This is a genomic window from Lichenibacterium dinghuense (assembly GCF_021730615.1).
GTDB classification, from domain to species: domain Bacteria; phylum Pseudomonadota; class Alphaproteobacteria; order Rhizobiales; family Beijerinckiaceae; genus Lichenihabitans; species Lichenihabitans dinghuensis.
This window is the reverse complement of record NZ_JAJLMN010000001.1, coordinates 3,498,576-4,394,535: the sequence shown is the minus strand read 5'-3', so window position 1 is coordinate 4,394,535 and position 895,960 is coordinate 3,498,576. Positions and strand designations below refer to the sequence as shown.

Annotated in this window: 815 protein-coding genes, 13 tRNA genes, 1 other RNA gene, 15 pseudogenes, 1 riboswitch and 1 other annotated feature (2 of these 846 only partly in view); of the genes and pseudogenes, 387 read left to right on the top strand and 457 right to left on the bottom strand. The window is 71.6% G+C overall.

The window, feature by feature from the left end; translation table 11 throughout:
• Positions 1-420: the 5' portion of a response regulator gene (locus tag L7N97_RS20920; protein WP_237480197.1), read on the bottom strand. 243 nt of this gene lie to the left of the window's left edge; 420 of the gene's 663 nt are visible here — the first part of the coding sequence; the start codon lies at positions 418-420; its stop codon lies off the left edge, out of view.
• Between the two features lie 94 nt (positions 421-514).
• Here L7N97_RS20920 and dsbD point away from each other — a divergent pair, with 94 nt between their 5' ends.
• The 7 genes and pseudogenes from dsbD (at position 515) to L7N97_RS20885 (ending at position 7,644) form a co-directional block, all read left to right on the top strand.
• Positions 515-2,335, top strand: coding sequence for a protein-disulfide reductase DsbD (gene dsbD, locus L7N97_RS20915; RefSeq protein ID WP_237480196.1), 1,821 nt, complete (start codon positions 515-517; stop codon positions 2,333-2,335).
• Between the two features lie 27 nt (positions 2,336-2,362).
• Positions 2,363-3,001 (top strand): DsbA family protein, encoded by a 639-nt coding sequence (locus L7N97_RS20910; RefSeq protein WP_428981013.1) that lies wholly within the window; start codon positions 2,363-2,365, stop codon positions 2,999-3,001.
• Between the two features lie 963 nt (positions 3,002-3,964).
• Positions 3,965-4,390 (top strand): nuclear transport factor 2 family protein, encoded by a 426-nt coding sequence (locus L7N97_RS20905; protein WP_237480195.1) that lies wholly within the window; start codon positions 3,965-3,967, stop codon positions 4,388-4,390.
• Between the two features lie 33 nt (positions 4,391-4,423).
• On the top strand, positions 4,424-4,861 hold the full coding sequence (locus L7N97_RS20900; protein ID WP_237480194.1) for a DUF305 domain-containing protein: 438 nt from the start codon (positions 4,424-4,426) through the stop codon (positions 4,859-4,861).
• Position 4,862: 1 nt separating this feature from the next.
• Positions 4,863-6,310 (top strand): annotated as a pseudogene (locus L7N97_RS20895) (YncE family protein).
• 30 nt (positions 6,311-6,340) lie between these two features.
• The gene (locus L7N97_RS20890; protein WP_237480193.1) at positions 6,341-6,847 is read left to right on the top strand and encodes a sigma-70 family RNA polymerase sigma factor; all 507 of its coding nucleotides are present in this window, start codon (positions 6,341-6,343) and stop codon (positions 6,845-6,847) included.
• Entirely contained in the window at positions 6,844-7,644 is an 801-nt protein-coding gene (locus L7N97_RS20885; protein ID WP_237480192.1) for an anti-sigma factor family protein, read from the top strand. Before L7N97_RS20890 ends, L7N97_RS20885 begins: the two co-directional genes overlap by 4 nt.
• Positions 7,645-8,123: 479 nt before the next feature.
• On the opposite strand, the gene L7N97_RS20880 is transcribed toward L7N97_RS20885, so the two are convergent.
• The 5 genes from L7N97_RS20880 to L7N97_RS20860 form a co-directional block, all read right to left on the bottom strand.
• Positions 8,124-8,717 (bottom strand): hypothetical protein, encoded by a 594-nt coding sequence (locus tag L7N97_RS20880; RefSeq protein WP_237480191.1) that lies wholly within the window; start codon positions 8,715-8,717, stop codon positions 8,124-8,126.
• Entirely contained in the window at positions 8,717-9,478 is a 762-nt protein-coding gene (locus L7N97_RS20875) for a hypothetical protein (RefSeq protein WP_237480190.1), read from the bottom strand. Before L7N97_RS20875 ends, L7N97_RS20880 begins: the two co-directional genes overlap by 1 nt.
• Positions 9,475-9,972: a hypothetical protein gene (locus L7N97_RS20870; RefSeq protein ID WP_237480189.1), complete on the bottom strand. Its 498-nt coding sequence runs from the start codon at positions 9,970-9,972 to the stop codon at positions 9,475-9,477. The genes L7N97_RS20875 and L7N97_RS20870 overlap by 4 nt, the downstream gene beginning before the upstream one ends.
• Positions 9,973-9,980: 8 nt before the next feature.
• Positions 9,981-11,645, bottom strand: coding sequence for a type IV secretory system conjugative DNA transfer family protein (locus tag L7N97_RS20865; protein ID WP_237480188.1), 1,665 nt, complete (start codon positions 11,643-11,645; stop codon positions 9,981-9,983).
• Positions 11,646-11,706: 61 nt separating this feature from the next.
• Positions 11,707-12,120 (bottom strand): hypothetical protein, encoded by a 414-nt coding sequence (locus tag L7N97_RS20860; protein ID WP_237480187.1) that lies wholly within the window; start codon positions 12,118-12,120, stop codon positions 11,707-11,709.
• 393 nt (positions 12,121-12,513) lie between these two features.
• On the opposite strand from L7N97_RS20860, the gene L7N97_RS20855 reads away from it, so the two are divergent.
• Positions 12,514-13,602, top strand: coding sequence for a helix-turn-helix transcriptional regulator (locus L7N97_RS20855; RefSeq protein WP_237480186.1), 1,089 nt, complete (start codon positions 12,514-12,516; stop codon positions 13,600-13,602).
• On the opposite strand, the gene L7N97_RS20850 is transcribed toward L7N97_RS20855, so the two are convergent.
• The 13 genes from L7N97_RS20850 to L7N97_RS20790 form a co-directional block, all read right to left on the bottom strand.
• Positions 13,589-14,527, bottom strand: a complete 939-nt coding sequence (locus tag L7N97_RS20850) for an alpha/beta hydrolase (RefSeq protein WP_237480185.1) — start codon at positions 14,525-14,527, stop codon at positions 13,589-13,591. The genes L7N97_RS20855 and L7N97_RS20850 overlap by 14 nt on opposite strands.
• A gap of 570 nt (positions 14,528-15,097) precedes the next feature.
• Positions 15,098-15,643 carry a hypothetical protein gene (locus L7N97_RS20845; RefSeq protein WP_237480184.1) on the bottom strand — a complete coding sequence of 182 codons (546 nt, stop codon included), beginning with the start codon at positions 15,641-15,643 and terminating at the stop codon, positions 15,098-15,100.
• Positions 15,640-16,323 (bottom strand): ParA family protein, encoded by a 684-nt coding sequence (locus tag L7N97_RS20840; RefSeq protein ID WP_237480183.1) that lies wholly within the window; start codon positions 16,321-16,323, stop codon positions 15,640-15,642. The genes L7N97_RS20845 and L7N97_RS20840 overlap by 4 nt, the downstream gene beginning before the upstream one ends.
• 109 nt (positions 16,324-16,432) lie before the next feature.
• Positions 16,433-16,819 carry a hypothetical protein gene (locus L7N97_RS20835; protein WP_237480182.1) on the bottom strand — a complete coding sequence of 129 codons (387 nt, stop codon included), beginning with the start codon at positions 16,817-16,819 and terminating at the stop codon, positions 16,433-16,435.
• 17 nt (positions 16,820-16,836) lie between these two features.
• Positions 16,837-17,343, bottom strand: a complete 507-nt coding sequence (locus L7N97_RS20830; protein ID WP_237480181.1) for a chemotaxis protein CheD — start codon at positions 17,341-17,343, stop codon at positions 16,837-16,839.
• A gap of 53 nt (positions 17,344-17,396) precedes the next feature.
• Positions 17,397-17,786, bottom strand: a complete 390-nt coding sequence (locus L7N97_RS20825) for a response regulator transcription factor (RefSeq protein WP_237480180.1) — start codon at positions 17,784-17,786, stop codon at positions 17,397-17,399.
• A complete protein-coding gene (locus tag L7N97_RS20820) occupies positions 17,765-18,838 on the bottom strand; it encodes a protein-glutamate methylesterase/protein-glutamine glutaminase (protein WP_309242830.1) in 1,074 nt (357 codons plus the stop codon). The genes L7N97_RS20825 and L7N97_RS20820 overlap by 22 nt, the downstream gene beginning before the upstream one ends.
• Positions 18,835-19,737, bottom strand: coding sequence for a protein-glutamate O-methyltransferase (locus tag L7N97_RS20815; protein WP_237480179.1), 903 nt, complete (start codon positions 19,735-19,737; stop codon positions 18,835-18,837). The genes L7N97_RS20820 and L7N97_RS20815 overlap by 4 nt, the downstream gene beginning before the upstream one ends.
• Positions 19,734-20,201 carry a chemotaxis protein CheW gene (locus tag L7N97_RS20810; protein ID WP_237480178.1) on the bottom strand — a complete coding sequence of 156 codons (468 nt, stop codon included), beginning with the start codon at positions 20,199-20,201 and terminating at the stop codon, positions 19,734-19,736. Before L7N97_RS20810 ends, L7N97_RS20815 begins: the two co-directional genes overlap by 4 nt.
• Positions 20,202-20,207: 6 nt before the next feature.
• Positions 20,208-22,352: a chemotaxis protein CheA gene (locus L7N97_RS20805; RefSeq protein WP_237480177.1), complete on the bottom strand. Its 2,145-nt coding sequence runs from the start codon at positions 22,350-22,352 to the stop codon at positions 20,208-20,210.
• A gap of 33 nt (positions 22,353-22,385) precedes the next feature.
• Positions 22,386-22,751 carry a response regulator gene (locus L7N97_RS20800; RefSeq protein ID WP_237480176.1) on the bottom strand — a complete coding sequence of 122 codons (366 nt, stop codon included), beginning with the start codon at positions 22,749-22,751 and terminating at the stop codon, positions 22,386-22,388.
• Entirely contained in the window at positions 22,748-23,074 is a 327-nt protein-coding gene (locus L7N97_RS20795) for an STAS domain-containing protein (RefSeq protein ID WP_237480175.1), read from the bottom strand. The genes L7N97_RS20800 and L7N97_RS20795 overlap by 4 nt, the downstream gene beginning before the upstream one ends.
• Before the next feature lie 2 nt (positions 23,075-23,076).
• Positions 23,077-24,606, bottom strand: a complete 1,530-nt coding sequence (locus L7N97_RS20790) for a methyl-accepting chemotaxis protein (RefSeq protein WP_237480174.1) — start codon at positions 24,604-24,606, stop codon at positions 23,077-23,079.
• Positions 24,607-25,177: 571 nt separating this feature from the next.
• On the opposite strand from L7N97_RS20790, the gene L7N97_RS20785 reads away from it, so the two are divergent.
• On the top strand, positions 25,178-26,272 hold the full coding sequence (locus tag L7N97_RS20785; protein ID WP_237480173.1) for a catalase family protein: 1,095 nt from the start codon (positions 25,178-25,180) through the stop codon (positions 26,270-26,272).
• 9 nt (positions 26,273-26,281) lie between these two features.
• Here L7N97_RS20785 and L7N97_RS20780 read toward each other — a convergent pair whose 3' ends face one another.
• Complete coding sequence (locus tag L7N97_RS20780; RefSeq protein ID WP_237480172.1) at positions 26,282-26,995, bottom strand: SDR family NAD(P)-dependent oxidoreductase; 714 nt, start codon at positions 26,993-26,995, stop codon at positions 26,282-26,284.
• Positions 26,996-27,129: 134 nt separating this feature from the next.
• On the opposite strand from L7N97_RS20780, the gene L7N97_RS20775 reads away from it, so the two are divergent.
• Positions 27,130-28,437, top strand: a complete 1,308-nt coding sequence (locus L7N97_RS20775) for an AmpG family muropeptide MFS transporter (protein ID WP_237480171.1) — start codon at positions 27,130-27,132, stop codon at positions 28,435-28,437.
• Positions 28,438-28,449: 12 nt separating this feature from the next.
• Here L7N97_RS20775 and L7N97_RS20770 read toward each other — a convergent pair whose 3' ends face one another.
• From L7N97_RS20770 to def, 7 genes are all read right to left on the bottom strand, one after another.
• Entirely contained in the window at positions 28,450-28,839 is a 390-nt protein-coding gene (locus L7N97_RS20770; protein WP_237480170.1) for a YidH family protein, read from the bottom strand.
• 11 nt (positions 28,840-28,850) lie between these two features.
• Entirely contained in the window at positions 28,851-29,789 is a 939-nt protein-coding gene (locus tag L7N97_RS20765) for a dihydrodipicolinate synthase family protein (protein WP_237480169.1), read from the bottom strand.
• A gap of 67 nt (positions 29,790-29,856) precedes the next feature.
• The gene (locus L7N97_RS20760) at positions 29,857-31,149 is read right to left on the bottom strand and encodes an alpha-hydroxy acid oxidase (protein ID WP_237480168.1); all 1,293 of its coding nucleotides are present in this window, start codon (positions 31,147-31,149) and stop codon (positions 29,857-29,859) included.
• A 34-nt stretch (positions 31,150-31,183) separates the two neighbouring features.
• Complete coding sequence (locus L7N97_RS20755) at positions 31,184-31,957, bottom strand: aldo/keto reductase (protein WP_237482332.1); 774 nt, start codon at positions 31,955-31,957, stop codon at positions 31,184-31,186.
• Between the two features lie 132 nt (positions 31,958-32,089).
• Entirely contained in the window at positions 32,090-32,830 is a 741-nt protein-coding gene (gene truA / locus L7N97_RS20750) for a tRNA pseudouridine(38-40) synthase TruA (RefSeq protein WP_237480167.1), read from the bottom strand.
• The gene (gene fmt, locus L7N97_RS20745) at positions 32,830-33,756 is read right to left on the bottom strand and encodes a methionyl-tRNA formyltransferase (protein ID WP_237480166.1); all 927 of its coding nucleotides are present in this window, start codon (positions 33,754-33,756) and stop codon (positions 32,830-32,832) included. Before fmt ends, truA begins: the two co-directional genes overlap by 1 nt.
• An 8-nt stretch (positions 33,757-33,764) precedes the next feature.
• Positions 33,765-34,370 carry a peptide deformylase gene (gene def, locus L7N97_RS20740; RefSeq protein ID WP_237480165.1) on the bottom strand — a complete coding sequence of 202 codons (606 nt, stop codon included), beginning with the start codon at positions 34,368-34,370 and terminating at the stop codon, positions 33,765-33,767.
• A gap of 139 nt (positions 34,371-34,509) precedes the next feature.
• Here def and crcB point away from each other — a divergent pair, with 139 nt between their 5' ends.
• Positions 34,510-34,941, top strand: coding sequence for a fluoride efflux transporter CrcB (crcB, locus tag L7N97_RS20735; RefSeq protein ID WP_237480164.1), 432 nt, complete (start codon positions 34,510-34,512; stop codon positions 34,939-34,941).
• Positions 34,942-34,944: 3 nt separating this feature from the next.
• Here crcB and L7N97_RS20730 read toward each other — a convergent pair whose 3' ends face one another.
• Entirely contained in the window at positions 34,945-35,442 is a 498-nt protein-coding gene (locus tag L7N97_RS20730; RefSeq protein WP_237480163.1) for a DUF2937 family protein, read from the bottom strand.
• 230 nt (positions 35,443-35,672) lie between these two features.
• On the opposite strand from L7N97_RS20730, the gene tkt reads away from it, so the two are divergent.
• From tkt to L7N97_RS20680, 10 genes are all read left to right on the top strand, one after another.
• Positions 35,673-37,757 (top strand): transketolase, encoded by a 2,085-nt coding sequence (gene tkt / locus L7N97_RS20725; RefSeq protein WP_237480162.1) that lies wholly within the window; start codon positions 35,673-35,675, stop codon positions 37,755-37,757.
• Positions 37,758-37,818: 61 nt separating this feature from the next.
• Positions 37,819-38,943, top strand: a complete 1,125-nt coding sequence (tal, locus tag L7N97_RS20720) for a transaldolase (protein WP_237480161.1) — start codon at positions 37,819-37,821, stop codon at positions 38,941-38,943.
• 121 nt (positions 38,944-39,064) lie between these two features.
• Positions 39,065-40,090 (top strand): phosphogluconate dehydrogenase (NAD(+)-dependent, decarboxylating), encoded by a 1,026-nt coding sequence (gnd, locus tag L7N97_RS20715; protein WP_237480160.1) that lies wholly within the window; start codon positions 39,065-39,067, stop codon positions 40,088-40,090.
• Positions 40,091-40,102: 12 nt separating this feature from the next.
• Positions 40,103-41,695 carry a glucose-6-phosphate dehydrogenase gene (gene zwf, locus L7N97_RS20710; RefSeq protein ID WP_237480159.1) on the top strand — a complete coding sequence of 531 codons (1,593 nt, stop codon included), beginning with the start codon at positions 40,103-40,105 and terminating at the stop codon, positions 41,693-41,695.
• Positions 41,692-42,519, top strand: a complete 828-nt coding sequence (locus L7N97_RS20705) for a Cof-type HAD-IIB family hydrolase (protein ID WP_309242829.1) — start codon at positions 41,692-41,694, stop codon at positions 42,517-42,519. Before zwf (L7N97_RS20710) ends, L7N97_RS20705 begins: the two co-directional genes overlap by 4 nt.
• Before the next feature lie 11 nt (positions 42,520-42,530).
• Positions 42,531-43,364 (top strand): HAD family hydrolase, encoded by an 834-nt coding sequence (locus tag L7N97_RS20700; protein WP_237480158.1) that lies wholly within the window; start codon positions 42,531-42,533, stop codon positions 43,362-43,364.
• Positions 43,365-43,376: 12 nt separating this feature from the next.
• The gene (gene rpe, locus L7N97_RS20695) at positions 43,377-44,054 is read left to right on the top strand and encodes a ribulose-phosphate 3-epimerase (protein WP_237480157.1); all 678 of its coding nucleotides are present in this window, start codon (positions 43,377-43,379) and stop codon (positions 44,052-44,054) included.
• Entirely contained in the window at positions 44,054-44,788 is a 735-nt protein-coding gene (gene pgl, locus L7N97_RS20690) for a 6-phosphogluconolactonase (RefSeq protein ID WP_237480156.1), read from the top strand. Before rpe ends, pgl begins: the two co-directional genes overlap by 1 nt.
• Positions 44,789-44,914: 126 nt before the next feature.
• On the top strand, positions 44,915-45,826 hold the full coding sequence (locus L7N97_RS20685; RefSeq protein ID WP_237480155.1) for a fructose bisphosphate aldolase: 912 nt from the start codon (positions 44,915-44,917) through the stop codon (positions 45,824-45,826).
• Between the two features lie 60 nt (positions 45,827-45,886).
• Complete coding sequence (locus L7N97_RS20680) at positions 45,887-47,179, top strand: energy transducer TonB family protein (protein WP_237480154.1); 1,293 nt, start codon at positions 45,887-45,889, stop codon at positions 47,177-47,179.
• On the opposite strand, the gene L7N97_RS20675 is transcribed toward L7N97_RS20680, so the two are convergent.
• From L7N97_RS20675 to L7N97_RS20665, 3 genes are all read right to left on the bottom strand, one after another.
• Complete coding sequence (locus tag L7N97_RS20675) at positions 47,180-49,258, bottom strand: prolyl oligopeptidase family serine peptidase (RefSeq protein ID WP_237480153.1); 2,079 nt, start codon at positions 49,256-49,258, stop codon at positions 47,180-47,182.
• 58 nt (positions 49,259-49,316) lie between these two features.
• Positions 49,317-51,602, bottom strand: a complete 2,286-nt coding sequence (locus L7N97_RS30075) for a caspase family protein (protein WP_305069261.1) — start codon at positions 51,600-51,602, stop codon at positions 49,317-49,319.
• 76 nt (positions 51,603-51,678) lie between these two features.
• Positions 51,679-52,320: a uracil-DNA glycosylase family protein gene (locus tag L7N97_RS20665; RefSeq protein WP_237480152.1), complete on the bottom strand. Its 642-nt coding sequence runs from the start codon at positions 52,318-52,320 to the stop codon at positions 51,679-51,681.
• Between the two features lie 175 nt (positions 52,321-52,495).
• Here L7N97_RS20665 and L7N97_RS20660 point away from each other — a divergent pair, with 175 nt between their 5' ends.
• Entirely contained in the window at positions 52,496-54,079 is a 1,584-nt protein-coding gene (locus L7N97_RS20660) for a sensor histidine kinase (RefSeq protein WP_237480151.1), read from the top strand.
• Positions 54,080-54,254: 175 nt separating this feature from the next.
• On the opposite strand, the gene L7N97_RS20655 is transcribed toward L7N97_RS20660, so the two are convergent.
• On the bottom strand, positions 54,255-55,196 hold the full coding sequence (locus L7N97_RS20655; protein ID WP_237480150.1) for a DnaJ C-terminal domain-containing protein: 942 nt from the start codon (positions 55,194-55,196) through the stop codon (positions 54,255-54,257).
• 96 nt (positions 55,197-55,292) lie between these two features.
• On the bottom strand, positions 55,293-55,793 hold the full coding sequence (locus L7N97_RS20650) for an RT0821/Lpp0805 family surface protein (protein ID WP_237480149.1): 501 nt from the start codon (positions 55,791-55,793) through the stop codon (positions 55,293-55,295).
• Between the two features lie 52 nt (positions 55,794-55,845).
• Between L7N97_RS20650 and pdxH the strand changes: the two genes are divergently transcribed.
• A complete protein-coding gene (gene pdxH / locus L7N97_RS20645) occupies positions 55,846-56,460 on the top strand; it encodes a pyridoxamine 5'-phosphate oxidase (protein WP_237480148.1) in 615 nt (204 codons plus the stop codon).
• Positions 56,461-56,672: 212 nt separating this feature from the next.
• Here the strand turns inward: pdxH and uxuA are convergent, their stop codons facing one another.
• Together uxuA and L7N97_RS20635 are read right to left on the bottom strand one after the other, a co-directional pair.
• Entirely contained in the window at positions 56,673-57,863 is a 1,191-nt protein-coding gene (gene uxuA, locus L7N97_RS20640; protein WP_237480147.1) for a mannonate dehydratase, read from the bottom strand.
• Between the two features lie 11 nt (positions 57,864-57,874).
• Entirely contained in the window at positions 57,875-58,612 is a 738-nt protein-coding gene (locus L7N97_RS20635) for a GntR family transcriptional regulator (RefSeq protein WP_237480146.1), read from the bottom strand.
• A gap of 83 nt (positions 58,613-58,695) precedes the next feature.
• Between L7N97_RS20635 and uxaC the strand changes: the two genes are divergently transcribed.
• The 8 genes from uxaC to L7N97_RS20595 all read left to right on the top strand — a co-directional run bounded on the left by uxaC (position 58,696) and on the right by L7N97_RS20595 (position 68,381).
• A complete protein-coding gene (gene uxaC / locus L7N97_RS20630; protein ID WP_237480145.1) occupies positions 58,696-60,096 on the top strand; it encodes a glucuronate isomerase in 1,401 nt (466 codons plus the stop codon).
• A 141-nt stretch (positions 60,097-60,237) separates the two neighbouring features.
• A complete protein-coding gene (locus tag L7N97_RS20625; RefSeq protein WP_237480144.1) occupies positions 60,238-61,410 on the top strand; it encodes an extracellular solute-binding protein in 1,173 nt (390 codons plus the stop codon).
• An 11-nt stretch (positions 61,411-61,421) separates the two neighbouring features.
• Positions 61,422-62,519: an ABC transporter ATP-binding protein gene (locus L7N97_RS20620; RefSeq protein ID WP_237480143.1), complete on the top strand. Its 1,098-nt coding sequence runs from the start codon at positions 61,422-61,424 to the stop codon at positions 62,517-62,519.
• Positions 62,516-63,418 (top strand): ABC transporter permease, encoded by a 903-nt coding sequence (locus L7N97_RS20615; RefSeq protein ID WP_237480142.1) that lies wholly within the window; start codon positions 62,516-62,518, stop codon positions 63,416-63,418. Before L7N97_RS20620 ends, L7N97_RS20615 begins: the two co-directional genes overlap by 4 nt.
• Positions 63,415-64,257, top strand: coding sequence for an ABC transporter permease (locus tag L7N97_RS20610; RefSeq protein WP_237480141.1), 843 nt, complete (start codon positions 63,415-63,417; stop codon positions 64,255-64,257). Before L7N97_RS20615 ends, L7N97_RS20610 begins: the two co-directional genes overlap by 4 nt.
• 268 nt (positions 64,258-64,525) lie before the next feature.
• A complete protein-coding gene (locus L7N97_RS20605; protein WP_237480140.1) occupies positions 64,526-66,001 on the top strand; it encodes a mannitol dehydrogenase family protein in 1,476 nt (491 codons plus the stop codon).
• Positions 65,998-67,515: a UxaA family hydrolase gene (locus L7N97_RS20600; RefSeq protein ID WP_237480139.1), complete on the top strand. Its 1,518-nt coding sequence runs from the start codon at positions 65,998-66,000 to the stop codon at positions 67,513-67,515. The genes L7N97_RS20605 and L7N97_RS20600 overlap by 4 nt, the downstream gene beginning before the upstream one ends.
• A gap of 110 nt (positions 67,516-67,625) precedes the next feature.
• Positions 67,626-68,381 carry an SDR family oxidoreductase gene (locus L7N97_RS20595; RefSeq protein ID WP_237480138.1) on the top strand — a complete coding sequence of 252 codons (756 nt, stop codon included), beginning with the start codon at positions 67,626-67,628 and terminating at the stop codon, positions 68,379-68,381.
• Between the two features lie 43 nt (positions 68,382-68,424).
• On the opposite strand, the gene L7N97_RS20590 is transcribed toward L7N97_RS20595, so the two are convergent.
• Both L7N97_RS20590 and L7N97_RS20585 read right to left on the bottom strand, forming a co-directional pair.
• On the bottom strand, positions 68,425-69,435 hold the full coding sequence (locus L7N97_RS20590) for a complex I NDUFA9 subunit family protein (protein WP_237480137.1): 1,011 nt from the start codon (positions 69,433-69,435) through the stop codon (positions 68,425-68,427).
• Between the two features lie 78 nt (positions 69,436-69,513).
• Complete coding sequence (locus L7N97_RS20585; protein WP_237480136.1) at positions 69,514-69,879, bottom strand: response regulator; 366 nt, start codon at positions 69,877-69,879, stop codon at positions 69,514-69,516.
• Between the two features lie 284 nt (positions 69,880-70,163).
• On the opposite strand from L7N97_RS20585, the gene rffA reads away from it, so the two are divergent.
• Positions 70,164-71,330 (top strand): dTDP-4-amino-4,6-dideoxygalactose transaminase, encoded by a 1,167-nt coding sequence (gene rffA / locus L7N97_RS20580; RefSeq protein WP_255722260.1) that lies wholly within the window; start codon positions 70,164-70,166, stop codon positions 71,328-71,330.
• A gap of 26 nt (positions 71,331-71,356) precedes the next feature.
• Here the strand turns inward: rffA and L7N97_RS20575 are convergent, their stop codons facing one another.
• Positions 71,357-72,400, bottom strand: a complete 1,044-nt coding sequence (locus L7N97_RS20575; protein ID WP_237480135.1) for a LacI family DNA-binding transcriptional regulator — start codon at positions 72,398-72,400, stop codon at positions 71,357-71,359.
• Between the two features lie 202 nt (positions 72,401-72,602).
• On the opposite strand from L7N97_RS20575, the gene L7N97_RS20570 reads away from it, so the two are divergent.
• The 3 genes from L7N97_RS20570 to L7N97_RS20560 are packed head-to-tail and all read left to right on the top strand — an operon-like array spanning position 72,603 to position 75,632.
• Complete coding sequence (locus tag L7N97_RS20570) at positions 72,603-73,544, top strand: tagatose kinase (protein ID WP_237480134.1); 942 nt, start codon at positions 72,603-72,605, stop codon at positions 73,542-73,544.
• A 5-nt stretch (positions 73,545-73,549) separates the two neighbouring features.
• The gene (locus L7N97_RS20565) at positions 73,550-74,830 is read left to right on the top strand and encodes a D-tagatose-bisphosphate aldolase, class II, non-catalytic subunit (protein ID WP_237480133.1); all 1,281 of its coding nucleotides are present in this window, start codon (positions 73,550-73,552) and stop codon (positions 74,828-74,830) included.
• A gap of 31 nt (positions 74,831-74,861) precedes the next feature.
• Complete coding sequence (locus tag L7N97_RS20560; RefSeq protein ID WP_237480132.1) at positions 74,862-75,632, top strand: L-iditol 2-dehydrogenase; 771 nt, start codon at positions 74,862-74,864, stop codon at positions 75,630-75,632.
• A gap of 256 nt (positions 75,633-75,888) precedes the next feature.
• Here L7N97_RS20560 and L7N97_RS20555 read toward each other — a convergent pair.
• Positions 75,889-75,964 (bottom strand) — tRNA-Glu (locus L7N97_RS20555).
• A gap of 173 nt (positions 75,965-76,137) precedes the next feature.
• On the opposite strand from L7N97_RS20555, the gene L7N97_RS20550 reads away from it, so the two are divergent.
• Positions 76,138-77,415, top strand: coding sequence for a Gfo/Idh/MocA family protein (locus L7N97_RS20550; protein ID WP_237480131.1), 1,278 nt, complete (start codon positions 76,138-76,140; stop codon positions 77,413-77,415).
• A gap of 9 nt (positions 77,416-77,424) precedes the next feature.
• On the opposite strand, the gene recJ is transcribed toward L7N97_RS20550, so the two are convergent.
• On the bottom strand, positions 77,425-79,218 hold the full coding sequence (gene recJ, locus L7N97_RS20545) for a single-stranded-DNA-specific exonuclease RecJ (protein ID WP_237480130.1): 1,794 nt from the start codon (positions 79,216-79,218) through the stop codon (positions 77,425-77,427).
• Positions 79,219-79,397: 179 nt separating this feature from the next.
• Between recJ and parE the strand changes: the two genes are divergently transcribed.
• The 5 genes from parE to lexA all read left to right on the top strand — a co-directional run bounded on the left by parE (position 79,398) and on the right by lexA (position 84,723).
• The gene (gene parE / locus L7N97_RS20540) at positions 79,398-81,461 is read left to right on the top strand and encodes a DNA topoisomerase IV subunit B (protein WP_237480129.1); all 2,064 of its coding nucleotides are present in this window, start codon (positions 79,398-79,400) and stop codon (positions 81,459-81,461) included.
• Between the two features lie 136 nt (positions 81,462-81,597).
• Entirely contained in the window at positions 81,598-81,852 is a 255-nt protein-coding gene (locus tag L7N97_RS20535; protein ID WP_237480128.1) for a hypothetical protein, read from the top strand.
• 189 nt (positions 81,853-82,041) lie between these two features.
• Positions 82,042-83,571, top strand: coding sequence for a DEAD/DEAH box helicase (locus L7N97_RS20530; RefSeq protein ID WP_237480127.1), 1,530 nt, complete (start codon positions 82,042-82,044; stop codon positions 83,569-83,571).
• A gap of 114 nt (positions 83,572-83,685) precedes the next feature.
• Positions 83,686-83,760: transfer RNA gene (locus L7N97_RS20525), tRNA-Gly, on the top strand.
• 267 nt (positions 83,761-84,027) lie between these two features.
• Entirely contained in the window at positions 84,028-84,723 is a 696-nt protein-coding gene (lexA, locus tag L7N97_RS20520) for a transcriptional repressor LexA (protein WP_237480126.1), read from the top strand.
• A 30-nt stretch (positions 84,724-84,753) separates the two neighbouring features.
• On the opposite strand, the gene L7N97_RS20515 is transcribed toward lexA, so the two are convergent.
• Both L7N97_RS20515 and aspS read right to left on the bottom strand, forming a co-directional pair.
• Complete coding sequence (locus tag L7N97_RS20515) at positions 84,754-85,488, bottom strand: hypothetical protein (RefSeq protein WP_237480125.1); 735 nt, start codon at positions 85,486-85,488, stop codon at positions 84,754-84,756.
• A 23-nt stretch (positions 85,489-85,511) separates the two neighbouring features.
• A complete protein-coding gene (gene aspS / locus L7N97_RS20510) occupies positions 85,512-87,362 on the bottom strand; it encodes an aspartate--tRNA ligase (protein ID WP_237480124.1) in 1,851 nt (616 codons plus the stop codon).
• A gap of 192 nt (positions 87,363-87,554) precedes the next feature.
• Between aspS and rnd the strand changes: the two genes are divergently transcribed.
• Positions 87,555-88,742 (top strand): ribonuclease D, encoded by a 1,188-nt coding sequence (gene rnd, locus L7N97_RS20505; protein WP_237480123.1) that lies wholly within the window; start codon positions 87,555-87,557, stop codon positions 88,740-88,742.
• Between the two features lie 31 nt (positions 88,743-88,773).
• Here the strand turns inward: rnd and L7N97_RS20500 are convergent, their stop codons facing one another.
• The 5 genes from L7N97_RS20500 to L7N97_RS20480 all read right to left on the bottom strand — a co-directional run bounded on the left by L7N97_RS20500 (position 88,774) and on the right by L7N97_RS20480 (position 95,327).
• Positions 88,774-89,631 (bottom strand): NmrA family NAD(P)-binding protein, encoded by an 858-nt coding sequence (locus L7N97_RS20500; RefSeq protein ID WP_237480122.1) that lies wholly within the window; start codon positions 89,629-89,631, stop codon positions 88,774-88,776.
• A 33-nt stretch (positions 89,632-89,664) separates the two neighbouring features.
• A complete protein-coding gene (locus L7N97_RS20495; protein ID WP_237480121.1) occupies positions 89,665-91,155 on the bottom strand; it encodes a Ppx/GppA family phosphatase in 1,491 nt (496 codons plus the stop codon).
• A 19-nt stretch (positions 91,156-91,174) separates the two neighbouring features.
• The gene (locus L7N97_RS20490) at positions 91,175-93,385 is read right to left on the bottom strand and encodes an RNA degradosome polyphosphate kinase (protein ID WP_237480120.1); all 2,211 of its coding nucleotides are present in this window, start codon (positions 93,383-93,385) and stop codon (positions 91,175-91,177) included.
• A 66-nt stretch (positions 93,386-93,451) separates the two neighbouring features.
• Positions 93,452-94,120 carry a P-loop NTPase family protein gene (locus L7N97_RS20485; RefSeq protein WP_237480119.1) on the bottom strand — a complete coding sequence of 223 codons (669 nt, stop codon included), beginning with the start codon at positions 94,118-94,120 and terminating at the stop codon, positions 93,452-93,454.
• A 49-nt stretch (positions 94,121-94,169) separates the two neighbouring features.
• Positions 94,170-95,327 (bottom strand): AI-2E family transporter, encoded by a 1,158-nt coding sequence (locus L7N97_RS20480; RefSeq protein WP_237480118.1) that lies wholly within the window; start codon positions 95,325-95,327, stop codon positions 94,170-94,172.
• Between the two features lie 160 nt (positions 95,328-95,487).
• Between L7N97_RS20480 and purM the strand changes: the two genes are divergently transcribed.
• Complete coding sequence (gene purM / locus L7N97_RS20475; protein WP_237480117.1) at positions 95,488-96,552, top strand: phosphoribosylformylglycinamidine cyclo-ligase; 1,065 nt, start codon at positions 95,488-95,490, stop codon at positions 96,550-96,552.
• The gene (purN, locus tag L7N97_RS20470; protein WP_309242827.1) at positions 96,549-97,202 is read left to right on the top strand and encodes a phosphoribosylglycinamide formyltransferase; all 654 of its coding nucleotides are present in this window, start codon (positions 96,549-96,551) and stop codon (positions 97,200-97,202) included. Before purM ends, purN begins: the two co-directional genes overlap by 4 nt.
• A 148-nt stretch (positions 97,203-97,350) precedes the next feature.
• Here the strand turns inward: purN and ndk are convergent, their stop codons facing one another.
• A complete protein-coding gene (ndk, locus tag L7N97_RS20465) occupies positions 97,351-97,773 on the bottom strand; it encodes a nucleoside-diphosphate kinase (RefSeq protein WP_237480116.1) in 423 nt (140 codons plus the stop codon).
• A 135-nt stretch (positions 97,774-97,908) separates the two neighbouring features.
• Here ndk and L7N97_RS20460 point away from each other — a divergent pair, with 135 nt between their 5' ends.
• Positions 97,909-99,777: an ABC-F family ATP-binding cassette domain-containing protein gene (locus L7N97_RS20460; RefSeq protein ID WP_237480115.1), complete on the top strand. Its 1,869-nt coding sequence runs from the start codon at positions 97,909-97,911 to the stop codon at positions 99,775-99,777.
• A gap of 30 nt (positions 99,778-99,807) precedes the next feature.
• On the opposite strand, the gene L7N97_RS20455 is transcribed toward L7N97_RS20460, so the two are convergent.
• The 4 genes from L7N97_RS20455 to L7N97_RS20440 form a co-directional block, all read right to left on the bottom strand.
• Complete coding sequence (locus L7N97_RS20455) at positions 99,808-100,653, bottom strand: tetratricopeptide repeat protein (protein WP_237480114.1); 846 nt, start codon at positions 100,651-100,653, stop codon at positions 99,808-99,810.
• Positions 100,654-101,135: 482 nt separating this feature from the next.
• Complete coding sequence (locus L7N97_RS30670; RefSeq protein ID WP_487343514.1) at positions 101,136-101,756, bottom strand: PopZ family protein; 621 nt, start codon at positions 101,754-101,756, stop codon at positions 101,136-101,138.
• Positions 101,757-102,004: 248 nt separating this feature from the next.
• Positions 102,005-103,639, bottom strand: a complete 1,635-nt coding sequence (locus L7N97_RS20445; RefSeq protein WP_237480113.1) for a TolC family outer membrane protein — start codon at positions 103,637-103,639, stop codon at positions 102,005-102,007.
• 401 nt (positions 103,640-104,040) lie between these two features.
• Entirely contained in the window at positions 104,041-104,751 is a 711-nt protein-coding gene (locus L7N97_RS20440) for a protein-L-isoaspartate O-methyltransferase family protein (RefSeq protein ID WP_237480112.1), read from the bottom strand.
• A gap of 182 nt (positions 104,752-104,933) precedes the next feature.
• Between L7N97_RS20440 and L7N97_RS20435 the strand changes: the two genes are divergently transcribed.
• Positions 104,934-105,500 carry a DUF4337 family protein gene (locus L7N97_RS20435; protein WP_237480111.1) on the top strand — a complete coding sequence of 189 codons (567 nt, stop codon included), beginning with the start codon at positions 104,934-104,936 and terminating at the stop codon, positions 105,498-105,500.
• 22 nt (positions 105,501-105,522) lie between these two features.
• Here the strand turns inward: L7N97_RS20435 and L7N97_RS20430 are convergent, their stop codons facing one another.
• Positions 105,523-105,963, bottom strand: coding sequence for a hypothetical protein (locus tag L7N97_RS20430; RefSeq protein ID WP_237480110.1), 441 nt, complete (start codon positions 105,961-105,963; stop codon positions 105,523-105,525).
• 193 nt (positions 105,964-106,156) lie between these two features.
• Here L7N97_RS20430 and L7N97_RS20425 point away from each other — a divergent pair, with 193 nt between their 5' ends.
• Together L7N97_RS20425 and L7N97_RS20420 are read left to right on the top strand one after the other, a co-directional pair.
• Positions 106,157-107,131: an EcsC family protein gene (locus tag L7N97_RS20425; RefSeq protein WP_237480109.1), complete on the top strand. Its 975-nt coding sequence runs from the start codon at positions 106,157-106,159 to the stop codon at positions 107,129-107,131.
• Between the two features lie 126 nt (positions 107,132-107,257).
• On the top strand, positions 107,258-107,509 hold the full coding sequence (locus L7N97_RS20420) for a hypothetical protein (RefSeq protein WP_237480108.1): 252 nt from the start codon (positions 107,258-107,260) through the stop codon (positions 107,507-107,509).
• Between the two features lie 161 nt (positions 107,510-107,670).
• Here L7N97_RS20420 and L7N97_RS20415 read toward each other — a convergent pair.
• Positions 107,671-107,744 (bottom strand) — tRNA-Cys (locus tag L7N97_RS20415).
• Positions 107,745-107,932: 188 nt separating this feature from the next.
• Between L7N97_RS20415 and L7N97_RS20410 the strand changes: the two genes are divergently transcribed.
• The 4 genes from L7N97_RS20410 (at position 107,933) to rimO (ending at position 110,988) form a co-directional block, all read left to right on the top strand.
• Positions 107,933-108,008: transfer RNA gene (locus tag L7N97_RS20410), tRNA-Asn, on the top strand.
• 192 nt (positions 108,009-108,200) lie between these two features.
• Positions 108,201-108,413, top strand: coding sequence for a hypothetical protein (locus L7N97_RS20405; protein WP_237480107.1), 213 nt, complete (start codon positions 108,201-108,203; stop codon positions 108,411-108,413).
• A gap of 126 nt (positions 108,414-108,539) precedes the next feature.
• Positions 108,540-109,568, top strand: a complete 1,029-nt coding sequence (locus L7N97_RS20400) for a cysteine synthase A (RefSeq protein ID WP_237480106.1) — start codon at positions 108,540-108,542, stop codon at positions 109,566-109,568.
• A gap of 64 nt (positions 109,569-109,632) precedes the next feature.
• Positions 109,633-110,988: a 30S ribosomal protein S12 methylthiotransferase RimO gene (gene rimO, locus L7N97_RS20395; RefSeq protein ID WP_237480105.1), complete on the top strand. Its 1,356-nt coding sequence runs from the start codon at positions 109,633-109,635 to the stop codon at positions 110,986-110,988.
• An 18-nt stretch (positions 110,989-111,006) separates the two neighbouring features.
• Here rimO and L7N97_RS20390 read toward each other — a convergent pair whose 3' ends face one another.
• From L7N97_RS20390 to L7N97_RS20345, 10 genes are all read right to left on the bottom strand, one after another.
• Positions 111,007-111,237 carry a DUF2199 domain-containing protein gene (locus tag L7N97_RS20390; RefSeq protein ID WP_237480104.1) on the bottom strand — a complete coding sequence of 77 codons (231 nt, stop codon included), beginning with the start codon at positions 111,235-111,237 and terminating at the stop codon, positions 111,007-111,009.
• Positions 111,238-111,328: 91 nt separating this feature from the next.
• Positions 111,329-113,812, bottom strand: coding sequence for a bifunctional diguanylate cyclase/phosphodiesterase (locus L7N97_RS20385; RefSeq protein ID WP_237480103.1), 2,484 nt, complete (start codon positions 113,810-113,812; stop codon positions 111,329-111,331).
• 509 nt (positions 113,813-114,321) lie between these two features.
• The gene (locus tag L7N97_RS20380; protein WP_237480102.1) at positions 114,322-115,389 is read right to left on the bottom strand and encodes a BMP family ABC transporter substrate-binding protein; all 1,068 of its coding nucleotides are present in this window, start codon (positions 115,387-115,389) and stop codon (positions 114,322-114,324) included.
• A gap of 94 nt (positions 115,390-115,483) precedes the next feature.
• Complete coding sequence (locus L7N97_RS20375) at positions 115,484-115,906, bottom strand: GFA family protein (RefSeq protein ID WP_237480101.1); 423 nt, start codon at positions 115,904-115,906, stop codon at positions 115,484-115,486.
• A 4-nt stretch (positions 115,907-115,910) separates the two neighbouring features.
• Positions 115,911-116,834: an ABC transporter permease gene (locus L7N97_RS20370; RefSeq protein WP_237480100.1), complete on the bottom strand. Its 924-nt coding sequence runs from the start codon at positions 116,832-116,834 to the stop codon at positions 115,911-115,913.
• Positions 116,831-117,919, bottom strand: coding sequence for an ABC transporter permease (locus L7N97_RS20365; RefSeq protein WP_237480099.1), 1,089 nt, complete (start codon positions 117,917-117,919; stop codon positions 116,831-116,833). The genes L7N97_RS20370 and L7N97_RS20365 overlap by 4 nt, the downstream gene beginning before the upstream one ends.
• A complete protein-coding gene (locus L7N97_RS20360; protein ID WP_237480098.1) occupies positions 117,909-119,501 on the bottom strand; it encodes an ABC transporter ATP-binding protein in 1,593 nt (530 codons plus the stop codon). Before L7N97_RS20360 ends, L7N97_RS20365 begins: the two co-directional genes overlap by 11 nt.
• Before the next feature lie 3 nt (positions 119,502-119,504).
• Positions 119,505-120,476 carry a quinone oxidoreductase family protein gene (locus L7N97_RS20355; protein ID WP_237480097.1) on the bottom strand — a complete coding sequence of 324 codons (972 nt, stop codon included), beginning with the start codon at positions 120,474-120,476 and terminating at the stop codon, positions 119,505-119,507.
• A 166-nt stretch (positions 120,477-120,642) separates the two neighbouring features.
• Positions 120,643-121,221, bottom strand: a complete 579-nt coding sequence (locus tag L7N97_RS20350) for an SAM-dependent methyltransferase (protein WP_237480096.1) — start codon at positions 121,219-121,221, stop codon at positions 120,643-120,645.
• Between the two features lie 225 nt (positions 121,222-121,446).
• Positions 121,447-122,574: a hypothetical protein gene (locus L7N97_RS20345; RefSeq protein ID WP_237480095.1), complete on the bottom strand. Its 1,128-nt coding sequence runs from the start codon at positions 122,572-122,574 to the stop codon at positions 121,447-121,449.
• A gap of 205 nt (positions 122,575-122,779) precedes the next feature.
• Between L7N97_RS20345 and L7N97_RS20340 the strand changes: the two genes are divergently transcribed.
• Both L7N97_RS20340 and L7N97_RS20335 read left to right on the top strand, forming a co-directional pair.
• Entirely contained in the window at positions 122,780-123,703 is a 924-nt protein-coding gene (locus L7N97_RS20340; protein ID WP_237480094.1) for an SMP-30/gluconolactonase/LRE family protein, read from the top strand.
• Positions 123,700-124,575, top strand: coding sequence for an EamA family transporter (locus L7N97_RS20335; RefSeq protein WP_237480093.1), 876 nt, complete (start codon positions 123,700-123,702; stop codon positions 124,573-124,575). Before L7N97_RS20340 ends, L7N97_RS20335 begins: the two co-directional genes overlap by 4 nt.
• A gap of 5 nt (positions 124,576-124,580) precedes the next feature.
• On the opposite strand, the gene nagZ is transcribed toward L7N97_RS20335, so the two are convergent.
• The 3 genes from nagZ to L7N97_RS20320 form a co-directional block, all read right to left on the bottom strand.
• Positions 124,581-125,597 (bottom strand): beta-N-acetylhexosaminidase, encoded by a 1,017-nt coding sequence (gene nagZ, locus L7N97_RS20330; protein ID WP_237482325.1) that lies wholly within the window; start codon positions 125,595-125,597, stop codon positions 124,581-124,583.
• Positions 125,594-127,072, bottom strand: a complete 1,479-nt coding sequence (locus L7N97_RS20325; RefSeq protein ID WP_237480092.1) for an SPOR domain-containing protein — start codon at positions 127,070-127,072, stop codon at positions 125,594-125,596. Before L7N97_RS20325 ends, nagZ begins: the two co-directional genes overlap by 4 nt.
• Before the next feature lie 161 nt (positions 127,073-127,233).
• Positions 127,234-128,283: a DALR anticodon-binding domain-containing protein gene (locus L7N97_RS20320; protein WP_237480091.1), complete on the bottom strand. Its 1,050-nt coding sequence runs from the start codon at positions 128,281-128,283 to the stop codon at positions 127,234-127,236.
• A gap of 142 nt (positions 128,284-128,425) precedes the next feature.
• Here L7N97_RS20320 and erpA point away from each other — a divergent pair, with 142 nt between their 5' ends.
• Positions 128,426-128,770 (top strand): iron-sulfur cluster insertion protein ErpA, encoded by a 345-nt coding sequence (gene erpA / locus L7N97_RS20315; RefSeq protein ID WP_237480090.1) that lies wholly within the window; start codon positions 128,426-128,428, stop codon positions 128,768-128,770.
• Between the two features lie 130 nt (positions 128,771-128,900).
• Positions 128,901-129,536 carry a helix-turn-helix domain-containing protein gene (locus L7N97_RS20310; RefSeq protein ID WP_237480089.1) on the top strand — a complete coding sequence of 212 codons (636 nt, stop codon included), beginning with the start codon at positions 128,901-128,903 and terminating at the stop codon, positions 129,534-129,536.
• Positions 129,537-129,841: 305 nt separating this feature from the next.
• Here L7N97_RS20310 and L7N97_RS20305 read toward each other — a convergent pair.
• The 8 genes from L7N97_RS20305 to L7N97_RS20270 form a co-directional block, all read right to left on the bottom strand.
• A tRNA-Arg gene (locus tag L7N97_RS20305) sits at positions 129,842-129,918 on the bottom strand.
• 45 nt (positions 129,919-129,963) lie between these two features.
• A complete protein-coding gene (locus L7N97_RS20300) occupies positions 129,964-130,275 on the bottom strand; it encodes an ETC complex I subunit (RefSeq protein ID WP_237480088.1) in 312 nt (103 codons plus the stop codon).
• A gap of 54 nt (positions 130,276-130,329) precedes the next feature.
• Positions 130,330-130,406: transfer RNA gene (locus L7N97_RS20295), tRNA-Pro, on the bottom strand.
• Positions 130,407-130,462: 56 nt separating this feature from the next.
• Entirely contained in the window at positions 130,463-130,930 is a 468-nt protein-coding gene (locus L7N97_RS20290) for a DUF192 domain-containing protein (protein WP_237480087.1), read from the bottom strand.
• A 37-nt stretch (positions 130,931-130,967) separates the two neighbouring features.
• Positions 130,968-131,552 (bottom strand): cold-shock protein, encoded by a 585-nt coding sequence (locus L7N97_RS20285; protein WP_237480086.1) that lies wholly within the window; start codon positions 131,550-131,552, stop codon positions 130,968-130,970.
• A 211-nt stretch (positions 131,553-131,763) separates the two neighbouring features.
• Positions 131,764-132,504 (bottom strand): SIR2 family NAD-dependent protein deacylase, encoded by a 741-nt coding sequence (locus tag L7N97_RS20280; RefSeq protein ID WP_237480085.1) that lies wholly within the window; start codon positions 132,502-132,504, stop codon positions 131,764-131,766.
• Positions 132,501-133,718, bottom strand: a complete 1,218-nt coding sequence (locus L7N97_RS20275; RefSeq protein ID WP_237480084.1) for an LL-diaminopimelate aminotransferase — start codon at positions 133,716-133,718, stop codon at positions 132,501-132,503. The genes L7N97_RS20280 and L7N97_RS20275 overlap by 4 nt, the downstream gene beginning before the upstream one ends.
• A gap of 76 nt (positions 133,719-133,794) precedes the next feature.
• Positions 133,795-134,208, bottom strand: a complete 414-nt coding sequence (locus tag L7N97_RS20270) for a hypothetical protein (protein WP_237480083.1) — start codon at positions 134,206-134,208, stop codon at positions 133,795-133,797.
• Positions 134,209-134,627: 419 nt separating this feature from the next.
• Between L7N97_RS20270 and L7N97_RS20265 the strand changes: the two genes are divergently transcribed.
• From L7N97_RS20265 to L7N97_RS20255, 3 genes are all read left to right on the top strand, one after another.
• Positions 134,628-136,361: a PHA/PHB synthase family protein gene (locus L7N97_RS20265; protein WP_237482323.1), complete on the top strand. Its 1,734-nt coding sequence runs from the start codon at positions 134,628-134,630 to the stop codon at positions 136,359-136,361.
• The gene (locus L7N97_RS20260; protein ID WP_237480082.1) at positions 136,358-136,753 is read left to right on the top strand and encodes a cupin domain-containing protein; all 396 of its coding nucleotides are present in this window, start codon (positions 136,358-136,360) and stop codon (positions 136,751-136,753) included. The genes L7N97_RS20265 and L7N97_RS20260 overlap by 4 nt, the downstream gene beginning before the upstream one ends.
• A gap of 85 nt (positions 136,754-136,838) precedes the next feature.
• A complete protein-coding gene (locus L7N97_RS20255; protein ID WP_237480081.1) occupies positions 136,839-137,687 on the top strand; it encodes a fumarylacetoacetate hydrolase family protein in 849 nt (282 codons plus the stop codon).
• A gap of 13 nt (positions 137,688-137,700) precedes the next feature.
• On the opposite strand, the gene L7N97_RS20250 is transcribed toward L7N97_RS20255, so the two are convergent.
• From L7N97_RS20250 to rplM, 5 genes are all read right to left on the bottom strand, one after another.
• Positions 137,701-137,850, bottom strand: a complete 150-nt coding sequence (locus tag L7N97_RS20250) for a type II toxin-antitoxin system RelE/ParE family toxin (protein ID WP_237480080.1) — start codon at positions 137,848-137,850, stop codon at positions 137,701-137,703.
• Positions 137,851-137,981: 131 nt separating this feature from the next.
• Positions 137,982-138,248, bottom strand: a complete 267-nt coding sequence (locus L7N97_RS20245; protein ID WP_237480079.1) for a ribbon-helix-helix domain-containing protein — start codon at positions 138,246-138,248, stop codon at positions 137,982-137,984.
• A 154-nt stretch (positions 138,249-138,402) separates the two neighbouring features.
• The gene (gene argC / locus L7N97_RS20240) at positions 138,403-139,311 is read right to left on the bottom strand and encodes an N-acetyl-gamma-glutamyl-phosphate reductase (RefSeq protein ID WP_237480078.1); all 909 of its coding nucleotides are present in this window, start codon (positions 139,309-139,311) and stop codon (positions 138,403-138,405) included.
• 199 nt (positions 139,312-139,510) lie between these two features.
• Positions 139,511-139,990 (bottom strand): 30S ribosomal protein S9, encoded by a 480-nt coding sequence (gene rpsI, locus L7N97_RS20235; protein WP_237480077.1) that lies wholly within the window; start codon positions 139,988-139,990, stop codon positions 139,511-139,513.
• Complete coding sequence (gene rplM, locus L7N97_RS20230) at positions 139,990-140,460, bottom strand: 50S ribosomal protein L13 (RefSeq protein ID WP_237480076.1); 471 nt, start codon at positions 140,458-140,460, stop codon at positions 139,990-139,992. The genes rpsI and rplM overlap by 1 nt, the downstream gene beginning before the upstream one ends.
• 172 nt (positions 140,461-140,632) lie before the next feature.
• Here rplM and L7N97_RS20225 point away from each other — a divergent pair, with 172 nt between their 5' ends.
• Together L7N97_RS20225 and L7N97_RS20220 are read left to right on the top strand one after the other, a co-directional pair.
• Complete coding sequence (locus L7N97_RS20225) at positions 140,633-141,079, top strand: CoA-binding protein (RefSeq protein ID WP_237480075.1); 447 nt, start codon at positions 140,633-140,635, stop codon at positions 141,077-141,079.
• 74 nt (positions 141,080-141,153) lie between these two features.
• Complete coding sequence (locus tag L7N97_RS20220; protein WP_237480074.1) at positions 141,154-142,461, top strand: O-acetylhomoserine aminocarboxypropyltransferase; 1,308 nt, start codon at positions 141,154-141,156, stop codon at positions 142,459-142,461.
• On the opposite strand, the gene L7N97_RS20215 is transcribed toward L7N97_RS20220, so the two are convergent.
• Entirely contained in the window at positions 142,431-143,576 is a 1,146-nt protein-coding gene (locus L7N97_RS20215; RefSeq protein ID WP_237480073.1) for a COX15/CtaA family protein, read from the bottom strand. The two genes, L7N97_RS20220 and L7N97_RS20215, sit on opposite strands and share 31 nt — an antisense overlap.
• 142 nt (positions 143,577-143,718) lie before the next feature.
• Here L7N97_RS20215 and L7N97_RS20210 point away from each other — a divergent pair, with 142 nt between their 5' ends.
• On the top strand, positions 143,719-143,985 hold the full coding sequence (locus L7N97_RS20210; protein WP_309242826.1) for a DUF2842 domain-containing protein: 267 nt from the start codon (positions 143,719-143,721) through the stop codon (positions 143,983-143,985).
• Here L7N97_RS20210 and L7N97_RS20205 read toward each other — a convergent pair.
• On the bottom strand, positions 143,972-145,024 hold the full coding sequence (locus L7N97_RS20205) for a polysaccharide deacetylase family protein (protein ID WP_237480072.1): 1,053 nt from the start codon (positions 145,022-145,024) through the stop codon (positions 143,972-143,974). The genes L7N97_RS20210 and L7N97_RS20205 overlap by 14 nt on opposite strands.
• A gap of 111 nt (positions 145,025-145,135) precedes the next feature.
• On the opposite strand from L7N97_RS20205, the gene L7N97_RS30355 reads away from it, so the two are divergent.
• On the top strand, positions 145,136-146,338 hold the full coding sequence (locus L7N97_RS30355; RefSeq protein WP_237480071.1) for a GNAT family N-acetyltransferase: 1,203 nt from the start codon (positions 145,136-145,138) through the stop codon (positions 146,336-146,338).
• Positions 146,339-146,368: 30 nt separating this feature from the next.
• Here the strand turns inward: L7N97_RS30355 and L7N97_RS20195 are convergent, their stop codons facing one another.
• From L7N97_RS20195 to L7N97_RS20130, 14 genes are all read right to left on the bottom strand, one after another.
• Entirely contained in the window at positions 146,369-148,510 is a 2,142-nt protein-coding gene (locus tag L7N97_RS20195) for a GumC family protein (RefSeq protein ID WP_237480070.1), read from the bottom strand.
• A gap of 132 nt (positions 148,511-148,642) precedes the next feature.
• Positions 148,643-149,812: a lipid-A-disaccharide synthase gene (lpxB, locus tag L7N97_RS20190; protein ID WP_237480069.1), complete on the bottom strand. Its 1,170-nt coding sequence runs from the start codon at positions 149,810-149,812 to the stop codon at positions 148,643-148,645.
• Positions 149,813-149,822: 10 nt separating this feature from the next.
• Positions 149,823-150,659 (bottom strand): acyl-ACP--UDP-N-acetylglucosamine O-acyltransferase, encoded by an 837-nt coding sequence (gene lpxA / locus L7N97_RS20185; RefSeq protein ID WP_237480068.1) that lies wholly within the window; start codon positions 150,657-150,659, stop codon positions 149,823-149,825.
• A gap of 24 nt (positions 150,660-150,683) precedes the next feature.
• Positions 150,684-151,145 (bottom strand): 3-hydroxyacyl-ACP dehydratase FabZ, encoded by a 462-nt coding sequence (fabZ, locus tag L7N97_RS20180; protein WP_237480067.1) that lies wholly within the window; start codon positions 151,143-151,145, stop codon positions 150,684-150,686.
• 91 nt (positions 151,146-151,236) lie between these two features.
• Entirely contained in the window at positions 151,237-152,286 is a 1,050-nt protein-coding gene (lpxD, locus tag L7N97_RS20175; protein ID WP_237480066.1) for a UDP-3-O-(3-hydroxymyristoyl)glucosamine N-acyltransferase, read from the bottom strand.
• A gap of 165 nt (positions 152,287-152,451) precedes the next feature.
• Entirely contained in the window at positions 152,452-154,923 is a 2,472-nt protein-coding gene (bamA, locus tag L7N97_RS20170; RefSeq protein ID WP_237480065.1) for an outer membrane protein assembly factor BamA, read from the bottom strand.
• A 308-nt stretch (positions 154,924-155,231) separates the two neighbouring features.
• The gene (locus L7N97_RS20165; RefSeq protein ID WP_237480064.1) at positions 155,232-156,353 is read right to left on the bottom strand and encodes a M50 family metallopeptidase; all 1,122 of its coding nucleotides are present in this window, start codon (positions 156,351-156,353) and stop codon (positions 155,232-155,234) included.
• A gap of 93 nt (positions 156,354-156,446) precedes the next feature.
• Positions 156,447-157,667, bottom strand: coding sequence for a 1-deoxy-D-xylulose-5-phosphate reductoisomerase (dxr, locus tag L7N97_RS20160; RefSeq protein ID WP_237480063.1), 1,221 nt, complete (start codon positions 157,665-157,667; stop codon positions 156,447-156,449).
• A gap of 8 nt (positions 157,668-157,675) precedes the next feature.
• The gene (locus L7N97_RS20155) at positions 157,676-158,524 is read right to left on the bottom strand and encodes a phosphatidate cytidylyltransferase (protein WP_237480062.1); all 849 of its coding nucleotides are present in this window, start codon (positions 158,522-158,524) and stop codon (positions 157,676-157,678) included.
• Positions 158,521-159,339 (bottom strand): isoprenyl transferase, encoded by an 819-nt coding sequence (locus L7N97_RS20150; RefSeq protein ID WP_237480061.1) that lies wholly within the window; start codon positions 159,337-159,339, stop codon positions 158,521-158,523. Before L7N97_RS20150 ends, L7N97_RS20155 begins: the two co-directional genes overlap by 4 nt.
• Before the next feature lie 52 nt (positions 159,340-159,391).
• Positions 159,392-159,952 (bottom strand): ribosome recycling factor, encoded by a 561-nt coding sequence (frr, locus tag L7N97_RS20145; RefSeq protein WP_237480060.1) that lies wholly within the window; start codon positions 159,950-159,952, stop codon positions 159,392-159,394.
• A 167-nt stretch (positions 159,953-160,119) separates the two neighbouring features.
• On the bottom strand, positions 160,120-160,848 hold the full coding sequence (pyrH, locus tag L7N97_RS20140) for a UMP kinase (RefSeq protein ID WP_237480059.1): 729 nt from the start codon (positions 160,846-160,848) through the stop codon (positions 160,120-160,122).
• Positions 160,849-161,069: 221 nt separating this feature from the next.
• Positions 161,070-161,993 (bottom strand): translation elongation factor Ts, encoded by a 924-nt coding sequence (gene tsf, locus L7N97_RS20135; RefSeq protein ID WP_237480058.1) that lies wholly within the window; start codon positions 161,991-161,993, stop codon positions 161,070-161,072.
• Positions 161,994-162,177: 184 nt separating this feature from the next.
• A complete protein-coding gene (locus tag L7N97_RS20130; RefSeq protein WP_237480057.1) occupies positions 162,178-163,203 on the bottom strand; it encodes a 30S ribosomal protein S2 in 1,026 nt (341 codons plus the stop codon).
• A 343-nt stretch (positions 163,204-163,546) separates the two neighbouring features.
• Here L7N97_RS20130 and L7N97_RS20125 point away from each other — a divergent pair, with 343 nt between their 5' ends.
• The 5 genes and pseudogenes from L7N97_RS20125 (at position 163,547) to purF (ending at position 170,370) form a co-directional block, all read left to right on the top strand.
• Entirely contained in the window at positions 163,547-165,046 is a 1,500-nt protein-coding gene (locus tag L7N97_RS20125; RefSeq protein WP_237480056.1) for a replicative DNA helicase, read from the top strand.
• Positions 165,043-166,215: an alanine racemase gene (gene alr / locus L7N97_RS20120; RefSeq protein WP_237480055.1), complete on the top strand. Its 1,173-nt coding sequence runs from the start codon at positions 165,043-165,045 to the stop codon at positions 166,213-166,215. The genes L7N97_RS20125 and alr overlap by 4 nt, the downstream gene beginning before the upstream one ends.
• Positions 166,216-166,396: 181 nt before the next feature.
• Complete coding sequence (radA, locus tag L7N97_RS20115; RefSeq protein ID WP_237480054.1) at positions 166,397-167,902, top strand: DNA repair protein RadA; 1,506 nt, start codon at positions 166,397-166,399, stop codon at positions 167,900-167,902.
• A 102-nt stretch (positions 167,903-168,004) separates the two neighbouring features.
• A pseudogene (locus tag L7N97_RS20110) lies at positions 168,005-168,604 on the top strand (CvpA family protein); the annotation flags it as partial.
• A 320-nt stretch (positions 168,605-168,924) separates the two neighbouring features.
• Positions 168,925-170,370, top strand: a complete 1,446-nt coding sequence (gene purF / locus L7N97_RS20105) for an amidophosphoribosyltransferase (RefSeq protein WP_237480053.1) — start codon at positions 168,925-168,927, stop codon at positions 170,368-170,370.
• 7 nt (positions 170,371-170,377) lie between these two features.
• On the opposite strand, the gene L7N97_RS20100 is transcribed toward purF, so the two are convergent.
• A complete protein-coding gene (locus L7N97_RS20100) occupies positions 170,378-171,319 on the bottom strand; it encodes an ion channel (protein ID WP_237480052.1) in 942 nt (313 codons plus the stop codon).
• Positions 171,320-171,424: 105 nt separating this feature from the next.
• Here L7N97_RS20100 and L7N97_RS20095 point away from each other — a divergent pair, with 105 nt between their 5' ends.
• Complete coding sequence (locus L7N97_RS20095; RefSeq protein ID WP_237480051.1) at positions 171,425-172,174, top strand: SDR family NAD(P)-dependent oxidoreductase; 750 nt, start codon at positions 171,425-171,427, stop codon at positions 172,172-172,174.
• A 7-nt stretch (positions 172,175-172,181) separates the two neighbouring features.
• On the opposite strand, the gene L7N97_RS20090 is transcribed toward L7N97_RS20095, so the two are convergent.
• The 5 genes from L7N97_RS20090 to L7N97_RS20070 all read right to left on the bottom strand — a co-directional run bounded on the left by L7N97_RS20090 (position 172,182) and on the right by L7N97_RS20070 (position 175,415).
• Positions 172,182-173,027: a protein-L-isoaspartate O-methyltransferase family protein gene (locus L7N97_RS20090; protein WP_237480050.1), complete on the bottom strand. Its 846-nt coding sequence runs from the start codon at positions 173,025-173,027 to the stop codon at positions 172,182-172,184.
• A 32-nt stretch (positions 173,028-173,059) separates the two neighbouring features.
• On the bottom strand, positions 173,060-173,269 hold the full coding sequence (locus L7N97_RS20085; RefSeq protein WP_237480049.1) for a hypothetical protein: 210 nt from the start codon (positions 173,267-173,269) through the stop codon (positions 173,060-173,062).
• Positions 173,266-173,502 carry a hypothetical protein gene (locus L7N97_RS20080; RefSeq protein WP_237480048.1) on the bottom strand — a complete coding sequence of 79 codons (237 nt, stop codon included), beginning with the start codon at positions 173,500-173,502 and terminating at the stop codon, positions 173,266-173,268. Before L7N97_RS20080 ends, L7N97_RS20085 begins: the two co-directional genes overlap by 4 nt.
• Positions 173,499-174,059, bottom strand: coding sequence for an RNA polymerase sigma factor (locus L7N97_RS20075; RefSeq protein ID WP_237480047.1), 561 nt, complete (start codon positions 174,057-174,059; stop codon positions 173,499-173,501). Before L7N97_RS20075 ends, L7N97_RS20080 begins: the two co-directional genes overlap by 4 nt.
• A gap of 78 nt (positions 174,060-174,137) precedes the next feature.
• A complete protein-coding gene (locus tag L7N97_RS20070; protein WP_237480046.1) occupies positions 174,138-175,415 on the bottom strand; it encodes a 3-phosphoshikimate 1-carboxyvinyltransferase in 1,278 nt (425 codons plus the stop codon).
• A gap of 77 nt (positions 175,416-175,492) precedes the next feature.
• On the opposite strand from L7N97_RS20070, the gene L7N97_RS20065 reads away from it, so the two are divergent.
• A complete protein-coding gene (locus tag L7N97_RS20065; protein ID WP_237480045.1) occupies positions 175,493-176,071 on the top strand; it encodes a nucleotidyltransferase family protein in 579 nt (192 codons plus the stop codon).
• A 193-nt stretch (positions 176,072-176,264) separates the two neighbouring features.
• On the opposite strand, the gene der is transcribed toward L7N97_RS20065, so the two are convergent.
• From der to L7N97_RS20050, 3 genes are all read right to left on the bottom strand, one after another.
• Positions 176,265-177,653 (bottom strand): ribosome biogenesis GTPase Der, encoded by a 1,389-nt coding sequence (der, locus tag L7N97_RS20060; RefSeq protein ID WP_237480044.1) that lies wholly within the window; start codon positions 177,651-177,653, stop codon positions 176,265-176,267.
• Positions 177,650-178,372, bottom strand: coding sequence for a tetratricopeptide repeat protein (locus L7N97_RS20055; RefSeq protein WP_237480043.1), 723 nt, complete (start codon positions 178,370-178,372; stop codon positions 177,650-177,652). Before L7N97_RS20055 ends, der begins: the two co-directional genes overlap by 4 nt.
• Before the next feature lie 130 nt (positions 178,373-178,502).
• Entirely contained in the window at positions 178,503-181,166 is a 2,664-nt protein-coding gene (locus tag L7N97_RS20050) for a valine--tRNA ligase (protein ID WP_237480042.1), read from the bottom strand.
• Positions 181,167-181,769: 603 nt separating this feature from the next.
• Between L7N97_RS20050 and L7N97_RS20045 the strand changes: the two genes are divergently transcribed.
• Positions 181,770-182,102, top strand: coding sequence for a hypothetical protein (locus L7N97_RS20045; RefSeq protein ID WP_237480041.1), 333 nt, complete (start codon positions 181,770-181,772; stop codon positions 182,100-182,102).
• A 67-nt stretch (positions 182,103-182,169) separates the two neighbouring features.
• Positions 182,170-182,361, top strand: coding sequence for a hypothetical protein (locus L7N97_RS20040; RefSeq protein ID WP_237480040.1), 192 nt, complete (start codon positions 182,170-182,172; stop codon positions 182,359-182,361).
• Positions 182,362-182,804: 443 nt separating this feature from the next.
• Here L7N97_RS20040 and L7N97_RS20035 read toward each other — a convergent pair whose 3' ends face one another.
• Entirely contained in the window at positions 182,805-183,068 is a 264-nt protein-coding gene (locus L7N97_RS20035; RefSeq protein WP_237480039.1) for a hypothetical protein, read from the bottom strand.
• A 91-nt stretch (positions 183,069-183,159) separates the two neighbouring features.
• Between L7N97_RS20035 and L7N97_RS20030 the strand changes: the two genes are divergently transcribed.
• From L7N97_RS20030 to L7N97_RS19990, 9 genes are all read left to right on the top strand, one after another.
• Positions 183,160-184,320 (top strand): GGDEF domain-containing protein, encoded by a 1,161-nt coding sequence (locus L7N97_RS20030; RefSeq protein WP_237480038.1) that lies wholly within the window; start codon positions 183,160-183,162, stop codon positions 184,318-184,320.
• Between the two features lie 80 nt (positions 184,321-184,400).
• Positions 184,401-185,252 carry a transporter substrate-binding domain-containing protein gene (locus tag L7N97_RS20025; RefSeq protein ID WP_237480037.1) on the top strand — a complete coding sequence of 284 codons (852 nt, stop codon included), beginning with the start codon at positions 184,401-184,403 and terminating at the stop codon, positions 185,250-185,252.
• 76 nt (positions 185,253-185,328) lie between these two features.
• Positions 185,329-185,988, top strand: a complete 660-nt coding sequence (locus tag L7N97_RS20020; RefSeq protein ID WP_255722247.1) for an ABC transporter permease — start codon at positions 185,329-185,331, stop codon at positions 185,986-185,988.
• The gene (locus L7N97_RS20015) at positions 185,988-186,719 is read left to right on the top strand and encodes an ABC transporter permease (protein WP_428981063.1); all 732 of its coding nucleotides are present in this window, start codon (positions 185,988-185,990) and stop codon (positions 186,717-186,719) included. The genes L7N97_RS20020 and L7N97_RS20015 overlap by 1 nt, the downstream gene beginning before the upstream one ends.
• Positions 186,719-187,507, top strand: a complete 789-nt coding sequence (locus tag L7N97_RS20010) for an ABC transporter ATP-binding protein (protein WP_237480035.1) — start codon at positions 186,719-186,721, stop codon at positions 187,505-187,507. The genes L7N97_RS20015 and L7N97_RS20010 overlap by 1 nt, the downstream gene beginning before the upstream one ends.
• 28 nt (positions 187,508-187,535) lie before the next feature.
• Positions 187,536-188,321, top strand: a complete 786-nt coding sequence (locus L7N97_RS20005; RefSeq protein WP_237480034.1) for a HugZ family pyridoxamine 5'-phosphate oxidase — start codon at positions 187,536-187,538, stop codon at positions 188,319-188,321.
• Positions 188,322-188,831: 510 nt separating this feature from the next.
• Positions 188,832-189,440 carry a CarD family transcriptional regulator gene (locus L7N97_RS20000; RefSeq protein WP_428981012.1) on the top strand — a complete coding sequence of 203 codons (609 nt, stop codon included), beginning with the start codon at positions 188,832-188,834 and terminating at the stop codon, positions 189,438-189,440.
• 373 nt (positions 189,441-189,813) lie between these two features.
• Complete coding sequence (locus L7N97_RS19995) at positions 189,814-191,376, top strand: 2-isopropylmalate synthase (protein WP_237480032.1); 1,563 nt, start codon at positions 189,814-189,816, stop codon at positions 191,374-191,376.
• A 124-nt stretch (positions 191,377-191,500) separates the two neighbouring features.
• Positions 191,501-191,576: transfer RNA gene (locus tag L7N97_RS19990), tRNA-Lys, on the top strand.
• Positions 191,577-191,629: 53 nt separating this feature from the next.
• On the opposite strand, the pseudogene L7N97_RS30580 reads toward L7N97_RS19990, so the two are convergent.
• The 3 genes and pseudogenes from L7N97_RS30580 to L7N97_RS19975 form a co-directional block, all read right to left on the bottom strand.
• Positions 191,630-192,067, bottom strand: a pseudogene (locus L7N97_RS30580) (IS5 family transposase); the annotation flags it as partial.
• On the bottom strand, positions 191,983-192,399 hold the full coding sequence (locus L7N97_RS30575; RefSeq protein WP_428981011.1) for a transposase: 417 nt from the start codon (positions 192,397-192,399) through the stop codon (positions 191,983-191,985). The gene L7N97_RS30575 and the pseudogene L7N97_RS30580, both read right to left, overlap by 85 nt.
• 164 nt (positions 192,400-192,563) lie before the next feature.
• Entirely contained in the window at positions 192,564-192,872 is a 309-nt protein-coding gene (locus L7N97_RS19975; RefSeq protein ID WP_237480030.1) for a hypothetical protein, read from the bottom strand.
• A gap of 209 nt (positions 192,873-193,081) precedes the next feature.
• Here L7N97_RS19975 and L7N97_RS19970 point away from each other — a divergent pair, with 209 nt between their 5' ends.
• Positions 193,082-193,222, top strand: a complete 141-nt coding sequence (locus L7N97_RS19970) for a hypothetical protein (protein WP_237480029.1) — start codon at positions 193,082-193,084, stop codon at positions 193,220-193,222.
• A gap of 53 nt (positions 193,223-193,275) precedes the next feature.
• Here the strand turns inward: L7N97_RS19970 and L7N97_RS19965 are convergent, their stop codons facing one another.
• From L7N97_RS19965 to L7N97_RS19960, 3 genes are all read right to left on the bottom strand, one after another.
• The gene (locus L7N97_RS19965; RefSeq protein WP_237480028.1) at positions 193,276-193,608 is read right to left on the bottom strand and encodes a hypothetical protein; all 333 of its coding nucleotides are present in this window, start codon (positions 193,606-193,608) and stop codon (positions 193,276-193,278) included.
• 126 nt (positions 193,609-193,734) lie between these two features.
• On the bottom strand, positions 193,735-193,863 hold the full coding sequence (locus L7N97_RS29870) for a hypothetical protein (RefSeq protein ID WP_255721695.1): 129 nt from the start codon (positions 193,861-193,863) through the stop codon (positions 193,735-193,737).
• 25 nt (positions 193,864-193,888) lie between these two features.
• Positions 193,889-193,964 (bottom strand) — tRNA-Phe (locus L7N97_RS19960).
• 108 nt (positions 193,965-194,072) lie between these two features.
• On the opposite strand from L7N97_RS19960, the gene L7N97_RS19955 reads away from it, so the two are divergent.
• Positions 194,073-194,342 carry a sulfurtransferase TusA family protein gene (locus L7N97_RS19955; protein ID WP_237480027.1) on the top strand — a complete coding sequence of 90 codons (270 nt, stop codon included), beginning with the start codon at positions 194,073-194,075 and terminating at the stop codon, positions 194,340-194,342.
• 84 nt (positions 194,343-194,426) lie between these two features.
• On the top strand, positions 194,427-194,690 hold the full coding sequence (locus L7N97_RS19950; RefSeq protein WP_237480026.1) for a hypothetical protein: 264 nt from the start codon (positions 194,427-194,429) through the stop codon (positions 194,688-194,690).
• A 33-nt stretch (positions 194,691-194,723) separates the two neighbouring features.
• Here the strand turns inward: L7N97_RS19950 and L7N97_RS19945 are convergent, their stop codons facing one another.
• The 3 genes from L7N97_RS19945 to infA are packed head-to-tail and all read right to left on the bottom strand — an operon-like array spanning position 194,724 to position 195,803.
• Positions 194,724-194,930, bottom strand: a complete 207-nt coding sequence (locus L7N97_RS19945) for a DNA gyrase inhibitor YacG (RefSeq protein WP_237480025.1) — start codon at positions 194,928-194,930, stop codon at positions 194,724-194,726.
• Positions 194,927-195,574, bottom strand: a complete 648-nt coding sequence (locus L7N97_RS19940) for a Maf-like protein (protein WP_237480024.1) — start codon at positions 195,572-195,574, stop codon at positions 194,927-194,929. Before L7N97_RS19940 ends, L7N97_RS19945 begins: the two co-directional genes overlap by 4 nt.
• Positions 195,575-195,584: 10 nt before the next feature.
• Positions 195,585-195,803 (bottom strand): translation initiation factor IF-1, encoded by a 219-nt coding sequence (gene infA / locus L7N97_RS19935; protein ID WP_129218220.1) that lies wholly within the window; start codon positions 195,801-195,803, stop codon positions 195,585-195,587.
• Between the two features lie 208 nt (positions 195,804-196,011).
• Here infA and L7N97_RS19930 point away from each other — a divergent pair, with 208 nt between their 5' ends.
• Positions 196,012-196,353: a hypothetical protein gene (locus tag L7N97_RS19930; protein ID WP_237480023.1), complete on the top strand. Its 342-nt coding sequence runs from the start codon at positions 196,012-196,014 to the stop codon at positions 196,351-196,353.
• A gap of 3 nt (positions 196,354-196,356) precedes the next feature.
• Here L7N97_RS19930 and L7N97_RS19925 read toward each other — a convergent pair whose 3' ends face one another.
• The 4 genes from L7N97_RS19925 to L7N97_RS19910 all read right to left on the bottom strand — a co-directional run bounded on the left by L7N97_RS19925 (position 196,357) and on the right by L7N97_RS19910 (position 201,193).
• Positions 196,357-197,208, bottom strand: coding sequence for a CDP-alcohol phosphatidyltransferase family protein (locus L7N97_RS19925; protein ID WP_237480022.1), 852 nt, complete (start codon positions 197,206-197,208; stop codon positions 196,357-196,359).
• Positions 197,205-198,500 carry an adenylate/guanylate cyclase domain-containing protein gene (locus L7N97_RS30350; RefSeq protein ID WP_237480021.1) on the bottom strand — a complete coding sequence of 432 codons (1,296 nt, stop codon included), beginning with the start codon at positions 198,498-198,500 and terminating at the stop codon, positions 197,205-197,207. The genes L7N97_RS19925 and L7N97_RS30350 overlap by 4 nt, the downstream gene beginning before the upstream one ends.
• 14 nt (positions 198,501-198,514) lie before the next feature.
• Positions 198,515-199,213: a phosphatidylserine decarboxylase gene (locus L7N97_RS19915; protein WP_237480020.1), complete on the bottom strand. Its 699-nt coding sequence runs from the start codon at positions 199,211-199,213 to the stop codon at positions 198,515-198,517.
• Between the two features lie 66 nt (positions 199,214-199,279).
• Entirely contained in the window at positions 199,280-201,193 is a 1,914-nt protein-coding gene (locus tag L7N97_RS19910; protein WP_237480019.1) for an ABCB family ABC transporter ATP-binding protein/permease, read from the bottom strand.
• Between the two features lie 130 nt (positions 201,194-201,323).
• On the opposite strand from L7N97_RS19910, the gene L7N97_RS19905 reads away from it, so the two are divergent.
• On the top strand, positions 201,324-201,941 hold the full coding sequence (locus tag L7N97_RS19905) for an LOG family protein (protein WP_237480018.1): 618 nt from the start codon (positions 201,324-201,326) through the stop codon (positions 201,939-201,941).
• A gap of 55 nt (positions 201,942-201,996) precedes the next feature.
• Here the strand turns inward: L7N97_RS19905 and L7N97_RS19900 are convergent, their stop codons facing one another.
• The 3 genes from L7N97_RS19900 to L7N97_RS19890 are packed head-to-tail and all read right to left on the bottom strand — an operon-like array spanning position 201,997 to position 205,112.
• Positions 201,997-202,332: a DUF1491 family protein gene (locus tag L7N97_RS19900; protein WP_237480017.1), complete on the bottom strand. Its 336-nt coding sequence runs from the start codon at positions 202,330-202,332 to the stop codon at positions 201,997-201,999.
• A gap of 10 nt (positions 202,333-202,342) precedes the next feature.
• Positions 202,343-203,287: a hypothetical protein gene (locus tag L7N97_RS19895; protein ID WP_237480016.1), complete on the bottom strand. Its 945-nt coding sequence runs from the start codon at positions 203,285-203,287 to the stop codon at positions 202,343-202,345.
• The gene (locus L7N97_RS19890; RefSeq protein ID WP_237480015.1) at positions 203,280-205,112 is read right to left on the bottom strand and encodes a sensor histidine kinase; all 1,833 of its coding nucleotides are present in this window, start codon (positions 205,110-205,112) and stop codon (positions 203,280-203,282) included. Before L7N97_RS19890 ends, L7N97_RS19895 begins: the two co-directional genes overlap by 8 nt.
• Before the next feature lie 283 nt (positions 205,113-205,395).
• Between L7N97_RS19890 and L7N97_RS19885 the strand changes: the two genes are divergently transcribed.
• Complete coding sequence (locus tag L7N97_RS19885; RefSeq protein WP_237480014.1) at positions 205,396-205,680, top strand: hypothetical protein; 285 nt, start codon at positions 205,396-205,398, stop codon at positions 205,678-205,680.
• Positions 205,681-205,768: 88 nt separating this feature from the next.
• Entirely contained in the window at positions 205,769-206,227 is a 459-nt protein-coding gene (locus tag L7N97_RS19880) for a SufE family protein (RefSeq protein ID WP_237480013.1), read from the top strand.
• Between the two features lie 12 nt (positions 206,228-206,239).
• On the opposite strand, the gene L7N97_RS19875 is transcribed toward L7N97_RS19880, so the two are convergent.
• The gene (locus L7N97_RS19875; RefSeq protein ID WP_237480012.1) at positions 206,240-206,653 is read right to left on the bottom strand and encodes a Ros/MucR family transcriptional regulator; all 414 of its coding nucleotides are present in this window, start codon (positions 206,651-206,653) and stop codon (positions 206,240-206,242) included.
• 202 nt (positions 206,654-206,855) lie between these two features.
• On the opposite strand from L7N97_RS19875, the gene L7N97_RS19870 reads away from it, so the two are divergent.
• The 4 genes from L7N97_RS19870 (at position 206,856) to L7N97_RS19855 (ending at position 212,118) form a co-directional block, all read left to right on the top strand.
• Positions 206,856-208,997, top strand: a complete 2,142-nt coding sequence (locus tag L7N97_RS19870; RefSeq protein WP_237480011.1) for a S9 family peptidase — start codon at positions 206,856-206,858, stop codon at positions 208,995-208,997.
• Positions 208,994-209,188 carry a hypothetical protein gene (locus L7N97_RS19865; protein ID WP_237480010.1) on the top strand — a complete coding sequence of 65 codons (195 nt, stop codon included), beginning with the start codon at positions 208,994-208,996 and terminating at the stop codon, positions 209,186-209,188. The genes L7N97_RS19870 and L7N97_RS19865 overlap by 4 nt, the downstream gene beginning before the upstream one ends.
• 111 nt (positions 209,189-209,299) lie before the next feature.
• On the top strand, positions 209,300-210,448 hold the full coding sequence (locus L7N97_RS19860; protein WP_237480009.1) for an alpha/beta hydrolase: 1,149 nt from the start codon (positions 209,300-209,302) through the stop codon (positions 210,446-210,448).
• Between the two features lie 122 nt (positions 210,449-210,570).
• The gene (locus L7N97_RS19855; RefSeq protein ID WP_237480008.1) at positions 210,571-212,118 is read left to right on the top strand and encodes a flavin monoamine oxidase family protein; all 1,548 of its coding nucleotides are present in this window, start codon (positions 210,571-210,573) and stop codon (positions 212,116-212,118) included.
• Positions 212,119-212,126: 8 nt separating this feature from the next.
• Here the strand turns inward: L7N97_RS19855 and L7N97_RS19850 are convergent, their stop codons facing one another.
• Positions 212,127-212,495 carry a DUF2267 domain-containing protein gene (locus L7N97_RS19850; protein WP_237480007.1) on the bottom strand — a complete coding sequence of 123 codons (369 nt, stop codon included), beginning with the start codon at positions 212,493-212,495 and terminating at the stop codon, positions 212,127-212,129.
• A gap of 220 nt (positions 212,496-212,715) precedes the next feature.
• On the opposite strand from L7N97_RS19850, the gene L7N97_RS19845 reads away from it, so the two are divergent.
• From L7N97_RS19845 to L7N97_RS19830, 4 genes are all read left to right on the top strand, one after another.
• Positions 212,716-214,392 carry a helicase HerA-like domain-containing protein gene (locus L7N97_RS19845; protein WP_237480006.1) on the top strand — a complete coding sequence of 559 codons (1,677 nt, stop codon included), beginning with the start codon at positions 212,716-212,718 and terminating at the stop codon, positions 214,390-214,392.
• Positions 214,389-215,276: a PfkB family carbohydrate kinase gene (locus L7N97_RS19840; RefSeq protein WP_255722240.1), complete on the top strand. Its 888-nt coding sequence runs from the start codon at positions 214,389-214,391 to the stop codon at positions 215,274-215,276. The genes L7N97_RS19845 and L7N97_RS19840 overlap by 4 nt, the downstream gene beginning before the upstream one ends.
• Before the next feature lie 61 nt (positions 215,277-215,337).
• Positions 215,338-216,951: an inorganic phosphate transporter gene (locus tag L7N97_RS19835; protein ID WP_428981010.1), complete on the top strand. Its 1,614-nt coding sequence runs from the start codon at positions 215,338-215,340 to the stop codon at positions 216,949-216,951.
• Positions 216,952-217,064: 113 nt separating this feature from the next.
• Positions 217,065-218,438 carry a M20/M25/M40 family metallo-hydrolase gene (locus L7N97_RS19830; RefSeq protein ID WP_237480004.1) on the top strand — a complete coding sequence of 458 codons (1,374 nt, stop codon included), beginning with the start codon at positions 217,065-217,067 and terminating at the stop codon, positions 218,436-218,438.
• Positions 218,439-218,550: 112 nt separating this feature from the next.
• Here the strand turns inward: L7N97_RS19830 and murJ are convergent, their stop codons facing one another.
• Positions 218,551-220,080: a murein biosynthesis integral membrane protein MurJ gene (gene murJ, locus L7N97_RS19825; RefSeq protein ID WP_237480003.1), complete on the bottom strand. Its 1,530-nt coding sequence runs from the start codon at positions 220,078-220,080 to the stop codon at positions 218,551-218,553.
• Positions 220,081-220,223: 143 nt separating this feature from the next.
• Positions 220,224-220,823, bottom strand: a complete 600-nt coding sequence (locus tag L7N97_RS19820) for a superoxide dismutase (protein ID WP_237480002.1) — start codon at positions 220,821-220,823, stop codon at positions 220,224-220,226.
• Between the two features lie 199 nt (positions 220,824-221,022).
• On the opposite strand from L7N97_RS19820, the gene L7N97_RS19815 reads away from it, so the two are divergent.
• Entirely contained in the window at positions 221,023-221,631 is a 609-nt protein-coding gene (locus L7N97_RS19815; protein ID WP_237480001.1) for a hypothetical protein, read from the top strand.
• Positions 221,632-221,647: 16 nt separating this feature from the next.
• On the opposite strand, the gene L7N97_RS19810 is transcribed toward L7N97_RS19815, so the two are convergent.
• Positions 221,648-222,151, bottom strand: a complete 504-nt coding sequence (locus tag L7N97_RS19810; RefSeq protein WP_237480000.1) for a VOC family protein — start codon at positions 222,149-222,151, stop codon at positions 221,648-221,650.
• A 189-nt stretch (positions 222,152-222,340) separates the two neighbouring features.
• Here L7N97_RS19810 and L7N97_RS19805 point away from each other — a divergent pair, with 189 nt between their 5' ends.
• The 7 genes from L7N97_RS19805 (at position 222,341) to L7N97_RS19775 (ending at position 232,740) form a co-directional block, all read left to right on the top strand.
• Complete coding sequence (locus L7N97_RS19805; RefSeq protein ID WP_237479999.1) at positions 222,341-223,951, top strand: efflux transporter outer membrane subunit; 1,611 nt, start codon at positions 222,341-222,343, stop codon at positions 223,949-223,951.
• Positions 223,948-225,351: an efflux RND transporter periplasmic adaptor subunit gene (locus tag L7N97_RS19800; protein WP_237479998.1), complete on the top strand. Its 1,404-nt coding sequence runs from the start codon at positions 223,948-223,950 to the stop codon at positions 225,349-225,351. The genes L7N97_RS19805 and L7N97_RS19800 overlap by 4 nt, the downstream gene beginning before the upstream one ends.
• Positions 225,352-225,364: 13 nt before the next feature.
• Positions 225,365-228,568: an efflux RND transporter permease subunit gene (locus L7N97_RS19795; RefSeq protein ID WP_237479997.1), complete on the top strand. Its 3,204-nt coding sequence runs from the start codon at positions 225,365-225,367 to the stop codon at positions 228,566-228,568.
• A gap of 48 nt (positions 228,569-228,616) precedes the next feature.
• Positions 228,617-228,862 (top strand): type II toxin-antitoxin system prevent-host-death family antitoxin, encoded by a 246-nt coding sequence (locus L7N97_RS19790; RefSeq protein ID WP_237479996.1) that lies wholly within the window; start codon positions 228,617-228,619, stop codon positions 228,860-228,862.
• A complete protein-coding gene (locus L7N97_RS19785; RefSeq protein WP_237479995.1) occupies positions 228,859-229,269 on the top strand; it encodes a type II toxin-antitoxin system VapC family toxin in 411 nt (136 codons plus the stop codon). Before L7N97_RS19790 ends, L7N97_RS19785 begins: the two co-directional genes overlap by 4 nt.
• Positions 229,266-232,361 (top strand): efflux RND transporter permease subunit, encoded by a 3,096-nt coding sequence (locus tag L7N97_RS19780; RefSeq protein WP_237479994.1) that lies wholly within the window; start codon positions 229,266-229,268, stop codon positions 232,359-232,361. Before L7N97_RS19785 ends, L7N97_RS19780 begins: the two co-directional genes overlap by 4 nt.
• Before the next feature lie 94 nt (positions 232,362-232,455).
• The gene (locus tag L7N97_RS19775) at positions 232,456-232,740 is read left to right on the top strand and encodes a hypothetical protein (RefSeq protein WP_237479993.1); all 285 of its coding nucleotides are present in this window, start codon (positions 232,456-232,458) and stop codon (positions 232,738-232,740) included.
• Positions 232,741-232,767: 27 nt separating this feature from the next.
• Here the strand turns inward: L7N97_RS19775 and hrpB are convergent, their stop codons facing one another.
• Positions 232,768-235,260, bottom strand: coding sequence for an ATP-dependent helicase HrpB (hrpB, locus tag L7N97_RS19770; protein WP_237479992.1), 2,493 nt, complete (start codon positions 235,258-235,260; stop codon positions 232,768-232,770).
• Positions 235,261-235,441: 181 nt separating this feature from the next.
• Between hrpB and L7N97_RS19765 the strand changes: the two genes are divergently transcribed.
• Positions 235,442-237,448 (top strand): potassium transporter Kup, encoded by a 2,007-nt coding sequence (locus tag L7N97_RS19765; RefSeq protein WP_237479991.1) that lies wholly within the window; start codon positions 235,442-235,444, stop codon positions 237,446-237,448.
• A gap of 408 nt (positions 237,449-237,856) precedes the next feature.
• On the opposite strand, the gene L7N97_RS19760 is transcribed toward L7N97_RS19765, so the two are convergent.
• On the bottom strand, positions 237,857-238,360 hold the full coding sequence (locus L7N97_RS19760) for a CsbD family protein (protein ID WP_237479990.1): 504 nt from the start codon (positions 238,358-238,360) through the stop codon (positions 237,857-237,859).
• A gap of 151 nt (positions 238,361-238,511) precedes the next feature.
• Between L7N97_RS19760 and L7N97_RS19755 the strand changes: the two genes are divergently transcribed.
• The 6 genes from L7N97_RS19755 (at position 238,512) to lpdA (ending at position 244,664) form a co-directional block, all read left to right on the top strand.
• Positions 238,512-238,988, top strand: coding sequence for a DUF2721 domain-containing protein (locus L7N97_RS19755; RefSeq protein WP_237479989.1), 477 nt, complete (start codon positions 238,512-238,514; stop codon positions 238,986-238,988).
• 67 nt (positions 238,989-239,055) lie between these two features.
• Positions 239,056-239,328 (top strand): hypothetical protein, encoded by a 273-nt coding sequence (locus tag L7N97_RS19750; RefSeq protein WP_237479988.1) that lies wholly within the window; start codon positions 239,056-239,058, stop codon positions 239,326-239,328.
• A 73-nt stretch (positions 239,329-239,401) separates the two neighbouring features.
• The gene (locus L7N97_RS19745) at positions 239,402-240,022 is read left to right on the top strand and encodes a LysE family translocator (protein ID WP_237479987.1); all 621 of its coding nucleotides are present in this window, start codon (positions 239,402-239,404) and stop codon (positions 240,020-240,022) included.
• Positions 240,023-240,504: 482 nt separating this feature from the next.
• Positions 240,505-241,716: a hypothetical protein gene (locus L7N97_RS19740; RefSeq protein WP_237479986.1), complete on the top strand. Its 1,212-nt coding sequence runs from the start codon at positions 240,505-240,507 to the stop codon at positions 241,714-241,716.
• A 348-nt stretch (positions 241,717-242,064) separates the two neighbouring features.
• Positions 242,065-242,982, top strand: coding sequence for a class I SAM-dependent methyltransferase (locus L7N97_RS19735; protein ID WP_237479985.1), 918 nt, complete (start codon positions 242,065-242,067; stop codon positions 242,980-242,982).
• 284 nt (positions 242,983-243,266) lie between these two features.
• Entirely contained in the window at positions 243,267-244,664 is a 1,398-nt protein-coding gene (gene lpdA, locus L7N97_RS19730; RefSeq protein WP_237479984.1) for a dihydrolipoyl dehydrogenase, read from the top strand.
• A 54-nt stretch (positions 244,665-244,718) separates the two neighbouring features.
• On the opposite strand, the gene fliQ is transcribed toward lpdA, so the two are convergent.
• From fliQ to L7N97_RS19620, 22 genes are all read right to left on the bottom strand, one after another.
• Entirely contained in the window at positions 244,719-244,985 is a 267-nt protein-coding gene (gene fliQ, locus L7N97_RS19725; protein ID WP_237479983.1) for a flagellar biosynthesis protein FliQ, read from the bottom strand.
• Positions 244,982-245,437, bottom strand: a complete 456-nt coding sequence (flgD, locus tag L7N97_RS19720; protein WP_237479982.1) for a flagellar hook assembly protein FlgD — start codon at positions 245,435-245,437, stop codon at positions 244,982-244,984. The genes fliQ and flgD overlap by 4 nt, the downstream gene beginning before the upstream one ends.
• A gap of 88 nt (positions 245,438-245,525) precedes the next feature.
• The gene (gene flbT, locus L7N97_RS19715; RefSeq protein WP_237479981.1) at positions 245,526-245,966 is read right to left on the bottom strand and encodes a flagellar biosynthesis repressor FlbT; all 441 of its coding nucleotides are present in this window, start codon (positions 245,964-245,966) and stop codon (positions 245,526-245,528) included.
• Between the two features lie 12 nt (positions 245,967-245,978).
• Positions 245,979-246,326, bottom strand: a complete 348-nt coding sequence (gene flaF, locus L7N97_RS19710; RefSeq protein WP_237479980.1) for a flagellar biosynthesis regulator FlaF — start codon at positions 246,324-246,326, stop codon at positions 245,979-245,981.
• Between the two features lie 117 nt (positions 246,327-246,443).
• The gene (locus L7N97_RS19705) at positions 246,444-247,484 is read right to left on the bottom strand and encodes a flagellar hook-associated family protein (RefSeq protein ID WP_237479979.1); all 1,041 of its coding nucleotides are present in this window, start codon (positions 247,482-247,484) and stop codon (positions 246,444-246,446) included.
• 13 nt (positions 247,485-247,497) lie between these two features.
• The gene (flgK, locus tag L7N97_RS19700) at positions 247,498-249,003 is read right to left on the bottom strand and encodes a flagellar hook-associated protein FlgK (RefSeq protein WP_237479978.1); all 1,506 of its coding nucleotides are present in this window, start codon (positions 249,001-249,003) and stop codon (positions 247,498-247,500) included.
• An 82-nt stretch (positions 249,004-249,085) separates the two neighbouring features.
• A complete protein-coding gene (locus L7N97_RS19695) occupies positions 249,086-250,288 on the bottom strand; it encodes a flagellar hook protein FlgE (RefSeq protein WP_237479977.1) in 1,203 nt (400 codons plus the stop codon).
• 213 nt (positions 250,289-250,501) lie between these two features.
• The gene (locus L7N97_RS19690; RefSeq protein WP_237479976.1) at positions 250,502-251,086 is read right to left on the bottom strand and encodes a transglycosylase SLT domain-containing protein; all 585 of its coding nucleotides are present in this window, start codon (positions 251,084-251,086) and stop codon (positions 250,502-250,504) included.
• On the bottom strand, positions 251,079-252,596 hold the full coding sequence (locus tag L7N97_RS19685) for a flagellar hook-length control protein FliK (RefSeq protein ID WP_237479975.1): 1,518 nt from the start codon (positions 252,594-252,596) through the stop codon (positions 251,079-251,081). The genes L7N97_RS19690 and L7N97_RS19685 overlap by 8 nt, the downstream gene beginning before the upstream one ends.
• On the bottom strand, positions 252,593-253,834 hold the full coding sequence (locus L7N97_RS19680) for a chemotaxis protein (protein ID WP_237479974.1): 1,242 nt from the start codon (positions 253,832-253,834) through the stop codon (positions 252,593-252,595). Before L7N97_RS19680 ends, L7N97_RS19685 begins: the two co-directional genes overlap by 4 nt.
• Complete coding sequence (locus L7N97_RS19675; RefSeq protein WP_237479973.1) at positions 253,831-255,027, bottom strand: flagellar motor protein MotB; 1,197 nt, start codon at positions 255,025-255,027, stop codon at positions 253,831-253,833. Before L7N97_RS19675 ends, L7N97_RS19680 begins: the two co-directional genes overlap by 4 nt.
• A complete protein-coding gene (locus tag L7N97_RS19670) occupies positions 255,024-255,707 on the bottom strand; it encodes a hypothetical protein (RefSeq protein ID WP_237479972.1) in 684 nt (227 codons plus the stop codon). Before L7N97_RS19670 ends, L7N97_RS19675 begins: the two co-directional genes overlap by 4 nt.
• Positions 255,707-257,410, bottom strand: coding sequence for a flagellar basal-body MS-ring/collar protein FliF (gene fliF, locus L7N97_RS19665; protein WP_309242823.1), 1,704 nt, complete (start codon positions 257,408-257,410; stop codon positions 255,707-255,709). The genes L7N97_RS19670 and fliF overlap by 1 nt, the downstream gene beginning before the upstream one ends.
• A gap of 231 nt (positions 257,411-257,641) precedes the next feature.
• On the bottom strand, positions 257,642-259,204 hold the full coding sequence (locus tag L7N97_RS19660) for a glycosyltransferase family protein (RefSeq protein WP_237479970.1): 1,563 nt from the start codon (positions 259,202-259,204) through the stop codon (positions 257,642-257,644).
• A gap of 75 nt (positions 259,205-259,279) precedes the next feature.
• The gene (locus L7N97_RS19655) at positions 259,280-260,197 is read right to left on the bottom strand and encodes a hypothetical protein (RefSeq protein WP_237479969.1); all 918 of its coding nucleotides are present in this window, start codon (positions 260,195-260,197) and stop codon (positions 259,280-259,282) included.
• The gene (locus L7N97_RS30345; protein ID WP_237479968.1) at positions 260,194-262,554 is read right to left on the bottom strand and encodes a tetratricopeptide repeat protein; all 2,361 of its coding nucleotides are present in this window, start codon (positions 262,552-262,554) and stop codon (positions 260,194-260,196) included. The genes L7N97_RS19655 and L7N97_RS30345 overlap by 4 nt, the downstream gene beginning before the upstream one ends.
• Before the next feature lie 134 nt (positions 262,555-262,688).
• On the bottom strand, positions 262,689-263,636 hold the full coding sequence (locus L7N97_RS19645; protein ID WP_237479967.1) for a flagellin N-terminal helical domain-containing protein: 948 nt from the start codon (positions 263,634-263,636) through the stop codon (positions 262,689-262,691).
• Between the two features lie 242 nt (positions 263,637-263,878).
• Complete coding sequence (gene fliP, locus L7N97_RS19640; protein ID WP_237479966.1) at positions 263,879-264,667, bottom strand: flagellar type III secretion system pore protein FliP; 789 nt, start codon at positions 264,665-264,667, stop codon at positions 263,879-263,881.
• Entirely contained in the window at positions 264,664-265,140 is a 477-nt protein-coding gene (locus L7N97_RS19635; RefSeq protein WP_237479965.1) for a flagellar basal body-associated FliL family protein, read from the bottom strand. Before L7N97_RS19635 ends, fliP begins: the two co-directional genes overlap by 4 nt.
• Before the next feature lie 16 nt (positions 265,141-265,156).
• Entirely contained in the window at positions 265,157-265,864 is a 708-nt protein-coding gene (gene flgH, locus L7N97_RS19630; RefSeq protein ID WP_237479964.1) for a flagellar basal body L-ring protein FlgH, read from the bottom strand.
• A complete protein-coding gene (locus L7N97_RS19625) occupies positions 265,861-266,412 on the bottom strand; it encodes a MotE family protein (protein ID WP_237479963.1) in 552 nt (183 codons plus the stop codon). Before L7N97_RS19625 ends, flgH begins: the two co-directional genes overlap by 4 nt.
• Positions 266,413-266,637: 225 nt before the next feature.
• The gene (locus L7N97_RS19620) at positions 266,638-267,318 is read right to left on the bottom strand and encodes an NnrU family protein (RefSeq protein ID WP_237479962.1); all 681 of its coding nucleotides are present in this window, start codon (positions 267,316-267,318) and stop codon (positions 266,638-266,640) included.
• Between the two features lie 289 nt (positions 267,319-267,607).
• Between L7N97_RS19620 and L7N97_RS19615 the strand changes: the two genes are divergently transcribed.
• From L7N97_RS19615 to pnp, 3 genes are all read left to right on the top strand, one after another.
• On the top strand, positions 267,608-267,910 hold the full coding sequence (locus L7N97_RS19615; RefSeq protein ID WP_237479961.1) for a hypothetical protein: 303 nt from the start codon (positions 267,608-267,610) through the stop codon (positions 267,908-267,910).
• Positions 267,911-268,089: 179 nt separating this feature from the next.
• Positions 268,090-268,359: a 30S ribosomal protein S15 gene (gene rpsO, locus L7N97_RS19610; protein WP_237479960.1), complete on the top strand. Its 270-nt coding sequence runs from the start codon at positions 268,090-268,092 to the stop codon at positions 268,357-268,359.
• Positions 268,360-268,637: 278 nt separating this feature from the next.
• Positions 268,638-270,773 carry a polyribonucleotide nucleotidyltransferase gene (gene pnp / locus L7N97_RS19605; protein ID WP_237479959.1) on the top strand — a complete coding sequence of 712 codons (2,136 nt, stop codon included), beginning with the start codon at positions 268,638-268,640 and terminating at the stop codon, positions 270,771-270,773.
• 146 nt (positions 270,774-270,919) lie between these two features.
• On the opposite strand, the gene L7N97_RS19600 is transcribed toward pnp, so the two are convergent.
• A complete protein-coding gene (locus L7N97_RS19600) occupies positions 270,920-272,404 on the bottom strand; it encodes a glucosamine inositolphosphorylceramide transferase family protein (RefSeq protein ID WP_237479958.1) in 1,485 nt (494 codons plus the stop codon).
• A 57-nt stretch (positions 272,405-272,461) separates the two neighbouring features.
• The gene (locus L7N97_RS19595) at positions 272,462-274,549 is read right to left on the bottom strand and encodes a GumC family protein (protein ID WP_237479957.1); all 2,088 of its coding nucleotides are present in this window, start codon (positions 274,547-274,549) and stop codon (positions 272,462-272,464) included.
• A 363-nt stretch (positions 274,550-274,912) separates the two neighbouring features.
• Here L7N97_RS19595 and L7N97_RS19590 point away from each other — a divergent pair, with 363 nt between their 5' ends.
• Positions 274,913-276,067, top strand: a complete 1,155-nt coding sequence (locus tag L7N97_RS19590) for a glycosyltransferase family 4 protein (protein ID WP_237479956.1) — start codon at positions 274,913-274,915, stop codon at positions 276,065-276,067.
• Positions 276,068-276,287: 220 nt separating this feature from the next.
• On the opposite strand, the gene L7N97_RS19585 is transcribed toward L7N97_RS19590, so the two are convergent.
• Both L7N97_RS19585 and L7N97_RS19580 read right to left on the bottom strand, forming a co-directional pair.
• The gene (locus L7N97_RS19585; RefSeq protein ID WP_237479955.1) at positions 276,288-277,100 is read right to left on the bottom strand and encodes a WecB/TagA/CpsF family glycosyltransferase; all 813 of its coding nucleotides are present in this window, start codon (positions 277,098-277,100) and stop codon (positions 276,288-276,290) included.
• A 48-nt stretch (positions 277,101-277,148) separates the two neighbouring features.
• Positions 277,149-278,129, bottom strand: coding sequence for an NAD-dependent epimerase/dehydratase family protein (locus L7N97_RS19580; protein ID WP_237479954.1), 981 nt, complete (start codon positions 278,127-278,129; stop codon positions 277,149-277,151).
• 437 nt (positions 278,130-278,566) lie between these two features.
• Between L7N97_RS19580 and L7N97_RS19575 the strand changes: the two genes are divergently transcribed.
• The 7 genes from L7N97_RS19575 to L7N97_RS19545 all read left to right on the top strand — a co-directional run bounded on the left by L7N97_RS19575 (position 278,567) and on the right by L7N97_RS19545 (position 288,145).
• Positions 278,567-279,799, top strand: coding sequence for an FAD-dependent oxidoreductase (locus L7N97_RS19575; protein WP_237479953.1), 1,233 nt, complete (start codon positions 278,567-278,569; stop codon positions 279,797-279,799).
• Positions 279,796-281,007: a GNAT family N-acetyltransferase gene (locus tag L7N97_RS19570; protein WP_237479952.1), complete on the top strand. Its 1,212-nt coding sequence runs from the start codon at positions 279,796-279,798 to the stop codon at positions 281,005-281,007. Before L7N97_RS19575 ends, L7N97_RS19570 begins: the two co-directional genes overlap by 4 nt.
• A 174-nt stretch (positions 281,008-281,181) precedes the next feature.
• Positions 281,182-282,366 carry a glycosyltransferase gene (locus tag L7N97_RS19565; RefSeq protein ID WP_237479951.1) on the top strand — a complete coding sequence of 395 codons (1,185 nt, stop codon included), beginning with the start codon at positions 281,182-281,184 and terminating at the stop codon, positions 282,364-282,366.
• 64 nt (positions 282,367-282,430) lie between these two features.
• Positions 282,431-284,026, top strand: a complete 1,596-nt coding sequence (locus tag L7N97_RS19560; RefSeq protein WP_237479950.1) for a lipopolysaccharide biosynthesis protein — start codon at positions 282,431-282,433, stop codon at positions 284,024-284,026.
• Between the two features lie 46 nt (positions 284,027-284,072).
• Positions 284,073-285,317 carry a glycoside hydrolase family 5 protein gene (locus L7N97_RS19555; protein WP_237479949.1) on the top strand — a complete coding sequence of 415 codons (1,245 nt, stop codon included), beginning with the start codon at positions 284,073-284,075 and terminating at the stop codon, positions 285,315-285,317.
• The gene (locus L7N97_RS19550) at positions 285,314-286,600 is read left to right on the top strand and encodes a VpsF family polysaccharide biosynthesis protein (RefSeq protein ID WP_237479948.1); all 1,287 of its coding nucleotides are present in this window, start codon (positions 285,314-285,316) and stop codon (positions 286,598-286,600) included. The genes L7N97_RS19555 and L7N97_RS19550 overlap by 4 nt, the downstream gene beginning before the upstream one ends.
• Before the next feature lie 243 nt (positions 286,601-286,843).
• Positions 286,844-288,145, top strand: coding sequence for an acyltransferase family protein (locus tag L7N97_RS19545; protein WP_237479947.1), 1,302 nt, complete (start codon positions 286,844-286,846; stop codon positions 288,143-288,145).
• A 97-nt stretch (positions 288,146-288,242) separates the two neighbouring features.
• Here L7N97_RS19545 and L7N97_RS19540 read toward each other — a convergent pair.
• Positions 288,243-288,327, bottom strand: a tRNA-Leu gene (locus L7N97_RS19540).
• Positions 288,328-288,688: 361 nt separating this feature from the next.
• Here L7N97_RS19540 and L7N97_RS19535 point away from each other — a divergent pair.
• The 5 genes and pseudogenes from L7N97_RS19535 to L7N97_RS19520 all read left to right on the top strand — a co-directional run bounded on the left by L7N97_RS19535 (position 288,689) and on the right by L7N97_RS19520 (position 293,868).
• On the top strand, positions 288,689-289,954 hold the full coding sequence (locus L7N97_RS19535) for a metallophosphoesterase family protein (protein WP_237479946.1): 1,266 nt from the start codon (positions 288,689-288,691) through the stop codon (positions 289,952-289,954).
• Positions 289,951-291,162: pseudogene (locus L7N97_RS30570) on the top strand (ORC-CDC6 family AAA ATPase). Before L7N97_RS19535 ends, L7N97_RS30570 begins: the two are co-directional and overlap by 4 nt.
• A gap of 119 nt (positions 291,163-291,281) precedes the next feature.
• Entirely contained in the window at positions 291,282-292,184 is a 903-nt protein-coding gene (locus L7N97_RS19530; protein ID WP_237479945.1) for an ORC-CDC6 family AAA ATPase, read from the top strand.
• Positions 292,177-293,223, top strand: coding sequence for a hypothetical protein (locus L7N97_RS19525; RefSeq protein WP_237479944.1), 1,047 nt, complete (start codon positions 292,177-292,179; stop codon positions 293,221-293,223). The genes L7N97_RS19530 and L7N97_RS19525 overlap by 8 nt, the downstream gene beginning before the upstream one ends.
• A 234-nt stretch (positions 293,224-293,457) precedes the next feature.
• Complete coding sequence (locus L7N97_RS19520; RefSeq protein WP_237479943.1) at positions 293,458-293,868, top strand: hypothetical protein; 411 nt, start codon at positions 293,458-293,460, stop codon at positions 293,866-293,868.
• A gap of 241 nt (positions 293,869-294,109) precedes the next feature.
• Here the strand turns inward: L7N97_RS19520 and L7N97_RS19515 are convergent, their stop codons facing one another.
• Positions 294,110-294,664, bottom strand: coding sequence for a recombinase family protein (locus L7N97_RS19515; protein ID WP_237479942.1), 555 nt, complete (start codon positions 294,662-294,664; stop codon positions 294,110-294,112).
• 297 nt (positions 294,665-294,961) lie between these two features.
• On the opposite strand from L7N97_RS19515, the gene L7N97_RS19510 reads away from it, so the two are divergent.
• Together L7N97_RS19510 and L7N97_RS19505 are read left to right on the top strand one after the other, a co-directional pair.
• Positions 294,962-295,174 (top strand): hypothetical protein, encoded by a 213-nt coding sequence (locus L7N97_RS19510; RefSeq protein WP_237479941.1) that lies wholly within the window; start codon positions 294,962-294,964, stop codon positions 295,172-295,174.
• A gap of 21 nt (positions 295,175-295,195) precedes the next feature.
• Entirely contained in the window at positions 295,196-295,963 is a 768-nt protein-coding gene (locus tag L7N97_RS19505) for a hypothetical protein (protein ID WP_237479940.1), read from the top strand.
• 116 nt (positions 295,964-296,079) lie between these two features.
• On the opposite strand, the gene L7N97_RS19500 is transcribed toward L7N97_RS19505, so the two are convergent.
• Positions 296,080-296,364, bottom strand: a complete 285-nt coding sequence (locus L7N97_RS19500) for a hypothetical protein (protein ID WP_237479939.1) — start codon at positions 296,362-296,364, stop codon at positions 296,080-296,082.
• Positions 296,365-296,817: 453 nt separating this feature from the next.
• On the opposite strand from L7N97_RS19500, the pseudogene istA reads away from it, so the two are divergent.
• Positions 296,818-298,300, top strand: a pseudogene (gene istA, locus L7N97_RS19495) (IS21 family transposase); the annotation flags it as partial.
• An 11-nt stretch (positions 298,301-298,311) separates the two neighbouring features.
• On the top strand, positions 298,312-299,046 hold the full coding sequence (gene istB, locus L7N97_RS19490; RefSeq protein ID WP_237478175.1) for an IS21-like element helper ATPase IstB: 735 nt from the start codon (positions 298,312-298,314) through the stop codon (positions 299,044-299,046).
• Between the two features lie 117 nt (positions 299,047-299,163).
• Here istB and L7N97_RS19485 read toward each other — a convergent pair whose 3' ends face one another.
• The 4 genes from L7N97_RS19485 to purS form a co-directional block, all read right to left on the bottom strand.
• The gene (locus L7N97_RS19485; protein ID WP_237479938.1) at positions 299,164-299,838 is read right to left on the bottom strand and encodes a hypothetical protein; all 675 of its coding nucleotides are present in this window, start codon (positions 299,836-299,838) and stop codon (positions 299,164-299,166) included.
• An 82-nt stretch (positions 299,839-299,920) separates the two neighbouring features.
• Positions 299,921-300,005, bottom strand: a tRNA-Leu gene (locus L7N97_RS19480).
• A gap of 79 nt (positions 300,006-300,084) precedes the next feature.
• Positions 300,085-300,768 carry a phosphoribosylformylglycinamidine synthase subunit PurQ gene (gene purQ, locus L7N97_RS19475; RefSeq protein ID WP_237479937.1) on the bottom strand — a complete coding sequence of 228 codons (684 nt, stop codon included), beginning with the start codon at positions 300,766-300,768 and terminating at the stop codon, positions 300,085-300,087.
• Positions 300,765-301,016 carry a phosphoribosylformylglycinamidine synthase subunit PurS gene (gene purS / locus L7N97_RS19470; protein WP_237479936.1) on the bottom strand — a complete coding sequence of 84 codons (252 nt, stop codon included), beginning with the start codon at positions 301,014-301,016 and terminating at the stop codon, positions 300,765-300,767. The genes purQ and purS overlap by 4 nt, the downstream gene beginning before the upstream one ends.
• A gap of 249 nt (positions 301,017-301,265) precedes the next feature.
• Here purS and L7N97_RS19465 point away from each other — a divergent pair, with 249 nt between their 5' ends.
• Positions 301,266-301,925 carry an HAD family hydrolase gene (locus L7N97_RS19465; protein WP_237479935.1) on the top strand — a complete coding sequence of 220 codons (660 nt, stop codon included), beginning with the start codon at positions 301,266-301,268 and terminating at the stop codon, positions 301,923-301,925.
• On the opposite strand, the gene L7N97_RS19460 is transcribed toward L7N97_RS19465, so the two are convergent.
• Entirely contained in the window at positions 301,922-302,596 is a 675-nt protein-coding gene (locus L7N97_RS19460) for a DUF1826 domain-containing protein (protein ID WP_237479934.1), read from the bottom strand. The genes L7N97_RS19465 and L7N97_RS19460 overlap by 4 nt on opposite strands.
• 147 nt (positions 302,597-302,743) lie before the next feature.
• Between L7N97_RS19460 and L7N97_RS19455 the strand changes: the two genes are divergently transcribed.
• Together L7N97_RS19455 and L7N97_RS19450 are read left to right on the top strand one after the other, a co-directional pair.
• Entirely contained in the window at positions 302,744-304,261 is a 1,518-nt protein-coding gene (locus L7N97_RS19455; RefSeq protein WP_237479933.1) for a carboxypeptidase M32, read from the top strand.
• A 163-nt stretch (positions 304,262-304,424) separates the two neighbouring features.
• Entirely contained in the window at positions 304,425-306,278 is a 1,854-nt protein-coding gene (locus L7N97_RS19450; RefSeq protein ID WP_237479932.1) for a TRAP transporter large permease, read from the top strand.
• Positions 306,279-306,459: 181 nt separating this feature from the next.
• Here the strand turns inward: L7N97_RS19450 and L7N97_RS19445 are convergent, their stop codons facing one another.
• On the bottom strand, positions 306,460-307,083 hold the full coding sequence (locus tag L7N97_RS19445) for a LysE family translocator (RefSeq protein WP_255721694.1): 624 nt from the start codon (positions 307,081-307,083) through the stop codon (positions 306,460-306,462).
• On the opposite strand from L7N97_RS19445, the gene L7N97_RS19440 reads away from it, so the two are divergent.
• On the top strand, positions 307,054-307,866 hold the full coding sequence (locus L7N97_RS19440) for an IS5 family transposase (protein WP_237477649.1): 813 nt from the start codon (positions 307,054-307,056) through the stop codon (positions 307,864-307,866). The two genes, L7N97_RS19445 and L7N97_RS19440, sit on opposite strands and share 30 nt — an antisense overlap.
• Positions 307,867-308,575: 709 nt before the next feature.
• On the opposite strand, the gene L7N97_RS19435 is transcribed toward L7N97_RS19440, so the two are convergent.
• From L7N97_RS19435 to L7N97_RS19425, 3 genes are all read right to left on the bottom strand, one after another.
• Entirely contained in the window at positions 308,576-309,100 is a 525-nt protein-coding gene (locus tag L7N97_RS19435; RefSeq protein WP_237482316.1) for an alpha/beta hydrolase family protein, read from the bottom strand.
• Positions 309,101-309,654: 554 nt separating this feature from the next.
• On the bottom strand, positions 309,655-311,016 hold the full coding sequence (locus tag L7N97_RS19430) for an NAD(P)H-dependent oxidoreductase (protein WP_237479930.1): 1,362 nt from the start codon (positions 311,014-311,016) through the stop codon (positions 309,655-309,657).
• Positions 311,017-311,049: 33 nt separating this feature from the next.
• A complete protein-coding gene (locus L7N97_RS19425) occupies positions 311,050-312,060 on the bottom strand; it encodes a TRAP transporter substrate-binding protein (protein ID WP_237479929.1) in 1,011 nt (336 codons plus the stop codon).
• A gap of 172 nt (positions 312,061-312,232) precedes the next feature.
• On the opposite strand from L7N97_RS19425, the gene L7N97_RS19420 reads away from it, so the two are divergent.
• Both L7N97_RS19420 and L7N97_RS19415 read left to right on the top strand, forming a co-directional pair.
• Entirely contained in the window at positions 312,233-313,402 is a 1,170-nt protein-coding gene (locus L7N97_RS19420; protein WP_237479928.1) for an acetyl-CoA acetyltransferase, read from the top strand.
• 245 nt (positions 313,403-313,647) lie between these two features.
• A complete protein-coding gene (locus L7N97_RS19415) occupies positions 313,648-314,991 on the top strand; it encodes an IS1380 family transposase (protein WP_237479927.1) in 1,344 nt (447 codons plus the stop codon).
• A gap of 165 nt (positions 314,992-315,156) precedes the next feature.
• Here the strand turns inward: L7N97_RS19415 and copD are convergent, their stop codons facing one another.
• The 4 genes from copD to L7N97_RS19395 all read right to left on the bottom strand — a co-directional run bounded on the left by copD (position 315,157) and on the right by L7N97_RS19395 (position 317,956).
• A complete protein-coding gene (gene copD / locus L7N97_RS19410) occupies positions 315,157-316,056 on the bottom strand; it encodes a copper homeostasis membrane protein CopD (RefSeq protein WP_237479926.1) in 900 nt (299 codons plus the stop codon).
• Positions 316,053-316,421: a copper homeostasis periplasmic binding protein CopC gene (gene copC / locus L7N97_RS19405; protein ID WP_237479925.1), complete on the bottom strand. Its 369-nt coding sequence runs from the start codon at positions 316,419-316,421 to the stop codon at positions 316,053-316,055. The genes copD and copC overlap by 4 nt, the downstream gene beginning before the upstream one ends.
• 166 nt (positions 316,422-316,587) lie before the next feature.
• Positions 316,588-316,941, bottom strand: a complete 354-nt coding sequence (locus L7N97_RS19400; protein WP_237479924.1) for a hypothetical protein — start codon at positions 316,939-316,941, stop codon at positions 316,588-316,590.
• A gap of 112 nt (positions 316,942-317,053) precedes the next feature.
• On the bottom strand, positions 317,054-317,956 hold the full coding sequence (locus L7N97_RS19395; protein ID WP_237479923.1) for a LysR substrate-binding domain-containing protein: 903 nt from the start codon (positions 317,954-317,956) through the stop codon (positions 317,054-317,056).
• 169 nt (positions 317,957-318,125) lie between these two features.
• Between L7N97_RS19395 and L7N97_RS19390 the strand changes: the two genes are divergently transcribed.
• From L7N97_RS19390 to L7N97_RS19370, 5 genes are all read left to right on the top strand, one after another.
• A complete protein-coding gene (locus L7N97_RS19390; protein ID WP_237479922.1) occupies positions 318,126-318,590 on the top strand; it encodes a hypothetical protein in 465 nt (154 codons plus the stop codon).
• A gap of 33 nt (positions 318,591-318,623) precedes the next feature.
• On the top strand, positions 318,624-318,908 hold the full coding sequence (locus tag L7N97_RS19385) for a hypothetical protein (protein WP_237479921.1): 285 nt from the start codon (positions 318,624-318,626) through the stop codon (positions 318,906-318,908).
• A 74-nt stretch (positions 318,909-318,982) separates the two neighbouring features.
• Entirely contained in the window at positions 318,983-320,476 is a 1,494-nt protein-coding gene (locus tag L7N97_RS19380; RefSeq protein ID WP_309242870.1) for an AMP nucleosidase, read from the top strand.
• A gap of 123 nt (positions 320,477-320,599) precedes the next feature.
• Positions 320,600-322,111, top strand: coding sequence for a M48 family metalloprotease (locus L7N97_RS19375; RefSeq protein WP_237479920.1), 1,512 nt, complete (start codon positions 320,600-320,602; stop codon positions 322,109-322,111).
• 129 nt (positions 322,112-322,240) lie between these two features.
• Positions 322,241-323,131, top strand: coding sequence for an RNA polymerase factor sigma-32 (locus tag L7N97_RS19370; protein ID WP_237479919.1), 891 nt, complete (start codon positions 322,241-322,243; stop codon positions 323,129-323,131).
• Between the two features lie 13 nt (positions 323,132-323,144).
• On the opposite strand, the gene L7N97_RS19365 is transcribed toward L7N97_RS19370, so the two are convergent.
• The 5 genes from L7N97_RS19365 to L7N97_RS19345 form a co-directional block, all read right to left on the bottom strand.
• Positions 323,145-323,945, bottom strand: a complete 801-nt coding sequence (locus tag L7N97_RS19365) for a methyltransferase domain-containing protein (RefSeq protein ID WP_237479918.1) — start codon at positions 323,943-323,945, stop codon at positions 323,145-323,147.
• A 70-nt stretch (positions 323,946-324,015) separates the two neighbouring features.
• Complete coding sequence (locus tag L7N97_RS19360) at positions 324,016-324,810, bottom strand: AraC family transcriptional regulator (RefSeq protein WP_237479917.1); 795 nt, start codon at positions 324,808-324,810, stop codon at positions 324,016-324,018.
• Positions 324,811-325,038: 228 nt separating this feature from the next.
• On the bottom strand, positions 325,039-325,824 hold the full coding sequence (locus L7N97_RS19355; RefSeq protein WP_237479916.1) for an ATP-binding protein: 786 nt from the start codon (positions 325,822-325,824) through the stop codon (positions 325,039-325,041).
• Positions 325,825-325,930: 106 nt separating this feature from the next.
• Positions 325,931-327,214: an IS66 family transposase gene (gene tnpC, locus L7N97_RS19350; protein WP_237477822.1), complete on the bottom strand. Its 1,284-nt coding sequence runs from the start codon at positions 327,212-327,214 to the stop codon at positions 325,931-325,933.
• Between the two features lie 78 nt (positions 327,215-327,292).
• Positions 327,293-327,634, bottom strand: a complete 342-nt coding sequence (locus L7N97_RS19345; RefSeq protein ID WP_237479915.1) for an ATP-binding protein — start codon at positions 327,632-327,634, stop codon at positions 327,293-327,295.
• A 316-nt stretch (positions 327,635-327,950) separates the two neighbouring features.
• Between L7N97_RS19345 and L7N97_RS19340 the strand changes: the two genes are divergently transcribed.
• Both L7N97_RS19340 and L7N97_RS19335 read left to right on the top strand, forming a co-directional pair.
• Positions 327,951-329,234, top strand: coding sequence for a glutamate-5-semialdehyde dehydrogenase (locus L7N97_RS19340; protein ID WP_237479914.1), 1,284 nt, complete (start codon positions 327,951-327,953; stop codon positions 329,232-329,234).
• Positions 329,231-329,917: a nicotinate-nucleotide adenylyltransferase gene (locus L7N97_RS19335; RefSeq protein WP_428981008.1), complete on the top strand. Its 687-nt coding sequence runs from the start codon at positions 329,231-329,233 to the stop codon at positions 329,915-329,917. Before L7N97_RS19340 ends, L7N97_RS19335 begins: the two co-directional genes overlap by 4 nt.
• On the opposite strand, the gene L7N97_RS19330 is transcribed toward L7N97_RS19335, so the two are convergent.
• Positions 329,912-330,646: a DUF1194 domain-containing protein gene (locus L7N97_RS19330; protein ID WP_237479913.1), complete on the bottom strand. Its 735-nt coding sequence runs from the start codon at positions 330,644-330,646 to the stop codon at positions 329,912-329,914. The two genes, L7N97_RS19335 and L7N97_RS19330, sit on opposite strands and share 6 nt — an antisense overlap.
• Positions 330,647-330,892: 246 nt before the next feature.
• Here L7N97_RS19330 and L7N97_RS19325 point away from each other — a divergent pair, with 246 nt between their 5' ends.
• From L7N97_RS19325 to L7N97_RS19315, 3 genes are all read left to right on the top strand, one after another.
• On the top strand, positions 330,893-331,039 hold the full coding sequence (locus L7N97_RS19325; RefSeq protein ID WP_237479912.1) for a hypothetical protein: 147 nt from the start codon (positions 330,893-330,895) through the stop codon (positions 331,037-331,039).
• A gap of 151 nt (positions 331,040-331,190) precedes the next feature.
• Positions 331,191-334,262, top strand: a complete 3,072-nt coding sequence (locus L7N97_RS19320) for a rhamnan synthesis F family protein (RefSeq protein ID WP_237479911.1) — start codon at positions 331,191-331,193, stop codon at positions 334,260-334,262.
• Positions 334,263-334,322: 60 nt separating this feature from the next.
• Positions 334,323-335,852: a glycosyltransferase gene (locus L7N97_RS19315; protein WP_237479910.1), complete on the top strand. Its 1,530-nt coding sequence runs from the start codon at positions 334,323-334,325 to the stop codon at positions 335,850-335,852.
• A 131-nt stretch (positions 335,853-335,983) separates the two neighbouring features.
• Here the strand turns inward: L7N97_RS19315 and L7N97_RS19310 are convergent, their stop codons facing one another.
• The 9 genes from L7N97_RS19310 to L7N97_RS19270 form a co-directional block, all read right to left on the bottom strand.
• Positions 335,984-336,748: a glycosyltransferase family 2 protein gene (locus L7N97_RS19310; protein WP_237479909.1), complete on the bottom strand. Its 765-nt coding sequence runs from the start codon at positions 336,746-336,748 to the stop codon at positions 335,984-335,986.
• 8 nt (positions 336,749-336,756) lie between these two features.
• Positions 336,757-338,007: a hypothetical protein gene (locus L7N97_RS19305; RefSeq protein WP_237479908.1), complete on the bottom strand. Its 1,251-nt coding sequence runs from the start codon at positions 338,005-338,007 to the stop codon at positions 336,757-336,759.
• Between the two features lie 103 nt (positions 338,008-338,110).
• Positions 338,111-338,869: a coiled-coil domain-containing protein gene (locus L7N97_RS19300; RefSeq protein ID WP_237479907.1), complete on the bottom strand. Its 759-nt coding sequence runs from the start codon at positions 338,867-338,869 to the stop codon at positions 338,111-338,113.
• A gap of 550 nt (positions 338,870-339,419) precedes the next feature.
• Positions 339,420-341,465 (bottom strand): glycosyltransferase, encoded by a 2,046-nt coding sequence (locus L7N97_RS19295; protein ID WP_237479906.1) that lies wholly within the window; start codon positions 341,463-341,465, stop codon positions 339,420-339,422.
• Positions 341,462-342,883: a hypothetical protein gene (locus L7N97_RS30340; protein ID WP_237479905.1), complete on the bottom strand. Its 1,422-nt coding sequence runs from the start codon at positions 342,881-342,883 to the stop codon at positions 341,462-341,464. The genes L7N97_RS19295 and L7N97_RS30340 overlap by 4 nt, the downstream gene beginning before the upstream one ends.
• Before the next feature lie 105 nt (positions 342,884-342,988).
• Positions 342,989-344,488, bottom strand: coding sequence for an HlyD family type I secretion periplasmic adaptor subunit (locus L7N97_RS19285; protein WP_237479904.1), 1,500 nt, complete (start codon positions 344,486-344,488; stop codon positions 342,989-342,991).
• Positions 344,485-346,686, bottom strand: a complete 2,202-nt coding sequence (locus L7N97_RS19280) for a type I secretion system permease/ATPase (RefSeq protein WP_237479903.1) — start codon at positions 346,684-346,686, stop codon at positions 344,485-344,487. Before L7N97_RS19280 ends, L7N97_RS19285 begins: the two co-directional genes overlap by 4 nt.
• 214 nt (positions 346,687-346,900) lie before the next feature.
• Complete coding sequence (locus tag L7N97_RS19275; RefSeq protein ID WP_237482310.1) at positions 346,901-348,331, bottom strand: DUF2142 domain-containing protein; 1,431 nt, start codon at positions 348,329-348,331, stop codon at positions 346,901-346,903.
• Positions 348,332-348,380: 49 nt separating this feature from the next.
• Positions 348,381-349,520: a 2OG-Fe(II) oxygenase gene (locus L7N97_RS19270; protein WP_237479902.1), complete on the bottom strand. Its 1,140-nt coding sequence runs from the start codon at positions 349,518-349,520 to the stop codon at positions 348,381-348,383.
• 145 nt (positions 349,521-349,665) lie between these two features.
• On the opposite strand from L7N97_RS19270, the gene L7N97_RS19265 reads away from it, so the two are divergent.
• The 3 genes from L7N97_RS19265 to L7N97_RS19255 all read left to right on the top strand — a co-directional run bounded on the left by L7N97_RS19265 (position 349,666) and on the right by L7N97_RS19255 (position 352,627).
• A complete protein-coding gene (locus tag L7N97_RS19265) occupies positions 349,666-350,457 on the top strand; it encodes a hypothetical protein (protein ID WP_237479901.1) in 792 nt (263 codons plus the stop codon).
• A gap of 125 nt (positions 350,458-350,582) precedes the next feature.
• Positions 350,583-351,248, top strand: coding sequence for a phosphocholine cytidylyltransferase family protein (locus L7N97_RS19260; RefSeq protein ID WP_237479900.1), 666 nt, complete (start codon positions 350,583-350,585; stop codon positions 351,246-351,248).
• A gap of 47 nt (positions 351,249-351,295) precedes the next feature.
• Positions 351,296-352,627, top strand: coding sequence for a peroxiredoxin family protein (locus L7N97_RS19255; protein ID WP_237479899.1), 1,332 nt, complete (start codon positions 351,296-351,298; stop codon positions 352,625-352,627).
• A gap of 168 nt (positions 352,628-352,795) precedes the next feature.
• Here L7N97_RS19255 and L7N97_RS19250 read toward each other — a convergent pair whose 3' ends face one another.
• Positions 352,796-353,845 carry an IS110 family RNA-guided transposase gene (locus tag L7N97_RS19250; protein ID WP_237477084.1) on the bottom strand — a complete coding sequence of 350 codons (1,050 nt, stop codon included), beginning with the start codon at positions 353,843-353,845 and terminating at the stop codon, positions 352,796-352,798.
• Between the two features lie 119 nt (positions 353,846-353,964).
• A pseudogene (locus tag L7N97_RS19245) lies at positions 353,965-354,821 on the bottom strand (IS5 family transposase).
• A gap of 103 nt (positions 354,822-354,924) precedes the next feature.
• On the opposite strand from L7N97_RS19245, the gene L7N97_RS19240 reads away from it, so the two are divergent.
• A complete protein-coding gene (locus L7N97_RS19240) occupies positions 354,925-355,302 on the top strand; it encodes a 2OG-Fe(II) oxygenase (RefSeq protein ID WP_237479898.1) in 378 nt (125 codons plus the stop codon).
• Between the two features lie 103 nt (positions 355,303-355,405).
• Here L7N97_RS19240 and L7N97_RS19235 read toward each other — a convergent pair whose 3' ends face one another.
• From L7N97_RS19235 to L7N97_RS19225, 3 genes are all read right to left on the bottom strand, one after another.
• Positions 355,406-357,052, bottom strand: coding sequence for a glycosyltransferase family 4 protein (locus L7N97_RS19235; protein ID WP_237479897.1), 1,647 nt, complete (start codon positions 357,050-357,052; stop codon positions 355,406-355,408).
• 99 nt (positions 357,053-357,151) lie between these two features.
• Positions 357,152-358,726 carry a beta strand repeat-containing protein gene (locus tag L7N97_RS19230; RefSeq protein ID WP_237479896.1) on the bottom strand — a complete coding sequence of 525 codons (1,575 nt, stop codon included), beginning with the start codon at positions 358,724-358,726 and terminating at the stop codon, positions 357,152-357,154.
• Positions 358,727-358,987: 261 nt separating this feature from the next.
• Positions 358,988-359,758 carry a hypothetical protein gene (locus tag L7N97_RS19225; protein WP_237479895.1) on the bottom strand — a complete coding sequence of 257 codons (771 nt, stop codon included), beginning with the start codon at positions 359,756-359,758 and terminating at the stop codon, positions 358,988-358,990.
• A 133-nt stretch (positions 359,759-359,891) separates the two neighbouring features.
• Between L7N97_RS19225 and L7N97_RS19220 the strand changes: the two genes are divergently transcribed.
• Entirely contained in the window at positions 359,892-360,647 is a 756-nt protein-coding gene (locus tag L7N97_RS19220; protein WP_237479894.1) for a hypothetical protein, read from the top strand.
• 24 nt (positions 360,648-360,671) lie between these two features.
• Here L7N97_RS19220 and L7N97_RS19215 read toward each other — a convergent pair whose 3' ends face one another.
• The 4 genes from L7N97_RS19215 to L7N97_RS19200 are packed head-to-tail and all read right to left on the bottom strand — an operon-like array spanning position 360,672 to position 364,689.
• The gene (locus L7N97_RS19215) at positions 360,672-361,559 is read right to left on the bottom strand and encodes a hypothetical protein (protein ID WP_237479893.1); all 888 of its coding nucleotides are present in this window, start codon (positions 361,557-361,559) and stop codon (positions 360,672-360,674) included.
• 57 nt (positions 361,560-361,616) lie between these two features.
• Positions 361,617-362,507, bottom strand: a complete 891-nt coding sequence (locus L7N97_RS19210) for a hypothetical protein (RefSeq protein WP_237479892.1) — start codon at positions 362,505-362,507, stop codon at positions 361,617-361,619.
• Positions 362,508-362,516: 9 nt separating this feature from the next.
• The gene (locus L7N97_RS19205; RefSeq protein WP_237479891.1) at positions 362,517-363,449 is read right to left on the bottom strand and encodes a glycosyltransferase; all 933 of its coding nucleotides are present in this window, start codon (positions 363,447-363,449) and stop codon (positions 362,517-362,519) included.
• A gap of 1 nt (position 363,450) precedes the next feature.
• Positions 363,451-364,689: a glycosyltransferase family 4 protein gene (locus tag L7N97_RS19200; protein ID WP_237479890.1), complete on the bottom strand. Its 1,239-nt coding sequence runs from the start codon at positions 364,687-364,689 to the stop codon at positions 363,451-363,453.
• 182 nt (positions 364,690-364,871) lie between these two features.
• On the opposite strand from L7N97_RS19200, the gene L7N97_RS19195 reads away from it, so the two are divergent.
• On the top strand, positions 364,872-365,984 hold the full coding sequence (locus L7N97_RS19195) for a 2OG-Fe(II) oxygenase (protein WP_237479889.1): 1,113 nt from the start codon (positions 364,872-364,874) through the stop codon (positions 365,982-365,984).
• Between the two features lie 46 nt (positions 365,985-366,030).
• Here the strand turns inward: L7N97_RS19195 and L7N97_RS19190 are convergent, their stop codons facing one another.
• The 3 genes from L7N97_RS19190 to L7N97_RS19180 all read right to left on the bottom strand — a co-directional run bounded on the left by L7N97_RS19190 (position 366,031) and on the right by L7N97_RS19180 (position 370,487).
• Positions 366,031-367,122, bottom strand: a complete 1,092-nt coding sequence (locus L7N97_RS19190; protein ID WP_255721692.1) for an acyltransferase family protein — start codon at positions 367,120-367,122, stop codon at positions 366,031-366,033.
• Between the two features lie 137 nt (positions 367,123-367,259).
• A complete protein-coding gene (locus tag L7N97_RS19185) occupies positions 367,260-369,023 on the bottom strand; it encodes a hypothetical protein (protein ID WP_237479887.1) in 1,764 nt (587 codons plus the stop codon).
• A 321-nt stretch (positions 369,024-369,344) separates the two neighbouring features.
• Positions 369,345-370,487: an acyltransferase family protein gene (locus tag L7N97_RS19180; protein ID WP_237479886.1), complete on the bottom strand. Its 1,143-nt coding sequence runs from the start codon at positions 370,485-370,487 to the stop codon at positions 369,345-369,347.
• 12 nt (positions 370,488-370,499) lie between these two features.
• On the opposite strand from L7N97_RS19180, the gene L7N97_RS19175 reads away from it, so the two are divergent.
• Positions 370,500-371,594: an acyltransferase family protein gene (locus L7N97_RS19175; RefSeq protein ID WP_237479885.1), complete on the top strand. Its 1,095-nt coding sequence runs from the start codon at positions 370,500-370,502 to the stop codon at positions 371,592-371,594.
• A 269-nt stretch (positions 371,595-371,863) separates the two neighbouring features.
• Positions 371,864-372,865 carry a glycosyltransferase family 2 protein gene (locus L7N97_RS19170; protein ID WP_237479884.1) on the top strand — a complete coding sequence of 334 codons (1,002 nt, stop codon included), beginning with the start codon at positions 371,864-371,866 and terminating at the stop codon, positions 372,863-372,865.
• A gap of 363 nt (positions 372,866-373,228) precedes the next feature.
• Here L7N97_RS19170 and L7N97_RS19165 read toward each other — a convergent pair.
• Both L7N97_RS19165 and L7N97_RS19160 read right to left on the bottom strand, forming a co-directional pair.
• Positions 373,229-373,582 (bottom strand): annotated as a pseudogene (locus L7N97_RS19165) (transposase domain-containing protein); the annotation flags it as partial.
• A gap of 87 nt (positions 373,583-373,669) precedes the next feature.
• Positions 373,670-373,840, bottom strand: a pseudogene (locus tag L7N97_RS19160) (ISL3 family transposase); the annotation flags it as partial.
• A gap of 148 nt (positions 373,841-373,988) precedes the next feature.
• On the opposite strand from L7N97_RS19160, the pseudogene L7N97_RS19155 reads away from it, so the two are divergent.
• A pseudogene (locus L7N97_RS19155) lies at positions 373,989-375,180 on the top strand (IS256 family transposase).
• A gap of 60 nt (positions 375,181-375,240) precedes the next feature.
• Here the strand turns inward: L7N97_RS19155 and L7N97_RS19150 are convergent.
• Together L7N97_RS19150 and L7N97_RS19145 are read right to left on the bottom strand one after the other, a co-directional pair.
• On the bottom strand, positions 375,241-375,855 hold the full coding sequence (locus L7N97_RS19150) for a helix-turn-helix domain-containing protein (protein WP_237479883.1): 615 nt from the start codon (positions 375,853-375,855) through the stop codon (positions 375,241-375,243).
• 13 nt (positions 375,856-375,868) lie between these two features.
• Positions 375,869-376,150 (bottom strand): hypothetical protein, encoded by a 282-nt coding sequence (locus L7N97_RS19145; protein ID WP_237478198.1) that lies wholly within the window; start codon positions 376,148-376,150, stop codon positions 375,869-375,871.
• A 107-nt stretch (positions 376,151-376,257) separates the two neighbouring features.
• Between L7N97_RS19145 and L7N97_RS19140 the strand changes: the two genes are divergently transcribed.
• On the top strand, positions 376,258-377,643 hold the full coding sequence (locus L7N97_RS19140; protein ID WP_237479882.1) for an IS701 family transposase: 1,386 nt from the start codon (positions 376,258-376,260) through the stop codon (positions 377,641-377,643).
• On the opposite strand, the gene L7N97_RS19135 is transcribed toward L7N97_RS19140, so the two are convergent.
• The 3 genes and pseudogenes from L7N97_RS19135 to L7N97_RS30070 form a co-directional block, all read right to left on the bottom strand.
• Positions 377,557-378,468 carry an ISL3 family transposase gene (locus tag L7N97_RS19135; RefSeq protein WP_237479881.1) on the bottom strand — a complete coding sequence of 304 codons (912 nt, stop codon included), beginning with the start codon at positions 378,466-378,468 and terminating at the stop codon, positions 377,557-377,559. The two genes, L7N97_RS19140 and L7N97_RS19135, sit on opposite strands and share 87 nt — an antisense overlap.
• A 199-nt stretch (positions 378,469-378,667) precedes the next feature.
• Entirely contained in the window at positions 378,668-379,219 is a 552-nt protein-coding gene (locus tag L7N97_RS19130) for a reverse transcriptase domain-containing protein (RefSeq protein WP_237479880.1), read from the bottom strand.
• A gap of 125 nt (positions 379,220-379,344) precedes the next feature.
• Positions 379,345-379,455 (bottom strand): annotated as a pseudogene (locus L7N97_RS30070) (transposase); the annotation flags it as partial.
• 583 nt (positions 379,456-380,038) lie between these two features.
• Here L7N97_RS30070 and L7N97_RS19125 point away from each other — a divergent pair.
• A protein-coding gene (locus L7N97_RS19125) for an IS5 family transposase (RefSeq protein ID WP_428980972.1) occupies positions 380,039-380,850 on the top strand; the annotation gives its coding sequence in 2 pieces (ribosomal slippage) (positions 380,039-380,471 and positions 380,471-380,850; 813 coding nt in all).
• Here the strand turns inward: L7N97_RS19125 and L7N97_RS19120 are convergent.
• The 3 genes and pseudogenes from L7N97_RS19120 to L7N97_RS19110 all read right to left on the bottom strand — a co-directional run bounded on the left by L7N97_RS19120 (position 380,813) and on the right by L7N97_RS19110 (position 384,146).
• Positions 380,813-381,700 carry a hypothetical protein gene (locus L7N97_RS19120; RefSeq protein WP_237479879.1) on the bottom strand — a complete coding sequence of 296 codons (888 nt, stop codon included), beginning with the start codon at positions 381,698-381,700 and terminating at the stop codon, positions 380,813-380,815. The genes L7N97_RS19125 and L7N97_RS19120 overlap by 38 nt on opposite strands.
• Positions 381,701-382,130: 430 nt before the next feature.
• A complete protein-coding gene (locus tag L7N97_RS19115; protein WP_237479878.1) occupies positions 382,131-382,871 on the bottom strand; it encodes a P-loop NTPase family protein in 741 nt (246 codons plus the stop codon).
• Between the two features lie 323 nt (positions 382,872-383,194).
• A pseudogene (locus L7N97_RS19110) lies at positions 383,195-384,146 on the bottom strand (IS630 family transposase).
• Between the two features lie 1,192 nt (positions 384,147-385,338).
• On the opposite strand from L7N97_RS19110, the gene L7N97_RS19105 reads away from it, so the two are divergent.
• Positions 385,339-385,782: a hypothetical protein gene (locus L7N97_RS19105; protein WP_237479877.1), complete on the top strand. Its 444-nt coding sequence runs from the start codon at positions 385,339-385,341 to the stop codon at positions 385,780-385,782.
• Between the two features lie 774 nt (positions 385,783-386,556).
• Here the strand turns inward: L7N97_RS19105 and L7N97_RS19100 are convergent.
• Entirely contained in the window at positions 386,557-387,396 is an 840-nt protein-coding gene (locus L7N97_RS19100) for a metallophosphoesterase (RefSeq protein WP_237479876.1), read from the bottom strand.
• Between the two features lie 200 nt (positions 387,397-387,596).
• Between L7N97_RS19100 and L7N97_RS19095 the strand changes: the two genes are divergently transcribed.
• From L7N97_RS19095 to L7N97_RS19080, 4 genes are all read left to right on the top strand, one after another.
• On the top strand, positions 387,597-389,573 hold the full coding sequence (locus L7N97_RS19095) for an AAA family ATPase (RefSeq protein ID WP_237479875.1): 1,977 nt from the start codon (positions 387,597-387,599) through the stop codon (positions 389,571-389,573).
• Entirely contained in the window at positions 389,573-390,127 is a 555-nt protein-coding gene (locus L7N97_RS19090; protein WP_237479874.1) for a metallophosphoesterase family protein, read from the top strand. The genes L7N97_RS19095 and L7N97_RS19090 overlap by 1 nt, the downstream gene beginning before the upstream one ends.
• A 191-nt stretch (positions 390,128-390,318) precedes the next feature.
• Positions 390,319-390,882: a helix-turn-helix domain-containing protein gene (locus L7N97_RS19085; protein WP_255721691.1), complete on the top strand. Its 564-nt coding sequence runs from the start codon at positions 390,319-390,321 to the stop codon at positions 390,880-390,882.
• A gap of 153 nt (positions 390,883-391,035) precedes the next feature.
• Positions 391,036-392,325, top strand: coding sequence for an RNA-guided endonuclease InsQ/TnpB family protein (locus L7N97_RS19080; protein WP_309242821.1), 1,290 nt, complete (start codon positions 391,036-391,038; stop codon positions 392,323-392,325).
• Between the two features lie 226 nt (positions 392,326-392,551).
• Here L7N97_RS19080 and glyS read toward each other — a convergent pair whose 3' ends face one another.
• From glyS to L7N97_RS19060, 4 genes are all read right to left on the bottom strand, one after another.
• A complete protein-coding gene (gene glyS, locus L7N97_RS19075; RefSeq protein WP_237479871.1) occupies positions 392,552-394,789 on the bottom strand; it encodes a glycine--tRNA ligase subunit beta in 2,238 nt (745 codons plus the stop codon).
• A 27-nt stretch (positions 394,790-394,816) separates the two neighbouring features.
• Positions 394,817-395,203, bottom strand: coding sequence for a type II toxin-antitoxin system VapC family toxin (locus L7N97_RS19070; protein WP_237479870.1), 387 nt, complete (start codon positions 395,201-395,203; stop codon positions 394,817-394,819).
• Positions 395,200-395,451 carry a type II toxin-antitoxin system Phd/YefM family antitoxin gene (locus tag L7N97_RS19065; protein ID WP_237479869.1) on the bottom strand — a complete coding sequence of 84 codons (252 nt, stop codon included), beginning with the start codon at positions 395,449-395,451 and terminating at the stop codon, positions 395,200-395,202. The genes L7N97_RS19070 and L7N97_RS19065 overlap by 4 nt, the downstream gene beginning before the upstream one ends.
• A 333-nt stretch (positions 395,452-395,784) precedes the next feature.
• Positions 395,785-396,729, bottom strand: a complete 945-nt coding sequence (locus L7N97_RS19060) for a glycine--tRNA ligase subunit alpha (protein WP_237479868.1) — start codon at positions 396,727-396,729, stop codon at positions 395,785-395,787.
• Between the two features lie 165 nt (positions 396,730-396,894).
• Between L7N97_RS19060 and L7N97_RS19055 the strand changes: the two genes are divergently transcribed.
• From L7N97_RS19055 to L7N97_RS19040, 4 genes are all read left to right on the top strand, one after another.
• The gene (locus tag L7N97_RS19055; protein WP_237479867.1) at positions 396,895-399,060 is read left to right on the top strand and encodes a mechanosensitive ion channel family protein; all 2,166 of its coding nucleotides are present in this window, start codon (positions 396,895-396,897) and stop codon (positions 399,058-399,060) included.
• A 49-nt stretch (positions 399,061-399,109) separates the two neighbouring features.
• Positions 399,110-400,432 (top strand): MFS transporter, encoded by a 1,323-nt coding sequence (locus L7N97_RS19050; RefSeq protein ID WP_237479866.1) that lies wholly within the window; start codon positions 399,110-399,112, stop codon positions 400,430-400,432.
• Between the two features lie 50 nt (positions 400,433-400,482).
• The gene (gene pepN, locus L7N97_RS19045) at positions 400,483-403,119 is read left to right on the top strand and encodes an aminopeptidase N (RefSeq protein ID WP_237479865.1); all 2,637 of its coding nucleotides are present in this window, start codon (positions 400,483-400,485) and stop codon (positions 403,117-403,119) included.
• A 294-nt stretch (positions 403,120-403,413) separates the two neighbouring features.
• On the top strand, positions 403,414-405,669 hold the full coding sequence (locus tag L7N97_RS19040; protein WP_309242820.1) for a PAS domain-containing sensor histidine kinase: 2,256 nt from the start codon (positions 403,414-403,416) through the stop codon (positions 405,667-405,669).
• A gap of 22 nt (positions 405,670-405,691) precedes the next feature.
• Here the strand turns inward: L7N97_RS19040 and L7N97_RS19035 are convergent, their stop codons facing one another.
• From L7N97_RS19035 to L7N97_RS19000, 8 genes are all read right to left on the bottom strand, one after another.
• Positions 405,692-406,162: a cytochrome c-type biogenesis protein gene (locus L7N97_RS19035; protein ID WP_237479863.1), complete on the bottom strand. Its 471-nt coding sequence runs from the start codon at positions 406,160-406,162 to the stop codon at positions 405,692-405,694.
• A complete protein-coding gene (locus tag L7N97_RS19030) occupies positions 406,159-408,153 on the bottom strand; it encodes a heme lyase CcmF/NrfE family subunit (RefSeq protein WP_237479862.1) in 1,995 nt (664 codons plus the stop codon). The genes L7N97_RS19035 and L7N97_RS19030 overlap by 4 nt, the downstream gene beginning before the upstream one ends.
• A gap of 10 nt (positions 408,154-408,163) precedes the next feature.
• Positions 408,164-408,658 carry a cytochrome c maturation protein CcmE gene (gene ccmE / locus L7N97_RS19025; protein WP_237479861.1) on the bottom strand — a complete coding sequence of 165 codons (495 nt, stop codon included), beginning with the start codon at positions 408,656-408,658 and terminating at the stop codon, positions 408,164-408,166.
• Positions 408,659-408,662: 4 nt separating this feature from the next.
• Positions 408,663-409,832: a c-type cytochrome biogenesis protein CcmI gene (ccmI, locus tag L7N97_RS19020; RefSeq protein WP_237479860.1), complete on the bottom strand. Its 1,170-nt coding sequence runs from the start codon at positions 409,830-409,832 to the stop codon at positions 408,663-408,665.
• 55 nt (positions 409,833-409,887) lie between these two features.
• Positions 409,888-410,355, bottom strand: coding sequence for a hypothetical protein (locus L7N97_RS19015; protein WP_237479859.1), 468 nt, complete (start codon positions 410,353-410,355; stop codon positions 409,888-409,890).
• Positions 410,356-410,445: 90 nt separating this feature from the next.
• Positions 410,446-411,897, bottom strand: a complete 1,452-nt coding sequence (locus L7N97_RS19010; protein ID WP_237479858.1) for a sensor histidine kinase — start codon at positions 411,895-411,897, stop codon at positions 410,446-410,448.
• Positions 411,894-412,586: a response regulator transcription factor gene (locus tag L7N97_RS19005; RefSeq protein WP_237479857.1), complete on the bottom strand. Its 693-nt coding sequence runs from the start codon at positions 412,584-412,586 to the stop codon at positions 411,894-411,896. The genes L7N97_RS19010 and L7N97_RS19005 overlap by 4 nt, the downstream gene beginning before the upstream one ends.
• Before the next feature lie 25 nt (positions 412,587-412,611).
• Positions 412,612-412,941: a PepSY domain-containing protein gene (locus L7N97_RS19000; RefSeq protein WP_237479856.1), complete on the bottom strand. Its 330-nt coding sequence runs from the start codon at positions 412,939-412,941 to the stop codon at positions 412,612-412,614.
• A gap of 114 nt (positions 412,942-413,055) precedes the next feature.
• On the opposite strand from L7N97_RS19000, the gene L7N97_RS18995 reads away from it, so the two are divergent.
• From L7N97_RS18995 to rlmB, 3 genes are read left to right on the top strand one after another with little or no spacing between them, the layout of a single operon-like run.
• Positions 413,056-413,508, top strand: a complete 453-nt coding sequence (locus tag L7N97_RS18995) for a MarR family winged helix-turn-helix transcriptional regulator (RefSeq protein WP_237479855.1) — start codon at positions 413,056-413,058, stop codon at positions 413,506-413,508.
• 2 nt (positions 413,509-413,510) lie between these two features.
• Positions 413,511-414,821: an MFS transporter gene (locus tag L7N97_RS18990; RefSeq protein ID WP_237479854.1), complete on the top strand. Its 1,311-nt coding sequence runs from the start codon at positions 413,511-413,513 to the stop codon at positions 414,819-414,821.
• A gap of 38 nt (positions 414,822-414,859) precedes the next feature.
• Positions 414,860-415,723: a 23S rRNA (guanosine(2251)-2'-O)-methyltransferase RlmB gene (gene rlmB / locus L7N97_RS18985; protein WP_237479853.1), complete on the top strand. Its 864-nt coding sequence runs from the start codon at positions 414,860-414,862 to the stop codon at positions 415,721-415,723.
• Between the two features lie 65 nt (positions 415,724-415,788).
• Here rlmB and L7N97_RS18980 read toward each other — a convergent pair whose 3' ends face one another.
• The gene (locus tag L7N97_RS18980; RefSeq protein ID WP_237479852.1) at positions 415,789-416,655 is read right to left on the bottom strand and encodes a hypothetical protein; all 867 of its coding nucleotides are present in this window, start codon (positions 416,653-416,655) and stop codon (positions 415,789-415,791) included.
• A gap of 346 nt (positions 416,656-417,001) precedes the next feature.
• On the opposite strand from L7N97_RS18980, the gene L7N97_RS18975 reads away from it, so the two are divergent.
• Positions 417,002-417,328: a DUF485 domain-containing protein gene (locus L7N97_RS18975; RefSeq protein WP_237479851.1), complete on the top strand. Its 327-nt coding sequence runs from the start codon at positions 417,002-417,004 to the stop codon at positions 417,326-417,328.
• Positions 417,328-419,022 carry a cation acetate symporter gene (locus L7N97_RS18970; protein ID WP_237479850.1) on the top strand — a complete coding sequence of 565 codons (1,695 nt, stop codon included), beginning with the start codon at positions 417,328-417,330 and terminating at the stop codon, positions 419,020-419,022. Before L7N97_RS18975 ends, L7N97_RS18970 begins: the two co-directional genes overlap by 1 nt.
• Positions 419,023-419,256: 234 nt before the next feature.
• Here the strand turns inward: L7N97_RS18970 and lon are convergent, their stop codons facing one another.
• The 7 genes from lon to L7N97_RS18935 all read right to left on the bottom strand — a co-directional run bounded on the left by lon (position 419,257) and on the right by L7N97_RS18935 (position 427,797).
• Positions 419,257-421,680, bottom strand: coding sequence for an endopeptidase La (gene lon / locus L7N97_RS18965; RefSeq protein WP_237479849.1), 2,424 nt, complete (start codon positions 421,678-421,680; stop codon positions 419,257-419,259).
• Positions 421,681-421,997: 317 nt separating this feature from the next.
• A complete protein-coding gene (clpX, locus tag L7N97_RS18960) occupies positions 421,998-423,278 on the bottom strand; it encodes an ATP-dependent Clp protease ATP-binding subunit ClpX (RefSeq protein ID WP_237479848.1) in 1,281 nt (426 codons plus the stop codon).
• 216 nt (positions 423,279-423,494) lie between these two features.
• Entirely contained in the window at positions 423,495-424,124 is a 630-nt protein-coding gene (locus L7N97_RS18955) for an ATP-dependent Clp protease proteolytic subunit (RefSeq protein ID WP_237479847.1), read from the bottom strand.
• A 98-nt stretch (positions 424,125-424,222) separates the two neighbouring features.
• Positions 424,223-425,638: a trigger factor gene (tig, locus tag L7N97_RS18950; RefSeq protein WP_237479846.1), complete on the bottom strand. Its 1,416-nt coding sequence runs from the start codon at positions 425,636-425,638 to the stop codon at positions 424,223-424,225.
• A 135-nt stretch (positions 425,639-425,773) separates the two neighbouring features.
• Positions 425,774-425,858: transfer RNA gene (locus L7N97_RS18945), tRNA-Leu, on the bottom strand.
• A gap of 73 nt (positions 425,859-425,931) precedes the next feature.
• On the bottom strand, positions 425,932-426,078 hold the full coding sequence (locus L7N97_RS18940) for a hypothetical protein (RefSeq protein ID WP_237479845.1): 147 nt from the start codon (positions 426,076-426,078) through the stop codon (positions 425,932-425,934).
• Between the two features lie 195 nt (positions 426,079-426,273).
• Positions 426,274-427,797 carry an NAD(P)H-hydrate dehydratase gene (locus L7N97_RS18935; RefSeq protein WP_309242819.1) on the bottom strand — a complete coding sequence of 508 codons (1,524 nt, stop codon included), beginning with the start codon at positions 427,795-427,797 and terminating at the stop codon, positions 426,274-426,276.
• 187 nt (positions 427,798-427,984) lie between these two features.
• Here L7N97_RS18935 and L7N97_RS18930 point away from each other — a divergent pair, with 187 nt between their 5' ends.
• Both L7N97_RS18930 and glnA read left to right on the top strand, forming a co-directional pair.
• Positions 427,985-428,323, top strand: a complete 339-nt coding sequence (locus L7N97_RS18930; protein ID WP_237479844.1) for a P-II family nitrogen regulator — start codon at positions 427,985-427,987, stop codon at positions 428,321-428,323.
• Between the two features lie 96 nt (positions 428,324-428,419).
• Positions 428,420-429,829 carry a type I glutamate--ammonia ligase gene (glnA, locus tag L7N97_RS18925; RefSeq protein ID WP_237479843.1) on the top strand — a complete coding sequence of 470 codons (1,410 nt, stop codon included), beginning with the start codon at positions 428,420-428,422 and terminating at the stop codon, positions 429,827-429,829.
• 3 nt (positions 429,830-429,832) lie between these two features.
• On the opposite strand, the gene L7N97_RS18920 is transcribed toward glnA, so the two are convergent.
• The 15 genes from L7N97_RS18920 to L7N97_RS18850 all read right to left on the bottom strand — a co-directional run bounded on the left by L7N97_RS18920 (position 429,833) and on the right by L7N97_RS18850 (position 445,294).
• Complete coding sequence (locus L7N97_RS18920; RefSeq protein WP_237479842.1) at positions 429,833-430,075, bottom strand: hypothetical protein; 243 nt, start codon at positions 430,073-430,075, stop codon at positions 429,833-429,835.
• 6 nt (positions 430,076-430,081) lie between these two features.
• Positions 430,082-431,560: a S8 family serine peptidase gene (locus L7N97_RS18915; protein WP_237479841.1), complete on the bottom strand. Its 1,479-nt coding sequence runs from the start codon at positions 431,558-431,560 to the stop codon at positions 430,082-430,084.
• 404 nt (positions 431,561-431,964) lie between these two features.
• Entirely contained in the window at positions 431,965-433,266 is a 1,302-nt protein-coding gene (locus L7N97_RS18910; protein WP_237479840.1) for a lanthionine synthetase LanC family protein, read from the bottom strand.
• Complete coding sequence (locus L7N97_RS18905) at positions 433,263-434,336, bottom strand: T3SS effector HopA1 family protein (protein WP_237479839.1); 1,074 nt, start codon at positions 434,334-434,336, stop codon at positions 433,263-433,265. Before L7N97_RS18905 ends, L7N97_RS18910 begins: the two co-directional genes overlap by 4 nt.
• Positions 434,333-435,442 (bottom strand): phosphotransferase family protein, encoded by a 1,110-nt coding sequence (locus L7N97_RS18900; protein WP_237479838.1) that lies wholly within the window; start codon positions 435,440-435,442, stop codon positions 434,333-434,335. Before L7N97_RS18900 ends, L7N97_RS18905 begins: the two co-directional genes overlap by 4 nt.
• A 193-nt stretch (positions 435,443-435,635) precedes the next feature.
• Positions 435,636-436,775, bottom strand: a complete 1,140-nt coding sequence (locus L7N97_RS18895) for a hypothetical protein (RefSeq protein WP_237479837.1) — start codon at positions 436,773-436,775, stop codon at positions 435,636-435,638.
• Positions 436,776-437,001: 226 nt separating this feature from the next.
• On the bottom strand, positions 437,002-438,633 hold the full coding sequence (locus L7N97_RS18890; protein WP_237479836.1) for a carboxylesterase/lipase family protein: 1,632 nt from the start codon (positions 438,631-438,633) through the stop codon (positions 437,002-437,004).
• A complete protein-coding gene (locus tag L7N97_RS18885; protein WP_428981007.1) occupies positions 438,630-439,172 on the bottom strand; it encodes a DedA family protein in 543 nt (180 codons plus the stop codon). The genes L7N97_RS18890 and L7N97_RS18885 overlap by 4 nt, the downstream gene beginning before the upstream one ends.
• A gap of 4 nt (positions 439,173-439,176) precedes the next feature.
• On the bottom strand, positions 439,177-440,151 hold the full coding sequence (gene glpX, locus L7N97_RS18880) for a class II fructose-bisphosphatase (protein WP_237479835.1): 975 nt from the start codon (positions 440,149-440,151) through the stop codon (positions 439,177-439,179).
• A 64-nt stretch (positions 440,152-440,215) separates the two neighbouring features.
• A complete protein-coding gene (locus L7N97_RS18875; RefSeq protein WP_237479834.1) occupies positions 440,216-441,520 on the bottom strand; it encodes a homoserine dehydrogenase in 1,305 nt (434 codons plus the stop codon).
• Between the two features lie 131 nt (positions 441,521-441,651).
• Complete coding sequence (locus L7N97_RS18870) at positions 441,652-441,813, bottom strand: hypothetical protein (RefSeq protein ID WP_237479833.1); 162 nt, start codon at positions 441,811-441,813, stop codon at positions 441,652-441,654.
• A gap of 133 nt (positions 441,814-441,946) precedes the next feature.
• The gene (locus L7N97_RS18865) at positions 441,947-442,450 is read right to left on the bottom strand and encodes a YciE/YciF ferroxidase family protein (RefSeq protein ID WP_237479832.1); all 504 of its coding nucleotides are present in this window, start codon (positions 442,448-442,450) and stop codon (positions 441,947-441,949) included.
• Positions 442,451-442,536: 86 nt separating this feature from the next.
• The gene (locus L7N97_RS18860; protein WP_428981062.1) at positions 442,537-443,835 is read right to left on the bottom strand and encodes an MFS transporter; all 1,299 of its coding nucleotides are present in this window, start codon (positions 443,833-443,835) and stop codon (positions 442,537-442,539) included.
• 114 nt (positions 443,836-443,949) lie between these two features.
• A complete protein-coding gene (locus L7N97_RS18855; RefSeq protein WP_237479830.1) occupies positions 443,950-444,261 on the bottom strand; it encodes a Dabb family protein in 312 nt (103 codons plus the stop codon).
• 121 nt (positions 444,262-444,382) lie between these two features.
• Entirely contained in the window at positions 444,383-445,294 is a 912-nt protein-coding gene (locus tag L7N97_RS18850) for a LysR substrate-binding domain-containing protein (protein WP_237479829.1), read from the bottom strand.
• Positions 445,295-445,389: 95 nt separating this feature from the next.
• Here L7N97_RS18850 and L7N97_RS18845 point away from each other — a divergent pair, with 95 nt between their 5' ends.
• Positions 445,390-446,625: an MFS transporter gene (locus L7N97_RS18845; RefSeq protein WP_237479828.1), complete on the top strand. Its 1,236-nt coding sequence runs from the start codon at positions 445,390-445,392 to the stop codon at positions 446,623-446,625.
• Between the two features lie 83 nt (positions 446,626-446,708).
• On the opposite strand, the gene L7N97_RS18840 is transcribed toward L7N97_RS18845, so the two are convergent.
• The 3 genes from L7N97_RS18840 to L7N97_RS18830 all read right to left on the bottom strand — a co-directional run bounded on the left by L7N97_RS18840 (position 446,709) and on the right by L7N97_RS18830 (position 451,069).
• On the bottom strand, positions 446,709-448,019 hold the full coding sequence (locus L7N97_RS18840) for an ATP-binding protein (RefSeq protein ID WP_237479827.1): 1,311 nt from the start codon (positions 448,017-448,019) through the stop codon (positions 446,709-446,711).
• 23 nt (positions 448,020-448,042) lie between these two features.
• Positions 448,043-449,302: an NAD(P)-binding domain-containing protein gene (locus L7N97_RS18835; protein ID WP_237479826.1), complete on the bottom strand. Its 1,260-nt coding sequence runs from the start codon at positions 449,300-449,302 to the stop codon at positions 448,043-448,045.
• A 126-nt stretch (positions 449,303-449,428) separates the two neighbouring features.
• Positions 449,429-451,069, bottom strand: coding sequence for a hybrid sensor histidine kinase/response regulator (locus tag L7N97_RS18830; RefSeq protein WP_237479825.1), 1,641 nt, complete (start codon positions 451,067-451,069; stop codon positions 449,429-449,431).
• A 237-nt stretch (positions 451,070-451,306) separates the two neighbouring features.
• Between L7N97_RS18830 and rdgB the strand changes: the two genes are divergently transcribed.
• Positions 451,307-451,945 carry an RdgB/HAM1 family non-canonical purine NTP pyrophosphatase gene (gene rdgB / locus L7N97_RS18825; protein WP_237479824.1) on the top strand — a complete coding sequence of 213 codons (639 nt, stop codon included), beginning with the start codon at positions 451,307-451,309 and terminating at the stop codon, positions 451,943-451,945.
• A 73-nt stretch (positions 451,946-452,018) separates the two neighbouring features.
• The gene (gene hemW / locus L7N97_RS18820) at positions 452,019-453,182 is read left to right on the top strand and encodes a radical SAM family heme chaperone HemW (protein WP_237479823.1); all 1,164 of its coding nucleotides are present in this window, start codon (positions 452,019-452,021) and stop codon (positions 453,180-453,182) included.
• 25 nt (positions 453,183-453,207) lie between these two features.
• Here the strand turns inward: hemW and folK are convergent, their stop codons facing one another.
• Positions 453,208-453,687 (bottom strand): 2-amino-4-hydroxy-6-hydroxymethyldihydropteridine diphosphokinase, encoded by a 480-nt coding sequence (gene folK / locus L7N97_RS18815; protein WP_237479822.1) that lies wholly within the window; start codon positions 453,685-453,687, stop codon positions 453,208-453,210.
• Positions 453,684-454,520, bottom strand: coding sequence for a dihydropteroate synthase (gene folP / locus L7N97_RS18810; protein WP_237479821.1), 837 nt, complete (start codon positions 454,518-454,520; stop codon positions 453,684-453,686). The genes folK and folP overlap by 4 nt, the downstream gene beginning before the upstream one ends.
• Positions 454,521-454,698: 178 nt before the next feature.
• Between folP and L7N97_RS18805 the strand changes: the two genes are divergently transcribed.
• On the top strand, positions 454,699-455,484 hold the full coding sequence (locus tag L7N97_RS18805; RefSeq protein WP_237479820.1) for a TSUP family transporter: 786 nt from the start codon (positions 454,699-454,701) through the stop codon (positions 455,482-455,484).
• 62 nt (positions 455,485-455,546) lie between these two features.
• Here L7N97_RS18805 and L7N97_RS18800 read toward each other — a convergent pair whose 3' ends face one another.
• From L7N97_RS18800 to L7N97_RS18790, 3 genes are all read right to left on the bottom strand, one after another.
• Positions 455,547-456,407, bottom strand: a complete 861-nt coding sequence (locus L7N97_RS18800) for a DUF2934 domain-containing protein (RefSeq protein ID WP_237479819.1) — start codon at positions 456,405-456,407, stop codon at positions 455,547-455,549.
• Complete coding sequence (locus tag L7N97_RS18795) at positions 456,407-456,652, bottom strand: hypothetical protein (protein WP_237479818.1); 246 nt, start codon at positions 456,650-456,652, stop codon at positions 456,407-456,409. Before L7N97_RS18795 ends, L7N97_RS18800 begins: the two co-directional genes overlap by 1 nt.
• Positions 456,653-456,727: 75 nt before the next feature.
• A complete protein-coding gene (locus tag L7N97_RS18790) occupies positions 456,728-457,195 on the bottom strand; it encodes an MmcB family DNA repair protein (RefSeq protein WP_237479817.1) in 468 nt (155 codons plus the stop codon).
• 206 nt (positions 457,196-457,401) lie between these two features.
• Between L7N97_RS18790 and L7N97_RS18785 the strand changes: the two genes are divergently transcribed.
• Positions 457,402-457,575, top strand: coding sequence for a DUF3309 family protein (locus L7N97_RS18785; RefSeq protein WP_237479816.1), 174 nt, complete (start codon positions 457,402-457,404; stop codon positions 457,573-457,575).
• Between the two features lie 25 nt (positions 457,576-457,600).
• On the opposite strand, the gene L7N97_RS18780 is transcribed toward L7N97_RS18785, so the two are convergent.
• The 11 genes from L7N97_RS18780 to L7N97_RS30065 form a co-directional block, all read right to left on the bottom strand.
• A complete protein-coding gene (locus L7N97_RS18780) occupies positions 457,601-457,933 on the bottom strand; it encodes a hypothetical protein (protein WP_237479815.1) in 333 nt (110 codons plus the stop codon).
• A 204-nt stretch (positions 457,934-458,137) separates the two neighbouring features.
• On the bottom strand, positions 458,138-458,380 hold the full coding sequence (locus L7N97_RS18775; RefSeq protein ID WP_237479814.1) for a CopG family antitoxin: 243 nt from the start codon (positions 458,378-458,380) through the stop codon (positions 458,138-458,140).
• On the bottom strand, positions 458,352-458,654 hold the full coding sequence (locus L7N97_RS18770; RefSeq protein WP_237479813.1) for a BrnT family toxin: 303 nt from the start codon (positions 458,652-458,654) through the stop codon (positions 458,352-458,354). Before L7N97_RS18770 ends, L7N97_RS18775 begins: the two co-directional genes overlap by 29 nt.
• Positions 458,655-458,858: 204 nt before the next feature.
• Positions 458,859-459,848: an ABC transporter ATP-binding protein gene (locus L7N97_RS18765; protein WP_237479812.1), complete on the bottom strand. Its 990-nt coding sequence runs from the start codon at positions 459,846-459,848 to the stop codon at positions 458,859-458,861.
• Positions 459,845-460,861 carry an ABC transporter ATP-binding protein gene (locus L7N97_RS18760; protein ID WP_237479811.1) on the bottom strand — a complete coding sequence of 339 codons (1,017 nt, stop codon included), beginning with the start codon at positions 460,859-460,861 and terminating at the stop codon, positions 459,845-459,847. Before L7N97_RS18760 ends, L7N97_RS18765 begins: the two co-directional genes overlap by 4 nt.
• Positions 460,861-461,769 carry an ABC transporter permease subunit gene (locus L7N97_RS18755; RefSeq protein WP_428981006.1) on the bottom strand — a complete coding sequence of 303 codons (909 nt, stop codon included), beginning with the start codon at positions 461,767-461,769 and terminating at the stop codon, positions 460,861-460,863. The genes L7N97_RS18760 and L7N97_RS18755 overlap by 1 nt, the downstream gene beginning before the upstream one ends.
• Positions 461,759-462,772, bottom strand: a complete 1,014-nt coding sequence (locus L7N97_RS18750) for an ABC transporter permease subunit (RefSeq protein ID WP_237479810.1) — start codon at positions 462,770-462,772, stop codon at positions 461,759-461,761. The genes L7N97_RS18755 and L7N97_RS18750 overlap by 11 nt, the downstream gene beginning before the upstream one ends.
• A 140-nt stretch (positions 462,773-462,912) precedes the next feature.
• Positions 462,913-464,502: an ABC transporter substrate-binding protein gene (locus L7N97_RS18745; protein WP_237479809.1), complete on the bottom strand. Its 1,590-nt coding sequence runs from the start codon at positions 464,500-464,502 to the stop codon at positions 462,913-462,915.
• Positions 464,503-464,822: 320 nt separating this feature from the next.
• Positions 464,823-465,593 carry an AprI/Inh family metalloprotease inhibitor gene (locus L7N97_RS18740; RefSeq protein ID WP_237479808.1) on the bottom strand — a complete coding sequence of 257 codons (771 nt, stop codon included), beginning with the start codon at positions 465,591-465,593 and terminating at the stop codon, positions 464,823-464,825.
• 23 nt (positions 465,594-465,616) lie between these two features.
• Entirely contained in the window at positions 465,617-466,582 is a 966-nt protein-coding gene (locus L7N97_RS18735; protein WP_237482305.1) for a 2-hydroxyacid dehydrogenase, read from the bottom strand.
• A gap of 106 nt (positions 466,583-466,688) precedes the next feature.
• On the bottom strand, positions 466,689-467,510 hold the full coding sequence (locus L7N97_RS30065) for a peptidoglycan-binding protein (RefSeq protein ID WP_305069259.1): 822 nt from the start codon (positions 467,508-467,510) through the stop codon (positions 466,689-466,691).
• A gap of 129 nt (positions 467,511-467,639) precedes the next feature.
• On the opposite strand from L7N97_RS30065, the gene L7N97_RS18725 reads away from it, so the two are divergent.
• The 5 genes from L7N97_RS18725 (at position 467,640) to L7N97_RS18705 (ending at position 470,967) form a co-directional block, all read left to right on the top strand.
• Positions 467,640-468,077, top strand: coding sequence for a hypothetical protein (locus tag L7N97_RS18725; RefSeq protein ID WP_237479807.1), 438 nt, complete (start codon positions 467,640-467,642; stop codon positions 468,075-468,077).
• Positions 468,078-468,083: 6 nt separating this feature from the next.
• Complete coding sequence (locus L7N97_RS18720) at positions 468,084-468,872, top strand: hypothetical protein (RefSeq protein ID WP_237479806.1); 789 nt, start codon at positions 468,084-468,086, stop codon at positions 468,870-468,872.
• A gap of 118 nt (positions 468,873-468,990) precedes the next feature.
• A complete protein-coding gene (locus tag L7N97_RS18715; protein ID WP_237479805.1) occupies positions 468,991-469,356 on the top strand; it encodes a hypothetical protein in 366 nt (121 codons plus the stop codon).
• 21 nt (positions 469,357-469,377) lie between these two features.
• Positions 469,378-470,181, top strand: coding sequence for a bestrophin-like domain (locus L7N97_RS18710; RefSeq protein WP_237479804.1), 804 nt, complete (start codon positions 469,378-469,380; stop codon positions 470,179-470,181).
• Positions 470,182-470,334: 153 nt separating this feature from the next.
• Positions 470,335-470,967 carry a PadR family transcriptional regulator gene (locus L7N97_RS18705; RefSeq protein WP_237479803.1) on the top strand — a complete coding sequence of 211 codons (633 nt, stop codon included), beginning with the start codon at positions 470,335-470,337 and terminating at the stop codon, positions 470,965-470,967.
• A 6-nt stretch (positions 470,968-470,973) separates the two neighbouring features.
• Here L7N97_RS18705 and L7N97_RS18700 read toward each other — a convergent pair whose 3' ends face one another.
• Positions 470,974-471,855: an SDR family oxidoreductase gene (locus L7N97_RS18700; protein WP_237479802.1), complete on the bottom strand. Its 882-nt coding sequence runs from the start codon at positions 471,853-471,855 to the stop codon at positions 470,974-470,976.
• A gap of 202 nt (positions 471,856-472,057) precedes the next feature.
• Here L7N97_RS18700 and edd point away from each other — a divergent pair, with 202 nt between their 5' ends.
• On the top strand, positions 472,058-473,884 hold the full coding sequence (edd, locus tag L7N97_RS18695; protein ID WP_237479801.1) for a phosphogluconate dehydratase: 1,827 nt from the start codon (positions 472,058-472,060) through the stop codon (positions 473,882-473,884).
• Between the two features lie 147 nt (positions 473,885-474,031).
• On the opposite strand, the gene L7N97_RS18690 is transcribed toward edd, so the two are convergent.
• The 3 genes from L7N97_RS18690 to L7N97_RS18680 all read right to left on the bottom strand — a co-directional run bounded on the left by L7N97_RS18690 (position 474,032) and on the right by L7N97_RS18680 (position 477,285).
• Entirely contained in the window at positions 474,032-475,141 is a 1,110-nt protein-coding gene (locus tag L7N97_RS18690; protein ID WP_237479800.1) for an alpha/beta fold hydrolase, read from the bottom strand.
• Positions 475,142-475,231: 90 nt separating this feature from the next.
• Positions 475,232-475,624 (bottom strand): hypothetical protein, encoded by a 393-nt coding sequence (locus L7N97_RS18685; protein ID WP_237479799.1) that lies wholly within the window; start codon positions 475,622-475,624, stop codon positions 475,232-475,234.
• Positions 475,625-475,725: 101 nt separating this feature from the next.
• Positions 475,726-477,285, bottom strand: a complete 1,560-nt coding sequence (locus L7N97_RS18680; protein WP_237479798.1) for an acetolactate synthase large subunit — start codon at positions 477,283-477,285, stop codon at positions 475,726-475,728.
• A gap of 91 nt (positions 477,286-477,376) precedes the next feature.
• Between L7N97_RS18680 and coaE the strand changes: the two genes are divergently transcribed.
• On the top strand, positions 477,377-477,964 hold the full coding sequence (gene coaE, locus L7N97_RS18675; RefSeq protein ID WP_237479797.1) for a dephospho-CoA kinase: 588 nt from the start codon (positions 477,377-477,379) through the stop codon (positions 477,962-477,964).
• Positions 477,964-478,680 carry a DNA polymerase III subunit epsilon gene (gene dnaQ / locus L7N97_RS18670; RefSeq protein WP_237479796.1) on the top strand — a complete coding sequence of 239 codons (717 nt, stop codon included), beginning with the start codon at positions 477,964-477,966 and terminating at the stop codon, positions 478,678-478,680. The genes coaE and dnaQ overlap by 1 nt, the downstream gene beginning before the upstream one ends.
• A gap of 261 nt (positions 478,681-478,941) precedes the next feature.
• Here dnaQ and L7N97_RS18665 read toward each other — a convergent pair whose 3' ends face one another.
• Entirely contained in the window at positions 478,942-479,325 is a 384-nt protein-coding gene (locus L7N97_RS18665) for a hypothetical protein (RefSeq protein WP_237479795.1), read from the bottom strand.
• A gap of 750 nt (positions 479,326-480,075) precedes the next feature.
• A complete protein-coding gene (locus L7N97_RS18660; protein ID WP_237479794.1) occupies positions 480,076-480,633 on the bottom strand; it encodes a ParA family protein in 558 nt (185 codons plus the stop codon).
• 160 nt (positions 480,634-480,793) lie between these two features.
• Here L7N97_RS18660 and L7N97_RS18655 point away from each other — a divergent pair.
• Positions 480,794-481,749 (top strand): IS630 family transposase gene (locus L7N97_RS18655; protein WP_237479793.1). Its coding sequence is split into 2 segments (ribosomal slippage): positions 480,794-481,133 and positions 481,133-481,749, totalling 957 coding nucleotides; the frame shifts between segments, so codons are not numbered across the junction.
• Here the strand turns inward: L7N97_RS18655 and L7N97_RS29845 are convergent.
• Both L7N97_RS29845 and L7N97_RS18645 read right to left on the bottom strand, forming a co-directional pair.
• Complete coding sequence (locus tag L7N97_RS29845) at positions 481,734-482,009, bottom strand: ParA family protein (RefSeq protein WP_428981005.1); 276 nt, start codon at positions 482,007-482,009, stop codon at positions 481,734-481,736. The two genes, L7N97_RS18655 and L7N97_RS29845, sit on opposite strands and share 16 nt — an antisense overlap.
• Positions 482,010-482,667: 658 nt before the next feature.
• A complete protein-coding gene (locus tag L7N97_RS18645) occupies positions 482,668-483,654 on the bottom strand; it encodes a flagellin N-terminal helical domain-containing protein (protein WP_237479792.1) in 987 nt (328 codons plus the stop codon).
• A 285-nt stretch (positions 483,655-483,939) separates the two neighbouring features.
• Here L7N97_RS18645 and L7N97_RS18640 point away from each other — a divergent pair, with 285 nt between their 5' ends.
• Positions 483,940-484,587 carry a bifunctional 4-hydroxy-2-oxoglutarate aldolase/2-dehydro-3-deoxy-phosphogluconate aldolase gene (locus L7N97_RS18640; protein ID WP_237479791.1) on the top strand — a complete coding sequence of 216 codons (648 nt, stop codon included), beginning with the start codon at positions 483,940-483,942 and terminating at the stop codon, positions 484,585-484,587.
• 92 nt (positions 484,588-484,679) lie between these two features.
• Positions 484,680-485,927 carry an amidase family protein gene (locus L7N97_RS18635; RefSeq protein ID WP_237479790.1) on the top strand — a complete coding sequence of 416 codons (1,248 nt, stop codon included), beginning with the start codon at positions 484,680-484,682 and terminating at the stop codon, positions 485,925-485,927.
• A 187-nt stretch (positions 485,928-486,114) separates the two neighbouring features.
• Here L7N97_RS18635 and L7N97_RS18630 read toward each other — a convergent pair whose 3' ends face one another.
• Positions 486,115-486,681: a metallophosphoesterase gene (locus L7N97_RS18630; protein WP_237482303.1), complete on the bottom strand. Its 567-nt coding sequence runs from the start codon at positions 486,679-486,681 to the stop codon at positions 486,115-486,117.
• 116 nt (positions 486,682-486,797) lie between these two features.
• On the opposite strand from L7N97_RS18630, the gene L7N97_RS18625 reads away from it, so the two are divergent.
• Positions 486,798-488,906 (top strand): ATP-dependent helicase, encoded by a 2,109-nt coding sequence (locus tag L7N97_RS18625; protein ID WP_237479789.1) that lies wholly within the window; start codon positions 486,798-486,800, stop codon positions 488,904-488,906.
• 22 nt (positions 488,907-488,928) lie between these two features.
• Here L7N97_RS18625 and L7N97_RS18620 read toward each other — a convergent pair whose 3' ends face one another.
• The gene (locus L7N97_RS18620) at positions 488,929-490,011 is read right to left on the bottom strand and encodes a helix-turn-helix transcriptional regulator (RefSeq protein WP_237479788.1); all 1,083 of its coding nucleotides are present in this window, start codon (positions 490,009-490,011) and stop codon (positions 488,929-488,931) included.
• A gap of 120 nt (positions 490,012-490,131) precedes the next feature.
• On the bottom strand, positions 490,132-491,013 hold the full coding sequence (gene yghU / locus L7N97_RS18615; protein WP_237479787.1) for a glutathione-dependent disulfide-bond oxidoreductase: 882 nt from the start codon (positions 491,011-491,013) through the stop codon (positions 490,132-490,134).
• Between the two features lie 339 nt (positions 491,014-491,352).
• On the opposite strand from yghU, the gene L7N97_RS18610 reads away from it, so the two are divergent.
• The 3 genes from L7N97_RS18610 to L7N97_RS18600 all read left to right on the top strand — a co-directional run bounded on the left by L7N97_RS18610 (position 491,353) and on the right by L7N97_RS18600 (position 494,030).
• Positions 491,353-492,615: a tlde1 domain-containing protein gene (locus L7N97_RS18610; protein ID WP_237479786.1), complete on the top strand. Its 1,263-nt coding sequence runs from the start codon at positions 491,353-491,355 to the stop codon at positions 492,613-492,615.
• A gap of 125 nt (positions 492,616-492,740) precedes the next feature.
• Positions 492,741-493,796 (top strand): aldo/keto reductase, encoded by a 1,056-nt coding sequence (locus L7N97_RS18605; RefSeq protein ID WP_237479785.1) that lies wholly within the window; start codon positions 492,741-492,743, stop codon positions 493,794-493,796.
• A gap of 60 nt (positions 493,797-493,856) precedes the next feature.
• Entirely contained in the window at positions 493,857-494,030 is a 174-nt protein-coding gene (locus L7N97_RS18600) for a hypothetical protein (protein WP_237479784.1), read from the top strand.
• Positions 494,031-494,259: 229 nt separating this feature from the next.
• Here L7N97_RS18600 and L7N97_RS18595 read toward each other — a convergent pair whose 3' ends face one another.
• The 6 genes from L7N97_RS18595 to gshB form a co-directional block, all read right to left on the bottom strand.
• Complete coding sequence (locus L7N97_RS18595) at positions 494,260-495,405, bottom strand: patatin-like phospholipase family protein (protein ID WP_237479783.1); 1,146 nt, start codon at positions 495,403-495,405, stop codon at positions 494,260-494,262.
• 123 nt (positions 495,406-495,528) lie between these two features.
• The gene (locus tag L7N97_RS18590) at positions 495,529-496,761 is read right to left on the bottom strand and encodes an ATP-binding protein (protein ID WP_237479782.1); all 1,233 of its coding nucleotides are present in this window, start codon (positions 496,759-496,761) and stop codon (positions 495,529-495,531) included.
• A complete protein-coding gene (locus tag L7N97_RS18585) occupies positions 496,758-497,489 on the bottom strand; it encodes a response regulator (protein WP_237479781.1) in 732 nt (243 codons plus the stop codon). Before L7N97_RS18585 ends, L7N97_RS18590 begins: the two co-directional genes overlap by 4 nt.
• 320 nt (positions 497,490-497,809) lie before the next feature.
• Positions 497,810-498,040: a hypothetical protein gene (locus tag L7N97_RS18580; RefSeq protein ID WP_237479780.1), complete on the bottom strand. Its 231-nt coding sequence runs from the start codon at positions 498,038-498,040 to the stop codon at positions 497,810-497,812.
• Between the two features lie 4 nt (positions 498,041-498,044).
• Entirely contained in the window at positions 498,045-498,272 is a 228-nt protein-coding gene (locus tag L7N97_RS18575) for a hypothetical protein (protein ID WP_237479779.1), read from the bottom strand.
• Positions 498,273-498,477: 205 nt separating this feature from the next.
• Positions 498,478-499,425, bottom strand: a complete 948-nt coding sequence (gshB, locus tag L7N97_RS18570; RefSeq protein ID WP_237479778.1) for a glutathione synthase — start codon at positions 499,423-499,425, stop codon at positions 498,478-498,480.
• A 328-nt stretch (positions 499,426-499,753) separates the two neighbouring features.
• Between gshB and L7N97_RS18565 the strand changes: the two genes are divergently transcribed.
• The 4 genes from L7N97_RS18565 (at position 499,754) to L7N97_RS18550 (ending at position 503,524) form a co-directional block, all read left to right on the top strand.
• Positions 499,754-500,422: a gluconate 2-dehydrogenase subunit 3 family protein gene (locus tag L7N97_RS18565; protein ID WP_237479777.1), complete on the top strand. Its 669-nt coding sequence runs from the start codon at positions 499,754-499,756 to the stop codon at positions 500,420-500,422.
• A complete protein-coding gene (locus L7N97_RS18560) occupies positions 500,419-501,966 on the top strand; it encodes a GMC family oxidoreductase (protein ID WP_237479776.1) in 1,548 nt (515 codons plus the stop codon). The genes L7N97_RS18565 and L7N97_RS18560 overlap by 4 nt, the downstream gene beginning before the upstream one ends.
• 5 nt (positions 501,967-501,971) lie before the next feature.
• Entirely contained in the window at positions 501,972-503,264 is a 1,293-nt protein-coding gene (locus L7N97_RS18555; protein ID WP_237479775.1) for a family 1 glycosylhydrolase, read from the top strand.
• Between the two features lie 116 nt (positions 503,265-503,380).
• The gene (locus L7N97_RS18550) at positions 503,381-503,524 is read left to right on the top strand and encodes a hypothetical protein (RefSeq protein ID WP_237479774.1); all 144 of its coding nucleotides are present in this window, start codon (positions 503,381-503,383) and stop codon (positions 503,522-503,524) included.
• A gap of 60 nt (positions 503,525-503,584) precedes the next feature.
• On the opposite strand, the gene L7N97_RS18545 is transcribed toward L7N97_RS18550, so the two are convergent.
• Both L7N97_RS18545 and L7N97_RS18540 read right to left on the bottom strand, forming a co-directional pair.
• A complete protein-coding gene (locus L7N97_RS18545) occupies positions 503,585-505,369 on the bottom strand; it encodes an ABC transporter ATP-binding protein (protein WP_237479773.1) in 1,785 nt (594 codons plus the stop codon).
• Between the two features lie 299 nt (positions 505,370-505,668).
• Entirely contained in the window at positions 505,669-507,042 is a 1,374-nt protein-coding gene (locus L7N97_RS18540) for an MFS transporter (protein WP_237479772.1), read from the bottom strand.
• Between the two features lie 160 nt (positions 507,043-507,202).
• Between L7N97_RS18540 and L7N97_RS18535 the strand changes: the two genes are divergently transcribed.
• Entirely contained in the window at positions 507,203-507,646 is a 444-nt protein-coding gene (locus tag L7N97_RS18535; protein WP_237479771.1) for a hypothetical protein, read from the top strand.
• A gap of 214 nt (positions 507,647-507,860) precedes the next feature.
• Here the strand turns inward: L7N97_RS18535 and L7N97_RS18530 are convergent.
• Positions 507,861-508,817: pseudogene (locus L7N97_RS18530) on the bottom strand (IS630 family transposase).
• An 88-nt stretch (positions 508,818-508,905) separates the two neighbouring features.
• On the opposite strand from L7N97_RS18530, the gene L7N97_RS18525 reads away from it, so the two are divergent.
• Entirely contained in the window at positions 508,906-509,718 is an 813-nt protein-coding gene (locus L7N97_RS18525) for an IS5 family transposase (RefSeq protein WP_237479770.1), read from the top strand.
• Positions 509,719-509,768: 50 nt separating this feature from the next.
• Here the strand turns inward: L7N97_RS18525 and L7N97_RS18520 are convergent, their stop codons facing one another.
• The 4 genes from L7N97_RS18520 to L7N97_RS18505 form a co-directional block, all read right to left on the bottom strand.
• A complete protein-coding gene (locus L7N97_RS18520; protein WP_237479769.1) occupies positions 509,769-510,008 on the bottom strand; it encodes a hypothetical protein in 240 nt (79 codons plus the stop codon).
• A gap of 69 nt (positions 510,009-510,077) precedes the next feature.
• Positions 510,078-510,473: a hypothetical protein gene (locus L7N97_RS18515; RefSeq protein WP_237479768.1), complete on the bottom strand. Its 396-nt coding sequence runs from the start codon at positions 510,471-510,473 to the stop codon at positions 510,078-510,080.
• Between the two features lie 527 nt (positions 510,474-511,000).
• Positions 511,001-511,264 (bottom strand): hypothetical protein, encoded by a 264-nt coding sequence (locus tag L7N97_RS18510; RefSeq protein WP_237479767.1) that lies wholly within the window; start codon positions 511,262-511,264, stop codon positions 511,001-511,003.
• Between the two features lie 9 nt (positions 511,265-511,273).
• The gene (locus L7N97_RS18505) at positions 511,274-512,338 is read right to left on the bottom strand and encodes an IS630 family transposase (protein ID WP_237482154.1); all 1,065 of its coding nucleotides are present in this window, start codon (positions 512,336-512,338) and stop codon (positions 511,274-511,276) included.
• Positions 512,339-512,607: 269 nt separating this feature from the next.
• Here L7N97_RS18505 and L7N97_RS18500 point away from each other — a divergent pair, with 269 nt between their 5' ends.
• The gene (locus L7N97_RS18500) at positions 512,608-512,958 is read left to right on the top strand and encodes a hypothetical protein (RefSeq protein ID WP_237479766.1); all 351 of its coding nucleotides are present in this window, start codon (positions 512,608-512,610) and stop codon (positions 512,956-512,958) included.
• A gap of 148 nt (positions 512,959-513,106) precedes the next feature.
• Positions 513,107-514,573: an NADP-dependent phosphogluconate dehydrogenase gene (gene gndA / locus L7N97_RS18495; RefSeq protein ID WP_237479765.1), complete on the top strand. Its 1,467-nt coding sequence runs from the start codon at positions 513,107-513,109 to the stop codon at positions 514,571-514,573.
• Positions 514,574-514,601: 28 nt separating this feature from the next.
• Here the strand turns inward: gndA and L7N97_RS18490 are convergent, their stop codons facing one another.
• A complete protein-coding gene (locus L7N97_RS18490) occupies positions 514,602-516,131 on the bottom strand; it encodes a S10 family peptidase (RefSeq protein WP_237479764.1) in 1,530 nt (509 codons plus the stop codon).
• A gap of 101 nt (positions 516,132-516,232) precedes the next feature.
• A complete protein-coding gene (locus L7N97_RS18485) occupies positions 516,233-517,147 on the bottom strand; it encodes a DMT family transporter (RefSeq protein ID WP_237479763.1) in 915 nt (304 codons plus the stop codon).
• 71 nt (positions 517,148-517,218) lie between these two features.
• Here L7N97_RS18485 and L7N97_RS18480 point away from each other — a divergent pair, with 71 nt between their 5' ends.
• Positions 517,219-518,160, top strand: coding sequence for a helix-turn-helix transcriptional regulator (locus L7N97_RS18480; RefSeq protein WP_487343512.1), 942 nt, complete (start codon positions 517,219-517,221; stop codon positions 518,158-518,160).
• Between the two features lie 116 nt (positions 518,161-518,276).
• Positions 518,277-518,894, top strand: coding sequence for a hypothetical protein (locus L7N97_RS18475; RefSeq protein WP_237479762.1), 618 nt, complete (start codon positions 518,277-518,279; stop codon positions 518,892-518,894).
• A 33-nt stretch (positions 518,895-518,927) separates the two neighbouring features.
• Here the strand turns inward: L7N97_RS18475 and L7N97_RS18470 are convergent, their stop codons facing one another.
• Positions 518,928-519,554 (bottom strand): Pr6Pr family membrane protein, encoded by a 627-nt coding sequence (locus tag L7N97_RS18470; protein ID WP_237479761.1) that lies wholly within the window; start codon positions 519,552-519,554, stop codon positions 518,928-518,930.
• A 16-nt stretch (positions 519,555-519,570) separates the two neighbouring features.
• The gene (gene ureC, locus L7N97_RS18465) at positions 519,571-521,280 is read right to left on the bottom strand and encodes an urease subunit alpha (RefSeq protein ID WP_237479760.1); all 1,710 of its coding nucleotides are present in this window, start codon (positions 521,278-521,280) and stop codon (positions 519,571-519,573) included.
• Positions 521,281-521,529: 249 nt separating this feature from the next.
• On the opposite strand from ureC, the gene L7N97_RS18460 reads away from it, so the two are divergent.
• Positions 521,530-521,865, top strand: coding sequence for a hypothetical protein (locus L7N97_RS18460; protein ID WP_237479759.1), 336 nt, complete (start codon positions 521,530-521,532; stop codon positions 521,863-521,865).
• A 31-nt stretch (positions 521,866-521,896) separates the two neighbouring features.
• Here the strand turns inward: L7N97_RS18460 and L7N97_RS18455 are convergent, their stop codons facing one another.
• The 3 genes from L7N97_RS18455 to L7N97_RS18445 all read right to left on the bottom strand — a co-directional run bounded on the left by L7N97_RS18455 (position 521,897) and on the right by L7N97_RS18445 (position 523,612).
• Positions 521,897-522,073 carry a hypothetical protein gene (locus tag L7N97_RS18455; protein ID WP_237479758.1) on the bottom strand — a complete coding sequence of 59 codons (177 nt, stop codon included), beginning with the start codon at positions 522,071-522,073 and terminating at the stop codon, positions 521,897-521,899.
• A complete protein-coding gene (locus tag L7N97_RS18450; RefSeq protein WP_237479757.1) occupies positions 522,070-523,110 on the bottom strand; it encodes an LLM class flavin-dependent oxidoreductase in 1,041 nt (346 codons plus the stop codon). Before L7N97_RS18450 ends, L7N97_RS18455 begins: the two co-directional genes overlap by 4 nt.
• 85 nt (positions 523,111-523,195) lie before the next feature.
• A complete protein-coding gene (locus L7N97_RS18445) occupies positions 523,196-523,612 on the bottom strand; it encodes a hypothetical protein (protein WP_237479756.1) in 417 nt (138 codons plus the stop codon).
• A 239-nt stretch (positions 523,613-523,851) separates the two neighbouring features.
• Here L7N97_RS18445 and ffh point away from each other — a divergent pair, with 239 nt between their 5' ends.
• From ffh to rpsP, 3 genes are read left to right on the top strand one after another with little or no spacing between them, the layout of a single operon-like run.
• Positions 523,852-525,423 carry a signal recognition particle protein gene (gene ffh, locus L7N97_RS18440; protein ID WP_237479755.1) on the top strand — a complete coding sequence of 524 codons (1,572 nt, stop codon included), beginning with the start codon at positions 523,852-523,854 and terminating at the stop codon, positions 525,421-525,423.
• Positions 525,420-525,707, top strand: a complete 288-nt coding sequence (locus L7N97_RS18435) for a hypothetical protein (protein WP_237479754.1) — start codon at positions 525,420-525,422, stop codon at positions 525,705-525,707. Before ffh ends, L7N97_RS18435 begins: the two co-directional genes overlap by 4 nt.
• 3 nt (positions 525,708-525,710) lie before the next feature.
• Positions 525,711-526,061 carry a 30S ribosomal protein S16 gene (rpsP, locus tag L7N97_RS18430; RefSeq protein WP_237479753.1) on the top strand — a complete coding sequence of 117 codons (351 nt, stop codon included), beginning with the start codon at positions 525,711-525,713 and terminating at the stop codon, positions 526,059-526,061.
• A gap of 398 nt (positions 526,062-526,459) precedes the next feature.
• Here the strand turns inward: rpsP and L7N97_RS18425 are convergent, their stop codons facing one another.
• The 6 genes from L7N97_RS18425 to L7N97_RS18400 form a co-directional block, all read right to left on the bottom strand.
• The gene (locus L7N97_RS18425) at positions 526,460-527,767 is read right to left on the bottom strand and encodes a UDP-glucose dehydrogenase family protein (protein ID WP_237479752.1); all 1,308 of its coding nucleotides are present in this window, start codon (positions 527,765-527,767) and stop codon (positions 526,460-526,462) included.
• Between the two features lie 251 nt (positions 527,768-528,018).
• Positions 528,019-528,894, bottom strand: a complete 876-nt coding sequence (locus L7N97_RS18420) for a PfkB family carbohydrate kinase (RefSeq protein ID WP_237479751.1) — start codon at positions 528,892-528,894, stop codon at positions 528,019-528,021.
• 33 nt (positions 528,895-528,927) lie between these two features.
• Positions 528,928-529,905: an ABC transporter permease gene (locus L7N97_RS18415; protein WP_237479750.1), complete on the bottom strand. Its 978-nt coding sequence runs from the start codon at positions 529,903-529,905 to the stop codon at positions 528,928-528,930.
• A gap of 36 nt (positions 529,906-529,941) precedes the next feature.
• Positions 529,942-531,444 (bottom strand): sugar ABC transporter ATP-binding protein, encoded by a 1,503-nt coding sequence (locus L7N97_RS18410; protein ID WP_237479749.1) that lies wholly within the window; start codon positions 531,442-531,444, stop codon positions 529,942-529,944.
• Between the two features lie 58 nt (positions 531,445-531,502).
• Positions 531,503-532,555 carry a sugar ABC transporter substrate-binding protein gene (locus L7N97_RS18405; RefSeq protein WP_237479748.1) on the bottom strand — a complete coding sequence of 351 codons (1,053 nt, stop codon included), beginning with the start codon at positions 532,553-532,555 and terminating at the stop codon, positions 531,503-531,505.
• A gap of 75 nt (positions 532,556-532,630) precedes the next feature.
• Positions 532,631-533,620, bottom strand: a complete 990-nt coding sequence (locus L7N97_RS18400) for a sugar phosphate isomerase/epimerase family protein (protein ID WP_237479747.1) — start codon at positions 533,618-533,620, stop codon at positions 532,631-532,633.
• Positions 533,621-534,161: 541 nt separating this feature from the next.
• Between L7N97_RS18400 and L7N97_RS18395 the strand changes: the two genes are divergently transcribed.
• Positions 534,162-535,025 carry a MurR/RpiR family transcriptional regulator gene (locus tag L7N97_RS18395; RefSeq protein ID WP_237479746.1) on the top strand — a complete coding sequence of 288 codons (864 nt, stop codon included), beginning with the start codon at positions 534,162-534,164 and terminating at the stop codon, positions 535,023-535,025.
• Positions 535,026-535,097: 72 nt separating this feature from the next.
• Here L7N97_RS18395 and L7N97_RS18390 read toward each other — a convergent pair whose 3' ends face one another.
• The 4 genes from L7N97_RS18390 to L7N97_RS18375 are packed head-to-tail and all read right to left on the bottom strand — an operon-like array spanning position 535,098 to position 539,267.
• On the bottom strand, positions 535,098-535,862 hold the full coding sequence (locus L7N97_RS18390; protein WP_428981004.1) for an SDR family oxidoreductase: 765 nt from the start codon (positions 535,860-535,862) through the stop codon (positions 535,098-535,100).
• A gap of 2 nt (positions 535,863-535,864) precedes the next feature.
• The gene (locus L7N97_RS18385) at positions 535,865-537,064 is read right to left on the bottom strand and encodes a mandelate racemase/muconate lactonizing enzyme family protein (protein ID WP_237479744.1); all 1,200 of its coding nucleotides are present in this window, start codon (positions 537,062-537,064) and stop codon (positions 535,865-535,867) included.
• A complete protein-coding gene (locus tag L7N97_RS18380; protein ID WP_237479743.1) occupies positions 537,061-538,227 on the bottom strand; it encodes an aminotransferase in 1,167 nt (388 codons plus the stop codon). Before L7N97_RS18380 ends, L7N97_RS18385 begins: the two co-directional genes overlap by 4 nt.
• Positions 538,224-539,267, bottom strand: coding sequence for a histone deacetylase family protein (locus L7N97_RS18375; RefSeq protein ID WP_237479742.1), 1,044 nt, complete (start codon positions 539,265-539,267; stop codon positions 538,224-538,226). The genes L7N97_RS18380 and L7N97_RS18375 overlap by 4 nt, the downstream gene beginning before the upstream one ends.
• 119 nt (positions 539,268-539,386) lie before the next feature.
• Here L7N97_RS18375 and L7N97_RS18370 point away from each other — a divergent pair, with 119 nt between their 5' ends.
• Complete coding sequence (locus L7N97_RS18370) at positions 539,387-540,265, top strand: aldose 1-epimerase family protein (RefSeq protein WP_237479741.1); 879 nt, start codon at positions 539,387-539,389, stop codon at positions 540,263-540,265.
• Positions 540,266-540,417: 152 nt separating this feature from the next.
• Positions 540,418-540,618, top strand: a complete 201-nt coding sequence (locus L7N97_RS18365) for a hypothetical protein (protein ID WP_237479740.1) — start codon at positions 540,418-540,420, stop codon at positions 540,616-540,618.
• 34 nt (positions 540,619-540,652) lie between these two features.
• Here L7N97_RS18365 and L7N97_RS18360 read toward each other — a convergent pair whose 3' ends face one another.
• Positions 540,653-541,426 carry a gamma-glutamyl-gamma-aminobutyrate hydrolase family protein gene (locus L7N97_RS18360; RefSeq protein ID WP_237479739.1) on the bottom strand — a complete coding sequence of 258 codons (774 nt, stop codon included), beginning with the start codon at positions 541,424-541,426 and terminating at the stop codon, positions 540,653-540,655.
• Between the two features lie 115 nt (positions 541,427-541,541).
• Entirely contained in the window at positions 541,542-541,970 is a 429-nt protein-coding gene (locus L7N97_RS18355) for a CHRD domain-containing protein (RefSeq protein ID WP_237479738.1), read from the bottom strand.
• Between the two features lie 457 nt (positions 541,971-542,427).
• On the opposite strand from L7N97_RS18355, the gene L7N97_RS18350 reads away from it, so the two are divergent.
• On the top strand, positions 542,428-542,757 hold the full coding sequence (locus L7N97_RS18350; protein ID WP_237479737.1) for a hypothetical protein: 330 nt from the start codon (positions 542,428-542,430) through the stop codon (positions 542,755-542,757).
• Positions 542,758-543,069: 312 nt separating this feature from the next.
• Here the strand turns inward: L7N97_RS18350 and ettA are convergent, their stop codons facing one another.
• The gene (gene ettA / locus L7N97_RS18345; protein WP_237479736.1) at positions 543,070-544,725 is read right to left on the bottom strand and encodes an energy-dependent translational throttle protein EttA; all 1,656 of its coding nucleotides are present in this window, start codon (positions 544,723-544,725) and stop codon (positions 543,070-543,072) included.
• A gap of 152 nt (positions 544,726-544,877) precedes the next feature.
• Here ettA and L7N97_RS30335 point away from each other — a divergent pair, with 152 nt between their 5' ends.
• Entirely contained in the window at positions 544,878-546,863 is a 1,986-nt protein-coding gene (locus tag L7N97_RS30335) for a P-loop NTPase fold protein (protein ID WP_237479735.1), read from the top strand.
• A 144-nt stretch (positions 546,864-547,007) separates the two neighbouring features.
• Here L7N97_RS30335 and L7N97_RS18335 read toward each other — a convergent pair whose 3' ends face one another.
• From L7N97_RS18335 to L7N97_RS18325, 3 genes are all read right to left on the bottom strand, one after another.
• Positions 547,008-547,955, bottom strand: a complete 948-nt coding sequence (locus tag L7N97_RS18335; protein WP_237479734.1) for an ABC transporter substrate-binding protein — start codon at positions 547,953-547,955, stop codon at positions 547,008-547,010.
• A 160-nt stretch (positions 547,956-548,115) separates the two neighbouring features.
• Positions 548,116-549,099, bottom strand: coding sequence for an ABC transporter permease subunit (locus L7N97_RS18330; protein WP_237482300.1), 984 nt, complete (start codon positions 549,097-549,099; stop codon positions 548,116-548,118).
• 106 nt (positions 549,100-549,205) lie between these two features.
• Positions 549,206-550,855 carry a sugar ABC transporter ATP-binding protein gene (locus L7N97_RS18325; protein ID WP_237479733.1) on the bottom strand — a complete coding sequence of 550 codons (1,650 nt, stop codon included), beginning with the start codon at positions 550,853-550,855 and terminating at the stop codon, positions 549,206-549,208.
• Between the two features lie 318 nt (positions 550,856-551,173).
• On the opposite strand from L7N97_RS18325, the gene L7N97_RS30330 reads away from it, so the two are divergent.
• A complete protein-coding gene (locus L7N97_RS30330) occupies positions 551,174-551,812 on the top strand; it encodes a 2OG-Fe(II) oxygenase (RefSeq protein WP_237479732.1) in 639 nt (212 codons plus the stop codon).
• Between the two features lie 275 nt (positions 551,813-552,087).
• Complete coding sequence (locus L7N97_RS18315) at positions 552,088-553,134, top strand: sensor histidine kinase (RefSeq protein ID WP_237479731.1); 1,047 nt, start codon at positions 552,088-552,090, stop codon at positions 553,132-553,134.
• Between the two features lie 79 nt (positions 553,135-553,213).
• On the opposite strand, the gene L7N97_RS18310 is transcribed toward L7N97_RS18315, so the two are convergent.
• From L7N97_RS18310 to larC, 5 genes are all read right to left on the bottom strand, one after another.
• Positions 553,214-554,353: an aldo/keto reductase gene (locus tag L7N97_RS18310; protein ID WP_237479730.1), complete on the bottom strand. Its 1,140-nt coding sequence runs from the start codon at positions 554,351-554,353 to the stop codon at positions 553,214-553,216.
• A 106-nt stretch (positions 554,354-554,459) separates the two neighbouring features.
• On the bottom strand, positions 554,460-555,500 hold the full coding sequence (locus L7N97_RS18305; RefSeq protein ID WP_237479729.1) for a HoxN/HupN/NixA family nickel/cobalt transporter: 1,041 nt from the start codon (positions 555,498-555,500) through the stop codon (positions 554,460-554,462).
• 11 nt (positions 555,501-555,511) lie between these two features.
• Positions 555,512-556,216 carry a nickel pincer cofactor biosynthesis protein LarB gene (gene larB, locus L7N97_RS18300; protein WP_237479728.1) on the bottom strand — a complete coding sequence of 235 codons (705 nt, stop codon included), beginning with the start codon at positions 556,214-556,216 and terminating at the stop codon, positions 555,512-555,514.
• Positions 556,216-557,106, bottom strand: coding sequence for an ATP-dependent sacrificial sulfur transferase LarE (larE, locus tag L7N97_RS18295; protein ID WP_237479727.1), 891 nt, complete (start codon positions 557,104-557,106; stop codon positions 556,216-556,218). Before larE ends, larB begins: the two co-directional genes overlap by 1 nt.
• Positions 557,106-558,419 (bottom strand): nickel pincer cofactor biosynthesis protein LarC, encoded by a 1,314-nt coding sequence (gene larC, locus L7N97_RS18290; protein ID WP_237479726.1) that lies wholly within the window; start codon positions 558,417-558,419, stop codon positions 557,106-557,108. The genes larE and larC overlap by 1 nt, the downstream gene beginning before the upstream one ends.
• Positions 558,420-558,546: 127 nt before the next feature.
• On the opposite strand from larC, the gene L7N97_RS18285 reads away from it, so the two are divergent.
• The 7 genes from L7N97_RS18285 to L7N97_RS18255 all read left to right on the top strand — a co-directional run bounded on the left by L7N97_RS18285 (position 558,547) and on the right by L7N97_RS18255 (position 566,081).
• Complete coding sequence (locus L7N97_RS18285; RefSeq protein WP_237479725.1) at positions 558,547-559,602, top strand: aldo/keto reductase; 1,056 nt, start codon at positions 558,547-558,549, stop codon at positions 559,600-559,602.
• Between the two features lie 72 nt (positions 559,603-559,674).
• Entirely contained in the window at positions 559,675-560,199 is a 525-nt protein-coding gene (locus tag L7N97_RS18280) for a phosphate-starvation-inducible PsiE family protein (RefSeq protein ID WP_237479724.1), read from the top strand.
• 110 nt (positions 560,200-560,309) lie between these two features.
• Positions 560,310-561,443, top strand: a complete 1,134-nt coding sequence (locus L7N97_RS18275; protein WP_237479723.1) for a sugar ABC transporter substrate-binding protein — start codon at positions 560,310-560,312, stop codon at positions 561,441-561,443.
• A 74-nt stretch (positions 561,444-561,517) separates the two neighbouring features.
• Entirely contained in the window at positions 561,518-563,071 is a 1,554-nt protein-coding gene (locus L7N97_RS18270; RefSeq protein ID WP_237479722.1) for a sugar ABC transporter ATP-binding protein, read from the top strand.
• Complete coding sequence (locus tag L7N97_RS18265) at positions 563,068-564,063, top strand: ABC transporter permease (protein WP_255721689.1); 996 nt, start codon at positions 563,068-563,070, stop codon at positions 564,061-564,063. The genes L7N97_RS18270 and L7N97_RS18265 overlap by 4 nt, the downstream gene beginning before the upstream one ends.
• The gene (locus tag L7N97_RS18260; protein WP_237479721.1) at positions 564,060-565,064 is read left to right on the top strand and encodes an ABC transporter permease; all 1,005 of its coding nucleotides are present in this window, start codon (positions 564,060-564,062) and stop codon (positions 565,062-565,064) included. The genes L7N97_RS18265 and L7N97_RS18260 overlap by 4 nt, the downstream gene beginning before the upstream one ends.
• 129 nt (positions 565,065-565,193) lie before the next feature.
• Positions 565,194-566,081 (top strand): MBL fold metallo-hydrolase, encoded by an 888-nt coding sequence (locus tag L7N97_RS18255; protein WP_237479720.1) that lies wholly within the window; start codon positions 565,194-565,196, stop codon positions 566,079-566,081.
• Here L7N97_RS18255 and L7N97_RS18250 read toward each other — a convergent pair.
• From L7N97_RS18250 to L7N97_RS18215, 9 genes are all read right to left on the bottom strand, one after another.
• Positions 566,066-566,803: a polysaccharide deacetylase family protein gene (locus L7N97_RS18250; RefSeq protein WP_237479719.1), complete on the bottom strand. Its 738-nt coding sequence runs from the start codon at positions 566,801-566,803 to the stop codon at positions 566,066-566,068. The genes L7N97_RS18255 and L7N97_RS18250 overlap by 16 nt on opposite strands.
• Complete coding sequence (locus L7N97_RS30565; RefSeq protein WP_428981003.1) at positions 566,800-567,132, bottom strand: type II toxin-antitoxin system RelE/ParE family toxin; 333 nt, start codon at positions 567,130-567,132, stop codon at positions 566,800-566,802. Before L7N97_RS30565 ends, L7N97_RS18250 begins: the two co-directional genes overlap by 4 nt.
• Positions 567,132-567,365: a hypothetical protein gene (locus L7N97_RS18245; RefSeq protein WP_237479718.1), complete on the bottom strand. Its 234-nt coding sequence runs from the start codon at positions 567,363-567,365 to the stop codon at positions 567,132-567,134. The genes L7N97_RS30565 and L7N97_RS18245 overlap by 1 nt, the downstream gene beginning before the upstream one ends.
• A 31-nt stretch (positions 567,366-567,396) precedes the next feature.
• Complete coding sequence (locus tag L7N97_RS18240) at positions 567,397-568,473, bottom strand: glycosyltransferase family 4 protein (RefSeq protein WP_309242817.1); 1,077 nt, start codon at positions 568,471-568,473, stop codon at positions 567,397-567,399.
• A 62-nt stretch (positions 568,474-568,535) separates the two neighbouring features.
• The gene (locus tag L7N97_RS18235) at positions 568,536-569,723 is read right to left on the bottom strand and encodes an ABC transporter permease (protein ID WP_237479716.1); all 1,188 of its coding nucleotides are present in this window, start codon (positions 569,721-569,723) and stop codon (positions 568,536-568,538) included.
• Complete coding sequence (locus L7N97_RS18230) at positions 569,720-570,718, bottom strand: ABC transporter permease (RefSeq protein WP_237479715.1); 999 nt, start codon at positions 570,716-570,718, stop codon at positions 569,720-569,722. Before L7N97_RS18230 ends, L7N97_RS18235 begins: the two co-directional genes overlap by 4 nt.
• 30 nt (positions 570,719-570,748) lie before the next feature.
• The gene (locus L7N97_RS18225) at positions 570,749-572,761 is read right to left on the bottom strand and encodes an ABC transporter substrate-binding protein (protein ID WP_237479714.1); all 2,013 of its coding nucleotides are present in this window, start codon (positions 572,759-572,761) and stop codon (positions 570,749-570,751) included.
• Positions 572,758-574,689: an ABC transporter ATP-binding protein gene (locus L7N97_RS18220; RefSeq protein WP_309242869.1), complete on the bottom strand. Its 1,932-nt coding sequence runs from the start codon at positions 574,687-574,689 to the stop codon at positions 572,758-572,760. Before L7N97_RS18220 ends, L7N97_RS18225 begins: the two co-directional genes overlap by 4 nt.
• Positions 574,690-574,893: 204 nt before the next feature.
• The gene (locus L7N97_RS18215; RefSeq protein WP_237479712.1) at positions 574,894-576,132 is read right to left on the bottom strand and encodes a DUF3095 domain-containing protein; all 1,239 of its coding nucleotides are present in this window, start codon (positions 576,130-576,132) and stop codon (positions 574,894-574,896) included.
• Positions 576,133-576,287: 155 nt separating this feature from the next.
• Here L7N97_RS18215 and L7N97_RS18210 point away from each other — a divergent pair, with 155 nt between their 5' ends.
• The 3 genes from L7N97_RS18210 to L7N97_RS18200 all read left to right on the top strand — a co-directional run bounded on the left by L7N97_RS18210 (position 576,288) and on the right by L7N97_RS18200 (position 579,579).
• Positions 576,288-577,697 carry a circularly permuted type 2 ATP-grasp protein gene (locus L7N97_RS18210; protein ID WP_237482295.1) on the top strand — a complete coding sequence of 470 codons (1,410 nt, stop codon included), beginning with the start codon at positions 576,288-576,290 and terminating at the stop codon, positions 577,695-577,697.
• 113 nt (positions 577,698-577,810) lie between these two features.
• Positions 577,811-578,764 (top strand): alpha-E domain-containing protein, encoded by a 954-nt coding sequence (locus tag L7N97_RS18205; RefSeq protein WP_237482294.1) that lies wholly within the window; start codon positions 577,811-577,813, stop codon positions 578,762-578,764.
• An 8-nt stretch (positions 578,765-578,772) separates the two neighbouring features.
• On the top strand, positions 578,773-579,579 hold the full coding sequence (locus L7N97_RS18200; RefSeq protein WP_237479711.1) for a transglutaminase family protein: 807 nt from the start codon (positions 578,773-578,775) through the stop codon (positions 579,577-579,579).
• A 76-nt stretch (positions 579,580-579,655) separates the two neighbouring features.
• Here the strand turns inward: L7N97_RS18200 and L7N97_RS18195 are convergent, their stop codons facing one another.
• Complete coding sequence (locus L7N97_RS18195; RefSeq protein WP_237479710.1) at positions 579,656-580,087, bottom strand: SRPBCC domain-containing protein; 432 nt, start codon at positions 580,085-580,087, stop codon at positions 579,656-579,658.
• A gap of 108 nt (positions 580,088-580,195) precedes the next feature.
• Here L7N97_RS18195 and L7N97_RS18190 point away from each other — a divergent pair, with 108 nt between their 5' ends.
• The 4 genes from L7N97_RS18190 (at position 580,196) to L7N97_RS18175 (ending at position 586,001) form a co-directional block, all read left to right on the top strand.
• Positions 580,196-581,098: an HpcH/HpaI aldolase/citrate lyase family protein gene (locus L7N97_RS18190; protein ID WP_237479709.1), complete on the top strand. Its 903-nt coding sequence runs from the start codon at positions 580,196-580,198 to the stop codon at positions 581,096-581,098.
• Positions 581,099-581,269: 171 nt separating this feature from the next.
• Complete coding sequence (locus L7N97_RS18185; RefSeq protein ID WP_237479708.1) at positions 581,270-583,195, top strand: hypothetical protein; 1,926 nt, start codon at positions 581,270-581,272, stop codon at positions 583,193-583,195.
• Between the two features lie 99 nt (positions 583,196-583,294).
• Positions 583,295-584,731: a heme biosynthesis protein HemY gene (locus tag L7N97_RS18180; RefSeq protein ID WP_237479707.1), complete on the top strand. Its 1,437-nt coding sequence runs from the start codon at positions 583,295-583,297 to the stop codon at positions 584,729-584,731.
• Positions 584,732-584,894: 163 nt separating this feature from the next.
• Positions 584,895-586,001, top strand: a complete 1,107-nt coding sequence (locus L7N97_RS18175) for a carboxylate-amine ligase (protein ID WP_237479706.1) — start codon at positions 584,895-584,897, stop codon at positions 585,999-586,001.
• An 18-nt stretch (positions 586,002-586,019) separates the two neighbouring features.
• On the opposite strand, the gene L7N97_RS18170 is transcribed toward L7N97_RS18175, so the two are convergent.
• The 7 genes from L7N97_RS18170 to L7N97_RS18140 form a co-directional block, all read right to left on the bottom strand.
• Positions 586,020-586,856 carry a glycosyltransferase family 25 protein gene (locus tag L7N97_RS18170; RefSeq protein ID WP_237479705.1) on the bottom strand — a complete coding sequence of 279 codons (837 nt, stop codon included), beginning with the start codon at positions 586,854-586,856 and terminating at the stop codon, positions 586,020-586,022.
• 52 nt (positions 586,857-586,908) lie between these two features.
• Positions 586,909-588,210 (bottom strand): adenylosuccinate lyase, encoded by a 1,302-nt coding sequence (gene purB, locus L7N97_RS18165; RefSeq protein WP_237479704.1) that lies wholly within the window; start codon positions 588,208-588,210, stop codon positions 586,909-586,911.
• A 267-nt stretch (positions 588,211-588,477) separates the two neighbouring features.
• A complete protein-coding gene (locus L7N97_RS18160) occupies positions 588,478-590,058 on the bottom strand; it encodes a SulP family inorganic anion transporter (RefSeq protein WP_237479703.1) in 1,581 nt (526 codons plus the stop codon).
• Positions 590,059-590,066: 8 nt separating this feature from the next.
• Positions 590,067-590,765 (bottom strand): carbonic anhydrase, encoded by a 699-nt coding sequence (locus L7N97_RS18155; RefSeq protein ID WP_237479702.1) that lies wholly within the window; start codon positions 590,763-590,765, stop codon positions 590,067-590,069.
• 157 nt (positions 590,766-590,922) lie between these two features.
• Positions 590,923-592,236 (bottom strand): ATP-binding protein, encoded by a 1,314-nt coding sequence (locus L7N97_RS18150; protein WP_237479701.1) that lies wholly within the window; start codon positions 592,234-592,236, stop codon positions 590,923-590,925.
• Between the two features lie 6 nt (positions 592,237-592,242).
• Positions 592,243-592,950 carry a response regulator transcription factor gene (locus L7N97_RS18145; RefSeq protein ID WP_309242815.1) on the bottom strand — a complete coding sequence of 236 codons (708 nt, stop codon included), beginning with the start codon at positions 592,948-592,950 and terminating at the stop codon, positions 592,243-592,245.
• 111 nt (positions 592,951-593,061) lie between these two features.
• Entirely contained in the window at positions 593,062-594,006 is a 945-nt protein-coding gene (locus tag L7N97_RS18140) for an alpha/beta fold hydrolase (protein WP_237479700.1), read from the bottom strand.
• 255 nt (positions 594,007-594,261) lie between these two features.
• Here L7N97_RS18140 and L7N97_RS18135 point away from each other — a divergent pair, with 255 nt between their 5' ends.
• On the top strand, positions 594,262-595,074 hold the full coding sequence (locus tag L7N97_RS18135; RefSeq protein WP_237479699.1) for a class I SAM-dependent methyltransferase: 813 nt from the start codon (positions 594,262-594,264) through the stop codon (positions 595,072-595,074).
• Positions 595,075-595,102: 28 nt separating this feature from the next.
• Here L7N97_RS18135 and L7N97_RS18130 read toward each other — a convergent pair whose 3' ends face one another.
• Complete coding sequence (locus L7N97_RS18130; RefSeq protein WP_237479698.1) at positions 595,103-595,786, bottom strand: N-acyl amino acid synthase FeeM domain-containing protein; 684 nt, start codon at positions 595,784-595,786, stop codon at positions 595,103-595,105.
• Between the two features lie 132 nt (positions 595,787-595,918).
• Positions 595,919-598,159 (bottom strand): EAL domain-containing protein, encoded by a 2,241-nt coding sequence (locus tag L7N97_RS18125; protein WP_237479697.1) that lies wholly within the window; start codon positions 598,157-598,159, stop codon positions 595,919-595,921.
• Positions 598,160-598,617: 458 nt separating this feature from the next.
• Between L7N97_RS18125 and L7N97_RS18120 the strand changes: the two genes are divergently transcribed.
• From L7N97_RS18120 to L7N97_RS18095, 6 genes are all read left to right on the top strand, one after another.
• A complete protein-coding gene (locus tag L7N97_RS18120; protein WP_237479696.1) occupies positions 598,618-599,373 on the top strand; it encodes an ABC transporter ATP-binding protein in 756 nt (251 codons plus the stop codon).
• Complete coding sequence (locus L7N97_RS18115) at positions 599,366-600,121, top strand: ABC transporter ATP-binding protein (protein ID WP_237479695.1); 756 nt, start codon at positions 599,366-599,368, stop codon at positions 600,119-600,121. Before L7N97_RS18120 ends, L7N97_RS18115 begins: the two co-directional genes overlap by 8 nt.
• 25 nt (positions 600,122-600,146) lie before the next feature.
• Positions 600,147-601,352 carry an ABC transporter substrate-binding protein gene (locus L7N97_RS18110; protein ID WP_237479694.1) on the top strand — a complete coding sequence of 402 codons (1,206 nt, stop codon included), beginning with the start codon at positions 600,147-600,149 and terminating at the stop codon, positions 601,350-601,352.
• A 24-nt stretch (positions 601,353-601,376) separates the two neighbouring features.
• A complete protein-coding gene (locus tag L7N97_RS18105) occupies positions 601,377-602,264 on the top strand; it encodes a branched-chain amino acid ABC transporter permease (protein WP_237479693.1) in 888 nt (295 codons plus the stop codon).
• A gap of 64 nt (positions 602,265-602,328) precedes the next feature.
• Positions 602,329-603,354, top strand: a complete 1,026-nt coding sequence (locus tag L7N97_RS18100) for a branched-chain amino acid ABC transporter permease (protein WP_237479692.1) — start codon at positions 602,329-602,331, stop codon at positions 603,352-603,354.
• A gap of 62 nt (positions 603,355-603,416) precedes the next feature.
• Positions 603,417-603,881, top strand: a complete 465-nt coding sequence (locus tag L7N97_RS18095; RefSeq protein ID WP_237482291.1) for a coiled-coil domain-containing protein — start codon at positions 603,417-603,419, stop codon at positions 603,879-603,881.
• Between the two features lie 60 nt (positions 603,882-603,941).
• Here L7N97_RS18095 and L7N97_RS18090 read toward each other — a convergent pair whose 3' ends face one another.
• A complete protein-coding gene (locus L7N97_RS18090; RefSeq protein ID WP_237479691.1) occupies positions 603,942-604,967 on the bottom strand; it encodes an MBL fold metallo-hydrolase in 1,026 nt (341 codons plus the stop codon).
• A 144-nt stretch (positions 604,968-605,111) separates the two neighbouring features.
• On the opposite strand from L7N97_RS18090, the gene ilvA reads away from it, so the two are divergent.
• Positions 605,112-606,683 carry a threonine ammonia-lyase, biosynthetic gene (ilvA, locus tag L7N97_RS18085; RefSeq protein ID WP_255721687.1) on the top strand — a complete coding sequence of 524 codons (1,572 nt, stop codon included), beginning with the start codon at positions 605,112-605,114 and terminating at the stop codon, positions 606,681-606,683.
• Positions 606,684-606,780: 97 nt separating this feature from the next.
• Here ilvA and L7N97_RS18080 read toward each other — a convergent pair whose 3' ends face one another.
• Complete coding sequence (locus tag L7N97_RS18080) at positions 606,781-608,244, bottom strand: HlyD family type I secretion periplasmic adaptor subunit (RefSeq protein ID WP_237479690.1); 1,464 nt, start codon at positions 608,242-608,244, stop codon at positions 606,781-606,783.
• Positions 608,241-610,406 (bottom strand): peptidase domain-containing ABC transporter, encoded by a 2,166-nt coding sequence (locus L7N97_RS18075; RefSeq protein ID WP_237479689.1) that lies wholly within the window; start codon positions 610,404-610,406, stop codon positions 608,241-608,243. The genes L7N97_RS18080 and L7N97_RS18075 overlap by 4 nt, the downstream gene beginning before the upstream one ends.
• A 379-nt stretch (positions 610,407-610,785) precedes the next feature.
• Here L7N97_RS18075 and L7N97_RS18070 point away from each other — a divergent pair, with 379 nt between their 5' ends.
• Positions 610,786-612,366, top strand: coding sequence for an aldehyde dehydrogenase (NADP(+)) (locus tag L7N97_RS18070; RefSeq protein WP_237479688.1), 1,581 nt, complete (start codon positions 610,786-610,788; stop codon positions 612,364-612,366).
• 62 nt (positions 612,367-612,428) lie between these two features.
• Here the strand turns inward: L7N97_RS18070 and L7N97_RS18065 are convergent, their stop codons facing one another.
• Positions 612,429-612,707, bottom strand: coding sequence for a hypothetical protein (locus L7N97_RS18065; protein WP_237479687.1), 279 nt, complete (start codon positions 612,705-612,707; stop codon positions 612,429-612,431).
• Positions 612,708-612,871: 164 nt separating this feature from the next.
• On the opposite strand from L7N97_RS18065, the gene L7N97_RS18060 reads away from it, so the two are divergent.
• From L7N97_RS18060 to L7N97_RS18050, 3 genes are all read left to right on the top strand, one after another.
• Positions 612,872-613,540 (top strand): TetR/AcrR family transcriptional regulator, encoded by a 669-nt coding sequence (locus L7N97_RS18060; RefSeq protein WP_237479686.1) that lies wholly within the window; start codon positions 612,872-612,874, stop codon positions 613,538-613,540.
• Between the two features lie 86 nt (positions 613,541-613,626).
• A complete protein-coding gene (locus L7N97_RS18055; protein ID WP_237479685.1) occupies positions 613,627-614,373 on the top strand; it encodes a metallophosphoesterase family protein in 747 nt (248 codons plus the stop codon).
• Positions 614,370-616,247 carry a tetratricopeptide repeat-containing sulfotransferase family protein gene (locus L7N97_RS18050; protein ID WP_237479684.1) on the top strand — a complete coding sequence of 626 codons (1,878 nt, stop codon included), beginning with the start codon at positions 614,370-614,372 and terminating at the stop codon, positions 616,245-616,247. Before L7N97_RS18055 ends, L7N97_RS18050 begins: the two co-directional genes overlap by 4 nt.
• Here the strand turns inward: L7N97_RS18050 and L7N97_RS18045 are convergent.
• The 3 genes from L7N97_RS18045 to L7N97_RS18035 all read right to left on the bottom strand — a co-directional run bounded on the left by L7N97_RS18045 (position 616,204) and on the right by L7N97_RS18035 (position 619,086).
• A complete protein-coding gene (locus L7N97_RS18045) occupies positions 616,204-617,823 on the bottom strand; it encodes a carbohydrate porin (protein WP_237479683.1) in 1,620 nt (539 codons plus the stop codon). The two genes, L7N97_RS18050 and L7N97_RS18045, sit on opposite strands and share 44 nt — an antisense overlap.
• A 169-nt stretch (positions 617,824-617,992) precedes the next feature.
• A complete protein-coding gene (locus L7N97_RS18040) occupies positions 617,993-618,523 on the bottom strand; it encodes a chromate transporter (RefSeq protein ID WP_237479682.1) in 531 nt (176 codons plus the stop codon).
• Positions 618,520-619,086 (bottom strand): chromate transporter, encoded by a 567-nt coding sequence (locus L7N97_RS18035; RefSeq protein ID WP_237479681.1) that lies wholly within the window; start codon positions 619,084-619,086, stop codon positions 618,520-618,522. Before L7N97_RS18035 ends, L7N97_RS18040 begins: the two co-directional genes overlap by 4 nt.
• A 127-nt stretch (positions 619,087-619,213) precedes the next feature.
• Between L7N97_RS18035 and L7N97_RS18030 the strand changes: the two genes are divergently transcribed.
• The 6 genes from L7N97_RS18030 (at position 619,214) to msrB (ending at position 623,837) form a co-directional block, all read left to right on the top strand.
• Complete coding sequence (locus L7N97_RS18030; protein WP_237479680.1) at positions 619,214-619,876, top strand: cyclic nucleotide-binding domain-containing protein; 663 nt, start codon at positions 619,214-619,216, stop codon at positions 619,874-619,876.
• A gap of 52 nt (positions 619,877-619,928) precedes the next feature.
• Positions 619,929-620,681, top strand: coding sequence for an SDR family NAD(P)-dependent oxidoreductase (locus L7N97_RS18025; RefSeq protein ID WP_237479679.1), 753 nt, complete (start codon positions 619,929-619,931; stop codon positions 620,679-620,681).
• 305 nt (positions 620,682-620,986) lie between these two features.
• The gene (gene exbB / locus L7N97_RS18020; RefSeq protein WP_237479678.1) at positions 620,987-621,874 is read left to right on the top strand and encodes a tonB-system energizer ExbB; all 888 of its coding nucleotides are present in this window, start codon (positions 620,987-620,989) and stop codon (positions 621,872-621,874) included.
• A 4-nt stretch (positions 621,875-621,878) separates the two neighbouring features.
• Complete coding sequence (gene exbD / locus L7N97_RS18015) at positions 621,879-622,325, top strand: TonB system transport protein ExbD (RefSeq protein ID WP_237479677.1); 447 nt, start codon at positions 621,879-621,881, stop codon at positions 622,323-622,325.
• Positions 622,322-623,347: an energy transducer TonB family protein gene (locus L7N97_RS30325; RefSeq protein WP_237479676.1), complete on the top strand. Its 1,026-nt coding sequence runs from the start codon at positions 622,322-622,324 to the stop codon at positions 623,345-623,347. Before exbD ends, L7N97_RS30325 begins: the two co-directional genes overlap by 4 nt.
• 82 nt (positions 623,348-623,429) lie before the next feature.
• The gene (gene msrB, locus L7N97_RS18005) at positions 623,430-623,837 is read left to right on the top strand and encodes a peptide-methionine (R)-S-oxide reductase MsrB (RefSeq protein ID WP_237479675.1); all 408 of its coding nucleotides are present in this window, start codon (positions 623,430-623,432) and stop codon (positions 623,835-623,837) included.
• 81 nt (positions 623,838-623,918) lie between these two features.
• On the opposite strand, the gene L7N97_RS18000 is transcribed toward msrB, so the two are convergent.
• The 3 genes from L7N97_RS18000 to ileS form a co-directional block, all read right to left on the bottom strand.
• The gene (locus tag L7N97_RS18000; protein ID WP_237479674.1) at positions 623,919-624,596 is read right to left on the bottom strand and encodes a hypothetical protein; all 678 of its coding nucleotides are present in this window, start codon (positions 624,594-624,596) and stop codon (positions 623,919-623,921) included.
• An 88-nt stretch (positions 624,597-624,684) separates the two neighbouring features.
• Positions 624,685-625,203: a signal peptidase II gene (lspA, locus tag L7N97_RS17995; protein WP_237479673.1), complete on the bottom strand. Its 519-nt coding sequence runs from the start codon at positions 625,201-625,203 to the stop codon at positions 624,685-624,687.
• Positions 625,200-628,298, bottom strand: a complete 3,099-nt coding sequence (gene ileS / locus L7N97_RS17990; protein WP_237479672.1) for an isoleucine--tRNA ligase — start codon at positions 628,296-628,298, stop codon at positions 625,200-625,202. The genes lspA and ileS overlap by 4 nt, the downstream gene beginning before the upstream one ends.
• Before the next feature lie 365 nt (positions 628,299-628,663).
• Between ileS and L7N97_RS17985 the strand changes: the two genes are divergently transcribed.
• A complete protein-coding gene (locus L7N97_RS17985) occupies positions 628,664-628,903 on the top strand; it encodes a hypothetical protein (protein ID WP_237479671.1) in 240 nt (79 codons plus the stop codon).
• A 141-nt stretch (positions 628,904-629,044) separates the two neighbouring features.
• Positions 629,045-630,538: an ABC transporter substrate-binding protein gene (locus L7N97_RS17980; RefSeq protein ID WP_237479670.1), complete on the top strand. Its 1,494-nt coding sequence runs from the start codon at positions 629,045-629,047 to the stop codon at positions 630,536-630,538.
• Positions 630,539-630,608: 70 nt separating this feature from the next.
• Here L7N97_RS17980 and L7N97_RS17975 read toward each other — a convergent pair whose 3' ends face one another.
• Positions 630,609-631,079, bottom strand: a complete 471-nt coding sequence (locus L7N97_RS17975) for an Hsp20 family protein (protein WP_237479669.1) — start codon at positions 631,077-631,079, stop codon at positions 630,609-630,611.
• Positions 631,080-631,499: 420 nt separating this feature from the next.
• Between L7N97_RS17975 and L7N97_RS17970 the strand changes: the two genes are divergently transcribed.
• Positions 631,500-632,018 carry a hypothetical protein gene (locus tag L7N97_RS17970; RefSeq protein ID WP_237479668.1) on the top strand — a complete coding sequence of 173 codons (519 nt, stop codon included), beginning with the start codon at positions 631,500-631,502 and terminating at the stop codon, positions 632,016-632,018.
• A gap of 136 nt (positions 632,019-632,154) precedes the next feature.
• Here the strand turns inward: L7N97_RS17970 and L7N97_RS17965 are convergent, their stop codons facing one another.
• The 7 genes from L7N97_RS17965 to L7N97_RS17935 all read right to left on the bottom strand — a co-directional run bounded on the left by L7N97_RS17965 (position 632,155) and on the right by L7N97_RS17935 (position 639,765).
• Positions 632,155-633,048 (bottom strand): lipid kinase, encoded by an 894-nt coding sequence (locus L7N97_RS17965; protein ID WP_237479667.1) that lies wholly within the window; start codon positions 633,046-633,048, stop codon positions 632,155-632,157.
• Positions 633,049-633,144: 96 nt separating this feature from the next.
• Positions 633,145-634,050, bottom strand: coding sequence for a 3-hydroxyisobutyrate dehydrogenase (gene mmsB / locus L7N97_RS17960; protein WP_237479666.1), 906 nt, complete (start codon positions 634,048-634,050; stop codon positions 633,145-633,147).
• A gap of 383 nt (positions 634,051-634,433) precedes the next feature.
• Positions 634,434-635,408, bottom strand: coding sequence for a mechanosensitive ion channel family protein (locus tag L7N97_RS17955; protein ID WP_237479665.1), 975 nt, complete (start codon positions 635,406-635,408; stop codon positions 634,434-634,436).
• Between the two features lie 201 nt (positions 635,409-635,609).
• Positions 635,610-637,247, bottom strand: a complete 1,638-nt coding sequence (locus L7N97_RS17950) for a histidine kinase famiy protein (RefSeq protein ID WP_237479664.1) — start codon at positions 637,245-637,247, stop codon at positions 635,610-635,612.
• Between the two features lie 154 nt (positions 637,248-637,401).
• Positions 637,402-637,842: a GNAT family N-acetyltransferase gene (locus L7N97_RS17945; RefSeq protein ID WP_237479663.1), complete on the bottom strand. Its 441-nt coding sequence runs from the start codon at positions 637,840-637,842 to the stop codon at positions 637,402-637,404.
• A complete protein-coding gene (locus L7N97_RS17940) occupies positions 637,839-638,915 on the bottom strand; it encodes an enoyl-CoA hydratase/isomerase family protein (protein ID WP_237479662.1) in 1,077 nt (358 codons plus the stop codon). Before L7N97_RS17940 ends, L7N97_RS17945 begins: the two co-directional genes overlap by 4 nt.
• A gap of 91 nt (positions 638,916-639,006) precedes the next feature.
• On the bottom strand, positions 639,007-639,765 hold the full coding sequence (locus L7N97_RS17935) for a trypsin-like serine peptidase (protein WP_237479661.1): 759 nt from the start codon (positions 639,763-639,765) through the stop codon (positions 639,007-639,009).
• 190 nt (positions 639,766-639,955) lie between these two features.
• Between L7N97_RS17935 and L7N97_RS17930 the strand changes: the two genes are divergently transcribed.
• Complete coding sequence (locus L7N97_RS17930; RefSeq protein WP_237479660.1) at positions 639,956-640,099, top strand: hypothetical protein; 144 nt, start codon at positions 639,956-639,958, stop codon at positions 640,097-640,099.
• An 8-nt stretch (positions 640,100-640,107) separates the two neighbouring features.
• Entirely contained in the window at positions 640,108-640,677 is a 570-nt protein-coding gene (locus tag L7N97_RS17925) for a Ros/MucR family transcriptional regulator (RefSeq protein ID WP_428981002.1), read from the top strand.
• A 94-nt stretch (positions 640,678-640,771) separates the two neighbouring features.
• Here L7N97_RS17925 and rhuM read toward each other — a convergent pair whose 3' ends face one another.
• The 7 genes from rhuM to L7N97_RS17890 form a co-directional block, all read right to left on the bottom strand.
• Complete coding sequence (rhuM, locus tag L7N97_RS17920) at positions 640,772-641,776, bottom strand: RhuM family protein (protein WP_237479659.1); 1,005 nt, start codon at positions 641,774-641,776, stop codon at positions 640,772-640,774.
• A 93-nt stretch (positions 641,777-641,869) separates the two neighbouring features.
• Positions 641,870-642,130: a hypothetical protein gene (locus L7N97_RS17915; RefSeq protein ID WP_237479658.1), complete on the bottom strand. Its 261-nt coding sequence runs from the start codon at positions 642,128-642,130 to the stop codon at positions 641,870-641,872.
• Between the two features lie 189 nt (positions 642,131-642,319).
• On the bottom strand, positions 642,320-644,266 hold the full coding sequence (locus L7N97_RS17910; RefSeq protein ID WP_237479657.1) for a glycosyltransferase: 1,947 nt from the start codon (positions 644,264-644,266) through the stop codon (positions 642,320-642,322).
• Positions 644,267-644,346: 80 nt separating this feature from the next.
• A complete protein-coding gene (locus L7N97_RS17905) occupies positions 644,347-644,964 on the bottom strand; it encodes a glutathione S-transferase family protein (protein ID WP_237479656.1) in 618 nt (205 codons plus the stop codon).
• 35 nt (positions 644,965-644,999) lie between these two features.
• Entirely contained in the window at positions 645,000-646,028 is a 1,029-nt protein-coding gene (locus L7N97_RS17900) for an alpha/beta hydrolase (RefSeq protein WP_237479655.1), read from the bottom strand.
• Positions 646,029-646,076: 48 nt separating this feature from the next.
• Positions 646,077-648,887 (bottom strand): hypothetical protein, encoded by a 2,811-nt coding sequence (locus tag L7N97_RS17895; RefSeq protein ID WP_237479654.1) that lies wholly within the window; start codon positions 648,885-648,887, stop codon positions 646,077-646,079.
• A 202-nt stretch (positions 648,888-649,089) separates the two neighbouring features.
• Positions 649,090-649,962: a protein-L-isoaspartate O-methyltransferase family protein gene (locus L7N97_RS17890; RefSeq protein ID WP_237479653.1), complete on the bottom strand. Its 873-nt coding sequence runs from the start codon at positions 649,960-649,962 to the stop codon at positions 649,090-649,092.
• A gap of 172 nt (positions 649,963-650,134) precedes the next feature.
• Here L7N97_RS17890 and L7N97_RS17885 point away from each other — a divergent pair, with 172 nt between their 5' ends.
• The gene (locus L7N97_RS17885; RefSeq protein WP_237479652.1) at positions 650,135-651,523 is read left to right on the top strand and encodes a cytochrome P450; all 1,389 of its coding nucleotides are present in this window, start codon (positions 650,135-650,137) and stop codon (positions 651,521-651,523) included.
• 7 nt (positions 651,524-651,530) lie between these two features.
• On the opposite strand, the gene L7N97_RS17880 is transcribed toward L7N97_RS17885, so the two are convergent.
• On the bottom strand, positions 651,531-651,950 hold the full coding sequence (locus L7N97_RS17880) for a DUF4142 domain-containing protein (RefSeq protein WP_237479651.1): 420 nt from the start codon (positions 651,948-651,950) through the stop codon (positions 651,531-651,533).
• Between the two features lie 199 nt (positions 651,951-652,149).
• A riboswitch (cobalamin riboswitch) is annotated at positions 652,150-652,355 on the top strand.
• Positions 652,356-652,478: 123 nt separating this feature from the next.
• On the opposite strand from L7N97_RS17880, the gene L7N97_RS17875 reads away from it, so the two are divergent.
• From L7N97_RS17875 to L7N97_RS17840, 8 genes are all read left to right on the top strand, one after another.
• Positions 652,479-653,264 carry an ABC transporter ATP-binding protein gene (locus L7N97_RS17875; RefSeq protein ID WP_237479650.1) on the top strand — a complete coding sequence of 262 codons (786 nt, stop codon included), beginning with the start codon at positions 652,479-652,481 and terminating at the stop codon, positions 653,262-653,264.
• Positions 653,265-653,290: 26 nt separating this feature from the next.
• Positions 653,291-654,265 (top strand): ABC transporter substrate-binding protein, encoded by a 975-nt coding sequence (locus tag L7N97_RS17870; RefSeq protein WP_237479649.1) that lies wholly within the window; start codon positions 653,291-653,293, stop codon positions 654,263-654,265.
• Between the two features lie 144 nt (positions 654,266-654,409).
• Positions 654,410-655,444, top strand: coding sequence for a FecCD family ABC transporter permease (locus L7N97_RS17865; protein ID WP_237479648.1), 1,035 nt, complete (start codon positions 654,410-654,412; stop codon positions 655,442-655,444).
• Between the two features lie 80 nt (positions 655,445-655,524).
• On the top strand, positions 655,525-657,300 hold the full coding sequence (gene asnB / locus L7N97_RS17860; protein ID WP_237479647.1) for an asparagine synthase (glutamine-hydrolyzing): 1,776 nt from the start codon (positions 655,525-655,527) through the stop codon (positions 657,298-657,300).
• Positions 657,301-657,423: 123 nt separating this feature from the next.
• Positions 657,424-658,026, top strand: coding sequence for a YceI family protein (locus L7N97_RS17855; protein WP_237479646.1), 603 nt, complete (start codon positions 657,424-657,426; stop codon positions 658,024-658,026).
• Between the two features lie 57 nt (positions 658,027-658,083).
• A complete protein-coding gene (locus tag L7N97_RS17850; protein WP_237479645.1) occupies positions 658,084-658,704 on the top strand; it encodes a cytochrome b in 621 nt (206 codons plus the stop codon).
• Positions 658,701-659,261: a YceI family protein gene (locus L7N97_RS17845; RefSeq protein ID WP_237479644.1), complete on the top strand. Its 561-nt coding sequence runs from the start codon at positions 658,701-658,703 to the stop codon at positions 659,259-659,261. The genes L7N97_RS17850 and L7N97_RS17845 overlap by 4 nt, the downstream gene beginning before the upstream one ends.
• Positions 659,262-659,415: 154 nt before the next feature.
• On the top strand, positions 659,416-659,700 hold the full coding sequence (locus L7N97_RS17840) for a GIY-YIG nuclease family protein (RefSeq protein WP_237479643.1): 285 nt from the start codon (positions 659,416-659,418) through the stop codon (positions 659,698-659,700).
• A gap of 191 nt (positions 659,701-659,891) precedes the next feature.
• Here L7N97_RS17840 and L7N97_RS17835 read toward each other — a convergent pair whose 3' ends face one another.
• Complete coding sequence (locus tag L7N97_RS17835; protein ID WP_237479642.1) at positions 659,892-660,254, bottom strand: hypothetical protein; 363 nt, start codon at positions 660,252-660,254, stop codon at positions 659,892-659,894.
• Between the two features lie 343 nt (positions 660,255-660,597).
• Between L7N97_RS17835 and L7N97_RS17830 the strand changes: the two genes are divergently transcribed.
• From L7N97_RS17830 to ppa, 3 genes are all read left to right on the top strand, one after another.
• On the top strand, positions 660,598-662,049 hold the full coding sequence (locus L7N97_RS17830; protein ID WP_237479641.1) for a DEAD/DEAH box helicase: 1,452 nt from the start codon (positions 660,598-660,600) through the stop codon (positions 662,047-662,049).
• Positions 662,050-662,103: 54 nt separating this feature from the next.
• Complete coding sequence (locus L7N97_RS17825) at positions 662,104-662,610, top strand: GNAT family N-acetyltransferase (RefSeq protein WP_237479640.1); 507 nt, start codon at positions 662,104-662,106, stop codon at positions 662,608-662,610.
• A gap of 109 nt (positions 662,611-662,719) precedes the next feature.
• The gene (ppa, locus tag L7N97_RS17820) at positions 662,720-663,250 is read left to right on the top strand and encodes an inorganic diphosphatase (protein ID WP_237479639.1); all 531 of its coding nucleotides are present in this window, start codon (positions 662,720-662,722) and stop codon (positions 663,248-663,250) included.
• A 45-nt stretch (positions 663,251-663,295) separates the two neighbouring features.
• Here the strand turns inward: ppa and L7N97_RS17815 are convergent, their stop codons facing one another.
• Both L7N97_RS17815 and L7N97_RS17810 read right to left on the bottom strand, forming a co-directional pair.
• Positions 663,296-664,438 (bottom strand): hypothetical protein, encoded by a 1,143-nt coding sequence (locus L7N97_RS17815; protein WP_237479638.1) that lies wholly within the window; start codon positions 664,436-664,438, stop codon positions 663,296-663,298.
• Complete coding sequence (locus tag L7N97_RS17810) at positions 664,435-665,316, bottom strand: DUF6502 family protein (RefSeq protein WP_237479637.1); 882 nt, start codon at positions 665,314-665,316, stop codon at positions 664,435-664,437. Before L7N97_RS17810 ends, L7N97_RS17815 begins: the two co-directional genes overlap by 4 nt.
• Before the next feature lie 125 nt (positions 665,317-665,441).
• On the opposite strand from L7N97_RS17810, the gene L7N97_RS17805 reads away from it, so the two are divergent.
• Both L7N97_RS17805 and L7N97_RS17800 read left to right on the top strand, forming a co-directional pair.
• Positions 665,442-665,678, top strand: a complete 237-nt coding sequence (locus L7N97_RS17805; RefSeq protein WP_237479636.1) for a hypothetical protein — start codon at positions 665,442-665,444, stop codon at positions 665,676-665,678.
• A gap of 128 nt (positions 665,679-665,806) precedes the next feature.
• Positions 665,807-666,067 carry a GlsB/YeaQ/YmgE family stress response membrane protein gene (locus L7N97_RS17800; protein ID WP_237479635.1) on the top strand — a complete coding sequence of 87 codons (261 nt, stop codon included), beginning with the start codon at positions 665,807-665,809 and terminating at the stop codon, positions 666,065-666,067.
• A 69-nt stretch (positions 666,068-666,136) separates the two neighbouring features.
• Here the strand turns inward: L7N97_RS17800 and L7N97_RS17795 are convergent, their stop codons facing one another.
• The gene (locus L7N97_RS17795) at positions 666,137-666,340 is read right to left on the bottom strand and encodes a YgaP-like transmembrane domain (RefSeq protein WP_237479634.1); all 204 of its coding nucleotides are present in this window, start codon (positions 666,338-666,340) and stop codon (positions 666,137-666,139) included.
• Between the two features lie 149 nt (positions 666,341-666,489).
• Between L7N97_RS17795 and L7N97_RS17790 the strand changes: the two genes are divergently transcribed.
• The 4 genes from L7N97_RS17790 (at position 666,490) to L7N97_RS17775 (ending at position 670,962) form a co-directional block, all read left to right on the top strand.
• Positions 666,490-667,011 carry a protein-tyrosine phosphatase family protein gene (locus L7N97_RS17790; protein ID WP_237479633.1) on the top strand — a complete coding sequence of 174 codons (522 nt, stop codon included), beginning with the start codon at positions 666,490-666,492 and terminating at the stop codon, positions 667,009-667,011.
• Entirely contained in the window at positions 667,008-668,735 is a 1,728-nt protein-coding gene (locus tag L7N97_RS17785) for a hypothetical protein (protein ID WP_237479632.1), read from the top strand. Before L7N97_RS17790 ends, L7N97_RS17785 begins: the two co-directional genes overlap by 4 nt.
• 109 nt (positions 668,736-668,844) lie before the next feature.
• Positions 668,845-669,741: a transglutaminase-like domain-containing protein gene (locus L7N97_RS17780; RefSeq protein WP_237479631.1), complete on the top strand. Its 897-nt coding sequence runs from the start codon at positions 668,845-668,847 to the stop codon at positions 669,739-669,741.
• Between the two features lie 228 nt (positions 669,742-669,969).
• The gene (locus L7N97_RS17775; RefSeq protein ID WP_237479630.1) at positions 669,970-670,962 is read left to right on the top strand and encodes a transglutaminase family protein; all 993 of its coding nucleotides are present in this window, start codon (positions 669,970-669,972) and stop codon (positions 670,960-670,962) included.
• A gap of 145 nt (positions 670,963-671,107) precedes the next feature.
• Here L7N97_RS17775 and L7N97_RS17770 read toward each other — a convergent pair whose 3' ends face one another.
• The 14 genes from L7N97_RS17770 to sdhC all read right to left on the bottom strand — a co-directional run bounded on the left by L7N97_RS17770 (position 671,108) and on the right by sdhC (position 682,466).
• The gene (locus L7N97_RS17770) at positions 671,108-672,001 is read right to left on the bottom strand and encodes a tetratricopeptide repeat protein (RefSeq protein WP_428981001.1); all 894 of its coding nucleotides are present in this window, start codon (positions 671,999-672,001) and stop codon (positions 671,108-671,110) included.
• 272 nt (positions 672,002-672,273) lie between these two features.
• A complete protein-coding gene (locus tag L7N97_RS17765; RefSeq protein ID WP_237479629.1) occupies positions 672,274-672,600 on the bottom strand; it encodes a hypothetical protein in 327 nt (108 codons plus the stop codon).
• Positions 672,601-672,629: 29 nt separating this feature from the next.
• Positions 672,630-674,771: an FUSC family protein gene (locus tag L7N97_RS30320; protein WP_237479628.1), complete on the bottom strand. Its 2,142-nt coding sequence runs from the start codon at positions 674,769-674,771 to the stop codon at positions 672,630-672,632.
• A gap of 21 nt (positions 674,772-674,792) precedes the next feature.
• Complete coding sequence (locus tag L7N97_RS17755; protein ID WP_237479627.1) at positions 674,793-675,443, bottom strand: phosphatase PAP2 family protein; 651 nt, start codon at positions 675,441-675,443, stop codon at positions 674,793-674,795.
• 73 nt (positions 675,444-675,516) lie between these two features.
• Positions 675,517-676,314, bottom strand: a complete 798-nt coding sequence (locus L7N97_RS17750; protein ID WP_237479626.1) for a hypothetical protein — start codon at positions 676,312-676,314, stop codon at positions 675,517-675,519.
• A 167-nt stretch (positions 676,315-676,481) separates the two neighbouring features.
• Positions 676,482-676,976 carry a DUF892 family protein gene (locus L7N97_RS17745; RefSeq protein ID WP_237479625.1) on the bottom strand — a complete coding sequence of 165 codons (495 nt, stop codon included), beginning with the start codon at positions 676,974-676,976 and terminating at the stop codon, positions 676,482-676,484.
• A gap of 101 nt (positions 676,977-677,077) precedes the next feature.
• Positions 677,078-677,857: a succinate dehydrogenase iron-sulfur subunit gene (locus L7N97_RS17740; protein ID WP_237479624.1), complete on the bottom strand. Its 780-nt coding sequence runs from the start codon at positions 677,855-677,857 to the stop codon at positions 677,078-677,080.
• Positions 677,858-677,868: 11 nt separating this feature from the next.
• The gene (locus L7N97_RS17735; protein WP_309242813.1) at positions 677,869-678,243 is read right to left on the bottom strand and encodes a DUF5615 family PIN-like protein; all 375 of its coding nucleotides are present in this window, start codon (positions 678,241-678,243) and stop codon (positions 677,869-677,871) included.
• Complete coding sequence (locus L7N97_RS17730; RefSeq protein WP_309242812.1) at positions 678,240-678,479, bottom strand: DUF433 domain-containing protein; 240 nt, start codon at positions 678,477-678,479, stop codon at positions 678,240-678,242. Before L7N97_RS17730 ends, L7N97_RS17735 begins: the two co-directional genes overlap by 4 nt.
• Before the next feature lie 28 nt (positions 678,480-678,507).
• The gene (gene kdoO, locus L7N97_RS17725; RefSeq protein WP_237479622.1) at positions 678,508-679,425 is read right to left on the bottom strand and encodes a Kdo hydroxylase KdoO; all 918 of its coding nucleotides are present in this window, start codon (positions 679,423-679,425) and stop codon (positions 678,508-678,510) included.
• A 37-nt stretch (positions 679,426-679,462) separates the two neighbouring features.
• Positions 679,463-679,729 (bottom strand): hypothetical protein, encoded by a 267-nt coding sequence (locus L7N97_RS17720; RefSeq protein WP_237479621.1) that lies wholly within the window; start codon positions 679,727-679,729, stop codon positions 679,463-679,465.
• A 28-nt stretch (positions 679,730-679,757) separates the two neighbouring features.
• Positions 679,758-681,593 carry a succinate dehydrogenase flavoprotein subunit gene (sdhA, locus tag L7N97_RS17715; RefSeq protein WP_237479620.1) on the bottom strand — a complete coding sequence of 612 codons (1,836 nt, stop codon included), beginning with the start codon at positions 681,591-681,593 and terminating at the stop codon, positions 679,758-679,760.
• Positions 681,594-681,648: 55 nt separating this feature from the next.
• Positions 681,649-682,041: a succinate dehydrogenase, hydrophobic membrane anchor protein gene (gene sdhD, locus L7N97_RS17710; RefSeq protein ID WP_237479619.1), complete on the bottom strand. Its 393-nt coding sequence runs from the start codon at positions 682,039-682,041 to the stop codon at positions 681,649-681,651.
• Positions 682,042-682,052: 11 nt separating this feature from the next.
• Positions 682,053-682,466 (bottom strand): succinate dehydrogenase, cytochrome b556 subunit, encoded by a 414-nt coding sequence (gene sdhC / locus L7N97_RS17705; protein WP_237479618.1) that lies wholly within the window; start codon positions 682,464-682,466, stop codon positions 682,053-682,055.
• 250 nt (positions 682,467-682,716) lie between these two features.
• Between sdhC and rpmF the strand changes: the two genes are divergently transcribed.
• Positions 682,717-682,914 (top strand): 50S ribosomal protein L32, encoded by a 198-nt coding sequence (rpmF, locus tag L7N97_RS17700; RefSeq protein WP_237479617.1) that lies wholly within the window; start codon positions 682,717-682,719, stop codon positions 682,912-682,914.
• Between the two features lie 135 nt (positions 682,915-683,049).
• Here rpmF and L7N97_RS17695 read toward each other — a convergent pair whose 3' ends face one another.
• The 3 genes from L7N97_RS17695 to L7N97_RS17685 form a co-directional block, all read right to left on the bottom strand.
• Positions 683,050-683,883 carry an outer membrane protein gene (locus tag L7N97_RS17695; RefSeq protein ID WP_237479616.1) on the bottom strand — a complete coding sequence of 278 codons (834 nt, stop codon included), beginning with the start codon at positions 683,881-683,883 and terminating at the stop codon, positions 683,050-683,052.
• Positions 683,884-684,465: 582 nt separating this feature from the next.
• Positions 684,466-685,263: an outer membrane protein gene (locus tag L7N97_RS17690; protein WP_237479615.1), complete on the bottom strand. Its 798-nt coding sequence runs from the start codon at positions 685,261-685,263 to the stop codon at positions 684,466-684,468.
• 268 nt (positions 685,264-685,531) lie between these two features.
• On the bottom strand, positions 685,532-685,987 hold the full coding sequence (locus tag L7N97_RS17685) for a Fur family transcriptional regulator (RefSeq protein WP_237479614.1): 456 nt from the start codon (positions 685,985-685,987) through the stop codon (positions 685,532-685,534).
• 251 nt (positions 685,988-686,238) lie between these two features.
• On the opposite strand from L7N97_RS17685, the gene L7N97_RS17680 reads away from it, so the two are divergent.
• A complete protein-coding gene (locus L7N97_RS17680) occupies positions 686,239-687,840 on the top strand; it encodes a catalase (protein ID WP_237479613.1) in 1,602 nt (533 codons plus the stop codon).
• A 315-nt stretch (positions 687,841-688,155) separates the two neighbouring features.
• On the opposite strand, the gene L7N97_RS17675 is transcribed toward L7N97_RS17680, so the two are convergent.
• Both L7N97_RS17675 and murI read right to left on the bottom strand, forming a co-directional pair.
• Positions 688,156-689,409 (bottom strand): TCR/Tet family MFS transporter, encoded by a 1,254-nt coding sequence (locus L7N97_RS17675; protein WP_237479612.1) that lies wholly within the window; start codon positions 689,407-689,409, stop codon positions 688,156-688,158.
• The gene (gene murI, locus L7N97_RS17670; protein ID WP_237479611.1) at positions 689,406-690,224 is read right to left on the bottom strand and encodes a glutamate racemase; all 819 of its coding nucleotides are present in this window, start codon (positions 690,222-690,224) and stop codon (positions 689,406-689,408) included. The genes L7N97_RS17675 and murI overlap by 4 nt, the downstream gene beginning before the upstream one ends.
• Positions 690,225-690,405: 181 nt before the next feature.
• On the opposite strand from murI, the gene L7N97_RS17665 reads away from it, so the two are divergent.
• On the top strand, positions 690,406-691,284 hold the full coding sequence (locus tag L7N97_RS17665; protein ID WP_237479610.1) for a hypothetical protein: 879 nt from the start codon (positions 690,406-690,408) through the stop codon (positions 691,282-691,284).
• Positions 691,285-691,301: 17 nt separating this feature from the next.
• On the opposite strand, the gene L7N97_RS29820 is transcribed toward L7N97_RS17665, so the two are convergent.
• Positions 691,302-691,547 (bottom strand): M48 family metalloprotease, encoded by a 246-nt coding sequence (locus L7N97_RS29820; RefSeq protein WP_342398955.1) that lies wholly within the window; start codon positions 691,545-691,547, stop codon positions 691,302-691,304.
• Entirely contained in the window at positions 691,532-692,542 is a 1,011-nt protein-coding gene (locus L7N97_RS17660; RefSeq protein ID WP_255721686.1) for a M48 family metallopeptidase, read from the bottom strand. The genes L7N97_RS29820 and L7N97_RS17660 overlap by 16 nt, the downstream gene beginning before the upstream one ends.
• A 170-nt stretch (positions 692,543-692,712) precedes the next feature.
• Here L7N97_RS17660 and L7N97_RS17655 point away from each other — a divergent pair, with 170 nt between their 5' ends.
• From L7N97_RS17655 to L7N97_RS17630, 6 genes are all read left to right on the top strand, one after another.
• Positions 692,713-693,387, top strand: a complete 675-nt coding sequence (locus L7N97_RS17655) for a polyamine aminopropyltransferase (protein WP_237479609.1) — start codon at positions 692,713-692,715, stop codon at positions 693,385-693,387.
• Between the two features lie 271 nt (positions 693,388-693,658).
• Positions 693,659-695,125 carry a beta-Ala-His dipeptidase gene (pepD, locus tag L7N97_RS17650; protein ID WP_237479608.1) on the top strand — a complete coding sequence of 489 codons (1,467 nt, stop codon included), beginning with the start codon at positions 693,659-693,661 and terminating at the stop codon, positions 695,123-695,125.
• Positions 695,126-695,235: 110 nt separating this feature from the next.
• Positions 695,236-696,405, top strand: a complete 1,170-nt coding sequence (locus tag L7N97_RS17645; protein ID WP_237479607.1) for a sugar ABC transporter substrate-binding protein — start codon at positions 695,236-695,238, stop codon at positions 696,403-696,405.
• Positions 696,406-696,571: 166 nt separating this feature from the next.
• Complete coding sequence (locus L7N97_RS17640; RefSeq protein WP_237479606.1) at positions 696,572-697,600, top strand: ABC transporter permease; 1,029 nt, start codon at positions 696,572-696,574, stop codon at positions 697,598-697,600.
• Between the two features lie 2 nt (positions 697,601-697,602).
• Positions 697,603-699,162 carry a sugar ABC transporter ATP-binding protein gene (locus L7N97_RS17635; protein WP_237479605.1) on the top strand — a complete coding sequence of 520 codons (1,560 nt, stop codon included), beginning with the start codon at positions 697,603-697,605 and terminating at the stop codon, positions 699,160-699,162.
• Positions 699,159-700,184, top strand: coding sequence for an ABC transporter permease (locus L7N97_RS17630; protein ID WP_237479604.1), 1,026 nt, complete (start codon positions 699,159-699,161; stop codon positions 700,182-700,184). Before L7N97_RS17635 ends, L7N97_RS17630 begins: the two co-directional genes overlap by 4 nt.
• A gap of 162 nt (positions 700,185-700,346) precedes the next feature.
• Here the strand turns inward: L7N97_RS17630 and L7N97_RS17625 are convergent, their stop codons facing one another.
• Together L7N97_RS17625 and katG are read right to left on the bottom strand one after the other, a co-directional pair.
• Positions 700,347-701,768: a sulfatase family protein gene (locus L7N97_RS17625; protein WP_237479603.1), complete on the bottom strand. Its 1,422-nt coding sequence runs from the start codon at positions 701,766-701,768 to the stop codon at positions 700,347-700,349.
• 89 nt (positions 701,769-701,857) lie between these two features.
• On the bottom strand, positions 701,858-704,179 hold the full coding sequence (gene katG, locus L7N97_RS17620; RefSeq protein ID WP_237479602.1) for a catalase/peroxidase HPI: 2,322 nt from the start codon (positions 704,177-704,179) through the stop codon (positions 701,858-701,860).
• A gap of 240 nt (positions 704,180-704,419) precedes the next feature.
• On the opposite strand from katG, the gene L7N97_RS17615 reads away from it, so the two are divergent.
• Both L7N97_RS17615 and L7N97_RS17610 read left to right on the top strand, forming a co-directional pair.
• Positions 704,420-706,465, top strand: coding sequence for a PAS domain-containing sensor histidine kinase (locus L7N97_RS17615; protein WP_237479601.1), 2,046 nt, complete (start codon positions 704,420-704,422; stop codon positions 706,463-706,465).
• Entirely contained in the window at positions 706,462-707,223 is a 762-nt protein-coding gene (locus L7N97_RS17610) for an alpha/beta fold hydrolase (protein WP_237479600.1), read from the top strand. The genes L7N97_RS17615 and L7N97_RS17610 overlap by 4 nt, the downstream gene beginning before the upstream one ends.
• Positions 707,224-707,244: 21 nt before the next feature.
• Here L7N97_RS17610 and L7N97_RS17605 read toward each other — a convergent pair whose 3' ends face one another.
• Complete coding sequence (locus L7N97_RS17605) at positions 707,245-708,441, bottom strand: DNA topoisomerase IB (protein ID WP_237479599.1); 1,197 nt, start codon at positions 708,439-708,441, stop codon at positions 707,245-707,247.
• A 95-nt stretch (positions 708,442-708,536) separates the two neighbouring features.
• Positions 708,537-709,289 (bottom strand): class I SAM-dependent methyltransferase, encoded by a 753-nt coding sequence (locus tag L7N97_RS17600; RefSeq protein WP_237479598.1) that lies wholly within the window; start codon positions 709,287-709,289, stop codon positions 708,537-708,539.
• Positions 709,290-709,361: 72 nt separating this feature from the next.
• Here L7N97_RS17600 and L7N97_RS17595 point away from each other — a divergent pair, with 72 nt between their 5' ends.
• From L7N97_RS17595 to L7N97_RS17565, 7 genes are all read left to right on the top strand, one after another.
• Positions 709,362-709,682, top strand: coding sequence for a porin (locus L7N97_RS17595; protein WP_237479597.1), 321 nt, complete (start codon positions 709,362-709,364; stop codon positions 709,680-709,682).
• Positions 709,683-709,992: 310 nt separating this feature from the next.
• Positions 709,993-710,874 (top strand): AraC family transcriptional regulator, encoded by an 882-nt coding sequence (locus L7N97_RS17590; protein WP_237479596.1) that lies wholly within the window; start codon positions 709,993-709,995, stop codon positions 710,872-710,874.
• Between the two features lie 94 nt (positions 710,875-710,968).
• A complete protein-coding gene (locus tag L7N97_RS17585; protein WP_237479595.1) occupies positions 710,969-712,051 on the top strand; it encodes an ABC transporter substrate-binding protein in 1,083 nt (360 codons plus the stop codon).
• Between the two features lie 72 nt (positions 712,052-712,123).
• Positions 712,124-712,948, top strand: a complete 825-nt coding sequence (locus L7N97_RS17580) for an ATP-binding cassette domain-containing protein (RefSeq protein ID WP_237479594.1) — start codon at positions 712,124-712,126, stop codon at positions 712,946-712,948.
• A complete protein-coding gene (locus L7N97_RS17575) occupies positions 712,945-714,192 on the top strand; it encodes a sugar ABC transporter permease (RefSeq protein WP_237479593.1) in 1,248 nt (415 codons plus the stop codon). The genes L7N97_RS17580 and L7N97_RS17575 overlap by 4 nt, the downstream gene beginning before the upstream one ends.
• Before the next feature lie 214 nt (positions 714,193-714,406).
• Complete coding sequence (locus L7N97_RS17570; RefSeq protein ID WP_237479592.1) at positions 714,407-715,135, top strand: SDR family oxidoreductase; 729 nt, start codon at positions 714,407-714,409, stop codon at positions 715,133-715,135.
• Positions 715,136-715,301: 166 nt separating this feature from the next.
• On the top strand, positions 715,302-716,828 hold the full coding sequence (locus L7N97_RS17565; protein ID WP_237479591.1) for an FGGY-family carbohydrate kinase: 1,527 nt from the start codon (positions 715,302-715,304) through the stop codon (positions 716,826-716,828).
• Between the two features lie 157 nt (positions 716,829-716,985).
• On the opposite strand, the gene hflC is transcribed toward L7N97_RS17565, so the two are convergent.
• The 8 genes from hflC to L7N97_RS17525 all read right to left on the bottom strand — a co-directional run bounded on the left by hflC (position 716,986) and on the right by L7N97_RS17525 (position 722,789).
• The gene (gene hflC, locus L7N97_RS17560) at positions 716,986-717,966 is read right to left on the bottom strand and encodes a protease modulator HflC (RefSeq protein ID WP_237479590.1); all 981 of its coding nucleotides are present in this window, start codon (positions 717,964-717,966) and stop codon (positions 716,986-716,988) included.
• The gene (gene hflK / locus L7N97_RS17555) at positions 717,963-719,084 is read right to left on the bottom strand and encodes an FtsH protease activity modulator HflK (RefSeq protein WP_237479589.1); all 1,122 of its coding nucleotides are present in this window, start codon (positions 719,082-719,084) and stop codon (positions 717,963-717,965) included. The genes hflC and hflK overlap by 4 nt, the downstream gene beginning before the upstream one ends.
• 97 nt (positions 719,085-719,181) lie before the next feature.
• On the bottom strand, positions 719,182-719,694 hold the full coding sequence (locus L7N97_RS17550; protein WP_237479588.1) for a dihydrofolate reductase: 513 nt from the start codon (positions 719,692-719,694) through the stop codon (positions 719,182-719,184).
• Complete coding sequence (locus L7N97_RS17545) at positions 719,691-720,176, bottom strand: GNAT family N-acetyltransferase (RefSeq protein ID WP_237479587.1); 486 nt, start codon at positions 720,174-720,176, stop codon at positions 719,691-719,693. Before L7N97_RS17545 ends, L7N97_RS17550 begins: the two co-directional genes overlap by 4 nt.
• Positions 720,177-720,218: 42 nt before the next feature.
• Positions 720,219-721,028, bottom strand: a complete 810-nt coding sequence (locus L7N97_RS17540) for a thymidylate synthase (protein WP_237479586.1) — start codon at positions 721,026-721,028, stop codon at positions 720,219-720,221.
• 38 nt (positions 721,029-721,066) lie between these two features.
• On the bottom strand, positions 721,067-721,990 hold the full coding sequence (locus L7N97_RS17535; RefSeq protein WP_237479585.1) for a phosphatase PAP2 family protein: 924 nt from the start codon (positions 721,988-721,990) through the stop codon (positions 721,067-721,069).
• Between the two features lie 155 nt (positions 721,991-722,145).
• Positions 722,146-722,503: a transfer-messenger RNA gene (ssrA, locus tag L7N97_RS17530) on the bottom strand.
• 4 nt (positions 722,504-722,507) lie between these two features.
• The gene (locus L7N97_RS17525; protein WP_237479584.1) at positions 722,508-722,789 is read right to left on the bottom strand and encodes a hypothetical protein; all 282 of its coding nucleotides are present in this window, start codon (positions 722,787-722,789) and stop codon (positions 722,508-722,510) included.
• 398 nt (positions 722,790-723,187) lie between these two features.
• Here L7N97_RS17525 and bcsA point away from each other — a divergent pair, with 398 nt between their 5' ends.
• From bcsA to bcsN, 5 genes are read left to right on the top strand one after another with little or no spacing between them, the layout of a single operon-like run.
• Positions 723,188-725,464 (top strand): UDP-forming cellulose synthase catalytic subunit, encoded by a 2,277-nt coding sequence (gene bcsA / locus L7N97_RS17520; RefSeq protein ID WP_237479583.1) that lies wholly within the window; start codon positions 723,188-723,190, stop codon positions 725,462-725,464.
• A 5-nt stretch (positions 725,465-725,469) separates the two neighbouring features.
• Entirely contained in the window at positions 725,470-727,839 is a 2,370-nt protein-coding gene (locus tag L7N97_RS17515; RefSeq protein ID WP_237479582.1) for a cellulose biosynthesis cyclic di-GMP-binding regulatory protein BcsB, read from the top strand.
• A complete protein-coding gene (locus L7N97_RS17510) occupies positions 727,836-728,936 on the top strand; it encodes a family 8 glycosyl hydrolase (RefSeq protein ID WP_237479581.1) in 1,101 nt (366 codons plus the stop codon). The genes L7N97_RS17515 and L7N97_RS17510 overlap by 4 nt, the downstream gene beginning before the upstream one ends.
• Positions 728,927-734,197: a hypothetical protein gene (locus tag L7N97_RS17505; protein ID WP_237479580.1), complete on the top strand. Its 5,271-nt coding sequence runs from the start codon at positions 728,927-728,929 to the stop codon at positions 734,195-734,197. Before L7N97_RS17510 ends, L7N97_RS17505 begins: the two co-directional genes overlap by 10 nt.
• Positions 734,194-735,147 carry a cellulose biosynthesis protein BcsN gene (gene bcsN, locus L7N97_RS17500; RefSeq protein ID WP_237479579.1) on the top strand — a complete coding sequence of 318 codons (954 nt, stop codon included), beginning with the start codon at positions 734,194-734,196 and terminating at the stop codon, positions 735,145-735,147. The genes L7N97_RS17505 and bcsN overlap by 4 nt, the downstream gene beginning before the upstream one ends.
• Positions 735,148-735,164: 17 nt before the next feature.
• Here bcsN and mdoH read toward each other — a convergent pair whose 3' ends face one another.
• The 4 genes from mdoH to L7N97_RS17480 form a co-directional block, all read right to left on the bottom strand.
• The gene (gene mdoH, locus L7N97_RS17495) at positions 735,165-736,967 is read right to left on the bottom strand and encodes a glucans biosynthesis glucosyltransferase MdoH (protein WP_237479578.1); all 1,803 of its coding nucleotides are present in this window, start codon (positions 736,965-736,967) and stop codon (positions 735,165-735,167) included.
• A gap of 166 nt (positions 736,968-737,133) precedes the next feature.
• The gene (locus L7N97_RS17490) at positions 737,134-737,964 is read right to left on the bottom strand and encodes an inositol monophosphatase family protein (protein ID WP_237479577.1); all 831 of its coding nucleotides are present in this window, start codon (positions 737,962-737,964) and stop codon (positions 737,134-737,136) included.
• A gap of 85 nt (positions 737,965-738,049) precedes the next feature.
• Positions 738,050-739,384 (bottom strand): dicarboxylate/amino acid:cation symporter, encoded by a 1,335-nt coding sequence (locus L7N97_RS17485; RefSeq protein ID WP_237479576.1) that lies wholly within the window; start codon positions 739,382-739,384, stop codon positions 738,050-738,052.
• A gap of 109 nt (positions 739,385-739,493) precedes the next feature.
• Complete coding sequence (locus L7N97_RS17480) at positions 739,494-741,809, bottom strand: NADP-dependent malic enzyme (RefSeq protein WP_428981061.1); 2,316 nt, start codon at positions 741,807-741,809, stop codon at positions 739,494-739,496.
• A 93-nt stretch (positions 741,810-741,902) separates the two neighbouring features.
• On the opposite strand from L7N97_RS17480, the gene L7N97_RS17475 reads away from it, so the two are divergent.
• Together L7N97_RS17475 and L7N97_RS17470 are read left to right on the top strand one after the other, a co-directional pair.
• Positions 741,903-742,097, top strand: a complete 195-nt coding sequence (locus tag L7N97_RS17475) for a type II toxin-antitoxin system HicA family toxin (RefSeq protein WP_237479574.1) — start codon at positions 741,903-741,905, stop codon at positions 742,095-742,097.
• A gap of 59 nt (positions 742,098-742,156) precedes the next feature.
• Positions 742,157-742,567 (top strand): type II toxin-antitoxin system HicB family antitoxin, encoded by a 411-nt coding sequence (locus tag L7N97_RS17470; RefSeq protein ID WP_237479573.1) that lies wholly within the window; start codon positions 742,157-742,159, stop codon positions 742,565-742,567.
• 3 nt (positions 742,568-742,570) lie between these two features.
• On the opposite strand, the gene L7N97_RS17465 is transcribed toward L7N97_RS17470, so the two are convergent.
• Positions 742,571-744,085 carry an MDR family MFS transporter gene (locus L7N97_RS17465; protein WP_237479572.1) on the bottom strand — a complete coding sequence of 505 codons (1,515 nt, stop codon included), beginning with the start codon at positions 744,083-744,085 and terminating at the stop codon, positions 742,571-742,573.
• Positions 744,086-744,221: 136 nt separating this feature from the next.
• Complete coding sequence (locus tag L7N97_RS17460) at positions 744,222-744,953, bottom strand: DUF3750 domain-containing protein (RefSeq protein ID WP_237479571.1); 732 nt, start codon at positions 744,951-744,953, stop codon at positions 744,222-744,224.
• Between the two features lie 141 nt (positions 744,954-745,094).
• Between L7N97_RS17460 and L7N97_RS17455 the strand changes: the two genes are divergently transcribed.
• The 12 genes from L7N97_RS17455 to L7N97_RS17400 all read left to right on the top strand — a co-directional run bounded on the left by L7N97_RS17455 (position 745,095) and on the right by L7N97_RS17400 (position 755,743).
• Complete coding sequence (locus tag L7N97_RS17455) at positions 745,095-745,328, top strand: type II toxin-antitoxin system Phd/YefM family antitoxin (RefSeq protein ID WP_237479570.1); 234 nt, start codon at positions 745,095-745,097, stop codon at positions 745,326-745,328.
• Positions 745,328-745,768, top strand: a complete 441-nt coding sequence (locus tag L7N97_RS17450) for a type II toxin-antitoxin system VapC family toxin (RefSeq protein WP_255721685.1) — start codon at positions 745,328-745,330, stop codon at positions 745,766-745,768. The genes L7N97_RS17455 and L7N97_RS17450 overlap by 1 nt, the downstream gene beginning before the upstream one ends.
• Positions 745,769-745,848: 80 nt before the next feature.
• Complete coding sequence (locus tag L7N97_RS17445) at positions 745,849-746,256, top strand: DUF4112 domain-containing protein (RefSeq protein WP_237479568.1); 408 nt, start codon at positions 745,849-745,851, stop codon at positions 746,254-746,256.
• Between the two features lie 70 nt (positions 746,257-746,326).
• Complete coding sequence (locus tag L7N97_RS17440; RefSeq protein WP_237479567.1) at positions 746,327-747,058, top strand: ABC transporter ATP-binding protein; 732 nt, start codon at positions 746,327-746,329, stop codon at positions 747,056-747,058.
• A 4-nt stretch (positions 747,059-747,062) separates the two neighbouring features.
• Positions 747,063-748,562: a hypothetical protein gene (locus L7N97_RS17435; RefSeq protein WP_237479566.1), complete on the top strand. Its 1,500-nt coding sequence runs from the start codon at positions 747,063-747,065 to the stop codon at positions 748,560-748,562.
• 69 nt (positions 748,563-748,631) lie between these two features.
• The gene (fdhD, locus tag L7N97_RS17430) at positions 748,632-749,489 is read left to right on the top strand and encodes a formate dehydrogenase accessory sulfurtransferase FdhD (RefSeq protein ID WP_237479565.1); all 858 of its coding nucleotides are present in this window, start codon (positions 748,632-748,634) and stop codon (positions 749,487-749,489) included.
• Positions 749,486-751,213: an FUSC family protein gene (locus tag L7N97_RS17425; RefSeq protein ID WP_237479564.1), complete on the top strand. Its 1,728-nt coding sequence runs from the start codon at positions 749,486-749,488 to the stop codon at positions 751,211-751,213. Before fdhD ends, L7N97_RS17425 begins: the two co-directional genes overlap by 4 nt.
• Positions 751,214-751,377: 164 nt before the next feature.
• Entirely contained in the window at positions 751,378-752,295 is a 918-nt protein-coding gene (locus L7N97_RS17420; RefSeq protein WP_237479563.1) for a branched-chain amino acid ABC transporter permease, read from the top strand.
• Positions 752,296-752,305: 10 nt separating this feature from the next.
• The gene (livM, locus tag L7N97_RS17415; protein ID WP_237482284.1) at positions 752,306-753,706 is read left to right on the top strand and encodes a high-affinity branched-chain amino acid ABC transporter permease LivM; all 1,401 of its coding nucleotides are present in this window, start codon (positions 752,306-752,308) and stop codon (positions 753,704-753,706) included.
• Positions 753,706-754,614, top strand: a complete 909-nt coding sequence (locus L7N97_RS17410) for an ABC transporter ATP-binding protein (protein WP_237479562.1) — start codon at positions 753,706-753,708, stop codon at positions 754,612-754,614. The genes livM and L7N97_RS17410 overlap by 1 nt, the downstream gene beginning before the upstream one ends.
• Before the next feature lie 65 nt (positions 754,615-754,679).
• Complete coding sequence (locus L7N97_RS17405; RefSeq protein WP_237482282.1) at positions 754,680-755,390, top strand: ABC transporter ATP-binding protein; 711 nt, start codon at positions 754,680-754,682, stop codon at positions 755,388-755,390.
• Positions 755,390-755,743, top strand: a complete 354-nt coding sequence (locus L7N97_RS17400) for a DUF6867 family protein (RefSeq protein WP_237479561.1) — start codon at positions 755,390-755,392, stop codon at positions 755,741-755,743. The genes L7N97_RS17405 and L7N97_RS17400 overlap by 1 nt, the downstream gene beginning before the upstream one ends.
• 72 nt (positions 755,744-755,815) lie before the next feature.
• Here the strand turns inward: L7N97_RS17400 and L7N97_RS17395 are convergent, their stop codons facing one another.
• The 5 genes from L7N97_RS17395 to modA form a co-directional block, all read right to left on the bottom strand.
• Positions 755,816-756,766 carry a flagellin N-terminal helical domain-containing protein gene (locus L7N97_RS17395; protein WP_237479560.1) on the bottom strand — a complete coding sequence of 317 codons (951 nt, stop codon included), beginning with the start codon at positions 756,764-756,766 and terminating at the stop codon, positions 755,816-755,818.
• 394 nt (positions 756,767-757,160) lie between these two features.
• Positions 757,161-758,108, bottom strand: a complete 948-nt coding sequence (locus tag L7N97_RS17390; RefSeq protein WP_237479559.1) for a flagellin N-terminal helical domain-containing protein — start codon at positions 758,106-758,108, stop codon at positions 757,161-757,163.
• Between the two features lie 478 nt (positions 758,109-758,586).
• The gene (gene modC, locus L7N97_RS17385; RefSeq protein ID WP_237479558.1) at positions 758,587-759,714 is read right to left on the bottom strand and encodes a molybdenum ABC transporter ATP-binding protein; all 1,128 of its coding nucleotides are present in this window, start codon (positions 759,712-759,714) and stop codon (positions 758,587-758,589) included.
• Positions 759,711-760,406, bottom strand: coding sequence for a molybdate ABC transporter permease subunit (modB, locus tag L7N97_RS17380; RefSeq protein ID WP_237482280.1), 696 nt, complete (start codon positions 760,404-760,406; stop codon positions 759,711-759,713). Before modB ends, modC begins: the two co-directional genes overlap by 4 nt.
• Positions 760,406-761,224 (bottom strand): molybdate ABC transporter substrate-binding protein, encoded by an 819-nt coding sequence (modA, locus tag L7N97_RS17375; RefSeq protein WP_237479557.1) that lies wholly within the window; start codon positions 761,222-761,224, stop codon positions 760,406-760,408. Before modA ends, modB begins: the two co-directional genes overlap by 1 nt.
• Positions 761,225-761,334: 110 nt before the next feature.
• On the opposite strand from modA, the gene tsaA reads away from it, so the two are divergent.
• Complete coding sequence (gene tsaA, locus L7N97_RS17370; RefSeq protein ID WP_237479556.1) at positions 761,335-761,826, top strand: tRNA (N6-threonylcarbamoyladenosine(37)-N6)-methyltransferase TrmO; 492 nt, start codon at positions 761,335-761,337, stop codon at positions 761,824-761,826.
• A 17-nt stretch (positions 761,827-761,843) separates the two neighbouring features.
• Here the strand turns inward: tsaA and derI are convergent, their stop codons facing one another.
• Positions 761,844-762,302 carry a D-erythrulose-4-phosphate isomerase gene (derI, locus tag L7N97_RS17365; RefSeq protein WP_237479555.1) on the bottom strand — a complete coding sequence of 153 codons (459 nt, stop codon included), beginning with the start codon at positions 762,300-762,302 and terminating at the stop codon, positions 761,844-761,846.
• A 137-nt stretch (positions 762,303-762,439) separates the two neighbouring features.
• On the opposite strand from derI, the gene L7N97_RS17360 reads away from it, so the two are divergent.
• Positions 762,440-763,369 carry a sugar phosphate isomerase/epimerase family protein gene (locus L7N97_RS17360; RefSeq protein WP_237479554.1) on the top strand — a complete coding sequence of 310 codons (930 nt, stop codon included), beginning with the start codon at positions 762,440-762,442 and terminating at the stop codon, positions 763,367-763,369.
• A 283-nt stretch (positions 763,370-763,652) separates the two neighbouring features.
• Positions 763,653-764,414, top strand: a complete 762-nt coding sequence (locus L7N97_RS17355) for a triose-phosphate isomerase (RefSeq protein ID WP_237479553.1) — start codon at positions 763,653-763,655, stop codon at positions 764,412-764,414.
• Between the two features lie 145 nt (positions 764,415-764,559).
• Here L7N97_RS17355 and L7N97_RS17350 read toward each other — a convergent pair whose 3' ends face one another.
• A complete protein-coding gene (locus L7N97_RS17350) occupies positions 764,560-765,276 on the bottom strand; it encodes a cytochrome b561 domain-containing protein (protein ID WP_237479552.1) in 717 nt (238 codons plus the stop codon).
• Here L7N97_RS17350 and L7N97_RS17345 point away from each other — a divergent pair.
• Together L7N97_RS17345 and L7N97_RS17340 are read left to right on the top strand one after the other, a co-directional pair.
• Complete coding sequence (locus L7N97_RS17345; protein WP_237479551.1) at positions 765,251-765,952, top strand: Rossmann-fold NAD(P)-binding domain-containing protein; 702 nt, start codon at positions 765,251-765,253, stop codon at positions 765,950-765,952. The genes L7N97_RS17350 and L7N97_RS17345 overlap by 26 nt on opposite strands.
• A pseudogene (locus tag L7N97_RS17340) lies at positions 765,870-767,113 on the top strand (IS3 family transposase). Before L7N97_RS17345 ends, L7N97_RS17340 begins: the two are co-directional and overlap by 83 nt.
• Positions 766,151-766,267, top strand: a sequence feature (AL1L pseudoknot). Its footprint overlaps the pseudogene before it by 117 nt.
• Before the next feature lie 41 nt (positions 767,114-767,154).
• On the opposite strand, the pseudogene L7N97_RS17335 reads toward L7N97_RS17340, so the two are convergent.
• A pseudogene (locus L7N97_RS17335) lies at positions 767,155-767,316 on the bottom strand (IS110 family transposase); the annotation flags it as partial.
• A 707-nt stretch (positions 767,317-768,023) separates the two neighbouring features.
• Here L7N97_RS17335 and L7N97_RS17330 point away from each other — a divergent pair.
• The 4 genes from L7N97_RS17330 (at position 768,024) to L7N97_RS17315 (ending at position 771,397) form a co-directional block, all read left to right on the top strand.
• Complete coding sequence (locus L7N97_RS17330; RefSeq protein WP_237479550.1) at positions 768,024-768,233, top strand: hypothetical protein; 210 nt, start codon at positions 768,024-768,026, stop codon at positions 768,231-768,233.
• Positions 768,234-768,347: 114 nt separating this feature from the next.
• Complete coding sequence (locus tag L7N97_RS17325) at positions 768,348-768,875, top strand: hypothetical protein (RefSeq protein ID WP_237479549.1); 528 nt, start codon at positions 768,348-768,350, stop codon at positions 768,873-768,875.
• A gap of 451 nt (positions 768,876-769,326) precedes the next feature.
• The gene (locus tag L7N97_RS17320; RefSeq protein ID WP_237479548.1) at positions 769,327-769,734 is read left to right on the top strand and encodes a hypothetical protein; all 408 of its coding nucleotides are present in this window, start codon (positions 769,327-769,329) and stop codon (positions 769,732-769,734) included.
• Between the two features lie 616 nt (positions 769,735-770,350).
• Entirely contained in the window at positions 770,351-771,397 is a 1,047-nt protein-coding gene (locus L7N97_RS17315) for a recombinase family protein (RefSeq protein ID WP_237479547.1), read from the top strand.
• Between the two features lie 112 nt (positions 771,398-771,509).
• Here L7N97_RS17315 and L7N97_RS17310 read toward each other — a convergent pair.
• Together L7N97_RS17310 and L7N97_RS17305 are read right to left on the bottom strand one after the other, a co-directional pair.
• A tRNA-Met gene (locus tag L7N97_RS17310) sits at positions 771,510-771,586 on the bottom strand.
• Between the two features lie 124 nt (positions 771,587-771,710).
• Positions 771,711-771,932 (bottom strand): CsbD family protein, encoded by a 222-nt coding sequence (locus L7N97_RS17305; RefSeq protein ID WP_237479546.1) that lies wholly within the window; start codon positions 771,930-771,932, stop codon positions 771,711-771,713.
• Between the two features lie 204 nt (positions 771,933-772,136).
• On the opposite strand from L7N97_RS17305, the gene L7N97_RS17300 reads away from it, so the two are divergent.
• The gene (locus L7N97_RS17300) at positions 772,137-772,379 is read left to right on the top strand and encodes a hypothetical protein (protein ID WP_237479545.1); all 243 of its coding nucleotides are present in this window, start codon (positions 772,137-772,139) and stop codon (positions 772,377-772,379) included.
• Between the two features lie 24 nt (positions 772,380-772,403).
• Here L7N97_RS17300 and L7N97_RS17295 read toward each other — a convergent pair whose 3' ends face one another.
• Entirely contained in the window at positions 772,404-773,480 is a 1,077-nt protein-coding gene (locus L7N97_RS17295; protein WP_237479544.1) for a PAS domain-containing protein, read from the bottom strand.
• 224 nt (positions 773,481-773,704) lie between these two features.
• Here L7N97_RS17295 and L7N97_RS17290 point away from each other — a divergent pair, with 224 nt between their 5' ends.
• Positions 773,705-774,529, top strand: a complete 825-nt coding sequence (locus L7N97_RS17290; protein ID WP_237479543.1) for a hypothetical protein — start codon at positions 773,705-773,707, stop codon at positions 774,527-774,529.
• Between the two features lie 26 nt (positions 774,530-774,555).
• Here the strand turns inward: L7N97_RS17290 and L7N97_RS17285 are convergent, their stop codons facing one another.
• Positions 774,556-775,662: a YihY/virulence factor BrkB family protein gene (locus L7N97_RS17285; protein ID WP_237479542.1), complete on the bottom strand. Its 1,107-nt coding sequence runs from the start codon at positions 775,660-775,662 to the stop codon at positions 774,556-774,558.
• Positions 775,663-775,801: 139 nt separating this feature from the next.
• Positions 775,802-777,616 (bottom strand): ABC-F family ATP-binding cassette domain-containing protein, encoded by a 1,815-nt coding sequence (locus L7N97_RS17280; protein WP_237479541.1) that lies wholly within the window; start codon positions 777,614-777,616, stop codon positions 775,802-775,804.
• 191 nt (positions 777,617-777,807) lie between these two features.
• Here L7N97_RS17280 and pgi point away from each other — a divergent pair, with 191 nt between their 5' ends.
• Both pgi and L7N97_RS17270 read left to right on the top strand, forming a co-directional pair.
• The gene (gene pgi, locus L7N97_RS17275; protein WP_237479540.1) at positions 777,808-779,469 is read left to right on the top strand and encodes a glucose-6-phosphate isomerase; all 1,662 of its coding nucleotides are present in this window, start codon (positions 777,808-777,810) and stop codon (positions 779,467-779,469) included.
• A gap of 79 nt (positions 779,470-779,548) precedes the next feature.
• Positions 779,549-780,160 (top strand): histidine phosphatase family protein, encoded by a 612-nt coding sequence (locus tag L7N97_RS17270; RefSeq protein WP_237479539.1) that lies wholly within the window; start codon positions 779,549-779,551, stop codon positions 780,158-780,160.
• A gap of 9 nt (positions 780,161-780,169) precedes the next feature.
• On the opposite strand, the gene L7N97_RS17265 is transcribed toward L7N97_RS17270, so the two are convergent.
• Entirely contained in the window at positions 780,170-781,852 is a 1,683-nt protein-coding gene (locus L7N97_RS17265) for a calcineurin-like phosphoesterase C-terminal domain-containing protein (RefSeq protein ID WP_237479538.1), read from the bottom strand.
• 200 nt (positions 781,853-782,052) lie between these two features.
• Between L7N97_RS17265 and L7N97_RS17260 the strand changes: the two genes are divergently transcribed.
• Positions 782,053-785,466, top strand: coding sequence for a DNA translocase FtsK (locus tag L7N97_RS17260; protein ID WP_237479537.1), 3,414 nt, complete (start codon positions 782,053-782,055; stop codon positions 785,464-785,466).
• 280 nt (positions 785,467-785,746) lie between these two features.
• Here the strand turns inward: L7N97_RS17260 and L7N97_RS29815 are convergent, their stop codons facing one another.
• Complete coding sequence (locus L7N97_RS29815; RefSeq protein ID WP_255721684.1) at positions 785,747-785,869, bottom strand: hypothetical protein; 123 nt, start codon at positions 785,867-785,869, stop codon at positions 785,747-785,749.
• A gap of 136 nt (positions 785,870-786,005) precedes the next feature.
• Between L7N97_RS29815 and L7N97_RS17255 the strand changes: the two genes are divergently transcribed.
• From L7N97_RS17255 to L7N97_RS17245, 3 genes are all read left to right on the top strand, one after another.
• Positions 786,006-786,635 carry a transglutaminase-like cysteine peptidase gene (locus L7N97_RS17255; protein ID WP_237479536.1) on the top strand — a complete coding sequence of 210 codons (630 nt, stop codon included), beginning with the start codon at positions 786,006-786,008 and terminating at the stop codon, positions 786,633-786,635.
• A 68-nt stretch (positions 786,636-786,703) separates the two neighbouring features.
• Entirely contained in the window at positions 786,704-787,078 is a 375-nt protein-coding gene (locus L7N97_RS17250; RefSeq protein WP_237479535.1) for a hypothetical protein, read from the top strand.
• Positions 787,079-787,169: 91 nt separating this feature from the next.
• Complete coding sequence (locus tag L7N97_RS17245; protein WP_237479534.1) at positions 787,170-787,958, top strand: NAD kinase; 789 nt, start codon at positions 787,170-787,172, stop codon at positions 787,956-787,958.
• Positions 787,959-788,073: 115 nt separating this feature from the next.
• Here the strand turns inward: L7N97_RS17245 and L7N97_RS17240 are convergent, their stop codons facing one another.
• Together L7N97_RS17240 and L7N97_RS17235 are read right to left on the bottom strand one after the other, a co-directional pair.
• Positions 788,074-789,276 (bottom strand): DUF2336 domain-containing protein, encoded by a 1,203-nt coding sequence (locus L7N97_RS17240; protein WP_237479533.1) that lies wholly within the window; start codon positions 789,274-789,276, stop codon positions 788,074-788,076.
• Positions 789,277-789,365: 89 nt separating this feature from the next.
• Positions 789,366-789,938: a nitroreductase family protein gene (locus tag L7N97_RS17235; RefSeq protein ID WP_237479532.1), complete on the bottom strand. Its 573-nt coding sequence runs from the start codon at positions 789,936-789,938 to the stop codon at positions 789,366-789,368.
• Positions 789,939-789,991: 53 nt separating this feature from the next.
• Here L7N97_RS17235 and L7N97_RS17230 point away from each other — a divergent pair, with 53 nt between their 5' ends.
• The 10 genes from L7N97_RS17230 (at position 789,992) to L7N97_RS17185 (ending at position 798,931) form a co-directional block, all read left to right on the top strand.
• Entirely contained in the window at positions 789,992-791,041 is a 1,050-nt protein-coding gene (locus tag L7N97_RS17230) for a hypothetical protein (RefSeq protein ID WP_237479531.1), read from the top strand.
• A 32-nt stretch (positions 791,042-791,073) separates the two neighbouring features.
• Complete coding sequence (locus L7N97_RS17225) at positions 791,074-791,310, top strand: Lrp/AsnC ligand binding domain-containing protein (RefSeq protein WP_237479530.1); 237 nt, start codon at positions 791,074-791,076, stop codon at positions 791,308-791,310.
• A gap of 153 nt (positions 791,311-791,463) precedes the next feature.
• Positions 791,464-792,711 (top strand): AAA family ATPase, encoded by a 1,248-nt coding sequence (locus L7N97_RS17220; protein ID WP_237479529.1) that lies wholly within the window; start codon positions 791,464-791,466, stop codon positions 792,709-792,711.
• The gene (locus L7N97_RS17215) at positions 792,701-793,132 is read left to right on the top strand and encodes a DUF4276 family protein (RefSeq protein ID WP_237479528.1); all 432 of its coding nucleotides are present in this window, start codon (positions 792,701-792,703) and stop codon (positions 793,130-793,132) included. Before L7N97_RS17220 ends, L7N97_RS17215 begins: the two co-directional genes overlap by 11 nt.
• Before the next feature lie 90 nt (positions 793,133-793,222).
• Positions 793,223-793,990, top strand: a complete 768-nt coding sequence (locus tag L7N97_RS17210) for an IS5 family transposase (RefSeq protein ID WP_237479527.1) — start codon at positions 793,223-793,225, stop codon at positions 793,988-793,990.
• Between the two features lie 55 nt (positions 793,991-794,045).
• Positions 794,046-794,249, top strand: a complete 204-nt coding sequence (locus L7N97_RS17205) for a hypothetical protein (protein WP_237479526.1) — start codon at positions 794,046-794,048, stop codon at positions 794,247-794,249.
• A gap of 5 nt (positions 794,250-794,254) precedes the next feature.
• Positions 794,255-795,940 (top strand): alpha-glucosidase, encoded by a 1,686-nt coding sequence (locus L7N97_RS17200; RefSeq protein WP_237479525.1) that lies wholly within the window; start codon positions 794,255-794,257, stop codon positions 795,938-795,940.
• Positions 795,941-796,018: 78 nt separating this feature from the next.
• Positions 796,019-797,497, top strand: a complete 1,479-nt coding sequence (gene rfaE1 / locus L7N97_RS17195) for a D-glycero-beta-D-manno-heptose-7-phosphate kinase (RefSeq protein WP_237479524.1) — start codon at positions 796,019-796,021, stop codon at positions 797,495-797,497.
• Positions 797,494-798,474, top strand: a complete 981-nt coding sequence (gene rfaD / locus L7N97_RS17190) for an ADP-glyceromanno-heptose 6-epimerase (protein WP_237479523.1) — start codon at positions 797,494-797,496, stop codon at positions 798,472-798,474. Before rfaE1 ends, rfaD begins: the two co-directional genes overlap by 4 nt.
• Before the next feature lie 28 nt (positions 798,475-798,502).
• Entirely contained in the window at positions 798,503-798,931 is a 429-nt protein-coding gene (locus L7N97_RS17185) for a cupin domain-containing protein (protein WP_237479522.1), read from the top strand.
• Here the strand turns inward: L7N97_RS17185 and L7N97_RS17180 are convergent.
• Positions 798,832-799,116, bottom strand: a complete 285-nt coding sequence (locus L7N97_RS17180) for a hypothetical protein (RefSeq protein WP_237479521.1) — start codon at positions 799,114-799,116, stop codon at positions 798,832-798,834. The two genes, L7N97_RS17185 and L7N97_RS17180, sit on opposite strands and share 100 nt — an antisense overlap.
• A gap of 162 nt (positions 799,117-799,278) precedes the next feature.
• Here L7N97_RS17180 and L7N97_RS17175 point away from each other — a divergent pair, with 162 nt between their 5' ends.
• Positions 799,279-800,508, top strand: a complete 1,230-nt coding sequence (locus L7N97_RS17175; protein WP_237479520.1) for a cytochrome P450 family protein — start codon at positions 799,279-799,281, stop codon at positions 800,506-800,508.
• Positions 800,509-800,556: 48 nt separating this feature from the next.
• On the opposite strand, the gene L7N97_RS17170 is transcribed toward L7N97_RS17175, so the two are convergent.
• On the bottom strand, positions 800,557-800,970 hold the full coding sequence (locus L7N97_RS17170; RefSeq protein ID WP_428981060.1) for a DUF2794 domain-containing protein: 414 nt from the start codon (positions 800,968-800,970) through the stop codon (positions 800,557-800,559).
• Between the two features lie 279 nt (positions 800,971-801,249).
• Between L7N97_RS17170 and htpG the strand changes: the two genes are divergently transcribed.
• Positions 801,250-803,169, top strand: a complete 1,920-nt coding sequence (htpG, locus tag L7N97_RS17165; RefSeq protein WP_237479518.1) for a molecular chaperone HtpG — start codon at positions 801,250-801,252, stop codon at positions 803,167-803,169.
• Positions 803,170-803,370: 201 nt separating this feature from the next.
• The gene (gene prmC, locus L7N97_RS17160; RefSeq protein WP_237479517.1) at positions 803,371-804,243 is read left to right on the top strand and encodes a peptide chain release factor N(5)-glutamine methyltransferase; all 873 of its coding nucleotides are present in this window, start codon (positions 803,371-803,373) and stop codon (positions 804,241-804,243) included.
• Here the strand turns inward: prmC and L7N97_RS17155 are convergent.
• The 4 genes from L7N97_RS17155 to L7N97_RS17140 all read right to left on the bottom strand — a co-directional run bounded on the left by L7N97_RS17155 (position 804,213) and on the right by L7N97_RS17140 (position 808,695).
• On the bottom strand, positions 804,213-804,950 hold the full coding sequence (locus tag L7N97_RS17155; RefSeq protein WP_237479516.1) for an aspartate/glutamate racemase family protein: 738 nt from the start codon (positions 804,948-804,950) through the stop codon (positions 804,213-804,215). The two genes, prmC and L7N97_RS17155, sit on opposite strands and share 31 nt — an antisense overlap.
• A gap of 64 nt (positions 804,951-805,014) precedes the next feature.
• Positions 805,015-805,296 carry a hypothetical protein gene (locus tag L7N97_RS17150; protein WP_237479515.1) on the bottom strand — a complete coding sequence of 94 codons (282 nt, stop codon included), beginning with the start codon at positions 805,294-805,296 and terminating at the stop codon, positions 805,015-805,017.
• 112 nt (positions 805,297-805,408) lie between these two features.
• Complete coding sequence (locus L7N97_RS17145; protein ID WP_237479514.1) at positions 805,409-807,994, bottom strand: ABC transporter permease; 2,586 nt, start codon at positions 807,992-807,994, stop codon at positions 805,409-805,411.
• A complete protein-coding gene (locus tag L7N97_RS17140) occupies positions 807,991-808,695 on the bottom strand; it encodes an ABC transporter ATP-binding protein (RefSeq protein ID WP_237479513.1) in 705 nt (234 codons plus the stop codon). Before L7N97_RS17140 ends, L7N97_RS17145 begins: the two co-directional genes overlap by 4 nt.
• Between L7N97_RS17140 and L7N97_RS17135 the strand changes: the two genes are divergently transcribed.
• The 5 genes and pseudogenes from L7N97_RS17135 to L7N97_RS17120 all read left to right on the top strand — a co-directional run bounded on the left by L7N97_RS17135 (position 808,687) and on the right by L7N97_RS17120 (position 814,056).
• On the top strand, positions 808,687-809,388 hold the full coding sequence (locus L7N97_RS17135) for an arylesterase (RefSeq protein WP_428981000.1): 702 nt from the start codon (positions 808,687-808,689) through the stop codon (positions 809,386-809,388). The genes L7N97_RS17140 and L7N97_RS17135 overlap by 9 nt on opposite strands.
• A gap of 13 nt (positions 809,389-809,401) precedes the next feature.
• Entirely contained in the window at positions 809,402-810,568 is a 1,167-nt protein-coding gene (recF, locus tag L7N97_RS17130; protein ID WP_237479512.1) for a DNA replication/repair protein RecF, read from the top strand.
• 203 nt (positions 810,569-810,771) lie between these two features.
• Complete coding sequence (locus tag L7N97_RS17125; protein ID WP_237479511.1) at positions 810,772-811,353, top strand: cytochrome b; 582 nt, start codon at positions 810,772-810,774, stop codon at positions 811,351-811,353.
• An 18-nt stretch (positions 811,354-811,371) separates the two neighbouring features.
• A pseudogene (locus L7N97_RS30665) lies at positions 811,372-811,707 on the top strand (glycoside hydrolase family 78 protein); the annotation flags it as partial.
• A gap of 42 nt (positions 811,708-811,749) precedes the next feature.
• Positions 811,750-814,056, top strand: a complete 2,307-nt coding sequence (locus L7N97_RS17120) for an alpha-L-rhamnosidase (protein WP_237479510.1) — start codon at positions 811,750-811,752, stop codon at positions 814,054-814,056.
• Here the strand turns inward: L7N97_RS17120 and L7N97_RS17115 are convergent.
• On the bottom strand, positions 814,029-814,799 hold the full coding sequence (locus L7N97_RS17115) for a transporter substrate-binding domain-containing protein (RefSeq protein WP_237479509.1): 771 nt from the start codon (positions 814,797-814,799) through the stop codon (positions 814,029-814,031). The genes L7N97_RS17120 and L7N97_RS17115 overlap by 28 nt on opposite strands.
• A 175-nt stretch (positions 814,800-814,974) precedes the next feature.
• On the opposite strand from L7N97_RS17115, the gene L7N97_RS17110 reads away from it, so the two are divergent.
• From L7N97_RS17110 to L7N97_RS17095, 4 genes are all read left to right on the top strand, one after another.
• Positions 814,975-817,977, top strand: a complete 3,003-nt coding sequence (locus L7N97_RS17110; RefSeq protein WP_237479508.1) for a PAS domain-containing protein — start codon at positions 814,975-814,977, stop codon at positions 817,975-817,977.
• Between the two features lie 273 nt (positions 817,978-818,250).
• Positions 818,251-818,526, top strand: a complete 276-nt coding sequence (locus L7N97_RS17105; RefSeq protein ID WP_237479507.1) for a hypothetical protein — start codon at positions 818,251-818,253, stop codon at positions 818,524-818,526.
• 24 nt (positions 818,527-818,550) lie between these two features.
• Positions 818,551-819,438 carry a DMT family transporter gene (locus L7N97_RS17100; protein ID WP_237479506.1) on the top strand — a complete coding sequence of 296 codons (888 nt, stop codon included), beginning with the start codon at positions 818,551-818,553 and terminating at the stop codon, positions 819,436-819,438.
• Between the two features lie 111 nt (positions 819,439-819,549).
• The gene (locus tag L7N97_RS17095; RefSeq protein ID WP_237479505.1) at positions 819,550-820,299 is read left to right on the top strand and encodes an SDR family oxidoreductase; all 750 of its coding nucleotides are present in this window, start codon (positions 819,550-819,552) and stop codon (positions 820,297-820,299) included.
• Positions 820,300-820,359: 60 nt separating this feature from the next.
• Here the strand turns inward: L7N97_RS17095 and L7N97_RS17090 are convergent, their stop codons facing one another.
• The 3 genes from L7N97_RS17090 to zwf (L7N97_RS17080) form a co-directional block, all read right to left on the bottom strand.
• Positions 820,360-820,818, bottom strand: coding sequence for a DUF1236 domain-containing protein (locus L7N97_RS17090; RefSeq protein WP_237479504.1), 459 nt, complete (start codon positions 820,816-820,818; stop codon positions 820,360-820,362).
• A gap of 244 nt (positions 820,819-821,062) precedes the next feature.
• On the bottom strand, positions 821,063-821,239 hold the full coding sequence (locus L7N97_RS17085; RefSeq protein ID WP_237479503.1) for a hypothetical protein: 177 nt from the start codon (positions 821,237-821,239) through the stop codon (positions 821,063-821,065).
• 113 nt (positions 821,240-821,352) lie between these two features.
• Positions 821,353-822,816 carry a glucose-6-phosphate dehydrogenase gene (zwf, locus tag L7N97_RS17080; protein ID WP_255721683.1) on the bottom strand — a complete coding sequence of 488 codons (1,464 nt, stop codon included), beginning with the start codon at positions 822,814-822,816 and terminating at the stop codon, positions 821,353-821,355.
• 201 nt (positions 822,817-823,017) lie between these two features.
• Here zwf (L7N97_RS17080) and L7N97_RS17075 point away from each other — a divergent pair, with 201 nt between their 5' ends.
• Positions 823,018-823,227, top strand: a complete 210-nt coding sequence (locus tag L7N97_RS17075) for a hypothetical protein (RefSeq protein ID WP_237479501.1) — start codon at positions 823,018-823,020, stop codon at positions 823,225-823,227.
• 205 nt (positions 823,228-823,432) lie between these two features.
• Here the strand turns inward: L7N97_RS17075 and L7N97_RS17070 are convergent, their stop codons facing one another.
• The 3 genes from L7N97_RS17070 to L7N97_RS17060 all read right to left on the bottom strand — a co-directional run bounded on the left by L7N97_RS17070 (position 823,433) and on the right by L7N97_RS17060 (position 828,072).
• Positions 823,433-824,131 (bottom strand): lysozyme inhibitor LprI family protein, encoded by a 699-nt coding sequence (locus L7N97_RS17070; protein WP_237479500.1) that lies wholly within the window; start codon positions 824,129-824,131, stop codon positions 823,433-823,435.
• A 67-nt stretch (positions 824,132-824,198) separates the two neighbouring features.
• Complete coding sequence (gene mfd / locus L7N97_RS17065; protein WP_237482277.1) at positions 824,199-827,783, bottom strand: transcription-repair coupling factor; 3,585 nt, start codon at positions 827,781-827,783, stop codon at positions 824,199-824,201.
• Positions 827,784-827,787: 4 nt separating this feature from the next.
• Positions 827,788-828,072 (bottom strand): FAD assembly factor SdhE, encoded by a 285-nt coding sequence (locus L7N97_RS17060; RefSeq protein ID WP_237479499.1) that lies wholly within the window; start codon positions 828,070-828,072, stop codon positions 827,788-827,790.
• Between the two features lie 278 nt (positions 828,073-828,350).
• On the opposite strand from L7N97_RS17060, the gene L7N97_RS17055 reads away from it, so the two are divergent.
• The 6 genes from L7N97_RS17055 to L7N97_RS17030 all read left to right on the top strand — a co-directional run bounded on the left by L7N97_RS17055 (position 828,351) and on the right by L7N97_RS17030 (position 834,406).
• Complete coding sequence (locus L7N97_RS17055) at positions 828,351-828,608, top strand: XRE family transcriptional regulator (RefSeq protein WP_237479498.1); 258 nt, start codon at positions 828,351-828,353, stop codon at positions 828,606-828,608.
• Positions 828,609-828,760: 152 nt separating this feature from the next.
• A complete protein-coding gene (locus L7N97_RS17050) occupies positions 828,761-829,744 on the top strand; it encodes an AraC family transcriptional regulator (RefSeq protein WP_237479497.1) in 984 nt (327 codons plus the stop codon).
• Between the two features lie 354 nt (positions 829,745-830,098).
• A complete protein-coding gene (locus L7N97_RS17045; RefSeq protein WP_237479496.1) occupies positions 830,099-830,347 on the top strand; it encodes a DUF6894 family protein in 249 nt (82 codons plus the stop codon).
• Between the two features lie 216 nt (positions 830,348-830,563).
• Positions 830,564-832,660, top strand: a complete 2,097-nt coding sequence (recG, locus tag L7N97_RS17040; RefSeq protein WP_237479495.1) for an ATP-dependent DNA helicase RecG — start codon at positions 830,564-830,566, stop codon at positions 832,658-832,660.
• Between the two features lie 221 nt (positions 832,661-832,881).
• Entirely contained in the window at positions 832,882-834,117 is a 1,236-nt protein-coding gene (locus L7N97_RS17035; protein WP_237479494.1) for an outer membrane beta-barrel protein, read from the top strand.
• A gap of 73 nt (positions 834,118-834,190) precedes the next feature.
• Complete coding sequence (locus L7N97_RS17030) at positions 834,191-834,406, top strand: hypothetical protein (RefSeq protein ID WP_237479493.1); 216 nt, start codon at positions 834,191-834,193, stop codon at positions 834,404-834,406.
• Between the two features lie 10 nt (positions 834,407-834,416).
• On the opposite strand, the gene L7N97_RS17025 is transcribed toward L7N97_RS17030, so the two are convergent.
• Together L7N97_RS17025 and L7N97_RS17020 are read right to left on the bottom strand one after the other, a co-directional pair.
• Complete coding sequence (locus L7N97_RS17025) at positions 834,417-834,761, bottom strand: DUF6496 domain-containing protein (RefSeq protein WP_237479492.1); 345 nt, start codon at positions 834,759-834,761, stop codon at positions 834,417-834,419.
• Between the two features lie 77 nt (positions 834,762-834,838).
• A complete protein-coding gene (locus L7N97_RS17020; RefSeq protein ID WP_237479491.1) occupies positions 834,839-835,087 on the bottom strand; it encodes a hypothetical protein in 249 nt (82 codons plus the stop codon).
• Positions 835,088-835,237: 150 nt separating this feature from the next.
• Between L7N97_RS17020 and L7N97_RS17015 the strand changes: the two genes are divergently transcribed.
• The gene (locus L7N97_RS17015; protein ID WP_237479490.1) at positions 835,238-835,597 is read left to right on the top strand and encodes a restriction endonuclease; all 360 of its coding nucleotides are present in this window, start codon (positions 835,238-835,240) and stop codon (positions 835,595-835,597) included.
• Positions 835,598-836,193: 596 nt separating this feature from the next.
• A complete protein-coding gene (locus L7N97_RS17010) occupies positions 836,194-836,847 on the top strand; it encodes a hypothetical protein (protein ID WP_237479489.1) in 654 nt (217 codons plus the stop codon).
• Between the two features lie 83 nt (positions 836,848-836,930).
• On the opposite strand, the gene L7N97_RS17005 is transcribed toward L7N97_RS17010, so the two are convergent.
• Positions 836,931-837,326, bottom strand: coding sequence for an MAPEG family protein (locus tag L7N97_RS17005; RefSeq protein WP_237479488.1), 396 nt, complete (start codon positions 837,324-837,326; stop codon positions 836,931-836,933).
• 226 nt (positions 837,327-837,552) lie between these two features.
• On the opposite strand from L7N97_RS17005, the gene L7N97_RS17000 reads away from it, so the two are divergent.
• The gene (locus tag L7N97_RS17000; protein ID WP_237479487.1) at positions 837,553-840,837 is read left to right on the top strand and encodes a transglutaminase family protein; all 3,285 of its coding nucleotides are present in this window, start codon (positions 837,553-837,555) and stop codon (positions 840,835-840,837) included.
• Positions 840,838-841,067: 230 nt separating this feature from the next.
• Here L7N97_RS17000 and L7N97_RS16995 read toward each other — a convergent pair whose 3' ends face one another.
• The 4 genes from L7N97_RS16995 to L7N97_RS16980 all read right to left on the bottom strand — a co-directional run bounded on the left by L7N97_RS16995 (position 841,068) and on the right by L7N97_RS16980 (position 844,367).
• Entirely contained in the window at positions 841,068-841,703 is a 636-nt protein-coding gene (locus L7N97_RS16995) for a glutathione S-transferase family protein (RefSeq protein WP_237479486.1), read from the bottom strand.
• A 53-nt stretch (positions 841,704-841,756) separates the two neighbouring features.
• Entirely contained in the window at positions 841,757-842,341 is a 585-nt protein-coding gene (locus L7N97_RS16990) for an exopolysaccharide biosynthesis protein (RefSeq protein WP_237479485.1), read from the bottom strand.
• 115 nt (positions 842,342-842,456) lie between these two features.
• Complete coding sequence (locus L7N97_RS16985) at positions 842,457-843,116, bottom strand: HAD family hydrolase (protein ID WP_237479484.1); 660 nt, start codon at positions 843,114-843,116, stop codon at positions 842,457-842,459.
• Between the two features lie 51 nt (positions 843,117-843,167).
• Positions 843,168-844,367, bottom strand: coding sequence for an adenylate/guanylate cyclase domain-containing protein (locus L7N97_RS16980; protein ID WP_237479483.1), 1,200 nt, complete (start codon positions 844,365-844,367; stop codon positions 843,168-843,170).
• A 183-nt stretch (positions 844,368-844,550) separates the two neighbouring features.
• On the opposite strand from L7N97_RS16980, the gene L7N97_RS16975 reads away from it, so the two are divergent.
• Entirely contained in the window at positions 844,551-844,901 is a 351-nt protein-coding gene (locus tag L7N97_RS16975) for a hypothetical protein (RefSeq protein WP_237479482.1), read from the top strand.
• Positions 844,902-845,021: 120 nt separating this feature from the next.
• Here L7N97_RS16975 and L7N97_RS16970 read toward each other — a convergent pair whose 3' ends face one another.
• From L7N97_RS16970 to L7N97_RS16950, 5 genes are all read right to left on the bottom strand, one after another.
• On the bottom strand, positions 845,022-845,759 hold the full coding sequence (locus L7N97_RS16970) for a L,D-transpeptidase family protein (RefSeq protein ID WP_237479481.1): 738 nt from the start codon (positions 845,757-845,759) through the stop codon (positions 845,022-845,024).
• A 134-nt stretch (positions 845,760-845,893) separates the two neighbouring features.
• A complete protein-coding gene (locus L7N97_RS16965; RefSeq protein WP_237479480.1) occupies positions 845,894-846,292 on the bottom strand; it encodes a HEPN domain-containing protein in 399 nt (132 codons plus the stop codon).
• Positions 846,289-846,606, bottom strand: a complete 318-nt coding sequence (locus L7N97_RS16960) for a nucleotidyltransferase domain-containing protein (RefSeq protein ID WP_237479479.1) — start codon at positions 846,604-846,606, stop codon at positions 846,289-846,291. The genes L7N97_RS16965 and L7N97_RS16960 overlap by 4 nt, the downstream gene beginning before the upstream one ends.
• Positions 846,607-846,619: 13 nt before the next feature.
• Complete coding sequence (locus tag L7N97_RS16955) at positions 846,620-847,852, bottom strand: acyl-CoA dehydrogenase family protein (protein ID WP_237479478.1); 1,233 nt, start codon at positions 847,850-847,852, stop codon at positions 846,620-846,622.
• 286 nt (positions 847,853-848,138) lie between these two features.
• Positions 848,139-848,912 carry an SDR family NAD(P)-dependent oxidoreductase gene (locus tag L7N97_RS16950; protein WP_237479477.1) on the bottom strand — a complete coding sequence of 258 codons (774 nt, stop codon included), beginning with the start codon at positions 848,910-848,912 and terminating at the stop codon, positions 848,139-848,141.
• A gap of 105 nt (positions 848,913-849,017) precedes the next feature.
• On the opposite strand from L7N97_RS16950, the gene L7N97_RS16945 reads away from it, so the two are divergent.
• Positions 849,018-850,550 carry an acyl-CoA carboxylase subunit beta gene (locus L7N97_RS16945; RefSeq protein WP_237479476.1) on the top strand — a complete coding sequence of 511 codons (1,533 nt, stop codon included), beginning with the start codon at positions 849,018-849,020 and terminating at the stop codon, positions 850,548-850,550.
• A gap of 30 nt (positions 850,551-850,580) precedes the next feature.
• Here L7N97_RS16945 and L7N97_RS16940 read toward each other — a convergent pair whose 3' ends face one another.
• On the bottom strand, positions 850,581-850,805 hold the full coding sequence (locus tag L7N97_RS16940; protein WP_237479475.1) for a hypothetical protein: 225 nt from the start codon (positions 850,803-850,805) through the stop codon (positions 850,581-850,583).
• A 199-nt stretch (positions 850,806-851,004) separates the two neighbouring features.
• Between L7N97_RS16940 and L7N97_RS16935 the strand changes: the two genes are divergently transcribed.
• On the top strand, positions 851,005-851,484 hold the full coding sequence (locus L7N97_RS16935; protein ID WP_237479474.1) for a hypothetical protein: 480 nt from the start codon (positions 851,005-851,007) through the stop codon (positions 851,482-851,484).
• Positions 851,485-851,603: 119 nt separating this feature from the next.
• Positions 851,604-852,842, top strand: a complete 1,239-nt coding sequence (gene serA, locus L7N97_RS16930) for a phosphoglycerate dehydrogenase (RefSeq protein ID WP_237479473.1) — start codon at positions 851,604-851,606, stop codon at positions 852,840-852,842.
• A 22-nt stretch (positions 852,843-852,864) separates the two neighbouring features.
• On the opposite strand, the gene L7N97_RS16925 is transcribed toward serA, so the two are convergent.
• Both L7N97_RS16925 and L7N97_RS16920 read right to left on the bottom strand, forming a co-directional pair.
• On the bottom strand, positions 852,865-853,287 hold the full coding sequence (locus L7N97_RS16925) for a type II toxin-antitoxin system VapC family toxin (RefSeq protein ID WP_237479472.1): 423 nt from the start codon (positions 853,285-853,287) through the stop codon (positions 852,865-852,867).
• Positions 853,284-853,574, bottom strand: a complete 291-nt coding sequence (locus tag L7N97_RS16920) for a type II toxin-antitoxin system Phd/YefM family antitoxin (protein ID WP_237479471.1) — start codon at positions 853,572-853,574, stop codon at positions 853,284-853,286. The genes L7N97_RS16925 and L7N97_RS16920 overlap by 4 nt, the downstream gene beginning before the upstream one ends.
• Positions 853,575-853,704: 130 nt before the next feature.
• Between L7N97_RS16920 and L7N97_RS16915 the strand changes: the two genes are divergently transcribed.
• The 4 genes from L7N97_RS16915 (at position 853,705) to mce (ending at position 859,927) form a co-directional block, all read left to right on the top strand.
• Positions 853,705-855,708: an acetyl-CoA carboxylase biotin carboxylase subunit gene (locus L7N97_RS16915; RefSeq protein ID WP_237479470.1), complete on the top strand. Its 2,004-nt coding sequence runs from the start codon at positions 853,705-853,707 to the stop codon at positions 855,706-855,708.
• A 23-nt stretch (positions 855,709-855,731) separates the two neighbouring features.
• Positions 855,732-857,126: a methylmalonyl-CoA mutase family protein gene (locus L7N97_RS16910; RefSeq protein ID WP_237479469.1), complete on the top strand. Its 1,395-nt coding sequence runs from the start codon at positions 855,732-855,734 to the stop codon at positions 857,124-857,126.
• A 213-nt stretch (positions 857,127-857,339) separates the two neighbouring features.
• Positions 857,340-859,520, top strand: coding sequence for a methylmalonyl-CoA mutase (gene scpA, locus L7N97_RS16905; RefSeq protein ID WP_428980999.1), 2,181 nt, complete (start codon positions 857,340-857,342; stop codon positions 859,518-859,520).
• On the top strand, positions 859,517-859,927 hold the full coding sequence (gene mce / locus L7N97_RS16900; RefSeq protein WP_237479468.1) for a methylmalonyl-CoA epimerase: 411 nt from the start codon (positions 859,517-859,519) through the stop codon (positions 859,925-859,927). The genes scpA and mce overlap by 4 nt, the downstream gene beginning before the upstream one ends.
• A 223-nt stretch (positions 859,928-860,150) precedes the next feature.
• On the opposite strand, the gene L7N97_RS16895 is transcribed toward mce, so the two are convergent.
• Positions 860,151-862,178, bottom strand: coding sequence for an alpha/beta hydrolase domain-containing protein (locus tag L7N97_RS16895; protein WP_237479467.1), 2,028 nt, complete (start codon positions 862,176-862,178; stop codon positions 860,151-860,153).
• Positions 862,179-862,320: 142 nt separating this feature from the next.
• Here L7N97_RS16895 and L7N97_RS16890 point away from each other — a divergent pair, with 142 nt between their 5' ends.
• Both L7N97_RS16890 and L7N97_RS16885 read left to right on the top strand, forming a co-directional pair.
• Positions 862,321-862,590, top strand: coding sequence for an AbrB/MazE/SpoVT family DNA-binding domain-containing protein (locus tag L7N97_RS16890; protein ID WP_237479466.1), 270 nt, complete (start codon positions 862,321-862,323; stop codon positions 862,588-862,590).
• Positions 862,583-862,981, top strand: coding sequence for a type II toxin-antitoxin system VapC family toxin (locus L7N97_RS16885; protein WP_309242809.1), 399 nt, complete (start codon positions 862,583-862,585; stop codon positions 862,979-862,981). Before L7N97_RS16890 ends, L7N97_RS16885 begins: the two co-directional genes overlap by 8 nt.
• 4 nt (positions 862,982-862,985) lie before the next feature.
• On the opposite strand, the gene L7N97_RS16880 is transcribed toward L7N97_RS16885, so the two are convergent.
• Positions 862,986-864,353 (bottom strand): CoA transferase, encoded by a 1,368-nt coding sequence (locus tag L7N97_RS16880; RefSeq protein WP_237479464.1) that lies wholly within the window; start codon positions 864,351-864,353, stop codon positions 862,986-862,988.
• Between the two features lie 101 nt (positions 864,354-864,454).
• Here L7N97_RS16880 and L7N97_RS16875 point away from each other — a divergent pair, with 101 nt between their 5' ends.
• From L7N97_RS16875 to L7N97_RS16825, 11 genes are all read left to right on the top strand, one after another.
• Positions 864,455-865,426 carry a threo-3-hydroxy-L-aspartate ammonia-lyase gene (locus tag L7N97_RS16875; protein ID WP_237479463.1) on the top strand — a complete coding sequence of 324 codons (972 nt, stop codon included), beginning with the start codon at positions 864,455-864,457 and terminating at the stop codon, positions 865,424-865,426.
• Between the two features lie 172 nt (positions 865,427-865,598).
• A complete protein-coding gene (locus L7N97_RS16870; RefSeq protein ID WP_237479462.1) occupies positions 865,599-866,162 on the top strand; it encodes a papain-like cysteine protease family protein in 564 nt (187 codons plus the stop codon).
• 2 nt (positions 866,163-866,164) lie between these two features.
• Positions 866,165-866,746, top strand: coding sequence for a hypothetical protein (locus L7N97_RS16865; protein WP_237479461.1), 582 nt, complete (start codon positions 866,165-866,167; stop codon positions 866,744-866,746).
• 189 nt (positions 866,747-866,935) lie between these two features.
• Positions 866,936-868,603, top strand: coding sequence for a flavin monoamine oxidase family protein (locus L7N97_RS16860; RefSeq protein WP_237479460.1), 1,668 nt, complete (start codon positions 866,936-866,938; stop codon positions 868,601-868,603).
• Positions 868,604-868,933: 330 nt separating this feature from the next.
• Entirely contained in the window at positions 868,934-870,244 is a 1,311-nt protein-coding gene (gene urtA, locus L7N97_RS16855) for an urea ABC transporter substrate-binding protein (RefSeq protein WP_237479459.1), read from the top strand.
• Between the two features lie 93 nt (positions 870,245-870,337).
• A complete protein-coding gene (urtB, locus tag L7N97_RS16850; protein ID WP_237479458.1) occupies positions 870,338-871,948 on the top strand; it encodes an urea ABC transporter permease subunit UrtB in 1,611 nt (536 codons plus the stop codon).
• A 1-nt stretch (position 871,949) separates the two neighbouring features.
• On the top strand, positions 871,950-873,101 hold the full coding sequence (gene urtC / locus L7N97_RS16845; protein ID WP_237479457.1) for an urea ABC transporter permease subunit UrtC: 1,152 nt from the start codon (positions 871,950-871,952) through the stop codon (positions 873,099-873,101).
• Between the two features lie 4 nt (positions 873,102-873,105).
• Complete coding sequence (urtD, locus tag L7N97_RS16840) at positions 873,106-873,861, top strand: urea ABC transporter ATP-binding protein UrtD (RefSeq protein WP_237479456.1); 756 nt, start codon at positions 873,106-873,108, stop codon at positions 873,859-873,861.
• A gap of 167 nt (positions 873,862-874,028) precedes the next feature.
• On the top strand, positions 874,029-874,724 hold the full coding sequence (gene urtE, locus L7N97_RS16835; protein ID WP_237479455.1) for an urea ABC transporter ATP-binding subunit UrtE: 696 nt from the start codon (positions 874,029-874,031) through the stop codon (positions 874,722-874,724).
• A 125-nt stretch (positions 874,725-874,849) separates the two neighbouring features.
• Positions 874,850-875,773: an NmrA family NAD(P)-binding protein gene (locus L7N97_RS16830; RefSeq protein WP_237479454.1), complete on the top strand. Its 924-nt coding sequence runs from the start codon at positions 874,850-874,852 to the stop codon at positions 875,771-875,773.
• Positions 875,774-875,890: 117 nt separating this feature from the next.
• Complete coding sequence (locus tag L7N97_RS16825) at positions 875,891-876,895, top strand: phytanoyl-CoA dioxygenase family protein (protein ID WP_237479453.1); 1,005 nt, start codon at positions 875,891-875,893, stop codon at positions 876,893-876,895.
• Between the two features lie 25 nt (positions 876,896-876,920).
• On the opposite strand, the gene L7N97_RS16820 is transcribed toward L7N97_RS16825, so the two are convergent.
• Entirely contained in the window at positions 876,921-877,667 is a 747-nt protein-coding gene (locus tag L7N97_RS16820; RefSeq protein ID WP_237479452.1) for a glucose 1-dehydrogenase, read from the bottom strand.
• Between the two features lie 109 nt (positions 877,668-877,776).
• Between L7N97_RS16820 and L7N97_RS16815 the strand changes: the two genes are divergently transcribed.
• Together L7N97_RS16815 and L7N97_RS16810 are read left to right on the top strand one after the other, a co-directional pair.
• Entirely contained in the window at positions 877,777-878,157 is a 381-nt protein-coding gene (locus L7N97_RS16815) for a winged helix-turn-helix domain-containing protein (RefSeq protein WP_237479451.1), read from the top strand.
• A 13-nt stretch (positions 878,158-878,170) separates the two neighbouring features.
• Positions 878,171-878,797 (top strand): LysE family translocator, encoded by a 627-nt coding sequence (locus L7N97_RS16810; RefSeq protein WP_237479450.1) that lies wholly within the window; start codon positions 878,171-878,173, stop codon positions 878,795-878,797.
• A gap of 10 nt (positions 878,798-878,807) precedes the next feature.
• Here the strand turns inward: L7N97_RS16810 and L7N97_RS16805 are convergent, their stop codons facing one another.
• Complete coding sequence (locus L7N97_RS16805) at positions 878,808-879,863, bottom strand: aldo/keto reductase (protein WP_237479449.1); 1,056 nt, start codon at positions 879,861-879,863, stop codon at positions 878,808-878,810.
• A gap of 444 nt (positions 879,864-880,307) precedes the next feature.
• Between L7N97_RS16805 and typA the strand changes: the two genes are divergently transcribed.
• Positions 880,308-882,131, top strand: coding sequence for a translational GTPase TypA (gene typA / locus L7N97_RS16800; protein ID WP_237479448.1), 1,824 nt, complete (start codon positions 880,308-880,310; stop codon positions 882,129-882,131).
• Between the two features lie 248 nt (positions 882,132-882,379).
• Here the strand turns inward: typA and L7N97_RS16795 are convergent, their stop codons facing one another.
• On the bottom strand, positions 882,380-882,655 hold the full coding sequence (locus tag L7N97_RS16795; RefSeq protein ID WP_237479447.1) for a hypothetical protein: 276 nt from the start codon (positions 882,653-882,655) through the stop codon (positions 882,380-882,382).
• Between the two features lie 133 nt (positions 882,656-882,788).
• On the opposite strand from L7N97_RS16795, the gene L7N97_RS16790 reads away from it, so the two are divergent.
• The 5 genes from L7N97_RS16790 (at position 882,789) to L7N97_RS16770 (ending at position 888,693) form a co-directional block, all read left to right on the top strand.
• Positions 882,789-884,030, top strand: a complete 1,242-nt coding sequence (locus tag L7N97_RS16790) for an amidohydrolase family protein (RefSeq protein WP_237479446.1) — start codon at positions 882,789-882,791, stop codon at positions 884,028-884,030.
• A gap of 176 nt (positions 884,031-884,206) precedes the next feature.
• The gene (locus L7N97_RS16785; RefSeq protein WP_237479445.1) at positions 884,207-884,632 is read left to right on the top strand and encodes a hypothetical protein; all 426 of its coding nucleotides are present in this window, start codon (positions 884,207-884,209) and stop codon (positions 884,630-884,632) included.
• A gap of 85 nt (positions 884,633-884,717) precedes the next feature.
• Positions 884,718-885,509, top strand: a complete 792-nt coding sequence (locus tag L7N97_RS16780) for a class I SAM-dependent methyltransferase (RefSeq protein ID WP_237479444.1) — start codon at positions 884,718-884,720, stop codon at positions 885,507-885,509.
• 90 nt (positions 885,510-885,599) lie between these two features.
• Positions 885,600-886,835 carry an argininosuccinate synthase gene (locus L7N97_RS16775; protein WP_237479443.1) on the top strand — a complete coding sequence of 412 codons (1,236 nt, stop codon included), beginning with the start codon at positions 885,600-885,602 and terminating at the stop codon, positions 886,833-886,835.
• 166 nt (positions 886,836-887,001) lie between these two features.
• The gene (locus L7N97_RS16770) at positions 887,002-888,693 is read left to right on the top strand and encodes an adenylate/guanylate cyclase domain-containing protein (RefSeq protein WP_237479442.1); all 1,692 of its coding nucleotides are present in this window, start codon (positions 887,002-887,004) and stop codon (positions 888,691-888,693) included.
• Here the strand turns inward: L7N97_RS16770 and L7N97_RS16765 are convergent.
• Together L7N97_RS16765 and L7N97_RS16760 are read right to left on the bottom strand one after the other, a co-directional pair.
• Positions 888,663-890,213, bottom strand: coding sequence for a sensor domain-containing diguanylate cyclase (locus L7N97_RS16765; RefSeq protein WP_237479441.1), 1,551 nt, complete (start codon positions 890,211-890,213; stop codon positions 888,663-888,665). The genes L7N97_RS16770 and L7N97_RS16765 overlap by 31 nt on opposite strands.
• Before the next feature lie 82 nt (positions 890,214-890,295).
• Positions 890,296-894,225 (bottom strand): AsmA family protein, encoded by a 3,930-nt coding sequence (locus L7N97_RS16760; RefSeq protein ID WP_237479440.1) that lies wholly within the window; start codon positions 894,223-894,225, stop codon positions 890,296-890,298.
• Positions 894,226-894,402: 177 nt separating this feature from the next.
• On the opposite strand from L7N97_RS16760, the gene L7N97_RS16755 reads away from it, so the two are divergent.
• Together L7N97_RS16755 and L7N97_RS16750 are read left to right on the top strand one after the other, a co-directional pair.
• Positions 894,403-894,478: transfer RNA gene (locus L7N97_RS16755), tRNA-Glu, on the top strand.
• A 222-nt stretch (positions 894,479-894,700) separates the two neighbouring features.
• Positions 894,701-894,916 (top strand): hypothetical protein, encoded by a 216-nt coding sequence (locus L7N97_RS16750; RefSeq protein ID WP_237479439.1) that lies wholly within the window; start codon positions 894,701-894,703, stop codon positions 894,914-894,916.
• 608 nt (positions 894,917-895,524) lie between these two features.
• Here the strand turns inward: L7N97_RS16750 and L7N97_RS16745 are convergent.
• A complete protein-coding gene (locus L7N97_RS16745) occupies positions 895,525-895,749 on the bottom strand; it encodes a hypothetical protein (protein ID WP_237479438.1) in 225 nt (74 codons plus the stop codon).
• A protein-coding gene (locus tag L7N97_RS16740; RefSeq protein ID WP_237479437.1) for a hypothetical protein crosses the window boundary here: on the bottom strand, positions 895,746-895,960 show its 3' portion. 136 nt of this gene lie beyond the right edge of the window; the window shows 215 of its 351 coding nt (coding positions 137-351); the start codon falls outside the window, past its right edge; the stop codon is at positions 895,746-895,748. The genes L7N97_RS16745 and L7N97_RS16740 overlap by 4 nt, the downstream gene beginning before the upstream one ends.

The window sequence follows — 895,960 nt, the reverse complement described above, 5'->3', positions numbered from 1 at the left end:
GCCGAGCGTGGCGGGGTCGAGCACGAGGTCGCGCCACGCGATCTTCGCCGCGGCCCGTCCCTCCTTGCGGCGCGCCAGCGCCCGCAGGCGCGCCGCCAGCTCGTCGAGGTCAAAGGGCTTGCCGAGGTAGTCGTCCGCGCCCGCGTCGAGGCCGCGCACCCGGTCCGCCACCTCGTCGAGCGCGGTCAGCAGCAGCACGGGGGTGCGGTCGCCCGACGCGCGTAGGTCGCGCAGGAGGTCGAGGCCGGAGCCGTCGAGCAGCATGAGGTCCAGCGCCACCGCGTCGTAGGTGCCGCAGCCGAGCGCATGCCGCCCGTCGGCGATGCCTCGGACGGCGTCGACCGTTGCCCCGGTGAGCGCCAGCCCGGCCGCGATGCCGTCGGCCAGGAGGTCGTCGTCTTCCACGAGCAGAACGCGCATCATCTCCTCCGCCACCCGTGGGGCGCCCCCGAGCTTAAGGCTGGCTTAAGCTCGGACCCCAAGGTGGTCCCATCGTCGCCGTTCGGGACCCGCCATGGCGCTCCGCCGCATCTTCTTCGCCTGCCTCTTCAGCCTCGGAGCCACCGCGGCCCACGCGGCATCTCGTCCGCCGACGGCCGAGCAGGTGTTCCACTTGTCGGCGGCGAGGACCACGGAGGGCGGTCTCGCGCTCGACTGGACCATCGCGCCCGACGCCCACCTCTACCGCGATCGCATCGCCGCCGCGACCGCGGACGGGCGGCCCGTGCCGGTCGCCGACCCGCCGGGCCTTTCCGAGGACGATCCCACTTTCGGCCCGACCGAGGTGTACCGCGGCGCGGCCCACGCCACCGTGGCGGCGAAGGACCTGCCGCCGTCCGGCGACATCATCGTGTCGTACCAGGGCTGCTCGGACCGCGGGCTGTGCTACCCGCCGTTGGCGAGCCGAGTCGACCCCGTCACGCTCGCGGTCGAGGCCGCGGCGCCCCCCGTCCTGGCCGACGCGCCGGTCTCCTCCGCTCCGGTCGCGGCGCCGGGGCCCGGCGAAGCCGTGCCCGCCCCCGCATCGCTCACCCCCGCATCCTTCTCCGGGCCGTCGCTGTCGGGCGCCCTGCTGCCGACCCTCCCGACCTTCCTCGGCCTCGGGCTGCTGCTCAGCCTCACGCCCTGCGTGTTCCCGATGGTGCCGATCCTCGCCGGCGTGCTGGCGGGCGGCGGGCGGCCCACCGCGTCACGGGGCCTCCTGCTCTCGTCCTGCTACGTGCTGGCCTCCGCCTCCGCCTATGCGCTCGTCGGGGTGGCGGCGGCGTGGTCGGGCGAGAGCCTGCAGGCGGCGCTGCAGCGCCCGGCCGTGCTCCTCGCCACCGCGGCGCTCTACGCCGTCCTGGCGCTGTCCATGTTCGGGCTCTTCGAGCTGCAGCTCCCGACGGCGCTGGCGACCCGCCTGTCCGGCGTCTCGCCCGCGCGGCGGGGCACCCTCGCCGGCGCGGCCGCGCTCGGCTTCGTGTCCGCCCTGGTGGTCGGGCCCTGCGTGACGCCCCCGCTCGCCGCGGCGCTGCTCTACGTCGCGCGCACCGGCGACGCCCTGCGCGGCGCTTCCGCGCTGTTCGCGCTCGGCCTCGGCATGGGCCTGCCGCTCGTCGTGGCCGGCACCTTTGGCTCGAAGCTGCTGCCGCGCTCGGGGCCCTGGCTACTGGTGGTACGACAGGCCTTCGGCGTGGTGTTCCTGGCGCTGGCGGTCGGCGTCGCCGGGCGCGCGCTGCCGGACCCCGCCAGCCTCGCGCTCTGGGGCGTGCTCGCGGTCGGGACCGGCGTCGCGGTCGGCGGCCTCGACGCGCTCGCGCCCAGTGCCGCCACCGGCCTCCGCCTGCGCAAGGCGGCGGGCCTCGTCGCGACCGCCTACGGCCTTGCGCTGCTCGTCGGGGCGGCCGGCGGCGCCTCGGACCCACTGCGGCCGCTCGGCTTCCTGGCTCGCGGCGAGGCCGTCGCGGGGGCCGCGCCCCTCGCCGCCGCTGCAATAGTTCGCTCGCCCGAGGCGCTCGACGCGAGCCTGGCCGAGGCTGCGGACCGGCCCGTGATGGTCGACTTCTCGGCCGCGTGGTGCACCGCCTGCCGGGCCTTCGAGCGCGACGTGCTGGCCGACCCCGCCGTGCGGGCGCGCCTCGCTGCGGGCGCGCTCGTGATCCGCGCCGACGTGACGGCGTCCGACGCCGGAGCCCGCGCTTTGATGAGCCGCTTCGACGTGGTCGGGCCGCCCACCATCCTGTTCCTGTCGGGGCGCGGCGGCGCCGAGATCCCCGGCACCCGCCTCGTCGGCGAGCCGACCCGCGCCAACTTCGACCGTGCGCTCGACCGCGCCGGCCTGCCCTCCACCTGAACGTCGTGCGAGAAGGAGACACACACAATGCACCGACGCAGTTTCAACTGGGCGATGGCGGCCTGCGCCCTGGCCATCGTAGCAGCGCCGCTGCTGCGGGCCACGCCGGCCTGGAGCGACGGGATCGACGTGAACGAGGTTCTGCACGACCCGGACGCGCCCGTGGCCGGCAACCCGAAGGGCGACGTCACGGTCGTGGCCTTCCTCGACTACAATTGCCCCTTCTGCAAACATGCGGCGCCGGACCTCGCCAAGCTGGTCGCGACGGACCACGGCGTGCGCCTCGTCTACAAGGACTGGCCCATCCTGACCCCGGCCTCGACCTACGGCGCCAGGATGGCGCTCGCCTCCAAGTACCAGGGCAAGTACGACGCCGTGCACGCCGCCCTGATGGCGATCCCGGGCCGGCGCATCCCGGAGGAGCAGATGCGGGCGGCCATCGCGGCGTCGGGCGTCGACATGGACCGGCTCGAGGCGGACGCCAAGGCGCATGCGACCGACATCGACGCGCTGCTCAAGCGCAATCTGGCGGAGGCCGACGCGCTCGGGCTCGAGGGCACGCCCGTGTTCCTGATCGGCCCCTTCAAGGTCGCGCAGGCGCTCGACTACGATGGTTTCAAGGACGCCGTCGCCAAGGCGAGGGCGCGGGCCAAGACCGGCGGCTGAAGCGCCGGACGACATCGGGAGGGGGCGAGGGAATCGGCGCGGGACATCGGGCGGAGGAGGAGGGCGCGGCGGCTCGGGGCCGCCACCGCCTTCCGTCCGACGGCAGGGACGGTCCGCGCTCACGTCGGACGAGCGAGCCGCCGTCGCGGCCTGTTGAGCCTTGAGGCGAGCAGCTTGGTTGCGACTGTGTCCAGGAGCCTGCCGCCTCGCGCGTCCTGCCCCGGGCGTGACGGCGGCGGCGTGGGTTCGGTCTTCCCGGTCCTCGCCGGGCGGCCAGGCGGCTACCTGTCGGGCAAGTTCGGCGCTTGGCGCGATGGCGAGCGTTCCAACGATCCGCTGGCACTGATGAAGATCTGCTTCAGCGCGGTGCTGAGGGGACCGGCGGGCCGGTGCCGGAGTCCGCTGTGGCCGGTGATCCCGCCACCAAGGCTTATAGGTCGTGGGCGGACGTGGCCGTGCTCGCTGCGACCTTCAGGGGGCAGGTTTTCCGCCTTCGTATCGAGGCTGGAGCTCCCTCAACGTCTCGGCATGTTGATGGTGCCCGTGCTGATCGTGGTCGGCGGTGCCATGCTGGTAGCGTGTTCCATGGAACGGCTCTGCTTTCCACGCCTGTCGCATCCACGACGGCTCAAACGCGGCCGATGCGGCGGGGCCGCCCGCCATCCCGATCTCGGCCCGCTGTGCCGATCTCCTGCGGATGTTGCCGGACGGCGATGCGCCTCCACTTCGGGCGATCGACAAACGGGGACGACCGGTCGGCGCGGTCTCGTTTTGGCGGGCTCGCCATCATTGCCGTGACGACGGTCGGCCCGCCACCGCCACGGCTGACGACTTCGTCGACGCAGCGAAAAAGAGCGGTCTCTGGCGCTCCGCTCGAAAAAATCAGAGGGCGGCATCGGAATAAAGCCGAGCACGGCGGCGTCTCTCCCTCCGTCACCCCTTCGATACGGAGCTGCCGACGTGATGAAGACTGCTTCTCTCGCCATCGTACCCATCGCCCTCGCGGTCCTGTCCGCCCCCGCACTGGCAGGCCCGGCCGCCGACATGGCCCAGGCCCACATCGCCGCCATCGCCAAGGGCGACGTCGCCGCCATCACGGCCCTGACCGCTCCGGGTGCCACCCTCCACTGGATCGGCGGCCCACTCGACGGCACCTACGCCTCGGTCGATGCGCAGAAGCCGGTCTGGACCAGATTCACGTCGGCCCAGGGCGACCAGAAGGCGATGGTGTCGGACTTGAGCGAGGCCGCGAACCCCAAGGGCGCCACGGTGACGGCCAACGTCGTCTTCGCCGGCAAGAACGCCGTCAAGGTGCGTTACGTGATGCTCTACACGGACGGCAAGCTCGTCGACGAGATCTGGCAGGTCGATCCCAACGGCAAGTACTGATCCTCCCCGCCGAATCCGCAGAGGCCTGCCATCATGTCCAATCGTCTTCATCTTCATGCTGCGACGGTCGTCGTCATCGCGGCGGGAGCCCTCGGTCTTTCACGTCCGGCCCTCGCCACCGTGGTCGCCGACACTTTCACCGCGATGATGGATGCCGCCATGGCGACGATGAACCGCGCCATGATGGCGCCGCCCAGCGGGGATCCCGACCGAGACTTCGCCGCCATGATGATCCCCCACCATCAAGGTGCGATCGATATGGCCGGGGCCGAACTCCGCTTCGGCCACGACGAGAGGCTTCGCCGGCTGGCCCAGGCCATCATCGTCGAGCAGCGTCAGGAAATCGTCGTGATGCGCGACGCCCTGGCGAGCCTGCCACCGGCGCCGCCCGCCGATGGCGTCGAAACGCATGCCTCCATGCCCACCATGTCGATGGGCGGCACGCAGAACCCGACATCCAAAGGTCCTTGAGATGAGATTTCCACTCGCCGCCCTGCTGCTCGGCACCGCCGCGTCGCTCGCCGCCGTCGTCCCCCAGGCTCGAGCCGGACAGGTTCCCGGCCTCGCTGCGTCGCCGAACATCCCCGTCAGCCATCGCGACCGCTTCTACACATCGGACCAGTTCTCCAACACCGTGTCGGTGATCGACCCCGCGGACAACAAGCTGCTCGGCGTGATCCGGCTCGGAGACCAGACTCCGGGCAACCTGAGCCCCCTCTACCGCGGTCAGCTCCTCGTCCACGGCATGGGCTTCTCACCCGATCACAAGGCCTGCTGTCGGTGTCGATCGGCTCGAACTCGGTCACGTTCATCGACACCGCCACCAATGCGGTGAAGCACATCACCTACGTGGGCCGCTCGCCGCACGAGGCCTTCTTCACGCCGGATGGCCGGGAAGTCTGGGTCAGCGTGCGCGGCGAAAATTACATCGCGGTGCTGGACGCCACCACATATGCCGAGAAGAGCCGCATTACGGTGCCGAACGGCCCCGGTATGGTGATCTTCTCGCCCGACGGCATCTACGCCTATGTGGTGTCGAGCTTCACGCCCGAGACCATCGTGGTGTCGACCGCCGATCATGCCATCGTCGGCCACGTCAAGCAGGATAGTCCGTTCAGCCCCGACGTCGCGGCGACGCCGGACGGTCGCCAGGTCTGGTTCACCCTGAAGGACGTCGGCCGGACCATGGTGTTCGACGCCAAGCCCCCTTTCGCGGTGCTGAAGACCATCGAGACCGGCCCCATCACCAACCACGTCAACATCGTGCGCAACGCGCACGGCCAGTTCGCCTACGTGACGGTGGGCGGCCTCAACGTCGTGAAGGTCTTCGATACCGCCAGCTTCGCCCAGGTGGCCGAGATCCCGACCGGAGCGCTGCCTCACGGGCTCTGGCCGTCGGGCGACGGCACGCGGATCTATGTCGGCCTCGAGAACGCCGATGCGGTCGCAGCCATTGACACGCTGACCAACACCGTCACAGCCACGATCCCGATCGGTCAAGCGCCGCAGGGGGTGGCCTACGTGCCGGACGCCGTGCCCGAGGGTCCCGGCACCGAGAACCTGCAGCCGCTCGGTGTCGCCGCCAATGCCGCCCATCTCACGCTCGGAAGTTCGGACGCCAAGTCGGACACTCAGGTGTCGTTGTTCGACCAGGGCCTCGTCCAGGTGCTCCAGGCCGCCGTGACGGGGCTGAAGCCGAAGCAACCCTATGTGCTGGCCCTGGCCGACGACGTGAAGGGCACAGGCGCGCTACAGCCGCTCGCCAGCTTCATGACCAACCCTGCTGGCGCCGCCATCGTCAACGCCATCGGGCCGATCCGACAGATCGTGACGGGCGACGGCGGGGCCGCGAAGCGCTACATGGTGATCGCGCCCGTGGAGGGCGGCAAGCCGAGTACCCCCGTCCAACTGCAGCAGTAGCGGCGCGGGCGGCGGCCGGGAGCGGGAGCGATGTCGAGCAGGACCGCGGCCGAGGTCGAGCCTCACATCCCGGCGCTGCGGCGCTACGCTTACGCGTTGACCCGCGATGCCGCGGCAGCCGACGACCTCGTGCAGGACACGCTGGAGCGGGCGCTCGGCCGCTGGTTCCTGCGCCGGCCGGACGGCGACCTGAGGGCCTGGATGTTCACGATCCTGCACAACCTCTACATCGGCGGGAAGCGCCGCGACCGCCGCCGCGGCGCCATGGACGAGCTGAATGACCAGGATGCCCCGACGCTCCCCGACCAGGATGGCGCGCTGCTGCGGCGCGACATCGTGAGCGGCCTTCGGAGCCTCAGCGAGGAACAGCGCGCTGTGCTGCTCCTCGTCGGCGTCGAGGGCCTTTCCTACGAGAACGCCGGCACCGTGCTCGGCATCCCGCTCGGCACCGTGATGTCGCGGCTGAGCCGGGCGCGCGAGAACCTGCGCCGGCTGCTCGACGGCGAGCGGGTGCCCGCTCTGCGGAGGGTCAAATGAGCGACCCCCGGCCGATCGGCGAGGACGATCTCCAAGCGGCGCTCGACGGCCGTCTCCAGCCCGAGCGGCGCGCCCTGGTGGAACGCTACCTGGCGACCCGTCCCGATGCGGCGCGGCGACAAGACGCCATGGCGGAGAACGATCTTGCGCTGCGCGATGCCCTCCAGGCCAAGTTCGAGGAGCCTATCCCGGCACGGCTGCGCGTCGACCGTCTCCAGGCCAAGATCCGACGCGGCCGCATGCAGGCACTGGGTCGTGTCGCCGCCGTGCTGGCACTCGTCGCGCTAGGTGCCGGAGCGGGATGGCTGGCTCACGGGGGCATCGGAGGAGCGCCCGATCCCGACCGCCGGCTGACCGCTGACGCGGTGGCGGCCTACCGCACCTTCACGGTCGAGACTCGTCACCCGGTCGAGGTCCGGGCCGAGGCGGGGGACGCGCAGCTCTCGACTTGGCTGTCCACTCGGCTAGACCATCGTATCGTGCCTCCTGACCTTGGGCCGCAGGGGTTCCGCCTCATGGGAGGCCGCGTGCTGCCCGACGGCGCGGGGGGGACGGCGGCGCTGATGATGTATGACGATGATCGTGGCACACGACTGACCGTCTACGCTCGGGTCGGCATGGTGGCGGGCACGGACTTGCGCTTCTCGGAGAGCGATGGGATCTCGACCTTCTATCGCTCGGAGCGCGACCTCACCGTCGCGGTCTCGGCCCGGATGGATCGAGCGGGCCTGCTCGCTGTCGCGCAGGCGGCGGCGCTGCAGTTCGAAGCGGCTCCGGGAGATGCTCCTCGCCTCTGAGGCGATGCCGAAGTGCTTCTTCCCGAAATGTTTGAAGTCAGACGACCATGGATAGCGTCATACTGACTGGCTCACGAGCGCCCGCTTATTCCAGCCGCTCCCTCAACAGCAGCTGTTCCGCTTTCCACCCGAACTTGCCATTCGCGCAACGGTTCATGTTCCCTCCCATAGGTTGAGGAACTTCGCTTTCTATTCGACATGGAATAGAATTCCGGCGACAGGGTATCTCCGGGGGCGATGACAGCCGGACAGGCCTTGATTTCGACCAGATCACGCCGGCATCCTCGGTTTGAGACCCTTTGGGGACGTTTCGGTGGCCCGGAGCACCTTCAGTGCGTGTGGTGTGATACCCCTCCTCTTGTGGCCTTCTGGTGGTCCTTTCGGTGGCCCCTTGTGGCCCTTGGTGGCCTTCCCAAAAGGCGAAGATCAAGGCGAATTGAGTATTTTCGGCTGTGTATCGTCGGCGATGCGCTTCGTCCTCATGGCCTCACGTGGACGTAGTTTTCAGGGACGTGCGCCTCGGCATAGCCGACCCCGGCCACCCAGTGCCGCAGCACCAGTACGCTGCCGCTCTGGCCGACCACCGCATAGGGGCGACCTGCCTCAAGCCTGTCGAAGGGGGCCTGGCCATCCCTCAGGGTGAAGGCGACGGACAGGTCCTGGGGAGAGTTGCTCACCACCGAGTCGAGCGGCGTGTGGGAGCGCGCCACGAGCAGACCGGCGATCGCCGTCAGGAAGACGGACCCGGTGAAAGCCAGGGCGCCGACCCGATAGGGAAGACGCGAGCGGATCAGTGCCCAGCGGCTGGCCGTGCCGCTCGGGATGATGCGGCGCGCGGGCTCGTGACCGGTCAGGCTACCCAGCAGGCGCCGGCGATCGGCGGGCGTCAGCTGTAGGGTCTGGTTCGCCAGGGCGTCGAAGCGGGCATCGGCTCCGCTTCCGAGCAGGCGGTCGGCCAGCCTGCGGCTCTCCTCGGCCGTCGTGCGCGCGGCATCCCGTGCGGCGGCACCGGCCATGGCGCTGGCCTGGGCGCGTCGCTCCGCCGACGTCGGTGGTCTCGGGGGCTGGGCCATCAGGCGCCCTTCTCCAGCCACTCGGCCATCGGCGCAACCGCCGCCATGGCCTGCGCACGGAACGCGGTCAGGTCCTGGATTATCCGGCCGGCCGCCGCGAAGCCGAACCTTTCGGACAGGCTGTCCTCCGCCTCCTCGAGCCGGTCCGCGATGAAGCGCAGCCCACCCTTCTGGAGCAGCTCATTGGCCTTGGGGTCGAGGGTGAGCCGCGCCAGGCGACGCAGCACCACATCCTTGCCGAGCGACTTCAGGATCTTGGCGTCGACCGGCCCCTCGATCTGGTTCTCGATAGCGAAGAGCGGCTTGGCGAAGGGGCGGGCGAGGTCAAGCACGACCGGTGCGCTCGATGAAGCGCCCGGCTCGGCAGTGATCACGGTCAGCATGGCGAACTCCACCCCGATCCGGCCGTAGCGCGCCGCCCGCGATGCAACCTCGGGCAGGAACGAGCGCGACGCGTTGGCCCCGATGTCAACGATCAGCGGCTCGGGCATGGTCGTGCCCTCGGCGGGCCTGCGCGCCATCAGGTCGATGACGGCGTCGTACTCGCTGCGGGCCGCCGCGCCCGAGGTGCGGTCGATCTCGCTTCGTTCCGCCCTGACCGGGAAGAAGTCGACCCGATCGTCGAGTTCGACGAGGCGCTTTTCGTCCTCGAGTTCGACGATCCGCGCCGTGACGACGGATTCGGCGAGGGCCCTCACCACGAGGCTCTTGCCTGAGCCCCCCTTGTCCTGGCCGACCAGGAGAACGCGTCGCATCGTCATAGGCTTTTCCCTTTCAGCAGGTCGTAGAGTTCGGACAGGCCCTCGCGCCGGATCTGTTCGGCGGTGCGGTGCTCCGGATGGGGTGGTGTCGGCAGGCCCGCCTGCGTGTCGGCCGGCCGCGGCGGCGGTGACGCGGGATGTCCGAGCGACGATGGTGTTTGTCCGGATGGTGGCGCGGACGCTAGGTCGGCCCGGGAGGTCCGTCGCGCGCCCGCCTTGCGCCGTTTCTCGTCTTGCCTCCGGATGGAGTCGATCAGCCCGGTGAGGTTCCGACCTGAAAGGGGGCGCCCGTCGCGCGTCCTCACGCCTTGATGGGAGAGCGCCGCCGCGAGGGCGCCCCAAGTGGCTCCCTCCGCCTTGAGCCGCTCGATGTCTGTAAGGTGCTTCCGCACGATCGCCATGGCTCCGCTGGGCTTCGCCCGCGAGTCCCCTTCGGCCGCCTCGCGGGCCTGCGCATCGAGGTCGCGCCTGAGGCGTTTTAGGTCCAAGGCCATGGCCAGCTTCAGCGTGCCTGCCCGACGGGAGCCACGGCCTCGATTAAGGGCCGGATGCGAGGGTCGGTGTGGGCGACGGTCTTGCGCAGGCGAAGGGGATGCGGCGTCCGGGCCGCGCCGTTTGGGAAGACCAGCAGCTCGTTGGGCGGCATCGTCACGAGGTCCTCCCGGCTCATTAAGGGCGCGGGCTGTGGTCCGGTGCTGGTCGTGGCCGATCCCGATCCCGTCGTCGGCCGGCTGAAGGTCTCGATCAGGGCGGTGTAGTTGCCGAGCGCGCGGGACCAGCGATCGCCTTCGGCCGGATCGACGGCCGACAGGTCCGACAGGGTCACGACCTCGGCCGTGTTGATCAGGGTGGCGGCGCCGGCCTCGCCGTACAGCGACACCAGCTGCGAGCGGTCCTGCCAATACGACCAGATGCTGGCCCCGTAGCCGGGGAGCTCGGCGGCAGACGTAAGGATCTCGTCGAAACGTCCGAGCGCGGCGGCTTCATCAATGAAGACGATGACCCGCTCCTCGGGCCGGTTCCGGCGGATGGAGGTGAAGAGGTCAGACAGGAACCACCGTAGCAGGGGGGCCAGAACGCGCTTGTGCTCCGGCGGGATGGCGATGAAGATGTCAATCTCGTTACTCGACAGCTCGGCGAGATCGAAACTGCTGTCGTGGACGAGCCGGCGCAGGCGCGGGTCCGCGAGCCATTGAAACGCTTGGACGGCCGTCGACCTAATCGGGTCACGCGTGCGCGGGTCGGCCTGCATGATCTCCAGGGCTGCGCGCGCCGACGGTTGTCCACCCGACGCCTTCAGATGCGCGATGAACAGGGTGTCGTCTGACAGCAGGCGAGGGATGCCGGCGACCGAATGGCGGTCGATGCGAAGGCAGACGCCGATCGCACCGACGATGAGGTCCACGGCGCGATTGCGAAAGTAGGCCGAGGTCTCGCTGTCTGAGGTGGGTTCGGGCAAGAGCGCCAGGGCGGTCTTCTGCATGTACAGGATATCTTGGCGGCGAAGGGTAGCGAGCGGATTCCAGCTGTCGCGCCCACCGACAAGATTGAGGGGATCGAGGCAGATAACGCGCCTTCCGAGCCGCTCCCGGCGCTCACGTGTCGCGCGGTAGACTTCTCCCTTGGAGTCCAGCACCACGGCCGGCCCCGCCCAGGCGCCGGGTTCGGGATATGACAGGTTGGGAATGAGCAATCCGGATGTCTTCCCCGTCCGGGGCGGCGCGATAGTGACGAGGGTACCCTGGACGGCAATGCGCACCGCTCGCCCGCTCTGCGGATCAATGCCGAGTTCGAGGCCGTGAGACATCAGGGCGCGCTCGGCATAAGTCGCAAAGCGGGCATTGCCGAAGGCTCCGGCCGGGTCGCGCTTGGGGGCCTGGAGCTTCGGAGCGAAACGCAAGACGATTGCCAGGAACAGGGGACACGACACGAGGATGGGGGCGAACGACCACCCGCTATTCGCGAATGCGGGAGATTGACGTGTGACGATCGCCCAGTAGGCCTTGGCAACTTCGCCAAGGCCTGAAAAACTCGTGAAGTCGCCGAACCACACGCTTGGCGACAGAGTCTCGGATGGCCAAGAGCTCGGATCTAGGCCATGCTGCACAGCAAGGGCTGCGGGCAACCCGAACAGGGTCGACAGGAGCACGATCACGGGCAACTTCACGGTATTATTCCCACATTTAGATGAAAGCCGCCCTCGATAGATGTTATTTATCTTCTTTAGGTCAGCCGAAATCGATTTTTAGCTCATTGCTTCGATTGTCGGCTGAGATTTCTACATATGGTTCTTCCTTGTAGCGTCCAATAAATCTTATGATGTATAGCTGATCAGCAGATGGCTGGACCGTAAATTTTTCCAAATCGTCTTGAGCCTGGCCGCCTATGAAGAGTGTCACGGTGTCATAGAAAATCTCACCGTTCTCGCTTAGTCTCCTAAATTCTTCCATTCCCCTGAAAGGCGGAATGAGCATCCACACATTGACTTCATCGCTGTTCACCTGAATAGTCATTCTAAGCTCGTCCATGTCATTCCTTGAGGCATCGAGTGCAGCAGGAAGGACTGTGGCGATAAGATGTCGTGCTTGGGTTGAGCCACCCGTGAGGAGAATAGCGGCACATGCGAGGGGAGTGATCGGCATTTCGATTTCCTTCAAATAAGTTGTTAAAGTTTTAGGACGCTTCTCTGGCTATCGGCGAAACGTCTCAATTAGTGTGATGACGTCCGCGTGGTCCATAAATACTCGCGGCAAGCCAGTGACCTCCTTGCTGCTTGAAGCAGTGCCGAATGGTGCCGTCCAGAGACTATGGAGGAAAAGCTCCGCCCCGACCCTAACCCAAATGGGTTGGTGTGCGAGGTTCGATGGGCGCTCAACTACTGAAACGTCAATGGCCCTCGCTGGCGCACACCCAACATGACTATCATCCATGATGGGGGGCACATCTGCCGCCTTGAGGTCGGAGCTCCATTTTGTTAACTATTCGTAAACGAAATTTTTGCTACTGAGTATTGGATAGCCAACGACGACAACGACATGAACTGGCACCAACTCGAATGCGCCGCCCAGAGGGTTCTCGCCGAGACGATGGCAGGGGGTTCCTGGGTCGACGCACTCGAGGATCTGATGTCGGCCTTCGGCACGTTCGGCGGTGGCATCGCCCGGATCGTACCGCCCGATATGTTCTCACTGCCGACCAGCGGTGTGACGGAGGTCGTCCGGGCGGTGGAGGCGGGGAGAGCCCCGCCAATCACGAAGCGGACACAGATCAGCCCCGGCCCGACCGACGGGTTCGTCTGTGACCAGATGGACATCTACCGAGAAGCGCGGTTGCGCGACCCATTTTATCAAGACTTCCTGATCCCCCATGGGCTCGCCTATCAAACCTCCGCATTTCTCGATCGGACCGACGCCGGCGCGGTGAATCTGATCACCTTCAAGCCGCGCGGCAGCGGCGGGTTCGATGCTGACGAGCTGATGACCTTCTCCACTGTGCTGCCCTACATGCGCGCGGCCGCCATGGCCTCCCGCGGATCGTTGCGGGCCGAAGCCAGGCGGTGCGCGCTCTCCTTCGAGCGTCGCGGCGATCCCGTGATCCATCTCGGGCATAACGGCAGGGTGCTCGAAACCAGCCCCGGCGCCGAGAGTGCTCTCGCACCGTTGATACGAATCGTGGCATGCCGCATTCGGGCGGTAAGCTCCGCGGATCAGCAGCGCCTGGATGGCGCGCTAAAGGCCACGCTCGACGCTCGAATACCACGCTTGGTCTCTTTTGCAACGGACGACCACGCGGCATCCTTCCGGCTTCTGGTCGTCCCCGTCCTGGGTCGGGCTCAGGACGTGTTCAACGCGACCGCCGCGGTCGCGATCGTGATCGATGCAAGTCGCGGTGGTCGCCTCGACCGCGAGACAATGGAGCTTCTGGCCCATTCAGCCGATCTCACCCCGCGAGAGAGCGAGGTCGCCCATATCGTGGCCGAAGGCGGCTCGCCGCGCGATATTGCCGAGCGAATTGGCATCAGCATCGAGACGGTCCGGCTCCACCTAAAGGCTGCTTTTCGAAAGCTCGGCGTGCACAGCCAGAGGGAACTCGCACTTCTCGCCCATCGGCTCACCGTGCATTGAGAAGTCCTGGATCAGAACGAAGATGTCGCGCCTGTGTGGCGGGGCGTTTGGGGGGGATTGACCCTCGGCCCGCTTGGCGCACAGCAGCCTCGATGGAACCCCTGTCCGGTCCATCGAAAGCCACGGCACGTTGAGAGACCGCCGCGGCTACGGCGAGCCATCCCGGAACAAGCATCAGGTCATGGGCCAGTCCGTCGAAAACTGTCTCGCGGGTTTTCCACGCGTACGCAGTCGAGCGAGCTTCGGCTCGCGTGAACAGCGCGTCGGCTCCGGCCGCGATCACGGCTGCGGGTGCGACGGCCTGCGTAGGATCGAGACGGGGCGCCAGGAGCTCAACGAAGACACGAAACGACTCACCGCCGAGCAGTCGGTGGAGGGCGAGAAGCTCCGTTGTGTCCAGAGCGTCGGAGAACAACATGCGTGCCGCTCGCGCGGGGTCGTGGAGCAAACGTCCAAGATCGAGCGACATTACGGCAGTGGCCGTCGCCAAAGGCTCGGAACGCAGCAAGCGAAGGAACAACGGAAAGACGCCGGTCGGGGGTACGGACGCCAGCAGCACGGCCCCAATCGCCGGATGGCGATCACAGAGATAGCGTTGGGCGATGAACCCTCCCATGGAGTGGCCCACGATGACCGGCGGCCGTGTGAGCGTTTCCGCGACGGTGGCGACATCGTCGACGTAGTCCCGAATGCCGTGCCGGGATATCGCGAAGCGGCCACCTCCGGGACTGTTTCCATGCCCCCGTAGGCTCAGGGCCGCGACCTCGTGTCCATGATCCGCCAGTGCGTCCATGAAGCCCTGCTGCCAGCACCAGACACCGTGCCACGCTCCGTGAACCAACAGCAAGGGCGGGTACCCGGGCAGGCTGCGGGGACCTTTTCGAATGATCTCGAGCCTGCCTGCGCCGAAATTCATCGCGTGCATCTGCTCCGGGCCGTCGCTGGCACTCCGGCGGATATGGACATGGTAAGCGCAGACGGAAGTCTATCCTACAACCATATGATAGCGGCGGCTGAACGCGTGATCGCTTCGCGTTTCGTGCAGTTCATGTCGCCATCAGGAGCTTCGTGCCGAGTGCGGGGTTGAACAAGGACAACGACCAGGGCCACGCCAGTTGCGCGAGCCCCGGACCGTCAAAGCAACAGCCTGCATGATAGTCAGGGTCCTGAACAGGATTGGGGAAAACAACCCAGGGCTTGTTCAATAATTTTCCGTGGCGGGTCCTCCTCATGACTGGCAAGGCAGAAATGGCTTTGTCGCGAGATTGACATGCTCCTCACGGGTGGTCCACATTGCGGGAGCAGATCGCGGTTGGATTTCAGGTTAGGTGAGCTTTTTCAGTGGCATAGCAGGCTCAGACTGAACGGCTTGGGGTCCAGGTCCCCCAGCCACCTGTTTTTGCTAATGTCTTTCAGCTTTTCCGCACCGCGGCGAAATCGCTTTTAACATGTGATTTAACAGGCGCCGCATCGGAAACAGCCGACCATCGTGAGGTCAATCATGCGATAGGGCCTGCCGGCCGACGGCGCACCGCACGCGGCGAACGTCAGGAGGGCGGCCAGAATCGCCAGGCGCTGGATCATCGATCGCTTCCCGCCCGGTGAGGCTGTTCGACTGACGTTCGCCGCGGGCCGCGCCGATCGCGACGTCGTTCGCCGGCGAACCCATGGCGGCGATCATGGCGTCGACCTTGTCGATCCCCGCGTCCGCGAGCCGGGTATCCCGGTGAAAATAGTGCTTGTCGAGGATCGAACGCACGTCGCGCAGGCTGTGACTCGCGATGGTGGCGATCTCGGCCTCGGTCGCGCCCGCCATATTGAGCATCAGCACGGCCTTGCCGCGCAGGTCGTGGAACGTCCGGCCGTGCGCCAAGCCGCCACCATCGCGGACAGCCCGCACGGCCACCAGTTGGCCGACGTCGCAGAACGTGGTGACGCGCCCCGTCGAGGTCGACGCGCCGCCCGCTGAGCCGCTCCGCCTGCCCTGCGCCGGATGCCAAGGCGCCTCAGGCCGAGCAGCGGTCGAGGAGAATTCCGTCATCGTGGCGGGCCGGCCTGCACGGCCGCGCTCTGCTGCCCCCGTGAGCGGCCCGCGCAAGAGTCGTCGATCCGCCGCCGGATCGCGCGGCACAGCAGCCGGATCTCCCGCGAGGCCTCCCCGGCCGGGTCGACCTCCGACGGCCCGAGGCCGCGCGACATGGCGTCCTGATAGTCGACCCGCGCGGTGACGGGCGGGGACAGCACGGCCCCCATGGCGTCGAGGGCCTCGATGCCGGTCCGCACGCGCCGGCTGACCTGGAGGGTCGGGCACTGGTTCAGCACGAAGGCGCAGTCCCGCCCGAGGTCGCGCACCCGGCGCCAGGTCGCCTCGGCGGCCCACAGGTCGAAGGCCGTCGGGCGCACGGGCACGAGGATGAGGTCGGCCGCGAGGATGGCGGCGTCGGTGGCCGGGGACAGGTTCGCGGGCGTGTCGATCACCGACAGCGTGACGGCGCGCGCGCGGAGCGTCGCCAGGACGTCGTCGAGGCGCTCGGGGCCGACGGCCGCACCCGCCAGGCGCCGGTCCGACCGCCCCCTCGCCCAGGTGGCGAGCGACCGCTGGGGGTCCATGTCGACCAGGAACACCGTTTCCCCGCGGGCCTGCATCTCGACCGCGATCGAGGCCGCGAGCGTGCTTTTGCCCGATCCCCCCTTCTGCGTGACCAGCGCCACGATCCGCATGTTCCACCTCGGCAGGGGCGCGGCGCCGGCCGCTCGTCCGTCGGGGCAGGATGGGGCCGAACGCTGGTGTGGAGGATGCCGCCGCGTCCGGGGCGCCCCTGACGGCGCCTCAGAACAGGTCGAGGTCGCCGGGGCGGCGCCCGGAGGATCGCGAGGGCGCACGGCCGGCCAGGCGCGACGACAGAGCGTCGAGCGTGACGGTTGCGGCCGCGGCCGCGGCGTCGAGCCGGCCGGAGCCCGAGACTTGGCGGCTCGCGGCGCCCGCGAAGGTCGCCAGACCGTCGAGCGACTGCGTCAGGAGGTCCAGGGTCTGGCCCGCGCGCAGGACCGCGCCGTCGCCGGCCGCGGCGGCCAGCGTGGGCCCGAGGCAGAGCTGCAGGTCGACCGTCGCGGCGTGCAGGTCGACCAGCTCCCTCCGCAGGCGGTCGAGCAGGATAGCGACCTCGTCGCCCTCGACGGCCGGGTCGGGGATGGCGGGCGGGGTCCGTCGTGGCATGGCACCGCGCCTCGCGTTCAGAAGAGTTCGAGCACGCCGGAGGCCGGCGCCGACGTCGCGGGGCCAGCCCCGGTCACGACCGCCGCGGCCGCCATGAAGCTGCGCCGCGCCCGGCCCGAGGCGGGCCAGAACTGGAGCTTGCGGCCGCGCGCGCCGCCGAGGCACTCCGAGGCGACGTGGACGCCCTCGCGCGCCAGGAAGGCGCTCGCGAAGGCGGCGTTCCTCGCCCCGACGTCGGACAGGCCGCGCATCGTGTCGGCGCCGCCGAACAGCTTCGCGACCAGGCGCGACCGGGACGCGCCGCGGACGAGCAGCGCGTTGACCAGCAGCTCCATGGCATGCACGCCGAGGCTCTCACCGCCGCGCCCACCGGCCTCCGCGCCGGGCAGCAGGAAGTGGTTCATGCCGCCGAGCCCGGCGACGGGGTCGTGGAGGCAGGCCGAGACGCAGGACCCGAGCAGCGTGACCAGGCACTCGTCCGGATCGTCGCCGACCTTGTGCTCGCCCTGGACGACGTGGCGCACCCGCGCGGACGCGTCGCCGACGAGCCTGCGGGAAGGAGGCGTCGCGGCCGCCGTCACTGGAGCGCCCCGAAGACGGCTTCGATCTTGCTCCTCAGCTCCGGCACCGAGACGGGCTTCTTGAGGTAGTTGTTCACCTTCATTTTGATCGCGAGCTGCAGGAACTCAGTGCTCTCCGCCCCCGTGAGCAGGAAGAAGGCGCTCTTCTGCGTCGGGCCGTGGGCCCGCACCGCCTGCAGCAGCTCCACGCCGTTGAGCTTGGGCATGTGGTAGTCGGAGATGACGAGGTGGACGGGGGTCTTGATGATCATCTCGAGCGCCTCCCCGCCGTCCTTGGCCATGGCGATGTTGACGATGCCGAGCTCGGCCAGCGCCGCGCGGATCAGCATCCGGCTCGTCTGCTGGTCGTCGGCGATCATGACTTTCAGCTGTGCGGCTTGCGGCATCGGCTCGTCTTCCGGTTCGTGGCATCCGTCATCGCGGCGATCTCCGCGCCGATCCTGTGGAGCGGCAGCTGCCGCTCGACCCCGCCGGCCTCGAAGGCCGTGCGGGGCATGCCGTAGACCAGCGACGTCGCGGCGTCCTGGCCGAGCGTGGCGGCGCCGGCGTCGCGCATGGCGCGCAGGCCGTCGGCCCCGTCGCGCCCCATGCCGGTGAGGATGACCCCGACGGCGGCGGGGCCGAGGTGGCGCGCGACGGAGCGGAACAGCGCGTCCACCGACGGCCGATGGCCGTTCACCGGCTCGCCCTCGCGCAGGCGGCAGCGCGCCGGGCCGCCCGGCCTCGCGCTCGACCCGCGCACCACTTCGAGGTGCTTCGCGCCGCCCGGCGCGAGGTAGACCCGGCCCGGAACCAGCGGAGCCCCGTCGGTCGCCTCGCACACCGCCGGGGCGCACAGCCGGTCGAGCCGGTCGGCGAGCGAGCGGGTGAACAGCGGCGGCATGTGCTGCGTCACCACCACGGGCGAGCAGTCGGCGGGCAGCACGCCCAGCACGGCGATGAGCGCCTCGACGCCGCCCGTCGACGAGCCGACGGCCACGACCCTCCCGTCGGGCGCGTAGCCGGCGGGGGCCGGCTCCGGGCGCTCGGCGGCCTCGGGGCGGCGGACCCGGACCGCGGCGGCCGCCCTCACCTTGCGGGCGAGATCCGCGAAGGGCTCGCCGTCGCCCGGCACCGGCTTGGCTACGCAGTCGACGGCGCCGATCGCGAGCGCACGGGTCGCGATCTCGCCGCATCGCTCCGTGAGGCTCGACACCATCACGACCGGCATCGGCCGCAGCGTCATGAGCCGTTCGAGGAAGTCGAGCCCGTCCATGCCCGGCATCTCGACGTCGAGCGTCACCACGTCGGGATCGAGCGCCTTGATGGCCGCGCGGGCCTCGATGGCGTCGCAGGCCTCGCCCACCACGTCGAGGTCCGGCGAGGCCCGCAGCACGGCCGACACGAGGCGGCGCATGGTGGGCGAGTCGTCGACCACGAGGACGCGATAACGCCTCACGCCGGCCGCCCCCCGTCGAGACGGTAGGTGGTCACGCCGACGCCCGAATAGCGGCCGAGGGCGGGGCCGGACAGGCGCTCCGAGTGGCCGATGCACAGCGTGCCGCCGGGGCGGGTCCGCTCGGCGAAGCGCATCCACAGCCGCGCCTGCGTGGCCTCGTCGAAGTAGATCGCCACGTTGCGGCAGAAGACGACGTCGAACAGGCCGGACATCGGCCACTCGCCCACGAGGTTGAGCTCGCGGAAGGCGACGAGGCGCCGGAGGGCCCCGCCCGCGGCGAGGTGCGAGGCGCCGCCCCGGCCGTCCGCCGGCTCGAAATGGCGGGCCACCTCCGCGGGCGGGGCGTCGGCGAGCACCTCGCGCTCGTAGCTGCCGGCCCGCCCTTCGGCGAGGACGTGGGGGTCGATGTCGGTCGCGAGGATGCGGACGTCGCGCTCCGCCGCGTCCGGCAGGACGGACAGCACCGTCATGGCGAGCGAGTAGGGCTCGTGGCCGCGCGAGCAGCCGGCCGACCACAGCCTCACGCGGCCGCCGGCGCGGGCGCGCGCGGCGAGGTCGGGGAGGATCGACTCGCGGAGGTGCTTGAAGTGGTGCGGCTCGCGGTAGAAGCTCGTGACGTTGGTGGTCAGGGCCGCGATCATGCCCTGGCGCTCGTCGATCCCGCCCTCGCCCTCGACCAGGGCGCAGTAGTCGCGGAACGAGTCGAAGCCGAGGGCGCGCAGGCGCCTGACCAGGCGCGCGTAGACCAGGTCGACCTTGCCCTCGGGCAGGAAGATGCCGGATTCGGCGTGGACCAGGGCGGCGATGCGCTTGAACTCGCGGGGGCCGAGCGCGCATCCGCCGTCGTCGCGCTTCGCCGCCGCGGCGGTCCGGGCCTTGGGACGGGCCGCGGCGGTCACGCGGCCTCCCGCTCGACCGGGGGCAGCACGTTGTCGAGCGTGACGAGGCTGATCATCCGCCCCTCGACGGCCAGCACGCCCGCCACGAAGCTGCGCGCCATGTCGGATCCGACGTCGGGCGTCGGCTGCACGGCGTCGGCCGTGACGGTCAGGATGCCCGTGACGGCGTCGACGAGCAGGCCCACCACGCGGCCGCCCATCTGCGCCACGATCACCACGGCGCGCGCGGTCGGCTCCGTGGCGGGCAGGCCCAGGCGCGCCGCGAGGTCGACGATCGACAGCACCGCGCCGCGCAGGTTGATGACGCCGCGCACGTAGGCCGGCGCGTGGGGGAGCGGCGTGGCGGGGCTCCAACCCCGGATCTCGCGCACGGTCATGATGTCGACGCAGAACTCCTGGTCGCCGATCAGGAAGGAGATCAGCTCGCGCGGAGCCGCGCCGTCGGTCTTCTGGGTGAGGTCCATCGCGGGTCAGCCTGCGCGTGCGAGGGCGGGGAGAAGGCCGCGGGCGCCGGGCGCCGCGACCGCGTCGACGTCGAGGATCAGGGCGACGCGGCCGTCGCCGAGGATGGTCGCGGCCGCGATGCCGGCCACGTGGCCGTAGTTGGCCTCCAGGCTCTTGATCACGACCTGGCGCTGGCCCTGGATGGCGTCGACCAGCAGCGCCGCGCGGGTCCCGCCCTCCACTTCCACCAGCAGCGCCACGCCGGAATGGGCGTCGTCGAGCCGGCCGCGCAGCGCCATGACCTCGCCGACGTCGACCAGGGGCACGAAGGTGTCGCGCACGCCGATCACCCGGGCGTCGTCGCCGAAGCCGTGCACCGCCGTCGCCTTGGGCAGCAGGATCTCGACGATGGAGGTGAGCGGCACGACGAGCGTGTGCCCGGCCACGGACACCACCATGCCGTCCAGCACCGCCAGCGTGAGCGGCAGGCTCATGGTGAAGGTCGAGCCGAGGCCCGGCCGGGACGCGATGGAGATGCGGCCGCCGAGCGCCTGGATGGAACGCCTGACCACGTCCATGCCGACCCCGCGTCCCGAGATGTCGGACACGGCCGCGGCCGTGGAGAAACCGGGCAGGAAGATGAGGTTGTCGGTCTCGTCGTCGGTCAGCCGGGCGTCCGCCGGGATCAGCCCCCTGTCGACCGCGATCGAGCGCACGCGCGGCCGGTCGATGCCCGCGCCGTCGTCCGACACCTCGATGACGATGCGGCCGGAGCGGTGGGTGGCCGACAGGTTGACCTGACCCTCCTCGGGCTTGCCGGCGGCGGCGCGCTTCTCCGGCCGCTCCAGGCCGTGGTCGATGGCGTTGCGGATCATGTGGGTGAGCGGGTCGATCAGGCGCTCGACGACCGTCTTGTCGACCTCGGTGCCCTCGCCCTGGACGACGAGGCGGACGCTCTTGCCGACCTGCGCCGCCACCTCGCGGGCGAGGCGGGGCATGCGCTGGAACACGGACCGCACAGGCTGCGCCCGGATCGCCATGACGCTGTCCTGGATCTCGCGGGTGAGCTGCTCCAGCTCGTCGAGGCCCACGGCCACTTGCGACACGCGGGCGAGGCCGGCCTCGGCCACGCGCTCGGCCAGCATGGCCTGGTTGATGACGAGCTCGCCCACGAGGTCGATGAGCCGGTCGACGCGGCCGAGGTCGACGCGGATCGTGGTGACCGGCGCCGCGCCGCGCCCCTCGGGGTCCGCCGCCTTCGCGGCGGGTTCGGCCGGCGACGGCGCTGGGACGGCCGGTGCCCCGGGTGCGGGCTCCGGCGCCGGCGCGTCGAGGTCCGGCAGGACGTCGACGGGGATCGGGACGAAGACCGGCATCTCCGGCTCGGCCGGGGCGGCGTCGACCCGCTCGATCGCGAGCTCGCTGTCCCATTCGGCGAATTCGAAGATCTCGCGGACGGCCGCCTCCCCGGCGGCCGTGTCGAGCGTCGCGGTCCAGCCGAGATAGGCCGCCTCGGGGTCGAGCCCGTCGAGGCGGGGGAGGCCGCCGACGTCGCAGGACACGTCGAGCGCGCCGAGCAGCGCGAGCTCGCGCATCAGCACCGTGACCTCGTTGCCCTTGGCGAAGAGCTCCGCGCGCGGGCGGAACGAGATCAGGAAGCGCTCGGTCCCGCTGGGCACAGGCCCATCCGAGCCGCCGAGGTCGTCGAAGGCGTCGAGGTCGACCGGGATGGGCGCGAAGACCGGCATCGCATCGTCGGCCGACGCCGCGGGCGGCGGGGGGACAGGGCCCGCGCAGGCCGCCGCGAGCTCCGCCGTCACCGCGTCGGCCCGCGCCGCGTCGTGCGGGGCGTCGGCCCGCGCCGCGCGCAGCAGGTCGGACAGGACGTCGGTGGCCCGGAGCATGAGGCGGACCAGCGCGGGAGCCGGCTCCAGCCGGCCGACGCGGACGAGGTCCATCACGTTCTCGAAGGCGTGGGCGAAGCGCACGAGGTCGACGAGGTTGAAGGCCCCGGCGCCGCCCTTCACCGAATGGACGGCGCGAAAGGCGGCGTTGATCACCTCGGGGTCGCGGTCGCCGCCCTCGACGGCGAGGAGCCCGGCCTCGAGCTCGACGAGCTGCTCGTCGCATTCCTGGAAGAAGGTCTGTCTGATCTCGGCCAAGGCGTCCAAGGTCGATCCCCCGCGCTCGATGGTTGTCGGCGGTCAGGCCGCGACGCGTCGCACGGCGTCGACCAGCTTGGCGCCGTCGAAGGGCTTGACGATCCAGCCCGTGGCGCCGGCCGCGCGGGCCCGCTGCTTCTTCTCGACGTGGCTTTCCGTCGACAGCACCAGGATCGGCACCGCGCGCAGGCGGGCGTCGCGACGCACCCCCTCGATGAAGCCGAAGCCGTCGAGGCGCGGCATGTTGATGTCGGTGATGATGACGTCCGGCCGCGCCGAAGCGAGGAGTTCGAGCCCGTGCTGGCCGTCCTCCGCCTGGAGCACCTCGTAGCCGGCCGAGCTCAGGGCGATGCGGAGCATGTCGCGCATCGTGCGGCTGTCGTCGACCGTGAGAACCGTCTTGCTCATGCGGGTGTGCCTTCGATGGTCAGGATGGGGCCGAGCCCGAGGAGGCGCGTCGCCTGGGCGAAGCCCTCGGAGGGTGCCCGGACGGCGAGCGCCCTGCCGTCGGCCGCCCAGGTGGCCGCGGCGGAGGCCAGCACCTGGGCGCAGAGCGCGCCGAGGTGGCGCACCGCCGAGGCGTCGAGCGCGAGGTCGGAGCCGCGCCGCTCCAGCAGGGCGGCGCAGAGGGGGCCGGCCGCGTTGAGGTCCAGCACGGCGTCGAGGGCGAGGTCGCCGCCCCCGCCGGGTTCGGCGGCCGGGGCGACCCCGCGCCGGGATCGGCGCGCCATGCTCAGAACTCCTCCCAGCCGTCCTCGGCCGGGGCGGCCTGGGGTTTCAACGCCGCGCCGCCGCGGCCCGTCGTGCGCAGCGCCGTCACCGTGGCGGGCCGCGACGGGGCGCGGGGGGCCGCGCGGGCGGGCCGCGCGGGCATGGCCGACGCGGCCTGGCCGACGTCGAAGCGCGACAGCAGGCCGGACAGCTGCTCCGCCTCGGCGCTGAGGCCGTGGGTCGCGGCCGTGGTCTCCTCCACCATGGCGGCGTTCTGCTGGGTGACCTGGTCCATCTGGCCCACGGCGGTGTTGATCTCGTCGAGCGCCGTCGCCTGCTCCTGCGCCGAGGCGGCGATGCCGGCCATCACGTCGTCGATCCGCGCGACGTGGGCCAGGATGCCGTCGAGCGACCGGCCGGTCTCGGCGACGAGCCCCACGCCGGCCGCGACCTGCTGGGACGAGGTGTGGACGAGCGCCTTGATCTCCTTGGCGGCCTCGGCCGAGCGCTGGGCCAGGGCCCGCACCTCGCTCGCCACCACGGCGAAGCCGCGCCCGGCCTCGCCGGCCCGCGCCGCCTCGACGCCCGCGTTGAGCGCGAGCAGGTTGGTCTGGAAGGCGATCTCGTCGATGACGCCGATGATGCGGCCGATCTGGCCGGACGAGCTCTCGATCTCGCCCATGGCCGCGATGGCGGATTTGACGACCGCGCCCGAGCGCTCGGCGTCCGCCCGGGCGCCGCTCACGACCTCGCGGGCCTGCCGCGTGCCGGCGGAGGTCTTCCGCACCGTGGACGTGATCTCGCCGAGGGCGGCCGTGGTCTCCTCCAGGCTCGCCGCCTGCTGTTCCGTGCGGCGGCTGAGGTCGTCCGCGGCCGTCGCGACCTCGCGCGTGCTCGTGCGGATCGCGTCGGCGCTGTCGGCCACCGCCTTCACGGTCGCCCCGAGCCGCTCGGCCGTGCCGTTGAAGTCCGCCTCGATCCGCGCGTAGGGGCCCGCGGCGTGCCCGTCCAGGCGCGCCGTGAGGTCGCCCTCGGCAAGCCGGCTGAGGCCTGTGCCGAGCCCCGCGATGAAGGACTGCTGCGACTCCGATGACAGCCGCTGCGCTTCGAGGTGCGCGGCCTGCCGCTGCTCGATGGCCGTCACGTCGGTGGCGAGCTTGACCACGCGGAAGGCCTTGCCGTCGGCGCCGATCAGCGGGTTGTACGAGGCCTGGATCCAGACGGTCCGCCCGCCCTTGGCCACGCGCTCGAACTTGTCGCTGAAGAACGCGCCCTCGGCGAGACGGGACCAGAAGGTGCGGTATTCCGGCGAGGCCGCGTGGGCCGCGGGGACGAACAGGGAATGGTGACGCCCTTGGATTTCCGACAGAGCGTAGCCCATCGTGGACAGGAAGTTCTCGTTGGCGTCGAGGATCGTGCCGTCGAGGGCGAACTCGATCGTCGCCTGAGACCTGTCGATCGCCTTCAGCTTCCCGCTGACGACTTGCTGCTCCAAGCTGGCCGCAGAACGCTTCTTGCTCCAGTCGAACATGGCGACGCTTCCGAAATACATCTGGACGGTCGCACGGCGCATCGTGCGACGGTGCCAGAACGCTTGTTGGGATTGCCGCCAGGGACCTGTGAGGGCCGGCGACCTGGATTGATTACTAGCGCCGAGGTCATTTCTCCCCGGTTAATAGGAACAGATCTCAAAGGCATCAAATAACACTATGCTCTGAGCAAAAAGGTTCATACCAAACTGTCTTCAGCAACAATTGTTACGATCTGAAATCAGGACGCGGCATCGCACCGCTCGTCTTGTTTCAATCGAGGCTACAACAGGCCCCTCCGAGCGATGCCGCCGAAAGTGCGGAATACACCGCCTGCGACGTCCCCGGTCCTCGGTCCGGTTGAACCGAGCCCAGGGCCGTCCCCGCCGAGGGATCGGCAGCGTCGACGTGCCTTCGAACGGCCGCCCTGACGGCGGCGACGCGGCCCGCATCGCCGCAGCCCGGTGTGGCCGCACCGGGCGCTATCGCATCACGCACGCCGCGGAGGAGCGCCTCGACTGGCCTGCCGGGCGGCGACGGATTTGCCGCGCAGCCGGCCCGCAACTCCGCCAGATCGTCCCATGTTGGTGCCCCATGAAGCAGAAGCAGCCGCCGCTCCGGTTCCAGCCCGGGTTCGAGGTCGTCCCGCCGGACGAGGACGAGATCCAGCGCGGCCTGACCGAGGCCATGCTGTCGATCCAGCGCAAGACGCACGCCGACACCGGCCATGCCCGCCGCGCCGTCCACGCCAAGCCGCACGGCTACCTGCGCGTGACGTTCGAGGTGCTGGACGGCCTGTCGCCGCACCTCGCGCAGGGCCTCTACGCCGCGCCCGCGACCTACGACGCGATCCTCCGCTTCAGCACGACGCCGGGCGACATGCTCGACGACGCCGTGTCGACCCCGCGCGGCGTGGCGCTCAAGGTCCTCGACGTCCCCGGCGCCCGCCTGCCCGGCAGCGAGGGCGACCGGACGCAGAACTACGTGTTCGGCAACTCGCCGACCTTCCAGGTCGCGACGGCGGCGAAATTCCTCCAGCAGCTCAAGCCCATGGCGGCCACCACGGGGCGGGCCGAGCCGCTGAAGCACGCCATCTCGGTCCTGTCCCGCAACGCCGAGGCGGCGCTGGAGATGGTCGGCGGGAAGTCCGCGACCCTCACCACGCTGGCCGGGCAGGCTCCGACCGAACTCCTCGGCGACAGCTTCTACTCGCAGGCGGCGCTGCTGCACGGCGACTACTACGCCAAACTCGCGATGTCGCCCGTGTCGCCGGAGCTGACGGCGCTGTCGCAACAGAAGCTCGACCTGTCCGGCCACCCGGACGTCATCCGCGACTCCGTGCGCGACTATTTCCGCAGCCTTCCGGGCGCCTGGGAGCTGCGCGTGCAGGTCGGCACCGACATCGACGCCATGCCGATCGAGGACGCCAAGACCGAGTGGCCCGAGGACCGGAGCCCCTACGTGGCGGTGGCCCGCATCACGGCCCGGCCGCAGGACAGCTGGTCGGACGGCCTCCGGGATCTCGTCGAGGAGCACCTCGCCTTCGACCCCTGGATCGGCCTCGCCGCCCACCGCCCGCTCGGCTCGATCATGCGGGCGCGCCAGCCCGCCTACGCGGCCGCGCGCCACTACCGCGCCGAGAGCAACGGGGCCGAGATCCGCGAGCCGGAGGGACGGCCCGCGGCCTGAGCGGAAGCGTCACCAGCGGCCGGCGTGCTGGCCGCCGTCGATGTTCAGCGTTTCGCCCGTGACGAAGCCGGCGCGCTCCAGATACAGCACCGCGTCGACGATCTCGCCGACCTCGCCCATGCGGCCCATCGGGTGCAGGCCCTTGGCTAGGTCGTGCACCTCGGGCGGGTTCATCGGCGTCTTGATGACGCCCGGCGCCACCGCGTTCACGCGAATGCCGCGGTCCGCATATTCGATGGCGAGGTTGCGCGTCACCGCGGCGAGGCCGCCCTTCGTCAGCGCGGCGAGGCCGGACGGCACGGCGAGCAGCGGCTGCTCGACCAGCGTCGTGGTGATCTGCACGACGTGGCCCTGTCCCTGCCTCAGCATCTCCGGGATGACGAGCTGCGTCACGTGGAAGAAGCCGAACAGGTTCACGTCCACAATGCGGCGCAGGTCCTCGACCGTATAGTCGGTGAAGGGCTTGCCGATGAAGATGCCGGCGTTGTTGACCAGCGTGTCGACCCGCCCGAAGCGGTCGAGCGCGGCGCGGACGACGCGCTCGGCGGTCGTGCGCTCGGCGATGTCGCCCGGCACCGCGACGACGCCCTCGTCGGCCCCGCCCGCGATGGAGCGCGAGTTGGCCACCACCGCGTAGCCCTGGGCGCGGAAGCCCTCGACGATGCCCGCCCCGATGCCCTGCGACGCGCCGGTGACGATCGCGACCTTCCGTTCGGTGCCCATGGTGCCACTCCTGTGATCGGGGCGCCGGGGATGCATGCACTCCGGCCCCGAGTCAAACGCGGGCCGGCGCTTGACCGACCGCGCGCGCCGGCCCGACAAAGGGTCCGTCGCTCGCCGAGCCCGCGGGGAACAGCATGACCGAGGTCGCGATCCCCGAGCCCGGCGCGGCCTCGCCCGTGCGGGCGCTGTTCGCCGACCGGCGCCTCGCCGCCATGGTGGGGCTCGGCTTCGGCTCGGGCCTCCCGCTGTCGCTGGTCTTCGCCACGCAGTCGGCCTGGCTCAGCGAGGCCGGCGTGCCGATCAGCACGATCGGCTTCCTCAGCGAGATGACCTTCGCCTACAAGCTGAAGTTCCTGTGGGCGCCGCTGCTCGACCGCTACGCTCCCCCGCTCCTCGGCCGGCTGCTCGGGCGACGGCGCGGCTGGATCGTGCTGGCGCAGCTCGGGGTGGCGCTGGCGCTCTGCGGCATCGCTTCCGGCGACCCCGGCCACCGCCTCGCCTGGACCGTGGCCCTGTCGATGGCGCTCGGCTTCGCGGGCGCGACCCAGGATGCGGTGATCGACGGCTGGCGCATCACCGTCGCGCCGCAGGAGCGGCAGGCGCTGATGTCGTCCTGGGCCGAGACCGGCTGGCGCGTCGGCGGGCTCGTGTCCGGCGCGGGCGCGCTCTACCTCGCGGCGGCGTTCGGCTGGCGCGCCTCCTACCTTTGCATGGCGCTCGCCATGGCGCCGGCCCTCGCCGCGGCCCTGCTGGCGCCCGAGCCGGAGCGGGACCGGCAGGCGGACCCGGCGCCGCTCGACCTCCGCCGTGCCGTGGTCGAGCCGTTCCGCGAGCTGCTGGGCCGGCTCGGGCCGCTGGCGGTGCCGACGCTGCTGCTCGTCGCGGGCTTCCGGGCGCCGGGCTACATCTCCAACGCCATGGCGTTCCCGCTGTTCAAGGCGCTGCACTACGGCGACGCCGACATCGCCACCGCGACCAAGCTGTTCGGCTTCCCGGTCGGCCTCGCCGGCACCTTCACGGCCACCTACGTGGTGAAGCGCATCGGCCTGATGCCGACGCTGCTGTTCGGCACGGTCTTCGCCTCGGCCTCCCACCTCAGCCTCGCCTATCTCGCGGCGCACGGCGACCACGGCGGGGGCGAGTTCTGGCTTTTCGCGGGCTCGGTGAGCCTCGACGAGTTCGCCTACGCCTTCGCGTCCATCGTGCTCATCACCTTCATGTCCTCGCTCAGCGCGCCGGCCTTCGCGGCCAGCCAGTTCGCGCTGCTGTCCTCGCTCTGCGCCCTGCCCGGCAGCTTCATCGCCGGCACGTCGGGCCTCGTCATCGAGCGCCTCGGCTTCACATGGTTCTTCGTCGGCACGGCGGTGATCGGCCTGCCGGTGGCGCTGCTGTGCTGGTTAGTGTGGCGGATGCAGGGGCGGGAGGGCGCGCGGGCCGCCTGACGCCCCGCGCCCTCAACCCACGTGATCCACCACCGAATAGGCCATGTAGGCGAAGAGCGCCGCGCCGAAGAGCATCAGCAGCGCCACGAGCCCGACGTCCATCCGCACCCCGGTCGCGGGCCGCTTGTCCGGGCTGTCGATCGCGGCGGCGGTGCGCCGGAACCGCACCGTCGCCAGCACCATCATCAACCCGGCCAGGGCGATGACGAGGAGGCCGACGATGTCGGCCACGCCCTCGCCCACCGCCGACGGCCCCTGCCCGCCGAGCGTGCGGCTGGTGGCCTTGAGGAACAGGTCGAACTTCTCCACCAGGAAGCCGAAGGCCGCCACCGCGATGGCGGTGCGCACCCAGGCGAGGTAGGTCCGCTCGTTGGCGGCGTGGTCGCTGTAGCGCTCGATCATGGCTTCCGCCCTCAACCGATCCGCCCGGCCGCGCGGGGGTCCCGCCGCGCGAGGCGGCCGAGCAGGTACTCGACCTCGGCCCTCGCGGCGGCGCTCATCGGGCTCGCGGGCTTGCGCTGCGCGTCCGACGCGATGATGCCGCGCCGCGCCATCACGTATTTGCGCACCGCGAGCCCCACGTTCGGCTGCTGCTCGTAGCGCAGCAGCGGCAGGTGCGCGTCGAAGAGGTCGTGGGCGGCGTCGCGCTCCCCCGCGGCGGACAGGCGCACCACGTCGATCAGCATGTCCGGGAAGGCGTAGCCCGTCATGGCGCCGTCGGCGCCGCGCTCGCATTCGAAGTCGAGGAACAGGCCGCCGTTGCCGCACAGGATCGAGATCGGCCGCATCTCGCCCGCCCCCTCCCAGGCCCGCAGCGCGGAGATCTTCTCCAGGCCCGGCCAGTCCTCGTGCTTGAGCATCACCACTGACGGGTTGGCCTCCACGATGCGGCGGATCACGCCCGGCGCCATCACCACGCTGAAGGTGAGCGGATAGTCCTGCAGCACCACCGGCACATCGGCGCCGACCGCCTCGCTCGCCTGGGCATAGTAGGTGACGACCTGGTCGTCGGTGCGCAGCGTGTTGGGCGGCGCGATCATGACGCCCGCGGCCCCGGCGTCCATGGCGGCGCGGGCCAGCGCCCGCATGGCGGCGAAGCCCGGCGCCGACACGCCCACCACCACCGGCAGCGCGGGCGCGCGGCGGATGAAGCGCGTCGCGAGGTCGAGCGCCTCGGCGCCGTCGAGCTTGGGCGCCTCGCCCATGACGCCGAGCACGGTCAGGCCCGTGGCGCCGGTCGCGACGTAGAAGTCCGTCATACGGTCGACGGAGGCGAGGTCGACGCGCCCGTCGGCGTGGAACGGCGTCGGCGCGATGGGGAAGACGCCGCGGGCGGTGTGGTCGAGCGGCATGGGGAAGACTCCGGGCGGGCCTGTCGGCGCGGGCGCGCAAGCTTGTCTCACGCTCCCCGTGCGGGTGTCACCCCGGCCCGGGCGGCGGATGGGCGTCGCAGACGTGCCGCCGCGCGACCTCGCCGACCGCGTTCACCCCCAGCATGGCCATGTTCCGGTCGACCTCGGCGCCGAGCAGCCCCATGGCGTGGCGCACGCCGCCCTCCCCCGCCGCCGCGGCGGCGAACAGGAACGGCCGGCCGAGGAAGACGAAGTCGGCGCCGAGCGCCAGCGCTTTCAGAACGTCGCTGCCGCGCCGTACCCCTGAGTCGAACAGCACCGCCATGGATCCCGCCGCGGCCTTCACGGCGGGCAGGGCGTGGAGCGGCGCCAGCGCGCCGTCGAGCTGGCGGCCGCCGTGGTTCGACACCCACACGGCATCGACGCCGCGCGCCTCAGCCTCGCGCGCGTCGCCGGGCGCGAGCACGCCCTTGAGGATGAAGCGGCCGCGCCAGCGGCGGCGGATCAGCTCCACGTGGTCCCACGACAGGCCGTCGCGCTTGCCGACCGCGCGCACGAGGTCGCGCGACAGGATCGGCGGGCCGCGGCGCGCGTCCATGTTCTCCATGTGGGGCATGCCGGCCCGCAGGGTCCGCGCGAAGGTGCCGAGCGACCAGCGCGGATGCGCGGCGCCGTCGGCGAGGAGCTTCAGGCTCGGCCGCAGTGGGATGGAGAAGCCGGTGCGGACGTTGTTCTCGCGGTTGCCCGGCACCGGCACGTCGACGGTCAGCACCAGCGTGTCGAAGCCGGCGCGCTCCACGCGGTCCACCATGGCGAGGATGCGCGCGGGCTCGCCCGGCAGGTAGGCCTGGAACCAGCGCGCGCCGCCCTCCGCCGCCACGCGCTCCAGCGGCATGATCGAGGTGGCGCTCACCGCCATGGGCACGCCCTCGGCCCGCGCGGCGCGCGCCAGCACGAGGTCGCCCTCGAAGCAGGACAGGCCGGAGAGACCCATGGGGGCGATGCCGAAGGGGAAGCGGTGGCGCTCGCCGAACAGCGTCGCCGCGGTCGAGCGGCGCGACACGTCCCGCAGCGTGTCCGGCACGAAGGCGATCCGGCGGAAGGCGTCGCGGTTCTGGTCGCGCGACTGGTTGGTCTCGGCCGCGCCCGCGTAATAGCCGTAGATCTGCCGCGGCAGGCGCCGCCGCGCCGCGGGCTCGAAGTCGTCGAGGGCGAGGAAGCCGCGGAGCTGCCGCGGCACGGCGTCGTCGGGGCGCCGCGCCTGGGTGACGACCGGGGCCGGCGGAACCGTGCCGGGCGCGGGGGCGTCACGGCCCGCAGGTCCCGCCGCCGCGTCGCCGCCCTGCCCGCCGTCCGTCATCCCGCGCGCCCGCACATTCGTCCCGCCGCGCGCCTCAGAACGTCGCCGTCAGCGGGTCGGGGCCGGTGCGGCCGTCGGCGGAGTCGAGCGCCGCGATGCGGGCGCGGTCGTCGGCGTCGAGCGCGAAGTCCCACACGTCGATGTTCTCGCGCAGCCGCTCGGGGCTCACGGTCTTCGGGATCACGATCAGCCCCTCGTCGAGGTGCCAGCGGATCACGACCTGCGCCGCCGTCTTGCGGTGCTTCCGCGCGATGGCCGCGAGCGCGGGCTCGCCGAGGAACTTGCCGCGGCCGAGCGGGCTCCAGGATTCGGTGCGGATGCCGAGCCGGTCGTGCACCTCGCGCAGAGCGCGCTGCTGGAACTGCGGGTGGAGCTCGATCTGGTTCACGGCCGGCGTCACGCCCGTCTCGCCGATGATACGCTCTAGGTGGTCGGCGTTGAAGTTGGACACGCCGATCGACGTCGCGCGGCCCTCCTGGCGCAGCCGCACCAGGGCGCGCCACGTGTCGACGAAGAGCGCCTTCTTCGGCGCGGGCCAGTGGATCAGGTAAAGGTCGACCGACGCGCGCTTGAGCCGCCCGGCGCTGGCCTCGAAGGCGCGCAGCGTGGAGTCGAAGCCCTGGTCGGCGTTCCACAGCTTGGTGGTGAGGAAGACGTCGCTGCCCGCGAGTCCCTCGCCGACTCCCTCCTCGTTGTTGTAGGCCGAGGCGGTGTCGACGGCGCTGTAGCCCGCCGCGATCGCCTCCCGCATGATGCGCGCCGCCTCGCCGGCGGGCGTCTGCCACACGCCGAGGCCGAGCCGCGGCATGGCGCGGCCGTCGTTGAGTTCGATGTCCTGTGACAGCGTGTCGGCCACGGCGGCGCCCTTCCGAAGGTTGGCCGCGCGAAAGCGGCGACGGGAAGCGCAACGCCGGAGCGCCCGTCGCGGTCGCACTCTTCGTCAGGGATAATCGACGTGGGTGAGGTAGAGCCCATCGGCCGGCGCCACCTGGCCGCAGCGGCGTCGGTCGCGGGCGTCGAGGGCGGAGCGCAGGTCGGCGGCGCTCCAGCGGCCGAGTCCCACCATCGCGACCGAGCCCACCATGGAGCGCACCTGCCGGTGCAGGAAGGAGCGCGCCCAGACGCGGATCTCGATCGCCTCGCCGTCGCGCTCCACCGTGAAGCCGTCGAGGGTGCGCACGGGGCTCGCGGCCTGGCACTCGCTGTCGCGGAAGGTGGTGAAGTCGTGCATGCCGAGTAGGCCCTGCGCGGCCGCGTGCATGGCTTCGGCGTCGAGCGCGGGCTTCACGAGCCAGCGCTGGCCGGCGTCGAGCGCCAGCGGGGCGCGGCGGTTGACGATGCGGTACAGGTAGCGGCGCCGCACCGCAGAGTGGCGCGCGTCGAAGTCTCCGGCCACGCGCTCGGCGGCGCGGATCGCGATGCGGTGCGGCTTGAGGTTCGCGTTGACGGCGTCGCGCACGCTGTCGGTGCGGTAGTCCTTGGCGAGGTCGAGGTGCGCCACCTGCCCGGTGGCGTGGACGCCGGAATCGGTGCGGCCGGCGCCGTGCATCCCGCCCGGCGGGCAGCCGAGCGGCGCCGCGGCCGTCTCCAGCGCCCCCTGGATCGACGGGCCGTTCGCCTGCCGCTGCCAGCCGACGAAGCCCGCGCCGTCGTATTCGATCGTCAGCTTGTAGCGGAACATCAACCCAGCCGCGTGCCGGCCGGCACGGGCCGGCCGCGCAGCAGGTCCACCGCGGGGAGCGGCGCCTTGCCGGCGCGCTGCAGGCTGGTCAGCGCCACCGCGCCCTCCCCGCAGGCGACCGTCAGCGCGTCGTCGACCGTCGCGCCGGGCGCGCCGGACGCGTCCGCGAGCCTCGCGCGCAGCACCTTGACGCGCTCCGGCCCGTGGCCGAGGTCGGCCTCGAAGAAGGCGCCGGGAAAGGGCGACAGGCCCATGACGTGGCTGAGCACCTCGCGGGCCGGCCGCGTCCAGTCGATGCGGGCCTCGGCCTTGTCGATCTTGGCCGCGTAGGTGACGCCCTCTTCCGGCTGCGGGCGGAACTGCAGCGTGCCGCGCTCCATCGCGCCGACGGCGCGTCCCATCAGGTCGGCGCCGATCACCGCCAGGCGGTCGTGCAGGTCGCCGGCCGTCATGTCGGGCGTGATGCGGACGCGCTCCTCCATGCCGACCGGGCCGGTGTCGAGCCCGGCCTCCATCCGCATCACCGCGACGCCGCTCTCGGCGTCGCCCGCCATCACGGCGCGCTGGATCGGCGCGGCCCCCCGCCAGCGCGGCAGGATCGAGCCGTGGAGGTTGACGCAGCCGAGGCGCGGCGCGTCGAGCACCGCCTGCGGCAGGATCAGACCGTAGGCCACCACCACGGCGAGGTCGGCCTCGTGGGCCCGGAACGCCGCCGCGGCCTCCGCGCCCTTCAGGCTCGCCGGATGGTGCACGGGCGCGCCGAGCCGAGACGCCAGCGCGTGGACCGGCGAGGGCGTCTCCGCCATGCCGCGGCCCGAGCGGGCCGGCGCGCGGGTGTAGACGGCGGCGATCTCGTGCCCCTGCCCCACCAGTTCGCTCAGCACCGGCACCGCGAAGGCCGGCGTGCCCATGAAGACGACGCGCATGGGACCCGTCAGGCCACGGGTTCGGCGGGCGGCTCGGCCGGCGGCGCGGGCTTGCGCGCCCCCATGGCGGCGCGGGGCGCCGGGCGCGGCTCGCGCGCGTCGCCCTCCGCGAAGCGCGCCGCCTTGGCGAAGCGCTTGGTCACCCGCTCGCGCTTCAGGCGCGAGATGTGGTCGATGAAGAGCACGCCGTCGAGGTGGTCGATCTCGTGCTGGATCGCGGTCGCGAGCAGGCCGTCGGCCTCCATCTCGCATTCGGCGCCGTGGCGGTCGAGGAAGCGCACGCGCACCCGTTCGGGCCGCTCGACGTCCTCGTAATAGTCCGGGATCGACAGGCAGCCCTCCTCGTAGACCGCGAGCTCGGGCGAGGACCGGACGATCTCGGGGTTGACCAGGAACAGGGGCTGGGGCGGCTCGTCCTTGCGGGCGACGTCGATCACCACGAGCCGCTGCATGATGCCGACCTGCACGCCGGCGAGGCCGATGCCGGGCGCGTCGTACATGGTCTCGATCATGTCGTCGAGCGCCGCCCGGACCGGCCCGTCGACCTTCAGCACGCGCTCGGACTTCTGGCGCAGGAGGTTGTCGGGCAGCGTGAGGATCTGGCGGATTGCCATGGCGGACTCGGCGGGCGGGGGAGCCCCCCGACATAGGCACGCAGGCACCGCCGGTCAATTCGCGGGCCCGCCGCGCCCGTCGGACGATTGCGCGGCCGGCGGGGCCGTGGGAAGGCGAGCACGACCCGGAGACGCGCCCATGAACCTCACCACCTGCCTCGTCGTGGCGCTCGGCGGCGCCATCGGCACCTTCGGCCGCTACGCGCTGGCCCTCGCCATGGCGCCGATCAGCGGGAGCCTGCCCTGGGGCACGGTGATCATCAACATCGCGGGCTCCTTCGTGATCGGCTTCTTCGGCACGCTGACGCTGGCGCACGGGCGCTATCCCGTGCCGGAGAACCTGCGCCTCTTCGTGCTGGTGGGGCTGTGCGGCGGCTTCACCACCTTCTCGTCGTTCAGCCTGCAGACCTTCGACCTCCTGCGCGCCGGCGCGGTGGGCCGCGCGCTGGTCAACGTCGGAGTCTCGGTGGTGCTGTGCCTCTGCGCCGTGGCGGTCGGCCACCTCGCCGCGGCGCAGCTCAACGGCGGCGCCGTGTCGGTGGTGCAGGCCTCCGTCGAGGAGGACGCCTGACGGTCAGGCCGGCACGGCGATCCGCCGCCGGCGGAACGGCGACGCGAGGAGGCGCGTCCCGCCGTAGCCCGCCACGAAGCCCACGGCCGCCGCGACGAGCCCCCCGGCGGTGACCGGCACGGCGGGCTGGAAGATCGCGTAGGCCCGGCCGGCGATCTCGGGATCGAAGCGCTCGGCGAAGACCCAGTAGCGCCCGACCGGCCCGGCGTCGTCGAAGGCGCGGTCCTGCGCTTCGAGCCGCCGCTCGCGCGCGACGTCGCCATCGAGGTCGGTGCCGCGCGCCTGCACCAGAGGGTCGGCGTTGGATCTGAGCCGCGCGATGCCGGCCTCGCGGGTGAGCGACTGCGCGCCCGCCTCGGCGTCAAACTGCGCGATGGTGCGCTTGAGCTCGTCGACCGCGCCGCCGAGCCGCTGCCGGTACTGCTGCACGAACTCCGGCGCCTGCGAGAACACGATCCCCAGCAGCAGGCCGACCGCCATCGCAAACCGCCTCGCCAGCATGGCAGCGCCGTCCCCCCGATTCGCCGAAACCGCGCGCATCCTCGCGGGGCCGACCCGCCGGCGCAAGCGCGGTCCGGCCCTGGCGCGCGGCGCGTTGAACCAAAACGGCAGGGAAAGGTTCTGACGTTGCATGAACGACGCCGTGCCGCCGCGCGTGGACCTACGGCCGAGCTTGAGCTAGCACGGCTGCGGGTCCGAACGTGACCGACGAGCGGGCGAGAGGGGAAACCATGAGCGACATCGATCAACTGTGCATCAACACGATCCGCACGCTTTCGATCGACGCGATCCAGAAGGCCAATTCCGGGCATCCGGGGGCGCCGATGGGCATGGCGGCCCCGACCTATGACCTGTGGACCGAGCGCCTCAACTACGACCCCAAGAACCCGCTCTGGCCCAACCGCGACCGCTTCGTGCTGTCGGCCGGCCACGCGTCGATGCTGCTCTATTCCATGCTGCACCTCAGCAAGGTCGAAGCCGTCGACCACGACGGCAAGAAGCTCAACCGCCTCGCCGTCTCGATGGACGACGTGAAGAGCTTCCGGCAGGCCGGCTCCTACACGCCCGGCCACCCGGAATACGGCATGACCACCGGCGTCGAGGCCACCACCGGCCCGCTCGGCCAGGGCATCGCCATGACGGTCGGCATGGCGCTCTCGGAGAAGTGGCTCGCCGCCCACTACAACAGGCCCGAGTTCAAGCTCTTCGACTACAACGTCTACGCCATCACGTCGGACGGCGAGATGATGGAGGGCATCGGCTCCGAGGCGGCCTCGCTGGCGGCGCATTGGAAGCTCGACAACCTCTGCTGGATCTACGATTCGAACAACGTGACGCTGGACGGCCCCGCCGGCTGGGCCTTCTCGGAGGACGTCGGCGCGCGCTTCCTCGCCTACGGCTGGAACGTGCTGCACGTTCGCGACGCCAACGACCTCAAACAAGTTCAGGCCGCCTACCAGGGCTTCCTGGAGGAGAAGTCGCGGCCCACGCTCATCATCGTCGAGAGCCACATCGGCTACGGCTCGCCCAACAAGCAGGACTCCAACAAGTCCCACGGCTCGCCCCTCGGCGCCGACGAGGTCAAGCTCACCAAGAAGTTCTACGGCTGGCCCGAGGACTCGTCCTTCCTGGTGCCGGACGGCGTCTACGAGCGCTTCTCGGACACGCTCGGCAAGCGCGGCGGCGAGGCCCATAACAAGTGGGCCGAGCTGTTCACGGCCTACAAGGCCAAGTACCCGGACGAGGGCAAGCAGATCGACGCCCTCATCGCCAAGGAGGTGCCGCAGGCCGCCTACGACGCGATCCCGACCTTCCCGGCCGACGCCAAGGGCATCGCCACGCGCGAGTCCGCCTCCAAGGCCGAGAACGCGCTGGCGCCGCACTATCCCTGGCTCGTCGGCGGCTCGGCCGACCTCGACGAGTCCACCAAGACCAACCAGACCGCCAAGGAGGCCGGCACCTTCCGGCCCGACAGCCGCGGCGGGCGCAACGTCCACTTCGGCGTGCGCGAGCACGCCATGGGCGCCATCTGCAACGGCATGGCGCTGTCGGGCCTGCGCCCCTACGGCGCGACCTTCCTGATCTTCTCCGACTACCTGCGCCCGGCGATCCGCCTGTCGTCGCTGCAGGAGCTGAACTCGATCTGGGTGTTCACCCACGATTCGATCGGCGTCGGCGAGGACGGGCCGACGCACCAGCCCGTGGAGCAGATCCCCAGCCTGCGCGCCATCCCGGGCCTCTTCGTGGTGCGGCCCGGCGACGCCAACGAGGCCGCCGAGGCGTGGAAGTTCGCCATCGGCCTCAAGAAGAACCCGTCGGCGCTGATCCTGTCGCGCCAGCCCATGCCGACGCTCGACCGCAACGTCTACAAGCCCGCCGCCGGCGTTCAGCGCGGCGCCTACGTGCTGGCCGACCCGAAGGACGGCAAGGACGTCGAGGTGATCCTGATGGGCACGGGCTCGGAGCTCTACCTCTGCGTGGAAACCTACGAGGCCCTGGCCAAGGAGGGCATCGGCGCCCGCGTCGTGTCCATGCCCTGCTGGGAGCAGTTCGAGCTGCAGGACGAGGCCTACAAGGACGAGGTGCTGCCGCCCCACGTCGCGGCCCGCGTCGCGGTCGAGCAGGCCGCCACGATGGGCTGGGAGAAATACGTGGGCCGCAACGGCGCGATCATCGGCATGCACACCTTCGGCGCCTCGGCGCCATTGAAGTCGCTCCTCACCAAGTTCGGCTTCACGCCCGAGAAGATGGTCGAGGCCGCCAAGGGGCAGATCGAGAAGCAGCGCGCGGCTGGCATGAAGGCCGCGGCCGAGTGATCAACCGGGCGCCGGCCGGCGAGGCCGGCGCCCGACCCCGTTCCCGGGCAGGAGACCCGCCATGAACCCGTTGCAACAGCTCGAAGCCTGCGGTCAGTCCCCCTGGCTCGACGACCTCCACCGGACGCTCATGTCCTCCGGCGAGCTCAAAAACCTCATCGACAACCACGGCCTGAAGGGCCTGACCTCGAACCCCTCGATCTTCGAGAAGGCGATCGGCTTGACGCACGACTACGACGACGTGCTGAAGGAGATGCTCGGCAAGGGCGACGCCGACGACATGACGGTCTACGAGACCATCGCGATCGCGGACATCCAGGCCGCCGCCGACGTGTTCCGCCCCGTCTACGAGAAGGCGGACGGCGGCGACGGCTTCGTCAGCCTGGAGGTGGCGCCCAACATCGCCAACGACACCGAAGCGACCAAGAAGGACGCCAAGCGGCTGTGGAAGGCGGTGGACCGCCCCAACCTCATGATCAAGATCCCCGGCACGGACGCGGGCACGCCCGCCATCCAGGCCACGATCGCCGAAGGCATCAACGTCAACGTCACGCTGCTGTTCGCCGTGAAGGCCTACGAGGACGTGGCCAACGCCTATATCGCGGGCCTCGAGGAGCTGGCCGCCAAGGGCGGGGACGTGTCCCGCGTGGCCTCCGTCGCGAGCTTCTTCCTGAGCCGCATCGACTCGGCGGCCGACGCCAAGATCGACGCCCTCGAGGACGCCGACCCGGCGCTGGTGGAGAAGGCGAAGGGCAAGATCGCCATCGCCAACGCCAAGCGCGCCTACCAGCGCGGCAAGGAGATCTTCTCCGGCCCCCGCTGGGAGAAGCTGGCCGCCAAGGGCGCACACCCGCAGAGGCTGCTGTGGGCCTCGACCGGCACCAAGTCGAAGTCGCTGCCCGACACCTACTACGTCGACAACATCATCGGCCTCGGCACGGTCAACACCATGCCGCCCGCGACCATGAAGGCCTTCGGCGACCACGGCACGGCCATCAAGGATTCGGTCGAGAGCGACCTCGCGGGCGCCGAAGCGTCGCTGGCCGCGCTGGAGAAGCTCGGCATCTCGCTCGACGAGATCACGCACGAACTCGTCCTCGACGGCATCAAGAAGTTCGAGGAAGCCTTCGACAACCTCATCGGCGGCGTGAAGAAGCGCCGCGGCGAGTTCAGCAAGGCGGCCTGAGCCGAGACTGTGCCGGTCCGGGGCCCCGCCCCGGACCTCCGCGGAAGGCCGCGCGCCTTTCGGAACAGAACACAACGACGCGGCCGAGCCGGCGTCCCCCGCACTTCAGAGGGCTTCAGCGATGCAAATCGGCGTGATCGGTCTCGGCCGCATGGGCGGCAACATCGTGCGGCGGCTCCAGCGCCACGGGCACCACTGCATCGCCTTCGACCGCAACGCGCGCGCCGTGCACGACCTCGTCGACGACGGCGCGGTCGGGGCCGAGAGCCTCGAGGACATGGTGTCGAAGTTCACCGAGACGCCGCGGATCGTCTGGGTGATGCTGCCCGCGGGCACGATCACCCACGACGCGGTCTACAAGCTCGGCGACCTCCTGTCGGAGGGCGACATCATCATCGACGGTGGCAACTCCTTCTACAAGGACGACATCCACCGCGGCCAGGACCTGCGCAAGAAGGGCATCCACTACGTCGACGTCGGCACGTCGGGCGGCGTGTGGGGCTTGGAGCGCGGCTACTGCATGATGATCGGCGGCGCCAAGGAGGCGGTCGACACGCTCGACCCGATCCTCGACGCGCTGGCGCCCGGCATGGGCGACATCCCCCGCACGCCCGGCCGCGAGAAGATCTCCGACACCCGCGCCGAGCGCGGCTACATCCACGCCGGCCCGACCGGCGCCGGCCACTTCGTCAAGATGGTCCACAACGGCATCGAATACGGCCTGATGCAGGCCTATGCCGAGGGCTTCGACGTCCTCAAGATGAAGAACTCGCCCGAGCTGACCGAGAGCGAGCGCTTCGACCTCAACCTCACCGACATCGCCGAGGTGTGGCGGCGCGGCAGCGTGATCTCGTCCTGGCTGCTCGACCTCACGGCCTCGGCCCTGACGGCGAGCCCGAACCTCGAGCACTTCTCCGGCGTCGTCGACGATTCCGGCGAGGGACGCTGGACCATCGAGGCGGCCATCGAGGAGGCGGTGCCGGTCAACGTGCTGTCGGCGGCGCTTTACGCCCGCTTCCGCTCGCGCGAGGCCCACACCTTCGGCGAGCGCACGCTGTCCGCCATGCGGTTCGGCTTCGGCGGCCACGTCGAGCACCGCGACGCGCCGGCGCCGGAGGGCGCCGCCACCGGCCCGAAGCCCGTCTGAGGAGGCGCGACGATGGGCGAGCAGACCGTCGCGGCCTCGGCCGCCCCCGACAGCTCGACGCCGAAGGCCGGCGCCTGCGCCATGGTGATCTTCGGCGGCGGCGGCGACCTGACCAAGCGCCTCGTCACCCCTGCGCTCTACAACCTCGCCACCACCGGCCTGCTACCGGACGATTTCGCGATCATCGGCGTCGACCATTCGGACGGCTCCGACGACGGCTGGCGCGACAGCCTCGACGAGATGATGCGCAGCTTCGTCGGCGGGACCGGCGAGTTCGACCCCTCGCAGATCGACGCGAAAGCCTGGGACTGGCTGAAGTCCCGCATGTTCTACCTCAAGGGCGACTTCGAGGACCCGAAGACCTTCGAGTCTGTGAAGGGCAAGCTCGCCGAGGTCGAGAACAGCCACCACACGGGCGGCAACGTCCTGTTCTACCTCGCCGTGGCGGACCGCTTCTTCGGAACGGTGGTGGACGGCCTCGGCGCCGCGAAGCTGACCGAGACCGACGGCGACGAGGCGTGGCGCCGCGTCGTCATCGAGAAGCCCTTCGGCCACGACCTCGCCTCCGCCAAGGCGCTGAACGCCCGCGTGCTCAAGGTGCTGCGCGAGGATCAGGTATACCGGATCGACCACTTCCTCGGGAAGGAGACGGTCCAGAACATCATGACCTTCCGCTTCGCCAACGGCCTGTTCGAGCCGCTGTGGAACCGCGACCACATCGACCACGTGCAGATCACCGTGGCCGAGACGGTGGGCGTCGAGGGCCGCGGCGGGTTCTACGAGGCGACCGGCGCGCTGCGCGACATGATGCCGAACCACGTGTTCCAGCTCGTCGCCATGACCGCCATGGAGCCGCCGGTGTCGTTCGACGCCGACGACGTCCGCTCGCGCAAGGTCGACGTCTTCAAGTCCATGAAGACCGTGAAGCCCGAGCAAGCCGTGCGCGGCCAGTACGACGCCGGCACGGTGCTGGGCAAATCCACCAAGGCCTACCGCGCCGAGCCCCACGTCGACCTGCATTCCAAGACCGAAACCTACGTCGCTCTGAAGCTCGACATCGACAACTGGCGCTGGGCGGGCGTGCCCTTCTACCTGCGCACGGGCAAGTACATGTCGACCCGCACCAGCGAGGTCGCGATCCGCTTCAAGCCGGCCCCGATGGCGCTCTTCGCCGAGACCAAGACGTCGGACATCCAGGCGAACTGGCTCGCCATCCAGATCCAGCCCGACGAGGGCATCTCGCTGCAGTTCGAGGTGAAGCGCCCCGGTCCCGTCGTGGACCTGAAGAGCGTGAAGATGAACTTCGCCTACAAGGACTGGTTTCCGGCGCAGCAGAACGTCGGCTACGAGACGCTGCTCTACGACGTGATGACGGGCGACCAGACGCTGTTCCAGCGCGCCGACCAAGTCGAGGAAGCCTGGCGCGTGGTCGACGAGGTGCTGGACCACTGGGGCAAGTCGGCCCCGCGCGACTTCCCGAACTACGTCGGCGGCACGGCCGGCCCGGTCGCGGCCGACCTCATGCTGGCGCGCGACGGCGACCGCGCGTGGCGGCCGGTGAAGCTCGACCCCGGGCCCGAGCAGCCGGAGGGTGGCGCCAAGTGACGGGGCGCGTCCAACCGGCGGAGCCGATCCGCCTCGTCGTCTCCGACATCGACGGCACGCTGGTCAACCACGCCAAGGAGCTGACGCCCCGCACCCGCGCCGCCATCGCGGCGCTGGCTGAGCGCGGCGTGGGCTTCACGGTGACGACCGCGCGCCCGCCCGTCGGGCTGCGCGGCGTCTTCGCCTTGCTGGGCATGAAGGTGACGGCGGCGGCCATCAACGGCGGCGCCGTGGTGGACGGCGACCTCAACATCGTCGAGGAGAAGCTGCTCGCCCCCGCGATCGCCCGCCGCGCCGTGGCGCTGCTGCGCGAGCAGGGCCTCGACCCCTGGCTCTTCACCGACGAGCACTGGTACATCCGCGACCCGAAGGGCGACAACGTCCCGCTCGAGACGCGCACCATCGGCCAGGAGCCTGTGGTGGTCGACGACTTCGCCGAGGCGCTCTACGGCCGCGTGCTCAAGGTGATCGGCTCCTGCAACGACCACCCCCACCTCGCCGCCTGCGAGGCGATGCTGCAGCGCGCGCTCGGCGCCGACGCCATCGCGACGCGGTCGCAGGCCTATTACCTCGACGTCACCAACCCGCGCGCCCACAAGGGCGAGGCGGTGGCGAGCCTCGCCAAGGCCTTCGGCGTGCCGGTCTCGGCGGTGCTGACGATCGGCGACGGCACCAACGACATCCCGATGCTGGAGGCCGCGGGCTTCGGCGTCGCCATGGGCAACGGCTCCGACGAGGTCAAGGCCGCGGCCGACGCCGTCACGGGTGATTGCGAGCACGACGGCTTCGCCGAGGCCATCGAGCGCTACGTGCTGCGGGCCTGAGGAGGAAAGCCGTGTCCGACCGACCGAAGGGCAAGATCTCGCTGCTGCTGGCCGACGTCGACGGCACGGTGGTGACCAAGGACAAGGTGCTGACCGAGCGCGCCGTCAAGGCCGTGGCGGCGCTGCACGAGGCCGGCATCAAGTTCGCGGTGACGAGCGGCCGGCCGCCGCGCGGCATGGCCATGCTGATCGAGCCCCTGCACATCGAGACCATGATCGCGGGCTTCAACGGCGGCGCCATGGTGAAGCCGGACCTCAGCGTCATCGAGGAGAAGACGCTGCCGCCCGACGTGACGCGCGAGGCCATCAAGGTCATCGCCGACCACGGCCTCGACGCCTGGCTCTACACCGCCGAGGACTGGTTCATCACGAAGAAGGACGCCCCGCACGTCGACCGCGAGGCCTGGACGGTGAAATTCGACCCCACGGTGGTCGATCGCTTCGCCGACGCGGAGCTCGACCGCGCCACCAAGGTCGTCGGCGTGTCGGACGACCTCGCGGCCGTCGAGAAGGCCGAGCACGACATGCAGGCCGCGCTCGGCGACCGCGCTTCGGCGGCGCGCTCGCAGCCCTACTACCTCGACGTGACGCACCCGCACGCCAACAAGGGCGACGTGGTGCTGGCGCTCTCGAAGGAGCTCGACATCCCCACGGACGAGATCGCCACGATCGGCGACATGCCCAACGACGTGACCATGTTCAAGCGCTCGGGCTTCTCGATCGCCATGGGCAACGCCAGCGACGCCGTGAAGGCCCAGGCCTCCGCGGTGACGGCCGGCTACGACGACGAGGGCTTCGCCAAGGCCATCGAGACCTTCCTGCTGCCCCGCAAGACATCCGAGTAAGCCCCCACCGCCATGAGTGAGTTCCTGATCGCCCCGTCGGTCCTGTCGGCCGACTTCGGCCGCCTCGCCGAGGACTGCCGCGCCGTCGACGAGGCCGGCGCCGACTGGCTGCACGTCGACGTCATGGACGGGCGCTTCGTGCCCAACATCACCTTCGGGCCGGGCGTGGTGGCGGCGATCCGCCGGGCGACCGCAAAGCACCTCAACCTCCACCTGATGATGGTCGAGCCCGAGAACTTCGTCGCCGATTTCGCGAAGAGCGGGGCGGATTCCATCTGCGTCCAGGCGGAATCGACCTCGACGATCCACCTCCACCGCGTGCTCGGCCAGATCCGGGCGCTCGGGGTGGCGGCCGGCGTGGCGCTGAACCCGGCGACGCCGCCCTCCGCGATCGAATACGTGCTGCACCTCTGCGACGTCGTCATCGTGATGACGGTGAACCCCGGCTTCGGCGGGCAGAGCTTCCTGCCCGAGATGCTGCCCAAGGTGAGGGCGATCCGCGCCATGGCGGCGGAGCGCGGCCTCAGCCCGCGCATCATGCTCGACGGCGGCATCAACGACCGCACGATCCGGCCCGGCGTCGATGCCGGGGCTGACGTCTTCGTGGCCGGGTCCTACGTGTTCGACGCGCCCGACTACGCGGAGCGGATCGCGAAGCTGCGGCTCGCGGCGACATCGGAGGTGGCGTGATGGCTGAGCGGCAGGTGGCCTCGGGCGAGCTCGACGTCTTCGACGACCCCGACGCGGTGGCGGACGCGGTGGCGTCCTGGCTGATCGAGCAGGCGGCCGGCAAGGAGCGCTTCACGGTCAGCCTGTCCGGCGGCTCGACGCCGAAGCGGCTCTACGAGCGGCTGGCGAGCCCCGCCTACCGCGATCGCTTCCCCTGGGACCGGACCGAGTGGTTCTTCGGCGACGAGCGCTTCGTGCCGAAGACCGACAAGGACAGCAACTTCCGCATGGTGGACGAGGCCATGCTGTCCCGCGCGCCCGTGGCGGCCGACAGCGTGCACGCCTTCGACACCGCGCTGGAGTCCCCGCAGGAGGCCGCCCTCGCCTACGAGGAGGAGCTGAAGTGCTTCTACGGCGCCGACGCGCTCGATCCGGCCAAGCCGCTGTTCGACGTGACGCTGCTCGGCCTCGGGCCGGACGGACACACGGCCTCGCTGATCCCCGGCCAGCCCGTGCTGGAGGAGCGCGAACGCTGGGCCGCGGCGGTAACGGAGGGGCGCCCCGAGGCACGGCTGACCCTCACCTACCCGGTCATCGCCTCGTCGCGCGCCATCGCGTTCCTGGTGACGGGCCAGGACAAGGCCGCCATGCTGGCCCACGTCCGGTCCGGCGCCGAGGACGTGCCGGCCGGCCGGCTCCGGTCGGCGGCGGAGGTCCACTGGTTCGTCGACCGGGCGGCGGCGGGCCGGGGCTGAGGCCCCCGGGCGCGGCACCCGCGGCGGCCGAAGCGTGTTAACACCGCACCGCATCGCGCATGAGCGGTGCGGATCGCGAGAGGCGGCGGGCCATCGCCCGGCCGCCCGAGAAGGGGAGCGAAGGCCATGGCGGGCGAAACGATGCGGGCGCAGATGACCGACAAGGACGGCTTCATCGCGGCCCTGGACCAGAGCGGCGGCTCCACGCCGAAGGCGCTGGCGCAATACGGGGTGCCGGAGAGCGCCTACAGCGGCGACGACGAGATGTTCGCCGAGATGCACAAGATGCGGGTCCGCATCATGACGGCGCCGACCTTCACGGGCGACAGGGTGATCGGCGCGATCCTGTTCGAGAAGACCATGGACGGCGAGGTCGAGGGCCAGCCCGTGCCCTCCTACCTGTGGGAAAAGCGGGGCGTCGTCCCCTTCGTCAAGATCGACAAGGGCCTGGAGGCCGAGAAGGACGGGGTGCAGCTCCTGAAGCCGATCCCGGGCCTCGACACGCTGCTGGCCCGCGCCGCCAAGCTCGGCGTCTACGGCACCAAGATGCGCTCCGTCATCGCCCGCGCGTCGAAGGACGGCATCGCCGCCATCGTGCGCCAGCAGTTCGAGGTCGCCGAGCAGATCGCGAAGCACGGCCTGATGCCGATCATCGAACCTGAGGTGCTGATCAAGGCCGCCGACAAGGCCGAGGCCGAGCAGATCCTGCACGACGAGATCGCCCGACAGCTCGACGCCCTGCCCGAGGGCCGGCGCGTCATGCTCAAGCTGACGATCCCGACGAAGCCGGACCTCTACGAGGACTTCACGCGCCATCCCAGGGTGGAGCGCGTCGTGGCGCTGTCCGGCGGCTACCCGCTCGACGACGCCTGCGGCAAGCTCGCGCAGAACCACGGCATGATCGCGAGCTTCTCGCGCGCCCTGATCGACAACCTCAGGCACGGCATGAGCGAGGGGGAGTTCGACGCCACGCTGGCGAAGGCCGTCGACAGGATCTACCGGGCGTCAGTCAGCAAGGCCGCGCCCGCCGCGGCCTGACGGGACTTCCCTTCTCCCTGAGGCCGATCTAAGCAGGCGCGACAGCGGCGGCCGGCAGCGATGCTCCGGCGGCCCGACCGCGTTCGCCGACGGAGCACCGGCCTGATCTCGATCGACACGTCCGGTCCCACAGCCGCCGACGTGCCGCCGGACGCGCGGCTCGCCGACGCGCCCCACCTGCAGGCGCTCCACGAGCCGACGCCGGCGCTGCGCGTCGTCCCGCGCCACATCCTGCAGCAGGCGGCGCCGGTCGGGCGCGGCGCCCGGCTGCGCGCGGGGGTCGGGCTCGGCGGCGGCTCCGTGCTGGTCCACGTCGTGCTCGGCGCGGCCCTGGTCTACCTGCTGTCGTTCCGCGACGCGCAGGCGCCGCGCGAGGTGCCGATCCCCGTCGACGTCGTGATCGAGCCGGCGAAGCCCGCCGGTGGCGGCGGGTCTGGCGACGCCTCCGCGGGTCGACGGGCGGCTCCGCCCGGCGCCGGACGGGCGGCCCCGCCCGGCGCCGGTCCGGCCAAGGCCGAGGCGCCCAAGGTCGAGGAGGGCAAGGCCGAACCGGCTATTCCCGCGCCGCCGGCCCAGCCCCCTGCCCCGGCCGCCCAGGCGGCGCCGAAGCCGGCCGCCCCACCCGCGAAGCCGGCGCCAGTTGCGACAGCCCCTGGGGCCGCTCCGCCCGCCGCCGCGAGCGCGCCCAAGCCCACGCCGGCGATGCCCCAGCCGGCGGGCGTCCCCGCGGCGCCGAAGCTCGTCGCGCCGCCGCCGGAAACCGCCCGGGCCGCGACGCAGGCCAAGGAGAACAAGCCCGCCAACCTCGTCCCCGACGAGCATCAGGCCGAGCAGGCGACGCGCGAGGCGCGGCCGGCCGCGATCCCCGACGTGCTGGTGACGCCGGACGCCAGGGCGCAGACCAGCGTGCCGGCCCCGTCGAGGGCGCAGGCCGCGCCGGTCGAGCGGCCCACGCCGCCCGTCACCGCCAAGGCGCCGAGCCAGGCCGACAAGCTCGCCGCGGCCCTGCCCATGGACGCGAGCGCGATGCCTATGGGTTTCCGCTCGATGGTGGCCGGCAACGCTACGGCCCAGATCAACGCGGCCTACGGCAGCGTCGTCCAGGGCCGCATCCGGCAGGCGACGGCGGAGCTGTCCGGCGCCGCCTCGTCCCAGGGCCTCAGCGGCGCCGTCGCGGTGAGCTTCACGCTCGACGACGCGGGCGGGCTGGCGAACCTGTCCGTCGTGCAGAGCAGCGGCAACGCCCAGCTCGACGCCATGGTGCTGCACGCCATCGAGCAGGTGGCGCCCTTCCCGCCGCCGCCGCCCGAGGCCGAGCACACGTTCAGGAAGGCCTTCCTGGTCGGCGGCTGATCAGGCGTCCCAGCCGATCGCCCGGCGAAGGAAGCCGTAGCCCAGCGCCACGAAGGCGGCGCGCTCGGCGTTGTCCTTGCCGTAGCCGTGCCCGCCCGCGGCGGGCTCGTAGAGCCAGGCGGGATAGCCCATGGCTTGAAGCTTGGCCGCCATCTTGCGCGCGTGGCCGGGGTGGACGCGGTCGTCGCGCCGCGTGGTGGCGATGAGGGTCGGCGGATAGGGGCGGCCCGGCTCGGCGGCATGGTAGGCCGACATCGGGCCCAGGAAGGCCCAGTCCTCCGGGACGTCCGGGTCGCCATATTCCGCGATCCAGCTCGCGCCGGCCAGCAGCTTGGAATAGCGCCGCATGTCGATCAGCGGGATGGTGCAGAACAGGGCGCCGAAGCGCTCGGGATAGCGCGTCAGCATGTTGGCGATGAGCAGGCCGCCGTTGGAGCCGCCCTCCGCGGCGATGCGGCCGGGGCGCGTCACGCCGCGGCGCACGAGGTCGGCCGCCACGGCCGCGAAATCGTCGTGGGCGAGGCGCTTGCCGTCCCGCCGCCCGGCCTCGTGCCAGCGCGTGCCGAACTCGCCGCCGCCGCGGATGTTGGCCGTCACGGTCGTGCCGCCGCGCTCCAGCCACAGCTTGCCGGCGGCGAGGCGGTAGTGGGGCATGGTCGAGACGGCGAAGCCGCCGTAGCCGCTGAGGTGGACCGGGGCGTCGCCCGTCTCGCCGGCCGGCCCGGTCTGGGTGTAGGGGATGCGCTCGCCGTCGACCGAGACGGCCTCGTGGCGCGTGACGACGAGCCCCGCGGCGTCGAAGCCGGCGGGGCTGGCCTTGAGCAATGCCGGGACCGGAAAGGCGCCATCGCCCGATGCCGAGAACAGCAGCGTGCGCGGCGGCGTGACCGGATCCTCGGCGCTGACGACGAGCGTGCCGTCGCCGTCCTCGGGTTCGGCGTCGAGCGCGCGCAGGCCGACGACGCCGGTCGAGGGCAGAGCGTCGAGTTCGCGGCGCCGCCACCCCGCCCCGTCGGGCGTCAGCAGCGTGAAGCGGGGCACGAGGTCGTCGAGCACGGACAGGACGAGCGCGCCGCCGGCCCAGAAGAAGCCCTCCAGCGAGCGGCGCGGGCCGGGTTCGAACAGCACGGCGAGGTCGCGGGCACCGGACAGGAAGGCGGACAGCGGCGCCGCGACCAGCTCGTCCGGCGCGTGGGTCCGGCCCGCCACGGTCCAGGGCGTGCGCGGCTTCACGAGGAGCGTGTCGCCGTGGACGAACCAATCCGCGTCGGTCGGCAGCTCGAGACGCCGCTTCGGCCCGGTCGCGTCGCCGAGCCAGCCGACCGAATCGAAGAAGGCCAGACGGTCCATGTAGACCGCGCGCGGCGGCGACACCGAGCGGTCGACCACGCCCCACCCGGCCATCGAGCCCTCGGCGACGGCGAAGACCGGCTCCGCCTCGTCGACCGTCTGGCCGCGCGCCCAGCGCCGCACGGTCCTGGCATAGCCGGAGCGGGTCGCCATGCCCTCGCCCGCGGCGCTCGACAGGAGCAGCGTGTCCGGGTCGAGCCAGTCGATCCCGGCCTTGGCCTCCGCGGCCGTGAAGCCGTCCGCCACGAAGGAGCGGGACGGCAGGTCGAACTCGCTCAGCACGACGGCGTCGCTGCCGCCGCGCGACAGGCGCAGGATCGCGCGCTCGCGCCGCGTCGGCTCGACGCTGGAGCCCGCCCAGACCCAGTCCTCGCCCTCCCGCCTCGCCAGGGCGTCGAGGTCGAGCAGCACGTCCCACTCGGGCTCGGGCCGGCGGTAGGAGTCGAGCGTCGTGCGCCGCCACAGGCCCCGCGGGTTCGCGGCGTCCTGCCAGACGTTGTAGAGGTGATCGCCACGGCGCGTGACGCCGGGGATTTTGTCGGGCCGGTCCAGCAGGGCGGCGAGCACCGCGGCGTCGGCGTCGCGCCGCGGGCCGCCGAAGCGGCGCACCGTGTCGGCGGTGCGCTCGTCCACCCAGGCCGTGGCGCGCTCGCCCTCGACGTCCTCCAGCCAGATCCAGGGGTCGTCGTCGGGCTTCGCCAGGGTGGGAAGCTCGGTCCCGTCCGTCATCGCCGCTCTCCGCCTCCGGTCGCGGCCCGACAACGCGCGCCCCGGCCGCGGGGTCCCGTCACGGGCGGCAGGGCGGCTCGCCCGGATGCCCGCAGCCTTGGCGATGGCCGCCCGGCCCGTGCTCGCCGGGAGGATGTTCGCCGGGGCGGTGATCGCCGGCGGCGCGCTCCGGCGCGGGACGGGTGGCGGGCGGCCGCTCGGGCGCGGAACCGTCCGGGGCGCGCCGAGCCGGGGGCGCCGCATCGGCGGGCGCGGCGGCGTGCGGGGGTTCCGGCGGGCGCTCCGGCGCGGGACGCGGCGCCGGGTCGGGCTGAGGCCGCGGTCGTGCGGCGGGCGGATGCGGCTGGGCGGCGGGCGCCGCGTGCGGAGGTGGAGCCTCGGCCGGCGCCACGAGGTCGGGCGACCGGGGCCTCGGCTCGCCGGGCGCGCCGGGCCGGCGCTCCGGCTTCGGCGGCACGGGCGGCGGAGCGGCTTCGGCCGGGGCGGCGGGCGGAGGCTCGGGTTCGAGCCGCGGCGGATGCGCGCCGGCCCCGTGCGGGACGGGCGCGACGGTCGGCGGCGCGGGTGGCTGCGGCTCGGCGGCCTGCGGCGCGACGGCCGGCGGCCTCGCGCCGGGCAGCGCGTGGGGCGAGGCCGGCGGCGCGGGCTGTGATGCCGCGGGCTGGGGCGGCACCGGCAGGGCGTGGGAGGGCGGCACCGGGAGCGTCGGCGCGCGCGGGGAGACCGGGGCCGGGGGTTGCGGCAGCGACGGGGCGGCCGGCGCGGGCTGCACCGGCGGCGCGGGGCGCGGCCGCGCCCCGGCAGGCGGCACCGGGATCGTCGTCGGAGCCGGCGGGGCCTGAACGGGCGCGGCCAGGGCCGGCGCGGGCTGAGCCTGGGCAGCCGGGGCCGGGGCGGCCTGCACCACGAGGCCGTCGCCGTTAGGACCGCGCGCGTAGGGCCGGGGTCGCGCGTAACTCCCGGGCACGCCGCGCGGCGGCAGGATGACGCCGGGCTCGGCCGGAGGCCGGACGTAGGGGATCGCGACCGGCACCGGCACTGGCAGGAAGGCGGGTCCGGGCGGCGGCGGCGGGCGCACCACCACGACCTCGACGGGCGGCGGCAGCAGGAACACGGGCGGCGGCGGGGGCGGCGGCAGGTCCGGCGCGTCGAAGGCGGGGGCTCGGTCGTAGGCCAGGTCGTCCGGGCCGGGCGGCGGCACGTCGAAGGCGAGCGGCACGAAGCGCGGCGGGGGCGCGGCCGCGACGGCGAGGCGCGTCAGGCGGCGGCGCGCGTCGGCGGCGTGCGGCCCCTTGGGGTAGCGGGCGAGGTAGGTCCAGTAGGCGCCCGGCGTGTTGGCGCTGACGGCGTCGCGCCAGAACAGCGCCTCGCGCCGCACGGCCAGGATCAGCCGCACGCGGCGGGCCAGCGGGTCGTTGGGGAAGGCGGCGAGGAACTCGGTGTAGGCCGGCAGCGTGTCGCGCGCGACGGCGACGTCGTAGGCCTGGTCCGGTGGGAAGCCGGCGAGCGGCCTCTTTTCCAGCGCCGCGAAAGGCACCTGCGCGCTCCCCACCGCGGGCGCGTTCGGGGCGCGGTCGAAGAAGGTGAAGCTCCGCGTCAGCTTGTCGGAGTCCCAGGGCACGACGGCGCCGCCGGTCGCCTGGTTCACGGCCAGCCGCACGCGGTCGAACACCTCGCCGACCGGCACGCCGCCCTGCTTCACCGCCGCGACCAGCGCCTGCGCGTAGGCGCCGTAGGGCCCCGTCGCGGCGGGCGCCACCGTGCCGGGCGCGGCGTTGAAGGCGATCAACTCGCCCTGCTCGGCCTCGGCCAGGGCGAGGCCGGGCGCGCTCGACGCCGGGCCGCCCGGATAGGCGCCGTCCACGATCACCACCCGCGCCTGGATGGGCAGGGCCGCCAGCGCGTGGGTGAAGTCGGCGAGGCGCAGAGCCTCGATCGGCACGTCGGCCGGGCGGGCGAGGCGCGCGTCGACCGGCACGATGAAGTCGTCGCCGTCCGCCTGCACGGCGCGGCCGGCCACGTAGACCACCGCGATGCCGTCTGGCCCCGCCGCGCCCGCCTTGTCGAGGAAGTCGCGGAAGGCGCGCCGCAGGGCGTCGCCGTCGAGGTCGCGCGCGCCGGTCACGTCGAAGCCGGCGCCGGCCAGCACCTGCGCGACGAGGCCCGCGTCGTCGGGCGCGGCCGGGAGCGGGTCGGTTCGGTAGGCGCCCTCCCCGACCACGAGCGCGACGCGGTTCGACGCGACCGGCTGCGCGGGCTGCGCCAGCGCCGTCCCGCCCGCCAGCGCGGCGGCGCCCATCGCCAGGGCAGCGCTCCGCAACCATCGCGCCCGAAGTGCACGCATCGACATCCTCGCTCGAAATCCGGGGTCCATGACGGATCCGCCGCGTTGAACCGGGGCTGAACGCGGCCGCGGCCCGTCACACCAGCCGCCGCACCTCGGCGCGCAGGACGGGCAGAAGCTCGGCCTCGAACCAGGGGTTCCGCTTCAGCCAGGCGCTGTTGCGCCAGGAAGGGTGGGGCAGCGGCAGCATGCGCGGCGCGGGGCGCTCGAAGTAGCGGCGCCAATCCGCCACCGTCTCGCCGAGCCCCTGCCCGGCCGGCCGCGGCACGCCGAGCCGCGGCGCGTGATAGCGGATCGCGTGGAGCCCGATCGCCAGCACGGTCTCGACCGCCGGCAGGGCGGCGAAGACCTCGTCGTGCCAGGCCGGCCGGCATTCGGGCCGGGGCGGCAGGTCCCCCTTGGCGGCATCGTGGCCGGGGAAGCAGAATCCCATCGGCAGGATGGCGACGCGGTGGGGGTCGTAGAAGCGGGCCTCGTCGAGCTCCATCCACTGCCGGAGCCGCACGCCCGACGGGTCCTGGAACGGCACGCCGCTCACGTGCGCGCGGATGCCCGGCGCCTGGCTGGCGACGACGAGGCGGACGTCGGCGGCCACCTGGAAGATCGGGCGCGGCTCGTGCGGCAGGGGCGCGATGCGCGGGCGCTCGACGCAGATCCGGCAGCGCCGCATCGCCCCCGTGAGGCGGGCGAACTCGGGCGGGTCGCTGTCGGGGATCATGGCGAAAACTGTGGATAAGACCGCGACTTGCCGCCGGGACCTGACGCTCCGCCACACGGGCAACACGGCGCGGGCGCGGTTGGGGCGGGTCGCCGCGAGGCGGCCGTAGGTCCTCCATTAAGGTTTCCGGCCCATCGTGTCGATGGGCCTATAGCGTCGGTGAGTGTGCTGATCCATGGACGAGGTGACCGCGGAGATGATCGAGCGCGGCCGCGGCTCCGACGGTGATGCGTCCCAGCAGCGCCGGCGCACGGCGTCCCGCATGCGGGAAGCCCGGGAGAAGCTCACCTCGTCGGGCACCGGCCGCCATGCCTTCGACCTCGAACTCGTGCGCCTGTTCGCGAGCGGCCGCCGCGGCGCCACCGCGGCCGAGGCCGTGCTGGCCGCCGCCACCGCGGGCGTGCTGTCGCTGTGGGTGCCTCCGCTCGCGGTCGCGGCCTGGCTCGGCGGCACCCTGCTGGCCGTGCTCGTCGTGGCCGTGTCGGCGCGGCTGTTCCTCCGCCAGCCGCAGGGCCACGCGCACGGCGCCGCGCAGGGCCACACCCGCGTGCGGGCCTGGACGCGCGGCTTCGTGCTCGCCGAAGCGCTGGGCGGCATGGCCTGGGGATCCTGCGTGTTCCTCGTGCTCGGCGCCCACGACCCGGCCGCGCAGACCTTCGTGCTCTTCGTCCTGCTGCTCGTGGGCGCCCTCACCGCGATGATCTCGGCGCCCGTGCCGGCCGCCGTCTACGCCGGTCTCATCCCCATGACGGCCGGCATCGCCCTCTACGCGCGCCCGGCTGTGGGATACCAGTACCTGCCCGTGCTGGCGGTGGCGGGCGTCGCGCAGCTGTCCTTCGTGCTGCTGGCGCGGCGCCTCTACGCGACCACGCTCGCCACCCTGTCGTTCCAGGCCGAGAAGGACGCCCTGATCGTCGAGCTGGAACAGGCCAAGCTCAACTCCGACGAGGCCCGCCGGCGGGCCGAGGAGGCCAGCCTCGCCAAGAGCCGCTTCCTCGCCACGATGAGCCACGAGTTGCGCACGCCGCTCAACGCCATCCTGGGCTTCTCGGAGGTGATGAAGGGCGAGCTGTTCGGCCAGCACAGCGTGCCGGTCTACCGGGACTATTCGGCGGACATTCATTCCAGCGGCCAGCACCTCTTGATGCTGATCAACGAGATTCTCGACCTGTCGCGCGTCGAGGCCGGCCGCTACGAGCTGAAGGAGGAGCCGACCTCGCTGGCCCTGATCGCCGAGGACTGCCAGCACCTCCTGATGCTGCGCGCCTCCAAGCGCGAGATCACCGTCACCGAGATGATCGAGCCGAGCCTGCCGCCGATCTGGGCCGACGAGCGCGCCATGCGGCAGGTGGTGCTGAACCTCCTGTCCAACGCCATCAAGTTCACGCCCCAGGGCGGCACCGTGACGATCAAGGTGGGCTGGACCGCGCAGGGCGGCCAGTACTTCGCCATCCGCGACACCGGCCCCGGCATCCCCGAGGCGGAGATCCCCATCGTGATGTCGTCCTTCGGGCGGGGCACGCTGGCGCAGAAGAACGCCGAGGAGGGCTCGGGCCTGGGGCTGCCGATCGTCAAGGGGCTGGTGGAGCTCCACGACGGCTCGTTCACGATCAAGTCGCGGGTGCGCGAGGGCACGGAGGTGATCGTGATCCTGCCGCCCGAGCGCGTCATCGACGCCCTGCCGGCGCTGGACCCCGACGCACCGGCCGAGCAGCGCCCCGCGCGCCCGACGCGGCGGGCGCAGCGCCCGGCGGCCTGAGCCCGCGTCTGCCTCCCAGGTCCGGCCTCGTCGTCACCGGCTCCGGCCGCCTGGACTCAAAGTCTCCGCTTCGCTCCGCGCGGCGTGACACCGTCGAGGGAGGTGCGTCGGTCCGGGGGCTTCGGCACCGGTGAGGCTCCGCCCTCCGGCGACTCGGACGGAGTGGCGCCCCGCGTCACGCCTTGCCGGCCCGCGGGTCGTAGGGGTGCTCGTCGCGCCAGCGCCTGGCCAGCGCTTCGAGCTCGGGGTCGGCGCGCTCCGGCAGGGCCACGCGCGGCGTCACCAGGAGGTCGCCGGCGCCGCTCGGGCCGGGCAGGCCCTTGCCGCGCAGCCGCAGCGTGCGGCCCTTGTTGGCGCCCGGCGGCAGGGTGATCTCGACCGCGCCGTCGAGCGTCGCGACCGGCACGGTGCCGCCGAGCACCGCCTCGTAGAGCGTCACGGGCAGGTCGAGCCGGAGGTCGCGCCCCTCGACGTGGAACAGCTTGTGGGGGGCGTAGCGCACCGTGACCAGGGCGTCGCCGGACGGGCCGCCGGTCGGGCTGTCGTGGCCCTGCCCCTTGAGGCGGATGGCCTTGCCCTCCTCGACGCCGGCCGGGATCCTGACCTCGAGGGTGCGGCCGGTCGGCAGCGTGACGCGCGCCGTGCCACCCTTCACGGCATCCTCCAGGGGCACCGACACAGCGGCCGTCACGTCCTCGCCACGCGTGGGCTGCTGGGCGGCCCGGCGGCCGCCGCGCATGCCGCCGTTCAGCATGTCGAACAGGTCGGAGGGGTCGAAGCCCGCGGAGCGCGCGCCGCCCCGGCCGAAGGGCGAGCCGCCCCCGCCGCCGCCGAAGTCGCTGAAATCGAAGCCGCCCGGCCCGCCCGCGCCGGCCCCGGCGAATCCGGCGTAGCGCGGCTTGCCCTCGGCATCGATCTCGCCGGCGTCGAACTGCTTGCGCTTGGCCTCGTCCCCCAGGATCTCGTAGGCGCTGTTCACCTCGGTGAACCGCTCCTTGGCCTTGGGTTCCTTGCTCTGGTCCGGGTGATACTTCTTGGCGAGCTTGCGGAACGCCTTCTTGACCTCGGCGGCGTCGGCCGACTTGGAAACGCCGAGGACCGTGTAGGGATCGCGCATCTCAAACTCGTGTCGGGCGCGCACGGCGGGGCGCGCGGATGAACTCGGCCCGGAAATGGTGTCCAGACCCCGCGGCAGCAAGCCGCTCCGACAGTCCTAAGCGGCGGTGTCCGCGGAAGCCAGCACCTGCCAGGTGCCGTCGCCCTCGCGGCAGGCCGCGCCCGACAGGGACCGGGCGGGGTGCCCGGCCGCGACGACCTCGCCGGAGAAGCGGCGGCACACGCGGTCGTGGTCGGTGTAGGGCGCCGCCGCGGCGGCGAAGCTGCCGTGGGCGCGGGTCTGCGGGTTCTGCCAGACCGCGAGCGTGCCGTTGCCCTGGGGATCGAGCGTCACCGCCATGGCGGCCCGCGCACGGCGGAGGTCCTCTCGGTCGAGCAGCGGGGCCAGCATCGCCGCGGTGCGGTCGATCGAGCCGACGGTGTCCGTGTCGGACCTGAGGCCCGGGATCGGCACCGCCACGGAGCAGCCCGCCGTCCAGGCGCCGATGAGCGCCAGGGCCGCGCCGCGCAGGGCCGTTCGGGCGACCTGCCGCGCGGCGTTGCCGGGGGCGGAGCCGCGGCCTAGATCGGCAGCGGGGGCCTCGTGGCGGCAACGCACCCTTCGCTTCACCGTCCCGCCCCCACGCAACCCGACACGAGAGGACTTAAGCGTGAATGCGTTAAACGCGGGTGACTTCACCCTGTCCGACGACCCCGACGCGCTGTTCGACACCTGGATGGCCGAGGCTTCGGCGAGCGAGCCGCGCGACCCCAACGCGATCCAGCTCGCGACCGTGGACCGCGACGGGCGGCCCGACGTCCGCACCGTGCTGCTGAAGGGCAAGGACGCGCGCGGCTTCACCTTCTACACGAACGCCGAGAGCGCCAAGGGCGAGGAACTCAAGGCCAACATGCAGGCCGCCTTCGTGCTCTACTGGAAGAGCCTCAACCGGCAGATCAGGGTGAGGGGCGCGGTCGAGGCCGTGTCGGACGCCGAGTCGGACAGCTATTTCGACAGCCGCCACCCGCGCTCGCGGCTCGGCGCCATCGCGAGCCAGCAGTCCCGCCCGCTCGACAGCCGCGCCACGCTGGAGGACCGCGTGGCCGCGCTGGAGGAGGAATACCGCGGCCGGCCGATCCCCCGCCCCCGCTACTGGCACGGCTTCCGCGTGAAGCCCTACCAGATCGAGTTCTGGGCCGACCGCGACAACCGCCTCCACGACCGCATCGTGTTCCGCCGCGAAGGCGCCGAGGGGGCCTGGACGAAGCAGCGGCTGTACCCGTGAGGGGACGCCCGCCTCCCACTCATCCCCGCGCAGGCGGGGATCCAGCGCAAGATGCTCGGCCGAAGGCCGATCCGATCAGCTTCGCGAGCGATCGAACGATCGCGTTCCGGTGTCGTCGGCCTGCGGCCGTCTTCTGGCGCTGGATCCCCGCATTCGCGGGGATGAGCGGATGAGGGTGTCGGGGACAGCCACGACATCCTGTCCCACAAGGGTCACACCTGCGGCGGCGCCCCCAGCGCGTGGAGGATGCCGCGCAGCTCGGCGAGGCCCTTGAGGCGGCCGATCGCCGGGTAGCCGGGGCTCACGGCCTTGCCGAGGTCGTCCAGCATGCGGTGGCCGTGGTCGGGGCGGAACAGCAGCGTGCCGGCGGCGGGGCGCTTGGCGTCGATCGCCACGAGCTCGCGCAGCACCGCCACCATGTCAACGTCGCCGCCGAGGTGGTCCGACTCGTGGAAGCTCCGCGGGTCAGCCTCGCGCTTCGTGGCGCGCAGGTGCACGAAGCCGATGCGGCCCGCGAAGCGCCGCGCGATGGCCGCAAGATCGTTGTCGGGGCGCACGCCGAGCGAGCCCGTGCAGAAGCACATGCCGTTGGCCCGCGACGGCACGGCCTCGAACAGCGCCGCGTAGTCGTCGCCCGTCGAGGCGATGCGGGGCAGGCCAAACAGCGGGCGCGGCGGGTCGTCCGGGTGCAGCGTCAGCGTCACGCCGCGCGCTTCCGCGGCCGGCGTCACGGCCTCGAGGAACTCGATCAGGTGCCGGCGGAGCCGGGGCGCGTCGATGTCGCGGTATTGGTCGAGCTTGTCGCGGAAGCCCTCGACCGTCATGGGCTCGGTGGTGGAGCCCGGCAGCGCGGACGCGATGGTGCGGGTGATCTCGGCCACGGCCGCGTCGCCCATGGCCTCGAAGGTCGAGGCCGCGCGCGAGCGGTCCGCGTCCGAATAGTCGGCCTCGGCGCCGGGGCGGCGCAGGATGTGGAGGTCGAAGGCGGCGAAACGGTCCTGGTCGAAGCGCATCGCGGTGGCGCCGGTCGGCAGCACGTGGTCGATGTCGGTGCGCGTCCAGTCGACCACCGGCATGAAGTTGTAGCAGACCGTGCGGATGTCGCAGCCGGCGACGGCCTCCAGCGACGCGATCCAGGCCGCGATCTCCGCGCGGGCCGCGCCGCCGCGGCGCTTCACGGCGTCGGGGATCGGGATGCTCTCGACGCAGGACCAGCGCAGCGGCGTGCGGCCGGGCGGCGTCGTCTCGACGAGGTTCTTGCGCTCCGCCACGGCCTCGCGCGTCCAGGCCGCGCCGATCGGGACCTGGTGCAGCGCCGACACGACGTCGGTCGCGCCGGCCTGGCGCACGTCGTCGAGCGACACGTAGGCGTCCGGCCCGTACCATCTCCAACCCTGCCGCATGGGGATCTCCTTCAGGTGAAGTAGTCGGGGTGGACCTCGCGCAGGCGCGCGACGTCGGGCACCACCACGCCGAGATGCGCCGTCATGGCGGCGCGCGCGGCCGCGACGTCGCCGCCCGCGACGGCGTCGCGGATGGCCGCGTGTTCGGCGACGACCTGGTCCATGCGCCCCAGCGCCGGCAGGGTGAGGCGGCGGGCGCGGTCGATCTGCACCTTCACCTGCCGCAGCAGCCGCCACACGTTGGGCAGCCCCGCCAGCCCCGCGATCGCCTCGTGAAAGGCCTCGTCGGCGTCGTGGAAGCTCCGGGTGTCGCCGCGCAGGGCCAGTTCCCGCTGGGACGCGATCGCCTCGTCGAGCCGCGCCGTCGCGCCCGCGCGCCCGCGCGCCGCCGCGGCCTCCACGGTCACGCCCTCCAGCGCCTGGCGCACCAGCACGGCCTCGGGGATGGCCTCGACGGGGATGCGCGACACGAAGGTGCCGGACTGCGGCAGGATGTCGACGAGCCCCTCCTCGCCGAGCCGGATCAGCGCCTCGCGCACCGGCGTGCGGCTGGTGCCGAAGCGCTCGCACAGCACGGCGTCGCGCAGGGGCGTGCGCGGCAGCAGCACCATGCCGACGATGTCGTCCCGCAGCGCGGCCGCGATGGCGCCCGCGGCCGTCCTCGGGCCGCCCGCCGCCGACGCGGCGCGGCCGGCCGCCGGCCGACGACCGCGCGCGGGCGCTCCCGCTCCGAGTGCCGTTCCGTCCATCGCCCTCCCCCATTGACATACTAATATATCAGTTGTTCAGTGTGGCCAAGCGGGTCGTGCAGGGCCCGCATCGGAAACGCCCCATGGCCCTCCATCCCGACAGGCTGTTCCCCGCCGATCCCGCGACGCGCGGCATCGCGCGGCGCCTGTACGGCGCTGTGGCGGGCCTGCCGATCCTATCCCCGCACGGTCACACCGATCCCGCCTGGTACGCCGAGGATCGGCCCTTCCCGGACCCGGCGCAGCTCTTCGTCGTGCCGGACCACTACGTGTTCCGCATGCTGTATTCGCAGGGTGTGCCGCTCGAGGCGCTCGGCGTGCCGCGGCGCGACGGCGGCCCGACCGAGGCGGACGGCCGGGCGATCTGGCGCCTCTTCGCAGCCCATTACCCGCTGTTCCGCGGCACGCCGACGCGCCTGTGGTTCGAGCACGCGCTCCAAGCCGTGTTCGGCATCGACGAGCGGCTGACGGAGAACAACGCGGACCGGCTCTACGACCGCATCGCCGAGGCGCTCGGCCGGCCCGAGATGCGGCCGCGCGCCCTCTACGACCGCTTCAACATCGAGGCCATCGCGACCACGGACGCCGCGCTCGACGACCTCCGCCACCACGCCGCGCTGCGCGGCTCGGGCTGGCACGGCCGCGTGCTGCCGACCTACCGGCCCGACGCCGTCGTGGACCCCGACCGGGCGACCTTCCGGGACGGCGTCGCCGAGCTCTGCGCCCTGGCGGGCGCCCCCGTCACCTTCGCGGGCTACCTCGCGGCGCACCGGGCGCGGCGCTACTTCTTCCGCTCGCTCGGCGCCACCGCGACCGACCACGGCCACCCGACGGCCCGCACCGCCGACCTCGACGCGGGCTCGGCCTCCGCCCTCTTCGACCGCGTGATGGCCGGCCCGGCCTCGGCCGGGGACGCCGAGCTGTTCCGCGCCCAGATGCTGACCGAGATGGCGGGCATGAGCGTCGAGGACGGGCTCGTGATGCAGCTCCATCCGGGCTCGGTGCGCGACCACAACCCGCAGGTCTTCGCCCGCTTCGGCCTCGACAAGGGCGCCGACATCCCGCAGCCGACCGGCTACGTCCACGCGCTGAAGCCCCTGCTCGACCGCCACGGCAACGACCCGCGCCTGACGCTGGTGCTGTTCACCCTCGACGAGGCCCAGTACGGCCGGGAGCTGGCGCCGCTGGCCGGGCACTACCCGGCCCTGCGGCTCGGGCCGCCCTGGTGGTTCTTCGACAGCCCGGAGGGCATGCGGCGCTTCCGCGAGGCCGCGACCGAGACCGCGGGCTTCGGCAACACGGTCGGCTTCAACGACGACACCCGCGCCTACCTGTCGATCCCGGCGCGCCACGACATGGCACGGCGGATCGACTGCGGGTTCCTGGCGCGGCTCGTCGCCGAGCACCGGATCGACGAGGACGAGGCGCACGACCTCGCCCACGACCTCGCCTACGGCCTCGCCAAGCGGGCCTACAGGCTCTGAAGATGGCTGCCTGCTCCACCTTCCTCATGCTTCGACACGGGCGCTCCGCGCCCGGCTCAGCATGCGGGAGGTCGAAGACGCACGCTGATCGAAGACGGACGACATCGCCTCGTGAGAAGGCGACGACAGGGAGGGCGGGACATGGTGGATCGCAGGCAGGTTCTCGGCGGGCTCGGCGCCGTCTCGGCGGCGGGGCTGCTGCCGTCCCTCGCCCGGGCCGCGCTGCCCATGCCGAAGTCCCCCGTGCAGATCACGGTGGTGGACGTGGCCGGCAACCTCGCCCTGACCCAGAGGGCGATCGAGTCCTACCGCAAGGCTAAGCCGAACGCGGTGTCGCGCTTCGTCTTCACCAAGGCGCCCGCCCCCGAGCTGCCCGCCAAGATCAAGGCCCAGCAGGACGCCGGCCGCATCGACATCGACCTCGTGCTGACCGGCACCGACGCCCTGTCGGCCGGCATCGACCAGGGGATCTGGCTCGACCTCAAGCCCTACGCGGCCGACCTGCCGAACCTCGCGGACGTGTACCTGCCGCAGGCCCTCAAGATGCAGGCCATCGCGGAGGACCACGGCCTCGTCGTGACCTACTACCCCTCCGGGCCGCTACTCGAATACATGCCGGACCGGGTGAAATCCGTCCCGAAGACAGCCGCCGAGCTGCTCGACTACACCCGGCAGAACAAGAACAAGTTCATCTACGCGCGGCCGTCCAACTCCGGGCCGGGCCGCACCTGGCTGATGGGCCTGCCCTACATCCTGAGCGACGCCAACCCGCGCGACCCCGTGAACGGCTGGGCCAAGACCTGGGATTACCTGAAGGCGATCGGCGAGAACATCGAATATTACCCGGCCGGCACGACGCAGACCATGAAGGAGCTCGGCGAGGGCACGCGCGATATCGCGGTCTCGACCACGGGCTGGGATATCAACCCCCGCGTGCTCGGCATCGTGCCGAAGGAGGCCTCCGTCGCGGCGCTCGACAACTTCCACTGGGTCACGGACGCCCAGTACATGGTGGTGCCGAAGGGCGTCTCGGACGACAAGCTCGCCGTGCTGCTCGACCTCATGGCCTACATGCTGCAGCCGAAGCAACAGGCTTACGCCTACGACCAGGGCTACTTCTTCCCCGGCCCCGCCGTGAAGGGCGTGACGCTCGACATGGCGCCGGAGGACTCGCAGGAGGCCATCCGCGCCTTCGGGCGGCCGGAATACGACAGGCTGATCGCCGACCATCCTCTTGAGACGCCGCTCGACGCGAAGAGCATCGTCAAGGCCTTCGAGCTGTGGGACCAGCGCATCGGCGCCGGCAAGGGCTGACCGCCATGGGCATGACGATGGCCACCACGCGCGGCGCCCCCCCGCCCCGCCCGGCGCCCGCCGGGGCGGCGCTTCGCCTCGCCGGGCTCAAACGCGACTTCGGCGGCTTCCAGGCCCTGAAGGGGCTCGACCTCGAGATCCGGCCGGGCGAGTTCGTGGCGCTGCTCGGCCCCTCCGGTTGCGGCAAGACCACGGCGCTGAACTGCATCGCCGGGCTGCAGCCGCTCTCCGCCGGCACGATCAGCCTCGGGGATCGGCGCATCGACGAGCTGCCGCCCGAGCGCCGCGGCTTCGGCATGGTGTTCCAGAGCTACGCCCTGTTCCCGCACATGAGCGCGCGGCGCAACGTCGGCTTCGGCCTCGCCATGCAGAAGGTGCCGCGCGCCGAGGCCGAGCGCCGCGTCGACGAGGCGCTGGCGCTGGTGCGGCTCACCGCCCAGGCCGACAAGCTGCCGGGGCAGATGTCGGGCGGCCAGCAGCAGCGCGTCGCCATCGCGCGCGCCATCGCGATCCGCCCGCCCGTGGTGCTGATGGACGAGCCGCTGTCCAACCTCGACGCCAAACTGCGCCTGGAGATGCGGGCCGAGATCCGCCGCATCCACGAGGCGATCGGCTCGACCACGGTCTACGTCACCCACGACCAGGACGAGGCGCTGTCCATGGCGGACCGCATCGTCGTGATGCGCGACGGCCTGATCCGCCAGACCGGCACGCCCGCCGACCTCTACGAGCGCCCGGCCCACGCCGACGTGGCCGAGTTCATGGGCTACCGCTCGAAGCTCGCCGGCCGCGTGGTCTCGTCCGGCAACGGGCGCGCCGCGGTCGAGGCCTGCGGCTCGCGGCTCGACGTCGCCCTGCGCGAGCCCGCCGCGCCCGGCGACGCCGTGACGCTGATGGTGCGCCCCGAGGACCTCGTGGCCGGCGCCTCGGGCGTCGTCGCCACCGTGCGGATCAGCGAGTACCGCGGACGCGCCTTCTTCGGCGCCGCGCAGGCCATCGACGGCACGGAGCTGTTCTTCCGCTCCGACCGCCCGGTGGCGGCCGGCGAGCGCGTGACACTGGGAGCGAAGCCCGACCAGATCCTCGTCTTCGCCGGGAGCGGCGCGTGACGGCCGTCCCGGCGGGCCGCCCCGCGGCCGTCCCGCTGCGGATCCGCCTCGCCGCGCGCGGCATCGACGGCACGACGCTGCTGGTGCTGCCGGCGCTCCTCGCGATCCTCGGGCTCTTCGTCTACCCCTTTGTCTACGGGCTCGTCCTGTCGCTCGAGCCCAAGGTCGGGCCGTTCTACGCCAGCTACCGGACCTTCTTCGCCGATCCGTTCCTGCGCGAGACCGTCTGGAACACGCTGATCCTGGCGCTGCCGACGACGCTGCTGAACCTCCTGCTGGCGGTGCCGATCGCCTTCCGGGTGCGGCTGATGCGGCGCCAGCGTCTCCTGACCACGGTCCTGGTGCTGCCCGTCACGCTCGGCACCGTCCTGGTCGCGCAGGGCCTGCTGACCTACCTCGGCCCACAGGGCTGGTTCAACCGGACGCTGCTGGCGTTGCACCTCACCTCGGCGCCGCTGAAGCTCACCAACAACTACTGGGGCGTGTTCGCCTCGCTGGTGATCACCGGTTTCCCCTTCACGTTCCTGCTGACGCTGTCCTACGTCAGCGGCATCGACCCCGCGCTGGAGCAGGCCGCGGCGACGCTGGGGGCGGGGGCCGCGCGGCGCTTCGCGCGCGTGTACCTGCCGCTGCTGGTGCCGGGCCTCGCCGTCACGTTCTGCCTGTCCTTCGTGCAGGCCTTCGCGGTCTTCCCCTCGGCGGTGCTGCTCGGCGCGCCCGCGGGCTCGACCCACGTCATCTCCATCGCGGCCTATCAGGCGGCCTTCGAGCGCTACGACGCCTCGCTCGGCTCCGCCATCGCCATGGTGATGGGCGCCGTGCAGCTCGTCGTGGTGCTGCTGGCGCTCGGCCTGCGCCAGATGTTCTACCGCGGCCCCGTCGGAGGCACCAAGGGATGATCCGCGACGCCGGCCTCGCCTCGAAACTGTGGCGCACCGCCGTCTGGGCGGTCGTCGCGGTCTTCGTCCTGAACCTCCTCGCGCTGATCGCCACGGTGGTGATCGACTCGCTGTCCACCCGCTGGCTCGGCACCTGGCTCCCGGCCGGCTTCACGGCGCACTGGTATGCCGACGCCTGGGACGAGTTCGGCCTCACCGACGTGCTCGTCGTCACCTTCGAGGCGGTGGGGCTCGTGGTGCTGATCTCCGGCGCGCTCGGCGTCACCGCCGCCTACGCGCTGGCGCGCCGCGACTTCCCCGGCAAGCGCCTGGCCACGCTGGTGTTCCTGCTGCCGCTGCTGGTGCCGCCGCTCACCTACGGCATCCCCATGGCGACGCTGCTCTACCGCGTCGGGCTCGGCGGCACCCTGTGGGGCGTGGTGCTGGCCAACCTCGTGCCGGCCGTGCCCTTCGTGGTGCTGGTGATGATCCCCTTCATCGAGCAGATCGACCCGCGGGTCGAGGCCGCGGCGCGGGTCTTCGGCGCCTCGACGACGCAGCTCTTCGCCCGCGTGCTGCTGCCGCTGCTGCTGCCGGGCGTGCTGGCCGCGCTGCTGCTGGTGCTGGTCCGCACGGTGGCGATGTTCGAGCTGACCTTCCTCACCTCGGGCCCGACCAGCCAGACGCTGGTGGTGGCGCTCTACTACGCCGTCTTCGCCTCGGGCGTGCGCGCCGGCCAGGAGGTCGACGTCATGGCGGTGGTCTACATGGTGACGACGCTGGTGTGGCTGCTGCTGGCGCTGCGCTTCGTCAATCCGACGCAGATCGTGGCGCGGGCCAAGACGCAGGGCGCGCATTGAGCGCCTCTCCGCTCGACGCGCCTCCCTTCTCCCCTCGCGGGAGAAGGTGTCATCGCGAAGCGATGACGGATGAGGGGGTCAGGCGCGACCTCGCCGAAGCCCGTGAGCAAGCGCACGTCAACGGGCTTCATAGGCCTGACATGCCGTCGGCTTGGCCCGGCCCCATCTTTTCGAACGCGGCGCCATCCCCCCTCATCCGCCCATGCTCCGCATGGGCACCTTCTCCCGCGAGGGGAGAAGGGGACCACGTTCTGCAGGCACGGTGAACATGGACCGCCTCTCCCGATCCACCCTCGATGGCCTCCCCGCGGCGGTCGCCCGCCCGGCCTACGACCGCGCGGCGCTCCGCACGGGCATCGTCCACCTCGGCATCGGCGCCTTCCACCGCGCCCACATGGCGGCCTACACGGACGCGGTCCTGGCGGAGGACCCGCGCTGGGGCATCCTCGGCGCCTCGCTCCGCTCGCCCGGTACCCGCGACGCCCTGGCGCCGCAGGACGGCCTCTACGCCCTCGCGGTGCGCGACGCCGCGGGCGAGCGCGTGCGGGTGGTCGGCAGCGTGGCGCGCCTGCTCGTCGCGCCGGAGGACCCCGGCGCGCTGCTCGACGCGATGAGCGCGCAGGACACCCGCATCGTGTCCCTCACCGTCACCGAGAAGGGCTACTGCCACCGGCCCGCCACGGGCGAACTCGACGAGGAGCACCCGGACGTGGTGCACGACCTCGCCCGCCCGGAGGCGCCGCGCTCGGCGCCGGGCTTCATCGTCGAAGCTTTGCGCCGGCGGCGCGCGGCCGGCCTGCCCTTCTTCGCCGCGCTCTGCTGCGACAACCTCCCCCACAACGGGGCGACGCTGAAGCGCGTGCTCGTGCGCTTCGCCGCGCTGCGCGACCCCGCGCTCGGCCGCGCCGTGGAGGCCGAGCTGCGCTGCCCCTCCACCATGGTGGACCGCATCGTGCCGGCCACCACGGAGGCCGACCGCGACGGCGTGTCGGCCGCGCTCGGCGCGCGCGACGCCTGGCCGATCATGACCGAGCCCTTCACGCAGTGGGTGATCGAGGACGACTTCCCGCTCGGGCGGCCCGCGTGGGACCGCGCCGGCGCGACCTTCGTGCGCGACGTCGCGCCCTTCGAACTCGCCAAACTGCGCATGCTCAACGGCAGCCACTCGACCCTGGCCTATCTCGGATATCTCGCCGGGCACGAGACCGTGGCGGACGCCATGGCGGCGCCGGGCTTCGCCGCCCTGGTGCGCGGCCTGATGCTGGACGAGGCCGCGCCGACCCTGCCCCCGGTGCCGGGCCTCGACCCTGCGGCCTACGCCGACGACCTCATCCGGCGCTTCGAGAACCCCGCGCTGCGCCACCGCACCTGGCAGATCGCCATGGACGGCACCCAGAAGCTGCCGCAGCGCCTGCTCGGCACGGCGCGGGACCGCCTCGCCGCGGGCGCCTCCATCGACCGGCTCGCGCTCGGCATCGCGGCCTGGATGCGCTATGCCTGCGGGCGCGACGAGCGCGGCGCCCCCATCGACCTGCGCGACCCGCTGGCCGACGAACTGCGCCGCCGCACCGCGGGCGCGGCCGGGGCCGGCCCGCTCGCCGACGCCCTGTTCGGGCTCGACACCGTGTTCGGCCGCGACCTGCCGGCCGAGCCGCGCTTCACCCAGGCCGTCGTGGCCGCGCTGTCGGGGCTCATGCGCGACGGCGCCGCCGCGACCGTCGCGCGTTTCGGAGATCGCGTATGACCACCCGCACACTCCGCCTCCACCCGGACGACGACGTCGTGGTGGCGCTCGACCTGCTCCAGCCCGGCGACCCCACGGCGGCCGGCACCGCCGCGGCCCGCGTGCCGAAGGGCCACAAGATGGCGGCCGTGCCCCTGCTCCCCGGCGCGCCGGTGCGGAAGTTCGGCCAGGTGATCGGCTTCGCCACGAAGCCGATCGCGCCCGGCGACTGGGTCCACGAGCACAATCTCGCCATGGGCGAGGACTTCGCGCGCGATTACGCCTTCGGGGAGGAGCGGCGCCCGGACAGCCCCGTGCCGGAGGCGATGCGCGCGACCTTCCAGGGGTTCCGCCGCGCCGACGGCCGCGCGGGCACGCGCAACTACCTCGCCATTCTGACCTCGGTGAACTGCTCGGCCTCGGTGGCGCGCTTCATCGCCAGGGAGGTCGAGCGCTCGGGCGTGCTGGCCCGCTACCCCCACGTCGACGGCGTGATCCCGCTGGTCCACGGCACGGGCTGCGGCATGGCGGACCGCGGCGAGGGCTTCGAGGCGCTGAAGCGCACGCAGTGGGGCTACGCCACCAACCCCAACATCGCCGGCGTGCTGCTGGTGGGCCTCGGCTGCGAGGTGTTCCAGATCGGCCGCATGAAGGGCGAGTACGGCCTCGTCGAGGGCGACGCGTTCCGCACCATGACGATCCAGGACGAGGGCGGCACGCGCCGCACCGTCGAGAGCGGCGTCGCGCGGCTCGTCGAGATGCTGCCCGCCGCCGATGCGGCGCGGCGCGAGGCGGTGCCGGCCTCGGAACTCGTGCTGGCGCTGCAGTGCGGCGGCTCGGACGGCTATTCGGGCATCACGGCCAACCCCGCCCTTGGGGCGGCCGCGGACCTCCTCGTCGACCACGGCGGCACCGCGATCCTCTCCGAGACGCCCGAGATCTACGGCGCCGAGCACCTGCTGACCCGCCGCGCCGCCTCGCGCGCCGTGGGCGAGCGGCTCGTCGACACGATCCGCTGGTGGGAGGACTACACGCGGCGCAACGGCGGCGAGATGAACAACAACCCCTCGCCCGGCAACAAGGCGGGGGGGCTCACCACCATCCTGGAAAAGTCGCTCGGCGCCGCCGCCAAGGGCGGCACGCGCGACCTCAAGGCCGTGTACCGCTACGCCGAGCGGGTCACGGAGCACGGCTTCGTGTTCATGGACACGCCGGGCTACGACCCGGTCTCGGCCACCGGGCAGGTGGCGGGCGGCGCCAACGTGCTGTGCTTCACCACGGGCCGCGGCTCGGCCTACGGCTGCAAGCCGACGCCCTCGATCAAGCTCGCCACCAACTCCGACATGGCCCGCCGCATGGCGGACGACATGGACGTCGACTGCGGCGACGTGCTCGACGGCGTGTCGATCGCCGACAAGGGGCGCGAGATCTTCGAGCGCGTGCTCGCCGTCGCCTCGGGCGAGCGCACGAAGTCGGAGGAGCTCGGCTACGGCGACGCCGAATTCGTGCCCTGGCAGATCGGCGCCACCATGTGAGCGGCACGGCGCCCTGTTCAAAGGGCGCCCCGCGGCGCTAATGGTCCGATCCCCCGCGACCGGAGAGACACACCCATGACCCGCTTCACACGCGCCGGGCGGCCCGCCCGATGAGCCTCACCGTCTTCGTCACTGGCGCCACGGCCGGCTTCGGCCAGGCCATCGCGCGGCGCCTCGTGCGCGACGGCCACCGCGTGATCGCCGCCGGGCGCCGCGCCGAACGGCTCGACGCGCTGAAGGCCGAGCTCGGCGACGCGCTCCTGCCATTCGTGCTCGACGTCACAGACGCCGAGGCGGTCGCGGCCCTGCCGGGCAGCCTGCCCGAGGGCTGGCGCGAGGTCGACGTCCTGGTCAACAACGCGGGCCTCGCGCTCGGCCTCGACCCGGCCCAGAAGGCCGACCTCGCTCAGTGGGACCAGATGGTCGCCACCAACGTCACGGGACTGATCCACATGACGCGGGCGCTGCTGCCCGGCATGGTGGAGCGGGACCGCGGCCACGTCGTCAACCTCGGCTCGGTGGCGGGCTCCTACCCCTACCCCGGCGGGCACGTCTACGGCGGCACCAAGGCCTTCGTGAAGCAGTTCAGCCTCAACCTGAAGGCCGACCTCGTCGGCACCTTCGTGCGCGTGACGGACGTCGAGCCGGGCCTATGCGGCGGCACCGAGTTCAGCAACGTCCGCTTCGGGGGCGACGACGACAAGGCGGCGGCGGTCTACAAGGGCACCGAGCCCCTCACCGCCGACGACATCGCCGAGACTGTGGCCTGGGTCGTGACGCTGCCGCGGCACGTCAACATCAACCGCGTCGAGATGATGCCGACCTGCCAGGCCTCCGCGCCCTTCGCGATCAAGCGGCAGGGCTGAGGCATGGCGCGGGCGCCGGGGCCGCCCCGGCGCCCGACGCTCCTCAGGCGAGCCGGCTGTCGCGGTCGAACTGGCCGTGGCGTCGGAATCGGTACAGGTAGGACGGCACGACCGATTCGATCGCCCGCGGCTCCAGCCCGAGGCCCTGCAGGGTGCGGCCCCCCGCGACGGCCGCGTCCGACACGACGTTGTCGCGGCCCAGCATCTTGAGCTGATCGCGCGTCATCACCAGCGTCTTCGGGAACAGGCCCATCATCAGGCCGGACAGCGTCTCGGTCAGGGCGGCCGGCGTCTCCATGGCGCGGGCCGACACCGACACGAGCGGGCGGCTGCGCTGCACCGTGGCGAGGATGTATTCCATCAGCTCGCGGAAGGTTTTGACGCCGGGGCCGCCGAGCTCGTAGACGGCGCCCGGCTCGGCACGGCCCTCCACGGCGGCCGCGACGGCGTCCGCGACGTCGCCGACGAAGACGGGCTGGAAGCGCGTGTGCCCGCCGCCGATCAGCGGCAGGGCGGGCGCGAAGCGCGCCATGGCGGCGAAGCGGTTGAAGAAGTCGTCCTCCGGGCCGAAGACCACGGAAGGCCGCAGGATCACGGCGTCGGGGTAGATCTCGCGCACGGCGGCCTCGCCGCGGGCCTTGCTGCGGCTGTAGACGGCGTCGGATTCGAGGTCCGCCCCGATGGCCGACACCTGCACGAAGCGGCGCACGCCGGCCGCCCGCGCGGCCTCCGCCATGGCGCGGGCGCCGTCGACGTGGACGGCCTCGAAGCTCTGGCTGCCGCCCTCGGTCAGCACGCCGACGAGGTTCACCGCGACCTCGGCGTGGCGCAGCGCCGCGGCCAGCGAGGCGGGGTAGCGCACGTTGGCCTGGACGGGCTGGACCTGCCCGACGCGGCCGAGCGGCTGGAGGTAGTTGGCGAGTTCCGGGCGGCGCGACCCCGCCATCACGCGGAAGCCGGCCCGAGCCAGGGCGCGCACGACGTGGCGCCCCAGGAAGCCGGAGGCGCCGAACACCGTCACCTGTCCATTGGTCGCGAGATCGGAACCGGCCATCATGCGCTCCACGAGAAACGCGCGAGGTCTAATCGAGGGCCGCGCTCCTGTATAGCGCGGGCATGGCCGGGGCGGCCGTCACGCCGCCTCGACGAAGTCCTGCAGGGCGGCGACGACCTGCTCCAGGCGCCACGGCTTGGGGATGAAGTTCACCCGGGCCGGCAGGTCCCGCACGGGCCGGGCGACGCCGGAGGTGACCACGACGCCGATGTGGGGCCAGTGGCGGGAGATCATCTCGGCGAGGTGGACGCCGTCCGAGTGGCCGGGCATGTTGATGTCGGTGAAGACGGCGGCGACGTCGGTGCCGTTCTCCAGCAGGAAGCCCAGCGCCTCGTCGGCGTCGGCCCGGTCGATGACGAGCAGTCCGGCTTCCTCCAGCGTCGTCACCGTGTCGGCGCGCAGCAGAGGGTCGTCCTCGACGATCAGGATCGTGCTGCGCTGCATGGTTGCCTCGTCGGAACGCTACGCCTCAGTTTCACCAGAGTTAACGAAGGTGGTTAACAAAGAGTTAATTCAGGCGCGGGCCCGCGGCGTCTGCGAAAATGTCGCAGATCCGGAGTCGATGCAGCTCGTCGTCGATTCGTCCGATGTAGCCTTGAACTGAGCTGTCGTCGAGTCCCGGTCCGGTCGCCCGGGTGGCCGCGGCGCGCGATCGCGGTTAAAGAAGGCCCGCCCCCTCCTCCCCGCGGGAACGTGCCATCACCGTGCCACCGAGCGACAGCCAGAGCCTGCCCCCCGCGGTCCCCGACCCGGCCGGCGCCACCCCGGTCCCGTTCAACGTCCCGCAGCCGGCCGGCAACGAGCTCGCCTATCTGGCGGAAGCGGTCGGCAACCGGCACCTCAGCGGGGACGGGCCCTTCACCAAGCGCTGCAACGCCTGGCTGGAGCGCGAGACGGGCGCCCGGCAGGCCCTGCTGACCCATTCCTGCACGGCCGCCATGGAGATGGCCGCCATGCTGTTCGACCTCGCCCCCGGCGACGAGGTCATCATGCCCTCCTTCACCTTCGTGTCGACCGCCAACGCGGCCGTGCTGCGCGGCGCCGTTCCGGTCTTCGTCGACATCAGACCCGACACGCTCAACATCGACGAGCGCCTGATCGAGGCCGCCGTCACGGAGCGCACGCGCGCGATCTTCGTGGTCCACTACGCGGGCGTGTCGGCCGCCATGGACGAGATCATGGCCATCGCCGACCGCCACGGCCTGTTCGTGCTGGAGGACGCCGCCCAGGGCGTCGCGGCCCGCTACGGCGACCGGCCGCTGGGCTCGATCGGCCACCTCGGGGCGGTGAGCTTCCACGAGACCAAGAACCTGATCGCCGGCGAAGGGGGGGCGCTGCTGGTCAACGACGCGCGCTTCATCGACCGCGCCCACATCCTGCGGGAGAAGGGCACCAACCGGACCAAGTTCCTGCAGGGCCGCGTCGACAAGTACACCTGGGTCGACGTCGGCTCATCCTACCTCCCGAGCGAGCTCAACGCCGCGTTCCTGCTGGCGCAGTTCGAGAAGGTCGAGGAGATCCAGCGCGCCCGCCACCGCGCCTGGGACCGCTACCACCGCGCCATGGCGCCGCTGGAGCGCGAGGGGCTTCTGGCGCGCCCGAGCGTGCCGCAGATCTGCGCCCACAACGCGCACATCTACTACGTGCTGATGCCCACCATGGAGAGGCGCACCGAGCTGCTGCGACGCACCAAGGCGGCCGGGATCGGGGCCGTGTTCCACTACGTGCCCCTGCACAGCGCGCCCGCGGGCACCCGGTTCGCCCGCCAGCACGGCGCCCTTCCGGTCACGGACGACCTCAGCGCGCGCCTCGTGCGCCTGCCGCTGTGGGCCGGGCTGGAGGATCGGGCGATCGACGCCGTGTCGGCCCTGGTCGCGGACGTGGCCCGCGGGTAGCCGGCCCGCGGGGGCCGTCGTCGCCCTCAGGCGGAGTCCCGCATCATCAGCTTGGCGTCGAGGAGCTGGACGCGGTCCGGCCGCCGCTCCGTCCCCGGAAGCGCCTGGGCCAGGAGCGACGACAGGCCGGCCCTGGCGATGCCGGCGTAGTCCTGCGCCATGGTGGTCAGCGACGGGCAGGTGAACCGGCTCAGCGGGTGGTCGTCGTGGCCGGCCAGCCGCAGGTCGCAGCCCGGGGCGCGACCGACCCTGAGCCCCCGCTCGGTCGCGGCCGCCATGGCGCCGAAGGCGAGGCGGTCGTTGGCGCAGAGCACCGTCCGGCTCGGGAAGCCGCCCGCGTCGATCGCGCGCGTCGCGGTCTCGTGGCCGATCTCCTCGAAGGCCCAGCCGTGCCGGGCGGGTTCGAGCACGACCGGCGCGAGGCCGCGGCGCCCCATCGCCGCCGTGAAGGCGTCCCGCCTCTCCTGCGCGTTCCGGTTGACCTCGGGCATCGCGACGAAGCACGGGGGCTCGCCGGTGCGGCACAGATATTCGACCATCTGCTCGAAGCTCCGGGCGTTGTCGGTGCCGACGAAGCAGCCGTCCCCGTCCATGCGGGAGTCGAGGTACACCGTGGGGGCGCGCGTTTCCCGGTGGCGGGGCGGCGCCCCGTTCCCGAGCGGGGCGATCAGCACGCCGGCGACCTTGATCGAGTCCAGCACCTGGAGGGCCCGCACCTCCAGCGCGGGGTCCGCGTGCGAGCTCAGCACGATCGACCAGTAGCCCGCGCCGAGGGCGCCGAGTTCGACCCAGCGCACGACCTCGGCGTAGAACGGGTCCGTCAGCGACGGCACGACGATGCCGATCGTCTTCGTCGAGCGGCGGTTGAAGTTCACGGCGAACAGGTTGGGCTGGTAGCCGAACTCCCGCATGGCGTCGCGGATCCGCTGGCGGCTCGCCGGACGGACGCTGTCGGGATCGTTGAAATATTTGGACACGGTCGGCCGCGAGACGCCCGCGGCCTCGGCGAACTCTTCCATGGTCCAGTGGCGCCGGGGGGGCGACGGCCCGCCGTCCGCGTGATCGTCCATCCTGCGCCCTCGCTCGCCGCCCCCGTCGTTCGACGAGGATACGACGCCGGCATGCCCGCCTCGTGGGCCGCGACGGCCCGTTTTTTACGTTCGTAAAGTTTTCTGTTGATGTGGGCAAGCGATCGGCGTAGCGACTCCGGCAAACGGGGCGGCCGCGGCGCGCGGCCCGGACCGGGGTGGGACAGGGAGGGCGGCGTCGACCATGCGCAGGATCGTCACCATCGGGGAGATCGTCGTCGAGGTCATGGCGACCGAGCGAGGGGACGGCTTCCTCGAACCGCTGTCGCTCGTCGGCCCGTTCCCGTCCGGCGCCCCGGCCATCTTCATCGACCAGTGCGGGCGCCTGGGGCAGCCCTGCGGCATGGTGGGCCGCGTCGGCGACGACGACTTCGGCCGCTTGAACCTCCGCCGCCTCGCGGCCGACGGCGTCGACGTGTCGGCCGTCTCGGTCGACCCCGAGGCCGCCACGGGCAGCGCCTTCGTGCGCTACCGTCCGGACGGCGACCGTGACTTCGTGTTCAACATCCGCCGCAGCGCCAACGCCGGCATCGCGCTCGACGCCGCGGCCCGCGCCCTGGTCGCCTCGGCCGACCACGTCCATGTCATGGGCTCGTCGCTGTTCTCGCCGGCCGTCGTCGCCGCGACCGAGGAGGCCGTCGCCACCGTCAAGGCCAGGGGCGGCACGGTCTCGTTCGATCCCAACGCGCGGCGGGAACTGCTCGCGGCGCCCGGCATGCGGGCCGCGCTGTCCGGCCTCCTCGACCGCTGCGACCTGTTCCTGCCGAGCGGCCCGGAACTCACGCTCCTCACGGAAGTCGACACCGAGGAGGCGGCCGTGGGCGAGATCCTGGCGCGCGGCGTCGGGGCCGTGGTGGTCAAGCGCGGCGCCGCCGGGGCCGAGTTCCACGACGCCTCCGGCCGGATCGCGCAACCCGCCTTCGCGGTGGAGGAGGTCGACCCGACGGGGGCGGGCGACTGCTTCGGCGGCGCCTTCGTGACCTGCTGGCTGCGCGGCATGCCCCCCGCCGAGGCGCTGCGCTACGCGGCCGCGGCCGGCGCCCGCGCGGTGACGCGGCGCGGCCCCATGGAGGGCGCCTCCACCTTCGCCGAACTCGACGCCTTTCTTGCCGCAGCCAGGGTTTGAGCCTCATGACCACCTTCGACCTCGCCGACATCGCCCGGCTCCGCCGCGCCGGCACGCGCGTCGGCATCGCCTCGATCTGCACCGCCCACCCGCTCGCGGTCGAGGCGGCCCTGCTCCAGGCGCGCCACGACGGCGCTCCCGCGCTGATCGAGGCCACCTGCAACCAGGTGAACCAGGACGGCGGCTACACGGGCATGACGCCCGAGGACTTCCGGGCCTTCGTCGAGGCCATCGCGGACAGGGTCGGCTTCGATCCGGCGAACCTCGTGCTCGGCGGCGACCACCTCGGCCCCAACCCCTGGCGCGCGCTGCCGGCCGAGGACGCCATGGCCCGCGCGGAGGCGATGATCGCCGCCTACGCGGCCGCGGGCTTCTCCAAGCTGCACCTCGACACCTCGATGGGGTGCCGCGGCGAGGCGCCGGCCCTCGCCGACGCCGTGACGGCGTCCCGCGCGGCCCGCCTCGCCGGCGCGGCCGAGCGCGCCGCGCGGGACGCCGGCCGGCCGCCGCCCGTCTACGTGATCGGCACCGAGGTGCCGGTGCCCGGCGGCGCCACGCACGCGCTCGACCACCTCGAGGTGACGCGCCCCGAGGCGGCGCTCGCCACCGTGGAGGTGCACCGGCAGTCCTTCGCGGCGGCGGGGCTCGACGACGCCTTCGCGCGCGCGGTCGGCGTCGTGGTGCAGCCCGGCGTCGAGTTCGCCGACGCCGACGTCATCCCCTACGATCCGGCCGCCGCGCGCGCCCTCGCGGCGACGCTGGAGCGCATGCCCCAGTTCGTGTTCGAGGCGCATTCCACGGACTACCAGCCCGCCGCGGCGCTGCGCGCCCTCGTCGACGACGGCTTCGCCATCTTGAAGGTCGGGCCGGGGCTCACCTTCGCCATGCGCGAGGCGCTCTACGGCCTTGACCACGTCGCCGAGGTCCTGGCCCCGGCGGGGGAGGACGAGGGCCTGCGCGCCGCGATGGAGCGGCTGATGGTGGCGGAGCCGGGACACTGGCAGCGCTACTACGGCGGCCAGGGCGCGGCGCTGGCCGCCCAGCGCCACTTCTCGTACAGCGACCGCATCCGCTACTACTGGCCGCATCCCGAGGCCCGCGCCGCCGTCGACGCGCTCATGGCCCGGCTCGGCGACCGGGCCATCCCCGAAACGCTGATCGGCCAGTACCTGCCCCGGCTCTACGACGGCGTGCGAGACGGGGCCGTCCGGCCGCGGGCGCGCGACCTCGTGATCGCCGCGATCCGCCTGGCCCTGCAGCCCTACAGCGCGGCCTGCTCGGCCTGACGCTTCCGGACGAACCCAAAGGAGAAGACGCATGCAGCTCGACGGCAAGGTCGCCATCGTCACGGGCGCGGCGCGCGGCATCGGCCGCGCCATCGCGGAGCGCTACCACGCGGAGGGCGCCAGGGTCGTGGTCGCCGACCTCAACCGGGCCGGCGCCGAGGAGGCCGCGGCCGCGCTGGGTCAGGGCGCGCTCGGGCTCGCGTTCGACGTCACGCACCAGGAGTCGATCGACGCCCTGGTGGCGCGCGTGGTCGCCGAATACGGCGGCATCGACATCCTCGTGAACAACGCCGGCCTCTTCGACCTCGCCCCCATCGTCGATATCACGCGGGAAAGCTACCGCAAGGTCTACGCCGTCAACGTCGAGGGCCTGCTCTTCACGATGCAGGCCGTCGCCCGCGAGATGATCGCGCAGGGGCGGGGCGGCAAGATCATCAACTTCGCGTCCCAGGCCGGCCGCCGCGGCGAGGCGCTGGTGGGCGTCTACTGCTCGTCCAAGGCCGCGGTGATCTCGCTGACCCAGAGCGCCGGCCTCGACCTCATCAAGCACGGCATCAACGTCAACGCCATCGCGCCCGGCGTGGTCGACAACGAGCACTGGGACCACGTGGATTCCATGTTCGCCCGCTACGAGAACCTCCAGCCGGGCGAGAAGAAGCGCGCCGTCGGCGCCTCGGTGCCGTTCGGCCGCATGGCCCGGCCCGAGGAGATCGGCGGCCTCGCGACCTTCCTGGCCAGCCGGGACGCCGACTACATCGTGGCCCAGTGCTACAACATCGACGGCGGCAACTGGATGAGCTGAGCCGAAAGGGCGACCTCGACCGGACCCGCGGGCGGGCGATGCCCGGCGCGGGTCTGAACTGAACGGGAGGAAGCCGAGCGCGATGTCGGCTTCATCGCGCCCCGCATCGCCGCAGGATCGACCGACTTCGGTTTCCAGTCCGGCGACAGCCGCCTGTCGGCTTTTGCCGGTCAGCGTACAGCCAGCCGAGCCGTCGCGACGCAGGCCGGTCTCCGGCCTTCAAGGCTCGAACGGGAAAGATTACAGGGGGTGCCTCTGGCGCGCCCAAGGGGAATCGAACCCCTGTTTTCGCCGTGAAAGGGCGACGTCCTAGACCGCTAGACGATGGGCGCGGACGGTGGAAGGCGATGCCTCGACCGTGGAGCGCTTATAGGCCGAGCCGGGCCGGTCTGGCAAGCGCGGGCGCGGCCTCGCGCACAGGCCTCGCGACGCGTCGCCCCGGCCGTGGACCAGGCTCAGGCAGCCGGACGTTGACGGCGCATCGTCCCCCAGCCGGAGCGCACCCATGTCCGAACCCGACCGCCGCCAGATGCTGAAGCTCGCTGCCGCGGCCGCCGGGGCGGCGCTCGGCGGCACGGCCGCGGCCCGGGCCGCCGAACCCGCCGTCGACACCGGCACGGTCGCGGGCGGCAAGCTGGACTTCCCGACCTGGACGGCGCCGACCGAGCGCCCGACGCCGCCGCCGCCCGCGCCCCTGCCCCCGTCCGAGCGGGTCGGCTTCGCGGTGCTGGGGCTCGGCCGGCTCGCCACGGAGGAGATCCTGCCGGCCTTCGGCCGGTCGAAGCGCGCCAAGCTCGTCGCGCTGATCTCGGGCACGCCCGACAAGGCGAGGCTCCTCGCGCGCCAGCACGGCGTCGCGCCGGACGCGGTCTACGGCTACGGCGACTGGGACCGGATCAAGGCCGATCCGGCCATCCAGGCCGTCTACATCGTGACGCCCAACGCGCTGCACCGGGAAGCGACGCTCGCGGCCGCGGCCGCCGGCAAGCACGTGCTCTGCGAGAAGCCCATGGCGACGAGCTCCGCCGACTGCCAAGCGATGATCGACGCCTGCGCGACGGCGAGGCGGCACCTGATGATCGCCTACCGCTGCCAGTACGAGCCCAACAACCGCGCCCTGCAGGACATGGTGCGCGGCGGGCGCTACGGCGCGGCCCTGCTCTACGACGCCGTCAACACACAGAACATGGCGGCGCCGACGCAGTGGCGCTTCGTGAAGGCGCTGGCCGGCGGCGGCGCCCTGCCCGACATCGGGCTCTACTGCCTCAACGGCGCGCGCTTCCTCAGCGGCGAGGAGCCGACCGAGGTCTACGCCCACACCCATTCGACGCCGGGCGACCCGCGCTTCAGGGAGGTCGAGGAGCAGGTCACCTTCACGCTGCGGTTCCCGAGCGGGCTCGTGGCGAACTGCGCGGCCTCCTACGGCCTCCACGAGAACCGGAGGCTCGGGATGGGCATGCCGGCAGCCGCGATCGATTTCGCCAACGCCTTCGCGTACACGGGGCAGAGGCTGCAGATCGCGCACCGGGACGGCGACGCCGAGGCGGTGGTCGACCGCCGCATCGCGGCGAAGGATCAGTTCGCGCTGGAGCTCGACCACATGGCGGAGTGCGTCGCCACCGGCCGGCGCCCGCGCACGCCCGGCGAGGAGGGCCTGGCGGACCAGCGCATCATGGAGGCGATCTACCGCTCGGCCGCGACGGGCCAGCCCGTGGCGCTGCCGAAGGTCGAGGGCCTCGACACGACGCGCGGCCCGGCGCTGCCCCCGGCGGACCAGGGCTGAGCCGCCGCCCTACCCCGGCTGGTCCGGCACGAGCGCGGCGTCTAGCAGGCGCAGCTCCGGCCGGCCCCCGCCCCCGCCCCAGCGGTTGACCGTGAGCGTGCCGGCGGCGTGGACGAGCTTGCCCCGCGCCGCCATGATCCCCTGCCCGAGCGGCCCCTCGGCGACGCGGAACGCCACGGCGCGGATGCGGCTGCCGTCGCGGCCCGCCAGGGTCGCGCGCAGGTGCCCCTCGCCCATCGTGCCGCAGTCCACCACGCGGTGGCTCGGCAGCGCCACCACGGGCTCCGGCGCGCCGGCGCCGAAGGGGCCCGCGGCCTCGAGCCCGCCGATCAGCTCCGGCGTGGCGGAGCCCGCGCCCAGCGTCCCGTCGACCTCCAGGGCCGCCTCGGCGCGGGACCGCGCGACGGCGTCGGCGAAGTGGTCGTGCAGGAAGTCGCGGAAGGCGGGCAGGCTCGCCGCCGGCAGCGTCACGCCCGCCGCCATGCCGTGGCCGCCCCCCTTCAGCAGCAGCCCTCGCTCGACGGCGAGCCGCACCGCGGCCCCGAGGTCCGCGCCGGGGGTCGAGCGGCCGGAGCCGGTGCCGGTGTCGCCCGCGAGCGCGATGGCGAAGGCGGGCCGGTCGAAGCGCTCGCGCAGCCGCGCCGCGACGAGCCCGACGACGCCGGGGTGCCACCCTTCGGCAGCGGCCACGATCACCGCGCTGTCCCCGCCCCCGACCAGGGCGAGCGCTTCCGCTTCGGCCTCCTCGACGGCGGCGAGCTCGATCACGCGGCGCTCGCGGTTCAGCCGGTCGAGGTCGGCGGCGATGCGCGCCGCCTCGACCGGGTCAGGCGTCAGGAGCAGGCGCGTGCCGAGCGCCGAGTCGCCGATGCGGCCGCCGGCGTTGATGCGCGGGCCGACGAGATAGCCGAGGTGGAAGGGCGAGGGCGCGCCGTCGGCGCCCGCCACGTCGAACAGCGCCGCGAGGCCGGGCCGGGCGCGCCGCGCCATCACGGCGAGGCCCTTGGCCACGAAGGCCCGGTTGAGACCGGTGAGCGGCACCACGTCGGCGACCGTGGCGAGGGCCACGAGGTCGAGCGCGGCGAGGAGGTCGGGCGCGGCGCGCCCGTCCCAGAACCCGGAAGCCTTGAGGGCGCGGTGCAGCGCCACCAGCACCATGAAGACCGCGCCGGCGGCGCAGAGGTGGCCGAGGCCGGACAGGTCGTCGGGGCGGTTGGCGTTGACGAGGGCCGCCGCGCGCGGCAGCTCGGCGCCGAGCTGGTGGTGGTCGATCACCACCGTGTCGAGCCCGCGCCGCGCCGCCTCCTCCAGCGGCACGAGGCTCGTCGAGCCGCAGTCCACCATCACGAGCAGCGTGGCGCCGCCCGTCGCCAGCGCCGCCACGGCCGGCACGCTCGGCCCGTAGCCGTCGACCAGCCGGTCGGGTATGTGGATCGCGGGGTCGAGCCCGGCCGCCCGCAGATAGCCGACCAGCAGGGCCGCCGCGCAGGCGCCGTCGACGTCGTAGTCGCCCAGCACCGCGACGCTTTCCCCCGCCCGCACCGCGCGGGCGAGCCGCTCCACGGCGGCCGGCATGTCGGCGAGCACGTCGGGGTCCGGCATCAGCGCGCGCAGGCTGGGGTCGAGGAAGGCCGCGCAGTCCGCCACGTCGCGGCCGCGGCTCGCCAGCACGCGCGACAGCAGGTCCGGCATGCCGTGGCTCTGCGCGATCGCGGCCGCGCGCCGCGCGCCGGCCTCGTCGAGCCGCGCCCGCCAGGCGCGGCCCGTCATCGAGCGGGCGACGTCGAGCACGAGCGGGTTCATCGGCGGCGGAGGGTTTTCACGGGATGGAGGCCTTCGATCGGCGCGAGCGGGAGCCTCCTTCGCGGGAGGGCGGCACCCTTACCCCGGCGCGACTCGATGGCGAAAGGGTTTCATGTTAACCGTCTCGGGCTTATGTACACGGTCTGTTCCCGTATCCCACCGTCCCGCAGGGCCCGCCGATGTCTCCCAGGTCCGCCGCCGCCGCCGTCCCCGAGGACCTGTTCGCCGTGAACGACGACGTGCCGTCCATCGCCGAGGCCGGGAAGAAGCGCCGCGCCCTGCCGTTGCGCGACGGGACTCCCGACGAGGCCGGCTACACCGCCGCCTCGATCGAGGTTCTGGAAGGGTTGGAGCCGGTGCGGCGGCGCCCCGGCATGTACATCGGCGGCACCGACGAGGCGGGCCTGCACCACCTCTTCGCCGAGGTGATCGACAATTCCATGGACGAGGCCGTGGCGGGCCACGCGAGCCGCATCGACGTCGCGATGGAAGCGGACGGCTTCGTGTCGATCACCGACAACGGCCGCGGCATCCCGGTCGACCCGCACCCGAAGTTCCCCGACCGCTCGGCGCTCGAAGTCATCATGACCACGCTGCACGCGGGCGGCAAGTTCGACTCGGGCGCCTACCAGACCTCGGGCGGACTGCACGGCGTCGGCATCTCGGTCGTCAACGCCCTGTCGGAGCGGCTGGAGGTCGAGGTCGCGCGCGCCCAGACGCTGTACCGCCAGTGCTTCGCCCGCGGCCTCGTCCTGGGGCCGATCGAGATGGTGGGCCGCGTCGCCAACCGGCGCGGCACCCGCGTGCGCTTCAAGCCGGACGCGGAGATCTTCGGCCCCGAGGCGAAGCTCGAACCGGCGCGGCTGTTCCGCATGGCGCGCTCCAAGGCCTACCTGTTCGGCGGCGTCGAGGTGCGCTGGCACTGCGCGCCCGAGCTCGTCGAGGGCACCAAGACGCCCGTCGAGGCCGTGTTCCGCTTCCCCGGCGGCCTCAAGGACCACCTCGCGCAGGAGGTCGAGGGCCGCAGCTTCGTGGCCGAGCAGCCCTTCACCGGCAAGGTGACCAAGCCCGGCGGCCACGGCTCGCTCGAATGGGCCGTGACCTGGCTCAGCGACGACGACGGCTTCGTCCACGCCTACTGCAACACCATCCCGACCCCGAACGGCGGCACGCACGAGAACGGACTGCGCGCGGCGCTGCTCCGCGGCCTCAAGGACCACGCCGAGCGGATCGGGCAGGCGCGGCGCTTCGCCAACGTCACGGCCGACGATGTGATGCTGAACTGCGCGGCGCTGCTGTCCGTGTTCATCCGCGAGCCGGAGTTCCAGGGGCAGAACAAGGGCCGCCTGATGACCGTCGAGGCGGGCCGCATCGTGGAAGCGGCGATGCGCGACAGCTTCGACCACTGGCTCGCCGCCGCGCCCTCGCAGGCCGCGAAGCTCCTCGACTGGAGCGTCGAGCGCGCCGACGAGCGCCTGCGCCGCAAGGCCGACAAGGACGTGGCGCGCAAGAGCGCGACGCGCAAGCTCCGCCTGCCCGGCAAGCTCGCCGACTGCTCGAACTCGGCCGCGCAGGGCTCGGAATTGTTCATCGTCGAGGGCGACAGCGCGGGCGGCTCGGCCAAGCAGGCGCGGGACCGCGCCAGCCAGGCGGTGCTGCCGCTGCGCGGCAAGATCCTCAACGTCGCCAACGCCACGCGCGACAAGCTCGCCGCCAACCAGCAGCTCGCCGACCTCGCGCTGGCGCTCGGCTGCGGGACGGGCACGCACTACAAGGACGGCGAGCTCCGCTACGACAAGATCATCATCATGACGGACGCCGACGTCGACGGCGCCCACATCGCCTCGCTGCTGATCACCTTCTTCTATCGGCAGATGCCCAGGCTGATCGACGGCGGCCACCTGTTCATCGCCGTGCCGCCGCTCTACCGGCTGACGCAGAACACGAGATCCGTCTACGCGCGCGACGACGCCCACAAGGACTTCCTGATGAAGACCGCCATGACGGGGCGGGGCAAGGTCGAGATCAGCCGCTTCAAGGGCCTGGGCGAGATGCCCATGCGCGACCTCAAGGAGACCACCATGGACCCGTCGAAGCGCACGCTGCTGCGCGTGACGGTGCTCGAGGAGGACCAGAGCGGCACGCGCGACGCGGTGGAGCGGCTGATGGGCAACAAGCCGGAGGCGCGCTTCGCCTTCATCCAGGAGCGCGCGTCCGGCGCGGCCGACCTCGTCGACGTTTGAGCCTCGAAAGCCATGGTCGACGGAGGGTGAACGGTTTCCACCGCCTCTTCACCGTTTCGGCCGCGTCCCGTTCATCCTTAAGCCCCTGGCAACCCCGCATCGTCAGTCTGCCGTCACCCCCGACGCTGGATCGACGATGCCCGATTTCGTGAGTGACCGGCGCGGCTCCGCGGTCCAGTGGTTCGCGCTGGCCGCCGCCGCCGTCTGCGTGGCGAGCCTCGCCGGCGCCCACGGGCTCGACTGGCTGTCGCAGTCCGGCCGGATCTCGCTCGTCGCCTATCGCGCCCCCGCGCCGGCGGCGAGCCAGCGCGCCGCCGCAGACCCCAACGTGGACATGACCCCCACCGGATCGGTGCCGGCCGGCAGCGCCCTGGTGATCCGCATCCGCTGAAGCACGGCGCTTCACCATTCCGCGTGGAATATCCCGCGCGTCGTTGACTTGTCGCGGTTTCCGCTTATGTCCCCTGTCATCAATGGGCGTCCCGCGTCGCTCCTCGGCGCACGATCGATCGTGCCTGTCCCCTCACGGCTACACGCGGGTCACGCGGCCGTGCTCCGTCGACGGTAGACGCAACACCTGATGAATTTCAACGAACTCGGCCTCAGCGACAAGGTCCTGCAGGCGGTCGAAGCCACCGGCTACACGACCCCGACGCCGATCCAGGAACAGGCCATCCCGGTCGCGCTCGCGGGCCGCGACGTGCTCGGCATCGCCCAGACCGGCACCGGCAAGACCGCCGCCTTCACCCTGCCGATGATCTCCCGGCTGGAAACCGGCCGCGCCCGCGCCCGCATGCCGCGCACCCTGATCCTCGAGCCGACGCGCGAGCTCGCCGCGCAGGTCGAGGAAGCCTTCGTCCGCTACGGCGCCAACCACAAGATCAACGTGGCGCTGCTGATCGGCGGCGTGTCCTTCGCCGACCAGGAGGCCAAGATCACCCGCGGCGCGGACGTGCTGATCGCCACGCCGGGACGCCTCCTCGACTTCGCCGAGCGCGGCAAGCTGCTGCTCACCGGCATCGAGATCCTGGTCATCGACGAGGCGGACCGCATGCTCGACATGGGCTTCATCCCGGACATCGAGAAGATCTGCAAGCTCGTGCCGTTCACGCGGCAGACGCTGTTCTTCTCGGCCACGATGCCGCCGGAGATCACGCGCCTCACCGAGGCGTTCCTGCACGACCCCGCCCGCATCGAGGTGGCCCGCCCGTCCTCGACGGCGGCGAGCGTGACGCAGTCGCTCGTGGCCTCGGCGCCCGGCCCCGCCAAGCGCGAGGTCCTGCGCCGCCTGCTGCGCGGCGCCGAGGACCTCACCAACGCGATCATCTTCTCCAACCGCAAGCGCGACGTCGCGCTGCTGACGAAGTCGCTGGAGAAGCACGGCTTCTCGGTGGGCTGCCTCCACGGCGACATGGACCAGCGCTCGCGCATGGTGTCGCTCGACGCCTTCCGCAACAACAAGGTGTCGCTGCTGGTCTGCTCCGACGTCGCGGCCCGCGGCCTCGACATCCCGATGGTCAGCCACGTCTACAACTTCGACGTCCCGACCCACGCCGAGGACTACGTCCACCGCATCGGCCGCACGGGCCGCGCGGGCCGCAGCGGCACCGCGGTCTCGATCGTCACCAAGGCCGACCAGCGCTACATCGACGACATCGAGAAGCTGATCCAGAAGAAGATCGACTGGCAGGGCGCGACGCTCGACCAGGTGGCCGACGCCGAGCCGGCCGTCGAGGACGAAGATGAGGGCGGCTCGCGCGACCGGCGCTCGCGCCGCGCGGGCGGACGCGGCGAGGGCCGGCCCTCCGAGTCGCGCGGCGGCCGCCGCGGCGAGAACCGCGGGCGGAGCGACGGCCGGGAGCCGACGCGCGAGCGCACCGAGCGCGCTTCGGCCGACGCCGGCCCGACGCTGGCGCCCCCGCCCAGTTCCTCGACGCGCCGCAGCGAGTCCGCCTCGGCCCCGCGCTCGCGCGACGAGCGCCCGGCCGGCCGCGGCTTCGACCGGCGCCATCGCTCGGACGAGGACGACGACGTCGTGATCGGCCTCGGCGACCACGTCCCCTCGTTCCTGCTGCGCCCGGTGCGGATCAAGGCCGGCACCGACGCCTGAGGCGGGGCGCTTCCGAAATTGTCACGAGGGGGGCGGAGCAGAAACCTGCTCCGCCCCCCTTGTCATTCCGGATCGAATCCGGCATACATCCCTCGTCGCCGCAGCGACATGGATGCGGGTGTAGCTCAGTGGTAGAGCACAACCTTGCCAAGGTTGGGGTCGAGGGTTCGAATCCCTTCGCCCGCTCCAGATCAGCTCGCGACAGTTCTTTCCGACTCCGAACGCTCTGCCGCTTGGTCGGCTCAAGTCGATTGGGCATCAGCGATCGCCGGATCGGGTCGGACGCTCTCCCTGTGGACAGGCGACGATCTCCCAGGCCGATGCGCGCCGCGCCTCACACGCCCCACTTGCAGAACGCATCAAGAACACATATCACGTTCTTGTTTTGTTTTGACGCCCGTCGAGGCGGAGCCGCATCGGCATTCCGGATCGAGCGTGCGCTGGGAGAGTCCGCCCATGCTGACCGAAAAGCAGAGTGAACTGCTCCGCTTCATCCATGCCCGACTGCAGAAGACCGGCGTGCCGCCCTCCTTCGACGAGATGAAGGACGCGCTGGACCTGAAGTCCAAGTCCGGCATTCACCGCCTCATCATGGCCCTTGAGGAGCGCGGCTTCATCCGTCGCCTGCCGAACCGCGCCCGCGCGCTGGAGGTGCTGCGCCTGCCCGAGCAGGTCGCCGCCGAGGCCGCCAAGCCGAAGGGCCTCACGCTGCTGAAGGGCGGCAAGCCCGCGCCGAAGCCGCGGGCCGAGCCTTCGCGCGACCTCCCCGGCGCCTTCGAGATCCCCGTGATGGGCCGGATCGCCGCCGGCACGCCGATCTCGGCCATCCAGACGCAGAGCCACACGATTTCGATGTCGGCCGACTTCCTGGCCTCGGGCGAGCATTTCGCGCTCGAAGTGCGCGGCGACTCGATGATCGAGGCCGGCATCCTCGACAACGACACGGTGGTGATCCGCCGCCAGGACACGGCCAACACAGGCGACATCGTGGTGGCGCTGGTCGACGACGAGGAAGCCACGCTGAAGCGCCTGCGCCGCCGCGGAGCTTCGGTGGCGCTGGAGCCCGCCAACGCCGCCTACGAGACTCGCATCTTCGGGCCCGAGCGTGTCAAGGTGCAGGGCGTGCTGGTGAGCCTGTTCCGCCGCTACTGACCGCGCTCTCGACGGGCCGGGACCGGCCCGTCAGCGCCAGTGCTGCCCCACCCAGGGCACGGGCGGCAGCGATCGGTAGAACTTCTTATACCACTTGGCTGGCCAGCGCCCCGCCATGGCCTCGTCGGGCCGGGGATGGCCCGTGAAGACCACCACGCGCGCCTCGTCGGGCAGCGCCGGCGCCCGGAACAGGTAGAGCGGCCAGGGCGGCAGCAGCCTGTGCTTGAAGCTCGGGCACCAGGGCTCCGGCCAGAAGGCGACGGCCAGGCGCGACGCCTTGGTGACGTAGATCTGCTCGTTGTCGAAGCGATGCGACATCGCCACCGCGTCGTTCTCGAAGTCCGACACGAGATGCGCCGCCGAGCCGGCGCGGAACCGCATCACCGACGAGTTGCCGATGCCCTCGCGCCGCCCCTGCGTGGGGTTGCGCACCAGCACGAGCTTGCCCGGCTCGTGGTCGAACAGCGCGTCGAGCGACCCCGTCACCAGGATGTCGAGGTCGAGGAACAGGAGGTCGCCGCTGAGCCCCCCGAGATCGGCGGCCCAGAGCGCAAGCTTGCGCCACGGACCGGGCTTCAGACCCTGCGGCAGGTGGATCGAGGGGATCGGCTTCGCCTCGATCGCGGGGTCGAGCCCATCGATCGGGTCCGTGAAGGCGACGAAGCGCGTCGGCCGCGCCACGTTGCGCATCACGGCGCGGTGGAGCCGGTTGACGTAGTCGGCCCCGTACTCGCTCCCCCAGCGGATGCAGACGACGGTCTGCACGGCCCCTGCCCTGTCCCGCCGCCTCAGGCCCCGTGCGGCGACACCACGCCGTCGGGCTCCGCGGCCGGCTTCGGCGCCGGGGCGGCCGGCGCCGCGGTCGAGCGGATGTGGAGCTCGCGCAGTTGCTTCGGGGTCGCGGGCGCGGGCGCCCCCATCAACAGGTCCTCGCAGCGCTGGTTCATCGGGAACAGCACGATCTCGCGCAGGTTCTCCTCGTCGGCCAGCAGCATGACGATGCGGTCGACGCCCGGCGCGATGCCGCCGTGGGGCGGCGCGCCGTACTGGAAGGCGCGGTACATGCCGCCGAACCGCTCCTCCAGCACCGCCTCGTCGTAGCCCGCGATGGCGAAGGCCTTGCGCATCACGTCGGGGCGGTGGTTGCGGATGGCGCCGGACGACAGCTCGATGCCGTTGCACACGATGTCGTACTGGTAGGCCTTGATGGTGAGCGGGTCCTGCCCCTCCAGCGCGTCGAGGCCGCCCTGCGGCATCGAGAAGGGGTTGTGGGAGAAGTCGACCTTCTTCTCCTCCTCGTTCCACTCGTACATCGGGAAGTCGACGATCCAGCAGAGCTCGAAGCGGTCCTCGTCGACGAGCTTCAGCTCGCGCCCGATGCGGGTGCGGGCGAGGCCGGCGAGGCGGGCCGCCTTGGCTTCCACGTCGGCGGCGAAGAACACGGCGTCGCCGGGCCCCACCTTGGCGGCCGAGCAGATGCGCGCCAGCACGTCGGCGGGGATGAACTTGGCGATCGGCCCCTTGCCCACCACGGCGCCCGCCTCGTCGGCGTCGAGCACCACGTAGCCGAGGCCGGCCGATCCCTCGCCGCGCGCCCAGTCGTTCAGCTTGTCGAAGAAGCTCCGCGGCTGCGCCCCGGCGCCCGGCGCCGGGATCGCGCGCACCACGCCGCCCTTGTCGATCACGCCCTTGAAGGCCTTGAAGGTCACGCTCTCGTCGGCGAACTCGCGGCTCACGTCGGCGATGCGCAGCGGGTTGCGCAGGTCCGGCTTGTCGTTGCCGTAGAGCAGCATCGACTCGGCATAGGGGATGCGCGTGAACTTCTGCGTGACGGGCCGGCCGCGGCCGAACTCCTCGAAGATGCCGCGCAGCACGGGCTCCACCGTGTCGAACACGTCGTCCTGCGTCACGAAGCTCATCTCGATGTCGAGCTGGTAGAACTCGCCGGGCGAGCGGTCCGCGCGGGCGTCCTCGTCGCGGAAGCAGGGCGCGATCTGGAAGTAGCGGTCGAAGCCCGCCACCATGATGAGCTGCTTAAACTGCTGCGGCGCCTGCGGCAGCGCGTAGAACTTGCCGGGGTGCACGCGGCTCGGCACGAGGTAGTCGCGCGCGCCCTCGGGCGAGGAGGCGGTCAGGATCGGCGTCTGGAACTCGGTGAAGCCCTGCCCCTTCATGCGGGTGCGCAGGCTGTCGATGACGCGCGAGCGCAGGATGATGTTGTTGTGCAGCCGCTCGCGGCGCAGGTCGAGGAAGCGGTACTTGAGCCGGATCTCCTCCGGGTAGTCCTGCTCGCCCGCGACCGGCAGCGGCAGCTCGGCGGCGGGGCCCAGCACCTCGATCTCGGCGGCGTAGAGCTCGACGTGGCCCGTGGCCATGTCGGCGTTCTCGGTGCCGGCCGGGCGGCGGCGCACGGGGCCGTCGACGCGCACGACCCACTCGGAACGCAGCTTCTCTGCCTGCGCGAAGGCCGGCGAGTCGGGGTCGATCACCACCTGCGTGGTGCCGTAATGGTCGCGCAGGTCGATGAACAGCACGCCGCCGTGGTCGCGGATGCGGTTGCACCAGCCCGCCAGCCGCACGTCGGCACCGATCTCGGCTTCGCTGAGGGCGCCGCAGGTGTGGGTGCGGTAGCGGTGCATGATGGCTGACTCTCGAAGCTCGGAAGACCGGGGCGCGCGGGGCTCCGCGGACGTGCCGGCTTTGTCTTGAAAAGCGACAGGCTTGTCAAAGGGCCGGGCGCGCGCTCTTTCGTTGCGACGATTGCGGCAGATCGTTGACTCATCCCCGGCCAGGCGCTCGCAACGCGCGCGCGCTTGCTCTATGGGAGCCGGATGACGCTGATCACCACCACAGAAGAGCTCGCCGCCGTCTGCCGCCGCTTGGCGCGCCACCCCTTCGTGACCGTGGACACGGAGTTCCTGCGCGAGACGACCTTCTGGCCGAAGCTCTGCGTGCTGCAGCTCGCCTCCGACGAGGAGGCCGTGGCGGTGGACGCGCTGGCGCCCGACATCGACCTGATCCCCTTCCTCGACCTCATGGCCGACCGCAACGTCGTCAAGGTGTTCCACGCCGCCCGGCAGGACCTGGAGATCGTGTGGAAGATGTCCGGCCGCCTGCCCGAGCCGCTGTTCGACACGCAGGTGGCCGCCATGGTGTGCGGCTTCGGCGACCAGGTGTCCTATTCCGAACTCTGCCAGACGCTGTGCCGGGTGACGATCGACAAGTCGTCCCGCTTCACCGACTGGGCGCGCCGCCCGCTGACCTCCGCGCAGGTCACCTACGCGCTGGCCGACGTCACGCACCTGCGCGACATCTACCGCACCCTGGTGAAGAAGCTCGAAGCCTCCAAGCGCACCGGCTGGCTCGCCGACGAGATGCGGACGCTGCTGTCGCCCGCCACCTACGAGCAGCATCCGGACCAGGCCTGGGAGCGGTTCCGCTCCAAGCTCCGGAAGCCGCGCGACCTCGCGGTGATGATGGACCTCGCCGCGTGGCGCGAGAGCGAGGCGCAGGCCCGCGACGTGCCGCGCTCGCGCATCCTCAAGGACGACGCCATGATCGAGGTCGCGACGGCGGCGCCCCGCTCGGTCGACGCGCTCGCCGACCTGCGCGCCGTCCCGCGCGGCATGGACAAGTCCCGCCTCGGGCCGGACATGATCGCGGCCGTCGAGCGCGGCCTCGCCCGCGACCCGAAGGCCCTGCCCCGGCTCGACCGCGACCGGCGCGGCAACGGGGGCGGCGGAGGGGGCGGCAGCGGCGCCACGGTGGAGCTGCTGAAGGTGCTGCTGCGGCAGGTCGCCGAGGCGCACGGGGTCGCGGCCAAGCTCATCGCCAACGTCGAGGACCTCGAAGCCATCGCGGGCAACGACGAGGCCGACGTACCGGCGCTCGAAGGCTGGCGCCGCGCCATGTTCGGCGCCAAGGCGCTCGACCTCAAGAACGGGCGCCTCGCCCTCACGGTCGAGGCCGGCAGGGTGATCGCGCTGGAATGGCAGGACGGCGAGAAGCCGGAGGATTGAGCGGCCCCCTGCCCGGATCGGCGGGCCGGCATCAGGATTTCGCGGGTCCCAGCAGGCCGGCCAGCACGTCGCGCATGGTTCGGGGCCGGCGCTCGAGGAGCCGCCCCAGCGCCGGGTCGGTCGCGGCGAAGTCGCCGCGGCGGGCGGCGCGGTACATGGCGAGCAACGCGTCCGCCATGGGCGCGGGCACGCCGCGGGCGACCGCTCCCTCCCGCCACGCGTCGTCCGTCTCCACCACGCGCCTGACCTCGCGCCCGGTGATCTCGGACGCGATGGCGGCGAGATCCGCCATGGTGAAGGCCTCCGGCGCGATCAGCGGGGGCGTCACGCCGTCGAAGCGGCCCTCGCCGGCCAGGATCGCGGCATCCGCCTCAGCCAGGTCCGCGCGCGCCGTCCAGCTCACGGGGCCATCCTCAGGTGCCCGGATCTCCCCGAGGTCGAAGCCGCGGCCGATCAGGTGCAGGGCGCTCTCGGCGTAGAAGCCGTGGCGCAGCGCGGTGAACGGGCCTCCCCCGGCCAGGACCGCCTCCGCGGCGAAGTGATCGCTGAACGGGGACGCGGCATGGGTGCCCATGTGGCTGGTGTAGAGCACGCGCCCCGCCCCCGCGGCGCGGGCCGCGTCGATGGCCTCACGGTGGAGGCGCCGTCCTTCCTCGCCGAGGCGGTCGACGGACACGATCAGCACCTGCTCGGCGCCCGAGAAGGCGGCGAGGAGGCTCGCGGGATCGGCGAAATCGGCCGCCCGGACCGCGACGCCGCGCGCCGCCAGGGCTTCGGCGCGGGCGGGTTCGCGCACCGCGGCGGCGATCTTCGACGGAGGCACCCGCGTCGTCAGCGCCTCGACGACGCCGCGCCCGAGATGCCCGTTCGCTCCGGTGACGACGATCATCGGTTTCTCACTCCCGCAACGATCCCGCGACGGTCAGCCGACCGTCACTTCCGCCTCGCGCCCGACCAGCTTGGCGATCTGCCGCAGCCGGCCGACGCAGCGCTCGCTGGCGAGGTCGGCGAAGTCGGCCGGCAGCGCCAGCGTCACGCGCGCCTTGGAGCAGCGCAGCGCCGTGCGCGGCAGCACGCCCCCCATGGCGGCCGACACGAGGTAGGCCACCCGCAACACGGCGCCGAGCAGCCGCGCCCGCTCCAGCCGCCCCGGCGTCAGCAGCGCGCGCAACCCCACGCCGGCCTCGACCTCCCCCCCGTGCCGATAGGCGACCGTCAGGGCCAGGAAGGCCCGGCCCGGGTGATCGACGCCCGAGAAGGCGCCGTTGGCGATGGCGCTGAGCGCGTGGTCGCCGCGGTGGTCCGGATGCGCCCGCCAGGCGATGTCGGCCATGAGGCAGGCGGCGTGGCGGAGGCGGGTCTCGTCCGCGGTCTCGGGCAGACCGGCCGCGGCGTAGAATCGGTCCGTCCAGGCGCACAGGTCCGGCCCGTGGCCGGGGTCGCGCGCGTGGCGGTCGTTGATCTCGCGGGCCGCGGCGAAGAGCGGGTCCTCGGCCCGCGTCCCCCGGTCCAGCGCCTCGAACAGCAGCCCCTCGCGCACGCCCGAGGCCGAGATCACCACCTCGCGCGGGCGGCCGAGGCGGACCACCTCCTCCAGCACCGCCGCCCCGTAGGCGAGGAGCGGCCGCCGCGCGGAGGCCACCGCGGCCAGGGCCGCGAGATCGTCGGCGTCGATCCGCTCGGCGAGCGGGCCGAGGCCGAGCGCCTCGGCGGCCGGCATGGCGTAGCCGTGCATGACGTTGAGCGGGTAGTTGCGGGCGCGCATGTGCAGCTTCGCCAGGGCCCGCCAGGTGCCGCCGACCGCGTAGAAGGTGCGGCCTTCGAGCACCCGGATCGGCTGCGCCTTCAGCAGCGCGTCGCGGGCGATCCTGGCCGCGCGCTTGGGCGAGCCGCGGCTCGCGTCGAGCAGCGCGAGGCCGCCGAGCGGCAGCGACACGCCGCGCCCGACCGTGGCGCCCCGCACGTCGACGAGTTCGAGCGAACCGCCGCCCATGTCACCCACCACGCCGTCGGCGCCATGGAAGCCCGACGACACGCCGAGCGCCGACAGCTCCGCCTCGCGCGGGCCGCCGATCAGCTCGATGTCGGCGCCGAGGGCCGCGGAGGCGGCGTCGAGAAAGGCCGAGCCGTTGCGCGCGTCGCGCGCCGCCGCCGTGGCCAGCACGCGCAGCTCGCCGACGCCGAGGTTGCGGCACAGGACCTTGAAGTTGCGCAGCGCCGCCAGCGCGCGGTCCATGGCGTCCGCGCCGAGCAGGCCCGTGGTGGCGACGCCGCGGCCGAGGCCGCACAGGACCTTCTCGTTGAAGATCGGGGTCGGCGAGCGGGACAGGCGCTCGTAGGCGACGAGGCGGACGGAGTTCGACCCGATGTCGACGATGGCGACCGGCTTCGCGGGTGCGGCGCCGGCGGCCATGACGGAACGTCCGTGCAGCTCAGCGCCGGGCGTCGAGCCTTCGGAGAAGAGTCTTGGGGCTGGACTCACGCAGGGATTTGCCACGTCCTGAGAGACTCGGGTTCGTCATGAAGTAGTTATGGGCGTTGAACGGCTCCTCCCCATCGGCGGGGGTGATCCGTTCGCTGCCGCCGTCAGGCAATACACGGTAGCTCTGCTGATTGTCGATCAGGTTGGCGATCATGATCTGGTTCAGGACCTGATCGTGCACGGTCGGGTTGGTGATGGGCAGCAGAGCCTCCACCCGGCGGTCGAGGTTGCGCGACATGAGGTCGGCCGAGGAAATGTAGACGCGCGCCTTGTTGTGGGGCAGGCCGTAGCCGCCGCCGAAGGCGTAGACGCGGGCGTGCTCCAGGAAGCGGCCGATGATGGACTTGACCTGGATGTTGTCGCTCATTCCCGGCACGCCGGGGCGCAGGCAGCAGATGCCGCGCACCACCAGCGTGACCTGCACGCCGGCGCGGCTCGCCCGGTAGAGCGCGTCGATGATCTCGGCGTCGACGAGGCTGTTGCACTTGCCCCAGAAGGCGGCGGGCTTGCCGGCCTCCGCGAAGGCGATCTCCTCCTCGATGTGCTGCAGCAGCCGCGCCTTCAGGGTCAGCGGCGACACGGCCATGCGCTCCAGCCCCGCCGGCTCGGCGTAGCCGGTGATGAAGTTGAAGACGCGCGACACGTCGCGCGCGACCGACGGGTCGGCCGTGAAGAACGAGATGTCGGTGTAGATCCGCGCCGTCTGCGGGTGGTAGTTGCCGGTGCCCACGTGGCAGTAGGTGACGAGGCTGCCGGCCTCGCGCCGCACCACCATCGACAGCTTGGCGTGGGTCTTCAGCTCGATGAAACCGAACACGACCTGGACGCCGGCGCGCTCCAGGTCGCGCGCCCAGCGGATGTTGGCCTCCTCGTCGAAGCGGGCCTTGAGCTCGACGAGGGCGGTGACCGACTTGCCCGCCTCGGCGCCCTCGATCAGGGCGCGCACGATCGGGCTGTCCTTGGAGGTGCGGTAGAGCGTCTGCTTGATGGCCACGACGTTGGGGTCGTGCGCCGCCTGGGTGATGAACTGAACCACCACGTCGAAGGACTCGTAGGGGTGGTGGACCACGAGGTCCTTCTGGCGGATGGCCGCGAAGCAGTCGCCGGAATTGTCGCGCACGCGCTCGGGAAAGCGGGCGTTGTAGGGCTTGAACTTGAGGTCCGGCCGGTCGACGCCGACGATCTCGCCGAGGTCGTTGAGCGCCAGCAGCCCGTCGATGGTGAAGCACTGGTCGGCCGCGGTGCCGAGTTCGTCGGCGACGAGCAGCCGCAGCTTCTCCGGCATGCCGCGGTCGATCTCGAGCCGGATGACCGAGCCTCGGCGGCGGCGCTTGAGCGCGCTTTCGAAGAACAGCATGAGGTCCTCGGCCTCCTCCTCGACCTCGAGGTCGGAGTCGCGGACCACGCGGAACACCCCCTGCCCGTGGACCTCGTAGCCGGGGAACAGCCGCGGGATGTGCATGGCGACGAGCGTCTCCAGCGGCACGAAGCGCGCCGCCCCGCCGGTCAGCGCGTCGGGCACGCGGATGAAGCGCTCGCCCTTGGCGGGCAGGCGCACCAACGCGTGCAGCTCGCGGCCGTCGGCCTTGCGCTTGAGGTCCAGCGCCAGCGTGAAGCCGAGGTTGGGGATGAACGGGAAAGGGTGGGCGGGGTCGACCGCCAGCGGCGTCAGCACGGGGAAGATGTGCTGGAGGAAATAGTCCTGCAGCCATTCGCGCTCGGGCTTCGACAGGTCGAAGGGGTCGATGATGGTGATGCGCTCGTCGGAGAGCTCCAGGCGCAGCGCGGCGATGCGGCGCTGCTGCTCGTCCACCAGCGCCTTGGCCTTCTCGCGGATGCGGGCCATCTGCTCGGCCGGCGACAGGCCGTCCTGCGACTGCGTCGTCACGCCGGAGCGGACCTGGCCGTAGAGCCCGGCCACCCGCACCATGAAGAACTCGTCGAGGTTGTTGGCCGAGATGGACAGGAAGCGCAGCCGCTCCAGGAGCGGGTGGTTGCGGTTCGAGGCCTCCTCGAGGACGCGGCGGTTGAACTCCAGCCACGACAGTTCGCGGTTGATGAAGCGGCCGGGCTGATCGAGGAGCGCTGGGCGGGGGACGGGCTGCGGCTCGGGCGCCTCGACCGATCGGGACCGCGACGGTGTATCCTCGACCAGTGACATCGACCCGAACTCCTGCCGCGACGCGCGACTCCTTCGCCTCCGGCTGTGTCGATTGGATGACGCGGGTCAGGCCCCGTCAAGCGGCGGATCGCCGAACAGGTCGGCCGCGAGCGTGCGGGTGATGCGGCGGCCGGCGTCGAGCCCGGCGCGGTCGAGCGCCGCGACGGCGCGGCGGGCGCTGTCGAGCGAGCGGTCGAGCCGCAGGGCCAGCCAGTCGACCAGGGCCGCGTCCACCGCGAGTTGCCGGTCGGCGAAGAGCTTCACCAGCACGGCCCGCATCAGCGCGTCGTCGGGCGGCGCGGTCGCGACCAGGGGGGCCAGCCGCAGGCGCGACACGAGGTCGGCGGTTTCGAGCGCCCAGGCCGCGGGCGGCGCGCGCGCCGTGATCAGCAGCGACAGGCCGCGCTCGCGCACGAGGTTGAGGAGGTGGAACAGCGCGGCCTCGGGGAGGCCGGCGCGGTCTGCGTCCTCCACCACGGCGTTGCGGCGCACCAGGATGTCGAGGTCGCCGGCGAGGTCGGCGGGGCTCAGCAGGTCGGCGTCGGCGCGCGCCGCCCAGATGCGGGCGAGGTGGCTCTTGCCCGCGCCCTCGGGGCCCACGAGCAGCAGCACGCGGTCGGGCCAGTCCGGCCAGCGCTCGATGGCCTCCAGCGCGGCCTCGTTGGTGGCCGACGGCATGAAGTCGTCGAGCCCGTAGCGGGGCGCGTGGTCGAAGGGCAGCGGGAGCTGGTTCATGCCATGTCCGCTCGAACGCCGCGCGGGCTTCGGGCGCCCGTGGGGTGTCTCAATCGCGCCCCGCTTCCACGATGCGCGGCCCGAAGGCGACCGGCGGACGCTCCGGCGCGGGCTCGGTCGCCCCGGTGTAGAGGGGACTGCCGAGATAGCGCCGCAGCGCGTAGCGGGCCAGGACGCCGCCCGCCGCCGACAGCGGCACGGCGACGAGCAGGCCGGCGAGGCCGAACACCGCCGAACACACCACCAGCGACAGCATCAGCCACACGGGATGGAGGCCGATAGAGTTGCCGACCAGATAGGGGCCGAGCACGTACCCCTCCAGCACCTGCCCCGACATGACGATGGCGGCCACGGTGGCCACGAGGTGCCAGTCCGGCCAGGTCTGCACCGTGGCGATGGCGGCGGCGACGATCAGCACCGTCAGCGAGCCGAAATAGGGCACGAAGCTGAGGAAGCCGCCCGCGATGCCGATCAGGAAGCCGAAGTTGAGCCCGGACGTGGTGAGGCCCACCGCATACCAGGCGCCGAGGCACAGCGACACGATGGTCTGGCCGCGCACGAAGCCCGCCAGGGCGCGGTCGATGTCGCGCGCGATGAGGCGGATGTCGTCGCGGTGGCGGAGCGGGATCCAGTTGTCGATGGATCGGACCATCCGGCGCCAGTCGAGCAGGATGTAGAAGGCTACCACCGGCGTGATGACGAGCAGCGAGAACAGGCCGAACAGCGCACTCCGCCCCGACCAGATGCCGTTGACGACCCCGATGGCGTAGTTGGTGGCCTGCCCGACCACGGATCCGATCGAGCCCTGGACGTCGGCCTCCGTGATGGGCCCGGCGACGCCGAGCTTCCTCAGCGTGTCGCCCCCGTAGGCGTCGACGAGGTGGGCCGCCTGCGCGACGAGCAGGTCCTGCAATCTCGCCGTGATGCCCGGCAGGTTGACCACGAAGGCGGCGAGCTGGCGGGCCAGGACCGGCACCAGTAGCACCAGGGTCGCCAGCACGACGGCCAGCGCCAGAACCATGATGAGGGCCGCCGCGCCCGCGCGGCCGAGGCCGAGCCGCTCCAGCTTGGTCGCGACGGGGTCGAGGAAATAGGCCACGACCAGGCCCGCGATGAACGGCGCCAGCACGCCCGACAGGGCGTAGAGCGACAGGGCCGCCAGCGTGAGCAGGACGGTCCAGATCAGGACTTGGCGCTGGAGGCTCACGGGATCCGCCTCTCCGTTCGTCGGGGCGTTAAACCCGAGCAGGAGTTAAGCCAATCTTGACGCCGTGGCGAGGCGGGGCCGCGGCGGACGGCTTTCTGTCGACTCGGCCCGCCCTCTTCGCCTAAGTCAGCCCCGACGCATCCCGAACCCGGCCGGAGCCATGGCTGACCCTGAGACTGGACTGACCTACGCCGAGGCCGGCGTCGACATCGACGCGGGCAACCGCACGGTCGACCTCATCAAGGATTCGGTGCGCTCGACGCGCCGGCCCGGCGCCGACGCCGAGATCGGCGGCTTCGGCGGCCTGTTCGACCTCAGGGCCGCCGGCTTCACCGACCCGATCCTGGTCGCGGCCAACGACGGCGTCGGCACCAAGGTGAAGATCGCCTACGAGAGCGGCCGCAACGACGAGGTGGGCATCGACCTCGTCGCCATGTGCGTCAACGACCTCGTCGTGCAGGGCGCCGAGCCGCTGTTCTTCCTCGACTATTACGCCACCGGCAAGCTCGACCCCGCGGTCGCGGCCCGCATCGTGGCCGGCATCGCGGAGGGCTGCCGGCAGGCCGGCTGCGCGCTGATCGGCGGCGAGACGGCCGAGATGCCCGGCATCTATTCCGGCCGCGCCTACGACCTCGCCGGCTTCGCGGTCGGGGCCGCCGAGCGCGGCACGCTGCTGCCGCGCGGCGTGGCGGAGGGCGACGTCCTGCTCGGCCTCGCCTCGTCGGGCCTCCATTCCAACGGCTTCTCGCTCGTGCGGCGCGTGGTGGAGCGGGCCGGCCTCGCCTGGGACGCGCCCTGCCCCTTCGCCGAAGGGGTGACGCTCGCGGAAGCGCTGCTCGTGCCGACCCGCATCTACGTGAAGGTGCTGCTGGCCGCGCTGAAGCGGACCGCAGGCATCCGCGCCCTGGCCCACATCACCGGCGGCGGCTTCGTCGACAACCTGCCCCGCGTCCTGCCGGACGGGCTCGGCTGCGCGCTCGACCTCGATGCGGTGGCGGTGCCGCCCGTGTTCAAGTGGCTCGCGGCGCAGGGCAACATCGCGCCGGCCGAGATGGCCCGCACCTTCAACTGCGGGATCGGCATGGCGGTGGTGGTGGCCGCCGACCGCGCGGCCGAGGCCGAGGCGGTCTTCGCCGAGCTCGGCTCGCCCGCGGTGCGGATCGGCGAGATCACGCGCGCCGCGGGCCTTGAGCGCGTCGTCATCCGGCGGGACCTCGCGCTGTGACGGGCCGGGCCGGCGGGCCGCGGCGGCGCACCGCGATCCTGATCTCGGGCCGCGGCTCCAACATGGAGGCGCTGCTGCGCGCCATGGCGGCGCCGGACTTCCCGGCCGAAGCCGTGCTGGTCTTCTCGAACAGGGCCGAGGCCGGCGGCCTCGCGACAGCCCGGGCCGCGGGGATCGCGACCGCGACCCTGAGCCACCGCGACTACCCGAGCCGCGAGGCCTTCGACCGCGCCGTCGACGCCGTGCTGGCCGGGCACGGGGTCGAGTTCGTGTGCCTCGCGGGCTTCATGCGGGTGGTGAGCCCGTGGTTCTGCGAGCGCTGGCTCGGGCGCATGATCTCCATCCACCCGGCCTTGCTGCCGGCCTTCAAGGGGCTCGACACCCATGCGCGAGCGCTGGAGGCGGGGGTGAAGCTGCACGGCGCGACCGTGCATTTCGTGCTGCCGGAGCTCGACGGGGGGCCGACCATCCTGCAGGGGAGCGTGCCGGTGCACGACGGCGACACGCCGGATAAACTCGCCGCGCGCGTGCTCGAACAGGAGCACGTGATCTATCCGCGGGCGCTGGCCCTGGTGGCGTCGGGCCAGGTCCGGCTCGATGGCGAGAGGGTGGTCCAGGCTCCGACGGACGAGGGCGCGGCGGACGCGTGAGCTTCGGCCTCGCAGATCCGTGCGCGAGATCGTCGACCCTCTACGAAGGTCGCTCGGCGTTCGCCGGCGGCTCGCGAGCCGCCGGCGATGTCAGGACAGAGTTTCCGCCCTCGAGGTCCGGCTGCGGAGTGCGGCCGGATGATGCGCCTCAGCCGACGATCTCGTCCGGCTTGAAGAACTGCGCGATCTCCTGCTTGGCGGTCTCGGGGGCGTCCGAGCCGTGGGCCGAGTTCTCGCCCATCGACAGCGCGAACTCCTTGCGGATCGTGCCGGCGTCGGCCTTCTCGGGGTTCGTGGCGCCCATCACTTCGCGGTACTTCAGGATGGCGTTCTCGCCTTCGAGCACCTGCACGACCACCGGGGCCGAGGTCATCATCTCGACGAGCTCGCCGAAGAAGGGGCGCTCCTTGTGGACGCCGTAGAACTCCTCGGCCTGGGCGCGGCTCATCTTGATGCGCTTCTGGGCGACGATGCGCAGGCCGGCCTTCTCGATCACGGCGTTGACGGCGCCGGTGAGGTTGCGGCGGGTCACGTCCGGCTTGAGGATGGAGAAGGTGTGCTCGACGGCCATGGTGGGCTCACTCAGGTCTGAAAGGCGGGCGCTGCGCCCGGGCGGCCCCTCTTACCGGCGCGCCCCCGTCCCCACAAGGCTGGGGAGCCGGCATGAGCCTTGCGCTGCGGGCCCGCGCGCGTCACATCTCCGGCCATGCTCCACATCAACGATCTCACCTACCGGCTCGGGCCGCGCATGCTGTTCGACCACGCGTCGGCTGCGATCCCGACCGGCGCGCGGACGGGCTTCGTCGGCCGCAACGGCACCGGCAAGACGACGCTGTTCCGGATGATCGCGGGCGACCTCCACCCCGAATCGGGCACGCTGCAGATCCCCAACCGCATGCGGCTCGGGCAGGTGGAGCAGGAGGCGCCCGGCGGTCCCACGACGCTGATCGACTTCGTGCTCGACGCGGACCGCGAGCGCGCGGCGCTGCTCGCCGAGGCCGACACCGCGACGGACCCCAACCGCATCGCCGAGGTGCACGCCCGCCTTGTCGACATTGAGGCCCACGCGGCGCCCTCGCGCGCCGCAACCATCCTGCAGGGCCTCGGCTTCGCCGAGGCCGCGCAGAACCGCGCGCTGTCCGAGTTCTCCGGCGGCTGGCGGATGCGCGTCGCGCTGGCGGCGGTGCTGTTCACCCGGCCCGACCTGCTGCTGCTCGACGAGCCCACCAACTACCTCGACATGGAGGGCACGCTCTGGCTGATCGACTACCTCGCCACCTATCCGGCGACGGTGCTGATCATCAGCCACGACCGCGACCTGCTCGACGCCGTCTGCGACCACATCCTGCACCTCGACCAAGCGAAGCTGACGCTGTGGCGGGGCAACTACGACAGCTTCGAGACGCAGCGCCGCGAGCAGCAGGCCATCCAGGCCAAGCACATCAAGAAGCAGGAGGAGCAGCGCAAGCACCTGCAGAGCTTCGTCGACCGCTTCCGCGCCTCCGCCACCAAGGCCAGCCAGGCGCAGTCGCGCATCAAGATGCTGGAGCGCATGAAGCCGATCTCGGCCATCGTCGACAGCCAGGTCATGCCCTTCCACCTGCCCTCGCCCGAGCGGCCGCTGAGCCCGCCCATCGTCGCGATGGACGGCGCCGCGACGGGCTACGACGACCGGCCGGTGCTGAGCCGGCTCAGCCTCAACATCTCCAACGACGACCGCATCGGCCTGCTCGGCTCGAACGGCAACGGCAAGTCCACCTTCGCCAAGCTCGTGGCGGGCCGCATGGCGACGCTCGGCGGCTCGCTGAAGAAGTCCTCCAAGATGACTGTGGGCTTCTTCGCCCAGCACCAGGTCGAGGAGCTCGGCGAAGCGCAGACGCCCTACGGCTACGTGGCGGCGCGGATGAAGGACGGCACGGAGAGCCGCATCCGCGGCAAGTGCGCCCAGCTCGGCTTTCCGGCCACCAAGGCCGACACGCCCGTGTCGCAGCTGTCGGGCGGCGAGAAGGCGCGGCTGATGATGGGGCTCGCGGCCTTCGACGGGCCGCACCTCCTGATCCTCGACGAGCCCACCAACCACCTCGACATCGACAGCCGCGCGGCCCTGATCGAGGCCATCAACGACTACGAGGGCGCGATCGTCATCATCTCCCACGACCGCTACCTGATCGACGCCTGCGCGGACCGGCTGTGGCTGGTGGACGGCGGCACCGTGAAGGCCTTCGACGGCGACATGGACGACTACAAGGCGCTGGTGCTTAGCCGCGCCTCGGGGTCCGCGGCGGCCCGCAAGCCCAAGGCCGAGAAGGAGGCGGCGCCCGACCGCTCCCCCTCCCCGGCCAAGCTCGCGGCGCAGACCAAGAAGCAGATCGCGGCGCTGGAGGAGAGGATCGCCAAGCTCACGGGGCTGATGGAGCGGATCGACGCCGCGCTGGTCGACCCCAACGCCTATTCGCGGGACAAGAACAAGGCCGGGCAGCTCGCGGGCCAGCGCAAGGAGCTCGCCCGGGCGCTGGAGACCGCGGAGGACGAGTGGCTGGCCCTGACGACGCTGTTCGAGGCGGCGGCCGAATAGCCGCGCCGCGAGACGCCGGCGCCTCCCCGCTCAGTTCCGCTTGTGGTGCTCGTCGAGGTACAGTGAGGCCACCTGCCGGTCGCTGTCGGTGGCCGAGGCGGCCGTCTTGGCGTAGAGGTCGACGATCCAGGCGTCCTTCGGGTCTTTGCCCAGCACGGCCGCGTCGCGCGCCATCGTGAGCCACATCAGGCCCCTGGCCCGCTGCGGCGGCATGCCGTCGAAGCCGCTGAACAGCATGTGGCCCAGCAGCGCCTGCGCCTGCAGGTGCCCCTTGTCGGCCGCCAGGGCCAGCCAGCGCACGGCCTGCCGGGAGTCCTTCGCCACGGCGCCGTCCGCGCCGTCGAGGTAGAGGCGGGCGAGGTTGTACTGGGCGTCGGCGTTGCCGAAGTTCAGCGCCGCATACTGGAACATCTCGAGCGCCCGCTCCGGGTCGGCCTTCACGCCGGTCTTCGGCAGGCCGTTGAGGCTGTAGACGCCGACGGCCACGAAGGCGTCCGACACGGCCGACAGGTCGCGGCGGTCCCCGTCGTCCTCGTCGTAGGTGTTCACGATCTGCGAATAATAGCGGTAAGCCTTGTCGTCGTCCTGCGGGACGCCGTCGCCGGCCGCGTACATGCGCCCGAGCTTCCAGCGCGCGAGCGGGTTGCCGTTGGCGGCGGCATATTCGAAGGCTTCGACCGAGGTCTTGTAGTTGCCCGAGCGGTAGCCATCCATGCCGAGCCGGAGGGCCTGGGACGAGCTCTTGAACAGGGACAGGGCGCCGGACGCCTTGGCGTCCTGCGGGAGGCCGTCAGCCCCGTCGAAGGCCGAGGCCGCCGGGGCCCAGCAGGGCAGCGCGAGGGCCAGGAGGACCGCGGTCCGGTGGACGAGCGACATGGATCGGGGGCTCAACCGCGAGAACGCTCGGCGCCGCGGCGCGCGGCAGCGCCCTTGGCGACGCGGCTTCGACCGAGAAGACTGCGGCATGCCCCCATGGAACCCGGTTTCCCTCGACCGTCATGCCGGAGCCCTGCGCGGCCCGGACACGCGGGAGACGGCCGCGACGGTCGCCCGGCGGTCATCTCCCGTTCATCTCGCCTTCGGAGCGGCGATCAACTCTCGATGGGGGAGAGTAGCGGTCGGTTTATGGCTGAATAGCGGCGTCCAAGCTGCACCCATCGGGCCGGATCGGGATGAAGTGGGATTGTTGCCCGGCTGCAACGTCTAGGTCGCGAATCGATGTAGATCCGCAACGCCGAAGCAATCACGCGGCCCGTTGCCAGGATTCCGACGGCGATGCTCAAGAGTTCTTCAACGCGAAACGGCCCCCGCGGGCGGGGGCCGTCTCCTGCACCGTCGCGTTCGGTCGAATCGGCGGGTCAGCCGCGGCTGCCGCGCGCCACCCGCTCGATCTCGGCCCGGACCAGGCGCTCCACCAGCCCCGGGAGGTTGTCGTCGAGCCACGTCTTGAGCATGGGCCGGAGGAGGTCGCGCATCACGCGCTCGAGCATCGGCGTGTTCTGCAGCACCACGGTCGCGGCCAGCGTTTCGAAGGCCGACATCACGGATTCGCCGAGCGGCGGCGACAGCAGTTCGCCTTCCGCGTCTTCGTTCAGGGCTGGAACGGGATGGTCAAGCATGGGGTGGTCCTTATCCTGCGTCTGTCCGCGCGTCGCCGGCTCGGGCAGGCGGGCCCGCAGGCTCGACGTGCCGCCGGCCGTCCTCTCGTCCCGCGCCTCCTCGGGGTAAGCCACGATCCCCGGGTCCTGTCCCCTCGGCGCCACCGCCTGGCCGGCGGGAGCGGGCCCGCGATCCGCCGAGGGCACCAGCCGGGCGAGGTCCAGCACGTCGTCGTAGGGCGTGCGGGCGCGCGCCGCCGTCGTCCGCTCGCCTTCCGCCGGCTCGGGGCGCCGGGCCCCGTTGACGGACGCCGCAGCCTTGCCGCCGCCGTTCTGATCGTCGGCGATGATCCGACGGATCGAGGCCAGGATGTCCTCCATCGACGGCTCGGACGGCCGACCCTCGGCCGGCTCGGGGGGATTGGCGCTGGCAGCGGTCATGTCCTGTGGACCTTCTTACGCTTTACGGGATCTCGATCCAGGTCTGCCGCGCCGACGAAAAATTGCGGCGTAAACCTGTCCTTAACGGATACGTCCGGTTGCCTGCGCAAACAAGCCGCGCGCGCCTAAGTTCCGTGGACAACCCGGCCGCGTGGTTTACGCGCCGCTTCTTCGGTGTCGACCCGGGCTCAGCGCCCGTCCGGCGTGCGCAGGCCGAACCACTTGTCCTTGACCTGGTCGAAGTGGACCGTGGGATTGTAGGGCTGCAGCTTGAGGTTCAGCCCCGAGGCGGACAGCCGCCCGCAGGACGCCAGGATGGCGTAGGTGGCCACCACGCGGTCGCGCTGAGCGCCGACGAGCTGCACGCGGGCGTTCAGCAGCGTCTGCTGGGCGTTCAGCACGTCGAGCGTGGTGCGCTGGCCGACGCGGGCCTCCTCGCGGGTGCCGTTGAGCGCGATCTCGGCGGCGTTGACCTGCGCCTGGTCGGCCTGCACGGCGGCCTTGGAGGACACCAGCAGGCCCCAGGCCGAGATCACGGCGGCGCGGACGTTGTCGCGCGACACGTCCACCTGGAACTCGGCCGTGCCGAGCTGCTCCTTGGCCTGGCGGATCTGCCCGTAGGAGGCGCCGCCCTCGTAGATCGGCACCTGCAGCGAGCCCACGATCGAGGCCACCAGGGCGTTGGAGCCGCCGACGTTGCTGACGTCGTAGCGCTGCTGGGCCGAGCCGTTCAGCGTCAGGGTGGGGTAGAGCGCGCCTTCCGCGATCTTGACCTGCAGCGACGCCACGTCGACGCCGTGCAGCGCCGCCTGGATCGACGGGTGCTCCACCATGGCGACCGCGATGGCGTTCTCGAGCGAGGGCGGGATGCCGCGGTCGAGCGGCCGCGCCGGCTCGAGCCGCGTCGGCTGCTCGCCGATGACCTGACGATAGCTGGCGATCGAGTTCTGCAGCTGCGACTGCGCCGCGAAGTAGTCGGCGCGCGACCCCGCCACGCTGGCTTCGGCCTGGGCGACGTCGGTGCGCGTCACCTCGCCGACCTTGAAGCGGTCCTGCGTCTGGCGGAGCTGCTCCTCCAGCACCTTGATGTTGGAGTTGCGCAGATCGAGGATGGCCGTGTCGCGCAGCACGTCCATGTAGTTCTGCGCGCCGCTCTGCAGCACGCTCTGCTCGACGTTGCGCAGCGTTTCCCGGCTGGCGAAGACGTTGGATTCCGCCGAGCGGATGTTGTTGGTCGTGCGCAGCCCGTCGAAGAGCGTCTGCGTGACCGTGATGCCCGCGCCGCGGGGGATGACGGTGCCGGACAGGTCGGTCTGCGTGACGCTGTTGCCCGTGGAGCCGGACGCGGTCGTCCGGCTCGCCGAGCTCGCGAGGGCGCGGCTCGCGAGGCCGGTGGTGCCCGTGGTCCCGAGCGCGCCGCTGGCGCCCGTCGAGCCCGTCACGCCCGTGCTGGTCGAGCCCGTGGCTCCGGAAGCCCCGGAGGTCCCCGAGATGCCCGACGTCCCCGAGATGCCGCTGGCGACGCCGAGGGGGCTCCGATAGTCCTGGTACTGGGCGCCGAGGTCGCCCGACACGGCCACGTGCGGCATGTAGCCGGAGTTGGCGATCGGGATGTTCTCGTCGGCGGCGCGCGTGGTGGAGCGCTGGGCGTTGAGGTTGGGGTTGTTGAAATAGGCCTTCGACAGCGCGTCCGGCAGGTTCTCGGCGCGGGCCGGTCCCGCCAGGGCCGCGGCGGCGCCCATCAGCGCCAGCGCGGACCGGACGGCGCGCCGCCCCGAGCCGCGGGCCGGGGTGGCGCTGCCTTTGACGCTGGATCCACTCATCTTCGACCTCGACGCCGGTGACGCTGCGCTACGCCGGACGGAACCGCGCCGCGGTCAAACCGCCCGGCGGACCCTCGTCCGAATGCGCCCGGGTCCCGATCATACCCCGGCCCGTTTCGCGTTGGACCCGGATGGTTCGCTGCGGCCGGACAATTCCACAGTCTGGCGCAAAAATGCGACACAGCGGCGGGCGGACCGAGGCCCGATCTTAATGTTTGTCGTTCGACCCGCGCGGACCGAGCGTAATCTTCCGGCGCGGCGGGTCGGATCTCGACCGATCGGGGCCTAGACCCGGCGAACGCCAGGGCGGCCGGGAGGACCGCATCGACCCGCGCCCCGCCCGGCAGGCTCCAGCGCGCGGGTTGCGCGCCGGCGGCCCCTGCCCCGGCGCCTGCACCCGCTCAGAACACGAAGCCGGCGCTCGCCTTGAACTCGCTCAGCACCGGCACCGTGGCGTCGAAGATCACCCGCCCGCTGACGTCGCCGCCGACCGCGGTGTAGAGCGTCACGCGCCCCGTGGGGCGGCCGTTGTTGGTCACCACCGCCGCCACGGCCGCCAGCGTGCCGCGCGGCTTCAGCTGGGCGAACAGCCCGTCGAGGTTGGCCTCGACGCCGCCGAGCACCAGGATCGCGTCGTAGGGGCCGCGGGCCGCGCAGCCCTCGTGGAGCGGCCCGGTCACCGCGGCCGCGCGGCCGGCGGAGGTCTTCGCCAGGGCATCGGCCGCGAGGTCGGTCAGCCCCGCGTCGGATTCGAGCGTCACGACGCTGCCCACCATCTCCAGCAGCACCGCGGCGGCGTAGCCGGCCCCGCCGGCCACCACGAGCACGTGCGCGTCCGGCGCGGGGTCGACGCCCTGCAGCAGGCGCGCGAGGTGCATCGGCTGCATCAGGGTGCGGACCGGTTTGCCGGTCTCGGGCGACTTCAGGGTGAGGGACAGGTCGGAATAGCTGAAGGCGCGCAGCTCCTCGGGCAGGAACAGCTCGCGCCGCGTGAGGTCGAAGGCGCGGACCACGCGGGCGTCCGTCACGTCGAAGGTGCGGATCTGCCCGTCCACCATGGCCCGCCTCTGCGCCGAGAACACCTGCTCGGTCGCCGCAACCTCGCCCTGCATGGACCCGCCCTTCGCTGAGATCACCGGCCCGCGCGGCCGCTCCGCGCCGCGGACGGGCCGCCCCCGGCTTATACAGGAGCGGCGCGCGCGATGTCCATGCATGGGCGAGGCGGCCGACGGGGCTGGCCCCCCGCCGCCCCGCCATTCAAGGTGGGAGCCGGCCGAGCCGGGAGGACAGCGCCGTGGACGATCAGACCAGCGAGCAGATGGAGCACCGCGAACACGCCGAGCACGCCGCCCACAGCGGCGACCCGCTGCTGCTGTGGGTGTCCGCCACCATCGCGATCCTGGCCGTGGTGGCGGCCTCGGTCGGGAGCCTGGAGACCATCGAGAGCGGCACCGCCATCTCGAAGAAGAGCGAATCGGTGCTGCTGCAGAACCGCGCCACCGATCGCTGGTCCTACTTCCAGGCGCAGAGCATCAAGAAGAACATGTACGACATCGCCAAGGCGGCGAACCCCGGGCAGGCCGAGGCCTTCGAGGCCAAGGCGCGCGGCTACGAGAAGGACGGCGAAGGCACGCGCGAGAAGGCCGAGGAGCTCGACCGCGAGAGCGACGCGCTGCTCCGCGACGGCGACCACCACGAGAAGCGCCACCACGTGCTGACGGCGGGCGTCACGCTGCTGCACGTGGGCATCGCGGTCGCGACGCTGTCGATCATCATGCGCGGCCGGCGCTGGCCCTGGTACGCCTCCATGGCGCTCGGCGCGGCCGGCGCCGCGGTGGCGGGCTACGCCTACCTGGTGTGACGGACCGGGGACGGGCGCCGGATCAGCGTCCGGTCGACTTGATTCGCGTGTTGCACTGGCTCCAGTATTTCGGCCAGGTCAGGCCCGGCGTCGCGGCGACCAGCGTCGCCTTGTTGGCGGTCCACTCGGCCCCGCACTGCTTCTGCCGCGCGTGCATCGCCGCCATCCCGGCGGAGGACGCCGCCGTCGGGGCGGAGGCCGGCGACGGCGCGGAAGGGGTCGCGGCGGGCACCGCCGCCGGGACCGGGGCGGCGGCGGCCGTCGGTGCCGCGGCGGGCGCAGCTTTCAGGCGGACCGCGCAGGCGGCCCGGAAGGCGCCCCAGTCCATCCCGTTCAGCGCGCCGGCGGCCTTCGCCGCCTGATACTCGCGTCCGCACTGGACCATCACGGGCTCGGCGGCGCGGGCGGACCCGGCCAGGGCGGCGAGAGCCACGGCCGCCGCCGCGATGGTGAGCTTCGCCATGCCGTGTCCCCCGTCCGCCGGTGCCGCTCCGAAGTTGCGGCAGGACGCGCCCCGCCGCAAGCTCCCCGCGGCGTGGGCGCTTCCCGCTCCAGCCGCCCGGAGGGGGCGGCCGGCGAACTCGGCGTCCGCCTCGCGCGTCTCCCGTCACCGGGCGCCGCGCCGCCCCGCACGATCCGCAGGAGCCCCGCGAGCCATGGCCGACGAGACGCAGCCAGCCCCCACCGGCGCAGCGCCGGCGCCGACCGCCGCGCTCGACGAGGCCGCCGGGGCGCCGGTGCCGGGCACGGGCCGCCCCGGCGCCCTGTCGCCCGAGGACGAGGCGGCCCTGGCCGAGGCCGTGCGGGCCCTGGAGGGCACCAGCTTCGCCGCCAACCTGTCGGGCCTCGTCGGGCGCCAGCTCGGCTTCGCGGGCGACCTGCTGCCGCCGCGCGTGACGGAAGTCGCCAACAGGGCGGCCGGCACGGCGCTGCGCGTCGCGCTGCGCGGGGCCGTGCGGTCGCTCGACGGCGAGGGCCGGCCGCCGCGCAACCGCTTCCACCTTGCCGCCGTGGCGGCGACGGGCGCGGTCGGGGGCGCCCTCGGCCTCGCGTCCCTGCCCGTCGAGCTGCCGCTGTCGACGACGCTGATCCTGCGCTCGGTCGCCGACATCGCGCGCGCGGCGGGCGAGGACCTCGACGACCCCGCGGCCGTGCTGAGCTGCCTCGAAGTCTTCGCGCTCGGCGAGGGCGGGGGGGCGATGCTCGGCGAGAGCAGCTACTTCGCCGTGCGGGCGCTGCTGGCGAAATCGGTCACCGAGGCGGCCCGCCACGCGCTCACGCGCGGCCTCGCCGACGAGGCCGCCCCCGTGCTGTCGCGGCTGATCGGCCAGATCGCGTCGCGCTTCGGGCTCGTCGTGTCGCAGAAGGTCGTCGCCCAGGCGGTGCCGGTCGTCGGCGCCGTGACGGGGGCCGGGATCAACGCCGCCTTCATGGACCACTACCAGAAGCTGGCGCGGGGCCATTTCGCCGTGCGGCGGCTGGAGCGGACCTACGGCCCGGAGCTCGTCCGCGCCGCCTACGACCGGCTCCGCGCCGAGCACGCCCCCGCGGCGGCGCCGGGTGCGGAGGCGGCGTTCGGCCCCAAGGCGGCCTTCGCGTCCCTGATGAACGGGCTGCACCGGAGTCCGTGAGAGCCGAGCCGCTCATGTTCTTGTTTTGTTCTTGAGCGCGGCGGCGCTTCGGGCTAGCGTGACGGTCGGCGCAGGCGTCTCGCGACGGTTGTGCCGACCGATCCTCCATGACGAGCAGGCCCGACCGTGCCGACAGGCGACGCCCTTGGCTTTCCATCCTCGGCGCACCGCGGCGCGGCGGCGTTCGAGCCCAGCGCCGCGCTGGCGATCCTCGACGGGCTGGCGTCGCCCGACCGCCCGTCCGAGACGGCCTCGGCCCGGGACGCCGCCTGGGAAGCGGCCTGGATCGCCTGCCTGACCAACAGCCCGCGCTGGGCCGAGGCGGCCCGGCGGGAGTTCGCCACCGCGACCGGCCGGGCGTCGGCGATCGACGGCTGAGGCAGTGCTTCATCGCCCGCGGAGGCCGCGGCTGCGCAAGGGGGCAGACGGGGCCGCGGAGAAGGGCGATGGGATGCCGGCCGCACCAGCGCGGTTCGTAGCCCCACACGCGAGGCGACGTCGGCGACAACTGTGATCGGAGAGTTGCGGCATCGCCGCTCTGGAGGCCTCGCCCGGAATCGAACCGGGGTGCAAGGATTTGCAGTCCTCTGCGTGACCACTCCGCCACGAGGCCTCGCACGGGCCGTCTGACGGCGCGCGGTCGCTCGGTCAGGGCGACGGGAGGACGTCTATCGGATCCGGCCCGGCACGGCAAGCCGGGCCGTGACCGAAACTTTTCCCCCGCCGATCCGCAGATTGGGGCTTGGCAAAGCCGCGCGATCCCGGCTAAACACCCCTCACACCGCGGCGACGCGGCGCTGTTCCCCGATAGCTCAGTTGGTAGAGCATTCGACTGTTAATCGAATGGTCGCAGGTTCGAGTCCTGCTCGGGGAGCCAAGCTCCAGACTCAATCCGATAGCGCCTTCAAGCCTCGCCTGCGCGGGGCTTTTTGCATTCACGCCGATCGTGCGCGGCCTTCGCGTCCGGTCCGCGACGCCCGACGATCGAACGTTCGGCACCCCTTCCGCATTATGCAACGGTTCAGGGAGGCGCCAGCCCGGGACGGGCGGCGCGGGAAGGGATCGTTCGATGACGCGGATCCGTGGTCTGGCCCTCGCGGGCTGTGCGGCCCTGGCCCTCGCCCCGACGGGCGCCTCCGTGGCGCTCGCGGGGCACATCCACCAGTCGCCGCTTCTGATGCGGCGAGCCGGGCCGTCGTGCCGAGCCGGGCATCTCGGCGGCGCGCCCCACGCGGGCTATCGCTGGCTGCGCGGGCCCTGCAGGGGGGTCGACCGCGGCTGACGCCGACGGCGCGCGCCGCGCGGGCGCGGGGCGGCGGCGGCGCGGCGGTTGATCCGGCGGCGCGGCTCGCTCATCTGTGCGACACCCGCGGCCGCCCGGCCCGCCCCACCCCGCCCCGGAAGTCCCATGCTGCCGTCCGTCCTCGATGCCATCGGCCACACGCCGCTGATCAAGCTCAAGCGCGCGTCCGACCTCACGGGCTGCACGGTCCTCGGCAAGGCCGAGTTCATGAACCCCGGCGGCTCGGTGAAGGACCGCGCCGCGCTCGCCATCGTCGAGGACGCGGTGGCGCGCGGCGCGCTGCGGCCGGGCGGCACCATCGTCGAGGGCACGGCCGGCAACACCGGCATCGGTCTCGCGCTGGTGGCGAACGCGCTCGGCTACCGCACCGTGATCGTGATCCCCGAGACGCAGAGCCAGGAGAAGAAGGACATGCTGCGCATGTCCGGCGCCGAGCTCGTCGAGGTGCCGGCCAAGCCCTACAGCGACCCCGGCAACTACGTGCGCGTGTCCGAGCGGCTGGCCGCGCGCCTCGCCGAGACGGACCCGAACGGCGCGGTCTGGGCCAACCAGTTCGACAACGTGGCCAACCGCGGCGGCCACGAGCGCACCACCGGGCCCGAGATCTGGGACCAGACCGACGGCAAGGTCGACGGCTTCATCTGCGCGGTCGGCACCGGCGGCACCCTCGCGGGCGTCGGCCTCGCGCTCAAGGCGCGCAACCCGAAGGTCACGATCGGCATCGCCGACCCGATGGGCTCGGCCCTGTTCTCCTGGTACGACGCCGGCGAGCTGAAGTCCTCGGGCTCCTCCATCACCGAGGGCATCGGCCAGGGCCGCGTCACCGCCAACCTCGTCGGCGCGCCGGTCGACTTCGCCTGCCAGGTCGACGACCGCGAGGCGCTCGACGTCGCCTTCGACCTCGCCGAGAACGAGGGGCTGCTGCTCGGCGGCTCGTCGGGCGTCAACGTCGCGGGGGCGATCCGGCTGGCGCGCCACCTCGGCCCCGGCCACACGGTCGCGACCATCCTGTGCGACTCCGGCGCCCGCTACGCGTCGAAGCTGTTCAACGCCGCCTTCCTGACCGAGAAGGGCCTGCCGGTGCCGCCGTGGCTCGGGCGCCCGGCCCGCGTGGCGCCCAGGATGCTGGCCTGAAAACGCAACGCGGCCCCGCGCCGCCGCGGTTGCGGCCGCCGGGCCGCCGTGGCAAGGCACGCCCATGCTGACCGTCCCCGATCCCGTGAAGGCGCGCCCCGCCGGCCGCGCCGCGCCGCGCATCTCCTTCGTGTCGCTGGGCTGCCCCAAGGCGCTCGTCGACTCGGAGCGCATCATCACGCGGCTGCGGGCCGAGGGCTACGAGATCACCAAGAAGCACGACGGCGCCGACGCCGTGGTGGTCAACACCTGCGGCTTCCTCGACAGCGCCAAGGCCGAGTCGCTGGCCGCCATCGGCGAGGCCATGGCCGAGAACGGGAAGGTCATCGTCACGGGTTGCATGGGCGCCGAGCCGGAGGCCATCCGGCAGCACTACCCCAACGTGCTCGCCGTGTCGGGCCCGCAGGCCTACGAGAGCGTGATGGCGGCCGTGCACGAGGCGGCCGAGCCGCTGCACGACCCCTTCCTCGACCTGCTGCCCCCACAGGGCATCAAGCTCACGCCGCGCCACTACAGCTACCTGAAGATCGCCGAGGGTTGCAACAACTCCTGCTCGTTCTGCATCATCCCGCGGCTGCGCGGGCTGCTGGTGTCGCGGCCCGTCTCCGAGGTGCTCCGCGAGGCCGAGAAGCTGGTGCGCGCCGGCGTGAAGGAGCTGCTCGTCGTGTCGCAGGACACGGCCGCCTACGGGCTCGACCTCGGCTACCCCGTGCAGCCGCACGGCGACCGCGAGGTACGGGCCAAGTTCCTCGACCTCGCGCGCGAACTCGGGCAGCTCGGCGCCTGGACGCGGCTCCACTACATCTACCCCTATCCCCACGTCGACGAGGTGGTGCCGCTGATGGCCGAGGGGCTGGTGCTGCCCTACCTCGACATCCCGTTCCAGCACGCGGCGCCGAACGTGCTGCGCGCCATGCGCCGGCCGGGCAAGCAGGACCGCACGCTCGACCGCATCGCGGCCTGGCGCGCCATCGCGCCGGACCTGACCCTGCGCTCGACCTTCATCGTCGGCTTCCCCGGCGAAACCGAAGAGGACTTCCAGATCCTGCTCGACTGGCTCACCGAGGCGAAGCTCGAGCGCGTCGGCGCGTTCAAATACGAGCCCGTCGCGGGCGCGCCCGCGGAGGCTCTGGGCCTGCCGCCGGTCCCGCCCGAGGTCAAGCAGGAGCGGCTCGACCGCTTCATGGCGCACCAGCAGCGGATCAGTGCGCGGCTGCTGGCGAGGAAGGTCGGCCGGCGCATGCCGGTCATCGTGGACGCGGTCGGGCCTGGCGGCGCGGTCGGGCGCAGCAAGGGCGACGCGCCGGAGATCGACGGCAAGGTGCACCTCCAGCACCGCTTCCCCGTGCGGGTCGGCGACATCGTGACGGCGAAGATCACCGGCGCGGACGCCTACGACCTCCACGGGGCGGTGGTCTGACTCGCCGGCCGCGGCGGCTCAGCTCCGGACTCCCCGCACCTCTTCGAGATGGGCGACGATCTCGGCCACGCGATCGATCGTCATGCCCACCCGCTGCTCGGCGGCCAGGGGGTGGTCGGCCGGATCGAGTCCGATCAGCGTCCGCATGAGATCGTCTCGGAGATGGACGGTGGCTTTCAACCCGCGGCTGTTCGGGTAGAGCGGCAGGGGGGAGTCGAGCAGGCCGAGTTGCGTAGGATTGTGCGTCATCGGACCATCGCGACCCGTCGACCGCCCGTCCGGACGGATCGAGCCGGCCGGAGACAGCCGGTGAGCCGGGTCCTCAGGATCGTCCGGCGCCTCAGACGTGGGCGCCGAGGCGGACGGGCTCCCGGTCGGGGGGCGCATCGAGGCCGGCGCCCTGCGCGGGAGAGGCGGGATCGACGTCCTCGCGGAACAGGGCCATCGTCCGCAGCCGGTCGATGGGCGTGAACGATCCGATCGGGGCCGGCTTCGCCACGAGGTAGCCCTGGATCTGGTCGCAGCCGAGCGACCGCAGGATCGCCAGTTGCGACCGCGTCTCGACGCCCTCGGCCGTGACCAGCAGGCCGAGGTTGTGGCCGAGGTTGACGATGGTGCGGGTCAGCGTGAGCGCGTCCTCGCTCTCGCCGAGCCGCCGCACGAAGGACTTGTCGATCTTGAACTTGTCGAACTTGAACAGCTGCAGGTAGCTCAGGCTCGAATAGCCGGTGCCGAAGTCGTCGAGGGCCACGCGCACGCCCATGTCGCGCAGCCGCTGCAGCGTCGCCACCGCGGTCGCGGCGTCGTCGATGAGCACGCCCTCCGTGACCTCGACGACGACGCGCGCGGGCAGGAGCCCGTTCTCGCGGATCGCGGCGGCCAGGATCTCGCAGACGTCCGTGCGGCGGAACTGCTTCGGCGACACGTTGACCGAGACCCGCCAGGGGTGAGGCCACGCCGCCGCCTCCCGGCACGCCGCCTCGATGACCCATCGCCCGATCTCGCCGATGAGGCCGGTCTCCTCGGCGAGGGGGATGAAGTCGACCGGCGGCACCAGGCCGCGGACCGGGTGGTTCCAGCGGATCAGCGCCTCGAAGGTCTCGACCTCGCCCGTGATGCCGTTGACGATCGGCTGGTAGTGCAGGACGAGCTCGCCGCGACCGACGGCGCCGGCCAGTTCCTGCCCGAGCCGCAGCCGCGCCTGGAGGCGGTCGTTCATCGTCACCTTGTAGAAGCAGGCCGCGCCTCCGCCACCCTCCTTCGCCCGGTACATCGCGGCATCGGCGGCCCGCAGCAGCGCGTCGGCCGTGCTCCCGTCCTGCGGATAGAGCGCGACGCCGATCGAGGCGCCGATCTCGATCTGCTTGCCCTCGACCGTGAACGGCTGCCGCAGGCTGTCCAGCATGCGGGCCACGAGGGCGGCGCTCCTGTCCGCCGAAGCTGCGGCCGCCTGGACCACGATGAACTCGTCGCCCCCGATGCGGGCGAGCGTGTCGCCGAGGTCGACGTCGACGGCGATCCGCCGGGCCACCTGGACCAGCACCGCATCCCCGACGGCGTGGCCGTAGAGGTCGTTGACCGGCTTGAAGCGGTCGAGGTCGATGTAGATCACCGCGAACTGCCCCCCCTCCCGCGCCGCGTGGTCGAGGGCGAGGTCGATCCGCTCCTGCAGGTCGTAGCGGTTCGGCAGGTCGGTCAGGGCGTCGTGGCGGGCGAGGTGGCGGATCCGCGCCTCGTTGCGCTTGCGATCGGTGAGGTCGCGGAGCACCACGACGGTCGCGGGCCGGCCGAGATGGTCGATGGTCTGGCAGGAGATCTCGACCGCGACGGGCGTGCCGCCGACCGGCCGGATCTCGATCTCCTCCGGGCGGCGCTTGGCGGGCGGGCACCGTTCCCGGCGGATCAGGGCCGCGTGGCTCTCCTCGGCGAAGAGGCTGAGGAGCCGTCGTCCGGCGAGATGGCGCGCCGGAGCCCGGAACAGGCGCTCGCCGGCGTTGTTCACCTCGCAGACCACGCCGTCCCGATGGACGATCAGCACCTCCTGGGCCAGGTTGCTCATCAGCCGCATGCGGGCGAGCTCCTGGCGGGCGCGGAGGGACAGGTGCCGCTCGATCACGACGGCCACGAGGCTGCAGGCCAGGATCAGGCAGGCGATCCCGCCCACGGCCGCCCCGAGGGACGCCGTGCCGACGATCGAGCCGCTGCCGGCCCCCACGGGATGGGGCACCAGCGTCACGGCCGCCATCGCGGTGAAGTGCAGGCCGCAGATGGCGAGCGCGAGCGACATCGCGACGCCGGCGCGCCGGATCAGCGTCCGGAGGTCCCCCATGCCGGCGACGGCCAGGGTGGAGCCGCCGACGCCGACCAGCACGGAGGCGGCGACGGTCGTGGCGTCGAAGGCCGGGGAAGCCGAGGACGACAGGGCGGCGACGCCGAGATAGTGCATGCCGCTGATGGCGAGCCCGAGGACGACCCCGCCCGCCGGCACGCGGATCCGCCGCCGATCCGGCGCGAGCGCGACGGAGAAGGCGACGAGCGCTCCCGCGAAAGCCGCCACCATGGACAGCGCCGTGAGATCGACGCGATAGACCATCGCCCGCCCGGGCAGGAAGGCCAGCATGGCGACGAAGTGCAGGGCCCAGACGCTGCACGCGAAGACCCCGGCGGCTGCGGTGAGCCAGCCGGCGAAATGCCGTCGAGGCCCCTCGAGGCTCCTCGCCAGGAGGGTCGTGGTGGCACAGCAACCCAGCACGCAGATCAGCGCCGAGACGGCCACGAGCACGAGATCGTGCTCGTACAGCATGCATTCCAGCACTTTGAGCATACCAGCCTCGAACGACACCGCTGGTGTGCAGTCATGACGCCGGATGGCTTAAATAATCGTGCTGCACTTCAAGCATCAAATGATATACTGTCGATGCTCCGCCCCGGCTGTTGGCCGAATATGAGGCGAAGCAAATCTCGAAGCATCGGATCTGGACGAAAGATGCGGCAGTGCGACGGACGATCATTTGTTGAGAGTCTCGCCGATGCCGGCGACGGGCTTCATCGACTTCGGCGTCCATGGGGGCGGGTCGAGGCGGTCTGGTTTCCGCCGCCGTCCCACGCCGGGGATCCACGCGGCATCCGCTCGCTTGCCGATGCGGATGTCGCTCGTCAGGGCGCGTCCGTCCGAAGCGGGGCTCGACGCGATCGGCCGAGCCCCGCGTCGGGCCGTGGATGGCTCTCGCGGCCTGCGCATGCCGCGCGGACCCTTCGGGGATGCGAGGCGCGCCGGCGCACTGCCGTCACGCGCCCTGGCCCGATCCGCGCCGAGGGCGGATCAGCGCCGCGTCATTGCGGGACCTTGTCGTCCACGCCCTTCACGTACCAGTTCAGGCCGAGGATCTCCTTGTCGGGCATCACCTCGCCGGCCTTCACGGCCTCCGTGCCGTCCTGCTTGGTGATCGGCCCGGCGAAGACCTTGACGGCGCCCGACTTGATGTCGGCCTCGGTCTTCTCGGCCATCGCCTTCACGTCGGCGGGCATGTTCTCGTAGGGGCCCATCACCACCATGCCGGCGGCGAGGCCGCCCCAGGTGTCGTGCGACTTCCAGGTGCCGTTCTGGACCGCCTTGATCTCCTGCACGTAGTAGGGCCCCCAGTTGTCCTCGAGCGAGGTGAGGATCGCCTTGGGGGCGAACTTCGCCATGTCGGAGGACTGGCCGAAGCCGTGGATGCCGGCCTTCTCGGCCTCCTGCAGCGGCGCCGCCGAGTCGGTGTGCTGGGCGATGACGTCGACGCCCTGCGCGATCAGGGCCTTCGCGGCGTCGGCCTCCTTGCCGGGGTCGAACCAGGTGTTCACCCACACGATCTTGATCTTGAAGTTCGGGTCGACCTTCTGGGCGCCGAGCATGAAGGCGTCGATGCCGGAGATCACCTCGGGGATCGGGAAGGAGGCGATGTAGCCGACCGAATGGGTCTTCGACACCTTGGCGGCGATCTCGCCCATGATGTAGCGGCCCTCGTAGAAGCGGGCCGAGTAGGTGGCGAGGTTCGGCGCCTGCTTGTAGCCGGTGGCGTGCTCGAAATCGACCTTGGGGAACTGCTTCGCTACCTTCAGCATCGGGTCCATGAAGCCGAAGGACGTGCCGAAGATCATCTTGTAGCCGGAACGGGCGAGCTGCTCGAAGGCGCGCTGCGAGTCGGTCTCGGGCACGTTCTCCAGGAAGGTGGTCTCCACCGCGTCGCCGAGCTGCTTCTGCAGGAACTGCCGGCCCTGGTCGTGCTGGTAGGAATAGCCGAAGTCGCCGACCGGGCCGACGTAGACGAAGCCGACCTTCATCTTGTCCTCGGCGCGCGCCGCCGTGCCGGCCAGCGCGGCCAAGGCCACCACCGCCGCGCCCTTCATCCAGTCACCCATCGTCAGGTCCTTCCCGATCGGCGCCGGGGCGGCGCCGTTGCCTGTTTTATATGCAATCCACGTGCCGGCCCAGCCCGCGGAGGCGCCCGCGGCCTCAGGCCGGCGGGGCGCCATCGAAGCGGGGCAGGTCGTCGGCGATCTCGTACCACGGCGCCTTCGAGCCGACGAAGACGTGCATGGAGGGGCGGATCGCCGGCTCATCGACGAGCGTGCCCATGGCGACGTGGACGAAGCCGCCGCCGCGCACGACGGCGTAGAGCAGCGAGCCGCAGCGGCGGCACGACACGTCGTGCCAGCCGTCGCCCCCGAGCGTGGCGACGTCCGCGGCCTCGGCCTTCAGCGTCAGCGCGCCGGCCTCGATCCCGGCCAGGGCCTTGAAGGCCGAGCCGGTGCGGCGGCGGCACAGGGAGCAGTGGCAGTACATGGCGTAGCGGAAGGCATCCGCGACCTCGTATCCGACGCGCCCGCAGAAGCAGCGGCCGGCGAGGCGCCCGGCGGGACCGGCGGCGTCCGGCACCGGATCAACGATCCGGCACGAAAGCCGTCCCCAGCATGGCGGGCGCGACCGAGCCGCTGCCCCGGCGCAGCGACAGGACCACCAGCGCCAGCAGCGTCACGAGGTAGGGGACGGACGACATGAGCTGGCCCGGCAGGCCGAGGCCGGAGGCCTGCGCCTGGAGCTGCAGCACGGTGGCGCCGCCGAACAGGATCGCGCCGGCGAGCGCCCGCCACGGCCGCCAGGACGCGAAGACCACGAGGGCGAGGGCGATCCAGCCGCGGCCCGCCGTCATCTCCGGCGCCCAGAACGGCGTGTAGGAGAGCGACAGGTAGGCCCCGCCGAGCCCCGCGCAGGCGCCGCCGAACAGCACGGCGAGCAGGCGCACCCGCAGCACCGGCACGCCGAGCGCGTGGGCGGAGGCGTGGTTGTCGCCCACCGCGCGCAGCACGAGGCCCGCGCGGGTGCGGCGCAGCACGCGGGACACCGCGAAGGCGAGGAGGATCGCCGCGTAGACGAAGGCGTCCTCGCCAAACACGAGGTGCCCGACCAGCGGCAGGTCGGTGAGGCCGGGGATGAAGAGATGGGGCGCCGCCTCGCGCTTCAGCCCGACGAAGCCGCTGCCGACGAGGCCCGACAGGCCGAGCCCGAAGATCGTCAGCGCGAGGCCGGCCGCGACTTGGCTCACGGCGAAGACCACGGTCAGCAGGCCGAACAGCAGCGCCATCAGGGCGCCGACGGCGACGCCGGCCAGCGCCCCGACCAGCGTCGAGCCAGTCAGGTAGGCGGCCGCGAAGGCGCAGGCCGCGCCCATCACCATCATGCCCTCGACGCCGAGGTTCAGGACGCCGGACCGCTCGGCCACGAGTTCGCCGAGGGCCGCGAGGAACAGCGGCGTCGCGGCGGTCACCACCGTGACCAGGACGAGTTGCACGAGGTCGAGGCTCACGCCATCACCCGCCCGATGATCCGCACCTGGTAGCGCGTGGCGACGTCCGCGCCGAGCACGCAGACGAGCAGCACGCCCTGGAACGCCTTGGTGACGTCGAGCGGCAGCTTCAGCGCGATCTGCGCGCCCTCCCCGCCCACGTAGGTGAGCGCCAGCACGAGGCCGGCGACCAGCACGCCGACCGGCTGGAGCCGCCCGAGATAGGCCACGATGATGGCCGTGAAGCCGTAGCCCGGCGAGATCGAGGGCTGGAGCTGGCCGATCGGCCCCGCCACCTCGATCGCGCCGGCGAGCCCCGCGAGGCCGCCCGACAGGGCGAAGACGAGCAGCGTCAGCCGGCGCTCGCTGAAGCCCGAGAAGCGCGCGGCCCGGGGCGCCGCGCCGACGCAGCGGATCTCGTAGCCGAACAGGGTGCGCGAGAAGACCAGCGCGGCCAGCACCACGACCGCGAGGGTGATGAGCACGCCGGCGTGCAGCGACAGGCCGTCGACGAGGTTCGGCAGCGTCGCCTCGGGGTCGAAGTTGACCGAGACGGGGAAGTTGAAGCCCGCGGGGTCGCGCCAGGGCCCGCGCACGAGGTAGTCGAGCCCGAGCCCCGCCACGTAGACCAGCATCAGGCTCGACAGGATCTCGTTGACGCCGAGGGCGACGCGCAGGAGCGCCGGGATCAGCGCGTAGAGGGCGCCGCCGATCGCGCCGAGCGCCAGCAGGGCGGGCAGGATCCAGGCGCCGCCGAGCGGCCCCATGTGGTCGACGCCGTGGGTCGCGAGCGCCAGGGCGCCCCCGCAGGCGCCGCCGACCACGAACTGGCCCTCGGCGCCGATGTTCCACAGGTTGGCGCGGAAGCAGAAGCACAGGCCGACCGCGATCATCACCAGCGGCGACGCCTTAACGGCCAGCGCGGCCAGCGACCAGTCCTGCGTCAGCGGGTCGACGAAATAGACCCGGAAGGCGTCGAGCGGCGAGCGGCCGAGCGCCGCCACGAGGACGCCGCCGACGAGGAGCGCCAGCGCGAAGGCGGCGACCGGCGCGGCGAGGCCGAGCCAACGCGGCGGGTCGAGGCGGGGCTGGAGCTCAATGCGCATGGGTCGACGAACTTGCAACCTTTGTGCCCGCGGCCGGGCCTCCGGCCGACGACGGAGCTGTGCCGGCCATGCGCAGCCCCACGTCGTCGCGGTCCGTCGCGGCCGTCGGGGTGGCGGGCGAGAGCGCGCCGTCGTGGATCACGCAGAGCCGGTCGCACAGGCGGAACAGCTCGTCGAGATCCTGGCTGATCACCACCACGGCCGAGCCGCGGGCGGCGAGGTCGAGGATGGCCTGGTGGATGGCGGCGCCCGCCAGCGCGTCGACGCCCCAGGTCGGCTGGTTGATCACCAGTACGCCGGGTTCGCGCAGGATCTCGCGGCCCACCACGAACTTCTGCAGGTTGCCGCCCGACAGGGTGCGGGCCGCGGGGTCGGGCGAGCCCACCCGCACGTCGAAGGAGCGGATCACCCTCTCGGCGATGCGCCGCGCGACGCCGCCGCGCAGGAAGCCGCCGCGGCTGACTTCGCCGGTGGCGTGGCGCGACAGGACGAGGTTGTCGCTGAGCGCGAAGCCCGGCACGGCGGCGTGGCCGTTGCGCTCCTCGGGCACGAAGGCCGCGCCGCGCCGGCGCCGCTCCGTGATGCCGTCGCGGCCCGCGGGCCGCCCGTCGATGAGCACAGCCTCCGCGCTGTCGGCCAGCCGCTCGCCCGACAGCGCGGCGAAGAGCTCGTCCTGCCCGTTGCCGGCCACCCCGGCGACGCCCAGGACCTCGCCGCCGCGCACGGACAGGTCGATGCCGCGCAGCGCGGTCGCGTGGAGGCTCGGGGAGGGCAGCGACAGGCCGCGGACGGCGAAGCGCTCGGGGCCGACCGCGGCGCCGCGCGCCGACACTTCGGCGATCTGCGCCCCCACCATCTGCGCCGCCATCGAGCGGGCCGTTTCAGTGCGGGGGTCGCAGGTGCCGACGACGCGGCCGGCGCGCAGGATCGTGGCGCGCTCGCACAGGCGGCGGACGTCGTCGAGCCGGTGCGAGATGTAGAGCAGCGCGCGCCCTTCCGCCTTCAGGCGGTCCAGGATGGCGAAGAGCGACTCAGCCTCCTGCGGCGTCAGCACCGAGGTCGGCTCGTCGAGGATCATCAGCTTCGGGTCCTGGAGCAGGACGCGCGCGATCTCGATGCGCTGGCGCTCGCCCGCCGACAGCGACCAGACGGGCCGCGACGGCTCGAGCTTGAGGCCGTAGCGCTCGCCGAGGCCGCGGATGCGGGCGTCGAGCGCGGCCGACCGCTCGGGCGGCAGCACCAGCGCGATGTTCTCCGCCACCGACAGGTTCTCGAACAGCGAGAAGTGCTGGAACACCATGCCGATGCCGAGGCTCCGCGCGGCCTCGGGGCTGCCCAGCACCACCGGGCGACCCTGCCACAGGATCTCGCCCGCGGAGGGCTGCAGCAGCCCGTAGAGCATCTTGACCAGCGTCGACTTGCCGGCGCCGTTCTCGCCGAGCAGCGCGTGGTTCTCGCCGGCGAGGACGTCGAGGTCGACGTCCCGGTTGGCGTGGACGGGCCCGAAGCTCTTCGACAGGCCGCGGACCGCGACGAGCGGCGCCGGCGTGTGGACGGAGGGCGAGACGTCGGGCGCCGCCACGCTTCAGGGCACCAGGACGGTGGAGCCGGTGGTCTCGCGCGCTTCGAGCGCCCGGTGGGCCGCCGCCACCTCGGCGAGCGGGTAGCGGGCCGACACTTCGGGCCGAACCGCGCCGCTCTCGATGGCGGTGGTGAGGTCCTCCGTCATGGACACGAGGGCCTCGCGCTTGGCCGCGTAGGTGAACAGCGTCGGGCGCGTCGCGAAGAGCGACCCCTTGCGGGCCAGCAGGCCGATGTCGAAGTTCTCGATCGCGCCCGAGGCCGCGCCGTAGGACACGAACATGCCGAGCGGCCGGATGCAGTCGAGCGACTTCGGATAGGTGGCCTTGCCGATGGCGTCGTAGACCACGTCGCAGAGCTTGCCCTCCGTGATCTCCTTCACGCGCTCGGCGAAGTCCTCCCTGCGGTAGTCGATGCAGTGGTCGGCGCCGTGCGACTTGGCGAGCTCGCACTTCTCGGGCGAGCCGGCGGTGCCGATCACGGTGGCACCGAGCGCGTGGCCCCACTGGCACAGGAACTGGCCGACGCCGCCCGCCGCCGCGTGCACCAGGATGGTGTTGCCCGGCACGACGGGAAAGGTCTGGCGCAGGAGGTACTGGGCGGTGAGCCCCTTCAGCATCATCACGGCGCCGACCTCGTAGGAGATCGCCTCCGGCAGGTGGACGAGCAGGCGCGCCGGCACGTTGCGCTCCTCGGCGTAGGCGCCGAGCGCCGTGCCGTAGGCGACGCGGTCGCCGGGCGCGAACTCGGTCACGCCCTCGCCGACCGCCACGACGTCGCCCGCGGCCTCGTTGCCGGGGATCAGCGGCAGCTGGTTCGGGTATATGCCGGAGCGCTGGTAGACGTCGATGAAGTTGAGCCCGACGGCGCGCTGGCGGATGCGGACCTCGCCGGGGCCGGGCGCGGGCAGGTCGACGTCCTCGACCTCGAACACCTCGGGACCGCCGAATGCGTGAATGCGGATGGTCTTGGCCATGAATCGCTCCCGATCTTCCGCCGCATCATAGGAAGGCGAGGCGGCTTCCGGCAACCGGGCGGACGGCGATCGGAGCCGAGCGGCTGACCGGCTCCGTCGTTCCAGGGCGAGAGACGGTTTCGGGCCCGGTCGGCGGGCTGCGGCGCAGCACCACTTCAGAGTGCTCTCACCTCCGGCGGAGCACGTCGAGCCGGTAGTCGGCGTTGCGCTCGGCGCGCAGCACCGCGGCCGCGCCGCCCGCGGCCGCGACGAAGCGGTCGGAGGCCTCGTCGCCCGAGGGGGCCCCGCGCTTCTTGCCGACCCAGTGGACCAAGACGACGTCCCCGCCCGGCTCCAGCGAGCCCACGACGCGGCCCGCCAGGGCCACCACGTCGTCCGCGCCGAGGTAGTCGACCACCTCGGACAGCACGATCAGGTCGAAGCTCCCGCCGGGCCACTCGCCGGGCACGAACAGGGGCGCGAGGCGGACGTGAGGCTGGTCCGCGAGCCGGGCCGCGGCCTGCCGCAGCGCGGCCTCGACCGGCTCGACGGCCAGCAGGTCGTCGCACCGCCGGCCGAGCTCGGCGGTGAGGATGCCCAGCGCGCAGCCCACCTCGAAGCCGCGCGCGTAGCGGGGGCGGGGCAGCGCCGCGAGCGTCGCGGCATATTTGGCTCGCTCGTAGTCGCTGGTGGCGAGGCGCCACGGGTCGGGCCGCGCGGCGTAGAGGGCCTCGAAATGTCCGCGCCCCAGCGTGTCCTGCCGCAACCCGGCCTCCGCGGTTCAGCCGATGTGGAGCACGCCCGCCGTGGCGAAGCTGGCGATGCCGAGGACGCCGGCCAGGACGAAGGCCTCGACGGTTCCGATGATCATGTCCATGTGGTGGCTCCGTTGGGGGAAGAAAAGCGTGCGGCCCCCGCGAGGTCTCCCTCGGGGGCCGGTCGGGTGCGGAGGAGGACGGCGAGCGGCCGGCGAGGCGGGGCCGGCCCCGCGTCACCAGCGGTTGTCGGCCTGGATCAGCCCGCGGCTCGTCACCACGACCCAGCCGCGGCCGCGGCGTTCGATGGAGCGGATCTCGCCGACGCCGGGCACGTATTCGCCGGGCGCCACCTCGCGCAGGCCCCCGGCCCGGCCCTCCACCAGCGCCACGCCGCCGTAGACGTCGCGCAGCAGCCAGCCGTCGACCGTGGCGGGCCGGGCCGGCGCGTCCTGCGGGTGCGGCGGCGCGACCTCATTCCTGGCGACTGGCTCGGGCTTGGGCGGCTGCGCCTTCGGCGGATCGGCCTTGGCGGGTTCGGGCCGGACCGCGGCCGCGACGGCGGCGGGGACGGGCCCGGTCGGCGACGGCGCCGCGGGCTGGGCCGCGACGCGCGGGGGCGGCAGCGGCGGCTTCGCCTGCGCGGTCGCGGCGGCCTCGTGCGGGATCGAGCCCGTCGCGTCGGCCGAGGCGACCTGCCGCTCGACGCGGTCGATGCGGGCGGCGAGCTGCGACGTCGCCTGGGCGATCTTCGCGTCGGCCGCCTTGGCGTCCGGCTCGCGGTCGAGCTTGTCGAGGCGGGCCGCGATCTCGGCGAGCTTCGGCGAGGGGTCCCGGTCCAGCTTGTCGAGCCGCGACGCGATCTCGTTCAGCTTGGGGCCGGGGTCGCGGTCGAGCTTATCGATCTTGGCGCCGAGCTGGCCCACGGCGCTGGCCGAGGCCGACTTCACGCCCTCGAGGTCCTGCTTCAGGACGTCGACGCTCTTCTTGAGGCCGCGGATCGTGTCGGCCTGCCGGCTGTCGTCGGCGGACGCGCGCAGGCTGTCGAGGCTGGCGTGGAGGGCGCGCACCTCGCCCTGCACGCGGTTCAGGACGTCCATCGCGGTGTCGGCGGGCGGCGCGGCCTGCGCCACGGCCGCGGTCTGCGGCTTGGACGCGAAGGCGGCCGTGCCGGCCACGAAGCCGATCCCCATCACGACGGCGACGCCCGCCGCCACGACGCCGTGCGAGCGCCCGAGCCCGCCGATGAAGTCCGTCCTCGCGGCCGGCGAGGGCACCGGCACGAGGGCGCGCCCCTTGCCGAGCGAGATGCGGGGCGCCGCGCCGTGGCGGGTCGCCTCGGGTTCGGAAGCGGCGTCGTTCATCGCTCTTCGGCTCCGGTGGTCATGCTTCGGTAACCACCTTGGGCATCGAAGCGTGAAGGGAGCCTCAACGCCCCGCGCGGCGGCGGTGTGCCGTTCCGGGACAGGTCCGTTGGTCGGACATTTCGCTTGCGCGATGCCGGGAGCGGAGCCTTATTCGCGCCAAACCGCCCCGCCGGGACGGGCGCGGGATCACCGGGAGGGAGCCATGTTCACCGACAGCATCGAGATCCACGACGCGCGCTTCAGGAGCCTGGTGTTCGGCAACGTCCACCTCGAGAAGCTGTGGAGCGGCGGCCGGTGGACCGAGGGCCCGGCCTACTTCCCCGCGGGGCGCTACCTCGTCTGGTCCGACATCCCCAACGACCGCGTGATGCGGCTCGACGAGACGGACGGCTCGATCTCGACCTTCATCCAGCCCGCGCGCCACCACAACGGCCACACGGTCGACCGGCAGGGCCGCCTCGTGTCCTGCGAGCACGAGGGCCGCTGCGTGTCGCGGATCGAGCACGACGGCTCGACCAAGGTGCTGGCCTCGCACTGGGACGGCAAGCGGCTGAACTCGCCCAACGACGTCGTCGTGAAATCGGACGACTCCGTCTGGTTCACCGACCCGACCTACGGCATCGACAGCGAATACGAGGGCACGGCCTCCCCGTCCGAGACGGACGGCAGCCATGTCTACCGGATCGACCCCTCGGACGGGCGCGTCCACGCCGTGGCCCGCGACTTCCACAAGCCGAACGGCCTGTGCTTCTCGCCCGACGAGCGCCTGCTCTACATCGCCGACACCGGCGCCACCCACAGCGAGGACGGGCCGCGGCACATCCGCGTGTTCCGGGTCGGCGCCGACGGGGTCTCGCTCGACGAGGGGCGCGTCTTCGCCAGCCTCGACGAGGGGCTGTTCGACGGCTTCCGCTGCGACCGCGCCGGCAACGTCTGGACATCGGCCCACGACGGCGTGCGCTGCTATGCGCCCGACGGCACGCTGCTCGGCCGGGTGCGGGTGCCCGAGGTCGTGGCGAACCTGTGCTTCGGCGGCCGCAAGCGCAACCGCCTCTACATCTGCGGCACGACCTCGCTCTACGCGATCTTCGTCAACGCGCAGGGCGCCACCTGGCCGACCGCGTGACGGCGACCGCCTCGACGTCGGGCGCCGCTTCGGCGCTCCGGCCCGCCTGCGCGGTGGTGGGCGGCATCGTGTCGATGTGCATCGGCACGTCCTTCGCCAAGGCGCTCTTCCCGCTCGTCGGCGCGGAAGGCACAACGGCCCTCCGCGTCGGCTTCTCGGCGCTGCTGCTGTTCGCGGCGTGGCGCCCGTGGCGGCGGCGGCTCACGGCGCGGCAGTGCGGCGCGCTGGCGCTCTACGGCCTCGCGCTCGGGGCCCTGAACCTCCTGTTCTACATGGCGCTGCGCACGGTGCCGTTCGGCATCGCTGTCGCGATCGAGTTCGTCGGGCCGCTGACCGTGGCCACGCTGTCGTCCCGCCGGGCGGTGGACGCGCTGTGGATCGTCCTCGCGGCGCTGGGTCTCGGGCTGATCCTGCCGCTCGGGTCGCACGCCGGCGCGCTCGACCCGCTGGGGATCGCCTACGCGGCCGGGGCCGCCCTGGCCTGGGCGCTCTACATCGTGTTCGGCCAGCGGGCCGGACGCCTGCGCGGCCCAGACGCCGTGGCGGTCGGCACCGCCGTCGCGGCCCTGGCGGTGCTGCCCTTCGGCGTCGCCCGCGCCGGCGCGGCCATGCTCGACCCGGCGCTGCTGCCGCCCGCGCTCGGCGTGGCGCTGCTGTCGAGCGCCCTGCCCTTCTCGCTGGAGATGTACGCGCTGCGTCGCCTGCCGCGCCACACCTTCGGCGTGCTGCTCAGCGTCGAGCCGGCCGTCGCGGCGCTGGCCGGCCTCGTCATGCTCGGCGAGGCGCTGAGCCCGGGCCAGTGGCTCGGCATCGGCTGCGTGGTCCTGGCCTCGGTCGGCACGGCCGTGGCGGCCGGGCGCGCCGGAGCCTGAGGTCGTCAGGCTTCGGCGGGCAGCATCGCCGCCGCGAAGGCCGCGCGATCGGCCCCGAGGTCGCGCGGCGTGGGCGCGGACAGGCGCGACAGGGCCGCGGCGGCGCGCTCCGCCGCGCGCCCGTCGAGGACCGGCGCGGCCTCGGCGACGGCCCGCGCCTCGGCCATCCTGCCGTTGCAGTGGAGCAGCATGTCGCAGCCGGCGGCAGAGGCCGCGGCGGCGCGCTCGCCCAGGCTCCCCTTCAGCGCCTCCATGGACAGGTCGTCCGACAGCAGCAGCCCGTCGAAGCCGATCTCGCCGCGGATCACGGCGTCGATCGCGCGCTTCGAGGTCGTGACAGGCCGCTCGGGGTCCAGGGCGCGGAACACGATGTGGGCCGTCATGGCCATCGGCAGGTGGTTGAGGGCGCGGAAGGGCGCGAAGTCGCGCTCCAGCGCGGCCCGGTCGGCGTCGACCACCGGCAGTTCGAGGTGGCTGTCGACCGCGGCGCGGCCGTGGCCGGGCACGTGCTTGACCACCGGCAGGGCGCCGCCTGCCATCAATCCCTCGGCCCAGCCGCCGGCCAGGGCCGCGACCGTGACGGGATCGCGGCCGAAGGCGCGGTCGCCGATGACGGAGCTCGCGCCCTCCACCGGCAGGTCGAGCACCGGGGCGCAGTCCACCGTGATGCCGCTCGCCCGGAGGTCGCGCGCCGTCAGCTCGCCGCCGAGCCGCGCGAGGGCGAGCGCGCGCTCCGGATCGCGGTCGTGGAGCTCGGCGTAGCGCGCCGCCGCGGGATGGCGCGCCCAGTGCGGCGGCCCGAGGCGCTGCACGCGGCCGCCCTCCTGGTCGACCAGCACGGGCGCGTCGTCGCGGCCGACGAGCGACCGGAAGCTCGCGGCCAGGGCGCGGAGCTGCTCCGGCGACTCGACGTTTCGCCGGAACAGGATCAGGCCCCAGGGCTCGGTCACGGCGACGAACTCCCGCTCGTCGGCGTCGAGCGCCGTGCCGGCGCAGCCGAGGACGAAGGCGCGCGGGCTCAGTTGTGCACCACGAAGCAGGATCCGCCGGCACCCTGGAGCTGCGTGCAGAGCGCCTTGGCCTCCTCCTGGCTCATGCTGCCGACCCGCACGCGGTACACGGGCTTGTCGCCGGTCTCGGCCTTGTGGACCGAGGCCGTGAGGGAGCCGAGCTGGGCCGGGTACTTCTTCTTCAGCTTGGCGAAGGCCGCGTTGGCGTCCGCCTCGACCGGCGAGGAGGCGAGTTGCACGCCGAAGCTGCCGCCCGCGGCGGCGGGCGCCTCGGCGGTGTCGTTGGGCTTGGCCGAGGCCACCCTGACGCCCGGCGAGGGCGGCTGGCGCGCCGGCTTGGACGGCGTCGCGCCGACGGCGTCGGCGTCGGCCGGCGTCGCGAGGGCCGCGATCGCGTCGGGCGCGGCGGCGGTCTTCGGCGTCGTGGCGGCGTTGGGCGTGGTGGCGCCGCGGTTGGCCGCCCGCGGCGTCGCGTCGGGCACGGCGCCCGCCGGCGACGGGATGCCGTCGGCGGACAGCATGGTGCCGTCCGGGTGGACCACGAAGGTCTTCACCTTCTTGGGCTCCGGGAAGGGGCTCGGGGACGGCGGCGGCAGCGGCCGGGCGCCGTCGGCGAGGTCGGACGTCTTCGGCAGTTGTCCGAGGTCGGCCGGCTGCTCCTGGCTCGACACGATCTTGACCGGGCCGGTCGACACGGTGCCCTTGTTCAGGAGCGCGGCGTCCTGATCCTCCGGCGCGGTCGCGCCCGGGTCGTCGACCTTGAGCTTGGTCGGGCCGGTGGCGGCCATGATGGTGGGCGCGGTGCGGCCCGAGCCCGCCACCGCGGCGCCGGGCGTCGACGGCCCCTTGACGAGGAAGCTCGCCGCGAGCCCGCCACCCGTCAGCACCAGGACGGCGGCCAGCACGGCCAGGGGACGGCGGGCCGACGAGCGCCGGTCCGGATCGAACCCGGTCGGCGCCGCGGCGTGGTCGACCTCGGCGGCCGCGCCGCGCTCGTCGCCCTGACGGGCCCACATGTCCGGCAGCGTCGCCGCGGCCGCGGCGTCGACCGCGAGCTGCCCGTCGGCCAAGCCGGCCTCGTCGTAATATTCGGCCTGCTCGGCCTCGTAATAGTGCTCGTCGTAGCCCGCGTCGTGGTGGCCGTGAGCCTCCGCGTAGGCCGCGTCCTCCGCGTAGTGCTGCTGGTGCCCGTGCTCGCCGTCTCCGGCCTCGCCGTAGTCGTCGTGCCAGCCGTGGGCCTCGGAACCGTGCGGATCCTCGGGGTCGGCGATGCCGGGCTGCGGCGCGGTGACGGGCTGGTGGGAAGCGTCGCGGGGGTAGCGGGATCCGCGCTCGTCGCGGCCGCCCGCGGGCTCGGGAGCCGGGGCGCGGGCCTGAGCGGCACCGGGCCGGAACATGCCGCGGAACGGATCGTCCTGGCCGACCAGGCGGGCGAGTTCCGCCAGCGGGTCCGCAGCGGGGGTCGCACCGCGCGCGGGGACATCCACCTGAGGCTCGTAGCGGGCATCGTCCCGGCGCGATCTCGCGGCTTCACTCATCGAACAACCTCGCAGAACAGAGCCCCGGCAGCCTGGCAGACTGGACTGGTGCCGCCCTTTCCCGCCTCGAATGCGGCGGAATACCGCCGGTCGAGCGGCAGGCTCACCGATCAGCGCATCTCGTCGGGAGCCGAAAGACCGAGGAGGCCGAGACCGGATCGCAACACGAGGGCGGACGCGGTCACCAGACCGAGCCGAGCTTTGGTCAAATCTCTCCGTTCTTCATTAACAAAGCGTAATTGTGGCTGATCTTTGCTTCGGTTCCATTGATGATGGACCGCGTCCGCGACCTGCCGGAGGTGGGCGGCGATCCTCTGCGGCGCGGCGGCCGCGGCCGCATCGGCGACCAGGCGCGCGTGGCGTGCGACGAGGCGCGCCAGGGCCAGTTCGCCGCCATCGGTCAGGTCCGCGAGGTCGGCGGCGGCGAGCACGCCCGGGCCGAGGCCGACCGGGGCCGCAGCCGCCTCCCGGAGCATCGAGCGCGCGCGCGTGTGGGCGTAGGGGACCCAGAAGCTCGGGTCCGCGCGGCACCGGTCGCCGAGCACGTCGAGGTCGAGGTGCAGGGCCGCATGCGGCCGGCAGGACGCGACCGCGAACCGGAAGGCGTCCGCCCCGATCAGCGCCAGGACGTCGTCGGGCCGCGTCGACCCCGCGCCGGCGACCGCCCCCCTCAGGACCACGGGCACCGAGCGCGGCGGGACGGCGATCGGCGGCGCGAGGTCGACCGCCGTGGCCAGCCCGGCCAGCACGTCGGCCAGGACCTCGGCCCGGAGCTCCGCCAGCGAGGCCGCGCCGCTCGCCGGCTGCGGGCGACCGCCCGGCGACATCGCCCCGCCGGGAGCCATCGGGAGCGGACACCGGCCGTCCAGCACCGCAGACACGGCGCCCAGGACCGCGGCCGGGCCGAGCGTGACCGCGAATCGCCCGCCGCCGACCGCGGCGACCGCAGCCACGTCGGGCGCAGCGCCGAGCCCGTCGACCACCCCGCGCGGCGGCACGTGGACGGAGCCCGCGTCGACGACGACGTCGCCCGGTGTCCCCGCACGCGGCACAGCGACCGCGACACGCCCGAGGTCGAAATTTCGCGGAAGCTCACCGCAGTCGACCAGGTCCGCGAGGACGTCGAGCGTGCGCCGCCGCACGAGGGCGAAGATGTCCATTCTGTCCCCGTTCGCCGCACCGCCGCGCGGCCCGGGGCCACCATTGCAGGACCTCCGGCCCTTCACTAGCTTGGATTCGAGTCCGTTCCGGACAGTGCCGAGCGAGGGCGCAACGCCCGCAAGCTCGCCGAAGGATGCCGTCATGAGCCTGATCGAGACCCCGTCGCCCGTCACCCTCTCGGCCTCGGCGGCGGCGCGCGTGAAGCGCGTGTTGTCGAGCGAGGCGCCGGGATCGGCGTTGCGTGTCGCCGTGGACGGCGGCGGCTGCTCCGGCTTCCAGTACTCCTTCACGATCGTCGGGTCGGCCGGCGGCGACGATCTCGTCCTGGAGCGCGACGGCGCGACCGTGCTGATCGACCCTGTCTCCATCGAATATATGAAGGGCTCGGAGATCGATTTCGTCGACGACCTCATCGGACAATCGTTCAAGATCCACAATCCGAACGCGACCGCGTCCTGCGGATGCGGAACGAGCTTCGCGCTTTGAGGGTTCACCCCGCGGCCGGCCATGACCAGGAACGGTGCATGCCGCGGGGGCGTTCGACGACCCACGGCTCTTTTGATAACTTTTGCCGCAATATTGTCGCCGAAGCGGCCTGTCTTTTCTGAATGTCGACGTGCTCTGGGATCCTCAAAACCGTGGAGGAGCCTGTTTCCCGGTCAATGAACGGCTGAAGGCGGTTGAAGAAAACGATTTCTTGCCCATCTGTATCGCAACCCCTTGGTTCACTCCCGGTCTCCATGCTAGGAGAGGGGATCACAGCGCATTGCAAGAGGACACGATGGCGCGGAAAAATCATGCAGTAGATCGCCATCTCGGGGCGCGCGTCCGCTTTGCGCGGATCGAGAAACGCATCTCGCAGGGTGCCCTCGGCGAACAGCTCGGGATCTCGTTCCAGCAGGTCCAGAAGTATGAGCTCGGCAAGGATCGCATCAGCGCGAGCCAGCTCATGAACATCGCCCGCATCCTGGAGAAGGACATCTCCTTCTTCTTCGAGGACATCACCCCCGAGGGCGAGACCTCCGGCACGATCGAGCTCGCCGACATCGTCGACCGCCGCAAGAGGTCGCGGGCCAGCGCGACCTACGACGTCAAGATCATCCGCATCCTGCACTCCATCGACGACGAGCGCATCAAGCTGAAGCTGTACAACCTCATGGAAGCGATCGTCGCGTCGAAGGCGCCGGTCGAGGCCGAGCAGCCCGCCGCCCCCGCGGCCGCGCCCGAAGAGGCTCCCGCGCTGGTCCAGTGATCCCAGGGTCGACGGGAGGGTTTCACCCTCCCCCGTCTCCGGGCAGATCCGACAGGCGACGTCGCGGGGGCGCGCGACGGTCGAATCTCACGCCGGATCAGCCCCTGAACAAGTCGTCATCGCCCATGGACGGCAGTCCTGAGGCGAGTGGGTGGAGCACCTCACCGCGCGGAGGTCGCATCGGTTCCGCACTGCGGAGCAGCGGGCATCCATTCGAGGAACCGCTTCAGTCTCACAGGCGATGAAATGAGCAGTCGCCTTGTCGGAACGACGAGGGGCGATCTCGCTCGAGACACTGTCGATGCTGGCGACTCCGGAAGGGCTCGAACCTTCGACCTGCCGCTTAGAAGGCGGCTGCTCTATCCAACTGAGCTACGGAGCCTCGCGCCGCCCCGACGGGGGCGGCGATCCTCGTCGATCCGCCCGCTCAGTGGGTCCACTGGCCGACGCGGGACGACTTAAAATTGTCCGAATAGGACAGGCCGCGGCGGACCTGCTCCGGCGGATGGTCCTCGACCTCGTAGGCGATGCCGCGCTTCTCGGCGAAGGCGATCGCCTCCTCGCGCGTCTCGAACGTCAGCTTGACCTGCATCTCCGTCTCGGACGAGCCCGTCCAGCCCATCATGGGCTCGATCTCGACCGGTTCCGTGCGCTCGTATTCGAGGAGCCAGGCCTTGGCCCGCCGGTGCCCGGACGAGTGGGCCGAGCGGACAGGTCGGTAGATGCGGGCGATGGTCAAAACGGTTCACCTCGGGCGACGGCGGACCGGGGACGGCCCTGGCGGGACGATCGATGGTCGGGGCGGCAGGATTCGAACCTGCGACCCTCTGCTCCCAAAGCAGATGCGCTACCAGACTGCGCTACACCCCGAACAAGGACGTGGTCCGACCGCGATGGCGTAGCATGGGGGCACCATGCCGACAAGCTCAAGGCTTGAACATCGGGTCCGCCACGCGGTCGCCGGGCTTGATGCCGATGCGCGCCGCCGTGCCGGCGTTCACCTCCAGGACGCCGAGCACGTCGCCGCCGGACGGGATGATGGCCTCGGACATCGGTTCGGCGTTCCGCTTCACCGACACCACCCGTCCGTCGGCCGCGATGAACACCATGTCGAGCGGGAGGTAGGTGTTCTTCATCCACATGGACACGGGCTGGGACGAGCCGAAGTCGAACAGCATCCCGCGGTCGGGCGCCATCTGGCGGCGGTACATCAGGCCGCGCTCGAGTTGATCGCGCGTGCGCATCACCTCCACGGTGAAGTGGTGGTCGCCGCTCGCGGTGGCGATCGAGAGGTCGTCAGTGGCCGGCGCCGGCGGGGCCGCCCGGGCCAGCCCCGTGAGGGCGAGGAGCGCGAGGGCGGCGGATGCGGTCTTGATTGTGTGGTCGCGTCGCATGGGAGAGGTCCGGCCGCGGGCCCGGCCCGCGGCGAGATCAATGCGACGAGGGCGAGCCCGATTCAAGGGGCCGCACCTCGGCGGCCATCAGGCCCTTCGGCCCGTCCCCGAAGCGCACCATGACGCTCTCGCCCGGCTTCAGCTCGGTCATGCCGTAGCGGCGCATGGTCTCGATGTGGACGAAGATGTCCTCCGTGCCCTCGCCGCGGGACACGAAGCCGAAGCCGCGCACGCGGTTGAACCACTTCACGACGGCGATCTCGAAGCCCCCCGTCGGCGTGACCTGGACGTGGGTGCGGGGCGCGGGCGCCTGCGAGGGGTGGACCGCCGTCGACAGGTCCAGCGACAGCACGCGGAACACCTGCAGCCCCTTGGACCGGCGCAGCACCTCGCACACCACCCGCGCGCCCTCGCGCGCGGTGCCGAAGCCGTCCCGCCGCAGGGTGGTGACGTGGACGAGGACGTCGGGCAGGCCGTTGTCGGGCACGATGAAGCCGTAGCCCTTCGAAACGTCGAACCATTTGATCTCGCCGGCCAGTTCGACGAGGTCGAGGGCCGCGTCGCCCGCCGCGTCGAGGCCGGCCTGCGGATCCACGGACTGGTGTTTGCTGCTCAACGCCATCACCCCGACCCAAGGGCCGCAGCCCCGCGCGAGGCGCGCCGAGGGCGCCGCCGACGCGCGGTCGAATCGGCCCCGATCCGCCACCTCCGGACCTTAGCACCGGCGGAATCACGTCAAAGTCGAAATCGAAGGCCGACCCTGAAGATTGTTAAAAGTGTGTCGACGGCGACGCGCATCGGCGTCGGAGGCCGCACGCGGCCCGTGGGGCCCCTCAGAGCGGGTCGAGCACGTCGCCGATGTCGGCGCGGAGGACGAGGTCCGCCTCGCCGTCGAGCGGGGTCGCCTCGCGGTTCACGATCGCGAGCCGGGCGCCGTTGCGCCGCGCGAGCTCGGGGAACCGCGCCGCCGGGCGCACCAGCAGCGTGGAGCCGAGCACGAGGAACAGGTCGCAGCCGAGCGAGGCATCCACGGCGCGCCCGAGGTCCGCGGGGTCGAGCGACTGCCCGAAGGCCACGCTGGCCGACTTGACGATGCCGCCGCAGGAACAGTGCGGCAGCGAGCCGTCGCGCTCGAAGCGGGCCCGGATGGGGGCGAGCTCGTGCCGGGTGCCGCAGCCGAGGCAGCGCGCGTAGGAGCCGTTGCCGTGGAGTTCGACGATCTCATCGCCGGGGCCGGCCGCGGCGCCGTGCAGCCCGTCGATGTTCTGGGTCACGACGGCGCGCACAAGCCCCGACGCTGCCCAGCGCGCCACCGCGCGGTGGCCCCGCCCCGGCCGCGCGCCGGCGTAGAGGTCGTCCATGGCCCATTTGCGCCGCCAGGCCTCGGCGCGCATCGCCGGGTCGGCCAGGAAGGCGGCGAAGCCGATCGGCGCGTGCACCCGCCAGGGGCTGCCGGGGGAGCGGTAGTCCGGCACCCCGCATTCGGTGGAGATGCCGGCGCCGGTGAAGACCGTGACGGCCGAGGCCCGCCCGAGCAGGCGGGCGAGCGCCGCGCTGTGGTGGGCCGCGGTCAAGCCGACTGTTTCAGCGGCACCACGTTGTGGAGCCGGGTGTCGGCGGCGTCGAAGAGGCGCTTGATGCCGCGCGCCGCCTGCCGGATGCGCTGCTCGTTCTCGACCAGGGCCAGGCGGACGTGGTCGTCGCCGTGCTCGCCGAAGCCGATGCCGGGCGCGACCGCGACGTCGGCGCGCTCGATCAGCAGCTTCGAGAATTCGAGGCTGCCGAGGTGCTTGAAGCGCTCCGGGATCGGCACCCAGGCGAACATGGAGGCGGCGGGCGCCGGCACGCTCCAGCCGGAGGCCGCGAAGCTCTCGACCATGACGTCGCGCCGCGCCTTGTAGATGGCCCGCATCTCGGCGATGCAGTCCTCCGGGCCGTTCAGCGCCGCCGCGGCCGCGACCTGGATGGGCGTGTAGGCGCCGTAGTCGAGGTAGGACTTCACGCGGGTGAGCGCGGCCAGGAGCCGCTCGTTGCCGACCGCGAAGCCCATGCGCCAGCCCGGCATGGAGAAGGTCTTCGACATGGAGGTGAACTCCACGCAGACGTCGATGGCGCCGGGGATCTGCAGCACGGAGGGCGGCGGCTCGCCGTCGAAGTAGACCTCGGAATAGGCGAGGTCGGACAGCACGAAGATCTCGTGCTTCTTCGCGAAGGCCACGAGGTCGCGGTAGAAGTCGAGCGAGGCCACCATGGCGGTGGGGTTCGACGGATAGCAGACCACCACGGCCAACGGCTTCGGGATGGAATGGACCACGGCGCGCTCGAGCGCGGTGAAGTAGTCGGGCGTCGGCTCGGCCGGCACGGAGCGGATGACGCCGCCCGCCATCAGGAAGCCGAAGGCGTGGATCGGGTAGGACGGGTTCGGCACCAGCACGACGTCGCCCGGCCCCGTGATGGCCTGCGCCATGTTGGCGAAGCCCTCCTTGGAGCCCAGCGTCGCCACGACCTGCTTCTCGGGGTCGAGCTTCACGCCGAAGCGGCGGCCGTAATAGTTGGCCTGGGCGCGGCGCAGGCCGGGGATGCCCTTGGACGAGGAATAGCGGTCGACGCGCGGCTTGGTGGCCGTCTCGACCAGTTTGTCGATGACGTGCTTGGGGGCCGGCAGGTCGGGGTTGCCCATGCCGAGGTCGATGATGTCGGCGCCCTCGTTCCGCCGCTTGGCCTTGAAGCGGTTGACCTGCTCGAAGACGTAGGGCGGCAGGCGGCGGACGCGGTGAAAGTCGGACATCGGAAGGGCGACCCTGGGTCGGAGGTTGCGGCGGGCGAGCCGCGATCCATACGGGAAAATGCGGGGATTTGGTGAATCAATCGGCAACGGCGGCGGGTTTCGCCGCCCGCCGCTTCTTCGCGGCCGGGTCGGCCGCCGCCTTGACGATCGGGACGGGCTTGCCGGCGGCGGGATCGAGCTGGCGCTGCTTGGCGAGGTCGAGCGCGTCCTTCTCGGCCTGGATCTGGTCGGGGGTCTTGACCGCGAGCGGCGACACCTTGTGGGGCGACGCGGTCGGCAGGTAGCCCAGCCCGGAGGGATCGGGCCGCGTCCGCTCGATGAAGTCCGGCCCCGGCGCGGCCGGCGCGGCCTTGACGTTCATCTTCTCGAGGACCGTGTCCCACAGGTTGTCGGCGGCATGGGCCGGCACGGCGCCGCCGACGAGCAGGGCCGCCACCACCACCACGCGCCGGTCGAGGCGCGCGCCGAAAACGGGCTTTCTGCCACGCATCCCTGTCTCCCGCGCATCGGCGCTGGACCCGACACCCGATGGGCCTTCTTCCGAGAGGAGTAGCGGGATATTATGTCCCGAACGGGACGGCAAGCGCGTCGGACGGCCGCCGCCGACGCGCAGGGACGGCGACAGAACCGCCCGGCCGACGTCGCGAGAAGGAGGGGACCGCTCCCGGGCGCGTCCCGAACAGGAGGGAGAGCGCCATGAAGGACCAGCGTCCGCCGCGTCAGCAGCCGCACGCCGATGGAAAGCCCCTCGCAGGCCGCGCGTCGGCGCTGCTCGACGACGCGAGGGCCAGGGGCGCCGGAGCGGCCGCCACGGCCCCGGCGGGCGGGGGCGCACCCGCCCCGCAGGCCGCCAACGAGGACGCCGCCTCCCTGCCCGGCCTCGCGGAATTCGACAAGCTGTCGCGCAACATGAGCCTGCTCGTCGAGGAGAGCCACAAGGTGGCGGCCGCCTATATCGAGCCCCGCGCCCGCATGGAGGTGCAGCCGAAGGGCGGCGAGGAAGCCAAGGACATGGTGCAGACGCTGGGTCAGGTCGCGGCCCAGTGGTTCACCGATCCCGCCAAGATGATGATCGCGCAGGCGACGCTGTCGAGCCAGATGGTCGACCTGTGGGCCGGCACGATGCGCCGCATGGCCGGCGCGCCCGCCCCCGAGGCCGAGCCGGCCCGGACGGCCGACAAGCGCTTCGCCGCGCCCGAATGGCGCGAGCTGCCGGGCTTCGACTTCCTCCGGCAGGCCTACACGATCACCAGCGGCTGGGCCGAGGGGCTCGTCGAGGAGGCCGACCTCGACGAGGAGACCCGCGACAAGGCGCGCTTCTACCTGCGCCAGCTCACGGGCGCGCTGTCGCCCTCGAACTTCCTCGCCACGAACCCCGAGCTGCTGAAGCACACGTTCGAGGAGGGCGGCGAGAATCTCGTGCGCGGCATGCGGATGCTCGCCGAGGACATCGCGGCCGGCAAGGGCGACCTCAAGATCCGCCAGAGCGACAACACCGCCCACCAGCTCGGCGTCAACATGGCGATGACGCCCGGCAAGGTCGTGTTCCGCAACGAGCTGATGGAGCTGATCCAGTACAGCCCCTCGACCGAGGAGGTGTACCTCCGGCCGCTGCTGATCGTGCCGCCGTGGATCAACAAGTTCTACGTGCTCGACCTCAATCCGGCGAAGAGCTTCGTCAAATGGGCGGTCGACCAGGGGCTCACGGTGTTCGTGATCTCGTGGGTCAACCCAGACGAGCGCCACGCCGACAAGGACTTCGAGAGCTACATGCGCGAGGGCATCTTCGCGGCCCTCGACGCCATCGAGCGGTCGACCGGGAACCGCGACGTCACGGCCATCGGCTATTGCGTGGGCGGCACGCTCCTGGCCGTCACCCTGGCCTACATGGCGCTGAAGGGCGACCGGCGGATCTCCTCCGCCACCTTCTTCACGGCGCAGACCGACTTCCGCAACGCCGGCGACCTCAAGGTCTTCGCCAACGAGGAGCAGATCGCCGCCGTCGAAGCGCAGATGAAGGAGCAGGGCTACCTGCAGGGCTCGAAGATGGCCAACGCCTTCAACATGCTGCGGCCGAACGACCTCATCTGGTCCTACGTGGTCAACAACTACCTGAAGGGCAAGGCGCCGATGGCCTTCGACCTGCTGACGTGGAACTCCGACTCCACGCGCATGCCGGCCGCCAACCACGCCTTCTACCTGCGCAACTGCTACCTCGGGAACAAGCTCACCAAGGGCGAGATGGTGCTGGGCGGCGAGACGCTGGACCTCGGCCGCGTCACCGTCCCGGTCTACAACCTCGCCACGAAGGAGGACCACATCGCCCCGGCGAAGTCGGTCTTCGTGGGCGCGAAGTTCTTCGGCGGGCCGATGCGCTACGTGCTGGCGGGCTCGGGCCACATCGCGGGCGTGGTCAACCCGCCCTACAAGCCGAAGTACCAGTTCTGGGCCGGCCCGGCGGTCGGCGACAGCTTCGACGAGTGGCTCGCCGCTGCCGAGGAGACGGCCGGGAGCTGGTGGCCGGACTGGATGAAATGGATCGCCGACCAGGCGCCCGAAAAGGTGCCGGCGCGCGAGCCCGGCGGCGGCGTGCTCCAGCCGCTCTGCGACGCGCCCGGCGAATACGTTCGGGTGAAGAGTTGAGCCGCGACGGCGTCGACGCCATCGTCGCCCGCGCGGAGGCCCGGCCGCGCGAAACCTTCGGCGACCCGGCGCGCGGCGACGTGTCCTGGGTCACGCTCTTCTCCGGCGAGATGACCCCCACCCAGGCCATGAGCGCGGGTTTGGCCGAGCTCAAGCCGCAGGGCGGGCGGCTCGCGTCACACCGCCACGCCGAGCCCGAGATCTATTTCGTGGTCGAGGGCAGCGGCGTCGTAACTGTGTCGGGCGTCGAAACCCGCGTCGCCGCGGGCGCGGCGGTGTTCATCCCGAGCGACGCCGAGCACGGCATCCGCAACGACGGCGACGCGGTGCTGCGCTTCTTCTACGTCTTTCCCGTCGACCGCTTCCCCGACGTCGTCTACCGGTTCTCGTGACCGACGCCGCGCTTGTGGCGTTTGGGGCCGGACCGCATAGTCCGGCACAGTCGGGCGTGACCCGCCGGAAGCCTCGGAGGCGAGCATGAGACTGGTGCGCTACGGCGAAGCCGGACGGGAGAAGCCGGGGCTGCTGCACGAGGGCAGGCTGCGCGACATCGGCCACCTCGTGCTCGACCTCGCGGGCGAGCACCTCGGCCCCGCCTCTCTGGCCCGGATCAGGGCCGCCGACCCCGGCACGCTGCCCCTCGTCGAGGGTTCGCCCCGCATCGGGCCCTGCGTGGCGCGGCCGTGCAACTTCATCGCGGTCGGCCTGAACTACGCCGACCACGCCGCCGAGACCGGCGCCGCGATCCCGCCCGAGCCGATCCTGTTCAACAAGGCGCCGAACTGCATCGTCGGGCCCAACGACGACGTGATGCTGCCGAAGTCCTCCGAGCGCAGCGACTGGGAGGTGGAGCTCGCCATCGTGATCGGCTCGCGCACCTCCTACATCGGGGAGCGCGAGGCCATGAGCCACGTCGCGGGGTTCTGCATCTGCAACGACGTGTCGGAGCGCTCCTTCCAGATCGAGCGTGGCGGCCAGTGGATGAAGGGCAAGGGCTGCGCCACCTTCGGGCCGCTCGGCCCTTGGCTGGTGACGCCGGACGAGGTCGGCGACGTGCAGGCCCTCGACATGTGGCTCGACGTCAACGGCAGGCGGATGCAGACCGGCTCGACCTCGACCATGATCTTCAACGTCGTGCAGCTCGTCAGCTACATCTCGCACTTCATGGTGCTGGAGGCGGGCGACGTCATCACCACGGGGACGCCGCCCGGCGTCGGCCTCGGCATGAAGCCCGCGACCTTCCTCAAGGCCGGCGACGTGATGAGCCTCGGCATCGCGGGCCTCGGCGAGCAGCGGCAGACCGTGGTGGCCTGGCGGAAGGCGTGAGTCGCCGTCGCCTTCAGTAGCCTGCTTCCCTTCCATGACGGACGGCGAGGACCAGCACGACGTCCGCTTCAGGATCGTGACGATAAAGCGCCAAGTACCCGTCCTTGCCGAACGAGATCCGGACCTCCCGGAGGTCCGGAGCAGCATCGAAGGGGCGGCCCATGTGCGGTCTGGTTTACAGCATGCGGAGTTTGGCGCCGATGGCCGCGGCGGCTCGCGTCGCGACATGAGGACCTCAAGGCCGCAGAAAATCACGACAACGCCGAAGATCGCGCCGAGCGGCCTCCGTCACGATCAGCCGTGGCACTCCGGCGCCTCTCCTTCGGCGTCAGTGCCCCAGGTGCGCAGCCAGTCCGACATCTCCTCGCCCGTGATATGCAGGCCTTCCGCCTCGTAAGCGGCGAGCGCCGCGCGTGCGTCGCGCGCCAGGGCTGCGCGGGCCTCCTCGCGGTCGAGGAAGGTCGTCAGTGCTTCTCGCAGGACCGTCGCGACCGGAACGCCGCGTGCATCCGCGACGGCATCGACCCGCTGCTGCAGATCCTCGTCGATCACGTTCGACATGGCATCCTCCATCAGCCCAGGCATGGGTCTGAATGCTCAACCCCCGAAACGAAGAGTCGAGCGGCGTGACGGGACCGAGAGCGCTTCGAAGCCGGGCTTTTCACACATCGGAGGCAGCACCGCGTTGTTCAGGCGCAGGTCACCGGTCAGGCACTCACGCCAGCCCGAGCATCAGCTCCAGGTTCTGCACCGCCGCGCCGGACGCGCCCTTGCCGAGGTTGTCCAGCGTCGCCACCAGCACGGCCTGCCGCCGCGGCTCGCTGCCCGCGACGCGGATCTGCATGACGTTGGTGTCGGTGTGGGCGAGCGGATCGACCCGGCCGTCGTGCGGCACCACGCGGACGTGCTCGCCGCCCTCGTAATGTGCCGCCAGCGCGGCTTCCAGCTCGGCGAGCTTGGGCTTGCCCGGCAGGGCGTCGAGATGGAGCGGCACGCTGACCGCCATGCCTTGGCGGAAGTTGCCGACCGAGGGGACGAAGATCGGCCGCATCGACAGGCCGGAGAATCGCTGGATCTCGGGCAGGTGCTTGTGCTCCATCTCCAGCCCGTAGAGCTGGAACTTCGGGGCGCGGCCCTCCTCGTAATCGGCGATCATGCCCTTGCCGCCGCCGCTGTAGCCGCTCACGGCGTTGATGGTCAGCGGGGTGTCGTCGGGGATCAGGCCCGCGCTCACCAGCGGGTGCAGCAGCGCGATGGCGCCGGTCGCGTAGCAGCCGGGGTTGCTCACCCGCCGCGCCGTGCGGATGCGGCCGGCCTGGCCCGCGTCGAGCTCCGGAAAGCCGTAGGTCCAGTCCGGCGCCACGCGGTAGGCCGTCGAGGCGTCGAGCACCTTGGGGGCGTCGTCGCCGAGCTCGTCGGCGATCCGCACCGTTTCGCGCGACGCGGCGTCGGGCAGGCACAACACCACGACGTCGACCTGCGCCATCAGCTCCGCCTTGGCGCCCGCGTCCTTGCGCCGGTCCGGGTCGATCGAGCGCAGCTCCACGCCCGCGTGCGCGCCGAGGCGCTCGCGGATGCTGAGGCCCGTGGTGCCCGCCTCGCCGTCGATGAAGACCGTCGCCATGCCGCGCTCTCCCGTGTCGCGCCGCGATGATGGTGCGGCGCACGCCCGAGTCAAAGGAAAAGGCGGCCCCAAAGCCAGAACGGGCCGAAACCGCTGACGCGATTTCGACCCGATCTGGCTTCCATCCTGACATCGGAGCGGGTTCGCCGGAGGCGAAAGCGCTCGAGGCCGCCTTTCGTGTCGTCCGAAGGCCGGGGGATCAGCGCTTGGAGAACTGGAAGGACCGGCGGGCCTTCTTGTGGCCGTACTTCTTGCGCTCGACCACGCGGCTGTCGCGGGTTAGGAAGCCTTCGCGCTTCAGGGGCGCGCGCAGCTCCGGCTCGAAGTAGGTGAGGGCCTTAGACAGGCCGTGGCGCACCGCGCCGGCCTGGCCGGACAGGCCGCCGCCCGCCACCGTGATGGTGAGGTCGTACTGGTTGGTGCGGCCGACGATGCCGAGCGGCTGCTGCACGATCATGCGCAGCACCGGGCGGGCGAAGTACACGTCGAAGGCGCGGCCGTTGATGGAGATCTTGCCCGAGCCGGGCTTGATCCACACGCGGGCCACGGCGTCCTTGCGCTTGCCGGTCGCGTAGGCGCGGCCCTGGGCGTCGAGCTTCTGGACGTGGACGGGCGCGTCGGGCTGGGCCGAAGCGTTGATGTTGGCGAGGTCCTGCAGGGACGTGAGGGTCTCGGCCATCAGTGGCTCCGGCTGTTCTTGGTGTTCATGGCGGCGACGTCGAGCGTCACGGGCGACTGGGCCTCGTGCGGGTGCTCGGCGCCCTTGTAGACGCGGAGGTTGCCGAGCTGCTTGCGGCCCAGCGGACCGCGGGGGAGCATGCGCTCGACGGCCTTCTCGACCACGCGCTCGGGGAAGCGGCCTTCCAGGATGAACTTGGCGGTGCGCTCCTTGATGCCACCCGGGTAGCCGGTGTGGTGGTAGTACACCTTCTGCTCGCGCTTCTTGCCGGTGAACACCACCTTGTCGGCGTTGACCACGACGATGTTGTCGCCGTCGTCCATGTGGGGCGTGAAGGTGGGCTTGTGCTTGCCGCGCAGGCGCAGCGCGATGATGGACGCGAGACGGCCGACGACGAGGCCGGTGGCGTCGATCACGACCCACTGCTTCTCGATCTCGGCCGTCTTGGTCGAATGAGTCTTGCCAAACATGAGGTTCAGGGTTCCGTAACGGGCGAGGCGACCGTCCCGAGGGAGGCCGCCGCTGGCGCGCTTCTACGGAGGCCAGCGCGCGCCGTCAACGTGCGAAAGGCCGAAACGGGCAGAAAAACAGGCGCTTGATGCCGGCGGTATCGACATACCGCACAACGATCGAGAGGACACCATGGAACACGGCGGACAGTCCGACGCGGCGATCGCCGCCATCCTGAGGGACGCGCGGAGCGTCGCCCTGGTCGGGGCCTCGGCCGACCCGTCGCGCCCGTCGCACGGGGTGATGGCGTGGTGGCTCCGGCGCGGGGTCCGCGTGGTCCCGGTCAACCCCGGCCTCGCGGGCGGCACCATCCTCGGCCAGCCCGTCGTGGGCCGGCTGACCGACGTGCCGGGCCCCATCGACCTCGTCGACGTGTTCCGCCGCTCGGACGCGGCCGGCGCGGTGACCGACGAGGCTCTGGCGCTCGATCCTCTGCCCCGCGTGATCTGGATGCAGCTCGGCGTGCGCGACGACGCGGCCGCGGCGCGGGCCGAGGCGGCCGGACTCGCGGTTGTGATGGACCGGTGCCCCGTGATCGAGGCCGGGCGCCTCGGACCGGCGGCGGCGATGGCGCGCTGATCGACGGGGCCGGGCCGCGCTTTTCCGCGCCGGGCTCCCGTGCTCAAGTGCCGCCGATCCGGGAGGAGGACACCATGACCCACGACGCGACCGACCGGCACGTTCCCGGCTTCGCGACCCTCGCGGTCCACGCCGGCGCGCAGCCCGACCCGACCACCGGCGCCCGCGCGACGCCGATCTACCAGACCTCGTCCTTCGTGTTCGACGACGCCGACCACGCGGCGGCGCTGTTCGGGCTCAAGGCCTTCGGCAACATCTATTCGCGCATCACCAACCCGACCTGCGCGGTGCTGGAGGAGCGCGTCGCCGCGCTGGAGGGCGGCACGGCCGCGCTGGCGGTGGCGTCGGGCCACGCGGCGCAGCAGATCGTCTTCCACACGCTGATGCAGCCCGGCGACGAGTTCATCGCCTCGATCCGGCTCTACGGCGGCTCGATCAACCAGTTCAACCACGCCTTCAAGCGCTTCGGCTGGCACGTGCGCTGGGCCGACCCGGCCGACCCCGCCGCCTTCGAGGCGCTGGTGACGGAGCGGACCCGGGCGGTCTTCATTGAGGCGCTGGCCAACCCCGGCGGCGTCGTCACCGACGTCGAGGCCATCGCGGGAGTCGCGAAGCGGGCCAGGGTGCCGCTGATCGTCGACAACACCCTCGCCTCCCCCTACCTGTTCCGGCCGATCGAGCACGGCGCCGACATCGTGGTGCATTCGGCCACGAAGTTCCTGTGCGGCCACGGCAACTCGATCGGCGGCCTCGTCGTCGACGGCGGCAGCTTCGATTGGATGGCGGACGGGCGCTTCCCGTCCCTGTCTCAGCCCCGGCCGGAATACGACGGGATGGTGCTCGGCGAAACCTTCGGCAACTTCGCCTTCGCGATCGCGGCCCGCGTGCTGGGCCTGCGCGACCTCGGGCCCTCGCTGTCGCCCTTCAACGCCTTCATGATCCTGACCGGCATCGAGACGCTGCCGCTGCGCATGCGCCGCCATTGCGACAACGCGCTGGAGGTCGCGACCTTCCTGTCGCGCCACCCGGCCGTCGCGCGCGTCAGCTACCCTGGCCTGCCGGACGATCCCCACCATGCCCTGGCGGAGCGCTACCTGCCGCGGGGGTCCGGTGCGGTCTTCACCTTCGCGCTGCGCGGCGGCTACGACGCCGGCGTCGCGCTGGTGTCCCGGCTGAAGCTGTTCTCGCACCTCGCCAACGTCGGCGACACGCGGTCGCTCGTGATCCATCCGGCGTCGACGACGCACCGCCAGATCACGGACGACCAGCGCGTCACGGCGGGCGCGGGGCCCGACATCGTCCGCCTGTCGGTCGGCATCGAGGACGCGGCGGACCTCATCGCCGACCTCGATCAGGCCCTGGCGGGGCTCGGCACCGCCTGAACCACGCGCAGCGCCGGCGCGCTGAGGCGCCGGCGGTGCAGCACGGCCGTGCCGAGCACCACCATGGCGAAGGCCTGGTGGAGCAGCGCCGCCCAGAGCGGCACCACCAGCAGCAGCGTCGTGATCCCGATGGCGGCCTGGGTCAGCACGGCGAGCAGGAGCAGCCCGGCGCGGCGGGACGCGCCGGTGCCGGGCGCCTTGCTCCAGGCGTCGGCGGCGTGGAACAGCGCCACCAGCAGCACCACGTAGGCGGCCGTGCGGTGGTCGAACTGCACCGTGGTGACGTTCTCGAACAGGTTGGACCAGAGGGGCGACTGTCGCGCGAGGTCGGCCAGCGGCGGGACGGCGTGGCCGTCCATCAGCGGCCAGGTGTTGTAGCTGAGGCCGGCGTGCAGCCCCGCCACGAAGGCGCCGAGGCCGATCTGCAGCATCACGAGCCACACCAGCGCGGTCGAGGTCGTCCGGAAGCGGTCGAGCGCCGGCGTCCGCCGAGCAGGCGCCGCGCGGCGCAGCCCTTCCGCCAGCCAGATCGCCCATACGAAGGCCAGCGAGGCCGTGACGAGGTGCAGCGCCAGGAAATACTGCGACACCTCCGTGCGGGCGCTGAGCCCCGACTTGACCATGAACCAGCCGATGACGCCCTGCAGGCCGCCGAGCAGGAACAGGCCGACGAGGCGCGGCTTCAGCGCCGGCGTGAGCCGCCCGGTGAGCCAGAAGAAGGCCAGCGGCAGCAGCACCAGCGAGCCGACGACGCGGCCGAGCAGGCGGTGCGCCCATTCCCAGTAGAAGATCGACTTGAAGCCGGAGAGCGTCATGTCGGCGTTGAGCAGCGCGTATTGCGGGATCTGCTTGTAGCGCTCGAACTCGGCCGCCCAGGCGGCATCGCTCAAGGGCGGCAGCACGCCCATCACGGGCTTCCATTCGGTGATGGACAGGCCGGACTGCGTCAGCCGCGTCGCGCCGCCCACGACCACCATCGCGAAGATGCAGCCCGCCACGACCCACAGCCAGGCCCGCACCGGGGCGAGCGAGCGGGCGCGCCCGGCGGCCGGAGCCTCGGGGGCGGGACGGAGCGGGATCGCGGCCGGCGCGGTGCGGGCTTGTGGGATCGACATGGGACGGCTTACACCTGGGGGAACCTCGCGCCGGATGTGGGCATCCGGGCCGGCGCGGGCCACGCGCACCCTGTCGCATCGGCCCGCCCGCGGCGCAGTGATACGCGTCCCGCTCCGGGACACAAGGTGCCGGAGACACGAGGTGCCGGTCGAGACGGAGGACGCCATGGGTCGACGCACCCGCAAGTTCATCGGCGCCGGCCTCATGCTGCTCTTCGTGATGGTCTACGCCGTCTGCGCCATGGTGGCGGCCGAGGCCAACGCCATCCGCACCGCCTCCGGGCCCGTCCAGGCCGTGGTCTACGCCGTGCTGGGCCTCGCCTGGATCCTGCCCCTGCTGCCGCTGATCTCCTGGATGGAGCGGCCGGACCCGGAGCCGGACTTCCGCCCCTCCGTCACGCCACGTTGAGCTTGCGCCCCCGGTTCCACAGCGCGAAGGCGGCGCCGGACAGGAGCACCTCGAGGTGCCGCAGGTCCTGCCAGAGCCCGTTGACCGACACGCGCGGCAGCGCCGTGAGGTGGGCCGCGTGCTCGGCGTGGACCAGGCCGGGGCGCGTCGTCACGGCGCTGGCGTAGCCGAAGGTGGCGGCGGCGTCGAACTCGCGGCGCCCGGCCGAGGCGGGGTCGCCGACCGGATAGGCGAGGTGGACGACGGAGCGCCCGAGCCTGTCCTCCAGGATCGATCGCGCGGCGCCGAGCTCGGTCCGCATCTCAGCCGCGTCGAGCTTGGCGAGCCGGGGATGGGTCAGCGTGTGGGCGCCGACCGTCGCGAGCGGGTGGCGGGCGAGGTCTTCGATCTCGCGCCAGTCCATGCAGAGCTCCTCGACGAGCGCGCGGCGGTCGACGCCCTGCCCCGCCGCGAGTTCGCCCACGGCGGCGAGCAGGCGATCCTCGCCGCCCGCCCGCAGCGGCCAGTAGACGGCCTTGAAGGCGGCCCGCTTCTCGGCCGCGGTGGCGGCGGGCAGAGACAGGGTATCGTCGCCGACCCGCACCTCGACCCGCGACGCGCGCCGAATCGCCTCTTCGAGCTCGACCCACCAGAGCCGCGCGGTGCGCTCGGCGTAGCCCGTCGTGACGTAGATCGTGAAGGGCGCGCGGTGCTTCTCCAGCACCGGCAGGGCATGGACGAGGTTGTCGCGGTAGCCGTCGTCGAAGGTCAGCACCGCGAAGGGCGGCGCCCCCGCTGCCCCGCCGGCGCGGACTTCGGCGAGCGCGTCGTCCAGCGACAGGATGCGGTAGCCGAGCGCGCGGAGCCGCGTCAGCGCGGCGTCGAGGAAGTCCGGCGTGATCTCCAGCATGGCGTTCGGGGCGAAGTCGCGGGCCACGCGCGGGCGCACGTGATGGAGCATCAGCAGGGCGCCGAGCCCGCGCAGGCGCGGCGCGGCTAGGCGATGCAGCCCCGTGGCGCCGAGCGCCGCGAAGCCGGCCCCGATGATCCTGTCGCGCATGGTCCCGTCCACCCCGTTTACCCCACGGGCGTTTTGACATCGAGCGATTGCGGCTTCCTTGCTAGGGTGAAGTCTGACTTCCCGGAGGACGGGAACGGAGCGACGCTGGACGTGCCCACCCCCGTGATACAGACCGCGACGCTTCCGCCGAGCGGCGTCGGCCTCGATCTTCCGGCGCACCGCTCGGGCGGGCGCGCCCGCGCCTTCGCGGCCGTCGAGGTGCATTCGGAGCCGCGCGCCGCCCTCGACGCCTGGCGCCTCCTCGCCCTCGCGGCCCCCGCCTCGCCCTACCAGTCGCCCGACTGGATGCTGCCCTGGATCGAGACGGTCGGCGCCGAGTCCGGCCACGCGCCGCGGATCGTCGTCGCGCGCGACGCCGAGGGACGCCCCTCGGCGCTGCTGCCGCTGGGCCTGTCTCGCCGGGCCGGGCTCGCCGTCGCGACCTTCCTCGGCGCCAAGGACAGCAACTTCAACATGGGCCTGTTCAGGCCCGGCCCGGACTGGACCGGCGAGGCGATCCGCGCGCTGCTGGCCGCCGCGGCGAGGCAGGCGGGGATCGACCTCTACGCCTTCCGCAACCAGCCGCACGAATGGCAGGGCCAGGCCAACCCGATGGCGGCGCTGCCGCACCAGCCGAGCCCGAGCTTCGCCTACAAGACCGCGATCGCCCGGGACCCGGAAGCCGTGCTGCGCGGCCTGCTGTCGCGCGACACGCGCAAGAAGCTGCGCCAGAAGCTCAACCGGCTGCGCGCGCTCGGCCCCGTGTCGCTCGTGGTGTCGAGCGATCCCGGCGTCACCGCCGAGCTGCTCGACGCCTTCGCGGCCCAGCGGGAAGCCCGCAACGCGGCATCCGGCATCGGCACGGGCGACCTGCCCGGCCTCCGCCGCTTCCTCGACCGCGCGGCGGGCGCCGGAGGCCCGGTCACGGTCTTCGGGCTGCGCTGCGGCGGCCGGATCGTGGCCACGATGGCGGGGACGCGCGCGAGGGGCCGGTTCTGCGGCATGCTCACCTCGTTCGACGCGGACCCCGAGGTGGCCCGCACCAGCCCCGGCGAGTTGCTCCTGTCCGAGGTGCTGGCGCTGCATTGCGTCGAGGGCTTCGACACCTTCGACCTCGGCATCGGCGAAGCGCGCTACAAGGAAAGCTACTGCCCCGAGGTGCAGCCCCTGTTCGACAGCCTCGTCGGGGTGACGCCGCTCGGCCGCCTCTACGCCCATGCCGAGGCGGGCCGGCTCCAGCTCAAGCGCTCCGTGAAGCAGTCGCGCTGGGCCTGGCCCCTGGCGCAGCGCCTCCGCCGCCTCCGCGCGGCCTGAACCCAGGCCTGTGGAGGCGCGGGCGGCGCGTCAGGCCGCCCGGCGGGTCGCGAGCGGCATGTCCAGCGCCGCGGCCGGGACGGCGTGGACCGCCGCGGGACCGCCGGCGCGGGCGAGCGCGGCGCGGCCCGAGGCGAGGTCGGCCGCCGCATCGCCGCCGTGCACCATGACGACCGCGTCGCAGTCGGGCGCGAGGCGCAGCGTCACCGGGTCGGTCGGCGCCGGCGCGTGCAGCACCACGTAGTCGTAGGTTTCGCCCAGGGCGTCGAGCACCAGCTTGATCGCGTCGAGGTCCGCGGCGCCCGTGCCGAGCGAGCCGGCGGGGATCACGTGCAGGCGGGACTGGCTGTCGCGGTGGATCACCTCGGCGAAGCTCGCATCCCCGGTCAGGAGTTCGCCGAGCCCGAGCGGCGGCGCGTCGGACGAGCCGTAGCTGTCGAGCGACAGGTGCCGCGGCTCCACCGCGGGGCGGCGGCCGTTGCAGTCGACCAGGATGGTGCGGCCGTCGGCGCAGAGCCGCCGCGCCAGCGCGATCACGGCCGCCGGCGCCTCGGCCCGCGCCGAAGGCGGCACGACCAGGGCGCGGGCCGCGTGGTTCTGCGCGCGCAGGCTCCGCAACCCGTCGAGGGTCGCCGCCAGGCTGGCCTCGCCCTCAGCCTCGCGGGCAGCCTCGCCGGCCGCGTCCGTCCCGGCGCGCGGCGCCGCCGGATCGAGCACAGCGACCGTCCCGGCGGCCGGCTGCTCGGCCTCGTCGGCGAAGGCGCGGCCCGACAGGAGCTCGCGCGCCACCAGCACGCCGAGCGACAGAACCAGCCCCGCGATGGTGGCGATGGCGATGATCGGCAGCTTCTTGGGGAAGGACGGGAGCTGCGGCGCCGCGGCGCGCGAGATCACGCGGGCGTCGGCCGGGGTCGAGGCGGCGTTCTCGCGGGCCAGGGCCTCCTGGTACTTCGAGGTGTTGAACTCGAGCTGGTCCTTGAGCAGCCGGGCCTGCGAGTCGAGCTGGTTCAGGCGCACCTGGTCGACGCCGGCCGTGCCGACGGTCTTCTTCTGCGCGTCGAGGGCGGCCAGCAGGTTGTCGACGCGGCCGGCCGCGATGTGGCCGTCGTTCTCCAGCGTGCGGGCCATCTTCTCGCCGGCGGCGCGGAGCTGCGCGTCGACGTCCGCCATCTGGGCGTTCAGCTCCTGCATGTGCGGGTGGCCGGGCAGCAGGGTGCGGCTCTGCAGCGCGATCTCGGCCTTGAGGGTCGCGCGCTGCTCCGACAGGCGGCGGATGAACTCGTTGTTGGCGACGTCCGGGATCTCGCCGACGCGGTTCTGGGCGATCATCGCCTTGATGACCTTGGCTTTGGCCTGGGCGTCGGCCTGGGCGGTGCGGGCCTGGGCCAGCTGGGCGTTGAGGTCGCCGAGCTGCTGGGTCGAGATCACCGCGTTGTTGGAGCCCTGCAACAGGCCGGACTGCGTGCGGTAGGCATCGGCCTTGGCCTCCGCGTCGGCCACGCGGCTGCGCAGGTCCGTTACCAGCGAGGCCAGCGAGGCCGCGGCCGAGCTCGCGCTGTCCCGCTTGGCGGCGGACTGCGCCTCGATGAACAGCTCGGCGATCGTGTTGGCGGCGCGCGCCGCGAGGTCGGGGTCGGTCGCGGTGAACTCGATGGCGATGACGCGGGACTTCGGCACCGAGTAGACGGTGAGCCTGTCGTAGTAGTTGGCGAGGATGCGGTCCTCGGGCGAGGTCGCGGTCGGGTCGCGCTCCAGGCCGAGCAGGATCGCGGCGCGCGAGAACACCCCGATGCCCTTGGCCAGCGGGTCGAACTCGGCGTTGCCCTTGAGGTCGAGCCGGCGGATCGCCTGGCGGGCGATGTCGCGCGACTGGATGAGCTGGATCTGGCTCTGCACGGCCTCGTCGTCCGGCAGCGTGGTGGCGAGCTGGTCGGAGCGGTCGGGACGGGTGAAGTAGTTCTCGCCGTTCTCGACCAGAACCTTCGACTCCGCCGTGTAGCGCGGCGACACCAGCGACACGAACAGCAGGGCCGCGACGAAGCACGCCAGGGCCGGGCCGATGACCCACCAGCGCCGCGCGGAGATCGTGCGGCCGAGCGCCCCCACGTCGAGTTCGCGCACGGCCGGAGCCCGCATCATCCGCCCTCCGTCCACCTCGCCCCGCATCGACATCGCCGACCCTCGATCACGCGCAGGGTCCCAAGCGACGGCAGCGGCGAAGACTTCGGCCGCGGCGATCATGAACCCGTGGCAGGTACCAAACACCACCAGGGTTCACAGGGGATTAAACGGGCGGTGCGCGCGTTAAGCGCGTCGGGACGCGGCCAGCACGATGTCGGCCGCGACGCCGCTCGGCGTCGCGCCGGGGGCGATCCGCATGGCGCGGTCGAGGCGCGCGAAGGCCTCGGCCTGCGCGGCGCGCGCGGGCGTGTCGCCGAGCAGCGGCGCCACGGCCCCGGCCAGGGCCTCGGCCGTGCAGGCGTCCTGCAGGAACTCCGGGATCGCGTTGTCGCCGAGGATCAGGTTCGGCAGAACGATCGACGGCACCTTCACGACGAATCGCAGCCAGGTCTCGAAGGGCGACACGCGGTAGGCCACGGCCATCGGCACGCCCGACAGCGCCAGCTCCAGCGTGACGGTGCCGGAGCAGGCCAGGGCCGCGCGGGCGGTGCGGAAGGCGGCGAGCTTGGCGGCCTCGCCCAGCACCACGCGGGGGACCACGGGCCAGGATGCGACGCGGGCCCGGATCTCGTCGGCGCGGTCCGCCACGGCCGGCAGCACCACGTCGAGGTCGGGCACCCGCCGCGCGATGAGCCCCACGGCCTCGCCGAAGACGGCCGTGAGGCGCCGGACCTCGGAGCGCCGCGAGCCGGGCAGCACCAGCAGGGTCGGGCGCGCGCGGGCCTCGGCCTCGGCCGGGTCCGGGCGGAGCGCGTCGAGCCGCTCGATCAGCGGGTGGCCGACGTAGGTGCAGGGGGGCCCGCCGAGGCGCCGATGCGCCTCCGGCTCGAAGGGCAGCAGCGCCAGGAGGTGGTCGACGTAGGCCCGCATGGCCGGCGCCCGGCCGGGGCGCCAGGCCCAGACCGTGGGGCTGACGTAGTCGACGATCGGGATCGCGGGCGCGAGCGCGCGCACCCGCCGCGCCACGCGATGGGTGAAGTCCGGGCTGTCGACGATCACGAGGACGTCGGGGCGCGCCGCCACGGCGGCGTCGGCGGTCTCGCGGATGCGGCGCAGGAGGTGCGGCAGCCGCGCCACGACGGGCACGAAGCCCATCACGGCGATGTCGGACAGCGGGAACAGCGGCGCGAGCCCCTCAGCCGCCATCTCGTCGCCGCCGACGCCCAGGAGGTCGAGCGCGGGGGCGCGGGCGCGCAGCGCGCGGATCAGCCCGGCGCCGAGGTGGTCGCCGGAATGCTCGCCCGCCACGATGAAGACGCGCAGCGCGGGACCGGCGGCGCCGCCCGCGCTCAAGCGCGCGGGCTCACGGCAGGTCGCGGCCGTCGCGGGGCACGCAGATGGCGCGCTCGCCGCCGTCGCGCAGGAAGGCCAGCACCTCGTCGGCCTGGGCGTGTCCGCCGAACTCCGCCGCCACGGCCTCGGTGCGCTCGCGCAGCGTGCCAGCGCCCGAGAACAGCAACTTGTAGGCGCGGCGCAGCTCGTGGATGGCCTCGCGCGGGAAGCCGCGCCGCTTCAGGCCGACGACGTTGAGCCCGGCCAAGTGGGCGCGGTTGCCGAGCGCGATGCCGTAGGGGATCACGTCGTGCTCGACGCCGGCGAGCCCGCCGACGAAGCTGTGCTTGCCGAGGCGCACGAACTGGTGGACCGCGGCGCCGCCGCCGAGGATGGCGTTGTCGCCCACCGTGCAGTGGCCGGCCAGCATGACGTTGTTGGAGAAGATGACCTCGTCCCCGACGCGGCAGTCGTGCGCGACGTGGCTCTGCGCCAGGAACACGCTGCGGTCGCCGACGCTGGTGAGCAGGCCCCCCGCGGCGGTGCCGGGGTTCATGGTCACGCCTTCCCGGATCACGCAGTCCCGGCCGATGCGCAGCTCCGAGACCTCGCCGCGGAACTTGAGGTCCTGCGGCTCGTGGCCGAGCGACGCGAAGGGGAACACCCGCGTGCCTTCGCCGATGGTGGTGTGGCCCGCCACCGCGACGTGGGACACGAGGCGGACGTTCTCGCCCAGCACGACGTCCGGCCCGACGGTGCAGAAGGGCCCGACGTGGACGCCGCGCCCGAGTTGCGCCGCATGCGCGACCACGGCCGAGGGGTGGATGTGGGGGCCGGCGTCGTGGTCGCGCGGGTCGAAGTCAGACATCGGCGTCTCCCGGACGGGGCCCGTTCAATCCATCACCAGCATGGCGCTGAGCTCGGCCTCGCAGACCAGGGTGCCGTCGACCTTGGCCTCGCCCCTGTACCACCACATGTTGCGGCGGCGGTTCAGCTTGCGGAGGTGGAACTCGACGCGGTCGCCCGGCACGACGGGCTTCCGGAACTTGGCCTTGTCGATCGTCATGAAATACACGAGGCGCGGCTTGTCGAGCTTCTGCGCGTGGACGCAGAGCGCGCCCGCCGTCTGGGCCATGCCCTCGATCAGCAGCACGCCGGGCATCACCGGCCGGCCGGGGAAGTGGCCCTGGAACTGCGGCTCGTTGACCGTGACGTTCTTGATGCCGACGCAGGACTCGTCGCCGTCCATGGCGACGATGCGGTCGACCAGCAGGAACGGGTAGCGGTGGGGCAGGTATTCCAGCAGTTTCAGGATGTCGACGGAGTCGAGCCCCGTCCGCGCCGCTTCATCCATCCGTGATCCCCGGTCCCGTCCGTCCGCGCCGCCCGCGCGACCATGCGGTGGCGATGTCGCACACAAGCGGGGCCGCGCCAAGCCGCCGCGGTCAATCGGCGGCCGGGCCGGCGCGCTTGGCGAGGCGCCGCAGCGTCGCCTGGAGGCGGAACTCGTCGCGGGCCGCCTGGGCCGGGATGCCGAACCAGCGCTGGCCCGCGGGGATGTCGTTCATCACGCCGGACTTCGCGCCGACCTGGGCCCCCGCGCCGACCGTGAGATGGCCGGCGAGGCCGGCCTGCCCGGCCGTGACCACGTAGTCGCCGAGCGTGGTCGAGCCCGAGATGCCGGTCTGCGAGACGATCACGCAGTGGCGCCCGATCGACACGTTGTGGCCGATCTGCACGAGGTTGTCGATCTTGGTGCCCTCGCCCACCACCGTGTCGCGGTTGGAGCCGCGGTCGATGGCGGTGTTGGCGCCGACCTCGACGTCGTCCTGCAGGACCACGCGGCCGATCTGCGGCACCTTGAGGTGGCCGCCCGGCCCCATGGCGAAGCCGAACCCGTCCTGCCCGATGCGGACGCCCGCATGGAGGATCACGCGGTCGCCGATCAGCGCGTGGACCACCGTGGCGTTGGACCCCACCGAGCAGTTGCGGCCGATGCGGACGTCCGGACCGATCACCGCGTGCGGGCCGATGACCGTTCCCGAGCCGATCTCGGCGCGGGGGCCGATCACCGCGCCGGGGTCGACCGTGACGCCCGCCTCGAGCCGCGCCTCGGGATGAACGGTCGAGGACGGCGACACGCCGACGGTGCCGAAGAGCGAGCCCGGCCGCAGCGCCTCCGGGTAGATGCGACCGGCCACGACCGCGACGGCGCGGTAGGGCTCCTTCGCGACCAGCGCCACTGTGCCCTCCGGCACCTCCGCGGCGTGGCGCGCCGGCACGAGGCAGGCGGTCGCGCGCGTGCGGGCCAGCAGCGGCGCGTAGCGCGGGTTGTCGAGGAAGGTCAGCTGGCCGGGGCCCGCGCCGTCGAGCGGCGCCACGCCGCTCACGGCGGCCGACAGGTCGGCCCCGTCCGGCGCGGCCGCTCCGGTCCAGCGGACCACGTCCGCCAAGGTGGGCGCCACGGCGGGACGGAAGAACACGGGTGAGCTCATGGCATCCTGCGGGCGCGCGGCGCACCGGGGCGCCTCCGGCCTGCCTTGCCACCCTGCCCCGGGCCGCGCAACCCTGAGGCCGGGCTCACGGCGAGGTGCCCACAAACGCGAACTGCGGGCCGGAGCCCGCAGTCGCGTCGTCGACGGCCGATCCGGTGGGCCGGATCAGAAGGAGGTGCCGCCCGAGAAGCGGAACGCCTGGGTGACGTCGTACTTATCCTTCGTGGTCGCGTAGGCGTAGTCGAAGCGCAGCGGGCCGAGGGGCGAGGCCCACAGGATCGAGGCGCCGACCGAGGAGCGGATCGCGGAGGAGTCGCGCACCGTCACGCAGGTGCCCTGCGTGTAGTTCGGAGCCACGCCGCCCTGGATGCAGGCGCCGCCGCCCGGCGTGAAGTTGGTCTTGCCCTCGTAGCCGAACAGCGTGCCGGCGTCGGCGAAGACGGCGCCGCGCAGGCCGAGGTCCCGCGGCAGGTAGGGCAGCGCGAACTGCACCTCGGCGGAGGCGCCGAAGTAGGTGGAGCCGCCCAGCGGGTTGTACTTGTAGGCCGCGAGGTTGGAGATGTCGCGCGGGCCGATGCCGGAGGGCGCGAAGCCGCGCACCAGCGTCGGTCCGAGCTGGAATTCGTCGGCGATGCGGAGCTGGCTCTCGCTGCCGAAGCCCTTCACCTCGCCGCCCTGCAGGTGGAGGATGCCGACCACGTCGTCGATGATGCCGTGGTAGTAGCGCAGGTCGCCCGAGGTGCGAACGAACTCCGAGTCGCCGCCGAGGCCGGCCACGTCGTTGCGCATCTCGATGAAGAGGCCCTGGGTCGGGTTCTTGCGGTTGTCGAGCGTCGTGTAGTCCAGCGTGAAGCCGGCCAGCGAGGTCAGCGTCGAGCCCTGCGCCTGCTTGATGGCCAGCGAGGCCTCGCCGTTGGTTTCGCAGTTGCTGAACAGGGTGGGCGGGGTGCCGCCGAGCACGCCCACGCCGGGCGTCACGCCGTTCACCGGGAAGGTGCAGTCGTTGTACGGGTAGGACGACGTGTCCGGGATCGTGATGCGGGTGTTGTAGAGCGAGTAATGGGGCGAGATCGAGAACTCGTCCGTCACCGGCACGCCGAGGCGCAGCGTGCCGCCGGTCACGAAGGTGCGGTAGTCCGTGTAGGCCGTGTTGTCGTTCTGCTTCGCGAACAGGTCGAAGCCGGCCGCGATGCGGGTGTCGAGGATGTAGGGCTCGGTGAAGGAGAAATCGATGCCGCGGGCGTTCTGGCCCTCCTGGATGGCGACCTTCACGAACTGGCCGCGGCCGAGGAAGTTCGACTCCGACACCGACAGCTCGGCGATGAAGCCGTCCGAGGTCGAGTAGCCGCCCGACACGCCGAACGAGCCGGTGGGCTGGTCCTCGACGTTCACGTCGATGATGACGCGGTCGGGCGAGGAGCCGGGCTGGTTGGTGATCTTCACGGTCTTGAAGAAGCCGAGGCTGTTCAGGCGGCGCTCGGCCTTGTCGATCAGCACCTTGTTGTAGGGGTCGCCTTCGCCGATGTCGAACTCGCGGCGGATCACGTAGTCGCGCGTGCGGGTGTTGCCGCGCACGTTGATGCGCTCGATGTAGACGCGCGGCCCTTCGTCGATGTTGAAGGCGATCGAGACGGTGTGGTTGGCGGTGTCGCGGTCGCCGCGCGGCTTGACCTCGGCGAAGGCGAAGCCGCGGCGTGCGACCTCGCGGGTCAGGGCCTCGACGGACTTCTGGACCGCGTCACCGTCGTAGGTGTCGCCGGCGCCGAGCTTGAGGAAGGGCAGCAGCGAATCGTTGGACACGCCCGGGATCTGCGAGTCGACCCGGACCGAGCTCACCGTGTACTGCGCACCCTCCTGCACCGTGATGGTGACGATGTAGCCGCCCTCCTCCGAGTCGAACTTCACGTCCGTGCCGACCACGCGGAAGTCGGCGTAGCCGTTTTTCAGGTAGAAGCGGCGGATCAGGTCCTCGTCGGAGGAGATCTTCTCGGGGTCGTAGACGTCGGTCGTCTTGAGGAACGAGATGAGGTTCATCTCGGTCGTCGTCATGATCCCGCGCAGCTTGCGGGACGAGTAGGCCTGGTTGCCGACGAACTCGATGGCCTTGACGCCGGTCTTGGAGCCCTCGTCAATGGTGAACACGACGTCGAGACGCCCGTTGGGCAGTTCGACCGTGCGGCTCGTCACGCGGGCGTTGCCGTTGCCGGAGCGGTGGTAGATCTCCTGGATGCGCTGCACGTCAGCGGCCACGAGCGCCGCCGAATAGGGGCCGCGGGTCTTGGACGAGACCTCGGTCTCGAGCTGCTCGGACTTGACCTTCTTGTTGCCCTCGAAGGCGACGCGGTTGATCACGCCGTTCTCGGCCACGTGGACGATCAGGCGCCCGCCGTCGCGGCTGACCCGCACGTCCGAGAACAGCCCCGTGGCGTAGAGCGCGCGGACGGCCTCGCTAACCTTGCCCTCGTCGGTGCCCTTGAAATAGGTGCGGATCGTGTCGGCGTCGACGCGATGGTTGCCCTCGACGGCGATGGACGAAGCGGGAACGGCGGTCTGGGCGAAGGCGTTGGTGCTCGAAACGCAGGCCGTCAAGCAGAGGGCGAAGGCCAACCTGGTCAGAAAGCCTCGAAGAAAACGCATCGGCGATCGATCCCTGCACAGCCGTGGGCGGCGACGCCGTCCCGTCCGACTCACCCCGGAAGGGCGATTTTTTGGTCAGTACCCGAGTCTGCGAACAGGCTCCAGCGTCCCCTTGTCCGGGAATATCGCTTCTACAAGGTTTACGGCCGACGGAGAACCGCGGGGCGGAAACCTTTGGCCCGTTTATCAAAAGACGTGTCTCGGGGAACACGGGTCGGGGCAGCCCCCCCTCGTGCGACGGGCGCCCGCACCGCGGACGCCCGTGAACTATTGCGGCAGAAACGGAGCCGTTCGGAGGCCGAACCCGATCAGCCGAGGTGGAGCATCTGGGACCCGAGGTTCACGATGTCGTTCTTGAACGCGAAGGCCATCAGCAGCATCACGAAGGCGAGCCCGACCTTGAAGCCGGCCTCCTGCACCCGCAGGCTGAGCGGCCGGCCGCGGACCGCCTCGAACGCGTAGTACAGCAGGTGGCCACCGTCGAGCAGCGGGATCGGCAGGAGGTTCATCAGGCCGATCGACACGGACAGGACCACGATCAGGTAGAGCGACGACATCACGCCCATCTGGGCCGCCTGGCCGGCCACCACGGCGATGCCGATCGGGCCCGAAAGCTGGTCCGCCTTCTCGCGACCGCGGACCACGCCGGTGACGTAGTGCCCTGTCATGGAGACGAGCTTCCAGCACTCGGCGCCGGCGCCCTTCACGGCGTGGCTGAGGCTGACCGACGTCATGGCGACGCCGACGCCGAGCAGGCCGGTCGGCGCCGCGGCGGCCTTGCCGGGCTCGGCCGTCGGGGCGGCGGCCGGCGCCGCCACGAGCTGGATGTCGCGCCCGTCGCGCTCCACGGAGAAGCGGAGCGGCACGCCCGGCGCGTGGGACACGATCTCGCGCATGGCGTCGAAGCTCGCGACCGGGCGCCCGTCGATCGCGGTCACGACGTCGCCCACCTCGAAGCCCGCCGCGGCGGCCGGCTTGCCCGGCACGATCGAGCCGATCCGCGCGTCCGTGGAGGGCGCGCCCTGGGCGTAGATCATCCCTGTGGCGATCACGAGCGCCAGGACGAAGTTGGCGACCGGCCCCGCCGCGACGATCGCGGCCCGTTTGGCCACGGGCTGCGCCGGGAAGGTCGTGGCGCGCTCGGCCGGCGACATGAGCCGCACGGCGTCGTCGCTGCCCATGCTGGCCGCGTTGAGGTCGCCGTGGAACTTGACGTAGCCGCCGAGCGGCAGGGCGCCGATGCGCCAGCGCGTGCCCTTGCGGTCGGTCCAGGCGGCGAGCTCGGTCCCGAAACCGATCGAGAAGGCGTCGACCTTCACGCCGCACCAGCGGCCGACCAGGAAGTGGCCGAGCTCGTGAAAGAACACCACCACGGTGATGTCCACGACGAAGCCGATCACCGTGTAGCCGAACTGACCGATAAACGACATCGACGACTCCCTGCACGCCGCCGCGCCGCCGCCCCGAGGGGAGGCGGCCGGCCGGGATGGTTACCAGGGAGTTACTGTCTCACCTCGACATGCTCAATGTAAGAGCGCCGCGGCCCTTTCTCTCGCGACATGGTCAACGCCCAGCGCCTCGTCGGCGGAGGACGGGGTCGCGGCGAGCCCGTCGCCCATCGCGGCCTCGCAGACCCGCTCGACCGTGCGGGCGATGTCGGCGAAGCCGATGCGGCGCGCCACGAAGGCCTCGACCGCCACCTCGTTGGCGGCGTTGAACACCGTGGGCAGGCCGCCGCCGGCCTCCAGCGCCGCCATGGCGACGCGCAGTCCGGGGAAGCGGACGAGGTCGGGCTTCTCGAAGGTCAGCGTGCCCACGGCCGCGAGGTCGAGCTTCTTCGCGCCGCTCTCGATGCGGTGCGGATAGGTCAGGCAGTGGGCGATCGGCACGCGCATGTCGGGCAGCGCCATGCCGGCCGTCACGGAGCCGTCGTCGAAGGACACGAGCCCGTGCACCACCGACTGCGGATGCACCACCACGTCGAGCTTGGACGCCGGCACGCCGAACAGGTGGTGCGCCTCGATCAGCTCGAGGCCCTTGTTGATGAGGCCGGCCGAATCGATCGTCACCTTGGGTCCCATGGCCCAGTTCGGATGGGCCAGCGCCTGGTCCAGCGTCGCCGAGGCGATCTGCTCCGCGGTCCAGGTGCGGAAGGGCCCGCCCGAGGCGGTGAGCGTCATGCGCTCGATCGTGGACCAGTCGGCGTCGCCGAGGGCCTGGAAGATGGCGTTGTGCTCGCTGTCGAGCGGCAGGAGCTTGGCGCCGTGGCGCGCCACGGCCGCCATCACGGCCGCGCCGGCGCAGACCAGCGTCTCCTTGTTGGCGAGCGCGATGGTGCGGCCCGCTTCGATCGCGGCCAGGGTCGGCCGGATGCCGACCGTGCCGGCGATGGCGCCGATCACGAGGTCGCAGGGGCGGCGAGCGGCCTCCTCGACAGCCTCGGGGCCGGCCGCGCATTCGATGCCGGTGCCCGCGAGGGCGCTCTTCAGCGCCGCGTGGCCGGCCGGGTCGGCCAGGGCGGCGAAGCGGGCGCCGACCGCCACCGCGGTCCTGGCCAGCGCCTCGGCGTCGCGCCCGCCCGCCACCGCCGCGACCCGGAAGGCCTCGGGGTGCAGCTCGAGGATGCGGGCCGTGGAGCGGCCGATGGAGCCGGTCGCGCCGAGGATCACCAGCGTCTTCGGGACGGCGCCGGCCGGCACCGGGCCGGATGGCGAGGTGGGGGATGCGTCGCGGTCCGTTGTCATGGAAGTCCTCACCATTGGAGCAGTCCCGCCCCGACCCCGTCGGGCCCGAAACGCCAGAGGCCGACGGCGGCCGCCAGGACGGAGGCTGCGATGAACCCGTCGAGGCGGTCCATCACGCCGCCGTGCCCCGGGATCAGCGATCCCGCGTCCTTGGCGCCGCAGCGCCGTTTGAGGGACGATTCGAAGAGGTCGCCCGCCTGGGCCAGGGCGCCGCCGACGAGGCCGGCGAGGAGCACGGGCAGCACGGCGGTGGGCCGCGGCGCGACGAGGAGGCCGAGGAGCGCGCCGGACCCGACCCCCACCGCGAAGCCCGACCAGGTCTTGGACGGCGACAGCCGCGGCGCGAGCTTGGGGCCGCCGATGGAGCGGCCGCCGAAGAACGCCAGCGTGTCGGTGCCCCACACCACGGCGAAGAGCCAGAACACGATCGCGGCGCCGTCGACCGCGGAATGGCGCAGCAGCGGCACCGCCAGGGCCAGCACCCCGGCGTAGAGCGGGCCGGCCGCGGCCAGCCGGCGGCGGCTCAGCAGCAGCGTGACGGCGGCACCGAGCAGCAGGGCCGCGAGGGCGCGGCCGGGATCGCCGCGGGCCGCCAGCGCGGTGGCGACCAGCATCGCGGCGCCCCCGAGCAGCGTCAGCGGCGCGCGGCGGGGCGTGCCGACGAGGCCGTGCCATTCCCACAGCACCGCGAGCGCGGCGAGGAACCAGAAGGCGTCGAAGGCCGGGCCGCCGGCCCAGGCGAGGCCGAGCGCCGCCGCAGCCATGACGAGCGCCGAGGCGATGCGGGGGACGAGTTCCGCCCGCCCGCCGGCCCGCGCCGGCACCGCGCGGCCGTGACCGGGGCCCGCCTCGGTCACAGCGCGGTCTTGATCTTGCGTTCGGCCGGGCGGATGCCGCCGAAGCGCCGGTCGCGCGCCGTATAGGCTTCGAGCGCGGTCTCCATGGCGCGGCGGTCGAAGTCGGGCCAGTGGCACGGTAGGAACACGAATTCCGCGTAGGCGGCCTGCCACATGAGGAAGTTGGACAGGCGCTGCTCGCCGGAGGTGCGGATGATGAGGTCGGGGTCGGGGATGCCGGCGGTGTCGAGGTGGGCCGACACGGTGTCGGGCCCGATGGTGGCGGGGTCGATGGCGCCCGCGGCCACGCCCTCGGCGATGCGGCGCATGGCGCCCGCGATCTCCTGCCGGCTGCCGTAGTTGAAGGCCACCACGAGCACGAGGCCGCCGTTCGACGCCGTCAGGCACTCGGCCTCGTCGAGCAGGGCGCGGATGTCAGGCTGCAGGCGCGCGCGCTCGCCGATGATGCGGACGCGCACGCCGTTGCGGTGGAGGTCGGCGAGGTCCTTGCGGATGAAACGCTTGAGCAGCCCCATCAGGTCGGACACCTCCTCGATCGGCCGCGTCCAGTTCTCGGACGAGAAGCTGTAGACCGTGAGGAAGCGCACGCCGAGGTCGGAGGCGGACTTCACGGCGGCGCGCAGCGCCTCGACGCCGCGCCGGTGCCCTTCGAGGCGCGGCATGCCGCGGGCCGCGGCCCAGCGGCCGTTGCCGTCCATGATGATGCCGACGTGGGCCGGGACCTGGGCCGGATCCCCGGCCGGCCCGCGGCGCGTCTCCGCGGCCCCGCCGGCGCCGGCCCCGCCGCGGCCGTCCTCCCCCTCTGTGGTCTGCATCTCGGCTGTCCGCAGCATCCGGCCGGCGTCCATCACGGTCAAAATGGCAGGCCTAGACCTGCATGATCTCTTTTTCCTTGGCCTCGACGGTGGCATCCACCTCGTTGACGTGGGCGTCGGTCACCTTCTGGACCTCGGCGGACAGGCGCTTCTCGTCGTCCTCCGAGATGGCCTTGTCCTTGAGCAGCTTCTTCAGGCGGTCGATGCCGTCGCGGCGGACGTGGCGCACCGCGACCTTGCCCTCCTCGCCGTATTTGTGGGCGTATTTCACCATCTCCTTGCGGCGCTGCTCGTTGAGCTCCGGGATGCGGATGCGCAGGAGCTGGCCCTCGACGGTGGGGCTGAGGCCGAGGTTGGCGTCGCGGATGGCCTTCTCGACCGCGCTGACCATGCCCTTGTCCCACACCTGCACGGCGAGGGCGCGCGGCTCCGGCACCGTGATGCTGGCCACCTGGTTCAGCGGCATGGTCTGGCCGTAGGCGTGGACCATCACGGGCTCGACCAGGGCCGCGCTGGCGCGCCCGGTGCGCAGGCCGGCGAGCTCGTGCTTGAGCGACTGGATCGCGCTCTGCATGCGGCGTTTCAGGTCGGCGACGTCGAAATCTGCGCTCACGATGACAAGTCCGTTCTGGAGGTCCGCCCCTCACCCGTCGGGCCGAGCCGCGAGGCGGCGAAGCGACACCCCTTAACACGCGCGGCGATTCCCGCGCACGTTCAATCGCGACGCGACCGCGGAGATTGCGGCCGCGGCAGTGCGACGCTCCGGCGCCGCGGGGAGCGTCAGGGCGTGACGAGCGTGAAGGTGCCGCTGCCTTCGAGCGCGGAGCGGATCGCGCCCTCGGCCGCGATGGAGAAGACGATGATGGGGATGCGGTTCTCGCGCGCCAGCGCGAAGGCGGCCGTGTCCATCACGGCGAGGTTCCGGGCGATGGCCTCGTCGTGGGTCAGCTCGGCGAAGCGCGTCGCCGAAGGGTCGCGCTTCGGGTCGGCCGAGTAGACGCCGTCGACCTGGGTCGCCTTCATCACGGCGTCGCAGGACAGCTCCGCGGCGCGCAGCACGGCGCCGGTGTCGGTGGTGAAGAACGGGTTGCCGGTGCCGCCGGCCAGCACGCAGATGCGCCCCTTGGCGAGGTGGTGCAGCGCCGCCTGGCGCGAATAGGGCTGGCACACGGAGGGCATGGGCACGGCCGACAGGGCGCGGGCCGGGTAGCCCTCGGCTTCCACGGCGGCCTCGATGGCGAGCGCGTTCATCACGGTGGCCAGCATGCCGATGGAGTCGGCGCGCGCGCGCTCGATGCCCTTGGTGGCGCCCTGGATGCCGCGGAAGAAGTTGCCGCCCCCCACCACGACGGCGATCTCGGTGCCGCTGTCGGAGGCCGCGACGAGGTCGGCCGCGATGCGCTGCACCGTCTGCGCGTTGAGCCCGTGGGTGTCTCCGCCCGTCAGCGCCTCGCCCGACAGCTTGACGACGACGCGCCTGAACATCCCCGCACCGTGGCCCGCGTTCATCGCCTCATCCTTCCGAGCTGGATCGACCGCACGCCCGGGCCGGCGGCGCCGCTGCCGCCCAAACCCTCGACCGGGCCGCCCCCTGGGCGGACCCGACCACCGCGCCGGTTTCGTGTCGATTTTGCGGTGGCGCCGGAGGCCCCCCGCACATGGAAAGGGCGGCACCGAGGCCGCCCTTCCCGTCCGTCAGATCGTTGGCACGGAGCCGGTTACGAGACCGTTCAGCCGTTGCCCGACATCGACGCCACTTCGGCGGCGAAGTCCGGCTCGTCGGGCTTGTCGATGCCCTCGCCGAGCGCGAAGCGGGCGAAGCCCTTCAGCGTCACGGGGGCGCCGACGGCCTTCTCGGCCTCCTTCACGGCCTGGGCGACGGTCTTCGAGCCGTCGTGGATGTAGCTCTGGTCGAGCAGGCTGACCTCCTTGAAGTAGGACTTCAGGCCGCTGTCGACGATCTTCTCGAGGATGTGGGCGGGCTTGCCGGCGTTCTTCTCGGCCAGCACGGCCTTCTCGCGCTCGACCACCGCGGGGTCGATCGAGGCGCCGTCGAGGCCGAGCGGGCTCGTGGCCGCGACGTGCATGGCGATCTGGCGGCCGAGCGTCTGCAGCTCGTCAGCCTTGCCGGCCGACTCCAGCGCCACGATCACGCCGATCTTGCCGAGGCCGTCGCCGGCCGAGCCGTGCACGTACTGGCCGATCACGCCCTGGCCGACGGCGAGGTGCGCGACGCGGCGCAGCGTCATGTTCTCGCCGATGGTCGCGACGGCGTTGGAGATGGCGTCCTGCACGGTGCCGCCCTTGGGGGCCGGGGCGGCCAGGATCGCCTCGACGTCGCCGCCGTTCTTGAGGGCGACGGCGGCGACGTCGCGCGCCAGCGCCTGGAAGTCGGCGTTGCGGGCCACGAAGTCGGTCTCGGAGTTGACCTCGACGACGACGCCCTTCGCGCCCTCGACCAGCACGGCGACGAGGCCTTCGGCGGCCACGCGGCCGGCCTTCTTGGCCGCCTTGGTGATGCCCTTCTTGCGCAGCCAGTCCACGGCGGCCTCGACGTCGCCCTGCGTCTCGTTGAGGGCGTTCTTGCAGTCCATCATGCCGGCGCCGGTCTTCTCGCGAAGATCCTTCACCATCGCGGCCGAAATAGTGGCCATGGGTTCACCTTATGGAGTTCGAGGGGTTCGGCGAGACAGGGCCCCCACGGAAACGACCGCTTCATGACAGGGCGCGCCGGTTACGGCGGCCCGTGGCAGGAAACGGTCGTTCGCTGGTGCCAGTCGCCGCCGGCGGCGCCTCGGAGGGCGCGGCCGGAGGAGGAGTGTGTGTCGGAAGGCCCGCTCAGGCGCCGGCGACGAGCTCGCGGGCCTGGATGATCCAGCCTTCGCGGTCGAGGCGGCCGTTGAGCTTGAGGTCGCGGTCGATCGTGGCGGCGTCCTCGGGCGTCATGGCGGCGAGCTGCCAGAAGTGGAAGATGCCGGCGTCGTTGAGCTTCTGGGCGAGCTGGGGCGAGCCGCCGTTGAGCTTGGACATGTCGTCCGGCGCGCCGCGCGGGGCGGACAGGAGCTCGAAGGGCTCGCTCGGCACCTCGGCCTCGACCGGAGCGGTCGGGGCGGCGTCGAGCGCCTCCTCGGCCACCGGCTGCTCGATCTCGCCGAGGTCGATGCCCAGCGAGCCCTGCGAGCGCGAGATGCCGTCGATGGCGGCGCGGGCCACGAGGTCGCAGTAGAGCAGGATGGCGCGGGACGCGTCGTCGTTGCCCGGGATCGGATAGGTGATGCCGTCCGGATCGCAGTTCGTGTCGACGATGGCCGCCACCGGGATGCCGAGGCGCTTCGCCTCCTTGATGGCCAACTGCTCCTTGTTGGTGTCGATCACGAAGATGAGGTCGGGAACGCCGCCCATGTCCTTGATGCCGCCGAGCGCCTTCTCGAGCTTCTCGCGCTCGCGGCTCATCATCAGCCGCTCCTTCTTGGTGAGGCCCACGGCCCCGCCGTCGAGCGTCTCGTCGACCTTGCGCAGGCGCTGGATCGAGGCCGAGATGGTCTTCCAGTTGGTCAGCATGCCGCCGAGCCAGCGGGAGTTGATGAAGTACTGGGCCGAGCGGGTCGCGGCGTCGGCGATCGGGTCCGCCGCCTGGCGCTTGGTGCCGACGAACAGCACGCGGCCGCCACCCGCCACCGTGTCGGACACGGCCTGCAGGGCGCGGTGCAGCAGCGGCACCGTCTGGGCGAGGTCGATGATGTGGATGTTGTTGCGGGCGCCGAAGATGTAGGGGGCCATCTTCGGGTTCCAGCGGTGCGACTGGTGGCCGAAATGCGCGCCGGCTTCGAGCAGCGAGCGCATGGAATAGTCGGGCAGTGCCATGGTAGTCTCTTCTCCGGTTGGACCTCCGCGGACGATCGACCGGCGCGGCTTCGGCGATCCGATGGATCGCGCTGGCCTCGTCGGTCACCGGTGCGGGCCTTGGAACAGGTCCGCTACAGTCCGCGTGTGGGGTGGGGCGGCTTATAGGCGCCGCATGCCCGTGGGGCAAGTGGGCTTGCGACAGGCGCGTGACAAGGCGCGCGGCGGAGCGCCGAAAGGGTTAAGGGCTCCTTCGACGGCCGGGACGGGGCGCTGTTAACCACCGCTCCACGGCCTTAACTGTAACGAGGGCGGGTCGGGGCGCGCGCGCGGCGCGCGGCCCCATCCGGGAAAGGGGCGGCCCATGAGCAATGTCGAGACGATCGCGCGGTGGGCCGCCGTGCCGGCGCCGGAGCCGGCCGAGTTCCGCGTGCCGCCCCACAACGTCGAGGCCGAGCAGGCGCTGCTCGGCGCCATCCTGGTCAACAACGACGCCTACGACCGCGTGTCGGACTTCCTGCGGCCGGAACACTTCGCGGAGGAGATCCACCGCCGCATCTTCGAGGTGACGTCGTCGCTGGTGAAGGCCGGCAAGATCGCCACCCCGATCACGCTGAAGACCTTCCTCGGCGACCACGACCTCGGCGGCATCACGGTGCCGCACTACCTCGCGCGCCTCGCCGCCGAGGCGACCACGATCATCAACGCCGCCGACTACGGCCGCATGATCTACGACCTGTCGGTGCGGCGGAACCTGATCTCCATCGGCGAGGAGATCGTCAACGTCGCCTTCGACGCGCCGGTGGACCATTCCCCGCGCGAGCAGATCGAGGCGGCCGAGCGCCAGCTCTACGCCGTGGCCGAGTCGGGCCGCGCCGAGGGCGGGTTCCAGACCTTCTCCATGGCGCTGACGACCGCCATCGACGTCGCGGCAAAGGCCTACGAGCGCGACGGCAAGCTCAGCGGCATCTCGACCGGCATGGTCGACCTCGACAAGTCGCTCGGCGGCCTGCAGAAGTCCGACCTCATCGTGCTGGCCGGCCGCCCCGCCATGGGCAAGACGTCGCTGGCCACCAACATCGCCTTCAACATCGCCAAGGCCTACCGCTCCGAGACGCGCCCGGACGGCACGATCGAGACGGTGAACGGCGGCATCGTGGGCTTCTTCTCCCTCGAAATGTCGGCCGAGCAGCTCGCCACCCGCATCATCGCCGAGCAGTCCGGCGTCGCCTCCTACAAAATCCGCCGCGGCGACGTGACCGACGAGGACTTCCACCAGGTGACGGAGGCGGCGCGGCAGATGCAGCACTGCCCCTTCTACATCGACCAGACGGGCGGCATCTCCATCGCGCAGCTCACGGCGCGGGCGCGGCGGCTGAAGCGCCAGCGCGGGCTCGACCTGCTGGTGATCGACTACCTCCAGCTCCTGTCGGGCTCGAAGTCCGGCGGGCAGGCCAACCGCGTGCAGGAGCTGACCGAGATCACCACGGGCCTGAAAGCGCTGGCCAAGGAGCTGGCCGTGCCGGTGATCGCCCTGTCGCAGCTCAGCCGACAGGTCGAGAACCGCGAGGACAAGCGGCCCCAGCTCTCCGACCTCCGCGAATCGGGCTCGATCGAGCAGGACGCCGACGTGGTGATGTTCGTCTACCGCGAGGAATACTACCTCAAGGGCAAGCAGCCGCGCGAGGGCACGGAGGAGTTCACGGCCTGGCTCGCCGAGATGGAGCGCGCGCACGGCAAGGCGGAGTGCATCATCGGCAAGCAGCGCCACGGGCCGACCGGCACGGTGGAGCTGCAGTTCGACGCCGAGGTGACGCGCTTCTCCGACCTCATCCGGGCCGACCACCTGCCGGAGCAGATGTGAGCGGCTCGGCCTCCTCCGACCGCCGCGACGACGATCGGGACGCGCAGGCGGTCCTGACGATCGACCTCGACGCGCTCGGCGCCAACTGGCGCACGCTCGCGGCCCGCGCGGCGCCGGCCGAGTGCGGCGCGGCCGTGAAGGCGGACGCCTACGGGATCGGGATCGAGGCCGCCGTGCCGGCGCTGGCGCGGGCCGGCTGCCTCACCTTCTTCGTCGCCCACGCCTCCGAAGGCCGGCGCGCCCGCGCGGCGCTCGACGCCGCGGGGCTCGGCGCCCGCATCTTCGTGCTGAACGGCTTCCACCCCGAGGCGGCGGATTTCGACCTCTACCGCGCCCACGGGCTCGACGCGGTGATCGGCTCGGCCGAGGAGCTGCGCGCCTGGACCGAGGCGCGCGCGGCCGCGGCGGGCGAGCGCCTGCCCGACGCCGCGCTGCACGTCGACACCGGCATGAACCGGCTCGGCTTCCCGGTCGAGGACGCGCGCTTCCTGTCGCAGGCCGAACTCCAGGGGGCCGGGATCAGCCTCGTGATGAGCCACCTCGTGTCGGCCGAGGACCCCGCCGACCCGGTGAACGCCCGCCAGATCGCCGCCTTCGACCACGCGCGCGAGCGGGCCCTGAAGGCGCTGCCGGCCTCGCTCGCCAACTCGTCCGGCGTCTTCCTGCCGGGGCGGCCGGCCTACGACCTCGTGCGGCCCGGCTACGCGCTCTACGGCGGCAACCCCCAGCCCGGCCGGCCGAACCCGATGCGTCCCGTGGCGAGGCTCGACGCCCGCGTGCTGCAGGTGCGTCAGGTGCCGGCCGGGGCCTCGGCGGGCTACAACGCGCGCTGGACCGCCGAGCGGCCCTCGCGCCTCGCCACGATCGCGCTCGGCTACGCCGACGGCGTGCCGATCGGCGGCAGCGGCATCGACGGGCGGGGCGCCGAGGTCTTCGCCGGCGGCGTGCCCTGCCGGCTCGTCGGCCGCATCTCCATGGACCTGTCGATCGCCGACGTCACCCACCTGCCCGCGGGCGCGCTGAAGGCGGGCGACACGGTGGAATGGCTCGGGCCGCACGCCGACGTCGACGCGCTGGCGGCGCGCTGCGGGACCATCGGCTACGAGATCCTGGTCAACCTTGGGCGGCGCCACCGGCGGCACTATATCGGAAACGGAACGGGAACGTAGTTGGCGGCCTGCCCCCGACCTCCCTCATCCTGAGCCGGGCGCGGAGCGCCCGTGTCGAAGGACCCGGTACCTCGCCGAACCCGCGCGGAGGGCGCCTGCGTCCTTCGACACGGAGCCTTCGGCCCCTGCTCAGGATGGGGCGGGTTGAGTGCCGACATCCGGAGCGCTTCGAGACTGACGCATGAGCAAATCCCGAAGCACCTTCGTCTGCCAGAACTGCGGCGCCGTCACCAACCGCTGGCAGGGCAAGTGCGACAGCTGCGGGGCCTGGAACGCGATCCAGGAGGAGCAGACCGCCACCGGCATCGGCGCCGGCACGGCGCGCAAGCCGGCGCCCAAGGGCCGGCAGATCGCCTTCCAGAGCCTCGCCGCCACCGGGCAGGAGCCGCCCCGCACGCCGGTCGGCATCGCGGAACTCGACCGCGTGACGGGCGGCGGGCTCGTGCCGGGCTCCGTCATCCTGCTCGGCGGCGAGCCCGGCATCGGCAAGTCGACGCTGCTGATCCAGGCCTGCGCCAAGCTCGCGCAGGCGGGCGGGCGCGTGGCCTACATCTCGGGCGAGGAGGCCACCGCCCAGGTGCGGATGCGCGCCGACCGCCTCGGCCTGTCGGCCGCCCCCGTGCGGCTCGCCGCCGCCACCAACGTCGAGGACATCGCCGGCACGCTCGGGTCGGAGCGCTTCGACCTCGTGGTGATCGATTCGATCCAGACCATGTGGACCGAGACGGTGGACGCCGCGCCCGGCACGGTGAGCCAGGTGCGAGGCGCCGCGCAGGCGCTGATCCGCTACGCCAAGAACCACGACGCCTGCGTGATCCTGGTCGGCCACGTCACCAAGGACGGGCAGATCGCCGGGCCCCGCGTCGTCGAGCACATGGTCGACGCCGTGATGAGCTTCGACGGCGACGCCGGCCACCACTTCCGCATCCTGCGCGCCATCAAGAACCGCTTCGGGCCGACCGACGAGATCGGCGTCTTCGAGATGACGGGCAAGGGCCTCAGCGAGGTCGGCAACCCATCGGCCTTCTTCCTGTCGGGGCGCGACGCCACGGCGGCCGGCACCTCGGTGTTCGCCGGCATGGAGGGCACGCGGCCCCTGCTCGTCGAGGTGCAGGCGCTGGTGTCGCCGACCGCCCTCGGCACGCCGCGCCGCGCCGTGGTGGGCTGGGACAACAACCGCCTCGCCATGGTGATCGCGGTGCTGGAGACCCACGCCGGCGTGCGGCTCGGGCAGTACGACGTCTACCTCAACGTCGCCGGCGGCATGAAGATCGTGGAGCCCGCCGCCGACCTCGCCGCCGCGGCCGCGCTGGTGTCGTCGATCACGGGCAAGATCCTGCCCGTGGACGCGGTCTACTTCGGCGAGATCGGCCTGTCGGGGTCGATCCGCCCGGTGGTGCACGGGGGCGCCCGCATGAAGGAGGCCGCCAAGCTCGGCTTCGACGCCGCCGTGGCGCCGCCGGGCTCCTCCGACGAATCGGCCGGGCTCCGGGTCGAGCGCACCGACCACATCGCCGACGTCGTGGCGCGCATCGCCGCCCTGCCCGGCGGGCGCGCCGCGCAGCGGCGGACCGAGCCGGACGAGCGGCGCGGCGATCCGAAGCGCGCGGCGGACGGCCGCCGCGCCGCGCGCCCCGCGCCGCGGGAAACGGAATACGACGGCGAGGTCGAGGGCGCGCCGTTCTGAAGGTCGTGCAGGGATGACGCCGGGGGGTCGCTTCGCTATAAGGCGCGGCCGGCCTCACCGCCCTTCTTCCATCCCGCGACCAACAGGCACGAGGGCAGAGCCATGCCGTCCTATCTCGATCTGGCTTTGCTCGGCATCGTCGTGGTGTCCGCGCTCCTGTCCATGGTGCGGGGCTTCGCCCGCGAGGTGCTGGCCATCGCGTCCTGGGGCGCCGCCGCCGTGGCGGCCTACCTGCTCTACCCGCGGGTGATGCCCTACCTCGAACACTACATCGCCAAGGACGCGATCCGCATGATCGCCTCGATCGCGATCGTGTTCTTCGCCACCCTGATCCTGGTGTCGATCATCACCGTGAAGCTGTCCGACGCGATCCTGGACAGCCGGATCGGCGCGCTCGACCGCACGCTCGGCTTCGTGTTCGGGGCGGCGCGCGGCTTCCTGCTCGGCGTGGTGGCCTTCCTGTTCTTCAACTGGCTCGTGCCGGTGAAGTCGCAGCCCGACTGGGTGCTGAACGCCAAGGCGAAGCCCCTGCTGCAGGCCAGCGGCAACGAGATCGTGTCGCTGCTGCCCGAGGACACCGACAACCTGCTCAAGCGCTTCAAGCGCGACAAGGGCGCCACCGGCGAGGAGGCGCCGGCCGACGTCGACGGCGCGCCGGCCAACTCCGACACGGCGCCCGCGCCTGTGCCGCCGACCTCCGGGCGCCGCACGGACGCGTCCCCGGCGACCCCGGCCGTGAGCGCGGTCGGCGCGCCGAAGAACACCGCGACCTCGGCTCCGGCCGCCGCCACCGACAAGCAGGGCCTCGACAGCCTGATCAACGGCTCGGCGCCGAGCCCGGCACAGGGCCCCGCGCAGGGCAGGTCTGCCAAGAAAAAGCAGTGACGCGAGGGAACTCGCCTTAAATCTCTCCGCCCCATGGTCCATATCGGGGTCGGGCGGACGGACGAAGACTCGCCCGCGTTCCCCCGAGCCCGGCCTCGTTTGGAGCTGCCCGGGCGTTCCGGCTTGAGGATGGACCGTTGAGCGACCTCGAAACCGAATCCCTGCGCGAGAAGTGCGGCGTCTTCGGCATCTTCGGCGACCCCGACGCGGCGGCCATCACGGCGCTCGGCCTCCACGCCCTGCAGCACCGCGGCCAGGAGGCCGCCGGCATCGTGTCCTTCAACGGGCGCACCTTCAACTCCGAGCGCCGCCACGGCCTCGTGGGCGACCACTTCTCCTCGGAGCGCGTGATCCAGCGGCTCGCGGGCTCGGCCGCCATCGGCCACGTGCGCTACGCCACGACCGGCGGGACGATCCTGCGCAACGTGCAGCCGCTCTTCGCCGAGCTCGACGGCGGCGGCTTCGCGGTGGCGCACAACGGCAACTTCACCAACGGCCTGTCGCTGCGCCGCCAGCTCGTGCGCGACGGCGCCATCTGCCAGTCGACGTCCGACACGGAGGTGATCCTCCACCTCGTCGCGCGGTCCCGCAAGACGCTGTTCGTGGACCGCTTCATCGAGGCGCTGCGGCAGATCGAGGGCGCCTACGCGCTCGTGGCGCTGACCAACAAGAAGCTCGTCGGCGCCCGCGATCCGCTCGGCATCCGCCCGCTGGTGCTGGGCGAGCTGAACGGCCGCTACATCCTCGCCTCCGAAACCTGCGCGCTCGACATCATCGGCGCGCGCTTCGTGCGCGACATCGAGAACGGCGAGGTGGTGGTCATCTCGGAGGACGGCATCGAGAGCCTGAAGCCGTTCCCGCCGGTGCCGGCCCGCCCCTGCATCTTCGAGTACATCTACTTCGCCCGGCCCGACTCCGTCGTGAACGGCCGCTCGGTCTACGGCGTGCGCAAGCGCATGGGCGCGGAGCTGGCCGCCGAGAGCCCCGCCGAGGCCGACGTCGTCGTGCCGGTGCCGGACAGCGGCGTGCCGGCCGCGCTCGGCTATTCGCAGGCCTCGGGCATCCCCTTCGAGCTCGGGATCATCCGCAACCACTACGTCGGCCGCACCTTCATCCAGCCTAGCCAGGGCATGCGCGAGGTCGGCGTGCGGATGAAGCACAGCGCCAACCGCGGCGTGATCGAGGGCAAGCGGATCGTGCTCATCGACGATTCGGTGGTGCGCGGCACGACCTCGCTGAAGATCGTGCAGATGATGCGCGACGCCGGCGCCGCGGAGATCCACTTCCGCATCGCCTGCCCGCCCATCACGCATCCCGACTATTACGGCATCGACACGCCCGAGCGGGACAAGCTGCTCGCCGCCCAGATGGACCTCGAAGGCATGCGCGCCTTCATGGGGGCGGACTCGCTGGCCTTCCTGTCTGTCGACGGGATCTATCGCTCGATGGGCCTGCCGAAGCGCGACGCCGTGCGGCCGCAGTTCACCGACCATTGCTTCACCGGCGACTACCCGACGCGCCTGACCGACGTGCTGGCGGAGTCCGGCGAGCGGCCGTGGGCCATGCTGGCCGAGGCGAGCTGAGCGGGGCTCAGGGCTCGCGCCCGTCGGCCGCCGCGGCCACGGGCTCGACGTCGTGGAAGCGGTCGTAGTCGAGCAGCGTCAGCCCGTCCGGGCTGGTCGACAGGATGTCGGCGTAGCGGTGATCCCAGCGCAGGTCGGCGGCGAGGTAGTATTCGCTGGCCTGGACGGTCTGGCCCGAGGCCTCGTCGTGCCCGGTGATGACCACCATGAACATGACCTCCTCGCGGGTCAGGTCCTCCAGCGAGCGGCCCCGGAGCGGGCTCGCCGCGTCGATCGGGTGCAGGATGGTCCAGCTCAGGGCGAAGTTCGGGTTCTCCGAGCGCAGCACCCCGAGTTCGACGTAGCGCCGGAAATGCACGCCCTCGCGGGTGGTCTGCCCCTGCAGCATCCACAGCCGCGCCGTGGCGGAGGCCAGCACGTTGAGCCGCGCGTTGGCCACCCGCACGCCCAGCGTCCGCACCTCGTCGTGCGGGCCGATCACGAGGCTCCGCGCGAAGAGCAGCCGCGCCCGCGGGCGCGACATGCGCGCGAAGATCAGCCCCAGCATGGTGGCGGTGAAGAACAGCCCGGTGAACACCTCCGCGCTCACCAGGATGTGGCCGTAGCGCGTCTGCGGGAACAGCTCGCCGTAGCCCACCGTCGTCAGCGTCTCGGCGCTGAAGTAGAACAGGTTCTCGAAGTCGCCGCCGCTGTTGGCGACGCTGCCGGGGCTCAGACGGTAGAGCGCGGCGAAGACGGCGTTGATGGCGAGGAAGGTCGCGAGCAGGCCCGCGACGAAGACCGGCAGCCGCGCCGTCATGGCGACGTGGTAGACGTCGTTCCAGACGCTGGGCTTGAGGCCCGTCGTGTACACCTGCCGCCGGCCGATGGTGACGCTGCGGAGCCGGCGCGGGCGCCCCCTCCCGCTTCCGGCCGTCCCGAAGCGCCCCCGCGCTGATTCGTCGTTCATCGCCGCGGATCCGATCGCGCCGCGGGCGCCGCGGCGGCTTGCCTGCCGACACGCCCGTCGGTTAGCACAGACTATCCCTCGTCGCCCTCATCGTCAGGCTCCGCAATGTCGAATACCATGGAGGGCCGGCTGGCCCTGGTCACGGGCGCGTCGCGCGGCATCGGGCGCGCGGTGGCGCTCGACCTCGCCCGCGCCGGCGCCCACGTGGTGGCGCTGGCCCGCACGCAGGGCGCGCTGGAGGAGCTCGACGACGACGTCCGCCGCGTCGGCGGCGACGCCACGCTGGTGCCCTGCGACCTCAAGGATTCGGAGGCGCTCGACCGGCTCGGCGCCGCCCTGCACGAGCGCTGGGGCCACCTCGACGTGCTGGTGGCCAACGCCGGCGTGCTCGGCCCCATCACGCCGATCGGCCACGTCGACCCGAAGCAGTGGGACAACGTCGTGGCGGTGAACCTCACCGCCAACTACCGGCTGATCCGCTCGCTCGACCCGCTGCTGCGCGCCTCGGACGCCGGGCGCGCCGTCTTCGTCTCCTCCGCGGCCGGGCACCGGGCCGAGATGAAGCCCTATTGGGGGCCCTACGCCATCACCAAGGCGGCGCTCGACGCCATGGCGCGGACCTACGCGGCCGAGACCGCCACGACGTCCAACGTCGTCGTCACGGTGGTGAACCCCGGCCCGCTGCGCACCCGTATGCGCGCCGCCGCCATGCCGGGCGAGGACCCCGAGACGCTGAAGACGCCGGAGGAGCTGTCGCCCTCGATCGTGGCGCTCTGCTCGCCCGAGTTCCGCGACACCGGCAAGCTCTACGACTTCCCGACCGACCGCCTGCTGAGCTTCCAGGGCCCGGCCTGACGGGGGTTCAGCCCTTCGTCAGGCACCAGTCGCCGCCGTCGAGCCAGACGCGGTCGCCCGGCTCCGGCGGGCGCCGGTGGAGGCGCGTGACGTCCATGCCGCCGCGCCGCGCGAAGGCGTCGGCGAGCCGCGCCTCGCCGTCGGGGTCGCGCAGGCTGGCGCAGGGGAAGATGCCGGTCGGCGACACGTGGCGGGCCGCGAAGCCGGCGCCCTCGCGCGTGACGAGGAACACCGCGCCGCGCGTGCCTCCCTCTCCCCCGCCGGTGGTCAAGGGCAGCACGAGGCGGCCGCCGTCGCTCAGACCGTCGAGCCACCTGTCCGCCGGCCGCACCGCGCCGGCGTTGACGAAGACCACGTCGGCGGGCGCGAAGTCGACCTCGCTTCCGTCGCCCGCCAGCACGGTCACGCCGGGATCGTCGGCGAGGTTCGCCCGCGTCCGCGCCGCGAGCTCCGGGTCGACCTCGATGCCGGTGACGCGCCCGCCCGGCTTGGCGAGGCGGCGCATCACGGCCGTGTAGTAGCCCGTGCCGGTGCCGACGTGGACGACGTGGTCGCCGGGCCGCACGCCGGCGGCGTGGATCAGCGTGGCCAGAAACGAGGGCTGTCCGTTGTTGAGGCGCCGCGCCGGATCGATGGCCACGAGATCGTCCGTGTAGAGGTAGAGCGGGTCGGCGTCGGGCGTCACCCGGTACACGCCGCCGGCGCGCAGCACCTGCCACGGGCCGGGGCCGAGGAAGCGCTCGCGCGCCGTCGTGGCTAGCGCCGCCTCCAGGGCGGGGTCGCTCACCCCGGCCGCGGCCAGAACCTGCCGGGCATAGGCGCGGCGCAGGATCGCGAGGTCGTCGGGCGACATGGCGTGGTCTCCGATCATGAGGAGGGCCGGCGTCAACGCCGCCATCCGCGGTGGTCCGGCAGGTCGGCGCGCGTCAGGCTGATGTCGGCGAGTTGACGGTCGGAAAGACGGCCCGCGTCCGGCGGCCGGGCGCGGAACAGCCGGTGCAGGCTCGACAGCGCGAGGCCGAGGACGCCCGGCGGCGGCGAAGCCGTGAGCGAGGCGCGCGCCGGGCATGGCGCCGTGCCAGTACGCGACGTCACGGCTTCTTCTCCGGCCGGCCAATGGCCTCCGACGGAGGGCCGGGCGGGATGTCGGCCGCGGCCTCGTCCGACCGCGCCCGGCGCAGGCGCTGGCGCAGATCGTCGGCCGCCACCCTCGCGGCTGCCGGCGTGTGGCTGGCGAGCACCTCGTCCTCCGCCATGGCGAGCAGGTCGTCCGCGAGGGCCTCGACGAGGCGCTCGTGGGCGGACAGGATCGCGCCGTCCCGGCTCATAACTCGCCTCCGTCCGCGCCGCGCCGCAGCAGCGCCCGCCGCATGCGCCGGCGGGCCGTGTCGTAGGCGGTCGCGCCGAGGCCGTAGCGCGACCGGATCTCCTCGGCCGTCAGCCCCGCGGCAAGCCCGGCGACGATCTGCAATGCGACGGCGTCGCGCGCGAAGAGCCGGTCGATGTCGGCCAGCGCGCGGACGGCGGCGGCGACGCGCTCCGGGTCGGGCGCGGGGTCGGCTTGGCGCTCGACCTCCCCCGCGCCGCCGTCCGGCCGCACCATGATCGGGCGCTCGCGCCGGTGGCGGCGCCAATGGTCGTGGGCGACGCCCCGCATCGCCATCGCCAGCACGGCCACCAGGGACACGCCCTCCGGCCTCGCCCGCGCACCGTCGAGCAGGCGCAGCACCGCCTCGTTGAACAGGTCCGATCCGTCGACGCCCGGCAGGCCCCGCGCCCGCAGGCGGGCGATGGCGCGCAGGCGCAGGAGGTCGGCATCGCCGAGGTTCGCGACCTTGGCGGCGAGGTCGGGGGGCGGGATTGGCCTCTGCAGGGTGATCGGCACGGCGCGTCCGCGGTGGGCGTGGTCTCACCCGATCATGCGCTGCACGGGGCGGGACGCGGACAGCGAGCCCTGAAAATTCTATGCGGGATCTGCAGACTCCAGCCCTACCCCCAGCGACGCGAGCGCGTCCCAGTAGCCCGGATAGGTCTTCGCCACGCAGCCGGGGTCCAGCACCGTGATGCCGCGCAGCTTCAGCCCCGCGAGGGCGAAGCTCATGGCGATGCGGTGGTCCGCGTAGGTCTCGATCCGCGTCGGCAGCGCCTGGCCGGCGAGGCCGGGGTCGGAGGCGACGAGGAGGTCGTCGCCCTCCTCGCGCGCGAGGCCGGGGCGGATGCGGGCGAGCTCGGTCGACAGGGCGCGCGTGCGGTCGCATTCCTTGACGCGCAGGTTCTCGATGCCGGTGAAGCGCACGGGCTCAGCGTTGAAGGCGGCCAGCACGGCCAGCGTCGGCACGGCGTCCTGCATCTGCGAGCCGTCGATGGCGGCCGGCATGTGGGGGAACAGGTCGATCACCGCCTTGGCGCGCGCGTCGGGCTGGGTGAAGGCGTCGGCGGCGGTGCCGAGGTCGATGGCGCCGCCGGTCAGCTTCTGGGCCGCCCACAGGTAGGTCGCGGCCGAGGCGTCGGGCTCGACGTGGAAGTCGGCGGCGCGATAGCCCGTCGGCCGCACCGCCCAGATGGTGGCGTCGCGCTGCACAACCTCGGCGCCGAAGCTCCGCATGGCGGCGAGCGTGAGGTCGACGTAGCCGCGCGCGCCGATCTCGGCGCCCGTGAGCGCCACCTCGACCTCGCCCTCGCCGAGCGCGCCCATCATCAGCAGCGCCGACACGTACTGGCTCGACAGGCCGGCGTCGATGGCGACGCGACCGGCCGGCACGCGGCCCCGGCCCCGAACGGTGACGGGCGGGCAGCCGCTCGGCGCCGCGACGTCGAGGCCGAGCGCGGCCAGCGCCTCGACGAGCGGGCGGATCGGCCGCTTGCGCATGTGGGCGTCGCCGTCCACCACCACGGTGCCGTCGACCGCCGCCACGGCCGCGGTGAGGAAGCGCGTCGCCGTGCCGGCGTTGCCGAGGAACAGCGGGCCGGCGGGCGGGCGCAGGCTGCCGTCGCCGGTGACCACGAATTCCGTGTCGCCCGGCTCGTCGACCCGCACCCCCATGGCGCGCAGGGCGTCCGCCATCAGCCGCGTGTCGTCGCTCTTCAGCGCGCCGGTGAGGCGGCTCGTGCCGCGGGCGAGGCCGGCGAGCAGCAGCGCGCGGTTGGTGATGCTCTTCGAGCCCGGCGGCGACACGCGCCCGCGCAGCGGCCCGGCGGGCGGCACCACCGTGACGGCGAGGCTTCTGAGGTCGAAGGGCATCGGGCAGTCTCCGGACAAGGTCGATGCGTCATAGGGAGGGGCACGGCGCCGGGGCAAGCCCGCGATGGAGGCCGGGGATGACGCCGGACGAGTTCACGCGCGCGGTGCGCCGCAACCCCGGCGTCGCCGCCCTGCTCGGCCGCCTGCCGGACCTCGGCCTGCCGCAGTGCCACCTCGCCGCCGTCTGCCTGTTCCAGACGGTGTGGAACGTCGAGGCCGGCCACCCGGCGGCTCGGGGCATCCGCGACCACGACGTCTTCTATTGTGACGCCGACACGTCGTGGGAAGCGGAGGACCGGGCGATCCGCCGCGCCGCGGCGCTCGGCGCCGAGCTCGGCCTCGCGCTGGAGGTCCGCAACCAGGCGCGGGTGCACCTCTGGTACGAGCGGCGCTTCGGCGAGCCGCGCGCGCCCCTCCGCTCCGTCCGGGACGGGATCGACGGCTTCCTCGTGGCCTGCACGGCCGTGGGCATCGCGGCCGACACGGGCGAGGTCTACGCGCCCTACGGCCTCGCCGACCTCGCGGCCGGCGTGCTGCGCGTCAACCCGCGCCACCCGCGCCCGGCGCTGTTCCGCGCCAAGGCCGAGGACTACCGCGCGCGCTGGCCGTGGCTCACGATCGTGGACGGGGGTGAGACCGGCGGCGAAGGGCTGTAATCCACGACCTCACTCATCCTGAGCCGGGCCTGAAAGGCCCGTGTCGAAGCGCCTGCCCCGAATTCACCGAGGGGACGCAGGCGCCCTCCGCTTCAGCAGCGGCCCGCTCCTGCGTCCTTCGACACGGGCGCTCCGCGCCCGGCTCAGGATGAGGGAGGTTGAAGATTTCAGGCCGCTGAACCGGGTATGAGCTCTACCGCCGCCGCTTGTCGTAGGGGTTGTCGCCCTGGCGCAGCACCATGCGGATCGGGATGCCGGGCAGGTCCATGGTCTCGCGCAAGCCGTTGACGAGGTAGCGCTGGTAGGACTTCGGCAGGCCGGCGAGCTGGTTGCCGAAGATCACGAAGGTCGGCGGCCGGGCCTTGGCCTGGGTCATGTAGCGGATCTTGATGCGGCGGCCGCTGACGGCTGGCGGCGGGTTGGCGTCGAGCGCCGCGGAAAGCCAGCGGTTGATGCGCGAGGTCGACAGGCGGCGGTTCCAGGTCTCGGCGACGCGGAAGCAGGCTTCCAGCAGCTTGTCGAGCCCGAAGCCGTCGCGGCCCGACACGGGCACCACCGGCACGCCGCGGATCTGCGGCAGCAGGCGCTCGGCCGACTCGCGCATCTCCGAGAGTTTGGAGCCGCGCGCCTCGATCAGGTCCCACTTGTTGACGCCGATCACGACGGCGCGGCCTTCGCGCTCGGCCAGAGACGCGATGGTGAGGTCCTGCTTCTCGAAGGGGATCGTGGCGTCGAGCAGCACGACCACCACCTCGGCGAACTGCACGGCGCGGATCGAGTCGGCGGCGGCGAGCTTCTCGACCTTGTCCTCGATGCGGGCGCGCTTGCGCAGGCCGGCCGTGTCGAAGACCTTGAGGTCGCGGTCGCGCCACTTGAACTCGATGCCGATCGAATCGCGGGTGATGCCGGGCTCGGGGCCGGTCAGGAGCCGGTCCTCGCCGAGCCAGGCGTTGAGCAAGGTCGACTTGCCGGCGTTGGGCCGGCCCACGACCGCGATGCGCAGCGGCTTGGTGGGGTCGAACTCCGTGCCGTCCTCGTCCTCGCCGAGCACGAGGGGCGCGGCCTCCTCCTCGGCCGGGGAAGGAGCGTCCTTCGGCAGCACGGCCGCGAGCGCGTCGTAGAGGTCGATCATGCCCTCGTTGTGCTCGGCCGAGATCGCCACCGGCGTGCCGAGGCCGAGGCTGTGCGCCTCGAGCGCGCCCGACTCGCCCGCGCGCCCCTCCGCCTTGTTGGCCACCACGATGATGGGCTTGTCGGCGCGCCGCACGAGGCCGGCGAAGTGGCTGTCCATCGGGGTGACGCCGACGCGGCTGTCGATCACGAACAGGATCACGTCGGCATCCGCCACCGCGATCTCGGTCTGCTGGCGCATGCGCCCTTCGAGCGTCGACTCGGCGGCGTCGTCGAGGCCGGCCGTGTCGATCAGGGTGAAGTCGGCGTCGAACAGCGACGCCTCGCCCTCGCGGCGGTCGCGCGTCACGCCGGGCTGGTCGTCGACCAGCGCCAGCTTCTTGCCGACGAGCCGGTTGAACAGCGTGGACTTGCCGACGTTGGGCCGGCCGATGATGGCGACCTTGCTCATGGCTTCACCGCCGGCTCGGCGCCGTCGGCGGGCTTCGCCGCGGGGATGGCGGCCGCGGCCGCCGCCGGCGTGGCGGTCTTGCCGGCGCGGATCACGCCGAGCATGAAGCCCGCGCGCTGGCGGCTGTCGGGCGAGGCGAGCGGGTCGGCCTCGATCTCGTCGAGGCGCTTGCCGGCCGCGGCGTCGTCGCCGCGCTTGAGCGCCGCCGCGGCCAGCATCTCGCGCGCGACGGAGCGGAACGGCGAGTTGGCGTCGGCCAGCGGGCCGAGGCGGCGGTCGAGTTCCGCCGTCTCCGCGGTGTCGACCACGAGGAGGCCGGCGCGGAGGGACGCGATGTCGCGCAGCTCCTGCGGCACGCCCGCGTCGGCCGCGATGGCGTCGAAGCCCTTCACGGCCGCGGGCGCGTCGGTGCGGCCGAGCTCGCCCGCGGCGCGGAAGCGCGCCAGCGTGCGGTATCCGGCGGGGCCGTCCTGCGCCAGGGCGTCGAGCCCGGCCAGCGACGCCTTGGGGTCGGCCGCGTAGGCGTCGACCGCCTCGAAGTAGCGGGCGCCGGCCGCCTCGGCCTGCTGCTGGCGATGGTACTGGTTGAAGCGCCAGCCGCCGGCGGCGGCCAGGATCAGGACCGCGACGGCGAGCAGCGGGATCCAGTAGCGCGACAGGAAGCGCCGGAACTGGTCCTGGCGGTATTCCTCGTCGACCTCGCGGATGAAATCGGACATCGTTCTGGCTGGTTCTCGCGGGCTACGCAGGCTCTGGAGCGCGTTCCTAGCAGATCCGCGCGGCCGAAAGGCAAGGGAATGGTCGAAGCGCCCCCTCTCCCCCCGCGGGAGAGGGGGCGGTCCCGCCCGGTCAGATCAGGGACAGCGCGGCCCGGAGCCGCTCGGCCTCGGCCTCCAGGGCGACGAGGCGGCCGCGGTTGGTCTCGATCACCTCGGGCTTGGCCTTGGCCACGAAGGCCTCGTCGGCGAGGCGCGCCGACACCGAGCCCGCGTCCTTGAGCGCCTTGGCGAGCTCCTTCTCGAGCCGCGCCCGCTCCTTGGCGAAGTCGACCACGTCGCCGAGCGGCAGCAGGTAGTCGGTGCCGTCGACGGCGAGCCGCACCGACCCCTCGGGCGCTTCCCCGGCGACGTCGATGCCGGACAGGTTGGCGAGGCGGCGGATCTGCGGGCCGAAGCGGTCGAGCAGCGCGCGCGCCGCGTCGGACGGCGCGGACACGAGCAGCGGCACGGGCTTGCCGGGCGCGACCTTGAGCTCGCTGCGCACGGAGCGGATGCGCGACACCAGCGCGATCACGCCCTCGACCTGCGCATGCGCCTCCGAGCGGGCCGGCAGGGCCTCGAAGTCCGGCAGCTGCGCCGCCGTCAGCGCCTCGCCCGGCGCGCTGCCGTCCCACAGCGCCTCCGTCACGAAGGGCATGAAGGGATTGAGGAGCTGCAGGACCGTCCGGAGGCACCAGGCCACCACGGCGCGCGTGTCGTCGGCCGCCGCGGCGTCCTCGCCCGTCAGGGCGATCTTGGCGAACTCGACGTACCAGTCGCAGAACGTGTCGCGCACGAAGGCCTGGAGGCCCGTCGCGGCGTCCGAGAAGCGGTACTCGTCGAGCGAGGCGAGCGTGCGGCGCGCCACCGCGGCGAGCTCCGCCACGATCCAGGCGTCGATGGGGTTGGCGGGCGAGGCCGGCACCGGCGCGGCCGCGCCGCGGCAGCCGTCGAAGCAGCGGTAGAAGCCCGCGAAGCGGGCCGCGTTCCACAGCTTGTTGGCGAAGAGCCGCGCCGGGCGCACGGCGTCGGGCGACAGGCGGATGTCCTGGCCGTGGCCGCACAGGATCATCATCGTCATGCGCGTGGCGTCGGCCCCGTGCTGCCGGATGAGGTCCTGCGGGTCGATGACGTTGCCCTTGGTCTTCGACATCTTCTGGCCCTGCGCGTCGCGCACGAGGCCGTGCATGTAGATGTCGCGGAACGGGGCCGGGCCCTGGAAGTGGATCGACTGCATCATCATCCGGGCGACCCAGAAGAAGATGATATCGAAGCCGGTGACGAGCAGGTCCTGGGGGTAGTAGCGGGCGAGTTCGGGCGTGGCCTCCGGCCAGCCCAGCGTCGCGAAGGGCCACAGCGCGGAGGAGAACCACGTGTCGAGGATGTCGGGGTCGCGGGTGAGCGCCGCGTCGCGGCCGTAGTGGGCGCGCGCGAGATCGGCGGCCTCGGCCTCCGACTCGGCCACGAAGATCTCGCCGTCCTCGCCGTACCAGGCGGGGATCTGGTGGCCGTACCAGAGCTGGCGGCTGATGCACCAGGGCTCGATGTTGTCCATCCAGCGGTGGAACACGTTGGCCCAGTTGGCGGGCACGAAGGTGGTCTCGCCCGAGCGCACGGCGGCGCCGGCCGCGGCGGCGAGGCCCTCGGTCTTCATGAACCACTGGTCCGTGATGCGCGGCTCCAGCACCACGCCCGAACGCTCGCCGAAGGGCTGCGGCACGATCTTGGGCTCGATCCGCTCGATCAGCCCGAGCGCGTCGAGCGCTTCCACGGCGGCGCGCCGCGCCTCGAAGCGGTCGAGGCCGCGGTACGGCTCCGGCACGGCGTCGTTCATGCGCCCGTCGACCGTCATGACGTCGAGCGGCACGAGGCCGTGGCGCTGGCCGACCGCGTGGTCGTTGAAGTCGTGGGCCGGGGTGATCTTCACGGCGCCGGAGCCCTGCTCCGGGTCGGCGTGGTCGTCGGCGATGATCGGGATGGTGCGCCTCGTCAGCGGCAGCGCGACGAGCGTGCCGACGAGGTCGCGATAGCGCTCGTCGGCGCCGTTCACCGCGACGGCCTGGTCGCCAAACAGCGTCTCCGGCCGCGTGGTGGCGACCACGACGTGGCGCGACGGATCCTCAACCAGGGGATAGCGGATGTGCCAAAGGTGCCCCTCGACCTCGCGCGTCTCGACCTCGAGGTCGGACACGGCGGTGCGGAACTTCGGGTCCCAGTTCACGAGCCGCGTGCCGCGGTGGATCAGCCCCTCGCGGTACATGGACACGAAGACGCGCATCACCGCGCGGGTGATGACGGGGTCGAGCGTGAAGCGCTCGCGCGACCAGTCCGGCGTGCAGCCGAGTCGGCGGAGCTGGCCCTGGATGGCGCCGGCCGACTGGTCGCGCCACGCCTCGGCGCGCTTGAGGAACTCCTCGCGGCCGAGCGTGAAGCGCGTGTCGCCCGTCTTGGCGAGCTCGCGCTCGACGACGAAATGGGTCGCGATGGAGGCGTGGTCGGTGCCGGGCAGCCACAGCACGTCGTAGCCGCGCTGGCGCTTGTGGCGCACCACCACGTCCTGCAGCGTCATGTCGAGCGCGTGGCCGATGTGGAGCTGGCCCGTGACGTTGGGCGGCGGCATGACGAGCGAGAACTTCGGCTTCGACGACGCCACGTCGGCGCGGCCCACGCCGGCCTCGACCCAGCGCTCGACGAGGCCGGGCTCGATCGCCTCGGGGTCGAAGTGGGCGGGAAGGCTCGACGTGTCAGCGGTCATCATGGGACTCCGGACCGCCGGCCAAGGGTCGGCCCGGACGATCGCCTCGCCCGGCGAACATCGCGGGCCGGCAGGGGGATTAGCAGATCGGGGCGAGGAGCGCAGCCGAAACACGGACCCGCGAGGCGGTGGTGGCGCTCGGAACTGAAAGGGAGAAAGCGACAGTCGGACTGTCATTCACCATCGGAACTTGATGGTGCCCGAACGCTGGATGGTAGAACAGAAAGAAACGGTAGCTCACAGCCGGTGGCAGGACAAGCGCCCTCCGTTGATCTCAGATCGGTATCGGGACTGAGTATCAGACCTGTCAGAGTGCATCGATGCTCAGCCGAGAGAGCGCGGGTGGCCTGAGCTCGAGGCGGGACCGCTGAAACCGACAGAGCCGCCCACCTCACGGGGAGCGACCGAGGCCAGGGAGGAGGAGACCAAGGAGGGCAAGCGCTCGGAGGCGCGCCGCCGCTCGGCGTGAAACGTGCCGGCGGTGGATGTCGGCGAGGGGGACAGCTGCCGATCCAGGTGAGCGGTTCCGGTCAGCATCGATGCCGGAGGTGCCCCGAAGCGGAAAAACGCCGCGCCTCGAGGGACGAAGAAGCCGAGGAGGGAGTGGACCGGCGCGGAGCAGGTTTTGGCGCGGCCGCGGCGGCCTCGGAGGTGGACCTCGACGGCGCGGCCGCGACCTGCGATGGGGGGCAGCACGCGACGAAGGGGGACGGAATGCCAGAGGCGAGGACCATGACGATCGGGGACGTGATCAACGTCACCGAGCAGCTGCACGCGGACCTGCTGACCGCGACCGCGGCGCAGGATCCCGAGATCGTGCACACGTCGATCATCGCCGCCGTCGAGGGCCTGCTCGGCTGCGTTCGGACGCTCGCCCGGGAGATCATCAAAGTCGAGATCGAGGGCGTCGAGACATCGCTACCCGCCCCGGAATAGCGTTCGCGGGGCCTGCGACGGCACAAGGCTCCGCCCCGCGCGTTGGGCGCGCGAGGGAGTTCCGAGGATGCCGAAGTTCAAGGTGACGGTTGCGGACGAGGCCGGCCGCAAGCTCTACGACGAGACGATCGAGGCCGAGGGGCCGCGCGAGGCCTGCAGGATCGCGGCCGAGGAATCCGCGACGCTGGAAGCGCCGGACCACATCGGAGGGGCGGCCGCGGGCATCGAGGCGACGATGAGGGACTCAGTCGTCGACTGACCGAGAAGAACCCGAGACCGTCCGGCGCCGCAATAGAGACGGGTGATCGCCAGAATCGGCCACCCCAGCCTCAGAGCCGGTTTGTGTCGTCTCATGCTGCTGTTTTCAGGGTCGGCCGTGGGCAGTCGCGATCCTGCATGCTCCTCGGCACGATGGCGGGCGCCGTCGTCCGGCCACGCTCTCGGCGGCGTCGAAGCCGCACGGTCCTCCCACCGGGATGGCCTCGACCGACTGCGTGTCCACCACGGCCTGGCGCGGGTCGTGCTCCCGGCGCCGCGGCCGGGCCACGCGGCGCATCAGGCCTCGGGCAGACCTTTCTCGCCCCAGCGCCGGAACCGGCCGTGGACCGTGCGCCAGTGCGTATAGCCCGCCGGCAGGGCTCGCGCTGCGAGGCGGGTTCACCTGCGCCAGCGACGCCGCCACATGGCCGACCGCGAGCATCGTCACCATGCTCTTCGCGCCGGCTCTTCTGACAGATGAGGATCAGACGCGGAGGCAAATGAGTAAACGATCATCGTAACCGCAAGCATCGACGCTCCGACGGCGAACACGTCGATTGGGCACGTAACGCTGTCGACCGCCTCGTCGAGGAGATCGAGCAGTTCAGGCGCGTTGCCACCCGACAGGACGAGCTGCCCGCAAACGTCATGGGCTTCGCGAAGCTCGCAGCCATGGCGATCTGGCTCGGACAGAAAGATCGTCACCATCCCCGAGGCCGGGAGCCTGACGCAGCGTTCGCGATTCCTCAACCGTCCTGTTCCACAGTGTCGTTCAAGACGACAATCCCCGGACGCCCGCATGCTGTCTCGCGCCGCCACCGCTTCGAGCGAGATCGAGCTGAAGCTCGCCCTCCGCGCCGAACTGGTGGACCGCCTCTTCTCCAACGCCGTGTCGATCGGCGCCATGGGCACGCTGTTCACGCTGTTCGGCCTGCTCGTCGCCTCGCGCATGGGGGATCCGCTGCTGGCCGGCCTCGTCGTGGCGGGCGGACTCGCGGCGGCGGCGCACGTCGCCGTGGTGCGGCTGTACCGCGGGGCGCCACGCACGGGCGCCGAACTGTCGCGGTGGGAGTCGCGCTACGCCGCCGCGGGCTTCGGCAGCGCGGCCTTCGTGGGCCTCGCCGCCGCGCGCACCTTCCTCAGCGACGACCTCGGCAGCGCCATGCTGATGACGGGCCTCATCTTCGGCTATGCCGCCGGCACCATGGCGCGCGCCGCCACCCGGCCCTGGGTCACCGCGCCCCGCATGCTGGTGCTGGTGGCGGCTCCCGTGGCGGTGCTGCTGTCGCGCCACGACCTGCTGTTCGCCGCCCAGGCGCTGCTGCTCGTGCTGTTCCTCGTCACCGGCCTCGAGACCATGATGTCGCTCCACCGGCAGGCCGTGACGGAGATCGACACCTCGCTGCGCCGCCGCGACAGCGCCCGCCGCGACGCGCTGACCGGCCTCGCGAACCGCCTGTCGCTCGACGAGGTCCTGGCGGACCGCGCCGCCCACGCCGCCGCGGCCGGCCGCTGCATCGCCGTCCACTGCCTCGACCTCGACGGCTTCAAGGTCGTCAACGACACCCACGGCCACGCGGCCGGGGACCTGCTGCTGCAGGCCGTCGCCGACCGCCTCCTGGCCCTGGTCCGGCCCGACGACCTCGTGGCGAGGCTCGGCGGCGACGAGTTCGTCCTGGTGCAGGCCCAGGTCGCGGATGGGCTCGCGGCCGAGCGCCTCGCGGCCGCCGTCGTCGAGGCGCTCGGGCGGCCCTACCGCTTGGGCGACCGGGACCTCCGGGTCAGCGCGAGCGTGGGCGTGGCCGTCGGCGCGCGGTCGGGCGCGACCCCGGCGGCGCTGATGGCCGAGGCCGACGCCGCGCTCTACGCCAGCAAGGCGCGGGGCCGCGGCCGCCACACCGTCCGCCGCGCCACGCCGCCCGCGTCGCACGACGTGTCGGCGCTGCTGCTGGTGTCTTGACGCCGGACGCGCGCGGCCCGACGCTTGCAATCATCCGACCCGTCGGACGCCGCCCGGCGCCGCGCTGAAAAGGACCCACCATGTCGCGCATCGCGCTCCTGGCCTCGGCCGCCCTCGCCGCCGTCCTGGCCGTCGCACCGGCCTCCGCCAAGGACTGGACCAAGGTGACGATCGCCACCGAGGGCGCCTATGAGCCCTGGAACTTCGTGCAGCCGGACGGCAAGCTGGCCGGCTTCGAGATCGACCTCGCCCACGACCTCTGCGCCAGGATGAAGGTCGAGTGCACGGTCGTGCAGAACGACTGGGACGGCATGATCCCCGCGCTCAACGCGGGCAAGTTCGACGCCATCATGGCCGGCATGAGCATCACCGGGAAGCGCCTGCAGGTGATCGACTTCTCCCGGTCCTACGCGGCCGGGCCCTCGGGCTTCCTCGTGCCCAAGGCCAGCGACCTCGCCAAGCTGCCCGGCACGGGCGAGATCCTGTCCATGGGGACTGAGGAGGCCAAGGCCAAGCCGGTCATCGACGGCATGCGGGCGCTGCTCAAGGGCAAGTCGATCGGCGTGCAGGTGGCCACCATCCAGGCCAACTTCGTGCACCACTACTTCGACGACGTCGCCACCGTGCAGGAATACAAGACGGCCGAGCAGAACGACCTCGACCTGATGGCGGGGCGGCTCGACGCCTCCTTCGCCGAGGAATCCGTCCAGCTCGCCACCCTGGCCAAGCCCGACGCCAAGGATCTGACCATCGCGGGCGCCGAGTTCCGCGGCGGCCCCGACCTCGGCGAGGGCACCGGCGTCGGCATCCGCAAGAACGAGCCCGAGCTGAAGGCGATGTTCGACAAGGCCATCGCGGCCGAGATCGCGGACGGCTCGCTGAAGAAGCTCCAGGACAAGTGGTTCAAGCTCGACATGATGCCGCCGAGCTGATGCGGCGCCCCGACGCCCTCCGCCCGTGATCGACCTCGCGCTCTTCGGCTTCGGCCCGACGGGCTGGGGCGCCGCCATGCTGCGAGCCACGCTGATGACGCTCGCCGTCACGGTCGCGGCGATGCTGATCGGCGCGGCCCTCGGCGCCGCCGTCGCGGCCGCCAAGCTGTCCGACCGTCGCGCGCTCCGCGCCGCCGCCGACGCCTACACGACGGTGCTGCGCGGCGTGCCGGAGCTGCTCGTCATCTACCTCGTCTACTTCGGCGGCAGCGCCCTCGTGACCGAGGCCGCGGCCGCGATGGGCGTGCAGGGCTTCCTCGGCCTGCCGTCCTTCCTGGCGGGGTCGCTGGCCTGCGGCCTCACCTCGGCGGCCTACCAGGCGGAGGTGTACCGCGGCGCCGCGCTGGCGGTGCCGCGCGGCCAGGGGGAGGCGGCCCGCGCGCTCGGCATGGGCGCGCTCCTGCGCTTCCGCCGCATCCTCGCGCCGCAGATCCTCGCCGTGGCGCTGCCCGGCCTCGGCAACGTGTGGCAGCTCGCCCTCAAGGAATCGGCGCTGATCTCGGTGACGGGCCTCGTCGAGCTGCTGCGCCAGAGCCAGATCGGCGCCGGCTCGACGCACCAGCCCTTCAGCTTCTACATCGCCGCCGGCCTGCTCTACCTCGCCCTCACGACGGGCTCGACGCTGCTCTTCGACCGGGCGGAATGGCGCCTGACGCGCTCGGCGCGACGCCCGTGATCGACCTCGACTTCCTCCGCGGCACGTCGCTCGCGCTGCTCCGCGGCCTGCCGCTGACGCTCAAACTCTTCCTCGCCTCGGCCGCGGCGGGGCTCGTTCTCGCCGGCCTGATCGCCTTCATGCGCGCGCGGGGCCGGGTCGCCCGCGGGCTCGCCACGGCCTACGTCTTCGTGTTCCGCGGCACGCCGCTGCTGGTGCAGCTCTTCCTCGTCTATTACGGGCTGAGCCAGTTCCCCGCCGTCCGCCACAGCTTCGCCTGGCCGTTCCTGCGCGACCCGTTCTGGTGCGCGGTGCTGACCCTGTCGCTGAACACCGGCGCCTACACGAGCGAGATCATCCGCGGCGCGCTGGCGGCCGTGCCGCAGGGCCAGGTCGAGGCCGCGCGGGCCTGCGGCATGCCGCGCGGGCTGGTGTTCCGCCGCGTCGTCGCGCCGATCGCCCTGCGCCAGGCGCTGCCGAGCTACAGCACCGAGCTGATCCTGATGACGAAGGCGACCTCGCTCGCCTCCATCGTGACGCTGAAGGAGACGATGTTCATCGCCGCCGCGGTCAACAACGAGACCTATCGCGCCATCGAGGTCTTCCTCTGCGCGGGCGCGATCTACCTCGCGCTCAACATCCTGCTGTCGCGCGCGATCGCGCTCGTCGAATGGCGCCTGTCGCCCCACCTCCGCCGCCCGCCCGACGCCCTGCCGGGCCTCGACACGCCGCCCATCCTCGGGACCGCCTGATGACCCATGCCCCGCAGAAGCCGTGCGCCCTCTCGGTCAAGGACCTGCGCAAGACCTTCGGCGCGCTGGAGGTGCTGCGCGGCATCTCGCTCGACGCGCACGGGGGCGACGTCATCTCGATCCTGGGCGCCAGCGGCTCGGGCAAGAGCACGTTCCTGCGCTGCATCAACCTCCTGGAGACGCCGGACAGCGGCGAGGTCAGGCTCGGCGACGAGGTGATCCGCATGAAGCGGGGCCGCGACGGCAAGGCGGGGCCGGCCGACCGCCGCCAGGTCGACCGCATCCGCTCGCGCCTCGGCATGGTGTTCCAGAGCTTCAACCTGTGGAGCCACATGACGATCCTGCAGAACGTCATCGAGGCCCCGGTGCACGTGCTCGGCCGCCCCAAGGCGGACTGCGTGGCCGAGGCCGAGGAGCTGCTCGCCAAGGTCGGCATCGCCGAGAAGCGCCACCACTACCCGTCGCACCTGTCGGGCGGGCAGCAGCAGCGGGCCGCCATCGCCCGCGCGCTGGCGATGCGGCCGGACGTGATGCTGTTCGACGAGCCCACCTCGGCGCTCGACCCGGAGCTCGTCGGCGAGGTGCTGCGGGTGATGCGGGCGCTCGCCGCGGAAGGCCGCACCATGCTGGTGGTGACGCACGAGATCGGCTTCGCCCGCGAGGTGTCGGACCGCGTGATGTTCCTGCGGGAAGGGCTCGTCGACTGCGAGGGGCCGCCCTGCGACCTCTTCGGCAGCGCCGGCTCCGAGCGGTTCAGGACTTTCATCGCCCGCCATGCTACGAACTGACGTCACGGTCGGGAGGCGGTGAGGGCTCATGAGCGACGACGCGTTTCCCCCGGCCGCCGACCCCGCCCCGCCGGCCGGGCGACCCGGCGACCAGCGCTACGACCCGCGCGCCGAAGCCCGGCACCTGCTGCGCACGGTGCGCTCCGGCGCGCTGGCGACCCTGACGGCGGACGGCGACCCCTATGCCAGCCTCGTCACCGTGGCGACGCTGCCGGACGGCAGCCCGGTGCTGCCGCTCTCCACCCTGGCGGTGCACACGCAGCACCTGATGGCCGACCCGCGCTGCTCGCTGCTGCTCGACAGCGCCGGGGTGGGCGACCCCCTGGTCCACCCGCGGCTGACCGTCACGGCCCGCGCCGTGAAGGCCACGGCGGAGGAGCGCGCTGCCTGGCGCTCGCGCTTCCTGCGCCGCCACCCGAAGGCGGAGCTCTACGTCGACTTCGGCGACTTCTCGTTCTGGCGGCTCGACATGCGGGGGGCCCGCATTATCGGCGGCTTCGGCCGCATCAACATGCTGGGCGCCTCCGACCTCGTCACCGACACGGCCGGGGCGGAAGCCCTGCTCGACGCCGCCGATCGCTCGCTCGACCACATGAACGCCGACCACGCGGACGCGCTGAAGCTCTACGCCACGGCGCTCTGCGGCGCGCCGGACGGGGACTGGCGCATCGTCGGCCTCGACCCGGAGGGCATCGACCTGGGGTGGCGGGACAGCACCCTGCGGCTCGCGTTTCCCGCGCGCGTCGCCGATCCCGCGGCGCTGCGGCGGCAGCTCGTCGCCTGGGTCGACGAGGCCAGGGCGCGGAGCGCGTGAGCGCCGGCGGAAACCTGTTGACCTTACGGCAGGTCCGCTGTTGGTTCCGCGATCGGGCGCCGTTTCCTCATTGATTTTTCAGCACTGTGCTGTTAGGGTCACGGGCGATCGGCGATAAGCGCGAGCTGTTGCGATCCGGTGAACGGCGCCGCTCGTCGGGGCCTCTGCGGGGCGCCTCCGGGGGTCATGCTTAACCGGACGTTCCGGCTTCTTCAACGCCGAACTCGGCCGGGCCGCATTCTTTCGCGTTCCGCGTCCTTCGGAAGCTGACGACACAGAAGAACGGCCCTGGAACACCCGCGTGGCTCGCCACGGCGGGCGAACCCGGCCCGCAACAGCGAACGGATCAACGTGACTCAGAAATCAGCCCCCTCCCCGGTCGAAGCGGAAGCCACGCCGGTTGCCGCCGAGAAGGTCGCCCCGCCGCGCGCCAAGTCCTCCTTCGGCTCGCCGGGCTCCCGTCCGGGGTTTCCGTCCAAGACGATCCGTTCCCAGCCGGGCGCGCAACAGGTGAAAGCCGAATCGGGCAAATCGGTGGCCAAGGCCCCGGGGTCGCGCCAGGGCTTCAAGGCCGGCGAGTTCATCGTCTATCCGGCGCACGGCGTCGGCGAGATCGTGGCCATCGAGGAGGAGGAGGTCGCCGGCTTCAAGCTCGAGCTCTTCGTCATCTCCTTCGCCAAGGACAAGATGAAGCTCAAGGTGCCGCTGCCGAAGGTGGCCTCCGTGGGCATGCGCAAGCTCAGCGAGCCCGAGGCCGTGCAGAAGGGCCTCGACACGCTGGCCGGGCGGGCGCGCATCAAGCGCACCATGTGGTCGCGCCGCGCGCAGGAATACGAGGCCAAGATCAACTCCGGCGACCTCATCGCCGTGGCCGAGGTGGTCCGCGACCTGTACCGCTCCGACGCGCAGCCCGAGCAGTCCTATTCCGAACGCCAGCTCTACGAGGCGGCGCTCGACCGCCTGGCGCGGGAGATCGCGGCCGTGCAGAAGCTGACCGACACCGAGGTGCTCAAACTCATCGAGTCGCAGCTCCAGAAGAGCCCGCGCCGCTCCAAGGCCGAGGTGGAGGCGGATGCCGAGGCCGACGATGCCGAAGGCGACGTCGAGGAAGCCGCCTGAGCGGCTTCCGTCTCCGGCACCGATCCAAGCCCGGGCTCGCGCCCGGGCTTTTTCGTTCGCGGCCGCCCGCCGCGCCTCCTCCGAGGTCGACGCGCGAAAAGCCGCCTTGATCTTCGGCCCGCGGCGCCTTATGCGGTCGGCGATGGCCCGACGTCCGGCTCGGGCCCGATCGAGGCACGGCGTGGCGGCTTCCGCTCACCATCCGACCCGACTGCAGGTGGCGCGCCGCGCCGCCCCCCTTCCGCTCGCCCTTCTCCTTAGCCGCCCCTGAGCGCCGGCCGGGCTCCGTGCCCGGGCGTTCAGGGGATCGCGCGAGCCACCATCCCATCCTTTCCCGGGCCGCGTCGCCGCGCCCGCCCTTCCAGGCCTCACCATGACTCAGACCTCCCCCGCGTCCGACCGCGTCCTGATCTTCGACACCACCCTGCGCGACGGCGAGCAGTGCCCCGGCGCCACCATGACCTTCGAGGACAAGATCGAGGTCGCCCACCTGCTCGACGAGATGGGCGTGGACATCATCGAGGCCGGCTTCCCGATCGCCTCCGAGGGCGACTTCGAGGCCGTCTCCGAGATCGCCCGCCAGGTGAAGCGCGCCACCGTGGCGGGTCTCGCCCGCGCCATCGAGGGCGACATCGCCCGCGCCGGCGCCGCGGTGCGCCACGCGGAGCGCCCCCGCATCCACACCTTCGTGTCGACCTCGCCGATCCACCTCGCGCATCAGATGCGCAAGAGCGAGGACGAGGTGGTGGAGATCATCGCCCGCACGGTGGCGCAGGCCCGCGGCCTCGTCGAGGACGTCGAATGGTCCGCCATGGACGCGACCCGCACGCCGATCGACTACCTGTGCCGCTGCGTCGAGACGGCCATCCGCGCCGGCGCCACCACGATCAACCTGCCCGACACGGTCGGCTACGCGACGCCGGCCGAATACATGTCGATGTTCCGGCAGGTGCGCGAGCGCGTGCCGGGCGCCGACAGGGCGGTCTTCTCGGTCCACTGCCACGACGACCTCGGCCTCGCCGTCGCCAACACCCTGGCCGGCATCGAGGGGGGCGCCCGGCAGGTCGAGTGCACCATCAACGGCATCGGCGAGCGGGCCGGCAACGCCGCGCTGGAGGAGGTCGTCATGGCGATCCGCACCCGGCGCGACGTGCTGCCCTACGCGACCGGCGTCGACACCACCATGCTGACCCGCGCCTCGAAGCGCCTGTCGGCGGTGACCTCCTTCCCCGTGCAGTACAACAAGGCGATCGTCGGCCGGAACGCCTTCGCGCACGAGAGCGGCATCCACCAGGACGGCATGCTGAAGAACGCCGAAACCTACGAGATCATGACGCCGGAGAGCGTCGGCGTGACCAAGACCTCGCTGGTGATGGGCAAGCATTCCGGCCGCGCGGCCTTCAAGGACAAGCTGCGCGACCTCGGCTATTCCCTGGGCGACAACGCCCTGCAGGACGCCTTCAAGCGCTTCAAGGACCTCGCCGACCGCAAGAAGCACGTCTACGACGAGGACATCGTCGCCATCGTGGACGAGGAGATCGGCAGCGCCCACGAGCGCGTGACGCTGGAAGCGCTGACCTCGATCTCGGGCACGGCCGGCCCGTCGACCGCCACGCTGACCCTGGCCGTCGAGGGCGCGCACCGCACCACCCAGGCGACCGGCAACGGCCCCGTCGACGCCATCTTCAACGGCATCCGCGCGCTGGAGCCCCACGCGGCGGAGCTCGAGCTGTTCCAGATCCACGCCGTCACGGAGGGCACCGACGCGCAGGCCGAGGTGACGGTGCGCCTCGGCGTCGAGGGCCGGGCCTTCACGGGCCGCGGCGCCGACCCCGACACGATGGTGGCCTGCGCGCGCGCCTACCTCGCCGCGCTGAACAAGCTGCAGGCCTGGTCGAGCCGCGGCTCCGCCCAGAGCGCCATGAAGCTCGGCTGACTTATCCACAGCCCGCCGCGGCGCCTGCCGCCGCCGCGGGCTTTCCGGCAAAAACCGCTTTACAGCCCCGACGCTCCCCCCTATACCCCGCTCATCGGCGGCGCAGACAGCGCCCCGGTGGTTCGGGTGATTAGCTCAGTTGGTAGAGCAGCTGACTCTTAATCAGCGGGTCGTAGGTTCGAGCCCTACATCACCCACCAAATTAAGTCAGCAGCTTAGCTCTCAAATCGCGCAGTAGCTGCTTCCGGAAAATCTAGGCGGTGTGGACGAATTTGACCAAGCACAGTCCTGCGGCGAAAGCGACGATGGATCGGAAGTTTCTTGCGGTCTTCTCGCATCGGAGGGCGACGCGCTTGAAGCGCTTCAGCCGACCGATGCCCTGCTCGATGCGGGCCCGGGCCTTGTAAAGGGTGCGAGCGAAGAAGGCCGGCTTGTTCTTCTCGTTCGCTTTGTGGGGGATCACAGGGGCGATACCGCGCGTCCTCGCGGCGTCTCGGTTGGCTTTGCTGGCATAGCCCTTGTCGCAGATCACGGCACGGGGCTGAAGATCGGGGCCGATGTCGAGCAGGGTTTCGAAGTGTCGCCCGTCGGAAGCTTCACCGCCGGTCAGATCAAAGGCGATGATGTCGCCGGAAGCGTCGGACTTGGCATGGATCTTCGTGGTGAAGCCGCCGCGAGAGCGACCGAGGGCTTGTCCGTGCTGCCCCCTTTTGCGCCGGCTGCCGACACATGGGCGCGCACGATAGTCGAGTCGAACATCTGAACGAGATGAGCGGTGTCGCTCATCGACGCGAGCGTGTCGAAGAAGGCTTCGAACACGCCGGCCTGGCTTAACCGATCAAACCGCTTCCACACGCTGTTCCACAAACCGAAGCACTCGGGCAAAGCGCGCCAGCGAACATTTTCGACGCTGAAAAAATGAAGCGCTTCAAGAAAAAGCCGATCATCTGTTGCCTTCCGTCCCCGCCGGGGAAGGCAGGCGCGGAACACCGCGAGTGTATGCGTCCAGTCTTGCTCCGTCATTCGCGTCGACATCGATCTCACCCCCCGAATGCCTCGGGGCATGAGAATCAGACCTGAGCCAGCAAGGGAATCCCCAAAAGCGTTGCTGCTCTAAATTCGTCCACACGGCCTAGCATCGAAAGCATGTCGGAAGCGACGTCGTATCGTAATTTTCGATCCGGCTTTCAGCCGACCACGCATCGCAGATCCCCGCCGCACAACTCCGCCAGCTTGAGCATGCGCTGTTGTCGCCGTCCGTGCTCGTCGTCCCAAGCGATCTCCGTCCAGATGATGGCCTTGAGGTCGCTTAAATCGTGCTCGTCAACGTTCGCCAGCATGACGACGGGCGGCATGATCGACATCTGCACGTCGCCCCCTGCCCCGCGCTGAACGACGTTGGGCCGCGGCTCGAACTGCAAGAAGTCGCACCGGACGTCGAGCGTCCGGACCGGATCGCCGATGCACCGACTCGTGAAAAAGACAGTTCGTCCCATGCTTGCGTCCTCCAGCCATGAGGATCGCACGATCGGAAGCAGTTTCGAAAGCGCCCCGACGGAGCCGGACGGGGCGCCCCCAGTTTCCGCTCAACTTGAGCAGAAATCCTCAGGCTGCAATCCGGCTCTCCGAATGCCCGCCGCGCCAGCGCCGCCACCAGCCTGAGTAGCACCACCGCCTGCGCGCTGGGCTCCCCTGCGCGGCCCGCTTGGTCCTCGGCGTGGGCCAGCACGGCGGCCACGTCGTCGGGCGACGACATGCCGTCCAGCGCTGCGGCGAAGGCCTCGGCGGCGCCGTGCTCCTCATCAGCGGCCGCGTCGCAGGCCGGCGCGGCGTCGGCGCGGCGTGAGGCCGCCGCGTACCGCTGGATGGCCCGTGCGAGGTCGAACGAGACGACGGATGTCATGCGAGCACCCCGCCGCATACGCGCTCGGCGTCCTCGGCCAGCGACTGCGCCAGGGCGGCGCTCTCCAGCACGTCGTAGCTGAGCGAGTCGAGGTAGCCCTTCGCCTTGGCCTTCACGCCGGCGAGGCCGACGGCCGGCACGTCGACCATGCACAGCATCAGCTGCTCGGCGTGCCGCAGCCGCCTGTTCTGGTCGTCCTCGTCGTCCACTGGCTCTAGCGCGTAGGCGACGCCGTCGAGCCGAAGCGCGGCGAGTTGCGTCGGCAGATCGACCGCCTGGTAGATGCCATTGCGGCTTGCGACGTCGCCGCGTCTGAGGTGGGCCGTCACTTGGCGAAACTGGAAGCGGAGAATGGCTCCTTGGCGCGCCGGCTCGAAGCGATGGAGACTCCGGACGCAGTCACGCTGCACCCGCGTACCATCGAGAGCTATATAGCGGAGGTCGACACGCTCGCATCAACCCTGGCGGCCGGGAAGAACGCGGAAGCAGTCGGGATCGTGCAAGAAGCGGTCGACCACATCAAGGTCTATCGGCGCCGCAAGAACGGTCCGGTCGAGTTCGACATCGCTGAAACTGTAGAGCACCTACTATTCCCGCAGATGGGTTTAGTGGTGCCCGAGGGCGGATTCGAACCACCGACACTGCGATTTTCAGTCGCATGCTCTACCAACTGAGCTACTCGGGCGTCTCGGGGCCCGTCCGGGCCGCGACTGAGGGGCTTATACGGACGGCGCCCGGGCTTGTCCAGGCCCTTTCGACGGCCCTGTGGACGAGGCATGGTCGGAGCGACGGCGTGAGGACGGGCGGGGCGCGGGCGATGGCGGACGGCGACGGGGTGGAGACCGGAGAGACGCTCGACCTGCGCGGCCTGAAGTGCCCCCTCCCCGTCCTGCGGACCCGCCGGGCGCTGCTCGGCCTGCGTCCCGGCCAGTTGCTCGTGGTGCGCTGCACAGACCCCCTGGCGGGGCTGGACATCCCCAACCTCGTGCGGGAAACCGGCGACACCCTGCTCGACGCGACGCGGGACGCGCGCGTCTCGCAGTTCACGATCCGTAAAGCCTGACGACGGCGGACGACCTCGCCGCCGCCGGATCAAATCGGCACAGCCCGCGTTGACGCCGAACAGAAACAAAAAGGCATCGAAGCGGTGAAACTGACAGCCTACGCAGTCCTCATCTGCGCGATGGCGGCCCCTTCGGCCGCTTTCGCCCAGCAACATGCCGGCAGCGCCGAGGATCAACTGGCCTGCACGCCCGACGTCTACCGCCTCTGCGCGAGCAACATCCCGGACGAGGACGCCATCACGGCGTGCCTGCGCCAGCACAAGCCGCAGCTCAGCGCCGGCTGCAAGGCCGTGTTCTCCCGGCCCGACACGGCCGCGGCCCCGAAGAAGAACGACGACGACGATTGAGCGCCGCACGGGCGCCGGCGGGGCGGCCCCGGCTCACTCCGGGTCGGGGCTGTCGCGCATGTCCTCGTCGATCTCGACGGGCACGCGGTAGCCCTCGCCGAGCCAGCGGTGCAGGTCGACGTCGGCGCAGCGCTTCGAGCAGAAGGGCTTGAACTCGGGCGTCGCCGCGCGCCCGCAGATGGGGCAGCGGCGCTTGGCGGCCGGCGGCGCGCCGCCGTTGTCGTTCGCGGCGCCGCTCACCGCGGGCCCGCCCAGGCGGCGTGGACGGGGAACCCCTCGCCGGCGAGCAGCGACACGGTCTCGTAGAGCGGCAGCCCCACGACCCCCGTGTAGGAGCCGACGAGCTTGACCACGAAGCTCGACGCAAAGCCCTGCACGGCGTAGCCGCCAGCCTTGCCGTTCCATTCGCCGCTGTCGAGGTAGGCGCCCATCTCGGCTCCCGACAGCCGCTTGAAGCGCACGCGCGTTTCCACGAGGCGGTGGCGCCGGCCGCCGCGGGGCGTGAGCAGCGTGACGCCGGTGTGGACGCGATGGGCGCGCCCCGACAGGAGGCGCAGGCAGCCCTCGGCCTCGTCGCGGGTCTCGCATTTCGGCAGGATGCGGCGGCCGACGCTCACGACCGTGTCGGCGGCGAGGACGAAGGCGCCTCCGAGGTCGCCGCGCGCTTCGGCGGCCGCGGCCGCGGCCTCCGCCTTGCCGGCTGCGAGGCGCGCCGCGAGCACGCGGGGCAGCTCGGAGCGCTCGGGCGTCTCGTCGATGTCGGCGGGGAGCAGCGCTTGGGGCTCGACGCCGACCTGCTGGAGCAGCGCCAGGCGGCGGGGCGACGCGGAAGCGAGGATCAGCCGCGGCGGCGCCGGGTCGCGTTCCCGTGCGAAGCCGATCACCGGCCCGGCCTCACTTGAACCGGTACGTGATTCGGCCCTTGGTGAGGTCGTAGGGGGTCATCTCGACGAGAACGCGGTCGCCCGTCAGCACGCGGATCCGGTTCTTGCGCATCTTGCCGGCCGTGTGGGCGGTGATCTCGTGTTCGTTCTCGAGCTTCACGCGAAACATCGCGTTCGGCAGCAGTTCCGTCACCGTGCCGGGGAACTCGAGCAGCTCTTCCTTCGCCATATGATCCGTTCTTTCGAGCGCCGCGGATTGTCCTCCACGAGGCGTTGCGCCGCCGAAACGGCGGCGACATGCGGCGCGGCGCCGGGAGGCACCGCGTCTAGCCGGCGGACCCTACTGGAGATCGCCGCGTTTGTGAACCGGAGATGGGGACGGCGGCGCCGTCCCGGAAGACGCCCCGGCGAGGGCGGCCGATCGAGGAGATCCCGCCATGGCGAGACGGCGACGGACGGCGGCGACGCCCTTCGGCCTGTGGGCCGACGCGATGGCGACCGGGGTCGCCACGGCGGTGACGCTGTCGGTGCGCGTGCCGCAGCTCCTGGCGGGCACCATGACGGCCGCCGAATCGACCCGCATGGTCGCCGAGAAGGCCGCGGCGGCCGGCGAAGGCCTCCTGGCGGGCTCGGCCGCGGCGGCGCGGGTCGCGGCGAGGCGGCTCGCGCGCCTGGCGCCGCACCGCGCGGTGGAGGACGCGCTGGAGATCGCCGAAGCCATGTCCCGCCCCGCCCGCCGCAGGGTCAAGGCCAATGCCGCGCGCCTGTCGAAGCGCTGACGGTCAGGCGGCCGGCGTCTGCGCCCGCCCGGCGTCGCGCCGGACGTAGCGCCGGTAGGAGCGCACGCTGAACGGGATCAGGGCGAGGAACAGGATCACGACGCCGGCCAGCACCTCCATGGGGAAGGTCGCGAGCAGCAGCACGAAGACCGCGACCCCGAACAGCACGGGGATGACCTGCTCGCGCGGCACGCGGATGGACTTGCCGGAGAAGTGCGGGATGGTGCTGGCCATCAGGGCGGCGATGCCGAGCAGGTAGGCGATCTCCAGCGCCACCGCCCAGCGCTCGAAGACCCAGCCCAGCGCCGACAGGTGCAGGTAGAGCGGCAGCAGCGCCGTGATGGCGCCGGCCGGCGCCGGCATGCCGGTGAAGAAGTTCGACGCCCAGGCGGGCTTGTCCGGGTCGTCGAGCCGGGCGTTGAAGCGCGCGAGCCGGAGCGCCATGGCGATGGCGAACACCATGGCGGCGAACCAGCCGAAGCTCTTGAACTCGTGCATGTTCCAGAAATACAGCGTCAGCGCCGGCGCGACCCCGAAGTCGACGAAGTCGGCCAGCGAATCGAGCTCGGCGCCGAAGCGCGTGGTGCCTTTCAGGGCCCGCGCCAGCCGGCCGTCGACCCCGTCGAACACCGCCGCCGCGACGATGAAGAACACCGCGCGCTCGAAATGGCCCTCGGTGGCGTAGCGGATCGCCGTCAGCCCGAGGCAGAGCGACAGCAGCGTGATGAGGTTCGGCAGCACGATGCGCAGCGGCACCACGTTGCGGAAGCGCCGCCGGCGCGGGCCCGAGCGTAGCAGCGCCGGCGGCACCGGGTCGAGCGCGTCATCGTGGTCGAGGTCGAGGTCGTCGCTCATGCCGCGTCGGTCCGCTCCGGCCGGAACACGTCGACGGGCTGCTTGAAGCCCCGCACCGCGAAGGCGCCGACGTAGGCGGCCGGGCCGTGCAGCCGCCCCGCGAAGTCGCGCGACATCAGCACCGGCTGGCCGAGCGGGCGGTTGAGGTTGGCGATGCGGCTCGTGAGCCCGACGTCGCGGCCGATCACCGTGAAGTCGAGCCTGAGGCCCGAGCCCACGTTGCCGTAGGCCGCCTCGCCGTAGTGCAGCGCGACGCCGGCCTCGATCGGCGGCTCGGCGGGGTGGAGCCGGTTGCGGGCCCGCAGGGCGTCGAGCGCCGCCTGCCCGGCCGCCAGCGCGCGGTCGGCGGCGTCGCCGTCCTCGCCGTCGCGGAAGATCGCCAGCAGCCCGTCACCCATGTATTTCAGCACCTCGCCGCGCCGGTCCTCGATGGGCGGCACGAGGCAGTCGAACAGCGTGTTGAACACTTCGACGGCCTCGACGGCCTCGAGATCGGCCGTGTGGCCGATCGAGTCGCGCATGTCGGCGAACAGGATCGCGGAGCGGATGGTCGACACCTGCCCGCGCTTGGTGACGCCGCGCAGGATGGCGCGGTGCGGCTCGTCGCCCACGTAGGTGCGCAGCAGCTTGTCGAGCGACAGCCAGGTCGAGCGCAGGTCGATCAGCATGGCGATGGCGGGCAGCAGGCGCGCCAGGGCGGCCAGTTCGGGGGTCGTGAAGCCGTCCGCCCGCTTGGTCGCGAAGGTCACCCAGCCGTGGCCGCCGTTCATCAGGGGGATCGGGATGCACAGGTAGTGCGTGTAGCCGTCCGCCCTGAGCTCGACCACGATGCCGAAGCGCGACACGTCGGTCTCGGCGAGGCGCAGCTCCACGGTCCGCCCCGTCCAGGCCGCCTCGTAGAAGGGGGAGTTCCGGTAGGCCGAATCGGTGTCGCCCACGCGCACGTAGGTGCGGGTCGTCACGCCCTGCCCGCGCACCCACAGGCGCGACACGGAATCGTGCTCGGCGTCGAGCACCTCGGTCGAGGAGCCGTAGCGGTCGAGCGGCAGGCCGAGCGCGAGCAGCTTGCCGCAGAGCGTGGCGATGCGCTCGCTCGGCATGTCCTTGGCGCGGGCCTGGCGGATCAGCCAGTCGGCGACGAGGGACACGCCGTAGGCGAGGTCCCAGCCCATCAGGCGGTCCAGGCGCTCGGGCGGCAGGTCGACGATGGCGGCGGCGTCGAGGTCGGCGGCGTCGAGAGCCGCGTCGAGAGCCGCGTCGGCCGGCGCGGGGGCGTCGGCCGCGTGGGGCACGGTCGGTCCCAATCTCAACCGGCCTTGAAGGAGCGCGGCGCCTCGACGGCCCGGACGTCGGCCAGCACGGTCTCGCCCGCCACCGCGGTGGCGCCGATGCCGACCATCACGCGGACGTTCTCGGGCAGGTAGACGTCGACGCGCGACCCGAAGCGGATCAGGCCGAAGCGGTCGCCGACGCCGATCGTCTCGCCCTCGCGCACGAAGCTCACGATGCGCCGCGCGACGAGGCCGGCGATCTGCACCACGCCCACGCGGCCGAGCCCCGTCTCCAGCAGCATGGAGGAGCGCTCGTTGTCCTCGGACGCCTTGTCGAGGTCGGCGTTGACGAAGAGGCCGGGCTTGTACGCCACCTTGAGGATGCGGCCCGACAGGGGCGCGCGGTTCACGTGGCAGTCGAACACGCTCATGAACACGGACACGCGCTGCATCGGCCGGTCGCCGAGGCCGAGCTCGGGCGGCGGGACGAAGAAGCCGACCGACGACACGGTGCCGTCCGCCGGCGACACGACGAGGCCCTCGCGCATCGGCGTCACCCGCTTCGGGTCGCGGAAGAAGTAGACGCACCAGGCCGTGACGATGAAGCCGAGCCAGCCGAGCGGGCTCCAGATCCAGTCGAGCACCAGGGCGGCGACGAGGAAGCCGCCGATGAAGACGTAGCCCTCGGGGTGGATCGGCACCGCCTGCCGTTTCAGGCTGGCGATCACCGACATGGACAGGCCCCCAGAGCGTCAGCAGTCACGATCATCCCCTTCAACCCCGATGCCCGGGCACGCCCGTCACGCCTCGACCGCTTCGCGGCCCCGCCCCTCGTCGCCCGCCGCGGCGCCGCCGGCCTCCGAGCCGCGCAGCATGTCCGCGACGGCCTCCGCCTCGCGCTGCTGGTTCCACATCGCGGAATAGATGCCGCGGCGCGCCAGCAGGCCGTCGTGGGTGCCGCGCTCGACGATGACGCCCTTGTCGAGCACCAGGATCTCGTCGGCGTCGACCACCGTGGACAGGCGGTGCGCGATCACCACCGTGGTGCGGCCTCGCGACACGCGGTCCAAAGCGCCTTGTATCTCGCGTTCGGTGAAGGTGTCGAGGGCCGAGGTGGCCTCGTCGAGGACCAGGATCGCGGGCGCCTTCAGGATGGTGCGGGCGATGGCGACGCGCTGCTTCTCGCCGCCCGACAGCTTGAGGCCGCGCTCGCCGACCTGGGCCCGGTAGCCCTCGGGCACGGAGGCCACGAAGCCGTCGATCTGGGCGAGGCGCGCGGCCTCGGCGACCTCGGCCTCGTCGGCGCCCCAGCGGCCGTAGCGGATGTTGTAGCCCAGCGTGTCGTTGAACAGCACCGTGTCCTGCGGCACCATGCCGATGGCGTCGCGCAGCGACGCCTGGGTGACGGCGGCGATGTCCTGGCCGTCCACCGTGATGCGGCCGCGGTGGGGCTCGTAGAAGCGGAACATCAGGCGCGACAGCGTCGACTTGCCGGCGCCCGAGGGGCCCACCACCGCCACGGTCTTGCCCGGCGGCACCTCGAAGGACACGCCGCGCAGGATGTCGCGCCGCTCGTCGTAGCGGAACCACACGTCCTCGAAGCGCAGGCGGCCCTCGGACACGATCAGCGCTTCCGCGTCCGGCCGGTCCTGGACCTCGGGCGCCTGGCCGAGGATCGCGGACATCATGTCGATGTCGATGATGGCCTGCTTCACCTCGCGGTACACGAGGCCCATGAAGTTGAGCGGCTGGTAGAGCTGGATCATCATGGCATTGATGAGCACGAAGTCGCCCACCGTGTTGCGGCCGGAGCGGATGCCGGCGATGCTCATGCCCATGACGACGGCGAGCCCGGCCGAGAAGATGATCGCCTGGCCGGCGTTGAGCACCGCCAGCGACACGTAGGTCTTCACGCTCATCCGCTCGTAGCGGCGCATCGACAGGTCGTAGCGGGCCGCCTCGCGCGCCTCCGCGCCGAAATACTTCACCGTCTCGAAGTTGAGCAGGCTGTCGATGGCCTTGGTGTTGGCGTCCTGGTCGCTCTCGTTCATCACCTGGCGGATGGCGATGCGCCAGTTGGTCGCCACCGCCGTGAAGCCCGTGTAGGCGGCGATCATCACCAGCACGGCGAGCGCGTAGAGCCAGTCGAACTGGAACAGGAACACCGCCATCACGAGCACGAACTCGATGACCGTCGGCACGCCGGTCAGCATGGTCATGCGGACGATGGTCTCGATCGCGCCGCGCCCGCGCTCCAGGATCCGGGTCAGGCCGCCGGTCTTGCGCTCCAGGTGGAAGCGCAGCGACAGCTCGTGCAGGTGGACGAAGACGTCGTTGGCCATGCGGCGCACGGCGTGCATGGCCACGGAGGCGAAGAGCCCGTCCCGCACCTGCGTCAGCACGCTCATCAGCATGCGCAGGAGCCCGTAGACCATCGTCAGCGCCACCGGTCCGGCGAGCACGGCCGGCAGGTGCCGCACCCCGGCGTCCTCGCGGCCCACCAGCGCGTCGGTGGCGAACTTGAACGAATAGGGGATCGCCACGGTGACGAGCTTGCCCAGCACCATCAGCACCAGGGCGAGGTAGATGCGGCGGCGCAGGTCGGCGCGGTCGGAGGGCCAGATGTAGGGCCACAGGTGGCGCAGGGTCGCGGCGAGCGAGGTCCGGGCGTGGGGCTTCACGGCTTCGAGGGCGGCATCGTCGGTATCGGGCATGGAGTCGCGGTTCAAACCTCGTCGGTCACAGGTGCCATATAGGGCGGCGGCCGGCCCGGCGCAGGACGTGCACGGCGCCGAAAGCGCGGCCGGTTGACCCGCCGCGCAACCGAGGTGCTAGAATCGAACCATGAGCGAACTCCGATCCATCTGCGTGTATTGCGGCTCCAGCGCGGGCACCGACCCCGCCATGCGAGAGGCCGCCGAGGCGCTCGGCCGCGCCATGGGCGAGGCCGGGATCGGGCTCGTCTACGGCGGCGGCGACCACGGGCTGATGGGCGCGGTGGCGCGCGCCGTGCTGGCCGCGGGCGGCTCCGTCACCGGCATCATCCCGGACTTCCTGCGCGGCAAGGAGCGCATGATCGACGGCGACGGCGGCGCGCCCCGGCTGGAGATGATCGTCGTCGAGGACATGCACACCCGCAAGCGCATGATGTTCGAGCAGGCGGACGCCTTCGTGGCGCTGCCGGGCGGCATCGGCACGCTGGAGGAGCTGGTCGAGCAGATGACCTGGGTGCAGCTCGACCGCCACGCCAAGCCCGTCGTGATCGCCGACATCGGCGGCTTCTGGGCGCCCCTGCTCGCGCTCATCGACCACATGCGCGAGCAGGGCTTCATCCGCGCCTCGGCCGACGTCCGCTACCGCGTGGCCGGCACCGTCGGGGAGATCATCCCGACCATCCGCGCCGCGATGGGGCGCCAGGCTCGCGCCGGCGACGCCAGGACGGAACTCGAGCTGCCGCTGTGACGACGGGCGCTGGAAGTCCGATCCTTCCGGCTCCCTCCTCCTGAGCCGGCCGCCCCTACACGAAGGCGCGGCCCTGCCGGTCCTCGACCTCGACGATCCACAGGTCGGGGTCGAAGCCCGTCTCGCGCTTCAGCCGCTCCTCGGCCGCGCCCGCGTCGAGCACGGGGTCGCGGTGCACGGGCACGAAGGCGCGCGTGCCGTCCTCGACCGCCTCGCTCTGCGGCGCCGGCCCGAGCAGCACGGCCGTGCCGTCGAGCCGGTCGACCTTGATCATCACGGCGCCCGACTCGGGGGAGCCGCGGCGGCGCAGCACGGCGACGACCCCCTGCACCTCGAGACGGCGGATGTAGGCCGACACCCAGAAGTCGGTCCTGATGCGGGGCTGGCTCACGGCGTCCGGGTCACTCGGTCTCGGCGGCCGGCTTGGCGGCCGGGGCCGCCGCGGCGAGGCGGTGGTGCGGGTGGGCCGGCGCGGCCTCGGCCGCCTTGCCCGCGTGGGCGGCCTCGGTGCGGGCGGCCGGCTTGGGCTCCGTCTTGGCCTGCGCATGGGCGGCCGGCTTGGCGTCTGCCTTGGCCTCGGCCTTGACCTCGGACCTGGGGGCCGGCACGGCCTTGCCCTCGGCCTTGGGCCGATGGTTCGCGCCCGCGATCAGCTTGCCGAGCGGGTCGGCCTTGGCGTCCAGCTTCGGCGCGGCCTTCGGCTCCGCCTTGGCGAGCTCCGGCGCGTGATGGCCCGGCCGGGGGTGGGCCGGAGCCGCGCCGGCCTGCGCCTTGGCGCCGTCCTCATGACGGACCCTGGCGGCGTGGTGGACCGGGGCGGCCGGCTTCGGCGCCGCCGGAGCGGCGGCGGGCGGGGCCGGGTCGGCCGCGGCGGGGGCCGGCGGGATCGTGCCGGTGTTCTCGACCGGCGCCGGCACCGCGGGGGCCGGCACGGCCGCGGCGGTGCGCTGCGCAGCCGCGTCGGACGCGCCGTCCACCGAGCGGCCGAGGCCGAACAGGGGGGACGGGTGGTGGCCGCGCTGGAACACCATGGCGTTCGCCACGATGCCGACCAGCGCCACCCCGAAGGCGCCGATCGTCAGGGCCTTGAGGGGCCTGATGCGGGGAAGGCGCCCGCGCAGCCGGGCCGCGAAGCCCGGCTCGCCGCGTCCCCGCGCCGCCGCGGACAGGCGGCCGCCGCCGAGCCGCTGCGCCGCCACGGCGGCGCTGCTGGCCGCGCGGCGCGGCGGGGTGCGCGACAGCGGGCCGTCGCCGACCATGTCGTCGAGGGCGGGCGCCCCCGTGGACCGGGACCGGCCGGCGCCGCGCGCCGCGGAGCGATGGGTGTCGATGGCCGCTTCACGCAATTTTGTGCATCCTGCCGCCGCTCGGCACGCCGACGTGCCGCACCCCGGAGGAATACCGGGGAATGGTTTCGATTTTGGTCACGCCGTTCGGCGCGGAGGCGACGCGCCGGCAGTCCTGGGGCAGGCGCACGGACACGCGGGTGCCCTGCCCCGGCGCACTCTCGATCGCGATGGTGCCGCCGTGCAGGCCCACGAGGCCGCGCACCACCGACAGGCCGAGGCCCGTGCCGTCGCTCGGCCGGTCGTAGGAGGCCCGCGCCTGGAAGAAGGGGTCGCCGAGGCGCGGCAGGTCGCGGGCCGCGATGCCGACGCCGGTGTCCGACACGGTGATGAGCACGGAATTGCCGTCCGGCCGGGCCGCGATGGCGACGCAGCCGCCGGCGGGGGTGAACTTCAGCGCGTTGGACAGGAGGTTCAGGACGATCTGCTTGCAGGCCCGCTTGTCGCCCACGAGCTCGGCCGCGGCCGGTGCGACGTCGCGCGCGAGGCGCACGCCGGTCTGGTCGGCCTTCAGCCCCACCATGTCGCAGCACAGGCCCACGAGGTCGCGCAGGTCGAAGGGCTCGGGCTGGATGTCGAAGGAGCCGGACTCGATCTTGGACGCGTCGAGGATGCCGTTCACCACCGCGAGCAGGTGCTGCCCCGACGAGTGGATGATGCCGGCATAGTCGCGCCGCTTCTCCGGGTCGACCGGCACCAGCGCGGGGTTCGACAGCATCTCGGAGAAGCCGATGATGGCGTTGAGCGGCGTGCGCAGCTCGTGGCTGACGGTGGCGAGGAACATGTCGCGGCCCGCGTGGGTGCGGTCGGCGCTGGCCTGCGCCAGGGCGATCCGGCCGTCCTGTTCGACCCGCGCTGACACGTCCCGCATCAGCCCCACGGCGGCGACGGGGCGCCCCTCCCCGGCCGCCTCGCCCGGATGTGGGCGGCGCAGGACGAGGTCGACCGAGGCGAAGACGGGCTCGTCGAAGGGCCCGCGCTCGCTCGCCACCGTGCGGCCGGTGCGCAGGCGCAGGGTCGCGGTCCCGCCGCGGCCGTCGGCCGCGTCGGCGACGAGCCTGAGGAACACGGGCCGGTCGGCCACGTGGAGGCGCTCGAACAGCCCGCGGCCGGCCAGCTCGGACGGCGGCAGCGCGAAGAGCCGCTGCGTCGCGCAGCCGACGCGGGCCACCGCCCCGGCGCGGTCGAGATGCAGCACGACATCGTCGACCGCGTCGGCCAGCGCGCGGTAGCGCGCGCGGTCCGCACGGGCCGCCGCGCCGCGGAGCCGCGCCGTGCGCCCCGACAGGGCCGCGAGCAGGCCCGCATAGGCGAGGGCCGCCGCGAGCGCCGCGGCGGCGAGCGGGGTGAGCGTCGGCGCGACGGGCACGCCGAAGCGCGCGCGGAGCGCAGCCAGCAGCGCCACCGCCAGGGCCGCCAGCACGGCCGGCACCGCGGCGCCCGCCGTGACGGCCGTCGCGGCCTCGACCGGGATCATCAGGAGCAGCGCCAGGCCGAGGCTCGACCCCGTGCCGAGCGCGACCGTCGCGGCCAGCCCGACCCAGGATGCGAGGCTCAGCGCCTCGCCGACGCGGAGGTCGCCGGTGCGCGACAGCGCGAGCGCGGCCGCGAAGGGGAGTGACAGCCAGGCCAGGGCTCCCGCCTCCCAGCCGGCCGGCGTCGCGCCGCAGGCGAGGGCGAGCGGCGCGCAGGCCAGGGCGACGAGCGACAGGCCCACACGGGTCGCCAGGAACGCGCGGTGGGCCGCGGCGTCGACCGGGTCGGACTGGACGCTGTCGTGGACGAAGGTCGCCACGGCCTCGTCGATGGTGGCCAAAAGCTTCACGCGACACTCCGCACCGGACGCAACCGGATCCCGTCCTGGCCGGTGTCAAACTGTCAGGCCGGTCTTAAATGAACGCTAAGTGCGGGCCGTTTCCCCGACGAAGCCGCGGGGGCGGGGCGTTTCAGCAGTCTCGGCGGCGCGCAGCCCGGTTCAAATGCCGTCCCCGCACGCCGATGCTGCCCTCCGAGCAAGACTTCGCTCACGATGAGGGCGTCTGGACCGCGACGGCGCGGCGGAAACCGCCTAGCCTCGCCCTGAACACGAGGATTCGAGGCTGACCGGCATGATGCTCTTCCTGGCGCGGTCCGCCCTGTGCATCGGCTTGGTGGCGGCGGCGAGCGCGGGCGTCGGGGTCGGCCGGATCACCACAGCCGTCGAGCGCGGCACGCGCGCCACGGTCGAGGACGCCGGCCGCGCCTGCCTCGCCTCCGCGGGCTGCCTTCGCGCCGGCCTCACGGCGCTGGAAGGCGCGGACCCGTCGCTCCGGACGCCCGGTCCGCACCGGGCCGAGCCGCACAAGCGGAAGATCGGCGGGCTCGCCCGCGCGGAGCCCGACCCGCACCGCTGAGGCGGCGGCCGTCCCGCGCGGGCGGGGCGGCACTGGCGCGGGGCCGCCCGGCGCGCGATATGGACGGGAGCACAGGACCCCGCCCACCATGCAGACCGTCGATGACATCATCGCCAACTTCGAGATCCTGGACGAGCTCGACGACCGCTACCGCTACCTGATCGAGCTCGGCCGCGAACTCGCCCCCCTGCCGGCCGAGGCGCACGACGAGGCCAACCGCGTCCGCGGCTGCGCGAGCCAGGTGTGGCTCGAAACCACCGTCGACGCCGGGTCCGGGCCGGAGCCGGTCCTGCGGTTCCGCGGCGACAGCGACGCCCACATCGTCAAGGGGCTGATCTACCTGGCGCTGGCGCTCTACGGCGGCCGCCCGGCCTCCGAGATCGCCGCCACGGACGCGACCCCGCTGTTCGCCAAGCTCGGGCTCGGCGGCCACATGACGCGCCAGCGCTCGAACGGCTTCGCCGCCATGGTGGAGCGCATCCGCGCCGACGCGCGCCGCGCGCTGTCGGGAGAGGGCGCCGCCGACGCCCGCGCGGCCCTGCACTGAGGGCCGGCCGGGTCAGCGGCGGCGGCGCTGCTGGCCCAGGCCCATCTCCTTGGCGAGCTGCGACCGCGCCTTGGCGTAGTTGGGCGCCACCATGGGGTAGTCGATGCCGAGGCCCCACTTCTCGCGGTATTCCTCCGGCGACATGCCGTACTGCGTCCTCAAGTGACGCTTCAGCGACTTGAACTTCTTCCCGTCCTCCAGGCAGATGATGTAGTCGCTCGTCACAGACTTGCGCGCCGAGACGGCGGGCTTCGGCGGTTCGGGCGGCTGGTCCCGTTCGCCGGCCGTCATCTTCACCAGCGACGAATGCACGTCGACGATCAGGCCGGGCAGCTCGCCGGCGGGCACTGAATTGTTGCTGATATAGGCGGCGACGATTTCAACCGCCAATTCCAGAAATTCGACTAAGTTTCCCGCCTGGGCCATCCGTCGTCCTCGTCTGAAAAAAACTATCAAATGTGTCTGAGCGCACGATGAGCACACGAATCGAGGCTCGATAGTGTTCAAACAATATGACTATTGCTGGACGCGAAAGGCCTGACAAGCGACACGTCCGTTGTGGTGCGGCGGGGGCAGGATCGTGGCGGGAACCCTTGCCCCCCGTCGGGCCCGGCGCGATATGGGCGGCATGCCCGATACCCCCGCCTTCGCCCTCGCTCCCCCGTCGCCGATCCCCGCCCGGCCCGTCACGCGCAGCGTCCACGACGCGTCCCTGACCGACGATTTCGGCTGGATCCGCGCGGACAACTGGCGCGAGGTTCTGCAGGACCCGGCGGCGCTGCCGGCCGAGGTCCGCGCGCTGCTCGACCGCGAGAACGCCCACACGGCCGCCGTGCTGGCGCCGACGGAGGCGCTGCAGGAACGGCTCGCCGCGGAGATGCAGGGCCGCATGGATGAGGAGGAGGCCGAGGTCCCGGTGCCGGACGGCCCCTTCAGCTATTATTCCCGCTACCGCGAGGGCGGGCAGCACGAGCTGGTGTGCCGCGTGCCGCGCGACGGCGGCCCGGAACAGGTCATGCTCGACGGCGACGCCCTGGCCGAGGGCCTGGAATTCTTCGAGTTCGGCGACGCCGCGCCGTCGGACGACCACGCCCTTCTGGCCTGGGGCTACGACGACAAGGGGTCGGAGCTCCACACGATCAAGGTCCGCGATCTCGCGACCGGCGAGGATCGGACCGACGCCGTGCCGGACAGCGAGGGCTCCGCGGTGTGGACCGCCGACGGCACGGCCTTCTTCTACGTCAGGCTCGATGAGGACCACCGCGCGAGTTCGGTGTGGCTGCACCGGCTCGGCACCGAGGCCGCCGACGACCGGCTGATCTACGACGAGGAGGACCCGGCCTGGTTCGTCGAGGTGTCGCGGACGCGCTCGGGCCGCTTCGCGGTCATCTCCATCCACGGCCACGACGCGTCGGAGGCGCGGGTGGTCGAGCGCACCGAGCCCTTCGTCACGCCGCGTCTGATCGCGCCCCGGACGCCGGGCCTGCACTACGAGGTCGACCACCGCGGGGACGACTTCGTGATCCTCACCAACGCCGACGGCGCCGTGGACTTCAAGATCGTGACCGCGCCGGTCGACGACCCCGGACGCGGGAACTGGCGCGACCTCGTCTCCCACGAGCCGGGGCGGCTCATCGTCGGCCACGCCGCCTTCGCGCGCCACCTCGTGCGGCTGGAGCGGCGCGACGCCCTGCCCCACATCGTCGTGCGCGGCTTCGAGGACGGTGACGAGCGCGCGATCTCGTTCCCCGAGGAGGCCTATTCGCTCGGCCTCGGCGAGGTGGCCGAGCAGGACACGGCGGTGATGCGCTTCACCTACTCGTCCATGACGACGCCGACCGAGACCTGGGACTACGACATGGACTCGGGCGAGCGCACCCTGCGCAAGCGCCAGGAGGTGCCGTCCGGCCACGATCCCGCCGACTACGTGACGCGCCGCATCCTGGCGCGGGCGGAGGACGGCGCCGAGGTGCCCGTGACCGTCCTCCACCACCGCGACACGCCGGTCGACGGCTCGGCGCCGCTGCTGCTCTACGGCTACGGCGCCTACGGCTATTCCATCCCGGCCAGCTTCGGCACGAAGCGCCTGTCGCTGGTCGACCGCGGCTTCGTCTACGCCATCGCCCACATCCGCGGGGGCACCGACAAGGGCTGGGCGTGGTACACGGACGGCAAGCTCGCCAACAAGGTCCACAGCTTCACGGACTTCATCGCGGCCGGGCGGGCGCTGGCGGCGGCCGGCTACACGGCGGAAGGCCGCATCGTGGCGCAGGGCGGCAGCGCCGGCGGCCTGCTGATGGGCGCGGTGGCCAACATGGCTCCGGCGCTCTTCGCCGGCATCGTCGCCGACGTGCCCTTCGTCGACGTGCTCAACACCATCCTCGACGACAGCCTGCCGCTGACGCCCCCCGAGTGGCTGGAATGGGGGGACCCGATCCGCGACGCGGCCGCCTTCGACCTGATCCGCTCCTACTCGCCCTACGACAACGTCGTCGAGCAGCGCTACCCGCCGATCCTCGCGCTCGGCGGCCTGACCGACCCGCGGGTGACCTATTGGGAGCCGGCCAAGTGGGTCGCCAAGCTCCGGCAGACGGCGGCGCAGCCCTCGCTCGTGCTGCTCAAGACCAACATGGGCGCGGGCCACGGCGGCGCGTCCGGCCGCTTCGACCAGCTCGACGAGGTGGCGCTGCAATACGCCTTCGCGCTCGGCTGCGTCGGGCGGGAAGCGGCGGAGCCGTTCGGGGAAGACGAGGACGACGAGGGAGCGTGACCGCCAACGACAACCGCCCGCCGCGCCGGCCCGGCGAGCCGAACGCCCGCGGCACGGCCGCGGCCCTCGCCGCCGTGGTGGTGATCGGCCTCGCCCTGTTCTGGGCCGTGTCGGCCATCCGGAGCCACAACGCCGTGCAGAACTGCATCGACTCCGGCCGGCACGACTGCGTCGACCTCGGGGCCGAGTGACGCCGGCGCCACGCCGTCCCGCTCCCGCCACGGTGTCCACAGAGGATGGCCTCCGGCCGCGGCGCGACGCGCTATGATGGCCCGACCGATCGGGGGACGAGCGTGCGTGCTGTGGTGAGATCCGGCTTCGAGGGAGCCCTGCGGGCGGGCGCGCTGCTGATCGCGGCCGCGTCGCTGTCGGGCTGCGTGTCCGCGGTGGCGAGCGTCGGGCTCGGCTCCGACGGAGCCCCGCAGGCCCGCAACGTCCAGATCTTCGTCGACTCGACGCGCCCCCTCAAGGCGGACGGCGTCGCCGACGGCTCGGCCCACTACTCGCTCGCCACCGTCAGCGTTCCGCCGAACCACGAGGCCGGCGGGCTCGAGATGGCGAGCTTCGGCTCGCCCGACCGCGCCAGCGACTTCGCCGTGGTGGGCCGCCGCGGGCTCGACGCGGACAGCTTCCGCAACGCCGTCGCGACCCACCTGTCGGGACGCGTCGGCTCCAACCGCGACGTGCTGGTCTTCGTGCACGGATTCAACACGGGCTTCGACGAGGCGCGCTTCCGCCTGGCGCAGATCGTGACCGACGGCGGCTTCAACGGCGTGCCGGTGCTGTTCACCTGGCCGTCGAAGGGGAGCCTCTTCGGCTACGGTTCGGACCGCGAAGCCGCGACCGCCTCGCGCGACGCCATGGAGCACCTCCTGCTCGACCTCGCCGCCCTGCCCGACGTCGGCCGCGTCCACGTGCTCGCCCATTCGATGGGGGCGTGGCTCGCCATGGAGGCGCTGCGCGAAGTCGCCATCGCGGGCCATCCCGACCTCGACGGCCATCTCGGCGACATCATCCTGGCGGCGCCGGACATCGACCAGGGCGTGTTCCGCCAGCAGGTCGAGCGGCTCGGCCCGAACGCCCACGTCTCGGTCTTCGCCGCCACCAACGACCGCGCGCTCGGCCTGTCGGGCTTCCTGGCGGAGCGGCCGCGCCTCGGCGCCATCGACGCGTCGAGCCCCGAGGGGCGCGCCGCGCTGGAGGGCCTCGGCGTGCACGTCATCGACCTCACGCGCGACAGCGTCGGCTTCATCGGCCATGCCACCTACGCCAGCGTGCCGGAGGTGATCCGCGGCATCGGGGCCGAGATCGGCGCCTCGCGCGCCGCCGACCGGAACCGGCAGGCGGTGCTGGGCGGCGAGCCCGACGCGCCGACCTTCGAGCCCGCGCCGGCGCCCGTCGTCGCCACCCCGCTCCCCGTCCCGCAGGCGCCCGCCATCGCGGTGCCGTGACGCCGGCGCCACACCGCCGGCCTGCGCGCGCGGCAGGTCCTTTTCCACCCTGAATGGGCTTGCGGCCCCGTCGGCTTGAGCTGAAAACGGTCCTGTTATCGGATCCGCCGTCGGAGTCGACCTTGCCGCGCTCGCCCTCCCTGTCTTTTCTGCGTCTCGCCGCCGCCGGGGCGGCGCGGCTCCACGGTGCATCCGGCGCGGGCCCGGACCGGCGCGCGGTGCTGAGGGGCGGCGCGGCGCTCGGCGTCGCGGCCGCGATGGGCCTGCGCCCCGCCGCCGGGCAGGCCGCCACGGCGAGCGTCGCGGTGGTGGGCGCCGGCCTCGCCGGGCTCACGGCCGCCTACCGCCTCAAGCAGGCCGGGTTCGCCCCCGTCGTGTTCGAGGGCAACACGCGGCTCGGCGGCCGGTGCTACACGGGCCGGAACCTGTTCCGCGCGGGCCAGATCATCGAGCACGGCGGCGAGTTCATCGACACGGACCATTACGCGATCCGCGAACTCGCGCGCGAGCTCGGCCTGTCGCTCTACGACGTGCTGGCGGCGCAGCCCGCGGGCGCCATCCCGGTCTACAGCTTCAACGGCGAGCGCTACACGCTGGCCGACGCGACGCGCGACTTCGCCCCGCTCTACCGCGACCTCAAGGGCCAGACCGCGGCCATCGGCGGCGGCGTCAACTACAAGTACTCGACCGCGGCGGCGAAGCGCTTCGACGCCATGACGGGCCGCCAGTGGATCGCGACCTACGTGCCGGGCGGCCGGTCGTCCAAGCTCGGGCAGCTCATCGACAACGCCTATTCCGAGGAGGACGCGCTCGACACGAGCCGGCAGAGCGCGCTCAACATCATCACCTCGCTCGCGGGCAACAAGCCGGACGACTTCGAGCTCTATTACACGGGCTCGGACCAGCGCTACCGCGTCGCCGGCGGCAACGACCAGATCCCGACGCTGCTGGGCGGGCTGCTCGGCACCGCGGTCCAGACCGGCGCCCGCCTGACCGCGATCGGCCTTCAGGCCGACGGCCGCGTCCGCCTCACGCTCGCGCGGGACGGCGCCGTGAGCGACGCTGTGTTCGACCGCGTGGTGCTGGCCCTGCCCTTCTCGGTGATGCGCGCCGCCGTTGACTTCTCCCGCGCCGGCTTCAGCGACCTCAAGGCGCAATCGATCCGCGGCCTCGCCATGGGGTCGAGCGTGAAGTTCCAGCTGCAGTTCGAGCATCGGCTGTGGAACGACCTCGGCTGCAACGGGGAGATCCGCCGCGTCGACCGCGCCTTCCAGACCACGTGGGACGCGAGCCGCGGGCAGGCGGGCCGTCAGGGCATCCTGAACTTCTGGTCCGGCGGCTCGCAGGCCGCCTTCGCCGCGTCGGTGGGCGACCGGCAGGCGCTGGCCCGCGTGTGCCTCGGCGGCGCGCAGGAGATCCTGCCGGGCCTGGGTCGGCTGTGGAACGGGCTCTCCACCCTCGACGCGTGGAGCCTCAACCCGTGGTCGCTCGGCTCCTACTCGTCGCTGCCGACCGGCTACTGGACGACGCTGCTCGGCGTCGAGGGCCTGCCGGAGGGCAACGTCTTCTTCGCCGGCGAGCACACCTGGCCCTCGGCCGGCTACCTCAACTCCGCCGTGGCGTCGGGCAACCGGGCCGCCAAGCAGGTCCAGGCCTCGCTGGCGAGCTGAGCCGCCCGTCACATCACGTGGGCGAGCTCCGGGATGGCCTTGACGACGTCGTCCACGGGGCCGTCGCCGACATGCTTGCGGAGCCCGTCGAACATGGCGCGGCCGAGCGAGGACATCGCGCCCATGCCGACGCCCTCGGCCATGAGCCGGTCCGCGAGGCCCATCAGCCCCGGCGTCGCGCTGCCGCCGCCCTCGGCCTCGTCCTCCGCGGCCGCGGAGGCGGCCGCCCGCGCGCCCGGCAGCGGGTCGATCACGGCGGCGCTGACGGCCGGCGGCACGCTCTTCTGCACGAAGTCGAGCACGATGCCGATCGCCTTGCGGGACGTCGCGGGTTCCAGCCCCGTCTCGGTGCTGACGTGGTCGACGAGGTCCTGCATGCTCGGTCCTTCCGGATGTGTGGCGGGCCAACGCCCCGCCGCGGTGGGAGTTCGCACCCCGCGACGGCGTGAGGCTCCCACGACGATGAGCGCTGTGGAATTCGAGGTCGTCCGGGAGGGCCGGGGGTCGAGATCCGTCGCACTTATTTCCCTGGGGACCCTGACAGCGCCCGCGGCGGCGCCCTATAGATCGGGGGCCCTCCCCGGAGCCCGGTCCGCCATGTCCGATCCCCATCCCGAGCCCGGCCGCCTCCTGCTCGGCCTCAGCGCCGGGGCTGCGGCGGGGCAGCCCGGCCACTACGATTATCTCCTCCTCGCCATGGCGAACCGGCACGGGCTCATCACGGGCGCCACCGGCACTGGCAAGACCGTGACGCTGCAGCTCCTCGCGGAAGGGTTCAGCCGCGCGGGCGTGCCGGTCTTCGCCGCCGACGTGAAGGGCGACCTCGCCGGGCTCGCGAAGCCGGGCGCCGGCCGCCGCGCCGTGGCGGAGCGCGCGAAACTGGTCGGCCTGCCCTACGCGCCCGAGGCCGCCCCGACCGTGTTCTGGGACCTCTACGGCGAACAGGGCTCCCCCATCCGCGCCACCGTGGCCGAGATGGGGCCGCTCCTGATGAGCCGCATGCTGGAGCTCAACGACACGCAGACGGGCGTGCTCAACGTGCTGTTCCGCGTCGCCGACGAGCGCGGGCTGCTGCTGCTCGACCTCAAGGACCTGCGCGCCGTGCTGGGCTACGTGGCGGACTACGCGGCCGAGCTGACCACGCAATACGGCAACGTCGCCGCGGCCACGGTCGGCACGATCCAGCGCCGTCTGCTGGTGCTGGAGAACCAGGGCGGCTCGAACCTGTTCGGCGAGCCCGCGCTGGAGATCGACGACCTGCTGGGCCGCACCCCGGACGGGCGGGGATATGTGAACGTCCTCGCGGCCGACCGGCTGATGCGCTCGCCGCGCCTCTACGCCACCTTCCTGCTGTGGCTCCTGTCCGAGCTGTTCGAGCGCCTGCCCGAGGTCGGCGACCTCGACCGGCCGAAGCTGGTCTTCTTCTTCGACGAGGCCCACCTCCTCTTCGACCACGCGCCGAAGCCGCTGATGACCGCGATCGAGCAGGTGGTGCGGCTGATCCGGTCGAAGGGCGTCGGCATCTTCTTCGTGACGCAGAACCCGCTCGACGTGCCGGACGCGGTGTTGGGCCAGCTCGGCAACCGCGTGCAGCACGCGCTGCGCGCCTTCACGCCGCGCGACGCCAAGGCCGTGAAGGCCGCCGCCGACACGTTCCGGCAGAACCCGGCCTTCGACGCCGCCGCCGTCATAAAGGAGCTCGGCGTCGGCGAGGCACTGGTGTCGACGCTGCGCGAGGACGGCTCGCCCGGCGTGGTCGAGCGGTGCTGGATCGCCCCGCCGATGTCGCGCGTGGGGCCGCTGACGGCGGAGGAGCGGCGCGCGCTCGTCGAGGCCGGGCCGATCTACGGCAAATACGACACGCCGATCGACCGCGACTCGGCCTTCGAGGTTCTGGCGCGGCGCGGCGCCAAGGCGGGCGGCGCCCCCGTGCCCCCGGCCGAGCCGCCCCGCGCGGCCCCGACGCCGCCGCCCGCCGCGCCGTCCTTCCTGCCGCCGCGCCAGGGCTCGGTGCCGCCCTCGGCGCCCCGCTCGACGGCCTGGGGCCAGCCCGCGCCGCAGCCCCCCGCCCAGCCCGAGGCCGAAGCGCCGGGCTTCCTCGACGGGATCGAGGGCGCGATCGGCGACTGGTGGAACGGCGGCGGGTCGAGCCGCGGGCGCATGACCAACGGGCAGCTCGTGGTGCGCTCGGCGCTCCAGTCCGCCTCCCGCTCGGTCGGCACGCAGGTGGCGCGCCAGATCATGCGCGGCGTGCTGGGCGGGCTGCAGCGCTGACCCCCTCGCCTCCCGTCGTCTGCGTCGGCGGCGCCACGGTCGACCGCACCTACCGCCTCGCCGGGCCGCTCGTGGCGGAGACGTCGAACCCCGCCGCGGGGCGCACGGGCTTCGGCGGCGTCGCCCGCAACGTCGCCGCCAACCTCGCCCGCGCCGGCCTGCCGGTCGAGCTCGTGTCCCGCATCGGCGAGGACGCGGCCGGGCGCGCGCTCGTGGCCGCGCTCGACGGCGCGGGGATCGGGCGCGGCGCCGTGCGGGCCGCCGCGGGCCGGGCCACGGCCGAATACGTCGCCGTGCTGACGCCGGGCGGCGACCTCGCGCTCGGCCTCGCGGCCATGGACGTGTTCGAGGCGCTGACGCCCGAAGCCCTCGGGGTCGAGGCGGCGCTGATCGCCGGGGCGGCGCTGGTCTTCGCCGACTGCAACCTGCCCGCGGGCTCGCTCCGGGCGCTCGCGGAGCGGCGCTTCGGCGGCAGCCATCTTCTGGCCTTGGACGCCGTGTCGGTCGCCAAGGCGGCGCGCCTGCCCGGGCGCCTCGACGGCGTCGACCTCCTGTTCCTCAACCGCGACGAGGCCGCGGGGCTGGGGCCGCGGTTCGGCGGGAGCGATCCGGCCGAGGCCGCGGCGGCCCTCGTTCGCGCGGGGGCGGGAAGCGTCGTGGTGACGCTCGGCGCCGAGGGCGCGCTGGCCGCGACGGCGGGGAGCGTCACCCGCGTGCCCGCCGTGCCGGCGCGCGTCGTCGACGTCACGGGCGCGGGCGACGCGCTGGTGGCGGCGACGCTGGCGGCCGTGATGGGCGGCGCGTCGCTGCCTGACGCGGCGGCGCTCGGCTGCGCCGCGGCGGCGGAGGTCGTCGCGGCGCCGCGCGGATCAACGACGGGTTAAGATTTCATAAAACGGTGACGCGCGGGGGCTAGCGTCGGGGCACGCCCCCCGGAGCGACCCGATGTCGAGCACCACCCTCCTGCCGAACACCAAGCCGGCGCCCGACCGGCCCACCATCGACCATTCGAGCGACAAGGCCACGCGCTACGGCGTGCTGGTCATGATGGTGGTGGGCCTGTGCTTCACGGCCTACAGCGTGTGGCGCGACGTCGACGTGTCGGGCGGCTCGTCCGAGTCGATCCTGGTCTACCTGCTGCTCGCCATCGCGCTCGTCATCGCGCTCGGCTTCGAGTTCGTGAACGGCTTCCACGACACCGCCAACGCGGTCGCGACCGTGATCTACACGCATTCGCTGATCCCCAACTACGCGGTCGTGTGGTCGGGCTGCTGGAACTTCCTCGGCGTGCTCACCTCCACGGGCGCCGTGGCGTTCGGCGTGATCTCGCTGCTGCCCGTCGAGCTGATCCTGCAGGTGTCGTCCCACGCCGGCTTCGCGATGGTCTTCGCGCTGCTCATCGCGGCCATCCTGTGGAACCTCGGCACCTGGTGGTTCGGCCTGCCGGCCTCCTCGTCGCACACGCTGATCGGCTCGATCATCGGCGTCGGCGTCACCAACGCGCTGCTCAACGGCCGCACCGGCACCTCGGGCGTCGACTGGGGCCAGGCCACCACGATCGGCGAAGCGCTGCTCATCTCGCCACTGGTCGGCTTCTTCTTCTCCGGCGCGCTGCTGCTGATCCTCAAGTTCCTGGTCCGCAAGCCGGAGCTCTACGCCGAGCCGAAGCCGGACTCGGTGCCGCCACTGTGGATCCGCGGCCTCCTCATCTTCACCTGCACGGGCGTGTCCTTCGCCCACGGCTCCAACGACGGCCAGAAGGGCATGGGCCTCATCATGCTGATCCTGATCGGCACGGTGCCCACCACCTACGCGCTGAACCGCGCGGTGCCGAACGACTTCATCCCGCAGTTCGAGCAGACCTCGGCGGCGGCGGCGAAGATCATCGACACGAAGGCGGCCGGCTACGCCATCACGGGCGACCCCCGCCCCGCCGTCACGGCCTTCGTGCGCGACCACAGGCTCGACGACGGCGTCTACCCGTCGCTCGCCGCCCTCATCACCCAGGTGGCCGACGACGTGAGGGGCTACGGCACGCTCGCCAACGTGCCGGCCAGCAAGGTCAACAACACCCGCAACGACATGTACCTCACCTCCGAGGCGCTGCGAAACCTGCCGAAGGTCCAGGACAACCAGCTCTCGCCCGACGAGGTCAAGACGCTCAACAGGTACAAGGGCGCGCTCGACACCTCGACCAAGTTCATCCCCATCTGGGTCAAGGTGGTGGTGGCGCTGGCGCTCGGCCTCGGCACGATGATCGGCTGGAAGCGCATCGTGGTCACGGTGGGCGAGAAGATCGGCAAGACGCACCTCAACTACGGCCAGGGCGCCTCGGCCGAGCTCGTCGCCATGGGCACGATCCTGGCGGCCGACCAGTTCGGCCTGCCGGTGTCGACCACCCACGTCCTGTCCTCGGGCATCGCCGGCACCATGGCGGCCAACGGCTCGGGCGTGCAGATGGAGACGATCCGCAACATCGTGCTGGCCTGGGTGCTCACCCTGCCCTGCGCGATCGTGCTGTCGGGCTCGCTCTACTTCGTGTTCAGCCACATCTTCTGAGGGCGCGACCGCGCCATGCCCGGCTCGCTGTGAGCCGGGCTTTTTTGCGCCTGTTCGGTGATCGGGGCGGCTGGTAAGCCTTCCGCAACGTATCATCCGACCAGGAACCCTCCATGGCCTCGATCGACGCCGTCCTGCAGACCATCGACCAGAACCGCCCGGCCGCGCTGGACCGGCTGTTCGAGCTGCTGGCGATCCCCTCCATCTCGACCGACGCCGCCTACGCGCCGCAGTGCGACCGCGCCGCCGAATGGCTCGCCAAGGAGCTGACCGAACTCGGCTTCGAGGCTAAGGTGCACCAGACGGCGGGCCGGCCGATGGTGCTCGGCCACGCCAAGGCGGCCCACCGCGACGCGCCACACGTGCTGTTCTACGGCCACTACGACGTGCAGCCGGTCGACCCGCTGAACCTGTGGAACACCGACCCGTTCAAGCCCGAGCTGCAGGACGGCGCGCGGATCGTCGCCCGCGGCGCCTCCGACGACAAGGGCCAGCTCATGACCTTCGTGGAGGCCTGCCGCGCCTTCCGCGACACCGGCGGCCTGCCCTGCGAGGTCACCGTGCTGTTCGAAGGCGAGGAGGAGTCGGGCTCGCCCTCCCTGCCCGCCTTCGTGGCGGCCAACAAGGACGCGCTCAGGGCCGACCTCGCCCTCGTCTGCGACACCGGCATGTGGGACGCGGAGACGCCGTCGATCACCACCATGCTACGCGGCCTCGTCGGCGAGGAGGTCGTCATCAAGGCCGCCGACCGCGACCTGCATTCCGGCATGTTCGGCGGCGCGGCCCGCAACCCGATCCACGTGCTGTCGCGCATCCTGGCCGACCTGCACGACGCGGACGGCCGGGTGACGCTGTCCGGGTTCTACGACGGCGTCGACGAGCTGCCGGCGGACGTCGCCGCGCAGTGGCGCGCCCTGCCCTTCGACGAGGCCGAGTTCCTGCACGGCGTCGGCCTGTCGGTGCCGGCCGGCGAGCGAGGCCGCTCCGTGCTGGAGAAGGTGTGGTCTCGCCCGACCGCCGAGGTCAACGGCATCACCGGCGGCTACGGCGGCCCCGGCTTCAAGACCGTGCTGCCCGCGCAGGCCTCCGCCAAGGTGTCGTTCCGCCTCGTCGGCCGGCAGGACCCGTCCAAGGTCCGCGCCGCGTTCCAGAGCTTCGTGCGCGAGCGGCTGCCGGCCGACTGCACGGCCGAGTTCCTGCCCCACGGGGCGAGCCCGGCCCTGCAGCTGCCCTTCTCGTCCGAAGCGCTGACCCGCGCGCGCCGCGCCCTCCACGCCGAATGGGGCAAGGAGCCCGTGATGGCCGGCTCGGGCGGCTCGATCCCGATCGTCGGGACCTTCAAGGCCGACCTCAAGATGGACAGCCTGATGATCGGCTTCGCGCTCGACGACGACCGCGTCCACTCGCCGAACGAGAAATACGAGCTGACGTCTTTCCAGAGGGGCGCCCGCTCCTGGGCCCGCGTGCTCGACGCCCTGGCGAAGTGAGATCGAGAGCGTCGGCTGGACGGCGTCGCCCCGCTCGCGATGACGGCGGAGCGGGGAGCGCCCGAAGCTGCGCGGGAGCGGATGCGGGCGGGTTGCCCGCGCTCCCGGCCGCCTACCGCCTCCGCCGCAGCGGCAGCCGCACGCCGGCGAACCGCAGCGCCACGACCAGCGCGGCGCCATAGACCGCGGCGCCGCCGGCCCCGGTGAGGCCGAGGTGCAGCACGTCGGCGAAGCGCTCGTTCGCCACCGCGGCGCCGATGCGGCGGTCCGCGACGACGACGAAGAGGCCGAGCGCCACCGCGGCGCCGTCCACCGCCAGCGCCACGCGCAGCACCGTCTCGTCCGGCCGCACCACCTCCTGCAGGTAGCCGATGAAGCCGAGCACGAGGAGGTTGATCCAGGCGCCCGCCGCGGTCGCGGCCGCGAGGCCCGCGACCCCGAAGGGGCGGTAGAGCACGAGCTTCAGGGCGAAGTTGAACGCCACGGCGAGCAGCGAGGCCGCCATCGGCACCGTGGTGTTGCCGCGGGCCTGGAAGCCGGAGCGCGCCGACGAGATCAGCAGCAGGGGCAGGAGCCCCGCCCCGTAGGCGACCAGCACGGAGGCCGAGGCCGAGGCCGCCTCCGCGGTGAACTTGCCGCGCAGGAACACGCCCCGCATGATCTCGTCCGGGATCAGCGCGAAGGCGACGAAGAAGGGCGCCGCCAGCGCGATGGTGAGCGCCACCGTGCGGTTCTGCGCCCGCAGCGCGCCCGCGGTGTCGCCGGCCGCGAAGTAGCGGCTCATCTCCGGCAGCAGCACCGTGCCGGCCGCGGCGCCGATGACGCCGATCGGCAGCTGGTAGATGCGCTCGGCGTAGTAGGCCGTCGCGTTGCCGTCGGGCAGCAGCGACGCGATGATCGTGTCGGTGAAGATGGCGATCTGCGGCCCGGCCGAGCCGATCACCGCCGGCCCGAGCGCGCGAAAGAAGCGGCGCACGTCGGGCCCGAGCCGCGGCCGCACCACCCGCTCCAGCACGCCGGCGCTCCGGGCGGCCGCGAACATCAGGGCGAGCTGCGCGACGCCCGACACCGTGACGCCGACGCTGGCCGCGATCCCCGCGTCGGGGAACAGCCAGGCGACGGCCAGGAACAGCATCATCACGACGTTGAGCAGCACGGGCGCGAAGGCGGCGGCGGCGAAGCGGCGGTGGGCGTTCAGCGTGCCGGACTGCAGCGTCACCAGCACCATGCAGAACAGGTAGGGGAAGGTGATGCGCGTCATCAGCACGGCGCGCGCGAACTTCTCCGGGTCGGCGTCGAAGCCCGGCGCGAGCAGCCCGACGAGCAGCGGCGTGAAGGCTTCGGCGAGCAGGAGAACCAGCGCCTGCGTGGCGAGCAGGATCGTGAAGATCTGGCTGGCGAACCAGCCCGCGGCGTGGCTGCCCTCGCGCTGCAGCACGCGCGAGTAGGAGGGAACGTAGGCGGCGTTGAAGGCGCCCTCGCCGAAGATGGCGCGGAACTGGTTCGGGAGGCGGAAGGCGACGAAGAAGGCGTTGGCGATCGGGCCGCTGCCCAGCAGGCTCGCCAGCAGGACGTCGCGCAAGAATCCGGTGCCGCGCGACAGCAGGGTGATGCCGCCGACGGAAAGCAGGTGTCTGTACATCCGGGCCCGCGTTCTCCGAACCGCGACGCCGCGGCCCGCCCCCCTGTACCCGATCCGGGGGACCGCGACAGCGGTCCCGTCCCGGATCGGGACGGGGTCAGACGATCACGCGGGGCTTGCCCGGACGGTGCGGATCGCGCGGCTCACTTCACCGCGGCCTGGTACAGCTCGTCGACGTGGTCCCAGTTCACGAGGTTCTCGACGAAGGCCTTGAGGTAGTCGGGCCGGCGGTTGCGGTAGTCGATGTAGTAGGAGTGCTCCCACACGTCGACGCCGAGGATCGGGTGAGCGCCGTGCACCAGCGGGTTCTCGCCGTTGGCGGACTTCATCACCTCGACCTTGCCGTCCTTGACGGCGAGCCAGGCCCAGCCCGAGCCGAACTGCGTGGTGCCGGCCTCGATGAACTTGGCGTTGGCGGCCTCGAGCGAGCCGAAGCTGTCCACCAGGGCCTTCTCGACCGCGCCCGACGGCTTGCCGCCGCCGTTCGGCTTCATCCACTGCCAGAAGTGGATGTGGTTGTAGTGCTGGCCGGCGTTGTTGAAGAGGCCCTGGTTCTTGCCGAACGAGCCCTTCACCACCTCCTCGACCGACTTGCCCTCGAACTCGGTGCCTTCGAGCAGCTTGTTGCCGTTGGTGACGTAGGCCTGGTGGTGCTTGTCGTGATGGAATTCGAGCGTCTCCTTCGACATGTAGGGAGACAGCGCGTCGTAGCTGTAGGGCAGCTCGGGAAGCGTGAAGGCCATGGTCGAAGCTCCAAATCCTGTGTCTTGCCGCGGAAGGGCGGGCGGGAATCGCGCGACGGCGCTGCCGCCCCGGAGCCGAACCTAGTGGCGAGGGACCGGGCCGGCAACGGCCGCCGGGGCGCCGGCTTTGCGCCGTCCCGGCATCCTGGTAACGCTTCGGCGCGCTTCGGACAGCACGGGCGCCGGGGGAGCAGAACGAATGGCTTGGGTGATTGCCGTCCTGGGTGCCGTGCTGGCCGCGGGCGGGGGCGCGGCGCTGTGGAACGGCAGCGGCTACATCCGGCTCGACTGGGGCCAGGCCGAGACCGTCGCCGGCACCGTGGCGCTGTCGGCCGGCGTGGTCACGATCGCCATCGCGGCCGTGCTCTTCGCCCTGCGCGACCTCGCGCGCCGCCCGGCGCGGGCCGCGGCCTCGGGCGTGGGGCTGGAAGCCGTGCACCTCGCCGAGGAGGCGGAGGCGCCGGCCCGCGGCCGCCTCGCGGGCAAGCTCGCCCGGGTCGGCATGCCGAAGCCCGAGCCCGCCCTGCCGGAGCCGCCCGCCGCGCCCGTCGAGACGGACCCCGCCCCGCTCGCCGCCGCGCCCGAGCCGCGCCCGCGCGCCGCGCCCGTCGCGGTGCCGGAAGCGCCGCGCCCCGCCGCGCCCGTTCTGCTGGAAGCGCCCACGGTGGTGGGCCGCTACGAGGCCAACGGCGCCTCCTACGTGCTGTTCTCGGACGGGACGATCGAGGTGGAGACCGACAGCGGCACCCACCGCTTCGCCTCCATGGCCGACCTCAAGGAGCACATCGAGCGCCAGGACGCCGGCTGAGGCGCCGGCCGAGCCGTCACCCGGCGGCCAGCAGGGCCTCGACGTCGAGGCGCCGCGTGAACATCGCGAGCCCGCCCTCCGCGTCGAGCGGCCAGGCGTCGCGCGGCCGGTCGCAGTAGAGCTCGACGCCGTTGCCGTCGGGGTCGCGCAGGTAGAGCGCCTCGCTCACCCCGTGGTCGCTGGCGCCGTCGAGCGGGATGCCGGCCGCGACCAGCCGGCGCAGGGCGTCGGCCAGGGCGGCGCGCGTCGGATACAGCACGGCCGTGTGGTAGAGCCCCGTGGTGCCCGGCGCCGGCGGGGGCCCGCCGAGGCTTTCCCAGGTGTTGAGCCCGATCTGGTGGTGGTAGCCGCCCGCCGACACGAAGGCGGCTCGCGTGCCGAAGCGCTGCATCAGCGCGAAGCCCAGCACGCCGCAGTAGAAGCCGAGCGCGCGCTCCAGGTCCGCGACCTTGAGGTGGACGTGGCCGATGGTGGCGCCAGGGTGGATCGGGCCGAAGCGCATCTCGGGCGTGGCGGTCATGGTCGTGGCTCCTGTGCGGGTCGCGTGCGGTCGGACCGATCATGCCCCGCGCGCCGGTGCGATTGCCACAGGGATGAAACCGCCGCGCGACGCGCCGGCCTTCCTTTCGCCGGTAAAACCTTTCTAAACAGGGGCGGCCGGACGGGCGCGAATCCCCGACCGAGCGCGTCGAGTCGGGGGTCGAGCAAGGTGGCAAGCTTCGCCCGAGGGGCGGCACGAGAGGGTGGCGCGCGCGGCGTCCCCGCGTCCCTCGCCGCCGCGGGGCTGGTGGCGGCGTCGCTGGCCGCCTGCTCGTTCGACGAGGTGCGCCCCGCGGTTGAGCAGCCGACGCCCGTCGCCTTCAGCCACGCGCCGGCCGACGCCCCGGCGAAGCCGCTGCCCGTGAACTGGCCGAAGGTGTTCGGCTCGCCCGAGTTGTCGCGCCTGGCCGAGGTCACGGCGCACGACAACTTCGACGTGGCGGCCGCCGCCGCCCGCATCCTGCAGGCCGACGCCCAGACGGCGGTCTCGTCCGCGCCGCTGTTCCCGCAGATCACCTCGTCGAACTCCACCGGCCGCTCCTTCACGCCGACAACGACCCGCTCCGGCGCGGCGCTGGGCGGATCGGGGGACGGCGGCGGCCGGACGATCGCCACCAACAGCTTCAGCCTCGGGCTGACGGCGAGCTACGAGCTCGACCTGTGGGGCCGCAACCGCTTCAACAGCCTCGCCGCGGCCCGCAACGCGGTGGCGACGCGCTTCGCCCGCGACACGCTGGTGCTGACCGCGGTGGCTTCCGTCACCAACAGCTACTTCTCGCTGCTGTCCGCGCAGGACCGGCTCAAGATCGCCGACCAGAACCTCAGGGAGGCGCGGTTCGGCCTCGAAGCCATCAAGGGCCGGCTCGCGGTCGGCACCGTCACGGCCCTGGAGGTGGCGCAGCAGCAGAGCGTGGTCGACCAGCAGCTCGCGAGCTTCCCGCCCCTGCAACAGCAGCTCCAGCAGGCCAAGACCGCCATCGCGCTGCTGACCGGCCGCGCGCCGGAAAGCCTGGCCATCAAGGGTGGCAGCCTCGACGCGCTCAAAGCCCCGACGATCCCCCCCGGCCTGCCGTCCCAGGTGATCCGCCGCCGGCCGGACGTCGCCGAGGCCGCCCTCAGCCTGGGTTCGGCCGACGCGTCCGTGCTGGCCGCCCGCGCGGCGCTGTTCCCCACCGTCACGCTCACCGCGGGGGGCGGGATCGAGAGCACGGCGCTGCGCACGCTGCTGTCGCCGGCCGCGGGCTTCGGCAACCTCGGCGCGGGGCTGGCCTCGCCGCTGCTCGACGGCGGCGCGCTGAAAGGCGAGCTCGACCTCCAGCGCGGGCGCGACCTGGAGCTGCTGCAGGACTACCGGCGCTCGCTGGTGCAGTCCTTCGTGGACGTCGAGAACGCGCTGATCGCGGTGCAGCAGAACACCGAGCACGAGAAGCGATTGGCCGCAGTCGTGGCCTCGGCCCGCTTGGCCTATGACATCACCAAGGTGCGCCTGCGCGAAGGGACCATCGACATCCTGACCGTGATCAACACCGAGCAGACCCTGTTCGCGGCGCTCGACGCGGAAGCGGTCGTGCGCCTCGCGCGCTTCACGGCGCTGTCGAGCCTCGCCCAGGCGATCGGCGGCGGCTGGACGCGGCCGGACCTGCTCGAACTTCCCGCCCTCGACGGCCTGACGCCCGTGCCGCTCCAAGCGGTGTCGCCAGACCCGGCGCCGGCGCAGGGGCTCGCGGTCGACCGGGGCGGCTACACGGCGAACGGGCCTGTCCCGGCGGGGCGATCATGAAGCGCTTCCTCATCCTCCTGGTCGTCGTCGCGCTCGGCGCCGCCGTCGCGGCGGAGCGGATGCCCGCCCTCCACGCCCGCGTGCCCTGGCTGCCGAACGTGCCCGGCCTGACCGTGGCCGCGGCCGACAAGGCCGCGGACGCCGACGGCGACGGCCGGGAAGGCGGCGGCAAGCGGCGCCGGCGCTTCGCCGCGGACGGGCCGATCCCGGTCCTGGCCGAGCGGGCGCGCACCGCCGACGTGCCGGTGACGGCCGACGTGCTCGGCACCGTGCAGGCCACAAACAGCGTGCTGGTGCGCTCGCAGATCGACGGCAAGCTCGTCGAGATCGACTTCCGCGAGGGACAGGACGTCAAGCGCGGCGACGTGGTGGCCCGCATCGATCCCGCCACCTACAAGGCGCTCTACGACAGCGCCGTCGCCAAGAAGGCGTCCGACGAGGCGCTGCTGAGCAACGCGCAGGTCGACCTCGTCCGCTACGCCAAGCTCGCCGAAACCCAGTACGGCTCGCACCAGCAGGCCGACACGCAGAAGGCGCTGGTGGCGCAGTACACGGCCCAGATCGCCCAGGACCAGGCCGCCATCGACAACGCCAAGGCGACGCTCGACTACGCCACGATCCGCTCGCCCATCGACGGGCGCACCGGCATCCGCCAGGTCGACGCCGGCAACATCGTCCACGCCAGCGACTCCACGGGCATCGTCACGATCGCGCAGGTCAAGCCCATCGCGGCGATCTTCAACCTGCCCCAGCAATGGCTGCGGCAGGTCAACGGCGCCGCCGCGAAGGGCACGCTGCGCCTCGTAGCCCACGACGGCTCGACGAACGACCTGCTCGACACGGGCACGCTGCAGGTCATCGACAACACGGTCGACCAGACCACCGGCACGGTGAAGATGAAGGGCAGCTTCCCCAACGCCGACGGGCAGCTCTGGCCCGGCCAGTTCGTCAATCTGCGCCTCTACGTGGACGTCCTGAAGAACGTGGTGGTCGTGCCGACCCCGGCCGTGCAGCGCGGGCCGGACGGGCCCTTCGTGTACCGCGTCGAGGACGGCAAGGCCGTGATGGTCAAGGTGCAGACCGGGCGGCAGACCGAGGCCGACACGGTGGTGACGGCCGGCCTCGCGCCGCCGGCCGAGGTCATCACCACGGGCTTCACGCGGCTGACGGACGGCACCAAGGTGGCCGTTTCGACCGCGACCGCGTCCGCGAACCCGGCGAAGCCCGACGCCGCGAAGCCGGCCGGGGACGACAAAACCGCCGCGCCCCCCGCCGCCGAGGCCGGCGCCGCGCCGGACCACGCCGTCGACGCCAAGGCGGACGCCGAGGCGGGCGGACCAGAAGCGGTCCGACGCCACCGCCGCCGGCGCGAGGGCGGACAGGCTGGGGCGTCGAACTGATGCGACGCGCGCCGTGAGCATCTCCGCCCCCTTCATCCTGCGCCCCATCGCCACCGCGCTGCTCGCCGTGGCGGTGCTGCTGGCCGGGCTGATGGGATACAGGCAGCTCTCGGTGTCGTCCCTGCCGCAGGTGGACTTCCCCACCGTGCAGGTCACGACGCAGCTGCCGGGCGCCAACCCGGACACGATCGCGACGCTGGTCACGGCGCCCCTGGAGCGGCAGTTCGGGCAGATCCCGTCGCTCAGCTCCATGTCGTCGCAGAGCTCGTTCGGGCTCAGCCAGATCACGCTGCAGTTCAACCTCGACCGCGACATCGACGCCGCCGCGCAGGACGTGCAGTCCGGCATCAACGCCGCGGCCTCGACCCTGCCGCGCAACCTCCCCTACCCGCCGACCTATTCCAAGGTGAACCCGGCCGACACGCCGGTGCTGACGCTGGCGCTGTCCTCGCGCGCGACCCCGCTGCGCGAGCTTTCCGACGTCGCCGACACGGTGCTGGCGCCGAAGATCTCGCAGGTGTCGGGCGTCGGCCACGTGTCGATCGAGGGCAACATCCGCCCGGCCGTCCGCATCCAGGCCGACCTGTCGCGCCTCGCCGCCTACGGGCTCTCGCTCGAAGACCTGCGCGCCGCCATCGTGGCCGCCAACGTCGCGGCCGCCAAGGGCTCGATCGACGGCACGGCCCAGGCCTACACGATCGCGGCCAACGACCAGATCGACGCCGCGAAGAGCTACGAGCCGGTCGTCATCGCCTACCGCAACGGCGCGCCCGTGCTGCTGCGCGACGTCGCCAAGGTGGTGGACGGGCTGGAGAACAGCCGCGTCGGCGGCTGGTACGCGGGCGAGCCCGCCGTGATCATCGACGTGCAGCGCCAGCCCGGCGCCAACGTGGTCGAGACGGTGGACCGCGTGCTGCGCGAGCTGCCGCAGCTCCAGAAGGGCCTCGCGGCCGGCGTGACCCTCAAGGTCGTGCACGATTCCACCGACACGATCCGCGCCTCGATCCGCGATGTCGAGTTCACGCTGGTGCTGGCGGCCGGCCTCGTCGTGCTGGTGGTGCTGCTGTTCCTGCGCACGGTGCGGGCCACGATCATCGCCGGCGTGGCGCTGCCGCTGTCCATCGTGGCGACCTTCGGCGTGATGTGGGCCGCGGGCTTCTCCCTCGACAACCTCAGCCTGATGGCGCTGACCATCGGCACGGGCTTCGTGGTCGACGACGCCATCGTGATGATCGAGAACGTCGTGCGCCAGATCGAGGAGGGCGAGCCGCCGCTCCAGGCGGCGCTGAAGGGCGCGCGCGAGATCGGCTTCACGGTGGTGTCGCTCACCGCCTCGCTGATCGCGGTCTTCATTCCGCTGCTGTTCATGAGCGGCATCGTGGGCCGCATGTTCCGCGAGTTCGCCCTCACGCTCACCTTCGCCGTGATCGTGTCGGCGGTGATCTCGCTGACCCTCACGCCCATGATGTGCGGCCGCCTGCTCCGGGCGCCGCGCCACGGGGCGCGCGAGCCCTGGCTGATGCGCGCCGCCGAGGCGCCCGTGGCCTGGATGGCGCGCGGCTACGAGGTGACGCTCGCTCTCGCCCTGCGCCGGCAGGGGCTGATGACGCTGGTGTCGCTGCTCACCCTCGGCCTCACGGTCTACCTATACGTCGTGGTGCCGAAGGGCTTCCTGCCCGTGCAGGACACGGGGCTGATCGATGTCGTGCTGGAGGGCGCGCCCTCGGCCTCCTTCGGCGGCATGGCCAAGCTGCAGGCCGAGGCCGAGGCGGCGCTGCGGGACGACCCCGCCGTGACCGGCGTCGTGGCGGTGGTGGGCGTCGGCACGCTGAACCCCACGTCCAACGTCGCGCACCTCCAGCTCACCCTGAAGCCGTCCGACGACCGGCGCGAGGACGCGACCGCGATCGCCGAGCGGGTGCGCGGCGAGCTCGCCGGCATCGCCGGGGCGACCGCCTTCGTGAAGCCCGTGCAGGACATCCAGATCGCCACCACGGCGAGCCGCTCGCAGTACCAGTACACGCTCACCGGGACCGACGCCGCCCAGGTGACGGACTGGTCGAACAAGCTCGCGCGCCGGCTGCGCCGCGACCCGCTCTTCGCCCACGTGGCGGCCGAGGAGCAGGACGGGGGATTGCGCGCCTACGTGGACATCGACCGCGTCAAGGCCGGCCGCCTCGGCGTGACCGCGCAGATGATCGACGACACGCTGAACGACGCCTTCGGCCAGCGGCAGATCTCGACCATCTACGGCCAGTCGAACCAGTACCGCGTCATCCTGGAGGCGGCGCCGGGCTCGTCCGACGACCCGCGCGTGCTCGACAAGCTCTACGTGGGCGTCACCACCGGCACCACCACGGCCCAGACCTCGACGGGCGGCGTCACCACGGCCGCCACCACCACGGCCTCGACGCCGGGCGCCCAGGTGCCGCTCGTGTCCTTCGCAACGCTGAAGCGCACCACGGCGCCGCTCAGCGTCGCGCACCTGCAGCAGTTCCCGGCCGCCACCCTGTCGTTCGACCTCGCCAAGGGCGCGTCGCTCGGCGAGGCCGTGGCCGGCATCGCCGAGGCCGAGCGCGACATCGGCATGCCGGAAGCGCTGGTCGGAGCCTTCGGGGCCGACGCGGCCGAGTTCCAGCGCTCGCTGGCGGGCGAGCCCTGGCTCGTGCTGGCCGCCGTGGTGACGATCTACCTCGTGCTGGGCGTGCTCTACGAGAGCTTCATCCACCCGCTCACCATCCTGTCGACGCTGCCCTCGGCCGGCGTCGGCGCGCTGCTGGCCCTGATGGCGACGGGCCACGAGCTGTCGATCGTGGCGCTGATCGGCATCATCCTCTTGATGGGCATCGTGAAGAAGAACGCCATCATGATGATCGACTTCGCCACCGCGGCGGAGCGCGAGGAGGGGCTGTCCCCCTTCGACGCCATCGAGCGCGCCTGCCGGCTGCGCTTCCGGCCCATCATGATGACGACGCTCGCGGCGCTGTTCGGCGCCATCCCGCTGGCGCTGGCGCACGGGTCGGGCGCAGAACTGCGCGTGCCGCTCGGCATCACCATCATCGGCGGGCTGCTGCTGAGCCAGCTGCTGACGCTCTACACCACGCCGGTGATCTACCTGCAGATGGAGGCGCTCGGCCGCCGCTTCGGCCTGGGCACGACGGCGATCCCGGACGTCGAGGCCGAGGCCGCGCCGGAGATCCGGCGGGCCGCGGAGTAGCGCCGCCTGCGCCGGCGCATGATGACGGGTTCAACCCAGGAGGGTGGGATGACGCTGAGGGTGGATGTCGCGGAGGGGGCCGCGCGCTGGTCTGAGATCGTGGCGGAGGCCGAGGCTGGACGAGACGTCGTCATCGCGCGGGGCGAGGTGCTCGTTGCGACTGTCAAAGGCGAAGCGCCGCCGAGATCGACGACGCGAGAGGCCATCGACGCGATCAAAGAGATCCGAAAAGGCATCCCGCCGACGACAGCCGAAGAGATTCTGGCGCGGCGAGACGAAGGACGCCGATATTGATCGTCGTCGATGCTTCGATGGTCGCCGCGTGGCTCCTGCCCGATGAGAAGACCGAAGCAACGGACGCCGTGCTGGACGCCTTGGACGGCACCGCGGGCATCGCGCCGTCGATCTTGCGCCATGAGGTTCGCAGCATCCTGCTGCTGTCCGAGCGGAGAAAACGCCTTCCGGTGGGCGACGCGGAAGTGCTGCTTGGGCGCTTCTCGCAGATCGCCATAGATGATCGTGGGCCGGGGAACGACGCGGAAGTGCTGCTTCTCGCTCGCGCCCACCGCCTAACACCATACGACGCCGCCTATCTCGCGCTGGCTCAAGCGACCGGTCTGCCCCTCGCCACGCTGGACCGTGCCCTCGGCGCCGCCGCGCGCACGTGCGGCGTGCCGCTCCTCGGCCCCCTCGCGCCGTGAACATCTCCGCGCCCTTCATCCGCCGGCCCATCGGCACGGCGTTGCTGTCGATCGGCCTGTTCCTGGTCGGCGCGGTCGCGTACTTTCAGCTCCCCGTGGCGAGCCTGCCGGCGGTCGACTTCCCGGCCATCCGGGTCGGCGCGGCGCGGCCCGGCGCCGACCCCGCCATCATTGCCGCCACCGTCGCGGCGCCGCTGGAGCGGCGACTCGGCGAGATCGCCGGCGTGAACGAGATGACGTCGAACTCCTCGCTCGGCTCGTCCTCGATCCAGCTCCAGTTCGACCTCAGCCGCAACGTCGACGACGCGGCGCGCGACGTGCAGGCGGCCCTCAACGCCGCGGTGACGGACCTGCCCGGCGACCTGCCGGCCCTGCCGACCTACCGCAAGGCCAATTCCGCCGCCTTTCCGGTCATCATCCTGGCCCTGACCTCGAAGACGCTGCCCGTCACGGCCCTCTACGACGCGGCCGACACCGTCATCGCGCAGAAGATCAGCCAGGTCGACGGCGTCGCCGAGGTCACGGTGAACGGCGCCGCCCAGCCGGCCATCCGGGTGCGGATCGACCCGCAGCGGCTCGCCGCCATGGGCCTGTCGGTCGACGCGATCCGCACCGCCATCGGCAACGCGAACGTCGGCCAGGCGATCGGCTCCTTCGACGGGCCGGACCTCACCGAAACCCTCGCGACCTCGGACCGCCTGTCGACGCCCGAGGACTTCGCCGGCATCGTGGTGAAGAGCGGCGACGGCACGGTGGTGAAGCTCGGCGACGTCGCGACGGTCGAGCGCGGCAACAAGAGCCGGCGCGCCGCGGGCTGGTACAACAAGCGCCCCTCCGTGCTGCTCATCGTCACCAAGCAGCCACGCGCCAACGTCATCGACACGGTGGACCGCGTGAAGGCGCTGCTGCCCGAGCTGCGCCGCTGGGTGCCGGCCGGCGTCGACATCTCGATCTTCACCGACCGCACGGTCACGATCCGCGCCGCGGTGAACGACATCCAGGTCACGCTGCTCATCACCATCGCGCTGGTGATGGGCGTCGTCTTCGCCTTCCTGCGCCGCGCGACGCCCACGCTGGCGGCCGGCGTCGCGGTGCCGCTCTCCCTCGCGGGAACGGTGGCCTGCATGTGGGTGGCGGGCTTCTCGCTCGACAACCTCAGCCTGATGGCCATCACCATCTCGGTCGGCTTCGTGGTCGACGACGCCATCGTGATGATCGAGAACGTGTCGCGCAACATCGAGCGGGGCCTGAAGCCCGTCGCGGCGGCGCTGCTCGGCTCGAAGCAGATCGGCTTCACGGTGGTGTCGATCTCGCTGTCGCTCGTGGCCGCCTTCGTGCCGCTGGTCTTCATGGGCGGCATCATCGGCGCCTTCTTCCGCGAGTTCTCGCTCACCCTCACCTTCGCGGTCGTGGTGTCGACCCTCGTGTCGCTGACGCTGACGCCGATGGTCTGCGCCCATTTCATGCGCGCCCACGACGAGCGCGCGCCGAACCTGTTCGACCGGATCGTCGAGGGCGGCCTCGCCCGCCTGGTCGGCGGCTACGCCCGCTCGCTGCGCCTCGCTCTGCGCCACCCCTGGGTGATGGTGCTAGTGATGCTGCTGACGATCGGCCTCACCGTCGAGCTGTTCAAGACGACCCCCAAGGGCTTCGTTCCGGAGGACGACACCGGCCTCATCATGGGCATGACGGAGGCCGCCGCCGACGTGTCGTTCCCCGCCATGGCGACGCTTCAGCAGGGCCTCGCCGACGTGATCCTCAAGGACCCGGCCGTGGACGGCGTCGGCTCCTTCATCGGGGGCGGCGGGGGGGTGAACTCGGGCTCGCTGTTCATCGGGCTCAAGCCCGAAGGCCAGCGCCCCACCGCCGCCAAGGTGATCGACCGCCTGCGCGGAAAGCTGGAACACACGCCGGGCATCCGCCTCTTCATGATCCCGATCCAGGACCTGAGGGCCGGCGGGCGCAGCGGCAAGGGCTCCTACCAGTTCACCCTGTCCGACTCCGACCTCGACGAGCTGCAGGAGTGGCAGCCGCGCGTGCTGGAGCGGCTGCGCAAGGTGCCCGGCGTCGTCGACATGTCGACGGACCGCGAGCAGGGCGGCCTCGAGGCCGAGGTGGTGATCGACCGGCCGGCGGCGTCGCGGCTCGGCGTGTCGATCCAGTCGATCGACGACGCGCTCGGCGACGCCTTCGGCGAGCGGCAGGTGTCCACCATCTACACGCAGCGCAACCAGTACCGCGTGGTGCTGGAGGTGGCGCCGCAGGACCAGCGCGACCCCTCCGACCTCACCCGCATCTACGTGCCGGGCCGCGGCGGCGCGCAGGTGCCGCTGTCGGCCTTCGCCACGATCAAGCGCCGCAACGCCGCCCTGGTGGTCAATCACCAGGGGCCCTTCCCGTCCGTGACGCTGAGCTACAACCTCAAGGACGGCGCGAGCCTCGAGGCCACCAGCGACGAGATCCGCCAGGCCGTGGCCGAGATGCACCTGCCGGACGGGCTCCACGCCGAGTTCGCCGGCGACGCGCTGGTGTTCCAGCAGGGCGCGGGCGGCCAGGGCCTGCTGCTGCTCGCGGCGCTGCTGTCGATCTACATCATCCTCGGCGTGCTCTACGAGAGCCTCACCCACCCGCTGACCATCCTGTCCACCCTGCCCTCGGCGGGCCTCGGCGCGCTGCTGGCGCTCAGGCTCGTCGACATGGAGCTGACGGTGATCGCCTTCATCGGCATCATCCTGCTCATCGGCATCGTGAAGAAGAACGGCATCATGCTGGTCGACTTCGCGATCCACGCCGAGCGCGACGGGGGGCTGAGCCCGCGCGACGCCATCACGGCGGCCTGCATCGAGCGCTTCCGTCCCATCCTGATGACCACGCTGGCGGCGCTCTTCGGCGCGATGCCGATCGCCTTCGGCGAGGGCGTCGGCGCCGAGCTGCGCCGGCCGCTCGGCGTCACGATCATGGGCGGGCTGATCCTCAGCCAGGCCCTGACGCTCTACACGACGCCCATCATCTACCTCGGCATGGCCCGCCTGCAGCGGGTGCGCTGGCCGTTCCGCCGGCGGCAGGGCTTCAAGCCCATGCCGGCGGAGTGAGGCCGGCGCCGGCCGGACCGCTCCGGCCCCAGCCGAAATCATCCCGAATTGTTTTCGCGCGCGCTCGACGCCAGCCTGCCCGGAGGCGACGGGGATGGACCTCGACCATGCGGCGGGACCTCGAGCGGCTTCGGCACGGCCAGGAGCGCGTCCCCGGCGCGGGCTGCGCGTCGGCGACGCGGCCCTGATCGCCGCCGCGGCCGTGCTGGTGTTCCCCACCCTGGTCGCCGGCGACAGCCCGCACCTGACGTGGGGCTACCCCGACGCCTGGTACATGGCGCTCGCCGCGGCCGGCGGAGCCGCCCTGTGCACCGCCTTCGTGCGGGGCTTCGGCGAGGGCGGGGCGAGGAGGCGCGTCGCCTGGGGATGGCTGGCCTGAGGCCGGATGCCGCTCGAGAGACGCGACTCACGTCCCCCGCGGCTTCGCCCGCATCGTCGGTGCCGCCGCGGCGGGGTCCTCGGGCCAGGGGTGGCGGGGGTAGCGGCCGCGCATCTCGCTCCGCACGGCGGCCCAGGAGCCGCGCCAGAAGCCCGGCAGGTCGCGGGTGATCTGGATCGGCCGGTGCGCCGGCGACAGCAATTCCAGCACCAGCGGCACGCGCCCGCCGGCCAGCGCCGGATGGCGCGACAGGCCGAACAGCTCCTGCACCCGCACCGCGATCGCCGGCCCGCCCTCGGCCGCGTAGTCGACGGGCAGGCGCGAGCCAGTCGGCGCCTCGAAATGCGTCGGCGCCTCGGCGTCGAGCCGCCGGTGCAGCGCGCGGTCGAGCAGGGCGTCGAGCGCCTGGCCGAGGTCGTCGGCGCCGACCTCCCGCAGCGACGCCTTGCCGAGCAGGAAGGGCGCGAGCCAGTCCGCCGCCGCCTCGCGCAGCGCCGCGTCCGACAGGTCGGGCCAGGGCTCGCCGTCGCCGGTCTGCAGGGCGGCGGCGCGCAGGAAGGCGACGCGGTCGCGCCACTGGCCGAGCGCCTTCGACCAGGGCAGCCGCTCGACGCCGAGCCGCGCGATCCCCTCGGCCAGCACGAGGGCCGCGGCCTCGTCGCCCGGCACCGGCAGGTTGCTCTCGCCGAGCAGGATGGCGCCGAGCCGCGTCGCGCGGCGGGCGGAGAGCGCCGCGCGGGCGGGGTCGAAGGAGAGTTCGTCCGCGGTGGTGACGGCTGCGCCGGCCGCCGATTCGACCTCGCCCGCGTCGAGCGCCGCGGCGAGCAGGATGCGCGTGCTCGACGCGCGGCCGGTGATCTCGCCGACCGCGAGGAAGGGCGCGCGCGCCAGAGGGTCCTGCGGCTCGACCGCGGCGGCGCGGCCGTTGGCGAGCAGGAACTCGCCCAGCCTGCCGCGCGCCTTGGCGATGCGGTCCGGGAAGGCCAGCGCCAACACGATGCCGGGCGACAGCGCGCCCTCGTCCCTCGCCTCCCCCGCCGCGGCGCGGCCGGCCTTGGAGAACGTGCGCGCGAGGCCGCGGGCGTTCTCGGCTTTCGACGAGCGGTCGCGCCGCCAGCGCTCCAGCCGCTCGGCGAGGTCGGCGCCGGCGCCGCCGAGGCCGCGCTCGACCAGCATCGCCGCCACCTCGCCGCCGAGCCCGGCCGCGCCCCGCCGCGCCGCCTCGACCACCATGCGGGCGATGCGCGGCGGCGCGGCGATGCGGGCGATGCCCCGCCCTTCCGCGGTCACGCCGCCGCCGTCGAGCGCGCCGATGCCCGCGAGGAGCTTTCTCGCCTCCGCCACGGCGGGCGCGGGCGGCGGGTCGAGCCAGCGCAGGGTCGCGGGCTCGGCGACGCCGAAGGTCGCGAGGTCGAGCACGAGCCCGGAAAGGTCCGCGTCGAGCATCTCGGGCCGGGCGAAGGGCGGCAGCGCGCCGTCGGCCGCCTCGGCCCACAGGCGATAGCAGGTGCCCGGCTCCGTGCGGCCGGCGCGGCCGCGGCGCTGGTCGGCCGAGGCGCGCGACACCCGCACGGTCTCGAGCCGCGTCAGCCCGAGGTCGGGCTCGAAGCGCGGCACGCGGGCGAGGCCGGAATCCACCACGACCCGGATGCCCTCGATGGTGAGCGACGACTCGGCGATGGAGGTCGCCAGCACCACCTTGCGGGCCCCGGCCGGCGAGGGCCGCACGGCGCGGTCCTGTGCGGCGCGGTCGAGCGCGCCGTAGAGCGGAGCGACCTCCGCCTCGCCGGGCCGGAGTCTTCCGGCGAGGATCGCGGCCGTGCGGGCGATCTCGCCCTGGCCGGGCAGGAAGGCCAGCACCGAGCCGGGCTCGGAGAGCAGCGCGCGCACCACCGCCTCGGCCACCGCCTCCTCGATCCGCTCGTCGGGCCCGCGCGGCATGTAGCGCGTCTCGACCGGGAAGGCGCGGCCCCGCGATTCGACCACCGGCGCGCCGCCCGATGCGGGGTCGCCGAGCAGGCCCGCCACGCGGGCGCCGTCCAGCGTCGCCGACATGACGAGCACGCGCAGGTCGGGCCGGAGCGCGCCCTGCACGTCGAGCGCCAGGGCGAGGCCGGCGTCGGCGTCGAGCGAGCGCTCGTGGTATTCGTCGAAGATCACCGCGGCGACGCCGCCGAGTTCGGGGTCGTCCAGCACGGCGCGGGTGAACACGCCCTCGGTGACGACCTCGATCCGGGTGCGGGCCGACACCGCCGTGTCGAACCGCGCCCGCACGCCGACCGTGCCGCCGATGGCGTCGCCGAGCGTCGCCGACATGCGCTCGGCCGCGGCGCGGGCGGCGAGGCGCCGCGGCTCCAGCAGCAGGATGCGGCCGCCCGCCGTCCAGGGCTCATCGAGCAGAGCGATCGGCACCCGCGTCGTCTTGCCGGCGCCGGGCGGCGCCACCAGCACGGCGGATGGCCGCCCGCGCAGGGTGGCCAGCAGCTCCGGCAGGGCGTCGTCGATGGGCAGGCGGGTCATGGCGGGCCGCGAAAGGGAGGGACGGCCGGGGACTTAGCCCCCGCTTTGTTGCATCGCAACATGGCAGCCATCGTGCGGCATGCTGGCGGCCCCCTTCTCCCCATCCGGATTCGGGGCTATCTGGAGGGCGCTCCGGCACCCCTGCCGCGGCGTGGAACGGGTCGCCGTCGAAGGCACGATGATGTCGCAGGAAACAGTCGGCGCGGTGTCGCCTTCCGCCACCACGCCCCCGGGCGACAGGGCCGCCGCGGCGACGGCGCCGGATTCGGCGCCCGCCACCGGGGTCGCGGCCGATCCCGCCGCGGCCTTTCCGGCGGCCTCGGCCCATTCCCACGCCAAGGACAGCTTCGCCAAGCTGACGTTGGGCTCCATCGGCGTCGTCTACGGCGACATCGGCACGAGCCCGCTCTACGCGCTGAAGACCGCACTGCAGCACAACGGCACCGAGGCCGTGCCGCAGAGCGAGGTGATCGGGATCATCTCGCTGCTGATCTGGGCCCTGCTGATCACGGTGACGGCGAAATACGTCGTTTTTCTGATGCGGGCCGACAACAAGGGCGAGGGCGGGACGCTGTCGCTGATGGCGCTGGCCCAGCACGCGCTCGGCCGCCGCGGCGGCGCGGTGTTCCTGCTCGGCGTCATGGGCGCGGCGCTGTTCTCGGGCGACGCCATCATCACGCCGGCCATCTCGGTGCTGTCGGCCGTGGAGGGGCTCGGCGTCGCCCAGGCGAGCCTCGTGCCCTACATCCTGCCCATCACGGTGGTGATCCTGATCGCCCTGTTCTCGGTGCAGCGCTCGGGCACCGCGAAGGTCGCGACCTTCTTCGGCCCGGTGATGGTGCTGTTCTTCGGGCTGATCGGCTTCCTCGGCGTGATCCACATCGCCGACGCGCCGGTGGTGCTCACCGCCTTCAACCCGTGGCACGGGCTCCGCTTCCTGTTCGGCAACGGCGCGACGGGCTTCGTCACGCTCGGCCTCGTGTTCCTGGCCGTCACGGGCGCCGAGGCCCTCTACGCCGACATGGGCCACTTCGGCCGCAAGCCGATCCAGACGGCCTGGCTCCTCTTCGTGCTGCCCGCGCTGCTGCTGAACTACCTCGGCCAGGGCGCCCTGGTGATCCACGACCCCGCCGCCGTGAAGGACCCCTTCTACCTGATGGTGCCGAACTGGGCGCTGATCCCCTTCGTGGTGCTGTCGACGCTCGCCACCGTGATCGCCAGCCAGGCCGTCATCACGGGCGCCTTCTCGCTGATCCGCCAGGCCATCCAGCTCGGGCTGCTGCCCCGCATGGAGATCCTGCACACCTCCGAGACCACGGAGGGGCAGATCTTCGTGCCCCGCGCCAACCGCATGATGCTGGTGGGCGTGCTGCTGCTGGTGTTCCTGTTCAAGTCGTCGGACGCGCTGGCCAACGCCTACGGGATCGCGGTCACGGGCACGATGGTGGTGACCACATCGCTGGCCTATTTCGTCGTCACCAAGATGTGGAACTGGCCGAAGGTCTGGGCCGTGCCCTTCATCGGCTTCTTCCTCGTGATCGACGTGGCCTTCCTGCTGGCCAACTTCGCCAAGGTGCTGGACGGCGGCTGGGTGCCGCTGCTGCTGGCCTCGGCTTCGATGCTGCTGATGTGGACCTGGGTGCGCGGCACGGCGCTGCTGGCGCAGAAGACCCATCGCGACTCGATCTCGACGCGCGGCCTCATCGCCATGCTGGCGAAGAGCAAGCCCGTGCGGGTGCCCGGCACCGCCATCTTCCTGACCAGCGACCCCGAAGTCGCGCCCTCGTCGCTGATGCACAACCTCAAGCACAACAAGGTGCTGCACGAGCGCATCGTGATCATGTCGGTGAAGACGGTGGACGCGCCGCGCGTGGCGCCGAGCAACCGCTACCGAATCGAGCCGATGAGCGACAGCTTCACGGCCATCACGCTGTCCTACGGCTACATGGAGATCCCGCGCATGCCGGCCGCGCTGGCGACGCTGCGCAAGGCGGGGCTGAAGTTCGACATCATGACGACGTCGTTCTTCCTCGGGCGGCGCACCCTCAAGGCGTCCAACCACTCGTTCATGCCGAAGTGGCAGGACCACCTGTTCATCGCCCTGTCGAAGCAGGCCGCGACCGCGACGGACTTCTTCTCGATCCCGTCCGACCGCGTGGTGGAGCTCGGCGCCCAGGTCTCGGTCTGAACGCGACAGGGCCCGGCACGGGACGTCCCGGCCGGGCCCTCCGGATTCGTCTGCAGAAACCTCAGGAGGCCTGCGACACCCTGTAGATGACATCCGCCACCAGGATGGCCTGGACCATGATCCAGGCGACCGCGATGAACCCGAGTCGGACGTGGGTGATCATCTCGCCTCCTTCCGGGCCGCCCCTGTCCGGCGACCGTCTCCGCTTCGTCAATTCACCCCCAGGCCGATCGTTCCGGCGCGGGACAGGATGCCACCCTGCCCGCCCAATGAGGCCCCGGGCGGGCGGGCGGATTAAACATCGGTCATGTGGGCCGGCGCGCGCCTCCAAAAGCGAAGGCCCGGAGCGGTCGCTCCGGGCCTCGATGGTCGCGTCTCGGCCGGCCCGCAACCGCGGGCCTGAGGGGTTCAGCCGCGGCCGTGGATCAGCAGGGCGAGGCCGTAGCCGACCGCGCCGGCGACGAGCAGCGCCACCAGGGGGTTCTCCTCGACCTTGTGGGTCACGGTGTCGACGCCCTGGCGGTAATAGTCGCCCGAGTTGTTGTAGACGTCCTGGGCGTAGCCCTGCGCCGCGCCGGCCGCGTTCTGCACGGCGTCGCGCGCGCCGCCGACGTAGCGGTCCGGGTTGTTGTAGGCGTCCTTCAGGGTGTCGGAGGCGTTCTTCGCCGCGTCCTGGGCCTTGGAGCCGTAGGAGCCGGCGTTGTTGTAGGCGTCCTTGGCGGCATCGGCCGCGTTGGAGGCGGCGTCCTTCACGGCGTCCTTGGCCTGGCCGTAGGCGTTCTGGACGTTGCCGCCGAGTTCCCGGGCCTTGCCCTCGGCCTCCGTGGACTTGTCGCCCGTCGCGCTGCCGACGGCGCCCTGGACCTTGCCGCCGAGTTCCTTGGCGGCGCCGGTGATGCGATCGGTGTCCATGTCACTTCTCCCTGGTGGGTGCTGCATCCGAACCCACGGAGCCGGCGGAGGTTCCAAACGGTCGCAGCCCCTCGAACCCTTGCCGGGCCGCCCGGCCGCCTCTACCAAGCCGAGTCCCGCTTCCGCGCCCGAGCCGACCCGACGCCCGCCGATGCCGCTGTCCCCGCCCGCCTTCGCCAAGCTCGACGACGTCGCCCACACCATCCAGCTCGCGCTGACGCCGGTGTTCCTGCTCAGCGGCATCGGCACGCTGATCAACGTGTTCACCTCGCGGCTGGCGCGCGTGGCCGATCAGGTCGACCGGATCGCCGAAACGGTCGCCAGGGCGTCGGACAGCGAGAAGGCCCAGATGAGCCACCGGCTCGACCGGCTTCGCGTGCGCTCGCACGCGCTCGACGCGGCGGTGATCCTCGGCGCGGTCGGCGGCTCGGCGACCTGCGCGGCCGTGATCACGCTGTTCTACGGGGCGCTGCGCAACGGCGTCGCGGCCTCCATGCTCTACGGCTTCTTCGCGCTCGCGATCCTCTGCACGATAGCGGCGCTCGGCGCCTTCACCTACGAGATGCTGTTGGCGAGCCGCTTCCTGCGCCTGCGCATCGCGCGCGGCGAGGCCGACGCCGAGCGGTGAGGCCGCGCCGCCAGGACCTCCTGAGCGCGCGCGGGCGTTGGCGCGCAGATCCGTCCCGAGCGCCGCCATGCAGACCCCGAAGATCTTCGCCGCCCTCCTTGCCCTCGGCGCGTCCCCTGCCCTCGCCCAGGCCGACGCCAACCTGGCGCCGGGCGGCATCGTCGACGGCGCCAAGGCCGGGATCAACAGCGCCGAAGGCACCGCGCCGAACGGCGAGCCCGCGCCCGGCGGGCGGCAGGGGGAGGGCGCGCAGGCGAGCACCTCCGGCAGCAAGATGGTCAAGCAGGGCGTCAGCGGCGCCAACCCTCCGGCGGCCGCCGAGAAGCCGGACAAGCCCTGACGCCGCCGGGCGACCCGGCTTCATCTTCCCCGGCCGGGCGCGTAGGCTCGGCGCGCGGCGGGAGGGCTGATCGATGAACGGCACGGCATTGGCGATCTTCGCCCTGGCGCTCGCGGTCGGCGCGGGCTCGCCCGGCCCCAGCGTCGCCGCCCTGGTGTCGCGCGTGCTGACGCGCGGGCTGCGGGACGTGCTCCCCTTCCTCGTCGCCCTGTGGCTCGGCGAGGCCGTGTGGCTGACGCTCGTCGTGGCGGGGCTGTCCGCCGCCGCGCAGGCGTTCGGCGCGGCCTTCGCGGTCCTCAAATACGCGGGCGTCGCCTATCTGCTCGTCCTGGCTTGGCGCATGTGGCACGCGCCGACCTCGGCCGGCCCCGACGCCGCCGCGGCGGCGCCCGAGCGGCGGCAGCCCTGGCGCCTGTTCGGCGCCGGCCTCCTGGTGTCGCTCGGCAACCCCAAGAACATGGTGTTCTACGTGGCGCTGCTCCCCTCGGTGGTCGACCTCGGCCATGTCGGGGTCGTCGGCTGGGCGGAGCTCGTCGCGACCATGGTGGTCGTGCTGGCCACGGTGGACCTGTCCTGGGCCTCGGCCGCCGCGGGGGCGCGCCACTGGCTCGTGGACGGCCGCCGCATGCGGGCCGTCAACCGCGTCGGCGCCTCGATGATGGCCGGGGCCGCCGCCGCCGTGGCGGCGCGGTGAGGCGGGTCTTCAGCTTGAACGCCGCTTCGCGGTAACCTGAGGTCCGTCAACGGCTGGGGCCATGGGCGCGCGGATGCGTCGGCCCTCGAGCACCCGAGGCCGTGGCTCGAGGCCCTGGAGAAATCCGCTCTCTTGACCTTTCACCGGGTCGACCCGTCCCGCGGCCCCCTGCGGTTTCCCATCGCTCCTTCCCCTCGGTGACAGGGGAAACCCATCCGCATCGCACTCGGCTGCCGAGGCGAGGTCGTCCCCGGGCGGGTGAGCGCCTGAGGAATTATTTCACGCCGGATCGATGAAAACCGTTCAGATCTGGCGTTGTGAAATCCCATGCACCTCTACCGAAGATCGGATAAGGAAGCCCAAATAGGTCGCCTCCTCGGCCAGGGAAGCTCATGTCCGCCATCCCTCTCGGGCCCGTCCGCATTCGCGGCATGGTTCTGCCCCGCCCTGCGGCCAGCTCCCTGCTGACCTGCGGAATCTTCTTGGCCACCTTGGCGCTGCGCAGTCCCGCGCTCCTTCTGCGCCCTCGTCTGTGGGCCGAAGAAGGGGGGCTCTATTGGGAGCGGCTGCGCCACCTTCCCATCCGGAAAGGGTTGGGGCTGGTCGTGAACGGGAACTATCAGCTTCTCACGAACGCCTTCGTAGCAGCCGCCAAGCTGGTTCCGGTGAGGGACATCGCGTGGGTGACGACATACGCGGCACTGATCGTCTCGCTGCTCTGCTGCTGGATGCTGGACGGTTGGGTGCGGGCCCACGGTCTGCCCAGGTGGGTCGGAGCCGTGGCAGCGGTGATGCTCGCCCTCCTGCCCGCCGGCTACGAGGTCTACCTGTCGGCCACGAACGTGCAGTGGACGTGCTCCCTGCTGGCACTGCTGATCTGCCTCGGGGAAGATCTTCCCGCGGGGGGTGTGAGGGCGGCGTTGCGCTACGCGCTGCTCGCCGTCTGCGGACTCACGGGCTTGCCATCCTGCATCTTGGGGCCCGTCTTCCTGGTCGCAGCGTGGCGGCGGAGGACGGCCTACGGTTGGGCCATGCTGGCCGTGATGGCTGCAGCCTCGGCGGTGCAGATCGGCGTGATTCTCGCCCACCGTGGACAGATCTCGGCGGTGCGGCCGTTCAACGTCTCGCTCCTCGTACTGGTGCCGATGGCGATGCAGGAGGGCTTGGCCCTGGTCCTGCCGATCAACTTCCTGAACGCCGGCGCCCCCGGCCTCGACACTCTCGCGGCCAGGGTGCAGCTCGCCGCGGTGGGCCTGGGACTGATCGCCGGCGTGGCAGCGATCGCGAGGGACAGCCTCGGACGGTTTCCGGCCCTGGTCCTCGCCGGAGCGTCGGTCCTGGCTTCGGTGATGAACCAGGTCGGCGCGTTGGAGCAGGTCCAGGACATGGTTTCGGGAGGCCGGGGAGGTCGCTACTTCTTCCTGGGTCAGTGCTGCATCGTGCTGCTGCTGGCCGCCGGATTGGCTGCGCGAGGCAAGCTGCCGAGAATCATGGCGGGCGTCATGACGACGCTCGTTCTGGCCGGCGGCGTCTTGGAGGTCGCCGCGAGGGACTGGTCGTCGGTGTTCACCACGGGCCCGTCCGTGGCGGAACAGGTCGATGGCTGTCGGCCCGGAGCGATGTGCAGGATCCGGGCATGGCCCGTGGGACCGGAAATCTTGGTCACCGTCGGGGACGAGGGTGAGTCTCATTGAGGACCTTCCCTTCGAGCTCGCTTCCGCTCTGCAGGGACGCCTGTACGGGGAATCCGCGCACCACGGACGGGGCACGCGCGGGCCATGCCGGGCGACGTCCGCCATCGCGACGCTCGGCGGGACCGACGCGACGAGGGGCGGGGCGACCTGCGACGCCGATCGAATCCGATCCCATGCTCCGGCGACGGCGTCGCGCATGCCGCGGAATGGCCGTTCGACGACGGCTTCGCCCCCTGGGGACGGATCGCGATCAGGGCGACCTCCGCGATCGCGCGGAGATGCTCGGAAACGGAAGTCTGGGCTGCGCGCCGGGGCGTGCGGCGAAACTCTGGTGAGGCGGGGGCGGCCATGGACGACAGGGCGAGGCGGTTGCTGGCCGGACTGCTGACGACGGCCAAGGTGATCGAGATCGGGCCCAGCCTGAACCCCCTCGTCCCGAAGCGGGACGGGTGGGACGTGACCATCGTGGATCACGAGACCCGGGAAGGCCTCGTCCACAAGTACCGGCTGGACCCTTCGGTCGACCCGGACGTCATCGAGGAGGTGGACTTCGTCTGGCGCGGCGGGTCCCTGGTCGACCTGCTCGGGTCGGAGCGGGCCGGCACCTACGACGCGTTCATCGCCAGCCACGTGATCGAGCACACGACGGACGTGGTGAGGTTCCTCCAGGCGGCCCGGACGCTGCTGAAGGACGAGGGGACGGTGATCCTGGCCGTCCCGGACAAGCGCCTATGCTTCGACTTCTTCCGCCCGTTGTCCACCACGGGCGACGCCGTGGTGGCCTTCAGAGAAAAGCGGCAACGTCACTCGGCGAAGACCCACTTCGACTATGCCATGTATCAATGCACCCGGGACGGGCGGCCCGGATGGGAGCCGGACTGCCGGTCCACGCCGGTCCTCACCTGCCGCATCGAGAGCGGCCTGGACTTCATGGCCCGGGCGGAGCTGGACGAGTACGAGGATGCCCATGCCTGGACGTTCACGCCGTCCAGCTTCGAACTCATGGTGCTGGAACTGCGCGCCCTCGGCCTGCTGGACCTCGCCATCGAGCGGTGCGAGCCGGCCAGCCACACGGAATTCTACGCTTGGCTTCGGCCCTGCGAGGAGGTGCAGGACGCGCCCACGATCGAACGCTACCGGCATGGCCTCCTGGAGCGGATCGTGCTGGAACAGGCCGAAGCGTCGCTCCAGATCGTCGGTGCCCCGCTGACCCGTCTCGAGGAATTGAGGACCGGGCTCCGGGCCCTGCTGGACCGGGCGACCTGACCGACAACCCTCCCGCGGCATCGGTCCGGCCAGCGCCGTCCGGTGCACCGCCTGCAAGCCGGTGGGCCGACTCGTCCGAACGGATAGACCATCGGTTCGGGGCGGACCGCTGGAGGCGACGCCTCCATGGGGTCGACCTTCGCGCGGCCGAGGCGCCGCCGGCCGGCATCACTGCCATGCCGCACCGCCGCCCGCATTGATTTATCGGGACGGACGTCGGATCTACGCCGCATCGCACCGCGCGCGGTGCCGAATGATCCTTTGTGACCCGGTGGTGTTCGCCCATGCGCTATGACCTCGTCGTGATCGGTACGGGCCCCGGCGGCTACGTCTGCGCCATCCGGGCGGCGCAGCTCGGGCTCAAGACCGCCGTGGTGGAGAAGCGCGCCACCCAGGGCGGCACCTGCCTCAACGTCGGCTGCATCCCGTCGAAGGCCCTGCTGCACGCCTCCGAGATGTTCGCCGCCGCGTCCCACGACCTGCCGGCGCTCGGCGTGAAGGTGGGAAAGCCCGAGCTCGACTGGGCCGCCATGGGCAAGCACCGCGACGACACGGTGGCGGCCAACGTCAAGGGCGTGGCCTACCTGTTCCGCAAGAACAAGGTCGACACGTTCCACGGCACGGGCGCGATCGAGGGCGCGGGCCGCGTGCGGGTCACCAAGGAGGACGGCTCGACCGAGACGATCGAGGCGAAGAGCATCGTCATCGCCACGGGCTCCGAGGTCTCGACCCTGCCCGGCATGGACGTCGACGAGCGCTCCGTCGTGTCGTCCACGGGCGCGCTGGTGCTGCCCGAGGTGCCGAAGCGCATGATCGTGATCGGCGCGGGCGTGATCGGGCTGGAGCTCGGCTCCGTGTACCGCCGCCTCGGCGCCGAGGTCGAGGTGGTCGAATACCTCGACCGCATCCTGCCCGGCCTCGACGGCGAGGTCGCCAAGACCTTCCACGGCATGCTGGAGAAGCAGGGCTTCACCTTCCACCTCGGCCAGAAGGTCAGCAAGGTCGAGCCCACCAACGCCGGCGCCGCCGTGACCTTCGCGCCCGTGGCGGGCGGCGAGGAGCGGCGGCTCGATGCCGATGTGGTGCTGGTCGCCACGGGCCGCCGACCCAACACCGAGGGGCTGGGGCTGGAGGCCGCGGGCGTGGCCCTCGATCGCGGCCGCGTCGTGATCGACGACCACTTCCAGACCAACGTGCCCGGCATCTACGCCATCGGCGACGTGGTGCGCGGCCTGATGCTGGCCCACAAGGCCGAGGACGAGGGCGTGGCGGTGGCCGAGATCCTGGCCGGCCAGGCGGGCCACGTGAACTACGGCGTGATCCCGGCCGTGGTCTACACCATGCCGGAGATCGCCAGCGTCGGCTCGACCGAGGAGGAGCTGAAGACGGCCGGCATCCCCTACACGTCCGGCAAGTTCCCCTACACGGCCAACGGCCGCGCCCGCGCGACGCGCCACACGGACGGCTTCGTGAAGGTGCTGGCCCACGCCGAGACGGACCGCGTTCTCGGCGTCCACATCATCTCGTCCGTGGCGGGCGAGCTGATCCAGGAATGCTCGGTGCTGATGGAGTTCGGCGGCTCGGCCGAGGACCTCGCCCGCACCTGCCACGCCCACCCGACCATGTCGGAGGCCGTGAAGGAGGCCGCCATGGCGGTCGACAAGCGCGCCATCCACGTCTGAGCGGCATCGCCGCGCATCCGCCCGCCCCCGCGGGGGCGGGCGGGACTCCGCGGCTCAGTGCCCGCGCTCGATGCGGGCGTAGACCTGTTCGGTGAACAGGAACATCTGCGAGCCGATGAATGAGGCCGTCAGCGTCAGCACGACCAGCATGGCGACGATCTTCGGCACGAAGGTGAGCGTGGTTTCCTGGATCTGCGTGAGCGCCTGGAACAGCGCCACAGCGATGCCGACCAGCATGGCGGTGGCGATCGCCGGCCCCGAGGCCAGCACGATCGTCCAGATGGTGCTCTGCAGCAGGCCGAGCGCGTCGGCCTCGTTCACGAGGCGGCCTTCGCGGCGGGGGCCGCCACCGTCACGGTGTTGTCGAGCGTCAGCGTCTGGCCGGTGTCGAGCGTCGCCGTCACGCTGTTGTCGCTCGCGAGCTTCACCGACTGCACGGTGCCCGTGACGGAGCCGTCCGACGAGGTCACGACCTTGCCGATCGCCGCCTCGGCCTGGCTCAGCGAGGTCTGCGTCAGCATCGAATCGAGCTTGGTGTTGGTCAGGATGCCCTGCTGCACGGCCGACATCTGCGAGATCTGCGCGAGGTACTGGCTGGGGTCGGTCGGGTTGGTCGGGTCCTGGTTCTGCATCTCGGCGATCATGAGCTGCAGGAACGAGTTGAAGTTCAGCGACGCCGCGGCGGCGGTGGAGGCCGTCGTGGCGGCGCTGCTCGACGAGGACGCCGTCGGCGTCGTCGTGCCCGTCGTGGGCGTGGGGGACACGGTCGTCATGGCGGGGTTTTCCCGTGCGGGCGCGTTGGCGGGCGATCCCGAGAAGGGATAGCCGGCCGGGCTTGCGCGGCCCTGCCTCCCCTCCGGCTCAGCAGGCCTCGGCGAGGAGCGGCACCGGCGCGGGCTTGATCCGCACGGTCGCCTCGTGAGGCCGCCCGGTGAGCGCCGCCTCCACGGGCAGCAGCGCCCGGATGGCCTTCAGCGCCTCGAAGGCGCGGCCGCGCTCGACGAGCTCCCCCACCTTGGCGATGCCGTCCAGGATCGCCGGGTCCTCATAGACCTCGGCCATCGCGGCGGATTGGCGGGCGAACATCGCCCTGTTCTCCGGCCGCTCGCGGCCCTCCATCAGCATGAGCTGCACGATGAAATAGAGCTGGCGCAGCGGCGTCGTGGCGTCGCGCTCCACCATGACGTGAGCTTCGAGCAGGAACACCGCGTCGTTCATCAGCTCGACCGAGGTCTTGCGGTCGACCTTGAGCACCGCGCCGTTGATGAAGATCTTCTCGTTGGCCTTGAGGGTGATGTGCATGGCCGCCTCGCCTCAGCGCAGACCGTCGCGGATGATGCCGCAGATCTCGGCGAGGCTCGCGAGGTCGCGCGACTCGCCGAGCGAGATGCGGCGGCATTCCGCCATCACGCCGAGGCCGATCGACATCAGGCTGGCGCGCAGCTCGTCCGACATGGCGTTGCCGGGATGCGCGAGGTCCTTGATGAACATGGCCCAGAGCTCGGTGGTGAAGTCGACGGCCTTGCCTTCCTCGACGGAGCCCGGCGCCCCCTCGGCGGCGTGGAGCAGCATGGCGGACGCCTGGTCGAGCGCCTGGCGCTCGCGGGCGCGGGCGTCGTCCGCGTCGTCGGCGAGGATGTCGGCGTAGGAGAACTGGTACATCGGAACGATCCTTCGGCGGTGCGAATCACATGTCTCCAGGGCGCGCCGGTCGTCCGGCGCGCGCCTTCCCTCGAGTTTCGGGCGGGCGAAACAGCTTTCGCCGCCCGGGGAGACGGATCACTTGAGGTAATTCACGAGGCTCAGCTGCTGGAGCTGGGAGGTGATCTCGTAGGAGGCCTGGATCTGCGTCTGCAGGCCCGAGATCCGGGTCGCCAGGGCGGACGGGTCGACGCCGACGAGGTCGCTCGACTGCGTCGATAAGTATCCGATCTGCGTCGTCATGCGGTCGTTCGCGTCCGACACCGCGGACTGCGACTGGCCGACGCCGGCCTCGAGGCTCGTCAGCCCCGCGAGCGCGGTCGACACGAGCTGCGTCGCGGAGGCGATCACGGCCTTGGCGGCGCCGCTGCCCATGTCGGAGCCGCCGTATTCCTTGACCATCGTGTAGGCCTGGGCGAGCTGGCGGAACGGGTCGGCGTTGGCGCTGACGGAGGTCGCCACCGTTTCGGTCGTGGAGATCTGCGCCGTCGCCACCGTGTCGGAGGCCGTGGACCAGGTCTGCTCGTACTGGGCCGCGGTGAACAGGTTCGCGAAGCTGCCGCCGAGGTAGCTCTGCATCTGGGCCTGCGTGATGGTCGACGGGTCCTGGCCGTTGAACGTCGCGGCGTAGCTGCCGCTGACCGCCGTCTGGGCCGGCGACCCCGCCGTGTAGGCGGTCATCGGCGGGTCGGCCGAGTCGATGCCGGCGAAGATCGCGTTCCCGCCCACCGTGGTGTTCAGCGTGGACGTGAGGGCGTCGAGGTTGGCGCTCGCCGTGGTCACCAGCGCGCCCTGCGTGCTGCCCGCCGACGCCGCCTGGGTGAGCGAGGCCAGGAAGGCCGAGGCCGTGGTGCGCAGCGCGTCGAGCCCGGTCGTGGCGGCGGTGAGCGTGGTCGCCGTGGTGGCGTTCGAGTCCTTGATGGACTGCAGCCGGCTCGCCTGCGCGCCGAGCGACACGTAGGTGCCGGTGGACGAGCCGAGGCCGAGGCCGATGTCGGCGAGCTTGCCGCTCGACAGCTCCACCTGCGCCTTCGACAGCGCCGCCTGCGCCTGCATCACGGTGAGGCGCGGGGACGCGGTGAGCGCGTAGGACGAGATGCTGGTCATGCTGGTGGTCATGGCGCGGGTCCCGTCAGTTCACGGCGGCCAGCAGCGCGTCGAGCATCGACTTCACCGTGGTCATCAGCTCGGCCGAAGCCTGGTAGGAATGTTCGAGGTCGAGCATCTTGGACAGCTGCTCGTCGAGGTTCACGCCCGTCGCGCTCGACAGGCTGGCCGTGGTCTGCGTCACCACGGCGGCGCTGTTGGTCGCGTCGGTCGAGGCCGACTGGCGCGTCGACTCCAGCCAGCCCACCGACGAGGTCGCGTAGTCGGCGAGCGTGCCCGAGGCCGCGCCGCCCGACGAGGCGTCGAAGCTCCGCGTGGAGCCGAGCTGGCTCACGAGGGCATTCAGGCGGCCCGAGTAGCTCGCCGCGCCGGTCGTGTTGCCGGGCGCGGCGCCGTTGAAGCCGCCGTCGCGCAGCGCCGTCACCGAGCCGTAGGTCTTGGGCGTGGTGCCGGGGGGGCTCGTCACCGCGCTCGGGTCGACGGCCGCCGCCACGGTCAGCCGCGCCGCGAGGCCCGTCGTCGAGGTGGGCGTCGGCATCGTGGTCGAGGTGCCGTCCATGAACAGCCCCGGCACGGTCGCGCCGCTCGCGGTGGTGTCCGAGAAGGCCGAGACCAGGCCGCCGGCGATCTGGTCGAGCTGAGCCCCGTAGGCCACCGCCGTCGTGTCGCGGAGCTGGGCCAGCCCGGCGATGGCGCCGCTCTTCGACGCCATGCCGCCGCTGCCCGTCACCGCCACCCCGTCGACCGTCACGGCGCCGCCAACGGTCCCGGCCGCGTAGGCGCCGGTCGGCGCGAAGGCGACGGTGCGGGCCGTGCCCTGGAACAGCGTCGCGCCCCCGTCGGTGTAGAGCGCCAGCCCGCCGCTGCCCGCGTCCGCCGTGGTGATGCCGATCTGGGCCGACAGCGACTGCAGCACGCTGTTGCGCGCGTCGATCGCGTCGGTCGCGTCGGTGCCCGCCACCGTGGCGTCCACCACGGCCTTGTTGGCGGTGGCGAACTGCCCGAGCAGGGTGTTCACCGTGGCGACTGCCGCGGCGAGGCCCTTGTCGGCCCCTTCCCGCACGCTCTGCACGGCGGCGGCGGCGGCGTTGAGGTTCGCAGCGAGGCCCTTGGCGGCTGTCACGGCCGCGGCGCCCAGCGTCGCGTTCGAGGGCGAGGCCGCATATTGCCCGATCGCGTCGGACAGGGTGCCGATCAGCGTCGCCGGCGACGTGTCGGTCGCGGTGCCGTCCGCCGCCGTGGTGGTGGACAGGCCGAGCGTGCCTTCGAGCTGGTCGAGCCCGCTCGACAGGGCCGAGGACGAGGCCGCGCCGGCCTTCGCGGCGAGCAGGTGGGCGAACAGCGCCGCGTCGGCCGCATTGGTCACCCCCGAGACGCGGACCCCGCCGTCCTGCGTGGTCGCGAGCTGAGCGGTCTTGGTCGAGTAGGTGGGATCGTTCACGCCCGCGATGTTGCGGGACACGATCGTCGACAGCGCCGCGTTGGCGGTGAGCGCCTGCTGGGCGATGTTGAGGGTTGTGGTCAGGCTCATGGAAGGGTCCTAGACGCGACGCGGACGGGCGGGCGCGATCCGCGGGAGGCGCTCCCGCGGCGGGGTCACGCGGGTCGGCCGATCAGCTCGACAGCTGGTCGACGACCTTGAGGAGGTCGGAGCTGGCCTGGATGACCTTGGAGTTGGCCTCGTAGGAGCGCTGTGCCGAGATCATGGAGGTGAGCTCGGTGGCGAGGTCCACGGTGGAGTTCTCCAGGTTGCCCGAGTCGATCTCACCGAGGCTGCCCGTGGTGGCGGTGCCGATCGTCATGTTCCCGGAGGCGAGGTTGGCCTGGTACACGTTGCCGGTCAGCGAGGTGAGGCTGTCGGGGCTCGGCACGTCGGCGAGCGGGATGCGGTAGGTCGCCTCGCTGACGCCGTTGGCGTAGACGGACGTCACCGTGCCGTCCGTGCCGATCGTGACGTGGTCGAGCTTGGAAGGCGCGCTGCCGTCCACCGTCGCGGTGTTGATCGTGAACGACGAGGCGAGCTGGGTCGACTGGCTGACATCGAGGGTCAGCTTCTTGCCGCCGAGGCTGGTCAGGTCCGCCGTCAGCGTCGTGGCGCTGGCGTTGCTGCCGCTCGCGAGCTTGCCGGTGGTGGGGTCGTAGGTCAGCGGCTGGGCCGCGCCGATCGTCGTCCCATCCGCGTCGTTTGTGATCTGGGCGCTCCAGGCGTTGGCGCCGGTCTTGGTGAAGGTGATGTCGAGGGTGAGCGGGTTGCCGAGGTCGTCATAGGCGACGATCGAGGTCTTGGACGTGGCGCCGGAGGCCGCGTTCGAGGGCAGGTTGAACTGCAGCGTGCCGGTCTGCGACGGGGCGGCGTTGAGCTGCTGCTTGTTGAGGTTGATGACCTGCAGGCCGCCGGTGCCGTTGGCCGTGGCGGTCGAGCCGTCGGTCAGGTTGTAGCCCATCAGCTTGTAGCCGGCGGTGTTGACGAGGTCGCCCGACGCGTCGGCCACGAAGGAGCCGGCCCGCGTCAGCGCGGTCGCGCCGTTCGAGCCCTGCACCACGAAGAAGCCGTTGCCCTTGATGGCGAGGTCGGTGACGGAGGTCGAGGCCGTGAGCGTGCCCTGGTCGCCGATGCCGTAGCGCACCTTGGACTGCACGCCGCCCGACGTGTAGTCGGAGGTCGTCTGGTTGCCCAGCATGGTCTCGAAGTCGACCGTCGCGCTCTTATAGCCCGTGGTCGCGGAGTTCGCGATGTTGTCGCCGATGGTGCTCAGCATGTTGGCCTGCGCGGCCATGCCCGAGACGCCGGTGTTGAGGGTTCCGAACAGACTCATACGAGGGCGACCTTCGCGACGACATCGGGGAGCAGGATTTGGTCAGGCATCGGAGGCGTTTTGCCGTCGTCCGGAGCCGCAAACCTTGGGCGATGCTGCGACAATGCCGCGGAAGGGATGATTTAAAGTTAACGGTGAAAATCGATGGCCGGTCGCTTCAGTGCCAGACCGGGACAGCGCGGGGCGAGTCGCGCTCCTCCCGGACGGCCGACCTCAGGCGGCGGGCTCGCCGCAGAACCGGCGGGCGTTGTCGGTCCAGCCGCCGAAGCCGCTGTTCACCATCTTGCGGATCACGCCGCACACGTACTGCTTCTGCGCCGCGTCGTTGTTCGGCCCCGCATTGTAGCGGGCCACGGCCAGCGTCCAGGTCTTCTCGCGCGTCTTCAGCTCGCGCAGGAAGCGGGCCGCGTAGTCGACGTTGTGGGCGGGGTCGAACATCTCCGTCACGGACGCGAAGTTCTTGCCGTGCCAGCGGTAGTTGATCTGCATGCAGCCGATGTCGATCAGCGACGCGCCGCGCCGGTGTGCGGCCTCGAAGGTGGCGAGCGCGTCGTCGAGCGTGGCGTTGGGGGCCGAGCGCCCCTCGATGTTCATCGTGTAGGGCTGGAGCCCGTCGCGCCCGCCGGTCTCCAGCAGCCCCACCGCGTAGAACACGGCGAGCGGGATGTCGTAGCGCTTGGCGGCGGCCGCCACCTGGGCCTCGCAGGCGTGCGACGGCGCGGGCGGCGCGGGCGCCGCGAGGGCGGGACAACACAGCAGCGCTCCGGTCGCCAGCGCGAGGCCGATACGCTCAAACATACAGGGCTCCGGGCCGCGCGGCGGCGGGTGCGGGCGTCACCTCCGCCCGGAGGGCGGCGACCGGCGCGTCCGGCGCGTCGCCGCGGGACGCGCGCCGGCGTCCGCCCTGCGGGTCGCCCGATCCGCCGGCCCGGCCGTCCGGGGAGGCGCCGGGGCCGTTGTCGGCCATGCCGCCCGAGCCGGGCTGCGACGGCACCGGGGCCGGAGCCGGCGTGCCGCGGGCCAGCGTCGGCGCGTCGGTGCCGAGGCCGGCCGCCGACACGGCCGCGGTGAGGAGGTGCCGGTCGCGGTTCAAGAGGTCCAGGGTGTGCGGGTCCGACACCGTGATGGCGACGTCCATGCGGCCGGCCGTCATGGTCAGCCGGATCGACACGGAGCCGAGGTGCTCGGGATCGAGCTTCACCACGACCTCGCGCCCGCCGTCCGCCGTGGTGCGGATGGCGCCGGGCAGCGCCGGGCCGGGCGCCGCCGCATCGGCCGCCGGCGCGGCGGCCTGCGGGGCCGGCGCGGCCGCGTCCGGAGCGAAGGAGATCAGGGCCGCCGCGACCTGCTGGGCCGCGGACGTCGTCGAGCCCGCGGCGGCGAGGTCGGCGGCCGCGACCGACGCCGGGCTGGTCGGCGGGGCGCCATCGGCCCCAACCGCGGCACCGTCGTCGGTGCCGTCGTCGTCCCCGTCGTCCTGCCGACCGCCCGTCGGAGCGGTGGGGGCGGACACGGAGCCGGTGGGCGCGTCGCCCGCCGCGGCAGGCGAAGCGGCCGGCGCGGCGGCAGACTGCGGCGCGGTCGACGCCGGGGCGGACGCCTTCATCGGTGGTGCAGCGGCCTTGGCCGGCGATACCGGAGCGGCCGGGGTGTGCGGCGAGGCGGCGCTCGCGGCAGGCGGCGGGGGGGCGGCAGGGTCGGCGCTGCCGGCCGTCGCCTGTCCGGACGGCGGCGTCTGGGCCGCCACGGGTTGCGGCGAGGCCGGAGCGGGGCCGGCTGGGGCCGACGCCGCCGGGTCCGCACCGGGCGGGATCGCCGCTCCGGCCGATGCGACGGCGAGGGTCGCCCCGGCGGCGGCGGCCGTTGCGGTCGGCGCCGGGGCTGGGGGCGAGGTCGGGGCGGCCGGCTGTGGCGCCAGCGCGGCCGCGGCGGCCAGCACCGCGAGGTCGACGCCGGTGGCCGTATCGCTCCGGCCCGGCGTGGAGCGGTCGCCGGCGGCCGATGGCGCGTCGTCGCCGCTGCCGGCGTCGGCCTCGTCGCTCGGGGCCGATCCGGCGTCGGACGCCGCCGCGAGGCGCGCCAGGGCTGCCGCGCTCGTCGGGTCGACCGGAGCCGGGCCCGCGGGCGTCGCTGCGGGCGGGGCCGGCGGCGGGGCGGGGGCTGCGAGCGCCCCGCGCCCCACGGCGTCGAGCATGCCGCCGAAGGCCGACGCGGCCGCGGGAGCCGCGCCGGTCGCGGATCCCGCCGACGGCGGGGGCGGCCTGCCGCCGCCGAAGCCGGCGGGCAGGAACGACAGGTCGGCGCTCATCGCGTCGCCCCGGCCGAAGCGGGGCCGGCGGCCAGGAGCGCGTCGCCGGCCGCCAGGGCGCGGTGGGCGCGGTCGAGCAGCGCCGTGGTCGGGTCATCGGGGACCGCGCCGGCCACGTCCTGCCCGCGGTCGCCGAGGCCCGCGTCGACCGAGGCCGCGACGACGGAGGCGGCGTCGCGCAGGTCGGCGTCCCGCTGCGGCAGGCGCGAGGCGTCGATGGCGCCGAGCGCCGAGCGGGCCGCCGGGGCGGCGTCCGATGCGGCGGTGGCCGCGGCGGCGTAGAGCTTGGCGCGCTCGGCCTCGTTCGCGTCCGGCGCCAGGGCCGCGGCGCGCGCGGCGGCGTAGCGGGCCGCCTCCGCCCGGCCGCCCACCAGCGCGTCGCGCGCGAGCGTCAGGTAGGTGGCCCGACGCTCCGCCTGCGGCAGCTCGGCGAAGACCGGGTCGAGCTTGGCGAGCCCGGCCACCTCGCCCGCCATCGCCAGCCTCACCGCGAAGGACACGAGGCGGCTCTTGAAGTTCGCGGCGAAGACGGAGGACCGGTAGCGCCGGATGTACTGCCGCGACAGGCCCGCGAACTTGTCGAGCGTCGCGGGGTCGGCGAGCAGGAAGATCTGGCGGCGCAGCGCCGCCTCCTCGACCAGCGAGCCGGGGACGAGCAGCCGCGCCGTGTCCAGCATGGCGTCCGCGCGGGCCGGGTCCTTGTCGGCCAGCAGCGTCGCCATCACCAGGGCCAGGTGGCCGCCGAGGCTCGCCGGCATGGCCCGCGGGTCGATGTTGCCCAGCAGAACGCGGGCGACGTCGTCCTGCCCTTCGGCGTAGGCGAGCGCGCCCTTCACCAGCCGGTCGCCCTCGGGGGTGAAGGCGGGGTGCCGCTCCAGCACGGCGCGCACGGCCGAGGGCCGGCCGGCGCTGAACAGGAATAGCGCCGCCGCCCCCGTGTTCCGGGGCTCCTTCCAGGCGGACGGATCGGCCGCCGCGAAGACTTCGGCGACGTGGCCGAGCATCTTCGCCTGCGCGGCCTGGGCGGCGGTGCTGCCGTGCGCAACCTGCTCCTGGAGGTTCTGCAGGGCGCGGACCGCCGCGTAGGGCGCGAGCCCGGCCTCGGCCGGCTTGGCGGCTCCGGCGGGCTTCGCGGCCTCGGCGGGCCTGGCCGCCTCCTCGCCGGCCAGGGCCGGCGCGGCGGAGAACAGGATCAGCGCCGCGCCGAGCGCGGCGTGACGGCGGTGGCGCGGCCTCATGGCGCTTCCCTCAGCAGGATCTCGATGCGGCGATTCTCGGGGGCGTCCGGATCCTTGGCGTTGCGCGGCTGGCGGTCCGCGTAGCCCTCGATGCGCTCGAAGCGCGCGTCGTCGACGCCGCCGCGCACGAGCATGTAACGCGCCATGTCGGCCCGCGCCGAGGACAGGCGCCAGTTGTCGTAGACGTCCGACCTGTACTTGCGCGCGTCGGTGTAGCCGCGCAGCACGACGCGGCCCTTCTGCGCCTTCAGCAGGCGGCCGATCTTCTCCATCAGCGTGACGGTGCGGGGCGAGGGCTCGGCCGAGGCGCTGGCGAACATGGAGAACTTCGCGTCGTCGGTCAGGCCGATCAGCACGCCTTCCGCGGTCTGGCGCACCTCGACCCTCGGCTCGGGGCCCGGAGCCGCGGCCGCGACGGACTTCATCAGCGCGTCGATGCGGCCCTTCAGCTCCGCGGCCTTGGCGGCCGGGGCGGCGGGCAGCGGCGCTTCCGCGGGGTCGGCCAGTGCGGCGGCGGCCGGAGCCGGCGCGGAAGGCACGGTCGACGGCAGCGTGGGCTCGGTGCGGCCGGATTCGGCGGCGCCGTCGACCGCGCCGGCGGGACGCATCGAGGACGGATCGAAGGGGTCGCGGAAGGCCTCGCCGCCGCGTCCCTCGACGGCCGCGGCCGGCCCCGCGCCGCCCTTCGCGCCCTCGGGCGGCGCCTTGACGCCGGTGCGGGCCGCCGGCGACGCGTCCTTGGCGGCGATCTCGCCCAGCACCGCGTAGGGGTCCTTGAACAGGGCGGCGTCGTCCTTCCGCACGTCGTCCTTCTTGGGCTCGTCGCGCTTGCCCTCCTCCTCCTTCTTCTCGTCCTTGCCGGGCTTGGCCTTGTCGGCGGGTTCGGGCGAGGCCTTCTCGGGCGCCTTGGCGCCGGTCTTCTTGGGGTCGGGGGTGGCCTTGTCGCTGGGGTCGCCGAGGCCGGGCGGCTGCGGGGTCGAGTCGACGAGCTGGATCGGGTTGAAGTATTTGACGATCGCGGCCTTGGTCTTGTCGTTGGCCGACAGCAGCCACATGACCAGGAAGAAGGCCATCATGGCGGTCACGAAGTCCGCGTAGGCGATCTTCCACGCGCCGCCGTGGTGGCCGTCGTCGTGGCCGCCGCCGTGGCGCTTGATGATGATGATCTCGTGGGGGTGGGATTCGTCGCTCACGCGGCCTCCTCCTCGGCCGTGCCGGCGAGGCCGCGCCCGAGCGCCCCCGCCCAGGCGGCGAGCCGCGTCTCGATCCGGCTGTTGTCCGCCGTGACGACGACCTCGGCGGCGTCCGAGGCCGCGAAGGTCATGCCCCCGACCTCGACCCCGGCCGCCGCCAGGGCGGCGCGCAGCGCGGCGAGCAGGTCCGCGGGCCCCGACACCGCGACCGTGCCGCCCGCGCCGGCGAGCACGAGGTCGGCGACCGCGTCGCAGAGACCGTCGACCGCGCGGCGGCGCGCGGCCGCCCCGAGCAGCGGCTCGAGCGCCGCGGCCGCGGCCTCGCCGAGCAGCTCCCCGAGCGCCGCGGCGGCCGAGCGGAAGCCCGCCGCCAGGGCGGCGCCCTCCTCCGCGGCCCAGCGCCCGCGCGCCTGCGCGATCTCGGCGGCGTGGCGCGCGGCCGCCTCGGCCATCGCCGCGGCGTGGGCGGTTCCGGCCTCGGCCAGGGCCTGCGCGACGGCCGCGTCCACCGCCGCGCCGACGCGGTCCACCTCGGGCTCGTCCGCGGGGACCTCGATCTTGGGTTCGGGCTCGGCGCCGAACAGGGGCCGCACGGCGCCCGGCGGGGCGGCGCGGAGCTTCGGCGCGGCGGCGGGGGGCATCGCGTCGAAGTCGACGAGGAAGCGGCGCATCGCGCTCATCAGGCGGCTTCCTTCTTGTGGATCCACTGCTTGAGCACCGCGGCGGCCTGCTGCTCGTCGAACTCGATCATCTGCTCCAGCCGCTTCTGCGGCGAGCGGCGGGGCTGGCTGGTGATGTCGTCGATGAGGCTCACCTCCTCGTTCCAGGCCGCGACCTGGAGCGGCGAGGGCCGGCCGCCGGCGAGCGCGTCCATGCCGACCGGCATCGCGTCGAGCACGCCGATGTCGCCCGGATCGGGCAGCATGATCGGCTCCTCGCCGCCCGCGAGGACGGGCAGGCCGTCCTCGGCCGCCGCCGCCGCGCCGGGCACCGGGGCGGTGAGGATGCGGGTCAGCGGCCGCACCACGAAGAAGACCACGACGCCGGTGAAGACCAGCACCAGGCCGGCGTTGATCAGCGTGCCGCCCTGGCGCATCACGGCTTCCGCGAGGCCCGGCGCCGGCACGGGTTCGAGGTCGCGCGCGTCGTCGACGAAGTCCACCGCCACGACCTTGACGGTGTCGCCGCGCGCCTTGTCGACGCCCGCCGCCGTGGCGACGAGCCCCTCGACGTCGGCGATCCTCTTGTCGACCTCGGCCGGGGCGGGCTTGTCGCCGAGGCCCGCCGCGACGGCGGCGCGGTCGACCACCACGGCGATCGACAGGCGGTCGATGTTGTAGCCGGCGCTCGACGTCGTGACGGTCTTCGACGAGATCTCGAAGTTGTTGAGCTCCTCGCGCTTGTCGTTCTGCTCGGAGGAGGACTTCCCGTCGCCCGCCGGCGTCTTGGCGCCCGGCAGGTTCTGGCCGACGCCGGCCGGGGGCGAGCTCGTGGAGTTCTGCTGGTTCTGCGTTTCCTTGACGGTGCGGGTCGAGCGCTCGACGCGGCCGTCCGGGTTGTAGGTGGTTTCCGCGGTCTGGCGCGTGTCGGTGTTGAGCCGCGCCGTCACCGACACCTGCAGGTGCTTGGCGCCGAGCGAGGGGGTGAGGGTGCGGCGAATGTTCTCCGCGACGTTGCGGTCGATCACCTTCTCGAGGTCGAGCATCTTGGTGGGGGCGCCGTTCGCGGCGTCGTCGCCCGACGCCAGCACGGTGCCGTCGGTGGACAGCACCGTCACCTCGTCCACCGTCATGCCGGGCACGGCGGCGGCCACGAGGTGGCGGATGGCGCCGGCCACGTGGCTGTCGTCGAGCGAGGAGGCGCGGATCACGACGGAGGCCGAGGGCGGCTGGCGGGCGCGCCGGAACGAGCCCTCGTCCGGCAGCACCACGTGGACGCGCGCGGCGCGGATGCCCGAGATGGTCTGGATGGTGCGGGCGAGCTCGCCCTCCAGCGCACGCACGCGCGTCACGTCCTGCATGAAGGAGGTGAGGCCCAGCGAGCCCATCTTGTCGTAGAGCTCGTAGCCGGCGTTGCCGGAATGGGGCAGGCCGCGCTCGGCGAGCAGCATGCGGGCCTGGGCGGTCTGGCCGTAGCGGACCGCGACCGCGGTGCCGTCGGGGCTGACGTCGAAGGGGATGTCGGCGTCGTGCAGCGCCGCCCCGATGGAGGCCACGTCGCCGCGGTCGAGGCCGGAATACAGCGTCTCGGAGGCCGGCCGGCTCAGGTAGTAGCCGCCGACCCCCACCAGCGCGAAGACCGCGACGCCGACGGCCGCGAGGGCGCCGAGCTTGCGGCCCCCGAGCTGCAGCAGGTTCGCCCACAGCCGCTGAACCTGTTCCATCGCGTCCATCGATTCCCCGAACGGCACCCTCGTCCGGGTTCACTGTCGGGGATGGAGCTTGTGCGGACGTGGCTCTCGGGAGGGTGCGCGAGGACGGATGCGGACGTGTCGGGCGTTCGGCGAGCCGCGACGTGGCTGGCAAGGCCTATGGGATCGAACTGCATCGATCCTTGATGCGCACCTTGCTCCGGCGTCGAAGGCAGGGGAAACCTCATCCAGCCGGAAGCGGCTTCAGGCGGCCGCCTGTTCCGGCGTGAAAAGTTCGCCGAGCCGGTCTGCCTGCCGGTTGGCACGCATCAGCGCCCGGCCCCGCTCGCCCAGTGCCGTCCGGACGGCGTCCTCGCCGAGCAGCAGCATGCACAGATCGGCGAGTTCGCCGTAGCCGCAGATGGCGAGGCCTCCCTGGTAGGATGCGAGGTCGGGATCGCCCTCCACGCCCTCCGTCACCACACAGGCACCGTTGGCGAGCAGGTAGCCGACACGCGCGCTCTCGAAGATCGCCGCTTCGTAATGGTGCATGTTCAGCACGATCTTGGACCGGGCGATCGCGGCGTCGCGCTCTGAGCCATATACGTTGAAGAGGTGGACGACCTTGACCCCACGCGCCCTCAGGTCTTCGAGCACGGCGGCGCGCCGTTCGTTCAGCGATCCGTAGAACAGCACATCGATGTCTTCGGCCGGGCCGCGGGCGATCCGCTCCAGCGCGTCGGCGTGGCCGAGCGGCAGCAGCCGCGCGTGAGCGATGCCCATCGCCCGAAGCGCCGCGATGTTGCGATGGCTGTAATCGAGCACCCGGTGGCGCCGCATGATGGCGAGGTAGGCGTCGCTCAGCCAGCCCGAGGCGCGGTCGATCTGCTCGAGGTTGTAGATCACGCTGCCTTCCGGGAGGGCCAGCGACATGGCGGGGCTGAGCAGATGGGCACCGAGCACGATCGGCAGCCTCCCCGCCCACTCGCTCGGATGATGCACAACCGGCGCCGAGCCGCCGCGCTCCGCGAAGGCGGCGCTCAAGCCCAGCGCCGCCTCGTCGAAGGCGCGGTGATGATCGTAGCCTTTCGGCGTGACGACGTAGATGCAGTGGCGGTCGGCGTGGGCGGACCAGGACCCGTCCAATCCGGCTAGGGCCGGCGCGGCCGGAGTCGGCACCGCGGCGTTGCGGGACTGCGCCTGCCGCCGCCGCTCGCGCCAGTGCTCCCATACGGCGCGGTCCTCGGTCGTCAGCGCGACCTTGCGCAACGTGACCGACATGGAATCTACCGCGCGAGGCGTCGCCAGCACGGCATCGCGTGCCACGCCCTGCGCGGCGAGCGCCTCGCCGAGCGGGCTAGGCACGAAACGAAGGTCGTCGACGACGAAGCGGAACTCGCTCCATCCCATGTACCAGAACCAGTCGGTGTAGTAGAGCCAGCTCCGCTCGTTGAAGGCCCGGACGTGGGTGGGGTCCTGCCACGCGCCGAGCGACAGGTCGTAGGGCACGCTGATGGCAAAGCGGCCGTTCATACGGAGCAGGCCGAGACAGGTCGTCATCATCGCTTTGAGGTCGGGCACGTGTTCCAGCACGTCGTTGGCGATGATACGGTCGAAGGAACCCGGGCCCAGCGTGACGAGGCCGAAGCGCCGCGTGTGCACAGTGACGCCGCCCTCGACGAGATCGACAGCGCTGAAATCCAGCACCGCATCGGGCGCCCAGGTGTCGTCGACGTCGACGTTGAAGCAATCGTGCTGGAAGTCCTTGCCGGAACCGAGGTTGAGGCAGGAAACAGGCAACATTCGGATCGGGTCGAAGGCGTTCATGACACGAGGTCCGTTCGGGTCGGGGGCAGGGAATTCACGAGAGGGTGCAGGGTGTTCGGGGCCGCGCAGGGACGGTCAGCCTCGGAGCAGCAGGCGCGGGTCGTGTCGGCCGGCAGCGTCCACGACGTACCGGGCGAGCGCTTCAGTGGTGAGGTGACGGCGCATCGCCCGATCGATGCGGGCTTCGAGCCTGTCCCACAGAGCGCGGCCCTCTGAGCGCTCGAAGAAGCCGACGCCGTGCTGCAGCAATGCGGACCGGGCTTCGGTGAGTTCCAGCTTCGGCAGGTGCACCATGGTCCAGGCCGGGCACTGCTCCAGCCCTTCGAAGTTCGGGACGCAGCGGTTCGCCATGATCTCGTAGTGGCGCAGACAGTCCCAGCCCGCCTTCTTGCAAGTATAGCCGAACAGGCTCTCGGCGTAGTCGGCGTAGTAGGGCTCCTCGGAGCCGTAGACGTAGGTCGAGCGGTCGCGCGGGTCGATAAAGGAGAAGAGCTTGCGCTTCTCCGCCACGCTCGGACGAAGGCGCTCGGCGGGAATCGCGAACTGGATGGGCGCCACGCAGGGTCCGGGGGCGGCGAGTTCGCGCTTGAAGTAGGTGCCGCGGCCGAGCAGCGGCGTCGCGACGAGCTGGTCGTCCTCGCCGTCGACGAAGACGACGCGCCCGGCCGGGTAATGGTCGAGCACGTCCTGGAGGTGACTTTGGCAGCGGCGGATCGAGCCGTAGACGACGAGGTCGAAGAACCGGGCCGCGATCTTGGCCGGGATGTCGGTGCGGTCGACGGCGCCGTCGGATCCGAGGAGACCGTAGCAGGTGAAGCCGCGGCCGTAGAGGGCCTCCCGCCGCTGCGAGCCGTCCGCGAAGTCGGCCGCGTACATGTAGGGCATGCGCTCGGCGTCGACCGCGGCCGGGCCGAACAGCGAGCGCAGCCCGTGGAACAGCATGTCGCACTGGTAGTCGACGGAGGTGCCACCGGAGATGAAGAGGACGTTCACGGAGACATCCCCTCGGCCGAGACGGCGAAGGCTTCCGGCGCCCCACCGGCGTCGTGGATCGCGACCATCCGCTCAAGCGCGGCCTCGTAGTCGCGCGTGTAGCGCGGCGTGTCCCACAGCGGCGCGCTCGCCCGGTTCGCGGCCAGCCGGGCGCGCAGCGCGCCGAGCCGGCCGGAGTCGCGCGCCAGGGCCAGCGCCTCCGCCTCGTAATCGGCGAAGGATTCCGTCACGAGTTCGGGCAGGCCGACGGCGCGGTTGAGGCTGGCGGCGACGCGGCCCGCGAAGAGCGGCCCCAGCATCGTCAGCACCGGGACGCCGGCCCAGAGGGCGTCGGAGGCCGTGGTGTGGGCGTTGACCGGGAGCGTGTCGAGGAACAGGTCGGCGAGGCCGAGCCGCCCCAGGTGATCGCCGAAGCCGGCCCGCGGAGCGAAGACGAGCCGGTTCGGGTCGATGCCGCGCGCGGCCGCCTCGCGGCGCAGGTTGTCGCCGGCCTGCGGGTTGGCCTCGAACAGCCAGAGCACCGAGCCCTCGACCGTGCCGAGGAGCCGCATCCAGATGTCGAAGACCAGCGGCGTGATCTTGTAGGTGTTGTTGAAGCAGCAGAACACGAAGCCGCGCTCCGGCAGCCCGTGATCGGCGCGCCGCGCGCCGGGGTCCGCTCCGGAGCGCTGGCGGTCGTTCGGCTGGTAGCTGTGCGGCAGGTGGACGATGCGCTCGTCGTAGAAGGGCTGGTGCTCGAAGGGCGCCACGGTCTCGTCCACTACCACATAGTCGACGTGCGGCGTGCCCATCGTGCCCGGGAAGCCGAGGTAGTTCACCTGGACCGGCGCGGGCCGGAAGCTCAGGATGTTGGGCCGCGAATCGGTGGTGAAGCCCTTGAGGTCGACGAGGAGGTCGAGGGCGTCGTCGGCGATGCGCTGCGCCGCGTCCCGGTCGCCGAGGAACGACACGTCCACGAAGTGTTCGAGCGCTCCCGTCATGCGCTCGCCCATGACGGAGCCGTCGCCGCGGCCGATGTTGTACCCGAAGGTCTCGAAGCGTCCCCGGTCGTGCTGCTCGAACAGGTCCATCAGCAGCACGGCGGTGGCATGGCCGCGGAAGTCCGCCGACAGGTAGCCGACGCGGATGCGCGTCCGCGGCCCTTCGCGCTCGGGATGGCGGAGCGGGGCGGGGGCGACGGTGAGGTTGGCCTCCGTCCAGGCGCGCGTCCACAGCAGCGTTTCGGCGTTCGACAGGCCGAGCGCCATGACGATGAAGGGCGAGAAAGTGTTGCCCCGCTCGACGCAGAGCGCGAGGTCGTCCGCGAGCGTCGTGCCGAGGGCACGCCAGTCGCAGGCGTGCATGCGCGCCCACAGCAGGGCCATGCGCAGCCAGGGCCGGTCCGGCGCGATCGCGGCCGCGTGTTCCAGCACGGGCGCGGCCGTGCCGTAATCGGCGAGGTCGCGGTAGCATTCGGCGAGGAAGATGAAGCTCTCGACGAGGTCGGGCTTGAGCCGGATCGCGTGTTCGAGGAAGGGGATCGCAGCCCGGGGCTGCTCGATGCGCTGCAGCATGTAGCCGACGTTGTGATAGGCGCGGGGGTCGTCCGGCGCGAGCTCCAGGGTGCGGCGGAAGTCGGCGAGCGCCTCGTCGAACCGCCCCGCGCGCTGGTGGAAGACGGCCCTGTTCATGCGGGCGAGGGCGTGGTCGGGGCGCTCGGCGATCGCGCGGTCGAGCAGCGCGGCGGCCTCGTCCGGCCGCTCGTCCTCGGCCAGGAGCGCGCTCAGGGCCAGGCAGGCGCTGCCGCCGATGCCCTCGGCGGCCATCACGACCCGAAGGTCGGCCTCGGCGTCGCGGGACCGGCCGAGGCGCCGCAGGGCCGCCGCCCGGCGCATGAGGGCCGGGGCGAAGGCGGGATCGACCGCCAGGGCCCGCTCGCTGGCCTCCAAGGCCCCCGCCAGATCGTCCGTGCAGAGGCAGACCTCGGCCAGGGCGGCGAGGGCCGCCGGCGCATCCGGGGCGAGGGTCACGGCACGTTCGGCCGCCATCCGGGCTTCGGCGAGCGTGCCGCTTTCGGCGAAAGCCAGCGCGAGCTGCGTCCACGCTTCGGGGTCGTCGGGGCGGATGGCCAGGGCCGAGCGGAACAGGTCGACGGCCTCGGGATAGCGGCCGCGGCGCGCCGCGATCACCCCGAGATTGTGGCGGGCGCGGGCCGCGTCGAGCCCGGCGTCGCGCAGGCGGGTGAAGAGCCGTTCAGCGCCGTCGAGGTCGCCGGCCCCGAACAGCGCGACCGCGCGGGCGAAGGCCGGCCCGCCGGCCCGCCCTGCCCCAGCCGACCGTGCCCGCCTCGCGTCGCGCCGCCGTTCCGCCCTGTTCACGCCCGGTCCCGCCCCGTCCGCCTCGAAGTGATGAGCGAGGATGCGGGCGAGGCCTTGCGCGGACCTGGGAGGTGGACGCGCGAAGGGCGCCGGCCCTCGCGGACCGGCGCCCTCTGTTCACCGATGGCGAAGCGCTAGCCACCGAACAGCTTGAGGATGAGCTGACTGTTCTGGTTGGCGATGGACAGGGCCTGGATGCCGAGCTCCTGCTGGGTCTGCAGCGCCTGGAGGCGCGTCGAAGCCACGTTCATGTCGGCGTCGACCAGCGAACCCACGCCGGACGTGATGGCGTTCGATAGTGAGGTCACGTAGGTCTGCTGGTTCGAGATCACGCTCGACGCCGTGCCGAGCTGGGTGCCCGCATTTGTCACCTGATTGATCAGCGTGTCGACGGCGCTCTGCAGCTTGGTCAGGTCGGCCGAGGTCGCGTTGGTGATGTTGATGGAGAGCAGGCTACCAGTCGCATAGGCGCCCGCGCTGGCGCCCGTGGCGGCCGAGCCGGCGACGCCCGTGCCGCCGAAGGTGCCCAGCGACACGGCCAGGATGCCGCCCGCGCCGCCGACCTGCGTGCCCGAGGTGCCGGAGGTGGCCACGCTCAGCGTCTGCACGCTGGTGGCGCCGGACGCGTTGCGCGTGAAGGACGACACGAAGGACGCCGAGGTGCCCGACGACCCGTCGAGCAGGTTCACGCCGTTGAACGAGGCCGAGGTCAGGACGGCGATGAGGCTCTGCTGCTGGGCCGTGATGTCGGTCTGCACGCTGGCCGTCGAGGTGCCCGGCTGCTGGGCGGTCACGAGGTCCTTCTTGATGTTGTTGAGCAGCGTCAGCGTGGAGGTGATGGCCGCCGTGGCGGTCGACACCACCGAGGAGCCGAGGTTCAGCGCGTCCGACACGGAGGAGAGAGCGCCGGTGTCGGACTTCAGCGTGGAGGAGATCGACCAGTAAGCCGCGTTGTCGGACGCCGTCGACACCTTGAGGCCGGACGAGATCTGCGACTGGGTGGTGTTGAGCGCCTTCTGGGTCGCAGACAGGTTCTGCAGCGCCGTCATGGCGGACGAGTTGGTGAGGATGCTGGAAGCCATCGTCGGATATCCCGTTGGTCGTGGAGCGAGGACATCCCGGATCGATACCGGTCCGCAGGAACGGCCTGATGCCTTCGATCATCCCCCGCCGCCCTTCGCGGCGGGCCGGTCCGATCGATCTTGCGTGGCCCCTTTCTAGGGCCGGCGCGGTTTAGCGGATGTGAATCCGACGGGTCGGATGCGGCGCTTCGGCCTGGCGTGGTGAGCGAAGCGTGAACGGGCTTCACCGCCGCCGGCGGTCCTCACGAGTAGGAGCGGATCAGGCTGCCCACCAGCATGTTCCAGCCGTCGATCAGCACGAAGAACAGCACCTTGAGGGGGAGCGAGATGACGGAAGGCGGCAGCATCATCATGCCCATCGACATGGTGATGGTGGACACCACCATGTCGATCACCAGGAAGGGCAGCGCGATCAGGAAGCCGATCTCGAAGCCGCGGCGGATCTCCGAGATCATGAAGGCGGGGATCAGGACGCGCAGGTCCACGGTGGCGCGCTCGGCCGGCGTGGCGCCGGGGGCCGCGGCGCCCGCGGCGGGCTTGATGCTCGCGGGGGCGAGGTCGTCGAAGAGCTTGAGGTCCTTGTCGCGCACCTGCCCCAGCATGAAGTCCCGGAACGGCCCCGAGATCCTCGTGTAGGCCTCGCTCTCGGAGATCTTGCCGTCGAGCAGCGGCCGCAGCCCGGCGTCGTAGGCGCGGTCGAAGGTGGGCGCCATGACGTAGAAGGTCATGAACAGCGACAGCGACACCAGGATCAGGTTGGCGGGCGTGGTCTGCAGGCCGAGGCCCGAGCGCAGGAACGAGAACGCGATGGCGAACCGCGTGAAGCTCGTCACCATGACGAGCAGCCCCGGCGCGATCGACAGCACGGTGAGCAGCCCGACGAGCTGCACGATGCGGCCGCTCGCCGTGCCGCCCGCCTGGGGCAGCACGTTGCCGAGGTCGATCGTCTGGGCCCCGGCCGCGCCGATCGCGAGGAGCAGGCCGGCCGCCGTCAGCGATCCCGTCAGGGCGGCGGCGCCCGTCCTCGTCATCGCACCACCAACGTCTCGATCAGGAGTTCCCGCACCTTGCCGTCCGAGCGGAGCCTGGCCCGCTCGTTGAGGTCGTCCCGCAGCGCTTCGAGGCCGCTGGCGCCCTGGATCTGCTCCAGCGTCAGCGTCCGCACGAAGGCCAGCACGTCCTCGCCCACCTTGGGGGCCAGGAGATCCATGGCGGGCGCGTCGGTCTTGTCGAAGACCAGCGCGGTTTGCAAGCGGATCCAGGCGCCGTCGGGGCTGGCGAGGTTGGTGACGACGGGCGTCAGCTCCTTCAGGGCCCGCGCCGGCGCCACGGGCGCTGCGGCCGCCTTGGCGTCCGGGTTCGCCAGGGCCTTGTCCTCCGCGGCCCGCGTGGCGGACACGATCTGCCGCCCGACCAGCGCGCCGCCGCCCGCCGCCGCCAGCGTCAGCACGATCACGGGCACCAGGGCGCCGAGCACCCCGGGCTTCTTCTCCTTCGCGGCCATGGCGGTCCCGCCCCGCTCAGAAGGGCTTCAGCGCGTCGTAGAGCTGGTGGCCCCAGCCCGGCTGCTGCACCTCGCTGATGCGGCCGCGCCCGCCGTAGGAGATGCGCGCTTCCGCGATGCGGTCGTAGGCGATGGTGTTCTCCTTGGTGATGTCGCGCGGGCGCACCACGCCCGCCACGTTGACGATGCGCAGCTCGTCGTTGACCCGCATCTCCTGCGAGCCCGAGATCAGCATGTTGCCGTCCGGCAAGAGGCCCGTGACCACGGCCGCCACCGACAGCACGATCTTCTCCGAGCGGTCGACGTTGCCGACGCCGGTCGCGGCCGAGGTCGAGTTGATGTCGAGCTGGGGCGAGATCTTGAAGGGCGTCGAGCCGAGGCCCGGCGTGACGTCGAAGCCGTTGCCGATCTTGGCCGTGGTGGTGCGGTCGGACGAGTTGCCGAGCTTGGCCTTGTCGTCCATGGCAATGTTCACGGTGAGCACGTCGCCGACGCGGGTGGCGCGCACGTCGCGGAACAGGTTGGCGCGGTCGTCGTCCCACAACGACTGCGGGCTCGAGCGCGGCGCCGCCGGGAAGCCATAGGCCGCGAAGGGCGTGACGTCGGAGTGGAGCCCCTGCCCCACCGCCGACATGTCGGGCGCGTGGCCGATGTCGGCGGGCGGCGTGCCGCAGGCGGCGAGGCCGACGCAGAGCGGCAGCAGGGCGAGCAGGACGCGGGTCACGACCGGCCCTCCTCGGGCGGCGGGGGGGCGGGGGGCGGCGGTGCCGGCGGCGGCACGAGGCCGGCGATCGTGCCCACGAGCTTCACGGCGCGCTCGGCCGGGATCTCGTTGAGGATGGCGGATGACTGGCGGGCGTTGAGGCCGCTCAGCACAGCGGCCGCGGTCGCGTCGTCGAGGGCGGCGATCTGCCCCGCGGCGGCGTCCGGGCGCATCTTGCCGTAGATGGCGACGAGCGAGGCTTCGGCGCGCTTCTTCGCCTCCTCGTGGGCGTCGAGCACCGCCTTGACCTCGGCCTCCTTGGCTTCGAGCGCGGCGACGCGCTTGGCGATTCCGTCCTGGAGCTCGTTCAGCTTGCGGGTCTGCAGGGCGAAGCGGGCGTCGGCCGCGGCCGCGGCGACGTTCTGGCAGAAGCGCTGCGCGTCCGTGCTGGGCGCGGGCGTGGCAGGGAGCGCGGGCGTGGCGGGGGGCGCGGGCGTCGCCGCGTGAGCCGCCGGGCTGAGGCCCACCAAGGCGGCGAGGAGGCCCGGGCGGGCGAAGCTGTGGCGCATGGCGGCGGAGGTCGGCCTCGAAGCGAAGTTCGGTCGCGTCGAAGCTGACGCCGCGAACTTGCCTCGGGCTGTTTCGCGCGGGAGCCGGGATCGGAGGGGCCCGGCCCTCCGCGGGGCGCGGGGCGGGGGGCGGGGCCGCGCGATCTCCGGAAAGCGCACTGACCGGCTCCGCCGGAGGCCCCCGGGCCCCGGGAGCCGCGTTCCCTCGTGCGGACTGTCGGCGGTTCAGGACGGGAACGGCGACACGCCGACGATGTGCGCGTGGCCGCCGAGCATCAGGGCGTAGAGCAGCACGGCGAGGCCGAGCTGCCAGGTGACGAGCTGGCGCCAGTCCAGCGTCGTGCGCCCCTGCGCCAGGGCGGCGAAGGGCAGGATCGAGGTCTGGGCCGCGAAGGGGCGCCACCGCTCGGCGCCGAGCAGGCGCTCCCGCTTGGCGTCGATCGACGCCGGGCCGGCGAAGCACACGAGGGCGAAGGTGCCGAACAGCACCGCGGAGGCGAGGTCGCCGTTGCCGACGAGGTGCACGGCGGCCCAGAGCCCCACCCCGACGAGGAACGGGTGGCGCGTGACGCGCACGATGCCGTGCGGCGGCTCGGCCAGCCGCGCTTCCTGCGCCACCGAGGTGGGGTTCGGCGTGGTGACGCCGACGACGGCGAGCAGGAAGGCGGGCAGCATCAGCGCGATGGCGAAGGGCTTCCACCATTCGAGCGGGCCCCAGGTTTCGACGTAGGGCGCGGCCTTGTAGCTGTTCACCAGCCACCAGATGCCGAACAGCGAGGCGGCCGAGAAGGCGAGCGAATAGCCCCCCGCTCCGAGGCGCGCCACGGCGCCGTCGCGCAGCCGCGTCCCGGCCACGCCGAGGTGGATGGCGGCGAAGAACACGGCGCTCAGGACCAGCATGGACATCGGGGAACTCCTCCGGCGAAGCCGAAGATTAATGCGGCCTTCGCCACGCGCGAGGATTTCGGCGCGCGCGGTCGCGCATGTCGCAGCCCCGCGCGTTGGCCGCGCAAGCCCGCGGCCACGCTCGGCGCGCAGGATCGGGGGACCGGGCGCGGAACTTGCTCGGAGCTCGTCCGTGGGCGGGGTCATGCGCCCGACACGCGGCCGCCATACGGAACCGGCTCCGGACCGTGGCGATATTGCTGCAGTGCAACATGGGTGGTAACCTGGCGGCGACTGAAGGAATCGGGACATGAGCGACGTTTGGAACACCAAATACGGCCCGCGCCGCGTGCGGCACGACCCGCCGGTGATCGCTGAAGCCATCGCGGCCGCGCAGGGCCTGTCGGACGACGCCGCCGAGCAGGCCGAGATCGCCGCCTCGCTGATGGGCGTGACGGTCGAGGAGGCAGCGGCCGAGATCAAGAAGCTGTCGACCAAGCGCCGGCCGATCACCCTCACCTCGACGGACCGCAAGGGCATGGCCCGCGCCGTGGTGGTCGAGCGCCGCCCGAGCCGCACGCTGGTCATGAACCGCGGGGCCGCGTCGCGCTGACGGCGGCTCCGGCCCGCGCGTCAAAGCGCTGGCGCGTGATCTCCGGTCGTGTATAAGGGCCTCGCGTCCGCCACCCCGTCACGGGGCGATGCGGCTTTGCTGGACGACATCCCGGCAGCGCGCAGGGCGACGCATCCCGGCCATCTCCGGCCGACCCTCCACGACCGAAAGGACCCACGATGTCGATCACGGCCGAGCGCAAGACCGCGCTCATGAAGGAACACGCCACCAAGTCGGGCGACACGGGCTCGCCCGAGGTGCAGATCGCGATCCTGACGGAGCGCATCAACAACCTGACCGAGCACTTCAAGACTCACAAGAAGGACAACCACTCGCGCCGTGGCCTCCTGAAGCTCGTGTCGAACCGCCGCTCGCTCCTCGACTACGTCAAGGACAAGGACGCCGCCCGCTACCGCGGCATCATCGAGCGCCTCGGCATCCGCCGCTGACCCTCCCGCGCCTTGCCACCCGGAGGGCGCGGACCACTTAACACCGAAGCGCGGCGGCGGCATGGGGCCGGCGTCGTGCCCGACCGGCGAGCGTGGTCATGGCAGGATCGCCAGGGGCTGCCTCGATTCCAGAGTCCTCGGGACCCGCACGCGGCGGGCCGGGGACTCCGGGCTTTGCCGGACGCCGAGGGGATCCCACCCGCGCCGTCCTCCAAGTCGAGGCCAGCCTCTCGCCGTCTTGCTCATGGCCGACATCCGGCTCGCCATGAAAGACGAACATGTTCGAAGTGAATCGCGAAGAGATCGACTGGGCCGGGCGCAAGCTCGTGCTCGAGACGGGCAAGATCGCCCGACAGGCCGACGGGGCGGTGCTCGCCACCTACGGCGAGACCAGCGTGCTGGCGACGGTCGTGTCGGCCAAGAGCGCCAAGCCGGGGCAGGACTTCTTCCCCCTGACGGTCAACTACCAGGAAAAGGCCTTCGCGGCCGGCCGCATCCCGGGCGGCTATTTCAAGCGTGAAGGGCGTCCCTCCGAGAAGGAGACGCTGGTGTCGCGCCTGATCGACCGGCCCATCCGTCCCCTGTTCCCCGAGGGCTACCGCTTCGACACGCAGGTCGTGGTGACGGTGCTGTCGCACGACATGGAGAACGACCCGGACATCCTCGCCATGGTGGCGGCCTCGGCGGCGCTCACCATCTCGGGCATCCCCTTCATGGGCCCCGTGGGCGCGGCGCGCGTCGGCCTCATCAAGGACGAGCTGAAGCTCAACCCCACCATCGACGAGATGAAGACCTCGTCGCTCGACCTCGTGGTCGCCGGCACGGCCGACGCCGTGCTGATGGTCGAGTCGGAAGCCAAGCAGCTGTCTGAAGCGACCATGCTCGACGCCGTGATGACCGGCCACCGCGGCTTCCAGCCCGTGATCGAGGCGATCATCCGCCTGGCCGAGAAGGCGGCCCGCGAGCCGCGCGACTTCGAGCCGGCCGACACTTCCGCGGTCGAGGCGGCCGTGATGGGCGAGGTCGAGGGCGACATCCGCGCGGCCTACCAGATCACCGCCAAGGCCGAGCGCTACAAGGCGCTCGACGCCGCCAAGAAGAAGATGATGTCGGCGCTGGCCCCGGCCGAGGGCGAGGCGAAGTTCCCCGCCCAGCAGCTCGCCGAGGCCTTCAAGCACGCGCAGGCCAAGGTGGTGCGCAACTCCATCCTCGACACGGGCCTGCGCATCGACGGGCGCGACCTGAAGACCGTGCGCTCGATCCGCTCCGAGGTCGGCATGCTGCCGCGCACCCACGGCTCGGCGCTGTTCACCCGCGGCGAAACGCAGGCGCTGGTGGTGGCCACGCTCGGCACCGGCGAGGACGAGCAGTTCGTCGACAGCCTGGAAGGGTCGTACAAGGAGCGCTTCCTGCTCCACTACAACTTTCCCCCCTACTCGGTCGGCGAGACGGGCCGCATGGGCTCGCCCGGCCGCCGCGAGATCGGCCACGGCAAGCTCGCCTGGCGCGCCATCCGCCCGATGCTGCCGACCGCGGCGGAGTTCCCCTACACGATCCGCATCGTGTCGGAGATCACCGAGTCGAACGGCTCCTCCTCCATGGCCACCGTCTGCGGCTCGTCGCTGGCGCTGATGGACGCCGGCGTGCCGCTGAAGGCGCCGACGGCGGGCATCGCCATGGGCCTGATCCTCGAGGGTGAGCGCTTCGCGGTGCTGAGCGACATCCTCGGCGACGAGGACCACCTCGGCGACATGGACTTCAAGGTGGCCGGCACGGCGGAGGGCATCACCTCGCTGCAGATGGACATCAAGATCGCCGGCATCACCGAGGAGATCATGCGGGTCGCCCTCGACCAGGCCAAGGGCGGGCGCATCCACATCCTCGACGAGATGGCGAAGGCCCTGACCGGCGCCCGCGCCGAGCTCGGCGAGTTCGCGCCGCGCATCGAGTCCTTCAAGATCCCGACGGACAAGATCCGCGAGGTCATCGGCACCGGCGGCAAGATCATCCGCGAGATCGTCGAGAAGACGGGCGCCAAGGTGAACATCGAGGACGACGGCACCGTGAAGGTGGCGTCGAGCGACGGCGAGAAGATCCGCGCCGCCGTGAACTGGATCAAGTCGATCGCCACCGACCCCGAGGTCGGCCTCATCTACGAGGGCACGGTCGTCAAGGTCGTGGACTTCGGCGCCTTCGTGAACTTCTTCGGCTCGAAGGACGGCCTCGTCCACGTGTCGCAGATGGCGCAGGGCCGCGTGAACAAGCCGTCCGACGTGGTCAAGGAGGGCGACAAGGTGAAGGTCAAGCTCGTCGGCTTCGACGACCGCGGCAAGACCAAGCTGTCCATGAAGGCCGTCGACCAGAAGACCGGCGAGGACCTCGACAAGAAGGAGAAGGAGCCCGTCACCTTCTGACGGCTCCCGCCCGGAACGACGACGAAGCGCCGCGGCCCGGAAGGGCCGCGGCGCTTCGCGTTTCGGAGGCCCGGTTCCGGGCGCCCGGCCTCCGGCGGGATCCAGCGCGGAGCCCCCGACGGGCCCGCAACACCCGGGCCCGACGATCACGGCGCGGCGCGAGGACCGGGGACCCGCGCCGAGAGCGCGTCCACGGCCTCGTAGCTCCCGACGACGTCGAGGGTGTGCAACCCCGAAGCCTTCCAGGCGGCGGGAGCCCGCAGTTGCCCGACGACCTCCTGCCGGTAGCCCTCCAGGTCGAGCCTGCGGACCTCGGCCACGCTGATGCCGGCGCCATACCCGCCCGCGCAGTCCTGCGCCGTCCGGATCACGACCCCGTCGCGGCGGATCAGGCGCCCGGCCGGCCGCGCCGCGCGGACGTCGACCAGGACCGGGTTGAGCGGGTGCGGCACGAAGGCTCGGTCGAGGTCGGCGGCGTGGAACAGCGAGAGAGCGTCCCAGGACGACGCACCCGGCGTGTCGGACGTGGCGGCGAAGAGCCAGAAGCGCGCCTCGTCGCGGAACAGCGTGGCGTCGGCCAGCGCGACGCCGTCGATCAGCGCCCGCTCGCGCCGCCAGGCGAAGGGGAAGTCCGTGGCCCGGTAGAGCGCCACGTCGCGGCTCTCCGAGCTCTCGGGCATCATCCAGATCTCGCCGCGCCACCTGAACAGGTGCGGGTAGGACAGGTGATGGAGCTCCTCCAGGACGGGGCGGATGTCGCCGAGGCTCCCGTCGGCGCGGATCTCGCAGACCGAGATGATCCCCTTCCGGGTCGCGAAGGGGAACTCTTCGACGAAAACCCACGTCCGCCCGTCGTGCTGGAACATCACCGGGTCCGCGTAGAACCTGGCCCCGTCGTCGCGCAGCCAATCAAAGCCCTCGGCGGGCACGCGGCCGAGGTCCAGGCTCGTCGGCCCGTCGAGCTTCCGCACTCCGACGCGCCAGCGCTCGCCCTCCGCCACGCGGCGGCGCAGGCGGTCGAGCACCTTGCCGCGCAGCGCACGCAGCGAGAAGGCGGCGATGCGCAGGGTCGACGCGGGAGCCGGGACAGGCCCAGCCGCTCGGGACCGCTCCGGATCGACGGGGGGCGTCGCCGCGAGGCGGGCGACCGCCAGCGCGCACAGGTCGACCGCGCGGGCCAGGACGGAGTCCAGCCCGCGGGAGATGGCGCTGGGGTCCTCGCTGGCGGGCAGCCCGGCGGTGAGGACGCCGTCCCCGGAGGCGACGTCGAGCCACGGCGTCCGCCCGTCGACGAGGGCCGCCACGGCGGCGTTGGGATCGGCCGTCCCGTCGTAGAGCACGCGCAGGTCCGCGCCCGTCGCCGCGCCCTGCCCCGTGAGGTCGATCCGGATCGCCGGCGCGCCGGAGCCCGCCGGCTCCGCGCCGCTGCGGGGAGACGCCTCGCCCCAGAGCCGGGCGGATCTGCTCCGATAGAGCAGCCCCTCCATCTCGAACAGCAGCAGCACGGCCGACGGGAGGGCCGGGCCCGGGCAGCCGGCGATCCAGGCGACGCGATGGCCGGCCGCTTCGAGGCGCCGGACGAGCTCCTCATGCCACCGGAGAGGGCGCGCGGTCCTGATCGTGACGTCCATTCCGTATCGATCCCTGCTGGAGACGGGCCGTCACCGGCGCCCGCGCGCAGACGCGCCTCAGACCGACTCGAAGTCGCCCACGAGCACGATCCCGCGCAGTTTGGGGCCGCCGGCCTGGAGGAGCCGGAGCGTGGTTCTGAGCTCCTCCCCGCTCGCGTGGCCGGCCTCGATCACGAGGAGCGCGTCGTCCACGGCCGCCGCCAGGCTGCGGATGCGCCCGGCCGCGCGCCCCGCGCTGGCGTAGACGAGCACCATGCGCGTGTTCCGGACCAGCCCGCCGAGCGTCTTGCGGATCCTGTTCGGGTCGCTGGCATAGCCCTGGGCCACCGATCGCGCCGGGACGAAGGGGATCCCGTCGAGGACGCGTAGATCCTCGCCATGCAGGCCCGCGGAGGCGGAGCCGCGCGGGCCCGGCCCGGCGGCACCGTCCTCCAGCATGCGGGTGAGCCCCCGGCCGTCGTCGTCGGCATCGGCCAGGATCGTGCCCAGGAGTTCGTGTTCCGCCGTCCGGGCGAGGTTGCAGGCGACGAGGCCGCACGTCCCCGCGGAGCCCAGGGCGGCGAGGAGCACGTGGCGCACCTGCCGGTTCGCGGCTCGCGCGTCGAGCGCGCCGCGCAACGCCGACAGGCCGGGGTCGTCGGCGTCCGACGCGTTCCGGACGACGGCCAGGATCGGCACGTCGGTCTCGGCGGCGATCTGCTGGGGCGAGCGGACCGTGTCGTCGAACTGCTCGCGCACGAGCGCCCCGCCCATCCCCAGGAGCCCCCCGAGGACGACCCCGCCCAGCGCGAGGCCGATGCGCGACGGCCCGCTCCCGGCCGAGGGCACCACGGCGGGGGTGAGCACGCGCGCGTCGAGCGTGTCGAGCGACTGGCGCTGTTGCAGCTCCTTGGCCCGGTTCAGGAAGGTCTCGTAGACGCTGCGGTCGGAGGCGGCCTCGCGCTCCCGCTCCCGCAGGCGCACGAGGTCGTCGTTGGCGGCGGCCTCCATGGCTTTGAGCGCGTCGAGGTGCCGGGCCATGATGTCGACGGACCGCTTGGCCCTCGCGGAGTCGCTGCGCGCCGTGCCGGCGAGGAGTTCGGTTTCGCGGCGGACGTGCTCCCGGGCCGCTTTGAGCTGGGCCACGGCGGCCACACGCAGGGGGTGGCGGGGGCCGTAGGTCAGCTCCGCCTCGGAGGCCTCGCGCTGGGCCGCCGTCAGCTGGGCCTTGAGGGCCGTCAGCGTCGACGAGGTGTTGGCCTCCGACAGCGTGGCGAGGGGGACGCCGGTCTTGAGGTCCCGGTCGACCACGTCGACCCGCGCCTCCTGCTCCGCGTTCCGCGCGCGGGCGGCGCTGAGCTGGGCGCTCACGTCGGCGATCTGCTGCTCGATGTTCGGCTTGCCGTTCGGGCCGACGAGATCGTGCTTGGTGCGGAACTCTTCCACGGCTTCCTCGCTGCGGGCGAGGCGGTTCCGCAGCTCGTCGAGCTTGGCCGAGAGGCCCTCCCCCGAGCGGCGAACCTCGGAAGCGCGGTTCTCGACCGTGACGGCGAGGAACGACGAGGCGACGGCGTTGGCGATCGCCGCGGACTTCTCGGCCGACGACGTCTGGACCTTGATCTCCAGGATGAACGTCTTGTCCAGGCGGTCGACCGTGATGTCCGCCTGGAGCCGCCGGAGGGCCAGCGCGGCCGCCGCGTCGCCGGCCTCGGGCGCGCGCGAGCCGAACAGGCCGCGGATGTCCCTCGTCAGCGAGCCGATCGCGGATGCGGGCGGCGCGCCGAAATCGGGGTCGTGTTCGAGATCGAGCCGCCGGATCACGGGCGTGAGCACCTCGGTCGAGGTGATGACCTGCAGCTGGCTTTCGACCTCCGCGGAAGCCTCCTCCCCGCCCTGCACCTGGGCCTGGAGGTCGCTCTGGAGGACGGCGATCGGGCGGGGATCGAAGATGATCTTCGTGCTGGCCACGTAGCGCGGCGACAGCGTTGCCGCCACGCAGGCCGCGACGAGGCCGAGGACCAGGGCCGCGCCGACGATCAGCTTGCGCCGCCGCCGCAGGATGTGGACCAGGCCCCGCAGGTCGATCACGCTGCCGGCCGGCTGCTGGGGCCCGGGCGCGGCGTGGGGCCACCCCGACGGCCTCGGCTCGAACTCGGCGACGCTCATCCAGATCTCCAAATGGGCGTTCGATTCGCCGGTCCAGTCCGTGAGGCCCCCGGCTCGGACACGCGTCGCAGCACAGGGCGCCTGCGCCGATCCCCCGATCTGAGCAGCAAAAGGCTGAAAAAGGATTGCAGCCCCGGCGGCCGGGCGCACAGCGGTCCACAGGGCCGCGACGGGGCGGACCGGCCCGGTCTCCGGGCGGGCGCCCGTTTACCTGAGGGAGAAGATTGATCGGCATGGTGGGCGGGCTCCCGCGCGAGGCCGAGGCCCTTCGGGGAGCAGCCCGACGCGCCGCCCCACCTCGGGGGACGGCCGGGAGCGGGACCGACGTGGAGCAACCCCATCGGGGTCGATCGCGAGGCGAAGATGCTGGCCAACCCCGATCCGCCCGCCGAGCGCCGGCCCGCGGCCACGCGCCTCCCCGGACCGCGCCATCCTTCCGGGCGCCGGTGGCGCGTGGCCTGCGTCACCCCGCTCGGGCCGGACGGGCGGGGCGGGATCGACAGGCTGTTCCGCTACGTCCGCGAGCAGCCGGCGGACGACGGCGAGTTCGAGATCCGCTACCTCGTCAGCCGGGGCGAGGCGCCGGGCCTGCTGTGGCTGCTGACCTTCCCGTGGCACCTCGCCCGCATCGCCGGCGTGCTCGCGACGTGGCGGCCCGACCTGCTGCACGTCAACTACGCCAACGGCGGCAGCGTGCCGAGGAAGCTCGCTGTCGCGGGGGTGAGCCGCCTCATGGGCTGCCCCCTGCTCCTCCACCTCCACTGCGTGTTCCCCTCGGCCGACCTCGAGAAGGGGAAGCCGGGAGCCCGCATGGCCCTCGCGCTCGCCAGGACCGCGTCGCACGTCATCGCCATCGGCCGCCGGGCGGAGCGCGCCTTCGTCGACGTCGCGCGCATCGACCCCGCCCGCGTGCACGTGGTCGCCAACGGGGTACCGGACATCGGCGAGGGCCTGGCGATCCCGAAGCGCAACGCGGCGCTGAAGATCCTCTTCGCCGGCGAGATCGGACCGCGCAAGGGGACGAGCGTGCTGATCGAGGCCCTCGCGCGCCTGCGCGACGTGCCGGGCTGGACCTGCACCGTGGCCGGCAACGGGGCCGTGGAGGAGTGCCGCGCGTCCGTGCGGGAGTTGGGCCTGTCCGGCCGGGTCGACGTCCTCGGCTGGAGGTCCAGCGATGCCGTCCACCGCCTCATGCGCGACGCCGACGTCGTGGTGCTGCCCTCGGCCCGCGAGGTGATGCCGATGTCGCTCATCGAAGGCGCGGCCGCGGGCGCCGCCCTGCTGGCCACCCCGGTCGGCGAGGTCCCGGACGTCGTCGAGGACGGGACCAACGGCTTCCTGATCGATCGCGACCCCGGGCGGCTGGCGGACCGGCTGCGCCTCCTGCTGGACGACAGGGACCTCCTGTCGCGCATGCAGTCGGAGTCGCGCCGCCTCTTCGAAGCGAGGTTCCGCCTCGACGTCTTCGTGGAACACCTTCACGCCGTCTACGCAGAGGCTTTGGCACAGGCGCGATGACCGCGGCGCGTCGAGACCGATCGCCGGCGAGCTGAATGGTCCGAGCTGTCTTCCATGGAATCGGAGGCGGCTGACCTCGGCACGCGTCCCGCCCCGCTCAGGATGGGCGAGGCCGAGGAAGGTGGCCGGCGCGACGACCCGTCGATGTCCTACCCGCGCCACGCGGAGGGGCGGCGGCGAGCCCGTCGAGGGGCCGAACGCCGCCCCCTCGGGCGCTCCGTCAGGCCGCCTTGCGCGACCGCGCCAGGAGCGACGCCGCCGCGATCCCCAGGAAGCGCGGGACGGCCATCGAGTAGCGCGACCAGAGCCGCCGGGGCTCCAGCGCGAGGCGATAGGACCATTCGAGGCCGATCGCCTGCAGCACGCGCGGCGCGCGGCGCACCCGGCCCGTGTTGACGTCGAAGGCGGCTCCCACGCCCATGGCGATCAGGCCGGGGAGGTGGCCGACGTGGTCCGCCATGAACAGCTCCTGCTTGGGCGCGCCGAGGCCGATCCAGGCCACCTGAGCGCCGGAGTCGCGCACGCGGGCCCGCATGGCTTCGACCTCGCCGTCCGACAGGGCACGGAACGGGGGCGTCTCGTGGCCCACGACCTGGAGGCCGGGCACGCGACGCGCCATCTCGGCGGCGAGGCTCTCGGCGACCTCGTCGGCCCCGCCGAGGAAGTAGTGTTTCCAGCCGAGGGGGACGCCGGCCCGGCAGACCGCCTCGATCGACTCGATGCCGGGCACCTGCCCGACCGAGCGATGGCCGAGCAGCCGGCCGAGCCAGAACAGGGGCCGGCCGTCGGCGACCGTGAGCCAGGCGGCCCTGTGCGCGTCCTTGACGCGCGCGTCCTTCTGGGACTCGACGATGCCATGCGCGCCGCAGAACGCGATGAAGCCGCCGGGCGCCGTAGCACCCCGCGCGAAGTAGCGCTTCATGGAGGCGATCATTCCGGCCATGTCGACGGCGGCGACGGGCACGCCGCCGACCTCATAAACCTCGACGTCGGGATCATGGGCCATGAGAAAGCTCGTGCTGTTGTCGTGCATCGCGGCTCCGACGCCGCCGCAGGCGGGCCGGCCGCCGCGCCCGAGACCCTACCGGGCGGTCGCCGCCACCTGCGACTCGATCCAGGCGTAGGTGACCTCTAGACCATCGCGCAGGCGAGACGACGGGGCCCAGTCGAGCGCCTTCCCGATCAGGCGATTGTCCGAGTTCCGCCCCCGGACGCCGAGCGGCCCCGGGATGTGCTCGACGTGGATGGTCTTGCCGGCGATGTCGGCCACCATGGCGACGAGGCTGTTGATCGTCACCATCTCCTCGGAGCCGATGTTGACCGGCTCGCCGAAGGACGAGCGCAGGAGCCGCGTGGTGCCCTCGACGCACTGGTCGACGTAGAGGAAGGAGCGGGTCTGCTCCCCGTCACCCCAGATCTCGATCGTGTCGCCGCTCTTGGCCATGGCGATCTTGCGGCACACCGCGGCCGGCGCCTTCTCCTTGCCGCCCTGCCAGGTCCCCTCCGGCCCGAAGATGTTGTGGTACCGGGCGACGCGGGTCGCCATCTTGTAGTTGCGGGCGAAGGACATATACAGACGCTCGCTGAACAGCTTCTCCCATCCGTACTCGCTGTCCGGAGCCGCCGGGTAAGCCGAGTCCTCCGAGCACTTCGGGTTGGACGCGTCTTCCTGATTGTAGGCGGGATAGATGCAGGCCGAGGAGCTGTAGAAGATCTGCTTGCAGTTGCGCTTGCGGCACACGTCGAGCATGTTGAGGTTGATCGTGGCCGAGTTGTGCATCACGTCGGCGTCGTGCTCGCCCGTGAAGATGTACCCCGCCCCGCCCATGTCGGCGGCGAGCTGGTAGACCTCGTCGAAGCGGTGATCGACGATCATCTGACAGGTCTGCTGCGACCGGAGATCGCCGACGAGGAAATCATCCGCCTCTGTCTCGGAGAACTCGGGATATTTCAGATCCACGCCGCGAACCCAGTACCCCTCGCGCTTGAGCCTCCGCACGAGGTGGCTCCCGATGAACCCACCCGCCCCACAGACCAGCGCAGTCTTCTCCACACGCGCCATAGCGAACCTCACGATCGACGACATCGAATGCTATACCCCGGACCACTACTACGCTTTCGCGCGAGAATGACATGCAGGCCTTGCACTTGTAGTTAATGGTCGACTTCTTAGTTTCGCGTGATCGAGATCGATCGACATCGCCGATCAAGTCTTGATCAGGACGGCGTCAATGTTAATGTGCACCGCGTCTTGCACATCGCTTCGCTTTCCACCCTGAATGCATGGCGGAGATCGTGTCTCCTCGAGGACATGCCGCGATGGCATGCCGGGACCGGCGAGCCTCGTTTCGGCGACGGCGAGGCTCGCTCGATCCGTGGGAGGCTCCTCGACGGGGCCGATCTCGTGCTGCGCACCGGGTTTCGAAGGGCCGTCGGTGTCGAGAGACTGGCGTCACGACGTCGCCGCGAGGCGCCGGCCGGCGTCAAAGGGGATGCGACATGGTTGCCGAGACCGGGATACATGACGTCGCCATCGTCGGGGCCGGGCTGGCCGGCACGGCCCTGGCATCGGCGCTGCTGCGCGACGGGCTCCGCGTCGCGCTGATCGACGCGCGCGCGTCCCACCCGAGGGAGTTCCGCGCGGAGAAGCTGGGCGCCGGGCAGATGGAGCGGTTCCAGGCCCTCGGCCTCGGAGACAGCGTCGGATGCGTCGCGACACCCATGGACGACCTTTGGGTGGTCCGCTACGGGCGTCTGGTCAGCCGCGAGCGCAAGCGCGAGTACGGTTTCTCCTACGCCGACCTCGTCAACCGCCTGCGGGCCGACCTGTCGACGAGCCACCAAGCCGTGATCGGCCGGGTCGACGACATCGCCACCGGCCCGGGTGGCCAGACCGTGCGCCTGACGGACGGGCGGCAGGTCCGGGCGCGGCTGGTCGTGCTGTCCACCGGCCTCGGGGACGCGGTGCGGCGCAAGCTCGGCATCACCCGCACCGTGATCAGCCCCCAGCACTCCCTGTCGATCGGCTTCGACATGCGGTCGCCGCGCGCGTCCTTCCCGTTCGAGACGCTCACCTACTACGCGGAGACATTCGGCACGCGGGCGGCCTACCTCACCCTGTTCCCGCTGGGGTCGGCGATGCGGGCCAACCTCTTCGTCTATCGCGGCCCGGCCGACGCGTGGACAGAAGCGTTCCTGTCGGAGCCCGAGGCCGGCCTGAGGGCGCTCCTGCCCCGCCTGCCGCGGATCTGCCCGGACCTCGCCGTGGGGGGGCGGGTCGAGGCGCGGCCGATCGACCTCGCGCGGGCCGAGCTGCCGGCGCGCGACGGGATCGTGCTGGTGGGCGACGCCTACCTGACGGCCTGCCCGATCCCGGGGACGGGCATCAACAAGGTCCTGACCGACGTCGAGCGCCTCCGCTCCGTCTACATCCCGCGGTGGTTGGCGTCGCCGACCGTCGACCGCGCCGCGGTGTCGTCGTTCTACGCCGACCCGATCAAGGCGGCGAACGACGCGGAAAGCCTGCGCATGAGCCGCTACGCCCGGCACTACGGGACCTCGGCCCACCTGGCCTGGGCTGCCCGGCGGGCGCGCCACCGCGTCCTCCACCAGATACGCCATTCCCTCGGGCGGCCCGTCCCCGATCCCCTGTCGGGCGGTGCCGCCATAGCAGCCGTGGTCCCTTTTTCCATGCCGCGGACGCCCTCGACCGAACGAGCGATGACAGCATGACCACCCGAAACCACAGAGGCTCCGCGGTCGCCGAGGCGCGCTTCGAGGCGCGTCTCCACGCGTCGCTCGACGACGTCGCGCCGATCTGGCGGCGCTTGGAGGCGGGCGGGACCGCGCATCCCTGCCAGAGCCTCGGCTGGACGCGCGATGTGGCCGCCCACCTCGCGGCCGGCGCGGAAACGTTCTTCGTCGAGGTCTTCGACCGCTCGTCGGGGAGCCCGGCGATGATCCTGCCCCTGGCCGTGTCCCACCGTTACGGGCTGCGCAGGATCGGCTGGTTCAGCTTCGGCGTCTGCGACTACGCGGCCCCGGCGCTCGCGGACGGCCCCGACCTGTCGCCCGACGACTGCCGCGCCGCCTGGGCGGCGGTGAAGGAGGTGCTCCCCCGCGCGGATTTCATCCAGATCGGGCAGATCCCCGCGACGGTCGGGCGGCGCGCCAACCCCCTGGCGGCGCTCCCGCAGCGCCGCCCGACGGACATCCCCGCGTTCGGCAGCGCCATCGACGGCGATCCCGAGACCCTGCTCCGCCGCCTCTGCCGGTCGAGCACCCTGAGGGACATGGGAAAGCAGCGGCGCCGCCTCGAGCGCGCGGGCGAGCTCCGCTTCAGCCGCGCGTCCACGCCGGCCGAGGTCGAGGCCGGCTTCGCCGCGCTGGTCGAGCAGCGGACCAGGCGCTTCGCCGAGATGGGGCGCTTCGACCTCCTGGTGCAGCCTCGGATCCAGAGCTTCTACCGCTCGGCGGCGCTGGCGGGCCTCGAGGGCGGCCCCGTCCGCCTCTTCGTCCTGTCCGTCGACGGCGGTCCCGTGGCGACCTTCTACGGGCTGGAACACGGGGCCGGCTTCCAGGGGCTGATCCTCACCATGTCGGACGACAAGGCCTGGCGGACCGCCTCGCCCGGCGTGCAGATCGTGGCCGAGGCCCTGCAATGGGCACGAGGCCGGGGCCTCACCTACTTCGACCTCAGCGTGGGGGACCTGCCCTACAAGCGCGAGTTCGGCCTCGTGCGCGAAACGCTGGACGAGGTCGTGCAGCCCCTGTCGCCGCAGGGCTTCGCCTTCGCCTCGGCCCTGCGCGCGGCCGCCTTCGCCAAGGCGAGGCTCCGCGAGCACCCCGGCGCGCGGGCGCGGATCGACCGGCTGCGCCGGCGCCTGCGCGGCGGCGGCCCCGCGAGGCCCGGCGTCGCGCAGGCGCGGAACGAGGGCTAGGGCCGCCATGCTCCATCGGCGACGGCCCCGCCGCGGCACGACAGGCCGGGCAGCCGGGGAGGCCCGCGGCCGCCCCCAGTCCGACCGCACCCATCGCGAGCCGCCCGTCGCCCGCCGGGGGGCGTCCCCGAGGGGGCCGGCGCGCGTGGCGCCCGGCAGCATTTCGGACCTCCCATGACCGATCTACGCTTGAAAGCAGACGTGCCGGGCCGGGAGCAAGGGGCGGCGCAGCCGTCCAGCTTCGGGACCGCGCCGCCGACCCGCGCCGCCGGCGCCGGACGGGCGCCGACGACGGGCAGGCCGGTCCGCTCGGTCGCGGTCTACGTGCCGAGCCTGTCGGGGGGCGGCGCGGAGCGCGTCGCAGCGCTCCTGGCCTCCGGTTTCGCCGACGCGGGCGTCCTCACCACGCTCATCGTGGAATGGGAGGACGAGGCCAACGCGGCCCACCTCGACCCGAGGGTCGCCACGGTGGTCATCGGCCGGGGGCACGGGCGCGGCGTCCTCGCCCTCGCGCGGTGGCTGTCACGCGAGCGGCCCGACGTCGCCCTGGCGATCGACGCGCCGGCCAGCCTGAAGCTCGTCGCCGCCAAGCGCCTCGCCCGCGCGCCGACCGCGGTCGTGGTCTCGTTCCACGGCTTCGCCGCCGCGATGGCCGGGCGGCTGGGCCGGATCGCCTACGCGTCCTCGCCCCTGCTCGTCCGCCTGGCGGACCTCGCGGTCTGCGTGTCGGCGGGCATCGCCGACGACCTCGGACGGCGCGGCGCGCCCGCCGGGCGCCTGGCGACGATCGCCAACCCGGTGCCGGCCCATGCGCGCCCGGCCGCGACGGAGGCCGACCTCCTCGCGCGCCCGCCCCTCGTCCTCGCGCTGGGGCGGCTCGTGCCCGGCAAAAGGTTCGACCTGCTCCTGGACGCCCTGGCGGCGCTGCCATCCGACGTCAGGGCGGAGATCTACGGCGAGGGCCCATCCCGCGCGGCGCTGGAGGGGGCCGCGGCCCGGCTCGGGGGCCGCGCGGCGCTGCCCGGCTACGCGGCCGATCCCTGGCCGCTCTACGGGCGGGCGCGCGTCCTCGTCGTGACCTCCGACAGCGAGTCCTTCGGCAACGTCGTCGTCGAAGCCCTCTCGGCCGGCTTGCCCGTCGTCGCCACGGACTGCGGGGGACCCCGCGAGATCCTCGACCATCCCCTGCAGGGGAGCCTCGTCCCAGTCGGGGACGCCGACGCGCTGGCGGGAGCGCTCGCGCGCTGGCTCGCCGCGCCCGGCGACCCGGCCCCCCGCGTCGCGCGGGCGGCCGATTTCGCACCGAAACGCGCCGTCGACGCCTATCTCGCGGCCTTCGCGCGCCTGGTGCGGCCATGACGCGGCACCGGTCGACCGCCACCGGCGAGGCGCCGCCCGCGGCACGAAGCGAGGACCGTCCCCCATGCTGATCCGGCAGACGCTGCGCTACGCCCCCGCGCAGTTCCTCGGGCCCCTGGCGCAGTTCCTGAGCTTCGTCGTCTGGACGCACATGCTGCAGCCGGACACCTACGGCGAGATCCTGTTCCTGATCGCCACGCAGGAACTCGGCGTCCTCCTGGGCGTGTCCTGGTGGACCACCTACACGGTCCGCTACCTCCCCTCCATGCGGGACACCGCCGCCTACCAGCCCTGCGAGAACGCCGTGCTGCTCGCGGCCGCGCTGGCGCAGGGTCCCGTGGCCCTCGCCGCCCTGTTCTGGATCGGCCGCACGTCCGACCTCGGCCTCGTGGCCGCGACCGTGGCCTATTTCGCGAGCCGGACCACGCTGAACCACGTGGCCGAGCGCGGGCGGGCCGTCGGCGACATCGCGGCCTACACGGCGGCCCAGACCGTCGGTCCGATCCTGGGCCTCGCGCTCGGGCTGGCGCTGACGAAGGTCCTGCCGCCCTCGACGGCCGTGATGAGCGGCTTCGCCGCCGTGCAGCTCGCCCTCCTGCCGCCCCTGGTGGTCCGGCTGCGGCTGCTGGTGCGCCCGTGGGTGCGGTTCGACCGCGGCCACCTGCGCTCGGCCCTCGCCTACGGCGGTCCGCTGCTCCTGGCGGGTGGGTTCAGCTGGGTGTCGCAGATCGGCATCCGTTTCATCGTGGAGCACCAGGACGGCGCGACGGCGCTCGGCCTCCTGTCGGTCGGCTGGAACCTCGGGCAGCGACTCATCGCCGTGCTCGCCATGCTGCTGAGCGCCGCCGCCTTCCCGCTCGCGGTGCGGTCGGTCGAGGAGCGGGGCCTGCGCGCCGGCCTCGACCAGCTCAGCCTCAACGGGACGCTGCTCGTGGGCCTGCTCGCGCCCGCGACCCTCGGCACCATGGCGGTGGTGGATTCCCTCACCGGCGTGCTCGTGGGCGCCGATTTCAGGGACGTGACGCTGGTGGTGCTGCCGGTCGCGGCCTGCGTCGCCGCGCTCCGCAATCTCCGCCTGCACTTCGTCGACCAGGTCTATCTCCTCATCGAGAGGACGAACTTCGTGCTCGGCCTCCACGTCTTCGAGGCCTGCGCCACCGTCGCGCTCTGCATCGTGGGGCTGCAGATGGGCGGCCTGAGGGGGGCCTGCCTCGGGTGCCTGTCCGCGAGCCTCGTCACCCTCGCCGCGAGCCTCGCGGTCGCGAGGGTCCGCCACCGGCTGCCGCTGGCGGCGGGCGCCCTCGCCCGCATCGCCGTGGCCAACGCCGCCATGGTGTTCGCCGTGCGGGCCTGGGCCTTCCCCGCGACGCCGCTCGGGCTGGGCCTGCAGGTGGGGACGGGCGCCCTCGCCTACGCGGCGGCGCTGCTCCTGCTGTTCGGCGACAGGATCATCCCCCTCTGGGCCGCGCGACGCGCGGCCGCGAGCGCCCGGACGGGCCGCGGACGCCCGGACGGCGAGCCGCCCGGGCCTCGCCGCGAGGAGCCCCGCGGCCCGGCCTCACCGGATCTCAACGGATCCGTGGTCAGCTCGGCCAGACCGGCGGTCCGGGCGCTCCCCTCCAGGGCGCCGACCCGCGGATTGGGCTCTCGACATGTGTGATCTGACGAGATGGCGACGGGTCCGGGCGTGCCTCGGGGCGGTCCTGATGGCCGGCCTGCTGTCCACCCCCCGCCCGGCCGGCGCGGACGACGGCGCGGCGGGGCCCGTTTTGTTCAGGCGAGGCGCCTCGATCCAATCCCGCCTGGGCTGGGCCCTGTTGCGCGACGGGCAGCCGGGCCGCTACGCGGCGGAGCCCTTCGCGGGAGCGGGGCTCGACGTGCCCCTCGGCCTCGTCCGGGACGCCAAGGCCGCAGGCTTCGACTTCATCAGGCTGGCGGTCGATCCGGGCCCGTTCCAGCAGTTCACGGGCGCGGCGCGGGACGGGCTCGACGCGACGCTGCTGAGGGTCGTGCGCCAGATCCGCGGCTGCGGCCTGGCGGTGATCGTCGACTTCGCGCCGAACGACCTGGTCGCGGCCAACGACAAGCGGGCCGACGTCGCCGCGCTCGACGGCGCGGCGTTCCGCTCCTACCTGGAGACGATCCGGCGGACGGCGCACCTCCTCGGCGCGGAGCGCGATCCGCGCCTCGCCCTGGAGTTCATGAACGAACCCGACACCGCCTACGATCCGGCGGGCGCGGCGCGCTGGCAGGCGATGGTGGAGGCGATGCACGCCGCGGCGAGGGGCCAAGCCCCCGGACTGACCCTCGTGGCCTCGGGCGGGCGGAGCAGCGCGCGCGACGCGCTCGTGCTGCTCGATCCCGCCCCGCTGCACGACCCCAACGTCCTCTACACCTTCCACTACTACGAGCCCCTGGACTTCACGCACCAGGGCGTCTCCGGCGCGCCGGGCGACGACGCCTATCGCCGGTACCTGGGCGGCCTGCCCTACCCGTCGCGGACGGCGGGGGACGTGCGAAGCCTCGTCCTCGCCAACGTGCAGGCGGACCGGAGCCTCGCGCCCGGCGCCCGGAGGGACGTGACCGTGGAAGCCTTGCAGAAGGCGGCCGCGTTCGTGCGGGGCGGTTATGACCGCGCGAGGATCGCCCGCGACTTCGACGGCGTCGCGGCCTGGGCCTCGTCGCACGGCATCGCGGCGGACAGGGTCATCCTCGGCGAGTTCGGCGTCGCGCGCTTCTTCGCGGATCACGCCGGCGCCGATGCCGCGTCGGCCCTCAACTGGCAGCGGGACGTCCGCTCGGAGGCGGAGGCCCACGGCTTCGGCTGGGCCGTGTGGGCGCTCGTCGGAGGCACCTTCATGGGCATCACGACGGGCGAGGACACGACCGTGCTCGATCCCGCCACGCTCGCGGCGCTCGGGCTACGCGCGCCCGGACGCCCGGCCCGATGACGGCCCTCGCCACGGCGGCGACCGGCCGGCGCCGCCTCGCCTCGCCCGTCCTGTCGGCGGTCTACGTCGTCGTCGCCGCCCTGTTCGTCTCGCGCGTCGCCGTCGGCGAGCTCCTGCTCAACCAGTTCATGAGCTACAGCACCGACGGCGGCTCGATGCTGGAGAAGGTGCATCCGAGCTTCTACGGCTTCATGGCCGTCTCGGCCTTCACGCTCGTCGCCTTCCGGGTGGAACTCAACGCCTGGGAGACCAGGGTCGTCCGGGCCATCCTGCTGCTGTCGGGGTGCTGCCTGTCGATGCTGGTCTTCGCCGGCCTGCGCGGCAACGCCGGCTCGGCGGGGTTCCTCATCGACAGCTACGTCATGACGTGCTTCGCCGCGCTCATGTTCCTGTTCCCGCCGGCGATGCGCGCGGGCATCGGCAAGGCGCTGCTCGCCTTCTTCCTCGTGAGCGCCGCGGTCGGGGTCGTCGAGTTCGCGACGAAGACGCGGCTGCTCCCGTTCACCGAGGGGGAGCCGACCTTTCGCCCGATCGGCCTGTCGAGCCATCCCCTCACCTTCGGTCTCTGGTGCGCCGTGTGCATCCCGCTGACGGCCGCGACGGACTGGACGCGGCGCACGAAGGTGATGATGTGTTCGGCCTTCTACCTCGCGCTCGCCGCCTCCGGCGCCAGGACCGCCCTCCTCGGCGGGAGCGTCTGCGTGTTCCTCCTGGCCGTGGCGGCCATCCGGCCCAACGTCGTGCCGCAGCGGCGCTTCCAGCGCCGCGTCGTCGTCGTGCTCGCGGCCGCGCTCGCCGTGCCGCTCATCGCGGCGGTTCTCTACGCGGCGGGTGCCCTCGACCGCTTCCAGGGCGGCCTCGCGGACAAGAACGCCGAAGCCCGCGTCGTCATCTACCAGGTGTTCTCGACGCTCTCCTGGACCGATTTCCTGTTCGGTCCGGGGATGCCGGCGGTGACCCACTACGCGACGGCCAAGCTGCACCTCGTCGCGGTGGAAAGCGTGATCGTGGTCTTCGTCGCGATCTTCGGCGCCCTGTGGTCGGCGATCTTCGCGCTCGTGCTGGCCTATCTCCAGTGGGTGACGCTGAGGGGCGCGTCGGCGGCCCTGGTCATGGCGGTGGCCCTCTGCTTCTTCATCGGCAGCAGCAACAACGGCCTGGCGTCCCGCGAGCCGCCGATGTTGATCATGACGGTCTTCACCCTGGCGTTCCGCCCCCCGCCGCGGCAGAAAGGCCCGTCCCCGCGCGCGAGGATCGACGGGCGGAGGCCGAGGGTGGCCTGAGGCGCCGGGCCGGCGCAGCATCCGGGGTCCGAAGCCGCCCCGATCCGCTGTGTCGCGGCCGAGCCGCGCTCTGGAAGCGTGCCTCGTCGGCGGCTCGCCGTCGTCGGACAGGGCCGTGCCGGCCGTCCGCCGTGGCCGCCGTGGCGCCGGACATCACCCATTAATGATGAGGTGACTCGTCCCTGGTCCTCCGGGGACGACGTTCTACAGATCTGGGCGATGCAGACCTCGGAGACAGGTGGAATGCCCAGCATCGGCCGCCAGCTTCAGCTCCATGGCGGGATCGGCCCCGGGTTCGACGCCGCGCGGGTCGCGCTCGCCCTCGCGATCCTGTGCTGGCACAGCGTGATGACCTCCTACGGGCTGGAGGCGGAGCTCGCCGTCTGGGCGAGCCCCTATTCCGCGCCGCTGTCGGCCCTCATGCCGATGTTCTTCGCCCTCAGCGGGTTCCTCGTCATGGGGAGCTTCGAGCGGACGCGGGACCTGAAGACGTTTCTCGGGCTCAGGGCCCTGCGCATCCTGCCGGCCCTGACGACCGAGATCCTGATCTCGGCCTTCGTGCTCGGGAGCCTGCTGACGACGCGCCCCCTCGCGTCGTACTTCACCGATCCCCTCTTCTTCAAATACTTCGGCAGCCTCGTCGGCAAGGTGAGCGTCGCGCTTCCGGGCGTGTTCGAGACGAACCCGCGTCCGGGGCTCGTCAACGTTTCGCTCTGGACCATCGCCCCCGAACTGACGTGCTACATGTATCTGGGCCTGCAGGTCGCGCTTCGCTTGCGCCGCTTCGGCGTGACGGTCGCGGCCTGCGCGCTGATCCTGGCGAATGTCGCGGCCGACATCGGCGGCGCCCCGACCTCGGGTGCGGACGGCGTCGTCCTGTCGCGCTTCCTCGTGCTGTCCTTCGCCCTCGGCAACCTGCTGTACGTTTGGCGCGACAGGATCCCCTTCCGGTGGGACTTCGCGGGCCTCTGTGCCGGCGCCGGTCTCCTCCTGGTGAGGGATCCGCATCTCGTGTATGTCGCGCTCGCGGGCTTCGCCTACCTGATCGTCTTCGTCGGTTGCTGCCGAGTCCCCCTGCCCTATCCGTTCTCGACCGGCGACTATTCCTACGGCATCTACCTCTACGCATTCCCCATCCAGCAGACGTTCGCGCAGTTCTTTCCGGACCATCGGCAGGTTTTCTGGAGCATCCTCGCCTGCGTGCCCGTCGTCTGCTGCATCGCCTTCGCGTCATGGTGGCTGGTCGAGAAGCCGGCCCTCCGCTTCCGAAAATTCCTTCGCGGGTCGAAGCCGGCCAGCGACGTGCCCTCCGCCCGGTCGATGGCCCTCGCCACGACGACGCTCACGGCTTACGGGTTCCTGCTCGCGCTGAGCAGCGGGTTCTTCGCCGCCGGCTTCGCCAAAACCGAGGCCTTTGCGGTCGCCGTCCCGGCAGCGATCGGGAGCGCCGCCATCGTGGCGCTGCTGCGCGCCCGCTTCCTGCGGACACGGTCCGTCCCTGGGATCGTCTTCGCGACGGCCGGCCGGGATGCGACCAGGGCGTGACGCGTTCCGACAGCCGCCAGCACAGGTCAGACAACGGTCGAGGCATGAGGCGCCTCGGCCGTGAAGCCCAGCAAAAAACAGAGGGTGTTCTCGGCGTTGGTGCCCCTGGCCGGGATCGAACCAGCACTCCTTGCGGAACTCGATTTTGAGTCGAGCGCGTCTACCGATTCCGCCACAGGGGCCTGTTTTCAATGGCTTAGCTATTTCCGAACCGCTCCGATCACCTCTTTCAGAGGCGATCATACGAAGCCCTGAGATGGACGTCCAGAAAGCGCTGTGCCACCAACTGTGCTACTCGCGTTTTCAGATGGAACTTTTTTCCATAGTCGATTCATGGTTGCCGCAGCCAGCTACAGCCATAGCGATCCGGATCGCACGATTGCCCTTGCCTTGGTGGGTATTTCGCATTCAGTATGGACCATAGGTAGCACTACGACTTCACCCTCATAGGCAGGAGGCGCATGCATTATCCAACCATCAGGTGGTTCTAATGAGGTCCAAGAGAGTTCGACGAAGACGATCTGGTATGGGGATGATACTTAAGTGCTAAATAGGATCAGGATTCTCCAGATCGGCGATATTCACCTACCGGATGCATGTCGGACGGGTAGTAATCTCGATGAGAAGGACAGACGGTTCCCGTCAGACTTGAAATCGGTATTGAGCGAACGGCCAATAAAGACCGTTTACAAACGTCTTTACAAGCATCTCGTCGAAGATGAGATAACGGCAGTTCTTGTGATGGGTGATCTTACCAGTTATGGCACATTGGACGGATTTCAGTCGTGTGCCGAGTACATCGCTAAAAGCCTGCAGATTGGGCAACATGGAGTCTTTCACAGCATACCTGTCGGTGTCTTGCCAGGTAATCACGATGTCAATCGCGATCTCGCCAAGAATCCGGCTCTGGTCGCTAAATTTCTACCCCTGCGTGATGCTCTTGCTAGAGTAGGATTGAGCAACATGCCCATACAGGATCCGATCTGGATCAAATTACAAAGTGGAAAATCGTCTGCATCCATTGCGCTTTTAAACAGCAGTTGGGGATGTGGGGCTCAGGAGTTTATTCCCGAGGAATTCAGAGGAGGTGTGGCATCTGCCATCGACGAAGCTATTAGCTCCGGCAACAGCGAGAAGGCAACAAGAGAATATTATGAGCGTCAGTTCGATACTCCTGCGTTCTCTACCAATGTACTCCAGGCCATAGCCGCGCGCCATCTAGGCAGCGATTTTCTCATCGTCAGCGCTCATCACAACCTTTTGCCTCAAAGACAACCCCGGCTGGCGCCTTACACGGAACTGGTCAATTCCGGTGCGCTTCGCTCTACCCTTCAAGAGCTTGATCGTCCTGTGCTGTATTTGCATGGTCATATCCACGACGACCCAGTCGAAATCCTAAACAGACCTGGTACGCCACCGGTCGTTATGATCTCTGCACCCTTGATAACTGACGGGTACAACATAGTGGAGGTTATCAGCAATGCCAACGGTTTACCGATAAGCTGTGCGATCCGAAAGTGGAGATATTCGAACTCGGGGGTCATCCGAGAGGTCGAGACGATGAGGGTTGCTTTACTTGGAAATCGACGTCGGTCTTCTAGTAAAACACTGCCCAACCTTTACTCTGTACTGCTGAAGAGCAGAGAAATTTATTGGCTGGACGCCTTGCGTGAAGCCGAGAGCATTTACAGCCTCGACGTAAAGAATCAGCTCATCGAAGAGCTTGAGCTCCTAGCGACAGACGGGCATATTCAGATTGAAAACCTAGATCTGGACCCGGAGCACTGGATCATCGGAGCAACTCTATGAACTCCTACTCTTTCAATCCGTTTCGGCCGACGCGTTGGGAGCATCAGCGAGACGGCTTCCAACTTATTTGGTTCACGAAAACTGCTGAAGAGCTGGCGGAAGAGAAATCTATTTATGTTCGTGGGAGTCGGGGGAGTGGAAAAACCACGCTGCTGAGGAGCGTTTGCTGGGAGGATCTATCTCGAAACGAGTCGCTTTGACTTCAGAAGAAGATGTCCGATTTTGATCATATTGGAGTATATATCAGATTCCCGGACCATTTGAGTACATCGCTCCTGTTTGAGCCGTGGACGACTATGGCTACGGATTTTGCAAGTGCGGAGATGCAGTTTCATCGATTTTTTTCCTTGCTCGTTGAACTCGCATGTGCCGAAAAGGCTATCTCTGCCTGCCATGAGCTGAGGATGGACGGCCAGATTAGGATTAAGCCTGGCGCAGAGTTATCGATTGTCGAGGGGATCATTTCTGAGTTTTCTGCGATACGGAATTTCTCAGAGAGGACGACGCGTACGTTCGTAGAGCTTAGCTTGCTGCTCAGAAACATGGTTCGTGCCATGAACGAGTCGGCAAGCCGTGGCGAACTGTTTCAGATCTCTTCCGCCCTACCTCCGCGTGAACCTGGAGAGTTTCTGCTCCACGTAACGAGTAAGCTCTCCCAGGCTGTTGAATTCGTCGCAACTAGTCATGACACATTCCGATCCATCGGCTTTAAATTTTGTCTCGATGATTGTGAGGTTCTGAGTGTTCAGCAGCAGAGAAGCATAAATACACTAGTGCGGATAAGCAGGCACCCGGTTTCGTGGGTAATCAGCTATGTGGGGTCATCCTTCGAGTCATCGGAGACGTTCATCGCACAACAACCGCTTACCGACGCCGATCGTCGAGTACGCTCGTTAGACGATCGAAAAGAGGATGATTTTAAAGAGTTGTGCGAAGCAGTAGTAAGTCTCAGGCTCCTGTTTTCTATTTCACCAGAGGCTAGGCCTAATTTAAATGAGTTCGAGGTCCAAAAGTTTTTTTCACTTAGTTCAAGGCTGAGGACGCGATCGATAAACGAGACGATCGCGCTCATGGTCGCGAAATCTTTCAACCCAATTGCTAAACGGCTCTCTGATGCCAGCGCCAGAGTGCGAGAACTTCTCTCACTTAAGTGTCCGTCCGATAAGGGTACGGCAAGTTGCAAACGGAGTGTCCGTCTCCCTCGTTGAAGCGGTCCGTTTTGACAACCTCTCGTACCCTTATCGGACGGACACTTAAGAACGCAAGATACAGAAAGCGGTTTGCAGTCCAACCTGATTACCTTCCTTACTATGAGACCTACCTGCTGATGTTGTGGCAGGGGAGAGAAGACTCATTTCAAGTTGAGTTTCCACCCGTAGGCCAGGAAAACTTCGAGGTCAAGGTCGATCGAATCGGCCAGATTCGGTTTGAGGCTTGGCTGCGTCGCAAACAAAGAGCTGCCTTGCTGCAGCTATCATCCAAACTCAAATTTCGAAGGACGCCCCTTGCCGGGGTAAACGTGATAACCTCCCTTGCTGATGGATCCATTCGAGACTTTCTTGAGATCCTTGGCAGCATCTTTGAGCACTACGCCCGACGCCAGAAGCTCGACCCTCGGTCCAGCACCAGCCTGGATAAGTTTGCGACTGCCCGAACACCGATTGCCTTCGACATCCAGACGGACGGCATTTACGAAGCGTCTGAAGCTTATGTTAGCGGAGTGAGCTCTCGTTCCGAAAGGGAGGCTGACGTCCTCCTGAGGTTTATCCAAGGGCTTGGAACGCTGACATCTATCTTGCAATCGAACCCGAACGACCCCAGAGTGCTTGGACGATCTGAACGGGGCATCTTCGCAGTCACATTCGAGGGAAAAGAAGAGCACTCAAGCGAAGCGGCTAATGATGCCGTGGTCAAATCACTTATAAGGCTAGCAGAAATATCTGGATATGTTCGCGCTATCGATGTGGGTGGAGGCAATCTCGACCTCGCCGGTTCGGGGCCCCAGGTCATAACCTTCCGTCTCCACAAACGCTTCTCGCCCTACTATCATTTTTCCTTCCGAGGCGCGTACGAAACCGTACAATTCCACGCGCGAGATTTTTGGCCTCTATGCGACCGCGCGACACCCGTCGATCCGACGACTTGGGCGAATGCCCTGGCGAGCCGTAACCTAAGCCTCTCATTCTCCCAACTTTCTCTTCCTCTCTCGACGGCGACCAGCGATGACTGATTTGCTCATCAGCGGGAACTTATTTATTAATCAAGCTGTCAACCTTCCCGAGTTAAAACTGCGAACCACGTATGATTTCGCATTAGGCGCTTTGAGCTGGGAGCAGCGGAGTATCGCTGCGTTAAAAGCTATAAAGGACTTAACGGCAAACGTCTATCTTCTGAGATTCGCCTCCTCAGATGTGGAAAAATTGCAGAAAAAAGACGAGCAGTCGAAGCTGTTCCGAGAGAAATTTGACAACCTTTCCGTATTACACCTGAAGAGGTCCACGGAATATTCACATAATACGCCCGTTATCGAGCAGTTTTTAGCTGACAAAGCTGTCGCCGCGCGCCGGCCACTTCGCTTGCTAATAGACACAACCTGTATGCCAAAATCATACTTGCTGTACCTTCTCGCGATCTCGTTTTCGAGAGGCTACACATCGAGGATAGATTTTATTTATGCGGAAGGTGAGTACTCCTTGGACGTTTCGCATTCGCTTTTGACGGAAGATAATGCGGAGCGCAAAGGGATTATCTCGGAAGGAGAGTGGATTTCGCAGCAAGTTCCGTTTCTTGAGGCTGACTTGTTTCCGAGCAAGCGCGATCTCATCGTAACGATGGGGGGAGAAGTCGGACTTTCTGTGCCTTTTATTGAACGTTACGAGCCGCGTAGGTTACATCTCATTCTTATTTCTGAAAGCCTGGTCCAACACCCAGATAAGTTGCCGGACAGCGAGCGCCACGCGCTGACGAGCATTCTTTCCGAGCCAAACGTGCAGCGTAGTGATGTGTCTCTAACAGACGTTAAGGGCGTTATCGCATCAGTTAATTCCTTTCTCTCGTCCAGCAGGTCCGACGTAACCACAGGAGTTGCAATTGGATCGAAGCCACATGCCCTAGCGCTTGGAATTTCGGCTCTTTCCCAATCCACAATGGAGGTGGTCTGCCGTATACCCAAGCGATATATACCTCTGGATGTTCGATCTTCAGGGAGATTCTCCGTCTATGAAGTGGAGGACCGATTTGAACCGACGACGTATTATCATGGGAAATAAGGAAGATCTCTCTGTTGGATGAAGTAGGGTGCAGAGCAGCCTCGAGTAGTCTCTGACATTGCATCCGTCCCAAACACGTTGTACCTTGTGAGCTAGCTCAGCGTGTTCCAGCTGGGCAATACGAAAACTCTGAATGACGGCCTCGCCGGTTACTCGGCCCAGGCGGCTGCCTGATCCTGGGGACGCGGTCAGGGCGGCGATCGTGGCGGAGCATTGAACTTCGAAGGGGTAAGCATGAGCAATATTTCTATCAAAACGCTCTCAAGCAAAACGAAAGCGATGTGGGCGATACTAACGGTTGCTGGCAGCGTGATTGCCGCAGTCATATCAACAACGACCTACATTAACGGTTTGATTGCAGATATCACTAGCCTGAAAAAACAGGTTGCAGATATCTCTGAACAGATTAAACCGCTGAAAGACCAATTGGAAGATGTACGAAATCTCAAAAGTCAGGTCTCAGCAATAAATGATGAACTAAGGCCGGTGAATGGCAGAGTGCGAACGAACGTCGATTATAACGGATCGGGCTTTGCGGCTTGCGACCCAGGAAGTTTTCTGACGGGACTTAGCATAAGCGTCAATGATCATCTTAACTCGCACGGTCAAATAGAATGCTCAAGAGTTCAGCCGATCGGAAGATAACAAATTATTCGTCGAATAATCGGGATCGCAAATAAGAAAATATTGTGAAAAGGAGACGGAAATGATATAATTCCAAGATATTCTGCCCACCCTACAGGAGATCTGGCACTGTGCGAATATCGAAAACAGGAGACCCTGTTTTCGATATCGATACACGTCGAGAGTTGGAGGAAGCTGCCGAGGGTTTCGAGTGGGTGCCAGGTGGCGCCTGGACGCAGAGCGCCATTTGTTGCGGGTAGCCCTATACGAGCTTCCCGCTCAGGATGCGATGCACCGATCCCTTGCCGATCCCGAGCTTGTTCGCGATGGCTCCCATGGACAGGCCCTGAGCGGCTAGCTCCTCCACCTCCGCCGTCCGCTTCCGTGCGGTTGGCTGACGTCCCTTGTACTTCCCCTCCTGCTTAGCCTTAGCGATCCCCTCCCGCTGCCGCTCCAGCATCATGGAGCGTTCGAACTCCGCAATTCCTCCCATGATGGACAGGATGAGCCTCCCCACCGAGCTTGAGGTGTCGAGATCGGGATCAAGGATCTTGAGGGCCACCCCCTTGGCTTCCAGACGTCGGACGATCTCCCATAGGTGAGTGACAGACCGGGCCAAGCGATCGATCTTGGTGGCGCAGAGGGTGTCTCCCTTCCGTGCGAAGGCTATGGCCTTCTCCAGCCCCTGCCTACGCCCAACGGCCGAGGCCTGCTCTGAGAACAGCTCCTCCACGCCAAGGGCTCTGAGATCGCGCTCCTGAGCTTCTAGGCCCGCTACCTGATCCGTGGTCGACGTCCTGGCGTAGCCGATCAGCATGGAGGCTGCTCCGTTCCACATGCATCTTAGACGTTTGTAGCATACCCGTTCCAAAATGGAAAGGGACGTGTGTGGAACGAACTTGGGCCAGGGTTGGAACGTCCCGCATCGGCAGGGCCTGTGGAACGCTCGTGAATCAGTCGCGACCAGTCTCACCTGGGTGTGAAACCACCAAGTCACAAAATTCCAATCAGTTGCAGGAATGACACTGTCAGACCGCGGGACATGTGGTCAGCTTCGTGCATAATTCTGATTCGATATGGCATTTCAGCGATCCGATAATGTGGAGGCTTTGTCATGAATTTCGACGTCATCGATGACGATTACCGAAAAGAGAAGCGGGAGCAAAAATCAGGTCGCAATCTCTGTGACTGTCTAATCGCGATCGGACCTGAACAGACCAAGTGGTATCCATCCATCAATAAGGACTGGTGCCGCAGATGGGGTGCCCCGGGAACTGATATTGTCGGACACGTCAAGCCTCTCGGCTATGCAAAAAAATATCCTTAGATCTTTTCCGATTCGGTGATCATGATGCGCACATTCGTTGTGGCCTTATGCTGCTCGGCGTTTCTGAGTGGTTGCGCAGAAGTGGTGCCACACTTCGATATACCCTATGACCAAGACACTGGGCTCCCAACGGTTCGCTCGATTGATGACAAGATAGCCTGCGAGCTTGGTGATATATTGAGAATTCCCGACTATCGACGGTTTCTTGGCGGAATGGTAGCTGCCGCGCAGCTCACCTTGACAGTGAACGACACTGGTGGGCTGACACCATCTCTGACCTACCTCGACCAGACCTTTAGCTTCGGGGTGAATGCGACACTAAGCCAATCGCGGGAGCAGAACTATACGGAAACACTCTATTTCGACCTTGATCAACTCTACAACGATTTAAAAAGCTCGCCAGGCAACTGCCCTCCGACTGTGAATACCAACCTCGCAGGAAATTTGGGGCTGCGTGAAACAGTCGCCATGGCGGTTCAGTCGACACATTTAAAGAACGATAAATCGATTTCAGGTACTGATGGCGAGTTTGGTGGTTATGTCAACTTTGTCGTCACGAAGAGTTTAAATGGTGTTGGACCTACATGGGCATTGAAACATTTCAAAGGACCAGGTGGACTAGCGGGTGTTTCTGAGGTGAATACTGATCGAATCGCGTTTGCCTTCGCTGAAGCAGGCGCTGGAAAAAGTTCAAACGATAAGATCGCGCGTGTGCAAGAAAACCTGCGTTTCATAATATATAATCAAATCGCAGGACAACTCACAGTCATTAACAGCTTCTCGCATTAAATCTGACTAATTATATTCAAGTTGCTTTAGATCCCAGATCGGCAAGCAACCGCCTGCTGCTTCGATGGTATCCCCCGCGCTTTCCACCTTGTGGGCGCTCAGGTTGTTCATCACAATTATGTCATCAGGCAGGCCGACACGACGAGGTCAGTGATGTAGCGGAGGAACCACATACCGTTCATCAGGTTGAAACTGGAAGGACCGCTCGCCCGCAGGGCAGCCGTGACCGTGGTTGTCTTATAGCGGCCGTGCAGCACCGCGACGCGGCAGCGCTCGCCGCGCGGAGCCCGGCCATGGCGGTGGACCATGTTGGTGGCCGCCGCTGTTTCGTCCAGAGAAACCGTCTGCTCGCGATCCAGGTCGAGTTGACCTTTAAACCAGTCCTCGCGTGCCTTCATCACGTCGGGACGGCTTCGCTCGGCGGCGTGCAGATCCCCTTTTACGGCTGATCTTGTGGCGCGCGAAGAAGCGGTGCAGTCCGCTCGTGCTGGTGCTCACCACCCTCTCGCGCAGACTGTCGCGCACCTCGCGCTGGTAGGCCTGCGGCTCCGCTTCGCAATCCTGCAGGATCACCTCCGCTTGAGCCTCGCCGTTGCGGGAGTGTTGATCCCCGCCAATCGGCTTGGCAGCGACCACAACTTCATCTCGAAACCGGGCCTGCTACCCCTGCCGGTTCAAACCGGACGGAAACAGCTCTAGCGAGGTCGGTGATAAACGGATTCTCATGTCTCGATAGTGTGATTAGGCGTGGAATTTTGACCCCCATGTGAGGGGGATCGGCGTCCAACTTTGACCCCCTCGAGTGCAATTCGAGCAAGCTGCACGTCCTTGTTGCGGGACGGGCGGTGGGGGGGATGAAAGGCGTGGACACGATTGCGCGCATCAGGCGCGAGTTCTTCATTCGAGGCCGGTCCATCAAGGAGATCGTCCGGGATCTGCACGTGTCCCGGAACACCGTGCGCAAGGTGGTGCGCACCGGCCGCACCGCGTTCGAGTACGAGCGTGAGGTCCAGCCGATGCCCAAGCTCGGGCAGTGGCGGGCTGATCTGGACGAGATGCTGGCCGCCAACGACAGCAAGGCGGCCCGCGAGCGGCTCACCATGATCCGCGTGTTCGAGGATCTGCGCGGCCGCGGCTATGCGGGCGGCTACGACGCTGTCCGGCGCTACGCCCGGGGCTGGCGGCGCGAGCGGGTCGCGGTGACGGCCGCCGCCCACGTGCCGCTGAGCTTTGATCCGGGCGAGGCCTACCAGTTCGACTGGAGCCACGAGATCGTGCTGATCAACGGCACCACCGTCACCATCAAGGTGGCCCACGTCCGGCTCTGCCACAGCCGCATGCTGTTTGCGCGGGCCTATCCGCGCGAAAGCCAGGAGATGGTGTTCGACGCCCACGACAAGGCCTTCGCCTTCTTCGAGGCGCCTGCCGCCGCGGCATCTACGACAACATGAAGACGGCAGTCGAAACGATCCTCGTCGGCAAGGAACGACAATATAACCGCCGTTTTCAGCAGATGTGCGCTCACTATCTCGTCGATCCCGTCGCCTGCACGCCGGCGTCGGGATGGGAGAAGGGCCAAGTCGAGAACCGGTCGGCCGGTGCGCGAGCGCTTCTTCACGCCCCGCCTGCGCGTGAAGAGCATCGAGGAGCTGAACAGGTGGCTCCTCGATCAGTGCGTCGCTTACGCCAGGGCCATCCCCATCCCGAGAACAAGGAGATCACGGTCTGGCAGGCGTTCGAGGCGGAGCGGCCGAGCCTCGTGCCCTATGTCAGCGCCTTCGACGGTTTCCACGCCGTGCCGGTCTCGGTGTCCAAGACGTGCCTGATCCGCTTCGACAACAACCGTTACTCGGTGATGGCGAGCGCCGTCGGCCGCCCCGTCGAAGTGCGGGCCTATGCGGAGCGGATCGAGTTGCGCCAGGGCGGCCATGTCGTGGGCGAGCATGTTCGCAGGTTCGGCCGCAACGAGACCGTATTCGAGCCCTGGCATTATGTGCCGGTGCTGGCCCGCAAGCCCGGCGCCCTGCGTAACGGGGCGCCGTTCAGGATTGGGTGCTGCCGCCCGCCTTCGAGCGCGTCCGGCGCAAGCTCGCCGGCGCCGACGATGGCGATCGCCAGATGGTGGGCCTGCTGACGGCCGCCATGGACGACGGGCTGGAGGCCGTCGAGGCTGCCTGCCTGGAGGCGCTCGAAGCCGGCGTCCACTCGGCCGACATCATCCTCAACATCCTGGCCCGACGCCGCGAACCCGCGCGCGTCATCACCATCGATACCCCTGACGCGCTGCGCCTGCAGCACGAGCCCGTCGCCGACTGCGCGCGCTATGACACTCTGAGGAGCATCATGTGATGGAACGTTCCGAAATCCTGGCCACGATGGTGGACCTGAAGCTTTACGGCATGAAGGCCGGCTACGACGAGATCATCACCACGGCGTTGAAGCGCCAGCACGAGCCGCAACGCATCGTCGGTGATCTGCTGCAGGCCGAGATCGCCGAGAAACAGGCGCGCTCGATCAAGTATCAGATCACCATCTCCAAGCTGCCTTTAGCCAAGGACATCGAGGATTTCCGGTTCGAAGGCACGCTCATCAACGAGATGCTGGTGCGCGATCTCGCCGGCGGCGAGTTCCTTGCTCACCAGCGCAACGCTGTCCTGGTGGGCGGCACCGGGACCGGCAAGACTCACCTCGCCATCGGGATCGCCCGAGCCTGCATCCGCAACGGCGCCCGTGGCCGCTATTTCAACGTCGTCGACCTCGTGAACCGGCTCGAAGCCGAAGGCCGCGCCGGCCGCCACGGCCGCATGGCCGACTACCTGTCGCGCATGGATTTCATCGTGCTCGACGAACTCGGCTATCTGCCCTTTGCCCAGTCTGGCGGGCAACTCCTCTTCCATCTCATCAGCCGCCTCTACGAGCAGACCTCCGTCATCGTGACGACCAACCTGGCCTTCGGTGAATGGCCGAACGTGTTCGGCGATGCCAAGATGACGACCGCACTGCTGGACCGGCTCACCCACCATTGCGAGATCGTCGAGACCGGCAACGAGAGTTGGCGCTTCAAAAACCGCGCCTCGGCCTGAGCATCACGCCACCGCAGCCGCCCGGCTGCGCAACCCTGACCCGCTTCGCCGGGCGGCCGCTACCGCCTCAGATTGCAGCAAGGGGGTCAACATTGGACGCCGATAGGGGGTCAAATTTCAACGCCGATTGACACGCTTGGCGCCATCTTCCCCCTCTCCAACGATCCCAAGCCCTTCAAATGGATTGAGTATCTGGAGCTGTTTTTCCTTCCGAGCCTTGTTCACAATCGCGGTGAGCGCGTGAAGATTTCTACGCACCGTAGATGTAGATTGTGATTTCAGAGCATTATCTCTGTAGTCCTCGGCGTGAGATCGAGTGATCGACGCCAGAGCCAAATCTCCAATGCGGTCTGTTAAGGCCTTCACTACCCTCTCATTGTCTTCTCTAAACTTCTTCTGCGTTCCTTTAGGATGCAATCCGAGATACAGAGACAATGAGGAGGTCAGACTCAGCGCTGTCTGTATCGGAAGATCTTTTCCGCACGAGATATGTAGCGGTGCCACTCTGGAGGCAAATGGAGTGTTAAGATCTAAAATCGGCGGCTCCCCGCCTTTCAGAGCAGACCAGTCCCTATCAAGCTTCTCCGTCAGGCCAACGGATAACTCTTGGATTTTATCAATGGATCTGCCCATCGATCGTACAAAGAAGGTTTTCTCGGAGTAATGCTTCTGCAGAGGCTTTGGAATCCTTCGCCGGTATTGGAAGGAGCCGTCAGCTTTACGTTCAACGTGCTTCAATTTCAGGGTGAGTGAAGACGATTCGAATACGACTATTGCCACCTGTGCCACCATCGTGTGTTACCACGAGGCGCTCAAAGCTGATTCGAAAACGAACCTAAGTCATTGCAAAAGCAGACGAATTCCGAAGAACCCTTGGTGCCCCTGGCCGGGATCGAACCAGCACTCCTTGCGGAACTCGATTTTGAGTCGAGCGCGTCTACCGATTCCGCCACAGGGGCGTCGCGAGCCGGAGCCCGTGACAGGCGCGGAGGCTACAACGCAGCGCCCGCGCGGGTCAATCCGGGGAAGGGCCTCGCCCTACCCCATCAGGCTCGCGAACAGGCCCCGGCCGCCCTCGCCGCCCGCCAGCGCTTCCACGGCGTTCTCGGGGTGGGGCATCATGCCGAGAACGTTGAGGTTCTCCGAATAGATGCCGGCGATGTGGTTGCGCGAGCCGTTGGGGCTCGTGCCGTGGGCCGGGTCGCCCTCCGGGCCGCAGTAGCGGAAGGCCACGCGGCCCTCGCCCTCGAGCCGCGCCACCGTGTTATCGTCGGCCGCGTAGTTGCCCTCGCCGTGGGCCACCGGCACCTCGATCACCTGGCCCTTCGCGTAGGCGCGGGTGAAGGGCGTGTCGGCGCGCTCGACGCTGAGGTGCTGCATGCGGCACACGAAGTGGAGGTCGGCGTTGCGCATCAGCACGCCGGGCAGCAGCCCCGCCTCGCAGGCCACCTGGAAGCCGTTGCAGATGGCCAGCACCCGGCCGCCGCGCGCCGCGTGGGTCCGCACCGCGTCCATCACCGGCGAGCGCGCCGCGATGGCGCCGCAGCGCAGGTAGTCGCCGTAGGAGAAGCCGCCCGGCAGGACGACGAGGTCCGTGCCCGCGGGCAGGCCCGTCTCCGTGTGCCACACCCTGGCGGGCTCGGCGCCGGACGCGAGCCGCAGCGCGCGGGCGACGTCGCGGTCGCGGTTGACGCCGGGGAAGACGACGACCGCCGCCTTCACGCCGCCGCTCCCTCGACGCTGATCGCGTAGTCCTCGATCACCGTGTTGGCGAGCAGCGCCTCGCAGACGCGCTTCAGCTCCGCCTCGGCGCCCGCGCGGTCCGCGCCCTCCAGCTCCACGTCGAAGATCTTGCCCTGGCGCACGCTCTTCACGCCGGCGTGGCCGAGCGAGTGCAGCGCCCCCTCGATGGCCTTGCCCTGGGGGTCGAGGACGCCGGTCTTCAGCGTGACGGAAACGCGGGCCTGCATGGGGGTACACTCACGGCGACGGTCGATGGTGCCCCGATTAGAGCAGATCGCGACCGGGTGGAATCACCTGATCGCGTGAGGACGCCCGCAAAAGACGAAAACCGGGGCCGACGCCGCGAGCCGGGGCCGGCGGCGGCCGCTCCGGGCGGCGGGGCCGGATCAGGCAACCGCGGCCGGACCCCGCGCGCTTTCACCCGAGCCCCGAACCTGCCAAGAGGGCGCTCCGCAGGAAACCCAAGGGACCCCGGGATGCATCCAGACCTGATCGTGTTCGACTGCGACGGCGTGCTGGTCGACAGCGAGGTGCTGTCGATCGGCGGCGTGGTGTCGGTGCTGAACGAGGCCGGCGTGCCCGCCACCTACGCCATGATCGCGCGCTACTTCGGCATGAAGCAGGCCGACATCATGCTCAAGGTGTCGGAGGAGACCGGCCACGACATCCCGATGGAGGTGTCGGCGCGCATCTGGCCCGCCACGCGCGAGCGCTTCGAGCGGGAGCTGAAGCCCATGCCGGGCCTCGCCGACTTCCTGCGCCGCCACCCGGACGTGCCGCGCTGCGTCGCCTCCTCGTCGGGGCCGGACCGCATCCGCAACTCGCTGCACCTGACCGGGCTGCTGCCCTTCTTCGGCGAAAACCTGTTCTCGTCGAGCCAGGTGGCGCGCGGCAAGCCCGAGCCCGACCTGTTCCTGTTCGCCGCCGCCACCATGGGGGCGGAGCCGTCGCGCTGCGTGGTGATCGAGGATTCGCGCTTCGGCGTCATGGGGGCGATCGCGGCCGGCATGCGGGCGATCGGCTTCGCCGGCGGCAGCCACATCGAGCCCCACCACGCCGACGCCCTCGCCGAAGCCGGCGCCCTCTACGTCGAGCGAGACTGGGAAGGCGTCGAGGAGCGGCTGTTCGGGGGCTAGCCTCCCGCTACTGCAGCGCCCCGGCCGGCCGGCCGCTCCGCGCAGGCGGCGGCGGGGCGCCGGACCGTCCCGGCCGCGTCGATCGTGAGCAGCAGCGGCGTGCCGGGGCCGGAGGCGGCGCGGTGCGCCACGCCCCGCGCGCCGGGGTCGGCGCCGCCCCGAAAGACCGCCACGTCGCCGCGCGGCAGGCGCCGCAGCAGGGAGGCGGGCGGCGCCTCGCCCCCGGGCAGGCCCGCCGCGGCGCGCGGCGGCAGCCAGTCGAAGCCGGCCCCGCGATAGGCGGTGACGAGGCGGCACCGTCCCGCCGCGGCGGCGAACGACCTGTCCGGCCCGCCGCCGGGGGCGTCGAGCACCGCCCGGAGCGCGGGGGCGCCCGTCAGCTCGGCCATCAGGGCGGCGTGGTCGAGCACGTCGTCGAGCAGCCAGTTGGCGAGCCAGCGCGGCCGCGGCAGCCGCGCGGCGAGCGACGCGCGCATCGCCCGCCGGAGCCCCGACACGGGACCCTCGTAGTCCATCCGCGGCAGCGCCTCGGCCGGCAGGGCGTCCAGCGTCGCCAGCACGCCGCCGGGCACCCGCCGCGGCATCAGCACCACCGGGCCGGAGCGCGCGGCGGCGGGGCGCGGAGACGGGCGGATCTCGCCGCCGCGGGCCGGGAAGGAGGTTTGCGCCATGCCGATCTCATTATGTTATAACGTATCGTAACCCGCCATCGATGGGCGCGCAAGGCGCTCGCGCGGCGTTGACACGGCGAGAAGCGCCCGCCTACCGTCCGGCGGCCCGGCGCTCCCCGCGCCCCTCCCCTTCCGAAGGACGATCGCATGGCGGGCACGGAGCGCTTCGACGCGCTGATGGGCCGGATCAACGACGTGCTCTGCGCCGTGAACCTGCTCGCCTGGGACGCCCGCACCGGCATGCCGCCGGCCGGCGCCGCGGCGCGCGGGCGGCAGAGCGCGACGCTGCTCGGCATCGCGCGCGACCTCGCCACCGGCGACGACATGCGGGCCGCGCTCGACGAAGCCCGCGCGGCCGTGCCGGAGGCGGACCCGCGCCGCACCCTCATCGAAGGCGCCGAGGCGGCGGTCGCGAGCCTGCGCCGCCTGCCCGCGCGCCTCGTCGAGGCCGCGGCGGAGCTGCGCGGCCCCGCCCAGGCGGCCTGGGCCGCGTGCCGCGCCGCCGACGACTTCGCGACCTTCCGCCCCTTCCTGGAGCGCACGGTCGCGATCAGGCGCGAGTGGGCCGAGGCGCTGGGCTACGAGGCCCACCCCTACGACGCCCTCGTCGGCCTCCACGAGCCCGGCATGACGCTGGCGCGGCTCGCGCCGCTCTACGCCGCGCTGGAGGCCGGCATCCGCCCGCTGCTCCGGCGCGCGCTGGCGGGCGCCGGGCCCGAGCCGGCCTGGCTCGCGCGGCGCTACCCGGTCGCGGAGCAGCGCGCCTTCGCGCTCGAGATGGCGGGCCGCTTCGGCTACGACCTCGCGCGCGGGCGGCTCGACGACACCGTCCACCCCTTCGAGGTCTCGATGGGGCGCGACGACGTGCGCATCACCGGCCGCTTCCGCGAGGACTGGCTGCCCGGCGGGCTCTTCGCCGTGTGGCACGAGGCCGGCCACGGCCTCTACGAGCAGAGCGTCGACCCCGCGCTGTCGCGCACCGTGGCGGCCACCGACCTGCGCAACCTCAACGCCCTGGCGGGCGCGAGCCTCGGGCTGCACGAGTCGCAGTCGCGCCTGCTGGAGAACCGCGTCGGCCGCTCCGCCGCCTTCTGGGACCTGCACTTCGACGAGTTCGCGAGCCGCTTCCCCGACCAGCTCGCGGACGCGGACGCGGAGGGCTTCTGGCGCGCCGTCAACCGCGCGCGGCCGAGCCTGATCCGCGTCGAGGCCGACGAGCTGACCTACGACGCCCACATCATGCTGCGCACCGACATCGAGGCGCGGCTGATCGCGGGCGAGCTCGCGGTGCGCGACGTGCCGGGCGCCTGGGCCGAGGCGATGCAGGACCGGCTCGGCCTCGCCGTGCCGACCGACCGCGAGGGCTGCCTGCAGGACGTGCACTGGTCGTCGGGCGGCTTCGGCACCTTCCCGACCTACACGCTCGGCAACGTCATGGGGGCGCAGTTCTTCGCCGCGGCCTCGGCCGAGCCGGCCGTCGCCGAGGGGCTCGGGCGCGGCGACTACGCGCCGCTCGCGCGCTGGCTCGCCGAGCACCTGCACCGCCACGGCCGGAGCCGCAGCCCCGCCCGCCTGCTGCGCGACGCCACCGGCTCCGACCTCGACCCCGCGGCCTATCTCGCGGCGCTCGCCGCCAAGGTCGACCGCCTCGTCCGGGAAGCGTGACAGCCGCCGGTTCCCCCCCTACCATCGCGGGCGACGGAGCGGCCGGAACGGCGCCCGGGCGGGCCGCGGGCCGCCGACCGATGGGGGGAACCATGAGTGCCGCAGCCGGGTCCGGCGACGCCGCGGGCATCGCACGCGCGCCCTCGCGCGGGGGTTCGCGCCCGTGAGCCACGCCGCCGCCCTGTCCGCGGCGCCGTCCGGCCGCCGCGCCCTCGACGCGGTCGAGCGCGCCGTCGGCCTCGTCACGGAGGCGACCGCCGCCGTGCTGGTCGTGGCCGAGGTCGTCATCCTCCTGCTCGGCGTCGTGTCCCGCTTCGTGTTCGACGCGCCCCTGGTGTGGAGCGACGAGGTCGCGTCCCTGCTGTTCCTGTGGCTCGCCATGGCGGGGGCCGCCATCGCGCTCCGGCGCGGGGCCCACATGCGGCTGTCCACCGTCACGGCGCGGCTCCCGGCCCGCTGGCGGCCGCGCTTCGAGGCGCTCGGCGTCGGCGTGCCGCTGCTGTTCCTCGGCCTGCTGGTCGGCCCGGCCCGCGACTACGTGGAGGACCAGGGCTTCATCGAGACGCCCGCGCTCGGCTGGCCCGGCTCGGTGCGGGCCTATGCCATGCTGGTCGGCATCGGCCTCATGCTGCTGATCTCGCTGCTGCGCCTCGCCCGCCTCGGCTGGCGCGACGCCGCGGCGGCGGCCCTCGCGCTCGGCGCCGTCGCGGCTCTGCTGTGGGTCGCCTCGCCGGCCCTGACAGCCATGGGCAACTGGAACCTGCTCGTCTTCTTCGTCGCGCTGGTGGGCGTTGGCGTGCTGCTCGGCGTGCCGATCGCCTTCGCGTTCGGCCTCGCCACCGCCGCCTACCTGCTCACCACGAGCTCGACGCCGCTGGCCGTGGTGGTGGGGCGGCTCGACGAGGGCATGAGTTCCCTCATCCTGCTCGCCGTGCCGCTGTTCGTGCTGCTCGGCCTGCTCGTCGAGGCGACCGGCATGGCCCGCGCCATGGTGGCCTTTCTGGCGGCGCTGATCGGGCACGTGCGCGGCGGCCTCTCTTACGTGCTGCTCGGGGGCATGCTGCTGGTGTCGGGCATCTCGGGCTCCAAGGCGGCCGACATGGCCGCGGTGGCGCCGGTGCTGTTCCCCGATATGAAGCGCCGCGGCCTCGACGAGGGCGAGATGGTGTCGCTGCTCGCCGCCTCCGGCGCCATGGCGGAGACCATCCCGCCCTCGCTGGTGCTCATCGCCATCGCGTCGGTCACCGGCGTGTCGGTGTCGGCGCTGTTCACCGGCGGCCTGCTGCCGGGCCTCGTTCTGGCGGCGGCGCTGGCCTTCCTGGCGCGCGGGCGGACCCGCGAGGCCGCGACGGCGCGCGCCCCGCTGTCCGCCGTGGGCCGCACCTTCCTGGTCGGCCTGCCCGCGTTGGTGCTCCCCGTCATCATCCGCACGGCGGTGGTCGAGGGCGTCGCCACCGCGACGGAGGTGTCCACGATCGGCATCGCCTACTGCATCATCGTCGGCATCCTGTTCTACCGCCAGTTCGACTGGCGCCGCGCCTATCCGATCCTGGTCGAGACCGCGACGCTGTCGGGCGCCATCCTGTTCATCATCGGCGCCGCGACCTCCATGGCCTGGGCGCTGACGCAGTCGGGCTTCTCGGGCGCGCTGGCCCGCGCCATGGGCTCGGTGCCGGGCGGCCAGTGGGGCTTCCTCGCCATCTCGGTCGCGGCCTTCATCGTGCTGGGCTCGGTGCTGGAGGGCATCCCCGCCATGGTGCTGTTCGGCCCGCTGCTGTTCCCCATCGCGCGTCAGATCGGCGTCAACGAGGTGCACTATGCCATCGTGATCATCCTCGCGATGGGCATCGGCCTCTTCGCCCCGCCCTTCGGCCTCGGCTACTACACGGCCTGCACCATCGGCCGGGTGCACCCCGACGTGGCGCTCAGGAAGATCTGGCCCTACCTCGGCGTGCTCACGGTGACGCTGCTGCTGATCGCCGCCGTGCCGTGGTTCTCGACGGGGTTTCTGCCGTAGGTGCCTGGCCTCGGCGGCGTGTCGCGTGCGCGCGAGGACCTCTATTTGTGGCCCGTGACCAGTTCGATTTGGACGGTCTGTTTTGAAAAGTTCGTTTCGAGTGGGAGGTCCTGAGACCCAAAACGAACCGATCGAGTGGTCCGCTTGAGGTACACCTCAAACGAACCGGACCGACATCGAGTTACGTCTCGATCAGAAGCTTCCCTCCAATCCCCACAAGGCACAGTCCTATTACGGTCTCCACAGATGTTTTGACTTTTGCGAAGCCTCTCTGCACAGCCAGACTGGAAAACATGAGGGCCACACCACAGTGCCAGACAGCAGAAATTGAGGTCGCTATCATTACTGTTGCCACATAGAACCAGAACGGTGCGTGAGGCGGGACCATCAACGCAAATATACTAGCATAAAAGGCGAGGGATTTCGGATTTCCCATGCTGACAAAGTAGGCCTCTCTCATCGAAGTCCACGGGCTTACCTGCCGCGCAGCGGAGAACAGATCGAGAGGCTTTCTAGCGTCAAGTATCATCTTGACGCCTAGATAAATAAGATAGACTGCGCCAACAAATCGGATTACTTCAATAACCCATATGGCATGTGAGAGAAGTAGACCAAGGCCGAAAATGGCCAAGACCGTCCAGGTGAAGCTTGCACCTGCTAGTCCAAGACCTGCACCCAGGCCTGCCTTAGTGTCCGTCCGATAAGGGCACGTGGGGTTGAGTGGCCGGGGCTGAGATGATTCCAGGAGGGTGCTGAAACCTGATCTGGAACCGCCATGTGGACCCCGGCCACCCGCGAGCAGCATAGCCGCTCCGAACTCCGCTACTCAACCGATCTGACCGACGCCGAATGGGCCGTCATCGAACCGCTGTTGCCGCCCGGCAACCCGCTCGGACGGCCCCGGCTGTGGTCGTTGCGGGAGATTGTGAACGGCATTTTCTATGTGCTGCGGGGCGGCGTTCCCTGGCGCCTGTTGCCGAAGGACCTGCCCCCGAAGAGCACGGTGTACGGCTACTTCAGCGCGTGGCGCGATGAGGGCCTGTTCGCCGGCATCAACCACCATCTCGTCATGCTGGATCGCGAGCGGGCCGGGCGAGAGGCTTCGCCCACCGCGGCCGTGCTCGACAGCCAGAGCGTGAAGACCACGGAGAGCGGCGGTCCGCGGGGCTACGACGCGGGCAAGAAGGTGAAGGGTCGCAAGCGCCAGGCCCTGGTCGACACGGACGGCCGCGCCCTGGTGCTCGACCCGCAGCCGGCCGACGTGCAGGACCGCGACGGGGCCGTGCCGGTGCTCAAGCAGTCACGCCGTTCATATCCTTTCATCGCCAAGGCCTTCGCCGACGCGGGCTACGCCGGCGACAAGCCGGACAGCGCCACGCTCATCGCCGTCGAGATCGTCCGCAAACCACCCGGGCAGGTCGGCTTCGTGGTTCACCCCCGGCGATGGGTGGTTGAGCGCTTCTTCGCCTGGATCAGCCGCAATCGACGCCTCTGGAAGGATCCGGAGGCCACAATCGCATCCGCAAAGGCCTTCCTCTACGCTGCGTCCGTCATGATGCTGCTACGTCGCATAGGTTGCGCAGCCTGACTTCCCGGACGGACTCTCACGCGATCCGCGCATTGCAGTCGAACTAACGATAACGAAATTAGGTCCTGGGCTGATAGCACTTATCGCGATGATGCCCGAAAGGGTCGCGAGAGATCCAACGTAGTCCATGGCGCTTGCCTCAGGTCAGCACACTAACTCATGTAGCACGCTCGCGCCTATCGGAGGCTCAGGCATGTGAGCTTTCTGCCGAACGGCCGACGTCGATCCATTTTGGGTACACCCAAAGCAGACCCTATTTGCTCCTGCGGAAAAAAACTGCCACTTGTCTATGACCCGCTCCTCCACTCATTTTCGCGAGGTCGCTCCAGTGCTCACTCGACATGGAAGCGTCATATTCAGGATCTTGATCTCCCTACTTGTGGGAGTATTCACATTTACAACCTCGAAAAGCATTGCATATTGGCTCATTGTGACCAGACAGGTTCAGCTATCCCGTGATCTCACGGCCATCGACGGCGGGTTGTGGTCTTATCTGATGCTCTCACCTATTTGGATAATTGTTTCTTTGATATTATCCATTATCCTCAGCATAGCGGCATATGCATTTCTTACATCGATCAATACTGAAATATAGGTCAAATATATATCATCAGCGGAAAATGGAGCGCGATTTCAAACAAGTATGCCCAAGAAGGTCGAAGCCGGTACGCTTTGGATGTACCCATAGCGAACCAGTTCGGACAGACGCTCAAGACTCGGTCACGAACCCGGAAGGTTTCCTGATCGCGAGGTGGCGTGCAAAGAAATCCGTCATCAGCGCCCATTCGCGGATCCGCGCCTCGGCCCGGAAGATATGCCCTTCGCCCTCGAAGAAATGCACTTCGGGCTCGCACCCGTTCTCGATCAAGCGTGCGACGAGCCGTCGTGCCATACTGGCATTCCAGGTATTGTCTTCTGTGCCTTGAGCGATGAACACGGGATAGGGCACCGCGCCCGGGCAAAGCGGCGTCCCCGATCTCGTCCGCTCATGCGTGCCGCGCCAGGACCACGCGGGCCCGGCTTCACGGCCCGCCCCGGACCCTTCGGGCATGAAATTCGCCACGATGAAAGCGGGCCATGCGACGTCCGGCGGCGAGTGCACCGCGAGCGCATCCGGCACTTCGGCGCAGCCGTCTTCCGCGAGCAGTTGCGCCACGAGAAGTGCGCGCTCGGCGCCGCGCGAGATGCCATAGAGGCCCAGGCCGCAGCCGAAGGGGGCGATCTCCTCGCGCATCGAGGCCAAGGCAGCTCGCGTGCTTTCGAGTGGGACGTCATCAATGTCGGGGTGTACCAACCACCGTGCGTTGATCGTGTAATTGTGGCTGAGCGCAACGAAGCCATGAGCGGCGAACAGGGCGCAGGTTAGGTCGTTCCAGCCCGCCCACCCTCCTTCGCTTCCATGGAGGCAGACAATACCCCCTCGGGGCTCTCCGGCAGGCCAATAGAGGTTCTCGCGGGTGGACGCGACGGACTGCCGGACGGATAGGGTCATCGCGGCATGATCTCATGTCCTGAATGGGCGGCAAGCCGCTTAATGGTAAGTGCTCCGTCAATTCGCTTTGGGTGTACCCAAAACGAACCGGCTTGGAGCGTGCCGATCGCCTCATCGCCGAGGCACGCGGGGTCGCCGACGCGGTCCATCCGATCGCTTTCGGCTCACCCCGCTTCGATTGCGACCGCCTCGCATTCCCCGTCATGGAGCCCCGCGGCACGTGGTCAGAGGGGACTCGGACGGTATGTCGGACCCGGGCGGGCGAGACATGATCGTGAGCGCCGCACGACCACGGCCTACGCCGCCGCGCGTCCCCCCTCCCCCCTGAACATCGCCTCCATCTCGCGCCGCACCGTCACGGCCTCGCGGCCCGCGTCGTAGTCGACGTCGCTCCAGCGCACGGCCTGTCCTGCCGGCACGTCGCATTTCAGCACCATGTCGTGGGCGAGGCCGATCGGCAGGGCGTCCTGCGCCAGCGCGTCGGCGGCGGGGATCAGCTTGCCAAAGACCGTGTAGCCCCCCTCGCCGTCGAGCCGCTCGCCGGCCTTGAGGTCGCGCTTGGCCGTGGCGGCCACGTCGCCGCGCCACTCGCTGGTCGAGCCCGTGGCCTCGCCCCGCACCGCGATGGAGGCCACCGAGGTGCCGAGTTCCAGGCCGATCAGGTGGTAGGGCTTGTAGGTGGCGGCGTAGCGGCCGGTGCTGTCGGTCTTGAGCCCGTACTGCGCGAAGCATTCGGCGACATAGGGGGTCGGCGCCTCGAACACGGCGTAGACGCCCCAGCGCAGGTCGCGGAACACCGGGCGCCCGTCGCGCTCCAGCGACGACACCACCTCGACGGTGCCGCGATGCTCCAGCAGGCCGCCGTCCGCGATCGGGCGCAGCACGGTCGGCAGGTCGTCGACCCCGCAGGAGGGGAAGAGCAGCCCGTCGCGCGGCGGCGTCAGCGCGCAGGCGTTGGCCACCGCGGCCATCTCCAGCGCCGATTTGGTGCCGTCGAGGAAGGAGTTGAACATCTGCGGGTTCAGCCGGTCGGCCGCGGCCCGCTCGGGCGTGAAGCCGTAGTGGCCCCACACCGTGTCCGGGGTGGAGGCGTGGTAGACCGGCAGGTATTTCGTGCCCTTGCCGGCGCAGACCACGTCGAGCCCGATCGTGCGGGCCCAGTCGACGAGCTCGGCGATCAGCGCCGGCTGGTCGCCCGACGCCAGCGAGCAGATCACCCCGGCCTCGGCGGCGCGGCGCGCGAGTAGCGGCCCGGCCAGCACGTCCGCCTCGACGTTGACCATGACGACGTGCTTGCCGTGCGCGAAGGCGCGCAGCGCGTGGTGGATGCCGGCTGCGGGGCTTCCCGTCGCCTCGATCACGATGTCGACGTGGGGGCTCGCGATCATGGCGTCGGCGTCCTCCGTCACGCAGGCGCCCCCGGTGCGCGCCGCCTCGTCGAGGGAGCGGGCGGCGAAGCGCTCGTCCGCCCAGCCGACGCGGCGCAGCGAGTCCATGGCGCGGGGCGGCGACAGGTCGGCCACGCCGATCAGGTGGATGCCGGGCGTGCGCGGCGCCTGCGACAGGTACATGGAGCCGAACTTGCCGGCCCCGACGATGCCGACCCGCACCGGCCGCCCTTCCGCGGCGCGGCGCTTCAATCCGTCGAACAGGCCCATGCGTCCCCCTCTGGTTCTCGCGCCGGGCGCCCGCTACGACAGCGGCCCGGTGAAGGACACCAGCGTCTGCCAGGCCTGGTCGCCGAACTTGTTCTTCCATTCGGTGTAGAAGCCCGCGCTGCGCAGCGTGTCCCGGAAAGCCGCGGCGTCGACGTCGTTGAACTCCATCTTCTTGTCGACGAGGGTCTGGCGCAGGCCCGCGTCGATCCGCACGAGGTCGGCGCGCTCCTCGTCGATGGCGCGGTCGAACTCGCGCCGCACCACCTCCTTCACCTTGTCGGGCAGGCGGTTGTAGGCGCGCGGGTTGGCGAGCAGCCAGTAGCCGTCCCACATGTGGTTGGTCATGGAGCAGTATTTCTGCACCTCGTAGAGCTTGGCCGAGTCGATGATGGCCAGCGGGTTCTCCTGCCCGTCCGCCACGTGGGTCTGCAGGGCGGAATAGGTTTCCGAGAAGTTGATCGTGGTCGGGGCCGCGCCGAAGTCCTTGAACAGCGAGGTCCACAGCGCCGCCGCGGGCACGCGGATCTTGAAGCCGGAGAAGTCGCCGGGCTGCTTGATGGGGTGCGTCGAGGATGTGGTCTGCCGGAAGCCGCTGTCGAAGATGCGCGGGAAGGCCATCAGGCCGCGCCGGGCGATCTCGGCCCGCACCAGCTCGCCGAGCGCCCCGTCCAGCGCCGACAGGGCCTGGTTGCGGTCCTTGAAGGCGAAGCCGACGCCGCTGATGGCGGTGACGGGGACGAAGGTCGACAGGATCAGCGGCGACAGGGTGAAGAACTCGACGCCGCCCGCGCGCACCTGGCTCAGCATGTCCGTGTCCGTGCCGAGCTGGCTCGACGGGAACACGTTGATCTCCATCTGGCCGCCGGTCGCCTCCTTGATGCGCGCCGCCGCCTCGATGTTGCGGGCGCTGAGCGGATGCGCGGCCGGCAGGTTGGTGCCGAGCTTGTAGGTGAACTCGGCGGCGCGCGCGGGCCGCGTGCGGATGGTCACGAGCGGCAGCGCGCTCGCGCCGACGAGGAGCCCGCGGCGGGTGATGCTCGGCATGGACGTCTCCTTCTTCCCCTTCGGATCCCGCGAGGTCTGGCGCCCCTGCGGCGACGCCCCGCCCGGCCCCCCGCGAGGCCGGTCCGGAAGCGTCGATCCGGTGTTGAACAGTGTGGGCGGAACCATAGCTGCTGTAAACAGCCCCGGCCGGTTCGGGGTGGGAGGACGCCGCATGACCGACGCCTGCATCGTGGGCTGGGCCCACTCGCCCTTCGGCAAGCTCGACGACGACGTCGAGGGCCTCATCGGCCGCGTCGCCGGCGCCGCCATCGCGGACGCCGGGATCGAGCCCGCCGCGGTGGACGGCGTCGTGGTGGGCCAGTTCAACAGCGGCTTCTCCAAGCAGGACTTCCCCGGCTCGCTGGTGCTGCAGGCCGTGCCGGAACTGCGCTTCAAGCCCGCCATGCGCTGCGAGAACGCCTGCGCGTCGGGCTCGGCGGCGATCCACGCGGCGCGCGACTTCATCGCGGCGGGGCGCGGGCGGGTGGCGCTGGTGGTCGGCGTCGAGAAGATGACGGCGACGCCGGCCCCCGATGTCGGCGACAACCTGCTCGGCGCCTCCTACCGGCGCGAGGAGGGCGAGGTGCCGGGCGGTTTCGCGGGCGTGTTCGGCCGCATCGCCGGGGCTTATTTTCAGGCCCACGGCGACCAGTCGGACGCGCTCGCCGCCATCGCGGCGAAGAACCACCGCAACGGCGTCGACAACCCCTACGCCCAGATGCGGCGCGACCTCGGCTTCGGCTTCTGCCGGCAGCCGTCGGAGAAAAACCCGCACGTGGCGGGCCCGCTGAAGCGCACCGACTGCTCGCTCGTCAGCGACGGCGCGGCCGCGCTGGTGCTGGCCGACGCCGACACGGCGCGCGCGCTCCGCCGCGCCGTTCGGTTCCGCGCCGCCGTCCACGTCAACGATTTCCTGCCGCTGTCGCGCCGCGACCCGACCTGGTTCGAGGGCGGCGCGCTGGCTTGGTCGAAGGCGCTCGACGAGGCGGGGCTCGCGGTCGGCGACCTGTCCTTCGCCGAGCTCCACGACTGCTTCACCATCGCGGAGCTCATGGAATACGAGGCGATGGGCCTCGCCGAGCGCGGCCGGGGCGCGCGGCTCGTGCTCGACGGCCACACGGCCGCCGACGGGCGCTTCCCGGTGAACCGCTCGGGCGGCCTGAAGGCGAAGGGGCATCCCGTGGGCGCCACGGGCGTGTCCATGCACGTGATGGCGGCGATGCAACTCGCCGGCGAGGCGGGCGCTCTCCAGCTGCCGCGTGCCGACCTCGCGGGCGTGTACAACATGGGCGGCGCCGGGGTGGCCAACTACGTGTCGATCCTGGAGCGGCTGGAAGCGTGAGGCGCCGCGCGGGCCTTGCTCATGCCAGTCATCAGACAGGCTGACGCCTGCCTGATGGATCACGCCGCACGAGCGGCGGCGCGCCTTCGCGGTGGGGGTCAGGAGTCCTGATCCTCGGTCTTAGCCCGTCTTATTCGCCGGGACGGGTGCAGGGTGGTGGCGAGCATAGCTTAACGCGTTGAGGCGGCGTAGGAATTGGGTGCTGACGCCAACCCCGATCCACCCCACGCCCTGCCACGCCCGCCATGGTCGACGATACGGTCCCGTGCTTCGGCTTTCCAGCCGTCGGACGGAAGAAAGTCACAGCCGCCTTCGACGGCGGACGCCTCACTTCGGATGGCGGCGTGATGCTGCTGTCGCTGGCGGAACGGCGCCTCGGGATCGCCGAGCGGCTGGCCCGGCTGATCCCGGACCGTCGCGATCCGACCCGCATCACCCACAGCTTCGCCGACATGATCCGGGCCCGCATCTTCGCGATCTGCTGCGGCTACGAGGATGCCGACGATCTCGACACCCTGCGCACCGATCCCGCCTTAAAGCTCGCCTGCGGACGCCTGCCCGACACCGGGGTCGACCTGTGCTCGCAGCCGACCGTGTCGCGGTTGGAGAACGCCCCGCGCCTGCGCGACGTGATCCGGCTCACCTACGCCCTGGTGGACGCCTGGATGGACTCTTACCCCCGGCAGCCCGAGGCGGTGACGCTCGATATTGACGACACGTGCGACGTGGTCCACGGCCATCAGCAGCTGTCGCTGTTCAACGCCCACTACGACGAGCGCTGCTTCCTGCCCATCCACGTCTACGACACGGAGCGCAGCCGCCCGGTCGCCGTGGTGCTGCGCCCGGGCAAGACGCCGTCGGGCGTCGAGGTGCGGGCCCATGTCCGGCGCCTGGTCCGCCGCATCCGTGCCCGTTGGCCCGAGACCCGCATCCTGCTCCGGGGCGACGGCCATTATGCGCGGCCCGAGGTCATGGCGTGGTGCGAGGCCAACGGCCTGCAGGACGTCTTCGGCCTGCCGGGCTCCAAGCCGCTGTCGAGGAAGGTCGAGGACACCGCCGACGCCGTCCGAACCGAGCGCGCCATCGGCGACAAGCTCGTCGTGCGCGACGACGCCGAAACCCGGCACAGGGCGGGCTCCTGGAACCGGGAGCGCCGCGCCGTGGCACGCATCGAGGCGACCCGTCTGGGGCTCGATATCCGCTTCGTCGTCACCAACGTCGAGCGGGGCTCGCCCGAGTGGGTCTACGACAGCCTCTACTGTGCCCGCGGGCAGGCCGAAAACCTGATCAAACTGCACAAGTCCCAGCTCCGGTCCGACCGCACCTCGTGCCGCTCCGCGCTGGCCAACCAGATGCGTCTCGTCCTGCACACCGCCGCCTACTGGCTGATGCTGGAGGTGAGGGACGCCATCCCCAAGATCCGCGACTTGGCTTCGGCCGAGTTCACGACGCTGCGCCTCCGCCTGCTCAAGGTCGCCGCCAGGATCGTGGAAGCCCGGCACCGCGTGCGCATCGCCTTCGCGGCCGCCTGTCCCGAGGCCGATGTCATCGCTGGTCTGTCAGCGGCCCTGATCCGGCGCCGGATCTGATCGGCGGGGCCACGTCCCCTCACGTCGAAATCAGGTCCTCCCTCCAGCGCCGCACCCACACCGAAGCATCACCCGACGGCGCTCCGCGCCGACCGGCCTCGCATGCCCGAGACAAAACACGCCGCCTGCTGAGCCCGACGTCCTCGCACCGGTGAATAGGACAGGTTAGTTCGGGTCCTGCAGGCCGAAGACCGCGACCGCCGCGACCGCGACGAGGCCGAGCGGGATCTCGGCCAGCGTCGCGCGCCGCAGCATCGCCGACGCGGAGGCGCGGTCGCGGCCGAGCCGGGGCACCAGGGCGTAGCGGTTGAGGAGGGCCAGCGCCGCCATGCCGGCGACGGCCAGCGTCTTGAGGTCGAGCGGGCCCTCGTAGGGCGAGCCGAGGTCGAGCGGCCACCGGCCGAGCACCAGGGCGGCCTGCGCGACGCCCGACAGGACTACCAGCGCCACCGCGACGTGGCCGGCGCGCGAGAAGCGCCGCAAGGCGAGCACGGCCTCGGCGCGATCGTTCGGCCGGTCGAGCGCGCGCAGGATCGCCAGCACCGGCACCAGCGCGCCGAGCCAGGCTCCGGCCGCCAGCACGTGCACGGCGGCGACGGCGCGGTGGAACAGTCCGAGCGCGCCCGCGTGCATCGCGGCGTGGCCCGTCAGCGTGAGGCCCAGCAGGAGCAGCGCGGCCGCCAGCGCGGTCGCGCCCGCGCGCAGGCGGCGCGGGGCGAAAGCCGCGGCGAGCAGCAGGGCCGCCGCCGCGGCCTGCGCCGCCCAGGCCCGTCCGGGGCCCGTGTCGGCGAGGACGCTCGCGACGAAGCCGGGGTCGGCCGCGTCGCGCCAGCCGTCGCCGATCGTCGCCGCCGTGGCGGGCAGCTTCGCCGCGACGGCCAGCAGCGCCAGCGCGATGGCCGCCGTCGTCGCGCGCCGCAGGCTCAGCCCCACGGCGGCGGCGAGGCGGGAGGGGACGAGCCAGGCCAGGGTGGCCCAGGCGCCCCACAGCAGCAGGGCGGCCGCGTCCTCGGCGAAGCGGCACAGCGCCGAGACGCCGGTGACGTCGACCGCCGCCGAGGTCACGGCGCCACGGTGAAGGAGAAGCTGCCCTCCGTCTTGTGGCCGTCGGTGGCGAGCGCGTGCCAGTCGACCTTGTACGTGCCCGGCGCCAGCGGGCCGGCGACGGGCACGACCAGGGTCGCGTCGCCGCCGGCGCCGGGCCGGGCGGGGCCGGTCGACACGGGCGCGCCGCCGGGCCCCGACAGCGACAGGCCGGTGAACTTCGGGTTCACGCCCTCGGTGAAGGCGAGGTCGATCTCGCCGGGGCGCGCGACGCTGGCGCCGGACGCGGGGGTGGAGGCCTTGAGGTGGGCGTGGGCGAAGGCGGGGGCCGAGGCGGCGAGGCACAGGGCCGAGGCGAGCGCGATGGGGCGCAGGGACTGGAGCACGGTGGGATCCTGGAACGAGGGCGGCCGGCGGCGCCGGATGCGCGTGCGGCCGCGAGATGGGGAAAGGCACGTCACGGCCGCCCGAGCGATGCCCCTTCTTGAAGAGAGGGCGAGGCGGAGCGCGCATCGGGAGGTGGCGACGTCGAAGGGGTGGTTCAGGGCCGGATCAGCCGCGCGGGGGACCTTGCGACTGGCGCGGACTGCGCTGGCGGGCCGGGGTGGTCGGCCCGGCGGCGAAGGCGCCGTGCTCCGCCGCGGCGGCGGGCGCGAGGGGATCCGCGACGGCCGGAGGCGCCGGCAGCACGGCCAGCGCCACCAGCGCGCAGTCGTCGCAGCAGTCGTGACGGGTCGGCGCGGCGGGGTCGTCCGCGGCGCCCCGCGCCCCCGAATGGCAGATCGGCGCGTGGAAGCCCGGGATCAGGTCGACCGGATCGACGGTGGACGCGGCGGCACGGCCGGCGCCGGCCAGGGCCGTCACCATCACGAGGAGCGCCGCGAGGGCGCGCCGCCATCCGATCACAGCCGGCCGCGTCATGCGGGCGAGTGGGGCGCGAGTCGCGCCGGTGTGTCAAGGCAGGCTTCGCGGGCCCGCCCCTCCACCGATGGTCGCCTCGGCCGCCACGCGGACCGCGTCACGCTGGGGCCGCGCCCGCGTCCGCTGGGAGCGACAGCCGCGCGGCGGTCCGCAGCACCTCGCAGAAGGCTTCCGCGCTGTCCGACCGCGCGGGCTCGGCGCGCTCGTAGACGAAGACCGAGGGCGCGAGCGCCGGCAGGCCGGCGGCGCCGTCGAGATGGACCAGGTCGAGCAGGTCCATCCGCAGCGGGCAGGCCGCCACGCCCAGGCCCGCCCGCAGCGCCGCCTCCAGGGTCGCGAGGCCCGAGCTCTCGAACACCACTCGCCACGGGCGCGAGGCGCCCTGGAGCGCGTCGAGCACCGCCGCCCGCAGCGCGCCGCCGGGGGGCCCGAGCACGAGCGGCACCGGGTCGGCGACCGGCAGCGCGATGTCCGACCGGCCGATCCAGGTCGTCGGCTCGGTCCACAACGTTTCGCCGCGCGTGATGCGGGTGTCGCGGCGCGTCATCACGACGTCGAGCTCGCGCCGGTCGAGAGCGGCGAAGAGCGGCCCCGGCGCCGGCGCCGAGAGCGCCTCGAAGCGCAGGTGGGGGTGCTCGCGCGCGAAGAGGCCCAGCACGGTGGGCAGCGCCGTGCGGGCGAAGTCCTCGCTGAAGCCGATGCGCAGCACGGCGTCGGGCTCCGAGGCGGCGAGGTGCGAGCGCAGGTCGCGGCCGAGCTTGGCCATGGCGCGCGCGTAGATCAGCACCGCCTCGCCGTCGAGCGTCAGACGGGCGCCGAGGGGCGTGCGGTCGAACAGGCGGCGGCCCACCCGCTCCTCGATGCGCCCGACCTGCTGGTTCACGGCCGACTGCTGCACGCCGAGGGCGGCCGCGGCGCGGTTGAAGCTGCCCGCCTCCGCGATGGCGATCATCGTGCGGATCTGGTCCGCCGTGAGCACGCCGTCGAGCCCGTCCGCCATCCTGTCCCCCGCGCGTCGCCCGCCGATGACGTCCGGTAGCAAAGGCGGCCGCACTGTGAAAGCCGGGCGACGCCCCCCCGAGGCTGAACCGAGCCTGAACCGCGGGGTTCAGCGCCGGTCCGGAGGCGCCCGCTAGACAGCGGGCATCGCAACGACGGGACAGACATCTATGACCGCCTCCGACAAGCCTTCACCGCCCCCGCGCGGGTCGTTCTTCGGGCGCCGCCGCGTGCAGGCCGCCGCCGCGCTGCTGATCGCCTTCGGGGCGGGCGGCGCGCTGATCCACCTCGCGGACGAGCCGCGGCGCACGACCGTGGTGGCGCTGGCGCCGCAGCCCATCGCGGCCGTGCGCGACGGCAGCGCCGCCTTCAAGGGCCAGGTCGCCGACGTCTACGGCGACAAGTTCGTCATCGCCGACGACAGCGGCCGCGCCCTGGTCGAGACCGGGCCGGCGGGCCGCGGCGCTTCGCTGGTCAAGCCCGGCGAGACCGTGACGGCGCAGGGCCGCTTCGACCACGGCTCGCTCCACGCCGCCGTGCTGACCCACGCCGACGGGCGCCAGGACGCGCTCGACCCCGGCCCCGGCGGCCCGCCCCATCCGCCCGGCCCGCCGCCGGCCCAGGCCGGGCTCTGATCCCCCCGTTCCCAACCCCGAGAATACCGCATCATGTCCGACACCGTCACCCTGTCCGGCACCGTCGCCGACGTCTTCGCCCACCGCTTCACGCTGACCGTCGAGGGCCGCGCCGTGCTGGCCGACCTCGGCCCGAAAGGGGCCGAGCGCGTCGCGCTGGCGTCCGGCGACGCCGTCACGATCACGGGCGAGCGGAAGCCGTCCGAGATCAAGGTGCTGAGCGTCCTGCGGGCCGGCGAAACGGTCGACATCCCGCACGGCCCGAAGCCTCACGAGCCGAAGCCGGACGGCACGCCGCCGCGCCCGAAGGCGGCCTGATCGCCGCGCTTTGCGCTCGACCGCTGGGGGTGCGACACTCGCCGCTCCCCGGCGCCATCGAGGTCCCGATCCGCGTGCAGACCGAAGAACTCCGACCGACCGAGACCATGGCCTCGCCCGAGGCCGCCGTGGACCGCCTGCGCGACCTCCACGCCGGCGCCACCGAGGCGCTGCGGTTCTCGCTGCAGCGCTTCCTCGACGACGGCACGCCGCCCGACATGGGCGCGCGGATGAGCTTCCGCTATCCGGAGCTGCGCCTCACCTACGCGCCGGACGGGCCGGTGCCGCGCATCAAGCGCGCCACCGCCAAGCTGCAGGGGCCGGGCACCTATTCCACCACGGTGACCCAGCCGGACTATTTCCGCCCCTACCTGCTCGACCAGCTCCGCCCGCTCGTGCGCGACTACGGCGTGACGATCGAGGTGGGGGCGAGCGCGCAGGAGATCCCCTACCCCTACGTGGTCGAGCCCGGCGCCGACCTCGCGTCCGGCGGCGTCACGCCGGCCGAGCTCGCCCGGCACTTCCCCGTGCCGCTGCTCAGCGCGGTCGGCGACGAGATCGCCGACGGGCTGTGGGCGGTGGACGATCCCGACGGCGCGCGGCCCCTCGCCCTGTTCGACGCCGTGCGGATCGACTTCTCGCTGCGCCGGCTGGTGCATTACACGGGCTCGGACTGGCGCAACATCCAGCCCTGGATCCTGCTCACCAACTATCACCGCTACGTCGACCAGTTCGTGCGCGTCGGCCTGAAAGCGCTCGCCGAGGGCGACGCCTACGAGCGGCTCGTGCTGCCCGGCGGCGTCGTGGTGGAGCGCGGCGAGGCGGCAGGGGCCGACCCGGCCGCCGTGATCGCCGCCTCGCCCTGGCACCGCTCGCAGATGCCGGCCTACCATCTCGTCGGCCGCGGGCCGGACGGCGCGCCGACCGGCACCACGCTGGTCAACATCGGCGTCGGCCCGTCCAACGCCAAGACCATCACCGACCACCTCGCCGTGCTGCGCCCGCACTGCTGGCTGATGGTGGGGCACTGCGGGGGCCTGCGCCAGTCTCAGACGATCGGCGACTACGTGCTGGCCCACGCCTACCTGCGCCGCGACCGCATCCTCGACGAGCTGGTGCCGCCGGACGTGCCCGTGCCGGCGCTGGCCGAGGTGCAGCTCGCCCTCCAGGCCGCGGCGGCCGGCGTCACCGGCGAGGACCCGGACGCGCTGAAGAGCCGCCTGCGCACCGGCACGGTCGTGACCTACGACGACCGCAACTGGGAGCTGCGCTTCACGCAGGAGCGGCGGCGCATCAACCTGTCGCGCTCGATCGCGGTCGACATGGAGAGCGGCACGATCGCGGCCCAGGGCTACCGGCTGCGCGTGCCCTACGGCACGCTGCTCTGCGTCAGCGACAAGCCGCTGCACGGCGAGATCAAGCTGCCCGGCGCCGCCAACGCCTTCTACGAGCGCGCGGTGGGCGAGCACCTGCTGATCGGCCTCGACGCGCTCGACCGGCTGCGCCGCGACCGCGCGGGGTTGCATTCGCGCAAGCTCCGGGCCTTCGACGAGCCGCCGTTCCGGTGACGGAGCCGGGGCGGTCCGGCGGCCGCGACCGGCGCTCCGCGCGCCCCGCGAAACACTGGACGGTGGCGCCGGGGCGCCGTTAGACAGGGGCCCATGCGGCGAAACGGGGGCGACCGGCGGAGAATGGCGACGGGGACCAGCCACCAAGGCCCGTGGGGCGCGGTCCGCGCCGCGGCGCCCCGCGCGCGCGCTGCCCTGTCCTCGGCGCTGGCCGCCCTGCTCCTCGCCGGCTGCGCCCCCACGGTGGAGGAGAGGCTCAACCCCATCCCCGCCGCGCTGACGGTTCCGGTGCCGCCCGCGGCGCCCCGCACCACGGGCGTCGACAGCCCGGCGGCGCGGGAGCGCAAGCAGCTCCTCGGCTTCTACGGCGGCGAATACCGCGCGCCCGCCACCGAGCGCTTCCTCGACGAGGTGCTGGTGAAGCTCGCCGCGGCCTCGGACACGCCGAGCCAGGTGTACCGCGTCACGGTGCTGAACTCGCCGATCGTGAACGCCTTCGCGCTGCCCTCGGGCGACATCTTCGTGTCGCGCGGGCTCCTGGCGCTCGCCAACGACACCAGCGAGGTCGCCGCCGTGATGGCGCACGAGATCGCCCACGTCACCGAGCGCCACGCGTCCCGGCGCGCCGAGATCGAGAAGAACTCGGCCGTGATCGCCAAGGCGGCCGCGGTGATCGACGACCAGAACCGCCAGAAGAACTTCCAGAACTACGCTCAGTTCTCGCTCGCCGCCTTCTCGCGCCAGCAGGAGATGGACGCCGACCAGGTCGGCATCCGCGTCATCGCCAAGGCGGGCTACGACCCCTTCGCGGCGTCGCGCTTCCTCGTGTCGCTCGGCCGCGCCACGGACCTGCGCCAGTCGCTCCACCCGGGCGGCGACGCCAAGCCCGACATGATGGCCACCCACCCCTCGACGCCCGAGCGCGTCGCCCACGCGGTGGCGGTGGCCCGCGGCATCGCGGCGCCCGGCCTCGGCGAGACCGGCCACGACCGCTACCTCGCCGCCATCGACGGCATCCTGTACGGCGACGACCCGGCGCAGGGCTTCGTGCGCGGGCGGCGCTTCATCCACCCGCGGCTCGGCTTCGCCTTCACGGCGCCGGACGGCTTCGTGCTGGAGAACTCCGCCCAGGCCGTGCTGGGCGTGACGCCGAGCGGCACGGAAGCGCTGCGGCTCGACAGCCTGAAGCTCGGCGCGGGGCAGACGCTCGACAGCTTCATCGCGAAGGGCTGGATCGACGGGCTGCAGGCGAGCCCGGCCGAGGCCTTGAAGGTCAACGGCCTCGACGCCGTCACGGCCACCGCCAAGGCGGACGCCTGGTCGTTCCGGCTCGCCGCCGTGAAGATCGGCAACGACGTGTACCGCCTGACCTTCGCGGCCAAGGACCTGACGCCCGAGACGGACCGCCGCTTCCGCGACAGCATCGAAACGTTCCGCCGCATCACGCCCGAGGACGCGCGCGACGTGAAGCCGATGCGGATCGCCGTGGTGACGGCCGCCGCCGGGGACACCGCCGAGGCCTTCGCGCCCCGCATGGCGGTGCCGGACCACCCGCTCGAAACCTTCGAAACCCTGAACGGCCTCGAGGGTGCCCAGCTCGACGCGGGCCGCCGCTACAAAGTCGTGGTTGAATAGCGCCGTCGCGGCTCCAGATAGGCAAGGGTCGAGTTTGCCGCAGCTCGGCCTTCACCGTTCCTGAACGCTTCCGCGAAACCTTCAACGGCCAGCCGCGTATCTTTCCCGGACCATCCGGGGAGAGCGACCATGTTGCAGATGGCGGGCGTGAGGCGGCAGTTCGTCAAGGCCGCGATGTCGGCCCGCTTCCTGGAACGCGACGAGGAACGCGCCCTGGCGGAGAGCTGGCGGCACCGGGGCGACGAGCGCGCCCTGCACGAGCTCGCCGCGGCCCACATGCGCCTCGTGATCTCGCTGGCGGCCCGCTTCCGCCACTACGGCCTGCCGATCGCCGACCTGATCCAGGAAGGCCACGTCGGCCTGCTCGAAGCCGCGGCGCGGTTCGAGCCCGAGCGCGAGGTGCGCTTCTCCACCTACGCGACCTGGTGGATCCGGGCCTCGATCCAGGACTACATCCTGCGCAACTGGTCGATCGTGCGCGGCGGCACCTCCTCGGCCCAGAAGGCGCTGTTCTTCAACCTGCGCCGCCTGCGCGCCAAGCTGTCGCGCGACGGCGGCGGGGCGGAGTCGAACGCGTCCATGTTCAACACCATCGCGCTGGCGATCGGCGTGTCGCCCGCCGACGTCGAGCTGATGGACACGCGGCTGTCGGGCCCGGACGTGTCGCTGAACGCGCCAGTGACGGATTCCGATTCCACCGGCCAGACCGAGCGCGTCGAGTTCCTGGTCGACGACAAGCCGCTGCAGGACGAGACGGTCGGCGAGGCGATCGACGGCGACCGGCGCGTGCTGTGGCTGCGCGAGGCGCTGGGCGTGCTCTCCGAGCGCGAGCTGCGCATCGTGCGCGAGCGCCGGCTCGAGGAGGAGGCCGCCACGCTCGAAGCCCTCGGCTCGCGGCTCGGCATCTCCAAGGAGCGCGTCCGCCAGATCGAGAACCGCGCCATGGAGAAGCTGCGCCGCGCCCTGTCCGACCGCACCGAGGCCGACGCCGCGCGGGCCCTGGTGGCGATGGGGGCGTGAAGCCGGGCGGCGATCACGCGCGGCCGGTGGCCTTGAAGAACGTGTAGGTGAAGGTCCCGTCCGGCTCCGCCGCGCGGGCGAGGTCTGTGAGGCCGCGGTCGAACTGGGGCGGATTCGCGAGGCCCGCCGCGACGGCGGCGTCTCGCACCCCCGCCACCATGGCGGTGAATGTTCCGAGCACGAATCCTTCGGCGAGATCCGGCCGCGCCGCGTCGGCGTGGACCGTTCGGGGCACCGTCGCGGCGTCGGCATAGCCCGCCATGCGCAGCAGCGGCGTGAGCCGCCGGCCGATCGTCGCGTCGCCGCCGGCGGCGCGCTGCAGCGCGACCTGACAGGCGACGGCCTCCGCCGCGGCCTCGCTCGGCGGGTGGACCAGCGTCGAGCCGTGGTCGCCCTCGATCGCGGTGAGGAGGCCGCCGGGCTTCAGCACCCGCCGGATCTCGCGCAGCGCGGCCAGCGGGTCGCGCAGATGTTCCAACAGAAAGCACACGAACGCGCCGTCGAAGCTTGCCGCCGGGACGGGCAGCGCCGTCGCGTCGGCATGCAGGAAGGCGACGCTCTCGATGCCCGCCTCGCGCGCCCGCGCCTCGGCCCTCGCGAGCGAGCCGGCGTCGATCTCGACGGCGGTGAAGCGGGCTCCGGGGCTGCGCCGCGCCAGGGCGACCGTCTGTGCGCCGACGCCGCAGCCCGCCTCCAGCACGGCGCTTCCGGGCGGGTAGGACGTGCCACCGTGGAGCAGGTCCTCCAAGGTCCGCGCCTGGTCCAGGAGGCGCGTGCCCTCCGGTCCCTCGTAGCCGTGCACGTAATCCCGCATCGCCGCCTCCGGTGACGGCCGAACGATGCGCCGCGCCGGCGGACGGGTCTTGAAGCGGATTGCAGCCTATTCAGCGAGCCGCTGTCCGCCAGCGCCCAGGCGTGACGCCGAACTGGCGCAGGAAGGCGCGCGTCATGTGGCTCTGGTCGGCGAACCCCACGGCCAGAGCGGCCTCGGCGAGCGGCAGCCCGGCCGCGATGCGGCGGCGCGCGGCGCGCACCCGCGCCTGGAGCAGATAGGCGTGAGGCGTCGCGCCGACGTCGCGGGCGAAGCCGCGCAGGAGTTGGAAGCGGCCGACGCCGGCGAGGGCCGCCAGTTCCGCCAGGGTGACGGGGAGGTGGGGTGCCTGATCGATGCGCTCGCGCGCCAGGGCCACGGCCGGGGCGACGACCCGGCGCCGCGGCGGCCGGCTGCCGTGCCGGGCGAATAGGCGCGCGAGGCAGAGCAGCAACGCCGTCTCGGCGGCGAGGCGGTCCGGCGCCGGCGCGGCCAGCCGCGCGAAGGCGGAGGCGAAGAGCGCCGCCTGCTCCGGATCCCGCAGGGCGGGCCGCGCGAACTCGGTGCCGCCGGGCAGGTCCGCGCCGAGCCAGTCCGCGACCGTCGCCGGGGCGAGATAGACCATCCGCCAGCCGCGGGCGCCACCGATCGGCCGCCCATCGTGCATCTCGCCGGGGTTGACCGTGATGACGTCGCCCGCCGCGGCCTCGACCGGGCCGCGCCCGCTCCAGGACCGGTGCGCCCCGCGGTCGATCAGCCCGAAGCCGAAGTCGTCGTGGGCATGGCGGGGAAACGAGCGGTCGGACAGCAGCGACACGGCCTCGACGCCGGGCAGCACGGCGGCGTGCCGGGTCGCGCGGTGCGGCACGGCGGAGCGCTCAGGACGCCGCCGCCGCGGTGCCAGTCGCGAGCGCGCCGTCGATCAGCCTCGCCAGGCCTACGCCAGCATGCGATTGCTTGCCTGACCGTGAAGGGCGGCTCGCATCCCATGATCGCATATGCCGCCTCTCCGCCGAAGCATGTTTGCCGTTGAATCACAAATGCCCCATCACCGAGACGTGTTCACGGGCGTCGACCGACCGTGTTCTTCGCTCTCTCACCCCTGGCGTCGCATGAACTCGGAAAAAAGCGGCACCGTGAAATCCAGATACCCGTGATCAGTGCTGTATATCATGCCTTTCGATATGACGTTCGCTCGAGATGGACCCAATGATGACGGAGTGCGGCTCATTGTTCTTGCGATATCAGCCATTGCATAAGGACCTTCTCCGAGGTGTGCCATGGCCTTGACAAACTGCACTTCTCCCTTTGTCAGGCGATCAATCCGGACCTTGAAGAAGCCTCGATCGAGCGATGACAGCGTCTTGGAGTAGGATCTATCTGCGTCCCGGAGAGAGATTTCAGGCCCTTCCGCATCGTTCCATGTTTCAGAAGCCCACTCTTGGAGGAAAAAGGGATACCCTCTCGTGCGTTCGACGATGAGGTCCAGCGCCTCGGAACTGATCGAGGCACCTTCGTCGAGAATCGGCCTCTGGACCGCTCGTCGCGCGGACACGGCGTCGAGGGCTCCGACGGCTGGATAGTGAAACAGCCGTTCCGCATAAGACTTCGCCTCTCCGGCCAAACGCGCAATCTGCGGAAGACCTGCGCCGACGAGGAGGACAGGCAGCCCATCCTGCGACATCCGATGCAGAGAAACGATCAACGCTGAAAGGTCGGATTCGGACAGGTACTGCACCTCGTCGATTGAAAGAATCCAGCCGCGTTTCGCAGCCATGGCGGCCTTGCCGATCAAGGTGAAAATGTCCGGCAGATCATACTGAAGATCGCCCGTATCGGCCAATCCGGGGTCAGGCTCGACGCTCATTTCCACCCCGGCCATCTCGATCTTGAAGGCCGACGCGAAGCTTCGCAGCCCTTTGATTCCGCGCGTCGCCAGTTGCTTGGCCGGTAACTACCCACGGGGTGCGCAGCTTGGCTGAGCGCCGTCAGGCGCCGATGGTGCCCAGCACGGTGCTGAACGTGCCGGCGCCGGAGGTCAGGCGCGCGGTGGCCACCACGGTTCGCACGGCGGCCTCGCCCTTGGCGGACCACATGGCGCGGTAGCCGTTGGTGTTCTTGCGCTGGATCACCGCTGGGCGGAGGTCGCGCTCGCAGGCGTTGTTCGTGGCCTCGACCCGTCCGGGGAAGGCCGCGAAGGTCAGGAGCTGGTCGCGGGCGCGACGCATGCGGTTCTGGATGTCGCGCGCCAGGTCGCAGGTGGCCGGGGCGGCGAGGATGTCGTCGAGGGAGCGCTCCAACTTGCGGCGCTTGGTGGCCACCGTCGAGGGCGCCGCTGTGGTGACGGTGCGCGCCAGCGCGAAGGCTTTGTCGAGCCACAGCTTGAGCCGCAGGGCGAGGATGTCGTTCCCGGCTTCGAGCGCATAGGCGACGTCGCGGGCGAGGTGGGCCAGGCAGGTCTGTTGCCGGTCGGCATGGCCCTGTTGGGCGGAGTAGCGATCCGACAGCCACACGGCGGGCCGGTGCCCGTCCATGATCTCGTGCACCACGCAGGCGCCCCGCGTCGGGGCGGCGTGGTGCACCACCGCTTCCTCGCAGCGGAAGACCCAATGGTACGAGTTCGTGCCCTCGATGCGCACGCCCGTCTCGTCGGACGCCACAACGGTGGCGCGTCGCAACACCGACAGGGCCGCGTCGCGCCCGGCCGCGAAGCGCGTCTCGGCCCGGCGCAGCATGTTGGTGAGCCCGCCCTGGCTGATGCGCAGGCCGAACAGGTCGAACAGGGCCTTTTGCAGCCGCTCGTAGGACAGGGCCTGGAAGGTCTTCAGGTACACGGCCGTGGCGTGCAGGCGCAGCCCGAACGGCGAAGCCGCAGCCTCCGCCGGTCTCGGCGCCGCCACGCGGGCCCGGCATCCCGGGCACACCACGGCGAGCCGCCGGTGCTGCTCGACGACGGGCTTCACCTCCGGCAGTTCGATGTGCTCGTGCACGCTGACCGTCTCGACCGGCAGCTCGGCCGACAGCGCCAGCCCGCAGTCGGGGCACTCGGTCGGACGGTGATCGACGACCGTGTCGGGATCTTCGGCGACGAGGCGGTTATGGCCCTCGTGGCCGGGCTTCGCACCACCGGGGCGGGACTGTTCGCGCCGCTCCTTGCGGTCGGTGGAGGGCGGCTTGGACGAGGTGCGCGACGTCTTGGCCGGGCGCTGCAGCTTCAGCACCAGTTCGATCAGTTCCTCCTTGCTCAGGCGCTCGAGATCACCGCGGCTCATGCCATCAGGGAATCAGCCTTCATCACGCCGCGCAAGCCCTCGTTGCACTTCGACCCGCCCCACCCGGCACCGGTCGCCTCACACCACCCCGTGGGTAGATACCTTGGCCGCTTCGACGCCGGAAAGCGACCTCAGAACCTTCCGCATCTCAGGGTAAAGGAGTCGCGCGAGACTCTCTCCTTCCGGCGACTCGACTTTGGAGACAAGCAGGCCCGCTTGCTCGGCATTGCGACCGATCTCGTTGAGTAGCACCGTCTTCCCAGTGCCGCGCAGTCCCAGCAGCATCATCGGACGAGCGCTCCTGCCCTGCAAGGCTCTTCCGCAGGCGATCCTGCCCGCCTCGATGATGGCGTCTCGACCCGCGAGTTCCGGTGGGCGACTGCCCGCTCCAGGGGCGAAAGGGTTGTTGTAGGGGTCCACGGATCTCCCTCTCGGCAACAGCGCGTCTAGCGATATATAGCCGTGCATAGGAAAAACAGCTAGCTTTGGCTAGTTTTTCGTAGCTTTCACTCGAAAGGTGGGCCATCCCGACTGCCCAAACTCGCGGAGCAAGGCAGTGACCGGCGCGACACTATGGAGTGTTCCGATCCCGCTAACGCGAGTCGGCTCGCACGCGGCGAGCTCGCACGGGCACCGTCCACGCTCGACGGCGTCCTTTGCAGGAGCCACCTCGAAGCGGGTCCGATGGACAACAGCATCGGCGTCGGCCATTGACGACGGCGCGGGAGGTGTAGTCATGGGGTCGCAGGTGATCGACGGCGTGCCCGAGGAGGTGCCGGCCCTCATGCGCGGCATCGGCCGCGCGGCGCGCCTCGCCCAGCGGGCGCTGGCCAACGCCGCCGCCGGCACGGTGGACCGCGCCCTCGTGGCCGCTGCCGACGCGGTGCGCCGCTCCGAGGCCGCCATCCTCGACGCCAACGCGCGCGACCTCGCCGCGGCCCGCGACCTTTCCCCCGCGTCGCGCGATCGCCTTGCGCTCGACCACGGCCGCGTGAAGGCGGTGGCGCGCAGCCTGGAGGACATCGCCGAGCTGCCCTGCCCCGTGGGCCGCGTGCTGGCGAGCTTCGACAGGCCGAACGGCCTCACCATCGAGCGCGTGTCGACGCCGCTCGGCGTGGTCGGCGTGATCTACGAGAGCCGCCCCAACGTCACCGCCGACGCGGGCGCGCTGTGCTTGAAGTCCGGCAACGCGTCCGTGCTGCGCGGCGGCTCGGAATCCTTCCACTCGACGCGGGCGCTCCACGCATGCCTGGTCGAGGGCCTGGAGGCCGCGGGCCTGCCGGCGGCCGCCATCTCGCTCGTGCCGACGACGGACCGCGACGCCGTGGGGGCCATGCTGGCCGGCCTCGACGGGAACCTCGACGTTCTGGTGCCGCGCGGCGGCAAGGCGCTCGTGGCGCGCGTCCAGGCCGAGGCGCGGGTGCCGGTCTTCGCCCACCTCGAAGGCTTGGTGCACGTCTACGTCGACGCCGCGGCCGACGCCGACAAGGCCGAAGCGCTGCTCGTCAACTCCAAGCTCCGCCGCACCGGCGTCTGCGGCGCCGCCGAAACGCTGCTGGTGCACGAGGCGCGCGCGGCGGAGCTGATGCCGCGGCTGCTCAAGGCCCTGCTCGACCGCGGCTGCGCGGTGCGGGGCGACGAGGCGGCGCGGCGCGCCGACCCGCGCGTGACCGCCGCCACCGAGGAGGACTGGCGCACCGAATACCTCGACGCCGTGATCTCGGCCCGCGCCGTCCCGAGCCTCGACGCCGCGGTGGACCACATCGAAACCTACGGCTCGCACCACACCGACTGCATCGTCACCGAGGACCTGCAGGCGGCTGCGACCTTCATGGCGGAGGTCGACTCCGCCATCGTGATGCACAACGCCTCGACCCAGTTCGCCGACGGCGGCGAGTTCGGCTTCGGCGGCGAGATCGGCATCGCCACCGGCCGCATGCACGCGCGCGGGCCGGTGGGCCTCGAACAGCTCTGCTCCTTCAAGTACCGGGTGCGCGGGGACGGGCAGACGCGGCCGTGACTCCGCCCGCGGGGCCGCGGTCGCCGGGCGGCCAGGCCCTGCCCGCGCGTTCGCCGGGTGGGCGGGCTCTGCCCGCCTGGGCGCCGGGGCTGCGGATCGGCCTGTTCGGCGGCAGCTTCAACCCGCCCCACGAGGGCCACCGGCTGGCGTCGCTGACCGCGATGCGGCGGCTCGGGCTCGACCGCGTCTGGTGGATCGTCACGCCCGGCAACCCGCTGAAGCGCCACGACGGCCTCGCCGACCTCGACACCCGCATCGCGGCGGCGCGGCGCCTCGCCGATCACCCGCGCATCGTTGCCACGGGCGTCGAGGCCGGCATCGGCATGCGCTACACCGTGGACACGATCCGGCACCTCCGGCGGCGCTGCCCCGGCGTGCACTTCGTGTGGATCATGGGGGCCGACAACCTCCTGCAGCTGCCGCGCTGGCGGCGCTGGCGCGAGCTCGTGTCCCTGGTGCCGGTGGCGGTGGTGGACCGGCCGGGCTCGACCTTCCGCTCGCTCAACGGCCGCGCCGCCGCCGTGCTGGCGCCGGGGCGCCTGCGCGAGTCGGAGGCGAAGCTGCTGCCGACCCGGCGCCACCCCGCCTTCGTCTACCTGCACGGCCCGCGCTCGTCGGCCTCGTCCACGGCGCTCCGGGACGCCGGGCGGGGGCTGATCCCGGCGGGGGCGCCGGGCTCATGAGATCTCCTGCACCAGCTTGCGCACCAGCGCGCGGCCGAAGCTGTCGAAGTCCTCCGCCACGGCCACGAAGCTGGCGAGCCCGCCGGTGACGCGCCTGCGGTAATACTCCTGCAACCCGCCTGGCGGGTGGGTGTGGGCGACGAGGTAGGCCGGGCCGGACATGTCGCTCAGGATCACGATGCCGTTGATGGCCGTGACGCCGTGGGCCAGCGCGGCGTCGCGCGCGCCCTCGATGTCGCTGCCGCCGTTGCTGTCGCCGTCGCCCGACACGTCGATGACGCGCCGCTCGGCCTGAAACGGCGCCTCCGCGAACAGGGCCGCGGAGAAGTCGATGGCCGAGCCGATCGCGGTCCGGTCCGAGAAGGAGCGCGGCGCCGCCCCGACCGTGAGGCCGAAGCCCCGCGCCTCCTCGGGGCCGCCGATCCCCGTCCATGGGATCACCAGCTTCTGCGACTGGCTGCCGGCCCATTCCACGAAGCTGACCGCGATGCGCCCGTGCGTGCCGGCCGCGATGGCGCGCAGCACGTCGGGGTCCGACATGGCGGCGGCGTAGCCCTTGCGCTGCAGCTCGTATTTCTCGTCGGTGATCGAGTGCGACACGTCGGCGGCCAGCACCAGCATGAGGTCGACCGTCGCGGGGTCGGTCCCCGCCGCCGAGGCCCGCGCGGGCCCGAGGACCGCGCCCCCGAGCAGCGCCGCCACCCCGTTCAGGACCGTCCGCCGCTCCATCGCCGCCTCCGCCGATGACCGATGGCGGCAGGAGACGGCGGATGGGCCTCGGCGTCAATGGGCGACGACGTCGCCCGGAGGACGATCCCGCGGTTCTGCGAAGGGGGAGGCCCTGCGCTCGACGCGGCGCCCTGGACCCTCGCCGGCCAGGGGCGAGCAGGCACTCGCTCTGGCAGCGGCCCTTCTGCGCGTGCCCATCGAGGACCGTCTGCTCGACCTTCCCGGCTTGGAGCCCGGAGGACGCCCGTGACCCGGCCCGAGCGGCAGAAGCTCGGATCGATGCCGGGTGGTCACGAATTGGCCGGCCCCGAAGCGTTGTTCAGCGACCTGCCGGGTCTCATCGAGGCGGGTCGCCGGGATGATGAGTTGCCGCATCTGAAACCCGCATGTTAGAGGCTCGGGCCCTGGCTGCGTCCGGGGAGACGCCGCGTTGAGCATCGGGACGTCGGATTGACCTCGCCGTTGCGCTTCTACGGCGCGCTCGCGCGAGGCCAGCCAGAAAAATGAAGCTTCGGGTTGCGAAAAGCGGAGTGCAGGGCGCATAATGAGTACGTCGGATCCCCTGCTGCCTCTCCAGGAGGTTGTCTCCGGCCCCCCCTCGCGCGCTGCAATCCTGGCCCTGCTCGCCGTTTCGCCTCTGTTCGACGCTGCATGGTATCTGGAGCGCTACCCTGATCTCGCCGGATCGGGGTTGGACCTCGTCGCGCATTTTCTCGATTTCGGCGGCAATGAAGGACGGCACCCCCACCCGCTCTTCCACAGCGATTTCTACCTCGAAATGAACCCCGACGTCCGGGAGATCGCAGAGAACCCGCTCGTCCATTATCTTTCGCGCGGCGCTGCGGAAGGACGCGACCCGAATCCTTTGTTCGACACGGATTGGTATGTAGCGCGCTACATGCGGCAGTCTGCCTACGTCATCAATCCTCTCGCTCACTACCTCCGCCATCCCGACAACGACACGTCGCAGGTTTTCCAGTCGCAGTGGTACAGACAGCATGCGATGACGGAAGCGTCGCAGGCTGAAAACCCGCTGGCTCATTATTTCAGGGAGGGGCGCGATGCCGGCGCGTTCTGCAACCCGCAGAGTCTGCCCGACCCTGACAACCTGACATACCAGCTTATGATGTCCGGGCTCTTCGACGCAGGATTTTACGGAGAGAATTATCCGGATGTCGCAGCCGCGGCCGTAGATCCTTTCTCTCATTACATGGAGATCGGCTACAAAGAAGGTCGCGTGCCGAACGCTCTGTTCGACATCAACTACTACTGCAATCAGGTGCCGGAGACCGAACGAGACAACATCAACCCGCTCGCACATTACCTCAAGCGGGGGGCGGCGCTGAACCTCAATCCAAATATCTTCTTCGACACCGCTTGGTACAAGGCTGAGTACCTCGCCCACCGCGGCGATGGATCGAACCCGCTCGCGCATTTCATCGCCGATGGGGGTCGTTCGACCAGTCCGTCGCCTCGCTTCGATGCGGGATGGTATCTCAGGCGGAACCAGGACGTAGCACGCAGCGGTATCAACCCCCTGACGCACTACCTGCGCGCCGGCATGGACGAGGGCCGCGCCCCGCGTGTTCTGAACCGTGGCGGCCATCTGGGCCGCCGCGTCTCGGATGCGAGGCTGGTCGCGCTGAAGGACGATGGCCGGAGCGCTGGGATCACGGTCCTGCTCGTCACCCATTCGGCGCGTGGAGCCTTGAAGGGTCATCTGCAGACGATGGTCGACGGCTATCGCCGGGCGGGCGCCGAAGTGGTCCTGATCGTGGCGGCGGACCGACGGCGCACGGCGATCCCGCAGTCCATCTCGGACGCCTGCCGCGCGGTCTATGTGCGGGACAACACCGGCTTCGACTTCGCCGCCTGGGCGCATGTCATCGGGCAGGACGACACGCTCCTCGACAGCGATCTGCTGGTGCTGACGAACGACAGCCTGCTCGGTCCTGTCGACATCGGCCAGCTCTCCACGATCTTCTCGCGAACCGCGGCCTCGCCGGCCGACCTCGTCGGCTTGACCGAGAACACCTACTATTCAACGCACCTGCAGAGCTTCTTCCTCGCTCTGAAACGTGGATGCCTGTCCTCCTACGGGTTCAGCCGATACCTCGCGGACATCGTCAACCTCGACACCAAAGACGAGGTGATCGCCAGCTACGAGCTGACTTTTTCGAGTCGGATGAAGGCCGCCGGCCTCCGCCTGGAGGTGCTGTTCCCGGAGCCGAGGCAGGACGCGTCCCGCGCCAGGATCAACCGCATGATCTTCGATTGGCAGGAGGTGCTCGACGAGGGCCTGCCTTTCGTCAAAGCCTCGCTGGTGGTCGGCGAGCATCGATCCTTCGGCGAGGATGAGGTGCGCGCCGCCTTGGCGGCGCGCGGCTTCGACCTGGGCCTGCTCGAAGTCACGCAACGCCACCCGGGTCCCGTCGCCTGGGTCGATCTCGACCGCACCGCGAAGCCGGGCCCCGTCCCGCGCGTGGCGTTCTTCGGTCCGTTGAACGTGGCGAACGGGCTCGGCATGGCCAGCCGCGGTTACGTCAAGGCCCTGCATCGGACCGGCTGGCACCTCAACATCCACCCGCTCGAACGCCCTTTCCACATCCATGCCAAGACCGCCCCGAGCTGGCAGGTCCGCGACTTCTCGGGACCCGCGGACATGGCCGTGGTCCACCTCAACGGCGACAGTTGGGAGGCGCTCCTCACGCAGCACCAGAGGCGCGACATCGAAGCGGCCAAGCTGAAGGTCGGCCTGCTCGTCTGGGAAACCTCGGTGATCCCTGACGATTGGCTTTCGACCATCGACGGTCTCGACGCCATCTGGGTTCCGACGGCGTTCTGCGCCGAGATCTTCCGGTCCGTGACGGGCATACCCGTCGATGTCGTGCCCCACGTCGTCGAGAACGAGCCCGGTCGGATCGACGACCAAGCCTCCGCGGTGGACGTCTGCCGCTCCTTCGGAATCGACTCAGGTAAGCGTCATATCCTGTACGCCTTCGACGGGTCGAGCTTCCTCGCGCGCAAGAACCCGCAAGCCCTCGTGAGGGCATTCCGCGCCGCCGGTCTGGGCCGGGCCGGCTGGCAACTCGTCCTCAAGACCAAGCACGTCTTCGACCTGCCCGTCGAAGGCCAGTCGCTGCTCGATCTCGTCGGGACCGACGGGGATGTCGTCGTGGTCGATCGGGCCATGAGCCGCACGGATCTGGCGGCGCTCTTCGCGCTCTGCCCGATCTACGCCTCGTCGCATGCGTCCGAGGGCTTCGGCTTGACCATCGCCGAAGCCATGGAATTGGGGAAGGTCGTAGTCGCCACCGACTACGGCGGCAGCCGCGATTTCCTCGACCCGAGCTGCGGTTTCCCCGTCAAGGCCGAGGAAGTCGCGTTGAAGGTGAGCCACGGCCCCTACCTGCGCGGCGCAGTCTGGGGCGAGGTTGACGAGGAGGCGCTCGCGGCTTCCCTGCAGGACGCGGCCCGCGCGGTCGTGGACGGGAGCCAGGCCGAGATCGCCGCCGCCGCACGAGCGCGGATCCGCAAAGACCTGTCTATCGAAGCGGTCGCCGCCGCCATGGCGGCCTCCTTCGGACGCCTCTCGACTTCCGACCGAAGCCGATGAGGGCGGGGCATCGACGGCGGCTTGCACGTCCACGCCGCCCCTATCAGCTTTGAAGCCGCGATGAACGACGTTTTCGGTATGCCCCCATCCATGCTTCACATGTCCTGGTCTGCGGACTGGCCGACTGACGTCGTTCCGTTGTCCCTGGGACGGGACCATCGCCCGGTCGAGCCGGACCGCTTGGCACAGCCCGCGGGGTCGCGCGCGCACTTCTTCTTCGTCGCTCCGGAGACGAGCGCGATCCATCCCGATGCGGTGGCGCTCGCGCGGCCCTTCATGGCCGAGCGGCCTGACGTGGGAATCTTCTACGCCGACGATGCCGTCGTGGCGCCGGACGGCACCGTCGAGAGCGTACACTGCAAGACGTCGTTCAATCCAGCGCTGCTGTTGGCGGACGATTACATGGCGTTCCCGCTCCTGATCAGGGCGGACATCCTGCAGAAGGTCGAATTGACGTTCGATGGCGACATGGGAGAGGCGGGCTGGTACCGCTTCTGCCTGGACGCTCTGATGGCCGGCGTCGTCATCGACCGAGTTCCCCACACACTGCTGGCATCTCCCGCCCCGCGCCCGAAGGCGCCGCGGAGGGCACGCGCGGCCGCGGCCGCGCGTTGGTTGGCCCAAGCGGGACAGCCGTTCCGTCTGGGGGAGGGCCGCTTCGGGGACACCAGCAGGCTCCAGCGCGCCTTCGCCGACTACCCACCGGTGACCCTGGTGATCCCCACGCGGCAAAGCGCACCCATCGACGACGTCGGGCGTGCGGGGCGTCCCTTCATCGCCAACTTCCTCGACAGCCTGAAGCGCAGCACCTACCCGCTGGATCGGGTCACGGTGCTGATCGGCGACGACCGCGAGGACGACACGATCTATCGTGGACGCGACGACCCCTTCGCTGTGAAGCGGATCGTCACGAAGCTGGCTCCTGGCGAGAAATTCAACTACGCCGTGAAGATGAACCGCCTCTGGCGGCTCGCCGAGACGGATTCCATGGTGCTGATGAACGACGACATCAGCGTCGGAACACCGGATTGGATCGAATCCCTCCTGACGTTCTCGATGGATCCCGACGTGGGCGGCGTCGGGGCTAGACTCCTCTTCCCGGACGGCAGGATCCAACATGCCGGCATGTTCGGCGGCATCTTCGGCGTGTGCGCCCATCCCTGGTACATGAAGCGGGCGGAAGAGCCCAGCTACGATGGATGGGCCGAGACGCATCGGGACTGCTCGGCCGTGACGGGCGCCGTCTTCGCCACGCGGCGCGGGCCGATGGACGCCGTGAACGGATTCGACGAAGGGTTCAGCCTGGATTTCAACGACGTCGACCTTTGCTTCAGGATGCGGATGCTGGGATACCGCATCGTCTACACGCCGTTCGCCGAGATGACGCATCACGAGAAGGCTTCGCGCCGAAGCGAGGTCGCTCCGGGGAGCCAAGTGGCGCGCTATATGCGGAAATGGGTCGATGTTCTGACCGACGACCCGATGTTCAGCCCGCAGTTGCTCGACGACACGGACGAGGTCGCGCCGCGCTCAAGCGCCTCCGAATGGGTGCGCGCATCCCGCGATCTATTTCCCGTGACCCGCCCGTAGGACGCGGGACCGGGGCTGCCCGACGGCAGCACACGCCTTCATGGCCTCGCAGTCAGGGATCTGCGTGGTCGCCTCGGAGCGTCCCACGAACGGGCGCCGCCGATCCGATCGCGCGACCTTCGCACGATCTGCTAGTCGAGGTTCAGCCATGGATGACGATAGGTCAACTGGACTTTGAGTGCCTCGGTGGCGTCTCGTGTGTCCGTGCGCAGCATCGACGTGCCGTGCACGCGATACCGGCACAAGATCTCCGGGACGTACAGGCCCGTCATCCCGCATTCCAGGAACTTACACCATAGATCGAAGTCTTCCCACCCTCCCTCGATGTGGGTGTAGCCGCCGACCTGCTCCCAGGACCTCACCCTGATCAGCGCCATGGCGTCGACGTAGTTGCCGCGCTGAAATCGGCGACGGCTCCAGACGTCCGCCTGACCGATGCCGACCTGATCGCCGAACAGCTCGATCTGGGTGTAGGCCGCATCGCGATCTCCCTCGGCCGCGGCTCGATGGAGGACCTCGATGGCGCGAGGGTAGATCAGGTTATCCGCATCGAGGACGAAGACGTGGCTGGTCCGAGCCGCGGAGAAGGCCGTATTGCGTGCGGCCGCGAGGCCGCGGTTGTGCCTGTGCCTCAAGAGTTCGAGTCGGTCGAAACGCCGCGCGTGACGTTCGGCCCATGCACGGGCGACTTCGACGGAGCCGTCCCGCGTCGAGTGGTCGTCGACCACCACCACCTCCAGGTGTTCATGCGTCTGCCCTGCGACAGAGTCGAGGCACTCCTCGATGAACCTTCCGTAGTGGTACAGGCTGACGGCCACCGTCACGGCTCGAGGATGCGGCAGCGACCGGCGCTGGTGCGAGAACAGGGCGTCGTGCTGCGGAGGTCGCAGGGGCATGGGATGGCTCAAGCTGAGGTCGAGCGCACGGCTGCGCGGAGATATCTCTGCAGCGACTCGGAATGGTCCGTGTCCGGCCGGACGATGGTTCGGGCGGCGGTCTCGCGCGCCGTCGAAGCAAAGCGACGCCCGTCCTCGTCGTCGAGCAGCCACCGGATCATCTCCCCGAGGTGCCTTTCATCGTCGTGGAAGACGAGGTCGGCGATCTCAGGGTCGGGATGGGCGGGGCGGATGTCGCTGACGACGATCGAGCCGGACGCCACGGTGCGAGCCATGCACCGGTACCAGTCGAAGTACGGGAACTCGTCCTCCGAAAGGTGCAATGTGACTTTGGCGTGGGCGCTGACATGCCCCGAGAGGCGGTGATGGCTGCGCCTTTCGACCCTCTCGTCGAGAAGATCTCGCCCGCCTTGCGCCGTGTAGAGGAAACAGGGTCGAGCCGCCAAAGCCGGTGCCTGCCGCCGAAGGATCGAGCCGCGCCGGGTCGTGAGGACGTCGAAGAAGGCGACGTCGATCGGACGCTCGTCCCACGCTCGGGCGTCGAAATCGAGTCGACGTGCAGCCTGCGGCAGGGACTGGATCAAGGGATGGGAGAGATCCGAAGCCTCCAGCCAACGGTTCCGAAGCGGCGCGGCGATCCGCATCAGGAAGGCGTGCAGCCCCGAGCTTCGGAAAATCTGCACGGCCTCCGGCGATACGTCCATGACACCCCGGGAACGCAGGATCCAGGGAAGGGCGAGGGTGAAGGAGCGGCGATGCATCGGCGCAGTGTTGAAAGTCAGGCTGCGCTCGATCGCATCCGTTCCTGCCCATAGGAGCCCCTTTCCGGCGTGGAAGAAGCTGTGCGGCGCGACCACGATGGGAAGACCATGATCGGCTTCGGGACTCTCGGACTGATCCTTCAAGACCGCCGTGACACCTGCAAGTGCCAAACTCTCCGTCAGGTCGGCCGCGAGCGCGACCTCGACGGGATCACTCGCCGTGCTCACGAAGACCGACACGCGGGGGCACGCGTCCGGATCGGCTTCGACGGCCTGGGGCACGGCCGGGGCATGGGCGGTCACGTCTAGGCTGGCTCGCCCCCAGGCGCCGGCCAGGGACTGTCGGCGGAAGATGGGCCTGCCCTCGGTCAGCCCGTGACGGAAGGCATGATCTGCAGGGTCGACTCGACCTGGATCGAGATCCGGATTCAGGGCGAGGTAGTCCCTCGCGTCGAAGAACGGCAAAGCCAGCAGGCGTCCGATCGGAATATCGCTCATGAAACCGGACTTCCACGCCCTTCGTATCGACGGGACGAAAACGCGAGGCGGGCGAAGACCATCGAGCAGAGCTTCGATGCGGTTCGATCGGGACGCGGGATCGTCATGGTTGGCGCCGGACGACCCCGATCAGCCGAAAGGGGACCCGCCTGAGACGCCGCGCCAGTCGACCTGCCCCCCGCAGCGGGCGTCCGATCTTCCAGGTCCCCGACGCGTAGACCGCGGCCAAGTGAAGTTTCAGCGCCTCCACCTCCGCCTGCGCGGTCAGCGCCTCCTTGGATCGCAATGCGATCAACGCGGAGAGATGGAAGGCCTCGGCTCGGAATCGCTCCTCGGCTTCGGCGAGTTCCAGATGCAGGCTGCCTTCACGCTCCTCGGCGGCGGCGAGCGCCCGGTCCCGATCTGCGATCGAAGCGTCACGCTCGGCCAGCGACCTGATGCCTTCGCCTTCTCTCGCGGCGAGCTCGTCACGCAGTTCGGCAGCTTGGCGCTCGAGGCGCTCGATGCTCTCCCGGTTGCCACGCTCGACGTCCTCGAGCTGCTGTTTGAACGACAGGGACAGCTCGTCCGATCGCCGCGCCAGCATCTCCGAGTGCTCCCGCTCGATCCTTCGAAGGTCAGCGGTGTCGCGCCGATCCGCATCGGCCCACCTCGCGGCCTCGTCCTCGAGGCTGGCGCAGCGCACCACTAGGCGCTCGAAGGCGTCTTCTCGATCGTCGCGGGCTCGGGCGGCCGCGCGGTCGGCGGCCTCGCGGAGGGTGGTCTGATGGCTGAGCTCCTCTTCGAGCCGTTCGATGGCCTCGACGACCTCTTGGCTGGCTGGAACACCCGGCACCAGCGTCGCGCTCAACGAACCCTTCATTCCCATCCGGTCCCACTGTCGCTGTCTCGATCCGGCCTGTTCGTCGGCAGTGTCATTCTCCCGGCGACGGAGCGGACCATGGCAGGCTTGGACCGGGGACCGGCGCCTCGTACAGCATCACATCACACATCGAGGGTGTGGGTGAATTAGCTCATGCGTCACGCTCCCGTCCAGAGTGGTTCAGAGCCTTCGGCGCGGCACGGACCGGCTCCGCGTCCGGCCCAGCGCGTCCGGCGCCGTGCCGACGATCCTGAGCTTGCCCGAGCCGCTTCGGCGCGTCGAAGCGCAGGCGTCGCCGACCGGTCGAGGCTCGCTTCACTCCCTGATAGCGGGAACGTCCAGGCTGACGAGATGAGTTGCTCCGCCGTCCCCCTTGCTGATCCCCACGGAGGTCTCGACCCGCTCGTCGATCGCCCGACACCGCCATGCCGATGGCGACACGGATAGACGGACCCCGGATGACACGACCTCGCCCCTCTGGCTCGGTCCGATCTGACGGCCGGGCAGGCCAAGGGGCCGCCTCATCGTTCCCGGTCAGCTTCCCGGTCGCCTACCCGCCGAGCACCCCTGGATCGCCTGTGAAGTGGTTCCGCACGGACAGGTCGACGAAGCGGCGGAGCGCCGAGGGCAACGCTTCGGCGTAGGCGTCCCAGACCACGCGGTTGTTGGCATAGGCGTCGGTCGACAGCAGCATGCCGGTCGCCACCCGCCGATACCAGTAGAGCGGCTCGGGGAGCGACAGGACCGTCAGGCCGGCCAGGACTGCCCTCGCGTGGAGTTGCCAGTCCTCGTGGCCGACCCCGCGCCGCTCGTGGAAGAAGCCCACGCGGTCGAAGACCTCGCGGCGATAGATCCCCGTGGCGTCGCCGAAGCAGTTCACCGACAACCCGAGCTCCACCCCGCTCGCGCCCGAGCCGCCGAGGAAGCCCCACCGCTCGGCGGAAGCGAGTTCGGCCGGGTCGGGCTCGCCGGACGGGTCTCGGAAGATCGACATCTGACAGGTCACGATGTCGGCCCCGCTGCGCGACATGGCCTCGTCCAGCCGCTCGACCAGGTTCGGAAAAGCGATGTTGTCGTCATCCATGAAGACGAACCGGTCCGCCGCGCTGGCCCTCAGCCCGGCATTGCGGGCTGCGCCGAGGTAGCGGTTCGGCCCGCGCAGCACCGTGAGCGCGAACGGCCAGCGGCGGCGCTCCAATGCCGCCAGAGCCGCCAGGGCCGCCGCAGACCGGCTGCCGTCGTCGACCAGCACGAGGTCGAAATCGGTCCTGGTCTGTGCCGCCAGCGACTCGAGCGTCTGCTCGACCAGCGCGGGCCGCTCGTGATGGGTCACCACCACGGCGATCCGCCCGTCCGGCGACCGCTCGCGAGCGGCTCCGGAGCGGAACGGCGCCGCGGCCGCACGGGCCTTCCCGGCGACGCGCGAACACCAGGCGGTCCACCGCGCGCCCGTCTCACGCTCCGCGTGGGCCGGGCGCGCCGGGGCGAAGGGCCGCTCCAGCGCATCGGCGAGCCGGGCCGCGAGCGCTGACGCCTCGGGCTCGACCAGGACGCGGCCCCGATCGTCCTCGGCGACCAACTCGGGGATCCCGCCCGTCGAGGTCGACAGGAAGGGAATCCCGCGGCGCAGACATTCGGAGATCACGCAGGGGGCGTTGTCGATGAGCGACGGGATCACGGCGAGGCAGCCTTCGTCGCACAGGAAAGCCTGGGCGGCGTCGGTGTCGAGGTCGGGCTGGAAGGACAGGCGCGGCAGCAGCGACGGGCGGCGCAGCGCGACGGCGGCCCGGACCGTGTCCGGCGTGTGCGACGCGGGCTTGCCGACGAAGATCACCTCGAAGTCGCGGGTCGCGAGCGCGTCGGACAGGACGGCGTCCAGGAACAGGTCTACGCCCTTGCGGGTCTCGAGCCGCCCGAAGAAGGCGATCCTGTCGACCCGGTCCAGTGCCCGGCCGCGCCGCGACGGCAACGGCTCCTCGTCAGACCACAGATAGAGCGGCACGGCCTCGGCGTCGTCGGCGACCCGGATGTCGCTGGCCCGGAGCCAGTCCAGCATGTGGCGCGACGGGCACAGGACGGCGTCCGCCGCCTCGAAGGCGACGCGCTCCATTTCGAGGTGGGCGAGCGTGCGCTGATCGCGCGCCAGCGCCCGGTTGGCGTCGAGCAGCCAAGCGGTCGGCCCGTGCGCGACCACCGCGAGGGTGGTGCCGGCGAAGGCCGAAGCCGCGCGCTTGGCGACCACGCTGGCGAAAGCCGGCCCCTCCCAGTCCTGGAACAGGATCAAGTCGTGTTCCAGCCCGCGCAGGTAGTCGTGGATGACGCAGGTTTCACGCATCCAGACCGGGTAGATCTCGCCCGCGCGCGCATCGAGGTGGGTCAGCGCGACGCCTGCGGCCTGCAGGCGCCGCACCCAAGGATGGGCATAGTCGATCCAGGGCGAGCCGGTGTAGACGACCGAGACGTCGTGGCCGGCCCGGGCCAGGAGCAGCGCGGCATGGGTGGTCGCAGTGCCGATGCCACCGTTCTTGTGGGCGCCCAGAAGCTCGCCGGCCACGAAGCAGATGCGCAGACGCCGCCCGGCCCGCGGCGCGCTCACGCCCGGCCCCTGACGGCGCGGGACAGGGCGCGCAGCGGCGCGGTGAGCCGCCAGGAGGTCGAGCCATGCAGGGCCGCCAGGCGCGCCTCCGCCTCGCCGTGTCCGCGGCGGGCCGCGTCGGCTGCGACGAGGTGCTCGCTCAGGCGGGCGTCCATCGCGCCCTCGATCCCCGCCAGCGCCTCGGCGAGAAGCGCGTTCTGGGCCTCGAGCTCGGCAGCCCGGGCCGCGGCGCCTCCCGCGAGGTCGTTCGAGCGCGCCAGTTCGGCCGCGAGGCTCGCCAGTTGCCGGTCGCGCGAGCCGGCGTCGAGCTGGAGGCGGAGTTTGTCGTTGTTGGCCACCGTGAGGGCCGCCCAGGAGCGCTGCGACGCCTCGCGCAGGCGCGCCTCCGCCGCCGCAGCGAGGTCGAGGCTCTGCCGCAGCGCCCCGCCCTCCTCGTAGAAGCGCCAGACCAGCGCGTAGAGGTCCTCGAAAGCCGCGATGAGATCGCCGCCGCCGGCGATCCGGCCGTCGAAGGCTGCGCCGAAGGCGGCCTCGGCGGCGTCGATCCGGGCCGGATCGCCGGCGGAGGTCGCGAGCGCGTCGTGGCAAGCCGCCGCGAGCCCGGCGAGGTCGAGGCGGCCGAGGTCGCCGCCTCCCACGATGACCGGAGGGTGGCGGCCGTCGGCGCGGTCGTTGCCGTGCAGGAAGGCGTCCACCTCGGCCTGGGCGCCCGTGCCGAGCCCCGGCCAGCGGATGCCGAGTTCCGCCCCCACGCGCGCGACCTCACGGCGCCAGTCGGCCACGAGGTCGCCGTAGCGCAGGAAGGCGCGGCTGTGCCCGCGGGAGCCGCGCAGGGCCGCCAGCGTGTAGCGGAGCCAGACCGCCTCGCCGCGCGGCTTCGCCCAGGCGTCGTAGGAAATGGTCTTCAGGTGACGGCGGCGCAGCGACTCCGCGACGTCGGCCGGATGGCGCAGCGGGAGGACGTGGACGACCCGGAAGCCCTGACGCGCCAGAGCCTCGTTCCAGACGGGCGCGAGGAGGGCCGTCCGCGGATCCTTGAGGACGACGAGGCGCTCGTCGGCAAAGGAGGCCGCGATCAGCCGCGCAGCCTCGTCGGTGAAGGCGGAGGCCGCCGCGGAGCCGAACCAGCCGGGAGCAAAGTCACGGACGCTGTAGAGATCGGAGCCGGCGTCGGCCAGCATGCGGTCGTTGAGGTCGACCATTCCCTGCGGCTCCCAATGGCCGCGGGGGTTGCCGTCGTTGGGGGGCACGAGGTCGCGCGGCAGGGCCGCGCCGAGCAGGGACAGGGTCCGCGCGAGGGCCGAGGTGCCGTTGCGGTGCATGCCGGTGACCAGCACGGCCGTGCGACCTTCGCCCGCTTCGCGGCCGAGTCCCGCCTTCGCGCGGCCTGGCTGCAGGCCGTCGTCCTCTGATCGCACCCTGTCCTCCCAGATACGCCGCGATCTGCCGCGGTCGCGCGCCGATGCGGTCGGTCGGGCGCTGCCGACAAGCTGCGCCCGCCCCTGATGCCGCTCAGCCCCCCGTCAGCGCTCGTGCGCCGCCTGCGAAGTCGCTTCCCAGATCGGCGCCAGCAGGTACTGGATGACACGGCGGCTGCCGGTCTGGATCTCGGCCGTGACCATCATGCCCGGCATCAGCGGCACGTCCTTGCCGTCGGCGTTGATCGACGTCTGTTCGAGCTGGATCGTGACCGGGTAGACGAGGTTCTGAACCTTCTGGCTGCCAGACACGGCTTGGCTGTTCAACGGGCGCGCCAGCGTGCTCGCGTCGGACGAAGCCGTGGCCTCCTGGGAGTCGACCGCCTCGTTGGAGATGCGCGTCACCTTGCCCTTCAGCGTCCCGTATTTGCTGAACGGGAAGGCGTCGACCTTGAGCACGACGTCCTGCTGGTCCTTGACGAAGCCGATGTCCTGGTTCTGCACCAGCGCCATCACTTCGAGAGACTTCGTCGATGGCACCAGCACCATGAGGGGCTGGCCCGACGTGACGACTTGGCCGACCGTGGTGACTGCGAGTTGCTGCACAGTGCCGTCGATCGGCGCGACGATGCGCGCCTGCTGAACCTTCGCTGCCGCCTTGACGAGGCTCTGCTGGACATCGTCCAGCTTGCGCTGCGCGTCGTTGAGCTTCTGGTTCTGCGTGGCCAGGAAGTCGCGCTTGGCCTGGTCGAGCCGGCGGCGCAGCGACACCGCAGCGGCGTCGTTCTCCATCACCTGCCCGTGGTCGTCGGCGAGATTGCGCTGCTCGTTCTCGAGCGTCTGGCTGGCGTCGATCACCGCCGCCTTGGTGCCCGCCTGGCGAGCCTCCAAGGTCTGCTTCATGTCGAGGCGCTGGGTCATCGAGTCGATGACCTTCTCGCGGGCCGCGATCGTGTCCGCCAAGTGCTTGTTGCGGGCGGTCTTCTCGGCGAGCTGGGCCTGGAGGCCGTCCACCTGCGCCTGGTACTGGCTCATCTCCGCCTGGAAAACGCTGTCGTCGCGCCTGCGATAGGAGTCCGACACGTCGGGCGGATAGATGATGGTGGGGTTGGTCACGCCCGCCTGGACGTCGACGATCTCGGTCGTGCGCCGGGCGATCTCGGCGTGGAGCGACTGCAGGTCGGCGGCGGCACTCGCCCGGTCGGCCTCGCTCTGCGTCGCGTCGAGCTGGACGAGGAGTTCACCCGCCTTGACGATGGATCCGTTCTGCACCGCGATCTCGGACACGCGCCCCACATCCAGCGGCTGGATCACCTTGGAGCGGCCGCTCGGCTGGATGCGCCCCTGCGCTTCCGCGTAGATGTCGATCTTGGCGAAGGAGCTCCAGGCGATCGCGGCCGTCATCATCCCGCAGATCGTCCAGAGCATGAACGACATCTTGGGTGAGGCGGGCGTCTCCAGGATCTCGAGGTGGGCCGGCAGGAACTCAGTGTAGGCCGTCGACGGCTTGGGCGCCGTCGAGGCTTTGAAGGCAGCGGGCACCCGCGCGACGATGGCGGGCACACGCGAGGGTCGGACGGCGGGAAGCTGGGCTTGAGTGCTCATGCGGCTTCCGCTTCTCCAGCTTGGATGCGCCACAGGCGCCCGTAAAGGCTCGTCGGCAGGGCGAGAAGCTCGTGGTGTGACCCGTCCTCGACGATGTTGCCGTCCTGCACGGCGATGATCCGGTGGCAGTCGCGGACGGCGGCTAAGCGGTGCGCGATTATGATCACCGTGCGGCCGTGCACGATGTGGCGCATATTCTCCTGGATGATGCGCTCGCTCTCGTAGTCGAGCGCCGAGGTCGCCTCGTCGAGGATCAGGATGCGCGGATTGGAGGCCAGGGCGCGCGCGATGGCGAGGCGCTGGCGCTGGCCACCCGACAGGTTGGCGCCGCGCTCCACGATCATCGTGTCGTAGCCGAGCGGCAGGCGGTTGATGAACTCGTCGGCGCCCGACAGCCGCGCCATGGCGATGACCTGGGCGCGCGACATGGCGGGGTTCACCAGCGCGATGTTCTCGTGCACGGTCTTGTTGAACAGCAGGTTCTCCTGCAGCACCACGCCGACCTGACGGCGCAGCCAGGCTGGGTCGACCTGCCCGACGTCGATGCCGTCGACCAGGATCTGCCCGCGCTCGGGCGTATAAAGCCGCTGCACGAGCTTGGTGAGGGTCGACTTGCCGGAGCCCGACGGGCCGACGATGCCGATCACCTGCCCAGCCGGGATTGCAAGGTTGATGTTTTTCAGGATCTCGCGTCCGCCGGCCTCGTAGCGGAACGTCATGCCGCGGATCTGCACGTCGCCCTTGGCCGGCGGCAGGTGCGCCTGGGCCATGGAGGTCGACTCGGGGGCGTTGTTCATGATGTCGCCGAGGCGCTCGACCGAGATCTGCACCTGTTGGAAGTCCTGCCAGAGCTGGGAGATCCGCAGGATCGGTCCGGTCACCTGCCCGAAGATCATGTTGAACGCGATGAGCCCGCCGACCGTGAGGTCGCCGTCGATCACCGCCTGGGCGCCGAAGAACAGCACGGCCGCCGACGACAGCTTGGACACGTATTGGAACGCGTTCTGGCCCACGTTGGCGATCGACACGGCGTCGAAGGACGAGCCCACGTAGGCGGCGAGCCTGTCCTCCCATTCCGAGCGCAACACCGGCTCGATCGCCATGGCCTTGACGGTCTGGATGCCGACGACCGATTCGACGAGGAACTGCGTCGAGAGCGCGTTTTTGTTGAACTTGTCCATCATGCGCGCGCGGAGAAGCGGACGCATCGTCATGCCGATTACGACGTAGACCGGGATCGACAGCAGCGCGATCACCGACAGGAATGGCGAGTAGGCCACCATCACGGCGACCAGCACGACGGAGAAAATCACGTCGAGGCCGGTCAGCAGGGCGGAGCCGGTGAGGAAGTTGCGGACCTGCTCGATCTCGCGCATGCGGGCCACGGTCTGGCCCGTAGCACGGGCCTCGAAATAGGCGAGAGGCAACCGCACCATGTGGTCGAACAGCTTGGCGCCGAGTTCGACGTCGATGCGGCTCGTCGTGTGGGTGAGCATGTAGGTGCGCAGCCAGGTCAGCAGCGCCTGGAACAGGCCGACCAGCACCATGCCCAGGATCACCATGTACAGAGTCGACATGCCCTTGTGGGTGAGCACCTTGTCGATGACGATCTGGAACAGCAGGGGCGTCGCCAGCGTGCAGAGCTGGATGAACAGCGAGGCGGTGACCACGCTGGCCAGCGGCCGGCGATAGCGCCAAAGGAAGGGCAGGAACCAGGCGATTGAGAAATGGCCGGCTTCTGCCTTCAGGGCCACCCTGCGGGCGAACAGGAGGAGCGTGCCGGTCCATTCCGCGGCGAGTTCATCCGCGGTGAGGTTGCGCACCTCGCGCGTCACGGCGTTGACGAGACGCATCTTCCCGTCTTCGTGGCGCCGACCGTAGATGAGGAACTGCCCGTCCTTCATCTCGACCAGAGCTGGCAGAGGCGCCTTCTCCAACGCCTTCGTCGACTGCTTCTGAAGGCGGCGCGCCTTGAGCTTCACAAGCTTGCTGGCCCTGACGACATCGAGCGAGTCGCAAACCTTGTCGCCCAGCCCCATCTCGTGCCGGACCTGCGCGACGTCGCAGCCGAGGCGGTGGAAGTTGGCGATCAGGGCGAGAGCGGGAAGACCCGTGTCGACCACGCGCGGCTGCTGAAGCGATGCCGGCTGAGCCTGGGCTGTTTGGGTCTGCGGCTCCGCCACGGTGCTCAGCGACATTCACGAGTTCCATCGAAGGGCGATAAGCCGAGGTGGCTGGCGTCATACATCGAGACGATTAACCCTTCCAGCCCGGGTAATCATTTTCTCCGATCCGAACATGACGACCAGCGAGCCCGAGGGGATGACCGGCGATTGTGGCCATTCGGAGAAACCTGCGAGGGCCGACCCCGTCGGGTCGCGGGCGCTAACCGCCCGGAGGTCGGCCCCACGATCATTGATAGTACCGCGCCAGGATCGTTGTCGGAACAGCCCAAAGATCGAGGCAGCCGACGCCGAGGCAGATAGCCCGTCCCAGAACGAGCAGAACCTGTGAGGGCCACAGCGTCGCGACATAAGCGGCCGCCGGCGAGAAGCGTGGCAGGGCGAGCAGCGAGGCCAGGGCCGGGACGACGAAGTAGCGGCCCTGCACGCCCTCGATCTGCGCCCCTCCGACGGGTGTCCAGGCCACGTAGAAGGTGGCGAATACTCCGAGGGTCGCGACGATCGCGGCACCGAGGGCGAGCAGCCGGCTCCGATCCGAGCGCGCGGGCGCCGGCATGCACATATCGATCGTCAAGGCCGCTGCGAGGCAGCCAGCGATCCACCAATAGAAGAAGGACGGTCCCATGCCGCTCCACCAGCCGAGAACGCTGACCATCTCGCGCGCGAACTCGCCGCCGTGTTCCGCCATCGTCGTCCAAAGGGTCTGGACGACGCCGGCCGGGTGACGCAGCACGAACGCGACCTGATCGGCCGGCGCCACGCCATCCTGTGCCCTGAACGGGATCTTGGCGACCGCGGCGCACAGCAGGCTGAGCGACACCGGGACCAAGCAGAGCGCGGAGGCCGCGAGGTCGGCCGGGCGCAGCCCGGGTCGGGACGACGACGTCGGGATTACGAGGAGGGCGAGGAGAGGAGCCAAGGGCAAGCGGGCCCCGACGACGGCGCCCAACAGCAAAGCGACACCGGCGCGAATGGCCACGGGCATCGCCCGATCCTCGGCGAGGTATCGCGAGCACAGCGCCACCGCCAATGCGCCCGCCGAGATGGCGAGCCCATCCTGCGAGATCGACCCGAAGGCGCTGAGCACGAAGGGAAAGGACAGGAACACGAAGAGCGCATTCCGACCGATCGCGCAGGTACGAATCGCCAGGGTGGCGAGCAGCAGCCCGCTCAGCCCCATCGCGAGGCGGGCCAGGTAGTATGTGGACAGGATCGTGAGGTCGAGAGCCTTTCCGAGGCGGATGGCGAGCGACGCCGGCGCGTAAAGCGTCGGAGGGTAGATCGAGGTGTTCTCGAATAAGGCTGGCGTCTTGCCCGTCATGCCCCATCGCAGGGTCGCGATGTGGGCGACGACGGCCAGATCGAGGCGCTTCTCGGTGTCGAGCGCGAGCGGCCGGAAGGCGACGGCGACGTCCTGCGCCGCGATCTCGAGGTCACCGCCCGAGAACGTATCGTCGTAGCGATGCCCGAGCAGGCCCCCGCCGGCGATCTGCACGGCCCGCATGAAGTGGCGCGGTTCATCCGGCATCTGGAAGGGGGGCGTGCCGAACACCTGGAAAAGGACGACCGGCAATGCCAGGAGCAGGTAGAGCAGAGCGGGAGACGGCCACCCAGCCCCCGCCGGATGCCGCGACGTCGATGCGCCACCCCGTAGCCGCATCGACGTCAAGGATCGACGCCGCTGCAGCCGACCCGACCGTGCAAGCCCATCAGGCGACCAGGGCCTCTCCGCCGAGGCCGGCGCCGCCCGCGGGGGCGGCAGCGGGCTGGAGCGAGCGGAGGTAGGCTTGGCGGATGGCGGCGCCCGCCTCGTCGTAGACGAAGGGCAGGAAGGCGTAGCGGCGCCCGCTCGTCACGCGCGACACCATGTGGAGGGCCGCGCAGGGGAACACCACGGCCCAGCCCGGGGGCGCCTTGATGCCGCGCGGGTTGTATTCCGGGAAGCTGACCTCGCCGCCCTCGAAATCGGCGTTGAGGTTGATCGAGACCGCGAAGCGCCGGTGCGCCGTGATCTCGGAATTGTTGTCGCGGTGGGGGCGGAAATGGCCGCCGTCCTCCGCGGAATAGCACCCGACCATGTAGCGCTCCATGCGGGTGACCTTCATGAAGAACAGCTTCTCGATCTCCGGCAGGACACGGCGGGCGATGAGACCCTGCACGTGGCCGACGAGCTTCGGGTCTTCGAGCGAGTAGTCCTTGCGGCTCTTGAAGGTGCGGTCGAGCACGCCGACGTTGTTGCGCATCACCCCGGATTCGCCGCCGCCGTCGGCGTCGTAGAGGCCGATCAGGTGGCGGCACAGGCCGGCGTCGAAGACGTTCGGCAGCACCAGCACGGGCGCGGGCACCTCGAAGCCGGCGAAGCGCGACGGTTGGGGCTGGCAATCGAGGATTTCGAACATCCGGTCCACGTCCGAACCGTCCGCCGCGAAGGGCACGGTGGCGAGGACGTGGAACGACGGATCGACGATCATCCAGAAGGCCCGGTGGCCGACGGCGTCGCCGCGGTTCTTCGGCGCGGCGCCGAGCGCGCGGCTCACCGAACGGTCGAAGTCCCACATGAAGCGGATGCCCGGCATCACGTCCTTGACGCGGCCGAGGGTCTGGTCCTCGGGGTCCGTGGACACGCCGAAGAAGCTCGCGCGCGCGTCGTCGAAGCGGTCCCGGCGGCGGCCCACGGCGCCGATGGCCGCGCGGGCCCGCTCGTCGGCCGCGGAGCCGTAGAAGCAGAAGACGAGGTAGCGGCCCGCCATGGCGTCGGGCGCGAAGTGGATGCCCTGGCACTGCTGCTTGATCCACGGCACCGGGTCGCCGGCGGCGAGATTGGCGTAGATCAACTGGTCGTCGGACATCGTCGAGCTCCGGCTTTCGTCACGGGCCGGGTCTATAAGCGTGCTCTCATTTTTGCAAGGGTAGGTAACGCGCAGCCCCGTCCGAAGTTGCAGCGGCGCCGAGGTTCGGGCTAAGCCACGAGCGATCCCTCCCGAGACGCCCGACATGCCGGCCCCGGCCCACATCCTGATCGCCACCCCGACACACGACCGCAAGGTGACGGTGGACTATCTCAACAGCGTGTTCGGGCTGCAGAAGCAGGCGCGCCTGCGCCGGCCCGAGATCGAACTGACGCTGTCGGCGAACTCCTACGCCAGCATCGACCTCGCCCGCAACGTCATGGCGAGTTACGTGCTGGAGATGTCGCGCTTCACGCACCTCCTGTTCGTCGACGCGGACCAGGGCTTTCCGGCGGACGCGCTGTTCGCCATGCTGGATTTCGACAAGCCCGTCGTGTCCGTGGTGGGCCCGCGGCGCGACATATCGTTCGAGCGGCTGTGGCGCACGGCGCGGCAGGCCGAATCCTGGCAGAAGATGCAGTCGCTGGCGCTCGACTATTACCAGGACTTCGCGACCGGCCCGGACGGGCGCATCGAGATCGTGAACGGCTTCACGCGGGTGAAGGGCAGCCCATCGGGCGTGATGCTGATCCAGCGCGCGGTGATCGAGCGGATGGCGGAGCTGCCCGGCCTCGTGGCGGAGCGTTTCGAGCCGCTGCTGGCGGACGGGCTGTCGGGCCGGCTCGTGCAGCCGTTCCGCCCCATGGTGCTGCCCGACAACCGGATGCTCGGCGAGGACCTGTCCTTCTGCCGGCGCTGGACCGAGGACTGCGGCGGCGAGATCTGGGCGAGCGTCAGCCACGAGATCACCCACGTCGGCACCGTGCCGTTCAAGGGGCGCTTCGCGGACCGCTTCGCCGGGCAGCGGCCGGCCCAGGGATCCGACGACCGGATCTGATAGCGCTTAACGTTTGGTCGGCCATCGGCGCACATGGCTCCTGCCGGACAGGAGCGCCATGACGAGGTGGCATGGACGGGCTCCACATCTTCACCCGAGTCGGCATTTTCGATTAGATGCGAGTGATGACCCAGACACACAGACCCGTCATCCTTGCGGCCGGCAGAAGCACCCGCTTCGGCGGTGATCGACCGAAATGTCTGGCCGAGGTGGCCGAAAAACCGCTACTCATGCACTCGCTCGAAGCTCTCGCGAGGGTCGGCTTCAAGGCGGCGACGATCGTCGTCGGAAACCACGGTGCCGAAATACGCGACTGGCTGGCGAGAGATCGCCCCCCGCTCACGACATCGCTGATCTGGAACGAAGACAATCGTCGCCCCTCCATCCATTCCTTCCACTGCGCGTATCCGGAGCTGACGTCCGGCGCACTGCTGATCGAGAGCGACCTGATCTACGATCACCGCATCGTCGATGCCCTGATCGACCACGCAAAGCCGAACGCCGTCTGTGTGACGCCTCGCAGGAACGCGAAACCGTTCTACGTCCAGACGGATGAGAACGGGCGCGTCGAACGGTGGGGGTACGATCTGACGGCCGACAGAGAACTCGTCGGCATCTACAAGCTGTCCCAAGACGCTGTTGAAGAGATGATGGGCATGGAAGGCGTAGAGTACTGGGATCCGATGCTCTCGTTGAAGGATGGCCTGTTCTGCCGCGAGTGTGACTTCATGTGGAACGAGGTGGACACGTTGGACGAACTGGAAGACGCCCGGCGAGACTGGTCGGCGTAGGCCGCAGCGGGCATCGAACGATCCGTGAGCAAGGATGCGATAGGGCCATGCGGGTACACGTCGAAGGCGCCAAACTCCTGTCGCTGATCTGCGGGGCATTGGACGATGCCGGAATCAGGTCCGTGCTGATGTGGGGCTCTCTGCTCGGCCATGTCAGGGATGGCGGCATCATCCCGCACGACCACGACATCGACCTCAACATCTTCGATCACGACATCGACAAGATCACGCTCTTTGAGCGCAGGTTGAACGACATCGGATTGGCGTTGGAGAAGCGGACGCCCTATCAGATGACGGTGACATTTCCCAGGGACACGCGCCTCGGCATCGACATCTGGGTGTTCTACGCGGACGGGGACGATTACACGCTGTATTCATTCCGCAAGCTCGGCGGCCTGCACCATTTTAAGATGCCGAAAGCCTTGTTTCAGAACTGCCGACCGGCCAGCTTCTTGGGCGTTCCGGTGTCGATCCCGAGCAGGGCGGAGGAGGTGCTGGACCTCGCCTACGGTGACTGGCGCATCCGCCGGCCGGACTTCTCCGACGACGACGCGCCGTGCGCGACCGTCGTCGGAGCCTATCCCGTCAATGACCATTCCTACCCGACGGGAAAGGGTTACATGTTTTGGGGAAGGCCGCTCCCTGCCTGGCCTCCCTACACGCCGGTGGGCGTCGGCAAGCGGGCGCCCGATGCCCGGTTCAAGACGACGGATGGCGAGACATGGGACATGGATGGCCTCGCCGGCGACTTCGTTATCCTCGGCTTCTTCGCGTCTTTCACGCATCCGGTGAGCCGCGCGACCTTGAGCAAGATCATCGCGCTTCGTGGCACTGCGCCCGCCCGTTCTCTTCGACTCTTCTGCATCACGTCTGACCCGCCAGAGGTTGCCCGGCACGATCTGGGCGAAACGTGCCGGCAGGGAGCGCATTTCATCCATGACCACGACCTGAAACTGGCGCGAACCTTCGGTGTCCTGCCCAATGTCGATACCCCGGACCGCGACCAGGACTTCGTCCTGTCGATCATCGTCGTCGACCCGGCGCGGTACGTCGTGGCGAGGTTCGGCTTTTCCAGGCTCGATGACGAATGGCCGAACCTCGTGAAATCCATCAAGGCGGGAGAAAGGCGCAGGTCTTACGCGTCACCGCCCCTGCTGTTCTTCCCCCGATTGATCGATGACGAGGTCAGAGTAGACCTGTTACGGTACGCATCGACCGACCGACGTGCGGCGGATCTCGGCACCCTCAGACTGCAGCCGCCTGACCTGAGAGCCTTCTCTGATTGGGGCTCTGGAGGTCAAGCGCTCCTGTCAGGTTTTTTGTCCCGTTCCCGCGGGTCACACGCTTCTCTTCGCGGTCGGCGTTTCGCCGCCGCATGATGGGGTCAGTCCGGCTCGGTCCCTCGATCTGTTTCACGACCTCGCGACGTCGCCGCGGGCTCAAGACTCTCAACGAGGTGGCCTTACCGATCGTCCCCACGGGAACGGTCCACATCACCCTTTCAGGTGAAGCTCGTGCGGGTGGCGGCCCGCGGTGTCCTCCGAGCGTCAGGCAACTACGGTGGCGGGCGCGGTGGTCGGCCCGGTGCCGAACCGAAAGTCGGTACCGTCGCTCCACATCCGGTGCAGGACCACGGCCAGCTTTCGGGCTACGGCAACGCGCGCCCGCGCCATGCCGCGATGCTTGGCGATCGTCATGCCCCAGGCCCGCAGGCTGGACCATTTCTGGCTGCGCACGAGCAGCGCGTTAGCGGCCTCGTACAGGGCCGTTCGCGCCAGTTCGTCGCCGCATCGGCTGATCTTGCCCTGAATGTCGGTCTCGCCCGACTGGTAGCGCGAGGGCGTCAGGCCGAGATGGGCACCGACGTCGCGCGAATGGCCGAACCGATCGGGTCGGTCGATCGTGGCGCGAAACGCCAGGGCGGTGATCGGGCCGACGCCGGGTGCGCTCATCAGCCGCCGACAGATCTTTTCCTCGCGCACGATCTTCAGCACCTGTTTTGTCAATCGGGCGAGCTGCTGGATCATCGTCGACAGTACAGTGAGCAACGGCTCCACCATCGCCAGCAACGCTGTGTCGTCCGAGCAGAGTTCGCGCACACGCTTGTCGAAGGCCGCCCGGCTCGGCGTGCCGACCTTCAGCCCGGCTTCCCGAAGCATGGCCCGAACGACGTTCTCGATCGACCGCATCTCGTTCAGCACCGTGCGGCGTGCGACCAGCAGCGAGCGCCACAGCCGGCACTGCTGCGACTTGACGTGCACCTGCCGGAACCAGCCGGTGCGCATGATCTGCGCCAGGGCACGCGCGTCGTTGCGGTCGGTCTTGTTGGGCATGGTCTTCATGGCGGCGTTGGCCTGCCGTGTCTCGATGCAGACCGCCGCCAGCCCCGCCGCGCGCAGGCCCTCGTGCAGCCAAGCCGTCAACGAGCAGGCTTCGAGGCCGATCCGCTCGATCGGCAGCTTCAAGCCCTGCAGGGCCGCAACCAGCGGCCCTGGCGCGCTCGCGGCGCGCAGCTCCTTCACGATCCGACCCGCGTCATCGACCACGCAGATCGCGGTCTCTTCCAGGGACACGTCCAGTCCGGCATAGTACGTCATGGTTGCTCCTGTCGCGATGCTTGTGGCCGCTCGACACGGACCACGTTGAACCATCCGGGCAGGAGCAGCCACCGTTGGGCCTGGGCTGGAGCCCCAATCACCCCATCTGACCCAAAAGCCTACGATCGCGCGAGTCGCCGTATGCCGAACTGGATAGCGGCCAGCGTGACGAAGGTCAGCAGGGTGGAGGCGAGGTTCTCGAAGTCCTTGGCCAAGCGCCGGTTCCGGCCCAGCCAGGAGAAGGTCCGCTCCACAACCCAACGTCGCTTGATCACCTCGAAGCCGACTGCGTTGGGATTGCGGCGGACGATCTCCAGCCGCAGCCCGTTGCCCGCTGCCGCCTCATAGGTCTGTTGCGCATTGTAGCCCGTGTCGGCGAACACGCACTCCAGCCACGGAAAGCGGGGCTTGATCTTGTCGAACAAAAGCGCCGCGCCGTCGCGGTCCTGAATGCCGGCCGAATGGACGACGAGGCGGATCGGCAAGCCCAGTGTGTCGACGAGAGAGTGGATCTTGCGCCCTTTCACCTTCTTTCCAGGCTCATAACCCACGGCGTCGGCTGCGTCGGCGGTCTGTTTCTCGGCTTTACAGCCCCCTTTTCTGCCGACTTGATCGTCTGGCTGTCGATGATGCCGGCCGAGGGGGATCCTTCGCGGCCCTCGCGTTCCCGCAGCATCGGGTAAAGCTGGTCCCAGATCGCATGCCACGTGCCATCAGCCTGAAACTTGCGAAAGATGTTGTACACCGTCGAACGCGGGGGAAAGCCGTCTCGCGGCAGGTAGCGCCACGGACAGCCGGTCCGCAGCAGAAACAGCATCGCGTTCAACGCCGAACGCATGTCGGTCTTGCGGGGCCGGCCACCCGGAGTCGCATCCGGGATGAGCGGGCCCAACACGGCCCACTCCGCGTCCGTGACGTCGCTCGGAAAGCCGCCACCCGGGCGCTTGTAGGTTTCTCGCTGTTCGTCGGTCCACATGGTGATCCTGCCCGCTCGCTCGCCGACTCTGAATCACACAACCAGGACGACGTCATCCATCCTTTTGGGTCAGGCTCTGAGAAGGAAGATCAATTCCCGCATCATGTCGGTCGTCATCCCCGACCTCATCCGCCTGCTGTCAGTCAATGTTCATTGGCCGAGCGACCCGACCCTGCACAGGATCACGGCTTCGAATGCTCCCCGGAAGGCGCAGCGATACAACGAAGAGCCATTCGCCCGCCACCGTCGCTACGGCGTAGTGCTCAACCTGAACGATGATTATCTGGGAGGCGTGGATTCATATCCGGAGTTCTCCGCGAAGGGCTACGCCGCCGAGCCGGGATGCGCCGTGGTGTTTCCCGCTTCGATCCTGCACCGGATCGAGCCGATCCTCGACGGAGAACGGGTGACGTGCACCGTCTGGTTGACCGACGACGAAGGCATCGCGATGAACGAGAGGGCGATCACCGTGATCTCCTGAGAATGCGCGACCTCGGCAGTCCGACACTACGCGAGCGAAGGCCGTAATGAGGCCGTCTCCCGTCCAGACCTGAGATCCCGGACGCGATCGGGGAGAATGCTCATCAGCACAGCCTGAGGATCCCCATCTTGGCGAGCCATGCCACCGCGCGCAGGATCCCGTCCTGGCGCGCCGGCGGGACCGCGGCGGCGATCTCCCCCACGGTGGCGACGCCGGCCGGGGCGAGGCGGTCGAGCACGGCGCGGATAAGGGCGTCGTCCGGCAAGACCCCGGCGGCGAAGTCGACCGAGGCGAGGCCGCGGCGCGCGATGGCTTCCTCGGCCATGCCGCCCGGCGCGAGGCGGACGCGGGTGCCGTCGCCGAGCGCGAACGTCGGGAAGCCCGCGAAGAGCGCGAAGGGGTCGGGCCGGTCGGGGCGGCGCAGGCGCGAGTCCTCGCCCGGCACGCGCGGGTCGGCGCGGCGGCGTTCGGTCAGCTCCTCCCACAGCGACAGGTAGCGGCGGAACACCAGGCTCCAGTCATAGGTGTCGCGGGCGCGCTGCCGGCCGGCCGCGCCCATGCGGGCGCGCAGCTCGGGCGAGGCGATCAGCTCGGCATAGGCGTGGGTGGCCGAGGCCACGTCGACCACCGTCATCTGGCTCACCTTGCCGATGTAGCGGTCATAGTCGTCCATGCGCATGTCGAAGCGGTCGGCCAGGATCAGGCCGGCGCCGGGCGGCGGCAGGGCCGTGCCGACGCGGAAGCCGTCGACGCCGTGGCGCACCGTGTCCTTGTAGCCGTTCCAGTCGCTCACGACGCAGGGCAGGCCCGCCGCCATGGCCTCGACCGGCGTCAGCCCGAAGGTTTCCTGCACGTTGTCGGCCAGCGAGGTGAAGAGGTCGGCCGCCGCCCAGGCGCGCCGGAAGTTCTCGTCCGCGGCGCCGTCGAGATGGAGGAAGCGCACCGAAGGCGCGAAGCGGGCCGCCTCGGCCTCGAAGATGCCGCGAATGGTGGCGTTGGTGTATTGCCCGAACAGGATCAGCGTCACCGGCCGCCCCGTTTGCCGCGCCGCGCCCTCCAGCCCGAGGAACATGGGCAGGGGGTGGGCCTTGCCGTGGAAGGACAGGCGGCCGGCGAACAGCGCCGCCACGTCGCCCTCGCCGAGGCCGAGCGCGGCGCGCGCGGCGGCGCGGTCCTCCGCCGTGAAATCGAAGTCGCGCGCGTGGACGCCGAGCGGGATGAGCGGCAGTTGCGGCAGGGTGAAGGCGGTCGCACCGGTGCGGCGGCGCAGGTGCTCCATCTCGGCTTCGAGGATGTGTCGGAACACGTCGCGCGCGGAGCGCGAGGTGCAGACGATCGCGTCCCAGGGGTAGAGCGGCGCGCGCGGCAGGTCGGCCGCGACGCTCATCGCCGCCGTGGACGAGAGCGTGTGGGTGACGCCGCACAGGCTGTAGGCGCGGGCGTGGCCGCCGGCCTGGCGCTGCCAAGCCGTGTCGGCGATCTGCGGGTCCGGCCGGTACAGCAGGCCCGCCTCGGCGAGGCGGCCGGGCTCGGTCCAGGGCACGAATCGGATCTCGGGGGGCTGCGGCGACAGCGCCCGGCAGTCGGCCGCGAAGGTCTCGGCACCAGCCCGGGCCTGGGCGTGGCACCACAGGCGGGCGGGGCGGGCGTCCAGCGCGGCGCGCAGGAAGCCGACACCGGCGGACTGGCGGCCCATCAACTTGCCGCGGATGTCGTAGCTGCCGGCGGCATAGGTGAGGGCGAACTGCATCGGCATCCCTGAACGTGAAAAGAGGGGGCGGCAAGCCGCCCCCTCTCCCTTCTGACCTACACGGGGACTGCCTGGAGCACCCCCGCCGTCGTCGATGTCTTAGACGAAGGTCGTCTTGTCGATCGTACCCGTAAAGCCAGTGACCTTCACGAGGTAGTCGCCGCCGTCGCCCGCGAAGCCCGCGGTGCCGTCGATGTCCGCCACCACGTAGGTGTTGTTCTGATAGCTGAACACCGCAGCCGTGTTGGTCATGGTATTCTGCTGAGACTCGACACCCATGACAGCCGCGTTGGCGGCAGCCTGAAGCGAGTTAACGTTGGCATTGTCTTCGTTGATTACGCCCGCCCCGACCGTGGTGATCGTGACGTTGGCGCCTTGAGCAGCCGCCGTACCTGCGCGGATGCTGAGCTTGTCGCCCTGAGTGGTGTTAAGATCGGTGATCGAGTCGGTGACGATGGTCGTGCCGGTCCCAGTATAGGAGTCAGATGTCGTACCAGTGGTGCCGCCGAACGATCGGAAGACATCCGCGCCAGCACCGCCACGCATCGTGTCGGCGCCCGTGCCGCCGATGATCGTGTCAGCGCCCGACCCACCGAAGATGAAGTCGTTGACGGTGCCGCCGACCAGGCTGTTGATGCCGTCGCCCGAACCGACCGAGTCCACGCCGCCGTAGATCGTCACGGCCGAGGTATCTGCGACGAGGTTGACGATATCGTTGCCCTCGCTGCCGTAGACGATGGCCTTGCCGCCGTTGCCACGATTGGTGATCACGTCATCACCCGTGCCACCGTAGACCGTGTCAACGCCCTGGTTGACGCCGAGCTGGATCGTATCGTTGCCCTGGTTACCAAAGATGAAGTCGTTGGTACCATTGCCGGCGAGGATCGAGTCATCGCCGAAGCCGCCGACCAAGGTGTCGGTGTAGTTTGTGTTGGCCGTGACCTGAGCCGAAGCGTCAAGGGTATCGTTACCGCCGTTACCCAGCACAAAGTCGGTGCCCGCGCCAGCACCGATCTGGATCAGGTCCGCGCCATCGGTCGAGTCATCACCGCCGACGACCGTGTTGTTGCCGCCTGCGACGCTGATCGAGTCGGCACCTTGATTGCCGAAGATCATATCGTTGCCGGCGACCGAGTCGTTGATCAGGTCGTTGTCCTGGCCGCCGTAAACGGTGTTGGCACCACCCGAAAGGACGATCGAGTCGTTGCCCTGGTTGCCGAGGATCAGGCTCGAGCCACCGTTCGCGGTGATGAGGTCGGTCCCGTAGCCACCGACAACGCTGTTGGCGAAGGTGAACAGACCACCCTGGGGAACAGTCCCAAGGAAGATGGTGTCCATGCCACCGTTGCCGAGGATCAGGTCGGCGCCGGTGTCGAGACGCGCATCGATCAGATCGGCGCCGTCGGCCGAGTCGTTGCCGCCGGTGATGGTGTTGCGGCCCGAGCTGCCGGCGCTGACGATCGTGTCCGCGCCCTCGTTGCCGAACACGAGGACCGAACCGGAGTTGCCGCCGCCGAGACCGTAGGTGATCGAGTCATCACCCTGGCCACCGTAGATGGTGTCATTGCCACCACCACCGATCAGGGTGTCAGCACCCTGCAGGCCGAGAATGAGGTCGTTAGACGTGCCACCGGTGAACGCGTCACCGGCCGAAGTACCCACGAACTGTGCCATATCCAAGCCTCAAAGGTTTGAACCGAAAAACCTGCGCGCAACCGCTCGTCGCACGGCATCAGCGAGCGACCACATGGAGGGATGAGGTCGGCGTCGGAAGATCGCTAGTTGCTCGTACCGGACGCCCAACGATTTCGCAAGGCTCTTGAGGACTGCACGCGCATGTCTCGGTTGATGTGGTGGAGGCGCAACAGCCGCAACTCAACATTTGCAAAAGTCGGGGCGCCTAACGATTCCGAAACACGTCAATGTTAGGGCCGCTCATCCCGCATCGCGCAGCCGGTCCGCCGCCCGGCCGACGAACCGCGCCTCCCCGACGTGGCCGATCTCCTCGTTCACGCAGGCCCAGATCTCGCCGCCGCAGCCTTGCGTCCAGCGCAGGGAGAAGGACAGGTCCTCGCCCATGAAGCGGCCCTCCCGGTCCGCCGCGGACTCGAAGACCTGGAGGATGTCGTAGGGAGCCCCCATCGCGACGTAGTTGCGGTCCGCGCCGCCGCGCATCAGCAACTCCGGGAAGGCGTCGCGCAGGGCGACCAGCACGGAGCGGTGGATCAAGGTGACGCCGAAGCCGATGCGGTCGACGCGGACGAGGTCGCCCCGCTCGACCGGAACGCGGCCGTTTGGGCCATCGACCGTCATCACGTTGTCGAGGCAGACGTAGGTTTGCCCGACGTTGCGTGCCGTGACGGGGTCGGCGATGCGCCGCGCCGCGGCCTGGATCTGCCCGTAGTCGAGCTGGCGGGCGGGGCAAATGCAGCCGCAGAAGGGCTCGCCGGAGCGCACCAGCTTGGCCACCGCCTGCGGGCGGAAGCTCATGTCGCTGTCGACGAACAGGAGGTGCGTGTAGCTGGCGTCGTGCAGCACGCGGCTCGCCAGGGCGTTGCGACTGCGCGGCAGGGAAGCGCCGAGCGTGAAGGCGACGTCGCTGGCGATGTTCTCGCGGCGGAACGAGGCTTCGAGGTCGCGGACGCTGAGCAGGTAATCGACCGTGACCTGCCGCCCGTAGGCCGGCGTCGCAATGAGCAACTTCATGCCGTCCGCTCCCCGTCCCGCACCGCGCCCCCTGGCCCCGGTCGGCGCGCACCCTTAAGCTGGCCCCGCGAGTGAGGAAAGGATCGGGATGCCGGGGTGGAGCGAGCGCGAGCGCGCGGAGGAGTTAGGAGGCATGATCCGAGACCTCGTGTCGAAGCCGGACTTCGGGTCACGCGAGATGCAGACGGTGGCCTCGCTGTCGCGGTGGTTCCAGCTCGAATGCCTCGCGCACACGATGGCGGTGCGCCTCGGGCCCACGGTGCGAAAGGGTCCCTTCGCCGGGATGCGGCTGATCCCCGTGCAGCTCGGCTCCGTGCTGACGCCGAAGATCCTGGGCACCTACGAATCGGAGATCGCGCACCTCTTCGCCGACCTCGGACGTTTCCGGCGCGTCGTCGATGTCGGCAGCGCCGAGGGCTATTACGCCGTGGGCTGCCCCTTCGCTCACCCGCACATCCGCACGCTGGCCTACGACACGTCGGAAGCCGCGCAGAGGCGGTGCCGACAGGCGGCCGAGCTCAACGGCGTGGCCGACCGCGTTGAGCAGCGGGAGTTCTGCACGCCTGAGGAGATGGCCGGGCTCGCCGACGGCGAAACGCTGTTCGTGGTCGACATCGACGGCGGGGAAATCGACCTCCTGTGCGCGCTGCCGGCCGAGAGGCTCGCGCGGGCCGAGATGATCGTGGAGGCGCACAAACACGGAGCGACCACCACGGAGGAGGCGATCATCCCGCATTTCGCGGCCACGCACGACGTGACGATCTACCGGCAGAAGGTGAAAGAGGTCGACGAGCCGATGCTGGCGCAGTCGCCTTCCTTCACGCGCTGGCTGGTGACCTGGGAAGGTCGGATGAACGAGGTGTGGCTGCACCTGAAACCGAAGGCGTAAGGGCGGGGCGCCTTCGTCGATGCCTCAGGCATCCCGCCCTTCGATCGAGGCGATGAGCCGGGTGCGCGGCACGCGGGCGTGGCAGGCACGGTTGGGGACGTGGTGGACTTCGAGGTGGGCCATGTTGCGCCGCGACGGCCGGTAGATCGGCCGCCGGCCCAGCATCGGCACCATGGCCTGTTCGAGGTCGTTGGCGTTGAAATCGGTCGTGGGCACCCTGAACGCCGGCATGGCGGACCAGTCGCGGAGCTGCGCCCGCGTCACCGCGTAGAATCCGACGTAGGGGCTGTCCGTCCGGGCGAGCTCGGCCCCGCGGCGCGTCGTCAGGCGGTCGGGGCCGGGCTCGGGCGAGGCGACGCGGTAGCCTTCCGGCGAGTCGTTCTCCAGGTAGACCTTGAAGGACCGGCCCGAGAACAGCTCGTAGCGATTGGGGAGCAGGAGGTAGCGGTCGCCGAACTCGGCGTAGAAATCCAGGATCTTGCGGAAGAACTCGGGATCGAGGGCGACGGTGTCGTCCTCCGCATAGACGAAGAGGTCGTACCGGTCCCGATATTCCATGAAGACGCGGCGGCACAGGTAGGGGAGGTGGCGGGCGTGCCCCAACCGCTCCTGCGCGCTCTTGAAGTTGACGACGCGCTCGCCGTGGAAGACGTGGTTGTCCTGGTTCGTGCAGAGGAAGACGTCGCCGTGGATCTCGGCCGGGCGCTTCACCACGACGTTGTTGACGCCCTCGCTGAGGTCGCCCTCGGAGCCGAGCAGGAACTCGTGTTCGGCCAGGAGGCTCGACCATTGCCGGATGCAGGAGACGACGATCTCCTTCCGCTTCTCCAGGCCGTCCTGGCTGGACCCCTCGATCGCGTGGCGCTCGCCCGAGACCGGAAAATAATGGGCGATGCAGAGCAGGACCCTCATGGCATTTCCTCACATCCGTTCGATCGCCCGGCGGAGCGGTGACCGGGCCATCGTCTGTCAATCCGGCATCGTGCCGTTCAGGTGCCCGATCAGGCGGTTGCCGGGGGTGGATGCGTGGCTGTTGCGCCCCGACACGTGCTGGACTTCGAGCGCGCTCACGTTGCGGCGGGACGGCCGGTAGACCGGCCGCCGCCCGAACATCGGGATCATGGCCTGTTCGAGCACGTTGGCGTCGAACTCGGCCGTGGGGGCGTCGAAGAAGGGCATGGCGGCCCAGGCGCGGAGCTGCTCCCGCGTGACCGCGAAGCAGCCCGCATAGGGGCTGTTCGTACGCTCGAGCTCGGTCCCGTCCCGCATCGTCAGGATCGCGGGACCCGGTTCGGGCGAGGCGACGCGGTAGCCGTTCGGGGACGGGAATTCGAGGTAGACCTTGTGCGCGCCGGCCGAGAAAAGCTCGTAGCGGTTCGGCAGCAGGACGAAGGCGGGGCCGAACTCGCGGTCGAAGGCCGCGTATCTGGCGAAGAAGCCGGGGTCCAGGGGGACGGTGTCGTCCTCCGCGTAGACGAAGAGGTCGTAGTCGCCCAGGAACCGCACGAAGATCTGCCGGCACACGTAGGGCAGATGCCGGGGGTTGCCGACCGGTTGCCGGACGGTGTGCACCTTGACGGAGGACAACTGGTCCAGGAGGTGGTTGTCGCCGTTGACGCAGACGTAGACCGACCCCGAGACGGCGTTCTCGACCGGCTCGACGAGTCCCGCCATCTCCGGGTCGAGGTCGAAATCGGTGCCGAGCAGGAAGTGGCGGCGGGCCACCAGGCTGGACCATTGCCGGAGGCAGAAGGTCACGGTGACGGCGCGGGCGTCAGGGCTCTCCTGGCTGGAGCCCTCGATGCGGTGGCGGGGCCCCGACCGGGGAACGTAATGGGCGACGCAGACCAGCACCCTCACGACGCGCCCTCACACCCGCTCGGACCAGAAGGCGAGGAGCCGCTCGCGCATCGCGTCCATGCGGTAGCGCGCCGCGGTGGCGCGCCCCTCGTCGAGCTTGTCGGCCACCTCGCGGGCGCCCGCGTGGACGAGGCGCACGGCATCCGCGAGGGCGTCGGCGCAGCCCGGAAGGTCGCCCTCGGCGATCCAGGTGCCGTTGCGCGGCGTGGCATATTCGAGGCCCCCCTGCCCGTGGAACCCCACCGGCAGCGTGCGCCGCGCCATGGCTTCGAGCGGGGGCAGGCCGAAACCCTCGCGGTGCGACAGCGACAGGAAGATGGCGGTGCGCCCCATCAGCGCCATGGCGTCGGCGTGGGGCCGCCCGTCGATCTGCACCCAGGGCACGCGGACCATGTTGGGGTTGCGCCGCCGGAACAGGTCGCGGACGAAGCCGGCGTCGAGCCCGGCCTTGCGGGGCATGAAGCTGATGGCGAGGGCCTTCCGGGCCGGGGCTTCAGGCGGCACCTCGATCCCGCAGGGCACCACCGCCACGTCCTTGACGCCGTGGTGGCGCTCGACGTGGTTGGCGACCTGCCGGCTGCAGCACATGACCGTGTCGACCCCAAAGCTCGCGAAGTCCTCGTCGTCCCGGAAGGTGCGGAACAGGTAGAACTGGTTTTGGCAGAAGCAGACCTTGCGCGCCGGCTCGTCCCGGAAGCGGAGGAAGTGGTCGCGCCAGCCCTCGGGGATGACGCAAACGTCGTCGGCCGAGATCGCGTAGTCGCGATTCAGGACGCTCGGCGCGGCGACATCGTAGAAGCGGTCGTCGTCCGTGCTGTTGGTCACGATGGCGGCGTCGTAGCCCGCCTCCGTCAGGGCGCGGACGTGCAGCCGGATCTGCAGCGGGCCGCCGAAGGGTTTGGGGAAGGAGCGCAGGATGTAGCGGATGCGCTTCCTCGCCATGTCAGAAGCCCCGCCCCGTCTTCGACCGCATGAGGTTGTCGACGAGGGCGAGCTGGCGCGGCAGGCAGACCGAGCGCAGGTCGTAGTTGGCCACGATCGTTTCGCGCGCGGCGACGCGCATCGGCGCGAAGCGCTTGGGATTTGCCAGCACGTCCGACACGCGCTCGGCCAGGGCGAGCGGATCGAAGAAGTCGACCAGCACGCCGTTCTCGCCGTCGACGATCACCTCCTCCAGGGGAGCGGTGCGCGAGCCGACGATGAGGCAGCCGCTCGCCATCGCCTCCATCAGCGACCAGGACAGAACGAAGGGATAGGTGAGATAGATGTGCGCCGCCGACACGTGCATGATGCGGCGGAAGTCGTCGCCATGCAGGTAGCCGGTGAAGTGCACGCGGCTCGCGTCGAAGGACACCTCCTCCAGCATGCGCTTCTTGTAGCTGTCGCCCTCGGGCAGCTGCGTGCCGTAGCTGACCCCATCCATGCCAACGATGAGGATCTCGGCGTCGGGGTGCCGGCGCTGGATTTCGGGGATGGCGCGCATGAAGGTCGGGAAGCCGCGGTAGGGCTCGAGGTTGCGGGCCACGTAGGTCACCACCTTGTCGCCGGCGCGCAGCACCTTGCCGCTCTCGGTGCGGAAGGTAGCCTTCGGGTCCGGCTTGATGGCGTCCGTGTCGATGCCCTCGTGGATCACCGACATCTTGGTCTGAAAGCCCGGCGGATGTGTCGAGAACTGCCACTGCGTCGGCGTCAGCCCCCAATCGCAGCTCGCGTTGGACATAAGCGCGACGGCGTTCTTGACGCGCAGCGCCAGGGCGGTGTTGACGTCCACGGGGGTGCCGGTGTCGAAGCCGACGTCCTGCCCGCGCGCGTTGTAGTAGAACTCGAAGTAGTTGAGCAGCGGCACGTTCGGGAAGACGTCCTTGACGAAGAGCGTCTCGCCCCAGCCCGCGTGGCCGATGACGATGTCGGGCTTGAGGCCCTTGCCCTTGAGGGCGTCGAGCGTGCGGTAGACAGCCTGCCCGTGGAGGACGCCGTCCTCCAGGCTCTTCATATAGACGTGGGTGTCGGGCTTCGGGGGCCGCGTCGTCTCGTAGACGACCTTGCCGACGCCGCTGAGCTGGTTCTTCTTGTTCTTGGTGACGTAGACCACCTGATGGCCGCGCGCGCGGAGGTGGCGGCACAGGTGGAGAAACTGCGCCGGCATGTTCTGATGAACGAACAGATAGGTGAGTTTGGACATGATCTCGCGGGCGCGGCCGGGCGCATCGCCGGGTTGACCCCGCGGCCGCGCGAGGCTGGCATGCGCCTACACACTTCGGCCTCGGCTATCAAGGCTGAGCGCTGGCGGGGCGAATGAGCGTTGACTCAGGTTCGGGCCGGGGGCATCGCTCGGCACGGATCACAGCTCCGGATCTTTTCGGCATGTCACAAGTTCCCGCCCCGTTCCGCTCCCTCGGTGCCGGCGATCCCTGCCCCTGGGTGAAGCAGGCCCATGGCGAGAACGCGCTGGTCGGCATCGACAAGTTCGCCGGGCGCTACCTCGTCCTCTGCTTCTTCGGTTCGACCGCCGACCCGCGCGGCCGGAGCGCCATGGAGGCGGTCGCCCGGCATCGCTCGGCCTTCGACCTCGACCGGGCCTGCTTCTTCGGCGTCAGCATCGACCCGAGCGACCGCGAAGGACGGCGGGTCGTCGAGGACCCGCCGCAAACCTACGTGTTGTGGGACTTCGACCTTTCCGCGAGCCGGGCCTGCGGCGCGGCGCCCGACGAGCCGCGGGGCGAGCCCCTGCGCTTCCGCCCGCAATGGATCGTCGTCGACCCGTCGCTGCACGTCCTCAAGGTGTTCCCGCTGACGGCGGAGCCCGCCGACCACGACGCCGTCTTCGCCTACCTGCGCGGACTGCCCCACCCCTACCGGTTCACCGACTTCGAGCGGCCCGCCCCCGTGCTGGTGCTGCCGAACGTGTTCGACGAAGGGCTGCGGCGGCGCCTCATCGGCCTCTACGACGCGCATGGAGGTGACGAGTCCGGTGTGTACCGGCAGGGCACGCACGTGATCGACGCCGCCTTCAAGCGCCGCAAGGACCACACACTGGACGACGGGCCGCTCAAGACGGAGATCCAATCGATCTTCCAGCGGCGCGTCCTGCCGGAGATCGAAAAGCTGTTTTTCATGAAGATCACCCGCATGGAGCGCTACATCGTGGGCTGCTACGCGGCCGAGGACGGCGGGCACTTCCGCCCGCACCGCGACAACGGCCCCGGGGCCACAGCACACCGGCGCTTCGCGGTCTCGATCAACCTGAACGGCGAGTTCGACGGGGGCGAGGTGAGTTTCCCCGAATACAACCCGCGCGGCATCAAGGCGCCCCCGGGCTGGGCCGTCGTGTTCCCGGCCGCCATCCTCCATGCCGTCAGCGAGGTCACCTACGGACGGCGCTACGCCTTCCTGCCCTTTGTCTACGACGACGCGGGAGCGAAGATCCGCGAGGAGCACCTGCGGTCCACAGGGGTGCTCAGCGCCGCGGTGCAGTGATCGGCCCTCCGCCGGCGCGACCGCATCGCCGCCGGCGGCCCGGGCTTCACCATTTCAGGCGCAGGGCCGGACGCTCGATCAACCTCCAGGACACGAAGGCACAGCACAGGATGGCGGCGGTGGACAGGGCCACGACGAAAGCGAAATTGGTCCCGTCGAACAGCTCCGTCGTGATCAGGTTCTGGATCGGATAGGCGTAAAGGAAGGTCCCGTAGGAAAGGTCGCCGATCCGCCGGTAGGTCCGGCTGAACAGGAGACGGCTCTTGCCGAGTTCGATCACGAGCAGTGTCAGGAGCAGGATGATGCCGGCCCGGGCGATCTCCGGCGACGGCCCGAACGTGATCAGCCCGCCGGGGATCAGCAGGGCGGCGAGGCGGGCGCGTTCATTCAAGGGTTCCGAGGCGGCGTAAAGCGCCCCGGCCGCGAAAGTCAGGAAGAAGCGCAGGACGTTGAAGGCGTTGTACTGCGAGAAGAAGACCTCCGGGACGGGGTTGGGCGTCGTGGTTATGTGGTGGACATAGGCGACCAGTAGGGCGAGCCCCGCGACCGTGAGCCAGGTGCGACGGCTCATCAATGAGGGCGGGATCAGCTTGTAGGGCACGAGCAGGGCGAGGTAGCAGAGCAGCTCGTATTTCACCGTCCAGATCGATCCGTTGACGGCGGACCAGCGAGCGGAAGCGAAGACGCCCGGCAGGTAGAACTGCGTCGGCGTGGACACGATCGGCAGGTTGTGCAGCAGGAAGGCCCGCGTCTGCGGATCCCTCCAAAACGCGCCCGCGCCGAGGCTCGTCACGCACGCCCCCAGGGCCGCGCACGCCAGGATGCAGACGATCCAGGCGGGAAAGATGCGCAAGGCGCGAGCCGCGAGATACCTCGCGACCCGCGGATCCCGATCCAGGCTCTTGAAGACCAGGTAGCCGCTGAGGCCGAAGAAGATGTAGAGGCCCGTGCTCGACAGTGTGATGCCCAGCGGCCCAAGGGGTGGCTCGACGTAGCCCGCCATCCCGAATTCGTGGCTATAGAACACGCAGAAGGCCGCACCCATGCGAATCGCATCGAACGAGTTGCTATGCTGGGGCCGCCCTTCCGCTGCCTCGTCGACCGCCTGCGGCGAACCAGCGCGAGGGACAGGCGGCATCGGCTCGGGAGCGAGCCTCGTTTCCAGCAGGCTTTCGGGCATGCTGATGGTCTAGGGCATGGCTGTTGGCCTGTAAACGCGCAGCCCCGCTCGGGTCGGAATGCTCCCTATCCGGATGCGCGGTCCCGCTGCGGCCTTCATCGGCGTTCCAAAGCGTAGATGGACCGTCGCGCGGGCGGCAGGTAGTTGCGGTACGGGACGGCTGCGACCTCGCGATAGCCGTCGACGGGCCCGAAGCTGATCAGGTAGCGGTCGTCGGCGACCCACCACCAGCTCTTGTCTGCGGACACGGGATGAGGATCGGCGTCGAAAGCGGCGCCGTTGTATTCGAAGCCTCCATCGAGGTTGGCGGCGTTGGCCGGCCCCGAACCGGTCAGAAGCGCGATGGCGCGCCAACGCGCCCGGTTCCAGCTCATGTAGTCGTGAGTTCCCAATACCGCGAACACGACCATACCGACCGCTAGGATCGCAGGCAGGACGAGCGATCCCGCTGCGCCGCGAGGGAACGCGGCGTTCCTGTCGCAAACCGCCACACGCATGTAGAAGAAACACAGCAGCGGCATCACCACGGCCGTGTAACGCTCGAAAACGTTCGCTGGCAATAGCGGAGCATAATAGCTTCCGACGCTCAGAAAGAGGAACAGAGCGACCGAATTTTTTCCATCGAGCCTCGTGAGCCCTCGGCCGAAGAGACGCTGAGCGAAGACCGCGACGACGTAGCTCAATCTGAAGAGGCCAACCGCGCTGACCGCCGTGACAAGGACCCAGAACGTGAGCGGGAGCGGCGGAATCTGAGGTAGGTGAAGAAGGTGCACGTCGCGAAGGGTCAAGGGCCCGAGCCCCTGGGTCACAAGAATGTTGCCTTTGATCGGCATGAGACCGAAAGCGATGGTGTCGACGGCGAACACTGTCGCGGTCACAACGGAGGCCACCGTGCCTGGAAGCCATCTCGGTCCGCGGCGGACGTCGATCGCCGGGGCGGGAAGTTTCAGCGCGAACGTCAGCGGGGCGATGAAGAGGCCCATGTAGAGTGCGACGATCGCACCGTTGAGGAAGACGTTCTGCGCTAGAAGCGCAGGCTGCTTCAGGATCTGCACCAGCTGCTCGTTTTTCACGTAGTACAGACCAGGAGTTCTTCTGGTCGAATTCATCCAGCCTTCGTAGATTAGAAGGGCGGCAGCACCGATCAGCGCAGGCAGCACGGAAGCGAGTATCGACCTCCATCGACGCTCCGAGCTGCACAAGGAGGCGACCGCGAAGGCCAGCGGCAGACAGAGCCCCAGTTGGCGGCACAGAACAGAGGTCACGGCGAGGGCAGTCCCAAGGACTCCCATGAAGCGCGATCCGGTCTGGAGGCGCAAACAGAAAGCCAGCGCGGCGCCACCCGTGATGACGGCGAAGAACACATCCGTCATGAACGTGAAAGAGAGTTCAAACAGGACCGGGTTGAAGACCGTGATGACGGCGCCGATACCGGCCTGAAACAACGAGGCTCCCACGAGCCTCATGCCACGATGGACCACGACGAGCAGAACGACGGCCGCAACAAAGGTCGAAGCGCGCAGACCTTCATACGAACACGCCCCGACGTAACAAAGCGGCCACGCCGACAGCGACTGGGTGACCAGGGACATGTTTCCCCAGAAGCTGGGCTTCCAGTCATGCTCCAAGACGAGACGACGGGCCGATGTCGCGAACGACCAGTCGTCGTTCAGCGGGAAGTTGCCTCGCGGATCCACGATGAGCGCCGCAACCACGAGGGCGGTCGCCAGCGCCGCAAGGGCGTACCGATCTCCTGTCCCGAAGGCTCGCCGCGCTTTCAGATCTGCAGCGGGAGCGAACGGCTGGTTCCTTGACAGCATCGATGACCATGCCTTGCTGATGGAGAACGACGATCTCACGCGGTCTCGCCGGGTTAGTGAACGCTCCGGGACCCTGGATGGCGTGCCGCCGAATGCCGGCTCTGGTTGAAGGCGAGGCGGTGGTGTCGATCCTGAGGGGCGAGCGCCAGCGGGCGGTGCCGTGAGCGCTCCATGTCGACATCGCAGCGTCGGAGGACGACGTGCTCGGAACCGACGGGTCGCCGCCCATGAGCGCAGGCACCCGCGAGGTTCAGTCGGGCTGCGCCATCACCCGCTTCGAGGACGTGCAGGACGATGAGTATGGGATGCGCGAAGCGGGGTCCGGTCTTTTCTCGATACCTCACGGCTCTTCAGGATCCGTCATCCCGAGACCACAGAACCTGGCGCAAGGACCGGACGTCCACGCCTCGGGAGCCCCGTCGACAGGCGGTGCATCAACGGCCTTTCGAACCCGGCGTGGAGAGCCATCGCGATCGTTCCGACCATCATGACCGCGAGGAGCACGTAGAGGAGGCTGCCCAGCGGTTCCCCCATTAGCGCGGCGCAACGCGGGAGGAGCGGGCGCATCGCTATGAGCACGAGGGGGTGGACGAGATAGATGGCGTAGGAGGAGGCGCCGAGCCGGAGCAGCCACGGGCGGGGAGCGAGCGACGGGTCAGCCCGCAGCACCGTGCCGGCAAAGACGAGCGCGCAAGGTGCTCCCCAGGCGATCCAGCGCGGGAAGTGTTCCGGGACGTTGGGCACGGCGTTGAATCCCGCCAGCGTTTCTCCGACGATCATCGCTGCGGCGATCAGGACCGTCGCGACGGCCTGGACGCGGGTGAGGCGCAGGCCGCGACGATAGGCGAGGCCGAGCCCGATCCCCATGACGAATTCGAGCAGGATAGGGGCGGACCAGAAGCGCAGCGGCTGCGGCAGATCGACGATCGTCCCGAGCACAACGAGGCCGATCAGCCCTCCCACCACAAGAACCAGCCCTGAGCGGCGGAATGACATTCCGAGCGCGAAGACGGCGTAGAACATCATCTCGAAATTCAGCGTCCAGCCGATGCTGTAGACGGGCAGGCGCAGCCCGTTGGCGTCGCTGTAGGGCCAGAACACTAGGGAGTTCGCGACGAGGTCGGGCCGCACCACATCCCATTTCCCCTGGACCACCTGAATGAGGCAATAGGCGAAGGTTGCGAGCCAATAGAGAGGTATGACCCGGACGATGCGGCGGCGCAGGAAATCGGCAGCCGCCCCGGGAGTGCCGAAGCGATCCGCCGCGGTGTGGATCATCACGAAACCGGAGATGACGAAGAACAGGTCCACCCCGGCGGCGCCGACGTAATAACGGGGGATCAGTTCCGGCCCGCCGTGGTAGGCGATGTCCCCGACGAGGTGTGACATCGCAACCGTGACGGCAGCTAGGCCCCGCAGGTATTGCACGCCGTCGAGACGGGCGCGGTGCGGGGGGGCGACGGATTGCGGGTGGCTTAGCGCAGCGGTAAAGTCGTTCGCCAACGGAGCGCAGCCTTGCATCACGAGCCCTCGATCACCGCCATGATGCTGCCTGGGCGCGACACGGCTCCCGCCCGTCTCGCCAACGTCGATGCCCTAAGAGGCCTCGCCGCCCTAGCAGTTTGCCTGTTCCACTGGGAACATATCGGCTTCGGCACTCCCGTCAACGCGCAGATCTTCCGCTTCGGAATGCTCGGAGTGGAGCTGTTCTTCATGATCAGTGGCTTCGTCATCGGGTTGGTGGCTGAGCGCAGCCCGTCGGTGCCGCGCTTCGTGCTGGCGCGGGCCGTGCGGCTGTACCCTGCCTACCTCGCCTCCGTGGCGTTGACGGCGCTCTACGTCCTGCCAGTGAGCAAGTACGGCGTCGAGGCGGTCCTGGTCAACGTCACCATGCTCCAATCCTTCGTCGACGTTCCGAATATCACAAATCCCTATTGGACTCTGGCCTTTGAGATCACGTTCTACGGCCTCGTCGCGGGTCTGCTCGCCGCCGGTGCCTTCGCCCGCATGGAGGTTTTCGCCCTCGCTTGGCTGGCCTTCGCGCTGCTATATCGGTTGACGATCCCGGGCCCGCTCGGCTTCGACGATGGGCATCCGCTGGCCCAACTCGGCTATATCACAGTGGCGCCGCAGTTCGCACCGTTCTTCGTGCTCGGCGCCATGGTCCATCGTTTCCGAAGAGGTTGCCTTGGCACGCTGGGGCGCATCGCGGTCGCGGCCGCGCTCGGCATGACCCTTTTCGGTCGCGACGACTTCGCCCAGGTGTCCGGGGCGGCCTACGCCACCGCCGCCTTGGCCATGACGGTGGCGCTGTGGATCGCGGCCCACGGGGGGGCGGGCGACGGTTCCATCGTCCGCACGCTCGGCCGACTCGGAGTCGTATCTTACCCGCTCTATCTCGTGCACTGCACCGTGGCGAACCTCTGCATCCTCGTGCTGACACCCTATGGAATTGGTTCGGCATTTGCGGTCATGTTGTCGGCGCCGATGTCTTTGTTGCTCGCCGTGTGCTTACACCGCAAGCTCGAACGTCCTCTCATCGCAGCGTTCCAAAAATTCCGGAATCAGCAGCCTGGCTCTATGGTGGTACTGGGCCCGTCCTGCCCCTGACCCGTCGTCACGTTGGAACAATTTTGGTTTCCAAAGTGGTGAGTCCACCGCTGTTAAGAGCAGAAATCCATCGGCCGATAGGAAGCAGGTGCAATCCTGCCCTGGCTGTTGACAGCTAGATGACGGTAATCAGTCGTGATCGCGCCTCGCTTCACGATTGCTACCTTTTATGACTCCATGAGTAAGGCGGCTTCTGAAAGCCATTAACAGGCTGAGCCGGAAACCCAGTCAATGCCACATCTCCCAAGATCCACATCAGAGCGACGAGCATGGATCCAGACCTCATTAATGGCGGGCAACAAGTGTTGAACTCCATTCCTAATGCCGTCCCCTCACTTTCGAAGCTCGACAGAAATGTCGCGGTGCTGGTACCCTGTTTCAACGAAGCTTTGACCGTTGGTCAAGTCGTCAGGGGATTCATAAGCGCCCTACCTGAAGCAACAATATACGTTTACGACAACAACTCGTCGGACAGGACGGCAGACATCGCTCGGTCGGCCGGTGCGGTCGTTCGATTGGAGCGGCGTCAAGGCAAAGGTAATGTTGTTCGACGTATGTTCGCTGATGTGGATGCGGCCTGCTACGTCATGGTTGATGGCGACGACACCTATGATCCCGCCGCTGCTGCCGAGGCTGTCAAACTTGTGACGATCTACGGCTATGACTTCGTCAACATCGCCAGGAAACCGACCGATACAGAGGTCTATCGCAGAGGTCATAGAATAGGAAACAAGGTTCTCACGCAAACCGTTCGCTCCTTCTTCGGACGCGATACATCTGACATGCTATCCGGTTATAAGGTAATGTCGCGCCGATTTGTGAAATCCTTCCCCGCCATGTCTAGCGGGTTCGAAACTGAGACAGAACTGACAGTACATGCACTAGAGATGCGCATGCCAATGCATGAGATTTGCGCAGCTTACAAAGATAGACCGAAGGGTTCAATCAGCAAGCTGCGCACCTACAGGGATGGTGTTCGTATTATCCTACTTATCGCACGTCTAGTCAAAGACGAAAGACCGTTCGGGTTTTTTGGCACGCTAGGGGCATTGATCGGCTTATTTGGGGTCGCACTCGGAATTCCTGTGGTGTTAACTTTCTTTGAGACTGGACTTGTTCCTCGCCTACCGACTGCTGTACTCAGCGTTGGCCTTGTCATGATCGGATGGCTTGCAATTTTTACAGGAATAATTCTAGATGTCGTAACTAAGGCGCGCCAAGAGTTTAAGCGAATAGCTTACCTATCAATTGGTCGCTCACCGACGCTGTAAGTAATCAGTCGCGGGAGAAAAGGTAATATTATCATTGAAAGCCGTAACCCAATGCATCGTAACATCTATGATCAATTCTAATGCTGGCTGCAAAATCAATACGTATCAGCAATCATCGAGCACTCAATTTCTTTTTAAATCCCGTGTCGTTTCGTTTCCGTGCGCAGTATTCAGTAAGACCCTGACCCAAAAGCCTACGGCCGCGCGAGTCGCCGGATGCCGAACTGGATGGCAGCGAGCGTGGCGAAGGGCAGCAGGGTGGAGGCGAGATTGTCGAAGTTTTTGGCCAAGCGCCTGTTCCGTAAGCGGGGCGCCGAGCCCACGTTGCGTCGGGCTGCCTGATGAAGCAGAGCGCCGGCTGGCTCAGGCGGCGGCCTTGAGCCCGGGGATGGTCGGATAGGCCCAAGGCAGGAAGTCGTCGAGCCGGCTCTGGGGATGGCCGCCCACGATGCGGGTGATCACGTCGCGGAGGTAGGCCTGCGGGTCCACGCCGTTCAGCTTGCAGGTTTCCACGAGCGAGGCGATCACCGTCCAGGTCTGGCCGCCCCGATCGGAGCCGGCGAAGAGGGCGTTCTTGCGGGTGAGGGCGAGGGGCCGGATCGAGCGCTCCACTGTGTTGGAATCCATCTCCACCCGGCCGTCGTCGGCGTAGAGCGTCAGCCCGTCCCAGCCTGACGTCGCGTAACGGATCGCCACGGCCAGCGTGCTCTTCTGGGTATGCCTCCGGCGAGGGCCGCCTTGTGAGTGTGATTAGGCGTGGAATTTTGGCTCTGGCGCAAACTTGGTGCTGATCGGCGGTCGTTTTCACCCCGACTGGACCATGCGAGCTTGCAGAAGGTCGATCTTGCCGCGGCCGTACATCTGGCGGCGAACGAGCTTCAGCTTGGTGACCTGTCCCTCCGTCTGACCGTTGGACCAGAGTTCGACGATGGCGGCCCGCACGGCATCCTCGTCGTCCATGATCCCCAAAGCGAAAGGTAGCGTCCGATCGAGTGGTGGAGATTTTGGGTCGAGAGCGGCGGGCGGAGCTCCGCCCATAGCGGAGGCCGCCGCTCTCCTGGGTGATCACCGTGCCCCCTGGTAGGGTCGGGTTGCTGACCAGCGACACGAACCGGAGAGCACGATGACCGATGACACACTGCCACTTCTCGACGCGTTGCTGAAGCGCGGCGGAGGCGATTTCATGAAGGAGCTGGCCGAAGAGGTCCTGGGACGGCTGATGGCCTTTGACGTCGAGGGCCAGATCGGCGCCGGCCGCTACGAGCGCAACGAGGAGCGCACCACGCAGCGCAACGGGTACCGCCACCGCGCCTTCGACACGCGGCTGGGAACGCTCGATCTCAAGATCCCGAAGCTGCGCAAGGGCTCGTACTTTCCCGGCTTCCTGGAGCCGCGCCGCACGACCGAGCAGGCGCTCGTGGCGGTGATCCAGGAGGCCTGGATCCAGGGCGTGTCGACCCGCAAGGTCGACGACCTCGTTCAGGCCATGGGGCTGAGCGGGATCTCGAAGAGCCAGGTGTCGGAGCTTTGCAGGGCATCGACGCCCGCGTGAACTCCTTCCTTGAGCGGCCGATCGAGGGCGAGTGGACCTACCTGTGGCTGGACGCGACCTATCTGAAGGTGCGCGAGAACGGGCGCATCGTGTCGGTGGCGGCGATAATCGCCACGGGGGTGAACACCGACGGGCGCAGGGAAATTTTGGGGCTCGGCCTCGGCCCGTCGGAAGCAGCGACGTTCTGGCTCGGGTTCCTGCGCGGGTTGGAGAAGCGCGGCCTGAAGGGTGTCAAGCTGGTCATCTCGGACTCGCACGAAGGCTTGAAGGCCGCCATCGCGCAGATCTTCCAAGCAACGTGGCAAAGGTGTCGAGTTCATTTCATGAGGAACGCGTTGGCTCATGTGTCCAAGCCTCAGCATCAGATGGTAGCTGCCGCGATCCGGACGGTGTTCATGCAGGCTGACCAGGCTGCGGCGTCGAAGACCGGCGCCAAGTCGCCGATCAGCTGCGTCCCCGCATCCGCAAGCTGGCGGAGTTGATGGACGAGGCCGAAGCTGACGTGATCGCCTTCATGAGCTTTCCCAAACAGCACTGGCCGAAGCTACACAGCACGAACCCCATCGAACGATTGAACAAGGAGGTGAAGCGGCGCGCCGACGTGGTCGGCATCTTTCCCAACGAGGAATCGATCAAGCGACTGGTCGGTGCGGTCCTGCTCGAACAGAACGATGAGTGGCAGCTCCAGCACCGCTACATGACGCTCGAAACCATGGCCGGCCGCGCCGACGAGCCGACGGCCTTGACCCACATCGCAGCCTGATTGCCCGTCAGGGGACCGCGGTGAACACCCGACCAAACTACACCATCTTGACGGACGTGATCAAGCGAAAGAGGCCAACTCGCTCCCTTGCGAGTCCCGTAGCCAGGACGTGAGATCGTCCGTCTTCTTCGCCGCCACCATGGTCTTGAAACGATCGTGGAGGTTGCGGGCCGCGACGATCTTAGGGGAGGTCGTTTCGACGGCGACCCTGACGCGCAAGGCTTCGGCCGACCTGCAGTCGCGTTCGGACGTCAGCAGCCTGGCGATGGTGCGAGCAGGCGGTAACGGCGTGACGGGGGCGGGTCGGTCGGCCGAGGCCTGTGCGGCGCGACGCCTGCGGGTCGCCCACTCGGTCACCACGCGCTGGCTGCCGCCGAACCCGGCATCGCGCAGGCGCCGCCATAGCTCGGCCCCGTTCCGGCAGCCTCCGTCCCACTCGGTGCAAAGCTTGTCACTCCACCGGTCGAGCGTGGTCGAGCGCGAGCGGAACACGTCCTCCCGGGTGCCAGCCAGGATGCGCCTTACGGTCTGACGCGACACGCCGGTGGCCCGGACAATGCCCTTGATGCTGTGTCCTTGGCTCTTGAGGGACCTCACGGTGCCGTTCACCTCGTCGCGGCGCTTCCATCCCGCCCATTGCACCTTCTCGGCCGAGCTGAGCTCGACTTTCCGCATTTTTGGAGGCGCATCAGGTGCTGACCCAGAAGATGTCCTCGGCTGCGATGCAGGTGAGGGCGTCGTCGAGGGCGAGGATAGTGCTGCCGAAGGGGCCGGTCGAGGACCAGCGCTCCTTCCACAGGGACCAGTATAGAACTTCGAAGTGGCCGTCGGGTTTTGCCGGTCGCAGGCGGGCGACGGGTGTGCCCGACCGCGCATCGTAGAGCGTGTAGCCCCGGTTGCGCCGCTCGGCCACGAGAGAACCACGCGGGCTTCGAAACTGCGCGATGCGCATGATGACGTCGTCGTCCATGGCGGCGCAGGATATTCCGAGGGACTGGTCCCGTCACGGACCGTTTGCGCTCTGATGGGCTGGATGCAGGGCTTGCTGAACAACGGCGATGCGATTCTACGGCCGGGATGAGACCCCATCGCCAACGCCCCCCTTCCGACCTTTCCGCTGTGCCAGCGATCTTGTCGACATGGCTGACCGTACTGCGCCCGTGCTTCACTGCACCAGTCTGGACCCGAGTCCTCGTGCTGGTGGCCGGTGCGGTGTTGTCGCCCGGCGGACGAACCGTGACGCAAGCCCTGCGCGTGATGGGACTGGCCGGAAAACCCGGCTTCGGTCGATACCACGACGTCCTGAGCCGGGCGCGGTGGGATGCGCGCGACGTGGCGCGCAGGCTGCTCGGGCACCTCGTCGCCGTGCTGTCGCCGGACGGCGAGGTGATCATCGGCATCGACGACACCGTGGAGCGACGATGGGGGCCGAAGATCGCGGCGCGCGGCATCTATCGTGACCCCGTCCGTTCGTCCAAAGGCCATTTCGTCAAGACCAGCGGCCTGCGCTGGCTCGTGCTGGCCGTCATGCTCCCGGTCCCCTTCGCGGGCCGGCGCTGGGCGCTGCCCTTTCTCACCGTGCTGGCCCCCTCGGAGCGCTGGAGCGAGGCGCATCGCCAGCGCCACAAGACCCTGACCGACTGGGCGCGTCAGGCCATCCTGCAGAGCAGTCGCTGGCTGGGGAGCCGCCGCGTCACCGTGGTGGCCGACAGCAGCTTCGCCGCGCTCGACCTCATCGCCGCCGTGCGCCGCCACGTCACCCTGATCACGCGGTTGCGCCTCGACGCCAACCTGTTCGAACCCGCCCCCGCGCGCGTTCCAGGCCGGCGCGGCCGCCCCGCCCTGAAAGGAAAGCGAGTGCCCAAGCTCGATGCCGTGCTGCGCGACCCGGCCACCGTCTGGACAAAGGTGACGCTGACCGAATGGTACGGCGGCCAAACCTGCAGGCTCGAATACACCTCGGCCACGGCGCTCTGGTCCAAGGCCGGCCTGCCGCCCCAGCCGATCCGCTGGGTGCTGGTGCGCGATCCGTCCGGCACCCGTGACGCGCAGGCGTTCCTGTGCACCGACGCCGACCTCACCGCCGAGGCGATCCTCACGCGGTTCGTCATGCGCTGGCGCATCGAGACCACCTTCCAGGAGGTCCGCCGGCACCTCGGCGTCGAGACCCAGCGCCAATGGTCCGACAAGGCCATCCTGCGCACCACACCTGCCTTGCTCGCCTTGTACTCCCTCGTCACGCTCTGGGCACACGAGCTGCACACCCGGGCCGGACCGATCCGCCCACAGACCGCAGCTTGGTACGACAAACGCCTGCCAACCTTCAGCGACGCGCTCGCCGACGTCCGCCGCGCGTTATGGTGGCCGCAGATTTCATCAACGTCCCCGCCCAGCCGAGACCCCGTCAAAATTCACCCCGACCTCCTCGACCGGTGGATCGACACACTGTGCCGCGCTGCCTGAAATGCGTAAAGTCGAGCTGAGGACCTCGGGATCGATGTCGCCGCCCGTGATGGCGCGACGGAGATCGCCCATGTGCCGCTTCACGGCCTCGACAAAAGCGGCCGTGGCGTTCTCGAGCAGATGCCAGCGGTCGCAGATCTGCAGCGCTTGGGGAGCGCCCTTCGTGGCCCCCTCGCGGAAGCCGCTGCCGCGGTCTCGACACACGATTTCGACGCCAGGATGGGCCGCGAGCCAAGCCGCGACGGTGCCGCCCTCCCGATCCGGCAGGACGTCGATGGTGCGTCGGCGTTCGAGGTCGCAGATGACCGTGCCATAGCGCTGACCCTTGAGCCAGGCGAAGTCGTCGATGCCGACCACGCGGACGTCGGATGGCGTCGGTATCGCGCGCCGGCGTAGGACACGCAGCAGCGTGTCGGCGCTCACCGGCATGGACAGGCGTTCGGCAAGCCGCTCCCCGGGGCGGCCGCCCAGCGCGAGGGCGATCGCGTGGGTGAGGACGTCGAGGCGCGATGTGCGACGCGCGTGAGCCTGGATGAGGTCGTGGGCGAAGCGTTCCGTGAACACCTGGCGCTCGCAGGCGGCGTTGCGGCATCGGAACCGCCGGGCAGACAGACGGATCCTGAGGCGTCGACCATGGGCCGGGAGATCGCCGAGGGATCGACCATAGCGGCTGTGGACCGAGGAAGACGCGAGACCACATGCCGGACAGTCACTCGTCGGTGATGCGCTGTGTGCGTGAACGGTGATCCCGGCCGCGCCGATCTCATGGCGGTCCACGACGAGCCCGGCCGGGGCAAGCTTGAGCGGCACAGTTCGATGCGACATGCGATCCGGCCCTCCCTGGCCAAAGCGCCTACGCCGCTGGAGTCACTCGGGATTCACCGCCTGCTGCACCAAGTTTGCGCCAGTGCCAATATTGGATGCCGATAGGGGGTCAACTTTCGACGCCGATTGACATCCGCGTCCCTCGCCGTAGGCATACCGTTCACGGACGCGAGCGCCCGCGCGTAACGGTCCTTGGCCGTCACCTGAGCGACGACGTTCCTGCCCTTGCGCGATTTCCCCCCTCATGGGTGAAGCCGATGAAGTCGAACGTCGTTCCCGCTGCTATCGGATGGCACCCTTGCGGGCGCCGAAACCAAAAACCCACGAGGCGGGTCTTGGTCGGATGGAGCGTGATCCCGTGCCGCCCGAGCCGCTCGCCCAACAAGGCCAGCATCTGCATGCCGGCTGCGTGGTTCTCGAACGCCATCACCGCATCGTCGGCGTAGCGGACCTGCAGGCAATGCCCCCGTGGGTACGGCCGCGCCCCAGTCTCGGACCATCTGTCCAGCACGTGGTGCAGGTAGATGTTCGAGAGCAGGGGCGAGATCACACCATCCTGCGGCTTGCCTCCCATCGTACGGCGTAGGACGCGCTTGTCGAGCATCCCCGCCTTCAGCCATCTCTCGATCATTCTCCGGACGACGCCGTCCGTGACTCGTAGGTCGAGAAAGCCTCGCAGGTGCCCGTGATGGACAATGTCGAAATATCTCGATACCTCGACGCCCACCACCCAGCGGAGCCCCTGCTCCATGAACCCCGTGCGCAGAGCACGAGGGCATCGTGGGCCGAGCGTCCCGACTGGGAGCCGTACGAGCACGGCAAGAAGTCCGCCTCGTAGATCGGCTCCAGCAACAGGAGGATCGCCCGCTGCGCCATCAACAGCGGTTCGAGGACCGCCCACTCGGCGTCAGTCAGATCGGTTGAGTAGCGGAGGTCGGAGCGGCTATGCTGCTCACGGGTGATCAGGGTGCCGTGATGGTTCCAGATCAGGTTTGAGCACCCTCCCAGAATGATCTCAGCCCCGCCCGCCCAACCCCACATGCTCTCGTCGGACGGACACTCAGCTATGCTGGTATGCTACTATCTGCATCCTGATCTGGCAGCCTTGGAAGGTATTTTGAAAGCCGATCTAGATATATCTGCTCGACGATATCCTGAAAGCGATTGACATCCTGCCTCAGGGCGAGCGAACGCTTCACAGGCGCTGTAGGCTTCATTGATTCGTCGAGATAGAACAGCTCCTTTCTTATTTTAGGTTCATCGGCGTCACTGATATTCAGCACAGTTTTCATGTAAAGCCAAATGTCACCCCCTCTTTCAAGGAACTCTCGAGGAGCTAGAAACTCAACACTGCGCTTGAAGAGCATCGACCTTACGAACGGATCTGAAGACTGTCGCGCGAGCGTCAACAGGCGCAGACCGATAAATGTTCTGGACGAAGAATATCGAGTGAGAGAACGAGCCGTATCATCAAGCAGCCCTGAGTGTCCGTCCGATAAGGGCACGTGGGGTTGAGTGGCCGGGGCTGAGATGATTCCAGGAGGGTGCTGAAACCTGATCTGGAACCGCCATGTGGACCCCGGCCACCCGCGAGCAGCATAGCCGCTCCGAACTCCGCTACTCAACCGATCTGACCGACGCCGAATGGGCCGTCATCGAACCGCTGTTGCCGCCCGGCAACCCGCTCGGACGGCCCCGGCTGTGGTCGTTGCGGGAGATTGTGAACGGCATTTTCTATGTGCTGCGGGGCGGCGTTCCCTGGCGCCTGTTGCCGAAGGACCTGCCCCCGAAGAGCACGGTGTACGGCTACTTCAGCGCGTGGCGCGATGAGGGCCTGTTCGCCGGCATCAACCACCATCTCGTCATGCTGGATCGCGAGCGGGCCGGGCGAGAGGCTTCGCCCACCGCGGCCGTGCTCGACAGCCAGAGCGTGAAGACCACGGAGAGCGGCGGTCCGCGGGGCTACGACGCGGGCAAGAAGGTGAAGGGTCGCAAGCGCCGGCCCTGGTCGACACGGACGGCCGCGCCCTGGTGCTCGACCCGCAGCCGGCCGACGTGCAGGACCGCGACGGGGCCGTGCCGGTGCTCAAGCAGTCACGCCGTTCATATCCTTTCATCGCCAAGGCCTTCGCCGACGCGGGCTACGCCGGCGACAAGCCGGACAGCGCCACGCTCATCGCCGTCGAGATCGTCCGCAAACCACCCGGGCAGGTCGGCTTCGTGGTTCACCCCCGGCGATGGGTGGTTGAGCGCTTCTTCGCCTGGATCAGCCGCAATCGACGCCTCTGGAAGGATCCGGAGGCCACAATCGCATCCGCAAAGGCCTTCCTCTACGCTGCGTCCGTCATGATGCTGCTACGTCGCATAGGTTGCGCAGCCTGACTTCCCGGACGGACTCTAAGACATAGACCATCTGGTCGTCGAGGTCGTAGCAGGACCGTGGAAATCCAAAGTGAATGTTTTCGTTAGCTCCGTCCCATCGCAATCCGATGGGTGTGACCGCCCCATCATCAATAAACGGCATTTCGACTGCGCCAGCCGGTGGAATGCGAGATTTCAACGCCGGAATATTCAGGAATGACAATCGCGCTAACGATGTCCAGACGTTTCCAATCTCTCCGATCAGATCGACATCTTCCACAAGGTAGTTTGAGCTCCGACGAGCGAAAACGAGATTGGTCGACGATCCTGAGAAACCATGTTCAACCAACACGGAGCGATCGATAAACGTTTTGTCAGCCTCCCGTCCGTCTCGCCCCGAGTCACGATCGATGTTGATTGATTCTGATTGGTCGATCGAACAAATGACGCCGTCAGCGAACTTCACTCTGACCGCTTTCCCTGCTCCAACCCTGAACGATCCGACGTTTACGATGAAGTGGTCACCACAAATGGAGCTTTTCTCAAGGCCCGATGTAAGAGCCCGAATTTTATCCTCGACTGGAATTGGCCAGCTTGCTATATCGCTTATAACTTCCTCAAAATGCTCGGATTTCATATCCTTTGCAGAAAGGGCGTCACGAACGTGTTTTTCGATCCGGAGGTAATGATCCCGGATGGACGCATGTCGCATGAAACCCCAGTCACGCCCATGCGTAACTGGATTTGAGTTTGAGGCTGTCGTGTTATCGTCGGTCTTGGACAGCAGCGTGCGATACACAGCAGTGAAGTATATCCTACAGTCTTCTTGAAAACCGACATCTTGAATAAGCGCGAGAGGCAGCTTGACCATATTTTTGCTCCAGCTTTATCGATATAGGGAACGATACATCAGAGTTTCTATCTCTCTATCAAGAGTATCGACTCATTCTTGGCGAAATAGTAGCGGTATCCGTAGAAGCGAAGATTACTAACGACCGCCGACATTGATTTCCACCTCGCCACAATGGTCACCACCGTACCAGCACCGACCTTTCCGTGAAGAGGAAGTCCCTCAGCGGAATATATCGTCACATCTACGATCTCGGTAAGCCGCCCGATGCCCTCGTCACGCGCTGTAGCAGAGGACAGGAAAATCATTGGACAGCATAAGCACAGAGCGAGCAACCAGCCCCGCCGACGCTCATACCGCCGAACTCTGGCTTCCGCCCATCTGAGTTCGCGACGTGCGGCGGCTAGGCGCACATTGATAGGGCCCGCTGGTGCCCGGGTCATCCACCACCTCAAATTTCGTCCATCAACCAGTTTGCAGCGGGTACGACGGCTTGCATGGCTTCAGTCCGAAATCGAACCAACGACAGATATATTCGCCGTCCAGCAGCTAGACCGTGGTCCTTCTCGAACACTTCAGCGTTCATCCTCGGTATATGCAGCATTCCTCGCGCTACGAGAAACTTTGCAGCCTCAGACCTGAGAGATTGATTCTCCAGAACACTGATGTACCCACCTTTTGCAATTGAGGCCGCCTGGGTTTCGGAAACATCGCCCCCAACGCGATTTTCAACAACGAACATGGATGCTTTGTTTTCGTCGCAGAAGTTTCGAAGCCATAAGGCTTCAGCCAGGGCTCCCGGCTCCGCCGTCATCACGATCAACACACCTATTTCGGTTTCTTTTCGAGCGAAGTCGTCCAGGTACTGGACGAGTGTTGTGAAGAAGGACCTCGAAGTGTTGGCGCCGATGTCGACGACGGTCGGCCTCTTGACGCAGGAGAGGGCTTCGATCACATCATCGAACTCTTCCTCGGCAGCGCGACCCCGTGTTCGCTCGATCTGAGCAGGATCGACGCGAACTCGAAAAAATCGTGCCTCACCGTCCTTAGCTTTCTTCTCAAACTCCAACATGCGACGCGTTGTGTCGACCTCAAAGATCTGCAGATCTGGCACCAACTCAATAAGCGCACGCACCAGTGTGGTTTTACCGACACCGCCCTTGTCCTGCGCGACGAAGAGAACTCGCGTCATTCCGCCTCCTGATCGATGTATTTGTCATAGGAACGGTAATCACTCTCGCGGAGCTGTTCCTCCAGCGTAGGCTCTGACTTTTCATCGGAGTCTCGCCGATTGGACAGAGCATGTCTCACGATTGTCGACGTGGTCTTAGCTCTTTGCTCGACATGCGTATTTCCAAGAGGTCGCTCATCGATCTTTTTTTCCTCGACATGGGAAATATTGAAGTCAGTATTTTCGCGCTCGCCACCTCGCTTCTTTCTCTGAAGCGAAGATATTGTACTCGTCAGGGACTTGACAGGCAAAGTCGAACCATCACGGGCTAGAGCTATTTCCGATCAGGTGGGGTCGTAGGCATCGTAGCCAGCCGCGGCGAGGTAGTTACGGCACTCGTCAGGGGTGAAGCGGGTGAAGGCTTTCCGGATGGCGACGCGCAGATCCGTGACGGTGCGGGCCGCCGCTGTGCGAAGCAAGGCCTTCAGCTTGGCGAAGGCGTTCTCGATGGGATTGAAGTCAGGGCTGTATGCCGGAAGGTAGAGCAAGCGAGCCCCCGCTGTTTCGATGGCCTCCCGCACGCCTTTCACCTTGTGAGCGCTTAGGTTGTCCATCACGACCGTGTCGCCGGGCCTGAGAGCCGGGATGAGGATGTCGGTGACGTAGGCCAGAAACCGCGCCCCGTTTGTGGCGCCGTCCATCAGTTCGATCGCAAAGGGACCGCTTCCCCGCAGGGCCGCCGTGACCGTGGTGGTCTTGTAGTGCCCGTGCGGCACCGCGATGCGGCAGCGCTCGCCACGGCCCGGCCATGGCGGCGGGTCATGTTGGTGGCCGCCGCTGTCTCATCGAGAAAGACGACCCGCTCGGGGTCCACGTCGAGTTGACCCTCGAACCAGTCCTCGCGCGCCTTCATCACGTCGGGACGGCTTTGCTCGGCGGCGTGCAGATCCCTTTTTTACGGCTGATCTTGTGGCGCGCGAAGAAGCGGTGCAGCCCGCTCGTGCTCGTGCTGACACCCTTCTCGCGCAAGCTTTCACGCAGCTCGCGCAGGTACGCCTGCGGCTCCGCCTCGCACGCCTGCAGGATCATCTCCGCGTGGGCCTCGATGTTGCGGGAGCGCTGGTCTCCGCCCATCGGCTTGGCCGCGACCACGCCTTCGGCCCGGAAGCGGGCTTGCCAGCGGATCGCCGTCGCGATCCCGACACCGAAACGCTCGGCCGCCTGGCGGCAGGAGGAGCCCGCCTCAATAGCGGCCAGAACACGCTCGCGTAGGTCCGCAGACAGGGCTCTTGGCATCAGGGGCATCCCGCAAAGGTAGCCCTCACCGAATCACAACCCGACCGAAACCGCTACACCGTCCCGAATCAAACCGGACGGAAACAGCTCTAGAACACCATACGCCCGCAAAGCCAGAGCGATCTCGTCCCAGTCAAAAGTCTCATGTAAGCGGATCAAGACCGCAAGATTTCTCTCGACATCATCTCTCATTTTTGATCGGCTCGCCAATGGTTTCTCGCTTTGCCGCTTCAGCGTCAGGTATGAGGAGATGTCTTCGAAGCTGAGATGAATTAGAGGCTGCCCACCTCGCCTTCTTCGGAGAGACATAGGCTTCTACCTCAGACAAGGAAAGCTTACAGCGAGCAAAGAGTGCCTCCCTTTTCTGCTTGCTTTGCTGACGGTGGCCTCCACGACCGTACGATTCATCTTTGCCAAAAGCCCGCTTGAATGTCTTTCCAATCCCACGAAGGTGTTGAACGAACCGGAATGCACTCGTTTGGGATCTGTCTCAATGTTGCCTCAATTTCACGGTCTTCGCATCCAGTAGTCGCCCCTGATCGTGGCGTTCTGGGCGGTCCTCCGCCTCGACGGGCAAGGCTGGCGTGGCCAGATACGACGGCGACGGTGAAGTGTCGTAGATCCGACGAGGGTTGCGGGGGCAGGCCTCGTAGCAGGTCCAGCACGTCGACGCTTGTGCTGCCGTAGGGGCACGGCAGCAGCGGAATGTCGCGCGCCGGCCGGCTCAAGAGATCCGTGCGCACGCCCGGCCACACAGGTTTGTTCGAAGGCGTCAGCCCACTGAACCTGCGGACGAGCGCGTTTCAATGAACGATCGACTCGACGAGTCGGTTATCACCAGAAGGCGACGATTCAGGACGAAGTAGGACGATTTCTTCGAGATGATGGGTTGGCCAAAAGGCGATTTTGGGCGGCGATGAGCGTTCGAGCACGTTTTCTCGGCGATGGGATCGCAAATATGCGAACAAGCCTGTCACAGGCTTGGCTGGTCACTGCTCACTCCCGTGGCCGAGGCTGACGGGTCGGCGGCAGTGCTCCGCCACACGATTTCCGGTCGATTTCGGCTCGCGGTTGCGACTCAAAGGTCAGGTGAAGACGCCCGACGACCTGTCCGACAAGGACGCCGTGATCGCCGCTCTTTTGGAGCGGGTCGAGGTGCTGGTGGCCGAGAACGCGCGGCTTGCGGCGAGGGTTGGCCGAGTTGAAGGCCCGGCTCGGCCTGCCGCCCAAAACGCCAAACAACTCCAGCCTGCCGCCGTCCAGGGGACAAAAGCCGTCGCTCCCGTCCGTGCCGAAACCCAAGGGCAAGCCGCGTTCGGGCGCCCATCGCCTGCTCCATCCCGAGCCGACCCGTCTCCACGACGTACGGGCGTCCTCGTGCCGGGCGTGCGGGGCCGACGCGTCGGGCGCCGAGCAGAGCCTGTGCGCGGCGTGCGACCGGGTCGAGATCTCGGCCATCGTGCCGGACGTGACGCGCGTGTCATTGCACGGCGGAGTATGCCCGTGCTGCGCCAGCCGGTTCAAGGCCGTGGCATCGGCGGGGCTGGAGCCGGACTCGCCCTTTGGACTCAACATCCGCGCCTTCGTGATCTACCTGCGCGCCGTGCAAAGCATCCATCAGCCTCGACGCGCTTGAGAACATCGTCAGCGAGCGATGCCGAAGCCTCACCACCTGTTAGGCCGACATCAGTTCACGCACCAACTTCGCTTGGTGGCCCAAAAATTACACCTCGAGCTGATCTGGCGGAAAACGTTTCACTGCTCCGTCCGTGATGCTGCTTGTTACGCTTGGTTGTGGACGACATTTGTGACAAATAGCCTACGCTCGATCATGATCAACGATGGTGAGCCACGGCTCGAAGTCGCGGTCATCCCCCATAACTCCCTCTCGCGGTCCGGCATCTGTCAGGCTGAGTAACGCGGAAGTTACAATGACTCGGATGGCGCCGCGTCGTCGATTACCATGTCTACGCCATCAATCAGCGCGGCTCGGTTCAACCTAGGATCGGCCTAAAATCTGCCCCGTGGGTGTGCACTGCTCCTCCTCGCTGTCAAGAGCGGGCAGGTTGCCAACCTCGATCTACGGTTCCACCATCTCAAGGGAGCCACCCTGTCGAGGCGGGTCGATACGTATCGGTCGGTAAGCGGCTCGCCTCAGCCCCGGGATGGTCGGACCAGCCCGGAGCAGAAGCTCATCGAGTGCCGTGCAAGCGAGCCGAGGCGCCGACGGATATTGACCATCAGCCCGCGCACATCACCGAAGTCCTGCATAGACTACGAAAGTCGGTTGCGCGCGCCGCAGCGACCCTCGCTGCGGCTTTCTGCCCTGCTTGCACGGGAGATCAACGCGAAGCGTTGGCCCCTGATATTCTTCCCGCTCGTCGCGGGTGATCTCTCCATCAGCGCCCGTTCACTCGCGACGAAGAGTCTCCTCGATGACGTCGACCGCGATATCGCCGACCTCGACCACCTTGCTCGGATTCCAATCGGCCGCCTCGGAGCCGCGACCTCGCCCGTTGGCGACGATGCGGGTCGAGCCCTCGCGGTGATCGACATGGTGGTGGACGTGGCCGTGGATCCACAGGTCGGGCCTGTGCCGCTCGATGAACGGCCGGAGATCGCTGGCGTAGCAATGCCTCAGCGAGTCCCAGGGGTCTGCCAGACACAGCGGGCTCGGCGCGTGATGGGTGACCACCACGGCCGGGCGCAGGCGCGGCAGACCGTCGGGCGTCGCCAGCGCATCGTCGAGCCAGGCGAGGTCGCGTCGATGCCACTCGCGGGTGTCCGCCGGCCGCACGTAATGATGTCGGCCGCTTGGACGCCTGCGGATACGGCGATAATCGTTCATGCCCCGCCGCGCCATGCCGGTAGCATGACCGAGGTCGCCGTAGCCCAGTCGCAGATCGGTCCACAGCGTGCAGCCGTGAACCGTCACGCCGCCGACCTCGATGCTGCCGCGGTCGAGCCAGTCGATGTTGTGTCGCGCTGCGACCTCGCGCCCGTTTTCATCGTGTTCATCATGGGTGACGTGCTCGAGCCTCGCGGACCATCGGTCGTGGTTGCCGGGGACGTAGATCACCCGGCAACCCTGGAAGCGCTCGGCGAGCCAGGACAGGGCGCGGCAGCTCGGCGTATCGACATCGCCGGCCACGACGATCGCGTCGAAAGACGCAGGCGCGCCGCGCATGATGTCGACAGCGCCTTCCGTTTCGAGATGCAGGTCACTGAAGACCCAAAGTCTAGTCCGCATGATGCCCTCCCGGCCCCGAGCTGATCCGGCCGACAGCCATGACACGCACCTGTTACCGATTGTGAGCTGGCGATTCTCGATATCGAACTATTGCCTCGCGTAACGGATGGTTGACTCTCGTTTACCCGATTTGATCGCACCAGCTCACGGCGACTCAACGTTTTTCGGGCACACCGGAGCGGTCGTCAGGGGAACCGCTTTTGTCCAGCTTGCCGCACAGCTTCGTCGCCGCCATCCGCGCCGCACAGCGGATCGCCATGCAAGTCGCCGCCGATGAGGATATCCCGCCTCCCGAGCCGGTGCCGCCGACCACTTGGCTCGGCGCCGTCTTCCTCGATCGCGCCGGGATCGACCCGCAGACGCTGCGCCGGGGCACGACCTGCGTGATCACCGGGCAGGATGCCCTCATCAATCCCGTGGCCGAGGCCGTCCGAACCGCGATCCAGGATTGCGTCGGCGGCCGCCACACGAAGCCGGGGCCCGGCATCCTGGTCGTGGGGGAAGACGGCGTGGTCCTGCCCGAATGGTACGCTGCCGCGCTGCGCCGCGGCGCGCCCATCGTCGCCGTGACGGCGGACGGTCGCAACATGACGCCCCGCGAAGCCGTGACGCTGGCCGACCGCACGATCACCATCCCCATGGTGCCGCGCGGCGACGTCATCGCTTCCGTGGTCGAGGCCGCGACGGGCAACAAGATCAGCGTCAAGGACGAGGATGCCGCCCTGCTCGGCTGGGAGGACCTCATCCTCGTCGTGCAGCCCGGCGGCGATCACATCGACGCCGGCAGCCGCATCCGCAAGCTGGCCCGGGATCGCGCGGAAGGCCCGTCGAAGGCGAAGGATCGCCGCCGCGGAGCCATGCCCGGAGCCAAGCCGACTGCAGCCGACGGCGTCGTGCGCCGCCTGTCCGAGATGACGGGGTTCGGCGATGCGGGGCACTGGGGGGCGAGCCTCGCCGCCGATCTCCGCGACTACCGCGCCGGCAGCCTTTCCTGGAGCGACGTCGACCGTGGCATCCTGCTGTCCGGCCCGCCCGGCTGCGGCAAGACGACATTCGCGAAGGCTTTGGCGCTCGAATGCGAGGCCGAACTCGTGCCCACGACCTACACGGACTGGTCCGCCGCCGGCGGGTCGGCCGGCGACACGATGAGCCGCGGCATGACCAAGCTCTTCGACCAGTGGCGCGCGAAGGCGAGGTCGGGCCCGTTCATCCTGTTCATCGACGAGGTCGACACGATGGGTCGGCGCGGCGACAACGGCCTCAACGAGTCCTGGTTCACCGGCGTCATCAACGGCTGGCTCGCGTTCCTCGACGGCGCCCTGCCGCGCGACGGCATCGTGGTCGTGGCGGCCACGAACCATCCCGAGCGCGTCGACCCGGCGCTGTGCCGTGCGGGCCGTCTCGACCGACACGTCGTGTTGCCGGCACCGGACCTCGACGCGCTCGCCGGCGTGTTGCGGCTGCACCTCGGCCCCGCGGCCGTCCTCGACAATCTCGACGCGGCCGCGCGGGCGTGCCGCGGGATGAGCCCCGCCGATATCGGGCTCCTGGTCAGGGAAGCGCGGCGGACGGCGCGTCGCACCTTCGGACGCGCGGTCTGCGCCGACGACGTCCGGGCGGTGCTGCTGTCGCGGCGGCGGGCGGCCGGCCTCGATCCCGCCGAAGATCGCGTCATCGCCATCCACGAAGCCGGGCATGCGCTGACCATGCTCCGAAGCGGGATCGCGCGCTTGGAAGAGGTCGACCTCGACCGGCGATATGCGCGCTCGACGCGTTCGACCGTGGCCACGCTGGCGACGGTCGAGGGGCGGCTCGACATCCTCGTCGCCGGCATGGTGGCCGAGCAGGTCCTTCTCGGATCGCACAGCGCGGGATGCGAGCAGGATCTGTCGGACGCCACGACGCTGGCGATGTCGGCGCTCGGCCGATGGGGGATGGGAGCGCGCGGCCTCCGCGCGCTGGACGTCGGCCACATGCTCGACGACGCCTGGATTTCGGCGACGGTCGACGAGATGCTGAGCGCCTCGCGCCGACGCGTGACGGCGCTGGTCGCGGCGCAGCGCGTCGCCGTCGAGCGCCTGGCCGAGGCGCTGGTCGAGCGCCGCTACCTCGACGCCGACGAAGTCCGCGCCGTTGTCGAGGGCGCGGCGCTCGCGCCGGCCTGCGGAGACCGTTGATGACGCTGTGGCTGACGAGCGACACGCATTTCGGGCATGCGGCCGTCATCGCCATGTGCGACCGGCCTTTCGCCGACGCCGACGAGATGGACGCCGCCCTGATCGACCGGTGGAACGCGCTGGTGCGCCCGCGCGACACCGTGTGGCATCTCGGCGACTTCTCGCTCGGTCCGAAGGGCACGGCGGAGCGCCGTTTCCGTCGGCTGAACGGCTCGATCCACCTCGTCCGCGGCAACCACGACGGCGACGACGTGGTGAACGGCTGTGCCTGGGCCTCGGTCCGCGATTTGGCGAGCCAGCGCGTCGCGGGTGTGAGACTGACGCTCTGCCATTATCCGATGCTGGCGTGGGCCGGATCGGCGCATAACCGGGACGGGCGGGTCGCGACCGTCATGGCGCACGGCCACGTGCACGGCACGCCCCGGAACTCCAGGGTGCCCCACCTCGACCCCTGCCGCGTCGACGTCGGGATGGACATGCAGGGCTACGAGCCGGTCGCCGCGGAAGCTCTCATCGCGGCCGTTCAGATCGCGGTCGACATGCAGTCGAGTTGATCGCCAGCGGATCGCGCGCTTGGCCGCATCGGCTGCGGGCCTTCACCGCCGCACGGCTCGCACCGGAGCGCGAGCCTGCCCTCCGTCCGACGAAGCTCCGCCTGATGCTGCCCCGGTCGCCTGACCGCCTCACAAGCCGACCACGCCCACGGGAGACGGATGATGACCATGTCTGATCGGTGCGCTTCGCCATGAATCTCGGCCGACGCATCGCCATGGACCTGACTGTCGCCCAGGAGCGCCACATGCGGCGAGCAGCCGGCACGGCGCGTCTCGCCTGGAACCAGGCTCTCGCCGAGCATCGCGCCTTGTCGGCCGCCGCACGCGCCGAATCGGACGAGGCGAAGCGGAAGGCGATGTGGCCGACCACGGCCCGCCTGCGCGCCAGCTGGACGGAACGCCGCAAGACCGACCTACCCTGGACCTCCGCGTTCACTAAATGCGCGGGCGCTCAGGCGGTCATCGACCTCGGCGGCGCCTTCGAGCGCTTCTTCGAGGAGCGGCGCGATGCCAAGCGCGAGGGGCGCGAGACCCGACGCTCATTCGGCGCGCCGCGCTTCAAGTCGCGCCGTCGCACGACATCGGCCTTCGCGCTGTGGAACGACCAGTTCTCCGTGGCCGACCATTACCGCTTCGACGCGCGGCCGCGAGCGACGATGCGGGTGCCTCTCCTTGGCGAGGTACGGCTGCGTGAGGCTGTTCCGGGGATCGGCGGCATCCTGGGCTGCCGCGTGTCGCTGCGACGGGGACGGTGATACGCGTCCTTCCATTTCGACACGGATTGGAACGACGGCGAGCGATCCGACAAGGCCGAGGCGATCGCTCGGGCCAAGGCCAGAAAGGCCACGTCTGCGACCACCGACGCCTCGACAGAATCGACCGCGCAGGCTTCAGGCGACGCGGGCAAGGTGGATGTCCGCTCCCGCCCGCTTCGCGTGCGACCACGTCACCCTCGTCCAGGCTCGGTCGCCGGGGTGGATGTCGGCCTCATCGACGCCCTCGTGATGGCGACCGGCGAAGAAGCTCCCGCGCGTCACGCCGCTCCGAACCGCACGCGCCCGAGCAAAGCCGCGGCGGTGAAGCGCCTCGTCGCGCAGCGGCAGAAGCGGCTGGTGCGCTCGAGAAGAAAGGCCAAGCTCGCCGCGGCCATCGCGGCCCGGACCGTCCCCGGCCCGCTCGCGGCGCGGGACGTCCAACGCGCCGAGGTGCGATACAGCCGGCGACAGGAGCGGCTCTCTCGATCCATCTCTCGCTTGATATGGCGCGAGGCGGACCGCCGCGACGACTTCCTCCACAAGGCTTCGACCGCAGTGGTCCGCTCGGCCGAAGTGGTCGTCGTGGAAACGCTGAACCTCGACGGCTTGCTGAGCAATCATCACCTCGCCCGCAGCCTGTCGGAGGCAGCGCTGGCACGACTGCTCGGCATGATGCGCTGCAAAACTGAAAAGCTCGGCGGCCTGGTGCTGCCTGCGCCGAGGTTCTTCTCGTCGACCAGGCGCTGCGCCGCCTGTGGCGCGGTGAACACCGAACTCACGCTCAAGGACCGCTCCTGGACGTGCACGTCCTGCGAAACGGTGCGGGACCGGGATGGGAACGCGGCCGACAACCTGCGCCAGCTCGGATTTGCAGCGGTGATGGACGGGCCGGTGCCGAAAGGGCTCGAAAGGTGGACCGGATGGGTCGAGGACGCGCGCGCGTCGGAGAGCCTGTGGCGCACGGACCGCGACGGGTCCGATGACGCCGGTAGGGGCGGCTCGCTCCGAAGTGGCGCGCGGGGAGAGGGCCCATCGGGCCGAGCCAGGGAGCGTGCCACGGCGATTGCAGCGGTTTGGCCCCGGCTAAGGCAGGGAAGCCCTCGACGAACCGCGAACCAGAACGGCTCCGCTTCGGCGAGGTCGAGGCGACGGAGCGTGTTGTCCTTGTGCTTGCACACGGCCACGGCGATGACGACGATCGGCTTCTTCCGTCCGCCGCGCTTCTCGGCCTCGACCCACGCGAGCCCCAGGGCGAGCACGTCGGCGGGCGGCATGGCGAAGCACGCGCCGGGCCGGGCGTCCCGGTCGACGATGCAGGAGATCCGCAGCACGGGACCGTCGACGCGGGCCAGGACGCGGTCGCAGGCGGCGGCGATCGGCGCGAGGGCGGCCGGCGCGGCCGCGGTGAAGCCGCGCCGGTCCGCGATCACCCGTCCCAGGTAGTCTCCGAACGTGTCCGGCTCGGCGTCGGGGTGAGTCATGCCGTGTCAGCCCTGATCCGGTGTCGCGGCCTGGAGGGGAACGCGGCCCGATCAAATGTGACTCTTTTCAGGGCACGTCGGTCAAGCCTGAACTCACATGGTCCATCGGCGCGCGGCCTCACAGGCGCCGAGCCGATCGCCGCGGGCGACCGCTCGGTCCGGGGTATGGGGCAGCGGGACGGGGCCGGTCAGCCGGCGACGCGGCCGAAGTCGGCGACGCCCTGCATGGTGCGCCGGAGGGCGGCCAGCAGGCGCAGCCGGTTCAGGCGCAGCGCCGGGTCGTCGGCGTTGACGGTGACGCGGTCGAAGAAGCGGTCGACCGGGGCGCGCAGCGAGGCGAGCGCGCGCATCGCGGCCTCGAAGTCCTCGGCGGAGGCGCGCTCGGCCACCTCGCCCTCGACGCGGGACAGGACGTCCGCGAGGTCGCGCTCCTCAGGCAGCGCGAACAGGGCGGCGTCGTGGAAGGCGTCGAAGGCGCCGGCCCCGTCGCGCTTCTCCTCGGCCTTGAGGATGTTGGCCGCACGCCGGTAGCCGGCGAGGAGGTTCCGGCCGTCGTCCGTGTCGAGGAACGAGCCCAGCGCCTCGACCCGGCGCACGATCAGCACGAGGTCGTCCTGGCCCGGCAGGGCGAAGACCGCGTCGATGAGGTCGTGCCGCGCGCCCTTGTCCCGCAGGTAGACCTTCAGCCGGTCGGCGAAGAAGGTCATGAGGTCGTGGGCGCGACGGTGCGCGATTTCGGCCGCCTCGATCCAGCGCTGGTCGAGCGACGAGGACAGGTGGGTCGCGACGGCGATCGTGGCGTTGAGGGCGTCGTCCCGGATGTAGCGCGACAGGAGCTCCCGCGCTTCGGTGAGGCGGTGGTCCTCGGCGGCGAAGGAGCGCGTCGCGAAGACGAGGCCGTGCAGCGTCAGCTCGTGCCGGAGGCGGAGCCGCAGCCCGTTCTCGATCACGATGCGGATCACGCCGAGCGCCGCCCGCCGCAGCGCGAAGGGGTCCTTGGAGCCGGTCGGCTTCTCGTCGATGGCCCAGAAGCCGACCAGCGTGTCGAGCTTGTCGGCCAGCGCCACGGCCACCGACACGGGCTCGGTCGGCACGCGGTCGGACGGGCCCTGCGGGCGGTAGTGGTCCTCGACCGCCGCCGCGACGGCCGGCGCCTCGCCCTGCGCCGCCGCGTAGTAGCGGCCCATCAGGCCCTGGAGTTCCGGGAACTCGCCGACCATCTCGGACACGAGGTCGGCCTTGGCGAGGAGGGCGGCGCGCCCGACCGCGGTTCCCTCGGCCCCGACCTGCGGGGCGAGGTCGCGCGCCAGCGCGGCGATGCGGGCCACGCGCTCACCCTGCGTGCCGAGCTTCTCGTGGAACACGATGCTGTCGAGCCGGGGCAGCCGGTCTTCGAGCCGGACCGCGAGGTCGGACTCCCAGAAGAACCGCGCGTCGGACAGGCGCGCCCGCACCACCCGCTCGTTGCCGGCCACGATGGCGGCGCCGCCGTCCGAGGCCACGATGTTGGACACCAGGACGAAGCTGTCGGCCAGCGCGCCGCCCGGCTGCCGGGTGACGAAGCACTTCTGGTTGGCCCGGATGGTCGCGCGGATCACCTCCGGCGGGATGGCGAGGAAGGCCGGGTCGAAGCGGCCCATCATCACCACGGGCCATTCGACGAGGCCCGCCACCTCGGCCAGCAGCGCCTCGTCCTCGACGACATCCAACCCCGCCGCGAAGGCGAGGTCGCGGGCGTCGTGGCGGATGATCTCGGCGCGCCGCCCGGCGTCGAGCACGACCTTGGCGGCTTCCAGCGACGGCACGTAGTCGTCGAAGCGCCGCACCCTGATGGCGGCCGGCGCCATGAAGCGGTGGCCGCGCGTCTCGTCGCCGGACGCGATGCCGCCGACGTCGAAGCGCACGACCTCGGGGTCCTCCGTTTCCGCGCCGAAGACGCACAGGATCGACTGCAGCGGCCGCACCCAGCGCAGCGCGTCGGGCTCGGACGAGGCCCGGCCCCAGCGCATGCTCTTCGGCCAGGGGAAGCCGCGGATGATCCCCGGCATCAGCGCGGCGACCACCTCGGGGGTCGACCGACCCGCCTTGTGGATGTGGGCGACGTAGAAGGCGCCCTTCTTGTCCTCGACGGTCTTGGCCTCGGCGATCGACGACAGGCCGGCGCTCTTGATGAAGCCCGCGAGCGCGGCCTCGGGCGCGCCGACGCGCGGGCCCTTGCGCTCCTCGTGCGTGTCGGGCTGGCGCGGCGGCAGGCCGCCGACCTGCAGGGCCAGGCGCCGCGGCGTCACGAAGGCTTCCGCGCCCTCGTAGAGCAGGCCCGCGTCGACCAGCGCGCCCGTGACGAGGCGCTTCAGGTCGGCCGCGGCCTGGGCCTGCATGCGGGCGGGGATCTCTTCGGAGAACAGTTCGAGCAGGAGGTCGGGCATGGGTGTCTTCGAAAGCGGCGTCCGGGATCAGACGCGCTGGATGGGGCCGGGGTAGCGCAAAATCGTCGCGTCGGCGGTGAGCAGTGTGATCCCCTCGACGATCGCTTGCGCGATGAGCAGGCGATCGAAGGGGTCCTTGTGGATCGGCGGCAGCTTCGCGACCGCAGCCGCATGGACCGACGTCACGGACAGGTCTTCGTAGCCGACGTCGCGCAGTTCACCGCGCAGAAACTCCGCATCCGTGCGGAAATCGGCCCGATCGAGGCCGCGCTTGATGGCGATCTCGCAGATGCTGACAGCGCTGAAGACCAAGCGGTTCGCGCGGTCCGCGATGAGCGCACGGCCCGCAGTCCTCAGCCGGTCCGATCCTGCCGCCGCCCAAAGCAGGACATGCGTGTCGAGCAGGAGCCTCAACCTTCCGCATCTCCATAGAACATGCGCTCGATCTCCTCTCGCCCCATCTCGTCGAAGTCGTCGGGGACGTCGACGAGGCCTTTGAGAAAGCCGATGCGGGGACGCACCTCGGGTTCCGCTTCGGCGTATGGCACGACCTTCACCATGGGCTTGCCGGCCTTGGCGATGACGAAGGGCTCGCCCTTCGCGGCCCGCTCCACGAGCTTCGACAGGTGCGTCTTCGCCTCGTGAATGTTGAACGTGTCCATGGCCGGCTCCGGCGAGGTTAGAGGCTGTTATGAGCCATGGAGGGCGGCTCCATTGCGGCGCGGCGAGCCGAATGGCAGGAGAAGCTTGCAGCCGGTACGTCCGTACCGGCAAGAGCTTCGACGCACCAGGCGGCCGCTGCGCCGCAACCCCGGAGGGGCCGGGCCCTTTTCGGCGCTCGGTTCGTCGACTTGCTCGACCGTGGCTCAGCCACGCTCATCGCAAGTCTCCTGCCGATCATCCGAAAATGGCTCCGGTAGAGCCACCCTCCGTGGTTCATAACAGCCTCTAGTCCACCGAGGTTAGTCCGCTCGCGGCGGGGCGGCAAGCGAGGCTCACGCGCCGCCGCCCTCCGTCAGCAGCCACGCCGCGCCGCAGGCCTTGGCGAGCTCGCGCACCTTGAGGATGTAGCTCTGCCGCTCGGTGACGGAGATCACGCCGCGCGCGTCGAGCAGGTTGAACAGGTGCGAGGCCTTGATGGTCTGGTCGTAGGCCGGCAGCGCCATGCGGTGGCGGCCGCCGGCCGCCTCGGGCGCGCCCTTGTCGAGCAGCGCCCTCGCCTCGCCCTCGGCGTCCCGGAAGTGCTGGAACAGCAGGGCCGTGTCGGCGTGCTCGAAGTTGAAGCGGGAATATTCCTGCTCGGCCTGCAGGAACACGTCGCCGTAGGTGATGCGCGCGTCGCCGTCCAGGCCGTTGAAGTTCAGGTCGTAGACGTTCTCGACGCCCTGCACGTACATGGCGAGGCGTTCGAGCCCGTAGGTCAGCTCGCCCGACACGGGCGAGCATTCGACGCCCGCGACCTGCTGGAAGTAGGTGAACTGCGACACCTCCATGCCGTCGCACCAGCATTCCCAGCCGAGCCCCCAGGCGCCCAGGGTCGGGCTTTCCCAGTCGTCCTCGACGAAGCGGATGTCGTGCAGCGCGAGGTCGACGCCGATGGCCTCCAGCGAGCGGAGATACAGGTCCTGCAGGTCCGGCGGCGACGGCTTCAGGATGGCCTGGAACTGGTAGTAGTGCTGCAGGCGGTTCGGGTTCTCGCCGTAGCGGCCGTCCTTGGGGCGGCGCGACGGCTGCACGTAGGCGGCGCGCCAGGGCTTCGGGCCGAGCGAGCGCAGCGTCGTGGCCGGATGGAAGGTGCCGGCCCCCACCTCCATGTCGTAGGGCTGGAGCACCACGCAGCCCTGCCCGGCCCAGAACCGCTGCAGCGCCAGGAGCAGGCCCTGGAACGAGCGGCGCGGGTCGAGCGCGGGGTCGGAGGGTTCGAGGTCGGTCTGTGTCACCAGCGGGGCGTTCCGGTCTTGAGGCGGGATCTTGGGGCGGGATGTTGCTGCGCCGCCGCAGTAGCACGCGCGGGCGACGGATCGCCAGCGGGGCCGCGCGGACGGGACGGGACGGGGACTTTCGCTGTAGACTCCGCCGACCGGCCCAACCGCGGACGAGCCGCCATGCGCATCCGTCTCCCGACCCTCGCCGCCGCGGCCCTCCTGGCCGGCGGCATCGCCGCGTCGGCGGCTCCGGCGGCCCCCGCCCCTGCGGCCCCGGCCGCGGCCGAGCAGCCCGTGGCGGCCGACAAGCTGCGCCTGCTGCTCGACCTCCTCGGGGACCCGCAGGTGCGGGCCGCCATCGACGCGCGCCGCCCGGAGGTCGAGGCGGCGGCGCCGGCGGCCGGCGCGTCCGACACGATGGCGGGCGGGCTCGGCGGCGGGCTGAAGCGCCTGCGGGACCACGTCATCGACCTCGCCTCGGCGGTGCCGCGCCTCCCGGCCGAGGTCGACCACGCGCGCGTCCTGCTCACGGACATGCTGGGCCGCGGCGACGCGCTGAGCCTCGCGCTGTTCGTGCCCCTCTTCGTCGCGCTGGGCTTCGGCGGCGAGGGGCTGTTCCGCCTGAACACGCGGCGCTTCGGCCGGTGGCTGCTCGCCCTGCCGCTCGACACGGCGAGGGAGCGCGTGTCGGCCGTCTTCGCCCGGCTCGCCTTCGGGCTCGGGCTCGTCGGCTCCTTCGCGCTCGGCAGCGTCGGCGCCATGCTGCCCTTCGACTTCACGGCGCGGTTCAAGCAGGTGCTGCTGGCGCTGCTGCTCGCCGCGGTGGCGACGCGGCTGGCCGCGGTCGCGGGGCGCTTCCTGCTCGCCCCCGGGGCGCCGCGGTTCCGCCTCGTGCCGATCGAGACGGACGCCGCGGCCTTCCTGTTCCGCCGCACGCTGGCGGCGGGCCTGCTGCTCGGGGTCGGGCTGCAGCAGGGCGCCCTGCTGGCCGCCCTCGGCTTCGACGCTGTGACGCGCGAGCTTTGCCTCGACGTCCTGGAAACGCTGGCCCTCGCGCTCGCGCTCGCCACGGTGGCGCGCTACCCGCGCCCCGCGCATCCCGAACTCGTGCCCGAGGCCGATCCGCCCCTGCCCCACGCCGAATGGCGGCGCCTCCACGCCGGCTGGGCGCGGGTCGGGCTCGGCGCCGCCGCGGTGCTGCTCTGGTGCTTCGCCCTGGCCGAGGCCGACCGCGCCTTCTGGCTCCTGCTCTTCGCCGTCGCGGGCCCCGCGGCGGTCAGGATCGCCCAGCGCTCGATCCGCCACGTCATGCGGCGGGCCGGCCCCGTCGAGGGCGGCGCGCACCGGCTGGAGGTGGTGCTGCTGGAGCGGGGCGTGCGGACGCTGATGATCGTCGGCGCGGCGGCGCTGCTCGCCCACCTCATCGGGCTCGACGTCGCCACCCTGGCGATGCACGACACGGTGCCGGACAGGATCACCCGCGGCATCATCGGCGTCATCGTGGTGGTGCTCGTGGCCGACTTCCTGTGGCACGTCATCGTGGCGCTGATCGACCGCAAGCTCGCCGGAACGCTCGACCTCGGCCCCGACGGGGGCGCCCACGCGGCGCGGCTGCAGACCCTGCTGCCCATCACCCGCAACCTGTCGCTGGCCGCGCTGGTGGTGATCGCCGGCACCATGGTGCTGGCCTCGCTCGGCGTCGAGATCGGGCCGCTCATCGCCAGCGCGGGCGTGGTGGGCGTCGCCATCGGCTTCGGCGCCCAGACGCTGGTCAAGGACATCATCTCGGGCATCTTCTACCTCGTCGACGACGCCTTCCGGGTCGGCGAATACATCCAGAGCGGGACCTACAAGGGCACAGTGGAGAGCTTCAGCCTGCGCTCGGTGAAGCTGCGCCACCAGCGCGGCGCGCTCTACACCATCCCCTTCGGCACGCTCGGCGCCGTGCAGAACCTCAGCCGCGACTGGGTGGTCGACAAGATCCCGATCAACGTGCCCTACGACACCGACATCGACGCCGTTCGCCGCATCATGAAGCGCATCGGGGCGGAGCTCCTGGAGGACGAGGAGCTCGCGCCCGGCATCATCGCCACGCTGAAGCTGCAGGGCGTGGCGCAGTTCGGCGACTACGCCATCAAGCTGCAGACCAAGATGACCACGGTGCCGGGCGACGTGCAGTTCGCGGCGCGCCGGCGCGCGCTGCTGCTGATCCAGCGCGAGTTCCGCGCGCAGGGGATCGGATTCGCCTTGCCCACCGTCCAGGTTTCGGGCGATGCCTCGGACGCCGCGGCCGCGCAGAACGCCCTGTCGCTGGTCAGGCCCGCCGAGGCGGCGGCCGCGGAATGATCGATCGAGGCCGGTCCCGGCTCGCACCCCTCGGAGCCGAAGGCCTCGCATGATCTTCAAGCTGCTCGTCACCCGGCGCTTCGCGCCGCTGTTCTGGAGCCAGTTCTTCTCCGCCTTCAACGAGAACCTGGTCCGCAACATGCTGGCCATGATCATCCTGTTCAAGGTGGGCGCCGAGCAGGCGGGGCCGCTCGTCACCCTGGCGCTGGCGGCCTTCATCGCCCCCTCGCTGGTGCTGTCGGGCCTCGGCGGCCAGCTGGCGGACGGGCACGACAAGGCGAGGGTCGCGCGCTGGCTCAAGCTCGCCGAGATGGGCGTCCAGGTGCTCGCGGCGCTCGGCTACTGGTTCAACTCGATCGCGGCGCTCTACGCGGCGCTGTTCCTGCTCGGGCTGATCGCGACGCTCTACACGCCGATCAAATACGGCATCCTGCCCGACCACCTGCGCCGCGAGGAGCTGACGGCCGGCAACGCGCTGGTGGAAGGCGCGGGCTTCGTCGCCATCCTGCTCGGCCTCGCGGCGGGCGGCCTCACGGGGCTCGAAGGCGTGTCGCGCGAGCTCGTGACGGCGGAGCTCGTGGTCGTGGCGGTGCTCTGCCTCGCCTCGACCTGGTTCATCCCGGCCGCGCCCTCCCGGGTGCCGGGGCTGCACATCGACCGCAACCTCGTCGGCTCGACCTTCTCGCTGATCGGCGACCTCCGGCGCGACCGCCGCATGTGGGTGGGCGGCCTCGGCTCGGGCTGGTTCTGGCTCAGCGGCTCCGTGGCGCTGGTGCTGGTCCCCGTCATCGTGAAGCAGCGCATCGGCGCCGGCGTCGAGGTCGAGACCGCGATCAGCCTGTTCTTCGCGATCGGGGTCGGCGTCGGCGCCCTCCTGGCGGGGTGGCTCGCCCGCGGCCGCATCGTGCTGAAACACGCGCCCTACGCGGTCGCCGCCATGGGGCTGTTCCTGCTCGACGCGGGCTGGGCCACCGCCACGGCGCCCGAGCCGACCGGGCGCCTGTCGCTCTCGGCCTTCCTGCATTCCGGCATCGGCCTGCGCCTCGTGTTCGACCTCATGGGCCTCGCCTGCGCGGGCGGGCTGTTCTCCGTGCCGGTGTTCTCGGCCGTCCAGTCCTGGGCCGCGCCGGAGCGGCGCGCCCGCGTGGTCGCGGGCGTCGGCGTGCTCAACGCCGTGATGATGATCGTCGGCGCGGGCGTCACCGCCGTCTTCCAGCTGCCGGGCATCGCGGTGCCGAACCCGATCCTGCTGCTGGCGCTCGGCGCGGTGAACCTCGGGGCCGCCGTGTATTTCGGGCGCAACCTGCCCGATGCCGCCGCGGCGGCCGCCGCCTACATCCCGGTCGACGCCGCGGTGCGGGCCGGCGAATAGCCCGCTTCGCCGCGACCCGCCCCCGATCCGACCACGATGGACGACAGCCGATGCGCAGCGACCAGGGCCAGCCGGTCCGCCTTTCCGACTACCGCGTCCCCGACTACCTCGTGGACGCCGTGTCGCTCGACATCGCCCTCCACCGCACCGCGACGCGGATTCGCTCGACCCTGAGGCTCAGGCCCAACCCGGCGGGCGTCGCCGGGGCGCCGCTCCACCTCGACGGCGACGAGCTCGCCGCCACGGCGCTCAGCCTCGACGGCGCGCCGCTCGACCTCGCGCTGGCGGCGCCGGACGGCCTGACCATCGCGGCGCCCCCGGCCCGTGCCTTCACGCTGGAGGTCGAGACGGTGGTCGACCCGAGCGCCAACACGCAGCTGATGGGCCTCTACCGCTCCGGCTCGGCCTATTGCACGCAGTGCGAGGCCGAGGGCTTCCGGCGCATCACCTACTACCCCGACCGGCCGGACGTGCTGTCCGTGTTCACGACCCGGATCGAGGCGGAGCTCCGAGACGCCCCCGTGCTGCTCGGCAACGGCGACCCCGTCGAGGCCGGCCCGGTGCCGGGCACGGACCGGCACTTCGCCGTGTGGCACGACCCGCACCCGAAACCCTGCTACCTGTTCGCCGTGGTGGGCGGCCGGCTCGACGCGCTCAGGGACACGTTCACGACCAGCGAGGGCCGCCGCGTCGACCTCGCCGTCTGGGTCGAGCCCGGCAAGACCGGCCAGGCCGGCTACGCCATGGACGCGCTCAAGCGCTCCATGCGCTGGGACGAGGAGGTGTTCGGCCGCGCCTACGACCTCGGCACCTTCAACGTCGTCGCCGTGTCGGACTTCAACATGGGCGCCATGGAGAACAAGGGCCTCAACATCTTCAACGACAAGTACGTCCTCGCCTCCCCCGAGCTCGCCACCGACGCCGACTATGCCGGGATCGAGACCGTCATCGCGCACGAGTATTTCCACAACTGGACCGGCAACCGCATCACCTGCCGCGACTGGTTCCAGCTCAGCCTCAAGGAAGGCCTGACCGTCTTCCGCGACCACGAGTTCTCGGCCGACCAGCGCTCGCGCGCGGTGAAGCGCATCGCGGACGTCCGCGCCCTCAGGGCGCGCCAGTTCGCCGAGGACGCGGGCCCGCTGGCCCACAGCGTGCGGCCGGACAGCTATTCGGCGATCGACAACTTCTACACGGCGACCGTCTATGAGAAGGGCGCCGAGGTGGTCGGCATGGTCCGCACGCTTGTCGGGCGAGACGCCTTCGCGCGCGGCCTGCAGCTCTACTTCGAGCGCTTCGACGGCACGGCCGCGACCGTGGAGGACTTCCTCGGCTGCTTCGCCGAGGCGTCCGGGCGCGACCTCGCGCAGTTCTCCCGCTGGTACGGGCAGGCCGGCACGCCCCGCGTGACGGTGCGGACGCGCCGCGACGCGGAAGCGCGGACCCTGACGCTCGACCTCGACCAGCACACCGACCCGACCCCCGGCCAGCCCGAGAAGTGGCCCTTCGTGATCCCGATCAGCTTCGGCCTCGTCGGCCCGGACGGGGCCGCGCGGCCGGTTCGCACCGGCGAGCGGCACGGCCTGTCGGACGCCGAGCTGGCGCAGGGCGTTATCGAGCTCGACGCGCCCGCCCGCACGGTGCGCTTCGAGGACGTCGAGCCGGGCACGATCCCGTCGCTGCTGCGCGGCTTCTCGGCGCCGGTGCGGCTCGTGACGGACGCCGCCGAGGCCGACCTCGTGACGCTGATGACCCACGACAGCGACCCGTTCAACCGGTGGGACGCCGCGCAGACCGTGCTGTCCCGGCTGATCCTCGACGGTGTGCGGGGCAACGCGGCCGACCCCGGCCGCCTGCGCGAAGCCTTCGCGGCGGCCGTCCGGACCGGGGCCTCGGACCCCGCCTTCGCGGCACAGGTGCTGGCCCTGCCGGGCGAGGGCGACCTCGCCCGCGAGATCGGGCGGGACGTCGACCCCGACGCGGTGCACGCGGCCCGCGAGCGGGTGCGCGCGTCGCTCGGCGTGCTGCTGGCGGCGGAGCTGCGGGCCGTCGTCGCGGCGGGCGCCGACGCCGGCCCCTACGCGCCCGACGCCGCGGGCGCGGGGCGGCGGGCCTTCCGCAACGCGGCGCTGTCGCTGCTGGCGGCGGGCGACCCGGCGCTCGGGGCGGAGCTGGCCGCGGACCAGTTCGACCGCGCCGACAACATGACGGACCGCTTCGCCGCGCTCGCGGTGCTGAGCCTCATCCCTGGCGAGGCCCGCGAAGGGGCGCTGGACCGCTTCTACGCGCGCTACCGCGACGAGCCGCTGGTGGTCGACAAGTGGTTCGGCCTGCAGGCCTCGATCCCGGAAGGGGCGACGGTGGAGCGCGTGCGGCGCCTCATGGGCCACCCCGCCTTCTCGCTGGCGGTGCCGAACCGGGTCTACGCCCTGCTCGGCGCCTTCGGCGGCAACATCACGCAGTTCAACCGCCGGGACGGCTCGGGATACCGCCTCGTGGCCGAGGCCGTCCTCGCGCTCGACGGCCGGAACCCGCAGGTCGCGGCCCGCATGCTGGGCGCCTTCCGGTCCTGGAGGCTGATGGAGCCGGGCCGCCGCGCCCTCGCCGAGACCGCCCTGAAGAGCATCGCCGCCGGCCCCGCGCTGTCGGCCGACGTGCAGGAGATGGCAAGCCGCTCACTCCGTTGAGGAACCCCGATCGGGGGCGATCTCACGAGGGCGCGGCCCTCGTCCGCAGGGGAAAATCAAGCGGCATTTTCGATTCGCTCACAAATCTGTTTCTGGACAAATCAGGCCCTCTCGACCCAAATTGAGGCGGGTCTGGAGATGCGGCACATCCCTCGATCCGGCAGTGACACGAGGGGGCGATCGATGGCGCGTGCGAACGCGGCAAACGGATCCGCGCATGCGGGGACGCTGCAGGGGCTTGCCCGGGCGCTGATTCAGCCGGGCCATCTCCGGATGGCCGAATACGAGCCGTGGTTGAGGCGCCTCGTCCCGCTGCTGGTCGCGGTCTTCATGACCGTGCTGGCCATCGGCGCGGTCGTCCAATGCCGCGACGCGCGAGACCGGGCCGTCAGCGACGCCATCGGCGACATGGAGATGGTGGCGGCGCTCGCCGCCGATCAGCTCGACGCCGCCCTGGCCCGCCAGCCCGGCCTCAAGCCCGCCGAGGCCCTGGAGCGGCTCCTGCCGGACCGCGCCCTGACGGGCGGGCGCCAGATCCTCGTCTCCGACCTGTCGGGGCGCGTCGTCGCGGCCGTGCCGCCGATGGGCGCCAAGGGGCGCTTCCTCGCCGACCTACTCGGGCCCGCCCAGCCGCTCACGGTCTTCACCGAGAAGGCCGGCGTCCTGCGGATCGACCTCGCGGACGGCCAGGACGTGCTGGCCGCGGTGCGCCAGCTCGCCGCCCCCTACGGCCAGATCGCCATCGTGCATCCGGTGGCGGACCTCCTGTCCGACTGGCGCTCGGCCTCGTTCCGCTCGGGCTTCCTCCTCCTGTCGACCGCCTTCGTGCTGATCGTGATCGCGCTCGCCTACTTCTGGCAGACCAACCGGGCCGTCGAGGTCGAGGCCGTCCACGCCCGCGTGCACGGCCGCATCGACACGGCGCTGAACCGGGGCCGCTGCGGCCTGTGGGACTGGGACCTCGCGCGCGGGCGCATCTACTGGTCCGCCTCCATGTACGCCATGCTCGACATGGAGGTGCGCTCGGAGTTCATGTCGTTCGGCGAGGTCAACGGCCTCGTCCACCCGCACGACGGCGACCTGTCGCGCCTGGCCGAGATGGTGGCCTCGTCCCGGTCGAGCACGATCGACCACGTGTTCCGCCTGCGTAACGGCCGCGGCTCCTACGTGTGGCTGCGCGCCCGCGCGGAGCTGGTGCGGGAGGGCGCCGGATCGGAGCTCCACCTCGTCGGCATCGCGGTCGACATCTCGGACGAGAAGCGCATGGCGGAGCGCAACGCCACCGCCGACGTGCGGCTGCGCGACGCCATCGAGGCCATCTCCGAGGCCTTCGTGCTGTGGGACGCCGACAACTGCCTCGTCACCTGCAACTCGAAGTTCCTGGCGCTGCACGAGCTCAAACCCGACACGGTGCGGCCCGGCATGCCCTACGCGGCGCTGAGCGCCGAGGCCACGCCGCCGCTGATCCAGACGCAGATCTCGCTCGGCGAGAGCCCCCGCGGGGGCGCGCGGACCTACGAGGCGCAGCTCGGCGACGGGCGCTGGCTGCAGATCAACGAGCGGCGCACCAAGGACGGCGGCTACGTGTCGGTGGGCACCGACATCACGGCGCTGAAGCGCCACGAGGAACAGCTGATGGATTCGGAGCGGCGCCTGATGGCGACCATCGCCGACCTCCGCCGCTCCCGCCAAGCGCTGGAAACCCAGGCCCAGCAGCTCGCCGAGCTGGCCGAGCGCCACGCCGAGAAGCAGGCCGAGGCCGAGTCCGCCAACCGCGCCAAGTCCGAGTTCCTCGCCAACATGAGCCACGAGCTGCGCACGCCGCTCAACGCCATCATCGGCTTCTCGGAGCTGATGGGCGCCGAAACCTTCGGCCCGCTCGGCAACGCCCGCTACGTCGACTACGCCGGCGACATCGCCACCAGCGGCCGCTACCTCCTCGCGGTGATCTCGGACGTCCTCGAGATGGCGCGGCTCGAGTCGGGCCGCGTGCGGATCGAGCCGAAGCCGGTCGAGGCGGCCGACGCGCTCGAGGCCGCCTTCGCCGAGGTCGCCGAAGCCGCCGCGGCCAAGGGCGTCGTGCTCACGGCCGACGTCGCGCCCCGCACGGCGCTGCACGCGGACCGCCGCGCGCTCGACAAGATCCTCGCGGCCCTGCTCGGCAACGGGGTCAAGTTCACCGCCGAGGGCGGCAAGGTGGGCGTGCGCGTGCGCCCCGCCGCGGCCGGCACCAACCTCTTCATCGAGGACGACGGGGTCGGCATCGCGCCCGACGCGCTCGCCGTCATCGGCCGCCCGTTCACCCTGGCCGGCGCGACGATGCGGGACGGCATGAAGGGCTCGGGGCTCGGCCTCGCCATCGCCCGCTCGCTGGTCGAGATGCACGGCGGCTCGCTGCGCATCCGCTCGCTCCTCGGCCGCGGCACGATCGTGATGCTGCACCTGCCCACCCCGGTCGCGGCGCCGGCTCTGGCGGTCGCCGCACGGCCGCTGCCGGCCCGCCACGCGATGCGGCGGACCGCGGAGCCGGCCCGCATCTCCGTGGCGTGACCGGCGGCCCGCGGCGGGCGTTTCAGCCGCGCGGCGGCTCCGCCATCAGCGCGTCGACGCGGGCCTGCTCGTCGGGCGTGAGCGGACGGGGCGCGTCCGACGGGCGCGGCCGGCGCAGCAGGGCGAGGCCGCCCAGCCCCACCACGAGCACCGGAGTCCCCCAGAGCAGCAGCGTCGCGGGCTCGAAGGGCGGCTTCAGCAGCACGAAGTCGCCGTAACGCTGCACCAGATAGGCGCGGATCTCGGCGTCGGTGTCGCCCGCCTTGAGGTGCTCGCGCACGATCAGGCGCAAGTCGCGCGCGAGGGGCGCCGCGGAATCGTCAATCGACTGGTTCTGGCACACGAGGCAGCGCAGGCCGGACGAAACCTCGCGGGCGCGGGCTTCCAGCTTGGCATCGGGCAGCACCTCGTCGGGCTCGACCGCGCGGGCGCCCCCCGCAGCGCCGAGCCCGGCCAGCAGCGCCAGGGCGGCGAGGGCGGAGCGGGCGCTCATTCGGCTGGCACCGGCGGGCGCGGCCCGGCCGCCGCGGCGCGGGGGCGGCGGAAGGCGACGCCGATGCGCAGCCGCCGGTCCGACAGCGACAGCACGCCGCCCACCGCCATGACGATCGCGCCGAACCAGATCAGCGACACCAGCGGTTTCCAGAACATGCGCGTGTCGATCGTGCCGTCCGAATGCTGGTCGCCGAGGCTGACGTAGACCTGGCCGAGCCCCAGCGTGACGATGCCGGCCGCGGCCACGGTCTGCTGCCGCGTGGCGAAGAAGCGCTTGGCGGGCGCGATCTCGGCGACCACGCGGCCGTCGCGCGTCACGACCGTCTCGGCCAGCGTCTCGCTGTAGTTCGGGCCGGGCCGCGGCACGAGCGCCGTGATGGTCACGCGGTAGGGCCCGAGGTCGACGGGCTGGCCGGGGTGGACGGCGGCGATGCGCTCGACGCCCCAGCCCGTCGCGGCGAGGCCGAGCAGCATCACGCCCATGCCGGCGTGGGCCACGGCGGTGCCCCAGGCGGAGCGCGGCAGGCCGGCGGCGCGCTCCGCCACGGCGCGCAGCGGCATGGGGCGTGGGCGCACCCGCAGCGCGACGTCGGTCAGCGCGCCGACGATGATGTAGGCCGCGAGCGCGGCGCCGAGCGGCGCCAGCACCGGGCCGCCGCGGGTGGCGGCGACCAGCACCACGGCCACGAGGAGCCCGATGCCGAGCGCCACGGTCAGGCGCTGCGCGGCACCGAGGAGGTCGCCGCGCTTCCAGGCCAGGGCCGGGCCGAAGGGCATGACGAAGAGCAGCGGCACCATGAGCGGGCCGAAGGTGAGGTTGAAGAACGGGGCCCCGACCGAGATCTTCTGGCCTGTCAGGGCCTCCAGCGCGAGCGGGTAGAGCGTGCCCACCAGCACGGTGGCGCAGCAAGCCGACAGGAACAGGTTGTTGAACACCAGCGAGCCCTCGCGCGATACCGGCGCGAAGATGCCGCCCACCCGCAGCATCGGCGCCCGCCACGCGTAGAGCGCGAAGGAGCCGCCGATGAAGAGGGCCAGGATCAGCAGGATGAAGGTGCCGCGCGTCGGGTCGCTCGCGAAGGAGTGGACCGAGGTCAGCACGCCCGAGCGGACCAGGAAGGTGCCCAGCAGCGACAGCGAGAAGGTCGTGATGGCCAGGAAGATGGTCCACACCTTCAGGGCCTCGCGCTTCTCCATCACGCTGGTGCAGTGGAGAAGCGCCGTGCCGGCGAGCCAGGGCATCAGCGACGCGTTCTCGACCGGGTCCCAGAACCAGAAGCCCCCCCAGCCGAGCGTGTAATAGGCCCAGTAGGAGCCCATGGCGATGCCGAGCGTCAGGAACGTCCAGGCGAGCAGCGCCCAGGGCCGCACGAAGCGCGCCCAGCCGGCGTCGACGCGGCCGGTGATGAGCGCGGCCGCCGCGAAGGAGAAGACGATCGAGAAGCCGACGTAGCCGAGGTAGAGCAGCGGCGGGTGGATCGCGAGGCCGAGGTCCTGCAGGATCGGGTTGAGGTCGCGCCCCTCCACCGGCGGCCGGGCCACGCGGGCGAAGGGGTCGCTGGTCAGCAGGATGAAGAGCAGGAAGGCCGAGGCGATCCAGCCCTGCACGGCGAGGGTCGCGGAGCGCAGCACGACCGGGATGCCGGGGCCGAAGGCCGCCACCAGGGCGCCGAACAGCGCCAGGATCAGCACCCAGAGCAGCATCGAGCCCTCGTGGTTCCCCCACACGCTGGCGATCTTGTAGACGAGCGGCTGGGTCGAGTGGGTGTTCTCGACCACGTTGACGAGCGAGAAGTCGCTCGCGACATGGGCCACCGTCAGGCAGGCGAAGCTGTAGGCGATGAGGGCGAACTGGCCGAGCGCGACCGGCACGGCGGTGCCCATCAGGGTGAGGTCGCGGCGGACCGAGCCCCACATCGGCAGGACGGACTGCACCAGCGCCAGCGCCAGCGCCAGCACCAGGGCGAAATGGCCGGTCTCGTCGAACATGCGGGGCGCCTCAGCGGATGGCGGCCGAGGCCGAAGCCGGCAGCAGCGCCGGCGCCGCCGAGGCGGTGTTGCCGTCGGGCTGCCACTGGCCGCTCTTCTTCAGCGCGTCGGCCACCTCGCGCGGCATATAGGTCTCGTCGTGCTTGGCCAGCACCGAATCCGCCGTGAACTGGCCGGGGCCGGTCACCGTGCCCTCGGCCACCACGCCCTGCCCTTCCCGGAACAGGTCCGGCAGGATGCCTGTATAGGACACGCGCACGTCCCTGGCGTTGTCCGTCACCGCGAAGCGGACGGTGGCGTCGCCCTCGCGCGTCAGCGAGCCCTTCTCGACGAGGCCGCCGATGCGCAGCCGCGTGCCGAGCGCCGGGGCCTTCTCGGCGAATTCCGTCGGCCCGTAGAAGAACACCACGCTGTCGCGCAGCGCGAAGAGCGTCAGCCCGGCGGCGACGCCCATTACGCCGAGCGCGCCCGAGATCATGACGAGCCGTTTGGTCTTGCGCCGCATGGCCTCAGCTCTCCAATCCGAGTTCACGCGCCAGGCTGTCGAGCTGGCCCAGCACCTGCGGGTCGCCGGTCATGCTGCGGCGGGCGTCGGCCAGGGCCTTGACGGCCTTGTCCTGCTCGCCCAGCACGCGGTAGGCCCGCACGAGGCGCAGCCAGCCGGCGGCGTCCTGGCCGTTCTCGGCGAGGCGCGCGGCGAGCCCGTCCACCATGCCGCGGATGGCGGCCTGCTGCTGCCCGGCCGGGAGCGAGGCGATCGCGGCCGCGCCGGCCGGCATGTTCGGCGGCAGGGCGGCGCCCGACATCGGCCCGCCCGGCGCCGCGGCGGGCCGCGCCATCGGGGAGGACGCTTCGGCCCGCGCGGGGACGGGCGGCGCGCCGTCGAGTTCGGCCACGCGCTCGCGGACGACGGGGAGGTAGGGCGCCTCGGGGGGTGCCTCGCGGATCAGCGCGTCCCAGGTCGCGCGGGCCTTGGCCTTGTCGCCGTCCTGCAGGGCCGCGAGCCCGATGAAGAAGCGCGCCTGCGGCAGGGCGGGGTCGTCCTTGAGCGCGGCGTCGAAGACCTGGCGGGCGTCGCCCGTGACGACGCCGTCGGCCTGCAGCACCAGGGCCTGCCCGAGTTCCGCCTCGCGGGACGGCGAGCGGCCGAGCACGCGGATGATGTCCCGGTAGGTCCTCACGGCGTCGTCGAACCGCCCCATCCGCATGTAGACGGGCGCCATGATCTCAAGGCCGCGGCCGTCGTTCGGGTCGGAGGCGAGGTGGGCCTCGATCTTGGCGATGGCGGAGGCGAAGTCGGTCTTGCCGGCCTCGCGGGCCGCGAGGGGCGCGTCGGGCTGGCTGGGGTGCCCGACCTCGGCGTAGAGCCCGGCCGCGGCGGCCACCACGAAGGCGCCCGCGATCCCCGCGGCGGCGACGCGCCGGCGGGCCGCCGCGGGCGCGGCGCCGGTGGCCTCGGACGCCTGGATAAGGCGCCGGCCGAGCTCGACGCGGGTCGCCTCGACGTCGGCGGGGCGCAGGATGCCGCGGTCGACGTCGGCGTCGAGCTCGCGCAGCTGGTCGCGGTAGAAGGAGACGTCGGTCGCGTCCGCCGCCGCGTTCGCGCGCGGGCGCAGCAGCGGCCAGGACACGCAGATCACCGCGGCGATGGCCATGAAGGCGAAGGCTAACCAGACCATGCCCGTCTTTTAGCGCCTCCTCACCGGGGCGGGAACGCCAAAACGGGCGGCATGCTCAAGAGGTCACATGCCAGTTGCCGTCGAGGTCGCGGCAGCCCGTGCCCTTGCCGGTCTGCGGCCGGCCGCCGAAGAAGATCGTCGAGGTGAAGGAGCGGCACTCGGCCGGGGCGCCGTCGGCCGGGATCGCGGTGGCGGCGGCCGAGTTCGGGCCGGGCACCACGAAGCCGTAGACGCCGCCGGCCCCCTTCCAGCTGCGGCGCTCGCCCGACGCGATCGCGCCGTCCTCCGCCGCGAGGGCCGCCTTGCGGTCGGCCTCGGGCAGCTTCGACCCGGCCGGGCCGCCGAGGAAGCCGCCGTAGTTGACCGGCACGGGCAGCGGCGCGGCCGGGACGGGGGCCGGAGCCGGGGCGGACAGGGATGCGAGGGACACGCCGCCCGTGCCCGTGCTCGAACAGCCGGCCAGCGCCGACGCGCCCATCACAGCCGCAGCGACGAACGCCGCCCGTTTCCCGATCCCCGCCATGCCGCCCCGATCCCCTCGACTCACGGTGGGCGCGCGCCCGCGCGCCCCTCCGGGACACGATAACACCGAAAGTCTTTCTCGAAGCTCGCCTCACACGGGATTCGGGCGGAAATCGGTACGGCTCCCCGGCAGGCGGAGCACGGCGCGCAGGCCGCCGAGCGGGCTCTCGTCCAGCGTGAAGCTGCCCCCGTAGGTGCCGGCGAGGTCGGTGACGATGGAAAGGCCGAGGCCCGAGCCGGGCTTCGATTCGTCGAGGCGGCGCCCGCGCCGGGCCACCTGGCCGCGGGCCTCCGCGTCGAGCCCCGCGCCGTCGTCGTCGACGAAGATCAGCAGGGCCGAGGGGCCGAGCTCGCCGGGGTCGTTCGTGGTCTCGACCGTGACGCGCACCCGCCCCGCGGCCCACTTGCCGGCGTTGTCGACGAGGTTGCCGACGAGGTCCTCGAGGTCCTGCTTCTCGCCGCGGAAGCGCAGGCCGTCCGGCAGCACGGCCTCGAACACGATGTCGCGGTCGCGGTAGATCTTGCCGAAGGTGCGCACGAGGCCGTCGATCACCGGTCGCACGTCCGTCACGGTGCCGATCACGGTCGAGCGCGCCGCCGCGCGGGCGCGGTCGAGGTAGTGGGTGACCTGGTCGCGCATGATGCCGACCTGGTCGCGCACCTTGGCGGCGAGCCCGTCCGGCTCGGCGGCGCCGGGCGCCGACACCTCGTTGACGATGACGCTGAGCGGCGTCTTCAGCGCGTGGGCGAGGTTGCCGACGTGGGTGCGGGCGCGGTCCACGATCTCGCGGTTGGCGACGATGAGCAGGTTCAGCTCGTTGGCGAGGGGCGCGATCTCGCGCGGGTATTCGCCCTCGATCCGCTCGGCCTCGCCTTGGCGGATGGCCGCGACGCCGGCGCCGAGCTGGCGCAGCGGGCGGAGGCCGAAGCGCACCTGCAACACGGTCGACAGGATGAGGGCCAGGGCCAGCACGGCGAGCGTGACCTCCAGGGCCACGTTGAAGGATTGGATGTCGAGCTCGACCTCCTCGGGCGAGGCCGCGACCTGGACGAGGTAGCGGTGCTTGTCGTCGGTCTCGATGTCGCGCTCGACGAGGCGCAGCCGCCGGTCGTCCGGCCCCATCGCGTAGCCGCGCCGGATGCCGGCGAAGTCCGATTCGACGCCGTCGCCCGGCAGCCTGGGCAGGCGCTCGGCGAAGAGCGAGCGCGACGCGCGGATGTCGTTGGGGTCGCCGTCGAGCGGCGTGATCTGCCAGTACCAGCCGGACAGCGGCAGCTCGAACATGGTTTCGCCGAGCTGGCCGAGGTTGGAATGGTTCTCGTCGCCGGGGTCGCCGAGGTTGGCGGCCAGCGCCCTGACGTAGACCGACAGGCGCTGGTCGAAGTCGGCCTCGGCCGAGCGGCGGTTGATGGCCGACAGCGTCACGCCGGCGAGCAGCAGGATCAGCACGCTCCAGAACGCGGCCGACAGGAACAGCCGCGTCGCGATGGATCCGCGGCCGAAGCGGTCGAAGGCGCGGCGGGCGCCCGCCCCCACGCTCACGCGTCCTTCTTGGCGGGCTTCTTGTCGCCCTCGGGCGGGGCCACGAGGTAGCCGAGGCCGCGCATGGTCTGGATGACCTCGACGCCGAGCTTGCGGCGCAGGCGGCCGACGAAGACCTCGATCGTGTTGGAGTCGCGGTCGAAGTCCTGGTCGTAGAGGTGCTCGACGATCTCGCCGCGCGACACGATGCGGCCGGTGTGGTGCATGAGGTAGGACAGCAGCCGGTACTCGTGCGAGGTGAGCTTCACGGCGTTGCCGTCGACCGACACGCGGCCCGCGCGGGTGTCGAGCGTGACGGGGCCGCAGGTGAGCTCGGCGCTGGCGTGGCCGGCGGCGCGGCGCAGCAGGGCGCGCACGCGGGCCAGCACCTCCTCCATGTGGAAGGGCTTGGCCACGTAGTCGTCGGCGCCGGCGTCGAAGCCCTTGACCTTGTCGCTCCAGCGGTCGCGGGCGGTGAGGATCAGCACCGGCATGGTGCGGCCCCCCGCCCGCCAGGCTTCCAGCACCGCGATGCCGTCGCGCTTGGGCAGGCCGATGTCGAGCACCACGGCGTCGTAGGGCTCGGTGTCGCCGAGGAAGTGCCCCTCCTCGCCGTCGTAGGCGCGGTCCACGGCATAGCCGGCGCCCTCCAGCCCCGCCACGATCTGGCGGTTCAGGTCGCGATCGTCCTCGACAACCAGGAGCCTCATGGCGCTGTCCTCGCGGTGGTTCGGATCAGGGTTTCGGGCGCTGGCCGAGGGGCGTGCCCGTGGCGGCCGACACCAGGCGGTGGGTGACGGGGCCGTCCCGGCCGAGCAGCGTCACGTCGTAGACCAGCTCGCCGCGGAACCAGCAGAGCTGGATGTCGATGGCTTCCGCGTTCGACAGGTCGGAAGCCTGCCGCATCGCCCGGATCGGGGGTACGAGCCCCTTCTCGAAGAACAGCTCGCGCGCGCGGGCGGGGCGCACGCAGGCCAGCGGCGCGACGTCGTCCGGGGGACCTTGGGCCAGCGCGGGCCCGCATTCCAGGGCCAGCACGGCCAGGATGAGGGCGGCACGCGTCATGAGGGCACACTAAGCCGCGCCGCTGAATAGCCCGTGAATGCGGCGGCCGGTTTGACGCGGCCCCGATTGGGTGCATATACACGCATCATCGGCGACGGCGCGGGGTGGGGGGCGATGGACATCCAATGCACCTGTTCGGCGCTCCGCATGGCGGCGCGTCGCCTGAGCCAGGACTACGACGCCGCCCTGGCCCCCGAGGGCCTGACCGTGTCGCAATATGCCGTGCTGGGCAACCTCGCCAAGTGGAGCGGGGACGCGCCGCCCAGCATGACGGAGTTGTCCGACCTGCTCGGCCTCGACCGCACGACGCTGGCCCACAACCTGCGCCCGCTGGAGCGCGACGGCTTCCTGGCCGTTCTGCCCGACGCGCGCGACGCGCGGCTGCGCCGCGTCGCCCTGACGGCGGAGGGCCGCGCCAAGCGCGAGCGCTGCCTGCCGCTGTGGCGCGCCGCGCAGGACCGGTTCGACCGCAGCTTCGGCACCGAGGAGGCGCGGGCGCTCCGCGCGAGCCTCCTCGCCCTGGCGCGCCACACGGAAGCGGCGCCGGCCGCGACGGAAGGGGATTGACCATGCTGGCCCGACGATTGAACGCCATCCTGGCCCGGCGCGGCATCCACTACGCCTGGGTGGTGGCCGCGCTGACCTTCCTGGCCATGCTGACCACGGCGGGCGCCATGGGGCTGCCCGGCGCGCTGATCCTGCCGCTCCACGCCGAATATGGCTGGTCCACCGCCACGATCTCCTCGGCGCTGGCCCTGCGCATCCTGCTGTTCGGCCTGATGGCGCCCTTCTCGGCCGCCTTCATCCTGCGCTTCGGCCTGCGCGCCGTGGTGGTCTGCGCCGTGGCGCTGATCTCGGCCGGGCTGCTGCTCGCGACCGCCATGACGTCCTTCTGGCAGCTGCTCGTCCTGTGGGGCGTCGTGGTCGGGCTCGGCACCGGCCTCACCGCCATGGTGCTCGGCGCCACGGTGGCGAACCGCTGGTTCACGAAGAGCCGCGGCCTCGTGCTCGGTCTGCTCACCGCCAGCGCGGCGACGGGCCAGCTCGCCTTCCTGCCGCTGGCGACGCAGCTCGTCAGCCACGTCGGGTGGCGCGCCGCCGTGGTGCCCACGGTGGCGGCCTGCGTGGCCGTGGCGGCGCTGGTGGCGCTGTTCATGGTCGACCGGCCGGAGGACCTCGGGCTCGGCGCCTACGGCGAGGAGGCGCGCGGCGCGGCGCCCCTGGCGGCCGCGCCCGCCTCCGCCGGCCCCGGCCCGGTGCGCCGGGCCGTTCTGACGCTGCGCGAGGCCGCCGGCGTGCCGGCCTTCTGGGCGCTGTTCGCCACCTTCTTCATCTGCGGCCTGTCCACCAACGGCCTGATCCAGTCCCACTTCATCTCCTTCTGCGCGGACTTCCAGCTCGGCGAAACCGACGCCGCCTCGGTGCTGGCCATGATGGGGATCTTCGACTTCGTCGGCACGGTGGCGTCGGGCTACCTGTCCGACCGGTTCGACAACCGCTGGCTCCTGTTCTGGTATTACGGGCTGCGCGGCCTGTCGCTGCTGTGGCTGCCCCACTCCACCTTCACGCTCTACGGCCTGTCGATCTTCGCGCTGTTCTACGGGCTCGACTGGATCGCCACCGTGCCCCCCACGGTGCGCCTCGCCGCGAAGAGCTTCGGGCGCGAGAAGGGGCCGCTGGTGTTCGGCTGGGTGTTCACGGGCCACCAGCTCGGCGCCGCCGTCGCCACCTACGGGGCCGGCGCGGCGCGGACGGGGCTCGGCACCTACCTGCCGGCCTTCTACGCCGCCGGCGTCATGTGCCTCGTCGTGGCCCTCGTGGCGCTGGCCGCCGGAACGCGGCGGGACGGCGTTGCCATCGTGGCCGTGCCGGCCGAATAGGGAGGCCCGCGGCGCCCGGCCGCGCCGCGAGTCTCAACTTGTCGACCAAGAAGCCCCACCATCCCGGCAAGCCCCGGAGCACCGGCCGACCCGACGCCCGCCCGCCCGGCTCCGGCGCCTCGCGCCGCCCGCCCCCGCGCGGGGGAGACGGCGACCGGCGCCCGCCCGCGCCGCCGCCCGACACCGTCTACCTGTGGGGCACCCACGCCGTGGTGGAGGCGCTGGGCTCGCTGCGGCGCAAGGTGCTGCGGATCTCCGCGACGGAGGGCGCCGCCGAACGCGTGGCGGAGCTGGCGGCCGACCGCGGCGTGCCCGTGACGGTCGTGTGCGCTGAGGCGATCTCGGCGCGGCTGCCGCGCGACGCGGTGCACCAGGGTCTGCTGCTGGAAGCGCGGCGGATCGAGCCCATCGCGCTCGACGACGTGCCGGACGACGGCGTCGTGCTGATCCTCGACCAGATCACCGATCCCCACAACGTCGGCGCCATCCTGCGCACCGCCGCGGCCTTCGGCGTCTCCGCCCTCGTGATGCAGGACCGGCACGCGCCCGACCTCGGCGGCACCCTCGCCAAGGCGGCGTCCGGCGGGCTCGAACACGTGCCCGTGGCGCTGGTGGTCAACCTCGCCCGCACGCTCGACAAGCTCGGCGAGCGCGGCTTCCTGCGGGTCGGGCTGGATTCGGACGGCGACGGGTCGCTGGAGGCGATGGAGCTGCCGCGGCCCCTGGCGCTGGTGCTCGGCTCGGAGGGCGACGGGTTGCGGCGCCTGACGCGCGAGCGCTGCGACGCCGTCGCGCGGCTCGACATGCCGGGCCCGATCAAGAGCCTCAACGTGTCGATCGCCTGCGCGGTGGCGCTGACCGTGGCGCGCCTGAAGGCGCCGACCGGGACGACCTCTGCCTGACCGCCCCGCGATGCGGGCGCCGGCTCGTCCACCCCTCCCCCGGCCTCGTCGGCCGGGGCGGGGGATCAATAGGCCGTGCCGATCCCGTAGCGGTACACGACCGGCTCGCGCCGGACGCCGCAGGCGCAGCCGGCGGCCGCGTCTCGATAGGCGTTGACGACGCGCACGCCCGGCCCGACGTCGGCGGAGGCCGCGTAGGCGTAGCGGTCGTCCGGGCTGTAGGGCGCGTAGGGGCTCGGGCCGAGCGGCGGCTCGGCGAAGCGGGCGGCGAGGGGCGTCTCGGAGCGGTAGGCCACCCCGCCGCCGTTGCCGTACAGGCTCTGCGTCCCGTAGGTGCCCTGCCCGCCGTAGGTTCCGGACTGGCCGTAGGTCCCCTGCCCCCCGTAGACGCCGGCATCGCCGTAGGTGCCCGGCGCGCCGTAGCCGCCGTATCCGCCGTAGCCGAGGCCCCCGCCGAAACCGCCGACGAAGCCGCGGCCGGCGGCGAAGCGCCGGCGTCCCGCGCCCACCCCTTCAAAGCGCCGGACCGCGCCGTAGCGCAGGCCGGTGCGGACGTGACCGTAGGACACGGCACCGCCGACCGTCAGCGGCGCGAGGCCGCGCCCGAAGTCCGGGACGCCGCCTCGGGCGAAGCCGCCGAGGCGGGCTCCCGTATTCGTGTGGCCGTAGGCGGAGAAGTAGGGGCGGCCGCCCGCGCCCTCGTGGATCACGCCCGAGACCGGGGGCAGGCCGCGTCCGCCGCCGAAGCGACCGCCACCCGCGCGGAATCCGCCGCCGAAGCCGGGGTGGCCTCCGAAGCCGCCGCGGACGCCCCCCATCGGCCGGAACGCGCCGCCGCCATGGCCGCCGGCTCCCCCCGCCCAGGCGTCCCACGTCGGCAGGGTCGACAGGACGAGCGCCAGAACGACGCTGTCGAAGGTTCTGGCGTGCATGTCCGCGCTCCGAAGCGGGACGACCCCGCGGGGGGACAATTTAGGATTTATCCACCTTTGGCCCAGGCATCGGCGCAGATGTGGTTAACGCATATCAGACTTGCGAAATGACAATGGTTCTCATACCGTGACGGCATCCGATCGGGTGGCGGTTCCGCCCCGGATCGGTCGATCAAACACAGGGATGGAAGCGCGGGCAGATCCCCGATGCGCTCCGCGGTCGGGATCGGCGCAGCCACGGGCTCGGCGCCCGCCCCTCCCGGAGCCTCGCGGATCGGACGCCGGACAACGGCGCGCCCCGGCTCAGCCATCCCCCGATGACGGACATCACGGCGGGAGGGGCCTCATGCTCGACAGGCAGAGCACAGCGACGATAGACGAGACAGGGCGGATCATACGCGATCCGACCTTCCAGACTTTGGTGAAGGAGCGCACGAGCTTCGGCTGGACGATGTCGATCGTCATGCTCGCGGTCTACCTGGCCTTCATCTTCCTGGCGGCCTTCGGCAAGAGCTTCATGGCCGCGACCATCGCCGGCTCGTCGATCTCCTGGGGGATCGTGCTCGGCGTCTTCACCATCGTCTTCGCCTTCGCGCTGACCGGCATCTACGTGTCGCGCGCCAACGGCCGCTTCGACGAGCTCACCGCTCAGCTGAACCGGGACGCGCTGTGATGCGGCCGTCCCGCTCCCTCGCGGTCGCCTCGGCCGCCGTCGCTCTCACGGCCGCCACCGCGGCCGTCGCGGCCGGCCCCGACCTCGGCCAGACCGTGCAGAGCGCCACCAACTGGCCGGCGATCGTCATCTTCCTGCTGTTCGTGCTGCTGACGCTCGGCATCACCTATCGCGCCGCCATGAGCACCAAGACGGCGGCCGACTTCTACGCCGCGGGCGGCGGCATATCGCCGGGCAAGAACGCGCTGGCCATCGCGGGCGACTACATGTCGGCCGCGTCTTTCCTCGGCATCTCGGCCCTGGTCTTCACGTCGGGCTTCGACGGGCTGATCTACTCGGTCGGCTTCCTGGTCGGCTGGCCGATCGTGCTGTTCCTGATCGCGGAGCGCCTGCGCAACCTCGGCAAGTTCACCTTCGCCGACGTCGCGTCCTTCCGCCTCGACCAGACCGCGATCCGCGTGCTGTCGGCCGTCGGCACCCTCACGGTCGTGGCCTTCTACCTGATCGCCCAGATGGTCGGCGCGGGCTCGCTCATCAAGCTGCTGTTCGGCCTGCCCTACGGCTACGCCGTGGCGATCGTCGGCGTGCTGATGATCGTCTACGTGGCCTTCGGCGGCATGAAGGCGACCACGTCGGTGCAGGTCATCAAGGCGTGCCTGCTGCTCTTCGGCGCGACCGTCATGGCGCTGGCCGTGCTGTTCCATTACGGCTTCAACCCCAACGCCATGATGGCCGACGCGGTGAAGATCCAGCCCAAGGGCGCCGCCATCCTCGGCCCCGGCGGCTTCGTGGCCGACCCCGTGTCGACCATCTCGCTCGGCCTCGCGCTGATGTTCGGCACCGCCGGCCTGCCCCACATCCTGATGCGGTTCTTCACCGTCTCGGACGCGAAGGATGCTCGCAAGTCCGTGTTCTTCGCCACGGGCCTGATCGGTTACTTCTACATCCTCACCTTCATCATCGGCTTCGGCGCCATCTGCTTCCTGATGCCGGACTCGTCCTACTACACGATCAAGCCCGACGGCTCCTACGACAAGCTCACCGGCCTCATCGGCGGCGGCAACATGCCGGCGCTGGCGCTGTCCAAGGCGGTCGGCGGCTCGCTGTTCTACGGCTTCATCGCGGCCGTGGCCTTCGCGACCATCCTCGCCGTCGTGGCGGGTCTGACGCTGGCCGCCGCCAGCGCGGTGAGCCACGACCTCTACGCCAACGTGATCGCCCGCGGGCGGTCGAACGAGGGCCGCGAGGTGCTGATCTCCAAAGTGACCGCGGTGGTCATCGGGCTGATCGCCATCGCGCTCGGGTACGTGTTCGAGACCATCAACGTCGCCTTCATGGTGGGCCTCGCCTTCGCGGTCGCGGCGAGCTGCAACTTCCCCGTCCTGCTGATGTCGCTGATGTGGCGCGGCACGACGACCAACGGCGCCGTCGCGGGCGGTCTCCTCGGCCTCGTCACCGCCGTCGTCATGGTCGTCCTCAGCAAGGGCGTCTGGGTCGACGTGTTCCACAACAGCGCGGCGCTGTTCCCCTACAGCAGCCCGGCGCTGTTCTCGATGCCGCTGGCCTTCCTGGGCATCTACGTCGTGTCCAAGATGGACAACAGCCGCCGCGCCCAGCGCGAGCGCGCCCTGTTCGAGGCGCAGTTCGTCCGCTCCGAGACCGGGATTGGCGCGGCCGGTGCCCACGCGCACTGAGCCACGCACCGGCGAGGTCGGAACGGCGCCTCCGGGCGCCGTTTCGGTTCGCGGGCCAGGCCGCTCCGCCGCGGCCCGCGGTCGTCCAGACCCATCCCGACCTCCCGCGCCCTGAGCCGGGTCCGACGGACGAGGCCGGGGAAGCAGACCGGAGACCGAAGCCCCATCGACGAAGAAGGGCCGCGCATCCTGCGATGCGCGGCCCTTCCTGGTTTCGGCCCGATCCCGGTCGGGTCAGTGCGCGATCACGCCGGAAGCGTCGTCCTCGACCACCGCGGGCTTGCGCACGGCGGACAGGTCCTCCTCCCACTGGATCGCCGTCGGCTGGCGGACCAGGGCGTGGGTCAGGACCTCGTCGAGGCGGGACACCGGCACGATCTCCAGCGCGTTCTTCACGCTGTTCGGGATGTCGGCGAGGTCCTTCGCGTTCTCCTCGGGGATCAGCACCTTCTTGATCCCGCCGCGCAGGGCGGCGAGCAGCTTCTCCTTGAGGCCACCGATCGGCAGCACGCGGCCGCGCAGCGTGATCTCGCCCGTCATGGCGATGTCGCGCCGGATCGGGATGCCGGTGATGACCGACACGATCGAGGTCGCCATGGCGACGCCCGCCGACGGCCCGTCCTTCGGGGTCGCCCCCTCGGGCACGTGGACGTGGATGTCGCGCCGGTCGAAGAAGGGCGGCTCGACGCCGAAGTCGGTCGCCCGTGAGCGGACGTAGGAGGCCGCTGCCGAGATCGACTCCTTCATCACGTCGCGCAGGTTGCCCGTGACGGTCATCTTGCCCTTGCCCGGCATGGCGACCGACTCGATCGTGAGCAGCTCGCCCCCGACCTCGGTCCAGGCGAGGCCGGTGACGACGCCGACTTGGTCCTCCGCCTCGGCCTCGCCGTAGCGGAACTTCGCCACGCCGAGGTAGTCGGCGAGGTTGGCGTCCGTCACCTGCACGGAGGTCGAGCCCGACATCATGATCTCCTTCACGGCCTTGCGGGCCAGGTTGGAGATCTCGCGCTCGAGGTTGCGGACGCCGGCCTCCCGCGTGTAGCGGCGGACGACGGTCAGCAGCGCCTCGTCGGTGATCGACCACTCCTCCTTGGACAGGCCGTGCTTGGACACCGCCGCCGGGATGAGGTGGGTGCGGGCGATCTCGGCCTTCTCCTCCTCGGTGTAGCCGGCGATGCGGATGATCTCCATGCGGTCCATCAGCGGGCCGGGGATGTTGAGCGTGTTGGCCGTCGTCACGAACATGACGTTCGACAGGTCGTAGTCGACCTCGAGATAGTGGTCGTTGAACGTCGCGTTCTGCTCGGGGTCGAGCACCTCCAGCAACGCCGAGGACGGGTCGCCGCGGAAGTCCTGGCCCATCTTGTCGATCTCATCGAGCAGGAAGAGCGGGTTGGACGTCTTGGCCTTGCGCATCGACTGGATGATCTTGCCGGGCATCGAGCCGATGTAGGTGCGCCGGTGCCCGCGGATCTCCGCCTCGTCGCGCACGCCGCCGAGCGAGATGCGGACGAACTCGCGCCCCGTCGCCTTGGCGATCGAGCGGCCGAGCGAGGTCTTGCCGACGCCGGGGGGGCCGACGAGGCACAGGATCGGGCCGGTGAGCTTGTTGGCGCGGCTCTGCACCGCGAGGTACTCGATGATGCGCTCCTTGACCTTGTCGAGCCCGTAGTGGTCCGAGTTCAGGGTGGACTCGGCCAGCGGCAGGTCGCGCTTGATCTTGGAGCGCTTGTTCCACGGGATCAACAGCAGCCAGTCGAGGTAGTTGCGCACCACGGTGGCCTCGGCCGACATGGGCGACATCTGCTTCAGCTTCTTCAGCTCGGCCTGCGCCTTGTCGCGGGCCTCCTTGGAAAGCTTGGTCTCCTTGATGCGGTTCTCGAGCTCGGACAGATCGTCCTTGCCATCCTCGTCGCCGAGCTCCTTCTGGATGGCCTTCATCTGCTCGTTGAGGTAGTACTCGCGCTGGGTCTTCTCCATCTGGCGCTTGACGCGCGTGCGGATGCGCTTCTCCACCTGCAGCACGGAGATCTCGCTCTCCATCAGGCCGAGGCACTTCTCCAGGCGCTGGGCGACCGAGGTGGTCTCCAGGATGCCCTGCTTGTCGGAGATCTTGACGACGAGGTGGGACGCCACCGTGTCGGCGAGCTTCGGATAGTCGGAGATCTGGCCGACCGCGGCCACGACCTCGGGCGAGATCTTCTTGTTCAGCTTGACGTAGTTCTCGAACTCGCTGACCACCGAGCGGGCCAGCGCCTCGACCTCGACCTTGTCGAGCGGGTCGTCGGCCAGCGCCTCGGCGTCGGCCTCGTAGAACTCGTCGGTCCTCACGTACTTGCCGACCTTGGCGCGGCGCGAGCCCTCGACCAGCACCTTGACGGTGCCGTCGGGCAGCTTGAGCAGCTGCAGCACCGAGGCGAGCGTGCCGGTGGTGAAGATGGCGTCGGTGGCCGGGTCGTCGTCGGTGGCGTTCACCTGCGTGGCGAGCAGGATGAACTTGTCGGCCTTCATCACCTCTTCGAGCGCGCGGATGGACTTCTCGCGGCCCACGAAGAGCGGGACGATCATGTGGGGGAACACGACGATGTCGCGCAGCGGCAGGACCGGATAGGTGTCGATGGACCCTGGCGTGGCGGGGGCGCGTTTCGGACTGCTCATGCTGCATCCTGTCGGGAGGGAGACGCACGCCGGCGCTTCTCCTGAAGCCGCCGTCGGACATTCGCCGCGGCGCCCGACCGGGATGTGACCGGACGGGACCGAAGCGCACCGCGGGGCCAGACGACTGCACCCCGGGGCACGGAGCGACCGGATCGGGCGGCCTGAACCGCCCCGTCGCCGATGCCCTGATCAAAAGATGGCGGTCACCCGATCGTCATTCAAGGACTATCGCGGGCCGGCCGCGGGTCGATCCCGCCCCGAGCAAGCCCTGGACGGGAAAGGGCGGGACCGTCGCCGGCCCCGCCCCTTCGATCCCCTCAGGCGCTGGCCGCGCCCGTCCCGGTCTTCTCCGCCCCGCGTTCGGAGTAGATGTAGAGGGGCCGGGCGTTGCCCTCGACCACCTCGGGGCCGATCACCACCTGCTCGACCCCGTCGAGGCCGGGCAGGTCGAACATCGTGTCGAGCAGGATGCCCTCCATGATGGAGCGCAGCCCGCGGGCGCCGGTGCGCCGCTCGATCGCCTTCTTGGCGACGACGTTCAGCGCCTCGTCCTGGAACATCAGCTCCGTGGACTCCATCTCGAACAGCCGCTGGTACTGCTTCACCAGGGCGTTCTTCGGCTCCGTGAGGATCTTCTTCAGAGCCTCCTCGTCGAGGTCCTCCAGCGTGGCGATCACGGGGAGGCGGCCGACGAACTCGGGGATGAGGCCGAACTTCAGCAGGTCCTCGGGCTCGACCTTGCGGAACACCTCGCCGGTGCGCCGGTCGTCCGGGGCCTGGACCTTGGCGCCGAAGCCGATGGACGTGCCCTTGCCGCGGCCCGAGATGATCTTCTCCAGCCCCGCGAAGGCGCCGCCGCAGATGAACAGGATGTTGGTCGTGTCGACCTGCAGGAACTCCTGCTGCGGGTGCTTGCGGCCGCCCTGCGGCGGCACGGAGGCGACGGTGCCCTCCATGATCTTCAGCAGGGCCTGCTGCACGCCCTCGCCCGACACGTCGCGGGTGATCGACGGGTTGTCCGACTTGCGGGAGATCTTGTCGATCTCGTCGATGTAGACGATGCCGCGCTGGGCGCGCTCGACGTTGTAGTCTGAGGCCTGGAGAAGCTTGAGGATGATGTTCTCGACGTCCTCGCCGACGTAGCCGGCCTCGGTGAGGGTCGTCGCGTCCGCCATGGTGAAGGGGACGTCGAGGATGCGGGCGAGCGTCTGGGCGAGCAGCGTCTTGCCCGAGCCGGTCGGCCCGATCAGCAGGATGTTGGACTTCGCCAGCTCGACGTCGTTGTGCTTCTGCGCGTGGTTCAGCCGCTTGTAGTGGTTGTGCACCGCGACCGACAGAACGCGCTTGGCCTGGGGCTGGCCGATCACGTAGTCGTCGAGGACCTTGCAGATCTCGCGCGGGGTCGGGATGCCGTCGCGGCGGTTCACCAGCGAGGACTTGTTCTCCTCACGGATGATGTCCATGCACAGTTCGACGCATTCATCGCAGATGAAGACCGTCGGACCCGCGATCAGCTTGCGGACTTCGTGTTGGCTCTTGCCGCAGAAGGAGCAATACAGCGTGTTCTTCGAATCGCTGCCGCCGGCTTTTCCAACCATTGTCGTCTCCAGTCCGACCCGCTTCGCGCCGGGCGCGATTCGAATCATTTTTCAAGGATTAGCCGCGGCCGGCTAATGAAAGGTGCACCATGGGGGTCTGCGCGGAGCGGCACCGCGCCAGGGTCTCCGGGGGCCGACGTCCGACGCCAACACAGCTTTCCGGCGAGATCAAGCCCGGGGCGGGCGGCGTGCCCCGGGCCAGACCCGCGGCTCGCCTCACTTCGTCTCGGGCGCCTCGACGCGGACCGTCTCCACCTTGTCGATGATTCCGAAGGCCTGGGCCTCGTCGGCGGTCATGAAGTGGTCGCGGTCGAGCGTGCGCTCGATCGTGTCGTAGTCCTTGCCGGTGTGCTTGACGTAGATCTCGTTCAGCCGGCGCTTGATCTTGGTGATGTCCTCGGCGTGGCGCAGGATGTCCGACGCCTGGCCCTGGAAGCCGCCGGAGGGCTGGTGCACCATCACGCGGGCGTTGGGCAGCGCGTAGCGCATGCCGGCCTCGCCGGCGCAGAGCAGCAGCGAGCCCATCGACGCGGCCTGGCCGACGCAGAGGGTCGACACCTTGGGGCGGATGAACTGCATCGTGTCGTAGATGGCGAGGCCCGCCGTCACCACGCCGCCCGGCGAGTTGATGTAGAGCGAGATCTCCTTCTTCGGGTTCTCGGCTTCGAGGAACAGCAGCTGGGCGATGATCACCGAAGCCATGTTGTCCTCGACCGGCCCGGTCAGGAAGATGATGCGCTCGCGCAGCAGGCGCGAATAGATGTCGAACCCGCGCTCGCCGCGGCTCGTGTTCTCGATCACCTGCGGGATGAGGTAGTTGTTGTACATCGCGATCGGATCCTGCATCGGACCGGCCCTCTTCCCTGTCAGCGGCCCCGCGGGGCCATGCGTCGAATATATGTCCACCCCGGCGGAGCGCAACATGCGCCCCGCCGGGCACGGCGTCAGCCCTCGGACGGCTGCTCGGCGCCGGCCTGCTCGATGCCGGGAACCGACTTCGGCGCGCCGTCCTCGTCGTCCTGCGGCTTGAACAGCTCGTCGCGCGACACGGTGCGCTCGGTGACCTTGGCCTGGCCGACGATGTGGTCGACCACCTTCTCCTCGAACAGCGGCGCCTTGATCTCGCTCAAGGCCTGCGGGTTCTTGGTGTAGTGCTCCCACACGGCCTTCTCCTGGCCGGGGTACTGGCGCGTCAGCTCGACCAGGGCCTTGCCGACCTCGGCGTCCTCGACCTTGATGCCGGCCTTCTCGCCGACCTCGGCCAGCACGAGGCCCAGGCGCACGCGGCGCTCGGCGATGCGGCGATATTCCGCACGCGCCGCCTCCTCGGTCGTGTCCTCGTCGGCGAAGGTCTTGCCGGTGCGGCCCTGCTCGGCCCCGACCTGGCGCCAGATGTTGTCGAACTCCTGGCCGACGAGGCCCTCGGGCAGCTCGAAGCTGTAGCGCTTGTCGAGCGCGTCGAGCAGCGAGCGCTTGATGCGGTCGCGCGAGGCGCGGGAGAAGTCCTCCTGCATGCGCGACCGGATGGCGTCGCGCAGCGCCTCGAACGTGTCGAAGCCGAAGGTCTTGGCGAAGTCGTCGTCGAGCTTCTGCTCGCCCGGCGCGCCGACCTCGCGCACCTTGACGTCGAAGGTGGCCTCCTTGCCGGCGAGCTGGGCCGCGTTGTAGTCGGCCGGGAACGTCACCGTGATGCGGCGCTCCTCGCCGGCCTTGGCGCCGACGAGCTGGTCCTCAAAGCCGGGGATGAAGGTGTTCGAGCCGAGCACGAGCGGCGCGTCCTCGCCCTTGCCGCCCTCGAAGGGCACGTCGTCGATGCGGCCCTCGAAGTCGATCTTCAGGCGGTCGCCCGAGGCCGCGACGGCGTCGTCGCCCTCGCGCGGCGTGTAGGAGCGGCTGCCCTGCGCGAGCGAGTCGACCGAGCGCTGGATCTCGTCGTCGGAGATCTCGGCGACCTGGCGCTCCAGCTCGAGGTCCTCGAAGGAGCCGGTCTCGAAGGCCGGGATGGTCTCGACCGCGACCGTGAAGGACAGGTCGCCCTCGGCCTCCATGGCCCGCTCCACCTCGGCCTGGTCGGAGGCGAGGTCGATCTTGGGCTCCAGCGCGAGGCGGAGGTTGTTGTCCTCGACGATCTTGCGGTTGGCCTCGTTCACGGCGTTCTGCACGACGTCGCCCATGATGGAGCGGCCGTACAGGCGCTTCAGGTGCGACAGCGGCACCTTGCCGGGGCGGAAGCCGTTGATGCGGACCTTGTCCTTCATGCCGACGAGTTCGCCCTGGAGGCGGGACGCCAGATCGGCGGCGGGGAGCACGACCTTGTATTCGCGCTTGAGCCCGGAGGCGCTGATCTCGGTAACCTGCATCGTCTCAGTCCTTCACTCGTCTCGGTGCCGTGGGTCGGCGAAAGCAATTCCCGGGGCGCCGCAGGGCGGAGGACGGGTGCGAGGAAGGATCGGGCCGGCGCTGGCTCCGCGCGGCCCGGTGGGAACCTGCCGAAATGGTGCGGGCGGAGGGACTCGAACCCCCACGACGTGAGTCACTGGAACCTAAATCCAGCGCGTCTACCAATTCCGCCACGCCCGCCCGTCTCGCAACCGGCCAACCCGGACGGAGCGTCTTATCAACGCCCCCGGCCCGATGCAGCAAAAAAGTGGGCTCAGCGCAGCGGCTCGCGGAAAGCCGACACCGCGAAGGTGAAGAGCGCCCACACCGGCAGGGCGGCCTCGGGGGCAACCGTCGCGGCACGGGCGAAGGCGAGGGCCGCCGTCCCGAGCAGGACCGCGGCGACGGGCACGAAACGCATGGCAACCTCGCCGAAACGGCACGGCGGAGCGCCGCGCGGGGGCGAAGCCGCAAATCGGGGGCCGGACGGGAATGTGCCGGAACGGGACGGAGGTGGGCGGGTGGGCTGCCGCATCCACGCCCGTCCGCGGCTGCGCGTCTCCGTTGCCGTCCATGCCGGCCGACGATCACGGAGAGGAAGGAGGACGCGGCCCCGTCAGCGTCCGCCGTACCGCGCCAACAGCGCGCGGAGCACCGCCGGGAGCGCCTCGGGGAGGTCCTCGGAGATCAGCCCGGGGCCGTGGTGGTTCGCCACGGCGGCGTGGAGCCAGACGGCGGCGCAGGCCGCCTCGAAGGCCGGCATGGCCTGCGCCAGCAGCCCGCCCACCATGCCGGCCAGCACGTCGCCGCTCCCCGCCGTGGCGAGCCAGGGCGCGTCCTCGCCGGCGATCGCGGCGCGGCCGTCGGGGGCCGCCACGACCGTGTCGGGCCCTTTCAGCACCACCACGGCCCCGAGCCGCCGCGCCCCGGCCCGCGCGCGCTCGACCTTGGTGGGGGCATCGAGCACGCCGGCGGCGCCGTCGAACAGCCTGGCGAACTCGCCGTCGTGCGGCGTGACCACCACCGGCCCCCCCGCCCCGCGCACCAGCGCGGCCAGATCGTCGGCCCGGCCGGCGAAGAGCGTCAGCGCGTCGGCGTCGAGCACGGCCGCGCGCGGCGCCCCGCGGGGCTTCAGCGCCGCCGCGACCAGCGCCGGCGCGTCGGCGCCGTGGCCGAGGCCCGGCCCCATCACCACGGCGTTGAGACGCGCGTCGGCGAGGATGCCGGCCAAGGCCTCCGGCCCGTCGAAGGGCTTCAGCATCACGGCCGTGAGCTGCGCGGCGTGGATCGCCAGCGCGTCGGCGGGGCTCGCGACCGTGACGAGGCCGGCGCCGATCCGCAGCCCGCCGCGGGCCGACAGCCGCGCGGCGCCGAGCGTCGGCATCGGGCCCGACACGACGACGAGGTGCCCGCGGGTGTATTTGTGCCCGGCCGCGGCGGGGCGCGGGTAGTGGCGCTCCCAGAGGTCCGGCAGATCGTGGAACAGGGTCGCGCCGATGCCGTCCAGCACGGCCGGGTCGATGCCGATGTCGGCCAGCGTCACCGGCCCGCAGCGCTCGCGACCCGGCATCAACAGGTGGCCTGGCTTCAGGCGGAAGAAGGTCACGGTCTCGGTCGCGCGGACGGCGGGGCCCAGGGCGGCGCCGGACTCGCCCGACAGGCCGGACGGCAGGTCGACCGCCAGCACCGGCCGCCGCGCGGCCGCGACGCGCTCGACCAGCACGGCGGCGGCGCCGTCGAGCGGACGGGACAGGCCGGCGCCGAACAGGGCGTCGACCACGAGGTCGTGCGCGACGGGGTCGGCCCCGGCGGCGTCGCCGACCGGCCCGGCCCAGGCGGCCGCGGCCCCGGCCGCGTCGCCCCGGAGATGCTCAAGCGGCGCGAGCGCGGCCACGTCCACCGCGAAGCCGCGCCGCCGGAGCTCGGCCGCCGCCACGAAGCCGTCGCCGCCGTTGTTGCCGGGGCCGCAGAGCACCAGGGCGCGCCGGCCGCCCCGCGCGGCCAGCATGCGCTCCGCCGCGTCGGCGACGGCGCGGCCGGCCCGGTCCATCAGGACAGGGCCCGGCGTGCCGGAGGCGGCCGCGAGGCGGTCGGCATGGCCCATCTCGGCGGGCGTGAGGATCTCGATCGGGCGCTGCACGGCCGCACTCCCACAGTCGGCGGAACCGCCCGCGAAACCGGCGGTTCTCGCCACGATCCCGACACGTCGGGCTGAATCAGCCGTCGCGCGCGTGGCACGGGCGATGCTAAGCTCCGCGCATCGGCCGGGCCGCCCCCGCGGCGCCCGGTCCCGCAACGCTCGCGCCCCGGCACAGGTTGGACCCCGCATGAAGAAGATCGAGGCCATCATCAAGCCCTTCAAGCTCGACGAGGTGAAGGAGGCGCTGCAGGACGTGGGGCTGCAGGGCATCACCGTCACGGAGGCGAAGGGGTTCGGGCGCCAGAAGGGGCACACGGAGCTCTACCGCGGCGCCGAATACGTGGTCGACTTCCTGCCCAAGGTGAAGATCGAGATCGTGCTCGGCGACGACCTCGTGGACCGCGCCGTCGACGCCATCCGCCGCGCGGCGCAGACGGGGCGCATCGGCGACGGCAAGATCTTCGTGTCCACCATCGAGGGCGCGATCCGCATCCGCACCGGCGAGACCGGCAACGACGCGATCTGACGGGCCCGGGCGGCGGCGGGCCTTGCGCCGGCCGCGCGGGGCCTTGTAGTCCTCCGGCCGGCGGGGCGTCCCCGCGCGCCCGCACCGGAGCACAGCATGAAGACCGCACAGGATGTCCTGAGAGCCATCCGGGACCAGGACATCAAATACGTCGACTTCCGCTTCACCGACCCGCGCGGCAAGTGGCAGCACGTCACCTTCGACGTCTCCATCGTCGACGAGGACCTGTTCGCCGAAGGCGTGATGTTCGACGGCTCGTCGATCGCGGGCTGGAAGGCCATCAACGAGTCCGACATGACGCTCATGCCGGACCCCGAGACGGCCTGCATGGACCCGTTCTTCTCGGCCTCGACCCTGTCGATCGTGTGCGACGTGCTGGAGCCCGCCACCGGCGAGCCCTACGCCCGCGACCCCCGCGGCGTCGCCAAGAAGGCCGAGGCCTACCTGAAGTCCACCGGCATCGGCGACAGCGTCTTCGTCGGCCCCGAGGCCGAGTTCTTCGTCTTCGACGACGTGCGCTTCAAGGCCGACCCCTACAACACCGGCTTCGTGCTCGACGCGATCGAGCTGCCGTCCAACACCGACACGGTCTACGAGGGCGGCAACCTCGGCCACCGCATCCGCACCAAGGGCGGCTACTTCCCCGTGCCGCCGCTCGACTCGGCGCAGGACATGCGCGGCGAGATGCTGGCCGCCATGGCGTCGATGGGCGTCAAGGTCGAGAAGCACCACCACGAGGTGGCGTCCGCCCAGCACGAACTCGGCATGAAGTTTGACCGGCTGACGCTGATGGCGGACGGCATGCAGGCCTACAAGTACTGCGTCCACCAGGTCGCGCAGAGCTACGGCAAGTCGGCCACCTTCATGCCGAAGCCCGTGTTCGGCGACAACGGCTCGGGCATGCACGTGCACCAGTCGATCTGGAAGGACGGGGTGCCGTTGTTCGCGGGCGACAAGTACGCCGACCTCAGCCAGGAGTGCCTGTGGTACATCGGCGGCATCATCCGCCACGCGAAGTCGCTGAACGCCTTCACGAACCCGTCGACCAACAGCTACAAGCGGCTGGTGCCGGGCTACGAGGCGCCGGTGCTGCTCGCCTATTCGGCGCGCAACCGCTCGGCCTCGTGCCGCATCCCCTACACCAACAGTCCCAAGGCCAAGCGCGTCGAGGTCCGCTTCCCCGACCCGGCGGCGAACCCCTACCTGGCCTTCGCGGCGATGCTGATGGCGGGCCTCGACGGGATCCGGAACAAGATCGACCCCGGCGCCGCGATGGACAAGGACCTCTACGACCTGCCCAAGGCGGAGCTGGCGCAGATCCCCACCGTGTGCGGCTCGCTGCGCGAAGCCCTCGACAGCCTCAAGGCCGACCACGCCTACCTCACCGCCGGCGGGGTCTTCACGCAGGACCTGATCGAGAGCTACATCGAGCTTAAGATGGCCGAGGTGATGCGCTTCGAGATGACGCCGCACCCGGTCGAGTACGACATGTACTATTCGGTGTGATCCTCACAGGGCAGGTCCCGACCCGCGTCGGGGGGCGCGGGACCTGACGGGCTCGATCCGAAGCACGCCGCCGAACCTCGCCCGCACCGCCTCCGCGACCTCCGGCGCCGCGGAGATCTGCAGCCCGGGACCGTCGCGGCCGAGCACCTGGACGCCGGCCAGCGCCGCGACGGCGTCCTTCCAGTCCGCGGGAATGGGCGCTCCGGGGCGGGGCGCCAGGATGTATGTCCGGCCGCCGGGCGGCATCGGCCGTCACCTGGCTCGCGCGAGGCCGGCGCCGGCGAAGACCCGCGCCAGCCCCACCGCCATGGCCCGGCTCGCGAGCGCCGCGGCGGCGTAGTCCGCCCGTGCGGCCGAGCGAGGCATGGCGCGGTAGGTCGCGTCGCGGGACAGCAAGGCCGCCAGCGCCCCGACGGCGAGGGGGGCCGCCATCGAGGTCCCGCTCATCTCGGCGTAGGCCGGGGAGCCCGGCAGCGACCCCGGCACGGTCGAGATCACGGCCGCGCCCGCCGCCGCGCAGGCGAGATCGGGTCCGGCGTTGCTGAACGCCGCGAGGTAGAGGCCGCCGACGCCGAACCTGTCGAGCGTTCCCGGCAGGGATGCGGAGGCGTCGATGTCAGGCGGGAAGCTGCCGAGCAGCCCGAGCGCGGAAACAGCCGCGCATTCCGGGTAGGACGCGGGTGCGCTGACAGGGCCTCCCCCGCCGTTGCCCGCCGCGGCGACGCAGAGCGATCCTTCGCGGCGCGCCACGATGATGGCGTCCTGCTCGATCTCCGACGCTTCCCCGGCCAGGCTGAGGTTGATGAGGTCGGCGTTGTAGGTCGAGGCCAGCGACGACACCGCGAGGGCGATGTCGCCCTGGTTGGCGAGGCGATCCGGCGCGAAGACCCTCGCCATCCTGACCTCCGCGCCAGGTGACATCCCGCCGTAGTCGCCGCTGCCCGGCGCGGGCCGGGCGGCGATCAGCCCGCTCACGTGTGTTCCGTGATCCGAGGCGTCCCGGCCCTCCTCCACGCCGGGCATGAACCTGCCGTTCAGGAAGGCGCCGACCGGGAGCACGTGGTCGAGATAGGGGTGCGGTCCGACGCCGGTGTCCACCACGCCCACGACGAGGCCTTGCCCGGCGGAGATGTCGTAGCTCGGCATCCCGCTCAGGAGCTGCCACCACCCGAACGGCCCGCGGCGAGGGAGTCGGAGCAGTTGAACGGTCTGGCCGCCCTGCGGCGAGCGCACGGACGTGCCCCAGTAGCCGTTCTCCGGCGTGACCGCGGCCGCGACTGGCATCCAGATGTCCGGGTCGAAGGGGATTGCGACGCGCCCCCCGGCGTCGGACCGCGATCCCGCCGCGCAGGTCTCGGACGCCGAGCCGCGCTTCAGCAGCGTCGCCACCACGACGGCCCCTTGCACCGGCTCGCCCTCCGGTCCGCGCAGCAACAGCGACACGGAGCCGCCCACGCCGGGCCCGGCGGCGCCTCCGTCCGCGGCCGGGACCGGGACCGGAATTGGCGGGGCGAAGCGCAATGCGGCGCCCAGCGCCGCGGGCACCCTTGGCTTCTCGGGCTCGATGACGGCGTCCGTCGTGAGATCCTGGCGCTTGGCCGCCAGTTCCTCAGGATCGGCGTCGACGACCAGGACGCGCCGGGACACCGCGCCGCCGCCCGCGACGTCCGACACGAGGTCGGCATTCGGCAGGATCGAGCGCGACAGCCGCATCGCGAAAAGGTCGACCATGTCGGACCGCGTTCGACGGTCGCGATGCTGCGCCAGGAGTTGCGAGATCACGAAGCGGCGTCTGCGCTCGGGCTGTCGCGGGCCGGGGACCGGGGGCGCCGGCGGAGGTCCGCCGCCCCCCGAACCGGAGCCGCCCGCGTCCTCCACATCGATGGGCGGCTCCGTCGCGTCGGCGCCCCGCGGAAGGGTGGAAGCGGGGGAGATCGCAGCGTCGGCGAGCGGCGACAGAGGCGCTGGCTCAAGCGGCGTCGCCCCCCCGCCCGTCGCGGAGGGCGCCTCTCCCTCTAGGCGTCGCTGCGGTTCGGGCTGGCCTGGCTGCGTCGATGGCTTGGGAGCGGAGCGAGGCCGCGGGTCGTCATCGGGCATGATGGGGCTCCTATCTGGTGTCGACGGATCGGCCGCTGTCAGGCCGCCACGCGGTGTGGCTGCGCCACATCCAGCGAGTCGCCGGTCGGCAGGGCGAGGCTGGGCGCGCAGGCGGGGTCGAACAGCCGCAGATAGTGGAGGCCGATGCTGGTCGTGCCCGTCATGGTGGACGGTGTCTCGCCAGCCTGTGGCACGCCGCACCGCCACGGGCTGCCGGTGTCGTGGCAACCGGCGGCCCCGACGTCGCCGATGCGGCGCGCGGCTTCCAGCGCCTCCGGCCGCCCGACGCGGACCGCCAGTTCGACGAGGAACTCGCCGATCCCCGCGACTCCATGGCAGAGGGAGAAGTCCTCCTCCGCCGACACGCCTCGCGCGAGCCGCGCCGTGACGGCCGCCGTCACGGCATCGATCTCCGCGGCGGTCTCGGCGTCGCCGGGGTCGAGCTCGCGGATGCGCAGGCGGGACAGCCCGATGCCCACCCCGCCATGGCACCAGACGAAGGGATAGGTCGGCTCGCCGGCCGATTGCCCGGCAAGGATGCGGAAATCGGGCCAGCCGCCTTTCCATCGGTCGAAGTGGACCCGTTCGTAACGGAGGCAGGCGCGCGCGGCGTCTCGAAAATCCGAGCGCCCCGCCGCTGCGGCGACCTCGTGCAATGCCAGCGCCGCTCCCGCCGTGCCGTGCGACAGCCCGAGGAGGTCGCGCCCTTCCAGGCCGGAGGGCCACGACATCGCGCCGTCCGCGATCCGCGCCGCCGCGACCAGCTCCTCGGCGAGCCTGACCGCGCCCGCGAGGAGGTCGCCGCGACCGAAGGCCCGCGCCGCGGCGACGAGGCCCAGGGCCGCGCCGGCGCGGCCGTTCAGCAGGTCGAAGAATCCCGGCGCGACGGGCTCGCGTGCCGCGCGTTCGAGCAGCGCCAACCCGCGACCGATGGCGACCTCATCGTCCAGCGATCGGCCGATGTGAATGAGGCTCCAGCCGACCCCGACGGGGCCAGCGTAGAATCCGGAGCCGGTCGGCCACCATTCCGCGGTCGCGGCCAACGCCTGTCGCAAGGCGCCCCGCGCGGCCCGCCTCTGGTGGGGGTCACCTGTCGCCGCCTGGAGGCGCGCCAGGAACAGGGCGATGCCGGACACGCCGCTGTAGAGCTCGGGCGTCGCCGGCTTCAGCACCGGCACGAAAGCGCCGCCGGCGCCCGGCTCGAGGTTCCAGCACAGCCAATTGCAGCGATCGCCCTGCCATATGGCTTCCCGGACCAGGGCACATCCTATGCCGTCGGCGACGTCGAGGTAGCGCTGGCCACCGGCGAACCTCGTACTCTCGAAGCTGGCGACGCTCATGCGGCGGTCTCCCTGACGGCAGAGCTGGTGAGGGCGGGGTAGACATCCACGAGGCCCAGGGCGAGGTGGGGCTGTGCCGCAGCGAGGCCCGCCGCCCGGAAGCGCGCGGCGACGGCCCCTGCGCGGGACGCGGGGTCCTGGTGGCCCCTCGCCCAGGCATCGACGAGGCCGGCCGCGAAGAGCGCGCAGCGCGACTGGCCGAAGCTTTCACCGGTGCCGGGGTCGTCCGCGCCACCGACTCCCGCGACGAGCGGCACGGTCCAGAGCGGGACGCCCCCCCTCAACCTCCGTGAGAAATCGCTTGCGAGCGGGACGAGGAGGCCGATCAGACTGGGCACGTGGCGGCGCGCGACGTAGAGCACTGAAGCGTCCAGGCGATCGAATGCTGCCGGGTCCACGGGGCACTTGAACCAGAACGGGATGCCGAAGCGGTTCAGAAGCGGGGCGAGCTCGCCGAGCAGCCACGCGGCCGATTCAGCATCGCCGTCGAAGTAGAGGCGCCCGATACGTGCCAGATCGTAATCGCTCGGCGGCGCTTCACCGAATGCATAGTAGTAGCCTGCTTGATGGGTGAGGGAGCTCCGGTCACGCCAGCGCTCGACGCTGTCTCCCACCGCGGGGGAGCGCGGCGTGCCGACCGCGGCGTAGCGGCCCGGCGGGAGCCTCATGGCCCGGTCGCCCTTCGACGCGTGGACGGACCCGTCGAGGTCGCGCGAGAAGACGCGCCAGCCGGGCTCCCAAGCGGCACGGCTCGGATTGCGCGCGTCGAGCCGCTTGAGGAAGGCCGGGTCGGCCACCACCTTGCGCCGCATTGAGGCCGGGTCGTAACCCGGCCCGCGGTAGTCACGCATATAGGCGGCTGCGTAGAGCGCTGTGCCGAGCGCGTCGCGCAGGGCGGCCACACCAGGCGTCAGTCCTGCTCCAGGAGCGGTCGGAACGACGTCTCCGGCGGAGATCTGCGGCCCGCTCCCGAACCTGAACGCCATCGGCGATGTGATCTGCACGTCGGCGAGGAGTCGCGCGATGCGCTCCCCCCTGGCCCAGGGCGCGGCGTCGTCGCGATCGTTCATGGGATGGCTCGCATCGTCGGCCGACCCGAGGCGGCGACCCCTCCGATCCCGAACACGGACAGGAGGGCCGCGGCGGGAGCCGCGAGGAAGTATCTCGCCAGGGCCAGGACCGGGTCGACCTGCGGCGATGTCGCGACGGCGTCGGGCAGCAGCTCGAACGCCAGCAGAACGAGGCGCGCGCCGACGAGGCGCGCGAGGAGGTCGGGGTCGGGCGGTCCCGCGGACGGGTCGACGGCGCTCAGATAGGCGGACCAGAGCCCGCGGGCGGCGTCGACCACCGCGCTGCCCGCGGCCTGCGGCGCCGCGGATTTGCCCGCCACGACGGCGCCGATGAGCCAGGGTTGGACGATCGCGGCCAGGGCGCTCGCGACATCCCAAAGCGGATCACCGAGCTCGGCCAGCTCCCAGTCGATGAGGAGCATCGCATCGTCGCCCGCACCGCCGACGAGGATGTTGTCGAACTTGACGTCGCCGTGCATGAGACAGAGACGACGCCAGCCGGCGCGAAGGCGCTCCATCCCGTTCAGCACCTCGGGGCACTGCTGCAGGGCGCCGATCACGCGCCGACGGGGCTCGTTCATGCCCGGCATCACCGCATGCGGCTGCTGGACGACGTTGAAGAGCCAGGGCGGCTCCGCCTTGAGGAGCGGCGCCAGACCGAGCAGCGCGCCGGGCCGCGCCGTCTCCGAATGGCAGGCCGCGAGCGCCGTCCCGATCCGCTCCGCCTGTCCGATCGTCAGCGGTCCGTCGCGCACCACGCGCTGGTTCAGGTTCTCGGCGCCCTCGACGAATCTGTAGACCAGAATGTGGGCGACAGGGTCGTAGCGCAGCAGGACGGGCATGCTGGAGCGCAGGCGCAAGCCCTCGCCAGCCTCCTGCGCGAGCTGCGCGCAGGCCGCCTCGCGCCGCAGCGATCCGACGACCTCTGGGTGCATCATCGGGATCTGCTTGACGAACAGGGAGTGCGGGCCGGCGCGCCTGACGACGAAGTTGCGGTTGCGGCGTCCGGTCTCCGACACGGCGAAGTCCTCGCCGACGACGTCCGCTGCTGAGCACAGCCCGGCGTCTCGGAGGTAGAAGAACAGGTTCGATGCAGTCAGAAACATCTGTCACCAATCTCGAGCCGCGGTCTCTCGCGCGACCGATGCCGGGCGCCGCGGAGCCGCATCGTGCGGGTCTCGATCTCCGGCCCTGGGCCGGGGGAACGGTCGCGGACTGCGGCCGTCCCCGTCATCGGAGCGGGCCTCACCCGCCCGGCCGGATCGACGGCTAGGCGGATGCGGACCCGTCAGTCCGCGGTCAGCGACCGCAGACGGGCGTGCAGATGGAGAAGATCGTGATGTTGCACTCGAACGGGCCGAGGGTGGCCTGGGGCGCGGTGCCACCGCCCGCCATCGCCGGCTGACCGCCGGCCTGGTTGCCGCAGCCGAAGACCGAGCACAGCATCAGCGTCGGCGGGCAATTCATCAGCGACGGGATCGGCGTCTGCGCCGCGCCGCCCTGCCCCCCCTGAGCGACCGGACCCGCGCCGCCGCAGCCGGCGATCTGGGTGACGATGCACGGCAGGCCGGTCGGACAGACGAGCGTATGCAGGATCGTCCCCAGGCCGCCGCTTCCCTGCGCCATCGGTGCCGCTCCACCGCCCTGATGGGGCGGACAGATCGGGAATTGGGTGATCTGACACAGGATCGGCATCGTCGGGAACACGGTGCCCGCACCGCCCTGTCCACCCTGCGCCATCGGCGCCGCACCGCCCTGGTTGGGCGGGCAGAGCGGCGGCAGGAGCGTATGCGGCAGGTTGCACATCGGCGGCAGAGTCGGGAAGATCGTCCCCGCCCCGCCCTGTCCACCTTGCGCCATCGGCGCACCGCTGCCGCAGCCGGCGACGAGGGTGATGATGCACGGCAGCCCCGTGCAGTTCAGGGTCGGGATGGGTGTGCCCATACCGCCCCCCTGGGCCATCGGCTGTGCGCCACCGCCCTGATGGGACGCGCAAAGCGGGGGGAACGTGAAGGTGATGGGCGTCCCGCCCTGGGCGCCGCCCTGTACCATCGGGGCCGGCGCGTTGTTGCAGCCGGCAATCAGAGTGATGACGCACGGCAGCCCCGTGCAGTTCAGGGTCGGGATGGGCGTGCCCATACCGCCCCCCTGGGCCATCGGCTGTGCGCCACCGCCCTGATGGGGCCCGCAGAGCGGAGGGAACGTGAAGGTGATGGGCGTTCCGCCCTGAGCCATGGGCGCCGCATTATTGCAGCCGACGATCTGGGTGATGATGCATGGCAGCCCCGTGCAGTTCAGGGTCGGGATGGGCGTCCCGGCGCCGCCCTGCGCCATCGGCTGTGCACCACCAGCCGCCTGTGGGCAGAACGGAGGCATCGTGAACGGGAAGCCCTGTCCACCGCCCTGTGCCCCTGCGCCGCCGCCCATGTCTTGCGTCATGTCGTCCGCTCCCCTCGCTCATGGGATGCTCAACGCCCACACGCGAAGAAGCACCCGCAAAAAGTGCAATCTTCGACCTAATCGATCTTTGATTGCATCTCTTGATAGTGCTCGGGTCAGCGGGCGGTCAATACGAAGGCCGCCGATGCCACTGTTAGTGAGTCTCTCAACATTTGCCGCGCGAAGCCGGCGCACCGCATCATGCCATCGACCGATCGGCCTTGATTCAGCGTGGATCGACAGATCGCAGGCTGCTCCAGACGCCGCAGCGATGCCGCGCGGCGAAATTCGGCGCGAAAGCGTCCGTGCCTGGCACGCCCGGCGACAGCGCGACGACGGCACCCGCCGCATCCGATGCCGCCGGATGCCACGGCGCCTCCCCCCGCGCGAAGGCCCCCCAGCGGTCCTGGATCTCAGCCGACAGCCGCGCCTGCGCGTCGTCGAACCGCGCCGGGTCCGCCAGAGCCCAGGGCCGGTCGAACACGTAGGCGATCTCGGCCGTGTGATAGCTGCCCGCACCGCCCGAGAAGGGCAGGCGCGGCAACGCGAAGGGCGGGTCGGGGTCGTCGAACTCGTAGGCGTAGACCGGCGCGCGGGCGCCGACGAGGCGGTCGAGGTCGAGGGCCGGGCAGGCGAAGAAGCCGTCGGTCAGCACGGCCGCATAGGCGGCGCGCGGCGAGTCGAAGCGCGACGCCGGATAGGCGGCGAGGATGGCCGGCGCCCGCGCGCCGAAGAGGCGGCGGATCTCGGCCCCGTAGCTCGCCTCCGTCAGGAGGTCGGCCCGCAGCCCGCGCAGGTAGGAGAAGAGGCGGCCCTCGTCGCGGTTGGTGCCGTCGATCACCGGCACGGGGGCGAACCGGCCCGACGCGAAGGCGGCGCGGGGCGCGAGCGGCAGCACGTCGAGCCCCGCGACGGGCGCCCAGGAGTTCGGCCCCGTGACGCCGGGGCGCTCGGGCGCGGCCTCGACCACGTCCGCGGCCGGCAGGGCGCGCAGGCAGGCGAGGGCGTCGGGGCCCGCGCAGCCGAGCTCGCCGGCCATGCGGAAGCCGCCCGCTTCCGCGACCTCGGGCGCCACGCTGGTTTCCGGGGTCACGCAGGCGCCGCTCTGCAGGATGGCGCGCTGGAACAGCCCGGCCGAGCCCGGAGAGGCCATCTGGTAGCAGGCGCTCCAGGCGCCGGCCGACTGTCCGAAGACCGTCACGCTGCGCGGGTCGCCGCCGAAGCCGGCGATGTCGCGCTTCACCCAGGCCAAGGCCGCGCGCTGGTCGAGCAGCGCGAAGGCGCCCTCGCCCGGCTCGCCGCGGAGCGAGGGATGGGCGAAGAAGCCGAGCGCGCCGAGCCGATAGTTGACCGTGACGACGACCACGCCCTCGCGGCGCGCCAGCGCGCTCGGGTCGTACTGGCCGGAGGTGCCGAGCACGAGCGCGCCGCCGTGGATCCACACCATCACGGGCTTGCGGGCGTCCGGCGCGGCGCCCGGCGGCGCGTAGACGTTGAGGGTGAGGCAGTCCTCCTGCCCGAGCGTCGGGCCGCCGCCCGCCCCGCCGAGCTGCGCCGACAGGGCGAGGTTCTGCAGGCAGGAAGGGCCGAGGCGCGTCGCGTCCCGCGGCTCGGTCCAGGGCGCCGGCGGCTGCGGGGCGCGCCAGCGCAGCGGCCCGACCGGCGGCGCCGCGTAGGGGATGCCGAGGAAGGCCTGCCCGCCCGCCGCCGCGGCGCCCACCACGGGGCCGGCCGCGGTCTCGACGCGCCGCGGCTCGACGCCGTCGGCGTGGACGATGTCGTCGACGCGGCCGGGTTCGAGGTCGCAGCCGCCGAGTGCCGCCGCGAGCAGCGCCGCGGCGAGGCGCCGAAGCCTCAAGCGAACCAGTCCCGCACGGCGTCGACCCCGAAGGCGCCGGGCGCCAGCACGAGGAAGGACCACAGCAGCGCCGACGACCAGTTGGCCGCCTGGAACGGCAGAGCCGGCATGGCGGCGAGGCCGGCGATCAGCGGCACGGTGGCGCGCAGCGGGCCGAGGAAGCGGCCGAGGAACACGCCCGCCGCGCCCCAGCGGTCGACGTAGCTCCGCGCGCGCACCAGCATCTCGGGGTGGCGGGACAGCGGCCACAGGCCGGCGACGCGGTCCTCGAAGCGGCGGCCGAGCCAGAACGACAGCCAGTCGCCGAGCGCGGCCCCGACCGCCGCGGCGGCGAAGACCGGCATGAAAGCGAGGCCGGCCTGCCCCACCAGGGTGCCGACCGCGACCAGCACCAGCGTGGCGGGCAGCAGGAAGGACACGAAGGCGAGCGACTCGCCGAAGGCCAGCGCGAAGCACACCGGCGCCGCGTAGACCTCATGGTCGCGGACGAAATCCGCGATCCCCTGCCCCCATTGGGCGATCCACGCCATCAGCCCCATGCGGTCAATCGAGCCTGAACTTGCCGGCGTCGCGGTGCTCGGCGCGGATGCGGCGCACCGTGCCGCTGGAGGAACGGTACAGCACGGCCTCGGTCTCGACGCGGCCGCCGGCGAAGCGGACGCCGTGCGCCAGGGTGCCGTCCGTGACGCCAGTGGCGGCCACGATGACGTCGCCCGACGCCATCTCGTCCATCGTGTAGGTCTTGTGGGGATCGCGGATGCCCATGGCGGCGGCGCGCTCGCGCTTCTCGGCGCTGTCGAGCACCAGCCGCCCCTGCATCTGCCCGCCGACGCAGCGCAGCACGCCCGCCGCGATCACGCCCTCGGGCGCGCCGCCCGAGCCGAGGTAGAGGTCCACGTCGGTCTCCCTGGGCCGGGCCGTGAAGATCACGCCGGCGATGTCGCCGTCCGACAGGAGGCGCAGCGAGGCGCCGACGCGGCGGCAGGAGGCGATGAGCCCCGCGTGGCGGGGGCGGTCCAGCACCGCGACCGTGATGCGCGAGGGCGCGACGCCCTTCGCCTCGGCGAGGGCCCGCACGTTGTCCTCGGGCGAGCGGTCGAGGTCGACGACGCCGGCCGGGTAGCCGGGGCCGACCGCGATCTTCTCCATGTAGACGTCGGGCGCGTTGAGCAGCGCGCCGGAGCGCGCCATGGCGATCACCGTGATGGCGCCCGGCAGGTCCTTGGCGCAGAGCGTGGTGCCTTCGAGCGGCGCCACGGCGAGGTCGAACTTCGGGCCGACGCCCTTGCCGACCCGCTCGCCGATGTAGAGCATGGGCGCCTCGTCGCGCTCGCCCTCGCCGATCACCACGGTTCCGTCGAAGGGCAGGCGGTTCAGCTCGCGGCGCATGGCGTCGACGGCGGCCTGGTCGGCGGCGCGCTCGTCGCCGCGGCCCCGCCAGCGCGCCGCCGCGACGGCGGCCCGCTCCGTCACGCGGACGAGGTCGAGCGTCAGGCAGCGCTCGTCCATGTCGTCCATCGGGGAAATCGGCTGCGTCAAAGCGATTCTCGGCCGCGCGCGGTCCGGGCAGTCCGCACCTGCTTCAACCGCGCTCTATGCGGATCAACTGCGGTTTTCCCGCGATGGTTCCTCCCGCCTCGACGGCGTCCAGGGCCTCGCGGATGGTGGTCTCGGAGGTGGCGTGGGTGATCAGCACCACGGGGACGTGGCCGGTCGCCGCCGCGCGGAGCGAGGCCGCGGGCTGGCGCTGCATGATGCTCTCGAAGGAGATCTCGGCCGCGGCCATGCGGGTCGCGATGGCGGCGATGGAGCCCGGCCGGTCCAGCACCGCCAGCCGCACGTAGTAGCCGCCCTCGTGGCGCTGCATCGGCGCGCGGGGCGCGCGCTCCAGCGACTCGGCCGGCCGGCCGAAGGGCAGCACGCGGCTGCCGCGCGCGAGGTCGGCGATGTCGCCCAGCACGGCCGAGGCGGTGGCGTCGCCGCCCGCGCCCGGCCCCACCAGGGTCAGCTCCGCCACCGCGTCGGCGTTGACCGCGACCGCGTTGGTGACGCCCTTGACCTCGGCCAGCGCCGTGCCCTTGGCCACCATGGTGGGGTGCACGCGCGTCTCGATGCCGTGGTCGGTGCGCTGGGCGACGCCCAGGAGCTTCACGCGGTAGCCGAGGTCGTCGGCGGCCTTCAGGTCGTCCGAGGTGATGGAGCGGATGCCCTCGACGTGGATCGCGTCGAGGTCCACGGCGGTGCCGAAGGCGAGGCTCGCCAGGATGGCGAGCTTGTGGGCCGTGTCGTGGCCGTCGATGTCGAAGGTCGGGTCGGCCTCGGCGTAGCCGAGCCGCTGCGCTTCCGCGAGGCAGGCCTCGAAGCCGATGCCTTCGGCCTCCATGCGGGTGAGGATGTAGTTGCAGGTGCCGTTGAGGATGCCGTAGACGCGGTCCACCGCGTTGCCGCTGAGCGCCTCGCGCAGCACCTTGATGGCCGGGATGCCGCCCGCGACCGCGGCCTCGAAGCTCAGCGACACGCCGCGCGCCTCGGCGGCGGCGGCGAGCGCCATGCCGTGGTGGGCGAGCAGCGCCTTGTTGGCGGTGACGACCGACTTGCCGGACGCGATGGCGGCCTCGACGGCCTCGCGGGCCACGCCCTCGTGTCCGCCGATGAGCTCCACGAAGACGTCGATGCCGGGGGCGCGGGCGAGCGCGACGGGATCGTCGAACCATTCGGCGGTGCCGAGCAGGGGCGCCGCCTTGGCGCGGTCCCGCGCCGACACCCCGACCACGGCGACCGGCCGCCCCGTGCGGCTCGCCATGGCGGAGGCGCCGTCGGTCAGGCGACGGAGGACGGCACCGCCGACGGTGCCGAGGCCGGCGATGCCGACGCGCAGGGGAGACATGGTGGGTTCCGGCTCGCTGGAGGCGCCCGCGCTCAGCCCGGGGGCGCCCGCGCGGGCCTGTGGCCCCGAGCCTTACACGCTGCGCCGCCGCGGTGGAACCGCCGGCGCGACGCTTTCGCGCCGGTCCGGGATCAGCGGAAGCCGCCGCCGAACAGGAGATACAGGATGATGAGGATGCCGATCAGGCCGACGATGCCGATGCCGCCGCCGCCGTAGTAGCCGCCGCGGTATCCGTAGAAGCCGCCGCCGCCGAACAGCAGGATCACGATCAGGATCAGGATCAGCAGGGTCACGGCCGAGATCTCCGGGCGGGGTGTGATCGACCGGGCGGGCCGAACGGGCGACGGGATGCCGCCGCCCCGTCAACGCGATTGGGGCCGGAATGTGCCGGCGCGGGCGCGGCTTTTCGAGCCCCGAGGGGCCTGCTCAGGCCGCCTTCCTGTTGACCTCGCCGCCCGCGATGTCGCTGAGCTTGGCGTCGGTCGCCTTCTCCTCGGCGAGGCTCTTCTCGAACAGCGGCAGCACGTCGTGCTTGCCGAGGCGCTTGGCCCAGGCCACCAGCGTGCCGTAGCGGGCGATCTCGTAATGCTCGACGGCCTGTGCGGCGGCGAGCAGGCCGGCGTCCAGCACCGCCTTGTCGTCGACCTCGCCCGCGACCTCCTCGGCCTCCTTGATGATGCCGTCGATCGCCTGGCAGGTGACCGACTCCGCCTTGATGCCGAGCTTGCCGAAGGCCTCGTCGAGGCGCCCGATCTGCGTCTCGGTCTCGGCCAGGTGGGCCTCGAAGGCCTGCCGCAGCGCCGGGCTCGTGGCCTTGGCGATCATCTTCGGCAGCGCCTTGGCGATGCGGTGCTCGGCGTAATAGACGTCCTTGAGCTGGTGGACGAAGAGGTCGTCCATCGTGTGGATGTCCTTCGTGAAGATCCCCATCGCAGGCTCCCGTGCTCCGGCGGCCGCGCGGGGCCGCACCGCCGGATCAACCGGGAAGCACAGGCCCTGTTCCGCGCGCGCAGGGTTCAGGCGGCGCGGTCGAGAGCCGAGCCGTTCCGCGTGTCGGGCAGCCACAGGTAGACGATCAGCGACACCAGGATCAGCGCGCTGGCGTACCAGAAGAAGCCGTCCTCGAAGCCGCGGTCCTTGAAGGCCAGCGCCACCGCGTCCGTGGAGCCGCCGAAGACCGCCGCCGTGAGGGCGTAGGGCAGGCCGACGCCGAGCGCCCGGATGGCGGTGGGGAACAGCTCCGCCTTCACGATGGCGGTGATCGAGGTGTAGCCCGACACGATGGCCCAGGCGGCGCAGATCAGGCCGAGCGCCACGAGCGGGCTGTGGGTCTGCTTGATGGCGGTGAGCAGCGGCACGGTGCCGAGCGTCCCCACCACGCCGAAGGCCACGAGCAGCGGCTTGCGGCCGATGCGGTCCGACAGGGCGCCGTAGAGGGGCTGGAGCGCGATGGCGAAGACCAGCGAGGCCAGCGTCACCGCCGTGGTCTGGTCGTCCGACAGGCCCACCGACAGCTTGAGGTATTTCTGCATGTAGGTCGTGTAGGTGTAGAAGGCCGAGGTGCCCCCCACCGTGATGCCGATCACGACCAGCATGTTGCGCCAGTTCTGCTTGAGCAGTTCGCCGAAGGGCCGGCGGGTGCGGGCCGCGGCGACGAACTTCTCCGATTCGGGCAGGTGCGCCCGCATGCGGAAGCCGTAGAGCGAGGCCAGCGCGCCGATCGCGAAGGGGATGCGCCAGCCCCAGCTCTTCAGCTGGTCGGGCGTCAGGAACAGCTTCTGCAGCACGAAGAGCAGCAGCACGGCGGCGAGCTGGCCGCCGATCAGCGTCACGTACCAGACGCCGGAATAGAACCCGCGCCGGTCCGGCGGCGAGATCTCGCTGAGGTACGTGACGCTGGTGCCGTATTCGCCGCCCTGGCTCAGGCCCTGGATGATGCGCGCGAGCGACAGGATCACGGCCGCCCAGACGCCGATCGAATCGTAGGTCGGCGACACGGCGATCAGCAACGAGCCGAAGCACATGGCCAGGATGGACACGGTGAGCGACGAGCGGCGGCCGTAGCGGTCCGCCAGGTAGCCGAAGATCATGGAGCCGAAGGGCCGCATCAGGAACGCGATGGCGAAGAGCGTCGCCGCCTGGAGCTGCTGCACGGCGGCGTCGTTCTTGGGGAAGAACGAGCCCGCGAAATACAGCGCGAAGGCCGAGTAGGCGTAGACGTCGTACCATTCGATGAGGTTGCCGAAGGACGTCGCCAGCACGGCCCAGACCGTACTCCCCGTGGTCGGGGCCGCCTCGGCCCGCCGATCCCCCATCGCGGCATCAGCCATCGCCGTCACCCTCCCGGACGCGGGAGAGCTCCGGCTCCGCCCCTTCGTCGGACGGAGAGTTTCAGGTCGGGCGGGGATGCACAAGCCCCGCGCGCATCGTCAGGACAGGTCGAGATCCAGCACGGTCAGCCCGGCGAGGCCCCCTTCGGCGGCCCGGACCAGGCGCGCGCCGGCGGCTTCGTGCTCGGGCAGGGCCAGATAGGCGTCGCGCGCCGCAGCGTCGTCGAAATCGACCGTGAAGGCGTGGGTGTGCCCGTGCGCCAGCCCCTCGGGGCTGACGTTGGCCCCGTGGCGGATGTCGCTCATGCCCGGCAGGTGGCCGCGCAGGTCCGCCAGGGCGGCGAAGATGGCCGCGATCTCGCCCGGCGCGACGCCTTCCCGGAACCGCACCAGCACCACATGTCGGATCATCGCGGGTCACCTCGTGGATCGTCGTGCGGCGGAAATATGACGGAACCGGCGCGGGCTCAACGCCCGCGGAGGGCGGGGCTGGAATGCGGCAGCGGGAGGGCGCCGGCGGCCGAGGCGGCCCTCAGGACGGCGCCGGCGCCGCCGCTGGAGCCCCTTCCGCCGCGAGCCAGGCGACGAAGCCGGAGGTGACGGACGCCCCGCCGGCGTCGAGCGGCTCCAGCGCGACGTAGCCGGTGCGGCGGACCCGGATGTGGGACAGCGGCGTCAGGAGCCGCCCGGACGCCACGTCGATGTCCAGCATCGGCAGGGGGCCGACGCCGATCCCGAGCCCGTCGTCGACGGCCTGCCGGGTGATGAAGAAGTGGTCGAAGACCTGCCGTCGCGCGCCGGCGAGGTGTGCGAGCCCGGCCTCCTCCAGCCAATCGGCCCAATCTCCCGGCCGCGTCTCGCTGCCGAGCAGGAGGTGGCCCTCGATGTCGGCCGGCGCGGCGATCGGGCGCCGGGCGAACAGCGCGGGGCTCACGATCACGGTGTCGGCCTCGTCGAGGACCGGCGTCGCCCGGTGGTGCGGCCACGCCTCCGGCCGCGGGCTGCCGCGGCGGATGGCGACGTCGAAGCCGCCGCGCAGGTCGTCCTGCACGGTCGTCACGGTGGTCACCGCCACCTCCACCTGCGGATGGTCGCGGTGGAACCGGTCGAGGCGCGGGATGAGCCAGCGCATGGCGAAGCTGGTCGGCGCGCTGACGAGGAGGATCCGCCGGGCCTCCAGTCGGCCGCAGGCCTCGGCCACGGCGACGATACGATCGAAGGACAGGCCCACCTCGGCGGCGAAGAGACGGGCGAGCGGCGTCGGCACCATGCGCCGCCCGGAGCGCACGAAGAGGCGCTGGCCCAGCCAGGCCTCGAGCGCCGCGATCTGGCGGCTGACCGCGCCGTGGGTCAGCCCGAGCTCGCTCGCCGCCCGCGCGTAGCTGTCGGAGCGGGCGGCGACGTCGAACACGCGCAGGGCGTTCAGGGGTGGCAGGCGGCGCATGGGAAGCGTGAGGAAAGGGCACGGGTCGGGTGACCCATGAGGGGCTAGTCCGTCCCGGCTCCGCGGTCCAGCGTCGGCCGGAAAGGAGCCGCCGCATGTCGCTCTCCCGCCCCCGGCCCTCCCCGCTCGACGATCCCGCCGCCCGCGACCGCCGCCGCACGCTCGCGGCCGTCGGCGTCAACCACGCCCTCCACGACGGCTACACGGACCTGATCTACGTGCTCCTGCCCGTCTGGCAGGGCCAGTTCGGGCTCGACTACGCGTCCCTGGCCCTGCTGCGCACGCTCTACACGGGCGCGCTGGCGGCGCTGCAGGTGCCCTCGACGCGGCTCGCCAGGGCGCTCGGGGCGCGGACCGTGCTGGTGCTCGGCACGGCGCTCAGCGCCGCCGGCTACGCGCTCGCCGGCCTGTCGGGCGGGCTCATCGGCCTCTGCGTCGCGCTGGCGCTGGCTGGCGCCGGGAGCAGCACCCAGCATCCCCTGGCCTCGACCGTGATCGCGCGCGCCTACGGCGCCGCGGCGCGAGGCCCGCTCAGCACCTACAACTTCACCGGAGACCTCGGGAAAGCCGCCCTGCCGCCCCTCGTCGGCCTGCTGCTGACGGCCTGGAACTGGCACGCAGCGCTCTGGGCCGTGGCCGGCCTCGGCGCCGCGGCCGCTCTGGCCGTGGGGCTGTGGCTGCCGCGCGACGCGTCGGCAGGACCGCGAAGGACCGGCGGCGCGGCGCCGCCGGCCCGCGTCGGTCGCGCCGCACAGCCGGGCCGGGCCGGCTTCGGGCTGCTCGTCGCCATCGGCGTGCTGGACACCACGGCGCGCCCCGCCTTCCTGCTCTACCTGCCGTTCCTGCTCGGCGCGAAGGGCGCGGCACTCGCCACGGTCGGCGTCGCCTTCGCGCTGGTCGGCGTCGGCGGCGCGCTCGGCAAGGCCGTCTGCGGGAAGCTCGGGACGCGTCTCGGCGTCACCCGCACCGTGCTGCTCACGGAGGTCGGGACCGCCGCGGCGATCCTGGCCGCGATCGCGCTGCCGCTCGGGCCCGTGCTCGTGCTGCTGCCGGGGCTCGGCCTCGTGCTGAACGGCACCTCGTCAATCCTCTACGGCACGGTGCCGGACCTCGCACCGGACGGCCGCGTCGACCACGCCTTCGCGCTGTTCTACACCTTCACGCTCGGGGTGAGCGCGCTGGCGATGCCGCTGCTCTACGGGCAGCTCGGCGACGCGGTCGGCCCGGCCTGGGCCGCCGCGGCGGCGGCCGCGACGGCGCTCGCCGTCGTGCCGCTCATGCTCGCCCTGTCGTCCCGCCTCCCGGCGGACGCGCCGGCGTCCCGGGGCTGACGCCGCGCCGGCTCACCCCCACCCGATCCGCCGCGACGGTGGCACCACGCGGCCCGCGGCCCCGGCTCCGCGGAAGGGCGCGCTCACCATCCGGGCGGGTTCGGTGAGGAAGCGACCTCGCCCGGAAACAGAGCCGGGCGGGAGCGGGCGGCGCCCGGCTCCCGCGCCGGGCCGATGAGCCGGGCGAGGAGCGGGCCGGCGTCCGGCTTCAGCAGCAGGACGCGCGCCCGGTAGGCTTCCACGATCGCGGGCTCGTCCCAGGGAACGTCGTGCAGCACGTCGGACGCCGCGGCGTGGCGGCTGGCCGGATCGCGCGCGACCTCCTTCGGGAAGAGCGCCACCGCGCGCGGCGGCGGCGCGGCGGCGGGCGCGGCGGGCGCGGCGGGCGCCGGCCGGCCCGACAGCCCCGCCAACCACGCGCCGTAGAGGTCGTGCCCGAAGCGGCGGCCGAGATGGCCGCTGCCGACCGGGCGGGCGTTCATCTCGATGAGGTGAGCGGCGCCATCCGCCGACACGATGAAGTCGAAGGACGCGAAGCCGGACAGGCCCAGCGCGGCGACGAGCCGGCCGGCCGCGGCCTCCATCTCGGGATGGGCGAGCGGCCGCAGGAGCGTGCTCGACCCGGTGACGGGCGGGTGGCAGAGTTCGGCGGCGAAGCCCACGCCGTCAAGCACCCTGCCCCGCGCGCAGGCGACGGTGTGCACGGCCAGTTCCCCGGCGACGTGGGCCTGCAGGGTGATGGGCGGGTCGTCGCGGTCCGGCCTGAAGCCGGCGAGCCGGCGCAGGATGCGCTTCGCCCGCGCCCTCCGGTCGGCCGCGCGGAACGCCGCGGCGAGCTCGGCGCGGTCGCGCGCCACCGCGACCCCGCTGCCGCCGCAGGTGCCCTCGCGCTTCACCATCAGCGGGAAGCCGAGCGCCGCGGCGGCGGCTTCGGCCTCCGCGGCGTCGCGCGCCGGCCGCTGGGCGGGCGTGCGGAGGCCGAGCCCGGCCGCGCTTTCGATCAGCCGCGCCCGCGAGCAGGCGGTCCGGTAGTGCCCGGGATCGCCGAGCGACGTTTGGAGCAGGCGCCGCACGTCGGACGGGGTGCGGGGCGCCGTGGCGAGGTCGCGCAGCGCGCCCGCCGCCATGTCGTCGAGCGGCACCAAGGCGTCGGGCCGCCACTCCCGCGTCAGGACCGCGAGCCCGCGGCCGACGCCGAGCGCCGCCCCCCAGAGCCCGCCGCGGGAGGGCAGCCGATGGTGGCGCGACACGCGGGACGACAGGGCCGCCACCGCGCCGGCGCGGCTCATCACCGCGCAGGCGGCGCCGAGCCGCCCCATCTCGCACACGATCCGCTCCGAGCCGATGTCGTCCGACAGCGACACGAACAGGATGCGGGGCTGGCCGTGGCTCATGGTCGGGGACCCCGGATCGGGCTTCAACCGCCGGACGGGCGGGCGCGGAGGGCGGGGGCACCCGTGCGGGCCGGAGCGCGGGCCGCGGAGCGCCCGCCCGCGAGGACGTGGCGGGTCAGCCGCCTCGCCGCGTAATCCGCCCCGCAGGCGAAGCGGAACATCGGGCCGAAGCTGTAGGCCGAGGGCGTGCCGACGAAATACAGGCCCGGCACGCTCGACTCGAAGTCGCGCGACAGCGCAGGCGACAGGTCGACCGTGCGGACCGCCGCGGCCAGGGCGGGGTCGAGGAAGCCGAGCCGCGCCACGTCGACCTTGTAGCCCGTCGCCGCGACGACGTGGTCGACCGCGAGGGTGCGGCGCCCGACGCCGTCCGTGTCGACCGACAGGGCGACGCGCCCGTCCGCCGCGACGGCGCCGCCCAGCACGCGGCTGTTCAGCCAGTAGGGCACGTGCCCCTCGATGGTGTCGCGCACGAAGCGGGCCGGCGAGGGGCCGAGGTATCGTCGCACGATGTTGAGGCGCAGCCGCTCCGGCAGGGCGTGGAACAGCTGCGGCGCCTCGCAGCACAGCCACTTCTTCCAGCCCGGCCCGAGCGGCGTCAGCGGCGACAGCACCGCGTCGATCGCGCGACGGGGCCTGCCGGCCTCGTAGAAGCGCACCTCCGCGCGCCGGCTGACCAGGGTGGCCGAGGCGCCGGCACGGCGCAGGGCCGCCGCGGCGTCGAGCGCCGAGGCCCCCGCCCCGATCACCGCGACGGCCTGGCCCGCGAAGGCCGCGTAGTCGGCGTGGTGGCTCGAATGGGTGAGCACGGAGCGGGGCAGCCCTTCCAGCTCCTCGGGCACGCGCGCGAAGGCGCCGATGCCGGTCGCCAGAACCACGCGGCCGACCGTCACGGCGTCGCCGTCCGCGAGCTCGACGCGGAAGCCGCCGCCCGCTCGCGCCACGCGGGCGACGCTCCGGCGGTCCCGCCCCGGCACGAAGCGCCGGGCGAAGGCGTCGCCGTAGGCCGCGAAGACCTCGACCGGCACCGGCCAGCCGACGTCGGCATAGGGAATGCCGCGCTCGGCGCAGAAATGCTTCAGCGTGTAGGTGTGGCCGGGGTCGGACAGGCTCGACGCGAAGCCCTCGGACTTCAGGAACATGCCCCGCGGCATGCCCTCCCGCCAAGTCTGCATCGCGTCGCCGAAGACGCGCACCTCGACGCCGGCCTCGGCCAGATGGGCGGCGACCGACAGGCCGTAGGGCCCGGCGCCGACCACCGCCACGGTTGAAAGCATGCTCATCGCAGGGGGCTCCACACCGCCCGATGAGAGCGGCCACGGAGGCTCAGCGGCAAGCGGAGGCGCGACTCAGGGTGAACGGGACGGAACCGCCGACGCTCGGATGCGAGCGGTTCCGCGCCGGAGGGTTCAGGGCGCCCCGCCGACGGGGGCGTGGCGCCTGGCCCAGCGCAGGGCCTTGGCGGCGAGGTCGTCGGCGCCGAAGGGCTTGGTGAGATGGTCGTCCATGCCGGCCTCGTGGCACAGGTCGAGCTGCTCGGGAAAGGCGTTGGCGGTCAGCGCCACGATGGGCACGGTTCCGGCCGCCCCGTCCAACGCCCGGATCCGGCGGGTGGCGTCGAGCCCGCCGAGAACCGGCATCTCCATGTCCATCAGCACCAGCGCGTAGCTGCGGTGCGCCACGGCGTCCACGGCGGCGGCGCCGTCCGCCACCACGTCCACCCGGGCGCCGAGCGGCTCCAGCATCTGCACGACGAGCCTCTGGTTCATCGCCGCGTCGTCCGCGACCAGCACGGCATGTCCCCGGAGTTCCCCTCGGCCCGCCGCGAGCTCCCCCCGCGGCGGCGGGAGCGGGCGCGGGTCGGCGGCGCGGGGCAGAGCCACCCGCACGGTGAAGCGCGCCCCGGCGCCGGGGGCCGACTCGACCTCGATGCTGCCGCCCATGGCCTCGACGAGGGACTTGGAGATGGCGAGGCCCAGTCCCGTGCCGCCGAACTCCCGCGCGATCGCCCCGTCGGCCTGCGCGAAGCGCCGGAACAGGCGCGACAGGCCCTGCGCGGCGATGCCGACGCCGGTGTCCTCGACCGACAGCGTCAGCGGGATCACGCCGCCGGCCCCCGGGGCCGCCGACAGGATCACCCGCACGGTGCCGCTGGCGGTGAACTTGACCGCGTTGGCGAGCAGGTTGAGGGCGACCTGCCGCAGGCGATCGGGGTCGCCGAGCAGCGGCCCGAGCCCCGGCTCCGGGAGGTCCAGGACGAGGCGGAGGCCCTTGCGCTCGGCCTCGGCCCGGACCATCGCGGCGGCATCCTCGACGACCCGCGCCAGCGAGAACGGGCGCGGGTCGAGCCGAACGAGGCCGGACTCGAAGCGCGACAGGTCCAGCGCGTCGCCGACGATGGCGAGCAGGCCGCGGCCGGCCTGGTCGATGCGCTCGACGGCGCGCAGGGCGTCGCCCTCCAGCGCGCCGTCGCGCGCCAGGAGCTGGGTGAAGCCGACGATGGCGTTCAGCGGCGTGCGCATCTCGTGGCTGACGTCGGCGAGCAGGCCCGCCTTGGCGACCGCCGTGGACTCGGCGCGCTCGCGCGCCGCCCGCGCGTCGAGCAGGTCTCCGGCGAGGCCGGCCAGCGCCCGAAGCCGGTCCATGTCGGCGGGCGACGGGACGGCGCGCGCCTCGGCCCCCGTGACGCAGAGCGTGCCGCGCGGCGCCCCCTCCGGCCCAGCGAGCGGCACCCCGGCGTAGAAGCGTCGCGCCGCCGTGACGGGCGACCCAGCGGCGCCCCTGGTATCGGCCGACAGGTCGGCGATCGCGAGCGGCGCGGCTTCGGACACCGGGAAGGCCCAGGGTACGGGATTCGGCATGCCGTCGAGGCCGGCGCTGGCCGCCACGATGCCGACGTCCTTCCGGCGCAGGATCAGACAGGCGGAGGAGGTTCCGAACAGATCGGCCGCCAGGGCCGCGATGCGATCGAGCGACGGGTCCGACGGAAAGGTGATCGCCGGTTGCACGGCGTCGTCCCCCGTCCCGCCTGCGCCCTCGTCTCTCGTCATCGTCCCCGGCCGCTCCCGGCACGGACTGTCGAGCCGGTGCCGCCACCGTAAGTCAAAAAGCTCAAGAATTCCAAGGCCGTCGATCATGAATCCCGGTCAAATTGCCGCATGACGCTGCGAGACGAGGTCATGCCGGCCGGTCCCGCGCTCCCACCGAGGGCAGCATCGCGGCTGGCCAGATCACGTCGGCCGCAGTAGGGCTCCCCCCGACCACCTCCCTGCCCCGAGCCCCCGACCATGCGCGATCCCAGCCTCGACCGCCTCGTGATCGCCACCCACAACGCCGGCAAGCTGGCCGAATTCCGCGAGCTGCTGCGGCCGCACGGCGTCACGGTGCTGTCGGCCGGCGAGCTCGGCCTGCCGGAGCCGGAGGAGACCGGGACCAGCTTCGCCGCCAACGCCCGGCTCAAGGCCGAGGCGGCCGCGCGGGGCACCGGCCTGCCGGCGCTGGCCGACGATTCCGGCCTCTGCGTCGCGGCGCTCGACGGGGCGCCGGGCATCTATTCGGCGCGCTGGGCGGGGCCCGACAAGGATTTCGCGGGCGCGATGGCGCGCATCGAGGCGCTGCTCGCGGAGCGCGGGGCCGCCGCGCCGGACGCCCGCCGCGCGCATTTCATCGCCGCTCTGGCGCTGGTGTGGCCGGACGGGCGGGTCGAGGCTGTCGAGGGTCGGGTGGACGGCGTCATGGTCCACCCGCCGCGCGGGCGGCAGGGCTTCGGCTACGACCCCGCCTTCCTGCCGGACGGCCACGACCGCACCTTCGGCGAGATGTCGTCCGACGAGAAGCACGGCATCCCGGCAGACGGCGGCGAGGGGCTGTCCCACAGGGCGCGGGCCTTCCAGCAGCTCGCGGCGCGGCTGTTCGGGGCGGCATGACCCTGGCGCGGCGCTGACCCGACGGCGTCGTCGGGCGTGGTTCGCGGGCGCGCGCCGTGCCATAACGGGTCCCATGACCGCCCTCGGTACCGACGATCCCGGCTTCGGCCTCTACGTGCACTGGCCGTTCTGCCTGTCGAAGTGCCCCTATTGCGACTTCAACAGCCACGTCCGCCAGGCGCCGGTCGACGAGGCGCGCTTCCTCGCGGCCTTCCGGCAGGAGTTGGCGCACCGCGCCGCGCTGACGCCCGGCCGCACCGTGGGGTCCGTGTTCTTCGGCGGCGGCACGCCCTCGCTGATGAGGCCCGCCACGGTGGGCGCCATCCTGGACGCCATCGGGGGCCACTGGACGGTCGACCCCGCCGCCGAGGTGACGCTCGAAGCCAACCCCACCAGCGTCGACGCGACGCGGTTCGGCGGCTACCGCGCCGCGGGGGTCAACCGCGTGTCGCTCGGCGTGCAGGCGCTGAACGACCCCGACCTCAAGGCGCTCGGCCGCCTCCACACCGCCGAGGAGGCCCTGGCCGCGGTGGAGATCGCGGCCACGCATTTCGAGCGCTTCTCCTTCGACCTCATCTACGCCCGGCCCGGACAGACGCCGGCGCAGTGGCAGGCCGAGCTCCACGGCGCCATCGACCGCGCGGCCGAGCACCTGTCGCTCTACCAGCTCACCATCGAGCCCGACACGATGTTCGAGCGGCTCCACAAGGCGGGCAAGCTCGCCGTGCCGGACCCCGAGCAGGCGCGCGCGCTGTGGGAGGTGACGCAGGAGCTGACGGCCGCGCGCGGCCTGCCGGCCTACGAGGTGTCGAACCACGCCCGGCCCGGCGCCGAGTCGCGCCACAACCTCGTCTACTGGCGCTACGGCGAATATGCCGGCGTCGGCCCCGGCGCCCACGGCCGCATCCTCACGGCCTCGGGCCGACGCGCCCATTCCACCGAACGCCATCCCGAGATGTGGCTGACGGTGGTCGAGGGCGAGGGCCACGGCCTCGTGTCGGACGAGGGCCTGTCGGCTGAGGAGCAGGGCGACGAGTTCCTGCTGATGGGCCTGCGCCTCGGCGAGGGCGTCGACCCGGCGCGCTTCGCGGCCCTGTCGGGCCGCGCGCTCGACCGGACGCGCATCGACAGCCTGATCGACGACGGGCTCGTCGAGCGATCCTCGACGGGCCGCCTGCGCGTGACGCGCGAGGGCTTCCCGGTGCTCGACATGGTGGTGGCCGACCTCGCGGCGTGAGGCCGCCCGCCCCAGGCGGCACGCTTCAGAGGCGCTCGATCCCCGCGCGATCGACCCGCGCGGCGGCCTCGGCGACCGTCACGCCCCGGATCACCTTGCCGGGCACGAGGTCCGCGAGCGGCACCAGCACGAAGCCCCGCTCCAGCATGTGGCGGTGCGGCAGCGTCAGCTCCGGCGCCTCGACCGCGTCCTCGCCGCGGTACAGGATGTCGACGTCGATCGCCCGCGGCCCCCATCGCAGGCCGTCGACGCGGCCGAGCGCCACCTCGGCGGCCTTGACCCGGCGCAGCAGCGCAAAGGCGTCGAGGCCCGTCGTGCCGACCGCGCAGGCATTGACGAAGCTGTCCTGCGCGACCGGACCCCAGGGCGGCGTGGTGTAGAGCGGCGAGCACCGAAGCTCCCGCGCGATGCCGGCCGCTTCCAGAACCGCGAGGGCGCGGCGGATCGCGCCGGCCTTGTCGCCCATGTTGGAGCCCAGCGAGAAGGCGACGTCGACGCCGCTCACGCCGGCCCTCCCGCGCGGTGCACGGCGCGGAACACCTTCAGCGCCGCCACGTGCTCGGCGACGTCGTGGACGCGGAAGATCGAGGCGCCCGCCGCCGCCGCGGCGAGGTTGGCCGCCACCGTCTCGACGCCGCGCCGCTCGACCGGCGCGCCGGTGATATGGCCGAGGAAGCGCTTCTTCGACAGCCCGACCAGCACCGGCAGGCCGAAGGCCGCGCGCAGCCGGCCCACCCCCCGGATGGCCTCGACCTGCTGCGCCTGCGTCTTGCCGAAGCCGATGCCGGGGTCGAGCGCGATGCGGGCGCGCGCGACGCCGGCGCTTTCCGCATGGCGCAGCGCGCGCTCGAAGAAGCCGAGCATGTCGCCCACGATGTCGAGGGCGGGGTCGATGCCGTCGCGGTTGTGCATCAGCACGGCGCCGGCGCCCGCCTCCGCCACCGTCTCGGCCATGGCGGGGTCGCCGAGAAAGCCCCAGACGTCGTTGACCACGGCGGCGCCGGCCGCGAGCGCCCGGCGGGCCACCGCGGCCTTGGTGGTGTCGACCGAGACCGGCACGGGCAGGCTCGCCGCCAGGGCCTCGACCGCCGGGGCGATGCGGCGCCACTCCTCCTCGGCCGGCACGGGGGTGAAGCCCGGCCGGGTCGACTCGCCGCCGATGTCGAGCACCGCGGCGCCCTCCGACGCCAGCGCCTCGCCGCGGGCCACGGGGGCCGCGTCGTGGCGGCCGCCGTCCGAGAAGGAATCCGGCGTCACGTTGAGGATGCCCATCACGGGCCAGTCGGCGTCGGCGTCGCGGAACAGCGCGTCGAGGCGGGCGGCGATGTCGGGTCGCAAGGGGGTCCTCTCGGGAAGCGTCCGGGCCGGCTTACCACATCGGCGGGCGGGGCGGCCCGCCATGGGACTGCATGCAGAGCTTGGCCCGCCGCCGCCCGCGCGCTAGTCATCGCGGGCGGCCCGTCGCCGCACGTCGCGTGGTGCCGTCCGGTCCCGTGCTCACCGGGGCCCGCCACCCATGCCGATCGATCCCACCTCCTTCGCGGCCCTCTGCGCCGTGGCCCTGGTCGCGGGCTGCATGGACGCGATCGCGGGCGGCGGCGGGCTGCTCACCGTGCCGGCCCTGATCTTCGCCGGCCTCGACCCGCGCGCGGTGCTGGCCACCAACAAGCTGCAGGGCTCCTTCGGCACGGCCTCGGCCACCTCGGCCTTCGCCCGCGCCGGCCACCTGCCGCTCGGCTCCTGGCCCTTCGCGCTCGCCGCCGCGGCGGGCTCGGTCGTCGGCGCGCTGACGCTCGACCACGTGCCCCAGCGCGCCGTGTCGGTGGCCCTGCCCTTCGTGCTGCTCGGCGTGGCGCTGTATTTCGCGCTGTCGCCCCGCTTCAGCGACGCCGGGCGCCACCACCTGCTGTCGCGCCCCGCCTTCCTCGCGACGGTCGTGCCGCTCGTCGGCTTCTACGACGGCGTGTTCGGCCCCGGCGCGGGCTCGTTCTACATGGCCGGGCTCGTGGCGGTGCTGGGGTTCGGCGTCCTGCGGGCCACGGCGCACACCAAGCTCTGCAACCTCGCCAGCAACCTCGCCGGGCTCGCCACCCTGGCGCTCGGCGGCCACGTGATCTGGGCGCTGGGCCTGGCCATGGGCCTCGCGCAGTTCGCCGGCGCGCAGGTCGGCGCGCGGCTGGCGATGCGGCACGGCGCGCGGCTGGTGAAGCCGCTCATCGTCGCGATCAGCCTCGTGCTGGCCGCCAAGCTCGCGCTGACGCCCGGCCACCCGATCCACGACGCGATCTTCGCGGTGCGCTGACGCGGCCGACGACGAAAAAGGGCCGCCGAAGCGACCCTTCCTTCCCTTCGATCGGACGCCCGTCAGCGTCGGTCGCTCGACCGGCCCCTGGTGACCGGGCCGGGCGCGGAGGCCGGCTTCGGCGGGCTCTTGCCGGTGACCTGGGTGCTGTTGCCGACCGGCGAAGCCTGCAGGCCGGAGCCGAGCCGCGCGTCGTCGGTCGCGGCGGGCGCCTGGCCGGCGCCGGTCGCGATCGGCGGCAGGCCCGCCGGGGCTTCGGCCGGGGCGCGCCCGGAGGAGGCCGCCATGCCGGCCGGCGCCTTGGCGCCCGAGGGCGAGGCCGCCGGGGTCGGCGTGATGCCCGACGTCGCGGCGCCGTTGCCAGCCGGGGCGATCCCCGTGCCGGGCGCCGACGCGGAGGGCTTCGGGGCGGCTTCCGCAGTCTTCGGCGTGACGGCCTGCGGCGCCTTGAGATCGGGGTCCTGCTTCACGGCCTCGCGCGGCGCCGACACGCCCAGCGTGGGGTTCGACGGCGTCGGCGTCACGGCGGCGACCTTCGGGGCCGGGGTCACGACCTCGCCGTCGTCGATGTCCGGGTCCTCGTCGCGCTTCGAGCGGGCGACGTGGCCGGCCGTGTCGCCGGTCGAATAGGTCGCGTGCGAGGGCTTGGTGACCTCCGGCTCGCGGTCGATGTCGGTGAGGTCGTCGCGCCCCTGGTCGGTGATGCCCGGCATGTCGCCGTAGGGCTCGGTCGACTGCGTCTGCTCCTCGGGCTCGAAGGAACCCGCGCTGCGCGGCAGGAGCGTGTCGCCCATGCTGTCGTGGAGCGCGACGATCTCCTTGGCCTGGTCCCAATGCGCCTGGTCGCGGCCGTGCGGCCGTCCCTCGCTTTCCCAGATCTCGTAGGCCTTCGCCGAGATGCGCTCGTGGTCGTCGTCAGCCATCACAGTCCTCTCCCTGGGGTCCCGGACGGGAGGTCTTCGGCCTGGCGGCGGACCTCCTCGTCCATCTCGTCGAGGCCGTCGACCGTCTCGCCCAGGATGTCGGGGCGGGCGTCCTCGGCCACGGCGAGGTCTTCGAGCGACATGCTCTCAGGGTCCATCAACGTGTCGCCGCCTTCGAGGTCGGGGCTCCCCGGCTCGAAGGGCTCCACGTCGATGGGGCGCCGCTCCTTGTCGTCCTGTGTCATGGCGTCGCCTCCTGGTGTCGTGCCGCCATGGCAACGCCGCCGCCATACCGGGGTTCCAGCCCCGGCGGCGGGCTCTCAGGAGGGCCGGCCGGCGTCCGCCAGGGCGTGGAGCCGGTCCGCCGCGGCCTGGGCGAAGCGGATCATCATGGCGCGGCGCGTGGCCGGGGCGAGCTTCGCCGGCAGGGCGTCGCGCACCACCTCGGCGCCGTAGCCGTCCGCCACGATGATCCCGGTCTCGTCCGGCATCACGGCCACGGGCAGCGTGACCGGGATCGCGAAATACAGGTGGTCGCAGAAGGCGCGGTAGTGGTGCCACTTCTTGTCGGCGCGGAAGTCCGCGATCGAGGACTTCACCTCGACGATGGTGATGCTGCCGTCCGGCCCCATGCCGACGATGTCGGGGCGCCGGCCGTCGGCCAGCACGAGCTCGGTCACGGTGGCGATGTTGCGCGCGCGCAGCAGGCGCCGCGTGCCGCGCACCACCTCGCGCGCGGTCTCGGATTGCCGCCCGTCGTCGGGCAGCACGATCGGCTGTGTGAGCATCGGCCTCTGGGCTGGGGTGTGGTGCTGGCGTTCGGCGGGCCGGCGCTTCCGCGGACGCCGGGTTTGGGCGCCGAGCCTAGCACCGGAGAACGGCGGGGCGCCAGGAGACCGGGAGCCTCGCGCCGCGCTTCGGCGCGCGGCGGGGCGGAACGAATTGTCACGCCACAGCTTGTGGGAGGATCGTAACCGCGTTCCCGGAGCGTTTCATGCCCCTGATCGTCCTCATCATCGTCGTCCTGCTGCTGTTCGGCGGCGGCGGCTTCTACGGCTACAATTCCGGCATGTACGCCGGCAGCGCCTACGGAGGCATCAGCGTGGTCGGGCTGATCCTCATCCTCGTGCTGCTGTACCTGCTGTTCGGGCGCGGCCGCCGGCTCTGACAGCCGACGCGATGAGGCGCCGCGGTCAGCGCGGCGCCTTCGGGGCCTCGAGGGCCTTCTCGCGGTCGAGCTCGCGGCTGGTGTCGATGCAGCCCAGGATGTCGGCGTAGCTCCGCGCCGTCCCGAGCTCGGCGTCGCCGACGCAGACGGAGCGCTCGGCGGCCGAAAGCCTGCCCCAGAGCGCGCGCAGCCTGTCCCGCGCCTCCGTCTCCTGCCGCCGGCACGACGCGGAGGCGCGGTCGGCATCCACGGCGACCTGCTCGCCCGCGCAGAGTTTCGGGACGTCGATGGCCGGGAAGGGCGCGGCCGCGAGGGTGAGCAGGACCGGGACGGCGAGGAGGGAGGCCGGGGCGATCATCGGTCGGAATTCCTGGCGTGGCGCCGATCAGACAGCGACGGCGGGGGCGGGGCTGCGATGTCCTGCGATGCTCCCAAGCGGAACCCCGTTTCGAGCGCGCGTCCGGCGTCGCCGCGCCCGGGCCTTCTAGCCTTCCACCGCCCAGCAGGCCACGACCCGATCCTGTGTCGGCTCCAGCGGCGGGCCTCGATGCCGCGACCGGGTTCAATCGGTCGTCAGTGCGCGCTCGATGGCCGAGCGCACGAACACGTCGAGCGGAATCCCCAGATGGGCGGCCTTCTCCCGCGACGCGGCCAGGAGCGCGTCGGGCAGGACGACGGTACCGGCCTCGCCGGTCCGCTCGAACCGGATCGTGACCATCTCCGACGGATCGTATTCCGTCAGGTCGACGCCCACGACGAAGTCTTCGGCGTCCTCGTCACTGGTGAGGGTCGGGAAGGGCTTCATAGAAGCGAACCTCTTTGTCGCGCATGGGCCTCGCACTGATCGGACGGATCAGCGCACGATCACCGTTCCGCCGCCACGTGAATGCGACGAAGATCCAGCGTCCCGAGGCAGACCGGCCGACTGCCCTGAGCCTCTGCTCCGTCGCGGAATGCGCTGGATCGGGTACGACCCGCAGAGGGCCGGCGAAGAGGCTCTCGATCTCGGCGACGGACGCCCCGTGTTTCTGGCACTTGTTCCAGTTGCCGACATCCCAATCGAACCCGTCGAATTGCATGAGCCCTTGTCTTTGCCGATCGCACGACGGCCGGACGCTCCCGACGTCGAGCGCAGGGCCAACCTCGATCCACGCGCCTCCGGACGGGGGAGCTGACATCGATCGGCCGATCCACCAGGACGACCCGCCGACGACCGCCACGGAGACCGATGATCCCATCGCCCGACACGCGTCGCAAGCGCGCTGGTGCCGCGCCCGGGCCTTCTAGCCTTCCACCGCCCAGCAGGCCACGTCCCGGCCCTTCTTCCTCTCCAGCGGCGGCTCCTCGACGCGGCAGCGGTCGAAGGCCAGCGGGCAGCGGGGGTGGAACACGCAGCCCCTCGGGGGGTCGATCGGCGAGGGCGGCTCGCCGCGCAGCACCACGCGCTCGCGGCGCTTGGCCGGGTCGGCCGAGGGCGTCGCGGACAGGAGCGCCCGCGTGTACGGGTGCTGGGGCGCGCCGAAGATCGCCTCGCGCGTGCCGATCTCCACCGCGTGGCCGAGGTAGATCACCATCACGCGGTCGGCGATGTGCTCCACCACGCCGAGGTCGTGGCTGACGAACAGGTAGGCGAGCCCAAACTCGTCCTGCAGGTCGGCGAGCAGGTTCAGCACCTGCGCGCGGATCGACACGTCGAGCGCCGCCACGGGCTCGTCGAGCACCAGGATCTTCGGCCGCAGCATCAGCGCGCGCGCGATGGCGATGCGCTGGCGCTGGCCGCCCGAGAACATGTGCGGGTAGCGGGCCGCGAACTCCGGCCGCAGGCCCACGCGCGCCATGGCGGCGCGCACGGCCTCGCGGCGCTCGGCCTTGGGCGTGTCGGTGTTGACCACCAGGGGCTCGGCCAGCGTCGCCGCTATGGTCTGGCGCGGGTTCAGCGAGCCGTAGGGGTTCTGGAACACCATCTGCACGTCGCGGCGGAGCCGGCGGCGCTCCGCGGCATCGGCGCCCGACACGTCGCGGCCCTCGATCAGCAGCGAGCCCGCGGTCGGCGGCTCGATCAGCGTCACGAGCCGGCTCAGCGTCGACTTGCCGGAGCCCGACTCGCCCACCACGGCCAGCGTTTCGCCGGCCGCGAGCTGGAACGACACGCCCGACAGCGCCTTCACGGTGGCGGGCCGGCCGAAGAAGCCGCGGCGCACCTCGTAGGTGCGGCGGAGGTCGCGCGCGTCGAGCACCGGGACGGCGGCCTCCGCCTTCGGGAGGGCGCTCATGCGGGCACTCCGTCGCGGACGCGGTAGGCCTCGTCGCGCACCGGCGTCGGCACGCCGCCGACGAGCGGGATGTGGCACAGCGCGCGGCCGAGTTCGGGACCGGCCGGCGTCGGCGGGGCCTCGCGGCATTGGCGGAACGCGAAGGCGCAGCGCGGCTCGAACACGCAGGCGGGCGGCCGGTCGAACTGGCCCGGCACGACGCCCGGGATGGCGGGCAGGCGCCGGGCGGTCGAGCGCTCCGGCAGCGCCGCGAGCAGCGCCTCGGTGTAGGGGTGGTGGCGGTCGGCGAAGAGGGCCGCCGCCGTGTTGGTCTCGATCGGCCGGCCGGCGTATTGCACCAGCACGCGGTCCGCCACCTCGGCCACGACGCCCATGTCGTGGGTGATCAGCACGAGGCCCATGCCGGTGTCGCGCTGGAGCCCCTTCAGGAGGTCGAGGATCTGCGCCTGGATGGTGACGTCGAGCGCAGTGGTGGGCTCGTCGGCGATCAGCAGCTTCGGGTCGCAGGAGATCGCCATGGCGATCATCACGCGCTGGCTCATGCCGCCCGACATCTGGTGCGGGTAGCTCTTCAGGCGCCGCTCGGGCTCGGGGATGCCGACCTTGGCGAGGAGCTCGACGGCGCGGCGCTGGCGCGCGGCGCGGTCGAACCTCGTGTGGGCGCGCAGCATCTCGCGGATCTGGAACCCCACGGTGAAGCAGGGGTTCAGCGAGGTCATCGGCTCCTGGAAGATCATGGCGATGTCGCGCCCGACGATCCTGCGCCGCGCCTTCCTGGACAGGCCGCGCAGGTCGGTGCCGTCGAACTCCATGCGGTCGGCCTCGACCGTGGCGGTCCAGGGCAGCAGGCCCATCACGGCCAGCATGGCGACCGACTTGCCCGACCCCGACTCGCCCACCACGGCGACGATCTCGCGCGGGTCCACCGACAGGTCGACGCCGTCCACCGCCGTGAAGGCGCCGCCGCGCGTGGCGAAGCGCACGCGCAGGTTCCGGATGTCGAGAAGGGCCATCAGGAGCGCCTCATCTTGGGGTCGAGGGCGTCGCGGAGCCCGTCGCCGGCGAGGTTGATGGCCACCACCGTGACCAGGATGGCCAGGCCCGGCAGGGTGACGATCCAGGGGTCGGAGCGGATGAACTGGCGCGCGTCGGCCAGCATCGAGCCCCATTCGGGCGTCGGCGGCTGCGCGCCGAGGCCGAGGAAGCCCAGCGCCGCCGCTTCCAGGATGGCGTCCGACACGCCGAGCGCCGCCTGCACGATGAGGGGGGCGAGGCAGTTCGGCAGCACGGTCACGAAGGCGAGGCGCAGGCCCTTCACGCCCGCGACGCGGGCCGCCATCACGTAGTCCTTGTCGAGCTCGCCGAGCGCGGAAGCGCGCACCAGCCGCACGTAGCGCGGCATGTAGACGATCGTGATGGCGATGATGGTGTTGACGAGGTTGGGCCCCAGGATCGCCACCGCCAGGATGGCGAGCACGAGGGAAGGCACCGCCATGATGACGTCCATCAGGCGGGTGATCAGCACGTCGGCGACGTTGTTGAAGGCCGCGAGGAGCCCCAGCGCCACGCCGATGGCGAAGGACACGGCCATCACGCTGAAGCCGATGAACAGCGACACACGCGCGCCGTAGATGAGGCGGGACAGAGTGTCGCGCCCCGCCCCGTCGGTGCCGAGCGGGAAGCGCCACGTGCCGCCGTCCCACACCGGCGGCGCCTTGATGAAGTCGCGGAACTGCTCGTAGGGCGAGTGCGGGGCCACCAGCGGCGCGAAGATCGCGAGGAGCGCGATGAACACCGCCACCGCGGCCCCCACCACGGCCCCGCGGTTCTCGCGGAAGGCGTACCACAGGGTGGCGGCGCCGGACGGCGGGGCGTGGAGGCTCGGCTCCTCGACCAGCGTGATCAGCGTGTCAGCGGCCATGGAGGATCCGCGGGTTGATGATGCCGTAGACGAGGTCGACGGCGAGGTTGACCAGGATCACCAGCGCCGAGATCAGGATGATGCCGCCCTGCAGCGACGGGTAGTCGCGCCGCGAGATGGCGTCGATGAGCCACTTGCCGATGCCCGGCCAGGAGAAGATCGTCTCGGTCAGCACCGCGCCGGCGAGCAGCACGCCGATCGACAGGCCGATCACGGTGACGACCGGGATCAGCGCGTTGCGGAGCGCGTGCAGCCCCACCACGCGGAACGGCGAGAGCCCCTTGGCGCGGGCGGTGCGGACGTAGTCCTCGCTCAGCACCTCCAGCATGGAGGAGCGCGTCATGCGGGCGATCACGGCCAGCGGCACGGTGCCGAGCACGATGGCGGGCAGCATGAGGTGGTGGAGCGCGTCGAGGAAGGCGCCGTCCTCGCCGGACAGCAGGCTGTCGATCAGCATGAAGCCCGTCGGCGTGTCGTAGTCGAAGCGGATGAAGTCGAGCCGGCCCGACACCGGGGCGAGCCCCCAGCGCTCGGCCACCAGCATGATGAGCAGGAGGCCCCACCAGAAGATCGGCATGGAATAGCCCGCCACCGACAGGCCCATCAGGCCCTGGTCGAAAACGCTGCCGCGCTTCACCGCCGCCACCACCCCGATCGGGATGCCGATGACGACCGCCAGGGTCATGGCCGCGACCGACAGCTCCAGCGTCGCCGGGAACAGCGTCAGGAACTCGCCGAGCACGGGGTTCGAGGTCGACAGCGAGCGGCCGAAGTCGCCGTGGGCGAGCTGCCACAGGTAGTCGAGGAACTGTCGCCAGAGCGGCAGGTCGAGGCCGAGCTGGTGGCGCAGCATGGCCAGCCGCGCGGGGTCGATGCCGTGCTCGCCGACGCGGACCTCGACGGGGTCGCCCGGCACGAGCCGGATCGCCACGAAGACGAGGAAGATCAGCGCGATGAAGGTGGGGATCGTGAGGAGGAGGCGTTTGGCGAAGAAGCGGATCATGGGGAAGGCAGGGCCACGCCGAAGCTAAGAAGGGCGCCGCAGCCCGAAGCCGCGGCGCGAAAGGGTCGGCGACGGGCTTCTGTTGTCCCGATCGCCCCGCTGCGCGCCGGCCGGCGCACCGGCCCGGCCGGCGCCGGCCGTCACTTCACGTCGACGTGGTCGAACTCATGCGTGCCGAGCGGGCTCATGGTGTAGCCCGTCACGGTCTTGCGCATGGGCATGAACACCACCGAATGCGCCAGGGTCAGCATGGGCGCGTTGTCGTGCTGGATGACCTGCATCTCGTCGTAGATCTTCTTGCGCTCGGCCTGGTCGGCGATCTGCCGCGCCTTGACGAGGTCGGCGTCGAAGGTCGCGTCGCACCACTTGGTGGCGTTGTTCTGCGCCGGCTTGCCGTCCGGGCAGCTGAGCAGGAAGAAGAAGTTGTCGGGATCGCCGTTGTCGCCCGTCCAGCCGTACTGCGCCGTGGTGTCCTCGCCGGCGCTGAGCCGCTTGCGGTACTCGCCCCACTCGTAGGACACGAGGTGAGCGTTCACCCCGACCTTGGCGAGGTCCGCCTGCATCATCTCGCCGATGCGCTTGGAATCGGGGTTGTAGGGCCGCTGGACCGGCATGTACCAGAGGTCGACGTCGAGCGGGGTCTTCACGCCGGCGGCCGCGAGCATCTCCTTGGCCTTGGCGGGGTCGAAGGGGTAGTCCTTCACGGCGTCGTTGTAGGCCCACATGGTCGGGGGAATCAGGTTCTTCGCCTGCTGGCCGGCGCCGAGGTAGACGTCCTTCACGATGGCGCCGCGGTCGATCGCCATGGACAAGGCCTGGCGCACCTCCTTCTTGTCGAAGGGCGGCTTGGTGGCGTTGAACGAGTAATAGCCGATGTTGAGCCCCGGCTGCGACTGGACGGTCAGCTCAGGGTCCTTCTGCATCTCGGGCAGGTCGGCCGGACGCGGATAGGGGATGATCTGGCACTCGTTCGTCTTCAGCTTGGAATAGCGCGCCGTGGGATCGGGCGTGATGGCGAAGACGAGCTCGTCCATCGGCGGCCGGCCATTCCAGTAGTTCGGGTTGGCCTTGAAGCGGATCACGGCGTCCTTCTGATAGGACGAGAAGATGAAGGGGCCCGTGCCGACCGGCACCTGGTCGAACTGCTCGGGCGTGCCGGCCTTCAGCATGGCATCCGCGAACTCCTTCGACTGGATCGCGGCGAAGTCCATGGCCATGTCGGCCAGGATGGTGACGTTGGGCTCCGACAGGTGGAAGACGACGGTGTAGTCGTCCTTCTTCTCGATGCTGGTCAGAAGCTTCGGCAGGTCCATGTCGTTGTAGTAGTCGTACTTGCCGCCGCCGATCTTGTTGTAGGGGTTGGCGGGGTCGTACTGGCGTCCGAACGAGAACAGCACGTCGTCGGCGTTGAAGTCGCGCGTCGGCTTGAAGCCCTTCGTGGCCCCGAACTTCACGCCCTTGCGCAGGTGGAACGTGATCGTCTTGCCGTCGGGGGCGATGTCCCAGGACTCGGCGAGGCCGGGGCGGATGTCCGTCGTGCCGGGCTTGAACTCGATCAGCCGGTCGAGGGCCGGGCGCGCCGCGTCGAAGCTGGTGCCGGTCGTGTTCAGGGCCGGGGTGAAGTTCTCCGGCGATCCTTCCGCGCAGTAGACCAGCGTCTTCGCCGAAGCGGCGGTTCCGCAGAGCAGCAGGGTCGCGACCCCCAGCCCCAAAACGCGATGCAATGTCATCCGTCGTCCTTCCGCCCGTGCGTGGTGGCCTCGAAGGGCGAACCCTCCCGGTCGGGCCGCATCCAAGAACTTTTCGAAATGTCCTGCAAATGAAATCCGAGCGGAAGGCCGCCCATGCACAGGCCAGCGGGGCAACTCAAGGGCAGCGGGGGCGGCCGGCGCCCCCTGTCATGAGGGCGATGACCGCGGCATCGGCGCCGAATACTGCAACGGTGCCGCCCGATCGCGCACATCGCCTCATGATCGATCGTTTCCGGGCGGCTCGGGGAGGACCGCGAACCGCCGCGAGCGCGCGAAATACGGCGTCGGAGCGCGGCGGCTCAGATCCGCTTCAGGGACAGCGTCTTGCCCTTCTTGACCTCGTTCATCCAGGTGCCGTCCTCCTGGGTCTCGAGCTCCGTCGTGTGCCCCTTGCGGGCCGTCAGCACCAGCCGGTTGCCGACCACCTCCCATCCCACGGGGTCGAAGATCACGATGCCCTGGTCGCGGCAGGCCGGGGCGAGGCGGGCCTTGAGCGACTTGCCCGGCCCCGCCGACTTGTCGTCCAGCGTCACCATGCATCCCGTGTCGCGCGTCTTGTCGCGCAGGACGGCGTAGCGGCCCGCGACCTCGGCGGGCTTCGGCCCGGCCGCCGGCTTCTTGGCGGCGGCCGCCGGCTTGGCGCTCGCCTGCGCGACCTCGACCGCCGCGGGGGCGGCGGCTTCGAGGGCCGCTCGGCCGCGGCCGTCGGCGGAGGTCAGGGCGAGGGCGTCGCCCTGCGGGCTCGTGGCGCGGAAACCCTTGCCGTCGGGGTCGAAGGCCAGGAGCGGATCGCCGTGCGCGTCGTCGAAGTGCAGCCCGTCGCCGGCCTGCGACCAGGACACGACGCGGCTCAGCGCCGGGAAGGCACGGTGGCAGCCGGGCGGCATGGCGACGGGCGCGGCCCGGCCGCCGACGGAGGGGCGCAACGTAAGGCGGCACTGCTTTTCGCCGCCGGCGAGCGACAGCGTCCACACGCTCGCCGCGGGAGCGGCCGACGCGGGGGCGACCAGCGCCGGGGCGGACGACAGGAGGACCGCGACGGTGAGGAGCGCGGAACGGATCGGGGTCATGACGGGGGCTTTCGGGAGCGCGGTCATCGGGAGCCGGAGGGCGCCCCGTAGCTACCACGCCACGGCGTCTCGGCCACGGGCGTCAGGGGCGGCCGGCCGTCGCGCCAGGACAGGATGTTGTCGACCACGAGCTGCCCCATGGCGTCGCGCGTGTGGTGCGACGCCGAGCCCACGTGCGGCAGCAGCACGACGTGGTCGAGGTCGAGCAGGGCCTGGGGCACCTCGGGCTCCTCGGAGAAGACGTCGAGCCCCGCGCCGAGGATCGTCTTCGACTGGAGCGCCGCGATCAGCGCCGCCTCGTCCACCACGGAGCCCCGCGCCACGTTGATCAGGATGCCGGAGGGGCCGAGGGCCTTCAGCACGGCCGCGTCGACGAGGTGCCGCGTGTCGGCGCCGCCGGGCGTGATCACGACCAGGATGTCGCAGGCCTCGGCCAGCGCGACGGCGGAAGAGCAGTAGCGATAGCCGACGCCCTCCTGCGGCCGGCGGCCGTGATAGGCGATCGCGAGGCCGAAGGCTTCGGCCCGGTGCGCGACGGCCTTGCCGATGCGCCCGAGGCCGAGGATGCCCAGCGTGCGGCCGCGCAGCGTGTGGCTCAGCGGGAAGGCGCCGTCGATCCAGCGGCCGGCGCGCAGGTGGCGCTCGGCGGCGGGGAACTGGCGCACGGTGGCGAGCACGAGGCCCATCGCCGTGTCGGCCACCTCGTCGTCGAGCACGCCCGGCGTGTTGGTGACGACGAGCCCGCGTCCGCCCGCCCAGGCGGCGTCGATCGCGTCGTAGCCCACCCCGAAGCTCGACACGAGCTGCAGGCGCGGGAACCGCTCCATGTAGGGGCCATCGACCCTGACGTGGCCGCCGACCGCGAGGGCGCCGACGTCGCCGGCCACGCGCGACAGCTCGGCCTCGGGGTCGGCGGCCTCCCACAGCTTCACGAGGTTCACCCCCGTCTCCAGGGCCTCGACGACCTTGGGCGGCATGGGACGGGGCATGAGGGTCAGGGGGAACGCCAAGCCGATGCTCCGGAACGTCGCAGGATGGCGCATCATGCGGCAAGGGCACCGCAGCGGCAACAGCGCGGCTTCGGCCCCGGAGGGGTCAGTCCGGCTCCGGCGCCGGGACGAGGCGGCGAAGCGCGTCCCAGGTGGACGGGCCGACGATGCCGTCGGGGGTCAGACCCTGGGTGAGTTGAAAGGCCTTCACGGCGACCTCGGTGCCGGGGCCGAACTGGCCGTCCACCGTCATCGGATAGCCGGCGCCGACGAGCAGCCGCTGGAGTTCGACGACCTGCGTGACGTCCGTCCCCCTGTGGAGGATGGGGCTGCCGGGCGGCTGCGGGTCGGTCCCGGCCGAAGCCTCGGCCGTCATCCGCGCCAGCACCGCCTTGGCCTTGGCGAGGTAGGCCCGGCGCTGCTCGATGCCGTTCAGCCCGCCGTTGATCCGCTTGGTCACGAGGATCACGTCGTCGGCGTCCGCGGCGGCGTTGAGGTCGAGCTTCTTCCAGAACGTGCAGGCGATCGCCAGCGCGGTCGCCGGCTCGGCCGCCTTGTCGGGCACTTCGACGAGGTCGTAGGACAGCAGCGTGCCGTACAGGGTGTAGTTCTGCCGCCCGGTCAGCTGAATCAGGCCGCGGCCGCGGAAGCGGTAGCCGTCGCCCGGCGGCAGGTTGCCCATGCGGCCGTTGTAGCGCTCGAAGTAGGCCTCCGTCCCCTGCTCCTCCATGGCGGTGAAGTCCTGGCACTCGGTGCACATCTGCGCGAGGAAATGCGCGATCCGCAGCGGGCGGTCGATCGCGTAGGACGCCAGGGTCTCGGCCAGGACGGGGCCGATGACGGCGACCGTCGCCTCCTGCGTGGCGGCACGCTGGCCGCTGTACCTCTGGGCGATCGCGCGGATCGTGTGGCCGTCGATGGGCAGCAAGTTGGACCTCCCCGTGAACGCCGGGCCCCGCCGTCGCCGGGACCTGCCACCGAGCGTTGACATCGGCCGGCGCGACGGCCTTAGACTATCGATGAGGGATCGAAACGAATCAATCGGGGGATGAGCGCGATGGCATCGACGAACGACGGTCCCGCTCCCCAGGTCGTCGCGCTGCCGGGGAACGGCCCGTCCCCTTCGCCGGACTCCGTTCCCCCCGGGGCGCCCGCCGCCGTCTCGGCGCGCGACTTCCTCCGATCGCTGGAAAACGCCTTCGGCCAGCTCGTGACGCTGAAGGTCGTGACCGTCGTGGGCGACGTGTCGGTGAGCGGCACCGGCGGGGACACGGTCGTCGCCACCCGGCCCGGCACCTCCGTCGAGGCGGCCAGCACCGAGGTGAACCTGCTCGACGGGCACATCGTCAACGTGTTCTCGACCGGCTTCGCGGCGACGGGCGGCGACCTGCAGGGCTTCCACAAGACCCAGGTCGAGAAGAGCAACGACATCATGCTGCGCAACCTCGCCGAGCTTCAGAAGCTGGCCAGCGCGCTGGCGACGATGCGCCGGTAGCGGGCCGTGACGGATTTCGGCGACATCGCCGGAAAACTGCTCACCCTGGAGATCGACACGATCGTGTCGGACGGCATCGCGGCCGAGCGCATGCCCACGGACGGGCAAGCCCTGATCCGCATCGCCCAGCTCTACAAGGACTTCCTCGGCCGGGCGATCGGCGAGGTGCGGGACGCGGGATCGACCGTGGCGGGCCTGCCCGGCTTCCGCGGGGAGGACGGAGGCACCACCGCCTTCGACGACTGGGACGTCGCCACCGGCGGGCTGCGCACCTTCGGCACGCTCCGGCGCGCCGCGCAGGCGTGCCAGACCGCGCGGGCAGCCGTGCCCCGCCCCAACGGCATGCGGGGCGAGCACGAGCCCATCCTGGCGCGGGTCGCCGGCTCCTGCGGCGACATCCAGGCCATCCTGCGGAGGATGGGCCTCAAGGAGGTCACCATCGACGAGCCCAGCGTCGAATGGGCCGAGGAATCCGGCACCGCCTGGCCCGCCTTCGACCGCGACACGATCCTCGCGCTGCGCCGCATCTGGGAGACCGGGGTGGACGTGATCGTCATGCAGACCATGGTGCGGCTCGACGGCGGGGTGACCACACGCGTGCTCGACGGCTGGGACGGGCCCGAGGCCGCGCCCGTGCACGACCTGCATTATCGAGGGGTTGACATCGCCCTCGCGCGCTGGGGCTTCCTGGTGCAGACGGCCAAGGATTTGGCCGGATTTTTTTTTCCTGGCGGCTCCGACCGGGGCGGGGGCGGGACTCCGGCGCTTCCGCCGGCTCCGGCTGTGGCTCGGTGACCTCGCGCGCGCCCGGCGCCTGCGATTTCCGGAAGCGCGGGCGGCTCTGGCCCTCCTGGCCGGAAGCCTGTCCGGCACGGGCCTGACGCTGGCCTGCCCCGATCCGGCCGGGGGCGGCATGGGCGCCGACTTCCGGCTCGACGGCAGCGCCACACTGCGCTTCACGACGGTGGAGTCCCTGGCGGCCAGCGGCGGGGTCGCGGCCCTGGCGCGGCTCGGCGGGCGCATGGCGGCGGCCCGCGACGCGCTGGCCTCGATCCGCGCCGCGCTCGACGCGCTGGTGGCGCTGTTCGCCCTCGCGGCCGCGCTGGCAGCCTTCGCCCGCGCCGGCTCGGGCGCATCCGCGGTGCTCCAGGCCGCGCTCGTGCCGGCCGCCTACGCGGTCCTGATCCCCTGCCGCCGGACGCTGCTGCGGCTCGCCCTCCGCGTCCTGATGGGCGCGGCCCTGCGCCTGACCGTGCCGCGGAGCGCGGGCGGCACCTGACGACCCTCCGAGAGACACGCCATGGCCGATCTCGTCTACGGCAGCCCTCCCTGGCTGCTGACTCTCGCCTTCCTGGCCGTCGGCCTCGCCGTCGCCTGGACCTGCCAGGCCCTGGTCCGCCGATGCCTCGGCAACGGCCGGCTCGATGGCCACACCGACCTCGTGAACTTCAGCGTGACCAACATCGCGGTGCTGTACGGCGTGTTGCTCGCTTTCCTGACGGTGGTGAGCTGGGAAGGGCTGAGCAAGGCGTCGGACGACGCGGGCGTCGAGGCCAGCCTCATCGGGGCCCTCTACCACGACGCCCAGGGGCTGGCTCCGCCTCTGGCGGCCGATGTCGAGAACCATATCAGGCAGTACCTCGACACGGTGATCCTCCGGGAATGGCCGCTCCAGGCCGAAGGGACCTCCCCGCCGGAAGGGTCGGCCGCGCTCGCCGACCTGCACCGCCACGTCGCGCGGCTGTCTCCGGCCGACAACGGCGACACCGTGGTGATGGGCGACATGCTGCGCGTGCTGAACCAGCTCGACGCCGCCCGCGCGACCCGCATCGAAGCCCTGGGTGGGCACATCCCCGGCCTGGTCTGGACGCTGATCGTCGCGATGGGCCTGCTGCTCGTCGGCTTCGCGGCCCTGATCCCGGCGCGCGACGCCCGCATCCAGGCCGGGCTGCTGGCCGGCTTCGTCGCGGCGATCGTCCTGGTTCTCGTCATGATCGTGGAGCTCGACAACCCCTACCGGGGTTCGCTCAGCGTGTCGGTCGAACCCTTCGAGCGCGCTCGCTCCGTGATCCTCCGGCCCCCGCCGACGACCGACCCCGACTGACGCCGAGGGTCGGACCTCCTGGACCCTCGGCCGGCGCGGATGCGCGCCGCCGCTCGCGCGGCGCGATCCCTGGCGTGGGCCTGTCGGTGAGCTTGAAGGGAGCGCGATTTCGATATATCTGTAATTTCGACATATCGAAACTGGATCGAACCCATGCACCCGTTCCACGCCTTCCACCTCCGCTTCCACCGCGACCACGGCTCGCGCGACGAGGGACACGGCCACTTCGGCCGCGGCCGGCATCACGGCGGGCCGTCGCGCGGCCGGTCCGACGACGAGCGCCGCGGCGGCCTCTTCGGGCGCGGGCGCGGCGAGCGCTCGGACCTCGGCCGCTTCTTCGCCCACGGCGACCTGCGGCTCGTGATCCTCCACCTCGTCGCCGAGAAGCCGCGGCACGGCTACGAGATCATCAAGGCGGTCGAGGACGCGGTCGGCGGCGCCTACAGCCCCTCGCCGGGCGTGGTCTACCCGACGCTGTCGCTGCTCGAGGAGCTCGGCCACACGGTCGTGACGCCCGGCGAGGGCACCAAGAAGCTGCACGGCATCACCGACGAGGGCCGGGCCATGCTGGAGGCCAACAGGGCGACGCTGGAGGCCCTGCTGCGCCGGATGGGCGAGGCCGCGGCGGCCCAGGGCGATGGCCCGCACCCGTCCGTCGTGCGGGCCAAGGAGGGGCTGAAGCTCGCCCTGCGCATGCGCTACGCCCGCGGGCCCCTGACGGCCGAGCAGAGCGCCGCCGTCGCGGCGGCGCTGGACGCCGCGACGGCCGCGGTGGAGCGGAGCTGAGGGGCGTCAGCCGCCGGTGGCGAAGCCGGGGTAGAGCGTCATGCCGCCGTCCACGAACATCGTCGTGCCCGTCACGTAGTCGGCGGCGTCGGACGCCAGCCACACGGCCGCCTGGGCGATGTCGTCGGGCTCGCCGATGCGCTTGTAGGGCACCAGCGTCATCAGGTCGGCGTAGGCTTCCGGCGTCGACCAGGCCGGCTTGTTGATGGGCGTGCGGATGGCGCCGGGGCCGATGGCGTTGACGCGCACGAAGTGCGGCGCGAGCTCCTGCGCCATGCTCTGCATCAGCATCATGATGCCGCCCTTCGACGAGGCGTAGTTGACGTGGCCCGCCCAGGCGATCTGCTGGTGGACGGAGCTCATGCAGATCATCTTGCCGGCCGCGAGCGACACGCCCTTGACGACGCCGCGCCGGAGGAACTCGCGCGCCGCCGCCCGCTGGCACAGGAACTGGCCGGTGAGGTTGACCGAGATCACCTTCTCCCACTGGGCCAGCGTCATCGACACGAGCGGCGAGTCCTGCTGCAGGCCGGCGTTGCTGACCGAGATGTGCAGCGTGCCGAACTCGGCGATGGCCTTGGCGTACATGGCCTCGACCTCGTCCTCCTTGGACACGTCGGCCTTGACCACGATGGCGCGCCGGCCGAAGCCCTCGATCTTGTGGGCGACCTCCTCGGCGGTCTCGGGATGGGTGACGTAGTTCACCGCGACGTCGGCGCCGGCCTGGGCGAGGCCCAGCGCCACCGCCTCGCCGATGCCGGAATTGGCGCCGGTGACGATGGCGGGCTGGCCCTCGAGGACCTGGTTGTAGGCGACGTGCGGCACGCGGCCGGGGTCGAACTGGGCGGGGGCGGCGGATCTGTCGTCGGCGGCCTTGGCGTCGCTCATGATGCGGTCCTCGTCGGGCGGGACGGCCCCGCCTTAGCTCCCGCTCAACGATCCATCTCGCGAGGCGTTCCGTCGCGGGCCGCCGGGCAAGCGCTTGCACGGGGGCCGTGAAGCGCGATTGGACCGGATGCGCCGGCGTGGTACATCCCGGGATCGCAGGACGCGCCGGCCACGGCGGGCCCGCCGGACGACGAGGATTTCCATGACGACCAGCGCCTTGAACGCCCGCCTCGGCGAGGTGACGCAACGCATCGTCGAGCGCTCGCACGACACCCGGTCCCGCTACCTCGACCGCATCGCCGCGGCCGCCGAGGCCGGCCCGCGCCGCCAGCGGCTCGGCTGCGCCAACCAGGCCCACGGCTTCGCGGCCTGCGGCGTGTCCGACAAGGCGATGCTGCGGAGCGGGGCCGGCGCCAACCTCGCCATCGTCACGGCCTACAACGACATGCTGTCGGCCCACCAGCCCTACGAGCTCTACCCGGAGGTGATCCGCCGCATCGCCCGCGAGGCCGGCGGCGTCGCGCAGGTGGCGGGCGGCGTGCCGGCCATGTGCGACGGCATCACCCAGGGCGAGGCCGGCATGGAGCTGTCGCTGTTCTCGCGCGAGGTGATCGCCATGGCGACCGCGGTAGCGCTGTCGCACGCGACCTTCGACAGCTCCGTCTACCTAGGCATCTGCGACAAGATCGTGCCGGGCCTCGTCATCGGCGCCCTGACGTTCGGCCACCTGCCCGCGGTCTTCATCCCGGCCGGGCCGATGACCTCCGGCCTGCCCAACGACCAGAAGGCCAAGATCCGCCAGCTCTTCGCGGAAGGGAAGGTCGACCGCGCGGCGCTGCTGGAAGCCGAGGCCGAGTCCTACCACGGGCCGGGCACCTGCACGTTCTACGGCACGGCCAATACCAACCAGATGATGATGGAGATCATGGGGATGCACCTCCCCGGCGCCTCCTTCGTCAACCCCAACACGCCCATGCGCGAGGCGCTGACGGCGGCGGCCGCCAAGCGCGCCATGCAGATCACCGCGCTCGGCAACGAATACACGCCGATGGGCCGCATGATGGACGAGCGCGCCTTCGTCAACGGCATCGCCGGCCTGCACGCGACTGGCGGCTCGACCAACCACACGCTGCACATCGTCGCCATGGCGGCGGCGGGCGGCATCAAGCTCACCTGGGACGACTTCTCCGACCTCGCCGACGTGGTGCCGCTGCTGTGCCGCGTCTACCCGAACGGCAAGGCGGACGTGAACCACTTCCACGCCGCGGGCGGCATGGCCTTCGTGATCCGCGAGCTGCTCGGCGAGGGCCTGCTCCACCGCGACGTCGAGACCGTGATGGGCCGCGGGCTCGACAGCTACACGGCCGAGCCGGCGCTCGGCGCGGACGGCGAGCTCGTGTGGCGCGGCGGGCCGGAGCGCTCGGGCGACGAGACCGTGCTGCGCCCGGCCGCGAACCCGTTCCACGCCACGGGCGGCCTGAAGCTGCTCGACGGCGACCTCGGCCGCGCCGTGCTGAAGACCTCGGCGGTCGCGCCCGAGCGCCACGTCATCGAGGCGCCGGCGCGCGTGTTCCACAGCCAGGAGGATCTGCAGCGCGCCTTCAAGGCGGGCGAGCTGACGGGCGACCTCGTGGCCGTGGTGCGCTTCCAGGGCCCCAAGGCCAACGGCATGCCGGAGCTCCACAAGCTGATGCCGCCGCTCGGCGTGCTGCAGGACCGCGGCCACCGCGTGGCCCTCGTGACGGACGGGCGCCTGTCCGGCGCCTCCGGCAAGGTGCCGGCCGCCATCCACGTGACCCCGGAGGCGGCCGAGGGCGGCTACATCGCCAAGGTGCGCGACGGCGACGTCGTCCGCATCGACGCGGTCGCGGGACGGCTGGAGGTTCTCGTGCCCCACGAGGAGTGGAAGGCGCGCGAGGCGGCCACCCAGAACCTCGACGGCTCGCACTGGGGCTGCGGGCGCGAGCTCTTCGCGCCCCTGCGGGCCGCCGTGGGTCGGGCGGATGCAGGGGCTACCGTGTTCGGGTGAGGACTCTCCTTCTCCCGCGGCGCGGGAGAAGGTGTCGGCGCGAAGCGACGACGGATGAGGGGACCTCGGACCGTCGCGCTTCCCCTCATCCGACTCGACTGCGTCGGGCCACCTTCTCCCGTTCACAGGAGAAGGGACACTCTCGCCCTACCTCGCCAAATGCCCGTCGAAGAACCGCGCATATTCCCCGAACACCTCCTTCGTGAGCTGCGAGGTCGGGTCGAACAGGTATTGCGCGTGGGAGATCCCCTCGTAGACCTGCAGCTCCTGCACGACGCCCGCCTCGCGCAGCTTCTGCTGCGTCCGCACGGTGTTGGACAGGAACAGGTCGCGCGTGCCGCTGGTCAGGATCGTCGGCGGCAGGCCGTGGAAGTCGCCGTAGATGGGCGAGAGCTGCGGGTCTTTGAGGTCGTGGCCGTTCGCGTAGAGCTGGGCCGCGTGGGTGAGGTAGCCGTCGTAGCTCACCAGCACGTTGTCGACCCACTCGTTGGTCTTGTAGGTGTCGCCCGTCTCGGTCATGTCGGACCAGGGCGTGCCGGGCGCGATGGCGCCGGGCAGCGCCACGCCCTCGGCCTTCAGCCGCAGCATCAGGGCCAGCGTCATGCCGCCGCCCGTCGACGTGCCGACCACGGCCACCTTCTTCGGGTCGGTGGTCGCGATGATCGCCCTGTAGGCCGCGTCGGCGTCGTCCATGGCGGCCGGGTAGGGGAAGTCCGGCGGCATGCGGTAGTCGACCGCGATGACCTTGTAGCCGCCGTAGGCCGCCATCAGCATGGCCTCGGCGGTGCCGGATTCGCCGGGGCCATAGACGTAGCCGCCGCCGTGGATGTTGTAGATCAGCTGGTCCTTGTGGGCCTCGGGGATCTCCCGCGGCGTCAGCACGAAGGCCTTCACGCCGCCGACCGTGGTGGGCTCGATCGACACGCCGAGCGCCGCGCGCGCCTTCGCGAGGCCGGGCAGCGCCGCCTGCGCGAGCTTGTCGACCAACGCCTTCCACGCCGCTGCGTCGGGCGGGTTCGCATCCCAGGCCGGCACGCGGTAGGGCGCGGCGATCAGCGCCTCCGTGGCGGCGTCGACGTCGTGCGGCACGGGGATCGTCTTCGGGGGCACCGAGCGCGGGCCGGGCGCGCCGTTGGCGGCGTTCTGCTGCGTCTCCAGGGCGGAAAAGTCGGGCGGGACGGCGGCGGTCTCGGCCGAGGCCGCGGACGCGAGGACGAGGGCGGCGGCGCAGGCGGCCGCGCGCGAGATGGCCTGCATGATTCCTCCCGGATGTCGCTTCGCCGGGCTTCGCTCCGGCGGAGTCCATCCTAGGAGACCGGAGCCCGGCCCGACAATCGGGCGGCGCGCTCACACGCTCTCGGCGCTGAACTCGCCCGTGGTCTCGTCGAGGTCGATCAGCCGCATGACGATGTCGGAGGCCTCGTAGACCGACCCCTCCAGCATGGCGTCGCCCTCCTCGTTGGCCCGGCCGACCACGACCTTGAACAGCCCGTCCGCGTGGTCGCGCGCCATCACGAGGTCGCGGATGCGCTCGCGGTTGCCGCGCTTGGTGCGCCAGGCGTCGAGGTCGGGCGCGTCGAACAGGTCGTAGCGGTGGCCGCCGCCCGGCACGTCGCGCAGCTTGTCGGCCCAGAGCGTGACCACCACCGTGGTCCCGTCCTCGCCGTGGCCCGACCAGGCCCAGCGCTCGTTCTTCAGCGCGGCGCCCAGCGCCGCGTAGGCTTCCACTTTTCCGACCATCACTCGACCGACCACAAACCGGCGCAGGGAGCGCCAAACGCATGTCCTTCAGGGCTCTGCCCTGAAACCCGCGAAAGGCCGAGGCCTTTCGAAACCACTTTTCACGCCATCACGGCCTCGATCAGGAACGGCCCCTGCCTGTCCCGGCTCAGCGCGTAGTCCAGCACGGCGTGGAACCCTTCCGCGGTCTCGACCGCCGCGCCCTCGACGCCGAAGCCGTTGGCGAGCGACACCCAATCGACCGCGGGATCGTCGATCTGCATCATGCGCTTTGCGTTCTCGCCGAACTCGGTCACGCCGACGTTGCGCATCTCGCGCTGCAGGATCGCGTAGGCGCGGTTGGAGAAGACGATCGTCACCACGTCGAGCTTCTCGCGCGCCTGCGTCCACAGGCCCTGCACGGTGTAGAGGCCGGAGCCGTCCGCCTGCAGCGCCACCACCTTGCGCCCCGGCGCGCCCAGCGCGGCGCCGGCCGCGGCGCCCGGCCCCATGCCGATCGCGCCGCCCGTCAGCATCAGGTAGTCGTGCGGCGGCGCGCCCTTGAGGAGGTCGAAGGCCGAGCGGGCCGTGGTCAGCCCCTCGTCGACCACGATGGCGCCCTCCGGCATCAGCATGGCGATCGAGCGCGACAGCGCCGCGTCGGTGAGGTCGCCGGACGGCGCGCCCTCGAGCGGCGCGGGCCGCGCGACCTCCGGCGGCGCCTTGGCCCCGAGCCGGTCGGCCAGGGCGGCGAGCGCGCCGGTGATGTCCTCGCCCGGCTCCGCCAGGAGCAGCGCCGGCGCGCCCTCGGGCAGCAGGCGGCTCGGCTTACCCGGATAGGCGAAGAAGGCCACCGGCTCGGGCGCGCCGACGAGCACGAGCACGTCGACCTCGGCGAGGCACTTCAGCGCGAGGTCGATCGCGTAGGGGATCTTGGTGACGGGCACGCGGCCGAGCCCGGCCTCGACGCGCGGGATCTGCACGGGCGCGAAGAGCCGCGCCCCGGTCGCGGCGGCGATGCGCCCCGCCACCTCCAGCCCATCCGCGCGCAGGCCCTCGTGGCGCAGCAGGAGGCCGGCGCGGGGCCCCGCCCGGCGGATCGCCTCGGCGGCGGCGGCGACCCGCTCCTCCGGCACGGCGCGCGGCGCCGGGATCTGCGCCGGCGCGATGTCAGCGGGACCGCCGGCATCGCCCCAAGCCGCGTCGGCGGGCAGCACCAGCGTGGCGACGCCGGGGTGGCTGCGCGCCGCGACGATCGCCGCCGCGGCGGCGGGGCCGACGTCGTCCGGGCCCGTGCAGCGGCGCAGCCAGTGCGACATGGGCCGGGCGAGCGAGTCGATGTCGCTCGTCAGCGGAGCGTCATAGGGCAGGTGGTAGCCGGCGTGGTCGCCCACGACGTTGACCATGGGGGTGCGGGCGCGGCGCGCGTTGTGGAGGTTGGCGAGGCCGTTGGCGAGGCCCGGCCCCGTGTGGAGCAGCGTCGCGGCGGGCGTCCCGGCCATGCGGGCGTAGCCGTCGGCCGCGGCCGTCACCACGCCCTCGAACAGGCCCAGCACGCAGCGCATCCGCGGGCGGCGGTCGAGCGCCGCCACGAAATGCATCTCCGACGTGCCGGGGTTGGCGAAGCACACGTCGACGCCGTTGGCGAGCAGCGTGTCGCACAGGCGGTCCGCTCCGTTCATGGCCCATCTCCCCGCGGCCCGCCCGAGCCGGCGTTGCCTCGACCCCTTTTAGCGCCGATGCTCGGCCTTCACGCAAGCGGGGGCCGGCATCGTGGTGATCCTGGGGCTGACGGGTTCGATCGGCATGGGCAAGTCGACCACGGCGGCGATGTTCCGCGACGCCGGCGTGCCGGTCTTCGACGCCGACGCCGCCGTCCACGCGCTCTACCGCGGCGCCGCGGTGGAGCCGGTCGAGGCGGCCTTCCCCGGCGTCGCGCGCGACGGCACTGTCGACCGCGAGCTGCTGCGCCAGCGCGTGCTCGACGACCCCTCGGTGCTTCGGCGGCTCGAAGCCATCGTGCATCCGCTGGTGCGGGCCGAGCGCGCCGCCTTCCTGGCCGAGGCCGCGGGCGCGCCGCTGGCGGTGCTCGACATCCCCCTGCTCTACGAGATCGGCGCCGAGGCGGAGGTCGACGCCGTCGCCGTGGTGAGCGCGCCCGAGGCCGTGCAGCGCGCGCGCGTGCTCGCCCGGTCCGGCATGACGGAGGCCCGCCTCGATGCTATCCTGCGCCAGCAGGTGCCGGACGCCGAGAAGCGCGCCCGCGCGCGCTTCGTGATCGACACGGGCGCGGGGCTGGAAGCGGCGCGATCCACCGTCGCGGCCGTGATCGCGGTCCTCACGGGAAAGAGCGGAGACTGATGCGCGAGATCGTCCTCGACACCGAGACCACCGGCCTCGACCCCAAGACGGGCGACCGGCTCTGCGAGATCGCGGGCCTGGAGCTCGTCAACTACATCCCGACGGGCCGCACCTACCACGTCTTCATCAACCCCGAGCGCGACATGCCGGAGGGCGCCTTCAAGGTGCACGGCCTGTCGGCCGAGTTCCTGGCCGGCCACCCGGTCTTCGCGGCTCAAGTCGACGGCTTCCTCGACTTCGTGCGGGGCGCCAAGCTCGTGATCCACAACGCCGAATTCGACATGCGCTTCATCAACCACGAGCTGGGGCTGCTGAAGAGGCCGCCCTTCCCGATGGACGACGTGATCGACACGCTGGCGATGGCGCGCCGCCGCCACCCCGGCGCGCCGAACTCGCTCGACGCGCTCTGCGCCCGCTACAAGATCGACACGTCGAAGCGCGTGAAGCACGGCGCCATGATCGACGTGGAGCTCTTGGCGGAGGTCTACGCCGAGCTGCTCGGCGGCCGGCAGACGAGCTTCGGGCTCGGGCCCCGCGCGGCCGCCTCGGCCGGCCCCGCCGCCGCTGCGGCCCCGCTGCGCCGGACCGTCCCCCTGCCCCCGGCCATCACGGCGGACGAGGAGGCGGCGCATGCGGCCTTCGTCGCCGAGATGGGGGGGAAGGCCGTGTGGCTGAAATATGCGGCGGGGGCCGAGGAGGAGCGGAAGGCGGGGTGAGCGGGGAGGCGACCGAGGATCGGCGCTGGAGGACGGGCCACGCCGCTCCGAAGCCGTCGCGACACGGTTCGCGATCGCATGCCGGTGCCCGGTTCGATTTAGATGGTCTGTTTTGAAAAGTCTGTTTCGGGTGGTCAAGCGCCAGCATGGTAGACCGACGCCGGGAGGGTTCGCTTCGGGCATACCCTAATTAGATCAGATGCTCCGGCTGGAGCCGACCTATAGCTGCCGCTAGCAACGTTCGCTCGTTTAGCGATCCCATCATTTGGAGTCCAAAGCCAGTGCTGCCTTTGTAGCTCCCGGTATACCCTTCAAAAGAACGAGCTTCGCATCCGGAGCAATCCCTGACCAAAGCTCTTTGCCGGCGGTGCACAGCAATATCTCATGTGAGAGCTGTTCGGCCTTCATGACCGCAGCAACCGCCCGATCATGCGTCGGCTTTGAGAACGCTATTTCGTGGATCGCCGAGTGTGCGTTCCACACTCCCGGCACCTGTCCGTGCACCACGGCAGACATTTCAGAATACCAAGTCTGTAGCCGCCCGACGAGACCAAATGCTGCCTGACATTCGCTAAACGACGGTGTGTGAGTCTTGTGGAATTCCACAATCTCCATCTTCGAAACGTAGAATTTCGGGTCGGACACCAATGTCCGTAGTTCGACTGGGTGAGTTCGGAAAAAACTGTATTATAAACATGTCTCAACCATTGTTCTCGCTGCCGCCGCCGACTGCTTGTAAATGCATAGGCCAATCAGCACGCCGCAACTTTGCATCGCAATCTGCATCTCTCGTATGAACGACAGTGCGGGGTTTCCAGCGTCGAGCGTCTCAAGCTGCTTCGACCAGACAGCAAGACGGTGCGCGGCGCGGTCTATTTCAGTACCAGTCCCATCATGAGCTAATGAGGTTGTAATGTTCTGCGACCAGTTGACTTTCGTCAATTCGTCCAATAACTGAGACATTTTACCTCCGTGTATTTGATATTCCCGCCAGATATGGGTCGCTTGGCGACGATGATTGCAAAACATCGATAAATTTTCGGCGCATTCCGGGAGAAGCGCTAACTAGGAATTCTTTGATTAATGTTGATATGGATGCCGACGAACTTATAGACGATACACCAAGACTCATCATAATGCTGATAACATTTGCTTTAGAGATCTTCTGCTGCCGTATCAAACCCATGATGGACTTAAAGAATTCATCGTCAGAATTCGTCTCGTCATCGGTTCCAAGCTTGTTATTTATCAGGTCGATCATGTAGGCAAGTTCGTCTGATAACTGTCCTCGGCGAAGTTCATCCGATAAAGACTGAAGTTCCGCGCTCGACAGCCTAGAACCCATAACACTTGACAAAAGAGTGCGCAACAGCATCTTATAACGAAGAGATTTTATCATAACCCAATCCTCGTTCTGAACTCTCTCGCGACAGAGGACAAGTTTAAGTACGCCTGGGTACTATAGGGTTTTCCGCTGTACCAAACAAAATTTTTACCACCTTCCGGCTCACTAAACGCTTTGAACCATTTGAGCGTGCTGGTCATGCATGATGCAGCATAAGTTGGATCAGCACGGATCGCCGCCTCCTCACTAGAAGTACCAACTCGGGCGGTTGAGTTAAATAGTATAATAGGTTGAGGGCTTGCTGTTCCCTTTTTCTTAGCTTTTATAAAGGCGAACATCAAACCAATACCGCGTACAGAGTATTTCTGTGGCATTACGGGGATCAGAACGAAATCGGAATTTGTCAGGGATGTTTTCGTAAACAGCGAACCGGCAGGGTGACAGTCAATGAAAATTACATCATACGATTTACGTGCTTCATCTATGAATTTCTCAAACCGCTCCTCGATTGGATCAACTTTAGTATTCGCTTGCCCAAGTGCGATGTACATCAGATCCAAAGTTGATGGAACAACGTCAAGCTTGCCGGGGCCGTGAGCCTGCTTCAAGCAATTCGTTGCGAGATCCGCTACTTTCGGGGGCGTGTGATTGCCCGGCACCTGAAGCTGATATGGGTTAGAGCTGTTTCCGTCCGGTTTGATTCGGGACGGTGTAGCGGTTTCGGTCGGGTTGTGATTCGGTGAGGGCTACCTTTGCGGGATGCCCCTGATGCCAAGAGCCCTGTCTGCGGACCTACGCGAGCGTGTTCTGGCCGCTATTGAGGCGGGCTCCTCCTGCCGCCAGGCGGCCGAGCGTTTCGGTGTCGGGATCGCGACGGCGATCCGCTGGCAAGCCCGCTTCCGGGCCGAAGGCGTGGTCGCGGCCAAGCCGATGGGCGGAGACCAGCGCTCCCGCAACATCGAGGCCCACGCGGAGATGATCCTGCAGGCGTGCGAGGCGGAGCCGCAGGCGTACCTGCGCGAGCTGCGTGAAAGCTTGCGCGAGAAGGGTGTCAGCACGAGCACGAGCGGGCTGCACCGCTTCTTCGCGCGCCACAAGATCAGCCGTAAAAAAGGGATCTGCACGCCGCCGAGCAAAGCCGTCCCGACGTGATGAAGGCGCGCGAGGACTGGTTCGAGGGTCAACTCGACGTGGACCCCGAGCGGGTCGTCTTTCTCGATGAGACAGCGGCGGCCACCAACATGACCCGCCGCCATGGCCGGGCCAGGCGTGGCGAGCGCTGCCGCATCGCGGTGCCGCACGGGCACTACAAGACCACCACGGTCACGGCGGCCCTGCGGGGAAGCGGTCCCTTTGCGATCGAACTGATGGACGGCGCCACAAACGGGGCGCGGTTTCTGGCCTACGTCACCGACATCCTCATCCCGGCTCTCAGGCCCGGCGACACGGTCGTGATGGACAACCTAAGCGCTCACAAGGTGAAAGGCGTGCGGGAGGCCATCGAAACAGCGGGGGCTCGCTTGCTCTACCTTCCGGCATACAGCCCTGACTTCAATCCCATCGAGAACGCCTTCGCCAAGCTGAAGGCCTTGCTTCGCACAGCGGCGGCCCGCACCGTCACGGATCTGCGCGTCGCCATCCGGAAAGCCTTCACCCGCTTCACCCCTGACGAGTGCCGTAACTACCTCGCCGCGGCTGGCTACGATGCCTACGACCCCACCTGATCGGAAATAGCTCTAAGGGCGGTGCCGTCATCCATTAAAATGGCGAGCGTCGTCTTCCGCGCCTTTTCCAGAGCGAAGTACTGCTTCGCAGGTATGTACGCCTGAGAAAGATTGAACTGCGGATCATAGTCGATAGCTAGTACGCGGAGCGGCGGCTTACCCCCTACCGGTTGTAAACCCAGAATTCCAGCCAAATGAGCGGTGACGGTGGTTTTACCCACGCCCCCCTTCATATTCATGACAGTCACAACGGTCGCCATTACCAACCCTCCTCGCCGAGGTAGACGGACTCGTAGGGTAAGAGCAAGCGCATCGACGATAGCTGCTGGGGACCGCTGGTCCGGGAACGTCCGCTGCCTAGCATGAGGCTAAGGACCGCTTTTGTGAAGGTTTTCGAACGTCGACCCTTACATGGCGATGTCGACGCGACCGACGTTCGAAAACTCAGACAAAACAGACAGTTAGTTGGTACGTTTTGAATCCACCCATATCAGATCGTCGTGTCGGGAAGGAATGTACACCTTTCTTCCCTGATCGGTTGCCGATCGAACGTCGTGGGCCACTACCCACTACAATTCGGCATGGGTGTACCCATAGTGACCCGGCGTCTCCGTCCGACTCATGTCGGAGCCGACAAGGCCGCTGCCCTGATGAGGTGAGCGATCTCGGCTTCCTCGAGCTCGAGGAAGCGGCCCTCTTCGTCACGCGGCGGCACCAGGCAGGATGATCCGGACGTGGGGACGGGAGCGCGCGTCCCGGAGCAGCCGCGCCCGCACCGGCCCCGGAAGCCCGCCGAACGAGGGAGCCGTCTCCCGCGCGTAGTCGCCCCACGGGCCGCGCTCCATCGGCTGCGCCTCCGCCTCGGCCCCCTCGCCGAGCAGCGCGGACCACAGGGCGCAGCCGCGGCGCCAGCCCGCCTCACCGGCCGAACAGCTTCAGGATCAGCCCGCTGTCCCCGTTGGCGATCGACAGGGCCTGCACGCCGAGCTGCTGCTGCGTCTGCAGGGCCTGCAGGCGGGTCGAGGCCACGTTCATGTCGGCGTCGACCAGCGCGCCCGTGCCCGAGGTCAGCGCGTCCGACAGGGCCGACACGTAGGTCTGCTGGTTCATCACCGTGCTCTGCACCGTCGCGATCCGGTCGGCGGCGGCCACGAGGCCCGGCTCCAGCAGGTCGACGGCGCGCTCCAAGGATTGGATGTCGCCGAGGCTCGCCGACGAGATGTCGAAGGACAGGAAGCTCGCCGCCTGGTACGTGCCCGCGCCCGGCCCCGTCCCGGCCTGTCCGTAGGCCGCGCTGCCCACGTTCAGCGCCGGGATGGCGAGGTAGCCGGTGGACAGCAGGCCGCCCGGCCCGACGAGCTGGGTGCCGTTCAGCGTGTAGCTGTTGCCGTTGACGGTGATGCCGCCCGTGGTCGACAGCGTGGCCGTGCCGAGGCTCGTCGCGCCGGACGCGCTCCGCATGAACGAGGCCACGAAACTCGCGGCGGTGCCGGACGAGCCGTCGAGGAGGTTCACGCCGTTGAACGAGGCCGATCCCAGCACGGCGACGAGGCTCCGCTGCTGCGCCGTGATGTCGGTCTGCACCTGGGCCGCGGAGGTCCCGGGCTGCTGCGCCGTGACGAGGTCGGCCTTCATGCGGTTCATCAGCGTGATCGCGCTCGTCACCGCCGCCGCAGCGACGCCGAGCACGGAAGCGCCGAGGTTCAGCGCGTCCGACACCGCCGACAGGGCGCCCGTGTCGGATTTCAGCGTCGTGGCGATCGACCAATAGGCGGCGGAGTCGGAGGCCGTCGCGACCCTGAGGCCGGACGCCACCTGCTTCTGCGTCGCGGACAGCGCGGCCTGCGTGGCCGACAGGTTCTGGAGCGCCGCCAGCGCGGCGCCGTTGGTGAGGATGCTGCTCAAGGGCTTCCGTCCCGATGCTTCGACGAGGGAGGGGAAGTCCGGGTCGGAACCGGCGCGCCGGGGCGGCGTCATGCCTCCGGCCCGTCGCGTGATGCGGGTGCCGGCCTTGCGCGGTGACGAGGATGGTTGCGCAACCTTACCGAATCCGCTTGAATCCGATGCAACTTCGCGGAAACGCCGTCGTGGTTGACGGGCCGTGAACGCCGGTGTCCCCGCGCCGGCTCCGTCACCCTTGCCGGGTTCGGGGCCAGCCGCTACGAGTCGAGGCGCAACGGGGGGCAGCACATGACCGACGACGTCTTCGCCCGGGCCTGCCGCTACGGCGTCATGCCCGTCATCGCCATCGAGGATGCGGCCCAGGCCATCCCGCTCGCCGACGCGCTCAGCGAGGGCGGCATCCCGGTCGCCGAGGTCACGTTCCGGACGAAGGCCGCCGCCGACGTCATGGCCCGGATGACGGCGGAGCGGCCGGACTTCCTGGTCGGCGCCGGCACGGTGCTGGACCTCGACTCCCTCGCCGCGGCGCGCCAGAGCGGCGCGCAGTTCGGGCTCGCGCCCGGCTTCGACCCCGCGATCGTGGACGAGGCCATGGCGTCGGGCTGGGCCTTCGCGCCCGGCATCATGACGCCGTCGGAGCTCAGCGCCGCCGTGCGGCGCGGCGTCAAGCTGTGCAAGTTCTTTCCGGCCGGCACGGCGGGCGGCCCCAAGGCGCTCGCCGGGATCTCGGCGCCCTTCGCGCACCTCGGCATGAAGTTCATCCCCACCGGCGGCGTCACGGTCGACAACCTCGGCGAATGGCTGAAGATGGACGTCATCGCGGCCGTGGGCGGCACCTGGATCGCCAAGACCGAGGACATCCGCGCCGGCCGCTGGGCCGACATCACCCGCAACGCCAAGGCGGCCGTCGAGGCGGTGCGCCGGGTCCGGCCCTGACCGTCTCGCCGCAGACGTCGTTCTTCGGCGTCGACCCGGAGCGCTTCCGCTTCCGCGCCGCCGACAGCACCCGCGCCGGCATCGACCGCGTGATGGCGCTGGGCCTCGCCGAAGCCTCGAAGATCTTCACCCGCTTCGACGCCGACCGCGCCTACGCGGTCGCCCGCGCGCTGGAGCGACGCCGCCGCGCCGGCGAGCCGCTGCCGCTCTACGGCCTCCGGGTGTCGATCAAGGACCTGTTCGACGAGGCCGGCACCGTGACCACGGCCGGCTCGGTCCTGCTGCGCGAGCGGGCGCCCGCGGCCGAGGACGCGCCCGCCGTGGCGCGGCTGCTCGCCGCCGGCGCAGTCCCGTTCGGCCGCACGACGATGAGCGAGTTCGCCTATTCGGGCGTGGGGCTCAACCCGCACCACGGCACGCCCGGCAACGCGCGCGACGCGTCCCGCATCCCCGGCGGCTCGTCGTCGGGCGGCGGCGTGTCGGTCGCGCTCGGCCTGTGCGACGCCGCGCTCGGCTCCGACACGGGCGGCTCGATCCGCATCCCCGCGGCGCTGAACGGCCTCGCGGGCTGGAAGCCGAGCCAGAAGGCGGTGCCGCTCGCCGGCGGCTTCCCGCTCTCCGGCTCCTACGACAGCTTCGGGCCCATCGCGCCGACGCTTGCCATCTGCGCCGCCGTCCATGCCGTGCTGTCGGGCGAGGCGCGGCCCGAAGGCAGGCGGCGCGGCGTCGCGGGGCTCAAGGTCGGCGCGGTGTCGACCGTGCTGGCCGACGGGCTCGACGACGTGGTGGGCGACGCCTACGCCCGCGCCCTGGCCGAGCTATCGCGCGCCGGCGCCGCCGTGCGCGACGTGGCGGTGCCCTGCTTCGCCGAAGCGTCCGAGGTCAACGCCGCCATCGTGGCCGCCGAGGCCCACGCGATCCACGCCGCCCACGTGGACCGGCTGGAAGCGGTCGGCGACCCGCGCGTGCTGCGCCGCATCCGGGCCGGCGCGGGCGTGACGCCGGAGACGCTCTCGGAGGCGCGCCGCCGCCGCGCAGAGGCGCGGGCCGCCTACGGCGCGCTCGCGGGGGAGTTCGACGTGCTGGTGGGACCGACCGTGCCCGTGGTGGCGCCGACGATCGCGGCCGTGGAGCGCGACTTCGACCGGCTCAACGCACTGGTGCTGCGCAACCCGAGCCGCGTTAACTTCGTCGACGGCTGCGCCGCCACCGTGCCGATGACCGGGCCGGAGGGGTTGGCGGCCGGGCTGATGGTGATGGGCCGGGGCGGCGACGACTGGGCGGTGCTCGACGCCGCGGAGGCGATCGAGGGGGTGCTGGGCCGGGCGAACGGGCGGTGAGCTAGGGCTGACGCCCGATCCCTTCCGCTCATCCCCGCGCAGGCGGGGATCCAGCGCCGGATGTCCGGCCGTAGGCCGCCCGTTCCGTCACGTGAGCCGTTGTTGGACCGTGCAGAACATCGACGGCCTTCGGCCGACTCGATCTGCTGGATTCCCGCCTGCGCGGGGATGAGCGGAAAAGCCCTCCCTACTCCCCCGCCCGCCGCCGCGCCGCCCACACGGCCAGCTCCTCCGGCAGCGCTTCCGTTGCGTCCTGACGCGCGATGACCTCGTCGAGGGTCGCGGGCGCGTAGTCCCAGGCGTCGGCGCCGACGTCGCAGGACTGGCTGGTGCCCGGCAGCATGGAATGGGTGTGGCCGTGGAGGTGGCGCGTGCCCCGCCACAGCCCCGGCCAGGAGCGCATCGGGTAATGGGCGAGGTAGAGCCGCACCTCGACGCCGGAGGACGATTTCAGCGTCAGCCGCGCGTGCTCGACCGGCGGGGCGGCCCAGGGCAGCTCCAGCACGCGGTTGGAATCGTGGTTGCCGACCACGAGGCGCTTGCGCCCGTTGAGCTTCGCGAAGAGCGCGGCGCAGCGCTCGCGTCCCACCCCGCCGAAGACGTCGCCGACGTGCCACACGTCGTCGTCGGGGCCGATGCGCCCGTTCCAGCGGGCGATCACCGCCGCGTCATGCTCGTCGATCGTCGCGAAGGGCCGCATGCGCAGGATGTGGGCGTCGGCGATGTGGGTGTCGGCGGTGAAGAAGGTCGTCATGGCATCCCGGTCGTCGCGCCCGATATAGGGCGCGGAGCCGCCGGGCGCCCGCGGCGCGGGGAAGCGCCGCAGCCGCCGCATTCCGCGCCGGCTCCGCCTGTGGCATGAGGGGCGCGATGTCCGACCTCGACCCGTCCCAGCGCCGCGCCGCCAGCTCGAACCACCCGATCCAGCTCGTGCTGGCGGGCCCCGGCTCGGGCAAGACGTCGACGCTGGTCGGGCGCTTCCGCCACCTGCGCGACAGCGGCATCGACCCCGCCCGCATCATGGCGCTGACCTTCACCAAGAAGGCCGCGGAGGAGATGCGCGTCCGCATCGCGCGCGACCTCGACGTCGACAACCCGGCCGAGCTGCGCGTCTACACGTTCCACAGCTTGGCGCTGCGCTGCCTGCAACGCAAACCCCACCTCGCCGGCCTGCCCGAGCGCATTGACGTGTGGGGCGCCCACCAGGGCCGCGCCGTTTTCGGCTCCAGGCGCATGTACTGGAACGACGAGGGCGACATCCTCGACATCATCTCGGGCGCCAAGGAGCAGCTGCTCGACGCGCAGGCCTACCGGCGCGGCCTCGCGCGGGACGACGAGGTGGGCCACCGCGCGGCCGAGTTCTTCGCCGTCTACGAGGAAGCTTTGCGCGAGGCCGGCGCCATCGACTTCGCCGACATGGTGCCTCGGCTCTTGCGCGCGGTGGGCGACCACCCCGCCTACGGCCGCGCGGTGGCGGGCGCCGTCGACCACCTGCTCGTCGACGAGTACCAGGACATCAACCTCGGCCAGCACCGCTTGATCGAGCACTTCCGCTCGGGCGGCGTGCACCTGTGGGCGGTGGGCGACGACGACCAGACGCTGTTCACCTTCCGCGCCGCCGACATCCGCTACACGCTGGACTTCAAGCGCCGCCACGCCGACGCCGTGCTGCACCTGCTCGACAGGAACTACCGCTCGACGCCGGAGATCGTCGCAGGCGCCAAGCGGCTCATCGCCAAGAACCGCGACCGCTTCACCAAGGACTACGGGCCGGCGCTGGAGGCGGAGGGCTCGGTGGCGATCCGCGGCTATTCCACGCCGGACGCCGAGGTGCGCCAGGTGGTGCGCGCCATCCAGACGCTGCTGCAGAACGGCATGCCCTACCACGAGATCGCCGTGCTCTACCGCGCGGGCTCGACCGGCATGGCGTTCCAGGGCGCGCTGGAAGCCCTGCACATCCCCTTCGACGTGCGCGGCGCCGGCGATCTGTGGCAGAGCCCGGCCGCGAAGCTGTTCCTCGGCGCGCTGTTCTACCTGATCGACGCGGACGACCGCCGCGCCATCGAGAAGATGGGCACGGGCAAGCGCGGCGAGAGCGTGCGGCGGCGGCTCGACAAGGTGCCGCCCGTGCGCTCCTTCGCCGAAGCCTGCCGCCACGCGCGCCGCGTTGTGGGCGACGCGCTGCCGAAGAAGTCCGCCGAGCGCGAGCAGCGCGACTGGACCAACCTGTGCGACGCGCTCGCCGCCCTCGCGGCCGACTGCGACGGGCTCGACGCGCTGATGGACCGCATCGCCGAGCAGAGCCGCGCCCTGCGCCGCCCCTCCGAGGACGCCGTGGTGCTGTCCACCGTGCATTCCGCGAAGGGCCTCGAATGGGAGGCGGTTTTCGTGGTGGGGCTGGAGGAGGGCGTGATGCCGGTCGCCGGCGCCGAGATCGAGGAGGAGCGGCGCGTCGCCTACGTGGCGGTGACGCGCGCGAAGCGCATCCTCGGCCTCACCTATTCCGCGGAGCGCGGCGGCAGCGCCTCGAAGCGCTCGCGCTTCGTGGCGGAGTTCGCCGGCGACGCCCACGCCGGCACCGACCCCGAGCACCCCGACGCCGACGTGCTGATGCCGCTCGGCCTGCCCTGGCAGAAGGAGCCGCGCCCCCTGCCCCCGCGGCCGGAGCGCTCCGCCCCCGCCGCGTCGGTGCCGGCCGGCCCGGCGGCGAGCCGGGCGCGGAGCGACGCCAGGGCGGGCTCCAGGCGCGACTATTCGGTCGACCCCGCCGACGTCGCGCCCTTCGCGCCCGATCCCGAGGCCGCCGCCGCGCAGTGGACGGCGCGCGACGACGCGAAGCTCCAGGCCAGCTTCGCGGTGGCGGGCGACCTCGACGAGATCTGCGCCGCCACGGGCAAGGCGCCCGAGGCCGTGCTGTCGCGGCTCGTGCGGCTGAGGCTCGTGGCCTCCAAGGCGGCGGCGCGGGGGCTGTGGGGGTGACCCGCCGGCGGCGGGACCGCCCTCACCCCGCGATCCGCCCGAGCAGCGCCACCAGCTCCGACTGCCGGCCCGTGCCGGTCTTGCCGAACACCGAGCGCAGGTGCTTGCGGGCCGTCTCGTAGGAGATCCGCAGCGACGAGGCGACCTCGGGCATCGACAGCTCCCCCTCGCACACGAGCTGCGCCACCCGCGCCTCGGCGGGCGTGAGGTCGAAGAGGCCGCGCAGCAGGTCCGCGTCCGCCCGGCGGCGCTCGCCGGGGAAGGTCAGCACCAGCAACGCCGCGGCGCCGACGAAGACGTCGTGGGCCGAGCGGCGGATCGGGACGAGGTGGGCCACGCCGGGCGGTGAGCGCCCGTGCGGCGCCCGCAGCGGGATCGACCGCGTCCCGCCCTCCCCCGGCAGATGGCGGAGCGCCTCGGCCAGGAGCGCGTCGGCGCGCGCGTCGGCCAGGGCCGCGCGGCCACCCCATTCCCGCGCCACGGCGGGGGTGGCCGCGTCGAACAGCGCGTTGGCGGTCAGCACCCGGCCGCCCGCCGCCAGCACCGCCACCGGCAGGCCGACCGCCTGCAGCGCGTCCGCGGAGGCGCGGGCGCGTTCGAGGCCGATGCGGGCCGACAGCAGCGCCGCGCGCGCGAGGTGGGGCCGCAGCGCGTCGGCCTCCGCCACGGCGGCGGCCGGGGCGGGACCGAGCGAGAAGCGCCGCTGCACCGTGACGAGGACGTCGTCGCCGGTCGGCATGGCGATGAGGGTGCCGAGCTCGCCGCCGATGCCGCGCGGCAGGAAGAAGCCTTCGAGCGCCGGGTCGGCGAGGAGCTCGTCCAGCGTGAACAGGTCGTGCTCGGTGATGAAGCCCGGATGCCGCTTCGCGCGGGCGCGCTCCATGCGCCGGTTGCGCGCGGCCCAGCCCTCCTCGACGAAGCCCGAGACGACGCCCTCGAAGCCCGTCGAGCAGGTGATGCGGGTCGAGCCGCGGTCGCCGGCGATCAGCACCGCACCCGCCCCGTCGAACCGGTCCGCCATCGAGGCCAGCACGGCCGGCCAAAGCTCGGGCACCAGCCCGGCTTCGTAGATCCGGTCGATCAGCTCGTCCCCGCGTTCCGCCATGTCGGCCACCGTGCCCGCCCCGCCGTCCGGCCTCGGCCGGGCGACGGCGGCGCGCCATCGTGACGCATATCGTCGGGCAAGACCACTGAGGAGCGAACTCAGTGTCGGGGCGCTCGCGGTTCAGGACGCGGCCGGGGCCACCTTGTCCTGCGTCTTGGTGTCGAAGTCTGCGGCGTCGTGGCGCTCGTGGAGCTGCTCCGAGGGGTCGCCCATCATGCGGTTGACCATGCGCCCGCGCTTCACGGCCGGGCGCGCCGCGATCGCGTCGGTCCAGCGCTTGACGTTCCGGTACTCGGACACGGACAGGAAGGTGGCGGATTCGCCGTACATCTTCCCCTGCATGAGGGCGCCGTACCAGGGCCAGACCGCCATGTCGGCGATGGAATAGTCCGCTCCGGCCAGGAACTCGTTGTCGGCGAGGCGCTTGTCGAGCACGTCGAGCTGGCGCTTGGCCTCCATGGCGAAGCGGTCAATCGCGTATTCGATCTTGGTGGGCGCGTAGGCGTAGAAGTGGCCGAAGCCGCCGCCGAGGTAGGGGCCGCTGCCCATCTGCCAGAACAGCCAGCTCAGGGCCTCGGTGCGGGCCGGATGCGCCTTCGGCAGGAAGGCGCCGAACTTCTCGGACAGGTAGAGCAAAATCGCGCCCGACTCGAAGACGCGCACCGGCTCCGGCCCGCTCCGGTCCATCAAGGCCGGGATCTTGGAGTTGGGGTTCACCCCCACGAAGCCGCTGCCGAACTGGTCGCCCTCGCCGATCTTGATCAGCCAGGCGTCGTATTCGGCGGCGCCGAACCCCGCGGCCAGCAGCTCCTCCAGCATCACCGTGACCTTCACGCCGTTGGGCGTGGCCAGCGAGTAGAGCTGCAGCGGGTGGCGGCCGACCGGCAGCTCCTTGTCGTGCGTGGGGCCCGACACGGGGCGGTTGATGTTGGCGAACTGGCCGCCGTTGCCCTGTTTCCAGGTCCAGACGGTCGGCGGCGCGTATTCGGTCTCGTCGGTCATCGGTCAGGCTCCGGGCGGGATGTCCGGCTCGAACGCGGGACCGCCCCACGCTCCCAACGTGCGGGCCCGCCGTTCGGGTGCGCGGTTGCGTGCATCGCCGCCCTGCGCCGCCGCATCGCCACGCCGCCGACGCGCGCCCGACAAGGCCTCGACACGATCGGCCGGGCCGACCCGGCGCGGCGGCGTCCGGGCCCGCCGCAACTCCGGAATTGCGACGCGGTTCCGCGAATTTAAGCGCCGATTAACCAAACTCGGCCCCAATGTGCATTCACAGGACCGGTGTGGTTCTCGCGCAACGCTTCGGCGGGGCGCGCGAGGCCGATCTCGAGAGCGAGGCGAATGACCGACGCGACGTTCACCACCGGCGATGTCGCCCCGTTCGACCACGGCCGCCTGTCCCAGCGGCATTCCACATGGACCATCGCCGGGGCCGGCGCGGTGACGCTGGGCGTGCTGGTGGGCTCTTGGCTCCTCGACCACCGCGCCATGGGCGTGCAGCCCTTCGGCTTGGCGCCCGGCGCGGCGCGGCTCACCGCCGCCTTCCACACCCCGCCGTCCCCGGCCCTGCCCGACCTGCCGCGGGCCGAACCGCGCGCGGAAGCCCCTGCCGAAGGAGCCACAGCCGAAGCCGATCCCCAGGCCGTGCCGGCGCTGCCCGCCGCGCCCGGCGCGTCGCTGATCGACCCCGGCTTCGCCCGCGGCCCGTCGCCCGCCGCCCTCGCGGACAGCGCCCCGCTCGCGTCGCGCTTCGCCGCGGCCGGGCCCGCGGGCGCCGTCGAGAAGCCTCAGCCCGGCCCCGTGGTGGCCGTCGTGCCCGAAAGTGGGCCGGGCTTCGCCATGATTGTCCCCCTGCCCGGCGCGCACGACGAGGCGCCCGCGCCCGCCGCCGAGCCGCCCCTGCCCCCGGCCGCCCTCGCGTCGGCCGAGCCGAAGCCGCAGGTCGAGACCGTTCCGCTGCCGACTCCGCGCCCGGCCTTCCCCTGGGCGGCGCCCGAGCAGTACCGCCAGGGCCGCCGCGCCCTGGCGCGCAACACCGACACGGCGCCGACCCTGGCGGCCCCGGGCCCCGTGGCCGCGGCGGCGCCGGCCGACAACCGCGGCTTCCTCGAGAAGTTCTTCGGCGCGTTCAAGCCGTCCGGCTCGGCCCTCGGCTACGCGTCGCCGGAGGACGGCCTGTTCGGCCGCGCCGGCCTGCCGGGCAGCCCCGCGACCCCGCGCGACCGCTACACCGCCGTCTACGACATCTCGGCCCACACGGTTTACATGCCGGACGGCTCCAAGCTCGAAGCCCATTCGGGCCTCGGCGGCAAGATGGACGACCCGCGCCACGTCACGGCCCGCAACACGGGGCCGACGCCGCCCCACCTCTACGACCTGTCGCTGCGCGAGTCGCTGTTCCACGGCGTGCAGGCGCTGCGGCTCAACCCCGTCGGCGGCGGCGGCGTCTTCGGCCGCGACGGGCTCCTCGCCCACACCTACATGCTGGGCCCGAACGGCCAGTCCAACGGCTGCGTGTCGTTCCGCGACTACGCGGCCTTCCTCCGCGCCTACCAGAACGGCCAGGTGAAGCGCCTCGTCGTGGTGGCCGGCGGGATGAACTGAACCGGGCCTCCCCGCCCCGCGATCCGAATCGCATGCGATCTTCGCGGCCGCGTTCCGGCCGCCGCTGCGATGCGCTATGGGTGATGCCGAAGCCGGGCGCCGCGACCCGGCGGAGACACCCCCACATGTTCGAAAAGCGCAAGCTCGGTCGCACCGGGCTCGACGTCACGTCGATCTGCCTCGGCACCATGACCTGGGGCCAGCAGAACACCGAGGCCGAGGGCCACGCCCAGCTCGATCTGGCGATCGGCCGCGGCATCAACTTCATCGACACGGCCGAGATGTATTCCATCCCGCCGAAGGCCGAGACGCAGGGCTCCACCGAGCGGATCATCGGCACCTGGCTGAAGAGCCGCGGCGGGCGCGAGCGCATCGTCATCGCGTCCAAGGTGTCGGGCCGCTCGTCCAACGACTGGCTGCGCCCCGAGGGCAAGCCCGCGCGCCTCGACGAGGCCAACATCCGCTACGCCGTCGAGGGCAGCCTGAAGCGGCTCCAGACCGACTACATCGACCTCTACCAGCTCCACTGGCCGGACCGCGTGGTGAGCCTGTTCGGCTCCGGCGGCAACGTGTTCCGCGACCTCCCCCGCCCCGACGATTCCGTGCCGATCGCCGACACGCTGGGCGCGCTCGGGCGCCTCGTCGAGGAGGGCAAGATCCGCCACGTCGGCCTGTCCAACGAGACGGCCTGGGGCACGATGCGCTTTCTCGCCGAGTCCGACGCCGGCCGGGGCCCGCGCGTCGCCTCGATCCAGAACAGCTACAACCTCGTCAACCGCAACTACGAGCTGGGCCTCGCCGAGATCGGGATGCGCGAGGACGTGGGCCTGCTCGCCTATTCGCCGCTCGGCCAGGGCTACCTCACCGGCAAGTACCAGAACGGCGCCCGCCCGGCCGGCGCCCGCACGACGCTGTTCAACCGCGGCCAGCGCTACGAGAAGCCCGGCGTCGCCGAGGCGATCGACGCCTACCTGAAGCTCGCCGCGGAGTTCGGCCTCGACGCGACCCAGATGGCGCTGGCCTTCGTGACGAGCCGCAAGTTCGTGTGCTCCAACATCATCGGCGCGACCACGCTCCCGCAGCTCGAGACCGCGCTGGGATCGGCGGACGTCGCGATCTCGCCCGAGCTCGAGGACCGGATCGACGCGATCCATCAGGTGCACCAGAACCCGGCGCCCTGACGCTTGTGGCGGCGGGTCCGGCGGGGCAGACTCCCCGCCGGACCACCCGGGGGAAGACGCATGGCGCCGCGCTACGAGGTTCGACAGGAGGACGACGGGAGCTGGACCGTCGTCGACGTCGCCACGGACCTGCCGGCCGTGGTCAACGACATGCCCCAGCTCGGCCATTCCGAGGAGGACGCCCGCGCGGTGGCGCGCGAACTCGACGAGCTGATGGGCGACGAGGAGGAGTGAGGGGGCGTTCGGCGCGGCCTCGCCGAGGATCTCCGGAGGCCCTGACTGCCGCATCGGAGGCTGTCGTCCCGGCCTCGAGCCGGGATCCAGCGGTGCGGCGGCGCGCCACCTCGGCAGGTCACACCCGGTCGGACCGACTGGATCCCGGGTCTCCTCTACGCTACGCCCGGGATGACGACCGAAAGGTCGCCTCCGTGTGGTCCGACGCCGAGGGCTTCGGCCCTCCCCTTCACGGCCTCGCCGGCTCGCCCAGCCCCTTGAGGTCGCGGTGCCAGGCGCTGCCGTCCTGGCCCTCCCGCGCCCCGATCGCGAAGGCCTGGTCCATGTAGCTCGCCCCGAAGGGCGTCGTCGGGTCGAACGGCACGGCGCGGTCGATGTAGGCGAGCTCGAAGTCCTGCCCCAGCCGGTGCGCCGTCTCCGAGGCCGCCGTCACCTCGGCCGCGGTCTGCGCCTTGAACACGGTCGACAGCGACCGGTAGGCGATGGGCAGCGTGCCCTTGGCGGTGAGGCTGAACTCCGGCGGCAGCGTGTTGTTGACCACCGCCCAGACGTGGACGCGCCGGCGCGGGGCGGCGGCCGCGACCGCGTCCGGGCGGATGAAGATCTGCGCCGTGGCGACGCCGTCGACGTGCATCTCGCGCACCGCGCGGTCCCCCGCCGCGGCCTCGATCATCACGGGCGGGAACACGGCCGGCACGCTGGCCGAGGCCACCAGCACGTCGCGGAACAGCGCCGCGGCCCTGGGGTTCGGGCTCGACGCGATGGCGCCCATGTCCCACACCACCGGGCGCTGGGCGTCGAGGTTGGTGGACACGGCGAGCAGGCGCCGGCCGCGCCGGTGCTCGGCCGCGATCTGCGCCAGGAACTCCGGCGTGCAGTAGCTGTCCACCATGCGCCGGAGCGGGCCGGGGTCGAGCAGCCCGTCGCCGGTCGCGATGGCGATGAGGTTGGCGGGCTCGGCGACGCCCCCCGCGCCGTCGCCCGTGTAGAGCTTCGCGACCGTGGCGTCGTAGGCCGGGCCCAGGAAGGCGAAGGGCGCGATCAGCGCGCCGGTCGACACACCGGTGACGACGTCGAAGGCGGGGCGCGTGCCGCGCCGCGTCCAGCCGTCGAGTAGCCCGGCCGAGAAGGCGCCGCCGGCGCCGCCGCCCGACAGGGCGAGGACGTTCACGTCGCCGCGGCCCGGCACGGACCCCAGCACGGCGCGGGCGAGGTCGCGCGCGGGCCCGTCGCCCCAGGCGCGCACGGGGCCGAAGCCCGGCACGACGGCCGCGGCTTGGTCGGCGGCCGTGAAGCCTTCGCGCGGGGTCAGCGCGCAGGCGCCGAGCGAGAGCGACAGGGCGAGGACGGAGATCAGCTTGCGCTGGGATGGCATTCGGGACGGGTCCGGGCGTCGGCGTGGTCTTTGCCGTAACGGCAGTGCCGCATCCTGGCGAGCGGGCGTTTCGCGGGTCTGACGGCTCGGGGCGCCGGGAGCCGCCGGCCCGCGGGGATGGGCTCAGCTCGCCGGCAGGGCGATGCGGCAGCGCAACCCGTGCGGCTCGCGGTTGCTCAGCGTGAGGGTGCCGCCGTGCGCCTGCACGATGGCCTGCACGATGGGCAGGCCGAGCCCGAAGCCGGACGGGCCGCTCCGCGCCTCGTCGTCCGTGCCGCGGCGGAACGGCTGCATCACCTCGTCGAGGCGTTCGGGCGGGATGCCCGGCCCGTCGTCGGTGACCGTCACGGCGACCGAGCCGTCCGGCTCCCGCGCGAGCTCCACCGTGGCCTCGGCCTCCACGCGCGCGGCGTTGTCGACGAGATTGCCCACCGCGCGGCGCAGTTCGTCCTCGTGGCCCGAGATGACGAGGTGGTCCGGCCCGCCGTAGCGGGCGCGGTGGCCCATGTCGGCCGCCTCGTCGCAGACGGTGCGCAGCAGGCTCGCGAGGTCGAGCCGCGTCGGCTCGCGCTCCACCCGTCCGTCGCGGATGAAGGACAGGGCCGAATGCACCATCGCGTCCATCTGGCCGAGGTCGCGCAGCATCAGCTCGCGCAGCGGCGCGTCGTCGACGAATTCCGCGCGCAGCCGCAGCCGGGTGATGGGCGTGCGCAGGTCGTGGCTGACGGCGGCCAGCATGCCGGTGCGCTCGCGCATCATGCGCGCGATGCGCCCCTGCATGCTGTTGAAGCCCTGCGCCAGGGCGGCGATCTCGGCCGGGCCCTCCTCGGGCAGCGGCTGGGGGGCGCGCAGCGAGGCGGCGTCGCGCGCGAAGCCCTCCACGGCGTCGGACACGCGGCGCAGCGGCGCCGTCACGCCGCGCACCGCCCAGACCACGAAGAGCGTGGTCGACAGCGCCACGAAGGTCAGCGTCGCGAAGGCGATCAGCGCCGGGTCCGGCCCGCGGCGGCGCGACGCGCCCGTGGCGGCGCTGATGGCCGTGCCGTCGGCCAGCACGAGCGACTGGCGCCCCCGCGGGACGGGCGCCCCAGCGGGCTCCAGCCGCAGGACGAGTTCAGGGTCGGCCAGCGCCACGGCGCGCAGCACGGCCTCGCGGTCGGCCGGCGGGGCCGCCCCGACGATCTCGGCCGCGTGGTCGAGCCGCGTGATCGTGCCGGGGTGGAGCGGGCGGAACCAGCCGGCGCGGTTGAGCAGGAACGCCCCGCTCATGCAGAGGTGGAAGATCACCGCCGACACGGCCACGAGCAGGATCAGCTGCGTGGCGATCCGGCCCGGCAGCAGCCTCCGCAGCCTCACGCCTCGGCCTCGACGCTGGGCGAGAAGATGTAGCCGGAGGAGCGCACCGTCTGCACGAAGTCGGGCTCGCGGGGGTTCTTCTCGATCTTCAGCCGCAGGCGGCTCACCACGATGTCGACGCTGCGGTCCTGCGACAGGCTGCCCGGCCCCTGCGTCAGGTCGAGCAGCCGCTCGCGCGACAGCACGCGGCCGGGGTGGTCGCAGAAGGTGGACAGGAGGTCGAACTCGGCGCTGGTCAGCGCCACGCGGGCGCCGTCGGGGTCGGTGAGGCGGCGGGCGCCGCGGTCCACCGTCCAGCCGGCGAAGCGCATGATCCGCGCCGCGCCGGCGGTCGCGGGCGCCTCGGCCCCGGCGTTGTGCCGGCGCAGCACGGCGCGGATGCGGGCCAGGAGCTCGCGCGGGTTGAAGGGCTTTGGCAGGTAGTCGTCGGCGCCCATCTCCAGGCCGAGGATGCGGTCCAGGTCCTCGCCCTTCGCCGTCACCATGATGACGGGCGGCCCGCCGGCGTTGCGCAGGCGCAGGCAGAGCGACAACCCGTCCTCGCCCGGCAGGTTGATGTCGAGGATGACGAGGTCGGGCCGGCGCACCGCCATGCGGGCGTCCATGGCCGTCCCGTCGCGCGCCACCTCGGCCTCGAAGCCGTTGTCGCCGAGGTAGCGGGCCACCAGCGCGCTGATGTCCTGATCGTCCTCGACGATCAGGACCAGGGGATCGCGCGCCGCAGCCATGACCGGAACCTCGCTCGCGGCCAACTGCCGCCCGCCGCAGCGGTCGCACGCGACTGTGGAGGGAGGATGGAGGCGCGATGTCCCGGAAGTTTCACCGGCGATGCATCGAACCCAGGCCGTCCCCCGACTCCACGTGCGTCGATCTCGGCGGCGAAGTCGTCGTTCCTCCCGCGCCCGACATCATGCATCCGGGTCGAGCGCTCGACGGCGCGAGGTCGAGGCAGCCCTCGAAGAGTTCGACGAGATCAGGCCGCGTTCTGATCCTCGCGCAACCGCTCCGCCCTTTTCAGCTCGTAGCGATGTTCGGCCTCCGCATAGGCTCAATCGATCTCCTCCTGAGTGGGTTTCCTCGCAGTCCACGCCCCCAGCGGAGCCGGCATCGAAGGTAGCCTCCTCAGCGCCCTCTCACGTTCGATGGCCCGCATGCCCTGGCGGGTCAGGTTCGGGTACTTCAGCTCGAACCGTCTGATGGAAAGCTTGTTGATCACGAGGCCCATCAGGCCGAAAGCGACGGCCCCGATGGGGAGGGCGAGGGCGAGCATGGGATCCACGGCGTCACTCCTCCAGCTGCAGATCGTGGAGGATCAGCCGCGCGATCAGGTGCAGCAGGACTGCACCGCCGATCGAGACACCACCCCACCACAGATCCAGTTGCTTCGTGACGACGATCGGGGTGATGATCCCACCGAGGACCGTGCCTCCCGCCACGCCGTTGACGAGCGTCGCGAGGATCTCCGCCTTTTCGTTGGCGACCTTGGCGTCGAGCCGCTCCTCCGGTGTCACGAGACCATCCCGCTCCGCGATCGCAGGGCGAGCCTATCAAGCCCGCGATGCGGGTCAACGGTTGCAGGCGGCCGTCACATCGCCGGTTCGCCGCGGCAGTTACGCGGGTGTGGCCGACCGCCGCCCTCTCGGCTGTCGTCTGGACCCATGATGACGGGCGAACCGGCCCGGTCCGGGACCGCGAGTCCGGCGGGAGGAGGTGCCGTCACCCCCGCCCCATCTTCCCCTCGATCGCGTCCCAGATCGCCTCCGACAGGTCCGGCCCGCCGAGCCGCTTGATCGCCCGCAGCCCCGTCGGCGAGGTGACGTTGATCTCGGTGAGGTGGCCGTCGATCACGTCGATGCCGGTGAACAGGAGGCCGCGCCGCTTCAGCTCCGGCGCGATGGTCGCGCAGATCTCGCGTTCGCGCGCCGACAGGTCGGTTGCGCCCGCCGCGCCGCCGCGCACCATGTTGGCGCGGATGTCGTCGGCGGCCGGCACGCGGTTCACCGCGCCCATCGCATCGCCGTCGACCAGGATGATGCGCTTGTCGCCCTTGGTGATGTTGGGCAGGAAGCGCTGGCACATCCAGGGCTCGCGGAAGGTGGCGGAGAACAGGTCGAACAGCGAGCCGAAGTTGGGATCGCGCACCGCCACCTTGAACACCGAAGCGCCGCCGTTGCCGTAGAGCGGCTTCATCACGATGTCGCCGTGCTCGGCCCGGAAGGCCTCGATCGCGGCGCGGTCGCGCGACACCAGCGTCGGCGGCATCAGCTCGGGATAGTCGAGCACGAACAGCTTCTCGGGCGCGTTGCGCACGCCCGCAGGGTCGTTGACCACCAGCGTCTTCGGGTGGACGCGCTCCAGGAGGTGCGTCGAGGTGATGTAGGCGAGGTCGAAGGGCGGGTCCTGCCGCAGCAGCACCACGTCGACCTCGGCGAGGTCCGTGTGCCGCGGCTCGCCCAGCGTGAAGTGGTCGCCGACCTGGTCGCGCACCTCCAGCGGCTGCATCGGCGCGAACACGCTCCCCGCGCGCTGCGACAGCTTCTCGGGCGTGTAGAACAGCAGCGAATGCCCGCGGGCCTGCGCGGCGAGCAGCAGGGCGAAGGTGGAGTCGCCCGCGATGTTGATGCGGTCGATGGGGTCCATCTGGACCGCGACGGTGAGACCCATGAGACCTGTCCGAGCGTGAGGCCGGCGAGCCGGCGCGTGCCCGGCACTGTGCCGACAGGGCCGGTTTCGTCAACAGCGTGGCGGCGCCGTGTTCCAGCCCTTCGGCGCCGCTCGGACCAGGACCTACGACGTGGACCGGCCCTGCCCAGTCGCACCCGCATCCCGGGATACGCGTTGCCGTGGCGGGTCCGGGGTCCGGATCGGCGGCGTCCACAACAAATGTGAAGCTGCGGCCCTGTATCACGCTCGACGATCGCGACCGGAGCCCCATCTCGGCCATCGTGCACCGCACTGCAACATGGTTTGACGGGACCCGGATCGGACCTTCATGGACAAAGACACATCGGCGGCGCCGTCGCGGCCCGAGGGCGACGCGACCGCGGGGCTGCGCGACCACCGCTACCCCGAGGGCACCTTCGCGGGGCTGATCGGCACGCCCTTCGTCACGGCGCCGACCCGCGCCGCCCTGACGGCCCGCATGGCCAAGCCCGCCGTGACGGAGCCGCGCTTCCTCAGCCCGGCCGAGTTCGCCCTGCTCGGCGCCGTCTGCGACCGCCTGCTCGACCAGGACGGCGACGACCGCCGCATCGACGTGCCGGGCGCCGTCGACGCGCGGCTCGCCTCCGGCGAGACGGACGGCTGGCGCTACGACGCGCTGCCGGACGACGGCGCCGCGATGAAGCGCGGCCTCGCCGGCTTCGACGAGACGGCGCGCGCCCTGACGGGCCGCGGCTTCCTCGACCTCGGCCCGGACGAGCGGGACCGCGTGATCGGTGCCGTCGAGGCCGGCGATCCCCCGGGCGCGGCCTGGGCGGACCTGCCGGCGAAGCGCTTCTTCGAGGACCTGCTCGCCGCCGCCACCGAGAGCTACTACGCCCACCCGCTCGCCCAGGAGGAGATCGGCTACGCGGGCTACGCCGACGCCCGCGGCTGGCAGAAGATCGAGCTCGATCAGCGCGAGCCGCGCGAGCCCGAGCCCGTGGGAGGCCCGCGGTGAGCCGCTCCCCCTTCGCGACCTCCGACGAGGTCGACGCGGTCGTGGTCGGCACCGGCGCCGGCGGCGCGCCGCTGCTGGCGCGCCTCGCCGCCGCCGGCCTCTCCGTCGTGGCCCTCGAGGCCGGCAAGGCGCTCGATCCCGTCCGCGACTTCGCGCGCGACGAGGAGGCGCAGGGCTTCCTGTTCTGGAACGACGAGCGCCTCAGCGCCGGCGAGGACCCGGTCGCCTTCGGGCGCAACAACTCCGGCACGGGCATCGGCGGCTCGACGCTGCACTACACCGCCTACATGGTGCGGGCGCAGCCGGCCGACCTGCGCCTGAAGACCGACTTCGGCGTCGCCGAGGACTGGCCCTTCCCCTACGAGGCGCTGGAGCCCTACTACGACGAGGTCGAGGCGACGATCGGCGTGTCCGGCCCCTCGCCCTACCCGTGGGGGCCGGCCCGCACGCCCTATCCGTTGAAGCCGCTGCCGCTCAACGGCGCCGCGCAGCTGATGCAGCGCGGCTGCGACAAGCTCGGCATCCGCACCTCGCCGGCCGCCAACGCGGCGCTGTCCGGCTCCTACGCGACGGACGGCACGCGCTTCCGCCCGGCCTGCCACAACTGCGGCTTCTGCCAGGCGGGCTGCGCCACCGGCGCCAAGGGCTCGGCCGACGTCACCTGGCTGCCGATGGCGGCCGCGGCCGGCGCCGAGATCCGCCCCGAAGCCTACGTCACGGGCTTCGAGCGCGCGCCGGACGGCCGCATCACCGCCGTGGTGTACCGCACGCCGCGCGGCGACGAGCGACAGCGCTGCCGCAACGTGTTCCTGTGCGCCGGCGCCATCGAGACGCCGCGCATCCTGCTGCTGAACGGCCTCGCCAACGGCAGCGGCCAGGTCGGCCGCAACTTCATGGCCCACACCGGCATCCAGGTTTGGGGCCAGTTCGACGAGTTCGTGCGGCCCTTCAAGGGCATCCCGGGCGGCCTCATCTCGGAGGACACGCACCGGCCGGCCGACGCCGACTTCGCGGGCGGCTACCTCCTGCAGTCGATCGGCGTCATGCCGGTCACCTACGCGTCGCAGGTGGCGCGCGGGCGCAGGCTCTGGGGCAAGCAGCTCCGCGCCCACATGCGCGGCTACAACAACACCGCCGGCATCAACATCCTCGGCGACTGCCTGCCCTACGCGCACAACTTCGTGGAACTGTCCGACGAGCTCGACGCCCGCGGCCTGCCGAAGCCGCGCGTGCATTTCACCATGGGCGAGAACGAGCGCCGCATGACGGACCATGCCGACAAGCTCATGCAGCGCATCTGGGCGGCGGCCGGCGCGCGCGACATCTGGTCCTTCCCGCGCAACGCCCACATCATCGGCACGGCCCGGATGGGCTCCGACCCGGACAGCTCGGTGGTCGACCCGGACGGGCGCGCCCACGACGTGCCCAACCTGTTCGTCTCCGACAACTCCACCTTCCCGAGCGCGCTCGGCGCCAACCCGGCGCTGACCATCATGGCGCTGGCGCTGCGCACGGCCGACCGCTTCCTGGCGCGCGGAGCCTGACCACGATGCGCAGCTTCCTCAACACGCTCGACGGCCTCAAGGGCGGCGGGCGGCCCGACGAGATGGCGGCGCGCGAGGGCGCCTTCATGTTCGCCACCGGCATCGAATGCTCCTACCCGACGGTCGACCACGGCCGCATGCGGCGCGACCTCCTCGAGGAATGCGGCCACTACGCGCGCTGGGCCGAGGACCTCGACCTCGTGAAGGGCATGGGCCTGCGCTTCCTGCGCTACGGCCTGCCCTACCACCGCACCCACCTCGGCCCCGGCCGCTACGACTGGAGCTTCGCCGACGAGGTGATGGAGGGGATGCGGGCGCGCGGGATCGTGCCGATCCTCGACCTCCTGCACTTCGGCGTGCCGGACTGGCTCGGCAACTTCCAGAACCCGGACCTGCCGGCGCATTTCGCCGAATACGCCGAGGCGGTGGCCCGGCGCTACCCGTGGGTCAAGCACTGGACGCCGGTCAACGAGATCTACGTGGCGGCGCGCGTCAGCGCCAAGGACGGGTTCTGGAACGAGCAGCTGAAGAGCGACCGCGCCTTCGTCACCGCCATCAAGCACCTCGTCGCCGCGAGCCTGCTGGCCGGCCGCGCGATCCTGCGCCACCGGCCGGACGCGCTGCTGATCCAGAGCGAGAGCGCCGAATACTTCCACGAGCTGAAGGCCATCCCCAGCCGCGAGAACCGCATCGCCAACTACAACCGCTTCATCTCGCTCGACCTGCTCTACGGCCGCCCGCCGGACGCCGAGATCTACGATTTTCTCCTGGCGAACGGCATGACGAAGGCCGAGTTCGACTGGTTCATGGACTTCGACGCCCCGGGTTACCAGGTGCTCGGCCTCGACTATTACGGCCGCAACGAGCGCATGCTGAAGCCGGACGGCACGACGATCCCGGCCGAGGACGTCCTCGGCTGGTACCAGCTCGCGCGCCAGTACTACCGCCGCTACCGCAAGCCGCTGATGCATACGGAGACCAACGTCTTCGACAAGGAGGCGGCGCCGGGCTGGCTGTGGAAGCAGTGGATCAACGTGCTGCGGCTGCGCGGCGACGGCATCCCGGTGCTGGGCTTCACCTGGTACTCGCTGGTGGACCAGATCGACTGGGACACGGAGCTGCGCGAGAAGAACGACCGCGTGGTGAACTGCGGCCTCTACGACCTCGACCGCAAGCCCAACCCGGTCGCGGCCGACTACCGCGAGATGCTGGCCGAATACGGCGGCATCGGCCCGGTGCTCCACGCGGGCTTCCTCACGCCGACCGACGAGCCCGCGCCGGAGCCCGTGGAGCCGTGAGAGACGGTGCGGTCTGCGCGGAGAACCGTGACTCGGCGATCCGCGTAGGGCCCGAACCGACGACCGTGACGGATCGAGAGGACGTCGATGGTCATGCCGTTGCGGCCGACACTGTCATGGACGAGGTGGCCCAGCGCCGCGTGACCGTCCTGCGGATGCCGGGCACGTCCTGCGGCCTGCCGAGGGGTGGTGAGCGTCCGGTCCTGGCGATCGTGGCCTCGATCGCGCTCAGCACTCTCGCGGCCGTTTCCGGGCCGTGATCCTCGACATGCGCCGCTCCGAGACGCGGCGGTAAACCCCTTGCTCGACGTCACGGTATCTCACGCGATCTCGGCCAGCGCCGCCTGCCGCTCGAACAGCGCCCGGTAGGCGCCGCCCGGCCGCCGCACCAAGCCTTCGTGGGTGCCGTCCTCGACGATGCGGCCCCGGTCGAAGACCAGGATGCGGTCGAGCGCCCGCACGGTGGACAGGCGGTGCGCGATCACGATCGCGGTACGCCCCCGCATCAGCCGCTCCATCGCGTCCTGCACCAGCGCCTCCGATTCCGAGTCGAGGCTCGACGTGGCCTCGTCGAGGATCAGGATCGGCGCGTCGGCCAGGAAGGCGCGGGCCAGCGCCACCCGCTGCCGCTCGCCGCCCGACATCTTCACGCCGCGCTCGCCGACCGGCGTGGCGTAGCCCCGCGGCAGCTTCTCGATGAAGCCGTGCGCGTTGGCGAGCCGCGCCGCGCGCTCGATCTCCGCCGCGCTCGCGCCGGGGCGCCCGTAGCCGATGTTCTCGGCGAGCGAGCGGTGGAACAGCACCGGCTCCTGCGGCACGATCGCGACCCGCTCCCGCAGCGAGCCCTGCGTGACGAGGGCGAGGTCCTGCCCGTCCACTGTGATGCGCCCGCCCGTCACGTCGTAGAGGCGCTGCACCAGCTTGACGAAGGTGGTCTTGCCGGAGCCGGAGCGCCCGACGAGCGCCACCCGCTGCCCGCCGGGGATCGCCACCGACAGGTCGCGGTAGAGCGGCTCGGCGTGGCCGGCGTAGTGGAACGTCACGCCCTCGAAGCGCAGCGCGCCCGCCGTCACGGCCAGCGGGCGCGCGCCCGCCCGGTCCGCCACGCCGGGCGGCTCCGCCTCCAGCGCCACGAGATCCTCCAGCTCGTTGACGCGCCGCTGCAGCCGGTTGATCTGGTTGCCCATGTCGCGCAGGTAGCCGTGGATCACGAAGTAGGCCGTGAGCACGGTGGCGACGTCGCCCGGCGCGGCGCGCCCCTCCCACCAGAGGCGCAGCGCCAGGCCCACCACGGCGGCGCGTAGCCCGAGCAGCACCGCCGACTGGATCGTGCCGCCCCACACGGCGCGATGCCAGGCGCGCGTCGTCCGCCGCTGCCACTTGTCGAGCGTGCGGTCCAGCCGCGCCTCCTCGCGCGCTTCCGCCCCGAAGGCCTTGACCACGGCGTTGTTGGTGATCGCGTCGCTGAGCAGCCCGCTGATGCGCGTGTCCTGCGCGTTGGACAGGGCGGACGCCGGCGCGATGTAGAGCGTCGACAGGGCCACCACGGCGCCGAGGTAGGCGACTGCGCCGAGGCCCACCACCGCGCCCAGGACGGGCCAGCGCGCGCCCAGCACCGCCGTGGTGCCGATGAGCACGACGAGCGCGGGCAGGAAAGACAGGAGCAGCAGGTCGTTCAGCTCGTCGAGCGCCCACATGCCGCGGGAGATCTTCCGCACGGTGGAGCCCGCGAAGCTGTTGACGTGCCATTCCGTCGACAAGCGCTGCACGCGCGCGAAGCCGTCTTGCGCCATGTCGGCCATGGTGCGCAGCGTGAGGGGCACGACGCGGCTCCAGGCGAGGTGGCGCAGCGCCAGCCCGCCGAAGCTCAGGACCGTCATGGCCGCGAAGGCCGGCAGGGCCGCGCCGAGCGCCGCGGCGCGGTCGGGCAGCGTCAGGGCGTCGATGAGGCGCCCCGCGAAGAAGGGCAGCGTCACGTCGGCCAGCGTCGAGGCCGTGATGGCCGAGGCCACGGCGGCGGCGAGCCGGCGGCGCCGGCCCCAGCCGCGGAGCACGAAGGGGATCACGCTGCGGAACGCGTCCGCGCGTCGGGGTGAGCGGGTCATCGGGGATGGTCCGGGCGCGCCAGGGCCGGACGCGGAACGTCCTTCGGCCGGTTCAGGCGCCTTGGAGGGGGATCGCGAAGTCTCTCGGGTCCGTCAGGACGCGGAGACGGCCGGGCGCTTCAGGATGCGGGCCGGGCGGAAGAGCGGAAACTGTTCGAACATGCGCGCTCTCCCTGGTTCGAGCGATGCCTGACCGGTCGATAGCGGAGATGCGGGCCCCGCGCAACCCTTCGTTTCACATCCCGTCGGGGCTCCGCCCCGAACCCCACGAAGGGCCGAGGCCCTTCGATCCCGGTTCTTCAGCGCGCCGCCACGCGGCCGGGCACCAGGGCCCACGCGGCCAGCGCCATGGCGACCAGCAGGACGGCCGAGAGCACGGCCCCGACGTGCAGGCCGCCGACGAGGTCCGGCCCCGCCAGCGTGCCGAAGACCGCGACCCCGACCGCGCCGCCGGCCTGCCGCGCCGCGTTGGTGACCGCCGCTGCGACGCCCGAGCGGGACCGGTCGACGCTGGCCAGCACGGCGCCGATCATGGCCGGGATGCCGGTGCCCATGCCGGCCGGGATCAGCACGAAGGCCGGGAGCGCGAGCCAATAGGGGCTGCCGGCGTCGAGTGTCAGCAGCAGCGCGAAGCCGAAGGCGTCCACCAGGAAGCCGGCCACCATGCAGGTCCGCACCCCGAAGCGCGCCACCAGGCGGGCGTTGACGAGGTTCACGACGATGAAGGTCGCCATCATGGGCAGGTAGGCGAAGCCGGTCGCCGGGCCGGAATAGCCGCGCACGCGCTGGAAATAGAGGCTCAGCACGAAGACGGTGCCGTAGAAGGTGACGTTGGCGACCGTGCCGTAGGCCACCGCGGTCGAGAAGGTCGACGAGCGGAACAGCGACAGCGGCAGCACCGGCGCTGCCGTGCGGCCCTCGACCCACACGAAGAGCGGGCCCGCGACCGCGGCCAGCGCGAGCAGCCCGATCACCACGGGATGGGTGAAGCCCAGCGGGTGCGCCTCGATCACGGCCCCGACGAGCCCGGCCAGCGCCAGCACGGCGAGCACCTGCCCCCAGGGGTCGAAGCCCTGCCCCTCCTCCTCGCGCGGCGTTTCCGGCGCCCGGAGCGCGAACAGCCCGGCGAGGAGGCAGACCGGCAGGTTGACGAGGAAGATCCAGCGCCAGGAGCCGCCGGCGAGCAGCAGGCCGCCGAGCACGGGGCCGGACGCGAGCCCGATGCTGCCCGCCGCGGTCCACAGGCCGACGGCCCTGAGCCGCAGCGGCGCGTCGTGCTCCGTCGCGTGGTTGATGAGCGACAGCGAGCAGGGCAGCATCACGGCGGCGCCGACGCCCTGCAGGGCGCGGGCCGCGACCAGCGACACCACGCCGGGCGCGAGGCCACAGAGTGCCGAGGCCAGGGCGAAAAGCCCGACGCCGGCGAGGTAGGTGCGGCGCGCGCCGAAGCGGTCGCCGAGGAAGCCGCCCACCAGCAGCATCACGGAGAACACCAGCGCGTACCCGTCGACGATCCACTGCAGGCCCGAGATGCCGGCGCCGAGGTCGGACCCGAGCCGCGGCAGCGCAACGTTGACTACTGTGACGTCGAGTTGCACCAGGGCGAAGCCGAGGTTGGCGGCGGCCTGCGTCCAGCCCGTGCCCGCGCCGCGCCGATGGTCCACCATCGTCATTGCTGCAATCTTCCCGCACCCCACTCTGCCGGACGCTTCTAGAAAGGCGTGGACGGGATGAACAGACGCTCGAGCGGGATGCAGCCATCCCGGTTTAAGCGACGGTTAACCATATCGAGTCATAGATCGTTAAGGGATCAGATGAAGGGCTGGAAGACAGATGAAGGTCGAAGGCCGCGCCATTCCGGCTCCTGTCCGGCAATCTCAGACACGGATTCTGCTGATCGCCCTGGTCCTCGCTGGATCTGTCGCGGGTTGCGCAACGTCACCCGGCGCCACCGCCACCTGCACCGACTTGATCTCCACCGGAGGGGGCCTTCTGAAGTTCTGCCAAGCCGGCGATAAATTGCATGTGACTGAGTCGGGCATCGATCCCGCCGAAGCAGCAAACGAAGTCAAGATCGTGGATGACCCGTCCGTGCTCCACTCGTTGCAGAGTGAGATCAGCCCACGGCCAGAGCTGAAGTCCTCGCGCGAGATCGTCGCGCGCGCCTGCTTGGTCAAAGGAAAAGAATATATCAGCATCGCTGCTGTCGATCTGAAGCGGATCGTGTCCGTGAGGGAGGTGCGCTCCGCCGATGATGTCTCGGCAAAAGTGCCATGAGGGGTCGAGACCGTTCGCCGGACTGAGCTTCCCTCGGACGGAGAGAGTCGGAGCGGCAGCCCCAACTCCCTCGAACGAAGTTCGACAGTGATCAGCAGGGATCCAACGAGAGCGACTGATAGGCATTGCGCACCAATCGTCGGGTCTGGAGGAAGACGCTCGGGCTCTGCGTGACGGTTGCAGTGTTCGTGCCGACCACTAGAGCTATTTCCGATCAGGTTGGGTCGTAGGCATCGTAGCCAGCCGCGGCGAGGTAGTTACGGCACTCGTCAGGAGTGAAGCGGGTTAAAGGCTTCCCGGATGGCGACGCGCAGATCCGTGACGGTGCGGGCCGCCGCTGTGCGAAGCAAGGCCTTCAGCTTGGCGAAGGCGTTCTCGATAGGATTGAAGTCAGGGCTGTATGCCGGAAGGTAGAGCAAGCGAGCCCCCGCTGTTTCGATAGTCTCCCGCACGCCTTTCACCTTGTGAGCGCTCAGGTTGTCCATCACGACCGTGTCGCCGGGCTTGAGGGCCGGGATGAGGACGTCGGTGACGTAGGCCAGAAACCGCGCCCCGTTTGTGGCGCCGTCCATCAGTTCGATCGCAAAGGGACCGCTTCCCCGCAGGGCCGCCGTGACCGTGGTGGTCTTGTAGTGCCCGTGCGGCACCGCGATGCGGCAGCGCTCGCCACGCCTCGCCCGGCCATGGCGGCGGGTCATGTTGGTGGCCGCCGCTGTCTCATCGAGAAAGACGACCCGCTCGGGGTCCACGTCGAGTTGACCCTCGAACCAGTCCTCGCGCGCCTTCATCACGTCGGAACGGCTTTGCTCGGCGGCGTGCAGATCCCTTTTTTACGGCTGATCTTGTGGCGCACGAAGAAGCGGTGCAGCCCGCTCGTGCTCGTGCTGACACCCTTCTCGCGCAAGCTTTCACGCAGCTCGCGCAGGTACGCCTGCGGCTCCGCCTCGCACGCCTGCAGGATCATCTCCGCGTGGGCCTCGATGTTGCGGGAGCGCTGGTCTCCGCCCATCGGCTTGGCCGCGACCACGCCCTCGGCCCGGAAGCGGGCTTGCCAGCGGATCGCCGTCGCGATCCCGACACCGAAACGCTCGGCCGCCTGGCGGCAGGAGGAGCCCGCCTCGACAGCGGCCAGAACACGCTCGCGTAGGTCCACAGACAGGGCTCTTGGCATCAGTGTCCGTCCGATAAGGGCACGTGGGGTTGAGTGGCCGGGGCTGAGATGATTCCAGGAGGGTGCTGAAACCTGATCTGGAACCGCCATGTGGACCCCGGCCACCCGCGAGCAGCATAGCCGCTCCGAACTCCGCTACTCAACCGATCTGACCGACGCCGAATGGGCCGTCATCGAACCGCTGTTGCCGCCCGGCAACCCGCTCGGACGGCCCCGGCTGTGGTCGTTGCGGGAGATTGTGAACGGCATTTTCTATGTGCTGCGGGGCGGCGTTCCCTGGCGCCTGTTGCCGAAGGACCTGCCCCCGAAGAGCACGGTGTACGGCTACTTCAGCGCGTGGCGCGATGAGGGCCTGTTCGCCGGCATCAACCACCATCTCGTCATGCTGGATCGCGAGCGGGCCGGGCGAGAGGCTTCGCCCACCGCGGCCGTGCTCGACAGCCAGAGCGTGAAGACCACGGAGAGCGGCGGTCCGCGGGGCTACGACGCGGGCAAGAAGGTGAAGGGTCGCAAGCGCCGGGCCCTGGTCGACACGGACGGCCGCGCCCTGGTGCTCGACCCGCAGCCGGCCGACGTGCAGGACCGCGACGGGGCCGTGCCGGTGCTCAAGCAGTCACGCCGTTCATATCCTTTCATCGCCAAGGCCTTCGCCGACGCGGGCTACGCCGGCGACAAGCCGGACAGCGCCACGCTCATCGCCGTCGAGATCGTCCGCAAACCACCCGGGCAGGTCGGCTTCGTGGTTCACCCCCGGCGATGGGTGGTTGAGCGCTTCTTCGCCTGGATCAGCCGCAATCGACGCCTCTGGAAGGATCCGGAGGCCACAATCGCATCCGCAAAGGCCTTCCTCTACGCTGCGTCCGTCATGATGCTGCTACGTCGCATAGGTTGCGCAGCCTGACTTCCCGGACGGACTCTCAGGGGCATCCCGCAAAGGTTGCCCTCACCGAATCACAACCCGGCCGAACCCGCTACACCGTCCCGACTCAAACCGGACGGAAACAGCTCTAAGCTCGGCCCTCCGGCACGGAGACGGCGCGCCTGCGTATTGACTTCGAAAACGGCGTTGTAGTTACAAACGTTGTAAATCGTTACCGGCTGGGGGCCTTCCTCGTAGCGGATCGCCGCCATCGAGGGTGTAGAGGTGATCGCAGCGGCGATCGCCAGACCACAAATTACGATATGTTTCATATCAAAGTTTCCTCTTCAGGTTTTGAGGCACGTCATAGATGCGCCCCTCAACGATCCGTCTCACGCCTTTCAGTTCGTCAGAACATATCCGCGTTTCGACAGACATTTTTTGACGATATGATCTCTTCTTGTCGCCATATCATCAAATTCGTGGTTAACGGTCACAGTCTTGTTGATCAGCTTGGAGCCGATGCTTCGAGTCAGGATCTCGACGTCATCAACAGAACCGTCAGATCCTAAAGCGACGACGGACTCTCTTTGACAAGACCGGAGATCTCGATCGTAGGCGAGAACGCCCTTCGACGTAGAAACGGCAGGAACGGACAGCTTGGGTCCGTTCGCCGGAGCGATGGAGACCAAATGCCCGGTTGTGTCGCGCGACGCGGTTTTGGGACCGTCCACCTCCGTCACAGCGTAGCAGGACGCCAAGCACAGCGCCGCGCAAATGGCGAACAACAATTTCATCGCAACAAGCCTCACACGCGTCCAAAAAAGGCAGCACGCTTAGTGAAAGTAAGAAATCATCAATATTCAGCCGCCTTCGCACCTAAAAAATGCCCGTGACTTCAAGCACAAACCGAAGCCAAGTGTGCAGAAGCCAAGTGAGCGACTGTTTGCAACCCGATTGCAGTACAACACCCCGCCGGGTCCGACACCAGAGGGCCCGCCACCCCGAAATCACCACCGAATCGAACCGCGAATCCTCTCACTTGCAACTTTTCAGATGTTATTCAGCACTCCAATCCTGTCAAGTGTGAAATTTACATAAAATGCGTAGCTTCTCTAATTTGCCGGCGACGGCACGGTGCGCGGTCCCGCTCGTTGAGGATCGGGCCGGGTCGCGGCTCGCGAGGCACGAAGAAGCTCGATGCATATCGCGGGGGCAACGGAGGCCCTGCGCGACCATGTGCGATGCTGGAACTCCAAATCGCACGCTGTCGCTTGTGCAGCCTTGATCTCCGACGACGAGGCCTTTCAGACAGCAGCCGCTCTCAGGTGCCGGATCTGCGTATGAGATCCTCAAGCTCGGCGACCTCGTCGTTCACGCCGTCGCAGGCTTCGGCGTGCATGACCGCGAAAGCCAGTAGCTGCTTATAGCGCTCGACGCTGATCACCATGAGGCGGTCGCGGCCGTTCCGCGTCAGGACAATCGGCTCGGCCAGGGCCACGTCGCAATAGGCACTGAACCTGCGAACGAACTCGGCGCTGGAGACACGCTGAATCTTTGGATTCGCCTCCCGGCTCGTCTCGTCCATGCTATACATCTACGACGCGACGACCCGAGAATCCTTTGGGTCTCGGATGCGGAAGTTATCGGTGATTCGGGATGAGAAGCGACTGAAGTGCTTCGGGACCGTTTCCTTGAGGAATGTCAGGATCGCCTCCGCGAAGTCCTTGAATGTGGCATAGTACCGGTTGTGGGTGATGTTCTGGTGCATCACGCCCCAGAGCCGCTCGATCGGGTTGAGGTGAGGGCAGTAACTCGGGATGAAGTGAAGCACGATGCGCCGTCCCGGTTGCCTCATCCAATCCTGAACAGCACGGGCATGATGATAGCGGGCGTTGTCCAGATAGACATGGATCCGACGCATCGTCGTGTAGGCGTTCTCGATGGAGGTCAGAAGCTCGATCGTGCTTTGCGCATCGACCGAAAGCACTTCCTTCATCCGCGTCGCGCCGGTCTCCAGGTCGATCACACCATGGATGTTCATGCGATCACGGCCCGACGCCGCAGGAACCGCGACGTCGGCGCCACGCGGCATCCACACGCCCGCCGGTCGCGTCTGATGGGTCGGGTGAACGGCATCGCCGTAGACGATCGCTTCGTCGGCCCCAAGGCCGTTGCGGAGCCGCTCATGCTGCTCGATGAACGCTTCCTGCGCCGCAAGGTCGAGATGCGAGGGCACAAGGTCAGGCTTGCGCCAGACAAAATCCAGCGCCGCCATCAGCTTGATCAAACCGGATCGCGTGTACGACATGCCATACGTCGTCCGGATGTGATGACCGATCGCGCGTGTCGACGCCGGAAGCGCCTCCGTGGCCCAGGCTTTCAGGGCCGTGAGCTGCTCCACCGTCAAGGCGCGGTGCCCGCCCGCCAAGTCGAAGCGCGCCAGAGCCGGTACGCCGCCCTCGCGATAAACCTTGAACCAGCTCCGGATCGTGTCGTCGTCCAGGAGGAGAGCCTCCGAAACCTGCTCGCAACTCCAGCCCTTGTCCAACAAAAGGATCGCGTTGGCGCGCCGGGCGACCCGATGCTCCTCAAGCCCATCCCGCGCGATGCCCGTCAGCCGCGCACGATCGTCCTTGCTCAGGAAATGGCGCTTGATCATCGACACAAAACCGAATCGAAAGCGACCCCGTCGTCAACCCCGCATCCTCACGGAATCGGGCTATAGCCCTGACAGAATCAGCGATCAATCGCGCCATCGGCGCATGCTGCGCGTGCGGTCGTCAACGTTCTTTGCCTGTCAGAAACGATCAAGCCACAGGCAGGGCGGGCCCACCCCATTCCCGAAACGGAACAACGGTTCGTCCCGATGCTGCGCATGGAAGTTGCTCTGGAGGGTCCGAACCGAAATCGTAACCTCGGAGCCGATCGATGGACACGGACGATCAGTCGATTAATTTCGATCTGATGTGCCTCAGAGCCCTGAAAGTCAACGGTGAGTCGGAGCGAATCGCGCTCGCGGCAGCGTCCATCGTGGTGCACGCCCACGCCATTGCGCGCGAGGTGCCCGCCCAGGCCGGCGAGGCGAGGCGGATCATCGAGCTCGCGCGCATGCTCTACGCCACCATGCCGCTGCGACGAACCGTGGCCGAGATGGTCGACGAGTGCCTGTCCGAATTCACCTCGGGGCCGACCGACCGGCGGCGCGCCGCGGCGGCGCGCGAGCGCCTCGTCGACCGGATCTGGCATCTGTTTCACCACGGCTCGATCACGACGGCCTGAGGCGCGCCGCCGCGTGGCAGCCGTCCTGCGCCGGCTCCACCCGCGATCACCGGCGCGGCCTGCGCTTGCACGGCGTGCGCCTTGCAAGGATGATCGCTCCCCGGTGGACGCGCGCGCCGAGCCGGGTCTGCGTCTGGGGAGAACAAACGTGACAGACCTCTGCGACATCGGCGTCATCGGCCTCGCCGTGATGGGCGCCAACCTGGCCCGCAACGCCGCCCACAAGGGGTTCGGGGTGGCGCTCTACAACCGCACGGGCTCGCGCACCGACGCCGTGATGGCCGAGCACGGCTCCGAGGGGCGCTTCGTGCCGTCCCACGGCCTCGAGGACTTCGTCGCCTCGCTGGCCAAGCCCCGAGCGATCGTCATCATGGTCAAGGCCGGCAAGCCGGTGGACGCCGTGATCGAGGAGCTGCTGCCGCTGCTGGACGGGGGCGACATCGTCATCGACGGCGGCAACTCGCTGTTCTCCGACTCCAACCGGCGCGAGGCCGCCCTGAAGCAGAAGGGCCTCCGCTTCGTCGGGATGGGGGTTTCGGGCGGCGAGGAGGGCGCGCTGCTCGGCCCGTCCATGATGCCGGGCGGCGAGCGCGACGCCTACGAGCGCATCGCCCCCATGGTCACGAGGATGGCCGCCCAGGTCGACGGCGAGCCCTGCGCCACCTACATCGGCCCGGCCGGCGCCGGCCACTACGTCAAGATGGTGCACAACGGCATCGAATATGCCGACATGCAGCTCATCACCGAGGCCTACGACCTGTTCAAGACGGTCTACGGCATGGACGCCCCGCTGATCGCGACGATCTTCGAGGGCTGGAAGACGAGCCCGCTCGACAGCTACCTCATCGACATCACCACCGAGGTGCTGAAGAAGACCGACGCCAAGACCGGAAAGCCGCTCGTCGACGTCATCGTGGACGAGGCCGAGCAGAAGGGCACCGGCCGCTGGACCGCCGCCAACGCGCTCGACCTCGGCGTGCCGCTGACCGGCATCACGGAAGCGGTCTTCGCCCGCGCCCTGTCGGGCCGGCGGGCGCTGCGCGGCGAGGCCGAGAAGCTCCTGCCCTTCGAGGCCCCGGCGGGCAGGACGGCGTCGCAGGCCGACATCGACGCGGTGCGCGACGCCCTCTACGCGTCCAAGATCGTCGCCTACGCGCAGGGCTTCGAGCAGATGACGGCGGCCTCGAAGGACTATGGATGGGGCCTGAAGCTCGGCGAGGTCGCCACCATCTGGCGCGGCGGCTGCATCATCCGCGCGGCCTTCCTGAACCGCATTCGCGACGCCTATGCGGCGAAGCAGGAGATCCCCAACCTCGTGCTGGAGGACTATTTCCGCGACGCGGTGCTGAAGGCCGAGCCGGCCTGGCGCAAGGTCGTGGGGCTGGCGGTGGAGCACGGGGTGGCGATACCCGCCTTTTCGTCCTCGCTCTCCTACTACGACGGGCTGCGCCGCGCGCGCGGCCCCGCCAACCTCTTGCAGGGCCTGCGCGACTTCTTCGGCGCCCACACCTACCGGCGGCTCGACGAGGAGGGCCACTTCCACACCCGCTGGAGCCAGGACGGCGCCGAGCAGCGCACCGACCGGCCGAGCGAGGGCGGCACGCCGCGGAGCTGAGCCGCGGCGCGGCCCGAGCGGGCGTCCTTCAGGGCTGCCCCGCCCCGCCGATCAGCTTCTCGGCCTCGGCGCGGAACGCGGCCCGCGACGCGTCGCGGCTGTAGAACATGTGGCCGCCCGGGTAGGTGACGAGCTTCACCCGGTCGCCGCCGGCGGTCGGCGGGATCTGGTTCAGCAGCACCTGCGTGCCCTCGAAGGGGGTGACGAGGTCGAACAGGCCGTGGGCGACCAGGACGTGCAGGGCCGGGTCGCCCGCCAGCGCGAGGCGCAGCGCGTCGAGCGACTCGGGCTCGCCGCGGCCGCGGCCGAAGTCCCAGCTCCGGGCCGCCTCGGGCGCGAACAGCCGGTAGGTCTGCCCCTCGGGGTGCCAGTGCAGCCGGTCGTAGACCCACAGCACCGCCTCGGTGACGGGCGCCCCGAGGGCGCCCAGCATGGGGTCGGGCTGCCCGCGGTCCGGGTTCTCCGGGAAGGCGTCCGGCAGCGACACCGTGGCGTCGTAGGCGCTGTCGATCCGCCCCGCGGCGCGGTCGTGCTCGCGCTCGAAGATGAACCCGCCGATGAGCCCGCGGTGGCGGCGCACCAGCGCGGGGTCGAGCCCGGTGATGGCGCCGACGCGGTCCACCACGCGGTCCACGGCGGCCGGATCGGCGACGCCGCGGAGCACGTCCGCCAGGAAGGCGCCCGTGGCGTAGCCTTCGACGTCGGCGAGGTCGGCGCGCGCGAAGGGCTCGCCCTTCTCCGAGCGCACCACCGCCGCCATCGAGGGCAGCCGCGTCGCGAAGCCGAGGACGTCGAGCGCCGCCGAATGGTTGCCGAAGTCGAGCACGGGCGACAGCATGACGAGGCCGCGCAGCCCGACCCCGTCGTGGTCCGCCAGCCGCCGGGCCAGCAGGGGCGCGCGGAAGCCGCCGTAGCTTTCGCCGAGCAGGTATTTCGTCGCGGTGATGCGCCCCGAGCGGTCGAGCCAGCGGCGGATCGCCTGGGACAGGGCGTCGATGTCGCCGCCCACCGACCACAGGCGCTTCTTCACGTCGTCGCCCCCGGGCGGCACGAGCGCGCTGTAGCCCGTGCCGGCGGGATCGACGAAGACGAGGTCGGTGAAGTCGAGCCAGGTGTCGGCGTTGGGCTGCGGCACCGCGGGCGAGGAGGCGCCCGGCGTCATGGCGATGCGCCAGGGGCCGAGATCGCCCATCTGCAGCCAGGCGGAAGCGTTGCCGGGGCCGCCGTTGAGCACGAAGGTGACGGGGCGCGTGGCCGGATCGGCGCCGTCGAGCGTGTAGGCCGTCATGCCGATGTCGGCCTCGGGCGCGCCGTCGTCCGCGACGATGCGGGTGAAGCCGGCCGTGGCGGTGAAGTGCAGGCTGCGGCCCGGCAGCTCGATCGTCTGGTGGCTGACGGCGTCGGGCGGCACCGGGCGCGGCCGGTCGGGCGGGGCGGCGTCGCGCTCGGCGCGGGGCCGGCGCGCGGCGCGGTCGTCGGGCGCCTGCTGGGCCCGGGCGGGCGGGACCGCCAGGGCGGCGAGGAGACAGAGCGTCAAGCGGCTGAGGGCGGGTGTCACGGCGGGGAGGCTCCGAAGCGCGATCGACCGACGGTTTAGCACCGACCTCCGTCACAGACTAATGAAGTCCTCAGACTGCTACGGTCCCGTGTCGGACGAGGTCAGCGCGGGCGCGGCACCAGGGCGGGCGCCGCCGGGGAGGGCGCGCGCGGCGCCGCGCCGGTGAACACCACCACGTTGCCCGCGAGCGTCAGGGCGAGGCCGACGAAGCCCGTCCAATGCCAGCGGTAGCCCTCGAACACGGTGGACAGCGCCAGGGCGACGACGGGGAACAGCACCGTCGCGTAGGCGGCCTTGGTCGAGCCGATGCGGGCCACCAGCGACAGGTAGGCCGTGAAGCCGACGACGGAGCCCACGGCCGCGAGGTAGAGCAGCGCCGCGACGTAGCGCGCGTCGGGCGGGGCGACGACGGGCGTGCGGGTGAGCGCGACCAGCCCGAGCAGCGCGAGCGCGCCGTAGAGCATGCCCCAGGCCGTGGCGGTGACGGGCGTCACGCCGGCCGCGCTGTTGCGGCGCGACAGCATGTTGCCGAGCGAGAAGAACAGCGTGCCGAGCAGGGCCAGGCCGAGCCCCGTCGGCGCGTCGCCGGACAGGCCCGCCGCGGCGTCGCGGCCGAACAGCAGCGCCAGCCCCGCCACCCCGAGCGCCGCGGCCCCGACCGTGCGCCCCGTGATCGGCGCGCCGAAGAACACCCGCGCGCCGACCGCGTTGAAGATCGTCGACAGCGAGAACACCACGGAGATCAGCCCGGAGGGGAGCCGGCCCGCCGCGGCGTAGAAGCAGATGAAGTTGCAGCAGAACAGGCAGAGCGCCTGCGCCAGCACGAAGGGCTGGTCGCGCCGCGGCGGCACCCGCAGCCGGCCCGTCGCGGCGAGGGCGACGAGCAGGATCGCGGCCGCGGCGGCGAAGCGGTAGAACACCGACACCAGCACCGGCACGGGGCCGACCTCGAACGCGATGGCGATCCAGGTGGTGCCCCAGATCAGGACGGTCGCGGCGAAGAGCACGGCATTCATGGGATCGCTCCGGCGGGGATGGCGCCCCGTCCTTAGCGGGCCGGCCGCGGCGGCGATTGCAGGATCCTGCGGTGGAATGGCGGCCCCGGCTGTGCACCGCGGCGGCGGCCCGCTACACCGGGCCCCGTCCTCACCGCTCCGGTCCCCGCGCCATGGCACCCGGCCCCACCTCGATCTTCGACACCCTGTCGGCCTCGCCGCGCGCCCGCGCGGTCGCGACGCTGGACGTCGGCTCGGGCCGCTCCGCCGCCGTCTGGCGCAACGACAGCGACCCCTTGACCTACGACAGGCCGGACGGCCACACCGTCAGCCTCTACCTCGAGAACGGCGCCGGGTCGCGGCGCGTCGACGGCCGGCCGAAGAGCGGCTGGCCCGGCGCGCTCTGCGTGCTGCCGCAGGGCGCCCGCTCCGAATGGGAGATCACGGCCCCCTTCGCCTTCGTGCACCTGTACCTGCCGCCCGCCGAGCTCCGCCGCGCCTTCGCCGAAACCTTCGACCGCGACGCGCGGCTGCTGGAGGTGCCGGAGCTCACCTTCGCGGAAGCGCCCGGCGTCGCCCCCGCGCTGCGGGCCCTGGCCGAGGCCACGCTGCGGGGCGAGGCGCTGGCCGCCGAGGCGGCGACCGTGGAGGCCGTCGCCCGCATCCTCGTCGACCCGCGCTGCGGCGGCTCCCGCGCGGCCGCGCTCAGGGGCGGGCTCGCGCCGCACCTGCTCCGCCGCGTCGTCGACCACGCCGAGGCGCACCTCGACGCCCCCCTCCGGCTGCGCGACCTCGCCGCGCTCGCCGGGCTCAGCGAGGCGCATTTCCAGCGCGCCTTCGCGGCGAGCCGGGGCGTGTCGCCGCAGGCCTGGATCACGCATCGCCGCGTCGCGCGCGCGAAGCGCCTGCTGCGCGGCCGCGGCCCCATCGCGGAGATCGCCGCCGCCTGCGGCTTCAGCAGCCAGAGCCACCTCACCCGCGCCTTCAAGGCCGCCGCGGGGGTGACGCCGGGCGCCTATCGGGCGATGGTCTGACGGGATGGGGCTCGATCCGCCCCTGCGCGGCTCCCGACCGCGGCCCGACTCATAAGCGTTCTTCAACGATCGATCGTCACGTTGGCCACCGCTTCACGCGACGGAGGTGCGGCCCCATGATCGCCTTGGAGGAGCGTGAGCGGCCCGAGGAGGCCGAGTCTCTGTTCTCGCCGATCGTCTCGACCGCCATCGTGGTCGGGAGTGCCTTCGTGTTCCTGGCGCTCCTCTTGTCGGTGCAGGGGAGCCGCACCGTGCTGCTCACGCCCGTGGACACGCAGGTCCAGGCCGTGCTGATCGCCCTCGGCGTCTTCGCCGGCGTGTGGGTGGCGGCGGTGGTGCGCGAGTTCTGGCGGGACGGCACGGAGTTGGACGGCCCGGTCCCGGAAGGGTTCGCCGCCGCGGCCAAGCTGGTGGTCGTGGTGGCGGCCGGCGCCTGGTGCGGGTGGATGGCCACGGGCCTCGCCGCCGAATGGCGCGCCTTCCACGGCCTGAACGCTCCGGCCGTGCAGGAAGGCTTCACCGTGGTCGGCATCTCCCGGTCGCGGCGGGGCTCCAGGACGATCCACCTCGTCGGGGCCTCGGGCGCGCCGTCGATCGCGATCGGCTGCGGGGTGCAGGACTGCAGCCACCTCGGCGTCGGCGACCGGCTGCTCGTGCGGGTCGAGACGGGCCGCGGCGGCGCCCGGCGGGCGGTGTTCCCCGCGGCTGTGAGCGCGCGGGCCGGACGGGGGTGAGGTCGAGGTCCCGCGAGGACGCCTGACGCGCCCTCACCCCGCCCGCCCCCCGAGCCTCCGGTCGAACCACACCAGCGCGGCGCCGAAGGCGAGGAAGCCCGCCGCGATGCCGGCGGCGTTGCGGGCCACGGCGGCCCGGCCGAAGGCCGCGACGTCGAGGAACGGGTAGGGGTAGATCCCGTCCGCCGCGCCGCGGGCGAGCGCGACGGCGAGGTAGAGCAGCGGCGCCGCGGCCCAGGGCGCGACGTCGGCGTAGCGCAGGGCGCCGCGCGGCACGCGCAGGAGCCAGTAGGCCAGCACCAGCGCGGGCGTGACGCCGTGCAGGAACAGGTCGGCGAGCCGCTCCGGCCCGGTCTGCACCAGCGTGCCGGCGAGCAGCAGGTGGTAGACGACCGCGACCAGCAGGCCGTTCAGCGTCAGCCCGCCAATGAGCGCCGGCGAGGCCGGGCCGCGGCGCAGCGCCAGCCCCGTGAAGACGATCGCGATGGCGAGGCCCACCCAGATCGTGAAGTAGCGGGCGAGGATCCACGCGGCGGCCGGGACCGGCACGCGGGACGCGGTCGCGCCGAACTGCACGGCGAGGCCGAACCAGGCCGACAGGGCGACGACGGCCGCGAGGGGGCGGGCCGCCCGCCGCGGCGGCGAAAGGCCCGCCGTCATCGCGCCCCGGCCGGGGTCAAAACATGAAGTACCGCTGCGCCATCGGCAGCACGTCCGCGGGCTGGCAGGTGAGCAGCACGCCGTCCGCCACCACGGCGTAGGTTTCGGGGTCGATCTTGAGATCCGGCGTGGCGCCGTTGTGGATCATCGCGCTCTTCTGCAGCCCGCGCGTGTTCTCGACCGCCACGAGGGGCTTCGAGACGCGGAGCGAGGCCGCGAGCCCCTTCGCGAGCGACGTCCCCGACACGAAGGTCAGGCTCGTCGCCGCGACCGCGCGGCCGAAGCTGCCGAACATCGGCCGGTAGTGCACGGGCTGGGGCGTGGGGATCGAGGCGTTGGGGTCGCCCATCGGCGCGGCCGCGATGGCGCCGCCCTTGATGACGAGGTCCGGCTTCACGCCGAAGAAGGCCGGCGTCCACAGCACGAGGTCGGCGAGCTTGCCGGGCTCGACAGAGCCGATGTGCTTCGAGACGCCGTGCGCGATGGCCGGGTTGATCGTGTATTTGGCGACGTAGCGGCGGGCCCGCAGGTTGTCGTTGTCGCCGCTCTCGCCCTCCAGCGCCCCGCGCTGGCGCTTCATCTTGTCGGCCGTCTGCCAGGTGCGGATGATGACCTCGCCGACGCGGCCCATGGCCTGGCTGTCCGACGACATCATCGACAGCGCGCCGATGTCGTGGAGGATGTCCTCGGCCGCGATCGTCTCCTTGCGGATGCGCGACTCCGCGAAGGCGAGGTCCTCGTGGATGGCGCCGTCGAGGTGGTGACACACCATCAGCATGTCGAGGTGCTCGTCGAGCGTGTTGACCGTGAAGGGCCGGGTGGGGTTCGTCGACGAGGGCAGCACGTTGGGCAGGCCCGCCACCCGCATGATGTCGGGCGCATGGCCGCCGCCCGCGCCCTCCGTGTGGAAGGCGTGGATGGTGCGGCCCTTGAAGGCCGCGATCGTGTCCTCGACGAAGCCCGACTCGTTCAGCGTGTCGGTGTGGATCATCACCTGCACGTCGTGGTCGTCCGCGACGGACAGGCAGTTGTCGATGGCGGCGGGCGTCGTGCCCCAGTCCTCGTGGAGCTTCATCGCGCAGGCGCCGCCCTCGACCATCTCGACCAGCGCGGCCGGGGTCGCGGCATTGCCCTTGCCGGCGAAGCCGAGGTTCATCGGGAAGGCGTCGGCGGCCTCGATCATGCGGGCGAGGTGCCAGGGGCCGGGCGTGCAGGTGGTCGCGAAGGTGCCGGTGGCCGGGCCCGTGCCGCCGCCCAGCATGGAGGTCACGCCGCTCATCAGCGCTTCCTCGATCTGCTGCGGGCAGATGAAGTGGATGTGCGTGTCGAAGCCGCCCGCGGTGAGGATCTTGCCCTCGCCGGCGATGACCTCGGTGCCGGGGCCGATCACCAGCGTCACGCCGGGCTGGATCTCCGGGTTGCCGGCCTTGCCGACGCCGACGATGCGCCCGTCGCGCAGGCCCACGTCGCCCTTCACGATGCCCCAATGGTCGAGCACGACCGCGTTGGTGATGACGGTGTCGAGGGCGCCCTGCGCGCGGCTCGCCTGGCTCTGCCCCATGCCGTCGCGGATGACCTTGCCGCCGCCGAACTTCACCTCCTCGCCGTAGACCGTGAAATCGCGCTCGACCTCGATGACGAGGGCCGTGTCGGCGAGGCGCAGCCGGTCGCCGGTCGTCGGGCCGAACATGTCGCCGTAGGCGGCGCGGGGCAGTGTGCAGGCCATGGGCGGTCTCCTTCGCGGCTGCGAGATTAGCCCCATCGCGCCGCGGCGCGGTAGCCCCCCGGCCCGGCCCCGCGCGACTTCCGCGACCGTGCGGCCCGGCCGTGCGACGTCGGCGCGCGGCCCAGCCGCGAGGAAGGTGGTCGACACCGGCGCGCAGTTTTGTCAGACCAGCGCCATCGTCGGCCATCGATCTCGGGCGCCGACGGCTGAGAGACGCTCGCGCTCCCCCGATCGCCGGAGCGCTGCCGCATGCCCCTGGACCCGACCGCGTCGGACGACGCGCTCTACGCTCGCGCCGACCGGGCCATCGCGGACGCGATCGCGCTCCGGGCCAGGGTGCGGGCCGGCCTCACCGCGGCCGGGCAGAGGCGGGTGCACCGTCCCTACGTCGAGGACCTGCGCCCCGCGGAGGCGCCCCCGCTGGGCCCCCCGCTGCCGTCGAGCTTCATCGAACCCTGGTGGTCGATCGCCCGCGCCCTGGCGGACGCGGGCGAGATCATCCGGCAGGCGGACCGCGAGCTCGACCTCGCCTGGCACCGCATCCTGCCGTCGATCGAGACGCCGATGAACCTGTTCGGGAGCTGAGCCGGCGCGCCCCACCCCGCCCCGCGGAGCCTCAGAACGGCGTCGCCTTGGTGTTGAGGTTGCTGAAGCCGTAGTTCGCGCCGGCGTAGCCGCCGTTGAAGCCCGCCGCGCCCGAGGGCGCGTCGGCGCTCAGGCGCGGCCGCGAGCCGTCCGCGTTGGCGCAGGCGCCGAGCGCGAGGCACAGCAGGAGGGCGAGGAGCGTTCTCAAGCGGCGGGTCCTTCCAGCAGTTCGCGCACGCGCGGGATCACCTTCGTGCCGTAGAGCTCGACCGAGCGCATCATCCTGGCGTGGGACAGCGGGCCGGCGCTGTATTTCATGTCGAAGCGCGACAGGCCGAGGCCGCGCACCGTGGCGGCGATGCGGCGCGCCACCGTGTCGGGCGAGCCGACGTAGAGCGAGCCGCCGTCGGCCTCGGCGTCGAACTCCGCGCGGCGCATCGGCGGCCAGCCGCGCTCGGCGCCGATGCGGTCGCGCATGCGCCGGTAGTCGGGCCACAGCCCGTCGCGGGCCTCGGCGTCGGTGTCGGCCACGTGGCCGTGGGAGTGGACGCCGACCGGCGGCACCGGGATGCCGAACTGCGCGCAGGCGCGGCGGTAGAGGTCGACGTGGGGCGCGAAGCGCATCGGGTCGCCGCCGATGATCGCCAGCATCAGCGGCAAGCCGTGGCGCGCGGCCCGCACCACCGACTTCGGGCTGCCGCCGACGCCGACCCAGGCGCGGAGGCTCCCCTCGACGGCGGGGAACACCTCCTGGCCGGCGAGCGGCGCCCGCACGGAGCCGCGCCACGTCACCGGGCCGCCCTTCAGCAGCGCGGCGAAGAGGTCGAGCTTCTCCTCGAACAGCGCCTCGTAGTCGCCGAGGTCGTGGCCGAAGAGCGGGAACGACTCCGTGAACGAGCCGCGCCCCAGCACCACCTCGGCGCGGCCCGACGACAGCGCGTCGAGCGTGGAGAAGCGCTGGAACACGCGCACCGGGTCGTCCGAGCTCAGCACGGTGACGGCGGAGCCGAGGCGGATGCGGCGCGTGCGCCCCGCGATGCCGGCCAGCACGGTTTCGGGCGACGACACCGCGAAGTCGGCGCGGTGGTGTTCGCCGACGCCGAAGAAATCGACGCCCGTCTCGTCCGCCACGGCGGCCTCGTCGACGAGGTCGCGGATCACCTGGCCGTGGGTCAGGGGGGCACCGTCCGGGCCGGCGGTGACGTCGCCGAACGTGTCGAGGCCGAGTTCGAGGGGATTGATCATGCTGGGGTCCGGACGGCGTGCTGGTGTTCAGGGGCTCGGGCCGGGCCGCCGCGCGTCGCCCGCGCCCGTCCGGCGTGCCGCCCCCTCAGCTCGGCGCGAAGTCGAGGACGTACTCGTGCCAGTACTGGTAGTAGGGCTGGTACGACCGGACGGCCGTGACGGGATTGCACCGGTTGACCGCCACGAGCGCGGCTTCGGCCATCCTCCTGTCCTCGCGCCTGTTCGACGGGTTGACCAGGACGGGCGGCGCCGCGAAGGCGCCCTCGCGGTCGAGCGAGATCTTGATCTGCGGGACGTAGCGCGTCCGGAAGTGCCGCTCGCCCTTGCAGGCCGCGAAGGAGGCGACGATGGCGCCCTCCATGGCCTGCACGGCGGCCGGAGACGCGTCGAGCCCCGGGGCCGCGAGGCTGCCGACGGGCTGCGGGTTCTGGCAGCCGCCGAGCGCGGCGGCCAGGACGCAGACCGTCGCGGCCGGTCCGATCGGGCCGAGGAATCGGTTCACGGGCGGCTCCTGTTCGGGCGATGCATGCCGGAATCCTTAACACGCCGGCGTCGCCCTGGCACGGCGTTGACACCCCCGCCTCCCCTGCCCTAGGGAGTGTCACGGCCTCGATCGAGGCCCGCCAACGCCGACCGCGCCGCGAGCGCGGAGGCGAACGTCCGACAGCGCGTTGCGCCCTCGGGCGCGTTCCCTGTTGGCCTTTTCACCGCGGCTTGCCGCACGCCCGATCGGAGATCGCCATGTTCGAAGGACTGACGGAAAAGCTGTCCGGCATCTTCGACGGGCTGACCCGCCGGGGGGCGCTGACCGAGGCCGACGTCACGGCCGCGATGCGCGAGGTGCGCCGCGCCCTGCTGGAGGCCGACGTCGCGCTCGACGTGGTGCGGAGCTTCACCGACAAGGTGAAGGCGCGCGCGGTGGGCGCCAACGTGGTCAAGTCCGTCACGCCCGGCCAGATGGTCGTGAAGATCGTGTCGGACGTGATGATCGAGACGCTGGGCTCGGACGCGCAGCCGATCGACCTCGACGCGCCCGCGCCGGTGGCGATCATGATGGTCGGCCTGCAGGGCGCCGGCAAGACCACCACCACGGCCAAGATCGCCCGCCGCCTCGTCGACCGGCAGAACCGCCGCGTGCTGATGGCCTCGCTCGACGTGAAGCGCCCGGCCGCGCAGGAGCAGCTCGCCGTCCTCGGCCGCCAAGTGGGCGTCGACACGCTGCCGATCGTCGCGGGCCAGACGCCCGTCGAGATCGCCCGGCGCGCCGAGCAGGCCGCGCGCCTCCAGGGCTACGACGTCGTGATGTTCGACACGGCCGGCCGCACCCACATCGACGAGCCTCTCATGGCCGAGATGGCGGAGATCAAGGCCTCCGCCAGGCCGCACGAGATCCTGCTCGTCGCCGACAGCCTGACCGGCCAGGACGCCGTCAACCTCGCCAAGAGCTTCGACGAGCGCGTCGGCATCACCGGCATCGTGCTGACCCGCATCGACGGCGACGGCCGCGGCGGCGCGGCCCTGTCGATGCGCGCCGTCACGGGCAAGCCGATCAAGCTGCTCGGCACCGGCGAGAAGATGGACGCGCTGGAAGACTTCCACCCGTCCCGCATCGCCGACCGCATCCTCGGCATGGGCGACATCGTCTCGCTGGTCGAGAAGGCCGCCGAGTCGATCGACGCCGAGCAGGCCCTCAAGATGGCCGAGAAGATGCGCAAGGGGCGCTTCGATCTCGAGGACCTGTCGATGCAGCTCGCCCAGGTGGAGAAGCTGGGCGGCATCGGCGGCATCATGGGGATGATGCCGGGCGTCGGTAAGCTCAAGCAGCAGATGGCCGACGCCAACATCGACGAGCGCGTCATCAAGCGCCAGCGCGCCATCATCTCCTCCATGACCGTGAAGGAGCGGCGCAACCCGGACATCCTCAAGGCGTCGCGCAAGAAGCGCATCGCGGCCGGCTGCGGCATGAAGGTCGAGGACGTCAACAAGCTGCTCAAGCAGCATCGGCAGATGGCCGACATGATGAAGATGATGGGCGGCGCCAAGAAGGGCGGCCTCGGCAAGATGGCCCAGATGTTCGGGCTGGGCGGTGCCGGCGGGATGGGCGGCATGCCCGAGCCGAGCCCGGCCGAGCTCGAAGCCATGGCGAAGCAGATGGGCATCAAGGGCGGCCCGGGCGGCGGCATCCCGCAGATGCCCGCGAACTTCGGCGCCTCGCTCGGCGCGAAGCTGCCGCCGAACCTGCCCGGCCTCGGCGGCCCGCGCCTGCCGGGGCTCGGCGGCGGCTTCAACCCCTTCGGGGGCAAGAAGAAGTGACCGACAACGGGCCCACCTCCAAGATGTTCACGGTGTTCAACGCGCTCCGCGAGCGCCTGAGCGGCGCCGACCTCACCTATGCTCCGGCGGCCTACCGCGACGACGCCATGTCGCTCGTGGTCAACGTGCCGGGCGAGTATTGGGAGATCGACGTGCTGGAGGACGGCACCGTCGACGTCGAGGTCTACGCGTCGCAGGGGCTGTCCGACGACCCCCTCGGCGACATCGACCGACTGATTCAACGCAACAGCGATGAAGAACCACCAACCCCCGCAAGGAACTAGACCATGGCTCTGAAGATCCGCCTCGCCCGCTGGGGCGCCAAGAAGCGTCCGTTCTACCGCATCGTCGTCGCCGACGCCCGCGCGCCGCGCGACGGCCGCTTCGTCGAGAAGATCGGCACCTTCGACCCCCTGAAGCCCTCCGAGGACGCGAACCGCCTCGTCATCGACGCCGAGAAGGCCAAGACCTGGATGACCAAGGGCGCGCAGCCGACCGAGCGCGTGATGAAGCTCCTCGCCTCCGTGGGCGCGGTCGAGAAGCCCGTCTACAACAACCCCGAGAAGGCCAAGCCGAAGAAGAAGGCCCAGGAGCGCGCCGCCGCCGAGGCCGCCAAGGCCCCCGCCGAAGCGGCGTGATCCCCAGTCCATCGCAGCAAAGCGCGCCCAGGTGAGCTAGCTCACCTGGGCGGCCATCGACTCTCGCCAGGCAGACTCATTGCGGCTCATGCAATGACGCTTCAGCAACGGCTCGATCGAGCGGGTGCCGAAGCCGGTGACCTTCGACGTCGCCCCGATCGCGTGACCCTGGGCCAACGATCAGATCGCCTGCCCGTGTCGCATCTCGACCGGATCAGGGCAGGCCCTGAGGCGATGATCCAACCCCGTGACGCTCAGGTGATCGACGACGCGCGCCACGGCTCGGCCGCCCTGCCAAGCTACAGGGCCGAACCCAGATCGGCGAACAGCAAACCCGCTCCCGCCGTGTCGATGCGACGCGTGGTGACGCTCGAGCGGCTCGCCCCCGCCGTTTCCGGTCAGGCCGGGCGGCCGATCGCGGTGTGGCTGAAGCCGTGGCGCGCCACCTCCTCCGGAGGGTAGATGTTGCGCAGGTCGACCAGCACCGGCGCCCGCATCAGCGCCTTGATGCGGTCGAGGTCGAGCGCCCGGAAGGCGTCCCACTCGGTCACGATCACCAGCGCGTCGGCGCCCTCCGCGCAGGCGTAGGGGTCGGGCGCGAAGGCGATGCCCTCCACCATGCCCCGCGCCGCCTCCATGCCCTCGGGATCGTAGGCGCGCACGCGGGCGCCCCCGTCCTGCAGGGCCGCGATCAGCGCCAGCGCCGGCGCGTCGCGCATGTCGTCCGTGTTGGGCTTGAAGGTCAGGCCCAGCACCGCGACGGCCTTGCCGCGCAGGGACCCGCCGCAGGCCGCGACGACCTTCTTGGCCATGGAGCGCTTGCGCTGGTCGTTGACCGCCACGACGGTCTCGACGATGCGCTGCGAGGCGCCGTGGTCCTGCCCGGTCTTGATCAGGGCCAGCGTGTCCTTCGGGAAGCAGGAGCCGCCGTAGCCCGGCCCGGCGTGCAGGAACTTCGGGCCGATGCGGTTGTCGAGCCCGATGCCGCGGGCGACCTCCTGCACGTCGGCGCCGACGCGCTCGCACAGGTCCGCGATCTCGTTGATGAAGGTGATCTTGGTCGCCAGGAAGGCGTTGGCGGCGTATTTCGTCAGTTCGGCCGTGCGGCGCGAGGTCCACACGATCGGCGCCTGGTTGAGGTAGAGCGGGCGGTACAGCTCCTGCATCACGGCGCGCGCGCGGGCGTCCTCGACGCCGAGCACGATGCGGTCCGGCCGCTTGAAGTCCTCGATGGCGGCGCCCTCGCGCAGGAACTCGGGGTTCGACGCCACGGAGAGTTCCGCGTCGGGACGGGCCTCGCGGATGATGCGCTCCACCTCGTCGCCGGTGCCGACCGGCACGGTGGACTTCGTCACCACCACGGTGGGGCCGGCGAGCGCCGCGGCGATCTCGCGCGCCGCGCCGTAGACGTAGGACAGGTCGGCGTGGCCGTCGCCGCGGCGCGACGGGGTGCCCACCGCGATCATCACCACCTCGGCCGAGGCCACGGCGGCGGGCAGGTCCGCCGTGAAGGAAAGGCGGCCCGCGCGGGCGTTGGAGGCCACGAGGTCGGCGAGGCCCGGCTCGTAGATCGGCATCTCGCCCCGCCGCAGCATGGCGACCTTGGCGGGGTCGTTGTCGACCGCCACCACGGCGTGGCCGAAGTCGGCGAAGCAGGCGCCCGATACCAGGCCGACGTAGCCCGAGCCGATGATGGCGATGCGCATGCTGATCCGCTTCCGATGACGCCGACGCGTCCCGCCCGGCTGAGGCGCGTGATTAACGGCTCGCGTCCGGGGCGGCAAGCGAGCCACCGCGGCCCCGAAGGAAGGCACGGCAGAGGAGGTCGGCGCTGGCGGTTCGCGGGCGATCGCCGCGGGCCCGGCCGAGATCACAGCCGCCGCGGACCGGCCGGCCTTCGCCGGGCGCGAAGCGCAGGGCGGTGAACGGCGAGCCCCCCGGCGGTCCGCGGCGCGCGTCAGCGCAGGTGCTCCGGGGTCGAGACCAGCCGCGCGGCCTCGCGGTTGGCCGCGTCGAGCCCGGCCGCGAGGGACGCGCCCCTCGCCAGCGCGGCCGCCAGCGTGCCGACGAACGCGTCGCCGGCCCCGTGCGTGCTGGCGACCGCGATCGGCAGGGCGGGGATCGACAGGGCCAGCCCGTCGCGGTCGGCCGCCGCGACGCCGTCGCCGCCCGCCGTCACCACCACGGTCGCGCAGAGGGAAGTCAGCGCCCGCGCCGCCGCGAGGGCGCGCTCCAGGCCGTCGACGGCGCCGCCGCCGAGCATCTCCGCCTCGACGGCGTTGACCACGAGGACGTCGACGTTCGCGGCGAGGTCGGTCGTGAAGGGCCGGGCCGGGGCGGCGTTGAGCATTGTCCGCACGCCGTGCCGGCGCGCCCGCGCCGCGAGGGCCGCGTTGACGGCTTCCGGGATCTCGTTCTGCAGCACCAGCACCCCCGCCGAGGCGAGCCGCTCCTCGTCGAGCTGGTCCGGCGAGGCCGACAGGTTGGCGCCCGACACGATCACGGCCCCGTAGTCGCCCCCGTCGTCGAAGATCGCCACGCTCATGCCGGAGCCGGCCCCCGCGCGGGTCGCCACGGCGGCGCGGTCGACGCCGGCCCGGTCGAGGTCTGCCAGGAGCGCGCGGCCGAAGTCGTCGTCCCCGACCGCCCCCACCATCGCGGTGCCGGCGCCGGCCTTCGCGGCCGCCACGGCCTGGTTGCCGCCCTTGCCGCCGCATTTCGGCGCCCAGCTCCGGCCCGTCACGGTCTCGCCCTTGCGGGGCCGGTCGGGCGCGTCGACCATGACGTCGTAGTGCAGGCTGCCGGCGACGACGACGAGGGCGCGTTCGGTCATGGTGATCCTCGGGGCGGGGGCGGTGCCGGAGCGTCAGGCCCGGCCGCGGGTGGCGCGGTCGACCAGCATGGCGAGCAGGATGATGATGCCGGTCGCGAGCAGCTGGTAGAAAGCCTGGACGTTGAGCAGGGTCAGGCCGTTGCGCATCGCGCCGAGGATCACGGCGCCGAGCAGGGTCCCGACGATGCTGCCCTTGCCGCCCATCAGCGACGCGCCGCCGATGGCCGAGGCCGCGATGGCGTCGAGCTCCCACAGATTGCCGAGGATCGGCTCGGCGGCGCCGAGGCGGCCGATGAGGATCAGGGCCGCGAGGGCCGCCAGCACGCCGGACATCACGTAGGCGCCGATCTTGGCCAGCGCGATCGGCACGCCCGCGATGTGGGCCGCCTCCTCGTTGCCGCCGACCGCGAGCAGGTACTCGCCGAAGGGCGTCTTGCGCAGGACGATCCCGGCCAGCACCGCCACGACGATCACCACCACGACGGAGGCCGGGATGCCGAGCAGGCTGCCGTTGGCGACGGCCCGGAAGGCCTGCGGCACGCCCAGGATGGGGTTGCCCCCCGTCGAGATCAGCGCCAGCGCCCGGTAGGTGCTGAGCGTGCCGAGCGTCACGATGAAGGGCTGGAGCCCGCCGAAGGACACGAGCGCCCCGTTGACGGCGCCGCAGAGCGCGCCGAGGCCGAGGCCGGCGAGCAGCGCCAGCGGCACCGGCACGCCCTTGGCCATCAGGGCCGCCGACAGCACCGCGGCCAGCGCCGCCGTGGGCCCGACCGACAGGTCGATGCCGCCCGAGATGATCACCAGCGTCATGCCGAGCGCCACGCAGGCGTTGATGCTCGACTGCTGGAGGATGTTGAGGAGGTTGCGCTCGGTGAGGAAGCCCGGCGCCAGGGCCGCGAACACGGCGGCGATCAGCAGGAGACCGATCAGCGTCCCGAAGTCCCGGAGGTTGAAGCGGAGCTTCGGCAGGGTCGCGGGCGCGGGGAGCGCGGCGTCGTCGGTGGCCGGCATGGGGATCTGATCCTTCTCGGGTTCGTGCGGCCGGGCTCAGGCGGCGTCGGAGCGGGGGACGGCGTGGGCCACGATGGCCTGTTCGGTCAGCGCGTCGCGGCCGAGCTCGGCCGCGATGCGGCCCTGGCGCATCACGAGGACGCGGTCGGCGAGGCGGATGATCTCGGGCAGCTCGGAGGACACCACGATCACCGACTTGCCCTCGGCGGCGAGGCGCTCGATCAGGGCGTAGATCTCGGCCTTGGCGCCGATGTCGATGCCGCGCGTCGGCTCGTCGAAGAGCAGGATCTGCGAGCCCGCGGCGATCCAGCGGGCGATGATGGCCTTCTGCTGGTTGCCGCCGCTGAACAGGCGGATCGGGCGGTCGAGCAGGAACGGGCGCAGGTTGATGCCCTGCAGGATCTCGGACGCGGTGCGGCGGAGGGCGCTTCGCCGCACGAGGCCGCGCGGCGCGAAGCGCTTCATCGAGGGCAGCGCCACGTTGTTGACCACCGAGCGCTGCGGCACGATGCCGTCGCGCTTGCGCTCCTCGGGCACGAGGCCGATGCCGGCCGCGATGGCGGCGCGCGGGTTGCGCGTACTGATCGGCCGGCCGTTCAGCTCCACCGTGCCGGCGGTCGGCCGGTCGGCGCCGGCGATGAGGCGCAGCAGCTCGGTCCGGCCGGCGCCGATCAGCCCGGCGATGCCCAGCACCTCGCCGCGCCGGAGGTCGAAGCCGGCGTCGACGACGCGCGTGCCGGACGAGAGCCCGCGGACCCTGAGCACGGTCTCGTCCGTCGCCGAGGAGCGATGGTGCGCCACCGCCAGCGTGCGGCCCACCATCATGGACACGATGGCGGCCTCCGTCGTGGCCGCGAGGTCGACGGCGCCGACCAGCGTGCCGTCGCGCATCACGGTCGCGCGGCCGCAGACTTTGAACACCTCGTCCATCTTGTGGGACACGTAGATGATCGACACGCCGTCCCGCGCGAGCTGCGCGATCACGGCGGCGAGGCGCTCGAACTCGCTCGGCGTCAGGCTCGACGTCGGCTCGTCCATGGCGATGATGCGGGCGTTCTTCAGCAGCGCCCGGGCGATCTCGACGATCTGCCGCTGCGCCACCTTCAGCGACCCGATGGGGGCGCCGGGCGGGATGGCGGGGTCGAGCCGCGCCAGCGCGGCCGCGGCCCGCCGCTCCTGTTCGGCCCGGTCGACGAAGAGCCCGCCGCGGGTGAGCGAGCGGCCGAGGAACATGTTCTGCGCCACCGTCAGCTCCGGCACCTGCTGGAGCTCCTGGTGGATCATGGCGATGCCGGCCTTGCGGGCGTCGACCGGCCCCCGCAGCGCCACCACCGCGCCGTCGACCGCGACCGTGCCGCCGTCGGGCTTCATCACGCCCGACATGATGCGCAGCAGGGTCGACTTGCCGGCCCCGTTCTCGCCCAGCAGCGCGTGGACCTCGCCGGGGCGGACGCGGAGCTCGACGTCGCCGAGCGCCCGCACGCCCGGGAACGTCTTGGTCAGGTTCTCGATGTGGAGGCGGAGAGCGGGGTCGGGCATGGGTCGGGGCCGGTCCTTCCAGGGGGTGCCGGCGGCGGGCGCGCCGCCGGCGGGCGGGTCACTTCGAGGCGGCGGCGTCCTCGATCAGGACCTTGCGCTCGTCGACGCCCTGGCCCTTGTAGCGCTCGACGTTGTCCTTGGTGATCAGCGCCTGCGGGGTCGCCACGACGCGGGGCAGGTTCTCCTTGGCGACGATGCGCAGCGCCGCCTCCATGGCGATCTCGCCGGTGAGCACGGGGAAGCTGTCCACCGTGCCGGTGAGCTCGCCGGCGCGGATCGACACGTAGGCGTCCGAGATGCCGTCGGTGCCGAACACCGCGACCTTGCCGAGCAGGCCGGCGGCCTTCACGGCCTCGACCACGCCGAGCGCCATCGTGTCGTTGTTGCAGTAGAAGCCGACGAGGTCGGGGTGCTGCTGCAGGATGGTGGTGGCGTCGTCGTAGGAGAGCTGGCGGTCCCAGTTGCCGGGCACGCTGGCCACCACCTGGAACTTGGAGCCGTCCTTGGCGAGCGTCGCCTTGAAGCCGTCGGTGCGCTGCACGGCCGCGTAGACGCCGGCCTGGCCCTCGATCACGGCGACCTTGCCGCCGGCCGGCCGGTTGGCGATGAACCAGCGGGCCACGCGCACGCCGTTGTCGCGCTGGACGTTGCCGACGTAGTGGGCCGCCTGCGGGATCACGGCGTCGTTGACGTTGACGACCGGGATGCCGGCCGCCTTGGCCTCGTCGAGCGCGGGCTGGAGGTTGGCGTCGGTCTGGGGCGACAGGAGCAGGACGCTGTAGCCCTGCGTGATCATGTTCTCGGCGATCGACAGCTGGCCGAGCTGGTCGCCCTCGCTCTGCGCCGCCTGGTAGGTGACCGGCACGCCGGCGGCCTTGCCGAAGGCCTCGTAGCCCTGGCCGAGCAAGCGCCAGTATTCGTTGGTGAGCGTCTTCGACACGCCGCCGGCCTTCGTGCCGGCCGGCATCTTCGGGAAGGGCCCGAACTTGGCGGCGAGCTGCGACCAGTCGATCCGGTCGGGCTCGCTGTCGGAGTTGAGGGGCTTGAGGTCCTGGGCGGCGAGCGGGGACAGGACCAGCGTCATGACGCCGGCGAGCAGAAGCGCTTTCATGGTGTTTCCTCCTGGACGAAGCTGATATCGGTCCGGCCGCCTCGTTGGGCGGCCGACGGATCTGGGTCGGGCCTGTCAGGGCCCGAACATCACGTCCCGCACGATGGTCTGCGTCGAGACGGCGTCCTGCAGCGCGATGGCGGCGGACAGGCGGTTGTCGGCGTCGAGCCGCTCGACGACGCGGAGCATCCGGCCGACGGTGGCGATGTTGGCCTCGCATTCCCGCACGGGGTCGAGGCCGGTGAGGTCGGGGAAGGTGTCGAAGTAGATCGGCCCGTCGAAGCCGGAGCGCTTCACCTCGCGCAGGAGTTCGATGGTCTGGACCGAGTGGACCGCGCCCACCATCAGCCCGTCGTCGCGCTTGGCGTAGCCGTCGTTGAGGTGGACGCCGAGCAGGCGGCTGTGCCGGGCGATGAGGGCCGCCGCGAAGGCGGGCTGCTCGTCGGCGTAGAGCACGTGGGCGAAGTCGAGCGTCACGCCGGTGTTCGGCATCCCGACCTCCTTGAGCGCCAGCAGCGTCGTGGCGCAGTCGGGCATGAGCGAGTAGGAGCGCGGCTCGTTGGGCTTGTACTCGATGCTGATCAGGCACTCCGGGTCGTGCGCCGCAACCTCGCGGATGCCCTCGACCTCCTGAGCCCAGACCGCGGCGTAGTCGGCCTGGAACGCGTAGTCGAAGCCGTCCTGGCCGAGCCAGATCGTCATCAGGTTCGAGCCCGCCTCGCGGGCGGCGTCGATGCCGCGCTTGGTGAGGTCGATGGCCTCGCGCCGCACCGCCGGGTCGGGGTTGGTGAAGGCACCGATCTTGAAGGCGGGGTTCGAGTAGTAGCGCATCGCGAGGCCGTTGACCGACAGGCCGAGGTCGCGGATCGCCTGCCCGGTCGCCCGCGCGTCGGGCCCGAGGTGGTCCGGGTAGTTGAGGTCCACGTCGGTCAGGCCTTCCGCGGTGGCGGCGCGCTCCGCCATCTGGAGCGGCGTCGGCTTGCCGTGGCCCGCAGGCCAGTACGCGTCGGGCTTGGACGCGAAGGAATTCAAGCGCGTCGCGAAGCGCGGCGGGGTGGACTGCACCGGTTTGGCCTCCCTGTGATTGGCCACAAAATCACAGATTTCCGTATTTTTGTAAAGTAGCCGCGGTGAAAAATCTCACCGCCTTCGCACCCGTCTCCGCCCGGCACTCCGAGCGGAATTCGGCGTTGCACCCCAGGCAGCCCCGCGAAGCGCGAGACGGGATGGGTTCGGCAGCACAGGTTTCGTGAGCGCGATCACTACAAGATCACGATCGGATATGATCTTATGAAGATCGCATCCGCAGATCCGACGGCTCCGCGCTGCCCGGCGCCGTCGGACCGGCTCGATCAGGAGAGGCTTCCATGCACCCGGCGACGACCCGCCCCACGGCGATGTCCACCACAGCGCGGCTCCGGCCGCCGGAGCGTCCTCGCGTGGCCGGCCCGTGAGCCCGTGCCCTGCCCCTCGGCCTCCCGGGCTCCATGGTGCGAGCTTCCTGTCCCGCGAAGCCTTCGACGAGAGCCTTGACGCTCGGCGGCCCCATCGGGGCAGTGTGGGGCGAGGCGGCGCTTCGGCGGCCGCGGCCGTGAGGAGAGGGACGATGACGGACGTGACGGATCCGAAGTCGGTCGGTCCGCGGATCCGGATGATGATGCCGAACCTGACCCCGCTCGAGGCGCGGGTCGTCGACACCGTGTTCGGCCGCCGCGACTTCAGCGACGCGACGGCCCTGAAGGACGTGGCGGAGGACGCCGGCGTGTCCGAGGCCATGGTGGTGAAGATCGCCAAGAAGCTGGGCTTCGCGGGCTACCGCGACTTCCGCGCCAACGTCGCCGAATACGTCCGCCTGCCCATCGCCGAGATGCACGAGGAGCTGTCGCCGGACGACACGGCGGGCGAGATCATCCAGAAGGTGTTCCGCGCCTCGACGCAGGCGCTGGAGGAGACGCTGGCGATCGCCGACGTCGAGGCCTTCGAGCGCGCCGCCGGCCTGATCCACGCCGCGCGGCGGCGCGACCTCTACGGCGTCGGCGGCTCGGCCCAGATTGCGCGGGACGTGTCGCACAAGATGCTGCGCATCGGCGTGCGCGCCACCGTCTTCGACGACGCCCACATGATGGCGATGTCGGCGGGCCTGCTCGGCCAGGACGACCTCGCGATCGGCTTCTCGCACAGCGGCGCGACGCTGATCGTGCTCGACGCGCTCCAGCTCGCGCGCCGCAACGGTGCGAGGACGATCGCGGTGACCAACTACCTCGGCTCGCCGATCGCCGAGGCGGCCGACGTCGTGCTGTGCTCGACGGCGCGCGGCTCGCCGCTGCTCGGCGAGAACGCGGCCGCCCGCGTCGCCCAGCTCACCATGCTGGATGCGATCTTCGTGCTCGTGGCCCAGCGCGACTATGCCACCGCGGAGCGCAACCTGACGCGAACCCAGGACGCCGTGCGGGGCAAGAGGAAGAACTGAGCCGACCGCGGGGACGAGGACGCGCGCAGCCGCGGCCCTGTTCCGGCCGCCCTGGCGACGCCGGCACCGTCCTCACAGCACCGCCAGCATCCCCCCGTCCACGTAGATGATCTGGCCGTTGACGTAGTCGGAGGCGCGCGAGGCCAGGAACACCGCGGCGCCGACCAGCTCCTCGGGCCGGCCCCAGCGCTGCGCCGGCGTGCGGCCCACCACCCAATCGTTGAAGGCGGGGTCGTCGACCAGCGCCTGGTTCATGTCGGTCAGCATGTAGCCGGGCCCGATGGCGTTGGCCTGGATGCCGTGGCGCGCCCATTCGGCCGTCATGGCCTGCGTCAGCATCTTGATGCCGCCCTTGGCCACCGTGTAGGGCGCCACCGTGGCGCGCGCCGCCGCGCTGGTCAGCGAGCCGATGTTGACGACCTTGCCGGCCCCGCGCGGGATCATGCGTCGCGCCGCCTCGCGCCCGACCACGAAGGCGCTCGTCAGGTTGGTGTCGATCACGCGGCGCCAGTCGGCGGTGTCGAGCTCGACCATGGGCCGGCGGAACTGGATGCCGGCGTTGTTGACCAGCACGTCGACGGCGATCCCCTCGGCGTCGAGCCGCCCGAAGGCCGCCACCACGGCGGCCTCGTCGGTCACGTCGAAGGGCGCCTCGTGCACCGTGTGGCCGGCGGCCCGCAGCGCCGCAGCGGTCGCGGCGAGGCGCCCCGCGTCGGCGCCGTTGAGCACCAGCGCGGCGCCGGCCTCGGCCAGCCCCTCGGCCATGGCGCGGCCGAGCCCGCGCGAGGAGCCGGTGACGAGCGCGGTGCGCCCGGAAAGATCGAACAATCCGGCCACCGTCACAGCTCCGAGCGCCGCACGGACAGGTCGGACCGCGCGAACACGGCCGGCTGAAGCTCCGTGCCGAGCCCCGGCCCTTCCATCGGCAGCACGTGGCCGTCCGCGATCGTCGGCATCACCGTCACGAGCTCCCTGTACCAGCCCGTGTAGAAGGCGCGCACGCTTTCCTGGATCAGCGTGTTGGGCTGCGAGAAGGAGGCGTGGATGCCGGCGACGAAGCCGACCGGCCCCACGCAGTCGTGCGGCGCGAAGGGGCGGTGGTAGGTGTCGGCCAGGGCCGCGATCTTGCGCCCCTCGGTCAGGCCGCCGGTCCAGCACAGGTCCGCCATCACGACGCTCATCGCGTCCCGGTCCAGCATGTCCTTGTAGGGGAAGCGCGAGCCGAGCGTCTCGCTGGCGCAGATCCAGGTGGGGGTGGAGCGCGCCAGCTCCGCCAGCGCCTGCGGCGAGTTCATGCGGATCGGGTCCTCCAGCCAAGTCGGCGCGTAGGGCTCGAGCCAGCGGGCGATCCTCTTCGCCATGGGCAGGTTCCACAGCGAATGCATCTCGACCATGATCTCGATGCGGTCGCCGACCGCGCGGCGGATCCTCTCGAAGGGGTCGAGCGCGGCCTTCAGCTCGTCGACCGTGATGTGCACGCCGTCGTTGGCGATGGCGGCCGGATCGAAGGGCCAGATCTTCATGGCCGTGATGCCCTGCTCCAGCAGGCTCTCGGCGAGGGCGTCGGCGCGGGTCATGAAGCCGTTGAGGTCCTCGAAGGGCCCGGCGGACTCGTCGAAGTTCCAGGTGGAGACCGGCTTGATGTCGTTCGAGCGCACGTAGCCGTAGCCCGCGCAGGTGTTGTAGATGCGCTGGCGCGGCCGGCACAGGCCGCCGAGCATCTGGTGCACGGGCTGGCCGCACACCTTGCCGAAGGCGTCCCAGAGCGCGATGTCGACCGCCGAGGCCGCGCGGTATTCGACGCCGGTGCTCGCCTGCGCCATCGGCAGGTTCAGCATCTCGCGGTGCAGGGCCTCGATGTGGAGCGGGTCCTTGCCCAGGAGCCGGCCCGCCAGCGTGTCGTGGAGGTGGGCCTCGACGGCCCCGGCGACGTAGAAGGTTTCGCCGAGGCCGACCACGCCGGCGTCGGTGTGCACGCGCACCCACAGCACGTTGGCGAACTCGGCCGTGCGCAGCGTCTCGATCGCGGTGATCTTCATCGGGCTCCTCCGAGGATCGCGAGGCGCTCCGCCAGGCCCGCCACGGCGTCGTCGCCGAGGTTGGGATAGGCGAAGCGCAGGTGGTCCTCCTGGCCGGGGCCGAAGAAGGAGCCGGGCAGCGCCAGCAGGCCCGCCTCGGCGCAGAGCCGCTCCGCCGCGGCCTCGGCCGAGCCGCCGAGCGGGTGGCGCACGTAGGCGAAATAGGCGCCGATCGCCGACACCGACCAGCCCGGCGCCGCCGCGACCGCCGCGGCGAAGAGCGCCGCGCGGCGCGCGACGGCGTCCCGCGTGCCGGTGCGCCAGCCGCGCGTGCCCTCCACCGCCCAGGCGACAGCCGCCTGCGCGGCGCGGGGCGGGCAGATGGTGACGCAGTCGAGCACCTTGGCGACCTCGGCCAGCAGCGGGCGGCCCGCCACGGCGGCGCCGAGCCGGTGGCCCGGCACGGCGTAGCTCTTCGAGAAGGAGTAGAGGTGGATCAGCGCGTCCCGCCAGTTCGGGTCGCGGAACAGGCCGTGCGGGCGCGCGCCGCCGGGCAGGAAGTCGCGGTAGGTCTCGTCCAGCACCAGCGCGATGCCGGCCTCCCGCGCCAGCGCCAGGAAGCCGGCCAGAACCTCCGGCGGGTAGATGGCGCCGGTGGGGTTGTTGGGCGACACGAGCACGATGGCGCGCGTGGCGGGGCCGATCAGCGCCCGCGCGGCCGCGACCGAGGGCACGAAGCCGTCGGCGGCGCGGCAGAACAGCGGCACCGCCACGATGCCCTGGATGTCGAGCGCCATCTTGTGGCTGAAGTACCAGGGCGTCGGCACGATCGCCTCCTCGCCCCGCCCCGCCACCGCCATCATGGCGACCGCGAAGGCCTCGTTGCAGCCCGAAGTGATCGCGACCTCGTCGGGCGCGACCGCGGCGCCGTAGAGCGCCGACACGTCGGCCGCGAGGGCGGCGCGCAGGGCCGGCTCGCCTGTGATCGGCCCGTAGCCGGCGTGGGCCGGGTCGCCCGCGGCGGCGGCCATGCGCTGGAGCAGCGCGTCCGGCGGCGGCACGCCCGGCACCGCCTGGGCGAGGTCGACGAGCGGGCCGTGCCGGCCGTCGTAGGCGGCCCGCCAGAGCGCCGCCGCGGGGACGGGCGGGGGCGCCGTGGCGGCGACGAGCGGGTTGATTCTCAAGCGGAGAAGCCCTCCAGAAAGGCGTCGAGGCAGGGCCCGATGGCGTCGAGCGCGTAGCCGCCCTCCTGCACGACGAGCGTGGGCAGGCCGAGCGCGGCGAGCCGCCGCCCGACCGCGTGGAAATCCGCGGCGTCGAGCTTCAGCACGCCGATCGGGTCGTCGCGGTGGGCGTCGAAGCCGAGCGCCACCACCAGAGCCTCGGCGCCGAAGCCGCGCACCCGCTCGGCCGCCGCGTCGAGCGCCGCCGCCATGGCGTCGCCGCCGGAGCCGTGCGGCAGCGGCAGGTTCAGGTTGAAGCCCTCGCCGGCGCCGTGGCCCGCCTCGGCGGCGTAGCCGGTGTAGAACGGGTAGTAGTCGCTCGGGTCCGCGTGGATCGAGACGGTGAGCACGTCCGCGCTCGTGTAGAAGATCTGCTGCGTGCCGTCGCCGTGGTGGGCGTCGACGTCGACGATCGCCACGCGGGCGAAGCGGGTTCCGAGCCGCCGCGCCGCCACCGCCGTGTTGTTGAGGTAGCAGAAGCCCGAGGCGCGGTCGGCGCGGGCGTGGTGGCCGGAAGGGCGGCACAGCGCGTAGGCGGAGCGCTCGCCGGCCACCAGGGCGTCGGCCGCCGCGGCGGCCGTCTCGTTCGAGCGCAGGGCCGAGGTCCAGGTGTCCGGCCCCATGGGCACCGACAGGTCGCCGAGGTACCAGCCGGCCTGGCCGATCAGCCCCGTCGCCGGGCAGTCCGGACGCGCCGCCTCGCCGGGCCGCCCGCTCCAATACGGGAAGGTGTTGGGCCAGACCTCGGGGCCGCGGTCCGGCAGGGCTTCCCAACGCGCCCAGGCGGTCTCGAGGAAGCGCAGGTAGGCGGGCGTGTGGACCGCGAGCGCCGGGCCGGTGCCCAGCGCCGGCGGGGGCTCGACCGCGACGCCGCGCCGGGCCAGGGCGCCGAGCAGCCGCTCGGTGCGGGCCGGCAGGTCGCGCACGGGGGCGAGGCGGCCGAAGCGCATGTACTGCTGCGGCGCGTGCAGAACTTGGTCGGGGTGGTGGAAGGCGCGCATGGGGGCTCCGTCGCGTCCGGGAGGATGGGGCGCCGGACCGCCTCTGTCCATGCGCCGGATGACGGCGGCGCCCGATCGCGCCATGATGTTCCCCGCGAGATCCAGCGGGGGACGGGCGCATGGCTGACGGCAGGGCTGAGACGGTCGAGATCGGCACACCGCAGCTCCGGGCCGAGGTCGCCCTGCACGGGGCCGAGCTCGTGCGGCTGCGGGACGAGGCGGGCCGCGACCTGCTGTGGGACGGCGACCCGGCCTACTGGACCGGGCGGGCGCCGATCCTGTTCCCGATCGTCGGCCGGCTGAAGGGCGACCGCCTGATGGTGGACGGCGTCGCCCACCCCATGCGCCAGCACGGCATCGCCCGCACCTCCGATTTCCGCCTGATGGCGCACGACGGCGCGTCCTGCCGGCTGCACCTCACCGCTGACGACGCCACCCGCCACGCCTATCCGTTCGACTTCGCGCTCGACCTCGACTACCGGGTCGAGGGCGCGACCCTGACCATCGCCGGCACGGTGCGGAACGCCGGCGCCATCCCCATGCCGGCGTCCTTCGGCTTCCACCCGGCCTTCCGCCGCCCCCTGCCCTACGGGGCCGACCCCGTCGTCACCTTCGCCGAGGAGGAGCCCGGGCCGATCGCCGCCGTCGCGGGCGGCCTCCTGTCCGACGAGCCCCGGCCCTCGCCGGTGGAGGGCCGGACGCTCGCCCTCACGCCCCACCTGTTCGACGACGACGCGCTGATCTTCCTCAGCCCCCGCAGCCGCTCGGTGCGCTACGGCACGCCGGGCGGGCGCGGCCTCACGGTCGACTTCGCCGACATGCCGCAGCTCGGCATCTGGTCGAAGCCCGGCGCGCCCTTCCTGTGCATCGAGCCCTGGTCGGGCCACGCCAGCCCGGCCGGCTTCGACGGCGACGTGACGGAGAAGCCCGGCATGGCGCTGCTGGCGCCCGGCGAGCGCCGGACCTTCGCGATGCGGGTGACGCTGGACGCCCCATGACCGCCGCCGGCGCGGCGCGATCAACGAGCGTGATCCAGAGCATCAGATCATTTGATCTCTTGAGTTCATTGCATCAACAATACTCATCTCCCACATGGGGTGTCACGACAGGCTCGCGCCGGGCATCGACGGGGCCGAGAGGAGACACGGCCATGGACAACCCCTTCCACTACGACCCGATCGAATACCGCGACCAGGTCGCCCACATCGCCGAGCACGTCGTGGCGAACGACGACGCGCTCCCCACGGTGGCGCCCCGGATCGAGGTCGAGATCAACAGCTACCACGGGCCGGCGATCGCCGAGGCCGAGCGGGAGCGCCTGGGCCGGATCTACCCGCGGCTCCACCGCTGAGCCGCCCGGCGGCCGGCGCGCCGCCGGCCGGGCGTCAAGCTCGCCCGCGCCGGTAGCGCGCCGCGGCGTCCCCGAAGGCCTCGAACAGCGCGCGGTTCACCGGGTTGGTCTGCGGATCGTATTCCGCGTGCCACTGGACGCCGAGCGCGAAGCCGGCGGCGTCCCGGATGCGGATCGCCTCGGCCGTGCCGTCCTCGGCCACGCCCTCGACGACGACGCGTCCGCCGACGCCGTCGAGCCCCTGACCGTGCAGCGAGTTGACCCGGATGCGGTTTCGCCCGAACAGTTCGGCGAAGGCGCCGCCGGGAACGAGGTCGACGTCGTGCCGGTCGGCGAAGATGACCTCCAGATCCGGGTGGATCTCCCCGTTCTCCAGCCGCGGCATGCGGTGGTTCATGCGGCCGGGCAGGTCGCGGATCTCGGGGTGGAGCGAGCCGCCGAAGGCGACGTTGAACTCCTGGAAGCCGCGGCAGATGCCGAACACCGGCAGGCCCGCCGCCACGCAGGCCTCGATCAGCGGCAGCGCCAGCGAGTCCCGCTCCTGGTCGTAGGGCTCGTGGCTGGGGTGGTGCTCCGCGCCGAAGCGGGTCGGGTGGACGTTGGCGCGGGCGCCCGTGAGCAGAACGCCGTCGACCGCCCCCATCAGGGCCGCGAGGTCGGTGATGTCGGGCGTGCCGGCGAACATCAGCGGCAGCGCGCCGGCCACCTCCGCCACCGCCTTCATGTTGGCGCGCGCGGCGAGCTGCGCGGGGTAGCGGTTCTCGACCACGTGGCCGTTGCCGATGATCCCGATGACGGCCCTGGCCATCCCTGCCCTCCGACGGTGGCGGGCCGGGGCGGCCCGCCGATGGTTTCCGGGCCGGCAATATCCGTTCCACTTCGCCCGGGGAAGCGGGACCGCCGCGCGGGCGGCCCCGGCGCGATCAGTTCGCCTTGAGGACCTGCCCGCGCATCTCGCCGGCCTTGTTGGCCGCGGTGTGAATGTTGAAGTACATGTCGCCGTCGGTGAGGGCCTTGGCCTGCTCGTCCGTGAGCGTGGCGCTGCCCTTGATCGGGCTGGCGAGGTCGCCATTGATCGGCACCATCACGGGGGCGTTCTTGCCGACGGGCGCGGGGCCGTGGAAATGCGCCGCCGTGGCGGGGCCGGTCAGGCCCGAATAGGTGACGCCGTAGCTCAGCAGCTTGGAGGCGGTGTCGTAGGTGGCGGCGAGCTCGCCCTGGCCCTGGCTGTTGGTGACCGGGGGCACCTCGCTGGAGGGCAGGATGGTGGCCTTGTAGTTCACCGTCTCGGCCGCCGCGGGGAGCGCGAGGGCGGCGAAGGCCGCGGCAGCCAGAAGCATTGAAGAGCGCATGGTGATCCTCCCGTGGGGGCCGGCGCCGGCCCGTCCCTGGTTTATGGGGCGACGACGGCCGAGGCCAAGCTCGGAAACCGATTGCGTACTACGGCGCCTCAACGGCCACCCTGCCCGAGGGGGTTCGCAGGCTCACCTTGTTCGAAACAGCCATATGCGATGGTGCCACCTTCCGCAGCCGTCGAAAGCCGTCGATGGCGCATATTCGCCGGAGCGCTTCCGGGGTGCTTACAGCTTCTCGGCCCAATCTCGCGCGAACTGGGCTCCGCGAGGACCCAAAAGGATTTCTCGACTTTGATGCGGGTTCAAACCCATAGAGCAATCCGCCGTCAGTCATCTCAAGGTTGAGAATCGATGCGATTTAATCGCTATCATTGGTTGCATGGCTCTCACACCTCCTTTAGTGATGGATCGCTTTCCGGAAAGCACACCTCGAAGAAATTGTGGAGATATAATCGTGCAAAAGATTAAGCAGTTTCGCATGAGGAACAATGGAGGTTTCGTCTGTGCGGGCCAGATCCAGTACATCGACCAGAACGGAAACGTTCAGATGACAGAGACCGCAGGCAATATACCGATTGGACAGGGTGAGTGGGTCGACCCCGGCTCCCTCGGAGTACCTGATGGCTCCCCTATCATGCTGTGCTTCAATATCGTCCTTGGCAGCAACAGGACAGCCGGACAATATTATATGTCCGACACAAGCAGCAATCAATACGCTGAATATGATATCACAGGAACTACCCTGAACAGTCATGTCCACTTTGATGGCGTGAAGTCATCGTGAGTTAAGCAAAAATCAGAGCTTAGGACCACTTCTCGTCGGGATGACGCACGTTTCAACCGCGGACAACTCCGTCCTGACCGATTTTGGGGTCGAGATGATGGTCTCCTGATAGGGCGACCGCACAACCATCATTGTCCGGTTGTCCCAAGCCTTCTGAAAGCGTTCGCCGGACGTTTCTTCTCAGTCCACCGCCATGGGCACAACTTATTGGTGGCAGTGCCGAGCTCTGCAATCCGATGACTCAACAGAGTGGCCTCCGACCCCGCGGACATGCCGCGGGGTTCACAGTCGACACCTCGACCAACGCAGGTTTCAGCGCGAGAACTTTTTGTACTTCATGCGGTGGGGGACGAGCTTGTCGACGCCGAGGCGGCGCTTCTTGTCCTCCTCGTAGTCGGCGAAGTTGCCCTCGAACCATTCCACGTGGCTGTCGCCCTCGAAGGCCAGCATGTGGGTGGCGATGCGGTCGAGGAAGAAGCGGTCGTGGCTGATGATCACGGCGCAGCCCGCGAAGGCCAGGAGCGCGTCCTCCAGCACCCGCAGCGTGTCGACGTCGAGGTCGTTGGTCGGCTCGTCGAGCAGCAGGACGTTGGCGCCCTTCTTCAGCATCTTGGCGAGGTGCACGCGGTTGCGCTCGCCGCCCGACAGCGAACCCACCTTCTTCTGCTGGTCGCCGCCCTTGAAATTGAAGGCCGAGCAGTAGGCGCGCGAGTTGATCTCCTTCTTGCCGAGGTAGATCACCTCCTGGCCGTCGGAGATCTCCTCCCACACGTTCTTCTTCGGGTCGAGCGCGTCCCGCGACTGGTCGACGTAGCCGATGTCGACCGAGTCGCCGTGCTTGATCGTGCCGCTGTCGGGCTCGACCTGCCCGGTGATCATCTTGAACAGCGTGGTCTTGCCGGCGCCGTTCGGCCCGATGATGCCCACGATGCCGCCCGGCGGCAGCTTGAACGACAGGTCGTCGATCAGCAGCCGGTCGCCGTAGCCCTTCTTGAGGCCCTCGACGTCGATGACGTTGCGGCCGAGCCGCTCCGCCACCGGGATGACGATCTGGGTGATCGAGGGCACGCGCTCCTCGCTCTTGGCCAGCAGGTCCTCGTAGCGCTGGATGCGGGCCTTGCTCTTGGTCTGGCGGGCCTTCGGCGAGGAGGCGATCCACTCGCTCTCCTGCTCCAGCGCGCGCTGGCGCGCCTCGTCCTCGCGGCCCTCCTGCAAGAGGCGCTTCTGCTTCTGCTTCAGCCAGGTGGAATAGTTGCCCTCGTAGGGGATGCCCCGGCCGCGGTCGAGCTCCAGGATCCAGCCCGTGACGTTGTCGAGGAAGTAGCGGTCGTGGGTCACGATCAGGATCGCGCCCGGATAGGACCGCAGGTGCCCCTCCAGCCAGGACACCGTCTCGGCGTCGAGGTGGTTGGTCGGCTCGTCGAGGAGCAGCATCTCGGGCTTCTCGAGCAGCAGCTTGCACATGGCGACGCGGCGGCGCTCGCCGCCCGACAGGCTTTCCACGTCGGCGTCCTCGGGCGGGCAGCCCAGCGCGTCCATGGCCTGGTCGACCTGGGCGTCGAGGTCCCACAGGTTCTGCGCCTCGATCTCGTCCTGGAGCGCCGTCATCTCGTCGGCGGTCTCGTCCGAGTAGTTCATGGCGAGCTCGTTGTAGCGGTCGAGGATCGCCTGCTTCTTGGCCACGCCGAGCATGACGTTGCCGCGCACGCCGAGCGCGGGGTCGAGCTGCGGCTCCTGCGGCAGGTAGCCCACCTTGGCGCCCTCGGCCACGAAGCCCTCGCCGGTGAACTCCTTGTCGATGCCGGCCATGATGCGCAGCAGCGTCGACTTGCCCGCGCCGTTCACGCCGAGGACGCCGATCTTGGCGGTCGGATAGAAGGACAGGTTGACGTTGTCGAGCACCTTCTTGCCGCCGGGATAGGCCTTGGTCAGGCCCTGCATGTGATAGACGAACTGGTTGGCTGCCATGGGGAGTCGGGCCGTCGCGCGCTGGTGGATGGGGGATTGGAGCTGGAGGTAGCAGCCCGCCGGGACGCGTTCAAGCGCGCCCGCCGACGGGGGCCGCCACACATGCGTCAAGCTCAAGCCCTACCGCGGCTCCCGAGTTTCAGGAGTTGCCCGTGACATCGACCGCCGTCGCATCCTACCAGCCGGTCCCGGCCGAGCCGGCCCCGCGGCCCGTCGGCGCCGCCGACGGGCTGCCCGTCTTCGCCAGCGACGGCGCGGACGGGCTCGACCAGGCCGCGGCGGCGGGCCTGCTGGCGGAGCTCGCCATGCACCGCCGCGCCGAGACGCCGCTGTCGGTCGGGATCTTCGGGCCGCCCGGCTCGGGCAAGACGCGGTTCCTCGCGACCCTGCTCGACGCCGCGGCCCGCCTCGGCGCGGCGGCGGGCGCCGCCGCCGGCACGACACCCTTCCTGTCGCGCGTCGTGACGGCGCGGGCCGAGGCCGTGCCGGGCCGGAACGCCGTGTCGCTGCTGGTCGACGCCGTGCTGTCGTCGCTGGCGGAAGCGCATCCGGCCTTCGCCGAGACCGCCGTCCACGCCGGGAGCGACCCGCGCGAGGCCGCGCGCCTGGCGGGCGAGCGCGTCAACGCCCTGCGCCGCGCGCTCGACGGCGAGCGGCAGACGCTGGACGAGCTGTCGAGCCGCCGCGCGCGGCTGACCGACGCCGTGCTGTTCGACGCCTCGGGCTCGCGGCTCGACGGCTTCGCGCGGGCCAACCGCGGGCGCATCGAGGCGCGCCTCGCCGGCTTCGGGATCGGCTCCGGCGACCCCGTCCGCACCTACAAGGAGCTGGTGCGCCAGGGCGCCGAGGCGGGCGGCGGCTCCCGCCTCGGCCTGACGCTGAGGGCGCTCTGGGCCTACGAGGGCCAGGGCCGTCTGCTCGTGCTGGCGGCCCTGCTCGTCGCCCTCGGCTGGGCCGCGGGGGCCGGCGCCGACAATCCGGACGCGGTGGCGAGCTGGCTCGCGGGCTTCGGCGACCGCTTCACCGCGGCGACCGACTGGGGCCGCGCGCACCTCGACCTCCTCCAGCCGGTGAGCCGCATCGCCTTCGCGCTGGCTGCCCTGGCGCTGCTCGCCGACGTGGTGCGGGCGGCGCGCTTCCTCGGGCCGATTTTCAAGGGCGCGGCCCTGCTCAAGGGCGACCTCGCGGCCCGGCGCCGCGACCTCGACGGCCTGCTGGCGCACCAGACGCGGCGCGTGGACGGCCTCGCGGCCGAGGCCGAGGCGGCCGGGCACGGCGCCGAGGCGGCGCAGCGGCGCGCGGAGGAGCGGCGCGGCGGCGGCGGCCTGTCCGACCACGGCGCCGCGCTGGCGGGCGAATTGTTCGGCCTCGCGCGCACGCCCGAGATCGCGGCGGACGGGTTCTTCGCCGAGCTGAGCCGGGGCATGGCGGCGGGCGCCGAGGGTGCGCCCGAGCGCGTCGTCATGGCGCTCGACGGGCTCGACCGGCTGCCAGCGGCCGAGGCGGCGGCGTTGCTCGGCGCGGCGGGACGGCTCCTCGCCCGCCCGGGATTCGCGCTCGTGACGGCGCTGGACCGCGACGCCGCGGCGGAAGCGCTCGGCGAGACCGACCCCGCGGGAGCCGCCTCGCGGCTCGACCGGGCCGTGGGCGTCTCCTACGACCTCCGTGCCGCGGGGCCCGACGTGTCGGCGCTGGCCGGGCGGCTGCTCGACCCCAGGGTGGCGGAGGAGCGCGCAGCGCCGGCCGTCGACGGGACGCGCTCGGCGCTCGACCGCGCTCACGAGCCCTACGAGGCCGAGCTGGTGTCGCGGCTCGCGCCCTTCGCGGGCAGCACCCCGCGGGCCGTCAAGCGCTTCGTCAACGCCTATCGGGTCGCGCGGGCGGACCCGCGGCTCGCGCGCGCGGCGCCGGCCTGCTTCGCCATGCTGGCGCTCGGCCTCGCGCTCGACGGAGCGGGCGCGGGCAGCGAGCTTGCGGGCTTCGACGCCGACGTAGCGCGGGGCAGGGTCACGGTGGACCCGGCGTCCGAGTTCGGACGCGCCTTCGCGGCCGCCATCGGCACGGTCGGCCAGGAGGCCGCCGCCGCGGACCTGCGCCGGGGGCTGGCCGTGGCGCGGAGCTACGGGCGCCGCGGCTGAGCCGAGGGAGGCGGGGCGGGGCGCCGCCCCGAACCGCTTCGAGGCTCCGCGACACCGACGCAGAAGAGCCCGCCCCGCGGGGGCGGGGCGGGCTCTCGATCGTTCAGGATCCGCCGGGGGGTGACGCCCGACGGTCGGCCGGGTTCAGCGGTCGGCCTGCCAGCCCTTGTAGTCCTTGACGTTGTCGCGGGTGACGAGCGTCGAGGGCACGAGGGTGATCTTCTCGGCCGGAGCCTTGCCGTTGAGGAGGTCGACGCCGATGTCGACGCCCTTGCGGGCGAGCGAATAGGGATCCTGGCTGGCGGAGGCCTGGATCATCGGCGTCTTCGGGTCCTTGAGGGCCGCCTCGATGTCCGGCGCGCCGTCGACCGACGTGATGATGATGTTGTTGCGGTTGAGCTGCTGGGCCGCGAGGTTGGAGCCCAGAGCCTGCGGGTCGTTGATGGTGAAGATCGCCTGCACGTCGGGGAAGCGCGTCAGCAGCGACTTCATCACGGTGAGGCCGGCGTCGCGCTGGCCCTTGCCGTCCTGGTCGGACGACAGGAGCTTCATGTCGGGCGCCTTGGCGAGGGCGTCCTTGCAGCCCTTCACGCGGTCGATCACCGACGACACCTGCGGGCCGTTCTCGATGATGACGTTGCCCTTGCCGGCCAGCTTGTCGATGAAATACTGGCAGGCGATCTGCCCGGCCTGGACGTTGTCGGTGGTCACGGCCGCGTCGGCCCCGTCCGCGTAGGTGTCGACGGCGATCACCTTGATGCCCGCCTTCTGGGCCTTCTCGATGGCGGGCTTCAGCGCCTTGGGGTCGCCGGGGTTCAGCAGGATGATGTCCACGCCGGCCGCGATGAAGTTGTCGATCTGGTTGACCTGCTTGCCGAGGTCGTAGTCGTAGCCGAATGTCAGGATCTTGACGTTCGGGTTGGTCTTCTTGGCCTCGTATTCGGCGCCCTTGCTCAGCGCGATGAAGAACGGATTGCCGAGCGAGCCCAGCGAGATGCCGATGGACTTCAGCTCCTTGGCCTGGGCGCTGCCGGCGGCACCGCCGGCCACGAGCGCCAGGGCGGCGCCGGCGAGCAGGATCTTCTTCAACATGGGGTCTCCCTGGGTGGTGTCTGGTTGGCGGCGCCGCTCCGGCGCCGTTCCTTCCCGCCCGGCGCGTGCCGGAGGAATGGGGTGATGGCACGCCGTCTCGGCGCGCGGAAGGACGGGGCGCGCTCCCTGCCGCATCCGGCTGTGGATCGCGCCGCCGGGCTCAGGTGCGGGCGCCGCCCTGGTTGCGCAGCCGGTCGAGCGCCACGGCGCCGATGATGACGAGCCCCTTGATGATGAACTGCCACACGTCCGACACGCCGGCGAGGATGAGGCCGTTGGCCAGCACGGCGATGATGAGGGCGCCGATCAGCGTGCCGACGACCGAGCCGACGCCGCCCACGAAGCTCGTGCCGCCGAGGATCACGGCCGCGATGGCGTCGAGCTCGTAGCCGGTGCCGAGCTGGAGGCCGTTGGCGGACTGGAGCTGCGCGGCCTGCATGAGGCCGGCGAGGCCCGACAGGACGCCGGACGCGCCGTAGACGAAGAGCAGCACGGCCCAAACCTTGATGCCGGACAGGCGCGCCGCGGCGGGGTTGCCGCCCACCGCGTAGATGTGCACGCCCAGCACCGTGCGGCGCAGGATGAACCAAGCCGCCACCACGACCACGAGGGCGATCACGGTCAGCCAGGAGATGTCGCCGATCGGCGTCGGGATGTTGTTGGCGATGCCGGCGAAGGACAGATCCGAATTGAACACCGTCGTGTCGTTGCCGAAGTAGCGCGCGAGGCCGCGCACCGCGGTGAGGGAGCCCAGCGTGACGATGAAGGGCGGCAGCTTCAGCGCGGCGATCAGCGAGCCGTTGATGAGGCCGAAGCCCGCGCCGACCAGCAGCGCGACCGGCACGGTGATGACGCTGTAGTTGGCGATGTTGGCGATGATGAGCGCCGACATGGCCGCGACCGCCAGGATGGAGCCGACCGACAGGTCGATGCCGCCCGTCAGGATGACGAAGGTCATGCCCGTGGCCAGCACGGTGTTGATGGAGGCGAGCTGCGCCACCACCGGCAGGTTGGCCGAGGTGAGGAAGCGGCCCGAGGCGAAGTTGAACGAGCCCGTGTCGGCGTAGCTGCTCAGGAACTGGAACAGGACTGCCAGCAGCACCAGCACGGGCAGCATGCCGGCCGTCTGTATGAAGCTCCGCATGCGCTGCTTGGCGACGGCGGACGTCCCGGCGTCGGTCTTGGCTGGATTGGCGGTGCTCACGGTCCCTGCCCCTCTGTTTCTGTCGTTGGTCGGTCGTGGAACGGCGTCAGTGGCGGGTGGGCGGCGAGGCGCCGGGGTTGTGGCCGATGGCGACCTCGCCGGCCGCGGCCCTGTCGCCGAGTTCGAAGCCGCCGGCCGACGAGCGGTCGGCCTCCTCGGCCGACACCGAGCGGTTGGCCGCCGTGGCGAGCGCGATGATGGCTTCCTGGTTGATGTCGTCGTCGCGCACCTCGCCCTCGAGGTGGCCCTCGCGCATCACGATCACGCGGTCGGCCACGCCCACCACCTCGGCGAGCTCCGAGGAGATGACCAGCACGGCGGCGCCGCCCTTCGCGAGGTCGTCGATGATGCGGTAGATCTCGGATTTCGCGCCGATGTCGACGCCGCGGGTCGGCTCGTCGAGGATCAGCACCATGGGGCGCGTCTCGAGCAGGCGCGACAGCAGGCACTTCTGCTGGTTGCCGCCCGACAGCGAGCCGACCGTGATGTCGGGGCCGGCGACGCGGATCTTCATGGCCGCGATGGCGTCGCGGCAGCGCTGCAGCGCCTTCTTGAGGTCGAGAACGCCGCCCGGCCCGGCGTCCTTCGGACAGATCATCAGGTTGATGTTGTCCTTGGCCGACATGTCGAGCAGCACGCCCTCGGCCTTGCGGTCCTCGGTCAGGTAGACGAGGCCGACGTCGATGGCGTCCTGCGGCGAGCGGATGTCGACGGCCTTGCCGGCCAAGCGGATCTCGCCCGTGGTGCGCGGGTCCGCGCCGAACAGCATCCGGGCCATCTCGGTGCGGCCCGCCCCGACGAGGCCGGCGAGGCCCAGCACCTCGCCGGGGTGGAGGTCGAAGGACACCTTGCGCACGCGGCGCCCGTCGCCGATGTCGCGCACCTCCAGGACGGGAGGCTTGTCGGGCCGGAAGCGCGTCTGCTTCTTGTAGAAGGAGGACAGGTCGCGGCCGACCATCATCTTGACCACCACCTCGGGCGTCATCTCCGAGCGCATGATGGTGCCGACGTACTGGCCGTCGCGCAGGACCGACACCCGGTCGGACAGCTCGTAGACCTCCGCCATGCGGTGCGAGATATAGATGATCGCGAGGCCCTCGCTGCGGAGCTGCCGGACGATGGCGAAGAGCTTCTCGGACTCGCGCGACGACAGGGCGGTGGTGGGCTCGTCCATGACGAGGATCTTGGAGTTGGCGTGCACCGCGCGGCAGATCTCCACCATCTGCTGCTCGGCGATGGACAGCGAGCCCACCAGCGTGCGCGGCGTGAAGGTGGCGCCGAGCCGCTGCAGCACGCCTTCCGAGCCGGCGAACATGGCGCCCCGGTCGATAAAGCCGCCGCGGCGCGGCTCGCGGTTGAGGTAGATGTTCTCGGCCACCGTGAGATTCGGCGCCAGCGCCAGCTCCTGGTAGATGATGGAGACGCCGGCCTCGCGCGCCTCGATCGGGCCGTTGGCCTTCATGGGCTGCCCGGCGATGCGGATCTCGCCGCCGGCGTCCGCCTGGTAGGCCCCCGACAGGGTCTTCATCAGCGTCGACTTGCCGGCGCCGTTCTCGCCCATCAGCGCGTGCACCTCGCCCGGGTAGATGGTGAGGTTGACGTTGGACAGCGCCTTCACGCCCGGAAACGTCTTGGAGATGTTGCGCATCTCCAGGATCGGAGCCCCGGCGGCGGTGCGGGCATCGACCTGTGTCATCGGACGTTTCCCAGATTCCCGGCAGCTTGCGTTGTGTCCAAGCCGTTGCCGGAGAGTGCGAGACCCGCGCCTCGATTGTCAATCGCGGCGGGACCGGAATGTGGCGGCTTTTCGCAGCCAATATCGCTGCAATGCACGCGATGCTTGTTCTTTAGGCAAGCGCTTGCGTGATGCGGGTCGCGGCGCGCTGCGCTTACCCGACGCTGGCCTGCCTCGCGGGCGCGCCGGCGCGCGTTGCCAGGATGCCCCGGTTCGGCCATGGTTCGCCGCGACAACCCGCCGATGCCGCGCCCCACGCCGCCGAACCAGGAGACCCGTGTGAGCATTCTCGACCTCGCTGCCTTCGAAGCCACGCCGCTGACCCGCGACCCGTTCGACTTCACCATCGTCGAGAACTTCATCCGCCCGGCCGAATTCAAGCCGGTCATCGCCGACTTCCCCCGCATCCCCGGCCCCGGCTCGCACCCGCCCGCGGAGCTGTCGATCAAGGGCCGCTTCAAGGAGCTGATGGCGGAGATGGAGGGCCCGGCCTTCCGCGCCGCCGTCGAGAAGAAGTTCGAGATCGACCTCACGGGCCGCCCCACCATGTACACGGTGCGGGGCTTCGTGAGCGACCGCGACGGCCATATCCACACCGATTCCAAGACCAAGATCATCACGGTCCTGCTGTACCTCAACGAGGGCTGGGAGGAGGAAGGCGGCCGCCTGCGCCTGCTGCGCTCGAACGAGGGCCTCGACAACCCGGTGGCCGAGGTGTCGCCGAACGGCGGCACGCTGCTGGTGTTCCGCCGCGCCGACAATTCGTGGCACGGCCACAAGACCTTCAAGGGCCAGCGCCGCGCCATCCAGCTCAACTGGGTCACGGGCGCCGACGTGGTGGCCAACGAGCAGCGCCGCCACGCCTTCGCGACCCGCGTGAAGAAGCTGAAGAACATGTTCCTGCCGATGGCGAGCTGAAGCGGGGCGGCCCGACCGGGCGCGGCCGTCCCCGGCGGCGCGCCGGCGGAACATCCGGATCGGTCTGGCGTTCACACGAACCGAAACGACGCGCGCCTCCTCGGGCCCGGGCACGGGGCGATCTCCTTGGATCGTCAGCGGCCCGCGGAGCGCGCGTCATCCCTTTCGCTTCGGGTGGCAGTGCGAGTCCCGCGAATGATTGATCGACACGATCGGGCCGGCCTCGGACGCATCACGCCGCGGTCGGGACGGATGAACGACGGGACGGGCGCATCGTGAGCGGCGTGCAGCCGGGGCAGCCCGCCGACCCCCGCCTCAGCCACGACCGGTTGCGCTTCGCCCTCGACGTGGGGCGGACCGGCATCTGGAGCTGGGAGGACGGCCGCGAGGATTTCGTCGGCGACCGCGGGGCGTCGCTGCTCTGGGGCCTCGGCGACGGCGAGTCCATCTCCACCGAGGCTCTGCGGGGGTCGCTCGACCCGGACGACGCGGAGCGCACCTTCGACGAACTCCACCGCGCCGCCGGCCCGGACGGGCCGGAGCAGTGCCTGCTGGAGTTCCGCATCCGCCGCCGCAGCGACGGGGCCGAGCGCTGGATCGCGCTGCAGGGCCGCCGCTACCCGGGCGGGCGGGGCCAAGCGGCCGAGATCGTCGGCACGGCGCGCGACATCACCTCGCGCAAGCAGCGCGAAACCCACATGCACCTCCTGATGCGGGAGGTGACGCACCGTTCTAAGAACCTGCTCGCGATCATCCAGGCCATGGCGCGGCAGACCGTGAAGGACAGCGTCACGGCGGCCGAGTTCGAGCAGCGCTTCTCGGCGCGGCTGCGCGGCCTCGCGGCCTCGCACGACCTCCTCGCCGCGCGCGACTGGCACGGGGCGGCCATCGGCGAACTCGTGCGCTGGCAGCTCGGGCCGGCGCTGGAGACGGCCGGCGCGCGCATCGGCATCGAGGGGCCGGACCTCTACCTCAACCCCGAGGCGGCCCAGAACATCGGCCTCGCCTTCAACGAGCTGGCCAGCAACGCCACCCGCTTCGGCGCGCTGTCGGGTCCGGAAGGCCGGGTCGACATCGCCTGGTCGGTCGACCCCGAGGACGGGGCGAACCGGCGCTTCCGCATCAGCTGGGCCGAGTCCGGCGGCCCGGAGGTGAGCCAGCCGCGCCGCACGGGCTTCGGCCACAAGGTGGTGGAGCGGTTGACCGCGCGGGCCCTCGACGGGGTGGTGTCGCTCGACTTCCCCGCCACGGGGCTGACGTGGTCGCTGCACATCCCGGCCTCCTTCGTGCTCGACGCCGCCGACGTGCCGATCGTGAACTGAACAGGCCGGGTTCGATCTCGGCGCACCGGTGAAGAGGGCGCCCCGCGGGGCGCCCTCTCCGTTTCCCCGATCGCCCGCGTCAGCCGTTGCCGATCGGCGCGAGGTCGAGCACGGGTGTGGTCTGCCCGCCGAGGAAGTCCGGGTGCTTGGCGGTGGTGTCGAAATAGGCCGTCGTCTTGAACAGCTCGTATTTGCCGCCCTGCGCGGCGGCCTCGGTCTTCGCCAGCAGCGCCACCATCTCGGGGTCGGTCAGCGGCTTGAACGCCTTCGCCACCGCGAAGGCCTGATCCATCGAGCGGCGGTCGTCGATGCCGGTGATCAGCACCGACACCGGCAGCGTCAGCGAGAAGTTCAGGCATTCGGGCGCCGTCACGGTGCCGCTCTTCAGGATCACGGTGTCGCCGAGCGACTTCATGCCGAGGATGCCGATCCCCTGCCGGACCGCCACCGGCGCGACGAGCTGCCCGAACGAGCGGTAATGCGCGTCCATGACGTTGAGCGGCATCTGCACCGTGTCGAAGTGGAAGCCGCGCTTCTGCGCCACCTCCAGCATGTAGAGGTGGATGCGGGGGTCCTTGTGGCCGGTGAAGCCGACGTAGCGGACCTTGCCGGCCTTCTTCGCCTCCATCACGGCTTCGAGCGCGCCGCCCTCGGCGAAGACGCGGTCGGGGTCGTCGAAGCGCAGGATCTCGTGGAACTGCACGAGGTCGACGTGGTCGGTCCTGAGGCGCTTCAGCGAGTCGTCGAGCTGGCTCGCCGCGGCTTCCTTGGTGCGCCCGTCGATCTTGGTCATCAGGAACACCTTGTCCCTGTAGCCGCCCTCCGACAGGGCCTTGCCCATGCGGAGCTCGCTCTGGCCTTCGTTGTAGTCCCAGCTGTTGTCCATGAAGGTGATGCCGCGGTCGATCGCCTCGTGCATCAGCTTGACGCTGTCGGCCTCGGACAGCTTCGGCTTGCCGATGTGCGAGCCGCCGAGGCCGATGGCCGACACGGTCTCGCCCGTCGTGCCGAGCTTGCGGTACAGCATCTCGCCCTTGAGCGTGCCGGGGTCGGCGACGCGCGGCAGGGCGGCCGCGGCGGAGGCCGGGGTCTGTTCGGCGCCGGTCGAAGGCAGGGTCTCGGACGCCAGGGTGGCGTCGGCGGCGGCGGCGGGACCGGCCCCGAGGCCGACGGCGCCCGCGCCGGCCAGCGCGGTCTTGATGAAGGTGCGGCGTTCCATGGGGGTCTTCCCGGCTGCGTGATCCGGGGAGAAACGTCGCCCTCGCTGGCGCGGGTCCCGCGCCGCGTCGCCGCGCCCGACGCGGGGGCGCCGCGGCCTCGGCCCGTCACGCCGCCCCGGCTTCCGCCTCGTCGTAGCGCTTGTAGCGGTAGACCGCGACCGACACGGCCCAGCTCACGAGGAACAGGCCCACGATGACGAGGCCGAGCACGCCGAAATTGTCGTTGAGCGCGCCGACGCCGTCCCAGAATCCGCCCTCGAGCTTCAGCCGGTCGGCGACGAGGCCCAGCGCCTCGAGGCCGCCGACCAGCACCGCCACGGCGACCGACACCAGCGTGATGGTCATGTTGTAGTAGAGCTTGCGGATCGGCTTGGCGAAGGCCCAGCCGTAGGCGCCCACCATCAGCACGCTGTCGGTCGTGTCGAGCAGCGTCATGCCGGCGGTGAACAGCGCCGGGAACACCATGATGCTCCACACCGGCATCCCCTGCCCGGCGGAGCTGGCCGAGATGCCGAGCAGGCCGACCTCGGTGGCGGTGTCGAAGCCGAGGCCGAACAGCAGGCCCAGCGGGTACATGTGCCAGGAGCGGCGCACGATGCCGAAGACGGGGCGGAACACGCGGGCCATGAGGCCGCGCCCGGCGAGCAGGCTGTCCACGTCCTCCTCCACCAGCGGGCCGCCGCGCTTGACGATCCGGAAGGTGCGCCACACGCCGAACAGCACCACGACGTTGGCTGCGGCGATGAGGAACAGGAACAGCACGGACACGCCGGTGCCGACGAGGCTGCCGACGTCCTTCATCGCGTCGAAGCGGTCCTGCAGCGCGGCCGTGGTGGCGGCGATGAGCAGCGACAGCCCCACCACGACGGTGGAATGTCCGAGCGAGAACCACAGGCCGACCGAGAGGGGGCGCTGCCCCTCGTTCATCAGCTTGCGGGTGACGTTGTCGATGGCGGCGATGTGGTCCGCGTCGAAGGCGTGGCGCAGCCCGAACGTGTAGGCCAGCGACGCGGTCGCGAGCAGCGCCGGATGGCCGTGGAAGGCCGCGAAGGCCCAGGCCCAGGCGCCGAGGTTGGCGCCGACGAGCAGCGCGTAGAGGCCGGCGACCCGCGCGCGGGTGCGGGACGGAGCGGCGCGCTGGGCCATCGGGGCTCCCGTCACGGCGTCACGGCGTGGGACGACGCGGGCTGAGGGGCCGGCGCCTCGTCGCGCCGCGCCAGCATGTTGCAGATGCGCAGGGCCGCGCAGGCCGCGCCGTAGCCGTTGTCGATGTTGACCACCGTGACGCCCGGCGCGCAGCTCGCCAGGGCCGAGTGGAGCGCCGGCGTGCCGCCCTCCGCGACGCCGTAGCCGACCGAGGTCGGCAGCGCCACGACGGGCGCCCGCACGAGGCCGCCCATGACGCTGACCAGCGCCGCATCCATGCCGGCCGCCACGATCACGACGGGCGCGCGGCGGATCTCCTCGATGCGCTCCATGAGGCGCCACAGGCCCGCGACGCCGATGTCCGTGAAGGCGCCGTGCGGCTGGCCGTTGAACATCAGCGTGCGGCAGGCCTCGCGCCCCATCGGCACGTCGGAGGTGCCGGCCATCACAACAGCGACGGGCGCGCCGCCCCGCGCGGGCCGCGGGTGCCCGAGCACGGCGGTGCGCGACAGCGGCTCGTAGTCGAGGGCGGAGCGCAGCCGCGACGGCAGCGCGTCGAACTTCGCCCCGTCGAGGCGGGTCAGCAGCAGGCCGCCGCCGGGCGGGAAGCTGTCCAGGATCGCGGCGATCTGGTCCGCGGTCTTGCCGGCGCAGAAGATCGCCTCGTCGAGGCCGATGCGCTCGTGGCGGGCGAGGTCGAGCTTGAACTCGGCCATCAGTGCGAATGCTCCTTGCTGGCGCCTGCGGCGCTGAAGCCTGCGGCGCTGAAGCCTGCGGCGCTGGCGCCCGCGGCGCTGAAGCCCTGCAGGAAGGCCGAGCCGTTGCGATAGGGCGAGAAGGTGAGGGACGCGTCCGGCAGCAGCGCGCCGAAGCGCCGCCTGACGTCGCGCTCCAGCGCGGCGCGCCGGTCCGCGTCGAGCGCGCCGAGCGTCGCCGGGTCGAGTTCCAGCACGACGCCGGCGGCGCGCACGCGGCAGCGCACGGTGCCGCGCGGAAAGTCGCCCGCGAGGTCGCGCTCGACCGCGTGGATGGCGCGCAGCACCTCGGGGCGGATGGCGATGCCGGTCTCGACGCGGCTCGACAGGCAGGGCGCGGCCGGCAGCTCGCTGAGGTCGCCGAGCCCGAGGCCCCGCGCGAGGGCCCGCACGGTGCGCTTGTCGATGCCGGCTTCGAGGTAGGGGTGGCGCACGGCGCTGTTGCGCGCGGCGTCGAGCCCCGGCCGGAATTCGCCGAGGTCGTCGGTGTTGGCGCCGGACACCATCTGGGCCGCCGTGTGCCGCCCGATGGTGCCGTAAAGGTTCGTCTTGCAGAAGAAGCAGCGGTTGGTGGGGTTGGCGACGTAGTCGACGTCCTCGAACTCGCCGGCCTCGACCACGCGCAGGCGCCAGCCCCGCTCGGCGGCGAGCCGCTCGACGCGGGCCGTGGCGTCGCCCGGCACGGCGGCCGACACGGCGTGGAACATCTCGACGTCGCCCCGCGCCGCGTGGGCCGCGGTGGCGAGGGTGAGGCTGTCGATGCCGCCGCTGACCGCAACGGCGATGCCGCGCGCGATCGAGCGGAGCGCGTCGTCGAGCCGGCGGGCGGCGTCCCGCGTGGCGGCGTCCATCAGCGCGGCTCCTGTCCGTCGAGGCGCGACAGGGCGAGCGCCTCGGCCTCGCGGCGCAGGCGCAGGCGCGCCGCGTGGCCGGGCGCCCCCGACACGTCGGAGGCCTCCGCCTTGGCGGTGCGGCTGCCGTCCGGCCGGGTGACGTGCTTGGTGCGCAGCGCATGCCCGTCGACCTCGACCGTGTCGAAGCCGCGCGGCAGGGCCGCCCCCCGCACGACGTGGAAGCGCAGGCCGATCGTGCTGGTCTCGGCGAAGCACAGGCGGATGGCGTCGTCGAGCCGCTCGGGCGCGACCAGCACCTGCACCTGCGTGGCGACGCGGCCCTTCTTGCCGAAGACCACGCCCTGGACGACGTCGTGCACGCCCGGCAGGGCGCGGACGTGGTCGAGCCCGTTCGACAGGTCCTCGGCCGACAGGTCGTCGACCTCGAAGGTGACGACGCCGAGCTCGCGGTGGGAGAACTGGCTGGCGGGCGCCGTGCTGAACTCCGCCGCGGGCTCGAAGGCGAGCACGCGCAGGCAGTTCGAGATCCCGGCCATCTCGCGCGTGCCGAAGCCGGTGCCGCTGCGGGCGAGGCGCCGGGGGCGCGGCGCGGGCGCGGCGGCCCCGAGCAGCAGGTGGCGCGCCACGGCGGCGCCGGTGGGCGTGACCCGCTCGCCCGGGATCCCGTCGTCGACCGTGTCGAGGCCGCGCAGCAGCAGCGCCGTGGCCGGGGCCGGCACGGGCAGGATGCCGTGCGCCGTCCTGACCCGGCCGGAGCCGAGCGGCAGCGCCGAGGCCGTCCAGCGCTTCGCGTCGAGGAGCGCGATGAGCTGCGCGGCCGCCACGATGTCGACGATGGAATCGACGGCGCCGACCTCGTGAAACGCGACCTCGTCGGCCGGCACGCCGTGCACCTGCCCTTCCGCCTCGGCGAGACCGGCGAAGACCGCGACGGCTTCGCGCTTCACGCGGCCGTCGAGCGCGGAATTCTCGAGCAGCGCGCGGATCGACGACCAGGCGCGGTGGCCGTGGGGATGCGGCTCGCCGGGATGCTCGTGACCGTGGTGGCCGTGCCCATGGTCGTCGTGATGGTGGTGGTGACCGTCGTGGCTGTGGCCGTGGCCGCCCTCCTCGGCCTTCACCAGGAAGCGGCGGCCCGTCAGGCCGGCGGCGTCGCGGTGCGCGACGAGGCGCACGGCGGCCTCCGGCCCGAGGTCGAGCGCCGCCACCGCGCGCTCCACGGCGCCGAGGTGTTCGGGGAAGGCGTCGAGCAGGGCCGCGACGAACATGTCGCCCGACCAACCTCCGAGCGGATCCAGATGAATGTCCAACCGCGACTCCGACGCACCTCAACCTTCGCCGGAGGATAACGTTGAATGCACATGCCGGGGTCCCCGGCGGCGCTCCCGGTCCACGGGCGCATCGCCGCGGGCCCCGCCCCGCCGAAGGACGTCACCCATGCCGAACGACACCGCCCTGCCCCCGGCCCTGCCGGCCGGCCTCAACCGCCCGCAGGACCCCGCCGACCTGCCCTTCGTGGCCCACGCGGGCGAGAAGCGCGGCGAGATGCTGTACCGCAAGCTCGGCCGCACCGGCGAAACCATCTCGGCGATCGGCATGGGCGGCTTCCACCTCGGCAAGGACGCCGTGTCGGACGACGAGGCGACCCGGCTGATCCACCAGGGGGTCGACCGCGGCATCACCTTCATGGACAATTGCTGGGACTACAACAAGGGCCGGTCCGAGCTGCGCATGGGCGTCGCCCTCGACCAGGGCGGCTACAGGGACAAGGTGTTCCTGATGTCCAAGATGGACGGGCGGAGCAAGGAGGAGGCCGCCAAGCAGATCGACACCTCGCTGAAGCGCCTGCGCACCGACCGCATCGACCTCGTCCAGCACCACGAGATCCTGCGCTACGACGACCCGGACCGCATCTTCGGCGAGGGCGGCGCCATGGAGGCCTTCGTCGAGGCCAAGCAGGCCGGCAAAATCCGCCACATCGGCTTCACGGGCCACAAGGACCCGCGCATCCACCTGCAGATGCTCGACGTCGCGGCCGAGCGCGGCTTCCACTTCGACGCCGTGCAGATGCCGCTCAACGTGATGGACGCGCATTTCCGCTCCTTCGCCCACCTCGTTCTGCCCTACCTCGTGAGCCACGGCATCGGCGTGCTCGGCATGAAGACCTTCGCGGATTCGGTGCTGCTGAAGAGCGGCGCCCCGATCGAGCCGCTGGAATACATCCACTACTGCCTCAACCTGCCGACCTCGGTCGTCATCCTCGGCATGGAAAGCCAGCGCGATATGGACCAAGCCTTCAAGGCGGTCGAAACCTTCCAGCCCATGGACAAGGCGAAGGTGTCGGAGCTGCTGGCGCGGGCCAGACCCTACGCGCTGGAGGGCAAGTTCGAGCTGTTCAAGACGAGCTCGACCTTCGACGGCACCGCCAAGACCAACGAGTGGCTCGGCGACGAGGTCGAGGCCGTGCAGAAGCTCGCGCCCGTGATGGAGTGAGCGGCGGCGTTCGGCTAGGCTTGTCCGCCCTGATTCGGGCCGCGCCGCGGCCCGCCTTCTCGCCGGATCGCCATGGCCGCCTCGCCGAAACCGTCCCCCGTCGAGCGACAGTCCGCCCACCTGATCCACAAGGTGGAGCAGGTGGTCTACATCGCGGTCGCGGTGCTGCTCGTCATGTCGCTCGCCCTGGCGCTGCTCGGCGCCGCGGCGCTGCTGTGGAACGGCGCGGCCGAGTTCACCGCCACCGAGCCGATCTACCGCATCATCGACCGGCTGCTCTTCGTGCTGATGCTGGTCGAGATCCTGCACACCGTGCACGCCTCCATCCGCACCGGCACCCTGCTGTGCGAACCCTTCCTGATCGTCGGGCTGATCGCCTGCATCCGGCGCGTCCTGGTGATCACGCTGGAAACCTCGCAGCTCAACCAGCCCGAGAAGTGGGACGTGGCCAAGATGCCGCTGTTCCAGTCCAACATGATCGAGCTCGGCGTCCTGGCGGCGCTGATCATCGTGCTGGTCGGCTCCATCAAGCTGACGCGCCCGATCGAGAGTGCCACGCGCAGCGAGGACGAGGACGAGGACGAGGCGGCGTTCTGAGGGCCGGACGCCCCTTGCATGCGGGGGACGGCGCCGTGTAGTCTGACAATATCGGGGCCACGCGGTCCCACGGAGCGGCGACAACGCCGCCCATTCGGGGGAAACACGTCATGTCGAGGCCGCACCTCAAGCACGCCTGCGCGGCGGCAGCCCTGGCCCTCGCGCTCGGCGCCTCCGCGGCCGAGGCCGCCCCGCCGAAGGTCGTGTCCGGCCCCGCCGCGGACGCGCAGTGCTTCGTGCCCTGGACCGATAAGACCAAGTTCTTCCAATACGCGAAGAAGCCAGGACCCTACCGGATCGCGCTCGCCAACGGGTTCATCGGCAACACCTGGCGCATCCAGATGATCAAGACCGCCAAGGCCTATGCCGAGCAGCCGGAGATCAAGAAGCAGCTCAAGGAATTCAAGGTCGTCTCGACCGGCGACGACATCGCGGCGCAGATCTCGGCGGTCAACAACTTCATCGATTCGGGCTACGACGCCGTCATCATCGACGCGCAGAACCCCACCGCCTTCCGCTCCGCGGTGAAGCGCGCCCAGGCGGCCGGCGTGGTGCTGGTGGCCTTCGACAACACGCTCGACACCGACGAGGCCATCAACGTCAACGTCGACCAGGAAGGCCTCGGCGAGTATTGGGGCGACTGGCTGGTCAAGAGCCTGCCCAAGGGCGGCGACATCCTCGAAGTGCGCGGCGTGCCCGGCACATCGGTCGACACGGACCGCCACAAGGGCCTGCAGGACACGCTGAAGGCCTCCGGCAAACCCTTCAACACCGTCGAGGTCGTGGGCCGCTGGGACGACGGCACCGCGCAGAAGGTGTCGGCCGACGCGCTGGCGGTGCACAAGCACTTCGACGGCATGTCGGCCCAGGGCGGCTCGACCGGCATGGTGCGCGCCTTCCTCGACGCGGGCGCGCCGCTGGTGCCGGCCGGCGCGGAGACCGAGAACGGCTTCCGCAAGCTGTGCCTCGACGACGGCTCCAAGGGCCTGTCCTGCGCGTCCGGCGGCACCGGCCCGGCCCAGGTCGCCGTGGCGATGAAGACCGCGCTGGCGGCGCTCGGCGGCGAAACCGTGCCGCAGTCGATCCGCCTGCCGCTCGCCCACGTCGAGGCGCCGGACTTCAAGGCGGGCGTGAACACCTTCCCGGACCAGACCGACAACTTCTTCGTCGGCAACTCCTTCCCGACCTGCGGGATCAACTTCACCGCCCAGGAGATCATGGGCCGCTCCGAGTCGAACCAGTAAGGCGCATCTCCCCTCTCCCCTGTGGAGAGGGGAGACGGCCAGCATCGCGCGAGACTCAGGGAAGCCGCTTCAGCATGATCGAAAGCCAAGGCGCTTCGACCGACCCGGCGCCCCCACCCCTCCTCGCCCTGTCCGGCATCGCCAAGCGCTACGGCGCCACGCGCGCGCTCGACGGCGTCGATCTCGCGCTTCGCTCCGGGCGCATCCACGCCGTGCTGGGCGAGAACGGCGCCGGCAAGTCGAGTCTCATCAAGTGCATGGCCGGCGTGGTGCAGCCCGACGCCGGCGAGATGCGGCTCGACGGCGCGCCCGTGCGCTTCGCCGACCCCGCCGCGGCGGCGGCGGCCGGGGTCGTCTGCGTGTTCCAGGAGCTGTCGCTTATCCCCGACCTGTCGGTGGCCGACAACGTGCTGGTCGCCGACCCGCCGCGCCGCTTCGGCCTCGTCGACCGGCGCGCCCAGCGCCGCCGCGCCGAGGAGCTGCTCGCCCGCGCGGGCGCCTCCGACATCCACCCCCTCGCGCTCGTGCGCGACCTGCCGCTGTCGCGCCGCCAGCTCGTCGAGATCGCCAAGGCGCTGGCGCGCGGGCCGCGGCTCCTCATCCTCGACGAGGCCACCTCGGCGCTCACCGCGCGCGACGTCGCGTCCGTGTTCCGGGTGCTGAAGGAGCTGCGCCGCGACGGCCTCGCGCTCGTGTTCATCTCGCACCGCATGGGCGAGATCGCCGAGCTGGCCGACGACTGCTCGGTGTTCCGCAACGGCCGCAACGTGGCGACCTTCCCGGCCGGCACGCGCACCGACGCGCAGGTGGTCGAGATGATGATCGGCCGCGACGAGGCCCACGCCTATCCGCCGAAGCCACCGCCGGTGCCGCGGGATCGGCCGCCCGTGCTCGAAGCGCGGCGCCTCGGCTGGGCCGGGCGGCTGCACGACGTGTCGCTCGCGCTCCGCCCCGGCGAGGTCGTGGGCCTCGGCGGGCTCGACGGCCAGGGCCAGCGCGAGCTGCTCCTCGCCCTGTTCGGCGTGCTGCGGGGCACGAGCGGCGAGCTGCTGGTGGACGGCCGCACCGTCGCGCTCGGCGGCCCCGCCGACGCCAAGGCGGCGCGCAACGGCATCGCGCTGATCCCCGAGGACCGCAAGACCGAGGGGCTGATGCTGCCCATGTCGGTGCGCGAGAACCTTTCCTTCGCCTCGCTCGGCCGTGTGTCGCGCGGCGGCGTGGTCGACCGCGCCGCGGAAGCGCGCGCCGTCGACGAGATGGTGCAACTCCTCGCCATCAAGGCCGCCGACCTCGACGTGCCGGTGGCGTCCCTGTCCGGCGGCAACCAGCAGAAGGTCGTGCTGGCGAAGTGGCTGATGACGCGCCCGCGCGTGGTGCTGCTCGCCGACCCGACGCGCGGCATCGACGTCGGCACCAAGGCCGACATCTACCGCCTACTGCGCCGCCTCGCGGCCGAGGGCGCGGCCGTGCTTCTGTATTCGACCGACTATGCCGAGCTGATCGGCTGCTGCGACCGCGTGCTGGTGCTCTACGGCGGCCGCGTCGTGCGCGAGCTCGAAGGCGAGGCCATCACCGAGCGCGCGCTGGTGGCGAGCGCGCTCAACATGGAGGGGGCGGAAGCCGCATGAGCGGGACCGTGAGCGACCTCGCCTTCCGCCTGCGCGACGCGCGCGCGACTCTGTTCGCCGTCGCGGTCTTCGTCCTGCTCTTCGCCGTCTACGCGCTGAACCACCCCGCGGGCTTCAGCGCCAACGTGGTGCAGACGGCCGCCAACAAGGGCGTGCTCCTGGCCTTCGTGGCCGTGGGCCAGTGCTTCGTGGTGCTGACGGCCGGCATCGACCTGTCGGTCGGCGCGGTGTTCATCCTGGCGAACTGCCTCGCCTCCGTGCTGGTGACGGGCTCGCCCGCATGGATCGCGCTCGGCGTCCTGGCCGTGCTCGGCACGGGGCTCGCCTGCGGCCTCGCCAATGGGGCGCTGGTCGTCTACGGGCGGCTGCAGCCCATCGTGGCGACCATCGCCAGCGGCGCCATCTACTTCGGCCTCGCGCTCACGCTGCGGCCTGAGCCGGGCGGCGACGTCGATTCCAACCTCGCCGACGCCGTGACGGGCCAGCTCGCGGGCGGCGTGCCGGCGAGCGCCGTCGTGCTGCTCCTCGTGATGCTGCTGGTCTGGGTGCCGTTCCGCCGCTCGCTGCTCGGCCGCGCCGTCTACGCGGTCGGCTCGGCCGAGGCCTCGGCCTACCTGTCGGGCCTGCCGATCCGCCGGGCGCGCCTCCTCGCCTACGCGATGGCGGGGCTGTTCTCCGCCATGGGCGGCTTGATGCTGGCCTTCTTCACCTATTCGGGCGAGGCCTCGGCGTCGAACGCCTCGACCTACACGCTCGACTCCATCGCCGCGGTGGTGATCGGCGGCGTGTCGCTGTTCGGCGGCGCCGGCAGCGCGGTGGGGGCCGTGTTCGGCGCGTTGATCTTCCGCACCATCAACGACCTGCTCTTCGTCTTCGACCTCGACCCGCTCTGGCAGCCGCTGTTCCTCGGCCTCGTGCTGCTCGGCGCGGTGAGCCTCGGCTCGGTGCGCCTGCTGCGGATGAGGAACCGGCTGGAGCTGTTCGGATCATGACCGCCCCGAGGACCCCCGCGACGGCGGCGCCGTCACCGGCCCCGACGTCTGCCCCGCGGCGCCGACGCTTCGATCCCGCGGTCACCACCGCCTTCGGCTGCATCGTGGCGCTGCTGCTCGTCGGCAGCCTGTATTCCCGCCAGTTCCTGTCGCCCGACTACCTGCTCCAGCAGCTCCAGGTGGGGAGCTTCCTCGCCCTCGTCGCCACGGGCATGACCGTGGTGGTGCTGCTCGGCCAGATCGACCTGTCGGTGCCCTGGATCGTCACGGTGGGCGGCATGATGGCGACCGCGGCGGCCGGCCACGGCGCCCTGGGCTCGGCCCTGGCGATCCCCTTCGGCGTGCTCTGCGGCGTCGGCTTCGGCCTCGTCAACGGGGTCGGCGTGGCCTACCTGCGCGTGCCCTCCATGATCTTCACGCTCGGGGTCGACGCCGTGGCGCAGGGCCTGATGGTGCTGAAGACCGGGGGCTCGGCCCCGCAGGACATGGCGACGCCGCTGATGCGCGAGCTCGCCACCGGCCGGGCGCTCGGGCCCGTGCCCAACGCCGTGTGGGTGTGGCTCGCCGTCGGGCTCGCGACGGCCTTCCTGCTGTCCCGCACCACCTACGGCCGCGCCGTCTACGCGGTCGGCAACCGCGAGGCCGCGGCCTACCTGTCGGGGGTGCGGACGCGCCGGGTGACGTTCGCCGCCTTCGCGCTGTCGGGCGGGCTGTCGGCCCTGTCGGGTGCGCTGCTGGCCGGCTACAGCGGCAAGGCCTACCAGGGCATGGGCGACGGCTACCTCCTGCCCGCCATCGCGGCCGTGGTGCTCGGCGGCACCTCGATCCTGGGCGGGCGCGGCACCTATCTCGGCACGACCGCCGGTGTCATCCTCATCACGCTGCTGCAGTCCATCCTGTCCGTCGTACAGATGCCGGACGCCGGGCGCCAAGTGATCTACGGCGCGGTGATCCTCGCCATGCTGCTGCTCTACGGCCGGGGCGCGAAGGTCGGGGGGTGAGGGCTTCCACACGGCGAAGCGCCGCGGGACCGAGGGCGGCCCGAGGGGGCCGGAGTCCGGCAGCCGGGACCCCGCGCTGAATCCGAGGGGTTGAACCGGAAACGGCGCCTCTGCCGGCGGGAGCACCCCATGACGCAGCAGATCCCCATCGGCCCGGAAGCCCGCGCCGAGGAGCACGACGGCGGGGACGGCCTGCGCGAGGTCGCGCCGGACATCGCCTACCGCCGCCTCGCCATGGTCAACGCCGTCTTCGTCGGCGAGATGAGCGCGGGCGACCGCGGCTGGGTGCTGGTCGACGCCGGGGTGATGGGCACGCGGGGCCTGATCGAGGCCGCCGCGGCGGCGCGCTTCGGCCCCGGCGCGCGGCCTTCCGCCATCGTGCTGACCCACGGCCACTTCGACCACGTCGGCGCACTGGAGGAGCTGGTCGCCGCCTGGGACGTGCCGGTCTACGCCCACCCGCTCGAGATGCCCTTTCTCGACGGCAGCAGCGCCTATCCGCCCGGGGACCCGTCGGTCGGCGGCGGCCTGATGGCGAGCCTGGCCGGCCTCTACCCCACGAAGCCCGTCGACGTGTCGGGCCGGCTCCGCCCCCTGCCCGAGGACGGCAGCGTGCCCGAGATGGAGGGCTGGCGCTGGATTCACACGCCCGGCCACGCGCCGGGCCACGTGTCTCTGTGGCGCGAGGAGGACCGGGCGCTGATCGTCGGCGACGCCTTCGTCACCACGGCCCCGGAATCCGCCTATGCCACGGCCGTGCAGGCGCCCGAGATCCACGGGCCGCCGCGCTACTTCACGGTCGACTGGGCGGCCTCGCGCGACTCCGTCGTCCGGCTCGCCGCGCTCCGCCCGGCCCTGGTCGTCACCGGCCACGGCCGCGCCATGGCGGGCGAGGCCATGCTGGCGGGGCTCGACGCCCTGGCGCGGGATTTCGACGCCGTGGCGGTGCCGGCGGAGGGGCGCTACGTCGAGCATCCCGCCCGCGCCGAGGACGGCTCGGTCTACGCGGAGCCCTGAAGCAGCGCCCCCGCCGAGGTGAAGCGCACGGCCGGGTGGGCCGCCAGCACGTCCAGCAGGGCCTCCAGCCCCGCCCAGGCCGCGCCGTCGTGGGCGAGGTGATGGGTGAGGACGCCGAGCCGGTCGCCGCCCGCGACGACGCCGGCGACCTTGCGCGCGAGGTCGCCGGGCGGGCGTCCGACGCGGCCACCGCGCCAGTCGACGATGTCGAGGTCGCTGTCGAGCCGCGGCAGGGGCGAGGCATCCGGCGTCGGCGCGAAGCAGGACAGGGCCGCGTAGCCGGCGCCGGGCAGGTGCGGGATCAGCGCCGCGTCGATGCGGTTCCACGGCGGCACCAGCACGCCCGACAGCGCGTCGCCGAACAGGGCTTTCAGCTTCTCGCGCCCCTGCGCCAACTCGCCGAGGACGGCCTCGACGGCGCGGCCGCCGAGCTCGCGGGCGCGCTCCCCGGCCGGCGCGTGGTTGGCGTGGCGGAAGCCGTGCTGGCAGGGCACGGCGGCGGGATGCGCGGCGACCCAGGGCGCGAGCGCGTCCTCGGCGGGCGCGGGGATCACGGCGAGGAGGATCGGCAGGCCGACGTCCCCGCAGAGCGACGCCAGCCGCTCCAGCGCCGGGGTGACGGCCACGCAGTCGTCGTCGCGCAGCCACACGTCGATCCGGCGCCCGTCGGCGTGGGCGCGGTCGAGCGCGTCGCGGGCGGGAGCGAAGTCAGCGTGGTTCATAGGTCGGTTTCAGGCTCGGAGAACACGGCCCCCAGGTCACGACGGCCATCGAGGATGCGGATCACGATGAGGTGGCTCCGTGGGCCTTCGAGGTCCGCGTATCGGAACACGATGAGATGGCCCTCGTGGGCGCTCGTGCGATAGCCGTGACCGAACTCTGGACGGGGCCGGCCCAGAAGGCCCGGCAGGCGTGCGAGCCGTCGACAATGGTCGTCGAGCCTTCTTGCAAAACGCCGACCCGTCTCCCGGTCACCCGATCCTCGCGCTATGTGGGCCGCGATCTCCGCCAAGTCGTGCCGGGCGGCGGATCGAAATACGAGTGTCGGCATCACCCACGGCGATCGGGGAAGATCGAAGCGAGGTGCTGATCCACGTAGCTCAGGACCTCCTCGCTGGTGAACTCGCCCCCCGCGGCGTCTGCGGCCTCGATCTCGGCCCGGATCGCACCCGACCGGGCGAGCGCGACGGCATGATCGATGGCGTCCTGCGCCGTCTCGAAGCGGCCGGATGACAGTTCGGCCTCGACCCAACGAGCGCTCTCCGGCTTCAGCTCGACGTTCACGGCCCGGCCCTCGATCCTCGAACAAGAACTATCACGGAGGCGTCCCCCGCGGCAACGCGATGGGCTCACCCCGGCTTCGCGGCCCCAACCTCGCCAGCGCCCGCGACAGCACCGCCGCGGCCCGCTCCACCGTGCGCTCGCCCAGCACGGCCCGCCGCGCCTCGGCGCCGAGCGCCCGTCGGCGCAGGGGGTCGCCGATCAGCGCGGCCAGCGCCGCCGCATAGGCGTCGCGGTCGCCCTCGGGCGTCAGCACGCCGCTCGCCCCGTCCTCGACCACGCTCGCGATGCCGCCGCAGTCCATGGCGAGCGAGGGCAGGCCCGCGGCGCCGGCTTCGAGATAGGCCACCCCGTAGGCCTCGCCGAAGCCGGGCCAGGCGTAGAGGTCGGCCTCCGCCATCGCGGCCGCGACCCCGGCCGCATCGCGCTCGCCCGTCCAGGCGACCCGCCCCTCGGGCAGGCCGGCGAAGGCCGCCCGCACGGCCTCCCGCTCCGGCCCGGCGCCGACGACGGTCAGCCGCCAGTCGAGGCCGGCCGGCAGCGCTTCGAGCGCGGCGGCCAGGAAGGTGTAGGACCGCGCCTTGTCGCCCGCCCGCATCATGGCGACAGTGACGATCTCGCACCGGCCCCGCGCGCGCGGGACGCGCTCGACCGCGCCGAACGGGCCGGCGTCGAGGAAGGGCGGCAGCATGGTGATCCGGTGGGGCGGCACGAGGCCGTCCAACCCGTCCGCGTCGCGCGGCGTGAAGCAGACCTGCAGGTCGCTCCCCCGCAGGGCCGCCTCGTTGGCTCCATGCCACGCCGCCCAGGGCCCCTGCCCGCGCTTGCCGGCGTGGGACGCCTCGGCAGCGGCACAGGGCAGGCCGAAGCGCGCCGCGAGGCGGGGCCCGAGCAGGTCCGGCGCCTTGTAGTAGGGATGGTAGCAGAACCACAGGTCCGGCGGCCCCGCGGCGTCCCAGGTGGCGGCGATGCGCTCCGCCTCCCGCTCCGCTCCGGCCTCGACGGCCCGCATGCGCTCGGGGTCGGGCGCGGACAGGTGGGAGCGGAAGGCCGACGCGACCTCGACGGCGTGGCCGCCCGCGCGCAGCGCCGCGAGCAGCAGCCGCGCCATCTGCCGGTCTCCCGATGGCACCGGATGGTCCGGCGCCTTCAGGGGGGCGTGGAAGGCGATCCTCAAGACGAGTAGGGATCCGCCGCGTCGCGCAGGCCGTCGCCCATGAAGTTGAACGCCAGGATCACCAGGATCACCGGCACCACGGGCAGCAGCAGCCAGGGATACAGCGCCACCACGTTCATGTTCTGCGCCTCGTTGAGCATCACGCCCCAGGACACGATGGGCGGCCTGAGGCCGAGGCCGAGGAAGGACAGCGCCGTCTCGCCGAGGATCATCGACGGGATGGTGATGGTGGCCGAGGCGATCAGGTGCGAGATGAAGCCCGGGATGAGGTGGCGCAGCAGGATGCGCGGCGTGCGCGCGCCCATGAGCTGCGCCGCCAGCACGTAGTCCTCCTCGCGCAGCGAGAACAGCTTGGCCCGCACCGCGCGGGCGAGGCTCGTCCAGTCCATCATGCCGAGGATCAGCGTGATGCCGAAGTAGACCAGGATGGGGCTCCACGAGGCCGGCATGATCGCCGCCAGCGCCAGGAAGATCGGGATGTGCGGGATCGAGTGGATGATCTCGATCAGGCGCTGGCTCACGAGGTCGAACCAGCCGCCATAATAGCCCGCGAGCCCCCCGATGGTGATGCCGAGCAGGAAGGAGATCGAGATGCCGATCAGGCCGACGGTGAGCGAGATGCGCGCCCCGTAGACGATGCGCGAGAACAGGTCGCGCCCGAGCCGGTCCGAGCCCCACAGGAACACGGGCCCGTCCGCGGGCGGGCAGAAGACGTGCCAGCTCCCCGCGATCAGACCCCAGAAGCGGTAGTCGTCGCCCCGGCAGAAGAAGCGCAGCTTCTGCACGCGGCCGGTGTCGACCGTGTATTCGCGCTTCAGGTTCTCCATGTTGAGGTGGTAATCGAGCCCGTACACGAAGGGGCCGACGAAGCGGTCGCCGTCGAACAGGTGCACGCCCTGCGGCGGGGCGCGGATGAAGTCCGTGTGGCGGGTATTGGCGTCGTAGGGGGCGATGAACTCCGACACGGGGAGCGTCGCGTAGAGCACGCCGAGGAAGGCGGCCGCCACCACGGCGAGGCGGTGGCGCTTGAACTTCCACCACATCAAGCGCCACTGCGACGCGAAATAGATCCGCTCCTGCTGGGGCGTGAGCTTGGAGACGGCGCCCACGTCGAAGGGCTTGTCGGACACGTAATGGGCGAGCGGCGCGCCCGGCACCGGCGCGATCGGGAGCTGGACGTTCATTTCGTGGATCCCCCCAGGAGGCGGATGCGCGGGTCGAGGAAGGCCAGCGCCACGTCCGACACCAGCACGCCGACCACGGTCAGGGTCGACAGCAGCATCAGGAAGGAGCCGGCGAGGTAGATGTCCTGGCTCTGCAGCGCGCGGATCAGCAGCGGCCCCGTGGTCTGCAGCGACAGCACGATCGCGACGAGCTCGCCGCCCGAGATCACGGACGGCAGGATCGAGCCGATGTCCGAGATGAAGAAGTTGAGCGACATGCGGAAGGGGTACTTGAACAGCACCCGCCACGGGCTCAGCCCCTTCGAGCGCGCCGTCACCACATACTGCTTGTGGAGCTCTTCGAGCAGGTTGGCCCGCACGGCTCGGATCATGGAGCCGGTGCCGGCCGTGCCGATGATCACCACCGGGATCCACAGGTGGCTGAGGATCGAGGTGAACTTGCCCCAGCTCATCGGCGCGTCGAAATATTTCGGGTCCATCAGGCCGCCGATCGACAGGCCGAACCACTGGTTCGAGAAATACAGGAAGATCAGCGCCAGCAGGAAGTGCGGGATGGCGAGGCCCATCAGCCCGATGGTGGTCAGGCCGTAGTCCCCCCAGGAATACTGGTGCGTGGCCGAATAGATGCCGATCGGGAAGGCCACGAGCCACGTGAAGACGATGGTGGAGAAGGACAGGAGGATCGTCAGCCACACCCGGTCGCCCACCACCTGCCGCACGGGAAGCTGGTACTCGAACGAATAGCCGAAGTCGCCGTGCAGCAGGCCCCCCACCCACCAGAAGTAGCGCTCGACCGGCGGCTTGTCGAAGCCGTACTCGTGTTTCATAAAGTCGATGCGCGCCTGGTCAACCTTCTCGCCCTGCGCCTGCATCTCCTCGACGAGGTTGTCGAAGTAGTTGGTCGGCGCGGCACTCATCACTGTGAAGATCAGCGCGCTGGTGACGAACAGCGTCGGCACCATGATCAGCACGCGCCGGACGAGGTATCTCAGCATGCGGGGACGCTCCGGGGCCGGGCCATCGGGTCAGCCCTTGCTGTCGGCGTAGAAGAAGGTGTCGGGCATGTAGAGGCCGAAGTAGGAGCTCGGCTGGAACGACCACAGCGCCGTCTCGGGCACGTTCTTGATGCGGTTCGACACCACCACGGGCTGGCGCGTCCCGTTGACCACGCCGATGGCGAAGACCTGGTCGGCGTTGAGCTGCAGCATGTCGCGCCACACGGCCCGCTGTTCGGCGAGGTTGTCGGCGCGTCGCCAGCCCTGCCACAGCTCTTCGAGCTTCTTGACCTCGGGCATGTCGGCCGGCCGGCCCTCGCTGCCCGACGACTGCACGTAGAGGCCGAACTCCGGCCACTGGTACTGTGAGTCCTGGGTCGGCGCGAGGGCGTTGGGCTCGAATTCCGCGGTCGGCACGGCGTTGTCCATGCCGACGTCCATGGACATTACGGTGCTGCCGCTGGCGATCCTCTGGCGGAAGATGTCGAGGTGGGACGGGTGCACGTAGGCGCGGATGCCGAGCTTGGCCCAGTCGCTGCCCACGAGCTCCATGATGTCGGTGTAGATCTGGTTGTCGCCCGACGTCTCGACCGTGATCTCGGCCCGCCGCCCGTCGGGCAGGAGGCGCGTGCCGTCGGTGTCGCGCTTGGTGAGGCCGACCTCGTCGAGCAGCGCGTTGGCCTTCGCGACGTCGTAGGTCGCGTAGGCCTCGGCCAGCTCCGGCTTGAACAGGGGGCTCTGCGGCAGCACGGTGTCGGCGCTGACCCGCGCCAGCCCGAAGAACAGGACGTTGTTGATGTCGGCGCGGTTGATGCCGAGCGACAGGGCGCGGCGAAAGCGGACGTCGCGGTTCAGATTGCGCCAGGTCTCGTCCTTGGCGTTGAGGTTGGGGAACAGCGCCGCGAAGGCGCCGTGCCCGTCCTCCCACAGGCGCGCCGAGTAGTTGTGGACCTTCTCGCCCGCCTTGAGGAAGGTGTAGTCCTCGAAGTTCAGGTAGCGGGCCTGGATGTCGGCGTCGCCCGCCGCCGTCTTGGCGGGGATCAGCGTCGGCGTGCCGAGCGTCAGCGTGGTGCCGTCGAAGTAGGGGAGCTGGTGCCCGGCCGAGTCGACGCGGTGGAAATACGGGTTGCGCTCGAAGCGGAACTGTTCGGCCGGGGCGTAGGTGGTGTTGCGCCAGGGATCGAGGGTCGGCAGGTCGGGGTTGTCGCCCCGGTATTGGCGGGACTTGCGCTCGTGCAGCGCCACCCAGCCCGACACCTTGGCGGCCTTGACCAGCTTCGCGAGCTCGTCCTTGTCGGCATATTTGGCGTGGAACTGCTTCAGGTAGTGCGCCGGCATGAAGATGAAGGTGGGGTTCGCCGACGCGATGGCGGGGATGAAGCCCGGGTTCGGGTCGTCCCACGTGTAGCGCACCGTTTCGGGGTCGAGTACCTCGAAGCGGGGCGGCTTGCCGTTGGCGATCAGCGCCAGGGGCGGGCCGGAGGGCGACAGCTTCTTGTCGTTGGCGAAGTCCTCCCACCAGTAGCGGAAGTCCTCGGCCGTGAAGGGCTGCCCGTCCGACCACCTGTGGCCGGGGCGCAGGTGCAGCGTGAAGACCTTGTCGTCCTGGTTGTCGAGGCTCTGCAGGATGTCGGCGGTGAGGCGGAGCTTCTCGTCGAAGACCACGAGGCGCGTGTAGGAGAACACCGTCATGAAGCGCAGGTCGCGCTGGTCGCTCATCAGCATGCGCCAGGTGCCGCCCGGCCGGCCGGTCTGGCGCCCCATGGCGGGCAGGTCGACCACGCGGGGCGTCCGGGGCAGGCGCTCCGCCACCGGCGGCAGCTTGCCGGCCGCCACCGCGTCGGCGAAGAACGGCGTCTCGACCGGCGTCGGGATCGGCAGGGTCGAGGCCGGCGCGCCCTCGGCGCCGTCGTCCACCGCGGGCGGTATGGCCGGGGCCGCCGAATCCTCGACCTTCTCGATCGCGTTTCCGGCCAGCGCCGGGGCGGGCAGGACCGCGAGGCCGAGGACGGCCGCGACCAGGGCGGCGAGGATCGCCCTCATGACGCGAGCAGCTCCCGCCGGCCGACGCTCGGGCGGGCCAGCACCATGTGGCCGTCGCCGAGGTCGATCGGGGCGAGGCTCGCGGGGTCGCCCTCGTCGCGGAACTCCGGCGCCCAGTTGGTGGGGTCGGACGCGCTGCCCGAGGCGATGAGGCGCAGGTCGAGCGGGCGGTCGAGGTCGGGATAGGGCACGGCCCGGATCAGCGCCTTGGTGTAGGTGTGGACGGGTTTCGAGAACAGGAGGTGGCGCGGCGCCAGCTCCACGATGCGGCCGTGGGCCAGGACGGCGATGCGGTCGGCGATGTAGTCCACCACGGCGAGGTTGTGGGAGATGAACAGGTAGGTGAGGCCGAGCTCGCGCTTCAAGTCCTTGAGCAGGTTCAGCACCTGCGCCTGCACGGACACGTCGAGCGCGGACACCGGCTCGTCGCAGATGATGAGGTCGGGGTTCATCGCCAGCGTGCGGGCGATGGAGATGCGCTGGCGCTGCCCGCCCGAGAAGGAATGCGGGTAGCGGTTGAGGAAGCGCCGGTCGAGCCCCACCGCCGCCATCAGCTCCTTGACGCGTTCGGTCTGCTCCCGGTCGGTTCCGATGCCGTGGATCTCCAGCGGCTCCTTGATGATGTTCATCACCGTCATGCGCGGCGACAGGGACGAGACGGGGTCCTGGAAGATCATCTGCAGGCGGGGGCGGAAGGCGCGCAGCGCTTCGCCCTTCAGCGCCAGCACGTCGACCGGGCCGCTGCCGTCGTCGAAGGCGATGGAGCCGCGGTCCGGCTTCATGGCCCGCATCATCAGCTTGGACACGGAGGTCTTGCCGCAGCCGCTCTCGCCCACGAGGCCGAGGCACTCGCCGCGGCGGATGTCGAAGGACACGTCGTCCACCGCCACGACGGAGGAGCGCCGCGACTTCAGGAAGCCGCCCGACTTCACCGTGTAGGACTTGCGCAGGTTGCGGACCGACAGCAGCGGCGCGTCCTGCCCGCCGGCCTGGGCGGAGGCCGGCTTGCCCCGGCGCATCGGCGCCAGCACCTTGAGGTCGGCGCCGCTGTCGCGCAGCGACACGAGCCGCTCGCCGGGCTTCATGTCGAAGGACGGCAGCGCCTTCAGGAGCGCCTTGAGGTAGGGGTGGCGCGGCGAGCGGAACAGGTCGGAGGCCGTGCCGGCCTCGGTGATCTCGCCGTGGTACACGACCACCACCTCGTCGGCCATGTTGGCCACCACGCCGAGGTCGTGGGTGATGAGCAGGATCGCCATGCCGAGCTCCGACTGGAGGTCGCGCATGAGGTTGAGCACCTGCGCCTGGATCGTGACGTCGAGCGCCGTGGTGGGCTCGTCGGCGATCAGCAGGGCCGGGCCATTGATCAGCGCCATGGCCAGCATGGCGCGCTGGCGCAGGCCGCCCGACAGCTCGAACGGGTACATCTTGTAGGCGCGGTCGGGGTCCTTGAAGCCGACCAGCTTCAGCATGTGCCGCACCTCGTCCCGCATCTCCTCCGTGGAGGTCTGGCGGTGGAGGATCAGGTTCTCGCGGATCTGGTTGCCGATCGTGTGGACCGGCGACAGCGACGACATGGGCTCCTGGAAGATCATGCCCATGCGGCCGCCCCGCAGGCTGCGGATCTCCGGCCCGTCGCGCGTCATCGTGGCGAGGTCGACGGGCGCGTCCGGCGTCCTCGGGTCGGTGAACATCGCCCGGCCGCCGAGCACGAGGCCGTTCTTGGGCAGCAGCCCCATGATGGTCTGCGAGATCACGGTCTTGCCGGAGCCCGACTCGCCCACCAGCGCCACGGTCTTGCCGGCGGGAACCCGGAAGCTGACGCCCTTCACCACCTCGGCGGGGCCGCCCTGCATGGCGAAGCCGACCCGGAGGTTTTCGACCCTCAGGATGTCCGGCGCGGGGCGCCTCGCGTCCGTCTGGGCTTGGATCTTGTCGGGGGTCGTCTGAATGGAACGCTCCTCGGACCGATGCGGCGACGGACGGTCTGCGTTGCAGTCTAAGCGGGAACCATCGACTGTGCTAACCAAATCGAGACCCGCGCCCTTCCGTTCCATGGCGTCCGTCACAGCCGCGGCGCGACACATTTTCGACGCGCCCTCGGGCGGCCCCGCCCCGGCCTGCCCGCGTTCCGGTCATCCTGCCCGCCCGCCGCGGGTGCCTGCCGAAACGGAAGGCAGGGGGTGCGGTTCGGCCTCCTTGCTCTTGAGCATCGCCGCCGCGACCGCGTAGCCGCCGGCCGCGCCGTCGACGAAATGCACGTGGTCCGGCCGCCCGGCCGCGGGCACGATGCAGGTCACGAGCGCCTCGCCCTGGCGGTGGAGGCCGTGGCGGGCGACGCCCTCGGCTTCCGCCGCGGCGAGGCGGGCCGCGATGGCGTCGGCGGTGGCGGGCGGGCAGTCGATCGTCATCATCAGCCCGTCGTCGAACTTGCGGAAGTCAGAGTTCTCGACGAGCTGGCGCCGGTAGTCGGCCGGCACGACGCCCCCGGCCCGGAGCCCGGTGCGCAAGAAGAACGTGTGCACCGCGGATCGGGCGGCGGTGCGCAGCCGGCTTTCCGTCAGCGAGCGGCCGAGGCCGCGGTGGAGCCGCGCCTCGATGTCGAGCCCGCCGGGCGGCCAGCGGTGTTGCGGGCCGCCGACCGGCACGGGATGGCCGCCGCGCGGGGCCGTCCTGGCCAGCGCCAGCACGTCCGAGCAGGCCCGCACGAAGCCGGGACTCGCCGCGTCGCCCACGGGCTTCACGATCACCGACAGCACCGTGCCGTGGGCGGCCGCGATGGGGCGGAACCGGCAGGTGAGGCCGCTGAGGTCGGGCCGCGCGCCAGCGGGCGCCGGCGGCAGCGCCAGGCGCCCCGCCTTCATCTCGCGCTCGGCCCAGTCGCGGCCGCCGCCGGTGAACATGGCGTAGTCGACGTTCTCCGAGGCGGCGACGCGCGCGACCCGCAGGTCGGCCCCCGCGGCCCGCACCGCTCCGACCGACACTGCGGCGGCGCGCAATGCGAGCCCGAGCTCCGCCCCCACCCAGGCCACGGTGGCGGCCAGGGCTTCGGCCGCCTTCCCGGCGTCCCCCGGCGCCACCGCGAAGGCGGCCCCGTCGCCGGTGAACACGAACGGAAAGGCGAGCGTGCCCAGCGCGTTGGACACGGCCGAGATCACGGCCGCCCCCGCGGTGTTGACCGCCTTGTAGCGGCCCTCCTCCAGCGCGCGCGTCGAGGTCACCACGTCGGCCAGGCCCAGCACCCAGTCGTCCGGGAGCGGCGCAGTGCTGTCCGCCTCCACGGCGGCGTCGAAGTCCCGCGCCACCGGCAGGGCGGCGTAGAAGCCCACCGTCGCGCCCGCCGTCGCGGCGGCGGCCCGCGCGTCCTCGGCCATCCCCTGCCCTTCCCGTTCGCCCTCCGGTCGAGAGCCGCAGGGTTGTTTTCCCATAGATCCGGGCCGTTTGCATGGCATAAGCTTTGCGAAACTCTGCGGCGCGCCGCATCGCGAGGAGTCCCCGAGTGCCCGTCGAATCCCGGTTCTTCGATGAGATGAGCGAGGCGGGCGGAGCTCCCCGCCAGGTGTACCGGCGGCTCGCCGACTGGCTGGGCAACGTGCCGCCGGGCCTGCTGGCGTCGCGCCGCGCCCAGGCCGACCTCCTGTTCCGCCGCATCGGCATCACCTTCGCGGTCTACGGCGACAAGGACGCGACCGAGCGGCTGATCCCCTTCGACCTCGTGCCGCGGCTGATCGCCCGGTCCGAATGGGCGCGGCTCGAAGCCGGGCTGATCCAGCGCGTGAAGGCGCTGAACATGTTCCTCGCCGACCTTTACGGCCCGCGCGAGGTGGTGCGGGCCGGCATCGTGCCCCCCGAACTCGTGTACCGGAACCCCTACTACCGCCCCGAGATGATCGGCGTGAAGGTGCCGCACGACGTCTACGTGCACATCGCCGGCATCGACGTCGTGCGCATCGACGCCGACGACTTCTACGTGCTGGAGGACAACGCCCGCACGCCGTCCGGCGTCTCCTACATGCTGGAGAACCGCGAGGTGATGATGCGGCTCTTCCCCGAGGTGTTCTCGGCGCACCGGGTGGCGCCGGTCGAGAACTACCCGGACCAGCTCCTCGCCACCCTGCGCTCCGTCACGCCCCGCACCGCCGACCGCGACCCCGTCGTGGTTCTGCTCACCCCCGGCCAGTTCAACTCGGCCTATTACGAGCACTCGTTCCTGGCCGACAAGCTCGGCATCGAGATCGTGGAAGGGCGCGACCTGTTCGTCGAGAACGACGTGGTCTACATGCGCACCACCGAGGGGCCGAAGCGCGTCGACGTCATCTACCGCCGCCTCGACGACGACTTCATCGACCCCCTCGCCTTCCGGCCCGACTCGATGCTCGGCGTGCCGGGGCTGATGAGCGCCTATCAGGCCGGCTCGGTGACGCTCGCCAACGCGGTCGGCACCGGCGTGTCGGACGACAAGGCCATCTACAGCTACATGCCGGACATCATCCGCTTCTACCTCGGCGAGGACGCGAAGCTGAAGAACGTGCCGACCTACCGCTGCCGCGAGCCGGACGCGCTCGGCTACGTGCTCGACCACCTGCCGGAGCTGGTGGTGAAGGAGGTGAACGGCTCGGGCGGCTATGGCATGCTGGTCGGCCCCCACGCCACGCGGGCGCAGATCGACGCCTTCGCGGCCAAGCTCCGGCACGACCCCGACAACTTCATCGCCCAGCCGACGCTGGCGCTGTCCACCTGCCCCACCGCCACGACGAGCGGCATCGCGCCCCGCCACGTCGACCTGCGCCCCTTCGTGCTGTCGGGCGCGCGGGGCGCCCGCGTGGTGCCGGGCGGGCTCACCCGCGTCGCCATGCAGGAAGGCTCGCTCGTGGTGAACTCGAGCCAGGGCGGCGGCACCAAGGATACATGGATCGTGGACGACGGAGATCGCGCGTGACGGGTGACACGGCCCAGACCATGGGCAACGGCGGCATGCCCCAGACCATGGGCGGCATGACCCAGACCCTCGGCCGCGCGGTCGCGATGGAGCGGCCGACGCGCAAGTTCACCATGCTGTCGCGCACGGCGGACAGCCTGTTCTGGATGGCGCGCTATATCGAGCGCGCCGAGTTCCTGGCCCGCACCATCGAGGCGGCGCAGCGCCTGTCCGCGCTGCCCACCGCCTACAACGAGCACGGCACGGAATGGGAAAGCGCGCTCGAATCCTCGGGCGTGTCGGAGCTGTTCCACCAGAAGCACGAGACCGCCGAGGCCGACACCGTCGTCGACTTCCTCACCTTCGACGCCGAGAACCCGTCCTCCATCCGCAACTGCATCGAAGCGGCGCGCACCAACGGGCGCGCGGTCCGCACCGCGCTCACGGCCGAGATGTGGGAAGCCATCAACGGCGCCTGGCTGGAGCTGAAGAAGTTCGAGGACGCGCTGAAGAGCGGCTCCGACCGCACCGAGGAGGTGCCGCGCTTCCTCGACTTCGTGAAGCAGACCTCGCTCCTGTTCGACGGGTCCATGATCCGCACCATGCTGCGCGACCCGTCCTTCTGGTTCGCGCGGCTCGGCATCTTCGTGGAGCGCGCCGACAACACGGCCCGCATCCTCGACGTGAAGTACCACGTGCTGCTGCCCGACACCGAGACGGTGGGGGGCAGCCTCGACTACTTCCAGTGGGCCGCGATCCTGCGCACCGTGTCGGCGCTCACCGCCTATCACTGGATCTACCGGGAAAGCATCAAGCCCTGGCTGATCGCCGACCTCCTGATCCTGCGCTCCGAGATGCCGCGCTCGCTGCTCAGTTGCTACGAGAACATCGTGTCGTGCCTCGACTCGCTCGGGCGCGCCTACGGGCGCCAGGGCGGGGCGCAGCGGCTCGCCCGCAAGACCATGGCGCAGCTTGAGAACGCCTCGATCGGCGGCCTGTTCCAGGACGGCCTCCACGAGTTCATCACCACGTTCATCGACGACAACAACCGGCTCGGCGCGAGCATCAGCGAACAATATCTGGTGTAGACCGCCCCATGCATCTCAGGATCCGCAGCGACATCCGGTTCGGCTTCCCGGCGCCGGCCCGCAACCTCACCGTGCTGCTGCGGCTGTCGCCGCGCTCGCACGAGGGCCAGCACGTCACGGGGGTGCGCATCGACGCCGACATCGACTGCTCGCTCCGCGTCGGCCAGGACGCCTTCGGCAACGTCACGCACTCGTTCAGCGCCGCGGGGCCGCTCGACGGCTTCACGGTGACGTCCGTGTGCCAGGTCGAGACCTACGACGCGGCCGGCATCGTGCGCGGCGGGGCCGAGCGCCTGCCGCTCGACATCTACCTGCGCGACACGGAGCTGACGGCGCTCGACGCCGGCCTGCGCCAGTTCGCCGAGCGCGCCACGGAGTCCGAGCCGGAGCCGCTCGGCAAGCTCCACGCGCTGATGCACGCGGTGCACGGCGAGATCGCCTTCGAGGACAAGCCGCCGGAGCCCGGCGCGCCGGTGGTGGCCCCGACGGCCGCCGGCGCCTTCGCGGCCAAGGTCGGCGACGCGTCGAGCCATGCCCACATCTTCGCCGCCGCGGCGCGCCACCTCGGGCTGCCGTGCCGCCACGTCACGGGCTACCTGCTGCGCGACGGCCGCGGGACGGGCTCCGCGGCCCACGCCTGGTCGGAGGCCTACGTCGAGAGGCTCGGCTGGATCGGCTTCGACTCCGTCGAGAAGCTGTGCCCGAACGGCCGCCACGTCCGGGTCGCGACGGCGCTCGACGCGCTCGGCGCGGCCTTCTTCCGCGGCGTCGGCACGGACGGGACGGCGGCGCACGCGACCATCACGGAAGGGTGATCCGAAGGCCGCAGGCCTTCGGGACGCCGCCCCGAGCCCCGCGAAGGGCCGGGGCGCTTCGATGCCGGCCCCCGCGTCAGGCGCCGTTCTCGACCCGCTCCTTCAGCGCCGCGTTCATCTTCTCGAAGCCATCGCGCACCGTCGAGGTCGCCACCACGGAGGCGCCCGGCGCCAGGATGCCGGAGAAGGTCTGGGTCTGCACGAAGCGCGTGCCCACGGGGTCGGGCGACAGCTCGATGATGTGGTCGCGGTCGAACAGGCCGTTCAGGCGCATCTTGCTGTGCCAGGTGATGCCGGAGTTGGTGGCGAGCCGCGTCACGACGGCGTCGATCGGCAGCGTGCCCACCGGCGAGGCGATCGACACGGTGATCTTGCCGCCCTTGCGGGCCTGCCCGGCGATGGCGCGCAGCGTCGGGTTCCATTCGCCGTAGCGGCCCCAGTCCATCAGGACCTTCCACACCGCCTCGGGCGGGGCCGCGATGTCGATCGATGCCGTGATGCGCGTCATGGTGTCCCTCGCCCTGCCGTGTCGTCCGCCGCCGCCGCCGCCCGGATCCGATGGTGGCCGCCGGCGGAACGCCGTGCTTTATGGCGGTCCCATGACGGATTCGCACCCATGATCGTTCGTCCGCGCCGCAGCGTGCTCTATGTCCCGGCCAACAACGCGCGGGCGGTCGCCAAGTGCCGCACGGTGGACGCCGATGCGGTGGTGCTCGACCTCGAAGACTCCGTCGCCCCGGCCGAGAAGCCCGCCGCGCGGCGCGCCGCCGTCGAGGCCTTGCGCGAGGGCGGGTTCGGCCACCGCGAGGTCGTGGTCCGGGTCAACGCGCTCGACACGCCCTGGGGCCGCGACGACCTGATGGCGGCCGCGGCGGCCCGGCCCGCCGCGCTGCTGCTGCCCAAGGTCCAGCGGCCGGGCGACGTGATGTTCGCCGCCCAGGACCTGTCGCGCGCCGAGGTGCCCGAAACGGTGCGGCTGTGGGCCATGGTGGAGACCCCCGCCGCGGTGCTGGGCGTGGCCGACGTCGCCCGCACCGCCGCCGACCCCGCCTCGCGGCTCGACGCGCTGGTGATCGGCACCAACGACCTCGCCAAGGACCTGCGGGTGCGCGTCGGGCCGGGGCGGGAAACGCTGCTCGTCTGGCTCGGCGCCTGCGTGGCGGCGGCGCGCTGCCACGGGCTCGACGTGATCGACGGCGTGTTCAACGGCCTCGACGACCCGGACGGCCTCGCCGCCGAGGCCGCGCAGGGCCGCGACTACGGAATGGACGGCAAGACCTGCATCCACCCGAACCAGGTGGCGGCCTGCAACGCGGCCTTCGCGCCCTCGGCCGGCGAGGTCGCGGCGGCGCGGCGCATCGTCGAGGCCTTCGACCGGACGGACGCGGCCTCGGTCAACGTCATGCGGATCGATGGACGCATGGTGGAACGGCTCCACGCGGACGCGGCGCGGCGCGTGCTCGCCGTGGCCGAGGCGGCGGCGGCGCGCGACGGGGGACGGGCCGCAGCGGCGCTTTGACCCCGTGGCGGCGGCACGCTAGACCGATCGCCGCCGTCTCATAAGATCGACGATGGGCGCGCCGAACGTCCCGCGTCGGCGTTGATGCCGTCGAGTTCGGACGGGACGGCACGGCCCCGGCGGCGCTTCTGGAGGAGCGCGGCCGGGCGGGATGCGGAGAAGGAAGCGGGAATGGCGGACAACGGGAACCGGGGGCCGAACGACTTCCGCGCGCGGAACGGCAAGCGGCGTCGCGAACCGCCGATCATCGACGCCTCCGCCACCGAAGTCCCGCTCGACCCCGTGACGCCGGCCGACGCCGTCCCATCCGAACCCGCCTCGGCCGGACCGGCCGACGACCCCGTGCTGTTCGGCGGCGCGCGGCGCACCTCCGAGCCTGAGCCCGCCGGCGCGGGCGAGCCCGAGATCGTGCCGTCCGCGCTCGACGGCGAACCCGCCCCCGGCGAGCGCGCGCCCTCCCCGCTCGATCCTGCGGATGCCGAGGCGAAGCCGGCCGAGCCCGTCGAGCTCGTCGTCCCCGTCGAGCCGACATCCGCGGCCGAGCCCAAGCCGGCCGAGCCGATCGAACCCGCGACGCCCGAGGCCGCGGCGTCCGCCCCCGTCCCGCCGCTGGCCGGCACCGGCGAGCCGTCCCGCGCCAGCGCGTTCGCGGCCGAGCCGCGATCCTCGTCGCCCGTCGTGGCGCCGGCCCGCTCGGGAGGCGGCGGAGCGGCCTGGCTGCTCGGCCTGTCCAACCTCGCCCTCCTGGCCGCCCTCGGCTGGGTGCTCTACACGGCCCCGCAGCGCGACGGCCGCGCCGAGATCGCCGACCTGAGGTCCAAGGTGGCGGCGCTCGAAGCGCGGCCCGATGCCGCGCAGGTGCAGAACGGCGTCGCGGGGCTCGACAAGACCGTGGCGGGGCTCTCCGCCAAGCTCGACGCCGTGGCCCAGCAGGCGCAGGGCGCCAAGGCCGACGCCGACCGGGCCGCCGCGGCGGCCGGCGCCGCGCAGTCGGACGCCAACAAGGCGCCCGCGACCGGGGCCGCCGCGGTCGCCACCGTCGGCGCGCTGGCGGCGCTGGCCGCCAGGGTCGACGGCGTCGACAAGGGCGTGTCGGCTCTGTCCGCCGAGCAGGCGAAGACCGCCAAGGCCGTGGCGGACCTGCCGAAGCCCGTCCCGCCCGACTTCGGGCCGACCGACGCCAAGATCGCGGGCGTCGAGTCCCGGCTGTCCGGCAAGGTCGCCGCGCTCGACGGCCGCCTCACGGCGCTGGACGGCAAGGTCAACGGCTCGGACGCGCGCCTCAACGCCTTCGACGCCAAGGTCAACGGCGTCGACGGCAAGATCAACGGCTTCGACGCCCGCATGAACGGCCTCGACGCGCGCATCAACGGGGTCGAGTCCAAGCTGACCGAGACTGCGACCGGCCTCGGCCGGCTGCAGGCCACGGTGGCGAACCTGCCCCGGGTGGACCTGTCGCCGCTGCAGGCCGCCACCGCGGCGCTCGGCGCCGAGGTGGCCAAGATCGAGGGCCAGTTGTCCGCCCCGAAGGACGGCACTCGCGTGACGGAAGCCCGCGCGGTGGGCAGCGCCGACGAGACGCGCGCGACGCCGATCGCCCTGGTGGGCCAGGCGGTGGGCCGGGCCATCGCGGACGGCCGCCCCTACAGCATCGACCTCGACGCCCTGAGGGCGCTCGGCGCCGAGCCGGAAGCCGTCGCCAAGCTGCAGCCGCTGGCCGCCAAGGGCGCCCCCACCGCGGCGGCCCTCAAGGCGCAGTGGGACGCGGTGTCGCCCGACGTGCTGGCCGCCACGGCACCGGCGCAGACCGGCTCCGCCCTCGACCGGCTCGGCGCCAGCGCCCTGTCGCTCGTGCAGGTGCGCCAGGTCGGCGCCGTCAAGGGCGACGACGCCGGCGCGGTCGCGACGCAGATCGACGCCGCGCTCGACGCGGGCGACGTGGCGGGCGCGCTCGCCGCCTGGGGCAGGCTGCCGCAGGCCGGCCAGGACCGCTCGAAGGACTGGGCCGCCGCGGCGCGCGCTCGGGTCGAGGCCGCGCAGGCGGCGCAGGGCCTGGTCGCGCGCGCCATCGCGACGCTGGGCAAGACCAAGAGCTGAGGCGGGGTGCCGGGGGCGCCGCGCCCCCGGCCCTTTGACACCCGCGCGCCCGTCCCGAGGCGGCGGCCGCGGTGACGATCCGATGAGGGTGGGCGAACCATGATACGCGTGCTGATCTATTTCGCCGTCGTGGTGCTGCTCGCCATGGGCGTGGTCTGGCTGGCGGACCATCCCGGCATGGTGATGGTCACGTTCGGCGGGCGCGAGGTGCAGACCTCGACGCTGGTCGGCGCCATCGCGCTTCTGGCGGCGGCCGCGGCCGTCGTCGTCCTGTGGACGATCCTCCTCGCGCTGCTCCGTGCTTGGCCGGCGTTCCGCGGCTGGCGGGGCTCGCAGCGCCGCCGGAAGGGCCTGGCGGCGCTGTCGCGCGGGCTCGTAGCGGTGGGCACGGGGGATCAGGTCGTGGCGCAGCGCTGCGCCGTCGAGGCCGAGCTCGCGCTCGACCGCGAGCCCCTGGTGATGCTGCTGAAGGCCCAGGCGGCGCAGATGGCGGGCGACACCGCCGCGGCGGAGAAGACCTTCGCGGCCATGCTGAACGCGCCGGAAACGCGGGCGCTCGGGCTGCGCGGGCTCCACATCGAGGCGCAGCGCCGCAGCGACCCCGAGGCCGCCTACGCCTATGCCGAGGAGGCGCTCAAGACCGCCACCCTGCCCTGGGCCGGCGACGCCGTGCTGGAGCACCGCGCCGCGCGGGGCGACTGGGACGGCGCGCTCAGCGCCGTCGATCGCAACCTCGGCGGCCGCCTGATCGACCGCGCCACCGCCAACCGCCAGCGCGCCGTCCTCAACACCGCCAAGGCGACCGAGATGGCGGACCACAATCCTCTCGAAGCGCTGATGCTGGCGCGCGAAGCCCTGAAGGTCGCACCGACGCTGGTGCCCGCCGCGGCGCTGGCCGCCAAGCTGCTCACCCGCCAGGGCGACACCCGCCGCGCCACGAAGCTGATCGAGACCGCCTACGCGGCGACCCCCCACCCCGACCTCGCCGACGCCTACCTGAACGTCCGCTCCGGCGACTCCGGGGCCGACCGGCTCGCCCGCGCCGAAACGCTGTCGCGGCTGCGGCCGGGCGACCCCGAGAGCGCCATGGCGCTCGCCCACGCGGCGCTGGACGCGCGCGACTTCGGCCGCGCCCGCGACGCGATGCGGCCGCTGGTGGACGGCGCCGCGGGCGCCCGCCCGACCGTGCGGGCCTGCCGCCTGATGGCCGAGATCGAGGAAGCCGAGCACGGCGATACCGGCGCGCTGTTCGAATGGCTGCAGCGGGCCCAGCGCGCGCCCCGCGACCCGGCCTGGATCGCGGACGGCGTCGTGTCGGACCGCTGGAGCCCCTGCTCGCCCGTGACGGGCCGGCTCGACGCCTTCGAATGGGCGACGCCGCAGGAGCAGATCAGCGCCGGCGACGAGGTGGAGCACCTCCGCGACCGCCCCGCGCCGGCCGACGCGCCGCTCCTGGTCGAGAAGGCCCAGCCCGCCGACGAGGCGCGCCCGGCCGAAGCCGAGGCCGCGGCGGCCGAGGACGTGCCGGCCCACTGACCGGCGACAGGGCGGTCACGGGTCGCCGCCCCGGCCCCGGGTCCTCCGCCGACGGCGATCTGACGCTTCCCCGGCCCCGCCGCAGCGGTCGCGCCCGGCGGCGCCGCGCCCTACACTCGCGCCGCGGTGGCACGACGCTCCCGTGACGCGGGCGGAGGTCGGCATGACGGCGCGCTACCGGTTCGGCATCGAGGAGGAGTTCTTCCTGGCGGACGCGGCGACGCGCGGCACGCCGCCGGGGAGCCTCGCCGCCTTCCACCACGCCGCCAAGGCGCGGCGGCCCGAGGCCGAGCGCGAGCTGCTCCAGCTCCAGATCGAGACCGCCTGCCCGCCCACCGGCGACGCCGCGGAGGCCCGCGCCGCCCTCCTCGCGATGCGGGCCGACCTCGCCGCCGTGGCGCGCGACCACGGCCTGCTGCTGTTCGCCGCCGGCACCCACCCGACCGCCCGCTGGGGCCGCCAGCGCCTGACGCGCAAGCAGCGCTACGCCGACATCGCGCGGGACATGCAGCGCGTCGAGGCCCGCAACATGGTGTGCGGGATGCACGTCCACGTCGAGGTGCCGGAGCCGGACGCCCGCGTCGACCTGATGAACCGCTTCCTGCCCTTCACGCCGCTCCTGCTCGGCCTGTCCTGCTCGTCGCCCTTCTGGCAGGGGCGCGACACGGGGCTCGCCGCCTACCGCATGAGCGTGTGGGGCGAGCTGCCCCGCACCGGCCTGCCCGACCTCTTCGCGGACGCAGCCGACTTCGACCGCTACGTGGCGGCCCTCGTCGGCGCCGGCGTGATCCCCGACGCCACCTTCCTGTGGTGGACGCTGCGGCCCTCGACCCGCTACCCGACGCTGGAGCTGCGCGTGGCCGACAGCTGCACGCGGCTCGACGACGCGCTGGCCCTGGCGGCGCTCTACCGCTGCCTCGTGCGGATGCTCGTGCGCCGGCCGGAGGTCAACCGCGGCCCGACGGGCGCCGACCGGGGCCTCGCGGCCGAGAACCTGTGGCGCGTGCAGCGCTACGGCACCAGGGCGACGCTGGTGGACGGTGCGGGCGCGGCCGGCTTCGCGGAGCGGCTCGACGCCGTCCTGGCCGAGGTCGCCGAGGACGCCGACGCGCTCGGCTGCGCGGCGGAGCTCGATCGGGCGCGGCGCATCGCGACTGATGGCACCAGCGCCGACCGGCAGGTGGCGGTCCACGCCGCGGCGGCGGGCGGCCCGGGCGCCGCCGCCGCCGCGGTGGTCGACTGGCTCGCGGCCGAGACGGCGCGGGGGTGACCCGATCGGCCCGCGCGATCACTCCACGGACGACGGGCGGCAGCCAGCGAGGGCACGGTCGGCGAGGTCGAAGCCGGCCGGGCAGACTGCAGTGCGGGACCGGCGGCCGGCCCCCGCCCAGGCGCACAGGGCGCTCGCGGCGAACATCGCCTTGGCGGCCGCGCGCGGCAGGGCCGGCGCCCGCCGCCGCGCGCAGGCCCCGTCGTCGCGCGCCAGCACCGGCGGCACAGGCGCCGTCGTGACCGGCAACGGCAGCACGGTCCGGACCCGGATGCCGAAGTCCCAGCCCCGCTCGAAGGCGACGTCGTAGGGGAAGCGCATCGGCAGGATCCCGGCCAGCAGCGCTTCGGCGGCGGCGCGGTTCACCAGATAGGCGGCCGACCCGGCCGAGCGATATGGCAGAGCGCAGAGCCGGACGCCGGGCGCGATCCGCCGCGCCGTGAGGCCGAGGCGGGAGTGGTGGGCTTCGAGCTTGACGAGGTCCCAGTCGTCCGGCGCCGCGGGATCGACGAGGGCCGACACGAGGTCCGCGGCCGCGCGGGTCACGACGGCGTCGTCCTCCAGCACCACCGCGTGGCGGTGCGGCGTCGCCAGGAAGGCCCTGAGCGCCCGCAGGTGGCTGAGGGCGCAGCCGACCTCGCCGGGCAGAACGTCCCGCCCGTGGCTCCTCCGGTACAGCTCCGGATCGACGCCGGGCAGCGACGGCGGCAGCGCACGGCCGTCGACGGCCGGCACGCGCGCGAAGGGGATGCCGAGGGTCCCGAGATCGGCGCCGACCGCGGCCAGGCGGTCGGGCGACCGATCGAGGTTGATGACGAGCCAGAACGGCCCCTGCCCGGCTCCGCGCGCGCCCATGGTCCTCCCCCGTGCCGGACCGACCGGACGGGCGGAGGCCGCGGGCGACCCGCTAGCCGAAGACGCGCGCGAAGATCGTGTCGACGTGCTTCGTGTGGTAGCCGAGATCGAACAAGGGTTTCAACTTAGCGGCGGGCAAGTGTGCCGTGACCTCGGGGTCGTTCGACAGGAACTCCAGGAAGTCCCCCTCGCCGCGCCACACCCGCATGGCGTTGCGCTGCACGAGGCGGTAGCTGTCCTCGCGCGACACGCCGGCCTGGGTCAGCGCCAGCAGCACGCGCTGCGAGTGCACGAGGCCGCCGAGCCGGTCGAGGTTGCGCTGCATGTTCTCCGGATACACGAGCAGCTTGTCGATCACCCCCGTCAGCCGGGCCAGCGCGAAGTCGAGCGTGACGGTCGCGTCGGGCCCGATCATGCGCTCGACGGAGGAATGCGAGATGTCCCGCTCGTGCCAGAGCGCGACGTTCTCCATCGCGGGCACCACCATGCCGCGCACGAGGCGGGCGAGGCCGGTCAGGTTCTCGGTGAGCACCGGGTTGCGCTTGTGCGGCATGGCCGAGGAGCCCTTCTGCCCCTCGGAGAAGAACTCCTCGGCTTCCAGCACCTCGGTGCGCTGGAGGTGGCGGATCTCGATGGCGAGGCGCTCGATCGACGAGGCCACGACGCCGAGCGTCGCGAAGAACATGGCGTGGCGGTCGCGCGGGATCACCTGGGTCGACACGGGCTCGACCTTCAGGCCCATGGCCTTCGCGACGTGCTCCTCGACGCGCGGGTCGATGTTGGCGAAGGTGCCCACCGCGCCCGACAGCGCGCAGGTGGCGACTTCGGCGCGGGCCGCGACGAGGCGCTCGCGGTTGCGCTCGAACTCGGCATAGGCCTGGGCGAGCTTCAGCCCGAAGGTGACGGGTTCCGCGTGGATGCCGTGCGAGCGGCCGATGGTGGGCGTCAGCTTGTGCTCGTGCGCGCGGTGCTTGAGGGTCGCGAGCAGCGCGTCGACGTCGGCGATCAGCATGTCGGCGGCGCGGGAAAGCTGCACGGCCAGGCAGGTGTCGAGCACGTCCGAGGACGTCATGCCCTGGTGCACGAAGCGCGCGTCCGGCCCCACGATCTCGCCGAGGTGGGTCAGGAAGGCGATGACGTCGTGCTTGGTTTCGCGCTCGATGGCGTCGATGCGCTCCACGTCGAAGACGGCGTCCCGCCCCTTGGCCCAGATGGTCTCGGCGGCCGATTTCGGGATCACGCCGAGCTCGGCCAGGGCGTCGCAGGCGTGGGCCTCGATCTCGAACCAGATGCGGAAGCGGGTCTGCGGCTCCCACAGCGCCACCATGGCGGGTCGGGAATAGCGGGGGATCATGCGGAAGGCTCCGGGGCGTGGATTTGCCCCACCCCTTAGAGGCCCGCGGCGGGCGGCGCCACCCTGCGGGCCGCCCGGGCCGGGCTACGGACGGATCCATCCGCCCACGGAGGCGCCCGACATCCCCGTCGGGCGCCTCCCGGCGCGGTCCCGCCGCGCGGGGGACCGCCGGACCGGCGCCCCTCCCTTCCTCTTTCCCGCGCCGGGGTCGAGCCCGGCGCGGCCTCGTGCGGGCGCGGGAGGACCCGCGCCCGGACTCCTCGAGCCTCAGTGCGCCCCGGCGCCCAGCCGGCGGCCGAGGCCGCCGTCGGCGGGGTGGAGCACCACGCGGGCGCCGGTGCGAGCCTTGCGCCCCATCCATTCGCGGATCAGCTCGATCGACGTGTGGTCGGCGTGGCGGAGCTCGCCGATGCGCAGGTTCACCGTGCCGGCGTCCGGCGTCGCGTCGAGCGCGCGGGACAGGGTCGGCAGCGTCAGGAAGGTCGCCTTGCCGGCGAGGCTGACGTCCGTGTGACCCGCCGCGTCTCCGGACGAGGCCGCGCGCAGGCCGAGGCCGCGCAGGTTGGCGAGGTGCGGCACCAGCTCCAGCGTCGACAGTGCCAGGCCCACCACGACGCCCGTGAGCAGGTCGAAGCAGACCACGCAGCCGAAGGTCCCGGCCCAGATCAGCGCCGGCAGCACGCCGTGGGCGCGGAACAGGTGCTCGACGTGCTTGAGGCCGACGAGGCGCACGCCGGTCACCACCAGCACGCCGGCCAGCGCCGCCATGGGCACCTGCTCCAGCACGAAGGGGGCGGCGCCCACCAGCGAAAGGATCCACACGCCGTGCAGGATCGTGGAGGCGCGGGACTCGGCGCCGGCCTGGACGTTGGCCGAGGAGCGCACGATCACCCCCGTCATCGGCAGCGCGCCGAGCAGGCCGCAGATGAGGTTGCCGACGCCCTGCGCGGTCAGCTCCTTGTCGTAGCGGGTGCGCGGGCCGTCGTGCATGCGATCCACCGCGGCGGCGGAGAGCAGCGTCTCGGCGCTGGCGATGAAGGCGAGCGCGAAGGCGGACAGGAGCACGGCGGGGCTGAGCAGCACGGCGAAGTCGCCGAGGGCGGGCGCCGCGATGCTGGCCGCCAGCGAGGCCGGAACCTGGACGTGCTTCACCGCGAGGCCGAGGCCGGCGGCGAGGCCGGTGCCGGCCAGCACGCCCACGAGGGCGCCCGGCACGAGCTTGAGCGAGGCCGGGCGGATCCGCTCCCAGCCGAGCATGCCGGCGATCGTCGCGAGGCCGACCGCGAAGGCCGCCTCGTCGCGGCCGAGCGCCTCGCGGCTGAGCGACGCGTAGGAGCCCCAGTCCACGCCGAACAGCGCGCCCGGCAGGGCTTCGAGGTTGGCGAGTCCGTGCGGCAGGGGCTTGGCGTCGACCAGAACCTGGAACTGGCCCGCCACGATCAGCACGCCGATGCCGGCCAGCATGCCGTGCACCACGGCGGGCGAGATGGCGCGGAACCAGCGCCCGAGCTTCAGGGCGCCGGCGAGCGCCTGGAACAGGCCGGCCGCGACCAGGATGGGGCCGAGGGCCTTGAGCCCGTAGGCCTGCACGGTCTGGAACACGACGACGGCGAGGCCGGCGGCGGGGCCGGACACCTGCAGCGGCGATCCGCTGAGCGCCCCGACCACGATGCCGCCGACGATGCCGGTGATGAGGCCCTTCTCGGCCGGCACGCCGGACGCGACGGCGATGCCCATGCAGAGCGGCAGGGCGACCAGGAACACGACCAGCGAGGCCGTGAGGTCGCGCGACCCGAAGGTCACGCGCGGGAGCGCCGGCCGGGCGCGGGGGGAGACGGGAGCCGACACGGCGTCCCTCACTCGGCCGCGACGGCGAAGGGCGCGGCGGCGCGGCGGTCGGCCGGGGGCACGGCCACCGGGGGCACGGCGGGGTCGACCATCGGGCGGAAGCGGCCGGTCTCGCCGTCGAGCGCCAGCACGGTGCCGGTGTCGAGGTCGAACAGCCAGCCGTGCAGCGTCAGCGTGCCGCTGGCCACGCCCGCCGCGACGGAGGGGTGCGTGCGCAGGTGGTTGAGCTGCACCACCACGTTCTCCTGGGCGAGCGCCTTGGCCTTCTCGGCGGGGGCCAGGTCGTCCGGGTAGGCGTCGCGCAGCACGGCCTCGGCCGCGCAGGCATGGCGCAGCCAGCCCGCCACGGCCGGCAGCGCGTCCGTGCTGCCGGGCTTGAGGAAGGCCTTCATGGCGCCGCAGTCCGAGTGGCCGCAGACCACGATGTCGCGCACGCCGAGCACCTTCACGGCATATTCGATGGTGGAGGTGACGCCGCCCGCGTTCGACAGCGCGTAGGGCGGCACGATGTTGCCGGCGTTGCGGCACACGAACAGGTCGCCCGGCCCGCACTGGGTGATGAGCTCGGGCACGACGCGGCTGTCCGCGCAGGAGATGATCAGCGCCTGGGGATGCTGGCCGTCGCTGACCAGCTTCCGATACATCTCGGCCTGGTTCGGGAACACGTCGCAGCGGAAGCGGGTCGCGCCGCTCAGGATGCCTTGCATGGGGTGGTTCGCCTGCTGAAGGGGACGGGTCCGTCCCGGGGGGGCGTGCCGCGGCCGAGGGGGAACCCGCCGCGACGCAGGTTCGACCCTAGCGGCCGCTTGTTTCGCAGCTGCGAGATGAACGTGACAAAGTGTTGCCGGAGCCGGGCCGGCGCCGTCAGCGCGCCGGCAGGAGCATCTCGGCGCGGAAGCCGCCGCCCGGCCGGTTGGACAGGCGGAGCGCGCCGCCCTCGCGCTCGACCACCTGCTTGACGATGGCGAGGCCGAGGCCGGCGCCCGCCGTGTTGCGGGCCCGCGCCGCGTCGAGCCGCAGGAAGGGCTCCGCGAGGCGGGGCAGCGCTTCGGGCGGCACGCCGGGCCCGTCGTCGTCGCAGCGCACCACGAGCGTCCCCGCCCGGACGTCGAGCAACAGCCGGGCCGAGCCGGCGTAGTGGAGCGCGTTGGCGACGAGGTTGGTGGCCGCGCGCCGCACCGAGGTCGCGCGCAGCCGCGCCTCGCAGCGCGCCGGGCCCTCGTAGGCCGCGTCGGCGCCGAGGTCGGCGGCGTTGTCGGCGACCGCGGCGAGCAGGCTCGCGAGGTCGACGAGCTCGGGCCGCTCCGCCGCCCCCTCCTCGCCCACGTAGGCGAGGATCGAGTCGACGAGGTCGTCGACCTCGGCGACGTCGGCCTCGAAGGACCGGCGCAGGGCGGGGTCGTCGACGAAGCCGGCGCGCAGGCGCATGCGGCTGAGCGGCGTGCGCAGGTCGTGCGAGATCGCGGCGAGCGAGCGCGTGCGGTCCTCGACGAGGCGGAGGATGCGCTCCTGCATGGCGTTGAACGCGCGGGCGAGCCGCCCGACGTCGGGCGGCCCCCGCTCGCTCGCCCGCACCGGCGCCTCGCCCGAGAAGGCGTCGACGGTGCCGGTCAGCGCTCGCAGCGGCCCGGCGAGGTCGCGCACCGTGAGCAGGGCGACGAGCAGCACGGCGCCGGCCATCACGGCCGCCAGCGCGAGGGCCCGGCCCACCACGGGCGGCAGGCTGCGGCCGTCGCGCAGCGTGAACAACACGGCGCCGCCGTCCTCGAGCCGCAGGGTGCCGGCGAAGCCGCGCCCCCCCGCCGCCACCGCGAGGTCGCGCCCTTCGAGCTCGGGCGCGGCGAGCAGCGTGTCGCGCAGGGCTTCGGCCTCGGGGCTCGCCTCGCTGGCGGCGGCGACGGCCGGGGCGGGGGCGCCCGCGGGCGCGACCGAGAAGGCGAGGTCCGGGGTCGAGATCAGCCGGGCGAAGCGGGCGCGCTCGTCCGGCTCCGCGGCGTCGAGCAGCCGGTCGGCCAGCACCAGCCGCTCGGCGAGGTTGCGGGCGCGGTCGGCGTCCGTGCGGAACAGCTCGGCGCGCTCGTAGATCAGCGCGACGCCGGCATATTGGGCCACCACGGCGGCGAGCAGCACCAGCATGATGCGCCCGGCGAGGCTCCCCGGCCAGTGCGGCCGCAGCACCGCCGCTCAGTCCCGCTCGACCGGCACGGCGAAGCTGTAGCCGACGCCCCGCACGGTGCGGATCAGCGCTGCCTCGTCGTCGCCGAGCTTCCGGCGCAGGCGGCTCACCAGGACGTCGATGCTGCGGTCGGTCGCCTCGCCGAGCCGGCCCCGCGACAGCTCCAGCAGGCGCTCGCGGCCGATGACGCGCTGCGGATGGTCGACGAACCCCACCAGCAGGTCGTGTTCCGCGCCCGACAATTCGACGCGCGCGCCGGACGGCGCGAACAGCGCGCGCCCGCGCAGGTCGAGCGTCCAGCCGGCGAAGCGGGCGCGGTCGCGCCGCGGCTCGCCCGCCGCGGCCGGGGCGGAGCCGCGCCGCATCACGGCGCGCACGCGCGCCAGCAGCTCCTTCTGGCCGATCGGCTTCGACAGGTAGTCGTCCGCACCCATCTCGAGCCCGAGCACGCGGTCCATCTCCTCGCCGCGCGCGCTGACGATGATGATCGGGATCGCGCTGCGCGCCCGCAGCGCGCGGCACAGGTCGAGCCCGTTGCCGCCGGGCAGCATGATGTCGAGCACGACGAGGTCGAAGGTGCCCGCCTCGAGGCTCCGTCCCATCTCGACGCCGTCGCCGACCCCGGTCGCCTCGTAGCCGTTCTCGCGCAGGGTGCGAAGCATGAGGATGCGGAGCGCGGGGTCGTCCTCGACGACCAGGACCCGGTTGGCCGTCACTGGACCCCTTCACACCGCCGCGGCGCCGCCCGCCGGCCCGGGCCGGATGTCGGGGAGGATCGTGGCCCCGGTGTGGCGCGCCGGCCGTGACGCCCTGGCGTGACGGAGGCGTCAGCCTCCGAGGCTGAGGCCCAGCGACGAGACGGGGTTTTTCCGGTCGAGGTCGTGCAGGAACCGGCCCAGCAGGGCGTTGAACAGGTCGGGCGCCGTCAGGAAGGGCGCATGCCCGGCCCGCGGGATGACGTGCCGCCGGCCCTCCCACAGGGAGCCGTAGGACAGGGCGTCGACGTAGTGGCCGTCCACGATGGCATCGTCCGCGCCGTCGATCACGGCCAGGGGGACCCGCATGGCCTCGACGACCGCCCGCTCGTCCGAGGCGCCCCCCGCGAGCGCGTCCGCCATCACGCGGCTCCGGGCGCGGCCGTCGGCCCGCCGGATCGCGTCGACGAGGTCGCCGTGTCCGTCGACCCCCATCACGGCCACCAGGGCCGCGACCTCGGCCTCCGACAGTTCGGCCTGCGCGCCGAGCTGGAGGAAGGGGCCGCGCCGGAACGCGTCGGCCATGGTCGACGGGTCGGACCCGATCGGGGGGGCGCCGACCGTGAGGACGCCGACGATCCCCGGAGCGCTGGCGCAGGCTTCGAGAGCGACGTGCCCCCCGAGGGACCAGCCGAGCAGCGCGTAGCGGTCGAGGCCCAGGGTCTCGGCCACCTCCACGACGAGGTCGGCGTAGCCGAGCAGGGTGTAGCTGTGATCGGGCTCCGCCGCGTCCTCGGACGCGCCGTGCCCGAGGAAGTCGATCGCCACCATGCGGTGCCGCGCGCCGAGCGCCCCGCCCATCTGGGCCCTGAAGGCCTCCTTGCAGCTCGAATTGCCGTGGAGGAGCAGCACGGGCAGGCCGTCGCCGGAGGTTTCGCGGATCGACACCCGCCCCTGGCTGGTGGTCAGCACTCGGTCGACCCAGGGCGTCGGGGCGGTGCCGCCGCCCGCGACCTCGACGGGCCGCAGGGTTTCGGCCGGGCGCGCGGGAACCGGGGACAGGGCTGCCAGTGCCATGATGCGTTCTCCGTTCCGGGACCTCGATGGACGGGGAAGATCCCTACGCGCTCGGGATTAATCGCGGGTTCTCGTCCGACGTGCATTTCGCCGGTTCCGGGTCGCGCCGCCCGAGCCCGCGACGGCGGCCCGGACGGCCGACGGCGGCTGCCGGTTCAACAATGGCGCGTTTGAGGGCGTGGAACTCGATCAAAAGATGTCGGATAAGGTCGGGAGGATCTCGACGCCATCCGTCGAAACACCACCGGACCGGGCATGTCCACTCCCCACACGAACACATACGTCCTCGGACACGACGGTGCCGAGCTCGAACGGCTGGAGCGTCAGGCCCGCCTCTTCGCGGAGCCGACCGAGGCCGGGCTGCGGCAGGCCGGGCTGCGCAGCGGCATGCGGGTCCTCGACCTCGGCTGCGGCGTCGGCGACGTGAGCCTCGCCGCGGCCGCCATCGTCGGGCCGGACGGCGGCGTGACGGGGATCGACATGTCCGCCGACGCGGTGGAGACGGCCCGCCGGCGCTTCGCCGGCCTCGGCATCGGTTGGGCCCGCTGCGAGGTCGGCGACATCGACGGCCTCGATCCGGCCGGCTACGACGCCGTCGTGGGCCGCTTCATCCTGATGCACCTGCCGCGGCCCTCGGACCTGCTGGCGCGGCTGCGCGCCGCGTGCTCGCCCGGTACCGTGCTGGCCTTCCTGGAGATGGACGTGACCTCCGCGTCCATCACCCCGGCGATGCCGCTGTTCTCGGCCGGGCTCGACGCCATCGTGGGGACCTACCGGGCCGGGAGCGTCGAGCCCGACATGGGATCGCGGCTCTACGGGGCGTTCCGGGCGGCCGGGCTGGCCCCGAGCCTCAAGGCCTGGTGCCACGTGGTCGGGGACGACGCGCCGGACGCCTTCGACTTCCTGTCCCGCACCGTGTCGAGCCTCGCGCCCGCCATCGCGGCGGCGGGGCTGATGACGGCCGAGCTGGAGCCGTCGACCTATCGAGACAGGCTGCTCGCCGCGGCGGCGGAGGGCCACCACTGCGTGCAGTTCCCCCGCTTCGTCTGCGCCTCGGCCCGCACCTGACCGGACGGGCGGCGACGGGCGCGCTCCGTCACGCGGTCCTGCGCGCGCCCAGCCCGCCGAACAGCCCCTGCCGTTCCGCCTCGGTCGAGGCGAAGAACGGGTAGCGCGCGTGGACGGGCTGCGTCCGCCGGCGCTGGTCGAGCTTGAGCAGGCCCTGCGGCTTCGTCAGCCCCGGATAGGAGCGCGGCGGCGTGACGACCTCGTGGCCGAACACCCGCCGGTAGAAGGCCTGGTGCTCGGGACGGCACGTCGTGACGATCCAGTCCGCGCGATAGTGGTGGCCGGCCATCCAGGCGATGCGGGCCACCGCATAGGCGATGTTGGGGTGGCGGCGCGCCGCCTCGGCGTCGACCACGAAGCGCGTCCCGTCCACGAGCAGCGCGCCGCCCTCCATCATGGGCAGGATGATGTCGGGAAAGGTGGTCGTGGCGGGGCTCTCGGGGTGGTCGCGGTCGAACACGTGGACGCGCAGCGATCCGGCCAGCGTCCCGTCGACGAAGACGCCGTAGCTCGTCGTGTTGGGCGACAGGTCGTAGCGGTCGCTGAACAGCCGCGGCGTCCCCTCGGGCAGCGAGTCCTCCCGCCGGTAGGCGTCGTAGCGCAGGCGGCACACGGCATCGAAGTCGGCCCCATGGACGGCGCGGCACACCACGCGATCCAGGAGGCTGGACAGCGACTGCGAGAAGCTCCCCTTCTCCACCTTCTCATCCATCACGGTGTTCGCGTCCCTCTGATTGAGGCAGTGGAAGCTCGCTTCGGGCGGCGGAGCGACGGCGTGCGCCTCGGACCGGGGCGCGAGGCCTCTCCTCCGGCCCCGGAAGCCGTCGGCGCACCGCGGAAAGGATCAGGCGACGCGGCGCGACGGCGACGGATCGAGGCGCGCGCGGATGTCGGACGCCGGCATCGGCCGGCCGAGCAGGTAGCCCTGCACCAGCCGCACCTCGGTCCGCCCGATCAGGAGTTCCATCTGCTCCTGCGTCTCGACGCCTTCCATCACGACGGCCATGCCGAGGTCGGCGCACAGGTTGCAGATGTTGCGCAGCAGCAGCAGGGCCCGCTCGCCGAGGTCCGCGCCGCGGAGGAAGGACTGGTCGACCTTGACCTTGCTGAACGGCAGCGAGTGGAGGTAGCTCAGGCTCGAATATCCTGTCCCGAAGTCGTCCAGCGACACGCCGACGCCCATGGCGGCGATGTCCTCCAGCATGGCCGCCGCGCCCTGCTTGTCGTCGATCATCACCGACTCGGTGATCTCGACCTCCAACCGCTCGGCCGGCAGTCCGGTGGCGTCCAGCGCGTCCCGGATCGCCGCGACGGCGTCGCCGCGCCGGAACTGCGCGGCGGACACGTTCACCGCCACGGCGACGCCCTGCGGCCAGGCGGCACATTCGGCGCAGGCCTGGACCAGCACCCAGCGGCCGATGTCGCCGATCAGCCCGGCCTCCTCGGCGATGGGGATGAACTCGCCCGGCGACACGAAGCCGCGCACGGGATGGCGCCAGCGCAGCAGCGCCTCGCAGACCGCCACGCGGTCGGCGACGACGTCGTAGATCGGCTGGTAGAACACCTCGAGCTCGCCGCGCTCCACGGCGCCGCGCAGGTCCTCCTCGGTCCGGCGGCGCTGCTCGGCCGCGACCTTCATGTCGTCGCGGAACACGCGGCACAGGCCGCGGCCGTCGGCCTTGGCCTGATACAGGGCGAGGTCGGCGTCGCGCAGCATCGCGTCGATGTCGAGGCCGGGCTCGACCGAGCCGGCGATGCCGATGCTCGCGCCCACGGTGATCCGCTGACCCTCGATCTCGTAGGGCTCCGACAGTCGCCCGATGACGCGGACGGCGACGCGCTCGGCCTCCGGGAGGCCGCCGGGGAACGAGCGGTACAGGACGAATTCGTCGCCGCCGATGCGCGCCAGCAGGGCGTCCGGTCCCGCGGCCGCGCGCAACCTGTCGGCGACCGCGACAACCAGCCTGTCGCCGATGAGGTGGCCGAGCGTGTCGTTGACCTGCTTGAAGCGGTCGAGGTCGACGAACAGCACGGCGGGCAGGCCCGGCGCATCCGCGCCCGCCTCCACGGCGTCGCGGAAGGCGCGCCGGTTCAGCATGCCGGTCAGGGCGTCGTAGCGGGCGAGGTGGTCGATCTCCCGGCGGTCGAGCACGCGCGACGTCACGTCCTCCACGATCAGCACGCCGCCGCCGGCGTCGAGGCGCTGCAGGCGGCACGCGTAGTAGCGGCCGTCCCACGTCTCGGCGACGGATCCGGCCGGCGACGGTTCGGGATCCTGCAGCAGGGCCACCAGCCGGTCGTCGGGTCCGACGCCCCGCCACACCGCCGCGAGCCAGCCGAGGTCGGCGCCCGCCGGCAGAGGGCCGGGCGCGACGCCCAGCATGGCGCGCAGGCGATCGCTCGCGATGGCGATCGTCCCGTCGGGCTCGAACATGACGAGCCCCTGCGGCATGTTGGAGACCGCCGTGTCGAACCGGCTCGCGAGGCGCTTGAGTTCGCTGGCGCGCGTCACGGCGGCGACGAAGATCCCGTTGAGCCGGGCCGAGATCGCCTTCAGGGCGACGAAGAAGGGCGCCATCACGAAGACGCCGATGCACCAGTTCCACCCGCCCGCGAGCGCGAGCCCGAGCAGGACCGGTACGGCTGCGGCCAGGATCTGCACGTTGACCAGCGTCGGGCTCGCGAAGCTGCGGCCGGGCGTGCCCACGAGGTAGGCCATGATGACCGCGAGCGCGGCCAGGCGCGCGAAGCTGTCCTCCGTGAAGGCGAAGGCGTGGAAGTCGGCGGCCCCCATCAGCGCGAGCGACGCCGAGCCGCCGGCGATGTACCAGCGCTCCCAGCGCCGCAGGCCTGCCGGACCGAGGCGGGGCCGCACCGCCGCGAAGCGCCGCATCGACCACAGGCGGACGGCGCCGAGGACCAGCACGGCGGACGCGATGGCGATCAGCGCCGCGTGGTGGCCGGCGATGCCCGCCACCAGGAGCATGGAGGACGACCCGGCGACGCCGATCGCGAAGGTCGCCCCGCCGCTGAACAGCGCTTCGACGTGCGACGTGTAGTCTTCGAGCGGAAGCTCGGCGCGCACGGCCCCACTTCTGCGTTTCGCGATCATCGTCATGGCGCCGCACGGGTTCAACGGGCGATGTGGGTCGTCACTATCCTGGGATAGGCGACAAAAATGACGTAATCGTTCACCCGTGTCGACGTGCGGCGATCGACTTTGCCAGCCGCGTTGTCCGGCATTTGTGTCAAATGACGGTCTTTCGAGCCGAACATTCCAGCCACAACCTCGATTTTCATTTTCGGGTTGTGTCGACGATCCGAGGATCGACGGAGCGGCTCGGAAAGCGGGTCAGGATTACTTCACCGGTACGCCGGGGTAGGAAGGCCGGAGCGGCCCGCCGGCGCGCTCCGTGAGCGCCACGGCACCTCTCGACCGTCGATCACGAAAGCCGTTGCGGTCCCCCCCGCCTTCCGCCATGCTGCGCGGCAACACAGCAGGGTGGCCGCGAAGCCGCCGCTTCGATCGCGGGGAGGGGTGGCGTGGCGGAGGACATCATCCTCGCGACACAAGGATTGGCCAAGGAGTTCCGCGGCATCGTGGCGGTCGACGGGGTCGACCTCCGCGTCCAGCGCGGCACCATCCACGCGCTGATCGGGCCCAACGGGGCCGGCAAGACCACCTGCTTCAACCTGCTCACCAAGTTCCTGTCGCCGACGCGCGGCACCATCACCTACAACGGGCGCGACATCACGCGCACGGCTCCGGCCGACGTGGCGCGGCAGGGGCTCGTGCGCTCGTTCCAGATCTCCGCCACCTTTCCGCACCTGTCCGTGCTGGAGAACGTGCGCGTGGCCCTGCAGCGGCGGCGCGGCGACAACTTCGACTTCTGGCGCTCGGAGAAGCTGCTCCGGTCCTTCGACGCCGAGGCGCGCGACCTGATCGATCAGGTGGGCCTCAAGGGCTTCGAGGACGGCCGCGCCGCCGACCTGTCCTACGGCCGCAAGCGCGCGCTGGAGCTCGCCACCACGCTGGCTCTCCAGCCCGACCTGATGCTGCTGGACGAGCCCATGGCCGGCATGGCGCACGAGGACATTGACCGCACGGCCGCGTTGATCCGCCGCGCCGCGGTCGGCCGAACCGTGCTGATGGTCGAGCACAACCTGTCGGTCGTAGCCTCGCTCAGCGACCGCATCACCGTGCTGGCCCGCGGGCGCGTGCTGGCCGAGGGCACCTACGATCACGTGTCGCGCGACCCCCGCGTCGTGGAAGCCTACATCGGGGTGGGACATGGCTGACGCCGCGCTCGCGAAGACCGCGCCCGCAGGCGCCGCGGGGTCCGACGCGGGGCTGAGTCTCGCCGTCTCCGACCTCCACGCCTGGTACGGCGAGTCGCACGTGCTGCACGGCATGGCCTTCGAGGTGCCGAAGGGCCAGGTGGTGACGCTGCTCGGCCGCAACGGCGCCGGCAAGACCACCACGCTGCGCTCGATCATGGGCGTGATGAACAAGCGCAAGGGGTCCATCCGCTTCGAGGGGCAGGAGACGATCAAGCTGCCGTCGCGCGCCATCGCGCGGGCCGGCATCGGCTACTGCCCGGAGGAGCGCGGCATCTTCGCGTCCCTGTCGGTCGAGGAGAACCTGATGCTGCCGCCCGTGGTGCGGCCCGGCGGCATGTCGCGCGAGACGATCTTCGAGCTGTTCCCCAACCTCAAGGAGCGGCTCTCGTCGGGCGGCACCAAGATGTCGGGCGGCGAGCAGCAGATGCTCGCCATCGCCCGCATCCTGCGCTCGGGCGCGAGCCTGCTCCTGCTCGACGAGCCGACCGAGGGCCTCGCCCCGGTGATCGTGCAGCAGATCGGACGCACCATCTCGCGGCTCAAGGCCGAGGGCTACACCATCATCCTGGTGGAACAGAACTTCCGGTTCGCCGCGACGCTGGCGGACCGGCACTACGTTGTCGAGCAGGGGCGCGTGGTCGACACGTTCCTCAACGCCGACCTCGACGCCAACATCGACAAGCTCCACGCCTATCTCGGCGTGTGAGAGACCGGAACGGGGAGCACGGCGGATGCTGAAGCGGGTTCTGATGGGTGCCACGGCCGCCGCGGCGCTGTTCGGCGCGAGCCTCCCGGCCTTCGCCGACGTGTCGGTCAAGATCGGCGTGCTCAACGACCGCTCGGGTCCCTACCTCGACATCTCGGGCCAGCCCTCGGTCGAGGCCGCCAAGATGGCGGTCGAGGACTACGGCGCCGAGAAGAAGGGCATCCACGTGTCCTTCGTGGCGGCCGACCACCAGAACAAGCCCGACACGGGCTCCAACATCGCCCGGCAATGGTTCGACCAGGACGGCGTCGACGTGATCGTCGACGTGCCGAACTCCGGCGTCGCCCTCGCGATCGCCAAGGTGACGCGCGAGAAGAACAAGATCTTCATGGATTCGGGCGCCGGCACCTCGGCCCTGACGGGCGAGCAATGCTCGCCCAACACCGTGCACTGGACCTACGACACCTACGCGCTGGCCAAGAGCACCGCGTCCTCCATCCTGAAGCAGGGCGGCAAGAGCTGGTTCTTCATCACGGCCGACTACGCCTTCGGCCACCAGCTCCAGTCCGACGCCTCGAGTTTCGTCAAGGCGGCGGGCGGCACGGTGGTGGGCTCGGTTGACGCGCCCTTCCCGACCTCCGACTTCTCGTCCTTCCTCCTGCAGGCGCAGGGCTCGGGCGCCCAGGTGATCGGCCTCGCCAACGCGGGCTCGGACACCGACAACGCCATCAAGCAGGCGGCCGAGTTCGGCGTCGTGTCGGGCGGGCAGCGGCTCGCGGGCCTGCTCGTGTTCATCACGGACGTCGAGGCGGTCGGCCTGCAGGTCGCCCAGGGGCTGAACCTCACCACCGCGTTCTACTGGGACCGCGACGAGGGCACCCGCGCCTGGACCAAGCGCTACGAGGCCGTCAACGGCGGCAAGGTCCCCACCATGGACCAGGCCGGCGTCTACGCCTCCGTGCTGCACTACCTCAAGGCCGTGGACGCCCTCCAGGGCAAGGACACCGCGGCCGTGATGGCCAAGATGCGCGAGATCCCGACCGACGACCCGCTGTTCGGCCATGGGCAACTGCGCATCGACGGCCGCGTCACCCACGACATGTACCTGTACCAGGTGAAGACGCCGGCTGAATCGAAATACAAGTACGACGACTACAAGCTGCTGCAGACCATCCCGGCCGCCGAAGCGTTCCGCCCCCTGGCCGAGGACCACTGCCCGCTGGTGAAGTGAGATCGAGACTCCGGAGCGCCGGACATGCACACGTTTCTCGGCATCTCGACCCCGGTGCTGTTCGGCCAGCTCACGCTGGGGCTCATCAACGGCGCCTTCTACGCGCTGCTGAGCCTCGGCCTCGCCGTCATCTTCGGCCTGCTCAACATCGTCAACTTCTCCCACGGCGCCCTCTACATGATGGGCGCCTTCGTGGGCTACCTGCTGCTGCAAGTGCTCGGGCTGAACTACTGGTGGGCGCTGGTTCTCTCGCCGCTCATCGTCGGCGCCTTCGGAGTGGTGCTGGAGCGCACCATGATCTCGCGGCTGTACCGGCTCGACCCGATCTACGGCCTCCTGCTCACCTTCGGCCTCGCGCTGATCATCCAGGGCCTGTTCCGCAACTATTACGGCGTGTCGGGCCAGCCCTACGCGGCGCCCGACCTGCTGAAGGGCGCCACCAACCTCGGCTTCATGGTGCTGCCGATCTACCGCGGCTGGGTGATCGTGGCCTCGCTGGTGGTGTGCCTCGCGACCTGGTTCACCATCGAGAAGACCAGCCTCGGCGCGACCCTCCGCGCCGCCACCGAGAACCCCGTCATGGTGTCGGCCTTCGGCATCAACGTGCCGCGCCTCGTCACACTCACCTACGGCTTCGGGGTGGCCCTGGCGGCGCTGGCCGGCGTGCTGGCGGCGCCGATCTATTCCGTGAACCCCAACATGGGGGCCGACATCATCATCGTGGTCTTCGCCGTCGTGGTGATCGGCGGCATGGGGTCGATCCTCGGCTCGGTCATCACCGGCTTCGCGCTGGGCCTCTGCGAGGGCTTGACAAAGGTGGTGTATCCCCAGGGCTCCTCGACCGTGATCTTCGTCATCATGATCGCGGTGCTGCTCGTGAAGCCCAACGGGCTGTTCGGGAGGGCGGCATGAGGGCCCCCGTCGAGGGGACCGCCGCGCGCCCTGCGGCGCCGAAGCACAGGACCGTGAGGCGACCATGTCGGTGGGACCCGTGACAGCGCTCGATCCGGTCGCCGACGCGCCGGCCGACGACGTCCTCGCGCCCGGCGCGCTGATCGAGGCCGACCCGCGGCGACATGACGGCGCGGTGCACACGGCGATCTTCGCCGGGCTGGTCGCGCTGCTCGTGGTCGCGCCCTTCCTGGCCTATCCGGTCTTCGTGATGCGGGTGATGTGCTTCGCGCTCTTCGCCTCGGCCTTCAACCTGCTGCTCGGCTACGGCGGGCTCCTGTCCTTCGGCCACGCCGCCTATTTCGGCCTGGCCTCCTACGTCTGCGCCACCGCGGCGCGGTCCTGGGGCCTCGACGCCGCGCTGGCGATCCTGCTCGGGACCGCCGCGGCGGGCGTCCTCGGCGTCGTGTTCGGCGCGGTGGCGATCCGCCGCCAGGGCATCTACTTCTCGATGATCACGCTGGCCCTGGCGCAGATCGTCTATTTCGTGTCGCTGCAGGCGCCGTTCACGGGCGGCGAGGACGGCATCCAGGGCGTTCCGCGCGGCCGCCTGTTCGGCGTGATCAGCCTCGCGTCGGACGCGACGCTCTACGTCGTGGTCGCGGTGATCTTCGTCGCGGGGCTGCTCCTCATCTACCGCATCGTGCACTCGCCCTTCGGCCAGGTGCTGCGCGCCATCCGCGAGAACGAGAACCGCGCCCTGTCGCTGGGCTACCGCGTCGACCGCTACCGGCTCGCGGTCTTCACCATGTCCGCGGCGCTCGCGGGGCTCGCGGGCTCCACCAAGGCCGTCGTGTTCCAGCTCGCCTCACTGACGGACGTGCACTGGACCATGTCGGGCGAAGTGGTGCTGATGACGCTGATCGGCGGCATGGGCACGATGTTCGGCCCCACGGTGGGGGCGCTCGTCTTCGTGTCGCTGGAGTTCTACCTGTCCTCCATCGGGTCCTGGGTCACGGTGGTCGAGGGCGCGGTCTTCGTGGTCTGCGTGCTGGCCTTCCGGGAGGGCATCGTCGGCGTCCTGGCGCGGCGGCTGCGCCGGCCGCTGTGACGCTCGACGGTGCCCCGGCCCTGCCTTAGCTTGCAGGCCGGAGGGGGACGGCCGTGACCGCCATGTTCGATACGCTGAAGTTCGCCCGGACCCTGCGCGACGGCGGCCAGTTCACGCCCGAACAGTCCGAGCGCCTGTCGGATGCGCTGTCCGAGGCGATGTCGGGCGAGATGGCGTCGCGCAACGATCTCGAAGCCGCAGGGTCGAAGCTCGAACGCAAGATCGACGGCCTGCGGGACGAACTCGCCGCCGTCGAAGCCAAGCTCGAACGCAAGATCGACGACCTGCGGGGCGATCTCGCCGCCGTCGAAGCCAAGCTCGATCGCAAGATCGACGACCTGCGGGGCGATCTCGCCGCCGTCGAAGCCAAGCTGGACCGCAAGACCGACGACCTGCGGGACGATCTCGACCGTAACACCAAGGATTTACGGGCCGATCTCCGGAATGAGATCAGAGGTATGGAAGCCAAGTTCGAGGCCGCCAAGGCCGACACGCTGAAGTGGATCGTCGGCATCATCGGCTTCTAGAGCGTGGCGATCATCGGGGCCGCCATCGTCCTGGCCCGCATCCTCGGCCGCTGACCGGCCTCACGCCCTCCGCCACCGCCGCAAGCTCCCGTCCCGCACCTCGGCGATCTCGCCACGCCGCGCCATCAGGTTGACGTGGGCCAGCGTCTCGCTGAAGGCGAACCAGAACTGGTGGGCGTCGAGCTCCATGGTGAAGAGCCGCGGCACGATCTCGGCGACGGTCGGCGGCGCCGCGGGGTCGCAGAGCCGCGCGAGGTCGGCGCAGCGGGCCGCGTGGTGGGCGGCGAGCTCGGCGCAGCGCCGATGCAGCCCGAAGAAGGGCAGGCGATGCCCCGGCAGCACCAGCGTGCGGTCCGGCACGCGCGCCGGCAGCTCCGCCAGCGAGGCGAGGTAGCGCCCGAGCGGATCGTCCTCCGGCTTCTCCTCCGCCACCGACACGTTGGGCGAGATCTGCGGCAGCACGTGGTCCGCCGCGAACAGCAGGTCGTGGGCGGGCGCGTGCAGCAGCACCTGCGCGGGCGAGTGACCGGGCAGCATCGTCGCTTCCGCCTCGAAGGGCCCGAACTTCAGGCGGTCCCCGGCCCGGATCGGGCTGTAGCGCCGCGGCAGATCCGGCACGACGGAGCGGTAGCGGTCGAGCCGCTGCGCCATGAGGCCGAGCTGCTCCGCCGCGAGGCCGTGGCGGAGGTAGAAGTCCCGCTCGGCGCCGAGGTCGTCCGCCGTCGCGAGCCGGTGCACCCGCGCGGTGAGGTACTCGGTCTCGCCCATGGCGAGCGCGGCCCCTGTGCGCCCGCACAGCCAGGCGGCCGCGCCGACGTGGTCCGGGTGGTAGTGGGTGACGATCAGGCGCTCGACGGGCTTGTCCGCCAGGAGCCCGCCGAGCAGGCCCTCCCACAGCGCGCGGGCCTGCGCGGTGTCGACGCCGGCGTCGATCGCCGTCCAGCCCCGCTCGCCCTCGACGAGGTAGACGTTGACGTGGTTCAGGCGGAACGGCAGCGGCAGGCGCAGCCAGTGCAGGCCGGGCGCGATCTCCCGCGTCGCGCCGTCGGCGGGCGGCTCGGGATAAGGGTAGCTGAGCTCGATCACGGCGCCTCCGGGACGGTCCTGCCCCCCTGAATGCCGGCCTGCGCGCGGGAGCGTCAAGGCGCCGGCGCCTCCCGGGGGTTGCGCCGCCGGCGTTTCGGGCGCACCACCCACGGGCCTGACCGCCCGAGCCCGCACGCCTCGCCCATGAACCTCCACCTGCCCTGGACCACCTCCGACGCCGTCGACCTGAACGACTACGCCCGCCGCATCCTCACGTCGCGGGTCTACGAGGTCGCGATCCGGACGCCGCTCGACCCCCTGCCCGCGCTGTCGGGCCGCCTCGGCAACCGCGTGCTGCTGAAGCGCGAGGACCTGCAGCCGGTGTTCTCCTTCAAGATCCGCGGCGCCTACAACAAGATGGCGGGCCTGCCCCGCGAGGCGCTGGAGCGCGGCGTCATCACGGCCTCGGCCGGCAACCACGCGCAGGGCGTGGCCTTCGCGGGCCAGAGGCTCGGCATCGTGCCCACCATCGTGATGCCGCGCACGACGCCCGGCATCAAGGTGGCGGGCGTGCGGGCGCGCGGCGGCAATGCGGTGATCCACGGCGACAACTTCGACGAGGCGTCGAAGCACGCGCAGGCGCTCTGCGCCGAGGGCGGCCTCACCTACGTGCCCCCCTACGACGACCCGGACGTCATCGCGGGCCAGGGCACGGTCGGCATGGAGATCCTCCAGCAGCACCCCGAGCCCATCGAGGCGATCTTCGTGCCGGTGGGCGGCGGCGGCTTGGCTGCCGGCATCGCGGCCTACGTCAAGTTCCTGCGGCCCGACGTGAAGGTGATCGGCGTCGAGCCCGACGACGCCGCCTCCATGCAGGCCGCCATCGCGGCCGACGACCGCGTGGTGCTCGACCGCGTCGGCCTCTTCGCGGACGGCGTCGCGGTGCGCCAGGCCGGCGCCGAAACCTTCCGGATCTGCCGCCAGTGCCTCGACGAGGTCATCACGGTGACGACGGACGAGATCTGCGCCGCCGTGAAGGATGTATTCGACGGCACCCGCGCCGTGGCGGAGCCGGCCGGCGCCGTGTCGCTGGCCGGGCTCAAGCGCTACGCGGCCGAGCGCGGCCTCGAAGGCCGGACGCTGGTGGCGATCAACTCCGGCGCCAATCTCAACTTCGACCGCCTGCGCCACATCGCCGAGCGGGCCGAGATCGGCGAGGGCCGCGAGGCCCTTCTTGCCGTGACCATCCCCGAGGAGGCCGGCTCCTACCGGCGCTTCATGCAGGTCCTGGGACCGCGCTCCATCACCGAGTTCAACTACCGCCAGACGGGCCCCGGCGTCCCGGCCCACATCTTCGTCGGCGTCGAGCTGCGCAACGGGGAAGCCGAGAAGCACGACATCGTCGCGACCCTGGACCGGGCCGGCTACCCCGTGGTCGACCTCAGCGAGGACGAGATCGCCAAGGTCCACGTCCGCCACATGGTGGGCGGCCGCGTCGCGGGGCTGGAGAACGAGCGCGTGATGCGCTTCCAGTTCCCGGAGTATCCCGGCGCGCTGCTCAACTTCCTGAACGGGCTCGGCCAGTTCTGGAACATCACCCTGTTCCATTACCGCAACCACGGCGCCGACTACGGCCGCGTGCTGGCGGGCTTCGACGTGCCCCCGGCCGACCGGGAGCGGTTCGGGGCCGCCGTCGAGGCGCTGGGCTACCCGTCCTGGGACGAGAGCGACAACCCGGCGATCCGGCTGTTCCTGGACGCCAAAGCGGCGGGGTGATCGGGCGCTTCGCGGGGTCGGACGCTCGGGGCCGCGGCCGCCTCGCTCGGGTCCGAGGCGGCGTCCCGGCGTCGGGTGGCGCCCTCGGCGCCTCCCCTCACCGTTCTCTGAACGCCGTCGTCGTCACCTGCATGATGGGCGAGAACAGGTAGGACAGGATGCGGCGCGTGCCGGTCTTGATCTCCACCGTCACGGCCATGCCCGGCACGAGCGGCACGTCCGTGCCCTCCGACTTCATCGAGGTCCGGTCCATCGTCAGCGTCACGGGGTAGACGAGGTTCTGGAAGCGCTGCGCGCCGCCGAACATCGCCGCGTCCTTGGCCGCCATGGCCGGGTTCTGCTCGCGCTGGTCGGCGTCGGGCTGCGGGATGGCGTCGTGGGCCACGCGGGTCACCTGCCCGTCGATCGTGCCGTAGTCGGTGAAGGGGAAGCTGTCGATCTTCACCACCGCCGGCTGGTCCTTGCGGACGAAGCCGATGTCGGCGTTGGGCAGGTAGCACTCGATCTCGAGCTTGGTGTCGCTCGGCACGATCTGCATCACCTGCTCGCCGACCGTGAGCACCTGGCCGACCGAGGTGACCGTCGAGCCCGACACCGTGCCGTCGATGGGGCTGCGGAGCGTCATGTCGGCGGTCTTGATCCGCGCCTTGTTCAGCTTCTCGCTGTTCTCGTCCATCTGCCGCTCGGCGTCGGCGAGCTTCTGGGCGTTGTCGGCCGCGAAGCTCGCGTAGCTCTTCTCGATGTCGCGCTGCAGGCGCCCGAGGCTCGCCTCGATCTCGCCGATCTGCCCGCGCTCGGAGGCCAGCGTCGCCTGCTGGGTCTGCATCAGCTCCAGCGCGTCGATCACCTTGGCGCGCGACTCCGACTTCGACGCTTCCAGCGTCTGGCGCATGTCGACGCGCTCCTTCAGCGTCGCCACGAGCTGCGTCTGCGCGTCGATCGTGCTCTTCAGCCTGTCGCGCTCCGCCGTCTTCTCCTTCACCTGCCCGTCGAGGCTGCCGACCGTTCCGGCGAGCTGCGCGATGTCCTGCGCCAGCACGCGCTGCTCGCGCACCGCGATGGCGGGCGGCACGTCGGCGTCGAACTTGATCTGCGGCACGGGCCCCAGCGCGCGCTTGGAGGCCAGCATCAGCGCGGTCGTGCGGCGCAGCACCTCGGCCCTCTCGGACTGGATGTCGGCCTCCAGCGTGCTCTCGTCGGCCCGCGCCTCGCCGGGGTCGAGCCGCACCAGCACGTCGCCGGCCTTGACCCGCATGCCGTTCTCGACCGCGATCGAGAGCACCTTGCCGGTTTCCAGCGGCTGCACCGTCTTGGTGCGGCCGACCGGCTGGATCTTGCCCTGCGCGGTGGCGATGATGTCGATGCGGCCGAACCAGGACCAGGCGAGCGAGATCACCACGAAGGCGGCGATCGTGGCCATCATGCCGGTGCGAACGGGCGACAGCGGCGTTTCCAGGATCTCCAGCGCGGCCGGCAGGAACTCGTAGTCGCCGTGGCTGAGCCTGATGCGCCGGGCGGCCGGCACCTTGGCCGGCTTGGTGGTGGCCGGGAGAGTGCTCACGCCTGCACCTGTTCGTTCTGCAGCGTCCACAGCTTCTTGTAGAGGCCGCCCTGGCGCGCGATCAGCTCGTCGTGGGCGCCGACCTCGATCACGCGCCCGTCCTCCATGCCGATGATGCGGTCGCAGGGCCGCACGGCGGCCAGGCGGTGCGCGATGATGATCACGGTGCGGTTGCGCACGATCTGGCGCATGTTGTTCTGGATCACGCGCTCGCTCTCGTAGTCGAGCGCCGAGGTCGCCTCGTCGAAGATCAGGATCGGCGGGTTGGTGGCGAGAGCCCGCGCGATGGCGATGCGCTGGCGCTGGCCGCCGGAAAGGTTGGCGCCGCGCTCCTCGATCACCGTGTCGTAGCCGCCGGGCAGCTTGGCGATGAACTCGTCGGCGCCCGACAGCTTGGCGATGGCGATCACCTGGGCGCGCGGCATGGCCGGGGCCGCGAAGGCGATGTTCTCGTGGATGGTGCGGTTGAACAGCAGGTTCTCCTGCAGCACCACGCCGATGTTGGTGCGCAGCCAGGCCGGGTCGACCTGCGTGAGGTCGGCGCCGTCGAGCAGGATCTGCCCGTCCTGCGGCATGTAGAGGCGCTGGATCAGCTTGGTCAGCGTCGATTTGCCGGAGCCCGACGGCCCCACGATGCCCACCACCTCGCCGGGGCGGATCTGCAGGTTCACGCCCTTGACGACGTCGTTGCCGCCGGGCCGGTAGCGGAAGGTGACGTTGCGGAACTCGATCAGCCCGCGCGGCGGCGGCAGCACGGTGCGGGCCTGGATCACCGGCTCGGCCGGGGCGTTGAGCACGTCGCCGAGCCGCTCGACCGAGATCTGCACCTGCTGAAAGTCCTGGTAGAGCTGGGACAGGCGCAGCACCGGCGCCGTCACCTGGCTCGCGATCATGTTGAAGGCCACCAGCGCGCCGATGCTGAGGTCGCCGTCGATCACCGCTTTGGCGCCGAACAGCATCAGCAGCGCGGTGGACAGGCGGCTGATGTAGGTGATGCCGTTCTGCGCGATGGCGGACACGATCGTCACCGAGAAGGACTGCTTGATGTAGGAGGCGAGCCGCTCCTCCCACTGCTGCTGCATGATGGGCTCGACCGCGGACGCCTTCACGGTCTGGATGCCCACCACGGCCTCGACCAGGAACTGCGAGCTCAGCGCGCTGGCGTTGAACTTCTCGCGGACCATCTCCTGCAGCACCGGCCGGAAGCACAGCGCCACCAGCACGTAGAGCGGGATGGACAAGACCACGATGATGCTGAGCTTCCACGAATAGGCGAACAGCACCGCGATGAACACGAAGGTGAACAGGAGGTCGAGCGCCGAGAACAGCCCCTGGCCGGTGAGGAAGGAGCGGATGTTCTCGAGCTCTCGCACGCGCGCCACGGTCTGGCCGGCCGCGCGGGTCTCGAAATAGGAGAGCGGCAGGTGCAGCAGGTGGCGGAACAGCCGCTGGCCGAGCTCGACGTCGATGCGGTTCGTCGTGTGGGTGAGCGCGTAGGTGCGCAGGTATTGCAGCACCACGTCGAACAGCCCCACCAGCACGATGCCGACCGTCAGCACGATCAGGGTGGAGTAGCCCTTGTGGCTGAGCACCTTGTCGACCACGACCTGGAAGAACATCGGCGTGACGAGCGCGAACACCTGCACGAACAGCGACGCCACGAGCACGTGGATCAGCGGCCGGCGGTAGCGCCAGATGGACGGCAGGAACCAGCGGAAGCCGAAGCTCTTCGGGTCGTAGCCGGCGCCGCCGGCGCGGCGGCCGACGAGCAGCAGCTGCGGCTCGATGTCCGAGAAGAACTCCTCCGCCGACACGGCGCGGTCGACGCTGGTGACGGGGTCGACCAGGCGGAAGCGCCCATCGGTCAGCCGGCCGCCGAACACCACGAAGCCGCCGTCGCGCAGCTTGGCGATGGCGGGCGTCGGCGTCAGGGTGAGCTGCTTCTCGGTGGTGCGGGTGACGCGCCGCGCCCGCATCCCGATGAGGCCGCAGGCCCGCATCAGGTCGGTGACGCCGGCCTCGCGGCCGATCAGCGCCAGCTCGCGCTGCAGGTGGGTCGGGTCGGCGGCGATCCGGTAATAGGCGGCGATGCCGCAGAGCGCCCGCAGGCCGGCGTCGGGCCTAGGCGTCGGCGTCATCGGTGCGGCGGCGGCTTGCATCATGGGGCGCGCGGGTCCGGATGGTATGACGCGGGTTGGCCAGCGCCAGGTCGTCAGTGCTCGGTTCGAGCTTGCGGCTCAGCCGTTAAAAAAGCCAAAAAAGCTCACACCGCCCGGCCAGCGGGGAACCACCGCGCGATCGAAGCCATCTGGACTTCTATGTCAGGTTCAAGCGGCTTGGCAACGCAGTCCCACCGAAGCATCCCCACTTTCACGCTGCTGTTGAAGCGATGCAGCCATCGGACGATGCCGCAGCGTCGCAGGGGGCGCCTGCGGGGCGACCGGTCCCGCCGATGCGGGCCGAGGCGACGGAAATCGTATGACAATTGACCCGCGACGCACTAGCTCGGGGCCGGACCAAGGATCAACGGAGGACAGCAGCATGGCATTGACCGGCGACATCGTGATCGGGGCCGAGCGCCTGTCCGGCCGCGCGGCGAGCTTCAAGGCGGTCGACCCGTCGACCGGCGAGGCGCTGGAGCCGGCCTTCGCCTTCGCGGGCGAGGCGGAGGTCGAGCGCGCCTGCGGGCTCGCGGCCGAAGCCTTCGACGCCTACCGCGAGACCGCGCCGGACGCGCGGGCCGCCTTCCTGGAGGCCATCGCCGACGAGATCGTGGCGCTCGGCGACGCGCTGGTCGAGCGCGCCTGCGCCGAATCCGGCCTGCCCCGCGCCCGCATCGAGGGCGAGCGCGGCCGCACGGTCGGCCAGCTCAAGCTCTTCGCCGCCGTGGTGCGGGCCGGCCACTGGCTCGACCTCCGGGTCGACACCGCCCTGCCCGACCGCAAGCCGCTGGCGCGCTCGGACCTGCGCCAGCGCCACATCCCGCTCGGCCCCGTCGCGGTGTTCGGCGCCAGCAACTTCCCGCTCGCCTTCTCGGTGGCGGGCGGCGATACGGCCTCGGCGCTGGCGGCCGGCTGCCCCGTCGTCGTGAAGGGCCACCCGGCCCACCCCGGCACGGGCGAGATGGTGGGCGACGCCGTGCGGGCGGCCGTGAAGCGCTGCGGCCTGCCGGCCGGCACCTTCACGCTGCTGCTCGGCGCCAACGAGACCGGCGCCGCGCTGGTGCGCGACCCGCGCATCAAGGCGGTGGGCTTCACCGGCTCGCGCGGCGGCGGCCTCGCGCTCGCGGCCATCGCGGCGGCGCGGCCCGAGCCGATCCCGGTCTACGCCGAGATGAGCAGCGTCAACCCCGTCTACCTCATGCCGGGCGCGCTGGCGGCCCGCGGGGACGCGCTGGGCCGCGCCTTCGTGGGCTCGCTGACGATGGGCGCCGGGCAGTTCTGCACCAACCCCGGCCTCGTGCTGGCGCTCGCCGGGCCCGAGCTCGACGCCTTCGTGGCCTCGGCCTCGGCGGCGCTCGCCGACTACGCGCCCCCGGCCATGCTGACGCCGGGCATCCACGGGGCCTACGAGGCGGGCCGCAAGGCGCTGGAAGGCAACGGGCGCGTGCGCCGCGTCGCGGAGGGCAAGGTCGGCGAGGGCGTGAACCGCGGGCGCGGCGCGCTGTTCGTGACCGAGGCGGCGGACTTCCTCGCCGACGAGACCCTGGCCCACGAGGTGTTCGGCGCCTCGTCGCTTGTGGTGCGCTGCCGCGACGCCGACGAGCTCGTCGCTGTGACGCGCAAGCTCGAAGGCCAGCTCACCGCGACGCTGCACCTGGAGCCGTCCGACGCCGCGCTGGCCCGCCGCCTCCTGCCGGTGCTGGAGGTGAAGGCCGGGCGCATCCTCGCCAACGGCTGGCCCACGGGCGTCGAGGTCAGCCACGCCATGGTGCACGGCGGCCCGTTCCCGGCCACGACGGACGGGCGCTCGACCTCGGTCGGCAGCCTCGCCATCCGGCGCTTCCTGCGTCCGGTCTGCTACCAGGACCTGCCGGCCGAGCTGCTGCCCGAGGCGCTCAGCGACGCCGCGCTGGCGGGGCTGCCCCACATGCTGGACGGCGCGGCCAAGCTGCCGGGCTGAACCGGGGATCGGAGGGCCGCCGGCCCTTCGCGGGGCGCGGGGCGGCGCCCCGCACTCGTCTCTCAGGCGATGAGGGCGCGCCCGATCTCGGTCAGGGCGAACAGCACCGTGCTGGTGCGCGCGGCGCCCTCGCCCGTCTCCGTCACCACGGCGCGGCACCAGTCGCGCTTCACGCAGCGGCCGATCGGCCCTTCCGTGACGGCCCTCGGGCCGGCCGCGAGGCTGCGCATCAGCGCGATCTCCTCCGCGCGGGGGCCGCGGCGCGGGCGCTGCTGGCCGGGGCCCACGCCGGCGCGGGGCGGGAAGGGGGGATCGAACGTCGCGGCATCGACGAGCAGCATCGGCGGCTCTCCTGGCGATCGTCGCGTCCGGCCTCGGGGATGAGGGTTCGGACGCGGCGAGAGCAGTCCAGCCTCGGCGCAAACCGGAACTGAACGGTTAAGTTCGGTAACTTGTGCACCCCCCTGGGGCAAGTTAAATCCGCGCCGACAGGGGAGAGTTGCGGATGGCTGCGGCCGCGTCGAGGGACGGGAAACACGCGGGCGGGCGGCCGACGCGCGAGGAAGCGGCGCGCCGCGAGGAGCGGCTGCTCGAGGTCGCCAAGGCCATGTTCCTCGACAACGGCTACGACGGCACCTCGATGGACGCCATCGCGGCGGCGTCCGGCACCGGCAAGCCGTCGCTCTACGCGCGCTACGGCGACAAGCGGGCGCTGTTCCTGGCGGTGCTGCGCCACAGCGTCGACCTGTGGGCGCGCCCGCTCTCGAAGCTCGGCCACTGCCCGCAGCATGCCCTGCGCCTCGACGAGCTGGAGCCGCTGCTGGAGCGGGTGGGCCGGCACATCCTGGAATGCTCGATCACCCCGGAGTCGGTCGCGCTGAAGCGCGTGCTGACCTCGCAGGCCGGGCAGTTCCCCGAGCTCGCCGCGACGCTGCAGGACGCGGGCTGGGGCGCGGTGGTGCGCCACGTCGCGGCGCTGCTGCGCCTGGCGGTGGACTTCGAGCGCTCGGCCGTGGCTGACGCGGAGCTGGCCGCCGACCTGTTCCTGAGCCTGGTGCTGGGGCGCCTGTCGCACGAGGCCCTGCTCGGCATCGAGATCGACCGCAGCGCCATCGACGGCCGCATCACCGCGGCGGTGAAGATCTTCCTGGGGCTCGCCTTCGTGGCGCGGTGAGGCACGGCCGCGCGGCAGGGTGCGGACGCCGCGGCGCGCTCGCGCTATAAGGGCATCCCCGTCCCCGCCCCGGCGAGGCCCAGCCTATGCGGATCGCCGTCATCGCCGACGTCCACGGCAACCTCCACGCGCTCCGGGCGGTGGCACAGGACATGGCCCGCCGGTCGCCCGACCTGATCGTGAACCTCGGCGACCTCGTGTCCGGCCCCTTCGATCCGGCCGGCAGCGCCGACGCCCAGATGGCGCTCGGCGCCGCGACGCTGAAGGGCAACCACGACCGCTGGGTGCTCGAAGGCCCGCCGGCCGGCTACAAGGACGACGCCCGCGCGCGGGCCACGCTGTCGGAGGCGCACCTCGCCTGGATGGCCGGCCTGCCGCCGACGCTGTCCATCGACGGCGGCGACGTCTTCGCCTGCCACGGCAGCCCGGCCGGCGGTGACCTCGACTACCTGCTCGAGGACGTCGCGTCGGGCCGCGCTCTGCTGGCCGCGCCGGAGGCCATCCGGCCCCGGCTCGCCGGCATCGGCCCCGCGCGGCTGGTGCTCTGCGGGCACACCCACACGGCCCGCGCCGCGAGCCTCGACGGCGTGCTGATCGTCAACCCCGGCAGCGTCGGCCAGCCGGCCTACCGGGACGACGCGCCCGTCCCGCACGTCATGGAGGCCGGCACGAGCCACGCGCTCTACGCGGTCGTGGAGCGCGGCCGCCTCGGCTGGTCGGCCGCGCTGTGCGCGGTGCCCTACGACCACGCGGCGGCGGCGCTCCAGGCGGAGCGCGGCGGGCGTCCCGACGTCGCCCACGCGGTCCGCACCGGCCGGATGCCGCCGGCGTGACGGCGCCGAAGCCGCCGCCTCACCTGCGCGAGCGCGCCCTCGACCTGCACCGCGCGGGCGACCTCGCGGCGGCCGAGCCGCTGTATCGCCTGCTGCTCGACGCCGGAGGGCGCGACCCCGAACTGCTCTACCTCGTCGCCCTGCTGCGCTTTCAGCAGGGATACCACGCCGAGGCCGCCGCGGCGGCGCGGACGGCGATCCGCGCGGCCCCGCGCGACGCGGCGCCCCACGCCCTGGCGGGGCTCGCCGAGGCCGGGCGCGGCCGCTTCGCCGCGGCGCTGCCGGCCTACGGGCGGGCGCTGCGGCTCGCGCCGGGCCGCTGGGACGTGCTGGTGAACCGCGCGGCCGCGCTGCTCGCGCTCGGCCGGCCAGCGGAAGCCCTGGCGGACTGCGACGGCGCGCTGTCCCTCGCGCCGGAGGCCGCGGAGGCCCATGCGGGCCGCGGCGACGCGCTCGACGACCTCGGCCGCCCCGCCGAAGCGCTGGCCGCCTACGCCGCCGCGGCGGCCCTGGGCCTGCCCGCGGCGGGCAAGCGCAGCGCCGCACTGCTGGCGCGGCTCGACACCCCGGCGGAGGCGGCGGCGATGCTCGCCGGCGCGGCCGAACGCCTCGCCGCGGACGGCAGGACGGATGCGGCGCTCGACGCTCTGGCGGAGGCTTCGGCGCTCCTGCCCGGCGACGTCGAACTGTTGAACCGCCGCGCCGTCCTGCTCGGCGAGACGGGGCGGCTCGCCGAGGCGGCGGCGGTGCTCGGCGGAGCGGTCGCGCTGGCGCCGCAGGATCCCGTGCTGTTCCACAACCTCGGCCTGTTCGGCCGCTTCGCGCCCGGCGACCCGCACCTCGACGCGCTGGCGGCGGTCGACGCGGACGGGCTCGACGCGCGGGGCGCCGCCGTCCTCCACTTCGCCCGCGCCAAGGCGGCCTCCGACCTCGGCGACCCCGACGGCGCCTTCGCGCATCTCCGGGCCGGCAACGCGCTGGTGCGGGCGGGCCTCGCCCACGACCCCGCGCATTACGAGCGGCTCGCCGACCGGATCCGCGCCGCCGCGGGCCCGAAGGCGCGGGGCCGCGCGGACGGCGCCGGGCCGCCGCGCCCGGTCTTCATCGTCGGGCTGCCGCGCTCGGGCTCGACGCTGGTCGAGCGCGTGCTCGCCGGACACCCCGACGTGTTCGCGGCCGGCGAGGTCGACGCCTTCCGCCCCGCGCTGGAGGCGCTCTCGCCGCCCCTGCCCTACCCCGAATGCGGGCCCGGCCTCACGGGCGCGGACCTCGCCCGCCTCCGCGCCGGCTACCGGGCGCGGCTGCCCCGCGTCCCGCCCGGCGCCGTCGTCGTGGTCGACAAGACGCTGGTGAACCTGTGGCACCTGGGGCTGATCCACGCGGCCCTGCCCGAGGCGCGCTTCGTCCACGTGGCGCGCGATCCCGTCGACACGGGGCTGTCCTGCTTCGAGCAGCTCTTCAACACGCCGCAGCCCTTCGCCTACGACCTCGCCGAGTTCGCGCGCTACGCCACCGCGGCGGCGTCCGTCATGGCGCACTGGCGGTCCGCGCTGCCGCCCGGCGCGCTGCTCGACCTCGCCTACGAGGACCTCGTGTCCGAGCCCGAGCCGCAGGCCCGGCGCCTGTTCGCCCATTGCGGCCTCGGCTGGGATCCCGCCTGCCTCGACACCGGCCGGCCCGGCGGCCGCGTCAGCACCGCGAGCGTCGCGCAGGTGCGGCGCCCGATCTCCCCCGCCTCGGTCGGCCGCTGGCGCCTCCACGCCCGCCACCTCGGCCCGCTCCTCGACGCGCTGGGCCTCGACGCCGAGGGCCGGCCCTTCCCCGCGGGGGTCACAGCCGGTCCTGAGGCCCCTTCGCCAGCCCCGCCAGCGTGAACAGGTCGACCGACAGCTTGGCGCCGATCACCAGCACGTCCGGGATCGGGGTGGGGCGGGTCGGGTAGCGGAGCTGGTCCGGGCCGATGATGTACTGGATGTTGGGCGTCAGGCGCGCGTAGGGCGCGACCTGGATGCCGTAGTTGAGTTCGAGGAACGTCTCCTGCCGGTCGATGTCCGACGTCGACAGGCCCTGCGCGAGGCGGGAAGCGCGGATGCCGGCGATGCCGATGTCCGAATAGCGCTGGGTCGACATCACGACGTCGAGCGAGTCGAGCGGCCGGCTCGCGAAGGGCCCGAGGTAGACCGCGCCGAGCGTGAACTGGTAGTCCTCGACCTGGCGGCCGCTCGTGCCGCCGATCGCGAGGGCGAAGACGCTGAGGCCGCGCGGCGATTCCATGTCGGGCCTGTACAGCGTCTGGTCGAAGCGGCCGTAGGCGGCCGTGCGCCCGAAGCGCGTCACGCCGGGCAGGCCCGTGATCACGCGCTGGCCGCCCTGCTGGTCGAACTCCGCATCCGAATATTGCGACTGGTCGATGATGGCGCCGATGCCGTAGTGGCGCGGATAGGGGTCGTTCTTGAAGCTCGTGGCGTAGCCGAGCTCGAAGGGCACGTTATAGCCCGTCGAGGGGGCGAAGAAGCCGACGCCGTGGTCGGCCCGCGTGGTGCTCTCGGGCGCCACCTGGTAGGCGCCGACGTTGAAGAAGTATCGGTCGGTGAGCTGCGTCTTCATCACGCCCGCCCAGGTGGGGGCCGGGAAGTAGGTGAAGTTGGTGTCCGCGAAGGCGAGGTTGGGGCTGCCGCAGACCGCGTTGTTCTGGAAGTTGCAGTAGAAGGGCGACCCCAGAAAGGCGGTCTGCCCCGGGATGCGGCCGACCTCGAGGTCCACCCGGTCGTCGAACAGCTTCTTCTCGAAGGACAGGTAGGTCAGGCGGTAGGTCTGGCCGCCGCCGTAGATCTCCTGCACCGAGATGCTGTTGCCGATGAGGTCGTTCGTCAGGCTGTGGCCGTCGCGCTGCGTGAAGATGCCGTGCAGGAAGGCGCCCTGCACGCCCGCGAGCTTCTGCAGGTCGATGTCGGTGCCGAAGAAGAACTGGTCCGCGTAGCGCACGCCCTGGCGGATGCCGCCGACCGGGTTGCCCGCCGATTCCGAGGTGTAGTTGGCGAGCGCCGTGATGCCGTTGCCGAAGTCGAGCGTGCCCGGCGGCAGCGCCGTGGGCGTGGTGGGCGAGGCCGAGGTGCCCTGGAGGTTGCCGACGCGCCGGGCGCCGCCGATGCCGCCCGCGGTGCCGCTGGCGCCCGGCGCGGCACCCGCCCCCGTGACCGCGGCGGTGCGCCCCGGCGCCGCCACCGGCACGCCGGACCGGGTCGGGACCCTGTTCGGCGAAACGGCCGCGGCGCGGCGCGTCCGGCGGGGCGCCGGGGCCGCGGCGGGAGCGGCCGCGTCGGGCGCGGCCGCCGCGGGCGGGGGCGCGTCCTGTGGCGGCACCTGCGCCGACGCCCGGATCGGGAGCCCGCAGGCGAGGAGCGCCGAGGCCAGGGCGATCGCCGCTGCGGCGGGCCGGACGGATGCCATGTCGCTCCCCACATTTCTGCGCCGGGTCCGTTTGTCGGACCCCGTTCTCGGCGCAGCATCGGCGCGGGAGAGAGGGCGCGCCATAACCTGAGCGGGAGGCGCGCCGGATTCGCCGCGCATGTGACCGGAATGTGTCAGCCCCGGTCCCGCGCCCCCGCGGGCCGCCCCGTCAGCCGTTTCCGTGCAGGGCGAGGAAGATCCCGGCCCCGACGACGAGCAGCAGCAGCGGGTTAACCCGGCTCGCCATCAGGGCGGCCGTGGACGCGAAGGCGACCGCCACCGCGGGCCAGCCGCCGTCGAGCGACTCCATCAGCACGTAGACCGAGGCCAGGATCATGCCGGCCGCGACGGGCCGGAGCCCGCCCTCCAGCGCGCGCTGCCACAGCGCGCCCTGGTGGCGGCGCCACACCACCGCGACGCCGTAGATCAGCACGGCGGTCGGCCCGAAGATGCCGAGCGTGGCCGCCACCGCGCCCCAGAACCCCGCCACCTGCCAGCCGATCAGCGTCGCCAGCAGCGAGCCCGGCCCCGGCGCCATGCGGGAGATCGCGAAGGCGTTGAGGAACTGCGGCGCCGTCATCCAGCCGTGTTGGTCCACGACCTGGCGCTGGATGGCGGCGATCACCGTCTGGCCGCCCCCCACGGTGACGAGCGACAGCGGCGCGAAGACCCCGAATAGGCCGAGGACGGGCCCCCTCATGCCCGGCGCAGCCGCAGGGCTTCGAGCGCGATGCTGCCGAGGCCCACGCCGAGCACCACGTAGACCAGCGGCTGGTGCAGCGGCCCGATCGCCACAAAGGTGCCGGCCATGATGGCGAGCGGCAGCCAGCGCCGCGGCACCCTCAGCGCCGTGGTGATGCCCATCGACAAGCTGAGGCCGATGGCGGCCGCGGCGGCGCCGTCGAGCGCCCAGCGGGTCGCCGGATAGCGGCTCAGCGCCGCGAACACGGCCGAGATGCCGACGATCAGCACCGCCGGCGGCCCCACGATGCCGGCCACCCCTGCGGCGGCGCCGCGGAAGCCGAGCAGCCGGTGGCCGATCCAGATCGCCATGTTGGTGACGTTGACGCCGGGCAGCGCCTGCGACAGCGACAGGCCGTTGAGGAACTCCTCCTCGCCGATCCAGGCCCGGTCGCGCACGAACTCCCGCAGCAGCCACCCGCTCAGCCCGCCGCCGAAGCTCGTCAGCCCGATGCGGGAGAAGATCAGGAAGAGCTGGAGCGCCGTGGGCTGCGGGGCGGGGCGGGGAGGCGCGTCGGCCATCGGGATCCTCGAAGGCGGGTGAGCCCATCCTTAGGAGCGCCGGGCGGCGGCGTCGAGCGCCGATCCACAGGCTTGACGGGCCCGCGCCCGGCCGCTCCAATCCCGGCAGATCGACCCCGCCCGCGCCATGACGATCCCGATCCCGACGCTGCTGGTCCACCTCCACCTGATGCTGCACCTCGCCGCGCTGGTGTCGGTCGCGGCGCTGCTGTTCCGCGACCAGATCAAGCTGCGCGCCGTGCTGCTGCTGTCGATCGCCCTCGCGCTCGCCAACAACTACGACGGGTCGGACGCGCCGGACTGGGAGGACCTGTTCTGGAACGCGGTGCTGTTCTGCATTAACCTCGTCGTGCTGGTGCAGCTGGTCCTCGACCGGACGCACGTCGGCCTGAGCGAGGAGGAGCGGGCGCTGTTCGACGCCTTCGGGCTGCTGACGCCGGGCGAGTTCCGCGCCCTGGCGCGGCTCGCCACGTGGCACACGGCCGGTGCCGGCGAGGAGATCACCCGCGAGGGCGAGCGGCCGGACGCGCTGTTCTACGTGCTCACCGGCGGGCTCTTCATCGTCAAGGGCGAGCGGGTGATCCCCTACGGCGCCGGCACCTTCATCGGCGAGATCGCCTTCCTGCGCGGCGGGCCGGCCTCCGCGACCGTGCGTCTGGCGCCGGGCTCGCGCTACGTCGCCTGGCCGGTCGCCGGGCTCGACCGCCGCATCTCCGGCCGGGGCGAGCTGCGCCATGCCGTCACCCGCCTGATCAGCCACGACATGGCCCTCAAGGTCGGCCGCGCCTGACAGGCCCGAAGAAGTCGGCTAAAGGTCCGACAAATCATTCCGGGAGGACCGCATGAGCTTCGCCACCTTTCCGTCGCTGAAGGGCGCGACCGTCACCGTCACCGGGGGCGCCTCCGGCATCGGCGAATACCTCGTGCGGGCCTTCGCCGAGCAGGGCTCCCGCGTGGGCTTCGTCGACATCGACGCCGCGCGCGGCGAGGCGCTGGCGAAGGAGTTCGGCGGCGCCGTCCGCTTCGCCCCCTGCGACCTGCGCGACATCGACGCCCTCCGCTCGGCCTTCGCGGCCCTGAAGGCGGAGCTCGGGCCGGCCTCCGTGCTGGTCAACAACGCCGCGCGCGACGACCGCCACGGCTGGGAGGACGTGACGCCGGACTATTACGACGAGCGCATCGCCACGAACCTGCGCCACATGTTCTTCGCCATCCAGGCCGCGGCGCCCGACATGGTGACGGCGGGCCGCGGCTCCATCGTCAACATGGGCTCGAACTCCTGGTGGGAGGCCGGCGGCGGCATGCCGGTCTACACCACCGCCAAGGCGGCCGTGCACGGCATGACGCGGAGCTTCGCCCGCGACCTCGGCCCCCACCGCATCCGCGTCAACACCGTCGTCCCCGGCTGGGTCATGACCGAGCGGCAGAAGGAGCTGTGGGTGACGCCGGAGAAGCTCGGCGCGCAGCTCAAGCGCCAGTGCCTGCCCGACCCGATCGACCCCGTCTACCTCGCCCGCATGGTGCTGTTCCTGGCCTCCGACGACAGCGCCATGTGCACGGCCAACAACTTCATGGTGGAGGCCGGCTCGATCTGAGAAGATTCCCGGCCCTGGCTGGAACTGGAACAGCTCCATTGTCGGGCGTTTAGAACAAGTCGAAGAGCCAGACGCGCTATGGGCGCGTTTCCCAGGCGCCCGGCCCCGGCCGGGCGCCTTCGTCTGTTTGGCCGACCCGAGCGCGATGCTTTCGACTTTTGATCCCGCCCGGCGCGCCGCTTCCGCGGCTCGGCCGGCCTCGACGGGCCCGAGCGCCGCACGCCCCGCCCTTCGCCGCGCGTGAGCCCCTCCCAGGACGGGCGATCCTTCGCCGCCCGCCCCTTCCGGAACGACGGAGACCGACCATGACCCACAGGTGGCGCACCGCGCTGGTGCTCCTGTCGCTGCTGATCGCCCCCGGCGCGGTTCTCGCGCAGGGCACCGCAGCCGCCCCCCAGCCTGCCGCGGCGGAGGCGGCGCCCGCGAGCCCACCTCCCGCGGCCCCGGCTCCGGCCCCCGCGGCTCCGGTGGGCCCGGCCGCCGCCGAGCCGGCCGTGAACGCGAGCCTGCCGCACGACCTGTCGCCCTGGTCGATGTTCCTCAACGCCGACGTGGTGGTGAAGGCCGTGATGGTGGGCCTGCTCGCCGCTTCGGTCGCGACCTGGACGATCTGGCTCGCGAAATCCATGCAGCTCTTCGGCGCCCGGCGCCGGGCCACGCGCGGGCTGCGCGCGCTGGCGGAGGCCGACAGCCTGGCCGCCGCGGCGCGGTCCGACGCGCCCGCGCGCGGGCCCGTGGGGGCGCTGATCGCCGCGGCCGCCGAGGAGGTGTCGCGCTCGGGCGGGCTGCCGGCGGAGGGCGTCAAGGAGCGCGCGGCGCTGTCGCTGTCGCGCATCGAGGCACGCGGCGCCCGCGCCATGACGCGGGGCACCGGCGTGCTCGCGACGGTGGGCTCGGTCGCGCCCTTCGTGGGGCTGTTCGGCACCGTGTGGGGCATCATGAATAGCTTCGTCGGCATCTCCCAGGCCCACACGTCCAACCTCGCCGTGGTGGCGCCCGGCATCGCGGAAGCGCTGCTGGCCACCGCGGTCGGCCTCGTCGCCGCCATCCCGGCCGTGGTGATCTTCAACGGATTCGCCCGCGCCACCGCGGGCTACAAGGCGCTGCTCGGCGACGCCTCGGCGGAAGTCATGCGCCACCTGTCGCGCGACCTCGACCGGCGGCCCTCGCTGCGCCAGCAGGCGGCGGAGTGATCCCGTGGCGGTGAAGCTCGGCCACGGGGACGACGAGGTCGGCGAGATCGCCGACATCAACGTCACGCCCTTCATCGACGTGGCCCTGGTGCTGCTCATCATCTTCATGGTGGCGGCGCCGCTGTCCACCGTGGACGTGCCGGTGGACCTGCCGACCTCGAACGCGAAGGTGCAGCCGCGGCCCGACAAGCCGGTGTTCCTCACCGTCAAGCGCGACCTTTCCCTATCTTTGGGCGAGGAAGGCGTGCCGCGCGACGGGCTCCGCGGCCGGCTCGACGCGGAGACAGGGGGCGACCGCGACCGGCGCGTCTTCCTGCGCGCGGACGCCGGCCTGCCCTACGGCGACCTGATGGACGTGATGAACGCCCTGCGCTCGGCCGGCTACCTCAAGGTGGCGCTGGTCGGCCTGGAGGACACGGGACAGGGCGCAGCCCCGGGCTCCGCGCCGTGAGCGCCGTCGCGTTCGGCGGCGGCCGCGAGCCCGGCGAGGGCCTGCGCTGGGCCGCGGCCGCCCTCCTGGTCGCCGGTGTCCACGTCGGCGCCGGCTGGTGGCTCGTCGGCCACGCCTTCGCGCCCCCGCCCCCGCCCGAGGGCGCGGCCGGCGTGACGGTGGAGCTCGAGCCCGTGTCGGTGCCGGTGCCCCCGACCGCCGAGCCGAAGCCGACCGAAACCGCCGGCCCCGGCGAGGAGAAGCAGGTCGCCGAGGCGCCCGACGCCCCGCCCGAGGCTCCCCCGCCGCCGGCCGCCGAGCCACCACAGGCTGCCGTGGCGGCACCCCCGCCCCCGCCCGTCGAGACGCCCCCGCCGGAACCGGCCCCGGTCGAGGCTGCGGCCGCCCCTCCCCTCCCCGTGCCGGAGGTCGCGCCGCCGCCCTCGCCCGCGCCGTCCGACGCCGTGCTGGCTCCGCCGCCGCGGCCCGCGCCGCCCCCGAAGAAGGTCGCGGTCCCGAAGCCGCAGAAGTCCGTCAAGCCGCCGCCGAAGCCCGACCCGCGCGAGGTCGCCCGCCAGGACGCGTGGGACGCGCAGGCCGAGGCCCGGCAGGAAGCCCGCGAGGAGGTGCGGCACGAAGCGCGGGCGCAGGCGGCCGCCGAGGCGCGGGCCCGGCGACAGGCCGCGCGCGAGCAGGCCCGCGCGGCGCGGGCCGCGGTGGCCCGCGAGGGCGGCGGGGACGACCGCGAGTCCGCCGCCCCGGTGGCCTCGGGCGCGGCGGTCGCGAACTGGCGCGGCGAGGTGGTGGCCCACCTCAACGCCTACAAGCCGGCCTCGCCGAACGGCTCGGGCGGCACCGTGCGGGTCGCCTTCTCGGTGGACCGCGGCGGGCGCGTCGTCTCGGCCTCCGTGTCGGGCAGCTCCGGCGATCCCGAGCTCGACGCGGCGGCGGTGTCGATGGTGCGCCGCGCGAGCCCCGTCCCGGCGCCCCCGCCCGAGATGGGCGGCCGCATCGGCCTGTCGGTGCCGGTGCGGTTCCATTGAGGCGCGGCGCGGCCGGGGCGGCGGCGCCACCTTGACGAACGGGCCCCGGATGGACAGTTCCGCGAGGAACCGGAGGCCTCCCATGACCCACGATGCCCAGTCCTTCCCCGTCACCCGCAGCGACGCCGAATGGCGCGAGCTGCTGACGCCCGAGCAGTACCAGGTGATGCGCCGGCACGGCACCGAGCGGCCCGGCTCCTGCGCGCTGCTCCACGAGAAGCGCGCCGGCACCTTCTCCTGCGCGGGCTGCGAGACGCCGCTGTTCGTGAACACGACCAAGTTCGAGAGCGGCACCGGCTGGCCGTCCTTCAACCTGCCGGTCGAGGGCGCGGTGGAGACCACCGAGGACAGGTCCTACGGCATGGTCCGCACCGAGGTGCACTGCGCCACCTGCGGCAGCCACCTCGGCCACGTCTTCCCCGACGGGCCCGCGCCGACCTACCAGCGCTACTGCATCAACGGCGTGGCGCTGGAGTTCCACCCGGCCTGACGCGTCCCGCGCCGGTGAAACGAAGACGCCCGCGGCGCGAGCCGCGGGCGTCTTGTCGTGCTGCACCGGATCAGCAGCCGATCACTGGTCCATCTCGGCGCGGTGCTTGGCGGCCTGCTGCTGCATGTAGCGCGGGCTCGACTCGTCGACCTTCTCCTCGGGCGCCTCCGCCGTGGCCTTCAGGACCTTGGTGGGCTTCATGTAGCCCTTGGGCGGCTGGGTGAGGAACTCGCGCGTGGGCTCCTGGCCGGCGACGAGCTGGTCCTTCTTGTCGGGGTTCTGGGAGCGGTAGGCCTCGTCCTGGCGCTTGATCTCGTCCGGCTTGAGCAGCATGCAGTGCTGGCCGTCGTTGCCGCATTCGCCGGAGCGGACGGGCTGGTCGTCGGCGGCCTCGGCCACGGCGGCGCGTCCCCGCATCTGCTCGTCGTGCGACAGCATCATGCCGTGGTCGCTCATGTTGGGGTCGAGCGTGTGCGGCGCGTGCGCTTCGGCGCTCTCCTTGCGCTTCTTCAGCACGTCGGGGTCCTGCGGCCAGGCGGCGGTGCGCTTGATGCCGTCGACCATGGGCTTGGGCAGCCCGGGGTCCTTCGGCAGCACCAGCGGCGGGCGCTCGCGGTACTGGATGTCCGGCGGGGGGTCGCTCTTGATGAGCCCCACCGAGCCCAGCACGGAGGAGAACACGTTGGCGTAGCCGTCGTCCGCCGCCCAGGCGCCCGGCGCGCCCGCGAGGCACAGGCCCAAGGCGGCCGCTGCCGCCACCGCCCCGCGACGATCACCCTTCGATCCAGGCAACATTTCCACCTCAGCGCATGGAACAAAATCGGAGGCTTCAACTATGCTGTGAGGATCACGGCGATTTGGGGGCACCGAGGGTCGCAACCGGCCTTGCCGGCACGATCCATTCGAGCAGCAGCAGCACGACGCCGGCCGTGATGGCGCAATCGGCGACGTTGAACACGTACCAGTGGAAGCCGCCGGCGTGGAGCGACACGAAATCCACCACGGCGCCGTAGCTGACGCGGTCGACGAGGTTGCCGAGCGCGCCGCCGATCAGGAGGCCCAGCGCCGCCGAAGTCATCGCCGTCCCGCTCCGCCACAGCCACACGGCGAGGGCCAGCGACGCGAGCAGCGTGACGGCGACCAGCAGCCAGCGGCCCGCATCCGTGTCCGACGTGAACAGCGAGTAGGACACGCCGCGGTTCCAGGCCATGACGAAGTCGACGCCCGGCGCCACGGCGACGGGCGAGCGCTCCGGCAGGTCGAAGCCGCGCAGCATCCACAGCTTCGAGGCTTGGTCGGCCGCGAAGGCCAGGACGGCCAGCGCCGCCCCGAGCGCGCGCGGGCCGGCGCGGAACGCGCCCGTCACGGCAGGCGGCCCGCCGCGGCGAGCTCGCGCAGCGCCAGCGCGTCGCGCGGCGTGACGTCGGGATAGTCGGGGTCGGTGCCCACCAGCGGCGACACCTTCCAGGAGCGGGCGCAGCGCCGCCCCTCCGCGCGGGCCGGCACCACCGCCACCCCCGGCACGTCGGGCAGGCGGAAGGCCTCGGCCGGGCCCTCGCCGGCGTCGAGGGCGATGTCGGAGGTGATGCACACTTCCGCGAAGTCGACGCCGCGGAGCAGCGCGAGCAGGTCCGCGTCGGCCACGAAGACCCGCGGCGCGGCTTCCAGCGACGATCCCATGCGCTTGGCGGCGCGCTCCAGCTCCAGCGCGCCGGTGACGGCGCGGCGCGCGTCGCGCACCCGCCGCCAGCGCGCCGCCAGCGCCTCGTCGAGCCACGCCTCGGGCGTCTCCGGGAAGAGCTGGAGGTGCACCGAGCCGCGCTCGGACGGGTGGCGCGCCAGCCACGCTTCCTCGGCCGTGAAGCTGAGGATCGGCGCCAGCCACACGGCGAGGCGGTCGAAGACGGCATCCACGACCGTGAGGGCCCCGCGGCGCACCGCCGAGGAGATCGGGTCGCAGTAGAGCGCGTCCTTGCGGACGTCGAAGTAGAAGGCCGACAGGTCGCTCGTCATGAAGGCGCCGAGCGCCGACAGGATGCGCGTGTAGTCGAAGGCCGCGTAGCCGGCCCGCACCGTGCGGTCGAGCTCCGCGAGGCGGTGGAGCACGAAGCGCTCCAGCTCGGGCAGCTCGGCGTGGGGCACGGCCTCGCCGGCCTGCGCGTGCGCCAGCGTGCCCAGCATCCAGCGCAGGGTGTTGCGCCACTTCTTGTAGGTCTCGACCGTGGTGTTCAGCACCGTCTTGCCGAGGCGCTGGTCGCCCGCGTAGTCGGCGCCCGCCACCCACAGGCGCAGGATGTCGGCGCCCGACGCCTTGATGACGTCCTGCGGCGCCACGACGTTGCCGAGCGACTTCGACATCTTGCGCCCGTTCTCGTCGAGCGTGAAGCCGTGGGTCAGCACCATGTCGTAGGGCGCGCGGCCGCGCGTGCCGCAGCTCTCAAGCAGCGACGAGTGGAACCAGCCGCGGTGCTGGTCCGAGCCTTCGAGGTACATGACCTCGTCGTCGCCGCCGTCGACTCGGCGGCGCAGGCCCCGAAACTGCGGGAAGTGCTCCGGATCCTCCAGCGTGAAGGCGTGGGTGGAGCCGGAGTCGAACCACACGTCGAGGATGTCGTCGACCTTGGTCCAGCCCTCGGCGGCCCGCTCCCCGAGGAACCGTGCGGCGGCGCCGTCCTCGTACCAGGCGTCCGCGCCCTCGGCCTCGAAGGCGGCGATGACGCGCGCGTCGACGGCGTCGTCGCGCAGGATCTCGGCGGTGCCGTCGTCGCGGTCGCGCACGAAGATGGCGATGGGCACGCCCCAGGCGCGCTGGCGCGACACGACCCAGTCGGGCCGGTTGCCGATCATGCCGGTGATGCGGTTCTCGCCCGCGGCCGGCACCCAGGTGGTCTCGGCGATGGCCTGGAGCGCCACGCCGCGCAGCGTGTCGGGCGCGTTGGAGCCCCGGGCCGCGGCGGAGCGCAGCGGCGCGCCCGGCACCGCGAACCGCTGGTCCATGGCGATGAACCATTGCGGCGTGTTGCGGAAGATGACCGGCTTCTTCGAGCGCCAGCTATGCGGGTAGCTGTGCTTCAGCCGGCCGCGCCCGACCAGCGTGCCGGCTTCCTGGAGCGCCGCGAAGACGGCGTCGTTGGCGTCGCCCTTGGCGCCCTTGTCGGTGAGCACGCGGCGGCCCTCGAAGCCCGGCGCGTCGGCCGTGTAGAAGCCGTCGGCGTCGACCGTGTAGGGGATGCGCGGCTCGATCTCGCGCGCCTGGAGCGCGCGCGTCGAGGCGAGCCACAGGTCGAAGTCCTCGCGGCCGTGGCCCGGTGCCGTGTGGACGAAGCCCGTGCCGGCCTCGGCCGTCACGTGGTCGCCGGCCAGCATCGGCACGCCGAAGCCGTAGCCCGGCAGGGTGGCCGCGAAGGGATGCGCCAGCAGGCCGACCGACAGCGCCTCCGCCGACACGTCGGAGAGCCGCTCGAAGCCCTCGACGCGCGCGGCCTTGAACACGCCCTCGGCCAGGGCGTCGGCCAGCACGTAGCGCTGGCCCACCTTGGCCCAGTTGTCGGCCGCCGCACTCGTGACGCGGTAGAGCCCGTAGGCGACCTTGGGCGAGAAGGCCACGGCGCGGTTGCCCGGCATGGTCCAGGGCGTGGTGGTCCAGATCACGACGCGCGCCGGCATCATCTCGCCGGAGGCCTCGTGGCGGAACGCCAGCGCATTCCATTCCGACGCCCGGTGGTCGAGAACGCCGCCCCCGGCCGGCACCGTCCGGCACGGGAAGGCGGCGAAGACCGTGTCCGACGTGTGGTCCTCGTATTCGACCTCGGCCTCGGCCAGCGCCGTCTTCTCGACCACGCTCCACATCACGGGCTTGGAGCCGCGGTAGAGCAGCCCGTTGCGGGCGAACTTCATGATCTCGCGGGCGATGTGGGCTTCGGCGTTGAACGCCATGGTGGCGTAGGGGTGGTCCCAGTCGCCCACGATGCCGAGGCGCTTGAACTCTTCCCGCTGCACGTCGAGCCAGCCCTGCGCGAAGGCGCGGCACTGGCGGCGGAACTCCACCACCGGCACGGCGTCCTTGTTGCGGCCCTTGGCGCGGTACTCCTCCTCGATCTTCCACTCGATCGGCAGGCCGTGGCAGTCCCAGCCCGGCACGTAGTCGGAGTCGCGGCCCAGCATCTGCTGGGACTTGGTCACGAGGTCCTTCAGGATCTTGTTGAGCGCGTGGCCGATGTGGATGTTGCCGTTGGCGTAGGGCGGCCCGTCGTGCAGCACGAACTTCGGCCGGCCGGCCGCCTGCGCGCGGAGCTGGCCGTAGAGGTCGATGCTCGCCCAGCGCGCCAGCAGCTCGGGCTCCTTGGCGGGCAGGCCGGCCCGCATCGGGAAGTCCGTGTGGGGCAGGAACAGCGTCTTGGCGTAGTCGGGGGCGGCCGGCGTCGCCGATGGGTCTCGGGCGGCCGTGGGAGCGTCGTTCATGGGGAGACCGGAGGCTTGCGGCGAGGCGGGATCCCGGGCGGGCGCGGCGCTGCGTTGGGCGGGGATGCGGGCGTGCGAAGGGTCCCGTGCGGGGCGAGCCTCAGGCTCCAGCGCCGCACGGGCCGATAATCCGCAAATCACGGGCCCGCGTCGTCATGCGCCCGACGTAGCAGCCTGCCAGGAAGATTGGAAGGGTTCCGTTTTTCGCGGCCCCGCGCGGCGCGCCGCGATGCCGCCGTAACCGACTCCGATGTTCGCGCATTGCCGGTCATGGATCCGCTTCGGCGGACCCGCGTCGGCGTATCGGCATCGGCCGACGGACGGCCTCACGGCCCCGTCATCCAGCCAAGGAGGACCCTCGACCCATGGGGACGCAACACGAACCCCAGATCTGGAACATGTTCCGCCGCCGCGAGGAGGGCGACATCTGCTGCGCCGTGCCGGCCGACACGGCCGTGCCGCGCTTCCTGTTCTCCGGCGAGTGGGACTTCGGCGGCCAGCATGCGGAGCGCCAGGCGCTGCCCGGCTTCCAGCGCGCCATCGCGCACCAGGCCGTGCGCATGAACGGGTTCTACCTGTTCCAGGTGCTGCGCGCCGCGGCCTGACCGCGGCGCATCGGCGTGGAACGGACGGCGGATGAACCTTCCGTTCGCGCCGATGATTCATCATGACGGCCTCACAATAAGCCACAACTCATCGTGGGATGGCGGGAGATCGGTGACCCGGGGCTCGGAAAGGCGGCGTCCATGCAGCGCCCGTTGATGTTGGCGGCCTTCGGCGCGGTCGCGGCCCTGGGTGCGGCCGCGGCTGGCGGCGCGCTGTGGTACGAGCGGCCGACGCGGCTGACCGTGGCGGTGTCCCAGAACGACGAGCCGGACCGCGCGCTGATCGACTCCGCCGCGCGCCTCCTCAAGCGGAGCCACAACCCGGCGCGCCTGCAGATCCAGCTCGTCGAGGACGCCAAGGCGGCCTCTGAGGCGGTGGACGCCCGCCGGGCCGACCTCGCGGTGATCCGCACCGACGTGGCGATCCCCGGCGACGCGCAGACCGTGGTGATCCTGCACCGCGACTCGGCCGTGCTGGTGGCCCCGGCGTCGAGCGGCATCAAGACGGTGGCGGACCTGCCGGGGCACACGGTCGGCGTGCTGCGCATGGGGGCCGGGAACCTCAGCCTGCTCGCCAACGTCCTGGCGGAGGCCGACCTCAAGCCGGACAGCGTCGCCACGGTGCAGCTCAAGCCCGACGAGATCGAGGCCGCGCTGCGCTCGCACCGGATATCGGCCGTGATGGCGGTCGACGTGCTGTCCAACTCGGCCCTGCGCGCCATCGTGCGGACCGTGTCGACGATCGACCCGCCGCCCGCCGCGGCTCCCCCTCCCCCGGCTCCGGCCAAGGCGGGCGCCAAGCCCGCGGCGAAACCCGCCAAGGGCAAGGCTCCCCCGGCCGCCAAGCCGGCCAGGATCGCCAAGGCCGACAAGGGCGACGACGAGGAGGAGGACGACGAGGCGGAGCCCGCAAAGGGCACCGTGGTCTTCCTGCCCATCTCCGAGGCCGAGGCCATCGCGTCGCGCTCGCCCGCCTACGAGAAGACCGAGGTGCTGCGCGGCATCTTCGGCGGGACGCCGCCCCGGCCGGGCAAGGACTACGACACGCTCAGCATCACCCACCGGCTCGTCGCCAACGAGAACGTGTCGCAGGACCTCGTCGCGGGGCTGACACGCTTCTTCCTGACCGAGAAGGGCCCGATCGCCGCGACGGCGCCGATCGCCATGCGGATCGAGGCGCCGAGCACCGACAAGGGCGCGTCCCTGCCCGTCCACGCCGGATCCGCGGCCTATATCGACGACGACGAGCAGACCTTCTTCGATAAATACAGCGACATGATCTACATCGGCGCCATGCTGCTCGGCGTGCTGGCGTCCGGCGTCACCGCCGTGATGGGGCGGCTCAGCGGCACCCGCACGCCGCAGCTCGAGCTCGACGTCGCCCGCCTGATCGCCCTGATGGGGGAGGCGCGCGCCGCCGCGTCGAGCGAGGAGCTCGACGCGCTGCAGGGCGAGGCCGACCAGTTGATGGCGCGGGCGCTCGACGGCTCGCTGCCGCGCGTCGACGACCGGCGCCTCGCGGCCTTCGGGATGGCGCTCGACCAGGTGCGGGCCGCGGTGCGCGACCGCCGCGCGCAGATCGGCCTGGCGCCGAAGCCGGCCGAGATCGTCGTGATGCCGCTCGCCGCCGAATAGCAGCGCGGACGCGAAAAAGGGCGCCCCGTGAGGGACGCCCCTGCCTCGATCGCGCGGTCGCGCCCGCCGGTCAGGCGACCTTGGACTCCACGACCTTCGGCGCGCGGGCGTTGGTGCCGATGGCGATCTGCCGGGGCTTCTGAGCCTCGGGGATCTCGCGCACGAGGTCGACGTGGAGCAGGCCGTGCTCCAGGGCGGCGCCCGTCACCTGGACGTGGTCGGCGAGCTGGAAGCGGCGCTCGAAGGCGCGGGCCGCGATGCCCTGGTAGAGCACTTCGGTCTTCGGCGTCTCGGACGCATCGGTCTTGCGGGCGCCGCGGATCAGGAGGACGTTCTCGCGGGTCTCGATCGACAGATCATCCTCGGAGAATCCCGCCACGGCGACGGAGATACGATAGGCGTTCTCGCCGGTCCGCTCGATGTTGTAGGGCGGATAGGTCTGGGCCGAGGCGTCCACGCCCGACATCTGGTCGAGGATCGTGAACAGCCGGTCGAAGCCGACGGTGGAACGGTAAAGGGGGGAAAGATCGTACTGGCGCATCTGAACACATCCTCACTGGAGCGACATGCGATCCCGGCGTTGCTGGCCGGAACCTCTCGAAATCACGCGTCCGTTGTGGCCCGCGTGCCCCTGATGTGGTGACGGTCCTTGCCCCCGCAAGAGGAGCCGAGATCGGCATCTCACTTTTTCGTGAGCCGGGGCGGCGGTGACGGGATCGCCACGCCGCGCGGAGCCGTGGGTCGACCGGCAGAGGGAAGAGGTCGCCGCGGAGGCGCTGTCGCATCTTTGCCACGCGCGGGCTCCGAAACGCCGCGATGGGCGGGGACGCCGCCGCGGCGCCCTGATGCGGACACGCTGGCGGCGTCGAAGCGGCCTCCGCGGGGCAGACCTGCCGCAGCGGAATGAACCGATGGCCGTCGCCGCGCATTCTGCCCGCGACCATCGTCTGGAGTACGGATCATGACCACCATCAAGAAGATCGCTGCGGCGGCCGCCGTCGCCACCCTGGCCCTCGCCGCCAGCGACCTGTCGGCCTCGGCCCAGAGCAGCCTCACCAACGGCCCGAACGGCATGCAGCCCAACACGCTGTCCTCCGACCAGGCGACCGGCATCAACGGCTACGCGCCGAGCCGCGCCGTCTACCGCCGCCCGGTCCGCACCGTGCGCTCGGCCGAGGCCAGCCGCCGTCCGCTCACCGTGCGCCGCACCGTCGCCGCCGAGGCTCCCGTCGTGGTGGCCCCCGCGCCGATCGGCAACACCGGCCCCGGCACCCTCATCACCGGGCCGCTCGGCTTCGCCAGCAACGTCGTGTCGCTGCCGTTCCGCGCCATCAACGGCATCTTCCCGGCCACGGGCAGCGTCGCGCAGAACCCGCTCGTCCTCATCGGCGCCCCGCTGCGCGCCATCGGCGACATCGTCCAGGTGCCGTTCCGCGTGATCGGCGCCCCGTTCGGCGGCACCACGATCGCGACCTACTGATCGAGCGATCATCGGCGTTCGGGAGGGCGGGGGCGCGAGCCTCCGCCCTTTCGCGTTCGGGGCCCACAGGCCGCCGAAGCCTCGGCCGCCCGTCCTTAGCCCGCGCGGGGGCGGACGGGCCGAATGTGCGAGGGAGTCAGCCCGGCGCGTAGACCGTCACGGCGTCGTGCAGCACGCGGAACACCGCGGGCGTGCGGGTGACGATCTCGCCGTCGGCGTTGACCGACCGCTCGCGATGCGCCGTCACGCGGATCTCGGAGCCGTCGAGGGTTCGGATCTCGGTCCAGTCCCGCGTCTGCCCGCTGCGCAGCGCGGGCAGCAGCAGCAGGAGCTTCCACACGCTGCCGACCTCGAGGCTGTAGACGTCGAGCCGGCCGTCGTCGATCTCGGCGTCGTGGCTCACCGTCATGCCGCCGCCGTAGTGCCGCCCGTTCCCCACCGCGAGGTGCACGGTGCGCGAGGCGTGGCGCTCGCCGCCGATCTCGATGTCGACGTGGAACGGCCGCAGGCGACGGATCACGCGCAGGCCCGCCACCGCGTAGCCGAGCGGGCCCCACCGCTTCTTGGCGTCGGCCGTCAGCGCGTGGGTGAGGTCGACCCCGAAGCCGAGGCTCGCGACGTTGAAGTAGGGGTGACCGTTCACCTCGCCGAGGTCGATGCGGCGCGTGCGGCCCGCCGCGATGGCCGCGACGGCCCCGTCGAGGTCGGGGGGCAGGCCGAGCGTGCGGGCGAGGTCGTTGGCGGTGCCGAGCGGCAGCACGCCGAGCGGCAGCCCCGTCGCGATGAGGCCGGGGGCGGCGGCGTTGATGGTCCCGTCCCCGCCGCCCACCACCACGAGGTCGACCTCGCCTTTCGCGTCGCGGATGCGGCGCGACACGTCCTCGCGCGAGCGCGTGTGGCCGCGCGTGACGGCGAGGCCGGCGGCGGCGAGGGCCGCCTCGGCCTCGTCGCCGCGCTCGCGGCCCGAGCGGCTGTGCTCGTTGACGATCAGCAGGGCGCGGCGGGACGAGGGGTCGGCGGGGGGAGTCATGGCGTCCAGGGGTCGGGCGCGGGCGGGGCGCCGCGCCCCCGTGAACCCGCGGCGAGGCCCCTTTGTGCCCGCCTCAGGCCCAACGTGACGGAAGCTTCATGGACCGGCGACGCCGGACCGCGCCCCGCCGCGCACCGCCTCGATCACCGCGGAATAGTCGAGCCCCGCCCCTCCCCCCGCCGCGAAGGCCGCGAAGATGTCGCGCGCGTGGCGGCCGAGCGCCGTGTCGGCGCCGACGCTCTCGGCCGCGTCGCGCGCCAGCGTCAGGTCCTTCAGCATCAGGGCCGTGGCGAAGCCGGGCCTGTAGCCCCGGTTGGCGGCGCTGCCCGGCACCGGCCCCGGCACGGGGCAGTGGTTCGTCAGCGCCCAGCACTGGCCGGACGAGGTGGACGCGACGTCGAACAGCGCCTGGTGGTCGAGGCCGAGCCTCTCGGCCAGCACGAAGGCCTCGGAGATGCCGATCATCGAGATGCCGAGGATCATGTTGTTGCACATCTTGGCGGCCTGGCCGGCGCCGGGGCCGCCGCAGGCCACCACGCGCCGGCCCATGCTGGCCAGGAACGGCCGCGCGCGCTCGACCGCCTCGGGCGTGCCGCCGGCCATGAAGGTGAGCGTGCCGGCCTCGGCGCCGGCGACGCCGCCCGACACCGGCGCGTCCACGGCCATCATCCCCCGCTCCGCCGCGAGATCGTGGGCGCGGCGGGACGAGGCGACGTCGACCGTCGAGGAGTCGATGAACAGCGCGCCCGTGGGCGCAGCGGCCACGAGACCGCCCTCGTAGGCCTCGACGAGGTGGTCCCCCGCCGGCAGCATCGTCACGACGACCTCGGCGCCGTCCGCCGCGGCGGCCGCCGACGGGGCGACCGCCATGCCGATCGCGCGCGCGGCATCGAGGGCGGCGGGGCTGAGGTCGAAACCCGTGACGGTGTGGCCGGCCTTGAGGAGGTTCGCCGCCATGGGCGCGCCCATGTTGCCGAGCCCGATGAACGCGATCGCCGCCATGGTGTTTCTCCCCTGCCGGAGCAGTTGACCGGCTGACGCGGCCGCGGTCAATTCCGGCCCCGGCGGCGGCGGGGCTCCGAACTCAGGTCGACGGTGCCGCTTCGCCCTTCTCCCCTCTGGGGAGAAGGTGGCGCGAAGCGCCGGATGAGGGGTCGCGACAGGTTCGACATGCGACGCAGGGTCGACATCTGGTCGATGCGGCGCGCGTCCCACCCTCATCCGTCGCCGCTTCGCGGCGCCACCTTCTCCCGCCAGCGGGAGAAGGGCGCTCCCGGCGGCCCTGCGTTGACCTGAGTTCGGAGCTCTGCCGGCGGCGGCGGGATACGAGCCCGATCGGCGACGGATTCGCCCCGCCCCCCCCCAAGGCGCGTCCGGGCCCGCGGTCACGGCCATCCCTCCCTGCGCTCGCCCCGCCCGGCGCGCAGCGCGCCGACGAGGTCGCGCGGCGCGGGATGGCCGTCCGGTCCCGCCGGCCAGCCCTCGCGCTGACGCGCGCGGTCGCCGTCGGTCTCCTCGGTCTGGTCGTGGAACAGGACCTGCGTGGTGGGATAGGGCAGGTCGATGCCGGCGCCCTGCAGCGCTTCCTTGACGGCCTGGAGCACGCGGTCGCGGCTCGCCACCACGTCGGCGCGGCGCGGCGGCTCGATCCACCAGCGGATGCGCAGGTTCACGCTGGAGCCGGCGAGGTCGACCACCAGCACCTCCGGGGCGGGCTCGTCCATCACCTCCTCGACGCCGCGCATCGCCTCCAGAACGATGGCCCGGGCGCGGTCCACGTCGTCGCCGTAGCCGATGCCGACGTCGTATTGCAGGCGGCGGTGCGAATAGGCGGTGTCGACCGTGACGGATTGGGAGAACAGCGTCGCGTTGGGGATCACCACGCGACGCCCGTCGTAGGTGCGGATCGAGGTGGCGCGGGTCTCGATCTCCTCGACCGTGCCCTCGTAGCCGCTGACCGCGATCTGGTCGCCGATGCGGAAGGGCTCGGTGAGCAGGATCAGGATGCCGGCCAGGAAGTTCTGCAGGATGTCGCGGAACGCGAAGCCGATGGCGACGCCGCTGATGCCGAGCAGTTGCACGAGCTGGCCGGGCTTGAAGGACGGCACGGCGATCACGAGCGCGACCAGCAGCCCGACCAGCATCAGCCCGCCCTGGGCGAGGCGCCCCAGCACGCGGCCGAGATTGCGGTGCTGCCGGCGGCGCTCCGACAGGTAGAGGAGGGCCCGGTGCGCGTAGCGGCCCGCGAGGTGGAACAGCGCGTAGACGATCAGCGCCACGATCAGGTAGGGCAGCAGGGTGAAGAAGCCGGCCGCCATGCCGCGCAGCGATGCGAGCGCTCGGGAGAAGTCGAAATCCATGTCCGGCTGAGGTCCTCGCTCCTGCGGGGCTGCCGGGGGAGCTCGGGGGCGGCGCTGTCCGCGCGCAGCTCCGCGACCGGCGCGGACCGGGGTGCACGTTCGGTCCGCCGCCACCAACATCCGCGGCGCCGCGAAGTTTCCGGACGCGGTCGCGGTCCATCCGGACTGAGGCGTCGTCCGGCCCGCGGGGCGCCCGGAGGCTCAGCCGATGCCCGTCGGCCCGTCGATCACGCGCCGGACGCGGCGCGCCAGTTCCAGGCGCCGGTAGGGCTTCATGATGATGTTGAACTCGCTGCCGCCGGCGTCGGTGCGTTCCAGCGACGCTTCGGCGTAGCCGGTCGTCAGCAGGACCTTGATCCTGGGCTGGCGCTCGCGGGCGGCGCGGGCCAGCATGACGCCGTTCATGCCGCCGGGCATGATGAGGTCGGTGAACAGCAGGTCGACGCTCGCCTCGCCGTCGAGCAGCGCGAGCGCCTGTTCCGGGCCGTGCGCCGTGAGCACCGTGTAGCCGAAGTCGGCCAGCAGCATGCCGGCCGTCTCGGCCACGTCGGGCCGGTCGTCGACGACCAGCACGGTTTCCGTGCCGTCTCGGTCGGCCGCGCGGGGGGCCGAGGGCACGGCGGCTGCGCTGACCTGGTCGGTCGCGGGGAACAGCAGCGTCACCGTGCTGCCGCGCCCCACCACCGACTCGATCTCGACCGTGCCGCCCGACTGCTTGGCGAAGCCGTAGACCATGGCGAGGCCGAGCCCCGTGCCCTTGCCCTCCGGCTTGGTGGTGAAGAAGGGCTCCATCACGCGGGCCAGGATCTCCGGCGGCATGCCGGCCCCGTCGTCGTCGACCGAAACGGCCACGTAGGGCCCCGGCGTCAGGTTGCGCCGGAGCGCCTCGTCCGGGTCCGTCAGGAGATGGTTGGCGGTGCCGACCGTGATGGTGCCCCCGTCCGGCATGGCGTCGCGGGCGTTGATCAGCACGTTGAGGATGGCCACCTCGCCCTGCGTCGGGTCGATGCGGCAGTTCCACAGGTCGGGCGCGAAGGCCCGGCGCAGGGTGACGTTGCCGCCGAGCGTCTGTTCCGCCATGTCGCTCATGGCGCCGAACAGGGTGTTGAGGTTGATCGGCCGCCCTTCGAGCCGCTGCTTGCGCGCGAAGGCGAGCAGTTGGTGCGTCAGCGTGCTGGCGCGGTCGGTCGCCTGCCGCAGGGCGTCGCCGGCCCGGCTCAGGCGGTCGACGCTCACGGGCGCACCGCCGCGGCCCTTCTCGGCCAGGGTCTGGACCACGTCCGTGTAGCCTGAGATGACCTGCAGGAGGTTGTTGAAGTCGTGGGCGATGCCGCCGGTGAGCTGGCCGAGCGCCTCCATCTTCTGCGCCTGATGCAGCGCCAGCTCGGCGTCGCGGCGGCGCGACACGTCGAGCTGGGAGCCGAAGAAGTAGACGAGCTCGCCCGCCCGGTCGAACACCGGGCTGATGAACAGCGCGTTCCAGAAGCTCGACCCGTCCTTGCGGTAGTTCAGGACCTCGGTGGAGAACTGGCGCCGGTCCGCCACCGCCTGACGGATCTCGGCGACGGTGTCGGGGTCGGTCTCGCGGCCCTGCAGGAAGCGGCAGTTGGTGCCGACGAGCTCGCTCACCTCGTAGCCCGTCATGCGGGAGAAGGCGCGGTTGGCGAAGATGATCGGGTTGTCGTCCTGATAGGGATCCGTGACGATCATCGGCATGCGCGTCGTCTCGACGGCCGCGAAGAAGATGTCGTGATGCTTGTCCTCGACCCCGGACGGGCCGCTGCCCGTGACCGAGCTGACGGGGCCGTAGGTGGGCGGCTTTTCGGGGGTCGACACCAAGGCCAAAGCTCTCCGATCAGGAGAGCGAGCCGCAGGGGGCCTCAGGTCGCTCCGCTGTCATGGGTTATACAGGCGGGCGCAACAGGGGTCGAGCGCCCGCGCAGGGGTGCGACGCCGCGGAACGGGAAGCGTCGCGCGCGGCCGGTTCTCGTCGTCATGTCAGCGCCTTGCGGTATTGAACGAAGCCCGACCGTTCCGAGATCCTGTCATAAAGCAGCATGGCCTCGGCGTTGGTCTCGTGGGTGAGCCAGTAGAGGCGGGAACAGCCCGCCTCGCGCGCCAGCGCCTCGACGTGGCCGACCAGCGCGCGCCCGGTGCCGCGGCCGCGGCCGCCGGCCTCCACGTAGAGGTCCTGCAGGTAGCAGTAGTCGCCGGCCGTCCAGGTCGAGCGGTGGCGGACGTGGTGCACCAGGCCGACCGCGCGCGGCCCGTCCCAGGCCAGTGCGCCGGCCATCGGCTCCGCAGGGTCGAGCAGCCGCGCCCAGGTGACGGCCGTGGTGTCGTCCGGGATGGCGACGCGATAGAACTCCTGGTAGCCGCGCCACAGCGGCGCCCACGCGGCCCGGTCCTCCGCCGCGAGCGGCCTGACGATCATGCGCCCGTCCCCAACCCGAGTTCACCGCCCGCGACCGGCTCGAAGTGGCGCAGCACGTCGCGGCGGCCGACGTCGGACAGCCGCACCGGCCGCCACCGGGGCGCCCGGTCCTTGTCCACCACGGCGGCGCGCACGCCTTCGACGAAGTCCGGCCGCGCCGTGATGGCGAGCGACACGCGGAACTCGCGGTCGAGGCAGTCCTCGAGGTCGAGCAGGCGGGCGTCGCGCAGGGCCTGCAGGGTCACCTTGAGCGAGGTGGGCGCGTTGCCGGCGATCTCGGCCGCGGCGGCGCGGGCGTCGGGTTCGGGCGCGGCTTCGAGCGCGTCGACGATGTCCTCGACCGCGTCGAACCCGTAGCAGCGGTCGATCCAGCCCCGCGCGGCGGCGAGGGGGCCCGGCGCGGGCGCGGTCGCGACCTCGCGGAGGGCGGCCTCGACGTCGGCGGCGGTGCGGCACCGCGCCAGGGCGAGGCGGATCTCGTGCAGGCGCTCGCTCGGCACATGGGCGTCGGCGAGCCCGCAGATCAGCGCGTCCGCGGGCCCGAGCCGGCCGCCCGTGAGGGCCAGATGGAGGCCGAGTTCGCCCGGCGCGCGGGCCAGCAGATGGGTGCCGCCGACGTCGGGGGCGAAGCCGATCCGCACCTCCGGCATGGCGAGGGTCGAGCGCTCGGTGACGACCCGGTGCGACGCGTGGGCGCCGAGCCCGATGCCGCCGCCCATGGTCATGCCGTGCATCACGGTGACGATCGGCTTCGGGAAGCGGGCGATGCGGGCGTTGAGGCGGTATTCGAGGCGAAAGAACTCCGCGATCGGGCCGCGCAGCCCGGCGCGGGCCGCCTCGTAAAGGGCGCGGATGTCGCCGCCGGCGCAGAAGGCCTTGTCGCCGGCCCCGTCGAGCAGCAGCACCGCGACCTGCGGATCGTGCTCCCAAAGGTCGAGCGCGGCGTCCACGGTCCGCACCATGTCGATCGTCAGCGCGTTGTAGGCGGCGGGGCGGTTCAGCGTCAGGTGGCCCAGCGCGCCTTCGCGCCGCGCCACGACGTCGTGCTTCGGGCGGGTGTCCGCGTCGCTCATCGGGCCGTGTCTCGCATCGCGCGCCTGTGTCGCGCCGACAGGATGCCACCGCCGCGGAAAGGCGTCGACAGGTTGTTGTCCGGCCCCGCCCTCACCGCCGCGCTTCGGCGGTCGCCAGGGTGGAGGCCGTCACCGGGGCCGCGATGCTGACCTGCTTGCCGCCGACCGTCCAGAACCCCACCGTCACGGCGAAGGCCTGCACGGCGCCGTCGCCGGCCGGCACCAGCAGGGGCGCGCCGCTGTCGCCGTGCGCGATCACGCAGTCGTGGGCCAGCACGGGCGTGCCCGCCGAAGGGCCCAGCAGGCGGCAGTGGGTGTCGGCCGTCATCAGATAGGCCCGGTCCTGGGCGAAGCCGCCGATCTCGATGGCGGTGCCGGGCGCGGGCACGGCCGCCGCGAGCGCGATCGGCCGCACGGAGGCCGGCAGCGGCTCCGCCAGGGTCAGCACGGCCCAGTCGCGCGCGGCCGTGCGGGTCTCGTCCGCCGGGTCGTAGCCCGGCCCCACCGCGAAGGAGGCGACGCGGGCGTGGATGCGGTAGTCGCCCCGCGCGTAGCCGAGCAGGAAGTGGATGGACTCCGGCTGCAGGAAGCGGTGGGTCCGGAAGGCATAGAGGCAGTGGGCGGCGGTCAGCACCTTGTCGGGCGCGATGGCGGCGGCCGTGCAGGCGCCGCCGATGGAGTTGAACAGCTTGCCGACGGCCGACCAGGGATAGCTGTCGGCGTCCACCGTGGCGTGGTGCTCCGCGGGGAGCGCCGGGGCGGGCGAGGCGGACGAGGGTCCGCCGGACAGGGCCAAGCCCGCCAGCGCGGCCGCGAGGCGCACCGGCCCGAGTCCGTCCTTCGTGTTCAATCGCCGTTCCGCCCCTGTTTCCCGCCCAGCCCCATATACCAGCCCCCGGCGGCGAAGCGATCGAAAGCAGCACGGCCGGGCGGAAGCGACGGCCCGCGTGATTCGGCCGACGCCGGGCGGGACAGCGCCGCGCCGATACTGTTGTCCGGCCGACGATGCGGCGCTCCGCCGATCTTCAAGGGTCGAACGCATGCAGTTCCAGTGCGAACATCATCCCGCGGCGGCGCAGGGCGGCCACTTCCACCATTTTTTTCTTCCCGCACGGCTCGCGACGCTCGACATGTCTTGCCTTGCTGAAGAAACCGCTCTACCTCCAAAGAAAGGCGAGGAGTGAGCAAGTCTATGTCCGATGATGCACCAGATCTGAACGTCGTCGAGATGGCGGCTGAAATCGTCTCGGCCTATGTGCGGAACAACTCCGTCCCGGTCGGCGAGTTGCCGGCGCTCCTCCAATCGGTCCACGAGTCGCTCGGAAGCATCCTTCACGGCCCCAAGCCGGAGGCCGTGAAGGAGCCTCCGCAACCCAAGGTTCCCGTCAAGAAATCCGTGACCAACGACTATATCGTCTGCCTCGAGGACGGGAAGCGTTTCAAGTCGCTGAAGCGCCATCTCCATTCCGAGCACGGCCTGTCGCCGCAGGAGTATCGGGACAAGTGGGGCCTGGGCAAAGACTATCCGATGGTGGCGCCCGCCTACGCGGACGCGCGCTCCAACCTCGCCAAGACCATGGGCCTCGGCCGCAAGGCCGGCACGCCCGCCCTGGAGATGCCGGAGCCCGAGCCCGAGCTCGACATCCCGGAGCCGGAACCCGCCGCCGAGCCGGAGCCCGAGCCCGTCAAGGCCGAAGAGCCCGCACCGGCGGAGGAGCCGGCCAAGAAGCCCCGCCGCGGCCGCGCTAAGGCGACCGCCTGACGCCTCGCTCCCGCCGGCGGCCTCGCCGGGGGCCACCGGCGAAGCCCCGTCCGGGCTCGACCCGCGGCGCGGCCCAACGGCGGGCCGCCGTCCATCACCGGCGGCCGAGGCGCGGCTTCGGGGCGGCGCGCAGCACGAAGCGGGCGTATTCGGCGCCGGCGTGCCGCACGGCGCGGTCGCGGTGGACGTCCTTGTGGCCGGGCAGCACGGGATAATCGTCGAGCCGCAGGAGGTCGTCGAGCTTGCCGGCGAGTTCCCGCATAGTCATGGCCCGCCCCCGCGCCGCCTGCCCCTGGACGTAGAGCAGGAACTGTTCGCACAGCACGTGCAGGGCGTAGATCTCGTCGCCGTCGAGGTAGTTCGACGCGATGCGGGCCTCGTCGACGCTGGGCGCGTCGCCCGCCAGCCGCGTCAGGCCCATGTTGGGCGCGTCGTGGTCGGCCCGCGCCAGGATCACCTCGGAGGGCGTGCGCCCGGTGATGGCGTAGACGAACTTGTCCCGCAGCAGCGCTGAAAAGCGCTTCGCCGCGGGGTCGTCCTCGTCGTGGTCCTGCGCGGCCTGCCGGAAGAAGGCCCGCACCGTCTCGTAGATGTTGGTCTCGCCGGCCCGGATGGCGCGCAGCCGCGACGCCAGCCGGTCGCCCGCCGCGGGATCGTCGCGCAGCCGCGCCTCGTTCAGCGCGTATCCGTCGACCGCGGAGGCGCGCAGCGTCTGGCTGGCCCAGCGGCGGAACGTGGCGGCCTTGGCGGAGCTGACCCGGTAGCCGACGCACAGGATGGCGTCGATGTCGTAGAGTTCGCCCGCGCCGGCGCTGCCGGGGCGGACCGCGCCGAGGCCGCCCTCGGCCCTCAGCGTCGCCAGCTCCTTGGACACGGCCGCGGCGCCGACGCCGAACATCTCCGCCATCTGGGCCTGTGTGGCCCAGATCGTGTCGGCGCCGAGGTCGACCCGGAGATCGAGCGCCCGGTCGCGCGGGCCGAAGCGCACGAACTCGAGCTCGAGCTGATCGGCCGCCGGGGCGGGCTCGGGGCCGCGCCGCGGGCGCGGGGCGGCGCGCCTCGGCTCGGGATCGTCGGGGGCGGAGCGCTGGTTGGGCATGGTCCCGCCTTCGCCGCGGATGGCAACGCCCTTCTAACGCGCGGAAGGCCCGCGGTTCCTCACCGCGGGCCCCGATACGACCGGACGTCGACTTCAGAAGTCGGGACGATAGTGCGTGCCGCCGCAGGTCTCGCGCTCGAGGCAGGTGTGCAGCTCGTTGTAGCCGCAGGTGAAGTGGCCGAAGGCGTTCGGCGGCACGGCGGTCGGCCCGGCCTCGACGGCGGTCCGGCCGGCCTCGACCTGCGCGCCGGCCGGCACGAGGAAGCTGGTCTCGGCGAAGGCCGGCGAAACGGCGAGGCCCACCGCGAGGGCCAGGGCCGCGAGGACGGCCGGGCGGAAGTCTGTCTTGATCATGGATCGTTCTTTCGGCGTTGCGGCGGCGCCGCGCCCGCGAGCCTCCGGGACGGATCTCGTCGGGCTGTTCGGTTCGTCTTCGGCGCCGTCGAGCCTTTCCAACGGGACGCACCTGCCGAAGTTCGGCCGCGCGGTCCGCGCGACAGCCATGCGGGGCGCGGCCTCGCGCCCGGCCGCCGCGGTGCAGCGTCAGTGCGGGGCTTGCGCGCGGGCGCGCGCCAGGCCGTGCTCGGTCTTGTTCCAGCGCTGCGGATCCCACCACAGCTCGACGGCGGCGCGCCAGGACGCGGCCGACACGAGCAGCAGGTAGAAGGGCAGCGTCGACAGCCAGCCCGCCAGGCCGAAGCGCCCCATGCGCCACGCCCCGAGCGCGGCGGGCCACAGCGCCGCGGCGCCGCCGCCGGCCAGCAGGGCCGCGCTCGCGGCCACGAACAGCCACCACAGCGGGGTGTCGGCGCGGAACAGGATGCCGCACCATCCCTCGACCGCCACGAGGGCGAGCAGCGGCGGACCGGCGAGGCAGCTCAGCACGGTGGCGACGAGCGACACGGCGACCGACAGGCCGGAGCGCGGGCCGAGGTCGCGGAACAGCCGGCGCGGGTCGCGGCCGTGGACCAGCAGCGTCACCATCCAGCCCTTCAGCCAGCGGCTGCGCTGCGGCAGCCACCGATCGAGCGACAGGGGCGCCTCCTCGAACGTGTCGGAGTCGAGGGAGCCGACGCGGAAGCCGAAGCGGGCGAGCCGGTAGCCGAGGTCGATGTCCTCGGTCACGTTCCAGGCGTCCCAGCCGCCGACGCGGCGCAGGGCCGCGGCGCGGAAGTGGTTGGAGGTGCCGCCGAGCGGGACGGGGAGGCCGAGCGCCGCCAGCCCCGGCTTCACGGCGTGGAACAGCGCCGCGTAGTCGAGGGCGAAGAGCCGCGTGAACCAGGTCTCGTCGGCGTGGTCGACCGTCAGCCGGGCCTGCAGGCAGGCGAGGTCGTCCGGGGCGGAGGCGAAGCGGGCCGCGGCGGCGCGGAGCTGGCCCGGATGCGGCCGGTCCTCGGCGTCGTAGACGACGACGAGCGCGCCGCGGGCCGATTCCAGCGCGGCGTTGAGGGCGCGCGGCTTGGTGCGGGGGTGGCCGCCCGGCAGCACGATGACGTCGTAGCGGGGCGGCAGGCCGAGCCGCGCCACCGCCGCCGCCGTGGCGCGGTCGCCCTCCTCCAGCATCACCTTCACGTCGAGCTTGGCCGCCGGATAGTCGATCGCGTCGAGGGCGCGCACGAGGGAGGGCAGCACGCGGGCCTCGCCGAACAGCGGCACGATCAGCGTGTAGACGGGAAGGTCGCGGTCCGGCAGCGGCGGCACCGGCGGGTCCCGTTCGGCCCCCCGGCCGGCCGCCACGACGACGAGACGCTGCGCCACCGCGGCGGCGAAGACGGAGAACAGCGCCGCGAACAGCAGGAGACCGGTCAGGGCCGGCGCCGCGGCGAGGCCGGCGCACAGCGCGGCGGCGATGGCCAGAGCCGCCCCCTTCTGCGGCCGCGTGACGCCGCCGCGCGCCGACAGCGCCGCGTCCCACCCGGCGAGGCCGGAGGCGATGCGTTCCCGGAAATCCTCCCCGCCGTGGCGGCGCAGCAGGGCCTCGAAGCGGCGGCGGGTGGTGATGGCGAAGCCGTAGGTGCCGACGTCCTCGAAGCGGTGCTCGTCGAGCAGGAGGCGGAGGGCGGCCCCGCGCGGCGCGAAGACGTGTGCGGGTTCGCCGGGTCGGGGCGCCAACGGCGCCCAGCCCACCTCGGCCGCCGCCACGGCGTCGAGGTGCTCGCGGGCCAGCGTCGGGGGATGGTGGAGGTGGGGGGCGCCGAGGTGCCGCGCGAGCAGGCGAGCGTAGCGCTCGTCCGGAAAGCCGAGGCCGAACAGCGCGTCCTCGCCCGCGACGCCGATCTCGGCCGCGATCCGCGCGGCCCGGCGCAGGATCGGCGGCGCAACGCCCTGCGCCACGAGGAAGGCCAGCTCGGGCGGCAGGTCGTCGAGCGGCCCCGGATCCGGCGAGGGACGGTGCGGGCCGCCGTGGACCCGGCCCGGACGGAGCCGTCGCGCCCCGGCGAGGGGGCGGCTGAACGAGGGATCGACGTCGGGTCGGTCGTCGAGCAGCATGGGACGGAGGCACCGGTCGTGTTAAGATATGTTAACCTTTCTATTTCGGGTCGCACCAGCGAAAATGTCGGGGTTTCGGTTCAGGCCGGCGTCGTCGCCTTGCGGAAGGCCGGCCGCGCTTCGAGGCGCCGCACCCAGGCCTCGATCGCCGGGAAGGGCATGAGGTCGAGGGGGCGGATCTCGCGGCGGAAGGTCGTGAACGGGTAGGCCATCATGACGTCGGCCGCGGTGAAGTCCGGCCCCGCGAGGTAGGGCGAGGCCCGCAGCGCCTCGTCCACGGTGGCGAGGTGCTGCCGCGTCCCCTCCCGCAGCCGCGCCATGCCGGGATGCCCGTCGGCGTCGGGCAGCATGCGGTCGACCGACCATTCGCGCAGGAGCTGGAGCATCAGGCTGCCCTCGGCGTAGTGCAGCCAGTAGAGGTAGCGGGCGAAGTTCGGCGCCGCGGGCGCGACCTCCAGCCGTCCATCGCCGTGGCGCGCCAGCACGTATTGGACGATGGCGCCCGACTCGGCCAGCACGGTGTCGCCGTCGCGGATCACGGGGGCGCGGCCGAGCGGGTGGACGTTCCTCATCTCCTCCGGCCCGTAGAGGTCCGGGCGACGCAGGAAGGTTTCGAGCCGGTAGGGCAGGCCCAGCTCCTCGAAGAGCCAGACGATGCGCTCGGAACGCGAGCGGTCGAGGTGGTAGAGGGTGATCATCGGGCGAAGCTAGGCGGGAGGCTCCGCGCCGGCAATCACTCGCTCGCCACCAGCCCCGGCGCCGGGCTGCGCGGGAAGCCGCGCAGCCGCGCCAGCACGGCCGCCAGCGGGTCGCCACCGAGCGCGCCCGTGACGAAGTCGCCGTGGGGCACGGCGTCGCCCGCGTCGACGAACACCACCGCACCCGGCCCGATCGCTTCGGGGAGGCTGTCGTCGCCGATCGGCACGCCCGCGGCGGCGAGGCGGCGCTTCAGCGCCTCGTTGCCAATGCGCGAGGATTTCCCGTAGAGGCTGACGAAGAACCCCGGCCCGCGGTGCAGGGCGAAGTTCGCGAAGGTGTCCTCCTCGCCGTAGAGCGCGTCGAGCAGCACGACGCCGCGGACGCGCCGGCCGGCGCCGCCGTAGCGCAGCGCCGCGGCGGCCGGCAGGTACCCGCCCGAATAGCCGACGAGGATCACGGGCGCCTCGTCGAACACGAAGGCGGCCTCCGGCGTGCCGTTGAGCTCGGCGAGATGCCGCCCCGCCTCGCGGAGGAACTGCGCGAAGACGCCCGGCTGCCAGAAGCGGCCGGCGCTGGAATCCTTGGCGTCCACGGCGAACTGCGGCGCGACCAGGACGGCGTTGATGCCGGAGTCGTCGAGCTGGCGCACCACGCCCTGGCGGTCCCGCACGTCGCGGTCGAGCCGCGCCTCGTTGCCGTGGAGGAACACGACCAGCGCCGCCGGCCGGCGCGGGTCGAAGCCCCTCGGGATCGACAGCAGAACGCGCTTGTCCGCGTAGGTCTGGTCCTCCCACAGCACGCCGTTGCGTGAGGAGGAGTGGCCGAGCCGGCCGCCGTCGTTCACGTCCATGAAGGGCTTGTCGCGGCCCGGCGCGGTGCCGTGGAACGGGAAGGGCGTGGTGTCGAAGGCGACGAGCGCGGTGGCGCCCGGCGACCGCCCGAGCCCGACGGTGCGGCGCGACAGGCTGCCGGCCAGCGAGGGCGGGCTCGGCGTGCAGGCGCCGGCCAGCACGGGCAGGCCCGCGGCGAGGAGCAGGATCGATCGGCGGGACAGGGTCGGCACGGGGTCCGCTTCATCCGGAAGGCGGGATCGGACCTCGACCATCGGCCGCTATGGTGTCTGCATCGTTAACGGCAGCCCGGCCGCCCCGCGCCGCCTGCGGCTCGTCGCGGGCAGCAGCACGGCGAAGAAGGCCGGGATGGCGACCAGGTAGGCGACGCCGCCGACCGTCAGCACGGTCGACAGGCCGAAGGCGGTGGCGATGAGCGGCACCGCGGCGGCGCCCACGACCGAGAAGCTGCCGTTGATGCCCCAGGCCCACAGGAACATGTGCTCCTTGCCGAGCCGCGCCAGCCACGTCATGGCGGTCGGCATGGGGAAGCCCATGAGGAAGGCGGGCGGCGCGACCGTGAGGAAGCAGATCAGCAGCCGCAGGGCGTAGGGCAGCGTCCCGATCAGCACCAACGCGCGGTCGAGGAAGAAGCCGTAGCCGATCAGGATCGCGCCGATGGCGCATAGGATGATCGGCAGCACGTTCCGGGCCCGGTCGAGCGTGCGCTCGGCCGTGAGCGAGCCGAGCCCCGAGAAGACCAGCATGGAGGTGATGAGGATCGAGGCCGACACGGTCGCGTTGTTGAGCGCCAGCGTGTAGTCGGCGATGAGCCCGACCTCGACCACGATGTAGCCGAGGCCCAGGCAGGCGAAGTACAGGATCGTCCGCCCCTTGCCGGGCGCGGCCGAGAAGGCGACGCGCCAGCCGAAGACGACGGGCAGCACCACCAGCGAAGCCGCCGCGACCGTCGCGATCCCGAGCGTCGCCCAGAGCAGCAGGTAGCCCCACTCGTCCTGGACGATCTCCAGCCGGTCGAGCAGGTTCGGCAGGTCGCGCGGCTTCACGTAGGCGGCGAAGTAGGGCCGATCGTTGGTGAGGGCGCGGGTGTCGAAGACGTAGCGTTGCGCGACCTCGGGCCAGCCGCCGTAGACGAGGGCATGGAAGGCGAGGCGCCCCATCAGGGTCGAGGGCAGCACCTTCGGGGCCGGGCCGGGCGCGCCGTCGTCGCCGTCGTCCTCCGAGGCGCCGGCCGCGGGCGCGGAGCCGTCCGCCGGCGCGGCCTTGCCGGCGGCGGGCGAGGGCGCATCCGAGAAGATGGCGTTGCGGTAGTCGCTGAGGAGTTTGTCGGTCGCGGAGGCGTCGAACGGGATGCCGGGGTAGTAGATGTCGTCGAACGACATCGCGTGGGTGTGGTCGCGGAGCGTCGCGACCTCGGCCGGCGTGAAGCCGCCCTTCTTGTAGAGCACCGTCGCGGTCGACAGGTAGGACGACACGGCGAAGAGGCTGTTCGCGATGGCCTGCGGCTGGTCGCGGGTCGCCGCGTCCGGGTCGACGGCGCGGGCTGCCTCGGCGATCGTCGCGTAGAGCTTGAGGACCGATTTGGGCGGCTCCTCCTTGTTCCACAGCGTGACGGACAGGATCCCGCCGGGCTTGAGCGCCCGCATGTAGGTTTCCATCGCCTGGCGCGTGTAGCCGTATTTCTCGACGATGGCGAAGCCGCCCGGCGCCGACAGGCCGGCGGAATCGGCGAGGGACAGGTCGACGACGTCGTAGGACTCCGGATGCGCCGCGAGGAAGAGGCGGCCGTCGTAGTCGACCACGTGCACGCGCGGGTCGTTCAGCACGTCGCCGGTGAAGCCCTTCAGCGTCGGGTCGGTGCGGAAGGCGCGGAGGATGGCGGGGTTCGACTCCGCGACCGTGACGCTCTTCGAGCCGTCGCGCAGCGCCACGTCGGTCGAGATGCCGCCGCCGAACTGGATCACGAACGTGTCCGGGTCGTGGGCGATCAGGTAGGGGTAGACCATGGGGAGGAAGCGGAAATAGGCCGTCTCCTCCGGCTTGAGGTTCCGGATGATGCCGCTCGGGCCCTCGCCGTCGATGTAGAGGCCGAGGTAGGCGTTCTCGGGCACCTGAGGCAGGTTGAAGGCCGCGTTGTCGCTGAGGCCCGGCGCGAAATGCAGGTAGGACGAGCCGTAGACCGCGATGTCGCCGAAGGGCGAGTAGTCGCGGTAGACGAGGTGGCTGTCCGGGAACTTCCGGGCGTAGGACACGCCCTTGTAGTCCGACACCGCCAGGGTATTGAGGCCGAACTGGGCCGGCACGACGAAGTGGGCCGCGACCGCCAGCGCGCCGACGGCGAGCAGCGCCGCGTCGGCCCGGAGCGCCGTGGCGGCCGGCGAGGCCGCCGAGAACCAGCACAGGCCCCCGGCCAGCGCGAGCAGGATCGGCGTGACGACGAGGTTCTCGGGCGGCAGGAGGAACAGCGTGCCGAGGAACAGGAGGCCGCCGAGCCCCGCGCCCACGAGGTCGGCGAAGTAGACGCGCGCGAAGAAGCGGTCCGCCTTCAGGAACACCGTGCCGAGGAACAGCGCCCCCGCGATGAAGGGCACGAGGTAGAGGCCGAAGTTCGCGGCGAGGCGCCACTTCTGGTTCGGGTCCGACAGCAGGAAGATGGCGTTGAACGGCACCTGCTGGGCGAGGAGGTTCGCGGCCACCAGCAGCGGCGCGAAGAGCACCAGCGAGGTGCCGGCGACGGCGCGCCAGTGCCGGGCGAAGAAGCCCTTGCCGATGCACATGACCGCCGACACGAGGCCGAAGGCCAGCATGGCGAGGCTCACCACCAGCGAGCCGAAATGCGCCCAGGAGCCGACGGAGAAGATCCGCATGATGCAGATCTGCAGCGCGATGACGGCGCCCGCGACGAGACCGACGCCGAGGTAGAGCGGCAGGCTCGGCATCAGCCCCTGCGCGGGCTCCGCGGCCGCGAGCGGTTCGGGCCGGGACGGGCCGGCGGGGCGGGACGGGTCCCAGCCCTCCCAGCCGATCGGCGCGCGGGTGCGGGCGGCGGTCGCCGGGGCTTGCGCGGTCATCGGGAAATCGCTCGTCCTCTTCCGCTCCTCCCCGCGCAGGCGGGGATCCAGCGCGCAAATGTCGGCCGAAGGCCGTCAGTCCTCCCGACCCGCGCCGCCTCCGGGATGCGGTGGCACCGAGGCCGGCCCGCGGCCGTCGTCTCGCGCCGGATCCCCGCCGGCGCAGCGGGGCTGCGCGTCGCGGGGACGGGCGGAGGGGAGGTCACTTGTTGTGGTTGCCCTGGATCGTGTCGCCTTCGAGCTTGGTGAAGGGGACGAAGGGCACGACCTTGTTGAAGATGTCGGAGCGCGCCACCGTGATGGTGCCGTCGGCCGCCACCGTCTTCTCGACCTTGAGCACGCGCTGGGCGCCGGGCGGCCCCACCGGGATCACCATGATGCCGCCGGGCGTGAGCTGCTGGAGCAGCGGCGGCGGGATGTGGTCGATGCCGCAGGTGACGACGATCTTGTCGAAGGGGCCGTTCTCGGCCCAGCCGTAATAGCCGTCCGCGTTCTTGGACGAGATGGCCTTGAACTCGTTGTAGCCGTGGCCGATCAGCTCGTCGTAGGTGGCGCGGGTGCGCTCGGCCAGCGGCTTGATGATCTCGATCGACCACACCTTGTCGGTGAGGTGGCTGAGGTAGGCCGACTGGTACCCCGAGCCCGTGCCGATCTCGAGCACCTTCTCGCCGGGTTTCACGTCGAGCGACGAGGTCATGCGCGCCACCGCGTGGGGGCCCGAGATGGTCACGCCGTAGCCGATGTCCAGGAAGGCGTGGTCGTAGGCGCGCGACAGGTTGGCGGGGCGCACGAAGTCCTCGCGCGGCGTCAGCAGGAAGGCGCGGCCGTCCTTGGCGTCCCAGATGTCGTGGTTGCGCAGCAGGGCCTCGTAGCGGTCCCACTTCTCGTTGAGGAACTTCGGGTCCTCGGCGCGGTTCGCCACCATCCACTTCACGAAGTCGTCGCGGTTCGTGACGGGCGGCGTCATCGACGCGTCGTAGGGCTTCGGCGTGTCGGCCAGCGCGAGCCCGGGCCGCCACAGCAGCGCGGAAGCCGCGAGGCTCCCGGCCCCGATCAGGAATGTGCGACGATCCAAGACTCGTCTCCTAGAGGCGGTGACAGGCTCCGAGCGACGTCGGCCCGGGGCTCAGCACCGCAGTTGAATTTCACGCTACGGTCGGCGGCCATCCTTGGCAAGCCGCGGTGAACCGGGTTTGAACGTCGCGCGGACGGTGTGGTGAATGCGCCGCGCCGACGCGCGAAGCGCCGTGACGGGGGACGATATGCCGGACGGCCTGACCACTACCGCCCCCGCCGCCGAGCCGACCGCCCTCGTCGAGAGCCGCATGACGACGCTCGGCGTGCTGGCCCGGCTGGTGCGCGATCCGCTCACCTCCGTCCCGCCCGAAGCCTATGCGGCGCCGCTCGTGCGGGCCCGCTTCGCCGGCGGGCAGAGGCTCTACCTCGTCGACCCGCCCCTGATCCAGGACGCGCTGGTGCGCCACGCCGACGACCTCGCCAAGACGTCCGACGTCGGACGGGTGCTCGGCCCCGCGCTCGGCCAGGGCCTGCTCACCGCCGAGGGCGCGCATTGGCGATGGCAGCGGCGGGGCGCGGCCCCCGCCTTCGCGCCCGGCCGGCTCGGCGCCTTTCTGCCCGCCATGATCGCCGCCGCCGAAGCTATGACCCGGCGCTGGGCGAGCCTCGGCGACGGCGCCGAGGTGGACGTCGGCCACGAGACCTCGGTGACGACCCTCGACATCATCGTCGCCACGATGCTGCCCGGCGGCGGTGACCTCGACGTCGCCCGCATCGTCCGCAGCGTGTCCGACTACCTCGCCCCGGCCGGGTGGATGTTCGCATGCGCCATGCTGGGACTGCCGGGCTGGATGCCGCACCCCGGCCGGCGCCGGGCGATGGCTGCGGCGCGCTCCTTCCAGGGCGCCATGCGGCGCGAGGTGGCGCGGCGCAGGGCAGAGCCGGGTGCGGCCGACGACCTCGTGGCGGCGCTGCTCGGCGCCGCCGACCCCGAAACCGGCCGCGCCATGACGGACGACGAGCTGGCCGACAACATCGCCACCTTCGTCATGGCCGGGCACGAGACCACCGCGGTCGCACTCGCCTGGTCGCTGCACCTCCTATCGCGGCACCCCGAGCACGAGGCGCGGCTCGTGGCCGAGGTCGAGGCCGTCACCGGGGGCGGCCCGGTCCGACCCGAGCACGTCGAGCGCCTCGCCTTCGCGCGCGCCGTCTTCGAGGAGGCGTGCCGCCTCTACCCGCCGGCGCCCATCATCGGCCGAGGGGTGCGGCGCGGCTTCCGGCTCGGGCCGGCGCGGGCCGAGGAGGGCTCCGTGCTGATCGTGCCCATCCACGCGCTGCACCGCAACCGCCTGCTGTGGGACCAGCCGGAGCGCTTCGACCCCGAGCGCTTCATGCCGGAGCGGACCAGAACGCGCCACCGCTACAGCTTCATGCCCTTCGGGGCCGGGCCGCGCGTGTGCATCGGCGCGGGCTTCGCGACGCTGGAGGCCGTCGCGGTGCTGGCGGTGGTGCTGCGCGCCTTCAGGCTGGAATCTGCCGGCGCCGAACCCCACGCGACCATGCACGTGACGCTGCGTCCCGACCGGCCGATCCGCATGCGGGTGAGGCGGCGGTGAGGGCGCGTCAGCGGTTCGAGAGCGCCTGGACCGCCGTGAACTCGGCTTCGGCGGCCGGGATCATCCGGATCGCGAGCGCCTTCAGCCGGGGGTCGTCCCCGAGCAGCATGTCGTCGCCGTAGAGCGTCAGGGCGTTGGAGTGGATCTCCGCCTGATCGGCCAGGTAGGCGCGGTCGAAGGCCGCGCCGGACAGGTCCCGCAACGAGGCGAGCCGCGCGGCCCGGCCGGGATCGAGCGCCGTGGGCACCGCCACGCCGGAGCCGCGGGCCGCGCGCCGGAGCGCCACGCGCGACTCCGCCACCGCCATCAGGTCGCCCGCCGAGGCCCGTGTCACGAAGTCGACCTCGTCGGCCCTGTCGGCCGCCGCGGCCCCTGCCGCGAGGACGAGCGGGGCCAGGGCCGCGACAGCGATGAGCGTCCTGACCAAGCCCGCCTCCCCGATCTCCCACAGGCCGAACGCCCGACCTCGCGGCTTCGTGCCACGAAACCGGAAGCGGCCGGACGGGCGCCCTTGACGGGGCCGCCGCGAAGGTCCAGACCAGGATAATGTTATGTTATAACGTATTGCACTCGACTCCTGCAGCGCGCTCCCGCCGCCTCCCCTCTTGCTGTCCCGCCGCCGCCGGGCCAGGATGCAGCATCGAGGTGCCGTCCGCGCGGGTCGCGCGGCGGAGAATTGGGAAGCCGGTGCGACGCCGGCGCTGCCCCCGCAACGGTGTGGACGTCAAGGTGCGACATCCGCCACTGGGCCGACAGGCCCGGGAAGGCGTCGCGCCCCGGCCCTGTCGGCCAACGTCCGAGCCCGGAAACCAGCCTCGATGCGACGGAAGGACCGCGGCGGGCGGTCGGGACCCGCTGTGCGCCGCCCGCCCTGCGCGGGCCTCCGGCGCCTCGCGCCCCGCTGCCCCGCCCCGCTCCCTTCGCCGCCGGCGGCGCGGTCTCGGAGGGTGGACCCATGGACGATGAGGGTGAGCGCGGGCTCGCCGTCGAGGGCGCGGGCTTCGCGCTCGGCGGGCGGAGCCTGGTCGACGGGGTGACGCTGCGGCTCGGCCGCGGAGAGCGCCTCGCCGTCGTGGGGCCGAACGGCGCCGGCAAGACCACGCTGGCCCGGCTGATGGCCGGCCTCGCCGCCCCGACGCGCGGCCGCGTGACGCTCCACGGGCGATCCCTCCACGCGGCACCGGCGCGCTGGCGCGCGCTGCGCGTCGCCGCCGTGGCGCAGAACGACGCGCCGGACCCGCGCCTGAGCCTCGCCGAATCCGTGGCGCTCGGCCGCGTGCCGCACCGCGGGCGCGTGCCGGCCGCCGAGCACGCCCGCGCGGTCGGGGCCGCGCTGGAGCGCGTCGGGCTCGGGCACCTCGCGGGCCGCCGGCTCGACGCGCTGTCGGGCGGCGAGCGCCAGCGCGGCGCCATCGCGCGGGCCCTCGCGCAGGAGCCCGAGCTGCTGGTCCTCGACGAGCCCACCAACCACCTCGACCCCCGCGCCCGCGCGGACATGCTCGACCTCGCGCGCGGCCTCGGCGTCGCGGTCGTGGCGGTGCTGCACGACCTCGCCCTCGTGGCGCCCTTCGCCGACCGCGTCGCCGTGCTGGACCGCGGCCGCGTGGTCGCCCTGGCGCCCCCCGCCGAGGCGCTCGCGCCCGCGGTGGTCCGCGCGGTCTTCGCCATGGACAGCTTCACCGCCACGCCCCCCGGCTCCAGCCGCGGCGTCATGGTCTTCCACGCGCCGCAGCCGGCGTGACCCCTTTCCCTCGACGAGACCCTTCCATGCGCCTTTCCTTCGCGGCCGCCGCCCTCGCCGGCGCGGCAGCCCTGCTCCCCGCCGCCCCCGCCCTCGCCTACCCGGTCACGGTCGAGAACTGCGGCCGCACGCTCACCTTCGACGCGGCGCCCAAGCGCGCCGTGGTGCACGACATCGACATGAGCGAGATGGCCTTCGCGCTGCACCTCCAGCCCGACATGGCGGGCGTCACCGGCATCACGGGCTGGTACAAGGTGTCGCCCGCCTTCAAGGCCGCGCAGGGCGCGATCCCCGAGCTCGCGCCGAAATACCCGACGCTGGAGACGCTGGTCGCGGCCGACGCCGACTTCTTCTTCGCCGGCTGGTACTACGGCATGAAGCCCGGCGGCGACGTCACGCCGGACACGCTGGCCGCCAAGGGCATCAAGACCTACGTGCTGACCGAGAGCTGCGCGCAGGTCGATCGCGCGCGCCCCCGCGCCGACATGGACCTGCTCTACAAGGACGAGCTCGCGCTCGGCACGATCTTCGGGAAGGACGCGGAGGCGAAAGCCGTGGTGGACGGCTGGCGGGCGCGCGTCGCCGCGGTGGCGCAGGCCGTGAAGGGGAAGCCCGCGCCGAGCGTCTTCGTCTACGATTCCGGCGAGGACCAGCCCTTCACGGCCGGGTCCTTCGCCATGCCGACGGCGCTGATCGAGGCGGCGGGCGGCACCAACGTGCTCGGGGACCGGCCCATGAGCTGGGGCAAGACCTCGTGGGAGGACGTGGCGGCGCGCGACCCGCAGTTCCTGGTGCTGCTCGACTACCAGGACGGCGCCGGCTACCGGAAGCTGCTCGACTTCCTGGAGCACCACCCCGCCATGAAGGAGACGGCGGCGGTGAAGAACCACCGCTTCCTGCCGCTGCGCTACGAGCAGCTCACCCCCGGCCCCGCCAACATCGACGCGATCGAGGCCCTGGCGCGTGCCCTGCACCCGGACGCGTTCCCGGCGAAGCCGTGATCCTTTCCCGCTCGTCCCCGCGAAGGCGGGGATCCAGCGCCAGGAGTCCGGCCGACGGCCGACCTTTGACTGCGACGGCGCGGGACGCGGAGGGCAGGATGGTGTGGACGGCCTTCCGCCGACATCTCTACGCTGGATCCCCGCATGCGCGGGGATGAGCGGAGAGCCCGCCGCCCCGCCCTCGTCTGCGCCGCCGGCCTCGCGCTCGTCCTCGCGCTCGCGCTGCTCGGCATCGCCGAGGGCGCGACGCCGCTGCCCTTCGGCTCCGTGCTGCGCGTGCTGCTGGCCCCGCTCGCGCCTGGGCTCGACGCCGGCGTCGGGGCGCCGCTCCACCGCATCGTGCTCGATCTGCGCCTGCCGCGCGTGATCCTCGCCGCCTGCACCGGCTCCGGCCTCGCCGTGGTGGGCGCGCTGCTGCAGACCACGACCCGCAACGACCTCGCCGATCCCTTCCTGTTCGGCCTGTCGTCCGGCGCCGCCGCCGGGGCGGTCTCGGTCATCACCCTGTTCGGCTACCGGCTCGGCCCCTGGACGCTGCCCGCCGCCGCCTTCGCGGGGGCGCTGCTGTCCGCGGCGATCGTGTTCGGCCTCGTGTCGACGCAGAACGGGCGCGGCGGCGAGCGGCTGGTGTTGGCCGGGCTCGCCACCTCGTTCCTGTTCGGCGCCGTCACGCTGTTCCTGGTCTTCGCCGGCGACCAGCGCGCGACCACCTCGGTGCTCTTCTGGTCGGTGGGCGGCCTCGGCCTCGCGGCCTGGGACAACCTGCCCGTCGGCCTCGCCGGCGCGGGCGTCGCCATCGCCACGGGCCTCGGCCTGCGCGCGCAGCTCGACGCGCTGCTGGCCGGCGAGGACACGGCCGCCTCGCTCGGCGTCGACGTGCGCCGGCTGCGCGGCGCGGTGTTCCTGCTCTGCGCCCTGTCGACCGCCGCGCTCGTGGCGCTCGCCGGGGTGATCGGCTTCGTCGGGCTGATGGTGCCCCACGTCGCGCGGGCCCTGGTCGGCGTTCGGCACGGGCCTCTCGTCGCGACGAGCGCGCTGATGGGCGCCGCGCTGCTGCTCGGCGGCGACCTCGTGAGCCGCACCGTGCTGGCCCCGCAGGAGCTGCCGGTCGGCATCGTCACGGCGGCGGCGGGCGGGCTGTTCGTGCTGGCGCTGGTGGTGCGGCGGCCGGGGGCGTGAGGCCGAGGGCCTGGGATGCCCGGTTTGCGCCGGCCCCGCCCCTCCGCTACCCGTGGCGCCGGTTCGGCGCGGGAGAGGCCATGTGCGGCATATCGGGCATGATGATGCGGGACGGCGCCCCCGTGCCGGCGGCGCGCCTCGCCGCCATGGGCCGGGCGCTGGCGCACCGCGGCCCGGACGGACACCGTGAGTACCTCCAAGGCGCCGTCGGCCTCCGCCACGAGCGCCTCGCCATCATCGACCTCGCGGCCTCCGACCAGCCGCTGTTCGACGGGAGCGGCCGGGCGCTGGTGGCCAACGGCGAGATCTACAACTACGTCGAGCTGCGCCGCGCGCTGACGGGCGTCGACTGGCGCACGGCGGGCGACTGCGAGCCGCTGCTCGCGCTCTACGACCGCCGTGGCCTCGACTTCCTGGAGGACGTGCGCGGCATGTTCGCCCTCGCGCTGCACGACCCGGCGCGGGGCCGCGTGGTGCTGGCGCGCGACCCGTTCGGCATCAAGCCGCTCTACTACGCCGAGGAGCCGGACGGGATCGCCTTCGCGTCCGAGCCGCAGGCCATCGTGGCGGCGCGGCGCGAGAGCGCCGGCCCCAACGCGGTGCCGATCCGCGCCGAGGCGGTCCACGAGCTCCTGCAGCTCCAGTTCACCACCGGGCGCGACACGGTCTTCGCCGGCATCCGCCGCGTGATGCCGGGCGAGATCCTGGTGGTCGAGGGCGGCCGCATCGTCGAGCGCCGCCATGGCCCGCCCGTGCTGCCCGAGGCGGTGCGCCGCGCGCGCGAGCCGGCCGCCCTCGGCGCGGTCGACCGCGTGGTGATGGACACGGTGGCGATGCACGAGCGCGCGGACGTGCCCTACGGCTTGTTCCTGTCGAGCGGCATCGACTCCTCGGCGGTGCTGACCGCCATGGCGCGGCTCGACGCCGAGCCGGTGCGCTCCTACACGGCGGCCTTCCCAGAGACCGGCGTGCACGACGAGCGCGAGACGGCCGCCGCCATGGCGCGGGCCGCCGGGGCGCGCCACACCGAGCTGCCCATCACGGCCGACACCTTCTTCGCGCGCCTGCCCGAGATCGCCGCCTGCCTCGACGACCCAGTGGCCGACTACGCCGTGGTGCCGAACTTCCTGCTCGCCGAGCGCGCCGCGCGGGACGTGAAGGTGGTGCTCTGCGGGGTCGGCGGCGACGAGATCTTCGCCGGCTACAGCCGCTACCGCCGCCAGGCGCTGCCGCGCTGGCTCGGCGGCCGGCCCCGCCGCCGCAAGGGCCCCTGCGACGGGCTCGACCTGTTCGCGCAGCCGATGACGGGCTGGCGCGACGGCATCGCGGCCGCCGAGGCCGAGGCGGCGACGCACCGCTTCAACGGGCTCCAGCGCGCCCAGGCGCTCGACTTCGCCGACTGGCTGCCCCATTCCGTGCTGGTCGCGCTCGACCGCTGCCTGATGCACTGGGGCCTCGAAGGGCGCACGCCGCTGCTCGACCGGAGCGTGGCGGATTTCGGCTTCGCCCTGCCGAACGGGCTGAAGCTGCGCCGCGGCCAGGGCAAGTACCTGCTGCGCCGCTGGCTCGCCGACGCCAACCCGGCCGCGAAGCCCTTCGCCAAGAAGCTCGGCTTCACCGTGCCGGTGGGCGAGTGGATCGCGCGCGACGGGGCGCGCCTCGGCGAGCTCGTGGCGCGCGAGCCGGGCGTGGCCGAGCTGTGCCGGCCCGAGGTGGTGCGGGGCGTCTTCACCAGCGCCGACAAGGCGCACCGGCTGCTCGCGTGGCGCCTCCTGTTCTTCGCGCTCTGGCACCGCCGCCACGTGCGCGGCCTCGCCCCCGCGGGCGGCACGCTCGCGTGCCTGGAAGCCGCGTGACCCATCGACTTTCTCGATGGTTCAGCCCGAGTTTTCGCGGCTATCCGGCCGAAAGCCCCGGGCCTAGACAGGCGGCACGCGCGGCGGCCCCCCCGCCGCGCCGCATCCAGGACGCTGCCTTCCATGAAGACCACCCTCGCCCTCGCGGCCCTGCTCGCCTCCGTCTCCGTCCCGGCCTTCGCCCAGGCGGTGACCGATCCCTCCAAAGCCGAGGCCGGCACCTACACGATCGAGCCCGAGCACACCCGCGTGCGCTTCGACGTGACCCACTTCGGCTTCACGAAATACGACGGCGAGTTCCGCAAGGTGTCGGGCACGCTGGTGCTCGACCCCGCGAACCCCGACGCCTCGAAGGTCGACATCACGGTCGCCACCGACAGCGTGGCCGTGCCGAACGCCAAGCTGCGCGAGGAGCTCGTCGGCCCGCAGTGGCTCGACGCCGCCAAGTTCCCGCAGATCACCTTCAAGTCCACCAAGGTGACGAAGACCGGCGCCGACACCGCCGACGTGGTCGGCGACTTCACGCTGCACGGCGTGAGCAAGCCGCTCACCCTGCATGTGAAGTTCAACGCCGCCGGCACGAACCCCGTCAACAAGCACTACACCAGCGGCTTCGAGGCCCGCGGCCAGATCACGCGCACCGAGTTCGGCGTGAAGACCTACGCGCCGATGATCTCGGACGCCGTGGACATCGACATCGACGCCGCCTTCGAGAAGGCGAAGTAAGATCCGCGACGCTCCCCGGCCGCGCCCGGCCGGGGAGCACCTCCCGGGAGGCCCGCCTTGACCGCATCCGCCGTCCGCTCCCCCGCCGCCCCGCGCTTCACCTGGGTGGCGATCGTCCTCCACTGGACGATCGGCCTCGGCATCCTCGCGATGCTGGCCATGGGCCTCGCCATGACGCATGCGCCGATCCCGACGGCGTGGAAGTTCACCCTGTTCCAGCTCCACAAGTCGGTCGGCATCACGATCCTCGCCGCCGCCGCGCTGCGCCTCGCTTGGCGCCTCACCCACCGGCCGCCGCCCCTGCCCGTGGGCATGCCGCGGTGGGAGAAGGGCGCCGCCGAGGGCACCCACGTGCTGCTCTACGCGCTGATGATCGGCATGCCGCTCGTCGGCTGGCTGCTGGTGTCGGCGTCCCCGCTCAACATCCCCACGGTGCTCTACGGCCGCGTGCCCTGGCCCCACATCCCCGTGACGGCCTGGTTCGGCTGGAACAAGGCCCAGGCCTCGCCGGTCCTGGCTTGGCTGCACGCCTGGGGCGGCTACGCGCTGATCGCGCTCTTCGTCCTCCACGCCGGCGCGGCCCTGCGCCACCACGTCGTGCTGCGCGACGGCGTGCTGCGCCGCATGATCCCCGGCCTGCCCTTCCTCGGCCGGCCCCGACCCGAGAGGCTTCCATGATCCGAACGATCCCGCTCGCCGCGGCGGTTCTGCTGGCCGGCGCCGGCGCGGCCGGGGCCGCGACCTGGACGGTGGACCCGGCGAAGAGCACGCTCGGCTTCACCGGGGACCAGACCGGCACGCCCTTCACGGGCCATTTCAAGACCTGGACGGCGGCGATCGATTTCGACCCCGCCCACCCCGAGGCCGCCCGCGTCTCGGTCAAGGTCGACACGGCCAGCGCCACCACCGGCGACCCGCAGAAGGACGAGGCCCTGCCGACGCCCGACTGGTTCGACGCTTCCGCCTTCACGACGGCGAGCTTCGACGCGTCAGGCTTCACGCCCAAGGGCGGCGACGCCTACGAGACCGCCGGCAAGCTGACGCTGCGCGGCACTGCCAAGGACGTGGTGCTGCCCTTCACGCTGACGATCAGCGGCGACCAGGCCCACGCGGTCGGCCACGCCAAGCTGGTCCGCACGGACTTCGGCGTCGGCCAGGGCGCCTGGACGTCGGGCGACTACGTGGCCCTGAACGTCACGGTGGACCTCGACCTCGTGGCGACCAGAAAGCCCTGAGCGCCGACCACCGGAGCAGCACCTCTCCGCCGTCATCCCGGGCTCGACCCGGGATCCAGCCGAACGACGGGACGCGCCCGGCCACCGATCGCACGACGCCCCTTGCGACCTCCGAGCGAACTGCGATCATGCGTCGGTCAAGCCACCACGCACGATGCCCTACTCGGTCTACATCCTCGCCTCGAAGCGCAACGGCACGCTCTACACGGGCGTGACGAACGACCTCGGCCGCCGCGTCGACGAGCACCGGAACGGTCGCGGCTCCGATTTCGTCAGGCGCTACGGCGTCGTCCGGCTCGTCTGGGCCGAGGCCTACGACGACGTGGTCGAGGCGATCGCGGCGGAAAAGCGCATCAAGCGCTGGCACCGGCGCTGGAAGCTGGAGCTGATCGAGAAGAGCAACCCGGACTGGCAAGACCTGTCTTCGCAGCTCCATTGAGGGATTGAACTCCTTCGAGCGTCCGCACCCGGCCGCGCCGTCGCGGGCTGGATCCCGGGTCTCCGGGCCTGCGGCCCCTCGCCCGGGACGACACCGGGACGCACTACACGGACCTCCCCGCCGTCATCCCGGGCTCGACCCGGGATCCAGCCGAACCACCGGGCGCGACCGATTCCGAGGCCGCGCCGCCTTCACGGCTTCCTGTGCAGGCTCAGCGCGATGTCGTTGAGCTGCAGCGTCGCGGAGTTCACCTCGTTGGCGGTGTCGGCCATGCTCTTCTGCAGCGACGCCATCGCCTTCGCCACGTCGGCGTGGAAGCTCGCCGTCTCGGTCTTCACCCCCGCGATGTCGGACTTCAGCGACGCCACGTCGACCGTCCCGACGCGCTGGTAGATCAGCGCCGCGAGCACCGCGACGGCGACGAGCGCGCCGGTCGACACGGCGAGGAGGCTCACCACCACGAAGCGGAAGGCCCGCCCGGCCGGGGGTGGCACAACGGCCGCCGCCCGCTCGACGGCGCCGTCGCGCTTCGGGTCCCGGTTCGTCGCAGCCATGTCCGTGGTCCTCCCGCGCGCCCGCCGGTGGTGCACCGGCTCGCACCAGACAGGTGGTTCATCGCCTGTCTGGTTCGGTGCACTGGCGACGACGCGCGAACCGCGCCGTTCGATGCACGCATTCCCCCGCGATCGCGCGCCGTCCCGTTGATTTCGCACCGCAGCACGGGCATATGGGTGTCAGCCGGACACATGGCGCGCGTCGCGCCCATGCTCCTCCCACCCCGGAGTGGGAGCTTCCCGTTCCCGGCCTTTTCGCGCCCTGCTCCGGACGATGGCGGCCTCACACTTCGAGGCGCGCCTGGAGGCTTGCGGCGCAGTTCGAACGAAAAGTCAGGACCCTTTGACGACATTCACCGACCTCGGCCTCCCCGCGCCGATCCTCCAGGCGCTGGCCGCCGAGGGCTACGAGACCCCGACCCCGATCCAGGCCGGCGCGATCCCGCACGTGCTGGCCGGCCGCGACCTCCTCGGCATCGCCCAGACCGGCACCGGCAAGACCGCCGCCTTCTCGCTGCCGATCCTCGGCCGCCTGACCCTGTCGGCCGACAAGCCGCGCCCCCGCGCCTGCCGGGTGCTGATCCTGTCGCCCACCCGCGAGCTGGCGAGCCAGATCGAGGCGAACATCATCGCCTACGCCAAGTTCCTGCGCGTCTCGACCACGCTGGTGTTCGGCGGCGTGCCGGTGGGCCGGCAGATCCGCGCCTGCGCGCCGGGCGTCGACGTCGTGGTGGCCACCCCGGGCCGCCTGATCGACCTCCTGAACCAGCGCGCCCTCACCCTCGACGAGGTCGGCTACTTCGTGCTCGACGAGGCCGACCGCATGCTCGACCTCGGCTTCATGCGCGACATCCAGAAGATCGTCGGCCTGCTGCCGAAGAAGCGCCAGAGCCTGTTCTTCTCCGCCACCATGCCGCCCGCCATCGCCAAGCTGGCCTCGAGCCTGCTGACGAACCCGGTCGAGGTCGCGGTGGCGCCGGTGTCGTCCACCGCCGAGCGCATCCGCCAGAGCGTGATCTTCTGCCCGACGCGCGACAAGCAGGCCATGCTGCACGGGCTGCTGGCCGACGACACCATCACCCGCGCGCTGGTCTTCACCCGCACCAAGCACGGCGCCGACAAGGTGGTGAAGTACCTCAACGCTTCGGGGTTCAAGGCCGACGCCATCCACGGCAACAAGAGCCAGAACAACCGCGAGCGCGCGCTCGCGGCCTTCAAGTCGGGCGCCTCGCGCCTGCTCGTCGCCACCGACATCGCGGCCCGCGGCATCGACGTCGACGGGGTCAGCCACGTCATCAACTTCGACATCCCGAACATCTCGGAAACCTACGTCCACCGCATCGGCCGCACGGCCCGCGCGGGCGCCGACGGCGAGGCCGTCTCGCTCTGCGGCGAGGACGAGCGCTCGTTCCTGCGCGACATCGAGCGGCTGATCCGCCAGAAGGTGCCGGTGATCGAGGGCAAGCCCGGCAGCGTGTCGGCCCCGACCCAGGCCGAGGTGCCCTACCGCGACCCCCGCGCCGTGCGGGGGCGCCAGGGCCAGGGCGGCAAGCCGCAGGGCCAAAGTCACGGCGGAGGCGAGAACCGCAGCAACGGCGGCCGCCCCGGCCAGAACCGGCAGGGGCAGCAGCAGAACGGGCAGCGCCACGGCGCCGAGGGCGCGCCCCGGCCCAGCGCCGGCCCGTCGCGCCCGGCGGCCCCCGCGCAGCACCGCCCGCGTCCCGCCGCGCAGGGCGCCGGCCAGGGGGCGGAGCGGCCCCGCGGCGACGGCCGCCGCGCCCAACAGCCGCGGTAGCATCCCCGCATTTCGGCCCTTGCGCGACGGACGGGCACAGCCCTACCATCGCGCATGGCCGAGACTCTGATCACGATCCGAGGGGCACGGACGGGCGATGCGAATGCCATCGCCGCGGTCCACGACGCGGCTTGGCTCGACGCCTATCGCGGCATCATCCCGGGCCGCGAACTCGACAAGATGGTGGCGCGGCGCGGCCCCGCCTGGTGGTTGAAGGCCATCCGCAACGGCAGCCGGCTGTCGGTCCTCGACTTCGACGACCGGATCGGCGGCTACACCAGCTACGGCCGCAACCGGGTGCCCGCCCTGCCCTACCGGGGCGAGATCTTTGAGCTCTACCTCGCCCCCGAATACCAGGGCATGGGCTTCGGCCGCCGCCTGTTCCAGGCCGCCCGCAAGGACCTCGCCGAACACGGCTACGAGACGTGCCTCGTGTGGGCGCTGGCCGACAACGAGCGCGCCACCTCCTTCTACCTCCGGCTCGGCGGCCGCATCGTGCGGCGGGCCGAGGAGCGCTTCGGCCCCGAAATGCGTGGTCGCATCGCGTTCGGCTTCGATTGACGCTCCGGCCATCGGGCGATTTCGCCCGCGCGCAAAGCGCGCTATGAGCGGTCGCGCTTCCGCTGCCCCGGCCCGGGACGGCGGATCCAAGTACCATCGGAGACGCCCAGTGAACCTCGACGCCATCGCGATCGGCAAGAACCCGCCTGACGAAGTCAACGTCATCATCGAAGTGCCGATCGGCGGCGAGCCGATCAAATACGAGCTCGACAAGGACGCCGGCATCCTCAAGGTTGACCGATTCCTCCACACGTCGATGCGCTATCCGGGCAACTACGGCTTCATCCCGCACACGCTGTCGGACGACGGCGACCCGTGCGACGTCATCGTGGCCAACACCCGCGAGATCGTGCCCGGCGCCATGATGGCCTGCCGCCCCGTGGGCGCGCTGCTGATGGAGGACGAGAGCGGCGGCGACGAGAAGATCATCGCCGTGCCGGTGACCAAGCTCACCCGCCGCTACGAGAAGATCCAGGAATACACCGACCTGCCGCAGATCACGCTGGAGCAGATCGAGCACTTCTTCGCCCACTACAAGGATCTCGAGCCCGGCAAGTGGGTCAAGATCGTGAAGTGGGTCGGCGCCGAAGAGGCCAAGACCCTGATCCGCGAGGCCATGGCGCGCGCCAAGAAGGGCTGAGACCGCACCGGGGCGAGCCCCCCGCCCCTCCCGGCCCGGCGGCTGTCACCGCCCCGGGCCGCCGCGCCCGCCGCCCGCGCCGCCACCGGGACTGTTGCCGCCGCGCGGACCTCCATCGCGCGATCCGCCGTCGCGGTTCCCCGGCCCCGGCGCGGCGGCACCGCCCGGCCCCGCGGGGCCGCGGGCGCCCGGCGCGGCCGGACCGCGGTCGAGGCCGTCCCGGCCCGTCCCGCGCGGGCCGGCCTCCACGTGCAGCGACTGCGCGGCGAGACGCCCGGCCGGAATCGGCCGCGCCACCACCACGGCCCGCACCCCGCCCTGCTCCCCCAGCTCGGCCAGCGCCGCGGGGCTCGCCGCGACGTCGAGGCCGGAGCCGAGCCGCAGCCCGTCGGGCACCCGCGCCACGTAGGCCTCCACCGACACGGCGTCGGCTTCCGCGAAGGGCACGCGCGGCTCGACCGTCACGGCGGAGGGATGGAACGTCCCGTTCCGCAGCGCGCCGGCCATCGACACCCGGCGCCCGATCAGCGCCGGCGCGAGCCCCGCGACGGCGAGGCCGCCGACCGCCGGGCCGCCGTCCGCGCCGGCCTCGACCGGGCCGCGCAGGCGCGACGGACCCGGCGGCCGCCGCTCGATCAGGCTCGCCACGACGGCGCCGTCGAGCCGGCGCAGCCCGCTGACCGCGAGCAGGTCGCCCGCGCGATGCGCCGGCACCGCGACGCCCTCCGGCACGAGGACGCGCTGGCCCAGCACCACGAGCCGCCCGGGGCCGGACGCCCCCACCGGCCCGACGACCTCGCTGTCCGCCACGATGGCGCGGGTGACGAGGACGCCCCCGCGCTGCCGCGCCAGCACGCGCACGACCTGGCCGAGCCTGAGGTCGCGCGCCGCCGCGGGCCGCCCGTCGATCGACACCGGCACGTCGGGCGGAAAGGTCACGCGCAGGTCGTTGACCACGATCGAGCCGAAGCGCCGGATCGTGCCGATCACGCCCGTTCCGCCGATGCCCCGGTCGCGGCCCAGCGTCTCCTCCGCGTCGGTGGGCGCCGCGCCGGTGCCGCCGAGCCCGCGGTCGGCGCCGTCCATCGGGTCCTGAGCGCGCGCGCGTCCGCTCCAGAGGGCGAGGGCCTGCAGGGCCAGGGCCGCGAAGCTCCGGCGCGACAGGGACCGGGAGGGGCGTCCGCTCACGCCGCCGCCCCGGCCGACGGGCCTTCAGCCGGTCGTGGCTCGGCCGGCGGGGTGTCGGAGGGCGCCACCTCCTCGGCGAACACGTAGACGCCGAAGTTCCAGCGCCAGCCCCCGCCGGCGTCGCACTCGCAGCCGTCGTGGGCGGCGCGGTTGGCGGCGGTCAGCGCGTCCATGGCGAGGTCGCGCGAGCGGCGCTCGAGCTCGGCTGCCAGTCCGGCGGAGAGCCCGTCGTAGTGCACGGCGCGCTCGAGGAAGCGGGGCGCGTCCGCCGACACGTTGGCGACCGCGGCGGCGACGTGGTCGTGCAGGTTCCGGCCGAAGTAGTAGAGCTGCTGGTCGTCGCCGCCGGCGGGCACGTAGGCCCGCTCCAGCAGCGTGACGACGTCGGCCGCGTCGAGCACGGCGAGGCGCTTGTCGATCCACTCGTCGAGCACGGCGCGCGGGCGCAGGTCGCGCGTGACCGACTCCACCAGCGCCTCGAACGAGGGCTGCCCCGCCGGCGCCACGCGCGGCAGCGGGAGCGGATGGCCGGCCGCGTCGGTGGTGCTCCGGTCCGCGAGCCAGCGGGCCAGGATGCGGCTCGTGCGCGACAGCGACGCCGGCACGACGCTGACGGGCGCGCCCGCGCCGCGCAGGCGCCGCACCTCCTTGCGGTGGATGCCCGTCAGCAGGCTGACGCGGCTGTCCGTCTGCTCCTTGCCGGGCAGCGCGAAATCGTGCTCCGCCACGTTGACGTAGAGCTCGCGCAAGACCTCGCACAGCGCCGGGAAGGTGATGCCCCGGCGCACGAGCAGGCGCACCATCGGGCGCAGCAGGCGCACGAGCGCGGCCTGAAGCTTGGTGGTGTCCAGCGGGACGTCGGCGGAGGGATCGGGCACGGCTGGAGCATAGGACGCGGCTGGAGCGAGTTCAACGACCACGGGCCGTTTTGTGGGTATTTTTCCCACTCATATTGACGTGGGATTTTTTCTCACATATCGGTCGCGCATCGAGGAGCCCCGCCATGCCGACCCCGCCAGCCCCCGCCCTGTTCGCGATGCCCCGCCTCGAACCCGCCTTCGGCCCCGTCCGGGCCGCGGCCGCCGTCGGCGCCGCCCAGCGGGCCAGCCTGGGCCGGGGTCTGGTGTTCATGCTGCTCCTGGCCGCGTCGTCGCTGGCCTCGGTCTACGTGCCGATCGCCCTCGGCGGGCCCGATTGGGTCGAGGGCAGCGCGCCGCCCCCGCGGGCCGCCGCGCGCTGAACGGTTCCGCCCCCGGCTGCGGGCGAAAACGCAGGCCGCCGTCAACCTTCGCGCCCATGCGGCGTTGATGCGGCACCGGGGGCGGGGCTCAGGGGAGCCGGTCCGCACCTCGGCTGGAGATCGGTCCCGTGGGCATCATCGAAACCATCATCATCGGCTTCCTGGCCGGCGTGATCGCGAAATTCCTGATGGGCGGGCCGAACGAGTTCAGCGGCTTCATCATGACGACCGTGCTGGGCATCATCGGGTCGTTCGTGGCGACCTACCTCGGCCGGGCCATCGGCTGGTACGGCCCCGAGGGCGGCGCCCACTTCGTCGCCTCGATCGTGGGCGCGATCATCGTGCTCTTCATCTACGGCTTCTTCGCGCGCCGCTCCGCGACCTACTAGGCTGCGGTCCGGCGGCCCGAGGCCGGGCACGCGGTCGGGGCGTCTCCTGCCCCGACCGCCGCCGCGGCGTCAGCGCTGCGCCGCGAGCGCGGCCTTGGCGGGGCAGTAGCCGGTGGTGCCGCGGTAGGCGAGCGCGGCGCCGCCCAGCAGCGCCAGCACGCTCAGCACCTTGTTGGGCCTCGGCTTGGCGGCTGAAGCGGCCAGGAACAGGCCGATGCCGGTCGAGATGGCGCGCTCCTTCATCGAGAGTTCTCCGGCGGGGTCGCGGGTCATGGATCGGCTCCTCGCGGCGCCCGGAAGCGGGCGCGCGACCTGGGCGTAACCGGCGGATGCGAGGCGGGTTCCCGCGGCACGGGGCCCTTGCGGGATCCCGCGTCTTGCGCCAAGCCGCAGCCACCGCCGCCGCCCGCCCGGAACCGTCGTTGAATCTCACCTGGATCACGCCCCACCTCGCGATCGGCGGCCGCCTGTCGGACGCCGAAGCGGCCCGCCTCGCCGCCGACGAGGGCGTCGGCGCCGTCGTCGACCTGCGCAGCGAGGCGGTCGACGAGCGCGCGATCCTGCACGCGCAGGGGATCGCCTTCCTGCACCTGCCGACCGACGACCACGCCGCCGTCACGGCCGCCATGCTGGACGAGGGCGTGGCCTTCGCGGAAGCGCAGCGGGCCGCCGGGCGCCGCCTGCTGATCCACTGCGAGCACGGCATCGGCCGCTCGGCGACGCTGGCGCTGGCCGCCCTGGTGGCCGGCGGCATGGCGCCGCTCGACGCCCTGAACCTCGCCAAGGACCGGCGCGACCGCGTGTCGCCCAGCCCCGCCCAGTACGGCTGCTGGCGCGACTGGCTCCTCGCCCGCCGCGCCCGCACGTCGGAGGCCTGGGAGGTGCCGGACTTCGACCTCTTCGCCTCCATCGCCTACCGCCACCTGGCCGCGGCGAAGGCGTGATCTGGTACGGCAAGGCGTCGCGGCGCGTGACCGTCGCGGCGGCGCTCGGCGAGGTCCGGGGCTGGCTCGCGGAGGCCGTGACCGCACCGCTGCCCGTCGAGCGCCACGCCGCCTGGGTGTCGGCGCTGGTCGAGGCCGGCGGGCTCGCGCAGGGATTGGCCGACGCCGAGGGCGGCGCGCCGGACGCCGCGGCGCGCGCCATGGCGCTGTGCTCGGCCCTCGCGGGCGTGATGGGCCGCTCCTGGAACTCCGGCTTCGCCGACGTGCCGGACGCGGTCCCGCCGGACGTCGCAGAGGCGCTCGCGAGCCTGGGCGGCGCGCCGGGCCTGCCCGGCGCCGTCGAGATCCGCCGCACGGAGGGCTTCTGCCACTACGCGGTCTATCCGGAAGCCCATTGGCGCGCGGCCTCGGGGCTCGCGGCCCCGGTCCCGAGCCGCGTGCTCGGCCTGCGGTCGATCGGCACGGTGCTGGCCGCGGCCGTCGCCGCCGCGCTCGGCGCGCCCGCGCCCCGCACGGCCCGGCCGCACGGGCACCCCTTCGCGCGCGAGGTCGAGATCGCGCCGCCGCTCGGCGCGGGCGAGCGCGGCGCCGCCTGGGCGGTAGTCGACGAAGGGCCGGGCCTGTCGGGCTCCTCCATGGGTGCCGCCGCCGACGCGCTCGCCCGCGCCGGCGTCGCGGCGGACCGGATCGTGCTGCTGCCCGGCCACGGCGGCGCGCCCGGCCCGAGGGCCAGCGACGCGCACCGGCGCCTGTGGGCGGGGGCGCGCCGGGCGGTGACGCCGTTCGAGGCGCTGGTCGGCGAGGACGCGCGCGGCCTCGCGGCCTGGGTGGCCGACATCACGGGGCCGCTGCCGGCGCCGCCCGAGGACGTCGGGGGCGGCGGGTGGCGGCGGCACCGCTACGCCGACGCGGCCGATTGGCCCGCCGCCGACCGCCAGAACGAGCGGCGCAAATACCTCCTGCGCGGCGCGCGGGCGACCGTGCTGCTGCGCTTCGCCGGCCTCGGCGGCTTCGGGCGCGCCAAGCTCGACCGCGCCCGCGCGCTCCACGCCGCCGGCTTCGGCGTCGAGCCGCTCGCGCTCCGGCACGGCTTCCTGGTCGAGCCCTGGCGGGCGGACCTCCGCCCCGCCGCGCGAGGCGCCGTCGCGCGCCCTGTGCTGCTGGAACGGCTCGCCGCCTACTTCGCGTTCCGGGCCCGCGCCTTCCCGTGCGGGCCGGGGGACGGCGCGCCGCTCGACGCGCTGCTCGCCATGGCGCGCGCCAACGCCGCCGAGGCGCTCGGGGACGGTGCGGCGGCGCGCCTCGACGGATGGGAGGCGCGCCTGCCCGCCCTCGCCCGCGCGGCGCGGCCGGTCGCGGTCGACGGGCGCCTCGCCCCGCACGAGTGGCTGCACGGCGGCGGCACCCTGCTCAAATCGGACGCACTCGACCATTGCTGCGGCCACGACCTCGTCGGCTGCCAGGACGTCGCCTGGGACGTCGCGGGGGCCGCGGTCGAGTGGGACCTGTCCGACGCCGAGGCGGAAGCCCTGCGCGCCGCCGTGGAGCGCGGCTCAGGCTCCCACTGCGACCGCGGCCTCGTCGCCTTCTTCCGTCTCGCCTACCCGGCCTTCCGGGTCGGCGAGCTGACCATGGCGCGGGACCGCGAGGGCCCGGAGGAGGCCGCGCGCCTCGACGCCGCGCTCCGGCCGCGGCTCGCAGCGCTGCGCCGCGCGCTCGGTTGAATCCTTCCGCTGCGGCAGGCGCGGCAACAGAACTTTAGCCATGCCGCGACGTTTGCCCGTTTCTTGCTACGCGCCGCCCGCACGTCAGCCTCCACGGGGAGAAGCCGCCATGAAGATCCGCTGTGGTTACGACCTGTCCTACTACTGCCCGCAGGCGGTGCCGATGCAGTTCCTGCTCAGCGTGCATCCGTCGCGCGAGCGCGACATCGTCACCCCGCAGGTGATGCGGACCGACCCGCACCTGCCCACCCGCATCGTGCTCGACCATTTCGGCAACCGCCTCACCCGCATGATGGTGCCGCCGGGCGAGATCAAGCTGTCGGCGGACTTCGTCGTGGAGGACAGCGGGCTGCCCGACGAGGTGAACTGGGACGCGCAGGAGGTGCCGATCGACCGCCTGCCCGACGACGTGCTGATCTTCCTCATGGGCAGCCGCTACGCCGACACGGACCTGCTCAGCGACACGGCGTGGCAGCTGTTCGGCGGCACGCCGCGCGGCTGGGCGCGCGTGCAGGCCATCGTCGACTACGTGCACGACCGCATCCGCTTCGACTACCAGATGGCCCGCAACACCCGCACGGCCAGCGAGGGGCACCGCGAGCAGGTGGGCGTGTGCCGCGACTTCGCGCATCTCGCGGTGTCGCTGTGCCGCTGCATGAACATCCCGGCGCGCTACTGCACGGGCTACCTCGGCGACATCGGCGTGCCGAAGGTGCCGGACCCGATGGACTGGAGCGCCTGGTTCGAGGTCTACCTGTCGGGCCGCTGGTACACGTTCGACGCGCGCCACAACCGCCCTCGCATCGGCCGCATCGTCATGGCGCGCGGCCGCGACGCCACCGACGTCGCCATCTCGACCGCCTTCGGCTCGGCCATCCTGGGCCGGTTCGACGTCATCACGGACGAGGTCGTCGAGGAGACCACCTTCCGGCACAGCTACTCGGGCCAGTTCCCGTCGAGCCGTATGGACGGCGGCCAGCCCATGCCGGTGCTGGCCCGGCCCTGACGGGCCGCGGGCCGCCGGCGCCCGTCACTTACGGCGACCTCACGCGCCTTCCCGAGCCCGCCGTAATGGTTTAGGCCGAAGCTCCTCCGGCCGCCGCCCCCTCGGGACGGGCGGCCGGCTTCCCGCGCGGGCGGGGATGCATCGGGCCCTCGCCCGTGTATCCTCGTGCCGGGCCCGATCGAAGGCGTCGGGTCGAAGCGTGACAGCGGGTGTTTGCACGGACATCGGATGACGGTTCTCTCGGTTCGCCACCTCACGACATACGAGTACAAGGCGCCGGTGCGCTTCGGCGAGCATCGCCTGATGTTCCGGCCGCGGGACAGCTACGACCAGCGCCTGATCTCGTCCGACATGATCATCTCGCCGGAGCCCAAGCGCGTGCGCTGGTTCCACGACGTGTTCGGCAACTGCGTGGCCGTGGCGAGCTTCGGGACGGAGGCCAAGGAGCTCGTCTTCGACACCCGCATCGTGCTCGACCACACGCCGTCGAACGCTCCCGACTTCATGATCGAGGACTACGCCAAGACCTATCCCTTCACCTACGGGGCGGAGGAGCGGCCGGACATCTCGCGGCTGATCGAGCGGCAGTACCTCGACCCCGAGCACCTGCTCGACAAATGGGTGCGCCGCTTCGTGCGCTACGGGCAGCGCACCGACACGGGCGAGCTCCTGATGACGCTCACCTACGCGATCAAGGAGGGGTTCACCTATTCGAAGCGCTTCGAGCGCGGCACGCAGGACCCGCTGCTGACCCTGTCCTCGGGCAAGGGCACGTGCCGCGATTTCGCGGTGCTGATGATGGAGGCCGTGCGGGCGCTCGGCTTCGCGTCGCGCTTCGTGTCGGGCTACCTCTACGTGCCGCGCGAGAAGGGCGAGGCGCACAAGGGCGGCGGCAACACCCACGCCTGGTGCCAGGTCTACCTGCCGGGCGCCGGCTGGGTGGAGTTCGACCCCACCAACGGCATCGTGGGCAACCGCGACCTGATCCGCGTCGCGGTGGCGCGGGACCCGCGCCAGGCCATCCCGCTGCAGGGCAGCTACTTCGGCAACGCCGCCGACTACGTGGGCATGACCGTGTCGGTGGACGTTCAGGAGATCGAGGCGCCCGCGGTCGTGACGGGGCCGGACGCCCGCCCGGCCGAGCGCAGCCACGGCGACGAGGGGAGCGGCATGGGCGAGACCGTCGGCAACGCGGTCACGACCGAGTTGGAGCAGGCGTGAGGGATCTCTGTCCGGCCTGATGCCGGGCCGGTAGCGGCCGGCACCTGAGCGAACGTCGACCCGTACGCTCTCGGCTGTTCTCCCGGCCTCGACAAGAAATCAGGAGGCCGGGGGAGGTCAGCGGCCTCCCCTTCGGATACGGCGCTCAGGCCCGGCCGACGCGCGACAGGCCCTCGGACGCCGTGCGGTTGTCCGGGTCGATGGTCTTGGCGCGGCCGTAGGATTCCTGCGCCTTGGCGCGGTTGCCGAGCTTCTCATAGTCGACGCCGAGGCCAGCCCAGGCGTCGGCGTTCCTGGAATCGACGTTGAGGGCGGCGTTGTAGTCCTCGATCGCCTGGTTGTACTTGCCCTCGGCGGTGAGCGACTGCGCGCGCGCCTGATAGGGCGCGGCCGCGAAGGGGTCGCGGTCGATGGCGTTGTCGAAGTCGGTCACGGCCGCGGGCTGGTCGCCGCGCTTCTGGTGGATCAGGCCGCGGGCGTGGAACGCCTGCGCGCCCTGCTGGCCCTCCGAATTGAGCTTGATCGCCTGGTCGAGGTCCGACATGGCGCCGTCGAGGTTGCCCTGGACGCGCAGGAGGTTGCCGCGCCCGAGATAGGCGGCCGCGTGGTTCGGGTTGGCCTGGAGGGCGTGGTTGAAATCGGCGAGGGCGAGGTCGTTGCGGGCGGACTGGCGGTAGGCCAGCGCCCGGTTGGTGTAGGCGGCGGCGTTGTTGGGGTCGATCGCCACCGCCTTGGTGAAGTCGCCGATGGCCTTGTCGAAGTCGCCCTGTCGCGCGTAGGCGGCGCCGCGGGTGTTGTAGGCCTCGGCGTCGCGCGGGTTGCGGGCCACGACGTCGGACAGCGACGCGATGTTGACCGAGGTGTCCTTTGAGCGCGGCGTCACCTCCGCCACGCCGAGGCCGACGGTGCCGACCGACCCGGCCGTCTCGCAGCCGGCGAGACCGAGGCCGACCAGCAGGATGAGCGGCAGCGCGGCGCGGCGCGGCGACGGCGCGCGCACCGGCTCGCCGGCGGGGTCGGAACCGCGGAGTCTCGTCACCTTCGTCATCGCGCGCATGTCACCTGGAAAGCCGGCCGCCCGTCGGGGGTCCCTCGCCACCAGGGATGGATGTCCAATGCGGCTCAACTGCGGAAGCCGACAAAGAAAACCCACACTGTTGCAGAACCGCCTCAGCGGGACCCGAGGCCGGCGGCGGATCGCCGTCGACGGCCCGAGTTAGCCTTCCCACAGTTGCGGCATGGTAAACGGGCCCCTGCCGCGGCGCGTTTTTCCGAGGATGACGCGCGGAAGCGCGGATCGGCGCGTCGGGGTCAGCCGTGCGTGCAGGAGCAGCTCGGGGCGCCGCTGCCCTCGGCGTCCACGCAATCGGCCGTCTCGCCCTTGCGGCAGCTCGCGGTGCACTGGTCGGTGCGCAGCGCGTTGGTGGCGGTGCACACGAAGCCGGGCCCGCCGTCGAGCTTGCGCTGGAACTGCGCGCCGGGGAGGTAGCCGGCGCCGCCCTGGTCGCCCTCGCCCGCGTCTGGCGGCAGATCCGGCTGCGCTTGGGCCGGCTGCGGCGAAGGCGCCGTCTGGGCCCGCGCCGCCGGCATCGCGCCGAAGCAGCACAGCGCCGCCAAGGCCAGGATCGTCGTCCGCATCATCTCGCTCCGCTCAGGCGTCCGCAGCCTCAACGAACGCCGGCGGCGGCGGTTTCCGCAGTCCCGGCGAGCGGCTGCGCCGCATCGGCGCCGCGGTCCACCACGGCGTCGCCCAGCACCGCGACGACGCGGCCGATGCGCGCCAGCGTCCCCGTGGGCGGCGCCGGCGGGGGCGGCTCGGGGGCCGCGCGGGAGGCCGCGAGCCCGTCCAGCGCGTCGGGCACCCAGCGGCTCCACGCGGCCCAGCCGTCCGGCCCGACGCCCTCGTCCGCGTGGGTGTCGTGCTGGAGCGCGAGGAGCGCGCCCCCGAGGCGCCGCAGCCCCGCGTCAGCCGCCATGATGGCCTCGAGGCGGCGGCGATGGGCGCGGCCCGGCTCCTGCAGGGCGCGCGACAGCGAGGCCTCGAGGTTGTTGTTGGCGATGCCGGCCGCGCGGCGGGCCGGCTCGACCGCAGCGGCCTCCCCCCGCCCGGCCCGCGCCGCGAAGACCGCCGCGGCGAAGCGGGCATGCGCCGCCAGGGCGTCGCGCAGGCTCTGCACGGTGCGGTCGGGCTCCCAGCTCGGCCACAGGAGGCAGCAGGCCGCGACGGCGACCACGCCGCCCCCGACCGTGTAGAGGGTCCGCATGGTGGCGATCAGCCACTCTGCATGGCCGGGCTCCGCCACGTCGAACAGGATCACCACGAGCGGCGTCAGGCAGGCCACGTAGGCGCCATAGCTGACCTGGCGGACCGAGAAGCCGATGATCGACAGCGGCACCATCAGGAGCGAGTCCACCAGCGCGGTCTGCGGGAAGAACGCGAGGAGGCCGCCGATGAGGGCGCCCAGCACGGTGCCGCCGATGCGCTCCAGCGCTCGCTGCCAGGTCGCGGCGAAATAAGGCTGCATGGTCAGCGCCACCGTGATGGTGAGCCAGTGCGAATACACGCTCCACCACGTCAACGAGATCGCCACGGCCGCCACGGTCAGCACCGAGGCCCGCACGGCGTGGCGCAGGATGGCGGAGGACCAGGTGAGGTTCGCGCGCAGCGGCTCGATCCAGCCGTCCAGCCATGGCGCGCCGGGTTCGGCGGGGTCGGCGGGGCCGGCGCCCGCATCCTCGGCCTTGAGCCGCGCCGCCACGCGCAGCCGGTCGGCCAGCACGGCGGCGATGTCGGCGAGGGCCGGGTGGCCGTCCGCGGCCCGCCGCAGCCGCGCCAGGGCCGGCTCCACGTCGCGGGCGCGGGAGGGGCCCTGCCGTCCCGCGAGGTCGAGCATGGGGCGCAGTCGGCGCAGCATCTGGCCGGCCGCGCGGGCCAGCGCCTCGCCTTCGGCATATTCCACCATGTCGGACAGCGCGATCAGCGCGCCGAAGATGCGGTCCTGGTCCTCGACGGCGAGGATGTTGCGCGCCACCACGGTGCCGGCGAGGCCGGAAGGGCGCGCCGAGGCGAGCAGCGCCGCGCGCGTGTCCTCCAGGGCGTCGCGCAGGGCGCGGCGGTGGGCGCGGGCGTGGGCCTCGAAGCCGGCGAGGCCGCCCTCCCCGCCTTGCGCGCGCAGCACGGCGCCGAGGTCGCGGGCGAAGAGCGCGAGCAGGCGCCAGTTGGCCGCCACCATGCGGCTGCCCTCGCGCTCCGGGTGGATGCGCCAGATGCCGACCGTCATCACGACCGCCCAGGCGCCCCCGACCAGGAAAGCCACGAACAGCATGGCGGCCTCGCCCGGCGGCAGCGCGCGGTCGACCGCGAGCGCCAGCACGACGGTGAGCACGTTGCCGACCGCCATGGCGCGCACGCCCCAGACGCGCGCCATGGCGTTGCAGAACACCACGAGCGCGGTGGCGGGCAGCAGCAGCGGCAGCCCGAAGCCGTGCAGCAGCGCGAGCCCGCTCCACATGGCCGCCGCCGCGACGGTGAAGAACAGGAGCGAGGGCACCCGGTCGCGCAGCGCGCCGCCGACGTCGCAGAAGCAGGCGAGGTTGGCCGCGAAGGCGACGAAGAGCAGCGCCGGCGACTGCACCCAGATGTTCAGCACCAGCACGGCGCCGGACGCCACGGCGGCGCGCAGGCCCTCGGCGACGCTGATGCCCGACAGGTCGGGCACGACGGGGAGCTTGCGGAGGTCGGCGCCGGGCGCGCGCAGCGTGCCGCGGTTCAGGGGCGAGGGGCTCGGTCGGAGGGTGAAACGGCGCACGCGGACTCGCTCGTCTTCGGTTCAGGGCTCCGGTGCGAAGGGCGTGCCAGGGCGGCGGCCCAGGAGCGCGGCGGCGCCGACGCCGCAGGCCGCGCCGAGGTAGAGCCCGGCCACCATGTCGCCGACGAAGTGGTAGTCGGCCCCGAACAGCCCGACCATCACCAGGACGACGGGTAGGGCCAGGATGGGGCGCCACCGCGGCAGCCGGCCCCAGAGGGCGGCCATCGGCGCCGTCATCATCGCCGTGTGCCCGGACGGGAACGAGGACCAGCCCGGCCCGCCGTGGAAGGGGAAGAACCCATAGGCGTCGTCGCGGATCAGGGACGGGTTGTTCTGCACCCAGGTCTCGGGCCACAGGCGGCCGAAGGCGAGCTTGAGCTGATCTTTGAGCGCGATCGCGACCAGCGCGGCGAGGCAGCAGGCGATCAGCGAGCGGCCGACCGCGCCGGGGCGCCAGCCGAGGAGCGCCGCCAGCCCGGCGGACGCCGCCCCCGCGACGGCCAGGGGCGGGACGGGGTCGACGAGGTGGGTGAGGGCCACGAGGGCCCACCTCTGCCCCGCGAGATCCGCGTGGGACAGGAATGCTGCGGGCCTGTCCACGAAGGCGACGCAGAGCGTGACAAGGACGGGGCAGGACGCGACCACGAGCAGCGGACCGAGCCTGCCTCCCATCGCACCGTGATCCTGTCGCGCGCCGCCTGGATGTGGATGCCCACCCGCCGCCCATGCGGCGGGTGGGGCGCGATCAGAAGGCGTCGTCGCCGATGCCGATGGAGTTGATCCCGCCGTTGGCGAAGCCGGCCTCGATCGGGGCCTGCCGCTTCATGGGCGCGGCGAAATCAGCCTTGGCCTGCTCGAACGAGGCATTGGTGCGCCCCTCGCTCATGACACGGCGCGACTCGGCGCGGTCGATCGCCGCGTTGGTGAGGCCGGCCGGGCGCATCACGACGCCGGTGTTGAGGGTCGCCACGCGCTGCTGCACGCTCGGATAGCGGGGCTCTATGTCGCCATAGTCGGGGCGGGACAGGCTGCCGCTGGCGTAGTCGTTGTCGATCTTGAAGTCCGGGCCGGGCCCCTGGTGGAAGCCGCCCACCGCGTCGAAATGCGGACCGCCGTAGCCGCCGCGCGCCGGGCCGTAGCCGGCGATCTGGCCGAGGCCGGCGTTGCCGCGGGTGATGGGGTTGCCGGCCTGATCGCCGTAGAACACCTCGCCGCCCGTGCGGAACGGGCCGAAGTAGTAGAGGCGCGGGTCGTTCCAGCCGTGCTGGCGGACGAGGTAGTCGTCGCCGTAGAAGCCGGTGCCGACCGCGTCGTAGGCGCCGGGCGCCGCGCGGCGGCGGATCGTCAGCGGGCGGTCGGCAGCGGCGGTGCGGACCGCGCGGGGACGCTCGGCGGCGCGGCCGCGGGCCGCGGGGGCGCCCGCCACGGGACGCCTGACCGTGCCTTCGGCGTGGGCCTCGTCGACCATGCAGGCGCCCGCCACCAGGGCGACGGCGCCGGCGGCGATCAGCGCCAGCGCGCCCGTGCGATTGTTCTCGGCCATGTCGGCGACTCCATCTCGGCAGCGCGCCCTTTCGAGCGTCGGCTGGGCCGTTCCCTTTGCGCCGTCAACGCGAGCGGCGGCGGATGGATGCGAGAATGATGGCGAATGGTTGACACGCGGCTCGCACATGCGTCCTTTTCACGACGGGCGTCAGCGGCGCGGCGCCCTCACGCCGCCGCGCGCTCGGCGGCCTCGGCGAGCCTCGTGGCATAGCCGTCGCCCGCGTGGATCTCCGAAACGGCGCGCCTCAGCTCCGCCTCCTGGTCGGGCAGGCCGAGCGCCTTGGCGTAGGCGGCGGCCGTGCCGAAGCCCGCGAGGCCGTAATGCGTCATGCGCTGGTATTGCGCGAGGATCTGCACGTCGCGGAGCCCGCCCGCCGCGGCGGCCTCCTCCAGCTCCTGCTTGATCGCTTCCCGGACCAGCCCCTCCATGCCGCGGCAGTGCTCGGGCGTGGCGTCGCCGCCGTTGGCCGCGATCAGGCGCTTCAGCGTGCCGCTGTGGGCTTCGATGCCGCCGACCGAGCGGTCCAGCATCGCCTTGATCTCGCCGTCCGCGGCGCGCGGCGCGATCCGCCGCAGCGCCGCCGCCATCTGGTTGTTGGCGGACCAGAGGTCCCTCATCTCGTCGACGTAGACGTCCCTGAGATCGTGCGGGGCCGACATGCGCGCCTCCTCGTGAACCTGTCAGCGAGGAAGCGGCGCGATCGGGAGGCTGTTGCGGCGGACGCGATCACGTCGCCGCGATGAGGCGGCCGTCCCTCCCGTCAGTTCTGGCGGGCGATCATCATGTTCTTGATGTTGGAGATGGCCTTGGCGGGGTTGAGCCCCTTCGGGCACGCCTTGGCGCAGTTCATGATGGAGTGGCAGCGATACAGGCGGAACGGGTCCTGCAGGTTGTCGAGCCGCTCGCCCGTCGCCTCGTCCCGGCTGTCGATCAGCCAGCGATAGGCCTGCAGCAGCGCCGCGGGGCCGAGGTAGCGGTCGCCGTTCCACCAGTAGCTCGGGCAGGAGGTCGAGCAGCAGGCGCACAGGATGCACTCGTAGAGCCCGTCGAGCTGGTGGCGCGACTGCGGCGACTGCTTCCACTCCTTCTCGGGGGTGGGGCTGTCGGTCTTGAGCCAGGGCTCGATGAGGGCGTGCTGGGCGTAGAAGCGGGTGAGGTCGGGGACGAGGTCCTTGACCACCTCCATGTGGGGCAGCGGATAGAGCTTCACGGCGCCGCGCACGTCGTCCATGCCCTTGGTGCAGGCGAGCGTGTTCACCCCGTCGATGTTCATCGCGCAGGAGCCGCAGATGCCCTCGCGGCAGGAGCGGCGGAACGACAGCGTGGGATCGACCTTCGACTTGATCCAGATGATGCCGTCGAGAACCATCGGGCCGCAGTCCTCGCGGTCGACGAAATAGGTGTCGATGCGCGGGTTCTCGCCGACGTCCGGATCCCAGCGATAGATGCGGAATTCCTTGAGCGCCTTGGCGCCCGCTGGCTTCGGCCAGGTCTTGCCGGTCGTGATGCGGGAGTTGCGGGGAAGGGCGAGTTCGACCATGGCGACGGATCTCAGCGGTTCGGTTTGAAGATCAGGGGGCGGAGCCGCACACGATCGTCGGCGATCGTGACGATGGCCCCGGAAGACAGGTCGGCCGCGGTCTCGCGCAGCACGCGCGCGACGAAGGAGCCGAGGCGGGACGGCAGCGTCGTCGCGGTCCGGAGCTGAACCACGCTCGGCGCGGAGGCTCCCGAGGTCGCGAGCGCCGTGCCGAAGTCGAGGTCGCTCGTGAAGACGGCCCGACCCTCGGCCCGCGCCCACGTCAGGATCTCGTCGTCCGGCGCGTCGGGCCGCCCCACCTCGGACCAATGCAGGACGTCGTGCCCCGCGCTGCGGAGCGTCGGCACCCACTCCGGAGAGAGGTTCATGTCCACCACGATCCTCACGCGGCCGGCGCGAGGGCGACCTCGCGCTCCTGCGCGAGCCAGGCGCCGTAGCGGATCGCCTCCAGGACGTCCTCCCGCTCGATATAGGGATAGGCCGCGAGCAGGTCATCGAGTGCGACACCGTCCCCCAGGTTGCCGAGGATCATGCCGACCGTGACCCGAAGCCCGCGGATGCAGGGGCGCCCGCCCATCACGGCGGGGTCGCGCGTGATGCGGGGGAACGGCGTCGCGCTCACGGTCTCCATCTCTCCCCTGCCCCTCCCCTCAGTGCAGCTTCCTGCCCTTCATGCGCTCCAGCACGCGCACGGGCGCCCGCTCGGGGTCGGCCATGCCGTCGATCTCCAGCGTGAAGGTCTGCTCCAGCGCGTGCTGCCCGGACATGGCGGCGTGGGACACCTGATCGGTGAAGACCATCCAGGTTTGGCCCGGCGTGAACTCAACGGTCTGGTGCGGCACGATGCTCTGGTAGCCGTCGTCGAGCTTCATGCGGTCGTGCAGCTGCAGCATGTAGTGGTCGGCCGGGGAGCGGCGCGACTTGGTGATGCCGACGAGCTTCATGAGCTGCGCGCTGCCCGGGAAGGGCGCCGCGATCTTGGGCAGGAAGCGCTGCGCCACCGTCTCGAAGGGCTCGCCGACGCGCCACACGCGCGGCTTGGTGCCGGGATGGACGTTGGTGAAGACGCGCATGATGCGCTGGCCGTGGCTCGGGCGCGACGGGAAGGCGTCGACGTGGAGCCGAGTGTCGTCGTGGCGCTTCGACTGCTGGCGCCCCTGCGCCTCGACGGGGCGGAACGACGTGTTGCCGATCTTCAGCGCCGAACCGTAGGGGGTCAGCGCCCCGAGGAGGCGCCGCGTGTGGTCGGCGTAGCGCTCCATCATCGACTTCATCGCCGCGGCGTCGATGCCCTCGGCGTAGCCCCACACGCGGCCGGTGTCGGGGTCGTATTTGACGGTCTTGGTGCCCTCCTTGACCACGGCCGGGTCGAGGAGCTTCGCCTCGGCGGGCGACAGCGCGAAGGGCAGGTGCGGGAACAGCACGACGTCGCCGCGCTCGAGCCCCGCCACGGCGTCGCGCTTCATCGCGGCATCCGGGGCCGCGAGCCAGTCGGTCGTGCCCACCGGCACGCAGACGCTGGTGGCGCGCTCGGCGGCCGTGACGGATGAAGGCGAAGACGGCGTCATGGGGTTCTCCGTGGATCGGCGGGCCATCCCGATCCGCTCACATCAAGGCGATCGTGAGATCGCCGTCCTCTTCGATTCTCAACAGCCGGGCGCTTCGCAGGCAAGGCGCAAACCAGGAGAGAGCCTCGGCGACGTCCTGGACTGCCACAACCGCCCGTACCGCGTCGACATCTCCCGAACCGACGTAGAAGCCCGGCACCGCCTCCGTGAAACCGTGCCCGGCGATGACCGCCGCCACCTCGCTCAGCGCCTCGCGCTCCCGCTTTTGGTGATGAGCGAGCCGCTCGGCGTCGAAGCTGAGCACGACGGCCCAGCTCCGACCCATCGTCGCTTCAGTACACGCGGGCCTTGGGCTCGATATACTGCACGTCGTTGCTCATCGTGTAGGTGTGGACCGGGCGATAGTCGACGGTGACCTTCTGGGAGCCCTCGTCGAGCCAGGCCAGCGTGTGCTTCATCCAGGTCTTGTCGTCGCGGTTCGGGAAGTCCTCGCGGGCGTGGGCGCCGCGCGACTCCTCGCGGTTGGCGGCGCATTCCATGGTCACCACGGCCTGGCCGATGAGGTTGTCGAACTCCATCGTCTCGATGAGGTCCGAGTTCCAGATCAGCGAGCGGTCCGTGGTGCGGATGTCGCTGGCCCCGCGCCACACGTCGTTGATGAGCTTCACGCCCTCGTCGAGCACCTCGCCGGTGCGGAACACCGCGCAGTTGTTCTGCATGGTGCGCTGCATGCGCCCGCGCAGCTCGGCCGTCGGCGTGCCGCCGGAGGCGTGGCGGAAGCGGTCGAGGCGCGACAGGGCGAGGTCGGCCGAGTCCTTCGGCAGCTCGCGCTGCTTCTCGCCGGGCGTCACGATCTCGGCGGCGCGCAGGCCGGCGGCGCGGCCGAACACCACGAGGTCGATCAGCGAGTTGGAGCCGAGGCGGTTGGCGCCGTGCACGGACACGCAGGCGGCTTCGCCGAGCGCCATGAGGCCGGGCACGATGCTGTCCGGGTCGCCGCCGACCTTGGTCAGCACCTCGCCGTGGTAGTTCGTGGGGATGCCGCCCATGTTGTAGTGCACGGTCGGCAGCACCGGGATCGGCTCCTTGGTGACGTCGACGCCCGCGAAGATCTTGGCGCTTTCGGAGATGCCCGGCAGGCGGTCCGCCAGGATCGCCGGGTCGAGGTGCTCGAGGTGCAGGTGGATGTGGTCCTTGTTCTTGCCGACGCCGCGGCCGTCGCGGATCTCCATCGTCATGGCGCGGCTGACCACGTCGCGCGAGGCGAGGTCCTTCGCGGAAGGCGCGTAGCGCTCCATGAAGCGCTCGCCCTCGGAGTTGGTCAGGTAGCCGCCCTCGCCGCGCGAGCCTTCCGTGATGAGGCAGCCGGCGCCGTAGATGCCGGTCGGGTGGAACTGCACGAACTCCATGTCCTGCAGCGGCAGGCCTGCGCGCAGCACCATGGCGTTGCCGTCGCCCGTGCAGGTGTGGGCGGAGGTGGCCGAGAAGTAGGCGCGGCCGTAGCCGCCCGTCGCCAGGATCGTGAGGTTGGAGCGGAAGCGGTGGATCGAGCCGTCGTCGAGCTTCAGCGCCACGACGCCGCGGCAGCGCCCGTCCTCCATGATGAGGTCGATGGCGAAATACTCGATGAAGAACTCGGTCTTGTTGCGCAGCGCCTGGCCGTAGAGCGTGTGCAGGATGGCGTGGCCGGTGCGGTCCGCGGCCGCGCAGGTGCGCTGGGCCGTGCCCTTGCCGTAGTCGGTGGTCATGCCGCCGAAGGGGCGCTGGTAGATCTTGCCCTCCTCGGTGCGGGAGAAGGGCACGCCCCAGTGCTCCAGCTCGTAGACGGCGTCGGGCGCGTTGCGGCACAGGTACTCGATCGAGTCCTGGTCGCCGAGCCAGTCCGAGCCCTTGACGGTATCGTACATGTGCCAGCGCCAGTCGTCCGGCCCCATGTTGCCGAGCGAGGCCGAGATGCCGCCCTGCGCCGCCACGGTGTGGGAGCGGGTCGGGAACACCTTGGTGATGCAGGCGGTGCGCAGGCCCGCCTGGGCGCAGCCGACCGCGGCGCGCAGCCCCGCGCCACCGGCGCCCACCACCAGCACGTCGAAGGAATGGTCGGTGATCGGGTAGGCCGGGCCGGCCTTGCCGTTGGTGGTTCCGTTCGCCGCGCTGCCGTTCAGGGCCATCACATCGTCTCCCGAGCCGGCCCGCCGCGTCGCGGCTGGCCGGGCGCTCAAATCATCACACGAAGCTCAGCCGCATCACCGCGTAGACGCACGCGATGCCGACGACGAAGCAGAAGAACAGGCTCGCGGCCAGCGACCAGTCCTTGGCGTGTTCGCCGTGGACGTAGTCCTCGATGATGGTCCGCATGCCCAATTGCATATGGTAGACGCTGGCCAGGATGAACAGGAGCAGGAAGATGGCCGCGACGGGCTGCGACAGGGTGTGAAGGGCCGCCTCGTAGGGCTTGCCGATCAGCGACAGCACCAGCCACACGAAGCCGACGGTGAGGGGCACCAGCGCCAGGGACGTCAGGCGCATGTGGGCCGAGCCGGTGGTGCCGGAGCGGGCCGAGCCGAGGTAGCGGACGCGGCGCAGGTCCGTCCGCATCTGGAGGGGGTCGGAAGCCATGGGGTCGGGTCTCAGCGCACGAGGAAGGCGAGGATCCACACCAGCACGGTGAGGGCGATGCCGCCGCCGAGCGTGGCCTGGGCGAGGTACTCGCGCTCGGGGTGGTCCATGCCGTAGCCGGCGTCCCAGATGAAGTGGCGCACGCCGCCGAGCAGGTGGTGGAACAGCGCCCAGGTGAAGCCGAACAGGATCAGGAGGCCCAGCCACGACGACAGGAAGCCCGCCGCGACCGCGAAGGCGTGCGGGCCGGAGGCCGCCGCGACGAGGTACCAGGCGAGCAGCATCGTGCCGGCGTAGAGGGCCGCGCCGGTGATGCGATGGGCGATCGACATCATCATGGTGAGCATCGGCCGGTAGACGGTCAGATGCGGCGACAGCGGCCGTGGGTGGAGCGTCACTCCCGGACGCGATTGCGCATCGGCCATCGTTCGGTACATCCCTGCTCGTGCTGGCCGACCCGGATACAGCCATCGTTGCGGCGCTGCAACAAAATGCGATGGCGTCGCTTCAACGCAGCCGCGCGGGGCGGCCCGCCCGGCCGGGCCTGCACTTTCGGCTGGCGCGCCGCGCCTTTTGCCGCTAGGGACACGCCGATGGCTGCCCGCCCGACGCGGTGCGGCCCGCCCCGGCTTGGCCGGAGCGCCCACATCTCACTTGGATCTCACGGAGAGCGATATGGCCGTCCCGAAACGGAAAACATCGCCGATGAAGCGGGGCTTCCGCCGGTCGGCCGACGCGTTGGCGCAACCCACCTACGTGGAAGACAAGGACTCGGGCGAGTTGCGCCGCCCGCACCACGTCGACCTGAAGAGCGGCATGTACCGCGGCCGCATGGTGATGAAGCCCAAGGCGGCCTCCGCCGACGCGGAGTGACCTCACCTTCCAGGGTGAGATCAATAAGCCCCCGTTCCGGACCGGAGCGGGGGCTTTCTTTTCGGTGCGGATTCGTCAAGGCTGAGAGCAGGCAGACTTGCCACTCGGCGCTCAGCAGATGCGGCTTGAATCGGACTAAAACTTATAGTTCAAGCCGACACGGGCGAGATTGCCGTCCGTTTTGAAGCGCGTGCTGTAACCACCGTTGCTTCCAGCGACGACCGGCGTAGCGGAGACCGCGCTGCTGCCAAGGTCATAGTAGAGATACTCAGCCTTGATTGTGACAGCGCTCGACTTGAAAAAGTTCAGGAACGAGCCCGTGGGTAGTGCATATTCGACGCCGCCACCGGCAGCGTAGCCAGTCTGAATATTATCGTGGCTGCCGAAGAAGCGGACAGTCGTGCTGTTGGGCGCGTAGAGCAGGTCCTTGTTGAATACGTCGCCATAGGCGAAGCCGCCCGTGCCATAGATCAGAAATTGGTTGAAGGCGTAACCGATGCGGCCGCGCACCGTGCCTAGGAAGTTCAACCCCGAGCGGAACATGCTATTATAACCGTCGAGGCCGGGATACGAGGCGCTCTTGGCTAGGTCAGTATAGTCAGCGTCGGCTTCGAAGCCGACCACGATGCCTGAGCCCGGACCGCCGAAGCCTAGGAATTCATAATTATAGCCGATCTGCGCGCCGACCGCGAAGCCAGTGTCGTCGAACTTCACGGACCCCGGGCGTTCCCCGACCGCGATGCCGGTGTTCGCCGCCGTCAGCGGGGCATTGACGCCGCGGCTCTCGTTGTCGAAGGCCGCGCCAGCGTTCACGCCGAAATAGCCGCCTGTCCAAGTGAAAACGGGAAGCGGGGCGACGTAGGGCGGCGGTGCGGTGCGGACGGGCAGATCGGCGGCGCGGACCGAACCAGCCGCGGCCACGAGCGTGGCGGCTGCAGCCAGGGCGGCGATCGTATTGACGGCGGGCATGTCATTCTTCTCCAGAGCGGATCTTCACCCCAGACTAATTTCGAGATTGCATCGCGTGCAACCCTTGATCAATGCTTGTGCTTATCGAGATAAATCTTGTGATAAATTTGCAACATACCCAATCTATGTTTGAAGGTATTCGAAAGTTGATAGTGACATACCAAAAGTCACGAGCACCGCTGCTGTGTTGTCTGCGGCGCAACCACACCGTAGGGAGTGCAGTCCCGGCGGATCGAGACGAAGCTGATCGTTGCAGAACGCGACGCCTGCTACATCGCGGCGGGCCGATCGCCGCAGGCGACATGCCGGCTAACGCTAGGGCAATCACGCTTCTGGTCCTGCCGCGACGGGCAACGGGGCGGAACGGCACATCGAGCGCCCGGAGTTCGCCTGAACGGTGCCTGGATCGCGTCTTCGCCGCCGCGATGCGCGTCTATCCGCAAATGGAGGGTGGCTTTTCGCTCGCGGGCGCCGCGAGTGGGCGCATGAACGCGGGCGAGTCAACGCGAGCTCCTCGACGCGAAAAGGGCGCCGCGGCTTTCGCCGCGGCGCCCTTCCCGTCCCGGCCGAGGCCGGAGGAGACTAGAACTTGTAGTTCAGGCCGATGCGGGCGATGTTGCCCTCGTTCTTCACCTTCAGGCCGGGCTGCAGGTTGACGGTGTTGACCGAGGTGTCGCGCAGGTTCGTGCTGTCGAGCTCGTAGCGCAGGTACTCGGCCTTCAGCGTCACGGCGCTGGAGTGGAAGAAGTTCAGGAACGAGCCCGTGGGCAGGGCGTACTCGATGCCGCCACCGTAGGTGTAGCCGGTGTTGAAGCCCGACTGACGCTGCAGGTCGGTGGTGCCGTTGTAGACCGACACGACGCGGCTGTTGACGTCGCCGTAGGCGAAACCGCCCGTGCCGTAGACCAGGAAGGTGTTGAAGGCGTAGCCGATGCGGCCGCGGGCGGTGCCGAGGAAGTCGAGGCCCGAGCGGAACGACGCGGTGCCGTTGTTGGTGATGGTGTTGATGGACTTGTCGGTGTCCATGTACATGGCGTCGGCCTCGAAGCCGACCACGATGCCGCCGCCGGGGCCACCGAAGCCGCCGAAATTGCCGAGCTGGTAGTTGTAGCCGATCTGGCCGCCGGCCGAGAAGCCGCTGTCGCTGAAGCGGGTGTTGCCGATGCCGTCGGTGCGGTTCGCCGTGGTGGTGAACTCCTGCTTGTTGTCGAAGGCGGCGCCGGCGTTGATACCGAAGTAAGCGCCCGTCCAGGTGAAGACCGGCAGCGGGGCGACATACGGGGCCGGAGCCACACGGGCCGGGAGGTCGGCGGCGTGGGCCGCGCCGGCGGCGGCGACCAGCATGGCGGCAGCGGTGACGATTTTCTTGGAAGCGAACATCGAGACTTTTCTCCAGAGCGATCTCTGGAGTGACCCTAGGTCGGGGGGCCGGGCCGGCGCAATCGCGAATCCGGCGGCGCGCTCGCCTTCCGAAAGGCTGTTGCGGCAACAGCACAGGTTTGTGGCAGAGCCGGATGATCTTGCCACATTTGGCGAAGGAATCGCCACTCGCGGAGTCAGAATGGCTTAATGAGACTTTAAATCAAAACCAAAACGGACCATCGAACGCGGGAACTTTCATTATGGTTAAGAGTTTGAGCTGGTCCGATTAACTTTCGATGGACCTGTCGCCCCCGCGCTCCCCCGCCGGCTCCGGCGCAGTGAGTCGGCAGGCGGTGCAGCGCCCGTGCACGGTGAGGATGATCTCCTCCACCTCGCCGTCGCGCCCGCGCACGAAGGAATGGATGGCGTCCGAGGGGACGTCGCAGTCGACGTCCTCGATCCGCCCGCAGCTGCGGCAGACGAAGTGGGCGTGGCCGGACCGGGCCTGCTCGTAGAGCGCCGCGTTCATGCCCGGCAGGTGCAGCTCCAGCACCAGGCCCATCTTACAGAGACGGTCGAGCGCGCGGTACACGGTGGAATAGCCGAGGCTGGCCTTCAGCGCCTTCGCGCGCGTGAAGATGTCGCCCGCGGGGGCGTGCAGCCCCGGCTCCTGGGCCCGCACCACGTCGTAGACGAGCTGGTAGTTGGCGGGCAGGCGCTTTGGTTGGTCTGGCGTCGTCATGGCGGTCCCGGGGCCGCTCTTGCGGCAATCTGGCATTCGTCCCGATCGGGATATTGAAAATGATTATCACTTCCGATAGGGCTTGAACAGCGAGCGGCGAGCAGGCTCGCGGCGGCTGCAACCTCACGCTTCACGCGAATTTTAGCAAGTTCGCGTCCGAAGCGCTGACCGGTCCGCCTTGACATCGTTCGCTCGGGGCAAACATCCGAGCCCCGGCGCGAGCGAGCCGCCTCCCTCCAACGGAGAAGCCCATGACCGAACAGTCGAACATCCTGACCACCCGTCAGGGCCATCCGGTCCGCGACAACCAGTCGACCCGCACGGTCGGCGAGCGCGGCCCGGCCACGCTCGAGAACTACCAGTTCATCGAGAAGATCACGCACTTCGACCGCGAGCGCATCCCCGAGCGCGTGGTGCACGCCCGCGGCGCCGGCGCCCACGGCTACTTCGAAGCCTACGGCAAGATCGGCGACGAGCCGGCCTCCAAGTACACCCGCGCCAAGGTGCTCACACAGGCCGGCGTCAAGACCCCGACCTTCGTCCGCTTTTCGACCGTGGCCGGCGCCAAGGAGTCGCCCGAGACCGAGCGCGACCCCCGCGGCTTCGCCATCAAGTTCAAGACCGTGGAGGGCAACTGGGACCTCGTCGGCAACAACCTGAAGGTGTTCTTCATCCGGGACGCCATCAAGTTCCCCGACATGATCCACGCCTTCAAGCCGGATCCGATCACCAACCGCCAGGAAGCGTGGCGCTTCTTCGACTTCGTGGGCATGCACCCCGAGTCGCTGCACATGGTGACGATCCTGAAGTCCCCGTGGGGCATCCCGGCCACCTTCCGCGAGATGGAGGGCTCGGGCGTCAACACCTACAAGCTGGTGAACGACAAGGGCGAGGCCGTCCTGTGCAAGTTCCACTTCGAGCCGAAGCTGGGCGTGCGCAACCTGACCTCCGAGCAGGCCTCCGCCATCCAGGCGAAGGACGTCGGCCACTGCACCCGTGACCTGTACGACAACATCGCCAAGGGCAACTTTCCCGAGTGGGAGTTCTGCGTGCAGATCATGCCGGACGGCCCGAACGACCACCTGTCGTTCGACCCGCTCGACGACACCAAGGCCTGGCCGGTCGACCAGTTCCCGCTGCTGCCCGTCGGCCGCCTGGTGCTGGACCGCATGCCGTCCAACTTCTTCGCCGAGGTGGAGCAGTCGGCCTTCGGCACGGGCGTGCTCGTCGACGGCATCGACTTCTCGGACGACAAGATGCTGCAGGGCCGCACGCTGTCCTACTCGGACACGCAGCGCTACCGCGTCGGCGCCAACTACCTCCAGCTGCCGATCAACGCCCCGGCTCCGGGCGCGGTCGCCCGCACCAACCAGCGCGACGGCCAGATGACCTACACGGTCGACGGCGGCCCGAACCCGAACGTCAACTACGAGCCGTCGGTGCTGGGCCAGAGCCTGAAGGAGGCCCCGAAGCCCCATGCCGAGTACCACCAGGCCGTCGAGGGCAAGCTCGGCCGCTATCAGACGAGCCGCACCACAAACGACTACACCCAGGCCGGCGAGCGCTACCGCTCGTTCGAGGCGTGGGAGCGCGACGACCTGATCAACAACCTCGTCAACGACATGAAGGCCTGCCCGGAGCCGATCCAGCTCCGCATGGTGTGGCACTTCCTGCACTGCGACGAGGACTACGGCACGCGCGTCGCCCAGGGCGCCGGCATCGACATCGCCAAGGCCCGTGCCCTGCCGCCGCTGCCGGGCCGCGCGGCCCCGCACAAGGCGCTGAAGGCCGAGACCTACACGGACGGCACGACCGCGCAGGGCAACGCCCCGCGCCAGCAGGCCGCCGAGTAAGCACGCGGCGTCGCGGTGAGATGGAGGGCCCGGCGCGCGAGCGCCGGGCCCTTTTCGGTTCGAGGGCCCGCGCGCATCATGGCGCGTGCCGGGACCACGAGGAGACCACATCGATGACGGGCTTCCCGATCGCAAACGTGCTCGGCCGGCGCCCCATCGCCGCCTCGCCCGCCGCCGTCATCGCCACCCTGCGGGACCGGTTCCGCGTGCGTCACCGCGACCGCGGCTGGATGGTGGAGACGCCCGTTCTCCTGATGGACATCGAAAGACTGGACCAGAGCGTGACGCGCTTCGCCAACCGAAGCTCCCCGGGGTTCAGGCCGCCGTGCGGGGCGGAGTCCTGGTCGCCGGCATCCGCGCCAGCGCGATCAGCGACGCCGCCAGCAGGACGGAGGCGGCCGCGTAGGGCGCGCCGGGCCAGAACACGGCGCCCCCGGGCCGCGTCGCCAGGCTGAAGATCCCCGCCATCAGCGGCGGGCCGACCACGGCGGCGATGCCCTGCAGGCTGCCGAGCGCGCCCTGCACCTCGCCCTGCCGGTCGGCCGGCACGGTGCGCGACGCGAGCGCGGTCAGGGCCGGCGGCACGAGGCCCTGGAGGCTGCCGACGGCGATCAGCGGGAACACCATCCAGCCCGCGGGCGCCAGCGCGTAGCCAAGCGTGGTCCCGACCCCGATGCCGAGGCCCAACAGCGCCGTGCGCCGCTCGCCGAGCCGCGCCACGGCGGGGCCGACCGCGAAGCCCTGGACCGCGACGGCCCCGACGCCGACCGCGGCGAGCGACAGGCCGACCGCGCCCTCGCCCCAGCCGTAGCGCGCTTCGAGCGAGAAGGCCCAGACCGCGAGGTAGGCGCTCTGCGCCAGCGCCATCAGCAGCGTCACCAGGCCGAGCGGGGCGAGCCCCGGCGCCTCGCGCAGGGCCGCCAGCGCGCCGAGCGGGTTGGCGCGGGCGAGGCGGAGGGGACGGCGCGCCTCCGGCGGCAGGGATTCGGGCAGCGCCAGCGCGCCGAAGGCGAAGTTGAGGAGGGAGAAGCCGGCGGCGACCAGGAAGGGCGCCCGTGGCCCGAGCTGCCCGACGAGGCCGCCCAGCGCCGGCCCCAGGATGAAGCCCACCCCGAAGGCGGCGCCGATCAGCCCGAAGGCCCGACCGCGCTCCTCGGGCCGGGTCACGTCCGCGATGTAGGCGTTGACCGTGATGACCGAGGCCCCGCAGGCGCCGGCGATGAGCCGGCCGGCGAAGAACCACGGCAGGCTCGGCGCGAAGGCCGTGACGAGGTAGTCGAGGCCGAGGCCCGCCACGGAGACCAGCAGCACCGGGCGGCGCCCGACCGCGTCCGACAGGTTGCCCACCAAGGGGCCGAACAGGAACTGCATAGCCGAATAGGCGGCGAACAGCAGGCCGCCCGTCCAGGCGGCGCCGGACAGGCCCTCGCCCGTCACTTCGCGGATGAGGTCCGGCACCACCGGCACGATCAGGCCGATGCCGACCATGTCGACCAGCACGGTGGCGAGCGCGAAGGCGAGGCCGCGGCGCCCCGGCCCGGCCCGCGCGGGGGACGCGGCCGCGGTCACGCCGGCTCGAGCCCGCGCGCCAGGAGCGCCCGCGCCAGCGCCGGGCCGGGATGTCGCCCCGAGGTGAAGACCACGCGCCCGGGCCGGACGGGGGCGCTGGGCACGGACGGAAAGCCGGCTGCGCCCAGCACGGCGTCGAGCCGCCGGGCGATGGCGGGCGCGGGGTCGAGCCAGGAGACCGGCCAGGGCGCCACGCGGGCGAAGGCGTCGACCAGCAGCGGGTAGTGTGTGCAGGCCAGCACCACCGTGTCGGTGCGGCGGCCGTCGCGGTCGACGAAGGCCGGGGCGACCTCGCTCCGCACGCCGCCTTCGTCGAGCCCGTCGCCGCGCAGCCACGCCTCGGCCAGGGTGGCGAGGCGGGGCGCGCCGACGAGGTCCACGGCGCAATCGCCGGCGAAGCGGCGCACGAGGTCGCGCGTGTAGTCGCGCCGCACCGTGCCCGGCGTCGCCAGCACGGCGATGCGGCGCGTGGCCGAGGCCGCCGCGGCGGGCTTGACGGCCGGGACGGTGCCCACCACGGCGAGGCCGGGCCAGCGCGCCCTGAGCGGTGGCAGCACCGCCGTGGAGGCCGTGTTGCAGGCCACCACCACGGCGTCGGGCCGGCCCTCCTCGATCAGCGGATCCAGCACCGCGAGCGCGCGGGCCACGAGGTCGGGCTCGGTCAGGTCGCCGTAGGGGAAGACCGCGTCGTCGGCCACGTAGAGCCGCTCGGCCTCGGGGCGGAGGCGGTCGGCCGCGGCGAGCACGGTGAGGCCCCCGAGACCGGAATCGAACACGAGGACGCGGGGCGGGCGGGAGAGCGGCTCGGGCGGCATGGCCCCTGTCTAGCCGGTCGCGGCCGCGGCGGCCACGCGGGGCGGGGTGTGGCCGATGGGCCGCAGCGTCGGGTCGCGGCGCGGCGCCGCCGGAAAAACGCCTCGGATCCGCCGCGCGGTGCTACAGTCGCGCCATCCCTGCCGCTCCGGCCGGCACAGAACGGTCCGGTCCGTCCATCGCATGCGCCACAGCCTCGCCCTCCTCGCCCTGCTCTCGACCGCCGCGCCCGCGCTGGCCCAACTCGTGCTGCCCGGCGCCGTCGCGCCCACGCCCGAGGGCGCGCCGTCGATCGCCGCGCCCGCCTCCCCCGCGCCCGGCGCCAAGCCGAAGCCCCGCCGCAGGCCGGCCGATCCCGCGGCGAACTCCGAGCCCGGCACCGCGGCGACGCCCGCGAAGGTTCTGCCCGCGACCACGCTGGCGGGCCAGACGCTGTACCGCGACGGCCACGGCAGCGAGATCAGCTTCGAGGCGCGCGACAAGGGGCTGGTCGTGTCGCACCTGACCCTGACCGGCAAGGCGGACGACGGCGCGGACTGCCGGATCGACGTCACGGACCTGCCGCTGACGGTGCGCGACGAGGGCCAGCCCGACGGCATGGCGCGGATCGGCATCCCCGTGCCGGCCTGCCCGATCTCGTTCGACGTGCTCGACGGAGCCGCGCTGGAGACGGGCGACCGCGCCGCCTGCTCGTTCGCGGCCACCCGCTGCAAGGTCGATCCGTCGGGCCTGTGGGGGCCGCCCGCCGCGAGCCTCACGCCCGAGCGCGACAAGGCCATCGAGCGCCAGCGCACGCAGGCCGAGGCGGCCGTGCGGGCCGGCTACAAGCGGCTGATGAAGACCACCAAGCTCCGCTCGGCGCTGATGGGCTACGCCCACGAGCAGGCGCAGTTCTCGTCGACGCGCGAGGAGATGTGCCGCGGCTACGCCGCCGAGGTGAAGCACGGCTTCTGCGCCACGCGCGTCACGGAAGCGCGCGCCGCGGCGCTGCGCGTCAAGGCCGACATCGGCCAAGCCGAGAAGGACGCCCGCAAGCACAAGGGCGGCGCCAAGCGGAGCTGAGCCGGGGCGCGGCCCCCTCAGGCCGCGGCGTTCTCCCGGAGCTGGCGCACGCGGATCGGCACCGGCGGGTGGGAGTAGTGGGCCAGCGCGTAGAGCGGGTCCGGCGTCAGCGTCGAGGCGTTGTCGCGCGCGAGGCCGGTCAGCGCGCTGATCAGCGGGTCGGCCCCCACCGTGCGGCGGGCGTAGTCGTCGGCCTGGAACTCGTTGCGGCGCGAGATCCAGTTGGACAGCGGCGCCAGCAGCGGGCTCACGACGGACGCCAGCAGCAGGCAGGCGAAGAGCCGGACCCCGTCGCCCCCTGCTCCACCCCGAAAGACGGCAGCAGCCAGGGCTGCTTGACCAGCCAGCCGAAGGCGGCGAGGCCGAGAAAGGTGACGACGGCGCTCTGCGCCAACCCGAACCAGATGTGGCGGTGGCGGAAGTGGCCGAGCTCGTGGGCGATCACGGCCTCGATCTCGTCGGGCGCGCTGTTGGCCACCAGCGTGTCGAACAGGACGATGCGCTTCGAGCGGCCGAAGCCGATGAAGTAGGCGTTGCCGTGCGCGGTACGGCGCGACGCGTCCATGGTGAACAGGCCCGAGGAGCGGAAGCCGGCGCCCGCGAGCAGCCGCTCGATGCCGGCGCGCAGCGGCCCCTGCTCCAGCGGCGTGAAGGTGTTGAAGCGCGGCGCGATCAGCCGCACGTAGACGGCCGGCGCCGTCACCATCAGCACCAGCAGGCCGACCCAGGACCAGAGCCACCACAGGCCCGTGAAGGTCCGCATGGCCCAGAGCGCCGCGTAGAGCAGCGGCACCGCCACCGCGAGCGACAGCGCCGAGCGGCGCAGGAGGTCGGCCAGGAAGGTCGCGACCGTGGTCCGGTTGAAGCCGAAGCGGCGCTCGACGACGAACTTCCGGTAGGCCGCCAGCGGCAGGTCGAGCACGGTGCCGACCGCGGCCGCGGCCACCAGGAAGGCCACGCCCAGCGTGAGCGAGCCCGGCTCCAGCACGGCCGACAGGGCGCGATCGAGGAGGCCGATGCCGCCGAGCGCCCAGACCAGCGTCAGCGCCGTGCCCACGGCCGTGTCGATCCGCGACAGCCGCTCGCGCGCCACCGTGTAGTCGGCCGCCTTCCGGTGCTCGTCGAGCGACACGCTCGCCGCGAAATCGGCCGGCACGGCGTCGCGGTGCGCCGCGACATGGGCGGTCTGGCGCATCGACAGGGCCAGGGACAGCCCCGCCCAGGCGAGCGTCGCGGCGATGAAGGCGGTCAACAGCAAGGCGGGTCCTCCGATGTCCCCGCCTAGATGCGCGCTGCGGCGGGCGCTGTCGAGCGAGGCGCGCCGATGGGCCTCAGGCGGCGGACGCGGTCAGGGCCGCCCCGCTGGCCTCCGCGCCGGCCCGGCGATAAGCAAAGCCCTCCCGGCGCTGTCGCCGGGCCGGAGCCGCCATGATCCCCTGGGAAACGCTGGATTCCGTCGCCGTGCCGGGGGGCGGCGAGATGCGCCTGATGCGGCGCGGGCACGAATACGTGATCCGGCTCGGGCCCATCGTGCTGATGGGCAGCCGCACCGGCGGCTCCGAGGAGGCGCTGGCGCGGCTCGGCTGCGCGGGGCTGGAAGCGTCGCCGAGCCCGCGCGTGCTGATCGGCGGCCTCGGCATGGGCTTCACCCTGCGGGCCACGCTGGCGCTGCTCGGTGCGAGCGCCGCCGTGACGGTGGCCGAGCTGGTGCCGGCCGTGGTGCGCTGGGGCCGCGGGCCGCTCGCCCCCGTCCACGCCGGCAGCCTCGACGACCCGCGCGTGACGATCCACGAGGGCGACGTCGGCCGGCTGATGCGGAGCCCCGCCGCCGGGCGCTACGACGCCATCCTGCTCGACGTCGACAACGGGCCGGACGGCCTGACGCGCGCCGGCAACGACGCGCTCTACGACGCGCGCGGGCTGGCGGCGGCGCGCGCCGCGCTGCGGCCCGGCGGGCGGCTGGCCGTGTGGTCGTCCGAGCCCGACGACCGCTTCACGGCGCGGCTCGGGCGAGCGGGCTTCGCGGTCGCGGTCGAGACCCCGCGGGCGCACGGCAAGCGGGGCATCAAGCACGTGGTCTGGGTGGCGACGCGGGCGGGGTGACGGCCCGACCGGCCGGCCCGTGATGCAAATGCTTGACGCCTGAAAATTTGTGCAATAGCCTTGAGGGGTTGAATTCAGAGCCATACGGGGCCGCCGCGAGGCGCCGCTCCGGCGCGGCCGGCGGCTTCGATGCCGCCGCATCCGCGGAAGAGGCTGGCGAGCACAGGGCACGACGAGGCCGGCTCAGCCAGAGGATACGTGATCCGGCTCAGGCAACGGGATCGTCAGAATCCCGATCTGCACCGGACGACAGGCCATCCGGGAGGAGATGATGCGGGTTTTGGAGGGCATTGAGCCTCGTGAAGTGATGCACTTCTTCGAGGAGCTCAGTGGGCGGCACCGCTGTTCGCGCCACGAGAAGCAGGCCACCGACTACGTCGCGGATTTCGCGCAAAGCCGCGGGCTCGAGCACCACCGCGACGATCTTCAAAACATCATCGTCAAGAAGCCCGGCACGCCGGGCTACGAGGCGGCGCCGACCGTGATCCTGCACGGCCACCTCGACATGGTGTGCAAGATCGACGAGGGCTTCACCCACGACTTCGCGGCCGGCGGCGTGACGCTGAAGGTGGACGGCGACCGCATCCGCGCCGAGGGCACGACGCTGGGCGCCGACAACGGCCTCGGCATCTCCTACATGCTGGCCCTGCTCGACTCGAAGGACATCCCGCATCCGCCGCTGGAATGCGTGATGACCGCCATGGAGGAGATGGGCAAGGTCGGCGGCGACGGCGTCGACCTGAAGCTCCTGTCCGGCAAACGGATGATCGACTTCAACTGGATCGACGAGAAGCAGCTCCTCGCCGGCTGCTCGGGCGACGTGTCCTGCCGCATCGACGTCGACGCGGACTGGACCGCCCCCGGGCCGGACCGCGTGGCGCTGGCGCTCGACATCCGCGGCGGCCTCGGCGGCCATTGCGAGTTCGACATCCACTTCGAGCGCGCCAACGCCATCGTGCTGCTCGGCCGCCTGCTCCGGGCCGCCATGAAGGCTGGCGACGTCGCCGTGGCCCGCGTGTCGGGCGGCGTGCAGAACAACGTGATCCCGGCCGAGGCCGCCGCCGTCCTGTCGGTCCGGCCCGACGAGGTCGAGGCCGTCGAGCGCGCCGTGTCGGCGCTGGCCGCCGACCTCAAGGCCGAGTTCCGCTCCGCCGACCCCGGCCTCAGGATCGAGACGAAGCGCACGGAAGCCCCAGTCGAGCGCGTGTTCTCGGCCCGCGCGGCGCGGACCCTCGTGCGGACGATCGCGCTGCTGCCCGACGGCGTCCAGACCCAGAACCTCGAGGTGCCGGGCAACTGGGAAACCTCCAACAACATCGGATTGATGATCACGACCGGGCGCGGCGCGGAGATCACCTCCACGATCACGAGCGCCGTGACGTCGCGCAAGCACGCCGTGCTCGACCAGATGATGCAGCTCGCCGAGATGGCCGGCGAGGGCGTCACCGCGAAGCAGATCGGCCTCGACGCCCCCGAGTTCCCGTGGAACCCGAAGTCGCGCATGCTGGAGGTCGCGAAGGACAGCTACAAGCGCGTGATGGGCAGGTCGCCCGACGTGCTCGTGTCCGTGTGCAGCCTGGAGCTGGGCATGTTCACCCAGCGCATCGACGGGCTCGACACGGTCGGCATCGGCACGAACCTCTACGACCTGCACTCCCCCAAGGAGAGCATGGACCACACATCGGCGGCCCGCGTCTGGCCGCTGATCAAGGACGTGATGCGCAACCTCGACCGCTGATCGAGGGCACACGGGCCGCGCGCGCCGGAGCCCGGCGCGCCGACGGCGGACGATCTCCCGCGCGATCCGCGGGACGACCAACAACGACAATCGACAGCGAGGAAACCATCATGACGTCTGTGGAACAGGTGCGACCCGACAAGCCCGGCCTGACGAAGGCGCGCCTCCTGCTCGGCGCGGCGCTGGCGGCCGTCGCCGCGGCCGCCTCGCTCGCGGCCCCCGCGCGCGCCGCCGAGCCGATGAAGCCGCCGATCCCCAAGGACAAGCTGGTCCTGGTCGCCTCGGTGATCAACACCACCAACCCCTACATGATCTCCAACATCCAGGGCGCCCAGGCGCTGTCGAAGAAGCTCGACATCCCGCTGGAGATCGTCAACTCGAACGGCTCCTCGCAGACCGAGATCTCGAAGATCCAGGCCATCCTGGCCGGCGGCAAGACCGTGATCCTGTTCGTCAACACGGTGGCGAGCTCTGACGCGCCGACCATCGTCGACGCGGTGAAGAAGGCCGGCGGCTACGTCACCATCTGGTGGAACAGCCCGACCGACTACAAGCCCTGGAACGTCGGCGACAATTTCGTCGCCTTCCAGAAGATCCCCGGCGTCCAGTCCGGACGTTGCGGCGCCGACGCGCTCGGCGAAGCGCTGCACGGCAAGGGCAACGTCGTGGTGCTGCCCGGCGTGCAGGACAGCACGACCAGCAAGACCCGCGTGGCCGGCTTCATGGCCGAGATGAAGGAGAAGTTCCCCGGCATCAAGGTCCTGGAAGCCCGCCCGTCCAACTGGGACCCGCAGGTCGCCAACCGCAACGCCAAGGACCTGATCGTCAAATACGGCACCGACATCAACGGCGTCTGGGCGGCCGACGACGCCATGCAGATCGGCGCCATGCAGGCCTTCGAGAACGCGGGCCAGCTCAGCAAGACCAAGTTCTCGTCCGACGGCCTCTACCCCGAAACGCTGGCCGACCTGAAGTCGGGCCGCGGCGACCACGCCATCGTGGGCGAGACGTTCCACCGCGGCTACATGGCCTCGGCGGTCGGGCTCTACACCGCCTATCTCGCGGCCGAGGGCAAGATCGTGCCGAGCGAGCTGCCGCACGACAAGCGCGAGAGCCTGTTCCAGCTCAGCTGCGTCACGCCGGACAACTACCAGCAATACACGAAGTACGACGCGCCCGACGCCGCGGCCAACTTCGTCGACGAGCTCGTGCAGAAGGGCCCCTGGGACACCCCGCCCATGACGCTCATCGGCGCCGGCCCGGAAGAGATGCCGAAGTAGAGCGCCGCGCCCGACGCACCGGCGCCTCCGGGAGACCCGTCTTCCGCAGGCGCCGGGGCATCGGCTCTCCGCTGGTGGGCCGACCGGCCCGGACGGATGCACCCTCCGTCCGGGTCGGGCCACCGGCGAGGATCGGGGATCGCCCCACCACCCTCGGGATCACGCCATGGTCAGTTCCGTCGACGGCTCCAGCGCGCGCGTCGAGGCGCCCGGCTCCGCGATCAGGCGGGCCCTCGCGCCCGGCGGAGGCAAGGGGCCGCTCACCTGGATCGCGACGGTCGTCGCCATCGTGGTGGTCTTCACCCTGCTGAACCACCGTTTCGCCAGCGTCGAGAACCTCCGCAACGTGCTCCAGCAGGCCTCGGTGCCGCTGATCCTCGTGGTCGGGGCGAGCTTCGTGATCCTGATGGGGTCGATCGACCTGTCGGTCCAGGGCGTGATGGCGGCGGCCGGCATGGCCTGGGTGCTCCTGGTGCCCAACGCCCGCGGCGGCACGGACCTCGGCCCCGGCGCCTGGGCGGTCGGCCTCGGCGTCGGCCTCGCGCTGGGGCTGGTCACCGGCCTCATCTACACGAAATTCAGGGTGCCCTCCTTCGTGGTCACGCTCGGGACCTGGAACGTCGGGCTCGGCGTGGCGACGATCCTGTACGGCGACAACCTGCTGCCGAGCATCACCGACGACGGGCTGTCGGGCTGGCCGACCCGGATGACGCTGGGGCTGCCGAACGCCTTCTGGCTGGCGGCGATCGTGGTGGCGCTCGGCGCGCTGGTGATCGGTTACACGCGCTTCGGGCGCAGCATGCTGGCGATCGGCAACAACGAGTCCATGGCGCTGGTCAACGGCATCCCGGTAACGAGCGTGAAGGTCGCCGCCTTCGGCCTCGCGGGGCTGCTCAGCGGCCTCGGAGGCATCCTCGCCACGATGCAGCTCGGCTCCGGCTCGCCCGGCGTCGGCGCGGGCCAGCTCTTCACGGTCATCCCCGCCGCCGTGATCGGCGGCACCGCCCTCAGCGGCGGCGAGGGGGGCGTCCTGCGGTCGGCCTTCGGCGTGATGCTGCTGATCGTGCTCAACAACGGCCTCGTGCTGGCCGGCGTGAGCCCCGACTACCAGTCGGGCGTGTTCGGCGCCGTCCTCCTGCTCACCATCGTCGTCGTGGCCTGGCCGCTGCGCGACCGCCTGAGGGTGGCGAAATGACCATGACGGCCACGGCGGCTCCCACCCCGGCGACCGGCGCGGAAGCGCCGCCGGTCCTACGCCTGACGGACGTCACCCGCTCGTTCGGGCCCGTCACGGCCCTCAAGAACATCAGCCTGGAGATCAAGCGGGGCGAGGTGATCGGCCTCGTCGGCGAGAACGGCGCCGGCAAGTCGTCGCTCCTCAAGATCCTGGCCGGGATCGTCGCCCCGAGCTCGGGCAGGATCGAGATCAACGGCACCGTCTGCAACTTCAAGGGCCCGAAGGATGCCTTCAAGGCCGGCGTCGGCGTGGTCCACCAGGAGCAGTCGCTGTTCACCAACCTCACGGTCGGCGAGAACATCGACCAGCACCGGGCCGCGGACGGGATCCTCGAGAAGCTGGGCTTCCGGGACTGGGGGCGCGTGAACCGCGAGGCCGCGGCCGCGCTCGGCAAGATCGGCGTCAAGCTGGACCCGAAGGCGCGCGTGAGCGACCTGTCCTTCGTCGACCGGCAGATGGTCGAGATCGCCCGCGCGGTCTGCATCGACCCGACCTCCGGCGGCCCGCCCCTGATCATCCTCGACGAGCCGACGGCCGTGCTGGAACGCGAGGACGCGGCCGTGCTGGAGCGCGAGATCCGCAAGCTCAAGGCTTTCGGCAGCATCATCTTCGTGTCGCACCGGCTCGACGAGATCCTGCGCGTCTGCGACCGCGTCGTGGTCATGCGGGCCGGGCAGCTCATCCTCAACAAGCCCTCCGCCGACGTGACCAAGGACGAGCTGTTCCAGGCCATGGCGGGCCGCGCCTCCCAGGCGGTCCATCGCGCGCCGTCCCGGTCGGTCGACGGGGTCAAGCCCGCCATCGCGGTGCGGGACCTCACGCGGCAGGGGCACTATTCCGGGGTGTCCTTCGCGGCCTATCCCGGGCAGATCGTCGCCCTCGTCGGCTCGAACGGCGCCGGCTGCGGCCCGCTGATGCGCGCCCTGTTCGGCGCCGAGGCCCACGAGTCCGGCACGATCGAGGTGGACGGGAGCCCCGTGTCGGGCTGGTCGATCGGGCGCGCCGTGAAGGCTGGGCTCGCCTACGTGCCCGCCGAGCGCAAGGTCGAGGGCATGGTGGGAGGCTTCTCGGCCGCCCAGAACATCGCGCTGGTGCACCCCGGCGAGTCCGCGGTGGGCCCCTTCATCAGCCCGCGCCGGCTCGACCGCATGGCGCAGTCCTGGTTCGACCGCCTGGACGTCAGCCCCAACAGCATCTCGCTGGCGCTCGGCCGCTTCTCGGGCGGCAACCAGCAGAAGGTCGTGCTCGCGCGCTGGCTCAACGCCAGCGCCATGAAGGTCTTCCTGGTCGACCACCCCCTGCGCGGCCTCGACCCCGGCGCGGCCCAGACCGTCAACGCCCAGATCCGCAAGGCCTGCGACGCGGGCGCCGCCGTGGTGCTGATCCCGGACACGATCGAGGAAGCGATCGAGACCGCCGACCAGATCGTCGTCATGCGCGACGGCGAAGTCTCCGCCCGCTACGACATGAGCACCGGCGTCGCGCTTTCCGTCGAAGACATCCTCGAGAAGATGGTATGACCGACACCGTCGATCCCGCCAGCGGGAAGCTGGACGCGCCGCGCGCCGCGACCTCCGCCGCGACGCCCTCGGCCCGGCTGCGCGGCTCCGCCTCGTGGCAGACGCTGGGGCCGTTCCTGGTCTTCGCCGCGACGCTGCTGATCGTGTCCGCCGTGAACCCCGCCTTCCTGGGCGGCACGGGCATCTCGATCGTCACGGAATCCGCCGCGCCGATCCTGCTCGTGGCGCTGGGCCAGGCCATGGTGCTGAACATCGGCTCGATCGACCTGTCCAACGCCGCGATCAGCCTGCTCGGGGCCATCATCCTGGCCCTCCTCCTCCCGGCCTACGGGTTCGGCGCCATCGTGCTCGTGCTGGTGCTCGTCACGATCTTCGGGGCGATCAACGGCGCCATCGTGGCCTACGCGCAGGTCCCGTCCTTCGCGCTCACGCTCGGCACGCTGGGCATCCTCGAAGCCGCCACCCTGGTGGTGAGCGGGTCGGAGACCGTCTACGTCAGCCAGAACGGCGAGCTGGTCACGTCCCTCTACCAGGGCCGGTTCCTCGCGATCCCGCTGACGTTCTGGCTCGGCGTCGCCGCCGCGCTTCTGTACTGGGGGCTGCTGCGCTACAGCCGCGTCGGCCAGGGCATGACGGCCATCGGCAAGAGCGAGCCGGGCGCCATCTTCGCGGCGGTGCCGACGCGCCTGCTCAAGATCCTCACCTTCGCGATCTCGGGCTTCACGGGGGGCCTCGCCGGCATCAGCATCGTGGCGCAGGCCGGCTCGGCCTCGGCGAGCGGGCTCGGCAGCGACCTCCTGCTGCCGGGCATCGCCGCGGCGCTGGTCGGCGGCACGGCCGTGTCGGGCGGCGTGACCAACCCGATCAACGTCGTGTTCGGCGCCCTGACGATCGCCTTCGTGCCGATCGCGGTCCAGGCCATCGGCATCAGCGCGCAGGCGCAGAGCCTCGTCTACGGCTTCTTCATCATCGCCATCGTGGTGCTGACCACCAACCGGACCGCGGACGCGATCATCAAGTGACGCGCCGACCCCGGGATCGGCTCGCGGCCTGCCGCATCCGCTCATCCCCGCCTGCGCGGGGACGAGCGGTCGAGGCGGGCCGTCGCCCGGCAGGCGCAGGATGGATGGCGGCGCCTCACGGCCCCCGAGCGGGGTTTCGGGGGAGAGGCCGCGCGATCCTGCTCAGCGTTCCCCCTCGATGGTCCCCGGCGCGCCGTAGTGGTCGGCGAGCTCCTCGCCGGACAGGCTGTAGGAATAGTTGGCGGTGGTGAAGGGCAGCATCGTGCCGTTCCACGCGCCCCACTGGGCCTTCAGCCGGGCGAACACCTCCGGGTGCCGGTCCTTGAGGTTGGCGCGCTCCAGCGGGTCGGCGACCACGTCGAACAGGAAGCTGTTGCCCATGATGGACAGGTACTTCCAGTCCCCGTCCCGCACGGCGCTCTGGTCCTTGTTGAGATAGCGCCAGTAGAGGGTGCGCGGCACCGTCGGGGCGCCGGGCCGGAGGTGGTCGAGGAGGCTCGTGCCGTCCGTCGGATAGGCGGGGTCGGGCGCCGTGCCGGCCGCGGCCAGCAGCGTCGGCAGCCAGTCCATGGAGATCATCACCTGGTCGCTGGTCGAGCCCGGCTCCACGCGGCCCGGCCAGCGGATCAAGGCCGGGATGCGCAGGCCACCCTCCAGGAGGTCCGTCTTCTTGCCGGTGAAGGGCCAGGTGTCGGAGAAGCGCTCGCCGCCGTTGTCGCTGGTGAAGACCACGATCGTGTCGTCCGCCACGCCGGCGCGGTCGAGCGCGTCGAGCACGCGGCCGACCTGCATGTCCATGCGGGTCACGATGGCGGCGTACGTCTTCTGGTCGCCGCCGTCGAAGTCGCCGAGCGCCTCTGGGTCGTGCTTGGCGGCGAGGCGGCGCGACTCGGCCTCGCCCGCAGGGCCGGGCGCTTCCCAGGGCCAGTGCGGCGCCGTGAAGTGGAGCGACAGCAGGAAGGGCGCGGGCCCGCGCGCGAAGTCTTCGACGAGCCGAACCGCGTGGTCGCCGAACAGGTCGGTCAGGTAGCCCGCCTCGTGGGCCGGCACGTCCTCGTTCCACAGCGTCTTGTCGTGGTCGTAATAGTCGGCCGCGCCGCCGCGGATGCCGAAGTAATGCTCGTAGCCGCTCTTCAGCGGGCCGTAGTCGGGCAGGAAGCCGAGGTGCCACTTGCCGACCAGCGCCGTGCGGTAGCCGGCGGCGCGCAGGATCGAGGGCAGCGTCGGATGGCTCGGGGGCAGGCCCGCCACGTTGGCGGCCAGCGGCTCCTCCAGCCCGATCGCCAGCCGGTCCTGGTAGCGGCCGGTGATCAGCGCCGTGCGGGTGGCCGAGCAGACCGCGGAATTGGCGTAGGCCTGCAGGAAGCGCATCCCGCCCGCCGCGATGCGGTCGATGTTGGGCGTCTCGAAGTCGGGCCGCCCGGTGCAGGTGAGGTCGGCGTAGCCGAGGTCGTCGGCGAGGATGAAGACGACGTTGGGGCGCTTCGCCGGCGCGCCGTCGGCCGGCGCCGCGCGGGCGATGGCCGGCAGGACGAGGCTGCCCCCCGCCCCGGCCAGGAGGCTGCGTCGCGTGATCTCGGCCATCGAACTCCCTCCGGGGCGGGGCCGCACTATCGCCCGGCCCCCGCGGCGGCGGCAAGGCGGGGCGCGGGCCGGAGCCCGCGCCCCCGAGGTCAGGCCGCCATCGGCGCGTGGCGCCGGTGGCCCTTCACGTCGTAGCGGTCGAGCATCATGACCTTGTCCCAGACCCGGACGAAGTCCTTCACGAACCGCGCGGAGCCGTCGCGGCCCGCGTAGACGTCGGCGGTCGAGCGCAGCTGCGCGTTGGCGCCGAACAGGAGGTCGAAGCGCGACGCGCGGAACTTCTCGGTCCCGCTCGCCCGGTCGCGGCCGACGAAGCTCAGGCCCTCCGCGTCGGCCTTCTCCCACACCGTGTCGGTGTCGAGCAGGTTCGTGAAGAAGTCCGTCGTCAGCGCGCCCACCCGGTCGGTGAGCACGCCCACGTCCGAGCCGTCGTGGTTGGCGCCGAGCGCGCGCAGCCCGCCCGTCAACACCACCCACTCCGGGACGGTCAGCTTCATCAGGTTGGCCTTGTCGAGGAACATCTCCTCGGGCGACACGCCCCCCGACACGTCGGCGAACTCCGCGCCGACGAAGTTGCGGAACCCGTCCACCACCGGCCTGAGCCAAGTGAACATCTCGACGTCGGTGAGGTCCTGCGTGGTGTCGACGCGGCCCGGCGTGAACGGCACGGCAACGTCCGCCCCGGCGTCCCGCGCCGCCTTCTCGACCGCGACGCAGCCGCCGAGCACGATGAGGTCGGCCAGCGACACCCGCACGCCGTCCGTGCGCGAAGCGTCGAAGGCGCCCTTCACGCCGCGCAGCGCCTCCACCACCGGCGCGGCCCGGCGGTTGACGACCCAGTCCTTCTGCGGCGCCAGCGCGAGCCGGCCGCCGTTGGCGCCGCCGCGCTTGTCGCTGTCGCGGTAGGGCGCCGCCGCCGAGAAGGCCGCGAAGGCGAGGTCGGAGGCCGACAGGCCCGTCGCCGCGATCCGCGCCCTGAGGTCGGCCACGGCGTCACCGTCCACGAGGCCGTAGTCGCGCTCGGGCAGCGGGTCCTGCCACAGCAGGCCGTCCTCGATCGTCGCCTCGGGGCCGAGGTAGCGGTGCTTCGGGCCCATGTCGCGGTGGGTCAGCTTGTACCACGCCTTGGAGAAGGCCTGGGTGAAGGCGTCGAAGTCGCCGAGGAACTTCTCGCACACCTTGCGGTACTCGGGGTCGACCTTCAGCGCGATGTCCGTGGTCATCATCATGAGGTCGTTCATGCGGCCGGGCACGTGCGCGTCCGGGGTCTTGGGCGCGCCCTCGTCCTTCGGCTTCCACTGGATCGAGCCGGCCGGGCTCTTGGTCTTCTCCCAGTCGAACTTGAAGAGGTTCTCCAGGTAGGCGTTGTCCCACTGGGTCGGGTTCGGCGTCCAGGAGCCCTCGATGCCGTTGGTCATCGTGTCCTTGCCGTTGCCGGCGCCCTTCGGGTTGTGCCAGCCGAGGCCCATGGCCTCCATCGGCGCCATCTCGGGCGGGGCGCCGATCTCCTTCGAGGGCACCATGCCGTGGCTCTTGCCGAAGGCGTGGCCGCCCGCGATCAGCGCCACGGTCTCCTCGTCGTTCATCGCCATGCGGGTGAAGGTGATGCGGATGTCGCGCGCCGAGCCCACGGGGTCGCCGTCGCCGCTGGACCCCTCCGGGTTGACGTAGATCAGCGCCTGGTGCGAGGCCGCGAGCGGGTTCTCGAGGTCGTAGTCGGCGTCGCCGTTCTTGCCGCGCCAGCGCTTGTCGCGCGCCGTCATCTTCTCGAAGTCCGAGATCGTGCCCATGTCGACCACCTCGGGGCCCCAGTAGGTGGCGTTGTCGGCCTCCCAGGCGTCGAGCCGGCCGCCGCCGAAGCCGTAGGTCGGCAGGCCCATGATCTCCAGGGCGCAATTGCCGGTCAGCACCATCAGGTCGGCCCAGGACAGGGCGTTGCCGTATTTGTGCTTGATGGGCTGGAGCAGGCGGCGCGACTTGTCGGTGTTGCCGTTGTCCCACCAGGACGAGATCGGCGCGAAGCGCTGCATGCCGGTGCCGGCGCCGCCGCGCCCGTCGGCGATGCGGTAGGTGCCGGCCGAGTGCCAGGCCATGCGGACCATCTGCGGGCCGTAGTTGCCGTAATCGGATGGCCACCACGGCACGGAGGTGGTGAGGAAGGCCTTGATGTCGGCCTTGAGGGCCTCGAGGTCGATCTTGTTGAACTCGGCCGCATAGTCGAAGTCTGGCCCGAGCGGGTCGGCGGCGAGGCCGTTCTGGTGGAGCACCTCCGTCTTGAGGCGGTGGGGGTACCAGTTGTCCAGCGTCGGGCGGGCGCCCTGGGCGCCGCCGATGCGGTCGCCGCCGAAGGGGCACTTGCCCTCCATGCGGTAGGATTGCGTGTTGGTCTTGTCGACCGTCATCTCGTTCATGCCTGTGCTCCCTCGCACCCGCACCGCGCGGGCCGCGACCTGCCCCCTGCGGGGCTCACGCGCCATCACAGGTTAAGATCGGCATCGGTCGCGCGTTCGTCCAGCCCGCGGCAAAAACCTGCGGCGGCGGCGCGATGCCGCTCCGTCGCCCGGGGCGGCCCCGAGGCGCCTCGTTTTCCCGTGCCACCGGCCGCGGGGCGCGTCTGGCCACGGGCCGCCCCGCCGTGCGATGAGGCGGCGATGAGCCCGCGCCGCCCCCACGACGGTCCCCCGATGCCCGCGCCGCCGGCCGGCGCGCCCGCGAGCGGCCCCTTCCCCAGCGGCGGCGGCGCCATGGGAGAGGCGGTGCGCGCCCGCGACTGGTCCGCCTCGCCCCTCGGGCCGATCGCGGGCTGGCCGCCCGCGCTCCGTAACGCGCTGAACCTCGTGCTGAACAGCGGGGAAAGCATGTTCGTCATGTGGGGCGAGGCGCGCACCTTCTTCTTCAACGACGCCTACCGGCCCATGCTGGGGCCGCGGCTCGCCACCGCGCTCGGCCGCGACATCGCCGCGGTCTGGGCCGACGCCTGGGAGCAGGTGGTGCCCGTGGTCGGCCGGGCGCTCGCCGGCGAGGGCACGCGCTTCGAGGAGGTGCCCATCGCCATGGCGCGCTACGGGCGCGACGAGGAGACCTGGTGGACCTTCTCCTTCTCGCCGCTCCACGACGACGCGGGCGCGGTGGCGGGCATGCTCGGCGTCACCCGCGAGGTCACCGAGCAGGTGCTGATGAAGAGGCGGCTCGAAAGCGAGCACGCCGCGCTGGTGCAGATGTTCGCGCAGGCGCCGAGCTTCATCGCGGTGCTGAAGGGCCCCGAGCACCGCTTCGACTTCACCAACGCGGCCTATCTCCGCCTCGTCGGCGGGCGCGAGGTCGCCGGCCGCAGCGTGGCGGAGGCTCTGCCCGACGCCGCCGCGCAGGGCTACGTGGACCTGCTCGATCGTGTGTACCGCACTGGCGAGCCCTTCTCGGCCACGGGGGCCGAGTTCGTGCTCCAGCCGGAGTTCGGCGGCACCGGCGAGCGCCGCTGGGTCGACTTCATCTTCCAGCCGCTCACCGACGCCGGCGGCGCCGTCACGGGCATCCTGGTGGAGGGCTACGACGTCACGGCGCGGGTGGAGGCCGAGCGCGAGGTGCGGGCCTCCGAGGCCCGCTTCGGCTCGCTGACCCAGGCCCTGCCCAACCAGGTGTGGACCGCGACGCCGGACGGCACCGTCGACTGGGCCAACGCCCGCCTCTACGAATACAGCGGCGCGGCCGAGCTCGCCGGGCCCGCCTGGACCGCCATCGTCCATCCCGAGGACCTGCCGGCCGTGGGGGCCCGCTGGGCCGCAGCGCTGGCGACCGGCGGCGTCTACGAGACCGAGATGCGGGTGCGGCGGCGCGACGGCGCCTTCCGCTGGCACCTCGTGCGCGCCGTGGCGCAGCGCGACGCCGCGGGCGCGGTCGAGCGCTGGGTCGGCACCAGCACCGACATCGACGACCAGAAGCGCGCCGAGCTGACGCTCGCGGCCGCCAAGGCCGCGGCCGAGGAGGCCAACCTCGCCAAGAGCCAGTTCCTGGCCAACATGAGCCACGAGCTGCGAACGCCGCTCTCGGCCATCATCGGCTACGCCGAGATGCTGAAGGAGGAGGTGGCCGACGGCACGCCCCCGGCCGACCTCCTGGCCGACATGGACCGCATCGAGTCCAACGCCCGCCACCTGCTCGGCCTCATCAACGACGTGCTCGACCTCAGCAAGATCGAGAGCGGCAAGATGGAGGTCTACCCCGAGCGCTTCGCGCTGGAGCCCGTGCTGCGCGAGCTGTCGGCGGCGGTGGGCGGCCTCGTGGCCCGCAAGGCGAACCGGCTGGAACTCAGGCTCGATCCCGGCCTCGGCGGGCTCGACACGGACCTGACCAAGCTGCGGCAGATCGTGCTGAACCTCCTGTCCAACGCGGCCAAGTTCACGGAACGCGGCACCATCGCCCTGACGGCCGAGCGCGCGGGCGACCGCGTCCGCGTCGCGGTGCGGGACAGCGGCATCGGCATGACGGCCGAGCAGGTGGGCCGGCTGTTCGAGCGCTTCAGCCAGGCCGACATCTCCACCACGCGCCGCTTCGGCGGCAGCGGCCTCGGCCTGTCGCTGGTGCGCGCCTATGCCGAGATGCTGGGCGGCGAGGTGTCGGTGGAGAGCGAGCCCGGCCGGGGCTCGACCTTCACGGTGCTGCTGCCCGCGACCCTCCCCTCCGAGAAGCCCGCCCCATGACCGCCGACGACCTGCCCACCCTGTTCCTCCTGCCGTTCCTCGCCGCCACCGGCCACCAATGGGCCGGCGTGGCGTCGCGCCTCGCGGGGCGGGCGCGCTGCGTGACGGTCGACCTGCCGGGCTTCGGCGACGCCCACGCCGCCCCCGGCTACACGGTCGCCGAGATGGCCGACTTCGTCGCGGGCGTCGTCCGCGCCCACGCGCCCGCGCGCTGGGCGATCGCCGGCCACAGCATGGGCGGCAAGGTGTCCTGCGCGCTGGCCCGCATGGCGGAGGACGGGGCACCGGGCCTCGGCGGGCTGGAGCGGATCGTCCTCGTCGCCGGCTCGCCGCCCTGCCCCGAGCCGATGGACGAGGCCGTGCGCGCCGACATGTTGGGCTGGTTCGGCGGCGACGCTGCGGCGCGGCGCGCCGAGGCGCGCGACTACGTGGCGGGCAACGCCGCCGCCCCGCTCGACGCGGCTGTGCTGGACCAGGCCGCGGGCGACGTGGCCCGCATGGACCCCGACGCCTGGAGGGCCTGGCTCGGCCGCGGCAGCCGCGAGGACTGGGCGGAGCGGATCGGGATGCTCCGCACGCCAGCGCTGATCCTCGCCGGGTCGGAGGACGAGGCGCTCGGTCCCGAGGCGCAGCGCCGCCACATGGCGCCGCATTTCGCCGATCACCGGCTCGAGGTGCTGGAGGGCGCCGGCCACCTGCTGCCGCTGGAGCGGCCAGCCGAGGTGGCGCGTCTCGTCGGCGAGCACCTCGGGGTGTGAGCCCCGAGGCCCGCTCCGCGGTCAGGCCGCCTCGGCGCGCCTGGCCGACGTCCCGGGCTTCCTCGGCTTGGCGGCCTTCTTGGCCCCCGCCTTCCCGGCTTTCAGCTCCGCCTTCTCCGCGAGGTCGTGGGCGATGCGGCGCTCCAGCAGCGTCAGCACGGCGACCTCCTCGGGCTTGAGCCTGGGGAGCTCGTCGCGCAGCTCGGCGTCGACCTCCTCCTTGATCTCCAGCAGGAGGTCGCCCGCCATGTAGGAGTTCACGACCGCGGGGTGGACGTAGCACTTGCGGCAGATGGTGGGCGTGTTGCCGAGCCGCGCCGACACGCGCTCGATGGCGGCGCGCACGTTCTTCTTGGCCTTGGCCTCGGTGTCGATGGTGCCGAACTCGTGCAGCGCCAGCGCGGCCAGCACCGTGCCGGCCCAGGTGCGGAAGTCCTTGGCCGACACGTCGCGGCCGGTGACCTCCCGCAGGTACTCGTTCACGTCGTGCGACGACACCGCGTGGGTGTGCCCGTCGCGGTCGACGTACTGGAACAGGTGCTGGCCCGGCAGGTCGTGGCAGGCCTTGACGATCTTCGCGACGCGCTTGTCGTGGACCTTGAGCTTCCACATCTTGTTGCTCTTGCCCTTGAACTCGAAGCGCAGGTCGGCCCCGTGGGCGTCGACGTGCCGGTCCTCGAGCGTCGTCAGGCCGTAGGACTGGTTGTGCTTGGCGTAGCCCTCGTTGCCGACGCGGATCAGCGTCGTCTCCAGGAGGTAGACCACGGTGGCCAGCACCTTCTGCCGCGGCAGGCCGTGCTGTGCCATGTGCCTCTTCACGGTGGCGCGGATCTGCGGCAGCGCCGCCGCGAAGACCGTGACGTGCTCGTATTTGGCGCTGTCGCGCACCTCGCGGAAGGCCGCGTGGTAGCGGTACTGCTTGCGGCCCTTGTCGTCGCGGCCCGTCGCCTGGATGTGGCCTTTGTCGCTCGGGCAGATCCACACGTCGGTGTAGGCCGGCGGGATGGCGAGCTTGTTGATCCGCTCGATCGTGGCGCGGTCCTTGATCGCCCGGCCGTCCGGCGCGCGGAAGGACCAGCCCGCGCCGCTCCTGCGGCGGGTGATGCCCGGCTCGCGGTCGTCGTGGACGTAGACGAGCCCGGCGCTCTCGGCCGCGTCCTCGGGGTCGACGACCGTGGGGGCGTCCTGATCCTCGGCGGCTTCGACTCTTTTCAGCATGGCGGCGCACAACTCCCGGCGGGGGAAAATGCCGGGCGCGGCGGGCCGTTCCCGCCCGCGGTGACGCAGGGCGGAGTCCTGGTGAATCGAAGCCCCTACGGCGCGTCGCCGTGGCCGAGCCGCGACCAGGCGCGGGCGGGCTCGAAGCGCGGCACGGCGCGGCGCACGGGCGCGCGGGCGCGCAGCATCACCGGCCGGTAGAGCTGCTTCGTGGCCTCGACGAGGTGCACGCCGGCGCCCGGCAGCGCCATGCGCTTGCCGGTCCGCTCGAAGAAGGGCGCGAGCTTCAGGAACGAGCGGCGCTCGAAGGGCGGCACGTAGAGCGCCTCGCCGAAGCGCTCGGGCGAGAACAGCGACTCGCGCAGCAGCGCCGCCAGCTGCCGCTTGGAGAAGGGCTGGCCGTAGCCGAAGGGCGTGGTGTCGACCCGCGCCCACATGCCCCGCCGGTTGCAGGCGACCGCGATCATGCGCCCGCCCGGCGTCAGCACGCGCCACACCTCGCTCAGCACCTCGCGCGGGTGCTCGGTCGGCTCCAGCATGTGGACCAGCAGGACGCGGTCGACCGAGCCATCGGGCAGCGGCAGCTGGCCGCCCTCCACCATGGCGGTCGAGGAGGTGCCGCCCGGCGGCCAGTGCACGATGCCCTGCTCGGCCGGCATGAGGCCGACCACCCGCATGGCCTCCTCGCGGAACGGGTCGAGGTAGGGCGTGGCGTAGCCGAGCCCCGCCACCGCGAGGCCGTGGGTGTCGTGCCACCAGCCGCGCACGATGCGCGAGATCGACCGCTGGGCGACGTGGCCGAGCGGCGCCGCGTAGAAGGTGCGAAGGTCGACGACATCGATCGGCATGCGCTCCGTTGTGGCATGGCGGGGCCGGGCGCGATAGGAGCGGGGCATCGCGGCCCGGCGGGGAGACGGCGGATGGGGGCGAGGATCTGGAACGCGCTGGCGGCGCTCGCGCTGCTGGCCTCGGCGGAGGCGGCCTCGGCCTGCGGCGCGGGCGAGCTGGCCCTGCCCGGCACCGCGGCCTGCGTCCGGCTCGGCGGCGCCGTCCGGGCCGAGGCCGCTGCGGGCCGGCGCACCTCCGCGCCGATCGCGCCCGCGGCCCCGGACGGGGGACGGCGCTCCGCCGCGGCGCTGCGGGCGGGGGCGCGGGCCGACCTCGACGCGCGCGTTCCCACCGCCTACGGGCCGCTCAGGGCCTACCTCGGCGTCGCCACGCGCGGCGACGGGCGGTGGTGAGCGGACCAAAACGCCGAGCCCCGCCGATCGCACGCCGTCGCACGACGCCCGAATGCAGTCCGGTCGGCCTCGTGCGCTGCACCGACTAGCGGCAGCCGCATCGCCGGCCTCGCGCTTCTGACCCTCCGTCAAATTAGTATCGATGATGCGCTGCAAAGCGTGTAGAGCGCGAAATTTTGCCAGCCTAGCATAGCACTCGCTCGGATCGGCCCCTTCGAGGGCCGCGCGTCGGATCGCTCCGACGACGGACACAAGCGTCCGGGCGCGGCGCCGGGCGCCGACGGGGGAACGTGCGGGGAGGGCCGGGTCCATGCAGCCTGATCTCGAACTGGTGCAGGTGCGCGACGACCAGTCGTTCAAGATCTGGTCGCACGGCTACCCGTACCGGACGGTGCGATGGCACTTCCATCCCGAATACGAGCTGCACCTCGTCACCGCGACGGCGGGCAACCGCTACGTCGGCGACCACATCGGGCCCTTCACGCCGGGCGACCTCGTCCTCGCCGGCCCCAACCTGCCGCACAACTGGATCAGCGACGTCCCGCCCGGCGAGGCCGTCGAGGAGCGCTGCCTCGTGCTGCAGTTCACCGCCGCCTTCGCGGCCGGCGTCCTGGCGACCTTTCCCGAGCTGCGCTTCCTGGAGCCGGTGCTGGCCGAGTCCCACCGCGGCCTGCGCTTCGCGCCCGCGCTGAGCGAGCGGGTCGGGCCCCTGATGCGCGCGCTGCTCGACGCCGAAGGCGCGCGCCGCGTCGGGCTCCTGGTCGAGATCCTCGATCTCGTGGGCCACGCCGAGGAGCGCGTGCCGCTCGCCTCCATCGGCTTCCGGCCGGATCCCTCGGCCTACCTGTCGAGCACCATGAACCTCGTGCTCCGGCACATCGACCGCAACCTCACCGGCGACCTCAACGAGACCGACCTCGCGGCGCTCGCGCGCCAGAGCGTCAGCGCCTTCTCGCGCTCGTTCCGCAAGCGCACCGGCCTGACCTTCGTCCAATACGTCAACTCGCTGCGCATCGAGCTGGCCTGCCAGCACCTCGGCCAGCCGGAGCTGACCGTGGCCGAGATCTGCTACGAGGTCGGCTTCAACAACGTGTCGAACTTCAACCGTCAGTTCCTGGCCGTGAAGGGCATGCCGCCCTCGAAGTTCCGCGCCCTGCGCCGCGACGGCGCCCGCCTCGCCTCGGCGGCCTGAACCGTTTCGGCGGCGCGGTTCCGCGTTCGCGCGCCGCCGTCGATCATCCCGAACGCGACAAGCATCCGGCGCCAGTCCGGAGAAGGAAACGCCGATGAAGTCGATCTCCCCCGCGCGCCTGCTCGCCTCCACGGCCGCCGCGCTGCTCCTGTGCGGCGCCGGCACGGCTTCCGCGGCACCCCTCGCCGACGCCACCGTGGCCTTCCTGATGCCGGACCAGAGCTCGACCCGCTACGAGGAGCACGACCATCCGGGCTTCGTGGCCGAGATGAAGAAGCTCTGCCCCTCCTGCAAGGTGCTCTACCAGAACGCCGACGGCGACGCCTCGCGCCAGCAGCAGCAGTTCAACTCCGTGGTCAGCCAGGGCGCCAAGGCCATCGTGCTCGACCCCGTGGATTCCACCTCGGCGGCGTCGCTGGTCAAGCAGGCGCAGAGCCGGGGCATCAAGGTCATCGCCTACGACCGGCCGATCCCCTCGACGCCGGCCGACTTCTACGTGTCCTTCGACAACGAGGCGATCGGCAAGTCCATCGCCACCTCGCTGGTCGAGCACCTCAAGGCCATGAAGGTCGCGACGGCGGACGACGGCCTCCTGGAGGTCAACGGCTCGCCCACCGACGCCGCGGCCGGCCTCATCAAGAAGGGCATGCACGCCGGCATCGGCACGGGCAGCTACGCCACGCTCGCCGAATACGACACGCCCGAATGGGCCCCCGCCAAGGCGCAGCAGTGGGTCGCCGGGCAGATCTCGCGCTTCCAGAAGAAGATCGTCGGCGTGGTCGCGGCCAACGACGGCACGGCGGGCGGCGCCATCGCGGCCTTCAAGGCCGCGGGCGTCGACCCCGTGCCGCCGGTGACGGGCAACGACGCCACCATCGCGGGCCTGCAGCTCATCATCGCGGGCGACCAGTACAACACGATCTCGAAGCCCAGCGAGATCGTCGCCGCCGCGGCCGCCGACGTCGTCGCGGCCCTGCTGCAGGGCGAGGCGCCCAAGGCCGACCAGACCCTGTTCGGGACGCCCTCCAAGCTCTTCGTGCCGACGCTGATCACGGCGGAGAACCTCAAGGCCGAGATCGTCGACAAGATGATCGACGGCAAGCCGATCGAGCCCGCCTCCGTGCTCTGCACCGGCCGCTACGTCGAGGGCTGCAAGAAGCTCGGCATCACGCCGTAAGGCGACGCGCGGCGGGCGCACCCTTCTCCCGCGAGGGGAGAAGGGGCGCCATATCCGGAAAGGTCCCCTGTCATGACCGACACGACGCATGCGCCGCCCGGCGCCCCGCCCCTCGGCGGCGACACGGTGCTCAGCCTGCGCGGCATCTGCAAGCAGTTCGGCGCCGTCTCGGCCCTCACCGACATCGACCTCGACGTCAAGGCCGGCGAGGTCGTGGCGCTGGTGGGCGACAACGGCGCCGGCAAGTCGACGCTGGTCAAGGTGCTGGCCGGCGTCCACGCGCCGACCTCCGGCACCATGACGTTCATGGGCAGGCCGGTGACGCTGACGGGCCCCGGCGAGGCGCTGTCCATGGGCATCGCCACCGTGTTCCAGGACCTCGCGCTCTGCGAGAACCTGGACGTGGTCGCCAACATCTTCCTCGGCCGTGAGCTCGAGCCCTACGCGCTCGACGAGGTCACGATGGAGATCCGGGCCTGGACGCTGCTCAACGAGCTCGCGGCCCGCATCCCCTCCGTGCGGGAGCCCATCGCGTCGCTGTCGGGCGGCCAGCGCCAGACGGTGGCGATCGCCCGCTCGCTGCTGCTGGAGCCCAAGCTCATCATGCTCGACGAGCCCACCGCGGCGCTCGGCGTCGCCCAGACCGCCGAGGTGCTGAACCTCATCGAGCGCGTGAAGGCCCGCGGCCTCGGCGTCATCATGATCAGCCACAACATGGAGGACGTCCGCGCCGTGGCGGACCGCATCGTCGTGCTGCGGCTCGGCCGCAACAACGGGGTCTTCACCCCCGAGACGTCCAACAGCGAACTGGTCGGCGCCATCACGGGCGCGGCCGACAATTCCGTGTCCCGCCGCGCGACCCGCCGCGCCGCGACCGCCGGGGAGTCCCATCCATGAGCACGGACACCAAGGGCGCGCCCGCGCTCGACCGCGCCGACGCGCGCGTCCGCCACGACGAGGGGCTCGGCGGCGCGGTCCGCGGCTTCGTCGACCGGGTCCGCTCGGGCGACCTCGGCTCCCTGCCCGTGGTGGTGGGCCTCGCCGTGATCTGGACGGTGTTCCAGGTGCTGAACCCCGTGTTCCTCGGGGCCAACAACCTCGTCAACCTGCTGTTCGACTGCTCCACGGTCGGCATCATCTCGCTCGGCATCGTGTGCATCCTGATGGTCGGCGAGATCGACCTGTCGGTCGGCTCCGTGTCGGGCTTCGCGTCCGCGCTGCTCGGCGTGCTGTGGGTCAACGGCGGCTGGTGGGCGCCCGGCGCCATCCTGCTCGCGATGCTGTGCGGCGCCGCGGTCGGCGCCATCTACGCCGTGCTGTTCAACCGCCTCGGCATGCCGAGCTTCGTGTCGACGCTGTCGGGCCTGCTCGCCGTGCTGGGCCTCCAGCTCTACGTGCTGGGCTCGACGGGCTCGATCAACCTGCCCTTCGACTCCCCCCTGGTCGGCCTCGGCCAGACCTGGGTCATGCCGCGGCTCCTGTCCTACCTCTTCGTGCTGCTGGCGGGCGGCGCCCTCTTCTTCTCCGGCTACCGCACGGCGGCGCGGCGCCGCGCCGCGGGGCTGACGCCGCCCGCGCTGCTCGGCATCGCGGTGCGGGCCGCCGTGCTCACGGTCGCGCTGCTCGCCGTCGCAGCCTACCTCAACACCGACCGCGGCGTGCCGTGGATCTTCGGCTTCTTCGCGGCCCTGGTGGTGCTGCTCGACTACGCGCTGAAGCGGACCCAGTGGGGCCGCTCGATGACGGCGGTGGGCGGCAACCGCGAGGCCGCGCGGCGCGCCGGCATCGACGTGCGCGGCATCTACCGCGGCGCCTTCATGCTGTGCTCGACGCTGGCGGCGCTCGGCGGCGTGCTGTCGGCGGCGCGGCTCGCCTCGGCGAGCCAGCAGGCCGGCACCGGCGACGTCAACCTCGACGCCATCGCGGCGGCGGTGATCGGCGGCACCAGCCTGTTCGGCGGGCGCGGCTCGGCCTATTCGGCCCTGCTCGGCATCATCGTGATCCAGTCCATCGCCAGCGGGCTGACGCTCCTCGATCTGAGTTCGTCGCTCCGCTACATGATCACCGGCGGCGTCCTCGCCATCGCGGTCATCGTCGACTCCCTCGCGCGCCGCTCGCGCGTATCCCACGGCCGCGCCTGAGCCCGATGATGCCTCTCCGCTCATCCCCGCGCAGGCGGGGATCCAGCGCGAAGCGATCGGCCGAAGGCCGACCCCATCCTGCCCCGGTGTGCCGGGGCGGACCGCGAGCAGAGTTCGACGGCCTGCGGCCGGCTCCCTCGTGCTGAATCACCGCATCCGCGGGGATGAGCGGAAGCGTTTCGCCCTCGATCGACAGAGTTCAAGGAGGACAATCATGGCTCAGGATCTGACGGGCAAGGTCGCGGCCGTCACCGGCGCGGCCTCGGGCATCGGGCTCGAATGCGCGAAGGCCATGCTGAAGGCCGGCGCCCGCGTGGCCCTGGTGGACCGCGCCGGGGACAAGCTGCAGTCGCTCTGCGCCGAGCTCGGCGAGGGCGCCTTCCCGGTGGTGGTCGACCTGCTCGACAGGGGGAGCGTCGCCGGCATGGTGCCGGAGATCCTGGCCAAGGCCGGGCGGCTCGACGTGTTCCACGCCAACGCGGGCTCCTACGTCGGCGGCGACGTGCACGGCGGCGACCCGGACGCCTGGGACCGCATGCTGAACCTCAACATCAACTCCGTGTTCCGCTGCATCCACGCGGTGCTGCCCCACATGGTGGAGCGCGGCTCCGGTGACATCGTGGTGACGAGCTCGGTGGCGGGCGTCGTGCCCGTGGTGGTCGAGCCCGTCTACACGGCGTCGAAACACGCCGTGCAGGCCTTCGTGCACACGCTCCGGCGGCAGGTCATGAAGCACGGCATCCGCGTCGGCGCGGTGCTGCCGGGGCCGGTCGTCACCGCCCTGCTCGACGACTGGCCCAAGGCCAAGCTCGAGGACGCGCTCGCCAACGGCGGCCTGATCCAACCCGTCGAGGTCGCCGAGGCGGTGATGTTCATGCTGACGCGCCCCAAGGGCGTCGTGGTGCGCGACCTCGTGATCCTGCCGCAAACCGTGGACCTCTGACCTTCCGCGTCCTGCCACACCCTTCTTCGCTGTCATCCCGGGCTTGACCCGGGATGACAGCGGCGAAGGGTCGAGCTCGACGCTCATCGATCCATCGTCGGGGCTCCGCCCCACGCCCCGCCGAAGGCCTCGGCCTCCGGAAACCATCTTCGATCAGAGGCCCGTCATGGACAGCGTCATCGGCGTCGACATCGGCACGCAGAGCACCAAGGCCGTGCTCGTGGCGGCGGACGGCACCATCCTGGCCCAGGCGTCGCGCGCCTACGCGCCCGACACGCCGCGCCCGAACTGGGCCGAGCAGCACGCCGACATGTGGCTCGGCGCCGTCGAGGCCTGCCTGGCCGAGGTCGCGGCTGCGGCAGGCGGCGTCAAGGCGGTCTGCATCTCCTCGCTCTACGGCGGCTCCGGCATCCCGGTCGACGCCGGGATGCGCCCCCTCCACCCCTGCCTGATCTGGATGGACCGCCGCGCCGAGGCGCAGGTCGCGCGGGTCAAGGCCGAGGTCGACCTGGAGCGCCTCGGCCGCATCACCGGCAACGGCGTCGACAGCTACCACGGCTTCACCAAGATGCTGTGGCTGCGCGACGAGCGGCCCGACGTGTGGGACCGCACCGCGCTGTTCCTGCCGCCCAACGCCTACGTGATCCACCGCCTCACCGGCGAGGTCGCGGTCGACCATTCCTCGGCCGGCAACATCGGCGGCGTCTACGACGTCGAACGCCGCGCGTGGTCGCGCGAGATGCTGGACCTCCTCGGCATCCCGGCCCGCATGATGCCCGAGCGCCTCGTCGCGCCCACCGACGCAGTCGGCGGCCTCACCGCCGAGGCGGCGGCGCGGCTCGGCTTAGCCGAAGGCACGCCGGTGATCGCCGGCGGCGTCGACGCGGCCGTCGCCACCTACGCGGCCGGCGTGACCGAGCCCGGCCACCACGTCGCGATGATCGGCACGTCCATGTGCTGGGGCTACGTCGCGCCGACCGCCGACGCCGCCCACGGCCTCATCGCCATGCCGTACGTGGTGGGACGGGACCTCTACGTCTTCGGCGGCGCCGCCACGGCGGGCGCCTCCGTGAGCTGGTACCGCGAGCAGTTCTGCCAGGCCGAGGTCGCGGAAGGGCGCGCCACCGGCCGCGACCCGCACGCGATCCTGGAGGAGGCCGCGGCCTCCGTCGCGCCCGGCGCGGACGGTGTGGCCTTCCTGCCCTACCTCATGGGCGAGCGATCCCCCGTGTGGGACGGGCGCGCCTCCGGCGCCTTCGTGGGGCTCAACCTGTTCCACACCCGCGCGCACCTCTACCGCGCCGTGCTGGAGGGCGTGACGCTGGCCCTGCGGCACAACATGGAGGCCGGCGCGAAGGGCTCGGCCGCGCTGGAGCCGCGGCTCGTCGTGGTGGGCGGCGCCGCGCGCTCAGACCTCTGGATGCAGATCATCGCCGACGTCACCGGCTACCCGGTCTGGACCATCCGGGAGAATGTCGAAGCCGCGCTCGGCGCGGCCCGCATGGCGGCGCTCGGCGTCGGGCTCGTCGCGCGCGAGGACCGCGACAGCTGGATCACCCTGGTCGAGCGCGCCGCGCCCGACCCGGCCCGGCGCGCGCGCTACGACGCGCTCTTCGCCGTCTACGCGGGCCTCTACCCGGCTTTGCGCGATTCCATGCACGCGCTGGCGGAGCTGCGCGGGCCGGTGGGGTGAAGGCCCACGTCGCTTCGCCGCGTCGTCCCGGGCGGAGCGGAGACCCGCGATCCAGCCGCGCGGCCGGGCTGAACCTCCGGAGGTGACGCCCAGTCGATCGGCTGGGCCCCGGGTCGAGCCCGGGGCGACACCGTCCCGAAGGCGACAGCTCCCGGCCTCACCCGTTCGGCGAGCCCTGCGTCTGCAGCGCCGCCGGGGGAACCGGCAGCGGCGCGGGTGCCGCGGCCGGAGGCGTCGCGGGCGGCCCCGGCAGGGTCGGCAGGGGGCTGCCGGGCTGGCCGTCCGGGTTGTTGAAGAACCGGAAGAAGTCCGAGTCGGGCGACAGCACGAGCTTGGTCCGGTCCGGCCGCAGGCTCGACACGTAGGCCTGCATGGTGCGGTAGAAGGCGAAGAACGACGGGTCGCGCCCGTAGGCCTCGGCGAAGATGCGGTTGCGCTCGGCGTCGCCGGCGCCGCGCAGCGTGTCGGCCTGGCGCTGGGCGTCGGCGCGCAGCACCGTCACGTCGCGGTCCGCCTGGGCGCGGATGGTCTGCGCCTGCTCGGAGCCCTTGGCGCGGTACTCGGCCGCCTCGCGGGCGCGCTCGCTCTTCATGCGGTCGTAGATCTTGTCCGACAGCTCGGCCGGCAGGTCGGCGCGGCGGATGCGGACGTCGTTGACAGCGACGCCGAGCCGGGCGCCCTCGGTGTTCACGAGGCCGCGGATCCGCACCATCAGCTCGGCGCGCTTGTCGCGCACGATCTGGGTCAGCGTCGCCTCGCCGAGCACCTGCCGCAGCGCCGAGTTCAGGATCGAGCCGAGCTGGTTGTTGGCCCGCGCCACCGTGCCGACCGTCTGATAGAACTTGAGCGGATCGGCGATGTGGTAGCGCAGGAAGGCGTCGACCAGGATGCGCTGGTTGTCGGAGGCCAGCACCTCGACCTGCGGCTGTTCCAGGTCGAGGATGCGGTTGTCGAGCTCGACCACGCTCTCGAAGAACGGGATCTTGGCGTGCAGGCCGGGGTCGTCGATGACGCGCACCGGCTGGCCGAAGTAGAGCACCAGCGCCCGCTGGGTCTGGTCCACCGTGAAAAGCGCCCCGCTGGCGACCACCAGGGCCAGGACGACCAGCGCCGCCGCGATGTAGCCGCCGACCCTCACGGCTTGGCCCCCGCCAGCGGGACGGGCTTGCCGTCGAGCGGCAGCACGGGCAGCACGCCGGCGCCGGTCTTGTCGATGATGGTCTTGTCGGCGCCGGCCAGGATGGACTCCATGGTTTCGATGTAGATGCGCTGCCGGGTGACGTCGGGCGCGTTCTTGTACTGGGCGTAGACCTGCTCGAAGCGCGACGCCTGGCCGGCGGCCTCCTGCACGGTCTGGGTCTTGTAACCCTCGGCCTCCTGCAGGATGGCGGCCGCGGCGCCGCGGGCCTCGGGCACGACCTTGTTGGCGTAGCCCTGGGCCTCGTTGGACAGGCGCTGCTGGTCCTGCTGCGCCGCCGTCACGTCGCGGAAGGCCGCGATGACCTGCGCGGGCGGGTCGACGGACAGGAGCTGCACCTGCAGCACCAGCACGCCGGCCTTGTAGCTGTTGAGGGTGTTCTGGATCAGCGTCTGCACCTCGGGTTCGATGGTCTTGCGGCCGGAGGTGAGGATGTACTGGATCTGCTGGCGGCCGATCACCTCGCGCATGGCCGATTCGGCCACGGCCTTCACGGTCTCGTCCGGATGGCGGAGGTTGAAGGCGTAATATTCGGGGTGCTCGGGGTCGATCTGCCAGATGACGCGGAACTTCACGTCGGCGATGTTGTCGTCGCCGGTCAGCATCAGGCTCTCGGCCAGCACGTCGGTGCTGGAGATCTGCCCGGAGCGGCTGGAGCCGGACACGAAGCCGACGTCGGTGGAGTTGCGGTCCGTGACGGCGAGCTTGATGACGTCGCCGATCGGATAGGGAAAGTTGTAGTTGAGGCCGGGCGCGGTCGTGCCCGTGTACTTGCCGAAGACGAGGTTGAGGCCGACCTCGTTGGGCGACACGGTGTAGAAGCCGCTGGCCAGCCACAGCAGGGCCGCCACGAGCACGACGGCGAGCAGGCCGAGCCCGCCGCCGACGTTCCCGGTGGGGAGAAAGCCCTTCAGGCGCTGCTGGGAGCGGCGGATGAACTCTTCGAGGTCGGGGGGCGTCTGCCCGCCGCCCCCGCCGCCGGAGCTCGGCCCCTGCCCCCAGGGTCCCGGATTGCCGGGCTTCCACGGGCCGCCACCGCCACTGTTGCTCCAGGACATCCCGTTCCTCGCCGCCGGCGGTGAACCGCCCCCGATCACGATATAGGCGTGCGGCGGCGAGGCAGCAAATGGGCGCGGTCAGGCGTCGCGGGACGGCTCAGCGCCGCCCGTAGCGGACGACCGCGAAGCCGGCCTCGTCCCGCTCGCCCCGTTCCCCCATCTCCCGCGACAGCTCGCGCCACACCGCGGGCTCGACGGCGGGGAAGAAGCTGTCGGCCGCGGGCTCCAGGTCGACCTCGGTGATCCGCAGCGCGTCGGCGAGCGGCATGGCGGCGCGGTAGATCTCCGCGCCCCCCGCCACCATCACCTCCGCGGCGCCGCGCTCGGCCGCGATCCGCTGCGCCAGCGCCAGCGCGCCCTCGACGCTCGTCGCGCCGGCGACGCCCTCGGGCAGCGCCGGCGCGGGGTCGCGCGACACGACCACGAGGTGGCGCCCCGGCAGCGGCCGCCCGAGCGAGGCGAAGGTCTTGCGCCCCATCACCACGGGCTTGCCCACGGTCTCGGCCTTGAACTGCCGCAGGTCGGAGGGGAGGCGCCAGGGCAGGCCGTCGCGGAGCCCGATGGCGCCGTTGCGGCCCACCGCGGCGATGAGGACGACGGGGACGGTCATGTCCGCTCTCCCGCCAGCCGCGCCAGCGCGTCCCCGGTCACGCGGCAGCCGGTCCAGTCGTCCATCATCTCGGCGCCGAGCCCGCGGTAGAAGTCGATCGAGGGCTCGTTCCAGTCGAGCACGCTCCACTGCAGGCGCTTCAGGCCCTCGTCCCGGCAGCGCCGCGCGAGGCGCTCCAGCAGGGCGCGGCCGAGCCCGCGGCCGCGATGCTCGGGGCGCACGTAGAGGTCTTCGAGGTAGATGCCGTGGCGGCCCTCGAAGGTCGAGAAGTTGTAGAACCACAGCGCCAGCCCGGCCCCCTGCCCGTCCAATTCCGCGATGTCGCAGAAGGCGCGCGGCGCGTCGCCGAACAGCGCCGCCGCGAAGTCCCCGGGCGTCGAGCGGACTTCGTGGGCGAGGCGCTCGTAGGCGGCGAGCTCCAGCACCAGGGCGTGGATCAGGGCGGCGTCGGCGGGCGCGGCGGGGCGGGTGCTGATGGTCATGGCGTCGCAACAGCAGCCGGCGGGGCGGCCGTCAAGCGGCGCTCACACCGCCACCGGGGCCTTGATGGCCGGCCAGGGATCGTAGTCCGCGAAGCCGATGTCCTCGTAGCGGAAGGCGAAGAGGTCGCGCACCTCCGGGTTCAGCACGAGGCGCGGCAGGGCGCGGGGCGTCCGGCCGAGCTGCTCGCGCACCTGGTCGACGTGGTTGGAATAGATGTGCGCGTCGCCGAGCGTGTGCACGAAGGTGCCGGGCTCGTAGCCGCAGTGGCGCGCCACCAGGGCCAGCAGAAGCGCGTAGGAGGCGATGTTGAAGGGAACGCCGAGGAACAGGTCGGCCGAGCGCTGGTAGAGCTGCAGCGACAGGCGCCGCCCGCCGTCCTCCAGCGGCTCGGTGTAGAACTGGAACAGGCAGTGGCAGGGCGCCAGCGCCATGCGGTCGAGGTCGGCGACGTTCCAGGCCGACACGATCAGGCGGCGGCTGTCGGGGTTGCGCCGCAGCTCCGCCAGGACGTTGCGGAGCTGGTCGTGGGTGCGGCCGTCGGCGCCCTCCCAGGACCGCCACTGCCGCCCGTAGACGGGGCCCAGCTCGCCGCGCTCGTCCGCCCACTCGTCCCAGATCGTGACGCCGTTGTCGCGGAGGGTGGCCACGTTGGTGTCGCCGCGGATGAACCACAGCAGCTCGTGCACGATGGACTTGAGGTGGAGCCTCTTCGTCGTGACGAGGGGGAAGCCGTCGGCGAGGTCGAAGCGGAGCTGCGGACCGAACGTCGACAGCGTGCCGGTGCCGGTCCGGTCCGCCTTGCGGCGGCCGTCGGCCAGCACGGCGGCGAGGAGGTCGAGGTAGTCCTGCATCGTATCGTCTGCCAGTTTCCGTCGGGGTGGGGTGTCGGTCAGGCCCTCAGCACGCCGCGCGCCCGAACCTCGGGGCGCGCGGGCTCCGGCGCCTCCCGCGTCCGCCCTGCGGCGCGGGCCGCGACGAGCGCGGTCGCCGCCGTCGCGCCGCCGGCGAGGACGTCCACGACGTAGTGGCCGCCGTGCGTCGGCGTCGCCGCCGCCATCAGGGCTTCCCACGCCGCGGCCGGCCAGCGCAGCACCGGGATGCGCCACAGCGCGGCACAGAAGAGCACGGCGCCCGCGGCGTGGAAACTCGGGAAGCTGATGATGCCGTAGAGGTCGGACAGCGACAGCGACCGCGCGCCGCCGCGGCGCAGTTCGACCACCGTGGCGGCCGTGTCGTAGACGTCCCGCGGCGCGATCAGCGGGAAGCGGCCGGGCGGGACGCCGAGGCCGGGATAGGCGCCCAGGGCCGGCATCAGCCCCGACAGGAGGACGACCGCCGCCCCCGAGAGGGCGAAGGCGACGACGAACTCGGCCAGCGCGCGCGTCCGGCCCGTGAACCCGAGGACGAGCAGGACGAGCAGGATCTGGAGCTTGAAACTGTCGTAGGCGAGGCCGCCCGCCAGCGCGAACAGGGGATGCCCCTCCACGAAGGCGGCATAGCCCAGCCAGTCGACGCCGAGGCACATGTCCCAACGCGCGAAGGTCGCGTCCCAGAGCTGTCCGCCCCGGGCCGCCGCGACGTAGGACAGCGGGCCGGCGACGGCCGAGAACACCACGACCTGAGCCACGGCGGTGAGGCTCGCGGACAGGCGCGGATCAGGCCGAACAGCCCGGTAGTAGAGCGCCAGGGCCTCGCAGAGGAGGGTGGCGCAGACCGTGACGGCGACTCCTCTGGAGTCCACGGTGAAGCCGAGGGCCGCCAAGCCCAACGCGGCTGTGACCGCCGTCAGGGCGACGATCCGCCAGGGTTGCATCGCCGCCTCCGTGCGCCCGCCTGCCACGCCGCGGCGGACCGGGCGGCCAGGGCAGCATGGCGGCAGAACGCGAAGACTTCGCTAATGCACGTCCGGCGCGGGCCGCGGCGCCGAGGGACGGAGACGACGATTCTGCATGGACGGAGAGGGGATGAAGTGGAGGCTTCTGTTGCCAGGTGCCTCCGGACCCCGCCCAGAAGGTGCTAACCCTCTAGGACTTGGTTCCCGGTACCTTCACCGCATTACGCGGCGACGGCGACCGGAGCATAGTTGTCGTTGGCAACTATAAGTTTAGCCCGATAACGGCGGTACAATGCCGAGCAAAAGAGATCCCTTTACACCCACGTCAATCCTATTTCGGGCCCGCCGCAACCCTCGCGCTCTGCGAGGGCTGAGGTGGACCCGCCCGGTACCGCCCCGGGGTCCGTATGGTTTATTTCGGATTCCGTTTATCGCCATAGAGGCCGTAGCCACGCCGAGAGAGTAGGCCGGAGCCCCGCGGAATTCAAGGCCCGGATCAGCGCGCCGCGAACTGCACGACGCTCGATTCGGCGTCGGGCGGCGCTGCCTGGGTGGCGCCGAACAGGCGGACCACGTTGCCCTTCGGCTTGGCGCGGATCAGGTCCATCAGGGCCTGCGCGGCCTCGGCCTTGTAGCTTTCGGCGCAGGGCTCCGCGGCGATGCGCGCCACCATCAGGGCGAGCTGGAACATGCAGTTCGACTGCATGGCGCCCGAGGAGGAGAGCCTGTCGAGCGCGTCCGCGATCTCCGCGTCGGCGTGATGGGTCGTGGGCGACATGGAACACCTGCTCGAACATCGCGCACCTCCGGCCGGGGGTGCGGTCACCAAGCCCTGCCCGCGACGCGAGATGCGGGCGGGCCGCATGCCACGGGCTCGAAGGGACATACCGGGCTGGCTACCGGCACGGCGGAGCGGCTTGATGCCTCGAGAGCCCTCGCGGACCTCGACACGACGTGGCGACACGTTAGACGGCGCGTCTTAACGGGAGATGCCCAAGGCGGTTGCAGAGTCGACGGAACGGGAGCGGCAGCACGACGCAGGGGCAGAAGGCCGGCACGGCGGAAGCCGGTTAACCATCGCGACATCTTGCATCCCGCTCAGGGAACCCGGGAAGGCTTCGGCAAGACTCGCCGCCGTAGACGGTCATCTGTGATGAACGGACCGTCGACGCCCGCATGAAAGTTCTAGCGACCGCCGCCTGGGCCCTGGCAGGCCTGCTGTTCTTGGCGATGGCCTGCGAGCCGGTCGGGATCCAGGCGCAGTTCGTGCTCGGCGCCGCGACGGTGGGCGCCATGGGGCTGATCCGCCTGCTGCGGCTCGACGGCGCCTGGCGCAAGGTGTTCCTGGCGCTCGGCACCGGCCTCGTGCTGCGCTACCTGTACTGGCGGACGACCTCGACGCTGCCGCCCGTCAGCGATCCGGTGAGCTTCGCCTGCGGCCTGACGCTCTACCTCGCCGAACTCTACTCGATCGGCATGCTGTTCATCAGCCTGTTCGTGATCGCCGACCCGCTCGACCGGCCGCCGGCGCCCCGGCTCGCCGACGAGGACCTGCCCACCGTCGACGTCCTCGTGCCCTCCTACAACGAGGACCGCGACCTCCTCGCCGTGACGCTGGCCGCCGCCACCGCCCTGCACTACCCCGCCGACCGCCTCAGCGTGCACCTGCTCGACGACGGCGGCACGGACCAAAAGTGCGACCAGGAGGACGCGGCGGCGGCCGGCGCGGCGCGGCGGCGGCGGGCCGAGCTGATGGGGCTCTGCGCCGACCTCGGCGTCACCTACCACACGCGGGCGAAGAACCTGCACGCCAAGGCGGGCAACATGAACGCCGCCCTGGCCGACACGGACGGCGAGCTCGTCGTGGTGTTCGACGCCGACCACGTCCCCATGCCGGACTTCCTGCAGGAAACGGTGGGCCACTTCCGCCGCGACCCGCGGCTGTTCCTGTGCCAGACGCCGCACTTCTTCTCGAACCCCGACCCGATCGAGAAGAACCTCGCCACGTTCGAGACCATGCCGAGCGAGAACGAGATGTTCTACGGCGTGATCCAGCGCGGGCTCGACAAGTGGAACGCGGCCTTCTTCTGCGGCTCGGCGGCGGTGCTGCGCCGCGCGGCGCTCGACGAGGTCGGCGGCTTCTCGGGCCTGTCTATCACGGAGGACTGCGAGACGGCGCTCGACCTCCACGCGCGCGGTTGGAACAGCCTCTACGTCGACCGGCCGATGATCTGCGGCCTGCAGCCGGAAACCTTCGCCTCCTTCATCGGCCAGCGGTCGCGCTGGTGCCGCGGCATGTTCCAGATCTTCCTGCTGAAGAACCCGCTGTTCAAGCGCGGCCTCAGCCTGGCGCAGCGGGTCTGCTACCTCAGCAACATGACCTACTGGTTCTTCCCGCTGTTCCGGCTGCCATTCCTGGTCGCGCCGTTCCTGTACATCTGGTTCTCGCTGCAGATCTACGTCGCCAACGTGCACGAGTTCGTGTCCTACACGCTGATCTACATGGTCGTGAACGTGATGATGCAGAACACCATGTACGGCAAGGTGCGCTGGCCCTTCGTCTCCGAGCTCTACGAGTTCACGCAGTCGATCTTCCTGTGCCGCGGCCTCGTCAGCGTGGTGATGAACCCGCGGAAGCCCACCTTCAACGTCACCGACAAGGGCAACACGCTGGAGAAGGACTTCCTGTCGGAGCTGGCGCTGCCGTATTTCGCCATCTACGGGCTGATCCTCCTGAGCCAGGTCTACGCCGCCTGGCGCTTCGCCACCGAGCCGGACGGCGGCGACCTCATGCTCGTCGTCAGCCTGTGGAACTTCCTGAACCTCCTGCTGGCCGGCGCCGGGCTCGGGGTGGTGTCGGAGCGCCGCGCCGTGGCGAAGCCGCTCGGCCGGCCGGCCGAGCTCGCCATCGGCACCACGATCGTGCCGGTCAAGATCGACGCCATCTCGGTGCGCGGCTGCACCCTGTCGGCGGAGCCCGGCGCCATCCCGGCCCGGCTCGGCCGCGGCACGGTCGGCATCCTGGCCGTGCCGCGGCGCCCCGGCCACCCGGCGCAGACGCTGCCCGTGGCGCTCGACGGCCCGCCCGGCGACGGGATCGCGGCCTTCACCTTCCCGCAGCTCAAGGCCGAGCACCACCGGCTCATCGCCGCGACGCTGCACCCCGGCAGCGAGGCGCTGGAAGCCTTCCGGGAGAAGCGCCGCAACCACAAGTCCATCCTCGGCGGCGTCGCGGCCTTCGTGCGCTGGGGCCTCGTCGAGCCCCTGCGCGGCTTCGCCTTCCTGGGCCGGCACCTGGCCGGGCTGCGGCGGCCCGAACCCGCCGTGCCGCAGGCGGCGGAGCCCGCCCCGGCCCGGCACGAGCCCGCGAGCCTCGACGGCCTCAAGGCGGCGCTCGGCCCGTCGGCGGCCCTGGCGGACGAGCCACCCTACGCCGCGGTGGCGGCCCGGTGAGCCCCGTGATCTCCACCCTCCGCCGCCGGCCGTCCGTCGCCGCCGCGCTCCTGCTCGGCACAGCCCTGTCGCTGGCCGGCCCGGCCGGCGCCGCGCCCGCCGACGATGCCGACGCGACGGGCACCATCGCGCCGGCCGAGCCGCCCGCGACCCCTGCACCGCTGCACCGGCTCGGCGCCGGGGCGCGGCAGCTGCTGCTGTCCGGCGAGGCCGACGCGCGCGACTACCCGGTCTACCTCACGGCCGCCGAGGCGCGCTCCCACGCCCACCTCCACCTCACCATCACCAACGCCGTGTCGGTGATGGCGGAAGCCTCGCGGCTGCGCGTGCTGGTCAACGACGTGGCTGTGTCGGAGACTCCCATCGCCTCGCCCAGGGCCGAGGACCCCGGCGTGCTCGACATCGACCTGCCGGCCTCGCTGCTCGAACCCGGCTTCAACGCCGTGCGCCTCGAGGTGCAGGAGCGCCACCGCGTCGACTGCTCGCTGGCCGCCACCTACGAGCTGTGGACGCAGGTGGACCCCGCCACGGCCGGCTTCACCTTCGACGGGCTCGCCGCCTCCTCGCTGTCCGACGTGGCCGACCTCCCGGCCCTGCCGGCCGCCGAGGACGGCACGACCCCGATGCGGCTCGTGGTGCCGAAGGGCACCGACGCGGCCGCGCTCGACCGGCTGCTGCGCGCCGCCGAGGCGGTGTCGCTGCGCGGCCGCTTCGCCCATCCGGCCGTCGAGGTGGCGTCGGCGCCCGCGGACCGGCCCGGGCTCGACATCGTGGCGGGCACCGCCGACGACCTCAAGCGCGCCGACCTCGGCGACCTCGTGCCCGACGACGGCGCGCCCGCCGCGCTGCGCCCCGGCGCCACGCCCGGCTATTCGACGCTGGTGCTGTCCGGCCAGGGCCCGGCCGAGGTCGACGCCGCGGTGGCCTCCCTGGGAGGGACGGACGCGTCCGGCACGCCGGCCGGCCTGCGCGCGCTGGCCCTCGCCGGAGGCCGGCCCGTCGAGGGCGGCTCGGCGCTGACGCTGCGGGACCTCGGCGTGCCGACCCAGGAGTTCTCGGGACGGCTGTTCCGCACGGGCTTCGACCTGCTGCTGCCGCCCGACTTCTACCCGGCCGACTACGGCGCCATGACGATCCGGCTCGACGCCGCCTACGCGGCCGGGCTCGACCGCGGCAGCCAGATCCTGGTGCGGGTCAACGGGCACGACGCGGCCTCGCTGCCGCTCGGCGACCGCGCCGGCGACGCGTTCCGGCGGCGGCCCGTCACGGTGCCGCTCGGCAGCCTGCGCCCCGGCCTGAACCACGTCTCGCTGGAAGCGCAGCTCGCCACCGCGGCCGACGCGGCCTGCGACGCCGCCGCCACCGTGTCGGCCGCCGCGGGCGCGGGCGGCAAGCGCTTCGCGCTGCTCGACTCGACGGGCGTCGAGCTGCCCGCCATCGCCCGCATCGCCCGCATGCCGAGCCTGTCCGCCACGGCCGCGGCGGGCTTCCCCTACGCGGGGCGGAAGGCGCCCGGCCTGCTCTACCTGCCGCATCCCGACGCCGACGCCGTGTCGGCCGCCGCCACCCTGCTCAGCCGCGCCGCCGTGGCGGCGGGCGGCCCGATCGACGCCCGCCTGGCGCTCGGCCGCGACGTCGGGCTGAAGGGCCCGGCCCTGGTGGTGGCCGCCTACGCGGACCTGCCGCCCGCCGTGATCGACGCGGCCGGGCTCGACGCGGAGGCCATGCGCGGCGCCTGGAGCCACATCGAGGCGCGCTCGGCCGCCGGCGCCCGGCTGCGCGACGCCCGCGCCCTGGCCGGCCGCCCCCCAGCGCCCGGCGAGGCGGCGATCGGCGAACGCGACGGCGCCACGCTGTTCCGCCGCTGGTCCGACGACGTGTCGGCCGGCCAGTGGCGGCTCAACCCCGGCGCCCTCCTGGCGCGCCTGCTCGAGAAGGCGGCCGGGCTCAGCAGCGCCAACCTGCCGCGCTGGGGCCGCACGGAGGGGCGCGTCGCCGTGACCTCCGACATGCGGCTCGCCGTGGCGCAGCACGAGGCGCCGGGCGGCCACGGCGACACCTGGACGCTGGTGCTGGCCCCGACCGGCGAAACGCTGCGCTCCTCCGTGCTGGCCGTGACCGCGCCCGACCTGTGGAGCCAGTTCGACGGCCGCGCCGCGACCTTCGACCCGCGCTCGGACAGGCTCGCGACCGTCCAGGCCCAGTCCGACTACTTCGTGCCCACCGCCACGCTGTCGCCCGGCAACGTCCGGCTGATCGCGGCCGGCTGGATGTCGACCGAGATCGACGCCTACGTGCTCGGCTTCCTGTTGATCGCCGGGGCCCTCGGCGCCGCCACGGCGGCCGCGGTCAAGCGCTATGGGGTGAAGCCGTGAGCGGGACGACGGCGCTCCGCCGCTCCCCTTCTCCCCGCGAGGGGAGGAGGACGGGCGCCGCCCGCCTCGCCACGATCCTTTCCGCCGCCTGGCTCTGCTTCGCCGCCCCCGCCCTCGCGGCTCCGCAGGACTCCGCCGTGCCGAAGGGTTGGACCGACTACAAGGCGCGCTTCGTGGCCGCGGACGGCCGCGTGGTGGACGACGCCAACGGCAACGTCAGCCACAGCGAGGGCCAGGGCTACGCCATGCTGCTCGCCGTCGCGGCCGACGACGGCGTGGCCTTCGCGCGGCTGTGGGGATGGACGTCCCGCGAGCTGTACCGGCGGCCGGACGGCCTCGCCTCCTGGCGCTGGATGCCCGACGCCGTCCCCCACGTCACCGACGCCAACAACGCCACCGACGGCGACCTCCTGATCGCCTGGGCGCTGCTGCGCGCGGCCCGGCGCTGGAACAGCCCGGACTACCGCGACGTGTCGCGCCGCATCGCCCTCGCGGTGGGCCGGTCCGCGACCTTCACGAGCCGCTTCGGCCTCGCCCTGAAGCCCGGCGCCTCGGGCTTCGACGCCGCCGCCATGGCGGACGGCCCCGTGGTCAACCTGTCCTATTGGGTGTTCCCCGCGCTCGACGCCCTGCCCGAGGTCGCCCCGGAGGTCGACTGGGCGGGTCTGACCCGGACCGGCCTCGCGCTCCTCGAAGCCTCGCGCTTCGGGCCCGGCGACCTGCCCACCGACTGGGTGTCGCTGAAGGGCGCACCGGCGCCCGCCAAGGGCTTCCCGCGCGAGTTCGGCTACAACGCCGTGCGGGTGCCGCTCTACCTCGCCTGGGGCGGGGTCGGCACGCCCGGCCTCTACGCGCCCTTCCTGCGCCTCGCGCGGGACGGCGCCGCGCCCACCACCGTCGACGTCGCGACCGGCCTGCCCCGCGAGCCGCTGCGCGAGGCCGGCTACCGGGCCGTGTTCACCCTCGCGGCCTGCGCGGCTGGCGGCGAGGGTGCGCCCGCCGCCCCGGCGTCCGGGCCAGGCGACCACTATTACCCGAGCTCGCTGCGCCTCCTGGCGGCGCTGGCGGCCGCGGACCGGGACCTCCGATGCGACTGACGCTCGCCACCCTGCTGCTCATGGCCTCGTCCCCCGCCTGGGCCGGCGACATCCTGGTCGTCGACGCGCCCGCGGCCGAGCCCGCGCTGGGCGGCACCGCGGCCAAGGCGCCGGCCGCCCCCGCGTCCGTCGCGGCCCCGGCCGTGCCCTACGCGGGCCTCTACGACTCGCCGCTGTTCGGCCACGTCGCTCCGGCGGTCGACCGCGTGGACGAGACGGCGCTGCGCTTCTACGCCGGGCAGAAGAACCGCGCCCGCGTGGACGCCGAGATCAAGCGCCTGCGCGCCCTCCACCCGGCCTGGCGCGTGCCCGCCAACCTTTACGCCTCGGGCAACGGCGACGACGAGCAGCCCCTGTGGGACCTGTTCGCCGCCGGCCGCACGGAGGAGCTGCGCTCCGCCATCCAGGCGCGCGAGAAGCGCGAGGCCGGATGGCGCCCCTCCGCCGACCTGCTCGCCAAGATGGCGCGGGCCGAGACCGCGGCGCAGCTGAGAGCGCTGTCCGACGCCAAGGACTGGTCGCGCCTGCTCGCGGTCGCGGCCGCCCACCCGGACGCGCTGTCCTGCGCCACGGTGGATCTCGACTGGCGCGTCGCCGAGGCCTTCGCGGGCCTGGGCTCGGCCGAGCGCTCCTACGAGGTCGATGCCGCGATCCTGAAGACCTGCCGCGACCGCGACGAGCGGATGGCCACCGTGCGCAAGGCCGTGGACGCCCTGCCGGCCGCCGACATCGACCGTCTGATCGCCGCCGGCGCCGTGCTGGCCGACGGCTCCGGCGAGTTCGACGAGGTGCGGCTCGACCTCGCGCGCCAGGGGATCGGCCGCGCCCTGTCGGCTGCTGGCGCGGCGTCGGCTGCCGGCACAGCGTCGGCCGCGGACGAGGTCGCGGCCGCCAACCTCGACGCGCTCGGGACCGCGACCCTGCGCTCCGGCGAAGCCTCGGACGCGGCGCTGCTCGGCTGGTACGGATACCGGCACGGCCGCTGGGCCGAGGCCGACGGCTGGTTCAAGCTCGCGCTCCGGAACTCCGACGGCGACCCCAAGCTGGCCGAGGGCCACGCGCTGGCGCTGAAGGAGCTCGGCCGCCTCGACGAGGCCGAACAGCTCGCCCACGCGTGGCGCGAACGCTCGGGGGCGATGCGCGACCTCTTCGTGTCCCTGATGACGGCGCGCCTCGCCTCCACCGACGCCTCGGCGGTCGACCCGGCCGAGATGGCCGACTTCTCGTCCATCCTGCTCGCGGACCGCTCGGTCGCGGCGGCCGGCGCGCTCGGCTGGACCGCCTGGAACCGCGGCGACCTCGACGCCGCCGCGCTGTGGTTCGGCCGCGCCGTCGAGTGGTGCGGCACGGGCGAGGTGCCCGACAAGGTCGTGGAGGGCTGGGGCCTCACCCTGAAGCGCCTCGGCCGCTTCGACGCCGCCGAGGACTTCCTCTACGCCCGCAGCGACCGCTCGCCCGCGGCGCGCGACCTCTACGTCGCCGTGGCGGTGTCGGCGCTGTCGGGCGGCCCCTCGCCGGGCGCGGTCGGCCCGAACCTCCCCGCCGCCGCCCTGTCGCCCGAGCGCCTCGACCGCTTCGCCGCCGTGATCGGCGCCGCGCGCTCGGCGGCCGGCGCCGCGGCGCTGGGCTGGCGGGCCCTGCGCGACGGCCGCCCCGCCGAGGCGGTCGACCGGTTCCGGGACGCCGCCGCCTGGTCGCCGGACGGCGCCGCGGACCTGCCCACCGTCGGCGGGCTGGTGCTGGCGCTGAGGGACGCCGGCCGCCTCGCCGAGGCCGAGGACCTCGCCTGGGGCCACGTCCGCGCGTCCGAGCAGCTCCGCGACAGCTACCGCGGCCTCATGGTGGCGCAGTTGTCGACGCCGTCCCTGGCCGAGCGGCTGACGCCCGAGCGCGTGCTGCGCTTCGCCGCCCTGGTCGAGTCCGAGTCGTCGAGCGCGGGCGCTGAGGCGCTCGGCTGGTACCGCCTCAACGGCGACGGCTGCGGCTACGCGGCCGACTGGTTCCGCCGCGCCGTGGCCTGGTCGTCCGACCGCGCCGGCACGGCCAAGGCTAACGAGGGCCTGGCCCAGGCGCTCGCCCGCGCCGGCCACACGGCCGAGGCCGACGACGTCGCCTCGGCCTGGGCCGACCGCTCGCCCGGCATGCGGGCGCTCGACGTCAAGCTGATGGCCGACGCCCTGACGCGCGACCTGTTCCCCGCGGCGGTCGACGAGGCCCGGCTCGGCCGCTTCGCCGCCCTGGTGCGGGCCGAGCGGTCCGCCACGGGCGCGCAGGCGATGGGCTGGCACCGCTACCGCGACGCCGGCCAGGGCTACGGCGTCGACTGGTTCGCCGACGCCGTCCGCTGGTCGCCCGACCGCCGCCCCGACGCCAAGACCGTGGAGGGCTACGCGTCCGCGCTGCGCGACGTCGGCCGGCTCGCCGAGGCCGAGGAGGTGCTCTACCACTTCGCCGGCACGGTGCCCGTGATGCGGGACCTGTACATCGACACGGTGGTGTCCGAGCTGACGCTCGACAACCCGCCCGAGCCCATGCCGCACGACCGGCTGGCGCTCTTCATCGCGGTGGCGACGCCGCTGCGCTCGGCCGCCGCCGCGCAGGCGATCGGCTGGTACCGCTTCGCCCGCCGCGAATATTCCGACGCGGCGATCTGGTTCAAATACGCGGTCGACTGGTGGCCGGCCCTGCCGGCCGACGCCGACCGCTACACCTACGTGCCCGAGGGCTTCCTGCCCCGGCTCGCGCGTCTCGCGTTCAAGCCGGAGGACTACCGCCGGACGCCGCGCGCCTTCACGAGCCGCGTTCACGGGAGCGACGCGTCGCAACACCGCTACGTCGACACGTTCGGCGGCCTCGCCACGACCTGGACCGGCTACGCGCTGACGCTGGACGCGCTCGGCCGCACCCCGGAAGCCGAGGACATCGCCTTCGCGTGGCGCGACCGCTGGCCGGCGCTCGGCCGCATGTTCGTCGACATGGCCATCCGCACGCTGACCCGCGGCGGCCCCTGCGGCGCGGCCCCGGGGGCGGCCGAGGTCGCGCCCGACCGCCTGAAGCGCTACGGCGCCGTGATCGAGGAAGAGCGCGACGCGGGCGGCGCGGCGGCGCTGGGCTGGGCCGCCACGGCGCGGCACGACCCCGCCGAGGCCGCGGTGTGGCTCAAGGCGGCCGTCGACTGGCGGCCCAGCGACGCCGCGCTCGACGGCCGCGCCATGGCGGGCTACGTGGCGGCGCTGCGCGCCTCGGGCCGGGCCGAGGAGGCCTATGCGGCCGCGTCCGCCTGGGCCGAGCAGGCGCCGGAGGTGGAGGCGGGGCTGCTCGACGCCGCGCTCGACATGCTGTCGGCCGGCGCCGAGGCGTCGAAGGACCGGCCGGCGCCCTCGCCCGAAGCGCTCGGCCGCGCCGTGGCCCTGGCCGAGGCGGACGGCTCGGCCCGCGGCCCCGCGGCGCTCGGCTGGTACTACCTCAACACGAAGCGGCCCGCCCTGGCGCTGCCGCGGTTCAAGCTCGCCGTGGAGCGCGCTGACGCCCCCGGCGCGTCCCCGCCCGCCGCCCCCGTCGCGACGGCGGGACGCTGCCCCGCCCCGGCCGAGACGGCCGGCGCGGACGCGCTGCCCAAGGCCGTGGAGGGCTTCGCGCTGGCGCTGCGGGCCGTCGGGCGCGACGCCGACGCCCTCACCTTCGCCGAAGCCTGGGGCGCGAAAGTGCCGGCGCTGGCCGCCCTGCCCGGCGACATCGTGGCCGAGGCGGTCGGCCGCGACGGCGGGCGCGGCACGCTCCCGCCCGAAGCGCTCGACCGCATGGCGGCCTCGGCGCGGCGCACGCGCTCCGTGCCGGCCGCGGCGGCCTTCGGCTGGGCCGCCTACGGCCGGCGCGACTGGACGGGCGCGGCGGACTGGTTCGCGGAGGGCATCGCGTGGTCGCCGGACAGCCGCGGCCCGGCGAAGCTCGTCGAGGGCTACGCGGCGAGCCTCCACAACGCGTGCCGCTTCGCCGACGCCGAGCGCGTCGCCCTGTCCCGCCCCGACGAGGACGCCGACGGGCGGCTGCGCACCATCTACGTCGACACGGTCGCCGACCGCGTGGCCCGCGCCCGCACCGGCGCGGCGCTCGCCCCCGCGGACGCGGCCCAGTTCGCCGCGGCCACGATGGCGGTGTCGTCGCCCAACGGCGCCCAGGCGCTCGGCTGGTACGCCTACCGGTCGCGCCAGTTCGGGGCCGCAGCGGCCTGGTTCGAGAAGGCGCTCGCCTGGCGCGCCACCGAGGCGCAGGCCTACGGCCTCGCGCTGAGCTACCGCCGCCTCGGCGACGCCGCGAACCTCGCGCGCGTGCTGTCGGCCTACGAGGCCCGCTACCTGTCGCTCGGCGCCGTGCGCCGCGCCGGGATCGGCGGACGCGAGCCCCCGGTCCCGAACTTCGGCGACCTCGCCCGCCGCGGCTGCGCCGCCGCGCCGGAGCCGGCCCACGCCGACGCGGGGGACGCGATCGCGCGCCCGGCCCCCGTCATGGCGGCGCTGGCCGAGGGCGAGGCCGCGACCGCCCCGGCCCCCACAGCCCTGGAGGCCGGTCCGGCCCCGCGCCGCGCGGCCCCGGCCGGCGCGCCGGCCCGTGCGCCCCGCGCCCCCGCGCCGCGGATCGAGGCCGAGGCGAGGTCCGCGCGGGAGGCCGGCGCCGCCCCCCGCGAGCCCGCGCCGTCGGGCGGCGCCGCCGCGGCCCTGGCCGCGAAGGACTACGCGCGCTGCCTGTCGATCCTGGCGCGCCGCCCGGCCCGCGCGGCCGGCGACCGCGAGACCGAGGGCTGGTGCCTGCTCGGCGCCGAACGGCCCGCCGAGGCCGCGGAAGCCTTCCGGGCCGCCGGGTCGCACGCTTCCGGCCGTGTCGCGGGCGACAGCGCCCTCGGCGAGTCCCTGTCCCACCTCGCGGCGGGCGAGACCGCGGAGGCGGTGGACAGCGCCGGCCGGGCGCCGATCGGCGCCGACAAGCGGCGCGACCTCGGCCTGCAGATCCTGTCGCACCAGGCGCTCGACGCCTACCGGGCGGGCCGCTGGGCGGAGGTGCTCGACGTGCTGCGGCGCCGGGCGGGCTTCGCCGCCGAGCCGCGCGACCTCACCATGCTGCGCGGCTGGTCGCTCTACCACCGGGGCGACTACGCGGCGGCGCGCGCGGCCTTCGCGGCGGCCGACGGCCTCCTGTCGGACCGCGACAGCCGCGGCGCCCTCGCCACGGTCGAATCCGTGACCACCAACAAGGCGTTCCGATGAGCCTCCCCCGCCTCGCCCCGCTGCTGGCCTCCGCGCTGTGCCTGTCGGCCTGCGCGGCCGGCTCGCCCGGCCCGGCCGTCGGGCGCTACCCCGCGGCGGGCCGGGAGGAGGCGCCGCTGGCGTCCCTGCCGGCCGCGGCGGGCCGCGTCGTGGCGGTGCGGCGGATCCCCTATTCCAACGGCTTCGGCCAGGAGATCGTGCTCGACGGCCCGCGCGCCATGTCGGGCGAGAACCGCATCACCGTGGAAGCCCTCACCTCCGCGCGCACGGGCCTCGCCGGCCAGGGCGCGGAGGAGTTGAAGCTCGGGCCGCCCACCGACGTCGAGATCGCGGCCGAGATGGAGCGCGCCCTGCCCGGCGTGGCGATGCACCTCGCCCCCGCGCCGGAGCGGGGCGAGGACGGGCCGATCGGCTACGCGGCCGGCGCGGCGGGGCGCCTGTCCTGCGTCTACGCCTGGCAATATCTCGCGCCGGCGCGGCCCCTGTCGCTGTTCGAGGGCGCCGCCGGCACCGGCGCGCTGCCCGTGTCGGTCCGGGTGAGGCTGTGCCGCGAGGGACCGGCGGCCGCCCTGGTCGAGGCGCTGCGCGGCCTGCGGGCGTGGCGACCCGACGGGTCGGAGCCCGTCGCGCTCCGGTCGCCCGCGGGCGGCGACGCCCTGACCGAGGCGGTCGGCTCGCTCCCGCCCGCGCCCGCGGTGGAACCCGCCCCAGCCGCCGCCCCGTCCGTCGCCGCGCCGCGCCGGCGGCGCCACCGCCTCGCCGCGGTCTCGCGGCGGGCCGTCGCCCACCTGTCCCGGACCTCGCGCCGGCGCGTCCCGGACGGCTCTGACGGACTCGCGGGCGTGCCGCCGCTGCCGATGCCCGGCGACATCCCGGCCGCGCCGCGACCCGCGGCACCCGCACCGCGGGCCGCCGCGGCGGACCTCGGCGGCATGCCGATGCCGCGCTGAAGGGGAGGTCCCGGCGCTCAGGCGCCGGACGCGGCCCGGAGTTCCAGGATCTCGGGCGCCGGCGCGGTGTCGTCCACCGTGACGAACAGGCCCGCGCGGTGCGACAGGCGGCCGAGGTCGACGCGGCTCAAGGCCGAGGTGAGGACGGGGCTCACGATGAGGCCGACGTAGCTCGGGGCGAGCCACAGCGCGTACCAGCCGCCGGCCGCCCAGGCCGAGACCGCCAGGGCGACGCCGACCATCACCTGGGTGGAATGGCAGCGCCAGGCCTCGGCGAGCGTGACGTGGCGGTCGGCGCGCGACTGCGCCACCCAGGGCACGACGCGGCCGAGCACGGTCCACAGCACGAAGCCGGCGTTGACCAGCGACAGCAGCGGCCCGAGCAGCAGCCAGATCCCCTGCTCCAGCGCGGCGCCGGCGGCGAGGCGCCCGGTGCCGCCGAACTCGGCCCGGAGCCGCGCGTCGCCGAAGGCGCGCACGAGGTTGAGCACGCGGGGCACCAGGATCAGCACGGCCGCGAGCGCGAGCAGGCCGGCCGCGGCGGGCCCCCGCTCCGTGGCCCCGTAGGCGAGCAGCCCGAGCCCGCCCTTGGCGCCGAGCCACGGCCCGAGCAGCACCCGCGCGGCGCCGCCGAGCACGAACAGCCACCACAGCGGCGCCGTGAGGTAGCCGCCGATGCCGAGCAGGATGTGGCCGCGGCTGGCGGACTTGAGCCCCGGCAGGCCGAGGATGCGCGCGTGCTGCAGGTTGCCCTGGCACCAGCGGCGCTCGCGGCCCATCAGGTCGACCGTGTTGGTGGGCATCTCCTCCCAGGTGCCGTCGAACTCGGGCAGCAGGCGCGTGTCCCAGCCGGCGCGCGCCATCAGGGCGGCCTCGACCACGTCGTGGCACAGGATCTCGCCGCCGAAGGGCGGCACCCCCGGCAGCACCGGCAGGCGGCAATGGGCGCGGAACGGCGCCACGCGCAGGATGGCGTTGTGGCCCCAATAGGAGCTTTCCGCGCCCTGCCAGAAGTCGAGGCCGCGCAGGGCGAGGGGCGCGTAGAGCCGCACGGCGAACTGCTGGATGCGCGCGAACAGCGTCTCGTGGCCCGTGGCGTAGGACACGGTCTGCACGATGCCGACCCGCGGGTTCTCCTCCATGAGGCGGATCAGCCTGCGGATGGCGGCGCCGCTCATCAGGCTGTCGGCGTCGAGCACGACGGCGAAGTCGTAGGCGTCGCCCGTGCGGTCGAACATCTCCATGACGTTGCCGGCCTTGCGGCCCGTGTTGGTCGCGCGGTGGCGGTAGAACACGGCCGGCAGCTCGGGCGCGGCGGGCATCGCCGCCCAGAGCCGGTGCTCGTCGGCCGCGACCGCGGGGCGGCGGGTGTCGCTGAGCACGTGGATGTCGACGTCGTCGACGCGGCCCGTCCGGGCGATGGACCGGCGGGCGATCTCGACGTAGGCGAAGACGGCCTCCGGGTCCTCGTCGCAGATCGGGACCACGAGGGCCGTGCGGCTCAGCCCCGTCGCGACCGGCTCCACGGTCCCGGCCCGCCGCTCCAGCGGCGTCAGCGCCTCGCGGCCGCGCAGCCAGGAGGCGAAGCCGAGCACCAGCTGCCACACCATCAGGCCCTCCCAGGCCATCACCAGCGCGAAGGGGACGAGCAACGCCCAATCGAGCGCGCCGTGCGGCGCCGACAGGAGCACGCCGACCGACAGGGCGAGCGCCAAAATCGCCAGGGCGAGGCTGGGCAGGACGAGGAGGAGGCGGCGGCCGCGGGCGCGGCGGAGAGACAGGTGGGCGTCGGCGGCGGAGTGGAGGGCAGCGTCGACCAAGGAAGCATCCGCGGTGGGAGGGCGTGCGACGATCATCCCGGACCGTGATTCGGGGGAAGCGCCGAGGGTTCAGTGGCAGTTTCGCGTGACGACGGAATGCGTCACCGCGTCCGGCCGCGCGGAAAAGCGCATGTGACGCAGGGAGAGTCCAATACTGGCAAGCCGTTCACGATGCCACTAAGGCCTCCCTCACCATCTCCCAGCTGTCGCGATCGGGCGCGTTGAGCAGCCCGCCGTCGTGGCGCGTCGGGGAATAGGGCGTCCCGTCGAGGCGGGCGGAATAGCCTCCCGCCTCGGCGTGGATCAGCACGCCCGCGGCGTGGTCCCAGGGCATCAGCTTGGAATAGAGCGCGAAGTCGTAGAAGCCGCCGCAGAGCAGGCGGTACTGGTGCGCGGCGCAGCGGTAGTCGGACGCGTTGGCGACGCGCGGGAAGCGCGACGGCACGCGGGTCCGCTCCTCGTCGGGGAAGAAGGTCCAGGACACGAGCCCGGCCATCTCGGCGAGCGACGGCGCGGGCCCGACGCGCAGGTCGTGCCGGCGCCCGTCGGCGCGCTCCAGCCAGGCGCCCTCGCCCCGCACCGCCGCGGCCCAGTCGTCCTCGACGGGGTCGAGGATCACGCCGGCGACGGTCTCGCCGCGGCGGAGCACGGCCGCCATCATGCCGAACAGCGGCAGGTTCGAGGCGAAGTTCTTGGTGCCGTCGATCGGGTCGATCACGAAGGCGAGCTCGGGCTCGGCGAGCCGGTCGAGCAGCGCGGGATCGCGCTCCGTCGCCTCCTCGCCCACCACCGTGCAGCCCGGGAAGGCGCGGGCCAGCGCCGCCGCGATGGCGGCCTCGGCGGCCTCGTCGGCGTCGGTGACGAGGTCCTGGCGCGAGGACTTCTCGCGCGTGCGCTTCGGCACGAGGCCGCGGAAGCGCGGCAGGACCTCGGCGCGGGCGGCGTCGCGCAGGATGGTGACGAGGGTGCCGAGCTCGGCGGCGGTGAAGGTCGACACGGGGCGGCACCGGGGCGGGAGGGATCGCGTGCCGCTCGTATCGGAGGGAGGCGGCCGCCACAAGCCGGCCGCGCTCCGGGCCGGTTCAGGCGATCTGCGCCTCGACGGCGTCGCCGACCTTGACCGGGTTGCGCAGGGCGGCATCGAGCTGCGCCGTGTCGAGCTCGCCCTCCCAGCGGCTGATCACCAGGGCCGCGACGCCGTTGCCGATGAGGTTGGTGAGGGCGCGGCACTCGCTCATGAACTTGTCGATGCCGACCAGGATGGCCACGGAGGCGAGCGGGATCTCGGGCACGATCTCCAGCGTGGCGGCCAGCGTGATGAAGCCCGCGCCGGTGACGCCGGACGCGCCCTTCGAGGTCAGCGCCGCGATGAGCAGGATCTTCAGCTCCTGCGCGAGCGTCAGGTCGGTGTTGGTGGCCTGCGCCAGGAACAGCACCGCCAGCGTCATGTAGATGTTGGTGCCGTCGAGGTTGAAGCTGTAGCCGGTCGGGATGACGAGGCCGACGACGGGCTTCGAGGCCCCGAGCGCCTGCATCTTGCGGATCATGTTGGGCAGCACGGTCTCGGAGGACGAGGTGCCGAGCACGATGAGCAGTTCGTCCTTGATGTAGACGATGTAGCGCCAGATCGAGAAGCCGGCCGCGCGGGCGATGAGGCCGAGCACGACGAAGATGAACAGCAGGCTCGTGGCGTAGAAGGTGGCGATGAGCTGGCCCAGGAAGGCGAGGCTCTTGAAGCCGAAGGCCCCCACCGTGAACGCCATGGCGCCGAAGGCGCCGATCGGCGCGAAATGCACGATGATGCCGATGATGCGGAAGAACACCTTGCCGGCGGCGTCGATGCCGGCCGCGACGCGCTCGCCGACCTCGCCGAGGCGCGACACCGCGATGCCGGTGAGGATGGCGACGAGCAGCACCTGCAGGAGGTCGCCCTTGGCGAAGACGTCGCCATAGCTCGTCGGGATGATGGCCATCAGGTGGGCCACCACGCTGTCGCCCTTGGCGGCCGTGACGAAGTTGGCGACCGACGCCTGATCCAGCGTCTTGGGGTCGATGTTGAAGCCCGCGCCGGGCCGCACGACGTCGGCCACGATGAGGCCGATCGCCAGGGCCAGGGTCGACACGACCTCGAAGTACACGATGGCCTTGATGCCCACGCGGCCGACGCGCTTCAGGTCGCCCATGGTGGCGATGCCGTGCACCACGGTGCAGAAGATGACCGGCGCGATCATCATCTTGATGAGGTTCACGAAGGCGTCGCCGAACGGCTTCATGTTGGCGGCGAGGCCGGTCTTGCCGGGGAACAGCACGCCCAGCACGGCGCCGATCACGATGGCGATCAGCACCTGGACGTAGAGAAGCTTGTACCAGGGGCGGCGGGGCGCTGCGGCGAGCAGCCTCGGGTCTTCCGCATTCATGGTTCGTTTCTCCCGGATTTTACCGGACCGTAGCGGCGGGGCGGGGCGCTGGAAAGGGGTTTCGGCGCGCCGCTCCGCTCCTCCCCCGCGAACGGGGGAGGGGCGAGGATCAATCGTCCTGCGCGGCTTCCGCGGCCGCCAGCGCCGTCATGTTGACGATGCCGCGCGCCGTGACCTTCTGCACCAGCACGTGCAGCGGCTTCTGCAACCCCAGCAGCATGGGGCCGACCTGGAGGCCGCTGGCCGCGGCGCCGAGCAGCGTCAGGCCGATGTTGGCGGCGTCGAGGTTGGGCATCACGAGGAGGTTGGCGGCGCCTTCCAGCGGGCTGTCGCTGACGAGGCGGTCGCGCAGGGGGGCGCTCAGGGCCGCGTCGGCGTGCATCTCGCCGTCGACCTCGAGGTCGGGCGCCTGCGCGCGGATCAGCGCGAGCGCGCGGCGCATCTTGCGCGCCGAGGGCGAGGAGCCCGCGCCGAAGGACGAGTGGCTGAGCAGCGCCGCCTTGGGCACGACGCCGAAGCGGCGCACCTCTTCGGCGGCCAGCAGCGTCATCTCGGCGATCTGCTCGGCCGTGGGCTCGTGGTTGACGTGGGTGTCGCAGATGAACAGCGCGCCGCTCTGCAGGATCAGCCCCGACAGGGCGTAGACGCGGCTGCCCGCCTCCGGCCGCACGATGGGCAGCGTGTAGGCGAGGTGGCGCGACCAGTCCCCCGTGCCGCCGACGAGGGCCGCGTCGGCGTGGCCGGACTGCAGCAGCATGGCGGCCGGGATGGCGAGGCGGGTCCGCATGCGCCGCGCCGCGGCCTCGGGCGGCACGCCGCGGCGGTCGACGAGCTTCTGGTAGTCCTTCACCAGCGGGCCGAACACGTCGGCGTCCTCGGCCGGGTCGAGCACCGTGACGCCGGCGCCCGCGCGCAGCCGGAGCCCGAGCGCGGCCGCCTTGCGGTCGATCACGGCGCGCGAGCCGATCAGGATCGGCTCGGCCAGGCGGTCGTCGACCACGGTCTGCACGGCGCGCAGCACCCGGTCGTCCTCGCCCTCGGCGTAGACGACGCGCTGCAGCCTGCGCCGCGCCGCCTCGAAGACGGGGCGCATGAGCTGGCCGGAGCGGAACACGAAGCGCTCGAGGTCGCGCGCGTAGGCGTCGAAGTCGGCGATGGGCCGCAGCGCCACGCCGGACGCCATCGCGGCCCGCGCCACGGCGGGCGCCACCTGGAGGATCAGCCGCGGGTCGAAGGGCTTCGGGATGATGTATTCGGGCCCGAACACGGGGGCTTGGCCGCCGTAGGCCGAGGCCACCACGTCCGAGGCCTCGACGCGGGCGAGTTCCGCGATGGCGTTGACGGCCGCGATCTTCATGTCCTCGTTGATCTCGGTCGCGCCCACGTCGAGCGCGCCGCGGAAGATGAACGGGTAGCAGAGGACGTTGTTGACCTGGTTCGGGTAGTCCGACCGGCCGGTGGCGATGATGGCGTCGGGCCGCGCCTCGCGGGCGAGCTCGGGGGTGATCTCGGGGTCGGGGTTGGCGAGCGCCAGGATGAACGGGTCCGGCCCCATGGTCTTCAGCCACTCGGGCTTGAGCACGCGCGGGGCCGACAGGCCGAGGAACACGTCGGCGCCGGGCAGCGCCTCGGCGAGCGTGCGCGCGTCCGTGCGCTTGGCGTAGCGCGCGAGGTTCGGGCCCATGGGGTCGCCGCGTTCCGCGTGCACCACGCCCTTGATGTCGGTGAGCGTGACGTTCTCGATGCGGAGGCCCATCGACACGAGCAGGTCGACGGTGGCGAGGGCCGCGGCGCCGGCGCCCGACGACACGAGACGGACGTCGGACAGCGCCTTGCCGCGCAGCCGGAGGCCGTTGACCAGGGCCGCGGCGCAGACGATGGCGGTGCCGTGCTGGTCGTCGTGGAACACGGGGATCTTCATGCGCGAGCGGAGCGTGCGCTCGATCTCGAAGCACTCGGGGGCCTTGATGTCCTCGAGGTTGATGGCGCCGAAGGTCGGCTCCAGCGCGGCCACGACCTCGATGAAGCGCTCGGGGTCGGAAGCGTCGACCTCGATGTCGAAGCAGTCGATGCCGGCGAACTTCTTGAAGAGGACGGCCTTGCCCTCCATCACGGGCTTGCCCGCCAGGGCGCCGATGTTGCCGAGGCCGAGCACGGCGGTGCCGTTCGACACCACGCCGACGAGGTTGCCGCGCGCCGTGAGGTCGCGCGCCGCTTCCGGGTCCTCGACGATGGCCGTGCAGGCGTGGGCGACGCCCGGCGAATAGGCCAGCGCGAGGTCGCGCTGCGTCGCCATGCGCTTGGTGGGCTCGACTGACAGCTTCCCGGGGGTCGGATAGCGGTGGTAGTCGAGCGCCGCCTTCTTGAAGTCCTCGGCCACGTCGCGTCTCCCCCTGATGTGCTGCGGCGCGGGGCCGCGATTCATCCGCGACAATGGCACGGCGATCCGCGGGGGTGAACCCGGAGAGGTTGGCGCTAAGTGAGCTTCATCGGTCAGCCGGGAGGATGGAGCAGCCCGATGCCGATGGTCGAGACAAACGCGCGGCGGATCCTCGACCGCCTCGCTGCGGAAGGCTGGAGGACGGATGGCGGGTCGAAGCACGCGAAGCTGTCCCATCCGAACAGGCCCGGGATCGTCATCCTGGTCCCCCGCCATCGCGAGATCGCCCCCGGCACGGCGCGCGCGATCGCTCGCGCAGCGGGTTGGATTTGACAGGGCCGGCTCCTCGGCCACCTCATCGGCGGCAGCCGCAGTTCATCGGATCGAACGCCATGGCTAATTACCTAGCATTGATCGAAACGACCGAAGCCGCTTTCGGCCTGATCATCCCTGACTGTCCCGGCTGCTGCGCGATGGGACACAGCTACGACGAGGTCTACGAAAACGGTGTCGAAGCTTTGCGCGAGTGGATAACGGATCGCGTGGCCGCCGGCTTCCCGCCGCCGCGACCGCGAGACGCTTTCGCACTTCGTCGAGATCCCGCGTTGGCCGAGGACTTCGATTCGGGGTCGGTGATCGCGACGCTGCCGCTGCTGCTGGATACGGGGACCGAGATCCCGGCCGACGTCTCGCTCGACGCCGGCCTCCTCCTGCAGATCGATGACGCGGCCAAATTGCGCGGCATCTCGCGCTCCGCCTTTCTGGCGGCAGCGGCGCGGGAGAAGATCGCCATCGGCCGCTGACACCTATTCCATCACCAGCGGGTTCGGCATCTCGGCCTCCAGCGCGTCGTCGAGTTTGCCGGCGCGGCGGTCGCGCAGGGGGCGCTCCTCCATCCACATCAGGAAGGCCCAGGCGAGCCCGAGCCCGAGGCAGGCCGCGGCGAAGACCCAGCGGAACACGCCGGCGAGGTGGGCCGCGTCGGCGCCGCGGATCAGGCTCTCCATGTCGTGGCCGGCGTTGTTCGCCGAACCGCCGAGCACGATGGTGCCGAAGGCCGCCACGATCAGCGCGCCGCCGAGCGAGCGGAAGAAGTTCATCGACGCCGTGGCGATGCCGAGCTGGTGGAAGTCCACCGTGTTCTGGATCGCGATGGTGGACAGCGGCAGGATGGTGCCGAGCCCCATCGACAGGAACAGGAACAGCACCTCCAGAGCGGCGAAGGGCAGGGCGCGGCCTTCCACCGCGATCGCGGCGCAGCAGGCGACGCTGACGCCCATCATGGCGATCGGCAGGCGCTTGTAGTGCCGGAAGTACAGCATGGACCGGCCCGACAGCGTCGCCCCCGTCACGGTGCCGACCATCAGCGGCACCAGGGCCACGCCGGACTGGCTGGCGGTGAGGCCGAGCACGCCCTCCAGGAAGATCGGCACGTAGATGGTCAGGCCGATGAAGGTGCCCATGGCGAAGCAGGCCGCCAGCGTGGCGCTGTAGACCACCTGGTCCTTCAGCACCTCGGTCGGGATCAGCGGCTCGGCGGCCGTCGCGAGCCGGAGGCCGAAGCCGAGGCCGAGCGCGGCCGCGGCGACGAGCAGCGACACCACGACCGGCGAGCCCCAGGGATAGCGCACGCCGCCCCAGCTCAGCGCCAGCAGCAGCGCGCAGGAGCCGAGCACCATCAGGGCCGCGCCGGGCCAGTCGAGCCGGTGGCGGCGCTCGTGGCGGGGCAGCGCCTTGAGCTGGGCGTTGGTGAGCAGGAAGGCGGCGAGGCCGAGCGGCAGGTTGATCCAGAAGATCATCGACCAGTGCAGGTGCTGGGCGAAGAAGCCGCCGAGCAGCGGCCCCGCCACCGACGAGGCCACGAAGACGCCGGCGATGTAGACCTGGTAGCGCGCCCGTTCCTTGGGCGACATGATGTCGCCGATGATGGTCTGCGACAGCGCGATCAGCCCGCCGCCGCCGATCCCCTGCAGCCCCCGCGCCAGGGCCAGCGCCACCATGGACTTGGCCATCGCGCAGGCGAGCGAGCCGAGGCTGAAGGTCGCGATGGCGATCAGCAGCATGATGCGCCGGCCGTGGATGTCGCTGAGCTTCCCGTAGAGCGGGGTCACCGCCGTCGAGGCGAGCAGATAGGCCGTCACCACCCAGGGCAGGTTGACGGCGTCGCCGAGGTCGAGCCCGATCGTCGGCATGGCGGTGGCCACGATGGTCTGGTCGAGGGCCGCGAGCAGCATGGCGGTCATCAGGCCGATGATGATCGAGCGGATCTGGCGGTCGGTGAGGCGGGCGGGGGCGGCGGGCATCGGCTGCGGTGCGTTCATCTCGGCTCCCCGGTCCGCCCGCCTTATGGGCTCGCCGGGGCCAGGGCGCAACGGACTGTGTGCAATTTGTCCGACGATGCCCGCAGCGGCACGCCGTCCGAGAGCTGTGCGATCGGGATGCGGATGTCGGCTTCGCTCACACGCCGATGCGCCCCACCGCAGGCAGCTTGATCCCGGGCCGGCGCAGGTCGATCCCGATCACCCCGCCGAGCAGGTTGAGCTCGATCCCCTCCACCCAGGCGACCGTCAGCCCGACGTAGCCGCCGGCCGACAGCCTGAAGCCGGTGCGCGACGGCGCCCAGGCCAAGACGGTGCCGTCGACCGGGAAGTCCTTGCCGATGGCGGTCGGCGGCAGCACGGCGCCGGAGTCCGGCACGGCGGCCAGCACGGTCTGCACGAAGGTGTTGGAGTTCGGCCCGGGCCAAGCCCTGTAGTCGCCCTGGTTGCGCCAGCGGTAGGTGTCGATGGCGGCGCGCATGCGCGGGATCAGCGCCGCGGCGGCCGGCCCGTCGGCGGAGAACACGGCTTCCGGCGCGCGGCCGAACCAGCGGCCGTCCGGGGCGAAGCCGTTGAGGCGGATCGGGTTGCCCCAGGCGGTGAGGTCGTAGCGGTCGTAGCGCGAGGCGCCGGCCTCCTTCAGAACGAGCCAGCAGTGCACGGCGACGATGCCGCGCCAGCTCACCGTGGGGGCCGCGTAGACCCGCACGGCCGCCGCGGAATGGGCGGCCGCCGACGGCAGCAGGCCGGTGGCGGAGCGATCGGCGCCGCGCCAGTCGAAGGCCGGCGCCCGCCAGTAGAGCGCGGCGCGGACGGCGGCGGGGGCGAAGAACAGGACCAGGAAGCAGAGGGGGATCAGGGTGCGGAGCATGGGGGTCCGGAGGAGCGAGATCCCATCCTATGTGGTGGGCCGGCGTCCCGTGCGCAGCCCCGCCCACGGCGCGCGGGCCGGCTCGTCAACCGCCGGATGCGGGTCTATCGTCGAGCCCCGCATCCGGAACCGGAGAAGGCCATGGTGACCATCGGACTGGACGAGGCCCGCGCCGACATCGCCGCCCTCCTCGACCGCGTCGAGAAGGGCGAGGACGTGCTGATCACGCGGGAGGTCGCCCGCGCGCCAGAGCTGGCCGGAGGGCTCACCATGGAGGAGATCCTCCGACCGCTCGATGAACTGAGGAACAGCCTTCCCCCTTGGGACCGACCGAGCGCCGAGATGCTGCGAGAGCTCCGCGACGAGGGGTACTGATGCTGTACTTCGACACGAGCTTCTTGACGCCGCTGTTCAAGCTCGAACAGAGCAGCCCTGACGTCAAAAAATTCACGGTGGGCCTGACGCCACGCATGCTGGCCATCAGCGAGTGGACGCGGGTCGAATTCGCTTCTGTCCTCGCCAAGGACGTCCGCATCGGCAGGATGACGCCTGTCCAGGCCGGTGCATTGAAAACGGCCTTCGAGGTTGCGGTCGCACAAGGCTACCTCGTTCTCGACGTCGCACGCCGCGACTTCGACCTCGCGCGCCGCCTGCTGTCGGACCACCGCAGCGGCCTGCGCGCGGGCGACGCGCTCCACCTCGCCGTCGCGGCCAACAACGCCGCCGCCGGCGTGTACAGCCTCGACAGGGTCATGATCGCCGCCGGGCTGTCGCTCGGCCTGCCGATGAACGCCGGCTTCGCCGCCGCGATTTGACCGCGCCCGGAGGCCGGCCCGGATTGCGCCCCGCGCGACGCCTCCCCACCTCACGCTCGCCCCCGCCCCGGAGCAGCGCCATGACCTACACCACCATCGAGCACGACGCGGCCCACGCCGCCAGCGCCGCCGAAGCCCTCGCCCGCCTGAAGCGCCTGAAAACCATCGCCTGGGCGGTCGACGGCGTGTTCCGCCTGCCCGGCACCCGGTTCCGCTTCGGCCTGAACAGCGTCATCGGCGCGACGCCCGCGGCCGGCGACGTGCTGCTGGCCGGCATCTCGCTCTACATCGTCAACGAGGCGCGCAAGATCGGCCTGCCCAAGGAGAAGATCGCCCGCATGCTGGCCAACATCGGCGTGGAGGCGGCCGCCGGCGCGGTGCCGCTGATCGGCACGCTGTTCGACATGGGCTTCAAGGCCAACCTCAGGAACATCGCCATCATCGAGGAGCACCTCGGCGTGGCGCCCACCGCGAAGCGCTGGCTCTGAACCGACGCGGACACGCGGCGTCAACGGCTCGGCGCGCAGGATCGCGCGACCTTTCCGAAGAGGCCGACCCGTGACCCCGACCGAACCGGCCCTCGCCCTCCGCTCCCTGCGCAAGGGCTTCGGCGCCGGCGTCCCCGCGGTCGACGGGCTCGACCTCACGGTCGAGGCCGGCGCCTTCTACGCCCTGCTCGGCCCCAACGGGGCCGGCAAGACCACGACGCTGCGCATGGTGGCGGGGCTGATGCGGCCCGACGCGGGCGCGATCCGCGTCCACGGCATCGACGCGGTCGCCGATCCGGTCGCGGCCAAGCGCGTCACCGCCTGGCTGCCCGACGAGCCCCTGCTCTACGACAAGCTGACGCCGATGGAATACCTCGGCTTCGTGGCCGGGCTCTGGTCCGTGGAGCCGGGGCGGGCGCGGCGCCTCGCCGACGCGCTGGTCGAGCGGCTCGACCTCGGCCCCCACCGCGACCGGCGCTGCGAGGGCTTTTCGCGCGGCATGAAGCAGAAGGTGGCGCTGGCCGGCGCGCTGATCCACGAGCCGCGGCTCCTGATCCTCGACGAGCCGCTGACGGGGCTCGACGCCGGCGCGGCCCGCACCGTCAAGGCGATCCTCGGCGAATGCGCGGCGGGGGGCGCCACCGTGATCCTGACCACCCACATCCTCGAAGTGGCGGAGAAGCTCGCGAGCCGCATCGGCATCATCCGCCGAGGCCGGCTCGTCGCGGAGGGCACGGCGGCGGAGCTGGGCGGCGGCGCCCCGCTCGAGGACGCCTTCCTGCGCCTCACCGAGGCGGTGTGACCCGGTGCGCCCCGGCTCCTTCGCCTGGCTGCTGCGCCACGACCTCCGCCTCGGCTGGCGCGACTTCCGCGCGGGCTTCGGCCGCCTCGGCGCGCGCGGCCTCGCCGGCCTGGCGGTCCTGCTGCTCGCCGTCATGCACGCGGCCGTGTGGGGCCTGGCCTCGGAGGCGGGGGCGCTGGCGGCCGACCCCGCCCGGCGCGGCGAGGCCGAGGCGCTGGTGCTGCCGGCCGCGGGCTTCGTGCTGCTCCTGATGCTCGCGCAGACGCTGAACGGCTCGACCAAGCTACTCTACGGGCGCGGCGACCTCGACCTCCTCCTGTCGTCGCCGGCCTCGCCGCGGCGCGTGCTCGGCGCGCGGGCGCTGGCGGTGGCGGTGGGCGCGCTGGCCTCGGCGGCGGTCTTCGTGCTGCCGGTGGCCGACGACGCTCTGGTCCAGGGGCACCCGCGCCTGCTCGCCGTCTACCCGGCGCTCGTCGGGGGCGCGCTGCTGGCCGCCGCCGCCGGGCTCGCCGCCACGATGGCGCTGTTCCGCGCCCTCGGCCCGCGCCGCACCCGTCTCGCCGCCCAGGTGCTGGCGACCTTCGTGGGCGCGGGCTTCTTCCTGTCGCTCCAGTTCCGGAACCTTCTGCCCGAGCTGTGGCCGTCGGGCGCGCTCGCCGACGGCGGCGGGCTCCGCGCCGCCCTGTCCCTGCCCGGCCGCGCCGCGCTCGGCGATCCGGGGGCGCTCGCGGCCTGGCTGGCGATCGCCGTCGCGGCCTTCGCGGCCGCGGCGCTCGCCCTCGGCCCCGGCTTCGCCCGCGGGGCCGCCCTGGCGGCGGGCGCCGCCGCGCCCGGCGCGGCCCGGCGGGCACGCTCGGCGCGCCGCCTCTTCGTGCGCGGGCCCCTGCCCGGCCTGCGGCTGAAGGAATGGCGGCTCATCGCCCGCGACCCCTGGGTGGTGTCGCAGGTGCTGCTGCAGATCCTCTACATGACGCCGCTGATCGCGCTGATGTGGACCGGCAACGGCGCCCCCGCGCTCGGCGTGGCGCCGATGATCGTGGTTATCACCTTCCAGGTGTCCTCGTCGCTGACCTGGCTCGGCCTGTCGGGGGAGGACGCGCCGGACCTGCTCGCGAGCGCGCCGGTGCCGGCGGCCCTGCTGCGGCGGGGTAAGCTGCAGGCCGTGGGCGCGCTCGCGCTCGCGCTCGTGGCGCCGCCGCTGCTCTACCTCCTCACCGTGTCGCCCCCCGACGCCGCCATCGCGGCCGCCCTCGCGGCAGTCGGGCTCGGCGCCGCGGTGCTGCTCCAGGGCTGGCACGGCGCGCCGGGCCGGCGCTCGTCCTTCGCGGCGCGCCACCGCGAATCCAAGCTGATGGGCCTCGTCGAGATGGCGATGTCCGTGCTCCTCGGCCTCGGCACGGCGCTCTGCGTGCTGCGCCAGGCCTGGGCGCTGGCGCCCCTCCTCCTGGCCGGCGCCCTGGTGCTGTGGATGCGCCCGCGGCGGCGGGGCCACGGGGCGCCCTGAAGCGCTGCGCGGGCTTTGCGCGCCCGGACGCCCGCGCCTAGATGGGGTGAGATGCACGGAGTCCCATCGATGGCGCGGCCCCTCGACGACACGCCGGGCGGCCTCCCGCCCGCCACCGCGGCGGCCGGCGCCGTCACGTTCCGCTTCGCCGACGCTCTGCCGCGCGAGGGCGAGCGCCGGGTCGCCGCGGAGGTGCCCGTGCAGGTGTTGTTCGGCGGCGTGCCCTTCGGCATCATGATGGCGACCCCCGCCGACCTCGAGGACTTCGCCTTCGGCTTCAGCCTCACGGAAGGCGTCATCGCGCATCCGGACGAGATCCGCGCCGTGCGGGTCGAGCCGGCCGAGGGCGCGGTGCGGCTCGCGGTGGACGTCAGCGGCGCGCGCCTCCAGGCCCACCTCGCCCGCAAGCGCGCCATGACGGGGCGCACGAGCTGCGGGCTCTGCGGCGTCGACGACCTCGCCGCCCTGCCCCGCGCTTCGGCGCCCGCGGGCGAGGCGCCGCGCGTGGCGCTCGGCGCGATCGGGCGCGCGCTCGGCGCGCTCGACGCCGGCCAGCACCTCAACGCCGCGACCCGCGCCGTGCACGGCGCCGCCTGGGCGACGCTGGCGGGCGAGGTGCTCGACGTGCGCGAGGACGTTGGCCGCCACAACGCGCTCGACAAGCTGATCGGCGCCTGCCTGCGCGCGGGCCGCGACCCGGCCTCGGGCTTCGTCGTGGTGACGAGCCGCGCCTCCTTCGAGATTGTCGAGAAGGCCGCGACCTTCGGCTGCCGCACGCTGGTCGCCATCTCGGCCCCGACCGCGCTGGCGATCGACCGCGCCCGCGCGCTCGACGTGACGCTGGCCGGCATCGCCAGGGCCGATTCCGTCACGGTGTTCCACGGCGCACACCGCATCCTCGCCGGCGCCGCTCCGGCGGCGCCGTGACGGCTCTCGGCGGGGACGCCCCGGCGAGCCCTCGCCGGGTCTGGGCCCGGGTGCGGGCCGCGGTCGCGCCCCACCTGCTCGGCTGGAGCGACTGGGCCTACGCGCTCCATGCCGCGCTCTGCGCCCTCGTCGCGCTGTGGCTCGCGATGTGGTTCAAGCTCGACGCGCCCTACTGGGCCGGCTCCACGGTGCTGATCACCGCCCAGGCGTCCCGCGCCCAGGGGCTGCTGAAGGGGCTCAACCGCGTGGTCGGCACGGCGGTCGGCACCGTGATGGGCGTGACCCTGATCGCGCTGTTCCCGCAGGGCTGGTGGAGCTACCTCCTGGCCCACACGGCGTGGCTGGCGCTCTGCACCTTCGCGTCCTGCCTGCTCAAGGACCAGCAGAGCTACGCCGCGGCGCTGTCGGGCTACACGGCGCTGATCGTCGCCTTCGACAGCTTCGGCGAGCCCGACAAGGCCTTCGCCACGGCGCTGTCGCGCGGCTCCGCCGTGGTGCTGGGGGTGACGCTCTTCACCCTCACGGTGCTGCTGCTGTTCCCGTCCAACGAGGCCGCGTCCCTGCGCGCGTCGCTGCGCTCCTGGCTCGACGACGGGCTCGGCGCCGCCGCGCGTCTGCTGCGCGGCGAGGGCGGCCCGGACGAGGTCGCGCGCTTCCTGCCGCGGCTCGCCAAGTTCGACACGGAGATCGAGAACGGCGCCACCGAGGCCCCTTGGATCCGGCCCCGCAAGCCGCTGCTGCGCGGCGCCGTGCTGGGCCTCGTCGACTGCGTGATGGACGCGGCCGCGCGGGCCGAAGCCCCGCCGGCCCCCGGCGTCGCTGCGGAGGTCGAGTATCTCCGCCCGCGGGTGACGGAGCGCCTGCCGCGCGACGCGCGGGGACGCCCGCTCTGGGCCCCGTGGGCGGCGCGCCCGGCGCCGGTGCGCGCGGCCCGGCGGGCGCGGGGCGGCCTCGGCATCCTGCGCCGCGACCAGGAGCCGGAACACGCCCACCCCGTCTCGCGCGCGGTCGACCGCGACCTGGGCGCGGCCGGGCTCGGGGCGCTCCGGGCGGCGTTCGGCATGGGCTCCGCTTCCGCGATCTGGGTCACCACCCGCTGGCCGAGCGGCTCCGACTTCGTGCTCATCACCGGCATCATCTGCTGCCTCTTCGCGTCGCGGCCCTCGCCGGTCGCGAACGGCCTGCGCTTCGCCCTCTCGACGGTGCTGACGGCCGTCTGCGCACTCGGGGTCGGCTTCTACGTGCTGCCGCTTCTGTCGGGGTTCCGCTTCCTGGCCGCGGTGCTGTTCCCCTTCCTGCTCGTGGGGGCCCTCGGCGTGCGGTCGAGCTGGGCCGCCTATTTCACGCCGCTGAACTTCTTCCTGATGACGATGGCGAACATCAACAACGAGATGAACTACGACCCGCTCACCTTCTTCAACTCGGTCGAGGCGCTCGTGGCGGGGGCGATCTACGGGACGCTGTGGTTCCAGCTCGTCCCGCCGCCGTCGAAGGCCATGGCGGCGCGGTCCCTCCGCGGCCGCCTGTTCCGCGGCGCCCCGCGCATGGCGGCGGGGCGGCCGCGCGCCGCGGAAGCGCGGCTGCTCTTCGCCGAACGGCTCGGCGCCCTGCTGCCCCTGACGCCCGAGTCCGAGCGGGGCGGCCTCGTCGCCGACGCGCTGGCGGCGTGGCGCCGCGCGGATGCGGCGTCCGATCCCGCGCCGATTGACATGCTCAAGAGCTAGGCACTAGCCTCGCCGCGCCGGGTCGGGCCGAGGTCACCCGCCCCGGAGGAAGACGTTTGGGGGCGGAACTGTGGCAGGCCGGTGACATCCACCCGGCATGCGGCTTGCTAGCTTCCCGACATCGTCCGCGCAGAGCCGATGCGCCGAAGGGTATGCCGCCACACATGGACATCTTCCTCCAAGCGATGATCAACGGCGTGACGCTGGGGTCCATCTACGGGCTCATCGCCATCGGCTACACGATGGTGTTCGGCATCATCGGGATGGTGAACTTCGCCCACGGCGACGTGTTCATGCTGTCCGCCTTCGTGGCCCTGATCCTGTTCCTGATCCTGACCCAGATCCTCGGGGTCGCCAACGTGGCGGTCGCCTTCGTGATCGTGCTGATCGGCGCCATGGCGATCACCGCGCTGTGGAACTGGGCGATCGAGCGCGTGGCCTACCGGCCCCTGCGCGGCTCCTTCCGCCTGGCGCCGCTGATCTCGGCGATCGGCATGTCGATCTTCCTGTCCAACATGGTCCAGGTGATCCAGGGGCCGCGCAACAAGACCATCCCGCCGATGTTCGAGAAGACCATCGCGCTGACCTCGGGCGGCTCCTACGACGTCACCCTGTCCTACAAGCAGATCGTCATCATGGTCTCGACGACGGTGCTGATGGCGGCCTTCTGGTACCTCGTGCAGCGCACCCCGCTCGGCCGCGCCCAGCGCGCCTGCGAGCAGGACCGCAAGATGGCCTCCCTGCTGGGCATCGACGTCGACCGCACCATCTCGCTCACCTTCGTGATCGGCGCGGCGCTCGCCGCGGTCGCGGGCGTCCTCTACCTCAGCTACTACGGCGTGGTGAGCTTCGCGGACGGCTTCGTGCCCGGCGTCAAGGCCTTCACGGCCGCCGTGCTGGGCGGCATCGGCTCGCTGCCCGGCGCGGTGCTGGGCGGGCTGCTGATCGGCCTCATCGAGGTGCTGTGGTCCACCTACGTGTCGACCGACTACAAGGACGTGGCGGCCTTCTCCATCCTGGCCATCACCCTGATCTTCATGCCCACGGGCCTGCTCGGCCGCCCCGAGATCGAGAAGGTCTGACCCCATGCTGATGGAAGCCAAGACCCCGGTCCCCGGCGCCGTCTCCGCGGCCGCCCCGCCGGCGCCGATCTTCGACCTCGTGGCGGCGCTCAGAAGCGCCGCATTCTCGGGCTTGGTCACGCTGGGCCTCGGCGTGCCGCTGCTCGCCTACGACACGCATCCCGACATCTCCAACGCCCTCGTGGTGGTGCCGCGCTGGTCGTGGGCGCTGTGGGCCGCCGCCATCGTCTTCGCGGGGCGCTTCCTCGGCCTCCTCGTGGGCGCCCGCCCCCGCGCCGCCAAGCGCCCGCAGCAGCTCCGGACCCCCGGCCGGGCCGAGACGGTGCTCAAGGCCAACCTCGCCTGGTTCGCGATCGCGGCGCTGGTCGCCTTTCCGCTGGTGATGGTCGGCGCGCTCGGCGCCAACGGCTCGCTGAAGTGGATCAACAACTACGGCATCCAGATCCTCATCTACGTGATGCTGGGCTGGGGCCTGAACATCGTGGTCGGCCTCGCCGGCCTGCTCGACCTCGGCTACGTGGCCTTCTACGCGGTGGGCGCCTATTCCTACGCGCTTCTGTCCACCACCTACGGCCTCTCCTTCTGGATCTGCCTGCCGCTGGCCGGCATCCTGGCCGCCTTCTGGGGCATGATCCTCGGCTTCCCGGTGCTGCGCCTGCGCGGCGACTACCTCGCCATCGTGACGCTGGCCTTCGGCGAGATCATCCGCATCGTCCTCATCAACTGGACGGACCTGACCAACGGCTACGCCGGCATCTCGGCGATCCCGCGCGCCACCTTCTTCGGCCTGCCGTTCACCGACAACGACGACGGCTTCGCGCACTTCTTCGGCATCGAGTACAACCCGATCCAGCGCACGGTCTTCCTGTTCTACCTCATCCTGTTCCTGGCGCTGCTCACCAACGCCGTGACGCTGCGGCTGCGTCGCCTGCCCGTCGGGCGCGCCTGGGAGGCGCTGCGCGAGGACGAGATCGCCTGCCGCTCGCTCGGCATCAACACGGTCAACACCAAGCTCACCGCCTTCGCGCTCGGCGCCATGTTCGGCGGCTTCGCGGGCTCGTTCTTCGCGGTGCGGCAGGCCTTCGTCTCCCCCGAATCCTTCACCTTCATCGAATCGGCCACGATCCTCGCCATCGTGGTGCTGGGCGGCATGGGCTCGCAGATCGGCGTCGCGCTGGCCGCGACCGTGCTGATCGGCGGCACGGAGCTGTTGCGCGAGCTCGACTTCCTGAAGACCATCTTCGGCCAGGACTTCGACCCCGTGCAGTACCGCATGCTGATCTTCGGCGGCGGCATGGTGCTGATGATGATCTGGCGCCCGCGCGGCATCATCGCGACCCGCTCGCCCTCCATCTTCCTCAAGGAACGCAAGGCGATCGCGGGCGACATGGTCAAGGAAGGTCACGGCTGATGCGCTGGCAGAGCGATCCCCTGCTCGTCGTCGAACACGTCTACATGCGGTTCGGCGGCCTCGTCGCCGTCAACGACCTGTCGTTCACGGTGGGGCGCGGCGACATCACGGCGCTGATCGGCCCCAACGGCGCCGGCAAGACCACCGTGTTCAACTGCATCACGGGCTTCTACAAGCCCACCGAGGGGCGCATGGCGCTGGCCCGCCAGGGCATCGCGGCGCCCGAGGACGTGCTGTCCCTCACGCGCTCCGGCAAGAAGCACATGCGCGGCGCGTCCGGCGACCTGTACCTGCTCGAGCGCATGCCCGACCAGGAGATCGCCCGCACGGCCAAGGTGGCGCGCACGTTCCAGAACATCCGCCTGTTCACCGGCATGACCGTGCTGGAGAACATGCTGGTCGCCCAGCACAACGCGCTGATGCACGCCTCCGGCATGACCGTGGGCGGGCTGCTCGGCCTCGGCGGCTACCGCGGCAAGGAGCGGGACGCGGTCGACAAGGCGCGGTTCTGGCTCGACACGATCGGCCTCATCGACCGCGCCGACGACCCCGCGGGCGACCTGCCCTACGGCGACCAGCGGCGGCTGGAGATCGTGCGCGCCATGTGCACCGACCCCGTGCTGCTGTGCCTCGACGAGCCGGCGGCGGGCCTCAACCCGCGCGAGTCGCTGGAGCTCAACACCCTGCTGCGCCTGATCCGCGACCACCACGGCACCTCCGTGCTGCTGATCGAGCACGACATGAGCGTGGTGATGACCATCTCGGACCACGTGGTGGTGCTCGACTACGGCACCAAGATCGCCGACGGCGAGCCCGCCGCGGTGCGCGACGACCCCAAGGTCATCGCCGCCTATCTCGGCGTGGCGGACGACGAGGTGGCCGAAGTGGAAGCGGAGATCGGAGCGTGAGCGTCGTCACCGAAGCCGCCCCGCCCCGCGCCCCCGCGGCGCGCCGCGAGGGCGCGGCCAGGCCCATGCTGTCGATCCGCGGCCTGCAGACCTACTACGGCAAGATCTGCGCCCTGAAGGGCATCGACATGGACGTCAACCAGGGCGAGATCGTCACCCTGATCGGCGCCAACGGGGCGGGCAAATCCACCCTGATGATGACGATCTTCGGCAGCCCGCGCGCCCGCGAGGGCTCGATCACCTACGAGGGCCGCGACATCACGCGGCTGCCGACGCACGAGATCGCGCGCCTCGAGATCGCCCAGTCGCCGGAAGGCCGGCGCATCTTCCCGCGCATGACCGTCTACGAGAACCTGCAGATGGGCGCGGCGATCAACAAGTTCGCCCACTTCGACCAGGACCTAGAGCGCGCCTTCACGATCTTCCCGCGGCTGAAGGAGCGCGCGCAGCAGCGCGGCGGCACGCTGTCGGGCGGCGAGCAGCAGATGCTGGCCATCGCCCGCGCGCTGATGAGCCGGCCGCGGCTGCTGCTGCTCGACGAGCCGTCGCTGGGCCTCGCGCCCCTGATCGTGCGCCAGATCTTCGACGTGATCCGCGACCTCAACAAGACGGAGGGGCTGACCGTGTTCCTGGTGGAGCAGAACGCCTTCCACGCGCTGAAGCTCGCCGACCGCGGCTACGTGATGGTCAACGGGCTCATCACCATGTCGGGCACCGGGCAGGACCTCTTGAGCCGGCCCGAGGTGCGCGCCGCCTACCTCGAAGGGGGACACTGATGGGCGGGTTGCTGTACCCGGACGAGCCGGGGGCGCTCGGCGCCTTCGTGTTCTTCACGGTGGTGCTGGGCGGGCTCGGCGGCATCGCGACGGGCCGCGCCTTCGCGGGCTCCTGGAAGCCCCTCCTCACGCTGCCGCTGGCCCTGCTGGCGATGGCCGCGGCGGTGCGCTTCCTCAGCTACGCGCTGGCCGCCGAGGACCTGCTGTCCCTGCAATACTACATCGTGTCGCTGGTCTTCGTGGTGCTCGGAGCCGCCTACGGGTTCCGGGCCAAGCGCACCGAACAGATGTGCCGGCAGTATCCGTGGCTCTTCGGCAAGGCCGGCCCGGTGAACTGGACGCACCGCGCCTGACCGGGATGCCGAAGGGCGAGCCCTTCGGCGGGGTCCGGGGCGGCGCCCCGGCTCGCCCGGCCCGTCCCCGGCTCACGAGGCTCCGAACAGCTTCAGGATGAGCTGGCTGTTCTGGTTGGCGATGGACAGCGCCTGGATGCCGAGCTGCTGCTGCGTCTGCAGCGCCTGGAGCTTGGTCGAGGCGACGTTCATGTCGGCGTCGACCAGCGAGCCCACGCCCGAGGTGATCGCGTCCGACAGCGACTGCACGTAGCTCTGCTGGTTGGTGATGACGCTCGACGCGGTGCCGAGCTGCGCTCCCGCGCCCGTCACCTGGGTGATGATCTTGTCGACGTCCGACTGCAGCGCGGCGAGGTCGCCCGTCGTCGCGGTGGTGATGTTGATGGCGAGCAGGCTGCCCTGCGCGTAGTTGCCCGCGCTCGAACCGGCACCGGTGGCGCCGGCCACCCCCGAGCCCGAGAAGGCGCCGAGCGACACGGCCAGGATGCCGCCCGCGCCGGCCACCTGCGTGCCCGAGGTGCCGGAGGTGTTGACCGTCAGCGTCTGCACGCTGGTGGCGCCCGACGCGTTGCGGGTGAACGAGGCCACGAAGGAGGCCGACGTGCCCGACGAGCCGTCGACGAGGTTGACGCCGTTGAAGGAGGCCGAGGACAGCACGGCGATGAGGCTCTGCTGCTGGGCCGTGATGTCGGTCTGCACGGCCGAGAGCGAGGTGCCCGGCTCCTGCGCGGTGACGAGGTCGTTCTTGATGTTGTCGAGCAGCGTCAGCGTCGAGGTGACGGCCGCTGTGGCGGTCGACACCACCGAGGAGCCGAGGTTCAGCGCGTCCGACACCGCCGACAGCGCGCCGGTGTCGGAATCGAGCTTGGTCGAGATGGACCAGTAGGCGGCGTTGTCGGACGCCGTCGCGACGCGCAGGCCGGACGAGATCTGCGACTGCGTGGTGTTGAGCGCGTTCTGGGTGGCGGCGAGGTTCTGCAACGCCGTCATGGCCGACGTGTTGGTGAGGATGCTGGAGCTCATCGGGGGCGATCCGGAGGAGGGACGGACGAGGACATCCCGGACTGGAACCGGTGCGACGGGGCGGCCTGATGCCTCCGACCCCCCTGGGCCGGTCCGACGCCCGACAGGTTTAGCTCCCCAAGAATGAGCAGAATCTAAATTTCGAGCGCATCCCACCCGGCGCCGCGCCGAGCGTTAACGCCTGGTGAAGAGCCGATGCGCCCCCGCGCCGGCGGGCCGATCGGACCATCCCGTTCTCGGCGGTCCTCCCCCCCTTGTCGCTGCCGCGGTCCCCCATGTCGCCGGCTGGGAGGCTCTGCCCTTCTCCCCTCGCGGGAGAAGGATGCCAGCACCGACGCTGCGAGCGTCACGGATATGGTCGCTCGCGAGCGAGGGCGCGGCGACCACCACGACATCACTGGCCGAACAGCTTGAGGATGAGCTGGCTGTTCTGGTTGGCGATGGACAGGGCCTGGATGCCGAGCTGCTGCTGCGTCTGCAGCGCCTGGAGGCGGGTCGAGGCGACGTTCATGTCGGCGTCGACCAGCGAGCCCACCCCCGACGTGATGGCGTCCGACAGCGACGAGACGTAGGCCTGCTGGTTGGTGATGACGCTCGACGCCGTGCCGAGCTGGGTGCCGGCACCCGTCACCTGGGAGATGAGCTGGTCGACGCCGGCCTGCAGCGCCTTGAGATCCGCCGCCGTGGCGCTGGTGATGTCGATGGCGAGGAGGCTGCCGGCCGCGTAGGCGCCGGCGCTGGCCCCGGTGCCGGCGGTCCCCTGGGCCGAGGTGCTGATCGTGCCGCTGATCGCGACGGCGAGGATGCCGCCGGTGCCGCCGATCTGCGTGCCCGAGGTGCCGGAGGTGTTCACGCTCAGCGTCTGCACGCTGGTGCTGCCCGACGCGTCGCGGGTGAAGGACGACACGAAGGACGCCGACGTGCCCGACGACCCGTCGAGCAGGTTGACGCCGTTGAACGAGGCCGAAGACAGGATCGAGATCAGGCTCTTCTGCTGGGCCGAGATGTCGGTCTGCACGCTGGCCGTCGAGGTGCCCGGCTGCTGGGCGGTGACGAGGTCGGCCTTGATCTTGTTCAGCAGCGTCAGCGTCGAGGTGACGGCGGCGGACGCGGTGCTGACCAGGGAGCTGCCGAGGTTCAGCGCGTCCGACACCGCCGAGAGCGCGCCGGTGTCGGACTTCATGGTGGAGGAGATCGACCAGTAGGCCGCGTTGTCGGACGCCGTCGCGACCTTGAGGCCGGACGAGATCTGCGCCTGCGTGGAGGCCAGCGACTTCTGCGTCGAGGCCAGGTTCTGCAGCGCCGTCATGGCGGAGGCGTTGGTGAGGATGCTGGAGCTCATGGTGAGATGTCCCGATCGTCGTGAGGCGAGGACATCCCGGGCTCTGACCGGTGCGAGGGGGCGGCCTCATGCCTTCGGCCCCCGAGGGCCGACCCGACGCGCGTTCGGCGATGGGCGGACGTCGATCTCGACAGTATCGACGGCCCGTCGCCGCTGTTCTTCTCGGAACATGGCCCGCCATCGCGCACGCCGGACGCGCGAGACCACGATCGCCGAGCAGAGACGGATCGACCAGACCCGCCCAGCGCGCGCGACGTCGGTCGAGCGATGAAGGACATAGCAGGAGGCAGTGCCGGCACGAAGATCAGATGCGTCGAACGATCGACACGGACCGACTTCAACCTCGACCCTTATAGTCGATCTCGCGCCAGGGCGAATTCACATTTGCGACAGGTGGCCGACGATAGTTGAGGCCGTGAGACTGAAACAGGTGAGGCAGGTTGCCGCAGGTCGAGATCCGGGCCGGGCGGGACGCCGGTCACACCGTGCCGTCGTAGCGGCCGAGCCTCGCCGCGCCGGAGGAGCGGTCGAGCGCCACGCTCTTCACCACGGCGAAGACGGGCACACCGGGCTCCAGCGCCATCTCGGCGAGCGACAGGCGGGTGATGCGCGCCAGCAGCGCCGCGCCGCCGCAGTCGAGCCGGACCTCGGCGCCGGCGCCGTCGAGGTCGCGCAGCTCCGCCACGACGGCCGGCAGCGCGTTCAGCGCGCTGGTGCCGACCGGCGCGCCGCGGCTCAGCATCACATCGCGGGCCGGCACCTGGACGCGCAGCGCCGAGCCGAGGGGCAGGTCGATGCGCGGCACGCGCAGCGCGCCGGCGCGGGTGTCGAGCGTGGTGAGGCCGAAGCGCTCGTCCTGCGCGGCCACGCGGGCGTCGAGCACCGCGCCGGCCTCGCGCGCGCCGAGGAGCGGCGCCACGTCGAGCCGCGACAGCACCTCGGCGGCGGGGCCCGCGGCGGTGACGCGGCCGGCGTCGAGCACCACCAGCGTGTCGGCGAGCCGCGCCACCTCGGGGACCGAGTGCGACACGTAGACGATGGGCACGCCGGCCTCGTCGCGCAGGCGCTCGACGTAGGGCAGGATCTCGGCCTTGCGGGCGTCGTCGAGCGCGCTCAATGGCTCGTCCATCAGCAGGAGGCGGGGCTTCGCCAGCAGCGCCCGGCCGATGGCGACGCGCTGCTTCTCGCCGCCCGACAGGCCCGCCGGCCGGCGGGCCAGCAGCGGCGCGATGCCGAGCAGGTCCACCACGGCGTCGAGCGCGGGGCCGGGCTCGCCCTTCGGCGCGAACCAGCGCCCGAACAGGAGGTTCTGCCGCACGGAAAGGTGCGGGAACAGCCGCCCCTCCTGGAACACGGTGCCGATGCGGCGCCGGTGGCGCGGCACGAAGACCCCGCGCTCCGTGTCGAGCAGCACGCGGTCGCCGAGCGCGATGCGCCCCCGCGCCGGCCGCAGCAGCCCGCCGATGGCGTCGACCAGCGTGGTCTTGCCCGCGCCCGAGCGGCCGAACAGCGCGGTGACGCCGCCCGGGGCCGCGAAGCTCACGTCGAGCGCGAAGGCGCCGCGGCGGTGGGCGACCTCGACCGACAGGGCCGCGCCCGCCGTCACGCCAGCAGGCGCCGGGACGCGCGCCGCGCCAAGGCCTCGGACAGGGCCAGCGCCGCCGTCGACACCGCGACGGCCACGAGGGTGAGCTTCAGCGCGTCCCCCTCGCCGCCCGGCACCTGCGTGAAGGTGTAGATGGCGGAGGGCAGCGTCTGCGTCTCGCCGGGGATGTTGGCCACGAAGGTGATGGTGGCGCCGAACTCGCCCATGGAGCGGGCGAAGGACAGGATCAGACCCGCGATGATGCCGGGCAGGACGAGCGGCAGGGTGACGAGGGCGAAGACCGCGGCCGGCGACGCGCCGAGCGTGCCGGCGGCCTCCTCCAGCCTGCGGTCGACCGCCTCGATCGACAGCCGCATGGCCCGCACCATCAGCGGGAAGCCCATCACGGCGCAGGCCAGGGCCGCGCCGGTCCAGCGGAACGCGAGGGTGATCCCGAAGGCGTCGTGCAGCCAGGCGCCGATCGGCCCGCGGCGGCCGAAGCCGAGGAGCAGCAGGTAGCCGGTGACGACCGGCGGCAGCACGAGCGGCAGGTGCACCAGCGTGTCGAGCAGGGCGCGGCCGGGAAAGCGGCCCCGCGCCAGGAGGTAGGCCACCGCGAGCCCGAACGGCAGGCTCGCCAGGGTGGCGGTGGTGGACACGAGCAGGCTCAGCCGCAGCGCCGCGAAGGCCTCCGCCCCGAGCCAGCCCTCGATCACCACTGCTGCGGCACGGGCTTCTGCAGGGTGGTGAAGCCCTGCGCCTTGAAGATCCCGGCCGCCTTCTCGCCGCGCAGGAACAGCAGGAACTGCGACGCCTGGGGGCTCTGGGAGTCCTTGGTGAGGGCGACCGGGTAGACGATCGGCGGGTGGCTGTCCGCCGGGAAGGTGCCGACGATCCTGACCTTGGGCTCGGCGGCCGCGTCGGTGGCGTAGACCACGCCGAGCGGCGCCTCGCCGCGGGCCACGAAGGCCAGGGCGGCGCGGACGCTCTCGGCCTGGGCGATGTGGTCCCTGACCCCGTCCCAGGCGCCGAGCTTCTGGAGGGCGGCCTTGCCGTATTTGCCGGCCGGCACGGCGTCGACGTTGCCCATGGCGAGGCGGCCGCCCTTCAGCGCCCCGGCGAGGTCGAAGCCCTGGCGGATGTCCACCTTGACGGTGGAGTCCTTCGGCGCCACCAGCACGATCTCGTTGCCGAGCAGGTCGACGCGGGTGCCGTCCTTGATGAGGCCGGCCTTCTGCGCCGCGTCCATCCAGTCGGTGTCGGCCGAGAAGAAGAGGTCGGCGGGTGCGCCCGCCGCGATCTGCTGCTCCAGCGCGTTGGAGGCCGCGAAGGACAGCTTCGGGGCCGCGTAGCTGTAGGAGGCCCACAGGCCCGCCGCGTCGTCCATGGCGTTCTTCAGGCTCGCGGCGGCGAAGACGACGGGGGCGGCGCCGACCCCGACCGCGGCCGCCTGGGCCGAGGCCGCGGTGGAGCCGAGCGGCAACAGGGCGGCCAAGGCCGCACCGAGCCAGAACCGTCGCGTGATCGCCATATCGCCGCCCTCGACCGTGATAGTCGGCTCGATATAGCGCCGGCGCCGGAGCTGTCCATGGCGCGCGCCGGACCCGGCCGCTATCCTCCGCGGGCGCGGGAGGGACGGGCATGGTGCGGCGGGACGAGATCAGGCCGGGCGAGGTGGCGAGCGAGCCGCCGGCCGCCACCGACGCAGGGCTCGTCTTCATCGGGCGCATCCGCACGCCCTGGACCGACCGCCTGGACTGCCCGCGCCAGGGCCGGCGCGACGGCCCGGTGTGCCGCATCGAGCTGTTCCGGCCCTGGGACGAGGCGCTCGACGGGCTGGAGCAGTATGGATCGATAGAGGTGCTGTACTGGCTCGACCGGTCGCGCCGCGACCTCCTGCGCCAGAGCCCGAAGAGCGACGGGGCGAGCCGCGGCACCTTCTCGCTGCGCTCGCCGGTGCGGCCGAACCCGATCGGCACGTCGCTCGTGACCCTGGTGGGGATCGAGGGCGCGGTCGTGTCCGTGCGCGGGCTCGACTGCCTCGACGGCACGCCCCTGATCGACCTCAAGCCCGACCGCTGCGCCTTCACCCCGCTGGCGCCGCGCCAGCCGGGCGACGACCAAGTGGGATGACGCCGCCGACCGGCGGCTCAGCCCTTGGTGTACTTGCCGTCGAGCTTCTCGATGGCGCCGACGTTGCCGGCCGAGGAGCCCTTGGGGTCGAACGCGGAGGCGAGGTAGGTGTCGACGATCGCCTTGGCGAGCTCGGGCCCCACCACGCGGGCGCCGAGCGTGATGATCTGCGCGTTGTTGCTGGTGGCGGCCTTGCCGGCCGAATAGGTGTCATGGGCCTGCGCGGCGCGGATGCCCGGCACCTTGTTGGCCGAGATGCACACGCCGATGCCCGTGCCGCAGAACAGGAGGCCGCGGTCGAACCGCCCCTCGGTGATCGAGAGCCCGACGCGCTCGGCCGTGTCGGCGTAGAATTCCGGGGTCGAGTCCGAGGCGGGCGACAGGTCCGTCACCTCGACGCCCTTGTCGGCGAGGTGCTTGGCGACGACGTCGAGCAGCGGCTTGCCGGCGCTGTCCGCGCCGATGACGAGCTTCATGGGTTCCTCCCGGGGGTCCGCCCGGCCGCGCCGGGCTTGCCTGTATTTAATTTCAGCGCTTGCAAAAAAAATTCAAGCCTGCTTTCCCTTTCGGCGAGACCGGCGGCGAGCCGGCGCGCATCATGGGGGAGGGGCGGATGGGCTTCACGCTGTCGTTGAGCACGAATCCCTTCGTGAACCGCTTCGCGGAGCCCGAGGAGCTGGCGGCCGTGCTGGCCGGCGAGGTCGGCATCGGCAACATCCAGCTCACCCACGAGTTCATCGACCCCGCCTGGCCGGCCGCCCTCGTGCGCCGCACGACGGACCGCATGGCGCGGAGCTGCGCCGCCGAAGGCCTCGCCGTCACATCCATGATGACGGGCCCCTACGGCCGCCTGAACCACTTCGGCCACCCGGACCCCGACGCGCGCGCCCATTCGGTGGCGTGGTTCAAGGGGCTGGCCGACATCGCGGCCGACCTCGGCTGCCCGGCGATCGGCACGCAGTTCGCGATCCTCACCTTCCGCGACCACGACGACCCGGCGCGCCGCGCGGCGCGGCTGGCCGAGGCGCTCGGCTGCTGGCGCGAGGTGGCGGAGCACGCGCGGCGCCGCGGCCTCACCTGGCTGTTCTGGGAGCCGATGTCGGTCGGCCGCGAGCTCGGCCACACGCAGGCCTCCACGCGCGCCCTCCAGGCCGACATCGACGCCGCCGCGCTGCCGATCCCGCTGCTGCCGATGGTCGACATCGACCACGGCGACGTGTCCTCGCCCGACGCGGTCGACACCGACCCCTACGCCTGGGCGCGCAACTTCGCGACGCGCTCGCCCATCATCCACATCAAGCAGTCGACGATGAACAAGGGCGGCCACTGGCCCTTCACGGCCGAGCGCAACCGCGACGGCCGCATCCAGCCCGAGCCGCTGCTGGCCGCCGTGCGGGACGGGGGCGGCACCGACAACGAGCTGTGCCTGGAGCTCGCGTGGCGCGAGCGCGAGCCGAGCGACCGGGCCGTGGTCGCGGAGATGCGGGAATCGGTGGCCTTCTGGTCCGCCCACGTCGCGGCGCGCCCGGCGCGCGCGGCCTAGAGGCTGTTATGAACCATGGATGGTGGCTCGACTGGAGCCATTTTCGGATGATCGGCAGGAGACTTGCGATGAGCGTGGCTGAGCCACGGTCGAGCAAGTCGACGAACCGAGCGCCGAAAAGGGCCCGGCCCCTCCGGGGTTGCGGCGCAGCGGCCGCCTGGTGCGTCGAAGCTCTTGCCGGTACGGACGTACCGGCTGCAAGCTTCTCCTGCCATTCGGCTCGCCGCGCCGCAATGGAGCCGCCCTCCATGGTTCATAACAGCCTCTAGACGGAGACGCGCGCATGCCCTTCGACACGCTCTGGATCGGCACGAGCTGGAAGATGAACAAGCTCCGCGCCGAGGCGCGGGCCTTCGTCGAGGCGCTGAAGGCGTCCGACCTCGCGCGCTCGACGCCGGCGCAGCTCTTCATCATCCCGCCCTTCACGGCGGTGGCCGAGGTGGCGCAGCTCCTCGCCGGGACGCGGGTGCGGGTCGGCGTGCAGAACGTCCACTGGGCCGAGGCCGGCGCCTGGACGGGCGAGATCTCCGCCGCCATGGCGGCGGACTGCGGCGCGACGATCGCCGAGATCGGCCACAGCGAGCGCCGCGAGTTCTTCGGCGAGACCGACGAGACCGTCGCGCTGAAGGTCGCGGCGGCGCTCCGCCACGGGCTGACGCCGCTGGTCTGCGTGGGCGACACCCGCGCCGAATACGAGGCCGGCCGCACCGCCGAAGTGTTGGAAGGTCAGGTCCGCGCCGCGGTGTCGAAGGTGTCGCGGGCCGAGGCCGAGCGGGTCGTCATCGCCTACGAGCCGGTGTGGTCGATCGGCGAGGGCGGCACGCCGGCCGACCCCGGCTTCGCCGACGACCAGCACGCCCGCATCAAGGCGGTGCTCACCGAGGTCGTCGGCCGCGAGCCGCGCGTGCTCTACGGTGGCAGCGTCAACCCCGGCAACTGCGCCGAGCTGGCGTCCAGGCCCAACATCGACGGGCTGTTCATCGGCCGCTCGGCCTGGGCGCCGGAGGGCTTCCTCGGCATCGTCGGGCAGGTGTCCCCGGCCTGACGGGCCGGCACTTCGGGAACACGGACGGCTTCCAGGCCGGGTCAGGATGCGCGCCACGAAGCGAGCGGGCGGCGGCCGCGGATCTCGGGACGACGCGGGCGGAAGCGCTATCGGCGGCGGATGGGGTGCGACGCCGCACCGGAGTTCAGCTCCTCGATGTCCGGCGGTCGCCGGGATGCCGCGGATCGGGCCCCCAGAGCGAGGCATAGGTGTCCACCCATCTGCGCCGCGCCGCGCAGTCGAGGACGGAGATGACCGCCCCCGCCTGGAGCACGCCCACGACGAACAGCAGCCACACGGGGCTGCCGACGAGTTGCAGGCCGAGCAGGATCGTGACGCCGGCGAAGATCACGGCGCACCAGCCGGCGGGCTTGTGCCACCGCTCGAAGGCATGCCTTCGGGGCGTCATGTCGTAGTGGTCGCCGCGCCAGGTGCAGGGGTCGAGCGGGTCGCTGCCCGGGTCCGTCGGCCCACCCTTGCTCCCCCGAAGCAGGCCCGACGCGACCTGCAGCCAGCCGAGCGCCATCACAACGAGGCCGCAGCGGCCGTGGAGCGTGTCGAAGCGCCCGCTCGTCTCGGAAAGGATCACGCCGAGCGCTGCCGTGGCCAGGGCCATGCCGCCGTATTGCAGGCCGCGGTGCCAGCGCCACCACGTCAGGTTCTCGACCACGCGCGGAAAGTCCTGCCCCGGCGTGACCTTGAAGTAGCGCGCCGCGATGCCGCCGGCCGGCATCAGCAGGCCCCAGGCCGTGAGCATCAGCGCGCCGTGGACCGCCATCGCGGTCGTGACCGTTCCCGAAGCGGCGAGGCAGGATCCGACGGCGGAGGCGAAAACGATGGCCGTGATCAGGACCGACCACATCAGATGCGCCTCCCCATTCGCGCCGCTTCCGGACGCATGGCGCATCCTACCAGGATTTCAGCGGCAGGATTCGGCGTCGGGCGCCGAGCGCTTCGCAGTGCCCGACGCGCCGCCGCGCCAGATCGAAGTGCCGAACGCGCCGGGCATGTACCTCGGCTTGCGCGAGGGCGACGCACTGCGCGTGACGTCGTCGGCGATCGAGGACGGCGAGATCAGTCTCGCCACGGCCGAGGCCGGCACGACCGTGCTCGAATCCGAGACGATCCTCTGGGCGCAGGACCTCGCCGGCACCGGCGTCACGGTCAACGCCCTGCTGCCCGGTGGTGCCACCGAAACGGGGCTGATCCCGCCCTCGGTCGGCCCGGAAGCCCGCGCCGCGATGCTCCGCCCCGCGATCGTGGTGCCGCCGCTGTTGTGGCTCGCGTCCGACGCGTCGGCCGCCTTCACGGGGCGGCGGGTCGACGCAAAGCTTTGGCGGTCCGACCTTTCGCTGGGCGAGGCGGCGGAGCGAGCGTCGGAGGTGGCCGGCTGGGCGCAGCGAGCCGAACCGCGCCGGGTTTCCCGGAGGCTCCTGATCTTGCGAGAGTGGAGCCATGACGAAGCGCACACCCCCATTTTCCCCCGAGGTCCGCGAGCGTGCGGTCCGGATGGTGCAGGAGCACCAGGGCGAGCATAGCTCGCGACACGCGGCCATCCGGTCGATCGCGTCCAAGATCGGCTGTTCGGGGGAAACCCTGCGCAACTGGATCGAGGAAACCGAGAACAGCAAAGGTGCGAGGCTCGGCCCTGCATCGGACGAACGCGAGCGCATCAAAGCGCTGGAGCGCGAAGTCCGCGAGCTGCGTCAAGCCAACGAGATCTTGCGGAAGGCGAGCGCCTATTTTGCCATGGCGGAGCTCGACCGCCGATCGCGGACATGAAAGCCTTCATCGACGAGCACCGGGATGCTCACGGGGCCCTGCCGATCTGCAAGGTGCTGCCGATCGCCCCGTCCACATATTACGCCCATGCGGCGCGGCAGGCCGATCCCACCAAGCGGTCGGCCCGTGCCCGGAGCGATGGGGCGCTGATGGTCGAGATCCGCCGTGTGTTCGAGGAGAACTTCGGTGTTTACGGCGTTCGGAAGATCTGGCGGCAGCTCGGCCGCGAGGGGATCCCTGTCGCCCGCTGCACGGTGGCGCGCCTGATGCGCGTCTTGGGGCTGCAAGGGGTCGTGCGGGGAAGAAAGGCCCGCACCACAGTGCCGGATCCCTCGGCGGCTTGCCCGCTCGATCCTTCGACGAGCTCAGGATGAGGGGTGAACCGGCAGTTCAAGGCACCTCGTCCCAACGTGTTGTGGGTGTCCGACTTCACGTATGTGGCGACCTGGTCCGGGTTCGTCTATGTGGCTTTTGTCATCGACGTGTTCGCCCGCCGCATTGTTGGCTGGCGAGCTTCGCGCTCAGCCCAGACCAGCTTCGTGCTGGATGCGCTGGAGCAGGCCCTGCACGAGCGCCGACCTGTCGGCGGGCTCATCCACCACTCTGATCGAGGAGTACAGTACGTCAGTATCAAATACACAGAACGACTTACCGACGCCGGCATCGAACCGTCGGTCGGCAGCATAGAAGACAGTTACGACAACGCCCTCGCTGAAACCATCAACGGCCTGTTCAAGGCCGAGGTGATCCACCGGCTGGGGCCATGGCGGTCGTTCGAGGCCGTCGAATACGCCACGCTTGAGTGGATCGACTGGTACAATCACCGCCGGCTGCTCGAGCCGATCGGCAACGTCCCGCCGGCCGAAGCCGAAGCAGCCTTCTACGCCGCGCTTGAGGCCACCCCGATGGCGGCGTAACGTCCAAGCCAACCAGCCTCCGAGAAACCCGGCGCGGTTCACGCTTCCATTCCGATGAGGCAGGGTGCGAGCTTGGTGAAGAAGGGTACGACCTCGCCGCGGCGCAGCGAGCGGCGCACAAGCACCTTGCCCTCTACGTCGATGCCGTGAACCTGGAACACGTTCTTCGCCAGATCGAGGCCGATGGTGGTAACCTGTGCCATTGACAGCTCCTGTCGATGGGGGGTTGAAGGACCGCATCTTGGCACATCGATGCCGGTAGCAGGGGCCGTCCACCCCATCACTTCTCTGCCCGTCCGGCACGCACCATGCGGCCTGCATGTCGGCGCCGATCTTGGCGAAGGTCTCGGCCTGTCGCTTCTTGATCGCTTCGATCTCACGGTCGGACATCGGCTCACGGTTGGAGATGGCGCGGGCGGTGCCGTAGTCGGGCGAGAGGGTGAACCGGCCGGGGATGCCCATGGCGCGGTCGTAGCGACCGCGGAGTTTGGCGTAGGAAGTGCCGGCGGCGAGTTCGTGGGCGGTGATGTCGCCGTTCATGAAGAGCAGGCCGAGGGACGTCCCATAGATCGGGTCGGCAGCGCGTCGCAGGGCGGCTTCGAACAGGCGCTTGATCTGGGCGGGCGGTGTGCTGGCCTTCTGCTTCTCTGGCGGCTTGAGCTTGCCCGACGGGTAGCGCTCGCCGACCTGAGCCGGACGGCCGACCTTGCCCTTGGCGCGAGGTTTCGGCCACCCTTGAAGGTGCCTGCGTTGCCCTCGAAGTTCGAAATCGGCTCGACCATGACCATCAGGCTGTTCCTCAGGGGTGGGGACAGCCGAGAACATAGCACGAATATGAAGCCGCGCCTATGATGTGTAGCTTTGGCTACGCAGAGGTTCAGGTGCTTGGCGGGCTTACCTGCGGATCTCCATGAGCGAGATGGCGTGGCGCGAGGACAACCGCCGCATGTCCAACGTGGAGCAGACCCGCCGCGTCGCTGCCCTGGCCATCGCCAACTGCCACACGCTCGCCTTCTGCCGCTCCCCGACCTTCCGCACGCTCGCGCACCCGTCCCGTAATGCTTTTGTGCGATATTCTCCGGACGGTCGGATCGCGACCTTGAGGACCTGGCTCCGCTGAGGCTGTGTCCCTCAAACCACAGCCGTTCGACTCCTAATCGTCTGACGTTGCGACTTAGCTTGTCATAAGTGTTCTGCCTTGCTACGCGGGCTTCTAACCCGACAGGAGCGATCCATGACGTACTATGGAGCGACTAACAACGATTTCGGCTATTCCCGATCTGGCCTTTCTGGTCCGGGCTCTAGCTATTATACGTCGAATGCATACGGCTACGGATACTCTTATGAAGGACAAAATGGAGGAATTTACACACATTCTGTCTACACCTATAACGGCATATATTCAGACTATCATTCTTACACGTACGTCGGCAGCTCTCGTGAATACAGCACGGCAAGCGAATATCGTAGCTTCGGTGCAGGGTCGTCGGCCCCACTGAATTTTCCTTACGGATATACCGAGTCAATCTATGCATCACGGTCGATCGACGATACCGTATCGGGCAACTACGTCGATCAGACGCGCACCTCCTATCAAACGGAAAGCTTCTCTTCGGGTTACAGCACGACATATAGCGACACAGGTACCAGCGAGTTCGAGCATGGCTCGTTCGTGGCAGGCTCAGCGTCAAATTATTCGGTGGAGACGGTGACGAACCCCTATGGGTATTCGACCTACACGCCGGACCTGCGGACCTATTGAGGTGCCGCGTGGTGGCGGCTGACTCGCATCAGCCGCCACATCGCCCTCGGCCCTTCACCATCCTTCGCGACCCGATGGCCATTCTCCACATAGCGGAGGTTCGCCCGGACCCGGTTCCTGAACCCGCTGGCGGCTTACCCGCGCTGCGGCGTGTTCATCCTGTAGCCGCCGCACCATTGCACGCCGCGCTGCAACATGCGCCTGTGCGGGCGGTACTCACCTGTAGGACGGCGGAGCGCTGCCCGATCCCGCTCGATCCCGTGCCCAGGGATGGCGGGGCCGGACCCTACGCCAATCGCCACACGCTCGCTTCATGCCACTCTCCGCGACGTTTCGGCTTTGAAACCTTCGGCTCTCCACCTTGGCAGCGCTCCAGCGAACGCTCAGGATGACAAAATAGTAAGCCCTCCCATGTGAGGCTATAGCCGCCTCGAATGGGACACAGCGTAAGATGTTTGACATCAGAAAGGCTTGGAACGGCATCAGTGGCGGAAGATCTCATGCGCCAATTTCGACCATTCCGCGGGACGTCTTCTCTCGAAGAGCCGCCATCGACGTCCAGCTTACGACACTCGATGCTATCGAGCCAAGCGAGACACGCACCGCTCCCCGCTTCCTGCCCGCCAAAACCACAACCGTTCTCACAACCAAGAGCGGCAAGCGGTTGGCCGCGCGCATCATCAACGTGTCCTGCACGGGGGTAGCTGTTGAGGCCGAAGCGGTCGATCTCCGCGCCGACGATGTCGCCAAGGTCGGCAGCCGTCCCGTGACACCGGGGCGGCGCGTGGCGCACGGCATCGTGCTCGTCTTTCAAACGCCCCTTCTAGCTGAGGAGTGTGGTCCAGACATCGTGCTCTGATAGACTAGGTTAATCGCGATGCCTGGCCCCCGTCCCGTTCGCCGCCCCGTTCCACAAACCCGCACCATCCGGGGCGTATGGACCTTGTCGGCGCGGCGATCCCCGCCCGTCCCGCGGCCTCGGCGTTCGCCTTTGCGCCGGGGCTGCGGTCCCCCTCAAGAGGCCCATTTGAGCCGGCGCTCCACCTCGGCCAGCACACGGCACCAATGGCCGTCAGGACGCTTCTCCTGAGCCGCTAAGACGACATGGCGTGCGAGATAAACGGCCCCCCCGCCGTGACTGGCGATGAGCCTGTCGGCATCCCTTGCCACGGCCGGGGCTATGAGGCGGCGGAGGAAGCGAGCGACCATGCGGCGCGATCCTGAACGGAGCCGGCCCGATCCGGCAGGCTCAAGCTACATGGTTTCTTAACCTGTGATAATCCGAAAGCGTCACGCGCTACGCCAAACGCCACGGCGTAGCCGGCCCCTTGCCGTCCTTGAGCACTCGCCCGCACTTCTCAACGAAGTAGAGGTCTCAACGATCAGGGGAACATTTCGAACTGAGTTACGGCCGAGTGGACCGTCTCGACCAGAACTGAACGCCCCTTCCGGGACGTGACGGTGCGGCAGCGGGCGTGATCCGCGATGGGCGGCACGCCGGCGGCCGCGCCTATGGCTATCGAGCCGTGCCGGGCCGTCCGGGCGAGATGGAGATCGTCGGGGAGGAAGCGGCCGTGGTCCGGCGAATCCACGCCGCATATGGGGCCGGCCGGAGCCCGCGCGACATCGCGGGCGAGCTGAACCGCGAGGGCGTGGCGCCGCCGCGGGGCGACCGCTGGGCCGCGGTCACCATCAATGGCAACCGCAAGCGCGGCAACGGCATCCTGACGAACCCGCTCTACGACGGCGTGCTGATGTGGAACCGCGTGAGGATGATGAAAGACCCGGACACGGGCCGGCGTATCAGCCGCCCAAACGGTGAGGCGGAGTGGCACACGGCCCAGGCCGAGCACCTTCGCATCGTCGACCACGCCCTGTTCGAGCGCGTCGGGCGCATGAAGGAGCTCGCGGGCGGCGAGAGCCCACAGGATCACCGCCGGCCGAAGCATCTGCTGTCCGGCCTGCTGCGCTGCGCGGCCTGCGGCGGCGGCATGGGCGTGAAGGACCGCGACCACGGCCGGCTGCGCATCCAGTGCACCACGATGAAGGAGAGCGGGAGCTGCTCGGTGCGCCAGGCCTTCTATGCCGACGCCCTTGAGCGCTCCGTCGTCGAGGGCCTGCGCGAGCGCCTGCAGGATCGGGCCATGATCGACATCTACGTGAAGGCCTACAACGCGGAGCGGAAGCGCCTCGCCGCCGAGGCTGCGGGATCACGCCCCGCCATCGAAGCGCGGCTCACCGCGGCCGAGCGCGCCTACGATCGAGCCCACCAGGGCTACATGCGCGGGATCCTGTCGGAGGACGAGGCCGCGGAGGTCATCCCGCGGCTGCGCGCCGAGCGCGACGCTGTCCGGGCCGAGTTCGCCCTGTGCGACGCGGCGCCGGCCGTGCTGCGGGTCTCCCCGCCGGCCGTCAAGTCCACCTCGCCGCGATCGATCGCCTGGACGAGGCGCTGGAGCGCGATGCCGCCGACGGCGAGATGGAACCACGCGCGGCCTTCCGCGAGCTCGTGCAGCGCGTGATGGTCCGAGCCACGGGTGTCGACAAGGGCGTGATGATCGAAGTCACCGGGCGCCTCGCTGCACTCACAGGTGCGGGGCCGCTGTCCGTTGCGACTTCGGTCGGGGGTTTCGTTGGTAGCGGGAGAGGGACTCGAACCCCCGACACGCGGATTATGATTCCGCTGCTCTAACCAGCTGAGCTACCCCGCCAAGCGCCGCCTCAGCGGCACGTCCGGTCTATAGGGTGGACGAACGCGATCTGTCAACACGCCTCCGCCGGACGAGCATGGCGGAGGGAGGGCCGGGTCCCGGCGGGGACCCGGCGGAGGATGGTTCAGCGCTTCAGCGCGGAATCGGCCGCGTCGGCGGCCTTGTTGGCGGTGTCCTTCACGGCGCCCTTGGCGTCGCCCACGGCCTTCTGCGTGTGGCCCTTGGCCTCCTGCGCGGCCCCTTCGGCCTGCGTCTGCTCGGAGCCGGTCAGCTCGCCGATGCCCTGCTTGGCCTTGCCGATCGCCTCGTTGGCGAGGCCCTTGGCCTTGTCGGTGAACTCGCTCATGGTGAATCCTCCACTGGGCTGCGCCGCCCGGCGCAGATGCGACACCAACGCCCGTCGCTCCGGCGGGTTCCGGCCCGCCCGGCGAAGTCTGCACAATCGGAGGGCGAAATGGTCGGAGGAGCGGAGCGCCGTGCCGGTTTCCGAGGCAGGACGCGGGTCCGGAGATGGTATAGGAGCGGCACCGCGGGCGCGGATGCACCGAGGATGGAGGGACAGGGCGTGTTCAAGAAGGTCGCCATGGGCGCTGCACTGGCGCTGGCGCTCGCCGCCGGGGGATGCGAGTCGACGAAGGGCAAGTACGATCCGGACAAGCCGCTCGACAAGATGACCAAGGACGAGTGGTGCGCCTTCTACGCCTATTACCTCACGAACCCCGACATCAGCGACGCGACCCGCATCAGCGCCAACAAGCAGATGCACAACCGGGGCTGCCCGGGCCACGCCTGACCGGCCGCGGCGGGCCGGCGGCCGTCACGCGCCGCCGCCCGGCGCGTCGAGCAGCCGCCGGACCGCTTCCGCCAATTCCGAGCGGCGGTAGGGCTTGCCGATCGCCTCGAACTCCGCGCGGGCCGGCCCCGCCCCCTGGCCGGTGGTGAGCAGCACCTTCAACCCGGGATGGCGGCGCTGCGCCTCGCGCGCCAGGGCGACGCCGTCGAGGTCGCCCGGCATGACGACGTCGGAGAACAGCAGGGCGAAGCCGCCCCGCAGCTTCTCCAGGGCGTCGCGCCCGTCGCGGGCGACCTCCACCCCGTAGCCGGCGCCCTCCAGCATGGTGCGGGCGAGTTCCGCCACCTCGGGGCGGTCGTCGACGACGAGGATGCGTTCGCCGCCCCGGCCAACGGCGGGCTCGGGGCCGACGCCGCCGACGCGCGGGGGTGAGACGATCCCGTCAGGGGCGGGCGTGCCGCCGGTGCCCGCCCCCGGTCCGCGCGCCCCGTCGAGGATCCGGCGGACCAGCCCGGTCGCCCGGTCCGCCGCCTCGGACACGGCCCGCATGCGGCGGACGAGCCGCGCGTCGCCCGACGCCGCGACGTGGTCCTTCAGGCCGTCCACGTGGCCGGCGATGACCTGGAGCATGTTGTTGAGGTCGTGGGCGAGGTCGCCGAGGGCGCGGCCGCCGGCCTCCGCGCTGATGGTCCGGGGCGGGGCTTCCCCGGCCTCCGGCCGCCGCGACACGTCGGCCTGGAACCCGAGGAAGTAGACGAGGCCGCCCGCGGCGTCGAAGACCGGCGCGATGGACAGCGCGTTCCGGAACGGCGTGCCGTCCCTGCGGTAGTTCAGGATCTCGACGGCGACCTCCTCCCGCGCCCGCAGGCCGCGGCGGATCAGGTCGACCGCGCCGGGATCGGTCCCGGGACCCTGGAGGAAGCGGCAGTTGCGGCCGAGCACCTCCGCCCGGCCGTAGCCCGTCATCCGGCCGAAGGCGCGGTTGGCGAAGACGATCGGGTCGTCGGGCCGGTTCGGGTCGGACAGCACCAGGGGCATCGGCGCCGCCTCCAGGGCCGCGAAGAGGATGTCGGTGCCGCGGCCGTCGAGGTCCGATCCCATGGTTCGTCGTCTCCGGATGCGAGAGGGCGCAGTTGCGTCGAGGGCGGGCCGACGCCGTGCATAGAGGGCGCGGCCCCTGGCGCAGCAAGGCCTCGCGCCCCGCGCCGTCCGGTCGGCGCGGGAGAGGGCCTCGACAGCATGTCGCATCCGTGGGGTGAGCCGGACCCGTTCATCTCCTGGCATGGTTGGCGGGAGGAGGATGGGATGGTGAACGGAACCTTGCCATGCGCCGCATCGCCTTCGCGCTGATCCTGTTGTCCGCCGCGGGCTGGGCCGAGCCGTCCCGAGCCCAGTGGTGGGGTTGGGGAAGGCCCTGCGTCGGCGCCTTCGGGCCGGGGACGTGTCCGGGCGGAGGGTGGGCGCGGCCGGGCCGCGTCGTGGAGCTCGTGCCCCTTCGCCCCTGGGCCGGGCCCGTCGCGTTCGGGCCGCGGCCCTTTCCGGGGCCGGGCTGGTTCTGGCGCCGCTGGGCGTGGCGGCGCGAGATGCGGCTGCGGCGCATCGAGAACTGGCGCCGCTGGGTCGAAGCGAGCCGACAGGCAGAGCCCGCCGCGGAGGCTCCGCGGCCCTGGTCCCGCCGCGTCCGCCCGTCCCCGGTCCCGCCCGCCGCGGCGGCGCGCGAGGGGGCGCCCCGGCCCGAGGCGAGGGCGCGGATTCCGGTCTTTGCGTTCCGCCCTCCCGCGGACGAGCGCCGGGCCGCGGCCGCCGTGGCGCTGATGCCCGCGACGGCGCAGGTCGCGCGTCCGCACGCCCAAGCGGCCGTGCCGTCGCCCCTCCTGGCCGCGGCGGCGAGGCGCCCGGCCCTGCCGACGCCCCGCCCCGCGCCCGTCACACCCGCCGCGCTGCGCGTGCCCGAGCCGCCCGCGCGGCCGCGGCCGGCGCACCGCGTTCTGCGGCCCGCCGTGCTGAGGAGCGAGCCCGCGCCCGCCGTCCCGGCTCCGGCCGTCGGGGCCACACCGGCCTCACCCGCCGCGGCGGCACCGGCCTCGCCCGCGAGGGCCGAGCCGGCCCCGGCCGCACCTGCCGACGTGCCGGTGGCGCCGCTCGACTGAGCCGGCGCCCGTGCGGCGGCCTCCCGTCAGGGCCGCGGCGCGCCGGCCGGGACGGAGGCTAGCGGGTCGCCCGCCAGCGTGGCGCGCTGGTCGAGCTCGCCGTCGATCTCCGCCCCGACCAGCAGCACGATGGCGCTGACCCACAGCCACAGGAGCAGCACCACCACGGCGCCGAGCGCCCCGTAGGTGGCGTCGTAGGAGCCGAACTTGCTGACGTAGATCGAGAAGCCGACCGAGCCGGCGAGCCACAGCACGGTGGCGATGGACGAGCCCCAGGAGATCCAGCGCCAGCTCGCGTTCTCGCGCGACGGGCCGTAGCGGTAGATCACGGCGAGCCCGAGCGCGACCAGCACGGCCAGCACCGGCCAGCGCGCGAAGTTGAGCAGCGGCGCGAACACCGAGCCGTAGGGCAGGAAGTTGAGGATGATGGGGATGATCGCCACCGCGAAGATCACCACGGCGGCGAAGACGATGGCGCCGAGCGTCAGGCCGAGCGCCATCAGCGTCTGCATCACGAAGGAGCGCGTCTCCACCTCCTCGTAGGCGATGTTGAGGCCCGTCATGATCGAGGAGATGCCGTTGCGGGCGCTCCACAGCGCCAGCAGCAGCGAGGTGCCCAGCGCCCAGGACAGGGTCGAGCCCGCCGTCTTGGCGAAGTTGTGCAGCCCGTCGATGATGAGCTTCAGGGCGGCCGGCGGCAGCAGGTAGCCGTAGTCCTGCACGCGGTTGGCGACGTCGTCCGGGTTGCCCACGAGGGCGTAGAGCGACACCAGCGCGGCCAGCGCCGGGAAGATCGACAGCATGACGTAGAAGGCGACGCCCGCCGCGACCAGGCTGATGTTGTCGTTGCCGAAGCGGTCGAACACCGCGCGCGCGATGCCGAGGAAGCCCGGCGGGTGCTTCGTGGCGGTGCCGTCCGTGCCGGCCTTGCCGCTGTCCGACCCGCCGGCGGCGGGCTTGACGGCGGCCCCGCCCGGCTGCGCGGCGGGCGGACGCGGCTGCGGCACCGCCTTCAGGGCGCCGCCGGCCGTGAGCTGCGGACGCCTCAGGGCGCCCACGAGGGCGAAGCCCAGCACGGCGGCCGCCGTCCAGGCCGAGCCCGAGGGCGCCCCCTTGGAAATCGGATCGTTCATCGCGGTGTCCCCGTGAGCCGAGCTAATGCTTGACCGCAGGAATCGTTTCACCGCCCGCCGTGCTTCCGCCGCGGGCGCGCCACGCTCTGATCAATACAGCGCAGCCCACCCGAAGAAGAGGCGGGCAGAGGGGCAGATCTCACCCCTCGATCTCCTCCCGCATCATCTCCAGCGTCAGCCACTCGTCCTCGGCCGCGGCGTGCTTCGCGTCGACCTCGGCCAGCGCGGCGGACAGCTTGGCGAAGCGTTTGGGGTCGCGGGCGTAGAGGCCGGGGTCGTCGAGCGAGGCCTGCAGCTTGGCCCGCTGCGCCCGCATCTCCTCCATCTGCCGCGGCAGCGCTTCGAGCGCGTGCTTGTCCTTGAACGACATCTTGCCCTTGCGGGCCGGGGCGGCGCCGGTCGCCGAAGCGCCGCGCGGCGCCTCGGCGGGATCCTTCGCCGGCTCCTTGGCGCGCGCCGTCACGCCCTGGCCGCGCTGGGCCACCATGTCGGAATAGCCGCCGGCATATTCGATCCAGCGCCCCTGCCCCTCGCTGTTGATCACCGAGGTGGACACGCGGTCGAGGAAGTCGCGGTCGTGGCTCACCACGACCACGGTGCCGGGGTACTCGGACAGCATGTCCTGCAGGAGGTCGAGCGTTTCGAGGTCGAGGTCGTTGGTGGGCTCGTCGAGGACGAGCAGGTTCGAGGGCAGCGCCAGGGCGCGGGCCAGCATCAGGCGGCCGCGCTCGCCGCCCGACAGGCGGGACAGCGGCGTGCGGGCCTGCTCGGGGCCGAACAGGAAGTCCTTCATGTAGCCGATGACGTGCTTGGAGGCGCCGTTGACGATCACCTGGTCGGAGCCGCCGCCCGTCAGCGCGTCCGCCAGCGTCGTGTCGGGCCTGAGCGAGGAGCGCGCCTGGTCGAGGGTCGCGAGCTCGACGTTGGCTCCGACCTTGACGTCGCCGCGGTCCGGCGCGTCGCGGGCGGTCAGGATGTTCAGCAGCGTGGTCTTGCCGGCGCCGTTCGGCCCGACGATGCCGAGCCGGTCGCCGCGCAGCACGCGGGTCGAGAAGTCCCGCACGATGGGGCGCTCGCCGAAGCTCTTCGACACGCCCTCGGCCTCGATGACGAGCTTGCCCGATGTCTTGCCCTCCGACACCGTCATGGTGGCGAGGCCGACGGCGCGGGTCGCCTCGCGGCGCTCGCGGCGCAGGTCGCCGAGCTCGGCCATGCGGCGGACGTTGCGCTTGCGCCGGCCGGACACGCCGTAGCGCACCCAGTCCTCCTCGCGGGCGATCTTGCGGTCGAGCTTGTGGCGCTCGACCTCCTCCTCCTCCAGCACCTGGTCGCGCCAGTCCTCGAAGGCCGAGAAGCCCTGGTCGATGCGGCGGGTGCGGCCGCGGTCGAGCCACACGGTGGAGCGCGTGAGGTTGGACAGGAAGCGCCGGTCGTGGCTCACCAGCACGAGGGCCGAGCGGAGGCTCTTCAGCTCGTTCTCCAGCCACTCGATGGCGGGCAGGTCGAGGTGGTTCGTCGGCTCATCGAGCAGCAGGATGTCGGGCTCGGGCGCGAGCACGCGAGCGAGCGCCGCGCGGCGCAGCTCGCCGCCGGACAGGTGGCCGGGCTTCTCGTCGCCGGTGAGGCCGAGGTCGTCGAGCAGCGAGCGCGCGCGATACGGGTTGTCGAGCGGGCCGAGCCCGCCCTCGACGTAGCTCAGCACGTCGTCGTAGCCGGCCATGTCCGGCTCCTGCGGCAGCACGCGCAGGCTGGCGTCCGGCTGGAGGAAGCGCGTGCCGCCGTCCGCCACCACGTCGCCCGACACGACCTTCATCAGCGTCGACTTGCCCGAGCCGTTGCGGCCGACGAGGCAGATGCGGTCGCCGCGGCCCACCTGGAGGTCCACCCCGTCGAGCAGCGGCTTGCCGCCCAGGGTGTAGCGGATGTCGGTCATCTGCAGCAGCGGAGGGGGCATAAGGGTCCTGATCGGGAGGTTCTGAGGCGTCAGCCCCGTCCTGCACGGATTTCGCGGGGGCGTCGAGCCGCGGGCGGCACCGCTTGTTGCAGTGCAGCGCGACTTTTCCGCGGCTCACCCTGTTATGGTGTCGCGACGACCCGTTTCACAGATTCGCGGGCGGTCCCGACGAGGCTGGAGCTCGAACCACCATGGCGCAGGACGACGACACCAAGAGCGGCGACACGAAATTCGCGGGCCTCCGCGCCGCCAAGGACGCCATGGCGGGGCGAACGCTGAACGACCTCTTCGCGGCCGACCCCGAGCGGTTCGACCGCTACCACGTGGCGCTCGGCGACCTCGTCTTCGATTATTCCAAGCAGCGCGTCGACGAGGGCGTGCTCGAAGCCCTCTTCGCCCTGGCCCGCGCCCAGAAGCTGGAGGAGAAGCGCGACCTGATGTTCTCGGGCGGCATCGTCAACCCGACGGAGGGACGCGCCGCGCTGCACACCGCGCTGCGCGCGCCCAAGGGCACCTCCGTCAAGGTCGACGGGCAGGACGTGATGCCCGAGGTGCTGGAGGTGCGGGCCCGCGTCGCGGAGTTCGCGCGCGGCGTGCGGGACGGCGCGATCAAGGGCGCGACGGGCCGCGAGATCACCGACGTCGTCAACATTGGCATCGGCGGCTCGGACCTCGGCCCCGCCATGGCGGCGCGGGCGCTGGCGCCCTTCGCGCACCCGCGCCTCCGCGCCCATTTCGTGTCCAACGTCGACGGCGCCGACATCGGCGACACGCTGAAGGGGCTCGACCCCGCGACCACGCTGTTCATCGTGGCCTCCAAAACCTTCACCACGCAGGAGACCATGACCAACGCCCGCTCGGCGCGGGACTGGCTGGTGGGCAAGCTCGGCGACGCCGCGGTGGAGCACCACTTCGCCGCCGTGTCGACCGCGCTGGAGCTGGTGGGCAAGTTCGGCATCAAGGCGGACCGCGTCTTCGGCTTCAAGGACTGGGTCGGCGGGCGCTATTCCGTGTGGTCGTCGATCGGCCTGTCGGTGGCGATCCTGATCGGGCCGGAGCATTTCGCCGACTTCCTGGCCGGCGGCCACGAGGTCGACACCCACTTCCGCCAAGCGCCGCTGGAGACCAACATCCCCGCCCTGATGGGGCTGATCGGCGTGCTCTACCGCAACGCCTGGGGCTTCGGCACGCAGGCGGTGATCCCCTACGACCAGCGGCTCGGCCGCTTCCCGGCCTACCTCCAGCAGCTCGACATGGAGAGCAACGGCAAGCACGTCCACGTCGACGGCAGCCGCGTGAAGGACGACACCGGCCCGGTGATGTGGGGCGAGCCCGGCACCAACGGCCAGCACGCCTTCTTCCAGCTCCTGCATCAGGGCACCGAGATCGTGCCGATCGACTTCCTGATCGCCGCCGAGCCGACCGACGCCGATCTCCACCACCACGAGCTGCTCGTCGCCAACTGCCTCGCCCAGACGCAGGCCCTGATGGTCGGCCGCACGGAGGCCGAGGTGCGCGCCGTGATGGAGAAGGCCGGGTCCAAGCCCGAGGCCATCGCGCATGTCGCGGCCCACAAGCAGTTCGACGGCAACAGGCCGACCTCGACCTTCATGTACCGCAAGCTCGACCCGCGCACGCTGGGGCGGCTCATCGCGCTCTACGAGCACCGCGTCTTCACCATGGCGGCGATCTGGGACACGAACCCCTTCGACCAGTGGGGCGTCGAGCTCGGCAAAGAGCTGGCCAACAAGCTCGCGCCGATCGTGTCGGACGCGGGTGCGTCGCTCGACGGGCTCGACGGCTCGACGGCGGGGCTGGTGGAGCACCGGCGGGCGCTGATCGGGCGGGGGTGACCCTCCGCGATTGCGACCCCTCGTCGTGCCGGCCTATCCTCCCCGGAGCGCATCCCGCGCTTCGGCGGAGGTGAGGCACATGGCTTCGATGAGGATCACCATCATCCGTCACGGCGAGAAGCCGGACGACCAGGGCGACCCGCCCATCTCCGTGCTGACGGCCGGCGACAAGGGGGTCGACAACCTCAACACGCGCGGTTGGCAACGGGCCGGCGCCCTGGTTCGCTTCTTCGCACCGCACGGGGGCGACCACGCCGACAGGCCCGCCTCCCTGTTCGCCGCACAGGCCGATCAGTCGTCCCCCAGCCTGCGGACGCAGCAGACGATCCAGCCGCTCGCGGAGTTCCTCGGAGCCCATGACGCGGCCGGGGACGCCAGCGCGCCGATGCCCATCACGACGCCCGCGCTCCCCGACGGGGTCGGCCCGGCCGCGACGGCGATCCTGGAGGGCGCGAGCCCCGTCCTGGTCTGCTGGGAGCACAAGAACATCGCCAAGCTGGTCGGCGCGATCACCGGGGATGCGACGCTGGCGCCGCATTGGAGCGGGGATCGCTTCGACGTGGCGCTGGTGCTGGAACAGCACCACGGCGCGTGGTCGCTGACGCAGACGCCTCAGCTCCTGCTCGCGGGCGACTCCTCCAAGCCCCTTCGCGCTCGCAAGGAGAAGGACGGGGTGATGGAGGACCGCTGAACCCGCGGCTCAGCCCTCGACTTCCAGGGCCAGCTTCGTCGACACCGTCCGCCCGTACTCGTTCACGGCCTCGACCATCATCGGGTAGGTGCCGGGCTTCAGCGCCGGCAGGCGGGCGGCGTAGAGGTGCGAGCAGGGCGCGGCCGAAACCCAGGGCTTCTTGGACGCCTCGTAGCGGGCGTAGACCTCCGCCACGAAGGGGTCGGGGGCGACGCGCTTGGTCATCGGCACGGCGTCGCCGTCGCCGACCCGCAGCGTGACGGCGGTCTTCGGGCCGCCGTCGAACACGTTGGCCACCACGGTCGCGGCGTGGAGCTCGCGGGCCGGCAGGCGCGGCTGCAGCAGCGCGCCGGGGCGGGTGTCGCGCCGCATCTCGTCGTGGAACTGGCTCAGCACCGAGACGCGGATCTGGCGCCCGTCCGGCTCCTTGGCGGGCACGAAGCGGGTCTCGTAGGCGGTGCCGTCGATCGACAGGACGTGGAAGCCGTTCGGCACGCCGTCGCGGCTGTCCGCCACGGCGACGCCGCGGTGGTCGTAGGGGCCGCTCCACCACGAGCCCGACACGGCGGTGAGCACGTGATGGTGGTGCTCGCCCGGCCCCGCGAAGCCGTCCGCGGCGCCGAGGTAGTGGTGCTCGGTCGTGTGGGTGTGGCCCGACATCGAGAAGGTGTGCGGCCGGCCGGACAGCAGCTTCAGGAGCTCGGCGCGGTTCACGAGGTTCTCGGCCGCGTCGTCGCCCTGATACGTCCGGATCGGGATGTGCAGCGTGACGACGACGAGCTTGTCCTGCGGCACGCGGGCGAGGAGGTTGCGCACGAAGTCGAGCTGCGCGTCGTCGAGCCGCCCCTGGTACTTGCCGGCGTCGTGCGGCTTCGTGCGGTCGGCCCCGAGGTAGTCGACGTCGTCGAGCATGACGAAGACCGCGTCCGCGTAGCAGAAGGCGTAGTGGGGCGGCCCGTAGACGCGCTTGAACGTTTCGCGGGCGTGTCGGCGGTCCGGCGCCTGGTAGTTCAGGTCGTGGTTGCCGCCGATGTTGTACCAGGGCAGGCCCACCGTGCCGACGATGCGGTTGTGCCGCTCGTAGAGCGACAGGTCGTCGAACATGATGTCGCCGAGCGTCAGGCCGAAGCGCGCCGGCGTGCCGCGCAGCGCCGGCATGAGGTCGTCGCGCACGAAGTCGAGCTCCGCGTCCGTCTCGGGCTGCGGGTCGGTCAGCACCACCACGTCGAAGCGCTTCGGCTCCTCCTGGCGGCGCAGCGGGAAGTCGACCGAGGCCGGCAGCGGCCCGGTCGGCTCGACGCCCGCGTAGGCGAGGTCGAGCGCGGGCGGCGAGCCGGCCGGCTGGTGGTTGTAGAAGAAGCGGGGCAGCAGCGTGCCGGGCTCGACCGGCGTCATGTAGCCCGGCGGCTTGACCACGAAGACCACCGTCTCGTCCGTGACCGGCAGGGTGTAGCGCCCGTCGGCGTCCGTCACCGCGACGTCGCGGCCGTTCGACACCAGCACGCCGGGGATGCCGGGGCGGGACGCGCCGTCTGCGTCGTCGAACACGCGGCCCGTCACGGCGGCGGGCGGCGCCGCGGCGGAGGCCGGTTGCGCGTCCGCCGCCGCGGGCGCCAGCGCCAGGGCGACGCCGCCGGCCGCGGCCCCCCGGATCACGTCGCGCCGCGAGATCCCGTCCCTGTCCGCCGCCATGATGTCGTCTCCGATCGCGAGGGCCGCGACGCTAGTTCGAGCGCATGACGGCGCCGTGACCGGCCGTCGCGCCGCCTGTTCCGCATATGCGTTTCCGGGCCCGGGAGGCGGCCTGAAAGCGCCTGTTAAGGTGAACGATCGATGGTGGACGGGTCGTCGCTCCGACGCACCTCCTCAGAGTCGAGCCAGCCGCGGGTCCCATGACCTCCTTCAAAGAACCGAACTATTCCTACACCGAGGCCACGCTCCGGCGCGAGGTGCACACCGACAATTCCCACTGGGAGTTGATGTACAAGGCAATGCTGGCCCAGCTCATGACCTACGTCGACGCCGCGGTGGCGCGCGCACTGGCGGAGCACGGCATCGACGAGACCTTCACGGCGCGGGCGCAGGCCATGGCGCGGGCCGCCGCCCAGAGCTACGCGGCCGAGCGCGACGGCGGCCGCCCGGCCCCGGCCGGCGAGGCGCACCGCTACGACCCCTCGATGGGCGGCTTCGCGGGTGCGGCCCTGCCGCCGTGGCTGCAGCCCTTCACCCTGCCCGAGCAGGTGCGCTTCACCCGCACGCCGGACGCCCTGCTGCGCCATCCGCACGAGGCCGAGCCGCAGGGCGAGGACCCCGTGTCGGCCGAGGCGGTGCCGTCGTGGAAGAAGCCGGTCGTGCTGCCCGCCAACGTCCGCTTCAACCGCACGCCCGACCCGAAGCCCTTCGAGGCGGCCGGCGGCCCGGACGAGACCGTGGGCGCCCAGACCTTCACGGGCGAGGCCGAGGCGCCCCGCGCCGAGGCCGCGACCTTCGAGGAGCCCGCCGAGGGCGTGGTGATCGCGCTGGCCGATGTCCAGGCCGAGCGCGCGCTCGCCGCCGCGGCGCTGAGCGAGGCCGATGTGGCCCTGGCCGGCGAGCCCGAGGCCACGGCCCACGACGCCGCCGTGCCCGAGGCCGCCCTGCCGGCCTGGTTCGGCTTCATGCGGCCCGAACAGCCCGCCGGGCTCCGCCCCGCCGACGAGCAGGACAACGCCGGCCACTTGGCCGAAGCCACCGAGCCCGCGGCCGTCGCGGCGACGGCCCCGGCCGCCGAGCCGGCGGTGTCGCACGAGGACGACCTCGCCGCGGCCTGGCTGCGGGCGCACGAGCGCACCTTCGCGGCGCGGGACGACCACGCCGCCAAGGGGCTGCGGCTCGACCCCGAGCAGTCGCTCGGCGAGGTGCTGGCGGCCGTCGAGGCCGTGGCGCTCGACCCCCACGCCTCCATGCACCCCTACGGCGAGGTCGCCGCGCCCGCGGGCCTCGCGCCGGCCGAGCCCGTCGCGGCCGATGCCGCGATGGCCGAAGCCGCCGCGGCCGAGCCGGTCGCCGCCGACGCTGTCGCGGAGCCGGTGATCCATCACCCCTACGGCGACGCCGCCTTCTGGATCGAGGGCCTCGCCGACCCGATCCGCGTCGCACCCGAGCCCGTGGTCGAGGCCGAAGCCGTCGCCCCCGCCGACGAGGACCTGTCGGCGCACCCGTTCGGCTTGGCCGGCCTCGCCGTGGCCGAGGAGATGGCCCGCGCCGCCGCCCCCACGCTCGCCCTGCCGGCCCCCGACGCCGGTCTGCCCGAGCTGCTGGCGCTGCCGGCCCCGGACTGGCTGCTCCTCCCCGAGCCGGTCGTCGTGCCCGAGCCGGCCGTCGAGCCCGCCGCCGAGACCGTGGCCGAGGAGTTCGGCCCCTATGGCGACCCGCGCCTCTGGGCGGACCCCGTCGCCGAGCCGGTCGCCGAGGTCGCGGTCGAGGCGCCGGAGCCCGCCGCCGCCCTGCCCGAGATGGGGCCCTACGGCGACGCCAGCCTGTGGATGTCGCTCGTCGGCGCCGAGGCGGCCGACGTCGCGGAACCCGAGACCGCCGAGGCGGTCGAGCCGGCCGCCGAACTCGCCGCGCCCGTCCCCGCGGCGCCGGCCGCCGACGCCCGCAGCTTCGCCGGCCCGATCCGCTCCGGCATCCGCCGCGGCCTCGGGACGCCGCACGGCCTCGCGCCCTTCGAGCTGACCAACCGCGTCACCACCGACCCGGAGCTCTACGAGGATCCGCCGCTCGACCTCTTGATGCTCACCCCCGAGCCCACCGGCGAGGTGCTGTCCTCGGGCGCGCTGGAGCAGAACGCCCGCCTGCTCGAGGGCGTGCTGGAGGAGTTCGGCATCCGCGGCGAGATCATCGACGTGCGCCCCGGCCCCGTGGTCACGCTCTACGAGCTCGAGCCCGCGCCCGGCACCAAGTCGAGCCGCGTGATCGGCCTCGCCGACGACATCGCCCGCTCCATGTCGGCCGTCTCGGCCCGCGTCGCCGTCGTCCAGGGCCGCAACGTCATCGGCATCGAGCTGCCCAACACGCGGCGCGAGACCGTGTACCTGCGCGAGCTGATCGCCGCCGACGAGTTCACCGAAAGCAAGCACAAGCTCGCCATCGCGCTCGGCAAGACGATCGGCGGCGAGAGCGTCATCGTCGACCTCGCCCGCATGCCGCACCTGCTCGTCGCCGGCACCACCGGCTCGGGCAAGTCGGTCGCCATCAACACCATGATCCTGTCGATCCTGTACCAGATGCGCCCGGAACAGTGCCGGCTCATCATGATCGACCCGAAGATGCTGGAGCTCAGCATCTACGAGGGCATCCCGCACCTCCTCACCCCCGTCGTCACCGACCCCAAGAAGGCCGTCGTGGCGCTGAAGTGGGCGGTGCGCGAGATGGAGGACCGCTACAAGAAGATGGCCAAGGTCGGCGTGCGCAATATCGACGGCTTCAACGCGCGCGTCGTCGAGGCGGCCGAGAAGGGCGAGGTCATCACCCGCACGATCCAGACCGGCTTCAACCGCGAGACGGGCGAGCCGATCTTCGAGACGGAGGAGATGGAGCTTTCGCCGCTCCCCTACATCGTGGTCATCGTGGACGAGATGGCCGACCTGATGATGGTGGCCGGCAAGGACATCGAGGGCGCGATCCAGCGGCTGGCCCAGATGGCGCGCGCGGCCGGCATCCACCTCATCATGGCGACGCAGCGGCCGTCGGTGGACGTCATCACCGGCACCATCAAGGCCAACTTCCCGACGCGCATCTCCTTCCAGGTGACGAGCAAGATCGACTCGCGCACGATCCTGGGCGAGCAGGGCGCCGAGCAGCTGCTCGGCCAGGGCGACATGCTCTACATGGCGGGCGGCGGCCGCATCTCTCGCGTGCACGGCCCCTTCGTGTCCGACGGCGAGGTCGAGAAGGTGGTCAAGCACCTCAAGTGCCAGGGCCACCCGGCCTACCTCGACGTGGTGGTGGCCGAGGAAGGCGATGCCGACAAGGCCGAGGCCGCCGAGGACAAGCCCGTCTTCGACAAGTCCGCCATGGCGGCGGCCGGGGGCGACGACGACGCGGACCTCTACGACCAGGCCGTGAAGGTGGTGCTGCGCGACAAGAAGTGCTCGACCTCCTACATCCAGCGCCGCCTCGCGGTCGGCTACAACAAGGCCGCCTCGCTGGTCGAGCGGATGGAGAAGGAGGGCATCGTCGGGCAGGCCAACAACGCCGGCAAGCGCGAGATCCTCGTCTACAGCCGCGACCTCCGCTACACGGAGCGCGACGGGGACGAGTAGAGCAGATCGCGATCGGGTGGAGCCACCCGATCGCGCGAAGATGCTCGCATCGGCAGGAAGCTGGAGCTGGAGTCGCGAGCCGAGCCGAGGCGAGCGGCAACGGATCTAGCACCGCGGCACCATCCGAACCGTGGCGGGCGCGAGCCCGCCGCACCACGCCGCGAAGGGCGGGAGGGCGACCTCCCGCCCTTCGCCGTTTCGCGGGACGGCCGCGCCGCCGCCACGCCGCCGCCGCACGTCTTCACGATTTTTCCGGGCCGCCGGGGCGCCGTTAACCGCGTCACGGCGCCACCATGGTTTCCGCCGGCTTTCCGCTTCGGCGCAGGTTAGCGGAGTTGGTCAACGAGCCCTGAAAATCATCGCGGACACAGAGGAAGATCGCATTCGCGTCGAACGCCGTCATTCAGATTTACATCTCGAACACCATTGACGCAGCAGCAATAGAGATGAAGCAGAGCGCGTAAAACGCTACATTTTGACTTCAATCGACTGCAGCCCGCCGCCGCCATGATGACCCCACAGCGAGACGTGAGGGTGTCATGGCGATCGATCGGAAGAGGACGGCGGCGGCGGCGGTGGCGATCCTGGCCGGCCTGTTCGTTTCCGGCGCGGCCGCCGCGGCGCCCGCCCTGCCGCACGCCACCTGGGCGGCGGTGGGCTCGCGCACCAGCGTGCCCTACGGCTGGGTGGACTTCTGCAACCGCTACGGCACGGAATGCGACGTCGAGCCCCTGGAGCCGGTCGACATCGACCTGACCGCGGCGGCGCTGAAGGACATCGAGCGGATCGGCCGCCAGGTGAACGCCGCCATCACCCCCGAGACCGACATGGACCATTGGGGCGTGGTGGACCGCTGGGACTATCCCGTCGACGGCAAGGGCGACTGCGAGGACTATGCCCTGCTCAAGCGCAAGATCCTGATCCACCAGGGCTACCCCCGGCAGGCGCTGCTCATCACGGTTGTGAAGGACCTCGAAGGCGAGGGCCACGCCATCCTGACCGTGAAGACCAACCGCGGCGAGTTCGTGCTCGACAACCTGAACGACAAGGTCATGGCCTGGGCCGACACGGGCTACAAGTTCGTCAAGCGCCAGTCGCAGAGCGACCCCAACGTGTGGCAGTCGATCGGCGCGCCGGTGGCGGGCCCGCAGTTCACCGCCAAGCAGTGAGCCCGCCCTCGATTTCCGCGCCGCACCGCCGTATCGCATCCCGCGCCGCCCTCCTTCGGATCGCTTCGATGCCCCTTTCCCCCACCCGCCTCGGCCTCGCCGCCGCCTCCGCCGCCGCGGCCGGCGCCCTGGCGCTGTGGCAGCCCGCCGCCTCGGCGGGGCAGCCCCGCCCGGCCGCGGCCGACGACGCCATGCAGGTGCTGGCCGACGTGGTGCTGATCGAGGCGGAATGCCGGCAGTTCAACGTCGACTACGGCAAGCTCTTCGCCTTCGCGGAGCGCAACGGCATCCCGCCGGTCGAGATCATGCCGCTCGGCGAGCGCCGGCCCGCCTTCGACGCCGCCTACCGCCGCCGTGCCCGCGAGGTCAAGGGCGACCGGCTGTGCGGCGCCCTGGCCCAGCAGCGCGACACCGCCATCCCGGGCGTGTTCACGCCGCGGTGACGGGCGATCCCGCGCGGGGCGTTGCCACCGCGGGCCGGAAACCTTTAACGTCGCGCCGCCGTTCCCGCGACGGCGCGGGCACGGAGTCGACATGGAACTGGCACAGGGCGAGCCGCATCGCCACGGGGCCATCGCCTTCCTGTCATCCGGCACCCCGGAAGCCGCGGCGGCCCTCGGCCGCCTCACCGCCGCCTACGGCAACGTCGACCCCGACCGCGCCGACGTGGTCGTGGCGCTCGGCGGCGACGGGCTGATGCTGCAGGTGCTCCACCGCTTCATGGGGTCCGGCAAGCCCATCTACGGCATGAACCGCGGCTCCGTCGGCTTTCTGATGAACGAATACGCCGAGGACGGCCTGCACGAGCGGCTGGCCGCCGCGGCGCGCTCCATGGTCCATCCGCTCGTGATGGCGGCGACGGACCGCGGCGGGAAGGTGTCGACCGCCCGCGCCATCAACGAGGTGTCGCTGCTGCGCCAGTCCTCGCAGGTCGCGAAGGTGCGGATCTCGGTCGACGGGCGCGAGCGGCTGAGCGAGCTCGTCGCGGACGGCCTGCTGGTGGCGACGCCGGCCGGCTCGACCGCCTACAACCTGTCGGCCAACGGGCCCATCCTGCCGCTCGACGCCGCCCTGATGGCGCTGACGCCCATCTCGGCCTTCCGGCCGCGGCGCTGGCGCGGCGCGCTGCTGTCCGACCGGGCGCGCGTCACCGTGGAGGTGCTGGAGGCCGACAAGCGGCCCGTGGCCGCCACCGCCGACCACCACGAGACCAAGGACGTCGTCAGGATCGACATCCGCATGGACCACGACACCGGGCTCGTGCTGCTGCACGACCCCGGCCATTCGCTCGACGAGCGCATCCTGCGCGAACAGTTCGGCTGAGGATCGATCCGCTCACACCGACGACGCAACGTCTCGGCCCTGTTCGTCCCTCGACGCCGTCCCCGCGCAGGCGGGAGACGGGGGCGGGGAGCCGGCGGTCGGCCCGGGGCGCGCGTCAGGCCGCGACGTCGAGGTCGATGACCGGCTCGGGAGCCGCGCCGAAGCTCGGCTCGATGCGGCGGTCGGCCCCGGCGCGCGGCGCCGGCGCGGACGCGCGGCCTTCGGCGCGGGCGGCCTCCGATTCGAAGCGGCGCAGCAGGGCGGTGAGGCCCGCCACCGACAGGTCGGCGTCGAGGCTGCAGCGCGCCAGCACGCGGGCGACGACGTCGCGTCGCAGCATGGCGGGCACCTCGGCCTCGGCCGGGCGGCGCGCCTCCAGCGCGGTGCGGAGCACGGGCAGCAGCCCGTCGGGCAGGCCCGCCGAGCGCACCAGCGCCGCGAAGGCGAGCCCGTCGTGGCGGCGCACGAGGCCCGATACGCGACTCAGCGGCTGGCCGGCCAGTTCCGCGAGGCAGGCCTCGAACAGGCCGAGGTCGCCGCTCAGCAGCGCCCGGATGATCAGGGCCGGCGTCAGGCGGCCGGCGCGGCGCAGCGCGCCGGCGAAGCGGAGCCGGCCGAGGTCGCCCTCGACGTGGCGCCCCGCGATGCCCACCGCGGCGCGGTCGGCCTCGTCGGCGGCGACGCGGCGCGCCCGCTCGGGCGCCATCCAGCCGCAGCCGGTCACGAAGTCGCGCAGGGCGTCGGCGGTGGCGACCACGAGGTCGTGGCGCAGGGCCGGGCCGAGGTCGGCGCGGGCGCCGAGCGCCTCGCGCACGTCGCCGTCGCGGCCGAACCGCTCCAGGATGCGGCGGATCGAGATGTCGGCCAGCGCCGCGGCGGGGTTGCGGCACAGCACCAGCACGGCGTCGAGGGAGCCGACCTCCGCCAGCGCGCCCGCCACGGCGGCGGACAGGTTCGGGCGGGACGCGATGGCGCATTGCGCCGGGCCCTCGCCGAGCGCCGCGGCGTCGATGAGTTCGGCGTCGGTCAGCAGGGGCGAGCGGGCCAGCACGGGGGCTGCGATGTCGGCCTGATCGTTGGCCAGGGTGGCCACGAGGTGGTGGGGTGCCTCGGCCGCCCCCGCGAGGGCCTCGGCGAGGGCGCGGCGCACCAGCGGGGACGCGTCGTCGAGGAGGCACGTCAGCGTGCGCTCCATCTCGCCGCGCTCGATCGGGTCGAGCTCGGCGTAGAGGCAGGCCCGGGCGAGGTTGCCGGCCGCCTCGGCGCGGTCTCCGGCGGGCGCGCGCTCCGCCCAGGACAGGAACTGACGGCTCAGCATGGGACCTCCGCGGCGCACCGATCCGGTGTGCCGCGAAAATCCACCCACCATGGTAAAATTGCGGTTAATTCCGCACCGCACGGCGGCGTTCAGAAGCGGGACACGACGTCCGCCAGGACGGGGCGCACGCGGTCCTCGACCGCCACGGTCGGCCGCCCGATGTGGACGAAGCCGGCGAGCTTCTCGTGCGGCTGCAGGCCGAGCGCGGCGGCCACGCGCGCGTCGTAGCTGTACCATTCGGTGAGCCAGGCGGTGGCGAAGCCGAGCGCATTGGCGGCCACGATCAGGTTCATCGAGGCCGCGCCCGCCGACATGAGCTGCTCCCATTCGGGGATCTTCACGTGGGGCGCGGCGCGAGACACCACGGCCACCACGGTCGGGGCGTGCCCGAGCCGCCCCTTCTCGAGCTCGATCCGCTTGGCCGGCGCGTCCGGGTTGTCGGCGGCGAAGACGCCCGCGATGGCCTCGCCGGCGCGGGCGCGACCCTCGCCCTCGAAGACGATGAAGCGCCAGGGGGCGAGCTTGCCGTGGTCCGGCACGCGGGCCGCGAGGGACAGGATCGTGTCCATCTCGTCGGCGGTCGGGCCGGGGCCCGTCATCGTCATGGGCGGGACGGAGCGGCGGCGGCGCAGCAGCGCGATGGTGGGGTCGGTGTCGGTCATGCGCCCTCCAGAGCACGCGCGCCGGGCGCCATCAAGGCGGGCGCGGCGCCTTGATGCGGGCGGAATCGTGCCGCATCGCGGCGCCGATCCCCAGCACCCGCCCCGGCCCGATGAACCGCACCGCCCCCGCCAGCCTCGCCGCCCTGCTCTGCCTCGCCGCGCCGGGCCCGGCGGCCCGCGCTCAGCAGCCGCAGCCCGTGCCGGCGCGCCCGCCCCTGCCGGCCCAGGTGGCGCCCGGCGGCCAGCCGGCCCCGCAGGTGCAGCCCGCGGCTCCGGGTCCGGGCGGGGGCGGCGCCGAGGTCCCGCAGCCCGGCCACGGCATCCTCCACCTCAGCGCCACGCTGACCGCAGACCCGCCGCTGGTGCGCTCGGGCCTGACCTGGCGCGTCTTCGCCGACGCGGCGCAGCCGGACGGCACCCACGCCGTCGTGGCCCAGTCGTCCGATCCCCAGCCGACCTTCGACCTGCCGGACGGGCGCTACATCGTGCACGCCGCCTACGGCTACGCCGGCACGATGAAGCGGGTGGACGTGGCCGACCGCGTGGCGAGCGAGCGGTTCAACCTCAACGCCGGCGCCATCGAGGTCGACGGCACGCTGGGCGACGCCGCCATCCCGGCCGACCGGCTGTCGATCAGCATCTACGTGCCCGACCACAACAACCCGGAAGCCAAGCTCGTCGTCGCGGGCGCCAAGCCGGCCCAGGTGATCTGCCTGCCCGAAGGCAGCTACCACATCGTGTCGACCTACCTCGACACGGAGGGCGTGGGCTCGCTGACGCCGGTGTCGAGCACCAACTCCACCGTGGCGGCGGACCTGCGCGTCCAGGCCGGCAAGCTGCTGCTCGCCAACGTGAAGCACCGCGCCGCCATGCTGACCCTGAAGCTCGTCAACGCGCCGGGCGGCGAGGCGCTGGCCAACACCTCCTTCACGGTGCTGACGCCGGGCGGCGACGTGATCCGCGAGTTGATCGGCGCCTTCCCGTCGCTGGTGCTGGCGGAGGGCGACTACGTCGCCATCGCGCGCCACGCCGGCAAGACCTTCCAGTCCGAGTTCAAGGTCCAGTCGGCGCGCGACCGCGACGTCGAGGTGATGGCGCATTGACGCCGCCGCCGGCGCCTCGCAGGATGGCCGGCATGCAGTGCTTCTTCGTCCAGATCAAATGCGCGCTGGGGCGGACCTACGCGGTGGCCAGCGCCCTCGCCGAGGCCGAGATCGCCTCCGAGATCTACTCGACGGCGGGCGACTTCGACATCCTGGCGAAGTTCTACGTCGACGCGGGGGCCGACATCGGCCGCTTCGTGGGCGAGCGCGTGCAGCCGATCCCCGGCATCGCCGACACGCGGACGGTGATCACCTTCAAGGCGTTCTGAACGGCCGAGCCGACCCTCATCGGATGTTTCATCTGGATGACTGACCTTGCGCGGAGAATGGCCCACAGGCATTCTCCGCGGCGGCGTGCTATTCCACCGAAATCGGGCTCGCAAGCCGAAGGTGGGCCGAGCCTATCCGGGTTGGAGCCACGTGTGCCGCAGATCGAAGGGTTTCGAATCCAGAACTACCGCGCTCTGCGGGATGTAACCCTCGGCAAGACTCGCTCCCAACAGCAGTCAGAGCCGCTCACGCCCTTTACAGCAGTGATCGGCAAGAACGGAACCGGAAAAAGCACGTTGTTCGACGCGTTCGGTTTCGTATCCGACTGCTTATCGCTCGGCGTCGAGGGTGCCTGCGAAGCCCATGGGCGAGGTGGTTATGACCGTCTTCGCTCTGCAGGGAGCGATGATCCGATCCGTTTCGAGCTATACTATCGTGAAGCGAAAAAACAGAGGCCGATAACATACGAACTCGCGATAGGCCTCGACCGATCAGGCCGTCCTTACGTGCATTCGGAAAGTCTGCTGCAAGGGCGCCAGAATGTGAGTCACGGGCGCCCTTTTCCGTTCCTTCGCTTGGATGGTGGCAAGGGTGCGGTCTGGGCTGGCGAGGTCGCAGTGGAGGCTGCTCCCGGTCAGGAGGAAGACCCGGCGCGGGAAGCCGTCGAACTGACCGACCTTCGACAACTCGGCATAGCCACGCTCGGCACGCTGAAGGAGCACCCGAGGATCACAGGTTTCAGGGATTTCCTCAAGGGCTGGTATCTGTCCTACTTCCAGCCGGACGCCGCACGGTCGCTCCCGACCGCTGGTCCGCAGAGACATCTGAACATGCATGGCGACAACATCGGTAACGTCGTGCAGTTCATGGAACGGGAGCACAGCGACCGCTTCAAAACCATCCTGTCTCGGATCTCGGCGAAGATTCCGGGGATCGATCGTATCGACACACACGTCACTGAAGATCGTCGAGTGCTGCTCCGCTTCGGCAGCGGAGCTTTCAAAGACCCATTCTACGCGCAGCAGATGTCCGATGGAACGCTGAAGCTTTTCGCCTATCTGCTCCTGCTAGAAGATCCAGATCCTCCCCCGTTCATCTGCATCGAGGAGCCCGAGAACGGGCTCTATCATCAGATGCTCGCGCTGCTGGCGCAGGAGTTTCGCGAGCATGCGACGGGCAGGAAGGGCGATCCGCAAATCGTGGTCACGACACATCAGCCCTACTTCGTCGACGCGCTCCTGCCTAGGGAGGTATGGTTTCTCGAAAAGGACGAGAACGGGTTCTCCAAGGTCACGCGGGCGTCGGATTATCCCGTCGTCAACAATCTCGTCGAGCAAGGGCTCCCATTGGGATCGCTGTGGTACAGTGAGTACCTTGATGGAAGCCCCCATGCACCTTGAGATCCTGATCGAGGACAGCTCGGGAAAAAGGTTGTTGGAGAGCATAGTCCCGGCAATCCTCGGATCGCATGGGGCTCCGCACACATGGAGGATCATCGCCTACAAAGGCGTCGGACATCTACCGAAGGGCCTCAAGAGCGGGCACGATGCTGCCAAACGCATTCTGCTCGACCGGCTTCCGACGGTGCTGCAAGGCTACGGACGGACACCGGGAATCGACGGGGTGGTCGTCGTCGTGGACGCGGACAGGCGAGACTGCAAAGCGTTTCTCACCGAGCTTAAAGCGACTCTGGTGCCGGATGAGTCTACGATACCCGTCGTGTTTCGCTTGGCCATTGAGGAAATCGAGGCTTGGTACCTCGGCGACCGAAGGGCGTTGCTCGATGCTTACCCGAAAGCTAGGCCGTGTGGACGAATTTAGAGCAGCAACGCTTTTGGGGATTCCCTTGCTGGCTCAGGTCTGATTCTCATGCCCCGAGGCATTCGGGGGGTGAGATCGATGTCGACGCGAATGACGGAGCAAGACTGGACGCATACACTCGCGGTGTTCCGCGCCTGCCTTCCCCGGCGGGGACGGAAGGCAACAGATGATCGGCTTTTTCTTGAAGCGCTTCATTTTTTCAGCGTCGAAAATGTTCGCTGGCGCGCTTTGCCCGAGCGCTTCGGTTTGTGGAACAGCGTGTGGAAGCGGTTTGATCGGTTAAGCCAGGCCGGCGTGTTCGAAGCCTTCTTCGACACGCTCGCGTCGATGAGCGACACCGCTCATCTCGTTCAGATGTTCGACTCGACTATCGTGCGCGCCCATGTGTCGGCAGCCGGCGCAAAGGGGCAGCACGGACAAGCCCTCGGTCGCTCTCGCGGCGGCTTCACCACGAAGATCCATGCCAAGTCCGACGCTTCCGGCGACATCATCGCCTTTGATCTGACCGGCGGTGAAGCTTCCGACGGGCGACACTTCGAAACCCTGCTCGACATCGGCCCCGATCTTCAGCCCCGTGCCGTGATCTGCGACAAGGGCTATGCCAGCAAAGCCAACCGAGACGCCGCGAGGACGCGCGGTATCGCCCCTGTGATCCCCCACAAAGCGAACGAGAAGAACAAGCCGGCCTTCTTCGCTCGCACCCTTTACAAGGCCCGGGCCCGCATCGAGCAGGGCATCGGTCGGCTGAAGCGCTTCAAGCGCGTCGCCCTCCGATGCGAGAAGACCGCAAGAAACTTCCGATCCATCGTCGCTTTCGCCGCAGGACTGTGCTTGGTCAAATTCGTCCACACCGCCTAGGCAGGACGTTCTCGCCCGCTACGTCCAGGACGCTGTCTGCGATACCTGGGAAACGTTGGCCGACGCCATCCATCACGGCGGCCGCGCGGCCCTCAAGCGCGGCGGCTTCCCGGCCGAGGGGGCTGCCAAGCACGATTGGGCCAGCCGGATCGCGCCGCGGATGGACCCGAGTGCGAATGCCTCGCCCAGCTTCCAGAAACTCAGGGACGCGCTGCTGCGGCTGACCACGGGGCCACGGGCTGCCGGCGAAGGAGCATGATTCCCATGGAGCATCACGATACCCGCACGGCTTGGTGGAAGGACGCCGTCGTCTACCAGATCTACCCGCGCTCGTTCCGCGACTCGGACGGGGACGGCGTCGGCGACATCCGCGGCATCATCGAGAAGCTCGACTACCTCCAGGACCTCGGCGTCACGGTCGTGTGGCTGTCGCCCGTCTACCCGTCGCCGCAGGACGACAACGGCTACGACGTCAGCGACTACCGCGGCATCGACCCGCAGTTCGGCACGCTGGCCGACTGGGACGAGCTCGCGGCCGGGCTGCACGCCCGCGGCATGCGGATCGTCATGGACCTCGTGGTCAACCACTCGTCCGACGAGCACCGCTGGTTCCAGTCCTCGCGCGCGCGGCGCGACAGCCCCTACCGGGACTTCTACGTGTGGCGTGAGGGCCGCGGCGAGGGGCCGCCCAACAACTGGGCCGCCATCTTCGGCGGGGGCGCCTGGGAGCGGGACGCGGCGACGGGCGACTGGTACCTCCACCTCTTCTCGAAGAAGCAGCCCGACCTCAACTGGGAGAACCCCGGCCTGCGCGCCGCCGTCTACGACACGATGCGGTGGTGGCTCGACCGCGGCGTCGACGGCTTCCGCATGGACGTCATCAACGCCATCTCGAAGGACCAGCGCTTCCCGGACGGCGACAACCCGGAGGGCCTGCAGCACGTCTTCGCACCGCGATACTTCATGCCGGGGCCGCGCCTCCTGGAGTTCTACGGCGAGATGAAGCGCGAGGTGCTGTCGCACTACGACGTCATGACGGTGGGCGAGGCGGCGCTCGGCTCGGCCGACTTCGCCGCGGCGGTGACCGACGCGGGGAGCGGCTTCTTCTCCATGATCATCGCCTTCGAGCACGTCGACGTCGACATGGAGCGCCACGGCTTCGCGACGAAGTGGCACCGCCTGCCCTTCGCGCCCGGGCGGCTCGTCGACGTGCTGTCACACTGGCAGGAGGCGCTGGCCGACCGGGGCTGGAACTGCCTCTACCTGAACAACCACGACCAGCCGCGCGCCGTGTCGCGCTTCGCGCCGGACCCGCGCTACCGCCGCGAGGGCGCCACCATGCTGGCCACCGCACTGCACCTGCTGAAGGGCACGCCCTTCGTCTACCAGGGCGAGGAGATCGGCATGACCAACGCGCCCTTCGCGGCGCTGTCGGACTACCGCGACCTCGAATCGATCGCCGCCTTTTCGGAGCTCACGGAGAACCAGGGGTTCTCCGTCGCCGAAGCGCTGGAGAAGATCGCCTTCCGCTCGCGCGACAACGCCCGCACGCCGATGCAGTGGGACGCCTCGCCGGGCGCGGGCTTCACGGCCGGCGCGCCCTGGATCGCGGTCAACCCGAACCACGCGCAGGTCAACGTCGCGGCCGAGCGGGCCGACCCGCATTCGGTGCTGAACCATTACCGGCGGCTGATCGCGCTGCGGAAGGCCGAGCCCGTCATCGTTGACGGCCGCTACGCGCGCGTCGCGGCCGACCCGCGGCTCTGGGCCTACACGCGGCAGCGAGGGGACGAGCGGCTGTTCGTCGTCTGCAACTTCTCGACCGACCGGGTGCCCTGCCCGACGCCGGCGGGCGCCCGCTTCGGCGGGCGGCTGATCGGCAACTATCCCGAGGGCGACGCCGCGGCCGACCTCGGGCCCTACGAGGCGCGCGTACACCGCCTCGCCTGACCGATTCCCGCCCCGCGCATTTGGCAAATCGGCCCCGCCGCGCCATAGGTCCCGCCGGAACGGGACGGGGCTGACGCCATGCGGCATGTGTTCGACGGACTGGCGCGCGCTCGGGTCGCGGTGATCGGCGACCTGATGCTCGACGTCTACCTGCAGGGCGAGGTCGAGCGCATCTCGCCCGAGGCGCCGGTGCCGGTGGTGCGCCTCGCCTCGGAGCGCGCGGTGGCGGGCGGCGCCGCCAACGTGGCGGCCAACGTGGCGCATCTCGGCGGGCAGGTCGACCTCGTCGGCGCGGCCGGCCCCGACGAGGGCTTCGCCGCGCTGTCGCGCCTCCTCGACGCCCACGGCGGCATCGCGCAGGGCGGCGTGGTGGTGGACGCCGCCTGCCGCACCACGCGCAAGACGCGCCTGCTCGGCCACAACCAGCAGATCGCCCGCATCGACCACGAGCACCGCGGCCCCCTGCCCGCCGCCGTCGACGCGCGCGTGGCGGAGCGCGCCGCGGCGGCCGTGGCCGAGGCCGACATCGCGGTCCTGTCCGACTACGGCAAGGGCGTCGTGTCGGACGCGCTGCTCGCCGCCGTCTTCGCCGCGGCGGCCGAGGCCGGCAAGCGCGTCATCGTGGACCCGAAGCGACGGGATCTCGGCGCCTATCGCGGGGCCGCCATCGTGACGCCGAACCGCGCCGAGCTGGCGCTCGCCACCGGCCACCCCTGCGAGACCGACGAGGACGCCCGCGCGGCGGCCGAGATCGCCATCCGGCAGTGCGGCGCCGACATCCTGCTCACCCGGTCCGAGAAGGGCATGAGCTACTTCCCGGTCGACGGGGAGCCGATCCACCTGCCCACCGTCGCCCAGGAGGTGTTCGACGTGTCGGGCGCCGGCGACACGGTGGTGGGCACGCTGGCGCTCTGCCTCGCGGCCGGCCTGCCGATCGCGGAGGCCATGCGGGCCGCCAACCACGCCGCCGGCATCGTGGTGGGCAAGGTCGGCACAGCGCTGGTGTCGCGCGAGGAGCTGCTGGCCGACCTGATGGCCGACGGCGGTGCCGACGTCGAGGACGGCCGCCTGATGGACCGCGAGGCCCTGGTGGCGCAGCGCGCCTGGTGGCGGCGCCAGGGCCTGTCGGTGGGCTTCACCAACGGCTGCTTCGACCTCGTCCACCCCGGCCACGCGTCGCTGATCCGCCAGGCCGCCGCGGGCTGCGACCGGCTCGTGATGGCGCTGAACACCGACGCGTCCGTGCGGCGCCTGAAGGGGCCGAGCCGCCCGCTGCAGGGCGAGGCGGCGCGGGCCGAGGTCGTGGGCGCCCTGAAGGGCGTGGCCGCCGTCGTGCTGTTCGACGAGGACACGCCGCTGGAGCTGATCTCCGCGCTGCAGCCCGACCTCCTCGTCAAGGGCGCCGACTACACGGAGGACACGGTCGTGGGGGCCGACGTCGTCAAGGCCGGCGGCGGCCGGGTCATGCTGGCGCGGCTCGTGCCCGGCCAGTCGACGACGCGGCTCGCGGCGCGGGGCGCCGCGGTGGCCGCGCCGGCGGCCGGGACGGCCGCGTGATCCTGGTCACCGGCGGCGCCGGATTCATCGGCTCGAACCTCGTCGCCGACCTCGAAGCCGCCGGGCGGGGCGGCCTCGTGGTGGCGGACTCGCTCGGCCGCGAGAACAAGTGGCGCAACATCGCCAAGCGCAACCTGCGCGACGTGGTGTTCCCCGCCGAGATCGAGGGCTGGCTCGCCGGCCGGCCGCGGCTCGACGCGGTGATCCACATGGGCGCCGACAGCTCCACCACGGCGACCGACGGCGACCACGTCGTCCGCACCAACTTCCGCCTGTCGACGCGGCTGTGGGACTGGTGCGCCGCGACCGGGACGCCCTTCGTCTACGCTTCCTCGGCCGCCACCTACGGCGACGGCGCGCTCGGATTCGACGACGACGCGGCACCCGAGGCGCTGGCGCGCCTGCGGCCCCTGAACCTCTACGGCTGGTCCAAGCACCTGTTCGACCGCTGGGCGGTGGAGCGCGCCGCCGAGGGGCACGCGCCGCCGCAATGGGCGGGGCTGAAGTTCTTCAACGTGTTCGGCCCCAACGAGGGCCACAAGGGCGACATGCGCTCGCTCGTCGCCAAGACGGCGCGTCGCGTCGCGGCGGGCGAAACGATCCCGCTGTTCCGCTCGCACCGGGACGGGATCGCCCACGGCGAGCAGCGGCGCGACTTCGTCTCCGTGAAGGACTGCGGCGCCGCCGTTCTGTGGCTGCTCGACCACCCCGAGGTCTCGGGCCTGTTCAACCTCGGCACGGGCCGGGCGCGCTCCTTCAACGACCTCATCCGGGCGGTGGGCGCCGCGCTCGGCGTCGACGCGCACATCGCCTACGTGGACATGCCCGGCGAGATCCGCGGCCAGTACCAGTATTTCACGGAGGCCCGCATGGGGCGGCTGCGCGCCGCGGGCTTCGAGCGCCCCTTCGCGGCGCTGGAGGACTCCGTCGCCGACTACGTGCGCAGCCACCTGATGGCCGCCGACGAATACCGGTGACCATCGGAGCTATGGGGAGGATGCCGTCGTGACGCAGCACGTGATCGCATGGGACGAGGTCGAGGCCGCGCCGGCGCCGGGCGGCCTCGTGAAGCGGCGGGTCGAGCTGCCCGGCATGTCGCTCGTCACCGTGGAGGTGCCGGCCGGCCTCAGGGGCACGCGCCACAGCCACGACCACGACCAGTTCGTGCAGGTCGTGTCGGGCACCGGCACGCTGGAGACCGAGCAGGGCGAGCGCCCCTTCTCGGCCGGCACGGTCTTCGTGTTCCCGCCGGTACCTGGCACCTGGCGAACTTCCACACCGACACGGTGCTGGTCGAGACCAACCTCGCGCCGGGCTGACGCGGCCGCGCCCCGTCAGCGCGGGCAGACCTTGTCCAGCACCGCGCCGACGTCGATGCCGACGGTCGGCTGGCCGCCGGCCTTGAACGTCGCGTCGGCCGCGATCGTGGTGTAGGCGTCCTGGCGCTGGATCATGATGGACCGCACGGTGATCCAGCTGCCGTCCGGGCCGGGCTTGAAGTCCGAGCACTGCACGGTCTGGCCCCTGAGGTTCGGCTCGTAGGGGATCTCGCTCGTGGCGGCCGAGGCGGACGCCGACGCGCAGGCGATCGACAGGCATCCCAGCAGCAGGCTTTTCATCGACGCGCTCCCTCACCGTCCCCGCGCGCGGGCCGCGCGCCTCCGGGACCGTCAAGCGCCTACCTTATCCTTCGTTCCGCCTCCGTGACGAGGGGCGCGGCGTCGCTCCCCGCCCGCGCCGCATTTCGGCGCTTAACGGAGGCGATCCTCCGGAGCCGCCCCTTGCCCGCCAGTGCCGCCGACAAACCCCAGCCGCTGTGGGACGCGAAGCGCCGCGCCGACCCCTACGGCTACTACGCCGAGCTCCGGCGCCACCGGCCCGTGTTGCGCGCCACCGTGCCGGGGCGCGGCGCCGTGTGGGTGGTGACGCGCTACGCCGACGCGGCCGCGCTGCTGAAGGACCCGCGCTTCTCCAACGACCGGCGCGCCTCCGGCGTGCCCTCGCCCTTCTTCGGCGGGCTGCCCGTCCCGCGCTCGCTGCGCGCGCTGTCGTCCAACATGGTGGAGGCCGACGACCCGTCCCACGCGCGGCTGCGCGGCCTCGTCGGCCGGGCCTTCACGCCGCGGCGCGTGGCCGGACTCGAAGCGCGGGTGGAGCGGATCGCGGCCGACCTGCTCGACCGCGCGGCGCCGCGGGGCCGCATGGACCTCGTCGCCGACTTCGCCCTGCCGCTGCCGTTCACGGTCATCGCGGAGCTGCTCGGCGTGCCGGAAGCGATGCGGCGCGAGTTCCGCGCCCGCGTCCGCGGCGTCACGGCGACGCCGGAATCCCTCGCGATGCGCCTCGCCGTGTGGCTGCCGCGGCTCATCGGCTTCGTCCGCTTCTTCGAGCGGCTGGTCGCCTATCGCCGCCGCGTGCCGGACGACGCGCTCATCACCGCGCTGGTGTCGGCGGAGGCCGAGGGCGACCGGCTGTCGCCGACCGAACTCGTCGGCATGGTGTTCATCCTGTTCTTCGCCGGGCACGAGACCACGGTGAACCTGATCGGCAACGGTACGCTGGCGCTGTTCGACGCGCCGGGCGAGATGGCGGCGCTGAGGGCCGACCCGTCGCTGACCCCGGCGGCGATCGAGGAGCTGCTGCGCTTCACCAACCCCGTCGAGGCGGTGGCGATGCGCTACACGCGCGAGCCGGTGGAGATCGGCGGCGTCGCCATCCCGGCGCGCGCGACCGTGATGGCGCTGATCTCGTCGGCCAACCGCGATCCCGAGGCCTTCCCCGACCCCGACCGGCTCGACATCCGCCGCGAGGGCCGCAGCCACCTCGCGCTCGGGGCCGGCTCGCATTACTGCCTCGGCGCGAGCCTGGCCCGGCTCGAAGCGCGGGTGGCCTTCGAGGCGCTGCTCGCCCGCTTCCCGCGGCTCAGGCTCGACGGGCCGCGCGACGCGGTGCGCTGGCGCCCGCAGGGCGTGCTGCGGGGTCTGAACAGCCTGCCGGTGCGGTGGGATTGATCGCGCGCGACCCGGTCGGGTCAGGATCGACGAAGAGCCCCCTTCGCATCACACCACCACGAGCTTCGGCTTGCGGTCGATCGCCTGCAGCACGCGGGCGAGGTCCGGCCCGCGCTTGAGGATCAGCCCCGTGGCGGCCACCACCGAGTAGGCGCCCTGGCGCCGCGCCAGCGCCGGGTCCTTCTCGACGCGGTAGAGCGGCACCTCGGACGCGCGGCGGTAGATGGAGAACACCGCCTTCTCGGGCAGGAAGTCGAGCGCGTAGTCGCGCCACTCGCCCTCCGCGACCTGCCGGCCGTAGACGTTGAAGATCTCGCGCAGCTCGTGCCGGTCGAAGGACACCACCGGGGCGGCCGGCACGAAGGCCGGCTCGGGGGAAGGCGGCGGCGTCCGCCGCGACGGGAAGGGGGCCACCGACCCGCCGCCCTGCTGCCGCTCGTCCGGCGTGTCGCCCTGGCTCATCCCGCGCTCCGTGTTGCCGGTGTCGAGAATGGCCCCGGCCGGCGGCCCCTTCAAGCCTGGGCCTCCGCGGACCGGGGCGCCGTCTCTTTTCCGCCGTGATCCGCCTTGCGATCCCGCGGCCAAGCTTCGATATGAGCCTCGCCCCCGCGGTCACGCCGCGCGGGGCCGGGGCCGGCCCGGCCGGCCCGCATCGTGCCATCACGAGACCCCGGCCGCGCCGGCGCGGAGCGCGTCGCTTCCCCCCGGCTTCGGGTCTTCCAAGGGAGGATCGCGAGTTCCATGAGCGAGGCTGACATTGAGACGGCGCCGGCGGCTGCCGGCGAGACCAAGGCGTTCCAGGCCGACGTGTCGCGCCTGCTCGACCTCATGGTGCACTCGATCTATTCCGAGCGCGACGTCTTCCTGCGCGAGCTGATCTCCAACGCCGCCGACGCCTGCGAGAAGCTGCGCTACGAATCCATCGCCGAGCCGAGCCTCGCGGCGGACGGCGAGGGCTTCGCCATCCGCGTCGTGCTCGACAAGGACGCCAAGACCCTGGCCGTGGTCGACAACGGCATCGGCATGGCGCGCGACGACCTCGACCGCGCGCTCGGCACAATCGCGTCCTCGGGCACCAAGGCCTTCCTAGACCGCATCGGCGACCGGGCCGAGGAGGAGAGCGGCAACCTCATCGGCCAGTTCGGCATCGGCTTCTATTCGGCCTTCATGGTGGCGGACAGCGTCGAGGTCCGCACCCGGCGGGCCGGCACCGACCAGGCCTGGCGCTGGACCAGCGACGGCAAGGGCTCCTACGCGGTGGCGGCGCTGCCGCTCGACGAGGCGCCGGAGCGCGGCACCCGCGTGACGCTGCACCTCAACGAGGAGGCCGCCAAGGAGTTCGGCGAGCCCTGGCGCGTCGAGCGGCTCATCAAGGAGCATTCCGGCGCCGTGGCGGTGCCGATCGACCTCGTCGAGAAGCCGGACGCCGAGCCGCGCCGCCTCACCGACGGCGCCGCGCTCTGGGCCAAGAACAAGTCCGAGATCACGCCCGAGCAGTACACCGAGTTCTACCGCGGCGTCGCGGCCCAGTACGACGAGCCGGCGCTGACGATCCACTACCGCGCCGAAGGGCGGCACGAATATTCCGTGCTGGCCTTCGTGCCGGGCTCGAAGCCCTTCGACCTGTTCGACCCCCAGCGCAAGGGCCGCACCAAGCTCTACGTGCGCCGCGTGCTGATCACCGACGAGGCCGACCTGCTGCCGGGCTGGCTGCGCTTCGTGCGCGCGGTGGTCGACACGGCCGACCTGCCGCTCAACGTGTCGCGGGAGATGGTGCAGAACTCGCCGATCTTCGCCGCCATCCGCAAGGGCGTCACCAATCGCGTCCTCGGCGACCTGACCAAGATGGCCGACAACGACGCGGACGGTTTCGCGAAAGTGTGGGAGAACTTCGGCGCGGTGCTGAAGGAGGGCCTCTACGAGGACCCCGAGCGCCGCGACGGGCTGTTCAAGCTCGCCCGCTTCGCCTCCACCAAGCACCCGGACGGCGGCCGCACGCTGGTCCAGTACGTGGCGGACCTGCGCGAGAACCAGACCGCGATCTACTACCTCGTCGGCGACGACCTCGCCCGGCTGAAGACCTCGCCGCAGCTCGAAGGCTTCCGCGCCCGCGGCATCGAGGTGCTGCTGCTGCCGGACGCCGTCGACGCCTTCTGGGTGCAGAACGCCGTCGGCTTCGAGGGCAAGCCCTTCAAGTCCGTCACCCAGGGCGCGGCCGACATCAAGTCCGTGCCGCTGGCCGAGGGCGAGAAGGCGCCCGAGAGCGAGGAGGTCGGCCCGAAGATCGCGACCCTGCTCGCCTTCATGAAGCAGACGCTGGAGGGATCGGTCGAGGACGTGCGCGCGTCGGACCGCCTGTCCGAGAGCCCGGCCTGCCTGATCGCGCCCGAGTTCGGGCCGGACCGGCGCCTGGAGAAGATCCTGGCCCAGCACGGCAAGCTCGGCGGCGCGGCCTCCAAGCCCGTGTTGGAGGTCAACCCCGGCCACCCCCTGGTGACGGCGCTGGCCGAGCGCTACGCCGGCGAGGGCGACCGCGCGGTGGTCGAGGACTCGGCCTGGCTGCTCCACGACGAGGCGCGCATCATGGACGGCGAGCTGCCGGCCGACGCCGCCGCCTTCGCGGCGCGCCTGCGCCGGGTGATGGAGAAGGCGGCGGGGTGACCCGACGCTGACAAGCATCGCGCGACGCCGGCCGTGTCCTTCTCCCCATTGGGGAGAAGGTGGCGCGAAGCGCCGGATGAGGGGTGGACAGGCGCCACGCCCGCAGCTGTCCTCCCCTCATCCGGCCTTCGCGGCTTCGCCGCCGGCCACCTTCTCCCCGCAGGGGAGAAGGGCGCGATGGACCGCAGAGGTCGTCGTCGAATGACCACCCTCACCGCCGCGCTCCGCGCCGCCACCCGCGCCCTCGCGTCGGCCGGTGTGCCCGACCCCGAGGTCGACGCGCGCATCCTGCTGCTCGCCGCGGCCGGGCTCGACCGGCTCGCCCTGATCCTCGACCCCGGCCGAGCCCTGCCCCGCGACGCCACGGAGCGCCTCGACGGCTTCGTCGCGCGCCGCGCGGCGCGCGAGCCCGTGTCGCGCATCCTTGGACGGCGCGACTTCTGGGGCCTGACGCTGCGCGTCACCCCCGACGTGCTCGACCCCCGCCCCGACACGGAGACGGTCGTGGCCGCCGTGCTCGACGCGCTCGGCCCCCGCCGCGGCGAGCCGCTGCGCCTGCTCGACCTCGGCACCGGCTCGGGCGCGATCCTGTGCGCCCTGCTGAGCGAACTGCCGCGCGCCTCCGGCTGGGCCGTCGACCGCTCCGCCGCCGCCTGCGCCGTGGCGCGGGGCAACCTCGACGCCTGCGGGCTCGCGCCGCGCAGCCTCGTCGTCCAGGGCGACTGGGCCGTGGCGCTCGCCGGCGGGTTCGACACCGTCGTGTCGAACCCGCCCTACATCGAGAGCGCCATCATCCCGGAACTCGACCGCGACGTGCGCGAGCACGATCCGCTCGCGGCGCTCGACGGGGGCGCCGACGGGCTCGACTGCTACCGCGTCCTCGCCGCGGACCTGCCGCGCCTGCTGGCGAAGGGCGGCGTCGCCTGCTTCGAGGTCGGCCGGGGGCAGGACGGGGATGTGGCCGGGTTGATGCGCGCGGCCGGGCTGGCCGATGTCGCGACGCGGGCCGACCTCGGCGGCGTCGAGCGGGCCGTGCTGGGGCGTCAGGCGGCGGGCATGCGCCCGAGCGCGTAGTCCACCGCCGCCTCGACGTGCAGAGCCGTCGTGTCGAAGACGGGGAAGCCCGGCAGGTCGCCCTGGCCGATCAGGAGGCAGATCTCCGTGCAGCCGAGGATCACGCCCTCGGCGCCCGCGGCCCTGAGCGCGTCGATCACGCGCAGGTATTCGGCGCGCGACGAAGGGCGGATGTCGCTCCGCACGAGCTCGTCGAAGATGATGCGGTCCACGGCGGCGATGTCGGCCTCCGCCGGCGCCATCACCTCGACGCCGAACTTCTCCGCGTAGCGCCGCGCCATCTCGGCCGAGCACATGGTGGGCGCGGTGCCGAGCAGGGCCACGCGGCGCAGGCCCGCGGCGCGAATCGCCGCGCCGGTCGGGTCGACGATGTGGATGAAGGGCGTGGAGCGCTCGGCCATGATGGGCGCCACCACGCGGTGCATGGTGTTGGTGGCGCAGACCACCACGTCGACGCGCGCCCCCTCCAGCCGGTCGACCTTCTCGGCCAGGTAGGCGCGCGCCTCGTCCCACAGGCCGTTGCGGACGAAATGCTGGATGTTGCCGAAGTTGACCGAGACGACGATCACCTCGGCATTGTCCCAGCCGCCGTGGTGAGCGTTCAGCCGCGCGTTGATGAGGCGGTAATAGTCGGCGGTCGCGGCGTCGCTCATGCCGCCGAGCACGCCGATGGTCTTCTGCGGCAGGGGACGGACGGGCGAGGTCATCGGGGGCGCTCCGGGCAGGCCCCCGGTCTGCCCCGTTTCGGCCGCGCCCGCAACCGCTCCCCCCTCAGCAGGACTCGGGCACGTAGCGGCATTTCCGGTCGTGCTCGTTCTGGAGCATGATCGCCCCCGGGCTGCCGGCCGGGTAGCCGCCGTAGGCGCCGTTCGGCCCCTGGACGTAGTTGCCGTAGCCGTAGCGGTTGACGTGGTAGTAGGGGTTCTCGCCCCGCGCCCGCGCGGCGCCGAGCTGGTCGTACTGCGGCGAGGGCGCGAGCTGCGCCATCGCGGCGGGGGTGAGCAGGCCTGAGGCCAGGAGGCCGGCGGCGGCCAGGAGGGATCTCGTGAACATCGGGGATCTCGGGGGGATGGGTGCACCTTCCCCCGTCAACGTTCGAGCGCGGGCGCGGATCGCCGCCCGCGCCGCGTCGCCGTGCGGCGGGTGGGCGCGGGCGCCCGGCCCGTCACAGCTCGCGCAGGTAGCTCGCCGGCTTCTGCCCGAGGATGCGCCAGGTGCCGAGCAGCCCCAGGCCCACTGTGACGACCAGCGCCGCCGCCGCGGCCTCGACGGCCGGCGCCCAGGCGAAGGCGAAGTCGAAGCCCATCACGCGGCTCACCACGCCCCAGGCCGCCACTGTCCCGGCCAGAACGCCGAACAGCGCCGTGCCGAGCCCGAGCATGCCGTATTCGAGCACGAAGGCGAGCAGCAGCCGCCGCCGCGTGGCGCCCAGCACCTTCAGCATCACGGCGTCGTAGACCCGCGCCCGCCGCCCCGCCGCCAGCGCGCCGGACAGCACCAGCACGGAGGACAGGATCGTCACGGCCGAGGCCGCGCGCGTGGCCGTGCCGAGCTTGCCCACGAAGTCGTTCACGGCCACCAGCACGTCGCGCACCCGCACGGTGGTGACGGCGGGGTAGTCGCGCGCGATGTCGCGGGCGAGCCGCGCGTCGCGCGCGGGATCGTCGGTCGGGAAGCCCGCGGTGGCGAGCACCATGTAGGGCGCGCCGCGGAAGGCGTCGGGCGAGAACACCATCACGAAGTTGATGCCGAGGTTCTGCCAATCCACCTTGCGCAGGTTCGCCACCTTGGCCGTGACGGGCCGGCCGAGCACGTTGACGGTGACGCTCTGCCCGAGCTTGAGGCCGATGCCGTCGGCGAGCTCGCGGTCGAAGGACACGAGGGGCGGCCCCGCATAGTCCTTCGGCCACCACGCGCCCTCGACCACGCGGCTGCCCTTCGGCGGCTCGGTCGCGAAGGTGATGCCGCGATCGCCCTCCAGCACCCAGTTGGCGCCCTGCCTGGCGTGGACCTTGTCGGCCGGCACGCCGTCCACCGCGGTGATGCGGCCGCGCAGGATCGGCACGTCTTCCAGCACCGCCGCGGGCGCGTCCCTCCTGACGAAGGCCAGGAAGTCCGGGGCCTCGCGGTTCGGCACGTCGGCGAAGAAGAACGACGGGGTGACGCCGGGCCGCGCCTCGGTGATCTGGCGCTGGATGTTGCTGTCGATCAGCGCCAGCGTGACCAGGAGCGTCAGGCCGAGGCCGAGCGACAGCACCACGGCGCCGGTGAGCGCGCCCGGCCGGTGGATGTTGCCGAGCGCGAGGCGCAGCGGGACGCTGCGGGGCCGCGGCAGGGCGCGGGCCGCGGCCATGAAGCCGAAGGCGACGAGGCGCAGCAGCGCGAAGACCGCGAGCGTCGCCCCGACGTCGTAGGCGGCGAGCCGGTGGTCCTCCGAGAACAGGATCGCGCAGCCCGCCAGCGCCGCCGCGGCGAGCAGGAGCGCGGCGAGGTAGGCGGGGCGCAGCCGGCCGGGGTCGGGCTCGACCGCGTCGCGGAACAGCGCCGACACCGGCACGTCGTGCACGCGGCCGAGCGTCGGCAGCGAGAACACCAGCGCGGTGAGGAAGCCGTAGAGCGCGCCCAAGGCCAGCGCGCCGGGGTGGATTCCCGCCACCATCGGCAGCGGGATCAGCGCGCCGAAGCCCGCCACCGCGGCGTAGGGCAGCGCGGCCCCGACCGCGACGCCGGCCAGCACGCCGAACAGGGCCACCAGCATCACCTGGGCGAGGCCCATGGCGAAGACGGAGCCGCCCGGCGCGCCGAGCGCCTTCAGGACGGCGAGGCTCGCGCGCTTGCGCTCCATCGCGGCCTTCACGGCGTTGGCGACGCCGACGCCGCCGACCACCAGCGCGGTGAGGCCGATGAGGGTCAGGAACTGGGTGAAGCGGCCGAGGTTGCGGTCGAACTCGGGGGACACGTTGTTGCGCGTCTTGATCTCCCAGCCGGCCTCGGGGAAGGCCGCGCGCGCGTCCGCCACGAGGCGCGACAGGGCGGCGTCGTCGGCGGGGCCGCCGATGTCGAGCCGCGCCGTGAACTTGGCGAGGCTGCCCGGCTGGATCAGCCCCGTCGCGTCGAGCCCCGCCCGGTCCATCAGCACGCCGGGCGCGAAGGCGATGCCGCCGGCGAGCCGGTCGGGCTCCGAGCGGATGACCGCGCGCAGGGTGAAGTCGCCCGCGCCGATCTTCACCGCGTCGCCGACCTCGACGCCGAGCCGGTCCGCCAGCGCGGCGTCGGCGGCGAGGCCGGGGCGGCCGTCCCGCGGGGCGAGGGCGGCGTCGAGCGGGCCCGGCGGGTCGAGGTCGACGCGGCCCGCCGTCGGATAGGCGGCGTCGACCGCCTTGACGTCGACGAGGCTCGCCTGATCCCCGGCCCGCGCCATGGAGCGCAGGGTGACGACCTGGCTGAGCCGCCCGCGCGCTTCGAGCCAGCCGCGCTCGGGCGCGGTCAGCGGCTGCGACACGGTGGAGAAGGCGGCGTCGCCGCCCAGCATCGTGCGGCCCTCGCGGCCGAGCCCGGCCGACAGGCTGCCCGCCACCGAGCCCACCCCCGCGATGGCGGCGACGCCGAGCGCGATGCACACGAGAAAGATCCAGTAGCCACCGAGGCCGCCGCGCAGGTCGCGCCAGGCGAGGCGCAGCGCGATGGGGCCGCGCGGCCCGGCCGGGCCGCCCCGGCGCGCGGCCGCGGCGGCCTCCGCCCGCGCGCTCAAGCGGCGGCTCCGGCCGCAGCCCGGGCGGTGTCGGACTCGACCACGCCCGAGCGGATCCGCACGGTGCGGTCGCAGCGCGCCGCGAGGCCGGGGTCGTGGGTGACCAGCACCAGGGTCGCGCCGCGCTCGCGCTTCGTCGCGAAGATCAGGTCCATGATGGCGCGGCCCGTCGACTCGTCGAGGTTGCCGGTGGGCTCGTCGGCCACGAGGATGGCGGGGTCGGGCGCGAGCGCGCGGGCCAGCGCCACGCGCTGCTGCTCGCCGCCCGACAGCTGCGACGGGTAGTGCCCGAGCCGCTCGCCGAGGCCGACGCCCGTCAGCTCCGCCGCGGCGCGCGAGAAGGCGTCGGCGCGGCCGGCCAGCTCCAGCGGCACGGCGACGTTCTCCAGCGCCGTCATGGTGGGGATGAGGTGGAAGCTCTGGAACACGATGCCGATGTGGCGGCCGCGGAAGCGCGCGAGCCGATCCTCGTCGAGCCCGTCGATGCGGGTGCCGTCCACCGTGACGGCGCCGCGCTCCGGCCGCTCCAGCCCGGCCAGCACGCTCAGCAGCGTCGACTTGCCGGAGCCGGACGGGCCGGTGAGCCCCACCGCCTCGCCCTTGGCGACGGCGAGGTCGATCCCCTTCAGGATATGGACTCGCGCCGCCGCACGCCCCAGACTCACGTGGACGCCGTCGAGCGAGATCGCAGCTTGAACCATCACAGACCCTCGAAGCTCCGCGCCCGGCGGCTCCACCCATATGGGCTCGTCCGCCGGCTCTGTCAGTCGGCCACGGCCAGCCTGTTGGTCGCATCGGCGGCGCCGGCCTTCGCGGCGACGACGATCGCGGCCTTCGGCGACAGCCTGTCGGCCGGCTACCAGCTCCCCGCCGACGCGGCCTTCCCGGCCGTGCTGGAGGCCGCCCTGCGCCGCGACGGCTACGACGTGACGGTCAGCAACGCGGCCGTGTCGGGCGACACCACGCAGGGCGGGCTCGAGCGGCTCGACTGGTCGGTGCCGGACGGGACCGACCTCGCGATCGTGGAGCTCGGCGCCAACGACATGCTGCGCGGCGTCGACACCGCCGTGACGGCCAAGAACCTCGGCGACATCGTCGCGGGCCTGCAGAAGCGGCACATCAAGGTGCTGCTGGCCGGCATGTATGCCGCGACCGAGCTCGACGGGGGCTACCGCGAGCGCTTCGCCGCCATCTACCCGTCGCTCGCCAGGCGGGACGGCGTGCCGCTCTACCCGTTCTTCCTCGCGGGGATCATCGGCCACCCCGAGCTGCACCTGCCCGACGGCCTCCACCCCAACGCCGCGGGCGTGAAGGTGATCGTCGACAACATCCTGCCGACCGTCGAGGAAACGCTGCGGGGCATGGGCGTGAAGCCTTCGGGGGTGAAGGGGTGAGCGAGGCCTCGCGGTGACCACGGACCGCCGCCCGCGGGTCCGGCGGCTGGTGCTCGGCGACTACCGCTCCTACCCGGCGCTCGACCTCAAGCTCGGCGGCGCCCCGGTGGTGCTAGCCGGGCACAACGGCGCGGGCAAGACCAACCTGCTCGAAGCGCTGTCGTTCTTCACGCCCGGCCGGGGCTTCCGCCGCGCCGAGCTGGCCGAATGCGCGCGCGACGCGGGCAACGGCGGCTGGGCCGCGTCGGTGCACGTCGAGGACGCCGGCCAGGCCGTCGAGGCCGTGCAGCTCGGCACCGGGCTGGAGCCGCCGGACGGCGTCACCTCCGCGGCGCGGCGCTGCCGCATCGACCGCGCCGCCGTGCCTTCCGCCAAGGGCTTCGCCGACCACCTGCGCGTGGTGTGGCTGACGCCCGCCATGGACGGGCTCTTCGCCGGGCCGTCGTCCGAGCGGCGCCGCTTCCTCGACCGCATCGTGCTGACGGTGGACAGCGAGCACGGCACCCGCGTGTCCGCGCTGGAGCGCGCGCTGCGCAACCGCAACCGCGTGCTGGACGAGGGCCGCCAGTCGGGCCGGCTCGACGCCGCCTGGGCCGAGGCCGCCGAGCGCGAGGTGGCGTCGCTCGGCGTGGCCGTGGCGGCGGCGCGCCACGAGACGGTGACGCGGCTCGCCGCGCTGATCGCCGTGCACCGCGACCCCGCCTCGCCCTTCCCTTGGGCCGACGTGTCGGTGGTGGGCGGCGTCGAGGCGCTGGTGGCCAACCACCCGGCGCTCGACGCCGAGGACCGCTACCGCGCGATGCTGCGCGAGACCCGCGCGCGAGACGCCGCGGCCGGCCGTACCTCGATCGGCCCGCACCTCAGCGACCTCGCGGTGCGCCACGGCCCGAAGGACGCGGAAGCGGCGCGCTCCTCGACCGGCGAGCAGAAGGCGCTGCTGGTGGGCCTGGTGCTGGCCTCGGCGCGGCTCGTCGCGGCGATGAGCGGCATCGCGCCCCTCGTGCTGCTCGACGAGATCGCGGCGCATTTCGATCCCCTGCGGCGGGAAGCGCTCTACGCCGAGCTCCAGGCGCTCGGCGGCCACGTCTTCATGACGGGCGCCGACCCGGCGCTCTTCGCCGAGCTGCGCGACGCGGAGCGCTTCGAGGTCGTGCCGGGGGCGGTGCGGCCGGCGGGGTGAGACGCACTCTTCCGCCCTCTCCGTGCCGCTCATCCCCGCGCAGGCGGGGACGAGCGGCACGGACGTCGATCAGGAAGACACACGCGCCGCCCGAATCGCGCCCGCAATCATTCGTCGGACGATTGGCCGCAATTCCGCCCGCCCGCGCCGGGATGCCCCCGGCGGCGGCCCGCCCGGGGCCGCGCCGAACCCGCGGACCCGCGATGACGACCCTCGACCTTTCCGCCGCCGACGACCGCCCCGCCGCGGCCCCGACCCACTACGACCGGACCCAGCGCGCGTTCCACTGGAGCATGGCCGCGGTCATCGTCGCCGCCATGCTGATCGGCCTCTACTGCGCCTACCAGCCGCCCGGACAGGCCACGCGGCGCTTCCTCCTGGAGTGGCACAAGTCGCTCGGCATGACCGCGCTGGTGCTGGTCGTCCTGCGCATCGGCTACCGGCTCGCGGTGGCGGCGCCGCCCTACGCCGAGCGGATGGGCCGGCTCAACCACGCCGCCGCGGCGGCCGGCCACCTCGGCCTCTATGCGCTGATGCTGTTCCTGCCGCTCACCGGCTACTGGAACTCCGCCGCCGGCGGCTATTCGCTGCCGTTCTTCTGGCTCTTCCAGTGGCCGCGCCTGATCCCGCTCGACAAGGCGTCGTCGCGCGTCGGCGAGGAGCTCCACTACTGGGGCGCCTGGGCCATCTACGCCGTGGTGGGGCTGCACGTCGCCGCGGTGCTGTGGCATCAAATGATCAAGCGCGATAGCGTGCTGTCCCGGATGCTGCCCGGCCTCCGTTGAAGCCGCAGGAGGACACGCCTGGACCCGCTCCGCCCCGTCCTCCTCACCTGCGAACACCTGCATGACCCGCTCGGCCTCGACGAGCCCGCCCCCCGCCTCGGCTGGATCGTCGAGGGCGGCGGGCGCGACCGGCGGCAGACCGCCTACGAGATCCGCGTCGCCGAAGACCCCGCGGCCCTGGCCGGCACCGACGGCCTGAGCTGGGCGAGCGGGCGCGTCGCCTCGCCCGACACGCGCGACATCGTCTACGCGGGCGCCCCGCTCCGCCCGCGCACCCGCTATCATTGGACGCTGCGCGCCTGGGACGAGGCCGGCCGCGCCTCCGCCTTCGCGGCCCCCGGATGGTTCGAGACGGGGCTCCTCGACGAGCCCTGGGGGTCGGACTGGATCATAGGCGTGCCGGCGCCGCGGCGCTTCTTCCCCGACGAGGCCGACAGGCCCTACGCCAACCCCCACCGCGCGCGGGCCGTCGCGCACCTGCGCCGCAACTTCCGCGTCGACAGGCCCGTCGTCCGCGCCCGGCTCTACGCGACCGCGCTCGGCGTCTACGAGGCGCGGCTGAACGGCGAGGCCGCCGGCGACGCGCTGCTGTCGCCGGGCTGGACCGACTACGCCAAGCGCCTCGACTACCAGGTCTACGACGTCACCGGGCTGGTCCGCGAGGGCACCAACGTGCTCGGCGCGCTGCTCGGCGAGGGCTGGTACAGCGGCTACCTCGGCTTCTACCCGCACCGGCCGCGCCACATCTACGGCACCGAGCCGCAGTTCCGCGCCCGGCTGGCGCTCGACTTCGCCGACGGCACGGCCGCGTCGATCGCGACCGACGCGAGCTGGCGCGCCGGCCGCGGCGCGCGGGTCTATTCGGACCTCCTCAAGGGCGAGCTCTTCGACGCGCGCCTCGCGGTGCCGGGCTGGGACGCGCCGGGCTTCGACGACGCCGGATGGGCGCCGGCCGGCCTCGGCGCGGGCACGGAGGCCGCCTGCCGCGCGAGCCGCGCCCCGCCGGTGCGGGTGACGCGGCGGCTGCGGCCGGTGGCGGTCACCCGCGCGCCGGACGGCACGCATGTGGTCGACCTCGGCCAGAACATGGTCGGGCGCGTGCGGATCGCCCTGCCGGCCCTGCCGCCGGGGCGGGTCGTGACGCTGCAGCACGCCGAGATGCTCGACCCGGACGGCTCGCTCTACCGCGCCAACCTGCGCAGCGCCGCGGCCGAGGACCGCTACGTGTCGGACGGCGCCGCCGCGAGCCACGCGCCGCTCTTCACGCTGCATGGCTTCCGCTACGTCGGCATCTCCGGCCTCGACGCGCCGCCCGCGCCCGGAGCGGTGGTGGGCGAGGTGGTGGGCAGCGACCTCGACGAGACGTCGGAATGGGAAACGTCGAACCCGACGCTCGACCGCCTGCGCGACAACGTGCTGTGGAGCCAGCGCGGCAATTTCGTCTCGATCCCGACCGACTGCCCGCAGCGCGACGAGCGGCTCGGCTGGATGGCCGACGTCGGCGTGTTCCTGCCCACCGCCGCCTACCTCATGGACGTGCAGGGCTTCATGGCGAAGTGGGCCGACGACGTGCTCGACGCGCGCTCGGCCGAGGGCGCCTTCCCGGACGTCGCGCCGCGCGGGCCGCACGGGCCGGACGGCGGCCCGGCCTGGGGCGACGCCGGCGTGATCGTGCCGATGACGCTCTACCGCCGCTACGGCGACCGGCGCCTGCTCGAACGATGCTACCCCGCCATGCGGGACTGGACCGACCTCGTGTCGCGCCAGAACCCGGACCGCATCCGCACGAAGAGATGCGGCTGGAACTTCGGCGACTGGCTGTCGGCCGGCGAGACCGCGCCGAAGCCGCTCGTCGCCACCGCCTACCACGCGCTGATCGCCTCCCTGACCGCCGAAGCCGCGGAGGTGCTCGGCGAGGCCGGGGACGCGGCGCGCTTCCGCGCGCTCTTCGCCGAGGTCAGGGCCGCCTTCGGGGCCACCTTCATGACGCCGGCGGGCCGGCTCGAGGGCGGCACCCAGACGGGCTACCTGCTGGCGCTGTCGGTCGGGCTGGTGCCGGACGACAGGGTCGCGGCCGCGGTGCGCCACCTCGTGTCCAACATCGAGCGGCGCGGCACGCGGCTGTCGACGGGCTTCCTCGGCGTGCGGCTGATCCTGCCGGTGCTGACGCGCCACGGCCACGCGGAGCTGGCCTACCGCCTGCTGCTGAACGAGGGTTGCCCGTCCTGGTTCTACCCCGTCCGCCAGGGCGCCACGACCGTGTGGGAGCGCTGGGACGGCTGGACGGCCGAGAAGGGGTTCCAGTCCGCGCGCATGAACAGCTTCAACCATTACGCGCTGGGCTCGGTCGGCGAATGGCTGATGGCCGACATGGCCGGCATCGCCGACGACGGCTCTGCCTTCGCGCGGCTGCGGCTCGCCCCGGTGCCGGGGCCCGGCGTGGAGCGCTGCCGCGCCGCCTACCGCTCGCCGCGCGGCTGGGTGCGCTCGTCCTGGCGCCAGGGGCCGGCCGCCACGGCCTACGAGGTCGAGCTGCCGGCCAACACCGCCGGCATGCTGGTGCTGCCCTTTCCGGAGGGCGCACGGCTCACGCGCGACGGCGCGCCCGCCGAGCCGGACCGCCTGCTCGTCCACGGCGGGCGGCGCTCGGCCGGCTTCGACCTCGGCTCGGGCCGCTACGGCTTCGCGGTCGCGACGGGCTGAGCCGCGGGCGGGTCGGCGAGGCCGAACCAGCGGCGCTGCACGGCGGCGAGGCGCCCGTCCGCCCGCATGCGGGCGAGCGCCGCGTCGAGCCGCGCGGCGAGGTCGGGCCGGTCTGCCCGGATCAGGGACACGGTCGGGCGCGTGCGGCCGAAGGCAGGCCCCACCACCTCGAAGCCGTCGGGCCGCGCCAGCGCGGCCGCGGCGACGTCGGGCAGCTCGCCGACGAGGGCCGCGACCCGCCCGGCCGCGAGGTCGCGCAAGGGATCGGCGAAGGCCCGCGGCGGCGCGGCGGCCCGCGCCCGGAGCATCGCGACCTCGGCCCGGAGCCGCGGCAGGGACGGCGCCGGCCCGAGGAGGCCGAGGACCTTGCCGGCCGCCTGTGCGGGGAGGCCGAGGCTGCCGTCGCCCCGCCGCTTCAGCAGCGCGTCGCCGTCGGTCGCGACGGGCCCGAGCGCGAGGCGCCCCGCGGCCCGGTCGAACGGGAAGGGTCCGGCCGCGACGTCGATCCGCCCCGCGTCGAGCGCGGCCGGCGCCGCCTCGGGCGGCATCACCTCGAAGACCGCGCCGAGCCCCGCCTCGCGCGACACCTCGGCGAACAGGCTGCGGTCGAAGCCCGCGACCGGGTCGGGGCCGGCCGGCACGCCGACCCGGACCGTGCCGCCGGGGGCGGGCGCGACGACGTCGCCCGCCCGCGCCGGGGCGGCGAGGGCGACGACGACGGCCAGGATCGCGATCCGCCCCATGTTCATCCCGTCTTGGGCCGCCCGGCCAAGCTCAGCCGCGCTTGACGCAGCGGAGGCCGCTCGGCGTGACAGCCGGGAGCCGCCTTGGTAGGGTCACATATGTTGTCCTCCACCCTGAGCGCCACCGGGATCCGCGCCGGCCGGGCGATGCGGACCGTTTCGCGGGGCGGCCGGCATGTCTGACGCCGAGATCGACGGCCTGCGGCGGCGCGTGGCGGAGCTGGAAGCCGAGAACGCCCGCCTGCAGCGCTTCGCCGTGGCCGGCCGGGCGCGCGACGCGGCCCGCGTGGTCGAGGAGATCGCGGGGCTCGACGACGGCACCGACCCCTTCGCGGCGGCCGTGCGGGCCACCCGCATGCCCATGGCGATCTCCGACCCGCGGCTGCCCGACAACCCCATCGTCTTCGTCAACGACGCCTTCTGCCGCCTCGCCGGCTACCCGCGCGAGGAGATCCTCGGCCGCAACTGCCGCTTCCTGCAGGGCCCGGACACGGACCGCGCCACGGTGGCGCTGATCCGCGCCGCGGTGGCGAAGCGCGAGTCCATCCACCTCGACATCCTCAACTACCGCAAGTCCGGCCAGCCGTTCTGGAACCGGCTGCTCATGGCGCCGGTGCGCGACGCGGCGGGCGAGGTGGCCTACTTTTTCGCGAGCCAGGTGGACGTCACCATCGAGCGCGAGAAGCTCGAGAACCTCGAGAGCCACAACGCCGCCCTGATGGCCGAGGTGTCGGACCGCCTCCACACCGAGGAGGAGAACACCGCCCGCCTCCACTTCGCCGCCGAGGCGGGGCGGCTCGGCATCTGGGAGCAGGACCTCCGCACGGGCGAGCTGACGGCGTCCGGCATCACCAAGGAGAACTTCGGGCGCGACCGCGCCCAGCCCTTCACGATCCGCGACCTCGAAGGGAGCATCCACCCGGACGACCGGGCGAAGCGGCGCGCGGCGCTCGACCGCAGCATCGGGGGCGGCGAGGACTTCGACGTGGAATACCGCGTCCTCGCGCCCGGCGGCGCGATCCGCTGGGTGAACATGCGCGCCCGCGTCACCCGCGACGAGACCGGACGGGCCCTGCGCATGGCGGGCGTGTCGCTCGACGTCACGGCCCGCCGGCGGGACGACCTGTTCAAGGCCGCGATGGTGCAGCTCGGCGACGCCATCCGCGACCTCGACGACGCGGGCGCGCTCGCCCGCGCGGCGCTGGAGATCCTCGGCCGCACGCTCGGCGCCGCGCGGGCCGGCTACGGCATCGTCGACCTCGTGGGGGAAACCATCGACATCGCCGAGGAGTGGACCGCGCCGGGCGTCGCCGGCATCGCCGGGACGCACCGCTTTCGCGACTACGGCTCCTTCATCGACGACCTCCGGCGGGGCGAGATGGTCGTCATCGACGACGCCGAGGCGGATCCGCGCACCGCCGACAAGGCGGCGATGTTCGGGCGCATCGGCATCCGCGCCCTGCTGAACCTGCCCGTCACCCAGGCGTCGGGCCTCGTGGCGCTGTTCCTGCTCCACGACCCGTTGCCGCGCGCCTGGACCGAGGACGAGCTGTCCATCGTGCGCGCCATCGCGGAGCGGACCCGCGTCGCCATCGAGCGGCGGCGCGCCGAGGCCGCCCTGCTGGAGCTGACCCAGTCGCTGGAACAGCAGGTGCTGGAGCGGACCGCGGACCGCAACAGGCTGTGGCAGCTCTCCACCGACCTCATCGTTGTGGCGGGGCTCGACACGACCATCACCTCGGCCAACCCGGCCTGGGCGGCCGTGCTGGGCTGGCATCAGGTGGACCTCGTCGGCCACCGGATGACGGCCTTCATCCACCCGGACGACCTCCACCACACCGCCGAGGGCGTCGAGGCCCTGAACGACGGGCGCGTCCTGCGCCGCTTCGAGAACCGCTACCGCCACCGCGACGGCAGCTATCGCTGGATCAGCTGGACGGCGGTGCCGGACGGCGCGACGATCGTGGCGATCGGCCGCGACGTCACGGCGGAGCGGGAGCAGGCCGAAGCCCTCAACCAGGCCGAGGAGCGCCTGCGCCAGTCGCAGAAGATGGAGGCGGTGGGCCAGCTCACCGGCGGCCTCGCCCACGACTTCAACAACCTGCTCGCCGGCATCTCGGGCAGCCTGGAGATGCTGGGCACGCGCGTGCGCCAGGGCCGCACCGGCGACGTCGAGCGCTACGTCGTGGCGGCCCAGGGCGCGGCCAAGCGCGCCGCCGCCCTCACCCACCGGCTGCTCGCCTTCTCGCGCCGGCAGACGCTGGACCCCCGGCCCACGGACGTGAACCGTCTCGTCGGCGACATGGCGGACCTGATCCGCCGCACCGTGGGTCCGGGCATCACGCTGGAGGTGGTCGGCACGGTCGGGCTGTGGACCGCGCTGGTCGACCCCAACCAGCTCGAGAACGCGCTGCTCAACCTCGCCATCAACGCCCGCGACGCCATGCCGGACGGCGGCCGCCTGACCGTGGAGACCGGCAACCGCTGGATGGACGAGCGCGGCGCGCGCGAGCGGGACCTCGCGCCGGGCCAGTACCTGTCGATCTGCGTGTCCGACACCGGCACCGGCATGCCGGCCGACGTGATCGCCCGCGCCTTCGACCCGTTCTTCACCACGAAGCCGCTCGGCCAGGGCACGGGCCTCGGCCTGTCGATGATCTACGGCTTCGCCCGCCAGTCGGGCGGGCAGGCGCGCATCTATTCCGAGATGGGCCTCGGCACCATGGTGTGCATCTACCTGCCCCGCCACTACGGCGACGGCGAGCACCACGACGACGGGAGCCGCCGCGACGGCGACACGCCCCGCGCCGTCGCGGGCGAAACCGTGCTGGTGGTGGACGACGAGCCGACGGTGCGGATGCTGGTCGCCGACGTGCTGTCGGACCTCGGCTACGCCGCCATCGAGGCCGAGGACGGCCCCTCGGGGCTGCGCGCGCTGCAGAACGCCGACCGCGTCGACCTGCTGGTCACCGACGTCGGCCTGCCCGGCGGCATGAACGGCCGGCAGGTGGCGGACGCGGCGCGGGCGCTGCGGCCGGACCTCAAGGTGCTGTTCATCACCGGCTACGCCGAGAACGCCGTGGTGGGCGGCGGACACCTCGAGCCCGGCATGGAGGTGCTGACCAAGCCTTTCGCCATCGACGACCTCGCCGGCCGCATCCGCCGCCTCATCGGCTGACCGCCGGAGAAAGGTCGCCCGCTGCGACAAAGAGACACCGGATGAGGACGAGAAGAGTTCATCCGGTTTCCCCCGGCCGTTTCGAAGCATCTCCGGCGCCACCGCGCCGGCCTTCGCTGCTTTTGGGCTCACATCGACGCGAAGGTCTCGCGAACAGTCGCGATTTAGCTAAGTGATTTCTCATTTTCTTGCCTGCCGGAGGCGAACCCGCTGCTGAGCCGAGGCGTTCAACCCTCGTTAATCCATCGCAGACGCCGACGAGGACGATCGCTCATGCTTCAGGGCCACGCCAAGAGCCGGCGCTATTTCACAGACGCCGCGCGGGATGCCGCGCTGGCCCGCCGCCGCGAGATCGCCGCCCTGCCGAAGCCGCCGTCCGACATGCTCGCGCTGTTCGTGGTGCGCGGAGCGGAGCGCGGCAACGATTACGGCTGGGAGATCCGCCGCTTCGGTGCCATCGTGGTGGCGCGCAGCCAGGAAGGGTTCCCGGCCCCGCTCGCCGCCCGCCAGGCCGGCGAGGTCGCGCTGCGGAGCTTCGGCACCGCCTGAACCCCGCCGGGCGACGGTCCCTCGATGAGCCTCGCCGCGCCTCGCTCCCCCGCCGTGCTGAAGGGCCTCGCGCTCGGCTTCGGCGGCTACTCGCTCTTCTCCGCGCAGGACGCGGCCGTCAAATGGCTCGTGGTGCGCTACCCCGTGGCCGAGATCCTGTGCGTGAGGTCGCTGGCCATCCTGGGCTTCATCGCGGCGGCGGGCCGGGGCCCGCGCGCGCTCCGCGGCCTCGCCCGGAGCCGCAACAAGGCCGCGCTGCTGCTGCGGGGCAGCCTGGTCCTCCTGGCCTGGTGGCTGTTCTACTCGGCGTCCGCCCACCTCGCCCTGGCCGACATCACGACGCTGTATTTCGCCGCCCCCGTGCTGGCCGTGATCCTGTCGGCGCTGCTGCTGAAGGAGCGCGTCAGCCCGGCGCGCTGGGCCGCGGTCGCCACCGGCTTCTTCGGCGTCAGCGTCGCGGCGGGGCCGATGGCCGGCCTGACGCCCTGGCCCGCCGTGGCCGCGCTGGCGGCGGCGGCCTGCTGGGGCACCTCGACCGTGCTGGTGCGCTGGATCGGCCGCACCGACGCGACGATCGTGCAGATGCTGTCCGCCAACGGCATCTTCGTGCTGGGCGGGATCGTCCCGCTCCTCTGGCTGTGGCGGACGCCCGACGCCTTCGACCTCGCCGCCATGCTGGCCCTCGGCGCGGCGGGCGGGCTCGGCCAGTTCCTGCTGCTCGAAGGCTTCCGACACGCCCCGGCCTCGGCCCTGGCGCCGGTCGAATATACCGGGCTTGTGTGGGCCGGGGTCTACGGCTACGCGATCTGGGCCGACGTCCCCGGGCCCGGGACCTTCGCGGGCGCTGCCCTCATCGTGGCCGGCAGCCTGGCGCTGGTCTGGTCCGAAAGCCGGGCGCGGCGGGCCGCGTGAGACCGGAGGCCGGGGTTCCGGCCCCGGGGGCGAGCGCGGACGCGCGCCGCGGCTCGTGCGGCGTGACGGGCCGTCGACGGATCGACGGCGACGAAGAGGGGGAGGACCGCCATGGCGGCAGGCAAGGGGATCGCGCTCGTGACGGGCGCGGGGTCGGGCATCGGCGAGGCCGTGGCGGTGGCCCTGGCGGGCGCGGGCTTCACCACGGTGCTGACCGGGCGCCGGCGCGAGCAGCTCGACCGCGTGGCGGACATCATCGGCGGCCGGGCTCACGTCGTCCCCTCGGACCTCACCGATCCGGCCTCGGTGGGGGCGCTCTTCGCGGCCGTCAAGGCGGAGCACGGGCGGCTCGACCTCCTGTTCAACAACGCCGGGGTGAACGCGCCGCAGATCAACCTCGAGGACCTCGCGGTCGAGCAGTGGCGGAGCGTCATCGACACCAACGTGACGGGCGTGTTCCTGTGCATCCAGGAAGCGTTCCGCATCATGAAGGATCAGAGCCCGCGCGGCGGCCGCATCATCAACAACGGCTCGATCTCGGCCACCGTGCCGCGGCCGAACTCCTCGCCCTACACGGCCTCCAAGCACGCCGTGGCGGGCCTGACCCGCGCGGCCTCGCTCGACGGGCGGAAATACGACATCGCGGTCGGCCAGATCGACATCGGCAACACCTTGACCCCGATGGCGTCGCGCATGCCGGGCGGCGTGCTGCAGGCCGACCTGTCGATCAAGGCGGAGCCGACCTTCGACGTGAAGCACGTCGCCGAGGCGGTGGTCTACATGGCGGGGCTGCCGCTCGACGCCAACGTCCAGTCCATGACCATCCTGGCCACAGCCATGCCCTACGTCGGGCGCGGCTGAAACGCGAAGCGCCCCGGACGGGGTCCGGGGCGCTCCGTTCAGATCGGGCCGTCGCCCGGATCAGTCGAGGACCTCGACGACCTTGCGCGTGGCGGGGTCGACGATCACGGGGCGCTCGTTGACCACGGTGTAGCGGTAGCCGGGGTGGGTGACGTATTCGGACGGCACCTCGTAGTAGGTCACGCCCTCGCGCGGCAGCACCACGCCGGCGTGCAGCGGCTCGGCGTAGCGGAACGACGGACGGTGCTCGCGCACCACGTATTCGCGGAAGCGGGGGCGCTCGTTGGCGCCGAAGATGTCGCCCACGATGCCCGTGGCGGTGCCGACCGCGCCCGTCACGGCGCCGGTCGCGGCGCCGAGCGCGCCACCCACCACGCCGCCGACCGGGCCGGCCGCGTTCTCGCCCGCCGCGGTGCCGCGCGCCGCGCCGTTCACCGTCCCGTTCACGATCTGCGCCTGAGCGGCGAGCGGAGCCGCCAGCGCGGCGGCGAAGACGGCGGCGATGATCTTGTTGCGCATGAATCTCTCCTTGTGACGCCCGCCGACCGAACGCTGCGCCCATGCTTTGGTTCCGCACTGCACAATCCTTGTGCAATCGGAACCCGACGACGCATGCCATATGTGGGACATATTCCCACGCCATAGTGGCATCGTCGCGCCGCGGGCCCGCCCGCGCTGCGGTGCGACCGTCCGGGGAAGGCCGTGTCCCCCCACTCGGCCCTCCCCGGCGCTTCCAGAACCGCGGCGCCCGCCGGAGCGGCCGTCAGGTCCGGCGGGCGCGGCGGTTTTGGACCAGGGTCACGGCGGTGATCAGCAACGCGACGGCGACCAGAGTCAGCCCGAGCACGCCGAGGTGCTGGTAGAAGTAGGATATCATCCCCTTGACGGGGAACAGGAAGATGCCCAGGGCGGGCGTGAACAGGTCGGCCGGTGCCCACATGGCAGGTGCGTCAGTCCCGTCTCAGCGCGTCCCGCGGGGGCGGGGCGGATGCCGGGGAAAGCGGCCGCGGCCGGCCGGGGTTCCCGCCGACACCTCCCCGTCGCCGTCGTCCGTCACCGCGGCGGATTCGTGCTCCGCCACGCCCGCTCGAAAGGGAGGCGCCAGGCGTGGGGCGCCACGAGCTGGTGGATGGACTTCGGCCCCCAGGAGCCCGGCTGGTAGAGCCGCACCGGCGGCGGGTTCTCAAGAAGCGGCTCGGAGATCTCCCACAGCCGCTCGATGCCCTCGGCCGTGGTGAACAGCGTGTGGTCGCCCCGCATGGCGTCGAGGATCAGCCGCTCGTAGGCCTCCAGCACGTCGCCCTGCATGCCGGTGTCGCTCATGGAGAACTGCAGGCTCAGCTTGTCGAGCCGCATGCCGGGGCCGGGCCGCTTGCCGTAGAAGGACAGCGACACCTTGGACGCGTCGGCGAGGTCGAAGGTGAGGTGGTCCGGCCCCTGCGCGCCGACGCCGGAATTGGCGGGAAACATGCTCTTCGGCGGCTCGCGGAACGCGATGGAGATGATGCGGCTGCCCTCGGCCAGCCGCTTGCCGGTGCGCAGGAAGAAGGGCACGCCGGCCCAGCGCCAGTTGTCGATCCAGCACTTGAGCGCGATGAAGGTCTCGGTCTCGGACTCGGGGTCCACGCCGGCCTCGGTGCGGTAGCCGACATATTGGCCGCGCACCACGTCGTGCGGGTCGATCGGCAGCATGGAGCGGAACACCTTGTTCTTCTCCTCGCTGATCGGCGCGGGCTCCAGCGCGGTCGGCGGCTCCATCGCCATGAAGCCGAGGATCTGGAACAGGTGGGTCACCACCATGTCGCGGTAGGCGCCGGTCTGCTCGTAGAAGCGCGCGCGCTGGTTCAGCCCCAGCGTTTCCGGCACGTCGATCTGGACGTGGTCGATGAAGTTGCGGTTCCAGATCGGCTCGAACAGCCCGTTGGCGAAGCGGAAGGCCAGGATGTTCTGCGCCGGCTCCTTGCCGAGGAAGTGGTCGATGCGGAAGATGCGGTCCTCGGCGAAGGTCGCGTGCAGCTCCTCGTTCAGCTTCACCGCGGTCTCGAGGTCGGTGCCGAAGGGCTTCTCCATGATGATGCGCGAGCGCCCGACGAGGTCGGCCTCGGCCAGCAGGCGAACGGCGGGCAGCGCCGCCTCGGGCGGCACGCTGAGGTAGTGGATGAGGCGCGTTTCCCCGACGAAGCCCTCCTCGGCCCGCTTCACGGCGGCGCGCAGCTCCCCGGCACCGGCCGACAGCGACACGTAGTCGAGCGCCTGGGCGAAGGCGTCCCACTGCGCCTCGTCGACCTTGCGAGTGGAGAACTGGTCGAGCGCTGAGCGGGCGAGGGTGCGGAAGCCGTCGACGTCGAGGTCGTCGAGCGACACGCCGATGACGCGGCAACCGGGGATGAAGCCCGAGCTCGCCAGATGGAACAGGCCGGGCAGCAGCTTGCGCCGGGACAGGTCGCCGGTGGCGCCGACCAGCACCACGATCTGCGGGTAACCGGGCCCGACCCCGCGCAGAGCCTTCCTCACCATATCCACTCCAGTCCCGCCGGCCGTCCCGTCACAGGAACGGGGCGCCGGCGCGTTTCGATCCCCGATCGGTCCGCGACTCGCGGCGCCCAGGATGCACGCCCCTGCCCCCCGGCCGCAACGCCGCGGAGCCACACGGGCAACGATCGGCCGCGGCGGAACATTGACGCGCGACGACGACGATGGCGAGACGGACCGGGCACCATGGACAACACCGAAGTCATCGAGGCGACCGAGACGACGCTGCGCCTCCGCCACAACGCCACGGGCCACGTCTTCACCTACCGGATCGAGGACGGCGACCTCCTGCCCGGCCGGGTCGAGGAGGGGCACGGCCCGAAGGACCCCGGCGACGTCGCGGCCGACGTCCACGCGGCGGCCAAGAGGGAAGCCAAGCGGCGCGGGATGATCTGACGGGGAGCGCGTCATGGGCGAGGCCGTGGTGCTCGGGGTCGTGCTGCTCCTCCTGGCGGGTGTGGCGGGCCTGCTCGTGCGCGAGCAGCGGCAGTTCCGCGCCGGGCAGAGGCGCGACCCGCCGGCGTGAGGTCGATCGCGGCCTCGGCGGGGCCGACATGCCCTGCCCCCCGTCCCGTCAGTCGGGGGGAGCCGATGGGGAAGTTCAGGCCCCGCCGCACCTGTGCTGCGAGTCGGCGAGCGACCAGGACCCGCGCGTGCGCAGGTTGGTCGACGTGTAGCTGCGGCCGCGGTCGTCTCGCGGCGGGCAGTGCTTCGGGATCGAGGTCAGGCACATCAGCACGGGGTCGCCGCGGCGCGAGGCGACGATGGCCGGCACGCGGTCGTAGCTGACCTGGGCGCCGCCGTTGGCGAAGCCCACACGGGTCCCGCTGGAGAAGTCCGCGTCCCCTTCGAGCCGCCCGCCGACGTCGGTGACGCGGGTGCGGGCGCAGTCGCCCTCGCGCGCCGGGAGGCGGCGCGTCTCGGCCGGCACGGAGGGCGTCATCGCGGTGGCGGCGATCCAGGCCGGCACGCGCACGCTCGACCCGTACACCCCGAAATCCTCCAGCGCGCCGACGTGGGCTGCGGTGAGGCAACCGAGGTCCGCGCCGCAGCGCCGCTTGCGGGCGTTGAAGTCGCGCGCGTCGTCGAGCGCGTGGGCGCGATCCTCCGCGTCGGGCGCGCCGCCGTAGCCCTTGCGCGCCTCGCCGTAGGCCCGGTCGACCAGCACGTCGAGCGCGGACAGGTGCGGGTCGGCGCAGATCGCCACCTCGTCCGGGCTCGACGCCGCGGTGCAGTCGAAGCTCGCCGCCGTCGCCGGCCCGGCGACCGACAGCGCGGCGAGGAACAGGGCGAGGCGCATGGCGAACTCCGGGCGGGAGCCGCGAACCTGCCTCCCCGCCGTGCCGCCCGCAACCACCGATCGGCGCTCACGCGGCCTTTTTCTTCTCCCCGATGGCGACGAGCCGCCGCAGGATCTCGCGCGTGCCCTCCAGCCGGTCCTCCGGCCGGTCGAACTCGCGCTGGAAGGCGACGCGCATGTCGGGCCGGACCTTGGCGTAGTATTTCGGGTCCTGGATCAGCCGCACGAGGCCGCCCGGGTTCGAGAACTTGTTCTCGCGGAAGCCCACGATGACGCCCTTCGGCCCGGCGTCGACCTTCTCGACGTTGGCGCGCCGGCACAGGCCCTTGACCGCCATGAGCTTGAGGAGCTGGCGCACCTCGTCGGGCAGCGCGCCGAAGCGGTCCACCATCTCGGCGCCGAAGCTCTCGATCTCGTCCTCGTCCTCCAGGGCCGAGAGGCGGCGGTAGAGGTTCATGCGCAGCGCGATGTCGGGCACGTAATGCTCGGGGATCGTCACCGGCACGCCGATCGAGATGGCGGGCGACCAAGCCTCTTCCGCGAGCTCGCCCGTATCGCCCGACTTCAGCGCCTCGATCGCGTCCTTGAGCATCTGCTGGTAGAGCTCGAAGCCGACCTCCTTGATGTGGCCGGACTGCTCGTCGCCGAGCAGGTTGCCGGCGCCGCGGATGTCGAGGTCGTGGCTGGCGAGCTCGAAGCCCGCGCCGAGCGTGTCGAGCCCCTGCAGCACCTTGAGCCGCTTCTCGGCCTGGGCGGTGGGGGGCCGGTTGGCGGGCAGCGTGAAGAGCGCGTAGGCGCGCGTCTTCGAGCGGCCGACGCGGCCGCGCAGCTGGTAGAGCTGCGCGAGGCCGAACAAGTCGGCGCGGTGCACGATCAGCGTGTTGGCGCGCGGGATGTCGAGCCCCGCCTCGACGATCGCGGTGGCGAGCAGCACGTCGTAGTGCCCCTCGTAGAAGTTCGACATCTTCTCTTCGAGCTCGGTCGCCGACATCTGCCCGTGGGCGACCACGAATTTCACCTCCGGCACCGAGCGCGCCAGGAAGGCCGCCTGCTCCTCCAGATCCTCGATGCGCGGGCAGACGTAGAAGCTCTGGCCGCCGCGGTAGCGCTCGCGCAGCAGCGCCTCGCGAATCATCAGCTCGTCGAAGGGGAAGACGGAGGTCCGCACCGCGAGGCGGTCAACGGGGGGCGTCGCGATGATGCTGAGGTCGCGCACGCCCGTCATGGCGAGCTGAAGCGTGCGGGGGATCGGCGTCGCGGATAGCGTCAGGATGTGGACCTCGGCCCGCATGTCCTTCAGCCGCTCCTTGTGGGCGACGCCGAAGCGCTGTTCCTCGTCGACCACGACGAGCCCCAGCTCCTTGAACCCGATGGCCTTGCCCAGCACCGCATGGGTGCCGACCACGATGTCCATGGTGCCGTCGGCGAGGGCGCTCTTCACGCGCTTCTGCTCGGCGGCCGGCACCATGCGGCTGACCTGTCCGACCTTGATGGGCAGGCCGGCGAAGCGCTCGGCGAAGGTCTTGTAGTGCTGGCGGGCGAGCAGCGTGGTGGGCACCACCACGGCGACCTGTCGGCCGTTGATGGCCGCCGCGAAGGCGGCGCGCAGCGCGACCTCGGTCTTGCCGAAGCCGACGTCGCCGCAGACCAGCCGGTCCATCGGGTGGCCGGAGGCGAGGTCGCCGAGCACAGACTCGATCGAGTTCAGCTGGTCCTCGGTCTCGTCGTAGGGGAAGCGCGCGCAGAACTCGTCGTAGAGCCCCTCGGGCGGCACCAGCTTCTCGGCGGGCTTGAGGGTCCGCTCGGCCGCGAGGCGGATCAGCCCGTGGGCGATCTCGCGGATGCGGTTCTTCATCCGCGCCTTGCGGTTCTGCCAGCCGCCGCCCCCCAGGCGGTCGAGGATGGCCTCGGAATCCTCCGAGCCGTAGCGCGACAGCAGCTCCAGGTTCTCGACGGGCAGGAACAGGCGCGAGTTGCCCTCGCCGGCATATTGCAATTCTACGAGGTCGTGCGGCACGCCGGCCGCCGTCAGCGTCTTGAGGCCGAGGAAGCGGCCGATGCCGTGGTCGACGTGGACCACGTAGTCGCCGGGCGTGAGGCTCGCCACCTCCTGGAGGAAGTCGGCGGCGCGGCGGGTCTTCTTGCGGGCGCGCACGAGGCGGTCGCCGAGCACGTCCTGCTCGCCGATGAAGTGGACGTCGCCGGCCGAGAAGCCGCTCTCCAGCCCCAGCACGGCCAGGGCCACGGCGGCGGGCGGCAGGGCCAGCGCCTGGCCGAGCGAGGCGACGGGTTCGGTCTTCTTGAGACCGTGCTCGCCCAGCACGGCGCGCAGCCGGTCGCGCGAGCCCTCGCTCCAGCCCGCGACGATCACGCGGCGCCCGGTCGCCTGCAACTCGCGGATGTGCGCCACGGCGGCGTCGAAGACGTTCGCCCCCTCCACGGCCCGCTCGGGCGCGAAGGACCGGCCGGGCCGCCCGCCGAGGTCGACCGACACCGCCGTTCCGGGCGCAGGCTCGGCGTCGGTGATGCGCGCCACGGGGGCGTGGTCGAGCTCCAGCGCCCAGTCGTCGCGGTCGAGGTAGAGGGCCGAGGTCGGCAGCGGCTTGAAGCCGGCGGAGCCGCCGGGCTGCTTGCGCGCCTCGACGCGGGCGTCGTGGTGGTCGGCGATGACGGAGAAGCGCTCGGTCACGGCCTGGTCGTCGAGCGGGTCGAGCACGATCGGGCAGTGGCCGAGGTAGTCGAACAGCGTGCCGAGGTTGGGGTAGAACAGCGGGAGCCAGTGCTCCATGCCGGGGTGGCGGCGCCCCTCGCTGATGGCGGCGTAGAGCGGGTCGCCGTGTGGGGCGCCGAAGGTGGACACGTAGTTCCCGCGAAACCTCCGGATCGACTCCGTGGTGAGCTGCACCTCGCTCATCGGCACGAGGTCGAGCGCGCGGAGCTGCCCGGTCGAGCGCTGCGTCTCGGGGTCGAAGGGCCGGATCGACTCCAGCGTGGCGCCGAAGAAGTCGAGCCGCACCGGCGCCGGCATGCCCGGCGCGAACAGGTCGACGATGCCGCCCCGCACCGCATATTCGCCGGTGTCGCGCACCACATCCGAGCGCAGGAAGCCGTTGGTCTCGAGCCACGCCGCGAGGTCGTCGGTCGACACCGAGTTGCCGGGCGCGGCGGAGAAGCTTTCCCGCGCCACGCTGTCGCGCGGGGGCACGCGCTGCAGGATGGCGCTGACGGTCGTCGACAGGATGCGGGGCTTGTCGCTCGACGAGCGCGAGCGCGCGAGGCGGGACAGCACCAGCATGCGCCGCGCCGCCAGCGCCGCGTTGGGCGACACGCGGTCGTAGGGCTGGCAGTCCCAGGCCGGGAACTCCAGAACTTCTATATCCGGCGCCGCGAACGCCACTGCGTCGCGGAACGCCTGCGCGCGCTGGCTTTCGCGCGCGACGTGGACGAGCGTCGCCGGCCGCTCGGCGCCCTTGGCGAGCGCGCGGGCGAGGTCCGCCACCACGAAGCCGTCGAAGCCGTCCGGCACGTGGGCCAGGGTGACGTGGGTGTCGCCCTGCAGCGCCTTGACGACGCGCGCCACCTCGGCGAGCGGCGCCGGCGGCTTCGCGGGCGGGGCGGCGTTCTTCGGCGGCGACACGACGCGGCCGGCCATCGCCTTAGCCACGAAGCGCGCCCGTGTTGGCGTGGAAGTCGCGGATGCGGGCCAGGAAGGCGGCGTCGACGTCCGCCGGCACCGGCGCCTCGCCCGACACCCACTTGTAGAGGTCGGGATCGGGCTGCTCCATCAGCGCCTCGAAGCTGTCGAGGCCGGCCGCGTCGAGCTCGGCGAGCTTCGCGTCGGCGAAGCGGCCCATGATCAGGTCCATCTCGCGGGTGCCGCGGTGCCAGGCCCGGAAGCCGATCTTGCGGCGGCGGACCGCGTCCTCGTCGGGAGTCGTCATCGAAGGTCGTGTACCCGCGGGCGTCAGGGGTGGAAGCGTGCCCGTATATAGGGGGCGCACCGCGAGCGTGCCAGCGCGGTCCCGGGCCGCGCTCCCCCGGCCGCCCATCGAGGCGCCGAAGCCCCCCGGGACGGGGGCCGCCCTCCTCCCCCCGCGACAAAAGCAGCCGTTTCGGCCTGGAGCGGCATCCTCCCCGCACCTTTGCCGAGTCGCTCCTTGAACGGCTTGCATGCGAGGCGATAAGGTACAAAAGGGCTCACGCGGGAAGGACCTCTCAAATGGCTCACTCAGCCTCCTCGGGCGAGCAGGCCCTGCTCCGTGCGGCCCGCGCGGCGCTCGGCTGGAGCTACGTGGAAACGAGCCGGCGTGCGCAGGTGTCGATCGGCATGCTGCTGTCCGCCGAAGGCAAACGCGAGCGGCCGGCTCCGGCGACGAGCACCGCCGCCCTCTGGCGAGCCTACGAGCAAGCGGGCGTCGGCCGCCTCGACGGGGGCTCCGGCGGCTGCGGCATCATCCTCCGGATCGATCAGGTCTAGAGCCGAGCCCGCGGGGCCGGCGCGGGCGGTCCGCGCGACGGCTCCGGACGCCCGAACGTCCGGGCAGCGCGGACGCTCTCTCCGTCACAGCGCCCCGCCCCGGTCGCTCGGCGAGCGCGGGACGGGGACAGCTATGGGTGGGAAAGGCACGCATGACGAAGAAGCCTGTCATAGACCGATCCATCCTGGATCTGGAGCTCGAACACGTCGCGGCCGCCCGACGCGGCACGCGCTGGAAAGAAACCCTCAACGAATTCTTCTATCGCCACGAGAACAACACCTCGCCTGATTTCCGCTCCGGCCAGTTCACCGGCACCGGGACGGACGAGGTTCGGATCGCGACCTTCGCGTCGGATCCGATGTTCTGCGAACGGACGGCGTGGCACTCGGCCCGGGACTGCATCGACGGTTACTTCATCGTCACCCCGGTCAAGGGGGAGATCACCTTGATGCAGCGGGGCCGCGACGTCGTGATCAAGCCGGGCCAGTTCTCGCTGCTGGGCACGGAGGGCGCGCACAGGTTCCTGCAGCCCGGCGTCGCGAGCTTCCACGGCATCCTGATACCGGGCGACATTTTCAGGAAACGGCGCCCCGACATCGACGACCACACCTGCAAGGACTTCACCGCGACGGGCGCCCTGCAGAGCATGTTCGTCGACTACGCCGACTCGTTCTGCCGCAACGCGATCCACCTCGAGGACCGCGCCCTCAAACGGACGTCCGAACACCTGACCGACATGCTGGCCCTGATGGTCGAGGGCGTCGATCAGTCGTCGGACGAGACGGCCGTCCAGAACGCTCATCGCCGTCGCGCCTTGCAGGTCATCGACGCGAACTTCCACGAGCCGGGCCTCAACGCGTCGGCGGTCGCACAGGCGCTCGGCCTGTCCGAACGATATATCCAGAAGATCTTCGCGACGAACGGCGAAACGGTCGGCGGGCTCGTGCGCCGGCGCCGCATCCTGGAAGCCTGTCAGCTCCTCGACCGCCGTGAAGAGACCAAGTCGTCGATCGCCACGGTGGCGTATATGACGGGGTTCGTCGATCCGGCCTACTTCAGCCGCGTGTTCAGACGAGACGTCGGCATGTCGCCGCTCGACTGGTGCCTGCGTCCGAAGCGACCGCGGACCGCGTGAAGCTGACCCTTCGTCGGCCCGTGACGTCGCGCCGTGGACGGTCAACCTTCGGCACGTTCACCCATGGCCTGCGGGGGGACGGGTCGAGCCTTCGAGCGAGCCTTGCGGCCGCTCCAGCCCGGCGAGCGCCTCGGGACGCCCCTGTCCAAGTGAGGGCGGCACAGTGCAAGAGACAGGGCAGCGGCGTCCATTCAGGGCAGCGAACCCGCGATCTATAGTCCCGATCACGGATCAGGCAGCGATGACATCGGCCGTATCGGATGTCTCGAGCGCGACGCGCAGACATCGCGGCCGCCTGCGCCGGCATGATCGATCTTCGTCACCTGCCGGCATAGGTCGAGGTGGGAGAATGGGATGCCCCGGTATTACTTCGACAGCATCGACGGATCGATCAGGCACGTCGACGAGCATGGCGTCGACCTGCGTGACGGGCACGAGGCCGCGGACCATGTGGCGTGCCTGGTCGGGACGATGCTGACGGAGCACATCCCCACGGCCGGCACACGGTCGATCAACGTCGTCGTCAGGTCCGACGACGGAAGCACGATCTATGTCGGGCACGGCACGTTCCACGGCTGCCCGATAACGGATGACGCAGCCTGAACCGACCCGGGTGAACCGGCGTCGCGCGCGGCGGCGTTCGACGTCGCTGCTCTGCCCGGCTCCCAGCTGCCGCGACGAACTCCGGCCCCCTGCTGGGACGGCGGACCGAGAGCTTCCGTCGCGGGGTTCCCCTCCGAAGAGGTCCGGACGCCTCGCCCCGGATCGCGCGCGGACCGCGGCAGGCCCCGCGCCTTCTTTCCGTGCTATGGCGCGCCCATGCGCCCCTCCGTCCTCAACCCGCTCTTCGTCGAAGCGACAAAACTGCGCGGCGTCGGCCCGAAGGTCGCGGCGGCGCTGGACCGGCTGCTCGGCTCGCCGAGCCGCCCCGCGCGGGTGGTCGACCTCGTTCTGCACCTGCCGATCTCGGTGATCGACCGCTCGACACGCGCCAAGATGCGCGACGCGCCGCGCGACCAGGTCGTCACGCTGGAAGGCCGCGTGCGCGAGCACCTCGCCCCCGCCAAGGCCAACGCGCCCTTCAAGGCCGTGATCGAGGACGAGACGGGCGACTGCACCCTCGTGTTCTTCCGCAACAACGCGTCCTGGATCGAGAAGGCGCTGCCGATCGGCTCCACCCGCTTCGTGTCGGGCAAGCTGGAGCTGTGGGACGGGCGCCTGCAGATGGTCCACCCGGACCGGGTGATGGACGCGGACGCCTTCGCGACCATGCCGCTGGTGGAGCCCGTCTACCCGCTGACCGAGGGGCTGTTCCCCCGCGTGCTCGGCAAGGCGGTCGAGGCCGCGCTGGAACGGCTGCCCGACCTGCCGGAATGGCAGGACGAGCCGCGCCGCGTCCTGCGCGGCTGGCCCACCTTCGCCGAGGCGCTGCGCGCCGTGCACCGCCCCTCGAAGCCGGGCGACGTCGAGGCCCAGGCGCCGGCGCGGCTGCGCCTCGCCTACGACGAGCTCCTGGCGAGCCAGCTCGCCCTGGCGCTGGTGCGCAACCAGCAGGTCGTGGACGACGGGGTCGCCCACGTGCCGACCGGCGCGGTCTCGTCGCGGGTCGAGGCCGCGCTGCCGTTCCGGCTCACCGGCGGGCAGCGCAAGGCGCTCGACGAGATCCGCGCCGACATGGCCTCCCCCCGCCGCATGCTGCGGCTGCTGCAGGGCGACGTCGGCTCGGGCAAGACCGTGGTGGCGCTGCTGGCCGCGGCCTCGATGATGGAAGCCGGCGCGCAGTCGGCTCTGATGGCGCCGACCGAGATCCTGGCCCGGCAGCACTTCGCCCGCATCGCCCCGCTCGCCGGGGCGGCGGGGATGCGCGTCGCCGTGCTGACGGGGCGCGACAAGGCGTCCGAGCGCGCCGCCACCAAGGCCGGGCTGGAGGACGGCACGATCGACCTCGTGGTGGGCACCCACGCGCTGTTCTCGGAGGGCGTCACCTTCAGGGACCTCGGCCTCGTCGTCGTGGACGAGCAGCACCGCTTCGGCGTGGCGCAGCGGCTGACGTTGGCCGAGAAGGGCCGCGCCGCCGAGCTGCTGGTGATGACCGCGACGCCGATCCCCCGCACGCTGGTGCTCACCGTGTTCGGCGACATGGACGTGTCGATCCTGAGCGAGAAGCCCGCCGGCCGCCAGCCCATCGTGACGCTGGCCAAGCCCGCCGACGCCATGGAGGACGTGGTGGCCGCGGTGGGCCGCGCGGTCGCGAACGGGGCGCGCGTCTACTGGGTGTGCCCCCTCGTCACCGAGAGCGAGCACGCCGACCTCGTCGCCGCCGAGGACCGCTTCCGGGCGCTGGAAGAGTATTTCGGCGACCGCGTCCGCCTCATGCACGGCCAGATGAAGGGGCCCGAGCGCGACAGCGCCATGGCGGATTTCGCGTCCGGCCGGGCCTCCGTGCTGGTCGCCACGACCGTGATCGAGGTGGGCGTCGACGTGCCCGAGGCCAGCGTCATGGTGATCGAGCACGCCGAGCGCTTCGGCCTCGCGCAGCTCCACCAGCTCCGCGGGCGCGTCGGCCGCGGTGCCGCCAAGTCCTTCTGCCTGCTCGTCTACAAGTCGCCGATGGGCAAGACCGCGGAGCAGCGCATCGACATGATGCGCGACACGGAGGACGGCTTCGTGATCGCCGAGGCGGACCTCAGGCTGCGCGGCGAGGGCGAGCTCATCGGCACCAAGCAGTCGGGCCTGCCGAACTTCAAGCTGGCGCTGCTCGACGTCCACGGCAAGCTGCTGGAGGAGGCGCGCCGCGAGGCGGCCGGGCTCGTGGCCGACGATCCCCAGCTCCTCGGCCCACGCGGGGAAGCGCTGCGCGTGCTGCTCCACCTGTTCGAGCGCGACGCCGCGGCGCGGCTCTTGCAGGGCGGCTAATGGAAGGCGACTGACGGGCCGGGCGCCCGGCGGGCCTGCCGCGGAGGTCGGGCGGCGGCGCCCCCGCGCGCCGCGACAGCGCCCCTTTATATTTTCTTTATTGTGATGCACGCCGGCAACGCTTCGCGGGACTTGCCCTCAATTGATACCGTCGCAGTTTACACGGTGGGCCGCGCGGAGGACGATGCGGCACCGCCTCCGGGCCCACGGTCTCCTCCGCCATGACGCTGCGCCGCCTTTCCGCGGGCCTCCTCGCGCTGATCGCCTCCGCGGCGGCGGCCGCGGCGGCCGACATGCCCGCCCCAGCGGCGCCGGCCGCCGGCCCCTGCAAGGCGACGATCGCCTTCCCGTCCTACGGCGGCATCATCGCGCAGAACCCCAACCCGGCCTGCGTGACGGTGCCCGGCCTCGGCGACGTCTACCTGGGCGGCGCCGTCACGGGCTACGCCTTCACGCAGTCGAGCAGCTTCCCGGCCTCGACCACGAGCCTGCCGAGCGACCGGTCCGGCCTCGCCGATTTCTCGAACCTCCAGGCCTTCGTGCAGAAGCCGGACGGCGCCTTCCAGTTCTTCCTGCAGTCCGGCCTCTACACGGTGCCGGTGCTCGGCGCCCCGACGTTCCGCACGCTCGAGGAGACGCGGCTGCTGTTCGGGCCGGTGCCGGTCGTCTACGGCAAATACGCCTTCAACGAGGACTGGTCGATCCAGGGCGGCCGGATGCCGACGCTGATCGGCGCCGAGACGACCTTCACGTTCCAGAACCTCAACGTCGCCCGCGGCCTGCTGTTCGGCCAGGAGAACGCGATCGATCAGGGCGTCCAGGTCAACTACGCGCACGGCCCGCTCACCGTGTCGGCCTCGGGCAACGACGGCTTCTATTCCGGGAAGCTCGACTGGCTGAGCGGCCTCGTGGCCTACAAGATCGACGACGCCCAGACGCTGACCTTCGACGCCGGCGCCAATCTCGGCCGCTCGGCCGTGAGCACCTACGCGACGCCGCTCCTGCAGAACAACTCCGCCATCTTCAACCTGATCTACAGCTACAATCACGGCCCCTGGATCGTGACGCCCTACCTCCAGTTCACGGACGTCGAGCGCGACGAGCGGCTCGGCATCGCGCAGGGGGCCTCGACCTACGGCGGCGCGGTGCTGGCCTCCTACGCCTTCACGGGCCATTTCGCGCTGGCGGGCCGCGTGGAGGCCGAGTCGCAGACCGGCCGGCGCGGCAGCGGCACCACCAGCCTGCTCTACGGGCCGGGCTCCTCGGCGGCCTCGGTCACGCTGACGCCGACCTTCACCTACGACCGCTTCGTGCTGCGGGGCGAGTACTCCCACACGCAGCTCTACGACATCGTCCGGGGCGACGCCGGGGCGGGCGTCACCGGCGCGGGCTTCGGGCGCTACGGCGACAGGACCGGCCAGGACCGCTTCCTGGTGGAGGGCGGCGTCACCTTCTGACGGCGGAGCGGGTTTTCGCCTCATTTCGCGCCGCCCGCCCGTGCCAGGCTGTCCGCCAAACCGGGGGGCGCGCATGGAATTCACCGTCAAGCCGAACGGCGACCGCCTGGATGTCGAGACCGGCGACGGGCGCCGGTTCACCTTCCCCCTGGTCGAGCTCGGCGCGACGCGCCGGCCGCCGCGGCCGCAGGGGAGCGCCAAGGATCTGCCGATCAGCACGCCGCTGCAGGTGCTCGAAGCAGCGCGCCGCGCCGCGGAAGAGTTCGCGGTGCTGAACGGCCTGATCTGACGCGCGACGCCTAACCCAGCAGGGCGTTCTGCAGGTCCGCCTTGGTCATGCGCGAGCGGCCGGGGATGTCGCGGCGCCGCGCCTCGGCGTAGAGCGCGGCCCGCGTGCTCGTGCCCTCGTGCAGGTCCCGGGCGGTCACGCCGCGGCGCTCCTGGCTCTTCGTGCGCCGCAGGTTGCGGCTGTTCGCGCGCTCGTCCACCCGGTCGCTGGCGCCCGCCTCGCTCAGCGCCACCGCGATGGCCTGCTTCGGGTCGGTCACGACCGAGCCGTCCTTCTGGCGCAGCTCGCCGTGCTTGCACTCGTGCATGACGCGCGCGACGGTCTTCTTCTGCGCGTCGGACTGGCGGGCGGCCATGGGCGCGGCCTTTCGTTCCGGGGGCGGTCGACGCCCTTCGGCCGGGGCCGGAGAGCGCCGCTCGGCCCGTGGGGGAGTCAGGCGCCGCGGATCGCGGCGATCACGGCTTCGAGCTTGGCCTTGCCGGCGTCGGTGAAGGCGGCGCGGTCGTCCTTGGTCTTGGCCAGGTCGGCGGCCTCGAGCTCCTTGATGGCCTCGGGATCGGCGGAATGCCCGGCGCCGTCGTGCAGCACGACATCGATCACCGGCTCGCCGGAAGACATCTGGTGGTATGCCGCGAAGGCGAAGACAGCCTTGGCCTTGTCGCTGAGTGTCGTGGACGCCATGGAACGTTCCCCCTGATCGATTGAAGTGGCGCCGGATGAATGCGGCGAGCGGTCGCTTGGTTCGGCGAACCGCATCGACGGGTTGCCGCAGTTGTGCGGGGCCGTCAGCTCACCAGATCAGGCCCATGACGACCCACGACAGCTCCGCCCGTGCGGCGTGACCGCGAAGGCCGCGGGCCACCCCCGCCGCAGGCGCCCCCGGTGTGCCCGCTCTGCGACCGGCCCATCCCGCCCCACGCCAAGTCGAGCCGGCACCACCTCGTCCCCAAGCTGAAGGGGGGCGCCAAGCTCGGGACGGTGCACCTCCATCAGGTCTGCCACAGCGCCATCCACGCCCGGTTCTCGGAAAGCGAGCTGGCGCGCCGCCTCAGCGACGTGGACAGCCTCAAGGCCGACCCGGCCCTGGCGGAGTTCCTGGCCTGGGTGCGGACCAAGCCGGACGACTTCCACGCCCCGACCCGCCAGACGCGGGACCGGCGGGGCGGGCGGACCAGGATGAGGCGCTCCTGACCGCGGGGCCGGGCGGCGCTTCGGCGAGCATCGATCCGCGGACGACGGACCGGCCGCGTGGGCGGAACTGTGCCGCCCGGCCTTTCGGCGCCGGACTTCGACGGTCGACGACCGTCGCGAACGCTTCGGCCTTCCCGAGGGTGCAAGCATGCGGGCTGCCGGAGCACGGCCGACACCGCTCGCGGTCCCGCAGGCCTTCACGGCGCGGCCGGACGTCGACGAACCCTCGGGCAGGGAATTCTTGCCCCTGCCGCGTCGGGACTTCGCACGCGGGCGGCGGCGACTGTCGAAATCTTCGGCCGGGCACGATCGGGTTTCGAGCGGACGGGCGGCGCATCCCGATCGGGCTCGCGGGACGCACGGACGTCTTCCCCGATCCGATACCCACAATTTTGTTAGGGGTGAGCCCCGAAAAAGATGCGAAGCACGACCCAACAATGCATTCGGCGTCTTGCCTCGATTGAAGATGTCTCATAACGTCCCGGCTCGAAGACTTTCCCGAGACGAAGCGGCGTTGATGGACGTCCCCATCTCTCAGGAGTTCGCCTTTCGATCCAAAAAGTGCAGCCTCGATGAAATTTCAGCCGAAAAGGTTTGTGGTCGAAGTCAAACGCGGGACGAGCCGGGCGTCGTTCGCTTCACCGGACCCGTCGACGGCCAAGTTCAGCAACGCCGAGGCCATGTTGTTCGGCGCTTCGAGCAAGGCCGATACCCAACCTGCCCCTCCCGTTGCGGCCAAGAAACACGCGCCGAGCGGTCGAGTTCTTCGATCCCTGGTCGAACCACCGCCGCCGGTCGTCGAGGACGAGCCACCGCCGGTCCGGCGCGGCCGCAAACCCGGCTCCAAGAACAAGCCCAAGCCCCAGGTCCTCTCGGACGCTCCCGTCATCGACGTCGAGAGGCCGCGGCGGGGCCGCAAGCCCGGCTCCAAGAACAAACCCAAGGCGCCGATCCCGACGGCCTTCCCCACCGCCGCCGCGGCGAGCCAACAGAGCCTGGCGGCCATGCGCAGCTACGGCTTCGCCGACGAGGCCACGGCCGACTGGGCGGCGCCGGCACCGCCCCTCACCGTCGAGCCGCCGGCCCCCGCCGCACCGGCGGCAGCCGAGACCGCCGCGCTGGAGGTCGCACAGCCCCGCACCAGGCTGCGCGAGCGCTCGACCATCCTGAAGCGCTACGTCCTCGGCATCGAGCCGAGCCCCGGCCAGCCGGGCGCGCTCCGCACGCGCCGCCTCCGGCGGGCATCGTGAACCGCGGGCGGGGCGCCCCGCCGCGAGGGCGGTGATCTTCCCCCTGAGCAGGGGGCCTCGTCGCCGGGCGGCCCGCCCCCTCCTCACCCGTGCAGGTCGGCGACGATCACCATGATCAGCCCGGCCAGCGACACCAGCCACACCAGGGACCGCACGTAGGGGATGCCGAAGGCGTAGAGCGGCAGGTAGACCACGCGGGCCCAGAAGTAGAGCGCCACGCCCCAGCCGGTCAGCGCGCCGTCGCGCCCGGCGAGATGCGCGATCAGCACCGCGCCGATGAACAGCGGCAGCGTCTCGAACAGGTTCTTCTGCGCCCGCTGCAGCCGGGCCGTGATCTTGCCCACCGGCGGCCCGTCGTCGTCGCGCGCGCTGGCGTTGTAGGCCGTGCCGGTCTCGATCGTCCGCAGCTGCGAGGGCAGGCCGATGTAGATCAGCGCCAGGACCAGCGTCCAGGCGAGGTAGAACAGTTCGGTCGTCATCGCGCGCGGGATCCTTCGCCATCGAACGGGGTGCGTTGCGGAACGCCGCCGGACCGCTTTGGGTGCATGGCTCGCCTGCGAGCCTCGGCGGCCTGCGAGGACCGCGGTCGAAAAGCTCAATATTTCAGCACGCCGTATGGTTGACGAAGAAAAAGCGGTTCCGTAGGCACCGCCCGAGGCCCGACGGGCATTCCCTCCACACGACAGATCAGCCAAGGAGCCCGCGATGCCGGTGCGCGCCGCGATCAATCACGTCACCGATTATCGCTACGACCGGCCCGTCTCGCTGGGCCCGCAGGTGATCCGCCTGCGGCCGGCGCCCCACTGCCGCACCGAGATCCCGAGCTATTCGCTGAAGGTCAGCCCGACCAGCCACTTCATCAACTGGCAGCAGGACCCGCACGGCAACTGGCTCGCCCGCCTCGTCTTCACGGAGAAGACCGACCACCTGCGCATCGAGGTCGACCTGTCCGCCGAGATGGCGGTGATCAACCCGTTCGACTTCTTCGTCGAGCCCACCGCCGAGATCTTCCCCTTCGCCTACGACGCCGAGACGCGCGCAGAGGTCGCCGCCTACCTCGACGACACGCCCCCCTCGCCCCGGGTGCAGGCCTTCCTCGACTCGATCTCGCGCGAGCCGCGCCGCTCGATCGACCTCCTGATCGACATCAACACCCGCCTGTCGCGCGAGATCGCCTACGTGATCCGCATGGAGCCGGGCACGTACGAGCCCGAGGAGACGCTGGCCAGGAAGTCGGGCTCGTGCCGCGACTCGGCCTGGCTGATGGTGTCGATCCTGCGCGGCCTCGGCCTCGCGGCGCGCTTCGTGTCGGGCTACCTGATCCAGCTCCGCGCCGACATCGACCCCGTGTCGGGCCCGCTCGGCACCCGCCACGACTTCACCGACCTCCACGCCTGGGCCGAGGTCTACCTGCCGGGCGCGGGCTGGATCGGCCTCGACGCCACCTCGGGCCTGCTCTGCGGCGAGGGCCACATCCCGCTCGCCGCGACCCCCCACTACCGCGCGGCGGCGCCGATCTCGGGCGCGCTCGACCAGTGCGAGATCACCTTCGACCACGCGATGGCGGTGACCCGCGTCGCGGAAGCGCCGCGCATCTCGCTGCCCTTCTCGGACGAGGCCTGGGGCGCGCTGGACGCGCTCGGCAAGCGCGTCGACGCGGACCTGCGGGCGCAGGACGTGCGCCTCACCACCGGCGGCGAGCCCACCTTCATCTCCATCGACGACTTCGAGGCGGCCGAGTGGAACGCGGAGGCGGTCGGCCCGAGCAAGCGCGGCCTCGCCGACCAGCTGATCCGGCGCCTGCGGACCCGCTTCGCGCCCGGCGGCTTCCTGCACTACGGCCAGGGCAAGTGGTATCCCGGCGAAAGCCTGCCGCGCTGGGCCTTCTCGCTCTACTGGCGCAAGGACGGGCTGCCGATCTGGCGGGACCCCGCGCTCATCGCGAGCGAGACGGGCCCCAAGGCGGCGCGGATCGAGGACGCGCGGCGCCTGATGAACGCCATCGCGCACCGCCTCGGCCTCGAACACTCCTACGTCCAGCCGGCCTTCGAGGACCCGGCCCACTGGCTGCTGAAGGAGGCGCAGCTTCCCCGCGAGATCGACGCGCTGCAGTCGCCCGTCGGCACCGTCGAGCAGCGGGCCCGCATCGCCCGCGTGTTCGACCGCGGCCTGACGGCGCCGGCCGGCTACGTCATGCCCATCGCCCGCTGGGGCCGCGACTGGGCCAGCGAGATCTGGCAGACGCGCCGCGAGCACATCTTCCTCACGCCCGGCGACTCGCCGCTCGGCTTCCGGCTGCCGCTCGACTCGCTCGACTACGTGCCGCCGGCGCGCTTCCCCTACGCGGCCCCGCAGGACCCGACCGAGCCCCGCGGCCCCCTGCCCGACCCAGACCAGCTCACCACCATTACGGCGTCGCGCGCCGCGAAGCCGCTCCTCGTGCAGCCGGCCGACCACCACCGCGAGGACCCCGAGGTCCGCACCGCCTTCGCGGTCGAGCCGCGCGACGGCCAGCTCTGCGTGTTCATGCCGCCCGTCGACCGGCTGGAGGACTATCTCGAGCTGATGGCAGCCGTGGAGGGCGCGACCGCCGACCTCGGGCTGACGGTCCACATCGAGGGGTACGACCCGCCCTACGACCCGCGCCTCAGCGTCATCAAGGTCACGCCCGACCCCGGCGTGATCGAGGTCAACGTGCAGCCGGCGACGGGCTGGGACCACGCGGTGGAGATCACCCGCGGCCTCTACGAGGACGCGCGCCACGTGCGGCTCGGCGCCGACAAGTTCATGACGGACGGGCGCCACACCGGCACGGGCGGCGGCAACCACGTGGTGCTGGGCGGCGCGACGCCGAACGACTCGCCCTTCGTGCGCCGGCCGGACCTCCTGAAGAGCATCATCCTCTACTGGCAGCGCCACCCGAGCCTGTCCTACCTGTTCGGGGGGATGTATATCGGGCCGACCTCGCAGTCGCCGCGCATCGACGAGGCCCGCCACGACGGCCTCTACGAGATGGAGGTGGCGCTCGCCCAGGTGCCCGGCCCGGAGGAGCCCAATATCCGGCCCTGGATGGTCGACCGGCTGTTCCGCAACCTGCTGGTCGACGTCACGGGCAACACGCACCGAGCCGAGATCTGCATCGACAAGCTGTGGTCGCCCGACAGCGCCACGGGCCGGCTCGGCCTCGTCGAGTTCCGCGCCTTCGAGATGCCGCCGGACGCGCGCATGAGCCTCGCCCAGCAGCTCCTCGTGCGGGCCCTGGTGGCCTGGTTCTGGCGGGAGCCGCTCGACGGGGCTCTGGTGCGCTGGGGCACGTCGTTGCACGACAAGTACATGCTGCCGCATTTCGTCGAACAGGACTTCGCCGAGGTGCTGCGCGACCTCGCGGGCGCGGGCTACGCCTTCGACCCGGCCTGGTTCGACGCGCAGCGCGAGTTCCGCTTCCCGCATTACGGGACAGTGGAATATCACGGCGTCAAGCTGGAGCTCAGGCAGGCGCTGGAGCCCTGGCACGTGCTCGGCGAGGAGGGCTCGTCCTCCGGCACGGCGCGCTACGTCGATTCCTCGGTCGAGCGCGTCCAGGTGAAGCTGTCGGGGGCGACGCCGGGCCGCCACGTCGTGCTGTGCAACGGGCGGCCGGTGCCCCTCGTCGCCACCGGCATCGCGGGCGAATACGTGGCGGGCGTGCGCTTCAAGGCGTGGCAGCCGGGCCGCTCCATGCAGCCCTTCGTCAGGGTGCAGGCGCCCCTCACCTTCGACGTCGTGGACCGCTGGTCGCACCGCTCGGTCGGCGGCTGCGTCTACGGCGTGTCGCATCCCGGCGGGCGGAGCTACGACACCTTCCCGGTCAACGCCTTCGAGGCCGAGACCCGCCGCCGGGCGCGCTTCAGCGGGCTCGGCCACACCAGCGGCACCGTGCCCCTGCCGCCCGAGGAGCGCCCCGGCGAGTTCCCGATGACGCTGGACCTGCGCCGGCCGGCCTGGGTGTGATCGGGATCGAAGGGCCCTCGGCCCTTCGCGCGGGTGCGGGGCGCGCAGCCCCGCATCTCGTACCGGCCAACGGACATGCTGACGCATCTCCGTCGGGTCACGCCGCATGAGCGGGGGCGCGCATTCGCGCTTGCAGCGGTCAAGAGATCTGACCGCTGGCATCAGAGCACCGTCGTCGGGGCGCCGCCCCGAACCCCGGCGAAGGGCCGAAAGGCCCTTCGCGATCCCTTTCAAGCTTCTCCGTAGAACTGCAGCGCCCTGCGCACGCTCGGCCGGGCCTTCATGCGGTCGAAGTGGGCGGCGACGTTGGGCGGCAGCGCCACGTCGACGTCGGGTGCCCAGCGCTCGCAGTAGAACAGCGCCGTGTCGCCGATCGAGAAGCGCGGGCCGCCCACCCAGGTCCGGCCCTGAAGCTCGCGGTCCAGGATGGCGAAGCCCTGCCGCACCATCTCGGTCCCCTCGGCCTTGATGCTCGACAGGCCGAGGCCCGTCTTGTGCAGCAGGTCCTTGGGCTCGAAATCGCTGGCGCGGAGGATGCGGTGGAAGGCCTGCGCGTGCAGCGTGCCGACCGCGTAGTCCATGACCTCGATCATCCGCACGCGGTCCTCGACCGCCTCGGGGATCAGCCCGGCCTGCGGCCAGGTCAGGCCGATCCAGGTCGCCATGGCGCCGTATTCGGTCAGCGACGAGCCGTCGTCGCGCACCAGGAACGGCACCTTCTCCTTCGGATTGATCGACTTGAAGGGCTCGCGCTTCGTGGCGTCGCCGGCGACGTCGAGCTCCTCGGTCTCGAAGGTGGCCCCGGCCTCCTCCAGGAGGACGTGGATGCCGATCGCGCAGGTGTGCCTGCCCCAATAGAGCTTCATGGTGTCCGTCCCCGGTGTGTGTGCCGGGGCAACGGCGCGGTCCGGACCGGGGTTCAGACGAAGTTCCGGATGGCCTCGACCACGCCGTAGATGAAGGAGGCGCTGAGCGCGACGCCGACCGCGCCCGCCACCACGCCGCTCAGCACCAGCACGCCGTCGCGCTCGATCTGGCCGAGGCCGAACAGGCACACGGCGAGGCCGTAGGGCACCTGCCCGACCAGCGGCGCCGCGACCAGCATGCCGATCGACATGAGCAGCAGCAGCAGCGCGGACAGCATCGCGGCGAGGCGCGGCTCGAACACCGACAGGCGCGGCCGCGACCAGCGCTCCAGCCGGCTCACCACGGGCAGGGCGCGCTTGACGGCGCGCAGCACGTCCGACCGCGCCACCGAGCCGCGCAGCACCACCCCCGGAAACCAGGGCTCCGGCCGCCGCACCAGCATCTGCAGGGCGATCATGATGAGCAGCAGCGCCGAGATCGTGGGGATCGGCGGCGGCATGGGCAGGCAGTTGGGCAGGCCCAGCAGGACCACCAGGATAGCGAATGAGCGCTCGCTCAGTATGGCGAGGATGTCTCGGAAGCTGATGCGCTCCTCAGGCTCGGCGGCGAGCAGTACGAGAACCTGGGACAACCGCATCTGGACCGTCGAGGCCTTTCCCGCGCGAGAACCGTGCCAGAAATAACGCCGCTGACCCGCAAAAGGAAGCACGGCATGGCTGCTCACGCGCCGATGCGGGGCCTCGGCGGCGCGTTCAGAGGCCGAGGCGGCCGGCGAGGAAGCCGGTGAGCTGCGGATCGCGGTAGTCGCGGATCAGCAGCGCCGCGCCGCGCGCCTTGAGCCCGTTCTCGTCGAGGGGCGGGCTGATGCCGACCACCGGCAGGCCGGCCGCCACGGCGGAGGCGACGCCCGATCCCGAATCCTCGAACGCCACGGTGCGGGCGAGGTCGCCGCCGATCATAGCCGCGGCGGTGAGGTAGGGCATGGGATGGGGCTTCGGGCTCGCGACCTCGTCGCCGGCCACCACCGCCCTGACGCGGCCGCGGATGCCGAGCGCCTCGAGCACGAGCTCGGCGTTGGCGCGCGGCGCGTTGGTGACGACCGCGTAGGGCACGCCGCGGTCATCGGCCCAGGCGAGCAGGTCCATCAGGCCCTCGGCGGGGTCGACGTCGGTGACGAGCGAGCGGTAGCGCTCTTCCTTGCTGTCCATGACGGCCGCGTGATCCGCCCTCGGCACGTGCGGCAGGAAATGCGCCGCGATGGCGGAGTTGGGCTGCCCCATGATGAAGTGCCGGTAGTCCTCCCAGGTCAGCGCGACGCCGTGCGGCGACAGCACGGTCTGGAAGGCCGAGAAATGGAGGTGCTCGGTGTCGATGAGCGTCCCGTCCATGTCGAAGAGCAGGGCTGGTGTCATGGCCGGGAAGCTACAGGGGACGGCGCCGGAAGGCGAGACGGGGGAGCCGGATCAGCGGGCCGCATCTTCCGCGAAGGTGTAGACGTCGAGCGGCTGGCCGACGCCGCGCAGCGGGAAGGACCCCAGGCGCCTCAGGCTCGCGCCGCAGCGCGTGTGCTCGACGAAGGCGGCGGAGAAGAGCGCCGTCGCGCCGACCTCCTTGGTCAGCGTTTCGAGGCGCGACGCGATGTTGACGGCCGGGCCGATCACGGTGAAGTCGAGCCGCTTCCGCGAGCCGATGTTGCCGTACATCACGTCGCCGTAGTTCACGCCGACCCCGTAGCCGAGCGGCTCCCGCCCCTCCGCGATGCGCCGGACGTTGAGGTCCGCCATGGCGGCGCGGATGCCGGCGACGGCCGCGATGGCGGCCTGCGCGTCGTCCGGGAAGATGGCGAGCAGGCCGTCGCCCATGAACTTCAGGATCTCGCCGCCGTGCGCCTCGATGGGCTCGGACAGCGCGTCGAAATAGTCGTTGAGCAGGGCGATGACGTCGTCGCGCGGCCACAGGTCGGAGATGGCCGTGAAGCCGCGCAGGTCGACCACCACGATGGCGGCCTCCACCGTGAAGCCCGAGCCGCGCCGCGTCGCGCCGTTCAGGATGGCCTCGCCCGCGTGGGGGCCCACGTAGGTGTCGAGCAGGGTGCGGGCGAGGCGGTTCTTGACGCGCACGTCCGCCACGAGGGCCAGGGCCGGCATGAGATCGGCCAGCAGGGCGACGTCCGCCTCGGCGAAGCCGCCCGGCCGGTCGGTGGCGAAGGTGACGACGTTGCGCCGACCCAGCGTGAAGCGCAGCGGCCAGGCGACGTAGTCGGTCACGCCCTCGTCGCGGAGGTCGGCGTAGAGCGGGTAGGGATCGTCGGCCGGGTCGGTCGCCCAGAGCCGGGCCCGAATCTCCGGCGCGCCCTCGTGGATGTCGTGCGTCGGGCTGACGAGGTAGCTCGGGCCGAGCCGGGCGTCGAAGCCGGCCATGCGCGCCTCGACGTCGGCGGCGCCGCGCCGCCACAGGACGCGGACCCCGGCCCATTGCGGGTTGTCGATCTGCAGGATCATCACGGCCCGCAGCAGCGGCAGCCCCGCGGCTTCGAGCCGCCGGCAGAGTTCCAGGAAGACGCGGTCGAGGAAGCGCTCGCCCGTCGTCTCGTTGACGAGCCAGTCCAGCGTCGGATCACGCCGCGCGGGCCAGAGGGTCGCGTCGATCGACTCGTGGGTCATGGCACTCGTCCCCGTGTGCGCTGCATCATAAAGGATGGGGACGACGGGTGCGCGACGACAAGCTCAAAAAAACGCGCCCGCGGCGACTCTGCGGCTTCTCGCCCTGCAACATTCGGGCGCTCCGGGACTTGTGCGCTGGAGCGCCGCCGACGACGGGCGGCCGTGATCCCGAGGAGCGATCCGATGCCCCAGTTCGACGCGACCATCAAGCACATCAAGGACGGCGTGAAGGGCTTCACCGTCAAGGCGGCGGTGACCAACATCGAGGGCTGGGAGGCCACCCTCGAGAAGTCCGAGACCCCCGGCGTGAAGACGCTGGTCAAGGACCTCGAGCACCTCAAGAAGCTGATCCAGGACGAAAAGCCCAAGGGCGACCAGATCAAGAAGCTCCTGGCCAAGCTCGGCAAGGAGACCGTGACCTTCGCGGGCAAGTCCGAGGGCAAGAACGCCGAGAAGGCCAAGGCGCTCGGCGAGGCGCTGGCCCACATGGCCGACGCCCCCGAGGAGAAGGAAGAGGCCGCCAAGGCCGAGTGAGCGCCTCGCTCACCGCCCGACCGGGACGGCCCGCCGGAGCGATCCGGCGGGCTTTTTCGTGGGCGCATGCGGCCGAGGGCGGGTCGAGGCCGTCGTCCCGACCCCGGCCGCCCGCCCGGTTCACACCGTCGAGCAGGCGCCGCCGCCGGGCGCGGGGGCGCCGTCCGGCGCCACGACGTAGCGGTGGTCGCAGACGGCGACCTGGGGCGGGCGCCGCGTCGCGTCGAAGGCGTCGCTGCCGCTCTTCAGCATGGCCCAGAAGGGCGCGTTGGGGTCGTCGCGGTGCTTCTCCATGTTGGCCTCCGTCATGCGGAACGGCAGCGCCTGGAGCGAGATCGCGGTCTGGCCGCCCGCGAAGGCCTCGTGGGCGAGGCCGTAGATCTCCTCGATCTCGCGGTTGGTCATGGCGTAGCAGCCGACCGAGCGACAGCCGCCGTGCACCATCAGCGAATCCCCGGTGCGGCCGAGCGAGCGGTCGAAGGCGTTGGGATAGCCGACGTTGAAGGACAGGTACTCGCGCGAATGCGGGTTCATCTGGTTCGGCGCGACCGAGTAGAAGCCTTCCGGCGCCTGGTGGTCGCCGTAGGCCTTCTTGGGGCCGAGCCCGCCCGAGTAGTGGCACACCGGATAGCTCTTCAGCGGCCGGTAGCGGCCGGTGCGGTCCTCCTTCCAGATCTCCAGCGCCGAGTCTTCCTTGATGATGCGGATGAAGATCGGCGCGCCGCGGTCCATGTTCTCGGACTGCATCAGCGCGACGGTGTCGGGATAGACGGAGCCGATGTTGACGCGCTCGGCCAGGTCGCCAGCGCAGCCGGCGAGCGCGAGGGCGCACAGGAGCGCCGACAGGAGGCGGGACACGATACGCTTCACGGCCTGACGGAACCTCGCGCGGGGGCTGGACGGTCCGCCACCCTGCCCGCGGAGCGCGGGCGGAATGTGGCGCGGGGCCGACGATGGACCGGGATGGTGAACGGGGCGTTGCGAGCCTGAACTCAGGAGCCGAGCGGGTTCGCGAGCAGATCGGCGATCCGATCGACGAAGCGGGATGCGTCGGCGATGACCTGACCCGTCGCATCATCGCTGATGTCCGCATCCGGATCGGTCGAGTAGTCGGCCATCTCTTTGTAGCGGTAGGCGTCGGTCAGGACACGCCAGACATCCCGGCTTGATCCGAGGTCGCCCTTGGTCAACCGCGAGAACTCGCTGTGCACGCCGCGATGGGTCTTCGCGCTTCGCCCGGTCCGCTCCTGGATCAAGGCTTCAGCGGCGTGGAATGCCGCGTAGTAGCCCGATCGCGCAGCGAGGCGGTTGAGCTTTAAGCCGGCGAGCAATCGAGCCTCGCCGAGGTCGCGCCTCGCCCTGGCCAGTGAGGCTGCGGCCTCCGGCGTCACAGATCGATTCCCTCACGGCGCACCTCGGCCATGAAGCCGGTGCGGTCGGCGTAGGCCCCCGCTCGGAACGGCATGGCGCCGATCAGCGCGCCGTCCTCGTAGAGGATGTCCGTCTCGATCGCGGCCAGGGTCCGCGACTCCCGCCCGAAATCGTCGAAGTTCCGCAGAAATACAGCGACGTCGTAGTCCGAGTCCGGCCGGGCGTCGCCCCGCGCCCGCGAGCCGAACAGCACCACGCGCTCGATCCGGTCGCCGTAGGCGGCGTCGAGGGCGGCGCGGAAGCGGATCAGCACGGGGTCGTCGATCGCGGCCATGGAGGCGAGCCTATCACGCCGGACGGCCGGCCTCCACGGCCTCCGCCACCGGCCAGCGCCAGAACTCCCGCCCCTCCTTCTCCAGCGCGCGGTTGAGCACCATGCGGTGGACCTCGTCGGCGCCGTCGACGAGGCGCGCCTGGCGGGCGTAGCGGTAGATCCATTCCAGCACCGTGTCCTTGGAATAGCCCTTGGCGCCGGTGATCTGGATGCCTGTGTCGGCGGCGCGGTGGAGCACGCCGGCGCACTGCACCTTGGCCATCGACACCTCCGTGCGGGCGAAGCCGCCGCGGTCGAGCTCCCAGGCGGCCTTCATGACGAGCAGCCGCCCGATCTCGATCTCCATGGCGAGTCCGCCCAGCATCAGCTGCACGGATTCGCGGTCGGCGAGCCGCACGCCGAAGCCGTGGCGCTCCTTCGCGTAGGCTTCCGCGATCTCGACGCAGCGCTTCGCGAGGCCGAGCCACCGCATGCAGTGGGTGAGGCGCGCCGGCCCGAGCCGGATCTGCGTGACCTTGAGGCCGTCGCCCTCGCCAAGCAGCACGTCCTCGGGGCGCACCACGAGGCCGTCGAACTTGAGCTCGCAGTGGCCGCCGTGCTCTTCCGGCCCCATGATGGGGATGCGACGCAGGATCTCCCAGCCGGGCTGGTCCTTGTGGAACTGGAAGGCCGTGAGGCCGCGCCGCGGGTCGTCCGAGGTCTTGGCCATCAGCGTGAAATGCGAGGCCTCGCCGGCGCCGGTGATGTACCATTTGCGGCCGGTGATGCGGTAGGAGCCGTCGGGCTGCTTTTCCGCGCGGGTCTGGATCATCGATGGGTCGGAGCCGCCGCCGGGGTGGGGCTCCGTCATGGCGAAGGCCGAGCGCACCTCGCCCCGCACGATGGGCGCGAGCCAGCGCTCCTTTTGATAGGGCGTGCCGATCTTCTCCAGCATCATCATGTTGCCGTCGTCGGGCGCGGCCGAGTTGAACACGGCGGGACCGAAGATCGAGCGGTTCATGGCCTCGTAGCAGACCGCCATGCCGACGCGACCCACCCCGAGGCCGCCGGTCTCGGGGCGGAGCTGCAGGCACCACAGCCCTTCGGCGCGGGCCTCGGCGCGCAACGCGTCGAGCAGCGGCAGCGCGATGTTCTCGTGCGCGTCGAAGCTCGCCGGATCGGCTTCGAGCGGCAGGAGCCGGCGCTCGACGAAGGCGCCGACGCGCCGGCGCAGCGCGTCGAGCTCGGGCGTGATGGTGAAGTCCATGGGAGGTCCTGGCGATCCTAGAGGCTGTTATGAACCATGGAGGGCGGCTCCATTGCGGCGCGGCGAGCCGAATGGCAGGAGAAGCTTGCAGCCGGTACGTCCGTACCGGCAAGAGCTTCGACGCATCAGGCGGCCGCTGCGCCGCAACCCCGGAGGGGCCGGGCCCTTTTCGGCGCTCGGTTCGTCGACTTGCTCGACCGTGGCTCAGCCACGCTCATCGCAAGTCTCCTGCCGATCATCCGAAAATGGCTCCAGTCGAGCCACCCTCCATGGTTCATAACAGCCTCTAGAGCGACGAGACGAGGTGGCCGCCGTCGACCGCGATCTCGGCCCCCGTCATGTAGCGCGACGCGTCCGAGCAGAGCAGCAGCAGCGGGCCGTCGAGGTCCTCCGCCGTGCCGATGCGGCGCTGCGGGATGCGCTTCACCATGGCCTGCCCGGCGTCGCTCGCGAAGAAGCCGCGGTTGATGTCGGTCTCGACGTAGCCGGGGCAGAGCGCGTTGACCCGCACCCCGTGCCGCGCCCATTCCAACGCCAGCGCGCGGGTGAGCTGCACGAGCCCCGCCTTCGAGGCCGCGTAGGGCGCCACCTGGGCCGCGACCCGGAGCCCGAGGATCGAGGCGACGTTGACGATGGCACCCCCGCCGCGCGCCCGCATGATCCGCGCCGCCGCCTGGGCGCACAGGAAGGCGCCCTTGAGGTTGGTGTCCACCACCCGGTCCCAGGCCTCCTCGGGCAGGTCGAGGCTCGGGCCGGCGGCCGAGATGCCGGCGTTGTTGACCAGCACGTCGAGCGCGCCGAAGCGGGCCTCGACGGCCGCGAAGGCGGCCCCGACCGACGCGGCGTCGGCGACGTCGAGCCGGAACGCCTCGGCCTCGCCGCCCGCGGCGCGGAGCGCCTCGCACACGGCCGCGCAGCTCTCCGCCCGGCGCGCCGCCACGGCGACGCGGGCGCCGGAGCGCGCCAGCAGCGCAGCGAAATGGGCGCCGAGGCCGCCCGAGGCGCCCGTCACGAGCGCGACGCGGCCGCCGAGGTTTGCCGTGAAGCTTGGGCCCGGCACAGGCTCCTCCCGATCCGTCGTTCGCGCGAGCTTGGCGCGAAACCCGTTGCGGGGGAAGGCCGATCGGCGCCACAACGGGGGCGGGGAAGCGCGGCAGGGGGTACGATGCGGGGTGTGATCGAGGATCTCGACCGGCGGCGCGCCGAAGCGGCGGCGGGCGGCGGCGAGCGGCGCGTCGCGGCGCAGCACGCCAAGGGCAAGCTCACGGCCCGCGAGCGCATCGAACTCCTGCTCGACCCCGCCTCCTTCGAGGAGTTCGACACCTTCGTCGAGCACCGCTCGACCGACTTCGGCATGGAGAAGACCCGCATCTCCGGCGACGGCGTCGTCACCGGCTGGGGCACGGTGAACGGCCGCGCCGTGGTGGTGTTCTCGAAGGATTTCACGGTGTTCGGCGGCTCCCTGTCGGAAACCCACGCGGCCAAGATCACCAAGGTGCAGGATCTCGCCATGAAGATCCGCGCGCCCATCATCGGCCTGTTCGACGCCGGCGGCGCGCGCATCCAGGAGGGCGTGGCGGCGCTCGGCGGCTACGGCGAGGTGTTCCGCCGCAACGCGGAGGCCTCCGGCGTGATCCCGCAGATCTCCGTCATCATGGGCCCCTGCGCGGGCGGCGACGTGTATTCGCCGGCCATGACGGACTTCATCGTCATGGTGCGCGACACGAGCTACATGTTCGTGACCGGCCCCGACGTCGTGAGGACCGTCACCAACGAGACCGTATCCGCCGAGGACCTCGGCGGCGCCCGCGTCCACACCACCAAATCGTCGATCGCCGACATGGCCTTCGACGACGATGTGGAGGCCCTGCTGCAGGTGCGACGCCTCGTCGACTTCCTGCCCGCCAACAACACGGCGGGCCCGCCCGAGTGGCCGAGCTTCGACGACGTCGAGCGGCACGACGCCTCGCTCGACACGCTGGTGCCCGAGAACGCCAACACGCCCTACGACATCAAGGAGTTGGTCGCGAAGGTTGTCGACGAGGGCGACGTGTTCGAGATCGGGGCCGCCTTCGCGCGCAACATCGTCACGGCCTTCGCGCGGGTCGGCGGGCGCACGGTCGGGGTGGTGGCGAATCAGCCGCTGGTGCTGGCCGGCGTGCTCGATTCCGACGCCTCGCGCAAGGCCGCGCGCTTCGTGCGCTTCTGCGACAGCTTCGAGATCCCGATCCTGACCTTCGTCGACGTGCCCGGCTTCCTGCCCGGCACCGCGCAGGAATATGGCGGGCTCATCAAGCACGGCGCGAAGCTGCTGTTCGCCTATTCGCAGGCCACCGTGCCGATGATCACCGTGATCACGCGCAAGGCCTTCGGCGGCGCCTACGACGTGATGGCGTCGAAGCACGTCGGCGCGGACGTCAACTACGCCTGGCCCTCGGCGCAGATCGCCGTGATGGGGGCCAAGGGGGCGGTCGAGATCATCTTCCGCTCCGACATCGGCGACCCGGACAAGATCGCCGAGCGCACGCGCGACTACGAGAGCCGCTTCCTGTCGCCCTTCGTGGCGGCCGAGCGCGGCTACGTCGACGAAGTGATCCGCCCGCGCTCGACGCGGCGGCGCATCGCGCGGGCGCTGGCGATGCTGCGCTCGAAGAAGGCCGAGAAGCCGTGGCGGAAGCACGACAACATCCCGCTGTAAACAACGGCCTCGATTTCAACTCAGGAACAGCTACGCCGGCCCGAACGTGTCCTCGGTCCAGCGCGACGCCACCGCGAGCGCGTCGTCGATCCGGGCGGCGGCGTCGGTGGGCTCGCGGCCGGCCTGCCATCGCGGCCGCGTGCCGAGCTGGAGGTGCAGGTCGGCGACGTCGGTGATGACGAAGGGATATTCGTCGCCGGCCGGGCTCGTCACCGTCACCTCGACGCCCACGCCCTTCACGGACCAGTCCGCCATCGACCCTCTCCCCGGCTGTGACCTCGACGTCACATGACGCGCGCCGAGGTCGGCGATTCTCGGGCGCGATCTCGACGATCGCGCCACAGCCGTTGACGTTCCGTTAACGACGATCGGCGCCCGCCATCCCCTCGACAGACCGAAACGCGATCGCCACATTCCCGTCATCGGTGCCGAGAAACCGGGCAGGGAGGCCCCCATGCGGGACGAACTGAGGGACAGGCTGAGGTCGTCGTTCGCCGCCGGGCGGGGCTCCGGCGAGGCCGTGCGGGTGCTGCACGCCCCCTCCCCTGGCGACGCCTTCCTGCGCGAGTTCCGCGCCAAGGCGGAGCGGGTCGTGGTGCCGGCCATGGCGGAGGTGGGCCACCTCCTGGAAAGGCACGGGCGCTTCTTCTCGATCGAGCGCGTGGCCGAGCGGACGACCTGCCGCGGCGTGCTGGTCCCGCCCTCGGTGCAGATGAACGTGTTCCGCCGCCACAGGACGTCCAACTTCAAGAACGGCGCCCCGCACTTCAACGTCGTGTGCGACAGCAGGGGGCGGCGTGTGCTGTTCCGGCGCACGCTGCTCCTGTCGGGCGCGGAGGCCGAGGACGTCGGCGCCTGCGGGCTCGACGCGCTCACCCGCGACCTCGTGCAGGACAAGGTCGCCGCCATGCTGGACGTCCTGGCGCGGACGTGACCCTGCCATGCCGGCTTCCGCGGCAGCGGGGGGTCGACGCGGGCGCGGCGCTCCGCTAGCGCTGCCAGCCGAATGCCGGCCCGGCGCCGGCCGCGCGCGAACCCGAGAGACATAGACCCATGCCGCCCCGCTACTCCCTGTCGAAGGACAAGGTCCGCGTCCTCCTGCTGGAGGGCATCAGCCAGACCGCCGCGGACCTCTTCACCCAGGCCGGCTACACCAACGTCACGCGGCTGAAGACCGCGCTCGACGGCGACAAGCTGGTCGAGGCGCTCCAGGGCACGCACATCCTCGGCATCCGCTCGCGCACGCAGATGACGAGGCAGATGGTGACGGCCGCCGACCGGCTGATGGCGGTGGGCTGCTTCTCGGTCGGCACCAACCAGATCGATCTCGACGCCGCGCGCGAGATCGGCGTGCCGGTGTTCAACGCGCCCTTCTCCAACACCCGCTCGGTGGCGGAGCTCGTCATCGGCGAGATCGTGATGCTGCTGCGCCGCGTGCTGCCGCGCTCCAACGCCGCGCATGTCGGCGGCTGGGACAAGTCCGCCACCTTCAGCCACGAGGTGCGCGGCAAGGTGCTCGGCATCGTGGGCTACGGCAACATCGGCACGCAGCTGTCCAACCTCGCCGAGGCGATGGGCATGCGGGTGATCTACTTCGACACGGCCGACAAGCTCCGCCACGGCAACACCGATCCCGTCGAGAGCCTGCACGCGCTGCTGGCCCAGAGCGACGTCGTGTCCCTGCACGTGCCCGAGACCCCCTCGACGCAGAACATGATCGGCGAGGCCGAGATCCGCGCCATGAAGCCGGGCGCCTACCTGATCAACAACGCGCGCGGCACGGTGGTGGACATCGACGCCCTGGCGCGGGCGCTGCGGGACGGGCACCTGCAGGGCGCCGCCATCGACGTGTTCCCCAAGGAGCCCGGCTCCAACACGGAGCGCTTCGCCTCGCCCCTGCAGGGCATCGAGAACGTGATCCTGACGCCGCACGTCGGCGGCTCGACGCTGGAAGCGCAGGAGCGCATCGGCGCCGAGGTGGCGCGCAAGCTCGTCGAATATTCCGACGTCGGCTCGACGGTCGGCGCCGTCAACTTCCCGCAGGTGCAGCTGCCGCCGCGGCCCAACGGCACGCGCTTCATCCACGTGCACGAGAACCTGCCCGGTATGCTGCGCAAGATCAACGAGGTGTTCTCGTCGCAGGACATCAACATCACCGGCCAGTTCCTGCAGACGGACGGCGACGTCGGCTACGTGGTGGTGGAGGCCGTGGACCTCGGCGACCGCGCGGAAGCCCTGCTGGAGGAGATCCGCGCCATCCCGGGCACGATGCGGGCGCGGCTGGTGTACTGAGCCGCGGCGCGGCGATCCGGCCTCAGCACCGGACCGCCGCGAGGTGGCCCGCGGCGGCGTAGGGCAGGAGCTCGCCGTCCCGCGTGACGACGGTGAGGCCGCCGGCGCGGGCCGTCGCGGCGATGATGCGGTCCGCCGGGTCGCGCGGCGGGGTGCCGGGGAGCCTTGTCGAAGCGATCAGGATCTCGGCGGTGAGGGGCGCGAGCGTGAAATTGGGGAAACTCAGGAGCGTCGCGAACCAGGCGTCGGGCGTGATCGTCGACCGCAGCCGCTTCTTCGCGACGAGCGTCGCATATTCCCAGGCCGTGAAGGGGGAGACGAAGACCGGATTTCCGGCAGCCCTCGAAGTGGCGAGCGCGTCACGAGCTTCGGTCGACAAAGGCGTCCCCTCGGTCAGGAAGATCGCCGCGCAGGTGTCGAGAAGAAGAGGGGCGTTGGCACTCAACGCTCGGCGTCCCAGGCTTCCCCTGTCGGTTCAGTGATGTCGCTGTCCTTGTCCCAGGACATCGTCCCCCGCAGCGCCCCCCAGATCTCCGGCATCCCGCCCTCGGTCCGCGCCGGCTCGCCGGTCGCGGATGCGCTCCCGTCCTGGCCGATCAGCCGCGCGTATTCGTCCGCCGACACGAGGACCAGCCTGTCCCGGCCGCCCTGCGTGATCGTCACGGGCTCCGTCTCGGCCCGGTCCGCGAGGTCGTCGAACCCGCTGATGAACTCCGCCGTCGACACGCGCATGACGCACCTTCGATCGCTCCCGAAGCGTCACGATAGGCCCCCGCCCCTCCACCGGCAAGCGAGCGCCCCGCGGGGGTGACGACGCCTCACCCGCGTGCCACCATGGCCCCAACACAGCGGGGCCGAAACGTTGTTCAAGAAGATCCTGATCGCCAACCGGGGCGAGATCGCCTGCCGCATCATCCGCACCGCGAAGCGCATGGGCATCGCCACGGTCGCGGTCTATTCGGACGCCGACCGCGACGCGCTCCACGTCGAGATGGCCGACGAGGCGGTGCACATCGGCCCGAGCCCCGCCGCGCAGTCCTACCTCGACATCGGCCGCATCGTGGAGGCCTGCCGCTCCACCGGTGCCGAGGCGGTCCACCCCGGCTACGGCTTCCTGAGCGAGCGCGAAGCCTTCGCGGAGGCTCTGCGCGCGGCCGGCGTCGCCTTCATCGGCCCGAACCCCCACGCCATCGCGGCCATGGGGGACAAGATCGAGAGCAAGCGCTTCGCCCGCGCGGCCGGCGTGTCCACGGTGCCGGGCAACCTCGACGTGATCCGCGACGCCGCCCACGCGGCCGAGATCGCGCAACGCATCGGCTATCCGGTGATGATCAAGGCCTCGGCGGGCGGCGGCGGCAAGGGCATGCGCATCGCCTATTCCAGCGCCGAGGTGGCGGACGGCTTCGCCCGCGCGAGATCCGAGGCCGCGGCCTCCTTCGGCGACGACCGGATATTCATCGAGAAGTTCATCGAGAACCCGCGCCACGTCGAGATCCAGGTGCTCGGCGACAAGCACGGCAACGTGATCCACCTCGGCGAGCGGGAGTGCTCGATCCAGCGCCGCAACCAGAAGGTCCTGGAGGAGGCCCCCTCGCCCCTGCTCGACCCCGAGACGCGGGCGCTGATGGGCGCCCAGGCGGTCGCGCTGGCCAAGGCGGTCGACTACGATTCCGCCGGCACGGTGGAGTTCGTCGCCGGGCAGGACCGGAGCTTCTTCTTCCTGGAGATGAACACCCGGCTCCAGGTCGAGCATCCCGTTACCGAGCTCGTCACCGGCCTCGACCTCGTCGAGCAGATGATCCGCGTCGCGGCCGGCGAGCCGCTGCGGATCCGCCAGGAGGACGTCAGGATGCAGGGCTGGGCCGTCGAGGCCCGCGTCTACGCCGAGGACCCGACGCGCGGCTTCCTGCCCTCGACCGGCCGCCTCACCACCTTCCGGCCCCCGGCCGAGGGAGAGGACGGGGGCGCGACCGTGCGGGTCGACACGGGGGTGGGCGAGGGCGGCGCCATCTCGATCTTCTACGATCCCATGATCGCCAAGCTCGTCACGCACGCGCCGACGAGGGCCGAAGCCATCGCGGCGCAGTCCCGGGCGCTCGACGGATTCGCCATCCACGGCATCCGCCACAACATCCCCTTCCTGTCGGCCCTGATGGGGCACGAGCGCTGGCGCGCCGGCCGGCTGTCGACGGGCTTCATCGCCGAGGAGTTCGGGGCGGAGTTCGCGAACCCGGTGCCGGCCGGCACGGTCGCGCTGCGGCTCGCCTGCGTGGCGGCGGTGGTCGACGCCAAGCTCAACGCGCGCAAGCGCCGGATCTCCGGGCAGATGCCGGTGGCGCGGCCCGTGGTCTTCGAGCGGCGGCGCACGGTCAGGGTCGGGGAGCGGGACGTCGTCTTCACGCTCGACGGCGCGGACGGGCACTGGGTGGTGGACGTCGAGGGCGGCGACAGCGTCGCGGTGGCGGGCGACTGGCGGCCGGGCGAGCCCGTGTGGCACGGCACGGTCGGCGGCGACCGCATCGCGGTCGGCGTGTTGCCGGTGCCGAACGGCGCCCTGCTCAGCCACGCCGGCTCCTTCGCCGACGCCCGCGTCTACACGATGCGCGAGGCCGAGCTGGCGCGGCTCATGCCCGCGAAGGGCGCCGCGGGCTCCGGCAAGCAGGTGCTGTGCCCCATGCCGGGCCTGCTGCGCGAGGTGCTGGTGCGCGAAGGGCAGGCCGTGAAGTCGGGCGAGTCGCTGGCGGTCGTCGAGGCCATGAAGATGGAGAACGTGCTCAAGGCCGAGCGCGACGGCACGGTCGCCAAGGTGCTGGTCAGGGCCGGCGACAGCCTCGGCTTCGAGGCCGTGATCCTCGAATTCGCGTGAGGGCGACGCATGAGAGCCCCGGCATGACCGCGCCCGCCTTCCCCGATCCCGCCGCCGAGGCCGCGTGGCGTGCCGCCGTCGCCCGCGTGCTGAAGGGCGGCGACTTCGACGGGCGCCTCGTCACCCGCACGCTCGACGGCATCGTGGTCGCGCCGCTCTACCCCGCCTCCGCGGCGCCCGGCCCCGCCGGCGCGCGGGAGCCCTGCCGCCTGTTCACGCGGCTCGACGCCGAGGGCCTCTCCCCGCTCGACGACCTGGAGAACGGCGCCGACGGCCTCGCCCTCGCCTTCGAGGGCGCGCCCGCGGCGCGCGGCTTCGGCCTCGCGCTCGGCGGGCTCGACGCGGCCCTGGCGGGCGTCGAGCTCGACATGCTGCCGCTGCGCCTCGAACCCGCGCCCTTCGCCGCGCTCGACGCCGTGCGGGCCCTGCTCGACGCGGCGGAGGCGCGGCGCATCCCGGCCACCGCGCTCGACCTCGACGCCGGCATCGACCCCATCGGCTTCGTCGCCCGCACGGCCGAGGCCCCGAAACCCTGGCCGGGGCTGGCGGCGCTGCTGGTCGAGATCGTGGGCGCCCTGCGCGACCGCGGGCTCGGCGGCCGCCTGCTCCGCGCCGACGGCCGCCCTCACCACGAGGCCGGCGCTTCCGAGGCGCAGGAGCTCGCCGCCGCGCTGGCGGCCGGCGTCGCCTACCTCCGCGCCCTCGACGCGGGCGGCACCGCCCCCGACGCGGCGCGCGACCTCCTGAGCTTCACGCTCGCCGCCGACGCCGACCTGTTCCTGACGGTCGCCAAGCTCCGCGCCCTGCGCCGGCTGTGGGCGCGCGTCGAGGAGGGGTGCGGATCGGAGCCGCGGCCGGTCCGCCTCCACGCCGAGACGAGCTGGCGCATGCTGGCGCGGCGCGACCCGCCCACCAACCTCCTGCGCAACGCGCTGGCCTGCGCGGGCGCGATCCTCGGCGACGCCGACACGGTGGCGGTGCTGCCCCACACGGCGCCGCTCGGGCTCGCCGACCCCTTCGCGCGGCGCCTCGCCCGCAACACCGCGCTGGTGCTGCGAGACGAGGCGGGGCTCGACCGGGTCGCCGACGCGGGCGCGGGCTCCGGCGCCGTCGAGGCCCTGACGGAGGCGCTCTGCGCGGAAGCCTGGACGCTGTTCCAGGGGATCGAACGGGCGGGCGGGCTGCCGGCGGCGCTGGCGGACGGATCGTGGGGCGCGCGTCTCGCGGCGTCGCGGGCGCGGCGCACGGCGGAGATCGCGGCGGGGACGCGCTCGATCCTCGGCACCACCGCCTACCCCCTGGCCGAGGAGCCGGAGCCGTCGGTGCTGATGCCCCTGCCCGCGGCGCCGGCGCGGGCGGCCGGCGCGCTGCCGAGCATGCGGGACGACGAGCTCGCGGAGGCGGGAAGCCGATCGTGACGAACGCTATGCGAATGGCGTTCCTCCCCTCTCCCTCGTGGAGAGAGGTCGGGGGTGAGGGTGAAGCGGCGCGCGTCGATCGGTATGGCGCGGCAGGAAGCGCCAGTTCTTTCCTGCACCGCCCCTCACCCCTTACCCCTCTCCACGAGGGAGAGGGGGAGCGGTCGCCGTCGCGTCCCATGCTGACAGCCGCACGATGACAGGAGACGCCCCGTGAGCGCGATCCCCGACTTCACCGCCCTGCCCTGGCGCCCGACCGCGGCGCCCGCCTCCGGCGCTCCGCCCCGCGCGCCCTGGCCCTCGCCCGAGGGCATCGCGGTCCGGCCCGCCTACGGAGTGGCCGACCGCGCCGGCCTCGACGGCGTCGACGGCTTCCCGGGCGCGGCGCCGTTCCTGCGCGGCCCCTACCCGACCATGTACGCCACCCAGCCCTGGACGGTCCGGCAATACGCCGGCTTCTCCACGGCGGAAGCCTCGAACGCCTTCTATCGCCGCAACCTCGCGGCCGGGCAGAAGGGCCTGTCGGTCGCCTTCGACCTCGCCACTCACCGCGGCTACGACTCCGACCACCCACGCGTCGCCGGCGACGTCGGCATGGCCGGGGTGGCGATCGACTCCATCCTCGACATGCGGCAGCTCTTCGACGGCATCCCGCTCGACGAGATGAGCGTGTCGATGACCATGAACGGCGCGGTGCTGCCCGTGATGGCGCTCTACATCGTGGCCGCGGAGGAGCAGGGCGTCGCGCCCGAGCAGCTCTCGGGCACGATCCAGAACGACATTCTCAAAGAGTTCATGGTCCGCAACACCTACATTTATCCGCCCGCGCCCTCCATGCGGATCGTGTCCGACATCTTCGCCTACACGTCGACGCGGATGCCGCGCTTCAACTCCATCTCGATCTCCGGCTACCACATGCAGGAGGCCGGGGCGACGGCCGACCTCGAACTCGCCTACACGCTGGCCGACGGCGTCGACTACATCCGGGCGGGCCTCGCGGCGGGGCTGAAGATCGACGACTTCGCGCCGCGGCTGTCCTTCTTCTTCGCGGTCGGCATGAACTTCTTCATCGAGGTGGCGAAGCTGCGGGCGGCGCGGCTGCTGTGGTCGCGGCTGGTCAAGCAGTTCGAGCCGCAGTCGGAGAAGTCGCTGGCGCTTCGCACCCACTGCCAGACGTCGGGCTGGTCGCTCACCGCGCAGGACGTGTTCAACAACGTCACCCGAACCATGGTCGAGGCCATGGCGGCGACGCAGGGCGGCACGCAGTCGCTGCACACCAACGCGCTCGACGAAGCGCTGGCGCTGCCGACCGACTTCTCCGCCCGCATCGCCCGGAACACGCAACTGCTGCTGCAGCGTGAGAGCGGCACCACGCGGATCATCGATCCCTGGGGCGGCTCCTACTACGTCGAGCGCCTGACCGCGGACCTCGCCGCGCGCGCTTCCGCCCACATCGCCGAGGTGGAAGCGCTGGGCGGCATGGCGAAGGCCATGGAGGCCGGCCTGCCCAAGCGCCGCATCGAGGAGGCGGCCGCGGAAACGCAGGCGCGCATCGATTCCGGCGCGCAGGCCGTGGTGGGGGTGAACCGCTACCGGCCGGCCGTCGAGGAGCCGCTCGACGTGCTCCGGATCGACAACGCCGCGGTGCGCGAGGCGCAGCTCGCCAAGCTCGCGCGGCTGAAGGCTGAGAGGGACGGCGGCGCCGTGGCCTCAGCGCTCGCGGCGCTGACCGCGGCGGCGCGGGACGGCGCGGGCAACTTGCTCGCGCTCAGCGTCGAGGCCGCGCGGGCGCGCGCCACGGTGGGCGAGATCTCGGGCGCGCTCGAAGCCGCGTGGGGGCGCCACGCCGCGACGGCCGAACTCATCTCCGGCGTCTACCGGCGCGCCGCGGGCGACAGCCCCGCCGTGGCGCGGGTGGCGCGCATGACGGCGGCCTTCACGGAGGACCACGGCGGCCCGCCCCGCATCCTCGTCGCCAAGGTGGGGCAGGACGGGCACGACCGCGGCCAGAAGGTCATCGCCTCCGCCTTCGCCGACCTCGGCTTCGCGGTGTCGGTGGGCGATCTCTTCGCGAGCCCCAGCGAGGTGGCGGCCCGCGCCGTCGCCGAAGGCGCCCACATCGTCGGCGTGTCGTCGCTGGCGGCCGGGCACCTCACGCTGGTGCCGGAGGTCCGCGCGGCGCTCGACGCCGCGGGGCGCTCGGACGTGCTGCTGGTGGTGGGCGGCGTGATCCCGCCGGGCGACGTCGATGCCGTGAAGGCCGCGGGCGTGGCGGCGGTGTTCCCGCCCGGCACGGTGGTGGCCGAGGCCGCGGAAGCGCTGCTCGCGGCGCTGAACGCGCGCTTCGGCTACGCTCAGAAGGACCCCGAAGCCTACAAGGGGACGGGAGAATGATCGGAAGACTTAACCACGTCGCGATCGTGGTGCCGGACCTCGACGCCGCGGTGCGGACCTATCGGGACGGGCTCGGGGCCGCGGTGTCGCCGCCGGAGGACCTGCCGGAGCACGGCGTCACGGTGGTCTTCGTCACGCTGCCGAACTCCAAGGTCGAGCTGGTGGCCCCCCTGGGCGAAACCTCGCCGGTGGCCTCCTTCCTCGATCGCAACCCGGCCGGCGGGATGCATCACATCTGCTTCGAGGTGGCGGACCTCGGGGCCGCGCGCGACCGGCTGGTGGCGGAGGGCATGCGGGTGCTGGGCTCGGGCGAGCCCAAGCTCGGGGCCCACGGCCTGCCGGTGCTGTTCCTCCATCCGAAGGACCTCCACGGCACGCTGGTGGAGCTGGAGGAGGTGGCGCGATAACGATGGTTTCCGAAGGCCCTCGGCCTTCGGCGGGGTGTGGGGCGGAGCCCCGCGCCTCGGATGGTATGGTCCGGATCGCTTTCAACCGTCATCGCGGGAGCAGCGACGCGATCCAGCCCGCGCGATCCGGAGAGGCCGCCCCGCGCAGGGCCACGCTCGCGAGGCAGCTCACGACGGCTGGATCGCTTCGCTCTGCTCGCGATGACGGCTGAAAGCGATCCGTTCACCGCCCCACGTCGCTCGCGCGCGCCGCCGCGACGTCGGCGATGGCGTCGTCGAGGAGCAGCAGGCGGTCCTCCACCAGCGCCTCCGCGGCGGCCGCCACCTTGGCCACGTAGTCGGCGTGGCTCGGGTAGCGCGCCTCCAGCGAGGGCCGCGGGTCGCCGCTCGCGCGGCGCTCCGCCTCGGTGCGGGCGAAGGGCACCACCATGCCGGCGGCGTCGCAGCCGTCGCCGTCGTCGTCCGCGCGCAGGTTCCAGCCCGTGTAGGTGGCGGTCGGCACCGCGACGGCGGGCAGCCGCACGCCGGAGAGCGTGTTGCCGTCCGCGTCCGTCTTCGGCACCAGCGACGGATAGGGCGAGCCGCGCTTCACCGGCGGCAGGAGGGTCAGGACGCCCTGGCCCGCCTCGGGCCCGAAGTCGAGGAGGTCGCCCGTGTGCTCCCGCCCGTTGTAGGCGACGCCGGGGATCGACGGGAAGCCCGTGTCGGCCTGCGCGGAGCGCACCAGCGTGCCCTCGGCGGCGCGGGGCACGCGGCTCGCCGGCGGCTCGACGCCGTCCGTCACCCAGGCATCGAGGTCGACCATCAGCGCGCGGACGAGCTCGTTGGCGACCAGCGGGTTGCGCTCCACCCGGCAGATCCCCTTGCCGTGCGGGGGCACGCCGTCGCCGTGCGGCAGGCTCGCCGCGAGGAACAGCCGCACGCCCGGCACGTCGGCCAGGTCGTGCCCGGCCGCGTCCGTGTGGAGGTTCGAGCCGGACTTGGCCCAATATTCGTTGTCGGAATTGACGTCGATGATCTTCGGGCAGGTGTTCGTCGCGGTGCAGCGCGCCAGCAGGCCGTCGGTGCGGCCCGTCACGGCGTCCGTGGTGGTGTTGTAGGCGAAGGGGAAGCTGAACTCCGGATAATGCCGCGCGATGTGCTGGCGGTGGGTGCGGAAGGGTTCGGCGAAGCGGCGGTCGAGGTCGATGCCGCTGCCGCCGCCGATCCAGTCGAGCACGCCGTCGATCGCCTTGCCGGCCGGCACCGCGTTGAAGCCGAGCCGCACGAAATCGCGCATCATGCGGCACGGCTGCGAGATGCAGAAGGTGGTCACCTCACGGATGTCGCCGGCGAGCGGGTTCGCATGGCCGGCGTCGTCGGCCGCGGCGCCGCGCAGGAAGGCCGCGACGTCGCGGACCGCCGCGAAGCCGAGCCCCGTCACCTTGGGGTCGCGCGCCAGGTAGCTCAGCTCGTAGATCTCGCCGGCCTTGAACCTCGTCCCCTCCGGCAGCAGGCTGACCGACATGGTCCCGGGGTCGAAGCGCCATGCCGAGGCCGGCAGGGCGACCGGCGCGTCGTCCGTGAGGGCGCGCATGGTCAGCGTGGCGTGGGCCGTGTCGAGGTCGGCGGCCGGGTAGGTCAGCGGGCCGCTCGTCGTCGTGTCGTTGTCGACCACGAACTCCTCCAGGCTCGGCCCGACGACCGGGCCGCCGTCCGGGCGGCGCGCCACCGGCACGTCGAGCAGGAAGGCGCCGGGGCCGGGCCCGACGGCCGGCGAGGCCGCCGACACCGCGTCCCAGCCGCTCCACACCATCGTGTAGCCGCGGCTCATCGCGAAGCCGTTGCCGACGTCGGAAGGCTGGCCGACGTCGTTCTGGTCCTCCGCGGCATCGTCCAGCATGGAGAAGCCCAGCACGGCGCCGCGGTTGTTGAGGTCGAACAGCATCGCGTGGCGGCCGCGCGACGGGTCGGCCGGGCGCAGGATCACCACGGGCGTCGCATATTCGACGAGGCCCTGCGCGTTTCGCGGCGCGAGGCGGATGTCCGCGATGGCGCCGTCGACCGGATCCATGGGGTCGACCGCGCCCGTGGCCCGCCCGACCCACTTCTCGTAGGGGCCGACCGCGCCGAAGGACTGCCCGCCGAAGGCGAGGCCCGGCAGGCGGTGGATATCGAGGGCGACGATGCGCGCCGAGGCCGGGCCGGCGGCGAGCGCGAGGGCTCCGGCCGCGACCGCCAGCGGCAGCCGCGCTCTCCCGATGCGCCCCATGGTATCCCTCCCCGATCCGCGCAGGCCGTGCGGCATGCAATCCGTGAGGCGAGGCTAATCCGGTTGGGGCGGGGCCGGCAAGGCGTGGAAGCGGAGCCGGCGCGGTGGTAAACTCGTGCGGGGCGATCGGGGGACGGGTGCCATGGCGGCGTTCACGGGCAGGATCGACGGCGGGGCCGTGGTGGTCCCGGACGACTCTCGGAAGGCTCTGGGCCTCGACGAGGGCGACGCCGTCCGTGTCGAGTTGCACGGCGACGAGTTGCGGATCCGCTCCCTGCGATCGGTGATCCGTGATGTCCAGGAGGCATTGAAGCCCTACAGGATCCCGGGACGCCTCGCTTCGGACGAGTTGATCGCGGACCGCCGCGCGGAGGTGGCACGAGAGGAAGCGGAAGAGGCCGACCGTGAGTAGGGCCATCGCCCACGTCATCGATGCCTCCGCCATCCTCTGCCTTTTGTTCTCGGAAACCGGAGCCGATCGCGTAACGGACGTCATCGGTGGCGCTGCGCTTTCAGCGGTGAACTATGCCGAGATCCTGTCCAAGCTCATCGAACGCGGTGCCGAACCGGTGGAGGCGGTCGCGAAGCTGGAGGATCTGCCTTTCACCCTCGTCCCGCTCGACCGCGGCCTCGCCGAGGCCGCCGCGCCGCTCAGGCCCGCCACCCGCGCCATCGGCCTGTCGCTCGGCGACCGCTGCTGCCTCGCCCTGGCGCTCCGTCCCGGCGCCGTCGCGGTGACGGCCGACCGGGCCTTGAGCCGGCTCGATCCGGCCCTCGGGATCGCGGTCGATTTGGTCCGCTGACCCATCACCACCACGCCGCCGGTGCCGACCCGAGCGGGTTCGCGGGCCGGTCCCAGCGGAGCGGCGCGCCCTCCACCGCCAGCGGCGGCCGCAGCCGCCGCGCCGGCCCCCAAACAGTGTGCTCGACGGCGGGCGACAGGTCGGCCTCGGCGGGCGGCGCATGGCCCGGGCCGGGCGTCACAGGCCCGAGGCCCGACAGCAGCCGCGCCGTCGCGGCCAGCGACAGCCGCGCAGCGGTCCCCTGCCCACGGACGCGACGCGCCAATCCGCGCAACGCCGCGGCGGCCGCGAGATAGCCCGTCGCGTGGTCGAGCGCCTGCACGGGCAGCGGCAGCGGTGCGTCGCGCCCCGCCGCGCGCGCACCCGCCTCGTTGATCCCGGACGCCATCTGCACGAGGCTGTCGAAGCCGCGCCGCCCGGCCCAGGGGCCGGTCCAGCCCCAGGCGTCGAGCCGCACGTCGACGAGGCCCGGCGACAGGCGCCGGCAGTTCTCCACCCCGTAGCCGAGCGCGTCCATGGCGCCGGGGCGGTAGCCGTTGAGGAGCACGTCGGCGCGGGCCAGCAGCGCCTCGAAGGTGGCGCGGTCGCGGCCCTCGCGCAGGTCGAGCCGGGCGCAGCTCTTGCCGAGCGTGACGTCCGGCGCGAGGCCGTCCTCCTCCCAGCCCGGCGGGTCGATCCGCAGCACCTCGGCGCCCCAGCCGGCGAGGAGCCGCGTCGCCACCGGCCCGGCCAGAACGCGGGTGAGGTCGAGCACGCGCACCCCGGCGAGCGGCCGCGCGGCTGGCACCGCCCAGGCGGGCGCCGGGCCGGGGTCGGCCTCGTCGAGCGCGACCAGGGGCTCGGCCGCGACGGCCCGGCCCTGCGGGTGTTGGAGCCACGCGGCCTCGGAGCGCATGGCCGCCGCGCATCCGCCGGCCTCGACCACGGCCCTCTCCAGCGCCTCGGCGGACCAACCCGCCACCGCGGCCGCGAAGGCCTCGGGCTCGGGCGGGGCACCGAGCACGCGGGCCGCGGCCGCGCGGTGGGCCGGCGCCACGGTGTGGAGCTTGATCCAGCCGTCGCGGGCCCGGTAGTCGCGCATGGTGGGGTGGCGCGCGGGCGGCAGCGCCCAGCCGTCGGGCAGGATCGAGGTGCCGAACCACAGCGCCGCGAGCCGCCGGTCGACCGCCACGGACGGGCGGGCAGCGCCCGAGGCGGAGAGGAGGTCGGCCAGCGCCAGCCCGGCCGCGGCCACCGAACCCGCCGCGAGGCCGTCCACCGCGAAGGCCGAGGCGAAGGCGCCCTCGCCCGCGAAGGACAGGGCGTCGTGGGCGTCCGGGGCACCGCCGAGCGCGGCCCAGGCCTCCGTCGCGACCGACATCTCCGCATCCATGCCGCGCCCTCCGGCGACAACAGACACCCGCCGCGCGCCGTCTTCAAGTCTCGGCCGGCCCGGCCTATCCTGCCGCGAATCCCTCGCCGTCCGGAGCCCCGATGCCTCCCGTCCCGCCCGACTACGCCGCTGTGGCGCGCGCCGCGGAGCGCATCGCCGGCGCGGCGCACCGCACCCCGGTGATGACCTCGCGCACCGCCGACGAGCGGACCGGCGCGCGGCTCTTCTTCAAGTGCGAGAACCTTCAGCGCGTCGGCGCCTTCAAGTTCCGCGGGGCCTACAACGCCATCGCGGCGCTGGACGAAGGGCAGCGCGGGCGGGGCGTCGTGGCCTTCTCGTCGGGCAACCACGCCCAGGCGATCGCGCTGGCGGGCCGTCTCCAGGGCGCGCCCGTGACCATCGTCATGCCGACCGACGCGCCCGGGGCCAAGGTGGCGGCCACGCGCGGCTACGGGGCCGAGGTCGTGCTCTACGACCGCTACACGGAGGACCGCGAGGCGATCGGCCGGCGGCTGGCGGAGGCGGGCGACCTCGCGCTGATCCCGCCCTTCGACCACCCGGACGTCATCGCCGGCCAGGGCACGGCCGCGAAGGAGCTCATCGAGGAGGCGGGCCCGCTCGACCTCCTGCTGGTGTGCCTCGGCGGCGGCGGGCTGCTGGCGGGCTCGGCGCTCGCCGCGGAAGCCCTGTCGCCGGGCTGCGCGGTCGTCGGCGTCGAGCCCGAGGCGGGGAACGACGGGCAGCGCTCGTTCCGCTCGGGCGAGATCGTCCACATCCCGGTGCCGCGCACGCTCGCCGACGGCGCCCAGACACAGGCGCTGGGACGGCTCACCTTTCCAATCATCCGGCGCCTCGTGCGGGACGTGGTGACGGTGCCCGACGCGGCCCTGGTCGAGGCCATGCGGTTCTTCGCCGAGCGCATGCGGATCGTCGTCGAGCCGACCGGCTGCCTCGCCGCGGCGGCGGCCTTCACGGGCGCGGCCGACGTGAAGGGGAAGCGCGTCGGCGTGATCCTGACCGGCGGAAACGTCGACATGGCGCGGTTCGCGGCGCTGCTGGGCGGGGCGACGTGAGGGCTCGCCAGCAACCTATTGTATGTCTATTAGCTTTTATGCAACCATCTCGAGATTGTCTGATCGCGACGAATCGAGGTCCCTCATGCCTTTTCCACGCTTCCTCACGGGTTCGACGGCGGGCGGTGCACGGCCGAGGGCCTTGAACGTCACGGCTGGCCCTGGAGGAGTGTTGCGTCTGCCCCTGACCATGCAGACGCAGTTACAATCCGATTGGTGCTGGGCTGCCGTGACGGCGAGCGTTTCGCAGTTCTATCGCCCCAACTCTGGATGGACCCAGTGCTCCGTGGCGGACGCGGCGCTCGTTCGTCAGGATTGCTGCGGGGCGGGCGGCTCCGACCCGAACAAATGTAACAAACCCTTCTATCTCGAGGTGGCACTGGATGTCACAAGCCATCTCCTCAGGATTGAACCACGCCATCTGTCGGTCACTGAGGTTCAAAACGAACTCTCAAATGGCAGGCCGCTCTGTTGTCGCATTGAATGGGTCGACAGAACGGGCCATTTCCTGTCGATCATAGACTGCTTTGTCGGGCAGTCGGGCGACACCTATCTCTCGATTGCCGACCCGATTTTTTTGGAGACGCAGATTTTGTTTCAGGATTTCGCATCGGCGTATCAGACTGGCGCGTCGTGGACCCACTCCTACTTCACCACGGGATCGGCCGCCGGCGGGGCCGCGATGGCCATGGCACAGCCGAAACAACCGCACCACCCTGACGCGATCGGAGCCTGAGCATGGCGATCACAATCACTCACAACGCACCGGCCTCGGGACCGCTCACGATCATGCGCGCGTTGGGCGACCTCAACCCGTCGACGGATCGGCTCGGCGGCGCGCGCATCGACATTTCGGCGCCGCTGGGCCTGTATCGGCTCGGGTTGGACGACATCGACTCCGAACACAGCTTCGGTCACGCGCTGTTTGTCGGCTGGCGATATCTCCTGGAAGGAGGCGGCCACGGCGTCGGTGCAGCCGATGTCGTGCCGTCGGAGGGCGGCCAAGCCCGCTTCACGAGCTTGGCACGGAACGAACAGGCCGATTTCCTGCTACGGGCCGCGCACGTGGCCGAAGAGATCGCCAGTGGCCTGTCCGGCGATTGTGAGGCCCGAATCCTGATCGTCCCGTCTTTGTACGTCTCGGCCCTCTGGTTGACGGCCGATCCGCCGGTCTTCATCCCATTCCTCGACCCGCTTCGTCCCATCAGGACCGTTGAGGATGTGGCCGTGAGGCCGGACTTCACGAGAGACCTCCTGGCGCGGGCCAAGGTGGCGCGGGACCGTAGACCGGAGCGCGAGATCGGCATGCCGAGTCCTTGAGCGGGCAAGCCGTTTTCGCTCGTCAGCTCGGCAGGAACCGCTCCGCTCACTGTTCGACGTCCGCGTCGCACCCGATTCGATCCGGGCTCACCGAAGCCGCATCAATCTAAGATTGATGAAGCGGGCTGACCATGCCACCATCGCGGACGACCGGTGGCATCGTGCGACGGTCGAGGACGGGAGCTCCCGATGGAGCGGGCGGGCGACGGAAGCGAGATCCTGGACGTGGCCATCGTCGGGGCCGGCATCTCCGGCCTCTACACGGGCTGGCGGCTGCTGAGGGAGGCGGACGACCGCGCCCGAATCGTGGTCTTCGAGCGGGAAGCGGCGAGGCTCGGGGGGCGCCTCCTGTCTGTGACGCCGCCGGAGATCCCCGACACCCGGCTCGAACTCGGCGGCATGCGCTTCACCTCCACGCAGAAGCGGGCTTCCGGCCTCATCGATCATCTCGGCCTGGCGAAGGACCCCTTCCCCGTCGACCGGCCGCAGAACATCGCCTACCTGCGCGGGCGACACCTGCGGCGGAGGGACCTCACCGACCCCGACCTCGTCCCCTACGACCTCGCGCCGGACGAGCGCGGCGCGCAGGCCCTGAGCCAGGGATTCACCGTCCTCGCGGCCCAGCGCCTCGTGCGCACCATGCTCGGCAAGGACAGGCCTCTCAACGACGTGGACTGGAAGGCGCTCGCCGCGCGGCACAGCTACGAGGGCGAGTCGCTGAGGGACCTGCCGCTCGAATACGTGCTGCGTCGCAACATCAGCCAGGAAGCCTTCCGCTTCGCGCAGGACACGAGCGGCTACGACAGCATCCTGCACACCTGGAACGCCGCCGACGGCCTGCCCTGGAACCTGGAGGATTTCGGGGCCTCGCCCACCTTCTTCCACCTCCACGACGGTTTCGAATCCCTGCCCTATGCCATCGCCGACCGCTTCGAGCAGGCCGGGGGCGAGATCCGCAAGGCGCACGATCTGGCGGGCTTCGACAGGGCGACGCTGCCCGACGGGTCCGAGGGCGTCGTGCTGCGGTTCCGGAAGGGCGAACCCGATGCCGGCGACGTCCCTCCCGTGATGGCCCGGCGCCTGGTGCTCGCCATGCCGCGCCGCTCGCTGGAAAGGCTCGACCCGACCGGCCCCGTCCTCGGGCCGGACGCCGCGGGGCGGAAGGCCCGGCGCCTCATCGAAGCCGTGGAGCCGATCCCGCTCTTCAAGCTCGCGCTCTGCTACTCCTATCCGTGGTGGCGAACCATCGAACCGATGTCCGTCCAGAACGGGGACAAGGTCGAACCCCTCACGATCACGGACGGCCAGTCGGTCACCGACATCCCGCTGCGCCAGTGCTATTATTGGGCGACCGACAGCGAGACCCAGAACTCCGTCCTGCTGATCTACGACGACGGGACGGACCTCGCCTTCTGGGCCGGCCTGCGCGACATCGGGAAGCTGAAGGCCTACGCGTCCGGCAGACCGACGCCGGGCAAGCCCCGGGGTTCGCAGGACTGGTACAACTACCAAGCCCCCGCCCTGATGGTCGACGAAGCGCACCGCCAGCTGTGCATCATGCACGGCGTCGCGGACCGGACCGACATCCCCAAGCCCTATGCCGCGGCCTACAAGGACTGGGGGGACGAGATCTACGGCGGGGGCGCCAACTTCTGGCGCCTCAACGAGGACAGCCCGGTCGTCTTCGACGACATCCTGCAGCCGAACCCCGACGCGCCCGTCTTCATCTGCGGCGAGGCCTATTCCAACTTCCAGGGCTGGGTCGAAGGCGCCCTGGAGACCGCCGACGCCATGCTGAAGAAGCACTTCGGGCTCGGGGCGCCGGAATGGTCGAGGGAGCACGAGCCTCGATCCTGAGCCCGGCCGTCCGGCGCCTGAGGCTTCACCCTCCTGCACCGACAGGACCGCCGCCCTCTCGCTCGACCGTCGAGCGAAGGGCGGCTTGCCGGTGGGCGTCACCGCGCTGGCGACCGCGACGATTGTCCTGAGCCGGACGCTGAGGGGCCGCGTGGAGCCGGCACCATCCCCGGCGGGACCGGGCGTGCCGAGACCGAGCGGTTCCCGCTCCCCGCCTTCCACCGCAGTGCAGCATACGTCATTCGACGTATGTCCCCCCGCGACCGCGCGATCCAGGATGCCCGGAGGTGACCACGCGGCCCCCGCCGCAGCCTCACGAGGAACCGCATCATGGATCGTTTCGCGATGAACCGCCGACAGGCCCTGCTCGGCGCCTCGGCCCTCGCCGCCACCGCCACGCTCGGCGCCCGCCAAGCCTTCGCGGCGGACGAGACCGTCAAGGTCGGCATCCTCCATTCGCTGTCGGGCACGATGGCGATCAGCGAGACGACCCTGAAGGACGTCATGCTGATGCTCATCGACGCCCAGAACAAGAAGGGCGGCGTGCTCGGCCGGAAGCTCGAGGCCGTGGTGGTCGACCCCGCCTCAAACTGGCCGCTGTTCGCCGAGAAGGCGCGCGGGCTGATCTCCCAGGACAAGGTCGCGGCCTGCTTCGGCTGCTGGACCTCCGTGTCGCGCAAGTCCGTGCTGCCGGTCTTCAAGGAGCTCGACAACCTGCTGTTCTACCCCGTCCAGTACGAGGGCGAGGAATCCGAGCGCAACGTCATCTACACGGGCGCGGCGCCGAACCAGCAGGCGATCCCGGCGGTCGACTACCTGATGAGCCCGGACGGCGGCTCGGTGAAGCGCTGGGTGCTGGCCGGCACCGACTACGTCTACCCCCGCACCACCAACAAGATCCTCGAAGCCTACCTCAAGCTCAAGGGCGTCGCGGACAGCGACATCATGATCAACTACACGCCCTTCGGCCAGTCCGATTGGCAGACGATCGTCTCCGACATCAAGAAGTTCGGCTCGGCCGGCAAGAAGACCGCGGTGGTGTCGACCATCAACGGCGACGCCAACGTGCCCTTCTACAAGGAGCTGGCGAACCAGGGCATCAAGGCGACGGACATCCCGGTGGTGGCCTTCTCGGTCGGCGAGGAGGAGCTGGCCGGCATGGACACCAAGAACCTCGTCGGCCACCTCGCGGCCTGGAACTACTTCGAGTCGATCGACACGCCGGCCAACAAGGCGTTCATCGACCAGTGGCACGGCTTCACCAAGAACCCGAAGCGCACCACCAACGACCCGATGGAGGCGCATTACATCGGCTTCAACGCCTGGGTGAAGGCCGTCGAGAAGGCGCAGAGCTTCAAGGCCGACGACGTGATCGACCACATCATCGGCGTGACGGTGCCGAACCTCACCGGCGGCTACGCCACGGTGATGGAGAACCACCACGTCACCAAGCCCGTCTACATCGGCGAGATCCAGGCCGACGGCCAGATCAACGTCGTGTGGCAGACGCCCGGCACCATCGTGGCCGACGCCTGGTCGCCCTACCTGCCGGGCTCCAAGGACCTGATCGCCGATTGGCGGCCGCCGATGAACTGCGGCAACTACAACGTCAAGACCGGCAAGTGCGGCGGCGCCGGCTGATTTCTTGCAAGCCGTGACGGCGCGGCCGGGCCCTGCCTCCTCGCCCCGCGGGCGGAGGCAGGGCCCACGCGCCGGCACATGGAGGACCCCGCCATGCCCCGCACGAGCCTGATCGCGGCGCTGATCGCCCTTCTCTGCCTCGCGCTGGCCGCCCCGGCCCGCGCCGACGCGGTCGGCGACGCCCTGCCCCACTTCGCCGCCGACAAGTTCCCCGAGACCGAGGCCGGCATCGCGGCCCTGGCCGGGTCGGGCTCGCCGCGGGCGCCCGCGGTGCTGGGCGCGCTCGGCGACGGCCGCCTGCTGGTCGATCCCTCGACCAAGGCCGTCTACCTGCTCGACCCCTCCGGCACGCTCGTCGACGCCGCGACCGGCGCCCCGGCGGCGGGCGTGTCGCAGGACGCGCTGAAGAAGGTCCGGCTCAACAACGCCATCCGGTCCAGGGTCGCGGACGCGCTCGGCTCGCTCGACCTCGTCTCGCCCGATCGCGCCAAGCGCCTGTCGGCCGCCGCCACGGCCTTCGCGGCGCGCGACCCGAAGGCGCTCCCGGCCCTCGACGCGGCGCTCGGGCGCGAGGCCGACCCCGCCGTCAAGGCCGCGCTCATGCAGGCCCGCGCCGCCGCGGTCTCGGCCTCCGACTCGGCCTCGGAGGCCGACCGGCTCGAGGCGGTCGCGACCCTCAAGGCCCGCGGCGACAACGACGCGCTGAACGACGTGAACGCGATCGAGGCGGCGCCGAACGCGACGCCCGCCGTGAAGAGCGCCGCCGCCGCCGCGGCCTCGTCCATCCAGTTCACGCAGAGCCTGTGGTGGGGCCTCCAGAACGCCTGGTACGGCGTGTCGCTCGGCTCCGTGCTGCTGCTCGCCGCCATCGGCCTCGCCATCACGTTCGGCGTGATGGGCGTCATCAACATGGCCCACGGCGAGATGGTGATGGTCGGCGCCTACACGACCTTCGTGCTGCAGGGCCTCATCGCCGCCCACGCCCCGGCCCTGGCGAACCTGTCTCTGGTGGTCGCCGTGCCCGTGGCCTTCCTGGTCGCGGGGGCGATCGGCGTGCTCATCGAGCGCACGATCATCCGCTTCCTGTACGGCCGGCCGCTGGAAACGCTGCTCGCCACCTGGGGCGTGTCGCTGGTGCTCCAGCAGGCCGTGCGCACGGCCTTCGGCCCCAACAACCGGCCCGTCTCGGCGCCGCCCTTCATGTCGGGCTCGTTCCAGCTCGGCGGGCTCGAGATCACCAACGGCCGCCTGTGGATCGTGGTCTTCACGGCGCTGGTCTTCGTCGCCCTGCAGCTCGTGCTCAGGGCCACCCCCTTCGGCCTGCGCATGCGGGCCGTGACGCAGAACCGCCGCATGGCCTCGGCCATGGGCATCTCCACAGGGCGGATCGACGCGCTCGCGTTCGGCCTCGGCTCGGGCATCGCCGGCATCGCCGGCGTCGCCCTCTCGCAGATCGACAACGTGTCGCCGAACCTCGGCCAGAGCTACATCATCGACAGCTTCATGGTCGTGGTGTTCGGCGGGGTCGGCAACCTGTGGGGCACGCTGGTGGCGGCGCTCGGCCTCGGGGTCGTCGACAAGTTCGCCGAGCCCTTCGCGGGCGCGGTGCTGGCCAAGATCCTGATCCTGGTCTTCATCGTGCTCTTCATCCAGAAGCGGCCGCGCGGGCTCTTCGCCCTCAAGGGCCGGGCCGTGGAGGCCTGACATGAACCGCGCCACCCTCGGGCCCCGCGGCCTCGTCTTCCTCGCGGTCCTGCTCGCCGCGGCCGTGCTGGTGCCGGCCTCCAGCCTGCTGACGCCGGCGTCCTCGCCCCTGCACCTGTCGACCTACGCGGTGACGCTGGTCGGCAAGTACCTGTGCTACGCGCTCCTGGCCGTGTCGCTCGACCTCGTGTGGGGCTATTGCGGCATCCTGTGCCTCGGCCAGGGCGCCTTCTTCGCGCTCGGCGGCTACGCCATGGGCATGTACCTCATGCGCCAGATCGGGGCGCGGGGCGTCTACGCCAACCCCGAACTGCCCGACTTCATGGTGTTCCTGAACTACCATTCGCTGCCGTGGACGTGGTGGGGCTTCTCGTCCTTCCCCTACGCGATGCTGATGGTGCTGCTCGTGCCGGGCGTGCTCGCCCTGGTGTTCGGCTACTTCGCGTTCCGGTCGCGCGTGACCGGCGTCTACCTGTCGATCATCACGCAGGCGCTGACCTACGCGCTGCTGCTCGCCTTCTTCCGCAACGAGATGGGCTTCGGGGGCAACAACGGCCTCACCGACTTCAAGGACATCCTCGGGCACGACGTGCAGTCGGACGGCACCCGCGCCGCGCTCTTCGCCGCCTCGGCGCTGGCGCTGGCGCTCGGCTACGTGATCGCCGCGGCCGTGACGGGCTCGAAGTTCGGGATGGTGGCGGTGGCGATCCGCGACGCGGAAAGCCGCGTGCGCTTCCTCGGCTACCGCGTCGAGCACTACAAGACGGTGATCTTCACGCTCTCGGCCATGATGGCCGGGGTCGCGGGCGCCCTCTACGTGCCGCAGGTCGGCATCATCAACCCCGGCGAGTTCGCCCCCGCCAATTCCATCGAGGCGGTGATCTGGGTCGCGGTCGGCGGGCGCGGCACGCTGGTCGGCGCGGCGCTCGGCGCCGTGCTGGTCAACTGGGGCAAGACCTTCTTCACGGGCGCCTTCCCGGACTACTGGCTGTTCCTGCTCGGCGGCCTGTTCGTCGTGGTGACGCTGTTCATGCCGCGCGGCATCCTCGGCCTGCTCGACACGGTGACGGCGCGTCGCCGCCGCCCCGAGCCGCCGGCCGAGCGCCCGGTCGCCCCCGAAGAGCAGATCCTGCCGCAGCCAGTGGCGGAGTGAGCCCATGACCGACCCCGTCCTCACCTCGTCGCTGCTCTACCTCGACGACGTGCGCGTGTCCTTCGACGGCTACAAGGCGCTGCGCGGCCTCTCCATGGTGCTGGCCCCGAACGAGATGCGCGCCATCATCGGCCCGAACGGCGCCGGCAAGACCACGATGATGGACGTCATCACCGGCAAGACCCGGCCCGACGAGGGCACGGTGTTGTTCGGCGGCTCGACGGACCTCACCAAGCGCGACGAGGCCGAGATCGCGGAACTGGGTATAGGCCGCAAGTTCCAGAAGCCGACGGTGTTCGAGAACCATTCCGTCGAGACCAATGTCATGCTGGCGCTGAAAGCGCCGCGCGGCGCCTTCGCGACGCTGTTCGGGAGAGCCGCGCGCGAGCGCCAGGAAAAGGTCGACGGCGTGCTGCGCCGCATCCGCCTGTGGGACCACCGCGCGCGCCGCGCCGGCGACCTCAGCCACGGCCAGAAGCAGTGGCTGGAGATCGGCATGCTGCTCGCGCAGGACCCGAAGCTGCTGCTCGTCGACGAGCCGGTGGCGGGCATGACGGATTCCGAGACCGCCACCACGGCGGAGCTGCTGCGCGAGATCGCGCGGGACCACGCCGTGGTGGTGGTCGAGCACGACATGACGTTCGTGCGCGACCTCGGCGTCAAGGTGACGGTGCTGCACGAGGGCGCGGTGCTGGCCGAGGGTCCGCTCGACCAGGTGTCGGCCGACCCGCGCGTGGTGGAGGTGTATCTCGGGCGGTGAGGTTCCGTCCTTCTCCCGCGAGCGGGAGAAGGTGCCCGTCAGGGCGGATGGGGGGATGGCGCCACGCCCGCGCCCGGGGTTCCCTCATCCGTCGTCGCTTCGCGCCGACACCTTCTCCCGCTTCGCGGGAGAAGGGGGTCGCGCTCAGGTCTGCGAGGGATTGCAGCGTGTTGACCGTCGACTCCATCGACCTCTTCTATGGCGCCGCCCAGGCGCTGCGGAAGGTCTCGCTCCGCGCCGAGCTCGGCCGCGTCACCTGCGTGCTGGGCCGCAACGGGGTCGGCAAGTCCTCGCTGCTGCGCGCCATCGTGGGCCACCAGCCGATCCGCGGCGGGACGATCCGGCTCGGCGACGAGGACGTGTCGCGTCTGCCCACCCACGCGCGGGCCAGGCGCGGCATCGCCTACGTGCCGCAGGGTCGCGAGATCTTCCCGCTCCTCACCGTGCGCGAGAACCTGCAGACCGGCTTCGCGCCGGTCGGCCGCGCCATGCGCCACGTGCCCGAGGAGGTGTTCGAGCTGTTCCCCGTGCTGAAGGCCATGATGGGCCGGCGCGGCGGCGACCTGTCGGGCGGCCAGCAGCAGCAGCTCGCCATCGGCCGCGCGCTGGTGACGCGGCCGAAGCTCCTCGTGCTCGACGAGCCGACCGAGGGCATCCAGCCCTCCGTCATCAAGGACATCGGCCGCGCCATCGACTACCTGCGCGGCCGCGGCGACATGGCGATCGTGCTGGTGGAGCAGTATTTCGAGTTCGCCCGCGACCTCGCCGACAGCTTCGCCGTGATGGACCGCGGCTCGGTCGTGCTGGCCGGCGCCAAGGCCGACATGGTGGAGCAGGAGGTGCGGGCGCACCTCAGCGTGTGAGGGAGGGCGAAGCCGCTCTGCGGAGGCTCCCTCCGCCCGCGATGACGGCGTCTCGACGAACATCGGCCCGGCACCTTTTCCCGCCCGGCGACCGTTGGGCCGGCACAGGCGGGAGTATGGACGACATGGCCGGTGAAGCTTCGAAGGCGGTCGACGTGGTGTTGGCCGGCGCCACCGGGGCGCTCGGCTCCCGCATCGCCGGCGCCCTGCGCGAGCGCGGCGCCTCCGTCCGAGCCGTGCTCCGCCGCGGCACCGCGGAGGACCGCATCGCCAGCCTGCGCGGCATCGGCGTCGAGACCGTGGAGGCCGATCTCGACGACGAGGGACAGGTCGCGGCCGCCTGCCGGGGCGCGGCCTGCGCCGTGTCGGCGCTGAACGGCCTCGCGCCGACCATCCTCGGCACCCAGGGCGTGCTGTTGCGCGCCGCGGTGGCGGCGGGCGTGCCGCGCTTCATCCCCTCCGACTTCTCGCTCGACTTCACGAAGACCCGCCCCGGCGACAACCGCAACCTCGACCTCCGGCGCGACTTCCACCGCGTGCTCGACGCCGCGCCGATCCGCGCCACATCGATCCTCAACGGCGGCTTCACGGACCTCATCGTCGGGCCGGCGCCCTTTATCCTGTTCCCGATCAAGCGCGTGCTGCACTTCGGCGACGCCGACCAGCGCGTCGACTTCACCACCATGGACGACACGGCCGCCTTCACGGCCCGTGCGGCGCTCGACCCGGGCGCGCCGCGGGTCCTGCGCATCTCGGGCGACGAGACGAGCCCGCGCGGCATCGCGGCCTCGGCCAGCGCCGCGACGGGGCAGAGCTTCACGACGATGCGGGCCGGCAGCCTCAGGACCCTGTCGGCGCTGATCGTCGCGGCCCGCACCGTGATGCCGGGCCGGCGGGCGGTGTTCCCGCCCTTCCAGGGCCTGCAATACATGCGCGACATGTTCTCGGGCCGCGGCAAGCTCGCGCCCCTCGACAACGCCCGCTACTCGGACATGCGCTGGACTTCCGTGCGCGAGGTGGTGGCCGGGCGGAAGCGTTCCGCCCCCTGAGCGGCCGTCGCCGACAAGCCGGCGCCGCCGGGCCGAGCGCGACGCCGCACGCCCGCGCCCCGACGACAACCGGCGCGCCGCTTGCCCGCGCGCCGATGCCACGGCAGGATGCGGACCATGAACGACCCGTCCTCCGCGCCCGCCTCCTCCCCGCTCGCCCGGATCAGCGGCATCGCGGGCTTCCTGGAGCGGATGACGGGGCGGTCGACGGAGCGGCCCGCGCGCCCGCTGGCGGACCGCGTGACGCTCGACCTGCTCGGCCTCGGCATCGGGCAGGCCTACGCCCACCTCGGGCAGGTCCGGCCCGGTTTCGAGGCCTTCTCGGACTGGGTGGTGGCGACCGCCGGCGCGCCGGACCCCGTGCAGGTCGCGCGCTTCAACGCCTGGATGGACGGAGGGCCGGTGCCCGAGGCCGCGGCCGGGCGCCTGCGCGCGATCGACGCCATGGACGCGGTGCTCGACGCCGACGACCTCGCGCATTGGGACCGGCACGGCTACGTGGTGCTGCGCGGCGCCCTCACGCGCGAGGAGGCGGGGGCCGCCGAGGCCCTCCTGTGGCGCCTCGTCGGCGGCACAGCCGCTGATCCGGCCAGCTGGTACCGCCCCCGCTCCGGCACCTTCTGGGTCGGGCGCTTCCAGGACCCGGCCCTGGAGGCGGCGCGGCGCTCGCCGCGGATCCACAAGGCCATCGCGCAGCTCCGGGGCACGGCGGACCTGTGGTGCTCGACGGACCAGATGAGCTTCAACCCGCCCGAGACCGCGACGCTCCCGTTCCAGGGCACGCCGCTGCACTGGGACATGAGCCTCGCCCAGCCGATGCCGCTGATGACCGGCGGCATCCTGTACCTGACCGACACGGCCGCCGATGGAGGCCCGCTGCGGGTGGTGCCCGGCTTCCACCGCCGGATCGCCGGCTGGCTCGCGGAGATCGGCGACGCCGACCCGCGCGGGATCGACCTGACGGCCGAGGCCGTGCCGGTGCCGGCCGGCGCGGGCGACCTCGTGATCTGGCGCCACGAGCTGCCGCACGGCGCCAGCCCGAACCGGTCGGGCCGGCCCCGCCTGGCGCAATACGTGAACTACCACGACGCCGACGTGGTCCCGCACGAGACCTGGCTGTAGCCGCCGCGGGCCGGACGGCTTAGCCTCAGCGCAGGCCGCCGCTGGAGGCGATCACCTCGCCGGTCAGCCAGCGCGCGTCGTCGGAGGCTAGGAAGGCGACGAGGTCGGCGATGTCGTCGGGCCGGCCCGCGCGGCCGAGCGGCGTCTGCGCGACGATCCCGGCCTCCATCTCCGAGCCGGCGAGGCCCGCCGTCTGCGTGCCCTCGGTCGTGACGAAGCCCGGCCGGACCGCGTTGACGCGGATGCCGCGCGGGGCCAGCTCCTTCGCCAGCACGCCGGTGATCGCGTCCACCGCGCCCTTGCTGCCGGTGTAGACGGCCGAGTCGGGCGGGAACAGGCTCGTCACCACCGACGAGATGTTGACGATGTGGCCGCCCTCGCCGAGGTGCTTCGCCGCTGCCTGCGACACCAGCAGGAGGCCCAGCACGTTGACGTCGAAGATGCGGCGGTAGTGCTCCTCGCTCACCTCGCCGATCGAGGCGAACTCGTAGACGCCGGAGTTGTTGATGACGATGTCGAGGCGGCCGAAGGCCTCCACGGCCGCGTCGATCAGCCCGCGGGCCTCCGCCGCCTTCGAAACGTCGCCCTTCACCGCCACGGCCCGGCCGCCGGCCGAGGCGATCGCCTCGACGACCGCATCCGCCCCCGCCCGGCTCGACGCGTAGTTGACCACGACGGCCGCGCCCTCCCGCGCCAGCGCCGCGGCGATCGCCGCGCCGATTCCCTTCGAAGCCCCGGTCACCACCGCGACCTTGCCATCCAGCTTTGCCATGCGCGCGATCCTCGACCTCCGGGACGGCGCCGGGTCGGCGGCCGTAAATCCCATAGTTCGGAACATCGGAACAATCGACTCCGGCGTCAAGCGCGATTAGGGATGGGGCATGAGATCGCCCTCCCATCCCGCGATGGCCGACGTCCGGCCGGAGGCGATCCTGCACGCCCTGTCGGACCCGTGCCGGGCCGCGATCTTCGCCAAGATCACGGGCGAGGGCTTCGTGGAAACCTGCTCGGCCGTGTCGGCGCTGGGGCGGCGGGTCATCCCCAAGTCGTCGCTGTCGAACCACCTCCGGGTCCTGCGCGAGGCCGGCCTGATCCGCTGCGAGCGGCGCGGGGTGGAGATGCAGAACCATTCGCGCTTCGCCGAGGTTGAGGCCCGCTTCCCCGGCCTGCTCCACGCGATCATCGCGGCCTACGCCCACGACGACGGCGGCCCGCATGAGACCGCTGCCGAGCCCCGCGCGGCGGCCCTCCCTCGCCCCTGACAGGACATCCCCCGTGCCCGACGCGTCGACCCTCGCCCTCTTCGCCGCCGCCGCGCTGGCGCTGGCCTGCACGCCGGGGCCGGACATGCTGCTGATCCTGTCGCGCTCGGTCGCGCAGGGGCGCGGGGCGGGATTCGCGTCGCTGTTCGGCGCGCAGGCGGGCATCTACTGCCACGCCGCCGCGGTGGCGCTCGGCCTGTCCGAGCTGTTCCGCGCCGTGCCGCTGGCCTACGACGCCGTGCGCTACGCGGGCGCCGCCTATCTCCTGTATCTCGCCTGGGGCGCCTTCCGCTCGCGGGGCTCGGCCCTGACGCCGGACCGCGCCGCGCGGCGGCTGCCGCTCACGGCGGTGTTCCGCCAGGGCGTGCTCACCAACATCCTGAACCCGAAGGTGGCGCTCTTCGCCCTGGCGCTGTTCCCACAGTTCGTGCGGCCCGAGGCCGGGCCGGTGGCGGCGCAGATCATGGTGCTCGCCACCGTGCTCAACCTGATCGGCCTCCTGGTCAACGGGTCGATCGTGCTCGGCGCGAGCCGCCTCGCCCGCGCCGCGGCGGGCCGCGTCCGCTTCAGGCGGGCGCCGGGCATCGCGCTCGGCACGGTGTTCACGGGGCTGGCGCTGCGCCTCGCCGTGGACCGCTGAGCGGCCCGGCTCAGCGCATCTCGGCCCGCGGCTCGCCCGCGAGCTGCCTGCGCCGCACCTCGCCCTGGCGGGCGAACATCCAGCCCGGATATTCGGCGGGCAGCGCGCTCACGCGGTCGATGGCGTCCATCTCCTCGGCGGTCAGGTCCACCGAGGCCGCGGCGATGTTGTCCTCCAGCTGGTCGACGCGCTTGGCGCCCACGATGACGCTGGTGACGGCGCGCTGGTGCAGCAGCCACGCCAGCGCGATCTGCGCCACCGACACGCCGCGCCGCTCCGCCATCGGCCGCAGCGCGTCGACGACGTCCCAGGCGCGGTCCTTGTCGACCGGCGGGAAGTCGAAGGCGGTGCGGCGGCTGCCCTGCTCGCCCTGCGCGTCGCGGCCGTACTTGCCCGACAGGAGGCCGCCGGCCAGCGGGCTCCACACCATCAGGCCGACGCCCTCGCTCCGCATCATCGGCACGAGCTCGCGCTCGAGGTCGCGGCCCGCCACCGTGTAATAGGCCTGCAGGCTCTCGAAACGGGCGAGGCCGAGCCGCTCGGAGATGCCGAGCGCCTTTGCGATCTGCCACGCCGCCCAGTTCGACACGCCGACGTAGCGGACGTGGCCGTGGCTCACGAGGACGTCGAGCGCCCGCAGGCTCTCCTCGATCGGCGTCGCGGGGTCGAAGCCGTGGAGCTGGTAGAGGTCGATGTAGTCGGTCTTGAGCCGCTTCAGGCTGGCCTTGCAGGCCTCGATCAGGTGGACGCGCGACGAGCCCCGCGTGTTCGGCCCCGGCCCGGTCTCGCCGAAGGCCTTGGTGGCCAGCACGACGTCGTGGCGCGCGATGCCGAGCCCGTGCAGCGCCTGGCCGGTGATCTCCTCGGACAGGCCGCCGGAATACACGTCGGCCGTGTCGATGAAGTTGATCCCGCGGTCGACGGCGGTCTTCACCAGCGCCTCGGCCTCGCTCTGCTGGAGGCTGCCGATCTTGCTCCACACCTCGCCGGTGCCGCCGAACGTCATGGTGCCGAGGCAGAGTTCGGACACGAAGAGGCCGGTCCGGCCGAGCTTGTTGGTGCGCATGGGTGCTGATTCCCGCTGGGGCCGGGACGGGGCCGGCGTGCAGGCACGTCAACGGCGCGACAGCGCGCCGGGGTCCATCCGCGTCCGGGCGGCCCGGTTGCAGTGCAGCATGGCGGGTTTCCAAGCCGGGCCGGATGGTGTAGGACGAGCGCGCTCACGGGCGACGAGGGTCCCCACGAGTCCATGTGCTTTCGAGAGCCGGACGGTCCGAGGATGCGGAGCCCGGCGGAAGCCCATGGACGCGTGGGAGCCCTGACACGCCCGGTCGCAACGGCGTCGCACCGTCCCCATCTGAGATCGGTGTCGCCCGCGACGGCGCGCTGAAACGCTTAGCACCCCGAGGCCGGCCCCTCCCGCGCGACGCGCGAGGGTCGGCCTTCCAGGCGTTCGGTCCGGCCGCTCCCGCAGCGGAACAGGCCGCACGGACGAGGCCCGACGAGACCCATGAAGCTCCGCAACATCGCCATCATCGCCCACGTCGACCACGGCAAGACCACGCTGGTCGACAAGCTGCTCCAGCAGGCCGGGTCGTTCCGCGAGAACCAGCGCGTCGCCGAGCGCGTGATGGACTCGAACGACCTCGAGAAGGAGCGCGGCATCACCATCCTAGCCAAGGTCACCTCGGTGGTCTGGCACGACACCCGCATCAACATCGTGGACACCCCCGGCCACGCCGACTTCGGCGGCGAGGTCGAGCGCATCCTGTCGATGGTCGACGGCGTGATCGTGCTGGTCGACGCCGCCGAGGGCCCCATGCCGCAGACCAAGTTCGTGGTCGGCAAGGCCCTGAAGCTCGGCCTGCGCCCCATCGTGGCGATCAACAAGGTGGACCGCGCCGACGCCCGCACCACCGAGGTCGTCAACGAGGTGTTCGACCTCTTCGCCGCCCTCGATGCCAACGACGACCAGCTCGACTTCCCGATCCTCTACGGGTCGGGCCGCAACGGCTGGATGGCCGACAAGCCCGAAGGTCCGCAGGACGGCATGGCGCCGCTGTTCGAGCTGGTGCTCAAGCACGTTCCCGAACCCAAGGTCGAGGAGGGCGAGTTCCGCATGCTCGGCACCCTGCTCGAATCGAACCCCTACCTCGGCCGCCTCATCACGGGCCGCGTGCAGTCGGGCAGCATCAAGCCGAACCAGAACGTCAAGGTGCTCGACAACGACGGCAAGGTCGTCGAGACCGGCCGCGTGTCCAAGATCCTGGCGTTCCGCGGCATCGAGCGCGCGCCGATCGACGTGGCCGAGGCCGGCGACATCGTGGCCATCGCGGGCCTGACCAAGTTCAACGTCGCCGACACGCTCTGCGCGCCCGAGGTGACGGAAGCCCTGCACGCCCAGCCGATCGACCCGCCGACGCTGTCGATGACCTTCCTGGTCAACGACTCGCCGCTCGCCGGCACCGAGGGCGACAAGGTGACGAGCCGCGTCATCCGCGACCGCCTGATGAAGGAGGCCGAGGGCAACGTCGCGCTGCGCATCTCCGACTCGCCCCAGGCCGACAGCTACATCGTCGAGGGCCGCGGCGAGCTGCAGCTCGCCATCCTGATCGAGACGATGCGCCGCGAGGGCTTCGAACTCGGCATCTCGCGCCCCCGCGTGGTGTACCGCCAGGACGAGGAATCGGGCGAGCGGCTGGAGCCGATCGAGGAGGTCGTCGTCGACGTCGACGAGGAGCACTCGGGCGTCGTCATCCAGAAGATGAGCGAGCGCAAGGCAGACATGCTGGAGATGCGCCCCTCGGGCGGCAACCGCCTGCGCCTCGTGTTCCACGCCCCGACCCGCGGCCTCATCGGCTACCAGGGCGAGCTGATGACCGACACCAAGGGCACGGCCATCATGAACCGGCTGTTCCACTCCTATTCGCCGTGGAAGGGCGAGCTGCAGGGCCGGCGCAACGGCGTGCTGCTCAGCAACGACGCCGGCGAGGCCGTGGCCTACGCCATGTGGAACCTCGAAGAGCGCGGCCCGATGATGATCGAGCCCGGCTGGAAGGTGTACCAGGGCATGATCATCGGCCAGCACACCCGCGAGAACGACCTCGAGGTGAACGTGCTCAAGGGCAAGAAGCTGACCAACATCCGCGCCGCCGGCAAGGACGAGGCCGTGCGCCTGACGCCCCCGATCCGCATGACGCTGGAGAAGGCGCTGGCCTACATCGAGAACGACGAGCTCGTCGAGGTGACGCCGAAGTCGATCCGCCTGCGCAAGACCAAGCTCGACCCGAACGAGCGCAAGCGCGCCGAGCGGGCCAAGGAGCTGGTGGACTGAGCGGAACGCCCGTTCCGCCCCTCCCCGCGCGGGCCGGGACGGAGCACGACGACAGTGCGGGGCGGCCTTCGGGCCGCCCTTTTTCGTGCCGGCATCCGACACCGGCGAGGGTCCCACCGAGGGTCAGACCTCCGGACGCTCGGCCAGCGCGAAGGCGCGCCGCTCGCGCGGCGCGATCCGTCAGACCTGCGTCGGCATGTCTGACGGCTGGAATGGGACGGGGCTTCCTGGCACGCCGCTGCGGACGGTCAATGCGCGCCCCGCCCGCGCCCGAGCCGCATCCTCAGCTCGGCCTGGAGACGCAGCGCCTGCCGGACGCGCTCCGTCACGGCGGCAATCTCGCGGTCGAGCGCGTCGAGGCGGGCGCGGGCCTCCTCGCTGCCGCGCGCCACGAGGGCGTCGCGCAGCTCGCCCAGGCGCGACAGCAGCGATTCGGCGTTGCGCTGCTCGGCGCGCTGCGCGTCGATCACGGCCGCGAGCGTTTCCGCGTCGCGGTCGGTCCGCACGGTCGATCTCGGATCCATCGAGCCTCCCTGGTTCGGCCATGAGCTGTCCCGCCGGTATTTCGGCCGCAGCGGGGGTTCGCAGTGAACTCTCGAACCGTGGTGTCGTTGCGGCAGACGCGGCCGGACGGGCCGCACCCGACGGAGAGCCCGCATGACCATCGACACCGTGATCCGCCGCGCGAACCTCGGCGACGGCCGCGGCCCGCTCGACATCGCCATCGCCGGCACCCGCATCGCCGACATCGCGCCGGGCATCCGTTGCGAGGCCGCCGAGATCGACCTCGGCGGGCGGCTGGCGCTGCCCGGCCTCGTCGATACGCATGTCCACCTCGACAAGGCCTGCCTCGACGACCGCTGCCCCTGCGGCGGGTCGCTGCAGGAGGCGGTGAAGAGCGTGTCCGAGGCCAAGAAGCGCTTCACCGAGGAGGACGTCTACGCCCGCGCGGCGCGCGCGCTGGAGATGGCGATCGCGCACGGCACCAACCGCATGCGCACGCACGTCGAGGTCGACCCGCGGGTCGGCCTCACCAGCCTGCGCGCGCTGCACCGGCTCAAGCGCGACTACGCCTGGGCGATCGACCTCCAGCTCTGCGTGTTCCCGCAGGAAGGGCTGCTCGACGACCCCGGCTGCGACGAGGTGCTGGTGTCGGCGCTCGACCTCGGCGCCGACCTCGTCGGCGGCGCCCCCTACATCGACGACGACAGCCACGGCCAGATCGCGCGCATCTTCGACCTCGCCGTCGAGCGCGACCTCGACGTCGACCTCCACCTCGACTTCTCGCTCGACGCGGCGAGCCTCGACGTCGACGAGGTGTGCCGCCAGGCCGAGCGGCGCGGCTGGGGCGGCCGCACGGCGATCGGCCACGTCACCAAGCTGTCGGCCCTGCCGCCGGAGCGGCTCGACGCCTATGCCCGCCGCCTCGCCGGTGCGGGCGTGGCCGTCACCGTGCTGCCCGCGACCGACCTGTTCCTGATGGGCCGCGACGCGACCGAGAACGTGCCGCGCGGCGTCGCGCCCGCGCACCGGCTCGCGCGCGAGGGCGTCCGCTGCTCGGCGGCGACCAACAACCTGCGCAACCCGTTCACGCCCTACGGCGACGGCTCGCTGGTGCGCATGGCCAACCTCTTCGCCAATGTGGCGCAGCTCGCGGGCGAGGAGGACCTCGCGGCCTGCCTCGACCTCGTCACCGGCTCGGCCGCGCGCCTGATGGGCCTCGCCGACTACGGGATCGCGGTCGGCGGCCCCGCCACCTTCGTGGCCTTCGACGCGAAGGACCGCGCCGACGTCGTGGCCGGCATCGTGCAGCCCGAGATCGGCTTCAAGGACGGGCGGCAGAGCTTCCATCGCCCGCCGGCGCGGCTCAACCGGCCGGAGGCGCCGCACAAGGATTGAGCAGGAAGTTCCACCCAGCCGCGCACTGCGACGAGACGGCGCAACCTTTGTTTATCCCCAGGGCGCCAGGAACTGCACAGCCCTTGCGCGGCTTGTGTGCCCACGGACGAGGCGGCGCATTCCGGAGATCACGGGATGCGCCGCCCGCAGGCCGGATCTCACACAAGGGGCAGACCATGGCGACCAAGAACGCGAGCGGCAACCAGGGCCAGGTGAAGGATCCGGAGCACGACGGCCGGCTGAAGGGCCACCACGGCGGCGAGGCCCCGAAGGCCCACGCCGAGGGCACGCACCCCGACGAGAAGCACGACGACAAGCACGCCGCGCCGAAGAAGACCGCCGCGAAGAAGCACGAGGACGAGGCGGCTCACGAGGAGCACGCCAAGAAGGCCCCCGCCAAGGCCCACAAGGAGCCCGCGCACGCGGAAGCCAAGGACGAGCCCAAGAAGGCCGAGCCCGCCCACAAGGCCGAAGCGAAAAAGGCCGAGCCGGCCAAGTCCGACGCCGCCGAGGACGCCGACCTCAAGTCGCGCGAGTACACCGACGCCGAGGGCAACGTGCATCACCACACGAAGAAGTACATGGAAAGCCACAAGGGCTGATCCTGGACCTCAGCATCGCTCGACGGTAGAAGGCCGGTCCCGCGGGACCGGCCTTTTTCGCGTCCGGGCGGCGGAGGGACCAGCCATGCGGCCCGAGGACGTCGCCCGCGCCTGGGAGCTGAATGCCCCGGCCTGGACCGAGCAGGCCCGCCGCGGCCTCGACGTCTACCGCGACGCGCTCAACACCCCGGCGTTCCTGGCGCTGCTGCCCGACGTGTCGGGCCTCGACGGGCTCGACATCGGCTGCGGCGAGGGCTCGAACACCCGCGCCCTGGCGCGCCGCGGCGCGCACATGCGGGCGGTCGACGTCGCGCCCACCTTCGTGCGCGCCGCGCGCGAGGCCGAGGCCGCAGAGCCGCTCGGCATCCTCTACGGCGAGGGCGACGCTCTGGCGCTCGCCTTCGCGGACGGGGCGTTCGACTTCGCCACGGCCTTCATGTCGCTGATGGACGTGCCCGACCCGGCGCTGGCGCTGCGCGAGGCGGCCCGCGTGCTGAAGCCCGGCGGCTTCCTCCAGTTCTCGATCCTGCACCCCTGCTTCGTGCCGCCCCACCGCCGCGTGTTGCGCGAGCCGGACGGGAACGTCCGCGCCGTCGAGGTGGCGCGCTACTTCGACCGCGTCGACGGCGCCGAGGACGTGTGGTGGTTCACGGCCCTGCCCAAGGCCGAGCGCGGCGGCGTCGCGCCGTTCCGCGTGCCCCGCTTCCACCGCACGCTCGGCGACTGGGTCGCGATGGTGGTGGGCGCCGGCCTCGCGATCGAGGCCCTGGGCGAGCCCTGCCCGAGCGCGGATCTCGCGCGCGCCGTGCCGATCGTCGCCGACGCCGCGGTGGCGCCGCTGTTCCTGCACGTGCGGGCGCGCAGGCCGGCGGCCTGATCCCCGCCTTGCCCCGCGGGCGCCCGCCCCTATAGTCCGGCCCGGCCCTTGCAAGGGTCACGTCCCGCACCGATTTGGCCGCACCGCCCCATGCCCAGCACCCCGAAGAAGATCAGCCGCGTCGTCCTCGCCTATTCCGGGGGGCTCGACACCTCCATCATCCTGAAGTGGCTGCAGACCACCTACGGCTGCGAGGTCGTCACCTTCACGGCCGACCTCGGCCAGGGCGAGGAGCTGGAGCCGGCCCGCCAGAAGGCGCTGCTGCTCGGCATCCGCCCCGAGAACATCTTCATCGAGGACCTGCGCGACGAGTTCGTGCGCGACTACGTGTTCCCCATGTTCCGGGCCAACGCGCAGTACGAGGGCCTGTACCTGCTCGGCACCTCCATCGCCCGGCCGCTGATCGCCAAGAAGCAGATCGAGATCGCGAGGCGGATGGGCGCCGACGCCGTGGCGCACGGCGCCACCGGCAAGGGCAACGACCAGGTGCGCTTCGAGCTCAGCTACTATGCGCTGGAGCCCGACATCCAGGTGATCGCGCCCTGGCGCGAGTGGGACCTGACCTCGCGCACGGCGCTGATCGACTTCGCCGAGAAGAACCAGATCCCCATCGCCAAGGACAAGCGCGGCGAGGCGCCCTTCTCGGTCGACGCCAACCTCCTCCACGTGTCCTCCGAGGGCAAGGTGCTGGAGGACCCCGCCGAGGAGGTGCCGGACTACGTCTTCTCGCGCACCGTGTCCCCCGAGCAGGCGCCCGACAAGGCGACCGTGATCGAGATCGGGTTCGAGCAGGGCGACCCCGTGTCGATCGACGGCGAGCGGCTCGGCCCCGCGGCGCTGCTGACCAAGCTCAACGAGCTCGGCCGCGCCAACGGCATCGGCCGGCTCGACCTCGTCGAGAACCGCTTCGTCGGCATGAAGTCGCGCGGCATGTACGAGACGCCCGGCGGCACGATCCTGTATTTCGCCCATCGCGGCATCGAGCAGCTCACGCTCGACCGGGGCGCGGCCCACCTCAAGGACGAGCTGATGCCGCGCTACGCCGAGATGATCTACAACGGCTTCTGGTTCTCGCCCGAGCGCGAGCTGCTGCAGGGGCTCATCGACAAGAGCCAGGAGTTCGTCACCGGCACGGTGCGCATGAAGCTCTACAAGGGCTCGGCCTCGATCGTCGGCCGCTCTTCGCCCCACTCCCTCTACGACCAGGACCTCGTCACCTTCGAGGAGGGCGCGGTGGCCTACGACCACCGCGACGCGGCGGGCTTCATCAAGCTCAACGCCCTGCGCCTGCGCACGCTCGCCAAGCGCAACCGCCGCGGCGGTTGACGACGCGGCGCCGAGATCCCGACACGGCGCCTGCCGCTCCCCTCTCCCTCGTGGAGAGGGGAGTTCCGAGCCGTCCCGCCTCACCTCGCCTCATCGGCGGGCCGGGCCGGACGTGCTAGGACGGCGACCCGTCGCGGGCCGCGCCGTCCGCATCGAGCCGGAGCCCATGCCGCTTCCCCTGCCCGCTTGGCCCGACGCGCTCCGGACGCGCAGCCTGCGGATCTGGTCCGGCGCCGTGCTGGGCCTCTATCTCGTCACGCATTTCGCCGACATCGCCCTGGGGCTCGTGTCGCTGCGCGCGATGGACCGGGCGGGGCCCTGGCTCGGCGGCTTCTGGCACGCGCCGCCCGGCACCGCCCTCCTGCTCGGCGCCCTGCTGGTGCATTTCGGCCTGTCGCTGCGGGCGCTGCACCGCCGGCGCACGCTGCGCATGACGGCGCGCGAGGCCACCCAGCTCGGGCTGGGGCTGGCCCTGCCGTTCCTGATCCTGCCGCACGTCGTGGCCGCTCGCATCGTGCCGGCGCTGACCGGCCTGCCCATGACCTACGCCGACCAGGTCCGCGCCCTGTGGGTCATCAACCCGCCCGGGGGAGCCCGTCAGGTCGTGGCGCTGCTCGTCCGCTGGGTCCACGGCTGCTTCGGCTTCTGGTTCGCGCTCCGGGCGCGCCCCTGGTTCGGGCGCTGGTCGGGGCCGCTCCTCGCCGCGGCGCTGCTCGTGCCGGTGCTGGCCCTGCTCGGCTTCGCGGAAGCCGGGCGCGAGGTCGCCGCCCTGCCCTGGCACCCGCGCCCCCGCGCCGGTCCCGCCCCGAGCGCCGAAGCGCTGCGGGACGGGCTCGCCCTCGCCTTCGCGGCGCCGATCGCCGCCGTGCTGCTCGCGCGCGGCGCGCGGCTGTGGCTCACCCGCCACCGCCGCTTCCGCGTCACCTATCCGGACGGGCGCAGCGTGTCGGCGCCGCGCGGCTCGACCGTGCTCGAAGCGAGCCGCATCGGCGGCGTGCCGCACGTCTCGCTCTGCGGGGGCCGCGGCCGCTGCTCGACCTGCCGGGTGCGGGTCACCGCGGGCCTCGACCACCTCCCGGACCCGGACGCGCTGGAGCGCGCCACGCTGGAGCGCTCGAACGCCGCCCCCGGCCTGCGCCTCGCCTGCCAGCTCCGCCCGACGCGCGACCTCGCCGTGATGCCGGTCTTCGCGCCGCCGCGCGCTAGGGGCGCCGGAGCGCCCGCGCCGCGCCCGGCCTCGGCGAGCCAGGAGCGGGAGCTGGCGGTGCTGTTCTGCGACCTGCGCGGCTTCACCCACCGCGTCGAGCGCTGGCTGCCCTTCGACACGGTGTTCCTGCTCAACCGCTATTTCGAGATCGTCGGCGAGGCCGTGGAGGAGGCCGGCGGCCACCTCGACAAGTTCATCGGCGACGGCGCGCTGGCGCTGTTCGGGCTCGACGCCGCCCCGGAGGCGGCGTGCCGGCAGGCGCTCGCCGCCGCGGCCGGCGTGGCGCGCGGCCTCGGGCGGATGAACGACGAGTTCGCGGCCGAGCTCGGCGAGCCGCTGCGCATCGCCATGGGTCTGCACCTCGGCTCGGCCGTCGTGGGCGACATGGGCTACGGCCAGGCCGTCGGGCTGACGGCGGTCGGCGACGGCATCAACGTGGCGAGCCGGCTCGAAGGCGTCGCCAAGGAGCGCGACGTCGAGGCCGTGGTGTCGGCGGCCGTGCTGTCGCGGGCCGGGCGCGAGGTGCCGCGCGGCCTCGTCCACGCCATCGCGGTGCGGGGCCGCGCCGCCGCGGTCGACGCCGTGCTGGTCGCCGACGCGGCCGCGCTCGGCGGGCCGGATCAGGCCGACAGCGCTTCCGGCCGCGGATAGCGCGCCAGCAGGCGCCCGCCGCCGCTCGACCGGTTGCGGCCGTCGCGCTTCGACCGGTAGAGCTCGGCGTCGGCGCCTTCCACCAGGGCCCGGAGTTCGGCGGGCATCCCCGGGCCGACCGAAGCCAGCCCGGCGCTGACCGTGACGATCCCGGCCGGGGCGCGGTCGTGCGGCAGCGCCAGGCCGGCGACCGCGGCGCGGATGGCCTCCGCCACGGCCAGGGCCGCGGTGCCGTCGAGACCCGGCAGCAGGAGGACGAACTCCTCGCCGCCGTAGCGCGCCGCGACGTCGATCCCGCCCCGGACCTCGCCCTCGATGGCCCGCGCGAGGGCCACGAGGGCCCGGTCGCCGGCCGCGTGGCCGTAGCGGTCGTTGAAGCTCTTGAAGTGGTCGGCGTCCAGCATCACGAGCGACAGCGGCAGCCCGCCGCGGGCCGCCTCCGCGCAGCGCGCCTCGGCCCGCTCGAAGAAGCGGCGGCGGTTGGCGAGGCCGGTCAGCGGGTCCGTGGAGGCCAGGACGTCGAGCCTCCGCTCGGCCGCGACCCGGCTCTGCAGCTCGCCCTTGAGCCCGAACAGCAGCGCCAGGATGCCGGAGCACAGGACGGCCACCACGGCGCCGAGCGCCAGCGCCTTGGCGCGCCAGCCGGCGAAGACGGCGTCGGTGCCTTCCGCGACGACCTGGATCAGCGGCAGGGCGCCCACGCGGCGGTAGGCGAAGAGCCGCGGCCTGCCGTCGACCGTCGATGTGGCCTCGAAGGTGCCGGACTCGGGGCCGTCCATGAGGCGGAACACGGGGCTGTTCTTGAAGGACCGGCCCACGGTGCCCCGCGCCTCGGGCTCGCGCACGAGGAGCGTGCCGTCGGCGTTGAGGAGCTGCAGGATGCTGCCGTCCCCGAGCGGCAGGTGCTTGTAGGTTTCGGTGAGGTAGCCGAGGTTCAGGAAGCCGACGGCCATGCCGGCGAAGCTCCCGTCGTCCGCCGTGATGCGGCGGCTGAAGGCGATGTGCCACTCGCCCTTGCCCGGCGCACGGACCGGCCGGCCGATGAACAGGCCGGCGTCGCCGGCCTGCTGCGCCGCGAAGAAGTCCGCGTCGCGGAAGTCGCGCGCCGCGGGGGCGGTCGAGCGAGAGTCGGCCAGCACGGTGCCGTCGCGGTCCACCACCAGGATGGCGTCGATGTAGCGGGCGCTGGCGGAATGATCGAACAGGACGAGCTGACGCAGCTCGGGATCGAGCGCGCGCACGCGCGGATCCGCCCAGGAGTCGCGGGCCGCCTGGATCGACAGGTCCAGCAGTTCCACGTTGCGGTCCATGTCTCGCGCCAGGGCCGTCGCGAGGTTGACCTCGGCCGCCTCGGCGGAGCGCCGGGCGTCGGCCCGCGCGTCGACGATCACCACGGCGAACACGGCCACGATGGCGACCACGGCGAGGCTGATGGACAGGAACAGGCCGCGGCGCGGCGCCGTGCCGGGCGACAGGAGGCGGAAGGCAGCTCGGAGGTGGGGAGTCATGTCGGCCGGCAAGTGTCGCTTCATCCGACAAAGCCACGCTTCCTCCTACGACGGCGTTAAGCGGTCCGGCAGCGGCACGGCCCTCCCCCGAGCCTCATCGATCGCGTTCCTGGATGATGCTGGGGGGCGGCGGGAGATCGAACGGGTCGCGCCCCTTCGCGCGGGGGACGCGCCCCAGCGGCGAGCGCGGGCCGTCGGGCGACGCGCGCCCGTCGCCGAGGTCGAGCGGCGGATCGTCGGACCTGCGCGCCCGGTCGACCGATCGCAGCCTCTCGGCCTCCTCGCGCTCGGCCCGTTCGCGCGCCGCACCGGCCCGCGCCGCGGCTTCCACCTGCGCCTGCACGCGCGCATCCTCGGCCTTCTGCCGCGCGGCGTCGGCCCTCTGCTGCTCCGCCGCCTGGGCCGCCGCGCGGGCCGCCGCGGCCCTGGCCTGAGCCTCGGCGGCGGCGCGGGCGAGCTCCGCCTGCCGCGCCGCCTCGGCCTGCTCGCGCTCCATCTGCCGCCGTTGATCGATGACCTTGAGCTGGCGGTTGAAGGCCGCCCGCTCGCGGATGTCCTGCTCCAGGACGTCGATGCGGTCCTGCGCCCGCGCGACCGCGGCGGCCTGCACGGCCTCGACGAGGCCGCCGGCCTCGACCGAACGGGGGGCCGGCTCGCCGAGCGGGCCGGCGCGCGTCACGCTGGCGGCGCCGCCGCCCGGCGCGGCGCCGAGGTCGACGCGGCTCGCCAGGGTCAGCGTCCGCAGGTCGAGCGACAGGCTGGTCTCGGCCGACCAATCCGCCGCGGCCGCTCCCCCCTGCCCCGGCCGCGGCAGGGCGACGGTGCCGGTCCGGCGGAGGGGTCCCAGGCTCAGCACGCCCCCGGCCAGCACAGCCGGAGCCTTCGCGGCCTCGACCGGGAGCGGCCCCGCGTCGAGCGCGGCATCGAGGTCGCGCCGCAGCGCTTCCCCGTCGGGCGGCGTCGGCTCGGGCGCCGAGCTGCCCCGCTCGGCGGCGGCGTCGCGCGCCGTCACGGCCGCCAGCACGCGCGCCGGGGCGGTCGGGTCCGTGCGGGACAGCGCCCCGGACAGTGTGACGGCGCCGGTGCCGGCGAGCGCGCCCACCAGCGCGGCGGGACTGTTCCCCGCGGCGGCGACCTCCTCCGATCCGGAGGTGCGGGCCGCGAGCCCGCCCCCCTCGACCGTGACGTCGCGCCAGGCGAGGCGGCCCGACAGGGTCGCGCCCGGACCGTCGCGGCGCAGCGACAGGCTGCCCGCGACGCTCCCGTCCGCGACCGCGCCGGCGACGTCGGCCAGGGCGACGCTGTCCGGCGCCGTGCGGAGCGTCAGCGACACGCTGCGCCCGTCGACGGCGCCCCGCAGCGGCATGTCGCCCACCGTCAAGGCCAGCTCGCCGCGCGGCAGCGCGGCCGGCGCCGCCGCGAAGGGGGCGGACGACCACACGGCGCCCGCCGGCGGCGCGGCTCCGGGGCCGAGCGCGAGCCCGAGCAGGGCTTCGGCCGGCAGCCGGTCGATCGCGAGCCGGCCGTGCAGCACGGGCAGCGGCTCGCCGCCGGGGGTTCGCCCCTGGGCGAGGTCGAGCGACAGGTCGCCCGCGGCCGTCGAGCCGCCGACTTTGGCCGTCAGGCCGTGCCAGCGCAGCGCATCGCCGTCCCAGGCGAGGTCGCCCGCGGCGTCGGCCGCGAGGTCCCCCGCGGGTGCCGGCAGGCCGGCGGAGGCCAGCACCGGGCGGAGGTCGGGGGTCCACAGTGTGAGGCGCCCTTCGCCGCCCGCCGTCGCGGCGCGCCCCGCGAAGCTGGCCGACGCGTCCCCGAGCGTCGCCTCGACCCGGCCCGTCAAGCCGGCGGCCAGCGTGCCCTGGGCGCTGGCCGCCACCCGGGCCGCGCCGGCGACGGCGCCCGGCGGCGACAGGCCGACCAGGCGCAGGAGGTCCGCGCCGCGCGGGGCCGCGAGGTGCAGCGACAGGGCCACGGGCCGGTCCGCGGCGGAACCGTCCGGCGTCAGCGCGCCGTCGAGCGTGACGTCGCCGGCCCGGCCGGCGACCGCGAGCCGCGTCGGCACCAGCGCGCCGTCGCGGTCGGCCGCAGCGTCGAGCGTCGCGGTGGCGTCGAGCGGCGACAGCAGGGCGGCGCGCGCGCGCAGGCCCGCGGCGGCCGCCGGCGGCAGGATCGGCGCCAGCGCCTCGGCGAGAGGGCCCGCCGCAGCGGCCTCGATATGGACCGATCCGCGACCGCCCGCGGCGTCGCGCGAGCCGGATGCGTCGAGCCGGGCGCCGGCGATGTCGAGCGCCAGCTTCTCCAGCCTCGCGTCGTCGCCCGACCGGGTGACGTGCAGGGCGACGCGGCCCGCCGCGACCGCGCCGAGCGCCGACGAGGCCAGCCGGACCGCGCGGGCCGAGAGCGACAGGTCGAGGTCGAGGCCGCGCGACGCGGCCCCGACCGTCGCCAGATCCGGCACGCGGTCGAGGTCGAGCGCGTCGGCGGACAGGTCGGCGGACAGGCGCGGGTTCCCGGTCCCGGCCGCCCGCGCGAGCGACAAAATCCCCGCCAGGGCGGTGCCGTCGAGGTGGAGATCGAGGTCGCGCGCCGCGATCCCCTCTTCCGACACCGTGACGGCGCCGACCGCGCGGAGGCCGCGCCCCGGCAGCGCGGCCGCGACCCGGTCGACGAGGTCGGGCGCCGCGGGCCGCAGCCAGGCGGCGGTGCGGCGGAGGTCGGCCGCGCGCAGGTCGGCCCGGCCGCGGAAAGCGGCCGAGGGCGTCGCGGGCGCGGCGCCGAACGGCCCGGCGACGGAGGGCGGCGGCCCGGGCTCGACCCGGCCGTCGAGCGCCAGCCGCGCGCCCCCCGGCCCCTCGACGCTGAGGACCAGGCCGGCGCCGGGCTCGGGGCCGAGCCGGACCGTCGCGGCGGTGCCGAGCGCGGTGCGCCCGGCCAGCGTCGCGGTGTCGAAGGCGGCGTCGACGTCGAGCCGCAGCGGCGCGGCCCCGCGCGCCTCGCCCGCGGTCCGCAGCAGGAGCCTGAGGACCTCGACGCCGGACGGGGGTGCGATGTCGGAGTTGGGGGGTGCCACGGCGAGGTCGTCGACGTCGAGCGCCGCGCCGCGCAGCGTCAGCGCGGCCCGCGGCGGGGCGGGGCCGGCCGCGTAGGCGGCGCTGCCGTCGCCCGCGGCGATCAGGGCGCGCAGGTCGGCGCCGGCCCTGACCTCGACGTCGGAGGCCTTGGCGCCGTCGCGGTCGGCCGACAGCCTGGCGGTGGCGCGCCACGGCACCGCGGCCGGCGTGCCGTCGAGCGCCACCTGGCCCGACGCCGCCGCGGTGCCGTCGAAGCCCGGGCCGACCGCGCCGGGGCGGGCCGCGGCGGTCCCGTCGAGGTCGAGGCTCGGGCGGTCGCCCGCGCCGTCGAGGTGCAGCTTCACGCGCAGCCGGCCGCCGTCGGGCGTGCCGGTGGCGAGGCGGAACGGCACGGAGCCGACGCTGCCCGAGGCCTTGAAGGGGCCGCGCAGGCTCGCGGCCTCGCCGTCGAGGTCGATCCCCCTCACCTCCAGGTGCCGCCCGTCCAGCAGGGCGAGGTCCAGCGCGCCGCCGCGCACGCCGAGGTGGTCGAAGGCGACGCGGTCGGCCGTCGGCCCAGACGGCAGGCCGAGGTCGAACCCGCCGTCCCGCGCCTGGACGAGGTGGAGGCTCGGGCCGTCCAGCGTGGCGTCGACGAACTGCACCTGGCCCCGCATCAGGGCGGCGAGCGACAGCTCGACGTCGAGCGAGCGAGCGCTCAACCGCGGCCGCCCCCCGGCTCCGTTCCCCACCGCGACGCCGCCGAGCCGGAACAGCGGCTTCGGCAGCAGCTTCAGGTCGATCGGCCCGGCCACGGTCACGGGCGTCCCTGCGGCGGCGGACAGCCTGCGCTCGATCAGGGCCCGGTGGCTGCCCCAGTCCACGACATAGGGCCCGACCAGGGCCGCGGTCAGGACGCCGATGAGCAGGATGGCCAGGATGGTCAGGCTGTCGCGCACGGCGTGTCGATTGACCACGGGCTCGGGGCGGCCGCTCGGGATGGGCGGCGCGCGCGGATGCTAATGCGAAAGGCCCCGCATGGAAACACGGGCCCCGCCGCGCCCGCCGGACGCGATCCGCGGATTTGCCGCTTGCGAACCTCGGCCAAGCTGGCTATAGACCCCTCATCGGCGGCGCAGCGCTCCGCACGATCCGCGCCCATCGTCTAGCGGTCCAGGACGTCGCCCTCTCACGGCGAAAACCGGGGTTCGATTCCCCGTGGGCGCGCCAGTCTGTTCAATGACGTAGCCTGTCTGGCATTCCCAAAAATCGCAACGTACGGAAATTGTACGGAAAAGCCGTCTTCGAACAGTCGTGGACGATGATAGACGCTGCGGGAAGTTCACCAACGTCCACGCAAGGTCACCGAAGTCCTATGGAGTTCGGTGTGGTCTCGCGCTACATCGTGTCTCGTGGCGTCTCGCCATGTCACACCAAACCAAGGAGGGCGTCGTGGATAAGCTGCAACGCGCTGCGAGCGCTGCGCTCAGCACGGTGTTGACACGGCGGCAGGTTTTCTGGAGTGCGTTTGCGGCCGGCCTAGCAGCGCCCACCATGCTCTATGGACAGGCCCCGGCCTACACCGGGTTGATCCGTGATTTCAGCGTGGCTGGCAGCTTCGCTCAGGTCGGTGGACTACTGTCGCAGAGCGCCCGCGAGATCGCTTGAGCGACGACGAGCCACCGACACCGGCTCAACCTTCGGGTGGACAGCAGCCGTTCCACGAAGTCATGGGCCCGGCGCCAGCGACCGGGCAGATGCAGCCCGTGCAGATTGGAGTTGGCTTCGCCCTTCATCAAAGCGGCGCTTACCCTTCCGAGCAGATCCTTGATGCGTTGGAGCGCCATTCTCCTGGCGCAGTGGCTCGCGTCATCGCAATGAGCGAGAAGGCATAGCAGGCGCAGATCAATGCGACCGCGCTGGCTCAGGAGTACGCCCGAACTGATGTCGCGCGAGGCTCTTGGCAGGGCACCGGCGTCACAGCCGGAGCTATGACGCTGGCCTTTGTCTGCGGCCTCCTCGGGCACGATTGGCTCGGGGCTGCTTTTCTCAGCGTTCCAGTGCTGAGCGTCGCGCGTGCCTTAATCCTGGCGGCTCGACCGCGCGGAGGTCCGCCGTCAGTTTCTTGATGTGTGCTTGACCTGCCACGCCGCCCACGACATGCCCGAGCATCGCCGGCGGGCAGCGCGGCCGGCGAGCGGGGACTTGGTCCTGGGCCTTTACCAGCCGCGGTGACGGAGGGGCGAAATCGTCCTTTCGTCTATTCGCTCTTGGGATCAGAGCATCTTGCTGATGTCGACGCCGTCCAGCGGGCCTGGAATCAGCTCCTCGTCGGTCAGCCGCTCGATCATGTGGCCTACGAGATCCTGACCGTCGGGAACGGACAGCTTCTTCAGAATCTCGCGGGGCGCCGTGCCGAATGCGCGCTCGATGGCGTCGACCCACCGCTGGCGGACCTGCTGGGGAGTTGGCGCCGGCGTTGGCTGAGCGGGGTCAGTCATGGCCTGCCCAACAGCTTGTCGATGCTCGCTTGGTCGATCTCGAACGCCTCCGGTTCGCCCCCATCCGGCTGCGGCGGCGGATTGAGGCTCTTGTCCAGGTTCTTGATCTGGTCGACGAGACCGTCCTCGTAGGTGCGCCGGTTGAAGGGCGGCACCGGCTGTATCTCTCCCTTGCGGAAGCGGTCGAGCTGATCGGCAAGCTGGTCGCGTA

Excerpts from the sequence above, each read along its gene's own strand:
- L7N97_RS19090 (WP_237479874.1), top strand. The coding sequence starts at position 389,573 with ATGACGCTGTGGCTGACGAGCGACACGCATTTCGGGCATGCGGCCGTC.
- L7N97_RS29815 (WP_255721684.1), bottom strand. The coding sequence starts at position 785,869 with ATGACGGCGTTCGACGCGAATGCGATCTTCCTCTGTGTCCGCGATGAT.
- L7N97_RS17740 (WP_237479624.1), bottom strand. The coding sequence starts at position 677,857 with ATGGTCGAACTCGCCCTTCCCCGCAACTCCCGCATCACGACCGGCAAG.
- L7N97_RS17480 (WP_428981061.1), bottom strand. The coding sequence starts at position 741,809 with ATGAATCGCGGCCCCGCGCCGCAGCACATCAGGGGGAGACGCGACGTG.
- L7N97_RS19435 (WP_237482316.1), bottom strand. The coding sequence starts at position 309,100 with ATGCGCGAGGAGATCGCCCCCTTCGGCTGCGGCCTGGGCCTCTATGGC.
- gshB (WP_237479778.1), bottom strand. The coding sequence starts at position 499,425 with ATGGGTCTCACCGTCGCGGTCCAGATGGACCCCATCGACCGCATCAAC.
- edd (WP_237479801.1), top strand. The coding sequence starts at position 472,058 with ATGACGACCAGCGCCTTGAACGCCCGCCTCGGCGAGGTGACGCAACGC.
- L7N97_RS20795 (WP_237480175.1), bottom strand. The coding sequence starts at position 23,074 with ATGGCGCGCCGATCCCGGCGCGGGGTCGCCCCGGCCGCCGAACCCGGC.
- L7N97_RS19875 (WP_237480012.1), bottom strand. The coding sequence starts at position 206,653 with ATGGCCCAGGCGGGAAACTTAGTCGAATTTCTGGAATTGGCGGTTGAA.
- L7N97_RS17090 (WP_237479504.1), bottom strand. The coding sequence starts at position 820,818 with ATGCGCAACAAGATCATCGCCGCCGTCTTCGCCGCCGCGCTGGCGGCT.
- L7N97_RS20245 (WP_237480079.1), bottom strand. The coding sequence starts at position 138,248 with ATGTCGAACGTGATCGACGAGGATCTGCAGCAGCGGGTCGATGCCGTC.
- L7N97_RS19910 (WP_237480019.1), bottom strand. The coding sequence starts at position 201,193 with ATGCCCGATACCGACGATGCCGCCCTCGAAGCCGTGAAGCCCCACGCC.
- L7N97_RS16785 (WP_237479445.1), top strand. The coding sequence starts at position 884,207 with ATGGCGACCAAGAACGCGAGCGGCAACCAGGGCCAGGTGAAGGATCCG.
- L7N97_RS18505 (WP_237482154.1), bottom strand. The coding sequence starts at position 512,338 with ATGATCAAGCGCCATTTCCTGAGCAAGGACGATCGTGCGCGGCTGACG.
- L7N97_RS17755 (WP_237479627.1), bottom strand. The coding sequence starts at position 675,443 with ATGGGAGGCAGGCTCGGTCCGCTGCTCGTGGTCGCGTCCTGCCCCGTC.
- purS (WP_237479936.1), bottom strand. The coding sequence starts at position 301,016 with ATGCAGGCCCGCGTTTCCGTCACGCTGAAGACCGGCGTCCTCGACCCC.
- L7N97_RS19140 (WP_237479882.1), top strand. The coding sequence starts at position 376,258 with ATGAGACCCCATCGCCAACGCCCCCCTTCCGACCTTTCCGCTGTGCCA.
- L7N97_RS17970 (WP_237479668.1), top strand. The coding sequence starts at position 631,500 with ATGACCACCATCAAGAAGATCGCTGCGGCGGCCGCCGTCGCCACCCTG.
- L7N97_RS17655 (WP_237479609.1), top strand. The coding sequence starts at position 692,713 with ATGATCCCCTGGGAAACGCTGGATTCCGTCGCCGTGCCGGGGGGCGGC.
- L7N97_RS17955 (WP_237479665.1), bottom strand. The coding sequence starts at position 635,408 with ATGGATTTCGACTTCTCCCGAGCGCTCGCATCGCTGCGCGGCATGGCG.
- L7N97_RS19810 (WP_237480000.1), bottom strand. The coding sequence starts at position 222,151 with ATGACCGCCACGCCCGAGATGCGCTTCGGCCCGATCCACCCTGGCGCC.
- L7N97_RS20600 (WP_237480139.1), top strand. The coding sequence starts at position 65,998 with ATGACCACCCGCACACTCCGCCTCCACCCGGACGACGACGTCGTGGTG.
- L7N97_RS17260 (WP_237479537.1), top strand. The coding sequence starts at position 782,053 with ATGACCTCCTTCAAAGAACCGAACTATTCCTACACCGAGGCCACGCTC.
- L7N97_RS20825 (WP_237480180.1), bottom strand. The coding sequence starts at position 17,786 with ATGCCGCAAGCCGCACAGCTGAAAGTCATGATCGCCGACGACCAGCAG.
- ileS (WP_237479672.1), bottom strand. The coding sequence starts at position 628,298 with ATGAACGACGCTCCCACGGCCGCCCGAGACCCATCGGCGACGCCGGCC.
- rnd (WP_237480123.1), top strand. The coding sequence starts at position 87,555 with ATGACGCTGATCACCACCACAGAAGAGCTCGCCGCCGTCTGCCGCCGC.
- L7N97_RS17030 (WP_237479493.1), top strand. The coding sequence starts at position 834,191 with ATGGAATTCACCGTCAAGCCGAACGGCGACCGCCTGGATGTCGAGACC.
- uxaC (WP_237480145.1), top strand. The coding sequence starts at position 58,696 with ATGGCCCTCCATCCCGACAGGCTGTTCCCCGCCGATCCCGCGACGCGC.
- L7N97_RS17155 (WP_237479516.1), bottom strand. The coding sequence starts at position 804,950 with ATGACCTCGCCCGTCCGTCCCCTGCCGCAGAAGACCATCGGCGTGCTC.
- L7N97_RS19485 (WP_237479938.1), bottom strand. The coding sequence starts at position 299,838 with ATGGTGGCACAGGTGGCAATAGTCGTATTCGAATCGTCTTCACTCACC.
- L7N97_RS17075 (WP_237479501.1), top strand. The coding sequence starts at position 823,018 with ATGGACAACACCGAAGTCATCGAGGCGACCGAGACGACGCTGCGCCTC.
- L7N97_RS17295 (WP_237479544.1), bottom strand. The coding sequence starts at position 773,480 with ATGGGATCGGACCTCGACGGCCGCGGCACCGACATCCTCTTCGCGGCC.
- L7N97_RS19885 (WP_237480014.1), top strand. The coding sequence starts at position 205,396 with ATGATGCTCTTCCTGGCGCGGTCCGCCCTGTGCATCGGCTTGGTGGCG.
- L7N97_RS20675 (WP_237480153.1), bottom strand. The coding sequence starts at position 49,258 with ATGACGGACGGGACCGAGCTTCCCACCCTGGCGAAGCCCGACGACGAC.
- L7N97_RS19760 (WP_237479990.1), bottom strand. The coding sequence starts at position 238,360 with ATGGACACCGATCGCATCACCGGCGCCGCCAAGGAACTCGGCGGCAAG.
- L7N97_RS16920 (WP_237479471.1), bottom strand. The coding sequence starts at position 853,574 with ATGCGCGTGTCGACGGCGGAGTTCATCAGCGGGTTCGACGACCTCGCG.
- pyrH (WP_237480059.1), bottom strand. The coding sequence starts at position 160,848 with ATGAACGCGGGCCACGGTGCGGGGATGTTCAGGCGCGTCGTCGTCAAG.
- L7N97_RS17125 (WP_237479511.1), top strand. The coding sequence starts at position 810,772 with ATGACGACCCTCGACCTTTCCGCCGCCGACGACCGCCCCGCCGCGGCC.
- flbT (WP_237479981.1), bottom strand. The coding sequence starts at position 245,966 with ATGCACATCACCCTCAAGGCCAACGAGAAGATCTTCATCAACGGCGCG.
- L7N97_RS18910 (WP_237479840.1), bottom strand. The coding sequence starts at position 433,266 with ATGAGCGTCGCCAGCTTCGAGAGTACGAGGTTCGCCGGTGGCCAGCGC.
- L7N97_RS20205 (WP_237480072.1), bottom strand. The coding sequence starts at position 145,024 with ATGCGCGACAGGATCATCGGGGCCGGCTTCGCGGCGCTCGGCGCCACG.
- L7N97_RS17265 (WP_237479538.1), bottom strand. The coding sequence starts at position 781,852 with ATGGCGGCGGACAGGGACGGGATCTCGCGGCGCGACGTGATCCGGGGG.
- L7N97_RS19050 (WP_237479866.1), top strand. The coding sequence starts at position 399,110 with ATGATCTTCAAGCTGCTCGTCACCCGGCGCTTCGCGCCGCTGTTCTGG.
- L7N97_RS20445 (WP_237480113.1), bottom strand. The coding sequence starts at position 103,639 with ATGAGTGGATCCAGCGTCAAAGGCAGCGCCACCCCGGCCCGCGGCTCG.
- L7N97_RS17270 (WP_237479539.1), top strand. The coding sequence starts at position 779,549 with ATGGCTTCGATGAGGATCACCATCATCCGTCACGGCGAGAAGCCGGAC.
- L7N97_RS18460 (WP_237479759.1), top strand. The coding sequence starts at position 521,530 with ATGCCCCTGGACCCGACCGCGTCGGACGACGCGCTCTACGCTCGCGCC.
- L7N97_RS16960 (WP_237479479.1), bottom strand. The coding sequence starts at position 846,606 with ATGGCCGCGATCGACGACCCCGTGCTGATCCGCTTCCGCGCCGCCCTC.
- L7N97_RS18070 (WP_237479688.1), top strand. The coding sequence starts at position 610,786 with ATGGCATTGACCGGCGACATCGTGATCGGGGCCGAGCGCCTGTCCGGC.
- L7N97_RS18395 (WP_237479746.1), top strand. The coding sequence starts at position 534,162 with ATGACGGACGTGACGGATCCGAAGTCGGTCGGTCCGCGGATCCGGATG.
- L7N97_RS17580 (WP_237479594.1), top strand. The coding sequence starts at position 712,124 with ATGACCGACACGACGCATGCGCCGCCCGGCGCCCCGCCCCTCGGCGGC.
- L7N97_RS17410 (WP_237479562.1), top strand. The coding sequence starts at position 753,706 with ATGCGCTGGCAGAGCGATCCCCTGCTCGTCGTCGAACACGTCTACATG.
- L7N97_RS20665 (WP_237480152.1), bottom strand. The coding sequence starts at position 52,320 with ATGATCCCCGACAGCGACCCGCCCGAGTTCGCCCGCCTCACGGGGGCG.
- L7N97_RS16980 (WP_237479483.1), bottom strand. The coding sequence starts at position 844,367 with ATGACCCACGAGTCGATCGACGCGACCCTCTGGCCCGCGCGGCGTGAT.
- L7N97_RS18405 (WP_237479748.1), bottom strand. The coding sequence starts at position 532,555 with ATGAAAGCGCTTCTGCTCGCCGGCGTCATGACGCTGGTCCTGTCCCCG.
- lpxD (WP_237480066.1), bottom strand. The coding sequence starts at position 152,286 with ATGAGCTCACCCGTGTTCTTCCGTCCCGCCGTGGCGCCCACCTTGGCG.
- L7N97_RS19465 (WP_237479935.1), top strand. The coding sequence starts at position 301,266 with ATGCATCCAGACCTGATCGTGTTCGACTGCGACGGCGTGCTGGTCGAC.
- L7N97_RS18875 (WP_237479834.1), bottom strand. The coding sequence starts at position 441,520 with ATGTCTCCCCTGCGCGTCGGCATCGCCGGCCTCGGCACCGTCGGCGGT.
- L7N97_RS17200 (WP_237479525.1), top strand. The coding sequence starts at position 794,255 with ATGGAGCATCACGATACCCGCACGGCTTGGTGGAAGGACGCCGTCGTC.
- urtD (WP_237479456.1), top strand. The coding sequence starts at position 873,106 with ATGACCGACCCCGTCCTCACCTCGTCGCTGCTCTACCTCGACGACGTG.
- L7N97_RS17635 (WP_237479605.1), top strand. The coding sequence starts at position 697,603 with ATGACGGCCACGGCGGCTCCCACCCCGGCGACCGGCGCGGAAGCGCCG.
- L7N97_RS17180 (WP_237479521.1), bottom strand. The coding sequence starts at position 799,116 with ATGAAAAGCCTGCTGCTGGGATGCCTGTCGATCGCCTGCGCGTCGGCG.
- L7N97_RS18415 (WP_237479750.1), bottom strand. The coding sequence starts at position 529,905 with ATGCCGGCCACCGACGACGCCGCGCTCCCCGCGCCCGCGACCCTGCCG.
- L7N97_RS19845 (WP_237480006.1), top strand. The coding sequence starts at position 212,716 with ATGTCCGATCCCCATCCCGAGCCCGGCCGCCTCCTGCTCGGCCTCAGC.
- istB (WP_237478175.1), top strand. The coding sequence starts at position 298,312 with ATGGAACGTTCCGAAATCCTGGCCACGATGGTGGACCTGAAGCTTTAC.
- L7N97_RS17605 (WP_237479599.1), bottom strand. The coding sequence starts at position 708,441 with ATGCTGAAAAGAGTCGAAGCCGCCGAGGATCAGGACGCCCCCACGGTC.
- pepD (WP_237479608.1), top strand. The coding sequence starts at position 693,659 with ATGCGGGTTTTGGAGGGCATTGAGCCTCGTGAAGTGATGCACTTCTTC.
- L7N97_RS17235 (WP_237479532.1), bottom strand. The coding sequence starts at position 789,938 with ATGACCGACACCGACCCCACCATCGCGCTGCTGCGCCGCCGCCGCTCC.
- L7N97_RS16935 (WP_237479474.1), top strand. The coding sequence starts at position 851,005 with ATGCGGGACGAACTGAGGGACAGGCTGAGGTCGTCGTTCGCCGCCGGG.
- ettA (WP_237479736.1), bottom strand. The coding sequence starts at position 544,725 with ATGGCAGCCAACCAGTTCGTCTATCACATGCAGGGCCTGACCAAGGCC.
- lpxA (WP_237480068.1), bottom strand. The coding sequence starts at position 150,659 with ATGTCTGACTTCGACCCGCGCGACCACGACGCCGGCCCCCACATCCAC.
- L7N97_RS18940 (WP_237479845.1), bottom strand. The coding sequence starts at position 426,078 with ATGCGTTTCGTGCCCGTCGCCGCGGTCCTGCTCGGGACGGCGGCCCTC.
- L7N97_RS18520 (WP_237479769.1), bottom strand. The coding sequence starts at position 510,008 with ATGAAACATATCGTAATTTGTGGTCTGGCGATCGCCGCTGCGATCACC.
- L7N97_RS19905 (WP_237480018.1), top strand. The coding sequence starts at position 201,324 with ATGAGCGAACTCCGATCCATCTGCGTGTATTGCGGCTCCAGCGCGGGC.
- L7N97_RS18250 (WP_237479719.1), bottom strand. The coding sequence starts at position 566,803 with ATGAACCACGCTGACTTCGCTCCCGCCCGCGACGCGCTCGACCGCGCC.
- glnA (WP_237479843.1), top strand. The coding sequence starts at position 428,420 with ATGAAGACCGCACAGGATGTCCTGAGAGCCATCCGGGACCAGGACATC.
- L7N97_RS17575 (WP_237479593.1), top strand. The coding sequence starts at position 712,945 with ATGAGCACGGACACCAAGGGCGCGCCCGCGCTCGACCGCGCCGACGCG.
- L7N97_RS19585 (WP_237479955.1), bottom strand. The coding sequence starts at position 277,100 with ATGCACGACAACAGCACGAGCTTTCTCATGGCCCATGATCCCGACGTC.
- L7N97_RS18240 (WP_309242817.1), bottom strand. The coding sequence starts at position 568,473 with ATGGCGCGGCTGCTGCTCGCGGCGCTGCGCGCGGGCGGCCACGCCGTC.
- L7N97_RS18640 (WP_237479791.1), top strand. The coding sequence starts at position 483,940 with ATGACCGACGACGTCTTCGCCCGGGCCTGCCGCTACGGCGTCATGCCC.
- L7N97_RS19690 (WP_237479976.1), bottom strand. The coding sequence starts at position 251,086 with ATGTTTGAGCGTATCGGCCTCGCGCTGGCGACCGGAGCGCTGCTGTGT.
- rfaE1 (WP_237479524.1), top strand. The coding sequence starts at position 796,019 with ATGCGGCATGTGTTCGACGGACTGGCGCGCGCTCGGGTCGCGGTGATC.
- L7N97_RS18410 (WP_237479749.1), bottom strand. The coding sequence starts at position 531,444 with ATGCCCGACCCCGCTCTCCGCCTCCACATCGAGAACCTGACCAAGACG.
- L7N97_RS17150 (WP_237479515.1), bottom strand. The coding sequence starts at position 805,296 with ATGTTCACGAGATCCCTCCTGGCCGCCGCCGGCCTCCTGGCCTCAGGC.
- L7N97_RS19580 (WP_237479954.1), bottom strand. The coding sequence starts at position 278,129 with ATGGCGCGTGTGGAGAAGACTGCGCTGGTCTGTGGGGCGGGTGGGTTC.
- L7N97_RS19615 (WP_237479961.1), top strand. The coding sequence starts at position 267,608 with ATGAGCGACGTTTGGAACACCAAATACGGCCCGCGCCGCGTGCGGCAC.
- L7N97_RS17940 (WP_237479662.1), bottom strand. The coding sequence starts at position 638,915 with ATGAGCGACGCGGACACCCGCCCGAAGCACGACGTCGTGGCGCGGCGC.
- kdoO (WP_237479622.1), bottom strand. The coding sequence starts at position 679,425 with ATGACGCCGTCTTCGCCTTCATCCGTCACGGCCGCCGAGCGCGCCACC.
- L7N97_RS19995 (WP_237480032.1), top strand. The coding sequence starts at position 189,814 with ATGACTCAGACCTCCCCCGCGTCCGACCGCGTCCTGATCTTCGACACC.
- L7N97_RS16955 (WP_237479478.1), bottom strand. The coding sequence starts at position 847,852 with ATGGACTTCACCATCACGCCCGAGCTCGACGCGCTGCGCCGGCGCGTC.
- tsf (WP_237480058.1), bottom strand. The coding sequence starts at position 161,993 with ATGGCCACTATTTCGGCCGCGATGGTGAAGGATCTTCGCGAGAAGACC.
- L7N97_RS17640 (WP_237479606.1), top strand. The coding sequence starts at position 696,572 with ATGGTCAGTTCCGTCGACGGCTCCAGCGCGCGCGTCGAGGCGCCCGGC.
- L7N97_RS19375 (WP_237479920.1), top strand. The coding sequence starts at position 320,600 with ATGGCGACGGGGACCAGCCACCAAGGCCCGTGGGGCGCGGTCCGCGCC.
- L7N97_RS17020 (WP_237479491.1), bottom strand. The coding sequence starts at position 835,087 with ATGGCGTCCACGACACTCAGCGACAAGGCCAAGGCTGTCTTCGCCTTC.
- L7N97_RS20535 (WP_237480128.1), top strand. The coding sequence starts at position 81,598 with ATGCCCGATTTCGTGAGTGACCGGCGCGGCTCCGCGGTCCAGTGGTTC.
- L7N97_RS18175 (WP_237479706.1), top strand. The coding sequence starts at position 584,895 with ATGACGGCGCGCTACCGGTTCGGCATCGAGGAGGAGTTCTTCCTGGCG.
- L7N97_RS17360 (WP_237479554.1), top strand. The coding sequence starts at position 762,440 with ATGGGCTTCACGCTGTCGTTGAGCACGAATCCCTTCGTGAACCGCTTC.
- L7N97_RS20025 (WP_237480037.1), top strand. The coding sequence starts at position 184,401 with ATGTCGCGCATCGCGCTCCTGGCCTCGGCCGCCCTCGCCGCCGTCCTG.
- L7N97_RS19230 (WP_237479896.1), bottom strand. The coding sequence starts at position 358,726 with ATGGCACAGTTCGTGGGTACTTCGGCCGGTGACGCGTTCACCGGTGGC.
- L7N97_RS17625 (WP_237479603.1), bottom strand. The coding sequence starts at position 701,768 with ATGGCCGAGATCACGCGACGCAGCCTCCTGGCCGGGGCGGGGGGCAGC.
- L7N97_RS18030 (WP_237479680.1), top strand. The coding sequence starts at position 619,214 with ATGACGATCCCGATCCCGACGCTGCTGGTCCACCTCCACCTGATGCTG.
- rpsI (WP_237480077.1), bottom strand. The coding sequence starts at position 139,990 with ATGGCCGAGACCCTCACGTCCCTGCAGGACCTCGCCAACATCAACGCT.
- L7N97_RS17505 (WP_237479580.1), top strand. The coding sequence starts at position 728,927 with ATGCGACTGACGCTCGCCACCCTGCTGCTCATGGCCTCGTCCCCCGCC.
- L7N97_RS17475 (WP_237479574.1), top strand. The coding sequence starts at position 741,903 with ATGCCGATGGTCGAGACAAACGCGCGGCGGATCCTCGACCGCCTCGCT.
- L7N97_RS19620 (WP_237479962.1), bottom strand. The coding sequence starts at position 267,318 with ATGTCCATGCTGGTCCTGAGCGCCGTGTTCTTCGCCGCCATCCACCTC.
- L7N97_RS17225 (WP_237479530.1), top strand. The coding sequence starts at position 791,074 with ATGCAGTGCTTCTTCGTCCAGATCAAATGCGCGCTGGGGCGGACCTAC.
- ilvA (WP_255721687.1), top strand. The coding sequence starts at position 605,112 with ATGAACCTCCACCTGCCCTGGACCACCTCCGACGCCGTCGACCTGAAC.
- murJ (WP_237480003.1), bottom strand. The coding sequence starts at position 220,080 with ATGTACAGACACCTGCTTTCCGTCGGCGGCATCACCCTGCTGTCGCGC.
- L7N97_RS19460 (WP_237479934.1), bottom strand. The coding sequence starts at position 302,596 with ATGGCGCAAACCTCCTTCCCGGCCCGCGGCGGCGAGATCCGCCCGTCT.
- flgD (WP_237479982.1), bottom strand. The coding sequence starts at position 245,437 with ATGACGACCGTGTCCCCCACGCCCACGACGGGCACGACGACGCCGACG.
- L7N97_RS18605 (WP_237479785.1), top strand. The coding sequence starts at position 492,741 with ATGTTCGAAAAGCGCAAGCTCGGTCGCACCGGGCTCGACGTCACGTCG.
- rpsP (WP_237479753.1), top strand. The coding sequence starts at position 525,711 with ATGGCTCTGAAGATCCGCCTCGCCCGCTGGGGCGCCAAGAAGCGTCCG.
- L7N97_RS17985 (WP_237479671.1), top strand. The coding sequence starts at position 628,664 with ATGGGGACGCAACACGAACCCCAGATCTGGAACATGTTCCGCCGCCGC.
- urtC (WP_237479457.1), top strand. The coding sequence starts at position 871,950 with ATGAACCGCGCCACCCTCGGGCCCCGCGGCCTCGTCTTCCTCGCGGTC.
- L7N97_RS17250 (WP_237479535.1), top strand. The coding sequence starts at position 786,704 with ATGCCCCTTTCCCCCACCCGCCTCGGCCTCGCCGCCGCCTCCGCCGCC.
- L7N97_RS17910 (WP_237479657.1), bottom strand. The coding sequence starts at position 644,266 with ATGCTGCTCGACGACCGACCCGACGTCGATCCCTCGTTCAGCCGCCCC.
- L7N97_RS17320 (WP_237479548.1), top strand. The coding sequence starts at position 769,327 with ATGTTTGACATCAGAAAGGCTTGGAACGGCATCAGTGGCGGAAGATCT.
- L7N97_RS17240 (WP_237479533.1), bottom strand. The coding sequence starts at position 789,276 with ATGCTGAGCCGTCAGTTCCTGTCCTGGGCGGAGCGCGCGCCCGCCGGA.
- L7N97_RS19555 (WP_237479949.1), top strand. The coding sequence starts at position 284,073 with ATGGCCGGCCTGCTGTCCACCCCCCGCCCGGCCGGCGCGGACGACGGC.
- ureC (WP_237479760.1), bottom strand. The coding sequence starts at position 521,280 with ATGGCCTGCACACTGCCCCGCGCCGCCTACGGCGACATGTTCGGCCCG.
- L7N97_RS16815 (WP_237479451.1), top strand. The coding sequence starts at position 877,777 with ATGAGATCGCCCTCCCATCCCGCGATGGCCGACGTCCGGCCGGAGGCG.
- lon (WP_237479849.1), bottom strand. The coding sequence starts at position 421,680 with ATGAGCAGTCCGAAACGCGCCCCCGCCACGCCAGGGTCCATCGACACC.
- L7N97_RS19600 (WP_237479958.1), bottom strand. The coding sequence starts at position 272,404 with ATGGACGTCACGATCAGGACCGCGCGCCCTCTCCGGTGGCATGAGGAG.
- L7N97_RS20605 (WP_237480140.1), top strand. The coding sequence starts at position 64,526 with ATGGACCGCCTCTCCCGATCCACCCTCGATGGCCTCCCCGCGGCGGTC.
- L7N97_RS20485 (WP_237480119.1), bottom strand. The coding sequence starts at position 94,120 with ATGAACCAGCTCCCGCTGCCCTTCGACCACGCGCCCCGCTACGGGCTC.
- yghU (WP_237479787.1), bottom strand. The coding sequence starts at position 491,013 with ATGACCGACGAGACCGAATACGCGCCGCCGACCGTCTGGACCTGGAAA.
- lpdA (WP_237479984.1), top strand. The coding sequence starts at position 243,267 with ATGCGCTATGACCTCGTCGTGATCGGTACGGGCCCCGGCGGCTACGTC.
- L7N97_RS18790 (WP_237479817.1), bottom strand. The coding sequence starts at position 457,195 with ATGCTCACACAGCCGATCGTGCTGCCCGACGACGGGCGGCAATCCGAG.
- L7N97_RS19280 (WP_237479903.1), bottom strand. The coding sequence starts at position 346,686 with ATGTCGCTGAGCACCGTGGCGGAGCCGCAGACCCAAACAGCCCAGGCT.
- L7N97_RS18065 (WP_237479687.1), bottom strand. The coding sequence starts at position 612,707 with ATGCTGCTCGTCGATGCCGCGACGTTCGATCCCCCCTTCCCGCCCCGC.
- L7N97_RS19365 (WP_237479918.1), bottom strand. The coding sequence starts at position 323,945 with ATGCGGGATTACGTGCACGGCTACGAGGGACCGGAGGGCACGCGCCTC.
- L7N97_RS17305 (WP_237479546.1), bottom strand. The coding sequence starts at position 771,932 with ATGAGCGAGTTCACCGACAAGGCCAAGGGCCTCGCCAACGAGGCGATC.
- L7N97_RS17455 (WP_237479570.1), top strand. The coding sequence starts at position 745,095 with ATGGTGACCATCGGACTGGACGAGGCCCGCGCCGACATCGCCGCCCTC.
- L7N97_RS18025 (WP_237479679.1), top strand. The coding sequence starts at position 619,929 with ATGAGCTTCGCCACCTTTCCGTCGCTGAAGGGCGCGACCGTCACCGTC.
- L7N97_RS17215 (WP_237479528.1), top strand. The coding sequence starts at position 792,701 with ATGCACCTTGAGATCCTGATCGAGGACAGCTCGGGAAAAAGGTTGTTG.
- L7N97_RS20530 (WP_237480127.1), top strand. The coding sequence starts at position 82,042 with ATGAATTTCAACGAACTCGGCCTCAGCGACAAGGTCCTGCAGGCGGTC.
- L7N97_RS19260 (WP_237479900.1), top strand. The coding sequence starts at position 350,583 with ATGACCCAGACACACAGACCCGTCATCCTTGCGGCCGGCAGAAGCACC.
- L7N97_RS18900 (WP_237479838.1), bottom strand. The coding sequence starts at position 435,442 with ATGTTTCTGACTGCATCGAACCTGTTCTTCTACCTCCGAGACGCCGGG.
- L7N97_RS18305 (WP_237479729.1), bottom strand. The coding sequence starts at position 555,500 with ATGGCCCAGCGCGCCGCTCCGTCCCGCACCCGCGCGCGGGTCGCCGGC.
- erpA (WP_237480090.1), top strand. The coding sequence starts at position 128,426 with ATGAGCCTGATCGAGACCCCGTCGCCCGTCACCCTCTCGGCCTCGGCG.
- L7N97_RS18375 (WP_237479742.1), bottom strand. The coding sequence starts at position 539,267 with ATGCGCGCCTTCCACCACCCCGACCAAGTTCTGCACGCGCCGCAGCAG.
- L7N97_RS18185 (WP_237479708.1), top strand. The coding sequence starts at position 581,270 with ATGGCGGACAACGGGAACCGGGGGCCGAACGACTTCCGCGCGCGGAAC.
- L7N97_RS18620 (WP_237479788.1), bottom strand. The coding sequence starts at position 490,011 with ATGGCGGAACGCGGGGACGAGCTGATCGACCGGATCTACGAAGCCGGG.
- L7N97_RS17645 (WP_237479607.1), top strand. The coding sequence starts at position 695,236 with ATGACGTCTGTGGAACAGGTGCGACCCGACAAGCCCGGCCTGACGAAG.
- L7N97_RS17845 (WP_237479644.1), top strand. The coding sequence starts at position 658,701 with ATGATCCGAACGATCCCGCTCGCCGCGGCGGTTCTGCTGGCCGGCGCC.
- lexA (WP_237480126.1), top strand. The coding sequence starts at position 84,028 with ATGCTGACCGAAAAGCAGAGTGAACTGCTCCGCTTCATCCATGCCCGA.
- L7N97_RS18180 (WP_237479707.1), top strand. The coding sequence starts at position 583,295 with ATGATACGCGTGCTGATCTATTTCGCCGTCGTGGTGCTGCTCGCCATG.
- L7N97_RS17585 (WP_237479595.1), top strand. The coding sequence starts at position 710,969 with ATGAAGTCGATCTCCCCCGCGCGCCTGCTCGCCTCCACGGCCGCCGCG.
- L7N97_RS18155 (WP_237479702.1), bottom strand. The coding sequence starts at position 590,765 with ATGCAAGGCATCCTGAGCGGCGCGACCCGCTTCCGCTGCGACGTGTTC.
- L7N97_RS17390 (WP_237479559.1), bottom strand. The coding sequence starts at position 758,108 with ATGAGCTCCAGCATCCTCACCAACGCCTCCGCCATGACGGCGCTGCAG.
- L7N97_RS17400 (WP_237479561.1), top strand. The coding sequence starts at position 755,390 with ATGGGCGGGTTGCTGTACCCGGACGAGCCGGGGGCGCTCGGCGCCTTC.
- L7N97_RS18930 (WP_237479844.1), top strand. The coding sequence starts at position 427,985 with ATGAAGAAGATCGAGGCCATCATCAAGCCCTTCAAGCTCGACGAGGTG.
- L7N97_RS16895 (WP_237479467.1), bottom strand. The coding sequence starts at position 862,178 with ATGGGGCGCATCGGGAGAGCGCGGCTGCCGCTGGCGGTCGCGGCCGGA.
- L7N97_RS18835 (WP_237479826.1), bottom strand. The coding sequence starts at position 449,302 with ATGAGCATGCTTTCAACCGTGGCGGTGGTCGGCGCCGGGCCCTACGGC.
- L7N97_RS20770 (WP_237480170.1), bottom strand. The coding sequence starts at position 28,839 with ATGATCGAGCGCTACAGCGACCACGCCGCCAACGAGCGGACCTACCTC.
- L7N97_RS19430 (WP_237479930.1), bottom strand. The coding sequence starts at position 311,016 with ATGGGCCTGTTCGACGGATTGAAGCGCCGCGCCGCGGAAGGGCGGCCG.
- L7N97_RS20610 (WP_237480141.1), top strand. The coding sequence starts at position 63,415 with ATGATCCGCGACGCCGGCCTCGCCTCGAAACTGTGGCGCACCGCCGTC.
- L7N97_RS17325 (WP_237479549.1), top strand. The coding sequence starts at position 768,348 with ATGACGTACTATGGAGCGACTAACAACGATTTCGGCTATTCCCGATCT.
- murI (WP_237479611.1), bottom strand. The coding sequence starts at position 690,224 with ATGCCGCCCGAGCCGCTCTCCCGCCCGCCCCGCGTCCTCGTGTTCGAT.
- L7N97_RS19560 (WP_237479950.1), top strand. The coding sequence starts at position 282,431 with ATGCTGATCCGGCAGACGCTGCGCTACGCCCCCGCGCAGTTCCTCGGG.
- L7N97_RS17485 (WP_237479576.1), bottom strand. The coding sequence starts at position 739,384 with ATGAATGCGGAAGACCCGAGGCTGCTCGCCGCAGCGCCCCGCCGCCCC.
- L7N97_RS19065 (WP_237479869.1), bottom strand. The coding sequence starts at position 395,451 with ATGGACACGTTCAACATTCACGAGGCGAAGACGCACCTGTCGAAGCTC.
- L7N97_RS19445 (WP_255721694.1), bottom strand. The coding sequence starts at position 307,083 with ATGCTGCTCGCGGGTGGCCGGGGTCCACATGGCGGTTCCAGATCAGGT.
- L7N97_RS18775 (WP_237479814.1), bottom strand. The coding sequence starts at position 458,380 with ATGAAGCCCTTCCCGACCCTCACCAGTGACGAGGACGCCGAAGACTTC.
- flgK (WP_237479978.1), bottom strand. The coding sequence starts at position 249,003 with ATGAGCCTGACCACAACCCTCAACATCGCCCAGCAGGCGCTCACCGCC.
- L7N97_RS18625 (WP_237479789.1), top strand. The coding sequence starts at position 486,798 with ATGTCCGACCTCGACCCGTCCCAGCGCCGCGCCGCCAGCTCGAACCAC.
- L7N97_RS16775 (WP_237479443.1), top strand. The coding sequence starts at position 885,600 with ATGCCCAGCACCCCGAAGAAGATCAGCCGCGTCGTCCTCGCCTATTCC.
- rpmF (WP_237479617.1), top strand. The coding sequence starts at position 682,717 with ATGGCCGTCCCGAAACGGAAAACATCGCCGATGAAGCGGGGCTTCCGC.
- L7N97_RS19835 (WP_428981010.1), top strand. The coding sequence starts at position 215,338 with ATGTCGAGCACCACCCTCCTGCCGAACACCAAGCCGGCGCCCGACCGG.
- L7N97_RS19595 (WP_237479957.1), bottom strand. The coding sequence starts at position 274,549 with ATGAGCGTCGCCGAGTTCGAGCCGAGGCCGTCGGGGTGGCCCCACGCC.
- L7N97_RS20050 (WP_237480042.1), bottom strand. The coding sequence starts at position 181,166 with ATGACCGCTGACACGTCGAGCCTTCCCGCCCACTTCGACCCCGAGGCG.
- rdgB (WP_237479824.1), top strand. The coding sequence starts at position 451,307 with ATGCGCGATCCCAGCCTCGACCGCCTCGTGATCGCCACCCACAACGCC.
- L7N97_RS18830 (WP_237479825.1), bottom strand. The coding sequence starts at position 451,069 with ATGACGAGAGACGAGGGCGCAGGCGGGACGGGGGACGACGCCGTGCAA.
- L7N97_RS18710 (WP_237479804.1), top strand. The coding sequence starts at position 469,378 with ATGGCCGATCTCGTCTACGGCAGCCCTCCCTGGCTGCTGACTCTCGCC.
- L7N97_RS18855 (WP_237479830.1), bottom strand. The coding sequence starts at position 444,261 with ATGATCCGACATGTGGTGCTGGTGCGGTTCCGGGAAGGCGTCGCGCCG.
- fliF (WP_309242823.1), bottom strand. The coding sequence starts at position 257,410 with ATGGAACAGGTTCAGCGGCTGTGGGCGAACCTGCTGCAGCTCGGGGGC.
- pnp (WP_237479959.1), top strand. The coding sequence starts at position 268,638 with ATGTTCGAAGTGAATCGCGAAGAGATCGACTGGGCCGGGCGCAAGCTC.
- L7N97_RS20835 (WP_237480182.1), bottom strand. The coding sequence starts at position 16,819 with ATGCCACGACGGACCCCGCCCGCCATCCCCGACCCGGCCGTCGAGGGC.
- L7N97_RS20405 (WP_237480107.1), top strand. The coding sequence starts at position 108,201 with ATGACGCGGATCCGTGGTCTGGCCCTCGCGGGCTGTGCGGCCCTGGCC.
- L7N97_RS18860 (WP_428981062.1), bottom strand. The coding sequence starts at position 443,835 with ATGGGGGATCGGCGGGCCGAGGCGGCCCCGACCACGGGGAGTACGGTC.
- L7N97_RS19120 (WP_237479879.1), bottom strand. The coding sequence starts at position 381,700 with ATGGTCAAGCTGCCTCTCGCGCTTATTCAAGATGTCGGTTTTCAAGAA.
- L7N97_RS17465 (WP_237479572.1), bottom strand. The coding sequence starts at position 744,085 with ATGAACGCACCGCAGCCGATGCCCGCCGCCCCCGCCCGCCTCACCGAC.
- L7N97_RS19170 (WP_237479884.1), top strand. The coding sequence starts at position 371,864 with ATGGATCCAGACCTCATTAATGGCGGGCAACAAGTGTTGAACTCCATT.
- L7N97_RS19200 (WP_237479890.1), bottom strand. The coding sequence starts at position 364,689 with ATGTCCAAACTCACCTATCTGTTCGTTCATCAGAACATGCCGGCGCAG.
- L7N97_RS17595 (WP_237479597.1), top strand. The coding sequence starts at position 709,362 with ATGGGGGCGAGGATCTGGAACGCGCTGGCGGCGCTCGCGCTGCTGGCC.
- L7N97_RS20005 (WP_237480034.1), top strand. The coding sequence starts at position 187,536 with ATGAGCGACGACGCGTTTCCCCCGGCCGCCGACCCCGCCCCGCCGGCC.
- L7N97_RS18845 (WP_237479828.1), top strand. The coding sequence starts at position 445,390 with ATGTCGCTCTCCCGCCCCCGGCCCTCCCCGCTCGACGATCCCGCCGCC.
- L7N97_RS18800 (WP_237479819.1), bottom strand. The coding sequence starts at position 456,407 with ATGGCTGACGACGACCACGAGCGCATCTCGGCGAAGGCCTACGAGATC.
- L7N97_RS20490 (WP_237480120.1), bottom strand. The coding sequence starts at position 93,385 with ATGTCACTGGTCGAGGATACACCGTCGCGGTCCCGATCGGTCGAGGCG.
- sdhC (WP_237479618.1), bottom strand. The coding sequence starts at position 682,466 with ATGGCCGATGCGCAATCGCGTCCGGGAGTGACGCTCCACCCACGGCCG.
- glpX (WP_237479835.1), bottom strand. The coding sequence starts at position 440,151 with ATGGACGACATGGACGAGCGCTGCCTGACGCTCGACCTCGTCCGCGTG.
- L7N97_RS19205 (WP_237479891.1), bottom strand. The coding sequence starts at position 363,449 with ATGGCGAGGAAGCGCATCCGCTACATCCTGCGCTCCTTCCCCAAACCC.
- L7N97_RS17170 (WP_428981060.1), bottom strand. The coding sequence starts at position 800,970 with ATGAGCCAGGGCGACACGCCGGACGAGCGGCAGCAGGGCGGCGGGTCG.
- L7N97_RS19575 (WP_237479953.1), top strand. The coding sequence starts at position 278,567 with ATGGTTGCCGAGACCGGGATACATGACGTCGCCATCGTCGGGGCCGGG.
- L7N97_RS17445 (WP_237479568.1), top strand. The coding sequence starts at position 745,849 with ATGACCTACACCACCATCGAGCACGACGCGGCCCACGCCGCCAGCGCC.
- L7N97_RS16890 (WP_237479466.1), top strand. The coding sequence starts at position 862,321 with ATGGCGGCGTTCACGGGCAGGATCGACGGCGGGGCCGTGGTGGTCCCG.
- L7N97_RS16825 (WP_237479453.1), top strand. The coding sequence starts at position 875,891 with ATGAACGACCCGTCCTCCGCGCCCGCCTCCTCCCCGCTCGCCCGGATC.
- L7N97_RS18270 (WP_237479722.1), top strand. The coding sequence starts at position 561,518 with ATGATCGAAAGCCAAGGCGCTTCGACCGACCCGGCGCCCCCACCCCTC.
- L7N97_RS18285 (WP_237479725.1), top strand. The coding sequence starts at position 558,547 with ATGCCGAACGACACCGCCCTGCCCCCGGCCCTGCCGGCCGGCCTCAAC.
- L7N97_RS19765 (WP_237479991.1), top strand. The coding sequence starts at position 235,442 with ATGTCGCAGGAAACAGTCGGCGCGGTGTCGCCTTCCGCCACCACGCCC.
- L7N97_RS20685 (WP_237480155.1), top strand. The coding sequence starts at position 44,915 with ATGGCGGGCGAAACGATGCGGGCGCAGATGACCGACAAGGACGGCTTC.
- L7N97_RS20595 (WP_237480138.1), top strand. The coding sequence starts at position 67,626 with ATGAGCCTCACCGTCTTCGTCACTGGCGCCACGGCCGGCTTCGGCCAG.
- L7N97_RS18995 (WP_237479855.1), top strand. The coding sequence starts at position 413,056 with ATGGACATCCAATGCACCTGTTCGGCGCTCCGCATGGCGGCGCGTCGC.
- L7N97_RS18100 (WP_237479692.1), top strand. The coding sequence starts at position 602,329 with ATGTCGGTGGGACCCGTGACAGCGCTCGATCCGGTCGCCGACGCGCCG.
- L7N97_RS18805 (WP_237479820.1), top strand. The coding sequence starts at position 454,699 with ATGCCGATCGATCCCACCTCCTTCGCGGCCCTCTGCGCCGTGGCCCTG.
- L7N97_RS18200 (WP_237479711.1), top strand. The coding sequence starts at position 578,773 with ATGCATCTCAGGATCCGCAGCGACATCCGGTTCGGCTTCCCGGCGCCG.
- L7N97_RS18470 (WP_237479761.1), bottom strand. The coding sequence starts at position 519,554 with ATGACGGCGGGCCTTTCGCCGCCGCGGCGGGCGGCCCGCCCCCTCGCG.
- L7N97_RS16820 (WP_237479452.1), bottom strand. The coding sequence starts at position 877,667 with ATGGCAAAGCTGGATGGCAAGGTCGCGGTGGTGACCGGGGCTTCGAAG.
- L7N97_RS20570 (WP_237480134.1), top strand. The coding sequence starts at position 72,603 with ATGCGCAGGATCGTCACCATCGGGGAGATCGTCGTCGAGGTCATGGCG.
- L7N97_RS17085 (WP_237479503.1), bottom strand. The coding sequence starts at position 821,239 with ATGTGGGCACCGGCCGACCTGTTCACGCCCGCCCTGGGCATCTTCCTG.
- L7N97_RS18095 (WP_237482291.1), top strand. The coding sequence starts at position 603,417 with ATGTTCGATACGCTGAAGTTCGCCCGGACCCTGCGCGACGGCGGCCAG.
- L7N97_RS18500 (WP_237479766.1), top strand. The coding sequence starts at position 512,608 with ATGGACACGGACGATCAGTCGATTAATTTCGATCTGATGTGCCTCAGA.
- L7N97_RS18280 (WP_237479724.1), top strand. The coding sequence starts at position 559,675 with ATGGCCGCCTCGCCGAAACCGTCCCCCGTCGAGCGACAGTCCGCCCAC.
- L7N97_RS20755 (WP_237482332.1), bottom strand. The coding sequence starts at position 31,957 with ATGCCGCGGCTCGGCCTCGGCGTGTGGCAGACGCCCGCCGGCGAGGCG.
- L7N97_RS18780 (WP_237479815.1), bottom strand. The coding sequence starts at position 457,933 with ATGATCGCCCCGGCCTCCCTCCTCGCCGTCCCGGTCCTGCTCACCCTC.
- L7N97_RS19815 (WP_237480001.1), top strand. The coding sequence starts at position 221,023 with ATGGCTTGGGTGATTGCCGTCCTGGGTGCCGTGCTGGCCGCGGGCGGG.
- L7N97_RS17140 (WP_237479513.1), bottom strand. The coding sequence starts at position 808,695 with ATGGTTCAAGCTGCGATCTCGCTCGACGGCGTCCACGTGAGTCTGGGG.
- L7N97_RS17750 (WP_237479626.1), bottom strand. The coding sequence starts at position 676,314 with ATGGCCGAGAACAATCGCACGGGCGCGCTGGCGCTGATCGCCGCCGGC.
- L7N97_RS18745 (WP_237479809.1), bottom strand. The coding sequence starts at position 464,502 with ATGACATTGCATCGCGTTTTGGGGCTGGGGGTCGCGACCCTGCTGCTC.
- L7N97_RS18970 (WP_237479850.1), top strand. The coding sequence starts at position 417,328 with ATGCGGCCGTCCCGCTCCCTCGCGGTCGCCTCGGCCGCCGTCGCTCTC.
- L7N97_RS18955 (WP_237479847.1), bottom strand. The coding sequence starts at position 424,124 with ATGCAGGATCCGATCGCGATGTACAACAACTACCTCATCCCGCAGGTG.
- L7N97_RS19310 (WP_237479909.1), bottom strand. The coding sequence starts at position 336,748 with ATGCCCCTGCGACCTCCGCAGCACGACGCCCTGTTCTCGCACCAGCGC.
- L7N97_RS19415 (WP_237479927.1), top strand. The coding sequence starts at position 313,648 with ATGGTCGACGATACGGTCCCGTGCTTCGGCTTTCCAGCCGTCGGACGG.
- recJ (WP_237480130.1), bottom strand. The coding sequence starts at position 79,218 with ATGAACCCGCTCGTGCTCGACGTCGCCCGCTCGATGACGGGCCGCGCC.
- L7N97_RS16875 (WP_237479463.1), top strand. The coding sequence starts at position 864,455 with ATGCCTCCCGTCCCGCCCGACTACGCCGCTGTGGCGCGCGCCGCGGAG.
- L7N97_RS17005 (WP_237479488.1), bottom strand. The coding sequence starts at position 837,326 with ATGACGACCGAACTGTTCTACCTCGCCTGGACGCTGGTCCTGGCGCTG.
- L7N97_RS19215 (WP_237479893.1), bottom strand. The coding sequence starts at position 361,559 with ATGAGGGTCCTGCTCTGCATCGCCCATTATTTTCCGGTCTCGGGCGAG.
- L7N97_RS18115 (WP_237479695.1), top strand. The coding sequence starts at position 599,366 with ATGGCTGACGCCGCGCTCGCGAAGACCGCGCCCGCAGGCGCCGCGGGG.
- L7N97_RS20560 (WP_237480132.1), top strand. The coding sequence starts at position 74,862 with ATGCAGCTCGACGGCAAGGTCGCCATCGTCACGGGCGCGGCGCGCGGC.
- L7N97_RS18040 (WP_237479682.1), bottom strand. The coding sequence starts at position 618,523 with ATGAGGGGGCCCGTCCTCGGCCTATTCGGGGTCTTCGCGCCGCTGTCG.
- modA (WP_237479557.1), bottom strand. The coding sequence starts at position 761,224 with ATGGCGATCACGCGACGGTTCTGGCTCGGTGCGGCCTTGGCCGCCCTG.
- L7N97_RS16940 (WP_237479475.1), bottom strand. The coding sequence starts at position 850,805 with ATGGCGGACTGGTCCGTGAAGGGCGTGGGCGTCGAGGTGACGGTGACG.
- urtA (WP_237479459.1), top strand. The coding sequence starts at position 868,934 with ATGGATCGTTTCGCGATGAACCGCCGACAGGCCCTGCTCGGCGCCTCG.
- L7N97_RS19275 (WP_237482310.1), bottom strand. The coding sequence starts at position 348,331 with ATGCGGCTACGGGGTGGCGCATCGACGTCGCGGCATCCGGCGGGGGCT.
- L7N97_RS20090 (WP_237480050.1), bottom strand. The coding sequence starts at position 173,027 with ATGTCGCCCGACGACCTCGCGATCCTGCGCCGCGCCTATGCCCGGCAG.
- L7N97_RS18630 (WP_237482303.1), bottom strand. The coding sequence starts at position 486,681 with ATGACGACCTTCTTCACCGCCGACACCCACATCGCCGACGCCCACATC.
- L7N97_RS16745 (WP_237479438.1), bottom strand. The coding sequence starts at position 895,749 with ATGACTGACCCCGCTCAGCCAACGCCGGCGCCAACTCCCCAGCAGGTC.
- L7N97_RS19755 (WP_237479989.1), top strand. The coding sequence starts at position 238,512 with ATGCCGCTGTCCCCGCCCGCCTTCGCCAAGCTCGACGACGTCGCCCAC.
- L7N97_RS19000 (WP_237479856.1), bottom strand. The coding sequence starts at position 412,941 with ATGACGCGTGCCGCCCTCATCCTGGCCGTGCTGGCCCTGGAATGCGGG.
- dnaQ (WP_237479796.1), top strand. The coding sequence starts at position 477,964 with ATGCGCGAGATCGTCCTCGACACCGAGACCACCGGCCTCGACCCCAAG.
- L7N97_RS16780 (WP_237479444.1), top strand. The coding sequence starts at position 884,718 with ATGCGGCCCGAGGACGTCGCCCGCGCCTGGGAGCTGAATGCCCCGGCC.
- L7N97_RS19565 (WP_237479951.1), top strand. The coding sequence starts at position 281,182 with ATGACCGATCTACGCTTGAAAGCAGACGTGCCGGGCCGGGAGCAAGGG.
- L7N97_RS17975 (WP_237479669.1), bottom strand. The coding sequence starts at position 631,079 with ATGCGCCAGTACGATCTTTCCCCCCTTTACCGTTCCACCGTCGGCTTC.
- L7N97_RS19300 (WP_237479907.1), bottom strand. The coding sequence starts at position 338,869 with ATGAAGGGTTCGTTGAGCGCGACGCTGGTGCCGGGTGTTCCAGCCAGC.
- L7N97_RS20880 (WP_237480191.1), bottom strand. The coding sequence starts at position 8,717 with ATGGCCCAGCCCCCGAGACCACCGACGTCGGCGGAGCGACGCGCCCAG.
- L7N97_RS19930 (WP_237480023.1), top strand. The coding sequence starts at position 196,012 with ATGGCGAGACGGCGACGGACGGCGGCGACGCCCTTCGGCCTGTGGGCC.
- L7N97_RS19195 (WP_237479889.1), top strand. The coding sequence starts at position 364,872 with ATGTCACAAGTTCCCGCCCCGTTCCGCTCCCTCGGTGCCGGCGATCCC.
- L7N97_RS19850 (WP_237480007.1), bottom strand. The coding sequence starts at position 212,495 with ATGCAGGACCTCGTCGACCACGTCAGCACCGAGACGGGGCTGGAACCC.
- zwf (WP_255721683.1), bottom strand. The coding sequence starts at position 822,816 with ATGGTGAGGAAGGCTCTGCGCGGGGTCGGGCCCGGTTACCCGCAGATC.
- L7N97_RS20430 (WP_237480110.1), bottom strand. The coding sequence starts at position 105,963 with ATGGCGAAGCTCACCATCGCGGCGGCGGCCGTGGCTCTCGCCGCCCTG.
- L7N97_RS19440 (WP_237477649.1), top strand. The coding sequence starts at position 307,054 with ATGTGGACCCCGGCCACCCGCGAGCAGCATAGCCGCTCCGAACTCCGC.
- L7N97_RS18205 (WP_237482294.1), top strand. The coding sequence starts at position 577,811 with ATGCTGTCGCGCACGGCGGACAGCCTGTTCTGGATGGCGCGCTATATC.
- urtB (WP_237479458.1), top strand. The coding sequence starts at position 870,338 with ATGCCCCGCACGAGCCTGATCGCGGCGCTGATCGCCCTTCTCTGCCTC.
- rplM (WP_237480076.1), bottom strand. The coding sequence starts at position 140,460 with ATGTTTGGCAAGACTCATTCGACCAAGACGGCCGAGATCGAGAAGCAG.
- L7N97_RS20590 (WP_237480137.1), bottom strand. The coding sequence starts at position 69,435 with ATGGCCGGTTCCGATCTCGCGACCAATGGACAGGTGACGGTGTTCGGC.
- L7N97_RS20220 (WP_237480074.1), top strand. The coding sequence starts at position 141,154 with ATGACCCACGACGCGACCGACCGGCACGTTCCCGGCTTCGCGACCCTC.
- L7N97_RS19240 (WP_237479898.1), top strand. The coding sequence starts at position 354,925 with ATGTCGGTCGTCATCCCCGACCTCATCCGCCTGCTGTCAGTCAATGTT.
- L7N97_RS17565 (WP_237479591.1), top strand. The coding sequence starts at position 715,302 with ATGGACAGCGTCATCGGCGTCGACATCGGCACGCAGAGCACCAAGGCC.
- pepN (WP_237479865.1), top strand. The coding sequence starts at position 400,483 with ATGCGCAGCGACCAGGGCCAGCCGGTCCGCCTTTCCGACTACCGCGTC.
- L7N97_RS20785 (WP_237480173.1), top strand. The coding sequence starts at position 25,178 with ATGAAGCAGAAGCAGCCGCCGCTCCGGTTCCAGCCCGGGTTCGAGGTC.
- L7N97_RS20845 (WP_237480184.1), bottom strand. The coding sequence starts at position 15,643 with ATGACGGAATTCTCCTCGACCGCTGCTCGGCCTGAGGCGCCTTGGCAT.
- L7N97_RS17855 (WP_237479646.1), top strand. The coding sequence starts at position 657,424 with ATGAAGACCACCCTCGCCCTCGCGGCCCTGCTCGCCTCCGTCTCCGTC.
- L7N97_RS17945 (WP_237479663.1), bottom strand. The coding sequence starts at position 637,842 with ATGATCGTCAGGCCGCTCGCGGCGGAGGACCGGGCCGCGTGGGCGCCG.
- L7N97_RS18915 (WP_237479841.1), bottom strand. The coding sequence starts at position 431,560 with ATGGTCGACCTTTTCGCGATGCGGCTGTCGCGCTCGATCCTGCCGAAT.
- bcsN (WP_237479579.1), top strand. The coding sequence starts at position 734,194 with ATGAGCCTCCCCCGCCTCGCCCCGCTGCTGGCCTCCGCGCTGTGCCTG.
- L7N97_RS19225 (WP_237479895.1), bottom strand. The coding sequence starts at position 359,758 with ATGAAGTTGCTCATTGCGACGCCGGCCTACGGGCGGCAGGTCACGGTC.
- L7N97_RS19735 (WP_237479985.1), top strand. The coding sequence starts at position 242,065 with ATGGACGACAGGGCGAGGCGGTTGCTGGCCGGACTGCTGACGACGGCC.
- L7N97_RS18565 (WP_237479777.1), top strand. The coding sequence starts at position 499,754 with ATGGACAAAGACACATCGGCGGCGCCGTCGCGGCCCGAGGGCGACGCG.
- L7N97_RS17470 (WP_237479573.1), top strand. The coding sequence starts at position 742,157 with ATGGCTAATTACCTAGCATTGATCGAAACGACCGAAGCCGCTTTCGGC.
- L7N97_RS17775 (WP_237479630.1), top strand. The coding sequence starts at position 669,970 with ATGACGGTTCTCTCGGTTCGCCACCTCACGACATACGAGTACAAGGCG.
- L7N97_RS18135 (WP_237479699.1), top strand. The coding sequence starts at position 594,262 with ATGTCCACTCCCCACACGAACACATACGTCCTCGGACACGACGGTGCC.
- L7N97_RS19680 (WP_237479974.1), bottom strand. The coding sequence starts at position 253,834 with ATGAGGCCGCGCCACCGCCGTCACGCCGCGCTCGGCGCGGCGCTGATC.
- ffh (WP_237479755.1), top strand. The coding sequence starts at position 523,852 with ATGTTCGAAGGACTGACGGAAAAGCTGTCCGGCATCTTCGACGGGCTG.
- L7N97_RS20285 (WP_237480086.1), bottom strand. The coding sequence starts at position 131,552 with ATGGCGTTGAGCAGCAAACACCAGTCCGTGGATCCGCAGGCCGGCCTC.
- L7N97_RS18610 (WP_237479786.1), top strand. The coding sequence starts at position 491,353 with ATGACCGACGCGACGTTCACCACCGGCGATGTCGCCCCGTTCGACCAC.
- L7N97_RS20730 (WP_237480163.1), bottom strand. The coding sequence starts at position 35,442 with ATGCTGGCGAGGCGGTTTGCGATGGCGGTCGGCCTGCTGCTGGGGATC.
- der (WP_237480044.1), bottom strand. The coding sequence starts at position 177,653 with ATGAGCAAGGTCGCCATCATCGGCCGGCCCAACGTCGGCAAGTCCACG.
- livM (WP_237482284.1), top strand. The coding sequence starts at position 752,306 with ATGGAAGCCAAGACCCCGGTCCCCGGCGCCGTCTCCGCGGCCGCCCCG.
- L7N97_RS17665 (WP_237479610.1), top strand. The coding sequence starts at position 690,406 with ATGCGCCACAGCCTCGCCCTCCTCGCCCTGCTCTCGACCGCCGCGCCC.
- L7N97_RS18195 (WP_237479710.1), bottom strand. The coding sequence starts at position 580,087 with ATGACGCGCATCACGGCATCGATCGACATCGCGGCCCCGCCCGAGGCG.
- pgl (WP_237480156.1), top strand. The coding sequence starts at position 44,054 with ATGGCTGAGCGGCAGGTGGCCTCGGGCGAGCTCGACGTCTTCGACGAC.
- L7N97_RS19035 (WP_237479863.1), bottom strand. The coding sequence starts at position 406,162 with ATGAGCGCCCGCTCCGCCCTCGCCGCCCTGGCGCTGCTGGCCGGGCTC.
- L7N97_RS17055 (WP_237479498.1), top strand. The coding sequence starts at position 828,351 with ATGGCTCACTCAGCCTCCTCGGGCGAGCAGGCCCTGCTCCGTGCGGCC.
- L7N97_RS16975 (WP_237479482.1), top strand. The coding sequence starts at position 844,551 with ATGCCCCAGTTCGACGCGACCATCAAGCACATCAAGGACGGCGTGAAG.
- L7N97_RS19305 (WP_237479908.1), bottom strand. The coding sequence starts at position 338,007 with ATGAGCGATATTCCGATCGGACGCCTGCTGGCTTTGCCGTTCTTCGAC.
- def (WP_237480165.1), bottom strand. The coding sequence starts at position 34,370 with ATGGCAATCCGCCAGATCCTCACGCTGCCCGACAACCTCCTGCGCCAG.
- L7N97_RS18705 (WP_237479803.1), top strand. The coding sequence starts at position 470,335 with ATGCACCCGTTCCACGCCTTCCACCTCCGCTTCCACCGCGACCACGGC.
- L7N97_RS17930 (WP_237479660.1), top strand. The coding sequence starts at position 639,956 with ATGCAGTTCCAGTGCGAACATCATCCCGCGGCGGCGCAGGGCGGCCAC.
- L7N97_RS19870 (WP_237480011.1), top strand. The coding sequence starts at position 206,856 with ATGCCCGATACCCCCGCCTTCGCCCTCGCTCCCCCGTCGCCGATCCCC.
- L7N97_RS18075 (WP_237479689.1), bottom strand. The coding sequence starts at position 610,406 with ATGATGCAAGCCGCCGCCGCACCGATGACGCCGACGCCTAGGCCCGAC.
- L7N97_RS20195 (WP_237480070.1), bottom strand. The coding sequence starts at position 148,510 with ATGTCGATGCGGGGCGAGGTGGACGGAGGGCGGATGATGCGGGCTCCG.
- L7N97_RS20390 (WP_237480104.1), bottom strand. The coding sequence starts at position 111,237 with ATGACGCACAATCCTACGCAACTCGGCCTGCTCGACTCCCCCCTGCCG.
- L7N97_RS17525 (WP_237479584.1), bottom strand. The coding sequence starts at position 722,789 with ATGTCGCCCACGACCCATCACGCCGACGCGGAGATCGCGGACGCGCTC.
- L7N97_RS19925 (WP_237480022.1), bottom strand. The coding sequence starts at position 197,208 with ATGAGCGACGACCTCGACCTCGACCACGATGACGCGCTCGACCCGGTG.
- L7N97_RS20655 (WP_237480150.1), bottom strand. The coding sequence starts at position 55,196 with ATGCGCGATCCCTACACGGTCCTCGGCGTTTCCAAGTCGGCCGACGCC.
- tkt (WP_237480162.1), top strand. The coding sequence starts at position 35,673 with ATGAGCGACATCGATCAACTGTGCATCAACACGATCCGCACGCTTTCG.
- L7N97_RS18850 (WP_237479829.1), bottom strand. The coding sequence starts at position 445,294 with ATGCGCCGCCTGCCACCCCTGAACGCCCTGCGCGTGTTCGACGTCGCC.
- hflK (WP_237479589.1), bottom strand. The coding sequence starts at position 719,084 with ATGTCCTGGAGCAACAGTGGCGGTGGCGGCCCGTGGAAGCCCGGCAAT.
- L7N97_RS18725 (WP_237479807.1), top strand. The coding sequence starts at position 467,640 with ATGGCATCGACGAACGACGGTCCCGCTCCCCAGGTCGTCGCGCTGCCG.
- L7N97_RS18715 (WP_237479805.1), top strand. The coding sequence starts at position 468,991 with ATGGGCGCCGACTTCCGGCTCGACGGCAGCGCCACACTGCGCTTCACG.
- L7N97_RS18920 (WP_237479842.1), bottom strand. The coding sequence starts at position 430,075 with ATGCCGCCCGGCGGCCGGACATACATCCTGGCGCCCCGCCCCGGAGCG.
- argC (WP_237480078.1), bottom strand. The coding sequence starts at position 139,311 with ATGGCGACGGTCTTCATCGACGGCGAGGCGGGCACCACGGGCCTCAGC.
- L7N97_RS18130 (WP_237479698.1), bottom strand. The coding sequence starts at position 595,786 with ATGGATGAGAAGGTGGAGAAGGGGAGCTTCTCGCAGTCGCTGTCCAGC.
- L7N97_RS19670 (WP_237479972.1), bottom strand. The coding sequence starts at position 255,707 with ATGAGCGCGATGCGCCGCTTCCTCGTCGACTTCGACGCGATGCCCCCC.
- L7N97_RS20345 (WP_237480095.1), bottom strand. The coding sequence starts at position 122,574 with ATGAACGACGCCGCTTCCGAACCCGAGGCGACCCGCCACGGCGCGGCG.
- L7N97_RS17115 (WP_237479509.1), bottom strand. The coding sequence starts at position 814,799 with ATGGGGCGGATCGCGATCCTGGCCGTCGTCGTCGCCCTCGCCGCCCCG.
- L7N97_RS17230 (WP_237479531.1), top strand. The coding sequence starts at position 789,992 with ATGCGGGCGGAATCGTGCCGCATCGCGGCGCCGATCCCCAGCACCCGC.
- L7N97_RS19135 (WP_237479881.1), bottom strand. The coding sequence starts at position 378,468 with ATGTCGCATCGAACTGTGCCGCTCAAGCTTGCCCCGGCCGGGCTCGTC.
- L7N97_RS16830 (WP_237479454.1), top strand. The coding sequence starts at position 874,850 with ATGGCCGGTGAAGCTTCGAAGGCGGTCGACGTGGTGTTGGCCGGCGCC.
- clpX (WP_237479848.1), bottom strand. The coding sequence starts at position 423,278 with ATGGTTGGAAAAGCCGGCGGCAGCGATTCGAAGAACACGCTGTATTGC.
- L7N97_RS17280 (WP_237479541.1), bottom strand. The coding sequence starts at position 777,616 with ATGCCCCCTCCGCTGCTGCAGATGACCGACATCCGCTACACCCTGGGC.
- L7N97_RS19030 (WP_237479862.1), bottom strand. The coding sequence starts at position 408,153 with ATGTTCGACGAGACCGGCCATTTCGCCCTGGTGCTGGCGCTGGCGCTG.
- L7N97_RS18485 (WP_237479763.1), bottom strand. The coding sequence starts at position 517,147 with ATGAATGCCGTGCTCTTCGCCGCGACCGTCCTGATCTGGGGCACCACC.
- L7N97_RS20575 (WP_237480135.1), bottom strand. The coding sequence starts at position 72,400 with ATGGACGATCACGCGGACGGCGGGCCGTCGCCCCCCCGGCGCCACTGG.
- L7N97_RS18550 (WP_237479774.1), top strand. The coding sequence starts at position 503,381 with ATGGACGAGGTGGCCCAGCGCCGCGTGACCGTCCTGCGGATGCCGGGC.
- L7N97_RS18225 (WP_237479714.1), bottom strand. The coding sequence starts at position 572,761 with ATGAGGGCGATCCTCGCCGCCCTGGTCGCGGCCGTCCTCGGCCTCGCG.
- prmC (WP_237479517.1), top strand. The coding sequence starts at position 803,371 with ATGACCACCCTCACCGCCGCGCTCCGCGCCGCCACCCGCGCCCTCGCG.
- L7N97_RS18795 (WP_237479818.1), bottom strand. The coding sequence starts at position 456,652 with ATGACACAGGACGACAAGGAGCGGCGCCCCATCGACGTGGAGCCCTTC.
- L7N97_RS19660 (WP_237479970.1), bottom strand. The coding sequence starts at position 259,204 with ATGAACGCCTTCGACCCGATCCGAATGTTGCCTGTTTCCTGCCTCAAC.
- L7N97_RS17805 (WP_237479636.1), top strand. The coding sequence starts at position 665,442 with ATGCCGACCCCGCCAGCCCCCGCCCTGTTCGCGATGCCCCGCCTCGAA.
- L7N97_RS20625 (WP_237480144.1), top strand. The coding sequence starts at position 60,238 with ATGGTGGATCGCAGGCAGGTTCTCGGCGGGCTCGGCGCCGTCTCGGCG.
- L7N97_RS20365 (WP_237480099.1), bottom strand. The coding sequence starts at position 117,919 with ATGCGCATTGAGCTCCAGCCCCGCCTCGACCCGCCGCGTTGGCTCGGC.
- L7N97_RS19915 (WP_237480020.1), bottom strand. The coding sequence starts at position 199,213 with ATGTCGGTGATCGCCAGCCTGAAACGGCAGGCGGTGCCGATCCACCCC.
- L7N97_RS19750 (WP_237479988.1), top strand. The coding sequence starts at position 239,056 with ATGCAGACCCCGAAGATCTTCGCCGCCCTCCTTGCCCTCGGCGCGTCC.
- L7N97_RS19455 (WP_237479933.1), top strand. The coding sequence starts at position 302,744 with ATGGCGGGCACGGAGCGCTTCGACGCGCTGATGGGCCGGATCAACGAC.
- L7N97_RS17895 (WP_237479654.1), bottom strand. The coding sequence starts at position 648,887 with ATGACCGCGCAAGCCCCGGCGACCGCCGCCCGCACCCGCGCGCCGATC.
- msrB (WP_237479675.1), top strand. The coding sequence starts at position 623,430 with ATGACCCACGATGCCCAGTCCTTCCCCGTCACCCGCAGCGACGCCGAA.
- L7N97_RS20810 (WP_237480178.1), bottom strand. The coding sequence starts at position 20,201 with ATGGACCTCACCCAGAAGACCGACGGCGCGGCTCCGCGCGAGCTGATC.
- dsbD (WP_237480196.1), top strand. The coding sequence starts at position 515 with ATGGCGCTCCGCCGCATCTTCTTCGCCTGCCTCTTCAGCCTCGGAGCC.
- L7N97_RS19150 (WP_237479883.1), bottom strand. The coding sequence starts at position 375,855 with ATGCGGAAAGTCGAGCTCAGCTCGGCCGAGAAGGTGCAATGGGCGGGA.
- L7N97_RS18765 (WP_237479812.1), bottom strand. The coding sequence starts at position 459,848 with ATGAGCGCCCTCCCGAAGGCGGAGGCCGCCGTCCCGGTGCTCGACGCG.
- L7N97_RS20355 (WP_237480097.1), bottom strand. The coding sequence starts at position 120,476 with ATGGCCAAGACCATCCGCATTCACGCATTCGGCGGTCCCGAGGTGTTC.
- L7N97_RS18325 (WP_237479733.1), bottom strand. The coding sequence starts at position 550,855 with ATGACACAGGTCGATGCCCGCACCGCCGCCGGGGCTCCGATCCTGGAG.
- L7N97_RS20910 (WP_428981013.1), top strand. The coding sequence starts at position 2,363 with ATGCACCGACGCAGTTTCAACTGGGCGATGGCGGCCTGCGCCCTGGCC.
- L7N97_RS16770 (WP_237479442.1), top strand. The coding sequence starts at position 887,002 with ATGCCGCTTCCCCTGCCCGCTTGGCCCGACGCGCTCCGGACGCGCAGC.
- L7N97_RS17690 (WP_237479615.1), bottom strand. The coding sequence starts at position 685,263 with ATGTTCGCTTCCAAGAAAATCGTCACCGCTGCCGCCATGCTGGTCGCC.
- rpe (WP_237480157.1), top strand. The coding sequence starts at position 43,377 with ATGAGTGAGTTCCTGATCGCCCCGTCGGTCCTGTCGGCCGACTTCGGC.
- bcsA (WP_237479583.1), top strand. The coding sequence starts at position 723,188 with ATGAAAGTTCTAGCGACCGCCGCCTGGGCCCTGGCAGGCCTGCTGTTC.
- rhuM (WP_237479659.1), bottom strand. The coding sequence starts at position 641,776 with ATGCCCAACCAGCGCTCCGCCCCCGACGATCCCGAGCCGAGGCGCGCC.
- L7N97_RS17745 (WP_237479625.1), bottom strand. The coding sequence starts at position 676,976 with ATGTCGGCCCCGCACGATCTCAGGGACGTCTACGTCGACGAGATGAGG.
- L7N97_RS19330 (WP_237479913.1), bottom strand. The coding sequence starts at position 330,646 with ATGGAGCGGCGGACGGTCCTGAACGGGGTGGCGGCGCTGCTCGGGGGC.
- L7N97_RS20860 (WP_237480187.1), bottom strand. The coding sequence starts at position 12,120 with ATGCCGATCACTCCCCTCGCATGTGCCGCTATTCTCCTCACGGGTGGC.
- fabZ (WP_237480067.1), bottom strand. The coding sequence starts at position 151,145 with ATGGATGAAGCGGCGCGGACGGGGCTCGACTCCGTCGACATCCTGAAA.
- L7N97_RS19320 (WP_237479911.1), top strand. The coding sequence starts at position 331,191 with ATGAGTACGTCGGATCCCCTGCTGCCTCTCCAGGAGGTTGTCTCCGGC.
- L7N97_RS20040 (WP_237480040.1), top strand. The coding sequence starts at position 182,170 with ATGCCGAAGTTCAAGGTGACGGTTGCGGACGAGGCCGGCCGCAAGCTC.
- L7N97_RS16865 (WP_237479461.1), top strand. The coding sequence starts at position 866,165 with ATGGCGATCACAATCACTCACAACGCACCGGCCTCGGGACCGCTCACG.
- hemW (WP_237479823.1), top strand. The coding sequence starts at position 452,019 with ATGACCGCCCTCGGTACCGACGATCCCGGCTTCGGCCTCTACGTGCAC.
- L7N97_RS30075 (WP_305069261.1), bottom strand. The coding sequence starts at position 51,602 with ATGCGTGCACTTCGGGCGCGATGGTTGCGGAGCGCTGCCCTGGCGATG.
- L7N97_RS18685 (WP_237479799.1), bottom strand. The coding sequence starts at position 475,624 with ATGGTCGGAAAAGTGGAAGCCTACGCGGCGCTGGGCGCCGCGCTGAAG.
- L7N97_RS18865 (WP_237479832.1), bottom strand. The coding sequence starts at position 442,450 with ATGGGGATCTTCACGAAGGACATCCACACGATGGACGACCTCTTCGTC.
- L7N97_RS18600 (WP_237479784.1), top strand. The coding sequence starts at position 493,857 with ATGGCGCCGCGCTACGAGGTTCGACAGGAGGACGACGGGAGCTGGACC.
- L7N97_RS17405 (WP_237482282.1), top strand. The coding sequence starts at position 754,680 with ATGCTGTCGATCCGCGGCCTGCAGACCTACTACGGCAAGATCTGCGCC.
- L7N97_RS20775 (WP_237480171.1), top strand. The coding sequence starts at position 27,130 with ATGACCGAGGTCGCGATCCCCGAGCCCGGCGCGGCCTCGCCCGTGCGG.
- L7N97_RS17965 (WP_237479667.1), bottom strand. The coding sequence starts at position 633,048 with ATGACTCCCCCCGCCGACCCCTCGTCCCGCCGCGCCCTGCTGATCGTC.
- L7N97_RS18740 (WP_237479808.1), bottom strand. The coding sequence starts at position 465,593 with ATGACCCCGATCCGTTCCGCGCTCCTCACCGTCGCGGTCCTCCTGTCG.
- L7N97_RS20890 (WP_237480193.1), top strand. The coding sequence starts at position 6,341 with ATGTCGAGCAGGACCGCGGCCGAGGTCGAGCCTCACATCCCGGCGCTG.
- ccmE (WP_237479861.1), bottom strand. The coding sequence starts at position 408,658 with ATGCGGCGCAAGACCAAACGGCTCGTCATGATCTCGGGCGCGCTCGGC.
- gnd (WP_237480160.1), top strand. The coding sequence starts at position 39,065 with ATGCAAATCGGCGTGATCGGTCTCGGCCGCATGGGCGGCAACATCGTG.
- L7N97_RS20500 (WP_237480122.1), bottom strand. The coding sequence starts at position 89,631 with ATGATCGTCGTCACCGGAGCGAACGGGCATCTCGGGCGCGGCGTCGTC.
- L7N97_RS19085 (WP_255721691.1), top strand. The coding sequence starts at position 390,319 with ATGAATCTCGGCCGACGCATCGCCATGGACCTGACTGTCGCCCAGGAG.
- ccmI (WP_237479860.1), bottom strand. The coding sequence starts at position 409,832 with ATGGTCTGGTTAGCCTTCGCCTTCATGGCCATCGCCGCGGTGATCTGC.
- L7N97_RS20455 (WP_237480114.1), bottom strand. The coding sequence starts at position 100,653 with ATGTCGCTCGTCCACCGGACCGCGGTCCTCCTGGCCCTCGCGCTGCCC.
- L7N97_RS30565 (WP_428981003.1), bottom strand. The coding sequence starts at position 567,132 with ATGCCGACACTCGTATTTCGATCCGCCGCCCGGCACGACTTGGCGGAG.
- L7N97_RS19525 (WP_237479944.1), top strand. The coding sequence starts at position 292,177 with ATGACTGATTTGCTCATCAGCGGGAACTTATTTATTAATCAAGCTGTC.
- L7N97_RS18555 (WP_237479775.1), top strand. The coding sequence starts at position 501,972 with ATGCGCAGCTTCCTCAACACGCTCGACGGCCTCAAGGGCGGCGGGCGG.
- L7N97_RS19820 (WP_237480002.1), bottom strand. The coding sequence starts at position 220,823 with ATGGCCTTCACGCTTCCCGAGCTGCCCTACAGCTACGACGCGCTGTCT.
- purB (WP_237479704.1), bottom strand. The coding sequence starts at position 588,210 with ATGATCCCCCGCTATTCCCGACCCGCCATGGTGGCGCTGTGGGAGCCG.
- pgi (WP_237479540.1), top strand. The coding sequence starts at position 777,808 with ATGGCGCAGGACGACGACACCAAGAGCGGCGACACGAAATTCGCGGGC.
- L7N97_RS18310 (WP_237479730.1), bottom strand. The coding sequence starts at position 554,353 with ATGGAACGCCGCACCTTCATCAAGACCGCGCTGGCCGGCGCGGGCGCC.
- L7N97_RS17615 (WP_237479601.1), top strand. The coding sequence starts at position 704,420 with ATGAGCCCGCGCCGCCCCCACGACGGTCCCCCGATGCCCGCGCCGCCG.
- L7N97_RS18370 (WP_237479741.1), top strand. The coding sequence starts at position 539,387 with ATGGCTGACGGCAGGGCTGAGACGGTCGAGATCGGCACACCGCAGCTC.
- L7N97_RS17835 (WP_237479642.1), bottom strand. The coding sequence starts at position 660,254 with ATGGCTGCGACGAACCGGGACCCGAAGCGCGACGGCGCCGTCGAGCGG.
- L7N97_RS18260 (WP_237479721.1), top strand. The coding sequence starts at position 564,060 with ATGACCGCCCCGAGGACCCCCGCGACGGCGGCGCCGTCACCGGCCCCG.
- L7N97_RS20010 (WP_237480035.1), top strand. The coding sequence starts at position 186,719 with ATGACCCATGCCCCGCAGAAGCCGTGCGCCCTCTCGGTCAAGGACCTG.
- L7N97_RS18215 (WP_237479712.1), bottom strand. The coding sequence starts at position 576,132 with ATGGCCGAGGACGCGCGGGCCGCCGCCGCGACGGCGGGCGCGACGGTG.
- L7N97_RS19570 (WP_237479952.1), top strand. The coding sequence starts at position 279,796 with ATGACCACCCGAAACCACAGAGGCTCCGCGGTCGCCGAGGCGCGCTTC.
- bamA (WP_237480065.1), bottom strand. The coding sequence starts at position 154,923 with ATGCGTTTTCTTCGAGGCTTTCTGACCAGGTTGGCCTTCGCCCTCTGC.
- L7N97_RS20055 (WP_237480043.1), bottom strand. The coding sequence starts at position 178,372 with ATGTCCGATTTCATCCGCGAGGTCGACGAGGAATACCGCCAGGACCAG.
- L7N97_RS18700 (WP_237479802.1), bottom strand. The coding sequence starts at position 471,855 with ATGAGCGACGCCAAGGCCGCCGACGACAGATCCGCCGCCCCCGCCCAG.
- L7N97_RS20320 (WP_237480091.1), bottom strand. The coding sequence starts at position 128,283 with ATGGACATCTTCGCCCTCGTGCGGCGGCGCACGCTCGACGTCCTCGCG.
- L7N97_RS19390 (WP_237479922.1), top strand. The coding sequence starts at position 318,126 with ATGACCGCCTCCGACAAGCCTTCACCGCCCCCGCGCGGGTCGTTCTTC.
- L7N97_RS18235 (WP_237479716.1), bottom strand. The coding sequence starts at position 569,723 with ATGAACGTCCAGCTCCCGATCGCGCCGGTGCCGGGCGCGCCGCTCGCC.
- L7N97_RS17780 (WP_237479631.1), top strand. The coding sequence starts at position 668,845 with ATGAAGATCCGCTGTGGTTACGACCTGTCCTACTACTGCCCGCAGGCG.
- mfd (WP_237482277.1), bottom strand. The coding sequence starts at position 827,783 with ATGGCCGGCCGCGTCGTGTCGCCGCCGAAGAACGCCGCCCCGCCCGCG.
- L7N97_RS17840 (WP_237479643.1), top strand. The coding sequence starts at position 659,416 with ATGCCCTACTCGGTCTACATCCTCGCCTCGAAGCGCAACGGCACGCTC.
- L7N97_RS20425 (WP_237480109.1), top strand. The coding sequence starts at position 106,157 with ATGGCCGACGAGACGCAGCCAGCCCCCACCGGCGCAGCGCCGGCGCCG.
- L7N97_RS17680 (WP_237479613.1), top strand. The coding sequence starts at position 686,239 with ATGACCGAACAGTCGAACATCCTGACCACCCGTCAGGGCCATCCGGTC.
- L7N97_RS18535 (WP_237479771.1), top strand. The coding sequence starts at position 507,203 with ATGAAGGTCGAAGGCCGCGCCATTCCGGCTCCTGTCCGGCAATCTCAG.
- L7N97_RS17795 (WP_237479634.1), bottom strand. The coding sequence starts at position 666,340 with ATGACCCGCGACCCCGCCGGAGAACTCTCGATGAAGGAGCGCGCCATC.
- L7N97_RS16990 (WP_237479485.1), bottom strand. The coding sequence starts at position 842,341 with ATGCGGTTGTCCCAGGTTCTCGTACTGCTCGCCGCCGAGCCTGAGGAG.
- L7N97_RS17590 (WP_237479596.1), top strand. The coding sequence starts at position 709,993 with ATGCAGCCTGATCTCGAACTGGTGCAGGTGCGCGACGACCAGTCGTTC.
- L7N97_RS18035 (WP_237479681.1), bottom strand. The coding sequence starts at position 619,086 with ATGGCCGACGCGCCTCCCCGCCCCGCCCCGCAGCCCACGGCGCTCCAG.
- L7N97_RS16995 (WP_237479486.1), bottom strand. The coding sequence starts at position 841,703 with ATGAAGCTCTATTGGGGCAGGCACACCTGCGCGATCGGCATCCACGTC.
- L7N97_RS19115 (WP_237479878.1), bottom strand. The coding sequence starts at position 382,871 with ATGACGCGAGTTCTCTTCGTCGCGCAGGACAAGGGCGGTGTCGGTAAA.
- L7N97_RS18275 (WP_237479723.1), top strand. The coding sequence starts at position 560,310 with ATGTCGAGGCCGCACCTCAAGCACGCCTGCGCGGCGGCAGCCCTGGCC.
- L7N97_RS20635 (WP_237480146.1), bottom strand. The coding sequence starts at position 58,612 with ATGGACGGAACGGCACTCGGAGCGGGAGCGCCCGCGCGCGGTCGTCGG.
- L7N97_RS20215 (WP_237480073.1), bottom strand. The coding sequence starts at position 143,576 with ATGTCGATCCCACAAGCCCGCACCGCGCCGGCCGCGATCCCGCTCCGT.
- derI (WP_237479555.1), bottom strand. The coding sequence starts at position 762,302 with ATGAAGCTCGTCATCGGCGCGGACAGCGCCGGCAAGCCGCTGCTCGAC.
- L7N97_RS18420 (WP_237479751.1), bottom strand. The coding sequence starts at position 528,894 with ATGACCGAACGCGCCCTCGTCGTCGTCGCCGGCAGCCTGCACTACGAC.
- L7N97_RS17000 (WP_237479487.1), top strand. The coding sequence starts at position 837,553 with ATGCCGGTGCGCGCCGCGATCAATCACGTCACCGATTATCGCTACGAC.
- L7N97_RS19395 (WP_237479923.1), bottom strand. The coding sequence starts at position 317,956 with ATGGCGGACGGGCTCGACGGCGTGCTCACGGCGGACCAGATCCGCACG.
- L7N97_RS17060 (WP_237479499.1), bottom strand. The coding sequence starts at position 828,072 with ATGACGACTCCCGACGAGGACGCGGTCCGCCGCCGCAAGATCGGCTTC.
- L7N97_RS18055 (WP_237479685.1), top strand. The coding sequence starts at position 613,627 with ATGCGGATCGCCGTCATCGCCGACGTCCACGGCAACCTCCACGCGCTC.
- L7N97_RS20250 (WP_237480080.1), bottom strand. The coding sequence starts at position 137,850 with ATGGGCCGCCCCTTCGATGCTGCTCCGGACCTCCGGGAGGTCCGGATC.
- L7N97_RS18585 (WP_237479781.1), bottom strand. The coding sequence starts at position 497,489 with ATGGCTGCGGCGCGCGATCCCCTGGTCCTGATCGTCGAGGACGATCAG.
- fmt (WP_237480166.1), bottom strand. The coding sequence starts at position 33,756 with ATGCGCGTCGTCTTCATGGGCACGCCGGCCTTCGCGGTGCCGGTGCTG.
- L7N97_RS17695 (WP_237479616.1), bottom strand. The coding sequence starts at position 683,883 with ATGCCCGCCGTCAATACGATCGCCGCCCTGGCTGCAGCCGCCACGCTC.
- L7N97_RS19220 (WP_237479894.1), top strand. The coding sequence starts at position 359,892 with ATGATCCGAGACCTCGTGTCGAAGCCGGACTTCGGGTCACGCGAGATG.
- L7N97_RS19685 (WP_237479975.1), bottom strand. The coding sequence starts at position 252,596 with ATGAGCGCCGACCTGTCGTTCCTGCCCGCCGGCTTCGGCGGCGGCAGG.
- glyS (WP_237479871.1), bottom strand. The coding sequence starts at position 394,789 with ATGCCCGACCTCCTGCTCGAACTGTTCTCCGAAGAGATCCCCGCCCGC.
- L7N97_RS20400 (WP_237480106.1), top strand. The coding sequence starts at position 108,540 with ATGCTGCCGTCCGTCCTCGATGCCATCGGCCACACGCCGCTGATCAAG.
- zwf (WP_237480159.1), top strand. The coding sequence starts at position 40,103 with ATGGGCGAGCAGACCGTCGCGGCCTCGGCCGCCCCCGACAGCTCGACG.
- dxr (WP_237480063.1), bottom strand. The coding sequence starts at position 157,667 with ATGACAACGGACCGCGACGCATCCCCCACCTCGCCATCCGGCCCGGTG.
- L7N97_RS20875 (WP_237480190.1), bottom strand. The coding sequence starts at position 9,478 with ATGACGATGCGACGCGTTCTCCTGGTCGGCCAGGACAAGGGGGGCTCA.
- L7N97_RS19505 (WP_237479940.1), top strand. The coding sequence starts at position 295,196 with ATGATGCGCACATTCGTTGTGGCCTTATGCTGCTCGGCGTTTCTGAGT.
- L7N97_RS19265 (WP_237479901.1), top strand. The coding sequence starts at position 349,666 with ATGCCGGCCCCGGCCCACATCCTGATCGCCACCCCGACACACGACCGC.
- L7N97_RS19590 (WP_237479956.1), top strand. The coding sequence starts at position 274,913 with ATGCTGGCCAACCCCGATCCGCCCGCCGAGCGCCGGCCCGCGGCCACG.
- L7N97_RS19510 (WP_237479941.1), top strand. The coding sequence starts at position 294,962 with ATGAATTTCGACGTCATCGATGACGATTACCGAAAAGAGAAGCGGGAG.
- uxuA (WP_237480147.1), bottom strand. The coding sequence starts at position 57,863 with ATGCGGCAGGGTTGGAGATGGTACGGGCCGGACGCCTACGTGTCGCTC.
- L7N97_RS20460 (WP_237480115.1), top strand. The coding sequence starts at position 97,909 with ATGCTCCACATCAACGATCTCACCTACCGGCTCGGGCCGCGCATGCTG.
- L7N97_RS20840 (WP_237480183.1), bottom strand. The coding sequence starts at position 16,323 with ATGCGGATCGTGGCGCTGGTCACGCAGAAGGGGGGATCGGGCAAAAGC.
- L7N97_RS19055 (WP_237479867.1), top strand. The coding sequence starts at position 396,895 with ATGCGCATCCGTCTCCCGACCCTCGCCGCCGCGGCCCTCCTGGCCGGC.
- L7N97_RS17540 (WP_237479586.1), bottom strand. The coding sequence starts at position 721,028 with ATGCAGGACTACCTCGACCTCCTCGCCGCCGTGCTGGCCGACGGCCGC.
- L7N97_RS18975 (WP_237479851.1), top strand. The coding sequence starts at position 417,002 with ATGCTCGACAGGCAGAGCACAGCGACGATAGACGAGACAGGGCGGATC.
- L7N97_RS20265 (WP_237482323.1), top strand. The coding sequence starts at position 134,628 with ATGAGCCTGCTCGTCGAGGAGAGCCACAAGGTGGCGGCCGCCTATATC.
- L7N97_RS17105 (WP_237479507.1), top strand. The coding sequence starts at position 818,251 with ATGCTTCAGGGCCACGCCAAGAGCCGGCGCTATTTCACAGACGCCGCG.
- aspS (WP_237480124.1), bottom strand. The coding sequence starts at position 87,362 with ATGCACCGCTACCGCACCCACACCTGCGGCGCCCTCAGCGAAGCCGAG.
- tsaA (WP_237479556.1), top strand. The coding sequence starts at position 761,335 with ATGGTGCGGCGGGACGAGATCAGGCCGGGCGAGGTGGCGAGCGAGCCG.
- L7N97_RS18760 (WP_237479811.1), bottom strand. The coding sequence starts at position 460,861 with ATGGCCCTTCTCGACATCCGGAACCTGCGCGTGCGCTTCGCCACGCGC.
- L7N97_RS20620 (WP_237480143.1), top strand. The coding sequence starts at position 61,422 with ATGACGATGGCCACCACGCGCGGCGCCCCCCCGCCCCGCCCGGCGCCC.
- L7N97_RS20850 (WP_237480185.1), bottom strand. The coding sequence starts at position 14,527 with ATGCACGCGATGAATTTCGGCGCAGGCAGGCTCGAGATCATTCGAAAA.
- radA (WP_237480054.1), top strand. The coding sequence starts at position 166,397 with ATGAGCAAATCCCGAAGCACCTTCGTCTGCCAGAACTGCGGCGCCGTC.
- L7N97_RS18105 (WP_237479693.1), top strand. The coding sequence starts at position 601,377 with ATGCACACGTTTCTCGGCATCTCGACCCCGGTGCTGTTCGGCCAGCTC.
- L7N97_RS19130 (WP_237479880.1), bottom strand. The coding sequence starts at position 379,219 with ATGGAGCAGGGGCTCCGCTGGGTGGTGGGCGTCGAGGTATCGAGATAT.
- L7N97_RS17035 (WP_237479494.1), top strand. The coding sequence starts at position 832,882 with ATGACGCTGCGCCGCCTTTCCGCGGGCCTCCTCGCGCTGATCGCCTCC.
- htpG (WP_237479518.1), top strand. The coding sequence starts at position 801,250 with ATGAGCGAGGCTGACATTGAGACGGCGCCGGCGGCTGCCGGCGAGACC.
- L7N97_RS20565 (WP_237480133.1), top strand. The coding sequence starts at position 73,550 with ATGACCACCTTCGACCTCGCCGACATCGCCCGGCTCCGCCGCGCCGGC.
- L7N97_RS20765 (WP_237480169.1), bottom strand. The coding sequence starts at position 29,789 with ATGCCGCTCGACCACACCGCCCGCGGCGTCTTCCCCATCGCGCCGACG.
- L7N97_RS19530 (WP_237479945.1), top strand. The coding sequence starts at position 291,282 with ATGTTGTGGCAGGGGAGAGAAGACTCATTTCAAGTTGAGTTTCCACCC.
- L7N97_RS20270 (WP_237480083.1), bottom strand. The coding sequence starts at position 134,208 with ATGCGTGGCAGAAAGCCCGTTTTCGGCGCGCGCCTCGACCGGCGCGTG.
- L7N97_RS17300 (WP_237479545.1), top strand. The coding sequence starts at position 772,137 with ATGGAGGGACAGGGCGTGTTCAAGAAGGTCGCCATGGGCGCTGCACTG.
- L7N97_RS19975 (WP_237480030.1), bottom strand. The coding sequence starts at position 192,872 with ATGGGACGAACTGTCTTTTTCACGAGTCGGTGCATCGGCGATCCGGTC.
- L7N97_RS20070 (WP_237480046.1), bottom strand. The coding sequence starts at position 175,415 with ATGCCCTTCGACCTCAGAAGCCTCGCCGTCACGGTGGTGCCGCCCGCC.
- L7N97_RS17600 (WP_237479598.1), bottom strand. The coding sequence starts at position 709,289 with ATGCCGATCGATGTCGTCGACCTTCGCACCTTCTACGCGGCGCCGCTC.
- L7N97_RS18360 (WP_237479739.1), bottom strand. The coding sequence starts at position 541,426 with ATGGCCAGGGCCGTCATCGGGATCATCGGCAACGGCCACGTGGTCGAG.
- L7N97_RS17570 (WP_237479592.1), top strand. The coding sequence starts at position 714,407 with ATGGCTCAGGATCTGACGGGCAAGGTCGCGGCCGTCACCGGCGCGGCC.
- L7N97_RS18525 (WP_237479770.1), top strand. The coding sequence starts at position 508,906 with ATGTGGACCCCGGCCACCCGCGAGCAGCATAGCCGCTCCGAACTCCGC.
- L7N97_RS17630 (WP_237479604.1), top strand. The coding sequence starts at position 699,159 with ATGACCGACACCGTCGATCCCGCCAGCGGGAAGCTGGACGCGCCGCGC.
- fdhD (WP_237479565.1), top strand. The coding sequence starts at position 748,632 with ATGGCGCGGCCCCTCGACGACACGCCGGGCGGCCTCCCGCCCGCCACC.
- L7N97_RS17350 (WP_237479552.1), bottom strand. The coding sequence starts at position 765,276 with ATGTGGTCGGTCCTGATCACGGCCATCGTTTTCGCCTCCGCCGTCGGA.
- L7N97_RS19285 (WP_237479904.1), bottom strand. The coding sequence starts at position 344,488 with ATGAGCACTCAAGCCCAGCTTCCCGCCGTCCGACCCTCGCGTGTGCCC.
- L7N97_RS17875 (WP_237479650.1), top strand. The coding sequence starts at position 652,479 with ATGGACGATGAGGGTGAGCGCGGGCTCGCCGTCGAGGGCGCGGGCTTC.
- L7N97_RS17905 (WP_237479656.1), bottom strand. The coding sequence starts at position 644,964 with ATGATCACCCTCTACCACCTCGACCGCTCGCGTTCCGAGCGCATCGTC.
- L7N97_RS30575 (WP_428981011.1), bottom strand. The coding sequence starts at position 192,399 with ATGACGGAGCAAGACTGGACGCATACACTCGCGGTGTTCCGCGCCTGC.
- L7N97_RS19145 (WP_237478198.1), bottom strand. The coding sequence starts at position 376,150 with ATGGACGACGACGTCATCATGCGCATCGCGCAGTTTCGAAGCCCGCGT.
- L7N97_RS18210 (WP_237482295.1), top strand. The coding sequence starts at position 576,288 with ATGAGCGAGGCGGGCGGAGCTCCCCGCCAGGTGTACCGGCGGCTCGCC.
- L7N97_RS18545 (WP_237479773.1), bottom strand. The coding sequence starts at position 505,369 with ATGACCCGCTCACCCCGACGCGCGGACGCGTTCCGCAGCGTGATCCCC.
- L7N97_RS17420 (WP_237479563.1), top strand. The coding sequence starts at position 751,378 with ATGGACATCTTCCTCCAAGCGATGATCAACGGCGTGACGCTGGGGTCC.
- L7N97_RS18230 (WP_237479715.1), bottom strand. The coding sequence starts at position 570,718 with ATGCTGAGATACCTCGTCCGGCGCGTGCTGATCATGGTGCCGACGCTG.
- L7N97_RS18990 (WP_237479854.1), top strand. The coding sequence starts at position 413,511 with ATGCTGGCCCGACGATTGAACGCCATCCTGGCCCGGCGCGGCATCCAC.
- L7N97_RS17450 (WP_255721685.1), top strand. The coding sequence starts at position 745,328 with ATGCTGTACTTCGACACGAGCTTCTTGACGCCGCTGTTCAAGCTCGAA.
- L7N97_RS16945 (WP_237479476.1), top strand. The coding sequence starts at position 849,018 with ATGCGGGGTGTGATCGAGGATCTCGACCGGCGGCGCGCCGAAGCGGCG.
- L7N97_RS19745 (WP_237479987.1), top strand. The coding sequence starts at position 239,402 with ATGAACGGCACGGCATTGGCGATCTTCGCCCTGGCGCTCGCGGTCGGC.
- L7N97_RS20225 (WP_237480075.1), top strand. The coding sequence starts at position 140,633 with ATGGAACACGGCGGACAGTCCGACGCGGCGATCGCCGCCATCCTGAGG.
- ndk (WP_237480116.1), bottom strand. The coding sequence starts at position 97,773 with ATGGCCGTCGAGCACACCTTCTCCATCCTCAAGCCGGACGTGACCCGC.
- L7N97_RS20870 (WP_237480189.1), bottom strand. The coding sequence starts at position 9,972 with ATGGCCTTGGACCTAAAACGCCTCAGGCGCGACCTCGATGCGCAGGCC.
- L7N97_RS18980 (WP_237479852.1), bottom strand. The coding sequence starts at position 416,655 with ATGCACGCCAGAACCTTCGACAGCGTCGTTCTGGCGCTCGTCCTGTCG.
- L7N97_RS17050 (WP_237479497.1), top strand. The coding sequence starts at position 828,761 with ATGACGAAGAAGCCTGTCATAGACCGATCCATCCTGGATCTGGAGCTC.
- L7N97_RS17980 (WP_237479670.1), top strand. The coding sequence starts at position 629,045 with ATGCAGCGCCCGTTGATGTTGGCGGCCTTCGGCGCGGTCGCGGCCCTG.
- L7N97_RS19550 (WP_237479948.1), top strand. The coding sequence starts at position 285,314 with ATGACGGCCCTCGCCACGGCGGCGACCGGCCGGCGCCGCCTCGCCTCG.
- L7N97_RS20585 (WP_237480136.1), bottom strand. The coding sequence starts at position 69,879 with ATGCAGCGCAGCACGATCCTGATCGTCGAGGACGACCCTCTGCTGCGC.
- L7N97_RS18355 (WP_237479738.1), bottom strand. The coding sequence starts at position 541,970 with ATGCGCTCTTCAATGCTTCTGGCTGCCGCGGCCTTCGCCGCCCTCGCG.
- L7N97_RS16795 (WP_237479447.1), bottom strand. The coding sequence starts at position 882,655 with ATGGATCCGAGATCGACCGTGCGGACCGACCGCGACGCGGAAACGCTC.
- L7N97_RS18885 (WP_428981007.1), bottom strand. The coding sequence starts at position 439,172 with ATGGGGCTGATGGCGTGGATCGCCCAATGGGGGCAGGGGATCGCGGAT.
- L7N97_RS18635 (WP_237479790.1), top strand. The coding sequence starts at position 484,680 with ATGGCGCTGGGCCTCGCCGAAGCCTCGAAGATCTTCACCCGCTTCGAC.
- L7N97_RS18475 (WP_237479762.1), top strand. The coding sequence starts at position 518,277 with ATGATCGCCTTGGAGGAGCGTGAGCGGCCCGAGGAGGCCGAGTCTCTG.
- L7N97_RS17045 (WP_237479496.1), top strand. The coding sequence starts at position 830,099 with ATGCCCCGGTATTACTTCGACAGCATCGACGGATCGATCAGGCACGTC.
- L7N97_RS19515 (WP_237479942.1), bottom strand. The coding sequence starts at position 294,664 with ATGCTGATCGGCTACGCCAGGACGTCGACCACGGATCAGGTAGCGGGC.
- L7N97_RS20440 (WP_237480112.1), bottom strand. The coding sequence starts at position 104,751 with ATGCAGGGCGAGGTTGCGGCGACCGAGCAGGTGTTCTCGGCGCAGAGG.
- L7N97_RS17685 (WP_237479614.1), bottom strand. The coding sequence starts at position 685,987 with ATGACGACGCCAGACCAACCAAAGCGCCTGCCCGCCAACTACCAGCTC.
- L7N97_RS19370 (WP_237479919.1), top strand. The coding sequence starts at position 322,241 with ATGTTGCAGATGGCGGGCGTGAGGCGGCAGTTCGTCAAGGCCGCGATG.
- L7N97_RS17765 (WP_237479629.1), bottom strand. The coding sequence starts at position 672,600 with ATGCGGACGACGATCCTGGCCTTGGCGGCGCTGTGCTGCTTCGGCGCG.
- serA (WP_237479473.1), top strand. The coding sequence starts at position 851,604 with ATGCCGCCCCGCTACTCCCTGTCGAAGGACAAGGTCCGCGTCCTCCTG.
- L7N97_RS20125 (WP_237480056.1), top strand. The coding sequence starts at position 163,547 with ATGAGCAATGTCGAGACGATCGCGCGGTGGGCCGCCGTGCCGGCGCCG.
- L7N97_RS17535 (WP_237479585.1), bottom strand. The coding sequence starts at position 721,990 with ATGCAACCCTGGCGGATCGTCGCCCTGACGGCGGTCACAGCCGCGTTG.
- L7N97_RS20080 (WP_237480048.1), bottom strand. The coding sequence starts at position 173,502 with ATGAGCCGGGACGGCGCGATCCTGTCCGCCCACGAGCGCCTCGTCGAG.
- L7N97_RS19800 (WP_237479998.1), top strand. The coding sequence starts at position 223,948 with ATGAAGCGCTTCCTCATCCTCCTGGTCGTCGTCGCGCTCGGCGCCGCC.
- L7N97_RS17025 (WP_237479492.1), bottom strand. The coding sequence starts at position 834,761 with ATGGCCGCCCGCCAGTCCGACGCGCAGAAGAAGACCGTCGCGCGCGTC.
- L7N97_RS18755 (WP_428981006.1), bottom strand. The coding sequence starts at position 461,769 with ATGGCCGCTGACACGCTGATCACGCTGGTCGAGGAGCCGAGCCTCCAC.
- L7N97_RS17550 (WP_237479588.1), bottom strand. The coding sequence starts at position 719,694 with ATGACCGTCCCCGTCGTCCTCATCGCCGCGGTGGGCCGCAACGGCGCC.
- L7N97_RS19545 (WP_237479947.1), top strand. The coding sequence starts at position 286,844 with ATGCCCAGCATCGGCCGCCAGCTTCAGCTCCATGGCGGGATCGGCCCC.
- larE (WP_237479727.1), bottom strand. The coding sequence starts at position 557,106 with ATGGACGCCGCCACGCGGGACGCCGCCCGCCGGCTCGACGACGCGCTC.
- L7N97_RS20495 (WP_237480121.1), bottom strand. The coding sequence starts at position 91,155 with ATGGCCGCCGGCGCCGCACCCGCGAAGCCGGTCGCCATCGTCGACATC.
- L7N97_RS20680 (WP_237480154.1), top strand. The coding sequence starts at position 45,887 with ATGCTCCGGCGGCCCGACCGCGTTCGCCGACGGAGCACCGGCCTGATC.
- fliP (WP_237479966.1), bottom strand. The coding sequence starts at position 264,667 with ATGACGAGGACGGGCGCCGCCGCCCTGACGGGATCGCTGACGGCGGCC.
- L7N97_RS20550 (WP_237480131.1), top strand. The coding sequence starts at position 76,138 with ATGTCCGAACCCGACCGCCGCCAGATGCTGAAGCTCGCTGCCGCGGCC.
- L7N97_RS19270 (WP_237479902.1), bottom strand. The coding sequence starts at position 349,520 with ATGTCCGACGACCAGTTGATCTACGCCAATCTCGCCGCCGGCGACCCG.
- typA (WP_237479448.1), top strand. The coding sequence starts at position 880,308 with ATGAAGCTCCGCAACATCGCCATCATCGCCCACGTCGACCACGGCAAG.
- L7N97_RS17070 (WP_237479500.1), bottom strand. The coding sequence starts at position 824,131 with ATGCGCCTCGCCCTGTTCCTCGCCGCGCTGTCGGTCGCCGGGCCGGCG.
- L7N97_RS17355 (WP_237479553.1), top strand. The coding sequence starts at position 763,653 with ATGCCCTTCGACACGCTCTGGATCGGCACGAGCTGGAAGATGAACAAG.
- L7N97_RS20855 (WP_237480186.1), top strand. The coding sequence starts at position 12,514 with ATGAACTGGCACCAACTCGAATGCGCCGCCCAGAGGGTTCTCGCCGAG.
- L7N97_RS19005 (WP_237479857.1), bottom strand. The coding sequence starts at position 412,586 with ATGAGGCTCCTGGTTGTCGAGGACGATCGCGACCTGAACCGCCAGATC.
- L7N97_RS18510 (WP_237479767.1), bottom strand. The coding sequence starts at position 511,264 with ATGGACGAGACGAGCCGGGAGGCGAATCCAAAGATTCAGCGTGTCTCC.
- L7N97_RS19880 (WP_237480013.1), top strand. The coding sequence starts at position 205,769 with ATGCAGACCGTCGATGACATCATCGCCAACTTCGAGATCCTGGACGAG.
- L7N97_RS20035 (WP_237480039.1), bottom strand. The coding sequence starts at position 183,068 with ATGGTGACGATCTTTCTGTCCGAGCCAGATCGCCATGGCTGCGAGCTT.
- L7N97_RS20130 (WP_237480057.1), bottom strand. The coding sequence starts at position 163,203 with ATGGCACTGCCCGACTATTCCATGCGCTCGCTGCTCGAAGCCGGCGCG.
- L7N97_RS18385 (WP_237479744.1), bottom strand. The coding sequence starts at position 537,064 with ATGAAGATCACCGCGATCGAGACGCTGCGCACGGCCGAGTTCGCCAAC.
- L7N97_RS18785 (WP_237479816.1), top strand. The coding sequence starts at position 457,402 with ATGCCCCTGATCGTCCTCATCATCGTCGTCCTGCTGCTGTTCGGCGGC.
- L7N97_RS17255 (WP_237479536.1), top strand. The coding sequence starts at position 786,006 with ATGGCGATCGATCGGAAGAGGACGGCGGCGGCGGCGGTGGCGATCCTG.
- rpsO (WP_237479960.1), top strand. The coding sequence starts at position 268,090 with ATGTCGATCACGGCCGAGCGCAAGACCGCGCTCATGAAGGAACACGCC.
- L7N97_RS18895 (WP_237479837.1), bottom strand. The coding sequence starts at position 436,775 with ATGACGCAAGACATGGGCGGCGGCGCAGGGGCACAGGGCGGTGGACAG.
- hrpB (WP_237479992.1), bottom strand. The coding sequence starts at position 235,260 with ATGACCCGCCTGCCCATCGACGACGCCCTGCCGGAGCTGCTGGCCACC.
- L7N97_RS18110 (WP_237479694.1), top strand. The coding sequence starts at position 600,147 with ATGCTGAAGCGGGTTCTGATGGGTGCCACGGCCGCCGCGGCGCTGTTC.
- L7N97_RS18680 (WP_237479798.1), bottom strand. The coding sequence starts at position 477,285 with ATGAACGGAGCGGACCGCCTGTGCGACACGCTGCTCGCCAACGGCGTC.
- L7N97_RS17110 (WP_237479508.1), top strand. The coding sequence starts at position 814,975 with ATGTCTGACGCCGAGATCGACGGCCTGCGGCGGCGCGTGGCGGAGCTG.
- L7N97_RS17330 (WP_237479550.1), top strand. The coding sequence starts at position 768,024 with ATGAGCGAGATGGCGTGGCGCGAGGACAACCGCCGCATGTCCAACGTG.
- L7N97_RS20020 (WP_255722247.1), top strand. The coding sequence starts at position 185,329 with ATGCTGCGAGCCACGCTGATGACGCTCGCCGTCACGGTCGCGGCGATG.
- L7N97_RS16860 (WP_237479460.1), top strand. The coding sequence starts at position 866,936 with ATGGAGCGGGCGGGCGACGGAAGCGAGATCCTGGACGTGGCCATCGTC.
- L7N97_RS20340 (WP_237480094.1), top strand. The coding sequence starts at position 122,780 with ATGTTCACCGACAGCATCGAGATCCACGACGCGCGCTTCAGGAGCCTG.
- asnB (WP_237479647.1), top strand. The coding sequence starts at position 655,525 with ATGTGCGGCATATCGGGCATGATGATGCGGGACGGCGCCCCCGTGCCG.
- L7N97_RS19695 (WP_237479977.1), bottom strand. The coding sequence starts at position 250,288 with ATGAGTCTGTTCGGAACCCTCAACACCGGCGTCTCGGGCATGGCCGCG.
- L7N97_RS20385 (WP_237480103.1), bottom strand. The coding sequence starts at position 113,812 with ATGCTCAAAGTGCTGGAATGCATGCTGTACGAGCACGATCTCGTGCTC.
- tnpC (WP_237477822.1), bottom strand. The coding sequence starts at position 327,214 with ATGAGCCGCGGTGATCTCGAGCGCCTGAGCAAGGAGGAACTGATCGAA.
- L7N97_RS18045 (WP_237479683.1), bottom strand. The coding sequence starts at position 617,823 with ATGGCATCCGTCCGGCCCGCCGCAGCGGCGATCGCCCTGGCCTCGGCG.
- L7N97_RS18770 (WP_237479813.1), bottom strand. The coding sequence starts at position 458,654 with ATGCAATTCGACGGGTTCGATTGGGATGTCGGCAACTGGAACAAGTGC.
- L7N97_RS16805 (WP_237479449.1), bottom strand. The coding sequence starts at position 879,863 with ATGCGCACCAACAAGCTCGGCCGGACCGGCCTCTTCGTGTCCGAACTC.
- L7N97_RS18190 (WP_237479709.1), top strand. The coding sequence starts at position 580,196 with ATGATCGTTCGTCCGCGCCGCAGCGTGCTCTATGTCCCGGCCAACAAC.
- L7N97_RS16985 (WP_237479484.1), bottom strand. The coding sequence starts at position 843,116 with ATGACACCAGCCCTGCTCTTCGACATGGACGGGACGCTCATCGACACC.
- larB (WP_237479728.1), bottom strand. The coding sequence starts at position 556,216 with ATGGCCGAGTTCAAGCTCGACCTCGCCCGCCACGAGCGCATCGGCCTC.
- truA (WP_237480167.1), bottom strand. The coding sequence starts at position 32,830 with ATGTTCCGCTACAAGCTGACGATCGAATACGACGGCGCGGGCTTCGTC.
- L7N97_RS18690 (WP_237479800.1), bottom strand. The coding sequence starts at position 475,141 with ATGCAGGCCATCTCGCGCGCGGCCGCCTGCGCCGCCGCCCTCGTCCTC.
- L7N97_RS19385 (WP_237479921.1), top strand. The coding sequence starts at position 318,624 with ATGTCCGACACCGTCACCCTGTCCGGCACCGTCGCCGACGTCTTCGCC.
- L7N97_RS18515 (WP_237479768.1), bottom strand. The coding sequence starts at position 510,473 with ATGAAATTGTTGTTCGCCATTTGCGCGGCGCTGTGCTTGGCGTCCTGC.
- L7N97_RS18425 (WP_237479752.1), bottom strand. The coding sequence starts at position 527,767 with ATGCGCATCGCCATCATCGGCTCGGGCTACGTCGGCCTGGTATCGGGC.
- sdhD (WP_237479619.1), bottom strand. The coding sequence starts at position 682,041 with ATGGCTTCCGACCCCCTCCAGATGCGGACGGACCTGCGCCGCGTCCGC.
- L7N97_RS17925 (WP_428981002.1), top strand. The coding sequence starts at position 640,108 with ATGTCCGATGATGCACCAGATCTGAACGTCGTCGAGATGGCGGCTGAA.
- L7N97_RS20165 (WP_237480064.1), bottom strand. The coding sequence starts at position 156,353 with ATGTCGTTTATCGGTCAGTTCGGCTACACGGTGATCGGCTTCGTCGTG.
- L7N97_RS20275 (WP_237480084.1), bottom strand. The coding sequence starts at position 133,718 with ATGTCCGACTTTCACCGCGTCCGCCGCCTGCCGCCCTACGTCTTCGAG.
- L7N97_RS17245 (WP_237479534.1), top strand. The coding sequence starts at position 787,170 with ATGGAACTGGCACAGGGCGAGCCGCATCGCCACGGGGCCATCGCCTTC.
- L7N97_RS19790 (WP_237479996.1), top strand. The coding sequence starts at position 228,617 with ATGACGCTGAGGGTGGATGTCGCGGAGGGGGCCGCGCGCTGGTCTGAG.
- L7N97_RS18750 (WP_237479810.1), bottom strand. The coding sequence starts at position 462,772 with ATGATCCGCTTCTTCGCCAAACGCCTCCTCCTCACGATCCCCACCTTC.
- mce (WP_237479468.1), top strand. The coding sequence starts at position 859,517 with ATGATCGGAAGACTTAACCACGTCGCGATCGTGGTGCCGGACCTCGAC.
- L7N97_RS20790 (WP_237480174.1), bottom strand. The coding sequence starts at position 24,606 with ATGTATTTCGGAAGCGTCGCCATGTTCGACTGGAGCAAGAAGCGTTCT.
- L7N97_RS17345 (WP_237479551.1), top strand. The coding sequence starts at position 765,251 with ATGGCCGTGATCAGGACCGACCACATCAGATGCGCCTCCCCATTCGCG.
- L7N97_RS18060 (WP_237479686.1), top strand. The coding sequence starts at position 612,872 with ATGGCTGCGGCCGCGTCGAGGGACGGGAAACACGCGGGCGGGCGGCCG.
- L7N97_RS30670 (WP_487343514.1), bottom strand. The coding sequence starts at position 101,756 with ATGGAGGACATCCTGGCCTCGATCCGTCGGATCATCGCCGACGATCAG.
- L7N97_RS18595 (WP_237479783.1), bottom strand. The coding sequence starts at position 495,405 with ATGCCATCCCAGCGCAAGCTGATCTCCGTCCTCGCCCTGTCGCTCTCG.
- L7N97_RS20780 (WP_237480172.1), bottom strand. The coding sequence starts at position 26,995 with ATGGGCACCGAACGGAAGGTCGCGATCGTCACCGGCGCGTCGCAGGGC.
- crcB (WP_237480164.1), top strand. The coding sequence starts at position 34,510 with ATGAACCTCACCACCTGCCTCGTCGTGGCGCTCGGCGGCGCCATCGGC.
- L7N97_RS20905 (WP_237480195.1), top strand. The coding sequence starts at position 3,965 with ATGAAGACTGCTTCTCTCGCCATCGTACCCATCGCCCTCGCGGTCCTG.
- L7N97_RS18905 (WP_237479839.1), bottom strand. The coding sequence starts at position 434,336 with ATGAACGATCGCGACGACGCCGCGCCCTGGGCCAGGGGGGAGCGCATC.
- L7N97_RS18540 (WP_237479772.1), bottom strand. The coding sequence starts at position 507,042 with ATGACGATGGTGGACCATCGGCGCGGCGCGGGCACGGGCTGGACGCAG.
- L7N97_RS16880 (WP_237479464.1), bottom strand. The coding sequence starts at position 864,353 with ATGGATGCGGAGATGTCGGTCGCGACGGAGGCCTGGGCCGCGCTCGGC.
- L7N97_RS20885 (WP_237480192.1), top strand. The coding sequence starts at position 6,844 with ATGAGCGACCCCCGGCCGATCGGCGAGGACGATCTCCAAGCGGCGCTC.
- L7N97_RS20380 (WP_237480102.1), bottom strand. The coding sequence starts at position 115,389 with ATGGGTGACTGGATGAAGGGCGCGGCGGTGGTGGCCTTGGCCGCGCTG.
- infA (WP_129218220.1), bottom strand. The coding sequence starts at position 195,803 with ATGGCGAAGGAAGAGCTGCTCGAGTTCCCCGGCACGGTGACGGAACTG.
- L7N97_RS17825 (WP_237479640.1), top strand. The coding sequence starts at position 662,104 with ATGGCCGAGACTCTGATCACGATCCGAGGGGCACGGACGGGCGATGCG.
- L7N97_RS20660 (WP_237480151.1), top strand. The coding sequence starts at position 52,496 with ATGGACGAGGTGACCGCGGAGATGATCGAGCGCGGCCGCGGCTCCGAC.
- L7N97_RS17610 (WP_237479600.1), top strand. The coding sequence starts at position 706,462 with ATGACCGCCGACGACCTGCCCACCCTGTTCCTCCTGCCGTTCCTCGCC.
- L7N97_RS19255 (WP_237479899.1), top strand. The coding sequence starts at position 351,296 with ATGCGGGTACACGTCGAAGGCGCCAAACTCCTGTCGCTGATCTGCGGG.
- L7N97_RS18335 (WP_237479734.1), bottom strand. The coding sequence starts at position 547,955 with ATGTTGAAGAAGATCCTGCTCGCCGGCGCCGCCCTGGCGCTCGTGGCC.
- L7N97_RS20800 (WP_237480176.1), bottom strand. The coding sequence starts at position 22,751 with ATGAGCAAGACGGTTCTCACGGTCGACGACAGCCGCACGATGCGCGAC.
- L7N97_RS19315 (WP_237479910.1), top strand. The coding sequence starts at position 334,323 with ATGAACGACGTTTTCGGTATGCCCCCATCCATGCTTCACATGTCCTGG.
- L7N97_RS20095 (WP_237480051.1), top strand. The coding sequence starts at position 171,425 with ATGTCGAATACCATGGAGGGCCGGCTGGCCCTGGTCACGGGCGCGTCG.
- L7N97_RS17285 (WP_237479542.1), bottom strand. The coding sequence starts at position 775,662 with ATGAACGATCCGATTTCCAAGGGGGCGCCCTCGGGCTCGGCCTGGACG.
- L7N97_RS18170 (WP_237479705.1), bottom strand. The coding sequence starts at position 586,856 with ATGGGCGCGCGCGGAGCCGGGCAGGGGCCGTTCTGGCTCGTCATCAAC.
- L7N97_RS17915 (WP_237479658.1), bottom strand. The coding sequence starts at position 642,130 with ATGATCAAGACAGACTTCCGCCCGGCCGTCCTCGCGGCCCTGGCCCTC.
- L7N97_RS17210 (WP_237479527.1), top strand. The coding sequence starts at position 793,223 with ATGACGGAGCAAGACTGGACGCATACACTCGCGGTGTTCCGCGCCTGC.
- L7N97_RS19705 (WP_237479979.1), bottom strand. The coding sequence starts at position 247,484 with ATGACCACCAGCATGACCAGCATCTCGTCCTACGCGCTCACCGCGTCC.
- L7N97_RS29845 (WP_428981005.1), bottom strand. The coding sequence starts at position 482,009 with ATGGCGACCGTTGTGACTGTCATGAATATGAAGGGGGGCGTGGGTAAA.
- L7N97_RS18450 (WP_237479757.1), bottom strand. The coding sequence starts at position 523,110 with ATGATCAATCCCCTCGAACTCGGCCTCGACACGTTCGGCGACGTCACC.
- L7N97_RS20065 (WP_237480045.1), top strand. The coding sequence starts at position 175,493 with ATGACGCCGGACGAGTTCACGCGCGCGGTGCGCCGCAACCCCGGCGTC.
- L7N97_RS20290 (WP_237480087.1), bottom strand. The coding sequence starts at position 130,930 with ATGCGACGCGACCACACAATCAAGACCGCATCCGCCGCCCTCGCGCTC.
- L7N97_RS18140 (WP_237479700.1), bottom strand. The coding sequence starts at position 594,006 with ATGGCACTGGCAGCCCTGTCCCCGGTTCCCGCGCGCCCGGCCGAAACC.
- recG (WP_237479495.1), top strand. The coding sequence starts at position 830,564 with ATGCGCCCCTCCGTCCTCAACCCGCTCTTCGTCGAAGCGACAAAACTG.
- L7N97_RS19100 (WP_237479876.1), bottom strand. The coding sequence starts at position 387,396 with ATGCGGACTAGACTTTGGGTCTTCAGTGACCTGCATCTCGAAACGGAA.
- L7N97_RS18365 (WP_237479740.1), top strand. The coding sequence starts at position 540,418 with ATGGACAACCCCTTCCACTACGACCCGATCGAATACCGCGACCAGGTC.
- L7N97_RS18330 (WP_237482300.1), bottom strand. The coding sequence starts at position 549,099 with ATGCGGAGCTTCATACAGACGGCCGGCATGCTGCCCGTGCTGGTGCTG.
- L7N97_RS16910 (WP_237479469.1), top strand. The coding sequence starts at position 855,732 with ATGACCGCGCCCGCCTTCCCCGATCCCGCCGCCGAGGCCGCGTGGCGT.
- parE (WP_237480129.1), top strand. The coding sequence starts at position 79,398 with ATGTCTCCCAGGTCCGCCGCCGCCGCCGTCCCCGAGGACCTGTTCGCC.
- L7N97_RS17290 (WP_237479543.1), top strand. The coding sequence starts at position 773,705 with ATGCGCCGCATCGCCTTCGCGCTGATCCTGTTGTCCGCCGCGGGCTGG.
- L7N97_RS20030 (WP_237480038.1), top strand. The coding sequence starts at position 183,160 with ATGCTGTCTCGCGCCGCCACCGCTTCGAGCGAGATCGAGCTGAAGCTC.
- rimO (WP_237480105.1), top strand. The coding sequence starts at position 109,633 with ATGCTGACCGTCCCCGATCCCGTGAAGGCGCGCCCCGCCGGCCGCGCC.
- L7N97_RS19420 (WP_237479928.1), top strand. The coding sequence starts at position 312,233 with ATGACCGACGCCTGCATCGTGGGCTGGGCCCACTCGCCCTTCGGCAAG.
- L7N97_RS19015 (WP_237479859.1), bottom strand. The coding sequence starts at position 410,355 with ATGGCGGGGATCGGGAAACGGGCGGCGTTCGTCGCTGCGGCTGTGATG.
- L7N97_RS16790 (WP_237479446.1), top strand. The coding sequence starts at position 882,789 with ATGACCATCGACACCGTGATCCGCCGCGCGAACCTCGGCGACGGCCGC.
- L7N97_RS19625 (WP_237479963.1), bottom strand. The coding sequence starts at position 266,412 with ATGCGCCACAGCTTCGCCCGCCCGGGCCTCCTCGCCGCCTTGGTGGGC.
- L7N97_RS19425 (WP_237479929.1), bottom strand. The coding sequence starts at position 312,060 with ATGCCGAGCATCACCCGCCGCGGGCTCCTCGTCGGCGCGAGCGCGCTG.
- flaF (WP_237479980.1), bottom strand. The coding sequence starts at position 246,326 with ATGTACCAGTTCTCCTACGCCGACATCCTCGCCGACGACGCGGACGAC.
- L7N97_RS19520 (WP_237479943.1), top strand. The coding sequence starts at position 293,458 with ATGAGCAATATTTCTATCAAAACGCTCTCAAGCAAAACGAAAGCGATG.
- L7N97_RS19635 (WP_237479965.1), bottom strand. The coding sequence starts at position 265,140 with ATGGCCGCGAAGGAGAAGAAGCCCGGGGTGCTCGGCGCCCTGGTGCCC.
- L7N97_RS20100 (WP_237480052.1), bottom strand. The coding sequence starts at position 171,319 with ATGAACGACGAATCAGCGCGGGGGCGCTTCGGGACGGCCGGAAGCGGG.
- L7N97_RS19235 (WP_237479897.1), bottom strand. The coding sequence starts at position 357,052 with ATGCAGTTCGCCCTCACCTATGCCGCCGGCAGCTACGACATCCGCGGC.
- L7N97_RS17545 (WP_237479587.1), bottom strand. The coding sequence starts at position 720,176 with ATGACCATCAGCACCCGCCCCGCCGCGCCCGCCGACGCCGCCCTGATC.
- purM (WP_237480117.1), top strand. The coding sequence starts at position 95,488 with ATGGCTGACCCTGAGACTGGACTGACCTACGCCGAGGCCGGCGTCGAC.
- L7N97_RS18840 (WP_237479827.1), bottom strand. The coding sequence starts at position 448,019 with ATGAGCCACGGCCAGCCCCGCATCCTGTTCGTGTCGCTGTCGGACGAC.
- L7N97_RS20760 (WP_237480168.1), bottom strand. The coding sequence starts at position 31,149 with ATGACGGACGGCGGGCAGGGCGGCGACGCGGCGGCGGGACCTGCGGGC.
- L7N97_RS19355 (WP_237479916.1), bottom strand. The coding sequence starts at position 325,824 with ATGGCCGGGGTGGAAATGAGCGTCGAGCCTGACCCCGGATTGGCCGAT.
- L7N97_RS20150 (WP_237480061.1), bottom strand. The coding sequence starts at position 159,339 with ATGCAGACCACAGAGGGGGAGGACGGCCGCGGCGGGGCCGGCGCCGGC.
- L7N97_RS18255 (WP_237479720.1), top strand. The coding sequence starts at position 565,194 with ATGACGCAGCAGATCCCCATCGGCCCGGAAGCCCGCGCCGAGGAGCAC.
- L7N97_RS20900 (WP_237480194.1), top strand. The coding sequence starts at position 4,424 with ATGTCCAATCGTCTTCATCTTCATGCTGCGACGGTCGTCGTCATCGCG.
- L7N97_RS17865 (WP_237479648.1), top strand. The coding sequence starts at position 654,410 with ATGCGCGGGGATGAGCGGAGAGCCCGCCGCCCCGCCCTCGTCTGCGCC.
- L7N97_RS17095 (WP_237479505.1), top strand. The coding sequence starts at position 819,550 with ATGGCGGCAGGCAAGGGGATCGCGCTCGTGACGGGCGCGGGGTCGGGC.
- sdhA (WP_237479620.1), bottom strand. The coding sequence starts at position 681,593 with ATGGCCCTGAACGGCAGCGCGGCGAACGGAACCACCAACGGCAAGGCC.
- mmsB (WP_237479666.1), bottom strand. The coding sequence starts at position 634,050 with ATGGCGGCGATCGCGTTCATCGGGCTCGGCAACATGGGCGCGCCCATG.
- L7N97_RS20255 (WP_237480081.1), top strand. The coding sequence starts at position 136,839 with ATGAGACTGGTGCGCTACGGCGAAGCCGGACGGGAGAAGCCGGGGCTG.
- L7N97_RS19340 (WP_237479914.1), top strand. The coding sequence starts at position 327,951 with ATGGGGTCGCAGGTGATCGACGGCGTGCCCGAGGAGGTGCCGGCCCTC.
- L7N97_RS19190 (WP_255721692.1), bottom strand. The coding sequence starts at position 367,122 with ATGCCGCCTGTCCCTCGCGCTGGTTCGCCGCAGGCGGTCGACGAGGCA.
- L7N97_RS17395 (WP_237479560.1), bottom strand. The coding sequence starts at position 756,766 with ATGAGCTCCAGCATCCTCACCAACACGTCGGCCATGACGGCGTTGCAG.
- L7N97_RS17870 (WP_237479649.1), top strand. The coding sequence starts at position 653,291 with ATGCGCCTTTCCTTCGCGGCCGCCGCCCTCGCCGGCGCGGCAGCCCTG.
- L7N97_RS18735 (WP_237482305.1), bottom strand. The coding sequence starts at position 466,582 with ATGCCCCGTCCCATGCCGCCCAAGGTCGTCGAGGCCCTGGAGACGGGG.
- L7N97_RS17460 (WP_237479571.1), bottom strand. The coding sequence starts at position 744,953 with ATGCTCCGCACCCTGATCCCCCTCTGCTTCCTGGTCCTGTTCTTCGCC.
- L7N97_RS19775 (WP_237479993.1), top strand. The coding sequence starts at position 232,456 with ATGGACCTCGACCATGCGGCGGGACCTCGAGCGGCTTCGGCACGGCCA.
- L7N97_RS19830 (WP_237480004.1), top strand. The coding sequence starts at position 217,065 with ATGGCCTCGATCGACGCCGTCCTGCAGACCATCGACCAGAACCGCCCG.
- katG (WP_237479602.1), bottom strand. The coding sequence starts at position 704,179 with ATGAACGAGATGACGGTCGACAAGACCAACACGCAATCCTACCGCATG.
- L7N97_RS18265 (WP_255721689.1), top strand. The coding sequence starts at position 563,068 with ATGAGCGGGACCGTGAGCGACCTCGCCTTCCGCCTGCGCGACGCGCGC.
- tal (WP_237480161.1), top strand. The coding sequence starts at position 37,819 with ATGAACCCGTTGCAACAGCTCGAAGCCTGCGGTCAGTCCCCCTGGCTC.
- tig (WP_237479846.1), bottom strand. The coding sequence starts at position 425,638 with ATGCAGGTTACCGAGATCAGCGCCTCCGGGCTCAAGCGCGAATACAAG.
- L7N97_RS19250 (WP_237477084.1), bottom strand. The coding sequence starts at position 353,845 with ATGACGTACTATGCCGGACTGGACGTGTCCCTGGAAGAGACCGCGATC.
- L7N97_RS19645 (WP_237479967.1), bottom strand. The coding sequence starts at position 263,636 with ATGGCTTCCAGCATCCTCACCAACTCGTCCGCCATGACGGCGCTGCAG.
- L7N97_RS17100 (WP_237479506.1), top strand. The coding sequence starts at position 818,551 with ATGAGCCTCGCCGCGCCTCGCTCCCCCGCCGTGCTGAAGGGCCTCGCG.
- exbB (WP_237479678.1), top strand. The coding sequence starts at position 620,987 with ATGACCCACAGGTGGCGCACCGCGCTGGTGCTCCTGTCGCTGCTGATC.